The organism is Falsiroseomonas bella (genome assembly GCF_003173615.1).
GTDB lineage: Bacteria > Pseudomonadota > Alphaproteobacteria > Acetobacterales > Acetobacteraceae > Falsiroseomonas > Falsiroseomonas bella.
Genome location: NZ_QGNA01000001.1, coordinates 1 through 891,318 on the forward strand (window position 1 = coordinate 1; position 891,318 = coordinate 891,318).

Sequence of the window (891,318 nt, forward strand, 5' to 3'; positions counted from 1 at the left end):
TGCTTCAACCGGCTGAAGCACTTCCGCCGCATCGCCACGCGCTTCGACAAGCTCGCTCGAAATTACCTCAGCGCCGTCGCCATCGCCGCCATCAGGCTATGGACCAGGTTTGAGTCCAGGACCTAGCTGACCCGATCGGCGCGGCGCAACCGGCGGACCAGCACGACGAGCGCAAGCGCCATCGGCAGCCAGAGCAGCGCGGCGGGTTCCGGCACCTCGGCCGGGACGGGCGGCGGGATTTCGGGCACCCGGACCGGCGGGCCGATCTCGCCTTCCGGACCGCCGCCAGGGGTCGGCGCGAAAGGCGGGTTGGCGCCGAACAGCAACTCCCCGGGCAGCAGCGCGAAACGGGGATCTGCCGTCGCCACGCCGCCGGGCTGGCCCGCCCCGCCGGGCGCGGGCTCGGCCGGTGGTGGCGCCTGGGCCGGGGTGGCGGTGGGGCCCGCTGCAGCGAGGCTCAGCGCCCCCGCATCGCGGCAGACCCGCAGCGGGCGGGAGACGCGCCGCACCGCCCGCACTGCGCCGACCGTCCCGCCCACTCCGGCCCCGGCAGCCGGCGCCTTGGCCGGCGCGGCGCGACGCACCTGGCGGACAAGGAAGCGCGGAACACAGGACAGCATGACGAGCGGGGCCTCCGAACCGAGGCTCGCCTGTTCGCATGGTCCATCTTAATATTGAGACAATCGGCGCCGGCTCGTGCGCATGGCCGCCCCGCAGCCTCTCGCCTTGCAATGGCGGGGTCCGACGCGCATCTTGCGGCCCACCGAGACCGCGCCCGGAATTCCGAAACAGAATGGAACAGCAGGGCGGCGAATCCCGCCGCATCACCCTCCATCGCCCCGAGGACTTCGCGGGCATGCGCCGCGCCGGGCAACTGGCCGCCGAGACGCTCGACATGATCACGCCGCATGTGAAGCCCGGCGTGACGACGGAGCAGCTCGACCGCATCCTGCACGACTATATCGTGGCGCATCACGCGACGCCGGCGACGCTCGGCTATCGCGGCTACACCAAGTCGTCCTGCACCTCGATCAACCACGTGGTCTGCCACGGCATCCCGGGCGAGCGCGTGCTGCTGGAAGGCGACATCGTCAACATCGACGTCACCGTCATCCTCGATGGCTGGCACGGCGACACCAGCCGCATGTACGTGGCGGGCCAGCCCTCCACCAAGGCGCGGCTGCTGATGGACGTGACCTATGAGGCGATGATGCGCGGCATCGCGGCGATCCGCCCGGGTGCCACGCTCGGCGACATCGGCCACGCGATCCAGTCCTTCGTGGAGAAGCACCGCTTCTCCGTGGTGCGCGACTTCTGCGGACACGGCATCGGCCGCCGCTTCCACGAGCCGCCGAACGTGCTGCATTTCGGCCGCCCGGGCGAAGGCCCGCAGCTCAAGCCGGGGATGTTCTTCACCGTGGAGCCGATGGTGAATGCCGGCCGGCCCGAGGTGAAGATTTTGGACGATGGCTGGACGGCGGTGACGCGCGACCGCTCACTCTCCGCGCAGTTCGAGCACATGGTCGGCGTGACCGAGGACGGCGTGGAGATCTTCACCATCTCCCCCGCCGGCCTGCACCGCCCGCCGTATCACGCCTGACACTCACGCCCTGGTTGAACATCGCGCCGCCGCCGTGCAGGCTGGCTGTTCATGGCGCGCAGACCCAGGCACTTTGCCGAGGCAGGCCCCGGCCTCCTGGACCTCGCCCCGCTGCCGGGCAGCGAGGCGGTGCCGGGCCATCTCGGCCATCGCGAGCGCATCCGGGAGAAGCTGCTGGGGCGCGGCGCGGAGGCGCTGGCGGAATACGAGATCCTGGAAGTCCTGCTCTTCGCCAACTACCCGCGGCAGGACACCAAGCCCGTCGCCAAGGCGCTGATCGCGCGCTTCGGCAGCCTGGCCCGCGTGCTGGCCGCGCGGCCGGAGGAACTGCAGGAGGTGGAGCGCGTCGGCCCCGGCGCCGCGGCCACCATCAAGGCGGCCAACGCCGCCGCGCTGCACATGCTGCGCGCCGAGGCGAAGGAACAGCCGGTGCTGAACAACTGGGACCGGCTGCTCGCCTACCTGACGGCCGCGCTGGCGCGCGAGCCGATCGAGCAGTTCCGGGTGATTTTCCTCGACACGCGCAACCGCATGATCGCCGACGAGGCGCAGGCGCGGGGCACGGTGAATCACACGCCGGTCTATCCGCGGGAGGTGGTGAAGCGCGCGCTGGAGCTCGGCGCCACCGCGCTGATCCTGGTGCACAACCACCCGAGCGGCGACCCCACGCCGTCCCGCGCCGATGTCGAGATGACGGCGGAGGTGAAGGCGGCCGCCGCCGCGCTCGGGATCGTGCTGCACGACCACCTGATCATCGGCAACGGGCGGCATCTGTCCTTCAGGCGGGAGGGGCTGCTGTAGCCCTGCGGCCGCAGGAAGGCTGACAGTAACGAACATCCGCCACGATTGACCCTGATGCTCCGCCCCCGGCATGGTTCCCGCCCGATGCGACGTTCCGTCCTGCTTCCCGCGCTGTTGATCGGCCTCGCCGCCTCCGGCGCGGTGCTGGCGCAGGGCGTGCCGGGAAAGCCGCCGCCCTCCAACGCGCCGCAATTCCAGCCGGCGCCAGCCGCCTTCCCGCCGCTGCCCACCGCCAAGCCGCCGCCGCTTGCCGGCGCGCCGGCACCCGCCGTGGCCGGCAAGCCCGGCGCGCCGCCCGCGGCGCCGCCCGGCGGCACGGGCCGCACGCTGTCCACCGGCACCGGCTTCGTCGTCGCCACCGGGCGCGCGCTGACCAACTACCATGTCATCGAGGGATGCCGCGCCGTGCGGCTGCGCACCTCCGCGGGCAACGAGATGCCGGCCCGCGTGCTGGCCTCCGACCGGCAGCGCGACCTGGCGCTGCTGGAGGTGCCGAGCGAAGCCGGGCCGCCGCTGACCTTCCGGCGCAACCCGAACATCCGCCGCGGCGAGAACGTCGTGACCTACGGCTTCCCGCTGGCCGGGCTGCTCTCCTCCGGGCCGACGCTGACTACCGGCGAGATCTCGGCGCTGGCGGGGCTGCGCGACAACCAGACCCAGTACCAGATCAGCGCGCCGGTGCAGCCGGGCAATTCCGGCGGGCCGCTGCTCGACATGAGCGGGCAGGTGGTGGGCGTGATCGTCTCCAAGCTGAATGCGCAGCGCATCGCGCAGCAGACCGGCGACATTCCGCAGAACGTGAATTTCGCGGTGAAGGGGACGGAGGCGCTGGACTTCCTGCGCCGCAACCGCGTGGAGCCGCGCCTGGATGACGGCGCGCAGCGCAGCGCCGCAGAGGTGGGCGAGATCGCCCATCCCTCCGTGCTGTTCCTCCGCTGCCTCGGCTGATTCTTCTGGAACGCTCGGCCAGCGCTTGCGGCCGGCCTCAGGCGTCGAGCCACTCCCGCAGCAACGCCGTCACCGCCTCCGGCTTCTCCATCGACGGCAGGTGGCCCGCGCCGGGAATGCGGGCCAGGCGCGCGCCGGGGATGCCGGCGGCCATCTCCTCGGCCAGGTGCGGCGGGGTGAGCGTATCGCCCTCCCCCACCGCCACCAGCGCCGGGATCGCGATGCGCGGCAGGTCGGGGCGGCTGTCCGCACGGTGCATGATGGCGCGCTGCTGGCGGTGGAAGGCCGGGCGGCCGACGCGCTCGGCCATGGCCATCACCTCGGCGGCGAGCGGGCCGGCCAGGTGATCGGGGTGCAGCAGCTGCGGCAGCAGGCGCGGCGTGACGCCGCGGAACATCCCGCTCTCCGACAGCGCGAGCAGGGCGCGGCGACGGCGCGTCTGCTCCTCCGTGTCCGGCCGGGCGGAGGTGTCGAACAGTGCGATCCGCGCCACGCGATGCGGCGCGCGGCGCCAGATCTCGAAGGCGACATAGCCGCCCATGGACAGGCCGCAGACGGCGAGCGGCCCCTCCCCCGGCACGGCGGCGAGCGCGCGCCCGGCCATGCCCCCGATGCTGTCGTCATGCGTGAGGTCGGCGATGCGGCAGGGCAGCACGGCGCCGAGCGCGGCCGCCTGGTCGCGCCAGAGCCGCGCATCGCAGAGCAGGCCGGGGAGCAGGAGCAGGGTCGTTCCGTCGGTCATGGGGGGAACCTCGGCCGCGCATGGCCGGTCCGCAAGGCGCCAAGCTTGATTTTGCGGCCGCTTCGGCGCATATGCGGCGCGTTCCCACAGGCCCCGCTGCGCCGAAGGTTGCGCCTGCGGGGCGATCCTGCCGGCGCAGGCCCGACACGGGCTGGCGGCGCGACAGGCCCGAGGCCGACAGAGAACCGACTTTGAACGATCAGAGCGACGCGACCGCCCCGCGCGCGGCCGAGCCCGAACACAACCCCGAAGCCCCCGCAGCCGCGGCCGCCCCCGGCGCCGATTCGGCGAAGGCGGCGCCTGCCGAGGCGCCGGACGAGGCGCCTGCGATGGCCATGGCGCAGCCGCCCGGCGATGGTCCGGAGATGGCCTCCGCCGACGAGGCTCACGACGAGGACGCGGAGGAGAGCTCCGAGTACGACGACGACGCCTCCGACGAGGATGAGGACGACGAGTCCTCCGACGAGGACGAGGAAGGCCCGACGGAGGAGGACGAGCAGCTCGCCGAGGAGGCCGCGAAGACCACCTTCGCCGATCTCGGCCTGTCCGAGCCGATCCTGCGGGCCGTCGCCGAATCCGGCTATCTCTACCCCACGCCGATCCAGGAACAGGCGATCCCCATCGTCCTGATGGGCCGCGACGTGATGGGCGTGGCGCAGACCGGCACCGGCAAGACCGCCGGCTTCACCCTGCCGATGCTAGACATCCTGGCCGGCAGCCGCGCCAAGGCGCGCATGCCGCGCAGCCTGATCCTGGAGCCGACGCGGGAACTCGCGCTGCAGGTCGCCGAGCAGTTCGTCAAATACGGCAAGCACCTGAACCTGAACCACGCGCTGCTCATCGGCGGCGAGAGCATGAACGACCAGCGCGACGTGCTCGAGAAGGGCGTGGACGTGCTGATCGCGACGCCCGGCCGGTTGCTCGACCTTTTCGACCGCGGGCGCATCCTGCTGGCGGACTGCAAGGTGCTCGTCATCGACGAGGCCGACCGCATGCTCGACATGGGCTTCATCCCGGATGTCGAGAAGATCGTCTCCTTCCTGCCGAAGCTGCGGCAGACGCTGTTCTTCTCGGCGACGATGGCGCCCGAGATCCGGCGCCTGGCCGACCAGTTCCTGTCGAACCCGAAGGAGATCAGCGTCAGCCGCCCCGCGACGGTGGCGACGACGATCGTCACCGGCCTGGTCTGGGTGCGCGAGCACGACAAGCGCGAGGCGTTGCGCCGGATGCTGCGGCGGGAAGCGGTGCAGAACGCGCTGATCTTCTGCAACCGCAAGATCGACGTGAACATCCTCTACAAGTCGCTCAAGAAGCACGGCTTCTCGGTGGGCGAGCTGCATGGCGACATGGACCAGTCGGCCCGCTTCGCCACGCTGAACCGCTTCAAGGCGGGCGACATCAAGCTGCTGGTGTGCAGCGACGTGGCGGCGCGCGGGCTCGACATCGGCGGCCTCAGCCACGTGTTCAACTTCGACGTGCCCTTCCACGCGGAGGACTACGTCCACCGCATCGGCCGCACCGGCCGCGCCGGGCGGGAGGGCCATGCCTTCACGCTGAGTTGCCCGGAGGATGCGAAGTCCCTCGCCGCGATCGAGAAGCTGACCGGCACGCCGATCCCGCGCATGGAGATCGACGGTCTCGATCCCGTGACGGCGGAGGAGATCGCCGAGGGCGCGAAGCTGCGCCGCGGCCGTGGCGGCAAGGTGATGGGCCGCGGCGGCGATCGCGGGGGTGATCGGGGCGGCCGTGGCCGCGAGGATCGCGGGCGCCGCGACGAGAGGCGGGACGATCGCCGCGATGCGCCGCGCCGCGAACCGAGGGAGCGTGGCCGCGACGAGCGCATCGCCGCCGAGGCCGCCGCGCCGCGGCGCGAGGAGCGCGGGCCCGAGTCCCGGCGCGATGATGGGCGACGCGACGCGCCCCGGCGTGACGATGCGCGCCGCCACGAGCGCGGCGCCGAGCCGCGGCGGAGCGACCGCGCGGCAGAGCCGCGGTATGGCGACCGCTCGGCGGAGCCGCGGCGGGACGAGCGCCGCCCGCGGGACGACTATCGCCGCGACCGGCGCGAGGATCTCGGCCCCTCGGTGCAGGGCTTCGGCGACAGCGTGCCCGCCTTCATGCTGATCGCGATTCCCCGCCCGAAGCGCGACGCCGCGTCCGACGCCGCTGGCGAGGCCGAGGCGGCCTGAGCCAGGCCGCCCGGCGTTTGCCCTGGCGCGCCGAGCACCTAGATTGCCCTGCGCGGCCCCTGCCGCGCCGTGAGGAGGAAGCCATGAACGTCGTCGCCCCGGTCGCGAAGAAGTCGACGCTGCCGCCCTTCAAGTGGGACGACCCGCTGCTGCTCGACGAGGCGCTGACCGAGGACGAGCGGATGATCCGCGACGCCGCCCGGCAGTTCTGCCAGGAAAAGCTGATGCCGCGCGTGCTCATGGCGAACCGCAACGAGCACTTCGATCGCGAGATCATGAACGAGTTCGGCGAGATGGGCTTCCTGGGTGCGACCCTGGAAGGCTACGGCTGCGCCGGCGTCTCCTATGTCGCCTACGGGCTGATGGCGCGCGAGGTGGAGCGGGTCGATTCCGGCTACCGTTCCGCCTTCTCCGTGCAGTCCAGCCTGGTGATGTTCCCGATCCACGCCTTCGGGTCGGAGGAGCAGCGCCAGAAGTTCCTGCCCAAGCTGCGCACCGGCGAATGGGTCGGGTGCTTCGGCCTGACCGAGCCCGATGCGGGCTCCGACCCCGCCTCGATGCGCACCCGCGCGAAGAAGGTGGATGGCGGCTACCTGCTGTCCGGCTCCAAGACCTGGATCACCAACTCGCCGATCGCCGATGTCGCGGTGGTCTGGGCGAAGGACGATGAGGGCGTGCTGCGCGGCTTCATCCTGGAGCGCGGCATGAAGGGCCTCACCTTCCCGAAGATCGAGGGCAAGTTCAGCCTGCGTGCCAGCGTCACCGGCATGATCATGATGGACGAGGTCTTCGTGCCGGAGGCGAACCGCCTGCCGGGCGTGAAGAGCCTCGCGGGTCCGTTCCAGTGCCTGAACCGCGCGCGCTACGGCATCGCCTGGGGCGCGATGGGCGCCGCCGAGTTCTGCTGGCACGCCGCGCGCGACTACACCATGAACCGCAAGATGTTCGGCAAGCCGCTGGCGCAGACGCAGCTGATTCAGAAGAAGCTGGCCGACATGCAGACCGAGATCACCCTCGGCCTGCACGCCGTGCTGCGCGTCGGGCGGCTGTTCGACGAGCACAAGGCCTCGCCGGAAATGATCAGCCTGGTCAAGCGCAACAACTGCGGCAAGGCGCTGGATATCGCCCGCGTCGCGCGCGACATGCACGGCGGCAACGGCATCGTGGACGAGTACCACGTGATCCGCCACGTCATGAACCTCGAGACGGTGAACACCTACGAGGGCACGCATGACGTGCACGCGCTGATCCTCGGCCGCGCGCAGACCGGTCTCAACGCCTTCGGCGGGTAGGGCTCAGGCTCGTTCCATGCTGACCGGCGGCGATCCGCTGACCATCGAGCGGACGCTGCAGCTTGCCATCGCGCCGGCCTTCATCCTGACCGGCGCCATGGCGGTGCTGAACCTGCTCAGCACGCGGCTGCAACGCCTGGTGGACCGCCAGCGCGAGGTGACCGATGAGGCGGAGCGCAGCATGGTGCGCCGCCGGATCGCGGCGACGCATGGCGCGATGGCGGCCTGCGTGCTGTGCGCCGTCGCGATCTGCGTGCTGGTCATCGTCGCCTTCGTCGAGCCGGTCTTCGGCATTGGCGCCGGCATGCACATCGTCGGGCTGATGCTGGTCGCGATGCTGGCGCTGACCACGGCGCTGGCGCTGTTCTTCTGGGAAGTCATGCGCTCCGGCCGCGACCACGGGCCGGGCGGGCGATGAGCGCCGCGGCGCGGCGGTTCGCCGTCGCGCGCCTTGGCAGCGCGGGCGACGGCGTCGCGGACACGCCGGACGGGCCGCTGCACATCCCGCGTGCCCTGCCCGGCGAGAGCGTGACAGCGCGCCCCGCCGGCCGCGGGCAGGCCGTGCTCGACACCGTCGAGGCGCCCTCCCCCGAGCGTGTCGCGCCGCCCTGCGCGCATTTCCTCGAAGGCTGCGGCGGCTGCGCGCTGCAGCACTGGGACCTCGCCGCGCAGGCGCGCTGGAAGCGCGAGAGGCTGATCGAGGCGCTGGCGCGTGCCGGCTTCGCGGAGGCGCCCGTGGCGGAGACCGTCGCAACGCCGACGGACAGCCGCCGCCGCGCCGACCTCGCGCTGCGCCGCGCGCAGGACGGCAGTGTCGCCATCGGCTTCCATGCGCGCGGCAGCGCCGAGGTGCTGGACCTGCGCGAATGCCACATCCTGGAGCCCGCCCTCTTCGCGCTGCTCGCGCCGCTGCGCGTGGTGCTGCGGCGCCTGTCGGCATTGGCGCGCGAGGGCTCGGCGGTGGTGAACCTGCTCGACAGCGGGCCGGACATCCTGCTGCGCACCGACAAGGCGCTGGACGCGGCGGGGCGCCGGCTGCTGGCGGCCGCCGCGCAGCAGCTCGGCGTCCCGCGCATCGCCTGGGCGCAAGGCGAGAACCTGCACGAAACCGCGGCGCAGACCGGGCCGGTGCGGCTGATGCTCGGCGCCGTCGAGGTCGCGCCGCCGCCCGGCGCCTTCCTGCAGGCCAGCCGGGAGGGCGAGGCGGCGATCGTCGCGGCGGTGCTCGCCGGCCTGCCCACGAAGCTGCCGGCGCGCCCGAAGCTGCTCGATCTCTATGCCGGCATCGGCACGCTGAGCTTTCCGCTCGCCAAGCGCGGCCGCGTCACCGCGGCGGAGGGCAGCGCGGAGGCGGTCGCCGCGCTGGACGCCGCCGCGCGCAAGGCGGTGGCCCGCGTCGAGGCGGTGAAGCGCGACCTCGCGCGCCAGCCCTATCTGCCGGCGGAGCTCAAGGCCTACGACGTGGTGGTGCTGGACCCGCCCTATGCCGGCGCGGCGGAGCAGGTGGCGCAGATCGCCCGCAGCGCGGTGCGGCACCTGGTCTATGTCTCCTGCAACCCGGTGGCGCTGGCGCGGGATGCAGCGGTGCTGCGCGGGGCTGGTTTCGGCCTCGTCTCGGCCACACCTGTGGACCAGTTCCGATGGTCCGCGCATCTCGAATCGGTCGTTTCCTTCTCGCGCTGACCCTCGCGGCGCTACCCGGCTGCGCGCGGCTGATCGGCGGCGAGGCCGGCGTCGTGCTGGAGGCGATCGAGCACGGACCGGCCCGCACCGAGCTCGGCCGCATCACGCCGCCGCCCCTCCGCACCCGCCTGCCCGAGGCCGATCTCTGGCTGCCGCGCGATGCCGCGCCGCGCGCCGCGGTGGTGCTGGCGCCCGGCTTCTCGGAGGCCGGGCGCGACGATCCCCGCCTGCTGCCGGTGGCCGAAAGCCTGGCGCGCGCCGGGTTCGCGGTGCGCGTGCCGGAGCTGCCGGGCGCGCGGCGCCTGACGCTCGATCCCGCGGACATCGCGGCGATGCGTCGCGCGGCCGAGGTCGAGCGCGCGGCGGGGCGGCGCGTGGCGCTGGCCGGCATCTCCTTCGCCGCCGCCCCGGCGCTGCTGGCGGGGCAGGACGGCACCGCCTCGCTCATCGTCACGCTCGGCGGCTTCCATGACATGACGGCGCTGGCCGTCTTCGCCGCCACCGGCGCGCATCGGGCGCCGGGCGAGACCGCTTGGCGACGTGGCGCGCCGAATCCCTTCGCCGGCCCGGCCTTCCTGCTCGCGATCGCCGAGGCCATGCCCGATCCCGGGGACCGCTGGCTGCTGCGGGAGGCGGGGGCGCGCCGGCTCCGCGCGCCGGCAGCGCCGCTCGACGACCTGGCGCGCGACATGACGCCGGCCGGCCGCGCCGCGCTGGCCCTGATCGCGGAGCGCGACCCGGCGCGCATCCCGGACCGGCTGGCGGCACTGCCCGCGCCCGCACGCAGCGTGCTCGCCGCGCTGGATCCCGCCGGCGCCGGGCTCGTCACCTGCACCCTGGCGATCCACGGGCTCGAGGACCCGATCATCCCCTGGACGCAATCGGCCGCGCTGGCCGCCGCACTGCCACCCGGGCGCGCCGTGCTGGTGCCGGTGCCGGGCTTCGGCCATGTGGAGCCGGCGGCGGTGCCGATGGACGGCCAACTCGCCCTGATCCGCGCAATGCGGCACCTGCTGGCCTGGCGCGACGGGCACGATCCGTGCGGGTCCGCGTACCGAGTTCTTGCAATCCGCCAGCCATCCCCACATGACGCGGCGTCCATGGGGCGCAGGAGAGGGCCGGGAATGAACCGTCGCGTCGTGATGCTGGGGGCGGCTGCCCTCAGCCTGCCCGCGCTGATGCGCGCAACCCCGGCTCCCGCGCAGGCGCCCGCGCCGGTGCCGCCGCCGGCCACGCCGGGCTTCTTCCGCTTCCGCCTGGGCGAGGTCACCGTGACCACCCTGTTCGACGGCTTCTTCCAGCGCCCGCTGGCCGGGCTGATCCGCAACGCCCCGCCCGGCGCGGCCGAGCAGGCCGCGGCCGCGGCCTTCCTCGGCACCGATCCCCTGCGCATCCCCTACTCGGTCACAATGCTCCAGGTCGCGGGCCAGACCATCCTGTTCGATGCCGGCACCGGCGGGCAGCTTGCGCCGACCGGCGGCTGGGCCATTCCGAACATGCGCGCGGCGGGCCTCACGCCGGAGCAGGTGACGCTGGTCGTCCACAGCCATTTCCACCCGGACCACATCTCCGGCCTCACCACGCGCGACAACGCCGCGGTGTTCCCCAATGCCGAGATCGCGGTGCCGGAGGCCGAATGGCGCTTCTGGACGGATGCCGGCAGCATCTCCCGCCTGCCGGAGGGGCTGCGCGGCATCGCCACGGCCGTCGAGCGCCGCTTCGGCCCCTATCGCGCGCGGCTGCGCCAGTTTGGCGACGGGGCGGAACTCGCGCCGGGCGTGCGCGCCATCCTCGCCGCCGGCCACACGCCGGGGCACAGCGTGTTCGAGGTGACCTCGGGCCAGGCCGGGATGCTGGTGCTGGGCGACACCACGAACCGCCCGGAACTCTTCGCGCGCAACCCCGGCTGGCACGCGATCTTCGACATGGACCCGCAGGCGGCCGAGGCGAATCGCCGCCGGCTGCTGGACCGCGCCGCGACCGACCGCCTGTGGGTCACCGGCTACCACTTCCCCTTCCCCATCGCCGGCCGCATCGCGCGCGAAGGCGACGGCTTCCGCTACGTCCGCGCCGACTGGATCGACGGCGCCTGAACCTCCAGGGAGAGCATCGAGACATGACCGAGATCACACGACGTGCCGCGCTGGCCGCCGGCGCGGGCCTTGCGTTGGCGCCCGCCATCGGCGCCGCGCAGGGAACGCCCGAAGGCGTCCATCGCATCCGCGTCGGCGCGCTGGAGGTGTTCGTCATCCATGACGGCTTCAACGTGCGCGCTGATGCCACCCAGGGCTTCGTGGTGAATGCGCAGCCCGCCGAGGTGGGTGCCGCGCTGCAGGCCGGCGGCATCGCCGGCACGGCGCTGCAGAACCCCTACAACGTGACGGTGCTGCGCACGCCGCAGGGCCTGGTGATGTTCGACGCCGGCACCGGCGGCATCGCCGGCCCGGAATCCGGCAAGGCGCCGGAGCGGATGCGCGCGGCGGGGCTCGACCCGGCGCAGGTGGTGCTGATCGTGCAGACGCATTTCCATGGCGACCACATCAGCGGCCTGGCCACCAACGAGGGCGTGGCGAACTTCCCCAACGCCCGGATCATGGTGCCGGAGCGCGAATGGGCCTTCTGGACCGATGCGGGCGAGGAGAGCCGCGCGGCGCCGGGCCGCCGGCCCGGCTTCGCGATGGTGCGCCAGCGCTTCGCCGCCTACCAGGGCAAGGTCACGCCCTATGCAGCCGGCGCGCAGGTGGCGCCCGGGGTGACGGCGGTGCCGACGCCGGGACATTCGCCGGGCCATACCTCGCTGCTGATCGCGGACGGCGCGGAGCAGATCATGGTGATCGGCGATGCGGTGCACGCGCCCGCGCTCTTCATGGCCAACCCGCAGTGGTATCCGATCTTCGACATGGACCCGACCCAGGCCGTCGAGACCCGCAAGGGCCTGCTCGACCGGCTGGCCACGGACCGCATCCAGATCATCGGCTACCACTTCCCGATGCCCGCGACCGGCCGCGTGGAGCGCGCCGGCACGGGATACCGGCTGGTGCCGTCGAACGCCTGAGCTGGCGGAGGGGCGGGCAGTGCGAACTGCCCGCCTACTCCACCGGCACGAACTCGAGCATCCGGATGTGGGGGAAGACCCCTTCCGGGCGGTCCAGGCGCAGCACGTTCTCGCCCGGCTCCAGCGCGATCGTGCCGACGTCCCGCCACTGCTGGCATTGTGAGTCCCAGCAACCTGTCGTGGCGTTCAGGGCAGACGGCACCACGACTCGTCCGTTGACAAGCACCTGGACAGGGCGCGGCTCGCCCGCGGCGTATTCGACACGCAGCAACCAGACGCTGCCCGTTCCGCCCTGGATACGCCACTCGGCCCAGTTCGGCCGGCTGTTGTCGGGCGGGTCGCGGTTCATGAGGATGTTGCCGAAGGCGTGCGGCGCGCTGGTCCTGCTGGCCGGGGAGACGTCCGGACCATTGCTGTAGTCCAGCGCGGAAATACGGAACGTGCGGCGTGCGGCCGACGTCGCGGCCTGCGAGGCAGGCGCGGCCTGCCGGGCCGGATGGTCCCTCGGCGGCGCATCGACCGCTGGGCGGAACGCCACCCAGGCGGTGGCCAAGGCGCCGATGACGGCGGCAAGGCCAGTGAGGATACCTGGCAGCGTCGTCCAGAAAGAGCCGCTATGAGGCGGGCGTTCCGACATCCCGACAGGTTACACGATGGCGTTGCCTCCCGGAACGGAGCGTGATGTCACCGCGGACTCGCGGCCTCCTGTCGCGATGGGTCTGACCGCACCAGCACTTCCGGATTGACGCAGACGCCGGGCGGCAGGGGCCGCCCGGTGAGGGCGTGGAGCAGATGCGTCGCGGCGGCCCTGGCGGTCGCCGCGCGCGCAACCGTGGTCGCCGCGCCCATATGCGGCGTCAGGATCAGGTTCGGCACCTCGCCCAGCGCCAGTTCGGGCGGCGGGGGTTCCGTCGGGCGCACATCCAGCGCCGCGGCGCGCAGCCGGCCTTCGCGCAGTGCCGCGACCAGCGCCGCTTCCTCCACCAGGCCGCCGCGGGCGGTGTTCACCAGGATCCCCTCCTTCCCGAGACGCGCCAGCGCCACGGCGTCGATGATGTTGCGCGTGGCGGCGTTCAGGGGCGCGTGGAGGGAGAGGATGTCGGCGCGGTCCAGCAGGTCCTCGACCGACGCGGCGCGCTCGACCGGCGCGATGTCGCCCGCCTGGTGCAGGCGCGGGCTCCAGGCCAGGACGCGCATGCCGATGGCGAGCGCGATGCGCGCGACGCCCCGCGCGATGCGGCCGTAGCCGAGCAGGCCCAGCGTGCGGCCATGCAGCTCGATCCCGAGCGTCCCGCGCTCCCACCCGCCCGCCTGGGTGGCGCGGTCGAGGCGGGGGATGTCGCGGGCGGCGGCGATGATCAGGCCGATGGTGTATTCCGCGACCGACTGCGCATTGGCGCCCGGCGCGGCCAGCACGGGGATGCCGCGGGCGGTGGCGGCGGGGAGGTCGATGGCGTCGTAGCCGGCCGCGGCGCGGGAGATGACGCGCAGGCTGGGGCAGGAGGCGATGGCCGCGCCCGAGATGGGGATGGAGCGGGAGAGCACGCCCTCATAGGGGTTGGCGGCGAGCAGCGCCTCCATCACCGGCCGCGCGCCGGCCGGGGCGACGAAGTCGAGACGGCAGCCGGCCTCTTCCAGCAGCGCGCGCCCGGCGGGTTCGAGCTGGGGGGCGGTGACGAGGATTCGGAAGGACATGGGGCACAGTTCGCGGGGCGCGGCGCGGCCGTCAACGGGGTGGGTTGCGCAAACGAAAAGGCCGGCCCTTGCGGACCGGCCTTCCCGGAAGGCGACAGTGTCAGGCGAGGCGGATCAGGCCGCCTTGCGACGCCGGCGAGCCACGCCGAGGCCCGCGAGGCCGAGGCCGAACAGGGCCAGCGACATCGGCTCGGGGATGGGCGGGTTCGGGTCCGGGCCCGACATGCTGCCATAGTAGCTAATGTGGGACACATCCTTGATGGTTGAGTTGCCCGGGAAGTTGAACGGGGGATCGACGAACGGCGTGCGCCACGTGCCGGACTGCGTGTTCACCGTATAGCCAACTAGCGTAGCACCCGAGTTGTCGTTGCCCGACTTGAAGATGAGCATGACGGTCGTGTAGCTGCCGAAGGCGGCGCCGAAATCATAAGTGCCGGACTGGTCACCACCTACGGGCGGATCGTCGCGGTCGATGTAGACCCAGTCCGTGAGACCGAAGAAGCCCGGCGGCTCATTCACCGTGATGGGATTGGTGTTCGTGAAGTCCTGCGGCTGGCTGCCGATGGTGCATCCCGTCGCACCGCTGACGTTGCCCGAGATGTCGTAGCCGGTGCCGACGCAGGACGAGAAGGTCGCCGCCTGCCCCTGGCCGGCAAAGCCGAGCCCCCCCAGCAGCGCGGCGGCCATCAACCATTTCTTCATTGTCGCACTCCTTGTGACACTCACGCACAATGTGCAGCAAGCCGCATGCCAGTCATGAAAATGTAAGCCAATGAGGCGCTTAATCCCCGTTTCGCGCATCGCGCGCATGCGCCCTGTCAAGTTTCCCGACACAGAGCGGGCTCCGATCGGAAATTGCTTGCCGGTTCAGAATGGATTCATGTGCCCGCGTGCCGGCCGCGCCGCCGCGCTTGCGGCGGTCGAGGCCCGCGCGGACACTGCAAAGCGCTGATATTCCGAGAGTGATCCATAAAATATTACGCGTTCGGCATGCCTAGGTGGAAGGGGTGATGCTTCCGGCCGAACCGGCAGATTGTAAAATCCACCGACACCGACACCCCTTGCGATACACGTCCAGGTTGTTGAAACCAGCGGGGCCAGCGCCGAGCACAGGCATGGCCACGCCAGGCTCACGGCGGCGTTACCGCGTGCCTGGGTACGCGGCAGGCTCTGACGCGAGGCCGGCATCGCCCAGAAATTAGGTCTATTCGCGAATATGGGACGCGATGGCCGCTCCTGTCAGGATGCGCGGGCAATCGGCGATGGGCGCCGCGGCGCATGCCAGCGACCGCGAAGCGCAGGCGTGCCGTCGTTGGGCGGCGGCGCGTGGCAGCGGATCGGGTTCGACTTCGCCGCCGCGCCGCCCACTGCGACCACCACAGGCGGAACCCCGCGCCGCGCGCCATGCGCGCTGGCAGGGGCGGCGCCGCCTGGCCTAGACTCGTGGAGCCCGCAGAGGAAACGCCATGACCCACCGCCCGTCGCGCGCCACCCTCCTGTTCGGCCTGCTTGCTGTCGCGCCGCTGCCTGCCGCGGCAGAGACGGGCGCGCTGGTGGCGCAGGGCTGCCTCGGCTGCCACGGGCCGAATGGCGCGGGCATGGGGCCGGTGCCGGCGCTTGCCGGGCGCGACGGGGCGGAGTTGCGCGCGCTAATGCAGGCCTTCCGCGACGGCACGCGCCCCGCGACGATCATGGACCGCATCGCGCGCGGCTACACCGAGGCGGAGGTCGCCGCCGCGGTCGAACATTTCGCCGGGAGCCGCTGAGCCATGAGCGCCCTGACGCGCCGCGCCGCGCTCGCCTTGCTCGCCGCGCCGGCGCTGGCGCGCGCGCAGGGCCAGGCGCGGCTGGTGGTGGTGGGCGGCGGCTTCGGCGGCGCCTCCGCCGCGCGCTTCGCAAGGCTCACGGCGCCCGAGGTCGCGGTCACGCTGATCGAGCCGCAGCCGCGCTTCATCACCTGCCCCTACGGCAACCTGGTGCTCGGCGGCCTGCGGGAGATGGACACGATCACCTTCGGCTATGCGGGTCTCGTGAAGCTCGGCGTGCGCGTGGTGCAGGATCGCGCGGTGGGCATCGACCCGGTCGCGCGGCGCGTGCGGCTCGGCGGCGGGGAGAGCGTGGAGTACGACCGGCTGATCCTCTCGCCCGGCATCGCGCTGCGCTGGGACGCGATCGAGGGTTATGACGAGGCGGCGGCGCAGCTCATGCCGCATGCCTGGATCGCGGCGGACGGCGCGCAGCTGCGGCTGCTGCAGCGGCAGCTGCAGGCGATGCCGGATGGCGGCGTGGTGGGGCTGGCGATCCCGCCCAATCCCTTCCGCTGCCCGCCCGGCCCCTATGAGCGCATCAGCATGATCGCGCATTGGCTGAAGCGGCATAAGCCGCGCGCGAAGATCCTGGCGCTGGACGCGAAGGAGCGCTTCAGCAAGCAGCCGCTGTTCCAGGATGCCTGGCGCGCGCTGTATGGCGGCATGATCGAATGGGTGCCGGGCAACGTGGATGGGCGCGTGGTGCAGGTGGATGCGCGCGCGCGCGTGCTGGAAACGGAGCTCGGCACGCGGCATCGCGTGGACGTGGCGAATGTGATCCCGCCGCAATCGGCGGCGGCCATCGCGCTCGACAGCGGGCTTGCCGACCGCAGCGGCTGGGTGCCCGTGGACTATCGCAGCTTCGAAGCGCGCAACGCGCCCGGCATCCATGTGATCGGCGACGCGAACCAGCCCGGCCCGATGCCGAAATCCGGCTTCATCGCGAACAACAGCGCGAAGCAGGCGGTGGCGAGCGCACTCGCCGCGCTGCGCGGCGCCCCGCCGCCGGAGGGCGTGTATTTCAACACCTGCTATTCGCATGTCGCGCCCGACTACGGCATCTCCATCGTCGGCATCTTCCGGCCCAACGCCGATGGCAGCGCGGTGATCGAGGACCGCGACGGCGGCGGCACCTCGCCGCGCGGCGACCTGCCCGACCAGCGGCGGCTGGAGGCGGGCTACGCGGATGCCTGGTACGAGAGCATCACGGCGGACATGTTTTCCGACGCCTGACATGGGCGAGCCTTTCCGCTGACGCGGCAAGCCCCTCAGACGCCGGCGGCCCGCCGGGCCTTGGCTTCGCGCCACGAGGCGCGGGCCGCATTCCGGGACCCCGCACGCGTTGCGAAGCAACGCTGGCGGGAACCCGTCGCGGCCTCGCCCACCTGCGGCGGGCGCAGGTCGCACGCAAAACCCGGCGGCCGTCACGCCGGCCTAACGCCGCAGCCCCGGCGCCTCCACCGGCAGGCCGCGGGCGCGGTCGGCGAGGAAAAGCTCGAGCGCGAGGTATTCCGGCGAGCCGAGATCGAACTGCGTCGCGCGCACGCCGAGCGAGCAGGCGCGCAGGCGGCGATGCAGCGAGCCCATGCCGTTCCATTCCAGCCGATAGGCCGGATAGCCGGTGCCGAGCCCGTTGGAGATCACGTCGCCCCGCAGCCGGCGGCCGGCGTTGTCGTCATGGCACTGGCCGCAGGCGAGATTGAGCTGGCCCTGCCGCGTCTCGTAGAGCCGTCGTCCGGCTTCGAGGAACGGCGCAGCGGGGCCGTCCACGGCGACCGACATCGGCATGCCCCGCGAGCGCAGCGCGATGGCCGCGGTGAGCGCGAGCAGCTCGTCGCTTTCGTAGCCGAAGGCCGGCTGGCCCTGGTGCTGCGTGCGGCAGCGCTCGATGCGGCCTTCCAGGTTCAGCAGCGCGCCATCCGAAGCGACCGCCGGATAGCGCGCGGCGACGCCCGCCATGCGCGCGATGTCGCCGTGGCAGGACTGGCAGCTTGTCTCGCCGCGCCGCCACAGCGCCTCCCCCTCATCCACCCAGAGCCAGCCGGGATGGCGCGAGGGATCCTGCTGCTGCGCGCGGAGCTCGGGCGAGAGGTAGTCGCGCGTGGGCCGGATCTCCGCCGCGCCGGCCAGCGTCGCGGCGCAGAGACCGGCAAGGAGCACCGCGCGACGGATCATGCGACGACGAGTTGCGCCTCCCGCCGGTAGACGGCGCCGCCATCCTCCTCCCATTCGAAGACCATCGGGCCGGTCTCGACGGCGACGGTGGTGAACTCGACATAGGGATTGGCGGCGATGCCGGGCGACATCTCCATGCGGAACACTTCCGCGCCGGCATAGGTGACGCGCAGCGTGTGGAGGATCCTGCGCGGCACCGGGCGCAGGCCGGGCGCGTCCACGGCGCGTTCCATCGGGTGGCGAACGATCACGCGCACCGGCACGACCTCGCCCTTCTTCGCGCTCTCCGGCAGGGTGATGCGCGCGATGATGCTGCCGCTCATGGCCGCTCAGCCTCCGTCCACGCAGGCGCCGAGCACCACGATCACCTCGCGGCCCGCGCGATGCACCTGCCCCTTGCTGGTCTCGGCCAGCACCAGGATGGTCTGCGTCGTCGCCAGGCGGATGCGGGTTGCGACCTCCGCCCGTCCGGCGCGGGGCGAAAGGGCGAAGCGCGCGACGCGCGGAAAGGGATTGCGCTCGGACAGGATGTGGATGGCGGCGACGTGGTCGTCCTCCGTCATCGGGCTGTCCACGCGGATGGAAAGGTCCACCGAATTGCCGTTCTCCGACAGCGGCGGCATGTCGATCTCGATGCCGCCGGCGATCGGCGTGCGACCGGCGAGGATCGCGCGCTCCGCCGCAGCGAAGTTCTCGCTCGCGGCGGATTGCACGGCGGATTGCGCGGCGGCCCCGGTCGCCGCGACGGCGAGCGGCAGCACCAGCACGGTGCGTCGGTGCAGGCTCATTCCCCTTCGTCCTTCAGCGTGGCGAGGAAGGCCACCACGTCTTCGATCTCCTGCGCGGTCAGCACGGGCTGGCCGCGATAGCGTTCATCCACGCGCACGAGCCCCGCGACGCGGTGATAGGGCGGCATCACCGCATCGGGGTTGAGCAGCGTCGCATCCACCAGGCGCAGCCGGATCTGGCCCGCCGTGAGCCGCGATCCGACGCCGGCGAGCGGCGGGCCGATATCGCCCATGAAGCGCTCGCGCGGATCGGGGATGGAATGGCAGATCAGGCAGTTCGCCGTCTCCCGGTTCCGCACCACCGCCGCGCCGCGCGCCGCATCGCCGATACGACCCTCGAGCGGGGCGAGGATGGCGTCCTCCGTCACGACGAAGGGCGCCACCTGGGCCGACGCCGTGCCGTTGAGCACGGACATCAGCAGCAGAGCGGCGAAGGCGCGCGGGCCCCCACCCCGGCCCTCCCCCGTGAACGGGGGAGGGAGAAAGGTGGCGGCGCGCGGCGTCACGCCCGGCGCAGGTCCTGGCCGGCGAGCGGGACGTTGCGGAGGCGCTTGCCGGTGGCGGCGAAGATCGCGTTCAGCACGGCGGGCGCGGCGACCATGATGGTCGGCTCGCCCACGCCGCCCCAGAACCCGCCGGAGGGCATGACGATCGTCTCGACCTTCGGCATCTCGTCCATGCGGAGCACGTTGTAGCTGTCGAAGTTGGTCTGCTCGATCGCGCCGTCCTTCACCGTGCAGGCGCCGTGCAGCAGCGCGGAGAGGCCGTAGACGAAGGACCCCTCCACCTGCATCTCGATCTGGCGCGGATTGACGGCGTGCCCGCAATCCGTCGCCGCGACGATGCGGTGGATGCGCAACTCGCCCCGGTCGTTCACCGAGACCTCGGCCGCGGCCGCCACGTAGCTGCCGAAGCCCATCTGCTGCGCGATGCCGCGGCCCTGCACGCCGGCCGGCAGCGCGCCGCCCCAGCCGATGCGCTCGGCGACCGCGTTCAGCACCGCCAGGTGCTTCGGGTGGTTCGCCATCAGCTTGCGGCGCAGCGCCAGCGGATCCTGGTTCGTCGCATGCGCGATCTCGTCGATGAAGCACTCCAGGTACACGGCGTTCTGGTTGTGGTTCACGCCGCGCCAGAAATGCGGCGGCACATGCGTGTTCCGCATCGCGTGGTCGATCAGCAGGTTCGGGAAGGTGTAGCCGATCTGCCCTTCCGCGCCCGACGGGTTCAGGCCCTGGAACACCACCGGATCGCGCCCGTTCTGCAGCGCGTTCGGGAAGACGAAGGACAGGATGGACTGGCCGGAGATGCGCATGTGCAGGCCGGTGACGTTGCCCTGCGCATCCAGCCCCGCCGTCAGCTTGCACTTGGTGACCGGGTGGAAGCGCCCATGCATCATGTCCTCCTCGCGCGTCCACATCGTCTTGATGGGGCGGCCGGGGATCTGCTTGGCGATCAGCACGGCGTCGATCAGCCAGTCATGCGTGGTGCGCCGGCCGAAGCCGCCGCCGAGGTCCACGCGATGGATGTCGCAGGCGGTCTGCGGCAGGCCGGCGGCCTGCGCCGCGGCCGCCAGCGCCGCCTCGCCGTTCTGCGTCGGGCACCAGACGTCGCAGCGCTGCGGCGTCCAGACCACGGTCGCGTTCATCGGCTCCATCGGCGCGTGGTTCTGGAAGGGGTAGGAATACACCGCCTCGATCTTGCGCGGCGCCGCGGCGATGGCCGCGCGCGCATCGCCGTTCTGGTTGCCGACGAAGGCTTCCGCCGCGTCCAGCCCCTCGGTCAGGCGCGCATCGATGGTGGCGGAGGAGACATTCGCGTTCTCGCCCAGGTCCCATTCGACCTTCAGCGCATCGAGCGCGGTCTTGGCCTGCCAGAAGGTGTCGGCCACCACCGCCACGGCGCTGTCGCCCACCTGCAGCACGTGCCGCACGCCGGGCATGTTCGCCACCGAAGCGCGATCCACCGAGCGCACCGTGCCGCCGAAGACCGGGCAGCGCCGCGGCACCGCCACCAGCATGTTCGGCATCTTCAGGTCCATGCCGTAGACCAGCGAGCCCGTGGTCTTCGCCGCCGTGTCGAGCCGCGGCTTGGAGGTGCCGATCACCGTCCATTCGCGCGGATCCTTCAGCGGCGGGTCGGCCGGCGGCGTCAGGCGCGCGGCCTCGGCCGCGACCTCGCCATAGCGCAGCGTGCGGCCGGTGGGGCCGTGGGTGATCACGCTGTCCTTCGCGCTGCACTCGGCGGCCGGCACGTTCCAGCGATTCGCCGCGGCCTGGACCAGCATGATGCGCGCCGCGGCGCCGCCCTTGCGGACATAGTCCTGGCTGTTGCGGATGCCCTGGCTGCCGGCGGTGAGGAAGGCGCCCCAGACGCGGTTGCGCCGCAGGCTCTCGGCCGGCGTCACGTATTCCGTGCCGATCTTCGACCAGTCGCAGTGCAGTTCCTCGGCGATCATCTGCGCGAGGCCGGTGCGCGTGCCCTGCCCCATCTCGGAGCGCGCCATGCGCAGCACCACGCGGTCGTCCGGGTGGATCACCACCCAGGCATTGACCTCCGGCACCTGGGCGGGTGCGGCGGCCTGGGCAAGCGCGCCCTTGGCCGGCACATGGAAGCCGAGCAGGACGGCGCCGGCGGCCGCGCCCTTCAGCAGGCTGCGGCGGGAGGAGGAGACGGTGTCGAGCGGAGCCATGATGCGTGTCTCCCTCAGCCCGTGATGCCGCCGCGGGCGGCCTGGTGGATGCCGGCGCGCACGCGGTTGTAGGTGCCGCAGCGGCAGATGTTGCTCATCGCGGCGTCGATGTCGGCGTCGGTCGGGCGCGGCGTCTGCGCCAGCAGCGCGGCGGCGGCCATGATCATGCCGGACTGGCAGAAGCCACATTGCGGCACGTCCAGCTCGCGCCAGGCGACCTGAACCGGGTGGTTGCCGTCGGGCGACAGGCCTTCGATCGTGACGATCTTCTGGCTCTCGTCGAGTGCCGAGAGCGGGGTGACGCAGGCGCGGATGGCCTGGCCGTCGATATGAACCGTGCAGGCGCCGCACGCGGCGATGCCGCAGCCATACTTCGTGCCGGTCAGCCCGACATGGTCGCGCAGCGCCCAGAGCAGGGGCGTGTCGGGGGAGGCGTCCACCTCCACCACGCGTCCATTGACGTTCAGCTTCGTCATAGGGTTGGTCTCCTGCCCTCGTCGCGCCGTGTCCATGCCGGCCGCCGGTTGTGGGCGGAGGATTACCTGCCCGACAGGGTATTTGTCACCAGCCCGTTTTGCGCTTTCAAGCGCCCGTGAGCCGGCGCTACAGCCAGCCCAGGCTGCGCTCGCGCTCCGACCCGCGGGCGATGACGAACAGCACGAGCCCCGCCGCGGCGACGCCGACCAGCATGGTCGCATAGGCCGCCGCCATGCCGACATCGCCCGACAGTGCCTGCTGGTAGGCCGCGATGGGCAGCGTGCGCGTGCCGCCGGTGTAGAGCACGATGGAGGCGGAAAGCTCGCTGAACACCTCCACCCAGGCGATGGCGGCGCCGGCCAGGATGCCCGGGCGCATCAGCGGCGCCATCACCCGGCGGAAGCCCGTCAGCGGCGGGTCGCCCAGGCTGCGCGCCGCATCCTCGAGCCCCCGGTCGATCTGGTAGACGATGCCGGCGGAGGCGCGCGTCATGTAGGGCAGGCGACGGACGAAATAGACGGTGACGATGATCGTCGCCGTTCCTGTCAGCAGCAGCGGCGGCTCGTTGAAGACGGTGGCGTAGCCGATGCCGAGCACCGTGCCAGGCACGACGTAGGGCACCATGATCAGCAGGTCGAGCGTGCGGGTCAGCGGGCCGGTGCGGCGCGCGATGACATAGCCGATGGCCGAGCCCACCAGGATGATCAGCGCCAGGGCAAGGCCGGCGAAGACCAGGCTGTTCCACAGCGCATCGCCCAGCGCATCGATCGCGCGGGCGAAGTTGTCGAGGGTGAAGACCGGCTGGAACACCACGCCGCGCACTTCCAGGAAGGAGCAGACGGTGACCACGATCTGCGGCGTGCTGGCGATCGCGACCAGAACCGCGGTGCCGAAGCCGAGCAGCGCGCCCGCGCGGCCCTGCAGGCGGATCGGCGGCGCGCCGCCGCCGGTGTCGTCGGCGACCGAACGGCGGGTGGAGAAGATGCGCACCGCCACCACCAGCGCCATCGCGATCACCACCAGCACGGCGCAGGTGGTCGCCGCCATGCCCGGCTCCGCCCCGATCTCGGACAGGTAGAGCGAGAAGGCGAGCGTCGCGAGCACCGGGAAGCGCTCGCCCTCCCCCAGGATCGAGGGCGTGCCGAAATCGGAGATGATGCCGAGGAAGACCAGCAGCGCGGCCGTCAGGACGGAGGGCAGGATCAGCGGCAGCGTCACCGTGCGCACCACGCCGATGCGCCCGCGACCGAGGCTGGCGGCTGCATCCTCCAGCGTGCGGTTCACCCGCGCGAGGCCGCCGCGCACCACCAGGAACACCACGGGATAGAGCGCGAAGGCGCTGGCGAGCGCGATGCCGAAGGCGCCGTAGATCGGCGGCAGCTCGATGCCGATGCCGCGCGCGGCCTCGGTCACCAGGCCGCTGCGGCCGAACAGCATGATCCAGGCATAGGCGCCGACGAAGGGCGGCGAGAGCATGGAGAGCAGGATCGCCACCTCGATCCAGGGCTTGCCGGCGAAGTCGTAGCGCGCGAAGGCGAGCGCCAGCGGCAGGCCGATGGCGAGCGCGATGACGGTGCCCAGCACGCCGACCGTCAGGCTGTTGAACAGGGCGCGGCGGAAATAGCTGGAGCCGAAGAAGGTCTGGTAGTTCTCCAGCCCGAAGCGCCCGCTCTCCTGCCCGATGAAGCTCTGCCGCGCGAGCTCGGCCAGCGGCCAGGCGACGAAGACCAGCATGAAGGCGACCGTCGCCCAGGCAATGGCCGACCAGGGATCGTGGCGGATGCCGCGCAGCAGCCGCGCCGGCCAGCTTGGCGCCTCCGGCGCCGCGATCCCCGTCGCGCTCATGCGATCCGCACGCCGCTTTCCGGCGCGAAGACGCGCAGGCGGTGCGGCTCGAAGGACAGCCGCACGGGCTCGCCCTCGTTGGGCAGGGGCAGGGCGCTCGGCAGGTCGGCTTCCACCGCCGCGTCGCCGGGGCCGATGATCACCCGCATGCGCGTGCGCGGGCCGAGATAGGCGAGGCTGCCGACGCGGCCTTCCAGGCAGCAGCCCGGCGGGTCTTCCGGCGTGGCGAGGCGCAGATCCTCGGTGCGCAACGCGGCCCGCGCCGGGCCTTCCGCGCCCCGCGTCGCGGCGGGCAGCGCGAAGGCCGCGCCGGCGCCAATGCGCGCCGCGGCGCCGGCGCCGTCCTGCAGCAGTGTCGCGTCGAGCCAGTTGCAGCCGCCGACGAACTCCGCGACGAAGGCATGGGCGGGCGATTCGAAGACCTCGCGCGGCGTCGCGAACTGGCGGATATGGCCGCGCTCCATCACCGCGATGCGGTCGGAGATGGCCAGCGCCTCCTCCTGGTCATGGGTGACGTAGATGGTGGTGATGCCGAGTTCCCGCTGCATGCGGCGGATCTCGTCGCGCATCTCGATGCGCAGCTTGGCGTCGAGGTTCGACAACGGCTCGTCCATCAGCAGCAGGTCGGGCTCGATCACCATCGCCCGCGCGAGGCCCACGCGCTGCTTCTGCCCGCCGGAGAGCGCATCCGGGTAGCGTGCGCCCAGGTTGCCGAGGCGCACGCGCTCCAGCGCGGCCGCCACCTTCCGCTCCGCGGCCTCCCGCGGGACGCGGCGGGCGCGCAGGCCGTAGGCGACATTCTCCGCCACGGACAGATGCGGGAAGATCGCATAGCTCTGGAACACCATGCCGAAGTTGCGCGCTTCCGGCGGCGTGCCGTCCAGGCTGCGGCCGGCGAGGCGCAGCGTGCCTTCGTCATGCTGGAGGAAGCCAGCGATCACGCGCAGCAGCGTGGTCTTGCCGCAGCCCGAGGGGCCGAGCAGCGTCAGCAGCTCGCCGCGCTGCGCGGAGAGCTCCACGCGGTCGAGCGCGGTGAAGCTGCCGAACCGCTTGACCAGCCCGGCCGCCGCAAGATGCGGGGCCGGGCCGGGGCGGGTCTCAGCGACGGACAAGGCGCAGGTAGCGGTTCAGGATGTTGCGCTGGTTCGCGTTCGACCACTCGACCGGGATGTTCTTGATCGGCAGGTCGGCGGGCGCCACGGCGCCGGCCGGCGGCGCCACGTCGTTGCGGATGGGGCGGCGGTTGAAGCGCTCCACGATCAGCTTCTGCGCCTCGGCCGAGACGATGTAGTCCAGCAGCGCGCGCCCGCCATCCGGGTTCGGCCCGCCGGCGACCAGCGCCATCGCATCCGCCGCCATGGTGATGCCCTCGCGCGGGTAGACGATGCGCACCGGCGCGCCGCCCTGGATGAAGCGCTGCGCGAAATCCTCGAGCGTGAGGCCGATCGCGTATTCGCCCTGCGCCACGCCACGCGGCACCGCGCCGGAGCTGCCGGTGATGACGAAGTTCTCCAGCATGCGCTCGAACAGGCGCCAGCCTTCCTCCTCGCCGAAATTGTAGAGGATCTGCATCAGCTGCTGCAGCGCGGAGCCGGAGCGGTCGGCGCCGGCGAAGGCGATCTTGCCCTTCCACTTCGGGTCGGCGAGCGCGGCCCAGGTCATCGGGATCTCGGCTTCCGGGACAAGGCGCGTGTTCACCGCGACAACGGTCGGCAGCGTGACGGAGAAGGGGATGTAGTTCGGGCTGACCTTCAGCGCCGGCAGGATCGCCGCATCCTCGCGCGGCGTGTAGCGGGCGAAGACGCCCGGGTTGGCGTCGATCGATTCGCCGCCGACCGAGACGATGGCGTCCGCCAGCGGCCGGGCGCGTTCCGCCACGACGCGGCGCACCAGCTCGCCCGAGCCGGCCGCGACCACCTGGATGTCGGCGCCGCTGCGCGCCTTGAAGCCGGGCGCGAGCGCGGTGACCGAGTCGGAGAAGGCGGTGTAGGCGACCACGTTGCCGCCCTGCGCAAAGGCAGGGCGGGCCAGGCCGAGCGCGGCGCCCGCGCCCATCAGCAACGCAGTCCTGCGACCGATCGTCATCTGTCTCTCCTTCGTCGCCCCGTAGGGGCGCCTGGTTCGTTGTCCCGGTGGGGCGCCCTGGCCCGCTATTGGAAGCTCTATCGTGTTTCGGCCGCCAAGGTAACGCCCTTCCGCGTCCCTATCCGGCATGCCGGGAGACCGTCGCGCGCTCGCCCAGCACGCCGCGCGGGCGCAGCACCAGGATCGCGGCGATCAGCACGCCGATCAGCACGACCTGCAGCGCCGCGCCGCGCGCCTGCTCGGCGGCCGGCAGCGCCTCCCGGATCAGGGTGCCGGCGGCGCTCCAGATCGCCCAGACCAGCACCGCGCCCAGCACCGCCCCCGCATTGCGGCCGGACCCACCGACGATCAGCATCGCCCAGATCTGGAAGGTCAGCACGGGCAGGAAATCCTCCGGCGCGATGTAGCCCACGAAATGCGCATACATCGCGCCCGCCAGCCCCATCAGCATGCAGCCGATGACGAAGCTCTGCAGCCGGAAGGCGCTGGCCCGCTTGCCGAGCGAGGCGGCGGCGAGCTCGTCCTCCCGGATCGCGCGCAGCACGCGGCCCCAGGGGCTGGCGACGAGCCGCTCCAGCGCCCACCAGGCGAGCCCCAGCACCGCCAGCACCAGGCCAAGATACGCCAGGTTCCAGCCGAGCCCGGTGCCGAGCGCATCGGCGAAGGGTTTTGGGATGGACTGGATGCCGAAGGGCCCGCCGGTCAGCGCCTGCGCGTTCAATGCGACGAGCTGGATGACCACGGCGATGCCGAAGGTGGTTATCGCCAGATAATCCTCGCGCAGGCGCAGCGCCGCGAGGCCGACGACCAGCGCGGCAAGGCCCGAGAAGCCCATCGCGCCCAGCCATCCGACCGCGACGGGCAGGCCGAAGCCGCCGAAGCGCTCGGGCTCCGGCGGGCCGGTGAGCAGCGCGGAGGCATAGGCGCCGACCGCGACGAAGCCCGCGACGCCCACGTTGAACAGGCCGCAGAAGCCCCATTGCAGATTGAGGCCCAGCGCCATGACCGCGAAGATGCCGGCGAAAACCAGGAAGAAGGCCAGGTAGTTCAGGACGGGCAGCAGTTCCATCACGCGCGCTCCCCGAACAGGCCCGTCGGGCGCAGCAGCAGAATGCCGATCAGCACGACGAAGGCGGTCGCCGCGCGATACTCGGCGCCGACCAGCGGCACGGAGAGGCTTTCGGCAAGACCGACGATGTAGCCGCCGACGACCGCGCCGCGCACGCTGCCGATGCCGCCCAGGATCGCCGCGGCAAACAGCGGCAGCAGCAGCTCGAAGCCGAGGCCGGGGCGCACCTGCCCGACCACGCCGGCCAGCACGCCCGCGACGGCGGCGAGCGCCGCGCCGATGACCCAGGTGGCCCGGATCACGCCTTCCACATCCACGCCGGCGACGCGCGCCAGCGCCGGGTTCTGCGCCGTGGCGCGCATCGCGCGGCCGAGCGTGGTGCGCGTCAGCAGTCCTTGCAGCGCGAGCATCAGCACCAGCGTCAGTCCGATCACCAGCATCTGGTCCGGCGTGATGCGCAGCCCGCCGAGGACATCGCGCGGCACCAGGCGGATCGCGATCTGGATCTCCCGCGTGTAGTATTCGGGCAACGTGCCGTAGAGGAACTGCACCAGGTTGCGCAGCGCGAGCGCCGCGCCGAAGCTCGCGATCACCAGCGTGATGGCATTGCCGCGCCGGAGGCGGCGGAACAGCAGCCAGTCCACGAGCAAGGCGAGAACCGCCGTCAGCGCGGCGGCCAGGATCATCGCGACGATCAGCTGCCAGCCGAAGCTGAAGGGGCCGAGCGGCTCCATCACGCCCGCGCCCGTCGCTGCCAGCACCACGGCAAGCGCGGAGACGGCGAGATAGGCGCCCCAGGTCATGAACTCGCCCTGGCCGAAATTGGCGAAGCGCAGGATGGAATAGGTCAGCGTGAGCCCCACCGCGCCGAGCGCGATCACGCTGCCAACGACAAGCCCATCGGCGATCAGCTGCAGCATCAGGCGGCGTGCCCCAGATAGAGCGCGGCCATGCGCGGGTCGTCGGCAAGGTCGCGGGCGGCGCCTTCCAGGCGCTCGCGGCCCTCCACCAGCACCACCGCGCGGTCGGCGAGCGCCAGCGCGGCCTTCACGTTCTGCTCGACCAGCAGGATCGTCACCCCTGTGTCGCGCACCGCGCGCAGCCGCTCGAACACCACGCCGACCAGCTTGGGCGAGAGGCCGGCCGAGGGCTCGTCCAGCATCAGCACCGACGGCGAGGCGACCAGCGCGCGCGCCACCGCCAGCATCTGCCGCTGCCCGCCCGAGAGCCGGCCCGCCGGCAGCTTCCGCTGCCGGTCGAGATCGGGGAACAGGCTAAACATCTTCTCGAGGCTGCCGCGGCGCTGCCTTGCGATGAGGGCGGCCGCGAGTTGCAGGTTCTCGAGGACGGAAAGGTTGGCGAAGACATTCTCGGTCTGCGGCACGAAGCCCAGCCCCTCATGCACCATGCGATGCGCGGGCAGGCCGGTGATGTCGCGCCCCGCGAGCCGCACGCGCCCCGACCAGATCGGCACGAGCCCCGCGGCGGCCTTCACCAGCGTGGACTTGCCCGCGCCGTTCGGCCCGAGCAGCGCCACGATCTCGCCCGGCGCCACGCTGACGGACGCGCCGCGCAGGATCGGCAGGCCGGGCTCGTACCCGCCTTCGATCGCGTCCAGTTCCAGTGCGGGCGTCATCCGAGATACGCCTCGACCACGCGCGGATCGCGCTTCACCTCCTCCGGCGAGCCTTCCAGCAGCAGCCTGCCCTGCGCCAGCACCATCACCGGGCGGCACAGCGTCATCACCAGGTCCATGTTGTGCTCGATGACGAGGAAGGTGATGCCACGCGCGTTCAGCGCCGCGATCTTTTCCATGATGATCGCGAGCAGCGGCGGCGCCACGCCGGCGCCGGGCTCGTCCAGCAGGATCAGCTTCGGCTCGGCGACCAGTACGCGCGCCAGTTCCAGCAGCTTGCGCTGCCCGCCCGACAGCACGCTGGCCGGCTGGCCGGCAAGCTTCGCGAGGCCCACGAAGTCCAGCCATTCCAGCGCACGCCCGCGGTTGCGGCGCTCCTCGGCCGCCACCGCGCCGGGGCTGAGCCAGTTCGCCCAGAAGCGCTCGCCGGGCTGGCCCTGCGGCGCGAGCATCACATTCTCCAGCACGGTCATCGCCGGGAAGGGGCGCGGGATCTGGAAGGTTCGGGCCAGGCCGCGGGCGAAGACCTCGTCCGGCCGGAGGCCGTCGATGCGCGCGCCGTCCAGCGTGATGCTGCCACGATCCGGCGCCAGGCTGGCGGCGATCAGGTTGAACAGCGTGGTCTTGCCGGCGCCGTTCGGGCCGATCAGCCCGGTGATGGTGCCGCGCGCGAGGGCGAAGGAGACGCCGTCCACCACGGGCGGCCCCCCGAATCCCTTCGTCACGCCCTCGGCCACCAGCACGCGGCTCATCCCCCGGTCTTGCGCGCGGAAAGGCCGTGCGCAGCGGCGGCCGTCAAGTCCCCCGCTTGCGCCGCCGCCCGGGCCGGACGAGATAGCCGCCAGCGGGGGAGCGGCGATGGACGAGGACGGATTCGACCTCTGGGACCTCAGGGTCGAGGTGGTGGCGCCGCCGGGCGCGAAGCTCTGGTGCGGCGCCGAGCCGGGCGATTATTTCGAGCTGCGCGGGGAGATGCTGCATCTGCCGCCCGGCCAGGGTTTTTCGGTCTATTCGCTCGCGGCGGTGCTGCCCCTGCTGGCGGCGAAGCAGCGCCCGACCCACCCGTTGGACTGGATGACCTCTGACGCCGAGGTCGCCTGCCCCGACCCGAACTGCCCGAGCCGCCTCCGCATCACCCGCACGCAGCTGCGGCGCTTCAAGCGCTCCGACACCACGGCGACGCCCGCGCCATGACCGTCGAACGCTTCGAACTCGCCCCCGGCTACCGCATCTCCCGCCTGATCCGCGGCGGCTGGCAGCTTGCCGGCGGCCATGGCGCGATCGAGCGCGACCGCGCCATCGCGGACATGCGCGCCTTCCTCGATGCCGGCATCACCACCTTCGACTGCGCCGACATCTACACCGGCGTCGAGGAGATGATCGGTGCCTTCCGCACCACGCTGCCGCAGGCCGACCGCGCGCTGCTGCAGGTGCACACGAAGTTCGTGCCCGACCTTTCGGCGCTCGCGACGCTCACACCCGACGACATCGAGCGGATCATCGACCGCTCGCTGCAACGCCTGAACGCCGACACGCTGGACCTGGTGCAGTTCCACTGGTGGGACTACGCGATACCGGGCTGGCTGGAGGCCGCGCAGCACCTGGCGCGGCTGAAGGAACGCGGCAAGATCCGCAACGTCGCCGGCACCAATTTCGACACCGCCCACAGCGCGGCGATGATCGCGGGCGGCGTCCCGCTGGTTTCGATGCAGGTGCAGTATTCGCTGCTGGACCGCCGCGTAGCGGGGCCGATGAGCGAGCTCTGCGCACGCAGTGGTATGCGCTTCCTCTGCTACGGCACCGTCGCCGGCGGTTTTCTGTCCTCGCGCTGGCTCGGGCAGAAGGCGCCGGCCGAGCCGCTGGCGAACCGCAGCCTCGTCAAATACGGGCTCATCATCGAGGAGTTCGGCGGCTGGGACGCCTTCCAGGCGCTGCTGCGGCTGCTGGACGGCATCGCACGCAAGCATGGCGTCTCCATCACCGCCGTCGCCACGCGCTGGGTGCTGGACCAGCCGCATGTCGCGGGCGCGATCGTCGGCGCGCGCTATGCCGAGCACCTGCCGGACAACCTCGCGGTCTTCCGCTTCGCGCTGGACGCCGCGGACCGCGCCGCCATCGGGGCGCTGCTCGCGCAGCATCCCGGCCCGCAGGGCGATTTCTACGCGCTGGAACGCGACCGCACCGGGCCGCATGGGCGCATCATGAAATACGAGCTCAACCGTGACTGACGCGGAACGCTGCGCGGAGGAGATCCGCGACCTGCACCGCGTCTTCGAGAAAACGCTTGGCGCGCCCGGCGCCGAGGACGGTGGTCGCTACGAAGCGGCCTTCGCGCCCGGCTTCGCCATGGTGATGCCGAACGGCCACCGGCTGGACCGCGCCGAGGTGCTGGGCTTCCTGCGCCAGGCGCGCGGCAGCCGCGGCCCGGGCTTCCGCATCGCCATCGAGGATGTGGCGGTGCTGCACGCCGCGCCGCCGCTGATGCTGATGCACTACATCGAGCGGCAATGGCTTCCGGGCGGCATCGAGACCGCCCGCCGCGCCGCCGCCCTGTTCCGGGTGGAACCCGCCGGCCCGCGCTGGCTGTTCGTGCAGGAGACGTGGGTAAGCCCGCCCCCGGCCTGAACCCCCGTTTACAAGCGCCGGGCGCAGGGCGAGATTGCCTGAAATCCATCTGTGGATCGGGAGCGAACTTCATGTCCATCACCCGCCGCGCCACGCTCGGCGCCGGCCTCGGCATCCTGGCGGCGCCTGCCCTCGCGCAGGGCGCCACCCACACCGTCGGCATGGTGGTCTCGCTGACCGGCCCCGCGGGCCGCTTCGGCCAGGCCGCGGCGAAGTCGGTGGAACTCGCCTTCAACACGCTGAACGAGGCGGCCGGCAGCGCCGGCATCGCGGGCGGGCGCCTCGCCTTCGACCTGCGCGACGCGCAGTCCCAGGGCAGCGTCGCGGTGGACCAGGCGCGCCAGCTGGTGGACCTGCGGCGCGTGCCGGCGATCATCGGCGGCATCATCAGCTCCGTCTCGATCCCGATCGTGACGAGCGTGACGGGCCCCGCGGGCGTGGTGCAGATCAGCCCGGCCTCCTCCTCGCCGACGCTGACGCGCATGGCGGTGGAGGGGCAGACGCGCGGCTGGTTCTTCCGCACCATCACCTCCGACGCGCTGCAGGGCACGGCGGCGGCGAAGTACGCGATGGACCAGGGGCTGCGGCGCCTCGCGATCATCCACGTCAACAACGATTTCGGCGTGAACATGGTGAACGAATTCCGCCGCGCCTATGTCGCGCTGGGCGGGCAGATCACCTCCACCACGCCCTACAACCAGGGCCAGGCGAGCTACGCGCCGGAAGTGACGCGTGCGCTGGCCGGCGATCCGCCCGCGCTCTACCTCGTTTCCTATCCGGGCGACGGCACCACCATCGCGCGCACCTGGATCCAGCAGGGCGGCACGCCGACCTTCCTGCTGAACGACGGAATGAACAGCGCGGACTTCATCCGCGATGTCGGCCCGCGCTTCCTGAACAACGCCTTCGGCACCTCCTCCGGCACGGTGACGACGCCCTCCACCGAATTCTTCGGCCGCGCCTATCCGCCGATGTCGGGCGGCTTCGGCGCCGGCGCGCCGGCGGCCGACCGCGCCTTCGATGCGGCGGCGATCCTCGGCCTGGCGGTGGCGAAGGCCGGCCGCTTCGAAGCCGCGCCGATCCGCGACGCCATCCGCGAGGTGACGGGCGCCGAGGGCGAGGTGGTGCATGCCAGCCCCGAGGGATTCCGGCGGGCCCTCGAACTGCTGCGCAGCGGTCAGAAAATCCGCTATGTCGGCGTGATCGGCCCGGTGACCTTCGACCAGAACGGCGACATCACCGGCCCCTTCCGCAAGTGGCGCATCCAGAACGGCGAGATCACCACCGTCGGCCAGATGACGACCGAGGAAGTGCAGGCGGTACAGCGGCAGTTGCCGCCCAGATAGCATGCCCTCAATCGCCGGGCGCCGGCTCCGCCGGCTTGGCTTGCGCGCAGGCGACTGTCGCGCCCGGCGTCACTGTTGGTTTGTGCGCGGCGGCCATTCGGCCGCTCGGCGCGCTCAGCGCGCCGCCAGCACTGAATGGGTGACGTCGTGACCATTCCCTCTCGCCCGCCTCGCACCCTCCTCGCCCCCGGCCTCGACAGCAGCCGCATCGTCACCGGCCTCTGGCAGGTCGCGGACCAGGAACGCGAGGGACGCAGCCTCGATCACGCGGCGGCCGCGGCGACGCTCGCGGAATACGCCGCGGCCGGCTTCGACAGCTTCGACATGGCCGACCACTACGGCGGCGCCGAGGACATCGCCGGCCTGTTCCGCCGGCAGGGCGGACAGGCCGCGCTCTTCACCAAGTGGGTGCCCACCCCCGGCCCGATGACCAGCGAGGTCGTGCGCGAAGGTGTCGGCCGCAGCCTGGAACGGCTTGGCGGCGCGCCGGACCTGATGCAGTTCCACTGGTGGACCTTCAAGCACCCCGCCTGGCTCGATGCACTAAAGCAGATGGCGGCGATGCGCGCGGAAGGCACGCTGAAGCATCTCGGCGTGACGAATTTCGACACCGACCATCTGCGCGTCGCGGTGAAGAACGGCATCCCGATCGCGACCAACCAGCTCTCCTTCTCGCTGCTCGATCGTCGCGCTGCGGGCGAGATGTCCGCCTTCTGCGTGGCGAACGGCGTGAAGATCCTCGCCTACGGCACGCTCGGCGGCGGCTTCCTCTCGGAGCGCTGGGTGGGGCGCGAGGAGCCGGCCGAGTCCGACATCGGCGACTGGTCGAAGATGAAATACCGCCGCTTCATAGGCGCGATGGGCGGCTGGGGCGTGTTCCAGCGTCTGATGCGCGAGTTGCAGGCGATTGCGCGGCGCCACGGCGTCTCCGTCTCCAATGTCGCGACGCGCTGGGTGCTGCAGCATCCGGCCGTGGGCGCGGTGATCGTCGGCGCGCGGCTGACGGAATCGGAGCATCGCGCGGACAACCTCCGCCTCTTCTCCTTCGCGCTGGATGCGGAGGACCAGGCGCGGATCGACAGCGCGCTCGTCGGCAGCACGCCGATCCCCGGCGATTGCGGCGACGAATACCGCAAGCCGCCCTACCTGACCGCGGCGGGCGACCTCAGCCACCACCTGGAAAGCCTGCCGAGGATCTATGGCGCGACGGAGTTCCGCCCCGGCCGCTTCCGGGTCGATTCCGGGAGCGTCTGGGAAGGGCTTTGCGGCTATTCGCGCGCGGTGCGCGTGGGCAAGCGCATCCTGGTCAGCGGCACCACGGCCACGCACACGGATGGTTCCGTCGTCTGCCCCGGCGATCCCGGCGGCCAGGCGGTCTACATCCTCGACAAGATCGCCGCCGCGATCGAGGCGCTGGGCGGCACGCTGGACGACGTCGTGCAGACCCGCATCTGGCTGCGCGACGCGAATGACTGGGAAGCCGTCGGCCGCGTCCACGGCCGCGCCTTCGCCGCGGCGCGGCCGGCGAACACGCTGGTCGAGGTGGGTCGGCTGGTCGGGCCATACCTCGTTGAGATCGAGGCTGAGGCGCTGGTGGATTGACCCGGCGGAAGAGATGGTAGCGGCGAGCGGACTTGAACCGCTGACCCCGGCATTATGAGTGCCGTGCAGGGCTGATCCGCCGGACCTTGCGCATCCTGGCCGAGAGCCCCGAGAGCCCCGGAAATCCCCGGTTTTCCTCGCCTTTTGGCGTTCCGCATCTTTCCGCACATTTCCGCTTGCTTCCGCAGGCTGCGTCCGGTCAATGTCCGGTCAGACCGGACCACGGCATTCGCGTCCGGTCAGGGACAGCAGCGAAGGACGGGACGATGCAGGTGCTTCGGGAAGGGCCGGTGAAGATCACGAAGCCGACGATCGAGGCGGCTTGGAAGCGGCGGGCGAAGGGGCTGCGCATCGTCATTGCCGACCTCGAGCGCCGCGGCCTGGCGCTGGTGGTGAACCCCACCGGCATGACCTGGCGGTATGACTACAAGCCGCGCGGCGTGGACCCGACCACCGGCAAGCGGTTCCCGAGCCAGTCCGTGACGATTGGCAATGAGAAGACGCACTCGCCGGAAGAGGCGCGCGACGCCGCGAACCGGCTCAGGGGGCAGGCTCAGACCGGGGAGGACCCCGCCAAGGCGCGAAAGGCCGCGATCACCGCCGCAGCAGAGAAGCGCAGCCGGACGATTGACCGGCTGGTGGAGGACTACGCCAAGGCACTCCCGAAGCGCCCGAAGCTGCGCGGCAGCGGCAAGGCCTCAGCGGACTACGTGGCGCGGGAGATTGGCCGCGTGAGGGCCGCGGTCGCCGACATGAAGGCCTCCGGCCGCCCGGTGGCAGACATCACCGACCGCGACATCCGCACGCTCCTGCGCGCGACCGCGGAGCAGCCTGGCGCGGCCCGACACCGCTTCGGCGCGCTGTCCCGGTTCTTCGACTGGTGCCGGGATGAACGGCTGATCCCGACGAACCCATGCCTTGCGATCGGCAAGGAGAAGCGCCCGAAGCCCATTCCCGCGCGCCAGCACTTCCTGAGGCCTGCCGAGCTCGCCGCACTGTGGAACGCGATCGGCGAGGCCGAGGGGCTCGAGGACGTGCACCGCGACTTCGCGCGGTTCCTCATTGCGGTTCCCTGCCGGCGGAATGAGGCCGCAACGCTCGATTGGGCGCATGTGGACCTGGCCGGCGCAGAGTGGACGCAGCCCGGCGCCCTCACGAAGAACGGCGACCCGCACCGGCTGCACTTGCATCCGCTCGCGCTCGAAATCCTGTGCAGGCGCCACGCCGATGCCGACGAGCCCGCGGCCGGCCTGGTCTTCCCCTCGCCCTCCGCCCGGCGCGCTTTGACCACCTTCAGCGACTTGAAGCTCGCGATCGAGAAGAAGGCGGGGCGCGACGACTGGCGCTTCCACGACTTCCGGCGATCCTTCGCGACCGCACTCGGCGAGGCCGGCTTCGCTGAGCCGGTGGTTGATGCCGTGCTGAACCATCGGCAGGCCGCGACGCGGGGCGGCGTGCTCGGGGTCTATCAGCGCGCGACCCGGTGGCCTGAGCAGGTGCGGGCGATGCAGGCATGGGGCGACATGCTGGCCGCGGCACTGGAAGGCCGCGAGGCCGGCGCGCAGGTGGTGCGCCTGGCGGTCGCCTAGCCGCGCGGGACATGTCCGCGGATGTCCCGTCCCGCCATGTCCCGACCCGCGCGCAAACCGGCCTTTGAGGCCGACAACGGGCTTATCGGGATATCCCGGGACATGTCCGTTTCGGGATGTCCCGAGCCCGAAAGCGGCCCCGGATGTCCCGACCCCCTACCCCATGTCCCGCATATCCCGGACATCCCGAACGCGCTGAAAGCCAGCTATCTCTAGGGCTTCCGGGCGGGACATGCTCTGACCCCCCATGTCCCGGACATCCCGAAACACCCCCTCACGGGATACACGGGACATCGCGGACATCCGGGATGCCACGGACATCCGGGACACCACGGACATACCGGACACACTCTCCCTCTCTCTCTCTCTCTCTCGAGGATGAGGAAGGAAGGGAAAGGAAAGGGCCGGCCACCGATGGGGCTGGTTGCGAAAGCGCACCCCGCGCCACGCGCGCCCATTTTTCGCGCTCCCTCTCTCCGCGCGTTTCCGCTATTCTCCGCAATCGAAGCCGTCCTGGTTGTGATCGGGACGGAGCGCCGGTGGGGTTTCTGGCGCGGACGGCTGGATGGTTCCGGCTGCGACGCTCCCCACCGTGCCGGGCGGCTCCCGGTGATGGGCGATCGAGTGCGCTCATAGCGGCGGAGAGAGCCGGATGTCTGACAACATGAATGCGGGCTGGCGCGTGGCGGCGACTGAGCTGCGGGCGGAGGGCGAGGCCTTCGCGCGGCATGTCGCCTTGCATGCGAGCGAGGCGGAGACGCCGGCGCGGCCGGATGAGGGGCAGCGTACGGCGCTGGTGCATCGGCTGCGGCGGAAGGTGGCAGAGGGGCGCGCGATGACGCTGGCGGACCTTCGGCTGAAGGCGCGAGCGATCCTCGCGGACATGCCGGCGCCGGACGTGCTTGCTCCCGAGGCGGAGGCGGCTTGGAGCCTGGCGCGCGACCTCGCGGCGCTGCCGGACGCCTGACAGATCGGCGGGGCTAGGCTGGCCCCCGAACGCCCGGACCCTCCGCGCCGGGCTGCCCCGCCGACCCTGCCCGCGGAGCGCGCGGAGGCGCGAGGTATGGACGAAGGCGAAACTGGACCGTTCTCCGGCCCGCTTCTGGTGCTTGCTGCCACGCTGGTGCTGCAGGGCGCTGCGCGCCGGCAGCGGCTGCATCCTGCGGCAGCCAGCGAAGCATGCGATGCAATGAACCGTGCGTTTCGGGCATCGCTACACGCCGCCGAGCGCAGCACCGCGAGAGCAGCGCAGGCGGATGAGGTGAAGAACGCGCGCGACGGGGCGCGGAACGCAGGCGAGCTGCCGATTGCTGCAGAGATTGCAGCTGCTCACCGGGAGCACCGCGCGGCCCAGCTCAGCAGGCTGCCCAACGCCCGCGTCTGGCGGGCAGTGCGTGCCGAGTTCTCGCGGGAGCAGCATCCGAAGCCCGGCCGGCCGCCGAAGCTCGCTGCCATTACCTTCGAGGAAGGAGCCCGCTCAGCCTGGACCCTGCTCACTGGGCGGGCACCGCGCGCGCGCCGCGACGCAGGCGAGGACGAGCCGCCTGCGGAGCGCTTCACCCGCATCCTCGCAACTATGGCCGTTGAGGGTGAGATCGCGGTGCGCGGCCAGTCCATGAACCCCGACCGTGCAATGCGGCACTGGCGGGACGAGATCGCGGCACTGTCGCAAGCACCCTTCGCGATCACCCGCCTTGAACGGCGCCGGCACAAATAGCGCATTCCAGCCCCGCCAAGCCTTTCGCTCCGGTCTTTAGGGTCCCGCCCAACACGCCGAAGGGCGTGTATGGAGACGGGGCCGCAGCATGCCGCGAAAGCGCGCGACGACGACGACGAAGCCCGCGCCGGTGATCGTCGCCGATCCGGCCGCGATCTGGCCGGCGGGTGAGCCCGACCCGGCGCTTCTGCCGCGCCGAGTGGACCGGAAGGCCGCCGCTGCCATCCTCGAACGCTACTACGGCAAGGTTTCCGCCCGGACCCTCGAGCGGTGGCCGCTGGCATGGCGCCACTTCGGCGGCCGCGCCGTGTGCGAGACGCGCGAGCTCCTGACCGTTGCCGAAGCGCGCTTCAACGCCGCGCCAGCGATCCGCGGGGGGCGGCGCCTCGACCCTTCGCAGGTGGCGGCGTGACATGGAGCCCGCCGAGTTCCGCCGCCGCCTGTCTGCTGCGCTCACCAATGCCGGCCGGAGTGGTGCGGAGCGCCGCGCGCATGGCGCGATGCCTCAGCGGCTCGCCGATGTCGGCAGGGTGCGCCACGACCGTTGCCAGTGGCCGATGTGGCCGACTGCATCCGGCGACCATCGCCGGCTGGTGTGCGGCGCCGTGACGGACGACGCCAGCCCCTACTGCGCGGCGCATCGGCGGCTGGCCGAGGCCCCGCCCGCGGCCGATCCTGCCCTTCGCGAGCTGCGGGAGGCCTCGCAGACATTCAGGGCGCGGTGGGCCGATTGGGTCGCGCAGCGGCAGCCGCCGCCGCCAGCGATCACGGCGGAGATTGCAGCTACCGCCCTCGAGCTGGCGAAGCTCGCCGGCCTGGCCGTGAACGCGACGGAGGCCGGGCCGTGATGCCCGATGCCTCCCTCCGCCTGCAGCGCGGCGCCGAACACCTCGCCGAGCTCGGGCCGCGCGCCATTGCGGAGTTCCTCGCCGAAATCGGCGCGGCGCATGGCATCGGCGACGACATCGCGGCGCGCCTCGACATCTGGCGGCGCCTCCGCCCGGCCATGCTCCGGGCTGTCCTGCAGCGGTTCGCCGGCGGGCGATCGTTCCCGGCTCGCCTTGCGGTGGCGCCACGATGAGCGCGCCCGCCTCCGCTTCGGCACACATCGCCGAGCTCGCCGCGAAGCTGGAACAGGCTGGCGCCGGATGGCATGCGCCCCTGCTGCGCGCGGCGATGGCGGACGCGCTGGCCGTGTGCTTCGTCATGCCGGGCGGTCGCGTGCCGCTCTGGGTGCTCGATCCGGTGAAGCACCCGAAGCCCTTGGTGCTGATCCTCTCCGGCGACGATGTGGAGGCTGCGCAGGCGGCCGAGTTCCCGCAGGCGAAGCGCCTGGTGCAGTGGGCAGCGCGGATCATGGTGCACGGCGCAGCCGGCGCGCCAGAGCACTACGCGCTTGCGGCACATGCCGCGATGTCGGCTCGGCGGCTGCTGATCATCGAGACGAGTTCCGCGCTGCTGCCGGAGTGGGTGGCCTTCTGCAAGCGCCATGCGGCGCGGACGCCGACGCTGGCCGTGGCGGTGCCCGGCGGCGGTCAGCACCCGTGCGAGACGCGGCCGGCCGAGGTGGTGCTGCAATGAGGACGCTCCCGACCGCCGCGGCGATCGCCGACATGCTGGCCGAGCGCATGCCCGAGCTGGCGCGCGAGCTTCATGGCGAGCCGACGCACCGCGGCCGGGAGACGTGGCGCTTCCGTGCCCGGGGCTCTCTGTCCGTCGAGATCGCGGGGCCGAAGCGCGGAAGCTGGTACGACCACGAAGCCGGCGAGGGTGGCGATGCGCTGGCGCTGGTCGCGCACGCGCACGGGACCACCATGTCGGGCGCGTTCCGCTGGGCGCTGGGCTGGCTCGGCCTGGGCGACAGCACGATGCACCCGCCGGAGCGCCGCGCCGCTGTAGCGCCACCGGAGCCGCCGCGCGGGGGTGGTGGCGATGCGAAGGCATGGAGCCGCGACCTGGCTGCCCGCATCTGGCGCGAAGCCGTGGCGCCGGCCGGGACGCTGGTGGAGACATACCTCGCAGCGCGCGGCCTGGAGATCGAGCACGACGCGCCGATCCGCTTCCATCCGCGCGCCTGGCGCAATCGACAGTACGGCCCGGATGGTCCCGCGATGGTCGCGCTGATGACCGACCCCGCGACCAACGCGCCCTGCGGAACGCATGTCACCTACCTGCAGCCGGACGGCAGCGGGAAGGCCGAGGGCAAGCGGGCGAAGATCATGCTCGGCGACACCGGCTGCATCCGGCTCGTGCCGGACGCGGATGTGACGATGGGCCTCGGCCTCGCCGAAGGCATCGAGACGGCGCTTGCCGTGATGCAGCATTTCCAATGGCGGCCGGTATGGGCCGCGACCTCCGCCGGCGCGATCGCCCGCTTCCCGGTGCTGCCGGGCCTCGCCCTGACGGTCTTCAGCGACATGGACGAGGCTGGCTCGGAAGCTGCGCAGGCCTGCGCCTCGAGGTGGGCAGAGGCGGGCCGAGAGGTGCACATCTACGCCGCTCCGGCCGGTGACTTCGCCGACCTCGCCGCGGAGCATGCAGCGTGAGCCCGGAGGCGCTGCTTGCCGCGCGGGGCGCTGTGGCGCTGCCTCCGGTCGCCCGCGTGAACGGCGCGCATCCGCCGACCCGCGCGGCTGCCGCGCCGAAACCGACGCCGCCTCCTGCCGGGGCTGCGCCGCGCATCTGGACCGCGGGCGACCTCTTGGCGCAGAGCTTCCCGGCCATCCGCTATGTCGTGCGGGAGTTGCTTCCGCAGGGATATGCGATCCTCGCCGGCGCGCCGAAGCTCGGGAAGTCCTGGCTCGCCTATCAGATCGCGGCCGCAGTGGCGGAGGGACGCGACCTCTTCGCGCAGGCGACGGATAGGGGCGAGGTTCTGCTTCTGGCTCTCGAAGACGGGGAGCGTCGCGTTCAAGATCGGCTCCTGAAGGTGCTCGACAACCGCGCCGCGCCGGCCGGGCTCTCGATCGCGACAGCCTGGCCGCGCATCGGCGACGGCGGGCTTGAGCAGATGCAGGCATGGGCCAGCCGCACGCCGAGTGCCCGGCTGGTGATCGTGGACACCTTCGCGAAGCTGAAGCCGCCGAGCTCGCGCAACGTCAACGCATATGATGCGGACTACGCGCTGCACGGGCAGCTTCACGCCTTCGCCACGGCAAGCAAGCTCGCGGTGCTCGCGATCACGCATTACCGGAAGGGCGCAGCCGGCGGAGACTTCGTGGAGGCCGTGACCGGCAGCGCAGGCATCACCGGCGCGGCTGACACGATTTTGGCAATGGAGCGCGCGCGCGGATCTGAAGACGCGGTGCTGCACGTGACCGGCCGCGACATCCGCGAAAGCAAGCTCGCGATCCGCCTCGAGAATGGCATCTGGCGCTGCCTCGGCGATGCGGCTTCGGTGCTCGAGGGAGAGACGCGGCAGAAACTATCCCGGATCGTCGCCGAGGCCTCCGAGCCGCTCACGGCGGGCGAGATTGCCGAGCTCGCCGAGCTGAAGGCGGACACCGCGCGCCGCACCTTGAACCGCATGGTTCGAGATCAGCGGATTGTCCGCAGCGGCAACCGCTACGCGGCTCGCATCGGATGAAGGAGGTTGGGCAGGTGGTAGGCGTGTGCTGGCGGCCGGATGTGGATTGGGAGACTGCACGCCGCGAATACGAGTGCGGCCTTTCGCTGACTGCGATCGGGCGCCGCCACAAGATCAGCCGCGAGGCCGTGCGCAAGCGTGTTCGCAAGGAGGGATGGGAGCGCACGCCCGACGCCGACGCCCTCGCGCTGACCGACACGGCGCGCCGGCTCTCGCAGCCGGCGACGGGCACGGACCACCGCATGGTCAACGGCGGTGGCGGCTCGAAGCGGTCAATGACCAACGCTCAGCGCCTCCTGGACATGCTGGCATGTGGCGCGACGGTGACGCTCGCGGCGAAGCGCCTTGGCATGGCGCCGCTAAGCGTGCGGCGGTGGCTCGAGCAGGATGAGCAGCTCGCGGCGATGGTGGAGCAGGCGCAGGCGGAGTTTGCATCCGGCCTGGTGGACAACATCCGCGATGCCGGCAAGCGCGACTGGCGCGCATCCTTCGCGCTGCTCGAGAAGATGCCTGTCAGCCGAGACGAGTTCGGCGAGCAGCCGAATATCGGCGGACCAGGGGAAATCAGCATCGCGGTGGTCCTGCCTGGCGAGCTGCAGGCCATGCTCTCGACGCCTTGGCAGAAGCCCGAGCACCCGCCGGCGATCGAACACGATCCCGCCGGCGATGCGCCGGCATTCGCGAAGCACGAAGGAGACGATCGGACATGACCACCACCTCCGCCGCGCGCCGGCCGCAAGCCTCGACCGCGCGTGACTGGCGGCGCGAGCATGACGCGCTGCACGCCGAGCTTGTCGCCGATGGCGTGGAGCCGAGGTGGGCGCCGTTCGCTGCCTACCTGGGGACCGCGCAGGAGGCGGCGCGCGCGACGGGCGGCAGCCTCTACGATGGCTTCGCCACCCTGACCGCGGCCGGGCTCGCCTGGCCGGCGCGCAGTTCGGTCCCGACCCGGTTCTGGAGCCGGCTGCGGCCCGCGGACGACTTCGCGCCCGGCGACGGCAACCGCGCCGCCGAGAGGTTCCGCCGGGCCGAGCGCGAGGCCGAGCGGCAGGCCCCGCCGCCGCCGCCGAAGTGGCGCCCGCGGAACGTCGCCGAGTTCGTCACCTCCGCCCCCCGCGCGGCCGTCGAACACCTCGCCACGATCTGGCGGGAGCATCACGGGACAGACGTTGTGACGCCCGATGCGATTGCGCATGAGGTGGCCGCCTTCGTCGCCGGCGCCGGCGCTGCGGAGGCGACGCGGCAGGAGGTTGCGGGCGCCATCGCGTGGCACCTCGCCGGCTGGCCGGATGGCGAAGGGCGCTTCTTCACGGTGACGGAGGAAACGCCGGAGCGCGCGCCGCTGCGGCTCGGCTTCGTCTTCGCGCCGATCCCGGAGCGCGCGCCGCCGACCGATCCGGCGCTGATCCCCTGGCGCGACCGGATGGCGCAGCGCGAGGCCGAGCTTCTGGACGATCCCGCCTTCCGCCCAGGCGGCGTGCGGGATGACCGGGTGATGGCTGCGCAGGGCGAGGCCTGGCGCGAGGCTGTCGCGGCCTTCGCGGCTTCGATCGGCGCCGGCGAGCGCGAGGCCCTCCGCCGGTTCGCAGTCGGCGGGCTGCACCGATGAGCGGAAAGACCTGGCCGGCGCCGCAGACGCAGGCCGAGCGCGACGGCGACCGCATCGCGGACCTGATGAAGCACCCGCGCTACTGGCAGGACGCTGGCTTACAGGCCGAGGTATCGGCGCTGTTCCAGAAGTACTACTCGACGCCGGCCTCGCCGCAGCCTGAGCCCGCCGCCCCGCCTGGCGTCACGGAAGCGGGCCTCCGGGCCATGCAGCGCGATCCCCGCTACGCGCGACCGGACAGGCGCGATCCCGCCTTCGTGCAGCAAGTGGATGCCGGATGGCGCGCGCTGCACCCCGGCGACCTTCCCACCTCACACACCGGCCGAGCCGAATAGGAGAACCGACATGGATGCACCCGCCCTCGCCAGCGCCCTCGAAATCGCGCGGCAAGTCCAGGCGCAGTTCGTCGCCTTCCACCGCCTCGGCGAGTTCCTCGATACCTGCGCCGCGCTGGCGCAGCAGCAGAGCGAGGCGGCCGAGCATCTCGCAGCGCTCCGCAGCGAGGCGGCGCAGGTGGCGGGGGAGATCGAAACGGCGCGCGCCGACCTGGCGAGCCTGCGCGGGCAGACGCGGAAGGCCGCCGACGCCCTCAACGCCGCCGAGCAGCGCGTGAAGGATGCCGCGCCGAAGGTGGCGGAGGCCGAGGCCGCCGAGGCGCGCATCCGGGATGCAGAGGCGACGCTGGCCGCCCTCAATGGCCGGATCGAGAAGGCGCGCGCGGCGCTCGGGATTGCCGCCGATGGGTGAGTTCGCCGCGATCGCCGCTCTCGCCGCGTCGGCTGCCAGCACGGTCACGGCGGTCGCGGGAGCGCAGCAGGCGCAGGCGGCCGGGCGGCTCCAGCGGCAGCAGGCCGAGCAGCAGGCGATGCTCTATGGCGAGCAGCGGCAGCAGGTGGCCGATGCCGCAGCGCAGGAGGCGGGAAACCGGATGGTGGCGCTCAGGCGCACCCTCGGGGCGCAGGAGGCCTATAGGGGCGCCCGCGGGCTGGCGAGCGACAGCATGGGCGCGAGCGTCCTGCGCAGCGCCAGCGAAGCCGAGCTTGCCCGCGACCTCGATACCATCGCCATCAACGCCGGCCGTGAGCGGCGCAGCCTGGGGCTTGCGGCGAGCCGGGCTTACCTCAGCGGCGAAGCGGCGATGGCAGGCGCGCAGGGGCAGGCCCTTGCCGCGTATGGGCAGGCGTTCCGCTCCGGCGCCGACGCCCTGGGAGCGGCGCGCGGCTTCCTCTCCGGCGCGCAGCAGCCGGCGCCGAGGGGCACGCCATGAAGGACGAGCACAGCGCCCGCCCGCCCCTCTGGCAAGCCGTGCGGCTGATCCATGCGGCGCTGGATGATCGCGAGACGTGCGACCGCGACAGGGCGATTGCGCAAGCGATGCTCGGCGCGATGGAGACGGCGCGGCTTCCCTGGATCGCGGATGCCGCCGCCGACCTCGCCGAGACGGTGGCCGACCCGACCGCGGACGCCGACCTCCGGCAACACGCCTGGCGCGCGCTGGCCGAGGAACACCACGCTCAGCGCCCGATCCGCCGCGCCCTCGCCCGCGGCGCTGCGCCCTGGCTGGTGGTGGGTGGCACCGCCGCGTGAGTGTCGATCCGCCGCCCGGCCTCGACCGCGACGGCATGGCGGAATGGCGCGCTGCGTTCCATGCGCGACGGGCTGCCATCGTCGCCGACTGTCAGACCTGGCAGGAGCGAGCCCTCCGCCTCTACGCCGCGGGCGAAACCTCGCGCGGTCTGATCGAGGCGCTCGGCCTCGAAGTGCAGGGCGAAACGGACGCGCCCTGCTTGGCCCGGAAACAGGGAGCTTCGCCGTAGGTGAGCGCAGGGGTTCACCGTCACCAGTTTCGGCGCTGCGCCCACACCTCGGGGCGCCGATGCTCGCCGTGCGCCTCGTAGTGCTCGATGTCCGCGAGCAATTCGGCCACATCGGGGGGCACTGGCCCAAGGGATACCGCGAGCTTGCGCAGATCGCCGGCAGTAATTGGCCGCCCTGCCGACCTTGCCTCCGTTTCGACCTCGGCGCGGCGCTCCGCTGAGCCTGGGTAATGCTTCCGAATGAGGCTCATCACGCCGGATGTGTAATCTTGCAGCACATACACCTTGTCCGCAGCCCGCGCCTCCCGCAGCTGCTCAGGAGAGACGCCGAGCTTTTCCAGCGAACGGAGGACTTCCCTCTTCTGTGCGTCTTGGCGCTGAAAGATGCCCGGGTCTGCCCACCGGCTCAGGCCCGCGTTGTGGTGAATGACGACAGCGCCGAGATCAGCCGCGAAGGCTCGAAGGCGCTGCAGAACGTCCTCAGCTTCGACAACCGCGCGCCGCATCCTCGCTTCTAGCCCGAAAACCTTCAGAACCTCGAAGCGGTCGGCATTGCCGATGAGCCCGCACAACGCGCCAGCGCCGAGCAGGAGCACGGAATTCTCAGTGCGCGAATTGTCACGAATGGCGAGCTCGTGCCACGCGGTCCCGAGAAAGACGAGCGCGGCAGCATTCCAGATGAAAGCCAGCGCATGCTGCGCAACGAAAGAGATCAGCCCCCGCACTTCACCACCGCTTCTCGAAGCCCCTTCCTGCCAATGCATCTCGAGCCAAAGTGTCACGCCTGCGGCCGCCGATGAGGGAGGCGCGGGCGGTCAGTCGCTCCCGCGGCCATCCGCGGCAGCCGCAGCCGCGAGGCGCCCCCTGAGCTTCTCCCAGGCCGCATAGACGTCTGATCCGAAGTCGCTCAGCGCATGCGCCGCATGCTCATTCAGCCAGAGCCCGCCATTCTCCCGCGGCTTCGCGAGGCCTGGCAGAACGCCAGCCTTCAGCAGCGCGTCTGCCTCGGCATGCGTGATCGGGTTCGGCTCGTCGCTCCCCTTGCGCAGCACGTAGCCGCTCGGATCGGCCCGGCGCCGACCGTCATCCCGATCCCATGCGACAGACCACGCCTGGAAGCCTCCCTCGACCCGCCACGGCTGCCTCAGCAGCGCCAGCAAAGCCTCAGGGATCACCGGAGGTGTGCGATCAGTCATGCTGCTCCCCTGCTATGCGCGCCCTATGGCCGCCCCTCGCTACTGCTTCGTCTCCGGCACCACCGGCCAGCGGCTCACGTCAGCCCCGGCGCCCGCAAGCTGCTTGCTGAACGCCTGCAGAGCCTCGCGCGCCCTCTGCCGAAGCGTGGCATCTTCCCCGTTGCGGGCGATGTCCGCCAGATCGGCGAGGGCAAACGGAATGTCCATCCGCGCGTCAGCCCGCTCCCGATCTAGAAGCGTCCGCGCAAGATCCCGGTCAGCCGGGGCGGCTGAGGCATCAGACGCGACTTCCTCCAAGAGGGCGATGAACCGTCGGGAGGCATCCAGCCGCACCTCATTCGACGCGTCATCATCAGCCATCGCCTGAACCAGAAGAGCCGCCTCAGCCAACCGCCTATCCGCCATCCGTCGCCACGCTCCAGCCCCAGGGCTGCCCCAGACTACAGGGAGCCAATGCCAACTGCGCGACAATTCATTCCGCGCGCAGGAGGGCAGCCGGTCAGAGAGAGCAAATCGTGCGCGGGAGAGGCGCGACACGCTGCGGCGCCATTTTTCAACCCCTGCCCCTCCGCTCCCGCATCGCGCTCGAGGCCCCCGGGGAGGGGTCGCGGGCAGCGCGCCGGCGGCCGGGGCGAGACGCGGCGCGCGATGCGCTGTCCGGTCAGGCGCCCGCGCGCGTCCGGTCAGGCCGTCCGTCCGGTCAATGTCCGGTCAGCCGAAATCGACACCGCACTAACCCGCGCGGGACGACCTCGCTTAACGCCTTGATATGCCTGAGTTTTTCGATGGTAGCGGCGAGCGGACTTGAACCGCTGACCCCGGCATTATGAGTGCCGTGCTCTAACCAGCTGAGCTACGCCGCCCCAAGGGCGAACCCCGCGCGGGGGAGCCGTCGCCTAGCGCCCGGCACCCCGCATTGTCAACCGCGCCGGCCGCCTTCACGCCGCGCGCAGGAAGCCGCCGGCCAGCACGCGGTCGCCGTCATAGACCACGCAGGCCTGGCCGGGTGCCGCGACATTCGGCTCGGCGAGCCGCACGCGCATCACGCCTTCCTCGGCGTCCCAGGCCACCGTGGCGGCGCGCGGCGCTTCGCGGCCGCGGAGCTTCACCTGGGCGGCGATCGGCGCGGCGGGGGGCGGGATCAGCCAGTTCACCTCGACCGCCGTCACCTCCTGCTTCGGCAGGGATTCGCGGGGGGCGACCACGATGCGCCGGCGCGTCGCGTCCACGGCGGAGACGTAGAGCCGCTCGCCGCCGCCGATTCCGATGCCGCGGCCCTGCCCCACCGTGTAGCGGCCGATGCCGCGATGGGTGCCGAGCACGCGGCCGGCCTCGTCCACGATCTCGCCGGGCTCCGCCGTCTCCGGGCGCAGCTTCGCCACCGTCTCGGCGTAGTGGCCGGAGGGGACGAAGCAGATGTCCTGGCTGTCCGGCTTCTGCGCCACCTTCAGGCCGAGACGATCCGCCACGGCGCGCACCGCCGCCTTGTCCGGCATGTCGCCGAGCGGGAAGCGCGCAAAGTCGAGCTGCTCGCGGGTGGTGAGCGCGAGGAAATAGGACTGGTCGCGCGCGGGATCGGCGGCGCGGTGGAGCTCCGGGCCGTTCGCGCCCTCCACGCGCCGGGCGTAGTGGCCGGTGGCTAGCGCCTCGCAGCCGAGGTCGCGGGCAAGCTCCACAAGGTCGCGGAACTTCACCGTCTGGTTGCAGCGGATGCAGGGGATCGGCGTCTCGCCGCGGGCGTAGCTGTCGGCGAAGTCCTCGATGACCGCGGCTCGGAAGCGCGCCTCCCGGTCCAGCACGTAGTGCGGGATGTCGAGCGCATCGGCGACGCTGCGGGCATCGTGGATGTCCTGCCCGGCGCAGCAGGCGCCCTTCTTCTGCACCGCGGCGCCGTGGTCGTAGAGCTGCAGCGTGGCGCCGACCACCTCGTGGCCCGCTTCCTTCAGCAGGCCGGCGACGACGGAGGAGTCCACGCCGCCCGACATGGCAACCAGGACCCTCATCCGCGGAGGCCCATCTGCCAGAAATCGGCCTCCAGCCGCGCGGCCTTCGCGAAGTCGGCGCTGAGCGCGGCGAAGCGCGCCGCGCCGCCATGGCTCTCGCCCAGCGTGTCGAGCCGCGCGGCGGCGCCACGCGCCAGCGCCTGGTACTCGTCGCCGGCATACATCGCGATCCAGGATTCGTAGGGATTGCCCTCGTGCCGCCGCGTCGGGCTCGCCTCGATGGCGAGTGCGATCTCGCCATAGCCCGCCGTGCAGGGCGCGAGCGCGACTTCCAGGTCCAAGATGTCGCCGGCGATGCCGCGGTCCAGCACCCAGCGGGTGTAGGCGACGGTTTCGGCGGCTTCCGGCTCGGCCAGGATCGCGTCCTCCGCGATGCCCCACTCGGCGCAGTAGCCGACATGCAGCGTCATCTCGTGCAGCAGCGCCTGGATGGCGCCGGCCTTCTCGCGGAAGGCGGCGAGGCTTTCGGCCTTGTAGGCGGCGAGCGCGAAGGCGCGCACGAACTGGACGAGGAACAGGTAGTCCTGCACCAGGTAGCGCTTGAAGGCGGGCAGCGGCAGCGAGCCGTCGGCGAGGCCCTGCACGAAGGGATGCCAGGTGTAGGCCCGCCAGTCGGCCGCGTTGGCCTGCTTCAGGCGGCGATAGAGGCCGGTGGCGGAGCCGTAAGGGGTGGTGTCGTTCATGTCAGGTCGTGCGGCCCCCACCCCGACCAGCCTGCGGCCTCCGACGCCCGTGGCGTCGAAGCCCCCGCAAGCGGGGGAGGGAGTGGGTCACCCCAGGGCGTTGCGGGTGCCGGCGGGGAGCTTCACCACCAGCCCGTCCAGCGCCTCGGTCATGATGATCTGGCAGCCGAGACGGCTGGTCTCCTGCAGGTCGAAGGCGAGGTCGAGCATGTCCTCCTCGTCTTCCGTCGGCTTGCTCAGCTTGCCGAACCAGGCGCCGTCCACCACCACATGGCAGGTGGAGCAGGCGAGGCTGCCCTCGCAGGCACCCTCGATGTCCACGCCGTGCTTGTGCGCGATCTCCAGCACGGAGAGGCCGAGCGGCGCGTCCACTTCCTTGCGCGTCCCGTCGCGCTCGACGAAAGTCATCTTCGGCATTGCCAGCCCTACTCCGCCGCGCCCGCCGACCCGGCCAGGACGCTGTCCAATGACGCAACGGCCCGGCGCCAGGCGGCGCCGAGCGCCGCGGCGGCCAGGTCCACCTCGGCGGGGGAGGTAAAGCGGCCGATCCCGATCCGCAAGGTGGCGCGCGCCTGCGCCTCCGGAAGGCCGAGCGCCTGCAGCACATGGGAGGGCTCGACCTCCGCCGAGGAACAGGCGGAGCCGGTGGAGACGCAGATCTCGGGCGCCGCCTCCATGATCTGCTGCGCGGTGACGCCGCCGGGGAAGGCGAGGGAGAGGTTGCCGGCCACGCGCCGCTCGCGGTCGGCATTCACGACGATCCCGGGCACCTCGGCCTGGATCGCCGCCAGGAACCGGTCGCGCTGCGCGGCCATGCGGCCGGTATCCAGCGCCATCTCCTGCGCGGCGATCCGGCAGGCCTCGCCGAGGCCGACGATCAGCGGCGCCGGCAGCGTGCCGGAGCGCAGGCCCCGCTCCTGCCCGCCGCCGGAGAAGAGTGGCGCGAGCCGCACCCGCGGACGACGGCGGACGTAGAGGGCGCCGATCCCCTTCGGCCCGTAGAGCTTGTGGCCGGAGATGGAGAGCAGGTCCGCACGGATCGCGCCCACGTCGAGCGGGATGCGGCCGCAGCCCTGCGCCGCGTCCGTGTGGAACAGAGCGCCATGCCGCTTGGCGATGGCGCCGATCGCGGCGAGGTCCTGGATCACGCCGATCTCGTTGTTCACCGCCATGACGGAGACGAGCAGCGTCGGCGCCTCGGCAAGCGTTTCCTCAAGCCGGTGGAGGTCGAGTAGGCCGTCGGGGCGGACCGGCAGGATCACGGGCGCAAAGCCCTCGGCGCCAAGGTCGCGCACGCTTTCGAGGACGCATTTGTGCTCGGTGGCGAGGGTGACGACACGCAGCCGCTCCGTGCCCTGCGCCTTCGCGAAGCGCGCCGCGCCCTTGATGGCCAGGTTGTTGGATTCCGTGGCGCCTGAGGTGAACAGGATTTCCGACGGCTCGGCCCCGACCAGCGCCGCGACATGGCCGCGTGCTTCCTCCACCGCGGCCTCCGCCGCGCGGCCCATTGCGTGCTCGACCGAGCCGGGGTTCGCAAAATTCTGCTCCCACCAGGGGCGCATGGCGGCCAGCACGCGCGGGTCCACCGGCGTGGTCGCATGGTTGTCGAGGTAGATCGGGCGGTTGGGCCGGCTCATCGGGGCCTATGTGGCGCGGGCGGGCGGCCGGGTGAAGTGCGTCAGAAGTGGCTCAGCACCTCGTCCAGCGCACGCTGCACCCGCCGCCTGGCCTCTTCGTCGCCGGCGAGGGAGGCAATGGCGGGGCCGAGGCGGTCCGCGGCAATGTCGGTGATCTCGAACGGGTTCAGGAACACGTCCTGGCCCTCGACCGCGAAGCCCGGCGTCAGCCAGTCCAGTTCCAGCCTGCCGCGCGGCAGGGCCGAGCGGAGGGCGAGCGCAGCGACCAGCCGCGTCTCAAGGGCGGCGAAGCGGTCGGACTGGATGACGAGCAGATAGGGTCGCGAGCGGCCGCTGCGGGGGCTCGGGTTCCGATGGATGTCGAACTGCGCCACGGGCGCGCGCTACAGGCGCGACAGATCGTCGCCGAAGGTGCCGTGCTCGCGCGTCATGGCGTTCAACGCATCCAGGGTGCGCGCGAGCCGCTCATCCTCGTCCCGCCGCCGCGCCTCTTCCCGCGCCACGAAGCCGGACAGCAGTTCCTCAACCGTCCCGCTGAGGTTGCCGGTACAGGCGCGGGCGCGCTGGACGAGATCCGCCGGCAGCGAGAGGTTCACCGCCTGGCGCTTCGCCTTGCCCTCATGGCCCATGGGAGCCTCCCTGCGCAGCCATGCGCATAAGCTGGGCCGCGGCCCCGCCTCACGCAAGCGCCGGGCGCCGCGCCAGCCGCTCGCGCATGGCGGACCAGGCCGCCACGAAGCGGTCCGCCGCATCCTCCGGCGCGTTCCAGGGCAGCGAGACGCGGATGGCGCAGGCCGCATCCTCGCCGAGGCCCATCGCGGCCAGCACATGGCTGCGCCCGACCTTGCCCGAGGAACAGGCCGCCCCGGCCGAGACGCGCACCCCCGCCAGGTCCAGCGCGATCACCTGCGTCTCGGCCGGCACGCCGGGCAGCACCAGGCTTGTGGTGTTCGGCAGCCGCGGCGCGCCGGCGCCGGCCACGATCGCGCCCTGCGCCGCGCAGGCGGCCTCGATGGCATCGCGCAGCGCCGCGAGACGGGCCGCCGCCTCGGGCCGGGCAGCCTCGGCCGCGGCGGCCATGCCGGCGATGGCGGGCAGCGGCTCCGTGCCGCCGCGCCGGCCGCGTTCCTGGCCGCCGCCCGTGACCAGGGGGGAGAGGGACAGGCCGGGGCGGAGCAGCAGAGCCCCCGCCCCCTTCGGCCCGCCCAGCTTGTGGCCCGACAGCGCCAGCGAATCCGCCTGGTCCGACGCCACCGGCACCCGACCGGCCGCCTGCACCGCATCCACATGCAGCAGCGCCCCGGCCTTGCGGCAGAGCGCGGCGGCCTCGGCCAGCGGGTGCAGCACGCCGGTCTCGTTGTTGGCCGCCATCAGGCAGACCAGCGCCGGCGGCCCCGCCAGCGCCCGCTCCAGCGCGCCAAGGTCGAGCGTGCCGTCGGAATGCACGGGCAGAACCTCGGCGCCCGGCGCGGCGGCCAGCACGGCCGGGTGCTCCGTGGCCCCGACCAGCACCCGCCGGCCGGCGGCGAGGCCCCGCACGGCCAGCGCATTCGCCTCCGTCCCGCCCGCGGTCAGGACCAGGTCGGCCGGGCTGCCGCCGAAGGTTGCGGCGATCCGCTCGCGCGTCCCCTCCAGCACTCGCCGCGCCGCCCGGCCCGCGGCATGCACCGAGGACGGGTTGCCTGGCATGTCCAGCGCCGCCAGCACGGCCGCCCGCGCCTCCGGCCGCAGCGGCTCGGTCGCATTGGCGTCCAGGTAGAGCTCGGGCTGCATGATCCTGGCCCGCGCGGCTCAGGCCGGGCGGGCATCCTCCCCGGCCGGGCGCGGCGGTGCGGCGCGGCCGCAGACCTCCGCGCGGATCACGTCGGCGAGGCTCACACCTTCCAGGAACATGCGGATCTGCTCGCCGAGCTCCGCCCACAGGTCATGGGTGAGGCAGCGCTGACCGGCCAGGCAGCCCGGCCCGCCTTCCTCGCAGCGCGTCGCCTGGATCGGCTCGTCCACCGCATTCACGATCGCGGAGATGGAGATCTCGGCCGCGGGGCGCGCCAGGCGGTAGCCGCCCCCCGGTCCGCGGGCGGAGGCGACGAGCCCGGCGCGGCGCAGGGGCCCGAAGAGTTGTTCGAGATAGGCGAGGGAGAGGTGCTGGGCCTGGGCGATCTCGGCCAGGCTCACCTGCCCGCTGCCCGCGACGCCAGCCCCCGGCCGCGCCGGCCCGTGCTGGCGGGCGGCGAGCTCGACCATGGCCATGACGGCATAGCGGCCGCGGGTGGACAGCCTCATGGACGCGATTCCTGGGGGTACGGACACGATCCGGCAAGGATTGTGTCGGTAATATGGACGACGTCTCGCCGGCCCAGAGCAAGGAACATGGGCACCATGCCGTGAATCCGATATGAAACCCGCGTTCGACTCACTATATTGCTTGCACCCTGGGGCTCGGGAGCCCGCCCCGGGAACGTTCGGGCGCGGGCCACCTCGCTCCCACCAGAGCCAAGATCGGAGCCTGATGAGCGCGAAAGCGTGTCAGCGCCGCGAAGCTATTGTTTCCGACCCCACGCGTCAACAATTGCGCGGGATCGGGGCAGAGTGGGGATGGCCGATGGTGGAGCGTGGCACGGTCCTTCCGCGCCGGATGCGCCGCGGCGGCGGCCCCTGTGGTTCCCCAATTGGCCCGGCGCGTGCCCCGCGCCGTGACCGCAACCGAGACTGGACCTGACGCGCGATGCCCGAAGTGATGTTCGCCGGCCCCGATGGTCGGCTCGAAGGCCGCTACCACCACGCGAAGCAGGCCAACGCCCCGGTCGCCCTGGTGCTGCATCCGCACCCCCTGCATGGCGGCACCATGAACAACCGCATCGTCCACGCGCTGTATCAGCGCTTCCAGGCGATGGGCTTTTCGACGCTGCGCTTCAACTTCCGCGGCGTCGGTCGCAGCCAGGGCCGCTACGACGGCGGCATCGGCGAGATCTCGGACGCCGCGGCGGCGCTCGACTTTTTGCAGGCGGTGAACCCCAACGCCTCCTCCCTCTGGGTCGCGGGCTATTCCTTCGGCTCCTATGTGGGCATGCAGCTGCTGATGCGGCGGCCGGAGATGTCGGGCTTCATCTCCATCAGCCCGCCGGCCAGCCACTACGATTTCGGCTTCCTCGCCCCCTGCCCCTGCAACGGCCTGATGCTGCACGGCGCCGATGACGAGCTGGTGCCGGAGAGCAGCGTGCGGAAGCTGGTGGAGAAGCTGAACACCCAGAAGGGCATCAGCATCGACTACCGGGTGATGCCCGCCGCCGGCCACATCTTCACCCCGCCCCAGGCGGACCAGGTGGCGGATGCGGCGGAGGACCACATCAACGTGACGCTGAACCGCAAGCGCATCTCGCTGGCGGCGGATTGAACATGCTGGCGGCGGATTGAACATGCACGGCAACGCCTACTGGCCGAAGCCGATCGACATGCCGCGGCGGCCGGGCGACCCGACCGACCCGCGCTGAACCGCGCCCGCGCGCCCCGCTAGCTGAGCAGCGGGGCGTGCGGCACGTGCGTCAGGATCCTCGTCAGCAGCCAGTCGGCGTGCTCGCATTCCCGCCCGTCCGGTGAGCGTGCACGCCGGGCCTGCACATGGTGCAGCAGCACGTCCGAGAGGCGATCCAGCGGGCCCTCCAGGAAGTAGTAGACGTCGTCCATCGAGAGGTAGCCGCGCCGCACCAGCAGCGCGAGGTTTTCGAGGGTGATCAGCGCGTCGATCACCTCGTTGTAGAGCTCCCGATCGGGGGCATCGGCAGAACTCTCCCATTGCAGCATGCGCTGGTGGATGAACTGGCCCAGCGTCGTGCCGGCGCGCTGGGCGTCCGGCAGGGCGCGCCAGGAGCGCTCCAGCGTCTGCGCAAGCTTCACCGCCGTGATGATGCTGGGCCGCTCGGAGGTGAAGAACTGCATGTAGGCCTGGGCCTGCTCCGCCTTCGCGGCGTTCTCCGTGGCGCGGGCCGAGATCGCGGTCTGCCGCGCGGCATGGCCGGCCTGCTCGCGGGAATGCTCCGCCTGGCGCTTCGCGAAGATCAGGGCCAGCAGGGCGATCGCGGACAGCGCGGCGCCGGTGATGAAGTAGGCGAGCTCGGCCCAGGTGCGCACCGGGTCCGTGGCGGCCACGCCGTTGCGGAAGGCGGCGGAGAAGCCGGCCTCCGGGACGACAGCCGAGAGCAGGAGCATGCCGGCGACCGCCAGCAGCGCGCAGATCAGCAGCACGAAGGCGGCGCCCATCGCCATCTCCTCTACAGCAGCGGCCCGGTGATGCGGCCGCCGCGCAGCGGCTCCGGCGCGCCGGTGGTGCCGGGGAAGGTCAGCGGCAGGCCGCGCCAGACGCGGGCGGCCAGCACGCCGAAGGCCTGCGCCTCCAGCGCGTCGCCGTTCCAGCCCGCGACCTCGACGGGCCGCACGGGCTCGGTCAGCGCCGCGGCCAGCGCGCGCATCACCGCCGGATTGCGCCGCCCGCCGCCGGCGACCAGCCACTGCACGGGCGGCGCCGGGAAGTGCCGCGAGGCGGCGGCGACGCAGACGGCGCAGAAGGCCACCAGCGTCGCCGCGCCGTCCCAGGGCGAGAGCGCGGCCGCGCCAGCCTCCTTCAGGGCGCGGTCGAAGTCCAGGCGGTCGAGCGATTTCGGCGGCGGCGCCGCCAGGTAGGGATGGCCGATCAGCCGCGCCAGCACGCCCCCGTCCGGCTGCCCGGCCAGCGCCAGCCGGCCGTCCCGGTCATAGGGCTCGCCGGTGGCGCGGCGCGCCCAGTCGTCCAGCGGGCCGTTGGCGGGGCCGGTGTCGAAGGCGATCAGCTCCCCATCGGCGCCGATCCAGGTGACGTTGCCGACGCCGCCGAGGTTGAGCACCGCCAGCGGCTTCGGCAGGTCGCGCGCCATCACGGCATGGACGATCGGCACCAGCGGCGCCCCCTGCCCGCCGGCCGCGACATCGGCCGAGCGGAAGTCGTGCGCGACGGAAAGCCCCGTCTCCCGCGCCAGGCGCGCCGCGTCGCCCACCTGGCAGGTGAAGGGCCTGTGGTTCGATCCGGGCCTGCGGGGACGGTGCAGGATGGTCTGGCCGTGGAAGCCGATGAGGTCGGCCTGCCAGCCGATCGCCTTCACCGCCTCCACATGCCGCGCCGTCAGCCGCGCCACGCAATCGGCCAGCAGCGGATCGTCCGGCGGCAGGTCCGCCCCCTGCTCCTGCGCCAGGTCCAGCAGGCGGCGCAGGTCGCGCCGCAGTGCGGGGTCGTAGGGCAGGGTCAGGGTCGGGCCGAAGCGCGCGATCGCCTCGCCATCCGTCTCCACCCACGCCGCGTCCACCCCGTCCAGCGAGGTGCCGCTCATCAGACCGATGGTTCTCAGCATTTCCGCCAGTGTGCTACCACCCCCGGCCTTCGCAAAGCACCGCACCGATGAGCACGACAGACTTCCTGCACGAGGCCAAGAGCCGCGGCTTCATCCACCAGTCCACCGACGAGGCGGCGCTGACCGCGCGGCTGAAGCAGGGCCCGCTGCCCGGCTATATCGGCTTCGACGCGACCGCCGACAGCCTGCATGTCGGGTCGCTCGTGCAGATCATGCTGCTGCGCCTGCTGCAGCGCACCGGCAACAAGCCCGTCGTGCTGATGGGCGGCGGCACGACGAAGGTCGGCGATCCCTCCTTCCGCGACGAGGCGCGGCCGCTGCTCGACGAGGCGCGGATCGAGGCCAACAAGGCCGGCATCCGCAAGGTGTTCGATTCTTTTCTTCAGTTCGGCGACGGTCCTACCGACGCGGTCATGCTCGACAATGCCGAGTGGCTCGACGCTCTGCTCTACATCCCCTTCCTGCGCGACATCGGGAAGCATTTCAGCGTCAACCGCATGCTGACGATGGAGAGCGTGAAGCAGCGCCTCGACCGCGAGCAGAACCTGTCGTTCCTCGAGTTCAACTACATGCTGCTGCAGGCCTACGACTTCCTGGAGTTGTCGCGGCGGCACGGGGTTGCGCTGCAGATGGGCGGCTCCGACCAGTGGGGCAACATCGTCATGGGCGCCGACCTGATCCGCCGCGTGACGGGGGCGGAGGCGCATGTCGTCACCACGCCGCTGATCACCACGGCCTCGGGCGCGAAGATGGGCAAGACGGCGCAGGGCGCGGTGTGGCTCGATGCCGCGAAGGTCGCGCCCTATGACTACTGGCAGTTCTGGCGCAACGCCGAGGACGCCGATGTCGGCCGCTTCCTCGCGCTGTTCACGGACCTGCCGATGGCGGAGGTCGCGCGGCTGGCCGCGCTCAGCGGCGCCGAGGTGAACGACGCGAAGAAGGTGCTGGCGACCGAGGCCACCGCGCTGCTGCATGGCCGCGACGCGGCGGTCGCCGCCGCCGAGACCGCGCGCCGCACCTTCGAGGAAGGCGTGACGGCGGAGACGCTGCCGACGCATCTGGCGGCGCTGCCGGCTGGCGTGGTGGACCTGCTCGCCGCCGCGAAGCTGGTCGCGAGCAAGGGCGAGGCGCGGCGGCTGATCGCGCAGAATGGCGTGCGGCTGAACGACGTTGCGGTCACCGATCCTGCCGCGCAGGTCACGCCGGGCGACCTGCGCGACGGCGCAGCGAAGTTGTCGCTCGGGAAGAAGAAGCATCTGCTGGTGCGCGCGGGGTGAGGCCACCCGAGGGGTCGCTCATGGCGCGTCTGCTGGACGCGCCGATGCGCCCCGGCAGCCTCGTTTGGATCGGGCTGCGGCCGGAGCGGCGCGCACCAATGATCGCCGTGGAGCAGGCGCTGCTGGAGCCAGGGCGCGGGGTGATCGGCGACCGCTGGCGCGGCAGCGCGACCGGCGCCCGCCAGGTCACGCTGATCGCCGCCGAGCACCTCGCCGCCATCGCCGGCTTCCTCGGGCGGGACGCGGTCGCGCCCGAGGCGCTGCGGCGCAACCTCGTCATCCAGGGCGTGAACCTGCTGGCTCTGAAGGGCCGCCGCTTCCGCATCGGCGCGGCGCTGCTGGAACACAGCGGCGAATGCCACCCCTGCTCCCGCATGGAGGAAGAATTCGGCCCCGGCGGCTACAACGCCGTCCGCGGCCATGGCGGGATCACCGCGCGCGTGATCGAGGGCGGTGCGATCCGCCTCGGGGACGCGTTGACGCGGGAGGGCTGAGCCGATGCGTCGTCCAGGCCGCAAGGCGGCATTCTGGCTCGCGACGGCGCTTCTCGGCGCGGCGGCGATGACCGTGCTCGGCCTGCGATACGAGCAACTGGGCGACCTGGCGCGGGGGCTCCTTGGCGCCGGCGGTGTGACGGCGATCGGCTTCGGCCTGTTCTTCGGCCTGTCGGGCGTGCTGGCCGCCCTCGGCGAGGCGCGGCTGCGCGGCGGTATCGGCCGGCTGGCGCGCTGGGAAGTTTCGGCGCGCGAGTGGGAGGCGTTCCGGCTGTTCGACGCCCGCCGCGGCAGGGCGGATCCGGCGCTGACCAACGAGTTCACGCCGCGCCGCAGCGGGCAGGGCGTCGAGGTGGTGTTCGGCCGGCGCCAGGTGATCGTGGACGGATCCTATCACCGCCTGAGCCGATGGGCGCTGCCGGCACTCGGCTCGGTCGCCTGGCTGCAGCCGGAAGGCGCGCCCGAATGCCTGGAGTTCGAGATGGTCCACCCGCGCAGCCGCTACGGCGGCACGATCAGCTTCCGTCTGCGCGTGCCCGTCGCACGCGCGGCGCGGGACGAGGGGATCCGGGTCTTCCACCATTTCCATTCACGCATCCCCAGGCCGCGCGAGGGCCTTGCCTTCCGCCGGCCCTGGCTGGTGATCGGCTGGGGCCTCGGCATCATGGGCGCGGCCCTGATCCTGGCAGGCATCGGCTGGCTGATGCGCCTCGCCGGCGACACGGGGGAGACGCCGGCGGTGCTGATGCTGCTCGGCATCATCGCGGCGATCGGCGCGGCGGTCTTCACCGCGATCATCGCGATCGTGGCGCTGCCCGGCCGCCGCGCACGCTGAGGACCTGCCCTCCCTCCGCGCGTGAGGAAGGGCGTTGCGGTCAGAGCCCCTTCGCGGCTTCCATCACCTGCGCCGCGTGTTCCTCCGGCTTCACCTTGCGCCAGACCTTCCGCACCTTGCCCGCGCCATCGATCAGAAAACTGGAGCGCTCCATGCCCATGTAGGTCTTGCCGTACATGGACTTTTCCACCCACGTGCCATAGGCCTCGGCAACCTTGTGGTCCTCGTCGGAGGCGAGCGGGAAGGTCAGCTTGTACTTCTCGGCGAACTTCTCGATCGGCTTCATGGGATCGGGCGAGACGCCGATGATCTCGAGGCCAAGCTTGCCGAGCTGCGGCAGCGCCTCCTGCACGCCGCAGGCCTGCTTGGTGCAGCCGGGCGTGTCGGCCTTCGGGTAGAAATACAGCAGATAGGCTTTGCCCTTCAGCGAGGCGCTGCTGACAGTGCGCCCGCCGCTCGCCGGCATCGAGAAGGCGGGCGCCGCCGCGCCCTCCGCGGGGCCGGCAGCCGCCGGGGCCGCCTTCGCCGCGGGCTTCGGCGCGGCAGGCTTCTTCGCCGCGCTGGTCTTTGCGGCCGTGCTCTTCGCGGCCGTGGTCTTCGCCGGCGCCGCCGGCTTCTTCGCTGCAGGCATGACCAAAAGAATCCCCCTCCGTCAGGTCGCGTCCGGCAGGCCGATGCGCCGCACGAACACCGCGCGCACCGCCTCCGCCATCGCGCGCATCTGTGTGCGCAGCCCCGCCTGGTCAACCGGCGGTTCCGCCATCTGCTTGCCGACCGCGGCGAGCAACCCGCCCGCCACGGCCTCGGGCAGCGCCTCCTCGCCCCAGCGGCCGACGGTCAGGCGCAGATGCGCGAGGATGGCGCGCCACAGCCGGTCGGCCGCGGTCAGCGTCGCGGCCTCCGCCTCCGTCAGCAGCCCCGCCGCGGCCAGGTTGCGCAGCGCGATCCGCGTGGTGGGCGACAGCACCGCGGGCAGGCGATGCGCATGCGCGACCTGCAGTGCCTGGGCGACGAACTCCGTCTCCACCAGCCCGCCCGGCATCAGCTTCACGTCCCACGGCCCTTCCGCCGGCAGGTCGCGCAGCATGCGCGCGCGCATCGCGCCCGCATCGGCCAGCACCTGCGCGGCATCGGCCGGGCGCGTGCGCGCCGCCTTCAGCGCCGCTTCCACCTTCCGCTTGAGGCCCGGCGCGCCGGCGACGAAGCGCGCGCGGGTCAGCGCCATGCGTTCCCAGGTCCAGGCGCTTTCCGCCTGGTAGCGCGCGAAGCCGGCGAGCGAGACCGCGACCGGCCCCTTCGAGCCCGAGGGACGCAGCCGCATGTCCACCTCGAACAGCTTGCCCTCCGCGCCCGGCGAGGTGAGTGCCGCCACCACCTGGTTCGCCAGCCGGCCGAAATACTGGCTCGGTGGAAGCTGCTTCGCGCCGCCCGTGCTCTCCAGCGCGTCCTCGGGATGGTCGTAGACGAGGATCAGGTCGAGGTCGGAGGCCGGCAGCATGTCCCGCGCGCCGAGCTTGCCGAGCGCCACGACGCCGAGCGCGCCGCCCTTCACCTTGCCGTGGCGCTGCGCGAATTCGGCGGCGATGCGCGGCAGCAGTGCGGCGATGGCGGCGTCCGCGAGGTCGCTGCGCGCCATGCCCGCCGCGTCCACGTCGATCCGGCCTTCCAGCGCCGCGGCGTCGATCTCGAAGCGGCGTTCCGTCACCACGCGGCGCGTCGAGTCCAGCGCTTCCTCGAAGAAGCGCGCCTCCTTCACCAGCGCGGGCAGCGGCGCGGCCACGTCGGTGTCGGCCGCGAGCGTGCCGGACAGCAGCGCATCCAGCGCCGCCGCGCTGTGCGCGACATGGTCGGCCAGCGCCGGCGCCGCGCCGAGCACGAAGGCGAGGCGGTCGAGCAGCGCCGGGTTGCGGTGCAGCAGCGACAGCGCCTGCACGCCCGCCTGCATGCGCGCGAAGGCCGCATCCAGCCGCAGCAGCGCCTGGTCCGGCTGCGGCTGCTTCGCGAAGGCGCCGAGCAGCGCGGGCATGATCTCGGTCAGCAATTCGCGCGCGCGCTCGCTGCGGGTCGCGCGGGTACGGCCGTGATGCCAGGCGCGCACCGTCGCGCCGACCGCCTGTGGGTTCTGGAAGCCCATGCGGCGCAGCGTCTCGATGGTCTCGGGGTCGTCCTCGACGCCGGTGAAGACCAGGCTGCCGCTGGCGCCCTCGCGATTGGTGCCGAGATCGGGCGCGGCCTCGAACAGGCCGGCATAGGCGCGCTCGACGCGCGTGAGATGGCCGGTCAGCGCCGCGGCGAAGCTTTCGGGCGCGTCGAAGCCGAGGAAGGAGGCGATGCGCGCAAGGCCGGCCTCGTCCTCCGGCAGGCGGTGGGTCTGGCGGTCGGCGACCATCTGCAGCCGGTGCTCGACATTGCGCAGGAAGACATAGGCGTCCGCCATGTCGGCGGCGGTGCGCCGCTCGATCCGCCCGGCCGCGACCAGCGCGGCGAGCGCGCCGAGCGTGGTGGGGTCGCGCAGCACAGGATCGCGCCCGCCCCAGATCAGCTGCAGCACCTGCGTGCTGAACTCGATCTCCCGGATGCCGCCCCGGCCGAGCTTCACGTCATGGCCTTCCACCTGCACCCGCGCATGCGCGCCGCGCGCGCCCTTGTGCGCGTGGATCTGCCGCTTGATGGAATGGATGTCGGCGACCGCGGCGAAATCCAGGTGCCGGCGCCAGACGAAGGGGCGGATCTCGCGCAGGAAGCCGTCGCCGAGCGCGCGGTCGCCCGCGACGGGCCGCGCCTTGATCATCGCGGCGCGTTCCCAGTTCTGCCCCATGCTCTCGTAGTAGGCGATGGCGGCGGGCAGCGAGACCGCCAGCGGCGTCGCCGCCGGGTCGGGGCGCAACCGCAGGTCGGTGCGGAAGACGTAGCCGTCCTCGGTCCGGTCCTCGAGCAGCCGCACGAGGTCCCGGGCGAGACGAACGTAGATGGCGCCCGCGCGGTCCGCGTCGTAGGCTGCCGCGAGCGGATCGTAGAGCACCATGAGGTCGATATCAGAGGAGTAGTTCAGCTCCCGCCCGCCGAGCTTGCCCATGCCGAGCACCACCAGCCCGGAGCCGCGGCCCGTCGCCCGCGGATCATGCCGTGCGCCGCCACCGGCCAGCTTCAACTCGCCCCTCGCCTGCGCCTCCCGCAGCAGATGCGCGCAGGCATAGTCGGTGCAGGCATCCGCGAGGTCCGACAGCGCGCCGGTGACGCGATCCAGCGGCCAGAGGCCGGCGAGGTCGGCCGCGGCCGCGATCAGCGCCGCCTGCCGCTTCGCCTGGCGCAGCAGCGCCGCGACCTGCGCCCGCCCGGCATCCGGGTCGGCGCGGCCGAGCGGGTCCACCGCCAGGGCAAAGGCCGCATCCGGCCCGCGCTCGGCCAGCCGCAGCAGCGTGGCGGATTCCCGCACCGCCAGGTCGGCCAGGTAGCTGGAATGTCCCCCCATCGCCGCGAGCAGCGCCGCGCCCTCCGCAGTCGCGGCGAAGGCCTGCTCGGCGGCGCCGCGCTCGGCGAAGCGCTGGGCGAGCTGCGACGCCGCCTGGGGGTCGAAGGGGCGCGGCAGCCTGGCGGCGGCGATCTGCGGCGCGCCGGGCGATGGGCTGGCGGGCGCGGCGGCGGCCGCCTCTCGGGATCTCGGCATGACCGGGGAGGGAAGTCGTGAGGCGGGCCGCCGGTCAAGTGGCGCGCGAGGCGCACCGGCTGGCGCATCTGCTGCTCGGTCTGTGCCTGCTGCTGCTGCTCGGCCTCGCGGTGCTGGGCTGGCGCCTGGCCCAGGGCCCGATCCCGCTCGATTTCCTCGCCCGCGCCATCGAGCAGTCGCTCAACACCCCCGATTCCGAGGCGGAACTCGACATCGGCCATGTGGGCATCGCCTGGGAAGGGCTGCATGGCGAAGGGTCGACGCCGCTCGAGATCCAGCTCTCCGGCGTGCGCATGGTGGGGCGGGACGGCGCGGTGCGGGCGGAGTTGCCGGATGCCAGCGTCAGCCTCTCCCTGCCCTGGCTGCTGCGCGGTTCCCTGGCGCCGAGCCGGCTGGAGCTGCGCGGCGCGGTGCTGCGGCTGCGCCGCGACGAGGAAGGGCGCCTCTCGCTGCAGCTCGGCCCGCCGGGCGCCGAGCCGGAGGCGGCGACGGAGGATGGCGGCGCGGCGCTGCGCGACCGGATCGCCGCCATGATGCGCCCGCCCGGCGACGAGCAGCCGCTCGATGCGCTGCGCAACCTCGCCATCACCGGCGCGCGGGTGGTGGTGGAGGATGCGCAGCTCGGCGCGGTCTGGGCGATGGACGACGTCGCGCTGCAGCTGCGGCGCCGGGCGGAGGGCGGCGTCGCCGGGCGCGTCTCCGCGACGATGCAGCTGGGCGAGGCGCGCATCCCGGTCAACGGCACGGCGGTCGCCACCGGCCAGCCGGCGCAGGTGGAGTTCCGCTTCGGCCTGCCGGCGCTCGGCACGCGCCAGCTCGCCGCGACCCTGCCGGGGCTTGAGCCACTCGGCATGATGGATGCACCCGTGCATGGCGAGGTGCATGGGCGCATCAGCACCGACGGCGCGGTGTGGGAGCTGGGCGTCACCGCGGAGTCCGGCGCCGGCCGGCTGGACCTGGCGCAGCTCGGCAGCGTGCCGATCGCCGCGGGCGATCTCTCGGTGCAGGTGCAGCCGCGCGGAGCCGTGCTGCGGCAGGTGCGGCTGCACCTGGCCGGGCCGGAGGCGCCGACGCTCACCGCGACCGGCACGGCGACGCGCCACGATGCCGGGTGGAGGATGCAGGCGCGGCTCGGGCTCGATGCGCTGCCCGCCGCCGGGCTGCGGGCCTGGTGGCCGGAGGGCGTGGCGCGCGGCGCGCGCGACTGGGTGGTGGAGAACGTCACCGCCGGCACGGCGCGCAACGGCGCCTGGGAGATCACCGCGGAGGCCACCGCCGACCTTTCCGACCTGCGCGTGACGGAGGCGCGCGGCGCGGTCGAGGTGTCGGATGCGACGGTGCACTGGCTGCGGCCGATCCCACCCGCCGAAGGCGTGCAGGGACGCATCCTGTTCGGGCTGGACGCGGTGACGGTGGAAGCGGCCGCTGCCCGTCAGTCCGGCACGGGGCTCGAGCTGCGCGGGGGCACCGTGCGCATCCTTCTGACGCCCGCCGACCAGGAGCGCGCGGAGATCGAGCTCTCCCTGGCCGGGCCCGCCGCGGACGGGCTGGCGCTGCTCAAGCATCCGCGCCTCAAGCTGTTCGAGCGGCGGCCGTTGCCGGTGCAGAGCGCGCGCGGCACGCTGGAAGGGCGCCTCAGTCTCGCCTTCCCGCTGCTGAACGACCTGCCGGTGGAGCAGATCCGCATCGGCGCGCAGGGCCGGCTGCGCGACCTGCGCGTGCCCGATGTCGCGCTCGGCCAGGCCCTGGAGCGCGGGCAGTTCGAGGTCACGGTGGACACCGACGGGCTGCGCGCCAGCGGCACCGGCAATCTCGGGCCGGTCGCGGCGGCGCGGCTCGGCCTGCAGGCGGATTTCCGTCGCGGCCCGGCGAGCCAGGTGGTGCTGCGCGCCACCATGCAGGGCCGCGCCACCGGGGCGCAGCTCGCCGCGCTCGACCTCGGCCATGAGGAGGTGCTGAGCGGCCCGGTCGGTCTCGACCTGCGCTACCAGCAGATGCGTAGCGGCGCGGCCCGCATCGATGTCCGCGGCGACCTGCGCGAGGCGCGGCTGATGCTCGACCCCTTCGGCTGGAGCAAGCCGCCGGGCCAGAATGCCGGCGCCGACCTCGTGCTGCGGCTGAACCGCGATGCGCTGGAGGCGATCGAGAGCTTCCGGGTGGAGGCGCCGTCGCTGCTGCTGCGGGGCAGCGCCCAGTTCGGCGCGGGCGCACGCTTGCAGCGCGTGGCGATCGCCGAGGGCCGGCTGGAGGGCAGCCGCTTCGCGGGGGAGGCACGCCCGCCCGCGCGTGCCGATGCCGCCTGGCAGATCTCGCTGCGCGGCCCGGCGCTCGACCTGCGGCAGCCTCTGTCGCGCGAACGGGTGCCCGAGGCGCCGCACCAGGCCAGCGGCCCGGCCTTCGATGTGCAGGCGCGCTTCGAGCGCGTGCTGCTCGGCGAGCGGCGCGAACTCGCGGCGGTGGAAGGGCAGGTGCAGGTGGACGGGCATGGCGTGCTGCGCGCCGGCCGCGTCACGGGGCGCACCGGCCCGCGCGGCCCCTTCGAGATGACGCTCCAGCCGCAGGGCCAGGGCCGGTCGCTGCGCCTGACCGCGCAGGATGCCGGCGCCCTGCTCGGCGCCTTCGACGTGCTGCGCCACATCGAGGGCGGGCGCCTGTCCGTGACCGCCACCTATGCCTCCAACGCGCCCGGCGCGGCGCTTTCGGGCTCGGCGGAGATGGACGAGTTCGTGGTCCACAACGCGCCCGCCTTCGGCAAGCTGCTGCAGGCCATGACGCTGTTCGGCCTGGTCGAGGCGCTGTCCGGCCCGGGGCTGAACTTCGTGCGGCTGGTGGCGCCCTTCACCCTGACGCCGGATGCGCTGCAGCTCGAGGATGCGCGCGCCTTCTCCGCCTCGCTCGGCCTCACCGCGCGCGGGACGCTGGACCGGCGGCGGGAGCGGGTGGCGATGGATGGCACGATCGTGCCCGCCTACATCCTGAATTCGCTGCTCGGCCACATCCCGCTGCTCGGCCGCATCTTCTCGCCCGAGCGCGGCGGCGGCCTCTTCGCCGCGACCTTCCGCCTGCGCGGGCCGCTCGCCGATCCGGAAGTGAGCGTGAACCCGCTCGCGGCGCTGACGCCGGGGTTCCTGCGCGGGCTCTTTGACATCGGCCAACAGGGCGCCCCGCAACCCGCCGGGCGTTGAGCTGCGCTACTTGCCCTGGGGCGGCTCCGGCGCGACGCGCAGCGCTTCCTCGCTGAGCGTGCGGCGCATGAAGGTCGGCCAGAGCGCGCGTGCGGTCGCCGGCTCGCTCGGGGCGAGTGCATGCGGCTCCGACCGCGCGGGACAGCCGCCTTCCGTGTCGCGTTGCAACATGACCTGACCCTCGCTCGCCCTCGAAGGAGACGTCATCCTGCCAAAAACGGCACAGCCGGCGCAACGATCGGTTGTGCGCTGACGGAGACTTGACCTGCCATGCGAGCGGCGCGAAGCGACGGCGTTCCCGGGAGGATTTCCGCGCCATGCGCATCACGCGTCGCCACGCCCTTGCCCTCGCCGCCCTGCCCGCGGCGCTCGCCGCGCCCGCCGTCCGCGCCCAGGGCTCGGACCGGCCGATCCGGCTGATCGTGCCGGCGCCGCCCGGCGGCCCGACCGACATCCTCGCCCGCGTCACCGGCGAGAAGGCCGCGGCCGCGCTCGGCCAGCCCGTGGTCGTGGACAACCGCGCCGGCGGCGGCGGCGTGATCGGCTCCGAGGCGACGCACCGCGCGGCGCCGGACGGGCTGACGGTGATGATCGGCCACAACCAGACCCATGCCTCCAACCAAGCGATGATGGCGCGGCTGCCCTTCAACGTGGTGGAGGGCTTCACCGCCGTGGCCAAGCTCGGCACCGTCCACCACGCCACGGTGGTGCCGGCGAACTCGCGCGCGCAGAGCATGGCCGATCTGCAGGCGATGGGCCGCAATGGCGGGCGGCTGAACTACGCCTCCTCCCAGGCGGGCTCGGCGAGCCACGTCATCGCGGAGACCTTCGTGCGCCGCTCGGGCCTGGATGCGACGCATGTGCCCTTCAACGGCGCGGCGCCGGCGGCGACCGCGACGGTGGCGGGGCAGGTGGATTTCTACGTCTCCACTTTCCCCACCGTTGCCAACCTGATCCGCGACGGGCGGCTGCGCGCGCTCTCGGTCGGCGCGCCGCGGCGGCTCGCGGACTTCCCCGCCATCCCGACCACGGAGGAGGCGGGCGTCGGCTACATGGCGGTGGATGCCTGGTTCGGCCTGTTCGGCCCGGCCGGCCTGCCGGCGCCGGTTGCCGAGCGGCTCGCCGCTGCCTTCATCGGCACCTTCGCCGACGCCGAGGTGCAGCGGCGCCTGGCCGCGGCCGGCTTCACGCTCGACCCCCTGCCCCCCGCCGCCTTCGCCGCCTTCCAGCGCGCCGAGGTGGCGCGCTGGGCGGAGATGGTGCAGCTCACCGGCGTGAAGCTCGACGGGTGATGAGCCGGGTCGGGGCGCCCTGACCGGCGCCCCGAGCCCCTTTGCGCGTCAGCTTCCCAGGCGGCGCAGGAAGGCGCCGTGGACGAAGCCGTCGGGGTTGCCGTCGCCTTCCAGGTCCACCATCCGCCATTCGCCCTGCTCGCGCAGCACGCGCAGCTTGCTGCCGGGCGCGAGCTTCTTCAGCGCCTTGAAGTCGGTGCCCGGCCCGCCGCGCAGGTTCAGCGTGTCGCGGGAGATCACCTCGAACTCGCCGAGGTCGTTGTCCGCCAGCGTGCCCGACCCCGCCGCGCCGCCCAGCCCCTGGAACCGCGCCACCGGGAAGGCCGGGCCGGGATCCTGCTTGCGGCCGGGCGAGATGTCGTCATGGCCGACCACCTCCTGGATCGAGGCATAGGCGCCGCGGATCAGCAGCGTCAGTTCCGCCAGCGCCTTGAGCTGCGCATCGGGGAAGATCTCCCACGCCATCTCCGGCCCGCCATTGCGGTGGCGGGCGACGATCACCTGGCTGTCCGGCAGCACGCGGCCCAGCCCCTCCCGCGTCCAGCCGCCGGCGACGCGCTGGTCCAGCCAGCCGAGATTGGCGATCTCGATGCCGATCGAATGCCCGTTCAGCCCGTTGAAGCCGCGCCAGTTGGAGGGGCCGGCATGCAGCGCCTCGACATTGAAGGGCACGGTCTGGATCACCGCCCCGTCGCGATCCACGAAGAGATGCGCCGAGAGGCCGCGATTGGCGATGGCCTGCACGGAGCCGAGCGCGGAGCCGCCGGCGGTGTAGTGCATCACCAGGAAGCGCGGCGTGATCTTCCCGCGCACATGCGGGCTTGCGTGGAAGGGAATGCCCTCGATCCGGTCCTTGACGATCTTCATCGCCCGTCTCCTCGCGCACCTTGGCGCGCCGGAACGCTACGGTGCCGGAAACCATGCAGGCAAGTTGCGCGGACGCCGCGCGCACAGGAGGCGAACGCCGTGGCAGGGCGATTTCAGCCCGCCTTTTCCCAGCCGCGCGCGCCCTGCTGCCAGTAGGTCAGCGCATGGCCGGCCGCCTTGGCCTGCCGCCAGCGCGTGCGCGCGGCCTGCACCGCGGCCTCGTCGCCGCCATCGAACAGGTCCAGCACGCGCTCGAAGCGGTCGAGCCGGGCGGAGGTCATGCCGTCCAGCAGGAAGAGGAAGCGCGCGGCGTTCGGCGCGCCCTCCTCCGGCGCGTCCTCGGTGGTCAGCCAGATCGGCTGCAGCGGCGCGTGGCCGATCAGCGGCGTGCCGTGCGGCAGCCAGTCGGGATCGGTGGCGGTCCACAGCGCGGCATCCAGCGCCTCCATCCGCTCCCGGCTGCCGAGCAGCACCATCGCGCGCCCGCCCGCCTCCAGCACGCGCCCGAGCAGGCGCGGCAGCGCGCGGTCGAGCGGCGTGCGGGTCAGGTGGTAGAAGCCGTATTCCGCCATGGCGTCAGGCGTGCAGCACGCGCAGGCCGAGATGCTGCTCCATCGCGTCGAAGTCGCGGTCGCGATGGAGCAGGGGCAGGTCCTCCGACAGGCAGAAGGTCGCGATCAGCAGGTCCATGGTCTTGCGGATGGTCACCCCCTTGCCGCGCAGCAGGCGGTCATGCGCAGCCGCTTCGGTCGCCAGCAGGTCATCCACCATCCCGACGACGATGGCGCGGCGCAACTGCGCCTCGACGCGCCGCGCCTCACGCTCCGTCGGCATGCCCTGCAGCACCTCGCAGAGCACGAGATCGCCCACGATCACCGCATCGTCGCCCAGCAGGTCGAGCAGCTTCAGGGCCTCGGGGCTGCGCACGCCGCGCAGGAAGTCGATCAAGACCGAGGTGTCCACGACGATCAAGAACGCCGGCTCTCATCCAGGTCGCCCTGCCAGTCCACCGTGCCGAACAGCTCCCGGATGCGGCGCTGCCGCCTGACCTGGAGCAGCAGGCGGAGCCCCTCCTCCACCGCCGCCCGCTTGGAGGGCAGGCCGGTCTCCTTCAGCACCTCCGCCATCAGGCGGTCGTCGATGTCGATATTGGTCCGCATGGCCGCACCGATGTGTATCGCAGGGCCCAGATATGCACATCGCCGCCGAACCGCTCAAGGCGCCGCTCACGGCGACACGTGGTGGTCCTCCTCCTCGAACTGCGCCGCCACCAGCGCATCCAGCAGGCGCACGCCGAAGCCGGTCGGGCCGGCGGGGCCGAGCGGATGCGGCGCGTCCTGCGTGTCCACGCCCGCGATGTCGCAATGCGCCCAGGGCACGCCCTCGCCCACGAATTCGCGCAGGAAGGCCGCGGCGTGGCAGGCGTCGGGGATGAAGCGCGTGGCCCAGCCGCCCTCCCCGCGCGCCGAGGGCACGCATTGGCGGATGTCGGCGATGTCGGAAGCGAGGTCGGCGCGATGGCTCTCGCCGATCGGCATCGGCCAGAGCGCCTCGCCCACTGCCTCGCCCGCCGCGGCCAGCGCGGCCGTCAGCGCCGCGTCGTTGCCGAACAGGCCCGCGCGGTGATGCCCGAGCGCGGAGACGATCGCACCGGTCAGCGTGGCAAGGTCCACCACCGCGCGCGGGCGGAAGCGATCCACCGCGTAGTGCAGCGCATCGGTCAGCACCAGGCGGCCTTCCGCATCGGTGTCCACCACCTCCACCGTGCGGCCCGACAGCGTGCGCAGCACATCGGAGGGGCGGTAGCTGCGCGCATCCGTCGCGTTCTCCGCGATGGCCAGCACGGCGACGGCCGGCGCGGGGCTGCGGCGCAGGGCGAGCGACAGCATCGCGCCGGCGCAGGCGGCGGCACCCGCCATGTCGGCGCGCATCGCCGCCATCCCCTGCGCCGGCTTGATGGAGAGGCCGCCCGTGTCGAAGACGATCCCCTTGCCGACGAAGGCGACGGGCGGCGCCGCGATGCTGCCGCGCCAGCGCAGCACGGCAAGGAGTGGCGGCGTGGAGCCGCCCGCGCCCACCGCGAGCAGCGCGCCGAAGCCTGCGCGCGCCAGGCGCTTGCGCCCCAGCACGTCCACATGGATGCCGTGCTCGGCGAGGCCCTCCAGCCGCTTCACGAAGCTCTTGGTGGTCAGGTGGTTCGCCGGCTCCGCCACCAGGTCGCGCGCGAAGAGGCAGCCGCGCACCGGCGCGACGACGCCCTCCCACGCATCCTTCGCAGCGGCGGGATCCTCGGTGAGGACGGTCAGCCGCGACGGGCCCGGCCTCACGTCGCGCGTGCGGTGCAGGTCGAAGCGCCAGGCGCGCAGCGCCGCGCCGGCGGCGATCATGCAGGCGCGCTCGGGCGCAATACCGCGCGCATCGAGTTGCAGATGCGGCGCATCCGCCAGATGCGCGACGACGGCGGCGCCGGCCGTCTCGCAGTCGCGCCGCGTCCACGCGCCGGTGCCGACGAAGACGTGCCGCGGCGCGGCGGCGGGCTCCAGCACCTGCCCGGCCTGCGCGCGGAAGTTCCGGGCCGCTGCAAGCACCTCGAACCCCGCCGGCACGGCGGCGACCGGCCGCACCACGGGAAGGCCCGGATCCGGCTCCGCGCGACGGAAGGAGACCTTCAGCACGGAAAGGGCCTCAGCCCTCCTCCATCGTCTCCGCGACGAGGCGATCCAGCAGCCTTACGCCGAAGGCCGTCGCGCCCTTCGGCACCGTCGCCGCATCCTTGCTGCTCCAGGCCGTGCCGGCGATGTCGAGATGCGCCCAGGGCTTGCCGTTGGTGAAGCGCTGCAGGAACTGCGCCGCTGTGATCGAGCCGCCGGGACGCCCGCCGACATTCTTCATGTCCGCGATGTCGGACTTGATCTGCTTGTCGTAGGCATCGGCCAGCGGCATGCGCCAGCACTTCTCGCCCACCGCCGCGCCGGCCGCGATCACCTGCTGCGCCAGCGTCTCGTCGTTGCTGAACAGGCCCGCATGCTCGTGGCCGAGCGCGATGATGATCGCGCCGGTGAGCGTGGCGAGATCCACCATGCCGCGCGGGTCGAAGCGGTCCTGGCAGTACCACATGACATCGGCGAGTACGAGGCGGCCTTCCGCATCGGTGTTGATCACCTCCACCGTCTGGCCCGAGGCGGTCTTCACCACGTCGCCCGGCCGCTGCGCCGTGCCGGAGGGCATGTTCTCCACCAGCCCGACCAGTCCCACCACATCGGCCTTCGCCTTGCGTCCGGCGAGCGCGGCCATCGCGCCGACCACCGCGCCGGCCCCGGCCATGTCCCACTTCATGTCCTCCATCCCGCCGGCGGGCTTGATGGAGATGCCGCCGGTGTCGAAGGTCACGCCCTTGCCGATCAGCGCCAGCGGCTTCTGCTTCTTCCCGCGCGGCGCGCCCTTCCACTGCATCACCACCATGCGGGCCTCATGCGCCGAGCCCTGCGCCACGCCGAGCATCGCGCCGAAGCCGAGCCGCTTCAGCTCCTTCGGCCCCATCACCTCGACCTCGACGCCGAGGCGCTCCAGGCCCTTGCAGCGCTCGGCGAATTCGACCGGGTGCAGCACGTTGGGCGGCTCGCTCACCAGCTCGCGCGCCAGGAAGACGCCGTCGGCGACGGCGCGCAGCGGCGCGAAGGCGGATTTCGAAGCGGCCGCGTTGCCCGTCGCGATGGCCAGGCGCTCGAGCTTCGGCTTGTCCTCCTCCTTCTCCTTGGTGCGGTAGCGGTCGAAGCGCCAGGCGCGCAGCACGGCGCCGAAGCCGAGTTGCGCGGCCAGCGCGGGGTCCAGCGCCTCGGCGGCCACCGTCGCCTCGCGCTCCTGCGCGACGGCGGGCGCGATGGCGCCGCCGGCGGCTTCCGCCGCCTCCGCCGAGAGCTCCGCCGCCTTGCCGAGGCCGACCGCGACCACGCGGGTCCAGGGGCCGAGGCCGTAGAGCGTCGTCGCGTGGCCCTTGCGGCCCTTGAAGCCGGCGGCTTCCAGCGCGCGGGAGAGCAGGCCGCCGCTGGCGTCCTCGGCCTCGCGGGCCAGGCCGGCGGGCGGATCGCCTTCGGTCATGCAGAGCACCAGCGCCCCGCCGCGGGGCAGGGCAGGCTTCACGAAGGCGATGTCGGGCATGCGCGGGCGATTCCGTGTCTTTCGTCTGGCGGGAGCCTACCACCGGGCGCGGCGGTCCGGGCAAGCCGGCGCGGCTTGGCGCCACGTCCCGCGGCAGGTAAGGCGCCCTCCCATGGATGACAGGGCGCTCCTCGAGCTCGCCGCGGATTTCGCGCGACGGGCGGCCGAGGCCATCATGGCGGTGCGCGAAGGGGGCTTCGCGGTGGAGCGCAAGCGGGACTTCTCGCCCGTGACCGCCGCCGACCGGATCGCCGAGGCGCTGATCGTGGAAGGCCTGCGGGAGGCGGCGCCCGGCATCCCCGTGGTGGCCGAGGAGGAGGTGGAGGCCGGGCATGTCGCCACGCTCGGCGACCGCTTCTGGCTGGTGGACCCGCTGGACGGCACCCGCGAATTCGCCGAGGGCACCGACAGCTTCGCGGTGTGCATCGGCCTGGTGGCCGGGGGCCGGCCGCTGCTCGGCGCCGTCGCCCTGCCTGCCACCGGCGAGCTTTTTGGCGGCATTGTCGGCGCCGGTGCGTGGAAGAAGCGGGGCGGCGAACGCGAAAAAATCGCGGCACGGCGCGTGCCGGCGGAGGGGCCGGTGGTGATGGCCAGCCGCCACTACGCGAAGGATTCCCGCATCGCGGATTTCGCTCGGGCGCAGCGCGCGCAACGCATCGTGAACATCGGCTCGGCCGAGAAATTCTGCCGGCTGGCGGAGGGCAGCGCCGATCTCTATCCGCGCTTCGGCCCGACCATGGAATGGGACACCGCCGCCGCCGAGGCCGTGCTGCGCGCCGCGGGCGGCGAGGTGGCGGAGTGGGACGGCACGCCGATGCGCTACGGCAAGCCCGGCTGGCGAAACCCGCCCTTCCTGGCGCGGGGCGCCGCGTGACGCGCGTGATCACCGATGTCGCGGAGGCCGCCGCGCTGCTCCGCGCCGGCGAACTCGTCGCCTTCCCGACCGAGACGGTCTACGGGCTCGGCGCCGATGCGCTGGATGGCCGCGCCGTCGCCGCCATCTTCGAGGCCAAGGGCCGCCCCCACTTCAACCCGCTCATCTGTCATTTTTGGACGGCTGAAGCGGCCTTCGACACCGAGGTCGTCGCGGATGAGCGGGCGCGGGAGCTGGCGCGGCTGTTCTGGCCGGGGCCGCTGACGCTGGTGCTGCCGCGGCGCGAGACCTGCCGGGTGGACCTGCTTGCCGGCGCCGGGCTCGACACGCTGGCGGTGCGGGTGCCGGACCATCCGCTGGCGCTCGAATTGCTGCGCCAGGTGGGTAGGCCTGTCGCCGCGCCCTCGGCCAACCGCTCGGGCGGCGTCAGCCCGACCACGGCCGCGCATGTGCTGGAAAGCCTCGGCGGGCGGATCGCCGCGGTGCTGGATGGCGGGCCCTGCGCCGTCGGCGTGGAGAGCAGCGTGCTCGACCTCTCGGGCGGCGGCGCGGTGCTGCTGCGCCCCGGCGGCGTGCCGGTGGAGGCGATCGAGGCCGCCATCGGGCGGGTCGGGCGGCCCCTGCCCCCGGAAGCGGCGGCGGCGACGCGCAGCCTGCGCAGCCCGGGGATGCTGCTGTCCCACTACGCGCCGTCGCTGCCCGTGCGGCTCGATGCGACTGAAGTCGGGCCGGAGGAGGCGCTGCTCGCCTTCGGGCCGGCGCCGCTGCCGGGCGCGGGCGCGGTCTGGAACCTCTCGCCCGGTGGCGATCTGCGCGAGGCCGCCGCGCGGCTCTTCGCCGGGTTGCGCTGGCTGGATGCGGAGGGGCGCCGCCTCGGTCTCGTGCGCATCGCCGCGATGGCGGTGCCGCAGGCGGGGCTGGGCGCCGCGATCAACGACCGGCTGGCACGCGCCGCGGCGCCGCGGGGGTAATCCGCGATTTCACGCGTTCGTGAGCTTGCGGGGCGCGTTCGGCTGCGGAACTCTCCGCCTCAACCTGTGGGGGAATGACATGCTGCGCCGAGTCCTGCCGCGCCTTGCGGCACTTGCCCTGATCGCCGCCGCGCCGCTGGCGGCGCGCCCTGCCGAGGCCGGCTATGCGGGCCTCTACGCCTTCGGCGACAGCCTGACCGACCGCGGCAACCTGTTCATCGCGACGGGCGGCGCCGCGCCCGTCCCGCCCTATGTCGCGGGGCAGCTCAGCAACGGCAACACCTGGGTCGAGTCCTTCTCGCAACGGCTCGGCACCGGCCCGACCGCGCCCTCCTTGCTCGGCGGGGGCGTCTTCGCCTATGCGCTCGGGCGCGCCGATACGGCTCCGGCCCCCCCGCCGCTGCCGCCGGCTGCCGGCGCGCAGATCAACCTGCCCGGCCAGGTCGGCGCCTTCCTCGCCGCAGCCGGCGGCACCGCGCCGGCCGATGCGCTCTACGCCGTCTGGGCCGGGTCCAACGACATGCTCCAGACGCTGGCGGATGCGAGCCTGATCGCCGATCCGGTCGCGCGCGCGCTGTTCATCAACAACGCCATCGCCACCTCCGTCTCCTCGCTGATCGGGCAGATGCAGGCGCTGGAGGCGGCGGGCGCGGAGCACTTCCTGGTGCTCAACCTGCCCGATCTCGGCAAGATCCCGCGGCTGAACGGCGACCCGATGAGCAGCGCCGCCGGCACCGGCATCGCCGCCGCCTTCAATGCCGCGCTGGCGAACGGGCTGGCCGCCTTCGACGCGCTGCCCGGCGTGCGGGTGTTCGGCGTGGACACCTTCGCCCTGATCAACCGCGCCGTGGCGGCGCCGGCGGCCTTCGGGCTGACCAACGTCACCGATGCCTGCCTGGAGGGCGGGCCGGTGAACTACACCACGACCATCCCCGCGAACCTTGTCTGCACGCCCGCGCAGTTGACCACCTCGCTGTTCTTCGACGACCTGCATCCCTCGGCCGCGACGCATGTGCTGATCGCCAATGCGGCCCTGGCCGCGGTGCCGGCGCCGGGCGCGGCGGGGCTGCTGCTGGTCGCGCTCGGCGGCTTGGTGGTGGTGCGCCGGCGCGCCGCCGCGGGGGCTTGATCGGCCGGGCGGCAGGCGCTCCGTTCGGGGGATGCCGCCCGACACCGCGCCGCGCCCCAGCCTCACGAAGCTCTTCGTCACCTATCTCCGCATCGGCCTGATCGGCTTCGGCGGGGTCAATGCCTGGGCCCGCCGGGTGATCGTGGAGGAGGAGCGCTGGCTGTCCGAGCAGGACTATGCCGAGGTGCTCGGCCTCGCCCAGGCGCTGCCCGGCCCGAACGCGCTGAATGTCGCGATCCAGCTCGGCGAGCGCTGGCACGGCGCGCGCGGGGCGCTGCTGGCCTCGCTCGGCCTGTTCGGCGGGCCGATGGCGGTGCTGGTGCTGATGGCCTGGGCGCATGACCGCTGGGGGGAGTTGCCGCTGGTCAAGGCGGTGCTGGCCGGCACCGCGGCGGCGGCGGCGGGGATGGTGATCGGCACCGCGCTGAAAATGGCGCAGAACCTGCGCCCGGCGCCGCCGATCCTCGCCGTCGGCCTCGCCGCGCTGGTAGGCGCCGCGCTGTTGCGCCTGCCGCTGCCGGTCATCGTGCTCGGCCTCGCCCCTTTCGGGATCGCCGCCGCCTGGTGGACGGGGCGCCAGCCGGCGAAGCCCGGCCGGTGAGCGGGGACGAGGACGTCCTCTGGCAACTCGCCTGGGGGTTCATGGCAATCTCCCTGATCGCCGTGGGCGGCGGCATCGCCGTGGTGCCGGAGATGCACCGCCTGGTGGTCGAGGTGCATGGCTGGATGAGCGATGCGCGCTTCGCCCAGCTCTTCGCCCTGGCGCAGGCCGCGCCGGGGCCGAATGTGCTGGTGGTCGGGCTGATCGGCTGGCAGGTGGCGGGGCTGGTCGGGATGCTGGTCGCGACCGCGGCCATGACGGTGCCGGCCAGCGTGCTCGCCTTCGGCTTCTCCCGCCTGCGCACGCGACTGCGCGGCAATGCGAAGCTGCGCCTGGTGGAACGCGGGCTGGTGCCGATCGCGGTCGGGTTGATCCTGGCCGCCGGCATCCTGCTCGGCATCACCGCCGCCACGGGCTGGGTGGCTGTGGCGCTGACCATCGGCTCAACCCTCTTCGTCTGGCGGAGCGACCGCAGCCCGCTCTGGGTGCTCGGGGCGGGGGCGGTGGCGGGCGCGCTTTTCCTGTAGAAGGGCGGCCATGCCGGATTCCACGCCTTCGCGCATCCTCGACGAGCTTGCCGCCATCCTCGGCCCGCGCGGCCTGCTGACCGAGCCCGCGGACATCGCGCCGCATCTTTCGGACTGGCGCGCGCTCTATCGCGGCGCGGCCTTCGCCGTGGCGCGCCCCGCCTCCACCGAGGAAGTCGCCGCCGTGGTCCGGCTCTGCGCGGCGGCGGGCGTGCCGATCACGCCGCAGGGCGGCAACACCTCCATGGTCGGCGGCGCCACGCCGGACGAGAGCGGGCGGCACCTGGTGCTGTCGCTGGCGCGCGTGAACCGCATCCGCGCGCTCGATCCGCTCGACATGACCATGACGGCCGAGGCCGGCGTGGTGCTGAAGGCCGCGCAGGACGCGGCGGCCGAGGCCGGCTGCCTGTTCCCCCTCAGCCTCGGCGCCGAGGGCTCGGCCACGATCGGGGGCGTGCTCTCCACCAATGCGGGCGGCAACACCACCGTGCGCTACGGCAATGCGCGCGAATTGATGCTGGGGCTGGAGGCCGTGCTGCCCGACGGCAGCATCTGGAACGGGCTCCGGCGGCTGCGCAAGGACAACACCGGCTATGCGCTGCGCCACCTGCTGGTGGGGGCGGAGGGCACGCTCGGCATCGTGACCGCGGCGGTGCTGCGCCTGTTCCCCCGCGCGCGCGACACGGCGCTGGCCTTCTGCGCGGTGGCGGACGAGGACGCGGCGCTCGCCCTGTTCCGTCGCTTCCGCGACCGCGACGAGAGCGCGGTGCGCGCCTTCGAATACATGTCCGGCACCGGCGTCGACTTTTGCACGTCGCACATCGAGGGCGTGACGCTGCCGCTGGAAGCGCGCGCGGATCACTACGTGCTGGTGGACCTGGCATCGCCCCGGCCCGACGCGCAGCTGCGCGAGATGGCGGAATCCGTGCTGTTCGAGGCGATGCAGGCGGAGGAGGTGACGGACGCCGCGATCGCCGCCAACGAGGCGCAGGCCCAGAAGATCTGGCGCATCCGCGAGGAACACCCCGAGGCGCAGAAGCGCGAGGGGGCGAGCGTGAAGAACGACGTCTCCGTGCCCGTCTCGAAGGTGCCGGAGATGATCCGCCGCTGCTCCGCGGCGCTGCGGGAGCTGATCCCGGGCAGCCGGCCGGTGCCCTTCGGGCATATCGGCGACGGCAACATCCACATGAACCTGGAGCAGCCGGAGGGCATGGACCCGGCCGCCTTCCTCGCGCGCAGCCACGACATCATGGATTGCGTGAACGCGGTGGTGCGCGACCTCGGCGGCTCCTTCAGCGCCGAGCACGGGATCGGCCGGCTCAAGACCGACATGATGGAGGATTGGCGCGGCGGGGCGGAACTCGCCGCCATGCGCGCCATCAAGGCGGCGCTCGATCCGCAGGGCCTCATGAATCCGGGGAAGGTGCTGCCCTGACCGGCCGGGGGTGGTAGGGATGGGCGGATGACCCGGATCGACCGCTACATCTTCCGCCAGCTCGCGGGCGGGCTGCTGGCCGTCACCGCGGGGCTTGCGGCGCTGGTGTGGCTTACGCAGTCGCTCCGCTTCATCGAGCTGGTGCTGGACCGCGGCCTGTCGCTGACGGTGTTCATCGAGCTCACCAGCCTGATGCTGCCGGGCTTCATCGCGGTGATCCTGCCGATCACCACCTTCGTCGTCGTGCTGTTCGTCTATGTGCGGATGAACAGCGACCGCGAGCTTGTCGTGATGCGCGCCGCCGGCCTCTCGCCGCTGCGGCTCGCGCGGCCGGCGATCAGCCTGGCGCTGATCTCGGTCGCGGTCGGCTACATGCTGAACATGTGGCTGGTGCCGCTGTCGCACGGCGCCTTCCGCATGTGGCAGTTCGAGATCCGCAACCAGATGGCCGCGATCCTGCTGCAGGAAGGCGTCTTCTCCTCGATCGGCAACGAGCTGACAGTCTATGCGCGCTCGCGCGAGCGCGACGGCACGCTGCGCGGCATCCTGGTGCACGACCAGCGCGAGCCCGGCGCGCCGGTGACGATCATCGCCGAGCAGGGGCGCATCACGACGACCCCGCTCGGGCCGCGCGTGCTGCTGATCAACGGCGTGCGCGAGCAGATGGAGGCGGGCCGTAACGGCCAGCCGCCGCGGCTCAACACCCTCTCCTTCGCCGAGAACAGCGTGGACCTTGCCCGCGCCACGCGGCAGGAGGAGGTGCGCGCCCGCGATTCGCGCGAGCGCAGCATCCCCGAGCTGCTCGATCCCGACCCGGCCGAGGGCCTGCGGCCGCGCGACGTCGCCCGGTTCTACGGGGAGGCGCACCAGCGCATGTCGGCGCCGCTCACCGCGCTGTCCTATGCGCTGGTGGCGTTGGCCGTCGCGCTCACCGGGCAGTTCCGGCGGCATGGCGGCGGGCTGCGCCTCGCCGCGGGCATCGGCATCACCGTGGGGCTGCTTGCGCTCGGGCTGACCATCGGCAACCTGGCGACGCGCGAGAACGCCTTCGTCTGGTTGATCTGGGCGCATGCCCTGGTGCCCGGCATCGTTGCGCTGTGGTGGATGATCGGCGCGCCAGGCCTGCCGCGGCCGCGCCCGCGGCCGGCCTCGGCCTGACCGCATGACCTTCACGCCGACGCTCACGGTCTATGTCGCCCGCGGCTTCCTGGCCGCGACGATGATCATGCTTGCGGCGCTGACCGGCCTGGTCGCGCTGTTCGACTTCATCGAGCTGCTGCGCCGCGCGGCGACCCGGCCCAATGTCGGCTTCGACATCCCGGCGACGATCGCGGCGCTGCGGCTGCCCTTCGTCGCGCTGCAGATCCTGCCCTTCGCCATCCTGCTCGGCGGCATCGTCGCCTTCTGGCGGCTGACGCGCTCCTCGGAGTTGATCGTGGCTCGCGCCGCCGGCGTCTCGGCCTGGGGATTCCTCACCGGGCCGGCGCTGGTGGCGCTGCTGCTCGGCACCGTCGCGGTGACCGGGCTCTCGCCGCTGTCTTCCATGATGCTGGCGCGGGCGGAGCGGATGGACCAGACCTTCCTGCGCACCGGCGGCGGGCTGTCCTCGCTGGCGGGCGGCCGGCTCTGGCTGCGCCAGGGCGACCGGGAACTCGACCCGCAGGGGGTTGCCATCCTCACCGGACGCCCCGCCGCGGCACGCGCCCCTGACGGGCGCGGCCGGTTCGAGCTGCAGGGCGTGACCGTCTGGCGGCTGTCCGGCGACGACCGGCCGCTGGCGCGCATCGAGGCACCGCGGGCGCATCTCGCGCCCGGCCGCTGGGTGCTGGAGGATGCGGTCACCTTCGGCGCGGACCGCCGGCCCAGCACGCCCGCCGCCATCGAGCTGCCGACCGAGCTCACCGCCGGGCGGATCGAGGACAGCTTCGCCTCGCCCGAGACGCTGAGCTTCTGGTCCCTGCCCGACTTCATCGCGGTGCTGGAAGAAGCCGGCTTTTCCGCCGTGCGGCATCGCATCCAGTTCCAGTCGCTGCTGTCCATGCCGGTGCTGGCGCTGGCCATGGCGCTGCTCGCGGCCGGATTTTCGATGCGCCACAACCGCCGCGGCGGCGTCGCGCAGATGATCGCGGGCGGCGTCGCCGCGGGCTTCGCGCTGTTCGTGGTGGACCGCGTGAGCAACGAATTCGGCGAGGCCGGCTCCCTGCCCGTCCTGCTCGCCGCCTGGGCGCCGACCGTCGCCGGCCTGCTCCTGGCGCTGGCCCTGCTGCTGCATCTGGAAGACGGCTGATGGCGAGACTGCGACGCGGCCTGCTGCTCCTCGCCCTGATGGCCGCCCCGGGGCCGCTGGCGGCGCAGGGCATTCCCGGCCTCGACGGCCGCGGCGTCTCCTCCGACGAGCCGGTGACGTTCACGGCCGAGGAGGTGGAGTTCGACCAGAACACGGACACCGTCACCGCGCGCGGCCGCGTCGAGGCCTGGCAGGGCAACCGCGTGATCCGCGCCGACCAGTTCACCTACAACCGCACCACCGGGGTCGCGACCGCCACCGGGAACGTCGTGCTGATCGAGCCCGACGGGCAGATCCTCTTCGCCGAGCGCGCGGAGCTCTCTGGCGGCATGCGCGACGCCGTGCTGGAGGGCATCCGCGGCCTGCTGGCCGGCAATACGCGCGTCGCCGCCGCCGGCGCCCGGCGCACCAACGGCGACATCACCGACCTTGCCCGCGTCGTCTATTCGCCCTGCAACCTCTGCCCGGAGGACCCGGACCGCCCGCCGCTGTGGCAGCTGCGCGCCGGCATCGCCAGCCTGCACTCGCAGGAGCAGCGCGTGCGCTACCGCGACGCCTCGCTCGAGATGTTCGGCGTGCCGCTGCTCTACGCGCCCTACTTCAGCCACGCCGCGCCGGGCGCGCCGCGCATCAGCGGCTTCCTGTCGCCGACCTTCGGCGTGACCAAGCTGCTCGGCGGCTTCTACGAGCAGCCTTTCTACTGGGTGATCGACGACAGCTCCGACGCGACGATCCGCGCCACCCTCTCCACCGAGCAGATCGGCGGCCTCGGCCTTGCGTATCGGCGCCGGTTCAACAGCGGGGTGATCTCGCTGGACGGGTCCTTCGGCAACCTCCAGGGCAACGACGTGGACCAGGAGGGGATCGGCTGGCACTTCTTCTCCCAGGGCCAGTTCTCGCTGGACGAGACCTGGCGCACGGGCTTTGCGCTCAACCGCGCCTCCTCCCGCGACTACCTGCGCGCCTATCGCTACGGCTCGCCGCAGGTGCTGACCTCGAACGCCTTCCTGGAGGGGTTCTGGGGCGTGCAGGGCTATGCCCGCGCCGATTCGCGCCTCTACCAGAGCCTGCTGCAGACCAACACCTCCAGCCAGGTGCCGCTGGTGCTGCCCTATGGCTATGCCGAGTGGCTGTTCGCGCGCGACCCGCTGGGCGGGCAATTCCGCGTGGATGCGCAGGGCTATTCCATCACCCGCGAGCAGGGCACCAGTTCGCGCCGCATCGGAACCCGTGCCGCCTATGAGCTGCCGCTGATCGGGAATGCCGGCGAGGTCTGGACCATCCGCACGCAGGCGGACCTGCTGGCCGGCTATGTGCAGGACCTGCAGGCGGCGCCCTTCTACGGACCGCCCGGCCAGGACGGCAACTGGACCAACGGCAATGTCCGCGCGGCGGTTGACCTGCGCTGGCCGCTGGCGCGCTCCGCGGGCGAATGGGGCACCCAGGTGCTGGAGCCGCGCGTGCAGGTCGTCACCGGCCCGCAGACCGGGCGGCAGACCAACATCCCGGCCGAGGACAGCCTCGACCTGCAGTTCACCGACGCCAACCTGTTCGAGCTGAACCGCTATCCCGGGCGCGACCTGCAGGAAGGCGGCACGCGGATGGACGCGGCGATCCGCGCCGCCTGGCTGTTCCCCAATGGCGGCCAGGTGGAGGGCCTGGTCGGCCGCAGCTTCCGCACCTCGGACGAGCCGCTTTTCCCGCCCGGCTCCGGCCTCGAGAACCAGCGCTCGGACTATGTCGGTCGCCTCCGGCTGGCGCCGGTGCCCTGGTTCGAGGTGATCGGCCGCAGCCGCTACTCGGCCGAGACCGGCGAGCAGCAGCTCTGGGACATCACCGGCACCGTCTTTGGCAACGGCTACTCTGTCAGTGCCGGCTATCTCGGGACGCAGGCGGCCTACAACGATTCCTATCCCAAGCGCAACGAGGTCAGCCTGGGTGGGTTCCTGCAGGTGAACGACAACTGGCGCATCGGCGCCTTCGGCCGCTACGACCGGTTCCGCGACGAGCCGGTGGCGGCCCAGGCGGTGCTCGCCTACGAGGATGAGTGCCTGATCTTCGAGACGCGGCTGATCCGCCGCTGGATCCAGGACCCGGTGACGCTGCAGGATGACCCGACCGGCACCATGCTGCTGTTCCGGGTGACGCTGAAGACGATCGGCGATTTCGGCATCCGCGCGCTGTGACCTCCCGTCCCGAGACCCCGGCGGGCGGGCGGGCCCTTCCCTCGCGGGCCGCGCGACACTAGGAATCCAGGATGCGCCCCCTCCTCCGCGCCCTGCTGCTCTCGACGCTCCTCGCCGCCGCGCCGGCCGCGCCGCCGGCCCTGGCGCAGACCACGCGCATCGTCGCGGTGGTCAATGGCGACATCGTCACCAGCGCCGACGTCGATGGCCGACGCCGCCTGTTCGCCATCAATGCCGGCCTGCCGGTCTCCCCCCAGGTGCTGGACCGCCTGACCCCGCAGGTGACCCGCCTGCTGGTGGACGAGCGGCTGCGCATGCAGGAGGTGCAGCGCCGCCGCGTCGCCGTCACCGATGTGGACGTGGCCAGCGCCGTCGCCGACCTCGAGCGCCGCAACAACCTGGCGGAGGGCCAGCTGGTGGCGCAGCTGCGCCGCGCCGGCGTCGAGCCCCGCGTACTCTATGACCAGATCCGCGTGCAGATCGGCTGGGCCCGGCTGATCCGCGCGCTGCTCGGCCCGCAGGCCCGGCCGGGCGAGGCGGAGATCAACGACTACATTGCGGCCCAGAAGGCCCGCACCGGGCAGCCGGAATTCCTTGTCTCGGAGATCTTCATCCCGGTGGACGACCCCTCCGAGGCGCCGCAGGTGCAGCGCTTCGTGGACGATGTGGTCGGGCAGCTCCGCGCCGGCGTGCCCTTCCCGCTGGCGGCGACGCAGTTCAGCCAGTCGCAGACCGCGCTGGCCGGCGGCGACCTGGGCTGGGTGGGGCCGGAGGCGCTGGACCCCGCGGTGGCCTCGGTCGTCAACCAGATGCCGCCGGGCGCGATCGCCAACCCGATCCGGGTGCCGGGCGGCTACCAGATCGTCGCGCTGCGCCAGCGCCGCCTGGTCGGTCGCGACGAGGTGACCATCCTCAGCATGCGCCAGGTGTTCTTCCCCTTCACCGCGGCGCTCAACCCCGACGCGCCGGACGCGCAGCAGCTCCAGCAGTTGCAGCGGGCGCAGGCGCTGGCCGGCTCGGTGCGCGGCTGTGAGGGGATGGAGGCGGCATCCCGGAGCACCGGCAGCGACCGCCCGGCCGATCCTGGCGAGGTGCGGCTGGAGCAGCTGAACCCGCCGCCGCTGCGCCAGATGATCGCCGGCCTGGCGATCGGGCGCGCGAGCGAGCCCATCATCGCCCCGGACGGCATCGCCGTGATCATGGTCTGCTCGCGTGAGCGTCGGAACGAGGGCGAGGTCACGCCCGACATGGCGCGCTCCGCGATCGTGCGCGACCGCGCGGAGCTGCTGGCCCGCCAGCTGCAGCGCGACCTGCGCCGCCGCGCCCAGATCGAGATGAGGAATACGTGATTCGGTGCCCTCAGACGCCGGGCGCCGTTGTTTTTTGGCGCCCTCAGACGCCGGGCGCCGCCTCCGGCGGCTTGGCTTGCGCGCCACGCACTGATGCACGTGCCGGACAGACGCTCTGGGCGCGGCTGGCCTTCAGCCGCTCGGGCTGCGCCGCGGCCCGCCTGCACTGATCGAGCAGCCTCGCGATAGCATGGTGGATGGGTTGCCCTCGCTGCGCGAGACGATCGCGCGGCATGGGTTGGAGGCGCGGAAGGCGCTTGGACAGCACTTCCTGCTCGATCCCGCGCTTTGCGCCCGCATCGCCATGGCGGCCGGTCCGATGGAAGGGCGGCAGGTGCTGGAAGTCGGGCCCGGACCCGGCGGGCTGACGCGTGCCCTGCTCGCCACCGCTGCCGAGAAGGTCGTGGCGGTGGAGCTCGACCGCCGCGCCGTCGCGGCACTCGCGGAGCTCGCGGCCGCCTATCCGGGCCGGCTGGAGATCATCGAGGGCGATGCGCTGAAGCTCGACCCGAAGGTGCTGCTCGCGGCGCCGCGCCGGATCGTGGCGAACCTGCCGTACAACGTCGGCACGCCGCTGCTCGTCGGCTGGCTGCGGCAGGCCGCGGCGCTCGAATCCATGACGCTGATGTTCCAGCAGGAAGTGGCCGAGCGCATCACCGCGGCGCCGGGCACGGAGGCCTATGGCCGGCTCGGCGTGCTGGCGCAGTGGCGCTGCCGCTGCACGCTGCTGCTGACGCTGCCGCCCGGCGCCTTCAGCCCGCCGCCCAAGGTCTGGTCGGCCGTAGTCGGGCTGGTGCCGCATGCGGAAGATCCCGGCCCGGCGCTGTTCGCGGCGATGGAGCGCCTGACCGCCGCCGCCTTCGGCCAGCGTCGCAAGATGCTGCGCGGCGCGCTGAAGTCGCTCGGCGACGCGGAGGGGCTGCTGGCGGCGGCCGGCATCGCCGGCGAACGCCGCGCGGAGACGCTGACGATTGCGGAGTTCGACCGGCTCGCGCGGACACTCCTCGACCGCGGTTGACCTTGTGCCTTTCGCGGCCGGGCGCTTACCTGCCGGCCCGCGCAACCCGAACGGACGAAAAATGCTGCCGCAGACGCCGACCGTGATGTTCGCCCATGTCGCCTATCGCTTCGCGGAACGCTACGCGGCGCGCGGCGGCCAGCTGCCCGTCATCGAGGTGCGCAGCCTCGACGAGCTGGAGGCGCGGATCGGCGAGGCGGATGTGCTGCTCGTCTCCGGCTTCTGGCGCAACCACCTGGCGAAGCCGGGCGGGCGCCTGAAGTTCATCCAGTCCATCAGCGCCGGCGTCGACCAGTACGACCGCGCCGCGCTCGCCGCAGCCGGCATCCGCCTCGCTTCCGCGCAGGGTGCGAACGCCAACGCCGTCAGCGAGCACGCGATGGCGCTGATCCTGGCGATGGCGCGGCGCATCCCGGAAGCCTGCGCCAACCAGGCGCAGCGCCACTGGCGCGGCATGATCGGCGACCTGACACGGCGCGAGGACGAGCTCGGCGGCAAGACGCTGCTCGTCGTCGGCATCGGCCGCATCGGCGGGCGGCTCGCGCGGCTGGCCAAGGCCTTCGACATGAAGGTCGTCGGCCTGCGCCGCGACCCGGAGAAGGGCGCGGAGGGCGCCGACGAGATCCATCCGATGTCCGCCCTGAAGGCGCAGCTGCCGCGCGCCGACATCGTCGCGCTGACCTGCGCGCTGACCGAGGAGACGCGCGGCCTGATGAATGCCGCGGCCTTCGCCGCGATGAAGCCGGGTGCCGCGCTGGTGAATGTCGCGCGCGGGCGCGTCTGCGACGAGGCGGCGCTGATCACCGCGCTGCAATCCGGCCGGATCGGCCAGGCCGCGCTGGACGTGACGGCGGACGAGCCGCTGCCGGCCGAGAGCCCGCTCTGGGCGATGCCGAACGTGCTGGTCACGCCGCATACCGGCGGCGAGACGCGGCGCTACGAGGACAATGTCCTCGACCTGATGGAGGAGAACCTGGCGCGGCTGCGCCGCGGCGAGGCCGCGCTGTTCAACCAGGTGGTCTGAACCCGGGGGCGGGTATCAACCGCCGAGACGCTCGGCGAGCAGCCTGTCGAGCTCCGGCAGCAGCACGATGCCGTCCTGGTCGCTGCCGGAGGAATGCACCACGATCCAGGTGCAGGGCGCGCCGCTTTCGTTGCTCGGCGCATGCGGCACGTCGGCGGGGATGAAGATCTGCTCGCCCTGGCGCACCTCGACGCGGTGCTCCAGCCTCTCGCCGTAATGCACGGCGCAGCTTCCTTCCAGCATGTAGGCGATGGTCTCGATGCCCTCGTGGTAGTGGACCTTCGCGCGGATGCCGGGCGGCATCGGCAGCACGTTCATGCACACATGCGCGGCGCCGACCGTCTCGGCCGAGGCGCCCGCGCCATAGGTGAAGCCCTGCCGGCCGACATAGGTCCGCCCCGGCGACACCACCTGCACACGCTCCGTCTCCGCCATGGCTCCCTCCCTCGCTGCCGCGCGGTCGGGCGTGCCCTTCAGCCGGTGGCCGCCTCGATCTCCGCGCGGGTCATCAGGTCCGCGTATTTCTGGCCCATGTCGAACAGGTTCGCCTCATGCGGGCCGAGCGCGCGGTCGCCCACGCAGTCGGTCGCCACGATGGTGCGGAAATTGTGCTGCATCGAATCCACCACCGTCGCGCGCACGCAGCCCGAGGTGGTGCAGCCCGCCACCACCACCGTGTCGGCCCGCTGCTGCGTCAGCCACATCGCGAGGTTGGTGGCGAAGAAGCCGGAGGCGCCCTGTTTGCGGACAATGTGCTCGCCCTTCACCGGCGTCAGTTCCGGCACGATCTGCGACAGCGGCGAATGCTCGGTCAGCTTCAGCAGCGGCGGCGACTTGCGCGTGAAGACGCCGGCATCCGCGCCGTCATCGGCATAGACCACGCGGGTATGAGCCACGGGCCAGTGGCGCTGCCGCGCGAAGGCCAGCAGCTTCACCGTCTGCTCGATGGCAGGGCCGATGTTGCCGCCGCCGAAGTGTTCGGGATCGGCGAAGCCGTTGACGAAATCCACGATCACCAGCGCCGGCCGCGTGCCCATTCCGGCGCGCTGGCCCATGCCCTGGCGATGGTAGATGTCGGCTTCGGGGTGACCGGACATTATGCGGTGCCTCCGACGGATGCTGCGCCGGCCCCCACCCCGACCCTCCCCCGCACGGCGGGGGAGGGAGCGTGGCGCGGGCTCATCAGGCCCTCCCCCGCCGTGCGGGGGAGGGTTGGGAGGGGGCGCTTCACGCCACATCCTCCAGGTCGCGCAGCGACTGGATCATGGAGGAGCGCAGCAGGTAGGCGCGGTGCTTCTCCGGGTCCGCGACGATGCCGCGCAGCTCGTCGTGGTACGCCTTGCGCACCGCCGGATCGCGCTGGTTCAGCAGCTGGCGGTTGCGCAGGGCCTGCTGCTGCACGACGTCCAGCGCCACCTTTCGCCGCTGCCGCGAATAGCGCTCCATCAGCGAAAGGTCGGCCTCGCCGCGCCACACCGCCGAGAGCTTCTGCGCCAGGTTGAAGGCGTCGTGCACGCCGCCATTCATCCCCATGCCGCCGAGCGGGTTGTTGATATGCGCAGCATCGCCCGCCAGGAACACGCGCCCCTTCACGTAGCTGTCCGCCACGCGCTCATGCACGCGATAGGCGGTGCGGTGGCGGATCTCGTAGCCCGCCGGGTTCGGCCACACGCCCTGCATCCGTTCCTGGATGCGCGCGGGCGCCAGCATCCTCGCCTCGTCCGCCGCTTCCTCCGGCGCCGTCGGCAGCAGCACGCGCCACAGCCCCGCCGCCTGCAGCAGCACGAACCATTCCTCGGGGTCCGAGATGTAGGCGATGTTCGCCACATCCGGGATGTGGTCCTCGAAGCGGAAGGTGGTGGAGAGCGTCAGGTAGGTCTCGGGGATCGTCATCCCGTCGAAGCCGATGCCGAGCGAGCGGCGCACCGCGCTGCGCGCACCATCCGCGCCGACGAGATAGGCGCCGGCGATCTTCTCCGCGCTGCCGTCCGGCCGCTCGATCGTCAGCGTCACGCCATCGGCGTCCTGCGCGACCTCGGTCGCCTTCGCGTCGTAGAGGAATTCCACGTCGGGGTTGTCGGCCAGGATGTCGCGCAGCATGCGCGTCAGCCGCCACTGCTCACATTGCAGCCGGTAGGGATGCGCCGTGTCGTCCTTCAGGCGCGCCATCTCGAAGGTGGCGATCGGCCCGGTCGCGCGGTCGCGGAACTGCCAGGTCGGGCAGATCAGCCCCTGCGCGATCAGACGATCCACCACGCCCGGGAAGCGGCCGAGCATGTCGAGCGTCGGCGGATGGAAGGTGGAGGCACGCAGGTCGTCCGGCAGGTCGCGCTCCTGCTCCACGATGGTGACCGGGATGCCTTCCCCGGCGAGGTAGGCGGCAGCGACCAGCCCCGCGGGGCCGGCGCCGGCGACGATCACGCGACGCGACTTGTCCATTCCGTGACTCCGATCCGCGGCGAAGATGCCCCGGAGCCGCGTTCTTGCCCAGGCCCGCGGCCGGGGCATCTATGGCGTATGAACCTCCCCTTCCTGTCGCGCCCGCCGCGGGTCGCGCTGCTCCGCCTCTCGGGCCTCATCGCCGCGCGCACCGGCGGCTTCACGCCCTCCGGCATCTCCGCCGCCTCCATGGCGCCGCTGATCAGGCGCGCCTTCGCGCTGCGGCACCTGGCGGGCGTCGTGCTGGTCGTGAACTCGCCGGGTGGCTCCCCGGTGCAGTCGAGCCTGGTCGCGCAGCGCATCCGCCGCCTGGCGGAGGAGAAGAAGGTGCCGGTGATCGCCTGCGTCGAGGATGCGGCCGCCTCGGGCGGCTACTGGCTGGCCTGCGCGGCGGACGAGATCGTGGCCGACCCTGCCTCCATCCTTGGCTCCATCGGGGTGATCAGCGCCGGCTTCGGCCTGTCGGACACGCTGTCGCGCTGGGGCGTGGAGCGCCGCCTGCACACTGCCGGGGCGGAAAAGAGCTTCATGGACCCGTTCCGCCCGGAACGGCCCGAGGATGTGGCGCGCCTGCGCGACCTGCTGGATGAGTTGCACGAGACCTTCAAGGACTGGGTCCGCGCCCGCCGCGGACCCAAGCTGAAGGCGCCAGAGGAGGAGCTCTTCACCGGCCGGTTCTGGACCGGGAAGCAGGCCGTGGCGCTCGGCCTCGCGGACCGTCTCGGCGAGGCTTCCGGTGAGATCAAGGCGCGCTTCGGCGAGAAGGCGAAGGTCGTCCCGATCGGCGCCCGCCGCCCGCCCTGGCCGGTGCGGCTTCTGCCGGGCCTCTCGGCGGATGCGCTGCTCGCCGCGGCCGAGGAACGCGCGGCCTGGGCTCGGCTGGGGCTCTGAACGCCGCCCCGGCCGATCCGGCGGGTCATCTCCGGCGCCCAGCATCAAGATCCGGTGATGCCCTCCGGGCGCGATGCGGGTGGGTTTCCGGCGAGTGCTAGGTTCGGGGCCGGCCACGGGCCGTTCCGGCCTCCGCCGCCGCGACACGGGAGTGTGCTCGGATGCTCCGCGATGCGCAGGATCACGCCGTGTCGGGCGCGACAAGCGATGCTCTTGCACCCTATGAGGCCGCCGTCCGCTCCCTTGCGCTGATGCATGGCGACCCGGTCGCGCGCTTCGACGCCGCGATCGCCGCCGCGCCGGACTTCGCCATGGCGCGCATCGGCAAGGCCTGGGCCATGGTGCTGCCCAACGACCCCGTCACGCGCGCCATGGCGGAAGCGCTGCTCGATACGATCCGGCCCCTCCGCCTGCTGCCGCGCGAGGAAGCGCATCTGGCGGCGCTCAGCCGCGCCGTGGACCGATCCCGCGGTGCTGCCGTGGACATCCTCGAGCGCCACCTGATGGCCTTCCCGCGCGACCTGCTGGGCCACACCATCGCTGTCATGCTCGACGTCTATCTCGGGCGCCTGTCGCGGGTCGCTGCGCGCATCGCGCGCGCCCTGCCCCTCTGGTCACGGGAGATGGACGGCTACGGCTCGATGCTCGCCTTCCATGCCTTCGGCCTGGAGGAAGCGGGCGACTACGCGCGGGCCGAGGAGGAATCGCGGCAGGCCGCGGAGCTCGAGCCGCTGGGCTTCTTCCCGCATCACACCGTCGCCCATGTCATGGAGATGACCGGCCGGCCCGAATCCGGCCTCGGCTGGATGGCGACCCGCGAAGCGTTGTGGGCCTCGCCCGAGCATGGCTACCAGCTCCATCTCTGGTGGCATCGCGCCCTGTTCCATCTCGAGCTCGGCCAGAATGCGGAGGCGCTCGCGATCTGCGACGGGCCTGTCATGCGCACCCAGCGCCGCCTCGCCTCCCATCTCGCCAACACGACCTCGCTGCTCTGGCGGCTGCAGATCGCCGGCTGCGACGGCGGGGCGCGCTGGGCAGAGCTGGCGGCGCTGTGGGAGGGGCACGCAGACGGCACGGCGGTCCCGTTCACCGACATTCATGCGGCCATGGCCGAGCTCGCATCCGGCCAGGAGGGACGCTGCGAGGCGCGCCTCGTCGCCATGCGGCAGGTCGCGGCCGGCGATGGCGAGATGGCGCATTCCTACCGCAAGGTCGCGGTTCCGGTGGTCGAGGCGCTCTCCGCCTTCCATCGCGGCGCCCATGCGGAAGCGGTGGAGCGCCTGCTGCCCGCGCGCGGCGACCTGTGGCTGATGGGCGGCAGCCACGCGCAACGCGACGTGATCGAGTGGACGCTGACGGAGGCCGCGATCCGGGCGGGCTTGCACGACGTGGCGCTCGCCCTGGCGCATGAGCGGCTCGCGAACCGCCCGCGCAGCATTCCGAACCGCCGCTGGCTGCAGGCCGCCCAGCCCGTCGCGCACTGACGCGCGCCGGCCCGTCACGCGGCGGCAGTCGCCTGTCGCGGCCGCCGCCCGACGAGATAGGTCGCGCCCTGCGGCCCGACGGCCTCGGCATGCGGGATGTTCGCCGCCAGCTCGAAGCAGTCCCCCACGCCGTAGCGCCGGCTCTCGCCCTCGCAGGTCAGGATGAGCTCGCCGTCCAGGATCAGCAGGCGCGCGTCGAAGGGATGGGTGTGCTCCGGCGCCGTCTGGCCCGGCTCCATCCGGCGGTCCAGCGGGCCGGCATAACCATCGGCCCGAAGCCCGGCCTCCCAGGTCGCGCGATCCATCCGATCATCCCTCCTCACAGTCCAGCCACGCCGGGGCCCAGCGTCTCGAACAGTCGCGCCAGCAAGCGCGTGCGGGGCACCAGGCAGGCCAGCTCGATGTATTCCTCGCGCGTGTGCGGGCCGCCGCCGATCGCGCCGAGCCCGTCCAGCGTCGGCACGCCGAGCGCGCCGGTGAAGTTGCCGTCGCTGCCACCGCCCGCCACGCGCTCCCCGGCGGAGGGCAGCCCCGTCTCGACCGCCAGCGCCGCGGCGTGGTCATAGAGCGCCTGGATCGCAGGCGTCTTCGTGTAGGGCGGCCGCCCCAGCCCCTCCGTCACCTCGGTCCGCACATCCGCGTCGTGGCACGGCAAGGCATGGACGGCGTCGCGCAGCTCCCGCGCTTCCGCTTCCGTCGGCACCAGCGCGTAGCAGATGGCGCGGCATTCGGCGGGGACCATGTTCTCATGCGTGCCGCCCTGCACCAGGCCGATGTTCACGCAGAAATTCCGCGCATGGTCGGTCAGCGCCTCCAGCGCCAGGATGTGATGCGCCATCTCCCGCACGGCGCTGCGCCCCTCGGCGTGATAGGCGCCGGCATGGGCCGGGCGCCCGAGCGTGCGCAGGTGCCAGCGGGCGATACCATGGCGGGCCACCGTGAACTTGCCGCCTTCGCCGGAGGGTTCCACGACCAGCACGGCGCGGTGTTTCCGTGCCTCGGCCTCGATGGCGGTGCGGGAGGTCGGGCTGCCGACCTCCTCGTCCGGGATCATCATGACGGTGACCGGCGTCCGCGGGCGGCGGCCTTGCGCGTGCAGGTGGCGCAGCGCCTCCAGCGCCATCGCGTCGCCGCCCTTCATGTCGTAGATCCCCGGGCCATAGGCGCGCTCGCCCGCCACCCGAAAACCGAAGCTGCCGCGCTGATGCACCGTGTCCATATGGCCGAGCAGCAGCAGCCCCGGCCCTGTCTCCGCGCCCGGGACGCGGCCGATCAGGATGTCCCCGAAGCCGCCCCGGCCGGGGGTGCGCTCGATGGCCGAGCCGAGACCGCGCAGCAGGCCCTCCGCATGGTCCGCCAAGCGGTTCACCCCGGCGACGTCATTGGTGGGGCTCTCGATCTCCACCCAGGCCCGGACCGCCGCCAGCAGCGCCCCGGTCGTCAGCGCCGTCACGCCGAGACCTGCGCGATCCAGTCCTGCAGGTTGTAGTAGGTCGTCACCCGCGCAATCTTCCCGTCCGCAATGGCCAGGAAGGCGCCGGCCGGCAGGCGATAGGCCTGGCCCCGGGCCTCCGGCAGGCCGGGCTCGGTGCGGAGGTATCTTCCCACGACCACGAATTCCGCCGCGGCGCGGGTGCCCGTGGCATCCGCCATGACCACGATGTCCTCCAGCCGCTCCTCATAAGCGGCGTCCATCTGGGCCATGAAGGCGCGGAAGGCCGGCAGCCCGATCCGCCGCCCGCCCTGGTTCACGTCATGCGCCACATCCGCGGCCAGCAGGGCGCACATTGCCGCCCGGTCGCCTGCATTGAAGGCGGCGTAATAGGCGCCAACCAGCGCCTCGGCGGCCGCGCGCGGCGTCGTTTCGGTCATCATGCCCTCCCGGCGCAGTTGGCCCTTGGCCCCGGCTGGTCTATTCCGCGCCCCGAGATGCCCGAAAAGCCCCCCTCCTTCCAGGACATGATCCTGCGCCTCCATCGCTTCTGGGGCGAGCAGGGTTGCCTGATCCTGCAGCCCTACGACATGGAGGTCGGCGCCGGCACCTTCCACCCGGCGACCACGCTGCGCGCGCTCGGCCCGAAGCCCTGGAACGCCGCCTATGTGCAGCCCAGCCGCCGCCCCGCGGACGGCCGCTACGGCGAGAACCCGAACCGGCTGCAGCACTACTACCAGTACCAGGTCATCCTGAAGCCGAGCCCGCCCGACCCGCAGCGCCTGCTGATCGAGAGCTACCGCGCGCTCGGCATCGACCCGATGCTGCACGACATCCGCTTCGTCGAGGACGATTGGGAAAGCCCGACGCTCGGCGCCTGGGGGCTGGGCTGGGAAGTGTGGTGCGACGGGATGGAGGTGACGCAGTTCACCTATTTCCAGCAGGTCGGCGGCATCCCCTGCGAGGTGCCGAGCTGCGAGCTGACCTATGGCCTCGAGCGGCTGGCGATGTACATCCAGGGCGTCGAGAACGTCTACGACCTGGATTTCAACGGCCGCGGCGTAACCTATGGCGACGTCTTCAAGCGCGCCGAGGTGGAATACTCGCACCACAACTTCGAGGCCGCGGACACCGCGATGCTGTTCCAGCACTTCGCCGACGCCGAGAAGGAATGCACCGCCCTGGTGGAGCGCGGCCTGGCGTTGCCGGCCTATGACCAGTGCATCAAGGCGAGCCACCGCTTCAACCTGCTGGATGCGCGCGGCGCGATCAGCGTGGCCGAGCGGCAGGCCTATATCGGGCGCGTGCGGAACCTGGCGAAGCGCTGCTGTGAGGCCTGGCTGGCGGGGGAGAAGGCCGCGTGAGCTTGCCGGGCGGGGCCCTTTCTACCATATGCCACGCGCTTTCTACCATGAGGGCGCCATGGGCCAGTTGAACATCAAGAGCGACCGTGCGGACGAACTCGTCACCCGCTTGGTGGCGCTGACCGGCGAGAGCAAGACCCAGGCGGTGGTGACCGCACTGCGGGAACGGCTGGCGCGGGTCGAGCAGGAAAAGGGCGCAAGGCCGGGCCGGCATCCCGACTATGAGAAGCGGTTGAAGATTATCCGCGAGGCTGCCGACGCGATCAGTGCGATGATCCCACCGCATCTGCGGACCAGCGACCACTCCGATCTCTATGACGAGAACGGATTGCCCAAGTGATCCTGGACACTTCGGCCATTGTCGCCATCGTCTCGCGCGAGCCTGACGCCGCGCGCTTCGAGCACGAACTGGCCGGCGCCGAGACCGTACAGCTTTCGGCCGCGACGTTGCTGGAGGCGACGATGGTCGTCGAAGGCCGCGGCGGGCCAAGGGCCGAGGCGCGACTTGCGCGCCTGCTCGGCGACCTGGCCGCAGAGGTCTGCCCAGTGACCCAGCAGACCGTCCGGATCGCACAGGCCGGCTGGCGCCGCTTCGGCAAGGGGCGGCACAAGGCCGGCCTCAATTTCGGCGATTGTTTCGCCTATGCGCTCGCGATCGAGCGTGACGAGCCGCTGCTGTTCAAGGGCGACGACTTCGCCCAGACCGATGTGAAAAGGGCGCTGTAGCGCATGCCCGAACTCCTGCTCGAACTGTTCAGCGAGGAAATCCCCGCGCGCATGCAGGCGCGCGGCGCCGAGGATCTTTCGCGCGTTGTCGCGGCGGCGCTGGCGCCGGTGATGCTGGGCGCGCCGCGCGCCTTCCACGGACCGCGCCGCATCGCTGTGACGGCGACGCTCCGTGCCGAGGTCACGACCGAGGGCAAGGAGGAACGCGGGCCGCGGGTGAGCGCGCCGGAACCGGCGCTCGCCGGCTTCCTCAAGAAGCATGGCGCGGAGAGGTCGGCGCTGGTGGAGCGCAACGGCTTCTGGGTGCTCGACAAGCCCGGCGAGACGCTCGCGGCACGCGACCTCATCGCGCGCGAGATGCCGAAGCTGATCCGCGGCTTCGCTTGGCCGAAATCCATGCGCTGGGGAACGGGCGGCAGCCTCACCTGGGTGCGCCCCCTGCAGCGCATCCTCTGCCTGCTGGATGGCGACGTCGTGCCCTTCGACCTCCGGCAGGGCGAAGACGACGCGCATGGGCTGCGCAGCGCGAACCTGACGGAAGGCCACCGCGTGATGGCGCCGGGAGAGGTTTCCGTCTTCTCCTTCGCCAGCTACGAGGCCGAGCTGCGCCACCGCCGCGTCGTGCTCGACGCCGCCGAGCGCATGCAGATCATCGAGGATGGGCTGAACGCGCTGGCCGCCGCGCAAGGCGTGCGCGTGGTGCCGGATCGCGGCCTGCTGGAGGAAGTGTCGGGCCTGGTGGAATGGCCTGTGCCGCTGCTCGGCCGCATCGACGACGCCTTCATGGACCTGCCGCCGGAGCTGATGCGCACCACGATGCGCGTCAACCAGCGCTACTTCGCGATGGTGAAGCCGGACGGCTCCGCCGCGCCCTTCTTCGGCGTGGTCGCGAACATCGCCGCCAACGATGGCGGCGGGGCGCTGGTCGCCGGCAACGAACGCGTGCTGCGCGCGCGCCTTTCCGACGCGCGCTTCTTCTGGGACCAGGACCGCAAGCAGAAGCTGGAGGATTTCCTCCCGAAGCTCGACGAGGTCGTGTTCCACGCGAAGCTCGGCACGCAGGGCCAGCGCGTGGCGCGTCTGGAGCGCCTGGCGCGTTGGCTTGCCCCGCATGTCGGTGCGGACGCGAACCTCGCCGCACGCGCGGCGCAGCTTGCCAAGGCGGACCTTGCCTCCGGCATGGTGGGCGAGTTCCCCGAGCTGCAGGGCGTGATGGGCCGCTACTACGCGCGCGCTGGCGGCGAGGATGCCTGCGTGGCGGACGCGATCGGCACGCAGTATCGCCCGCTCGGCCCCGGCGATGCGGTGCCCGCCGAACCCACCGCGATCGCCGTCGCGCTGGCCGACAAGCTCGACACGCTCGCCGGCTTCTTCGCGGCCGATGAGCGCCCGACCGGCAGCGGCGATCCTTTTGCGCTGCGCCGCGCGGCGCTCGGCATCATCCGCATCATCCGCGAGAACGGCCTGCGCCTGCGCCTCGCCGGCGCCTTCGCCGAGGCCTTCTTCGGCTTCCCGCAGGCGGTCGGCGTCTCCCCGGCGCCGGAATTCGGCATGGCGGTCGCGCAGGAGAAGCTGAACGCCGGCTGGAGGCCGCCGGCCGACAGCGCGCATCCGCCGATGGTCTCGGCCTTCGCGGCCGGCCTGGTGGACTTCCTCGCCGAGCGCCTCCGCGTGCAGCTCCGCGCCGAGGGCGCGCGGCACGATGTCGTCGCCGCAGCCTTCACCGCCGGCGAGGATGATCTGCTGCGCCTGCTCGCCCGCGCCGACGCACTGAAGGATCTGGTCGAGTCCGACACGGGCCGTAACCTCCTGGCCGCCTACAAGCGGGCAGCGAATATCCTGCGCATCGAGGAGAAGAAGGACGGCCCCCACACCGGCGCGGTGGACGCCGCCCTGCTGGCACTGCCCGAGGAACAGGCCCTCGCCGCCGCCCTCGATGCCGCCGAACCCGCCGCGAAGACGGCCCTGGCGGACGAAAAATACCCCGAGGCGATGGCAGCGCTTGCCGCGCTGCGCGGGCCGGTGGACGCCTTCTTCGACCGGGTGACGGTCAACGCACCCGAAAAGGAACTCCGGCAGAACCGTCTGCGCTTGCTCAACCGGCTGCGAAGCGCCATGGACGCCGTGGCCGACTTCTCGAAACTCGAGGGCTAGTCCAGGCCCCGCCCCGCCCCCCCCCCCGCCCGGGGGAGAGGGAGACGTTCATCAGGAGACGCGCTGCATGACCAAGTGGGTGTACAGCTTCGGGGCCGGCCACAACGAAGGCCGCGCGGACATGCGCAACCTGCTCGGCGGCAAGGGCGCGAACCTGGCCGAGATGGCGAGCATCGGCCTGCCCGTGCCGCCCGGCTTCACCGTGACCACCGAGGTCTGCACCTACTACTACGCCCACAAGCACACCTACCCCGAGGATCTGCGCGGCCAGGTGAGCGAGGCACTCGCGCGTGTGGAGGCCGCCGTCGGCGCGAAGTTCGGCGACACGCACAAGCCGCTGCTCGTCTCCGTGCGCTCCGGCGCCCGCGTCTCGATGCCGGGCATGATGGACACGGTGCTGAACCTCGGCCTGAACGACGCGACCGTCGACGGCCTCGCCGCCGCCTCCGGCGATGCGCGCTTCGCCTGGGACAGCTACCGCCGCTTCATCCAGATGTTCGGCTCCGTCGTGCTCGGCGTGGACCACCACCGCTTCGAGGAAATCATCGAGCATGTGAAGCTCGACAAGGGCGCGACGGAGGACACGGAGCTCGACGCGACCGACTGGCACCGCGTCGTCGCGGGCTACAAGGACATGGTGGAGGAAGTCACCGGCAAGCCCTTCCCGCAGGACCCGCACCAGCAGCTCTGGGGCGCGATCGGCGCGGTGTTCGGCAGCTGGATGAACCCGCGCGCCAACACCTATCGCCGCCTGCACGACATTCCCGCCGACTGGGGCACCGCGGTCAACGTCCAGGCCATGGTGTTCGGCAACATGGGCAATGACTGCGCCACCGGCGTCTGCTTCACGCGCGATCCCAGCACCGGCGAGAACGTCTTCTACGGCGAGTACCTGATCAATGCGCAGGGCGAGGACGTCGTCGCCGGCATCCGCACGCCGCAGCCCATGGCGAAGGAGCGCTCCAAGCCCGGCGAGAAGAGCATGGAAGAAGCCATGCCGGGCGCCTATGCGGAACTCGTGCAGGTGCGCGCGACGCTGGAAAAGCACTACCGCGACATGCAGGACATCGAGTTCACGGTGCAGCAGAACAAGCTGTACATGCTGCAGACACGCAACGGGAAGCGCACCGCCGCGGCCTCGCTCAAGATTGCCGTGGACATGGCGCGCGAGGGCCTGATCGACCAGACGGAGGCGGTGAAGCGCGTCGACCCCAAGGCCCTCGACCAGCTGCTGCATCCGACGCTCGATCCCAAGGCGCCGCGGAAGTCGCTGGCCAAGGGCCTGCCCGCCTCCCCCGGTGCCGCCTGCGGCGTCGTCGTCTTCTCCGCCGACGAGGCGGAGACGCGCGCGGCGAAGGGCGAGGCGGTGATCCTCGTGCGCATCGAGACGTCGCCCGAGGACATCCACGGCATGCACGCCGCGAAGGGCATCCTCACCACACGCGGCGGCATGACCAGCCACGCCGCCGTGGTCGCGCGCGGCATGGGCCGCCCCTGCGTGGCCGGCGCCGGCTCCATCACCGTGGACTACGCGCAGCAGGTGCTCTCGGCCGGCGGCCAGCGCGTGCAGGCGGGCGAGACCATCACCCTCGACGGCGCCACCGGCGAAGTGTTCCGCGGCGCCGTCGCGATGATCGAGCCGAAGCTGTCGGGCGATTTCGCGACGCTGATGGAGTGGGCAGACGGCGTTCGCAAGCTGAAGGTGCGCACCAACGCCGAGACCCCGCTCGACGCCGAAACCGCGAGGAAATTCGGCGCGGAGGGCATCGGGCTCTGCCGCACGGAGCACATGTTCTTCGATCCGGCGCGCATCGGCGCCGTGCGCCAGATGATCATGGCGGAGACCGAGACCGGGCGCCGCGCCGCGCTCTCGCGCCTGCTGCCCTTCCAGCGGCAGGACTTCGTGGACCTGTTCCGCATCATGGCGGGGCTGCCCGTCACGATCCGCCTGCTCGATCCGCCGCTGCACGAATTCCTGCCGCACAGCGCGGAGGAGATCGAGGAGGTCGCGGCCGATCTCGGCGCCGACGTCGCGGCGATGCAGCGGCGCGTGACGGAACTCTCGGAAGCCAACCCGATGCTCGGCCACCGCGGCTGCAGGCTCGGCATCACCTTCCCCGAGATCTACGAGATGCAGGCCCGCGCCATCTTCGAGGCCGCGGTCGCCATCGGCAAGGAAACCCACAAGGCGCCCGTGCCGGAGATCATGATCCCGCTGGTCATGACGAAGCGCGAGCTCGAGATCCTGCGCGCACTCGTGGACAAGGTGGCGCAGGAGGTCTTCGCCGAGACCGGCTACCACATCGAATACCTGGTCGGCACGATGATCGAGCTGCCGCGCGCCGCGCTGACCGCGGACGCCATCGCCGAAAGCGCCGACTTCTTCAGCTTCGGCACCAACGATCTGACCCAGACCGTCTTCGGCCTGTCGCGCGACGATGCCGGAAAATTCCTGCCGTACTACACGGAGAAGGGCATCCTGCCGAAGGACCCCTTCGTCTCCATCGACGTCGACGGCGTCGGCGCCCTGGTCGAGATCGCCGCGGAGAAGGGGCGCAAGGTCAAGGCTGACCTCAAGCTCGGCATCTGCGGCGAACACGGCGGCGACCCGGCCTCGATCCACTTCTGCGGCAAGGCAGGCCTCGACTACGTCTCCTGCTCGCCCTACCGCGTGCCCATCGCACGCCTCGCGGCCGCCCAGGCCGCGCTCGCCGGCGGCGGCGACAGGACGGCGTGAGGCCTCGCGTGCCGGCCACGGGGAGGGCTCTGCCCTCCCCGCACCCCTCCCGCCAGGAGGCAGTGGCCTCCTGGACCTCGATCAGTTCAACGCCGAAGGCGGAGGGGGCACTTCGGCCCCCTCCGCCTTCGGCGTTTGACTCATGGGTTCCAAGGGTCCTCTGCCCCTTGGCGGGGGGTGCAGGGGGGCGGCGCCCCCCTGCGGCCGCACGGCGATGACCGCACCGCGCCTCTCCGCCCTCGTCGTCGCGCGCAACGAGGAGGCGCGGTTGCCGGATTGTCTGGCGTCCTGTGCCTTCGCGGATGAGGTGGTGGTGGTGCTGGATCGCAGCACGGACCGCAGTGCGGCGATCGCGCGGGAGCGTGGCGCGCAGGTGGTCGAGGGCGCGTGGGAGCTGGAGGGCGCGCGTCGCAATACGGGGCTCGATGCCTGCAGCGGCGACTGGGTGCTGGAGGTGGATGCGGATGAGCGTGTCTCGCCCGATCTCGCCGCGGCGGTGCGCGCGACCATCGCGACGTCGTCGCATGCCTGGCACCAGGTGCCAGTGGACAATTATGTCGGCGAGCGGCTGGTGCGGTATGGCTGGGCTGGCAGTTTCGGCACCACCTCCGTGCCGCGGCTTTCGCGCAAGGGCGCCAAGCGCTGGCGCGCGCAGCGCGTGCATCCCGGGCTGGACTGGACGGGGCAGGAGGGCCCGAGGATCACGCAGGGCGCGCTGATCCACCTGGTGGACCGCGACGTCTCCGACATGCTGCGCCGGCTCGACAAGTATTCCAGCGCGAAGGCGGCGGACCTGCTGGCGAGCGGGGATATCGGCACGCTGGCGGGCAATCTGCGCCGCTTCGTCAGCCGCGCCTTCAAGAGCTATGTCTCGCGCAAGGGCTACCGCGAGGGCGCGATGGGCGTGCTGCTGGCCTTCTGCACCGGCGCCTTCCCGCTGCTGTCCCATTTGAAGGCGCGGATCGAGCCGGAGAGGCACGGGCGGTGAGCGCGTTCCTCCGCTCCGCCAGCTTTCCGCTCGCGGTGTTGCTGGCGGTCGCGCCGGCGATGGCGGTGGCGCAGTTCCGCACCATGGCGCCGGCGGTGACCATCGCGCTGGCGCTCACGCTCGTCGCGCATTGGCGCAACCATCGCAGCGTGCCTTGGCCGCGTTGGACGCCGCTGCTGGCGCCGGCGCTTGCGCTGCTGGGCTGGGCGGCGATCTCGTCGCTCTGGGCCATCGAGCCGGATCGCGCGCTCGGCACGGTGGCGAGCCTCGTCGCGCTGCTGCTGCTCGGCGGCGCGGCCGCGCGGGCGCTGGAGCAGGATGCGCCGGAACATCGTTCGCGGCTCGGCGGGGCGCTGGTGATCGGGCTCTGCATCGGAATCCCGCTGCTCGCCTTCGACCATGGCAGCCAGAACCTGTTCCGGCTGGCGGTGCGCGGCTTTCCGCCCTGGACGCCCTTCGTGGATTTCGGGCTGAAACCGACCGTCTCGCTGGTCGCGCTGCTGCTGCCCCTGGTGCTGGCGGTGCCGGCCGCGCCCAAGCTGTTGCGCGCGGCCCTTGTGCTCGGCGGCCTGGCCGTCGCGCTGTGGCTGCCGGGCGAATCCGCGAAGATCGCGGCGGTGGCCGGGCTGCTGGCGGCATTGGCCGCGCGCTTCGCGCCGCGGCTGGTCGCGCGCGTGGCGGCGGCCGCGCTCGCGCTGCTGTTCCTCGCCGCGCCGCTGCTGTTCGCCGCCGTGCTGGACCGCGCGCCGAACCTGGCCGCACTGCCGCCTTCCGCCGCGCATCGCGTGCTGATCTGGGATTTCGTGGAGGATCGCATCGCGGAGCGGCCGCTGCTCGGATGGGGCATGGAATCCAGCCGCGAGATCCCGGGCGGCGCCGAGCGTTTCGACCGCGCGACGCTGGACCGCTTCGGTCTCACCTCGCCCGAAGCGCGCGACTGGTTCGGTGCCGAAGCCGCGCGCCGCCTGCCGCTGCACACGCACAACAATGCGCTGCAGATCTGGCTGGAGCTCGGGCTGGTCGGCGCGGCGCTGGCGGCGCTGGTCGCCGCTTCGGTGATGCTGGCGGCGGGCGCCATGCCCTTCGCGCCGGCGGCGCTCGGCGTCGCGGTGGCGGGCGCCGCGACGGGCCAGCTTTCCTTCGGCGTCTGGCAGGCCTGGTGGATCGCGAGCCTGGTTCTCGTGGCCGTGGTGCTTTCTGCGCTGCCGCGGGAACGCCCGAAGGGCTGAAACCTGCCGCCCGTTGGGCCGTTGGCCCGGGGAGCAGCGCAGCGAGCATCCCCGCATGGCCGACCAGACATTCCCGCCGCAGGCGCAGGCGCATCAGCCCGGCCGCGAGGCCGAGATGCAGCCGCGTCCTGCCTCCGCCATGGAGACGTGGCAGCCCTCCGGCAAGCTGGCGGGCAAGGTGGCGCTCGTCACCGGCGGGGATTCCGGCATCGGCCGCGCGGTCGCGATCGGCTTCGCCAAGGAAGGCGCCGATGTCGCGATCCTTTACCTGGACGAGACGGAGGATGCGCAGGACACGCGGCGCCGGATCGAGGCCGAGGGCCGCCGCTGCCTCGCGGTCGCGGGCGACATCGGCGATCCGGGCTTCTGCCAGCAGGCGGTGAAGCGCGCCGTCGAACGGCTCGGGCGCCTCGACATCCTGGTGAACAACGCCGCCGAGCAGCATGTGTGCGAGGACTTCGCCGAGATCCCCGTGGAGCAGGTGGAGCGGACCTTCCGCACCAACATCCTCGGCATGATGTGGATGACGAAGGCGGCGCTGCCGCATCTGCTGGAAGGCAGCGCGATCATCAACACGACCTCGATCACCGCCTACAAGGGCAACCCGACGCTGATCGACTATGCCTCGACCAAGGGCGCGATCGTGGCCTTCACGCGCAGCCTCTCGGCGGCGCTGGAGAAGCGGAAGATCCGGGTGAACGGCGTGGCGCCCGGCCCGATCTGGACGCCGCTGATCCCCGCCAGCTTCGACGCGGACCGCACCGCCCAGCATGGCAGCGGCGCGCCGATGGAGCGCGCGGGCCAGCCGGACGAGGTGGCGCCGAGCTACATCTTCCTCGCGAGCGCGGCCGACAGCTCCTACATGTCCGGCCAGGTGCTGCACCCGAACGGGGGCAGCGTGGTGAATGGCTGAGGCGCGGCGCTACATCCAGCGCCGGACGCGCGCCTTGTAGGCCGCGTAGGGAGCGCCGAAGCGGGCGGAGAGGTAGCTCTCCTCCTTCGCGATCACCAGCCGGTCGAGCAGGCCGTGCAACACCGCCACGCCGATCCAGCCCCAGAGCGTGCCCCACACCAGCGCGAGGCCGGTCGCCGCCAGCAGGAAGCCGAGATAGATCGGATTGCGGCTGAAGCGGTAGGGCCCGGCTTCCACCATCGCGGCGTCGGGCTTGTCGGGCCGCGGGTCGTTGCCCGCCTTCACCAGCACCAGCACCGCCCAGCCGCACAGCGCGATGGCGAGGAAGATCACCATCGTGCCGAGCTCGGTGAGCGGCGGCCCGATCTGCACCGTCCAGACGCGGTCCAGCAGCCAGGCGGCGGCCATGACGCCGACGAAATAGACCGGCGGCGGGATGCGCACGCCGGGGCCATGGTCGCGCGCGGCTTCCGCCATCAGGCGCTCTCCCGCGCCGGCAGCGTCATCCAGCCGGGGATGCGCGGCGTCAGCACCGCCTCGCCGCAGGCGAGGCGGCCGCCGGCCTCCACCGCCTCGATCCGCAGCAGCGCGAGGCCGAGGCCGTCTCGGCCGCTGCGCATCTCGCCGATCTCGGCGCCCTCCCGCGTCACTGGCGTGCCGGGTGCGGGCAGCGTGCCCTCCACCGCGACGGGGAAGAGGCGCTTCTTGAGCAGCCCGCGGTATTTCGTCCGCGCCGTCAGCTCCTGGCCCATGTAGCAGCCCTTGGACCAGGAGACGCCGTGCAGCTCGTCGAAGCCACCTTCGAGCAGCACCGATTTCTGCGCCTCCATGTCCGCGGGCTCGGGCAGGCCGAGGGCGAGGCGGTGCCGGTCATACTCCGCCGCATCCAGCGCACCCGGCAGGGGCGCCGGCGCCAGCGCGCGCCACCCTGCCCCGTCCAGTCGCGGATCGGGTGCGGCGATCAGCCCTTCCGGCGGCGGCCCGTCCCAGCCGGCATGCACCGCGAACTCGCCCGAGGCATCGCGCAGCGCCACCTTCGCCCGCAGGCGGAAGCGCGAGAGCGTCGTCACGATCAACGGCGCCTGCTCCCGCCCGCAGTCCAGCAGCAGGCGATCCCCGTCCGAATGAACGAAAAAATCGGCCAGCCACTTGCCCTGGGGGGTCAGCAGCGCGGCCCATAGGGCGCGGCCCGGACCGGCCTGGGTCATGTCGTTGGAAACGAGGCCCTGCAGGAAGGTGAGGCGATCCCCGCCCGTCACCTCCACCACGCCCCGCCCCGGCAGGAAGGCGATCGGCATGCCGCCCAAGGTGGGAGGGCGGCGCCGGGGATGCAACATCCCGCGCGGCGCCCGCGCCGGGGTGGGGCGCAGGGGCCCGCCGTGCTAGAGCCCGTGGCGACCCATGCGGATCCTCTTCGTCACGGCCACCCGGATCGGCGATGCGGTGCTCTCCACCGCGCTGCTCGGCCATCTGCTCCGCGCCCATCCCGCGGCGCGGATCACGGTCGCCTGCGGCCCGGCGGCCGCCGGCGTCTTCGCGCGCATGCCGGGGCTGGAGCGGCTGATCGTGGTGGAGAAGAAGCGCTTCTCCCTGCACTGGCCATTGCTCTGGGCGCAGGTGGCCCTGACGCGCTGGGACCTGGTGGTGGACCTGCGCGCCTCGGCGCTCGCCTGGATGGTGCCGGCGCGGCGCCGCGCGGTGGGCAAGGGCGGCCGCCGGCCCGGCCATCGGCTGACCCATATCGGCGCCGTGCTCGGCCTCTCCCCCCCGCCCTTGCCGGTGGCCTGGACCGCGGCGGAGGATGAGGCCCGCGCCGCCGCGCTGCTGCCCGGCGGCCCCTGGCTGGTGTTGGGCCCCACCGCGAACTGGTCGCAGAAGGTCTGGCCGGCGGAGCGCTTCGTCGCCGTGGCGCAGGCGCTGACCGCGCCGGGCGGCGCGCTGGAAGGCGCGCGCATCGCGATCCTCGGCGGGCCGGGCGCGGCCGAGCGCGAGATGGCCGCGCCGGTGCTCGCGGCCCTGCCCGGCGCGGTGGACCTGGTCGGCACGCTGGCGCTGCCGGAAGTCGCCGCCGTGCTGCGCCGCGCCGCGCTCTATCTCGGCAATGATTCCGGCCTGATGCATCTGGCGGCGGCGGCCGGCGCGCCGGTGGTCGGGCTGTTCGGGCAGTCCGATGCGCGCGAATACGGGCCGGTCGGGCCGCGCAGCCTCGCCGTCTCCGCCGACGGCGAGCCCTTCCACACCAGCATGACGCGGCTGCCGGTGGAGCGCGTGGTGGCGGCGGCGGAAGGACTGCTCGCGCAGCGCGTGCCCGCGTGAGGGTCGCTCATGTGATGGCAGGCGCCGCGCATGGCGGCGCGGAGGGCTTCTACGAACGCCTCGTCCTGGCGCAGCATCGCAGCGGGATGGAGGTGCTGGCCGTCGTCCGCCGCAACGCGGAACGCGCCGCGCGCCTCGCCGCGGGCGGGCTCGCGCCGGTCGAGCTCGGCTTCGGCGGCCCGCTCGACCTGCTGACCGGCCGGCAGCTGCGCGCGACGCTCGAAGCCTTCCGCCCGCAGGTCGTCGTCGCGTGGATGAACCGCGCCGCGCGCTTCGCCCGCAGCGCCTCGCGCGGTGCCGCCTGGACGCTGGTGGGGCGCCTCGGCGGGCAATACGACCTCGGCTATTACCGCGGCTGCGACATCCTGGTGGCGAACACCCGCGGTCTCTGCGAGTGGATCGCCGGGCAGGGCTGGCCGCGGCAGCGGCTGAAGCACCTGCCGAATTTCGCATCCGACATGGGCGGCGCCGCGCCGGCCGATCTTCCCTTGCCATCGGGCGTGCCCATCCTGCTCGCCATGGGCCGCCTGCATCCCAACAAGGATTTTTCCACGTTGCTCCGCGCCGTCGCCCTGCTGCCGGCGGAGGTGCATCTGGCGCTCGCCGGCGAGGGGGAGGAACGCGGCGCGCTGGAAGCACTGGCGCGCGAGCTCGGCATCGCCTCGCGCATCGCCTTCCTCGGCTGGCGCCAGGATGTCGGCGCGCTGCTGGCGGCGAGCGACATGCTCGTCGTCCCCTCGCGCATCGAGCCACTGGGCAATGTCGTGATCGAGGGATTTTCGGCCACGCGCCCCGTCGTCGCCGCCGCGGCGGACGGACCGCGCGAGCTGATCGAGGACGGGCGCAGCGGGCTGCTGGTGCCGATCGGCGACCATGCCGCCATGGCCGGCGCGATCGCATGCCTGCTGGCCGACCGCGCGCGCGCCGCAGCGATCGCGCAGGCCGGCCGCGCGGAGTTCGAGACGCATCACGCGGAGGCGCCGGTGCTCGCAGCCTGGTCGTTGTTCCTGCAGGCCGCCGCGATGATCCGCACCGGGGTGCCGCGCTGATGTGCGGCATCGCGGGGCTCGCACTGCGCCAGGGCATGACGCCCGATGACTCCATCCTGCGCGCCATGACGCGCGCGCTGGCGCATCGCGGGCCGGACGGCTCGGGCCTGCATCTCGCGGACAATGTGGGCCTCGCGCACACCCGCCTTGCCATCATCGACCTGGCGACGGGCGACCAGCCGCTGTTCGCCGGCCCCGCCGCGCTGGTCGCGAATGGCGAGGTGTACAACTACCTCGAGCTGCGGGAGGCGCATGCGCTCGCCTGCACCACCGGCAGCGACTGCGAGCCGCCGCTGCACCTGTTCCGCCGCGATGGCCTCGACGGCTACGCGCAGGCGATGCGCGGCATGTACGCCGTCGCGCTGCATGACCGGCACGAGCGGCGCCTCGTGCTGACGCGCGATCCCTTCGGCATCAAGCCGCTCTACATCGCGCAGGTCGCAGGCGGTATCGCCTTCGCCTCAGAGCCGCGCGCTCTGCTCGAAGCCGGCCTCGTCGCGCCGCGCGTGCGGCAGGAGGCGCGGGACGAGCTGATGCAGTTGCAGTTCACCACCGGGGCCGAGACGATCTTCGACGGCATAAGCCGCGTGTTGCCCGGCGAGAGCATCGTCATCGCGGACGGCGCGATCGTTGAGCGCCACCGCCGCGCCGCGCTGCCGGAAGGCGGCCCGGAACACGTGACGGAGGAGGAGGCGCTCGCCCGCTTCGACACGGCCTTCCAGGATAGCGTGCTGCTGCACCAGCGCAGCGACGTGCCCTATGGCCTGTTCCTCTCGGGCGGCATCGATTCCAACGCGGTGCTGGCGATGATGGCGCGGCTGAACGAGAAGCCCGTGCTCGCCTACACCGCGCGCTTCGACGTCCCGGGCGCGGCGGACGAGCAGCAGGCGGCCGAGGCCGCCGCCGCGGCGACCGGCGCGCGCCACGCGACCGTGACGATCACGGAGGATGAGGTCTGGCGCCATCTGCCGGAGATCGTCGCCGCGATGGACGACCCGGCCGCCGACTACGCCATCATCCCCTCCTGGTTCCTCGCCCGCCGCGCGCGGCAGGAGGTGAAGGTCGTGCTCTCCGGCGAGGGCGGCGACGAGATCTTTGGGGGCTACGGCCGCTACCGCAGCGCGATGCGGCCCTGGTGGCTCGGGGGGCGCCAGCCCCGCGCCTCGGGCAGCTTCGACCATGTGAAGGACGTGCTGCGCGCGCCGCCCTCCACCTGGCGCGACGGCATCGCGGCGGCGGAGGCGGCGGCGGCCATGCCGGGCCGCACGCGGCTGATGGCGGCGCAGGCGGCCGACATCGCGGAATGGCTGCCGAACGACCTGCTGATCAAGCTCGATCGCTGCCTCATGGCGCATGCGGTGGAAGGCCGCACGCCCTTCCTCGATCCCGGCGTCGCCGCCGCCTGCTGGCGCCTGCCCGATGCGCTGAAGGTGCGCGGCCGCACCGGCAAGTGGCTGCTGCGCGAATGGCTGTCGCGCAACCTGCCGAGCAGCCAGCCCTTCGCGCCGAAGCAGGGCTTCACCGTGCCGGTCGCCGCCTGGATCGCGCATGTCGGCGAGCGCCTCGGCCCGCTCGTCGCGGCGCAGCCCGGTGTCGCGGAGATCGCGCGGCCGGACCGCGTCGCCGCGCTGTTTCGCAACGCCGGCGGCGACAAGCATCGCGGCTTCGCCGCGTGGCACCTGCTGTTCTACGCGCTGTGGCACCGCGCGCATGTGGAGCGCGCGGGCAGCGAGGGCGATGTGTGGGAGGTTCTGGCCTCGCGCGGGTGAGCGTTCAGGCGCGCGGCGGAGGGTACCAGCCGGACGCAAGCAGCTGCGCGTCCACGTCGAAGTACGGAACCTCGGCGGAGACGCCAGCCTCGGCAATGCAGCGCAGAAGCTCCGGCGAATCCAGGCCGTCACTGTCGTTTAGTACTCGCCAGGCCTGCGGCCACACATCCACGAACAGCTCCTCCCGGCGAGCGCGGAGGGAAGGGCTCGCCTTGAAGTCCAGCTCCAGGTCTGCTCGCCAGGTCGCCACCTCGCGCTGCCAATGCCGGCGTGGCTGCTGGTCCGGATGGAATTCCAGCTTCAGAAGGTGCGTGGCGATGTTGCGCATCAGCGACATGGCCGCCTTCCGCTCGGACCTGCCCATGTCCTCCACCTCCTCGGCCAGGTGCTCGACATCCAGCCCGTTCGGCCGCTGGGAGGGCGGAAGCTCGCGCAGCCGCGCCGCCTGGTCCTGCGTCCAGGCGTACCAGTCCGTGTCGTAGAGGGTGGCGGTGTCCGGCATGACAGGCTGGAGTATAGGAAGCCCGACCGGCCCGTCCCAGAGGAACCTTCCGACCATGGCCCAGAGCTTCGATCTCGTTCTCCGCGGCGGCACGCTGGTGCTGCCCTGGGGCATGGAGCGGGCCGATGTCGGCGTCCGCGCCGGGCGCATCGCGGCGATCGGCGACCTCCGCACCGCCCATGCCGCGGAGGAGGTGGATTGCACCGGCCTGCATGTGCTGCCCGGCCTGATCGACAGCCATGTGCATCTGCGCGAGCCCGGCGACCCGAAGGTGGAAACAATCGAGACCGGCACGAAGGCGGCGCTGCTCGGCGGGCTCGCGGCGGTGTTCGACATGCCGAACACCAGCCCCTCCATCACCGACACCGCGCGCCTCGACTGGAAGCGCGAGCATGTGAAGGGTCGCGCCTGGTGCGACATCGGCTTCTATGTCGGCGCCACCAAGGCGAACATCGCCGGCCTGGCGGAGCTGGAGCTGCAGCCGAATGTCTGCGGCATCAAGGTCTTCGCCGGCTCCTCCACCGGCGACCTGATGGTGGAGGACGACGAGAACCTGGAGCGCGTTATGCGCGCCGGCCGCCGCCGCATCAGCTACCACTCCGAGGACGAGTATCGCCTGCAGGCGCGCAAGCCGAACTACACCACGGGCATGCCCTATCGCATGCATGCGGAATGGCGCGACGTGGAGACCGCCTTCCTCGGCACGCGGCGGCTGATGGCGCTGGCGCGCAAGACCGGCCGGCCGGCGCATATCCTGCACGTCTCCACCGCCGAGGAGCTGGAATACCTCAAGGACTACCGCGACGTCTGCACGGTCGAGGTCCTCCTCAACCACCTGACGCAGACCGACGAAGCGTATGACAGGCTCGGCGGCTATGCGGTGATGAACCCGCCGATCCGCGACCAGCGCCACCTGGACGCGGCCTGGGCAGCGGTGGCCGACGGCACGGTGGACACGGTGGGCAGCGACCACGCGCCGCATTCGCGCGAATCGAAGGAAAAGCCGTGGCCGACAGGCGGCTCGGGCCTCACCGGCATCCAGACCATCGTGCCGCTGATGCTCGATCACGTCAGCGCGGGGCGTCTCTCGCTCTCGCGCCTCGCGGACCTGATGTGCGCGGGTCCGGCGCGGGTCTATGGCGTGGTCGGCAAGGGGCGGCTCGCCGCCGGCTATGACGGCGACTTCACCGTGGTGGACATGAAGCGGAGCCGCACCATCGAGGAGAACTGGATCGTTTCCCCCTGCGGCTGGACCCCCTTCGCCGGGCAGCGCTGCACCGGCTGGCCGGTGATGACGGTGATCCGCGGGCGGATCGCGATGCGGGAGGACGAGGTGCTCGGCAGCCCCGAGGGCGCGCCGGTGCGCTTCAGGGGCTGACCCCGCCGAGCAGGATGTCGAGGCCCCGGCGCGGCCCCGTCTCGGTCGGCGGCGCCGGCGCACGCGGCGGGTCCGCCACCCCGCGCAGCGGCGCGCCCGGCGGCGGCACCGTCCAGCAATCCACCCGCCCGAGGGACGGCGTGCAGAAGGGTGTCGGCGGCGGCGGGGCCGGCGGCTCCAGGCACCAGGGCAGCCGCCGCTCGCGGTTCACCACGGAGCAGTCCCGCCCGGTCGCCAGGGTTGCCACGGCATCCACCGGCGTCCGCCCGATCAGGATCACCGAGGTGCCGCTGACCACCGCCGCCGGCCCGATGGCCGCGTCGATCCAGCAGCCACCAAGGGGCAGCGTCAGGACCAGGGCGGAGAGGGATCGCATCCCCCAAACATCGCCCGCCCGGCCTTAACGCTGCGTGGATCGGACAGGGCGCTTTTCAGCCGCGCCGGCGGGCGACACCCAGCCCGGCAAGGCCGAGCCCCAGAAGCATGAGCGCCGTCGGTTCCGGCACGCCCACGGGTACCTGCTCGACCACGAAGCTGATCGTGTAATCCATGGATCCGACGCAGCGGGTTAAGGTCGAGCAGCCGACGCCGGTGCTAGGCAGGGCGTTGAGACCCGTGACAGGCAGCAGGCTGGCGCCGATGGCCGGGTGATCGGGACTGAGCAGTGGATCCAGGCCAATCCCGGAGTTCAAGTTCCACGCCGTCCGCACGCCGTCGACGCTGCTGACGGACGATAGCGTGATCGACACGACCCGCAGACCGGCAGCGATGTCGAAACTGAAAGGGTCGGTATCGGAAGCGAAGGTCAAGGTATTCCAGCTGGCCCGGCCCGTCACGGTCTGCGTGCCGGGGGTGTCGAAGGTCAGGGTCTGCCCCGCGAGGTCGCCATCCACGGCCTCGTCATAGACGACCAGCCCCGCCTGCGCCGTCCCGGCGGCGAGTGACATGGCCAGCGCCATAGCCGCGCAAGTCTTCAGCATTCACGAGTCTCCGCCATTGCCCAGGATCGTTCCTGTCGCAGGAAACCATTAAGCAATCTCCGCGCCAGACGGCGCAGCCTTGCGAATTCAGCGCGTTGGCGACCAATATCCGCCGCCGAACCTTACCATGTAAGAAAAGCTGACACCGCCGTGGGTGCAGCTGCCACAAGGGCAGGTCGCGCCGGTCTGCCGGGACCGGCGCGCTGGCGGGCCAGCGGCCCTGCCTGCCGTGGACGCATCGTCCCGTGCCGCGGGCTTAACGCTGGATGGAGGCGCCTGTATGGTCCGGCCCGCTGGCCGAGACGGCCGGTAGGAAGAAGGACACGCCGTGCCCGACATCTTCGACGAGGTCGAGGAGGATCTCCGCGCCGAGAAGGCCAGGAAGCTCGCCCAGCGCTGGGGCGGGCTCGCGGCCGGCGTGGTGCTGGTGGCCATCGCCGCGACGGCCGGGGTGCAGGGCTGGCGCTGGTATCAGGCGCGCGAGGCCTCCGCCGCCGCCGAGACCTATCTCAACCTGCACCGCGCCACGGAACTACAGGGTGCCGACCTCGCCGCCGCCGGCAACGGCTTCGCCGCCCTCGCGCGGGAGGCGCCCTCCGGCTACCAGACCCTCGCCCGGCTGCGCGCCGCGGCGCTGAAGGCCGAGACCGGCGACCTGCCCGGCGCGCTGGTGCTGTGGGAGCAGGTGGCGACGGATACCGGCGCCGATCCGCTCTATCGCGACCTCGCCACGCTGATGACCGTGAGCCACGCGCTCGACACCGGCGACCCGGCGCAGCTGGCGGCCCGCATCGCCCCGCTCACCGTGGAGGGCAATCCCTGGCGGTCCTCGGCGCGGGAGGCGCAGGCCCTGGTCGCGCTGCGCCGTGGCGAGACCGCCGAGGCGCGCCGCATCCTGGAAGCGCTCGCAGCCGACACCGCCGCGCCCGCCGGCCTGCGCGAGCGGGCGCAGCGCGTCGCCGCGGGTCTGCGCTCGTGACGCGCCGCGTGCCACCCCCCCTGCCGCGCCGCCTGCTGATGCTCGCCGCCCCGGCGCTGCTCGGCGGCTGCGAGACCCTGAACAACCTCCTGGGCGAGCGGAAGGTCCGCCTGCCAGGCGAGCGGCGCAGCGTGCTGCAGGCGGAGGCGCCGCTGGCTGCCGATGCCGAGGAAGCCGGCCGCGTCGCCCTGCCCGCACCCGGCCCCGTGGCCGAATGGCCCATGGCCGGCGGCACGCCGAGCCACAGCCCCGGCCATATCGCGGTGAGCGAGGCGCTGTCCGTCGCCTGGCGCAGCTCCGTCGGCTCGGGCTCGGCCTATCGCCAGCGCATCGTGACCGGGCCGGTGATCGCCAATGGCACGATCTTCACCGTGGATGCCTGGGGCGTTGTCTCGGCCCATGCGCTGGCCGACGGGCGGCAGCGCTGGCGCACCGACACCACGCCGGAGGATGAGAGCGCGGTCCCCCTCGGCGGCGGCGCCGCCTTCGCCGACGGCACCCTGTTCGTCGCCACCGCCGCGGCCGAGGTGATGGCGCTCGATCCCACCAACGGCTCGATCCGGTGGCGCGAAAGGCTGCCCAGCGCGGCGCGCGGGGCGCCCACCGTCGCCGGCGGCCGCATCTTCGTGCCGACCATCGAGAACCAGCTCGCCGCCCATTCGGTGGAGGATGGCAAGCGGATCTGGATGCACAGCGCCGCGCCCCTGGTCACCATCCCGCTTGGCCTGCCGGCCCCGGCGGTGGAGGGGGATGCGGTGGTGGCCGGCTTCGGCTCCGGCGAGCTGCTGGCGCTGCGCGCGAATGACGGGCGCGTGCTCTGGGCCGAGAGCCTGGGCGGCACGGGGCGGATGAGCCTCGCCGACATCGTCGGCATCACCGGGCTGCCGGTGATCGCCGGCGGGCGGGTGATCGCGCTCGGCCAGGCCAATATCGCGATCGCCGTGGACCTGCGCAGCGGGCGGCGGCTGTGGGAGCGGCCCTTCGGCGGCGGCGCCGGGCCGGCGGTGGCCGGCGACTGGGCCTTCGCCGTCACCGATGCCGGGGAGGCGCTGGCGATCGGGCGGGAGGATGGGCGCATCAGCTGGGTCACCGAGCTCGACCCGGCCCCGCCCACGGGCCGTCGCGGCGATCCGGCGCGCTTCGGCCGGCCGATGGTCGCGGGCGGGCGCGTGCTGGTGCCCTCGACCCGCGGGGAGGTCCTGCAGCTCGACCCGACCTCGGGCCAGATCGTCGGGCGCATCCCGGTGCGCTCCCCACTGTCGCTGCCGATGGCCTCGGCCGAGGGCTATGTCGTGGCGCTCGCCGACGATGGCACGCTGATCGCGCTGCGCTGAGCGCGGCGCAATGAGCTGCATCGGCGAAAAGAACGCGGCATAAGGCGCGGGCGCCCTTCGGCGCCTCGGCCCGCCTTGGGCGCGCCGCCTGATTCACGGAAGTACCGCAAGGGCGCCATGCACCGCATCGCCATCCTCGGCCGCCCCAATGTCGGCAAGTCCACGCTGTTCAACCGGCTGGTGGGCCGCAAGCTCGCCATCGTGGACGACACGCCGGGCGTCACCCGCGACCGCAAGGAGGCCGAGGCGACGCTCGGCGGCCTCTCCGTCCTGCTGGCCGACACGGCGGGGCTCGAGGAAGCCGCGCCCGACACCATCCCCGGCCGCATGCGCGCGAGCTCCGAGGCGGCGCTGAAGGCCGCGGACCTCGCCATCTTCGTGATCGACGCCCGTGCCGGCATCACGCCGGCCGACCGCGCCTTCGCCAACTGGCTGCGCCGCTCCGGCCTGCCGGTGATCCTGGTCGCCAACAAGGCGGAGGGAAGGCTCGGCACGCAGATGGCGATGGAGGCCTATGAGCTCGGCCTCGGCGATCCGCTGCCGGTCAGCGCGGAGCATGGCGACGGCATCGGCGGGCTGCATGACGAGATCCGCGACCGCCTGACCGATCCCGGCCGCGCCCCGCGCGGCGAGGCCGAGCGGCCGCTGCGCATCGCGATCGTCGGCCGCCCCAATGCGGGGAAATCCACGCTGGTGAACACGCTGCTCGGCGAGGAGCGGATGATCACCGGCCCCGAGCCGGGCCTCACGCGCGACGCCGTCGCGCTGGAATTCCGCGACGCCGAAGGGCCCGTGCGCATCGTGGACACCGCGGGGATGCGCAAGAAGGCGCGCATCTCGCACCGGCTCGAGCAGATGTCCGTCGCCGCCACCCTCGCCGCGCTGAAGGAAGCCGAGGTGGTCGTGCTGGTGCTGGACGCGCTGCTCGGCATGGACGAGCAGGATCTGCGCATCGCGCGCCTGGCGGAGCGCGAGGGCCGCGCCGTGGTGATCGCGCTGAACAAGTGGGATGCGGTCGAGGACCGCGCGGCGACGCGCAAGGCGCTGGAGGACGTGCTGACGGCGAGCCTTGCGCAGTCGAAGGGCGTCGCGGTGGTGCCGATCTCGGCCGCGACCGGGCGCGGCGTGGAGAAGCTGATGCCGACCGTGCGCGAGGTCTACGCGCTGTGGAACCGCCGCGTGCCGACCGGCGAGCTGAACCGCTGGTTCGAGGCGATGAAGGAACGCCACCAGCCGCCGCTGGTCGAGGGCAAGCGCATCAAGCTGCGCTACGTGACGATGCCGAAGGCGCGCCCGCCGACGCTCGCCGTGTTCGGCACGCGGGCGGAGCTGCTGCCGGAGGATTACCGCCGCTACCTGGTGAACAGCTTCCGCGAGGCCTTCGTCATGCCGGGCGTGCCGATCCGTCTCAACCTCCGCGGCACGGACAATCCCTATGCCGAGGAGGATGGCTGATCCAGCGCGGGCTGCCGCGCGCGTGCGGCGACCTCGCCCAGCACGCGCGCGAGGTTCCGCCCGACGCGCGTGATCGCCTCGTCCCAGGGTGGCGTCGCGAAGGCGTCGAATTTCGGCAGCACGCGGCCGTCGCGCGCGCGGAAGGTCGAACGGCAGACAAGGCGCGCCGGATCGGGCATCGCCGCGACGCGCCAGAGGAACAGCGCGAGATCCTTGCCCGGCCGGTAGCGATGCAGGCCGAGCGGTCGCAGCGCGCCGGGCGGCGCCTCGAGCCCGGTCTCCTCGGCCAGTTCACGCGCCGCGGCGCGCTCGAAGTCCTCGCCGGGATCGGCAAGCCCCTTGGGGATGTCCCACAGCGCAAGGCCGGTGAAGCGGCCGAGCAGCAGATGCAGGCCGTCGGTCACCACCACGCCGCAACTCGTCGCGCGCGGCCGTGACGACGCGATCACTCGCCGCGCAGATAGAGCGCCGCGCGCGCCACGCCCACCATGCTCTCGATCGCGGCGCCGGGCAGGCTCAGCACCACGAGGCCCGACAGGATCGCGAAATGCAGGTCGCCGCCCTGGTTGAGCACGACCAGCGGCGTCGCGAGGGCCGAGGCGACCAGCAGCGCAAAGGGGATTTCTGCCTGCCACCCAGGCACGGGCTCTTCCCGCATCGCTCGCCTCCCCGACCGTTCCGGCCCGTGCTTCGTCATTCGGTTCATTCTGGCGCCTCCTGCGGCATGCAACGCGCCGCAGCAGGGGAAGCTTCCCACCGGCGCCGAGCGCGAGGCAAGCATTTCAAGGCGGCGCGTTGCCGCGGCGGCGGCGCCGCTCTAGCTTCCGCGGCCGGATGAGCGGGCTGATGGACATGCTGGGGCGGCGCGGCCTCGCCGCGGGTGCGCAGCAGGATGCCGGCACGCTGCTGACCCTCGACGACCTGCGCGCGGGGGCGCCGCGCCTGACGCTGCAGGCGGCTGTGCGCGCCCGCTGCCATGCCGTGACGCTCGACCAGCACACGGTGCTGTGCCGGGTGCTGGGCAAGTACAAGTTCCTGGTGGACAGCCGCGATTTCGGCCTCGCGCCGCACCTGATGCTCGATGGCTACTGGGAGATGTGGTGCACCGAGTTCATGCTGCGCTGCATCCGCCCCGGCCAGGTGGCGTGGGATGTCGGCGCCAATCTCGGCTACTACGCGGTGCTGATGGCCGACCTGGTCGGCCGGCAGGGCAAGGTGCTGGCGCTCGAGCCCAATCCGCGCCTCGCGCTGCTGTGCGAGCGCACGCTGGCGCTGAACGGCTACTGGGCGACCGCCACCGTGCGACGCCTCGCCGCCTCGGACCGCGCGGGCACGCTGCGCTTCCGCGCCGCGCTCTCCGATCCGAAGAACGGCCGCCTGCTGCCCGAAGGCGCGCCACCGCCCGCCGCCGATGAGGAGGAGGACACGCTCGAGGTCGCGGTGCGCGCCATGTCGCTCGACGAGGTGGCGGAGGGCCCGGTGGACTTCATCAAGATCGACGTGGAAGGCGCCGAGGAGCAGGTCTGGGCCGGCATGCAGCGCGTGCTCGACCGCAGCCCGGACATCACGGTGCTGATGGAGTTCAACGCGCTGCGCTGCCGCGCGCCGGAGGAGACGCTGCGCGCCATCGCGGACCGCTACCGCCTGCGCGAGCTCGGCTTCGACGGCGCGCTGCACCGCGTGGGCATCGCGGAGATCCTGCCGCGGCGGGAGGACACGCTGCTGGTGCTCAGCCGGGGCGACCCGTAGCGCCCGCTTCACGCCCAGGGGGCGCGTGGGTCAGCGCGGGCCGACGGACGGCCAATCGAGCGGCGCGAAGCGCAGCACCGGGATGCGGGCCAAGGCCAGGACGCGGTCCTCCAGCGTCAGCGGCACCTCGATCTCCGGCACGCCCGTCTCGGCCGAGGGGCGCGACAGCAGCGGCAGGATGGTGCGTGCGGTGGTGGCCGCACGGCGGCCGACCACCCCGGCTTCCGCCAGCGTCTCGAGCGCCGCCACGGCGCCGCTGATCCGCAGCGTGCCCGCGCCCATCGGCTGCAGCGCGTCGTCGAAGGCGAGCGTGGCGGCGCCCTGGGCGGCCACCTCGCCCCAGCGGAGCGCGAGCGAGCGCAGCTCCAGCGTGCCGCCGCCGTCGCGCCAGCTCTCGGCCCGCGCGGCCGGCGCGCGGCCCGGGGGCACCGGACCGCTCACCCACAGATCGGCGGCGAGGGACTGGATGCTGCGGCCGAGCGCCTCGGCGCCGCGGCCGGAGCCGGCAGGCAGTTCCACGCCCTCGGCGCCGAGCCGCAGCGCGAGCGCGGGCTCCGTCTCGGTGGCGGAGGCGCTGCCGGCAGCCGTGAGCATCAGGCTGCGCACCTCGACGCCGCCCGCCGGCGTGCCGATGCGCAGCCGCTCTCCCCTCAGCTCGGCCGAGCTCGGCGGGGTGTCGGGCTCGAGCGGCACAGTGGCGGTCAGCATGTCGGCGGCGAAGGGGAACTCCGCGGCGCCGAGGCGCAGCCGCTGCTGGCCCGGCAATTCGACGGACAGGCGGTCCAGCCAGGGCAGGCTGACGCGCAGCACCACCGGGGTGGCGGTCAGCGCGATGCCGCCGGGCAGCGTCGTCGCGCCGCCCTCGAGCCGCACGCGCGCGATGGTGAGCGTCGCGGAAAGCGGCCAGCCGCCGCGCACCGGCTCCGTGTGCTCCACCCGCCAGCCCTGGGCGCGGCGCAGCTGCACCCAGACCTGCCAGCCCTGTTCCAGGCCGTTGGCCATGCCGCGCCACAGCACCGCGTGGCCGGCGCCGAGCGCGACGAGGCCGAGCGCGAGCAGCAGCAGCAGGCGGCGCGGCAGGCGCGAAGGGGGCTTCCGGTCCATGCTCGTCAGCCCTATAGCCCGCATCCTTCCGCCCGTGCAGCCGCCCCCGCATCGCCTCGCCAAGCCCGACGACCCGCCGCTCGCGCCCTGCGGGCACATGTGGGTGTTCGCCTATGGCTCCCTCATCTGGCGGCCCGGCTTCGACCATGCCGGGCAGCATCGCGCCTTCCTGCGCGGCTATCACCGCCGCTTCTGCCTGTGGTCGCATCGCTACCGCGGCACGCCGGAGCGGCCCGGGCTGGTGCTCGGGCTCGATCGCGGCGGGGCCTGCCACGGCATCGTGTTCCGGGTTCCGGGCCAGCACGCGGCCGCCGTGCTGCGCTATCTCGACGACCGCGAACTGCCGGACGGGGCGGAGCAGGTCTACCACCGGCGTCTGGTGCCGGTGCGGCTGGTGGATTCGCCGGGGCGGGTGGTGCCGGCCATCGCCTATGTGGCGAACCGGGCCTGCCGGCTCTATGCGCCGGCGCTGACGCCGGAGCATGCGGCGCAGGTGATCGCGCAAGGGGTCGGGCAGATGGGCGCGAACCGGGACTACCTGCTCAACACCCTGGAGCACCTGACCGGGATGGGCGTGCGGGATGCGGGGCTGGCGCGCATCGCGGCGCTGCTTCCCCGCGTGCGCGGGGCCGCCTGACAAAGCTTCTGTCCACAGTCAAGCCGGGGGTGCCATGGGCCTCGCAGACGGCCACGAAATAGTAACATTGTCAGCGCAACGGCTTGGGGGCTTGGCGAAGGCCGCTGGCACGGATTCTGGAAAAACAGGCACTTAGCGATTCGGGGCGCCTGTGAGTTGTTACCAAGCTGTTGCGCTGCGGAGCAAAAAACAAGCCTTTTGTAAGGCTTGTCTGGCGCGGCTTCACCCTGTGGGCAGGTGTTAACCCACAGTTTTATCCACAGGCCGTGGGGATTCCGCCAGCAGCCGGTCGGTTTCCGTCTCGATGGCGGTTTCCAGGGCCGGCAGCAGCCGCGCCCGCGGAAGGCGCGGCGGCAGGGGCGGCAGCACGGAGATGCGGATCACGCCCGGCCGCTTGTGGAAGGCGCGCCGGCCCCAGACACGGCCGCTGTCGGTGGCGACCGGGATCACCGGCGCGTCGCTGGCGCCGGCGATCGCCACGACGCCGGGCTGGTAGCGCACCCGCTCGCCGGGCGCCGTGCGCGTGCCTTCGGGGAAGATCACCACCTGCCGTCCCGACTCCAGCGCCGCCTGCGCCTTGCGCAGCATGCCGCGCAGGGCCGGGCCGCCGCCGCTGCGGTCCACCGGGATCATGCCGACGCGGCGCGCATGCCAGCCATAGAGCGGGATCGCGAGCAGTTCCTTCTTCAGCACATAGGCGGCGTCCGGCAGCAGGGCGAGCCAGACGATGGTGTCGAAGGCCGACTGGTGCTTGCAGGCCAGCACGCAGGCCCCCTGCGGGATATGCTCCATGCCGCGCAGATCGAGCGTCACGCCGCAGATCAGCCGGAGCAGCGCGATCACCCCGCGCGCCCAGACCCGCATCACCCAGAGCATCGCGCCGCGCGGCGCGAGCAGCAGCGGCACCGCCGCCACGGCGACGAGCGCGGTGAGCGCGAAGAACGCCACGTTGAACAGCAGCGAGCGCAGCACGATCATCGCGACGCCGCCTCCCGCGCCGGCAGCAGCGCGGCAAGCCCCGTGAAGGCGGCGCCGAGCTTCGCGTATTCCAGCGTGAGCAGCCAGGCGCGGCGCGCGAAGGGCAGGCCCGGGATCGGCACCGGATGGGGCAGCAGGGTGACGTTCGGCATGGCGCGGCGCAGCTCCAGCATGGCGCGGGGCATGTGGTAGTCGGCGGTGACCACGCGGAGCGAGTCGATGCCCCGCGCCCGCGCCCAGGCCGCGGTCTCGGCCGCGTTGCCGGTGGTGGTCGCCGCGGCATGGCCCAGATCCACGCGTCCGGCCAGAGCCGCCGGCGCGCGCTGGTTCGCCCGCGCCAGCTCCGCCAATGTCAGGCGCGGCGCGGCGCCCGAGACCAGCAGGCGCGGCGCGGCGCCGGCCTCCAGCAGGGCGAGCCCGGCCTCCACCCGCCCCGCGCCGCCGGTCAGCACGACGATCCCGCCGGTTCGGCGCGCCGGCTCCGCCGGCGCGGCGCTGACCTCGTGCAGGAACCAGAGGAAGCCGAGAGCCGCCAGCCCCAGCAGGACCAGCGGCGGCAGCAGGCGACGCAGCCAGGTCATGGCAGCCGCCTCAGCCAGCGGCGCACCGTGGCCTGGGCGGTCGCCCAGCCGACCAGGAAGGCGAGCGGCGGCACGGCTGCGAGCGCCGGCCAGGGCAGCATCCCCCACGCCGCCACCGCGCCGGCCTGCTCGTCGGCGATCCAGGGCGCGGCGAGGCCCGCCAGCAGGGCGAGGGCCGGCAGCGCGGCGAGCGTGCCGAGCAGCGCGCCGCCCGCCGCCAGCAGGCCGAGGCGACGCGCGAACCGGCCGGCGATGTAGGAATCCTGCGCGCCGAGCCCGTGCAGCACCTCCACCGCGTCGCGCCGCGCTGCGAGCCCCGCGCGCGTCGCCACCGCAACCACCGCCGCCGCCACGCCGGCGACCAGCACGAGGATGACCCAGGACAATGCCTGCAGGCTGCGCGCCAGCGCGGCGAGCCGTTGCACCCAGAGGCCATGCGCCTCCACCACCGCGCCCGGCACGCTGGCGGCGAGCCGGTCGCCGACCAGCACCGGGTCGGCGCGGGCGTCGCGCAGCCGGATCTCGATCACCGCCGGCAGCGGCAGCCCGGCGCTGCCGCCGAGCCAGGGCCGGAGCAGCTCGGCCAGCCGCGCCGGGTCCATCGCTCGGGCCTCGGCGACCTCCGGCAGGCCGCGCAGCACGCCCAGCGCGCGCTCGATCTGCGCCGCCTCGGCTTCCGGCAGTTGCACGGTGACGGCCGCCGCGGCGCCGCGCTGCCAGCGATCGGCCAGCGCCGCCGCGCCCTGCGCGCCCGCGACCGCGAGCGCCGCGAGCAGCGCCATCGCCGCCACCAGGCCGGGCAGCAGCCAGCCGGCCAGCGCGCGGCGCAGCCCGAGCGGGTCGCGCGAATAGCGCGCGCGCCTAGCCATGCGAATAGCGCGCGCGCCTAGCCATGCGGCGTCCGCCTCTCGGAGACCGTTTGAGAATGCCGGCGGCCGAGGGGCCGCAGGGGATTTTTCGTCCCGGCGTCGTGCCGGAGGCACGCCTGCGGCGTGACGCGGACGGCGCGGCCGATGCTGGTTGCATCGGCAAACCGGCCGTCGTGCAGGCAGCGCGCCTGCGGCGCGACGCAGGGGCGGAAAAGACCCGCGGAACCGACCCGTCCGGTGTTCTCAAGCGGTCTCTCAGGCAAGCTCGTCATCCTCGGCCCAGCCATCCAGGCCGCGGGCATTGTCGGGGTCGTGCAGGCGGCCCTCATGCAGGAACAGCGAGGGCGCCGGGAAGCGCGCCACCAGTTCCTCGTCATGGCTCGCCACCACCACGGTGGTGCCGAGCCGGTTCATCTCCCGCAGCAGCGCCAGCAGGCGGCGCGCCTGGCGCGTGTCGAGGTTGCCGGTCGGCTCGTCGGCGACCAGAAGCTCCGGCCGGTGAATGACGGCGCGGGCGATGGCGATGCGCTGCTGCTCGCCGCCCGAGAGCTCGAGGGGGGAGGACTGCGCCTTCGCCTCCAGACCCACCCAGCGCAGCATCTCCGCGACATCGGCGCGCAGCGATGCCTCCGCGCGGCCCGCGAGGCGCAGCGGCAGCGCGACGTTGTCGAAGACGGAGAGATAGGGCAGCAGCCGGAAATCCTGGAACACCACGCCGATGCGGCGCCGCACCGGCGGCAGCGCGGCACGCGGCGCGCGGGCGACGCGCAGGCCGAGCACCTCGACCTCGCCACGGGTCGGCCGCAGCGCCAGGTGCATCAGCCGCAGCACCGAGGACTTGCCCGCGCCCGAGGCGCCGAGAAGCCAGGTGAAGGAGCCGCGGGGCAACGCGAAGGTGATGTCGGAGAGCGCCTCGGGGCCCCACGCGCCGCGATGGGGACCTCCGCCCGGATAGCGCAGGCCGACCGCCTCGAAGCGGATCATGCACCCTGTCTGCCCCGCGAGGCCGGGCGCGCCAAGGGGTGATCGCGCGGTGCCTCCGCGGGATCGTGCCCCGGCGGGAGATTGCGTGCCGGCGCGGCGCCGATCACATTCGGACCAGATGCGCATCGCCTGCCCCAACTGCTCCGCCGAATACGAGGTGCCGGACACGCTGCTGGCGGCCGGTCCGCGGCTGCTGCGCTGCGCGCGCTGCAGCCACCAGTTCGAGGCCTCGGCCCCCGGTGCCGTCGCGGTTGCGGCCGCGGGCCCGGCTGCGACGCCCGCGCCCGCCGAGGAGCCCGCGCCGCCACCCGCGCCCGCTGCCGAGCCGCAGGTGACGGAGCCCCCGCCCCCGCCGGAGGCCGCAGCGCCGCCCGGCCCGGAACCGGCCCGGCCGGAGCGGGAACCGGAGCCGGAGCCCACGCCGCCACCGCGCGCCGCGCGCGCGCCGCGCGTCGCCGACCCGCCGCTGCCCTATCGCCCGCCGCCCGATTCGCCGCGCGGCGGATTGCCGCTGGTGCTCGCCTGGCTCCTCTCGCTCGCGATCCTCGGCGGCGCCGGCTGGGCGACCTGGCACTATCATGCCGAGATCGTGGCGGCCTGGCCCCCGGCCGAGCGGCTGTACCAGGCGCTGGGCGTGCGTTAGGGCGCGGGATGCAGTTGCGTTAGCGCGCCGGGCGCTCGAGGGGAGACGGCCTTGGACGATTCCGCCATCCGCGACCTGCTGCTGGCCACGCGGCGCATCGCCGTGGTCGGCGCCTCCGACCGGCCGGAGCGACCGAGCCACGGCGTCTTCGGCTTCCTGCTCGCGCGCGGCTACGACACCGTGCCGGTCAACCCGCAGCTCGCCGGCCGCAGCGTCCATGGCCGGACGGTGCTGCCAGACCTCGCCGCGGCCCAGCCGCTCGACATGGTGGACGTGTTCCGCCGGTCCTCCCTTGCTGGCGCGGTGGTGGACGAGGCGGTGCGGCTCGGCGCGCGGTCCGTCTGGCTGCAGCTCGGCGTGGTGGACGCGGGGGCGGCGGCACGGGCGCGGGAGGCGGGGCTGGTCGTGGTGATGGACCGCTGCCCGGTGATCGAGTGGCGGCGGCTCGGCCTGCCGGCCCGGCTTCCGGGCTGATCCGCACGACCTTTGCGTGACGGCGCCGCCCGGCGCGGGCGACGCGGAACGTCACGCGGGCGGCGCTTGAAAACCCCATTGGGCCGGGCCACGTTCCGCGATACATGAACCTTCGGTAAGGTGACGCGGGCGCCTTGCCGATCCCTCCCCCGCGATGCGCGGCCCCTGACGGCCCCTGAGAAAGGAACAGACAGGACCATGACGGACGAGGAACGCCGGATCATCACCAGCTTCGTGGAGCGGGTGAGCGGCGCTGCTGGCGCGCCTGCCGCGCGCCCGGCCTCGCCCTGGGGGGCGCTGGGCGGCAGCGCCCAGCCGGCGCAGCCCCCGCTGCCTCCGGTGGATCCGGAGGCGGACCGGCTGATCGCCGACCTGATGGCCCGCCACCCGGAGGCCCGCTACCGGCTGACCCAGATGGCCTTCGTGCAGGAGGCCGCGCTGGTCGAGATGCAGAACCGCATCCAGCAGCTGGAGTGGGAGGCGGAGAACGCCCGCCGCCAGGGCCAGGCGGCGCAGAACCGCGGCATGCTCGGCGGCCTGTTCGGCGGCGGCAGCCGTCCGGCGGCGATGCCGCCGCGGCCGCAGCCGCAGTATCCGCCGGGCTACAACCCGGCCGCGATGCAGCGCGGCGGCTCGGGCTTCCTCGGCACCGCGATGATGACGGCGGTCGGCGTGGCGGGCGGCATGATGCTCGGCAACGCGCTGATGTCCGCCTTCTCCGGCGGCGGCGCGGCCGAGGCGGCGACCGCGGGTGACTTCGGCCAGGATGCGGTGCCGACCTCCTCGCCCTGGACCGACCCGGCCAGCGGCAACGACGCCGCGGCCCATGGCCAGGACGACGCGGCCGCCTATGACGATGGCGGCTACGACGACGGCGGCTACGACGAGGAGATCTGATCGCGCGTCGCCCGCCGGGTCACGGCGGGGGACGGCCGATTGAGGGCTGTCATGGCGAAGGCCCTCTCATCCGCCTGGATGAGAGGGCCTTTCCATGTCGGGGGCTGGCGCCCGGCAGCTTCACGCTCCCGGCTGTCTCCAGCCGGGAGCGATCCGCTCTACAGGGCGAACCAGTCCACCGTGGCGTGGGTGCTGGTGCGGACATCGATGACCAGCTCGGCCACCTTGTCGCCGTTCAGGTCGGCCTCGAGCCGCTGGGTGCTGCCGAGGTCAACGACCCGCAGCTCGCCGCCGGCGCCGCTGAACTCGGTGTAGCCGATGAAGTTGAACTCCTCATCCACCGCCGTGTTGCTGTTCGCGTCCAGACGGTTCAGGACGATCAGGTCGTGCTGCGACAGCGAGTAGTCGGTGATGGTGTCGATGCCGACGAAGTCGTGCGTCGTGAAGATGAAGAAGTCCCGGTCCGCGCCGCCGGTGAGCACGTCGGCATCGCGGCCGCCGAAGATCCGGTCCCGACCCGTGCCGCCTTCCAGCGTATCCTGGCCGGCATTGCCCTTCAGCAGATCGTTGCCGCCCCAGCCGGTCAGCAGGTCGGCGCAGGGGCCGCCGATCAGCGTGTCGTCCGTGGCAGGGGGCGGCGGAACCTCGACCCCGCCGACCGCCTCGTGGAAGAAGTTGATCACCGCACGGGAGTCATCGACCGACTGCGCCCAGTCGTTGATGCCGGCGCCGGTCGCGGCGAAGGTCTCGAAGTCGGTGCCGTCGGCCGAGAGCTTGATGTACTCGTCCACCCAGTTCACGCCGCTGCCGACGTCGTTCACGCCGTCGCCATCGTTGTCGCTGCCCCAGACGGCGTCGAGCACGGTGCGCTGCACGGCTTCCAGGTCGGAGAGGTCGCCGTCCATGTCCTGATACCACTTGACCCACATGTCGCCGTATTGGGCGACGCGGTCGTAGTCGAAGGTCTCGGTCGTGCCGTCGGTGAAGCTGAAGTAGTCGATCTGCAGCGTGTCGCCCGAGCCCGTCACCTCGTTGATGCCGGCGATCGAATGCGCCGTGAGCACGGCGTCCATGCTGAAGGGCGTGGACTTCGCGGCGGCGCCGCCGAGCAGGCCCGTCGGGTCCCAGCCGGAGGCGAGCAGATCCGCCAGCTGCGACGGGAGGTTCGTCGCGGCATTGGCCAGCACCTCGGTCCAGCTGTTCACGCCGCCTTCGGTCATGATCAGGTGGTAGAGGGCGAGGTTCTCGTTCGGCGCATCGATCGTCGCGCCATCCACGACGATCCGGCCCGCGAAATCGGTGGTGATCGTGGTGCCCGCGGTGATCTTGGCGAGCGCTTCCTCGAGCGCGTGCTCCCTGACGCTATCCGGCGCGCGGATCACGTTGACACGCTCCAGCACGACTTCCTGCAGATAGGGCACCATGTCGGCGGGGATCTCGTAGTCGCCCTCCGCGATCTCCTCGTAGTAGATCGGGAAGATATCGCCGCTCGCCGTGTCGAGGCCGACCGGGATGGTCTGGCCGTTGGCGTCCAGCACCGGCTCGCCATCGCCGCCGCCGCCGGCCGGGTCGAGGTCGCGCAACAGCACGTAGAGGTCGGCGAAAAGGTCGCCACCGCCACCGCCACCGCCACCGCCGCCACCGCCGCCGCCGCCGCCGCCTTCTTCAGCCGCGGGCTCGATCGCGAGGGTCTTGATCAAAGTCGTGCTCATCGTGTCCTCCACAGAACCAGTGTGGACACCCTGCGCCGGCGCTTACGTTCCCTATATGACATGTATCAAGTCCGGCGGAATCCTTGATGAAATCCGCTACATCAATATTCGCTTAATAAGCGACGAGGGCGGTAGCCGCGGGTGCCCGGGCCGGCGCTGGGAGGGTAGCGCGGCGGGCATGGCCGGGCGTGCCGGCCGGTGGAGAGGGCATCAACCGTCGAGGTAGCGGCGCGTGAGATGCGCGGTGAAATCGCCGGGGTCGAGCGGCCTGCCCGTGGCCGCGCGCAGCAGGTCCTGGAAGCCGAGGCGCGCGCCCTGGCCATGCACCCGCAGGTTCAGCCAGCGCATCATCGCCGAGAGGTCGCCCTTCGCCAGTTGTGCGTCCAGTTCCGGCATATCGCCGCGGATCGCCGCCATCAGCTGCGCCGCGGCCATGGCGCCAAGGGTGTAGGACGGGAAATAGCCGAAGGCGCCGTCGTGCCAGTGGATGTCCTGCAGGCAGCCCTGCGCATCGTCCGGCGGCACGATGCCGAGCAGCGCGCGCAGCCCCTCGTTCCAGGCCTGCGGCAGGTCCGCGACCGCCAGCGTGCCGCCGATCATCGCGCGCTCCAGCCGAAAGCGCAGGATGACATGGGCGGGATAGGTGATCTCGTCCGCGTCCACGCGGATGAAGCCGCGCCCGACGCGGCGCCACAGCCGCGCCAGGTTTTCCCGGCAGGCGATGCGGGTGGAGAGGCCGAATTCCTGGCGCAGCCGCCCGGCGAGGAAGCCGAGGAAGGCATCCGAGCGGCAGGCCTGCATCTCCACGATCAGGGACTGGGATTCATGCGCCGCCATCCCCGCGGCCTCGCCCACCGGCTGGCGCGCGAAGCCCGCGGGCAGGTGGCGTTCGTACATCGCGTGGCCGGTCTCGTGCAGCACGCCGAGCAGCGCCTTGGCGGGGTTGTGCTCGTCGTAGAAGGTGGTGATGCGCACGTCGGACGGGTTGCCGCCGCAGAAGGGATGCAGCGATTCGTCGAGCCGCGCATGGCTGAACTGCAGGCCCACGCGCTCCGCCATCTCGCGGCAGAGCGCGCGCTGCGCCGCCACCGGGAATCTTCCTTCAAGCGGCAGTGGCGCCGGCCGCTGTGCCTGGATCGCCTCGGCGCGCGGCAGCGCCTCGGCCAGCCAGGATTCATAGGCGGCGAAGACCGGCTCGACATCGGCGGCCGTGACGCCGGGCTGGTAGCCGTCCATCAGCGCGTCGTAGGGGTCCATGCCGAGTGCGGCGCCGAGGGCCTGCGCGATCTCCCGCTGCAGGGCCACCACCTCGGTCAGCGCCTTGCGCACCTTGCCGAAGTCGGCATCGGCCTTCGCCTCCCGCCAGACCATCTCGCAGGCCGAGTTGGCGCGGCTCGACGCCTCCACCAAAGCCACCGGCAGCGCGGTGGCGCGCGCATGGGCGCGGCGCATGAGGGCGAGGTTCGCGCCGTCCCATTCGCCATCCGCCGTCGCGGCCGCGAGATCCTCGGCGACCTGCGGCGCCGTGAGAAGCTCGTGCGACACGCCGGCCAGCGCGGCGAGCTGTTCGCCGCGCGCATGGCCGCCGCCGGGCGGCATCATCGCGCTGGCGTCCCAGTGCAGGATGCCCGCGGCCTCGTTCAGCGCGCCGATCCGCGCGAAGCGCGCCTTCAGGCGGTCATATGCGGCGTTCATGCCTCGCGCTCCGTCGCGTTCGGTTCGGGCCGGCGGAGCGCGAAGGCGGCGAGGACGCCGACCAGCGACAGCGCCAGCCCGTACCAGGTGATCGCATAGCCCAGGTGGTTGTTCGTCGGTCGCGGCAGCGTGCGCGCCGGATCGGGCAGGCCGCCGCCTTGCGTGCCGAGCGCGACAAGGCCGTAGGGGGCGACCTCCGCAAGGCCGAGCGCCCGCCCGATCGCCGGCGGGTCGAAGGTGTAGAAGCGGCGCCCGGCGGGATCGTCGGTGGCGGAAAACCAGTTCGGGCGGTCGCCCGGATGCACCCAGCCTTCCAGCGTCACCTCGCCTTCCGGACGGGCGATGGGGCGGTCGTTCTGCAGGGGCACCCAGCCGCGATCCACGAGGATCGGCGGCGCGCCCACGCGCAGCAGCGGCGTGACGAGATGGGCGCCGAGCACGGGGCCGCGCACCTCGAGCCCGAGCAGCGCTTCCTTCGTGTGGTCGAAGCGGCCGGTGACGCGCACCTTGGCGAGCATCTCCGGCGGCCCTGCCAGCGGCGCGGCGGGCGCGGCCTCGCTGGCCGCAATGCGCGCGATCAGGTCGTTCTTCCAGGCGAGCCGCTGCACCTGCCAGGTGCCGAGGAACAGCAGCAGGCCGAGCACGGGAATCGAGGCCAGGACGGCGATCAGGACAGGGCGGCGCATCGGCCCGTCATGTGGTGCGGCGCGCAGGCCGCCGCCATGTCGCGCGGCGGCTCATCGCATCCCGGCCGCGCGATGGCGCCACTGCGCCCAGATCAGCGCGGCCTTGGCGATGCGCATGGTCAGGACGGAGCCGGGCAGCAGCACGAGCGGCCACAGCACCAGATGGACCCAGAAGGGCGGCTCCAGCCGGAACTCGACGAGGAAGGCCCCAATGACGGTCAGCGCGCCGAGCAGGAAGATCGCCGCCACGGCGGGACCGTCGCCGGCATCCTGCTGCGAGAGATCGAGGCCGCAGACGGTGCAGGAGGGCGCGACATCGAGCAGCCCGCGGAACAGCGCGCCCTGTCCGCAGCGCGGGCAGCGGCCGGCCAGCGCGACCCGTGGAAATGGCGCGACCCCGCCCGCGGGTGCGGACGGGGTCGGTTCACCATTCATGATCGGCGGCGGGCCATCGGCCCGCGCCCGGCGTCTGAGGGCAGCACTCAATGATGCGCGATCTGGCCGGCGCCCCACCAGTAGATGAAGATGAAGAGGAACAGCCAGACCACGTCCACGAAGTGCCAGTACCAGGCCGCCGCCTCGAAGCCGAAGTGGCGTTCCGGCGTGAAGGCGCCGCGGATCGCGCGCACCAGGCACACCGCCAGGAAGATGGTGCCGACGATCACGTGGAAGCCGTGGAAGCCGGTGGCGAGGTAGAAGGTCGAGGGATAGATGCCGTCGGTGAAGGCGAAGGGCGCGACCAGATATTCGTAGGCCTGGAAGGCGCTGAAGCTGAGGCCGAGCAGCACGGTCAGCGACAGGCCGATGATCAGCGAGCGACGGTCGTTGTTGAGCAGCGCGTGGTGCGCCCAGGTCACCGTGGTGCCCGACAGCAGCAGGATCATGGTGTTCAGGAAGGGCAGGCTGAACGGGTCGAAGGTGTAGACACCCGCCGGCGGCCAGATCGCCTTCTCCGCGCCGGAGACATGCTCGGGGAACAGCGCGAAGTGGAAGTAGGCCCAGAAGAAGGCGACGAAGAACATCACCTCGGAGGCGATGAACAGCACCATGCCGTAGCGCAGGCCGAGGCGGACCACCGGGCTGTGCAGGCCGGGGGTGTTGCTCTCCTTCAGCACGTCGCGCCACCAGAAGAACATGGTCGCGAGCACGGCGAGCAGGCCGAGGGCGAGCAGCCACCAGCCGCCGCCATGGGCGATGAAGATGATGCCGAGGACCAGCGCGCCGCCGGCGAAGGCGCCGGCGATCGGCCAGGGCGAAGGGTCCACCAGGTGGTAGGGGTGCTTGTAGGGGCTGGCGCCCGTTTCGCTGTGGCTTGCCATCGCTCGTCCTGGGTGGTCGCGGCGGGGTTCGGCCCCGGCCTTTGGTGGTGGATGAATCCCGCAAGATGCGGGGCGGATCAAGGGTTCTGGCGGCGTCAGCGCACCACGGTCGGCGCTCCGGTCGGCGCCCCCTGGCGGCCGACATGCGGCCCGGCATTGGCCAGCGCGCCGGAGCGCTCGGCGTCATGCAGGCTGCGGTGGAAGGTGTAGTTCACGGTGATGGTGCGGATGCCGCGGGTGTTCGGATCCTCCGCGATGCGGGGGTCCACCCAGAAGGCGAGCGGCATGTCCACCTGCTGACCGGGCTCGAGCGTCTGCTCCTCGAAGCAGAAGCAGGCGGTCTTATGGAAATACTTCCCCACCACCTCGGGCGTGACGTTGTAGGTGGAGATGCCCGTCGCCGGCCGGTCCGAGAGGTTGCGCGCGTGGTAGAAGCCCATCGCCTCCTCGCCGACGCGCAGCTGCACGGAAGGCTGCGCCGGTTCGAAGCGCCAGGGCAGCTGCGGCTGGGTGTTGGCGTTGAAGCGCACGGTGACGACGAAGTCGCCCGGCGCCGCCGGCGCCTGCTGGCCGATCATCGGCGTGCCGCCGAAGCCGGTCACGCGGCAAAACAGGTCGTAGAGCGGCACGGCGGCGAAGGAGACGCCGACCATGCCGAAGACGACGCCGAAGGCCGCGCCGGCGACGCGCCTGTTCCGCCTTGCGACCAGGGCCTGACGAGAGGCGTCCATGCTCACCCCCGGAGAATCCGCGCCATGGAGATGAAGTAGAACAGCACCACCAACCCGACGAGCGTCAGGAAGATCGCCCAGTTGCGGCCGCGACGCCGCTTCTCGAAGGCGGTGCGTTCCTCGGGCGTCATGCGGCGAAGGCCATGCGGTCCACCGCGAGCGCGGCGAAGAGCGCGAAGAGGTAGTAGAGCGAATACTTGAAGGTCGCGCGCGCCGCGGCGTCGTTGGCGAGGCTCCGCCCGGCCGCGTCCTGCGGTTCGTTCAGCACGCGCCAGGCGTGGAACAGGAAGCCCGCCCCGAGCAGCGCGGCGACCGCGGCATAGGCAGGGCCGGCGAAGCCGACCAGCCAGGGCGCGAGCGTCACCGGCACCAGCGCGACGGTGTAGACCATCACCTGCCGCCGCGTTTCCCTGGCGCCGTGGGTGACGGGCAGCATCGGCACCTTGGCGCGCGCGTAGTCGCCATGCGCCCAGAGCGACAGCGCCCAGAAATGCGGCGGCGTCCACATGAAAATTATGGCGAAGAGGATGAGCGGCACCAGCGTGACGTCGCCCGTCGCCGCGGCCCAGCCGATCACCGGCGGGAAGGCGCCGGCGGCGCCGCCGATGACGATGTTCTGCGGCGTGCGCCGCTTCAGCCACATCGTGTAGATCGCGACGTAGAAGAAGATCGAGAAGGCGAGCCAGCCCGCCGCGACCCAGTTCGTCGCAAGGCCCATCACCGCGACCGAGGCGGCGGACAGCACCAGGCCGAAGCCCAGCGCCTGTCCCGGCTCGATCCGGCCCGAGGGGATCGGGCGGCGCGCGGTGCGGCGCATCAGCGCGTCGATGTCGCGGTCGTACCACATGTTGATCGCGCCTGCCGCGCCCGCGGCGACCGCGATGCAGAGGATCGCCGCGACGCCGAGCACGGGATGGATCGGCGCCGGCGCAACCAGCAGGCCGACCACGGCCGTGAAGACCACGAGCGTCATCACCCGTGGCTTGAGGAGCGCGATCCAGTCACGCACCTCGGAGAGATCGGCGGATGTGTCGAGGGGGGCTTGCGCCCCCCTCGGGTCGATGGCGTGGCCGCTCATCCGTTCCTCGTCGCCCGTGCGTCAGCGCACGCGGGGCAGCTCGTCGAAGGTGTGGAAGGGCGGCGGCGAGCTCACCTGCCATTCCAGCGTGGTCGCGCCCTCGCCCCACGGATTGTCGGCCGCCTTCGCGCCCTTCGCGAAGGTGACGTAGAGCACGTAGAAGAAGAACAGGAACGACGCGACGGAGATGTAGGATCCGATCGAGGCGATCACGTTCCAGCCGGTGAAGGCGTCCGGGTAGTCCGGGTAGCGGCGCGGCATGCCCTGGTTGCCCAGGAAATGCATCGGGAAGAAGGTCAGGTTCACGCCTGCGAAGGTCAGCCAGAAGTGGATCTGGCCGAGCTTCTCCGGATACTGGCGGCCCGACATCTTGCCAAGCCAGTAGTAGATGCCGGCATAGATGCCGAACACCGCGCCGAGGCTCAGCACGTAGTGGAAGTGCGCCACCACGTAGTAGGTGTTGTGCAGGATCTGGGTGATGCCGGCATTGGCCAGCACGACGCCCGTCACGCCGCCCACGGTGAACAGGAAGATGAAGCCGATCGCGAAGAGCATCGGCGTCTCGAAGGTCAGCTTGCCGCCCCACATGGTGGCGATCCAGCTGAAGATCTTGATGCCGGTCGGCACGGCGATGACCATCGTCGCGGCCATGAAGTAGGCGCGCGTGTCCACGTCGATGCCCGAGGTGAACATGTGGTGCGCCCACACGATGAAGCCGACGAAGCCGATCGCCACCATCGCATAGGCCATGCCGAGGTAGCCGAAGACCGGCTTGCGGCTGAAGGTCGAGACGATGTGGCTGATGATGCCGAAGGCCGGCAGGATCATGATGTAGACTTCGGGGTGGCCGAAGAACCAGAACAGGTGCTGGAACAGCACCGGGTCGCCGCCGCCGGCCGGGTCGAAGAAGGCCGTGCCGAAGTTGCGGTCGGTGATCAGCATGGTGATCGCGCCGGCGAGAACCGGCACCGCCAGCAGCAGCAGGAAGGCGGTGACCAGCATGGACCACACGAAGAGCGGCATCTTGTGCAGCGTCATGCCGGGCGCGCGCATGTTGAAGATCGTGGTGATGAAGTTCGCCGCGCCGAGGATGGAGCTCGCACCCGCCAGGTGCAGCGAGAACAGCGCGAGGTCCATCGCCATGGACGGGTGGTAGGTGTTGTCGGTCAGCGGCGGATAGATCGTCCAGCCGCCGCCGGGGCCCTCGCCCACGAAGAGCGACGCGCCGAGCATCAGGAAGGACGGCACCAGCAGCCAGAAGCTGATGTTGTTCATCCGCGGGAAGGCCATGTCCGGCGCACCGATCATGATCGGCACGAACCAGTTGCCGAAGCCGCCGATCAGCGCGGGCATGACCACGAAGAACACCATGATCAGGCCGTGCGCCGAGACGAAGGAGTTCCACATCTGGCCGTCGGCGAAGATCTGCATGCCCGGCTGCTGCAGCTCGAGCCGCATCAGGAAGGACAGGCCGACGCCCAGGATCGCGGCGATCAGCGCGAAGCCGATGTAGAGCGTGCCGATATCCTTGTGGTTCGTGCTGAACAGCCAGCGTTGCACGAAGCCGGGCTTGTGGTCGTGGTGGTCGTCGTGGGCGTGCGAGGCGGTCGCCATCGGGGTCTGTCCGATCCTGGGCTGGGTGGGGGCGGCCTTAGCGGCGCGCCTCGGCGAGGGTGGTGGTGGAGGCTTCGGCGGGGGCGCGCTCGGCGAGCGCGGAGGGCGGCGGGCCGGGCGGCAGGCCCTGGGCGAAGCGCGTGCGCGCCTGCTCGGCCCAGGCGTTGAACTCCTCACGCGGGACGGCGCGGACCTCGATCGGCATGAACCAGTGGTTCACGCCGCAGATCTGGTTGCACTGCCCGTAGTAGACGCCGGGGCGGTCGGCGCGGATCCAGGTTTCCAGCGTGCGGCCGGGGATCGTGTATTTCTGCACGCCGAGGGAGGGCACGAAGAAGCTGTGGATCACGTCCTGGCCCGTGGTCAGGATGCGCACATTGGCGCCGACGGGAACGACCAGCGGGTTGTCCACCGAGAGGTTGCGGATCTGGCCCTGGCCAAGCTCGCCCTGCGCCACCGGGTAGCTGTCGAAGGTGAAGTTGCCGTGGTCGGGGTAGGCGTAGTGCCAGTACCACTGACGGCCCTGCACGTTGATCGTCATCTCCGCGTCCACCGCGCGGTCCTGGTAGTAGATCAGGCGGAAGGACGGGATCGCGATCACCACCAGGATCAGCACCGGCACGACCGTCCAGGCGATCTCCAGCATGGTGTTGTGGCTGGTGCGGGTGGGGTTCGGGTTCGCCGCGGCGCGGAAGCGCCAGATCACGTAGACCAGCAGGATGGCGACGAAGATCGTGATCGCCACGATGATCCAGAAGACCAGGCTGTTGAAGGACGAGATCGCGTCCTTGATCGGCCCGCCAGAAGCCTGCAGCCCCATGCCCCAAGGGGTCGGCGCGCCGACCATGGGCGCTTCCGCCTGCGCCAGCGCCGCCCCGGCGCCCAAGGCCAGAAGGCCGAACGCCATCGCGGCAGCCCCGCAGATACGGGCCACCCGTCCCATCAGCACGCCGATTGCCTGCCTCATCCTGCCGTCCCGCCGGCGCGACGGATCGCCGCGCTCTTCCTCAAACCGTGATGGGCCGGGCGTTTGCCCGGCGCACGGGGATCCTTCCGCTGCTTCGGCGGTCGTGCTCCCCACAGGCGACCTATAGAAGCGCCTCCCGCACCGCACAAGTGAGGCGGAGGCGTCTTCCGGCAAGCGGCGGCCGCCAAAACCTGCCTCATTTGTCAAGGAGTTGCGCGGCGACGTCAGCCGCCGGGCGCCGCCTCGGCCTCGACCTCGCCTTCGGCGACATGATCCACCATGTCGGTGAGCATCGAGCGGATATGGCTGTCGCCGACGACGTAGAACACCTGCCGTCCGCGCCGCTCCGCCTGCAGCAGCCGCGCCGCGCGCAGCAGCCGGAGATGGTGCGAGACCAGCGAGGCCGAGAGGTTCAGCCCGTCAGCCATGTCGCCGACCGAGACCGGCGCGTCGAGGCTGGCCAGGATGATGCGCAGGCGAGTCGGGTCGCTCATCAGGCGGAACATCTCCGCCAGTTCGACCACCTGGTCCTCGCCGATCCGCGCCCGCACGCCCATCGCGCTGTCCTGTTGCCACTTGCCAGCATCATGCGCGCGGGGTCGCGCGTCCAGCGGCACTTGACGCGACCGGTCGCGTGCCCAATCTGCCGCCCCAAGGCAAGTGTTTGAAAATAAAGGAACATCTGAACAGATGAACAGGGATCACGTCTCGACAGCCATACATGTGAACAGGAGTTCATGTGTTGGCCGCCGCGCGCTCCTCGGCACACTGGCCGCCGCCCTCCCCCTGCCGGCCCTGGCCCAGGCGCGCCCGGGGCGCAGCGTGGTGGCGACCGTCGCCATGGTGGGCGACGCGGTGCGGGAGGTGTCGGGCGGGCGCGTCCGCGTGGAGACGCTGATCGGCGAGGGCGTTGACCCGCATCTGTTCCGTCCGACGCGGTCCGACATCTCACGGCTGCTGTCGGCCGATGCGGTGTTCGGCGTCGGACATCGGCTGGAAGGGCGGATGGGCGACGTGATGGAGCGCGTGCGCCAGGCGGGGAAGCCGGTCGTGCTGCTGGCCGAATCGCTGCCGCGCGACCGGCTGCGCGCCAACCCGGACTACCCCGACGCGGCCGACCCGCATGTCTGGATGGACCCGACGCTCTGGGCCGATGCCGCGAAGGCCGTGGAGCCCGCCCTCAACCGGCTGGTTCCGGATGCGCGGGAGGCGATGACGGATAACCTGGCGAGCTTCCGCGCCCGCTGCGCCCGGCTCGACACCTATGCGAAGGAGGTGCTCGGCACGGTGCCGGAGAATGCGCGGCTGCTCGTCACCGCGCATGACGCCTTCAGCTATTTCGGCGCACGCTACGGCTTCGCGCTGGAGAGCATCCAGGGCCTCTCCACCGAGGCCGAGGCGAACCTCGCCGCGATCGAGGCGCTGGTGACAAAGCTCGTCGAACGGCGCGTGCCGGCGGTCTTCGCCGAGACCTCGGTGCCGGATCGCGCGGTGCGCGCGCTGATCGAGGGCGCGGGCGCGCGCGGCCAGCGCGTGGCGCTTGGCGGCAACCTGTTCTCCGACGCGATGGGCCGGGCCGGCACCTATGAGGGCACCTACGAGGGCATGCTGGACCACAACATCACCACCATCGCCCGCGCGCTGGGCGGCCGTGCGCCGGATCGCGGACTGAACAGCCGGCTCGCAGCATGAACCCGCCCGCACCGCTGGAGGTCCGGCACCTGACGGTCGCCTATGGCGAGAAGCCGGCGGTATGGGATGTCACCTGGTCGGCGCCCCCTGGCCTGACGGCGATCGTCGGGCCGAACGGCGCGGGCAAGTCCACCCTGCTCAAGTCGGCGCTCGGCCTGGTGCCGGCGCTGTCGGGGGAGGTGCGGTTCTTCGGGCGGCCGCTCGACACGGTGCGCGACCGCGTCGGGTACCTGCCGCAGCGCGCGTCCGTGGACTGGGACTTCCCGGCGACCGCGCTCGACGTGGTGTGCATGGCGCGATACCCGCGCATGCGCTGGTGGGGCCTGGTGCCGCGCCGGGACAAGGAAGCCGCACGCGCCGCGCTGGCGCAGGTGGGCATGGCCGATTTCGCCGACCGGCAGATCGGCAGGCTTTCCGGTGGCCAGCAGCAGCGCGTGTTCCTGGCCCGCGCGCTGGCGCAGGATGCCGACCTCGTGCTGATGGACGAGCCCTTCGCGGCGGTGGACGCGGCGACGGAGGCGGCGATCGTCGCGGTGCTGCGCGAGCTGGCGGCGAAGGGGCGGCATGTCGTGGCCGTGCATCACGACCTCGGCACGGTGCCGGAGTATTTTTCCTCCGTCCTGCTGCTGAATGCGCGGGTCTTCGCGGCGGGGGCGGTGCAGGACGTCTTCACCAACCGCAGCATCGCCGCGACGTACGGCGCGCGGCTCGCCGTGCTGGACGAGGCCAGCGTCGGCGCCGGGGCGGTGGGGGCGTGATCGCCTACAACACGCTCGTCGTCCTCTCGGGCTGCGCGCTGCTCGGCGTCGCCGCGGGCACGGTCGGCACCTTCGCGCTGCTGCGCGGCCGGGCGCTGGTGGCGGATGCCGTGGGGCATGCGGCGCTGCCGGGCGTCGCGGTCGCTGCCCTGATCGTCGCACTGGTCGGCGCCGATCCGCGCGCGCTGCCGCCGCTGCTGGCGGGTGCGGCCATCGCCGGTCTGCTCGGCGTGCTCGCGGTGCAGGCGCTGACGCGCACGCGCCGCATCCGGGAGGACGCGGCGATCGCCATCGTGCTCTCGGCCTTCTACGCGGCGGGCGTCGCGCTGCTCTCCTGGCTGCAGACGCTGCCGGGCGCGGCGCAGGCGGGGCTTTCCAAGTTCATCCTGGGCCAGGCGGCGGCGATGCGGGCGGAGGACGCCTATATCGCCGCGACCGTCGCCGCGACCTGCCTGGTGCTGGTGCTGCTGGCCTTCCAGCGCCTTCGCGCCGTCGCCTTCGACATGGATTTCGCGCGCGTGCAGGGGCTGCGCACAGACCGGACGGACCTGCTGCTGCTCGCGCTGATCGTGCTGGTCTGCGTCAGCGGGCTGCAGGCGGTGGGGCTGATCCTGGTGGTGGCGCTGCTGGTGCTGCCGGCGGCCACCGCCCGGCTGCTGACGCACCGCCTGCCGCGCATGCTGGCGCTGGCCGCCGGGTGCGGCGCCCTGGCCGGGGCGGCGGGCGCCTGGGTTTCCGCCATGCGGCCGGAGGTGCCGACGGGTGCGGCGGTGGTGCTGCTCGCCGCGCTGCTGTTCACGCTGGCGCTGCTCTTCGCGCCGGAGCGCGGCCTGCTCGCCCGTCTCTGGGTGCTGCTGCGCCGGCGGCTTGCCGCCGACACGGAGCATTTCCTGCGTGCCGCCTGGGAGGCGCAGGAAGCCGCGGGAGCCGGGCCGGGCACGGCGGGCGACCGCTGGGCGCCGATCGGCGCGGTCGCCGCGGCGCGCGGCTGGAGCGCGGGGAAGGCCGCGCGACTCGCCGCCTGGCTTGCGCTGCGTGGCTTGGTCGCCCGCGCGGAAGGCCATGTGCATCTGACGCCGCGCGGCGCCACCCTCGCCCGCCGCGCCGTGCGGGCGCATCGCGCGGTGGAGCACCACCTGCTCGCCGCCGGCACCGCTGACGCCGACTCGGCAGACCGGCTCGCCGACCTGCTGGAACACGGGCTGCCTCCCGAGATGGCCGCACGCCTGCTGCCGGAGCCCTCGGCGCTGCCGGCGAGCCCGCATGCGCTGGGCGCCGGGCGATGACGCTGCAGGATTTCCTGATGCTCGACCTGCCGCCGCTGCTGGCGGCGATGCTGGCCGGCGGCACCTGCGGGCTGCTCGGCTCCTTCCTGCTGCTGCGACGCGAGAGCCTGATCGGCGATGCGCTGTCGCATGCGGTGCTGCCCGGCATCGTTCTGGGCTTCGCCTTCACCGGGGCGCGGGCGGGGCTGCCGATGCTGCTCGGCGCGATGCTGGCCGGCCTTGCCGCCGTGGCGCTGATCGCCGTGGTGCAGAAGGCGGCGCGACTCGATCCGGGCGCGGCGATCGGCGCCGTCTTCACCACCTTCTTCGCCGTCGGGCTGGTGCTGCTGGAGGTGACCGGCGCGCGGAGCGTGGATCTCGACCTCGACTGCGTGCTGTTCGGCCAGTTGGAGACGCTGGTCTGGACGGAGGGGCGCGACCTGGCGGCGCTGCTCGATCCCGCGGCGCTCGCGGCGCTGCCGCGCCAGCTCGGCCTGATGGCGGGGGTCGCGCTGGTCGTGGCGGTGGCGGTCGCGGCCTTCTGGCGGCCGATCAAGCTGGCCTGCTTCGATCCGGCCTTCGCGCGCGCCATCGGCCTGCCGTCCCGCAGCATCGAGCTCGCCCTGGCGCTGCTGGTGGCCGCGGCGGCGGTGGCCGCCTTCGAGGCGGTGGGCTCGATCCTGGTGGTGGCGCTGCTGGTCTGCCCGGCGGCGGCGCTGCGTCTGATGACGGACCGCTACACGGTGCAGGTGCTGGGCGGGGCGGGGCTCGGCGCGCTGCTGGGCGCCGTGGGCTATGCGCTGGCCGGACCGGTGCCCGCGGCGCTCGGTGTCGATCTGGCGCTCAACGCGGCCGGGGTGATCGGGACGCTCGGCGGGCTGGTGGTGGCGGCCGCCGCGCTGCTGCGGCCGCGGCGGCGTCCGGCCGCGGCTGCGATCACGGCCTGAGTCGCGGCCTCAGGCCGCGAGCGCCATCGCCGCGTGGTTGCGCACGCGCACGAGGGTGAACAGCCCGGCCGGCTGGCAGGGCTCCATCGCCTCCACCCGGACCTGGGCGGGGTCGAGCAGGTCGGACAGGGCGAAGTCGGGATGCCAGCCGAGCAGCCGCGCGAGCGGCGCCATGGAGCGCTCGGCCCACCAGCGCAGTCCCGACTCGGCGGCGAAGTGGTTCACGAAGAGCAGGTCGCCGCCGGGGCGCACCACGCGCGACATCTCGGCGAAGAGCGTCTTGGCGTTGGGCACGACGGAGGCGGTGAACATCGCCACCGCGATGTCGAAGCTGCCATCGGCGAAGGCCATGCGCTCCGCGTCCATCTCGCAGAGGCCGACAACCTGGGAAAGACCTTCCTGCCGGACGCGCTGGGCGGCCTTCTCGAGCATCTCGCGCGAGAGGTCCACGCCGACCACGCGCTTCTCGCGCCGGTAGCGCGGCAGGGCGAGGCCGGTGCCGACGCCGACCTCCAGCACGCGGGTGCCGGGCAGGCGGTTCACCTCCTCCACGGCGCGGCGGCGGCCATGGGCCGAGACGCCGCCGAAGACGACGTCATAGACGCCCGCCCAGCGGCGATAGGCGTCACGGACGCCTTCGGCGTCGAGGACGGCGCGGGGGTGGTCACGATCGGGGATGTCGGTGCGGATGCTCATGCTGGCCCGTTCCGGAAGCGCGGTGCTAGGGCCAACCGGCCGCCGGCGCAAGCGGATCATGAAGGTCGCGTTGCGGTTCCGGGCTCGGGGCGGCGCCCGCCGGGCAGGGCGACCAGCACCCCGCCCGCCGCGATCACCGCCGCGCCGAGCAGGGTCCAGCCATCCGGCCAGTCGCCGAAGACCAGCACCCCGGCCAGCCCCGCCCAGACCAGCTGGCTGTAGGACATCGGCGCCAGGACGGAGGCCGGGGCGCGCGCGAAGGCCAGGATCAGCAGGCTGTGCCCCGCCGCGCCGAGCGCACCCAGCAGCAGCATCCAGGGCAGGTCCGAGAGCGGCGGGGTGACCCAGACGAAGGGCTGCGCGAGGGCCGTGAGCGCGCAGGCCGCAAGGCTGGTATGCACGAAGGTCGTGCGCGGGTCGTCCACCGTGGCAAGCCTGCGGGTCAGCAGCTGGTAGGCCGAGTTGGCGACCGCGGTGACCAGCGGGAGCAGCATCGCCCAATGCAGCGGCTCCCCGGTGAGGAAGGGCGGGCGGATCGCCACCATCACGCCCGCGAGGCCAATCGCCACGCCGAGCCAGCGCCGGGGCGAGACGCGCTCCCCCAGCCAGAGCGCCGCGGCGGCGACGGTCAGCACCGGGGCGGCGAAGATCACGGCCGTGGCGTCGGCCAGCGGGATGTGGATCAGCGCGAAGGAGAGCGCGGCATTGGCCACCGCAAGCATGGCGCTGCGCAGCGTCTGCAGCAGCGGTGCGCGGGACCGCCACGGCACCCCGCCATCCAGCAGCCACAGCGTGACGACGACCACCAGCGTGTGCGCCACGAAGCGCACGAACATCAGCTGCGGCACCGGATAGAAGGCGACCAGCACCTTCAGCAGCGCATCCATGGCGACGAAGAGCGCGAGCGCCACGAGCTGCAGCAGAACGCCCTGGAGGGTGCGGGACATCCGCCGCACTCTGGCAGGCCCGGGCGCGCCGTCCAGCGCGCCGGAAGCGGGTCAGGCGTGCCCGGCGACGCCGGAGAGCAGGGCGGGGTCCACCTGCAGCTTGGCCAGCGCCTGGCGCCAGAGGCCGCCTGGATCGGCGGAGAACAGCAGCGCCTCGTCCGCCGGCACGGACAGCCAGGCATTCTGCTGGATCTCGCTTTCCAGCTGGCCGGGGCCCCAGCCGGCATAGCCCAGCGCCAGGAAGCCCTCGCGCGGGCCGCCGCCGCCGGCGATCGCCTTCAGGATGTCCACGCTGGCGGTGAGGACCAAGCCGGGGCGGACCTTGAGGCTGCCCTCGGTCTCCCAGTCCTCGGTGTGCAGCACGAAGCCGCGGCCGTTCTCCACCGGCCCGCCCGACATCAGGCGGATGCGGCGCTGCGGCGGCACCGGGTCGAGGTCGAGCTGCTTGAGGAGGTCGTCGAAGGACAGCCCGTCCAACGGCTTGTTGAGCACGATGCCCATCGCCCCCTCGCCGGAATGGGCGCAGAGGCAGATCACGCTGCGGGCGAAGCGCGGGTCCTGCATGGTCGGCATGGCGATCAGGAGCTGGCCGGTCAGCCAGCCCTCGCCGCCGGGAGCGCCGGGAAGGGCACCTCGGCGACCGGCAAACGGCTTCCTGGGACTCTGTCTGGCCATGCACGGAAGATGGCGGCGGCCGGGTGGCCCCGCAAGGACGCTCCGTGATCCGCCGGACCCCTCCCCGCATGGACGACCGGCCAGGATCCGATCTAGATGCGGGCGCAACCCCGAGACCTCCGGAGAGAACGCGATGACCATCAAGGTGGGCGACCAGATCCCGTCGGCGAAGATCATGCAGGCCACCGCCGAAGGCCCGAAGGAGGTGGACACCGCCGAGCTCTTCGCCGGCAAGACGGTGGTGCTGTTCGGCGTGCCGGGCGCCTTCACCCCCACCTGCTCGGCCAAGCACCTGCCGGGCTTCGTGCAGCATCACGACGCGCTGAAGGCCAAGGGCGTGGACCTGATCGCCTGCATGGCGGTGAACGACGCCTTCGTGATGGGCGCCTGGGGCAAGGACCAGGGCGTGGACGACAAGGTCGTGATGCTGGCCGATGGCTCGGCGGCCTTCACGAAGGCGATGGGCCTCGTGTTCGACCTGACGGCACGCGGCCTTGGCCTGCGCTGCCAGCGCTTCGCCCTGGTGGCGAAGAACGGCAAGGTCACGCACGTCGCCGTCGAGCAGCCGGGCGCCTTCGAGGTGAGCAAGGCCGAGGCGGTCCTGGCGGCGCTCTAGCCGTGGCACGGCGCGCCCGCGGCACAACGCCGCCGCCGGGCGACTACGCGCTGCTGGCCTGGCAGGCGAGCTGGGTCTTCGCGCTGCGCAGCGCGCAGCTCTGGACCCAGCCGGCCGAGGCGGCAGGCGCCCTGGCGGAGATGGCGGCCGAGAAGCATCGCGCCTTCGCCGCCGGCGCCGTCGCCGCGGGGCGCGCGGCGATGGCCGGCACGCGCCCCGACCTGGTCGCCGCCGCCGCCCTGCGGCCGGCGCGGCGACGTGTCGCGGCCAATCTGCGCAAGCTCACCCGCGCGAGAACTTGATCCGGCGCAACGCGCCGGTCCGGCTGCAGGGCCATGCTGTTCCCTCCAAGTGACAGAACCGGAGGGCTGCATGGACGGAACCTGGCTTGAGGATCCCTGGGCGGTGGATCCGGCGGTGTTCGCCGGCTTCGCGGAACCGGCCTCGCGCCTGCGCTTCCTGCTTGCCTATGCCGTCCTCGCGCCGTCCGGCCACAACACCCAGCCCTGGCGCTTCCGCCTGCGCGACGATGCGACGCTGGAGATGCTGGCGGATCGCAGCCGCGCCCTGCCGGTGGTGGACCCCGACGACCGGGAGCTGACGATCTCCTGCGGCGCGGCGCTGGGCAATCTCCGCTGCGCCGCGGCGGGCCTGGGCGAGGCGCTCGCCGTCGAGGTGCTGCCCGATCCCGCCGATCGCGACCTGATGGCCCGCATCCATGCGCTGGGCCCGTGCCCGCCCGCGGTGGGGAGCGCGCCGCTGCTGCGCGCCGTCACCGCCCGCCGCACAAGCCGGCAGGTCTACGACCCGGACCCCGTGCCGGAACCGCTGCGCCTCGCGGCCATCTCGGCGGCGGAGCGCGAGGGCGATGCGCGGCTGCACTGGGTGGAAGCGCGGCGCGAGCGGCATGCGCTCGCGCTGCTGATCGCCGAGGGCGATCGCGCCCAGATGGGCGATCCGGCGTTCCGCGGCGAGCTCGCCACATGGATCCGTTCGCGCCACAGCGCGCGGCGCGACGGCCTCTCGGCGGCGGGCTTCGGCATGCCTGACCTGCTCTCCGGCGTCGCCGCGATGGTGCTGCGCCGCTTCGACATCGGCAACGGCCAGGCGGCGCACGATTCGACGCTGGCGGAGGGCGCACCGGCGCTTGCCGTCCTCGCCACGCCGGGCGACACGCCGCGCGACTGGATGGCGGCCGGAGAGGCGCTGGAACGGCTGCTGCTGGCGCTGACCGCCGGCGGCCTCACCGCGTCCTACCTGAACCAGCCCATCGAGGTGCCCTGGCTGCGGCCGCGCGTGGCGGAGGCGGTGGGCGCGGCGATGCCGCAGGTCCTGCTGCGCATCGGGCGTGGCCCGAAGCCCGCGCCTTCCGCGCGCCGCCCGGTGCATGAGGTCTTGTGCGAGGCCTGACGCGCCGCGATGTGACTGCCGGAACGTGGCAGGCCCGGCAGGAGAGCGGCATGGACGAGCGCAGGATCTGGGTGGTGTGGGGCGGCGTCTTCACCGACACGAGCTTCACGCGGCTCGATCCCGGCACGGAGGAGCTGCACGGCCCCTTCCACGACCTGGCGAGTGCGGAGCGCGCCTGGCGCGACCACATGCGGCGGAAGGTGGACATCGCCACGCACCGGCTGTTCGTGATGGAAGCGCGCGCCACGCCGCCGGGCGCGTAGCGCGGACGGGCGACTACGCCAGCATGCTCACATGCGCGGCCACAACCCGCCAGCCGAGGCCGGGCAGGCGCGCCCAGCTCTGGCTCTGCCGCCCGACCTTGCCGTTGCGGTGGAACAGCGTGTTGGCGGTGGCGAAGTCCCGGCCATAGGTGGTGATCACGGTCCGATCCAACTCCCGCGCCAGGCCCGTCGAAGGGCGGGCGGCGCGAAAGGCCTGGATCTCCGCGGAGCCGTAGAGGTTCTCGCCGGCGCCGTAGCGGATGGTGTGCGGGCTGTCCCAGAACAGCTCATCCAGCACGGCGACGTCGTTCGTCACCAGCGCCTGCTCGTAGCGGGCGAAGGCGGCGGAGACCTCGGCATGGGTCTCGGGGTGGTTGATCTCCATTCAGCGCTCCGGCGGGCTGGGTGAGGCGACGACGCCGGCGCGTTCCAGCGCGGCGGCGACGCGGAAGAGGTGATCCTCGCGCCAGGGCGCGGCGATGAGCTGCACGCCGATGGGCAGGCCGTTGGTGGTGCCGGCGGCGGCGGGATCGGCGAGCGGCACGACCATCGCGGGCAGGCCGATGGCGGAGATCGGCTGGCTGAAGGCGCCAAGCGCGGGGCGCAGCGGGATGGCGGCGCCGTCGATCTCGATCATGTCCTGGCCGATCGGCGTGGCGGCGAAGGGCGTGGCGGGGGTGATGAGCACGTCCGCCTCCTCGAATAGCGCGAGCGCCTGTTCGCGGAAGGCGGCGCGGAGGCGCTGCGCCTGCGCCAGCCAATGCGCCGGCAGCAGCGCGCCGGCGAGGAAGCGGTCGCGCGTCATCGGGTCGAAATCGTCGGGGCGCGTGCGCAGATCCGGCAGATGCAGGTTCGCGCCTTCCGCCATGGTGATGATCACCGCGGCGGCGCGGACCTGCGCGGCGAGCGGGAGTTCGACGCGCGCCGTCGCATCCAGCGCGCGCGCCACGATCTCCGCCGCGGCGAAGCATTCGGGGAGGCCGTTGGCGGCGAAGTGCCCGCCGAGGGTGGCGATGCGCAGGCCCTTCGTACCCACGGAAAGGCGCGGCATCACCGGCTCCTTCGCGCGGCGCTGCTGCACGGGATCGTCCGTGTCGCTGCCCTGCAAAGCGTCGTAGGCCAGCGCCAGATCGGCGACGTCGCGCGCGAAGGGGCCGACATGGTCGAAGCTGGCAGCGAAGAGATACGCGCCCTGGCGCGAGAGGCGACCATAGGTCGGCTTCAGCCCGAAGATGCCGCAGAGCGAGGCCGGCACGCGGATGGAGCCGTTGGTGTCGCTGCCTAGGCTGAGCGGCACGAGCCCGGCAGCAACAGCCGCCGCCGAGCCGCCCGAGGAACCGCCCGCGATGCGCGTGGTGTCGTGCGGATTCCGCGCCGGACCGTAATGCGTGTTCTCGGTCGTGAAGCCGAAGGCGTATTCGTCCATGTTCAGCGCGCCGACGCAGATCGCCCCCGCGGCGCGAAGCTGGCGCACCAGGAAGGCGTCGCGCGATGCGGGCGGCGCGCCCTTCTCGATGACCGATCCCGCCAGCGTCGTGACGCCTTCGAGATCGAACAGATTCTTCACGGCGAAGGGCACGCCGGCGAGCGGGCCGGGGCTGCGATCCGCGGCGATGGCGGCGTCCACGGCCTTCGCATCGGCGCGTGCGCGGTCCGCGATGACGGCGGTGAAGGCGTTGATTGCGGGGCTGCGCGCGGCGATGGCGTCGAGTGTCCGTTCGACCGCTTCGGCGGCGCTGAGCCTGCCCGCGCGGATCGCTGCGGCGGTGGCGGCGGCCTTCATCGCGGCGCGGCGACGAAGACCGGCGCGGGCTCGTCGGTCGGCGTCAGCGGAACCGAGTCGACCACGGAAGCGGCGCGCGCGGCGACGCGGAGGTTCTGCACGACGCCGGGCAAATGGCGGTCCTGCAGCGTCAGCCCGATCAGCGCGGCGGCCTGGCGAGCATAGGTCTCGAGGTCGGGCTCGGAGGTGGTCATGCGGGCCGGTCCGTTCGCTTTTGCAGCGCAGCATCCTGCCTAAGCGGGCCGGGTTGGAAAAGGGCGCTTCTCCCTCCCCCGCTGTGCGGGGGAGGGCCGGGGTGGGGGCGGTGCGCCCCTACTCCGGCGCGCCGGCGAAGCCGAGTTGCTTGCGCGTCTCCGTATCGGACCGCAGCGTCTGCCGGCGGGTCGCGGCGTTCATCGCCTCCGCGCGCCATTGCGCCACGCGCCGCAGCAGCGCGACGCCGCCGCCCGGCACCGCGCGCGCGACATGGCCGAGCCGGCCGCCGCCGAATTTCGCGAAGAGCTCGTCCTGCAGGCAGACGATCGCCTCGAAGCTGCCGGGATTGCCCTGCCGCGCGCCGCGGCCGATCAGCTGGCGGTCGATGCGCGGGCTGTCGTGATACTCCGCCACGATCACATGCAGCCCGCCGAGCTCCTCCACGCCTTCGCCGAGATGGATGTCGGTGCCGCGGCCGGCCATGTTGGTGGCGACGGTGATGCGGCCGCGCTCCCCGGCGCGGGCGACGATCTCCGCCTCCTCCTTGTCGAAGCGGGCGTTCAGCACGGTGTGCGCCAGGCCGCGCGCCGCGAGACGTTCCGAAAGCGCCTCCGACGCCTCGACGCTCTTCGTGCCGATCAGCACGGGGCGGCCCGTGGCGCTGACCCTGCGCGCGGCTTCGGCCACGGCGTCCCATTTCGATGCCATGTCGGCGAACAGCTTGGCGCCGAGATCCTGGCGGCGGCTGGGCTTGTTGGTGGGGATGCGCGCGATGGGCAGGCCGTAGACGGCGCGCAGCTCGCCCGCCAGCTCCCAGCCCGTGCCGGTCATGCCGGAGAGGCGCAGGTAGCGGCGGAAGAAGCGCTGGTAGGTGATGCGGGCCAGCGTCTCCCGCCTTCCGGTCAGCTCGACGCCTTCCTTCTGCTCGATCAGCTGGTGCAGGCCGCGTTCCCAGGTGCGGCCTTCGGCGATGCGGCCGGTGTATTCGTCCACGATCTGCACCTTGCCCTCGGCCACGACGTATTGCTGGCCGCGGAGGAAGAGGTGCAGCGCGGACAGCGCCTGCTCGGCCAGCTCCTCTCGCGCGCGGCGGATGCCCCAGAGGCCGCCGCGCAGGCGCGTATCCTCCTCCACGCGCGCCTTGCCGGCTTCCGTGAGGCGGATCAGGCGGCGCGCGGGCAGCCGCTCGTAGTGCTGCCCTTCCGTCAGGCGGGAGGCGACTTCGAGCGCGAGCGCATAGGTCGCGGCCTCGTCGTCGCCCTCGACCTCGGCGGAGATGATCAGCGGCGTCCGCGCCTCATCCACCAGCACGCTGTCTGCCTCGTCCACGATGGCAAAGCCGAGGCCGCGCAGCAGCAGCGGCTGCGCGAAGCGGTCGCGCAGCATCGCCTGCACGGCGCGCCCGGCGCGGTCGCGGCGATGGCCGAGCGCGATGCGGTCGCGCAGGTAGTCGAAGGCAATCTCCTTGTTCGCGCCGTAGGTGATGTCGGCCTCATAGGCCTTGCGGCGCTCGTCCGGTTTCTGGCCGTGGCGGCAGATGCCCACCGTCAGGCCGAACAGCTCGTAGAGCGGGCGCACGATCTCGGCGTCGCGCTCGGCCAGGTAGTCGTTGACGGTGACGACATGCACGGGCAGGCCGGCGAGCGCGGCCGCGATGGCGGGCGGTCCGGCGGTGATGGTCTTGCCCTCGCCCGTCGCCATCTCCGCGAGCCAGCCTTCCACCAGCGCGCGGCCGCCCATGAGCTGCACGCGGTAGTGGCGCTTGCCAAGGACGCGGCGGCTGCCCTCGCGCGCCAGGGCGAAGCAGCGCACCAGCAGGTCGTCGCGCAGGCCGTGGCGCAGGAAGAGCGGGCGCAGCGCCTGCGCGGCATCCTTCAGGCGCTCGTCGCTGAGCGGCTGCACCTCAGGCTCCGCCGCGTCCACGCGGTCGCAGAATTTCTCGAGCATGCGGCGGCGATGGCCGAGGCTGCGCGCCGTCACCTCGCCCCAGGCCATCAGCGCGCGATCGGCCAGGTTGGGATCGCGCTCCGCGCGTTCGGGATACGGCCCGGACTGGCGTTCCTCGGTGCGCCAGGGCTTGAGCCGTTCGTGGCTCATTGTCAGGCGGCCCGCCGCTCTTCAGGCGGGCCGAGGGCGCGACGGGTTCCCATGCACGTTGCCGTGCAACGTGCATGGGGTCCCGGAATGCGCCCCGCGGCAAAGCCGCGAAGCCAAGGCCGCGGATGCGGCCGCCCGGCGTCTGAGGGGCGTCATAACTGCAATCGCGCGAGCACCAACTGGCGGCCGCGGCGCCACCATTGGGCGCCCAAGGGCTCCCAGCCATGGTCGAAGCGCACGAAGACGCGGCTGCCATAGGCCTCGCGCACCAGCCCGTCCGGCAGGGCGAGGTCGAACTGGAACAGGCGCTGCAGCGTGCGCGGCGCCTCGCCGCCCGAGGCCGGATCGGAGGCGAAGCGGCCGCCGCCTTCCACCGCGAGCGCACGGCTCGGCAGGCGGTCGGAGGCTGCCGGCACTTCCCGCACCAGGCGCGCCGAAAGCGGTTCCCAGACGCGGCCGGGCAGCTTGATCTCGACCTCGCCGAGGCGGTCGCGCACCAGCTCGATATCAGCCTGCGGCACCACCACGCGCACCAGGGATGCGCTCTCCGGCGTGATGAAGCCGATGACGTCGCCCCGCTTCACGTAGCGGCCGGGCAGGTCCTCGGCGCGCGGCACGCGGAAGGTGCCCTCGGCACCGCTGACCACCTCCAGCGCCGCGAGCTTCTCCTCGGCGCGCGCCAGTTCCTGCGTCTTGAGCGCGATCTCCTGCTGCGTCACGCCGGCCTGCACGCGGTTGGTGAACTGCTCGGAATCGAGGCGCGCGCGCAGCGCCTCGATCTGGGTGCGCAGCACCGCGACCTGCGCGACGAGCTCGGGGTGCTCGGCCTCCACCAGCCGCATCCCCTTCCCGACATGGCTGCCGGGCGCGATGGCAACCGCGCGGATGAAGCCGTCGCCGCCGGCGCGCACGATCGCCTCCTCCGGCAGCCAGACCACGCCTTCGGAGGTGGTGCGCAGCGGCGCCGGCGCGACGGCGAGCAGGAAGGCGGCCGCGGCAAGGCCGCCGAAGGTGATCGCCATGGCGCGGCCGCGCTTCAGCTGCAGCTTCGGGCTGGTGCCGACATGCCAGAAGGCCTTCGCCATCGGCCAGACCAGGCCCATGACGATGCCCGCGATCGCGACGAGCGCGCCGATGACGAAGAAGCGCTCCGCCACGAACAGCGCGATGCCGAACAACACCACCATGCGCCAGGCGAAGGAGGCAGGGGCATAGACGGCGAACCAGAAGCGCTCCCACGGCGTCGCGCTCGGTTCCTCGACGTCGGCGCCGAACAGCCTGCGTTCGGCGATCCAGCCCCACCACTTGTTGGCGCGGCCGCCGAGGTTCGGGATCTCGAGCAGGTCGCAGGCGATGAAATAGCCATCCAGCCGCATCAGCGGGTTCAGGTTGAAGATCACGGTCGAGACGCCGGCGACCAGCATCACGTTGAAGCACAGCGCGCGCAGCAGCCCGGGTTCCAGCAGCGTCCAGGCGATCATCGCCAGCGCCGCGATGAAGGCCTCCACGATCACGCCCGCCGCGCCTACGCCCGCGCGCCGCCACTTGCTGCGGAAGGCGGCGGAGGCGGTGCCGTCCACATAGGGCACCGGGGCGAGCGCCATCAGCATCACGCCCATCTCGTGCACCTCGCCGCCGCCGGCGCGCGTGGCATAGGCATGCCCCATCTCGTGCAGCAGCTTGAGCACGGGGAAGACGATCGCCACCATCAGCAAGCCGTCGGGCGTGAGCACGCGGTCCGCGAGGTTCGCCGTCAGCTCCGGCCAGTGCATGCCGGCCAGCACCGCGCCGGCGCCGACCACCAGCAGCCAGAGCAGCGCACCGAATTTCGACATCAGCGGCTGCACGAAGGGCAGCGTGGCGAGCAGGAAGCGGTCCGGGTCCCAGAGCGGGAACTTCACGGCAAGCGGATTGCCCGCGCGGCCGAGCAGCTTGCGGCGCTTCTGCTTGCCGCGGCGCTGCAGCATCTCCTTCGGGTCGGCCGCGACATCGGTCTGCAGCAGGTCGGCGGAATGGAGCTGCGAGAGCAGGTTCACCACCGAGGTCTGCGTCGGTGCATCGTCGCCGAGCTGGTCCACCAGCGCCTTCCACAGCTCATCCACTGTGCGCTTGCCGTCCATCATGCCGGCGAGCTGGTAGGCGGAGGGGCTGAAGCGGTGATAGCGCCCGGAGGCGTGGTCCTGCACCACGTACCAGGTGTGGCCGCGGTAGCGGTGCCGATGGATCTTCACATGCGGGCGCAGCCGCGGCTTGAGGCGCGCGACGCGGTGCCATTCGGGGCTGAGGAAGGCGTCGGCGGCCATGGGTTATGTCCGCCGGCGCATGGTCACGGCAGCCATGTCCACAGGCTCATGCGCACCCAGTCCACGAGGCTGCGAGTCCAGATCCAGACCAGGGAGCGGTCCTCGACCGAGAGCTTCGCCACGCCTTCCATTCCCGGGCGCAGCCGTGCCGCAGGGTCGGTCACGGCGGCCTCGACGCGGAAGACGTTGCGGCCGTCCTGCGCATTCGCGACCGGCGTCACCTTGCTGATCGCCACGGGGAAGGACTGGCCCGAAAGGCCGGTCAGCACCAGCTCGCCCCCCTGCCCTTCCGCCACGTAGCGCATGTCGCGCTCATCCACCTGCAGCACGACGCGGAAGCCATCGAGCGGCGCGATCTCGAACAGCACCTTGCCCGTTTCCACCGGCGCGCCGAGCTGCTGCGAGAGGTCGCCCGAGACGACGATGCCGCGGAATGGCGCGCGGACCTGCGCCCGCGCCAGCTTGCCTTCCACCAGCGCAAGCTGCGCTTCCGTCTGGCGCACCTGCGCGGCGAGCATGCGCGCCTGGGCGCGGTCCTGCTTGCCCAGCGCTTCCTGGTAGCGGAGCAGCTGCTGCTCGCGCTCCGCCCGCCAGCGCGCGGCTTCCAGCTTCAGCTCGCGGTCGTCGAGCGTGGCCAGCACCTGGCCTTCCTCCACCACGTCGCCGGCGCGTGCCGGCGCGGTGGCGACGAAGCCCTCGAAGGGTGCGACGGCGGCGCGCTGGACGGAGCCCTCGATCGCCGCCTTGGCCGCGACGCGGAACTCGCCGGTGGCGACCGCGAGCCAGGCACCAAGCGCCAGCGCCGCGGCGAGCGCGAGCTTCAGCGCCGGCCGGCGCGGGCCGAAGACCGCGCGCAGCGCATCGCCGGCCATGGTCGCGATGCGGCCGGTGACGAGCTTCTCGCCCTCGGCCTTCGCCACGATCAGCGGGCCGAGCGCATGGCCGACCGCTTCCAGCATGCGCAGCGTCGTGGCGTCGAAGGCCTCGCCCTCGCGCTCGAAGGTCAGCACGCCGATGGTGCGCGGGCCGGCGGTGAGCGGGATGGACGCCACGGTCGTCGCGCCGGAGAGGCGGCCGAGCTCGGTCGCCGCAACGGCGATGCGCCGCGCCGTCTCCGGCAGGGCCGGCAGCAGCACGGCCGCGTCCTGGTCCAGCACCTCCTCCATCGCGGCCTCGATCGCGGCGACGGTCTGGGCCTTCTCCTCGAACCAGGCCGTGTGGGAGACGGCGACGAGCCGTGCGCCACGATGCTTCGCGAGGCCGAGGCAGACGCGGCGGCAGTTCAGCCGCGTCGCGAGATCGGTGGCGACGGCGACGGCCGCGGCATGCAGCCGCGCATGCTCGCCGGCGACGGCGGCGACATCGAGGGCGATGGCGGTGCGGCGCAGCTGTTCCGCATCCATGCTGGCCTGGCGGCGGCGGAACAGCGTCTCCAGCCAGCCTGCGCCCCAATGCAGCTGGCGCAGCGCGGCCTGCAGCGCGGCGCCGGTGGCGCGCACTTCCAGCACCACCGCGCCATGCACGGCGCCGTCGAGTTCCAGCGGGTAGGCGACCTCGGAGGCGCCGTCGCGCCCGGCGAGAACGACGCCGCGCTTCTCGGCCAGCGCCTGCTGCGCGGTCTTGGCGAGATGCGTCACGTCGCGCGCGCGGTCCGGCCAGATCGCGGCCGGCGTGAAGCGGCCGCGGCCTTCCTGCAGCAGCAGCAGGCCCGCCTGCACATCCGGCACGTTGCGGCACTGGATGGCAAGCCAGGCGTTGCAGAACTCGCTGGCCTGCTTCGCGCCGGCGAAGGAGGCCCAGAGCGCGGCCTCCCCATCCGTCTGCGCGACGAGGCGGAGCTTCGGCTCCGCTGCGCCGGGGCGCCCGATATCTTCGGCGAAGGACATCGCGCGCCCCCGCCGCTCAGGCCACCTGGCCGATCACGACTTCGATGTCGCGATTCGGATCCTCGGTTCCCGTGCCTTCGGCGACGAAGCCGACCTGCCAGGAGGAGACGCCGCCCGCCGGCTGGACCGGCGCCGCGAAGCCGGAGAACTCGGCGGCGAGGTCCACGACGAACTCCTCCTCCTCCGGCTCTGCCGCGGCGACGCGCTTCGTCGCGGGCGTGGAGGCGGGCAGCGCCAGGGCCGCGGGCGCCGGCGCGGCGCCGGTCACCGTCACCGTCACCCAGGCCGAGCGCCGCGCGCCCTGCTCGTCGGTGATGGTGTAGGTGAAGCGGTCGGTGCGGACCGCGCCGGGCGCCAGCGCGGTCAGCGTGGCGGAGGCGGTGGGATCGTAGGTCAGCGTGCCGTCCGGGTTGATGCTGACGGCGGCGCCGAAGCGGCTGACCGTCTGCGCCTCCAGCAGCGTGAGCACGGCGCCGGTGTCCACGTCGCTGTCGTTCGCCAGCACGTCGATCACGATCGGCGCGCGGGACGTCGCGGCGGCTGCGTCGGCCGTGGCGACCGGCGGGTTGTTGCGGCCGACCACCCGGATCTGCACCGTCGCGGTCGAGCTTGCGCCATGCTCGTCCACGACCGTGTAGCTGAAGCTGTCGTTGGCCGTCGCACCGACCGGCAGCGCCTGGAAGGCGGCGACGCCGGTCGGGTCGTAGGCGACCTTGCCGTTGACCACCGACAGCGTCGCGCCGCCGGCGCTGCTCGCCGCGAGCCCGGTGATGGACAGCACGGCGGAGGCGTCGCCGTCGCGGTCATTGGCCAGGACAGCGACCTCGGTGACCTGGTCGGCGCGCGCCGAGGCGGCATCCGCGATGGCGACCGGCGCGTCGTTCACGCCGTTCACCGTGACGGCGATCTGGCCCTGGCGCAGCTTGCCCGCATTGTCGCGCAAGGTGACGGTGACGAGGTCCGCGGCGCTGTCGCCGGCATCCAGCGCCTGGATGGCGGCGGAGCGGCGCGGATCGTAGTTCACCTTGCCGTTGACGATGCTGACCTGCGCGCCGAGCCCAGTGACCGGGCTGACCGAGACCAGCGGCCAGGATCCGACGGCCATGCGCAGCACCGTGTCCTCGTCGGTGCTGCCTGGGGCGAGCGGGATCAGATGGCTGGTGTCGCCCAGCCCCGCCACGGTGACGTAGACCGTGGCACTGGCCGTGGCGCCGTGCTCGTCGCGGACGGTGTAGCTGAAGCTGTCCAGCGCGGTCTCGCCGAACAGCAGCGCCTGCAGCGCCGGCGCGCCGGTGGGGTCGTAGACCGCCTTGCCGTCCACGATCGCGATGCTGGCGCCGAGGCGGCTGGTCGCCGCCACGCCGTCGAGCGTCAGCACCGCGCCGTTGTCGCGATCAGCGCCGCCGACCTTCGCGTCGATCTCCGCGACGGTGCGGGCATCCGTCTCGGCGTTCACGCGCTGCGCCACGGGCGCGTCATTCACGCCGGTCAGCATGATGGACAGACGGCCGGTCACCGGTTCGCCGAGCGCGGTGAAGCCGCTGAAGTTGATCCCGTCCTGCATCGTCTCGCCTTCGGCAAGCCGCTGCACGCGCGGAGTGTTGCGCGGATCGTAGAGGATCTTTCCGCCCACCAGGCTGACGGCCGCAGTCTGCGCGCTGATGCTGCCGACCGACGTGACGGTCACGTCCGGCACGGCGACGAGGATCTCGGCGTCCTCCGTCGTGCTGGTGCTGAAGGGCACGAAGGGATCACGCCGCCCCGTGACCAGCACCGTGACGGTCGCCTCCGCCTCGCCGCCCGCGCCGTCCGAGATGCGGTAGGTGAAGCTGTCCGTCAGCTCCTCGCCGAACTTGATCTGCTGCAGCTCGGCGGAGACGCGTGGGTCGTAGCTGACCCGCCCGTCCGGCAGCGCCACGAGGGCGGCGCCGCGGGTGCTGAAGGCCGGCAGCCCGACGAGCGACAGGGACTGGCCGGCATCGGCATCCGTGTCGTTCAGCAGGACGGGCAGGATCATCGCCCGGTCCTCATGCGTCGTGTAGCTGTTCGGCCGCGCCTTCGGCTCGTCGTTCGTGCCCTCGACAGTCACCGTCACGGTGGTCGTCGCGGTGGCGCCGGTGGCGTCTGTGACCGTGTATTCGAAGCTGTCGGTCGCCGTCTGGCCGGGCAGCAGCGCCTGCAGCGTCGGCGCGATCTTCGGGTTGTAGTGGACGCGACCGTCCGCCAGCACCGTCAGCACAGCGCCCTGCGCCGACTGCGCCTGCGGCAGCGTGACCGTCAGTGGCGCCGTGCCGCCGTCATTCGCCGTGACGTCGATGACCTGCGTCGTGTCCTCGTCGGTCGTCGCGCTGTCGGGCAGCGCCGCCAGCTCGCCGCCGGTCGGCGCAAGCCGCGTCCCGATCTGCAGGGCGATGGCCTGGCCGCTGCCGGAGGTGCCGGCGACAGGCTGCGGCGTGGTCACAACCCAGTCGGGCACGCCCACCATGCGCACAGCATACGCGCCCGGGCCGAGCAGGCCGAGATCGAATGCGCCGGCGGCGTCGGTCAGCGCCTCGGTCTCGTTCTCGTCGAGCGTGGCGTTGCCGTTGGCGTCGAGGAAGACGGTCCGGTCCGCGACGCCATCCTCGCCGGCATCGCGCTGCCCGTCGGCGTCCGCATCAAGGAAGACGACGCCGGTCATCGTCGCCAGCTTGAAGTTGCCGAAGCTGACATCCGCGCGGCTCTCGCCGGCGGCGAGCGTGACGCTGTGCACGCCCGGCGCCGCCGCCTGCTGCGGCCGCGTGGTGCCGCCGCCGGTGCCACCGCCCGCGCCCCCGCCCGCGCCGCCGTCATCGGGCAGCGAGGTGAAGGTCAGGATCTCCTCGAACAGCCGCGTGAACTGGATGCGCGGGAAGGAGAGACCCGTGTTCTTGACGTTGTCGTTCTCGTCATCGCCGTCGAGGATCATGTCCCCGGTGCGCTTCAGCAGCTCCGCGAATTCCGCCGTGGAGAGGTTGCGCCCGAGCACCTGCTGCGCGAGCTGCTGCGAGAGCGCCGCCGCGCCGGAGACGAAGCCCGCGGCCTGGCTGGTGCCCTGCATCGTCTGCACGCCGCCCGTGGCGTTCGCGCCGTTGAAGCGCGCACCGGGCGCCATGATGTCCAGCAGCTCGTCGTCGCGCTGGCTGAAGGCCGCGATGCGGTCGGCGCCGGTGGTGTAGTCCGTGGCGCCGGTCGCGACCGTCCAGGGGCCGCCGAAATCGCCCGACCAGACGGCGCCGACGGAGAGCACCGCCGGGTCGGCCGCGGGATAGGCCACGCCCATCGCGTTGTACTGGTTGTAGAAGTTGCCCGCGGCGGCGACCGTGATGACGTCCATGGCGGCCAGCGTCGCGAACTCGTCGCCGAGGCCGTAGCGCGGGATGGTGGTGTTCCAGTTCCCGTTGTCGCCGAGCGACATGTTGATCACGCCGACGTTCCACGCCTCGGCATTGGCGATCACCCACTGCAGCGCCTTCTCGACATTCGCGAAGGTGCCGCGGCCGCTGTCGCTGAACACCTTCAGCACGATCAGGTCGGTGCCCTGCGCAACGCCGCCGTAGCGGCTGTCGCCGCTGGCGATCAGGCTGGCGACGTGGCTGCCATGGCCCTTCGCGATGTCGGAAGCGTCGGCGTCGTTGTCCGCGAAGTCCCACTGGTAGACGATGCGGTCAGCGATGCCGTTGCCGTCCGTGTCCGGCCCGAAGAAGGAATGGTCCACGTCGATGCCGGTGTCGATCAGCACGGTGCGCACGCCGCTGCCGGTCAGGCCGGTGAAGCGCGCGTCCTGCAGCGCAGAGGTCAGGCCGGTGATGTCACGGGATTCGCGCGTCGAAAGCGCACCGAGATCCACGATGTCCGACCCGTCCGGCAACGACCAGGTGCCGCCGCAGGAACAGCCTTCCATCGTCAGCTCGACATCCGAGCCGGCAAGGCTGACCGCGATGCCGCTGCCCGCGGCGGATCCGGTCGGCGTGGTCTGCACCCAGCCGGTCCGCTGCACTTCCGCGATGATGTAGGTGCCGGGCAGCAGGCCGGTGAAGCTGTAGGTGCCGTCCGCGCCGGTGAGGACGCTGGCCTCCGTCTCCTGCAGCACGCCGTCGCCGTTGGCGTCGATGAAGATCGTCCAGCCCTCGACGCCGCCCTCGCCGTCCTCGCGCAGGCCATTGCCGTTGAGGTCTTCGAACTTCATGCCGCTGATCGAGACCGTGCGGACATTGCCGATGGCGACCGTGGCGTTCTCGTAGCCGCTGATCACCCGCATGGAGGCCGGCGGCGTGGTGCGCGCCCAGCCATCCCGCGCGACCTCGCCGATGCGCACCGTGCCGTAGGCCAAGCCGGTGAATGCGTAGCTGCCATCCGCCGCGGTGACCGTGCTGGCTTCGCCGTCGTCGAGCACGTTGTCGCCGTCGCGGTCCACGAAGAGCGTGACGCCGGCGAGGCCTTCCTCGCCCCCGTCGCGGATGCCGTCGCCGTCGAGGTCGTTGAACTTCACGCCGCCGATCGTGCCGAGCTCGAAGCGCGCGAAGTTGGCGTTCGTCAGGGTCTGCTCGGCGAGCAGCGTCACCTCGATGCGGTTGGAGACAGGCCCCGTCGAGGACCAGCCGGTGCGCAGCTCCGCGACGATCGCGTAGCTGCCCGCCGTGAGGCCGGTGAAGGCGTAGGTGCCGTTCGCGGCGGTGGTGGTGCTGGCCTCGCCGTCGTCGAGCACGCTGTCGCCATCGAGGTCGAGGAACACCGTCCAGCCTTCGAGACCGACATCGGTGGTGCCGAAGGGGCTGGTGCCGAAGACCGCGTTCGCGTCGAAATCCTCGAAGACGCGGCCGGTGATGCCGGTGGGCAGGCTCCCGGCCCGCGTCCAGCTTGCGGTCGCGCTGCCGGTGCCGGCATTGCCGGCATTGTCGAGCATGCCGGCGCCGGCGACGGTCAGTTCGTAGTCGCCCGGCTCGCCGGTCACCGCCTCGAGGCCCGAGATGCGGTAGGTGGTGCCGGACAGCAGTGCGACCGTCACGCCGGACAGGTCCAGCGCCGCGCCGTCGCGCGTCAGCACGATGTCCTGCGCATCGAAGCTGGCGGCGTCCACCGCTTCGGAGAGCGTCACGTCCAGCGTGGCGACGCCCGTGGTGCGCGGATTCGGCGTGACCTGCTGGATGGCGGTGACCGCGGGGGCGGAGACGTCGATGAAGACGCTCAGCACCGCATCGGTCGTGTTGCCCGCGACGTCCACCGTGCGCACACGGATGTCGTGCTTGCCCGGGCTGTTCAGCGCGATCGCGCCCTCGAAGGTCTGGCCGGTCACGACTGCGACGCCGAGATCGGTCTTCGTCGTCAGGTCGTAGAAGCGGACGGTGAGACCTTCCTCCGCCAGGTCGCCGAGGATCGAGAAGGCCTGGGTGTTGGTCAGCTCGTCGTCATCGGCCACGCCGCGGTCCGGCGTGATGCGCAGGTTGGTCGCCGCCGGCGGCGCGCCGATGTCCATCCGCCAGGAGGAGGAGGCGGAGCCGGTGCCGGCATTGCCCGCGAGGTCGGCGAGGCCCGCGCCGTCCACGGTGAGCACGTAGTCGCCCGCGAGGCCGGAGACCCAGTTGAAGCCCGCGATGCGCCAGACCGTCTCGCTGAGCTGCGTCAGCTCGATGTCGTCGGCGACGATCAGGTTGGCGCCGCCGTTGCGCGTCAGCGTCAGGTCCGCCGCGGTGAAGCTCGCCGGGTCGATCGCCTCGGAGAAGGTGACATCGAGCGAGAGGATCACCGTGTTGCGCGGATTGGTCGCCACATCCTCGAGGTCGAGGACGACGGGCGCCGTGGTGTCCGTCGTCCAGGTCTCGGTGAGCTGGCCGGTGCCGGCATTGCCGCTGCCCGCCTCGCCCACGCCGGATGCGAAGACCGTCAGCGCATAGGTGCCGGCCGTGCCCGTGAGCGTGCCGAGGCCGTTGATGCGGAAGCGCGTGTCGCTGAGCTGCGTGACAACGACGCGGCCGTCGAGCTCGACCGCCTCGCCATCGCGCGTCAGGGCGATGTCGGCCACGCCGAAGGTCGCCGGGTCGATGGTGCGGGAGAACTCGACCTCCAGCGCGCCGACCGCGATGTTGCGCGGATCGGGCTCCACCGTCTGGATGCTGGCCACCACGACGGAGGCGGCGGACATCGCCCAGGAGACGCTGCGCGCATTGGTGCCGGCGTTCCCGGCGCCGTCCGCCATGCTGCGGCTGTCCACGGTCAGCGCGTAGTTGCCATCCGGCGTGGTCAGCGCGCCGAGATTGCCGATGCGGTAGACGCTGGTGGAGACCTGCGTGATCGTCGCGGCGCTGAGATCCAGCGCCGTGCCGTTCCGCGTCAGCGTGAGATCCGCGACGGTGAAGGTGCCGAGGTCGAGCGGCTCGGTGAAGGTGACGTCGAGCTGGCCGACCGCGCTGGTGACGACTGCCGCGGGCGCTTCCAGCGACAGGATCGCAGGCGGCACCTTGTCGTCCACCGCATAGACCAGCGTGTAGCTGCCGGTGGAGTTGCGATCCAGCAGGTGCAGCAGGTTCTCATAGGTGGCGCCGGGCTCGCCCGGCCTGAAGGTGCGGTCGGTACGCCAGACCATGTCGCCGATCGGCAGAGCCGTTCCGTCGGAGCGCAGCACCTGAGTCAGGCGATAGCCCGCACCGGGATCCGCCACCTTCAGATAGGTCCAGCCGGCCTGCACATCGGCGGTCAGCGTGCGCGTCAGCCCGCCGGTGACCTGCACGTTCTGCGCCACGGTGACCGGCATCTTGCCGCCCGTGGAGAGATACAGCGTGTCCGGCAGGTGCTCGTCGTCCGGCAGGTCGTTGACCAGGTAGTCCGGGATGTCGTCGCTGGCCGGGTGGTTCACCTCCACCTGCCGGATGAGCTCGTGGATGTTCACGCTCTCGATCAGCGAGGTGCGCAGGCCGCCGAACGCGTCGAGATGCTCGAAGCTGGCCTTGTAGTCGATGAACTTGCCCTGCAGGGACGAGATCATGTTCCACTGCGCGGTCTTGGTCTCGCCCGCGGCGATGCGGCCGAGATCCACCGTCAGCGAGGGCTGGGCCGCCGCGGCGCCGACCTGGCTGCTGATGATCTCGAAGTCGATCAGCAGGCCCTTCTCGTTCTCGATGATCTCCGGCTGGGCGGAGGTGATCGTCATCCGGTTGGCGTCGCCCTTGCCCAGGTTCGTCACCTGCAGGCCGAGGGCGAAGGGCTCGGACGGCTCGATCGGGTCGGTGAAGGGATCGTCGCCGAAGACGTCGCGCTGCCAGAAGTAGTCAAGCTGCAGCCGCGCTTCCGGATAGACCGTGATCTTGGACGAGAGCAGCGGCACGTCCACGACGTTGCCGCCATCCTTGTAGACCAGGCGCCCGCCGATGGAGTAGCGCGTCGGCGCGTCCATCGCGGCGTCCACGGTGGGCAGGAAGGTGTACTTCAGCGCACCGGTCGCGCCGGCCGCGAGCGACCAGAACTCCGGCCCGCCGGTCATGTTCTCGCCATCCGGGCCGATGACAAAGAACTTGTCGTTGGCGACGTTCCCGTTCTCGTCGCGGATGTCGAGGATGAGCTGGATGTCCTCCAGCGTGCCCGCGGTGCCGTTGTCGAGCTCGAGCGTGCCGAGGAAGGCGGTGCGCGTGATCACCGCCTCCTGCTCCAGCTTCAGGCGCACCTGGGCGCAGACGCCGGCCGCGGTGGGCGAGAGGTTGCCGTCCGCGTCCAGCACCGTCGCGTCGGAGCTGCCGGGGCCGCAGGACACGCCGCCGCCGTCCCAGATCACCGGGACCGACCAGGGCGTGCCGATGCCGCCGCCATAGATGCCCCAGCCGCCACCGCCGCCGCCGCCGCCGCCACCGCCGGTGCTGCCGTCGCCGCCAATGCCCCAGTCGAGGCTGCAGAGGCAGGCGAGGATGTCGTCCAGCGCGCCGCCGAGGCCGGCGCCCGCGCCGGCCCAGCCGCCGGTCAGCGCGCCGAGGCCGACGCCGCAGATGGTGGAGACGATGGCCTGGGTGCAGTCATCGGCGCCCGCGCATTGCAGGATCATGCCGATGGCGTCGCAGACCAGGTTGGCGGGGTTCGCCTTCTTCGGATCCTTGATCCAGTCCTTCAGGAAGTCCTTCGCCGAGCCGCCGGCGCCGAGGATGTCCTCGGCGCAGAACACCGCATCCAGCTTGTGCGGCACCGACACCCACTGCCCGTTCTGGCATTCATAGGTGTAGACCGCCTCGATCCCGAGGCACTTGGCGATCGCGTTGCCCCAGCCCTGGGCGGTGATCGGCATGTCGAGCGCGGAGGCCGGCATGATGCCGTCGCCGGTCGGGATGACCATCGCGCTGGAGTTGGACGCCATCTGCGCGGCGAGCGGCGAGCCTTCGCGCAGGCGGATGGTGATCGGGATGGTGACGGAGCTCTTGGCCGGCAGCACGTCGATCACGTCCACCAGCGGGGTGATGATCAGGTCCGGGTCGTTCGGCACCTTGATCTGCACCTGCTCGGCCTGGATCAGGCCGTGGTTGGTGAGCGTGATCTCCATCTGCGTCGTCTCGCCCGGCACGATCAGCGGCATCAGCCGCGGCGTGTCCGTGGTGACAACGGGCATCGGCACTTCGGTCTCGAAGACCGATTCCAGGACGATCTTGTAGCGATCCTCGACCTCGATCGGGACGACGGTCCACTTGTACGTCACCACCTGGCGGTGCAGGAAGGCGGTGGTCTCGTTCAGGATGCCGGGCTTGATCTCGAACGCCGTCTGCACGCTGTCGTGCTTGTCGGCCGAGACGGAGAGCATGTACTTGCCCTCCGCGATGCCGGTGAAGTTGACGAAGCCGTCCTCGTCGGCGATGCCCGAGGCGATGACCTGGTAGGAGTACGGGTCGATCAGCTTCACCGCGGCGCCGGCAAGGCCGGGGTTGCCTTCGGCGAAGTAGGTGTACTCGTCCTCAACCTTGATGCGGGCGTCGCCCACGGCCTCCGAGATCGCGCGGAACTCGTAGGCGGTGGAGAGCGTGGTCCGCGTGCCGTTCAGCACCACGGTGCCCTTGTAGAGGCCGAGCGGCAGGTCCTCGCCCGGGTTAAGGCGCAGCGTGACGGTGGTCTTCTCGCCCACGCCGAGCGAGGCGATGCTGGTCGGCGTCGCGGCGGCGAGCCAGGGCTCGTTCGGCAGCACGAGGGTCAGCGGCCCGGTCTCGGTGCCGCCGTTGTTCGTCACCTCGAAGCTGACCAGCGTCTGCTCGCCCCGCAGCATGCCGGCGTTCAGGAAGCCGGGCTGCGCGACCAGGCGCGGCGTCAGCGGCGTGACGCTGACGCTCAGCGGCACGCGCAGCGTCACGCCTTCGGCCGTGGTCAGCACGAAGACGAGCCGACCGGAGGTCTGTAGGTCCTGGTTCGCCGTGAGCTGGACGCTGCCGGTGACGCTGCCGGTGACGCTGCCGTCGGCCGCGATGACGTCCGCCAGGTCGATGTCCAGGTCGAGCCAGGGCGGCGCGCCCTCCACCGCGATGGCGAGGCTGGTGAGCGGCACGTCGCCGAGATTCGCGATGGTGAAATCGAAGCTCTCGGGCGTGTTGGGCAGCAGGTCGACCGAGCCGGGGAAGCTCGTCGCCTTCATCGCCATCAGCACGAAGCTGTCCTGAGGCGTGCGCTGCGTCACGCCGGGATGGTCGGCAGCGATGGTGTAGCGGCCGGCCTCGCCGGGCAGCGGCACGAAGTCCACGGTGAAGTTGCCGTTGATGTCGGTGACCGTGGTCAGCGTGCGCGTGTTGCCGTTCGCCGAGGTGACCTGGATCGTCACCGGCTTGAACATCAGGGCGGGGTTCGTGTCCGCCGTGGCGGCATCGCCCGGCGTCGGCGCGTCGGGGTCGAAGATGTTGCCAGTGAGCGGGATGCGGGTGCCCGCCGGCGCGGCCTCGATGTCGGCGCTGACGGTCGCGCGATAGGCCGGGTTGACCTGCAGCGAGCCGACCGACTGGTTGTTGCCGTTGGAGATCTCCTCCAGCGCGCCGTTCGGGTCGGAGACCACGATCATGTAGACCGTGCCGGTCAGCGATCCCGCGAGGAAGTTCACGGTGCGCTGATAGGCCTGGTTCACGTCCAGCGGCTCGCCCGCATGGGTCGCGACCAGCACGTCGTCGGCGCCGAGCGTCACGTCGGTGGAGATGTAGACGCGATCCACCCAGGAGCCGCTCGTCGCGCCAAGGCCGCGATTGGCCACGGTGAAGGTGCCCGTCACGGCCTGGCCGGTCTTGACGGAGGTCGGCAGCGCGATGCTCGTCACCTGCAGGTCGGGCAGGTCGCGGTCGGTCACCTGCAGGCCGGCGGCGCCGGCGTTGAAGCCACCGGCCGAGGCCAGCAGCGTGACGGGGCGCGTACCGTCGCTGACGCCGTCGATCACGCCGGTGACGGTGAAGGTCGCGGAGTCCTGGCCGTCGAGGATCGTCACCGTCGCGGGCACCGTCGCCTCGGTGGTGTCGTCGCTGGTCAGCGTGACGACGAGGTCGCCGGTGGTTCCGGTGTTGCGCCGGACCGTGCCCGTGGTCTGGCCGGATTCGCCGATGACGTTGTGCGCCAGCGTGACGGACAGCGAAGGCCCGTCATCGTCCAGGATCTGCACGCCGATCTGCTGCTGCGTGCCAGGCACCGCCACCTTCAGCACGCTGTCGGCGATCTGCACGCGCAGCGGCACCAGGCGGTTGCCGTCAGCCAGCGCGTTGTCCTCGATCGCGATCGGCACATGCACCTCGTGCTCGTTCGCCGCGATCGTCACGCGGTTGGGGAAGCGCATCTGCGTCGGCGCGCCGAGCAGGATCAGCTCCAGCGGCTGGTTTGCCGCGATGTCGCGCCGGATCGTCAGCACGGTGCCCGCAGCGCCCGCGCCTTCCGACACGGCCGTCTTGCTCAGCGACAGTTCGATGTTCGGGATATCGTTGTCGAGCACCGTCATCAGCGCGGAGCCGGTGGCGTGGCCCGCCGCCTGCGCCGTGATGCGCACGTCGCGCGCGCCTTCGATGATCGTGTCGTCGATCAGCGTCACGGGGATCTGGATGGAGGACTGGCCGACCGCGAAGGTGAAGCCGGTCGGCACTGTCGCCTTCCAGCTCTTGTCCACGCCGAGCGTGACGTCGAGCGCGGCGTTGGTCGGCGTGTTGCGGGTGATCGTGGCGAGGATCTGGCCCTCGCCCTCGCCCACGGCGGGCGGGATGCTGACCGTCAGCGCGGCCACGTCGTTGTCGTTGATGCCGAGATTCGCCTGGCCGTCGGCATAGCCGGAGGCGGAGGCCGTCAGCGTCGCGGTGCGGCTGCCATCCACCAGCGTGTTGTCGGTCACGCCGATCGCAAAGGACGCCGAAGCGGCACCGGCCGCGATGGTCACGGTCGGCGGCAGCACCAGTTCGGGCCGGCTGGTGGCGAGGTTCACCACCAACGCCTGGCTGATGTCGCCGCTGCGCGAGACCGTGCCCGTGCTGGCCGCGCCGCCCGCGGCCTCCGAGATCGGGTTCACGCTGACGCCGATGGTCAGGCTGGGGTCGAGCTCCACCGCAACGTCGTCGAGCGCCGCGTTGTTCTGCTCGTTCAGCTCGAACACCGCATTGGCGGCGTCGGTGCGCACCGCGAACCAGCGCGCGCCCTCGCCGAAGGCGGGCATGGTGACCGAGACGGTCCGCACCACAGATGCGCCGGCGGCGATGGACTGGTTCTGCACGTAGTCGCTGCGCAGCAGCGTGTCGCCGCCCAGCACCTCGTCGGTCGAGAGGAAGATCTGCTCGGTCCAGGCGCCGGTCGCCGCGGCGGTGCCGGTGTTGGTGACGGTGTAGGAAAGCTGCACCGTCTTGCCGGCGCCGGCATTCGTGGGCGCCGAGATGTCGCTGATGACGAGGTCGGCATAGGCGCCGAGCGTCGCGGCGCGCGTCAGGCTCGCGACGTTATTGCCCTCGCCGGAGACGCCGCCGCTGCGCTCGAAGATCTGGCTGAAGGCATCGGTGGTGACGCGCACCAGGATGTCGCCGACGCTGCGCACGCCGTCCGGCAGCCGGACATTCGCCTGCCGCGCGAGCGATTCGCCGGCGGGCAGCGGCGCATTCGCGGCGCCGCCGAATCCCGGATAGCTGAGATACTGGTCATGCAGCGTCTCGCCGGTGGTCTGGTTGATCACCTGCAGCCGCTCGGCATAGGGCCCCGCGGGGGCGTCGCCGATATTGGCGCTGTCCCAGGTGATGGTCAGCAGGTCGCCGGAGCGCGGCGTGGCCGGCACGACCGCCAGGTTCTGCACCTGCAGGTCGGCATAGTCGGCCATGACGCTCGCGCGCGTGATCGTCGCCGCGTTGTTCGTCTCGGCGGCGCTGCCGCCCGCGCCTTCATAGGCGCTGTTGTAGGTGTCGGTGGTGACCGTCACCTTCAGGTCGCCGACGGCGCGTTCGCCGTTCGGCAGCGTGAACTGATACTGCCGCGGCGCGCCGGTGCCGGCGGCGATGGCGCCGAGCGCGGCGGCGTCGCGGAACAGCACCGTGTTCACCAGCGTCTCGCCGGTGGTCTCGTTCAGCACGACGATGCGGTCGTAGAAGGACGCCGCGGCGTCGCCCGCGCCCGTGTTGCGCACCGTCCAGCTGACCGTCGCGACCGCGCCGGATTCCAGCGCCGGCGCGCCGTTCAGCGCCAGGTTCTCCACCACGAGATCGGGCAGGGCCGCCTGGGTGACGGCGATCGCGGCCGAGACGCCGCGGTTGTTGCCCTCCGACAGGCCCTCATTCACCTGGTTCCAGTGGTCGCCCGAGACGATCACGTACCAGGTGCCGGAGAGGTCGATCGGCAGCGTGATGTCGAGGCTGCGGTTCACCTCCGCGCCGGCTGCCATGCCGGGCGTGCCGCTGCGCTCGCCCACGAAGCGCGAGGCGTTGGTGATCTCCTGCGTCGGCGAGAGGAAGACGCGCTCCGTCCAGCCGCCCGGGATCGCCGCCGTGCCGTCGTTGCGCATCGTCCAGGAGACGGTGATGGTCTGCGCCGAGGTCGCGGTCGGCGGCGCGGTGACGGAAGGAATGGTGATGTCGGGATGCGTCACCGCCACGGCGTCGGCCGAGGTGGTGGCGTTGTTCGCCTCGGCGCCGGCCTCGAAGAGCTGGTTCGCGTAGTCGCTCTCGATGCGGATGCGCCAGTCGCCATCGGCCACAACCGGCCAGTTGATGGTGGCCGAGGCGGTGTAGCTGGCGCCAGCGGCGAGCCCGCCGCTGCGCGTGACATGGCCGAGCACGGTGCTGCCGGGCTGACCGTCCTGCACCAGCAGGATGCGGTCGGTCCAGCTGCCGAAGGCGTCGCCGAAGCCCTGGTTCGTCACCGTCCAGCTGACGTTGCGCTGCTGGCCAGGCAGTGCCGTCTCCGGCACGTCGATGTCGCTGACCGTCAGGTCCGGGCTCTGCAGCGTGATCGGCGCGGTGCTGACGCCGGTGTTGTTGCCGGTCAGGCCCTTCTCGTAGATCTCGCCGAGCGCATCCGTGCGCACGATGACGTAGCGCTGGCCGGCGAGGTTGGCGGGCAGCGTCGCCGTCAGCGTGCCCTGCGTCTCGGCGCCGGCCGCCAGCGGCGCGGCGTTGCGCACATAGGTGCCGAGCAGCGTGTCCGCGCCGTCCAGCGTGCCGTCGGTGGAGAGATAGACGCGGTCGCGCCAGATGCCGGAGCTGGTCGGCCCGTCGCCCTGGTTCGCGACGGTCCATTCGACGGTGATCTGGCCGCCGCTGGAGACGGTGGCCGGCGCCGTCACCTCCGTCACGGTCAGGTCTGCGAAAGGCGAGGTGATCGCGATGGGCCGCGCCGCAGTGACGTTGTCGGCGCGTGTGTCGGGCTCCAGCACCGCCAGGCCGCTGTCGGTGCGCACGAAGAGGAAGTAGTTGCCCTCGAGCCGCGGCGGCAGCGACACGTCGAGCAGGACGTCGTATTCGGCGCCGGCGGCGAGCGCGCCGCTGCGCTGATGCGTGCCGATCACCACGTCGTCGGCATCGCCGAACACCGCGTCGTCGCTGAGGACCACGAGGTCGGTCCAGGCGGACGCGTCCGTCGCGCCGGTGCCCTGGTTCGCGACGGTCCAGGAGACCTGGATCGTGCCTTCGCCACGGCCCGTGTCGGGCGCGACGAGGTCGGAGGGCAGCAGGTCCGGATAGGCGCGCAGCGCGACACTGCGGGAGATGGAGGCGCTGTTGTTGCCCTCCGCATTGCCGGCCGGCAGCGCTTCCGTGATCTGCGTCGCGCCGTTCGTCGCCTGGTCGGCGGTGACGGTGATGCTGAGGTTGCCGGCGCCCGCCGCGCCATGCGGCAGGGTGAAGGAGACGCTGCGCGCCGCCGTGGCACCGGAGGCGAGCGGCCCGAGCGCGCCCTGGTCATAGGCCACGGTGGTGTCGAGCAGCACCTGGTTCGTGGTGGTGTTCACCACCCGCACGCGGTCCACCCAGCCCTGCGGCGTGGCGGCGTTGCCTCCGTTCTCGTCGGTCCACTGGATGGTCAGCGTGTCGCCCGACTCCGGCGACGGGTTGACCAGCGTGAGGCCGGAGACACGAAGATCCGGAGCCGAAACAATAGAGGTCGTGCTGGCGTTGTTGGCCTCGCCGTTGCCGCCGGCATTCGCCTCGAACACCAGGTCGGTGGTGTCGGTGGTGACGATGAACTCGATCACGCCGGTGGAGGAGATCCCGCCCGGCCAGGTGACGCTGGTGCTGCGCGCGCGCGTCTCCCCCGCGCCGAGGGGCGCGCCGGGGCTTGCGGCCAGCGTCAGCGTGGTCAGCAGCATCTGCTGGCCGGTCGTGGCGTTGCGCAGGATCAGGCGCTCCGTCACGTCGGTCTGCACCGCCGCCGTGCCGTCGTTGCGCGTGGTCCAGCTGACGGTCACGGCATCGCCCGGCGCCCAGCCGGAAGGCGGCGTCGCGGCGACGGACTGCACGACCAGGTCGGGATAGGGCGCGAGGGCGGAGGTCAGCGCCACCTGCGTGGCGTTGTTGCTCTCGCCCGTCCCGTTGGCATTCTCCTCATCGAGCGCGTTGGTGAGGTCGGTCGTGACCTGCACGGTGAGCTCGCCCGCGCCTCGGTTGCCCGGCGGCAGCGTCAGCGTCGCCTGCCGGTCCACGAAGCCGCCGGCGGCCAGGGCGCCGCCGGCCGGCGTGAAGGGCAGCACGACGCTCGCCAGGATCTCGCCGGTGTCCACGCGGCGCACGATCACGCGGTCCGACCAGGTGGCATCGGCCGGCAACGCGCCGATATTCGCGTCGCGCCAGCTGACGGTGATCTGGCCTCCCGATTCCACCGCGCCACCGACCGGCGCGACCGCGACGTTCTGCACGACGAGGTCGGGCGAGGGCACGGCCTCGAGCGAGGAGATGCGCACCGGCGCCTGCAGCGGGTTCGCATAGACGCCGAAGCGGTAGGTCGGGCTGCTGCCGAGGTCGGCCGGGTGGCCGTCGATCATCAGCAGGTAGGTGCCCGTCTCGGTGAGGGTGAGCGTGTCCTCGTCTTCCGAGATGCCCTGCGCGAATCGCACTTCGCCATAGGGACCGATCAGGCGCCAATAGGTGTTGCCCGATCCCCATTGCTGGGCGTCGAAGTAGAAGCGGTCGCCGGCCGTCGCCTCGAACTTGTAGAGGTCCGCCTCGCTGCCCGGCGTCAGCGCACCGCTGACCGGCGAGCCGAGGATCAGATCCTCCGCCGCGGCGACATCTATCAGCCGGAAGCTGAAGGCGCCGGTGCGATCCACGGTGCTGCGCACCGCAAGCGTGTAGTCGCCGGGCGGCAGCGTGAGCAGCGGATTGCCGGCGCCGAACTGGCTGCCGTTGCCGTTGGTCCAGCTGCGTTCGGTGACGAAGCCGTTCGGGCCGGTCAGCGACCAGCGCAGCTGATCGGCCCACCACGCGGTCTCGACGGCGTTGCCGACGGTGTCGACGAAGATGCGCTTCGTCTCGGCGAGGGTGAAGGTGAAGCTGGCCGTCTGGCCGGCATGCGCGATCTCGCCCTCGACCAGCGCGCCGAGGGTCGCGGCCGCGCTGCTGTCCGCGATCGGCTGCAGGTTGAAGGCGTAGGCCGCGCTGCCGGTGTTGTACGGGTAGCCCTCGATCAGCAGCGTGTATTCGCCCGTCGCGGGCAGCGTGACGATGCCGCGGTCCGAAAAGCCCTCACGGAACAGCTGCCGGCCCGTGGGGTCCACCAGTCGCCAATAGGCCGAGGGCTGCTGCTGCACGTCGAAATACAGCCGCTGGCCGGCGATGCCGGAGAAGCGATACGCATCCGTCTGGTTGTATGGATCGAGCGTCGCGGAGACGGGAGTGCCGGGCGTGATCGCCGTTGCGACAGCCGGATCGGTCAGGTCGAGCAGGCGGAAGGAATAGGCGCCGTTCGCCTCGCCGTCGCCATAGACCGTCAGCGTCCAGGCGCCCGGTTGCGCGCGGAAGGCGGCGCCATCCTGGTTCAGGTCGCTGTTCGAGAAATACTGCCAGCCGATCCGCTCACCGTTCGGACCATCGAGGTAGTACCGGATGTCCGAGCGGTTGGTGAAGGTGTCGAGATAGAGCAGCCGCGCGCTGCCGAGCGTGAAGGTGTAGCGGTCCACACTCCCGGGGCCGGCGATGGTCGCGTCCACCCGCGTGTTGAGATCGAGCGCCGTGGTCTCGTCCACCACCGGCCGCAGGTTGAAGCTGTAGTTGTTGGCGCCCGTGTTGTAGTAGCGGCCCTCGATGGCCAGCACATAGGTGCCGTCCAGCGGCACGCTGAACGGTCCCGCGTCGGAATAGGTGTGGTTGCGCCAGGTGACGAGCTGGCCGTTCGGGCCGAAGAGACGCCAATAGGTGTCCCAGCCGGTGTTGGTCGCGTCGAAGAAGAAGCGGTCGCCGGCCGAGGCGGTGAAGCTGTAGAGGTCCACCTCGTTGCCGGGGTTGATCGAGGTGCCCGTCACGGCCGTGCCGGGCGTGAGCGCCGTGGCGTTGTCCAGGTCGAGCAGGCGGAAGCGATAGGTGCTGCTGGCGTTCGGGAGGGCGGAGACCGTGACGGTGTAGGTGCCCGCCTTCAGCGTCATCGGCTGCAGGTCGAAGCCGTCATAGGAATCGCTGTTGTCGGCGCGACGAGACGCCACCACGCCGTCCGGGCCGGTGAGCGTCCACACCGGCTGCCAGTCCGTGCCCTGCCAGTCCATCAGCACGGTGGCGTCCTCGGCCAGCGTGATCTGGTGGCGGAAGACGCCGCCGACCGGCAGCGTCGTGATGCCCGCCGCGGCCAGCACCTCGGCGCTGCCCGTCGGCTGGTCCAGCGCGAAGGTCAGCGGCACCTCGGTGGAGGCGGTGGTCGCGACCGCCACGTTGTCGATGTCGTGGTGCGCGGACCATCCGCCGTTGCGCGCGCCGAAGGCGACGCGGCTGGTTTCCAGGAACAGCCCGCCGACGAAGATGTTGTTGATCGGCGTGATGGCAGCGCCGCCGCCCGGGGGCGTCAGCGTCACGGTCACCCGGCTGCCGCCGACCGCGCGCTGCACGGAGACGTCCACGCCGAAGAACTGCCCGCCGGCCAGGTCGAGCGCTGCGATGTCGACCGCGTATTCGCCGATCTCGCCACCGTTGAAGTGCAGCGAGACGTGGTTGTTATTGACCTCGCCGTTGTTGACGATGTCGAAGCCGATGCCGAGCGCGCCGGCGATGTTCGGCTCCTCGCCGAAGTTCGGCGCCGATCCGGCCGGGCCGTAGAGCCGCGTCGGCAGCAGCGCAAAGCCGAGCCCGTCGCCCGACTGGTTCCGCCCGGCGTTGGAGACGATCATGCGCGCGTCGAAGCTGACGGTGACGCTGTCATGCGGCCCGTCGGCCGTGGAGGTGAAGCCGACCGTGTTGCGATGCAGCCCGACCGTCGCGCTCGTCAACCGCAGCGCGTTGCCGCCGTTGCCGTCCGACACGAGCGTCGCGGCCGGCCCCTGATAATTCGCCAGGACATAGGGGATGCCGCTCGCCTCGCCGTCGGAGGCCGCGACCTCCGCGCCGAAATCCTGCGTCGTCTCGCCATTCCAGGCCGGCTGCGCATCGGAGCGGAGGGCGAAGCCGAAGTTGATGTCGCCGCCGTCGTAGCGGCGACCCTCGATCAGCACGGTGTAGGCGCCGTCGATGGGCAGGACGAAGAGGTCGCTGTCCGCGAACTCCGCGCGCCCGAACACCACGCGGCCGCGCTCGTCCAGCACCCGGACCTTCGGGCTGCCGGCCGAGAGGCTCTCCCTGTCGAAGCGCAGCCGCGTGCCGGCCGTGCCGTCGAAGCGGTACATCGCCGTCTGCGCGCCGGGCGAGAGCGTGCCCGTGACGGACGCATCCAGCGCCATCGACGTCGCGCCGGCCATCTCCAGCAGGCGGAAGCCGTAGCCCGGCATGTTGTCGTTCGTCGCGTCCACCGTCAGCGTGTAGGTGCCGGGCAGCAGGCGGATGGCTGGAGAGCCGTCCAGGTTTTCTGAATCCGAGCCCTGCCAGCCGCGGCCCGACACCGGCGTGTAGCCCGGCGTGGAGAGCGTCCAGCTCAGGTTCGGCGTGTCGGTCAGCGCGTCGAAGATGACGAAGGTCTCTGCCGCCACCGTGAAGCTGTAGCGGTCCACCTGGCCGCGACTCTCGATCGCGCCGCTCACCGATGCGCCCAGGGTCAGCGGGAAATCCTGGTCGATGATCGGATCGACGATCAGGCTGAAGGTTTGCCGCGTGCCCTCGCCCGGATGGCCTTCGACGGCGATCACATAGGTGCCGGTGGCGGCGAGGGTCACCGCGCCCTGGCTGCGCAGGCTGTCGATGTAGGTCTGGCCGAGCACCAGCCGCCCGGTCGGGTCGTACAGCCGGACATAGGTCGAGTTGGTAAAGCCGAGGTGGTCGAGATAGACGCGGTCGCCCGCCGTCCCGTCGAAGGCGAAAAGCTGCGTCGCGCTGCCGGGCACCAGCGCGCCCGAGAAGCTCGTGCCGACAGTGACCGGCGTCGCCGCGGCAAGATCGAGCAGGCGGAAATTGTACCAGCCGGTCGTCTCGCCGGCGCCGTCCACCGTCACCGTGTAGTCGCCCGCCGGCAGGTCGAGCAGCCTGCTGCCGCCGAGCGCGCCGCTATCCGTGTTGTCGAAGCGCCAGCCGGAGAATTCGGTGCCGCGCGGGCCCGTCAGGGTCAGGGTGAAGTTGCCGTTGTAGGGCGAGAGGATGTCGAGCAGCAGGCGGCTGGAGGATGCCAGGGTGAAGCTGTAGCTGTCCCGCTGGCCGACATGGTCGATCCGCCCGGTGATGCCGTCCGCGTTGAAGCGTTCCAGCGTGCCGGCATTGCCGTTGCCGCTTGTGTCGGCGGCGGCATCGCCGTCCTCCTCGTCGAGGGCAAGGCGCATGACGAGTCCGGCCTGCGGGGCGGTGAGGGCGACAGCCTTGTTGTCGTCGATCTCGTCCGTGGTGCGCGCGACGTTCCACAGGCGGACCTCGTCCACGGCGCCGCGCAGGAAGTCGAAGCCCGTCGAGGTTTCCGAGGTGCGCCCGATCAGCAGCGGCTCGGCGGTGCTGACGGCAGGGCCCGCACGCACGGCGCCCGTGGCGCGATCCTCGCCGTTCACCACGATCCGGAGCTGGCCGCTGCTGCGGTCGATCACCGCGGCCACATGCGTCCAGACGCCGAGTTGCATGACGCCGTTGGCGGTCTGCGTGCCCTGCTCGTTGCTGCCATCGCGGGTGCCGAGATAGAGCGCGCCGCTGTTGTTCACCCACAGCGAATAGCTGCGATGGCCGTTGTCGCCGTTGCCCTTGTAGAAGATCGCGGACCAGGTGTCGCTGAACTCGTCCAGCCGGACCCAGGCCTCCATGGTGAGGTTCGTGGTCTGGTTGGTGCCTGCGCCGTCAATGGCGATGGCGTCGGCGCCGGTGAACTGAACGCCGCCGTCGAGGCGACCCTCGGTCCAGAGCGGGCCGGGCTGCGGATTGGTGCCGAACACCGCCGGCGTGGACTCGTTCTCTACCTTCCGCAGTTGGAACGAATACGAGAAGGGCTCGGGATAGGCGGTGCGGCCCTCCACCAGCACCGTGTAGGCGCCGGTCATGGACAGCGTCAGCGTCTCGACGTCGTTGAGGCTGGTCAGGCCCAGCACCTGGCGGCCGAGCGGGTCGAAGACGCGCCAGCTGGCCTGCCAGTCCGCCCTGCTGGAGCTGAGCAGGTCGAAATAGACGCGGTCGCCTGCCGTCGCGTCGAGGCGGAACATGTCGGTGCGGTCGCCCACCGCCGGCGGGCTCGTCACCACCGTGTCGTAGGCGACGGTCGGCGCGGCCTTGAGATCGAGCAGGCGGAAGGCGAAGGGGGTGGTGCTGTCGCCGGTGCCGTCCACGGTGATGGTGTAGTCGCCCGCGATGGCGGCGAAGACCGGGCTGCTGCCGCCGAACTCGTGGCTGTCGCCGTTGCGCAGGTTGCGCGAGAAGCCGATGCCGCCCGGCCCGGTGACGGTGACGGTCGCGGCGTCGTTGTTGGTCAGCGTGTCGAAATAGAGCAGCGCGTCCTGAGCCAGCGTGAAGCTGTAGCGGCTGACCCCGCCCGGGGACGGGATGCGCCCCATGATGATGCCGGGCAGGCCCTGCCGCGCATCCACCACGGTGGCGTCCGTGCCGGCCGGGCCGAGATCGGCGAGCGTGGCCGGATCCGTCGCCTCGTCCATCGGCAGGCGGAGCTCGAGCCCCTCCTCGTCGCCGACCAGCGCGGCGTTCATCGAGTCCTGGATCTGCTGGTCGGTGCGCACGACCGACCACAGGCGCAGCTCGTCGATCGTGCCGAACAGCCTCGCCGTGTTCCCGGCGCCGCCGACGTACAGCGGCCCGTCATGCGTCACCGCATCGGTCGTGCGGATCGTCCGGCTGGCCGCTTCCGCGCCGTTGAGCAGCAGCCGCATCTGGCCGGTGGTGCGGTCGATGATGCCTGCGACGTGAACCCACTCGTTCCGCGCCACCGAGCCCGTGGCGGAGTTGAGCTCCTGCTGGCCGCTCGCATCCGTGGTGGTGAAGTGGATGTAGCCGGCATCGTTCAGCCAGAAGGAATAGGTGCGCGTGTTCACCGGATTGGGGTCGACCGCCTTGATGACCAGCGGCGTCCAGGTCGTCGTGGTGTGGTCGTAGCGCAGCCAGAATTCCACCGTGACGTCGCGGACGAGGTCGGTGCTGGCGCCGTCCGGCACGGTCGCGTATTCGGCGCCGGTGAAGGTCAGCGCGCCGCCGATCCTGCCCTCGGTCGCGAGCGGACCGGTGGTGCCGGCCCCGTCGATCGCGATCGCCTGCTGCGAATCCTCCACCTTGGTCAGCGCGAAGGCGAAGCGCGCGCTGGCGTCGGTGATGTGGACCTCGCCGTCCATCACCAGCGTGTAGCGGCCGGCGACATCGAGGGTCTGGGGACCGAAATCGTTGAAGTCCTGGTAGCGGATCTGGCGGCCGACCGGGTCGATCAGCCGGATATCGGTCCACCAGAGGGCGTTGCGCAGCGCGTTGAAGAAGACGCGGTCCCCCGCCTCCGCCTCGAAGCTGTAGAAGCTGGCGCTGCGGGCGGGCGTGTTGGTCACGGTCACCGTCTCGCCGAATGCGATCGGCGTCGCGGAGGCGAGGTCGGAGAGGCGGAACGCGAAGGCGCCGGTGCCGTCGCCGTCGCGATAGACCGTGAGGGTGTACTGGCCGGGCCCGGCGGTGAAGGGCAGGTCGGCGGAGCTGAAGGCGCGGCCGCCGACCAGCGTCGCGCCGGGCCGCGACAGCGTCCAGCGCAGGCTGCCGTCATTGGTGAGCGAATCGAAATAGAGCTGCGTCGCCTCCGCCAGCTCGAAGCTGTAGCGCGCGGCCTGGCCGGGAATCTCGATGCTGTCGGCCACGGAATCGCCAAGGGCCAGCGCCGCCGCCTTGTCCGTCACTTCCTCCAGGCGGAACTTGAAGACGGTGCCGGTGCCGGATTGCCAGACCTCGCCTTCCATCACCAGCGTGTAGGTGCCGTCGAAGGGCAGGTTGCGCGGGCCGTTGTCCTGGAAGTCGGTGTAGTAGATCTCACGGCCCCAGGGGTCGAACAGGCGCCAGTTGGTCCACCAGGTGTTGTTCTGCGTGGCGTTGAAGAAGATGCGGTCGCCCGCGCTGCCATCGAAGCGGAAGATCGCGGCGCCGTTGTTCGGCGTCGCGGTGTGCGTCACCTCCGCGCCATAGGCGATCTCGGTCGCCGCCGCGAAGTCGAGCAGCTGGAAGGCATAGGCGCCGGTGTTGGTGGTCGTCGCCCGGACCGTGAGGCGGTATTCGCCGCCGAGCGGCAGGTCGATGACCCGGTCGCCGTTCGAGGTCGGGTGGTCGGAGAACTCGACGCCGCGCGGCCCCTCGAGGGCGAAGCGCAGGTTGCCGTTGTTGGTCAGGCTGTCGAGGTAGAGGCGTGTCGGGCCGGCGAGCGTGAAGACGAAGGAATCCACCTCGCCCGCGACGGCGATGTTGCCGTCCACGCGGGCGCCGAGCGTCAGCGCATCGCCGGTGAAGGCCTCGACCGGCGTGTTGCCCTGGTCCACCAGGGTGAAGCCGAAATTGACCGGCCGCACATTGCCGATCAGCCCCTCGACGATGAGGGTGTAGCTGCCGGTCAGCAGCAGGCTGCGCGTGGCGTCGGTGAAGCTCTGGTCCACGAGCTCCCGCCCCGTGGGATCGAACAGCCGCCAGTAAAGGCCGGAGGAGGAGGTGGTGGCATCGAGCAGGATCTGGTCGCCGCGCTCCGCGTCGAAGCGGAACACCCGCGTCTCGCGCCCGAGGTTCGTCAGCGTGCCGTCGTTGCCGTTCGGACCGGAATCGACCACCGCCGCGCCGCTGGCTTCGTCGAGCTTCCAGTAGGCGGCGAGCCCGGACTCATTGCCGGCGAGCGGCGCGCCCATCGCCGCCTGGATCTGCTCCGCCGTGCGCGCCACGTTCCAGACGCGCAGGTCGTCGATGGCGCCACGCCAGGGATAGTTGCCGCCGCCGTCGGTGCCGATGCGGAACTCGGCGCTGCTGTGGTTGATGGGCTGGGTGTAGGCCAGCGTCGCGGCCTCCACGCCGTCGATGAACAGGCGGAGGTTGGCACCGTCATAGGTGCCGGCAACATGCGTCCAGTCATTCGCCGGCAGCAGGGCGCGCACCCGGACGTTGCTGTAGCTGTTGACGAAGAAGTTGATGTAGCCGTCGTTGGTGTAGTGCAGCCCGTAGCCGTCGTTCCAGTTGCCGGTGCTTGTCTTCATCGCCACCGAGGCCCATTGCGGCGCATCGGCGTCGCGCCGCACCCAGGCTTCCAACGTGAGCTGCGTCGGCTTCAGGGATGCGTCGTCGGGAACGCCGGCATAGGTGGTGGTGCCGATGCTCTGCAGCGCGCGGTTGGTCGCGCCTTCCGGATAGGTCAGCGGCGCGGCGTTCGGGCTGCGCATCAGCGCCGCGGCGTAGCCCTGGTCGCCCAGCGTGCCCGACACCGCCGCGCCCGCGGCGATCTCCGTGGCATCCGCCAGGTCGAGCAGACGGAAGCCATAGCGGCCGGTGTTCGCACCGTTGCCCTGCACCGTCAGCGTGTAGTCGCCGGCGACGAGGTCGAGCAGCGGCGAGCCGCCGATGCCGCTTCCGTCCGACTGGTTGAACTGGCGGCTGTCCACCTCGACGCCGCGCGGGCCGGTCAGTGTCCAGGTCTTCCCGGAATCATTGGCCAGCGAATCGAAATAGAGCCGCGCGGCGGCGGCCAGGGTGAAGCTGTAGGAATCCTGGCGCCCCGGCTGCTCGATCTCGCCCATCACCAGTTCGCCGAGCACGAGCGGCGCGCTGTCGGTGGAGGCAAGATGGAGCGTGAAGCCGTAGTCGATCGCGGCGCCCGCATTGTTCACCGGGCCTTCCAGCAGCAGCGTGTAGAGGCCGCCCGCGCCCAGCGTCAGCGTGTCCACGTCGGTGAAGTTGCTGTTGGTGAACAGCACCTCGTCGCCGGGTCCGATCAGCCGCCACATCGGCGTTCCGGCGCCGGACAGCGCGGTGCGCTGGAAATACACCCGGTCGCCGGCGGTCGCGGTGAACTGGAAGCTGTCGGTGAAGTCCGCCTCGGTCAGCGCGCCGGTGACGTTCTCGCCATAGGTCACCTGGCGGCTCTGCTGCATGTCGAGCAGGCGGAAGGCGTAGTCGCCGGTCGCCGCGCCGTTGCCGTCCACGCTCAGCAGGTAGTCGCCCGGCAGCAGCGTCATCACCGGCGAGCCGCCGACATTGTTCGTGAAGTTGTTGCTGTCGGAGAGGTCGAAGCGGCGGCCCGACACCTCGCTGCCGCGCGGCCCGGTCAACGACCAGAGGATGTCGCTGCGGTTGGCCAGGCTGTCGAAGACGACGCGCTTCGCCTCGGTCAGGGTGAAGCTGAAGCGGTCCGTCTCGCCCGGCACGTCGAGCGTGCCGGCGATCACCGGCGCGCTGATCGGATCGCCGGCCTGGGTGTGGATGGCGATGTCGTAGTCGCTGGCGTCGTTCGAGCCGCCGAGATCCACCGTGGGCGCCGGCGTGCCGAGGGAGGAGGTGAGCGCGGTGGTGCCGAGCAGGTCTAGATCGGCCGAGAGCAGCACGCGCGGCTCGAGGGATTCGAGCAACAGGCGCCGATCGGCGCGCGGCTTCGCGCTCCCCCGCGCCGGCTTGCGGCCATCCTGGCCGCCGCGCCAACGGCGCCTGTTTCGGACATCCTGTCCGGGTTGTTCCAGAGGCTCGTTGAAGACATCCCGCGCCATCGGATCACCCCGCACACAGAGAACCACGGCGGCGACACCGACGACCGCGGGCCGGGCTTCCCCTCCGCGGTGCATCCATGACGCCGTATTCAATCAGGGAGGAAAAACCACGGTAAACGAGACGTCAATTGATGACTGCAGGTTCGCTGGATGTTTTTCTTTCGCGTGCTTGCAGCGACAGATGCGGAACGGCATCAGGCGGCAATAACCGGCGAAACGCTCCGAAAAAAAATTACGGAGAATTTAGCTTGGCGCGCGGAAGCGAATGCGGCAGCGCAGTCCCGCCGGCAGCGCGAGATCGGGGTTCGGCAGGCGCAGCCGCACGCCGAAGGTGCCGCTGGCCGCGTCCATCACCCGGTCCACGACGGAAACCTCCGCCGGATGCGCGCCGCCGACCGGCGCCTCCGGCAGTACCGTCGCGACATCGCCGGGCTTGACCTGGCCAAAATAGGAAACCGGCAGGAACACCTCGACGTGGATCGGGTCGATCTGCGCGAGGGTGAGCAGTTGTGCCTGCTCGTGGAAATACTCGCCGGCAGCGAGGTGACGCTCCACCACGATGCCGTCCACCGGGCTCAGGATGCGCCGCTGGGCCACCTGTTCCTCGGCGCGCAGCAGCTCGGCGCGCGCCGCCTGCAGGTTCATCTGCGCGTCGCGCAGCGTCAGCGCCGCCACGCGGGCCTCGGTGGCGGCCTCGTCGTATTCGCGCTCGCTGACCGCGCTGCTGGCGCGCAGGCGCTGCAGCCGTCCGGCGCGGCGCTCGGCGTATTCGGCGCGCTGCTCGGCGCTGGCCACCGGCGCGTCGTTCTCCGCGCGGACGCGGGCGAGAGCGAGGTTCGCCTCCTCCACCTCCGCGGCGAGCTGCGCCACGACCTGGCCCTGCCGCACCACGTCGCCGCGGTTGACCTGCACGCTGCGGATCAGCCCGGTGACGGAGGCGCCGAGCTTCACGCGCTGGGCGGCGTCCATCAGGCAGTCGAACTCGCCCTCGGCGAGCCGCGGCGCTGGCTGCGCCGAGGCGCCGCCGGCCAGGGCGAACAGCAGCGGCAGCGCGGCGAGGTGGAGCGGGCGGGGCGCGTAACCGTTGCGATGCATGCTCATCCACACAAGCGGCGCGTGCGGCGCCGATCGCGCCGAGCATCGTCCATCGGTGGGGAAATGCAACGCCCCGCCGCCGCTTGCCGCTGTGCCGCGCCGCCGATATCGTCCGCGCAACCCCGCGTTGACGCCCGGACCCCCGGCAGCGATCGCGCGGCGCAAGGAGCATCGAGATGGCGCAGCCGCCGACCCAGCCGGAGATGAAGCTCGACACCTCGCAGCTGAAGAGCAGCTATTGCAACGTTTGCAGCGCCACCAGCACGCGCGAGGAAGTCGTGCTCACCTTCGGCGTCAACCAGAACTGGGACCTGCAGCAGCAGCAGGGCGGCGGCGCGATGGACGTGCAGCTGCTTCACCGGATCATCATGAGCCCGGTCGCGGCCAAGCGCTTCCACGACCTGCTGACGCGCCTGATGTCTGAGCACGAGGCGCGCCACGGCGCGCTTTGAGGCGCCGCGGCGCCGCCCGGCTCAGGCCTCCGGCGCCGCGTCGAACTCGCCCTGGAGCTCGGCAGTGCTGAGGATCAGCACCTTGCGGCCATCCAGGATCTGCGGCGCCTGCTCGCGCAGCGACGCCCAGCGCGCCTCCACCGCGTCCAGGGCGGCGTCGAGGTCATCGAAGCGCTCGAGTTCCGGCGCCGCCGTCCCGGCGGGGCGCCAACGCAGATAGAACGGCCCGGACTGGCTCATGCGCGGTGCGTCTCCTGATGGCTGCCGCGCCCGGCCGGCGCGACGGGGCGGGAACATCCCGGTCCTGCCGCGCCGGATCAAGAGGGGTGGGCGCGCTCAGTCCGGCCGGCCGCCGCCACCGCCCTTGAAGGCGCGGGCTTCGTAGCGCGCGCCCCAGCCTTCGCCGCGGACCCAGGCGAGCAGGTTCTCCCGCTGAGGTGGCGCGCGATCCAGCGCGCATTGGCTGCGCCAGGCCAGCGCCAGCATGCAGGACAGCACCGGCACGCCGCCATGGAAGGGCGTGCGGCGGATCGGCAGCATCGTCGGCATCCCCGTGCCGAGCATCGCGATCGCATCCAGCCCCGTGGGATCGAGCGCCAGCAGCGCCTGGTGCGCGCCCTCCCCGCTCATCGCGTAGATCGGGTGGAACACGCCGTCCTGCAGCACGGAGCCTGAGACGCGCACCACCTCGAAGCCGAGCGCGGTGAAGTAGGCGATGCCCGCATCCGTCAGGTCCTGCGGATAGGGGCTGACCAGGCCGATGCGCTTCGCACCCAAGGCGCGGAAGGCGTCGCGCACCGCATGTCCCGCCGTGACGAAGGGCACGCCGCGCGCCGCGGTGATGCGCGCGACCGCCGCCTCCTCCTCCGCCACGCCGGCGAAGTAGGAGGCCCCGGTGCAGGCGAAGGCGATGGCGCCGATGGGGGCGTTGGCGAACTGGTCCGACCAGGCCTCGAGCGAGGCGAGATAGTCCAGCAGCCGCGCGATGATGGTCGGCTTCGTGCTGGTCATGCGCGCGTTCAGCATCGCCGTGCCGGGCGGCAGCAGCGCCGCGAATTCCGGCTCCACCGTGGTGTTCGCCTGCGGCGTCAGCACGCCGAGCAGGCCGCGCGGAGCGTATTCCACCGCCATGGTTCAATCCCTTCCCGTCAGCCGTGCGACGATTGGCCCCGGCTCCGCCGGATCGGCCGCGCCGCGCCATCCCACATGCCCGTCGGGCCGCACCAGAATGAGGCGCGGGCCTTCCAGCACGGCGGCGTCGCAGCGTTGCGTGCGCACGGGCACGCCTGCGCCGCACAGCGCGGCCAGAAGCCGTGGCGCCTCGGCGTCCATGCCGGCGCCGATGAGCGAAAAGCCAGCGCCCAGCAGGTCCAGCGTGCTGCGCCCGTCCGGCAGCCAGGCATGCGGCAAGCGGCTGCCCGGCCAGGTGGAGGGCACGACCTGGTTTGGATCGTCCGGCGGCTCGTATGTGCCATCCGGCACGACCGCCGGGCTGTCTGCGTAGCGGTAGCCGAGATGCACGCCCGCGCTGTTGAACTGCCGCGACATCCAGGCGATGCGCTGCTTCAGCCGCACGCGGGCCGCCGCGCCGCGCGCACTGTCCTCGCCGATGAAAGCGGGCGTTTCCGCCATCACCATGTCGATGCGGTCGGAGTTGGTCGCGGAGATGATGGAGTTGCGGATCGCCACCGGCTTGCGCTCGGCCTCGTAGCTGTCGAGCAGTTTCTCACCCGCCCAGCCTTCGCGAATGGCCCAAAGCTTCCAGGCGAGGTCGCAGGCGTCGCCGATGCCGGTGTTCATGCCGACGCCGCCGGTCGGCACGAAGAGATGCGCGGCATCGCCGGCGAGGAAGACACGGCCGCGCCGCCATTCCGCCGCAACGGATTGGTGATGATGCCAATGCGTGGTGCCGACCAGCTCGAAATCGAAGGGTGCGCCCATCGCGGCGTGCAGGACGGCGGCGGGATCGTCGGCGCCCTCCCGCGCGGGATCGGCCCAGTAGAACTGGTAGTTCCAGAGCTCCCGCCCGTCGATCGCGGTGAAGACGCCGTAGCAGCCGGGCGTGAAGCAGAAATACAGGTTCGCCAGGCCCTTGCCGTGCGCCCGCAGGAAATCGGCGCTGCGGAACAGGAAGGAGAGGTTGCTGCGCATCCGTCCGCGGCCGACCATCGGGATGGCGAGCGTCTTGCGCACCAGGGACGCGCCGCCGTCGCAGCCCACAAGGTAATCCGCCTCCACCTGCTCGCTCGCGCCGGCCTCGTCCTCCAGCGTCGCGAGCACATGGTCGCCGCGATCCTCGAAGGCAGTCAGGCGCCAGCCATGCCGCATCGTCAGCGGCGACAGAGCTGCCGCGTGCTTCAGCAGCACCGGCTCCAGCGCCTGCTGCCCGATCTGCGTCTTGCCATAGGGCGACCAGGCGAGTTCCCGCCAGCGCGCCGCCGCATCCGGATCGCGGGCGCGGATCGCCGCGACGGGCGGCGAGGCGAAGCGATGGATCTCGTGCCCCGCCAGACGGTCGCAGAAGACGATGTAGTAGGCGTCGTTCTGCGGCATGCAGGCTTCGTAGACCCGCTCGTCGAGCCCCCAGCGCCGGAACAACTCCATCGAGCGTGCGCCGAGCAGCGTCGCCTTCGGATGCTGCGTCGGCCCGTGCCGCGGCTCCACCAGCAGGGCGGGCACGCCGCGATGCGCGAGGTCGATGCCGAGGGTCAGCCCCACCGGCCCGCCGCCGGCGATCAGCACCGGCACGCGTTGCGGCATCGGGCACCTCCTTGCTCGGGGCCACGGTAGCCAGCGTATCGCATGCCGACAATCGGCGGAGCGACGCATCTTCCGTCTCGACGCCCCCGCTCCGCAATGCAAGGCTCGCGCGCGGGACAGCGTGGGATGCGCGGAGATGGCACGAAGGCTGCGGATCGGCCTCGATGTCGGCGGAACCTTCACCGACCTTGCCCTGGTGGACGAAGCGACGGGCCGCATCACCTTCCACAAGGTGCCCTCGACGCCGCACGATCCGTCCGAGGCGATCGAGACCGGCATCATCGGCCTGCTTGCCCGCGCGCAGGGCGCGGCCGGCGAGGTGGTGTTCCTCGGGCATGGCACGACCGTCGCGACCAACATGGTGATCGAGCGCCGCGGCGCGCGCACCGGCCTGCTGACGACGAGGGGTTTTCGGGACGTGCTGGAGATCGGCCGGCAGACGCGGCCGCATCTCTACGACTACACGGTGAAGCGCCCGGAGCCGCTGGTGCCGCGCCGGCGCCGCATCGAGATCGCCGAGCGCCTGGCGGCCGAGGGTACGGTGCTGCAGGCGCTGGACGAGGCGGAGGTGGAACAGGCCGCGCGCGCGCTGCTGGCGCAGGGGGTGGAGGCCATCGCCGTCGGCTTCCTGCATGCCTGGCGCGATCCGCGCCACGAGGCGGCGGCGAAGCGTGTGCTGCAGCGCGTGGCGCCTGACGCCTATCTCTCGATCTCCGCCGAGGTGCTGCCGGAATTCCGCGAGTTCGACCGTTTCTCCACGACCTTGATGAACGCCTATGTCGGCCCGCGCATGGCTCGCTACCTCGACAAGCTCCAGGCACGGCTGAGGGGCGCGGGCATCGCGCCCGGTCCCTACACCGTGCATTCCAATGGCGGGCTGATGTCGGTGGCGACGGCCGGCGCGGCGCCGGTGCGCACCTGCCTCTCCGGCCCGGCCGCGGGCGTGATCGGCGCAGCCGTCGTCGCGGGCGCGGCGGGCTTCCCGAATGTCGTCACCTTCGATGTCGGCGGCACTTCCACCGATGTCTCGGTGATCGCCGATGGCGCGCCGACCTCCACCTCCTCACGTGACGTCGCCGGGCATCCGGTGAAGGTGCCGGCGATCGGCATCGACGTGATCGGCGCCGGCGGCGGGTCCGTCGCCTTCATCGATGCCGGCGGCGCGCTGAAGGTCGGGCCGCGCAGCGTCGGCGCGCATCCCGGCCCGGTGGCTTACGGCAAGGGCGGCACGGAGCCGACGCTGACGGATGCGAACATCGTGCTCGGCCGGCTCGATCCCGTCGCGCTGCTGCGCGGGGCGATGCCGGTGGATGCAGCGGCGGCGCGGCGTGCGGTGGAGGAGAAGATCGCGACTCCGCTGCGGCTTTCCGTGGAGGAAGCCGCGCTCGGCATCATCCGCGTCGCCGTCGCCAATATGGGCCGCGCGATCCGCGGCGTGACGACGGAGCGCGGCTATGCGCCGGAACGCTTCGCGCTCTTCGCCTATGGCGGCGCCGGTCCGCTGCACGCGACGGAAGTCGCCGCCGAATGCGGCATTCCAGTGGTGGTCGTGCCGCGCGAGCCCGGCACGATGTGCGCGCGCGGCATCCTGCTGGCCGACATCGCGCTGGATTTCGTCCGCACGGCCATCGCGCCGCTCGATGAAAGCAGCTGGAGCAACGCCGCCGCGCTCTTCGCCGAAATGGAGCGGGACGCGCAAGCCTGGCTGGAAGGCGAAGGCGTGCCGCCGGCGCAGCGCGACGCCGCCCGCGCCGTGGACCTTCGCTATGACGGCCAGAATTTCGAGGTGCGGGTCAAGCTGCCGGAAGGCGGCATGGACCTGCCCGCGCTGATGGACGCCTTCGCCATCGAGCATGAGCGCACCTATGGCTACGCCATCCCCGGCCGCACCGTGGAGCTGGTGAATTGCCGCCTCACGGCGCTGGGACGCGTGCCGCGCGGCGCGCCGGAACCGCCGCCAAGTGAGGGCTCGCCGGAAGCCGCGCGCATCGGCGCGCGCCGCGTCTATTTCGACCGCGAGATCGGCTGGCGCGACACGCCGGTGTACGACCGCGACCGCCTGCCCGCCGGCGCGCGGCTGACCGGCCCGGCCGTGATCGAGGAGATGAGCGCCACCACCGTCGCCTTCCCGGGCCAGGTGGTCGAGCTCGATGCCGAGGGCAACATCGTGCTGCGCCAGACCACCCGCAGCGCCGCATCGCAGGAGGCGCTGGCCCATGCCTGACACGAATCCGACCCCCGCCGCCGACCCGGTGGCGATGGAGGTCTTCGCCAACCGCCTGCTCTCCATCACGGAGGAGATGGGCCACATCCTGATCCGCGCCTCCTTCTCCACCAACATCAAGGAACGCAAGGACTGTTCCGTCGGCATGTTCGACGCGAAGGGCCGCTGCATCGCGCAGGCCGCGCATATGCCGCTGCACCTGGGATCGCTGCTCGGCGCCGTGCGCTCCGTGCTGGAGCACACGCCGGTGGAGGCGATGAAGGACGGCGACGCCTTCGTCTGCAACGACGTCTTCCTCGCGCGCGGTACGCACCAGCCGGACATCACCATCGTCACGCCGATTTTTTTCGATCAACGGGTGGCGTTCTTCGCGGTGAACACGGGGCACCATTCGGATGTTGGCGGTCCCTATCCCGGCTCCATGTCGCAGACCGCGCGCAGCATCTTCGAGGAAGGGCTGCGCATTCCCGTGATGCGCATCGCGCGCGCCGGCGAGGTGGACGAGGATTTGCTGCGCATGATCGCGCATAACTCGCGCGAGCCGGTGGAGCGCACGCTGGATCTCCGCGCGCAGATCGCGGTGAACCGCCGCGGCGCCGACCTGATGCTGCGCCTCGTGGCGGCCGATGGCATCGCGGCCGTGGAGCGCGCGATCGACGACCTCATCGCCTACACGGCGCGGCGCCTGCGCGCCCGCATCGCCGCCATGCCCGATGGCGAATGGCATGGCGAGCGCTGGATGGATTCCGATGGCGTGCCGGGCGGCGAGAAGATCCGGCTCGCGGTGCGCGTGGCCGTGAAGGGCAGCGACCTGCTGCTGGATTTCGCAGGCTCCGCCCCGCAGGCGCGCGGCGCGATGAATGTCGCAGGCGTCGCCCTGGAAGCGACCTGCTACTACGCCGTGAAGGCGCTGCTCGATCCCGACCTTCCCGCGAACAGCGGGTTGTTCGACACGGTGCGGCTTACGGCGCCGGAGGGCAGCATCCTCAACCCGCGCTTTCCCGCCGCCACAGCGGTGCGCGCCATCACCTGCAACCGCGCATCGGGCGCCATCTTCGATGCGATGAACCGTGCGGTGCCGCCGGAACGGCGGATGGCGATGAGCCATGATTCCGTGCCGCTGCTGTTGGTGGCCGGCGAGCGCCGCAACGGCGGCCCCTATGTCTATCTGGAGACGCTCGCCGGCGGCATCGGCGCGACCTGCGGCGCTGACGGCGCGGATGCGGCGCAGGTGCACACGGTGAACTCGTCCAACCTGCCCGCCGAGGCGCTGGAGATCGAGTATCCGTTGCTGGTGGACGAATACGCGCTGGTCGCGGATTCCGGCGGTGCCGGTCGTTGGCGCGGCGGCCTTGGGCTCGCGCGCCAGATTTCTTCCCGCGTGGACGGCTCGCTGCTGACGGCGCGCGGCGAGGGCTACGTCACGGATGCGCCGGGCTGTGAAGGCGGGCTGCCCGGCGGCCTCGCGAAGCTGCGCCACCGGCCAGGCACGCCGCAGGAAGCGCCGCTGCCGACCGCCACCACCGCGATGCGCCTCACAGCCGGCGAGGCGGTGCGCATCCAGACGCCGGGCGGCGGCGGCTTCGGCGCGCCCTCGCAGCGCGATCCGCAGGCGTTGGCCGCGGACATCCATGACGGCAAGGTTTCCAGGGAGGCCGCCGAGCGCGACTACGGCACGGCCCATGTCCAACAGGCTCTTGCAGGATGGGAGGACAGGTCATGACGCTTCGTCTCTCGCGCCGCGCGCTGCTCGCCGCCGTCGCGTTGCCTGCGCCGGCGCTCGCACAGGGCGCCTATCCCACACGGCCGATCCGGCTCGTGGTGCCATTCGCCGCGGGCGGCGGCACGGACATCGTCGCGCGCATCTACGCGCAGAAGATGACGGAGCTGCTCGGCCAGCCGATGGTGGTGGAGAACCGCGCCGGCGCGGGCGGCAATCTCGGCATCGAGAACATCGTGCGATCCGCGCCGGACGGCTATTCGCTGGTGCTGTCCAGCAACGGCCCGGTCGCGGTGAATCGCCATCTGTTCCGGGACATGACCTTCGATCCCTCGAAGGATCTCGCGCCGGTCTCGCTGACCTTCCGCATCGAGCAGGCGCTGGTGGTGAATCCGTCACTCCCGGTGAACAACGTGCAGGAGTTCGTCGCGCTGGCGAAGCGGCGCGAGCTCACCTGGGGCTCAGGCGGCGCCGGCAGCTCGCTGCACCTGGCGGGCGAATTGTTCAATCTCCGGGCCGGCGTGAAGCTGATCCATGTGCCCTATCGCGGCGGTGCGCCGGCGATGAATGATCTCGTCGCGGGCAACATCAACGCGATGTTCGACAGCCTGCCCTCGCTGGTGCCGCAGTTGCGGGGCGGGCGGATCAAGGGGCTGGCGATCTGTGCCGCGCAGCGTCATCCGCTGGTGCCGGAACTGCCGACGATGCAGGAGGCCGGTGTGGCGAACTACGTCGCCGGCACCTGGGGTGCGGTCTTCGCGCCCGCCGGCACGCCGGAGCCGATCATCGGGCGCCTCGCCGCCGCCACGAAGGAGGCGCTGACGCATGAGCCGACCAAGGCCGCGCTCGCCCGCGCCGGCGGCGACGCCCTGTATTCCACCCCCGCCGAGCTCGCCGACACCCTGCAACGCGAGATCGCGCTCTGGGGCCAGGTCGTCCGCGAAGCCAACATCACGGTAGGCTGAACGAACGCAGGGGTCCGGGGACGATCATCGTCCCCGGTTTTTTTGTTCGCTTTTCAGTAGCCCCGGTCGCGCTGGACCACCTGCTCAAGGGCGGCGTCGTCAAGGTAGCGCTGGATGTTCGCCGCGAAGGCCGCCATGCAGCGCGTGCCGTAGGCCGTGGGGTCGTACACCCCGCAATGCGCCGTGATGATCAGGTTCGGCGTGTCCCAGAGCGGGCTGTCGGCGGGCAGCGGCTCCTGCGTCAGCGCATCCAGCACCGCACCGCTGAGGCTGCCTTCGTGCAGCTTCGCGGCGAGCGCGCCTTCGTCGAGCTGCTCGCCGCGGCCGATGTTCACCACGCCCGCGTGGCGAGGCAGCGCGTCCAGCTCCGCGCGTCCGACCAGGCCGTGCGTCTCGGGCGTCAGCGGCAGCGCGATGATGAGGAAGTCGGCCTCCGGGAGGTGCCGCCGGAAGTCGCCGCCCGCGGTCATAACGTCCACGTCTGGATGCGCGCGGCCGGAGCGGCTGTTGCCGATCACGCGCATGCCCTGCGCCTTCAACGCGCGCGCCGCCGCGCCGCCGAGCGCGCCCATGCCGAGGATCAGCACGGTCTTCCCGGCCACGGTGCCGCCGGCGCGCGGCGACCAGCGATGCGCGCGCTGCGCCGTGACCAGGTGCGGGATGGCGTTGTTCAGCATCAGCACCGCGGCCAGCGCGAATTCCGCCGCCTTCGGCGCATGCGTGCCGCTGGCATTGGTGATGGTGACGTGGGCGGGGATGTCGAGCTTCAGCAGCCCCTCCACGCCCGCGCTGGTGTAGCTGATCCAGCGCAGATGCGGCGCGCGTCGGGCAAGGTCGTGCAGCGGCGCGCTGCCGGTCAGGAACAGCACCTCGGCGTCCGCCAGCGCGGCCTCCAGCGATTCCTGCGTGCCGCCATGGCTCAGCGCGAGGCGCTGCGCGAGCGGTGCCAACGCCGCGCGCAGCTTCGCCTCGGTGAACTGGTCGGCGAGGTTCGCCTTCGGGCTGACATGCGCGTGGACGCGCAGGACGCGATCGCGCGTCATTCGAGCCTGACGTTGTTGGTGCGAATGATGCGGCCGTAGCTCTCCGTCTGTTCGCGCAGGCGGTTGCGGAAGGAGGCGGCGCCATCGGCCTGCACCTCGCCGCCGAGCTGGACGATGCGGGCCTTCACCGCCGGCTCGTTCAGCACGGCCGCGATCTCCTGCTCAAGCCGTGCGACCATGGCGGGCGGCGTCTGGCCCTGCACCAGGATGCCCTGCCAGGTGCCCGCGTCGGGCTCCGGCCAGCCGAGTTCGCGGAAGGTCGGCAGGTTCGGCAGGGTGTCGAAGCGGCGTGGGCCGGTCACCGCGATCCCGCGCATCTGGCCCTGCACGACATAGGGCATGGATTGCGTTGCCCCCGCCATCGTCAGGTTCGACTCGTTGGACACCAGAGCCGTCAAGGCGGGCGCGCCGCCGCGATAGGGCACATGCTCCATCGCACCGCCCCAATGCGAGGCGAGCGAGAGCGCGACGAGGTGGGTCAGCGTGCCGGTGCCTGAATTCGCCGCGTTCAGCTTGCCGGGATTGGCCTTCACATAGGCAGCGAGCTCGGCCGCGTTCTGCACCGGCAACGCGTTGTTCACGGCCAGGATGTAGGGCGCGAAGACCACCATCTGCACCGGCGCCAGGTCCCGCTCCACGTCGAAGGGCAGGCGCGCAAAGAGGAACGGGTTGGTCGCGAGGACGGAGATGTCGAGCAGCACCATCGTGTGCCCGTCCGGCCGGCTCTTCGCCACCGCATCGGCGCCGATGTTGCCGCCGGCGCCCGGCCGATTCTCCACCACCACGTTCTGGCCGATGCGCGCCTGCAGCGAGGGCGCGATCAGCCGCGCCAGGATGTCGCTGGTGCCGCCCGGGCCGAAGGGCACGATGATTCGCACCGTCTGGCTGAAGGCCTGGGCGCGCAGCGCGGGGGCGTGCAGCAGCATCGGCGCGCCCGCGGCGGCGAGCAGGAGCTTGCGGCGTTGCATGGTCGGTTTCCTTCCCTGGCGGCCGCCCGGCGACCGCCCGCCGCAACTCTCCGCCCGAGGCCGCAGAAGTTCAATGGGCGGCCGGCGCCATCGTCAATATTCGCAGACGACGTTGAGCAGCGCCTGCCGCTTCTCCTGCGTCACCACCGCGATGGCGCGGCGCAGCGCGGCCGGAAGCTCGGCCGGGTCGGTCACCCGCTCGCCATATCCGCCGCTGGCCTCGGAAAGTTTCTCGAAGGCGGGGGCGGGGCGGAGGTCGGCCAGCAGCTCGCCGCCCGCCTTCGCCGCGGCGCCGTCGCGATACATCGCCAGCGTCGAGTTCCGCACCGCGGCGTACATGCCGTTGTTGAACACGATCACCAGCACGGGCAGGCCATGCGCCTCGGCCACCCAGTGGCAGGCGGTCGGGTTGTTGAAGACATAGGCGCCGTCACCGAGCGTCGCGACCACCAGGCGATCCGGTGCGGCGAGCTTCGCGCCGAGTGCCGCGCCAAAACCCCAGCCGAGACCGCCCGCGGTGCTCTGGCCGTAGAAGCTGCCGTGTTGCGTGCGCGGGCAATGCGTCTGGCGCAGCGGATACTCGTTGACGACGATCGCGTCCTCGTCCAGCGCCTCGGCCAGGCAGTGGCTGATCCATTCCGGCGTGATCGGCCCGGTGGGCGGCGCGGCGACGCTCTCCTTCCACGCCGCGCGCTGGGCTGCGGAGAGTGCGCCGTACTCCTCCGCGCGACGCCGCACGACCGCCGCATCCGCGGGTAGCAGCGGGGCGAGCGCGGCGGCGATGCCGGCCAGCGCCGCCGCCGGCGTCCCGGTGATCGCCAGGTCCAGCGGGAAGTTGCGCATCGGGTAGAGCGCGAAGAGCGGGTCCTCGCCGATATGGATCACGCGGCTGCCTTCGGGCGGCCCCTGCAGATGCGGGATCCAGGGCACGTCGGTGTCCAGCACGATCACGCAATCCGCCTTGGCGAGCAGCGGCCCGGGCTCGTAGCCGCAATGCATCGGATGGTCGGCGGCGATGTTCACGAAGCGCGGGGTGAAGCTGATCACCGGCACGGCGAAGCGCGTGGCGAAGGCCGACAGCGCGTCGAACCCCGCGCGCGTGCGCCCGGCGGCGGAGGTGATCACCAGCGGCCGCTCGGCCGCGGCGATCATGCGCGCGGCCGCCTCCAGCGCCGCGGGATCGGGCAGCGGCACGGCGGGCGGCGCGGCGGGCTCGCGCACCATGGCGGCGTCGGCCGCGGCGGCCAGCGTGTCGCGCGGCAGCGTGGCGTAGACGGGCCCGCGCGGCGATGCCATGGCGATGGACAGCGCGCGCGTGACGAGGTCCGCGGCCTGCTCCGGCTGGCGCAGCTCGCCATCCCACTTCACCGCCTCCCGCACCATGGAGGCCTGGTCGAACATCTCCTGCGCCCAGTGGATGTTGCGCGTGCGCGCGCCGTGCCGGCCCTTCTCGGCATAGGGCGTGCGGCCGGCCAGCACGAAGACCGGCACGTGGTCGCGGTTGGCGTTGAGCAGCCCGTTCACCGTGTTCGCCGTGCCGACATTCACATGCACCATCACCGCCTGGGGCTTGCCGGTGATCATCGTCACGCCATGCGCCATCGCGACGGCGGCGTTCTCATGCGGCACGGTCATGGGCCGGGGCAGGCGGTGGTTGCTGCCCTCGAGCGCGGCATAGGCCTCGACGATCGGCGGGAAGTCGGTGCCGCCATTGGCGAAGAAATACTCGACCCCGCTGGCGCCGAGCTGGCGGAGGAAGATCTCGGCCGCGGAGGGCATCAATTCACCGTCGCGCCGGACAGGGCGATGGCGTCGCGCATCACCGGTGTCATCGCGCGCATCGCCTCCGCCATGGCCTGCGGCGTGCTGCAGACGGGATCGGTGCCGAGGCGCAGCAGCGCGGTGCGCACGCCGTCATCGGCGCAGGCGCGCGCCATGATGGCGCCGATGCGCTCGCGGATCTCGGCCGGCACGCCGGCCGGCGCGGCGAGGCCGTTCCAGGTGCCGATCTGGAATCCGGGATAGCCCTGCTCAGCCACGGTCGGCACGTCGGGCAGCAGCGCGCTGCGCTGCGCGCCCGTCACCGCGATGGTGCGCAGCGTGCCGGCCTCGCGCGCCGGCATCATCTCCACGGCGTTGCCGAGATACACATGGATGCGCCCGCCCATCACGTCCTGCATCGCCAGCGGGCCGCTGCGATAGGGCACATGCTCCATCCGCAGGTCCATGCGCTTCAGCAGATAGGCCATGCCGAGATGGCTGAGCCCGCCGGTGCCGCCGGAGGCGTAGTCGAGCTGTCCCGGCCGCGCCGCGACGTAGTCGCGGAACTCCGCCAGCGTCTTCGGACCAAGGCTGGTCGAGACGCCGAGCACCAGCGAATTGCCGGCGATGATGGAGATCGGCGCGAAGTCCTGCTGCGGATCGAAGGGCAGGCGCTGCATCAGCGGCAGCACCACCACATGCGAGGCGCTGGCATGCAGCAGGGTGTAGCCGTCGGCCGGGCTGCGCAGCGCCGCCTCCATCCCGATGGCGCCGCCGCCGCCCGGGCGGTTCTCCACCACGACCGGCTGGCCGATGTGGCGGGAGAGCCATTCGGCGCCGATGCGTCCGATGCCGTCGCTGACGCCGCCGGGGCCGAAGGGGATGATCAGCCGGATCGGCCGGTCGGGCCAGGAGCCTTGCGCCCGGGCGTGGCCCGTGCCGAAGGCGGCGAGCAGGGCGAGGCAGGCCGGGGCGAGCAGGCGCCCCAGGACGCGGCTGAGCATGTGGTGCTTCTCCCGTGGCGATTCCGGAAGCTTGCGGCGCGGCGCGACCCTGCGCAAGCATCGCGTGCCGCTTGAAGCGCCGTTCCGCCATGGCAGGATGGCGCCGGCACCGGAGGCAGGGCGATGGACGAGGACAGCGCGCGGATCGAGGACGAGCCGCTGATGCTCACCCCCGGCCCGGCGACGCTCTCGATGCGCGTGAAGCGGGCGATGCTGCACGACTACGCCTCCGGCGAGCAGAAGATGCTGGAGACCATCGCCTTCTGCCGGAAATACCTGCTCGATCTCTGCAACGGGCATGGCAGCCACACGGCGATCCCGCTGGTCGGCAGCGGCACATCCGGCACCGAGGCGACGATCGGCAGCTTCGTGCCGGAGAACGGCAAGCTGCTGATCCACACCAACGGCGTCTATGGCGACCGGCTGGTGGAGGTCGCGCGCAAGATCCGCACGCCGCATGCGAGCTTCCGGACCGCGCCCTACACGCCGCCGACACCGCAGCAATTCGAGGACGCGCTGGCCGCCGACCCCGCCATCACGCATGTGATGGTGGTGCATTGCGAGACCTCGACGGGCATCCTCAACCCGATCGAGGCGATCGCGGAGGTCTGCAAGCGCCGCGGCAAGGGGCTGCTGATCGACGCCGTCGCCAGCTACGGCGCCTTCATGCTGGATGCGAAGAAACTCGCCTTCGACGCGGCGGTGTGCAGCGCGAACAAGGGGCTGCAGGCGCCGCCCGGCCTCGCCTGGGTCGTCGCCAAGAAATCCGCGCTGGAGGAGGCAAAGGGCAACGCGCACAGCCTGACGCTCGATCTCTGGGACCAGAACCAGCACCTGGAGCGCACGGGCATGTTCCGCTTCACGCCGGCGACGCATCTGCTGCTCGGCATGGCGGAGGCGCTGCGCGAGCACCAGGACGAGGGCGGTCTGGAGGCGCGGCAGGCGCGCTTCCGCCGCAGCTGGCGGCGCCTGGTGGACGGCATGCGGCAGATGGGTTTTCGCACGCTGCTGGAGGACTCCGTCGCCTCGCCGATCGTCGCGACCTTCCACGACCCGCCGGACCCGAACTACTCGTTCAAGGCGCTGTACGACGGCATGAAGCGGCGCGGCTTCGTGATCTTCCCGGGGCGGCTCGCGGCGGCGAACACCTTCCGCATCGCCTGCATCGGCATCGTCACGGAACACGACATCGGCCGCGCGCTGGATGCGCTGGCGGATACGCTGCGGGCGATGGGGGTGCGGCAGATGGGCAGGCCGGATTAGCCGCGAAAGCGTCTGGCGCTTTGACAAGTGACGGATTATGTAAACTGTCATGAGCGCCAGCACCGAAGCCCCCGCCCGCCGCGGCGCCCCCGCCGAGGAAACCAGGCGGCGGATCGAGGACACCGCCGAACGCCTGTTCAAGACGATGGGCTACCAGAAGACCGCGGTGGCCGACATCGCGCGCGAACTCGGCATGTCGCCGGCCAATGTCTATCGCTTCTTCCCCTCCAAATCCGCGATCAACGAGGCGATCGCGGCGCGGATGCTGAGCGGCCTGGAGGCCGAGATCTGGGACATCGCCCGCGGACCCGGCCCGGCCGGGGAGCGCCTGCCGGCCCTGGTCCACACCCTGCACCGCCGGCATCTCGGCCTGTTCTTCTCGGAACGCCGCCTGCACGACATGGTCACCGCCGCCATGGCCGAGCACTGGGGCGTGGTGGAGCGCTTCATCCATTCCTGCACCACGGCGATCCGCCATGTGCTGATGGACGGGATCGCGGCCGGGGAATTCGCCCCCTGCGACGCGGAGGCGACGGCCAAGGCGATCAAGCAGGCCGGCATCGCCTTCATCCACCCGGTGCTGATCGCCGAATGCATGGGCCTGGGCACGCCGGAGGAGGAGATGGCGGCCGACCTGGACCGGCTGCTGGCGCTGGTCGTCCGGGGGCTGAGGAAAGCGAACTGACGATTATTGACTTTCGTCAGTTGATGGTCATTATGGGCAGGCCAACCGCACGAGGCCTGCCATGCGACGTGCCGCCGCCGCCCTTCTGATCCTGCCCCTGCTCGCCGCCTGCCGCGCCGAGCCCCCCGCCGCCCAGGCCAGCGCCCCTCCCCCGCCGCGCCCGGTCCAGGTCGCCGAGGTCGTCCTCGCCCCGGCCGAAAGCCGCGTCGCCTATACCGGGACGGTCCGGGCCAGGCGGGAGGTGGAGGTCGGCTTCCGCACCGGCGGGCGCATCGCGGCGCGGCTGGTCGAGGTCGGGCAGGTCGTGGCGGAGGGCCAGGAGCTCGCCCGGATCGATCCCGCCGACCTCGCGCTGGCGCTGCGCAGCGCCGATGCCGACCTCGCCGCGGCCGAGGCGCAGTCACGCCAGGCGGCCAACGATGCCGCACGCTCGCGCGCGCTGCTGCGCGCCGGCCATGTCGCCGCCGCCTTCGACGACCAGCGCCAAGCCGCCGCCAGCGCCGCGGCGGAGCGCGTCGCCTCCGCCCAGGCCGCGCTGGAACTCGCGCGCAACCGGCTTTCCTACGCCACGCTGCGCGCGCCTTCCGCCGGTGTCGTCACGGCGCTGCTGGCCGAGGCCGGGCAGGTGGTGCCGGAAGGCGATGCGGTGCTGCGCCTAGCCGATCCGTCGGAGCGCGAGCTGGTGGTGCGCGTGCCGGAATCCGCGCTGCCGGAGCTGCGCGAAGCCGCCGCCGAGGCGCGCTTCTGGGCCCGCCCCGATGCGCCGCTCGCCACCGCCCTGCGCGAACTGGCGCCGCAGGCCGATGGCGCGCTGCGCACCTATGCCGCGCGCTTCTCGCTGCCCGATGCGCCGGACTGGGTCGCGCTCGGCATGACGGGCACGGTGCGCCTTGCGCGCGATGCCGGCATGGTCGCGACGCTGCCGCTCGGCGCGCTGCACGATCGCGGCCAGGGGCCGATGGTCTGGCGCGTCGCGGGCGAGCGGATCGAGGCCGTGCCGGTGCGCGTCACCGCGCTCGGCGAGGCGATCGTGCAGGTCGCGGGTGCGCTGCAGCCGGGCGAGAAGGTGGTCGCGCTCGGCCCGCAGCTGCTCGATCCCGAAAGCCGCGTGCGGGTGGTCTCCACCCGCCTCGCCGCGACGCTGCGGTGATCCCGATGGAGCGCTTCAACCTCTCCGCCTGGGGCGTGCGCAACGGCGCGCTGACGCTCTTCGCGATGCTGCTGCTCGCCGCGCTCGGCTTCGGCGCCTGGCAGAAGCTCGGCCGCGCCGAGGATCCCTCCTTCACGCTGAAGGTCATGGTGGTCAGCGCCGCCTGGCCCGGCGCGACGGCGGAGGAGATGCAGGCGCAGGTGGCGGACCGCATCGAGAGCCGGCTGCAGGACCTGCCCTGGCTCGATCGCCTCGAGACCTATGTCCGCCCCGGCGTCGCCACCACCACCGTCGTGCTGCGCGACACCACGCCGCCGCGACAGGTGCAGGGGCTTTGGTACCAGGTGCGCAAGAAGGTCGGCGACATTTCTCCGACATTGCCCGCCGGGGTGCGTGGACCCTTCTTCAATGACGAGTACTCCGACGTCTATTCCGCGGTCTTTGCCCTCACGGGCGCCGACAATGCCGAGCTGGTGCGCCAGGCCGAGAAGATCAGGCTGCGCCTGCTGCGCATCCCGGGCGTCGAGAAGGTCGCGATCCAGGGCGAGATAGAGCAGCGCATCTATGTGGAAGTGTCGCATGCGCGCCTCGCCACGCTCGGCATCGCGCCGACCGCGATCCTGGAGGCGCTGGCGCGGCAGAACCCGGTGGCGCCGGCCGGCGTGGTGGAGACCGGCTCCACACGCGTGCATCTGCGCGTCGGCGGCGGGCTGGACGGCGTGAGCGCGATCCGCGCGGTGCCCGTCGCCGCGCCCGACGGCCGCACCATCCGCCTCGGCGAGATCGCGGAGGTGCGGCGCGGCCTGGCCGATCCGCCCTCGGCCGCGATCTTCCACGAAGGCCGGCCGGCCGTGCTGGTCTCGGTCGCGAAGCAGCGCGGCTTCGACGTGCTGGCGATGGGTGCGAGCCTGAACGCGGAGCTCGCCGCCATCCGCGCCGACCTGCCCGTTGGGCTGCAATTGCAGGCGATCTCGGACCAGCCGCACATCGTCGCCGAGAGCATCACGGAGTTCCTGCAGAAATTCGTGGCCGCCCTGGCGGTGGTGCTGGTGGTCTCGCTGCTCTCGCTCGGGCTGCGCGCCGGGCTGATCGTCGCGCTCTCCGTGCCGCTGACGCTCTCGGCCGTCTTCATGTTCATGCTGTGGTGGGGGATGGAGCTGGAGCGCGTCTCGCTCGGGGCGCTGATCCTCGCCCTCGGGCTACTGGTGGACGACGCGATCATCGCGATCGAGGCGATGGTGGTGAAGCTCGAGGAAGGCTGGGACCGCCTGCGCGCCGCCGCCTTCGCCTGGGGCAGCACGGCGGGGCCCATGCTGTCGGGCACGCTGGTGACGGTCGCGGGCTTCATTCCGGTGGGCTTCGCCAACTCCACTTCGGGCGAGTATGCCGGCGGCATCTTCTGGGTGGTCGGCGCGGCGCTGATCGCGTCCTGGCTCGTCGCGGTGTGGTTCACGCCCTGGCTCGGCGTGAAGCTGCTGCCCACGCCGAAGCGCGTCGTCCACCATGAGCACCTGTACAACGGCCGCGGGTATCGCGTGCTGCGCGCCGTGGTGTCCTGGTGCACCGACCATCGCGCCGTCGTGCTCGGTGCGACGCTTCTGCTGCTCGCCGCCGGCTTCGTCGGCATGGGGCTGACGAAGAAGCAGTTCTTCCCGACCTCCGCGCGGCTCGAATTGCTGGTGGATGTGGACCTGCGCGCCGGCGCCGGCTTCGCCGCGACCCGCGGCGCGGTGGAACGCATCGCCGCGCAGGTCGCGGACGACCCGGACGCCGAGACCTACACCGCCTATGTCGGCGCCGGCGCGCCGCGCTTCTTCCTGGCGCTGAACCCCGACCTGCCGAACGAGGCCTTCGGCAAGCTGGTGATCCAGTCGCGCGACGTCCCCGCGCGGGAACGCCTGCGCGCGAAGCTGATCGCCTTCGCCGAATCGGGCGCGGTGCCGGAGGCGCGGGTGCGCGTCTCGCGGCTTGATTTCGGCCCGCCGGTCGGCTTCCCCGTGCAGTTCCGCGTGATGGGCGGCGATCCCGCGCAGCTGCGCGCGGTGGCGGACCAGGTGATGGCGGCGCTGCGCGCCACGCCGGGCACGCGCGACGTGCAGCTCGCCTGGGGCGAGCGCGCGCCGGCGATGCGCCTGGTGTTGGACGAGGAGCGCGTCGCGCAGCTCGGCCTCTCGCCCGAGGCGGTGGCGCAATCCGTGCAGGGCCTGCTCTCGGGCGCGACCGCGACGCGGCTGCGCGAAGGCGAGCGGCTGGTGGACGTGGTGCTGCGCGCGCCGGCCGCGGAGCGCGGCGCGCTGGCCTCGCTCGGCGACCTCAACATCGTCACCGCCGCGGGTCCGGTGCCGCTGGCGCAGATCGCACGGCTGGAGCCCACGATGGAGGAGCCGATCCTCTGGCGTCGCAACCGCGAGCCCTTCCTGACGGTGCGCGCCGAGATCGCGCCCGGCCTGCAGGCGCCCGACGTCACCGCCGCCGCGCTGCCGCGGCTGGCGGAGATCAAGGCCGCGCTGCCCGTCGGGATGCGCATCGAGACCGGCGGCGCGGCGGAGGAATCCGCCAAGGCCAATGCCAGCCTCTTCGCGCTGTTCCCGGCCATGGTCGCGGCGATGCTGCTGATCCTGATGGTCCAGCTGCGGCATTTCGGCCGCGTGGCGCTGGTGGTGGCGACCGGGCCGCTCGGCATCCCGGGTGCGGCCGCCGCGCTGCTGATCGCGGGCATGCCCTTCGGCTTCGTCGCGCTGCTCGGCGTGATCGCGCTGGCCGGGATGATCATGCGCAACACGTTGATCCTGGTGGACCAGGTACGCCAGGACACGGAAGCGGGGATGGAGCTGCGCGAGGCGATCATCGAGAGCACGGTGCGCCGCGCGCGCCCGGTGATCCTGACGGCGCTCGCCGCGATCTTCGCCTTCGTGCCGCTGACGCTCTCGGTGTTCTGGGGGCCGATGGCGGTGGCGATGATCGGCGGGCTTGCCATTGCGACGGTCGCAACGCTGCTGGTCGTGCCGGCGCTGCATGCGCTGGCCCTGCGCCGCCGCCCGGCGCCGCCACCCGTCGCCCTGCGCGTCGCCGCGCCCGCGCCGGCCGACCAGCCGGCGTGAGGCGGCGGCCTTGGGTCATCGGGCCGCCTCACGCACGCCCCTCGCTGCGCAGCAGCGCCGCGGCGCGGGCCGCCAGTTCCGCGGCATCCGCCGGCTTGCGCAGCAGCGCGAAAGGGCCGTCTCGCACCGCCTCGGCCAGGCCCGCCTGGGTTTCGGGGCCGTCGCCGACCAGCCCGGTGAGCAGGATGCCGGGAAGCCGCGGCCGGCGAAGACGCGCCTGGCGGAGCAGTGCGAGCCCGTTCATCCCCGGCATGGCCTGGTCCGTGACCAGAAGGTCCAGGTCGTCCAGGCCGGCATCGAGCTGGCGCAACGCCTCCGGACCGTCGGCGGCCGCGCTCACGCGCCACCCGCGCAGGACAAGCTCCGCGGCGAGCGTCTCCCGCACCAGCGTCTCGTCCTCCACCAGCAGCACGCGAGGCGACGGAAGCGCCTCGGCCTCCGGCGCGGCGGCCTGATCGGCCAGCACAGCATCCGCCGCCGCGACGCTGCGCGGTAGCCAGAGCGTCACGGTGGTGCCGGCGCCGGGCGCGCTCCGGATCGCGAAGCCGCCGCCGGACTGCTCGGCGAACCCCTTGGCCATGGCGAGCCCGAGGCCGGTGCCGCTGCCCGCCGGCTTCGTGGTGAAGAAGGGCTCGGCGGCGCGCGCCAGCGTCGCGGCATCCATGCCGGAACCAGTGTCGGCCACGCCGAGCCGCACATAATGCCCGGGCAGCAGTCCGGCCGGATGGCGCACGCCTTCGGCCACCTCCTCCGGCACCGCCGCCAGCGTCAGCACGCCGCCGCCCGTTCCCGCCATCGCGTCGCGCGCATTGGTGGCGAGGTTGACCAGCACGGTCTCGAGCTGCCCCTTGTCCGCGCGCAGCGTGGGAAGCCCGGGCGCGACCTGGATGTGCACCGTGACGCCCGCGCCGAGGGTGTGCGTCAGCACCTCGCGCAGATCCTCCAGCAGGGGCCCCGCGGCGACGTCGGCGGCGCGCAGCTCGCCTTGCCGCGCGAAGGCGAGCAGCCGGCGCGCCACCGCCGCGCCCCGCTCGGTCGCTTCCAGCACCATGCCGGCCAGCCGGCGCACCTGTGGCGCATCCTCCGGCTTGCGCAGCATCATCCGCGCGCCGCTCGCCACGGCCTGAAGCACGTTGTTCACGTCATGCGCGACACCGCCGGCCAGCTGGCCGAGCGCCTCCATCCGCTGGGCCTGGCGCACCCGGCTCTCGGCCGCCGCGCGCCCTTCCGTCTCGCGCCGGAGATCATCGAGCGCCGCGCGCAGCCGGGCGAGCGCCGCGCGTTCGGCCGCCGCGCGGCGCATGGCCAGCCAGGATGCGGCGAGAAGCAGTGCGGAAGCCGCCGCGGCGACCGCGCCGAACAGCCGCAGATTGTCGCGCCAGCGCTTCAGCAGGGCCTGTGTCGGGATGCCGAGCGCGACATAGAGCGGGTAGTCCGCGACGGGCGCATAGGCATAGAGATAGCGCCTGCCGTCCACGGGTGAGGCTGCCTCGAAGACGCCGCCTCCAGGCGCCGCCGCGAAGGCGCCCATCAGCGGCCCGTCCGGCGGCAGGCGCTCCAGTCCCCCGCTGGGCTCGCTGGCGAGAACGTCGCCCTCGGCGCGGAGCAGCAGCGCCCGATGCGGCAGGGCCGGCGCGGCCTCGGCGAAGAAGCGCGCGAAGTAGGTGGGCCTCAGCGCAATGTGGATGGTGCCCGCGAAGGTGCCGTCGCCGGTCTCGCGGCGGCGGCTCAGCGCGAAGCTGGGCAAGGCCGTGGCACGGCCGACGAAGGCGGCGGAGACATAGGGGCCGCGGCGATGGTCGCGATGCACCGTGAAGAAGTCGCGGTCGGTAATGCGCGTCGCCGGGTTCCAGGCCTGGCTGCCGGCGCGCACCACGCCATCCGCGTCGGTGATCCAGATCGAGACGGCCTGGTCGAGCGGCGCCCGCAGGCCGGCGAGGAAGTCGCTGATCTCCGGTGCTGCGACCTGCTCCTCCGTCAGTCCCCGGATGCGGTCGCCGACCAGCGCCAGCGCGAGTTCCTGGGTCTGCATCACCTTGCCGGCGTGCTCCTGCAGGACAGCCGTGCTCCGCACGAGCACATCGCGTCCCTCCCGCAGCACATCGGCACGGTTCTGCAGCGCGGCGAGCCCGAACAGAATCGCCGGAACCAGCAGCGCGACGGCGACGAGCAGCAGATCGAGCCCCGAGGCGGACGCAACCGCCCGGCCCGGCACCTCGTGCCCCGGCCGGTTCATTGCCAGATCCGTTTCCACTGCCAGATCCGTGCCGGCCAAGCGCCCAATTCCGCTTCGGTTTCCCTACCCTGGGGGAAGATGACGCACGGCATCCGCTTCTTGAACGGAGGCGCCCATGAACATCGCGGGAGCCGCCGCGGCGTGGCAACGGCTGTTGCCACGCCGCCAGCTCCACCCCTCGGGCGCCGGGGCCGGAGCGCGCCTTGCCTCGCGGCGCGAAAAGGGCAATCCGTTCCTCTCCCAAGGAGGGATCGGAGAGTCTTCATGCTGCGTATCCACGGCATCGCGCGAAGCCGCGCCTTCCGCTGCATCTGGGCGGCGGAGGAAGCTGGCCTGCCCTATGAGGTCGTGCCCGTCGGCTTCGGCGCCGAGCACAAGCCGGAGGTCCTGAAGGTCAACCCGAACGGCAAGATCCCGGCCCTGCAGGACGGCGACCTCACGCTGTTCGAGAGCCTGGCGATCAACCTGCACATCGCGGCCAAGGCAGGCGCGCCGCTGATGCCGGCGGGCGACGACGCCTCCCGCGTGCTGCAATGGACGCTCTGGGCGGCGACCGAGGCGGAGCCCACGCACCAGCAATGGGCCTACAATACTTATGTTCGCCCGCCCGAGCAGCGGGACCCCGCCCTGGCCAGGGCGGGCGCCGAGGCGCTGGCGCCGCGGCTGGCCGTGCTGGAAAAGCACCTGGCCGCCGGCGGCCCGTGGCTGCTGGGCGCGAACTTCACCATCGCGGACTGCAACCTGGCCGCGGTGCTCTACGGGTCCTGGCTGAACGGCTTCGACTACGCGCCCTATCCGAAGGTGAAGGCCTGGCTCGATGCCTGCCTGAACCGCCCGGCGGCGCTCAAGGCGCGCAAGCTGCGCGAGGGCTGACGCCGAACAGGCGGAAGCGCCGGCGCGAAACGCCGGCGCTTCGCGGCCTCAGCGCCAGATGACTTCGGCGAGGCTGCAGGTCTCCAAGCCGCGCCGCTCGCCGGCGCGTCCGTCCATGTAGACCACGCGGATGTCCACGTTGCAGCCCCGGCCGGCCGGCAGGCTCACCTGCAGCCGCTGGTTCGGCTGCAGCACGTTCTGGCCGAGCCGGTCGCCGCCCCAGTTGCTGTCCGAGGACAGCGAGACATACACCTCGCGGATCGTCACACCGGTGCCGTTGCGCAGGTAGAAGGACGGGTTGGCGGCCGCGGGCCGGCCCGGGGACACGGTCGCACCTGCCCCGCCGCCGCCGACGCTCGCGCCCGCGCCGGCGCCCGCGCGCCCGAACACGATCTGCGAAATGTTGCAGGCATTCACCTGCATCCGCCGCTCTTCCCCGCCACCCTGATAGGTGACGCGCACATCCAGCACGCAGTCGCCGAAGCTCGGCGTCACCCACACGCGGTTGCCGGACGGCAGCACCGAGGTGCCGAGGATGTCCGGCCCCCAATCCTCGACGCGCGAGGAAGAAACATAAGCCTGCTCGATCACGCGGCCGGTGTTGTTCACCAGCCAGAACCGGTTCTGCGCTTCCGCCGAGGCCGGGACGAATCCCCCGGCCATCCCCGCGAGGACCGCGAGGATTGCTAGAACGTGGCGACGCATGCCGATGTCTCCTCCGAGCAGGAAAATCTACGCGATGATTCTATCAGCGCGTGTGTGGAGGACGAGTGAAAGCGCTGTCATGTCGCAGGCCGGCATTGTCCGTTGCGATCCGGATCGGCACTCTGGCGCTGGATCACGGGAGCGTGAGATGTCTGATCGTGCGGAGGAGACCGGCGAGTTGCGCCGGCTCTCGGCGGCGCTGGTCGAGTTGCGCGCCGAACTGACGGTGACCCAGGCGGCGCTGGCCGCCGCCATGGCGGAGATCGCCCGGCTCGGGCCGGAGCCGAAGCCCGGCCTGGCGGACGCCGTCTCTCGCCTGCTGGGCTTCGCCGATGCGGCCGCGGCGGGGCTTCAGGGCCAGAAACTGGTGCGCGCGCAGGCGCCGACCGATGCCGCGCTGCGCATGGCGGACTGGGCCGAGGGCCTCCTGGCCGGGTCCGACAGGCGCTGAGACACGCCTGCAGCGGCGGGCGCCGCCGCCGCTGCTGCGCCAAGCGGTTGTGGCGCCGTGCAGCATCGGCCTGCTAGGGTGAGGCGCATGTTCAGCCCGTTCCCGTCCCGCCGGGCCCTGCTGCTGGCCGCGGCCCTGCTCTCCGCTTGCGGCGCCGGCGGTTCGGCCGTCTCGCCCTCCGCCACGGCGGCGGAATCCGCGGCAGCCGGCCAGACCGGCCCCTTCGGCGTCTACCTCGCCGGCCGCTTCGCGCAATCGGAAGCCGATACGCGCACCGCCGCGGACAGCATGCTCGAAGCGCTGCGGCGCGATCCCGACCAGGCCGAGGTGGTGACCCGCGCCTTCGTCGCGGCGCTGCTCGATGGCCGCCCGGAAGCGGTGCGACTCGCCCGCCGGCTGCCCGACAACCAGGCCGCCGCCCTGCTGCTGATCGGCACCGAGGCCCAGGCCGGCCGCTGGGACCGCGCCGAGCAGCGCATCCGCGCCCTGCCCCGGCAGGGCCCCGCGGGGCTGCTCGGGCCGCTGCTGCTGGCCTGGACGCTTCATGGCAAGGGCCAGACCGACCAGGCGATCGCCCTGCTGCGCCCGCTGGCGGAAACCGGCCGCCTGCGCGGGATGCATGCCCTGCACCTTGCGATGGTGGCGGATGTGGCGGGCCGCGGGCGGGATGCGGAGCGCTATGCGCGCATGGCGCTGGCCGAGACGCCGGACGCCTCACTGCGCATGCTGCAGGTGGCGGGCGGAATCCTGGCGCGCAACGGCGGCGAGGCCGATGCGATGCGCCTGATGGAGGCGCTCGGCCGCGGCAATGGCGACTTCGCGATCGCCGCGCGCAGCGCGGAAGGCCGCCGGTCCCTGCTGGCCGGCGGCGGCGTCGCCTCGCCGACCGAGGGCATGGCGGAAGCCCATATCGCGCTGGCCGCGGCACTGCGAGGGCAGCGCGGGGGCGAGGTCGGGCTGATGCTGACCCGCCTCGCGATCCGGCTGCGGCCCGACTTCGGACCGAGCACCCTGCTGCTGGCCGACTATTTCGCCGACGAGAGCCATCCCGAGGCGGCACTCGCGCAGATCGAGACGATCCCGGCCACGGACCCGCTCGGCCGGGTCGCCGCGCTGCGCAAGGCCGAGATGCTCGACCGCCTGGACCGCATCCCGGAGGCCGAGGCGACGCTGCGCCAGGTGGCGCAGGCCGATCCCGGCGCGCCGCAGCCGATGCTCCGCCTCGGCGAGATGCTGCGCAAGCGCAACCGCTTCGCCGACGCCGTCGCCGCCTATGATTCGGCGATCGAGCGGATCGGCACGCCGGATGGCGACGACTGGGTGGTGTTCTACGCCCGCGGCATCTCCAACGAGCGCGCCGGGCGCTGGCCGCGCGCCGAGGCCGATTTCCAGAAGGCGCTCGAGCTCGCGCCGGAACAGCCCTATGTCCTCAACTACCTCGCCTATACCTGGGTGGAGCACGGGCTCAACCTGGCGGAGGCGCGGCGGATGCTGGAACGCGCGGTGGAGCTTCGCCCCAACGACGGCAACATCGTGGACAGCCTCGGCTGGGCGCTCTTCAGGCTCGGCGACATCCCGGGGGCGGTGCGCTGGCTGGAACGCGCCGTCGAGCTCGAGCCGCGCAACAGCGTGATCAACGACCATCTTGGCGATGCCTACTGGGCGGCGGGGCGGCAAAGCGAGGCCCGCTTCCAGTGGCTGCGCGCACTGCGCACGGAGCCCGAGGCCGGCGATATCCCGCGCATCGAGGCGAAGCTGCGCGACGGACTGCCGACGCCGCCAGCGGCAACGGCGAGCCGCACGGACGAAGCGCCGGCGACGCGATGAGCGGGGGGCGCCGCCCCCTGCGACCCCCGGCAAGGGCCTGAGGCCCTTGCAACCCCGGCCGGAAGCGGCACCGGCGAAGGTGAACCTGTACCTGCGCGTCACGGGACGGCGCGCGGATGGCTACCACATGCTCGACAGCCTCGCCGTCTTCGCCGCCGCGGGCGACGTGATCGAGGCGATGCCGGCCGATGCGCTGAGCCTCTCCGTCACCGGGCCGGAAGCCGGCGCGCTGGCCGATGAGCCGGACAACCTGGTGCTGCGCGCGGCGCGCGCATTGGCGGACCATGCCGGCCTTCGCGCCGGGGCAGCCCTGACGCTCCAAAAAAACCTGCCGGTGGCCTCCGGGATCGGCGGCGGCTCGGCGGATGCGGCGGCGGCGCTGCGGGCGCTGAACGTGCTCTGGGGCACGGCGCTCGACACCGCGGCGCTACGGGGCATCGCGGCGCGACTCGGCGCCGACGTACCGGTCTGCGTCGAGAGCCGCGCCACCCGCATGCAGGGCATCGGCGAGATCCTGTCCGCAGTCCTCCCGCTGCCGCGCTTCGGGCTGCTGCTCGTCAATCCGCGCATCGCGCTGCCGACGCCGGCGGTCTTCAAGGCGCGGCGCGGCGATTTTTCGCCTCCGGCCGAGCTGCCGGACCGCATTGCCGATGCGGCGGCGCTGGCCGACTGGCTGCGCCCGCTCGGCAACGACCTGCAGACGGCCGCGATCGGCCTCTGTCCCGCCGTTGCGGAGGTGATTGCCGCCATCGCGGCGCAGCCGGGCTGCCTGCTGGCGCGCATGAGCGGCAGCGGCGCGACCTGCTTCGGCATCTTCCCCGACGAGAGCGCCGCCGAAAGTGCGGCGCGCGCCCTGCCTCCCGCCTGGTGGCGCCAGGGCGGAGGCCTTGCGGCGCCTACCGCCCCAGCCACTCCCTGAGACGCCCCGGCGCGGCCATCATGTCGGCCTCCGGGCCGCAATAGGAGAAGCGGAGGAAGCGCGCGCCGCGGTCGCGCTCGAAATCGACGCCCGGCGTCGCGGCGATGCCGGCGCCTTCCAGCATGCGGGCGCAGAAATCCAGGCTGTCATTCGTCAGGTGGCCGATGTCGCACCAGAGATAAAAGGCGCCGTCCGCCTGCGCGATGCGGTCGAAGCCCGCCGCCGGCAGTCCGGCCAGCAGGGCGGCGCGGGCGCGGGCGTAGCGCGCCTTGTTCGCCTCCAGCTCCTCCGTGCAGTCGAAGGCCGCCTCGGCCGCCACCTGCGCCACATGCGGCGCGCTGATGAACATGTTCTGCGCCAGGCACTCGACCGGGCGCACCAGATCCTCCGGCAGCACCAGCCAGCCGATGCGCCAGCCCGTCATCGAGAAGTATTTGGAGAAGCTGTTCACGACGATGGCGCTGTCGCTGAAGGCGGCCGCCGTGCTCTCCGCGACGCTGCCATAGGACAGGCCGTGATAGATCTCGTCCGAGACGAGGCGCACGCCGTTGCGGCCGCACCAATCCGCGATGCCGCGCAGCTCCTCGGGCGCGAGCATGGTGCCGGCGGGATTGCAGGGGCTGGCGACGATCAGGCCGGCCGGCAGCGGATCGAGCTTCTCCAGCATGGCGATGGTCGGCTGGAAGCGGGTGGAGGCGTCGCAGGGCAGCAGCTGCGGCACCATGCCGAGCGCGGTCAGGATGTTGGCATAGGGCGGGTAGAAGGGCGCCGCCATCGCCACGCGGTCCCCCACGTCGAAGGCCGCGAGGAAGGCGAGCGGAAAGGCGCCCGAGGCGCCGACCGTGACGGCAATGCGCGAGGCCGGCACCGCGACGCCGTATTTCGCCGCGTAGTGCCCCGCGATGCGCGCGCGCAGCGAGGCGAGGCCGAAGGCCTCCGTGTAGCCCATCGGTGCGCCGACCTGCAGGGCGCGGATCGCGGCCTCCGCGGCGCCGCGCGGCGCGCCGGTGCCGGGCTGGCCGACCTCCATGCGGATGACGCCGGGCGCGCCCGGCGGCAGCGCCGCGGCGCGCGCATTGGCGGCCGCGATCACGTCCATCACCAGGAAGGGCGGCGCCGCGGCGCCGCGCCCGACCTTCAGCGCCATGGGCTCAGCGGTCCAGCCCGCCGAGGGCAAGGCCGGAGCCGCGCGGGTCGGTCGCCGCGGTGCAGTCCTGGGCCGGCCCGGGCAGGTAGCGCGTGCAGCCGATCGCGGCGGCGCGGCCGGGCTCCGGGATGCCGGCCACCGCCTGCGGGGCGGGCTGCCCGCGCACCATGCCCGCCAGCGCCTGGGCCGCGGCCAGCGCGGCCATGCCCTGCCCGCTGCCCGCGGCGGCGGCCCGGAAGGCGCGCACATTGGGGTTGTGCACCAGGCCCGTGGCGAGCAGCGGCGGGCGCACCTGCCCGACATCGGGCGCCGCGCCGAGCAGGATGCCGGTGCCCGGCGCGACGCGCCCGGTGCCGAAGAGGTTGTTCATGGTGAAGGCGCACGCCACCGCCATGCCGTCGCGGTCGAGCGTCAGCAGCGTCGCGCTCGCCGGCATCAGCGAGGGGCCGGCCGGTGGCGGCGCGCCGCCCGCCATCAAGGCCTGGAAGGCCGCCTCCGTCTCCGCCCCGCCCGAAATCTCCGCCGGCAGGAAGGAGGCGATGTCGGAGCCGATCCGCTGCTGCCGCGCCTGCACGATGCGCGGCACGGAGGCGCGCAGGTCGGCCGAGGTCAGCCCGCCGCCAGCCGGCACGGAGGCTTCCTCCACCCGCCGCGCCAGGCCGCCCTGGTAGAGGTCCCCGACGCCCGCGGTGCGCAGCGTCGCCAGGGTGACGCCGAGATCCGCCTGAACCAGCCGCTCGCCCACCTGTGGCGGGCGGCCATCGGCGCCGCCGAAGGACGCGGCGGCCCAGGGATCGGCGAAGAGCGGGCCGGAGACGGCGGCGAAATCGGTGGCGAGGGCGCGGCTGACCTCGAAGCCGAAGCGCGCAGCCTGCTCGGCCGGGGCCATCAGCTCCTCGAAGGGGCGGCGCCCGCCGCGAGTGTGGAGCGCGAACAGCCCGCGCGCCAGCATCGGCACCGCCGCCGGCCGGTCCGCGCCGGCCGGCACGCCGGAGCGCGCGCCGGGCGGGAAGACGACGGCCTCGACCGCGTTGCGGGCGGGGTTGAACAGCAGGCACGCGCCGCCGCCGCCAAGGCCGGCGCGGGAGGGCAGCGTGACCGCCATGGTGAGACCGGCCGCAACCGCCGCATCCGCCGCGGAGCCGCCGGTGGACAGTACGGTGCGGGCCACGGTGGCGGCGCGCGGCTCGTCGGCGACGACATGACCGAGGAAGCCCCGGACGAAGCCTTCCTGCCCCGGCTGCAGCGGCGGCGGGCCGCCGAGCATCGCGCCCATGGAGTCCAGGGTGCTGCAGCCCGGCAGGGCCATCAGGGCCAGCAGCCCCGCCATCCTGGACAGGCGCGGCTTCGACGTCATGCGCTGCCGCCGGGCCCGAAGCTGGCCATCCCCCACCGCGCTGCTCTCCATCCCGCTTGCCCTGCTCCGGTGCCGGGCCTTAGACGCCTTCACCAGCGCCGGCAACCGCATGATCGGACACCGCGCCCCGGCGGGGAAGGGCCGGGCCGCTGGCGATCGCCGCCCATCTGCGGGATGATGCGGCCTTCGCCGGGCCGCGGCGCCAGGCAGCAGGGGCCGCTGACGAGGAACCGATGCGACAGACATTCTCCCGCTGGCGGCGCCTGATCCCGGCGCTGCTTCTCCTGCCCTTCCTCGCCGCGCCGGTCGCGGCGCAGGCGCAAGGGACCCTGTTCAGCCCCGCCCAGCGCGCGGAGATCGTGGAGATCCTGCGCGAGGCGCTGCGCCAGGACCCATCGATCCTGCGCGACGCGCTGATGGGGCTGGAGGAAGCCGAGCAGCAGCAGCGCACCGAGGCGCGGCGCGCCGCCATCACGCAGCAGGCCGAGGCGCTGTTCCGCGACGCCGCCGACCCGGTGCGCGGCAATCCTCGCGGCGATGTCACCATCGTGGAGTTCTTCGATGCGCGCTGCGGCTACTGCAAGCAGTTGCATCCCGCGCTGGAGGCGCTGCTGCGGCGTGATCCGAATGTGCGGATCGTGATGAAGGACCTGCCCATCCTCGGCCCCAACAGCGTGCTGGCCGCGCGCGCCCTGCTCGCGGCGCAGCGCCAGGGCCGCTACCCGGCGCTGCAGGATGCGCTGCTGTCGCTGCGCACCGAGCCGACCGAGGCGGTGCTGCGCCAGCAGGCGGAGCGCGTGGGGCTCGACTGGTCGCGGCTGCGCCGGGAGATGGACGACCCGGCCATCGCCCGCAGGATCGAGGCGAATGTCCGGCTGGCGCAGACCCTCGGCATCCAGGGGACGCCGGCGCTGGTGGTGGCCTCCTCCGCCGATGCGCGCGGGGCCGGCGCGACGCTGGTGCCGGGCGCGGTGGACCTTGCCGCGCTCGAGCGTATGGTCGCGGAGGCCCGCGCGGCCCGGTAGATGCCGCGGCACCGTAGGTTGGAGAGGCCGACGAGCCCGGTATAGAATACGCCGCGTCGGGAGCATGGATCATGGGGGCGATGGTCGACGCCGCCAGAAGGCGGAGCGGGGCTGCGGCGTGCCGCGCGACAGCGCGCGCGCGACGGCGTCCCCTGCCCTCGGCCTGACCATGCAGCCTGCGGTCGCGACCCTGCCGACGCTCGAGGTGCGGGTGCCCGTGCCGGAACTGGGCGCCTGGCGGGCGGGCAACACCGGGATTGAGGGCGTCTGGACCTTCGCGGCGCCGGAGCCCGGCCCGCACCTGATGCTGACGGCGCTGGTGCATGGCAACGAGGTGACGGGCGCGCTGCTGCTGCTGCGCTGGCTGCGCGAGGGCATCCGCCCGCGGCGCGGCGCGCTGACGTTCTGCTTCGCCAACCTCGCCGCCTTCGACCGCTTCGACCCGGCCGATCCCGCCGCAAGCCGCTTCCTGGACGAGGACCTGAACCGGGTCTGGGCGACGGAGCTGCTGGCCGGCGGCCGGCGCTCGGCGGAGCTCGACCGCGCGCGGGCGCTGCTGCCGGCGCTGCGGCGCGCCGATGTGCTGCTCGACCTGCATTCCATGCTGTGGCCGTCCGACGCGCTGATGATCGCGGGGCCGGGCGCGGCTTCGCGCGATCTCGGGCGGGCGCTCGGCACGCCGCCCGTGGTGGTCGCCGACGAGGGCCACGCGGCCGGGCTGCGGGTCATCGACCATGCGCATTTCGCCGGCGGTGCGCGCGCGCTGCTGCTGGAAGCCGGGCCGCACTGGCAGCCTGAGACGCTGGCCCAGATGGAGCGCACCGCGGCGGCGCTGCTGCGCCGGCTGGGTCTGGCCGAGGAGGGCGCGGCCCTGCCGCCCGCGGAGACGCTGCCGCCGGGCAGGCTGGCGCGGGTGACGCGCACCGTCACCGCGCAGAGCGCCGACTTCGCCTTCCTCCGCGCCTTCCGCGGCGGCGAGGTGATTCCGCGCCGGAACACGCTGATCGCACTGGACGGCGAGGCCGAGCTGCGCACGCCGCATGACGACTGCCTGCTGGTGATGCCGAGCCCGCGCGCGATGCGCGGCCACACCGCCGTCCGCCTCGCGCGGTTCGAGGCCTAGAGCAGCGCCCGTTCGAGTGGAACCGCTGCGCGGTTCCGCCGAACGGGCATAAGCTGCTCTAGAATCACTATTTCTAGAGCAAGAAATCCGATCTGACCGATTCAGTCAGATCGGATATTGCTCTAGGCAAGCCGGGCGCGACCATGTCCCGCCGCCGAAGGCGGCGCGCGCAGCTCGTGACAGACCAACCCGCGCGCCATGTCTGAGGCGCACAGGCCAAGCGCGCGGATGCGCGCGCCGGCGCTTGAGGCGCCCCTAAACCGGCGGCTCGCCGGGCACGGGCTTGCCGCCGATCGCGCGCAGCAGAACGGTGATGTCATGCGCCGCGGCGTCCACCGCGGCGGCATCCACGCCCTTCGCCACCAGCGCCACGCCGCCGCCGCCCATGCGGTAATAGGGATAGCTGCCGATATCGAGCGCCGGCCAGCGGCGCTGGATGTCGGCAAGGCCCTCCGCGATGCGCCCCTCCATCACGCCGTCGGCGTGCACGGTGCGCGAGGCGATCGGCGGCCCGCCTTCCAGGGTGGGCGCCAGGCTCTCGAACATCGCCTGCATGATGCGCGGCACGCCGGCGAGCACATGCACGTTGCCGATGGTGAAGCCCGGCGCGATGGAGATCGCGTTGTCGATCAGCGTGGCGCCGCGCGGCATGGTCGCCATGCGCTGGCGCGCCGGGTTGAACTCGCCGGGCGGATAATGCCGCTCCATGCGCGCCCAGGCCTCCGGATGCGGTTCCCAGGGCACGCCGAAGGCGGCGGCGATGCATTCGCTGGTGATGTCGTCATGCGTCGGGCCGATGCCGCCCGTGGTGAAGACATGGTCGTATTTCGCGCGCGTCTCGTTGACCGCGGCGACGATGGTCTCCGGCACGTCGGGGATGATCCGCACCTCGCGCAGCGGGATGCCGATCTCACCGAGGCGCGTGGCCAGGAACTGCACATTGGCGTCGCGCGTGCGGCCGGAGAGCACCTCGTTGCCGATGACGAGGAGGCAGGCGGTGGGGTTGGTCATGCCACGTCGTCCGAAGGCCAGAGGGGGATGGAGAGATCGAGCGCATGCGCGCGCAGCCGCGCATCGAAGGTGGCGAGCGTCGCGCCCTCGCGCTGCGCCAGCGCAAGATACAGGCAATCGTAGATGGGATGGGGCAGCCGCTCGGCCAGCGCCGCGGCATGCTCGATCAGCGGCTCAGTGGGATGCAGCACGAGTTCCGGGCGGCGGCGGATCGACCGCAGCGCCTTGATGGCGAAGCCTGGCGGCACCAGGCCGCCATTGGCCTTGCGCGCCAGCGCATTGCCGATCTGAAGCGCCAGGAAGGCCGGGGCGATCAGCCGGTCGGCAGTCGCCGCAAGCGTCAGCGCCGCTTCCGAGCCGCCCTCCTCCGCATACCAGGCGACGGCCACGGAGGCATCGACGACGACCGTCACCCGGGCTTCCCGGGCGTGGCCCGCCGCGGCGCATCGAGGCGGCGCGCCAGGGCGTCACGCGACTCACGGATTGCCGCCGTGGAGCCGACCGGGTCGAAGCGTGTCATGGCGCGCAGCGCCTGCATCTCCGCGAGCCAGGCCGCACGATCCGACCGCCGCGCGGACTCGGTCAGCGCCTCCCGCGCCACTTGTTCCAGCGAGGTGCCGCGTTCGAGGGCGCGCGCCTTCAGGCACTCGATCACGTCGTCATCGAGGTTGCGGACCAGCAACTGTCCCATCGAGGCCTCCGCTATCACGACATGATAGCAAGCGCACTCCTGCACCCGCTACAGGAAATCCCGGAGCAGCGCGACCAGTGGCTTGTCCGCCGGCGGCATCGGATAGTCGGCGAGCTTCTGCGGCCGCACCCAGGCCAGGGCCTGGCCTTCCTGCGGCGTCACCGCGCCCTCCCACCGGCGGCAGAGATAGAGCGGCATCAGCAGGTGGAAGTTTGCGTAGCCATGCGAGGCGAAGGCGAAGGGGGCGAGGCAGCTTTCCGCCACGTCGATCGCCAGTTCCTCCTTCAGCTCGCGGATCAGCGCGGCCTCCGGCGTCTCGCCAGGATGCACCTTGCCGCCGGGGAACTCCCAGAGGCCGGCGAGCGGCTTGCCTTCCGGCCGGCGCGCCAGCAGCACGCGACCATCGGGGTCGATCAGCGCCACGGCGGAGACGAGGACGATGCGCTTGCCCTCCGCGGCGGGCTCCGCGGCGGCGGGAGGCGGCGGGGCGGGCATCGGCTCGGCCGGCAGGTCGGCGCGCGTCATCTCGAAGGTGAGCACCGGCATGGCGCCGCCGCGCGAGAGGAAATCCTGCGCCGCCTCGCCCAGCTGGCGGAAGCCGATGCGGCGCAGCAGCGCCTGGCTGCGCGGATTCTCGAGCAGCGCCGAGGCGACCAGCTTCTCGATCCCGAGATTGGCCAGCGCCCAGCGCGCAAGGCGCCCGGCGGCCTCCGGCCCGATGCCCTGCCCCCAGGATTTGCGCCCCACCCAGTAGCCGAGCTCGGCCTGCCTGCGCTCGGCCTGCAGCGTCAGCCCGACGCAGCCGAGCAGCACCTCCTTCTCCTGCTCGCGGCCCACGATCGCGAGGTGCCAGGCGCGGCCTTCGGCGATGAGGGCCCGGGTGGAGGCGATCCACTCGTCGGCAAGCTCGCGCGGATAGGGGAAGGGCACGCGCGCGAGCATCTTCGCGACCTCCCAGTCATTGACCAGGCGATGGAGGTCGGCGGCGTCCTCCGCGCGCAGCGGGCGCAGCGTGAGGCGGTCGGTGCGCAGCGGCGCGAAAGGGGGCGGCGCCGTCGGATCGTGCAGCTCGGTCAGGACACTCGCCCCGTTGCTTGCGGCCTCGCACGCCCGGCGGGCTGCCGTCCGGCGCGCAGGCGGGCCTCATAGGGGATGCCGCCGCCGCGGGTAAGGCGCAGGGGGATGACGCGCGAGGATTGCGCCGCGGTGCGGTGCGCGCGCCACGCCATCACCCGGCGCGTCAGGCCTGCGGCAGGCCCCGCGGTTCCGTCCGGCGCAGCGCCAGCGTGTCGCCCAGGGCATCGGGCAGCGGGTAGCGCTCGTAGCGCGGCGGCTGCTCGGGCAGCCAGGCGGGGCGCTCGGAATCGCCGGTGAGCGGCACGCTGCGATCCGCCGCGCAGCCGGCCAGCGCGAGCAGCACGACCGGCAGCACGGGCTTGAGCATGGCGGCGCTCCGAATGGCCGACGGGCGCTCCGGCTCAGCTCCGGTAGGCGCCGTTGATGTCGATGTAGCCATGCGTCAGGTCGCAGGTCCACACCGTCGCGCTGCCGCGGCCGAGGCCGAGATCCACGTCGATCCGAACCTCGCGGCCCTTCATGTGCGCGACCACCGGCGCCTCGTCGTAGCCGGGCACGATCTCGCCCTCCCGCGCCATCCAGGTGCCGCCGACGCCGACGCTGAGCCTGTCGCGATCCGCCTTCTCGCCGGACTTGCCGACGGCCATGACGATGCGGCCCCAGTTGGCGTCCTCGCCGGCGATCGCGGTCTTCACCAGCGGCGAATTGGCGATGGACATGGCGACCCGGTGCGCGCTCTTCGCGGAGACCGCGCCGGCGACATGGATCTCGATCAGCTTCTGCGCGCCTTCCCCGTCGCGGGCGACGAGCAGCGCAAGGTCCATCAGCACCTCATGCACCGCGCGGGCGAAGTCCTTCAGCATCGCGCCGCCTTCGGCCGGTACGCGCGGATGCTTCGTCGCGCCCGTTGCGAAGAGCAGCACGGTGTCGCTGGTCGAGGTGTCGGAATCGACCGTGACGCAGTTGAAGCTGCGGTCCACGCCCTTCTTCAGTATCGCCTGCAGCGCGCCGGCAGGCACCTTCGCGTCGGTCGCCAGGAAGCACAGCATCGTCGCCATGTCCGGCGCAATCATGCCGCTGCCCTTCGCGATGCCGTTCACCGTGACCGTCGCATCGCCGATCTTCGCGGTGCGGGTCGCGCCCTTGGGGAAGGTGTCGGTGGTCATGATGGCGCGGGCGGCGTGCTGCCAGGGATCGGGCTCGAGCACGGCATGCACGGCAGGCAGGGCGGCGGTGAGCTTCTCGGTCGGCAGCTTCTCCCCGATCACGCCGGTGGAGGCGAGGAAGACCTCGTTCGGCTTGCAGCCGGCGAGCTTCGCCATCGCCGCGGCGGTCGCTTTGCAGGTCTCGCGCCCGGCCTTGCCGGTGAAGACGTTGGAGTTGCCGGCCGTCACGACCAGGGCGCGCGCCTTGCCGCCCTTCAGCGCGGCGCGGCACCAGTCCACGGGCGCGCCGGGGCACTGGTTCTTCGTGAACACCCCCGCGACGGTCGTGCCGGCGGGGAAGGCCATCATGGTGACGTCCTCGCGCGCCTTGTAGCGGATGCCGGCGACGCCCGTGCCGAGCAGCACGCCGGGCACCGGCGGCAGTTCCGGCAGCGGCAGCGCCAGGGGGGAGACGGGGAGGTCCTTACCGGAGGCCATGCGCGCGCAATCCAGGCTGGGCGTTTCGGAACCGGAGTCTCTGCCCCCACCCAACCCTCCCCCGCAAGCGGGGGAGGGGAAGGGATCAGCGCCGCTGCGCGGGCGCGGGGGCCTGGGCGGGCGGCGGGGCGGCGCCGTCGAGCAGGGAGGGCGCGCGCGGCGCGCCGGCGGCATCGGTGCGCTCCACCTTCGCGGCGGTGCGGATGCGCTCCACCGCCGCGTTCACGCCTTCCTCGAAGGCCTGCTGGCGCAGCTGCTCGCGGCTTTCCTCGAAGCTCGGCGCGGGCGCGGCGCGGCGCTCCTCCACCTTGATCACGTGCCAGCCGAACTGGGTGCGGACCGGGTTCTGGCTGATCTGGCCGGGCTGCAGGGCGAAGGCGGCCTCCTCGAATTCCGGGATCATGTCGCCGCGCTTGAAGAAGCCGAGATCGCCGCCCTCCCGCGCGCCGGGGCCGGTGGAGCGCCGGCGGGCGACCTCGGAGAAGTCCGCGCCGGTGCGGCTGGCCTCGGCCAGCGCGGTCCGGGCTTCCTGCTCGGTCGGGACCAGGATGTGGCGGGCGCGGATCTCCTCCTCAGCCGGGCGGGCGGCGGCCTCGCGCGCATAGCGGGCGCGCAGCGCCTCCTCGGTCAGCAGGGGCTGGACGGCGCGCAGCAGCAGCGCCTGCTGCAGCGTCTCCTCCTCGGCGCGGCGGATGCGGGCCTGCACCTCCGGCTCCCGGTCGAGGCCCATCTCGCGGGCGGCGGCGACCAGCGCCTTCTGGGTGATCATCTGGTCGAGCAGGAGGGGTTGCAGGGCCTGGGGCGGCATGGTGCGGAGCTCCGGCGGCAGGCGCTGGATCTCGGCGTCCAGGTCGGATTGCCGGATCTCCAGCCCATCCACCCGCGCCAGCACCGGGTCGGCGGGCGGGGCCTGGGCGAGCGAGAGGCTCGCCGGCAGCAGCAGGGCGGCGAGAACAAGGGCCGGACGGCGCATCGGGAAACAACTCCGCAGGAGCGGCGGAAGATGGAGGATGCGCCCGGGCGCCACAAGGCGGGGCCAGGGGGGGCACGGGGGCCGGTCGCGTTGACGCGCCCCCCCGGGCCGCCTATCTCTCGGCGGCTGCGCCGACGCCGGCACGCGCCGGCGACCGGCCGGTTGCGCCCTTCCCTGCACGGCCCCCGCACCGCCTTCCCCCGGCCCGGCGGGAATGACGGAGAGCGCGGCCGGAGACGACACGCTGAGATGTTCCAACGCCTCGTCCGCGCCTTCATCGGGACCACCAACGATCGCGCGCTGAAGCGCTACCAGGCGCGCGTGCCCGCGATCAACGCGCTTGAGCCGCAGATCAAGGCGCTGTCCGACGACGCGCTGCGCGGCAGGACCGCGGAGTTCCGCGCGCAGCTCGCCGCCGGCAAGACGCTCGACGACATCCTGCCCGAGGCCTTCGCCGTGGTGCGGGAGGCCGGGCGGCGCGTGATGGGCATGCGCCATTTCGACGTGCAGATGATCGGCGGCATGGTCCTGCACGAAGGCAAGATCGCCGAGATGAAGACCGGCGAGGGCAAGACGCTGGTCGCCACCCTGCCGGTCTACCTCAACGCGCTCAGCGAGAAGGGCGTGCATGTCGTCACCGTGAACGACTACCTGGCGAAGCGCGACGCGGAATGGATGGGGCGGCTCTACGGCTTCCTCGGCCTGACCACCGGCGTGATCGTGCACGGCCTGACGGACGAGGAACGGCGCGCGGCCTATGCCTGCGACGTCACCTACGGCACGAACAACGAGTTCGGCTTCGACTACCTGCGCGACAACATGAAGTACCGCCTGGAGGACATGGTCCAGCGCGAGTTCAACTACGCGATCGTCGACGAGGTGGACAGCATCCTCGTGGACGAGGCGCGGACGCCGCTGATCATCTCCGGCCCGACCGACGACACCTCCGAGCTCTACAACCGCGTGAACGCGGTGATGAAGGAGCTGGTGAAGGACAAGTCGCTCTACGAGAAGGACGAGAAGTTCAAGACCGTCCACCTCGTGGAGGCCGGCACCGAGAAGCTCGAGGAGATGCTGGCCGAAGCGGGGCTGCTGACCGAGGGCGGGCTCTACGACATCCAGAACGTCTCGCTGGTGCATCACGCCAACCAGTCGCTGCGGGCGCATGCGCTGTTCACGCGGGACGTGGACTACATCGTCAAGAAGGTCACCGAATTCGGCCAGACGCAGGACAAGGTGATCATCATCGACGAGTTCACCGGGCGCATGATGGAAGGCCGCCGCTACTCCGACGGCCTGCACCAGGCGCTGGAGGCGAAGGAGGGCGTGCCGGTCCAGCCGGAGAACCAGACGCTCGCCTCCATCACCTTCCAGAACTACTTCCGGCTGTATCCCAAGCTGGCGGGCATGACCGGGACCGCGGCGACCGAGGCGGACGAATTCTCCGAGATCTACAAGCTCGACGTGGTGGAGATCCCGACCAACGTGCCTGTCGCGCGCGCCGATTCCGACGACGAGGTCTATCGCAACGCGCAGGAGAAATACGACGCGGTCATCGCGCTGGTCGAGGAGAGCCGCGCCAAGGGCCAGCCGATCCTGGTCGGCACCACCAGCATCGAGAAGTCGGAGCTGATCGCCGGGCTGCTGAAGCAGAAGAAGATCCCGCACCAGGTGCTGAACGCCCGCCAGCACGAGCAGGAGGCCGGCATCATCGCGCAGGCCGGCCGCCCCGGCGCGGTGACCATCGCGACCAACATGGCCGGCCGCGGCACCGACATCCAGCTCGGCGGCAACGCCGAGATGCTCGCCCGCGTCGAGGCGGGCGTGGGCGAGGGCCCGGAATTCGAGGCCGCGCTGGCGAAGCACAAGGCCGAGGTCGAGGCGGTGCGCCCGAAGGTGAAGGAGGCCGGCGGCCTGCTGGTCATCGGCACCGAGCGGCATGAGAGCCGGCGCATCGACAACCAGCTCCGCGGCCGTTCGGGACGCCAGGGCGATCCGGGCGCATCGCGCTTCTTCCTGTCGCTCGAAGACGACCTGATGCGCATCTTCGGGTCCGACCGCATGGGCGGGATGCTCGAGAAGCTCGGCCTGAAGCCGGGCGAGGCGATCATCCATCCCTGGATCAACAAGGCGCTGGAGAAGGCGCAGAAGAAGGTCGAGGCGCGCAACTTCGACACGCGCAAGAACCTGCTGAAATACGACGACGTCATGAACAACCAGCGCAAGGAGGTCTATGCCCAGCGCAAGGCGTTCATGACGACCGAGGACGTCTCCGAGACGGTGCATGAGATGCGCCGCGAGACGATCGGCGCCATGGTGGATAAGGCGATCCCCGAGAACGCCTATCCCGAGCAGTGGGACCTGGTCGGCCTGCAGGAGAAGGTGGAGCGCATCCTCGGCCTCAACCTGCCGGTGGCGGACTGGGCGCGCGAGGAAGGCATCGACGAGACCGAGGTGCGCGAGCGCCTGGAGAAGGCCGCCGACGAGGCCTATGCCGCGCGCGTGGCCAATATCGGCCCCGAGCTGATGCGCCAGGTGGAGAAGAGCCTGCTGCTGCAGATCTTCGACGCGGTGTGGAAGGAACACCTTCTCGCGCTCGATCACCTGCGCCAGGGCATCGGGCTGCGCGCCTATGGCCAGCGCGATCCGCTGAACGAGTACAAGAGCGAGGCCTTCAACCTGTTCAACGCGATGCTGGTGGACCTGCGGGAGCGGGTGACCAGTGTGCTGATGCGCATCGAGATCCGCACCGACGCCCCGCCGCCGATGCCGGAGCCCGTGCGCGTGATGGACATGCGCCACCCGGCGCCCGATGGCGCGATGGGCGGCGAGCTGGAATATGCCGATGCCGGCGAGGCGCCGGCCTATGGCACGGCCGTGCAGGCGGCGCGCGCGCCGATGACGGCCGCGGCGGTGGACCCGAACGACCCGACCACCTGGGCCAACACCCCGCGCAACGCGCCCTGCCCCTGCGGCAGCGGGAAGAAGTACAAGCACTGCCACGGGCGGGGGTGAGCGGCCCGCCCTGGCCCTATCCCAGCGCCTTCTCGCCGCGCACCATCGGCCAGAACTCCTCGGTGGAGTTCACCCGCGGAAACGGCGCGTCCGGCACGGGCACGCCGAGGAAGCGGCAGAGCGGCTCCCAGCCCTCCGCCACGTCGAACACCAGCAGCCGTTCCGCGGGGATGGCCGCCTTCACCTCCGCGATGCGGCGGCGGAAGGCGGCGAGCGCGCCTTCCTTGTCGGTGATGCGGCCGCCGAAGGTCTGGCGCTCGATCATCTCGACGCCGGCCGCCTCCAGCATGGTCGCCACATGCGGCGGCAGGGGGAAGCTGGCGCGCTCATGCACCAGCTTGCCGATGGTGGCGGAGAAGCTCTTCCACCAGCTCTCCTCCGGCCGCACCGAGAGCACCACCTTCGCCTTCGGGTAGTGCGCGGCGAGCTCGCGCCAGACATGCGCGCCGGGCCAGTCCACCTGGCTGCGATAGCCGGCGAAGACCTCGTCCCAGTCCATCGGCTGGCGCGCCGCGATCTTCACCCAATGCGCCGCCTGGGGCGGGTTGGCGAAGATCTCCTCCATGTGGTGGCATGGGCCGAAGCCCAGCATCTCCAGCGCCCGCTTCAGCGAAGCGGTGCCGGTACGGCCGAAGCCCGGCCCGATGACCTCGAGCGCCATGCGCGCAACCCTCCCTCGGATGTCTTGTCGCGCCCGGCAGCCCGCTGGAGGGTATGGTGCGCACCAGCGGCGCCACGACGCAATGGCGCAACGGCCGAGGAGGGCAGGATGCACAGGGCCGAGCATTGGAACGCGGCCTATGCGGCGGGCGAGGCGACCCGGTCCTGGTTCCAGGCGGAGCCTGCGACCTCGCTGCGGCTGATCGCCGCGGCCGGCGCCGATCCCGCGGCGCCGCTGCTCGATGCCGGCGGCGGGACTTCTCGGCTGGTGGATGCGCTGCTCGCGCGCGGCTTTTCCGACCTGACGGTGGCGGATGTGTCGCCCGGGGCGCTCGCGCTCTCCCGCGCGCGGCTCGGCGCGGCTGCCGCGCAAGTGGCCTGGATCGAGGCGGACCTCGCGCGCTGGGCGCCGCCGCGCCGCTACGCGCTCTGGCACGACCGCGCCGCCTTCCACTTCCTCACCGGCGAGGCCGAGCAGGATGGCTACATCGCCGCCCTGCGCGCCGGCACGCTTCCGGCTGCGGCGGTGATCATCGCCGGCTTCGCGCCGGAGGGGCCCGAACGCTGCTCCGGGCTGCCGGTGCGACGCTGGGCGCCCGCGGAGCTCGCCGCCCGCATCGGCCCGCCCTTCGCGCTGGAGCATGCGGAGGAGGAAGACCACCGCACGCCTGGCGGCGGGACGCAGCGCTTCGCCTGGACGGTGCTGCGGCGCGGGGGCTGATCGTCACACCCGCCGCAGCGGTACGCGCGTCGTCAGCCAGGCGGCGCCGGCCACCAGCAGCGCCGCCGTCAGGAAGGCCGCGCGGAAGGCGTTCACCATCTCGGCCCGGAACTCGGCCCGCGCGGCCTCGCTGAGCGCCGCCAGCACCTCCGGGCCGCGATTGACCAGCGCGACGAACAGCTCTGCCGCCGCCCCGCCCTGCGAGACCAGCGCGCCGAACAGCACCGCGCCCATCAGCGCCGTGCCCGTCGCAGCACCCAGCGCGCGGGTGAACTGGACGGAGGCGGTGGCGGAGCCCAGCCGCTCCCGCGGGACCGCCAGCTGCACCGTCACCTGCACCATCGGGAAGGAGGTGCCGAAGCCGAAGGAGGCGAGGCCGAGCACCGTGGCCATCGCCCAGAGCGGCATCGCGCCGAGCTCATAGGCCACGCCGAGCAGCAGCACCGCCGAGCAGCTCAGTCCGATGCCGGACCAGCGCATGGTCCGCCCGGTGCGCGCGAAGAGCCGCCCGACCAGCATGGCGCCGAAGGCGGCGGTCGCCGCCAGCGGCAGCAGCGCCAGCCCGGCGCCGGAGGGCGAAAGGCCGCGCACCGCGAAGAAATAGAGCGGCAGGAAGGCGATGGAGCCGACGAAGGCGCCCGCGACCATGGCCGAGAGCAGGTTGGCCCGCCACACGGATGGCTCGCCCAGCACCGCGAGCGGCAGCAGCGGATCGGGCGCGCGCCGCTCCCACCGCCACAGCAGGAACAACGCGCCGCCCGCCAGCATGGCCAGCAGCGCGGCGACGCCGAGCGCGGAGGGATCCAGCCGGCGCGCCTGGTCCAGCGCCAGCAGCGCCGGACCGACGAACAGCGCAAACAGCAGCAGCCCCGCCCAGTCGAAGCTGAAGCCGCGCGCGACGCCGGGCTGCGCGTTGCGCAAGCGCCGCACCGCCATGACCGCGGCCAGCAGCGAGAGCGGCGGCTGCAGCAGGAACACCGCGCGCCAGCCGAAGAACTCCGTCAGGAGCCCGCCCGCGAGCGGGCCGAGCGCGCTGGCCAGCGCGAAGACGCCGGCGATGTAGCCCTGGAAGCGGCCCCTCTCGCGCGGCGGCACCACCTCGGCGATCAGCGCCACGGACAGCGAGATCAACCCGCCGCCGCCGAAGCCCTGCACCATCCGCGCCAGCGTCAGCAGGTCGAGGCTCGGCGCCACCGCGCAGAGCATGGCGCCGAGGGCGTAGACGCCGAGCGCCACAAGCAGCATGCGCCGCCGCCCGAAGGCATCGCCCAGCCGGCCATAGACCGGCGCCGCGACCGTCGTGGCGACAAGGTAGGAGACGACCACCCAGGAGATGCGCTCGACCTCGCCAAGCGACCGCGCTATGGCCGGCAGCGCGGCGGAGACGATGGTCTGGTCCAGCGCGGCGCCGAACATGGCGAGGCCGACCGCCGGGAAGACCTGCAGGAACAGGCGGCGCAGATCGGGCGGCACCCCTTCGGGGGGCGCGGCGTCGGGGCGGGGAGGCATGCCGGCCAAGGCTAACGCCGAAGCCCGGATGCCGTGAACGCCCCTCCGCATGACCCAGCCCCGCGCCCCGCAGGGGGCATGGCGGTGGTCAGCGGGTCACACCACGCCGGCGCGGCCCATCTCCAGGAATTTCTCGCGCCGGCGGGCGCGGAGCGTGGCGCCGTCCAGCGCCAGCAGCGGCTCCAGCACGGACCAGACCTTGTCGCCCACGGCCGCCATCATCGCCGCCGGGTCGCGATGCGCGCCGCCGAGCGGCTCCGGCACCACCGCATCCACCAGCGCGAGCTTGCGCAGGTCCTCGGCGGTCATGCGCAGCGCCTCGGCCGCGGTCGGCGCCTGCGCGGCGTCGCGCCACAGGATGGAGGCGCAGCCCTCCGGGCTGATCACGGAATAGACGGCGTGTTCCAGCATCAGGATGCGGTCGGCCGCGGCGAGCGCGATGGCGCCGCCCGACCCGCCTTCCCCGATGATGGTGGCGACGAAGGGCACCGGCGCCTCCAGCCCCGCCTCGATCGAGCGAGCGATGGCTTCCGCCTGGCCGCGCGCCTCGGCCTCGATGCCCGGAAACGCCCCGGCGGTATCCACGAACGACAGAATCGGCAAGCCGAAGCGGCCGGCGAGTTCCATCACGCGCCGCGCCTTGCGATAGCCCTCCGGCCGCGCCATGCCGAAATTGTGCTGCACGCGGCTTTCGGTGTCGCGGCCCTTCTCGGTGCCGAGCACGGCCACCGCATGGCCGCGGAAGCGGCCGAGCCCGGCGACCACCGCGGCGTCGTCGGCGAAGGCGCGGTCGCCGGCCAGCGGCATGAACTCCGCAACCAGGGCGCGGACATAGTCCATCGCCTTCGGCCGTTCCGGATGGCGCGCCACCAGCGTCTTCTGCCAGGGCGAGAGCTTCGCATAGGTCTGGCGCAGCAGCGTCTCGGCCTTGTCGCGGAGCTTGCCGACCTCCTCGGCGACGTCGATCCCGCCCGCGTCGGTGGTCCGGCGCAGCTCCTCGATCTTGCCTTCGAGCTCGGCGATCGGCTTCTCGAATTCCAGGAAGTGGCGCATGGCCGGCGGGCTTACCGCGGAACCGGAGAGCGCGGAAGCCGCGCCCCCGGGGCCATCGTCAGTTGGTGCTGGCGCCGCTCGCCCGGACGATCGGCGCCCATTTCGCCGTCTCGTCCCGGATGAAGCGGGCGAGTTCCGCCGGGGTGGAGGGCGTCGGCTCCACCCCATGCGTCGCCAAGTGCCGGCGCACCTCCGGGTCCTCGAGCGTGGCGCGCATGGCGGCGGCCAGCCTGTCCACGATGGGCTGCGGCAGGCCCTTGGGCCCGACCAGCGCATACCAGTTGCCCACCTCGTAGCCCGGCAGCGTCTCCGCCACGGTCGGCACCTGCGGCATCAGCGGCGAGCGCTGCAGCGTCGGCACCGCGAGGGCGCGCAGCTTGCCCGCCTCGATCTGCGGGATGGCGGTCGGCGCGGTCGAGAAGGCGTAGTCGATCTTGCCGCCGACGAGGTCCGTCATCAGTGGCCCGCCGCCGCGATAGGGCACGTGCACGGTCTTGATGCCCGCCATCTGGTCGAGCAGCGCGCCCGCGAGGTGCCCCGCACCGCCGACGCCGGATGAGCCGTAGGTGATGGTGTCCGGCCGCTCCTTCGCGGCCGCGATCAGCTCAGCCGTGCTGCGCCAGGGCCGGTCGGCGGGCACCACCAGCACGTTCAGGATCGAGCCGGCCTGGCTGATCGGCGTCAGGTCGGTCTGCGGGTTGAAGCTCAGATTGGTGTGCAGGGTCGGGTTGATCGCCAGCGCGGCGATGGTCCCCATCAGCAGCGTGTAGCCGTCCGGCGCGGCGCGCACGGTGAGTTCCGTGGCAAGGTTTCCGCCGGCGCCCGGGCGGTTGTCGATGACGATGGACTGGCCGAGCAGCTGCTGCATCTTCGGCTGCATCGTGCGGGCGGTGAGATCGGTGCCGCCGCCGGCAGCGAAGCCGACGATCAGGCGGATCGACCGGTTCGGGTAGTCCGACTGCGCGGCGGCGGGGCGCACCGCGGCCAGGGCAAGGCCCGCCGGCAGCAGCGCCGAGAGCTGGCGACGACGGATCATGCGGTTCCTCCCATCGGGCAGTTTGCGGCGGGACTCTGGCGCCTGACCGGTGGCTGCGGAAGGCCGGAAGCCGCGCGGCGGGCGCGGGTCAGCACTCCATCGCGCGAGCATCGCAGTGCGGCCCGCCGGACCGCAGCAGGAAGGCGCGCAGCGCGGGATCGGTCGCGAGGCCGGCCGCGCGCTGGCGCGCCGCCTCGGCCGCCGGCGCGTCGCCGGCGCGGGCCGCCAGCGCGGCGAGCGCCGCCCAGTAGGGCTGGTATTCCGCCAGCCGCGCATCGGCCGCCGCGGCGTGCAGGGCGGCGAGGCCGGCCGGCGCGCCCTCGGTCTCCGCGACTGCCACGGCACGGTTGACCGCCACCACGGGCGATCCGGTGGCGGCCAGCAGGGCGTCGTAGAGCAGCCGGATCGCCGGCCAGTCCGTCCGCCCGGTGACGCGCCGCGCGGCATGGACGGACTGCACCGCGGCCTCCCACTGGAAGCGGCCGGGACGGCCAAGGGCGCCGGCGGCGCGCAGAAGCCGCTCGGCCTCGGCCTGCATCGGCGCGTTCCAGCGCACCGGGTCTTGCGCCGAGAGCGGCACGTAGCGCCCGGCGCCGTCGCGCGCCGCCTGGCGCCGCGCCTCCAGATGCAGCAGCAGCGCGGCGAGGCCGGCGGCCTCCGGCTCCTCCGGCGCGAGCGCGGCTGACAGGCGGGCGAGCCACACCGCCTCCCCGGCGAGCGCACCGCCATCGGCCGGATCGGCGGCGCCGGCGGCATAGGCGGCATAGATCGCCTCCAGCGCCGCCGGCAGCCGCGCCGCCACCTCGGCCCGGCCCGGCAGGGCGAAGCGCCCGCCGCCCGCGGCAAGCCGGCGCTTGGCGCGGACCAGGCGCTGGCCCATCGCAGAGGGCGAGACGAGGAAGGCCGAGGCGATGCGCGCCGCGTCCAGCCCCAGCACGCATTGCAGCATAAGCGGCGCCCGCGCGGCCTGCTCCACCTCCTCCGCCGCGCAGGCCAGCAGCAGGGCGAGGCGGTGGTCGGGCAGGCGGTCGGGGTCGTCCGGATCGGCCGCTTCCTCCGCGCTGCGCAGCATTTCGGGCAGGGCGGCGCCGGCGGTGGCGGCGCGGCGATGCCCGTCCAGCAGCCGGCGCCGCGCGGCGGTGAGCAGCCAGGCCTCCGGCTTCTCCGGCACGCCCGAGGACGACCAGGCGGCGAGGGCGGCGGCGAAGGCATCCGCCAGCGCATCCTCCGCCGCGGCGAGTCCGGCGCCGCGCGCGAGCAGGAAGGCGAGCAGCCTGCCATAGCCCTCCCGCGCCGCGCGCTCCGCGGCAAGGACAGCCGCCGTCATGCCGGTCAGCCCGGCGGCGGGCCCATGACCATCACGGGGCGCACCTCCATCACGCCATGCGTCGCGCCGGGGCAGCGGGCGGCCCAGCGCAGCGCCGCCTGCATGTCCTCCACCTCGATGAGGTAGTAGCCGGCAAGCTGCTCCTTGGTCTCGGCATAGGGGCCGTCCAGCACCTGCGGCGCGCCGGCCGCCACGCGGACCGTGTGGGCCGTCATGGAGGGCTGGAGCGGATCGCCGGAGATCAGGGCGCCGGCCTCCTTCAGCGCGGCGGTGTAGGCCATGTAGGCGCCGTAGATCGCGCCCTTCTCCTCCTGCGACCGGGCGGCCCAGGCCTTCTCGTCGCTATAGATCAGCAGCATCGCCTGCATCGTCGTCTCTCCTGTTCCCGGGCCGCGCCGATGCGCCGCCGGGATGATGACGCGGCGGCTGGGGGGATTTCGACAGGCGGGCGCTATTTTTCTCCGGCGTCGTCGCGCTCCGCGCCATCCAGCAGGCGCCGGCGCTGCTCCTCGGCGGCGCGGTCGGCCGCCTTCTCCGCCTTCGTCCGCCCGTGCTTCGCGCGGTTCGCAGCGGCCTCCGCCTCGGCCTCGGCCCTGGCGCGCGCCTTCTTCACCCGGTTGAGGTTGACGATCTCGGCCATGGCGGGAGACTAGCCGCGGACCCGCCCAGGAAGGAACGCGCCATGTGGATCGAACTCACCGCCGCCGACGGCCACAAGCTCGCCGCGTGGAAGGACGGGCCGGCCGATGCGAAGAAGGCGCTGGTGGTCGTGCAGGAGATCTTTGGCGTCAATCATCACATGCGCAACGTGTGCGACCGCTTCGTGAAGGCGGGCTACGCGGTGGTGGCGCCGGCGCTGTTCGACCGGACCGAGCGCGGCGTCGAGCTGGGCTACAAGCCCGAGGATGTGGCGCGCGGGCGGGAGCTGCGCAGCAAGGTGCCGGAAGCCGGCACCATCGCCGACATCGAGGCTGCGGCGGGGGCGCTGCCGGCGGGCGCGAAGAAGGGCATCGTCGGCTATTGCTGGGGCGGCACCGTCGCCTGGTGGGGCGCCACGCGCACCAAGAGCTTCGCGGCGGCGAATGGGTGGTACGGCGGCGGCGTGGCCGGCACGCGGACCGAGACGCCGAACTGCCCGGTGGAGCTGCATTTCGGCACGCTCGACGCCTCCATCCCGATGAGCGACGTGGAGGCGATCAAGGCGGCGCAGCCGGGCGTCGCGGTGTTCGTCTACGAAGGCGGCCAGCACGGCTTCGGCTGCGACGAGCGCGGCAGCTACAACCGCGAGCTCGCCGAGATCGCCTGGGGCCGGACGCTGGATTTCTTCGGCAGGCACCTGGGGTAGGCGGCGCGGCCCGCCCTTCTCCCTCTCCCGCTTGCGGGGGGGTCGACGCAAAGCGTCGGACGCCGGAGTTGCGGCGGCCTTCCGCCGCTTATGAAGGCTGGTCGGGGTGGGGGCCGCGCGCCCTCAGAAAACGCGCGCGGCCACCGCGTCCAGCTTGGCGATCAGCGCAGGGTCGCGCTTCTCGGGCGCGGTGATGATCGCGTTGTCGAGCGCGCGGTCGCAGCCCGCCGGGCACGGCCCGCGCCTGGCACCGAGCGCCGGCACCACATCGGCGACCAGCGCCCGCGCCTTGTCGGCGTTCGAGAAAAGCACCTTCACGACCTGCTCGACGGTGACGTGGTCGTGGTCCGGGTGCCAGCAGTCGAAGTCGGTCACCATCGCGACGGTGGCGTAGCAGAGCTCCGCCTCGCGGGCCAACTTGGCCTCGGGCATGTTGGTCATGCCGATCACGCTGCAGCCCCATTGGCGATAGAGCTCGCTCTCCGCCTTCGTCGAGAATTGCGGGCCTTCCATCACCAGGTAGGTGCCGCCGCGCGTCACCGGCAGGCCAAGCTTGCGCGCCGAAGCCTCCAGCGCATCGCCGAGCCGCGGGCAGACCGGATGCGCCATGGAGACATGCGCGACGCAGCCGCTTTCGAAGAAGCTCTTTTTGCGCGCGAAAGTGCGGTCGATGAACTGGTCCACGATGACGAAGTGGCCGGGCGGCAGGTGCTCCTTCAGCGAGCCGACGGCGGAGAGGGAGAGAAGCTCCGTGCAGCCGGCGCGCTTCATCGCGTCGATGTTGGCGCGGTAGTTGAGCTCCGAGGGCGGGGTCGGATGGCCGCGGCCGTGGCGCGGCAGGAAGCGCACCGGCACGCCGCCAAGGCGCCCGAACAGGATCTCGTCCGAGGGCGCGCCCCAGGGCGTGTGCACGCGCCGCCATTCGCGGTCCTCGAGGCCCGGGATGTCATAGAGGCCGGAGCCGCCGATCAGGCCGATGACGGGGGTGATCTCGGTGGACATGGCGGGGCTCCGTCGGGGGATCGATGCGCGCGGCGCTTGTAGCGCCTGATCCGCGAAGGCGGAATCGCCGAAGCGGTGAATCAGTCGCTCAAACAAGAGCTACGGCGTGATCCATCTTCGTGGATCACGCCGTGGCCGCGCCGGAAGCCGCGCTCCACCCCGATGCTCAGGCCGCCATCGCCTCCTCCGCCGCCAACAGGCGGTCGAGTTCCGCCGTCACGCCGGTGCCGGCGACGAAGAGCAGGCCGGTCACGCCGTCCTCGTGGCGCGCCACGCGGGCGGGCAGGAAGGCGCCGCCGGCGATGGCGATGCGGATCTCGGTGCCGGCCGGCAGGCCGAGCTCGCCGCGCACCCCGGCGCCGCCGCGCGAGAGGTTGTCGAGCCGCGCCGTGCTCGACCCGCCCGCCCATTCCAGGCGGCAGGGCAGGTCCAGCCGGTAGCGGTCGTATTGCCGGCGGTCGCCCGCGCGCTCGAGCGAGGCGAGGAAGCCGTCCACCTCGCCGCGCAGCGCCTCCGCCCGGCCGCCCACCTCCTCCGAGGCGGCGAGCACGCCCTGCGCGGCGCCGCCGCCGGCCTCCGCGGCCTCGGTCAGGGCGCGCATGCGCTGCAGCACCTCGTCATTGCCGCGCGCCGCCGCCTCCACCCGGCCGGCGATGGCGCCGATCGCGCCGGCCTGCGCCTCGATGGCGTCGGCGATGGTGGCTGCGGCGCCGCGCACCTCGCCCACCGCCTCGGCGATGCGCGCGATGCTGCCGGCGGCCTCCCCGGTCGAGGCCTGCACGGCGGCGATGCGGCTCGCCACTTCCTCCGTCGCCCTGGCGGTCTGGGCGGCCAGCGCCTTCACCTCGCCGGCCACCACGGCGAAGCCCTTGCCGGCCTCCCCGGCGCGCGCCGCCTCGATGGTGGCGTTCAGCGCGAGCAGGTTGGTCTGGGCGGCGATGCTGCGGATCGTCTCCATCACCGCGCCGATCTCCGCTGCGGCGGAGGAGAGGCTGTTCACCAGGCGCTCGCTGTCGGCGGCCTGCGCGACGGCGGCGGCGACCTGCGTGCCGGCCTGGTGCACCGCGCCGGTCACCGCGATGGCGTTCTCGCGCAGGCTGCCGGCGGCCTCCCCGGCCTCGCGCAGGCCGGTGGCGCCGGCCTCGCTCGCCGCGCGCACCGCGGCCGCCTCGTTGCGCGTGGAGGCGGCGAGGTTCGCCATCGTCCCGGCATTGTCGCGCATGCGCGTGGCGGATGCGCCGAGCCCGCCGAGCACGCCGCCGATCACGGCGGAGAAGTCCGCGGCGAAGCGCTCCGTCGCCTGCTGGCGTCGCAGCTTCGCATCGCGATCGGCGCTGGCGCGCACCTCCTCCGCGCGCGCCTGGGCGAGGCGCGTGCGCAGCGTCTCCACCGCACCGGCGACGCGCGCGATCTCCTGCGGCGGATGCCCGAGATCGGCCTGCGCCTGCAGGTCGCCTTCCGCGATGCGCTCCACCAGTGCGGCGAGGCCCGCGGCCGGGGTGGTGACGCGGCGGCGGACGAACCAGACGAGGGCGGAGGCGGCGGCGATGGCGAGCAGCGTCAGCACGAGCACGAGCGCCGTCTGGCGCGCGACCTGGCCGCTGATGTCGGTCCAGTAGCTCTTGTTCGCGTCGCCCGCCGCGACGGAGAGCGCGGTGGCGAGGTCGAGCACCCGGCTCGATTCCGCGAAATAGGCGTCGAACGCGATGGGATAGGGGCGCCCCGCCGCCGCGGCCTCGAGGATGGAGCGGCGCAGCGCGGCGTAGCCGCCACGGTATTCGGCCAGAAGCTCCCGCAGCGCCTGCTGCAGGCGCGGGGAGAGGGCGGGATGCGCGGCGATCGCCTCCAGCGCGTCCAGACGGCGCGCCGCCGTGGCGTCGAAGGCGGCCATCTGCTGCGCCACCGCGGCGGAGATCGGCTCGCCGCGCGCGAGCGCGACGGCGATCAGCGTCCGGTCGCGCCCGCCATATTCGCGCACGGCCCAGGCCAGGTGCTGCAGCTGGTCGCGGACCAGCACGCCGCCCGGCACCGGCTCGTTCGTGCTGCGGGCGGTGAGCCGGCGGTTCTCGATGGCATAGATCAGCGCCGGCACGCCGGTTGACCAGCCCAACAGTATCGCCGGGTCGCGCTGCGCCAGGGGGCGCGCGAGATTCGCATCGGCCGGCCGGCGCAACGCATCGAGCCCGGCCAGCCGGCCCTCGGTGTCGTCCGCGAGCGCCGCGGCCTCGGGCGTGCCGACCGAACGCAACCCTTCGAGTGCCTCGGCGAAGCCCGCCGCGGCGACGCTGCGCTGCCGCTCGATCATGGCGCGATGCTGCGCCGAGAGCGGGTCCGGCAGCTGCAGCGTGACCTGCACCAGCGACCGTTCCAGCGAGAGCTCGACCAGCGCCTTGCCCAGCGTGGCCACGGCCGCGGTGAGGGTGCGCTGGCGCTCCGCCGCCTGCCAGTTCCGCCACCGCTCGGGCAGCAGGATGGCGGCGAGGGCGAGGGTGCTGGCGGCGAGCACCGCCGCGAGCGTGGTCGCTATGCGTCCGATCGAGACCTTGCGCGGCATGGGCGGCTCCGACGGTGGGAGGTGCGCCTGTCTGCCGCGGGAAGGTGAACCGATGGTTGTTGCGGGATCGGAAAAAGACCGCGCAAGGCCGATGCGCGGTCAGTGGTCCACGACCAGGCGCAGCTCCGTCAGGCCGTCGCGGTGGCGCACGGTGGCGCGGCTGGCGCGGCGGCGGATCATGTGCCCGGCCAGCCGCGCGCCGGCCCCGTCATCCTGCAGCAGCTCCTCGGGCGAGGGCGGCGCGGCGGCGAGCTCGATCGGGGCGCCGTGATAGGCGACCAGCACGTCCAGGCGGAATTCGTCGAAGGCCAGCGTCACGGTGATGTCGCCGCGGGCCAGCCGGGCGTCGATGATCGCGTCCAGGCACCAGGAGACGAGCTCCGTCGTGCGCGCCACCACATCCGGCCGCGCGCCCCAGGAGGCGCCGGCGCGCGTCGCGAAGTCGGCCACCGCCTTCTCGTCGATCGCATCGCCCGGGACGGTGAGCGAGACCCTGCGGCGGATGCCGATGCGCAGCAGAGCATTGAGCCCGATCGCCACGATCGTGCCGAGCGCGATCTCCGACACCAGCGGCCGCCAGGACGGCGCGACGAGATCGCGCATCTCCGGCAGGATCGCGACGCCGAGCGCGGTGATGAAGGCCAGGCCGATCGCGAGCGTCTTGCGCGCATCGAGCATGCGCGAGGTGGCAAGCTGCATGCCGTTCACCATCATCTGCGCGCCGGCCTGCAAAAGGATGGCCGCGATGACGGGGGCCGGCACCTGGGCCAGCAGCGCCGCCGCGCGTGGGAAGCAGGCCAGCAGGAAGCAGGCGCCGGCGGTGCCGAGCGCGATGATGCGGCTGGTGATGCCGGTCGCGCCCTGCACCGTGATGTTGGTGGTGCTCATGTTGGCCGCGGGCGCGGCCAGCAGCCCGGCGATCAGGATGGTCACGCCGTCGCCGCTGACGCCGCCGGCGATGCTGCGCTGGTCGGGGCGCACCCAGTCCGCGTCGTTGATCTTCTGCAGCGTGGTGAGCAGCCCGACGCTGCGCACCGCCGCCGCCAGCGCCGTGACCAGGAAGGCCGGCAGCAGGGCGATGTCGAAGTCGTAGCCGATGTGGCCGAGCTGCGGCAGGCCGACCAGCGGGATCGTGGCGAGGTCCACCGACGCACGGGAATCCGTCTCGCCGAGCGCGAGCGCGACCAGGCTGCCGACCGCGAGCGCGACCAGCACGCAGGTCCAGCGCAGCATCCCCTTGCCCCAGACGCTGAGGCCGCCCGCCACGGCCAGCGTCACGGCGGCGACGAACAGGCCGCGCGCCGTCGGCGGCTCGCCCTCCGGCCCGTGCATGAGCAGGCGCACGCCGGTCAGCGCGATGACGAGCGCGATGATGAGCGCGACGGTGCCTGCGATCTCCGGCGGCAGGACCGCGCGCAGCCGGCGCAGCATGCGCGCGAAGACGAGGGTCGCGGCCCCGGCCGCCATGGTCATCCCGGCGACCATCGGCAGGCCCCCGTTCTGCGCGGCGAGCAGCGAGGGCGCCAGGAAGCCGCCGGCCGCCGAGCCCGGCGCGAGGAAGCCGCTGCCGAAGCCGCCGCGCCCGAACGCCTGCAGCAGGGTGCTCAGGCCGCAGGTGAGGAAGGTCAGGCTAAGGATCGCCGCCGCTTCCCGCGGCGGGGCGTCCACCGCGCGCCCGATCAGGATGGCCGGATAGATGAAGACGACGATGATCGCCGTCTGCTGCAAGGCGGCCGTCAGCAGCACCCGCAAGGGCGGCCTGTCGTCGAGGCCATAGGCGAGGTCTGCCGGCTTGCGCATCGGGGCATTCCGCCGCTGATCTATCTTCCCCGAATATAGTCTGAACGCTCCATAGAGCGTTGCGCAAGCATTCTGGTGCCCGGGCCCCGCCCCGCTCCGTGGCCGCATGCATGCAGCATCAGGGACCGGTGCGACGCCGCGGCGCGGTAGCGTCCGGCGCGGGTTCAGTGATCCACGGACAGGCGCAGTTCCGTGACGTCGCCGCGCTGCCGCACCGTCGCGCGATCGGCGCGACGGCGGATCATGTGCCCGGCCAGCAGCGCCGCGCCGTCGTCTTCCAGCAGCGCCTCGGGCGGCGGCGGATGGTCGCGCAGCGCGATCGGCGCGCCCTGGTAGCGGATCAGCACGTCCAGCCGGAACTCGTCGAAGCGCAGCGTCACCGTCACCTCGCCGCGCGCCAGCCCGGACTGGATGATCGCATCGAGGCACCAGGAGACCAGCTCTGAGGTGCGCGCCACCACCTCCGGCCGCGCGCCCCAGGACGCGCCGGCGCGCGTCGCGAAATCGGCCACCGCCGCTTCCGGGATCGCCGCGGCCGGCACCGACATGGTGACCTCCTGGCGCACGCCGATGCGCAGCAGCGCGTTCAGCAGCAGCGCCGTCAGCGCGCCGAGCGCGGTCGCGGAGAGCAGCGGCCGAAGCCCGGGCGCCGACCCGGCGCTGAGCTGCGGCACGGCCTCGGCCGCAGCCGCGGCGAGCACCGCCACGCCGATGGTGAAGCTGCGTCGCGCATCCAGCATGCGGGAGGTGGCGAGCGCCATGCCGTTGATCAGCATCAGCGCGCCGGCATGGATCAGCACGCCCGCGATCACCGGCGCGGGCACCTGCGACAGCAGCGCCGCCGCGCGGGGAAAGCAGGCCAGCAGCACGCAGAAGCCGGCGGTGCCGAAGGCCACGACACGGCTGGTGATGCCGGAGGCCTGCTGGATCGCGACATTCGTCGCGCTGAGCGTGGTGCCGTGTGCGCCGAGCAGCCCGGCCAGCACCAGCGCCACGCCGCCGCCGGTGACCCCGCCGGCGATGCTGCGCGGATCGGGCCGTACCCAGCCGGCATCGTTGATCTTCTGCAGCGTGGTGACCATGCCGATGTCCTTCATGACATGGGCGAGCGCGGCCACCGCGAAGACCGGCACGAGAGCCGGGTCGAAGGCCCAGCCGACATGCGCCGCATGCGGCAGCCCCACCCATGGCACCGAGGCCATGTCGAAGCCGGGCTGCCCGTGCAGCAGGCCGAGCGGCCAGGCCAGCAGGCATCCCGCCGCCATCCCGATCGCGACGCAGGCGAAGCGCAGCATGCCCTTGGCCCAGACGCTGAGCCCACCGGACACCGCAAGCGTCACGCCGGCCACCGCGAAGGCGGCGAGGGTCGGCGGCGTGCCGTCCGGCGTGACGAGCAGGCTTCGCACCCCGGAAAGACCCACGACAAGGCCGACGACCAGCGCGACGGTGCCGGCGATCTCGGGCGGCAGCAGCGACCGCAGACGGTACAGCGTGCGCGCGAGCAGCGCGGTGACCAGTCCGGCGAAGATCGTCATGCCGGCGACCAGCGGCATGCCGCCGATCTGCGCCGCCAGCAGCGACGGCGCAAGCATGATCGGCGAGCCGGAACCCGGCGCGAGATAGCCGCTGCCCACCCCGAAGCGCGCGCCGAAGGCCTGGATCAGCGCCATCGCGCCGCAGACCAGGAAGGTCAGGCCGAGGATATCGGCGGCCTGCGCCGGGTTCGCGCCCACCTCCCGCGCAAGCAGGATGGCGGTGAAGCTGAAGACCAGCACGACTGCACCCTGCTGCAGCGCAGCCATTGCCAGCACGGAGGCGGGCGGGCGCTCGTCAACCCAGTAGGCGATGTTGACCGGCCTGCGCATCCCTGCCCTGCCCGAGCCCGGATCGGCCCGGGCGGACGCTCCTTCGCGCCGGACGCGGTGGCGCGCAAGCCGGCCGGCGATGCATGCGCAAAGCTCAATGATCGAAGACGAGCCGCAACTCCGTGCCGCCGTCGCGGCTGCGCACGCTCGCGCGCGTCGCACGCTTGAGGATCATGTGGCCGGCGAGCTTCGCCGCGCCGGCTTCGGTGAGCATCTCGTCGGCCGTCGGCGCGACCTGCGAGAGCTCGAGCGGCGGACCGCGATAGGCGATGGTCACGTCGATGCGCAGTTCGTCGAAGCCGATGCGTACGGCGACGTCGCCCTCCGCCAGGCCGAAGCCGGCGATCGAATCGACACACCAGACGATCTGCTCCTCCACCCGCGTCAGCACGTCGCGCCGCGCGCCCCAGGCGGCGCCGGCGCGCGCAACGAAATCGGCCAGCTCGCGGTGCGGCATGTCGCGCGCGGGCAGCACGATCTCCATCTGCCGCCGGATGCCGATGCGCAGGATCGCGTTGAGGCCGATGGCGACGACCGTGCCGAGCGCGGTGGCCGACATGTAGGGCCGCAGTTCGGGCGACACCCAGTCCGCCACCTGCGGGATCGCCTCCACCGCCAGCGTGGTCACCAGCGCGAAGCCGACCACGAAGGATTTGCGCGAGTCGAGCATGCGCGATGTCGCAAGCTGCATGCCGTTGACCAGCATCAGCCCGCCCGCATGCAGCAGCACCGCGGCGATCACCGGCCCCGGCACCTGCGCCAGCAGCGCAGCGAGCCGCGGGAAGCAGGCCAGCACCAGGCAGAAGGCGGCGGTGGCATAGCCGATGGCGCGGCTCGTCACCCCGCTCGCCGCCTGGATGGTCACATTGGTCGCGCTGACATTCGGGGCGGCGGTGCAGAGCAGGCCGGCGAGCGCCGTCGCCGCGCCGTCGCCCGCCACGCCGCCGGCGATGCTGCGCGGCTCCGGCCGCACCCAGTCGGCGTCGTTCAGCTTCTGCAGCGTGGTGACGAGACCGACGGTCTTCAGCGAATTCGCCAGGGCGGCAACCAGGAAGACGGGCAGCAGCGCAAGGTCGAAGCTCCAGCCGAGGTGGCCGGTGGCGGGCAGCCCGACCAGCGGCAGCCCCGCCAGTGCCGCGGTGTCCAGCCGGAACAGGCCGAGCCAGGACGCAACCGCGGTTCCCGCGAGCAGGGCCACCAGAACGCAGGCGCCGCGCAGCGCGCCACCACCCCAGACGCTGAGCCCGACGGCGATGGCGAGCGTGACGCCCGCCACGGCCAGCGCCCCGGCGGATGGCGGCTGCTGGTCCGGCGTGATCAGCAGGGCGCGCACGCCGGCGAGCGTGACGGCGATGCCGATGATCAGCACGACGGCGCCCGCGATCTCGGGCGGGAAGAAGGCGCGCGCACGGTGCAGGGTGCGGGCGAAGAGCATCATCGCCGCGCCGCCGGCGATGGTCATGCCTGCCGCGAGCGCGAGCCCGCCGATCTGCACCGCCAGCAGGGAGGGCGCGAGGAAGGCGGCCGAGCCGGTCGCTGGGGCCAGATAGCCCGCGCCGATGCCGAAGCGGCCGGCCGACTGGATCAGCGCGCTGGCGCCGCAGGCCAGGAAGGCGAGGCTCAGCATCGCGGCCGATTGCGACGGCGATGCGCCGACGGCCTGGGCGAGCAGGATGGCGGGGTAGATGAAGACGACGATGATCGCCGTCTGCTGCAGGGCAGCGGAGAGCAGGACCGCCGGGGTCGGGAGCTCGTTCAGCCCGTAGGTGAGGTCAGGCGGCTTGCGCATCGCCGAGCCAGCATCGCCGCACGACGGGCGATGCCGCAAGGCGGCGGCCAGGCCGGCGTGGCGGGGGGGTTGAAACGAAAGGGGCCGCCCTTGCGGACGGCCCCCTGCGGTTCATCGGTGCAACCGGTGGCTCAGTGCTTCACGTCGGCCCAGATCTTGCGCTTCACGGCATAGGTCAGGCCGCCCAGCACGATCAGGAACAGGATGATCCGCACCCCCATCTGGCGCCGCTGCTCGAGCTCCGGCTCGGCCGCCCAGGCGAGGAAGGTGGCGACGTCCGTCGCCATCTGGTCGACCGTCGCCTCGGTGCGGTCGGCGAACTCGACCTGGCCGGGGTTGAGCACGTTCGGCATGGCGATCTGATGGCCCGGGAAGTAGGCGTTGTAGTTCATCCCGTCCATCAGGTTGAAGCCGGCCGGCGGCTCGGTGTAGCCGATCAGCAGGGCGTGGATGTAGTCGGCGCCGCCGGCGCGCGCCTTCACGATCACCGACAGGTCGGGCGGATAGGCGCCGTTGTTCGCCGCGCGCGCCGCCTGCTCGTTCGCGAACGGGCGGCGGAAGCGGTCGGAGAGGCGGGCCGGGCGCTCGAACATTTCGCCCTGGTCGTTCGGCCCGTCCACCACCTGGAACTGCGCGGCGATGTTGCGCGCCTGCTCCTCGGTCAGGCCGATCTCAAGCAGGTTGCGGTAGGAGAGCTGCTTCATGGCGTGGCAGGCCGAGCAGACCTCCTTGTAGACCTGGAAGCCGCGCTGGAGGCTGCCGCGGTCGAAGGTGCCGAACAGCCCCTCGAAGGAGAAGCGCGTGTCGGGCAGCGCGATGGCCTCACCGGCCGCCCGCGCGGGGGCGGCGTTGAGGGCCGCGGCGGCGCCGAGGACCAGGGCGCCGACGAGGTTGCGGAAGCGCGACATCAGGCCTTCTCCATCGGCTTCGCGGCCGCGCCAGCAGGGATCGGCCCGCCGCCGCGCAGCACCGGCAGGGCGATGCTCTCCGGCAGCTTGAGCGGGCGCTCGAGGCGGCCGAGCAGCGGCAGGATCACGAGGAAGTAGAGGAAGTAGTAGGTGGTCGCCCAGCGGGCGATGGTCACGTAGTGGCCCTCGGCCGGCTTCGCGCCCACCCAGGTGAGGATGCAGAAGTTGATGCCCCACAGCACCAAGAACCACTTCGCCACCGGGCGGAAGCGCATGGAGCGCACGGGCGAGGTGTCGAGCCAGGGCAGGATGAACAGGATGGCGATGGAGCCGAACATCAGCGCCACGCCGCCCAGCTTGTCCGGCACTGCGCGCAGGATCGCGTAGAAGGGCAGGAAGTACCACTCAGGCACGATGTGCGCGGGCGTCACCAGCGGGTTGGCCGGGATGTAGTTGTCCGGGTGGCCGAGGTAGTTTGGCGCGAAGAACACCAGGAAGGCGAAGAAGATGAAGTAGACGATCAGGCCGACGCTGTCCTTGATCGTGTAGTACGGGTGGAAAGGCAGCGTGTCCTGCGGGCCCTTCGGGTCGATGCCCAGCGGGTTGTTGGACCCCGTGATGTGCAGCGCGGCCACGTGCAGGAAGACCACGCCGACGATCACGAATGGCAACAGGTAGTGCAGGCTGAAGAAACGGTTGAGCGTCGGGTTGTCCACGCTGAAGCCGCCCCACAGCCACACCACGATGTCGTTGCCGACGACCGGGATGGCGCTGAAGAGGTTGGTGATGACGGTGGCGCCCCAGAAGGACATCTGGCCCCAGGGCAGCACGTAGCCCATGAAGGCGGTCGCCATCATCAGCAGGAAGATCACCACGCCGAGGATCCAGAGGATCTCGCGCGGCGCCTTGTAGGAGCCGTACCAGAGGCCCCGCCAGATGTGGATGTAGACCACGATGAAGAACATGCTGGCGCCGTTCATGTGCACGTAGCGCAGCAGCCAGCCGAAGTTCACGTCGCGCATGATCCGCTCCACGCTGTCGAAGGCGTAGGCGGTGTGCGCGGTGTAGTGCATCGACAGGAACACGCCGGTCGCGATCATGATCAGCAGGTTGACCATGGCGAGCGCGCCGAAGTTCCAGAAGTAGTTGAAGTTACGGGGCGTGGGGAACGTCCCGTACTCCTTCTGCATCATGGTGAAGACCGGCAGGCGGCTGTCGATCCAGCGTACCACCGGGTTCTTGAAGTCGCTCTGGTGAAGGCCGATGGCCATCGCAGCTTGGCTCCTCGGGTTTCGCGCGGCGGGCGGGGGCGTGCGGACCATACCGCGCGCCGACCGGCCTCAGCCGATGCGGATCTGCGTGTCGGAGGTGAAGTTGTACTCGGGAACCGCAAGGTTCGCCGGCGCGGGGCCGAGGCGGATTCGACCCGAGGTGTCGTAGTGGCTGCCGTGGCACGGGCAGAACCACCCGCCATAGTCACCCCGCGCATCGGTCGGCTTCTGGCCGAGCGGCACGCAGCCCAGATGCGTGCAGACGCCGACCACGACGAGCCAGGGATCGCGGATGACGCGGGACTGGTCGGTCTGCGGATCGCGGAGCTGCGACAGCGGCACCTCGCGCGCCGCCTTGATCTCTTCCTCGGCGCGGCGGCGCACGAAGACCGGCTTGCCGCGCCACATCACCGTCACGGCCTGGCCGACCGCGATGGGCGACAGGTCCACCTCGGTGCTGGCCAGCGCCAGCACGTCGCGCGCCGGGTTCATCGAGCTGATGAAGGGCCAGGCGATCGCGCCCACGCCGACCGCGGCGAAGGCGCCGGTGGTGAGCTTCAGGAAGTCGCGGCGGGTCTCCCCCGCCTCCCCATGAGGCGCCGCATGGGGCGCCATCGCATCGGCCATCGTTCTTCCCCTTCCGCGAGGCGTCGCCAGGACGGCGGCGTGCGGCACGTGAAACGCGTCTTCCCGCCAGCCCGGGCGCCGGCGCCCGCCGTGGTGCAGGCAGGCAGGCGCACGCGGCCCGGCCCGGCATCCGGCGACGTTGCGGCGCATATAAAGGCCGGTCTTCGGGGCTGTCCATCCGGCTCCGGACGTGAAAACGACGCAAGGCGCCCGGGGGTCGCCAGCCCGGCAAGGGGCTGTCAATCTCCGCCACGCACGGCGCAACGGCCGTAACGCCTGAGGAAGCAGCCCCGCATGGTCGAAAGCCCGGCACCGATCGAGCATCCCCTTCTGCCCAGCGCCCGCGCGTGGTTCGAATCGCTGCGCGACCGCCTCTGCGCCGCTTTCGAGGCCTGCGAGGATGGGTTGGAGTCGGGGCCGCACGCGCATTTGCCGCCCGGCCGGTTCACGCGCACCGCCTGGGACCGGCCGGAGGGCGGCGGCGGGGTGATGTCCGTCATGAAGGGCCGCGTCTTCGAGAAGGTGGGCGTCAACGTCTCCACCGTCTTCGGCGAGTTCTCCCCCGAATTCCGCAAGCAGATCCCCGGCGCCGAGGCCGACCCGCGCTTCCTGGCCACCGGCGTCAGCCTCGTGGCGCATATGCGCAGCCCGCGCGTGCCGGCGGCCCACATGAACACGCGCTTCATCGTCACCACCAAGGCCTGGTTCGGCGGCGGCGGCGACATCACGCCGATGGACCACGCCGCGCCGCATTCGAAGGAGGACGCGGCCGACTTCCACGCCGCCTTCAAGGCGGCCTGCGACCGGCACGACGAGACCTACTACCCGCGCTTCAAGCAGTGGTGCGACGAATATTTCTTCCTGCCGCACCGCAACGAGCCGCGCGGCCTGGGCGGCATCTTCTACGACTGGCTCGGCGACCGCACGCCGGGCAAGGGAATCGACGCCGACTTCGCCTTCACCCGCGACGTCGGCGAGGCGTTCCTCCAGTCCTATCCCGCCATCATCCGCAAGCGCATGCACGAGCCCTGGACCGAGGCGGAGCGCCAGCACCAGCTGGTCCGACGCGGGCGCTACGTGGAGTTCAACCTGCTCTACGACCGCGGCACGATCTTCGGGCTCAAGACCGGCGGGAACGTGGAAGCGATCCTGATGTCCCTGCCGCCGGAGACGGGCTGGCCCTGACGCCGCGGCACGCCGCGCCAAGACGAGGGACCCGCGTCGCTGGACTCGGCGCGCTCGCGGAACGTATCTGTACGACAGGAGGATTTCGACACATGGCGACCACCCAGCGCGAGGAGCGCGCCCTGCTCGGCCACGACGCCTACAAGCTGATCGAGCCGAGCCACTATCCCGCCCTCGGCGCATTGTCCGGCGAGGAGTTGCGCACCCTGGCCACGCGCCTGCGCGAGCAGCATGCCAAGGCGCGCGACCTGATCCGCGAGGGCAAGCGCGCCAAGCGCGGCAAGGGCGATGCGCGCGCCGCCGCCACGGCCGAGGCCGGGAAGGCGACGCGGCGCAAGCAGGTCTATGCCGCCGCGCTGAAGCGCGTGAATGCCCGCTTCGACGAGATCGACCACGAGCGGAAGCGCGCCGCGCACCGCGCCGCGCTGAAGGCCGCGCTGGCGCGCAAGCAGGCGACGCGGGCGGCCCATCCGCAGGGCGGCTTCAGCGCCGGCAAGGGCATGCGCGCCAGCCCGAGCGGCAAGGGGCGCGGCGGTGTGAATCCGAGCCGGATCGGCAGCGTCAGCCAGCAGAACAAGGCGGCCCAGGCGCGCCGGGACGGCTGATCCCACCGCATCCGCCGGCCGCCCGGCACGGCCGTGCGGCCCCGGGCGGCGCGCAAGCTTGCCAGACGGGCCTCCCCGTGCGACCGACACGCCGTCATTCGCACAGGGAGACGCCCAATGATCGCACGCCGCAGCCTGCTGGCCTCCGCGCTGGCCACGCCGCTCGCCGCGCCCGCCCTCGGCCAGGCGCAATGGCCCCCGGGCAATGTCCGCATGATCGTGCCCTGGCCGGCCGGCGGCTCGACCGACGTGCTGGTGCGGCTCTATGCGGAACGGCTCGGGCCGATCCTCGGCACCAATGTGGTGATCGAGAACCGCAGCGGCGCCGGCGGCAACATCGGTCTCGACGCGCTGGCCAAGTCGGCGCCGGACGGCTCGACGTTCAGCATCGCCTCGGTCGGGCATCTCTGCATCAACCCGTTCCTCTATGCCCGCCTGCCCTACGACCCGGCGAAGGACCTGCAGCCGGTCGCGATCGCCTGGGACCTGCCGAACGTCGCGGTGGTGGCGGCGCAGCACAACCCGGCGAAGACGCTGGCCGAGTTCATCGCCGGCGCGAAGGCCAAGCGCGGCGGCATCTCCTATGGCTCGCCGGGCGTCGGCACCACGCCGCATCTGTCGGGCGCGCTCTTCGCCGCGCGCACCGGCATCGAGGCGACGCATGTGCCCTTCCGCGGCGCGGCGCAGACCATCCCGGCGATGCTGTCGGGCGATCTCGACTTCGCGCTGGACAACCTGGCCAGCTACGTCCCGGTCATCCAGGAAGGCCGCATGCGGGCCCTGGCGGTAACCAGCGCCGAGCGCTTCCCGACGGTGCCGGACGTGCCGACCATGGCCGAGGCCGGCGTGCCGAACATGGTGCTGACCTCCTGGCAGGGCTTCGTCGCACCCGCCGGCACGCCGCGCGCGATCACCGAGAGGCTCGGCAACGCGCTGCGCCAGGTCGCCAATGACGAGGGCTTCAAGGACCGCGTGCTGCGTGCCGGCGCCCTCGCCGTCTGGTCCTCGCCGGATGGCATGTCGGAGCGCGCGAACCAGGACCGCCCGCTCTGGCAGGAAGCCGTGCGCGTCAGCGGCGCGCGGGTGGAGTAGCGCCCCTGGCGGCCGGGGCGTTCACTCGCCCCGGCCTTCGGCCTTCTCCCGGTCCTCCGCCCGGTCGCTGCGCGAGCGGTTGTCGCGGTATTCGCGGCTGCGGCCGCTTGGCGTGTCGCCGTCGGTCGCGTTCGACTTCGAGCTGCGGATCGTATCCACCGCGGCGTGCTTCTCGTCCCGCTCGCCGCCGCCGCCCGAGACCTTGCTGGTCCGCGGGCTGGTGCTGGCGGCGCCGGGCGGATGCGCCGGCGGCGGATCCGGCATCGGCTTCGAGGCGTCCTCGTGGCTGGCGCCCGGGCCGCCCCAGCGCTTCGTGTTCGGGTGCTTCTCCGGCATTGATCAGCGATCCTGCTGGTAGCCCTGGTTGTGCGTGTTCTGCCAGGTGTTGCCCTGGCGCCCCTGCTGCTCGAGCTCGCGGTTCTTCGACTCGGCGTTCCGCTCCGCCTCGTTCCGCTTGAGCGGGCCCTTGCCGGGCGTGGCGCTGCCCGTGCCCGCCGGGCTGGTCTGTTCCGCCGGCACGGGCGGCAGCTTGGCCTTGTTCGACATGACGTCCTGTCCCCTTGGATTGGAGGGACCAGAACGCCCCGGCCAGCGCCGCGTTCGCCGTCCGGTCTGGCCTTCCGCGCCGCGCCCGGCCATATCGGCGCCGTGCCTCCCGACCTCTCGTCCCTGGCCGGCCGTCGCGCCGCCTGGCTCAACAGCCTGGTGGTGGACCATGCCCTGCTGCGCCTGTCCTGGCGCAACTGGGGGGTGGTGGAGCCCGGCCGGCTCTATCGCTCCAACCACCCGCTGCCCTGGCAGCTGGCGCAGGCGAAGCGCCGGCACGGGCTGCGCAGCGTGATCAACCTGCGCGGCCACCGGCAGGAGTGCGGATCGGACGCGCTGGGCCGCGCGCGCGCCGGCGAGCTCGGGCTGATCCACGCCGACGCGCCCTTCGAGAGCCGCGGCGCGCCGCACAAGGACCGCATCCTGCGCCTCGCCGGGCTGTTCGCGGAGCTGCCGGAGCCGATCCTGATCCACTGCAAGTCGGGCGCGGACCGCACCGGGCTGGTCGCCGGCATCTGGCTGCTGCTGCAGAGACGGCCCGTTGCGGCGGCGCTCGACCAGCTGCACTGGCGGTTCGGCCATGTGGCGGCCAGCCGCACCGGCATTCTCGACGCCTTCTTCGCCAAGTATGCCGCCTTCCAGGCGCGCCACGGCGCCAAGCCGTTCCTGGACTGGCTGCGCGAGGACTACGACGAGGCCGCGCTGCGCGCCGACTTCACCAGCAAGCCCTGGGCGGACAGGCTCGTGGACGGGCTGCTGCGACGGGAGTGACGGAAGTCCTTCCGCGCCCGCCCCGCCCTACACGAAGGGCAGCAGGGCGAGCACCGCCATCGTGTTCCAGACCAGCATGTTCACGAGCGTGCGCAGCATGGCGCGGCTGCTGTCATCCTCGACGTGCAGCACGTCGCAGACCAGGTTGCCGGGCAGGAGGAACAGGCGGACGGGGCTCATGGCCATCTCCAAAGATACATCCTCTATGCATCTTTGCGCCCGATCGGCCTTGCAAAGCAATCTCCCTCATGCATCTTTGATTCGATGCGCCTCGCCACCCTGACCGATTTCTCGCTCCGCCTGCTGATCCACCTGGCGCTGAAGGCGCCGGAGCGGGCCACCATCGCGGAGGTGGCGGATGCCTATGGCATCTCGGAGAACCACCTGATGAAGGTGGCGCACCAACTCGGCCAGGGCGGCTTCGTGGCGACGCTGCGCGGCCGCGGCGGGGGGCTGGAGTTGGCGCGGCCGGCCAGCCGCATCACCGCCGGCGAGGTGGTGCGCGCGGTGGAGCCGGACATGGACCTCGTGCCCTGCCTCGGCGGCGCGGATTGCGCGATCCTGCCCGCCTGCCGGCTCAAGCGCACCCTGCAGACGGCGCGCGAGGCCTTTCTCGGCGTGCTCGACGGCGTGACGATCGCCGAGCTCGCGCAGCCGGACCGCAGGCTGCGGGACCTGCTCGGCCTCGCAGCCTGACAGCAGCGAGCCCTTCCGTTCGCACGGAATGGCTCGCCGGCATCAACGCAACGGCAGGGCGTAGATCAGGCCGCCGCGCGTCCAGAGCTCGTTGGGGCCGCGCGGCAGGTTCACGCGCGTCTGCGGGCCGAAGTGGCGATCGTAGATCTCGCCGTAGTTCCCCATCGCGCGGACCACGTTGTAGGCCCAGAGCGGGTCGAGCTTCAGGGACTGGCCGAGCTCCGGCGTCACGCCCAGCAGGCGGCGCGTGTTCGGGTTGACGCTGGTGCGGCGCATCTCCTCGGCATTGGTGCGCGTGACGCCCTGCTCCTCGGCCTCGATCACCGCATAGGTGTACCAGCGGATCAGGTCGAACCACTCGTCGTCGCCGCGGCGCAGATAGGCGCCATAGGGCTCCTTCGAGAAGCGCTCCGGCAGGATGGTCCACTCGTTCGGGTTCGTCATGGAGGAGCGCACGCCGGCGAGCTGCGACGCATCCGTGCCGAAGGCGTCGCAGCGCCCGGCCTGCAGCGCTTCCGAGGCCTGGTCGGTGCGCTCGAACACCACCGGGCGGAAGGGCACGTTGATGCTGCGGAAGTAGTCCGCCGTCACCTGCTCGTTCGTCGTGCCCTGGATCAGGCAGATGGTCGCGCCGTTCAGCTCCGCGACCTTCTGCACGCCGAGATTGGCGCGCACCATGAAGCCGTGGCCGTCGTAGAAATAGGTCACGGCATGGCGCAGGCCGAGCGTGGTGTCGCGCAGCATGGTCTGCGTGGAGGTGCGGAACAGCACGTCGATCTCGCCCGAGCCCAGCGCCGTGAAGCGCGTGGAGGAGGAGAGCCCCACGAAGCGCACCTTGGACGCGTCGTTGAAGATCGCCACCGCCAGGCCGCGGCAGAGATCCACGTCCATCCCCTGCCAGGTGCCGCGGCTGTCGGGCAGCGCGAAGCCGGCGACGCCGGTATGGATGCCGCAGACCAGCTGCCCGCGCGCGCGGACGGCGTCGAGCGTCGGCCCGGCCACGGCCGGCGCGGTGAAGAAGGCGGCGCAGGCGGCAATCGCCGCGGCCGCAAGGCCTCGTCCCCAGAACATGCAGTTCGACTCCCTGTTGGCCCCGGCGCCGCATCGTCCCGCGCGATGCGCGGACGAGTCAACGGCGCGCCGCGACGTCCTCGAGCGCCGGGACGCCGCCGCGCACCAGGGCGGGGATCGCGGCGGCGATGCGCTCCAACGGCCAGTCCCACCAGGCGAGCGCGACGAGGCGCGCGGCCTCGTCTTCCGTGAAGCGGCGCCGCACCACGCGCGCGGGATTGCCGGCGACGACGGCGTAGTCGGGCACGTCCTGCGTCACCACCGCGTGGGCCGCGACGACGGCGCCATGGCCGATGCGCAGCCCGGGCATCACCAGCGCCTCCATCCCGATCCAGACATCGTGGCCCACCACGGTGTCGCGCGCCTGCGGGAAGGGATAGGCGCCGAGATCGAGCGCCTCCGCGAAGGCGCCGCCGAGGATCGCGAAGGGGAAGGTCGAGACGCCCTCCATCGCATGCATCGCATCCGGCATGACGAAGCGCGCGCCGGTCGCAATGGCGCAGAAGCTGCCGATCTCCAGGCGCGCGCCGGAGAAGCCGAAATTGTAGAGGATGTTGCGGTCAAGGAAGGCTGTCGCGTGCTCGGGGTCGTCGTAGTAGGTGAAGCGGCCCGCCGCGACATTCGCCACCGCCTCCTGCGCGGCGATCAGCGGGCGCAGCTGCACCACGCGGGTCGTGCCCTGGATCGGGTGCAGCAGGTCCGGATCGGGAAAGGTCACGCGACGAAGGCCTGGGTCTTCACCAGGCGCGCGTACAGCCCGTCTCGCGCCATCAGCTCGGCATGGGTGCCCTGTTCCACCGCGCTGCCGTTCTCCATCGCCACGATCAGGTCGGCGTCGCGCACGGTGGAGAGGCGATGCGCGATCACCAGCGTCGTGCGGCCGGCGCGGAGCCGGCCGATGGCCTCCTGCACCAGCGCCTCGTTCTCCGCATCCAGCGCACTCGTCGCCTCGTCCAGCAGCAGCACGCGCGGGTTGCGCAACAACGCGCGCGCGAGCGCGACGCGCTGGCGCTGGCCGCCCGAGAGGCGTTGCCCGCCGGGGCCGAGCACCGTGTCGTAGCCCTGTGGCAGCGACGAGAGGAAGTCGTGGGCGGCCGCGGCGCGGGCGGCGTCCTCGACCTCGGCGCGCGTCGCGCCGGGGCGGCCGCAGGCGATGTTGGCGAGCGCGGTGTCGTCGAAGATCACGGCGTCCTGACCGACATAGGCGATGGCGTCGCGCAGCGAGCCGAGCGTCACGCCCCGCAGCGCCGCGCCGTCCAGCGTTATCCTGCCGTCCGTCACGTCGTAGAGGCGCGGCACGAGCGCCAGCGCCGTGGATTTGCCAGCGCCGGAAGGGCCGACCAGGGCCACCGTGCGGCCGGGCTCGGCCACGAAGGAAAGATCGCGCAGCGCGGCGTCCGGCACGCCTTCGTACGCAAAGCCGACCCGGTCGAAGACGACGCGGCCCTGGCCTTCGGGCAGCGGGCGCGCATCGGGCGCATCCTGGATGCGCGGCTGCTCGTCCACGGTGGCGAAGACGCGGCTGAGGCCGGCGAGGCCCTCCTGCAGCGCGGCGTTCAGGCTGCCGAGTGCGCGCACCGGGCGGGCGGCGATCAGCAGCGCGGCGACGAAGCCGGTGAAGTCGCCGATGGTACCGAGCCCTTCGGAGACGCGCCAGCCGACGAAGCCGAGCACGCCCGCCACCGCGAGGCCGCCCAGCGCCTCCAGCACGGGATCGACGCGCGCGCGGGTGCGCTGGATCGCGAAGGTGCTCTCGCGCAGGCGTTCGAAGGCGCCCTCGGCCCGCGCCTGCTCGGCGCTCTCAAGCCGGTAGGTCCGCACCACGCGCGCGGCGCCGAAGCTTTCGGTCAGCAGCGCGGCGGTCTCGCCCACGCGGTCCTGCATGCCGGCGGAGGCGCGGCGGATGCGCTTGCCGAGCTTGACGATCGGCACCGCGGCGATCGGGTAGAGCATCGCCGCCAGCAGCGCCATCTTCCAGTCCATCCAGAGCATCGAGCCGACTAGGCCGATGATGGTGAAGAGGTCGGCGACGCCGCTGATGCCCTTGGTCAGCGCCTCCCGGATCAGGCCGGCATCGGTGGTGAAGCGCGCGGCGTGGCGGGCTGGCGCCTCCCGCGCCACCTGGGCCAGGTCGGCGCGGGTCAGCGCGGCAAACAGGCGCTTCTGCAGCCCCTCGATCACCCGGAGCACGACGGATTGCGTCGCGACGGCCTGGCCGAACTGGAACAGCGCCTTGCCGGAGGTGACGGCGATGATGATGGGCGGCAGCAGCCAGACGACGCGGGGATCGCCCTCGGTGAAGCGGTTGAAGGCCTGCTGGATGATGATGGGGTAGAGCGCGGTGAAGCCCGCGACGCCCAAGGTGCAGACCGCCGCCAACACCAGCAGGCGCGGATAGTGGCGGACATGCTCGCGCCAGAGCCGCCGGACGAGCGGGAGGGAAGCGGCATCGAAGGCGGGACGGGCCATGGGTGGGGGGTCTAGCCCGGGCAGGTTGGCTGCGCGAGGGTGTTGCCTTCGCCGCGCGGATGGGTTAGTTCTCTTTTTGTTCCGAAGTGCCGGCGGATCTGTCAGGTCCCCGCCGGCGTCTTTCCTGCCGGGGCGGCGGGCCCGTCCGCCGCCCCGGTGTCTTTCCGGCGGTGCAGCTCCGCGAGGAGTTCCGCCCGGGTCGCGGTGCAGCCGCCCTCCAGCCACCAGGATCGCAGCGCCGCCAGCAGCGCGCCGACATGCGGGCCGGGCGGGATGCCCTGCGCCAGCAGGTCGCGGCCGAGCAGGGGAAAGACCGGCGGGTCCATTTCGGCGAGTCGCGCGCGGAGATCGCCGCGGTCCTGGCCGTCGCGGGATTCGGCGAGCCATTGCTCGTCGAGCGCCTGGGATCTCGGGCGGGTGGCGAGATAACGCCGGAGCGCGGCGTCGTCCGGCTCCCGACCCGGCGCGGCCTCCGATTCGCAGAGCGCCATGAGCCGCGCGCGTTCCTCGCCGGAGAGGCGCAGCCGGCGCGCCAGGCCCGGCACCACGCCGGCGCGGAAGGGCAGCCAGGCGGCCAGGCGCAGGAGCGGATCGTGCGGCGCATCCAGCGCGACCAGCCGGCGCAGCGACTCCGTCGGCCCGGCCTCCGGCAGTGCGGCAGCCCGCAGGCCCGTGCCCTCCATCAGCGCGATCGCCGGCACCGGATCGGGCGCCTGCAGCAGGCGCTTCAGCTCCATCCAGATGCGCTCCGGCGCGATGCGCGCCCGGAATCCCTCGATGGACTCCGCGATCGCCGCCAGCGCTGCTTCATCCGGCGCGCCGCGGCCGTAGCGCGCCCAGAACCGGAAGAAGCGCAGGGCGCGCAAGAAATCCTCGGCGAGACGGGTGGAGGGGTCACCGACGAAGAGCACCCGCCCGGCCGCAAGATCCTCGCGCCCGCCGAAATAGTCCCAGAGATTGCCCGCGGCATCGCAGGACATGGCGTTGATCCGGAAGTCGCGCCGCGCCGCGTCCTCCCGCCAGTCGGTGGTCCATTCCACCTCGGCGTGCCGGCCGTCGGTCGCGATGTCGCGCCGGAGCGCGGTCACTTCCACGGGATGGTGCGCCAACACGGCGGTGATGGTGCCGTGGGCGAGCCCCGTCTCGAACACCTTGAGCCCGGCCGCGCGCAGGCGGGCCACGATCTCCTCGGGCGGCATCGGCGCGGCGACGTCCACGTCGTGCACCGCGCGGCCGGCCAGCGCGTCCCGCACGCAGCCGCCGACGGCGCGGGCACCCGGCAGCGCGGCCAGCACGGCCGCCGGGGCGGCTTCCGAGAGAAAGGCCGGCGGGGCGATACGCGCCTGGGGCGGATCGTCCCCCGCCCAGCTCACCGGCGCGGCTCCGTATGGCCGCGCTGCACCGTGCCATCGGGGCCGAGCACCGCCGGCACGTAGGTCCCGCCAGGCTCGAGGCTGCGCGACAGCCCCCACCATACGGCGGTGCCCAGCATCAGCCCGACGCCGAGCAGCAGCGACAGCACCATGCCGGAGGAGGGCTCGCCCGAATTTGGCCCGTAGCGTCGCCAGGCGAGGTAGAGCCCGAAGGGCAGGAGCGTGAGGAGGACGGCGATGACGGCGGCCATGATGCAACGGATATAGAGGCGCCGCCCCGCCGCCGCACCCCGCGCCGCCGAGAAGCCGCCGCCGTCAGTCCCGCAGGATGCGCGCCAGGCTCACCAGCATGGTCGCGGTGGCGCCCCAGATCAGATGCTCGGGATGCGGCCAGACCCAGAATTCCCGCATGCGGCCGCGGAACTCGGCCTGCCGCCGCTCCGGCGCGGCCGGGTCCAGCACGGTCGCCAGCGGCAATTCGAAGATGGCGGCGACCTCGCCGGGATCGGGCGTCAGGGTCAGCGGCGGGTCCAGGAAGGCGACCACCGGCGTCACGCGGAAACCGGTGCCGGTCAGGTGTTCCGGCAGGTGGCCGGCCACCACGGGCAGGCGCGGGTCGAGGCCAACTTCCTCGGCCGCCTCGCGCAGCGCCGCGGCTTCCGCCGTCTCGCCCGGCTCGAGGCGCCCGCCGGGAAACGCCACCTGGCCGGCATGGGCGGTGAGTCGCGCCGAGCGCAGGGTCAGCAGGATGGAGGGCGTGGCGTCGTGCCAGACGATCGGGACCAGCACGGCGGCATCGCGCAGCCGGCCCGACTGGGCCGCGGCCTCGGCGTCGTCCGAAAAGGTCGGCGCGGCGCGGGCCAGCGCGGCGGGATCGCCGAGCCGATCCGCAATCGCCTCGCGGCTGAGGGCGAAGCTCACTCGGCGGCGCGGCGGAGGCTCAACTCGGCCGGCGCCTCGTCGATCGGGAAGAAGACGCCTTCGGACCAGACGCCGAGCACCGCGCGCCCCTCCACCGTCTCGGGCTGGGCCAGCGCCACCAGCTCGTAGAAGACGGCGCGGTTGATCCGCGCCTCGAGCCCCGGGCGGACGGTGATGTAGGGGCGCGGCTCGCGCGACTTCGGGTCGATGGCCACGCGGATCGGGTGGTCGGCGTCGGCGGTGACCATCTCGTCCAGGTTGGTGCGGAATGTCAGGCACTGGCGCGGCGTGGGGTTGGGCACGAAGGGATCGGCGCAGTCGCGCCAGAACATCTCGACGGCGACGAAGGGCGCGTCCTCCACCTCGATCCGGCCGCGCTCCACGGGCGTCTCCAGCACATAGGCGTCGCCCTCGCGCTTCAGGACGGAGGCGAAGAGGCAGACCAGCTCCTTCCGGCCGATCGGGCTGCCCCGATAGAACCAGGTGCCGTCCTTGGCGATCCGCATGGGGAAATCGCCGCAATCATGGCGCTTGCGGGGCGGGCCGCCGCGCCCCTCCTGCCCGTTCCGCGCCTTCTCCGGATGGCCGTCCGTCATGGCTTTTCCCGCATCCGTGAAGCACCCGCCCCCACTCCGAGCATCCGCGCCGCCCCGCACCGCCGGCCCCGCCCGAACCGCTCGCCGCAAAGGTGTAACCGTGCTGGCGAAGCGGATGGGCAAGGTGGATACTCGGACCATATGCACTGGCGCCGGATATAGGGAGCCTCACCCGCATGGTTGAAGTGGCAGACCCCACGGAAGCGAGGATGCTTGTCGCCGAGGCGGAAGCCCTGGCCGAGCGCCTCGGCCGCGTGCGCCAATCCGTGGGCCGCGTGATCTTCGGCCAGGAGCAGGTGGTGGAGCGCACGCTCATCACCCTGCTCTCGGGCGGCCATGTGCTGCTGGTGGGCGTGCCGGGGCTCGGCAAGACCAAGCTGGTCGAGACGCTGGGCACGGTGCTCGGGCTCGACGCGAAGCGGGTGCAGTTCACGCCGGACCTCATGCCGTCGGACATTCTCGGCTCCGAGGTTCTGGAGGAGGACCAGGCGGGCCGCCGCCACTTCCGCTTCATCAAGGGGCCGATCTTCTGCCAGTTGCTGATGGCCGACGAGATCAACCGCGCCTCCCCCCGCACCCAGTCGGCGCTGCTGCAGGCGATGCAGGAGCACAAGGTGGCGATCGCCGGCGAGGTGCATCCGCTCCCCGGCCCCTTCCATGTGCTGGCCACCCAGAACCCGATCGAGCAGGAAGGCACCTATCCCCTGCCGGAGGCGCAGCTCGACCGCTTCCTGCTGGAGATCGACGTCTCCTACCCCGACCTGGCGGCGGAACGGGCGATGCTGCTGGCCACCACCGGCGCGAGCCAGGCGCAGCCCGTCCAGGCGATGAGCGGGCCCGAGCTGCTGGCGGCGCAGACGCTGATCCGGCGCCTGCCGGTGGGCGAAGGCGTGGTGGAGGCGATCCTGCGCCTGGTGCGCGGCGCCCGGCCCGAGACCACCGAGATCGAGGAGGTGCGGCGGCATCTCTCCTACGGCCCCGGCCCGCGGGCGGCGCAGGCGCTGATGCTGGCGACCCGCGCCCGCGCCGTGCTGGACGGCCGCCTCTCGCCGAGCGTCGAGGACGTGCTGGCGCTGGCCGAGCCGGTGCTGCGCCACCGCATGGCGCTGAACTTCTCGGCCCGCGCGGATGGCGTGCATCTGTCCGAGATCCTCGACCGGCTGAAGGCGCAGCTTGGCTAGTCCGCCGACCGCCCTCGCCGTCCCCTGGGCAGAGCAGCTCGGCGCGAGCCTGCCGCCGCTGCTGGTGCAGGCGGAGCGCGTCGCCGCGACGGTGATGCCCGGCCTGCATGGCCGCCGCCGCGCGGGGCCTGGCGAATCCTTCTGGCAGTTCCGTCCCTTCGTCGCCGGCGACCCGGCGAATCGCATCGACTGGCGGCAATCCGGCAAGTCCGACCGCCTCTTCATCCGCGAGACGGAGTGGGAGGCGGCGCAGACGGTCGCGCTCTGGGTCGCGTCGGGGCCAGGCATGGAATGGCGCAGCTCGAAGGAGGTGCCGGCCAAGGCGTTCCGGGCGCAGCTGCTGTTGCTCGCGCTCGCCTCGCTGCTGCTGCGCGGCGGCGAGCGGGTGCGGCTGTTCGGCCTGCCGCGGCCCTTCGCCGGGCGCCATGCGATGCCCTCCATCGCCGGCTCTCTGCCGCAGATGGCGGCGCGGCCGGAGGATCCGCGCATCGCCCGCCATGCCCGGGCCGTGCTGTTCGGCGATTTCTGGGAGCCGCTGGAGGCGACGGGCAAGGCGGTCGGGGCGCTGGCGACGCAGGGGGTGCGGGGCCATCTGGTGCAGGTGATCGACCCGGCGGAGGAGACGCTGCCCTATGCCGGGCGGGTCCGCTTCGAGGAGGTCGGCGAGTCGACCATGCCCCCTGCCCTGGTGCCGCGCGTGGAAGCGGTGCGCGAGCTGTACGCGGAACGCCTGGCGCGGCATCGCGCGGGCTTGGCCGCGCTGGCGCAATCCGCCGGCTGGACCTTCGCCACCCACCGCACCGACCAGCCGCCGGAGATGGCGCTGCTGTCGCTGCACCAGATGCTGGCGCCGGCGTGATGTTTTCCTGTTCGACGCGGGTTGGTCGCGCCCCCACCCCAGCCCTCCCCCGTAAACGGGGGAGGGAGTTGGGGGCGGCGCCACCTGCTCCCTCCCCTGCGAAGCGGGGGAGGGTCGGGGTGGGGGCACGACCGACAGCCGCCGATAGCGGGCGTGCCCCATGCTGACGCTTGGCCCCGTTGCCTTTGCCGCGCCCTGGCTGCTGCTCGCGCTGCCGGCGCTGCCGATCCTCTACTGGCTGCTGCGCGTCACGCCGCCGGCGCCGAAGCGCCAGGACTTCCCCGCCATCGCGCTGCTGCGCGACCTGCCGGCGCCGGAGGAGACGCCGCAGCGCACGCCCTGGTGGCTGCTGCTGCTGCGCCTGCTGGCGGCCGCGCTGATCATCATCGGCCTCGCCCGGCCGGTCTGGGGCCCCTCCGGCGGGCGCGGCGGCGAGGGGCCGCTGCTGATCGTGATGGATGATGGCTGGGCCGCCGGCGCCGACTGGCCCGACCGCACCGCCGCGGTGGAGGCCGCGCTGACCGCCGCCGCACGCGAAGGCCGCCGCACCGCGCTGCTGCTGACCGCCGCCGTACCCGGGCCGGAGCCGCTGCGCGCCACCGGCCTGATGCCGGCCGAGGAGATGGCCGGCCGCCTCGCCGCGCTGCGCCCGAAGCCCTGGGCGCCCGACCGCAGCGCGGCGCTCGCCGCGCTCACCGCCTGGCGGGAACAGAATCCCGGCCCCTTCGCCGCACTCTACGTCGCCGACGGGATCGAGCATGCGCGCGAGGGCGACGCCTTCACGCCCTTCGCCGCCGCGCTCGCGCAGGGCGGCGCGCTGACCGTCGCGCGTGCCGAGGGGCGCCCGACGAGGCTGCTGCCGACGCCGCGCGCCGAGGCCGACCGGCTGGTCGTGTCCCTGCGCACCACGCCTCTGCCGGTGGATTCCGAGGCCGTCGTGCTGGCGCGCACCGGCGATGGCCGCACCCTGGACCGCGCCGTGATTCCGGTGCCCGCCGGCGCGACGGAGGCCGAGGCCGCGCTGCCGCTGCCGCTCGAGATCCGCAACCAGGTGGTTCGGCTCGACCTCGACGGCGTCAACGGTGCCAATGCCACGGTGCTGCTGGATGAACGCTTCCGTCGTCGGCCGGTCGGGCTGATCGCCGGCGGCGCGACGACGGCGGCCGATGCGCCGCTGATCGGCGAGTTGTTCTACATCGACCGCGCGCTCTCGCCCTTCGCGGAACTGCGCCGCGGCACGGTGGAGGAGCTGCTGCAGCGCCGGCTTTCCGTGCTGGTGCTGGCCGATCGTCCCATCACCGAGCCGCGCGAGCGCGATGCGCTGGCGCGCTGGGTGCAGGAAGGCGGCACGCTGCTGCGCTTCGCCGGGCCGCGCGTGGCCGAATCGCCCGATCCGCTGCTGCCCGTGCCGCTGCGCGCCGGGGAGCGTCAGATCGGCGGCGCGCTCTCCTGGGAGCAGCCGCAGCGACTCGCGCCGTTCCCGGAGGGCTCGCCCTTCGCCACCCTCGCTCCGCCCGCCGAGGTGACGGTGGAGCGGCAGGTGCTGGCCGAACCCTCTGCGCGGCTGACCGGCCGTACCTGGGCGCGGCTGGCCGATGGCACGCCGCTGGTGACGCAGGAGGCGCGCGGCGCCGGGCGCATCGTGCTGTTCCACATCACGGCCAATGCCGACTGGTCGAACCTGCCGCTGTCGGGCCTGTTCGTGGACATGCTGCGGCGGATCGTCGCGCTCTCGGCCGGCGTCGCCGGCGCGGAAGGGGAAGCGCCGCTCGCGCCGCTCGAGACGCTGGACGGCTTCGGCCGGCTCGGCCCGCCGCAGCCGGGCGCGCAGCCCATTCCCGCCGCGCGCATCGAGGAGGAAGCGGCATCCCCGCGCCATCCGCCGGGCTGGTACGGCACCGGCGTGGCGGGCAGCGAGGCGACGCAGCGCCGCGCGCTGAACCTCGGCGCCGGCATCCCCGCGCCGCGCCCGGCCGCGGCGCCGCCGCCCGGTACCCGCACCCAGGCGATCGGCGGCGTGCCGGCGGAGCGCGACCTCGGGCCCTGGCTGCTGGCCCTGGCGCTGCTGCTGCTGGTGGCGGACCTGATCGTGTCGTTGCTGCTGCGCGGGCTGCTGGTGCGGCCGGCGGCGCTGGCGCGCGGCGTGCTGGCGCCGCTGCTGCTGGCCTCTCTGCTTTCGGGGCCGGCGATGGCGCAGCCGGAGGGCAATGCCGCGCTCGCCACGCGGCTGGCCTATGTGCTGACCGGCAATGCCGAGGTGGACGAGATCTCGCGCGCCGGGCTGGTTGGCCTGTCGGACTTCGTGAACCGGCGCACGGCGGCCGCACTCGCCGATCCGCATGGCGTGACGCCGGGGCGGGACGACCTCTCCTTCTTCCCGCTGCTCTACTGGCCCGTACTGCCGGACGCGCCGCAGCCCGACCCGGCGATGGCCGCCGCGCTCAACGCCTTCATGCGCCAGGGCGGGATCATCCTGTTCGACACGCGCGACGAAGGCTCGGGCGAGGGGTTTTCACCGGGGTCCCGCGCCGCGCTGCGGCGGGTGACGCGGGACCTGGTGGTGCCGCCGCTGGCGACGGTGCCGGAGGACCATGTGCTGAAGCGCGCCTTCTACCTGCTGCAGGACCTGCCGGGCCGCTTCGCCGGCGGCAGTGTCTGGGTGGCGCGCGAGCAGGACCGCGCCAATGACAGCGTGAGCCCGGTGATCATCGGCGGCCATGACTGGGCGGCGGCCTGGGCGGTGGATGCGCGCGGCAACAATCCCTACGCCACCGTCCCCGGCGGCGCGCGCCAGCGGACCCTCGCCTATCGTTTCGGCGTCAACCTCGTGATGTACGCGCTCACCGGGAACTACAAGGGCGACCAGGTGCATGTGCCGGCGATCCTGGAAAGGCTCGGGAATTGATGATGCGCACCCCGCTCTTTCCTGGGCCGCACAGCGGCCCCGCGCGGCTCGCGCCCTGCCCGCCCGGCGCCGCACGTCTGAGGCGCGGAAGCCAAGGCCGCGGAGCGGCCGCCCGGCGTCTGAGGGCATCCGATAGATGACTCACGTCCTCGCCGGCCTGGACTTCGCCCCGGTCATCCCCGCTTGGCTGCTGATCGCGCTTGCCGTCGTGGCGCTCCTCGCGCTCGCCCCGGCGCTGATTCGCATCGGCGTCACCGGGGAGGGGAAGCGCCGCCTGGTTCCGGCGCGCGGCGCGCTGCTGCGCCTCGCGGCCTTCGCCGCACTGGTGCTGGCCCTGGCCAATCCGCGCCTGGTCGAGGAAACGCGGGAGACTCGGCCGGATATCGCGCTGCTGGTGGTGGATCGCAGCGACAGCGCCACCCTCGGCCCGCGCGCCGCGCAGATCGAGGCGGCGCGCGCCGCGCTGGATGCCCGCGCCAAGCGGCTGCCTGAGCTCGAACTACGCACGGTGGAGGTGCCGGAAGGCGGCAACCAGGGCACGCGGCTCTGGACCGCGATGGAGCGCGCGCTGGCGGAAATCCCGCGCGCGCGGCTGGCCGGCGTGGTCGCGCTGACGGATGGCCAGGTGCACGACATCCCCGCCGCGCCGGCGCTGGAAGCGCCGCTGCACCTGCTGCTGCCGGGCCAGGAGGGCGAGGTGGACCGGCGCATCCGCGTGGTGGAGGCGCCGGGCTACGGCATCGTCGGCCGGCAGGTGGAACTGCGCGTGGTGGTCGAGGATCTCGGCACGACGAGCCCCGGCACCGCTGCGCGGCTTTCGATCCGCCGGGACGGCGGCACGCCGCGCGTGGAATCCGTGCCCGTGGGCCGCGAGCACCGCATCGCGCTCAACATCGAACGCGGCGGCCCGACCGTGGTGGAACTGACCGCGGAGACGCGCCCGGGAGAGGTCTCGGAGCGGAACAACCGCGCGGTGGTGAGCATCAACGGCGTGCGCGACCGGCTGCGCGTGCTGCTCGTGAGCGGGGAGCCGCATGCCGGGGAGCGGACCTGGCGCCGCTTGCTGAAGGCCGACCCGAATGTGGACCTGGTCCACTTCACCATCCTGCGCCCGCCCGAGAAGGACGACCTGACGCCGCTGCACGAGCTGGCGCTGATCGCCTTCCCGGTGCGGGAGCTGTTCCAGGTGAAGCTGCGCGAATTCGACCTGATCGTCTTCGACCGCTTCGCCAATCGCGGCCTGCTGCCGCCGGTGTACATGCGCAACATCGCCGACTACGTCCGCGGCGGCGGAGCGCTGCTGCTGGCGGTGGGGCCGGAATATCTCGGCCCGACCAGCCTGGCGGCGACGCCGCTCGGCCAGATCCTTCCGGCGCGCCCGCCGACCGGGCCGGGCGCCGCGCAGGCCGCGCTGGTCGAGCAGCCCTTCCGCCCCCGCGTCACCGAGACCGGCGCGCGCCACCCCGTCACCGAGGAGTTGCCCGGCGCCAACCCCGCCGAGGGCCCGGGCGACCCGAGCTGGGGCCGCTGGTACCGCGCACTACGGACCGAGGCGCGATCGGGCGCCACGGTGATGGACGGGCCGGGCGGCGCGCCGCTGATGGTGCTGGACCGCGTGGGGGAAGGGCGCGTCGCGCTGATGCTCTCCGACCATATCTGGTTGTGGTCGCGCGGCCATGACGGCGGCGGCCCGCAGGCCGAGCTGCTGCGCCGCATCGCCCATTGGACGATGAAGGAACCGGAGCTGGAGGAGGAGGATCTGACGGCGCGCATCGAGCACGGCCAGATGACCGTGCTGCGCCGCAGCCTCGATGCCTCGCCGGCGCCGGAGATCACCATCACCGCGCCGGATGGCGGCACCAGCCGCCACCAGCCCCAGGCACGCGGCGGCCGAGCCCTGGTGGAGATCCCGGCGACGCTGCCCGGCGTCTGGCAGGCGACCGACGGGCGCCGCACCGCCTATGCCGCGGCCGAGGCGGGCAACCCGCTGGAGATTGCCGATCTGCGCGCCGACGCCGCCCGACTGCGCCCGGTGGCGGAGGCGACCGGTGGCGCGGTGCGCTGGCTGGGCGCCGATCCGGCGCCCGCCGTGCCGGAGCTGCGCCGCGTCGCCGCCAGCCGCGACACCTACGGGCCCGGCTGGATCGGGCTGCGGCGCAACGAGGACCACACGGTCACCGGCATCACCGCCATGCCGCTGCTGCCGCCCTGGCTGGCCCTGCCCTTCGTGCTGGGCCTCGCCATCCTGGCATGGCGGCGCGAGGGGCGCTGACGTGACCGGCGCCCAGCCTGAGGCCGAGCGGCCCGCCATGCGACGCGCGATCCTCTGCCTGCCGCTGCTGCTGGCAGGCTGCGCCCAGGGACCGACGCTGCAGGAGCGGCTGTCTGTCTGGATCGGACGGAGCGAGCTGGACCTGGTCACCGCGCTCGGGGTGCCGAACCGCACCTATGAGCTGGAGGGGCGGCGCTTCCTGCAATACGAGCAGCGCCGGACCGTGCCCGTGGCGGCGCCGGCCTATGACCCCTGGTACGGGCCCTGGGGCCCGCGCGCCGGCTATTGGCCGCCGCCGCCGTCCTATGCGGTGGTGGAATGCGACGTCACCTTCATCATCCGCCAGGACCGCGTGGAGAACTTCACATTCCGGGGTCAGGGCTGTTCCTGAGCCGCCGGCGCCCTTCCCTCGGCGGCCCCCGGTCGCCTAGTTTCCCGCCATGCATGCCGCCATCCGCCTTGCCGTCCTCCTCCCCCTGCTGGCGCTGCCGGGCCTGATCCCTGCCGGCGAGGCCGCCGCGCAGGGCATGATCCGGCCGCCGCCGCGCGACAACGCGCCCCTGGCGCCGGCCCCCGCCCTGCCCGGCCTGTCCTCGCGGCAGAGCGTCGCGCCCATTCCCGCCGGCGAGAACACTGGGGACATGTCGCCGAACGCCGCGCTGTTCGACGGCATCATGCGCGGCGACCTGGCGGCGGTGCGCGACGCGGTCTCGCGCGGCGCCGACCTGAACGCGCGCAACGCGCTGGGCCTGACGCCGATCGACGCGGCGGTGGACCGTGGGCGGAACGAGATCGCCTTCTACCTGCTTTCCGCCCGCGACCTGACGCGGGGCGGCCCGCCGCCGGCGCCCGGCCCCGGCGGGCTGGATGCGCCCCCGCCCGAGGCGGCGCGGCGCGCCAACGCAGCACGGCGCGATGCGGCGCTGACCGCGGCGGCGAGGGCCTCGGCCCGCAACCAGGCGCCGGCGACGCCGCGTTCCGCGCGCCTCTGGGCGAATGACGGCGGAAGCGCGCAGCCCGATATCGGCTTCCTCGGCTTCGATGCGGGGCGCCCTGCCGGTGCGACAGCGCCGGCCTCGGCGCGGCGCGGCGGGCGGGGCTGAACCAGGCGCCGCGACGCCGGCTCAGGCCGCCGGCGTCTCGAGCGTGACGAGCTCGGCTCCGTCCTCGACCAGGTCGCCGACGGCGCAGCGGATGGCGGCGACGGTGCCGTCGGCGGGTGCGGTGATCCGCATCTGCACCTTCATCGCCTCGATCACCAGCAGCACGGCGCCGCGCGCGACGGCATCGCCGGGCGTGACCAGGATCTGCAGCACGCGGCCCGGCATCGGCGCGACGACGCGCCCGCCGGCGCTGTCCGCGGCGCCGGAGGCCGCACGCGGATCGCGGTGACGCAAGTCGTGCGTCGCGCCATCCACGATGACGGAGAGCGCGTCGCCGTCGCGCAGCACGCGCGCGCGGATGGCGGCGCCGTCGAGGCGGAATGTCAGCCCGTCGCCATCCCAACGCGCGCCTTCGACGCGCGCGGCGCCATCCGGCAGGTCGAGGGTCAGCGCGGCGCCGAGATGCGCGCGGACGACAAGCGTCGTCTCGCCGTCCATCAGCGAGAAATCCTGCCAGCCTTCGCCGTTCAGCCGCCAGGCCGTGGCGAGCCCCCAAGGCGAATGCGGGTCTGCGGGGTCGGTGACGGGCTCGTCGCGCAGCAGGCGCAGCACGGCGGCGGCGAGGGCGGCGCGCGGGGCGGCGGACGCGGGCGCGAGCAGCGCATCGGCGTGGCGCGCGATGAAGCCGGTGTCGAGATCGGCGGCGGCGAAGTCCGGATTGGCGAGGATGGCGCGCAGCAGCGGCAGGTTGGTGCGCAGGCCCGCGACTTCCGTCTGCGTGACGGCGCGCAGGAGCCGGCGGCGCGCTTCCTCGCGGTCCGTGCCATGGGCGATGATTTTCGCCAGCATCGGGTCGTAGTTGACGGAGACCGCGTCGCCCTGGTGCACGCCGGCATCCACGCGGATGCCCTCGCCCTCGGGTAGCGCGAGATGGTGGAGCGTGCCGGTGCTCGGTGCGAAGTCGCGCGACGGATCCTCGGCGTAGAGGCGGACCTCGATCGCGTGGCCGGCGATGGCGGGCTGCAGCGTCGGCAGGGGCTCGCCGGCGGCCACGCGGAGCTGCCATTCGACGAGGTCGAGGCCGGTGATCGCCTCGGTGACGGGATGCTCCACCTGCAGGCGGGTGTTCATCTCCATGAAGGCGAATGTGTCGCCCTCCGCGATGAACTCGACCGTCCCGGCGCCGACATAGCCGATGGCGCGGGCGGCGTCGCAGGCGGCCTTGCCCATCGCGGCGCGGCGTTCCGACGTCATGCCGGGGGCCGGTGCTTCCTCCACAACCTTCTGGTGACGGCGCTGGATGGAGCAGTCCCGCTCGAAGAGGCTGACGACATTGCCGTGGGTGTCGCCGAAGACCTGGATCTCGATGTGGCGCGGCTTCGTCAGGTAGCGCTCGAGCAGCAGGCGGTCGTCGCCGAAGGCCGCAAGCGCCTCGCCGCGCGCGAGCGCGATCGCCTCCTCCAGTTCCGTCGCGTCGCGGGCGATCTTCATGCCCTTGCCGCCGCCGCCGGCGCTGGCCTTCACCAGGATTGGGAAGCCGATGCGCGCGGCTGCGGCGCGCAGCGTGGCATCCGACTGGTCCTCGCCGTGGTAGCCGGGGACGAGGGGCACGCCGGCCTGCTCCATCAGCGCCTTCGCGGCGGCCTTGCTGCCCATGGCGCGGATCGCCGCGGGCGGCGGCCCGACGAAGGTGATGCCGGACTGCGCGCAGGCCTCGGCGAAGTCGGCATTCTCGGAGAGGAAGCCGTAGCCGGGATGGATGGCCTCGGCGCCGGTCTCGCGCGCGGCGGCGAGGAGCGCGGGGATGTTCAGGTAGCTTTCGCGTGCGGGGGCGGGGCCGATGCGGATGGCGGCGTCTGCCAGCGCGACATGCATCGCCTCGGCGTCGGCGTCGGAGAAGACGGCGACGGTGCGGAGGCCCATGCGGCGCGCGGTGCGGATGACGCGACAGGCGATCTCGCCGCGGTTGGCGATGAGGAGGGTGGAGAAACGGGTCATGCTGTCAGGCGCCCAGTGCATGGGCTTCGGTCGCGCCCCCACCCGCCCTCGCTCCGCTCGGGCATCCTCCCCCGCTTCGCGGGAGAGCGGTGGTCGGCGCACCCTGCTCGCTCTCCCGCGAAGCGGGGGAGGGTCGGGGTGGGGGTGAGCGCAACACAACCCTCACATCCGGAACGCGCCGAAGCGCGCCTCCCCCGACCACCCCGCGACGGGGTTGTTGCGCGCCGCCGAGAGGCATAGCGCTAGCACCATGCGCGTATCCTCGGGCGCGATCACGCCATCGTCCCACAGCCGCGCCGAGGCATAGGTCGGATTGCCCTGCGCCTCGTACTGCGCCTCGATCGGCGCCTTGAATCTTTTCTCCTCGTCTTCGGGCCAGGTCTGGCCGCGCGCTTCCAGCGCATCACGCCGGATCTGCGCGAGCACGCTCGCGGCCTGGGTGCCACCCATCACGCTGATTCGCGCATTCGGCCACATGAACAGGAAGCGCGGCGCATAGGCGCGGCCGCACATGCCGTAATTCCCTGCGCCGAAGCTGCCGCCGATGATCACGGTGAATTTCGGCACGCGGGCCGTGGCCACGGCGGTCACCATCTTCGCGCCGTCCTTGGCGATGCCTCCGGCCTCGTATTTGCGGCCGACCATGAAGCCCGTGATGTTCTGCAGGAAGACCAGCGGGATGCCGCGCTGGTCGCAGAGCTCGATGAAATGCGCACCCTTCTGCGCGGATTCGGAGAACAGCACGCCGTTGTTCGCGACGATGCCGACGCGATAGCCCCAGATGCGCGCGAAGCCGGTGACCAATGTCGGGCCATAGAGCGGCTTGAATTCGTCGAACTCGGACCCGTCCACGACGCGGGCGATGACCTCCCGCACGTCATAGGGTTCGCGGATGTCGGCGGGGATCACGCCGCCGATCCCCTCGTACAGCGGCGCGCGCGGCGGCGCGAGGTCGTCCGCCCCCGCGGGCTTCGCGCGGTTCAGCCCCGCGACGATGCGCCGCGCCAGGCCGAGCGCATGCGCGTCGCTCTCCGCCAGGTGGTCCGTGACGCCGGAGGTGCGGCTGTGCAAATCGCCGCCGCCCAGCTCCTCCGCCGTGACCACCTCGCCCGTCGCGGCCTTCACCAGCGGCGGACCGCCGAGGAAGATCGTGCCCTGGTTGCGCACGATGATCGCCTGGTCGGACATCGCTGGCACGTAAGCGCCGCCGGCCGTGCAGCTTCCCATCACCACCGCGATCTGCGGGATCCCCGCCGCGCTCATGCGCGCCTGGTTGAAGAAGATGCGGCCGAAGTGATCGCGATCCGGGAAGACCTCGTCCTGGCTCGGCAGGTTCGCGCCGCCGGAATCCACCAGGTAGATGCAGGGCAGGCGGTTCTGCTCCGCGATCTCCTGCGCGCGCAGGTGCTTCTTCACCGTCATCGGGTAGTAGGTGCCACCCTTCACCGTCGCGTCGTTCGCGACGATCACGCAGTCGCGCCCCGAGACGCGGCCGATGCCGGTGATGATGCCCGCGGCTGGGATGTCTTCTCCGTACATCCCCTGTGCGGCGAGCTGCGAGAATTCAAGGAAGGGCGAGGCGGCGTCGAGCAGCGTGCGGATGCGCTCCCGCGGCAGCAGTTTTCCCCGGTCGAGATGCCGCTTGCGAGCCGCCTCCCCGCCGCCTTCGCGGATGCGCTCCACCGTTGCGCGCAGCTGCGCGACGAGGGCCTCCATCGCGGCCGCATTGGCCCGAAACGCGTCGGAACGGGGATCGGCGGTGGTGGCGAGGACGGCCATGCCCTCACTTCACCCCGTCGCGCGCAGAAAATCCAGCAGATGCCGGATCACCGCCTCCGGGCGTTCCTGCTGCACCCAGTGGCCGGCGCCGGGCACCAAGTGGACGCCGCGCATGTCCTTGCAGGCTTCCTCCCGCATGCGTCGCAGCGCACCGGGGAACTGGTGGATGCCCCAGTCGGCCGCGCCAGCGACGAAGAGGCTCGGCACGCTGATCCGCAGGCCGCTGAACAGGCGCAGCTCCGCCGCATTGCCGCCGCCGGTCTGGCAGCGATACCAGTTGAGCCCGCCCTGGAAGCCGGTGCGCGCATACTCGGCCGCGTATACGTCGAGCTCGGCCTCCGTCAGCCACGCGCATGCGCCATGCGGCATGTGCGGCGCGACGGTCTCCGCCATCGTCTCGGCAGCATGCATAACGTAGTAGGTCGGCAGCTTCGCGAGCTCCGCCGCGGTCCAGCCCGCCAGCTCGAAGGGCCTGTTCTCCGGCCAGTCCGCGCTCTTGTGATGGTAGTAGGCGCGCAGGAAATCGTGCAGGCCCTGCTTCGCGCGCAGCATGTCGTCGTTCGCCTCGCGCGTCGCATAGTACCACTGGTAGTGCTTGCGCGCCGGATCGAGCGCCGCGAGGTCCTCATGCACCGTGTCGCGCGGCGCCGCGTCCCAACGCGGCGCGCCGGCGAAGGGCGAGCTCATCATCGCGACGCGCGCGAAGATGTCCGGACGGATCAGCGCGCAGCAGGCCGCGACCGGCGAGCCGAAGTCATGGCCGATCACGGCCTGGACGCGCGCGATGCCCAGCGCGTGCAGGAGCGCGAGCTGGTCGCGCACGAGGTTCGGCATGCGGAAGGGCGCGGTGTCGGCGTCGTAGTCGGCGCTCCAGCCGGTGGTGCGGCCATAGCCGCGCTGGTCCGGCGCGATCACGTGGAAGCCGGCGGCGGCGAGCGCCGGCATCACCTTCCGCCACGAATACGCAAGCTCCGGGAAGCCGTGCAGCAGCAGCAGCGCGGGCCGGCCGGCCTCCCCCGCTTCCAGCACATGCATGGCGAGGCCGTTCACGCCCGCGACGATGCGCGACCGGATGCCCTGCGGAAGTCCGTCCAGTGGCTGCATCGCCCTTCCCATGCGCCCCGTGCCGGGACAGACTCGCCCCGGTTCGCGAGGGGAGCAAGAGCGCCATGTGGCAGGCCCGCACCATCATCCACAACGGCCAGGCGATCCCCTTCGCGGAGGCGCGCATCCATCCGCTCGCGCTCGGCGTGGCCTTCGGCATCGCGGTGTTCGAGGGGCTGCGCGCCTATCGCCATCCCGGCGGCGGCTTCTCCGTGTTCCGGCTGGAGGAGCATCTGGATCGACTGGCACAGGGCATGAAAGTCCTGCGCCTGGCCGACCCGCCTTCCAAGGACACGCTGCGCCAGGCGCTGCTGGAGGTGATCCGGCTGAATGAGCCGGACGAGGACGCCTATCTGCGCCTGCAGGTGCAGATCGAGGGGCTGGGCATGATGGCGACGACGGGCCCGGTCGGCTGGATCGCGGCGGCGCTGCCGCGGGAACGGTCGGCAAAATTCGCCACGGGGCTGGCCGCGCAGGTCTCCTCCTGGACGCGCCTGCCCGACAACGCCATGCCGCCGCGGGTGAAGGCGAGCGCGAACTACCATGCCTCGCGCCTCGCCACGCTGCAGGCGAAGGCGGATGGCTATGACAGCGCGATCCTGCTGACGCAGCGCGGCAAGGTGAGCGAGGCCGCGGCCGCCTGCCTGTTCCTGGTGCGCGACGGCGTGCTTGCGACGCCGAGCCGCGGCAGCGACATCCTGGAGAGCATCACGCGCGACACCGTGATGGTGCTGGCGCGCGAGGCCGGCATCCCGGTGGAGGAGCGCGAGGTGGACCGCACGGAGCTCTACGTCGCGGACGAGATCTTCCTCTGCGGCACCGGGCAGGAGCTTGTGGCGGTGACGAGCGTGGACCGCCTGCCGGTCGGCGACGGCGCGCCGGGCGCCGTCACGCGTCGGCTGCAGGCGGCCTATGAGGGCGTGGTGCGCGGCACCAGCGACGCGCATTCCGAATGGCGCACGCCGGTCTAGGCGCGCGGCCGTCGGCCGTGGTTCCATCCAGTGTGAAGCGGCAGAGGCGCGCGGCATGACAACGGATGAGACGGAGGCAGGGCCGCTTGCGGGACTGACGGTGCTGGAGCTTTCGGGCTCGCCCGGCCCGGCCTTCGGTGCCGCGCTGCTCGCCGATCTCGGTGCGCGCGTGATCGTCTGCGAACCGCCCGGCGGATCGGCGCTGCGACGCCTCGGGCCTGAGGCGGTGCGGCGCGTCTGGTGGCCGATCGCCGCGCGCAACAAGCTCTCGCTCGCGGTGGACGCGACGCATCCGGACGCCGCGCCGGTGCTCGACCGGCTGGTGGGTGTGGCGCGCATGATGCTGCGCGACGACGACGCGCCGCCGTGGCGGGAGGCTGCCGCGCGCGCCACGAACCCGCCGCAGGACGTGCATCTGTTCCCGACCGGCGCGGACCGACCGGAGCTCTGGCCGTGGAGCACCGCGCCGGAACTTGCGGGCGCGGCGAGCGGCATGATGGCGCTCACTGGTGAGAACGACGGCCCGCCCGTGCTGCCCGAAATCCCGCTGGCCGAGCACGCCACCGGCATGCTCGCCGCCGCCGCCGCCCTGTTCGAGCAGCGCGCCGCCGTCCTGGAAGGTCGCGCGGCCGCGCCGCTCGGCTTCGCCCTGCATGAGGGGCTGATGCGCATGATCGAATGGCAGCTTCCCGTCGCGGCGGCGCAGGGCCGGGCGGAACTGCGCTGCGGCAACCGCTTCCCGATGAACGCCAATATCGGCAACGTCTTCCGCACGCGCGACGGCGGGCTGCTGACCGTATCGGCCGCGACCAACGCGGTTGCGGAGCGGATGCTGCGCATGATCGGCGGCGAGGCGCTGGCCGCCGATCCGCGCTTCCGCACCCAGGCGGACCGACGCGCCCATATGGACGAGATCGAGGCGCGCATCGCCGAATGGATGGGCCGCCACGACACGGCGGAGGCGCTGGCACTGGTGCAGGCGAACGACGTGGTCGTGGGACCGATCCTCGATGCCGGCGAGCTGATGGCCGACCCGCATGTCGCGGCGCGCGAGGGCTTCGTGGAGGTCGCGCTGCCGGAAGGCGGCAGCCTGCCGATGCCGGGTGTGATGCCGCACGGCCTCGGCGGTGCGGTGCGCAATGCGGGACCGGCGCCGGGCGCGGACAGCGACGCGGTGCTGGGCTCGCTCGGCTTCGAGCCCGGTGAGATTGCGGCGCTGCGCAGGACGGGAGTGATCTGGGCATGAACGAAGCACCGAACGACTCGATCTGGCCGCTGCGCTCGATGCTGTTCGTGCCGGCGCACCGGCCGGACTTCGTCGCCAAGGTGCCGCGCTTCGCGCCGGACAGCGTGGTGCTCGACCTGGAAGACGCCGTGCCGCCGCAGCACAAGATCGCCGCGCGCGACCAGGCGCGGGAGGCGATCGGCTTCCTGCGCGGCCACGGCATCCCGGCCTTCGTGCGGATCAACGCGCTCGACCAGGGCGGCATAGAGGACGCCATCACCGTGGCGGCGGAAGGCTATGCCGGCGTGATGCTGCCCAAGGCCGCGCGCGCGCGGGAGGTGCAGGATCTCGACGCGGCGCTCGGCTTCGCGGAAGGCCGCGCCAACCTGCCCTTCCGCTCCGTCGCGATCATGCCGCTGCCGGAGACGGCGGTGGGCATGTGCGACGCGCGCGAGCTGGCGGCGGCAAGCCCCCGCGTGCGCGGGCTGATCGGCGTGGTGGGCGGGCCGATCATCGGCGATGTGGCGCGGGCCGCCGGCTTCATCCCGACGCGGGACGGCACGGAGCAGGTCTTTCTCGCCTGCAAGATGGTGCTGGAGAGTCGCGCGGCGGGTGCGTTCCATCCGATGGGCAGCCTGATCGGCACGGCGCTGGACGACCACGAGCATGTCCGCACCCTGGCGCAGCGCGCCTTCCACTACGGTTACACCGGCGCGGTGCTGATCCATCCCTCCCATGTCGCGATCGCGCATGAGGTGTTCACGCCGACGCGCGAGCAGGCCGAGCATTTCGCCGGCATGATCGCGGCAATGCGCGAAGCGGAGGCGAAGGGTCTCGGCGCCGTCTCCTATCGCGGGCAGATGGTGGACTACGCGATGATCCCGTATGCCGAGGATCTGGTGCGCGCCGCGCGCCGCTTCGGCGTGCTGCCGCGATGAGCGCGCCACTGCCGCTACGCGGCGTGAAGGTGGTGGAGCTCGGCAGCGTCATCGCCGCGCCCTATGCCGCGAGCCTGCTGGCGGAATTCGGCGCCGAGGTGGTAAAGGTCGAGCGGCCCGATGGCGGCGACGCGCTGCGCAACATGGGCGTGCGCGCCAATGGCGTGCCGCTGTGGTGGCATGTGGCATCCCGCAACAAGCGGCTGGTGACGCTGGACCTGAAGGAGGAGGAAGGCCGCGCGGCGTTCCTCGCGCTGGTGGATGCGGCCGACGTGCTGCTGGAGAACAACCGGCCCGGCGTGATGGACCGCCTCGGCTTCGGCTGGAAGGCGCTCTCGGCGCGCAATCCACGGCTGGTGATGGCGAGCATCTCCGGCTTCGGCCAGACCGGGCCCTATGCGCCGCGGCCGGGCTTCGGGAAGATCGCGGAGGCGTTCTCGGGCGCCGTCGCCCTGACCGGCGCACCGCAGGACATTCCGCTGCATGTCGGTTTCAGCCTGGCGGATGCCTGCGCGGGCCTCGCCGCGGTGTATGGCGTGGCCGCGGCGCTGCATGCGCGGGACGTGCTGGGCACCGGGCGCGGCGCGCATGTGGACGTGGCGCTCTACGAGCCGATGCTGCGCATGGCGGAGTGCCAGGCGGCGCTGACGCGGCTGCTCGGCACGGCCGCGCGCCGGCAGGGCAGCAACGACCCGTGGGGCTTCGGGGCGCCAGGCGAACGCCGCATCGCCACGGCGCGCTGCGCGGATGGCGGCTGGATCGCCGCGATCCTCGAGCCCGGCAGCACGCTCGATCTCGATGCCCTGGCCGCGGCACAGGCACGCCCGGATGCGCTGGCGGCACTGCGCGCGGCGGGCGTGCAGGCGGCGCCGGTGCAGGACGGCATGAGCCTGCAGCAGGATCCCTACTTCGCCGCACGCGGCGACGTGATACGCACGCAGGACGGAACAGCGGGCACGCTCGCCGTGCCCGGCGCCGTGCCGCATGGCTATGACCGCGGCGGCCTGCGCGACTTCCTGCCCTCAGGCCCGCCGGCGGAGTAGCCAGATCAGGGCGCCCGCCATCGCCAGCCCGACGAGGCTGCTGATCGGCTCCGGCTCCAGGATCAGGGCGGAGGCGACGAACAGCGCGACGCGCGCCAGCGGATTGAGCGGTGCGAGCAGGTAGCCCGAGAGCGAGGCGCTCATCAGCACGGTGCCGATCACGGCGACGACGAGCGTGACCAGCACCATTGCCGCGCTGCCCTCCATCAGCAGCGCCGGGTGCAGCGCGAAGAGGAAGGGCAGCAGGTACTTGATGATGGCGAGGCGGACCGTGTGGTACGCGGTCTCGGTCCAGGGTGCGCCGGCGATGCCGGCGGCGACGAAGACCGCGGCGCAGACCGGCGGCGTCAGCGCCGAGAGGGTCGCCACGTAGAAGGCGAAGAGATGCGCCTGCAACGGCGAAAGCCCCACCCGCTGCAGCGCCACGACGATGACGGCGGTGGAGAGCACATAAGCGGCCGTGGTCGGCATGCCCATGCCCAGCAGCAGCATCACCGCCGCCGAGAGCAGCAGCGTGACGATCAGACTGCCGTCCGAGAGGCCGAGGATCACCTCGGTGAACTTCACGCCGACGCCGGTCAGGTCGATCAGGCCGACCAGCACGGAGGCCGCGGCGATCAGCGCGCCGAGCGTGACGAGGCCCGGCCCCGTCTCGATCAGCGCGTTCACCAGCTCACGCGTGTTCTTCGCCAGCTCGGCCAGGCTGCGTGCGGTCAGCAGATGCGAGAGCGCGATGGCGGCGGAGGCTGCGAGCACGGACCACGAAACCGGCCAGCCCTGCGCGATCATCCCGATCAGCACGACGAAGGGCAGCAGCAACGGGATGACGACACGCGGGTCGCGCAGGCGGCGCGGATCCGGCATCTCCTCAGGCGGCACGCCGCCCACGCCTTCCTTCGCGCTGTCGAAATGCACGGAGGCGAGTACGCCGACATAGAACAGGAAGGCCGGGATCAGCGCGGCCAGCATGATGTCGGTGACGGCGACGTTGAGGAAATCCGCCATCAGGAACAGCCCCGCCCCCATCAGCGGCGGCGTGATCTGCCCACCGGAGGAAGCGGTGGCCTCCACCGCGCCGGCGACGGCGGGCTTGTAGCCCAGCCGCTTCATCAGCGGGATGGTGAACTGCCCCGTCATAGCGACATTGGTGACGGAGGATCCGGTGATCGTGCCGACCATCGCCGAGGACACCACCGCGATCTTCGCCGCACCGCCGGTGAAACGGCCCGCGGCAAGCTTCGCCGCATCCATCATCGCCGCGCCGACGCCGGTGTTCATCATCAGCGCGCCGAAGATCACGAAGAGCGCGATGAGGCTGACGAAGGAATCGGTCAGCGGCCCCCACAGGCCGGAGGTGCTGAAATAGACATTCTCCGCCAGAAACTGCCAGGTGAGACCGGTATGCGCGAAGCGGCCGGGGATGAGGTTGCCGTAGAGCGTGTAGAGGACCGCGATCACGACCAGCACCGCGAAGGATGAGCCGACCGCGCGGCGCGAGACCTCCACCGTGATGGCGGCGACGCAGAGGCCCAGCACCAGGTCGGGCACCGCGATGGCCGCCATGGGGTCCATCATGATGTCCCAGAACTTCAGGTGCAGGTTGACCGCGGCGACCACCAGCACCACCGCCATCGCCCAGTCGTACCAGGGCACGCGATCGCGCGCGCCGGCATGGGCGGGGAAGCTGATCAGGCCGATCAGCAGCACCAGCGTCACCGCGATGTTGCGCTGCTGCATGTTCGGCAGCTGGCCGTACACCGCGGTGATGCAAAGGAAGCCGACGAGCCCCGCCGTCAGCACCAGCAGCAGCGGCCGTCGCCAGCCGCCGATGCGTGCCGGCGGCACGGCCTCGGCAGCCGGAAGGACCGCGCCCGCCTCAGCGGCGGGTGGGACGGGCGCGGCCATGGATCAGGGCACCAGTTCGGCGGGCACCTGCACGCCAATCTCGCGGTAGAAGCGGATCGCACCCGGATGCAGCTTCACGCCGCGCACCGACATGGTGTTGGCGATCACGTCGGTGTCGCGCAGCGGCGCGAAGGCCTCCCGCTGCTCGGCGATGCCGGAATGCATGCCGCGCACCACGCGATAGGCGATGTCGTCGCTCATGCGCGTGGTGGCAGCGAAGCCGACCATCAGCTCATGCGTGCGGAAGGGCCCCGCGCCGAGCACACCGGCCGGCACCTCGCGGAAGCTCATCCAGGGGATCTCCCGCTGGACCCTGGCGATCTCGGCGTCGGTGTAGCCGATCGCCCGCAGCGGCACGGTCAGCGCGAGCTCCGCCGTGTTGGCATCCACATTGCGGTTGCCGCCGGTGCGCGCCTGGCCCAGGCAGCGGCCCGTCCGGATAGCGTTGATCGCATCCGCCGCATCCGCCGGATAATGCTGCGGCGTGTAGCCGAGCGCGCGGATGATGCGCAGCATGTTCTTCTCGGAGGAGGAGCCGCGCATCCCGGCATGGAAGCAGCGGCCGTTCAGGTCCGACAGGCTCCGCACCGGGCTGTCCGCGCGCACCACGATGTACTGCACGGCGGGCACCGCCCACCACAGCACCCGGAAATCGCGGAAAGGCGTCGCGGCGTTCTCGGCATCCTCGAGCAGGTCGGGCGAAACGCCGCCGAAATTCATCTGGCCGCCGATCATCTGCCGGATGTTGGTGCCGAAGCCGCCGGTGGAGACGACTGTCACGTTCAGCCCGGGATCGGACTGCGAGATGCTGCGCGCCACCGCGGAGTAGTAGGCGAAGAAGGGCGTCGTCGTCGTGGAGCCGCCCATGGAAAGCTGGGTCGGCTGGGCCGCCGCGGGCTTCGCGATGGCAGCCGAGACGGCAAGCGTCGCCGCCGCCGCAAGGCGCAGGAGCGCGTTCATGTCCTTCCTCCCTCTTATGTCTTCGCAGGCAACGGGCGATGATAGGAACGGCTCGCGTTCCGCTGCAACAGCACCCCGGGATCAGCTTCGCGGCAGGGCGGCGTGCCAGGCGCGGATGATCGCCGCGCTTTCTGCACCGGCAGGCCCGACCATCAGGCAATGCGGCGCCTCCGGCAGCAGCAGGTGGCGCGCGCCGTAGAAGGCGGCCACCGCCTCGTCCTGGCCGGCCGGATGGCGCGCGGGGTCCTCGCGCCCGGCCTCGATGCAGAGGGATGGGAGGCGTCGCAACGGCGCAGGGTCTACGCCCACGCGCAGCAGGTAGCGGTCGTTCAGCGCGCGCGGGCTTTCCGGGCAGAGCCGCGCGCACCATGCGTCGAGGCCGCGCGGTCGGACGCCGCCGAAGAAGCGGGCCAACGCCTCGGCGCGGGACGGCGGCGGGCGCAGGCGGTCCTCCGGCACCGGTGGAACGGGTTGCGCATCGGGCAGGTTGCCGGGCGGCGAGGGTGCGAGCAGCACGAGACCCGAACCGGGCGCCAGATGTGCCGCCATCGCGACGACCAGCGCGCCGAGGCTGTGGCCGACCAGCACCGGCGCGGTTCCGGCCAGCGACGCGAGATGGCGCGACGCCTCGGCGACATCCGCGGCGTAGTCGGCAAGCCCGCTGCCGGGATGCAGGCCGTCAGCCGCCAGCACGCCATGGCCGCGCGGCTCCGCAGCCGCCGCAGCGATGCCGGCCGCGGCGCAGTCATCCAGGTAGCCGGCATAGCACCAGGCGCCGTGATAGCCCCCGGGCACGAAGAGCAGCGGCGGCGCTGCAGCGCGCTGCACGGCATGCGGCATCCAGAGGCCGCCCTTCCCAAGCCGGAAGAATTCGCCAGGCGCGGGATCGCGGAGGCGCCAGCCGAAAGCCGCATCGGTCATGCGGGCGCCTGCCGAAAGATGCGGCCGAGATGCGCGGCGGGCGTCATGTCGCGGCCGATCGCATCCAGGCACGCCCAGACTCCGGCCGCGGCGGAGTCGATCACCGGTATGCCGAGCGCCGCCTCCAGCGGCGCCATTGTCCCCCATCCCGCCAGGTTCGTGCTCCAGAGCAGGATCGCGTCGGGCTTCGCTTCCGCCGCGAGGTCGCGGGCGAGTGCGACGATCCGCTCCGACGGCACAGCGGCGGCCACGAGGTTGTCCGTTAGGCCGAGCGTGCGCGCGCCGGCGAGCGTTCGGCCGAGGCCGGCTGCCGCCTCCTCCGCATAGGCGGCGTCGCCCGGCGTGACGATGCCGATGCGCCGCGCATCGAGCCGGTCGAGAAGCGTGGCTGTGGCGAGCGCGGCGGTGGTCGCCGGGCAGCCGGCGACCTCCGCCATCACGGCACAGAGCGCCCGGTCCGCATCGAGCCCAAGCCCGGCGCCGCGCGTGCCGTTCCAGCACACCATGCCGACGCCGGCGTGGCCGAGCTGCCAGGCCGCGTGGCGAAACGGCTCCGCATCATAGCGGTCCTTCGGCTGGCCAAGGCCGGCGCCGTGATAGGGGATGCGCGCGATGCAGGAATCGAGGCCGGGAAACAGCGGCAGGATCGCGGCCAGCGTGCGTTCCACGACGCGGTTCGAGGAGGGCGTGACGGTGCCGATGGCGGGATGGGTCATGCGTGCTCCGTCCGGTCTCTAGCGGGTGAGGCGTCGCTGCAGGCCGACATCGCGCGCCTGCGCCTGCAGATACATCGCGCGGTAGTAGGGCTCCAGCCGTCGCGCCTCCGCAATGGCCGGCGCGAATTCCGCGCGGTAGCCCTCGGTCAGCGCGCGCGCTTCCTGGCGCAGCGCGCGCTCATCCACGGTGGTCACGCGGCCGTCCTCGAACACGACGCGCCCGTCCACGATGGTCATCCGGACGGCGGAGGCGGGCTCGCAGAAGACGAGCTGGCGGTGCAGGTCGTTCAGCGGCGTAAAGGGCAGGCTGTCGAGGTCGAGCAACGCGATGTCGGCGCGCGCGCCCGGCACCAGGCGGCCGATGTCGGGCCAGCGCAGCGCCCGCGCGCCGCCCGTCATCATGCAGTGCAGGATCTCGGGCGCGGCGGGCCAGCTTCGGTAGTCCACCTCGGACAATGTGTGCACCAGGCCCGCCATCTTCAAAGCGGCCCAGGGATTGATCGCGTCGTCCGCCACCGCCTCGTCGGTGCCGATGCAGATCGGGACGCCCGCGTCGCGCAGCGCGCGGAAGGGCATGACGCCGCTGCCGAGCCGCAGGTTGCAGACGGGGTTGTGCGCCACCGTCGCGCCGGAGGCGGCGAGCAGCGCGATGTCGTCGGCGTCGATCCAGATGGCGTGGATCACCACCATGCGCTCGTCCAGCACGCCGAGGTCATGCACCAGGCGCACCAGGCTCCTGCCGTATTTCTCCTCGCCGAGCACGCGCTGCAGCTTGGTCTCCAGGATGTGGCAGTTGAAGGGCAGGTCATGCTTCGCGGAAAGCGCGGAGAGCGCCCGGAAATAGTCGAGCGTGACGCGCTGCGGCGCGGAGCAGGAGAGTGCCGCACCGATGCGTCCCTCCGCCGCGCCGTCCCAGCGCGCGATCAGGTGGTCGTAGAGCTCCAGCAGCTCCTCCGCCGGCTGGATCGGCGCCGCCGCCATGCCGGCGCGGATATCCGCCGGCAGAAGCTCCGCGAGGAACGGAAACTTCTCGTATTCGACGACATTGGGCTGGTCGATCGCGAGGCGGGCGCGGATGCCGCTATCGCGATACGCCTCGGCGATGCCGTCGATGCCCTCGGCGCTGGCGACGGGGATGTGGAAGGCGTCGTCCATCACGCTGGTGACGCCTTGGCGCAGCATCTCCACCGCGCCCAGCATGGTGCGCACGTAGTTCAGGCGCTTCACCGGTACGCCCGTGGCGAGCGGCGGCACCTCGTAGAGCATGAAGACCTCGAGCGGCAGGCCATCCAGCGCGCCGCGCAGGAAGTTGCCGGGAGAATGGAAGTGGGCGTTGATCAGGCCGGGCATCGCCAGCATCCCGCGCGCCTCGATCACGCGGGCAGGCGGCGTCTCTGGACAGAGGCCGGGACCGATGGCCAGGATGCGACCGTCGGCGACATGAATGTCGGCCTCGGGCCAGATGCGGCCGCCATCGAAGGTGAGGACCTGGGCGTTGCGGATCAGCAGGGACATGGGCGCATCTTCGCCGGGGCTGGCGCGATCTGGCCAGAGGCAACAGCGCGGATGACGGGGCGCGCGCTGGAAGGCCGACGCGCCCTGGTCACCGGCGGCGGCGCGGGCATCGGGCGGGCGATCGTGCTTGCGCTCGCCGCAGCCGGGGCGCGCGTGGCGGTCACGGACCTGGACGGCGCGGCAGCCGAGCGTGTGGCGCGCGAGGCGGGGGCGGGGCATGTCGGGTTCCCGCTCGACGTGACGCATGCGGCGGCGACTGGGCGCGTGGTGCAGGAAGCGGCCGAGGCACTGGGCGGGCTGGATGCGGCGGTGGCGAATGCCGGCATCTCCACCATGGCGCGCGTGGTGGACCTTACCGAAGCGGAGTGGGATGCGAACATGGCGGTGAACGCCAAGGGCGTGTTCCTCACCGACCAGGCCGTGGTGCGACATTTCCTGGCGAGCGGCACGAAGGGCGTGATCGTCAACACGGCCTCGCTGGCCGCGAAGGTCGGCGCGCCGCTGCTGGCGCACTACTCCGCCAGCAAGTTCGCGGTCGCCGGCTTCACCCAGGCTCTTGCCAGGGAAGTCGCGCCGCAGGGCATCCGCGTGAACTGCGTCTGCCCCGGCTTCGTCAACACCTCCATGCAGGACCGCGAGACGGTGTGGGAAGCGGAGCTGCGCGGCATGACGCCGGAAGCGGTCCGGGCCGAATACGTCTCCCTCACGCCGCTCGGCCGGCTGCAGGTGCCGGAGGACGTGGCCGATGTGGTCGTGTTCCTGCTGGGCGACGCGTCGCGATTCATGACCGGCCTGGCCGTGGACGTGAATGGCGGCGTCTTCATGAGCTGAAAGGAATTTTTCGAGCGTGATTCCCGGCCTTTTCTCGACACGGAAGACGATCATCGGCATGGCGCATCTCGGCCCGCTGCCGGGCTCACCGCTCTACGATGCGGCGCGCGGCATGGCGGGCCTGGTCGCCGACATCGAGGAGGACATCGCGGCGCTGCAGGCGGGCGGCGTGGATGCGATCATGTTCGGCAACGAGGGCGACCGGCCCTATCTGCTGAAGGCCACGCCGGAGTCGCTCGCCGCCATGGCCGCGATCATCGGCCAGGTGAAGGCGCGGCTGACCGTGCCCTTCGGCGTGAACTACCTGTGGGATCCGGTGGCGACCGTGGGGCTCGCCGTTGCCACCGGCGCGAGTTTCGCGCGGGAGGTGTTCACCGGCGTCTACGCCTCCGACATGGGGATGTGGCAGCCGGATTGCGCCGGCGCGCTGCGGCTGCGCGCGCAGCTCGGCCGGCCGGACCTCAAGCTGCTGTTCAACGTGAATGCGGAATTCGCCAGCGCGCTGGATAGCCGCAGCGTGGCGCAGCGGGTGCGGAGCGTGGTGTTCTCCTCGCTGGCCGACGTGATCTGCGTGTCCGGCGCGATCACCGGGCAGGCGGTGGACGGCTCCGATCTCGAGGCCGCGAAGGGCGCGGCCGGCAGCGTGCCCGTCTTCGCCAACACCGGCGTCAACATCGACAACGTGGAAAAGATCCTGGCGGTCGCGGATGGCTGCGTGATCGGCACGCATTTCAAGCACGAGGGATACACCTGGAACAAGGTGGACCCCGACCGCGTCGCGCGCTTCATGGAGCGCGTGCGTCGGCTGCGCGCGTGATCCTGCTCGGCCTCGACATCGGGACGACCTCCACCATCGGCATCCTGGTCGAGGCCAACGGGCGCGTGCTGGCCACGGCCTCGCGCCCCGTCGCGCTCAGCAGCCCGAAGCCGGGCTGGGCGGAGGAGGATCCCGCGGAATGGTGGGGGAATGCCTGCGCCATCATTCACGAACTGCTGGCGGAGGCGGGTGTGCGCGCGGCGGATGTCGCCGCAATCGGCGCGACCGGCATGGTCCCGGCGCTGCTGCTGCTGGACGCGGAAGGCCGGCTGATCCGCCCCAGCATCCAGCAGAGCGACGGGCGCACCGCGGCGGAAGTCGAGGAGATCCGAAGCGCAACCGACGAAGGCGCCTTCGTCCGCCGCACCGGCAACGGCATCAACCAGCAGCTCGTCGCGCCGAAGCTGCGCTGGCTGGCGAAGCACGAGCCGGAAAACTTCGCGCGCATCGCGACGATGTTCGGCTCCTACGACTTCATCGCCTGGAAGTTGTCGGGCGCGCTCTCGCTGGAGCGGAACTGGGCGCTGGAGGCGGGGTTCCTCGATCTCGGCACGGGGGCTCTCGCGGATGACCTGGTCGCGCTGGGCGGCAGGCCCGGCGCGCTGCCGCCGCTGCGCGACGCGCATGAGATCGTCGGCCGCGTCACGCCGGGGGCCGCCGCGGCGACCGGGCTCGCTGCCGGCACGCCGGTGGTCGCGGGCTGCGCCGACCATGTCGCCTCGGCCTTCGTCGCGGGCATCGCGCGGCCGGGCGACCTGCTGATCAAGTTCGGCGGTGCGGGCGACATCCTGTTGGCGACGGATGCGCCGCGCCCCGATCCGCGGCTGTTCCTCGACTTCCATCTCGTGCCGGGGCTGTTCCTGCCGAATGGCTGCATGGCGTCCTCCGGCGCGGTGCTGAACTGGATCGTCCGCGAGTGGGGCGGCGGGCTCGATCACGCCGCGCTCGATGCGCGCGCCGAAGCCGTGCCGCCGGGCGCGGAGGGGCTGCTGCTGCTGCCTTATTTCCTCGGCGAGAAGACGCCGCTGCACGATCCGCATGCGCGCGGCACGCTGGTGGGGCTCGGGCTGCATCACGGCCTCGGGCATGTCTGGCGCGCGGCGCTGGAGGCGGTGTGCTTCGGCTTCCGCCATCACCTGGAGGTGCTGCGCGAACTCGGGCAGCCCGTGACGCGAATCATCGCCTCGGATGGCGGCGCGCAGAGCGCGCTGTGGATGCGCATCGCCGCCGGCGTGCTCGGCCAGCCCGTGCAGCTGCTGCACGGCCATCCCGGCTCCTGCCTCGGCGCCGCCTATGTCGCGGGCATGGCCGTCGGCGCCTTCCCGGACTGGAACGAGATGGGCCGCTTCGTCCGTCCCGCCCGCGTGGTGCAGCCCGACCCGGCCTGGGTGGCACGCTACGACGCGCTGTATCCGCTCTGGCGCGAGACCTATGAGCGGCTGAAGCCGCTCTATCCGAAGCTCGCCGCCACCGTGTGAGGATCGCGATGCTCAGGTCGCAGGATCGCTTCGCCTACCGCTCCATCGAGGTCCGACCGCGCTTTCGCTGGCCGAACGGCGCCGGGGTCGCGGTCTATTTCGCGCTGAACGTCGAGCACTACGCCTGGGACGAGGGGCTGGTGGAAGACCTCGTGCCCGGCATGACGAAGCCGGACGTGCTGAACCCGTCCTGGCGGGAATACGGCACGCGCGTGGGCGCGTGGCGATTGCTGCGGCTATTCGAATCGCAGGGGCTTCCGCTGACCATTCTGCTGAACAGCGCGCTGCTGGATCACGCGCCCGATTTCGCCGCCGCCTGCACGGCGCTCGGCCACGAGATCTCCTGCCACGGCCGCACCAATTCCGAGAGCCAGGCGGGGCTGGACGAAGACGCGGAGCGCGCGCTGATCGCGGAAGCAACCAGGCGCATTGAGCACGCCACCGGCACACCACCGCCGGGCTGGCTCGGCCCCTGGCTTTCCGAGACGGAACGCACGCCGGAGCTGATCCGCGCGGCCGGCTATCGCTACATCCTGGACTGGTGCGCGGACGACCAGCCCTTCTGGCTGAACACGGCGGAAGGGCAGCTGCTGGCGCTCCCCTATTCGCAGGAAGTCAATGACAGCGTCGTCGTCATGGGCCGCCAGGCGAGCGCCGCCGAATTCGCGGACATGGTCGTCGCGCAGGTGGACCAGCTGATCGAGGATGCGAAGGACGGCGTGGCGCTGGCCTTCGGCATCGCGCTGCACACCAACATCATCGGCCAGCCCTTCCGTCGCCGGCATTTCGCGCGCGCGCTGGACCATATCCGCGCCCGCGCCGACGACCTCTGGATCACGCGCGGCGTCGACATCGCGGATTTCATCCACGCCGATCCGTCGCGCGCCGTCTAGCCGCCCTTCAGCAGCGCCGAGAGCGGCGCCGCAAGCCCGACCGTCGGCCTCATGCCGGGATGCGCAAGGCTGCCGACCTTCGCCTTCGCCGCCTTCAGCTTCACCAGCATCTCGCAGAGGCCGACGCCGGCCGCGATGCCGTCGATCACCGGCACCGGCACGCGATCGGCGATGCGCGCGGGCATGCCCGCCATCGCAGCACCACACAGCACCGCCACCTCCGCCCCCGTCTCCTCGACCAGTGCCGCCGCGGCGTCCGCGACCTTGGCGTCCACCGTCGCCGGATCGGCATAGGCGTCCTTGGGCGAGGCCACGATGGAGCGGATGCCCGCCAGCCGGTCGGTCAGGCCGTACAGCGCGACGAGCTCGCGATAGACGGTGGGCGTGCCGAAGGTCACCAGCCCGAAGCTCGTGCCGAGCAGGCAGGCGGAGAGCATGGACGCCTCCGTCATGCCGACCACCGGCACGGACAGCACCTCCCGCGCGGCGAGCAGCCCGGTGTCGTAGGAGACGGCGAGCAGCACGACGTCGGCGCCCGGCGCGTGCTCGGCCAGCATCTCCAGCATGGCATGGGCGGCGATCGCGTTCTCGGCGCGGGAGTTGATGATCTCCGCGCCGAACCGGCCGGTGACCGGCAGGATCTCGGTGCCCGGCGAGGCGACGGCGCGCGCGGCGCGGGCGCAGAGCTCCGTCACCTGCGGCGTGGTGTTGGGATTGGCAACCAGCAGGCGCAAGGCGGAATCTCCGGGACGCTGGAGGAGTTCAGGGGTCCAAGTATGCCCGCCTGCCAGGCCTGTGTCGCCTGCCAGAACCTGCCCAACGGCGGTGCAGCCGGCGTGGCGATCGGAAGCAATCCGCGCCGGACAGCGGAAGAAATCGGCATTCTTCGCCTTGCGTCCCGGAGCCTGAACGGGTTGCAATGCGGTTCCACCCTGGAGGGAGAACGGCAACCATGCGTCGAGCCCGGCTTCTACTTGCCGCAGCCCTCGGCCTCGTGCTGGCCGCCGGCACGGCAAGCGCCCAGACCGGCATGCGCTGGCTGAGCCAGTCGCAGCAGGCCAGCACCCAGTTCCCGGTCGAGAGCGCGGCGATGGACCGCATGCGGTCGGAGCTGAACCTGCGCATCGAGCGCAGCGAGTTCCAAGCGCTCGGCCTCAACATGGCGGACGCCTTCCGCCTGGTGCGCGCCGGCACCTTCGATGTCGTCTCCGCACAGGTCGGCCTCGCCGCGCGCGACGATCCCTTCCTGGAAGGCATCGACCTGATCGGCGTTTCGACCGACATGGACGAGCTGCGCAGCGCGGTGAATGCCTACCGCGAGGTGTTCAACGCCCGCATCGAGCAGCGCTTCGGCGCGCGCGTCCTCGCCATCTGGCCCTTCGGCACGCAGGTGTTCTTCTGCAACCAGCCGATCCGCACGCTGGACGACCTGCGCGGGCTGAAGGTGCGCTCCTTCACCGCCTCCATGTCGGCGCTGCTGGAACGGCTGGGCGCGACACCGGTGACGCTCGCCTTCCCCGAAGTCTATCCGGCGCTGCAGCGCGGCGTGGCGAGCTGCGGCATCACCTCGCCCACCTCCGCCAACACTGGCAAGTGGCCCGAGGTGACGACGCATCTGCTGCCGCTCTCGGTCTCGGGCTCGGTGCAGGCGCATATGGTGAATCTCGCCTGGTGGAACCGGCAGACGCCAGCGATGCGGGAGGGCCTGACGGCGCAGTTCCGCCAGATGGAGGATGCATTCTGGGATCTGGCGCGCACCACCAACGAGGATGCGACGAACTGCTCGATCGGCCTGCCGAGCTGCCTGCGCCGGGCGCACCAGCCCTACAGCATGACGCTCGTGCAGGTGAGCGAGGCCGACAAGGCGCGGGTGCGGCAGATCGCCGAGGAAGTGGTGCTGTCCGACTGGGCGCAGCGCTGCGCCCGCGGCTATCCGAACTGCGCGCAGGTCTGGAACGAGACGGTCGGCCGCGCCCGCGGCATGGCGATCCGCTGAGATGCGGAAGCCGCCGGCGCGGCCGCCGCTTCCGCTCCGGCTGCTGGACTGGGTGGCGAGCAGCCTTGCGCTGCTCGCCGGCTTCGCGGTGTTCGTGCTCGCGCTGATGATCGGCTTCGACGTTCTGGCGCGGCGTTTCGCGGGCTTCTCCGTGCAGGGCACGGACGAGCTCGGCGGCTACACGCTGGCGCTGATCGGCTCGCTCGGACTCGCCTATGCGCTGATGCGCCGACGACACACGCGCATCGACATCCTGCTGCCCTACATGCCGGAGCGGATCGCCCGGGCGCTGGATGCGCTGGCGGTGGCGACGCTGGCAGGCTTCGCCGTGTTCATTGCCGACCATGCCTGGGTCGCCTTCGAGGAGACCTGGACCTTCGACAGCCTGGCGAACACGCCGTTGCAGACGCCGCTGTGGATCCCGCAGGCCTTCTGGCTGGCCGGGACGATCGCCTTCGCCGTCTGCGCCCTGGCCCAGGCGCTGCACGCGGGCTGGCTGCTGCTGCGTGCGCCGGACCGGATCGCCCCCTTCTACGGCCCGCTGACAACGCAGGAGGAGCTCCAGGAATTCCAGGAGGAGCGCAGCGGCAGCGGCCCTGCGCCGACGCTGCGATGATGACGGAGCCGCACGCATGATCGGCCTGGAAGGCATCCTCGTCGGCTTCCTGATCCTGCTCGGCCTGATGATGCTCGGGCTGCACATCGCGACCGCCCTCTTCGCCACGGCCGCGGCTGGCGCCTGGTTCTTCTTCGGGGACGTGATGTTCCGTCCCTTCGGCACCATGATGTGGGGCACGCTCAACAACTTCCTCCTGGTCGCCATCCCGCTGTATGTGCTGATGGGCGAGATCCTGGTGCGCGGCGGCGTGACGGAGCGCATGTACGTGGCACTGGCGGACTGGCTGAACCGGCTGCCGGGCGGGCTGCTGCACACCAACATCGCCGCCTCCACGCTCTTCGCCTCGATCTCGGGGTCTTCCGTCGCGACCGCGGCGACGATCGGCACCGTCGCCTTCCCGGCCTTCCGCAAGCGCGGCTACAGCGAGAAATGGGTGCTCGGGTCGGTCGCGTCCGGCGCGACGCTCGGCATCCTCATCCCGCCCTCGATCAACATGATCATCTACGGCGCGCTGACCAACACCTCGATCGGCGCGCTTTTCCTTGCGGGCTTCCTGCCCGGGCTGCTGATGGCGGCGATGTTCATGGCGGTGATCGTCGTCGCGAGCGTGCTGTATCCGTCCATTGCCGGAAGCAAGGAGCAGGTGGCGCCGCTGGCCGAACGCGTGGGCCGGCTGAAGGACCTGCTGCCGCCGCTGTCCATCTTCATCCTGGTGATGGGCAGCATCTATGCCGGCTGGGCCACGCCGACCGAGGCCGCCGGCGTCGGCGTGGTGGCGGCGCTGCTGCTGGTCGGGCTCAGCGGGCGGCTGACGGTGCACATGCTGGTGCAGTCCATGCTGACCACGGTGGGCGTCACGGCGATGACGCTGCTGATCCTGGTCGCGGCCTTCTACCTGAACTTCATCGTCGGCGTGCTGGGCGTGCCGGAACAGGTCTCGGCCTTCATGTCCGGCATCGACGTGCATCCCTGGACGATGATCCTGCTGCTGGTGCTGCTCTACATCTTCCTCGGCTGCTTCCTGGACAGCCTGGCGATGATGATCGCCACCATCCCGATCGTGTTCCCCATCGTCTCCCATCTCGGCTACGACGCCATCTGGTTCGGCATCTTCCTGGTGATCATGTGCGAGATCGCGCTGATCACGCCGCCGGTCGGAATGAACCTCTATGTCGTGCAGGGCGTGCGCGGACGCGGCACGATCGGGGAGGTGGTGATGGGCACGCTGCCATTCCTGTGCTGCATGTTCGCCATGGTGGCGCTGATGACCGTGTGGCCGGCCTTCATCGGCTTCCTGCCCAGCCTGCTGTCGTGAGCGCGCCCGTCACCTGCATCCGCCGCGCCGCCTGGGTCGTCGCCTGGGATGCCGCGCGGGGTTCGCATGTCTATCTGCGCGACGCCGACATCGCCTTTGCCGGCGGCGCCATCATCCATGTCGGCGGGCATTGGGACGGCGTGGCGGCGCGCGACATCGACGGCGCCGCGCTGTTCGTCATCCCCGGCCTGATCAACATCCACTGCCACCCGGCGCAGTCGCCGATCTTCCGCGGCTTCGTCGAGGAGTTCGGCAATCCGCGCCTGTTCTATTCCTCGCGCCACCGCTTCCGCCAGGCATTCATCCCCGATACCGAGGCGCAGCTTGCCTCGGCGCGCTTCGGCCTGGCGGAGCTGCTGGCCGGCGGGGTGACGACGGCGGTGGACCTCAGCCACGCCTATCCCGGCTGGATCGAGCTGCTGGCCGAAAGCGGCATCCGCGCCGTCGCCGCGCCAATGTTCCGCTCTGCGGCCTGGTTCACCGAGACGGGGCAGGAGACGCAGTACGAGTGGGCGCCCGACCTCGGCGAGGCCGCCTTCGCGGAAGCGGCCGCGGTGATGGAGGCGGCGGAGCGGCATCCTTCGGGGCGCCTGTCCGCGATGGTCTCGCCGGCGCAGGTGGATACCTGCACGCCGGAGCTGCTGCAGCGGAGTGCCGCGCTCGCCCGCGACACGGGGCGGCCGCTGCACACCCATGCGGCGCAGAGCTATGCCGAGTTCGCCGGGATGACGCGGCGGCACGACATGACGCCGATCGCATGGCTGCATCGCCTGGGCTTCCTGGGGCCGCGCACCATCCTGGGCCATGCGGTCTTCACGGACGAGCATCCCTGGCTGGTCTGGCCGCGCCGTGACGACCTGCGCCTGCTGGCGGAGAGCGGCACCGCGGTCGCGCATTGCCCCACCGTCTTCCTGCGCGACGGCACGCTGCTGCATGACCTCGGCACCTACTTGGAAGCCGGCATCCGCATCGCGATCGGCACCGACACCCATCCGCAAAGCCTGCTGGAGGAGATGCGCACGGCCGAGCTGCTGGCCCGCGCCGCCGCCGGCACGCGGCATCGCTGCGACACGGCACGGGTGTTTCACGCCGCGACGATCGCGGCGGCGGAGGTGCTGGGGCGCGCGGATCTGGGGCGGCTTGCGGTGGGCGCGCGGGCGGACATCGTCTGCTGCACGCTCGATCACCCCGCGATGCAGCCGCTGCGCGACCCGCTGCGCAACCTGATCCATGTGGCCGCCGAGCGCGTCGTGCGCGATGTCTGGGTGGATGGGCGGCAGGTCGTGGCCGATGGCCGCGTGCTGACGATCGACCAGGCTGCAGCGGCGCGCGCGTTGCAGGGCGAGCAGGACAGGCTGGCGGCAGCCGTCGCGCAGCGCGATCCGGAACGCGCCTCGATCGAGGACCTGATGCCGCTTGCCTTGGCGCTCGGGGCGTGAAGCCGCGACGGCGCTACCCGATCTCCACCACAAGGTTGCGCGCCGCGTCGTATCGCGCCGTCGTGCCGGGGGGCAGCACGAGGGTGCTCTCGCGCTCCTCGATCAGCGCGGGCCCGCTGATGGCCTCGCCGGGCGCGAGTGCCGCGCGGTCGAACACGGCGGCTTCGACGAAGCGGCCGCCGAACCACGCCTGGCGCGTTCCCTTGCGCGCGTTGCCGGAGCCGCCGGGAACGGCGCCGAGATCAAGGTTCGGCGTCGGGCCACTGACGGTGACGCGCCAACCGACGCATTCGACTGGCAGGTTGCTTTCGACGCGGCCGTAGAGGCGGCGGTATTCGGCCTCGAAGGCGGCACGGATCGTCGTACGGTCCAGTTCGGCGATGTCGGCTTCCACCTGGTAGCCCTGGCCGGCATAGCGCAGCGCCGCGCGGATGCGGATCTCGGCGGCTTCCACGCCGGCCTGCGCGACAAGCGCGCGGCCTTCGGCTTCCATGCCGTCGAGCATCGCGCGCAGCGCATCCAGGTCGAGCGTGGCGAGCGCCGCGACCTGACCGCGAAGAAGCGAAAAACTGATCGGCGCGGCGAGGAAGCCGAAGGCGGAGGCGACGCCCGCGCCGGCGGGCACAACCATCCGCGCGATGCCCAGCTTCCGCGCGACCTCCACCGCATGCACCGGGCCGGCGCCGCCGATGGGCACCAGCGTGTAGCCTTCGATCCGCCGCGCCTTCTCCAGCGCATGGATCGCGGCGGCCTGCGCCATGGCGGTGTTCACCGTCTCATGCACGGCGAAGGCTGCCTCGACCGGCGAGAGGCCGAGCGGCTTCGCCAGCTTCTCGTGCACCGCGGTTTCGGCCGCGGCGACGTCCAGCGTCATCGCGCCCCCCAGGAAACTGCCGGGCGCGAGATAGCCGAGGAGCAGGTCGCAATCGGTGACGGTCGGCTCCGTGCCGCCGAGGCCGTAGCAGGCGGGGCCGGGATCGCTGCTGGCGCTGTCCGGACCGACGCGCACCAGGCCGAGCGCGTCCACGCGCGCGATGGAACCGCCGCCCGCACCGATCTCGATCATCTCGACGACGGGCACCTTCAGCGGCAGGCCGCTGCCCTTGCGGAAGCGATCCACGCGGGAGACTTCGAAATCGAGGCTTCGCTGCGGCTGGCCGCCGTCGATCAGCGCGGCCTTGGCGGTGGTGCCGCCCATGTCGAAGCAGAGCACGTCGGGTGCGCCGGCCGCCGCGCCGATCACGCGCGCGGCCTGCACGCCACCGGCGGGGCCGGACTGCACGAGGCGGATCGGGTGCCGCGCCGCGACCGCGCCGGCGACCGTGCCGCCATCCGACAGCATCAGGAAGAGCGGGCCGGCGATGCCCGCCTCGCGCAGGCCAGCTTCCAGCCGCGCGAGGTAGCGTGCGAAGACCGGCAGGACATAGGCGTTGGCGATGGTGGTGGAGCCGCGCTCGTATTCACCGATCTCCGGCACGAGGTCGGAGGAGAGGCAGAGCGCGATATCGGGCGCTTCCTCGGCGGCGAGTTCCGCGATGCGGCGCTCATGCGCGGGATTGGCGAAGGCGTGCAGCAGGCAGACGGCGATGGCGCTCACGCCGTCCTCGCGCAGCGCGCGGATCGCGGCGCGCGCGGCGGCTTCGTCGAGCGGCGTGCGGATGCCGCCATCGGGCAGCAGGCGCTCCGGGATCTCCAGGCGCAGGCGGCGCGGCACCAGCGGGTCGGGGCGGCGCATGAAGAGGTCGTAGGTGTCGTGGCGGAGCTCGGTGCCGATTTCCTGCACGTCCCGGAAGCCCTGGGTGGTGAGGAAGCCGGTCTTCACGCCGCGGCGCTCGATCAGCGCATTGGCGACGAGGGTGGTGCCGTGGATGACGTGGCGCACGTCTTCAGGTGCGACGCCGTGCTGCGCCAGCAGGCCGCGCACGCCGTCCAGCACGGCCTGCTCGGGCGCGTGCGGCGTGGTGAGGACCTTGCCGTTGAACAGGCGGCCATCGCGGGTGTCGAGCAGGACGAGGTCGGTGAAGGTGCCGCCGATATCCACGCCGATGCGGTAGGGCGCCTGCATCAGACGTAGCCCTCCGCCGCATCCCGCGCGCGATCCTCGGCGCTGCGCTCGCGCGGATCGCCGAAGCCGCCGCCGCCGGGCGTCTCGAAGGCGATCACGTCGCCGGGCTGCAGCACGATGCGCGCCTTGGCCGGCACCGGCTTGCCGTTCACCAGGTCGCGGCCGCCGCGGCCGGCGCCGCCGCCGAGCAGGCCGCGCGGCGGATGCTGCACGCGCTCGTGGCGATAGGTGGCTGTCACCGGCTTCCCGCCGACGACCTCGAAGGAAAGACGCTGGCCGAGGCCGCCGCGGCGGGCGCCGTCGCCGCCCGAGCCTGGGATTAGCGACTTCTGCGTGATGAGCATCGGCACCGCATTCTCGAACTGCTCGACGGGCTGCGTCGCGACATTGGAGGGGAAAGAGAGGCAGGAGGGGCCGTCATGCGAAGCCGCCGCGCCATGGCCGCCATTCATGAAGAACATGCGCGTGTAGCGACGGCCATCCGCGTGCTCGCCGGTGAAATACACGTTCCACAGCGGGCTGCCGGATTCGGCGATGACGCGATCCGGTATGAGCCGGCCGAGCGCGGCCAGCACCAGCATCGGCAGGTAGTGGCCAGTCAGATGCCGGCCCCAGACAGGCGCGGGACGGCGCGGGTTCACGATGCAGCCTTCCGGCGCGATGAGCGTGATGGGCCGGAAGCTGCCGTCGTTGTTGGGCGTCGCCGGATCGAAGGCGCATTTCACGGCGTAGTTCGAATAGGCGCGCGAGAAGTTCAGCGGCGAATTCACGGGCCGCGCGATCTGCGGATCGGTGCCGCTGAAGTCGAGTGTGATGGAATCGCCCTGGATCGCGAGGCGCAGGCGGATCGTCACCGGATGGTCGAAGCCGTCCGCGGTGACCTCATCCGTCACCTCGCCATCCGGCACGGCCGCGATGGCGGCGCGCATCGCGCGTTCGGAGCGGCCAAAAATGTCGGCGGCGAGCGCGTCGAGGTCGGGGATGCCCTCCTCCTCCAGGATGCGGAACAGGCGCGGCGCGGCCTGGTCGTACATCGCGAATTGCGCGCGGATGTCGCCCAGCGCTTCCTCCGGCATGCGGAGATTGGCCTCGAGGAAGGCGACGACGTCCTCGTTCTCCTCGCCGGCGCGGAGGATGCGCGCGACGGGGATGGTCAGCCCTTCCTCCCAGGAATCGCGCGCCTCGACGCTCGGCGCGCCGCCGATGTCGGTGCAGTGGAAGGTGCTGCCGATCCAGGCGGCGATGCGGCCGCTCCGGAACAGCGGGCGGATCATGGTGATGTCGTTCAGGTGGCCGGTGCCGAGGTAGCCGTCATTGCTGATCAGCACGTCGCCCGGCGAAAGCCGCGCCGCCGGGATGCGCTCCAGCATCGCGGCGAGGGTGCGCGGCATGGTGCCGACGAAGCTCGGCACGGAGCGCGAGGATTGCGCGACCTGGCGGCCGGCGCTGTCCATCAGCCCGACCGCCATGTCCCAGTTGTCGCGCACGACGGAGGAGAAGGAGGTGCGGACGAAGGTTTCCGCCGCCTCGTCCATCAGGCCGCAAATACGCGCCCAGGCGGTGCCGAGGCGCAGCGCGGGAATGGTCATCCCCGCATCGCCCGCAGCTGCGCGGGGTAGCCGGCGGGGTCCACATGCACGTCGATCAGCGACGGTCCGTCATGCGCGAAGGCGGCCCGCAGCGCATCGGCGTAGGAGTCCGGATCGGTCGCGAGGAAGCCGCGCAGGCCGAAGCCTTCCGCAACGCGGGTGAAATCCGGGCGCGTCCAGCGCACGCCGGCGGGCGGCAGCTGCCGGCTCTGCTGCTTGATGTCGATCAGCGAGAGCGCGCCGTCGTTGAACACCACCGTCACCAGCTTCGCGCCGGTGGCCGCCGCGGTCGCCAGTTCGCCCGCCACCATCATCAGCCCGCCATCGCCGGTGAAGCAGATGGCGCCGCGCCCGGGGTCGTGCAGCGCCGCCGCGATGCCGGCCGGCAGCGCGAAACCCATGGAGGCGAGGCCGTTCGAGATCAGCAGGTCGCGCGGCGCGTCGCACTGCCAGAAGGCGGTGGCGGAGAACATGTGCGCCCCGGCATCCACCGCCACGCGTGGCGCGAGGCCGGCACGCCGTGCCTCCTGCTGCGCGATGCGCACGATGTCGGGTGGCGAGACGCCACGATCGCCCTCCCAGGCCAGCGCCCGTTCGGCCGTTGCGCGGTGCGCGGCGATCTCTTCCAGCGTCCAGTCCATAGGATGCACCGCGCGGTGCAGGCTGCGCAGGGAGGCGGCGAGCGCGCCGTGCAGCGTCGCGGCGGGCGTGACGTAGCGCACCGCGAAAGGCCGCAGCGCGATGTCCACCACGGGCGCGGCATAGCGCCAGGGCTGCAGGATCAGTTCCACCGTGTCGAGGCCGATGGTCAGGATCAGGTCGGCCACCTCCATCAGCGGCGCTTCCAGCGTGCCGCCGGTGAAGATGCCGGCATGCAGCGGATGCGCATCCGGCAGCACGCCCTTCGCCTTGTAGGTGACCAGCACCGGCGCCTGCAGCGCCTCCGCCAGCACGCGCAGCGCCGCCGCGGCCGCGGGCTCCGCGGCTTCCAGCCCGGCGACCAGCACGGGGCGGCGGGCATTCAGCAGCAGCGCCGCGCCATGGCCGAGATTGGCCGCGACCTTCTCCGCGACGTGTCGCGCCGTGCGGATACCGGGCACGCGCCGCGCGGCGGGGCCGGTCAGGTCGAGATGCACCGGGCGCCGCTCACGCTCCGCGAGGTCCAGCAGCGCCGCGACCTCGGCCGCGTCAACGCCCGTGGCATAGCCCGCGACATAGGGCGCGCTGGCGGCGCGCTGGTCGAAGACCTGGTGCGTCACCCAGCCGAGCTGCTGCGGCGTGAAGCCGTCCGAGACCAGCACCACCGGCGCCCGTTCCAGGCTGGCGCAGGCAAGGCCGTTCAGCGCATTGCCGACGCCCGGCCCCTTGGTGGTGAGCACCACGCCGGGCGCGCCGGTCAACTCGGCATCCGCGAGCGCCGCCATCGCCGCCGCGCCTTCGTGCTTCGCCAGCACGAACTCGATGCCGTAGCGCGGCATGCCGAGCAGCAGGTCCAGCGAGGAGCCGCCGCCGGGCACGCCCCAGATGCGCCGCGTGCCGCGCCGCGCGAGATCCGCCAGCAGCGCCTCCGCCACCGTCTGCGGCGTGGTGCCCCGCCCCATGTCGTCCGGCATCGCCCCCCTCCCCATCAGCTTGCCGTGGGTTATGCATCGCGGGACGCGCAACGTCACCCCGGCGGCTTGCCATCCCGCCCGGGCGCGCCTTGCATGGCGCCACACCTCGGAAGGGCATGAGCGATGACGACATTCGCGGGCAAGCGCGTGCTGGTGGCGGGCGGCAGCAAGGGGATCGGGCGGTCCGTCGCGCTGGCTTTCGCGCGGCAGGGTGCCGCCGTGTCCATCTGCGCCCGCGGTGCCGAGGCGCTGGAGGCGACGCGCGCCGAGATCGCGGCACTCGGCGTCACCGCCCATGCGCTGCCCACCGACCTGGCGGAGGCGAGCGAGGTCGCGCGCTGGGTGATGCAGGCGGCGACGGCGCTCGGCGGCGTGGACGTGCTGGTCAACAACGCCTCCGGCTTCGGCTCCCGCGACACGGAGGAGGACTGGGCGAAGGGGCTGCAGGTGGACGTGATGGCGACGGTGCGCGCCAGCCGCGCCGCGGCGCCGCTGCTGCGCGCGGCGAGCGGCTGCATCGTCAACGTGACCTCCATCTCCGGCTACCGCCCGTCGCTGCGCACGCCGGCCTATGCGGCGGTGAAGGCGCTGCTGATCAACTACACGCAGAGCCAGGCGGCGGCCTTCGCAAAGGACGGCGTGCGCGTGAATGCGGTGGCGCCCGGCTCGATCGAGTTCCCCGGCGGCAGCTGGGAACAGCGGCGCAGCAGCGATCCGGCGCTCTACAACCGCATCCGGGATTCCATCCCCTTCGGTCGGCTCGGCACGCCGGAGGAGGTGGCGGATGTGGTGCTGTTCCTCGCCGGCCCGGCGGCGCGCTGGGTGACGGGGCAGACCATCATCGTGGATGGCGGGCAGTTGCTGAGCTGAGGCGGCCCGCCCGACCTGCAAGGCGCGTTTCGCGTGTGTCGCACGCTGTCACGGACGGAACGCGATTCCGCCGCCGGCGGCATCGCGGCGAAACATCGCGGCGCGATAGGGCGGGGGCCAACACCACGGAGGAACCCCGTCCATGTCCCGCCTTCCGCTGCTCTTCCTCGTCACCGCCGCCGCCTGCATGGTGGGCGGCGTCATGCTCGGCATCGGGATGGGGATGGCGCACGACTTCCGCCTGATGCCCGTGCATGCGCATACCAACCTGGTGGGCTGGGCCTCGCTGGCGCTGATGGGCCTCACGCTCCGCGCCTGGCCGCAACTGGCGGAGGGGAAGCTCGCCGTGGCCCAGTTCCTTGTCTCGGCCGGCTCTGCGCTGGCCTTCCCGGTGGGGATCTATTTCGCCGTGATCCATGACGCGCCGGGGCTCGCCATCGTCGCCGGAATGGTGTGGCTCGTCGGGGCGCTGCTGTTCCTCGGCCGGCTCGTGCATCTGCTGGTGGCGCCGGTGCGGCGGCCCGCAGCCTTCGCCGCGGCGGAGTGACGCGGCCGCGAAGCGCTGAAGCGGGCGCTACAGCGCCCGCGCGCTGACATTCACGACGCGCCAGGCGGCCTCCGCACCGTCCGGCGCGCGCAGGGTCAGGATCTCACCGGGGCGGAAGGGGCCGGAGGCGTCCACGATGCGGTGCGGCGGCACGTCCGCCGCCGACCCCTCGCCCGCAAAGAAGCGCAGCACCCAGCCTTCCTCGTCATGGCCGACATCGCCGCCTTCCGGCGGCTGGCCGGGGACGATCCGCGTCGCCGGCCACGGATCAGGATCGTCGAACCAGGCCTGCAGGTCGGGCCGCCCATTCGCGTCGAGCACCACGGCGAATTCGACGTGCCCGGCCTGCTCCATGCGCTCGCCGGCATCCCAGGCCCGCGCGAGGGTCACCGTCACCAGTCGCCCGGACGCCACACCGCGCTCCTTTCCTGCCCAGCCCCACGGCCCGCACACCACCCGGCACAACGCAACCGACGCTGCCGCGGTTCAGATCGCCACGCGCACCCCGAGTTCCACGACGCGATCCGACGGGATGCGGAAGAACTCCGTGGCGGAGAGGGAGTTGCGGCTGAGGGTGGTGAAGATCCACTGCCGCCAGCGCGACATCTTTGGCACCGCCGCCGCCACCACCGTCTCCCGGCCCAGGAAATAGCTGGCCTGCATCGCTTCAAAGGGTATGCCGAATTCCTGCAGCGACTCCAGCTCCTTCGGGATGTTCGGGCTTTCCTGGAAGCCGTAGCGCAGGATGACGCGATGAATGCCGGGTGCGAGTTCCGTCACCTCCCGCCGCGCCGCCGTCCCGACGCGGGGTATGTCGTCGTTCACCACGGTGACGAACAGAACCCGTTCATGCAGCACCTTGTTGTGCTTCAGGTTGTGCAGCAGGGCGCCGGGCACGAAATCCGCCTGCCCCGTCATGAACACCGCGATGCCGGGAACGCGCACGGTGCGGCTCTGCGGCAGGCGGGCGATGAAGGACTTGAGCGGCAGGCTGTCCTGCCGGAACCGGGCGAAGAGCAGCTCGCGTCCCTGCTTCCAGGTCAGCATCAGGAAAAACAGCACCAGGCCAAGCAGCAGCGGCACGTAGCCGCCTTGCGGGATCTTGAGCGCGGTCGAGATGAAGAAGGCCGCATCGAGCATCCAGAGCGGCCCGAAGACACCGATCACCGCAAGCCACGGCCAGCGGAAGGCCCTGCGGAAGACAAGGATCGCCAGGCAGGAGGTGCAGAGGAAGGTGCCCGTCACCGCAAGCCCATAAGCAGCGGCCAGCGCCGAGCTGTTCTTGAACTCGAGCACCAGGATGACGACGCCGATCAGCAGCATCGTGTTCACCTGGGGCATGTAGATCTGGCCCTGCTCCGTCTCGCTGGTGTGGACCACCTGCAGCCTCGGCAGGAAGCCGAGCTGGACGCATTGGCGCGCTATCGAATAGGCGCCGGAGATCATCGCCTGACTGGCGATGACGGTCGCCGCGGTGGCCAGGATCACCAGCGGCAGGCGGAACCATTCGGGCGCGAGCAGGAAGAAGGGGTTCTCGATCGCGTCGGGCGTCGAGAGGATGAGTGCGCCCTGGCCGAAGTAATTGAGCGCGAGCGCGGGCAGGACGAAGCCGATCCAGGCGACGCGGATCGGCTTGCGGCCGAAATGTCCCATGTCGGCATAGAGGGCCTCGGCCCCCGTCACGGCCAGCACCACCGCGCCGAAGGCGATGAAGGCCGCGAGCTTGTAGTGGATGCAGAAGGCGATGGCATAATGCGGCGACAGTGCGACCAGCACGCCGGGCTGCTGCACGACCTCGATCAGCCCGAGCAGGCCGAGGACGCCGAACCAGACGGCGCAGATCGGCCCGAACACCAGGCCCATGCTGCTGGTCCCCTTCCACTGGACCAGGAACAGGGCGAGCAGGATGCCGAGCGCGATCGGGATCACCGAAGTCTCGAAGGCCGGCGAGATGACCTTCAGACCTTCGACCGCGGACAGCACGGAGATGGCCGGCGTGATGATCCCGTCGCCGAAGAACAGCGCGGCGCCGGTGATGCCGATCAGCGCGAGCAGCCAGCGGCCGCGATCGGAGTGCGCATGGCGCTGCGCAAGCGCCATCAGCGCGAGGATGCCGCCCTCGCCCTTGTTGTCCGCGCGCAGGATGAACAGGACGTACTTGATCGTGACCGTGAGAATCAGCGACCAGAAGATGAGGCTGAGAAGCCCCAGGACTTCCCATCGCTCGACGCCATCATCCGCGAAGTGCGCGAGGGACTCGCGCAGGGCGTAGAGCGGGCTCGTCCCGATGTCGCCGTAGACGACGCCGAGGACGCCGATGAGGCCGGCCGTCGAAAGCGGGCGGTCGGCCGGGGAAGGGTGGCTCAAGATCGCGCTCCGGTGGCGGAACGCCGCTACGCATAGAACCGCCCGCGGCAGCGGCGCAAGCGCCGCCTGCCACGGGCGATCCCGCTCAGTGGCCGCGCAGGATCTGGCTGAGGAACAGCTTCAGGCGGTCGGTCTGCGGGTTGTTGAAGATCGCCTCCGGCTCGCCGCTCTCGACGATCTCGCCGCGGTCCATGAACACGACGCGGTCGGCGACCTGGCGGGCGAAGCCCATCTCATGCGTCACGCAGACCATGGTCATGCCCATCTCCGCCAGCATGACCATGGTGTCCAGCACCTCCTTGATCATCTCGGGGTCGAGGGCGGAAGTGGGCTCGTCGAACAGCATGATCTTCGGCTGCATGCAGAGCGCGCGGGCGATCGCCACGCGCTGCTGCTGGCCGCCCGAGAGCTGGCCCGGATACTTCTCCGCCTGCTCGGGGATGCGCATCAGGTTGAGGAAGCCGCGCGCGCGCTCCTCGGCCTCCTTCTTCGGCATCCGGCGCACCCAGATCGGCGCGAGGGTGCAGTTGTCCAGCACGGTCAGGTGCGGGAACAGGTTGAAGCTCTGGAACACCATGCCGACCTCGCGGCGGATCGCGTCCAGGCTGCGCAGGTCGTCGGTCAACTCGATGCCGTCCACGACGATGCGGCCTTCCTGGTGCTGCTCCAGCCGGTTGATGCAGCGGATCATGGTGGACTTGCCCGAGCCCGAGGGGCCGCAGACCACCACGCGCTCGCCGGCGGCGACCTGCAGGTTGATGTCGCGCAGCACGTGCAGCGCGCCGAACCACTTGTTGACGCCGTCGAGCACGATGGCCGGTGGCGCATCCGCCTTCACGGCGGAGGCCACATGGGCCGTCAGGACCGATTCACCCATACGCGGAAACCCCCTTGTTCTTCCCTGTCCGGCCGCGCGCTCAGCGGCGCCTGTGCCGGTTCAGGTCCCGTTCCAGATCCTGGCTGTATCTGCTCATCGCGAAGCAGAACACCAGGTAGATGACGCCGACAGTGATGTACACCTCGATGCCGAAGCCCTGCCAGGCGGGCTCCACGATCGCGGTCTTGCCCGCCGTCAGCAGGTCGAAGATGCCGATGATCAGCACCAGCGAGGTGTCCTTGAAGAAGCCGATGAAGGTGTTGACCAGCGGCGGGATCACCATGCGCAGCGCCTGCGGCAGGATGATCAGCCCGGTCTTCTGCCAGTAGCTGAGGCCGAGCGCGTCCGCCGCCTCGTACTGGCCGCGCGACAGCGCCTGCAGGCCGCCGCGCACCACCTCCGCCAGGTAGGCGCCGGCGAAAAGCGTGATCGCCACCTGCGCCCGCAGCAGCTTGTCGATGTTCATGCCTTCCGGCAGGAAGAGCGGGAACATCACGCTCGCCATGAACAGCAGCGAGATCAGCGGCACGCCGCGGATCAGCTCCACGTACAGCACGCAGAGCATCTTGATCGCCGGCAGCTTCGACCGCCGGCCGAGCGCCACGAGGATCGCCAGCGGGAAAGCGAAGGCGAGGCCGAAGGTGGAAAGGATCAGCGTGATCGGCAGCCCGCCCCAGCGCTCCTGCGGCACATAGGAAAGCCCGAACACGCCGCCCCACATCAGCACGCCGATCAGCGTCAGCGTCACCGCCCAGATCGGCACCAGCGTCCAGTTCCAGAAGCGCCGCATCGCGGAGACGACGTAGAGACCGACGAAGAGCAGGCAGACCAGCGCGGGGCGCCAGTGCTCCTCGAAGGGGTAGGTGCCGAACAGGATGAAGCGGTGCTTCTCCGTGATCACCGCCCAGCAGGCGCCGATGCCCTTGATCTCGCGGCAGGCCTGGGTCTGCGCCTGGCCGTTGACGACCGGCACCTCCCAGATGGCGTTCAGGAAGGCCCATTCGACGAAGCCGATGGTCCAGCGCACGATCAGATAGGCGAGCGCCAGCGTGACGGCGGTGGACCACCAGCTGCCGAACAGGTTCTGCCGCGCCCAGGCGACGGCGCCCGTGGTGCGCACGGGGGCCGTGCGGGACGGTGCCTCGGGCACGCCGGATACGGCTGTGTTGAGCGTGATCTCGGACATTATCGGGGGCCCTCAAGCGCGTCGTGCCGAAGGCACGCCTCCGGCGTGACGCGCGGCCTCCGGCCGCTTGGCTTGCGCGCCTCAGACATGGCGCGCAAGACGACGGCGTGGCTCGCGGCGCGGGCCCGATGCGCGGGCCGGTTCAGGGTGTGGTCACGCATGGCGCTCACCGTTCCACCAACGCGATCTTCGCGTTGTACCAGTTCATGAACAGGCTGATGCTCAGGCTGATCGTCAGATAGACCAGCATGATGATCGCGATGCCCTCGATCGCCTGGCCGGTCTGGTTCAGCGTGGTGTTCGCGATGCTGACGATGTCCTGGTAGCCGATCGCAACCGCGAGCGAGCTGTTCTTCGTCAGGTTCAGGTACTGGCTGGTCATGGGCGGCACGATCACGCGCAGCGCCTGGGGCAGCACGATCTTGCGCAGCACCTCGGTGCGCCTGAGGCCCAGCGCCTCGGCGGCCTCCCACTGGCCCTGGTTCACCGCCTGGATGCCGGCGCGCACGATCTCGGCGATGAAGCCGGCGGTGTAGGTGACCAGGCCGATCAGCAGCGCGAAGAACTCGGGGCTGACGGTCAGGCCGCCCCGGAAGTTGAAGCCGCGCAGCTCCGGGATGTCGGGCGTGAAGGGCGCGCCGAAGGCCGCCCAGACCGCGAGCGGGAAGCCAAGGATCAGGGCAAGGCCGGCCGGCCAGACCTTGCGCGGCTGGCCGTCGGCATACTGCTTCGCGCGCGCAACGCGGGCATAGAGCCAGGTCAGCACGATGCCCACCACCATCACCAGCAGCGTCCACCAATGCGCGCTGGTCCACTCGATGAAGGGCAGCTTCATGCCGCGGTTGGAGAGGAAGACCCCATCGATCGGGTTCAGCGCCTGGCGCGGCCCGGGCAGGCCCTGCAGGATGGTGTACCAGAACAGCAGCTGCAGCAGCAGCGGCAGGTCGCGGATCACCTCGACATAGACCGCCGCCAGCTTCGACAGCAGCCAGTTGTTCGACAGCCGCGCGATGCCCACGACCGTGCCCAGCAGGGTCGCCAGGATGACGCCGATCACCGCGACCTTCAGCGTGTTCAGCACGCCGACGGTCAGCGCCCGCAGATAGGTGTTGGAGGGATCGTAGGGGATCAGGCTCTCGCCGATCGGCAGGCCGGCCTCGCGGCTGAGGAAGCCGAAGCCCGTGGCGATGCGCCGGACCTCCAGGTTGTGGACCGTGTTCGACCACAACCAGTAGACGACGCTGACCACGATGCCCACGACGAGCACCTGCCAGACGATTCCGCGCACCCGCTCGTCGCCCCAGGACAGCCGAAGCGGTCGTTTCGGCGGGCCGGGGGAGGCGAAGCGGGGATCTGTGGATGCGGACATGGTCTCCGTCCCTTGGCGGCCTGCGGCCCGCCCGGTCACGCGGCCGGCTGCGGTGGATGATCCATCGCGGCCGGCCGGTTCATCAATGCAAATCCGTCACAGCAAGAAGGGGGCCAGCCGGCATCGCCCGGCCCCGGCTCCCATTCACCGGAAGGGCGGCGAATACTGCAGCCCGCCCCGGTTCCACAGCGCGTTGGGGCCGCGCTGCAGGCCGATCGGGCCGAGGTTGCGCTCGAAGAGCTCGCCGTAATTGCCCAGCGTGGCGACGATGTTCACCATGAAGGCATTGTCCACGCCGAGCATGCGGCCGAGATCGCCGGTGCGGCCCGTCAGACGCTGTGCGTCCGGGCGGGTGTCGCCTTGCGCCGCCTGGCGCACGTTGCCGGCATTGATGCCGAGTTCCTCGGCGGTCAGCAGGCCGTTGTGGATCCAGCGCACCAGGTCCGCGAAGGCCTGGTCGCCGTGCCGCACCAGCGGCCCGAGCGGCTCCTTGGAGATCACGTCGGGCAGGATCGTGTGCTCGGCCGGGCGCGGCTGGGCGGAGCGCGTGGCGGCGAGGCCGGAAACGTCGGTGGTGTAGGCGTCGCAGCGGCCGGCGACATAGGCCTGCACCACTTCCTCCAGCCGCTCGATCACGACGGGCGTGAAGTTGATCCGGTTGCTGCGGGCCCAATCGGTCAGGTTCTGCTCCGTCGTGGTGCCGGGCTGCACGCAGATCGTGGCGCCATCCAGCTCGCGCGCGGTCTTCACGCCGGTCGAGGTCTTCACCATGAAGCCCTGGCCGTCATAGAAGTTGATGCCGGTGAAGTCGAAGCCCAGCGAGGTGTCGCGCGACAGGGTCCAGGTCGTGTTGCGCGCCAGCATGTCCACTTCGCCCGACTGCAGCGCCGTGAAGCGGTTCTGCGCCGTGGTCGGCACGTAGCGGACCTTGCTCGGGTCGTTCCACAGCGCGATGGCGACGGCGCGGCAGTAGTCCACGTCGAAGCCGCGCCACACGCCCTGGCTGTCGGGCTGGGCGAAGCCGGCGAGGCCGGTGTTGACGCCGCAGATCAGCGTGCCGCGCTGGCGGATCGTATCGAGGGTCGGGCCGCTCACCGCGGGCTGCTGCGCGAGGACCGGCAGCGTGACAGTGGCCGCAAGGGCAAATCCGCCGACAGCGCGCGTCATGGCGAGGCGCAAGGCCTTCATGTGCATCTTCTCCAAACGTTTTTCCGGCCCGCGAGAGCGGGCCGCCCTTGTTCCCCTGCCTGACCTGCGACACTGCGCCAGCCCCGCAAAGGGATCAATGGAGGTATTCTTTCGGGGCGGGGGAGGCCCGCCGTCAACTCCGCCCGCGCCCCGGGCTCTTCACGGAAGGGTGGCGGGATGCAAGACCGCTCCCGGCCGCGAGGGAGGTCCGACATGCGCCGGATGGGTGCCGAGGAGTTGCGCCGGGCCCTGCCCTGGCCGGCGCTGGAAGCCGCGCTGGAGCGGATCTTCCGCGAGGGCTGCGCCGCCCCGCTGCGGCATCGCCACGCCCTGCCGCAGGCCGAAGGCCCGGAAGGCACGCTGCTGCTGATGCCGGCCTGGGAGCTGCCCGGCCATCCCGGACGACGCCATACCGGCGTGAAGATCGTGCATGTGCTGCCCGGAAACGGGGCACGCGGCCTGCCGGCCGTGCATGCCTCCTACCTGCTGTCGGACGCGGACACCGGTGTGCCGGTCGCCATGCTGGATGGCGGGGAGTTGACCGACCGCCGCACCGCCGCGGCGAGCACGCTCGCCGGGCGATTCCTGGCGCGGCCCGACAGCCGGCGGCTGCTGGTGATCGGCGCGGGGAAGGTCGCCGGGGCGCTGGCCGAGGCCTGGTGCGCCCGCTTCCCGATCGAGGAAGTCGCCATCTGGGCGCGCAACCCGGCGCGCGCGGCGGAACTCGCCGCGCGACTCGCCGCGCATGGCGTGCCGGCACGGCCCGCAGCCTCGGCCGATCCGCGCGGGTTCGACATCGTCTCCGTCGCCACGCTTGCCGAAGAGCCGCTGGTGCGGGGGGCGGAGGTCTCGCCCGGGACGCATGTGGACCTGGTCGGCGCCTATCGCCCGACGATGCGCGAGAGCGACGGCGCGCTGCTCGCCCGCGCGACGCTGGTGGTGGACACGCGCGCCGGCGCGCTCGCGGAGGCCGGAGACCTGGTTCAGGCGATCGCGGAGGGCGCGATCACCGAGGCCGCCGTCGCCGCGGATCTCGCGGAACTCTGCCGCGGCGCGCATCCGGGCCGGACGCGCGCCGAGGAGATCACGGTGTTCAAGTCCGTCGGCTGGGCCGGCGAGGATCTCGCCGCGGCGGTGCTGGCCGCCGCGGGCTGATCAGCGGGCGCCGCCCGGCATCATGTGGCGCAGCACGCCGTCGCGGCGAACGAGGGCGTGCCACAGCGTCGCCGCCACATGCAGCGCCACCGCGCCCAGCATGAGGTTCGAGAGCACCTCGTGCACCTCCTCGAACACGCCGTGCAGGCTGCGGTCGGGCATCAGGTTCGGCACGGAGAACAGGCCGAAGACCTGCAGAGGCGCGCGGCCGGTCACGGCGATCGCCAGCCCGCTCAGCGGGACGGCCAGCATCAGCAGATAGAGCAGGCCATGCGCCGCCGCCGCCAGGCGACGTTCCCATTCGGGGCCGGCCGTCGCCGGGGCGCCGCCGAGCAGGCGGGCCAGCAGTCGCGGCAGCAGCAAGGCGGCGACGCCGAGGCCGAGCAGGACATGCGCCGCCTGCGGCCCGGCGCGCTCGGCGCGTGGGAACTCCTCCAGCAACTGCCCGATCAGCCAGGCGCCGCCAATCGCCAGCGCCATGGTCCAGTGCAACAGGATGCTCGACATCGCATAGCGGCGCATGGCCACGTCCCCGTCTCGTCAGGCCGGCGACGGGAACATTGCACCACCCGCGCCGCCAATCCTTGACGCAACGCAAGCCGCGGCGGATCGCGCAGCAGGCTAGGGCGCGCGCGGCCAGACCAGGGCGATGCCGCCCGGCGCCCGCTCCAACCGCCCACCCGTGGCGCCGGCCGCCTCGGCCAGCAGCGCCGCGACCTCGCCGGCCGGCTCGGCGCCCGGCGGCAGGCGGAGGACGAGGGCGACCTCCTCCGTCCCGGCGCGGCGCTCGCCGCGCGCCGCGATGCGCGATCCGGCCGGCATCACCCGGGCCGCGTGCTGCACCAGGCGCAGCAGGGCGAGGTCGAGGCGGGCGCGGTCCAGCCGGATTGCGGGCAGGGATTCGCCGCCCTCCGCCTCTACGTCGAAGCCGTAGCGCCCGCCCAGCGCGACGCGCAGCAGCGGCAGCGCCTGCTGCAGCACCGCGGTCGGCGATGCCAGGGCCGGCTCCTCCGCCTCCCGCCGCGCCGCGTCGAGATAGCCGCGCACCGTGGCGTCCAGCCGCCGCGCCGCCTCCAACGCACGGTCGAGCTGCCGGCGCGGCGCGCCCTCCGCGGCGCTGCGGCCCAGCATCTCCAGGTTGGAGGCCAGCACCATCATGGCGTTGTTGACCTCATGCTGCACGGCCGGCGCGGCCCTGCGCAGGCTGTCATGCCGCAACGGAACCAGATCGTTGCCCTGCCGCGGTGCCGCGCGAGTCTCGTCGTCCAAGCCGTTCCTCTCCCCTCAGCCGCCCGGCGTACCGGCGCCCGCATGAAGTCCGGTCACGATATCCCGGACCAGCCGCGCCGGCAGGGTGCCGCCACGCACCCCTGCCATCGGGGTGCCGTCGTCGTTGCCGAGCCAGACCCCGATGACGAGCCCGGCGCCCGGCCCCGGCACCAGGCCGAGGAACCAGGCATCCCGGAAATCCTGCGTGGTCCCGGTCTTCCCGGCCAGGGGGCGCTCCCCCGGCGGTTGCGCCGCGCGGCCGGTGCCGCGCGCAACGACGGCGGCGAGCATCGCCCGCATCCGGGCTGCCTGCTCGGCGCTGGTGGCGCGCATCGCGGCGGCCGGCGCGATCGGGACGGTGCGGCCATCGGCGCGCGCCGCGGCCAGGCCGCGCGGCACCGGCCGCAACCCGCCATTCGCGAAGGCCGCATAGGCCGCGGTGAGCTCAAGCAGCGTCACCTCGCCGGTGCCGAGCGCGACCGTGGCGTCGCGCGGGAACGGCCCGGCCAGGCCGAAGCGCTGCGCCATGGCGGCCGCCTCCCGCGGGCCGCCGGCGCGCTGCAGCACGCGCACGGCCGCGGTGTTGACCGAATGCGCCAGCGCGTCCTCCAGCGTGAGCTCGCCGCGCATGCGCCACTCGCCGTTCCCGGGCGACCAGCCGCCGAGATTGAGCGGCGCATCGGAAACGAGGTCAGACGGCGTCGCACCCTGCTCCAGCGCCGCGAGGAAGACGAAGGGCTTGAACACCGAGCCGGGCTGGCGGCGCGCCTGGGTCGCGCGGTTGAACTGGCTCGTTCGGAAGTCGCGGCCGCCCGCCATGGCGCGCACATTGCCCGTGGCGGCCTCCATCACCACCACCGCGCCCTGGGTGGCGTTGGCCCGCGCGCCGGGGCCGGCCAGCAGGGCCTCCAGCCGCTGCTCCACCACCGCCTGGATGCGCGGATCGAGCGTGGTGCGCAGCGCCAGGTCGGCATTGCCGGGGAAGCGCTCCGCCAGGTCGTCCATCACCCAGTCGGCGAACCAGCCGCCCTGGCGCACGGGGCGCGGCGGAATGCGGATATGCTCGACGGCCAGCGTCGCCTGCTGGCGGGTGAGGAAGCCGGTCTCCGCCATCGCCTCCAGCACCTCCACCGCGCGGCCGGCCGCCGCATCGGGGGCGACGCGCGGATTGAGGCGGGAGGGCGCCTGCGGCAGCCCCGCCAGCACCGCGGACTGCCACAGGTTCACCCGCGTCGCCGGCACGCCGAAGAAAAGCCGCGCCGCCGCGTCCACGCCATAGGCACCGCCGCCGAGATAGACGCGGTTGAGATAGATCTCGAGCAGCTCGTCCTTGCTGAATTTCCATTCGAGCCAGAGCGCGAGCACGGCTTCCTGCGCCTTGCGCCACAGGCTGCGCTCCGGCGTGAGGAACAGGTTCTTCGCCAGCTGCTGCGTCAGGGTGGAGCCGCCCTGCACGACGCGGCCGCTCGACCAGTTCGCCCAGGCGGCGCGCGCAAGCCCGATCGGGTCGATGCCGAAATGCGACCGGAAGCGGCGATCCTCGATGGCGATGACCGCGGCCGGCAGGTGCGGCGGCAGGTCGCGCAGCCGCACGATCTCGCCATGCACGTCGCCCGACGTGGCGATGACGCGCCCGTCCGCGGCTTCCAGCGTCACCCCGGGGCGGCGCGTGGCGGAGAGCGCGAGGTCGCTGCGCGGCAGGTCCCAGGTGAGCACCAGCAGCAGCGCGCCGAGCGCGACGCCGCCCCAGACGAGAAGCAGGATGGTCCAGCGCAGCCAGCGCCAGCCGCGGGCCGGCCGGGGCGCCGCCCGCCGGTCGGCGCGCGGCGCCGCGCGTCCCTGGGTGGCTTGCCGCCGGGCAGGCGAGCGGCGGGCAGGTGCGGCGCGCGTCATTGCCCCGCGATGTAGCACGGAAGGCGGCCGGGTGCTTGCGACGCCGCAGGCGGAACGTCATGTGTGCGGACGGACGGCCCGAAGAAGGCCGCCACGCCAGCAGGCTTCATCCGACGGGAAAGAACGACGATGCATCTCTCACGCCGCGGCGCGCTTGGCGCCGCCCTGGCCACGCTTGCCCTGCCTGCCGCCGCGCAGGCGGATTGGACGCCGCCCGGACCGGTCCGGCTGGTCAATCCCTTCGCCCCGGGCGGCAGCCCGGACATCCTGGCCCGCGTCATGGCGCCGCACATGCAGGCCTTCCTCGGCCAGCCGATGGTGGTGGAAAACCGGCCCGGCGCCGGCGCCGCGGTCGGCACGCGGTCCGTCGCACGCGCCGCGCCGGATGGCACGACGGTGCTGCTGGCGCCGATCTCCTCGGTCATCGCGCCCTTCATGATGGCCGAGCCGGGCTACCAGCTCTCCGAGTTCCGCCCCCTCGCCTGGCTCGCGACGACGCCCTTCGCACTGGTGGTCCGGCCGGGCCGCTTCGCCGATGTGCGCGCCTTCGACGCCTTCATGAAGGCCAATCCAGGCCGGCTGACCGGCGCCACGGGCGGCACCGGCACGCCGCACCAGCTGGCGGCGGAGCTGTACCGATCCGCCTCGGACACCCGGTTCGAACTGGTGGGCTATCGCGGCACGGCGCCGGCACTGACCGATCTGCGCGCCGGCAATGTGGACTTCATGTTCGCCGACCTGCCTGCGGCGCTCGGCCAGATCCGGTCGGGCGACCTGCAGGCGCTTGCCGTCTGCACCCTGGAACGCGTCGCCGCCCTGCCGGGCGTCCCGACCATGGCCGAATCGGTGGCGCCGGGCTTCGACGCGAATTCCTGGGTGATGTGGTGGGTGCCTGCCGCCACGCCGGACGCGGCCGCGCGCCGCCTGGCGGCGGCGGCGCTGCACGGCCTGGCGCAGCCGGATGTGCGCACCCGCGCGGGCGAGGTCGGGTTCATCCTGGTCGGCGCCGACATCCCGGGCGCCGAGGCGCATATGCGCCGCGAGTCGGAGAAGTGGGGCAACCTGATCCGGGCACGCGGCCTGCGCTTCGAAAGCTGAACCCGTTTTCGATCCGCGTTTTCGGTAACCCGAAAACGCCTTCAGACGCCAGCGCCGCTCCGCGGCTCGGCGTCGCGGCATAAGCCGCGGGCCGCCTTCGCGACTTCGGCCGGCGGGCGCCGGCCGCCTGGCGTGGGACCGATCAGGCTCCCACCCCCGGCACCGGCCCGACCTCCCGCGCGACGGCCAGCAGGGTGCGGCGCAGCCAGGCATGGCCGGCATCGGCCTCGAAGCGCCGGTGGAACACGAGGGAGAGGCGCGTGTGCCGGATCTCCACCGGCACCGGCCGCACCACCAGGCCCGGCGCCTCCGCCATGCGCATTGCCAGCCGCGCCGAGAGCGTCATCACCATGTCCGTGCGCGCGAGTATCTCCGGCACGGCGCCGAGATGCGCCACAACGGCGCCGAGCCGGCGCGGATGCCCCGCCTCGCGCAGCGGACCGTCCAGCGCGCCGTCGCGCGAGCCGTTCGGCGAATGCAGCAGATGCGGATAGTCGGTGAAGCGCTCCACCGTCATCGGCCCCTCCGCCAGCGGGTGGCCGGCGCGCATCAGCGTCAGGAACCCCTCCGGCAGCAGGCGCACGCGGGTGTAGAGCGCCGGCGGCTCCGGCAGCACCGCGACGGCGAGCTCGGCCGCGCCGGCCTCCAGCAGGGCCTGCGCATTGGTGCGGTCGGCATGGCGGATCGCGAGCAGGGCGCGCGGTGCCTCCTTCGCCATCACCTCGAGCAGCGGAGGCGCCAGCACGCTCTCGGCGTATTCGCTGAAGGCGACGGGAAAGACGCGGTCGGTCGTCGCGGGATCGAAGGGCGCATGCGTCGCGAGCGTCTGGCGCAGGCGATCGAGCACCTCCGCCACCGGCCCGGCGAGGGAGAGCGCCAGCGCGGTCGGCTCCACGCCGCCGGGGCGGCGCAGGAACAGCTCGTCGTTCAGCGCCTGGCGCAGGCGGGACAGGGCGTTCGACACCGCTGGCTGCGACAGGTTCAGCGTCTCGGCGGCGCGCGTGACGTGCCGCTCGCGCACCACCGCATCGAAGACGCGCAGCAGGTTGAGGTCGAGATTCTGCAGGTCGGCCAAGCGGCGCCCCCGGTCATTGATGGCCGTGATGATGGGTGTTCGTTCCGCCGGTTGGAAGGCTCTGCCCACCGAGGCGCATAACCGCGCCACGCCGGCGGCATGACGCCGCGGCACCGGACAGGAGAACGACGATGAGCTTCGACGAGCGCAACACAGCCCCCTACGCCGCCTTCCTGCTGCGCGTCACGATGGGCGTGATGCTGCTGGCGCATGGCCTGCTGCTGAAGGTGATGACCTTCGGGCTGGCGGGTACGATGGGCTTCTTCGGATCGCTCGGCTACCCGCCGGTGTTCGGCGCGATCGTCGCGATCGCCGAGATCGCCGCGGGCGTGGCACTGATCGCCGGCGTCTGGGTGCGGCTGGCGAGCCTGCTGATGGTGCCGATCATGATCGGCGCGACGATCCAGCACCTGCCGGCCGGCTGGCTGTTCAGCGCGCAGGGCGGCGGCTGGGAATTCCCCGCCTTCTGGACGGTGGCGCTGCTGGTGCAGGCCGGGCTCGGCGCCGGCGCCTTCGCGCTCGACCCGGGCCGGCTGCTCGGCCGCCGCACCGAGACGGCCGCGGCCTGACACGCAGCGGGGCGCCGCTCGCGCCCCGGCTTCCTGCTCTGCGCGGCGCGGGATCAGTCCAGCGCCGCGTAGACGCCGTTCCAGAACGCCTCGTAGAGCGTCATCCAGCCCGCATCCCACATCCGCTGCGTCAGCAGCACGCCGATCAGTTCCTCGGCCGGGTCGCACCAGAAGCTGGTGCCGAAGCCGCCATCCCAGCCGAAGCGGCCCGGCGAGCCCGCCGGCCCGTCGCGATGCGTCACGACACCGACGCCGAGACCCCAGCCGCGCGCCTCCCAGAAGCCCGGGAAGAAGGGCGAGGCCGCCTTCTGCGCCGGCGTGATCTGGTCGGTGACCATCGCCGCCACCGTGTTGCGGCCGAGCACGCGCAGGTCGCCATGCCGCCCGCCCGAGAGCATCATGCGGCCGAGCGCCAGAAGGTCATCGGCCGTCGAGACCAGCCCGCCGCCGCCGGACTCGAACAGCGGCGGCGCGGCGAAGCGCCCGCCCTGCGCCGGATCGAAGAGTTCGAGCGCGCCGTCGGGCCGGGCCCGGCACGCCGCCGTCAGTCGCCCGATCTGAGCCTCGGGCACGCTGAAGCCGGTGTCGGTCATGCCGAGCGGCCCGAGCACGCGTTCCTGCAGCACCGCACCGAGCGGCTTGCCCTCGCACCGCGCCAGCAGCACGCCGAGGATGTCGCTCGCGGTGTGATAGAGCCAGCGCTCACCGGGCTGGTGCGCCAGCGGCAGCGCCCCGATTCGTCGCATGAAGTCATCCGAGTCACCGGCGAAGGCGAAGGGGCCGGGCGCGACGCCGGCCTCCTCCATCGCGCTGCGCAGCGGCGCCTTGGGGCCATCGAGGAAGTCGAGCGCGCCGAGCCCGCAGCGCATCGTCAGCAGGTCGCGCACCGAGATCGGCCGTTGCGCCGGCATGCTCTCCTGCAGCGGCGCGCGCGGCGCGCGCAGCACGCGGCGGGATGCGAGTTCCGGCAGCCACGGCTCCACCGAGCCGTCGAGCGTGAGCCGCCCCTCCTCGACCAGCGCCAGTGTCGCGACGGCGAGGATCGGCTTGGTGACGGAGGCGATGCGGAACAGGCTTTCGCGGCGCATCGGCGGTCCGGCCGGCGCCTGCTCGCCGACATAGCTCGCGCGCACCGTGCCGCGCCGCCAGAGCAGCACGACCGCGCCGGCGATCGTGCCCTGCTCCACCGCACGGTGGAGCAGGGCGTCCACGCGCGCGAGGCGCGCGGAGGAGAAGGCCGCCACCCGCTCAGGCCACGCGCCGGTAGCGCGCCGTCATGAAGCGAGCCATGGCGCCGTCGGGGCCTTCGACCTCGGAGGCAATGAGGCGCGTGTCGTCGTCCTCCAGCGTGACGATGTCGCGGTAGCGCGCGGTCCCCTCGCCCGACATCGCCGGACCCGTCGTATCGAGCAGCAGGGACCGCCCGTCCTCGCTGAGTGTTCCCTCGTAGACGAACATGTGCGGCATCATCGAGCCGATGAAGTTGCCGCGGAACCGCTGCGCGCGCGCGTCGTAGCCCAAGGCGATGGTCCAGCGCGCGTGGCCGCCGCCCGGCATCTCGCCCTCGTTCTCGCCGACCACCCAGAAGCCGCCGAGCGAGGTGACGCGCTCCGTGCCGGAGGAGTGCATGACCTGCCCATCGGGCCCCATGCATTCGCCTTCGAAGGTCCAGGATCCGATCATCCGGTGCAGCCAGCCATGCTCCGGCGCGTGCGGGATCGCGCCGGGGCAGATCGCTGGCGTCTGCAGGACATGGGCAGTGAGCCTGTCCAGCGTCTCGTTCCAGGCGCGCTCGAAGCCGAGTTCCAGATGCGTCGCGCGCATCGCAGGCGTCGGATGCGTCCAGCGGACATCGAGGCGCGTGCCCTCTCCTTCCGGCGCGAAGGTCGTCGTGCCGACGGCGCCGACCAGCGGGCAGCAGGATTCGCCCAGCACGCGCAGCACCAGGCGGCGCGGCGCCTCCACCGCGTCCACCGCCATCAGGTTCGGGTATTCCCTCCCTTCGGCATCGCGCATCAGCGTGCGATGGATGCCGCCCGGCCGCAGATCCACCTCGGCCTCGGGCGTGGTCATGCCGTGCGGCCCCCACCAGGCCTTGATCCGCTCCGGCTCCACCCAGGCGGCGAAGACCGCCTCGGGCGAAGCGGGGATGTGGCGCGTCTTGACCAGTTCCTGCGTGGCGACATGCGTGTCCATCTGGCCGCTCCTTCCTCGTTGCGTTCGTTCAGTGCCGCGTCGCGGGCGGATAGGGATCGGCCCAGGCGGGCAGCGCCATCAGCCGGTCGTGCCAGCGCGCGATGCGCGGGAAATCGGAGAGCGGGATCGCGGCCTGGTCGGCATAGGGCAGCACCGCCGCCACCGCGAAATCCGCGACCGTCAGCGCATCGCCGAGCAGGAAGCGCCGTCCGTCGAGATGCGCCTCCACCAGCGCCGCCGCCTCGCGGAAGCCGCGCGTCGCCGCCTCCATCGCCGCTTCGTCGGGCGGGCCGAGGGCGAAGCGCGGACGGATCACGTGCTCGAAATACAGCGCGCCGCCGTGCCGGTTCAGCGCATCCGCTTCCCAGCTCATCCAGCGGAGCACCTCGACCTGCTGCGCCGGTTCCGCTGGCCACAGCGCCGATCCGGCGCGCATCGCCAGGTGACAGATGATCGCGTTGGATTCCCAAAGCCGCAGCGCGCCATCCTCCAGCGCGGGCACCTTCCCGTTCGGGTTGATCGCGAGATAGGCCGGCGCCTTGTGCTCCCCGCGCCCGAGATCGACGCGGCGATACTCCATGGGCAGGCCCAGGTGCCGCGCCGCCGCGCAGGCCTTCCGCGGGGCGAGCGTGTCCGCGTAGTGCAGCCGCATCCTCGTCATCGCATCCCTTCCCGTCGTTGCGTGTCAGCCCCGCACGCCGCCGGGCTCGTGCAGCGCCACCAGTCGCTCCAGCGATTCCGTCCAGCCGCGGGTATGACGCGTGGCCGTCGCCTCGTCGGCGAAGCGGTCATGCGTGAGCGTCACCTCGGTGCCCTCCGGCACCACGCGGAACTCGACCGTCACGCGGGAGACGCGCTCCGGCGTGCTGGTCCAGTGCCAGTCGAAGACCAGACGGCGCTCGGGCTCGATCGCGGTGTAGCGGCCATTCGCCTCGTGCCGCTCGCCATTGTCCTCGCGCAGCACGACGCGGAAGCGGCCGCCGAGGTTGAGATCCGCCTCCGCCTCCTCGGCGCGCGTGTGGTGCGGGCCGAACCAGAGCATCATGAGCTCCGGCTGCGTCCAGGCGGCCCAGACGCGCGCCGGCGGCGCCTTGATGCGCTTCACCAGCGTGAGATAGGGCGCGATCACGTTCACCGGCCGTCCTCCAGTATCGCGGCGAGCCGGTCGAGGCTCTCGCCCCAGAAGCGCTGGTAATGCGCCAGCCAGCCCATGGCGTCCCGTATCCCCTTCCCGTCGAGGCGGCACGTCACGGTCCGTCCAGCCTTCCGCCTTGTGACGAGGCCGGCCTGTTCCAGCACGTCGAGGTGCTTCATCACCGCCGGCAGCGAGATCGGCAGGGGCGCTGCGATCTCGCTGACCGTCAGCGCCTCCGCCGCGTCGAGCCGGGCGATGATCGCGCGCCGCGTCGGGTCGGAGAGGGCGCCGAACACGCGATCCAGCGCGGGCGATTGACGGTTAACCATGCGGTTTACCATACGCGTCCCGCACCCTGCGTCAAGCGTCGGACGCGGCATCGCGCGACCGTGAAGCCGCTTGCACCGCGCGTGGGGCCCCAGGCTATGCTGCAGCATCCTGGGAGGAACGCCATGATCCGCTCGACCCGCCGCGCCGCGCTCACCCTGTTGGCGCTGCCGGCGATCGCCCGCGCGCAAGGCGCCTGGCCGGAGCGCGGCGTGACGATGATCGTGCCCTTCCCGCCCGGCGGCGCCACCGACATGATCGGACGGATGGTCGCCGAAGGACTGGCGCCGCGCCTCGGTCGCCCGGTCGTGGTGGACAACAGGCCGGGGGCCGCGGCCAATATCGGCGTCGCGGCGCTCGCGCGCGCCGTGCCCGACGGCTACACCTTCGGCGTCGTCAGCCTGACGACCATGGGCATCAATCCCTGGCTGTACAAGGACCGGCTGCCCTTCGACCCCGACCGCGACTTCATGCCGCTGACCAACGGCGCGATCACGCCGAACGTGCTCGTGGTCAATCCGCGCAAGATCCCCGCGACGAACCTGGCCGAGCTTGTTGCCTGGCTGCGCGCCAATCCGGGCCGCGCGAATTACGGCGCCGGCGCGGCGGGTACCGCGATCCATGTCGCGATGGAGATGTTCCTCGCCGCCAGCGGCACCCGCGCGACGCATGTGGCGTATCGCGGCTCGGCGCCGATGATGACAGACCTGATCGCCGGCCAAGTGGACCTCGCGGTGGACGGCGCCGCGGTCGCCTGGCCACATGTGCAGGCCGGCAGCATCCGCGCCATCGCGACCACCGGAGCGCAGCGCGCCTTCTTCGCGCCGGAGCTGCCGACGCTCCACGAGATGTTCCCCGACACCATCATCGACCCCTGGCACGGCTTCGCCCTGCCCGCAGGCGCGCCGGCGCCGGTCGCCGAGCGGCTGTCGCGAGAGATCCAGGCGGTGCTGCGCGATCCATCGATCGACCAGCGCATGCGCCAGGCGGTGATGCTGCCGGCGCCGATGCAGCCCGCGGAATTCGCCGCCTTCATCCAGGCGGAACGGCGGCGCTACGGCCCGGTGATCGAACGCGCCGGGATCCGCGCGGACTAGACCCGCCTCACCGCGTCCAGACGCGGTGAGGCGGGTCTAGCTCTTGTTTGACGCGTTTTCCGAGTCGCCGAGCGATTCCGCTCGGCCTGAAAGCGCTCTAGCGCCGCCCGGCGGAAACGCGGCGGGCCGGCTACTCCACCTTGATGCCGGCCGCCTGGACCACCGGCGTCCAGCGCGTGATCTCTTCGCGGATGAAGGCGCTGTACTCGGCGGGGGTGCTGGCATGCACCTCGTAGCCCTGGCTGATCAGGCGCGTGCGCAGCTCCGTTCCTTCGCCCATGGTGGCGACGATGCCGGCATGCAGCTTCGCCAGGATCGCTGGATCGGTGCCCGCCGGCGCGAGGATGCCGTAGAAGCCCGAGCCGATGAGCTCCGGCATGCCCTGTTCGATGACCGTCGCGACATCGGGCAGCATCGGATGCCGCTGGCGCGAACCAATGGCGATGCCGCGCAGTCGCCCGCCCACCACATGCGCCCCGGTCGGCACCAGCGCATCGTAGAAGCCATGCACCTGGCCCGAGAGCGCATCCTGGATCGCCTGGCCGGCGCCGCGATAGGCGACCACCGTGAATCCCGGGCCGCTCTTGGCGCGCAGCACCTCCGCCATCAGATGCGTCACCGCGCCGACATTCGGCACGGCCATGTTGAAGCCCTGCGGGCTCTTGCCCGCGGCGATCACATCGGCCAGCGACCGCTCCGGCCGCGTCGGATGCACTGCCGCCAGCGCAGGGATCGAGGCGACCAGGCTCACCGGCGCGAAATCCCGGCCCACATCGTAGGGCAGCCGCATGCCGAGCGCGGTGTTCAGCGCGATGGGCGCGGCGGCGAAGAGCAGCGTGTAGCCGTCCGGCTGCGACTTCGCGACCGCATCCATGCCCGGCACGCCCGCGGCGCCGCCGCGATTCTCGATCACGAAGCTCTGGCCGAAGCGCTGCTGCAGCTGCTGCGCCAGCAGGCGTCCCACCATGTCGAGCGCCCCACCGGCAGCAACCGGCAGGACGAAGCGCACCGGCCGCGTCGGCCAGGCATCGGCGCCCTGGGCGAGCGCGGGCGTGGCGAGCGCCCCGACTGCGAGCGTGGTGAAGTGACGGCGCAGCATGGCGTGTCCTCCCTGTCTTCTGCGTTCAGCGCGGCGCGCGTTTGCCGGGCGTGACGGTGACGTCGCGGATGCGGCCGGAATAGGGGAAGGCGCCGTGCCGCTCGTATAGGTCCCACAGCACCGGACCGCGGCGGTCCAGCCCCACATCCAACCCTTCGAAGACGCCGTAGAACACCATGCTCGGCGCCATCGGCGTGAAGGGCACGACCTCCGCCCCGTTGATGGTGAGCCTGCCCTCGCCGCGGCGCTGGCCATGCGCGCGATACTCGAAGGCAATGGTGACATCGCCCTCCGGCATCGGCACGGAGGGCAGATCGGTGGTCTCGCCGAAGCCGTTGTAGTGGAAGTGCAGCCGCCCGCCCTCGACCCACAGCACCATGCCGCCGGTCGGATCGCCGATGGCCCACAGGATGCCCTGGTCGCCCTTGCGGCAGGAGGCGCGGACTTCGATGGCGTAGTCGCGGTCGCTGATCAGCGGGAACAGGTCGAAGCGGTGCACCGTGTCCGCGCCCGGCAGGAAGCGCCGCGGCTGGTCGGCGCGCGCGGCGAACTCCGGCGCCAGGTCGCGGAACTTGTCGAGCCGGTCGCGATTGTCCAGCGGATAGACCTGGTTCGACCAGGCCGCCGTGTCGAACGCTTCCACCAGTTCCTTCAGCTTGTCCGGTTTCTCCCGCGCAAGGTCGGTGGACTCGGAAAAATCGCGCGTCAGGTCGTGCAGCGTCCAGTTGTTCCAGTCGATCTCCGCGCCGCGCTTCTGGATGGAGCGCGCCAGCCAGCCGTCGCGGTAATAGGCGCGGTTCGACCAGCATTCGTAGTACTGCTCGTTGCGCGGCGCGACGGCGGCGGGCTCGCGCAGCAGCGCGGCAAAGCTGCGCCCGTCCATGGCCCGCGCCGGCCGGTCATGCAAGCGCTCCAGCGGCGGCGCCGCGGCGCAATCCAGCAGCGTCGGCATGATGTCGGTGACATGCACGAATTGCTGCCGGATCGCGCCGGGGTCCGGGATGCGCCGCGGCCAGGACAGGATGAAGGAGACGCGCCTTCCGCCCGCGCCGGTGTAGGTCTTGAAGGACGGGAAGGGCGCGTTGCACATCTCGCCCCAGCCCGTGGGATACAGGCTGGCGCTACGCGGGCTGCCGAGGTCGTGCGCCGTCGCGCGCTCCACCTCGATCGGTGGCGGGGCGAGGCCCATGTAGCGGCGGTTGTTGTTGAACATTCCCGTCGGCCCGCCGGCATCGGTCGCGCCGTTGTCGGAGGTGACGAGGATGATCGTGTTGTCGCGCTCGCCGGTCTCGTCCAGGAAGTCCAGCAGGCGGCCGATGTTCTGGTCCACGCAGTCGATCATCGCCGCGTAGCATTCCATGTGCCGCGCCAGCATGGCGCGGTCGGCGGGATCGGTGTTCTCCCACGCGGCGACGCGCGGGTCGGAGGCCGGCAGCTTCGTGCCCGGCGGGATCAGCCCCATCGCGATCTGGCGCCTGTGGCGCGCCGCGCGCAGCACGCTCCAGCCGATGTCGTAGCGGCCGCGGTATTTCGCGAGGTCGGCCGGCTTCGCCTGCAGGGGCGCGTGCGGCGCGTTGTTGGCGACGTAGAGGAAAAAGGGCTTCTCGGGGGAATGCGCGCGCAGGTCGGACAGCCAGCGCAGCGACTGCGTCATCCAGTCATCCGTCGCGTAGTAGTCGCGCGGATACGCTTCCATCGGGATCACCTGGTTGCCGGCGGTCAGCGCGGTCGGGAAGAAGAAATGCGTCTCGCCTTCCAGGAAGCCGTGGAAATGGTCGAAGCCGCGCTGGCAGGGCCAGGACCGCTTGTCGCCGGCCGGCGTGCAATCCGCCGTCGGCGTGTTGTGCCACTTGCCGACCGCGCAGGTGGCGTAGCCGGACGCGCGCAGCGTCTCCGGCAAGGTGGCGCAATCCATCGGGATCTCGCCGCGATAGCCGGGATAGCCGGCGTCGTTGTTGGCGAGCCATCCCGTGCCGGCGGCATGTGCGTTGATGCCGGTCAGCAGCGCGGCCCGCGCGGGGGAGCAGATGGGATGCGTGGTGTAGTGGTTGAAGCGCAGCCCTTCCTTCGCCAGGCGATCCATGTTCGGCGTCTCGATCTCGCCGCCGAAGCAGCCGGGATCGGAGAAGCCCATGTCGTCCATCAGGATGACAACGATGTTCGGCGCGCCCTTCGGCGCATGGTGCCGCGCCGGCCATTCCGGCGTGCTTTCCTCGCGCGAGCGGCCGATATGCTGTGTCATCCCGGTGTCCCCACAACAACGCTGGCATCCATGATGGGCGGCGGCGGGTAGTGATGGCCGCGCTGGCCGGAGAGGCCGCGATTGACGCCGCCGCGGAATTCGCGCGCCGGCATGCCGACCAGCCTGCCGTCCCGGATCCAGTCAAGATCCGCGCCCCAGGCGCCCTCGACCAGCGCCGCCTCCAGCCGCGCGCGAACCCCGTCGAGCTCGGGGTCGGCGCTGCGGTCATGCAGCTCGCGCGGATCCTCCTGCAGGTCGAAGAGCTGCATGACGTTGCCGCAGGGATACCAGAGCAACTTGTGCCGGCCGTCCGTCGCCATGCGCGTCGCGTTCGCATCCTCGCGGCAGGCGCCGAGGAAGACCTCGCGGCGTGCCTGCCCCACCATCGACAGGCCCTCGACATGCGCGGGCGATTCCACGCCGGCGAAGTCCAGCAGCGTCGGCATCACATCCGCAAGGCCGACCAGGCGCTTGTCCACGCTGCCCGGCGGCGTGCGGGCATCGCCGGCCGGCCCGACCAGCAGCGTCGGCACGCGCGCGCTGTCCTCGTAGTAGAGCCGCTTCGCCCAGAGCCCGTGGGCGCCCAGCATGTCGCCGTGATCCGCGGTGAACAGGATCACCGTCTCGTCCAGCAGACCTTCCTCCCGCAGCGTGCCGATCACCAGGCGAAGCTGGTGGTCGATATGGGTGCAGAGCGCCATGAAGGCCTGCATGATCTGCCGGTAGTGATGCGGCTTCACATGCGCCCAGTAGTCGCGCACCGCACGCAGCGCATAGGGCTGCGCCGTCTCCTCCTGCGCCCAGGCGCCCATCGGCGGCGGCGGCGCATCCGCGTCGCGGTAGATGTCGAGATAGGCGTTCAGCGGGATCAGCGGCGGATGCGGCGCCGTGTAGGACAGGTGCCAGAAGCCCGGCCGCGTCGGGTCGCGGCGCTTGATCTCCCGGCACATCCGCCAGGTCGTCCAGTTCGTGACGTGGCAATGCTCCGGCAGGTGCCAGGGGCGCCAGAGATAGTCGTTGTTGTTCATGCCGTGGTCGAAGCCGCGGCCCGGGAACCCCTGGTCGGCGATGTAGATGTCGTGGTCGTCCGGCCCGCCGAGATGCGGTCGCCCTTCCTCGGCCAGATGCACCTCGTCGAAGCCGATGCGGTCGCGCGGCGGATAGACATGCAGCTTGCCCACCGCCGTCGTCTGGTAGCCGGCCTCGTGCAGCAGCGCGGGCAGCGTCGGAAGGTCCGGCATGCGCAGCGCGGGGTCGAAGCTGCGGTCGCCATGCTGCTTCGCGGTGGTGCCGGTCATCATCGTGCGGCGCGCGGGGATGCAGATCGGGCATTCGGAATAGGTGCGCGGATAGCGCACGCCGACGCGCGCCAGCTGGTCGAGCGTCGGCGTCAGGATGGTCGGGTGGCCCTCATAGCCGGCAAGCGAGGCCGGCCACTGGTCCACCGTGACGAAGAGAATGTTCGGGCGGGCAGTCACTCCACCCGCGCCCCGCTTGCCTGCACCAGCGGCCCGAACTTCTGGCGCTCCGCCTGGATCCAGCTTGCGAAGTCGGCCGCGCTGCCGCCCGCGAAGGGCAGGCCGAGCTGGCGCGCGCGCTCGATCACCGCAGGCTCGCGCAGCGCCGCGTTGAACGCGGCGTTGAGCTTCTGCACCGCATCAGCTGGCACGCCGCGCGGCGCCACCACGCCATGCCAGGATGTGAAGGCATAGCCAGGCACCCCGCTCTCCGCGACGGTCGGCAGGTCCGGCGTGAACGGGCTGCGGCTCGCGCCCGTCACGGCGATGGCCCGCACCTGGCCCTGGTTCACCGCGGGCAGCAGCGTGCCGTCGATCAGCAGGTCGATGCGCCCCGCGATCAGCTCCTGCGCCGCGGGCGCGCTGCCCCGGAAGGGCACATGCGTCATCTTCGTCCCGCTCAGGCTCATCAGCATCTGCGTCGCGAGATGCCCCGCCGTGCCGGGGCCAGGCGTGCCGAAATTCAGCGCATCGGGCCGCGCCTTCGCCGCGGCGACGAGATCCGCCACCGTGCGATGCGGGCTGTCCTTCGGCACGCCGACCAGCAGCGAGACCTCCGTCAGACGGATGATCGGCGCGAAGGCGTCCGGGTCGTAGGGCAGACGCGCGAAGAGGTGCGGCGCGATCGCCAGGATGCCGATATCGGCGAAGAGCAGCGTGTGGCCATCCGCCGGTGCGCGCGCCGCCGCGCCGGCGCCGATGGTGCCGCCGCCGCCGCCGCGATTCTCGATCACCAGCGGCTGACCGATCTCCTTTTCCACGGTCGGCGCGAGAAGCCGCGCCATGATGTCGTTGTTGCCGCCGGGCGGATAGGGGACGATCACCGTCACTGGCTTCTCCGGCCAGGCGGCGCGCGCGATTCCCGGCGCGGCCAGCGCCGCCGCGACAAGCCCGAATGTCCTGCGTCGCATCCGCACTCTCCTCAATACAGGGCGCTGCGCGGCGGGCCCGCGCTGATCGTCGCGGCCAGCGCGTCCAGATGCGCCTTCAGCCTGTCCGCCCGCAGCGCGGCGTCGTCCCACAGATTGTCGAACTCGCCGGGATCGCTGGCGTGGTCGAAGATCTCGCCCTTCGCGTGCCCATGATAGACCACCGACTTCCAGCGCCCGTCGAACACCATGGAGCCGTGGCTGTGGTCCGAGTGACCGCCGATGCTGTCCTTGAACTCGCAGACGACATGCGCCTTGTGGACATGCGGGTCGGCGCGGCCTTCCAGAATCGGCAGAAGCGAGCGGCCCTGCATCTGCCAGGGCACCGCGATGCCGGCGGCCTCCAGCAGCGTCGGCGCGATGTCCACGAGCTCCACCAGCGCGTCGCTCTCAAGCCCCGCCTGCACGCGGCCGGGCCAGCGCCACAGCATCGGCACATGCACAAGCCCTTCGAAGAACCGGCAGCCCTTCAGCACAAGGCCGTGGTCGCCGAGCAATTCGCCATGATCCGAGTGGAACAGGACCAGCGTGTCCTCCTCCTGCCCGCTGTCGCGCAGCGCTGCCAGGATGCGCGCGACCTGGACGTCCAGGTGCTCGATCATGGCGTAGTAGTTGGCCTTCACCTGCAACGCGTCGTAATCCTCGGGCACATGCGACGCCACCTTGTCGTGGTCGCGTTCCTTCGGCGGCGGGGCCGGCGCGGCATTGCGGCGGATGGTGGGGTCCACCGGCTTCTTCTGCTGCTGGTCAACCCCCTCGAAGTCGCGCCAGCGCTCGGCGTCCGAAGGGCGCCACAGCGGCAGCGGCAGCGTCGCCGCATCCACCCGCGCCAGCGCCTCCGGCGGCGCATCAAAGGGTGCGTGCGGGTCGAAGAAATTCAGCGAGAGGCACCAGGGCCCGTCGCGGCGATCGGTGATGAACCGGATCGCCATCTCGGCGCACCAGGTGGATTGGTGGTACTCCGCAGGCACGCCTGCGCCGACGAAGGCGCCCTTGTCGCGATACAGCGCCTGCGGGTCCACCTTCTTCTCGTGCCGCAGCCAGTGCTCATAGGCATCGCCACGCGCGGCATCCGGCGTGGGGTGGTGGTTCCAGTGGAACACGCGGTAGCCGTCGTCGGTGCGCTTCTCATGGTGCTTCGCGGCGGAGAGATGCAGCTTGCCGACCAGCCCGCAATCATAGCCGTGGTCGGCCAGGATGCGCGTGACCAGCACCTCGTTCGGCGGGAAGAAGGCGTTGCCGTTGCGGTAGACGTGGTGGCTCGCCGGGTAGCGTCCCGTGAGCATGCTCGCGCGCGACGGTGTGCAGATTGGCGACTGCGTGTAGGCACGGCGGAACGCCGTGCCGCGCTCGGCCAGCCCGTCCTGCGCCGGCGTGCGGATATGCGGATTGCCGAGGCGGCGGATCGTGTCCCAGCGCTGCTGATCGGTGCAGATCCAGAGGATGTTCGGGCGTTTGCTCACTCGATGCGGATCCCCGCGGCGCGCACCGCCTCGGCCCATTGCTTGCGCTGGTCGGCAATCAGCGCGCCGAAGGATTCCGCTGTTCCCGGCGCGGCGCTCGCTCCCATCTCGCCCAGGCGTCCCGTCACCTCCGGCATCGCGAGCACCGCGTTGATCTCGGTGTTCAGGCGCTGGACGATCGCATCCGGCACGCCAGCGGGCGCCGTCAGCCCGAACCAGCCGGGTGTCGAGAAGCCGGCGAGCCCCGCCTCGTCCGCCGTCGGCACCTCCGGCCAGGCGGAGATGCGCGGCGTGCCGGCGACCATCAGCGGCCGCACGCGCCCGGCCTGCACCTGCCCCGCGGCTTCCAGCGGGCTTGCGATCATCGCCTGCACGCGGCCGGCGGCGAGGTCCGCTACGGCGGGCCCGCCGCCGCGATAGGGCACATGCACCAGGTCGATGCCGGCGCGCAGCTTCAACAGTTCGAACGCGACATGCGGCAGCGAACCGTTGCCCGGCGAGGCGTAGTTGAGCTGCCCCGGCCGCGACTTCGCCAGCGCGACGAACTCCGCGAAGTTCTGCGCCGGCACTTCGCTGCTGACCATCAGCGCGTTCGGGCTGAGCACGAGCAGCGCGACGGGCCGGAAGTCGCGCTCGGAATTGAAGGGCAGGTTGGCGTAGGCGAAGGGGATGATGGCGAAGGGCGGCGGCGTCAGCAGCAGCGTGTAGCCATCCGGCGCGCTGCGCGCGACTTCCGTGGTGCCGATGACGGTGGCGGCACCGGGCTTGTTGTCCACCACGACCGTGCGGCCGAGCCGCGTGCCCAGGTGGTTGGCAACCAGCCGCGCGGAGACATCGGAGGAGCCGCCGGGCGCAAAGGGAACCACGATGCGGATGTTGCGCGCGGGCCACTCGCCCTGCGCCTGGACCGCCGCAGGCAGGGCCAGCGCGCCCGCCGTGCCGAGCAGCAGCGCGCGACGGCCGGGCCGCGCCAAGGCGGCCCCGTGATGGCGTTCGGACATCCCTTCCTCCCCCGGTTCCGTGGCAAAGTGGCCTGACCAGTTGAAGGATGCTGGTCCGGGTGCCAAACACCTGTCAACCAGCGAAGCCACCGCATGCCCTTCGAACCCATCGAGCCGCGGCGCCTGTTCCGCCGTATCGCCGAGCAGATCGCGGCGATGATCGCCCGCGGCGACCTGCCGCCCGGCAGCCGCCTGCCCGCGGAACGCGAACTGGCGCAGCGCCTCAACGTCAGCCGGCCATCGGTGCGGGAGGCGCTGATCGCGCTCGAGATCGCGGGCCTCGTCGAGGTGCGCGGCGGCTCGGGCGTCTATGTCCGCAACGGCGCGCCGGAACCCGTGGCGCAACCCGCCGATGCGCCCGGGCCCTTCGACGTGCTGGAAGCGCGCATGGTGGTGGAGCCCGAATGCGCCGCCCGCGCCGCGCGGGCCGAGCCGGCGGCGCGCGCCGCCGTCGCCGAGGCCTTCGGCCGCATGGCCGCCGCGCGCCGCGCCGGCCGGCCGGACGAGGACAGCGACCGCGCCTTCCACCTCGCCATCGCGGAAGCCGCGGGGAACACCGCGCTCGCGCGCATCGTCGGCGGGCTGTGGCGCGACCAGACGGCGCCGCTGGCGAGCCGCCTGACCGACCTCGCCGTGTCGCCGGCACGGCGGCGCGACAACCTGGCGGAGCACGCGGCCATCGCTACGGCGATCGTGGCTGGCGATGCCGCCGCGGCGCGCGCCGCGATGCGCCGCCACCTCTCGGCCGTGCGCCGCGCGCGGCTCCAGGGCCTGGAAGGCGCATAGCGGGGGCGCTTCCGCCCGGCGCGATCCGGTGCAAGCCTGTCGCCTGGCCGATGGCGAGGAGATGGCAGGCGATGGACGCATTCGAGCGCAAGCTGCTGGACCAGGTGACGCTGGATGCGCCCTGGGAGCTGGTGGAAACCTTCTCCCGCACGGTGCGCACCCTGCCCGACGAGGTGAACCGCAGCGGCGAGATGATCGGGGAACGGCTGCGCGCCCGCGGCATTCCCGTCACGCTGCACCGGCCGGAGATTTACCTGGCGGTGCCGCTCTCGGCCTCGGTGGAAGCCGGCGGCGTCACGCATCGCGCAAAGCCGCCCACCTCCTCGCTGCCGGTGCCGCAGGGGCGCACCGCGCCGCTGGTCTACCTGCCGGCGAACCCGGCCGCGCTGCGCTCCTATTCGCGCGACATCGGCAAGCTGTTCGGCGGCAGCATCCGCGACGAGGCGGAGGCGCGCGACCGCGTCGCCGGCAAGATCCTGCTGACGGAAGGCTTCGGCAACCCCGCCATCGCCTCCCTGGTGGAGGAATGGGGCGGGCTCGGCGTGATCGCGGCCAATCCGGGCGTCGATGTGCATTGGGGCACCTGCACCACGATCTGGGGCACGCCTGATCTCGATGACCTGCCGCGCAAGCCGAAGATCCCGATGGCCACGGTGAACAAGGCGAGCGGCGAGGCGCTGCGGAAGGTCGCCGAGGCCGGCGGCAGCGCGACGATCCGGAGCGAACTGCTCGAAGGCCTGTTCGCGCAGGTCGTGCCGGAGGTGCGCATCCCCGGCACGGACGGCACCGATGACTTCGTGCTGCTACATGGCCACTACGATTCCTGGGATGTCGGCGTCGGCGACAACGCTACCGGCAACGCCACGCTGCTGGAGATCGCACGCGTGTTGTGGGCGAATCGCGCGCAGCTTCGCCGCGGCGTGCGCATCTGCTGGTGGCCCGGCCATTCGACGGGCCGCTATGCTGGCAGCACCTGGTACTCGGATGCCTTCGCCATCGACCTCGACGAGCATTGCGTGGCGCAGGTGAACTGCGACAGCCCCGGCTGCCGCTGGGCCACCAGCTTCCACGACACTACCAGCATGCCGGAGACGAATGCGCTGGTGACGGCCGCGATCACCGAGGTGGTTCCCGACGCGGTGGTGAAGACCAAGCGCCCGAAGCAGGCGGGTGACTACTCCTTCAACAACATCGGCATCACCAGCTTCTACATGCTGAGCTCGACCATGCCGGACGAGCTGCGGAAGGAGAAGGGCTACTACGACGTCTCCGGCTGCGGCGGGAACATCGCCTGGCACACCGAGAACGACACGCTGGAGATCGCGGACAAGGACAATTTGCTGCGCGACATGCGGATCTACCTGCTCTCCGTGCTGCGCGTGACGCAGCCGGAACTGCTGCCTTTCGAGTTCACCGCGACGGCCGAAAACTTCGCCCGGACGCTGGCGCGCTACGCCGAGGCCGCGGGTGGTCTTGCCGATCTCTCGCCCGCCATCGCCGCGACGGAGGAGTTCCGCGGCGCGGTCGCGACGCTGCAGCGCGATGCCGCCGCCGGCGCCGTGCCGGCGGCGCGCGCCAATGCGGTGCTGAAGCGGCTTGCGCGCCTGCTGGTGCCGCTGGATTTCACCACCGGCCCGCGCTTCACGCACGATCCCGCCTATTCCACGGGTTCCCTGCCCTGCCTTGCGGCGGCGGCCGAGCTGAAGCGCCACGAGGGCACGATGCGCGGCTTCGCGCAAACCCAGCTGCTGCGCGGGCGGAACCGCTACGTGGCCGCGCTGCGCGAGGCGACGCGGCTGGTACGTTTCGCCGACGGCTGACGCGACGCAATCGCGCCCGGCCTCTTTTCGCCGGGCGCGGATGCGTGCCAGCATCGGGGCGACGGGTTGGGGATCAGGGCATGACGGCTTCGCGGGCTGGGGCCATCGCGCGGGCGCAGCGCGGCTTCGACGAGGGCGAGTACCTCGCGCGGCTGCGCGACCTCGTCGCCGTGCCGACCGAGAGCCAGCTCGAGGGCAGCCTGCCGGCGCTGACGCGCTATTGCGCGGAGACGATGCCGGCGCTGATGCGGGGCATGGGCTTCGAGCCCACCGTTCTCGACAACCCCCGCGAGGGGCGCGGCCCGGTCTTCGTCGGCACGCGCATCGAGGACCCCGCGCTGCCCACCGTGCTGGTCTATGGTCATGGCGACGTCGTGCGCGGCCTCGCGCCGAAATGGAGCGCGGGGCTCGATCCCTGGCAGGTCACGGTGCGCGGCGAGAAATGGTACGGCCGCGGCACGGTGGACAACAAGGGCCAGCATCTGATCGCCATCGATGCGCTGCGCGCCGTCATCGCGGAGCGCGGCCGCCTGGGCTTCAATGCGAAGGTGCTGGTGGAGACCGGCGAGGAACAGGGCTCGCCCGGCCTGCGCGAGCTGCTGCGGGCGGAGAAGCACCGGCTCGCCGCCGATGTCTTCATCGGCCTCGACGGGCCGCGGCAGACGACCTTCATGCCGGAGATGAAGCTCGGCGCGCGGGGCGGCGTCGCCTTCGACCTCGTGGTGCATCTGCGCGACCACGCGCATCATTCCGGCCATTGGGGCGGCGTGCTGACCGATCCCGGCTTCGTGCTCGCGCAGGCCATGGCGAGCATCGTGGACCGCAAGGGCCGCATCCAGGTGGAGGGCTGGACTCCGAAGGAGATCCCGCCCGCCGTGAAGCGCGCGATCGGCGCCCTGGTTTTCGAGGACATCCCCGGCCTGCCGGAAGGCGACCCCGACTGGGGCGAGCCCGGTCTGACGAAAGCGGAAAAGATGTTCGGCTGGACGAGCGTGATCGTGCTCGCCGCCCTCACCGGCCATCCGGACGCGCCGACCAACGCCGTGCAGGGCGAGGCCCGGGCACGGCTGCAGGTGCGCCATTGCGCCGACATCAAGGGCGCCGACATCGTGCCGGCGCTGCGCCGCCACCTGGACAAGCACGGCTTCCAGATCGTGCGCGTCGAGCCGGTGCTGGAGCGCGACATGTTCGGCGCCAGCCGCACCGATCCGGACGATCCCTGGGTGCGCTTCGTCGCCGACAGCATGCAGCGCAGCGCCGGCCGCGCGCCCAACGTCGTGCCGAATTCCTCCGGCTCCAATCCTTCGGACATGTTCCAGGAGGAGCTGGGACTGCCGGTGATCTGGATCCCGAACAGCTATGCCGGATGCAACCAGCACGGCCCGGACGAGCACGCGCTGGCGCCGCTGCTGCGCGAGGGGCTCGGCCTGATGGCCGGGCTCTGGTGGGACATCGGCGAGGGCCAGACGCCTCGCCGCGATGCGAAAGGAACCCCCCGATGACCGACGCCCCGCCCGACAGCCTCGCCGCCGCCGTCAGCGGCCCGGAGATGATGGCGAACCTGCGCGAGATCGCGCGCTGGGTGAAGCTGTCGGGCACCGCGGAGGAGCGCGAGGCCTTCGGCTTCCTCGAGAAGCGGATGCAGGAATACGGCTTCCGCACGACGCTGCTGCTGCACGACGCCTTCATCAGCCTGCCCGGCAAGGCGAGCGTGACCGTTGACGGCAAGGCGGTGACCGCGATCACGCAATCCTTCTCCCTGCCCTCGCCCGCCGGCGGGCTTTCGGGCGTGCCGGTCTATCTCGGCCACGGCACCGACGAGGATTTCGCCGGCAAGGATCTGCGCGGCCGCATCGTGCTGGTGGAGGGGATGGCGACGCCTGCCGTCGCGGCGCGCGCCACCGCGGCCGGCGCGGCGGGACAGCTCCACATCAGCCATCACGAGCACATTCACGAGATGTGCATCTCCCCGGTCTGGGGCAGCCCGGGCGCGAGCACGCTGGCGGAGATGCCGCGCACCGTCGCCTGCAGCGTCAACAACGCCGATGGCGGCGCGATCCGCGATGCGCTCGCCGCCGGGAAGCAGCCGCAGGTGACGCTACATGCCGAGGTGGACACAGGCTGGCGCAAGACGCCGATCCTGCAATGCGAGCTCGACGGGTCGGAGGCCGACGGCCCCTTCGTGATGATGTCGGGCCACTACGACACTTGGTACTACGGCGTGATGGACAACGGCTCGGCCAATTGCGGCATGATGGAGGTCGGCCGCCTGCTGGCGCAGCGCCGATCCTCGCTGCGGCGCGGGCTGCGCATCTGCTTCTGGTCCGGCCATTCGCATGGGCGCTATTCGGGCTCGGCCTGGTATGCCGACACGCATTGGGACGAGCTGGACCGCCGCTGTGTCGCGCATGTGAACGTGGACAGCCTGGGTGGCGCCGGCGCGGCCGTGCTGGAGAATGCGGCCGCGATGACGGAGCTGAGGCACCTCGCGGCGGAGGCGGTGCAGGCGCACACCAACCAGACCTACAAGGGCAAGCGTAAGGCGCGCAATTCCGACGAGAGCTTCGTCGGCATCGGCATCCCCTCGATGCTCGGCTCGATCAGCGAACAGCCGCACCGGCACAGCGCGGCGCGCAATGCGCTGGGCTGGTGGTGGCACACGCCGCACGACCTGCTCGACAAGATCGACGAGTCCAACCTGGTGCGCGACACGCGCGTGCTGATGCAGGTGTGCTGGCGCCTGCTGACGGATGCGGTCGTGCCGCTCGATCACGCCGCGACCGCCGAGGCGCTGGCGAAGGAGCTGGAGCCGTTGGCGGGCAAGCTCGACAGGCGCTTCCCGATTGCGCCGCTGATGCAGGCTGCGGCGTCGCTGCGGCAGGCCGCACAGGCGCTCTCGGCGCCGGGTGGCGGCGCGAAGGATGTCGCAGCCGTGAATGCGGCGCTGATGCGAGCCTCGCGCGCGCTGGTGCCGGCGGACTACACGCTGGGCGACCGCTTCCGCCACGACCCGGCGCTGCCGACGCCCGCCTGGGCCGCCGTGCAGCCGCTGCGCGACCTGGCCGCGACCGCGCCCGGATCCGACGCGGAGAAATTCGCCATGGTGGACGCGCTGCGCGCCCGCAACCGCCTGGCCCATGCGCTGCGGGAAGCGACCGCCGCGCTCCATGCCGCACGCGCCGCGATGGGACACTGACGATGATCCGCAACGATGAACAGATCTGGCGCCTGGTGGATGAGCGCCGCGAGCCCTATGCCGCGCTCAGCGACACCGTCTGGGGCATGCCGGAGCTCTGCTACGATGAGCACCGTTCCTGCGCCGAGCATGTCGCGATGCTGGAGCGCGAGGGCTTCCGCATCACGCAGAACGTCGCGGATATTCCCACTGCCGTGATGGGCGAGGCGGGCGAGGACGGGCCGGTCATCGCCATCCTCGGCGAATACGACGCGCTGCCGGGCCTCAGCCAGGAAGCCGGCATCGCGGAGCCGAAGCCGATGCCGGGCGAGACGCGCGGGCATGGCTGCGGCCACAACCTTCTCGGCTCCGCCTCGCTGCTCGCCGCGGCGGCGGTGAAGGACTGGCTGAAGGCGAACAACGTGAAGGGCCGCGTGCGCTACTATGGCTGCCCGGCGGAGGAAGGCGGCGCCGCCAAGGGCTTCATGGTCCGCGCCGGCGCCTTCGACGACGTGGACATCGCGATCTCCTGGCATCCGGCCGCCTTCTCCGGGGTGAACGAGGCGGTCAGCCTCGCCAACACCCGCATCGACTTCAGCTTCCAGGGCCGCGCGGCGCATGCGGCCTCCTCCCCGCATCTCGGCCGCTCCGCGCTCGACGCGATCGAGTTGATGAATGTCGGCGTCAACTACATGCGCGAGCACATGCCATCCGACGCGCGCATCCACTACGCCTATCTCGATGCCGGCGGCATCGCGCCCAACGTCGTGCAGGCACGCACCAAGGTGCGCTACCTGATCCGCGCGCGGAACCTGGAGGAGCTGACCGGGCTGGTGGAGCGCGTGCGCAAGATCGCCGACGGCGCGGCGCTGATGACGGAGACGACGGTCACCACCCAGGTGATCTCCGCCGTCTCCAACCTGCTCGGCAACACGCCGCTGGAGCAGGCGATGCATGCGAATTTCGAGCGCCTCGGCCCGCCGCCCTTCACGGCGGAGGACCGCGCCTTCGCCGCCGAGATCCAGAAGACGCTGCGGCCGGAGGACATCAGCTCCGCCTATCGTCGCCAGGGCCTGCCGCCGGAGACGGGGAAGGCACTGTGCGACGCGATCGTGCCGCTCGGCGCGAAGGGCGCGGGGATGAACGGCTCCACCGATGTGGGCGACGTCTCCTGGAAGGTTCCCACCGTGCAGGCGCGCGGCGCCACCTATGCCATCGGCACGCCCGGCCATTCCTGGCAGGTGGTGGCGCAGGGCAAGACGGATGCGGCGCATACCGGCATGGTGCATGTCGCGAAGATCATGGCCGGCACGGCGGTGGATGCGATCCTCAACCCCGACCTGATCGCCAAGGCCAAGGCCGACCACCACGCGCGCACCGGCGGCAAGCCCTATCAGAGCCCGCTGCCGGCGGATGCGAAGCCGGCGCTCGGCATGTCGCTCGCCGAGTAATGCAAGGAGCAATGCGATGAAGCGCCTCGCCACCGCCTGCCTGCTCGCCGCGCTGGCCGTGCCCGCCGCGGCGCAGCAGCTCACCATCGGCTTCAAGGCGGCGGTGGACGGCTCCGACCCGCATCTCAACTACACGCCGAACCGCAACGTCCAGCTGCATGTCTACGAGCCGCTGGTGCTGCAGGACGAATTCCTGAAGCCCATCCCCGGCGCCGCATCCTTCTGGCGGCTGGTGGACCCCACCACCTGGGAGTTCACCCTGCGCGAGGGGCTGACCTTCCACGACGGCACGCCGGTGACGGCGGATGACGTGGTCTTCTCCATTCGCCGCGCGCGCGCGATCACGGGGCTGCGCACCTTCGTTGTGCAGACCCGCAGCGTCGCCGCGGTGGAGGCGAAGGATGCGCGCACCGTCGTGATCCGCACCAACGGCCCGGCGCCGCTGCTGCCGAACCAACTCGCCGTCATCGCCATCGTCTCCGCCCGCGCCACGGAGGGCGCGACGGAGGCCGACTTCAACGGCGGCCGCGCCGCGATCGGCACGGGGCCCTATCGCTGGGTGCGTTTCACGCCGGGGCAGGAGGTGGTGCTGGAACGTGCCGCGTCCCACTGGCGTCCGCAGGAGCCGTGGCAGCGCGTGAGCTTCCGCTTCATCCCGAACGACAGTTCGCGCGTGGCCGCGCTGCTGGCCGGCGACGTGGACGTGATCGACAACGTGCCACCCTCCCTCGCCACGCGCCTCAGGGAGAGCGAGCGGACGCAGGTGGTCAGCGGGCCCGGCATGTTCACACTCTACATGTATCTGGATCACTTCCGCGACCAGGTGGTCTTCGCCACCGGCGCCGACGGCCAGCCGCTGCCCCGCAACCCGATCCGGGACGCGCGCATCCGCCAGGCGATGAATCTTGCGATCAACCGCGTCGCACTGGCCGAGCGCGGCATGGAAGGCTTCGCGGATCCGATGGGCCAGTTCGCCGCGCCCGGCTTCATCGGGCATGTCCCGTCCATCGGCGTGGCGCCGCACGATCCCGCCCGCGCCCGCACGCTGCTGGCCGAGGCCGGCTACCCCAACGGCTTCAACCTGACCATCCAATGCACCAATGACCGCTTCGCCGGTGATGCGCGGGTCTGCCAGGCGATCGGGCAAATGCTTTCGTCCGTCGGCATCCGCACCACCGTGGAGGCTCTGCCATCCGCCGTGTTCTTCCGCCGGGCCAATGGCGGCCAGGGGCTGGACCCGGAATTCACCGCCTTCCTCGCCATCTTCGCCTCGTCCACCGGCGTGGCGAGCGAGAGCATGGCCACCATCCTGCGCACGCGGAACGCGGCGCGCGGCCATGGCTCGCTGAACCGCGGCCGCTATTCCAACGCGGAATTCGACGCGGCGCTCGATCGCGTGGACGCCGCCTTCGACGAGGCGGAGCGCGACCGGTTGAACGCCATCGCCACGCGCATCGCCATCGAGGACAATGCGATCCTCCCCATCATCTCGCTGCGCGCCGGCTACGGGGTGCGGCGCGGGCTCACGCTGCAGCCCCGCGGCGACGGCTACACCTTCGCCACCGCGATCAGGCCCGCGCAGTGACGCTTCAAAGCCCTCTCCCCCCACAGGTGGGAGAGGATTGGGTGAGGGGGGATGGCAGGGAGGAGGAAGGCGCTCACCTCGCGCCCGATCAGCCCTTGATCACCCCCGCCTCGCTGAGCCGCGCGTAGTCGGCGTCGCCCAGCAGCGGCGCCAACACCGCTTCATTGTCCTGCCCCAGCTTCGGCGCCGGGTTGCGCAGGATGCCCGGCGTGCGGGACAGGCGCGGCACCTCGCCATGCATGGGCAGCACGCCGTCCGGCATCTCCGGGTCCGGCACCTCGATCAGCGCCTCGCGCTCCGCGACATAGGCGTCGGCGTCCAGGTCGCGCACATCCATGATCGGCCCGATCGTCACGCCGTCCGCGTCAAACTTCCGCAGCGCCTCCTCGATGGTGAGTTGCGCCACCGCATCCCGCACCACCGCGTCGAGCTCCTCGATGTGCTGCAGCCGGTCGGGATTGCTGCGGAAGCGCGGGTCCTCGGCCAGTTCCGGCCGGCCGATGCTCTGCATCAGGCGCACGAAGACGCCCTGCGTGGAGGTGGACAGGCCCAGCCAGCGCCCATCCTTCGTGCGATAGGCGTTGCGCGGCGCGGTGTTGGTGCTGCGGCTGCCGGTGCGCGGCTTCACCTGCCCCGTCAGGCGCCAATTCGCCATCTGCGGCTCCAGCACCGCGAAGATCGGCTCGAACAGCGAGAGGTCCACCACCTGGCCCTCGCCCCTGCGGTTTGCGTGGTGCAGCGCGATCATCGCGGCGGACGCGCCATACAGCCCGGCATAGGCATCGGCCATGAACATCGGCGGCAGGACCGGCTCGCGGTCGCCGAAGCCGTTCAGCGCGGCGAAGCCGGCATAGCCTTCCACCAGCGTGCCGAAGCCGGGCTTGTGGCGATACGGCCCCGTCTGCCCCCAGCCCGAGACGCGCACGATCACCAGCTTCGGATTGAGCGCGAGCAGGTCCTCCGGCGCCAGCCCCATCGCCTCCAGCACGCCCGGCCGGAAGCTTTCCACCAGCATCGCGGCGTCCTGGGCCAGGCGGCGCACGATCACGATGCCCTCCGGCGCGCGCAGGTCCAGGCACACGCTGCGCTTGTTGCGGCAGAAGGCCTTCCAGCTCGTCTCGACGCCCTTCACCTTCCAGGCGCGCAGGCTGTCGCCGGCGGGCGGCTCCACCTTGATCACATCGGCGCCGTGGTCGGCCAGCACCTTGGTCAGCACGTTCCCCGCTACGAGGCGGGAGAGATCCACCACGCGCACGCCATCCAGCGCGCCGCGCGCTGATGGATCGAACTGCCGGAGCGTCTTGCGCGCGCGTGCTGCCATGTCTTGCCCGATGCCCTGAACAGGACCGAAGCTATGGGCCGCGAGAGAGCGTGGTCAATCGGCGGGAGCGGCGGAATGCCCTGGGAAACCAAGCGCGACTTCATCGGCTATGGCGGGAAATGGCCCGATCCGCAGTGGCCGGGCGGCGCGAAGGTCGCGGTCAACTTCGTGCTGAATGTCGAGGAAGGCTCGGAATACTCCGTGCAGGACGGGGACGGCTTCACCGAGACGCATCTCAGCGAGAGCCATGGCCGCGCCTCCTTGCCCGGCGGCCGCGACATGGGGGCGGAGACGCTGTTCGAATTCGGCAGCCGCGTCGGCGCCTGGCGCGTGCTGCGCATCTTCGCGGAGCGCGGCATCCCCATGACCATGTTCGCCTGCGCCCGCGCGCTGGAACGCAATCCGCCGCTCGCCGCCGCGATCCGCGAGTCGGGTCACGACCTCTGCGGCCATGGCTGGCGGTGGGAGAAGCATTTCGAGTTGGATGAGGCGACGGAGCGCGACCACATCGCGCGCGCCGTGGAGTCCTTCCGCCGCACCCTCGGCATGCCCCCGGCCGGCTGGTACTGCCGCTACGCGCCGAGCGTGAACACGCGCCGGCTGCTGATGGAGTACGACTGCATCCTCTACGACAGCGACCACTACGGGGATGAGCTGCCCTTCTGGATGACCGTGGAAGGCAGGCCGCGGCTGATCGTCCCCTACTCGCTGACGACCAACGACACGCGCTTCTATTCCGGCCATGGCACGGCGGATCAGTGGTTCGGCTTCTGCCGGGATGCCTTCGACTTGCTCTGGCAGGAGGGCGCGGCAGGTCAGCCGCGGATGATGTCCATCGGCCTGCACAGCCGCATCATCGGCCACCCGGCGCGCGCGATGGGGCTGGCGCGGCTGCTGGACCACATGCAGGCGAAGGGCGGGGTGTGGTTCGCCCGCCGGATCGAGATCGCGCGCCACTGGATGGCCACGCATCCCTATCCGGGGAAGGGCCTGAACGAATAGGCGCCGGGGGCGGGCGGGCGCGCGGCGCTCAGGCGCCGGCGCGCATCACCTTCGGGATTTCCTCGCGGAAGCGGAAACGCAGCGCGGACCAGGTATCGTCCAGTGCGATCTGTGTCACCGGCAGCAGACCCTCGCTGGTCACCGGGTCCCAGCCATGGTCGCGGTCGAGGTCGGACCGCACCGGCCCGGTCTTCTTCGGGTAGGCGAACCAGAGCCGCGCCCCGATCCCGTAGAGGTTCAGCGCGCGCGGAGCCACCGACCGCAGGGTCGCACGGTCGGCCGCGAAGGCCAGGATCAGGTCCGCCGCCGCGGTCGCGCCGCTCGGAAGACCAAATGTAAGGCCAGGCGGATTGCCGATCACCGCACAGGCCATTCCCGGGCGATAGCCGAGTTTCCGAGCCACCTCCCCGATCACGACACCCATCGTTCAGTCAGTTCCGTCAAAGGTTTGCCTTGGAAAGGCGCCCGTGTAGCGCAGTCGGACCCGTCTTGCAGCCATTTTATTGGGCAGGGCCGCCCTGCGTTTTTCGCCCCTACCCTTAGCCGTTACGTATGAATCGCGCCTTGCCGGGCCGGGCGACCCGTGCGAAGCGGCGCCATGTCGACCGCGCCGCGCGTCACCATCGTGACGGTCACCTGGCGCAGCGCCGGGACAATCGGCGGATTCCTCGCCGCCTGCCCCGCCGGCATGCCGGTCATCGTGGTGGACAATGCCTCACCCGACGAGACGCGGGCGATAGCGCGGGCGCAGCGGCCCGACGCCCAGATTATTGAAAACATTAACAATCTTGGCTTCGGCGCCGCCTGCAATATCGGGCTCGAGGCCGCGCGGACGGAGTTCGTCCTGCTCGCCAATCCCGACTCCCGCCTCTCGGAGGCCGCCATCGCCGCCCTGGTCGCGGCGGCCGAGGCGCATCCCGGGCACCGGCTTGTCGCCCCCCTGCTGCTGGATGCCGAGGGTCGCCCGGTCCGCTCCTGGAACGCCGCCCAGCCCCGCCGGCGCCTGCTGCCCCGCGACCGCGGCGCGGAGCCCTGGCCCGAGGGTCCGGTCTGCGTGGACTTCGCCTCCGGCGCCTGCCTGCTGCTGCGCGGCGCCGACCGGCTCCGCTTCGACGAGCATTTCTTCCTGTTCTACGAGGATGACGATCTCTGCGCCCGGGCCGGCGGTGCCCTGCTTGAGCCCACGGCCCGCGTCGCCCATGCCGGCGGCCGATCCTCCCCGCCGACCCTTGCCACCACCTGGCGGAAAGCGCGGTGCATGGCCTGGTCCAGGCTGCGCTTCACGGCCCTTCATGGCGGGGGGGCGGCCGCCGCCCGGCGGGAGGCCCGCGCCCGCCTGCTGCACCATGCCGGAAAGGCGGCCGGGCACGCCCTGACGCTGCGGATCGGCAAGACCGTCGCCGACTTGGCCGGCATCGCCGGCACCCTCGCCTGGCTGCGGGGCCGGCCGGGACACTGACCCGTCGCCTGTCACGCGCCCGCGCTGGACAGCCGCCGATCCGCTTCGCAAAGGTGCGGTCATGGATGCCTCCCCCGCCTTCCCGCCCGGCGCACGCCACGCGCTGCGCCACCGCATCACCGCCGCCGAGCTCGCCCCCGTCGCCGCACTGATCGGCTCGGCCGATCCCGCGCTGGCCAGCCGTGCCGCCGCCACGCTCATGACCCGCCTGCTGGTCACCCGCTTCCCAGGCCCGGGCACGCGGCTGCTGCGTGAGGACTTCCGCTATGCGGGCCCGCTGACGGAGGGCGACCTGCTCGACCTCTCGGCGGAGGTCGCCGGCGCCGGCCCGCCGGGCGCGCTGCTGCTACGTTGCGCCGTCCGGCGGGAGGACGGCTCGGCCGTGCTGGAGGGCATGGCGGAGGTCGCGCCCCCCGCCGCGCCGGCGCTCAGCCCCGACACGCCCTTCGGCACCCAGCCGCGGCGGATGCTGGAGATCCTGCTGGCGCGCTGCCGTCCGCTGCCGCCGGTGCCGACCGCCGTCGCCCATCCCTGCGACGCCGCCAGCCTGGAAGGCACGCTGCTCGCTGCCCGCCACGGCCTGATCGCGCCGATCCTGGTCGGGCCGGAAGCCCGCATCCGGGCCGCCGCCGAAGCCGCCGGCCTGGACCTCACAGGCTGCGAGCTGGTGCCCACCCCGCACAGCCATGCCAGCGCCGAAGCGGCCGTCGCCCTGGTCGCGCAGGGCCGCGCGGCCGCGCTGATGAAAGGCAGCCTGCATACGGACGAGCTGCTCGGCGCCGCCATCGCCCGGGAAGCCGGGCTGCGCACGGAACGTCGCGTCAGCCATGCCTTCGTGATGGATGCGCCGCTCTATCCGCGGCTGCTGATCATCACCGATGCCGCGGTGAACATCGCACCGGATCTGGAAGCCAAGGCGGACATCGTGCGCAACGCCATCCGCCTCGCCGCCGCCATCGGCATCGAGCTGCCGCGCGTCGCGCTTCTCTCGGCGGTGGAGACGGTGACGCCCAAGATGGTCTCCACGCTGGACGCCGCGGCGCTGTGCAAGATGGCCGATCGCGGCCAGATCACCGGCGGCCTGCTCGACGGCCCGCTCGCCTTCGACAACGCGGTCAGCGAGGCCGCGGCCCAGGCGAAGGGCATCGTCAGCGGCGTCGCGGGCCGTGCCGACATCCTGGTGGTGCCGGATATCGAGAGCGGCAACATGCTCGCCAAGCAGCTCGCGCATCTCGGCGGCGCGGAGGGCGCGGGCATCGTGCTCGGGCTGCGCGTGCCGATGGCGCTGACCAGCCGCAGCGACGACGCGACCTCCCGCCTCGCCTCGGCGGCGCTGCTCCGGCTGATGGCGGAGGGCTGAGCCGGCTGCCGTTGCCGCGCCCCGAGACGCGGCGCTAGCCTTCGGCCTGAGCCGGAGGAGAAGAAGACGATGCGCCTGTCCCGCCGCCATGCCCTCGCCGGCCTCGCCGCCACGCTCGCCCTGTCACGCCCGGCGCTGGCGCAGCCTGCCTGGCGCCCCACCCAGCCGGTGCGGATCATCGTGCCCTTTCCCGGCGGCGGCACCAACGACCTGATGGCCCGGCCGCTCGCCGAGGCCTTCCGGGCCGCCTTCGACCAGCCGGTGGTGGTGGAGAACCGCAGCGGGGCAGGTGGGACCATCGGCTCCACTGCGGTGAACCGCGCCGCGCCGGATGGCCACACCCTGCTCGTCACCTCCGCCATCCTCGTCACCGCCGCGATCCTTCAGCCGGTCGGCTGGAATGCGGTGGAGGGCTTCAGCGCCATCGCGCAGATCGCGCGCTCGCCGAATGCCGTCGCGGTGCATGCCGGCCTGCCGATCCGCAGCGTGCAGGACCTGATCGCCTATGCCCGCGCGCGGCCCGGCCAGGTGAATTACGGCTCGGTCGGCGTCGGCTCGCTCGGCCACTTCATGACGGAGGCGCTTTCGCTGCGCACCGGCATCCAGATGACGCATGTGCCCTATCGCGGCGGCAGCCAGGCGGTGACCGACCTCGCCTCCGGCCAGCTGCAGCTGCTGGTCTCGACGCCGCCGCCGATCATCCCGCTGGCGCGCGAAGGGCGGGTGCGCATCATCGCCTACACCGCGCCCGGCGAACCCGCCGAGGGGCTGGCGGCGCCGACGCTGAAGGAGTCGGGCATCGACATGGAGGCGGGGCTGTGGTTCGGCCTGTTCGGCCCGCCCGGCCTGCCAGCCCCGATCCTCGGCACGCTGAACGAGTTGTCGAACGCCGCGCTGCGCTCACCGGAATTCGCGCGGCTGCTGCGGGCGGAAGGCGCCATTCCCACGCCCATCACCCCGGCCGAGTTCGCGGCGGCGGTCCGCGCCGAGGATGCGCGCTGGCGCGAGGTGGCGCGCGCCGCCGATATCAAGCTGTAGCGGCGCGGCTCAGCCGAACATCGTCGCGAGGTCGGCCTGGGGCGCCCAGCGTGGGGCGTTGTCCTTGTCCACCAGCACGGCGCGGACGCCCTCGGCGAAATCGGGATGCCGGGTGACGGTGCGGGTCAGCGCAAGTTCCATGCGCAGACAGGTGGCGAGGTCCATCGTCGCGCCGCGCCGCAGCAGCTCCAGCGTCACCGCCATGCTGGTCGGTGACACGCGGTCCAGGATGGCAAGCTGCGCCGCCGCCCACTCCGTCCCCTCCGCCGCCAGCGCGGCGCGGATGGCGGGCAACGTCGCATGGCCGAAGCAGCGGTCGATCGCCGGCCGCTGCGCCGCGATCGCGCCGGGCGGCACCGGCTGCGCGAAGCGCGCGACGGCGGCCGCGTCGCCCTCCAGCAGCGCCGCGCGGAGCGCGGGCAGGGTCTCGCGCGGCACGAAATGCGTGGCGAGCCCCGCTTCCACCGCCTCGGCCCCCTTCAGCCGCGCTCCGGTCAGCGCGAGCCAGTTGCCCAGCGCGCCCGGCAGCCGCGGCAGCACGAAGGAGGTGCCGACATCGGGGAACAGGGCGATCGCCGTCTCCGGCATGGCCAGCAGCGCGTGCTCGGTGACGATGCGGTGGCTGCCATGGACGGAGACGCCGATGCCGCCGCCCATGCAGACGCCGTCGACCAGGCTGATCCAGGGTTTCGGGAATTCCGCGATGCCGAGGTTCATCGCGTATTCCGCGGCGAAGAAGGCCTCGACGCCGGCCGCATCGTCGGCCAGCACCAATTCCCGCATGCGGCGCACGTCGCCGCCGGCGCAGAAGGCGCGGCCGCCGGCGCCTTCCAGGATCACGAGGCGAACCGCCTTTGCGTCCCCGAAGTCCCGCAGCGCCGCCGCGATGCCCTCGATCATGCCGAGGTCGAGGGCGTTCAGCGCGCGCGGGCGGTTCATCAGGATGGTGCCGGCCGCGCCTTCGCGGCGGGCGACGATGCTCGGCTCGGCCGTCTCGGCCATGGCGCGCTTCCCTCTTCCGAACCTCTCTGGGAAGCGGGGCTAGACGCGCCGGGCGGCCAGGGCAAGCCGGCGGATCAGCCGGGCGGCAGGCCGCCCAGCAGGAAGTCGAGCAGCGCCCGCTGCGTCTCCGCCTGGCTGGTCGCGCCCGTCCCGCCCAGGCCGACGACCATGCTGCTGAACACCGGACGGGTGGCGAATTCGCCGCAATGCAGTCCCCGCACCGCCTCCGCGCCCAGGCCGAGGCGGCGATCCGCCACCGGCAGCACCGGGACGGCGAGCGGCAGTTCCGCCAGCGTCGAAGCCCGGGCGCCGCGGCAATCCTGGCCGAGCACCGCAACCGCGGCGAGGCCCTGCGTGGGCCAGAGATCCGTCGTGCCGCGACCCAGACTGTGCCCCACAAGATAGATCTCGTCCCGGTCCACCCAGCGCATGGCGCGCAACCGCGCCAGGGCGAGGTTCACCTCGTCCAGCCGCTGCGCGACATAGAGCGGCTCGGGCGGGCGCGACCATTCGGCCGGCAGGATCCGGGCATAGCCGCCGTCGCGTCGCGCCTGGCGCGGCGAGGCGATCGGGCGCGTAGGCCCCGCGCGGCAGGCGGCGCCGGCATCGGGCCGGGCGAAATGGTCGGGCGCGATGGCGACGAAGCCATGCGCGGCGACCATCCGCATCGTCTCCGCCGCCTCCTCGTCCAGGCCACGGCAGCCATGGGCGAAGAGTACCACGGGCAGCCTGCCGCCGGCCTCGAGTCGCGCGAGGCGGGACGAGGCCTCCGGCAGGCGCTGCGGATCGGCGTCGCCGGGCAGCATGACATGGGCTGCCCACCAGGCCGCCTGCGCGGCGGCCGGGTTGGGGGGGATGGGAGCCGGCGCCTCCGCCGCGCATCCCGCCAGCAGCGCCAGCCCCGCCAGCGCCGCCAAAGCCTTTCCCCGCAGCATCGCGCATCCCTCGGCAGCCATGCCGCGGAGGGTGCACGCGCCGGATTGCGGAAGGGTTCACGGGCCGCGCATCAGCGGCGCGACAGCAGCCCCACCAGCATCGCCGTCATCGCCGCGCCGAGCACGCCCTTCTTCGCCGTCTGCGCCTTCAGCAGCGGCGCCATCACCGCGACCCGCGCCGCGCCGTCGCCGAGCTGGCGCAGCGCATCGTCGCGCACCCGCAAGGCCCCCTCCGCCACCGGGTCACGGCCCGCGCGGCGCGCCAGCAGCCCGAGGACGACGGCCAGCACCAGGTCGCCCAGCGCGACCAGCAGCGCCGCCGCCACCGGCCCGCGCGATTCCGCCAGCCAGGCGAAGGCCGCCAGGTGCAGCATCAGCAGCAGCAGCGCCGCGAAGGCCGCCGCGGCGAGGCCGAGCTCCGCCTGCACGGCGCGCGCCCGGACGGAGCGGCGCAGATACAGCGCCTCCGCGTCCCAGGCGACGCGCAGCAGGTTCAGCAGGCGCATCGCGGCTCAGCGCCGATGCTTCTCATCGTTGTAGACATAGGTGGTGTGGCCGGTGAGCCGCCCGAGCAGGTAGCCACCGAGCGCCGCCGCCGCGATGGACAGCAGCGGGCGGTCGCGCACCGCATCGGTCACGGCATGCGCGCTGTCGTCGAAGCGCGCGCGCGCCCGGCGCGAATAATCCTCGACCGTGTCGGCGGCCTGGCCGAGGGCGGGCGTGACCCGATCCTCCATCAGCCGCTCCACCTGGGCGCGCAGCCGCGCCAGCTCCGCCCGCGCATCATCGGCCAGCCGCTGGCCCGAGGCGGCGGCCTGGTCGCGCAGCTCGCGCATGTCGTTGCCTGACTGGGACATGGCCGATCTCTCCGCTCCATCTGGGTTCCTGCCGCAACGAACGCGGTTGCGCTTCCGCGGTTCCGGCGGTTGACAGGCTTCGGCGCGGCGGGAAGCCTCCCAGCCCATGGACGGCCCGTTGCTGCGCTTCGAGCGCGTGTCGAAGAGCTACCCGGCGGCGGCGCGGGGCGCGGCGCATCCGGCCGCCCTGGCGGCGCTCGACCTCGATGTCGCGCGCGGGGAGCTGCTGACGCTGCTCGGCCCCTCCGGCTCGGGCAAGACGACCACGCTGATGCTGCTGGCGGGGTTCGAGACGCCGGATTCCGGCCGCATCCTGCTGGAAGGGCGCGACATCGCCCGCCTGCCGGCCCATAAGCGCGGCATCGGCGTGGTGTTCCAGTCCTACGCGCTGTTCCCGCACATGACCGTGGCGGAGAACGTCGCCTTCCCGCTGGAGGCGCGCGGGGTGCCGAAGCCGGAGCGCGCCGCCCGCGTGGCGCGCGCGCTCGAGATGGTGCGCCTGCCCGGCTATGGCGACCGCCGTCCGGCGCAGCTCTCCGGCGGGCAGCAGCAGCGCGTGGCGCTGGCCCGCGCCATGGTGTTCGAGCCGCCGATCGTGCTGCTGGACGAACCCCTCGGCGCGCTGGACAAGGCGCTGCGCGAGGAGATGCAGCACGAGATCCGCACCCTGCACCAGCGCCTCGGCCTGACCATGCTGTATGTCACCCACGACCAGCAGGAGGCGCTGACGCTCTCGGACCGCATCGCGGTGCTGGCCGGCGGGGAGCTGCGCCAGGTAGCGCCGCCGCGCACGCTCTACGACGAACCCGCGGATGCCTTCGTCGCCGGCTTCGTGGGCGAGAACAACCGCCTCGCCGCGCGTGTGTCCTCGGTCGAGGGCGAGACGGCGCATTGCGTGCTGGACGGCGGCGGCGAGATGCCGGCGCGGCTGGCCGAACCCCTGCGGCCCGGTGCCCCCTGCCTGCTGATGGTGCGCCCCGAGCGGGTGCGGCTGGACGCGGCGGCAGGCCTGCCCGCGCAACTCACCGAGGCGCTGTTCCAGGGCGACCATGTACGGCTGCGCCTGGCACTGCCGGGCGGCGCGGAGGTGATCGCCAAGCGCCCGGTCGGCGAGGCCGCGATGCCCGGCCCCGGCGCGACGGCGATGCTCAACTGGGAAGCGGGCGATGCATGGGCCTTTCGCGCGGAGGACGCCGCGCGCTAGCCTTGCGCGACTGCAGCGATGGAGGAGACGACCATGCGGCGCAGACAGATCATGCAGGCGGCGGGCGCGGGGGCGCTGGCGCTGACCGGCACGGTGGCACGGGCACAACAGCGCGACCTGACCGTCGTCTCCTGGGGCGGCGCCTATCAGGAGGCGCAGCGCGAGGTCTATTTCCGGCCCTGGATGACCGCCCGCAGCCAGCGCCTGCTGGAGGAGACCTGGGATGGCGGCGTCGGCGTGCTGCGCGCGCGCATCCAGTCCGGCGCGAACACCTGGGACGTGGTGCAGGTAGAATCGGAAGAACTGCTGATCGGCGCCGAGGAAGGCCTGTTCGAGAAGCTCGACTGGGACGCCATCGGCGGGCGCGACAACTACATCCCGCAGGCGGTGAGCGAGCACGGCGTCGGCGCCATCCTCTATTCCTTCGTGCTGGCCTGGGACCGCGAGCGCGTGCGGGAAGCGCCGCGCGGCTGGGCCGACTTCTTCGACACCGCCCGCATCCCGGGCCGCCGCGCGCTGCGCAAGGGCCCGAAGACGACGCTGGAGATCGCGCTGCTCGCCGACGGCGTCGCGCCGAACGAGGTCTATCGCGTGCTCGGCACGTCGGCGGGCGTGGACCGCGCCTTCCGCAAGCTCGACAGCATCCGCGGCGAGCTGGCCTGGTGGGAGCGCGGCTCGCAGCCGCCGCAATGGCTGGCGACCGGCGAGGTCGCGCTGACCAACGCGTACAACGGCCGCATCGCCGCGGCGAATGCCGGCGACGGGCGCAATTTCGGCATAGCCTGGAACCAGAACCTCTACACGCTGGATTCCTGGGTGATCATGCGCGGCAGCCCGAACCGCCAGCGCGCGCTGGATTTCCTGAAATTCGTGGGCGAGGCGCAAAACCAGGCGAAGCTGCCGCCGAAGATCCCCTATGGCGTGACGGCGCAAGGCGCGAATGCGTTGATCCCGCGCGACGTGCTGCAGCAGCTGCCGACGGCGCCGCAGAACGCCGAGGCCGCGCTGCAGATCGACGACAAGTTCTGGCTGGACAATCTCGACCGCCTGAACCAGCGCTTCAACGCCTGGGTCAGCCGCTAAGCGGCTGACCGGGCGAAGGCGGCGCGGCCCCCACCCCATCCCTCTCCCGCATGCGGGGGAGGGTGCCCGCGCAGCGGGCGGGTGGGGGCCGCGCAACCTCCCTCCGCGCCATGACCTCCCGCCGCACCGCGCTGCTGCTGATCGCGCCGCTGCTGATCGGGCTGCTGGTCGGCTTCGTCGCGCCGATCGGCGCCTTCCTCTGGCGCGCGATCGCCGATGACGAGGTCGCCGCCGTGCTGCCGCGCACGCTGGCCGCGCTGCGCGGCTGGAACGGCGAAGCGCCGCCCGACGTCGCCTTCGTCGCGCTCGCCGAGGACCTGCGCGCGGCCCGCGCCCGCGATGCGGAGACCGGCGCGGGTGGCATCGCGCGCGCCGCCGCGCGGCTCAACGCGGAATGGCCGGGCATGCGCAGCCTGCTGCCCGCAACAGGCCGCCGCGTGACGACACCGGGCGACGAGCGGGCGAAGATCCTTTCCGCCAGCGAAGACTGGGCAACCGCCGCGCCCTGGCAGGCCATCCTCCGCGCCGGCGGCCCCTATACGGGCTTCCGCCTGCTCGCCACGCTGGACCTGCGCCGCGATGCGGCAGGCGCCATCGCGCAGACGCCCGAAGACCAGCGCATCTGGCGCGGCATCCTGCTGCGCACGCTCTGGATCTCGCTCTCCGCGACGCTGCTCTGCCTGCTGCTCGGCTATCCGCTGGCATGGCTGATCGCCACCGCGCCTTCGCGTGCGCAGCCCTGGCTGCTCGGCGCGGTGCTGCTGCCCTTCTGGACCAGCCTGATCGTGCGCACCGCCGCCTGGATGGTGCTGCTGCAGAAGGAAGGCATCGTGAACGCAGCGCTGATCGGGCTCGGCCTGCTCGATGCGCCGCTGCCGCTGTTGCTGAACCGCTTCGCGGTGCTGGTCGCGATGGTGCACATCCTGCTGCCCTTCATGGTGCTGCCGATCGCGGCCGCGCTGCGCACAATGGACCCGGCGCTGCCGCGGGCCGCGGCGTCCCTCGGCGCGGGGAAGCTGCGCATCTTCCTGCGCGTGCTGCTGCCGCTGTCCCTGCCCGGCGTCGGCGCGGGCTGCCTGCTGGTCTTCGTGCAGGCGCTGGGCTTCTACGTGACGCCGGCGCTGCTCGGCGGGCCGAACGACCAGATGCTCGCCTGGTTCATCGGCTTCCATGCCAACCGGCTGGTGGACTGGGGCATGGCGGCGGCGCTGTCGGTGCTGTTGCTCGGCGCGGTGGCGGTGGTGATCGGCCTCTACGGGCGCCTCGTCGGCTTCGACAAGGTGCGCACGGCATGAGGGGGGCGCTCTGGGCCTTCGGCCTTCTCGTGCTGCTGTTCCTGCTGCTGCCGATCCTGGTGGTGATTCCCCTCTCCTTCTCCTCCGGCAGTTTTCTTTCTTATCCGTTGCCGGGGCTTTCGTTGCGGTGGTACGAGGCTTTCTTCGCATCGGATTTCTGGCTGCCCGCCTTGCGCAATTCCCTTGTCGTGGGCACGGTGAGCGCGGCGCTCGCGACGCTGTTCGGCGTGCCGGCGGCCTTCGGGCTGTGGCAGCGCAACGTGCCGGGACGGCGGCTGATCCTGGCCGTGATCCTCGCGCCGCTCGCGGTGCCGGCGATCGTCGTCGCGGTCGCGCTGCTGCTCGCCTTCGGGCCGCGCGGGCTGGCCAACAGCTTCACCGGGCTGATCCTCGCCCACGCCATGCTCTGCGTGCCCTTCGTGGTGATCACCGTGCTCGCCTCGCTCGCGCGCTTCGACCCGGTGCTGCTGCGCGCAGCCGCGTCCTGCGGCGCGGATCCGTGGACGGGCTTCTTCCGCATCTGCCTGCCGCGCATCATGCCCGGCGTCGCCGCGGGCGCGGTCTTCGCCTTCGCCACCTCGCTCGACGAGACGGTGGTGGTGCTGTTCCTGGCGGGCCCCGCGCAGCGCACCCTGCCGCGGCAGATGTTCGCCGGGCTGAACGACGAGATCAGCCTGGCGATCATGGCCGCTGCCACGCTGATGGTGCTGCTCTCCACCCTGCTGCTCGGCGCCGTCGCCTGGCTGCGCCGGCCGCGGCGATAGCACCTTTCCGGTTCCGACAGGACGCGTAAGCTTCCCATCGGGGAAGGACCCAGGAGAGACCTCATGACCCTGCTTCATCGCCGGGCGCTGTTCGGCGCCGCGGCCGGCGCCGCCAGCCTCTGGGCCGCGCCGCGCGCGACCCTCGCCCAGACGCCGCCGCCCGCCGGGCCGTTCCGCCTGCCCGACCTGCCCTATGCCTTCGACGCCAACGAGGCGGCGATCGATGCGCGCACCATGGAGATCCACTGGCGCTTCCACCATGGCGGACAGGTGAACGGGCTGAACGCCGCCCTGCGCGACCAGCCGCAGCTTGCGGCCATGCCGCTCGACCAACTGCTGATGAAGCTGAACGAGGTGCCGGAGAGCATCCGCACCGCGGTGCGCAACAATGGCGGCGGCAACGCGAACCACACCATGTTCTGGCAAATCATGGGCGGACGCGGCGGCGAGCCGACCGGCGAGCTCGCGCAGGCGATCGCGCAGGATTTCGGCGACTTCGCCACCTTCCGGACGCGCTTCACCGCGGCCGCCAACGGCGTCTTCGGCAGCGGCTGGGCCTTCGTGACGGTGACGCCGGCGGGGCGCCTCGGCATCGTCACGAAGCCGGGCCAGGACACGCCGCTGATGGACGGGCAGCGCGTGCTGATAGGCAACGACGTGTGGGAACACGCCTACTACCTGCGCTACCAGAACCGCCGCGGCGAATACACGGCGAACTGGTGGAACGTTCTCGACTGGTCGCGGATCGCCGCGCGCTACGCGGCAGCGAAGGCCGGCACGCTCGGCGTGTAGCCCCGACGCGCCCTGCCCGCATCGCGGCAGGGCGCTCCCGCCTCCACTTCCGCGCGCATAGCGCGGCGCGAAGTAAAACTTTCGCCCGCCGCGCCGCGAGGCCAGCGTGCGCCCCGTTCGCAGCTACGGGAACGCACATTCATGGCAACGCTTACGGTCGGCCGCGGCCAGCAATACGGAACCATCGCGCAGGCGGTCGCCGCCTCGCAGGATGGCGACGTGCTGAAGGTCCAGGCCGGCACCTACACCAACGATTTCAGCGCCATCCGCACCGACATCACGCTCGAGGCCGTGGGCGGCAGGGTGCACATGAAGGCCACGATCCCGCCGCCCAACGGCAAGGCCATCCTGGTCATCAACGCCGACGTCACCATCAAGGGTTTCGAGTTCTCGGGCGCGAAGGTGCGCGACGGCAACGGCGCGGGCATCCGCTTCAGCGACGGCAACCTGACCATCCTCGACAGCCATTTCCACCACAACCAGGAAGGCATCCTCACCAACGCGACGTCGCCGGATGCGACGCTGACGATCCGCAACACGGAATTCGACCACAACGGCACTGGCGATGGCCGCACGCACAACCTCTATGCGGGCAGGATCGGCAAGCTCGAGGTGGACAACAGCTACTTCCACGACGTGCCCGTCGGCCACCTCCTGAAGAGCCGGGCGGAGGAGACGGTGATCACCGATTCCCGCTTCTTCGATCACGGCAGCAGCGCAAGCTACGAGATCGACCTGCCGAATGGCGGCAATGCCGTGCTGCGCGGCAACGTCATCCAGCAGGGACCGAACAGCCAGAACGCGGCGATCGTCGCCTTCGGCGCCGAAGGAAGGCTGCACGCCGGCTCCCGCATCGAGATGAGCGACAACACCGTGATCAACCAGCGCGACGGCGGCGGGCCGATGCTCTGGAACAAGGCCGGCGCGCCGGCGACGGTCACGGGCAACGACGTCCATGGCCTCGAGGAGGCGCGACTGGTTTCGGGTCCTGCGAAGGTCTCGGGGACGACATTCCTCGATACACCGCCGAAGCTCGACACCTCGGCGCCGTGGCTGGGGGCACCCGCGCCCGATCCGCGGCCGGAACCGGATCCGCGACCCGAGCCGGACCCGCGCCCGGATCCGCGCCCAGAGCCCGAGACGCCTCCAGGGCCGCCCACGGGCCCGGCGAAGCTGGTCGGCACCGCCAAGGACGACGTCATCGCCGGAAGCGAGCGTTCGGAAGCGATCCACGGCAAGCAGGGCGACGATGATCTCGTCGGCGGGGCCGGGCACGATTCGCTGGATGGCGGACCCGGCGACGACCGCCTCGAGGGTGGCGCCGGCGACGATGTCCTCATGGGCGGGCCCGGCGCGGATGCCTATGTCTTCGGGCCGGGCTTCGGCGACGACCTCGTCCGCGGCTTCACCCACGGCACCGACATGATCGACCTCTCCGCTCTCGGCATGACGGAGGCGGAGTTCGCCGCGGGGGTCGAGATCGCGCAGCGCGGCGTCCGCGTCGTGATCGATGTGGGCGACGAAGGGAGCATGACCTTGCTCGCCGGCGACGCCTCCCAGTTCGGCCGGGACGACTTCATCCTCGGCTGAATGCGCGCGGCCGCGGGGCGGAACCCTGCCCGCGGCCGCCCGTTGCGCGATCCGGACCGCAAGGGATCGCGCAATGCCACCTCGCCTGGAGCCGCTCGCGCGGCAGAGCATCCTGATCACCGGCGCGAGCTCGGGGATCGGGCTGGCGGCCGCGCGCATGGCCGCGGGGCGCGGCGCCGCCGTCACGCTCGTCGCGCGCAACGAGGACGCGCTGCGCGCGGCGGCCGAGGGCATCCGCGCCAGCGGCGGCCGCGCCGCCTGGCACGCCGCCGACGTCGCCGACGCGACCGCGCTGGAAGCCGCGGCCGATCGTGCGGAACAGGAGTTCGGCGGCCTCGATTCCTGGGTGAACGACGCCGGCGCCAGCACGGTCGGCGCGATCGAGGACACGCCCGTCGAGGATCAGCGGCGGCTGTTCGAGACGAACTACTGGGGCGTGGTGAATGGCAGCCTGATCGCCGCGCGCCGGCTGCGCGCCCATGGTGGCGCGCTGGTCAATATCGGCTCCGTGCTGTCCGACCGCGCGCTCATCTACCAGGGCACCTACAGCGCGACGAAGCATGCCGTGAAGGCCTTCACCGACGCGCTGCGGATGGAGCTCGAGGCCGCGGGCGCGCCGATCTCCGTCACGCTGGTGAAGCCGGCCTCGGTGGACACGCCCTATGTCCGAGCACGCGAAGCTCGAATGGAACGCCCCGGGCACGCGGCTGCCGCCGCCGGTCTATGATCCGCGCGTGGTGGCCCGCGCCATCTGCTTCGCCTGCGAGCATCCGCGCCGCGACCTGGTGGTGGGCGGCGGGGGCGCGGCGATCGCGCTCGCGGGCAACCTGTTCCCGCGCCTGACCGACCTCGCGATGGAGCGGATCGGCCGGCCCTCCCAGACCACGGCGGAAGCAGGCCGCGCGGCGATGCGCGACAACCTGCACGCGCCGGCGCAGGACGGCGACACGCATTCCAGCCTGTCCGGCGTGCCGAACCGGCGCAACAGCCTGCTCCTTTAGGCGCAGATGCATCCGCTGGCCACGGCAACCCTCGCCGGTGCCGGGGCGCTCGCCCTCGGCGCGCTGATGCGCCGGCGGGCGCGGTGAGGCGTAGTCAGCGCGGCCAGGGTGTCATCGGCGGGAAGGGCGCGCCGGGCGGCATGGGCGCCTCGCCGGGCGGCGGCACGGTCAGATAGAGCTGGGGCATCGGCAGGGGCTGGCCTTGCGCCGCGGGCGCCAGCGCCTCGCCGCAGGCCGGGCGCAGGGCGCCGCAATCCCAGCGATAGCCGTCGGGCCGGCCGGAGACGCTGCCGCCCCGCTGGTAACCGCAGGCGCAGAGCTTGCCGGACATGCAGGCCACGGCACCGACGCGGTCCTGGTTGCAGGCGGGGATCTCTTGCGCGGCGGCCGGCATCGCGAAGAGCAGGAGAAGCAGCAGGCGGAGCATGCGCCAGCTTCGCCGGCGCGCGTGAAGGCGCGGTTTACACGCCCGACCGAATTGGCTGGCCCATGCGCCCGCCACAGGTGGGCGAGAGCCGGAGGCGCGCCGGCGTCTGAGGCACCACAAGGCATACCAACGCGCCGCTGAAGGCGGCCGTTGGTATTACGTGCCGCCCAGCGCCTCGATCACGATGCCCTCGGTGAGCAGCTGCGGCAGCATCACCGGTTCCGCCGCGCCGGGCGCCCAGAACAGATACAGCGGCACGCCCGCGCGGCCATGCTCCTGCAGCAGCGCGCCGATCGCCGGGTCGCCGCGCGTCCAGTCGGCCTTGAGATAGGCGACGTTGCGCGCGGCGAAGAGGTCCTGCACGGAGGCGGCGCGCAGCGCCACCCGCTCATTCACCTGGCAGGTGATGCACCAGGCGGCCGTCGCGTTGACGAAGACGGGCCGGCCTTCAGCGCGCAGCGCCGCGACCCGCGCCGCGGACCAGGGCTCCGCGCCGGGCCCCGCATCCGCCGCCACCGCCGGCGCCGCCGAAAGCCGCGGCAGCAGCGCCACGGCCGCCAGCAGCGTCGCACCGGCGGTCATCCGCGCGAGCTTCGCGCCTCGTCCCTCGCCGCTGCGCTGCGCCAGGCCGAGGACGAACAGCCCCGCCGACAGCAGCAGCCCGCCCGCCAGCGCCCAGAGCACGCCATCCGGACCCACCTGCTGCGCCAGCACCCAGACCAGCCAGACCGCCGCGCCGAGCATCGGGAAGGCGAGGAACTGGCGGAGCCGCTCCATCCAGGGTCCGGGCCGCGGCAGCAGCCGTGCCAGGCCCGGGAACAGGCCGAGCAAGGCATAGGGCAGCGCCAGCCCGAGACCGAGGGCGAGGAAGACGCCCATCGTCATGGCGGCCGGCATCGCCGCCGCCGCGCCCAGCGCCGCCGCCATGAAGGGCGCCGTGCAGGGGGTGGCCAGCGCCACGGCCAGCGCGCCCGTGAAGAAGGCGCCGAGATGCCCGCCCCGCCCCGCCAGGGACTGCCCGGCGCCGACCGGGCGCATCACCTGGAACACGCCCAGCAGGTTCAGCGCCACCGCCAGCATCAGCCAGGCCATGGCGGCCACGAAGCCGGGAGAGGTGAACTGGAAGCCCCAGCCCACCGCCATGCCCACCGTCCGCAGCCCGACCATCGCCCCGCCGATCAGCGCGAAGGTCGCCAGCACGCCGGCGGTGTAGCTCGCGGCATGGGCCCGCACCTGCCCGCGCGCCTCGCCCGAGAGGCGGGCCAGCGCCATCGCCTTCATTGCCAGCACGGGGAAGACGCAGGGCATCAGGTTCAGGATCAGGCCACCGAGCAGGGCGAAGAGCAGCGCCTGGCCGAAGGGCAGAAGGGGGCCGGACGCCGCCGGCCCGACGACCGGCGCGGAAACCTCGAAGGCGGGGCGCTGGCCCGCCAGGTCGCTCAGCACCACCACGCCCTCGAGCGAGCCGGGCCGCTCCCCCTCCAGCAAGGTCAGGCCGAGGGTGAGCGTCTCGCCCTTCCAGACCAGCGGCTGCGGCGCGGTGTTGTCGAGCAGGCCGGGGCGGCTCGGGAAGAACAGCGCCTCCTGCACTAGCGTGGGCGAGAGGCCAGGGCCGGAGAGCGAGAGGCTGGCCTGCCGCCCGGTGGCGCCCGCCGCCACCGACCACGGGGCTGGCCGCGGCACCCGGGCCGCCGCGCCCTTGAAGGCCGCCTCCATGCCCGGCGAGGGGATGGCGCGGTCGGCCACCGGCAGGTTGAGGGTGAAGCGGCCTTCCTCTGGGATGCAGACATCGGCGCAGACCAGCCAGGTGGCATCCGCGACGACCGCGAAGGCGTCGCCCGGCCGCGCGCCCTCGGGCACGCGGATCTCGAAGGGCAGCAGGACTTCGCCGGTGTAGCCGTAGTTGACCAGCGGGCCGTAGGGGATGCGCTCCGGCGCCGGCCAGGCGATCGGGCCGGCCGTCGCGCCCTGCGGCAGCGTCAGCGTGACCTCCGGCGGCGCGCCGGCATCGCCGGCATTCCGCCAGTAGCTGTGCCAGCCCGGCGCAAGACGCAGCCGCAGCCCGGCCTGGAAGCTCTGGCCGGGCGCCACCGCGGCCGAATCGGCGGCGAGTGAGGCGATGGCGCGGGGGGAGCGCACGGCCGCGCTCTCCACCGCGAAGGCCGGGGCGGAGAGGATCATGCCGAGGAGGATCAGCGCGAGGCGCCGGAACATGCCCGCATAGAACGGGACGGCGGGGTGCGGCTGCAACCCCCACGGCGCGATACCGGCCCTGCGCATCGCCCTGCGGGCTGGGCGGGCCGCTTCAGGCCTTCGGGTCTCGCGATCCTCCGGCCGTCAGGCCGCCTGGCCGGGGGGCGGTCCGCCGAGGAGGGTGATGCCGTGCCGCGCGCAGGCCGCCCCGATCCGGGCGAAATCCTCGGGTCCCGGCGGGCCGTCCATCGGTGCGGGCGAGCCGATCTCGCGGAAGAACGCGGCCATGGCACGGTCGAGCACGACCAGCATCCTAGCCGGCGCCGTGCTGGGATTGGCGTAGCCATGCGGCGCGTCGGAGGCGACGCTGAGCACGTCGCCGGCGACCGCCACGCGGGAGCCCTCCCCCGTGGCAAAGGTCACCTCGCCTTCCAGCACGCGGAAGAGCTCGGGCGAGGCGTGGCGATGCAGCGGCGTACCGGAGCCGGGCGGTACCTCCACCTCGAGCAGCACGACATCGCCAGGCGGCAGCGCGCCGGCGAAGCGCAGGCGATCGCCCATGACGTAGAGGCTCTCGGCCGCCGAGGCCGGCAGCAGGGTGACAGCACTCATCCAGGTTCTCCTTCCCCTTCGCGGCCGGCTTCCCGCCGGAGTGCCGCGAGCAGTTCGCCGATGGCCCAGGCCACCGCCTCGCCGGCCTCGGCGCCGGTCATGTCCCAGTTGTCGCGCAGCGACTGCCAGGCGGTGGCGCTGTAGAGAAGCTGGATCACCGCCTCCGCCTGGCGGGCCCGGCGCGGATCGCGACCGCGCGTCGCGTCGGCGAGGCTGCGGCGGAAGGCGGCCTGCCGCTCGGGGTTGGCCTGGCGGCGCATCTCCCGACCGGCGGGCGTCTCCAGCGCGGCGCGGATCAGCCCCTCCTGCCGGTCGAAGCCGGCGAAGGTGACGGGCGGCATGGCCAGGAGGTCGGCCTCGTTCTCGGGCCAGGTGCGCAGCGCGACGCCGCGGTTCATCCAAGCCCAGAAGGCGGCGAGCAGGTCGTCCTTGGTCGGGAAGTGGCGGAACACCGTCCGGCGCTGCACGCCGGCCTCGGCGGCGACGGCGTCGAAGGAGAGGACCTGCCCGGGCGCGGATTCGAAAAGCCGCCCGACCGCCGCGAGGATGAGGCGGCGGGTTTCTTCGGCCTGTGCGCGGCGCAGCGGGCTCTCGTATCGGCGCATCACGGGTGTATTCATGTCATTATAAATGACATCAAAGCTTCGGCAGGTCAAGCCGGCGCCTGGCTGTCGCGCGCCTGTCGTGCGGCAGCGGCCGGTTCCGCCCGGGGGCGCCCGCAGGCTATCCACCGCGGCGATGCCCCCGCTCCCCGACCTTCCCGTCACCGAGGCCCTGCCGCGCCTCGCCGCCGCGCTGCAGGAGGGCAGCAACGCCGTGCTCGTGGCGCCGCCAGGCGCCGGCAAGACCACGCTGGCGCCCATCGCCCTGATGGAGGAGCCCTGGGCGCGCGAGGGAAAGATTCTTGTGCTGGAACCCCGCCGCGTCGCCGCGCGCGCCGCGGCGCGGCGCATGGCGGAACTGGTGGGGGAGGCGCAGCCGGGCGGCACGGTCGGTCTCGCCACGCGGCTCGACCGCGCCATTTCGGACCGCACGCGGGTGGAGGTGGTGACGGAGGGGCTGCTGGTGCGGCGGCTGCAAACCGATCCCGGCCTCGACGACGTCGCCGCCGTGCTGTTCGACGAGGCGCATGAGCGCAACCTGGACACCGACCTGGCGCTGGCGCTCTGCCTCGACCTGCAACGGGCATTGCGGCCGGAGCTGAGGCTGCTGGCGATGTCCGCCACACTCGACATCGCGCGCTTCGCCGCGGTGCTGGGCGACTGCCCGGTGGTCGAAAGCCTCGGCCGCGCCTTCCCCGTCGCCGTGGAGCACCGCGCCCGCGACCTGACGGAAGCGCGCGACCTGCCCGAGGCGATGGCGTCCGCGATCCGCGGGGCCCTGCCGAAATACCCAGGCGACGTGCTGGCCTTCCTGCCAGGCTGGGGCGAGATCCGGCGCACGGCCGAGCGGCTGGCGGGCCTCGACGCAGAGATAATCCCGCTGCATGGCGAATTGCCGCCGGCCGAGCAGGACCGCGCGCTGAACCCGCACCCGCAGGGACGACGCAAGGTGGTGCTGGCGACCTCCATCGCCGAGACGTCGCTGACCGTGCCCGGCGTGCGCATCGTGGTGGATGGCGGGTTCCGGCGCGCGCCGCGGCTCGATCCCGCCTCCGGCCTCACGCGGCTCGTCACCGTGCGGATCAGCAAGGCGGCGGCCGAGCAGCGCGCGGGGCGCGCCGCCCGCACCGCGCCGGGCGTGGCGATCAGATTGTGGACGGAGGCGCTGCATCGCGGCCTGCCGCCCGCCGACCGGCCCGAGATCCTCGAGGCCGAGTTGTCCGGCCTCGCGCTCGACATCGCGGCCTGGGGCGCAACGGAAGACAGCCTCGCCTTTCTCGATCCGCCGCCTTCCGGCGCGCTCGCCGCCGGGCGCGCGCTGCTGCGCAACCTCGATGCGCTGGACGAGGCGGGACGCATCACGGCGATGGGCCGCGGGATGGCGCGGATGGGCACGCATCCGCGCCTCGCCCGCATGTTGCTGGCGGCGGAGGACGAAGGCGAGAAGGCGCTGGCCGCCGGCCTCGCCGCGCTGCTGGAGGAACGCGACCCGATCCGTGGGCGGGAGACGGCGGCCGACATCAACGCGCGGCTCGAATTGCTGCATGGCGGCGATCATCCGAACGCCGACCGCGCCACGATCCAGCGCATCCGCCGCGCGGCGGCGCTGCACAGGCGGCGCCTGCGGCTGCACGGCACGGCGTTGCCGGGCGGCGAAGCGGGACCGCTGCTGGCCGCGGGCTTCCCGGATCGCATCGCGGCGAAGCGCGGCACGATGGATGGCGCGTTCCGCCTCGCATCGGGACAGGGCGCGCGGCTTGCGGCGAACGATCCGCTCGGCCGCGCGCCGCTGCTCGCCGTCGCGGATCTCGAACTCGCGGGCACCGATGCGCGCATCCGCATGGCGGCGCCGCTCGACCTCGCCACGCTGGAGCGCCGCTTCCCCGAGCGTCTGCGCTGGGAGGAAAGCGCCACCTTCGATGCGCGCGCGGGCGCCGTGCTGGCGCGGCGACGCCGCATGTTCGGCCCGCTGGTGCTGGAGGAGCACGCGCTGCCCGCGCCCGATCCCGCCACCATCGCCGCCGCACTCGCCACCGCCATCGCCGAGCGCGGGCTGCGCGACCTGAACTGGACCGAGGCGGCGAAACAGACCCGCGCGCGGCTGCGCTGGATGGCCGGCGTGGAGGAAGGCTGGCCCGACATGTCCGATGCGGCGCTCGCCGCCGGCGTGCAGGACTGGCTGGCGCCGCATCTGCAGGGTTGCACGAAGCTGTCGGAGGCGAAGTCGCTCGACCTTGCGACCATCCTGCGCAACCTCGTCCCGTGGGAGCGGCAGCGCCGCCTCGACGCCGCGCTGCCGGCGCGCATCGACCTGCCGGGCGGGCGCAGCGCGATGGTGGACTATGATCGCGATGTGCCGACACTGGAGGCGCGCGCGCAACATCTGTTCGGCCTCGATGCGCTGCCGAAGTTGGCCGAGGGCCGCGTGCCCGTCCAGGCGGCGCTGCTGTCGCCAGCTGGGCGCCCGATCGCCGTCACGGGCGACCTCCACAACTTCTGGCGCGGCGGCTGGCTGGATGCGCGCAAGGACATGCGCGGCCGCTATCCGAAGCATGCCTGGCCGGAGGAACCCTGGCGCGGCGCATGAGCACCGCGACGCGCCGGCAACCGCGAACGTCGCGCGGTGCCGCACAACGTGATAAAAGCCACGTCGCAACGGACGACGCCTGCTGTTGACGTGACGTCCCGTTGCGGCTGCCCTTGGCGCGGACGCTTGCGCCGAAGGCCGCCTGGCGGCGACGATGACAGCGTGGACGCGAAGGGGGCCTGACGGATGCACAAGACAACACGCTGGCGCGGACCGGCCCTGATCGCGCTTGCGCCCTTCGCCTTCGGCTCGCTCGCCGGCTGCGGCTACACGCTGCAGAGCGATGCGGTCATCGCCGAGAACCAGCGTGCGCTCGCCGCCGCCGAGACGCGCGGCACGGAGCTGAGCGGCCGCGTGACGCAGCTCGAAGGTGCGCTGGCGGCGGAGCGTCGCGCGCGCGGCGACCTCGCGGCGCTGGAACGCCAGCTGCAGTCCGCGCGCGGTTCCCTCGCCAATGCGGAGCGCGGCCGCCGCAACGCCGATGCGGAGGTGCAGCGCCTGCGCGCCGCGCTCGCCGAGGAGGAACGGCGCCTTGCCGCGCTGCAGAACGAGAGCGGTGCGCTGGAGCAGTCCTCCGGCCGCACGCGCGACGAGCTTGGCATCGCTGAGCAGCGCCTCGCCGGCCTGCGCGCCACCATCGCGTCCGAGGAAGCGCGCCTCGCCGCGCTGCGCGGCGCCGCGGGCAGCGAGGAATCGCGCCTTGCCGGCCTGCGCGGCAACACGGCGTCGGAGGAGCAGCGGCTGGCGGGCCTGCGGCGCGATGCTGCGGCGGAGGACCAGCGCCTCGCCGGCCTGCGCCGTGACGCGGCGGCCGAGGACCAGCGCCTGGCCGGGCTGCGGCGCGATGCCGCGGCGGCGGAGCGGCGCCTGGCGGAGTTGCGCGACCAGGGCACCGCCCAGGATCGCCGCCTGGCCGCGCTGGAGGAACGCCGCGCCGCGGAGGAACGCCGCCTCGCCGCGCTGCAGGAACAGGCGGGCACCACCGAGCAGCGCCTGGCCGCGCTGCGCAGCACGATCGGCCAGGCCGAGCAGACCCTCGGCCAGCGCCAGCAGGCCGGCAGCGAGGCCGAGCGTCGCCTCGCCGGGCTGCGCGAGAACGCCGCGACCGAGGAGCGGCGGCTGGAAGGGCTGCGGAACAACATCGCCCAGGCGGAGCGCTCGCTCGCCGAGCGCCAGGGCGCCGGCGCCGAAGCGGAACGCCGCCTCGCCGGGCTGCGCGAGACGGCCGCGAACGAGGAGCGCCGCCTGCAGGGCCTGCGCGACAGCATCGCCCAGGCGCAGGGCCAGCAGACCGAGGCGCAGCAGCGCCTCGCCGGCCTGCGCGACACCGGCGCCGCCGAGGAAGGCCGGCTGCAGGCGCTGCGCGGCGAGATCCAGGGCGCCCAGGGCAACCTCGCCGACCGCCAGCAGGCGGTTGCCGAGGCGGAACGCCGCCTTGCCGGGCTGCGCGAGGCCGCGGCCAATGAGGAACGCCGCGTGCAGGCGCTGCGCGGCGAGGCCGGGACGGCCGAGCAGACGCTGGCCACCCGGCGCGGCCTGCTGGGCGAGCTGGAAGCCCGCCTCGGCCGCCTGACCCAGTCCGAGACCGAGGCCACCGCGCGCGTGCGCGGGCTGGAGGATCGCGCCGGCGGTCTCGGCCGCGACATCGCCCAGTCCGAGCAGCGCGTGGCGAGCCTGCGCGAAGCCGTCGCCCAGGCGGAGGCCGCGCTGGCGGAACGCCGCGGCGCCGTCACGCAGGCTGAAAGCGGGCTCGCCAGCCTCGGCAGCCAGCGCGAGGCCGCTGCCGCGACGCTGCGCGAGCTTGAGGCGCGCAGCGCGGCGCTGCGCAACGAGGTGGGTGCTGCGGAACGGCAGCTCGCCGAGCTGCGCAGCGGCACCGCGGCGGAGGCGCAGGCGTTGCAGGCCGCGCGGTCCGAGGTGCAGGCGACGAGCGAGCAACTTGCGGCCCGCCGCGCCGCGTTGTCCGAGGCGGAGCAGCGCCTGGCGGCCGCGAATGCCGCGGGCGAGGCCGCCGTCGCGCGCCTGCGCGGGATCGAGGAACAGACGCAGCGCATCGCCGGCGGCACCGACGCGATCCGCCAGGAACAGGAGCGCCTGCGCATGGCCGTGGACGGTCTGCGCAGCGAGGTGGCGGAGATGGAGCGCCGCCGGGCCGACCTCGCCAACCAGATCGCGCAGGCCGAGGACCGGCTGCGCGCCGGCCGGCAGGAGCTTGCGCAACTAGGCGCGCGGCTCGCACAGCAGCGCCAGGCGCTGGAAGCGCCCGGCACGGGCTCGGATCTCGGACCGCCCGGCCCGCCGCGGCAGTAGGCGCGGCGGCGCCGCCTATCGCGCCCAGCGCGTCCAGACGCGCTGCGGCCCGATATCCAGGTGCACGAAGCGCGGATAGACGCCGATCCCGAGGAAGCCCATCCGCCGCGACAGGGTCCAGACGCCCATCGCCAGGTCGTTGGCCGCCATGCCCGGCACGGTGAGATCGGCCGCCTGGCCCACCAGGTGCAGGCTCGCCGGCGCGGCGCCTTCCAGCGAGGCATTGGTGCGCTGCGTCCGGAAGCCCGATCGCACGATCAGCGGACGCGTGTAGCCCCACTGCTCCTGCAGCACGGAGAGCATGTCCACCAGCAGCGGCGGCAGCGGCCCCTCCGCGCCCGCATGCATGTCGCGCAGCAGGTGGCGCAGCTTCGCCAGCGCCTGCGCGTCGTACTCCTCGCCGGCGCGATAGGCGATGGCCGCTTCCTCGCCGGCGCCGTTTCGCAGCCACACGAAGCGCTCGGGCGCCGCCGCGGCCCGGGCGGCGCGCGCCCACAGCACGCCGAGCGGCACGGCGGCGGCGGCACAGAGCAGGGATCGGCGGGTGGTCGTCACGCCGGGAGGATTCCCGCGCGGCGCGCCGCCATGCAACTCAACTCGCGCCCGCGCTGCGTATGAAACTGTCTGATTTTGCAGCCGGCCGGCGCGGCCGGCCCTGCGGATCACCCGGCCTTGGGCAGGATGCGCCAGTGCTTCTCGGCCCAGTCGAAGTAGAGCTCGCGCGCCTTGCGCGCCATCGGGCCGGGCTGCAGGGCGCGGCCGTTGTAGTTCGTGCAGGGCTGCACCTTGGCGTAGTTGCCCGTCGAAAAAATCTCGTCGGCCTCGTCCAGCTCCGCGGGGGCGACCGCGCGCTCCTCCACCGTCACCCCGGCCTCGCGCAGCAGGGCGATGACGCGCTGGCGGGTGATGCCGTTGAGGAAGGTGCCGTTCGGCGCCGGCGTGATCACCTTGCCGTCCTTCACGAACATCAGGTTGGAGGCGGCGAATTCCGCGACGTTGCCGGCCTCGTCGCACAGCACCGCCATCTCGAAGCCGCGCTCCACGGCCCAGGAGGTCGCGCGCGCGCCGTTGGGATAGAGGCAGGAGGCCTTGGCATCGGTCGGCGCCATGTCCGGCGCCGGGCGGCGGAAGGGCGCCATGGTGGCGGAGAAGCCGGTGAAGCCCGGCAGCGGGCTGTCATAGATCGCCAGCACGAAATCGGTGCTGTCCGGATCGGGCCGCGCCGCGCCCAGGCCCTTGCGCACGAAAAACATCGGCCGGATGTAGAGCGTGGCCTCCGGCCCCATGCGGCGGATGCCCTCGCGGCACAGCGCCTCGATCTCCTCCGGCGTCTTGGTCGGCTTCATCAGCATCGCCTTGGCGGAGGCGACGCAGCGCGCGCAATGGCGGTCGAGGTCGGGCGCCACGCCCTTGATCGCGCGCCCGCCGTCGAAGATCACGCTGCCCAGCCAGAAGGCATGGTCCATCGGGCCGGTGAGCTTCGGCTCCTCGGTGGTCCATGTGCCGTCGTGGAAGAAAACGCCCGCCATCGTCATCCCGTCCTGGCTGCCGAGCGGAATGCATGCGCCCGACCATGGGCCTCCCGCAAGATGGCGCGGCCGCGCAAACCTTTCGTTGCTATTTCGTACCTGCAACAGCATGCCGCTTCCGCTATTCTGCGCCCTGGCATGGACAAAGACGGCGCTGGCTTGCACCTGCGGGACTACGAGACTGCGCTGGCGGCGCATGTGAATGGCGTCTTCCGCGCGAATCCGGCCCTCCGTGACCATCGCGCCGAGCACCCCGGTCTGACCGCGAGCCTCGGCGACCCCTTCGCGCCGGTCTGGTTCCTGGCCGCTGCGCCCAACCTCGGTGCGCGCGGGCGTCCGAAGCCGCCGCTGGCCAGCCCGGACGCGCAGTGGAACACCACCCCGGGCGACCAGGTCTTCCGCGCCGCCCTGGCGGAGGCCGGCTTCAAGGCGGGGGGCCCCGGCGCACCGGGCGGCTGGCGCTGCTACGTGACCGCGCTGATCAAGTCGGTGGAGGACAGCCCGGCGCGGCGCGAGGGGAAGCTCGCGCCCCTGCTCGCGCGGGCCGAGACCTGGGCGGCAGTGCTGCGCTGGCAGCTGGAAGCCGCCGCCCCGCGCTGGCTGGTGCTGAAGGGCGACCTGGCCGCCGACCTGTTCCGCCACCTGGTGGACCGCGCCGCCGTGCCGCTGCCGCCCCATGTCGAGCGGATCGAGAGCTACACCTATCTCGCCGGGCGCCGGCAGGAGGGGGCGGAGGCGATGCACCCGGACCGCCTTGCCGCCTATCGCCGCAGCCTCTGCACGATTGCCCGCCGCGCCGGCATGGCCCCCGGTTGAACCCCCGCGGCGCGGTGCCCAGAGCACGTTCCGGCCGACTGGAATCAGTCAGCCGGCAGGTCGTGCTCTGGAAAAAATGACTCCAGAGCAGCTTATGGCAGTCCGACGGAGCCGTGGAGCGGTTCCACTCGGACGGGCGCTGCTCTAGGGTGCGCCGCCTGTTTCATACCGTGAACTGGGGGAAGGAAGCGCGATGACGATCCATTTCGTCGTCCATGACGAGGGCGACAGCGTGGGCGTGGTGGTGGTGGAGGGCCTGAAGGCCGGCACCAAGCTCACAGGCTGGATCATGGATCAGGACAAGCTGATCGAGTTCGACGCGAAGAACGACATCCCGATCGGCCACAAGCTGGCGATCAAGGGCATCAAGTCCGGCGACACGATCATCAAATACGGTGTCGACATCGGCAAGGCCGTGAAGGACATCGGCGCGGGCGAGCACCTGCACGTGCACAACGTCAAGACGAAGCGCTGGTAAGGGAGACGCGATCATGGGCATCGACGTCAAGAACGCGACCTTCGAAGGCTGGCGCCGCGAGAACGGCCGCATGGGCGTGCGCAACCACGTCCTCATCCTGCCGGTGGACGACATCTCCAACGCCGCGGCGGAAGGTGTCGCGCGCAACATCCAGGGCACGCTGGCGATCCCGCACGCCTATGGGCGGCTGCAGTTCGGCGCCGACCTCGACCTGCATTTCCGCACCATCATCGGCACGGGCTGCAACCCGAACGTCGCCGCCGTGGTGGTGATCGGCATCGAGCTCGGCTGGGCCGGCAAGGTCGCCGAGGGGATCGCGAAGACCGGCAAGCCGGTGGAGTTCTTCGCCATCGAGCAGAACGGCGACATCAACACTATCGCCGCCGCCTCCCGCGCCGCCTACCGGATGGTGAAGTACGCGACCGCGCTGAAGAAGACCCGCGCGCCGCTGCAGGACCTCTGGGTCAGCACGAAGTGCGGCGAGAGCGACACGACCTCCGGCCTCGCCTCCTGCCCCACGGTCGGCAATTCCTTCGACAAGCTCTGGGCGAACGGCAACACGCTGGTCTTCGGCGAGACGTCCGAGATCACCGGCGGCGAGCACCTGGTCGCCGCGCGCTGCAAGACGCCTGAGGTGCGCGACCAGTTCATGGCGATGTTCAACCGCTACCAGGCGGTGATCGAGGCCAACAAGACCTCCGACCTGTCCGAGAGCCAGCCGACCAAGGGCAACATCGAGGGTGGCCTGACCACCATCGAGGAGAAGGCGCTCGGCAACATCCAGAAGATCGGCAAGAAGTGCACGGTGGACGGCGTGCTCGACAAGGCCGAGGAGCCGACGCATCCCGGGCTGTGGTTCATGGACAGCTCCTCCGCGGCAGCGGAGATGGTGACGCTCTGCGCAGCCTCCGGCTTCGCGGTGCACACCTTCCCGACCGGCCAGGGCAACGTCATCGGCAACCCGATCGTGCCGGTGATCAAGCTGACCGCGAACCCGCGCACCATGCGGACGATGTCCGAGCACATCGACGTGGACGTGACCGGCATCCTGCAGCGCAACATGAACATGGACGATGCCGGCGAGGCGCTGCTCGACTGCATCATCCGCACCGCCGACGGGCAGCACACGGCGGCCGAGATCCTCGGCCACCGCGAGTTCAGCCTGACGCGCCTCTACGAGAGCGCCTGACGCAACAGGGCCCGGCGCGCCACCGCGGCGCGCCGGGCCGCGCAACACGCGAAGCGGACCGTCAACGCGCGCGAAACCGCGCGACACACCCTTGCAGGGGTGCGGCGGCATAGTCCCTGTCACCGGCGGCGAGGGGCCTCCGGGCACGGAGGACCGAACCATGCGCCGCACCACCGTCTTCGTCCTGTTCGCCTTCCTCGGCTTCCTCTTCGCCTTCGCCGCGGCGCTGCCCTCGGCGCGCTCCGCCGCGCCGCAGCCCGTGCCGGTGGCCGAGCATGTCCCGGCCGACTGGGTCGCCCAGGCGCTGGCCAGCCGGCCCTTCATGCCGCCGGCCCGCTGAGCCCCTCGTCCTCCGTGCGAAACACGCGCGCAACATGAAGCCCGCAGCGCGAAGCCGCCGCGACACGCGGCCCCGCCAGACTGCAGCGGCCCGAGGCAGGGAGAGCCAGTACATGAACCGCACCGCCGTTTTCGTGATGTTCGCCTTCATCGGCTTCGTGATCGCCTTCGCCGCGGCGCTGCCCGCGGCGCGCTCGGCCACGCCGCTCGAACTCGTCGCCGCCGACCGCGCGGGCGAGGTGCCGCTGCACTGGGTCGGCCGCGCCATGGCGGAGATGCCGTTCCTGCTGCCCGGCGGGAACTGAGGCGCGAATCGCCGCGCACCGCGCCCGCCAGCCGCGCTAGTCTCACGGCAGGAGGTCGCGCATGAGCACAACCGGGGATCCGCCGCCCTTCGAACTCGGCATCGTCGCCGCCGGCGCCGTCTCGGCCGGTGCCTACACCGCCGGCGTGCTGGACCTGCTGTTCGAAGCGCTCGACGCCTTCGAGGCTGCGCGCGAGGCCGGCATGGAAGACGTGCCGACACACCAGGTCGTGCTGCGCGCCATGGTCGGCGCCTCGGCCGGGGCGATGAACGCCGCGACCGTCGCCGCCTGGGCCAATCGCAGCTTCCAGCCGATGGATGCGCGCAGCCTGCGCGACAGGGAGGCGCGGCGCCGGAACCCCTTCGCCTGGGCCTGGGTGGACCAGCCCGACATCACCCGCCTGCTCGACACGACCGACCTGGATGCTGGCCATTTCCGCTCAGCGCTCAACGGCGCCTGGCTGTCCAATGCGGTGGACCAGATCCTCTCGCCCGATGCCGCGCGCCCGGACGGGCTGCTGCCCAGCCCGGCGCCGAAACATCGCGGCTGGATCGCCGACCTGCGCGTGCGCCTGACCGTCGGCAACCTCACCGGCACCCCCTACACGCTGACCTTCGAAGGCAGCGACAAAATCGCGGGCGGCATGATGGACCATGCCGAGGTGATGGATTTCCTAGCCGTTCCGACCGGACGGAAGCCGCCGGCGAGCTACCTGCCGCTTGAAGGCGACGCGGCGCGCAGCGATCCCACCTGGTCGGCGCTCGGCAATGCGGCGCTGGCCTCCGGCGCCTTTCCCGGCGCGCTGCCGGCGCGGGTGCTGAGCCGCCAGCCGGAGAACCGCGCCCGCCGCCCTGTCTTCGTGCCGAAGGGCGACCCCGACCGACCGAACGAAGGCGCCTGGGAAGTGCTGGAACCCGCCTGGTCCGTGCTCGGCCCCGACAAGGCGACCATGCTCTGCGTGGATGGCGGCATCGCCAACAACGAGCCGACCGATCTCTGCCGCGACGCGCTGCTGATCAAGCGCGACGCGCCGCTCGTGCCGAAGCCGGCCGAGGCGACGCAGGCCATGATCATGGTGGATCCCTTCCCCGAGGCGCCCGAACCGGGCCCGCGCGAAGGCTCCGCGCCGCTGCCACGGGTGCTGTCGGCGCTGATCTCCGCCTGGAAGAACCAGGCGCGCTTCCGCCCGGTGGACATCTGGCTTGCCACCCAGGCCGACATGTTCAGCCGGCAGATCATCGCGCCCAGCGCGGATGCAAAGGACCGGCCGCAGGGCGCCTCCCCGCTCGCGGGCGGTGCGCTCGGCGGCTTCCTCGGCTTCTTCTGCCGCGATTTTCGGGAGCACGACTTCCTGCTCGGCCGGCACAATTGCCGCAGCTTCCTGCAGCACTATTTCGCGGTGCCGGTGGACAACGTCGTGGTGCGCCACTGGGCCTCGGACGAGAGCGGCGCGCCGACGCCGCTGGCGCGGCGGATCATGCGCGAACACGGCCTGGACGAGGCGGCGGGCAAGGTGCCGCTGGTCTGGCTGGCGCCGCATCTGCGCGACCCGCGGGACCCGGAGAAGGACCCGGTACCGGAGCCCGCCTGGCCGGTGGGCCGCTTCGATCCGGCGCCGCTGCGGCCCGCCTTCGCCAAGCGCATCCGGCGGGTGCTGCGGGCGCTGTCCGGCCATCTCGGCTGGATCGGCGGCGCGCTGACCACGGGCTTCGGCTGGGTCCCGGCCTGGCTGGCGAGCCGGCAGGTCGTCGCGGTGCTCGACAAGGCCCGGCGCGACAGCGGCCTTTGACCGCGCCGGCTGACCACGTCGCCCCGACGGGCTAAGCACGCGCGCATGAGTTCGCCCGTCAGCACCGAAACCCCCGTCCCGCCCGGCTACGCCGCCGGAGCGCCCGTGCCCTGGTGGGTGAAGCTGTCGGTCAAGCTGGCGCTCGGCAGCCTGCCGGTGCCGCCCCGCGCCTGGCGCGCCCTCGGCCTCAGGCGCCACTCCTTCGCGGCCGACGACCCCACCCGCCTCGTCCCGCCGCTCGCCGGCCTCGTCGCCCGCGCGAATGAGCGGCTCGGGCGCGCGGAGCGCAGCGTGCTGGAGATCGGCCCGGGCGCGATGGTGCGCCGCGCGCCGATCGCCGCGGCACTCGGCCTCGGCCCGATCCTCTACCTCGATGTCGAGGACGACGCGCCGCGCGAGCTCGAGCCCTATCGCCGCGCCGCCGAGGCCGCCCGCGAAGCCGGCCTCGCCCCGCCCGATCTGTCCGGCTGCGCGACACGCGAGGAGGTGCTGGCGGCCTGCGGCGCACGGCTGCTGATCGGCGGGCCGGAGCGGCTGGCGGAGGTGCCGGCGGGCTCGGTGGACCTCGTCTTCTCGGAAGTCGCGCTGGAGCATGTGCGGCGGGACGCGCTCGCGCCGCTGCTCGCCGCGCTGCGCCGCGTGACGGCGCCGGACGGCATCGGGCTGCATGGCGTGGATTTCCACGACCATCTTGGCGGCGCGCTGCGCCACCTGCGCTTCTCGCCCGGCTTCTGGGAGGGGGCGGCGGTCGGCCGCGCCGGGCTCTACAACAACCGCCTCGGCCTGACGGAGATGCTGGACGCCTTCGCCGAAGCCGGCTTCGCCGCCGCCGCGCCGCATCGCCTGGTCTGGGACAGCCCGCCGCTGCCGCCCGGCGGCGCGCATCCCGCGCTGCACCGCCGGCCGGCGGATGACCGCGTCTGCTATGCGGAGATCGAGGCACGCCCGGCCTGACAACTTGCCGCGCGGCGCGGTCGCCGCCACTCTCCCGCGGCACAACATCAAAGGGGAACGTCCATGATCAACCGCCGCACGACGCTCGGGCTTGCCGCCACCCTCGCCCTGCCGGGCCTCGCGCGGGCGCAGGGCCTGCCGGACCGCGGGCTGCGCTACGTCGTGCCTTTCCCGCCTGGCGGCCTCACGGACATCATGGCGCGGCTGGTCGCGCAGAAGATGTCGGAGAACCTGCGCCAGCCCGTGGTCGTGGACAACCGCGCCGGCGGCAACGCGCTGATCGGCGCCGACGTGGCGGCCAAGGCAGCGCCGGATGGCGGCACGCTGCTCGCCATCACGCTGACGCATGCGGTGAACTACACGCTGTTCCCGAACGCGCCCTACAATTTCCGCCGCGACTTCGCGACGCTGTCCGTGCTCGGCTCGCTGCCGCTCGTCGTGGTGGTGAACGCCGAGAAGAGCCCGGCGCGCGACCTCGCCACGCTGCTGCGGCTCGTGCGCACCGAGCAGATGAACGGCGGGACCTCCGGCAACGGCTCGCCGCCGCATCTCGGGCTGGAGCTGCTGCGCCGCGCCGCCGGCGCGCGCGACAACCTGGTGCATGTGCCCTATCGCGGCGGCGCGCCGAGTGTCACGGACCTCGCCGCCGGCAATCTCGACGTGATGGTGAGCAACCTGCCGGAGTGCCTCGCGCAGATCCGCGGCGGCCGCCTGCGCCCGCTCGCCATCACCAGCGCCGAGCGCCACCCGCTGGTGCCGGACGTTCCGACGGTGCGCGAGCTCGGCCAGCCGGCGCTCGAGATCACCAACTGGACCGCGGTGCTGACCCAGGCCGCGACGCCCGCGCCGGTGCGCGCGCGGCTCGAGGCCGAGGTGCAGAAGGCGATCCACGATCCCGACACGACGCGGCGCGCGCAGGAGGGCGGCTTCCAGGTGCTCGGCTGGGACGCCGCGCGCTCCACGCAATTCGTCAATGCCGAGACGGATCGCTGGGCCACGCTGGTGCGCGAGGCCAACATCCGTCCCGACGCCTGACGTGATGCTGCCCTCAGACGCCGGGCGACCGCTCCGCGGTCTTGGCTCCGCCGCACACGTGCCGGGCCGCGTTCGCGGCCTCGTCCCGTCCCTTCCGGGGCGGGCCGCCTGATGCCGCGAATGACCCTTGCCGAAGCCGAGGCGCTGGCGCGCGACGCACTTGTCGCGGCCGGCGCCAATCCGCGCATGGCGGCGATGACCGCCGCCGCGCTCGTCGCGGCCGAGGCCACGGGGCAGTCCGGGCACGGCCTGTCGCGCGTGGCGATGTATGCCGGGTTCCTGCGCAACGGTCGCGCCGACGGCGCGGCCGAGCCGACCATCGTGGCGACGCGCGGCGGCGCGGTGCTGGTGGATGCGCGGCACGGCCTCGCTTATCCCGCGGTGGCGCTGGCCATCGAGGAAGCCGCTTCGCGCGCCGCGGCGCATGGCGTCGCCTTCGCCGGCATCACCAACAGCCACCACAGCGGCGCGATGGGGCTGCCCGTCGCGGAGCTGGCGCGGCGTGGCCTCGTCGCACTCGCCTTCACCAACTCGCCCGCCGCCATGCCGGTGCCGGGCGGGCGGCGCGCGCTGATGGGCACCAACCCCGTCGCCGCCGCCTTCCCCAGGCGCCCCACCCCGCCGGGCAAGCCCGGCGGGGCCCCAGTGCCGACCGATCCGCTGGTCGTCGACATGGCACTCAGCCAGGTGGCGCGCGGCAAGATCATGGTGGCGGCGAAGAACGGCACACCGATCCCGGAAGGCTGGGCGCTGGATGCCGCGGGCAACCCCACCACCGATGCAAAGACCGCGCTCGGCGGTGCGATGCTGGCGGTCGGCGGCGACAAGGGCGCGCTGCTCGCGCTGATCGTGGAGCTGCTGTGCTGCGCGCTGACCGGCGCCGCCTTCGGCTTCGAGGCGGACAGCTTCTTCGAGGCCGAAGGCAACCGGCCCCGCCTCGGCCAGGCGATCCTCGCCATAGACCCCGGCGCGCTGGCCGGCCGAGAGGCCTTCCTCGACCGTATCGAGACCTTGGTGGCGGCGATGCTGGGGGATCCCGGCGTGCGCGTACCCGGCAGCCGCAGCGCCGCCCAGGCGCGGCGCGCGGCGGAGGAGGGCATCGAGATCCCGGACCCCTTGCTGGCGTCGCTGCGACAGGCCGGCCCGTGATCCGTCCGCGCGTCTCGATCGGCGAACCGGTCGGCGACTTTCACGCCCGTTCCGCCGTCAATCCGTGCTTCGCCTTCAACACCCTCGCCGGGCGCTGGCTGATGGTGGTGATCCCCGGATCGCTGGCCGAGCCGGGCAAGGCGGCGCGCCTGGCCGCCGCCGTCTCGCCGCATGCGCAGCGCCTCGACACCGACAACGCCTACATGGTCGTGATCGGCACGGATGCGGAGGACGAGCGCGCCGGAAGGCTGCGCGACGCCACCGGCATCCGCGTGCTGTGGGACGACGACGGCAGCGCGCGGCGCGCGCTGCGCGCCGAACCGCAACAGGACGTGCCCTGCACCGGCTGGCTGCTGCTCGATCCCATGCTGCGCGTCTTCGCCGCGTGGCCGCTCGAGCAGGGCGCGGAGGCGATGGCGACCCTCGCAATGCTGCCGCCGCCGGCGCAGCACGCCGGCGTGACGCTGCACGCCCCGGTGCTGATCCTGCCGCGCGTCTTCGAGCCCGCCTTCTGCCGCGAGCTGATCGCCCTGTATGAGACGCAGGGCGGCGGCGAGAGCGGCTTCATGCGCGACGTGGACGGCAAGACCGTCGGCCTGCTGGATGCCGGCCACAAGCGCCGCAAGGACGCGGTGATCGAGGATCCCGCGCTGCAGGCGAGGTTCCGCGCGCGGCTGGTCGCGCGGCTGGTGCCGGAGATCCAGCGCGCCTTCCAGTTCAAGGCCACGCGGATCGAGCGCTACATCGTCGCCTGCTACGATGCCGCCGACCAGGGCTTCTTCCGCGCCCACCGCGACAACACCACGCTCGGCACCGCGCATCGCCGCTTCGCCGTCACGATCAACCTGAACACGGGCGAATACGAGGGCGGCGATCTCTGCTTCCCCGAATTCGGGCCGCAGACCTATCGCGCGCCGCTCGGCGGCGCCGTGGTCTTCTCCTGCTCCCTGCTCCATGAGGCGCGGCCGGTGACGCGGGGCCGGCGCTACGCCACGCTGCCCTTCCTCTACGACGACGAGGCGGCGAAGATCCGCGCGCGCAACGAGCAGTTCCTCGCTGCCCGGCAGAACCCCGCCGCCGCGGTCGCAGAGCCTTGAGCGGCACCGCGACCGAGCGCATCGCCGGCCCCGCCGCCGTGGCCGCGCTGTTTGCGCGGCGGCCGCAGGCGGTGCTGCGCCTGTTCTACCTGCCGACGCGGCGGCGCGAGGCCGGACCGCTCTGCAAGGAACTCGCCGCCGCCCGCAAACCTTATCGCGAGGTGCCCCCCGACGAACTCGCCCGCATTGCCGGCACGCCGCATCACGGCGGCATTGTCGCCGTGGCGGAGGCGCGCGTGGTGCCGGAGCTTGGGGCGCCCTTCCCCGCCGCGCTGCTCTCCGCGCGCGTGCTGCCGGTGCTGGACGCCGTGGGCAATCCGCACAACCTCGGCGCCATCGCGCGCAGCGCCGCCTTCTTCGGCTGCGCGGGGATGATCCTGTCGGACGATGCGCGCCAGGCCGGGCTTTCGGACGCCGCCTATCGCACGGCCGAAGGCGGGCTCGAGCATCTCGCGCTCCATCGCGCGGCGAGCCTTCCGGTCGCGCTGCGCGCCATGGCGCCGCGCTTCACCACCGTCGCCGCCGTCGCCCATGGCGGCGTCGCACCCGCCGCCCTGCCACGAACGAAGAACTTCGCGCTGCTGCTGGGCAACGAGGAGACGGGGCCGGGCGCGGCCGCCATCGCCGCCTGTGCGCATCGCGTGACGCTGCCCGGCTCGGGCCGCGTGGAGAGCCTGAACGTCTCGGTCGCCGCGGCGGTGCTGATCCAGGCGCTCGAATCGCTGCCGCCATGAGCGACTGCGACATCCTGGTGATCGGTGCCGGCGCGGCCGGCATCGCGGCCGCGCGCGCGGCAACCGCCGCCGGGCGCCGCGTGCGCGTGCTGGAAGCGCGGCACCGCATCGGCGGGCGCGCGCTGACCGACACCTCGCTCGGCCTGCCCTTCGACCTCGGCGCCACCTGGCTGCACGATGCGGAGCACAACCCGCTGACGGCGCTGGCCCGCGGCTTCGGCGTACCGCTCGCCGACAGCGACGCGCTGCGACGCGAGATCACCTTCATCGGCGGCCGGCAGGCGGATGCCGCTGAGGTCGCCGCCTACGACGCCGCCTGGGAGCGCTTCGAGCCCGCGATCCGCGCCCGCGCCGCCGCGCCCGGGCCCGACATCGCCGCGGCCGAGGCCGCGCCGCGCGGCGGCCCCTGGGACGCGACCGTCGCCGCCTGGCAGGGCCGGGTGATCGCCGCCTGGCCGCTGGAGGAGATCGGGCTCGCGGACTTCGCCGCGACGCTGCTCTCCGGCGCCAACCTGCTGCCGCGGGGTGGGTTGGGCGCGCTGGTCGCGCGGCTCGGCGATGGGCTGCCGATCACGCCCGGCGCGCCGGTGGAGCGGCTGCGCTGGGGCGGCACCGAGGCGGTGGCAGAGGGCGCCTTCGGCACGCTGCGGGCGCGCGCGGTGGTCTGCACCCTGCCCACGACCCTGCTCGCGGACGGGTCCTTGCGCTTCGAACCTGCCTTGCCGGCCGAGGTGATCCAGGCCGCGCACGACCTGCCGCTCGGCGCCGCGATCAAGGTCGCGCTGGCGGCCGCCGGGGCGGAGCGGCTCGGCCTGCCGGACCATGCCTCCACCGACAGGATGGTGGCGCCCGGCGAGGACCTGATCCCGATCACCTTCTGGCCGCAGGGCCAGCCCATCGCCTCCGCCTGGATCGGCGGCCCCACGGCGCTGGTGGTTGCGCGGGATGGCCCGGCCGCGGCCGAGGCGCTGGTACGGGAGGAGATCGCGCAGCGCCTCGGCGGCGCCGCCCCCGGCGCCTTCCGGCCGGGCGCGCTGGTCTCGGGCTGGATCACGGATCCGTGGGTGCGCGGCGCCTACAGCCACGCCCGGATCGGCGCCGCAGGGGCGCGCCCGGTGCTGGCGACGCCGCTGGCCGGCGGTCGGCTCTGCTTTGCCGGGGAGGCCTGCCACCCGACCCTGGCCGGCACGGTGGGTGGCGCCTGGATCTCCGGCGAGCGGGCGGCGGCACACGCTCTCGTCGCCGCGGCTTGACCCGAGCGCTCCACGGCCGAATTGATGCGCGATGGTTGAGGCAGCAAGCCCCCCGCAGGAGTCCTGCGAGATGACGGTGGGGCCGGAGGCGGGCGTGCTGGCGCTCTCCGGCCGGCTCGACACCCAGGCGGCGGCGGTGCTCTGGCCGAAGCTGATGGCGGAGGCTGCCGGCGGGCCGGTGGTGCTGGACCTTGCCGGGCTCACCGCCCTCGACACCACCGGCGCCACGCTGCTGCTGACGGCGGAGGCGGCGGGGCATGGCAATGCCCTCCGCGGCGCGCCGCCGCAGGTCACCGATGTTCTCGACCGCGTGCGGGCCGCCCTCGCCGCCCCGCGGCCGAAGCCGGAACAACGGCTGCCGCTGCTGGCGCGGATCGGCCGGACCAGCCTGAATGCCGGGCGCGGCGTGCTGGACGGGATCGGCTTCATCGGCGAACTCGCCCTGGTCGCGCTCGGCACGCTGCTGCGCCCCTGGCGCCTGCGCGGGGGCGAGGTGCTGCGCCACCTGGACGAGGCGGGAACGCGGGCCTTCCCGCTGACCCTGTTGCTGGGCTTCCTGCTCGGCGTCATCCTGGCCTTCCAGAGCGTCATCCCGCTGCGCCGCTTCGGCGCCGAGATCTTCGTCCCCAACCTCGTCGGCATCTCGCTGCTGCGCGAGCTCGGGCCACTGATGGCCGGGGTGATCCTGGCGGGACGCACCGGCAGCGCCTATGCCGCCGAGCTCGGCACGATGAGCGTGAACGAGGAGGTGGCAGCGCTGCGCATCATGGGCGTGGACCCCATGGCGCTGCTGGTGCTGCCCCGGGTGCTCGCGGGCATCCTGGTGATGCCGGTGCTGTCGTTGGTGCTGACGCTCGCGGGCCTGGCCGGGATGGCGCTGATCATGGGCCTGTTCGGCTTCCCGCTGACGACCGTGACGCAGCAGCTCTCGCAATGGCTGGAACTCAGCGACATGCTCGGCGGCCTGTTCAAGGCCTGCTTCTTCGGCCTGGCGATCGCCGCGATCGGCTGCCGCGCCGGCCTCGGTGCCGGGCGCGGGCCGCGCGCGGTGGGCGATGCGGCGACCGCGGCGGTGGTCGGCGGCATCGTCTCCATCATCCTGCTCGACGGGCTATTCGCCGTGCTCTACGAGAAAATCGGCGTATGAGCGAAACGACCGTCAGCGCGGAGGCCGTGATCCGCTGCGAGGGGATCGCCGCGGGCTTCGGCAGCAACATCCTGTTCCGCGACGTCACCTTCGATGTGAAGCGCGGCGAGGTCTTCGTGATCCTCGGCGGATCGGGCTGCGGCAAATCCACCCTGCTGAAGCTGATGATCGGCCTGGTGCCGCCGCTGGCCGGGCGGGTGACGATCCTCGATACCGATGTCTGGGCGACGGAGGGGAAGGCGCGGCTGGAACTGCTCAAGCGCATCGGGGTGATGTGGCAGCAGGGCGCGCTGTTCGGCTCGCTCACGCTGCTCGAGAACGTGGAGATGCCGCTGGCCGAGCACACGAGCCTGAGCGCGGCCGCGCGGGCCGAGGTGGCGCGCGCGAAGCTCGGCCTGGTCGGCCTTTCGGAAGCGGCCTCGCGCCTGCCGTCGGAGGTTTCGGGCGGCATGCTGAAGCGGGCGGGCGTGGCGCGCGCGCTGGCGCTCGATCCGCCGATCCTGTTCCTCGACGAGCCCTCGGCCGGCCTCGACCCGATCACCTCGGCCGGGCTCGACGCGATGATCCGCGACCTTTCGCGCACGCTCGGCACCACCTTCGTCGTCGTCACGCACGAGCTGGCTTCCATCCTCGCCATCGGCGACCGCTGCATCATGCTGGACAAGGAAGCGAAGGGCGTGATCGCGGAGGGCGATCCGCGGCGACTGCGGGAGGAGAGCACCCAGCCCACGGTGCGCGCCTTCTTCCGGCGGGAGGCCGCATGAAATCGAGCGCGCTCTACCTCCGCGTCGGCGCGCTGGTCGTCGTCGGCGTGGCGCTCGCCGTCGGCTTCGTGCTGTTCCTCGCGGGCGGCCGCGGCCAAGGCCCGACCGCCACCTTCGAGACCTATTCCCGCGAATCCGTGCAGGGCCTCGATGTCGGCGCGCCGGTGCGCTACCGCGGCGTGCCGATCGGCCGCGTGACGGAGATCGGCCTCGTCTCCGCCGAATACGGCAGGCCCGAAGGCGTGCCCTTCACGGAATCCTTCCGCCTCGTCTTCGTTCGCTTCGCCGTGGACACCGAGCGCGTCGGCGAGGTTCCGCGCGCGGAGGAAGCGATCCGCATCGGCCTGCGCGCGCGCATCAGCGCGCAGGGAATCACCGGCGTGAACTACGTCGAGCTGGACTTCGTGAATCCCGAACGCTTTCCCGTGCCGACGATCCCCTGGACGCCGCGCTACCCCGTGGTGCCCGCCATCCCCTCCACCGTCGCGCAGGTGCGCAGCGCGGCGGAGACGCTGATGCAGCGCCTGTCCGAGGTGCCGCTCGAGCAGATGATGCACGACTTCGCCGAGTTGCTTGCGGCGCTGCGCGACCAGGCCTCCGGCGGGGACGCCGCGGCCCTCCTGCGCGACACCGCGCGCACGGCCGAGCTGGTGCGCGCCGCCGTCGAGCAGGGCGAGATCGCAGCGACGCTGACCGAGCTGCGCCAGGCCGCCGCAGGGGCGCGCGAGCTTCTCGCCGGGGAGGATCTGCGCGCGGCGGTGGAGAACATCACCGCGACCGCGGCCGAGCTGCGGCGCGCCACCGCGGCGCTACCGGACACGCTCGCCGCCCTGGATCGCACCCTGCGCACGGTCCGCACAACCACGCAGGACGTGCAGTCGGAGCTGGTGCCGATCCTCGAGAACCTCCGCTCCGTGACCGCCAATCTGCGCGCGACGACGCAGCAGCTGCGGAACTCGCCCTCACAGACGCTGTTCGGAGCACCACCCGCCCCGCCGGAGCGCCGCCGATGAACCGACGCCTTCTGCTCGGCCTGCCCTTGCTGTCCGCCTGCTCCGTGCTGGAGCAGCCAAACATTCCCGTGATGCGCTACGCGCTGAGCCCGCGGCGGCCCGATACGCGGCAGGCACCCCGCAACGCCGGCATCCTGCTGCTGCGCGGCTTGCGCGGCGCGGCCGGCATCCAGGATGTCGGCCTGCGCACACTGCAGCCCGACGGGGCGATCCGCCTCGCACCCTATGACGAATGGATCGCGCCGCCCGGCGAGCTGGCGGAGTCCGCGCTGCGCGCCTGGCTCTCCGCCTCCGGCCTCTTCGCCGCGGTGGTGACGCCCGGCAGCCGCGCCGATGCGACGCTGGTGCTGGAAGGCGAACTGACGTCACTGGAGGCAGTGCCCTCCGCCAATGAGGCGCGGGCTGGGCTTGCCGGCGTGCTGCTGCTGGATCGCGGCGGCGTGACGCGCGTGCTGATGACCTTCAACGTCGCCGGCGCTGCGCCGCTCGCCGCGGATGCGGACGAGCCGGCGAAGGCCGCCGCGATGCAGGCGGCGCTCGGCGACGCCTTCACGCGGCTGGAGCAGGCGATCGTCAGCGGCCTGCGTCGCTGACCTTCGTTCCGGCCGCACGCGCCGCCTCGATCGCGGCGCACAGCGCCGCCATGTCGCCGACCTGATTGGCGAGGATCAGCACCAGGCGCGCATCCAGCCGGCGCGATTCCTCGGCGCTCAGGCCGCGATGCGCCTCCACCAGCAGCGCGAAGAAGCCGTCCGGGTCGGCGATGCGAGGCGTGGTGTCGAGCGTCATGCGGCGGCCTCCGCAGGGTAGCGGCACAGCGCCCGCTCGAGCGCGGACACGATGGCGGCAGGATCGGGCAGGGCGAAGCGCGCGGCCACATGCTGGTCGGGGCGGATCAGCACCGCACCGCCGCGCGGCGCGGCGAAGCGCGAAGCGGCAAGGCCCGCATGATCGAACAGCGCGCCCGGCGTCTCTTCCGCCGTGACGAACACCGCCGCTACGCCGGCCGGCAGGGCCGCGACGAGCGCCGCATCGGGCGCGCCGAAGACCAGCAGCCGGAACCCGTCGCCGAGATGGCGCAGCAACCAGTCCGGCCGGCCAGCCTGCAGCACCGGCGCATCCGGCGCGGGCGCGCCGGGCGGTGCGCCGCCCTCCCATCCCGCCGGTCCATTCAACGGGCTTGCGGCATAGGTTGAGGGGCGGGAGAGCCGCCCGGAATTCACCAGCGGCCGCGCGAACGCGTGATGCGCCGCAAGCTCCAGCACCGCGTCGCGATAGCCGCGCGCGGCCTCGTTCTTCGGCGTGATGAAATCCGTGCTGCGCGTGGAGTTGAGGATGTTCTCGTCCGTCGCCGGGATCCGCTCGGCGTCGTAGCTGTCGAGCAGCGCTTCCGGCGCGCGCCCCGCCAGCACCGCGGCGAGCTTCCAGGCCAGGTTGTCCGCATCCTGCACGCCGGCATTGCCGCCGCGCGCGCCGAAGGGGCTGACCTGATGCGCGGCGTCGCCGGCGAAGATCACGCGGCCGTGGCGGAAGCGCTCGATGCGGCGGCAGCGGAAGGTGTAGACGCTGACCCATTCGAGGTCGAAAGGTACATGCTCGCCGAGCATGGCGCGCACGCGAGGAATCACCTTCTCCGGCCGCTTCTCCTCCTCCGGGTCGGCGTCCCAGCCGAGCTGGAAGTCGATGCGCCAGACATCGTCGGGCTGCTTGTGCAGCAGCACGGACTGGCCGGGATGGAAGGGCGGGTCGAACCAGAACCAGCGCTCGGTCGGAAACTGCACGTCGCCCTTGATCACGACATCGGCGATCAGGAAGCGGTCCCGGAAGACCTGGCCGGTGAAGGGCAGGCCCATGCTCTCGCGGATGAAGCTGCGCGCGCCGTCACAGGCCAGCAGCCAGTCGGCATGCAGGGCATAGCCGCCATCCGGCGTGTCCACGATCACCGTGGCGCCGACCGCGTCCGGCGCGATGCGCGTGATGCGGTGCTTCCAGCGGATCTCGACGCCGGCGGCGAGGCAGGCCTCCACCAGCCATTCCTCGGCATAGTATTGCTGCAGGTTCACGAAGGCCGGGTATTCGTGGCCTTCCTCCGGCAGCAGGTCGAAGGCGTACGCCTCGCGGTCGCCATGGAAGACGCGGCCGGTCTTCCAGGTGATGCCCTTCTGCGTGAAGCGCGCGCCGAGGCCGAGCCGCCCGAAGATCTCCAGCGTGCGCTTGGCGAAGCAAATGGCACGCGACCCGAAGGAAACGGTGTCGTCCTCGTCCAGCACCGTCACCGCCACGCCATGCCGCGCGAGGTCGAGCGCAAGGGTCAGGCCGACCAGCCCGGCGCCGGCGATCACCACCGGGCGGTGCTGCGCACCTTGCGGCGTGGGCGCGGGCGGGTAGCGCGGGTTCTGATAGGTGGAGGGCATGACCCAGCTTATCGCATGCCGCCCGCCACGACAGCCGGGCAATGGCGGGGGGCAGGTTGCGCGATCCGCCCGGCCTCGGCGACCATGCATGCACCCGCAGGCGTGGGGCGCGACATGTTCTTCCAGCCCGAGGTCGAGACACGCGATCCCGCCGCGCAGCGCGCGCGTGACGACGCCGCGCTGCGCCGGCAACTTGGCTACCTGTTCGACCGCTCGCCCTTCTATGCCGGCAAGCTGCGCGCCGCCGGCTTCGGCGATGCGGCCGCCTGCGGCGGGATCGAGACCCTGCCGCGGCTGCCCTTCACCGAGAAGGACGAGATCCGCCGCAGCCAGGCCGAGGCACCGCCCTTCGGCACTCACCTCGCCGCCGACCCCGCCGCGCTTGCGCGCATCTACTCGACCAGCGGCACCACGGGCGATCCCTGCTACATGCCCGTCACGGCGACGGACCTGGCGAGCTGGATCGAGATCTCCTCGCGCAGCTACACCGCCACGGGTCTGCGCCGCGGCATGCGCGCCGTCAGCACCTACAATGCCGGCCCCTTCGTCGCCGGGGCGGCGCTGGACACCATCGCCTCGCTGGGCGTCTGCCACATCCCCGTCGGCACCGGGAACACGCAGCGGCTGATCCGCGCATTGCAGTTGCTGAAGCCGGAAGCGCTGCTCTGCACCCCGTCCTACGCCCTGCATCTCGCGGAAGTGCTGGCGGAGCGCGGCATCGCGGCGGATCGCCTCGGCGTACGGCGCATCTGCGTCGCCGGCGAGCCAGGCGGCGGCGAGGCGGAGATACGCAATCGGCTGGAAGCGGCCTTCGGCGCCAGACTCTGCGAAGCGATGGGGATCGGCGACGTCTCCATCTCGCTCTGGGGCGAATGCGATGCGCAGCAGGGCATGCATTTCGCCGGCGGCGACCACGTGCATGTGGAGCTGGTGGATCCCGCGACCGGCGAGCCGGTGGAGAAGACGGACGGCGCGACGGGCGAGCTGGTCTATACCGCGCTCACGCGGGAGGCGGTGCCGCTGCTGCGCTTCCGCTCACGCGATCATGTCGTCTGGTGGAACGCGCCCTGCGCCTGCGGCCGCACCACGCCGCGCGTGCGCTGCATAGGCCGCACGGACGACCTGGTGATCGTGCGCGGCGTGAACGTCTTCCCCACCGCGCTGCGATCCGTGGTCGCCGGCTTCGTGCCGCAGGTGAGCGGTGCCATCATGATCCGCCCGCGCGCCCGCGGCGTGCGGCAGGAACCGCCGCTGCCCGTGCAGGTGGAGCTCGGCCCCGGCATCGCGCCGCCGCCAGGGGGCCTCGCCGCGGCGATCGAGGCGGCGATCCGCACGACGCTGGTGGTGACGGCGCCCGTGACGCTGGTGCCCCATGGCAGCCTCGGGCGAAGCGAGTACAAGACGAAGCTGCTGGATTTCAGCGACGCGGAGTGAGAGCTGCATGAAGACACATCTGGCCGGATCGGACGCCGCCTCCATCCGCTTCCGGGGGCGTGACCTGGTGGAGGAACTGATCGGGAAGCACGGCTTCACCGAGGTCTTCTACCTGTTGGCCGTGGGCCGCATGCCGGAACCGGGTCAGACCCGCGTGCTGGACGCCTGCCTGGTGACGCTGATGGACCATGGCTGGACGCCGACCTCGATGATCGCCCGCCTCGCCTATGACAGCGCGCCGAGCCAGGTGCAGGTGGGCATCGCGGCCGGGCTGCTGGCGGTGGGGGATGTCTTCGCCGGCACCATGGATGGCTGCGCGAGGCTGCTCGCCGAAGGCATCGCGAAGGAGGACAAGGCCGCCTGGTGCCAGGAGGTCGTGCAGGCGCATCGCGCGGCGAAGAAGCCGATGCCCGGCTTCGGCCATCCCTTCCACAAGCCGGACGACCCGCGCCCGCCGCGGCTGTTCCGCGTGGCGCAGGAGGCGGGGATGAAGGGCGACTACATCGCCCTGCTGCAGCAGCTCGGCCGGACGGTGGACGCGGTGTATGGCCGCCACCTGACCATCAACGCCACCGGCGCGCTTGCCGCGCTGCTGCTCGAGATCGGGATGCCGCTGGCGATCATGCGCGGCGTGTCCGTGGTGTCGCGCTCGGCGGGGCTCACCGCGCATATCGCGGAGGAACAGCAGAACCCCACCGCGCGCCACATCTGGAAGCTGGTGGAGGAGGAGATCCCCTACGAGGATCCCCCCGCCTGACCAGCGCCCGCGTCAGATCCGCACGCGGTCCGGCGCCACCTGGCTCAGCGCGCCAGTCCAGATCACCTGGCTCGGCGTGACCTCCTTCGAGAGGCGGTTCATGCCGCGCAGCTGGTCGATCGCGAGCTGGACATTCGCGACCGTGTCGCTGGTCAGGTTCAGGCGGTGGTCCACCTTCGTCATCAGCTCCGCCACCAGCGCGCGGTCCTGGCGCAGGAAGCGCGAGACGTTCTGCACGGCCTGGTCGCGGTTGGACGCGATCAGGTCCGTCGCCTGGATCATGGAACGCATGAAGCGCTGCGTCGCCTCGGCGTTCTGCTCCGCCCAGCCCTTGTTCATGTAGATCAGGTTGCGGATGATCTGGATGTTCTCGTTCGTCGTCAGGATGCTGGCACCGGAGATCGCGCGCACGCCGCGCGTCATCCAGGGCTCCCACACCGCATAGGCGTCGATGTTGCCGCGCTCCAGCGCCGCCACCATCTCGGGCGCCTCGACATTGACGATGGTGTAGTCGGCCGGGTTCAGGTTCATGCGGGAGACGACCGAGAGCCAGAAGGTCTCGCTGCCGGTGCCGCGCGCAACGCCGACGCGCTTGCCCTTCAGCCCGTCCATGTTCGCGATGTTGCGGCCGACGATGCCGATCCAGCGGATCAGCGCGACGCCCTCCGCCACCACGACCACGTTCGGATCGACCAGGTGGGCCGAGACGCCGGCCTGTTCCGCGCCATAGGCGGCGTTGATCTGGTTGCCCACCAGGAACGCGATCATCGCCGAGCCCGAGGGGCCAGTGTTGACCGTGATGTCGAGGCCGTTGCGCTCGAAGATACCGCTTTCGCGCGCGACGTAGAACTGCGCGAAGGAGGGATCGACGCCGGTCGCGATGGTCATGCGGATCGGCGCGCCCTGCGCGAAGGCGGGCAGCGGCAGCGCGGCGGCCGCACCAGCGGCGAGAAGATGACGGCGAAGCATTCCTGTGTTCTCCCTGGGTGTCACATGGTGGGGTTGAAGCGGCCTGCGAAGGCGCGGATCAGCAGGCGGAAGACGCGGTCGGTGAGGAAGCCAAGCAGGCCGAGCGAGATCAGCGCCACGAAGATGTCCTCGATCTGCATGAAGAGCCGGGCGTCCCACAGCATCTTGCCCAACCCGTCATTGGACGCCACGAGCTCCGCCGCCACAATGGTGACGAAGGCGTTGGCCATGGCGACGCGCATCCCGGTGAGGATGTAGGGCACGGTCGCCGGCAGCGCGACGAGCGCGAAGATCTGCAACCGCGACGCGCCGAGGCATTGCGCCGCCCGGATCTTGTCCCGCCCGACCGCGCCGACGCCGGCGGCGGTGGAGATGATCACCACGAAAACGGTGGCATAGGCGATGAGGAAAATCTTGCTCTCCTCGCCGATGCCGAACCAGATCACGGAAACGGTGATCATGGCGACGGCCGGGATGAAGCGGAAGAACTCCGTCCAGGGCTCCAGCAGCATGCGCACCGGCCGGAAGCTGCCGATGGCAAGCCCGATCGGCACGCCCACCGCGCTGCCGATCAGGAAGCCCTGCAGGATGCGTCGCATCGAGGCGACGATCTGCTCCTGCAGGATCCGGTCCTCGATCAGCAGCCAGGCGCGCTCGAACACCGGCCAGGGGGGCGGGAACAGCGCGGAGCGCACGAGATAGATCGCCGCCAGGTGCCAGATGGCGAACAGCAGCAGGAAGCCGGCCACATAGCCGGCGATGGTCGCCGCGCGGCTAGTGGCCACCGTGGATCTCCTCATGGATCAGGGCATGGACCTCGCGGAAGACGCGCATGAATCCGTCGCTCGTCCGTTCGCGCGGGAAGGGAAGGTCCACGGGCACCACGGCCTTCAGCGTGCCGCCGGGCCCGCGCTTCATCACGCCCACGCGGGTGGCGAGCGCGCAGGCTTCCTCGATGTCGTGGGTGATGAACAGGACGGTCTTCTTCGTCTCCGCCCAGATGCGCGAGAGTTCGGCCTGCAACACCGCGCGCGTCATCGCATCGAGCGCGCCGAAGGGCTCGTCCATCAACAGGATGCGCGGATCGTTGGCGAGCGCGCGCGCGATCTGGATGCGCTGCTTCATCCCGCCGGAAAGCTCCGACGGGTGCTTCGCGCCCTGGCCGGTCAGCCCGACCATCTTCAGGAAGCGCTCCGCCGTCGCGCGCCGCTCGGATCGCGGCAGGCCGCGCAGGCGCAGGCCGAAGCCGATATTGTCCAGCGCGGTGAGCCAGTCATACAGGCTGTCATGGCCCTGGAAGACCACGCCGCGATCGGCGCCGGGACCGGTCACGGGCTTGCCGTCGAGCAGGATGCGCCCGCTCGTCGGCGCCTCGAAGCCGGCGAGCATGTTGAGCACGGTGGTCTTGCCGCAGCCCGAAGTGCCGAGCAGGCAGAAGAACTCGCCCTCTTCGAGCGAGATCGTGAAGTCGCGCACGGCTTCCCAGCTGCCGGTGCGGCCCTGGAACACCTTGCCGACGCCCTCCAGGGCGACAAATCCCATTCCGATCCCCCCTGGGTCCTTGTACGGACATTTACGTGCGAGGTTGCGCGGGGGCAACCCGGCTTCACGCCTGTTCGGCCGGGGACTAGAAAGCCGCTGCTGAAGGAAGGGGCAGTCTGCATGATGCTCGCGGGCAAGGTGGCCGTCGTCACCGGCGCGGGGGGCGGCATCGGGCGCGAGATCGCGCTGGCGATGGCGCTTGCCGGTGCGAAGGTGGTTGTCAACGACATCGGCGCGAGCCTGACCGGACAGGGCCCCACCAGCGCGACGCCGGGCGAGCAGACGGTGCAGATCATCGCGCAGCGCGGCGGCGAGGCGGTGCTGAACACCGAGAGCGTCTCGGCCTGGGACAGCGCGCAGAAGATCGTGCAGGCGGCGCTCAGCGCCTTCGGGCGCATCGACATCGTGGTGAACAATGCAGGCATCCTGCGCGACCAGATCTTCCACAAGATGAGCGTGGAGGACTGGCGCGCGGTCATCGACGTGCACCTGAACGGCACCTTCTACGTCTCTCGCGCCGCGGCCGAGCACTTTCGGAAGCAAGGGTCTGGCGCCTTCGTGCACATGACCTCGACCTCCGGCCTCATTGGCAATTTCGGCCAGGCCAACTACTCCGCCGCGAAGCTCGGCATTGCGGCACTCTCGAAGAGCATCGCGCTGGACATGCAGCGCTTCGGGGTGCGCTCCAATTGCATCGCGCCTTTCGCCTGGAGCCGGATGACGAGTTCCATCCCGGCGGAAACGGAAGCAGAGAAGGCGCGCGTCGCCCGGCTGCAGCAGATGACGCCGGACAAGAACGCGCCGCTCGCGGTCTATCTCGCATCGGATGCCGCGAAGGACGTGACAGGGCAGATCTTCGCCGCGCGGATGAACGAGATTTTCGTGTTCAGCCAGCCGCGGCCGGCGCGCAGCACGCATCGCGGCGAGGGCTGGACGCCGGAGGCGATCGCGGAGACCGCGATGCCCGCGCTGCGCAGCGCCTTCCTGCCCCTCGATCGCAGCGGCGACGTCTTTTCGTGGGATCCAGTCTGATGCAGTTCCGGCTCACCGAGGAGCAGGTCGCCTTCCAGGATTCCGTCCGCCGCTTCGCGGAGACGCATCTGGCCAAGGGTGCGCTGGAACGCGCGCATGACGAGCGCTTCCCCTGGGATGTCGCGAAGCTGATGGCCGAGAACGGCCTCTTCGGCATCATGCTGCCGGAAGAAGATGGCGGCCAGGGCGGGTCGCTGTTCGACGCCGTGCTGGCGATGGAGCAGATCGCCTATGTCTGCCCGCGCAGCGCGGACGTGCTTCAGGCCGGGAATTTCGGCGCCTTTCGGACCTTCGCTGAATACGCAACGCCGGCGCAGAAGGAGAAGTATTTCGCGCCGCTGCTGCGGGGCGAGACCATCGCGGCGGTCGGCATGACAGAGCCGGATGCCGGATCGGCGCTGACCGACCTCAAGACCACCTGCACGAAGGACGGCAACGGGTGGCGCCTGAATGGCGGCAAGGTGTTCACCTCGAACACCGAGGATGCCGGTGTCTTCGTCGTCTATTGCCGCTTCGGCCCCGGCGTGAACGGCATCGGCAGCGTCATCGTCGAGCGCGGCATGGAGGGCTTTCGGCTCGGCCAGCCCAGCCGCTACATGAATGGCGAGACCTGGTGCGCGCTGTATTTCGACAACGTCTTCATCCCGCCGGAGAACGTGCTGCTGGGCGAGGGCGGGTTCCGCAAGCAGATCGCCGGCTTCAACGTGGAGCGCTGCGGCAACACGACGCGCGCGCTCGCGCTCGGCGAATACTGCTTCCGGCAGGCCAAGGCGCATGCGGAGCAGCGCAGGCAGTTCGGCAAGCCGCTGTCGGAATTCCAGGGCCTGCAATGGAAGTTCGCGGAGATGCGCGTCGCGCTGGATAGCGCGCAGCTGCTGCTCTACCGCGCCGCGGTGAATGCCGGCGACGGGCTGCCCGATGCGCAGGAGATCGCGCTGGCAAAATACGCCTGCAACCAGGCGGGGTGGATGGCGGCGAACGAGTCCATGCAGGTGATGGGCGGCACGGGCTACAGCCAGGACCTGCTGATCGAATACTGCGTGCGCAAGACGCGCGGCTGGATGATCGCCGGCGGCTCGCTCGAGATGATGAAGAACCGCATCGCGGAGGGCGTGTTCGGGCGGTCTTTCCCCCAACGCAACCCGAAGTGAGCCTTTCCCGAGCTCTGCTTTCGCCGCGCCGCATCGCGCTGGTCGGCGCCTCGGCCGATGCAGGGCGGCTGACAGCGCGGCCGCAGCGCTACCTGCGGCGCCACGGCTTCGGCGGCGAGCTGTTCCCGGTCAATCCGCGCGCGGCCGAGGTGCTGGGCGAGCGCGGCTATGCGTCCTTGGCGGACATCCCCGGGCAGATCGACTTCGCGTACATCCTGCTCGGCACGGAGCAGGTTGAGGCGCAGGTCGCCGCCTGCGCGGCGCGCGGCATCCCGGTGGCCTGCGTGCTGGCGGATGGTTTCGCGGAAGCGGGCGCGGAAGGTGCCGCCCTGCAGGCGCGGGTGGTCGCGACGGCGAAGCAGGCCGGCATCCGCCTGCTCGGCCCGAACAGCATGGGCGTGATCAATACATCCGAGAAAATCGCGCTGACGACCAATGCGGCCTTCGAGGCGGAGAGCATCCCGACGGGCCGCGTCGCGCTGGTCTCCCAATCGGGCTCGATGATGGGCGCGCTGCTGTCGCGCGGCGCGGCGCGCGGCCTCGGCTTCTCGCATCTCATCGGCACCGGCAACGAGGCGGATCTCACCACCGGCGAGATTTCTTCTCTGTTGCTCGACGATCCGCAGGTGGATGTCGTGTGCCTGTTCATGGAGGCGATCCGCGCGCCCGACATGCTCGCGGAGGCGGCGCGGAAGGCGCATGCGCTGGGCAAGCCGATCGTCGCGCTGAAGCTGGGTCGCTCGCCCTTCGGCGCGGAGCTGGCCGCGAGCCACACCGGCGCGCTGGCGGGCACGGATGCGGCCGCCGACGCCTTCTTCCGCGCGCATGGCATCCTGCGCGTCACGATGCTGGAGGCGTTGCTGGAGTTGCCGCCGCTCGTCGCTGGCCGTCGTCCGCCCGCGCGCACGCATCGCGCGGTGGGCGTGATGACCACCACGGGCGGCGGCGGCGCGCTGGCCGTGGATGCACTCGGCGTGCGGGGGATCGAGGCGAAGAAGCCCGATGCCGCGGCGGCTTGCAAGCTCGCAGCGGCGAAGCTGCCGACGCATGCGCGGCTGCTCGACATGACGCTGGCCGGCACCAAGCCGGATCGCGTGATGGCCGCGCTGGACGGGCTGCGCGCGGCCGAGGACACCGACATCGCGCTGGCCGTGATCGGCAGCTCGGCGCAGTTCCGGCCGCAGGATTCCGTGGCCGGCCTGGTCGAGGCGGCGAAGCTGCCGGGCAAGCCCGTCGCGGCCTTCCTCGCGCCGCAGGCCGAGGCCTCGCTGCGCCTGCTGGCCGAGGCCGGCATCGCCGCCTTCCGCACGCCGGAGGGCGCGGCGGATGCGATCGCCGCCTATTGCTCCTGGCGCGCACCGCGCGATGTCGTCGCGCGAGCCGCGCCTGCCGTAGCGATCCCGGATGCGCCCGACGAAGCCGATGCGCGCGCGCTGTTCGTCGCGCTCGGCCTGTACTCCGACGCCGTGGTGATGCAGGAGGCGCCTCCGCCTGCGCTGCGCTACCCCGTGGCCGCAAAGATCCTGTCGCCGGACATCGCGCACAAGACCGAGGTCGGCGGCATCGTGCTGAACATCGCCGACGAAGCCGCGCTGCGCGAAGCGGCCGCGACCATCCGCGCACGCGTCGCCGCCGGGGCGCCGGATGCGCGCGTCACCGGCATTCTCGTGCAGCCGATGGCGAAGGGGCTGGCAGAGGCCATCCTCGGATTCCGGCGCGATCCCGAAGTGGGCGCAGTGGTGCTGCTCGGCGCCGGCGGCGTGCTCTCCGAGCTGCATCGCGACACCTCTCTGCGACTGGCTCCGGTGAGTGAGGACGAAGCGCGGGAGATGATCGCGGAGGTGCGCGCGCTGACCCCGCTCTCCGGCTGGCGCAACCTGCCGCGCGGCGACCTGGATGCGCTGGCGAAGGCCGTGGTCGCCGTCTCCCGTCTCGCCGCGCTGGACGGCGTGCGGGAGGCGGAGATCAATCCGCTGATCGTCCATGGGGAAGGCCAGGGCGTGACTGTCGCGGATGCCTGGATCGTGCGAGCCTGACCCCCATGGATGCCGAAGCCCTGATCCGCGCGCGCTACGGCGCGCTGCCCTTCCAGCCCGCCGAGATCACCGATGGTCTCGCGCTCCTGCTCGATCGCCGCGTGACCCGGCGCTACAAGCCCGATGTCGTGCCGGATGCGCTGCTCGACACGGTGCTGGCCGGCGCGCAATCGGCGCCGGCGAAGTCCGACCTGCAGCAGTATTCGATCCTCGTCACGCGCGACGCGCAAAAAATCGCGGCGATCGCGGACGCCATCGGCAGCATGCCCTGGATCAAGGATGCGCCGGTCCTGTTGATCTTCTGCGGCGACATCCGGCGCGGCCGGCAGGTCTGCGCACTGCATGGCCGTGCGCATGCGAATGACAGCGTGGACACCTTCCTCAATGCCAGCGTGGACGCCGCGCTGGCCATGGGCTTCGGCATCATGGCCGCGGAGGCCGCGGGCCTCGGCACCTGCCCGATCTCCTATGTGCGGAACCACCTGCCGCTGGTCGCCGAGCTGTTCGGCCTGCCGGAGGGTGTGTTTCCCGTCGCCGGGCTGACGCTCGGCTTTCCCGCCGCGCGCAACGCCACCTCGTCGCGCCTGCCGCCTTCCGTCGTCATCCATCGCGAGCGCTACGACGACAGCGGCCTGGCCGCCGCGCTGCCCGCCTATGACGCGCTGCGCCCGCCCGGCAAGCCGCGCTACCCGGAGGTGCATGGCGCGAAGCCCGAAGGCTGCGCCTGGAGCGAGAACGCAGCGCGCCAGCTTTCCGTGCCGGAGCGCGCGAATTTCCGCGCCTGGCTCGCGACGAAGGGGATCAACCTTGGCTGACGGACCACGGCCCGATGGCGGCGCCGACAATCCCGGCGGCGGCGACCTGAAGCGCGCCGCCGCGCGCGCGCCCGGCACGCGCGCCGTGAAGCCGCGCCATGCCGCCAGCCTGGTGGTGTGGCGGCAGGGCAGCGGCGAGCCCGAGATCCTGATGGGCATGCGCCACGCCAAGCACAAATTCATGCCGAGCGTGCTGGTCTTTCCGGGCGGGCGCGTGGACCGGGCCGATCACGGCGTGAAGGTCGCCTCCGAATTGCGGGCGGAGACGGAGGCGATGCTTCGCCATCGCGCGCCGCCCTCCCTCGCGCGCGCGCTCGGTGTCGCGGCGGTGCGGGAGCTGTTCGAGGAGACGGGGCTGATCCTCGGCGAGCGCAAGGGCACGCGCCTGCTCGCCGACCTCTCCGCGCTCGACTATCTCTGCCGCGCGGTCACGCCCTCCTCCCGCGCGATGCGCTTCAATGCGCGCTTCCTGCTGGCGCCGGCGGAGCGGCTCGCCGGCGAGATCGGCGGCTCCGGCGAGCTCGAGAAGCTCGACTGGTATCCGCTGTCGAAGGCGCGGAGTTCGGAGCTCGCCGCCATCACCTACAAGATCCTGGCGGAATTCGCGGAGTGGGTCGCGATGCCGCCGAATGCGCGCGCGACGCGGCCGATGATCTGCTTCCGCGGGATGGACAATCGCACGATCGACGCGTGAAGGGCGGGCGTGGGATCGGCGCGGTCGGTCGCGCCCCCACCCGCCCTCGCTTCGCTCGGGCACCCTCCCCCGCTGACGCAGGGGAGGGCCGCATCATCGCGCTTCGAATGCATCCCCGTCGCGCGCGGCCTGGCCTTCCGCCGCCAGCTTGATCAAATGCGCCAGCAGGCTGCGTGCCGCGCCGTTCACAAGGCGCGGGTCGAGATCCGGACCATAGACCGGCGGCACAAGTTCCACCGCGGTCGCGCGCCTCGCGGCACGCAGCGCGTTCAGCACCTTCGCCTCGCGCTCGCGCCGATGCGCCGCCAGCGCGGCGACGAAGGGCGCGGGCTCGGGCAGCTTCGGACCATGGCCAGGCAGGTAGAGGCGGTCGTCGCGCGCGGCGAGCTTCGCAAGCGAGGCCATGTAGGCGGCCATGTCGCCATCGGGCGGGCTCACCACCGTGGTGGACCAGCTCATCACATGGTCGGCGCTGAACAGGACGCCCTGCCCGAAGCCCTCCAGCGCGAAGCAGAGATGGTTGGCGCAATGGCCGGGCGTGTGCAGTGCGGTCAGGCGGAAGCTGTCCGTCTCCACAATGCCGCCATCGGGCAGCACGACATCGGGGCGAAAGCTGTGGTCGCCACCCTCCCCGCCCGCATCGGGCGGCGTCAGATGCGGGCCGAAGCCGAAGCTTTTGGCGCCCGTCGCGGCGGCCAGCGCGGCGACGCCCGGCGAGTGGTCGCGATGCGTGTGGCTGACGAGGATTTGTCCGACCTTCTCGCCCTCGATCGCACGCAGGATGGCCGCCAGATGCGCCTCATCCGCCGGTCCCGGGTCCAGGACCGCCACGCGGCCGCGCCCGATCACATAGGTGTTCGTGCCGCGGAAGGTGAAGGGCCCGGGATTGCCGCAGAGGATCCGCCGCACGCCGGGCGCAACCTCCTCCACCGCGCCATGCGGCAGCGCGTCCTCGCGCAGGAATGACAGACTCATTGGCCGCGTCTCCGCCGCATCAGCTCGCGGTGCAGGATGTAGAGGCTGGCGATCACGATGAGCAAGGCGCCGGCGATTGTCGCGAACCCCGGCACGTCGCCGAAGGCGATCCAGCCGAACAGGATCGCCCAGAGCAGCGACGAATAGCTGTAGGGCGCGAGCGCCGAGACCTCCGCGCTCGCCCAGGCCTCCGTCAGCATCACCTGCGCCGCACCGCCGAGCAACCCGACCAGGATCAGCACGCCGAGCTCCCACCATGCGGGCGTCACCCAGACGAAGGGCAGCACCACGCCGGCGAAGGCCGTCATCAGCAGCGACTGCCACAGCGTGATGGTGGTGGAGGCCTCGGTCGCGGACAGGTTGCGCACCAGCAGCGTCGTGCAGGCGGAGAAGACGCCCTGCGCCACCGCCGCCGCGACGCCGATCTGCGCCACGCCCTGCAGACCGCCGCCGAACGCCCCCTGGCCGAGCGCGATGACGACGATGCCCAGAAAGCCCAGCAGCACCGCTCCGGCACGATGGATGCCCACCTTCTCGCCGAGGAAGGGAATGGACAGCAGCGTGATGAAGATCGGCGTGGTGTTGGTCAGCGCGGTGTGCTCGGCCAAGGGCAGCAGCGCCAGCGCGTAGAAGGAGCACGCCTGCGCGCTGGTGCCCGTGCCGGCGCGCACAAGATGCGCGGGGAAGCGGCTGGTGCGCAGCGCCTGCCATACGGGCCGGCCGGGTCGCGCCCGCGCGACCACCAGCAGCACCACGGGCACCGCCAGCGCACTGCGGAAGAACATGATCTCCGCCACCGGGATGCGGTCGCCGAGCGCCTTGATCAGCGCGCTCATCAGCGTGAACAGCGCACAGGCGCCAAGCATGAGCAGCACGCCGCGCCGGATGTCATGGCGGAGCGGCATTATGTTTGGCCCTGCGGGCCGCGCGGCCGATTCACGCCTGCGGTGCTCGGGGCCTCCGGCCCCTCCGCCCTTCGGCGATCGGACGCGCCTGCGTTTTGGCCCTGCAGGCCGCGCGCCTCCGCACGTCGCACCCGCTCGCGATGCAGATTGTAGAGACCCGCCGCGATCACCAGCGAAGCACCGCCGAGCGTCGTCCAGGATGGCAGCTCGGCCCAGATCGCGAAGCCCAGCAGCCCGCCCCATAGCAGCGTGGTGTATTCATAGGGCGCCAGCGCGGAGACCGGCGCGATCGCGAAGGCGCGGGCGAAGAGGAAATGCGCGCAGCCATTCGCCAGGCCGAGGAAGGCCAGCGCGAAGGCCACGCCCCAGCCCGGCAGCAGCGAACCCGGCGGCGGAAAAGCCGGCAGCAGCAGCAGGCCCATCGGCACATGTGCGAAGAGCAGCCAGAAGGCGATGGCCTGCGGCGTATCGGTGGCCGCCAGCACCCGCGTCCAGATCCGCGTGACGGCGAGGGTCGCGGTGCCGGCCAGCAGCATCGCCGTCTCCCACCGCCACAGCTCGCCGCCCGGCTGCAGCATGATCAGCACGCCGATGAAGCCGACGACGGTGCTGACCCAACGCCGCCAGCCCACCGTCTCGCCGAGCAGCGGAATCGCCAGCACCGTCATGATCAGCGGCGCCGCGGCGTTCACCGCATAGCTGTCGGCCAGCGGGAAATGGTTGAACCAGGCGAGATAGAAGGCGACCGTGACCATGCAGTGCAGCGTGGAGCGCAAGGCCAGCAGCGGCACACGCCGCGGCCGCAGCCGCCGCCCGCGGGACAGCAGCGCAATCGCCAGCATGCCGAAGACGCCGCGCCAGATCATCGCCATGGCGACGCCCACCTCGGGCAGCGCCCATTTCACCGCCGCATCGGCCGCCGAGATCACCGCATAGCCTGCGGAGATCGTGGCGATGCCACGCAGCGTGTCCTGCGTCAGGGGTAGTCCGCGTTGGGGTCCCTCAGGCACCCGCGGCGTCCAGCAGGGCCTCGCCCTGCATGCAGGTGGCGCCGCTGTCGTCGCGCGTCTCCACCTCCACCTGTCCGCCCGCCACCCGCGCCAGCACGCTGAGCGGTCGCCCGTCGAAGCAGGGGCGGCGGCCGCGGAAGGCGAAGCGGCGGAGCGTCGCGCCCGGCGTCGTCTCCACCGCCAACGCGGCCATCAGCGTCGCCTGCAGCGGGCCATGCACGACCAGGCCGGGATAGCCCTCCACCTGCGTGACATAGGGGTGGTCGTAATGGATGCGGTGGCCGTTGCCCGTCAGGGCCGAGTATCGGAACAGCATCACCGGATCGGGCACGAGATCGCGCCGTGCTGCGCCGGGCCAGTCGGGCGCGGCCGGCGCCACCTTCACCGCCGCGCCCTCGGCGCCGCGATAGACGATGTCCTGCTCCTCCTCGATGGCGAGGCCCGCCGGGCCTTCCACCAGGTGCCGCACCGTGACGAAGACCAGCCGGCCGGACCCGCCCGCCTTCTCCTGCACGGAGAGGATCGTGCTCGTCCGCCGCACCGCATCGCCGGCGCGCAGCACCGCATCGTGAAAGATGAGCCGTCCGCCCGCCCACATGCGGCGCGGCAGGTCGTGCACCGGCGGCAGGAAACCGCCTCGCTTCGGGTGGCCGTCCGGCCCGATCCGGTCCGGCATCACCCAGTCCTGGAACAGCATCCAGTGCCAGAGCGGCGGCAGCGCCTCCGGCACATTGGTGCCGAGCGTCGCCGCCATGCCCTGGATCAGCCGCGCATCAAGCCGGTCCTCGCGGGTTTCGCTGCGGCCGACATAGTCCTCGTACGACATCAATCCTCGCGCACATAAAGCAGGTAGGTGTCCATGTGGACCACGCGTGTATAGCGCCGCCAGGTCTCGGCGAAGGCGGGGTGCCGGCTGAAATAGGCGATGGGGTCGAAATCCTCGGCGCCGCAGCGCGGTATGCCCGAATTCTTCGCCACCAGCACGCCGGCCGGCGGCGCGCGGGCGAAATCCTCGGCGACGGTGCGGTAGACCAGGAATTCGGGCCGGCTCATCTCCCAGGTCTCGCGGTAGCGCGGCGCGCCCTCGGGGCAGTCGGGATAGGCGCCGACCAGCAGCCAGAGATTCATCGTGCGCAGCGTGGACCGGGCGCGCGCGTAGTTGAGGGCCGGATAGACCGGGTAGATGTCGGGCGAGAGCACCAGCAGCCGCTCGCCCGCCACCTCGCGCCGCAGGGTCGTGGCGATCTGGCCGTCGCGCAGATCGAAATACCAGATCTGCCGCCAGGGGCTTTCGCCGCGGATATGCAGCAGGGCCACCGCCACGGCGACCGCCAGGGCGAAGCCGGGCGCGACGGAGGCGGCGCGGGCGGGCGGCAGCGCGCGGTCCATCCAGCGCGCGGCGAGCAGCCCGGCGAGCAGCGCGCCGGCCATCGCCATCGGCACGATGTGGTAGCTCCAGCCCTTGTGCTGCACCCAGGCGGCGATCGTGCCGCCCAACCCGACCGCCAGCAGCGCCTGCGCCGTCGCCCCGGCCGCTGGGCGGATCGCGAAGGGCGCCAGCGCCGCCAGCATCAGGGCCGCGGGGGCGAAGGGCGCGGTCAGCAGCACGTCGATCAGGCCGACGCCGCCATTGGCGAGGTAGAAGCCCATCACCAGCGGCACGACGAAATCCAGATAGGCCGGGAACAACAGCGGCAGGGAGGCGAGGTAGAGCAGCCACACCGCCGCCATCCCCCAGGGCAGCGGGTCCCGCAGCGCCGCCGCCGGGCCGCGGCGCAGCAGCACCAGCCCCTCCACGAGCAGCGGCACGACCAGGAAATGCGGCTTCAGCGCAAAGCCCACCGCGGCCGGGAGGCTGACCGCCCAGGCCAGGGGGCGCGAGACCGGCGGCCCCTCGATCCGCCTGGCGGCGAGGAAGGCATAGGGAATGGCGAAGAGCGCCATCAGGTGCTCGCGTTGGCCCACGTCATAGGCCGGCAGCAGGATGGCGAGCGGCACCAGCGCGTCCAGCACGGCGCGCTCCACCGCACCCTCGGCCCGGTCCCGGCGCAGCCGCGCCGTCATCCGCCACGCGGCAAAGCAGCAGGCCAGGACGCAGAGCAGCAGCGCCTGCACCCCGTCCAGCGGCGTCCAGTGCGCGATCCAGGCGGGGATCGCGGTCAGCACGAAGATCAGCGGCGGGTTGACGTCGATCAGGTCGCGATACAGCCGCTCCCCGGCGACCCAGCGCTCGGCGAAGTTCAGGATGGCCGCGACGTCGTGGTTCAGCGGCGGCGCCAGCACCATCAGCAGGAAGGCCGCGGCCGGGAGCAGCGCCAGCGCCCGCGGCGCGCGCGCCAGCAACCCCGACAGGCCCAGCGGGGGGGTGGCGGCCTCGGCGGCTTCGGCCGGGCGGGCGGATCGGGACGGCGGGGGGCTCATGCGTGTGACCGGCCGCGTCATCCTTGGGCGCGGCGGCGCATTGTGCAATCGCATTGCGGCGCATCCGGGGCAGGGCTGCCCCGTGGCCGCCGCGCGGCCGCCTTGCCCTCGCCCTCGCGCGACGCCAGAAGGATCGCGTGGAACCAGCCGAATACGACCTGATGGACGCCGCCGAGGACGGCATGTGGTGGTATCGCGCCGCCCATGCGCGCGTCCTCGATGCGCTGCGCCGCAGGCCCGGCGCGCGCGGCCCGCTGCTGGATGCCGGCTGCGGGACGGGGGGGCTGCTGCGCCGCCTTGCCGAGGACCTGCCGGACGTGGCTGCGGTGGGGCTCGACTTCGTGCCGCAGGCCGCCGGGCGCGCCGCGGCCAAGTCCGGCCGGCCCGTCACCGCCGGCGACGCCAACCGCCTGCCCTTCCCCGAGGCGAGCTTCGGCGCCGCCGTCAGCATCGACGTGATCTGCCATGCCGGCGTGGAGCCGGCGCAGGCGCTCGCTGAGCTGCATCGCGTGCTGCGCCCCGGCGCCACGCTGGTGCTGAACCTGCCCGCCTTCGAGTGGCTGCGCAGCGCGCACGACCTGCGCGTCCACAACGCGCGCCGCTTTACCCGCGAGAGCGCCGCCGCCCTGCTGCGGGAGGCCGGCTTCACCGCGGTCGAGGGCCGCTACTGGAACAGCTTGCTGCTGCCGCTGATGGTGCTGCAGCGCAAGGTGCTGCAGCGCCGCCCGGATGCGCCGAGCGACGTGACGGAATTCCCCCCCTGGCTGGACCGCAGCCTGCATGCGGTGTCGGAGCTGGAGCGCTGGCTCGGCGGCCGCGGCCTGCCGATGCCGGCAGGCGGCTCTGTGCTGATGACGGCGACCCGCCCGTGACGGAGGCCAATGACGTGAACGAAACCGCCGCCCCGAACGCCCCGGGCCTGTCGATCGTCGTGCCGGTCTATCGCGGGGCGACCACCATCGGCGCGCTGGTCGCCGCGCTGTCGGAACTGCATCCGGCCGGCGGCCTCGAGGTCATCCTGGTCAATGACGGGAGCCCGGACAATTCCGGCGAGGTCTGCCGCGCGCTTCAGAAGACCGCGACGGTGCCGCTGACCTATATCGAACACGCGCGCAACTTCGGCGAGCACAACGCGGTCATGACCGGCCTTCGGCATGCCCGCGGCAGCTACGTCATCACCATGGACGACGACCTGCAGAACCCGCCGGAGGAGGTCATCAAGCTCTACGACCACGCCCGGCTCGGCGGCTGGGACGTGGTCTACACGCGGTACGCCAAGAAGGAGCATGAGGGCTGGCGCAACCTCGGCAGCCGTTTCGCGAACATGGTCGCCGACCACCTGCTGGACAAGCCGAAGGGCCTGTACCTCTCCTCCTTCCGCTGCATGTCGGCGCTGGCGGTGGGGGAAGTGACGAAGTATCGCGGGCCCTACCCCTATGTGGACGGGCTGCTGATGCAGGTGACGCAGCGCCTGGACAGCATCGAGGTGAAGCACCTGCCGCGCGCCGAGGGGCGCAGCAACTACACGCTGAAGCGGCTCGTGCTGCTATGGCTGAACCTGGCGACCAACTTCTCCGTGCTGCCGCTGCGCCTGGCGATCCTGGCCGGCGTCGCGATGGGCGTGTTCGGGCTGCTCGGCGCCGTGCTGGTCTTCATCGAGGCGCTGATGGGCGAGACGCCCTCCGGCTGGGCCTCGATGATGACGGTCACGCTGCTGCTCGCCGGCGTGCAGTTCCTGATCCTCGGCGTGCTGGGCGAGTATGTGGGCCGCGCCTTCCTCTCGGCGAACGGCAAGCCGCAGGGCGTGGTGCGCGAAGTGCTCGGACCGAAGGACGCAGCACAGCAGGCGGCGCCTCCGCCCGGCGAGCCCGCACGCATGCGCGCGGTGTCCTGAACCGATGGGCATGACGGCGGCATGGCTGACCCTGGCTGCGGCGATCACCACATCGCTGGTCGGCCAGGTGTTGCTGAAGGCGGGCGCCAGCGGCTCGGTCGCGGCCTCGGCCGGATTCATCGACCAGCTCTTCCGCTGGCAGACGATCATCGGGCTTGGCGCCTATGGCGGCGCCGCGCTGCTCTACATCATCGCGCTGCGCAAGATCCCGATGAGCGTGGCGCTGCCCTGCACCGCCGCGAGCTACGTGGTGATCGCGCTGATCGGCTGGGCGGTGTTCGGCGAGAGCCTGGGCGCGCAGAAGCTGGCGGCCATCGCACTGATCTGCGGCGGCGTCGTGCTGCTGGCGACCACCGCCTGACGCACGCGCCGCCGTGGCGCCCGGCCCTATTCGGGCCGGATCATCAACGCATTGAACCGGCGCTCCGGCCGGGATTCGACGACGAGCCCGCGCCGCGCGGCGAATTGCCAGGCGGGGTGGAAGACGGGGATCAGCGCCACGTCCTCGAAGGCGGCGTCGATCGCGGCGTGCAGCTTCTCGCGCCGCTTGTCCGGATCGATCTCGGCCATCGCGGCCTGGATCAGCGCATCCACCTGCGGGTTGGAATAGCGCGTGCGGTTGGCGTTGCCGTAGCCGCGCCCGGCTTCGAAGCTGTGCACCACGGCGCGCGGCCCCTCGCCGGCCTCGTTGGTGCCGTATTGCGCGATGAAGGCGGAATAGGCCTGCCGCGACGCCTCGGAGAAGAAGACCTGGCCGGCGACGCCCGCCACCTGCGCCTGGATGCCGGCGCGCGTCCACATCTGCGCGACGGCCTGGGCGATCTGCGCATCCTTCGGATAGCGGTCGGTGGTGGCGTGCAGCGTCAGGCGGAATCCCTGGGGGAAGCCCGCTTCGGTCAGCAATGCGCGGGCGCGCGCAAGGTCGTAGGGCGTCGGGCGCAGGTTGGGGCTGGTGCCGTCGATGCTGCTCGGCAGGAACTGGCTGGCCGGCGTCGCAGTGCTTTCCATCAGCCGCTCGGTGATGGCGGTGCGGTCGATCGCCATGGACAGCGCCTGGCGCACGCGCCGGTCGCGCAGCGGGTTCGGCACCGGCTGGCCGTCACGCCCGGCGACGAAGGGGCTTTCGGCACGCGCGGAATCCAGCGCGATGTAGTGCACCACGGCGGCCTCGCCGCTGAACAGGCGGAAGCGCGGATCGGCCTCGATCCGCGCCTTGTCCGCGGGCGGCACCTGGTCGATCGCGTCCACGTCGCCCGCCAGCAGCGCCGCGACGCGGGAGGGATCGCGGGAGATGGTGCGGATCGTCACCGCCTGCCAGGGCGCGCGGCTGCCCCAATAGGTGTCGTTGCGCGTGATGGAGAGGCTCTCGATGTTGGTCCAGGAGGCGAAGCGATAGGGGCCGGTGCCGTTGACGCGGCCGGCGTTGAAGTCGCTGGTGGACTGGCCGGCATCGCGCTCCGCCAGCAGCAGCACGCGCGCCACGTCGCCTGGCAGCGTCGCGGTCGGCGTGTTCGTGATGATGCGGATGCGGTGGTCGCTGATGACCTGCACCTCCTTCACCGGGCGGATGAAGGGCGTGAACAACGCCGGGCTGTTCGGCACGTTCGGCACGCGCGCGAAGGTCGCGATGATGTCGCGCGCGGTGAAGGGCGTGCCGTCGTGGAAACGCACGCCCTCGCGCAGGTCGAATTCCCAGGTGTTGGGGTCGATCATGCGCCAGGCGGTGGCGAGTGCCGGCTTCACCTCCAGCGTCGGGCTGATCTCGGTCAGGCCCTCGAAGATCTGCGGATGCGCGCTGCCGGCCGGGAAGCCGTTGAAGAAATGCGGGTCCATGGTGTTGAGTTGGAGATTGGTGCCGAGCGTCAGCGTCTGCGCCGCCGCCAGCCCCGTGCTCGCCGCCATCATCGCCGCCGCGACAATCATCCTGCGCATGCCTGCCTCCCGTTCCGCTGCGGGGCATCCTGCACGCGGCGCGTGGACGCGCCAAGGGCGTCATGCCAGCCTTCGGCCCGGAGGAGCTTCCCAGGATGACACGACCCAGGATCGCGCTCGGCAGCTTCATGCTCGAGAGCAACGGCCATTCGCCCGTGGCGACGCGGGAGGAGTTCGAAGCCTCCTGCTGGCTGGAGGGCGCGGCGCTGCAGGCCGACCTTGCCACCCCGGCGCCGCGCGCCTCGGCGGGATTGTCCGGCTTCATGCGGGCGATGCAGGCGGGACGGCCATGGCAGCCGGTGTTCACCATCGCGGCGACGGCCGGCGCCTCCGGCCCCATCGACCAGACGGTCTTCGACGACATCTGCGCGCGGCTCGTCGCGGCGCTGAAGGCCGCGATGCCGCTGGACGGCGTGTTCCTGGCGCTGCACGGCGCCGCCACCGCGACGGTGGACCGCGACCCGGACGGCACGCTGCTGCGGATGGTGCGGGAGGTGGTCGGGCCCGATGTGCCGGTGCTCGCCACGCTCGACCTGCACACCAACGTCTCGTGGGAGATGGTGAAGCAGGCGGATATGCTCTGCGGCTTCATCACCAACCCGCATGTGGACCAGGCGGAGCGCGGCGCGGAATGCGCGGGCGTGATGCGCGCGATGCTCGGCGGCATGCGGCCGCGCATGGCCTTCGCCAAGCTGCCCTTCATCCCGCCTGCGACCAGCCAGAACACGGCAGGTGGGCCCTATGCGGACGCCATCGCCTATGGCCAGCGCTTCCTGGACCATGAGGTGCTGAACGTCTCGGTGGTCTCTGGCTTCTCGCTCGGCGACACGCCGAAGAACGGTCTTTCGGTGATGGTGACGACGCGCACGGATGCGGCGCGCGCGCAGGCGGTCGCTTCCGACATCGCCGCCTGGATCTGGTCCACGCGCGCGAAGTGGGTGACGAACCTGACCAGCCTGGAAGACGCGACGCGCATGGCGCTGGAGGCCGGGCGCGATCCGTCGAAGCCGTCGCTGCTCTTCGCCGACGTGGCCGACAATCCGGGCGGCGGCGGGCGCGGCAACACGGCCTTCATCCTGGAAAGCTTCGTGAAGGCCGGCGTGGAGGGCGCGGTCTTCGGCATCCACAACGATCCCGCCCTGGCGGCGGAGGCGCATGCGAAGGGCCTCGGCGCGCGCTTCCTCGCCCGCTTCAACCGCGACGAGACCAATGTCTTCTCCAAGTCCTTCGAGGCCGAAGCGGTGGTGGAGGCGCTGACGGATGGCGAGGTGGTCGGCCGGCGCGGCATCTATCGAGGCCGCAGCGTCTCGCTCGGCCCGACCGCGCTGCTGCGCATCGGCGGCGTGCGCGTCGCGGTCGTCACGCTGCGGCGACAACTGGCGGAGCCGCGCATGATCGAGAGCCTCGGCATGGATCTTCGCGCCGTGCGCAGCCTGGTGGTGAAATCGCGCGGGCATTTCCGCGCCGGCTTCGACGACATCTGGACGCCCGACCGGATCATCGAGGTGGACGTGCCAGGCCTGACGACGGTGGTGCTGAGCCGCGTGCCCTGGCGGGAGGTGCCGCGGCCGATCTACCCGCTGGACCCGGCGATGGATTGGACCCCACCCGCGCCGCAGGACGTGCCGGTGCGCGGCGGCTGAACGAAGAACGGCAGGAGGAAGCGCGGCCATGGCGAAGCCGATGAACATGCTCGTCATCATGTCCGACGAGCACAACAAGTATGTGGCGGGGCATGCCGGCCATCCCGTGGTGACCACACCCGCGCTGGACGGCATGGCCGCGTCCGGCACGCGCTTCACCGCGGCCTACACGCCATCGCCCATCTGCGTCCCGGCGCGCGCCGCCTTCGCCACAGGCCAGCCGGTGCATCGCAATGCCTGCTGGGACAACGCCATCGCGTATCGCGGCCAGATGAAGTCCTGGCACCATGCGCTGCGCGAGCGCGGGCATCACGTGGCGTCCATCGGGAAGCTGCATTTCCGTGGCCATGAAGGCGACGACGACGGCTTCACCGATACGATCCTGCCGATGCACATCACCAACGGCACCGGCGACGTCACTATGCTGATCCGCGACCCCGACGACATCCGCGAAGGCGCCGCGCGCAAGCTGCTGAAGGAAGCCGGCCCCGGCGAGAGCAGCTACACGCTGTATGACCGCCAGGTGGCCGCGCAGGCGCAGGTGTGGCTGCGGACGAAGGGGAAGCAACAGCACGAAAAGCCGTGGGTGCTGTTCGTCTCCATGGTCGCGCCGCATTTCCCGCTGACCGCGCCGCCCGAGCATTACTACCGCTACTACGAGCGCGACCTGCCGCGGCCGAAGCTGGCGACGGCGGAGGAGCGGCCGAAGCATCCCTATGTGCAGACCTTCGCAAAGCGCTCCGACCATTATCGCCACTTCAAGTCACCCGACGACCTGCAGCGCTGCCTCGCCGGCTATTTCGGCCTGGTGTCCTTCATGGACGAGAACGTCGGCAAAATCCTGGCGGCGCTGAAGGAGGCGGGGCTCTCGGAGAATACGCGCGTGGTCTACACCTCCGATCACGGCGACAACCTCGGCACGCGCGGCCTCTGGGGCAAGGCGACGATGTACGAGGAGAGCGCGGGTATCCCGATGATCATGACGGGACCTGACGTGCCGCACGCCAGCTGTGGCACGCCGGTGACGCTGTGCGACCTCTCGGCCACCATCCTCGATGCAGTCGGCGCGGGCGATGCGGCGCGGGAGATGGGCCTGCCCGGCGTCTCGCTGCTCGATCTCGCGGGCAAGCCGACGCAGGACCGCGCGGCGCTGTCGGAGTTCCACACCTACGGCCCCGACGGCATGGCGATGATCCGAACGCCGCGCTGGAAATACGTGCGCTACATCGGCGCCCCGCCGCAGCTCTTCGACATGGAGCAGGACCCGGAGGAGCTTTCCGATCGTGGCGAGGATCCTGCGTATGCCGATGTGCGCGCGACGATGGAGGCGCGGCTGCGCGACTTGCTGGACCTCGACGACGCCGATCGTCGTGCCAAGGCAGACCAGGCGGCGATGATCGCGCATTACGGCGGCGAAGCGGCGATCCGCGCGCGGGAGCGCATGGCCTACACCCCGCCGCCGACGGCGCGCTAGGTGAAAGCCCCTTGAACCGGGGCGCCCGGCACGGGCAGGCTGTCGGCGGCACGGCCCCAAAGGGTCGGCCGCCATGGGAGGAAGGACGGATGCGCACACGCCTGTCGCGCCGCACGCTCGGCATCCTCGGCCTGTCGCTGTCCCTCGCGCCCGCGCTGCACGCGCAGGAGGCCTACCCCACGCGGCCGGTGCGGATGGTCGTGCCCTTCGCCGCCGGCGGCTCCACGGACATCCTCGCGCGGCTGATCGCGCAGCATCTGTCGAACCGGCTCGAGCAGCAGTTCATCGTGGAGAACAAGCCGGGCGGCGGCACCAACATCGCCGCGGAATACGTCGTGAAGTCGCGGCCGGACGGCTACACGCTGCTGTTCGGCGCGGCCGCGATGGCGACCAATCCCTCGCTGCTGCCCTCCATGCCCTACGACCTGTTCAAGGACCTGGAGCCCATTGCGGTGATCGGCCGCACGCCGCTGGTGCTGGTGGTGCATCCCTCGGTGCCCGCGCGCAACGTGCAGGACCTGCTCGCGCTGGCACGCAGCCGGCCCGAAGGCCTGAATGCCGCCACCGGCGGCAACGGCACCATCCCGCATCTTGCCACCGAATTGCTGCGCTTCGAATCCGGCGTGAAGCTGACGCACATCCCCTATCGCGGCCAGGCGACGGCGATGCCGGACGTACTCTCCGGCCGCGTGCCGATGATGCTGGAAAGCATCCCGCCGCTGCTGCCGGTGATCCGCAACGGCGAGCTGCGCGCGCTGGCCGCGGCGGAGCCCGAGCGGCTGGCCGCACTGCCGGATGTGCCGACGCTGATCGAATCCGGCTTCCCGAACCTCTCCGCCGCCGCCTGGAACGCGATGTTCGCGCCGGCCGGCACGCCGGCGCCCATCCTCGCGAAGCTGAATGCCGAGGTGAACGCCATAATGCGCCAGCCCGATGTGCAGGCCCGCTTCGCGGAGCTGGGCGCGCGCCCGGTCGGCGGCACGCCGGAAGACATGCGGCGCTTCCTGCGCGCGGAAGTGGATCGCTGGGCGGAGGTCGTCCGCCGTTCCGGCGCCAAGGCAGATTGACTGGTGACGAAGGAGGAAACGGGATGAAGATCGGGCGTCGCAACCTGGCCGCCGCGCTCGGCGCGCTCGCCGCACCGCGCCTTGCCGCTGCGCAGGATAGCTGGCCTGCGCGTCCGGTTCGCCTGATCGTGCCTTTCATTCCCGGCAGCGCGCCGGACATCAATGCGCGGCAACTGGCCGAGGCGATCGGCGGCCGCATCGGGCAGACCATCGTCATCGAGAACCGGCCCGGCGCCGCGGGCAACATCGGCTTCACCTATGTCGCGAAGCAGGCCCCGCCGGATGGCTACACGCTGCTGTGGGGCACCGGCTCGCTGGCGGTGAACCCCGCGCTGTATGCGCGGGTGGAGTACGACGCCCTGCGCGACTTCGCGCCGATCACGCTCGCCTTCGGCATGTCGAACGCGGTGATCGTGCGCGCCGACAGCCCGATCCGCGACGTCGCCGGGCTGATCGCGCGGCTGAAGGAAGACCCGAAGACGCCCTTCGCCTCCGGCGGCTTCGGCAGCGCGGCGCATCTGACCGTGGCGCTCTTCCTCTCGCGCACGGGCACGGAGGCCGAGCACATCCCCTTCCGCGGCGCCCCCGACATCGTCAATTCCGTGCGCGGCGGCACGGTCGTGTTCGGCATGCCGCAGTTGCAGGTCGCGCTACCGCTGATCCGCGCGGGGCAATTGCGGGCGCTGGCCGTCACCTCGAAGGAACGTGCGCCGCAACTGCCCGAGGTGCCGGCGCTGTCCGAGACGATACCGGGCTTCGACTATTTCAGCTGGATGGGGCTGCTCGGCCCGGCGCGGCTGCCGCCCGAGATCGTCGCGCGCCTCGATGCCGCGGCGCAGGCCGCGCTCGCCGATGCCGCCTTCCGCCAGCGGGTGACCGCCGACGGCACCACCATCATCGGCCTGAACGCCGCGCAGTTCCGCGACTTCCTGCCGGGCGACCTCGAACGCGGGCGGGAGGTGGTGCGCATCTCCGGCGCGCGGATCGAGTGACGCCGCGCGTTGCGCCTCAGGCTGCGGCCGGCGTCTCCGCCCGTTCCGCCGCGCCGTCGCGCGACAGCACCAGCCAGGCCGCGGCCGTCCAGGAGAACCGGCGGCCGCCGAGCCCCTCGCCGGTCAGCGGGTCAAAATACTCGTCGAAGCCCGCACGCGCGATGGCGGCGAGCAGCGGGGCGATCAGGGCCTGCGCCGCTTCCGCCTCGCCATTGCGGCGCAGCCCTTCGGCGAGCAGCCAGTCCACCACCGCCCAGACCGGCCCGCGCCAGTAGCGCTTCGCGTCAAAGGCGGGATGGTAGGGCGGCGTCGTCGGCAGGCCCAGCACGCAGCCCGCGCTCCAGCGCCGCATCTCCGCCAGCACCGCCTTGCGGCGCGGTGCGTCGAGGTCGAGCGCGAGCAGCGGCAGGAAGCCTGCCTGGGTCGGCGCCGCGATGTCCTCGCCAGCGACCAGGTCGCGCGAGACGAAGCGCGACAGCGCCGGACGCCAGGCGGCGTCCAGCCCGTGCGCGAGATGCGTCGCCAGGGCGCGCTGCGCGGCGGCGGCCCCGGGCTCGCCCAGTTCGTCGAACACGGACGAAAGATCCTGCGCGGCGCGGCAGAGGATGGCGCTCACCTGCACCTCCGCGATGCGGAAGGGTGCGGCGCGCCACATCGCCGCCGGCTGCCATCCGGCCGCGCGGTAGGTGTCCAGCAGGTGGATGTAGCGGCGATAATCCTCGTCGCGCGGACGCATCGCGGCGTCCACATGGCCGGTGTCGCGGCGGCGGACCGGCGTCGTCGTGTCCTGCGGCACGCGGGCCAGCGCGGCGTCCCAGGCGGGCGAGTTGTCGCTGCCTGTCTCCCAGGGATGCAGCACCGCAACCAGGCCGATCCCCTCCGGATCGCGCGCGGCGCGCCACCAGGCGTGGCTGCGCGCGGCGGCATGCGCGAGCGTTGCGATGCGCGGCCGCATCGCCGCCGGCGCGCGCGCCGCGACGAAGCGCAGCGCCATGCCCATCACGGGCGGCTGCGAGATGCCTGAGGTCGGGATGCGGTGCCGCGTGCCCCAGACCTCGGGGCCCGGGAAGTAGCTGTCCGCCGGCGCGTGGAAGACGATGTGCGGGATCATCCCGTCATCCCACTGGCCCTCCACCAGCCGCTCCAGCTCGCGCAGCGCGCGGTCGGCGTCGAAGGTGGCGAAGCCCATGGCGACGAAGGCGGAATCCCAGTTCCACTGGAAGGGATAGAGCCCCTCGGTCGGCACGGTGTAGCCGCCGCGGTCATTGGCGGAGAGCACGGCGCGCGCGGCGGCGTCGAGTTCGGCGGGATGCATCAGGCGGCCTCCAGGCGACGGCCGGTTTCGGGATCGAACCAGGACAGGCGCGCCGGATCGGGGCGCAGCCCGATGCGCGCGCCCGGCGCGATCGCCGCATCCGGCGGCGCGATGGCGCGGAGCGGCTGGTCGCCGACCGCGCCGGTCAGCAGAAGATGCGCGCCCATCGGCTCGACCACGCGCACATCGAAGGGAATGCCCTCGGCCGCACCGACCGGCACCGCATCCTCGGCGCGCAGCCCGAGCATCACCGCGCCGTCCTGCGGCGCGGCGAGCGCGAAGTCGCCGATCGCGGCGCGCCCTCCCGACGCGCTGCACAGGAGAAAATTCATCGGGGGACTGCCGAGGAAGCCGCCGACGAAGCGCGTCGCGGGGCGCGCATAGATCGCGCCGGGCGCGCCGATCTGCTCGATCACGCCGCCATGCATCACCGCGATGCGGTCCGCGAGGCCCATCGCCTCGGTCTGGTCATGCGTGACGTAGAGCGTGGTGGTCCCGGCCTCGCGCAGCACCGCCTTCAGGTCGGCCCGCATCTCCAGACGCAGCAGCGCATCGAGGTTGGAGAGCGGCTCGTCCATCAGCAGCACGGCCGGCTGCACCGCCAGCGCCCGCGCCACCGCCACACGCTGCCGCTGGCCGCCGGAGAGCCGCGCCGGCCAGCGATCCAGCAGGTGGGAGATGCGCAGCATCTCCGCCGCGCGACCGACCTGGCGCGCGACCTCCTCGACGGGGCGCTTCTGCATGCGCAGGCCGAAGCCGATGTTGTCGGCGACGGTCATGTGGGGGAAGACCGCGTAGTTCTGGAACACCATGGCGATGCCGCGCGCGCGCGGCGGCAGCGCGCCCACGTCGCGACCGCCGATCACCACGCGCCCGCCGCTCGCCGTCTCCAGCCCAGCGACGATGCGCAGCAGCGTCGTCTTGCCGCAGCCGGAGGGGCCGAGCAGGGCGACGAACTCGCCATCGGCGACCTGGAGCGAGACCTCGGCTAGCGCGCGCGCGGCCCCGAAGCTTTTGGCAACGCGGTCGATCAGGATGTCGGCCATGACCGCGTCACCTCCCCGAGATTCCCCACACGGTGAACAGCCATTTCCGCACGGCGAAGACGAACAGTACGGAAGGCAGGATCAGCAGCAGCCCGCCGGCGAAGCGCGTGTGCAGCGGCGATTCCGACAGCACGGCGAGCAGATAGGCCGTCAGCGTGCGCTCACGCACGGTCAGCACCGAAGCGGCGAAGACCTCGTTCCAGGAGATCACGAAGGCGAAGATCGCCGTGGCGGCAAGGCCGGGCAGCGCCAGCGGCATGACCACGCGGAAGAAGGCCTGCACCGGGGAGCAGCCGAACACCCAGGCGGCTTCCTCCAGCTCGCGCGGGATGCCCATGAAGAGCGACTGCGTCACCAGCACGGCGAAGGGCAGCGCGAGGACGGTGTGCATCAGCGCCACGCCGAAGGGGCTGTCATAGAGGCCGATGCGGATGAAGCCGACCGCCAGCGGCAAGGCGAGGATCGCCAGCGGGAAGGCGCGCGTCAGCAGCACGAGAAGCTTGAAGGCATCCGCGCCGCGGAAGGCGTAGCGCGCCAGCGCATAGCCCGCCGGCGCGCCGAGTGCGACCGAGAGCACGACCGTGACCGCGGCCGCGATCACCGAGTTGAGGAAGGCGTTCGCCACGCCCTCCACCGCGAGGAAGGCGGCCATGTGGTCGAAGGATAGCGAGGCCGGCAGCAGGCTCTTCGGCCATTGGAACACCGCCGCGCGTCCGCCGAAGGCGCCCATGGCCACCAGCCAGATCGGCAGCAGGACCCAGAGCAGCAGCACCGCGACCAGCGTCCAGAACAGCAGCCGCCGCACCGGCGTCATCGCGGGGTTCATGCCATCTGCTCCCGCGGCGTTCGCAGGACGCGCAGATAGACGAAGGTCGCCAGCATGGAGATCAGCATGATCAGCGCCGCATAGGCCGCCGCGACGCCAGTGTTCTGGTTCTCGCCCTGCCAGACATAGGCCTCGCCCACCAGCACCGGGAAGTTCCGCCCGCCCAGCGCATAGACCACCGCGAAGACCTCGAAGGCGAGCACGGTGCGCAGGATCAGCGCCGACTGGATGGAAGGCTTCAGCAGCGGCAGGGTGACGCGGCGGAAGCGTTGCCAGGGGGAGGCGCCGAACACCTCCGCGGCCTCGCCGAATTCCTTGGGGATCAGCTGCATCCCCGCCACCAGGATCACCAGCACGATCGCCGTCGCGCGCCAGATCTCCGCCAGCGCGATGCCGATGAAGAGCACCACCGGCGTCTCCTGCGTGAGCCAGGGCGTCGGCCCGTCCAGCAGGCCGAGCGCGAACAGCACCGAATTGAGGTAGCCGGTGGATTGCAGGATCGCGAGCCAGGCGAGACCCGCCGCGAGATCGGAGATCGCGAGCGGGATCACCCACACCCACAGCACCAAGTCGCGCCCCGCGCCGATGCGCGCGATCATCGTCGCCATCAGCAGCGCCAGCGCGATCTGCACCGGCACCACCACCAGCGTCAGCAAGAAGGTGTTGCGCAGCGCATCGGCGAAGTTCAGGTCGCCCAGCATGCGCGCGTAGTTCGCGAAGGAAAGCCCGCCCTCGCCCTGCAGCGAGAGCACCAGCGTCTGGACCAGCGGCAGCAGGAAGAGCGCGCCGAGGAACAGCACCGCCGGTGCGATCAGCAGATAGGGGACCCAGGGCTTCGGCGCCATGGCGGATGCCCCGGCCCGCGCGGGCCGGGGCGCCTCCTGCTCAGGCCACCGGGCAGGCGCCGTCGGAGGCCGCGTCGGGCGACCAGCAGGGCGCGGCCGTTGCGTTCATCACCGCGCGCAGGTTGGCGGCCTCGGCATCCAGCACGGTGCGGATGTTCTCGTTGCGCAGCACGATGCGCTGGAAGCTGTCCATGTAGACCTTGTTGAACTCGCCGCCCTTGTCGCCGAGCCCGACCGGCAGCAGCGAGACCTTCGCGTCGCGCGCCGACTGCGTCGCGCCGATCGCCGAGGCCGCGAGGCGCACCGCCGGCGGCAGGTCGGCCGGCAGCTCGGCGCGCACCACTGGGAAGAAGCCGGTCTCGGCAGCCAGCCGCAGCTGCGTCGCCGGGCGGGAGAGATACTCGATCAGCTGCGCAGCGCCCGCGCGGTTCGGCGCGCCGCGCGCGATGCCGAGGCCGGCGATCACCGGCATGTAGCCGCGGCCCATCGGGCCGGCGGGCGCGGGGAAGGTGACGTAGTCGCCGGGTGCCGCGCGCAGCGCATCCATCAGCCGCGCGACGTGGTCGAAGGCGATCCACACCTCGCCCGCCATCAGCGGCTCCTGCATGAAGTTGTAGGTGGTGGAGGCGGGTGCGACATGCGCCCAGGTCGCCTTCAGCGCCGCCCAGCCCTGCTCGGCTTCCGCGCTGCGGAAGGTCCGCACCACGCCGCCGGTGTAGGAGGGGTAGAGATAGCCCTGGAAGAAGCGCGCCATCAGCCCGCGCGGGCCGGCGGGGAAGCCGAGGCGGCGCTGGTTGGTCCGCTGCTGGATCGCGGCCGCCCAGGCGCGCAGCTGGTCGTAGCTCAGCGCGTTGATGTCGGCGCCCGCCGGCAGGAATTCCAGCGCGCGGCGATGCGCGGCCATGATGTAGGTCGCCTGCATCCAGGGGATGTAGCGCTGCTGCCCCGTGCCGAGCTTGCCCAGCTCGAGCAGGTTCTGCGGGATGCCGCGGTCGGCCAGTTGCGCCGCGACGTCGTCGAGCGCGTCGAGGCTGTCGGCGGCCAGCGGCTGCAACTCCCCGTGCAGCGCGCCGACGAGGGAGACGGTGCGCCGGCCGGCCTGCGCCTCGGCGCGCATCCGCACCGTCAGGTTCTGCGGCTCCTCGGTGACGAAGGTGCTCTGCACCGGGGCGGGGCGCAGGATGGCGTTGCGCAGCCGCGTCGCCTCCTCCACCGGGCGGAGCTGGGTGGACAGGAACACGACATCGCCCGACTGGGCGCGTGCGAAGCCCGGCGCGGCGAGAAGGCCGGCGCCGGCGGCGAGAAGGCTGCGTCGCTTCATGGTGTTTCCTCCTGGGTCGTCAGGGTGGCATCGAGGCTCGCGCGCGGGATGTGGCGCAGCGGCAGGACCGTGCCGAGCGTGGCCGGATCGGCGCCGCCGAGCACGGCCAGCAGCAGCCGCGCGAGATGCGCGCCGATGTCGGGATCGGCGATTTCCATGCTGGCCAGCGGCGGATCGAGGAAGGTGCCGGCAGGGATGTTGTCGTGCCCCCACAGCGCGACGTCGTGCCCGGGCCGCAGCCCCGCCTCGCGCAGCGCATGCGCCGCGCCGATCGCGATGGCATCCGTCGCGCAGAGCAGCGCGGTGGGGGGCGGGCCCTGCTGCAGAAGGCGGCGCACGGCGGCATGGCCGCCCGCGGCGTCCGGCGTGGCCTCCGCCAGGCTCAGCGCGATGCCCGCCTCCGTCGCGCCGGCCATCGCCCCGAGGCGGCGGAGATGGCCGAACATGAAGGAATCCGGCGCCGCGACATGGGCGATGCGGCGATGCCCGCGCGCCGCGAGATGGCGCAGCGCGTCGCGGAAGCCGGCGAAGGCGTCGCCGTCGATATGCGGATGCTCGGCCGCGCGGGCGGTGCGCCCATGCGTCACGAAGGGCACGCCCTGTTCCAGCAGCCAGTCCACCCGCGCATCCTCGCGCCGCGTGCGCAGGATCACGAAGGCATCGGCCTCGCGGCGGGCGACGAGGCGCGCCAGGCGCCGCCGCTCCTCGGCCTCGTCGCGCGCCGGCACGAGCATCAGGTCGAGCCCGCCCTCGGCCAGCGTGGCGGAACAGGTGCCGAGCGCATGCAGCAGCGCGGTGAGCTCCACGCCCGGGCCGCCGGGGATCAGGGCGGCGACCGTGTCGGCACGGCCGCGGCGAAGCCGCCGCGCGGCCGGGTCGGGCAGGTATCCGACGCGCCGCGCCGCCGCCATGACGCGCGCGCGCGTTGCCTCGGCCACGTCGGGGTAGCCGTCCAGCGCGCGGGAGACCGTGGTGGCGGAAAGGCCGAGTTCCTGGGCGAGGTCGCGCAGCCTGGTCATGCCGATGCGGGCGCGGCGCGCCCTGCCCCTCCCCTGTCCGCGGCCTTGGCGGCCAATCTTCCAAATCGTTTTGGAAGACTGGCAGACGCGCCCAGCCGTTGCAAGGGCGTCGTTGCTGACGGGGCCTGAACGCGAAAGGGCCGGGCCGCTTGCGCGGCCCGGCCCCCCGGAACTCATCCAGCCGAAGGCGGGATCAGACGCTGTAGTACATCTCGAACTCGACCGGGTGCGGGGTGTGCTCGAAGCGATACACCTCGCCCCACTTCAGCTCGATGTAGGACTCGATCTGGTCCTTCGTGAACACGTCGCCGGCCAGCAGGAAGTCGTGGTCGGCGGCGAGGGACTGCAGCGCCTCGCGGAGGCTGCCGCACACCGTCGGGATGCCCTTCAGCTCTTCCGGCGGCAGGTCGTAGAGGTCCTTGTCCATGGCGTCGCCCGGATGGATCTTGTTCTTGATGCCATCGAGGCCGGCCATGAGCATCGCGGCGAAGGCCAGGTAGGGGTTCGCGCCCGGATCCGGGAAGCGCACCTCGACGCGCTTCGCCTTCGGGCTCGTCGCGTAGGGGATGCGGCAGGAGGCGGAGCGGTTGCGGGCGGAGTAGGCCAGCAGCACCGGCGCCTCGAAGCCCGGGATCAGGCGCTTGTAGGAGTTGGTCAGCGGGTTGGTGAAGGCGTTCAGCGCCTTGGCGTGCTTGATGATGCCGCCGATGTAGTAGAGCGCCATCTCGCTGAGGTCGGCGTAGCCGTTGCCCGCGAACACCGGCTTGCCGGCCTTCCAGATGGACTGGTGGACGTGCATGCCGCTGCCGTTGTCGCCGTAGATCGGCTTCGGCATGAAGGTCGCGGTCTTGCCGTAGCTGTGCGCCACGTTGTGGATGCAGTACTTATAGATCTGCATGTGGTCGGCCATCTTCACGAGCGTGCCGAACTTCATGCCGAGCTCGTGCTGGCTCTGCGCCACCTCGTGGTGGTGCTTCTCGATCACCACGCCCATTTCGCCCATGGTGGAGAGCATCTCGGCGCGCAGGTCGCTCTCGCTGTCGACCGGCGGCACCGGGAAATAGCCGCCCTTCACCACCGGGCGGTGGCCCATGTTGCCCTCGGGGTAGTCCTTCAGGCTCGCACCGGGGCCCTCGACGCTGTCGAGCTGGTAGATGCCGTAGTTGCCGCCGACGCCGAACTTCACGCTGTCGAACACGAAGAACTCGGCCTCGGGGCCGAAGAACGCCGTGTCGCCGACGCCGGTGGACTTCAGGTAGGCCTCGGCGCGCTTCGCCGTGCTGCGCGGGTCGCGCGAATACATCTGCCCGGTGGAGGGCTCGACGATGTCGCAGAACAGGATCAGCGAGGGCTTCGCCGCGAAGGGATCCATGCAGGCGGATTCCGCATCCGGCATCAGGATCATGTCGGACTCGTTGATCGCCTTCCAGCCGGCGATGGAGGAGCCGTCGAACATGATGCCGTCGGTGAACACCTCCTCCTCGATGGTGGAGACGTGCTGCGCGGTGTGCTGCCACTTGCCGCGCGGATCCGTGAATCGGAAGTCCACGTACTCGACGCTATGCTCCTTGATCATCTCCATGACCTTGGAGACGGCGGCATTGCCCCCGCTAGCTGCCGGCTTCTTCGCCATCGTGTGAGGTCCTGTTCCTCTGCGTGTTCCGGTCCCGTTTGCCGCGCCGCGGAGACCGGTTGCCCCGCCGCGCGCCCATCTCGCCGTCCTGCCCTGCGGGGCGATCCCGGCGATCCGGTGGGCCGCGCGCGTTCCTCCGCGCCGGCCCTTCCCTGTCCTCCGCCGTCCTGGCGAAGGCGCGTTCCGCTGCGGCCTACACCGCCTCCTCGCCGCGCTCGCCGGTGCGGATCCGCACCACCTCCTGCACGTCGCTGACGAAGATCTTGCCGTCGCCGATGCGCCCGGTGCGGGCCGCGGCGGTGATCGCCTCAATCGCGCGCTCCGCCAGGTCGTCCGGGCAGACCACCTCGATCTTCACCTTGGGCAGGAAGTCCACGACGTATTCGGCGCCGCGATAGAGCTCCGTATGGCCCTTCTGGCGGCCGAACCCCTTCGCCTCGACCACGGTCAGGCCCTGCAGCCCGATCTCGTGCAGCGCGTCCTTCACCTCGTCGAGCTTGAAGGGCTTGATGATGGCCTCGATTTTCTTCATCGGCTCCGTCGCTCCGCACGCCGCGCCCCAGTGCGCCAGCCTGCGACCCCTCCTCCCGAACCTCGTCGCCGCGGCGCGGCTGCGAAGGCGCCGGCGATCCTGCCGGCGGCCGGCGCGGTTTTGCATGCCTCGTGCCAGAGGGGCAACGCCACTGGCCGGGGATTCTGGCGGTCGCGTCATCAACCCTGTACCGCAGATAGGCAGACTGCTCAATCTGCGGGCAGCAACCATCCCCCACCGTTGCGCGGCAGCCCGGCTATCCCCATTCTCCGCCCGCCTCGGGCACCGCCCGGCCGCGCCAACGCTGGAACACCGACGTGAAGCCCCAGAACGACCTGCTCTCCGCCACCGGCACCACGATCTTCACCGTCATGTCGGCGCTGGCCGTCGAGCATGGTGCGATCAATCTGGGCCAGGGCTTTCCCGACTATGACGGTCCGTCCGACGTGATCCACTCCGCGGCCGCCGCGCTGCTCGACGGGCGCAACCAGTATCCGCCGATGACCGGCCTGCCCGAGCTCCGCGCCGCCGTCGCCCACGCCAACAAGCGCTTCTACGGCCTGGAGGTGGACCCCGCGCGCGAGGTCGTCGTCACCTCCGGCGCGACGGAGGCGATCACCGCCTGCCTCATGGCGGTGCTGAACCCCGGCGACGAATGCGTGCTGATCGAGCCGCTCTACGATACCTATCTTCCCGTGGTGAAGCTGCTGGGCGCGGTGCCGAAGCTCGTGCGGCTCTCGCCCCCGAAATGGGAGCTGCCGCGCGCCGAGCTCGCCGCCGCCTTCGGCCCGAAGACCAAGGCGATCCTGCTCAACACGCCGATGAACCCGGCGAGCAAGGTGTTCACCGCGGCCGAGCTCGCCTTCATCGCGGAGCTCGTCACCCGGCACGACTGCTACGCCGTCTGCGACGAGGTCTATGAGCACCTCACCTTCGACGGCTGGCAGCACATCCCGCTGATGACCCTGCCGGGCATGCGGGAGCGCTGCATGCGCATCGGCAGCGCGGGCAAGACCTTCAGCCTCACCGGCTGGAAGGTGGGCTACGTCACTTGCGACGCCTCGCTCGCGCCCAACGTCGCCAAGGCGCACCAGAACCTCACCTTCACCACGCCGCCGAACCTGCAGCGCGGCGTCGCCGTGGGGCTGATGAAGGACGACGCCTATTTCGCGGGCCTGTCCGCGCATCTGCAGGCGAAGCGCGACCGCCTCGCGGCCGGCCTCGCGCGGCTGGGCTTCGGCGTGCTGCAGACCCAGGGCAGCTACTTCATCACCACCGACGTCCGCCCGCTCGGCTGGACGGGCGACGACGTCAGCTTCTGCCGCGCGCTGACGGTGGAGGCGAAGGTCACGGCGATTCCCGTGACAGCGTTTTATGCCGGCCCCGACGCGCCCAACCACTATGTCCGCTTCGCCTTCTGCAAGGGAGAGGCGGTGCTGGACGCGGCGCTCGAACGGATGGAGCGTTGGCTGGAAGCGCGCCGCGCCGCGCCGCAGGCGGCGGCGGCGGGCTGAGACAGCCGGGGCTCGGCCCCGGACATGCCCCTCCTAAATAGTTTACCTAACGGATAACTATTTTGTCGCCCGCGCGGCGCGCTTCCGCTAGCGTCGCGCCATGCCGCGCATCGCCTTCACGCCGAACCTGCGTCGCCACCTCGACTGTCCCGCGCAGGATGCAGCCGGCGCGACGCTGCGCGAGGCCCTGGATGCCGTCTTCGCGGGCAATCCGCGGCTCCGCGCCTACCTGCTCGACGAGCACGGACGCTTGCGCAAGCACGTCACGATCTTCGTGAATGACCGCCCCGCCGCCGACCGCGAGACGCTCGGCGACGCCCTAGCGCCGGAGGACGAGGTCTTCGTCTTCCAGGCCCTCTCGGGAGGATAGGAATGGCCCCGCGCCTGCTCGTCGCCACCCGCAAGGGCCTGTTCACCGGCGTGCCTGAAGGCGCGGGCTGGCGCTTCGGTCCGCCCGCCTTCCTGGCCGAGCCGGTCTCCGCGATCTGCGCCGATCCGCGCGACGGCACGCTCTACGCCGCGCTGCGCCTCGGGCATTTCGGCACCAAGCTGCATCGCTCCTCCGATGGCGGCGTGACCTGGCAGGAAGTGGCCGTGCCCGCCCTGCCGGCGGAAGGCGAGAAGCCCAAGGCGCTCGACATGATCTGGGCGCTGGTGCCGGGGGGCGCCGAGGAACCGGGCGTCCTCTGGGCCGGCACGCTGCCGGCCGCGCTGTTCCGCAGCGCCGATCGCGGCGCGAGCTGGCAGCTCTGCCAGGCGCTGTGGGATCTGCCGGAGCGCAGGGACTGGGTGGGCGGCGGCTATGACGATCCCGGCCTGCACTCCATCGGCGTGGATCCGCGCGATCCGCGGCGGATCGCGATCGCGATCTCCACCGGCGGCGTCTGGCTGAGCGCGGATGGGGGCGAGAGCTGGCGCATCGGCGGCCAGGGGCTCCGCGCGGAATACATGCCGCCTGCCCAGGCCTTCGACCCGCTGGTGCAGGACGTGCATTTGCTCGCCGCCTGCACGGCGCAGCCCGACGTGCTGTGGGCGCAGCACCACAACGGCATCTTTCGATCCGTGGACGGCGGCGCGACCTTCGCCGAGGTCACCGCCGCGGCACCGTCGCGCTTCGGCTTCGCCGTCGCGGCGCATCCGGCCGATGCGGCGACCGCCTGGTTCGTGCCCGCGGTGAAGGACGAATGCCGCGTGCCGGTGGAGGGCCGCCTGGTCGTCACCCGCACAAGCGACGGCGGCGAGACGCTGCAGACCCTGTCGGCCGGACTGCCGGAAGGCCCGAGCTACGACCTGGTGTACCGCCACGCGCTGGCGGTGGACCGGAGCGGCCGGCGCCTCGCCATGGGCTCCACCACGGGGAACCTGTGGTCGAGCGCCGATGGCGGCGAGACATGGCGCCTGCTCTCGGCGCATATGCCACCCGTCGCCGCCGTGGCCTTCGCCGATTGACGGGGCAGCCCCGGGGGCCGTAAACCCCGCCGCCCAGGCGTGTGGCGGCCATAGCTCAGTTGGTAGAGCGCCAGGTTGTGGTCCTGGATGTCACGGGTTCGAGTCCCGTTGGTCGCCCATCCCGCCATCGCCGCCGCGTGTCGGCGGTTCAGCGCGCCACCGTCTCCAGCAGCCAGGCATCCGCCGCCAGAGTCGCGCCGCGGCGCCGCGCCTGCTCCAGCGCCGTGCGCAGCGCGCGCAGATAGGCGCCGGTGTCCTCGTCGTCCGGCCTCGGCCGATCGAACAGCGGCACGGAGGAGGCGACGGCGATCACCAGGTCCTTCCCATAGGGCGGCCCCACGGCCCAGGCCGGCCCGCCGATCGCCGGATCGCCAAGCCTGAGACTGCCGAAGGCCGGCAGCCTTCGGGCGGGATCGGTCGGCGTCGGATGCAGATGCGCCAGCGTGCCGTCATGCACGAGGAAGGAGACGTAGACATAGGCCGGGAAGTCCGGCCCGTTCACGACAACGGTCACCAGTTCGCCGTCCCGCAGCCTCGTCGCCTCGCCGGCCAGCGCGACGGTCATCGCACCCGCGGTTCCGAAGGGCTGCGCCACCGGCCGGATGGTGTCGAGGGCCGTGCAGAAGGGTGCGTCGAAGGTCGCCACGCGCCAGTCGCTGGGCAGGGTGCCGGCACCGCTGGCCAGCGTGGCGCGCAGCGCCCGCTCCGGCGCGCCGCGGCCGACGATGCCCTGCAGCGTCACGCGTTCCGCCGTCGCGGTCCCATGCACCAGGGAGCAGGTCACCGAGGGCAGCGCAGCGGCCAGCGCCGCGCGCGCGACGGCGGCGGGCGGCAAGGCGGCAGGCTGCGCCGGTGCCGGCATGACGGGCGGCTGCGGCGGCACGGGGCCGAGCGCCAGCACCTGTGGCGCCTGGTTGCCGGCATTGGCAGGCGGCGCCGCCGGCGCGGCTACGGCAGGCGCAGGCATCGCGGGGCCTGGGCTTGGCTGAGGCGCGACGCTGGCGGTCGCCGGCGCCTCGGGCGCGGCCGGGCTCGGCGCGGGCGTGGATGCCGCCGTGGGCGCGGGAGCCTGTGGCAGAGGGCCTAGGGACGGTGCCGGGACGACCACCGGCGGCGCGACCACAACTGCCGGAGACGGCGCAGCGGAGGCCGTGGGGGGCGGCGCAGCAGGCGCTGGTGCCTCGGCGGCCGGGCCTGGCTGGGGTGCGACGGTGGCCGTTACCGGCGCCCCTGTCGCGTCCGGCGCCTGCGGCGCAGGCCCTGGCGGCGGTGCCACGACGGCCACTGTCGGCACGGCCGGTGAGGTGGCAGCGGGCGAGGCCGCGGTCGCCGGTGAAGCAGGCGCGGCAACCACGCTTGGCGCCGGGCTGGCCGGCGCCGGCTCCGCCGGAGGGCGTGCCGGCGACCCCGCTGCGGGCGCCGCCTCCGCGGCAGGCGGGGCCGCGGGCACCATCGGGGCGGGTGCGCTCGGCGCCGGGTCCGGCGCGACGGCAACGGTCGGCGCCGGAGGCGCGACGGCGGCGGGCTGGAGAGGCGCCGCGGGCGAGGCAGCCGGCTGCGCCGGCGCGCTCACGGCCGGCACAGGCGCCGCCGCGACATCCGGTGCGGGCGCCGCTGGCATGGGCGGCGCCGCGGTCACGGCAGGCACCGGCGGCGCAGGGGACGGCGCGGGTGCCGCGGGCAAGGGCGCGCTCGGCGCCGGGGCAGGCGCGGCGACGACCGTCGGCGGCGGCGCAGCCGGTGCCGGGGCCGGTTGCGCAGTCACCGATATCGGCGGCGGCAGCGGTGCGGGTGCGGCCGGCGGCTGCTGCACGGCCGTCGCCTGCGGCGGGGCTTGCGGTGCCTCGCGGCCGAGCATGAACCAGGCGCCGCCGCCGATCGCGACCAGCGCGGCCACGCCTGCGGCGATTGCGCCGATCGGGGCGCCCTGCCGCGGCGTGGGGGTGGCGGCCGGCGCGGGGGCGGCCACGGGCGGCGGGGCCGGCGCGGTCGGGACTGTCGCGGTCGGTGCCGGGGGGGCGGCCGACGATGCGATCATCGTCGCCTCGACCGAGCGCTCCGCCATGCCCGGCGCGGCGATCATCGTTGCCTCGACCGACGGCGCCGGCGCGGCCAGCGCGGCGCGCAGCGCCACGGCGAAGGCCTCGGCATTCGGGAAGCGGCCATCCGGCCGCTTCGCCATGGCGCGCGCCACCACCGCGTCCAGCGCGGGCGGCGCCGTCACCGACAGGTCGGAGGGCTTCGGCGCCTCCGTGTTCAGCGCCTTGTGCATGATCGCGGCCATGCCGCCCTCGAAGGGGCGCTCGCCGGTCAGCAGCTGATAGAGCAGCACGCCCGCGGAGTAGATGTCCGTGCGGGCATCCACCGTCTGGCCCATGAACTGCTCGGGCGACATGTAGGCCGGCGTGCCCATCACCGTGCCGGCCTGCGTCATGCTGCTGCTCTCGATCCGGGCGATGCCGAAATCGGCGAGCTTCGCCTGGCCCTCGGAGGTGAGCATGACGTTCGCGGGCTTGATGTCGCGATGGACGATGCCGCGCGCATGGCTGAAGGCCAGCCCCGCCAGCACCTCCTCCATCACGCGCACCACCTGCGGCAGCGCCATCCGCTCCTGCCGGTCGAGCAGGCTCTTCAGCGTCGGGCCGTCCACGAACTCCATGACGATGTAGGCGACGCCACGATCCTCGCCGTAGTCGTAGACGCCGACGATGTTCGGATGCGTCAGCCGGCCGGCCGCCTGCGCCTCCCGCCGGAAGCGGGCCAGTTCCTCCTGCGCGTCGGTGTCGTCCTCGGCGGGCAGGCGCACCGTCTTGATCGCGACGCGCCGGGCGATGACGGGGTCCCAGCCCTCGTACACCACGCCCATCGCACCGCGGCCGAGCGTGCTGCGGAGCTCGTATTTGCCGAGATTGCCGCCGGGCTCGATCATGCCGCGCGCCGCGCCCGCGCCGCGCCGCGGTCTGCGCGGCGCCCTGCCTTCCCGGCACTTCCACGCAGGCGCGATTCGGTCGTCACGCCGTCATCATAGGCGCGAAGCATCGGCGACGGAAACCGGGCGCACCGCCCCGCCCTCGCCGATCACCGCGAAGGGCGCCCAGAAGAAGGGATGCGCCGCCTGTTCCGGCAGGCCGCGCCCGGCGTCGTTCAGGATCGAGAGCTGCGCCGCCTGCAGCGCCTGCGACGGGCCGCGCCCGCCGCGCATCTCGCCCAGCGTCTTGGCGACGAGATAGGCCGCCATACGGTCGTCGACCGCCCAATGCGTCACCAGCAGCGACCGCGCGCCGGCGTAGAAGAAGGCACGCGCCAGGCCCGACAGGCTCTCACCGGCGGTCGAGCCGGCCGGGCCGCCGGAATTGCAGGCCGAGAGGATCACCAGGTCCGCGTCGAGATCCAGGTTGACGATCGCCGAGGCGGTCAGCAGCGCCGGCGCGGCATCCGGCGCATTCGGTGGCGTGGAGGCCAGGATCGCCGGCTCCGGCTGGCAGGCGATCTCGGAAGGCAGCACGGCGTGCGTGGCGAAATGCAGCACGCGGTAGTCGCGCAACGCCGCGCGCCGCACCGCATCGGCGGTGAAGGCCGGGCCGAGCAGCCGGTCCTGCGGCCCCGCCTGCAGCAACTGCCGCGCCGCTTCCAGTTCCCGCGTGGCGGAGGGCAGCGGCGGCAGGTTCGCGAACAGCGTCGCGCTCTCGGCGCAACTGTCGGCGGGGAAGCTGCGCGCCGCCTGGGCGCGGGAGGGCGGGCGGAAATCGCCGAAGCCGAACCAGGGCCGCGTCGCGCGCGAGCCCTCCAGCCGGCGCAGGCCGACGAAATTCGCCGCCGCGGGCACATGCGCGATGGCGAAGCGCCGCGCGAGGAAGGGCGCGGCCGAGAGCCTGTCCGGATCGGCCGGGCCGGTCAGCAGCACCTCGAAGGGCAGCGCCAGCAGCGGGCCGCTCGGCGCGACCGACAGCGCGGTGGCGCCTTCCAGCGCCGGGCCGAGCGCGCCGAGCGTCGCACTATAGAGCTCGGCCGCGGCCGTGGTGTCGAAGCGCGGCAGGCCGGGGCCGGTGCGCTCGATGCTGGCGCGCACGCGCCGCACCAGCCCGCCGATCCGCGCCTCCCCGCCCGGCACCGGCGCCGCAGCGATGCGGCCCTCGCGCAGCACGAAGGTCCAGCCGCTGCGGCCGGTGAGCACCACGCTCGCGAAGGCCTCGCCCGGGCGCAGCGCCGCCAGCACATCGGCCGCGCTCGTCGCCTGCTGCACCAGCTGGCCATAGCGCGGCGCCGCGGCCTGCAGCGCGTCGTCGGCCTCGGCGAGCGCGGTGCGCGCATCGGCGATGCGCCGATCCAGCGCCTCCGTCGCGCTGCCGCGCCCGCCGCCGCCGGCGGCGATCTCGTCGCGCTCGCGCAGCAGGTCGCCGAGCGCGTTCTGCGCATCCTGGTAGCGCCGGATCGCCTCACCGGCGCCGGGATTGCGCGCGCCATCGGCCAGCCGCACCGTCGCCTGGTCGATCTGCCGGCTGGTCAGGCCGGACTGCGCGAGCTGCGCGGCGGCGAACATCTCGGCCAGCAGCGCCTGGCTCGCGCCGGGATCGCGCCGCGCCTCCTCGGCATAGGCGGCGAGGCAGGGTTCCAGCAGTTCCGCCTCCACGCCCGAGCGCAGCAGGGTCAGCACGGCAATCGCGCTGCGGCAGGCCCCGATCACCTGGATCGGCCGATCGAGGCGGGAGAGCATGTCGGCGCGCAGCAGCTGCGTGCGCGCCACCGGCCGCGTGCCGGGCATGCCGCGCGCGAAGGCTGCGGCGGCCTGCGACAGCGCCGTGGCCGCTTCCGCCGAATCGCCGCGCTGCGCGTCCGCCATGGCCACCGCGCGGCTGATGCGGGCGGAGACCAGCGGCAGCGCCACGCGGTTGGCCCGGGCGAGCGTCGCGGCACTGCGCAGCGCCTCGTCCGCTTCCGGAACGCGGTCGAGGCCACGCAGCGCGATGGAGCGGTAGCGTCGCACCTCGACCAGGCCGAGCAGCGCGGAGCGCGTCTGCGGGCTCGCCAGCATCTCGCCGCCGGAGAAGGTGTCGGCAAGGGTGCGCGGCGCGGGGCGCGCCGCCAGCATGGCCGGCGGCAGCAGCCGCGCGTAGTCGGCCGCGGCCTGGTCCAGCAACACCAGCGCATCGGCGTTGCGGTCGAGGTTCAGCAGGTGCAGCGCGCGATAATGCGCGATGCGGGCGGTCAGCCCCTCCTCGGCGCCGGGGCGGCGGGCCAGCGCATCGGCGCGGTCCAGCGCCTCCTCCGCGGCCGGGTAGCGGCCCTGGTTCGACAATTGAAGCGACAGGAGCGCCAGCGTGTTCGCCAGCGCCGGATCGTCCTTGCCGAGCGCACGTTCCTGCACGCCGAGCGCGGCGCGATAGGCGGTCTCGGCCGCCGCCGCGTTCTCCGCCTGGTTAGCGCGCGTGCCGGCCTGCATCAGCGCCTCATAGGTGCCGATGTCGTTCGATCCGAAGGCGCGCGCGGCGAGCCTTTCGGCCATCAGCGCCTCGGCGCCCGAGGCCGGCGCCGCGGCACCTTCCGCGCGCAGCCGGCCCGTCGCCTGCCCGATCGCGCGTTCCATCGCCGGCAGGGCGGGCAGCACGCCATCCGCCAGCCAGGCCGTGCCGCCGACCGAGGCGACGAGCGCGACATAGGGCCAGCCGCCGGCGCGGCGCGTGCACTCCATCAGCAGCGCCGGCGCATCGCCCAGGATCGTCGTGCCGCGCGGCGCGCCGCAGGCGAAGCGCGAATCCAGCCCCGCCCGCCAGGGGCCGGAGGTGGCGAGCGCCTGCATCTCCGCCGCGCCGCCGGCGCCGGCGGGGCGCACCCGCCCACTCGGCTGCTGCCAGCTGCCGCAATAGATGTCGGCCGAGCGGTCCGCGTGGCGCTGCTGCGTGCAGGCTTCGCCCACCGTGTTGTTGCCGACCGGCTCGCCTTCCGCGCCGCCGCCGCCGACGAAGGCGGAGGGCGGCGGCGCGTTGCAGGCGCCGAGAACCAGCAGCAGCAGGGCGGCGGCCGCGCGCATCAGAAGTCCCGCTCCGCCACGTTCGGGACATAGATGTCCATGTCGTCCTGGTCGTCGGGCGTGGTGGTGACGCCGAGTTCCTTCAGCGGATCGGTGACCACCGGGATCTGCACGATCAGGAGCACGCAGTTCACCGCGCCGACGGGGCATTCGTTGATCTGGTAGTCAGGCTCGACCTGCGGGCCGATCACCGAGACGGAGGCGGCCGCCGTGCCTTCCAGCCCGCGCACCGTGCCTTCCAGCACCGCCGTGCCGCCGACGCCGAGCACGGTCAGGTTGCGCACATTGATCCGCCCTGTCGCGTTGCCGCCGGTGCCGAGGTCGAAGGTGACGTCCGTGGTCGGCGCCTGCAGGATATCCGAGATCGTCAGCGCCCCGCCGCTCTCCGGCAGGCGCAGCGCCAGCGTCGCGTTCGGCGTGCCGAGCGGCGTGACCGTGAGCGTGCCGACATCGAGCCGCGGCGCGCCGGTTCCGAACACCGCGCCGGGCGTGCCGGGGATGGGCTCGGGCAGGCGGCTGATCGCGAGCGGCCCGGGCGGCGGCTCGACATAGGGAACGCCCGACGTGTTCAGCGCGACATTGCCGATCGTCAGCGGGCCCGCGGCGTAGACGATCAGCGAGGGCGCGGCGATGCTGCCCTCCACCTGCAGCGCCTGGTCGTTCACGAGGATCAGGCTCCGCCCCGCCGCGATGTCGCGCAGCAATCCGATGCGCATCTCCGGCCCGTCCGCCAGCAGCGCGCCGCCGATGGTGCCGGTGAGCAGGTCCGCGGTGATCCCGCCTGCGAAGCCGGCGTCGCCGCCGATGCCGAGCGTCAGCGTCGTCGTCGTCAGGCGGCCGGTCACGGCCTGCGACAGGTTGCGACCGGCATTCAGCGTGACGGGATTGCCGATCACGACGCCGTCCAGCGCGATGTCCGTGCCGGCGGTGACCGTCAGCGGGCCGGTGGCGATCATGCTGCCGCTGGCCTGCTGGCTTGTGGCCAGGCCAGTGGTGACCGTGATCGTCGCGCCGGTGACGCTGCCGTCGAGCGCGGCGTTGCCCGTCGCGGTCACTGCCACCGCGCCGGGCACCGCCAGGCTGCCGCCCGCCTGCTGCGCGATGTCGCCGCCGGCCGTGAGCGTGGCCGCGGTTGCCGTCAGCGACACCGGCTGGATGGTCAGCGAGCCTTCCGTCGCCAGCGTCAGCGGCCCGCCCGCGGCGGCGAGCGCGCCCACCACGGTGGTGTCGCCGAGGCTCGCGACGGTGATCTGCTGCCCGGCATCGAGCGGGCCGAGGCGCGGCAGGCGGTTGCCGCCGGCCGCGAGATCGATCGCCCCGCCCGCGCTGCCAGTGAGCAGCGCATCCGGCCCGCCGAGCAGCGCGCCGCCGCTTTGCGAAAGCGCGCCCGGCGCGTTCATCGCCGCCGTGCCGGTCCAGGCGATGCTGCCCGCGCGCTGCGCGATGTCGCCGGAGGTCGCGTCGAAGCCGAGGTCCTGCGCCGAGATCTCGCCGGAGAGATCCAGCGCCGCGCCGCTCAGCGTCATCGTCGTGCCGGCGCTGGCCTGGATACCCGCCGGCACGGTGATCGTGTCGCTGGCCGTCAGCGAAAGCGCGCCGCCCGCGGTCACCGGGCCGTTCAGCGTCAGCGCGGTCTCGGTGACCAGGGTGAGGTCGCCGCCGGCGCGCGCGGTCAGCAGCGGGATGCGGTTGGTGGGAAGCGCAAGCAGGATATCGCCGGTCGCGCGCGCGTCCAGCGCGCCGGTGCGCAGGATGCCGCTGCTCTGCAGGATCGCGCCGGCATCGAGGCGGATCGCGGGCGCATCCAGCGCGACATCGCCGAAGATGGTGGCGAAGGTCAGCGCGCCGCGCGTCTCAATGCCGATCGTGCCGCCCGCGGTCGCCGCGCCGAGCACGGTCAGCGGCTGCGCGTTGCGCAGCGTCAGGTCGCCGCCCGCGCGGAAGCCGCCGAGTTCCGCGATCAGGTTGTCGCCAGTCATCGTCGCGCCGCCGCCCGCGCTGCCGAAGAGGCGGTCGGCGACGAGCAGGCCGGGTGCCTCGATCGCGCCGGCCGCCTGGAGCGACAACTCGCCGCTCGCGCGGACCTCGCCGGTGACCCGGATGTCGCCACCGGCGCCCAGGAACACGTCGCCGCTGCGCACCGTCCCGCCGATCGTGACAGAGCCGGAGGTGGCAACGAAGGAAAGGCTGTCGACCGCGGTGACGGAGCCCGACTGCGTGATCCCGGCCGCGCCGGCGAAGATCCCCTGGTTCAGGCTGCTCAGCGTGCCGCTCAGGGTGAGCGTCCCGGCGACCGCGTCGGCGCTGAGATTGCCACCGGCGGTGACCGTGCCTGAGATGACGCCGGGCCCGCTCAGCGCGACGGCGGAGATGCCGGAAGCGGCCTCCAGCGTGCCGGCCAGGTCGAAGCGCGCGGCCTCGATGCCGAGGAAGGTGGAGGCGGGCGATGCAACGCCCGTGGCGTGCAGAAGCCCTGCCGTCTGCGTCACCGCGCCGTCCGCCTTCAGGCTCACGCTGTGGCCCACGACACTGCCGGCGCTCTGCACGATGTCGGTGCCGGCAGTCATCACCGCGGCATTGAAGCCCGCGTCGATGTCGCCGGTGAGACGGATGCTGCCGCGCGTCGCGGCGATGTCGAGCAGGTGGAACGGGCTGCCGCCGGTCGCGAGGCTGCCGGCGATCTCGATGTCGCCATCCTGCGCGGTCAGCGACATGGTCCAGCCGGCATCCATGCTGCCGGTCTGCACGATGCCGTCGGCGGCCTCGACAGCGATGGATCGGTCTGCGGTGACGATGCCGGCAAGCCGCGCGCCGCCCGAGGTCGCTGTGAGCATCACGTCGCGCGCCGCATCCAGCGTGCCGGCCAGATCGAAGCTCACCGCGGTGATGGCGATGTCCGTCGCCGTGCTGCGCAGCGTTGCTCCGCCGGCCTGCGTCGCCGCCGCGCCGGCCGTGGCCTCGATCGAAGCGCCCTGCACCGTGCCTACGGTCTGCGCGATCCCGGCGCCGGCCTGCAGCGTCACCGCGCCGGCGGCCGTCACATCGTTCGAAAGCGTCAGCGCACCGGATGTAGCGACCAGCGTCGCCGTGCCCGTGCCCGCCGTCAGCGCCGCCGCGACGCCGACATCGCCGCTCGCCGTCGCGCTGACGTCGCGGCCCACGGCGAGCGTCCCGGACAACGCAAAGCCGCCGCCGGTCACCGCGATGATCGCGTCCTGACCTGCTGTGGTCGTCGCGGAGAGAACGCCGTCGCCACCCGTCGCCGTCAGGCGCAGATCGCGCGCCGCATCCAGCGTGCCAGCGAGGTCGAAGCTCGCCGCGGTCACGGCGATGTCGGTCGCGGTCGCCACCATCGTGGCGCCCGCCGCCTGCGTCGCCGCGCCGCCCGCCGTCGCCTCGACCGAGGCGCCCTGCACCGTGCCCAAGGCCTGCGCGATCCCGGCGCCGGCCTGCAGCGTCACCGCGCTGGCGGCCGTCACATCGTTCGAAAGCGTCAGCGCACCGGAGGTAGCGACCAGCGTCGCCGTGCCCGTGCCCGCCGTCAGCGCCGCCGCGACGCCGACATCGCCGCTCGCCGTCGCGCTGACATCGCGGCCCGCGGCGAGCGCCCCGGACAACGCAAAGCCGCCGCCGGTCACCGCGATGATCGCGTCCTGCCCCGCCGTCGTCGTCGCGGAGAGAACGCCGTCGCCACCCGTCGCCGTCAGGCGCAGATCGCGCGCCGCATCCAGCGTGCCAGCGAGGTCGAAGCTCGCCGCCGTCAGCGCCGCATCGGTCGCCGTGCTGCGCAGCGTGGCGCCTGCCGCCTGCGTCGCCGCCCCGCCGATGGTCGCCTGCAGGCTCGCGCCCCGCGCAAGGCCGGCCTCCTGCGACAGTTGCCCGGCCAGCAGCGTCATCGCGGTGCCGGCCGTCGCGTTGCCCGTCAGCCGCAGCCGGCCATTCGGCACCTCCAGCGACACCGGGCCGGACGCCGCGGTGGCGCTGCCGGACAGGCGCAGCGCGTCGGCGCCCGCGGCCGTGGTCGCGATCGTCACGCCGGCCGGCGCCACCACGGTGCCCGCGACCGTCAGCGCCGCGGCACCGCGATAGAGGAAGCTCGTGCCCGCGCTGAAGTCGCCAAGCGTCGCCACCGCATTCGCGGCATGCGCGAAGCGTGCCGGCCCGCCCGTCGCGCGGCCGGTGAGGCTCGCCGCCTCCACGCGCCCATCGGCCTGGATCGTGTTCGCCGTCAGGCTCATCGCGCTACCGGGCGCCGACAGCAGCGCGCCGGAGGCGACGGTCAGCGCGGCGGCGCTCAGCGTCACCGGGCCGGCCGCCTGCACCACGCCACGAACCGTCAGAGGATCGAGCGAACTCACCGTGATCCCGCCCGTGCTCGTGCCCAGCGCCTCGAGCGCGCCGATGCGGTTGGCCGTGCCGGTCAGCGACAGCGCGCGCGCGCTGCCCGTCACCGTCTCCACGCGCACCGGACCCCGGCCCGACACCACGCCCCCATCCAGAACCAGGCGCCCGTTCGTCGCCGCCAGCGTGCCGTCCAGCGTCGCGCTGCCGATGCCGCCGATGCTCAGCCCGATGTCGCCGGCCGGACTCGTCACGCTGCCCGTCGCGGCAAGGGTGAAGGCCGGGCCCGTGCCGGGCGCGGTGGCTCGCAGCTGCACGCCACCCGGCCCGCTGACGGTGCCGGCGATGAACAGGCCCGCATCGCCGCGGATCGTGGCCTGGCTCGCGGAACTCACATTCGCCCCGGCGGCGATCGTCGTCAGGCCGCCGGTGCCGGAGCTCGCGCCATGGATCGTCAGGCCACCGTTGCGCGAGCGCAGCACGCTGCCGCCCGCCACCACCAGCCCGCCCTGCGTCGTCTCCAGCGTCAGCGGGCCGGCCGTGCCGGAGGCCGCGCCGCCCGACGTGCCCGAGGCGATGCTGCCGGTGACGCGCAGCGCATTCGCGCCCGTGCCGGTGCCGGTGACGGCCAAGGCGCCCGCGGCCTCGATCGGCCCGATCAGGCTCAGCGGCACGGCGCTCTGCAGCGCGAAGCCGCCGCCGCTGCGGAACGCATCCACCGCGCCGATGGCATTGCCGGTCCCGAGCAGCGAGAGGCCCGCCACGTCGGGCGCGCTTCCCGCCGCGGTATTGCCCAGGCGCCCCACGCGGATGCCCGTGCCGCCGCCCGCATCCGCCGCGACGCCCTGCAGCCGCAATCTCAGCCGGTCCACGCGCCCCGACAGATCCACCGCGGCCGCGACGGAGAGATCGCCCGCCTGCGCCGTGTCGGCCTCGCGCCCGCCGAGCAGCAGCGTCGCCGCCGAGAGCCGGTCGAGATCGCCCTGCTGGAGGGAGAGGCCGCCGGTGCCGCCGAGCGTCATCGTGCGCCCGGAGGTGGCCGGCAGGATCTCGATGTGCCCGCCCGGCGTGCTCACCGGCCCGCCCAGCGCCACCTGGTCCGCCTGCAGCGTCAAGACCCCGGCCGCGGCGGCCGTCACCGAGCCGCCGCCTTGCAGCGTCAGGCTGCCGCCCGGGCCGGTGGCCAGCGCGACGGACGGCCCACCCTGCACCGCGCCATCCACGACCAGGTCGCCCTGGCCGCGAAAGGCCAGGCTGCCGCCCGCCGACAGCGCGCCGATCGTGCCGACCTGATGCGGCCCGCCGGGCGTATCGAGTGCGATGGTGCCGCCGATCGCGGCGGTCAGCCGGTTCACCTGCAGCGTGCCGCCGACCGTCGCTGAGAGGTCGCCGCCGCTCAGCAGGCGGAGGGTCTCCACGCTCGGCAGCGCGGCCGCGCCATTGATCGTCACCGCGCCGCCATCCGCCCGGCCGACCTGCAGGGTGTCGCCGACGATGCGCGTCAGCGCGTCGGCGTCGAGCGCCAGGCCCGGCGCGGCACCGCCGAGCGAGACGCCGACTGCGGCGCTGCGCTGCGCGATCGTGATGGTGCCGCCGGAGGCCACGAGATTGGCTCCCGCGGCGGGCATGCCCTCCAGCACCAGCGCATCGGTGGTGAGCGCGATGTGCCCCGACGGCGCCACCAGCGCCCCGGCGCCGGCGCCGGCGCCGCCGCCGATCGTCACCGCATTCGCCGTCACGGCGATGCCGCCGCCCATGGGCACGGCGAGCGGCGCGCGGATCGTGACCGCGCCACCGCCGGGCAGCGTGGAGGTCGCGCCGAGCGTCACCTCGCCGCCGCGCCCGCCGCTGCGCTCGGCCGTGATGGCGGCGCCGGGCGCCACGTCGATCGCCGCGGCGGAGGCCGCGCCGCTGCGCTGCGCACCGTCGCTCGATTGCAGCAGGACGATGCCGGCCACCGCCGGCGCACCGCCGCCGCCCGCCTGCCCCGCCGCGATCGTCCCGGTGACCGCGATGGCCCCCTCAGCCGCGATGCGCAGCTCCGCCAGTGTGCCGTCGGGCGCGCCGGCCGGCGCCTGGCCCGCCCGCACGGGGCCGGCCAGGGCGAGCGCGATGGCATTGTTCACGCCGAGGCTGCCGGCGGCGCTGACCGAGCCCAGCGCATCGAGGCGATTGGCGCCGCCGAGCTCGATGGCCGCCCCCGCCGCGCTCGTCGCCGCATCGAGGCGCAGCGCGTCCAGCGTGCCGCCCGCCTGCACGATGCCCTCGGCGCCGGCCAGGGTCAGGTTGCGCGCCGCCACCACGCTGCCGGCGGTCTGCCGGATCACGCCGCCACTCGCGGCGATGCTGATATCCCCGTCGCTGCCGGCCGAGCTGCGCGCCCGCACGGTGCCGCTCAGCGTCACGCCGCCCGGCGCGACGAGGGCGATCTCCCCGCCGGTGACGCCCGCGGTGCCGGTGGCGATCACGCCATCCGCGGTCAGCGCGCCGGAGGCGAGTTCAAGCCTCAGCGCCCCATCGGTCAGCAGCGCCGCCCGCAGCCCGCCCGTCACGGCCAGCGGGCCGGCGGCGCGGAGGTCGAAGGCGCCGCGCACCGTCAGGTCGCCGATGGCCGCAATCGCCGCCGGCGTCGTCCCGCCGAGCGACAGGGAGCCGACCGCGCCCGCCAGCAGCCCGGCGGAGATCACCCCATCGCCGCCGACCGCACCCGTCGTGGCGAGTTCCAGCGTGCCGGGCGTGGCGATGCCGCCGGCCAGGGCCATGCCCCCGGCGCCGGCGCGCAGCGAGACGGCCGCGCCGCCGATCGAGCCGCCGGCTCCCAGGGTCAGCGTTCCGCCCGCCCGCAGCGTGGCCGTGCCGGTCGCGCCGATGGCGTCCTGCGCCGTCAGCGCGCCGGCGGTCACGAGCGTGAGGTCGCCGGCGGTCGCCGTGAGCGGGCCGAGGCTGGCGATCGCGTTGGATGCGTTGTCGAGCCGGATGCTCCCGGCCTCCGCCCTGAGCATGCCGCCCGAGAGGCCGAGGGCCGCGTCCTGCGTCACCGCGCCGGTGGCGCGCAGATCGAGATCGACGCCGGACAGCGACAGGGCGCCGGCGAGACGGGCGCTGCCCGCCAGCGTCGTCGGCGCGCCGCCGGACAAGGTTGCCGCCCCCAGCCGCAGCGTCCCCGCCTGCACGCCCGCGAGGTCCGGCAAGGCGAGGCCGGAGGCGGCGCCCGCGCCGAAGGACAGCGCGCGGCCCGCATTGGGGCTGATCTCGACAGCGGGTGCCTGGATCGCTCCCGCTGCGCTCGGCAGGGCCATGCCGTTCGCCACCAGCGTCACGCGCTCCGCCGCCTGCGCCGTGCCGCCGGGACCGAAGGCGACCTGCCCCGCATCGCCGAAGGCGCGGAGCAGGACCGAGCCCGCGGTGGAGGCGATCGCGGCATTGACCTGCACCTGCCCCGTCGCGGTCGCCCCCGGGATGGCGGGATCGGAGGCAAGCAGGATCACGTCGCCCTGCAGGGTGATCGCCTGATTGACCACCACGCTGTTGCCGGCCGCGAGCGTGAGGGAATTGGCATTGGCCGAGAAGCCGAATGCCTCGGAGACGGTCAGGTCGTTCCCCGCCTCGAGCCGCACATTGCCGCCGCCGAGCAGCGCCGTGACGGTGCTGGCCAGCAGGTAGCCGTCGTCGCCGCCGCCCGGCGCGGCATCGCCGGCGCCGACCTGCGGCGACGTGGGACTGGTCGGCTGCTCGACATTCGGCGGATCGGGAATGGCGCCGACGATGTGCAGGTTGAGCGGATCGAGCAGCAGCGTCCCCGCCTTCCCGGCCGGCGCCAGCGCGTCCACCCCGCCGGTGATCGCCAGGCCGCGATCGGCCGAGACCTCCACCTGCCCGCCATCGCCGCCCTTCGGGCCGCCGCGCGCGCTGACCTTGCCGGCCATGGCGACGGCCTGGCGGCCGATGAAGGCGATCCGGCCGCCATTGCCGGCCTGCGTCGCATCGGCGCGCACCTCGGCGCCTTCGGCCACGCGCACACGCGCTGCCGCATCCGCGGGCACGCCGCCGCCCTGCGCACGGGCACGCGCCGCCGTGGTGCCGATCGCGACCGTGCCGCCGCCCGCCACGCCGGAGGCGGAGACACGCGCGGAGGGGGCGAGTTCGACATCGCCGCTCGCCCGCGCCACCACGGTGCCGCCGCGCTCGCCCGGGCGCGCGCCCTCCGCGGCGACCGTGCCGTGGATGCGGATGCCGCCGCCGACGCCGGCGATCTCGATGCTGCCGGTGCGGCTGCCACTGCTGTCGGCGCGGATCGTGCCGCCGGCCGAGACGAGCTGCTGCACAACGCCATCGGCCGCGCGCGCCGTCATCAGCACGGTGCCGCCCTCGGCGACCACCACGCCGGTGTTGGTCACCAACGCCTGCGCCGGCTGGCCATCGGCGCCGCGGGGCGCGGTCCGCACCTGGCCCGTCACGTCGAAGGCGACCAGCCCGTCGCCATGCAGGTCGAGCGTGTGCGTCTCCGCGCCGGCCAGCACCACGGTGCCGAGGCGGGCGCGGATCGTGCCGGAATTCGCCACGCCGGGCGCGACCAGCGCCGCCAGACCGGCTTCGCGCACCGTGATCTCGCCGCGGTTCTCGACGCGGGCGCCGGGCTGCCCCGGACGGTCGAAGCGCAGCCTGCCCGCCATGAAGGCGGCATTGGTGGTGTCGGCGGTGGAGGCGACGAAGCTCTGCGCCTCCACCTGTGCGCCGCGATGGAACAGCACGCCGGCGCCGTTGATCACCACGACGCCGCCATTGGCCTGGATGCGCCCGGCGATCTCCGAAGGCCGCGGCGTGGTGACGCGGTTCAGCGTCATCGAGGAGGCGCCGGGCTGCTGGAAGCGCACCGTGTGGTCGCGCCCGACATCGAAGGTCCGCCAGTCTATGGCGGCGCGGTCGGTGGACTGGGTGATGGTGGTGGCGTTGCCCTGGCGGGCGATGCTGGCCTGCCCCGCCACCACGGCGCCGCCCTGCGGGCCGGCATTGGGCGCCGGCTGCGCCGCGGCGGGGATCGCGAAGCCGATCGCGAAGCCGGCCTGCAGCGCGGTGCTGGCCAGCAGCGCGCGGCGGCGCAGCCGCACCACCGCGCCCCCCGTCTGCCCCGCCTGCGTCCTGCTCCGCCTCCGCGGCCGCATTCCCGCCCCCATCAGAAGCGCGTCACGACGCGCCAGTAGGCCGCATCCTGCGACAGTGGCTCCACCCCCGGCAGGTTGCCCTGCGGGTAGCGGTTGAACCGGGTCACACCCTCGAACTGGATCTCGGTGCGCCGGTCCACCAGGAACCGCACCCCGGCCCCGGCCGAGGACAGCCGCCTGTCGGGCTGGTCCGGCTGGTTCTCGAAGCTCTGGCCCCAGTCATAGAACATGTAGAACTGCGCCGCGACCTCGGTGCTGCGGCCGAAGAGATCCACGTTCCACGCATCGTCCAGCCGCAGCTCGACCGAGGTGGACAACGCCTTGTCGCCGGTCACCTCGCCCGCATAGTAGCCGCGGTTGAGCCGCAGGCCGCCGAGGTAGAACTTCTCGATCGGCGGCAGCACGTCGGGCGACCACTGGAAGGCGACCAAGCCGAACAGCCCCACCACGGCGCCGTCCCAGGGGGTGAACAGCGACTGCGTGCGGGTGACCTCGCCGGCCACCTTGAAGAAATCCACCACCTGCCCGGAGCGGCCTGCCAGCGCCGCGCCGTTGGAACTCGCCCCGAGCCCCGACAGGCCCTGACTGAAGCGGATATTGGCGCTGTTCAGCGCCGGGAAGGCATCGCCCAGCAGCACGTCCTGCGAGGCCCATTCGCCGCCCGCGCGCAGCACGCGCAGGCTGTCGTAGCTGGCACGCGCGTCGCCGCCGCCCTGGACGCCCAGGCGGATCTCGTTCTCCAGCGCCTCCAGCCCGGCGAAGAGCGTCGCCACCTGGCTGCGCCGGCGGACCAGCGGATAGATCAGCGAGCCGCTGACGAGGGAGGTGGTGCCCTCGTAGCCGATGGCGCGCAGCTCGCCGGTCGGGTTCGAGTTGCCCGCGCCGCCCTGCAGCCGGAAGCGCAGCCCGGAGCCGCCGACGAAGGTCTCGAAGGCGACCTGCCCGAAGGTCTGGGTGTCGTTGAAGCTGCGGAAGAGGATGATGTCGGTGCGTTCGCCATACTGCGTGAAGCTGTTCAGGCTGAGCGCAGCGACCGCCTGTTCCGGGCCGACCAGCTGGTAGCCGCGGTTGTCCGCCGCGAGCAGCGCCGACCAGGGCGTGCGCGAGAGCTGCGCGATGAGCTGCAGCTCCCCCGGATCGCCGCCCGGCACCGGGCGCAGCACGGAGCGGATGGTGACGCCCGGCACTTCCTGCGCCAGCAGCAATTGCCGCTCCAGCAGCGCCTGGTCGAGCGGCCCGGTCGTGACGAGCCGCTGCAGGAACAGCAGCACCTGGGTCGCCGCCGGGCCGATGTCGCCATCCAGCAGCACCTGGCTGATCCGCCCCTCGGCGACCAGGAAGCGCAGCCTGCCACCGGCCTCGACCTCGGCCGAGACGCCGGTCAGCACGTAGCCGTCCTCCCGGTAGCGCCGCAGCAGCGCGAGCCGCGCCTGCTCGATGCGCGCGAGCGGCACGGCGGGGCCGGTCAGCGGCGGCAGCAGGCGCTCGAGTTCCGAGACGGGGTACGCGGTGGCGCCCTCGATGCGGACCGTCGCGATCGGGACCGCCATGTCGGGCATCGGCGTTTCCGCCGGGGCGGGCACCTCGGGCCCCGCCGGGCCGAGTTCCGGCGCGCTGCGCGGCAGGATGCGCGGGATCGGAGAGCCCTGCGGCACCGGTCCGATCTGCTGGGCGGCCGAAGGCGGCGGCAGCGTCAGGAGCGGCAGCACCAGCAAGGCTGTGCGCCTCAGCCCCCTCATCGCAAGAAGATCCCCCGCGCTCGCTGGTTGCCTAGCTAGATGAACGCCGCCTGACGTATCAAGAGGCGTCTCAACTTTTCAGTACAGTGTGCACGTCTGGCATGCCGCGTCGGGCGACGATAGACTGCATCCGAATTAATCAGTGCTCCGGCTCGGGGGGACAGGGCAGGCCGATGCCGCTTGCGTTGCCACGTTACGCGAAGGCCTTGCCGGCTGCCCGGCAAGAAGCGGGCGAAGGCCGTGCATCGCCGGCCCGTCCCGACGGCGCGGCCGCGCGGCTGCCCTAGGCGAAGGCAGCCATGCCGGCAGCGGTTTCCGACAGGCTCGACGGCGACCTGGCAGCGCTTCTGGATCGCATCACCGCCGGTGACGCGGCGCGTGCGGTCCTGGCGGGCACCGCCCATGTGACCGAGGCGATGGACCGGCTCGAGGCCGAAGGCTTCCTGCTGGAGGCGGCGCAGCTCGCGGCGCACGCCCTGCCCAGGCGCGAAGCGGTGTGGTGGGCCTGCATGTGCGCGCGCCACACCGCCCCGGCCGGGGCGGAGGAGCTCGCCGCGCTGCGCGACGCCGCCGAGACCTGGGTGCGCCGCCAGACCGATTCGGCACGGCACGCCGCCTTCGAGCTGGCGCAGGCACAGGGCCTCGACTCGCCCGAGGCCTGGGCGGCGATGGGGGCCTTCTGGGCCGGCGATTCCATCGCCCCGCCCGCGGTGCCCAAGGTGTCGCCGGCACCGCACCTGACCGGCACGGCCGTCGCGGGTGCGATCAACCTGGCGGCGGTGCGCGACGACCCGCTCCGGCGCGATGCGCGGCTCGCGCGGTTCCTGGACTCGGCGCGCGACATCGCCGCGGGCGGCGCCGGCCGCCTGCCACCCGAAGGATAGCCCCGTGATGGCACCGCCCGACGCGCCGCCGCGATGCGCCTGACCCTCTCCGCCCTGCGCGGCCCCGGCCCCCTTGTGCCCGAATCCCGCGAGATCGACGGCGGCGAGGTCTCGCTCGGCCGCGCGCCCGGCAATTCCTGGGTGCTGCCTGATCCGGACCGGCACCTCTCCAAGCGGCATTGCGTGATCGCCTTCCAGGACGGCGGCTGGCGGATCTCCGACATCAGCACCAACGGCACCTTCCTCAACGACGAGGAGGAGGCGATCGGCAAGGGTGCGGTGCGCGAGCTGCGCGACGGCGACCGCATCCATCTCGGCGCCTATGAGATCGAGGTCCGCCTGCAGGGCGAGGCCGTCGCGGCCGTGTCGCAGCCCGGGCGAGGCCCGGCCGCGCAGGATGCGTCGGTCGCGGCCTTCCTGAGGGGCGCGGGCCTGCCGGATGCGCGCATCGAGGATCCGGCCGCCACCATGGCCGCGCTCGGCGCCGCCTTCCGCGCGATGGTCGTGGGCCTGCGCGCGGTGCTCATCGCGCGCGCGGCAACCAAGGGGCAGCTGCGCCTCGAGCACACGATCATCCGCGCCCGCGGCAACAACCCGCTGAAGTTCTCGACCGACGACGACGATGCGATGGCCGCCCTGCTCGGCGCCGGGCGGCGCAGCGCGATGCGCCCTGCGGAAGCGGTGGCGGAGGTGCTGCGTGACCTGCGGGAGCATGAGGTCGCCTGGCTGGCCGCCATGCAGCCGGCCCTGCGCACGTTGCTCGCGGAGCTCTCGCCCGACGCGCTGCCGCCCCCCGCGCAGGGCGCTTCGCGCTCGCCGCAGCAGAAGGCGCGGGCCTTCGATGCCCTCGAGGCGCGGCACGCGGCCCTGCTACAGGGCCTCTCCGAGGATTTCGACGGCATCTTCGGCAGGGCCTTCGCCCGCGCCTACGAGGCCGAGCTGCGCAAGGCCGCGCAGGCCAGGGACGCCTGAGGCGAGGGAGGATCGGCTTACCGACGCCGGGCGATGCTGATACGGTCCTTGCCTGACCCGGAGGCCACCGGATGACGGCAGGACGACGCCCCGACATGGGCCATTGCGCGTGAACGGGCCGCATCGCGCGATCCCGCGGCACCGCCGCATCCCGGGCGATGCGCGATGACCGCCGCATCGCGCACGCGCTTCCGCTCCGCAGGCAGGACCGATCCGGGCGCCCGCCGCGCGCACAACGAGGACAGCTTCGTGGAGCGGCCCGAGGCCGGGCTCTGGGCCGTGGCGGACGGCGCCGGCGGCCATCACGCGGGGGAGGTCGCCTCCGGCATGATCCGCGACGCCCTCGCCACCGTCCCGGACGACCTTCCGGCCGGGCGCGTGCTGGACGAGGTGCAGGAGCGGCTGGCGAAGGTGCATGCGGCGCTGCGCCAGGCCGGGGCACGCCAGGGCAGCGGCATGATCGCCTCCACCGTCGTCGTCCTGGTGGTGCGCGGCGGGCATTTCGCCTGCCTCTGGTCAGGCGACTCGCGGCTCTACCGCCTGCGCGACGGCGCGCTGCAGCAACTCACGCGCGACCATTCGCTCGTGCAGGAACTGGTGGATGCGGGGATGGTCCGTCCGGACGAGGCGGAGAACCACCCGCGCGCCAACGTCATCACCCGCGCGATCGGCGCCGGCGACGACGGCCCGGAGCTCGAGCGGACCTCCGACCGCGTGCTGCCCGGCGACCGCTTCCTGCTCTGCACCGACGGCCTGACCAAGTCGCTGCCCAGCGGGGAGATCGCCGCGCTGCTGGCGACGCCGGACGCGACGGAGGCGCCGGAGCGCCTGGTCGCCGCGGCGCTGGCGCGGCAGGCGAGCGACAACGTCACGGCCGTGGTGGTGGAGGCCGGGGCGGAGGATCCCCCCGGCTGAGCGCCGCCAGCCTGCGACCCGACGTCAGCGGAACCCGATGAAGCTGAGGATCGCAAGGACGATCACCACCGCGCCGACGATATAGACGATGTTGTTCATGGCCGCTTCCGCTTCCGCACTGTGACAGCGGGAGAACGGGCCGAGGGCCGGCGGGTTTCGGGGCGCGCGTCGGCAGCCCGGCCGCGCGGGCGCACGAAGCGGTTGACGACGATCCGCCTCACCGCGCCATGATCGCGCATCGGTCCCGAAGGTGCGACGCATGCCCTCTCTCCCGCCATTCTCCCGCCGCGCGCTGCTCGGCGGCGTCGCCGCGCTGGCCGCACCGCTCGTCGCGCGCGCGCAGGCCGATTTCCCGACGCGCCCGATCCGCATGATCGTGCCCTCGGCCGCGGGATCGGGGCAGGACATCCTCGCCCGCGTGGTCGCGCAGCGCCTGTCGGAACTATGGGGCCAGCCCGTCGTCGTGGAGAACCGCGTCGGCGCCGGCGGCACCATCGGCAGCGACCTGATCGCGAAGGCGCCACGGGACGGCTACACGATCGGCGTCATCAACTCCTCCTCGATGGCGATCTCGCCGGCGCTGCTGCCGAGCGTGCCCTACGATCCCCTGACCTCCTTCACGCCGCTCGGCCTCGGCGCGGCGAACGACTGCGCGCTGGCGGTGAAGGCGGATTCGCCCTTCCGCGGCGTGGCGGATGTCGTCGCGGCGGCGAAGGCGCGGCCGGGACAGCTCACCTGGGCCTCCGCGGGCAGCGGCACCTCCACCCACATGGCGGGCGAGCTGTTCCGGCTGGAAGCGGGCGTGGACGTGGTGCACGTGCCCTATCGCGGCAGCCCCGCGGCGCTGACCGCGCTGCTCGGCGGCCAGGTGGACATGCTGTTCAACACGATCAACTCGCTGCTCGCCGCGGTGCGCAATGATCAGATCCGCGCACTCGCCAGCACCGGCCGCTCGCGCGATCCGCTGCTGCCCGACGTGCCGAGCTTCGTCGAGGCGGGCTTCGCAGCCTATGAGGCGAGCGGCTGGCTCGGCTTCGCCGGCCCCGCGGGCCTGCCGCCGGAGGTGCTGCGCAAGCTCAGCGAGGGCATCCGCCAGGTGACACGGAGCGAGCCCTTCCAGCAGGCGATGATCACCGCGGGGATGCGGCCGCAGAGCTCCACCGCGCAGGAGTTCCAGGACTACATGGCGGTGGAGATCGGGCGCTGGCGCGACATCGCGCGGCGCTCCGGCGCGAAGATGGATTGAGGGCATGCGCACCACCCGCCCGACCATCTGCGGCACGCGGCATGCGGTGTCCGCGGGGCACTACCTGGCCTCCGCCGCCGCCTTCTCGGTGCTGGAGGGCGGCGGGAACGCTGTGGATGCGGCCGCGGCGGCGGGCATCGCGCTCGGCGTGCTGCATCCGGACATCGTGAGCGTCGCGGGCGTTGCGCCGATCCTGATCCGCCTGGCGGATGGGCGCGTGGAGACCATCGCCGGCCTCGGCCCCTGGCCGATGTCCATCCCGCGCGACCTGTTCCGCGAGCGGCATGGCGGGAAGATGCCGCCGGGCGTGCTGCGCAGCGTGGTGCCTGCCGCGCCGGATGCCTGGATCACCGCGCTGCGCCGGCACGGGACGATGGGCTTCGGCGACGTCGCGCAATACGCGCTCCGCTTCGCCGAGGACGGCTTTGCGGTGTACGACGTGCTGGCGAACAACATCGCGAAGAACGAGGCAGCCTATCGCCGCTGGGCCTACAACGCGGCGATCTTCCTGCCGGGCGGCGCGGTGCCGCAGGTCGGCCGGAAATTCGTGCAGGCGGACCTGGCGAAGTCGCTGCGCCACATGATCGAGCAGGAGCGCGCCGCGGCGCAGAAGGGCCGCGAGGCCGGCCTGCAGGCGGCGCATGACGCCTTCTACCGCGGCGACATCGCGCGCGAGATCACGCGCTTCCAGGCACAGGAAGGCGGCTTCCTGACGATGGAGGACATGGCGGCCTACCATTCGCCCGTCGAGCCGGCGCTGTCGGTGGATTGGCGCGGCCACCGCCTCTTCACCTGCGGCCCGTGGTGCCAGGGGCCGACGCTCGCGCAGGCGCTGCTGCTGGTGGAGCGCGCGGGGCTCGACGGGCTCGCGCACAATTCCGCCGACTACATCCACCTGATCACGGAATGTCTCAAGGCCGCCTTCGCCGACCGCGAATACCATGTGGGCGACCCGCGCTTCGTGGATGTGCCGATGGCGGAGATGCTGTCGCCCGCGCATATCGCGCGCCGCGTCGCCGCCATCGATCGGCAACACGCGCATCCCGGCATGCCGGAACGGCTGATCGGCGCCGGGCCGGCCCCGGGCATGGCGATGTCCGACGCGCCATCGCGCGAGACCGAACCGCCGGTCGAAGCCGGCACTTCCTATGTCTGCGTGGTGGATCGCTGGGGCAATGCGGTCTCGGCCACGCCGTCGGACGGATCCTGGACCGGGCCGCTGGTGCCGGGGACGGGGCTGATGGTCTCGGGGCGCGGCTCGCAGAACCGCACCGATCCCGCGCATCCCGCCGGCTATGCGCCGGGCAAGCGGCCACGGCTGACGCCGATGCCGGCGCTGATGGAACTCGCCGATGGCGGCGTCATGCCCTTCGGCACGCCGGGCAACGACGTGCAGCCGCAGGCGATGCTGCAGGTGCTGCTGAACCTGCTGCATTTCGGCATGAGCCCGCAGGAGGCCGTGGAGGCGCCGCGCGTCGCGACCTATGCCTTCCCCTCCTCCTCCGCGCCGCATGACTACTTCCCGGGACGGCTTTCGCTCGAGGGACGCATCGGCGCCGAGGTGAAGGCGGAGCTTGCCGCACGCGGCCATGTCGTCGCCGATTGGCCGGAATGGACGGCGGTGGCGGGCTGCGTCGAGCTGATCCGCAGCGATCCGGAGAGTGGCCTTCTCGCCGCCGCCGCCGATCCGCGACGACCCGCGGCGGCGATCGCGCTGTAGTCGCGGCGCGGGGCGCCGGACCAGCGCGGTTTGGTGCCCCCGGGGAGATTCGAACTCCCACACCCTCTCGGGCGAGCGATTTTGAGTCGCCTGCGTCTACCGTTCCGCCACAGGGGCCGCCGCCGGAGTCCTACGATGGATCGCGCGAAGGGGAAACCGCGGGCGAAGGCATCATGCTCGCATTCCCGTGTGGACGCTCCGGATGAGACGTGGCACGTATACGATCCTCACCTTGACGGGCCCAGCGCCCGCATTCGGACAGCCGCCCGTGAAGAACTTCCTCGCCGCGCTCGACCCGGAATCCCGTGCCCTGGCCATATCCGTCGGCTGGCTGGTCCTGGTCCAGTTGCTCGCCGTGCTCGCCTGGTCCATCGGGCTGCTCTCGCGGGAAGCGGCGGTCGTGCACTGGGTTCTGCTGGGGGTGCTGCCGCCGGCCATGGCGCTGGCCAGCCTCGCCCCGACGCCATCGGATTGACACAATCCGGCCCCGATACGGGCACAAAGCCGTGAGCGGACGCCCATTCCAGGGCCGGGGCTGCTATGTGCCACCGCCATGGACACGCTCCCGATCGCCCTCGACCGGGCAGCGCTCTTCCTCGACTTCGACGGCACGCTCGTCGAGATCGCCCCCCGGCCCGATGCGGTAGTGGTTCCGCCGGCGCTGCCGGGGCTGCTGCGCCGCCTCGCGGCCCGGTTGGAAGGTGCGCTGGCCATCGTCTCGGGCCGGCCGCTGGCCGAGCTCGATTCCTTCCTCCCCGTCCCGCTCGCCATGGCCGGCGAGCATGGCGCCGCTCTGCGCCCTGCCCCTGGTGGCAGGGCCCAGCGCCCACCCCTGCCCCTCCCGCCGCCCGAATGGCGTCACCGCGCGGAGGCGCTCGCCGCCGCCCATCCCGGCGCCCTGGTGGAGCCGAAGGCGCATGGCTTCGTGCTGCATTACCGCCAGGCACCGGAAGCCGGGCAGCCCGGCCGCGCGCTGCTCGAGGATCTCGTCGGCGGCGACGCGGATTTCGTCGTCATGCCGGCGCATATGGCCTGGGAGGTGAAGCCCGCCGCCGTCTCCAAGGCGATGGCCGTCGAGCGGCTGATGGCCGCGCCGCCCTTCGCCGGGCGCCTGCCGGTCTATGTCGGCGACGACGTCACCGACGAGGCGGGCATGGCGGCCGCCCGCGCCGCCGGCGGCCTGGGCCTCAGGCTGCAGGACAGCTTCGGCACGCCCGCGGCGCTGCGCGACTGGCTCGCGCGCCTGGCGGAAGGCGCCCCGGCCGAGGCGGTGGCCCGATGAGCCGCCTCGTCATCGTCGCGAACCGCGTGCCCGATCCGCGGGAACGCGGGGCCACCGCCGGCGGGCTTGCGGTCGCGCTCAAGGATGCGCTGCACCGGCGCGAGGCGCTCTGGTTCGGCTGGTCCGGCGCCACCGTGGCCGAGGCCGCCGCGACGCCGGCCGAGCACCGCAAGGGCCGGGTCACCTATGCCACCCTGGACCTGAGCGAGGAGGACTACCGGCACTACTATCTCGGCTTCTCCAACGGCGCGCTCTGGCCTGTGCTGCACTACCGGCTGGGCATCGCCCGCTTCGCGCGGGAGGACTGGGAAGGCTACCGCCGCGTCAATGCCGCCTTTGCCGCGGCGCTGGCGCCGATGCTCAGGCCCGACGACACGATCTGGGTGCACGACTTCCACCTGTTCCTGCTCGCCGCCGAGCTGCGAAAGCTGGGGTGCCGGCAGAAGATCGGCTTCTTCCTGCATGTGCCTTTCCCGCCCCGCGCGGTGATCATGGGCATGCCCAAGGCCGAGGCGATCCTGCAGGCCCTGGGCGCGCATGACGCAATCGGCGTGCAGACCGAGGACGACGCCGAGAACCTGCGCGCCGCGCTGGTCACAGGCGGCGAGGCGGAGGCCGCCACGCGCGTGGGCGCCTTCGCCATCGGGATCGACGCGGCCGGCTTCGCGGCGCTTGCGGCGCGGCGCTTCCGCACGAAGGAGGTGGACCAGCTGCGCGATTCGCTCGCCGGCCGCGCGCTGGCCATCGGCGTGGACCGGCTGGACTACACCAAGGGCCTGCCGCAGCGCATCGCCGGCTTCGGCAAGCTGCTGCAGCGCTTCCCGCAGCATCGGTCGCGCGTCACCTTCCTGCAGGTGGCGCCGGTCAGCCGCGGCGACGTTGCCACCTATCGCGCGTTGCGCCGCGAGCTGGACGAGATGGTGGGGCGCATCAACGGCCAGTATGCCGAGCCCGACTGGGGGCCGATCCGCTACATCACGCGCGCGGTCGCCCGGCCGACGCTCGCGGGCTACATGCGGCTTGCGCGCATCGGGCTCGTCACGCCGCTGCGCGACGGGATGAACCTGGTGGCGAAGGAATATGTCGCCGCGCAGGACCCGGAGGATCCGGGCGTGCTGGTGCTCTCCCGCTTCGCCGGCGCATCCGGCGAGATGGAAGGCGCGCTTCTGGTGAACCCGCTCGACCCGGACGACATCGCGGAAGCCCTCGACGTCGCGCTGACCATGCCCGCGGAGGAGCGGCTGGCGCGGTGGAAGCCTATGGATGCGGCGATCCGCGCCAACAACGCGTCCGCCTGGTGCCGGCGCTTCCTCGCGGCCCTCGAGGGGGCGGAGGCGGCGCCCGAGCCGGCGCGCGCCGGCAGCGGGCCCGCGCGGCGCGCGGCCTGATACCGGCGAGCCTTTCTGGTGATCCGATGGCGGCCTGCGCACTGTGCGCGGGCCGAGCGGCCGAATGGCCGCCGCCGCTTGTGCGGCATGCGGAGAGCATGCCTTCGGCATGACGTAGCCAAGCGAGCGCATGCGAGCGCCGGCGTCTGAGGGCGTTTTCGGGTCACCGAAAACGCACACCGGCCTGAGGCCGGGGGCCGCCGGCGGCCCCGTTCGGACACGAGGATTTGAAGCCTGTCCGGGCGAACCGCCCCGGACAGGCCTTCACGAGCGGGCGGGCCGCGGAGCCCGGGCAGCGCGGGACAAGCCGCCCCGCGCCTGCGCTTCCCGTCGGGGCCGCGCGCGCCGGCGCCGGTCCGGGCAGGACATGGCCAGCCCTCCGGCGGCGCGTGGACGGGCATCGCGCAACGACCGCCGATATGCTTTAATGCAATTGGGAAACATCCGTCCAAAGGGACGTCAGAATGCGCAGGACCCTCGCCATCGCCGCCGTGCTCGGGATCTGCGGGCTGCCACTGCACCTCGCGGCGCAGTCCAACCCGAGTTCCCAGCAGATCATCGACGCACTCCGGCCGAGCGGCGACCTGCTCGGCGGCCCGACGCGCGGCATCCGCCCGGTGAACCCGCCGGCTGCCGCCCCGCAGCAGGCGCAGCCCGCGGCCGCCTCGCCCGCTGGGACCGCGCCGCGCCAGGCGGCGCCCGCGACGCAGCAGGCCGCGGCCCGCACGGCGCCGCCGCCGGCCGCGCCCTCGGTGAACCTCACCGTCAACTTCGCCACGGGCTCGGCCGAATTGACGCCGCAGGCGATGCGCACGCTGGACGAACTCGGCCGCGCGCTGTCCAGCCCCGACCTCTCCGGCTTCCGCTTCCGCGTGGAAGGCCACACCGACACGGTCGGCGCGACCGAGCTGAACCAGAGCCTCTCGGAGCGCCGGGCCGCCGCGGTGGTCGAATATCTCACCGCCCGCTTCGCCATCCCGGCCGCGCGCCTGCAGGCGATCGGCATGGGCGAGACCCAGCCCGTGGTGCCGACGCGCGACCAGGTGCCGGAGCCGCGCAATCGCCGCGTGCAGGTCGTCAACATCGGCGCCTGACGCCGCCTTTCCTGTCCGGCACGAACCGTGGCGCCCGACGGCGAGGATGACACCGTCATCCTTCCGCGCGGGCGCAGGATCGTGCCGGAGCCACCGCCCCCTTCGCCGCCGGAACCGCCGCCCCCGGCCGCATCGCGCCGTGGCGCCTGGCCCTGGCTGGCGCTGATCGCGCTGGCGCTCGCCGGCGGCGGCGCCCTGGTCCTGTTCCGGCCGTCGCCCGGCCCGGTCGTCGAGGCGCCGCCCGCGATCAGGCAGGCGCCCCCGCCCGCGCCCCCGCCCGCGCCTCCGCCCGCGGTTGTCGAAGCGCCGCCGCCAGCCCCGGTGCCGGCCCCGCCGCCGCGCGCCGAGGCGCCGCAGCCCGCGACGCCCCCGGCTGTCACGCCACCCGCTGTGACGCCGCCGGCCGCGCCGCCGCCGCCCGCGCCCGCCCTGCCGATGGCGACCGAGGCGGAGATCCTCGCCAACACCGCCCCTGCGCTGCGGATCCGGCGGCTTGCCGGCAATCCGCTGGTCGTCGTCCTCGACTTCCCCACCCTCGGCGAGCAGGCGCGCATGCTGAACCGCGTCGCGGCGCTGGTGGAAAAGGCCGGGCTGCCGCGCGACCGCGTGCTGGACGATGCGGCGCTGGCCGCGGCCACGCGCGCCGGCGGCGGCACGGCCGAGACCTTCTATTACGGGCACAACTACCGCGCCGCGGACCTGGTGCGCTTCTTCGCGCTCGCCGATGCCGGCGCGATCGCGCTGAACGCCGAGGAGGAGAGGCTGCGCGCCCTGCTGCGCGAACTGGACTGGCTGCGGCCGGACGCCGCCGGTGCGCTGGTCTCCGTGCCGCATGCCGGCGTGGAGCCCTGGCTCGACGGACGGGCACGCGCGGCCATGCTGCGGCACGAGCTGGCGCATGGCGAGTTCTTCACCAGCCCGGCCTATGCCGCCCTGGTCTGGCGCTTCTGGCAGGAGATGCTGACGGGGGAGGAGCGCGATCGGTTCCGGACGCTGCTCGCCCAGGCGTCCTATGACCAGGCCCTCGAGGAGGTCATGGCAAACGAGGCGCATGCCTTCCTGTTCCACACGCCGGACGACCGCTTCTTCGACCCGGCCGCCGTCGGGCTGTCGCCGGAGCGCATCGCGGCGCTGCGCGCGGCGTTCATGGCCGGCATGCCGGATGGATGGCTGCGCGCGGCGATGACGCGCTGAGGGGCGGCACCCCATATCCGTTTCGGCAGGCGAGGGTCCTTCCGGGCCGGCTCGCCGCGATGGAGCGAGGCCGATGCAGGAAGCCACCCAGGTCGTTTGTCCGCATTGCGACGCGATCAACCGCGTGCCGAGCACGCGGCTCGCCGACGGTCCGCGCTGCGGCTCCTGCCATCGCCGCCTGTTCGAGGCGCGGCCCGTGGCGCTGGACGAGGCGCGCTTCCGTCGCCATGCCGAGCATAGCGGCGTGCCGCTGCTGGTGGATTTCTGGGCAAGCTGGTGCGGGCCGTGCCGGACCATGGCGCCCGAATTCGAAGCCGCGGCGCGCGAGCTGGAGCCGGCCATCCGGCTGGTGAAGGTCTCGACCGAGGAAGCGCCGGCGCTCGCGGCGGAACTCGGGATTGCGAGCATCCCGACGCTTGCGTTGTTCTCGGGCGGGCGGGAGGTGGCGCGGCAGGCGGGCGCTCAACCGGCGCGGCGCATCGTGGCCTGGGCGCGCAATGCCGTGCCGGCGGCGCGCGCCTGATCCGCGGCGACCGGTAGCGGCCCGGACCGGAGACCCGGCGGGCGTGGACCTACGCGGCGCCGCGCCGAACGCTCAGCCCGGAGGCGGGCAGAAGACGTCCGTGAGGACCTGGATCACGCGTTCCACGCGGGGATCGGCGATCCGGTAATGGATCGTCGTCCCGGTGCGCCGCGTCTTGACCAGGCCGTCCTCGCGCAGCTTGGCGAGGTGCTGCGACACCGCCGGCTGGGACAGGCGGACGCGCGCGGCAAGCTTACCGACGTGAGCCTCGCCTTCCGAGATCAGCATGCAGAGCAGCAGCAACCGGCGCTCATTGCCGAGCAGCCGGAGTAGCGCAGCGGCTTCCGCGGCGCTCTCCTCCATCATCTGATCCAGGCTGACAGGCGACGCCTGCGCCGGATCGAGTGCGGAAAGTTCCTCTATCCTATCCACTATGGCAACCTATCAGGGCACCCTGCCCGGATACCTTGTTACCCGAAGCGAATTCAAGCGGAAGCATTTTCGTTTAATGTTTGCGTGAGGGTGCATCTGGCAGGCTGCCGGCAAGATCCAGCAACGGTGGCACCTCTGCCTCTCCTTTGGGCTCGGCCTTCGGCCGGCTGCGCTTCGGCCGCGGCGCCGATTCGGCCGGCGGCTCCGGGGCGGCGAGGACCGGCGGCTCGGCCAGCGGTTCGACCGGCGCCGGGCGCCGCTTCGGCGGCGCGCTCGGCGTCAGGCTGTCGAGCGCCGCGGCGAGGTCGTCCACCAGGTCCGCCACGTCCTCGAGGCCGACCGAAAGCCGGATCGTGCCGTCGGTGATGCCGAGCTTCGCGCGCTCCTCCGACCCCACGCGCATATGCGTGGTCGTCGCCGGATGCGTCGCCAGCGACTTGGAGTCGCCCAGGTTGTTCGAGACATCCACGATGCCGAGCGCGTTCATGAAGCGGAACGCCGCTTCCTTGCCGCCCTTCACGTCGAAGGTCACCAGGCTGCCGCCGGCGGCCATCTGCGCCTTGGCCAGCGCCTGCTGCGGGTGGTCCACGCGGAAGGGATAGAGCACGCGCGCCACCTCGGCCCGCTCCGCCAGGAAATCGGCGATCGCGGCGGCGGAGCGGCACATCGCCGGCAGGCGCAGATGCAGCGTCTCCAACCCCTTCAGGATCACCCAGGTGTTGAAGGGCGAGAGCGAGGGGCCGGTGTTGCGGATGAAGGGCTGCAGCACCTCGTCCACCCACTTCTTCTTCCCGAGCACCGCGCCGCCCAGCACGCGGCCCTGGCCGTCCATGTGCTTGGTGCAGGAATAGACGATGACATCGGCGCCGAACTGCATCGGCTTCTGCAGCAGCGGCGTGGCGAAGACATTGTCCACCACCACGATCGCGCCCGCGCGATGCGCTAGGTCGCAGACCGCGGCGAGGTCCACCAGCTCCAGCATCGGGTTCGACGGCGTCTCGAGCAGCACGAGCGCGGCGGGCGTGGAGAGCGCGGCCTTCCATTGGTCGAGATCGCCGCAATCCACGAATTCCGTGCGGATGCCGTAGCGCGGCAGCAGCGTGGAGACGATCCAGTGGCAGGAGCCGAACAGCGCGCGGCTCGCCACGACGCGGTCGCCGGCCTTGAGGTGCGACAGCATCGAGGCATGAACCGCCGCCATGCCCGTCGCCGTCATGCGGCAGGCCTCGGCGCCTTCGAGCAGCGCCAGCCGCTCCTCCAGCATCGAGACGGTCGGGTTGCCGAAGCGCGAATACTGGTAGTGCTGGACTTGCCCGAGGAAGGTCGCCTCGGCCTGCTCGGCGCTGTCGTAGACGAAGCCGGAGGTGAGGAAGAGCGCCTCGGCCGTCTCGTCGAAGCCCGAGCGCATCTGTCCCCCGCGAACGAGCTGGGTGGCGGGCCGGAGGGGGCGGTCGGGCAGGCGCTTGGCCATCGTGACACCTCGGTCTGCGGCGCGGCCATCGCCACGCGGCTGGGGTGTCCGGCCCCTGTCGCGGGGCGTGGCGGCGGCGCGGGGCGCCGACGCGACGGCCGTTTAGCGCGCTTGTTTTCGCTGGCTTCCGCCACCGCCCGGGGGCAACCGGGACCTCGCCGCAAGCAGGCCGGACAAATCGCGAGGGGCGTCGCCGCCGATCTCGTGCTTAGGCTGCCGCGGCGCCGGCGGTCAAGGCGGCTTGCCCGCGGCGGGCCGAGGCTCCTATATGTGCGGGCGACCTCGGGCTGCGGGCGTAGTTCAGAGGTAGAACGTCAGCTTCCCAAGAGGTTTGAGGCAAGTAATCATATCGCCTCACCATTCCTCATACAGCTCGCAAAGCTCTGAAATCGCTGACGTTCAGAGTCGCCGACCCTCCTCATGCTGACCATGCTGCATCGCCCCTATCCACGGGATTAGAGAGTGAAAAGGGAGTGAAGACAAAATACTTATCCACACAGGATTATTGTCTTTTGTCCCACTTGTGGTATCGTGGCTAGGTAGCAGGACGTGTTCTTTGACAACTGGGTAGCTATAACATCAATAATATGAACGATTTTGTTGTATCAAAGGATTTGGTGCAGTCTCTCATCATAGAGAGTTTGCCCAAGATGATGAAGGATAATTTGGACGGGTACCCAAGCCCCATAAAAAAGGCAGTCGAAGAAGCAGTGAAAGAGCAGGATGGGGCGATAAGGTTGCTGGTCAAGGAGACGCTCGCCTCCATTCTGACCGATGAGAAATTCAAGCAAATTCTTGCAGAGCGCATACTGACCGAAGCGCTGGCAAACAGCTTAAAGAGATAACAAGGGCTACTGTCGGGGGAGCGCTACGAGGTAGCTCTTGGTGCGTCCCCGATTATCAACATGCTACCCAGTTGCCAAAGCGCACGACCTACGTTGCGCGAGCCTTAGCCTCCAGCTCGGCTACTTGCTTCTTCACCCACTCGCTATCTGCCGACGATACCGGAACGCCGAACACGTCTGTCAGCCCGAACACGATTACGATTTCGGTTTCGGCCTTGCGGCCAGGCATCACGTAGTGTGTGACGAAAACAGCATCGTCATTCATCTTCGAGAGAACACCGTTACGCTGCTGGCTTACGCGCTCAACCCGCTTCTTTGTCGGGTTGATGCCGTAGAAGACCCAGACAATCTCCTGCTCGTAAGCCTTCGTGCCCCGTTTCGCCACCAGTCACTCCGTTCGCTGCCGCACCAACCTAGCACAGCTCGCCGGAGTCGCCTTGCCCAACCCCAGAACGCCAGCTAGAAAGACAGGCGCGATGCTGGGAGTGAAAGTGGAGTGAAAACTCCACGCCGAGAGCTGCTAAATAGCTGATTTAATTGGCTTGCGGGCGTAGTTCAGAGGTAGAACGTCAGCTTCCCAAGCTGAATGTCGTGGGTTCGATTCCCATCGCCCGCTCCAGGTTTCCAGCGCGCGGCAGCGCCGAGCCCGCCTCCAGCCGATCCCGTCAGCCCGACTTGAGCACGCCCTGCAGCTTCTCCGCCGCGGTCGGCTTGTCGGTGCGGTCGATGGCGGCGAGTTCGGCCGCGAGGCGGTCCAGCGCCTGCTCGTAGATCTGCCGCTCGGAGAAGGACTGGTCCGGCTGGCCGGCATTGCGGTGCAGGTCGCGCACCACCTCCGCGATGGCCAGCGGATCGCCGGAATTGATCTTCTGCTCGTATTCCTGCGCGCGGCGCGACCACATGGTGCGCTTGATGCGGGCGCGGCCGCGCAGCACGTCCAGCGCCTCCTTGATGATCGCCTCGCTCGCCAGCTTGCGCAGGCCGGAGGAGGAGGCCTTGTTCACCGGGACGCGCAGCGTCATCCGGTTCTCCTCGAAGGTGACGATGATCACCTTGAGGGAGAGGCCGGCGACGGGGATCTCCTCGATGCCCTGCACCTGGCCGACGCCATGCGTGGGATAGACCACATGGTCGCCCGCCTTGAACTCCACCTGCGGCGATCGCTGGCGCGGCGGCGGCGCCGGCGGCCCGCCCATCATGCGGGACGGCTGCGACGGACGCGCGGCGAAGGAGGGCGCGGGGGGCGAACCGTTGGGCTGGGGCGCTGCCGGCCGGGGCGGCGACGCGGAGGCTTGCGGCGCGGCGGCGGCCGGGGCGGCACCGTTCGGGGCAGCGCCGTTCGGGGCTGCGGCGACCGGGTGCGGCTTCGCCGCCACCTCGGCTGGCGGGACTGCCGGCGACGTGGGGCGGGGGGCCTCCTTGGCGGGCGCGGGCTTCGCTGCCTCAGGGCTGGAGGCTGCGGGCTTGGATGCTTGTGGCTTCGGCACCGCGACCTTTGGCGGCGCGGCGACGGCCGGCAGCGCCTTCGGCAGGGCCGCCTTCTTGACCGGGGCCGGCGCGGCGACGGGCTTCGCCTTCGCGGGCTTCACGACCGCGACGGGCGGCTTCGCGGCCGCCTTGGCGGAGGCCTTGGCGGCGCTGCGGGAAAGGGTCGGCGCGGCAGGCTTGCGCGCGGGCGGAGCGGTGCGTGCGGCGGGCTTCGCGGCCGCCTTGCGGACCGGCGGCTTCGCCGGGGCCTTGGCCACCGCCTTGCCAGCCGTCTTGGTCGCGGCCCTGGTCGCCGCGTGCGCTGCCGCCTTGGTGGCCGGCTTCGCGGCGGGCTTCGCCGCTGGCCGCTTCGGTGCGGACTTCGCGGCCGCTGGCTTCGCCGGCTTGGCGCCGGTCCGTCTTGCGGCGGCGTCCTGCTTCGGCCTCGCAGCAGGCTTCGCGGGCCGCGTGGTCGCCTTCGCCGCCGGCTGGGCGGCCCGGGCAGGCTTGGCCGCGCCCTTGGCGGTACGGCCGGCCTTCGACTGGGCACTTGCCTTCATCGCGTTACCCGCTCATCCCTGCCGCCGCGCTCTCGCGAGCCGGTGTCCCGCCGCCGGGCTCGGTTACGCGTGGCGGGCCCGAGCCCCGCAAAGGGCCCTCGCAGGCACGCCCTGGGTTACGCCCGGATGAGCATCCGAAGCGGTAACCTGTTTCCGATCCCGTTGAAAAGATAATGCAATCGCGCGCTTTTTGCCACCCCCGCACCTCGTGGCGGGTCGGCGGGGCGCGCCTCGCGGGATGATCAGGGCTGTTGCCGCCCCGGGGCAGCGGTCGGGGCCGCGCGGCGGCGGCGCGCCGGCCGCCGGGGCGCCTCAGGGCTTCCCCGGCTCCGGGCTGAACAGCTCCTTCTTGCCGGGCTTGTCCTTCCACTCATCCGCATCGGCCGGCGCCTCACCCTTGCGGGTGATGTTCGGCCATTGCGTGGCGTAGGTGCGGTTCAGCTCCACCCAGGCCGTGGCCTTGTCATCCGAATCCGGCACGATCGCCTCGGCCGGGCATTCCGGCTCGCAGACGCCGCAATCGATGCATTCGTCCGGATGGATCACCAGCATGTTCTCGCCGACGTAGAAGCAGTCCACGGGACAGACTTCGACGCAGTCCATGTATTTGCACTTGATGCAGTTCTCGGTGACGACGTAGGTCACTTCAGCCTCCGGCACGGCGCGGGCGCCGCGATATCCCGCGGCCCGCCCGGCCGCGCAGAATTGGCCTGTTGCGCCGCGTCACGCAAGCCGCCCCCGGGCGCTTAGCGGGCCTCCTCGGACAGGTCCTCGTACAGCCCGCGTGCCTCGGCCGGCGGGCCGCGGCGCGTGGCCAACGCCAGCACGCGCCAGACCCGCACGCGGCCATGCAGGGCCAGGGTCAGCACGTCGCCCACCCGCAGCCGCGCATGCGCCTTGTCGGTGGGCTGGCGGTTCAGCCGCACCGCGCCGGCGGCGACGAGCCGGGCGCATTCCGCCCGCGTCTTCGCCAGCCGCGCGCACCAGAGCCAGAGGTCGAGCCGCTGCCAGTCGGCGCCGCCCTCTGGTTGCAACGCTCAGTCCTTCTTGAGCTTGAGCTGCGCCAGCACGGCGAAGGGCGAATCGGCCTTCGGACCGGACTGGTATTCGCGCGGCGCCCGGTCGCCCTCGCGGTCCCGGTCGCGGCGCGGCCCGTCAAAGCGCGGACGATCGGGGCGCGGACCACGGTCGTCGCGGCGCCCTTCGCGCGGCGGCCCCTCGGGCCGCGGCCCGTCCTGGCGCGGCCGGTCGAAGCGCGGGCGATCGGGCCGCGGGCCGCGGTCCTCGCGCCGCGGCGGCGCGCCTTCCTGAGGCGCGGCCTCCGGGCGCGGGCCGTCCTGGCGGGGCCGATCGGGGCGCGGTCCCTCGCGCCGCGGATCGCGGCGCGGGCCGCGCTCCGGCCGCGGGCCGCGCAGCTCGCGCGGGATCGGCGGGCCAAACATCACCGCCGGATCCCAGCGCGGCGCATCCTGGCGCGGCGCATCCTGGCGCGGCTGCTGCGGCGCGCGCTCCGGCTGAGGCGGGCGGCGCGGCGGGCGCTCCGCCCGCAGCGTGCCGATGCGGGCAGGCAGCGGCGGGCCGAACTGCCCTTCCTCGAGCGGCACGGAGGGGATCAGCCGGAAGCCCATCGCCTCCAGCACCATCCCGAGCGTGTCGCCCTTCAGCCCCAGGCGCGAGGCGAGCCCCTCCGGCAGCGGCGCGGGCGCGCGGCGCGTCAGATGGCCGAGCTCGCCCGCCACCCGCTCCACCACATCCAGGCGCAGCAGCACATGGCCGGCCTGCAGCCAGCCGATGAACGGCGCGAAGCCGGGCGGCCAGCTCTCCGGCGGGCGCGGCGCCTGCGGGTCCTCCGGCGGCGGCTGCGGGATTTCGGGCAGCGTCACGGAGACGAGCCCCGGATTGGGCAGCGCCGGCGTCGGCAGGTGGTGGCGCAGCGCCCAGAGCTGCGCGCGCAGCGCCATAGCGCGCGGCTTCAGCACCTCCGGCACGTAGAGCGCGTAGCGCCCGGCGCGGATGCCAATGGTCTTGAGCCGCGTCCGCAGCTCGGCCGGCACGTCGCGCTCGGTGGCGCCGGGCACCAGGCCCATGCCTTCGCGCAGGCGGAAGGCCGGGCCACGCAGCGTGTTGTCCTCGGCGGCCTTCGCCTCGATCGCGCCGAGGGTGCCGAGTTCCTTCTTCACCAGACCGTCGAGCCAGCCGGCGATGCGCGCGCGCACCCGCTCCCGCTGGGCGTTGTCCAGGAACTCGCTGGCGACCGGGTCCACATGCGGCTTCAAGGGCTCGGGCCCGGGGCGCAGCCGCGCCACCTCGGCGCCGTCCCACAGCACGCGATGCTGCGGCGTGAGGGTGAAGGCCTCGTCCTTCGCCACTTCCAGCGAGGCGAGGCGGCGCGGCATCTCCTCCCGCAGGGCGCGCCGGGCGGCGCGCAGCACGAGGCGCTTCTCCTCGGCCTCGGTCGCCGCCGGGTCGGGCTCGAAGTGGAAGCCCTTCACGCGGCCGACCGTGTGGCCTTCCACCACGACCTCGCCCTGGCGGGTGACGGCGGAGAGCAGCTCCTTCTCGGCATCGTCGAGGCTGCGGATCAGATGCGCCGCGCGACGGTCCACGAAGCGCGCCAGCAGGCGTTCATGCAGCGCGTCGGAGACGTTGTCCTCGGCCTTGCGCGCCTCCGCCTGGTGTGTCGCGGCATCGTCCATCCAGTCGGCGCGCGCGGCGACATAGGACCAGACGCGGATATTCGCGAGCCGCGCCATCAGCGTGTCGAGGTCGCCCTCGGTGTTGTCGAGGCCGGCGATGGAACCCGCCACCCATTCCTGCGGCAGCCGGCCTTCCTTGGCGAGATGCCCGAAGATCTTGCCGCAGAGGCGCGTGTGGCTGTCGTCCGCGATCTTGCGGAAATCCGGCACCTGGCAGGCTTCCCAGAGCAGCCGAACGCGGGCGCGGCCCTGCGCCAAGTCGCGGATCTCGGCCTCGCGCGAGAGGGCGTGCAGGGTGATGTGGTCCACCGCGTCGTTGCCCTTGGACAGGCCCGCGGCGGGCGGCGGCGCGGCGAGGGAGGCGAGCAGCGCATCCACGCTCGCGAAGTCGAGGTCGGAATTGCGCCAGGCGAGCTGCGCCAGCGGCTCGAAGGCGTGGTTCTCGATCTGCTTCGCCATCTCGTCGGGGATGGGCGGCGAATCCGCGGTGGTGCCGAAGGTGCCGTCGCGCATGCCGCGGCCGGCGCGGCCGGCGATCTGCGCGGCTTCCTGCGCCGTCAGGTCGCGCAGCGCGTGGCCGTCGAACTTGCGCAGGGACGCGAAGGCGACATGGTCCACATCCATGTTGAGGCCCATGCCGATCGCATCCGTCGCGACCAGGAAATCCACCTCGCGGTTCTGGTAGAGCGCGACCTGCGCATTGCGCGTGCGCGGCGAGAGCCGGCCCATCACCACGGCGCAGCCGCCGCGGCGCCGTCGCACCGCCTCGGCGATGGCGTAGACCTCGGTGGCGCTGAAGGCGACGATGGCGGAGCGCGCGGGCAGGCGCGTCAGCTTCTGCTGGCCCGCATGGGTCAGCTGCGACAGGCGCGGCCGCGTCTCGATCTCGGCCTGCGGCACCAGGCGCTGCAGCAGCGGGCGGATCGTCTCGGCGCCCAGGAACATGGTCTCGACCATGCCGCGCGCGTTGAGCAGGCGGTCGGTGAAGATGTGACCGCGATCGGCGTCGGCGCAAAGCTGGATCTCGTCCACCGCCACGAACTCCGCCCGGCGGTCGAGCGGCATCGCCTCCACCGTGCAGGCGAACCACCTGGCCTCGGGCGGGACGATCTTCTCCTCGCCGGTGATCAGCGCGACATGCTTCTCGCCCTTCACCGCGACCATGCGGTCGTAGTTCTCGCGCGCGAGCAGGCGCAGCGGGAAGCCGATGATGCCGGAGGCATGCGCCAGCATGCGCGTGATGGCGAGGTGCGTCTTGCCGGTGTTGGTGGGGCCGAGCACGGCCCGCACCCGCGCGGGGAACATCGATCGGTCGGACATCGTGAGGCGTTGCGTGGTCCGTCGGGGGTGGCGACGCGTCGCACGGCAGGGCCGCCTTGGCAACCTCGGGCCCGGCGGGCAGCCTGCGCGCGGTGAGCGCCCCCCGCCGACATGCCCTGCTCTTCGCCGCGCAGTTCTTCGCCTTCGGCGTGATCCTGCCCTTCCTGCCGGCGGTGTTGGCGGCACGCGGGATGACCGCGACGGAGGTCGCCCTGGCGCTGGCCATCGGCTCCGCGCTCCGGCTCGTGGCGGGGCCGATGGGGGGGCGGCTGGCCGATGCGCTGGGCGGGCCACGCATCGTGCTTGCCCTCGGCGCGGCGGCGGCGGCGCTGGCCGCGCTCGGTTTCCTCGCCGCTTCCGGCTTCGCGCTGCTGCTGCTGGCCTATGCGGCGATGAGCGTCGCCATGGCGCCGATCGTGCCGCTGACCGATGCCGCGACGGTCGCCGCGGCGCGCCGAGAGGGGTTCGACTATGGCCGCGTCCGCTCGGCCGGCTCCGTCGCCTTCATCCTGGCGGCGCTGGCGGCCGGGCAGGCGGTGGCGCTACTCGGGACCGATGCGGCAACGCTGATGATCGCCGCGGGGCTGGCCGCGACGGCGCTCGCCGCGCTGGCCCTGCCGGCCGGGCCGGCGCCGCCGGCCGGCGCGCGCGGCGGGCTGGCCGGGTTCCTGGCGCCGCTGGCGATCCCGGGCTTCCGGCGCCTGGTGCTGGTTTCCGCCCTGATCCAGGGCAGCCATGCCTTCTACTACGCGTTCGGCACGCTGACCTGGCAGGCGGCGGGGCTGGGCGAGGGGCTGATCGGCGCGCTCTGGGCCATCGGCGTCATCGCCGAGATCCTGCTGTTCTTCTGGGGCCGCGGGGTCGTGCAGCGGCTCGGGCCGATGGGGCTTTCGCTGGTCGCGGCGGGGGCGGGGCTGCTGCGCTGGGCTGCGACGGCGTTCACGACCGACCCGCTGCTGCTGTTTCCGCTGCAGGTCCTGCACGCGGGCAGCTTCGGGGCGCAGCACCTGGCGGCGATGATGGTGCTGGGGCGCATCGTCCCGGCACAGCAGGCGGGCACGGCGCAGACGCTGCATGCGGCGCTCGGCGTCGGCCTTCCGATGGGCGTGCTGACGCTCGCCTGCGGCCCGCTCTTCGCCAGCTTCGGCGGGGGCGGCTACCTGGTGATGGCGCTGCTCTGCGCCGCCGCGATCCCGGCGAGCCTCGCCCTCGGCGCCGCACTCAGGCGCTGACCGGCGCGGCGTCCCGCCACGCCTGGCCGTCCCAGACGCGGGAAGCGACCTCGACGCTTCCGGCCGTCACGGTGATGCGATGCCAGGCATTCGGCCTGCCGCGCAGCCGGTGGGAGGTGGCGGTCGCACCCTGCACCAGCAGGATCCGGGTGCCGGCCGCCTGCGCCACGTCGGGCAGGTGCAGGTGGCCGCTGAGCACCATCCCCACCCGCTGCCGCGCGAAGGCCGCCAGCGCGCGGGCGGCGCCGCCGACCAGCGGCGCCCGCGGGCTGTCGGCGGGCGCGGCGAAGGGATGATGGGCGAGGACGATGCGGAAGAGCTGCGGCGGCTGTGCCCCCAGCCGCGCCTCCAGCCGCGCGAGCCGGCCGCTGCCGACGCGCCCGCGTTCCCAGGCGAAGTCGAAGCCGCCGCGCCGCGCGGTGTTCAGCCCGACCACGGCCACGCAGTCGTCGCGCCAGTCGGGCTCCGTCTCCGGCCCGATGAACTGGCGCCAGCGACGCCAGGGATTGGCGAAGCGCTCCAGCAGCTCGAAGCTTGGCATGTCGTGGTTGCCCGGCACCGCCAGCCAGGGCGCGGGCAGGCTGCGCAGGAAGGCGGCGGCCGCGAGGTATTCGCGCGTGCGGGCGCGCTGCGTCAAGTCGCCGGAGATGGCGACGAGGTCGGGCTTCGCGGCGGCGACATCGGCCAGGATTGCGGCGACCACCGCCGGGTCCTCGGCGCCGAAATGCAGGTCGGAGAGGTGGGCGATGACCGTCACGGCGCCCCTCCCGGCACGATCACGCGCAAGGCGAGCGGGCGGATTCGGAATGTCAGCGGCGTCGTGAGCACCAGCGCCTCCCCATCCGCCATGACGCGCAGCGCGGTGCGCGGCGAGCGGATCGCCACCTCGCGCGCCGCGCGCTCATGCACGAGGCTCGTGCCGCGCCAGGTGCCAAACAGCATGCCGAAGAGCAGCCGCACCCACCACCAGAGGCCGTAGCGGCGCGCGACATAGAGGGTGAGCTCGCCGGCATCCAGGCCGGTGCGCGCCATGACCAGACCGAAGCCCTCCGCGTAGCGGTTGCTGGCCACGGCGAGCGCGCGCGTCCAGAGCCGCACCGGCCGCCTTCCGTCGAGTGCCACGGAAAGGCGCATCGGCCGGTGGCGCCATTCCGCCCGCAGCCCCGCCAGCGCGAAGGCGAAGCGCGTGCGGAGCGAGGCGCGGCCGCGATGCCGCTCCCGATGCCGCCCGAGCCAGGACGGCGAGCCGATCAGCGCGTTGCACAGGAAGACATGGCCGTTCACCTCCGCCACGTCGATGCGGCGGATCGTGCCGCGCGCCAGCGCCGTGGCGGCCTCGTGCAGCTCGAGCGGGATGCCGAGGTCGCGCGCCAGCATGTTCATGGTGCCGAGCGGCAGGATGCCGAGCGCGGTGCCGGTGCCCGCCAGCCGCGCAGCGGCGGCGGCGATGGTCCCGTCGCCGCCGCCGACCACCACCGCCTCGGCGCCGTGCGCGACGGCGCTTTCGAGCCGGGCGGCGAGGCCCTCGTCCCGGTCGGGCACCAGCAGGGCCTCGAGCCCGGCATCGGCGAGCAGGCGCGCGACCTCCGCCTCGGCTTCCTCGCGGCCGAGCAGGGAGCCGGCCGAGCGGTTGAGGACGACGGCGACACGCACAGGGCCGCAACGGCTCTGCGCCGCGATGGTTCAGCGGCGCAGGCGCTCGGCGAGGTCGGCCAGGTGGGCAAGCCCGGCCAGCGCCAGCCCGAGCGCGACCAGCGACCAATGCGCACCGGACAGCGCCGCCTGGATCGCCAGCACGAAGCCCGCGCCGGGCAGCACGAGCAGCAGCGCGGAGCGCGGCGGCAGGCCGCCCCGGCCGCGCCGGTGCCGCGCCACGAGAACAACGAACTCGGTCGCCAGGACGGCGAGCAGAAGCGCGGCGATCCAACCCTCGGCGAAGACGCTGGCCATGGGACCTTCCGACATGGTCCGCCCAGCATGGAGGCGGGCCGGCGAAAGCAGAAGGGCGCGGCCCTCGCGGACCGCGCCCTCGCTCAACACCCGGTCCGGCGGGCGTTACGCCGCCTTGGCCATCCCGCGCAGCACGTAGTGCAGGATGCCGCCGTTCTTGTAGTACTCGACCTCATCCGCCGTATCCACGCGGCAGAGCAGCGTCGTCTCGGTCTTCGACCCGTCGGCGCGGGTGATGACCATCTTCACCTCCATGCGCGGCTTCAGCGCCTCCAGGCCGAGCAGGTCGATCGTCTCGTCGCCCTTGAGGCCGAGCGTCTTGCGGTCCTCGCCTTCCTTGAAGGTGAGCGGCAGCACGCCCATGCCGACCAGGTTGGAGCGATGGATGCGCTCGAAGCTCTCGGCGATCACCGCCTTCACGCCCAGCAGGAAGGTGCCCTTCGCCGCCCAGTCGCGGGAGGATCCGGTGCCGTATTCCTTCCCGCCGAACACCACCAGCGGCACGCCCTCGGCCTTGTACTTCATCGCCACGTCGTAGATCGGCGCCTGCTCGCCCGAGGGGTAGTGCTTGCTCATGCCGCCCTCGATGCCGGGCAGCATCTCGTTGCGGATGCGGCTGTTGGCGAAGGTGCCGCGCATCATCACCTGGTGGTTGCCGCGGCGCGCGCCGTAGCTGTTGAAGTCCGCCTGCCGCACCTGGTGCTCCAGCAGATACTCGCCGGCCGGCGAGACCTTCCGGATCGAGCCGGCGGGCGAGATGTGGTCGGTGGTGATGCTGTCGGCCAGCACCGCCAGCACGCGCGCCCCGTGGACGGAGGCGATCGGCTTCACCTCCATCGTCATGCCCTCGAAATAGGGCGGGTTCTGGACGTAGGTGGAGCCCGAGTTCCAGCGATAGGTGTCGCTGTCGGCGTCCACGCGGATCGCCTGCCACTGCGCCGGGCCCTTGAAGACGTCGCCGTAGCGCGTCTGGAACATCTGGCGCGTCAGCACGGCGTGGACGGTGTCGTTCACCTCCTGCTGCGTCGGCCAGATGTCCTTGAGGAACACCGGCTTGCCGTCGCTGCCGGTGCCGATCGGGTCGGTCGTCAGGTTCAGCTTCACCGTGCCGGCCAGCGCATAGGCGACGACCAGCGGCGGCGAGGCGAGGTAGTTCGCGCGCACATTCTGGTGCACGCGGCCTTCGAAGTTGCGGTTGCCCGACAGCACGCTGGCGACGACCAGCTTGTTGTTCTCGACCGCGTCCACGATCGGGTCGGCGAGCGGGCCGCTGTTGCCGATGCAGGTGGTGCAGCCATAGCCCACCGTCTGGAAGCCGAGCGCGTCGAGATCCGCCTGAAGGCCCGACTTCGTCAGGTAGTCGGTCACCACCTGCGACCCGGGCGCGAGCGAGGTCTTCACCCAGGGCTTCGGCTTCAGCCCCTTGGCGCGCGCCTTCTTCGCCACAAGCCCGGCGGCGACCAGCACATAGGGGTTGGAGGTGTTGGTGCAGCTGGTGATCGCGGCGATCACCACATCGCCATGGCCGAGATCATAGTTGGCACCTTCCACCGGCACGCGCAGGTCGGCCTTGTCGCCCGGCACGCCCATGACGCCGGCGGCGAGATCCTTGCTGAAGGATGCGCCGACACTGCCGAGCGCCACCCGGTCCTGCGGCCGCTTCGGCCCCGCGAGCGAGGGCTCCACCGTCGACAGGTCGAGCTCGAGCGTGTCGGTGAAGACCGGGTCGGGCGTCGAGGCGTCGTGCCACATGCCCTGCGCCTTGCAATACGCCTCGGCCAGCGCGATGCGGTGCTCGTCGCGCCCCGACAGGCGCAGGTAGTCCAGCGTGGTCTTGTCCACGGGGAAGAAGCCGCAGGTCGCGCCGTATTCGGGCGCCATGTTGCCGATCGTGGCCCGGTCCGCGAGCGGCAGGTCCGCGAGGCCGGGGCCATAGAACTCCACGAATTTCCCGACCACGCCCTTCTTGCGCAGCATCTGCGTGACCGTCAGCACCAGGTCGGTCGCGGTGACGCCTTCCTTGAGGCGACCGGACAGCTTGAAGCCGATCACGTCGGGGATGAGCATGGCGATGGGCTGGCCGAGCATCGCGGCCTCCGCCTCGATGCCGCCGACGCCCCAACCCAGCACGCCGAGGCCGTTCACCATCGTGGTGTGGCTGTCCGTGCCGTAGCAGCTGTCCGGGAAGGCGTAGGAATCGGGGCCGTCCTGCGACGTCCAGACCACCTGCGCCAGGTATTCCAGGTTCACCTGGTGGCAGATGCCGGTGCCCGGCGGCACCACGCGGAAATTCGCGAAGCCGCTCTGGCCCCAGCGCAGGAACTCGTAGCGCTCGCCGTTGCGCTCGAACTCGATGTCCACATTCTTCTTGAGCGCGTCGGCCGTGCCGGAGACGTCCACCATCACCGAGTGGTCGATGACGAGGTCCACCGGGACCAGCGGGTTCACCTTGCGCGGGTCGCCGCCGAGCTTCGCCAGCGCATCGCGCATCGCGGCGAGGTCCACCACCGCGGGGACGCCGGTGAAGTCCTGCAGCAGGATGCGGGCGGGGCGGAACGGCACTTCCTTGGTGGAGCGGCCTTCCTTCGCCCATTCGGCGATCGCCTTGGCGTCGTCCACCGTGTAGCTGCGCCCGTCCTCGAAGCGCAGCACGTTCTCCAGCAGCACCTTGAGGCTGAAGGGCAGGCGCGTGATGTCGCCGATCTGCTTCGCCGCCTCGGGCAGGCTGAAGTAATGGTATTCCTTGCCGCCGACATTCAGCGTGCGGCGCGTCTTCAGGCTGTCCTGCCCGATCATGCGCATGGTCCGGTATCCCCGTGTCGCCCAAGGGGCGCTTGTTTGGCGCCACGGCCGGATGCGCCCCGGGCTTGCCGGGTGCCTTCCGCCGACCCTGGCGCGATGCTCCGCCCCGGGCGCTTTCGCACCCGCAGCACGCGGCTTAAACCACACCATCACGGGGCAGGCCAGTGGCGCACCGGCATGGATTCGGTGCGGAGGGAGGACGGATGCTGGAGGCGGAGGAGCTGGCCTGCTGGCGGGGGGAGCGGGCGGTCTTCGCCGGCCTGTCCTTCCGGCTCGCCCCGGGCGGCGCCCTGCTGCTGACCGGGGCGAACGGCGCGGGCAAGTCCTCGCTGCTGCGGCTGCTGGCGGGGCTGATCCCGGCCGCCGAGGGCCGGCTGCTCTGGAACGGTGCCGATGCCTTCGCCGACCGCCTCGCCCATGCAAGGCGGCTGCGCTACCTGAGCCACGCCGATGCCCTGAAGCCCTCCCTGACCGCCCGGGAGAATCTTTTTTTCTTTTCAAGGCTCTGGGGTGGGGAGGTGGAGCCTGCCCTCGCGGCGCTCGGCCTTGCGGAATTGGGCGACCTGCCGGCCCGCGTGCTGTCCTCCGGCCAGAAGCGGCGGCTGGCGCTGGCCCGGCTGGCCCTGGCGCCGGCCGATCTCTGGCTGCTCGACGAGCCGACGGTCGGGCTGGATGCGGCTTCCGTGGAGCGGCTGGGCGCGCTGCTGGCTCGGCATCGCGGGGCGGGGGGCATGGTGATCGCCGCGACCCACCTGCCCCTGCCGATGCCGGACGCCGCGGAGTTCCGCCTGTGAGCGCCTTCCTCGCCGTCTTCCGGCGCGAGGTGCAGCTCGCGCTCCGCCACCCGGCGGACACCCTCGCCGCCGTGCTGTTCTTCGTCCTCGTCTGCGCCCTGTTTCCCTTCGGCGTCGGGCCGGCGCCGGAGACGCTGGCGCGCATCGCGCCGGGCGCACTGCTGGCCGCCGCGTTGCTCGCCGCCTTGCTGCCGCTCGATCGCCTGTTCGGCGCCGAGGCCGAGGACGGCTCGCTCGAGCAGCTCCTGCTGTCCGGCCTGCCGCCCGCCGCCTTGGCCATGGCCAAGGCGCTCGGCCATTGGGTGACCACGGGCCTGCCGCTGCTGGCCGCCACGCCGATGGCCGCGGCGATGCTCAACCTGCCGACCGAGGCCTGGGGTGCTGCGGTGATCGCGCTGGCGCTGGCGACCGCGATCCTGTCGCTGTTTGGCACGGCGGGCGCGGCGCTGACGCTCGGCGCGCGGCGCGGCGGCGTGCTGCTGCCGCTGCTGGTGCTGCCGCTGGCGATCCCCGCCGTGATCTTCGGCGCGGCGGGGATCGAGGCGGCGGCGGCCGGGCTCGAGCCGCGCCCCTACCTGCTGCTGCTGGGCGCGCTGCTGGCGCTGGCGCTGCCGATGGCGCCGCTCGCGGCGGGGGCGGCGCTCAGGGCGGAGTGAGGGAGCAGGCCAGATCAGCCGCTGTCCGTCCAGACGGTGCGGTGCTTTGTCCATCACCGACGGCACGGCCAGGCGGCGCGCATGGCGTCTTGTGCCAGAACGAGAAAATTTTCGTGCAGGCGAGCGGGGCGATCATCGATGTATCTTGCGACCACACGAATCATCTGTCCGAGCGTAGCCTCCGGCGGGTAGCAGACCCCCGTCGCGAAGACTGCCACGCCTTCAACCTTGCCCACACAAAGGCCGCGTTGATATGCGGTGCTTAGGTCGCCACTCCTCGCGATGAAATCGTGGCAGCCAGCCATGATGAAGTTGGCAGATCCCGGGTCCAACCCAGCCGCCGCCGGTGACTGATTTTGTACTTGGATGGGAGGCGATGGCTGCGTCTTTCCATCGGTGCACGCGGCATTCACCAGCGTGGCCATCAGCACCGGCAGGACCCAACGCATCTCCGCTCCCCAAGGCCACCCAGCAGATCATCCTAGACCCGAAAAGAAAAGCCCGGAAGACGATGTCTTCCGGGCAAGTCAAACAGGGAGGCTTCACGTCTGGGAGACGAAGGGGTTCGGGAAGTGACCCGAATGACCCTGATCCGACGTCGCCGCCGGAACACCGAAAAGATATGCTGCTTCGCCGCATGCGCGATTGGAGAAAACGCGCGGGCGGGCATGCGCCTACGGCATGAGTCAGCAGGATTTCGCCACCGCGACGCCTTATTGAGCCTGACCGGCCCGCGGGACTCCGAGGCATCACCGCCTGCAAGGCATGAATCGCCCGCAGGCGATCACATCACTGTGCGGCGATCCGCCCCGGCGCCGCCAGTTCCGCGACGAGGAAGTCGCGGAACACCGCCACCCGCTTGGAGTGCCGCAGCTCCTCCGGATAGACGAAATAGGCCTCGATCCGGGGCGCCTTCAGCTCCGGCAGCACCTGCACCAGCCCCTCCAGCTCCTCGCCCATGTAGTCGGGCAGCGCGGCGAGGCCGAGGCCGCTGCGAACCGCCTGCAGGATGCCGGGCAGCGAGTTCAGCTCCAGCACCGCGCGGCGCGGCGCGCCGGGGCGCCGGCCGGCCTCCGCCAGCCAGTTCACGCTCTCGATCGGGGGACGGTAGTCGCCATAGACGATCATGCGGTGGGCATCGAGGTCCTCGGCCCGCTGCGGCATGCCGAAGCGCTTGAGGTAGTCGGGCGCGCCGCAGACCCGCCAGTTGAAGCTGCCGAGATTGCGCTGGATCAGGTCCGGCTGCCGCGGCGGATGCATGCGGATCGCCACATCGGCCTCGCGCATCGCCAGGTCGAGATCGGCGTCGTCGAGCAGCACGGTCAGCGAGACATCCGGGTGCAGCTGCAGGAAGCGGTGCAGTCGCGGTGCCAGCCAGACGCTGCCAAAGCCGGTGGTGGTGGTGACCTTGAGCCGGCCGGTGGGCTTCTCCCGGCTTTCCGTCAGCAGCGCCTCGGTCATCGCGAGCTTGGCGAAGACCTCGCGCACGGCGCGGTTCAGCGTCTCGCCCTGCTCGGTCAGGATCAGGCCGCGGGCGTGCCGGTGGAACAGCGGCACCTGCAGCGCTTCCTCCAGCGCCTGGATCTGCCGCGACACGGCGGACTGGCTGAGGTTCAGCGTCTCGCCCGCATGGGTGAAGGATCCCGCCTCGGCGACGGCGTGGAACACACGCAGCTTGTCCCAGTCCAGCGGCATCCCCGCGGCGTCTCCCTGCAGGCGTGGCCCTTGAAGCGTTCCCCATCCGCGGCGGCGGAACGGGGCGACGGGCCCGCCAAGGCTTCTCCCGAGTCGTCAGGCTGCCATGAGCGGCGGCAGCCTGGATAGAGACGATCGCACGCGGAACGCCGCGCGCGTCGCCGGTCCTTCAGTAGGCGGCGGCCGCCGGCGCGTCGGCCGGCGCATGGGCGAGGAACTTCTCCGCCTCCAGCGCCGCCATGCAGCCCGTGCCCGCGGCCGTCACCGCCTGGCGGTAGATGCGGTCCTGCACGTCGCCGGCGGCGAAGACGCCGGGCACCGAGGTGCGGGTGGTGCCAGGCTCCGTCAGGATGTAGCCCTCCGCATCCATCGCCACCTGGCCCTTGAACAGCGCGGTGGCCGGATCGTGGCCGATCGCGACGAAGACGCCGTGCACGGGCAGCTCGGATCGCGCATCGGTCTTGACGTTGCGCAGCGCCAGCGCGCGCGCCACCGGCACGCGGCCGGAAGTATCGGCCAGCACCGCCTCCACCACGCTGTCCCAGACGACCGAGACATTCTCCTTCGCGAAGAGGCGCTGCTGCAGGATCTTCTCCGACCGCAGCTCCCCGCGCCGGTGCACCAGCGTCACGTGGCGCGCGAGGTTGGAGAGATACAGCGCCTCCTCCGTCGCGGAATTGCCGCCGCCGATCACGGCAACGTCCTTGCCGCGGAAGAAGAACCCGTCGCAGGTGGCGCAGGCGGAGACACCGAAGCCCGAGAGCTCCTTTTCGCCCGGAATGCCGAGCCAGCGGGCCTGGGCGCCGGTGGCGATCACCACCGCCTCGGCCTCGTAGGTGTCGCCGGAATCGCCGGTGGCGCGGAACGGTCGGCGGCCGAGCTCGACCGCCGTGATCACGTCCTGCACGACCGTGGCGCCGACATGCTCGGCCTGGGCCTGCATCTGCTCCATCAGCCAGGGGCCCTGGATGGCCTCCGCGAAGCCCGGATAGTTCTCGACATCGGTGGTGATGGTGAGTTGCCCGCCCGGCTGCAGCCCGGCGACCACCAGCGGCGCCAGGCCGGCGCGGGCGGCGTAGATGGCGGCCGTATAGCCCGCGGGGCCTGCGCCGATGACGAGGAGCCTGGTGCGGCGGTGTTCTGGCACGGTTCGCGCTTCCGGATCGGGTGCGCTGCACCATATCGTCCAGTCGCGACGCTTGCTCAACCGGTTCCGCGATGTTCTTCGGCAGGACGCGGCAGGATCCGATCCGCGCCATCTTGCAAAAAAGTAATGTGGAACTATGTTACGCGCGGAATGTATGCGAATGCATGGAAGAGGCGCGACGATGCGACGGTACGACCTGCCCGACCTGGACGCGGTTGACCGCCAGATCCTGGCCGAACTGCAGGCGGATGGCCGGATGACGAATGTCGAGCTGGCCCGCCGCGTGGGGCTCTCCGCCCCGCCCTGCCTGCGCCGGGTCCGGCGCCTGGAGGAACAAGGCATCATCCGCGGCTACCATGCGGATCTCGACCCGCAGGTGCTGGGATGGCAGATCACCTTCTTCGCCCTGGTCGGGCTGGAGACGCAGAAGGAGGCGGTGCTCTCCGCCTTCGAGCGCATGGTGACCTCGTGGCCGGAGGTGCGGGAGTGCCACATGATCCGCGGCGGGGGCGACTTCCTGCTCCGGCTGGTCGCGCGGGACACGCAGCACGAGAATGCGCTGACCTCGCGCCTGACCGAGGCGCCGCACGTGCTGCGCGTGCAGACCATGCCGACCATCCGCACCGCCCAGGACCTCTCCGGCGTGCCGGTGGAGCGCGAGACCGAGCCGGCCTGACGCGCTGGCTGGCGCCGGCGCTGATCGCCGGCGCAGTGCTGCTCGGCGGTGACCGCCCGGCGCGTGCCTTCGGCGCCTTCCCGGCAGCCTGCCCGCCCGGCATGCCCGCCGACATCGCCTGCTGGCGCGGCGAGGACGACAACGGCGCGCATCTGCTGCTGGCCCGCCCGGCGAACTGGAACGGCCGGCTCATGGTCCACATCCATGGCGGGCCGCGCATGGCCAGGCCCGGTCCGCACACCTCGGACGAGGACCTGCTGCGCGACGTCGAGATGCTGCAGCATGGCTGGGCCTTCGCCGCGACCAGCCGCCGTGCCGGCGGGTTCGGGGTGCTGCGCGCGGCCGAGGATACGGAGAACGCCCGCCGCGCAGCCGTCGCGGTGTTCGGCCAGCCGCGCCTGACCATCCTGCGCGGCCAGTCCTGGGGCGGGAATGTCGGCGCCCGCGCGGTCGAGGCGATGAACGCGCCGGGGCCGGACGGGCGGCGCCCCTATGACGGCGCCCTGCTGACGGCCGCGGTGCTGACCGGGCCGACACGGGCCTACGACATGCGCGTGGACCTGCGCGCCGCCTTCCAGGCGGTCTGCGGCACGCTGCCGGCTCGCGGCGAGCCGGCCTACGCGGTCACGCTCGGCCAGGCGCGCGGCCATCGCCTGACGCGCGAGCAGGTGATCGCGCGCTACCTGGCTTGCACCGGGGCGGACAAGGCGCCGGAGCAGCGCAGCCCTGCGCAGCGCCGCGCACTCTCCGACCTCGCCGCGGCCAGCCGCATCCCGGAGGCGGCGATCCCCATCCATCTCTGGTGGGCGACGCAGGTCTTCGCCGACATCGCCTGGAACATCACCGGCGGCCGCAGCGCCTTCGGCAATGACGGGGTCCAGTATCGCGGCACCTCGGACGACGCGGCCTTCAACGCCCGCGTCCCCCGCATCAGCCCGGACCCCGAGGCGCGCGCGCTGCTGGCCGCCGATGGCGACCCGACCGGCCGCATCACCGTGCCGGTCCTGACGCTGCACGGCATCGGCGACCTGACCGTCTTCGTCGAGCACCAGGCCGCCTACCGGGAAACCGTAGCGCGCGCCGGCATGGCCGAGCGCCTGGTGCAGGTCTTCGTGGACGAGGACAACCACACGAGGCTCTCGCCCGTGCTCTATCCGGCGGCGCTGGATGCGCTGGTCGCCTGGATCGAGCGCGGCGAGAAGCCGACGCCCGCCGCCCTGCAGATGCGCTGCCTCGGCCTGCAATGGGTCTATCCGGGCGATTGCCGGATCGTGCCGGACTACGTGCCGCAGCCCTGGGAAGCGCGGGTCAATCCGCGCGGCGGGTCGGGGACGATCACCGCGCGGCGCTGAGCGGCACCGATCAGCCCCGCCGCACCTCGTAGTTGCCGGCGCGCAGCGCGGCGATGATGGCGTTGCCCTGGGCAGCGTCGCGCACCTCCACCATCAGGTGCAGCTCGGTGCTCTGCACGGTCGGCGCGCCGAACAGTTGCTGGTGCTGCACCTCGATCACGTTGCCGCCAAGATCGGAGATGCGCTTGGCAATGTCGGCCAGCATGCCGGGCCGGTCGGGGATGTCGAAATGCAGGCGCAGCAGGCGGCCGTCGCGCAGCAGCTGCCGCAGCAGCACGTTCGACAGCGCACGCGCATCGATGTTGCCGCCGCAGACGGGAATGCCGACCGCCTTGCCCGCGAAGCGCTCCGGGAAGGCGAGCACGGCGGCGAGCCCCGCCGCGCCGGCGCCCTCGGCCACCACCTTCGCACCCTCCGCCAGCAGCGCGATGGCTTCCTCGACCGCGCGCTCCGGCACGACCAGCACGTCGAGGCCGAGGCGCTTGATCAGCGCGAAGGGCAGCTCGCCCACGTCGCGCACGGCGATGCCCTCCGCAACCGTCGGGCCGCCGACCTGCACGGGCTTGCCGGCCAGGCGTTGCGCCATGGCCGAATAGGCCTCGACCTCCACGCCGTAGACGGTCGCGCCGGGCTTCATCTCATGCGCGGCCGTGGCGCAGCCAGCGAGCAGCCCGCCGCCGCCGACGGGCACGGCGAGGGTGTCGATCTCCGGCGCATCCTCCAGCATCTCGAGCGCGGCGGTGCCCTGGCCGGCGATCACGCCGGGATCGTCATAGGGATGCAGGAAGAACAGCCCCTCGCGCAGCGAGAGATCGAGCGCATGCGCGGCGGCTTCGGCCAGCGTCTCCCCGTGCAGCACCACGCGCGCGCCCCAGCCTTCGGTGCGCGTCACCTTCGTCGCCGGCGTGTAGCGCGGCATCACGATGGTGGCGCGGATGCCGGCGAGCGAGGCGTGGCGCGCCACGGCCTGCGCATGGTTGCCGGCGGACATGGCGATCACGCCGGCCTCGCGCTCGCGCGGCGAGAGCAGCGCGATGCGGTTGGCGGCGCCGCGTTCCTTGAAGGCGCCGGTGGCCTGCAGGTTGTCGAGCTTCAGGAAGATGGAGGCGCCAGTGACGCGGGAAAGCGTCTCGCAGCGGATGGTCGGCGTGCGCAGCACCGCGCCCTGAATGCGCGCCGCCGCCGCACGGACATCGGCAAGGGTGACATGGGCGGCCGGGGGCGCATCGAGGGCCGCGGCCTCGCCGCGCATCGGGGGCATCGCGGCGCTACGCGAAGCGGACGCCCGCGATCTCGTAGACCTTGGAGCCGCCTGGCGCAGGCACCTCCACGCTGTCGCCGATCTTCTTGCCCATCAGCGCCTTGGCCAGCGGCGAGGAGATGGAGATGGAGCCGGTCTTCATGTCCGCCTCGTACTGGCCGACGATGCGGTAGGTCTTCTCGTCCTCCGTCTCCTCGTCCACCACGGTGACATGGGCGCCGAAGCGCACCTGGTCGCCGGACAGCTTGGAGGTGTCGATCACCTCGACGGAGGGGATGATGCTCTCGAGCTCGGTGATGCGGCCCTCGATGAAGGACTGACGCTCGCGCGCCGCGTGATACTCGGCATTCTCGGAGAGGTCGCCATGCGCCCGCGCCTCCGCGATGGCGCGGATCACCGCGGGCCGCTCCTCGGCCTTAAGCTGGCGCAACTCGTCCTGCAGGCGCGCGAGACCTTCCGCGGTCATCGGGAACTTCTGCACGTCACGTCCTTCCTTCAGACGGCCGCCGGGCCGGCGCCAACGGGTTCGATCCGGCCTGGCAAGAAAGCAGAGAGGGCGGCGGAGGGAGGTTCCCTGCCGCCGCCCGCTCAGAATGATCGCCCAAAATAGGCCTGGAGGGGTGCCACATCAAGGGTTCCGCCCTTCAAGGCCGCGATGGCATGGACGGCCGCGCGGGCGCCGGACATCGTCGTGTAGTGCGGAACGCCATGCGTCAGGGCGCTGCGGCGGATGTCGAAACTGTCCGAAACGGACTGGCCGCCGCTGGTCGTGTTGATCACCAGCTGGATGGCGTCGGACTTGATCGCGTCCACGCAATGCGGCCGGCCTTCCAGCACCTTGTTGACCACCGTCGCCTCGATCCCGGCCTCCTTCAGGCGGGCGGCCGTGCCGCGCGTGGCGCTGACCTTGAAGCCCATCTCGATCAGCCGTCGCGCCAGCGTGACCGCCGCACCCTTGTCGGAATCCTTGACCGAGATGAAGGCGGTGCCGGCTTCCGGCAGCTTCACGCCGGCGCCGAGCTGCGACTTGAGGAAGGCGCGCTCGAAGCTGGAATCGAGGCCCATCACTTCGCCGGTGGACTTCATCTCCGGCCCCAGCAGCACGTCCACGCCGGGGAAGCGGTTGAAGGGGAAGACCGCTTCCTTCACCGCGACATGCGGCGCGATGGCGGCGTCGTCCAGGTCGAATTCCTTCAGCGCCGCACCGGCCATCACGCGCGCGCCGATCTTCGCCACCGGAACGCCGGTCGCCTTCGCCACGAAGGGCACGGTGCGGGACGCGCGCGGGTTGACCTCCAGCACGTACACCTCGCCGTCCTTCACGGCGTATTGCACGTTCATCAGGCCCTTGACCTTGAGCGCCTTCGCCATGGCTTCCGTCTCGGCCTTCAGCTCCGTCACCAGCGCGGGGGCGAGCGAATAGGGCGGAAGCGAGCAGGCGCTGTCGCCGGAATGGATGCCGGCTTCCTCGATGTGCTCCATCACGCCGGCGACATAGACCTCGCCCTTCTCGTCCGCGATGCAGTCCACATCCACCTCGATCGCGTCGACAAGATACTTGTCCACCAGGATCGGGTTGTCGCCCGAGACCTGCACGGCGACGGCGCCGAAGCGGCGGAGCTGCTCGCGGTTGTGGCAGATCTCCATCGCGCGGCCGCCGAGCACGTAGCTCGGCCGCACCACCACCGGATAGCCGATCTGGTCGGCGACCTTCTCGGCCTCCTCCAGGTCGCGCGCGGTGCCGTTGGCCGGCTGCTTCAGGCCGAGGCCCTTCAGCAGTTGCTGGAAGCGCTCGCGATCCTCGGCGATGTCGATGGCTTCGGCGCTGGTGCCGAGGATCGGGATGCCGGCCTTGTGCAGCGCCTGGGACAGCTTGAGCGGCGTCTGGCCGCCATACTGCACGATGCAGCCCAGAACCTCGCCGCTCTCCTGCTCCTTGCGGACAAGGGCGATGACGTCCTCCGCGGTGAGGGGTTCGAAATACAGGCGATCAGAGGTGTCGTAGTCGGTGCTGACCGTCTCCGGGTTGCAGTTGACCATGATGGTCTCGAAGCCGGCTTCGCGCAGCGCATAGGCCGCGTGGACGCAGCAATAGTCGAACTCGATGCCCTGGCCGATGCGGTTCGGCCCGCCGCCGAGGATCACGATCTTATTCCGGTCGGTCGGGCGGGATTCGCAGACGGGCGTGCCGAACCCGCCTTCATAGGTCGAGTACATGTAGGGCGTGTCGGAGGCGAACTCGGCGGCGCAGGTGTCGATGCGCTTGTAGACGGGCGCGACGTTCAGCGCCTGCCGCGCGGCCGCGACCTTCGCCTCCGTGCTGTTCGCGAGCTTCGCCAGCCGCCGGTCGGAGAAGCCGAGCGCCTTCAGCGCGCGGAAGGCCTGCGCCGTCTTCGGCAGGCCCTGCGCGATCACGCCCTTCTCGGCCTGCACGATGCGGTCGAATTCGCGGATGAACCACGGATCGAACTTCGATGCCTCGTGGATCTCCTCGACGCTCATCCCCGCGCGCAGCGCCTGCGCGACGACGAGCGCGCGATCGGGTGTGGGCGTCGCAAGCGCGGTGCGCAGCGCGGTGGGATCGGTGATGTCGAGGTCATCGAGGCCCGAAAGCCCCGTCTCCAGCCCGCGCAGCCCCTTCTGGAAAGCCTCGCAGAAGCTGCGGCCGATCGCCATGGTCTCGCCGACCGACTTCATGGAGGTCGTCAGCGTCGCCGGCGTGCCGGGGAATTTTTCGAAGGTGAAGCGGGGGATCTTGACCACGACGTAGTCGATGGTCGGCTCGAAGCTCGCGGGCGTGACCTTGGTGATGTCGTTCGCCAGCTCGTCCAGCGTGTAGCCGACGGCGAGCTTCGCCGCGACCTTGGCGATGGGAAAGCCCGTCGCCTTGGACGCCAGCGCGGAGCTGCGCGACACGCGCGGGTTCATCTCGATGATGACCATGCGGCCATCGGCGGGGTTGATGCCGAACTGCACGTTGGACCCGCCGGTGTCGACGCCGATCTCGCGCAGGCACGCGATGCTCGCGTCGCGCATCAGCTGGTATTCCTTGTCGGTCAGCGTCAGCGCCGGCGCGATGGTGACGCTGTCGCCCGTGTGCACACCCATCGGGTCGAGATTCTCGATGGAGCAGACGATGATGCAGTTGTCCGCCTTGTCGCGGACCACCTCCATCTCGAATTCCTTCCAGCCGAGGACGCTCTCCTCCACCAGCACCTCGGTCGTCATGGAGGCGGCCAGGCCGGCGCCGACGATCTGGGAAAAATCCTCGCGGTTGTAGGCGATGCCGCCGCCGGTGCCGCCGAGGGTGAAGGACGGGCGGATGACGCAGGGCAGGCCCACCTGCTCCAGCGCGGCCCAGGCTTCCTCCATCGAATGCGCGATGGCGCTCTTCGGGCTCTCGATGCCGATCCTGGACATCGCATCGCGGAATTTCTGCCGATCCTCCGCCTTGTCGATGACATCGGCCTTCGCGCCGATCAGCTCGCAGCCGTATTTCGTCAGCACGCCGGCGGCATCGAGCTTCAGCGCCGTGTTCAGCGCGGTCTGGCCGCCCATCGTCGGCAGCAGCGCGTCCGGCCGTTCCTTCGCGATGATTTTCTCCACCATCTCGGGCGTGATCGGCTCGATGTAGGTGGCGTCCGCCAGGCCGGGATCGGTCATGATCGTGGCGGGGTTCGAGTTCACCAGGATCACGCGGTAGCCTTCCGCGCGCAGCGCCTTGCAGGCCTGCGCGCCGGAATAGTCGAACTCGCAGGCCTGGCCGATGACGATCGGGCCGGCGCCGATGATGAGGATGGACTTGATGTCGGTGCGCTTCGGCATGGTCAGCCCTTCGGCGGAATCTTGAGAGGGGAGTAAGGCGGCCGGGGCATGGCCACGCAGGAGATCGGAACGGAGATGCCGCTCATGCCGCGCGCCTCCGCGCCCACCACAGCAGCGCGCCATGCAGCACCGCCAGGATGGCGAGCAGCGGCAGGATCTGCAGGATGGCGAAGAGGCCGAGATAGAGCATCGCCAGTGCGAAGATCGCCGGCGGCCCCCAGGCCAGCACGGCATAGGCGAGCAGCATCAGCCCGGCGGCCGCGACCAGCGCGGCCGCGGCGGCAGGCCAGAAGCCGCGCCGGCGCATCGTCAGGAAGCAGCCGATGCCGAGCGCATAGGCGGCCATCCGCGCGATCTCCGGCACGTCGTCCGTCGCGGGCATCACGATCCGCGCTCCTGCTTGCGGGCGACCCACAGCAGCATCGGCAGCGTCAGCAGATGCGGCACCATCCAGAACAGCGTCAGCGGCAGCCAGCGCTCGGAATCGGCCAGCAGGAAGGGTGTCGCGCCATGCACGACGGCGGAGATGCCGAAGGCGGTCAAGGCGGCACGCATGGGCGGGTAGAGCTTGCGAAGCGCCTGCGCCAGCATGAACAGCACCAGCCCCGAATAGGCGAGCGCGAAAAGGCCGAGGGCGGGCAGGTTCATGCGGCCATCCCCATCTCAGCCGCGGCCGCTGTCGGTGGCGAGCTTCACGGCGATCAGCCCGAGTGCCGCGCCCAGCACCCAGCGCTGCACGGCCATCCACACCGGCTTGGTGGAGAGGAACCGCGCCGCGCCGGCCGCGCCATAGACCAGCACCGCATCCCAGGCGGCGCAGACGGCGATCTGCAGCGCGCCGAGCATCGTCGCCTGCAGGAACAGGCTGCCGCGATCGGGATCGAGGAAGGGCGGGAGCACCGCCATGTAGAACAAAGCGACCTTCGGGTTCAGCGCCGCGGTGGCGAAGCCCACGCCGAACAGGCGCGCTGGCGGCTCCTGCGGCAGCTTTCGGGGCGCAAACAGCGGCTGCCCGCCCGGCTTCACGCATTGCCAGGCGAGATAGAGCAGGTAGATCGCGCCGCCGATGCGCAGCACGTCCCAGGCATAGGGAATCGCCAGCAGCGCCGCCGTGATGCCCGCCGCCGCGCAGAGCATGATGAACAGCGATCCCGCCTGGCACCCGACCAGCGAGATCATCCCCGCGCCCACGCCCTGCGCGAGCGAGCGCGAGACGAGATAGAGCATGTTCGGCCCCGGCGTGATCGCGAGGCCGAGCGACAGCGCGGCGAAGACGAGAAGCGTCTCTGCGCTGGGCATGGCTCAGCCCTGGGTCGAGTACCCGCCATCCACCGGGATGGCTGCGCCGGTCACGAAGGCGGCGGCGTCGGAAGCGAGGAAGGCGGCGATGCCCGCGAAATCCGCGGGATCGCCCCAGCGCTTCGCCGGCACGCGCGCCATCACGCTGTCATGCAGCGTGGGAACGTCCTTGCGCGCCTGCCGCGTCAGCGCCGTGTCGATCCAGCCGGGCAGGATGGCGTTGGCCGTGATGCCGTCGGCCGCCCAGGCGCTGGCGAGCGACTTCGTGTACTGCACCACCGCGCCCTTGGACGCGCCATATGCCGGCGAGAAGGGCACGCCGAAGAGCGACAACATCGAGCCGATGTTGATCACCCGCCCGCGTGCCGATGCCTTCAGCGCCGGATAGGCGGCGCGCGTCAGGCGCATCAGCGCGGTGAGGTTGGTGTCGAGGACGGTCGCCCATTCCTCGTCGGTGACGAGCTCGGGCCGCTTGCGGATGTTGGTGCCGGCATTGTTCACCAGGATGTCGAGCCGCCCGGCCAGCGCCAGCACGTCGGCAAGCAGCGTCTCCGCCGCGCCCGTCGCGGTCAGGTCCGCCTGGAAGGCCGCCGCGCCCGTGCCGAGTTCGGCCAGCGCCGCCGCGTTCTTCGCCGCGTCGCGCCCGGTGATCATCACCCGCGCGCCGCAGGCGGCAAGGCCCTTCGCCATGCCGAGCCCGATGCCGCCATTGCCGCCGGTGACGAGCGCGACGCGGCCGGTGAGGTCGAACAGCGACATCTCAGGCCGCCTTCCGCTGCTCGATCAGCCCGACGAAGCGATGGAACAGGTGGTGGCTGTCGGTCGGGCCGGGTGAGGCCTCCGGGTGGTACTGCACGGAAAAGGCCGGGTGCTTCGTGCTCGCGATGCCTTCGTTGGTGCCGTCGAACAGGCTGCGATGCGTGACCTCCACGCCGTCCGGCAGCGTCGCCTCGTCCACCGCGAAGCCGTGGTTCTGGGACGTGATCTCCACCTTTCCGGTGCGCAGATCCTTCACAGGCTGGTTGCCGCCGCGATGGCCGCGGTCGAGCTTGTAGGTCTTCGCACCCAGCGCCAGGGCGAGCAGCTGGTGGCCGAGGCAGATGCCGAAGGTCGGCACGCCGGCTTCCAGCACGCCCTTGATCGCCGGCACGGCGTAGGCGCCGGTCGCCGCAGGGTCGCCGGGGCCGTTCGAAAGAAACACTCCGTCCGGCTTGTGGCCCAGAATCTCTTCCGCGGTGGCGGTCGCGGGCACCACCGTCACGGCGCAGCCGGCGGAGGCGAGGCAGCGCAGGATGTTGCGCTTCGCCCCGAAATCCACGGCGACGACCTTGAAGCGCGGCGCCGCCTGCGTGCCATAGCCCCGGCCGAGTTCCCAGGTCGTCTCGTCCCAGGCGTAGCTCTGGCGGGTGGAGACCTCCTTCGCGAGGTCCATGCCCTCCAGCCCCGGCCAGTCGCGCGCCTGCGCCACCAGGGCCGGGATGTCGAAGCGGCCATCGGCCGGGAAGGCCAGCACGCCGTTGGGCGCGCCGCCGTCGCGGATGCGGGCGGTGAGTGCGCGGGTGTCCACGCCGGCGATGCCCGGCACGCCATGCGACTTCAGCCAGTCGTCCAGGTGCCGCGTCGCGCGCCAGCTGGACGGCTCGGTGACGTCCTGCTTGACGATGAGGCCGCGCGCGACCGGCGTCACCGCCTCGATGTCCTCGGGGTTGGCGCCGACATTGCCGATATGGGGGAAGGTGAAGCAGATGGTCTGGCCGGCATAGGAAGGATCGGTCAGCACCTCCTGGTAGCCGGTCATGGAGGTGTTGAAGCAGATCTCGGCGACGGTGGTGCCATGCGCGCCGAAGCCGCGGCCCCAGAAGACCGACCCGTCGGCCAGGACCAGGGCGGCAGTCGCTCCTTCCGGGATGGTCGAGTCGGTCACGGCGGTCTCCGTCGGGCTCTTGCGGGGCAGGTCGTCGAGGGCGAGGCCGGTGGCGGCGATGACCGCCGGCCAGTGCTTGGCCGGGATGGCCCGGGCCTGGCGCCATTTGCGCAGCGCCTCCGTGCCGATGCCAAGCCGGGTCGCGGTGGTCTCCGCGCCGCCCAGCAGGGCGACGATATCCTCGACGGTGCGCATGGCTGGGATATGTGGGAAGTTTTTTCCCGTGTCCAGCACGACCTGGGAATGGGAAGAAAATTCCCAGGCTTGGATGGGCGCGCCTCCCCCACCCGACCCTCCCCCGTGAACGGGGGAAGGAGTAAGGGGCGGGGAAAGGAGAACCGCCATGGCCGACGACCTGCGCAGCCGATTCAACGCCGCCCTGAAGGAGGCCATGCTGGCCAAGGACACGGCCCGCACCTCGACGGTGCGGATGATCCTGGCCAAGCTGAAGGATGTGGACATCGCCGCCAGGCCCTCGGGCGTGGACAAGGTGCCCGACGAACAGGTCGTCGCGATGCTGCGCTCGATGCAGAAATCCCGCCGCGAGAGCGTGGACCTCTACCGCCAGGGCGGCCGGGAGGAACTGGCAGCGAAGGAGGAAGCCGAGATCGCGGTGATCGAAAGCTTCCTGCCGCAGCAGATGGACGAGGCAGCCATCGCCGCGGCGGTGGACGCCGCGATCGCCGAGACGGGTGCGGCCAGCGTGAAGGACATGGGCAAGGTCATGGCCGTGCTGCGCAAGCACGGCGGCGCGCTCGACATGGCCAAGGCCAATCCGCTGGTGAAGGCGAAGCTCGGCGGTTGAGGATGTGCTAAGCGGGGGCCGCGCCCATGGCCCTGCCCCCGCAATTCCTGGACGAGCTCCGGCTCCGCACGCCGCTTGCGCCGCTGATCGGGCGCAAGACGCGGCTCGTGCGCTCGGGACGCAACTGGAAGGGCTGCTGCCCCTTCCATGGGGAGAAGACGCCCTCCTTCTACGTCTATGACGACCATTTCCACTGCTTCGGCTGCGGCGCGCATGGCGATGCCATCACCTTCGTCATGCGGGCCGAGGGTGCCTCCTTCCCCGAAGCCGTCGAGCGCCTGGCGAACGAGGCCGGGCTCGAGGTACCGAAGCCCACGCCCGAAGCCGCGGCGCGGGAGAAGCGCGCCCGCGACCTGCATGGCGTCATGGAGGCCGCCGCCGCCGCCTTCCGCCGCCGCCTGCGCCTGCCCGAGGGCGCGGAGGGCCTTGCCTATCTCAAGCGACGCGGCCTGACGGAGGAGACGCTCGAAAGGTTCGGGCTCGGCTGGTCGGGCGCGGGGCGTGGCACGCTGATCGCGGACCTCAAGGGCGAGGGAATCACGCCTGAACAGCTGCTGGAAGCCGGCCTGCTCCGGGAGCGGGAGGACGGGCCGCCCACCGAACTCTTCTTCAACCGCGTGATGTTCCCCATCCGCGACCGGCGCGGCCGCATCATCAGCTTCGGCGGTCGCATCCTGGGCGACGGCGTGCCGAAATACGTCAACGGCCCGGAGACGCCGCTCTTCCAGAAGCGCCGCAGCCTCTACGCGCTGGATCTCGCGCGGGAGGGCGCTTTCCGCGGCGGCGTGGTGGTGGCGGTCGAGGGCTACATGGACGTCATCGCGCTCCATCAGGCCGGCTTCGGCGCCGCCGTCGCGCCCCTCGGCACTGCCCTGACCGAGGAGCAGATGGAGGAACTCTGGCGCCTGACGCCGGAGCCGGTGCTCTGCTTCGACGGCGATGCCGCCGGCGCCCGCGCCGCCGCCCGCGCGGCGGAGGCGGCGCTGCCGCTGCTCAGCACGGAGCGCAGCCTGAAGCTCGCCACCCTTCCGCCCGGCGAGGACCCGGACACGCTGGTGGTGAAGGGCGGCCCGGCCGCCTTCCAGGCCGTGCTGGACGGCGCCCGCCCGCTGGGGGAGGCGCTGTATGGCCTGATCGCCGAAGGCCGCCCCGCTGCGACGCCCGAGCAGCGCGCCGCGCTGCGCAAGCGGCTGGAGGAAGCGGCCGGCGCCATCAAGGATCGCGCGCTGGCCGGCGAATACCGCCGCGCCCTGCTCGATCGCTTCTTCCAGGCCACGCGGCCCGTCCGCCCCGGCCAGCGCCAGGCGCCCGCGCGCTTCGCGCGCCCTGCCATCACCGCCGAGCGCACCCGGGCCGCCCAGGCCGCCGCGCTGGTCGCGATCACCCTGGGCCATCCCTGGCTGCTGCCGGAGGTGGAGGAGAGCCTGGCGGGCCTCGACCTCGGTGACGGCCCGCTGGCGCAATGCCGGGCCGGGGCTCTCGCATGGCTCGCGGAAGGCCATGTGCTTGACTCTGCGGGGTTGATGGACCACCTCGCGCAGGTTGGCCTGGGAGAGTTCTGCACGCGCCTGCTGCGCGATGCGGGCCTGCCGGCCGCGGCGCGGCCGGACGCGCAGCCGGGGGAGGCACTGGATGCCTGGTGGCATTTCTTCGGATTGCTGCGCGGCGAGACGGAGTTGCGGGCGGACCAGGCGGCCGCGAGGCAGGCCTTGGCGGAAACCAACGACGCCGCGGCGCAGCGGCGGCTGATCCGCCTCACCCAGGCGCTGGAGGCGCTCAGGCGCGGCGAGTGGAACGAAGGGGGCGGGCCCGAGGCGGCGGAGGCATCGCCGGCGGGCGCAAACACCACCCCATAGAGTACGGCCCATAGGGTAGAGGGGCATCGCATCGCCGGCGGGGCGGTGCCGCCCACGGTTTCGACGGAGCAGGTCAGGCATGGCAACCAAGGTCGCGAACGGCGCCGAGACGGTGGAAGGTCGGGACGAGGCGGTGGAGGGCGTGCTGCTCGACATCCAGTCCGCCGCCGTCAAGAAGCTGATCGCCCGCGGCAAGGAACGCGGCTACATCACCATCGATGAGCTGAACGCCGCGCTGCCGCCCGAGCAGGTCTCCTCCGAGATGATCGAGGACACGATGGCGATGCTGTCGGACCTCGGCATCAACGTCGTCGAGAACGAGGAGAGCGAGGACGGCGAGGCGCCGGCCGCCAAGCCCGTCGCGAAGTCCGAGGACGAGGAGGACGAGGAATCCGGCGGCAACGTGGACGAGGAGAGCCTCGGCCGCACCGACGACCCCGTGCGCATGTACCTCCGCGAGATGGGCAGCGTGGAGCTGCTCTCCCGCGAGGGCGAGATCGCGATCGCCAAGCGCATCGAGGCCGGCCGCGACATGATGATCGGCGGCCTCTGCGAGAGCCCGCTGACCTTCAAGGCGATCGTCGCCTGGCACGACGCGGTCAAGGAAGGCCGCATGCTGCTGCGCGACGTGATCGACCTGGAGGCCACCGCCAACGCCGACAATCCCGAGGTCGGCGCCGCGGAGCCGCAGGAGGAGGAGATCGAGGAGGGCGAGGAAGGCGAGGGCGGCCTCGGACTCTCCCTCTCCGCCCTCGAGGAGAAGCTGAAGCCGGAGGCGCTCGCCGCCTTCGAGGCGATCGAGGCGCTCTACTCCAAGCTGCACAAGCTCTCCTCCAAGCGGATGGACGCCTACACCTCGGGCGGCGAGACCTCCGCGCGGTCCGAGAAGACCTATGAAAAGCAGCGCACGGAGCTGGTGGCGCTGGTGGAGAAGGTGCAGCTCCACAACAACCGGATCGAGGAGCTGGTGGACCAGCTCAAGGGCCTGAACCGCCGCCTCACCGGGCTGGAAGGCCAGATCCTGCGCATGGCCGAGAGCCACAAGGTGAAGCGCGAGGAGTTCATCGGCCAGTGGCGCGGGCATGAGCTGGATCCCGCCTGGTTCGACGGGCTGGCCAAGCAGAAGGGCAAGGGCTGGCAGAATTTCGTCGCCAAGTCGAAGGACGACGTGGAGGCGGTGCGCGGCGAGATCGCGAAGGTCGCCGCCGAGACCGGCCTGCCGGTGGACGAGTTCAAGCGGGTCTATGCCACCGTGTCGCGCGGCGAGCGCGACATGACCCAGGCGAAGAAGGAGATGATCGAGGCGAACCTCCGCCTCGTCATCTCCATCGCCAAGAAGTACACGAACCGCGGCCTGCAGTTCCTGGACCTGATCCAGGAAGGCAACATCGGCCTCATGAAGGCCGTGGACAAGTTCGAGTATCGCCGCGGCTACAAGTTCAGCACCTACGCGACGTGGTGGATCCGCCAGGCGATCACGCGCTCCATCGCGGACCAGGCGCGGACCATCCGCATCCCGGTCCACATGATCGAGACGATCAACAAGCTGGTCCGCACATCCCGCCAGATGCTGCACGAGATCGGGCGTGAACCCACCCCCGAGGAACTTGCCGAGAAGCTGGGAATGCCTCTCGAAAAAGTCCGAAAGGTGCTGAAGATCGCGAAGGAGCCGATCTCCCTCGAGACGCCGATCGGCGACGAGGAGGACAGCCATCTCGGCGACTTCATCGAGGACAAGAACGCGATCATCCCGCTCGATGCCGCGATCCAGTCCAACCTGCGCGAGGCCACCACGCGGGTGCTGTCCAGCCTGACGCCGCGCGAGGAGCGCGTGCTGCGCATGCGCTTCGGCATCGGCATGAACACCGACCACACGCTGGAGGAGGTCGGGCAGCAGTTCAACGTGACGCGCGAGCGCATCCGCCAGATCGAGGCCAAGGCGCTGCGCAAGCTCAAGCATCCCAGCCGCAGCCGGAAGCTGCGCAGCTTCCTGGACAACTGAGATGTCCTCGGCGACGGCGCTGCGGGAGCCGGTCACCCGCATCGCGGTGGACGTGACCTTCCTGCGCATGGAGGCGCCGCCCGTGGGCGCCGCGCCGCCGCTGCCGCCGGGATCGAGCGTGGTGCGGCTGCGCCGCTGCTCGGTGCCCTTCTACCGCTACCTCTACGACACGGTCGGGCGCGACTGGGTGTGGTGGCTGCGCCGCACCGTGCCGGACGAGGAGATGGCCGGGCTGCTGGCGCGGCCCGACATCACCATCGACGTGCTCTACCAGGGCGGCGAGCCGGCCGGCTTCTACGAGCTGGAGCGGCGCGGCGGGGATGCGGGGATCAACCTCTCCTATTTCGGGCTGATGCCGCATGCGATCGGCGTCGGCGCTGGCAAGGCGCTGCTGCGCCACGCGGTGGACGCCGCCTGGAGCGAGAAGCCGCGCGCCGTCACGGTCAACACCTGCACCGCCGATCATCCGCGCGCCCTGCCGAACTACGTCGCCGCCGGCTTCAAGGTGCTGCGCACCGTGCGGGAGGTCTGGCCGGTGCCGAACCGCCTGGGCCTGCGCATCCCGGACCGGCTGCGGATCTGATCGCCGCCCGGGCGGGAACCCGCCGGGCTCCGGCCGCGTTCGGCCGCCACCCACGGAATCGCGGGATGGCAAGATCCGGAAGCGGCGTGCGGCGCCCCTCCCCCTCCCGGGCAGGCAGGCGGACCGGCATGCCGGGCTCCGCGCAGGCCGAGGCCGAGCGCCTCGCCGCGCTGCATCGCTACCACATCCTCGACACGCCCGACGAAGAACCCTTCAACCGGGTGGCCCTGCTGGCGCGCGACCTGTTCGACACGCCGATCGCCCTCGTTTCCTTCATCGACGAGGAGCGGCAGTGGTTCAAGGCGCGCGTGGGCCTATCCGTGCAGCAGACGCCGCGCGAATGGGCCTTCTGCACCCATGCCATCGCCAGCGGCGAGGACGTCTTCGTGGTGCCCGACGCGCGGCAGGATCCGCGCTTCGCCGACAATCCGCTGGTGACGGACGCGCCGAGCATCCGCTTCTACGCCGCGGCGCCGCTGCGCACGCCGGACGGCTTCAACCTCGGCACGGTCTGCGTGATCTCCGACAAGCCGCGGCCGGAGGGGATCAGCGCCGTGCAGCGGCGTTGGCTCGGCACGCTCGCGGGCCTCGCCTCGGACGAGTTGGAGCTTCGCCTGCAGGCACGGCGCGCGCGTGAGGCCGCGGAGGCCGAGGCGCGGTTGCGCCGGGCGCAGGAAGCGGCGGGCGTGGTCGCCTTCGAGGTGAGCGGCCCGCCTGCCCGCCTGCACGGCACGATCCGCGGCCTTCTCGGCCTGTTGCGGGACGCGCCGCTGGAACTGCATGGCCAGCGGCTGCTGGCCGCGGGCGCCGATCGTGCGCGGCTCGAGGAACTCGCGCTGCATATGGCCCGCGAAGACGGCGAGATCGCCGCCGAGTTCCGCGCCTTGCGCGAAGGCGACGAGACGCGCTGGGTGCAGCTGCGCGGCGAGGTGCGGCACGAGGCCGGGCCGAGCGCGGCCTGGCGCGTCGCCGGCCTGCTGCAGGACGTGACGGAGCGGCGCCGCGCCGACGAACGGCAGGAGCTGATGACGCGCGAGCTGGATCACCGCGCCAAGAATGCGTTGGCCGTGGTGCTGGCCGCGCTGCGCCTGACGCCACGCGAGGAACCCCGCGCCTATGCGGCCGCTGTCGAGGGGCGCGTCGCCGCGCTGGCGCGCGCGCACACGCTGCTGACCGAAAAACACTGGGCTGGCGCCGACCTCGGTGATCTCGTGCGCGGCGAGCTCCGACCCTTCCTGTCCGAGGCAGCGACGGGCAGCGCGCCCCGCGCGCGGCTCGTCGGCCCGACGGTGCTGCTTTCGGCGCCGGCGGCGCAGCCGCTCTCCATGGCGCTGCATGAACTCGCCACCAATGCGGTGAAGCACGGCGCGCTGTCGGCCGAGGGCGGGCGGGTGAGCGTCACCTGGTCCATTCGCGCCGCCACGCTGCGGCTGCGCTGGGCGGAGCGCGGCGGCCCACCGATCCCGGAGCCGCCGGCGCGGCAAGGCTTCGGATCCCGCGTCATGCGGGGCACCATCGTCGAGCAGCTCGGAGGCCGCCTGGACTGGGCCTGGCCGCGCACGGGCCTTGTCTGCGAGGTGGCGTTGCCCGTCGCCAGGGCGGTCGCACGCATCGGCTGAGGGATCCTCGCTTCGGGCCGGATTCCGGCCGCGGGCGATCTGCTCTACCCTTGCCTTGGTCCAAGCGGGGGTGGCGGGATGCGGCGCGGCGTGATCTTGATCGCAGGCATGCTGCCGCTGGCCGCCTGCACGCCCGACTACTCGGCCGTGCGCGACTGGTCCCTGGAAGCGCGCGGCACCTTGCTGCCCTCCCCGCTCGCGCGCGTGCCCTCCGCGCCCGCGGCCCCCGCCCCGACGGTCGCGGTGGAGGAGTCGGGCCGCGCCGGCGCGGTGCGCGCGCTGCAGGAAGCCGCCGCCGCCTGGCTCGCCGCGCTCGGCTATCTCGCCGATGACGGCAGGCTCTCGGACCGGGAGAACCCGCTCACCGCCCTGCCGCCCCGCATCGCGCCCTTCGACCCCGAGGGCGCGGCGGCCGCGGAGCGCATCGGCGAGACGCTCGCCTCCATGGCGCGGCGCAGCTGGCGCGCGCCGCAGCTCGCCTATGCCGTGCTGGAAGGCGCGCCGGCCTTCGAGGCCGTCATGGCGGCGCTCGTGCGGCAGAGCGACCTGCTCGCGGCGGAGACGCCCGATGCACGCGCGCAGCAGGATGCGCGCATGGCGGAGCTGATCGCGGCCGCGCGGCAGCCCGAAACCCGCGCCGCGCTCCAGGAACTGCAGGTGACCCGCCAGGCCGAGCTCGACCGCCGCGGCGAGGCCGCCGCCGCCCGCCGCGCCGCGATCGCGCGCGTGAACGAGGGCCACAAGCTGCTGGTGGAGCGCGCCAGGACCCTCTCCCAGAGCGAGACCGCGCGGCTGCTGCGCGTGCAGCAGGACGAGTTGCGGCGGCTGGCCGTGATCATCCTGGCGGGGTGAGCGCCGACTCCAGGCCCAGCGCGGCGAAGGCGTCGCGGAACAGGTGCACCGGCTCGGCATAGGACGGCACCGTGCCCTTCGGCTCCCGCACGCCGCGGTCGGGGCGGCGGACCAGCACGCCGCCCTCGTATTCCTGCACCTCCGGCTCGCCGGCGGCGATCACCAGAACGCGCAGCTTGCGGCCGAGCCGGTCGCGGATGCCGGCGATCAGTTCACCGGGCGGCACGCGCCCGTTCAGCGCGGCGTTCCAGTTGCCCGTGCCGGTCGGATCCTGCCGCCACCCCGCGGAGATGCCGCCGAGCAGCGCAAGCGGCGCGCGCGCCGCCTCGATGTCGGCGCGCAGCCGGGCGAAGCGCTGCGTGTATTTCCGGTTGATCTCGTCGAGCCGGTCCTGGTCCATGCCCGTGACCAGCCGGTTTCGCCGGGGAAAGTCGTGGTGGTGCAGCAGGTTGAGCCGCCGGTTGTAGACGGAATCCTCGCCGTTCTCCTTCGGCGGGACCATGACCAGGTCGTCCATGGCGACGGAGAAGGTGAAGCCCGGCTCGATCATGCGCAGCATCGCGCGGGCGGGCGTGATCCACCAGTCGAAGGGATAGGCCTGCGTGACGCCGAAATGTGCGCGCGTGTTCCAGGCCGTCTTGCAGTTCGGGCCGAGGCTGAAGACGAGATCATGCGCGCTCAAGGCCGGCGGGCTCCCCTGCAGGGCCGTGCTCCGTGATGGCAGAGCAGCGCCGGAGCGGAAAGAGCGCCCTCCGCCCGGGCGCGCACGAAAAGGCCGGCGGGTTGCCCCGCCGGCCCTTCCCGATCGGCCGAAGCCGCGCGCGGTCAGTGCGCCAGCATCGCCAGCAGCATCAGCGCCACGATGTTGGTGATCTTGATCATCGGGTTCACCGCCGGGCCCGCCGTGTCCTTGTACGGGTCGCCGACCGTGTCGCCGGTCACCGCGGCCTTATGGGCCTCGCTGCCCTTGCCGCCGTAGTGGCCTTCCTCGATATACTTCTTCGCGTTGTCCCAGGCACCGCCGCCGGTGGTCATGGAGACCGCGACGAAGAAGCCCGTGACGATCACGCCGAGCAGCATCGCGCCGAGCGCCGAGAAGGCCGCCGCCTTGCCGCCGATCATCAGGATCACCAGGAAGACCACGATCGGGCTCAGCACCGGAAGCAGTGAGGGGATGATCATCTCCTTGATCGCCGCCTTGGTGAGCATGTCCACCGCGCGCCCGTAATCCGGCTTGTCGGTGCCCTGCATGATGCCCGGCTTCTCGCGGAACTGGCGACGCACTTCCTCCACCACCGCGAAGGCCGCGCGGCCCACCGCCGTCATGGACATGCCGCCGAACAGGTAGGGCAGCAGGCCGCCGAACAGCAGGCCGACCACGACATACGGGTTCGACAGGCTGAAGGTCAGTTCGCCGAGGCCCGCGAAGTAGGGGTAGGTCTGCGGATTGGCGATGAAGTAGTTCAGGTCCTGCGTGTAGGCCGCGAAGAGCACCAGCGCGCCGAGGCCCGCCGAGCCGATCGCATAGCCCTTGGTCACCGCCTTGGTGGTGTTGCCGACCGCGTCCAGCGCGTCGGTGGAGACGCGCACTTCCTTCGGCAGGCCGGCCATCTCCGCGATGCCGCCGGCATTGTCCGTGACCGGGCCGAAGGCATCCAGCGCCACCACCATGCCGGCCAGCGCCAGCATCGTCGCGGTCGCGATGGCGATGCCGTAGAGGCCCGCCAGGCCATAGGCGCAGAGCACGCCGGCAATGATGATCAGCGCCGGCAGGGCCGTGGATTCCATCGAGACCGCGAGGCCGCGGATCACGTTGGTGCCGTGGCCGGTCTGGGACGCCTCGGCGATCGCCTTCACCGGGCGAAAGTCGGTGCCGGTGTAGTACTCCGTCACGACGATGATCGCCGCCGTGACGGCCAGGCCGACCGCGCCGCAGAGGAACAGGCTGAAGGCGCCGAAGGTGGCGCCGCCCGCGGTCATCGTGCCCGTGCCGAACACGATGTAGGAGAGCGGCAGCAGCACCGCGAGCGAGAGCGCGCCCGTCACGATGAAGCCGCGATACATCGCGCCCATGATGGAGTTGTTGGCCGGCAGCTTCACGAAGTAGGTGCCGGCGATGGAGGTGACGACGCAGACCGCGCCGATCGCCAGCGGGAACAGCATCGCCGCCGTGCGGAACTCGTCGCCGAAGGAGATCGCGGCCAGCACCATCGTGGCGACCATGGTCACCGCATAGGTCTCGAACAGGTCGGCGGCCATCCCGGCGCAGTCGCCGACGTTGTCGCCCACGTTGTCGGCGATGGTCGCCGGGTTGCGGGGGTCGTCCTCGGGGATGCCGGCCTCGACCTTGCCCACCATGTCGCCGCCGACGTCCGCGCCCTTGGTGAAGATGCCGCCGCCGAGACGGGCGAAGATCGAGATCAGCGAGGCGCCAAAGCCGAGCGCCACCAGCGCGTCGATCACCAGGCGGCTGTTCGGCGCCGCGCCGCCGATCGGCACCAGGATGAGGAAGTAGACCGCGACGCCGAGCAGCGCGAGGCCGGCGACCAGCATGCCCGTGATGGCGCCCGACTTGAACGCCACGTCCAGGCCCTGCGCCAGCGACTGCGTCGCCGCCTGGGCGGTGCGGACATTGGCGCGGACGGAGACGTTCATGCCGATGAAGCCCGCCGCGCCCGACAGCACCGCGCCGATCAGGAAGCCGATGGCGACCGCGAAGGCGTGCCCGCCGAAGCCGAAGGCGATCAGGATCAGGAAGAACAGCACCACGCCGACGATGCCGATGGTGGTGTACTGCCGCTTCAGATAGGCCGAGGCGCCTTCCTCGATCGCCTTGGCGATTTCCTGCATGCGGGCGGTGCCGGCATCGCGGCTCAGCACCTCCTTCGACGTCACCACGCCGTAGGCGATCGACAGCGCCCCCAGCAGGATGATCAACAACACGGACAGCGTCATCAAGGTGGCGTACCCCCTTCCTTCCCCGGTGCCGGCTAGGCGGCCGACCTCAGGGCGCGCGGAGGGCGCGCGCAATCGGGCCGGCCCGGCCTGCGGGCCCGCCGCAACTTGCGCGAAGCCCGGCGGGCTGGCAACGCCACCCGGGACCGGATTCGTTAAAAAACCGCCCACTCCCGGCGCACCGGGAGCGGCAGGCGGGCTACTTCGCCGCCGCCTTGTAGGCCGCCATGGAGCGCAGGATGATTTCCACCGCCTCGCTCGCGGTGCCCCAGCCCTTCACCTTCACCCACTTGTCGCTCTCGAGGTCCTTGTAGGTGGCGAAGAAGTGCTCGATCGTCGCGCGGGTGATGTGCGGCAGCTCGTCCGCGTCGGTGATGCCCGAGAACATCGGGTGGACCTTGTCGTGGGGCACGCAGATCAGCTTCTCGTCCGACCCCGCCTCGTCCTCCATGTGCAGCACGCCGATCGGGCGGGAGCGCAGCACGCAGCCCGGCACCACCGGCGCGGGCGTCAGCACCAGCACGTCGGTCGGGTCGCCGTCGTCGGCGAGCGTGCCGGGGATGAAGCCATAGGCCGCCGGATAGGCCATCGGCGTGAACAGGAAGCGGTCCACCACCACCGCGCCGCTGTCCTTGTCGAGCTCATATTTCACCTGGCTGCCCTGGGGGATCTCCACCACCACGTTGATGTCGTGGGGCGGTGCCTTGCCGGTCGGGACCTGGGCGAGATTCATGGCGACGAGCCTTGCGAGGGGGGAGGAGGCCGCCGCGCGCGTAGCAGCCTTCCCGGGCCCGGGCAAATCCCGCCGCGCCGGCGCAGCACTTGGCGCGGCTGCCCGACCTTGCCATGCTCGCCATGCTTCACGGAACGGGAGAACGGAATCATGCGCCGCAGCGCCTTCCTCGCCGCGTTCACCGCCTTCGGCATCGCCGCCTCGGCCCCCGCCTTCGCCCAAGGGGGCCAGCCTGGGGGGCAGATGACGCTGCAGGCCTATGCCGGCATCTTCCGCGACAACTACACCGAGGTGGTGGTGAATCCCTTCACCGCCCGATCGGGCACGCAGGTGCAGTATTTCGATGGCGGCACCAGCGCCCAGATGCTCGGCCGCCTGCGCGCGCAGCGCGCCGACCCCCAGACCGACGTGGTCATCATGGACGTGACCACCGCCGCGGTGGCCTGCGCCGAGGGACTGGTGGAGCGGATCGACGCCTCCGTCCTGCCGGTGATCGGGGAGCTCGGCCCGATGGCGCGGGAGGCCGGCGGCGCCTGCGGGCCGGCGGTCACCTACGACCACCTGGTGATGGTCTACGACACCCGCGCGGTGCAGCCGGCGCCGACGCGCTGGGCGGCGATGTGGGACCCGGCCCAGCGCGGCCGCGTGGCGGTCTCCGCCCCGCCGAACATCCAGGGCCTGGCGCTGACCGCCATCCTGGCCAAGGCGGCCGGCGGCGACTGGCGCAACATCAACGCCGCGATGCCCATGCTGCGCGAGCTGGCGCCGAATGTGCAGACCTTCACGCCCAACCCGGACGGCTACACGCTGATCCTGAACGACCAGGTGCGCTTCGCCACCGGCTGGAACGCGCGCGCGCAGCTCTATCACGACCAGAGCCAGGGCCGCATCGGCGTGGTGCTGCCGGAGGAAGGCACCGCCTTCCAGATCAACACGATCAACGTCGTCGCCAACGCCAAGAACCGCGCCCAGGCGCTGGCCTTCGTGGCGCATGCGCTGTCGGCGGAGGCCCAGAAGGCCTTCACGGAGCGGATGTTCTACGGCCCGACCAACCCCAATGCGCAGGTGTCCCCGGCGGCGCTGAACCGCACCGCGCTGGCGCCGCAGTTCCGCGAGCGGATCGTCGGCGTGGACTGGGAGGAGATGGTGCGGCTGCGCGATCAGTGGAACCAGCGCTGGCGCCGCGAGGTGATCGCAGCCAGCAGCCGGTGACCCATCTGCGCCTGGAGGGGCTGACCCGCCGATTCGCGGGCACGCCCCATCCGGCGGTGGACGGCGTCTCCCTGGAGTTGCCGCGCGGCGCGCTTCTGGCGCTGCTCGGCCCCTCAGGCTGCGGCAAGACCACCACGCTGCGCATGATCGCCGGGCTGGAGGTGCCGGATACGGGGCGCGTCGTCGTCGCGGACCGCGACGTGACCGCCCTGCCGCCGCACCGGCGCAACATGGGCGTGGTGTTCCAGTCCTACGCCCTGTTCCCCCACATGACCGCCGCGGCGAATGTCGCCTTCGGGTTGGAGATGCGCGGCATCCCGCGCGCCGAGCGGCAGGCGCGCGTGGCCGAGGCGCTGGACCTTGTCGGCCTGCGCGACTACGCGGCGCGCAAGCCGAGCAAGCTTTCGGGCGGGCAGCAGCAGCGCGTGGCGCTGGCGCGCGCCCTGGCGATCCGGCCCGACCTGCTGCTGCTGGACGAGCCGCTCTCGGCGCTCGACGCCAAGCTGCGCGAGGGCGTGCGGGACGAGATCCGTGCGCTGCAGCAGCGCGTCGGCGCCACCACCGTCTTCGTCACGCATGACCAGACGGAAGCCCTCGCGATGGCCGACCTGGTCGCGGTGATGAACGAGGGCCGCGTCGAGCAGCTCGGCACGCCGGAAGAGGTGTTCGAGCGCCCAGCGACGCGCTTCGTCGCCACCTTCGTCGGCCGTGCCGCACGCCTGCCGGGCAAGGTGGAGGCGCCGGGCGTGGTGCATTGCGGGGCGGTCGCGGTGAAGGCCGCGGCCACTCCCGCGCCCGGCGCGTCCGTCGAACTCTTTATCCGCCCGCACCACATCCGCCCGCTCGCGGAGGGCCATTCGGCGGACAATGCGCTCGATGCGCAGGTGCTGCGCCGGACCTTCACCGGCGACGTGGTCGCGCTGGAATGCGCCACGCCCGCCGGGACGCTGACGGCCGAGCTGCATGGCGGCACGCCGGGCGCCTCCGCCGCCGTCGGCAGCCGCCTTCGCCTCGGCTTCGCCGCGCAGGATGTGCGCGTGTTCCCGGCATGAGCGCGGCGCTGCTGCTGCTGCCGGCGGTGCTGATCCTGGCGGCGGGGTTCCTCTATCCCGTCGCGCTGCTCGGGCGGATCAGCCTCAACCGCACCAGCGACATCGGCGCTATGGAGCCCGATCTCACCCTCGCCACCTTCGAGAAGGTGGTGGGCGACGACTTCACCTGGGAACTCGCCTGGAACACCGCGACGCTCGCCGCCGGCAGCGCGCTGGCTGCGACCGCGCTGGCGCTGCCCGTGGTGCTGCTGATCCGCGCCGCCCCGCCGCGCTGGCGCGGCCTGCTCTCCCTGATGGCGATCGCGCCGCTGCTGGTCTCGGGCACCGCGCGCATCGTCGGCTGGCTCGCGATCCTCGGCGACCAGGGGCTGATCAACGCGATGCTGGAAGGCCTCGGCCTGACGAGCGAGCCCGTGCGGCTGATCAACAACTGGACCGGCGTGCGCATCGGGCTGACGGAAAGCCTGATGCCCTATGCCTGCCTGGTGCTGATCGCCGGCCTCGGCCGGTTGGATCCGCGGCTCGAGGAAGCCGCGGCGACGCTCGGTGCGACACGCACGAAGACCTTCCTGCGGGTGACGCTGCCGCTGGCGGCGCCGGCGCTGCTGGCGGCTTTCCTGCTGACCTTCGTGCTCGGCGTCTCCGCCTTCATCACCCCGCGGCTGATGGGCGGCGGGCGCGTCTTCGTCGTGGCGACCGAGATCTTCGACCTCGCGCTGGAGACGGTGGACTGGCCCGCCGCCGCGGCGCTGGCGATGCTGCTGCTCGGCGCGCTGGCGGTGGCGCTGGTGCTGCGCACGGCGTTGATGCGGAGCGCGCGCGCATGAGGCCGGGCTGGGCGCTGCGGCTGCTGGCTTTCTGCGGCTATGCGCTGCTGCTGGCGCCGGTGATCGTCGTCGCCCTCATCTCCTTCTCCGCCGGCGATTTCCTGACGTTTCCCCCGCCAGGATTCTCGACACGCTGGTACGAGGCGCTGTTCGCGAACGGGCAGCTGATGGCGGCGCTGCAGCGCTCCGCGATCCTGGCCTCGGTCGTCGCCGTGATCGCGCTGCTGGCCGGGTTGCCGGCCGCCTATGCGATCGCGCGGCTGCGCTTTCCAGGGCGCGACGCCATCGCCATGCTGATCGCGGCGCCGCTGCTGCTGCCGACGCTGGTGCTCGGCCTCGCGCTGCTGCTGGCATTGCAGCCGCTGAAGCTGGCGGCGACCTGGCCCGGCCTGGTGCTGGCGCATTCCATGGTCGCGCTGCCCTTCGCGGTGCGCATCATGACCACCGCCTTCGGCGCCGTGCCGAGGGAAGTCGAGGAAGCCGCCTGGACGCTCGGCGCCACGCCCATGCGCGCCGCGCTGCGCATCACCCTGCCGATCGCCGCACCCGGCGCGGCGGCGGCGGGCGCGCTGTGCTTCCTGGTGTCCTTCGACGAGACGGTGATCAGCCTGTTCCTGGTCGGCCCGCGGCTGTCCACCCTGCCGGTCGAGATGTTCCGCTATGTCGAGACGCGCACCGATCCGCTCGTCGCCGCCCTGGCGATGGCGCTGATCGGGGTCGCGCTCGCGGTCGTGCTGCTGGTGGAGCGGCTGGTCGGTTTCAACCGCGCTCTCGGGAGGAGTTGAGGATGCCGAAATACGTTGTCGAGAAGATGCCGGCGCCGATCAGCGCCGAGGTCATCGAATTGCTGGAAAAGACCGAGACGGCGACGGTGGGCCATTGGCGCCACTGGGGCTTCTGCGACCGGCGCATCCAGGGCCTGCTGCGCAAGCGCGTGGCCGGCACGGCGGTGACGCTGCAGGTGCCGGGACCGGATTCGACGCTGCTGCACCATGCGCTCGGCCTGCTGCGGCCGGGCGACATCCTGCTGGTGGACCGGCTCGGCGACGATCGCCATGCCTGCTGGGGCGGCGGCGTCACCGTCGCGGCGAAGGCGGCGGGCTGCAAGGCCGGCGTGGTGGACGGCGCCTGCACCGACATCGAGGAGGTGGAGGCGTCCGCCTTCCCCTTGTGGTGCCGCGGCCTCGCGCCGATCACCACGCGCATCTACGACCTGGGCGGGCGGATGAACGTGCCGGTTTCGATCGGCGGCGTCGTGGTGATGCCAGGCGATGCCGTGCTCTGCGACGAATCCGGCGTGCTGGTGCTGCCGCCGGGCGAGGCCGAGGCCGAGGCGCGCCAGGCGATCGCCCGGCAGGAGCGCGGCCTCGGCACCCAGGCCCGCTGCGCCGCCGGCGAGAAGCTGGGCGAGATCAGCGGCGCGACGGCGAAGGTGCTGGCCGGGCTTGCATGAGGCGCCGGTTCCGGGGTTCTAGTGGGCTTCTCCGGGCCTGTAGCTCAATGGTCAGAGCGGGCCGCTCATAACGGCTTGGTTGGGGGTTCGAGTCCCTCCGGGCCCATTTCCCCCGCTTCTTCGGTCCCGCATGGGACCGAAGAATAGGACGCGCAGCGTCCGTGAGGGGGAAATCCCCCGGAGGGATGAGAGTCGCGCCGCGCAGCGGCGCACCTTAGGATTCCGCCCCATGGACATCGCCAGCCTCCGCCGTTCCCGCGTGGACCAGGTCGGCTCCTTCCTCCGCCCCGAATGGCTGAAATCCGCCTTCCTCGCCCATGCCCGCGGCAAGCTGCCCTTGTCGGAGCTGGAAGCGGCGCAGGACCGCGCCATCGCCGAGCTCGTCGCGAAGCAGCGCGCCCTCGGCCTGCCCTTCGTGACGGACGGCGAGTATCGCCGCCTGAACTGGCAGGTCTCCTTCTCCGCGGTCGAGGGCTGGGATCTCTGGCCCGGCACCTGGGAAGCCTTCCTCAAGGCGCCGTCCAACATGGCGGAAGGCGAGCAGCCGAACGCCCGAGGCCTCGACACCGTCGTTTCCGCCCGCACGCCGGCAACCGCCCGCCTGCGCCTGGCCGACAGTTTTCCGCTGAAGGAGCTGCGCTACCTGCGCGACATCGCGCCGGACCTGCCGGCGAAAGTCACGCTGATGGGCCCCGACCGCGTCTGCCAGATGTGCGACGTCGCCGGCTCCGCGCCGCACTACGCCGACGGCGACGACTTCCTTGCCGATGTCGTCGCCATCCAGCGCCGCATGGCGGAGGAGCTGGTCGCTGCCGGCTGTTCCTACCTGCAGCTCGATGAGCCCAGCTACACCGGCTATGTGGACCCCGCGACGCTCGCGCGCATGACGGAACGCGGCGAGGATCCGCTGCGCAACCTGCGCCGCGCGGTGGAGGCGGACAACGCGGTGATCGCGGGCCTTGCCGGACGCGTCGTGACGGGCCTGCACATCTGCCGCGGCAACCGCGCCAGCATGTGGCACCGCGAGGGCACCTACGACGCGATCGCGGAGGCCGTGCTGGGCGGGCTGCGCTTCGACCGGCTGCTGCTGGAATACGACACCGCCCGCGCCGGCGGCTTCGAGCCGCTGCGCTTCCTGCCGAAGGACGGGCCTATGGTCGTGCTCGGCCTGGTCACGACGAAAAGCGGCGAGGTCGAGACGGTCGAGTCCCTGCTGCGCCGGCTCGAGGAAGCGGGCCGCTTCGTGGACCTGGACCGGGTCGCGCTCTCCCCGCAATGCGGCTTCGCCTCCGGCATCGGCGGCAACCTGCTGCCGGAGAGCGCGCAATGGCGGAAGATTGAAGTGATCCAGGAGACGGCGCGCCGGATGTGGGGCTGAGCGTGCCGACACGACCGCGCTTATGATGTCGCGATGCCCTTCGCCTACGACGTGTTCAAGCTGCTGCATGTGCTGGTAGTGGTGCTGCTCCTCGGCAACGTGACGGTCACCTCGATCTGGAAGCTCTACGCGGACCGCACGCGGGACCCCGTGGTCATCGCCTTCGCCCAACGCCTGGTCACGATCACCGACTGGTTCTTCACCTTCTGGGGCATCGTGCTGCTGGTCGCCGGCGGATACGGCGCCGCCTGGATCGCCGGGCTGGACGTGCTGCGCGACGACTGGATCGTCTGGGCCGAGGTGATGTTCGCGCTCGCCGGCGCGATCTGGCTGCTCCTCCTCGTACCGATCCAGATCCGGCAGTCGCGCCTGGCGCGCGGCTTCGCCCGCGGCGGCCAGGTGCCGGAGGAATACCGGCGGCTGAGCCGGCGCTGGATCGCCTGGGGCCTGGTCGCGACCGTGCCGCTGGTGATCGCGACCTGGCTGATGCTGCGGCGTGGCTGGTAGCGGCCCTCTCCGCACGGGGCGGCCGGATGGCCGGCAGCCCCGTGCGGCCGCGGGGGTTTCCCTCAACCCGCGGTCGTGCCATCTCGCCCCGACCGGTCCGCATCGCCCGAGGATCCCACCAAGCATGACAATCGCGGCCACCAGCCGGCTGACCCCGCATCTGCGGCGCCTGGAAGCCGAGGCCATCGGCATCCTGCGCGAGACCGCGGCGAGCTTCCGCAACCCGGTGCTGCTCTACTCGATCGGCAAGGACAGCTCCGTCGTCCTGCACCTGGCGCAGAAGGCCTTCGCGCCCGGGCGGCTGCCCTTCCCCTGCCTGCACATCGCCACCGGCTGGGACTTCCGCGCGATGCTCGACTTCCGCGACCGCCGCGCGAAGGAGCTCGACCTCAACCTGATCGTCCACACCAACCCGGACGGGCTGGCGCGCGGCATCAACCCGATCGAGCATGGCAGCCAGGTGCACATGAACGTCATGGGCACGGAGGCGCTGAAGCAGGCGCTGGACCTGCACAAGTTCGACGCCGCGATCGGCGGCGCCCGGCGCGACGAGGAAAAGGCCCGCGCCAAGGAACGCGTCTTCAGCCACCGCACCGCCGGCCACACCTGGGAGCCCCGCAACCAACGGCCGGAGCTCTGGGGCCTCTACAACACGCGGATCAACCAGGGCGAAGGGATGCGCGTCTTCCCGCTGTCCAACTGGACCGAGTTCGACGTGTGGGACTACATCGCCGCGGAGGACATCCCGATCGTCCCGCTCTACTACGCCGCCGAACGGCCGATCCTGCGCCGCGACGGCATGATCATCATGCGCGACGACGAGCGCATGCCCCTGCTGCCAGGCGAACAGGTGGAGATGTGCTGGGTGCGCTTCCGCACCATGGGTGACTGGCCACTCACCGCCGCCCATGAAAGCCGCGCCGCCACCATCGACGAGGTCATCCTCGAACTGCGCGAGAGCCGCGTGAGCGAACGCGCCGGCCGCCTGATCGACCGCGACCAGGAAGCCTCCATGGAACGCAAAAAGCGCGAAGGGTATTTTTGAGCGGCTGCCGCTGTCGGGTTGCCAAGTGGGGCACCCCGCCGGCGTCAGGTTGCGCCGGCTGACAGCGCAGCGGCACCGCCGGCCGGTGGCCGCGAGACACCTTCGCAACGCGACCGCGGCAGCAGTACGAAAAAACCCCGGCAGGGGGACTGCCGGGGTTCGTGTGACGGGCGTTCAGCCTCTTGTCGTGGTGCGGTGCGCCGCGAGGATCACTCGCTGTTCTGGCGCACGCCCATGAACTGCAGCAGCAGCTGGAACAGGTTCACGAAGTTCAGATACAGCGCCAGCGCGTCGAAGACGCTGCGCTTGCCCGCGAGCTCCGTGCCCTCGGCGTAGGCGTGCTCGATGTAGTCCGCCTTGATCCGCTGCGTGTCGTAGGCGGTGAGGCCGACGAAGACCACCACGCCGATCACGCTGATCGCGAACTGCAGCGCGCTGCTGCCGATGAAGATGTTGACGATGCTCGCGATGATGATGCCGATCAGGCCCATCATCATGAAGCTGCCCATCTTCGTCAGGTCCGCCTTCGTCGTGTAGCCATAGAGGCTGACCGCGCCGAACATCGCCGCCGTGATGAAGAAGGTGCTGGCGATGGAGGCCGAGGTGTAGATCGCGAAGATGTTGGACATCGACGCGCCCATCACCGCGCAGAAGGCCCAGAACAGGGCCTGCGCGCCGGTCTTGCTCATCCGGTTGATGCCGAAGCTCAGCACCAGGATGAAGGCGAGGGGCGAGAACATCGCCACCCAGCCGAGGATCGTCGGCACCGTGGCGTTGCCGCGCGGGGTGCGGACCACCTCGTAGAAGAGGCTGGCAATGGCGGGGTTGCTGGCGATGAGGAAGGCGACGATGCCGGTCAGCAGGAGGCCGGAGGCCATCCAGTTGTAGACCCGCAGCATATACGCCCGGAGACCCTCATCGAGCTGGGCGGCGTCCACGGCCGAGGCCCGCCCGAAGGGCTGGGTCCAGGCCGAGCCGCCCGTCTGGAAGCGGTTGTCGGGGCCGAAAGCCATGGTGAGATCATCCTCCCGGCGGGACGAGGGTGGAATCAGGAAAGGCTGTCACGTCCCGGCGTCCGCCATCATATGGAGTTTTCGTAATCCAGATCAACTGGGGCATCCGTGACGGCTTGATGGAGCCGGCCCGCAAAGGTGACATGGCCGTCAGGCGGCGCCGGTCACCCAGTAGCCCTGGTGCGGCACCGCGCCCTCGGCCTCCAGGCAGGGTCCGACCACCTCGACCGGCTCCGCTGCGCTGTCCAGCACCGCCCGGCAGGAGAGCGACAGGCCGGCGGTGTGCGGCTGGGCGTTGCGCAGGTGCAGGATGGCGGCGGCCGACAGGCCGTAAACCACCCGCCCGACGCCGGTGTAGAAGATGGCCGCCGAGCACATCGCGCAGGGCTCGCCCGAGGAATAGATCGTCGCCCGGCGCAGCCGCGCGCGCGGAAGACCCGCCGCGATCACCGCCTGGCAGGCGTTCATCTCGGAATGCGCGAGCGTCCCGCCCCCGCCGGCCCCCTGGGTGGAGAGGCCCTCGGCGAGGATGGTGCCGTCCTCCGCGACGATCACGGCGGCGAAGGGGCGGTCGCCGCGCTCGCGCGCCTTCATGGCAAGCGCGAAGGCATGGCGGAGCTGGGCGGCGTCGCCCTCGGCGATCGGCTGTTCCATTCCGCCAGGGAAGCCCGCCGCTACTCGTTGCGCAACAGCGGCGCCGGGCGGGCGCGCAGCGCCAGCGCCGTGCCCACATAGCCAAGCGCCAGCGTCAGCAGCACGCAGCCCACCACCACGGCGGCCAGCGTGCCCGGCAGGAACACCCATTCGCCGCGCATGACGAAGCGCACCACCGCCCAGGACGCGGCGGAGCCCGCCGCCGCGGCCAGCAGCCCGGCCACCAGCCCGAGCAGGCCGAATTCCACCAGCCAGGCAGCGCGGATCTGCGACCGGGTCGCGCCGACGGTCTTCAGCACCACCGCGTCGCGGACCCGCCGCCGCTGCCCGGCCGCGACGGCGCCAGCAAGCACCAGCATCCCCGCCAGCAGCGTGACCGAGGAGGTCGCCTGCAGCGCCACGCCGACACGCGTGAGGAGCCCCGCCACCGCCTCCAGCGCGTCGCGCACGCGGATGCCGGAGACGTTGGGGAAGGCGTCCGTGATGGCTCGCAGCACGCCCGTCTCGGCCTCCGGCGCGCTCCGCACGGTCGCGATATGCGTGTGCGGCGCCGCCTCCAGCAGGCCGGGCGAGGCGACCATGACATAGTTGATGCCCAAGCCCCGCCACTGGATCTCCCGCAGGGAGGCGATCGTCAGGTCGATGTCGCGGCCCAGCACGTTGACGGTGATGACGGAGCCAAGACCGATGCCCCAGCCATCGGCGATGTTGGCGTCGAAGGACACCAGCGGTGGGCCGTCATAATCGGCCGGCCACCACTGCCCGGCGACGAGCCGCGTGCCTTCCGGTGGCGTCGCGGCATAGGTCAGGCCGCGGTCGCCACGCATCGCCCAGCGCGTATCCTCCCGCACGCGGCCCATCATCTCCTCGGCCGGCACGCCATCCACCGCGACCACGCGGGCGCGGAGCGACGGGGCGCGCTTCACCTCGGCCACGCCGGGCTGCGCCGCGGCGAGGCGGTCGAACTCCCGCGCCTGCTCGTTCTGGATGTCGATGAAGAAGAAGGAAGGCGCGGCCTGCGGGATCTGGTCGGAGATCTGCCGGCGCAGATTGCCCTCGATGGTGGCGATGGCGGCGAGCGTGGTCAGCCCGATGCCGAGCGCCACCAGCATGGTCGGCGTCGGCGCGCCGGGGCGGTGCAGGTTGGCGAGGCCCAGCCGCCAGGCGGGGCGGCGGATGTGCCGCAGCGACCGCGCGAGCCGCATGAGCGCGCTCGCCCCCAGGCGGAACAGCAGCAGCGTTGCCGCCGCGCCGGCGACGAAGCCCATGGCGAAGCGCGGCTGCTCGGCCGTCGCGATCACCAGCACCGCCAGTGCCAGCCCCGCCGCCGCATTGGCCAGGATCAGCCCGCGCGAGGGCCAGCCCGGATTGGCGGTGACCGTGTCGCGGAACAGCGCCGCACCCGGGATGCGCTGCGCCCGGCCGAGCGGCCAGAGCGCGAAGGCCAGCGCCGTCAGCAGGCCGAACAGCGCGGCGAGGGCCAGTTCATACGGATAGATGCCGAGGCGCGGCGGCACCGGCAGCGCACCGGCCAGCGCCTGCGCCGCCAGCCAGGTCAGCCCGAAGCCCGCCACCAGCCCGATCCCGATGCCGAGCAGCGCCAGCGCCAGCACCTGGATCAGATAGGTCGCCAGGATCGTCCCGGCCGGCGCGCCCAGGCAGCGCAGCGTCGCGATGGTGCGCCCGCGCGCCTCCAGCCAGGCGCGCACGCCCGTCGCCACGCCGATGCCACCCACCAGCAGGGCCGTGAAGCCGGCGAGGGTGAGGAAGGAGGCGGCGCGGTCCAGGAAGCGGGTGACGCGCGGCTCGGCCTCGCCGGCGAAACGCACCCGCCAGCCGCCATCGCCATGCGCCGCCTGCCATTCCTCCGCGAAGCGGCGCGCGTCCACCCCGGCGGGCAGCCGCACGCGGGTGTCGTAGTCGAAGAGCGAGCCCGGCTGGATCAGCCCGGTCTCGGGGATGGCGGAGGCCAGCGCCAGGGCGCGCGGGCCGAGCACCGCGGGGCTCGCGATGCGGTCGGGCTCCGTCGCGACGATGCCGACGAAGCGGAAGGTCGCCTCCCCGATCCGGACCGGATCGCCGGGCCGCAGCCCGAGGCGCTCGGCCACCGAACCTTCCAGCGCCACGCCGTGCCGGCCCTGGCGCGGGGCGAGGGTGGCGTCGGCGGGCGCCAGCACCAGTTCGCCATAAAGCGGATAGAGGGCATCCACCGCCTTCAGCTCCACCAGCGACCGCTCGCCCGAGGGGGCGATGGCCATGGCGCGCATCTCGATCACTTCGGAGACGACGGCGCCGCGCGCCGTCGCCCAGTCCTTCGCGGCCTGGGAGAGCGCGCGCTGGTTGGTCTCCACCTCGAGGTCGCCGCCGAGCAGCCTGGCGCCGTCGGCCCGCAGCCCGGCCTCGGTCGCGGCGCGCAGCGTGCCGACCGCGGCGATGGCCGCCACGCCGAGGGCGAGGCAGGCGAGCACGATGCGCAGCGACTTCAGCCCGCCGCGCAGCTCGCGGCGGGCGAGCCGCCAGCCCTGCAGGATATGCGTGGTCATTCGGCGGCGAGCCGCAGCGCCTGGGTGTCGCTGACGATCCGCCCATCCTCGATCCGCACCTGGCGACCACAACGCTCGGCCAGCGCCGGGTCGTGGGTGATCAGCAGCAGCGTGGTGCCGAGCCGGGCGCGCAGGCCGAACAGCAGGTCCATCACCACGACGCCCGTCGCGCGGTCGAGGTTGCCGGTCGGCTCGTCGGCCAGGATCAGCCGCGGCTCCGCCACCACGGCGCGGGCCAGCGCCACGCGCTGCTGCTCGCCGCCCGAGAGCTGGCCGGGATAATGCTCCAGCCGGTGGCCGAGCCCGACCTCCTTCAACGCTGCCGCGGCGCGGTCGAAGGCGTCGCGCCGCCCGGCGAATTCCAGGGGGATCGCGACATTCTCCAGGGCCGTCATGGTCGGCACGAGGTGGAAGGCCTGGAAGACAATCCCAATCTCATCGCGGCGGAACCGGGCCAGCGCATCCTCGTCCAGCCCGGCGAGGTCCCGGCCCGCCACGGAGAGGCGGCCGGCCGTCGGCCGCTCCAGCCCGGCCAGCAGCATCAGGAGCGAGGTCTTGCCCGAACCCGAGGGTCCGACGATCCCCACCGCCTCCCCGGCGGCCACGGACAGATCCACCCCCCGCAGCACCTGCACCGGGCCGGAAACGGCCTGGGCGGTGAAGACGAGGCCGCTGGCCTGGATGAGGGACGCTGGCTGGTCGATCACGGGTCTCTCCGGCATTTCCCCCCGATATGGGCGCCGGGCGGTGCTGCGAAAGGCATGCGCCGGTATCGCAATGTTGCTGGCGGCGAGTCACGGCGCCGCGGCGCAGGGGGCTGGCGGAGGGGAGATCCGCCTGCTGATGCTGGGGGATTCCATCACGGCCGGCTTCGGCTTGGCGCGCTCCGAGGGGCCGCCGGCCCGGATCCAGGCGCTTCTGCGGGAGAAGGGGCGGAATGTCCGGGTGATCGATGCCGGCGTCTCGGGCGACACCACGGCGGGGGGCCGGGCGCGCCTGGCCTGGGCGCTGGCCGACCGCCCGCATGCGGTGATCGTGGCGCTGGGGGGCAATGACGGGTTGCGCGGGCTGACCCCGGCGCAGATGAAGGCCAATCTCGAGGACATCCTGGACCGCCTCGGCCAGCGCAACATCCCGGTGCTGCTGGCCGGCATGGTCGCGCCCCCCAATCTCGGCCGCGACTACGGGGAGGAATTTTCCGCGGTTTTCGAGACGCTGGCGCGGGAGAGGCCGAACGTCGTGTTCTATCCCTTCCTGCTGGACGGCGTGGCCGGGAACCCGGCGCTCAACCAGGCGGACCGCATCCACCCGACGGCGGAGGGGGCCGACCTGATCGCCCGCCGGATGCTGCCTTTCATCAAAACCCTTCTGGACCGCGTCGCGATTCCCGCCGCAGGCTAAACGGGTTCGGATTCGCGGAGGGCTCCCCATGCTGCGCCTCTTCGTCGCCCTCGCCCTGCCCGCCCTGGTCAAGACGCAGCTCGGCGCGCTGGCGGGCGGCATCCCCGGGGCGAAATGGGTCCCGCCCGAGAACTACCACCTGACGCTCCGCTTCATCGGCGAGATCGAGCCCTGGCGCGCCGAGGAGGTGGACGCGGCGCTGGCCGGCATCCGCTCGCCACGCTTCGACCTGGCGCTGGCCGGGATCGGCACCTTCGAGAAGGCCGGGCGGATCATGTCCCTGCATGTCCCGGCGGAGCGGTCGGAGGCGCTGGGCCGTCTGCAGGGCAAGGTGGAGACCGCGCTGCAGCGTGTGGGCCTGGAGCCGGAGCGGCGCCGCTTCGCCCCGCATGTCACCCTGGCCCGCACTGAGAAGGCGGAGACGCACAAGCTCGTCTCCTTCCTGCAGGCGCATGCGCTGTTCCGCCCGCCGCCGGTGCCGATCGAGCACTTCACCCTGTTCTCCTCCCGGCTCGGGAAGGAAGCCGCGCATTATGTTCCGGAGGTGGAGTACGAGCTCGCGTGATCCGCTTTCGCGGCCGCGCCCCACGGTGGTAAGGTGGCTGCCGTGCGCTTCCGCCCCGCCCTGACGCGCCTGCTGGTCGTCCTGCTGCTGCTGCAGTGGGGCACGGCCCTCGGCCATTGCCTGCGCCTGGCGGCGCCGGCGCCGGGCTTCACGGTGGAGATCTGCACCGCGGAGGGCTTGCACCGGGTGACCCTGCCGGGCGGCGAGGACGCGCCGGCCGAGCATGCGCATGCCGGCGGCATCTGCCCCGCCTGCCAGGGCCCGGCCGCCTTCGCGCTGCTGCCACCCACGCCCGGCGTCGCCGCGCCCGTGGTGCTGGCCCAGAGCGCCGACCCGCCGCCCCCGCCCCAGCCGCAATTCCCGACGCCGCCGCGGTCCTGCCAGCCGAGGGCGCCGCCGACCTCCTGATCCGACCCGTCCCAACTCTCCGGATTCAGGAATTCAGCTCATGTCGAACGATGGTCTTCGCGCGCGCCCGCTGTCGCGGCGCGTCCTTCTCACTTTGGCCACCCCCCTCCTCCTGCCCGCTGCCGCGCGGGCGCAACCGGCGGGCGGGATCACCGTCACCGCCCCCTGGACCCGCGCCATGCGGGCCGGCGGCACAGGCGCCGGCTTCATGACCATCCGCAACGCCGGTACGACCCCCGACCGCCTGGTCGCGGCCCGCGCTGGCATCGCGCGCGTGGTCGAGTTGCACACGCATGTCCGCGAAGGCGACGTGATGCGCATGCGCCCGGTGCCGGCGATCGAGGTGCCGGCCGGCGGCACCGTCACGCTCCAGCCCGGCGGGCTGCACCTGATGCTGATCGGCCTCAACGCAGCGCTGGAGCAGGGAAGCAGCGTGCCGGTGACTTTGGTCTTCGAGCGCGCCGGCGAGATCGCCATCGAGCTCAAGGTCGAAAGCGCCGGCGCCCGCGGACCCGCCGCGCAAGGCCACGGCCACTGACGCGCAGCGAGGGCGGGGTGTAGAGGGCCGCGTGCCCCTCCTCGCCCTCGCTTATCTCGCCTTCATCGGGCTCGGCCTGCCCGATCCGCTGCCCGGCGCGCTGTGGCCCGAGGTCGCGCCGGCCTATGGCCTGCCGAATGCCGGGCTCGGCCTGCTGCTGGCAGGGCTTTCGGTCGGCTACATACTGGCCGGGCTGCTGGCCGGGCGGATCATCGCGGCACTCGGCATCGGCGGCGTGCTGGCGGCGAGCGTCGGCGCCACCGCCCTCGCCGCCTTCGGCCAGGCGCTGGCGCCGCCCTTCGGCCTGTTCGTCACGCTGGCGGTGCTGGCCGGGGCGGGCGGTGGCGCGGTGGATGCGGCGCTGAACGCCTGGTCGGCGCGGCATCTCGCGCCGCGCCACCTGAACTGGCTGCATGCCTGCTGGGGGATCGGCGCCACGCTCGGCCCTGCCGCCGCCGCGGCACTGCTGGCGGCGGGCGCGGGGTGGCAGGCGGTGTATGCGACCGCCGGCGCGCTGCTCGCCGCGCTGGCCGGCGGCTTCGTGCTGACCCGCCGGCGCTGGGACGACACGCCGCCGCCCGAGGCCCCGCCGCGCCACGGCACCATTGCCGCGCTGCGCTCCCCGGTCGCGCGGCTGCAGATGGCGGTGTTCTTTGTCTACACCGGGTTGGAGGCCGGCGCCGGCCAATGGGCGGCGACGATCCTCACCGCGCGCGGCGCAACCCCGGCCGAGGGCGCGGCCGCCGCCACGCTGTTCTTCGCCGCGCTGGCCGGCGCGCGCATCGGGATGGGCTTCGTGGTGGACCGGATCGGTCCCGACCGGCTGCTGCGCCTCGCGGTGCCGCCGACCGCAGTGGCAGCGCTGCTGCTGGCCTTCGGCGGGGCCGACCTGCTGGCGCTGGTGCTGCTCGCCACCCTGCTGGCGCCGGTCTATCCGACCGTGATGGCGCGGACGCCCGCGCGGCTCGGGCCGCTCGCCACCCATGCCTTCGGGCTGCAGGTGGCGGCGGCGATGGCCGGGGTGGCGGTGCTGCCGGGGCTGATGGGGCTCGCCGCCGACGCCTTCGGCGCGGCGGCGGTGCCCTGGCTCCTGGTGGGGCTCTCGGTGCTGCTGGCCTGGCTGGTGCTGCGCCTGCCGGAGCCCCGTGCCGCTTCGGCTACAGGATGAAGTCCGTGGCGGCGAGGCTCGTCACGCCGGTCAGCGCGATCTCCATGTCGGCCGCCGCGTCGCCGTTCACGTCGAACTGCACGATCGCCTTGCCGTCCTGCACGGTGTAGCGCGCCTGCCCGCCCTTGCCGGTTGCGAAGGCGTCGGTGCCGATGAAGGTGAAGGCGTCGTCCTCGAGCGTCGCGGTCCGCGCATCGATGGCCGAGACGTCCAGCCGGTCGCCGCGGGTGAAATCCTCCACCACGTCGCGGTTGGCGCCGACAGCGCTGTGGGTCTGCACGATGTCGCCGATGCGGCTCCAGACGAAGATGTCCGCGCCCTCGCCGCCGCGCATCACGTCCCGCCCGGCATCGCCCTGCAGGGTGTCATCCCCGAACCCGCCGGAGAGGGAATCGGCGCCGTAGCCGCCGATCAGCAGGTCGTTCCCGCCATCGCCCGAGAGGCTGTCGTTGTTATGGCCGCCATCCAGCGTGTCGTTGTCGAAGCTGCCGGAGAGATGGTCGTTGCCGGCGCCACCGGAGAGCTTGTCGTTGCCGTAGCCGCCATGCAGCTGGTCGTTGCCGCTGAAGCCGTCCAGCACGTCGTTGCCGTCGCCGCCTTCCAGCAGGTCATCCTCGCTGCCGCCGTCCAGCGTGTCGGCGCCGGCATGGCCGCGCAGCGTGTCGCGCCCCGCGCCGCCGAACAGCTTGTCGTTGCCCGCATCGGCCGCACCGAGCACGTCGCCCTGGATCAGGTCGTCGCCATTGCCGCCGAGGATGTGGTCGGACCCCTCGTTGCCCTGCAGAACGTCGCCGTTGTCGCCGCCATTGATCGTGTCGTTGCCGCTGCCGCCACTGATCGTGTCGCTGCCGAACTCGCCCATCAGGCTGTCGGCGCCGGCGCCGCCCACCATCAGGTCCGCGCCGTCATAGCCCGACATCGTGTCGTTGCCGTCGCCGCCATACATCGTGTCGAGGCCCGCGCCGCCGCGCAGCACGTCGTTGCCGGTGCCTCCATCCATCCAGTCGTCGCCGTCGCCGCCGTTCATCGTGTCGCGCCCGGCGCCGCCCAGCAGGCGGTCATTGTCTTCGAAGCCCTCGAGCTGGTCGTTGCCGTCGCCGCCTTCGAGGGTGTCGTTGCCCTGGTGGCCGAACAGCGTGTCGTTGTCGGCCCCGCCCTTCAGCAGGTCGTTGCCGCCGCCGCCATGCAGGTAGTCGTTGCCGGCATCGCCCCAGAGCGTGTCGTTGCCGTCGCCGACGAAGATCAGGTCGTCGCCCTCGAAGCCGCGGGCGCGGTTGTTGCCGCCGTTGAGGAAGAAGGTCTCCCCGAACAGGCCGGTGGCGCGCCAGCCGGTGAAGTCGTCGGCGCGGTCGTCGCCGTCGTAGCGGAAGATGCTCATGGCGGAGGTCCCTTCTTGCCTGGCCGCTTCGGTGCGCGGCGATGGGGGGACACTGCCGCACGGGGCCGGGCGCCACCTGTTCCCGGCGGGACACCCCGCGCGGGAGGCGCTATCCTGGCGGCATGGCAGCCCCCTCCATCGTGGTGCTCACCGGCGCCGGGATCAGCCGGGAATCGGGCCTGGCGACCTTTCGCGACGCCGACGGCATCTGGGCCAAGGTGCGGATCGAGGATGTCGCGACGCCGGAGGCCTTCGCGCGCGACCCGGCGCGCGTCCACGCCTTCTACAACGCGCGCCGCGCCCAGCTGCGCGATCCCGCCATCCTGCCGAACGCCGCCCATCACGCCCTGGCCGAGCTGGAGGCACGCTGGCCCGGGGACTTCCTGCTGGTCACGCAGAACGTGGATTCCCTGCACGACCGTGCCGGCTCCCGCCGGCTGCTGCACATGCATGGCGAGCTGATGAAGGCGCGCTGCCGCCATTGCGGCGCCGTCTCGCCCTGGGAGGCGGACCTCTCCACCGCCACGCCCTGCCCCGCCTGCGGCAAGGCGGGCGGCATGCGGCCGCATGTCGTCTGGTTCGGCGAGATGCCGCTGCACATGGAGGAGATCGGCGCCGCGCTGGACCGCTGCGGCCTGTTTGTCGCGATCGGCACCAGCGGGCAGGTCTATCCCGCCGCGGGCTTCGTCGCCGAGGTGCGCGGCCGCGCCCGCACGGTGGAGCTGAACCTCGAAGCCTCGGCGGTGCGCGGCGACTTCGACGAGGCGCGACACGGCAAGGCGACCGAGATCGTGCCGCGCTTCGTGGCGGAGCTGCTCGCCAGATGCTGATCCGCGCCGCGCTGGCCGTTCTGCTGCTCGCGCTGCCCGCGGCGGCGCAGGATACAAGGCGTCCGCCGCCCGGGCTGCTCATGCCGGGCGTCGGCCCCGACGACCCGCGGCGGCCGGTGAACCGTCGCCTGCAGCCCTTCGAATCCCTCGGCCGGGTGCAGACCGAGCTCGGCGGGCGCTGCACCGGCGCGCTGGTGGCGCCGGACCGGGTGCTGACGGCGGCGCATTGCCTGATCGCACCCCGCACCAACCGCCCGGTGCAGCCGCGCTCGGTGCATTTCCTGCTGGGCTATGAGCGCGGCGAATGGACGGCGCAGGCGCGCGTCGCCAGCTTCGTCATCGGGGACGGCTATGACCCGCAGCGGGGGGAGGCGGGCGCCGACTGGGCGCTGCTGACGCTGGACCGGCGCCTCGGCCCGCCGCATCGGCCGCTGCCGCTGCTGCGCCAGGTGCCGGCGCCGCGCACGCCCGCGATGCTCGCCGGCTACCAGCAGGACCGGCCGGAGGTGCTGCTGGCGGATTCCCAGTGCCGCATCCTCGGCCTCAACCGGCCGCGCGGCGGCCTGCCGACGCTGGTGCATGACTGCGCCGGCACGCGCGGATCGAGCGGCGCGCCGCTGCTGGTCCAGCTGCCGGGCGGCGGCTGGGGCGTGGCGGGCGTGGCGGCGGCCGTGAGCGCCGACATGGCGCTCGGCTTCGCCGTCCCGGCCGCGGTGGTGGGCGAGGTGGAGTGAGATGGGCGGGATGAGGCATCGTATCCTGGCCGCCGCGGCGGCCGCCCTGCTGGTCGCGCCCGCCGCGGCGCAGGAGGCGCCGTCCCGCCCGCAGGTGCAGCTGCGGCCGCCGCCGGCCTGGATGACCAACCCGCCGAGCGGCCCGCCGAAGGTCGAGCTGCGCCGCGCGCCCGACTGGCTGATCACGCCTGAGCAGGGCCGGCCGCAGGGCCAGCGCCCGGCGGCGCCGCGACCCGCCGAGCCCGCGGCCCCGCCCGCCGCGCCGCGCCAATCCGCGACGCCGCCGCCGGCCGGGCAGTCGCCCTCCCCGCAGGCTGCGGCCCCGCCGGCGGCGCGGCGCCTGGGCATCGGGCGGGAGGATCCGCGCGTGCCGGTGGATCCGGCCGTCGCCCCCTGGCGCGGCGTGGGCCGCCTGCAGCGGGACGGCGCCACCTGCACCGGGGCGCTGGTCGGGCCGCGCAGCGTCGTCACCGCCGCCCATTGCCTGGTGGGGGGCGGCGAGGACGGCAAGCGGATCATGCCCGCCTCCGCCTTCCGCTTCCTGCTGGGCTTCGAGCGCGGGCGCTGGGTGGCCGAAGCGCGGGTCAGGGCGATCCGGGTGGACCCGGATTTCGACGCCTCCGCCGCCTCGCCCGGGCCGGACTGGGCGGATTGGGCGCTGCTGACGCTGGACCGGCCGCTCGGCACGCCGGACCGCGTGCTGCCGCTGCTGCGCCGGGTGCCGCTGGCGAGCGACCGGGCGATGGTGGGCGGCTACCAGCAGGACCGGCGCGACGTGCTGCTGGCGGACCCGGATTGCCGGGTGGTCGGCACAACGATGCACGACCTCGGCCGCCCCATGCTGCTGCATGACTGCACCGCGACGCGCGGCGCCTCCGGCGGGCCGGTGCTGGTGGAACTGCCGGAGGCGGGCGGCTGGGCCGTTGCGGGCGTGCTGGTGGCGATGCGGCGCGGCATGCCGATCGGCGTGGCCGTGCCGGCCGAGGTGCTGCCCGAGCTGGAATAGGCGGGATCAGCCCCCGTCGCGTTCCAGCCGCTCGATGTCGTCGTCCGAGAAGCCGAAATGATGGGCGATCTCGTGGATCAGCACGTTGCGGACCAGGCGGAACAGATCCTCCCCGGTCTCGATCCATTCCAGCAGGATCGGCTCGCGGTAGAGGGTGATGCTGTCGGGCTCCGCCGGCACGTCCAGCACGCTCTTCTGCGTCAGCGGCGTGCCCCGGTAGAGGCCGGTCAGCGCCCAGGGGCTTTCCAGGCCGACCGCCTGGGCGGTCTCCTCGTCGGCGACCTCCTCCACAACGATGGCGGCGCCGCGCACCAGGTCGCGCAGTTCCTTCGGGATCGCCGAGAAGGCCTGCTCGGCCAGCTCGACGATGTCCTCGAGCGTGGGGGGGTGGTGGAACCGTGCCATGCCGCATCCACCTCTTGCGGCATCGTCCCGTCAAGCCGGAGCCGTGACCGATGATCGAGAAGCTGGATGACGCCGCCCGCGCGGCCCTGCCCGAGACCCTGCCGCGCTGGACCCTGGTGGAGGGGCGCGACGCGATCCGGCGCGATTTCCGCTTCCGCGACTTCTCCGAGGCCTGGGGCTTCATGGGCCGCGTGGCGTTGCTGGCGGAGAAGCAGGACCATCACCCCGAATGGTTCAACGTCTGGAACCGGGTGGAGATCGTGCTGAGCACGCATGACGCGGGCGGCCTTTCGGCGCGCGACGTCGCGCTCGCGCAGGCGATCGACGCGCTGGTGGCGTAGCGGGCGGCTATCCGCCGCCCTGCCACTGCTTCACCGCCTCGATAGGCCAGAGCAGCATCAGCACGTTCAGCGTCAGGTTGTCGCGGATCATCCAGCCGACGAAGAGCTCCATCGCCAGCACCAGGACGACGCTGAGCCAGACCGGCAGCCGCGCGGCCAGCCAGAAGCCCACCCACATGGCGGCGATGTCGGCCACCGAATTGATCACGCTGTCGCCGAAATAGTCGAGGGAGATGGTCGTCTCGCGGTAGTGGCGGATCACCGCATCGGTGTTCTCGATGACTTCCCACGCGGCCTCGACCAGCGTCGCAATGGCGAGGCGCGGCCAGAAGCCGGCATTGCGCAGCAGCAGCCAGGTGGCGCCGTAGAACAGCAAGCCGTGCACGACGTGGGACGGCGTGTACCAGTCCGTGAGGTGCTGGGAGTTGCCGCTGGAGAACACCTCGCCATGCCAGAGCGAGACATAGCCGCACTTGCAGATCGGCGTCCGCCCCATCCAGAGCAGGACCGCCGCGGCGAGCACGGCGGTCCCGAGGATGACAAGAGGCCAGAGCCCCGGACGATTGCTGGCTACGCGGCGCGTCGGACGCTCCTGCCTTCGAACAGGTCGCGACCGGCGACCAGGGCGCGGATCTTCGCATCCACGATGTTGCGCTTCAACATCCAGAAGCCGCAGTCGGGGTGGATGTAGCGCACGCGGCCGGGGCCGATCACCGTCTCCGCCCGCTCGATCGCGCGGGCGATGTCGTCCGCGCTCTCGACATCGGTGCGCTTGATGTCCACCACGCCGAGGCCCATGCCGATCTCCGGCCGCAGGTTGCGGAAGACCGCGAGTTCCTCGGCGGGACGGTGGGCGTTCTCCATCACCACATGGTCCACCTGCAGGCTGTTCAGGTAGCCCATCAGCTTGTCCCAGCCGCCCTTCTGGATCGACTGGCCCCCATAGTTGCCGAAGCAGAGATGCACCGCGGCCTTGGTCTTCACCGCGCGCAGCACGCGGTTGATCGCCTCCGCGGCCCAGGGCGCCTCCTCCGGGCTGCCGGGCAGGTTCGCCTCGTCCACCTGGATCACCGCCGCGTCGCAATGCGCCACCTGCTCGGCCAGCACGTCGGCGATGGCGAGCGCCACCTTCTCCGCGCTGCCGCCGTAGTGTTTGTCGATCAGCGTCTTCGCCAGCATGTGCGGGCCGGTCAGGGTGAACTTCAGCGGCTTCGTCGCCAACCGTCGCGCCTTCGCGCAGGCCGCCGGCAGGTCCAGCGTGCCGTGCCCGATCGGTCCGTCCACCACGCCGGGCGGACGCAGGCGGAAGGCCATGCCGCGCTGGGCGCGGTACTCCAGCACCTCCTCGAAGGTGGCGTCGTTGCGGATGCCGGAGAGCGGGCGGGTGAAATACTCGATCATCCCGTTGGTCTCGGGATGGTTCACGTCGAAGCGGTAGAGCTCGCCGTCGCAGACCAGGTCGATCCCCGCCTGCTCCTGCGTGGTGATCACCACGCGCGTCGCGTCGGCGACGGCCGTCTCCGACGGCAGCGCGGCCAGCCAGTCGGGAACCGGATAGCTCCCGACGACGGTGGTGAGGATACGCGGGGTGCTCATCGCGCGGCCCCCCGGAAGCCGGGCACGGCGGGGTCCAGCAGCTCGTTGGTCATCACCTCGGCAGGCGTGGTGGCGGGGATGTTGAAGGCAGTCTTCACCGCCTCGATCGTCTGCTCCATGCGCGCCGGCTCCATGCCGCCGAGCGGCTGCGTCGAGCCCGCATCGGAGGTCATCAGCACGCCGACCAGGCCCCAGCCGACGCGCAGGTCCTCGACGCTCATCGCCGCCGGCTGCGCCGTGGCGGCAAGGCAGGGCTCGGGGTTGGCGAGGCAGGCGGCATAGGCGCGCTGCGTCACGCGGGTGAAGCGCTGCGCGGCGTCGCGATTGCCGCGCAGCCAGGCGCCGTTGAAGAAGAAGGCGTTGCCATAGGGATTGAAGCCGATGTCGCGCGTCGCGACGAAGCCGAGATCCTGCCCGAGCGCACGCTGATAGACGTGATGCGAGGTGTAGAACTCCGTCGTGATGTCGATCGCGCCCGACTGCAGCGAGGTCACCTTGGCCGGCGGCGCGATGTTCACCCAGGAGACGGAATCGGCCGGGATGCCGAGTGCGCGGGAGATCATCGGCCACATCACGCGCGCCGCATCCGCCGGCGGCGTGCCGATGCGCCTTCCGCGGAAATCCTGCGGTGAGGCGATGCCCGCCGACTTGCGCCAGTAGATGCCGTAGGGCGATTGGACATAGATCATCATGCCCGCGACGAGATCGGCGCCCTGCGCGCGCGCCTGCAGCGCGACCGGGCTGTCCACGATGCCGACCTGCGCCTGGCCGGCGCCGACGCGCTGCGCGGCAAAGCCGGAGCCGCGGCCGTTCTCGATCGTCAGCGCGATGCCGGCATCGCGGTACATGCCCTGCTGCTGCGCCCAGTAGAGCGGCGCGTGATCGGGGCCCGGCGTCCAGTTCAGCACCAGCGCCATGCGGTCCTGTGCCGCTGCAGGCACGGCGAGGCCGAGCGCCGCGGCGGCGGCGAGCAATGTGCGTCGGATCATGGTTCTTCCTCCCTCATGCTATTCCGAGCCGGTCGTAGACCCGGCGCGCCAGGGCGCCGAATTCCGGGGTGTTGCGGATCGCGAGCTCGCGCGGCTCCGGCAGGTCCACGGCGAAATGATCGGCCATGCGGGCTGGGCCGGCGGTGAGCACCGCGACCTGGGTGGCGCAGAACACCGCTTCCTGCACGCCATGCGTCACCAGCACGACGGTCTTGCCGGAACTCGCCCAGATGCGCCGGATCTCGAGGTTCATCCGCTCGCGCGTCAGCGCATCCAGCGCGCCGAAGGGCTCGTCCAGCAGCACGAGCTTGGGGTCGTGCACCAGCGCGCGGGCGAGGCTCACGCGCTGCTGCATGCCGCCCGAAAGCTCGTAGGGATACTTGTCCTCGTTGCCCTCGAGCCCGACCAGCGCCAGCAGGTCGCGCGCGCGTTCCCGCGCGGCCTTCGTGGGCAGGCCGAGGATCTCGGCGGGCAGCATCACGTTGTCCAGCACGCGGCGCCATTTCAGCAGCAGCGGCGCCTGGAAGGCCACGCCGATGTCGCGCCCCGGATCGAAGCCGGCATGGCCGATGCGCAACTCGCCCCCGTCATGCGGATGCAGCCCGGCGAGGATCTTCAGTAGTGTGGACTTGCCGCAACCCGACGGGCCGACAAGGGCGAGGAACTCGCCATCGCCCAGGTCGAAGCTGGCATCGCTGACCGCCACCGTCTCACGCCCGCCGGTGCGGTAGGTCTTGGAGACGCCGCGGAGGCTGAGGAAAGGCTCAGCGGAGGCGCGCATCTTCGGTCACCACCAGCCGCTCCAGCGCGACGACGAGGCCATAGAGCGTGACGCCCACCAGCGTCACAAGGATCAGGGACATCACCATCACCGGCGTGTCGAGCGTGCCCTGCGCCGACATGATCACGAAGCCGAGGCCCGCCTCCGATCCCACGAACTCGCCCACGATCGTGCCGGCGATGGCCAGCACCGCGGCCACGCGCATGCCGCTGAACAGATAGGGCAGCGAGGAGGGAAGCTGGATCTTCCGAAAGACCTGCCAGCGCGTGGCGCGCACGGTGCGCACCAGGTCGAGCAGCTCGGGCTCCACCTCCGCCAGGCCGCGCGCGGTGGTGATGACGATGGGGAAGAAGGCGATGACGAAGGTGATCGCGATGTTCGGCACCAGCCCGTAGCCGAGCCACACGATGAAGAGCGGCGCCAGCGCGACCTTCGGGATCAGGTTCAGCGTGACCAACAGCGGCATCAGCGCGCGGCGCAGCGGCGCGAACCAAGTGAAGAGCACGGCCAGCATCACGCCGATGCCCACCGCCAGCGCGAAGCCGCCGAAGGCCTCCGCGGCGGTGATCAGCACATGGCGCCACCAGTCGATCTGCGGCGCGCCGAGCGCGCGGATGGTCTCGAGCGGACCGGGCAGGATGAAGCGCGGCACGCCGCCCCAGCTCGTCGCCCAGGCCCACAGCGCCAGGACGGCAAGGTGGGCGAGAACGGCCGGCGCGTGGCGGCGCAGCGCGCCCATCTCAGTTCACGGTGATGCGGGCCTCGCGGATGACGCGGCCCCATTTCTCGGTTTCGCTGCGCATCGTCGCGGCAAGCTCGGCCGGCGTCGAGGAGACCGCGTCGGCGCCGGCCGCGGCCAGGCGCTGCTGCGTCGCGGGCTCCGCCAGGGCTTCGCGGATCACGGCGTTCAGCCGCTCGATCACCGGGGCGGGCGTGCCGGCCGGCGCCATCACCGCGCCCCAGGAGGTCGCCTGCGCCTCGGGGAAGCCGGCCTCCGCCATGGTCGGCACGTTCGGCAGCAGCGCGGATCGCCGCGGGCCGGTGACGGCCAGCGCGCGCACGCGGTTGGCCTGGATCATCGGCAGCGCCGAGGGCAGCTGGTCGAGCATGATCTGCACGGTGCCCGCCACCGTGTCGTTCAGCGCCGGCGCGCTGCCGCGATAGGGCACGTGCTGCATGTCGACGCGCGCGACGAGCTTGAACAGCTCGGGCACCAGATGGGTGGAGCTGCCATTGCCGCCCGATCCGTAGGAGAGCTGGCCGGGCCGCGCCTTCAGCAGCGCCACCAGATCCTGCAGCGTCTGCGCCTGCACCGCGGGATTCACGATCACGACATGGTCGGTCGCGAAGGCCATCGAGATGCCGGCGAGGTCGGTCGCCGGGTTGAAGCTCATGTTGTTGTAGAGGTGCGGGTTGATGGTCAGCGTGCCGGTCGTGCCCATCAGGATGGCATAGCCGTCCGGCGCGCTGCGCACGATGTTCTCCACGCCGACATTGCCGGCCGCGCCCGTGCGGTTCTCCACGGTCACGGGCTGGCCGAGCTTCGCCTGGATGCGCTCGCCGAGGATGCGCGCGACGACATCCGTGGCACCGCCCGGCGGGAAGGGTACGACGAAGCGCATCGGGCGCGTCGGCGCCCATGCTTGCGCGCGCGCGGCGCCCGGCAGCAGTGGCGCCGCCAGGGCGGCGCCGAGAAGGGTTCGGCGTGTGGTGCGTTGCATGCTTCGTTGTCCTCCCGGTCTTTCTTCTGTCAGACGAAGGCGGCGTGCCGCCTGGTGATCTCGTCCAGGACCTCGTCCGGGTCCCTTGCCCACCAGAGCTTCGAGAGGATCTCCACCTCCGCGAAACCGCCGGCATAGCCGGCCTCGACCGCCATGCGGCGGATGGCGGGAATGTCGATCACGCCCTCGCCGGGGAGACCGCGGTCGAAGACGGTGTCGGTGGTGGGCACCTTCCAGTCGCAGACATGGAAGGCGGCGATGCGCGTGCCCGCGCGCGCCACCTGCCGCGCCAGATCGGGATCCCACCACACGTGATAGACATCGAGCGCGATGCCCACGCCTTCGCCCAGCTCGTCGCAAAGATCGAGCGCCTGGGACAGCGTGGAGAGCACGGAACGGTCCGCGCAGGTCATCGGGTGCAGGGGCTCCAGCGCCAGCGTCACGCCGGCCGCGCGGGCGTCCGGCAGGATGGCGTGCAGGCCCTCGCGCATCTGCTCCCGTGCGCCGGGCAGGTCCTTCGATCCGGGCGGCAATCCGCCGCCCAGCACCACCAGGCAGCGCGCGCCGATGGCATGCGCCTCCGCGATGGCGCGGCGGTTGTCCTCGATCGCGGCGGCGCGGCCGGCGGCGTCCGCGGCGGGGAACATGCCGCCCCGGCAGAGGCCCGTCACGGTGAGGCCCGCGTCACGGATGTGCCGCGCCGCCTTCTCGACGCCCATCGCCTGCAGCACGTCGCGCCAGGGCGAGATGCCGGCGATGCCGTGCCGCACGCAGCCCTCGATGCACTGCGCGAGGTTCCAGCGTTCCTTGACGGTGACCGAGTTGAGCGAGATCTGCATCAGGCGACGCCGTGCACCGCCAGCAGCGAGCGCATGCGGCTGACGGCCATATCCGGATCGCGCAGCAGCCCGGCCTTGTCGGCCAGGCGGAACAACTCGGAAAAATGCTGGATGCTGCGCGCGCTCTGCTGGCCGCCGACCATGACGAAATGCTCCTGGTGGCCGTTCAGCCACGCCATGAACACGACGCCCGTCTTGTAGAAGCGCGTCGGCGCCCGAAAAATGTGGCGGCTCAGCGGGACTGTCGGCGCCAGGATGTCGTGGAAGGTCGTCAGGTCGTTGCGCTGCAGGCTGGCCAGCGCCCCGCCCACCGCCGGCGCGATCGGGTCGAAGATGCCGAGCAGCGCATCCGAATAGCCGTGCTCGTCGCCGGCGATCAGCTCCGCGTAGTTGAAGTCGTCGCCGGTGTACATGCGCACGCCCTTCGGCAGGCGGCGGCGCATCGCGATCTCCTTCCTGTCATCGAGGAGGGAAATCTTCACGCCGTCCACCTTGGCGGCGTTGGCGTGGATGACGGCGAGCGCCGTCTCCATCGCGGCCATGTGGTCGTGGTTGCCCCAATAGCCTTCCAGCGCGGGGTCGAACATCTCGCCGAGCCAGTGGATGATCACCGGCTGCTTCACCTGGCCCAGGATGCGGTTGTAGACGCGCTCGTAGTCGGCCGGGCTGCGCGCGGCCTTGGCCAGGGCGCGCGACGCCATCAGGATGATGCGGCCGCCCATCTTCTCGACCGCTTCGCACTGCTCTTCGTAGGCGCGGATGACGTCGTCCACGGTGACGTCGGGGCCGGGTGCGAGGTGATCCGTGCCGGCGCCGGACGCCATCACCGCGCCGGGCACGTCCTTCATCGCGTCGAGCGAGCGGCGGATCAGTTCCTGCGCGGCGGTCCAGTCCAGCCCCATGCCGCGCTGCGCCGTGTCCATGGCTTCCGCCACGCCGAGGCCGAGGGACCAGAGATACTTGCGGAAGGCGATGGTGCGGTCCCAGTCCACCTTGGCGTCGAGCCAGGGATCCTGCTCGGCCAGCGGGTCGGCCACCACATGCGCGGCGGCCAGCGCCACGCGCGGGAAGGGCGGCGTCGCCTTCGGAAAGTCACGCGGCACGCTGGTGGTGAAGACTTCGACGCGACCAGATGCGTTCGGAAGGCTGATCGTCGGCATGGCCGTCACACCTCCAGCTTCGGCAGGTCGATCCAGCGGCGCTCGGCCCAGGATTGCAGCCCGGCTTCCGCCAGCTGCACGCCCTTCGCGCCAGCCAGCAGATCCCACGGATAGGTGGCGACATCGCCGGCGAGGTAGCGGAAGAAGAGCTCCCACTGCGCCCGAAAACCGTTGGGGTAGTCCTGCGTGCTCGGCACTTCCTGCCAGCCCTCGTAGAAATCGATGGGCTGCGGGATGTCGGGGTTCCACACCGGCTTCGGCGTGTTGACGCGGCTCTGCGTCCAGCACTTCTGCAGGCCGGCGATGGCCGAGCCATGCGTGCCGTCCACCTGGAAGGTGACCAGGTCGTCGCGGCGCACGCGCGTCACCCAGCTGGAGTTGATGTGCGCGACGATGCCGCCGGCGAGCTGGAAGGTGGCATAGGCGGCATCATCGGCATCGGCCTTGTAGCGCTTGCCGGCTTCGTCGATGCGTTCCGGGATCTGGATGGCGCCGAGGCAGGAGACGGCCTCGACCTCGCCGAACAGGTTGTCCAGCACGTAGCGCCAGTGGCAGAGCATATCGAGGATGATGCCGCCGCCTTCAGCCTTCTTGTAGTTCCAGGAGGGGCGCTGCGCGGGCTGCAGGTCGCCCTCGAACACCCAGTAGCCGAACTCCCCCTTGACCGAGCAGATGCGGCCGAGGAAGCCGCTGTCGATGACCATCTTCAGCTTGCGCAGGCCCGGCAGGAACAGCTTGTCCTGCACCACGCCGGCCTTGATGCCGGCCCGCTTCGCCAGGCGCGCGACATCCATCGCGTCTTCCAGCGAATCGGCGGTCGGCTTCTCGCAGTAGATGTGCTTGCCGGCGGCGATCGCCTTGCGCAGCAGGGCCGCGCGCATCTGCGTGGTCGCGGCGTCGAAGAACAGCTCGTCCTTCGGATCGGCGAGGCAGGCATCGAGGTCTGTGGAGACTCGCGCGATGCCGTGGGCCTTCGCCAGCGCCTCCAGCTTCTCGCGGTTGCGGCCGACCAGGACCGGGTCGGGCATCACCCGGTCGCCATTGGCGAGCTTCACGCCGCCCTCGGCGCGGATCGCGGCGATGGAGCGGATGAGGTGCTGGTTCATCCCCATCCGGCCGGTGACGCCGTTCATGATGAGGCCGATGCGGCGTTCCGCCATGGCGCTGACGTTCCCCCTTTGAGTAACCGGTTGGTTACTCCGCACGGGCCGGCACGGTCAAGGCCGCAGGTAGCCCAGCACCACCTCGATCACATGCCGCTCCCGCGCCGCGATGGCGGCTTCGGTGTCGAGCTGCGTGCCGAAGATGGTGGACAGCGTGTGCCGGTTCGCCACGTAGAAATGCCCCAGCGCCAGCATCGTGATGTAGAGCTGCATCGGGTCCACGCCCGCGCGGAACACGCCCGCCGCCTCGCCGCGCGCCAGCACGCCGCGCAGCGCCTCCGGGATGGGCGAGTAGAGTGCAGGCACATCCTCCGACCGCAGCAGATAGGCGGCGCGGTGCAGGTTCTCCTGGTTCAGCAGCGCGACGAATTCCGGGTGCCGCGCCGTGTAGCGCAGGTTGAAGGCGACCAGCCGCGCCATGGCGTCCTGCGGCGAGAGGCCCTCCACCACCACTGCGCGCTCCTCCTCGCGCTTCGCGGCATAGGCACGTTCCAGCACCGTGAGCCACAGCTCCTCCTTGGAGCCGAAATGCGCGTAGAGCATCCGCTTGTTGGCGCCGGCGCGGGCGGCGATCTCGTCCACGCGGCTGCCGGCCAGGCCCTTCTCGGCAAACTCGACCAGCGCGGCGTCCAGGATTCGCTGGCGCGTCGCCGCGGCGCGCGCGGAGACGGGCTTGTCGGCGCGCGGCGAGAGCGCGGGCGTCTCCGGTGCCGGCTTGCGCGCCGTCACGCCTGCCATGGTTTCCCTCCCCTCCGCTTCGGGGCAGCATGACGCGAGTGGCGCCGCAACACCATGGCGCGGCTTACGCCGCAACCCCATGGCGCGGCTTACGCCGCGACGCCAAGAGAGAGGGAGGATGCCCCGCATGACCTGGACCGAAAGCCTTCGCTACCCAGACCCCGCGATCCGCGCGCTGGACCCGGCCTTCAGGCGCTATCACCTGCCGCTGAGCTCGGTGGAGCGGCTCTGGACCGGCAGCCGCTGGGGCGAAGGGCCGGTGTGGCTTGGCGACATGCGCTGCCTGCTCTGGTCCGACATCCCGAACAACCGCGTGCTGAAATGGGAGGAGGAGACGGGCGCGGTCAGCATCTTCCGCAAGCCGTCCAACAACGCCAACGGCCACACCCGCGACCGGCAGGGCCGCATCGTCGCCTGCGAGCATGGCGGGCGCCGGGTGATCCGCCACGAATACGACGGCAGCGTCACCGTGATCGCGGACAGCTACCAGGGGAAGAAGCTCAACAGCCCGAACGACGTGGTGGTGAAGAGCGACGGCAGCATCTGGTTCACCGACCCGCCCTTCGGCATCGGCGGCTTCTACGAAGGCGAGCGCCACGTCGCCGAACTGCCGCACACCAATGTCTATCGCGTGGATGGCGCGACCGGCGCGATCGGGCTGGTGGCCGACGACATCAACCATCCGAACGGGCTCGCCTTCAGCCCGGATGAGAGCATCCTCTACATCGTCGAGAGCCGCAGCGAGCCGCGCAACATCCTGGCCTACGACGTGGCAGGCGCTACGCTGCGCAACCGACGCGTCTTCATCGCCTGCGAGCCGGGCGAGACGCCGGATGGTTTTCGGGTGGATGTGGACGGCAACCTCTGGTGCGGCTGGGGCATGGGCGGGCCGGGGCTGGACGGCGTGAAGGTGTTCAACGCCGCGGGCGCGCCGATCGGCTTCATCGACCTGCCGGAACGCTGCGCGAATGTCTGCTTCGGCGGCCGGCATCGCAACCGCCTGTTCATGGCCGCGGCGCATTCGCTCTACGCGCTGTTCCTGAACACGCAGGGCGCGCCGGGGGGCTGACGCGCTCGCTGCTCCCTCCCCCGCAGTGCGGGGGAGGGTCGGGGTGGGGGCGCGACCGACGGTGCCAAGTCAGCGCCGGTTTGCGCCTCAGCCCCGCGCCGGCTCCATCCCCGCCGCGGCCAGCACATGGTCCGCCAGCGCGAGCGAGGCCGTCAGCCCCGGGCTCTCGATGCCGAACAGGTTCACGAGGCCCTTCACGCCGTGATCCGCTTCGCCCTGCACCACGAAGTCCTGCGCCGGCGCGCCGGGCGGGACGATCTTCGGGCGGATGCCGGAATAGCCCGGCTCCAGCGCGCCGTCCGGCAGGTCCGGCCAGTAGCGCCGGATCGCCGCGTAGAAGCTGTCGCCGCGCCGCGGATCCACGGCGTAGTCGATGCCCTCCACCCACTCCACATCCGGGCCGAAGCGTGCGCGGCCGCCGAGGTCGATGGTGAGATGCGTGCCAAGGCCGCCCGGCACCGGCACGGGATAGATCAGCCGGCTGAAGGGCGTGCGGCCCGTCAGGGTGAAGTAGTTGCCCTTGGCGAACCAGGCGCCGGGCACATGCTCCGCCGGCATGCCCGCGATGCGCCGCGCCAGCGCCGGCGCATGCAGCCCGGCGGCGTTCACCACCAGCTTCGCGCGCAGCTGCATCGGCTCCGCGCCGCCGACATCCAGCTCGATGCCCTCCTCCGTCGCGCGCCCCGCGCTGACCGGCGCATGGAAGGCGAAGATCGTGCCGGCATGTTCCGCCTCGCCCTGCAGGGCGAGCATGAAGGCGTGGCTGTCCACGATGCCGGTGGAAGGCGAGAGCAGCGCCGCCGTGCAATGCAGCGCCGGCTCCAGCGCCAGCGCCTCGTCGCGCGTCAGCAGGCGCAGGTCGTCCACGCCGTTCGCGGCGGCGCGGCCGCGGATGCCTTCCAGCTTCTCGGCTTCCTCGGCATCGGTGGCGACGATCAGCTTGCCGCAATTGCTGAAGGGCACGCCGCGCTCGCGGCAGAAGGCGTAGAGCCGCCACTTCCCCTCGACGCAGGTACGCGCGATGAGGCTGCCGGCCTTGTAGTAGATCCCGGCGTGGATGACCTCGCTGTTGCGCGAGGAGGTCTCGGTGCCGATGCCCTCCGCGGCTTCCAGCACGAAGACCTCGCGCCCGGCCAGCGCGAGCGCGCGCGCCACCGCCAGTCCCACCACGCCCGCGCCGATGACGACGGCGTCCAGTTCCTCCACGCGTCTCTCCCCAGTCCGGCGGCGGTGTCGTAAAGCCCGTAAGCGGCCCGCGCAATCAGCCCGGCGCGTCGCGCATCACGCGCCCCAGCGCCGCGCCGAGCCGTTCCAGGTCGCGTTCCGCCAGCGCCAGCGGATTGACCACCAGCAGGCCCTCCCGGAGCCGCCCCTGGCCGACATGGATTCGTTCGGATCGCAGCACTGCCTCGGCCGCGCGGGCGTCGCGCGGGCGCAGCAACAACAGCGGCACGGCGCCGTCCGCGATCTCGCCGACGCCGGCCGCGGCGCGCACCCGTTCCAGCACGGCGCAAAGGCGCGCGGTGCGATCCGCGTCGCTCTCCGCCACGAAGCGGCGCAGCGCGACCAGCAGTCCGACGATCTCCTCCTTGCCCGCCTTGCAGGACCGCCCGATGCCATGTTGCGGCAGGCGCGGCGGCGCGGCGTTGCCGGCGAATTCGGGCGGCAGGCGGAACTGCGGCTCCGGCAGGTCCAGGTCGAGCATCTGGAGCAGCGCCGAGCACACCAGGTCGCGCCGGCCCGCCAGGATGCCGCTCGATTGCGGCCCGCCGATCGCCTTGCCGCCAGAGAAGCAGACGAGGTCCGCGCCTTCGGCGATGAAGCGTCTCAGATTGCCGGAGGGCGGCAGTTGCGCGGCGGCATCCACCAGCAGCGGCACGCCCGCCTCGCGCGCGACGCGCGACAGTTCCGGCAGCGACGGCTCGCTCCATGGCTGCGCCACCCAGAACAACCCGGCGGTGCGCGGGCCGATGGCGGCGGCGATCTCGGCGGCGGAGGCGTCGCGCACGCCGGCGCCGCTGAAGCGGTCCGGGATGCCGACCTCCACGATGCGCCCGCCGGGCACGCGCAGCGCGCGGTCGTACATGTTCCGCTGGCTGCGCGCCATGACGAAGTCGCGCCGCTCGCCCGCATCCGGCAGCGCATCCATCGCCGCGGTGTCGAGCCGTGCGAGGCAGGCGGCGGCGCCGAGCAGCAACGCGGCGGAGGCGCCAGAGGTCACGATGCCCGCTTCCGCACCCGTGATCTCCGCGATCACGCGGCTCGCGGCGGCCTGCAGCGCGACGATGTCCACGCAGGCCGTCGCGGCCTCGGCCATCGCTGCGGTGACCTCGGGCGCCATCATGCCGCCCGAAAGGCGCGTGTTGGTGCCCGCGGCGTTGATGATGGGCGTGACGCCCAGCGTCTCGTAGATCATCCGCTCAATACACGCCGCACGGCGTCCTTCCACAAGGCGTAGCGCCGATCCGCCTCCTCCCGCGGCATCCGCGGCGTGAAGCGGCGTTCCAGCCGCCAATGCGCGACCGACGGGCCCGGCGGTGGCAGCAAGCCCGCCTGCAGGCCCGCCAGATAGGCGGCGCCCAGCGCCGTCGTCTCCTGCACCACCGGCCGGTCCACCGGCGCGCCGAGCAGGTCCGACAGGAACTGCATCGTCCAGTCCGACGCCACCATCCCGCCATCCACGCGCAGCACGCGCTGCGCGCCGGAAGCGGACCAGTCGGCCTCCATCGCCTCGATCAGGTCACGCGTCTGGAACGCCACGGCTTCCAGCGCCGCGCGCGCGATCTCCGCAGGCCCCGTTCCGCGCGTCAGGCCGAAGATGGCGCCGCGCGCCTCCGCATCCCAATGCGGCGCGCCGAGGCCCACGAAGGCCGGCACGAACACCACGTTCTGCGCCGCATCCGCCTGCCGGGCGAGCGTGCCGGTCTCCGCCGCGTCGGCGATCAGCTTCAGCCCGTCGCGCAGCCACTGCACGGCCGCGCCAGCGATGAAGATCGCGCCTTCCAGCGCATAGGTCCGCTTGCCGCCGAGCTGCCAGGCCAGCGTCGTCAGGAGCCGGTTGCGCGAGGCGACGGGCGCATCACCGGTGTTCAGCAGCGCGAAGCAGCCCGTGCCGTAGGTGGATTTCACCATGCCCGGCGCGAAGCAGGCCTGGCCGAGCGTCGCCGCATGCTGGTCGCCGGCGATGCCGCGGATCGGCACGGCGGCGCCGAGCAGCGCGGGATCGGTCGTGCCGAACTCCGCCGCGCAATCCATGATCCGCGGCAGCACCGCGCGCGGGATGCGGAACAGTTGCAGCAGGTCGTCGTCCCAGTCGCCGCGGCGGATGTCGTACAGCATGGTGCGGCAGGCATTGGTCGCATCCGTCGCATGCACGCGCCCGCCGGTGAGCCGCCACAGCAGGAACGAATCCACCGTGCCGAAGGCAAGCTCGCCACGCTCCGCCGCGGCGCGTGCGCCGGGCAGGTGGTCCAGCAGCCAGGCGAGCTTCGTCGCGCTGAAATAGGGATCGCAGAGCAGCCCGGTCTTCCCCGTGATCGCCGCCGCCGCGCCCGCGGAGACGAGCCGCGCGCAATGCGCCGCGGTGCGCCGGTCCTGCCAGACGATCGCGCGGTGGATCGCCCTGCCCGTCGCGCGGTCCCACAGCAGCGTGGTCTCGCGCTGGTTGGTGATGCCGATCCCGGCGACGCCGGCGGCCGCCACGCCGCCCTGCGCCAGCGCGTCCTTCAGCACCCCCAGGCTGGCGCGCCAGATTTCCTCCGGCTCGTGCTCCACCCAGCCGGGCGAAGGGTAATGCTGCTCCAGCGGCGACTGCGCCGTGGCGCGGGGTACCAGCGCCGCGTCGTGCAGGATGGCGCGGGTGGAGGTGGTGCCCTGGTCCAGGGCCAGCAGCGCGTCCTTCATCGCATCTCCTCCACAGCCTTTCCCCGCTGATATCGGCATGGCGCGCGCCGCGCCAGGGGCCGCGCGATGCCGCTGGCCTCGGCCCGGAAGGCATGGCTTCATGCGTCTCCAGGCAATCCCGCACGCGGAGTGCACCCATGCGACGCACCATGCTGGCCGCTGGCCTCGGCCTGCTGGCGCTGACGGCCCTGGCCGCGGCGCAGCCGCGCGCACCCTACGCGCCAGGCCCGCAGAACATCGAGCTGCCATCCGACTGGCAGACCCGCTTCATCCGCTACGCCACGGTGGACAAGGCGGACCGCAAGATCATCCGCCACATGTACGTGAACCCCGAATCCTTCGCCGCCCTGCGGTCCGGGCAGCCGGCACCCTACGGCACCCTGCTGATCATGGCCGACACCCGCGCGCGGCTCGATGCGCAGGGCAACCCGCTGCTCGATACCTCCGGCCGCTTCATCCCGGAGCCGGGCTGGATCGCCATCGGCGCGCAGCAGAAGGAAGCGGGCTGGGGCGAGGGCTACGGGCCGGAGCTGCGCAACGGCGAATGGGAATACGCCGCCTTCACCGGCAACGGAGAACGCCGCAACATCCCGCTCAACAACTGCTTCGCCTGCCACCTGCAGGCCCGCGCGGCGCAGGATTTCACCTTCACCTACTGGGATCACGCACAGGCACGCAGATGACCTTCTCCCTGATCGGACGCTGCGCCCGCACCGGCCAGTTCGGCGCGGCGGCGACCACCTCCTCCCTCGCGGTCGGGGCGCGGGTGCAGGCGGTGGCGCCCAAGGTCGGCGCCGTATTGACGCAGCACCGCACGGACCCGCGGCTTGGCCCGCGCGGGCTCGCGCTGCTCCGCTCCGGCTGCACGGCGGAGGAGACGGTGGCGGCGCTGGTCGCCTCCACGCCCGACCACAAGTGGCGCCAGCTGGCCGCGATCGACGCCGCCGGCCGCACCGCGCATTTCCACGGCGCGAGGGTTAAGCCGGAATCGGGTGCCGCGCATGCGCGCGACGTGGTCGCCATCGGCAACATCCTGTCGAGCGACAAGGTGCCACAGGCCATGGCCGAGGCCTTCGTCGCGCATCCGGACCTGCCGCTCGCCGAGCGCCTGCTGCGCGGGCTGGAAGCCGGGGAGGCGGCGGGCGGCGAGCATGGCGATGTGCGCTCCGCCAGCCTGCTGGTCTTCGGCGACCACGACTTCGCCCTGGTGGATTTGCGGGTGGATGGCGATGCCGCCCCCATCCCGCGCCTGCGTTCGCTCTGGAACGAATATGCGCCCCTGGTGGAGGCCTATGTCGTGCGGGTGCTCAACCCGGACGCGGCGATCGTGCTATAGCCGGCGCGCGACGATCCGCCATTCAGGGGTAATCATGCCGATCCTCAACCGCATCGCAGAGTTCCAGCCGGAGATGACCGGCTGGCGGCAGGACTTCCACCAGCATCCGGAACTGCGGTTCGAGGAGCACCGCACCGCGGCGCAAGTGGCCAAGCTGCTGCGGTCCTGGGGAATCGAGACGCACACCAACATCGCCACCACCGGCGTGGTCGGCGTGCTGCGCGCCGGCGGCGGCACGCGCTCCATCGGGCTGCGCGCCGACATGGACGCGCTGCCGATGCCGGAGGAGACGGGCCTGCCCTATGCTTCCGTGACGCCCGGCAAGATGCATGCCTGCGGCCATGACGGGCACACCGCCATGCTGCTCGGCGCGGCGAAATACCTGGCCGAGACGAAGAACTTCGACGGCACCGTGGTCTTCATCTTCCAGCCCGCCGAGGAAGGCGGCGCGGGCGCGAAGGTGATGATGGAGGAAGGGTTGTTCAGCCGTTTCCCCTGCGACGCGGTCTATGGGATGCACAACGACCCGACCCTGCCCTTCGGCCAGGCGGACATCCGCGACGACGTGATGATGGCCGCGGCGGATGGCTTCACCATCACCGTCCAGGGCGCCGGCGGCCATGCCGCGCGGCCACATGCGGGCGTGGACCCGATCATCGTCGGCGCGCAGATGGTGACCGCGCTGCAGAGCATCGTGTCGCGCCGGGTGGACCCGCTGGAGAGCGCGGTGGTCAGCATCACCCAGTTCCATGCCGGCACGGCGCAGAACGTGATCGCCGACACGGCGATGCTGAACGGCACGGTGCGCACCCTCTCGCCCGCCGTGCGCGACCTGGTGGAGGTGACGATGCGGCGCGTGGTGGAGGCGACGGCCGCCGCGCACGACGCCACCGTGCGCCTGGAATACAGCCGCGGGTATCCGCCCACCATCAACCACGCCGACCAGGCGCGCCGCGCCGCGCGCGCGGCGGAGACGGTGCTGGGCGGCGGGCGCATCCATCGGGACAAGCCGCCGGTGATGGGCGCCGAGGACTTCGCCTATTTCCTCGAGGACCGGCCGGGCGCCTACATCAAGCTGGGCCAGGCGCAGGGCAGCAAGGGCGCGCGCCCGGTGCACACCACGCTCTACGACTTCAACGACGAGCTGCTGCCGGTCGGCGCCAGCTTCTTCGCGACGCTGGTCGAGCAGGAACTGCCGCGGCCCTGACGCCGCCTCCGGGCTCACCCCGCGAGCTGGCGACGGCGCAGCGCGTCCACGGTCTGCTGCGCCGCCGCCGGCGGCACACCGAGATGCTGCATGGCGTAGTCCGCCATGCCGAGCGCCACTTCGCGCTCGCCCATCATCACGAGGCCAACGCCCTCCTCCGCCTCCATCAGCACCGCCTCCTCGTCGCTGTGGGTGCGGATGACGACGTGGATCGCGGGGTTCGCGGCGCGCGCGAGCGCCAGCACGGCGCGGGCCTCCACCGCGCCCGGCAGCGCAACCACCAGCAGCCGCGCCCGGTCCAGCGCCGCCGCCTCCAGCACCTCGGGCCGCGTGGCGTCGCCCCAGATCGCGGCCGTGCCCGCGGCGACGAGGCGCTCGGCGGCGGCGCGGTTCTCCTCCACGGCGACCACGGGCAGGCCGTGCCGGCGCAGCGCGCCGATCACCATCGCGCCGACGCGCCCGCTGCCGACCACCACCGCATGGCCGGTGGCCGGCGCATCCCCGGCCGAGAGGATGCGACGCGGCCGCCGCTCGCCCCGCCAGAGCGCCAGCCGCGCGGAGCGTTCCAGACGGGGCGCCGCGGCCTCGGCCGCGCGCAGCAGCAGCGGCGTGAGCAGGATGGTCGCGACGGCCGCCACCAGCACCGGGCCGCGCACCGTGTCAGGCAGGATCTGCTGCCGCACCGCGACCTCGGTCAGCAGGAAGGAGAACTCGCCGATCTGGCCGAGCGAGCCGGCGACGATCGCCGCGGTGCGCGGATGCACGCGCAGCAGCAGCAGCAGTGCGAAGGTGCCGCCCGCGATCGCCAGCAGCACCACCAGCACCGCGGCGGCGCCGGCCAGCGGCTGGGCCATGACGGCGGCGGGATCCAGCAGCATGCCGACCGAGACGAAGAAGATGGCGGCGAAGATGCGCTGCATCGGCATCGCCTCGGCCGCCGCCTGGTGGCCCAGGTCGCTCTCGCCCAGCACGACGCCGGCGAAGAAGGCGCCGAGCGCGAAGGAGACGCCGAACAGCGTCGAAGCCAGGAAGGCGACGCCGAGCGCCATGGCCAGCACCGCCAGCGTGAACAACTCCCGCGAGCCACCGCGCGCCACACGCACCAGCAGCCAGGGCAGGGCACGGCGGCCGAACAGCCACATCACGCCGATGAAGGCAACGAGGGAGAGCGCGGCCTTGCCGAGCTCGTAGAGCAGCGCGCCCTCGCCGCCTGCCTGCGTGGCCCCCGCCGTGGCGGGCAGCATCACCAGGGCGAACACCACGACCAGGTCCTGCATCACCAGCCAGCCCAGCGCGATCCGCCCGGCCTCGCTGCCGAGGCGGCCCCGTTCCTCCAGCGCGCGCGTCGCGACGGCGGTGGAGGAGATCGCCAGCGCCATCCCGAAGGCGAGCGCCGCGCCGAAGGCCAGCCCCAGCGCCACCGCGCCGACGACGGCACCGAGCGCCGTGGCCAGCGCGATCTGCCCCAGCGCGCCCGGCACCGCGACGCGCCGCACCGCCAGCAGGTCGGCAGGCCGGAAATGCAGCCCGACCGAGAACAGCAGCAGCGCGACGCCGAGCTCCGCCATGGCGGAGACGAGCCCATGCTCCGCCACGAAGCCGGGCGTGTAGGGGCCGATGATGATCCCCGCCGCGATGTAGCCGAGGATCGTCGGCAGCTTCATGGCGCGGGCCGCGGCGCCGAGCAGGAAGGCGAGCAGGATGCAGGCGACGATGGTCGCCAGCATCGGGTCGGGGCCGTGGTGCATGCGCCCGACCATAGGACGGCGCCGCCCCGTCGCGCCATCGCACCCGCCCCGTTGCCGCGGCCGGCGCGGGGCCCCAGGATCGCGCGATGCGTTCGCCCGATGCGGTACAATTGCGCTTCGCCCGCGGCACCCTGCTCGCCTGGGACCCGCCGGTGCCGCGCCCCGGCGCGCCCGCCCTGCTGCTGCTGCACGGCGCGGCCTGCGGCGCCTGGGTCTGGCAGGAGGGGTTCGGCGCGCGCCTGGCAGCGGCGGGGCATGCGGTCTTTGCGCCGGAGTTCCGGCGTGGTGCGCCGGGCGCCCCGGCCGGCGTCGCGGATTTCATCGCCGATGCCCGCGCCGCGCTCGCCGCGATGCGCCGCCCCGCGGTGCTGGTGGGTCACTCGCTGGGCGGGCTCGTCGCGCAGCGCATGCTGTCCGATCCCGACGTACTGGGCTGCGCGCTGCTGGCGCCGGTGCCGCCCGAAGGCCTCGCCTGGGTGAATTGGCGGCTCGCGATGGCGGACCCGCCGCTGTGGCGCGCCGTGGCGCGCATGACGGAAACGGCGGGGCCGGCCGCCGACGCCGCGGTGCTGCGGAACGCGCTGTTCTCCACGCTGCTGCCGGATGGCGTGGCGGCGCGCCATCTGCGCCGCATGGGCGGCGAGAGCCGCGTGGCGCTGCTGGAGGCGCAGGCGGCGCAGCCCGTCGCGCCCGCCTGGGGCCTCGGCAAGCCCTGCATCGTCTATGGCGCGCGGCGCGACCGGCTCATCCCCGTCGATGCCGTGGTGCGCACCGCCGCCTGGCATGGCTGCAGCTTCGCGCTGCTCGACGAGACAGGCCACGCCATGATGCTGGATGCGGGGCGCGAGGCCTTGGCGGACCGCCTGCTCAACTGGCTGGAGGAGAGCTTCCGATGAGCGCCATCGTCATCACCGGCGGCGCCGGCGGCATCGGCCGCGCGTTGGCCCGCCGCGCCGCGGAGGCCGGCTGGCGGCCCATCACGCTCGACCTGCGCAAGCCCGAGGACATGCTGCCCAGCGAGGTTTTCGTTCCTTGCGACTTCGCCGATGCGGCCATGGCGCGCGATACCCTGGCGGAGACCGCTTCGCGTCATGCGCCGACACGGCTGGTGAACAATGTCGGCATCGTTCGCCCCGCGCCGCTCGAGGAAACCAGCATCGAGGACCTGGCCGCGGTGATGGATGTGAACCTGCGCAGCGCGGTGCTCGCCGCACAGGCGCTGCTGCCGTCGATGCAGGCGGCGGGCTTCGGCCGCATCGTCAACATCGCCAGCCGCGCCGCGCTGGGCAAGGAACTGCGCACCGCCTACGCGGCCAGCAAGGCCGGGCTGCTCGGCCTGACGCGCACCTGGGCGCTGGAACTGGCGGCACGCGGCATCACGGTGAACGCCATCGGCCCCGGCCCGATCGCGACCGAGCTGTTCCGCCGCGCCAACCCGGACAACAGCCCGCGCACGCGCGCGATCATCGAGGGCGTGCCGGTACGCCGCCTCGGCACGCCGGAGGACGTGGCGCATGCGGCGGCCTTCTTCCTCGACGACCGGGCCGGCTTCGTCACCGGCCAGACGGTCTATGTCTGCGGCGGCCTCACCGTGGGCCTCGCGCCCGCCTGAGGAGGCTCAGGCGCGCGCGGCGCGTGCCACGCGCAGCAGCCGCGAAACGACGGGCCAGAGCAGGCCCGTGGCGGTGACGGCAAACAGCGCCAGCGCGATCGGCCGGCCGAGGAAGCCGGTCACGTCGTCGCCGAAGATGATCAGGCTCTGCTTCAGAGTCTCCTCCACCATGCCGCCGAGCACCAGGCCCATGATCAGCGGCGCGGGGGAGAAGCCGGTGCGGCGGAACAGGAAGCCGACCACGCCGGCGACCAGCATGATCACCACGTCGCCCATCGACTGGTTCGGGCCATAGGCGCCGATGATGGACAGCACGAAGACCGCGGGCCAGAGGATCGCCGGCGGGATCAGCGAGATCCGCGCGAACAGCTTCGCCATGTAGAGGCCCATGAAGAGGTAGAACATGTTGGCCGCCAGCATGGAGGCGAAGACCGCGTAGAGCAGCGTCGGCTGCTCGTTGAACAGGTGCGGGCCCGGGCGCACGCCTTGCACGATCAGCGCGGCCAGGATGATCGCGGTGGTCGCGCTGCCGGGGATGCCGAGCGCCAGCGTGGGCACCATGGAGCCGCCAACGGCGGCGTTGTTGGCCGCCTCCGGCCCCGCCACGCCCTCGATGCTGCCCTTGCCGAATTCATGCTTGTGCTTCGACCAGCGGCGCGTCTCGTTGTAGCCGATCAGCGCGGCGGTGGTGGCGCCGAGCGCGGGCAGCGCGCCGATGAAGGTGCCGATGCCGCTGCCGATCCAGATCGAGCGGTTGCACTTCTTGAATTCCGCCCAGCCCGGCACGCGCGCCGCGTCCAGGTGGATGATCTTCGCCTTGCCCACGCGCCGCGCGGCCTGGTCCAGCATCTCGCCCACCGCGAAGAGGCCGATCAGCACGGGCACGAAGCCGATGCCGTCGGACAGCTCATAGGAGCCGAAGGTGAAGCGCTCCACGCCGGTCGTCAGGTCCATGCCGACGGTTGCGAGCAGCAGGCCGAACGCTGCGGCGATCAGGTTCTTGATCGCGCTGTCGCCACCGATCGCGGCGCACATCGAAAGCCCGAACAGGGCGAGGGCGAAATACTCCGGTGGGCCGAAGCTGTAGGCCGCCCGCGCGAGCATCGGCGCGGCGAAGATCAGGACCACGACCGAGAAGATGCCGCCAATCGCGGAGGAGACGGCCGACATGCCGAGGGCGAGCCCGGCCTGGCCCTTCTCCGCCATCTTGTAGCCTTCGAGCGCGGTCGCGCTGGCCGAGGGATCGCCCGGCGCGTTGACCATGATGGCGGTGATGGAGCCGCCGAAATTCGCCGCGCAATAGATCGCGCCGAGGAAGCAGATCGCCGGGATCGGCCCCATGGCGATGGTCATCGGCAGCAGCAACGCGATGGTGGTGGAACCGCTGATCCCCGGCAGCGCGCCGACGAAGATGCCGAGCACGGTGCCGAGCAGCACCATCAGCATCACATAGGGATCGAGCAGGATCGCGAGGCCGCCGAGGAAGGCTTCCATCTCTCAGTATCCGAAGGCGGCGCCGAGCCAGCCGGAAGGCAGGGTCAGCTGGAAGACGCGAACGAAGACGAGCCACAGCGCCGCCGTCAGCCCGATGGCGTTCAGCACCAGCGTGCGCAGCGGCACCTCGCCCCAGATCGTCCCGGTGAAGACCAGGAACAGCGGGATGGCGCCCCAGATGCCGGCGATCTCCATCGCCGGCAGGAACAGCAGGCAGGCGCCGAAGATGAGCCAGGCGCCGCGGTCGATCCGCGGCGCCTCCTCCTCGCTCGACGGGTTCCCCTGCTTCAGCGCCAGCAGCGCGGCAAGCCCGAACAGCAACACGCAGACCAGGCGCGGGAAGTCCACCGCGCCGAGGCCCGGCAGCCCCTCCGGCACCGCGTCGAACCAGAAGGTGCCGGCGAAGGCCGCGGCGGCCACCGCCGCCACGGCCGCCGCGATGGCGGGGTTCGGGTTGCGCGCGGCGCGCATCACCCGCGCAGCAGGCCGAGGGCCTGCAGCGCCTCGCGGCCGTCCTTGTGGAACTGCTCGAGCTGTGCGCCCCAGACCTGGCGGCCCGCGACGCTGTCCGGCGCCTGGCCCGTGTTCTGCAGGTAGCTCTTGTAGATCGGGCCGGACATCGCCTCGATCAGCCCGGCTTCGAGCTTCGCCACGCGGTCCTCCGGCGTGCCCTTCAGCACGCAGAAGCCACGCAGCGTATAGCCCGTGACATCGATGCCGAGTTCCTTCGCCGTCGGCACGTCGCGGAAGGCGTCGAGGCGCCCCTCCGCAAGGGAGATGAGCGGCCGCAGCTCGCCGGCGCGGAGCTGCGCCTCGGCCTCGCCCGGGTTCACGACGGCGGTGTCGATGTTGCCGCCGACCAGGTTGATCACGATCTCGCCGCCGCCGCGGAAGGGCACCAGCGTCGGGCGCTGGATGCCCGCGGCGCGGCCGAAGGCGAAGATCGTCACATGATCCACGCCGCCGACATGCGTGCCGCCGAAGCGCAGCGAACGCTGCTTGCCGGCCTCCACCAGGTCCTGCGGCGTGCGGAAGGGGCTATCGCGCCGCACCAGCACCAGCTGCGGGTCGGCGGTGGCGCGCGCCACCGGGATCAGGTCGGCGAATTGCGGCAGCGACGGGTTGCGCAGCTGCGTCAGCAGATGCGTCTGCGTCACCAGGATGATGGCGTGCCCGTCGGCCGGCTTGCTGGCCAGGTACTGCAGCGCCTGCGCGCCGCTGCCCGCCGTGCGGTTGACGACCAGGAACTCCTGTTTGAACACGCCGGGCGCCTGCACCATCATCATGCGCGCCGTGATGTCCGTGCCGCCGCCGACGCCGGCATGCGTCACCACCTCGATCGTGCGGGAGGGGAAGGCCTCCTGCGCGCGGAGGCTACGCGGCGCCGCGAGGCCCGCGCCCAGCACCGCGCCGCCCAGCAACAGGCCGCGGCGGCGAAGATGGATCTCCTGCGTCATGTCCGTTCTCTCCCTTCGATGCCGCTGGCTGCGGCGTGGTGATGTCGGTGGCGCGGAAGCGACGCTTCCCGCCGGCGATGTGCGTCTCGCCCGCCTTCCTCGCGGCCTCGGCGTCGCCCGCCGCGATGGCGCGCAACATGGCGGCGTGCTCCGCGTTGCTCTCGCGCATGTTCTCCGCCTCGACCAGCGCGCGGCGGCGGAACAGGTGCAGCTCGTTGCCCAGCTCCTCATAGAGCCGGCGCGTGCGCGGCCCGGCGCCATGCGCCAGCAGCGCGGCGTGGAAATCGAGGTTGGTGGCGTAGTAGGCCGGCGCGTCCTCGGCCCTGCGCGCCTCGTCCATGCGCTTCACCAAGGCCCTCAGCGCGCCGAGCTGCGCCGGCGTCGCCGCCTCCGCCAGGCGCGCGCAGGCAAGGCCCGTGATGGCGGCGCGCAGGTCGTAGATCTCGAGCGCCTCCTCGGCGCTGACCTGGCGCACATAGCTGCCCTGGTTGCGCACCGCGACGACCAGCCCGGAACGCTCCAGCCCCCGCACCGCCTCCCGCACCGGCCCGCGGGAGACACCGAGGCGGGTGGCGAGGGATTGTTCGTTCAGCCGCTCCCCCGCCGCCAGCGTGCCGGCGAGAATCATGCGCTCGAGTTCCTGGGCGACGAGGGAGGACAGGGACCGGGTGCGCACGATCTCGAGCGCACTGGGCGGCACGGCTTCCGCCGCGGCGGCCCGCAGGGCCGCGCGTCCGGCGCCGCTGCGGGTCCGGGTCTCCTCCATGGCGCGGACACTGGCCGCCGCGACTGTCATCTGTCAACAGTTTGCGGCCGAGGCCCCCGATGCTATGCAGCACCACCGCGAAGGAGGAACCGCCGATGCCCGAAGGTCACGTCGCCCCAGGCGCCGCCATGCACGCCTCGACCGCGCTGTCGCGCTTCAAGGTGCTCGACCTGACGCGTGTCCGCTCCGGCCCCACCTGCGTGCGCCAGCTGGCCGACTGGGGCGCCGAGGTCATCAAGATCGAGATGCCGCCCGCGCTCGACGAGGGCGACCCGATGGGCGGCCCGCGCGCCGGCTCCGACTTCCAGAACCTGCACCGCAACAAGCGGGCGATGACGCTCAACCTGAAGTCGCCCGACGGCGTCGCGCTGTTCAAGAAGCTTGCCGAGACCGCCGACGTGATCGTCGAGAACTTCCGCCCCGACGTGAAGAAGCGCCTCGGCATCGACTACGAGGCGATCGCGGCGGTGAACCCGCGCATCGTCTACGCCTCTATCTCCGGCTTCGGGCAGGACGGGCCCTATGCGACGCGGCCGGGCTTCGACCAGATCGCACAGGGCATGGGCGGGCTCATGTCCATCACCGGCCTGCCGGGCCAGGGCCCGGTGCGCGTCGGCATCCCGATCGCCGATCTCTGCGCCGGAATCTTCGCCGCCCAGGGCATCCTGGTCGCGCTGCTGGAGCGCGAGGTGTCGGGCAAGGGCCAGTGGGTGCAGTCGTCCCTGCTGCAGGCGCAGATCTTCATGCTGGACTTCCAGGCCAGCCGCTGGCTGATGGAAGGCCAGGTGCCGAAGCAGGCGGGCAACAACCACCCGACCTCCATCCCGACCGGCGTGTTCCAGACCAGCGACGGCTACATGAACATCGCCGCCAGCGGCAACAAGATCTGGGAACGCTGCGCCAAGGCGCTCGGCCGCGACGACCTGCTGGCCGATGAACGCTACAAGACCGCGGCGTCGCGCAGCACGCATCGTGACGTACTGAACGCCGAGATCGAGAAGACCACGCGCAGCAACACCACGACGCATTGGGTGAACGCGCTGAACGAAGCCGGCGTGCCCTGCGGCCCGATCTACAAGGTGGACGAGATGTTCGCCGACCCGCAGGTGCAGCACCTGGGCATCGCCCAGCATTGCGATGCCGATGGCCGCGACGTCGCCTATGTCGGCCAGCCCATCGCGCTGTCCCGCACGCCGTCGAAGGTGGTGAGCCACCCGCCCGAGCTCGGCCAGCACACCGACGAGATCCTGGCCGGCATCGGCCTCGACCAGGCGACCATCGACGACCTGCGCGCGCGCCAGGTGATCTGAGGAGACACTCCCATGGACGGGATGATGGTGACGGGCAGCGAGAAGATGCTCGCCCGGAAGGCCGACGGCATCGGCTGGATGATCTTCAACAACCCCGAGCGGCACAACGCCGTCTCGATGGAGATGTGGCAGGCGGCCGAGCGCATCCTGACCGACTTCACCAACGACGATGCGGTGCGCGTGGTGATCGTGACCGGCGCAGGCGGTCGCGCCTTCGTCTCCGGTGCCGACATCTCGAAGTTCGAGAGCGAGCGCGCGAGCGAGGAGGCGGTGGCCGCCTACCAGACGCAGACCAAGAAGGTCTACGACCTGCTGGCCGACCTGCCGAAGCCGACCATCGCGATGATCCAGGGCCACTGCATCGGCGGCGGCACCGCGCTCGCCGTCACCTGCGACCTGCGCATCTGCGGCGAGACGGCGAGCTTCGGGGTGCCCGCGGCGAAGCTTGGCCTCGGCTACCCGATCGAGGGCATCCGCCGCCTGGTGGATATCGTCGGCCCGAGCTTCGCGAAGGAGATCTTCTTCACCGCCAAGAAGTGGGGCTCCGAGGATGCGCGCATCATGGGGCTGGTGAACCGCGTGGTGCCCAACGAGGAGCTGGAGGCCTTCGTGATTGACTATGCGAAGACCATCGCCTCCAACGCGCCGCTGACGGTCGCCAGCGTGAAGGTGATCGTGCGCGAGGCGCTGAAGGATCGCGGCGCGGCGGACGAGGCGCTGTGCGACGCCTGGGTGAAGCGCTGCTTCGCCAGCGAGGACTACATCGAGGGCCGCCGCGCCTTCATGGAAAAGCGCCCGCCGCAGTTCAAGGGGCGCTGAGCTCCTCCGGGCGCAGCGCGCCCGGGAAATGGCAGGCGACACGCTGGCCGGGGGCGACCTCGGCCAGCTTCGGTTCCTCCGCCGCGCAGCGCGCAACGGCCCGCGGGCATCGCGTGCGGAAGCGGCAGCCGCTCGGCGGATCGGCCGGGCTCGGCACCTCTCCCTTCAGCACGATGCGCGTGCGCCGCTCGCCGCCGGGTTCCGCCGCGGCGGAGAGCAGCGCCTGGGTGTAGGGATGCTGCGGCGTGGCGAACAGCGCCTCGCGCGGCGCCTCCTCCACGATGCGGCCGAGATACATCACCGCCACGCGCGGGGCCATGTGCCGCACCGCCGCGAGGTTGTGGCTGACGAACAGGCAGGCGAGCCCGAGCCGCGACTGCAGCTCCCGCAGCAGGTTCAGCACCTGCGCCTGGATCGAGACGTCCAGCGCGCTCGTCGGCTCGTCGCAGACCAGGAAGGCGGGCTCGGTCGCCAGCGCGCGGGCGATGGCGATGCGCTGGCGCTGGCCGCCGCTGAACTCGTGCGGGTAGCGCTCGGCATGGTCCGGCAGCAGGCCGACCGTGCCGAGCAACTCCGCCACGCGCGCGCGGCGGAACGCGCCGTCGCCCGTGCCGTGCACGACCATCGGCTCCGCCACCAGGTCGCGCACCGTCATGCGTGGGTTGAGGCTGCCGAAGGGGTCCTGGAACACCACGCCCATGTCGCGGCGCAGCGCGCGCATGGCGCGGTCCGGCAGATGCGTGATGTCGGCGCCGCGGAACAGCAGCGTGCCGGCGTCGGGCTCGATGAGCCGTATCAGCAGCCGCGCGAGGGTGGACTTGCCGCAGCCGGACTCGCCGACGAGGCCGAGCGTTTCGCCCGGCCCGATCGCCAGATCCACGCCATCCACGGCGCGCACGCCGCCGGCGAAGACCTTGCCGAGCGCACGGGCCTCGACGAGCGCGCTCACGAGACCTCCTCCGCGCGGATGCAGGCAGCCTCGGTGCCAGAGGGCAAGGCGCGCAGCACCGGCGGCGCGACCTCGCAGGCCGGGCGCGCATGGGCGCAGCGCGGGGCGAAGCGGCAGCCCTTGGGGAAGTCGGCCGGCGAGGGCACGACGCCGGGGATCGCCGGCAGGTCGCCGATCGGACCCTCCAGGCGGGGAATCGCGGCCAGCAGCGCCCGCGTATAGGGATGCGCCGGCTGCTCGAAGATCCTGCCCGCCGGCCCGGCCTCCGCAACGCGCCCGGCATACATCACCACCACGCGTTCGCAGATGTCGGAGACGACGCCGAGGTCGTGCGTGATGAGCAGCACCGCCATCCCGAGTTCCCGACGCAGGCCGCGCAGCAGGTCGAGGATGCCGGCCTGCACCGTGGCGTCCAGCGCGGTCGTCGGCTCGTCCGCGATCAGCAGCTTCGGCCGGCAGGCCAGCGCGATGGCGATCATCGCGCGCTGCCGCATGCCGCCCGAGAGCTGGTGCGGATACTCGTCCACGCGCCGCTCCGCCGCGGCGATCTCCACGAGCTTCAGCAATGAGACGGCTTCAGCATGCGCGTCGCGCCGGCGCATGCCGCGATGGCGCCGCAGGACCTCAGCGATCTGCTCGCCGATCGTGAGCACCGGGTTCAGCGAGGACATCGGCTCCTGGAAGATCATCGCGACGCTGTCGCCGCGCAGGCGCTGCATCGCGCGCTCCGGCAGGGTGAGAAGGTCGCGATCCTGGAAGGTGATGCGCCCGGCGGCGCGGCCGCCGATCGGCAGCAGGCCCATGATGGCAAGCGCGGTCATGGACTTGCCGCTGCCGGATTCGCCGACGACGCCGAGCACCTCGCCCTCCGCGATGTCGAAGGACACGCCTTCCAGCACGCGCGTCGGGCCGAAGGAGACGGCGAGATCCTGCACGGACAGAAGACTCATCGAATAGCCGTGCGCAGCCGAGGATCGAGCGCGTCGCGCAGCCCGTCGCCCATCAGGTTTAGCCCCAGCACCACCAGCGCGATCACCACGCCCGGCGTGATGGAGATCCAGGGCGCTTCCTGGATGAAGTCGCGCCCGTCCGCGATCACGCCGCCGAGCGTGGGCGTCGGCGGCGGCGGGCCGACGCCGAGGAAGCTCAGCACGGCTTCGGCCAGCACCGCCAGCGCGAAGACATAGGTCTGCTGCACCACCAGCGGCGCCATCGCGTTGGGCAGCACGTGCCGCAGCAGCACCCGCGTGGGGGATGCGCCGATGGCGCGCGCGCCCTCCACGAAGGGGAACTCCCGCACTACCAGCACGCCGGCGCGCATGACGCGCGCGGTGCGCGGCACATAGGCGATGGAGAGCGCGACGATCACGTTGAGCTCAGACGGGCCGAGCGCCGCGGCGAGCGCGATGGCCAGCAGCACCGCCGGGAAGGCCATCAGCGCATCCATGACGCGCATGATCGGCCCGTCGGCGCGTCGCCAGAACCCCGCGACGGCGCCAATCGCGCCGCCGACCAGGGCCGTCACCAGCGCGACCCCAAGGCCGATGCGCAGGCTCACCTGGATGCCGAACAGCGTGCGCGAGAGAATGTCGCGTCCGAAGCGGTCCGTGCCGAACCAGAAGGTCTCGGAGGGCGGCTGGAAGCGGGTGCGGAAGTTGTTGCGCAGCGGATCGTAGGGCGCGAGCCAATCCGCCAGCAGGCCGCAGACGGCGACCGCGCCGAACAGCAGCAGTCCCCAGCGGAAGGAGGGATGCGCGAGCAGCCGCGCGAGCGCCCCGGGCGCCTTCACACGCGGTGCCGGCGCGGCGGCGGGAAGCGCTTCAACGCCGGCCATGGCGGATCCGCGGATCGAGGGCGGCATAGAGAAGGTCCACGGCCAGGTTCACCAGCACGAAGATGGTCGCGGTCAGCAACAGCCCCCCCTGGATCACCGGATAATCCCGCCGCTGGATCGCGCCGACGATCAACCGCCCGACGCCGGGCAGGCTGAACACGCTCTCGATCACCACGGCGCCGCCGAGCAGCACGCCGCAGGCGATGCCGGCAACCGTCACGACGGGGATCAGCGCGTTGCGCAAGGCATGCTTGCCCACCACGATCCAGCCCGGCATGCCCTTGGCGCGCGCGGTGCGGACATAGTCCTGGCGAAGCACCTCCAGCATCGCCGCCCGCGTCATGCGTGCGAACAGGCCCATCTGAGACAGCGCGAGGGTTCCCGCCGGCAGGATCATCGCCTGCGCCCAGCCGAGCGGATCCTGCGTGAACGGGACATAGCCGCCGGTCGGCAGCCAGCCGAGCACGACCGCGAAGAGGTAGACGAAGACGAGCCCGAGCCAGAAATCCGGCAACGAGAAGCCGATCAGCGCCGTGCCCATCGCCGCCCGGTCCGCCGCCTTCCCTGCCCGCACGGCCGCGAGCACGCCCAGCGCGGTCCCGCAGACGAAGGCGATGAGGAGCGCGGTGAAGGTTAGCGAAAGCGTGACCGGCAGGCGCTCCACGATGGCGGCGCCGACGCCCTGGCGCAGCAGGATGCTCTCCCCAAGGTCGCCCTGCAGCAGCGCGCCGTACCAGCCGATCAGCTGCTCATGCCAGGGCTTGGTCAGCCCGAGGCGCTCGCGCAGGCGCGCGAGCTCCTCAGCCGTCGCGGTCGGCCCGGCCATCTCCACCGCGACGTCGCCCGGCACGATCCAGACGATGCCGAAGGACAGCAGAGAGACGATCAGCAGCACCGGCAGGGCGGAGACGAGCCGCCCTGCCGCGTATCGCAGCACCCGCTTCTACGCGAGCGTGACGCCCCACATGCGCGGGATCCGGTACGGCTTGTAGTCCCGCACCTGCGCGCGCGTCGCCTGCACGATGCCGACATCGCCGCACTTGATGGCGATGGCCTGGTCGTACATCCGCGCCTGGAAGTCGCTGACTGCCTTCTTGCGGTCGGCCTCCGCCAGGCTGGTGTTGAGGCGGCGCTGGCAGTCCTCGATCACGTCATCGCGCACATGCTGCACCGGCGCGTTGCCGCTGAAGAAGCCGACGACGCCATAGGGTCCCTCATAGGGCTCGATGCCCAGCATGAGCGCCCACATGTGCCAGCCGGTGCGCTGGGTGCGCTGGCTGAAGGCGGTGGGCCAGTCGGTGATCACCGTGCGCACGTTCAGGCCGATGGACTTCAGCTGCTCCGCCGCGGTGACGATCGTCGCCTGGTGGTTCGAGAAGCTCGAATCCCCCAGCATGATGATCTCCTCGTTGCGGTAGCCGCTCTCCCGCAGCAGCGCGCGCGCGCGCTCCTTGTTGTTGACGTTGTAGAGCGGCTTGCCGACATCCCCGGCGAAATAGGTGGTGCCCGGGTGCTGCCAGCCATGCAGCATGCGATAGAGCCCGTCGGTGGAGATCGCCATGATCTCCTCCAGGTCCAGCGCGGCCTGCAGCGCGCGGCGGAACACCGGGTTGTTCATCGGCTCCATGGCGTGGTTGAGCATGAGCGTCTGGAAGGACCAGGGCATCATCTCGTGCATCACCAGGTTGCGGTCGTTGCGCAGCCGCTGCGCGGCGGGCACGGCGATCGCTTCCAGGATGTGCATCTCGCCCGTCTGCAGGCCGGCGGTGCGCGCGCCCGCTTCCGGCACGAAGCGGATGGTGATGTCCTGGACGTTCGCGACCTTGCGGCCGGCGAAGCCGTCCATGCCCTGGTATTTCGTATTCTGCACGTAGTCGGCGAAGCGTGTCAGCCGCACATGGCTGTCGGGCCGGTATTCCACGAAGCGGTAGGGGCCGGTGCCGATGATCTCGATCCGATTGGCTTCCTTGCCGGCCTCCTCCTCCGGGATGATGGCGCAGGGCGCGCGGGGAGAGGAGATGCCGGCGATGAAGCCGGGGCTCGGGTTCTTCAGCCGCACCACGACCGTCTTGGCGTCCGGCGTGTCGATCGCCTCGACCGGCTGCATGATGAAGGCGGACGCGCCGACGCGCCCGTAGCGCTGCAGCGAGGCCTTCACATCCGCGCTGGTCATGCGCTTGCCGTTGTGGAAGCGCGCGTCGCGCAGCGCGAAGCGGTAGGTCAGGCCGTCGGGCGAGATGTCCACGCCTTCGGCCAGGTCGGGAACGGGATTGCCGGCCTCGTCACGCGCGAACAGCGTCTCGAAGACATGCAGGGTGATGTTGCGGCTGGCCTGCGCGCTGGTGACCTGCGCGTCCAGTGTCGGCGGCTGCGCCTGCTGCGCCATCACGATGGAGCCGCCGGCGCCCTGCGCCAGCGCGGGCCTACCCAGCGGCAGCACCGCCGCCGCCCCGGCGGCCAGACCAAGTTCGCGTCGCGTCAGCATAGCCGTTCCCCTCTCTTACCTGTTCTCCGGGGGATGCTACCGTCGGGTCGCGAAAAACTTCAATGCGGGGGAACGCAGCGTGACGAACAGCCCGGTTGTGCCGGAGGTGGACCTCTGGGCCAGTGGTCGGCAGGTCGGCCATCTGCGCGTGCCGCAGTCGCGCGACGATTCCGGCTGGGGCACCATCCAGGTTCCGATCGTTGTCGTCGCCAACGGCACGGGCCCGACGGTGCTGCTGACCGCCGGCAACCATGGCGACGAATACGAGGGCCAGGTCTCCCTGCTGGACCTGGCGCGCAGCCTGCGGCCGGAAGAGTTGCAGGGCCGCGTCATCCTGCTGCCGGCCATGCACTACCCGGCCTGCGCCGCCGGCAAGCGCCTGTCGCCGCTGGATGGCCGCGACTTCAACCGCTGCTTCCCGGGCGACCCCTTCGGCGGCTTCGCGCTGTCGCTCGCGCATTTCGTGGACAGCGTGCTGCTGCCGATCTGCGACTACCAGATGGACCTGCACAGCGGCGGGACGGGGATGGACATCGTCCCGAGCGCCGTCGGCCACATCCTGGACCACCCGGAGATGCAGGCGCGGACGCTCGCCATGGCCGACGCCTTCGGCGCGCCGATCACGCTGCTTTTGAAGGAGGTGAATGCCGGCCCGACGCTGCTGGCCGCGGCCGAGAACCGCGGCATCGTGGCGCTCTCCTCCGAGCTCGGCGGCGGCGGGCGGCTCAACCCGGCGGCGCTGACCATCACGAAGCGCGGCGTGCGCAACGTGCTGCGCCATGCCGGCGTGCTGGAGGGGCTTCCCGAAGTCGGAGAGTACGGTCCCTCGCGCCGGATGACCGTGCCGGACCTGGCGCATTACGTCTTCGCCCCGGCCGACGGCATCTGGGAAGCGGCGCATCCGCTGAACACCACCGTGCAGGCTGGCACCCCGGCCGGATTGCTGCACCGCATCGAGGACCCGGGCGCCCCGCCGATCGAGCTCGCCTACAAGGCAACCGGCCTGCTCTGGTGCGCGCGCTTCGCCGGGCGCGTTAAGGCCGGCGACCCGGTAGCCGTCATCGCCCGGGATATGTAGGCTCGTCCAAACGGCAACATGAGGAAGGCACGGCCATGTCCGCCATCATCGAAGCCCGCACCAATTCCAAGGCGGAAGAGCGTGAGTGGGAGCTGCGCTGCGACATGGCGGCGGTGTTCCGCGTCGCCGCGCGCGAGGGCTGGAACGAGCAGATCGGCAACCACAATTCGCTGATGCTGCCTGACGAGAAGGAGCCGCTCTTCCTGATCAACCCGCGCGGCTACCTGTTCCAGGAGCTGAAGGCGAGCGACCTGATCGTCTGCGACCTGGACGGCAAGGTGCTGCGCGGCACCGGCGAGCTGCGCAAGGTCGCCTTCCACATCCATGCGCGCATCCACCTGCTGAACCCGAACGCGGCCTGCGTGATCCATGTGCATCCGCGCTGGCTGACCGCGCTGTCTCTGCTGCGCGACGCCGAGATGCACCTGTCGCACCACAACAACCTCGCGCTGAACGACCGCATCGTCTACGACCATGAGGGCGATGAGCCGGTGCACCACAACGAGGAAGGCGACCGGATCGCGCGCTGCCTCGGGGACAAGTCCACCATGGTGATGCGCGGCCATGGCGTGACCGTGGTCGGCCCGACCGTCGCCGACGCCTTCGACGAATGCTTCATCGCGGAGCGCACCGCGATGTACCAGATGACCGCGATGTCCACCGGACAGGCGATGCATCACCTGCCGGAGCGCCTGCGCCGCCGCTACAACGGGCCCTGGGGCGATCGCTACGACGCGCGGCTGCATCTGGATGCCTGGCGGCGCATCCTCGACAAGGAAGAGCCGGACTACAAGCAATGACCGACGGCGTGCTGCTGGCCGACCCGCTCGCGCCGGCCGACGAGGCCATCGCCGGCTTCGCGCTCGACGGCACGGTCAAGGGCGTGAAGCCGGGCGCGTCGCTGCGGCTCGATCAGATCGGCGCGCAGGGCTGGTCGCTGCCGGAGATGCCGCTGCCGCTCGCCGTGCTGCGCGTGGACGTCATGCGGCGCAACGCGCGCTGGATGGCGGATTTCGCGCGGCGCAACGGCCTCTCGCTCTGCCCGCATGGCAAGACGACCATGGCGCCGCAGATCTGGGCCCTGCAGGTCGCGGAAGGCGCCTGGGGCATCACCGTCGCCACGGCGCATCAGCTGCAGGTCGCGCGGCGCTTCGGCGTGAAGCGCGTGATCTGGGCCAATCAGCCGGTGGGCCGCATCGCGGTGGACGCCGCCTTCGCCGCCATCGCCGATCCGGACTTCGAACTCTACGTCCTGGCCGACAGCCTCGCCGTGGTGGAGGGCCTCGCCGCCGGCGCAGCGCGGTCGGGCCATGCGCGGCGTCTCAACGTGCTGCTCGAGGTCGGCGCGATGGGCGGCCGCACCGGCGCGCGCGATGCGAAAACCGCGCTTGCCGTCGGACGCGCCATCGCCGCCGCGCCGGGCCTGTCGCTCGCCGGCGTGGAGGCCTTCGAGGGCCTGCTCAGTGAGACGGCGCAGGTGGACGCCTTCCTCCACACGCTGACGGAAACCGCACGCGCCTGCGCCACGGAAGGCCTGTTCGGCAACCCGGAAATCCTGCTGACCGCCGGCGGCTCCGCCTTCTTCGACCGCATCGGCCCGCGCCTGGCCGAAGCCGGCGATCTCGGCCTGCCGGTGCGCCGCGTGCTGCGCAGCGGCTGCTACATCACGCATGACAGCCTCGGCTACGAGCAATCCTACAAGCGCATGCGCAAGGAGAGCCTGACGCTGGACTGGCCGGTGGGCGACCTGCATGCGGCGATGGAAGTCTGGGCGCATGTGCAATCCATCCCCGAGCCGGGCCGCGCGATCATCACCTGCGGCAAGCGCGACATCGGTTTCGACACGGGCTGGCCCGTACCGCTGCGCCTGATCCGCGCGGGGGAGACGCGATCCATGCCCTTCGGCGCCTTCCACAAGGTGACGGGCATGAACGACCAGCACGGCTACCTGATCGGCCCGGCCGACGGGCTGCTGCGCGTGGGCGACATCGTCGTGCTCGGCGTCGCGCATCCCTGCACCACCTTCGACAAGTGGCAGGCGATCCCGCTGGTGGACGAAGACTTCCGCATCACCGGCGCGATCCGCACCTTCTTCTGACGCTCGAGAGCAAGAGGCCTAAGCCATGACCCTTCCGCTCGGCCGGCGCGCCGCGCTGTCCCTTCTTGCCATGCCGGCCATCGCGCAGGCGCAGACCGCATGGACGCCGACGCGCCCGATGCGCCTGGTGGTGCCCTTCGCGCCTGGCGGCCTGACGGACATCCTCGCCCGCGCCTGCGCCGAGCAGCTCCAGGCGCGCATCGGCCAGCCGGTGGTGGTGGAGAACCGCGGCGGCGCCGGCGGCAACCTGGCGGCCGAGGTCGTGGCGCGCGCGACGCCGGATGGCAGCACGGTGCTGGTCGCGACGCAGGGCATCATCGCCATCAACAAGGCACTCTATGCGCGGCTGTCCTATGACCCGGACGCGGATTTCACGCCCATCGGCATGCTCGGCCAACAGCCGAACCTGCTGGTGGTCTCGCCCAAGGCACTGCCGGACGTCTCCGACACTGCGCAGCTGGTCGCCAAGGCGAAGGCGACGCCGGGCGGGCTGAACTACGGGTCGAACGGCGTCGGCAGCTTCACCCATCTCTCGATGGAGCTGTTCCGCAGCATGGCGGGCATCGAGATGACCCATGTGCCCTATCGGGGCAGCGCACCGCTGCTGACCGACATGATCGCGGGCACGATCCCCGTCGCCTTCGACGGCCTGGCCACCTCCGCACCGCAGGTCGGCCAGGGTGGGCCGCTGCGCGCCATCGCCGTCAGCTCCGGCCAGCGCTTCCGCGCCATGCCCGATGTGCCCGCTGTCGCCGAGACGCTGCCGGGCTTCGACGCGAGCCCTTGGTATGGCCTGTTCATCCAGTCCGCGCTGCCGGAGCCGATCCAGGCGGGGCTGGAGGCCGCCTTCAAGGCCGTGCTGGAGAGCCCGGAATGGGCGGCCGTGCTGCAGCAGCGCCGCGCCGATGCGATGCCGCAGGGCCGTGCCGCGCTGGTGCCGCTGATGGCGCGGGAACGCCAGGTCTGGCGCGAGGCGGTGCAGCGGTCCGGCGCTCGCGCGGACTGATCTTGCAGGACGTCATCGGCTGGGCGCTGCCGGGCCCGCCCGCCGGCAGTGCGACGGCGCGGAAGGCGCGGCTGCTCCTGCTCGACAGCCTGGGCTGCGCGCTTGCGGGGTTGCGGCATCCACGCGTTGCGGCCTTCGCGCGCGCGATGCAGGCCGCCTTCCCTGGCGACGTGACCCTGGCTGGCGCGCGGCTTGCGCCCGGCGTCGCCGCGGCGGTGCTCTCCACCGCGACCTGCTGGGACGAGGCGAATGAGGGCCTGGCCATCGCGCATGGCCGCCCGGCGCTGCCGGTGGCGCCGCTGGCGCTGGTCGCGCGCGCGCGCGGCGCGTCGGCGCACGACACGGTCGCGGCCTTCGCATTGGGCTACGAGGTCGCGGCGCGCGCCGGAGAAGCCTGGCGCATCAAGCCAGGCATGCATGTGGACGGTTCCTGGCACGGCCTGGGCGCCGCCGCCTGCGCGGCGCGGCTGGCGGGGCTCGGCGCCGGCGGCGTCGCGCGCGCGGTGCGGCTGGTGGCGTGCCAGGTGCCGTTCTCCCTCTACGCCCCGATCGCGGCGGGGATGGATGGGCGCAACAGCTACCCCGCGCATGCCGCGCTGCTCGGCAGCATGGCCGCCGCCGCCGCGGTGGCCGGGATGGATGCGCCGGAGGACGGCTTCGCGCAGGCGCGGCGGATCGCGCTCGGGCACGACGAGCAGGCAGTCACCACTGGCCCCGGCACCTGGCTGCTGGAGCACGCCTATCTCAAGCCCTTCGCCGGCGTGCGCCACGCGCATTACGCCGCCGCCGCCGCCATCGCGCTGCGCGACCGCGTCTCCGCCACGCCGCAGCGCGTCGTCCTCTCCACCTACGCGGAGGCGCTGCGCTATGCCGGCAACCGCGCGCCGCGCGCCGCGATCGCCGCGCAGTTCAGCCTGAGCTGGGCCGTCGCCGCCGCGCTGGTGCAGGGCGATCTCGGCCCTGCCGCCTACACGGATGCAGCCCTCGACGATCCGCGGCTGCGCGCGCTGGAAGTCAAGGTCGAGCTTGTCGAGGACAGCGCCCTCACCGCCATCGGCAAGCGCGGCGCGACCCTCACCGTGGATGGCGAGAGCGAGACCGTCACCGGCGTCACCGGCGACCCCGACCGCCCGATGACCGAAGCCGAGGCGATTGCGAAATTCGCGCGTTTCGCCGGGCCCACCCTCGGCGAAGCCGGCGTGGCGCGCGCCGTCGCCGCGCTGCTGCATGACGCGCCCGCCGAAAGCCTCTTCGCATGACGGATGTGCTCGTAGCCGGCGCCGGGCCGGTCGGGCTGACGCTCGCGCTGGCGCTGCACCGGCGCGGCGTGGCGGTGCGCGTATTGGAGAAGCGCGCCGAACTCTCCACCGCCTCCCGCGCATCCACCTTCCATCCGCCGACGCTGGAGGCGCTGGACGAGCTCGGCGTGTTCGCCGCGCTGCGGCCCGGCGGCGTGCAGGTGGACCGCATCCTCTGGCGCAGGGTGGACAGCGGCGAGGGCGCGATCCTCGACCTCGGCATCCTGAAGGGGGAGACACGCTTCCCCTTCCGCTGGCACCGCGAGCAGCAGTTTCTGACGCCCGCGCTGCTCGCCGCGCTGCCCGCGGGCACCGTGCGCTTCCATGCGGGCATCTCGGCGCTGGCGCAGGACGAGCGCGGCGTCGCAGTCACTTGCGAGGACGGCAGCACGCATCGCGCCCGCTACCTCATCGGCTGCGACGGCTCCTCCGGGGCGGTGCGTGGGCTGGCGGGCATCGCGACGGAGACAAGCGACTACGCGCACCGCGTGCTGCGGCTGCTGACGCCGCTCGACCTGCGCGACCACGTGCCGGGGCTGGACGGGCTCGGCTACCTCTACGACGCGTCGGGATCCTGCTCGCTCCTGCGCATGCCGCAGGTCTGGCGCGTGATCCTGCGCGTCCCGCCGACGATGACCGATGACGAAGCGCTCTCGGAGGGTCACGCGCGCGCGCAGCTCGCGCGCTTCCTGCCGCAGGTGGGGGGCATGCCGATCGACGGGCGCGACGTCTATGGCGTACGCAAGGCGATGGCGGTGGGCTATCGCGCCGGCCGCGTGCTGCTGGCGGGCGATGCCGCGCATCTCACCAACACGCGCGGTGGCATGAACATGAATGCCGGCATCCACGATGCGATGACGCTGGCAGCGACGTTGCGCCGCGTCCTCGATGGCGGCGGCGAGGCGCTGCTGGACGCCTGGGCGGATGCGCGGCTGGGCACGGTGCGGAACGCCCTGCTGCCACGCACCGATGCGCGCGTGGCGGCGGCCCCCTCGGGCGAGGTCGCGCGCATGGCGGCGCTGGCGCCCGATCAGCAGCGCGCCTGGGCGCGGGAGGCGAGCATGCTGGACATCGCGAAGGTGGGCGCGCCGTGATCCACCCGCCCCGCCGCTGGCATCCCACGCACCGCGTCGGGCTGCTCTCGCCCTCCGCCAATCCGGCCGTGGAGCCGGAGATGCGCCACCTTCTGCCGCATCAGGCGGCGCTGCATGTCGCGCGGCTTCCGGTGATGCCGAACACCACGCTCGAGCAGCGCAACGCTGCCTATCCCGCCCATGTCGAGACCGCTCTCGGCGCCTTCGGCGCGCTGGCGCTGGATGCGGTGATAGTCGGCCTCACCGGGCCGAGCTACGCGCTGCCGCCGCAAGAGGACCAGGCCCTGCAGGACCGGCTCTCGGCTGGCGCCGGCCGCCCGGTGATCCTTGCCGCCCGCGCCATCGCGGAGGCGCTGGCGGCGCTGGGGCGCACGCGGCTGCTGCTGTTCTCGCCTTATCCGGGCTGGCTGACGGAGCGCGCCGAGCGCTACTGGTCGGAGGCGGGGCTCGACCTGGTCCAATCCTTCAAGGTCTCGGACACGTTCCGCGCCTATGACCTGACACCGGAAGAAGTGGCCGACGGCCTCGCGAAGCTCTCCCCGTCGCCGGATTGCGCCGTGCTGATCTCGGGCACCGGCGCGGCGACGCTGGACGCGATGGAATGGATGCGGGCGCGGCTCGGCGTGCCGCTGCTCTCATCGAACATCGCCTGCGCCTTCGCCGCCTGCCGCAGGCTGGACCTGCCGGCGAGCGAGGCGATGCGGTCCTGCTGCCCGGACCTGGCGGGGCAACTCCCCCGCCCATAGGCGGGGAACCGGGCAAACCTAGCGCTGGCGCGCCTTGCGGGCGTCCATCATGGCCTTGTGGGCAGCCGCCAGCGTATGGGCACGGTTGCGCTGGTCGGCGGCCCGGCGGGCGGCGGCGTTGGCGGCCTCGATCTCGGCCGCGCGGCGGCGGGCGAGTTCTTCCTGCGCCTTGCGCTCGGCCTCGCGCTTGGCAGCCTGGCGCGCAGCCTCGGCGGCCTGCTTCTCGGCCAGCTTCGCGGCGCGCTTCTCGGCCTCGCGGGCGGCGCGCGCCTCGGCGATGGCCTTCTGCTCGGCCATGCGCTTCTGCACCTCGGGATCCTCGAGGCGGGACTTCATCGCGGCGAACTTCTCGGCGGCGGCCTTGCGGGCCTCCTCCGCGGCGTTCTTGCGCTCGTTGAAATCGAAGAGCTTCTTCGTCTGCATCGTGCGCCATTTAGCCGCAGGCACGGCCAAGGTGAAGGGGTCGTGGGCCGCGGCAGGCGCAACCCACCCCCCTCATCACTTCGTGAGCATGGGTTCAGTTCGCCAGCGTGACGCCGGATTCCCTCACCAGCGCGGCCCAGCGCGCGACCTCGGCCTGATGGAAGGGGCCGAATTCCGCGGGCGGCATGGTGGCGATGCGGAAGCCCGCCGCCTCCAGCCGGCCGCGCAGCACGGGGTCGGCCAGCGCCGCAACGGTGGCGTCGTAGCCCGTCTGCAGGATCGGCGCGGGCGTGCCCTGCGGCGCGAACAGGCCGAACCAGGCATCGCCCGAGACATAGTCGTAGCCGAGCTCCTTCAGCGTCGGGACCTCCGGGATGTCGGGAAAGCGCGCATCGCCGCCGACGCCGAGCGCGCGGATGCGCCCGCCTGCCGCCAGGCCCGAAACGCTGGCCCAGGTCGCCATCATGAAATCCACCGTCCCCGCCGCCAGGTCCTGCGCCGCCGGCGCGGCGCCGCGATAGGGCACATGCGTGGCGTTCATCCCGTTCCGCCGCGCGAAGGTCTCGCTCATCAGATGGGACGACGAGCCGGCCGAGGAGGAGGCATAGGACAGCCCCCGTCCCGGCTGCCGCCCCAACGCCACCAGCTCCGCCACCGTCCTGGCCGGGGAAGAGGCCGGCACCACCAGCGCATGCGGTGCGCGGGCCACCAGGCTGATCGCGGCGAAGCCCGCGGGGTCATAGGGCAGGTTGGGGATCAGCGCGCCGTTCGTGGCATGCGTCTGGTTGTTGCCGAGCACCAGCGTGTAGCCGTCCGGCGCGGCGCGGAAGGCGTCCTGCGTGCCGATCACGCCGCCGCCGCCGCCCTTGTTGTCCACCACCACCTGCTGCCCCCAACGATCCTGCCACTTCGCCGCCAGGGCGCGGGCCAGGACATCCGTGGTGCCGCCGGGCGGAAAGGGCACGATCAGCCGCACTGCCCGCGTCGGCCAGGCCGGCGACTGCGCCAGCGCCGGGCTGGCGAGCAGGGGCAAGGCGAGCAGGGCGCGGCGCGCGATCATCGCAGGGTCCTCCGGTCCGGGCGCCGCCATTGTTGCCGCACCGCGCCGCTTGCGGCAGAGGGATTCGGCATGAAGGTCACGGTTCTCGGCATCGGCGCGATCGGCGGCTGGCTGGCGGCAGGCTTTGCCGCCGGCGGCGCGGAGGTGGCGGCGCTCGCCCGCGGCGGCACCCTCGCCGCGCTCCGGCGGGACGGGCTGGTGCTGCGCGACGGCACGGCCGAGCGCCGCTTTCCCCTCCACGCCGCCGCCGATCCGGCCGACCTGCCGGTGCCGGAGTTGCTGGTGCTCGGCCTCAAGGGCCAGGACCTGCCGGGCGCGCTGCCGCTGATCCGGGCGGCGATGGGCCCGGAAACGCGCGTGCTCTCGGCCCAGAACGGCGTGCCCTGGTTCTTCCTGCAGGGCTTCGGCGGCCCGCTGCGCGACGCGGCGCTGGAGAGCGTGGACCCCGGCGGCGCGCTGGCCGCTTCCATCCCGCCCGGGCGCATCCTGGCGGCCGTGGTGCATGCCGCCGCCACAGCCGAGGCGCCCGGCGTGATCCGCCTCGCCAAGGCCGACCGCCTGCCGATCGGCGACATGGGGGGCACGAACGGGCCGCTGCTGGAGGCGACGGTCGCCATGCTCCGCGCCGGCGGCATCCCGGCCGAGCCCACCGCGGCGCTCCGGCAGGAGATCTGGCGGAAGCTGTGGGGCAATTCGAACATGAACCCCCTCAGCGCCCTCTGCCGCGCCACCCTTTCCGACATGCTGGACGAGCCCGGCGTGCGCAGCCTGGCGGAGGCGATGATGGCGGAGATGGACGGGCTCGGGCAGGCGATCGGCCTGGCGCCGCTCGGCTCCATCGCGGACCGCATGGCCGTCACCCGCCGGATCGGCGCCTTCCGGACCTCCATGCTGCAGGACCTGGAGGCCGGGCGGCGGCTGGAGCTCGGCCCGATCCTCGGCGCCCTGGTGGAGATGGCGGAGCGGCTGGGCCACCCCGCCCCGGTGATGCGCGGGGTGCATGGGCTGGTGGCGCTGCTGGAACGCGTGTCGGATCGCCGCAGGGCGGCACGCCCGGAGGCGTGAATCTGCCCCGCCATGCATTCTTCGGGGCTGATACGGCGGGCCGCGAAACGCTATATGCCCGGCCATGAGCGAAACCCTGGCCGTTGACGCGGTCGCGCGGGAAGCCGCGCGCCGGCGCACCTTCGCGATCATCGCCCACCCCGACGCGGGCAAGACCACCCTGACCGAGAAGCTGCTGCTGAAGGGCGGCGCGATCCAGCTTGCCGGCGCGGTGCGCGCCAAGGGCAATGCACGCCGCACGCGGTCGGACTGGATGAAGATCGAGCAGGACCGCGGCATCTCCGTGGCGACCAGCGTCATGACCTTCGAGCGCGCGGGCGTGGTGTTCAACCTGCTGGACACGCCGGGCCACGAGGATTTTTCGGAAGACACCTACCGCACGCTGACGGCCGTGGACGCCGCGGTGATGGTGCTCGATGCCGCCAAGGGCATCGAGAGCCAGACCCGCAAGCTGTTCGAGGTGTGCCGCCTGCGCGACATCCCGATCGTCACCTTCGTCAACAAGATGGACCGCGAGGCGCGCGATCCCTTCGAGCTGATCGACGAGATCGAGAAGACGCTGGCGCTCGACGCCGCCCCCGTCGCCTGGCCGGTCGGCCGCGCCAGCGAGTTCTGGGGCACCTACGACATCCTGGCCAAGCGCCTGATGCCCGTGGACGCGAGCGAGGACGAGGGCATCCCGGTCAGCGGCTACGACGACCCGAAGATCGCGGAGCTGGTCGGCGAGGCACGCGCCACGGCGCTGGCCGAGGAGGTCCTGCTGGCCGAGGCCGGCCTCAAGCCCTTCGATCTCCAGGCATTCCGTGAGGGCACGCTGACGCCGGTGTTTTTCGGCAGTGCGCTGCGCGATTTCGGCGTGGGCCACCTGCTGGAAGGGCTCGCCCGCTTCGCGCCGCCGCCCGGCGCGCGCGAGGCCGATCCGCGTGACGTGGAGCCGGAGGAGCCGCGCCTGACCGGCTTCGTCTTCAAGGTCCAGGCCAACATGGACCCCAACCACCGCGACCGCGTCGCCTTCGTGCGGCTGTGCAGCGGGCGGCTGACCAAGGGCATGCGCCTGCGCCAGGTCCGCACCGGCAAGCAGGTGCCGGTCAACGCGCCGCTGTTTTTCTTCGCCAAGGAACGCCAGGTGGCCGAGGAAGCCTGGCCCGGCGACGTCGTCGGCATCGCCAACCACGGCACGCTGCGCATCGGCGACACGCTGACCGAGGGCGAGGAGGTCAACTTCAAGGGCGTGCCGAGCTTCGCGCCGGAGATCCTGCGGCATGTCCGGCTGGAAGACCCGATGCTGGCGAAGAAGCTGCGCACCGCGCTCGACCAGCTCGCCGAGGAAGGCGTCGTGCAGATCTTTCGGCCGTTGGACGGCAGCCCGCCGGTGGTAGGCGTCGTCGGCCAGCTTCAGCTCGACGTGCTGCAATCGCGCCTGAAGGTCGAGTACGGCGTGCCTGCCGGCTTCGACGCCACGCGCTGGCAGGTGCTGCGCTGGATCAGCGGCGACCGCGCGCAGATCGAACGCTGGGCCGCCACCAACCGCGGCGACACGGCGGAGGACCATGACGGCGAATACGTCGCGCTGTTCAGCAGCGACTGGCGCCGCAAGCGGGCGGAGGAGGATTTCCCCGAGCTCAAGTTCCACGCCGTGCGGGAACAGCACGGGGTGGTGCAGATGGCGCGGTGACGGGTCCTTTTTCTGCAACCGCGCTTAACGAGGATTTAGGGAGCACCCGCTAGGAGATCGGCCGTCGCGCGCAGACCGGCCGCCGACCGCCGGCCATGCACGACTCGGCAAGGCCCCAGGAGATCTCCAAGCATGACACCTCCCGCAGACGGCATCCTCGGCCCGCGCGGCGGCATCGGCCGGCGCCTGCTGCTCGGCTTCGCCGCGGTCCTCGCGCTGATCGTCGCCCTCGGCATCGTGGCCGTGCATCGCGTCAACGACATCAGCGCAAGCCTCGCCACGGTGAACGACGTGAACAGCGTGAAGCAGCGCTACGCCATCAATTTCCGGGGCAGCGTGCATGACCGCGCCATCAGCCTGCGCGACGTCGTGCTGGTGACGGCGGCGGAGGAACGCCGCGCCGCACTCGAGGAGATCGAGCGCCTCGCCGCCTTCTATGCCGACAGCGCGCGGCGGCTGGACCAGATCATGGCGACCGGCGTGGAGGTGACGCCCGAGGAGAGCCGCATCCTCGCCTCCATCAAGCAGACCGAGGCGCGCACCCTGCCCATCATCCAGTCGGTGATCGAGGCACAGCGCGCCGGCGATGCCGCGCGGGCGCATGCGCTGCTGCTGACGCAGGCGCGGCCGGCCTTCATCGAATGGCTGGCCCGCATCAACCAGTTCATCGACCTGCAGGAGGCGAAGAACGGCGTGGTGGCGCGTCAGGCGCGGGACGTGGCGGAAGGCTTCCAGGAGCTGATGGCGGGCCTCGTGGCGCTCGGCCTCGCGCTGGGCGCGGGCATCGCCTTCTGGTCCCTGCGCGCCATTGCGCCGCTGCGCGCGCTGGCGGGTACGATGCGCCGCATGGCTGCGGGCGAGCTCGGCGTGACGATCCCGGGCAGCGGGCGCGCCGACGAGGTCGGACAGATGGCGGAAGCGGTGGAGGTCTTCCGGCTGCAAGGCGAGGAGGCGGTGAACCTGCGCGCCCAGCAGGAGGCCGATCGCGCGGCAGCGCATGAGGCGCAGGTCGCCGCGCTGCGCGGCATGGCCGACCGGGTGGAGAACGAGACGCTCGTCGCCATGTCCCGCATCGCGGAGCAGACGCGGGCTCTCGCGGCCGACGCCGCCGAGATGGCCGCCGCCGCAGGCCGCGTGGACCAGAATGCCGGCGCCGCCGGCAGCGCGGCTGGCGATTCGCTGCGAATGACCGAACAGGTGGCGGCCGCGGCGGAACAACTCGCCGCCGCGATCCGCGCGATCACCACCGAGGTGCGCGAAGCCGCGGAAGTCAGCCGCGCGACGGCGGCGGACAGCTCCGAGACGGAGACGGCGATCGTGGATCTCTCGGCGGCCGTCGCGCAGATCGGCGACGTGACACGCCTGATCAGCGAGATCGCGAGCAAGACGAACCTTCTCGCGCTGAACGCGACCATCGAGGCGGCACGCGCCGGCGATGCCGGAAAGGGCTTCGCCGTCGTCGCCGGCGAGGTGAAGGAACTCGCCGGGCAGACCGCCAAGGCGACGGAGGAGATCCGCCAGCACATCGAATCCGTCAGCCGGCGCACCGAAGCGGCCGTCGGCACGGTGCGGCGCATCGCCGGCTCCGTCGCCCGGATCGACCGCTTCGCCGCGAACCTCGCCGAAGCCGTCGGCCAGCAGGATAACGCCACGCGGGAGATCGCCCGCAGCATCGCGGATGCGACACACGCGACACGCGAAGCAACCCAGCGCATCGCCCATGTCAGCGCCGATTCGCGCGACGCCGGCGGACGTGCCGAGCGCACCCGTGCCGAGACGGCGAGCCTTGCCGCCGCGGCGGAGAGCCTGACGCAGCAGGTGGTCAGCATCGTCCGCACCTCGGTGCCCGAGGTGGACCGACGGCAACAGCCGCGGGAGAACGTGCATGGCAGGGCGACGCTGGACATCGGCGGCGTGACCCGGACCGTTGAGGTGGTGGACAGCAACAGCACCGGGATCGGCGTGACTGGCGCGGACAACCTGGTGCCCGGCCAGCGCGGCATCCTCCACCGTCCGGGCCAGCCATCCGTTGCCGTGGAGGTGCGCCACGCAAGGGACGGCCGGGCAGGCCTTGTCTTCCTGGAAGCGTCGCGCGGCAGCCTGGCGCGCGCAGCGTGAGGCGAAGCGCCGCCGGAAGGCCGCGTCATACCGGCGAGCCCATCAGAGGCCCAGATAGGCTTCCCTGACAGCCGGATCGTGCAGCAGCGCCTGACCGGTGCCGCCATGCGCGATCCGGCCGGTCTCGATCACATAGCCCCGGTCCGCGATGGCCAGCGCCGCGGACGCGTTCTGCTCCACCAGCAGCACCGTCACGCCGGCGCGCTTCAGCGCCACCACCGCATCCAGGATCTGGTCCACCAGCACGGGCGCCAGGCCCATGCTCGGCTCGTCCAGCAGCAGCAGCCGCGGCTCGCTCATCAGGGCGCGACCGATCGCCAGCATCTGCTGCTGCCCGCCAGACAAGCCCGCCGAGGGCAACGCGCGCTTCTCGCGCAGGATCGGGAACATCTCGAAGACACTTTCGAGATTTTCGTCCGTTGTCGCGCGCCCACGCCGGAAGGCACCCAGGCGCAGATTGTCCTCGACGCTCAGCGGCCCGAAGACCTGGCGGCCCTCCGGCGATTGCGCGATGCCGGCGGCGACGCGGCGATGCGGCGTCCAGCCGGTGATGTCCTCGCCGTGGAACTTCACCGTGCCGGCGCTGACCGGTTGCACGCCGGAAAGGCAGCGAAGCAGCGTCGTCTTGCCCGCGCCGTTGCCGCCGACGATCGCCGTGATCTCGCCCGTCTCGACGCGCAGCGAGACGCCCTTCAGCGCGAGGATCCGACCGTAGGCGGATTGCAGGTCCCGCACTTCAAGCAAGACTGGCCTCCTTCACGCCATGCGTCCCGAGATAGGCGGCGATCACCTCGGGGTTCGTGCGCACCTGCTCCGGCGTGCCCTCCGCCAGCATGCGGCCCTGGTTCAGCACGACGACATGGCGGCTGATGCGCATCACCAGCTTCATGTCGTGCTCGATCAGCACCACCGCGACGCCACGCGCGGCGACCTGCGCGATCAGCCGGTCGATCTCCTCCGTCTCGACCGGGTTGCAGCCAGCGGCGGGCTCGTCCAGCAGCAGCACGCGGGGATTCGTCGCCAGCGCGCGCGCGATCTCCAGGCGCTTCAGCGCGCCGTAGGGCAACGAGCCCGCGGGCAGCTCCGCCTTGTCGGCCAGCCCCACCTCCTCCAGCAGCGCCATCGCCGCATCCCGCGTCGCGGCATTGGCGCGGCGCGCGCGCGGCAGGCGGAACAGGTCGGCAAACAGGCTGGAGCCTTCCCGCAGGTGCCGCCCCGCCATCACGTTCTCCAGCGCGGTCATGCGGAAGAACACCTGCAGGTTCTGGAAGGTCCGCGACAGGCCGAGCGCCGCCAGGCGGTGCGGCGGCGCCTGCGTCACGTCCTTCCCGTCCAGCGTGATGCGCCCCTCCGTCGCGCGATAGAGGCCGGAGACGATGTTGAACAGCGTGGTCTTGCCCGCGCCGTTCGGTCCGATGATCGCCAGGATCTCGCCGGCACGCGCGGCAAAGCCGACGCCATCCAGCGCGCGCAGGCCGCCGAAGGAGATGCCGATGTTCTCGGCGCTCAGCAGCGCGTCGGACCGCCCGGTCACGCCGGCCTCCGCCGCAGAAGCGCCGCCAGGCCCGGCACGATGCCCGCACGAAGGAAGATCATGAACAGCATGATGAGCAGGCCGATCACCGCCTGCTCGTATTCGTGCAGGAAGGTCAGGGTCTGCGGCAGCAGGACAAGCAGCGCCGCGCCCACCACCGCGCCCGGAACCGAGGCGAGGCCGCCGATCACCACCATCGTCACGTACTCGATCGAAGCCAGGAATCCCGCCGCATCGGGCGTGACGAAGCCGTTCATCAGCGCCAGCAACCCGCCCGCGACCGAACCGTAGACCGCCGCGATGACGAAGGCGCGCAGCTTGTGTGCGGCGACGTCGATGCCGACGGTGCGCGCGGCCACTTCGCTGTCATGCAGCGCGGCGAGCGCCCGGCCCGAGGGGCTCGCCTGCAGGTTCAGCGCGATCCAGACGCCGATGAGGAGTGCGCCGCCGGTGATCCAGTAGAAGGTCTCGCCGCCGCGGATGCGCCAGCCGAGGAGTTCGGGGCGCGGGATGCGGATGCCGTCCGGCCCGCCGGTCAGCGCCACCTCGTTCACCAGCACCATCGTCACCAGCATGCCGAAGCCAAGCGTCGCCACCGCCAGGTAGTGCCCCTTCAGCCGCAGGATCGGCCGCCCGACCACGAAGGCGACGCAACCCGCAATTGCCGCGCCCAGCGGCAGGCAGAGCAGCACGTCCAGGCCGAGCAGCTTGGGCCCGAGCGCCATGGTGTAGGCACCGATGCCGACGAACCCCGCATGGCCGAGGCTGACCTGCCCCGCCTGCCCCATCAGGATCTGCAGCCCGACGGCGGCGAGTGCGGTCACCCAGATCAGCGCCGCGACCCGGAAGTAGAAGCCGGAGGGGAAGAACCAGGGGATGGTGCCGATGATCACCGCAAGGATGATCAGCGTGGCCCAGCGCGCGCTCATGCTACACGCGCTCCACGCTGCGCCGGCCGAAGAGGCCCTGTGGCATGGTGAACAGCACGGCGAGGATCACCACGAAGGCGACCGCATCCTTGTAGGCCGAGGAGATGGTGCCCGCCGCGAAGCTTTCGAGCAGCCCCAACAACAGCCCGCCCACCACGGCGCCCAACGGGCTGCCCATGCCGCCCAGCATCGCCGCCGCGAAACCCTTCAGCGCCAGCATCGTGCCGACGTCGAAGGAGGTCAGCGTGATCGGGGTGATCAGGATTCCCGCGAGCGCACCAATCGCCGCGCTCAGGCCGAAAGAGAGCGCCAGCACGAAGGAGGTGTCCACGCCGACCAGCCGCGCGGCCAGCCGGTTCGCCGCCGTCGCCAGCACCGCCTTGCCGAGCAGCGTCTTCTCCAGGAACACGAACAGCCCGAGGAACACCAGCACCGCGCCGCCCAGCACCCAGAAGCTCTGCGGCAGGATGGCGGCGCCGGCGAGCAGGATGGGATCGCTGCCACTGAAGGCCGGCAACTGATGGAACTGCTTGTCGAAGACGATCTGCGCTACGCCGCGCAGGAAGATGGAAGCGCCGATCGTGATGATGATGAGCGTGACGGCGGAGGCGCCACGCGCCGGCTCGATCGCCAGGCGATGCAGCAGCAGCCCGACCGCGACCGCCACCAGGATCGCCAACGCCGCTGCCAGCGGCAGCGCGAGCCCCGCCGCAACGGCAAAGACCGTCACCATGCCGCCGAGCATGACGAACTCGCCCTGCGCGAAGTTCACCACGTCGGACGCGTTGTAGATCAGCGTGAAGCCCAGCGCGACCAGCGCATAGACCGCGCCGACCGTCAGGCCGGAGACGAGGAATTGCAGGAGTTCTGCACCCACGAAGAAGCCCTCTCCCGCTTGCGGGGGAGGGTTGGGTGGGGGCCGCAGTATCGGCGCACCCCAGTCACCTGCCCCCACCCCGACCCTCCCCCGCAAGCGAGGGAGGGAGACGTCTTCAGTTTCCAATCAACACGAACTGCCCGTTGCGGATCTCCACCATGCGGAAGGCGGAGAGATCGAGGCCCATATGGTCCGTAGCACTCATGTTCACGACGCCGCCGGTGCCGACGAAGCCGCGCGTGGCGCGGATCGCGTCGCGCAGGCGCGTGCCGTCGGTGCTGTTGGCGCGCTTGATCGCCTCCACCAGGATCATCAGCCCGTCATAGGCATGCCCGCCGAAGGTGGAGACGGGCTGGCCGGTCTCGCGCTCGAAGGCGGTCTTGTAGTCGATCAGCACCTGGCGCTGCGGATCGTTCGCCGGCAGCTGCTCGGCCACCAGCAGCGCGGCCGCGGGCAGGCGCACGCCCTCGGCGGCCTGTGGCGTCGCGAGCTGGATGAACTGCGCGCTGGCCACGCCATGCGACTGATAGAGCGGCAGCCGGATGCCGAGCTGGGCGTAGTTGCGCGTGACGATCGCCGGGCCCTGGCCGAAGCCCGGGTTCACCACCGCCTCGACGCCCTGGGTGTTGCGGATGCGCGTCAGCTGCGGGGTCATGTCGGAGTCGCGCGGGCCGTATTGCTCGTCGGCGACGATGGTGATGCCCGCCGCCTGCGCCACGCGCTGGCATTGCGTGCGCATGGACTGCCCGAACCCGTCCGTGCCGCTGATGAGCGCCACGCGGGAAAGGCCGCGGGCGCGAACGTCGGAAAAGATCTTCTCGCAGGCCATGCGGTCGGTGTGCGGCGTCTTGAAGGTGTAGGGCGAGACGGGGTCGATGATCTCGATCCCACCGGCGAGCGAGATGAAGGGAATTCGCGCATCCTCGAAGACCGGGCGCATGGCCATCGTCGTGCCGGTGGTGGTGCCACCGACCATCGCCACCACGCGGTCGTCCTCGACCAGGCGGGTGGCGAAGGTGCGGGCGCGGTTCGCGTCGCCGCCATCGTCGTAGACGATCAGCTGGATCGGCCGCCCGTTCACGCCGCCCGCGGCGTTGATGCGGTTGACGTAGAGCCGCAGCGTCTTGTCCTCGGGGTCGCCGAGGAAGCTCGCCGGCCCGGTGACGGACAGCACGGCGCCGATGCGGATCGGGTCGTTGCGCTGCGCCAGCGCCGGCAGTGCGACGATGGCGGCGGCGCCGAGCGCGAGCGCGCCGCGCCGGAGCATGGAAGCGATACCCATGTTTCTTCTTCCTCCCTGTGTGACGCGCTCAGGCCGCGGCGGGGCGCCGTGCCATGGCGATGTGGAACCGGTTGGCGACGAAGGCGGCGTCCGTCAGGCAGGAGGTGCCGGCCGGGTTCGCGCCCGAGACATGATAGTCGCTGAAGGCCGCGGACTGGTTCACGAACAGCCCGCCGCAGAGATTCTCGCTGAGCGCCACGCCGGCCCTGGCGAACGCTGTCTCGGCGCGCTGCAGGAACGCCTCGTCCGTGCTGTGGACCAGCGCGGTGATGGCGCCCTTCTCGCGCACGGAGGCTGCGGCCAGCGCGAGTGCTTCATCTGCATCCTTGCAACGGATCAGGAAGGCGATTGGGCCGAAGCGCTCCTCGCCCCAGGCGGCGCGGTCCGCGGCTTCGACCGCAACGATCAGCGGCGTGGCGCTGCGCGCTTGGGCAAAGCCCGGCATCTCCACCGTCCCGCTGTCGCGCACCACGCGTCCCAGTCCGCGCGCGGCGGCGATGCGGTCCAGCGTCGCCGGGTTCTGCACGGTGCCGAGCACGCCCGCGGCACGCGCCGGATCGGCGAGCAGGGCGTCCACCGCCGCGGCAAGCGCCTGCGCGACCTCGTCGAAAGCCTTGGGCCCGCTTTCGGTCATGATGCCGCCAGACGGCACGAAAAGATTCTGCGGCGCGGTGCACATCTGGCCGCTGTACAGGCTGAGCGAGAAGGCCAGGTTGCGGCACAGCCCCGCGAAATCCGCGGTGGAATGCAGCACGACCGGGTTGATGCCGGCCTCCTCGGTGTGCAGCGGCTTGGCGCCCGCGACATGCGTGCGCAGCCAGCCGCCGAAGGCCGGGCCGCCGGTGAAGTCCACGATGCCGATCGCCGGATGCCGCGCGAGCTCGGCCGCAAGCGGCGCGTCCGCGGTATCGGGCGCGAGCTGCACCACGTCTTCCGGGAAGCCCGCCTCCGCCAGCACGGCGCGCGCGGTGCGCACCGTCAGCGCCAGCGGCAGGATCGCCGCCGGGTGCGGCTTCACGATCACCGCATTGCCGGTGGCGAGATCGGCGAAGAGCCCGGGATAGCCGTTCCAGGTCGGGAAGGTCGCGCAGCCGATCACCAGCCCGATGCCGCGCGGGATCACCCGAAAGGTCTTGTCGAGGTTGAGCGTCTCCTTCCCCGCGGGCTTGCTCCAGCGCACCGCGCCGGGGATTTTCCCGAGTTCCTCCATCGCATAGGCGACCGCTTCCAGCCCGCGATCCTGCGCATGCGGCCCGCCGGCCTGGAAGGCCATGGCCCAGCCCTGGCCGGTGGTGTGCATCACCGCCTGCGCCATCAGGAAGCTGTCGCGGTTGAGGCGATGCAGGATCTCCAGGCAGACGCCCGCGCGATGTTCCGGCGAGGCTTCCGCCCAAGCCGGCGCAGCTTCCTCCGCGCGCGCGACCAGCGTCGCGACATCCTCGGACGGATAGGTGATGCGTAGCGCCGGTCCCCAGGGCGAGACCTCGGCGCCGACCTGCCGCGCACCGGGCGCGAAAGGCTTTGCGAGCAGAGCGGCGAAGCCGGCGTCTGCATCGGCCTTGGCCGTCTCGCCATAGATCCTGCCGGAAGGCGCCTCGGGATAGGCGGAGAAATAGGCGCGCGAGCGCGCCGCCTGCATGGCCTGCTCCAGCGTCGCGCGATGCTTCGCGAACAGCGCGTCGCGGAAATCGCCCGCCATCGCTTCCTCCCCGCCCTGTTGACCCTGGCGAGCCGCCAAAATAGATTAACCGAACGGACAGTCAATACTAAACGATCCGGATCGGATGTCTGAGGGAGGGGTGGATGGCGGAGGAAGCGGGACCGCTACTGGTCGAGCAGCGGCAGGGCTGGCGGAAGCTCACGCTGAATCGGCCGCAGAAGCTCAATGCCTTCGACGCGGCGCTGCATGCCACGCTGTGCGATGCGCTCGAGGATGCGGGGCGCGATCCGGCTTGTCGGGCGGTGCTTCTGAGCGGCGCCGGGCGCGGCTTCTGCGCGGGGCAGGACCTGGCGGAGCCGGGGCTGACGGGGCAGGAGGCCGATCTCGGCGCGGTGCTCGATCGCGGCTGGAACCGGCTGGTGCGCACGATCCGCGACCTGCCGAAGCCGGTGGTTTGCGCGGTGCATGGCGTCGCCGCCGGTGCCGGCGCCTCCATCGCCTTCGCCTGCGACATCACCCTGGCCGCCGAGGATGCGCGCTTCGCCCAGGCTTTCATCCGCATCGGCCTGATCCCCGACAGCGGCGCGACCTGGACGCTGACGCATCTCGCGGGCCCCGCGCGCGCGCGGGCGCTGGCGATGCTCGGCGATCCGATCAGCGGCAGCGAGGCCGCGGCGATGGGGCTGGTGTGGCGCGCGGTGCCGTCGGACGCGGTCATGGGGGAGGCGGAGAAGCTCTGCGACCGCCTCGCGCGCCTGCCTGCCGGCGCACTGGCGGCGACGAAGCGTGCGCTGGCCGCCGCCGAAAGCAACGGCTTCGACGCGCAGCTGGCACTGGAAGCGCAGATGCAGCGCGAGCTCGGTCGCAGTGCTGACTATGCGGAGGGCGTCGCGGCCTTCCAGCAGAAGCGCGCCGCACGCTTCGAAGGCGCGCCCGAATGACGCCACAGCAATTGGCCGAAGCCTGCGCCGACGCCATGTGGGCGGAGGACCGCGCCTCCGCCGGCCTCGGCATGCGCATCGCGCGTGTCGCGCCGGGCGAGGCCGAGCTGACCATGCCGGTGGAGAGCCGCATGGTGAACGGGCACGGCATCTGCCATGGCGGCTTCATCTTCGCGCTGGCCGATTCCGCCTTCGCCTTCGCCTGCAATTCCTTCAACCGTCGCGCCGTCGCGCAGAGCAACACCATCACCTATCTGCGCCCCGCGAAGCTCGGCGACACGCTGACGGCGCGCGCCGTGCAGACCACCAGCGCAGGCCGCAGCGGCATCACGGACGTCACCGTCAGCGACCAGGACGGCCGCGCCATCGCCGTGTTCCGCGGCCTGTCCCGCGTCATCGAAGGTCATCTCGTGGAGGTCACGCCATGACGACGCGCCTCGGCGATCCGCCGCCGGCCGAGTTGCTCGACGAAGGCGAGCGGCTCTCGCCGCCGCAGCTGCGCGCGCTGCAGCGCGAGCGCCTCGCCGCCACCCTCGCCAACGCCTATGAGAATGTCCCGCATTACCGCCGCGCCTTCGAGGAAGCCGGCGTCACGCCGCTGGATTTCCGCGACCCGGAAGACCTGCGGAAGTTCCCCTTCACGACGAAGGCGGACCTGCGCGCCAACTATCCCTTCGGTATGTTCGCCGTGCCGCGCGAGCAGGTTGTCCGCATCCACGCCTCCTCCGGCACCACGGGCAAGCCCACCGTCGTCGGCTACACGAAGCAGGACATCGACAGCTGGGCCGCGCTCGTCGCCCGATCCATCCGCGCCAGCGGCGGCAGGCCGGGGATGATCGTGCATGTCGCCTATGGCTACGGCCTCTTCACCGGCGGGCTCGGCGCGCATTACGGCGCGGAGGCCATGGGCTGCACCGTCATCCCCGTTTCCGGCGGCATGACCGAGCGCCAGGTCCAGCTGATCGAGGATTTCCGGCCCGAGATCATCATGGTCACACCCTCCTACATGCTCGCCTTGCTGGACGAGTTCCGGCGACAGGGCGTGGACCCGCGCAAATCCTCCCTCAAGGTCGGCATCTTCGGCGCCGAGCCCTGGACCGAGGCGATGCGCACGCAGATCGAGGAAGCCTTCGACCTGCACGCCGTGGACATCTATGGCCTGTCCGAGGTGATGGGCCCCGGCGTCGCCAATGAATGCGTCGAGACCAAAGACGGCCCGCATATCTGGGAGGACCATTTCTACCCGGAGATCGTGAACCCCGAGACCGGCGAGCCGGTGCTGGATGGCGAGCCGGGCGAGCTGGTCTTCACCAGCCTCACCAAGCAGGCGATGCCGGTCATCCGCTACCGCACGCGCGACCTGACGCGGCTGCTGCCGGGCACGGCGCGTCCCGCCTTCCGGCGCATGCAGAAGATCACCGGCCGCAGCGACGACATGATCATCCTGCGCGGCGTCAACGTGTTCCCTTCGCAGGTGGAGGAGCAGATCCTGCGCGTGCCGCACCTGGCGCCGCACTACCAGCTGGTCCTGACGCGCGAGGGCCCGATGGATGCGATGACCATCGCGGTGGAATGCGAGCCCGGCAGCGATGCGGGCGAGCGCGCCGCCGCCGCGCAGGCGCTGGCGCATCACGTGAAGGAGATGATCGGCGTCTCTGCCGCCGTGGATGTGCGCGACCCCGGCGCGATCGAGCGCAGCCTCGGCAAGGCGCGACGTGTCGTGGACAAGAGGAAGTAAGATGGCGCGACCACGGGCCGCCGACCACTTCGAAAAACGCCAGGCCTTCATGGCGCAGGCGGCGGAGCTGTTCGCACGGCACGGCTACGACCGCGCCTCGCTGGCGATGCTGGCGCAGGCCTGCGGCGTCTCCAAGGCGCTGGTCTATCACTACTGGCGCGACAAGGAGGAACTGCTCTTCGACGTGCTGGCGCAGCACCTGCAGCACCTGGTGGAGCTCGCGCGCGGCGTCCACATGCTCACGCGCAGCCCACGCGAACGCCTCGAGACCTTCGCCTTCCTGCTGCTGGATGCGTATCGCGACGCGGATGCGGTGCACCGCGTGCAGATCGCCTGCCTCTCCCTGCTCTCGCCGGAGCGGCAGGAAGCCTTGAAGTCGCTGGAACGGGCGCTGGTGGAGGAGGCCGCGGGCATCGTCGCGGACCTGCATCCCGACATCGCGCGGCAGCGGCATCTGCTGATGCCGCTGACCATGTCCTTCTTCGCGATGCTGAACTGGCATTATCTGTGGCACCGCGAGGGCGCGAAGCTGACGCGCGCGGATTATGCGCGGATGGTCGCGACCCTGATCGCGGCCGGCGTGCCGGCGGTGGCGGACCAGTTCGGGGAGGCGATGGCCAGCGGGTGACGCCCGGCGCCCGGGCCGGCGCTTGCCGGGCCGGACGCGCTCAGCGCCAGCCGCGACGCATCAGCGCGGCTTCCGCCGCCTCGTCGAGCGGCGGCGCGGCACCCAGCCGCTCCAGCATCGCGCCGATCACCGGATGCTCCGCCGATGCGGTGCGCAGCGCGTCGCCGGTTTCGAGCGTGACGCCGGCGCGCAGCGCCCAGGCGCCGCCGTCGCGGCAAGCGAGCCCCGCCAGCGCGCCGGCGGGGCCCTCGAGCAGGAAGTCCCGGCAGGCGCCGCCGGCGACCGGATGCGTTGCGAGAGGCTGCACGCGATAGCTGCCCTCGGTGCGGGCGCTGCCGGACGGCGTCGCCTCCAGCGCGGCCGCGACGAGCGCCTGCGCGCCGGCCAGCGGATCGCGCAACCCGCCCGGCGCCGTGGCGCCCTCGCGCCCGAGCCAGTAGCCGACCGGCGCGGCGAGCAGCGCGGCGACGGAGGCCGCGAGTGCCATCGGCAGCCAGCTGCGCGTGGCGGGGCGCGGTCGCGTGGGCAGGGGCACGACCTTGCGCGCACCTGTGCCAGGACTGCCCGCTGCATCGGCAGCCAGCACCGCGGCGACCAGCGCGGCCGGCACCGGCGCCTCCGCCACCGGCCCGAGCGCGGCCGCGGCGGCGCGGCGTGTCTCCGCGAAGAGCGCATAGCGCGCCGCGAGCCCGGGCTCCGCGGTGAGACGGGCGCGGAGCGGCGCGGCCTCGACCTCGGCGAGTTCGCCATCGGCCAGGCGCATCAGCAGCATGTCCTCCTCCTCCCGGTCCATGCGTCAGTCGCTCCCGCCGGTGTAGGCCGCGCTCGCCAGGCCGAGCGCGGCGCCCAGGGCGCGGCGCGCGCGGAACAGCCGGCTCATCACCGTGCCCACCGGGATCTCCAGGAGTTCCGCCGTCTCCGCATAGCTCAGCCCCTCCACGCAGACCGCCACCAGCACCGCGCGCTGCTCCTCCGGCAGCGCATCCATCGCCGCCCAGACGCGCTCCAGCGTCAGGGTGGCCTCCGTCTCGCGCCGCCCATCCGCGCCCACGAGTGCCGCGATCGCGTCCGGCTCGCCGGTTGCGGGGCCGCGGCGGGCCTGCGCCCGGCGCTGGTCGATCCAGATGTTCTGCATGATGCGGAACATCCAGGAATCGAGCCGCGTGCCGGGCGTGAACCGCTCCGGCATGCGCAGCGCCCGCTCGCAGGCCGCCTGCACCAGGTCGTCGGCCGCGTCGAGCGAGCCGGCGAGACCCGCGCCGAAGCGCCGCAGCCGCGGCAGCAGCGCCACCAGCGCCTTGGCGAAGTCGCTCGGCCCGGGCTGACTTCCGTCGGACGACATCAACACTCCGCCATCAAATCGTCCGGCCCCCGGCGTTATTCCCACAGCCGGGGCAGATACCACATCCCGCGTGCCCCAATCAGGCGTCGGCAGACCGGGAGAACAGTCCATGCGCGACCCGCGACGGATCGCCGCCCTGCTTGTCGCCTTGCTACTGCTTGCGCTGCCGGCGGGTGCGCCGCGGGCCGACGACGACGATGACGGCGGCGGTCCGGGTGGCGGCGGCGCGAGCAGCAGCGCCGGCGGCGCGCAAGGCGGCGCGTCGGACGGAGGCGGCGGGGATCCCGCGACCCCCATGCCGCGGGGCGCGCCCTCCACCGGCGACCCGCTCCGCGATCTCCGGAGTTTCCTCGGCGTCTTCGTGCCCGGCGTCACGCCGGCGCCCGCCCCGACCGCCCCGGCGCCGGCCCCCGCGCCCCGCCAGGCCGCGCGGCCGCCGGCGCAGGCCGCGACCACGGTGCCGCGTGAGATTGCCGCGATCGGGGTGGATGCGCCCGCCCGGGCCAGGCTGGTCGCCGTCGGCTTCACGGTGATCGAGGAGACGCCGGCGCTGCTGGTGCCGGGAAGCATCATGCGGCTCGGCCCGCCCCGCGGCAGCACGCCCGCCGCCGCCGCGGCCACCGCGCGCAGCCTGGCGCCGGCCGCGCGCTTCGACCTGAACCACCTCTATCGCCCGGGCTCGGCCGCGCCAGGGATGGCGGCGCCCGCCGCGGCGAGCGGCGGCCCGGCGCCGGCGCGCTGCGCCGCCCTGCCGGTCGGCATGATCGACACGGCCATCGCCGCGGAGCATCCCGCGCTCGCCGGATCGCGCATCGAGCGCCTGACGCGCCGCGGCAGCGGCCGCGCGCCGTCCGACGCGGCGCATGGCACCGCCGTCGCCGCGCTGCTCGGCGCCGCGCTCGGCGATGTGCCGATCGTCGCGGTGGATGCGTTCCACCGGCGCCCGGATGGTGACGCGGCGGATGCCTTCGACATCGCCGGCGCGCTGGCGCTGCTGGTCGCGCGGGGTGTCGCTGTGGTGAACCTCTCCTTCGCGGGCCCGGACAATGCGGTACTGGCCCTGGCGACGGAGCGGGCCGCAGCGCAGGGCCTGCTGCTCGCCGCGGCCGCGGGAAATGACGGGCAGCAGAGCCCGCCCCGCTATCCCGCCGCCTATCCCTGGGTGGTCGCGGTCACCGCGGTGGACCGCGCGCGGCGGCCCTTCGTGCGCGCGGTGCGCGGGCCGCATCTCGCCTTCGCCGCGCCGGGCGTCGGGTTGGCGGCGCCCGGGCGCGCCGGGGTGCGGCTCAGCGGCACCTCCTACGCGGTGCCCTTCGTCAGCGCCGCCTTCGCCTGGGCCATGGCCGGGCAGGACCGCGATGCGGCCTTGCAACTGCTCGCGGCCGGCGCGGAGGACCTCGGCTCGCCCGGGCGCGACCGGATCTTCGGCTGGGGCCTGATCCGCCCGGCCCAGGGCTGCGACGCGCCGCGGCTCGACGCCGCCTGGTGAGCCGGCGCGGCGCGGCCCGGAGCACGCCCTTCGGTCCGCCCGTGACGCGGTGCTAGACTGCCGCCATGACGCTGCGCCTCAACGCCGACTTCGCCTGCCGCGCCGCGGTGCATCCCGCGCCCGAGGCCTGGGTGGCCTCGCCCATGGCCGGGGTCGAGCGGCTGATGCTGGACCGCGTGGGCGGCGAGGTGGCGCGCGCCACCTCCCTGGTGCGGTATGCGCCGGGCAGCGCCTTCTCCGGCCACCGCCATGACGGCGGCGAGGAATTCCTGGTGCTGGACGGGGTGTTCCAGGACGAGACGGGCGACCACCCGGCGGGCACCTATGTGCGCAACCCGCCGGGCACATCGCATGTCCCGGCCTCGGCGCCGGGCTGCACCATCTTCGTCAAGCTCTGGCAGTTCGACCCGGAGGACCTGACGCCGCTGCGCGCCGACATCGCCGCCCTGCCTCGCGCCGCCGATCCGCTCCGGCCCGGCGTGCTCGTGGCGCCGCTGCTCGCCCGCCAGGACGAGACGGTGCGGATCGAGGACTGGGTGCCGGGGGCACGGGTGCCGCTGCTCGCCCCGCGCGGGCTGGAATTGCTGGTCCTGGCCGGCGGCTTCACGGAAGGGGGCGAGGCATTCGGCCGGCATGCCTGGCTGCGCCTGCCGCCCGGCCATCGCGGCGTGGCTGTGGCCGGGCCGCAGGGCGCGACCGTCTGGGCCAAGGCAGGGCATCTGGCGCAGATCCGCCTGCCGCCCGGCGCCTGATGGCCCGCCCCCGGCGCGTTCACCTTTCGATACCGTTCCCGGGCTTGGCCGATCCCCCGGCCGGGGCCACTTTCGCGGCATGTCCCGCATGACCCGCCGTGCCGCCCTTCAGGCCGCTGCCGCTTGCGCGGCCGCCGCCACCCTGCCCGCCGAGGCCCTGGCGCAACCCGCCACGCCCGCCGGCGTGACAGAGCGCCCACTGTTCGGCGCCACGCTGCGCACGCTGCCCAACGGGCTGCGCGTCGCCTTCGTGGAGAACCGGCGCGCGCCGGTCGTGGCGCAATACGCCTATGTCGCCGCGGGCGGCGGCGAGGACCCGGCCGGGAAGTCGGGCGTCGCCCATTTCCTCGAGCACATGATGTTCAAGGGCAGCCCGCAGGTGGCCTCCGGCGAGTTCTCCCGCCGCGTGGCGCGGGAGGGCGGGAACGACAACGCCTTCACCTCGCGCGACGTCACCGGCTACTTCCAGCATGTCGAGGCCTCGCGCCTCGACCTCGTCGCGATGATGGAGGCGGACCGCTTCGCCGCCGCGCGCATCCCGGCGGACGAGGTGGAGCCGGAACGGCAGGTGATCCTGGAGGAGCGCGCGCAGCGCACCTCCTCCTCGCCCCGCGCGCTGTTCTTCGAGGGCTTCCAGGCGGCGATGTGGGGTCGGCAGCACTGGGCCGGCCGACCGATCATCGGCTGGGAGGAGGAGATCCGCGCGATCACCCATGCCGACCTGGTCGAGTTCCACCGCGCCCGCTACGCCGCGGGCAACGCCGTGCTGGTGGTGACCGGCGCCGTGCCCTCCGACAGCTTCTGGCAGGTGGCCGAGGCGAAATGGGGCGCCCTGCCGCCCGGCCCGCCCGTGCCCCGCAACCGCGCCGCGCCGCCGGCCGAGATCCCGGAGCCGCGCTACAGCCGCAACGATCCGCGGCTGCGCGGCGAGGCGGTGTTCCTGCGCGACTGGCAGGCGCCCTCCCTGACCGCGGGCGAGACGCGCCTCGGCGAGCCGCTGGAAGTGCTGCGCCACCTGCTCGGCGGCGGCACCGGATCGCGCCTGCATCACGCCCTGGTGGAGGGTGGCCTCGCCGTTTCGGTCGGCGCTTCCTACGATTCCGATGCGGCCTCCTGGACGGATTTCGGCATCTCCGCCGTGCCGCGGCGCGAGGTGGCGCCGGAGCGCGTCGAGCAAGCCATGATGGCCGAGGTGAAGCGCCTGCTGGATGGCGGCGGCCCGACCGAGGCCGAGGTCGCGCGCGCCATCCGGCAGATGACGGCCGGCGCGCTGCTGGCGCTGGACGGGCTCGGCGCGGCGCCCCGAATGATCGGCGGCGCGCTGGCGATCGGCCTGCCGCTGGAGACGGTGGAGTTCTGGCCGGCCCGGCTGCGCGCCGTCACGCGCGACCAGGTGGCGGAGGCCGCCGAGGCGGTGCTCGGCAAGGCGCCCTCGGCCAGCGGCTGGCTGCTGCCCGAAGGCGTCCCGGCGCCGGCGGAGGTGCGGGCATGACCGACACCTTTCGGCTCGACATCCAGACCGTCGAGGCGGGCGGGCGCTCCGCCTGGCTGATCAAGGACCAATCCGTTCCCGTCGTCTCCATCGCCTGGGCCTGGCGCGGCGGCGCCGCGCTCGATCCGGCGGAGCATGCCGGTGCGCTCTCCATGGGTGCGGCGCTGCTGACCGAGGGCGCGGGCGACCTCGACAACCGCGCCTTCGCCGATGCGCTGCGCGACGAGGCGATCGGCCTGGGTTTCGGCGCGGAGCGCGACGGCTTCGAAGGCTCGCTGCGCGCGCTGCGGACGGCGCTGCCGGAGGCGGTGCGACTGGCCAATCTCGCGATGCGCGCGCCGCGGCTCGATCAGCCCGCGGTGGCACGGGTGCGCGCCCGCGCGGTGGCCGGCGCGCGCGCGCAGCTGGAGACGCCGCGCGGCCAGGTCGGGCGCGCCTTCTGGGCCGCGGCCTTTCCCGACCATCCCGCGGGCCGCCCGACGGGCGGCACGGTGGAGACGCTCTCGGCCCTGCCGGAGGAGGCGATCCGCGCCGCGCTGACGCGGCAGATCCGGTCCGGGGGGCTGCTGGTCGCCGCCGCGGGCGCGATCACGCCGGACGAACTGACGCGGCTGATGCCGGCCCTGTTCGAGGGCCTGCCCCCGGGCGCACCGCCCGAGGCGCCGCCGCTGCCCGCCTTCACTGCCTTCGACCGGCGCGTGGTGGAGGTCGCATCGCCGCAATCGGCGATCCTGTTCGGCCAGCCCGGCCTGCCGGTGACCGACCCGGAATGGGAGACGGCGCAGGTGGTGCTCCGCGTTCTGGCCGGCGGCGGCTTCTCCTCCCGCCTGATGGAGGCGGTGCGGGTGAAGCGCGGGCTCGCCTATGGCATCGGCGCGGGGCTCGACGTGCTGTTCGGGCAGGGCATCGTCGTCGGCTCCTCCGCCACCGACAATGCACGCGTGGCCGAGACGCTGGCGGTGACGCGGGAGGAATGGGCGCGCATGGCCGCGGAAGGGCCGACGCGGGAGGAACTGGACGACGCCGTCGCCTTCCTCACCGGCAACCTGCCGCTGCAGTTCACCGACAGCCGCCGCATCGCCGGCACGCTGCTCGCGCTGCGCCGCAACGGGCGGCCACTCGACTGGCTGAATGCGCGGGCGGAGCGGCTGCGCGGGCTGACTACGGCGCAGACCACGGCGGTCGCGCAGCGGCTGCTGGAGCCGGGCGCGCTGTCGGTCGCGATCGCGGGGCAGCCCGTCGGGCTGTAGCGACGCGGGCTCGAGCAAAGGCGGCGGCTACTCCGCCGCGCGCGCCATGGCGCCGCTCAGCACGGTGGAAAGCTGCGCCAGGCTGTAGGGCTTGGCGAGGCGCGGCGGGCCGCCGGGCTCCTCCTGCCCGCCGCCGGCATAGCCGGTGGCCAGGATGACGGGCAGCCCCGGATGGTCCAGGCGCAGCCGCGCCGCCAGCGCGGCGCCGGTCATGCCGGGCATGGCGTGGTCGGTCAGCACGGCCGTGACGTCGCGGCGCGCATCGAGCAACGCGAGCGCGGCCTCCGCGCTCTCGGCCGGCACCGGCTCATAGCCCAGTTCCTCCAGCATGGCCGCGGTGCTCTCCAGCACCAGCGGCTCGTCATCCACCACCAGCACGGCGCCGCGGCCGGGCATCGGCGCATCCGCCTCCTGGGAAGGCGCCGGCACGGGCAGGCGGTTCGATGCCGGCAGCCACAGCGTCGCGGTGGTGCCGCGGCCCGGCGCGCTGTCCAGCACCAACGCGCCCCCGGACTGCGCGGCAAGGCCATGCACCATGGAGAGGCCGAGGCCGGTGCCCTGCCCCGCCGCCTTGGTGGTGAAGAAGGGTTCGACGGCGCGCGACAGCGTCGCCTCGTCCATGCCGCCGCCTTCGTCGCTCACTGCCACGGTGAGCCAGCGCCCCGCCGGCAGGCGCCCGGGCGCGGGTCCGTCCACCTGCGCGATTCGCACGCCGATCCGGCCGCCTTCCGGCATCGCGTCGCGCGCATTGACCGTGAGGTTGACGAGGGCGAGTTCCAGCGCGTGCGGGTCCACCAGCGCCGGCGAGAGGTCCTCCGGCGCATCGAGCTCCAGCGTCACGAGCGGGCCGGCGGAACGGCGGAGCAGCGCCTCCACCCCCAGCAGCAGCGCGCGCAGGTCCACCGGCATCGGCTTCAGGTCCTGGCGCCGGGCGAAGGCCAGCAGGCGCTGCGTCAACGTGGCGCCGCGCTCGGCCGCCTGGGTCGCGGCGTCCAGGTGGCGCAGCAGGTCCGGCGCGGCGACCTCCGCGCGACGGCGGGCGATGCCGAGATTGGCGAGCACGGCCATCAGCAGGTTGTTGAAGTCATGCGCCACGCCGCCGGTGAGCTGGCCAAGCGTGTCCATCTTCTGCGCCTCATGCAGCAGCGCCTGCGCCGCCTTCAGCGCGGAGACGTCGCGAGCCTCCGCCACCAGCAGCGAGACCAGCCCGTCCTCGCCGCGCACGGGCGTGACGGAGAAGTCCACCGTCACCGCCTGCCCCGCGGCATCGCGCATCCGCGTCTCGCGTCGCACGAAGCGGCCGGATGCGGCCTCGGCGATGGCCTCCCGCAACTCCGCCTGCGTCGCGGCGTCCTGCGGCCACCAGCGTGCCGCCCAATAGGGCTCGCCGATCACCTCCACAGGGGTGACGTCGCCGAGGCGCAGCATCGCCGCATTCGCCTCCAGCACCGTGCCGTCGGGGGAGAGCAGGCCGATGAACTGGAAGGTGGCGTTGAACAGGCCGCGGAAGCGCGCCTCGCCCTCCCGCAGGCGCGCATTCGCCTCGGCCAGCGCGCCGGTGCGCTCGGCGACGCGCCGCTCGAGCGTCAGCCGCGCCTCCTCCATCGCCCGCTGCGCCGCGCGCTCCGCGGTGACGTCGCGCGCGATGCCGAGCAGGCGGCGCGGGCGGGCCTCCCCGGCGGCACGACCTTCGGCCTTCGCGCCGATCCAGCGCGGCGGCAGCACGCCGGCGAGCCGGAACTCGACATCCAGCGGCGCACCGTGGCTCACCGCATCCGACAGCGCCGCCACCAGCACGCCGCGGTCATCCGGGTGGATGGCGCGCAGCAGCGCGCGCACCGGCAGGCTGCGGAAGCCGCGCTGCTCCGCGCCCGGCAGGCCCCAATGGCCGAAGACGTCGCCGGCCAGCGCGATGCGCGCCGTCTCGAGATCCAGGTCCCAGAGCCCGATGCCGCCCGATTGCTGCGCGAGCCGCAGCCGCGCCTCGCCTTCCTGCAGCGAGGCGAGCAGGTGCAGCCGGTCCGACAGCGCCTCGGCCAGGGCGGCGCCGCGCTCCACCGTCGTGCGGATCGCGTCCGCCTCGCGCCGGCCGGCGCGCAGCGCGGCGGCGCCGAGGCTGCCCGCCAGCGCGAAGGAGAGGCAGAAGAGCAGGCCGTTGCGCAGCAGCCGTCGGCGGAAGGGCGCGAGCACGTCGTCCTCGGACACGGCCACGACCGCCGTCGCCGGCACCGAGAGGGCGGCACGCCACGCCACGAGGCGGGCGCGTCCGTCCGGGCCGGCTTCCTCGGCGAAGCCGCTCGTGCCGCGGCGCGGCGTCTCCGGCGGCACCGGCGGGTGCGGCGGCACGGGCCAGCGCAGCAGCACCGCCCCATCCGCCCGCAGCAGCCGCACCTCCGCCGCCGGGCCGAGCGCGAGCCGCTCCAGGACGCGGCTGAACTGATCGACATGGATCGCGGCATGCACCGCGCCGATGAAGCGGCCCTCTGATCGCAGCGGCCGCATCCAGCCGAAATTCCACACCCGCGTCTCGGGCGACAGGTCGAGCCGGGCGAGATGCTCTCCCGCGCCATTCGCCACGGCGACGAAGCATTCCTCCTGCCCGAGATCGAGCGACGGCGGATCGGGGCGAAGCGAGCTGGCGACCAGGCGGCCCGTCGCATCCGCCACCCAGATCGCGCCGACCTCATGCGCCAGCGTATCGAGCGCCGAGAGGTCGGGCCAGCTCCGGTCGCGCAGGGCATCGAGGCCGTTGCGCTCCACCAGATCCGCGACATTGGCGCTGGTCAGCTCGGCGATGCGCAGCGCGCTCTCGGCCGTCTCGGCCAGCAGGGCGGCCGCGTTCTCCGCCGCGGCGCGGCCCTGCGCCAGGGTCGTGTCGCGGTCGGCGATGCTGGCGGCGGTGAACAGCGCGGTCGCGATCAGGGCGAAGGCCACCAGCGCGAGGCGCAGGCGGCGCCACGCCGGTCCGGTGCTCTCCACCCCGTGTCGGGCGCCGGCCATGCCGATCCCTTCGCAGTTCCTCCGCGGGACGGTATCTAACCCGAAGCTGCGGCATGAACCATCGGCTTGCGCCCGGCGGCGCAATGAGGAGGGCGAGCGCATGGCCGATCCCGCGACCCGCGCGGCCGCAACGCCGGAGGATGCCTGGCGGGCCCTGCGCACCCTGGCCACAGCCCCGGGTGCCGCCGCGGTGCGCGCACGGCTGGATGCCGATCCGGATCGCTTCCGCCGATTGAGCCGCCGCGCCGCCGGGTTGCTGCTGGACCTCTCCCGCACCTCGCTCGACGACGGCACGCTGGAGGCGCTGCTGACGCTGGCGCGCGCGACCGGCGTGACGGCCTTCCGGGATGCGATGGCGCGCGGCGAGGCGGTGAACGCCACCGAAGGGCGTGCCGCGCTGCACATGGCGCTGCGCGGTCCGTCGGGTCGCTATCGCGCCGGCGCCGAGGATGCCTCGGCCGCGGTCCATGAGACGCTGCGCGCGATGCGCGACTTCGTCGAAGGCGTGCATGCGGGGCGGATCCTGGCTGCCGACGGCAGCCGCTTCACGAGCGTGCTCAACATCGGGATCGGCGGGTCCGACCTCGGCCCGGCGATGGTGACCCGCGCGCTGTGGCGCCCGGGGAGCGGGCTGCGCGCGCATTACCTCTCCAACGTGGATGCGCATGCGTGGGAGGCGCTGCGGCCGGAGCTCGATCCGCGCAGCACGCTGGTGCTGGTGGCCTCCAAGACCTTCACGACGCAGGAGACGATGGCCAATGCGCGCCTGGTCCGCGCCTGGCTGGCGGGCACCGTCGGCGCGGAGGCGGCGGCGGCGCAGATGGCGGCGCTCTCCACCAACCTCGCGGCGACGTCGGCCTTCGGTATCGCGCCGGACCGCGTCTTCGGCTTCCGCGACTGGGTCGGCGGGCGCTTCTCCCTGTGGTCGGCGGTCGGGCTTTCCGTGGCGCTGGCCTGCGGCTGGGACGCGTTCGAGCATCTGCTCGCCGGCGCGCGGGCGATGGACGAGCATTTCCTCACCGCGCCGGACGCGCAGAACCTGCCGCTGCTGCTGGCCGCGACCGAGGTCTGGCACGTGGACGGCCTCGGCTATCCGGCACGCGCGGTGCTGCCGTACGACGAGCGCCTGGCGCGGCTGCCGGCCCATCTGCAGCAGCTCGAGATGGAATCGCTCGGCAAGCGGGTGACGGTCTCGGGCGCGCCGGTGGCGATGCCGACCGGCCCGGTGGTGTTCGGGGAGCCCGGGACCAATGCGCAGCATTCCTTCATGCAGCTGATCCACCAGGGCACCACGCCCGTGCCGGTGGACTTCGTGCTGGTCGCGCGGCCGGACCACGCCCGTGCCGACAGCCACCGCATCCTGCTGGCCAATGCCCTGGCGCAGGCCGAGGCGCTGGCGCGCGGGCGCAGCGAGACGGAAGCGCGCGCCGCGATGGCCAGCGCCGGCCTGCCGGCGGAGGAGGTGGCGCGGCTTGCGCCGCATCGCAGCTTCCCCGGCGACCGGCCGAGCGTTTCCATCCTGCTGCCGGCCCTGACGCCGGAGGCGCTCGGCGCGCTGGTCGCGCTCTACGAGCACAAGGTCGCCTGCCTCGGCGCCTTCTGGGGGATCAATCCTTTCGACCAGTGGGGCGTGGAGCTGGGCAAGCAGCTGGCCGCCGGCATCCTGCCGGCGCTCGATGGCCGCGCCGCGGCGAGCGATCCGGCGACGGCGGCGATGGTGGCGGAGATCCGCGGGCTGTGGCGATGACGAAACCGTACCGGGACAATGTCGGCGCGCTGCTGTTCAATGCGGCGGGGCTGGTGCTGGTGGCGCGCCGCGCCGACCTGCCGAATGCGGAGGGCGCGGCGGGCGGCTGGCAATTGCCGCAGGGCGGCGTGGATGCGGGCGAGGACCTGCGCGTGGCGGTGCTGCGCGAGCTGAAGGAGGAGGTCGGCACCGACAAGGCCGAGATCCTCGAGGAATTCCCGGGCTGGCTCACCTACGACTTCCCGCCGGAGCTCGCGGCGCGCGGCTTCCGCATCGCGCGGCGCTATCGCGGCCAGCGGCAGAAATGGTTCGCGCTGCGCTTCACCGGCACCGATGCCGACATCCGGCTGGACGCGGACGAGCACCCCGAATTCGACGCGTGGCGCTGGGCGAGGCTGGAGGAGCTGCCGGACCTCGCCGTGGCGTTCAAGCGCGACATCTATGTGGAGCTGGTGCGCAGCTTCGCGCACCTCGCAGCGCCCCGCGTCAGTCGGTGATGCGGACGCTGGCGAGCTGCGCGCCGACCTGCTGGAACACCGCCTGGAGCTGCGCCGCGTTCGGGCTCTCCAGGTAGTGGGCGGGGCTGCTGGCGCAGGCCTGCAGCCGGGCGCGATGCGCATTGGCGACCTGGAAGCCGATGACATAGACGGTGATGTTCACGCCCGGCGCCTTCATCGCCTCGCAGACCGCGGCGAAGCGCTCGTCGAGCCGCGCATCGGCGTTCGTCTGCGTGACCGGGCTGATGCGGGCGCTCGGGAAGCGCGCATTGTAGTCCGCGACGCGGCCATAGGCGTTGTAGATCAGCTCCGTGCCGTTGGCGCTGGGGCAGACGCCGTCGTCGCTCGCGCCGCAGCTCGCCCCGTAGGGCGGCTGCCAGTTGTTGTCGCCGTCAGTCAGGATCACCACCACCTTGCGCATGTTCGGCGTGTTGTAGGGCAGCGGCAGGTTGGGCGTGTTGGGAATGCCGGCATTCGGGTTCTGCCAGTAGCCCTGCCAGTTCGGGCTGAGAGTGTACCAGGCCCCCTGCAGGCCCACCGCCGTGGTGGTGCCGCCGCTGCGTTGCGGTGCGACGATCGAGGCCAGCGCGGCGTTCACCTGGCTGCGGCGCGCCGTCAGCGGCTGGATCGGCGTCATTGCGCAGAGCAGGTTCGGCCCGATCGAATCGGCATGGGCCATGCCCGCGTCGCGCAGCGTGTCGTACATCTTGTTCGCGTTGAGCTGGGACTGGGTCGGCGCACCGGCGGCGGTCGGCCAGTCGTTGTCGCCGTGGCAGAAGCGCGTGTTGTTGTTGCTGCCGGGATAGGCATTGCCGCTGACGCAGCGGCCTGAGCCGACGGTGCCGACCCTACGGTAGGTGCTTTCCCAGAAATAGGGCCGGAACCGTGCAGCGCCGGTGGGGGCGGCGTCCGTCGTGTCGTGGCCGTTGCGCCGCGCCTCGACGCAGCCGGACCAGCCGCCGAGGGTCCAGCCGGCGGGCATGTTGCTGGTGTCGAGCATGGCGGAATTGCCGCTGCCGATGTTGATCGTGCGCGCGAAGGGCACGACGGAGACATAGAGGTTCTGCTGCGTGTCGCGCCCGCCATAGAGCACGTCGAGCATGGTGTGGATGGCCGTGCGTGCGGCATCGAGCTTGGTGCCGGCGATGCCGCCGCCGGCAGGGTCGCGCATCGAGGCCGTCTGGTCCACGACGATCGCGAGCTCGAGCCCGCTGCCGCCGCGCTGGACCGTGGTGCGCTCCGTGCGCACGACGCTTGCGTTGGAAAGCACGCCGAACAGGGTCGTGCCAATGGTGGCGCTGGCCTGCACCGTGAGCGCGGTGGAGCCGGGCGCGGCCAGGCTGATCTGCGGATCGCCGATGGTCGCGCCGAGATAGCCGCGCGTGCCGTCGCGCTGGGTGAAGTGGGCCCAGAAGACCGCCGCGGCCTCGCTGTCTCGGTTCGGGTCGGTCAGCCGGCGGGCCGCGGCCAGCGCGGCGGCATCCACGGCGGTGCGCAGCCGCGTCTCGACCAGCCAGATCCGCGTGCTGTCCACGGCAAGGCCGGCGGCACCAATCATCGAGGCCATCATCATCGCGGTCAGCGCCGCGGTCGTGCCGCGCTTGTCCATCGCGGGTCTCCTTCAGCCGGTGCAGTCGGGTTGCGCGCTCGCGGCAGGGGCGAGCTGCAGCGCGGGCGCATCGGCCGCGCGCGTCAGGAACACGGTCATGCCGCGCAGCACCTGCTCGGCGCCGTCCTCCATGAAGAGCGTGCCGAGCGACCAGGGCGCGCGCGGCAGGAAGACCTCGGTCACGAACAGGGTCTGGCCCTGCGGCACCGCGAAGCCGCCGGGCAGGGCGGCGTTGCCGCCGGCGACCCCGATCCGGCTGGCATGCGCGGCGCTGCCGCCGCGCTGCTGCCACATCACGCGCGTGGCGCCGTTCTGCTGCGCGACCGCGCTGAGCACGACCGCGCCGGTCGCCGAGGCGCCGGTTACGTTTCCGGCGGAGCCGACGATGCGCTGCGCATAGGTCCAGAACTGGTCGGTGTCGCCGGGGGCCGCGATGCGGTTGCACTGGGAGACCAGCTGGCCGAGCTGCAGCGCCGCGGAATCGAGCCGCATCTGCGTGCGCATGAAGTTCACGAGGTCGGTGCCGGCCATGGCCAGCAGCAGCAGCACCGGCACGAGCAGCCCGAATTCCGCGCTGGCGCTGCCGCGGCGCGGGCGCCTGGACGCGTTCCGCCGCGAATGGCGCGGCGAAGCGGGCCTGGCCTGGCTCGAAAACGCTCTAACAGACCGCATTGTCGAAGGCCTCGTTCTTCACCACGACCGCGGCGCGGTGCACGACGTGCTCGGGCCCGCCGATCACCCGCAGCCAAGCGCCGGTGAGGAAGGGCTCGGTGTAGAGCACGGTGTAGGTCACGACCTGCCCGCCCGTGCCTTCACCGGCGACAGGCGGCGCCACGCCGAGATCCACGGCGCTGTCATGGGCGCCGGTCGTCACCTGGATCCGCGCGGGGGTCAGGATGCTCCCGGTGGCGTTGGCGACGAGCCAGCGGACCGTCTGGGATCGGCAAGTGATGCCGGCCGGCGTGTCGGGGCGCGTTGCCTGCCCGGTCACGCCGAAGCGGCTGGCGCGCAGGGTCGCGCGGTCGAGCGCCGCCGCGACGGTCGCCTGCCACGTCACCTCGACCAGGCCGATCACCACGGCGAGGATCGCGAGGAACAGGAAGCTGAACTCAGCCGAGGCGACGCCTCGGCTGCCTGGTCGGGTCATGGGTCCGCATCCGGCGTCCGGCGGAGCGCCGGCGTTCGGATCGAGTAAACAACGAGACGGCGACGCTCAAACCAGATCTTGTCGTTTTTAATTCGTAATTGTTTTAATTATTTTTCGTCGCTGATGAGCAATATATCCGGCGGCGAAGACGGTCCGCCTCCCCTCTCCGAATACACGGCGACGGCGCCGCGTCAGCCCGGCCGGTGCTGCCGGACCGCCGGCGCGTCGGTGAGCGAATGGCGGCGCCGCAGCAGGCGCCAGGGGCTGCGTGCGCCGGCCACGCGCCAGACGCCGCCGGTGCCCGCGGCATCCACCAGCGCGACATCGCGGCGGAGCCTGGCCTGCGGCACCAGCTGCATGGGACGGAACAGGCCGGCGCCGCCGCGCGAGCTCGGGATCGGCTTAGCAGGTCGCATTGTCGAAGGCCTCGTTCTTCACGACGATCGTCGCGCGGTGGACCAGATGCTCCGGGCCGCCGAGCAGGCGCAGCCAGACGCCGCTCATGAAGGGCTCGGTGTAGGTGACGCTGTAGGTGACGACCTGTCCGCCGCGACCGGCGCCGGCCGTCGGCGGCGTGTTCATGGCGGAGGCCGCGGCATGGGCGCCCGTGGTCACCTGCAGTCGCTCGGGCGACAGGATGCGTCCGCCCGCATCGGCGATGATCCAGGGAATGGCCTGGGAGCGGCAGGCGATCTCGGCGGGCGCGCCGGCGCGCGTCTGCTGGCCAGTGATGCCGAAGCGGCTGGCCTTGGCGGTGGCGCGATCCAGCGTGGAGGCGACGGCGAGTTGCCAGCCCACCTCCACCACCCCGATCGCCGCCATGAGGAAAGCGGGCAGGAGGAGACCGAACTCGGCCGCGGCCGAACCGCGCCGGCGGCCCGGCCTGGCTTGCGGACCGGCGCAGCGGCCTGCCCTCTCGCCCGGCACAAAGTTTCGCATCGCGTCACACTCCGCAGCCGAATGGCTCAATGTTGAGGCAATAGTCAAAAATTCGCTCCACATTGTCAAGTTACGCAATCGCAAAGACAATGTATGAAAGTGTGTCTTTTACTTTGTTATGTTTGTGCTTGATTGTCATATTCCGTAGTTTTTAGTGAGGTTTGTCGTCCGTATGGCCAATTTGTTTTTGTGTTGACTGACATTTCACACCATTGTATTCGCGCAATGGTTGTGGCGAAGGCGGCCATCTCGGGCTGGCCCGGACGAAGCACGCCAGCAGCGGGGGGCATGCCGCCGGGTGACGGCCGGGACGGTGGCCGAGGCTCGGACCGGGCGTCCGCCCGGCAGGCCTGGACGGGCCTCGGACATACAAGGCGTGAGTCGGAAAATCGGACCGCGTCGCATGCGGCGATGCACTGCCCGCCGTGCGCAGCGCCGGCGGACACACGGATCTCGGCAGGAAATACGGGCAGAGCGCCGACGCGCGGGCCTCCCCGGCGCGGCTGCCGGTCAGCCGCCGCGCAACGAGGCGCGACGGCTCAGAAGCGGCGCAGCAGCCGGTCTATGTAGTCCAGCTCGTCCTGGGGGCGCTCGCGCTCGGCGCCGCGCTTGCGCAGCTCCTCCTGCAGGCGGCGGGTGCGCAGCAGCTCGGCCTCGTCGGGCACGCGGGTGTCGCTGCCATTGTCCTGGGCGCCGGGGGCCTCGCGCGTGCGCCGGCCGAGCGGATCGCGGCCGTCGCCCTGGTTCTGCGCCTGGTCCTGGCCTTCGCCCTCGCCCTGGCCCTCGCCCATCATCTCGCCGGACTCTTCGCCCTCGCCCTCGCCCTCGCCTTCCTGCTGGCCGAACTGGCGCTGCATCTGCTGCGCCATCTGGCGGGCGCCTTCCACCAGCTCGCGGATCGCGCGCTGCTGCGCGTCCCGCGCATCGCCGCCATCCATGAGCTGGTCCTGCGCCTCCCGCATCGCCTGGTCGGCGCGGCCGAGTTGCGGCGGGACCTCGCCGGTGAGGTCGCCGAATTGCTGCATCACCTCGCCCAGCGCGCGGCGCAGCGCGCGCTGCACGCGGGCCTCGCGGTTCGCTTCCGCCTGGGCCTGTTGCTCGGCCTCGGCGCGCTGCTGCTGCTGTTGCTGCTGCTGTTCCGGCGTCTGGCGGTTCCAGGGGCTGCGGCGCTGCGCCTGCTCGGCGCGGCGCTCCGCCTCCCGCCGCTGCGTCTCGGCCTCGGCGCGGCGATGGCCGCTGTCGAGCATGCGGGTCTGGCGCTGCACCATGTCCTGCACCACGCCCATCTGCTGCTCGCCGCGCTGGCGCTGCTGGCGGCGGCGTTCCTGCTGCTCGTTGCGGGCGGAGCGGCCTTCCTCCAGCGCGCGCAGCATCTCCTCGAGCTCGGCGAGCTCGCGCTCGGCGTCCTCGGGGCGGTCCTGGCGGTTGGCCTCGCGCATGCGATCCGTGCGGCGATCGAGGTCGCGGCGGTCCATCAGCCGGTTCTGCGGATCGAAGGGCATCGCCTCCGCATTCTCCTGCTGCAGGCGCTCCGCCATGGCTTCCAGATGGCGGCGGATCGCATCGCGCAGTTCCTGGATGCGGCGCTCCGTCTCGCTGCGCTGCTCGGCGTTGCGCTCCTCGCGCTCGCCGTTGCGCTGTTCCTCCATCTGGCGCTGCGCCTCCTGCAGCGCCTGGCGCAGCTCCTCGCGCGCCTGCTGCAGCGCACGGGCGGTGCGCTCGGCGCGGCCTTCCTCCAGCGCCAGCGCCGTCTCCCACATGATCTCCTGCGCCTCGGTCACCGCCTCCGGCCGGCGGTCGCGGGTCAGGCGGTGGCGCGCCGCGCGGAGCGCCAGGTAGGTGGTGGTGTCGTGCTCGAAGGCTTCCGGCGCGGCGGCGAGGCCATCGAGCGCCCGCCGCGCCTCGGCGCGCGCAGTGGGGTCGAGCGAGAGCGCCTTGCGCAGCGCGATCAGCGCCTGCGCCACGGGGTGGGTGAAGCTGCGCTCCGGAAGGGTCAGCGGCGCGGCGGCGGAGACGCCCTCCTGCTCCGCGCCGTCGCGGGCGCGCAGCAGTATCTCCACCTCGAGCCCCGCCCAGGGATGGGCGGAGAGGTCGGGCGCGGACACGCCGCGCGCGTCGCGCGCCTGGGCCGGCAGCGGGATCTCCACCACATGAGGCGGCGCGTCGGGCCGCGCCTTCAGGCGGATCTCGGCATTCAGCGAGACGGCGCCCCAATCGTCCTGCACCTGCCACGGCAGGCGGATGGCCAGGCCGCGCAGCGCCCGGCCGGGCGCCTCGGTGAAGCTGGCGCGGGGCGGCTGGTCGGCCTGCACCGTCAGCGTCCAGGCCGCGACCTCGGACCCGTCGCGGCGGATCACCAGCCGCGCGCCGTGGTCCAGCACCGCCTCGGCGCCGAAGGAACGCGTGTCGAGCGCGCGGAAGGCGCTGACCGTGTTGCCGGTCTGCAACTCCGGCACGCCGCCGGTGCCGCCCGAGAGCGCGACCTGCAGACGGCTGCCGGCCGGAACGGAGGCCTCGCCGCCGGCCGGGTCGAGGAAGACGGGTGCCGCGGCGGTGTAGGCGGGCGGGGTGATCCAGGCCTCCAGACGCATTGGCGGCGGGGCGGCGGGCATCGCGACCTCGCCGGCGAAGGCGCGGCGCAGGCGCTCCGGCGCCTCCGGCCCGGCGACGACGAGTGATGCGAGCAGCGACAGGCCGAGCGCGGCGCGCAGCGCGATCGGGTCGCGCTTCGCGAGACCGGGCCGCGGCAGGCCGACGCGCAGCCTGCGGACATTCGACAGCACGCGGTCGCGATGCACCTGCCACACCGCCTGCGCCAGCGGATCGTCGCCGGCGGGCTTGTCGGTCAGCGTGGCGAGGGGGCGGTGATCGAGGCCGGATTCGCGCTCCAGCCGCCGGTCGGCGGGATCGTCGCCCGGCCAGCGGAAGCCGCGCAGGCCGTGGCGCAGCGCCACGACGAAGCCGGCGAAGAACCCGGCCGCGATGAGCATGCGCAGCCATCCCGGCAGCAGCAGCGGGATCCCGAGCAGGGCGAAGGTGAGGAAGACGCCGAGAACGCCGAGCGCCGGCCAGATGGCGGGCCAGATCGCCTCCCAGGCCAGCGCCAGCCGCGCGAGGCGGCGGCGCCGGGCCAGTGGGGCGAGCGGCGCGGGCGTCACGCCGCGTACCAGTCGGGCAAGCGCTGGCCGGCGAGCAGGGCTTCGGGCGTCTGGCGTTCGCGCACCACGCCGAAGCGGGCGCCGTCCACCAGGACCTCCGCGGCCAGGGGCCGCGCATTGTAGGTGCTGCTCATCGCCGCTCCGTACGCCCCCGCATCGAGGAACGCGACAAGGCTACCCGGTTCCAGGGTGGGAAGGCCACGATTTCGCGCGAAGGTGTCGCCGGTCTCGCAGACCGGACCGACCACGTCGCAGGACGAGACGGGCGCGACGTAATCGGTGGGCGAGACCGGGACGATGCCGTGCCAGGCCTCGTACATCGCCGGCCGCACCAGGTCGTTCATCGCGGCGTCGAGGATGACGAAGCGGCGCGCGCCGTTGCGCTTCGAGAGGACGACAGACGCCAGCAGCACGCCAGCCGGCCCGGCGATCCAGCGGCCGGGCTCCATCATCAGCCGCACGCCGAGATTGCCGAGCGTGGTCCGGATCGCGCCGGCGAGCGCGGCGGGGCTGGGCGCCGGTTCGTTGCGATAGGGGATGCCGAGGCCGCCGCCGCAATCCACGCGGTCCACCGGCAGGCCCTGCGCGCGCAGCGCGCGGACGAGATCGGCCAGCGCCCGATAGGCGGCGGCATAGGCGCCCATGCCCGCGGTGATCTGGCTGCCGATATGGGTGGCGATGCCGGCGGGGCGGATGCCGGGCGTCGCGGCCATGCGGGCGTAGAGCGCGGGCGCGTCGGCCATGGCGACGCCGAACTTGTTCTCGCTCTTGCCGGTGGTGATCTTGGCGTGGGTCAGCGGGTCCACATCCGGGTTCACGCGGATCGCGACATCCACGGTGCGGCCGAGTTCGGTGGCGGCGGCGGAGATCATGGCGATCTCCTCCACGCTCTCGGCATTGATCTGGCCGACGCCCTGGCCGATGGCGAAACGCAACTCGCGCATCGTCTTGCCCACGCCGGAGAAGACGACGTGGTGGGGCGCGATGCCGGCCGCGAGCGCGGTGCGCAGCTCGCCTTCCGAGACGATGTCGGCGCCGGCGCCTTCGCGCGCCAGGGTGCGCAGAACGGCCAGGTTGGGGTTGGCCTTCACCGCGAAATGGATCTCGCAGTCGAGCGCGGCCTCGCTGAGCGCCGCCTGCATCGCGCGGTAGCGCCGGCGGAGCGTTGCCGCGGAATAGACCCAGGTGGGGGTGCCGATCTCGGCCGCGATGCGGGCGAGCGGCACATCCTCCATCGTCAGCCCGTCCTGGGCATGCGCGGCGAGGTCGGGGCGGCCGGCGAGAAGCTCGGCGAAGGTGGGGTCGGCGTCGTCCGGGGGAAGCGACGGGGCGGGGGCGGCCATGCGCCAAGAATGGGGCTGGGGCGCGGGTTCGGGAAGATGAGGCGCCTCCCTTCTCCCTCCCCCGCATGGCGGGGGAGGGTCGGGGTGGGGGCCTGCGCGCCCCTCAGCTCTTCCGCTCGCGGCTGGCCATGAAGCGCTCGAACTCCTCCTGGTCCTTGGCGCGGCGGAGTTGCTTCACGAAGTCCGAGAATTCCGCGGCCTGCGCATCGAGCTGCCGGCGCTCCTCGTCCAGGCGGGCCAGCACGTTCTGGCGATACTCGTCGAAGGCGACGTTCCCCGTGCTGCCGAAGCCCGGAACGTGCTCCCGCACGCGTTCCCGCATGCGGTCCTTCCAGGGGGTCATCCAGGGGGCGGCCCAAGGGGCGGCATTGCAGGCCATGGCAGGTCTCCAGAGGAAGAAGAAGGCGAGCAGGGCGAGGCCGAGCGGCCACCAGAGGATGAACCCCAAAATCATCGCGGGCAGGCGCCAGCCGCGCAGCGGATGGCCGCCCCATGGGGCCCAGCGGGCCTGACGGGCCTCGCGCCGTGCCTGCTTCAGCTGCTGCTTGTGCCAGCGCCAGGCGAGGTCAGGCGGGAGATCGGAGGGCACCGCGGAGGAAGCGGCGGTCATCGTCGGTCGGCTCCTTCATGCCTGTGGCGTGTCGATGTGACACACATTCACATATCGGCCCGGGCCGCGCGATGTCAAAGGTGTTTACATTACGACACACGCAGCAGGCGGCCGACCGCATCCTCCAGCACCGCCTCGGGCGGCGGCGCGCCGGAGCCGGGCGGTGGCATGCCCGCGCGTTCCAGACCCGCCAAGCCATGGGAGATCGCCCACACCTCCAGCGCGAGCAGCCGGACGCGGTTGGGGTCACCGGCCTCGGGCAGGACGCGGGCGATGGCGCCGACCAGCGCGGCGAAGGGTCCGTCGGGCGCCTGGTCGGACGGGGGCGGCGTCGGGTCGCGCCAGGCGAACATCACGCCGTAATAGCCCGGCTCCTCCCGCGCGAAGGCGAGATAGGCATGGCCCATGGCGAGCAGCCCCTCACGCACGCCCTTGCCGATCGCGGCGTCCTTCAGCCTGGCGCCGAAGGCCTCGAAGCCGCGGCGGCAGAGTTCCGACAGCAGCGCGTCCTTGTCGCGGAAGTGGCGGTAGGGGGCGGAAGGCGAGACGCCGGCGAGGCGCGCGGCCTCGACCAGGGTGAAGCCATGCGCGCCGCGCTCGGCCGCGAGCTGCCGCGCGGCCTCGAGCAGGGCTTCCTTGAGGTTGCCGTGGTGATAGCCGCGGCGGCAGAAGCCGAAGGGCGCGGCGCCCTCGGCCGGCTCCTCGGGCCGGCGCCCCCAGGGGCCGCGCGATGTGTGCCAGCGTGACATTGGCCCGATATGGCATGCGCGGCGGTTCGGCCCAACCCGCGAGCGTGACTGGATCGGCCGCCTTCCCTGCCGCTACCGTGCGCGGAAACGCGAATGGGGAGGGTCCGATGGTTTTCGTCGTCATCGCGAAGGACGGCAAGGATGCCGAAGCGCCGGCGCGCCGCATGGCAGTGCGTCCGCGACACATGGCGCGGATCGGACCCTGCGCCGAGAAGGGCGAGATCCTGGCGGGCGTGGCGCTGCTCGATCGGCCCGACGGCACGATGGTCGGCTCGATTATGGTGGTGGACCTGCCGGACGAGGCCGCGGTGCGCGCCTGGCTGGCGGAGGACCCCTACATGCAGGAGGGCGTTTGGAAGGATGTCACCATCCTGCCCGGACGCGTCGCGCCTCTGCCCTATCGCCCGCTGCCCGGCAGCACGCCGGGCGGATGAAGGCCGTCAGCGCGCCGGATAGACCCGCGGGTAGGTGATCTGCTCCGGCGGGCCGGGCGGGCGGATGTCGCCGGTGCGGCCGCAGGCGGCAAGGAGGACGAGGACGAGGAGGAGGAGGGGTTGCGCCGCCCCCACCCCGACCCTCCCCCGCATGCGGGGGAGGGAGAACTGAGCGCTCATGCCAGCTTCTCCTTCCACTCCGCCGCCATCTTCGCGACATTGGCTGGGGCGGTGCCGCCATAGCTGGTCCGGGAGCGGACCGAGGCACCGACGCTCAGCACGTCGAAGATTCCCTCCGAGATGCGCGGCTCCACCGCCTGCATCTCCGCCAGCGTCAGGCCGGCCAGGTCCACGCCCTTCTGCTCCGCCATCGCCACCAGCTTCCCCGTCACATGGTGGGCGTCGCGGAACGGCATCTTCAATTCGCGCACCAGCCAGTCCGCCAGGTCCGTCGCGGTGGAGAAGCCGGCGCCCGCCGCGGCCTCCAGCCGCGCGACCTGCGGCTGCATGTCGCGCACCATGCCGCCGATGGCCGCCAGCGCCAGCGCCAGGTTCTCGGCGGCGTCGAAGACCGGCTCCTTGTCCTCCTGCATGTCCTTGAAATAGGTCAGCGCGAGGCCCTTCATCACCGTGAGCATGCCGACGAGGTTGCCGATCATCCGCCCCGTCTTGCCCCGCACCAGCTCCGCCGCATCGGGGTTGCGCTTCTGCGGCATGATGGAGCTGCCGGTGGTGAAGGCGTCGCTCAGCTTGACGAAGCCGAAATAGGGGTTCGTCCAGATCACGATCTCCTCCGCGAAGCGGCTGAGATGCGTGGCGCACATCGCGCAGGCGAACAGGAACTCCGCGGCGAAGTCGCGCGACGCGACGCTGTCCAGGCTGTTGCGCGTGGGGCCGTCGAAGCCGAGCGCCTTGGCCGTCATGTGGCGGTCGATCGGGAAGCCGGTGCCGCAGAGCGCAGCGGCGCCGAGCGGGCTTTCGTTCAGCCGGGCGCGGCAATCCGCGAGGCGCCCGCGATCGCGCGACAGCATCTCGACATAGGCCAGCAGGTGATGGCCGAAGGTGGTGGGCTGGGCGGGCTGCAGATGGGTGAAGCCTGGCATCACCGTGCCGGCATGCTCCGCCGCGCGCGCGACCAGGGCGCGCATGACGTCGGCGATCTGCGCATCCAGCCCGTCGATCGCGTCGCGCACCCAGAGGCGCACGTCCAGCGCGACCTGGTCGTTGCGGCTGCGGCCGGTGTGCAGGCGCTTGCCGGCCTCCCCGATGCGCTCCGTCAGGCGCGCCTCGATGTTCATGTGGATGTCTTCCAGCGCCTCGGACCAGGCGAAGCCACCCGCCTCGATGTCGCGCGCGATGTCCGCGAGGCCCTGCCGGATTGCCGCCTCGTCCTCGCTTGAGATGATCCCGACCCGGGACAACATCTGCGCGTGGGCGAGGCTGCCGAAAATGTCCTGGCGCCACATCTTGCGGTCGAAGCCGATGCTGGCATTGATCTCCCGCATGATGGCGCCGGGGCCCTCGGCATAGCGCCCGCCCCAAAGGGAGTTTTGCGTCTTGTTCGTCTCGTCGCCCACGGAGGAGTGCATCCTGTGCTGACACGCCGGCAGTTCGGCGTCCTGGGCGGGACGCTGGCCACGGCCGCCGCGGCGCGTCAAGCCGCGGCCGCCGCGGGCCCCGAGAAGCTGCGGGAGACGCCGGAAGGCCGCCCCCTGCCCGAGAACCTGGTCTTCCAGGATGCGGAGGGAAAGGAGACGCGCTTCGACGCCTTCCGCGGCAAGGGTCTCGTCGTGAATTTCTGGGCCACCTGGTGCCCGCCCTGCGTGGCCGAGATGCCCGCGCTGGACCGCGCGCACGCCGCGCTGGCGCGCGAGGGGATCGAGGTGCTGGCGCTGTCCTCCGACCGCGGCGGGCGCACCGTGGTGGAGCCCTTCTACCAGCGCACGGGCCTGCGCCACCTGGCGATGTGGTTCGACGCGCGCGGCGCGACGGGCCGCGCGCTCGGCATCCGTGGCCTGCCGACCACCGTCATCCTCGACCGGCGCGGCCTCGAAGTCGCGCGCCTGGAAGGCGAGGCCGCCTGGGACACGCCCGAGATGCTCGCCGCGATCCGCCGCCTCGTGCGCGGCGGCTCCCCCGCCAACACCACCACCTGAGCGCAGGAACACGACCATGCCGGATGACGCGATGCCCGCCACGACCTTCGAGGCGAAGCTCGACAAGCTGGCCGCGCTGGCGGTGCGCGTGGGGCTGAACCTGCGCCCTGGCCAGGAAGTGGTCATGACCGCGCCGCTGGAAGCGATGCCGCTGGTGCGCCGCATCGCGGAGCACGCCTACAAGGCCGGCGCGACGCTGGTGACGCCGCTGATCTCGGACGACGCGGTGGCGCTGGCGCGCTACCGCCACGCGCATCCGGCCGAGGCCTTCGACGTCGCGCCGGGCTGGCTGTTTAACGCCATGGCCGAGGCTTTCCGGGCTGGCGCGGCGCGGCTTGCGGTGGTGGGCGACGACCCGACGCTGCTCTCGGCCGAGGATCCCGAGAAGGTGGCGCGCGCCAACAAGGCGCGCAGCATGGCCTATCGCCCGGCGCTGGAACTGATCACCAGCTTCTCGATCAACTGGAACCTGGTGCCGGCCGCGACGCCGGGCTGGGCGCGCCAAGTGTTTCCGGGCGTGCCGGACGACGAAGCCGTGGCAAAGCTGTGGGACGCGATCTTCGCCGCCTGCCGCGTGGAGGTGGCCGATCCTGTCGCCGAATGGGCGCGGCACAATGCGACGCTGCATGCCCGCACCGCCTTCCTCAACGGCAAGGATTTTGCGGCCATCCATTTCCGTGGCCCCGGCACGGATCTGCGCGTGGGACTTGCCGACGGGCATCTCTGGGCGGGCGGGGCGGAGCCGGCGAAGAACGGGATCACCTGCAACCCGAACATCCCGACGGAAGAGGTCTTCACCACGCCGCACCGCCTGCGCGTGGACGGCACCGTGCGCTCGACCAAGCCGCTCGCCTACCAGGGCACGCTGATCGAGGACATTTCCGTTCGTTTTGAAAGTGGGCGGATTGTCGAGGCTAATGCGTCGAAGGGCGCCGAGGTGCTGCGCAAGGTGCTGACCACGGACGAGGGCGCGGCGCGGCTCGGGGAGGTGGCGCTGGTGCCGCATTCCTCGCCGATCTCGAAATCGGGCCTGCTGTTCCGCAACACGCTGTTCGACGAGAACGCGGCAAGCCACATCGCGCTCGGCCAGGCCTACACCACCTGCCTGCGGGACACCGCCGGCGTGCCGAAGGACAAGCTCGCGGAACGCGGCGCCAATGCCTCCCTGATCCATATCGACTGGATGATCGGATCGGGCGGGGTGGACCTTGACGGCGTGACGAAGTCCGGCGCCGTGGAGCCGCTGATGCGCAAAGGGGAATTCGTGGCGGGGCCGGTGTGAGGCGGCCAGACATCTCCGGAACAGCACTGTGTCGCGGATCGCCATGAAAGCCGCAACAGACAAGCCGTAGCGCACACAAAACCATTCGGTAGATTTCAGATCTTCTGTTTTCGCGCAATGGTTGTGTTTTGCCGACCGTTGCGCACGCCTGGGTTCATGTCGTACCGAGCTCGGATCGGAACGGCATCGAGGCGCTCATGGCTCGTCAGACCATCTGGTTCGGCACGCGCGCGGTGGACTTTCTCGACCCCGTCACGGGCGAGCAGATCGGCGTGCTCGACGAGGCTTCCGATTTCTTCACGCGGCGCCTCGCCTCGGGCGAATTCGATACCGACCAGGTCACCGCCCAGCAGCTTCTGGCGTTCATCGGCACGACCGAGCAGATCGCGACGCTCGGCATAGACCTGTCGGACGGCGTGGTGGACGCGCCGAACGCACCGCGTCCGGACGTCACCCTGGTCGGCGACCTGCAGGTCGGCGAAGGCGTCGTTGCGCACAACATCGCCGATGTCACGGGCGGAACCCGGGTCACCGACCTGACCGGGGCGCTCGGAGAAGAGGACCCCGTCCGGATCAGCGGCCATGGCCGCGCGAATGGTGCGGTCCTCGCCGCGGCGATCACGGAGGGCGGCGGGACGGGGAACTACGTCACCTTCTCGAATGGGCTGGGCTTCGGGCTGATCGGCGGCTCGGGATGGGATCCGGGCGGCAACGCCACCCGCCTGAACGACGGAGAAAGCATCACCTTCACGCTGGCCGGCGGCCGCATGCTGGCAGAGGCGAGCTTCACCGTTCGCGTGCTGAACGCCGGCGCGACCACCATCGCTCTCGACAGCGACGGCCGCACGATCCGCGACACCAATGACGCGGCGCAGGGCGGCTTCGTGCAGGACGGATCGGCCGGCGAGGTGCTGATCCGCGACGTCGCGGACGGCACCCGGGTGCGCATCCTGTTCGACGCCGGCCAGGTGCTGGTCGGCGATGCGGCGATCGAGGCCGCGGCATTCCTCGCCGCCTTCGCGGAGGCTGGCGGGGCTGCGCTGACGCTCGGCTCCGTGGTGGGGAATGCCATCGGCTGGTCGGCGGACGACCTGATCCTGGAGACGCGCGACGCGGAGGAGACGATCGTCAACCGTGCACCCGATGCACGCGACGACGCCTTCGGTGCAACGCCGGGCGGCGCCGACGTCACGGCCGCGCTGCTCTCGAACGACGTCGATCCGGAAGGCCTGCCGCTGCAGGTCGTCGCAGTCGGGCCGGCTTCCTCCGGCTTCGTATCCCTGGTGGACGGCGTCGTCGCCTATACCGCCGATGCCGCTGCCTATCGCGCGCTCGGCGAAGGCCAGACGCTGGACGTGACCTTCACCTACACGGTGCGCGACGCCGGCGGGCTGGAGGACACGGCGACGGCGACGCTGACGCTGACCGGCGTGAACGACGCGCCCGTGGCAGCCGACCTGATCGTGATGGCGCCCGGCGGCAGCGCATCGTCCTGGGCTTTCCCGGCCTACGATGCCGAGCCGGGCGCGCTCGATTTCGAGATGACCTCAGGGCCGGCCAAGGGCCGCGTCACGCTGTTTCCGGGCGGCACCTTCACCTTCGACCCTGGCGAGGACTTCGCCGCTCTGCCGGCGGGCGGCTCCGAAGTGGTCTCCTTCAGCTATGTCGCCATGGACGAAGACGCGGCGCTCTCCGCGGAGCGCACGGTCACGCTCGTCGTGCTCGGGGGCGCGCTCGCACCGGGCAGCGACGCGGACGACACGGTGGCGCCGAGTGCGGCCGCGCAGCTGATCGACCCCGGCCTCGGCAACGACAGTGTGGATGCCGGGGGCGGCGACGACGCCATCCTGCACCGCGCGGGCGAGGGCCAGGACAGCGTGGATGGCGGCGACGGCCGGGACACGCTGGTCGTCGTCGCGAACGCGGTCACCATCACCGCGGCGGGGGGCAGGCTCGTCGTGCAGACCGGCCCGGGCTCCGGCGTGACGGCCACCTCCATCGAGGAGATCGTCCTGCGCGGCACCGACGGCAGCGACAACGTCGTCATCTCGGGCGACCTCGCATCGGTCGGGGTATCGCCGAACACGGTGCGGGTGGATGGCGGAGACGGCGACGACGTGATCAACGGCGCGCTGCTTGCCGGCACGCCGCCGGTGCGGCTGGTCGCCGATGGCGGCGCCGGCAACGACCAGATCACCGGCGGCGACGCGGACGACATCCTCTCCGGCGGCGACGGCGACGACAGGCTCGGCGGCGGCGCCGGGCTGAACGTGCTCTACGGCGGCGCCGGCGCCGACACCTTCGAGGGCGGGCAAAGCAACCAGCAGGAGGTCTTCGTCCTGGTGGCCGGCGAGGCGAATGGCGACGTGCTGCGGAACGTCGACGGCTTTGGCTACAGCGACATCTTCGTCACCCTCCCGCGCGACAACGTCTTCCTCGTCGGCTACGGCGGCGCGCCAGCGATCGACCTGGGCGGCGGGACCTGGCAGATCGGCGGCGACGTCATCCGTTTCGAAAGCGACTTCGGACCCTGGCTCCCCACCGCGGACGTCTTCATCTTCGTCCACGAGATGCCGACCGACTTCTTCACGCCCATCGCCGCGCCGGATGGCCTTGTGTTCGGCTCACCGGATCCGAACCAGGGCTTCGCGCCGGTGGAGGTCAGCGGCACGCTTCTCGCGAACGACCGCGACCCCGACGGCTCGCCGCTCAGGATCAAGTGGGTGACCGATGTCGTGCTGCTCGGCGTCACCTCGCCTCTCGGCGGCTGGGATGCGCGGTTCGATGTCTTCGGATCCGAGCCGGCCGTGTTCCTGCAGGGCGATGACGGCAGCCAGACGCTCACCTTGGACAGCGCCTTCTTCGGCGCCATGGCGCTAGGCCAGACGGCGGAATTCACCTTCGCCTACACGATCTTCGACCAGGCCGGCTTCGAGAGCCGTGCAACAGGCTGGCTCAGCATCGCCGGCACCGCCGACGACGCGACGATCGGCGGCGATCTTGCCGCCGCTGCCAGCCTCGCCGGCCCGCAGGTCGGCGGTCGCGCGACCATCGCCGATCCCGATATCGGCGAGGCCGTCTTCACGCTGCCTTCGGGCCTGTCCGGCAGCTACGGCCAGTTCACCTTCGATGTCGCGACCGGCGAGTGGACGTATCTGCTGGATGGCGAGAACGCGGATGTGCTGGCGCTCGCGCCGGATGAGACGCTGCAGGACAGGCTGCGCATCACCTCCCTCGACGGCAGCGCCGAGGCCGAGATCGTGGTCGAGCTGCGCGGCAATGCGCCGCCCGTGGCGGAGGCGGATTTCCTCTTCTACCGCGCGACAGAACCCGGCGAAGTGCTCGGGGTCATCGACATCACGGATGCCTTGCTCGCGAACGACAGCGATCCCGAAGCCCAGCCGCTTGAGATCGTCGGCGTCGGGGAGGTGACCTTCGCGTGGGATCCGACCCCGCCGGACAGCATCATGCCGGAGGTGACGCTGCAGAACGGTCGCGTCCTGCTCGAGACGGACGACTTCTACCGGACGCTGTGGGAGCGGGAGGGGGCGACCTTCGACATCGCCTACACGATCCGCGACGCCGGCGGCCTGGAAGCCACGGTCACCGCCGGCATCACGCTGGTCGGCGTCAACGATCCTGGCACCATCACCGGATCGCTGACGGCCCGTATCGATGCGTCCAACCCCTGGGCCTTCGCCCAAGGCGAGCTCCTCATCGAGGATGCCGACTTCGGCATGTGGTTCGCGGACGCAGATCCGGCCGATGTGTCCGGGCCGTACGGCAGCTTCGGCTTCGATCCGTATTCCGGCGCCTGGAGCTTTACCTACGATCCGACGACGCAGGCTTCCCAGGCGCTGCTGCCAGGCGACTTGGTGACCGAGACTCTGACCGTCACGCTTCTCGACGGCGGCGCCAGCCGCACCATCGCGGTCAACATCTTCGTGCCGTCCGCCGGCCCGCCGCCTGTCTTCCTTGCCGACATCGCCGCCGGCATGGGCGGCTTCCGCATGCTCGGCGACGAGGATGTCACGGCGGACGGCCTCGGCGTGGCGCTCGCCACCGTCGGCGACCTGAATGGTGACGGCCGGTCGGACCTGATCGTCGGCGCACCGCGCAACAGCGCGGGCGGCGTCGAGGCCGGCGCCGCCTATGTGGTGTTCGGCAAGGCGGACGGCGCCGCGGTGCCGCTGGAGAACGTCGCAGCCGGCCAGGGCGGCTTCGCGATCATCGGCGAGACGGGTCAGGATCTGGCCGGCACATCGGTCTCCGCGATCGGAGACATGAACGGTGACGGGCTGCCCGAGATGCTCATCAGCGCGCTGTCGCTCGATCCGACCGGCACGGGGCGCAATGGCGCGGCCTATGTGGTCTGGGGGCAGGCCGACAGCACGGCGGTGAACCTGGACGACGTCGCCGCCGGCACGGGCGGGTTCAAGGTGATCGGCAGCGACGGCCAGTTGGCCGGCGATGTCGTGCGAGCCGTCGGCGACCTCAACGGCGACGGGCTGCCGGACTTCGCCATCACCTCCCGCGGCAGCAACAACGGGGGCGAAAGCCCGGGCCTCGTGCATGTCGTCTGGGGCAAGGCGGATGGCGATCCGGTCGCCCTCGCCGACGTCACCGCGGGCACGGGCGGCTTCGTCATCACCGGCGAGGATGGCGGCCAGCGCATCCTGCAATCGCTGACTTCGATCGCGGACCTGAACGGCGACGGGCTGCGCGAGATCCTGATCGGCAGCGAAGCCTGGACGCAGGGCGACGAGGCGCTGGGGCGGGCCTATGTCGTCTGGGGCAAGGCGGATGGCGGCGCGGTGGACCTCGCCGCGGTCGCCACGGGCAATGGCGGCTTCGCCATCACCCTGGGCGGCCAGGGCGCGTGGAGCGCCTCGGTGTATGTCTCCTCCCTCGGCGACATCAATGGCGACGGGCTGGAGGAGATCCTGCTCGGCTCGCCCTTCGCCGATGCGCATGCCGAGGATGTGGGCGGGGCCTTCGTCGTGTGGGGCAAGGCGGATTCCGCGCCGGTCGAGATCGACCTGGCCGGCACGGCGCCTTTCGCGGGCTTCCGCATCCAGGGGGAGGCCGCTTATGACTTCGCCGGCTTCTCCGTGGCCGACGCGGGCGACATGAACGGCGACGGCAGGTCCGACATCCTGATCGGCTCCCCGTACAACGACGCGGGCGGCGACTTCGCTGGCGCGGCCTATCTCGTCTGGGGCCAGGACGATCTGGATACGATCACGCTTTCGGGGCTGGCGCAGAACGGCCATGGCGTGAAGTTCATCGGCGCCGCACCGGGCGACGGGGTCGGCTGGGCTGTCGGCTCGGCCGGCGACATGAATGGCGACGGCCGTGGCGAAGTGCTGATCGGGCAGATCAGCTTCACGTCCCCCCTGCCCGATCCCGGCTCGGCCTATGTCGTGTTCGCGCAGTCGGATTGGATCGTCACCCCGTGACTCGACGGTCCCGCTTCGGCCCCTCTCGCCGGAGGGCTGGAACGCCTGCGCGTTCCGGCCGTCTGATCGCCGGGGCGCTCCGCGCCGCTTGCATGAGACCGGGCGCATGAAGGTTTGACCTTCATGCCCTCAGGCGCCGGCGCTGCGCTTGGCTCGTCATGCCGAAGGCATGCTTTCGCATGACGCGCTTGCGGCGGGTATCGCAAGCCCGGCGGGGTCCGGCGGGGTAGCCTACCCCGCCGCTCAGGTCCCCCCAGAGGCCTCCAGCAGCGGCTTCCAGCGCGCGATCTCGGCCTGCCAGAAGGCCTTCGCCCCCTCCGGCGTGGTGCGCTCGCCGCTGGCGGGCAGGCTCCCGAGTTCCACCATGCGGCGCCGGACCGCCTCATCCCCCAGCATGCCGAGAAGCGCCCGGTTCAGCCGCTCCACGATGGGGCGCGGCGTGCCGGGGGGTGCGAACAGCATGTTCCAGCCGGACATGCGCATCGCGGGCAGCCCGGCCTCCGCCGTGGTCGGCGTGTCGGGCAGGGCGGAGACGCGCTGATCGGTGGTGATCGCATAGCCGCGGACGGCGCCCGAGCGGATCTGCTCGGAGTTGTTCGTCGTCTGGTCGCAGCCGAGGTCGAGGCGGCCCGCCAGCAGGTCGTTCATCGCAGGCCCGGTGCCGCGATAGGGCACCAGCGTCACCTGCGTGCCGATCGCCTGCTGCAGCAACAGGCTGCAGAGATGGCTGGTGCCGCCGACGCCGGAATTGCCCAGGTTGAGCTTCGTCCCCTCCCGCCGCACCACCGCGACCAGCTCCGCCAGCGTGTTCGCGGGGAAGTCGCGGCGGGCGATGATGGACATCGGCACCTCGTTGATCATGCCGATCGGCTCCATCGCCGTCGGATCGAAGCTCAGGCGTGGGTAGAGGGTCGGGATGGTCGCCTGGGCCAGGCTGCCGAACAGGATCGTATACCCGTCCGGCCGGGCGGCCGCGACGCGCCCCTGCCCGATCGAGCCGCCGGCGCCGGACACGTTCTCCACCACCACCGTCTGGCCGAGATCGGCGCCGAGCGCGGGCGCGATGAGGCGGGCGATGGTGTCGGCCGGCCCGCCTGGCGCGAAGCCCACGATCATCGTGACGGGCCGCGTGGGGTAGGCGGGCGTCTGCGCCTGGGCCGGTGCACCGCGTGCGGCCAAGGCCCCGAGCGCCAGGTGCAACAGCGGACGGCGCGCAAGACGGGTCATGGAACTCCCTCCGGGACGATCTGCGGAACAGTTTCGCCCTGGAGGCGCGCACCGCAAGCCTTCTGCGACGGGCAGGCGCCGGGGAGGCACGAAAAGGGGCGGGCCCGAAGGCCCGCCCCCGTTCCGCCGCAGCGGTGCGACGGTCAGATGAAGGTGTCGCCGGCCACCGTGTTGTAGACCGTCCAGCCGGTCTTGATCACGATGTCGCTGTTCGCGTTGGTGCCGATGTTGATCGGCCCGGCGCCGACCTGCTCGTTCCACTCGACGAGCAGGAGGTACTTGCCGTCGTAGTAGTCCTGCTTGCTGTCGTAGACCGCGAAGGAGCCGGCCTCGCCCTCGCCGCCGCCATAGACCTCCAGGACCTTGTCCTTGCCGAAGCTGCGCAGGTCGAACACGTCGTTGTTGCGCGCGCCGCGGACGTCGAAGAACTCGATGGAGTCGAATTCTCCGCAGTAGTCGTCGCTGCTGCGGGCGGCCCGCACCATGCTGCCGGCGTTGCCCCAGAAGAAGACGTCGCGCTCACCGTCGTTGGTGTTCATGACGCTGTCGTCGCCCCCGGTCATGTCGATCCGGTCGCGGCCGATGCCGTCCATCATCAGGTCGTCGCCGGCGCCACCGACAATGCTGTCGTTGCCGTCGGCGCCATCGACGGTGTCGTCGCCGTCGCCGCCCATCACGGTGTCGGCGCCCGCATTGCCCTCGACGAGGTCGTCGCCCTCGCCGCCATCCACCACGTCGTTGCCGGCCTGGCCGGCCAGGTCGTCATTGCCCGCCTCGCCGAGGACGGTGTCGTGCTGGGCGCCGCCGTCGACCGTGTCGTTGTCGTCACCACCGGCCATCAGGTCGTTGCCGCGCCCGCCGTCCATCTGGTCGTTGCCGGCGCTGCCGTTGACCACGTCGTCGCCGTCGTCGCCGGCGAGCACGTCGTTGCCGGCGCCGCCGTCCATCACGTCGTTGCCGGCATTTCCGTTGGCGACGTCGTCTCCGCCGCCGGTGGCGATAACGTCGTTGCCGGCGCCGCCGGTGACCACGTCGGCGCCGTCGCCGGTCGTGATGTCATCGTCGCCGTCCTCGCCGTTGACAACGTTGTTGCCGTCGCCCGCGTCGATGACGTCGTTGCCCGCGCCGCCATTGACCACGTCGTCGCCGTCGCCGGTCGTGATGCCGTCGTCGCCGGCGCCGCCGCTGACGACGTTGTCGCCCTCGCCCGCGTCGATGTCGTCGTTACCGGCGCCGCCATCGACCTGGTCATTCCCGAAACCCGCGACGATGGTGTCGTTGCCGTCGAAGCCGGACACCGTGTTGTCGCCGTCGCCGGCGTTGATCTTGTCGTTGTTCCAGCCGCCCTCGATCAAGTCGTCGCCGTTGCCCATGGTGATCCAGAGGTTCGGCAGGACGCTGTTGCCAGCGAGGACCGTGTTGTCCCCGCCGAGGTCGTTGATGACGACCTTGCGGAACTGGCCGACGCCGCCCGCATCCAGGTCGACCGGCAGCAGCAGCGGCACGACGACGCCGGGGCGCACCTCCGCGTCGGCCTCGCCGGGATCGATGAAGCCGTTGGACAGATCGATGCTGTCATTGACGAGGGGGTCGCCGTCCAGGACGAACTTCAGGCTGTCGGGTACCTTCAAGACGAACATGGCGTGTCTCCTGCCGAGTATTGCCGATGGGCCGGCGCCCACGCGGTCCGGACACTCCGGCGCGCAGGAGGAATCGTGCCGTTTCGGCGCAGGAGGCCGCGCCCCGAGGATTGATGGGAAAGAAATCCGCGAAAGGTAGTTCTTCTACCCTGGCGCGTGGCCCTCTGCCGGTGCGGGCGGGGCCTCCGCATCGGAAAACACGGAGAGTGCCGCCGAAGCGCCGAGCAGGCGCACCACCGCCTGCACCCGGTTGGCCGCGCGGAGCCGGGCGTACAGGTCGCGCAGATGCCCGTTCAGCGTGTGCTGGCTGATGCCGATTCGCTCCGATATCGCAGCCGTCTCCAGACCGCGGCAAAGCAGCACCGCGACCTCGGCCTGTGCCCGGGTGAGGCCGAGCGTGGCCGCGACCGCTTCCACCGTGGGCACCCCGTTCGCCGGCACCGCTGCCGCGAGCAGCACGACCGTGCGGCCGGAGCCGAGTTGCACCGGCTGCAGCCGGGCCGGGATGGGCGTCGCGCCGCCGGCCAGACCGATGATATGCGGCTTGGCGCCCGGCGCGGCGGCCGACGCCAGGGCGCGCGCGAAGCCGGAGGCCGGATTGCCGGACCTGTCAGTGACCCGGCGGCCGACACGCCGCAGCGGGCCTCCTGGCGCCCAGAGGCTTTCGGCCGCGCTGTTGCTCCAGATGGCCGTGCCGTCAGGCAGGAGCAGCACCACGGGCGTCGGCGCACGGCCGATCACCTCGGCCGCGGCGGCGGCGCCCGCGGAAAGGTCGGACCGCCGCACGACGAGACCCAGCGCGCCAGCCACGGCGCGCAGCACCAGAAGGTCCTGGCGGGCGAGAGGCTTTGCCTCCGCGCCCCGCAGCACATAGAGAAGCGCGGTTGTGCCGCCGGATGCGGCGACATCGGCAAAGCCCGCATAGCCGAACCCGTTGGGCGCAAGCCAGCCGGCATGGAAGCTCGATTGGCGCAGCAGCCGAGGCGCCACCAGTTCCTCGCCGCGCAGGGCCCGGCTGCCCCGGCCGGCCGGAAGGGCCGCCACCCATGGATCGAGGCGATGCCAGTGGGTGGCGTAGGCCGCAGCCGCGTCTTCCGTCAGGCCGCAGGCAGCGAGGACGGAGGCGTCGCGTCCGGCCCGGATAAGAAGGAAGGCGGCGCGGAACCCGAGTCCTGCTGCCAGGTCCGCGATACAGGCTTGGATGGCCGCGATCCCGCCCGGCCCATCCTCCGCGACGATCTGAGGTTCCACGCCACCTGCCCCAGCATGCATTCTGCCGGCGCAATGGATGCGCAACACAGGTTGGTAATACAAAACGATTCGACGTTACCGATTTCAGATTATATTTTTGAGACGGCCAGGGCGTGCAGCACGCTTCGCAACGCCTTCGCATCCCTGTCACCGAACGGGGCATCGCGGCGGGCGGCGATGACCAAAAGCCCTCCGGGCGCATCCAGGGCGGCCAGCGCGAGATGGCCTTGTTCCGTGAAGCGCGTTCCCGCGAACCCGTTCTCCACGTCGGGGAACGGCAACGCCCCGTCGGCGGGGCGGCCGACGCGGCACAGGAGTTCTGCGGGCGCCGGCACGGCGCGGCGCCAGAGCATCACCTCCTGGGCGTCCATGCCGGCGAGCAGGTCGGCCAGGATATGCGTGATGGAGTCCAAGCCCATTCCATCCTTGGGAGGGTCCTTCAGGACGGCAAGATCGGCCCCACCAGCCAGCTCCGCAAGGCGTAGAAAACTTTCTTCTTGTAACGGATTGGATAAGCCGCTTCAGGTCTCCGCCCCGCCATTCACCTGAATCATCTGACCGGTGACATAGGCGCCGCCCTCGCTCACCAGCATGCCTACCACGGTTGCGATCTCGGCCGGCGTGCCCATGCGGCCCATCGGGACCTTCGCGACATAGCCCGAGCGGCTGTTCGTCACGCCCGGCACGTCGTCATCGGCCGCGATGGGCCCGGGCGAGATGGCGTTCACCGTCACCCCCTGCTTCGCGAACTCCTTCGCCAGCGACTTGGTCAGCCCCCAGAGCCCGTGCTTCGCCACCGAGACCGGCGCGCGGCCGGAATAGCCGTGGATGGCGTTCATGCCGGTGAAGTTGACGATGCGCCCGAAGCCCGCGGCCACCATGCCCGGCAGGCAGGCCTGGGAGAGCCAGATCGCCGCCTCGACATCCACCGCCATGATGCGGCGCCAATCCTCCTCCGTCGTCTCCAGGAAGGGCTTGGCGGGGCGCAGCGCGGCGTTGTTGACCAGCACCTGCACCGCGCCGAAGGCAGCGATCGCTTCCTGTGCGATGCGGGCGCATTCCGCGCGGCTGCCGACATCGCCCATGACCACCAGCGCTTCGGCGCCGAGGGCGCGGGCTTCCGCCGCGACGGACTCGGCGGCGGCACGGTCGGTCGCGCCGTTGATCACCACGTTCAGCCCGTCCCGGGCCAGGTGCAGCGCGACGGCGCGGCCGATGTTGCGGCCGGCGCCGGTGATCAGCGCGGTCTTGCGAGCGGACATGTCTTTTCTCTCCGGCCTTCAGGCGGCGCGGCGCAGGAACTCCGCGCAGCGCTCGCCTACCATCAGGGCGGCCGGCTGGATATTCGGGGATGGGATCAAGGGGAAGACGCTGGCATCGGCCACGCGCAGCCCCTCCACCCCGCGCACACGGAGCTCGGGGTCGAGCACGGCGCGGTCGTCGCTGCCCATCCGGGCGGTGCCGCAGGGGTGGAAGACCGTGCTCGCGGTGGCGCGGATGTTGGCCTCGATCGCAGCATCCGTCGTGGCCTCGGGCCCCGGGCGCAGTTCCTCCTCGATCAGGTCGCGCAGCGGCGCCTGGCGGGCGATGTCGCGACAGATGGCGGCGGCGCCGAGCATCACGCGCAGGTCGTTCGGATGATCCAGGTAGTTCGGCCGGATCACCGGCGGATCGGCGGGGTCCGGGCTGCGCAGCGTCAGCGTGCCGCGGCTGTCCGGGCGGCAGGCGCCGTAGTTCAGCATCAGCCCCGGGAAGGGCGTGAGGCCCTGGCGGTAGTCGAAGGTGGCGAAGTTGATGAAGAGAAGCTGCGCCTCCGCTTCCTCGGCGCCCGGCGTCACGCGGACGAAGGCGCTGGCCTCCCCGGCGCCGACCGCCATCGGCCCGGCCTTGCGCAGCAACCAGTCGAGCCCCATCGCCGCCTGCTTCACCTTGCTCGCCAGGATCTCGTTCAGCGTGCCGCAGGGCTTCACGCGCCAGATGAACTTGGCGATCAGGTGGTCCTGCAGGTTGCGCCCGACATCCGGGCTGTGCACGACGACGGGCAGGCCCATCGCCTGCAGCGCCGCACCGTCGCCGATCCCCGACAGCATGAGCAGCTTCGGCGTCTCCAGCGCGCCGCAGGAGGCGACGACGCAGCGCCGCGCGCGGAACGTCCCCTGCGCCGTGGCGACGCCGACGCAGCGATTGCCCTCGAAGAGCAGGCGATGCGCCTGGATGCCGGTGCGCACCTCGAGATTCGGGCGCTTCATCGCCGGGCGCAGATAGGTGCGCGCGGAGGAAGACCGGAAACGGCCATCCACGTTGAGCTGCACCGGGCCGACGCCCTCAATGCTGCTGCCGTCGTTGACGTCGCGGTGGCGCCTTATGCCGGCGGCGGCGGCGGCGTCCACGAAGGCCTGGGTGGCGCGCGCCATGCGCCGCGGCGCCATCACCCGGATCGGTCCGCTGTCGCCGCGCTCGGGCGAGGGCGGGCCGAGCCAGGTCTCCATGCGGCGGAAGGCGGGGGCGCAATCCTCATAGGACCAGCCGCGGGCCCCGGCCTGCGCCCAGCGGTCGTAGTCATGCGGGGAGCCGCGCAGGAACACCAGGCCGTTGACGCTGCCCGAGCCGCCAAGCACGCGACCGCGCGGCCAGTGAATGGCGCGGTCGTTCAGCGCCGGCACCGGCTCGGTGTTGAACTTCGGGTCGTAGACCTGGCTGCCGAACAGGCGCGCATAGCCGGCGGGCAGCGCGACCCAGGGGCTGGAATCGGGCGGGCCGGCTTCCAGCAGCAGCACGCGCGTGCCGGGATCCTCCGACATCCGCGCGGCGACGATGCAGCCGGCGGATCCGCCGCCGACGACGATGATGTCCGCTTCGACCGGCTGCATGCGTTCCCCTTCCCTGGGCGCCAGCCTTGCGCCGGGCGCCTCGCCTGTCCAGCGGCGGAGAACAGGGCGGAGGAATTCGCGCGCGCCCGGGAATAGGGGCGGCCGTCCTGTCGTTCGGGAGGCGGCGGGCCAGCAGCGGCGCGCAGAACGGGAGATCTCAGATGGCAAACCTCTTCGGCACCGAGGACGACGACATCCTGCTCGGCACCGCCGTCGCGGACGTGATCCGCGGCCGGTCGGGCAATGACCGCATCGAGGGCCGCGACGGCAACGACCGGCTGTTCGGCGAGACGGGGAACGACACCATCCTGGCAGGCAGCGGCGCCGACACGGTGGATGCCGGGGACGGCGACGACACGGTCCTCGCCGGCATCGGCGATGACCGCGTGGTGGGCAACCTCGGCAATGACGGGCTGTTCGGCGAGGCCGGCAACGACCTGCTGCTCGACGACCACGGCAACGACACGCTGAACGGCGGCGACGGCAACGACACGATGCGCAGCGGCGAGGGCAATGATTCGATCCTGGGCGGCAACGGCAACGACGTCGCCTATGCCGGTGCGGACAACGACACCATCCTCGGCGGCAACGGCGCCGACCTGATGTATGGCGAGGGCGGCAACGACCTGATCCGCGGCGATGGCGGCAACGACCGCGCCTTCGGCGGCGACGGCGACGACACGCTGGATGGCGGGATCGGCGCGGACCGGCTGGATGGCGGGCTGAGCGCGGACGAGCTGATCGGCGGCGCCGGCAACGACACCATGACGGGCGGCGCGGGCGACGACACCTTCTACTTCGGGCGCGGTTCGGGCCGCGACGTGATCACCGACTTCTCGGTGACCAACGACAAGTTCGAGATTCGCGACGTCCCCGGCGTGGACGATTTTGGCGACCTGACGATCCGCGGCGACGGCGCGGGCGGCGCGCTCGTGAGCTGGGGGATCGGGGCGGACTTCGCCAGCGTGCGGCTGATCGGCGTCGCGCCCGCGACGATCACCAGCGACGACTTCTCCTTCGGCTGAGGAGGTCGGCGGGCGGCACGCCGTGCCGCCCCTTCCGACGCGCCGTCACATGCGCCGGATCGGCACCCGCTCGGCGCTCAGCCAGTCGGGCCAGCCGACCAGCTTCTCGATCGCCACGACGACGGCAACGAGGACCAGCGTGACCACCGCGATCCGCACCCACCGGCGCGAGGGCGGATTGCGGTGCCACTGCGCCAGCCGGATCAGCAGGCGCGTCAGCGGATCCACGCTGTCGCGCCGTCAGTTCGGCTCCACCACGCCGAGCCGCCGCGCCACCTGGCGGATGCCCTCCCAGGTGTCGGGCTGCAGCGGCACGCCGTTGGCGAGGCGGTCGGCCCGCGTCGTCGCCTCCTTGTCGCCCGGCGCCAGCACCGGCTGATCCGGGTCGGCGCGGTTCGCGGCCAGCACCCAGTCCACATAGGCGCGGCCGGAGGCGTGGAACTCTGCCTCGGTGCCGAAATGCCGCGGCGAGACGTAGAAGCTCAGCATGCCGTTGGCGATGCGCGTGCGTTCGCTGATCGGGCCGGAGGTGCCGCCGCCGGTCAGCGCGCCGCCGAGCATCTCGCACATGAAGGCGAGGCCGGATCCCTTGTGCTCGCCGAAGGCGCGGATCGCGCCGCTGCCCTTGGTGACGTCGCGCGGGCCGACCTTCTCATAGGGGCCGTAGAGCGTGTGCGGATCGCCCGACAGGCGCCCATCCGGCTCGATCAGCGCATCGGGCGGCAACGCCTTGCCGCCATTCGAGGCGACCATGACCTTGCCCTCGGCGACCAGCGAGGTCGCGAAATCCAGCACCAGCGGACGGCCGGGCAGCGGCACGCCGACGCTGAAGGGCGCGGTGGAGAAGCGGCGATCCGTGGCGCCGAAGGGCGCGACCAGCACGCTGCCCGCGACGTTCACGAAGTGCACCGAGATCAGCCCGGCGCGGATCGCGGTCTCGGCATAGTCGCCGACGCGGCCGATATGGCCGGCATTGCGCAGGCCCACCACCGCGATGCCGTGCTGCTGCGCGCGCGCGATGCCGAGATCCACCGCCTGCGGCGTCACGGTCTGGCCGAAGCCGAACTTTCCGTCGAGCAGGGCGAAGCAGCCGCCATCGGTCACGACCTCCGCCGTCTGGCCCTTCAGCACGTAGCCCGCCTCGCACCATTCGACATAGCGCGGCACGCGGGCGACGCCGTGGCTGTCATGGCCGGCGAGGTTGGCACCGAGCAGATGGGAGGAGATGCGGCCGGCTTCGGCGGCATCGCAGCCGATGGCGCGGAAGATGGCGGCAACATAGGCGTCGAGCTTCTTCGCCTCGACGAGGACCTGATCAACGGGCATGGCGTGTTCCGTGCGGACTGACGGCGCCGAGCATCATGCCGCGGGGCGGGCGCGGCAAGACGGGCGGGTCAGCGCGTCGTGGCCTGCGCCAGGGCCGCGCTGCCTTCCTGCGTCATCTGGCGCAGGGCGGCCAGCCGGCGCTCGGCTTCCAGCGCCGCGGCGGCGAGCTCGGCATAGCCCTCCTCGGCGTGGCGGAGCAGATGGTCCACCGCGGCGGCGGTCGGCTCGATCAGCAGGACGCGCGCATCCTCCGCGGAGGGGCGGCGCGTGACGAGGCCCCGCAGCTCGGCGCGGTCCAGCGCCCTGGTGACGGTGGCGGGGCTGATCACGCCGCTGGCCAGCGCGGCCAGGTCCTTGTGGGTGAGCCGACGGCCGTGGAAGGAGGCATTCAGCGCCTCGGCCACGCACCAGGTCACCTCGCGGGACCGCACGCTCGGCTGACCGACCACGCGAATGGCGATCATGCCGCGGCGCTGGGCCAGGGCATACATCTCGCTCAGCGCAGCGGCACGGACCATCAGATCCGGGGATGGCGGCCCGGTGAAGGGCGCGGGGGGCGGGGTCTTTCGCACCCGCCCAGGCTAGGTTGAAACGCGACCGGAATCAAAGCTCCACGCCGTAGTATCGCCGCGCCTCGGCGATCAGGGCCTGCCGCGCCTCCCGCAGCACCTGGAAGACCTGATCAAGGCCCTGCTCGGCCGCTTCCTCGGCGAGGCTGCTGAGGAGCAGCGCCATGCTGCGCAGCCTGCCCTCGATCTCCGGCGAGCGCGCGAGGCGTGCCGGTTTCGCTTCGCTCATGCGTGACACGTCCCGGTCGCGTTCCGTCCGCGCGGAAGTAGCGCGCGCCGCGGCGACGCGCCACGGGGATCGGGTTCAGCCTGAAACGAGGCGGGCGCTACAGGACGCGGCCAGTCTGGGGGTCGATCAGGTGCATGTGGTTGAGGTCGGCAGCCACCTGCAGGGGCCGCCCGGGCTCGGCAGGCGTGGTGGGATCTATGCGGCTGCAGACCTCGGCGCCCTGCAGCCACAGATGGACCAGCGTCTCCATCCCCATCGGCTCGATGACTTCGGGCGTCAGGTCGAAGGTGGCGATGTTGTCGCGGTCGAGGTTCTTCGGCTCCGTCAGGTGCTCGGGCCGGATGCCGAAGATCATCTCCTTCCCCGCGGCCGCGGCGTAGCGCTGCGTGCGGTCGGCGGGCACGGGCAGGACGATGCCGTTCGGCAGGTTGAGGCGCAGCGCGCCCGATCCGTTCTCGACCCGCGCGGGGATGAAGTTCATCGCCGGGCTGCCGATGAAGCCCGCGACGAAGCGCGTGACCGGGCGGTGATACAGCTCCTGCGGCGGGCCGACCTGCTCGATGACACCGTGGTTCATCACCACCACGCGGTCGGCGAGCGTCATCGCCTCCACCTGGTCGTGGGTGACGTAGACGGTGGTGGTCTTCACCGCCTGGTGCACCTTCTTGATCTCGGTGCGCATCTGCACGCGCAGCTTGGCGTCGAGGTTCGACAGCGGCTCGTCGAACAGGAAGACCTTGGGATCGCGCACGATGGCGCGGCCCATCGCCACGCGCTGGCGCTGGCCGCCCGAAAGCGCCTTCGGCTTGCGGTCGAGCAGCGGCGTGATGTCGAGGATGCGGGCCGCGTTGTCCACGCGGCGCTTGATCTCGTCCTTGGGGAACTTCCGCAACGTCAGGCCGAAGGCCATGTTGTCGAACACGGACATGTGCGGATAGAGCGCGTAGTTCTGGAACACCATCGCGATGTCGCGGTCGCGCGGCGGGATGTCGTTCACCACCGTTCCGCCGATCGCGATCTCGCCCGAGGTGATCTCCTCGAGTCCGGCGATCATGCGCAGCGTGGTGGACTTGCCGCAGCCGGAGGGGCCGACGAGCACGACGAATTCATGGTCCGCGATCTCGAGGTCGATGCCCTTCACGGCCTGGACGCCGCCTTCATAGGCCTTGACGACCTTGCGGATGGAGACCTGTGCCATTCAATCGTTTCCCCGTTCAGTCCTGCCGTCCGATCGCCGGAGGGCCGAGGGCCCGGCGGCGTGAATCGGCCGGCTACCCTTTGGTTGCGCCGGCGGTGAGGCCCGCGATGTAGTAGTCCATGAGGAAGGCATAGACGATCACCGGCGGCAGCGCCGCCAGCAACGCGCCGGCCATCAGCTGGCCCCAGGCGAAGGTGTCGCCGCGGATCAGCTGGCTGACCACGCCGATGGTCATCGGCATCTCCTCGGGCGTGGTGATGAAGGCGGTCGGATAGACGAAGGCCGCCCAGGAGACGGTGAAGGCGAAGATCGTCGCGGCGATGATGCCAGGCAGCGCCACCGGGATGAAGATCTTCCACAGCATCTGCATCCAGTTCGCGCCGTCGATCAGCGCGGCCTCGTCCAGCTCCTTCGGGATCGAGGCGAAGTAGCCGATCATGATCCAGGTGCAGAAGGGCACGGTCAGGGTCGGATAGACCAGCACCAGGCCCCAGGCGCTGTTCAAGAGGCCGAGGGAGCCGACGATCTGGTAGAGCGGGATGAACAGCAACGTGTCCGGGATCAGGTAGGTGAGGAACACGCCCGTCGCCAGAGCCTGGCTGCCCCAGAAGCGCATGCGCCCCAGCGCGAAAGCGGCGAGGACGGAGATCACCATGGTGACGGCCACCACCAGCACGGTGACCTTCACGCTGTTCCAGAAGAAGCCGCGGAACATCTCGTTGCCGATCAGCGCGGCATAGTTCTCGAGCGTCGGCGAATAGACCCACCAGGGCGTGCTGTTCAGCTGGTCGGCGATCTCGGCGCTGGTCTTGAGGCTGGTCATCAGCATGTAGACCGGCGGGGCCAGCATGATGATGGCGGCGAAGATCAGGGAGATATAGGCCGACCACAGCGCCCAGCGCCTTTCGGCGCGCAGGCTGCCGGCCTTGTGGTAGATCGACGGGAGGTCGCGGTTCGCGGCGGCAGAGGCGCTCATCTCACATCTCCTCCTTGTTCCGCCGGTTGATGCCGCGCAGCACGAAGAAGGCGATCACCGCGAGGATCGGGAACATGAACAGCGACACCGCGGCGCCGCGGGGGATGTTGCCGGCCAGGATGCCGACCTGGAAGGCGTAGGAGGCGAAGACATGCGTCAGGTCGCGCGGGCCGCCATTGGTCAGCACGCGCACGATGTCGTAGTTCGCGAAGGTCACGATCAGGCTGAACAGCACGGTGATCGAGATGATGTTGCGCATCATCGGCAGCGTCACGTAGCGCAGCCGCTGCCAGGACGACGCGCCGTCGATCGCAGCCGCCTCGTAAAGCTGCTCCGGCACGGATTTCAGCGCTGCGAGATACATGATCATGAAGAAGGGCGCGCCGTACCAGACATTCACGATGATGACGCTGATCCGCGCCCACCACGGCTCCCCGAGCCAGGGGACCGAGGGCACGGCGAAGACGTTCAGCAACCAGTTGATCGAGGAGTAGGAAGGGTCGAACATCCACCACCAGCCGAGCGTGGAGAGCGCCGGCGGGATGACCCAGGGCACCAGCAGCATGCCGCGCCACTTGCGCTGCCCCTTGGTGGGGATGTGGTGCAGCATGTGCGCCAGCCAGAAGCCGATCAGCGCCTTCAGGATGACGGCGGTCACCGCGAAGAACACCGACTGGAAGATCACCATCCGGAAGGTCTCGGAATCGAGCAGGATCTCGAAGTTGCCGAGGCCGATGAAGGTGTTCATCCGGCGGTTGAGCATGGAGAGCCAGATGGCGTAGCCGGCCGGCCAGGCGACCAGGCCGCCGATCACGAGCAGCAACGGCAACGTCATCACGAAGGCGATGGTCGATCGCCGCCGCGCGAAGCGTTTCAGGGAGGAGCCTGACGGCGCTCCCTGCTGGGCGATGGCGAGCGTCGCGCCGTCAGCCATCCCGGACTCCCCGTTCGTTCGACATTGCTTGGGCCGCGCCGCGGGGACTGCGCCCCGCGGCGCGGCCTTTGACGGCGCCCTACAGGCCGCGCCGCATGTTGTTGATCTCGCGCTCCGCCCAGCCGAGCGCCGCGTCCATGCTCTCGCCGCCCTGCGCGATGCGCGCGATCAGCTTCGTGTTCATGCCCTGGATGTACATCTGCTGCGCCAGTTCCGGAGGCGCGGGCGAGAAGGCGATGGACTGCTTCGACTGGTGGTGCGGCTTCACCGGGTAGTTGAACTGGAAGCCCTCCGGCGGGCCCACCGTCTCCCAGATCTTGAAGTCGGTCATGGTCGCGAAGGGCGGAATGTCGTAGCCCGAGCTCTTGTTGGTGATCGCCTCCGCGCTGTCGCGCTGCGAGATGAACTCCAGGAAGCTCTTCGCCGCGTTCTTGTTGCGGCTGAAGGACCAGATGCCGGTGGTGTAGGGCAGGTAGGCGTTGAACCGTCCCTCCGGCCCGGCCGGCATCGGCGCGTACCAGCACTTCTCCGCCACGTCCGGCGCGTCACGCTTGGCCACCGCCCAGGCCGAAGGCGGGTTGAAGATCAGCGCGGAGCGCCCCGAGATCAGCGCCCGGTTGTTGGAGGCGTCGTCCCAGGCCCAGACGTCGTTGGGCAGGAAGCGCGACAGCCGCACGGCGTAGTCCACCGCCTGGCGCAGCTTGTCGTTGTTGCGGATGGTCGGCTCGCCCTTCTCGTTCGTCATGCGCGCGCCGTAGCTGTTGAACAGGGCGCCCACCCAGTCCACCGCATCGGTGAACTGGCCCATCGGCAGGCCGAAGGCGAAGCCCGCCTTCTGGCAGGCCTCGGCGGCCTTGAGGAAGGTCTCCCAGGTCCAGTTGTCGGCACCCGGGCCGCGCTCGGCCTTCGCCGGCCACATGGCGCGGATGTCGATGCCGGCATGCTGCTGGAACAGGTCCCAGCGCACGCAGGCGGGCTTGTTCTGCGTGCCCGAGGTGGCGGGAATGCCGCGCCAGGCGCCCTGGCGCTTGGCAAGGAACTCCGCGACTTCGTTGATCGGGCCGTATTTCGCGACCAGCCGCTGGATCACGTCGTCCACTGGCTCGAGCTGGTCGGCATAGGCGCCCGGATCCCACGGCGTGAGCGAGATGGCGTCGTGCCCGCTGCGGGACTGCGCCTGCGCGGCGGCGGTCAGCTGCAGCTGGTTGCCCGTGGTGTTGATGAAGTCGAGCGAGACGTTGACGCGGTTCTGCCGGCCCCAGGTCTCCCCCAGCTCCTTCAGCGCGTCGTTGCCGCCCGGCACCCAGTGGTCCCAGAAGGCGATGCGCAGATTGCCCGCGCTGCCCTGCGCATGGACCATCGGCGCGCCGAGCGTGCCTGCCGCGAGAACGCCGGCGCCGGCGCGCAAGGCACCGCGACGGCTCACAGTCTTGGCCATCTCCCCGTATTCCTTCCTGCATCGGCCGGCCGTGTATCGGCCGTGCCCCGGTTGCAACACGGTGCAGGTTAGGCATCGGCGAGCGGATGCCGCAAGCCCGTTGCAAATGAAGCCTTGTCAGGGTTTCGCCCATGCGCGGGATTGCACGCGCGCGGCATTGCACGCGCGACAGTCACGATGCCGGGAAGCGGCTGCAGCGCGGGCATGCGACGACACATCTGCAGGGTGCATGGCGCAAGCCTGCTGCTGCAGCGCAACAGGAGGCCCGCCTTCCACCAGAAGGGCCGTTCGGATGAAGCGCATCGTCACCGCCATCTTCGAGACCCGAGCCGAAGCCCGACGCGCCCGCGATGCGCTGCGTGCGATCGGCGTGCCGGCCGGCAGCATCGCGCTGCACAGCAAGGCCGAGCATGACATGACGCCGGCGACCGATGCGGCGCCCGGCAGCGAGCCCTGGCTGCCCTCGCTGCTCGACCTGCTGTTCCGGCCGGACCCCAACTATGCGACGCATCACGCCGCGCTCGAACAGGGCGCCGTGGCGGTGACGGCGCGCGTGGCGGCGGAGATCGCGCCGGCCGCCGCCGAGGCCCTGGAGACGGCCGGCGGGCGCTACACGCGGAACGCGACGGAGCCCGTCGCGCCGACCTCGTAGCCTCCCAGCCGCTCGGCGCGTGCGCGGAAGGCCTCGCCACGTGCGAAGCCGAGCAGCGCCTGCAAGGGCGGCTCGAACCAGTCGCGCGGGCGTGCGACCAGATCGAATCGTTCCTTCACCAGCGGCACGAAGACCAGGCCGCGCAACGTGGCCTCGGCGCGGATGCCGAAGCCGGCATCGGCGCGGCCCTCGGCCACCGCCGCCGCAACCTCGTCCTCGCTCGCGGCGGGCTTCGCCATGAAGCGCAGCGCATCGAGCCGGATCCCCGCCTCGTTCAGCAGATGCAGCAGCAGCAGGTGGCTGCCCGCCCGCGCCTGCCGGCCCGCCACGATGATGCCCTGCCGCGCCAGGTCCGCCAGCCGCGTCAGGTTGCGCGGATTGCCGGCGGGCAGGATCAGCCCCTGCTCGCGGAAGGCCCAGGTGATTCCGACCAGGGGCTCGCCCGGCAATTCCGCCCGACACGCGGCCTCGTTGAAACCACCCGTGTCGGGGTCGGGTACATGCACGGCGGCCGCCAGCGCCTCCCGCGCGGCCAGCGCCGCGAGCCCTTCCAGGCTGCCGCCGCTGCGCAGCGCGAGGCCACAGCCCGATTGCCGCACCGCCCAGTCCAGCAGCGGATCCTGGCTGCCAGCCAGGATCGGGGGGGCGGCAAGGCGACCTTCCGGCGCCTCGGCCTGGCGGGTGAGCCAGAGCATCAGCTCCGTGCGGGGGAACAGCCACTTGCCGCCGAGCTGCACCGACGGAAGCCGGCGCCCGCGCGCCAGGTCATAGAGGGCGCGCTCCGAGAGGCGGAGCAGGGTGGCGGCCTCCTTCAGGGTCAGGATCTCGTGCAAATCGGCAAACCTCGGCAAACACTGGCAGCTTCGACGACGGGATCTGGTCCGGCATAAGGGCCGACGTCAAATGCCGGGTGCAGGGTTACCACCGACATGAACGACCTGGGAACAGCGGCGACGCTGGCCCTCGGACTGATCGCCGAGGCGGATGCGACGCTGGCGCAGATCGTCGGCCTGTCGCTGCGCGTCTCGCTGATCGCGGTGGCGATCGCCGCGGCGGTCGGCCTGCCGCTCGGCGCGTTGCTGGCGGTGGCGCGGTTTCCGGGGCGGCACGCGATCGTGGTGGCGCTGAATGCGCTGATGGGCCTGCCGCCGGTGGTCGCGGGGCTGCTGATCTACCTTCTGCTGTCGCGCAGCGGCCCGCTGGGCCATCTCGGGCTGCTCTTCACGCCGACGGCAATGATCATCGCCCAGGCCGTGCTCATCGCGCCCATCATCGCCGCCCTTGCTCGCCAGGCGCTGGAGGCGCTGTGGGAGGAATATGCCGAGCAGCTGCGCTCCTTCGGCGCCGGCACCGCGCGCGCCGTGCCGACCCTGCTCTGGGACGGGCGCTTCGCGCTGCTGACCGTGCTGCTCGCCGGTTTCGGCCGGGCCAGCGCAGAGGTCGGCGCGGTCATGGTGGTGGGCGGCAACATCGAGGGCTTCACGCGCGTGATGACCACCGCCATCGCGCTGGAAACCAGCAAGGGCGACCTTCCGCTGGCGCTCGCGCTCGGCATCGTGCTGATGGCGGTGGTGCTGGCGGTGAATGCGCTGGCGCAGGCGGTGCGCGAGCTCGCTGCTCGGCGGGGCGCCTGAGCGATGCGGCAGGAGGCCACCGCGCTGCCGCTGCGGGCCGAGGGGCTGCGCTTCGCGGCGGGCGGCGTGGAGATCCTGCACGGCCTGGATTTCTCGCTCGTCGCCGGCGCGCCCACGGTGATCCTGGGGCCGAACGGCGCGGGCAAGTCCGTGCTGCTGCGCGTGCTGCACGGGCTGCTCGAGCCAACCGGCGGCACCCTGCGCTGGTCGCTGCCGGCGGAGGCGGCGCAACGGCGCCAGGCGATGGTGTTCCAACGCCCGGTCATGCTGCGGCGGAGCGTGCTGGCGAACGCGCTCTATCCCCTGCGGCTGGCCGGCCTGCCGGAGGCGGAGGCAGCCGCGCGCGCGGCGCTGGACCGCGTTGGCATGGCGGCGCTGGCGGACCGCCCCGCGCGAAAGCTCTCGGGCGGGGAGCAGCAGCGGCTGGCGCTGGCCCGCGCCTGGGCGCTGGCGCCCGAGATCCTCTTCCTGGACGAGCCGACCGCCGCGCTCGATCCCGCCGCGACGCGGCAGGTGGAGGAGATCATCGGCGCAATCGCCGCATCCGGCACCAAGGTGGTGATGACGACCCATCACCTCGGCCAGGCGCGGCGGCTGGCGGGAGATGTGATGCTGCTGCTCGGCGGGATGCTGAATGCGCAGGGGCCGGCGGAGCGTTTCTTCGCGGCGCCGCCGACCGCGGAGGCCGCCGCCTTCCTTCGCGGGGACCTGGTGTGGTGATGCGGCCGCCTCGGCGGGACGGTTGACCGCCGCGCCCGGCGGCCGAACGATGCGCGGCATGGACACCCAGGATTTCGACGCGATCGTCATCGGCGCCGGCATGGCCGGGGCGACGACGGCGGCGCATCTCGCCGCCACGCACAAAGTTGCGCTGCTCGAGGCGGAGGAGAGCGCCGGCTACCACTCGACCGGCCGCTCGGCCGCGCTGTGGATCGGCAATTACGGCGGGCCGGATGCGCGCGCGCTGACGCTGGCCTCCCGCGCCTTCTTCGAGAACCCCTGGCCCGGCTTCGCCTCCGCGCCGCTGCTGGCGCCGCGGCCGGTGATCAACCTGGCGCCGGAGAGCCAGCGCGCGCATCTGGAAGCGATGATCGCGGAAGGCACGGGCATCGAGCCCATCGCCGTCAGCGAGGTCGCGACGATGGTGCCGGCCTTGCGGCCCGGCTACGCCGTCGCCGCCTCCATCGAGCGCGACGCCTTCGAGATCGACGTCGCCAGCCTGCACCAGGGTTTTTTGAATGTTCTCCGCAAATCGGGGGGCGTGCTGGCGCTGCGCAACCGTGCGGGGCGGATCGAACGGCGCAACGGCGCCTGGGAGGCCGAGACATCCTCCGGCGCGGTGTTCCGTGCGCCAAAAATCGTGGACGCGGCCGGCGCCTGGGGCGACGAGGTGGCGGCGATCGCGGGCGTGGGGCGCATCGGGCTGCAGCCCAAGCGCCGCACCGCGCTGATCGTGGATCCCGGCCAGTACGACTGCACGCAGTGGCCGCTGCTCGGCGACGCCGACCATACCTGGTACGTGCGCGCGGAGGCGCGGCGGAAGCTGATGGTCTCGCCGGCCGACGAGACAGACATGAACCCGCATGACGTGCAGCCGGACGAGCTCGACATCGCCATCGCCGTCGAGCGCATGCAGGAAGCGCTGGACATCCCCGTGACGCGCATCGAGCATCGCTGGGCGGGGCTGCGCAGCTTCACGCCGGACCGCTCGCTCGCGATCGGGCCGGATGCCGCGGCGCCGGGCTTCTTCTGGATGGTCGGCCAGGGCGGCTTCGGAATCCAGACCTCGCCGGCGGCCGGCGCGCTGATCGCTTCGCTGGTGCGCGGCGACGACCCCGGTCCGCTGGCGCCTGTCGTGCCGATGGTGGATCCCAACCGCTTCCGGAGGAGTCGCGCATGACGCTGCCGAGCCATGACGATGTGCGCGAAGCCGCCGCGCGCATCGCACCGCACATCATCCGCACGCCGATGCTGCGCCACCGGCTGCTGGACGAGATCACCGGCGGCACCATCCTGGTGAAGCCGGAGCCGCTGCAGCGCACCGGCAGCTTCAAGCTGCGCGGCGCGACCAACGCCGCGCTGAAGCTCGATCCCGCGCTGCGCAAGGCCGGCGTCGTCACGCATTCCTCCGGCAATCACGGCCAGGCGACCGCCTGCGCCGCGGCCATGCTGGGCATGCCCGCGCTGATCGCGATGCCGATGGATGCGCCCGCGATCAAGGTGGAGAGCACCAGGCGCTGGGGCGCCGAGATCACCTTCTTCGACCGCAAGACCACCGACCGCGAGACGCTGGCGCAGACGCTGGCGGCCGAGCGCGGCGGCACGGTGCTGCCGCCCTTCGACCACCCGGACGTCATCGCCGGCCAGGGAACCCTGGCGCTGGAGCTGATCGAGGACGCGGCCGCGGCGGGCCTCACGCTGGATGCGCTGGCCGTCTGCACCGGCGGTGGCGGGCTGGTCGCGGGCTGCGCGCTGGCGGTGGAAGGCGCCTCCCCGGCCACGCAGGTCTGGGCGGTGGAGCCGGAGGGCTGGGACGACACCAAGCGCAGCCTGGAAGCCGGCGCGCGCATCGCCAATGACGGGCAGGGCGAGACGATCTGCGACGCGCTGCTTTCCTTGCGCCCCGGCGAGATCACCTTCGCGGTGAACCAGCCGCGCCTCAAGGGCGGCGTCGTCGTCACGCGCGCCGAGGTGTTCCGGGCGATGCGCTTCGCCTTCGAGCATCTGAAGATCGTGGCGGAGCCCGGCGGCGCGGTCGCGCTGGCCGCGGTGCTGGCGGGCAAGCTCGATGCGCGCGGCCGCACGGTCGGCGTGGTGGTGAGCGGCGGCAACGTGGACCCGGCGGTCTTCGCCGAAGCGCTGGCGGCATAGGCCGAGGTCAGGGGGAGAAGGGGCGGATGCAGGAGAAGGATGTGCTGGCGGCGGCGGTCGGGCTGGGCGCGCCCTGGCCGGCGCGGGATGGCGAGATCGCGGAGGCGATCGCGACGGCCCGCAAGACCATCGGCGGCTTCACGCGGCCGGCGGATGAGAAGGCCGAGCCCCTGCCCGCCTTCGTCGTGCCCGCCGCCAAGGAGCCACGCCGATGAGCGTCGTGCCCGAGGACATGACGCTCGCCGAAGCGTCGCGCGCCATCGCGCGCCGGAACCTCTCGCCGGTCGAGCTGCTCGATGCGCTGCGCGCGCGCTTCGAGGCGCTGGAGCCGCGGCTGAACACCACCATCCGCCCCCTCTGGGACGAGGCGCGGCAGGAGGCGGCGAAGGCCGGGCGCCGCATCGCGCGCAGCGGGCCACGCTCGCCGCTGGATGGGCTGCCGGTCGGCCTCAAGGACATCATCGACATCGCGGGCCACCCGACCACCTGCCATTCGCGGCTGCTGCTGGACAACCACAAGACCGAGGATGCGGCGGTGGTGGCGCGGCTGCGCGCGGCGGGCGCGGTGTTCCCGGTGAAGCTCGCGACGCATGAATTCGCCATCGGCGGGCCGGCCTTCGACCTGCCCTTCCCTCCCGCGCGGAACCCGTGGAACCCGGGGCATCATCCCGGCGGCTCCTCCTCCGGCTCCGGCGCGGCGGTGGCGGCGGGGATCCTGCCGGCCGCGCTCGGCACCGACACCGGCGGATCGGTGCGCAACCCGGCGAGCCAATGCGGCATCGTCGGCATGAAGCCGACCTATGGCGTGGTCTCGCGGCGCGGCGTGTTTCCGCTGGCCTATTCGCTCGACCATGTCGGGCCGATGACGCGCGACGTCGCCTCCAACGCGATGCTGCTGAACGCGATGGCTGGGCACGACGCGGCCGATCCCGGCAGCGTGTCGCTGCGGGCGGAAAACTACGCACGCAACCTGCGCAAGGGGCTCAAGGGCCTGCGCATCGGCTATGTGCGGAACTGGCACGAAAAGGACGACCCGGCGACGCCGGAAGTCGCCGCGGCGCTCGACGGCGCGGCGAAGCTGCTGCGGCGGGAGGGCGCGACGCTGCGCAACGTGACGCTGCCGCCGCTCGGCGAGTTCGGCGCGGTGAACCGCACCATCTCCCTCTCGGAAGCGGCGGCGATCCACGGGCGGTGGCTGCGCGAACGGCCGGAGGGCTATTCCGCGCTGACCCGCAAGCGGCTGCTGCCGGGCCTGTTCATCCCGGCCGAGGCCTATGTGCAGGCGCAGCGCCGGCGGCGGGAACTGACCGCCGCCGTCGCCGCGGCGCTGGAGGAGGTGGACCTGCTGCTGACGGCGAGCAGCCTGGACCCCGCATGCCGCATCGACGACGCGGCGGCCGTCGAGGTGACCTATCCGCGCCAGGCGCGCACGCCGCTGAACGTCACGGGCCACCCGGCCCTGACGCTGATGTGCGGCGTCTCGCGCGAGGGCGGGGTGCCGCTGTCGCTGCAGCTGGTCGGGCGCTGGTTCGAAGAGGCGACGATCTACCGCGCCGCCGCGGCCTATGAGCGCGCCGCGCCGTGGAAGGACCTTCGACCGCCTGTGTGACGCGGCCGCGCTACCGCCGCCGCAGCTCCGGCAGCGCGGCGGCGAGCGCGGTGATCGCCATGAAGACGGCGCCGAGCAGGAACACCGCGTTCGGGTGGCCGGCATCCATCAGCCAGCCGAACATCAGCGGCGCGATCATGCCGCCGATGTTGAAGCCGGTAGAGACGATGCCGAAGGCCGCGCCCGCCTGGCCCGGCGGCGCCGCCGCGCGCACCATCATGTCGCGCGAGGGCATGCAGAGCCCGCTCAGCACGCCGGAGGCGCCGAGCAGCGCCACCACCGCGATCCCCGGCAGCGGCAGCAGCGCGACGCAGAGCGTGATGGCGGAGGCCGCGGCGAAACCGCCCGCCGCGACCAGCCCGTGCCGCTGCGCCCGATCCGCCAGCCCGCCGCCGAGCAGCACGCCGGTCGCGGAGCCGACGAGGAAGGCGGTCAGCGCGGCGCTCGCCAGGGTCAGCGACAACCCATGCCCCGCGACCAGCGAGGCGACGGCGAAGCCGTTGGTGCCGCCGATGGAGAGCGCGATCAGCACGAAGAAGCCGGTCAGGCCAAGGATCGCCGGGCTCAGCACGCGCGGCTTCGGCCCGGCGCCCGGCTTCGCCGCCTGCGGCTTCACGTCGCGCGGGCAGGCAATCCAGACGAAGGCGGCGACCGCGAAGGCAAGCAGCCCGGCGCAGAGCACCGCGGCCTGCACGCCAAAACCCGCGGCCAGCGCCAGCATCAGCGCCGGCGCGGCGGCGCCGCCCGCATAGCCGGCGAAGGTGTGCAGCGAGAAGGCGCGGCCCATGCGCGGCCCGCCGATGCCGCCATTCAGCAGCGCGTAGTCGGCGGGGTGATAGGTCGCATTCGCCAGCCCCGCGATGGCACCGGCCAGGATCATCCAGGCATAGCCGCCGAAGATCGCGAAGCTGGTGAAGGCGATGCCGCCGGTGACGAGGCCCGCGGTCAGCACGCGGCGCGGCCCGATGCGGTCCACCACGAAACCCATCGGCGCCTGGGTCAGCGCCGAGACCACGCTGAACACCGTGACGACCAGGCCGAGTTCCAGGAACCCCACGCCGAGCTGGTCCCGCAGCAGCGGGAACAGCGGCGGGAAGACCAGCATGTGCATGTGGCTGAGCGCATGCGCCGCCGCGACGGCGGTGAGCAGCCTGCGTTCGGCGCCGGTCCAGCCTGCAGCCGGCGCGGCGGTGGCGGTCGCGGTGCTCAATGCGCCTCCGCCCAGGAACGCCCGTGCCCCACCTCGACCGAGAGCGGCACGGAGAGCGTGGCGGCGTTCTCCATCACGTCGCGCACCAACGCGGCGGTGGCCTCCACCTCCGCCTCCGGCACCTCGAAGACGAGTTCGTCATGCACCTGCAGCAGCATGCGGGCATTCAGGCCGGCTTCGCGCAGGCGGTGCGGGATGCGCACCATGGCGCGCTTGATGATCTCGGCGGCGCCGCCCTGGAAGGGCGCGTTGATCGCGGCGCGCTCGGCGCCCGCGCGGCGCGCCGGGTCCTTCGCACCGATGTCGGCGATCCAGATCTTCCGCCCGAACGGCGTCTGCACGTAGCCGCGTGTGCGCGCATCCTCCTTGATCCGCTCCATCGCGTCGCGCACGCCGGGATACTGGGCGAAATAGGCGTCGATGATCGTGCGCGCCTCGCCGGGGGGAATGCCGAGCCGCGCCGCCAGGCCGAAGGCGGACATGCCGTAGATCAGGCCGAAATTGATCGTCTTGGCGCGGCGCCGCGCTTCCTTGTCCACATGCGCCGGATCGAGCCGGAAGATGTCGGCGGCGGTGCGGCTGTGGATGTCCTCGCCGCGCGCGAAGGCCTGCTTCAGGCTCGGCACGTCGGCGACATGCGCCAGGATGCGCAGCTCGATCTGGCTGTAGTCGGCCGAGAGCAGCACATGGCCCGGCTCGGCGACGAAGGCGCCGCGGATGCGCGCGCCTTCCTCGGTGCGGATCGGGATGTTCTGCAGGTTCGGATCGTTGGAGGAGAGGCGGCCGGTGGTGGTCACCGCCATCGCGTAGTCGGTGTGGATGCGGCCTTGCGCATCGGCGGCCTGCGCCAGCGCCTCCACATAGGTGGATTTCAGCTTCTGGATCTGCCGGTGCTGCATCGCGACCTGCGCGATCCCCACGCCCTGCGCGGCGAGCTCCTCCAGCACGGAGGCATCGGTGCTCCAGGCGCCGGTGAGCTTGCTGCGACGGCCGCCCGGCAGCTTCATCTCGTCGAACAGGATTTCGCCCAGTTGCTTCGGCGAGCCGACATTGAAGGGGCGGCCTGCCAGCCCGTGCAGCTGCTTCTCGTACTGCGCGAGCTTGCCCGAGAAATCCTCGCCGATGCGGGCGAGCTCGGCGGCGTCGATCCTGATGCCGCGCAGCTCCATGTCGCGCAGCACCGGCACCATGCGGCGCTCCACCTGCTCGTACAGTGCCAGCGCGCGGGCTTCGCGCAGCCGCGGCCGCAGCAGCAGCCAGAGGCGGAGCGTGACGTCGGCATCTTCCGCCGCATAGGCGGTCGCCTTCTCGAGCGGCACCTTGCTGAAGGGGATGCGGGCGCGGCCGGTGCCGGTGACGCTGTCATAGGTGACCGGCTGATGGCCGAGATGCTGGCGGGAGAGCTCATCCATGCCCTGGCCCCAGCGCCCGGCATCCATGGAGTAGGAAATCAGCATCGTGTCGTCGACGGGGGAGACGTCGATGCCGCCATTCTCGGCGCGGCACAGCACTTCCACGTCGTATTTGGCGTTGTGCAGCACCTTGAGGACCGCGGGGTCCTCCAGCAACGGCTTCAGCGCGGCGAGCGCCGCGGCGGCATCGAGCTGCTCCGGCTTCGCCTCGCCCATCAGGTCGCCGCTGCCCTCGTGGCCGAGCGGCACGTAGCAGGCCTTGCCCGGCGCGACGGCGATGGAAAGGCCCACCAGGCTGCAGCGCAGGCAGTTCAGCCCGTCCGTTTCAGTATCGAAGCCGATCACGCCGGCTTCGCGGGCGGCCGCGATCCAGCCATCGAGCGCCGCCATCGTCGTCACGGTTTCGTAAGGCCCGAAAGGCGCCTCCTGCGGCGTGGCGACGGGGGCGGCGGCTTGCTGCACCGCATGGCGCACCGGGCGCGCCGTGCCCGCGCCGTCGCCGAAGCCGAGCCGCGCGAGCAGGCTGCGGAACCCGTTCTCGCGCAGGAATTTCTCGAGCGTCGGCGCCTGCGGCGCCTTCGCCACCATCTTCTCGACGGGAACGGGCATCGGCGCATCGGCGTCGAGCTGCACCAGGCGCCGGCTGATCCGCGCCTTCTCGGCATTCGCGATCAGCGCCTCGCGCCGCTTCGGCTGCTTGATGTTCTCCGCCTTGGAGAGCAGCGTGTCCAGGTCGCCGTATTCGGTGATGAGCTGCGCCGCGGTCTTCACGCCGATGCCCGGAACGCCGGGGACATTGTCGGTGGAATCGCCGGCGAGCGCCTGCACCTCCACGACCTTGTCCGGCGTCACGCCGAATTTCTCGAGCACCTCCGGCTCGCGGATCGGCTTCTGCTTGATCGGGTCAAGCATCTCCACGCCCGGCCGGATCAGCTGCATCAGGTCCTTGTCGGAGGAGACGATGGAGACGCTGCCGCCTTCGGCGACGAAAGCCTTGGCATAGGCGGCGATCATGTCGTCCGCCTCGTAGCCCGGCTGCTCGATGCAGCAGACGCCGAGGGCGTCCGTCGCCTCCCGGATCAGTTGGAACTGCGGGACGAGCTCGGGCGGCGGCTCCGGCCGATGCGCCTTGTACTCGGGATAGATTTCGTTGCGGAAGGTGAGGCGCGCGCTGTCGAACACCACGGCGATGTGGCTCGCCGCATGCTTCGAGAGGAATTGCGCCAGCATCTGCGTGAAGCCGTAGACGGCGTTCACATGCACGCCATCGGGGCGGGTCATCGGCGGCAGGGCGTGGAAGGCGCGGAAGATGTAGCCCGAGCCGTCCACCAGGATCAGCCGCTTCTGGCCCGGCGCGACCGGGCCGAGGCCGTTGCCGTTGCCGTTCGCCCCGGCCTCCGGCGCCGTGCGCGTCGCGCCTTCGGGGGCGCTAGTGTCCGTGATCGTCACCCGCGCCCTCGGCCAGCACATAGGTGCGCGAGCAATAGGGGCAGGTCACCTGCCGGTCCTCGATCCGCAGATAGACCAGCGGATGCCCCAGCGCGCCGCCGCCGCCGTCGCAGCCGACGGTGCGGGCCTGCACCGTGATGGTCTCCTGCGGCGTCACGCCGGGCAGCATCACCGGCGTGTAGCCCGTCTGTCGCTGGTCGCGCATGAGGGATCCCTGCTTCGATGGCGCGGAACATAGGCGCGGCGGCCGGATCAGGCCAGCCGCCCGGCCTGGCGCCGCTGGTCATAGGCGCGGGCGTGCAGGACCGCGAGGCCGTGCAGCGTGTCGTCCACGCCGGCCTGCCGCGCGGCCTCCGCCAGGAAGCCCAGGATGTGCTCGGCCTCGGTCCGGCCGCCGGCTTCCAGGTCCCGCAGCATGGAGGCGGTGTAGGCGCTGGCGGGGTCGGAGAACAACGCGCGGTAGCTCTCCATGAAGGCGGGCGTCATCGCATGGCCCTCCGCCGCGGCGATGGCGGCGTTGCGCTCCAGCAGGGTCACGAGGAAGTCCCGGCCGCCGGCGCGGACGATCTCGCCCACATTGGCCCGCATCAGCACCGTGCCGGCGGCGACGGTGCCGAGATGCACCAGCTTCTCCCACATGCGCCGGCGGATGTCGGGGACGGCCTCCGCCGCCAGGCCCCGGGACTTGCCGAGCGCCTGCGCCAGGGCGGCGGCGCGGCCGTCCAAGCGGCCGTCCTGCTCGCCGAAGGTCAGCCAGCGCCAGTCGCCGAGGTGCCTCACCACCCCCTCCGGCGTCAGCGTGGCCTGGCACTTGGCGAGCCCGCCCCAGACGCGCTCGCGCCCGAAGGCCGCGTTCAGCGCCTCCATATGGGCAAGGCCGTTCAGCACGGGCAGCACGCAGGCGCCGGCCTCGACAGCCGGGCGGCTCGCGGCGATGGCCGTATCCAGGTCAAAGGCCTTGCAGGAGAGCAGCACGGCATCGAAGCCCTTCCCGGCCTCGGCCGTGGTCTCAACCGTGCGGTGGATGTCCCCGAGCGGGCTCTCCACCCGCAGCCCGTCCCGCGCCAGCTGTGCCGCCCGTCCGGGCCGGACCAGGAACACGACATCGAGGCCCCGCTCCAGCGCCCTGCCGCCGAAATACCCCCCGAGCGCCCCCGCCCCCAGAACCAGCAGCCGCATCCCGCCCCCTCCCCCTGCCATCTCCCGATGCACGCCGGACATAGGCGCGTTACATCTTCGGGCGCAAACTGGTCACCGCAATGCGCCGCCTGCCGCTCGTCCTGATCGTGCTTGCCCTGCTCGGCGCCGCCGGGTGGTGGATGGGTGCGCCCGCGGCCCAGGGCACGACGTCCGGCTGGCTGCCCCGCTGGCTGCCGGGCTGGGCGACCGGCGCCGCGCCGGACGGACCCCGGCCGCGGCTGGCGGAGGTGGACCGGGGCAACATCACCGCCGTGGTCTCGGCCACCGGCACGGTGAACCCCGTGCTGTCGGTGCAGGTGGGCAGCCAGCTCTCCGGCCAGATCCGGGAGCTGTTCGCCGATTTCAACAGCCGGGTGACCGCCGGGGAGCCGGTGGCCCGCCTCGACACGCGCACCATCGAGGCCCGCCAGGCCGCCGCCCAGGCCGACCTGCAATCGGCCACCGCCGCCGTGCTGGTGGCACGCGCCAATGCGGACAAGTCGGCCGCCGACCTCGCCTCCGCCCGCGCGCAGCTCGACTCCGCCCGCGCCCGGCTGGACAGCGCGGAAGCGCAGATGCGCGACGCGGAGGCCGAGCTCGATCGCGCGCAGCAGTTGCGCAACCGCGGCGTGAACGCCGAGCGTGACCTCTCCCGCGCCCGCTTCCTGGCCGAGCGGCTGCGCGCAGAGACCGCCGCCGCCCACGCCTCCATCGCACAGCAGGAAGCCCAGCTGCTGGGGGCGGAGGCGGCGCAGCGCACCGCCGCGGCGCAGGTCACGGCGGCGGAGGCCGCGCAGGCGCAGCGCGCCGCGCAGCTTCGCCAGGTCGAGGTGGACCTGGCCAATGCGACGATCCGCGCACCGATCGACGGCGTGGTGATCTCGCGCAACATCGACATCGGCCAGACCGTCGCGGCCAGCCTGCAATCGCCGATCCTGTTCATGATCGCCGCCAGCCTGGACGAGATGGAGGTCTGGGCCACGGTGGATGAGAGCGACATCGGCCGCATCCGCGCCGGGCAGGAGGTGACCTTCACCGTCGCCGCCCACCCGGCCTTCCCGCTGCAGGGCCGGGTCAAGGAGATCCGCCTCTCCCCCACCACGCTGCAGAACGTCGTGACCTACACGGTCGTCGTCGCCGCGCCGAATGTCGGCGGGCGGATGCTGCCGGGGATGACGGCGAACATGCGCATCATCGCCGACCGGCGCGAGAACGTGCTGCGCGTGCCCAACGCCGCGCTGCGCTGGCGCCCGCCCGGCAGCACCGCCGAGGGCGGGGCGGAGGTGCAGGGCAGCAGCGCCATGATCGAGCAGGCGCTGCGCGAGCTGGAGGACCTGACGCCGGCCCAGCGCGCCGAGATCGCCGCCGCCGAGGCCGAGTTCCGCGAACGCATGGCCTCCCTGCCGCAGGATGGCGATGCGCGCCGCGTGCAGTCACAGGCGGCACGAAGGCGGCTGATCGCGCGCTTCAACGGCGTGCTGAGCGGCGAGCAGCGCGCGCGCCTCGCTTCCGCGCGCGGCGGCGGTCAGGGCCGCGGCACCGCGGGTACCGTGTGGGTGGTGGATGAGGCCACCGGCGCGCCCCGCGCCGTTCCGGTGCGCAGCGGCCTGACCGACGGCACCATCACCGAGATCCTTGCCGGCCTCGAGGAAGGCGCGCAGGTGGTGATCGGCACGGAGCGCGCCACGGCCCGCGCCGGCGCCGGCAGCGCGCTCCGGGGCTTCTGATGAGCGGCGCGCTCATCGAGACCGAGGGCCTGACCCGCCACTACCCCGCCGGCGAGGGCGTGGTGGCAGCGCTGCAGGATGTCTCGGTGGCGGTCGAGCCCGGCGCCTTCGTCGCCGCCATGGGCCCCTCGGGCTCCGGCAAGTCCACCTTCCTCAACCTGGTCGGCTGCCTCGATCGCCCGACCCGCGGACGCTACCGGCTGATGGGCGACGACACCGCGGCGCTGTCCGCCGACCGGCTGGCGGAGCTGCGTTCCCGCCGCCTCGGCTTCGTCTTCCAGTCCTTCAACCTGCTGCCGCGGGTGGATGCGCTCGGCAATGTCGAGCTGCCGATGATCTATCGCGGCGTCGGCCGCCGCGCCCGGCGCGACCGCGCGGCGCAGGCGCTGGCGATGGTCGGCCTGGGCGAGCGGCTGCACCACCGGCCGAGCCAGCTCTCGGGCGGCCAGATGCAGCGCGTGGCGATTGCGCGCGCCCTGGTGAACGGGCCGGACCTGCTGCTGGCGGATGAGCCGACCGGCGCGCTGGATTCGGTGACCGGCCTCGAGATCATGGCGCTGTTCCAGGCGCTGAACGCCGCGGGTGTCGCGATCCTGATGGTGACCCACGACGCCGAGGTCGCGGCCTTCGCCACGCGCACGCTGCGCTTCCGCGACGGGCGGCTGGTGTCGGACACCCGCCATGCCCCGCGCGACGCGGCCGAGGCGCTGGCGGCGATGCGCCCAGGCGCGCAGGGCATCGCCGCGTGACCGTCTACCGCCCGAGCCTCACTGCCACGCCGAGCGCGACGCCGGCGGCCGCGCGCATCCTGCCGCCGCTGCCGCCGACCCGGCCGGGCATGGACCTGGCCGAGGCGCTGCGCGGCGCGCTGGCCGCGCTGGCGGCGAACAAGCTGCGCGCGATGCTGACCGCGCTCGGCATCTTCATCGGCGTCGCGGCGGTGATCGCGACGGTCGGCGTCGGCGCCGGCGCGCGGGAGCAGGTGCTGGCGCAGATCCGCTCGCTGGGCTCGAACCTGCTCGTCGTCACGCCGGGCAGCTTCAACATGGGCGGCGTGCGGCTGGGCGCGGGGGCGCGGCAGAACCTGACATGGGACGATGCGCGCGTGATCGAGCGCGACCTGCCCGCGGTGGAGGTGGCCGGCGCCTTCATCCGCAGCCAGCAGCAGCTCGTCGCGCAGAACCAGAACTGGCCGACCTTCGTGCAGGGGATCGACCCCGAATATCTCGTGGCCCACGAATGGGGCCTGGCCTCGGGCCGCTTCTTCACGCCGGAGGAAGCGGCCGGCGGGCGCAAGGTGGCGCTGCTCGGCGCGACGGTCGCCCAGAACCTGTTCGGCGACGAGGACCCGGTGGGGCGGCAGGTGCGCATCCGCACCACGCCCTTCGAGGTGGTGGGCGTGCTGGCCTCCAAGGGCGAGGGGCAGGGCGGCTGGGACCAGGACGACATCGTGCTGATCCCCTTCTGGACCGCGCGGCGCTCCATCATGGGCGCCTCCCGCGCCTGGTTCCGCTCGGTCAACGCGATCAGCGTGAAGGTGCATGAGGGCGAGGACATGAAGCTGGTCGAGGAACAGCTGCGCGCGCTGTTCCGCCAGCACCACCGCGTGGTGGCGAACGAGCCCGACACGGTGAACATCCGCAACCTGGCGGAGGTGGCGGCGACCCGCGACGCCTCGGCCCGCACGCTCTCCACCCTGCTCGCGGCGGTTGCCGCCGTGTCGCTGCTGGTGGGCGGCATCGGCGTGATGAACATCATGCTGGTGAGCGTCACGGAGCGCACGCGGGAGATCGGGCTGCGGCTGGCGGTTGGCGCCAGGCGCCGCGACATCCTGTGGCAGTTCCTGCTGGAGGCGGTGACACTCGCGCTGCTCGGCGGCGCGGCGGGTGTCGCGGCGGGGATCGGCGTGTCGCAGCTGATGTCGCAATGGGCCGGCTGGCCCGTGCTGATCCAGTGGGACGCCGTGGCGCTGGCGGTGGGCGTCTCGGGCCTGACGGGCCTGTTCTTCGGCTTCTGGCCGGCGCGGCGGGCGGCTATGCTGGACCCGATCCAGGCGCTGCGCAGCGAATAGCGCGCGCCTGCCAGGAGGAAGGACCGACATGCCCGAGAGTGCCGCCGACCGTTTCCGCATCCCCTCGCTGCGCGACCGCGTCAGCCCGGAGGAATGGAATGCCCGCGTGGACCTCGCCGCCTGCTACCGGCTGATGGCCGTCTACGGCATGGACGACATGGGGGCGAACCACATCTCGCTCGCCGTGCCGGGGGAGGAAGGCGCCTTCCTGATCAACTCCTACGGCATGCTGTACGAGGAGATCACGGCCTCCTCGCTGACGAAGATCGACATCCACGGCAACGTGCTGATGAAGCCGGAATTCCCGGACGGGCTGAACTACGGCGTGAACCGCGCGGGCTTCGTGATCCATGGCGCGATCCATCAGGCGAAGCCCGAATACAAATGCGTGATCCACACCCACACCTGGCCGGGCATGGCCGTCAGCAGCCTGGAATGCGGCCTGCTCCCGATGAACCAGACGGCGATGCGCTTCGCCAAGATCGGCTACCACGACTACGAGGGCGTGGTGCTGGACGTGGCCATGCAGGAAAAGCTGGTGAAGGACCTGGGCGACTTCCCGGCGCTGATCCTGCGCAACCACGGGCTGCTGACGGTCGGCCGCACCATCGGCGAGGCCTTCAACTGGATGCATCGCCTGGAACTGTCCTGCAAGGCGCAGCTTGCCGCGCAGGCGACCGGGCAGAAGATCATCCAGGTGCCGCAGAAGGTGGTGGAGGAGACCTGGAACAACTACCAGCCCGGCACCCGCCGCCCCTATGGCGTGATGGAATGGCCGGCGCTGCTGCGCAAGCTCGACCGGATGGATCCCAGCTACCGGACGTGATGCGAGGCGGGCTCTGCCGCTTACGGAGGAGCCGCCGCGCTCAGTTCCCGAACAGGCGCTGCATCCGCAGCAGCATCTCCGGCAGGGAGAGGCCGCTCTGCGCCGAAGCCGCGGGCCCGCTGCCTTCCGGCACGCGGGCGCGGTAGCGGGCCAGGGCATCGCGCGTCCGCTCAAGCCGCAGTTCCGTCGGCTCCGCATTGGTGGCGCCGGCGCCGAAGCCGACCATGCGCACCAGCGCGGTCTGCGCCGTGGGCAGTTCCTCGGCGGCGCGGGCCATGTCCTCCGGCTTCGGGGCGCAGACCAGGTTCCGGCCTTCCAGCGTGCAGGGCATCTCGAAGAAGCGGTTGGGCGGGAAGCGCAGCTGCGCCGTGCCGGTCAGCGCCAGCAGCCCGCGGCCGGCGGCCTCCAGGCTGAGGTCGCGGGCCGTCACCACGGGCACCAGCTTGCCGCCGCGATCCTGCACTTCCAGCAGCAGGGAGGAGCCCGCAGCCGCCTGCGCGCGTTCCACCGGCTCGCGATGGCGGAGCTGGCAGTCGGCGCGGTCGGTCATGCGGTCCGCGAGGCAGGAGAGGCGCCAGCTGCCGATCTCCTCCGGCGGCACGGCCGCCGGCGTGCTGGTCTGCGCCGCGGCGGCGGTAGCCAGGCCGACGCCGGCGAGGATCGCAAGGATGTTGGCGCGCGCTGTCATGCGCGGAAAGATAGGCCGATCGGAGGGCTTGTTCCATGACCAGCGTGCGGTTTCCCGATGGCACGACGGTGCCGGCGCTCGGCCAGGGCACCTGGCATATGGGCGAGCGTGGCAGCGACCGGCGGCGTGAGGCCGACGCCCTGCGCCTCGGCCTCGATCTCGGCCTGACGCTGATCGACACGGCGGAGATGTATGCCGAGGGCGGCGCCGAGGAGGTCGTGGCGGAAGCCATCGCCGGACGGCGGGACCAGGCTTTCCTCGTCTCCAAGGTCTATCCGCACAACGCGTCGCGCACGAAGCTTCCGCGGGCGCTGGATGCCTCTCTGCGCCGGCTGCGGGTGGAGACGCTGGACCTCTATCTGCTGCACTGGCGCGGTTCCGTGCCGCTGGCCGAGACCGTGGAGGCGATGGAGCGCGCGAAGGCGGACGGGAAGATCCTGCGCTGGGGCGTGAGCAACCTGGATGTGGACGAGCTGGAGGAGCTTGGTCCCGCGCTGAAGGACTGCGCGACCGACCAGGTGCTGTGGAACCTGGAGGCGCGCGGCGTGGAGTTCGACCTGCTGCCCTTCTGCGCGAAGCATCGCATGCCCGTGATGGCCTATTCCCCGGTCGGCCAGGGCGGCGCGCTGCTGCGGCACCGCGCGCTGGCGGAGATCGCCGAGCGCCATGGCGCGACGCCGGCGCAGGTGGCGCTGGCCTTCGTGCTGGCGAAGCCCGGCGTCATCGCCATCCCGAAGGCGGCCGACCCGCAGCACCTGCGCGACAACGCGAAGGCGCGCGACCTCAAGCTGACCCAGCAGGATTTCCGGGGGCTGGACGCCGCGTTCCCGCCGCCGAAGCGGAAGCGCTCGCTGGCGATGCTTTAGGGGGCGGAGGCCGCGCGCCCCCAGAATTCCCTTGTAAGTCCAAATTCGGACATGATATCCGCATCTGGACTCCGAGGAGGCTCCGTATGCTCGGCCGTGCCGTACCGCTGGCTTCGCCCCTCGACGCCGCTCGCTTCGCGCCGGCCGCCCGGCGGCGGTTGGGCGGTCCGGGCCTGCGCGCCTTCCAGCACATCGCCGACCTCTGGCGCCTCACCGAAGCCGAGCGACTGCTGGTGCTAGGCCTGCCGTCCCGCTCAACCTTCTATGGCTGGCTCAAGGCGGCGGAGGTGACCCTGCCGGTGGATGTGCTGCTGCGCATCTCCGCCGTTCTCGGCATCCACAAGGCCCTGCGCATCCTGTTCGAGACCGAGGCCGAGGGCGCCGCCTGGCTGCGCGCCGCGAATGCCGCGCTGCCCTTCGCCGGCCAGGCGCCGCTCGCCCTGATCACGGGCGGCACACAGGACGGCCTGATGCAGGTGCGGCGCTTCCTCGATGCCGCGCGCGGCGGGCTGCACATGGCGCCCAATGCTGCCGACGAGGCGCCGCCCTGGCGCGACGACGACATCGTGATCGCGTGAGCGACACGCCGCGCTGCGCGCCGCCGCAGCCTTGCCATCGCCTGATTCCCTCTCGCTTCCCGCCGGTCCAGGCCTTCGACTTCTGCACCTCGCCCGAGGAACTGGAGGCGGTGATCGAGCTGGAAGGCTGGACCAACGACAGGCTGGTCGCCGAACGCCTTGCGCGGCTCGACCGCGACGAGTGGGTGTTCGGCGTGCCCAATGCGAGCGTCGTCATGGCCGCCTTCCTCCACGCCGCGCCGGCCGGCACGCGCTTCGCCGGACCGGAGCTCGGCGCCTGGTACGCCAGCGCCGCGCTCCGCACCGCAATCGCCGAGGTCGCGCATCATCTGCGGCGCGAGGCGGTGGCGCTCGGCCGGGCGGCGATGCGGCGGAGCTACCGCGCCTATCGCGCGACGCTCTCGGGCGATGACTGGCGCGACCTGCGCATCGCCGCGCCACCGGGCGTCCTCGACCGGCACAGCCACGCCGCGGGCCAGCTGCTTGGCGAGGCGGCGCGCGCCGCCGGCGAGGCCGGCTTCGTGTATCCCAGCCTGCGTCATGCGGGCGGCGTGAACATCGTCGCGTATCGGCCACGCCGCATCGGCGCGGTGACGCAGGCCGAGCATTTCGACATCACCGCGCCGCGACAGGGGAAGGTTGTCGCGCGACTGCTGCGGGGTGGCTACCAGTAGCCTTCCATGATCTCGCGCGCCCAGCCGGGCTCGCGAATCTCGCCGCGCGGGTCGAAGCCGGTCATGTGCGGCTTGATGTCGAGCACCGGCGTGCCGTCGATCGCGTCCAGCCCCTGCACGCGCAGCGTCATGCCGTCCACGCCCAGCAGCCGGCAGGTCGTCACGCCGATGCGGTTCGGCCGCGGCGAGCCGCGCTGCGCGAGGATCCCCACCCGCGGCCAGTCCGTGCGGCCACGCGGATGGCGCGCGTTGCGCTCCAGCTTCGCCGGGTCCAGGCGGTCGAAGACGAAGACCACGACGATGTGGCTGAAGCTGTCGAGGCCGAGCGCGGCATCCGGGCCGAGTTGCGCCGGGTCCAGCACGATCTCCGCCGTGACGCTGTCCCAGGCATCGTCCACCGGCTCGGCGCGCCCGCCGCGCACGAACCCGATGGGAACGACCGAAAGACTCATTGGAAGATCGGCACCTGCGGCGTGTCCGGCACGGCGGGTGGGGGGGGCAGGTCGATGATGACCGTGCTCGGGTCCACCTTCGGGCCGCGGTCCAGCCAGTAGGTCACGCTCTCCGGCCAGAAGATCACGATCGCCACCAGCAGCAGCTGCAGGCCGAGCCAGGGGATTGCGCCGAGATAGATGTCCTTGGTCAGCACCTCCTTCGGCGCGATGCCGCGCAGGTAGAACAGCGCGAAGCCGAAGGGCGGATGCATGAAGCTGGTCTGCATGTTGATGCAGATCAGCACGCCGAACCACACCAGGTCGATGCCGAGGTTCTTCGCCACGGGCGCCAGCAGCGGGATGACGATGAAGGCGATCTCGAAGAAGTCGAGGAAGAACGCCAGGAAGAAGATGAAGATGTTGACGAAGATCAGGAAGCCCGTGGCGCCGCCCGGCAGGTAGGACAGCAGGTGCTCGATCCAGATGCCGCCATCCACGCCCTGGAACACCAGGCTGAAGACAGTGGCGCCGATCAGGATGTAGATCACCATCGCCGTGATGCGCGTGGTGTTCGCCATGGCCTGGCGCACCAGCGGCCAGCTCAGGCGGCGGTTGATTGCCGCCAGCACCACCGCGCCGACCACGCCCATCGCGCCGGCCTCGGTCGGCGTCGCCAGCCCCATGAAAATTGTGCCCAGCACCATGAAGATCAGCACGATGGAGGGCACCATGCCCTTCAGCACGCGCCACCACAGGCGCCAGTCGCGCGGCACCAGGGCCTCCGGCGGCAGGGGCGGGACCTTCTGCGGCGCGACGATGCTCACCACCGCGATGAAGGCCAGGAACAGCGCGATCTGCAGCAGGGACGGGCCGATGGCGCCGGCATACATGTCGCCGACCGACTGCCCCAGCTGGTCGCCCAGCACGATCAGCACGAGGGAGGGCGGGATCACCTGCGTGATCGTGCCACTGGCCGCGATCACGCCGGTCGCGATCCGCATGTCGTAGCCGTAGCGCATCATGATGGGCAGGCTGATCATGCCCATCGCGATCACGCTGGCCGCCACCGTGCCGGTGATGGCACCCAGGATCGCGCCGACGATGATCACCGCATAAGCCAGCCCGCCGGGAATCTTGCCGAAGAGCTGCCCGGTGCCTTCCAGCAGGTCCTCCGCCAGGCCGCAGCGTTCCAGGATCGCCCCCATCAAGGTGAAGAAGGGGATCGCCAGCAGCAGGTCGTTGGAGAGGATGTTGAAGACGCGCAGCGGCAGGTTGTTGAGGAAGGCGTCGGGGAACAGCCCGATCTCGATCGAAAGGAAGCCGAAGAACAGCCCGACCGCGGCCAGCGAGAACGCGGCCGGGAAGCCGAACAGCAGGAACAGGATCAGGCCGCCGAACATCAGCGGCGGCATCAGGTCCTCGGAGGGGATGCCGAACAGCGTCACTGCTCGGGCCTCGCGTAGGAGGCGTGGATGCGCCCTTCGGGCACATGGATGCCGCGCAGCAGCGCGACGCGCTTGATCAGCTCCGACAGGCCCTGCAGCGTGATCAGGGCGAAGCCCAGCGGCATCAGGATCTTCACCGGCCAGCGGATCAGTCCGCCGGGGGAGGAGGAGGTCTCGGCCCGCACCCAGGATTCCACGAAGAAGGGCCAGGTCATCCAGGCGAGCAGCGCCATGGCGGGCAGCAGGAACAGGCTGATCCCGATCACGTCCACCCAGATGCGTCGCCGTTCCGACAAGGCGCCGTAGAGCACGTCCACCCGCACATGCTCGTTGCGGAACAGCGTGTAGCTGCCGCCGAGCATCACCACCGCGGCGAACAAGTACCACTGCCCCTCGAGCGAGGCGTTGGAGCCGAGCGAGAAGCCGTAGCGCAGGAAGGCGTTGCCGGCCGAGAGCGCGCAGGCCAGCAGCACGCACCAGTCCGCCACGCGCCCGAGGCGCGCGTTGAGCGAATCGACCAAGCGGCTGAAGGCGAGCAGGGCGCCCATGGGCCTTGGCGTTTCTCCCGGCGGGGGCGGCTTCGGCGCCGCGGAGCCGGCCACTTAGCGCCGGGGGGCGCGGATGGAAAGCTTCCGGGCCGGGCGGCGCGCGGATGAAGGCTTCTTCAAGCGTGCGCCCCTTCTGCCCGGTCCCCGCGGCCCGTAAGCTCCCCCTCGTGCCGATGCTGCTCCCCGCCCCGTGCTGACGGCGATCCTCCTCACCCTGCTCGGGCTGGTGCTGCTGGCGCTGGCCATGCCGGTGCTGGCCGGCCGCCGGATCGCGCCGCGGCTGGCCCATGGCGGCTCGGCGCTGGCCTCGGCGGTTTTCGTGCTGATGGCGGTCGCCGCCCTGGCCGGGGGTGGGGCGCCGGTGGCGGAGCTGCCCTTCGGCACGCCCTTCGGGCCGCTGCTGGTGGCGCTGGACGGGCTTTCGGCCTGGTTCCTGCTGCTGCTCGGCCTGGCGGGGCTCTGTGCGTCGGTCTTCGCGCTGGCGCATGAGGATGCGGCGCCGGCGCGGGCGCTGCTGGCCTATCCGCTGTTCCTCGCCGGCATGGCGCTGACACTGCTGGCGGCGGACGGCGTCACGCTGCTGCTCGGCTTCGAGGCGATGTCGCTCGCGAGCTGGGCGCTGGTGGCGTCCGACCATGCGAAGGCGGAGAATCGCCGGGCCGCCCGGCTGTATCTGGTTTTCGCGGCGCTGGCGGCGGTCTGCCTGGTGCCGGCGCTCGGCCTGCTGGCTGGACCGGGCGGCGACCTGGCCTTCGCGGCGATCCGGGAGGCGCCGCCGGATGGCTGGCGGGCGGCGCTGATCCTGGCGCTGGTCGTGGCCGGAGCCGGGGCCAAGGCGGGGCTGGTGCCGCTGCATGCCTGGCTGCCGCTCGCCCATCCCGCGGCGCCGAGCCATGTCTCGGCGCTGATGTCGGCCGCCATGACCAAGGTCGCGCTGTATGTCGCGGCGCGGATGCTGCTCGATCTCGGCGGGCCGGCGCAGCCCGTGTGGTGGGGCGTGCCGCTGGTCGCGCTGGGCGCGGCCTCGGCCGTGCTGGGCGCCTTGCGCGCCAATCTGGAGGAGGAGGGAAAGACCCTGCTCGCCTTCTCCACCATCGAGAATGTGGGGCTGGTGGCGGTGGGGCTCGGGCTGGCGGCCTGCTTCCGCGCGGCCGATCTCGGGGCGCTGGCGGCGCTGGCGGCGGGGGCGGCGCTGCTGCATGCGCTGAACCACGGGGTCTTCAAGACGCTGCTCTTCCTCGGCATGGGGGAGGTCGCGCATGGCGCGGGATCGCGGCTGCTGGACCGGCTGGGCGGGCTGATCCACGCGATGCCCTGGACCGCCGCCTGCATGCTGGTGGGCGTGGGCGCGGCGGCGAGCCTGCCGCCGCTCTCGGGATTCGCGAGCGAATGGCTGCTGCTGCAGGCGCTGATCGCCGCCTGGCGCGTCGGTGACCTGACGGTGCAGATGCTGGTGCTGGTCGCCGCCGCCATGGTCGCGCTGGCCGCGGCGCTGGCGGCGGCGGCGATGGTGCGGCTGTTCGGCCTTGTGTTCCTCGGCCGGCCGCGTTCCCCGCGCGGGGCGGGGGCGCATGAGGGCAAGGGCGCCGCGCGCCTCTCCCTGCTGTTGCCGGCCGGGCTGACGGTGCTGCTCGGCCTGCTGCCCGGACCGATGCTCGCGCTCGGCGGCGGCGCGCAGGCGCTGCTGACCGGGCAGGCGATGGAGGGGCGCGCCGGCCTCGCCTTCGTGGCCGTCGGGGACGGCGCGGCCGCCTATTGGCCGCTCGGCGCCGCGCTGCTGCTCGCGCTCGCGCTGTTCGGCGTCTGGCTGCTGGTGAAGCGCGGCACGGAGGAACCGGCGCGCGGCCCCGCCTGGGATTGCGGCTTTGCCGCACCGCCGCAGCACCTGCCCTTCGGCGACCCGCTGACCCAGCCCACCGCGGCCGGCATGGGTCAGCCGCTGCGCCGCATGCTCGCCCAGCCCGTGCTGGCGGTGACGGAGCGGGTGGAGATGCCGGAGCCCGGCACGGTGGCGCCGGCGCGGATCGCGATGTCCTTCGGCGATCCTGCCTTCGCGCTGCTGCTGGCGCCGCTGGCGACCGCGCGGGATGCGGTGGTGGCGCGGACGGAACGGCTGCGCGACCTCTCCATCCGGCAATGCCTGATGCTGCCCTTCGCCGCGCTGGTCGCGCTGCTGCTGCTGGTGGCTTGGTTGGAGGGCGGCGCGTGAGCGCGCCGACGTTGGAGGGCGGCGCGTGATCGTCCTCGCCGCGATCCTGACCCAGCTCTTGCACCTGGCCTTGGTGCTGGTGGCGGCGCCGCTGGTGGTCGGCGGCGTGCGCTGGCTGAAGGCGCGCATGATGGGCCGCATCGGCCCGCATCCGCTGCAGCCCTGGCGCGACCTGCTCAAGCTGCTGCGCAAGCGGCCGGTACTGGCGGAGAATGCCAGCTGGATCAGCCGTGCCGCGCCTTATGTGGCCGTGGGCGCCGCCGTGGCGGCGCTGGCGCTGGTGCCGAGTTTTTCACGCGCGATGCTGTTCGCCCCGATGTCGGACCTGCTGCTGATCGCGGGGCTGCTGGCGCTGGGCCGTGTCGCGCTGGCGCTCGCGGGCATGGATGTCGGCACCGCCTTCGGCGGGCTCGGCGCGGCGCGCGAAATGTCCTTCGCGGCGCTGGCGGAACCGGCGCTGCTGCTGGTGGCGCTGAGCTTCGCGATCCTGGCCGGCAGCACCGGCCTCGAGCAGATCGCCGCCACCTTCCAGGACGGCGCGGTGGGGCTGCGCGTCTCGCTGGCGCTGGCGCTGATCGCGCTCTGTGCCGTGGCCGTGGCGGAGAATGCGCGCATCCCGGTGGACAACCCGGCGACGCATCTGGAACTGACGATGGTGCATGAGGCGATGATTCTGGAAGCCTCCGGCCGGCATCTGGCGCTCTGGGAAGCGGCGGCGGCGCTGCGGCTGACGCTGTGGCTGGCGCTGATCGTCGCGGTGTTCCTGCCCTTCGGTACGGCGCCGGCGGGTTTTGCGCCGTTCGGCTGGGTGCTGGGCGTGGTGGCTTGGATCGCGAAGATGGCGCTGCTGTGCTTCGCGCTTGCGGCGTTCGAAAGCGCCATCGCCAAGATGCGCGTCTTCCGCGTTCCGGAGTTTTTGGGGGCCGCGCTGTTGCTGGGGCTGCTGGGCGCGATCCTGTTGTTCGTTTCGACGAGGCTGGCGTGATGGGTGAGGTCGGCCGCGCCCCCACCCTGACCCTCCCCCGCACTGCGGGGGAGGGAGCGGAGCGCGCCGCCAATCACTCCCTCCCCTGCTTGCGGGGGAGGGCTGGGGTGGGGGCACGACTGACAGCGCAGGATCGTGTGCGGATACCGCGCCCATGACATCAGGCTTCGGCACCCCGGCCTACGACGTCTCGCACCTGATCGGCGGCGGCGTGCTGCTGCTGTCCTTCGTGATGCTCTACCAGCGTCGCATCGGCGCGGTGATCAACGTCTTCGCCGTGCAGGGCGCGCTGCTCGCCTGCGCCGCGGCGTGGCAGGGATATGTGCAATCCGCGCCGGAACTCTATCTGACCGCGTTGATCGCCTTCGGCGCCAAGGCCGTCGCGATTCCCCTGGCGCTGCGTCTGCTGGTCGGGCGGCTCGGGCTGCACAAGGCGGTGGAGACATCAATCGGCATCGGCGCCTCGCTCGCTGCCGCCATCGGGCTGGTCGGGCTTTCCGTACTTGTGGTGCTGCCCGTGACAGCGGGCGGCGCGACGCCGCTGGCGCGGGTGGACCTGACCATCGCGCTGTCCGTCGTGCTGTTGGGGATGCTGGCGATGATCGCGCGACGCAACGCGATCAGCCAGGTGATCGGGCTGCTGACGCTGGAGAACGGGCTGATCCTGGCGGCCGTCGGCGTCGCGGGCATGCCGCTGGTGGTGGAGCTTTCGACCGCGGCGCTGGTGCTGATGGTGGCCCTCGTCGCGGCCGTCGTCGTGTTCCAGATACGCGACCGGCTGGATACGCTCGACACGCATGTGCTCGACCGGGCGCGGGGCGACAGCTGATGCCGCTGCCCTGGGTCCTGGTGTTCTTTCCCTGGCTCGGCGCGGTCGCGCTCGCGCTGATCCCGCCCCGCTTCGGCGTGGGCCGCTTCGTCAATATCGGCATCGCCGCGGGCTCGCTGGTGATCGCGCTGCTGCTGCTCGGCCATCCGCATGGCGAGCAGGGCTGGACGCGCACCGATGCGCTCAACCTCCCCTTCGTCGCGGTCTCCGCGCTGGTCGGGCTGACCACCGCGATCTTCTCCGCCGCCACGCTCGACGCCGAGAAGTTCGACAGCCTGCGGATCCGCGCCTACCACACCGCCTTCCAGGTCTTCATGGGCGCGCAGTTCCTGGCGCTCGTCTCCGACAATCTCGGCGTGATGTGGGTGGCGATCGAGATCGCGACGCTCGCCTCCGTGCTGATGGTCGGCGTGCACGGCACCCCCGCCGCCATCGAGGCCGCCTGGAAGTTTTTCGTGCTGTGCGGCGTGGGGATCGCACTCGCGCTGTTCGGGACGATCCTTTTGTACCTCGCGGCGCAGCCGGTCGTCGGCAGCGGCGATCCGGGGCTTTCCTGGGCGGCGCTGCAGGCCGTGGCGGCGAACTGCGATCCGGGGCTGCTCTCGCTGGCCTTCGTCTTCCTGCTGGTGGGCTACGGCACCAAGGCGGGCCTCGTCCCGCTGCATTCCTGGCTGCCGGATGCCGAGGCCGAGGGGCCGCTGCCGATCTGCGCCGTGCTGTCCGGCCTGCTGCTGAACGCGGCGCTGCTGGCCATCCTGCGCGCGGAATCCATCGTCGGTGCGAACCCCGCCGCGCTGCCGCCCGGTCCCTTCCTGATCGGCTTCGGCCTGCTCTCCCTGCTGCTCGCGGCCTTCTCGCTGTGGCGGCGACGCGATGCGCGGCGGCTGTTTGCCTGGAGTTCGATCGAGCATGTCGGCCTCGCGACCCTCGCCTTCGGCATCGGCGGCGCGGTGGCGAACCTGGCCGGCATCATCCACCTGCTCGGCCATTCGCTGGTGAAGAGCGGCGTCTTCTTCGCCGTCGGCGCCGCGGCGCAGCTCAAGGGCAGCCAGAAGCTGCAGGACATCGGCGGTCTGGTGGCGAGTCATCCGGCGCTGGGCTGGGGCCTGGCGCTCGGCATCGCGGCGCTGGCGGGCATGCCGCCCTTCGCGCTGTTCCTCTCGGAGTTGCGCCTGGTCGCGGAGGCGGCGGCGCAGATCCCGTGGCTGGTCGTGCCGATCGGCCTCGGCCTGCTCACCGCCGCCGCGGCGCTGATCCGCGCCTTGCAGCAGCTGTGCCTGGGCGAGCCGACGCGCGACAACCCCGTGCCCGGCGCCTTCCACCTGCCGGGCGGGTTGGCCTGGGCGACGGTGCCGGTCTGGCTGCATTTGGCGCTGGCCGCCGCGCTGATCCTGCTGGCGCCGCCGGCCTTCACCGCGCTGCTGCGCGGCGGTGCGGAGATCCTGGGATGAGCGGCGCTGCGTCCGACCTGATCCGTCGCGGCGCGCCGCAGGGCTGCCGGCCCTTCGAGCGGTACCTGCTGACGCAATCCGCCTTCGCCGGGCTGCGCGATGCGCTGCCGCAGGAACCGACGCTCGCGCTGCTCTCCCTCTGGGCCGAGCCTTCCGCGATCCACGCCGCCTTCCTGGACGAGGCGGCTGAACGGGGCACGCTGCTGCTCGCTTCCTGCTTCGCGACGGAACAAAAATACCCGGCGCTGTCGCCGGTGCGGCCGGGGGCGGTGCGGTTCGAGCGCGCGATCCGCGACCTCTGGGGCCTGACGTCGGAGGGCGGCGTTGACCTGCGCCCCTGGCTGGATCACGGCCGCTGGCCGGTGCAGGCGCCGCTCTCGGCAAGGCCCTCGCGCGATCCCGTGCCGCCGCTGCAGCCGGAATTCCTGCCGATCGAGGGCGAGGGGTGGCACCAGATCCCCGTCGGCCCGGTGCATGCCGGCGTGATCGAGCCCGGCCATTTCCGCTTCACCGTGCAGGGCGAGACGGTGGTGCGGCTGGAGCAGCTGCTCGGCTACACGCACAAGGGCACGCTCTCGCTCATGGTCGGCAAGTCGCCGCGCGCGGCGGCGCGCTTCGCCGCGCGGCTCTCGGGCGACACGACGGTGGCGCATTCCCTCGCCTTCGCCCTCGCCGCGGAGGCCGCGATCGGCGCGCAGCCGCCCCGGCGCGCGGTGCTGCTGCGCGCCGCGATGCTGGAACTGGAGCGGATCGCGAACCACCTGAATGATTGGGGGTTCATCTGCAACGACGCCGCCTTCGTCTATCCGCATGCGCGCTGCGGCGAGTTGCGCGAAGGCGTGCTGCGCGCCAACGCGGCCGCCTTCGGGCACCGGCTGATGATGGATGTGGTGATCCCCGGCGGCCTTTCCGTGGACATCGCGCCGGGCGGCGAGGCGGCGATCCTCGCCGCACTGGCCGCGGCGGAAGCCGAGATCGCGCCGCTGCTGACGATCTACGAGACGCATGCCAGCCTGCAGGACCGCGTGGTCGGCACCGGAACCCTGAAGCCTGATCTCGCCGCGCGCTTCGCCGCGGGCGGGCATGTCGGCCGTGCTTCCGGCCGCGGCTTCGATGCACGCCGCGTGCTGCCGCATGCGCCCTATGACGCCATCGCCTTCGAGGTGCCGGTGCTCGCCGAAGGCGACGTGGATGCGCGGGTGCGGGTGCGCGTGGCGGAGTTGCGGGAAAGCATCCGGATCGTCCGCGCGCTGCTCGCCGCGCTGGAACCCGGCGAGATCCACCAGCCGCTGCCGCAGAAAGGCGGCGAGGGCATCGCCGCCGTCGAGGGCTTCCGGGGCGAGATCCTGACCTGGATGGCGCTCGATGATGGCGGGATCATCCGCGCCGTGTTCCCGCGCGATCCCTCCTGGCTGCAATGGCCGCTGCTGGAAGCAGCAATCGAGGGAAACATCGTCGCGGACTTCCCGTTGTGCAACAAGTCGTTCAACTGCTCCTACAGCGGGGTGGACCTGTGATGGCGAAGGCGGCCTGACATGGCGCGCTTCCCGACCCTGGCGGGCGAGGCCGCCGGCGCCTCCGGCATGTTCACCGTCACCCTCGTGAAGCCCGGAAAGGGCCGGCAGGTGGCCGAGCACTGGGCCTATGACGAGCGCGGCCAGGCCCTGGCCGAGCTCGGCCTGATCGCGGAGCGCGTGCCGCCGGGCACCGAGCTGGTGCTCCGCGACCCCGAGGGCAACGACCTGCTGCGCATCGCGCGGCTGGCCTAGGAGGAGACCCGATGCTCTGGCCACGGCTCGGCAAGCGCCTGCTCGGCCGCCCGCTGACGGATGCGGCGCCCGCGGCGCCGGATGAGGTGGTGCAGGCCCTGGCAGCGCGGCTGGAGGCGACGGCGCGCGCCCGGCTCGGCCGCAGCCTGGCCATCCGGGAGGTGGATGCCGGCAGCTGCAATGGCTGCGAGCTGGAGGCGAACGCCATGGCCGGCGTGCTCTACGACATGGAGCGCTTCGGCCTGCGCATCGTGGCCAGCCCCCGCCATGCCGATGTGCTGCTGGTCACCGGCCCCGTCACCCGCAACATGCGGGAGGCGCTGCTGCGAACGCGGGAGTGCACGCCCGATCCCTGCTGGATCGTCGCCGCCGGCGACTGCGCGGCGGATGGCGGCGTGTTCAAGGGCAGCTACGGGGTGGAGGCCGGCGTGGCCAATGTGCTGCCGGTGGACCTGGTGATCCCCGGCTGCCCGCCCACGCCGCTGCAATTGCTGGAAGGGCTGCTCTCCCTGCTGGAGGCGCAGGAGCCGCGCCGGCCGGGCCAGGGCTGAGCGACAGCCCGTCACGCCTGGCGGAGGCCGGGCCAGCCCCCGTCATCGGGCCCGCCGGCTCGCCGCCGGCAGGCCCCCGGGCGACGGAAGGCGGCCCGACGGGCGGCGCTCAGCGCGCGCGGTAGTCCCGGTGGCAGGCGGCGCAGACGCCGCCGGTGCTGCGCAGCATGTCGGCGGTGACCCCGCCGCTCGCCGCCGCCGTCTTCATCGTGTTCAGCGCGGCAATCATGTTCTGCGCACGCGTTCCGAAATCGGCGCGGTTGGCCTCGATCGCGGCGAGCGCGCGGGTCTGGCCCTCGCCCGTGCCCTGCGCGACCGGCGGCGTCAGGCTGTTGGCGGGGAAGCGACCGGGCAGCGACTGGTAGAAGGCGATCATCTGGTCCACGCGGGCGACGATCGGCGCCTGGTCGCCGCGCGACTGCACCACGGCGCCGATCGCTTCCATGTTCTGGCCCATCTGCCTGAGGCCCGCGCGGCGCTCGGAGATCACGTCGCCCTGCGCCATCGCGGCGCCGGCCATGCCAAGCCCCGCGGCCATCGTGGCCGCCAGCATCCATACCCGCATCAGCAACCCCTCCTTGTGGGAAGGCGGGATGCTTGCAGCACCTGTATGACCGCGCAACGGTGCGTTGCGTGACGAAGCGTTGCGCCCGGCTTGCCGCGCCGCGGGGGCTTCGCTATACGGCCGGCCTCGCCGCGGTGCCGCGCCGACGACGACCGCCCCCGGGCGGTCGCCATGCCGGAGTGTAGCTCAGCCTGGTAGAGCACTGTGTTCGGGACGCAGGGGCCGGAGGTTCGAATCCTCTCACTCCGACCAGACGTCGCAGCGCGCGAGAACCCCGCCAGGAGGCCCCTCCTGGCGGGGTTTTTTCGTTCAGCCGTCGGCGCGCGCCGCCCAGAACATCAGCGCCCGCGCCGGCCAGACCCAGGCGATGCCGGCCACGGTGAAATAGGCCAGCTGCACCAGCCAATGCAGGTGCAGCACCCAATCGGCCATGGCGACGACGGCCCCGACATAGAGCAGGAAGCCGAGAAGGCCGACGATCAGGGCGAGCAGCGGGCGGGGCATCGCGGCGCATGTGGCCCGGCCTTGCGGGGCTGCCAAGCCCGCGCGCGGCTGTTGCGGCGGCCCCGCCCGAAGCGTAGCTTGGCCGTGAGGAAGGCAAGCGACAGGCTGGCGCACCCGCGGCGGGGCGCCCCGCGTTCGTGCGCATTCCGGCCCGACAGACGAGCACGACGCCGACGATGGATGACAAGACGAGCCCCGCCGCCCTTTCGCGGCTGGACGCCGATCCGGGCATCGACCTCAAGGACCACATCCGCGGAATCCCCGATTTCCCAAAGCCGGGGATCCTGTTCTACGACATCTCCACCCTGCTGCGGCATGCCAGCGCCTGGCGAACCGCCATGGCGCGGCTTGCCGAGACGATCGCCCCCCACAAGCCCGACGTGCTGGCGGGCATCGAGAGCCGCGGCTTCCTCGTCGCCGCGCCGCTGGCGCTGGAACTCGGCCTCGGCTTCGTGATGCTGCGCAAGCCGCGCAAGCTGCCGGGCCTGACCATCGGGCTGAACTACGCCCTCGAATACGGCACCGATCGCATCGAGATGCAGGCCGATGCCGTGCAGAAGGGCCAGCGCGTGGTGGTGCTGGACGACCTGCTCGCCACCGGCGGCACGATGTCGGCCGGCATCTCCCTGCTGCGCCAGGCCGGCGCGGTCGTGCCCTGCGCGGCCTGCCTGATCGAGCTGACCTTCCTCAAGGGGCGCGATCGCCTCGATGTCCCGTTCGAAGCGCTCGTCGCCTACGACAGCTGATCCGGCGGCGCCCGACGGCGCCGCCGCGATCGCCGAGGCCGCGCGCTTCGCCGAGGCGATCGCGACGGCGGTCGCCGCCGCGCCGACGGGTGTGGTGATCTCCGATCCCAACCTGCCGGACTGCCCTATCGTCTTCGCCAACCCCGCCTTCCACCGCATCACCGGCTATCCGCCGGAGGAGGTGCTGGGCCGGAACTGCCGCTTCCTCCAGGGCCCCGGCAGCGCGCCTGCCTCGGTCGCGGCGATCCGGCAGGCCATTGCGGAGGCGCGGGCGATCGACATCAGGCTGGTGAACTACCGCCGCGATGGCACCCGGTTCGTCAACGAGTTGCACATCTCCCCCGTGCGCGACGCCGCCGGGAAGCTGCTGTATTTCCTCGGCATCCAGCACGACGTGACCGAGCGCGTGAAGGCCGAGGAGGCCGCCCGCCGCGCACGCCGCGCCGCGGAGCGCGCCAACGCCGAGAAATCCGAGTTCCTCGCCTTCGTCAGCCATGAGGTGCGAACGCCGCTGAACGGCGTGCTCGGCACGCTTTCGCTGCTGCTCGACACGCCGCTCGATGCCGAGCAGCGCGCCTATGCCGAGACGGCGCGGCGGTCGGGCGAGACGCTGCTCTGGACCGTCAACGAGCTGCTGGACCTCTCGCGCATCGAGGCCGGCAAGCTCGATCTGGAGGAGATCGGCTTCGAGCTGGCCCAGCCGGTGCGGGACGTGCTGTCGCTGCAGGCGGCCGCGGCGGCGGACAAGGGGCTTCGGCTGACCGCGAATCTCGACGCCACGCTGCCGGCGCGGGTCATGGGCGATCCGGGGCGCCTGAAGCAGGTGCTGATGAACCTGGTGGACAATGCCATCAAGTTCACCGCCGCCGGCAGCGTCGAGATCAGCGTGCGGCGCGACGGGGCGCGGATGGATTTCGCCGTGCGCGACACCGGGCCGGGAATCAGCCCCGCACTGCGCCGGCGGCTGTTCCGCCGCTTCCAGCAGGCCGATGCCGGCACCGCGCGGCGCCACGGTGGCTCCGGGCTCGGCCTGATGATCTGCCGCCGCCTGGTCGGGCTGATGGGCGGCGAGATCGGGCTGGAGAGCGAGCCCGGCAGCGGCAGCGTCTTCCGCTTCGCCCTGCCGCTGCGCGAGGCACCGGCCGAGGCCCCGGCGGAGCAAGCTGCCCCCGCTGTCGCGCCGCTGCCGCCGCGCCGCGCGGGCGAGGAACCCTTCGCCCGCCTGCTGCTGGCCGAGGACAGCGAGGCGAGCCAGCTCGTCGCCGCCGCCATCCTGCGCAAGGCCGGCTACGAGGTGGACCTGGTGCGCGACGGGGAAAGCGCGGTGGAGGCGGCGGCGAGCGGGGCCTATGACGCGATCCTGATGGATGTCCGCATGCCGGGCCTCGACGGCCACGCGGCGACGCGCCGCATCCGCGCGCTGGAAGGGCCGGCGGGGCGGGTGCGCATCCTGGCCCTCACCGCGTCCGCCATGCCGGCCGATGTGGAGCGCAGCCTGGCCGCCGGGATGGACGCGCATCTGACCAAGCCGGTGGACCGGGCAGGGCTGCTCGGGGCGGTCGCCGCCCTGCTCGGCGCCGCGCCGGCGCGGCCGAGGGTGGCGGCGCCGCTGGCGGAGCCCGGTCCCGCCCATGCCCTGCTGGTGCGGGACACGCTGGAGGAGCTGCGCGCGGCGGTCGGTCCCGGGCGCCTGCCCGACCTGATCGGCGTCTTCGCCGCCGAGACGCTGGCGCGGCTGCGCCGCCTGCGTGAGGAACCGGCGCTCGAGGCGGTGGAGGCGGAGGCGCATGCCCTGCAATCGGCCGCCGGCACCTTCGGCGCCGCCGCCCTGCGGGAGGCCGCGACGGCACTGGAACGGGCCGCCGCCGGGGGCGATGCCGCAGCGGTGCGGGAGGCTGTCTCGGCCCTGCCGCGGCTGGTCGAGCGGACCCTGCAGGTGCTCTCCCGCGCTGCCGGCGTGACCGCGGGCCGGGACTGAGCCACGGCCCGCCCCGGGCCTCTTTCCCCCTTTCGCCACCTTTTGGCCCCATTCGCGCGGTCTAGGTGTCGCTTCGAACCGAGGGGAGGCCAGAGGGGATGACCCATCCATTCGCCACCCGCCGGGGTGTGATCGCCGGCCTTCTGGCCGTTGCGGCGGCCCGGCCGCTGGCTGCGGCGACCGCCGTGCCGGAAGCCGCCACGCTGCTCGCCCCCGGCCCGGAGGAGGGTGCCGCCGCCACCTATGCACAGCGGGCGGCGCGCGGCCTCGCGCGCGGGCTGGTGCATGCCGCCGCCATGCGGGTCAGCGTGCTGGGCGGGGCGGACGGCATCACGGCCGCGAACCGCTTCGCGGTGACCGCGCCGGCCGATGGCCGCATGTTGCTCGCGCTGCCCGGCCAGTCGGCCCAGGCGCTGCTGATCGGCGATCCGCGCGCCCGCTTCGAGCCGCGCCAATGGCCGGCGGTCACCGCCAGCCTGGTGCCCGCCCTGCTGGCCGGCCGCGGCCCGCTGGCCGCTGCGCACCCGCCCCGGCTGGCGCTGGCCGGGCCCGGCGCGCCGGAGGTGGCGGGGCTGCTCGCCCTCGAGATGCTCGGCCGCGCGGCCACGCCGGTCTTCCTGCCGGCCGCCATGGCGCCGGAGGCCGCGGTCGCCGTCGGGTCCGCCGACGCGATCGTGCTGACCGGCGGGGGTGCCGTCGCGCGCGCGGCGGCGCTGGGGCTGACGCCCTGGTTCGCCTTCGACCTCGCCGCCGGCGGGCGCGATCCGCACCTGCCCGATGTGCCTGCCCTGGGCGAGTTGCTGGCCGATCCGGCGCATCCCGACCTGCTGGCCGGCTGCCGCGCCGCGGCCGCCGCGATGCGCGCGCGCGCCGTCGTGGTGCTGCCGACCCTGACCCCGGCCGACTCCGTCGCGCTATGGCGCGAAGCCGCGCGCCGATGGGGCGAGGCAGAGCCGGATGCGGCCGAAGCCGGCGCGCATCGCGTGCATGCCCAGGCGGCCGCGGACCTGCTCGCCACGCTTTGCCCCGCGCCGGGCGGCGTGCTGGCCTATCGCGAGTGGCTCCACCGCAGGCTGGCCTTCCAGGCCGGCTGAGGCGGCCCCGGCTGCTCTACGCGAGGCGCAGTCGCACCAGCAGCCGCCAGATCGGCAGCACGAAGAGGTTGCAGGTCAACGTCCGCACCAGGTGGAAGCCCAGCACCAGCGGCACGCCGACCTCCAGCGCCTTCGCCGTGATCGTCATCTCCGGCATGCCGCCCGGCGACATGCCGAGCACCGCCGCCGCCAGCGGCAGGCCCGAGACGGCGCCGAGGCCGATCGCCAGCAGCGCCATCAGCGCGATCAGCAGCAGCGTGGTCAGCAGCGCGGTCTGCGCCACGCGGCGCGAGGAGAGGATGAAGCTGCGGCTCATCCGCCCGCCGAGCGCCATGCCCATGCCGATCTGCGCCGCATCCACCATCCAGACGGGCACCCCCGAGGGCAGCGCGCCGAAGGCCGAGAGCAGGATCACCAGCACGCAGGGCCCGATCATCCAGGGATTGGCGAGGCCCGTCCGCGTCATCGCCAGCGCCGCCGCCGTGCCCAGGGCGACCAGCAGCGCCAGGCCGCCGAGATGCAGCTCCGGCCGTTCGGTGAAGAACACGCCGGCGCCGCCATGCGGCGCGAGCCAGGTGACGAGCGGCGGCACCACCACCACGACCACCATCACCCGGATGGTCTGCGCCAGCGTCACCGCCGGCACCGAGACGCCCGCGCGCTGCGCCAGGATCGCCATCACGATCACGCCACCGGGGACGGAGGCGTAGTAGCCGGTCTCCGAATCGGTGCCCGCCATGCGGGCAAACACGCGCGCGGTCAGCGCGCCGGCCATGATGGCCAGGAAGGCACCCAGCACCAGCCAGGGCAGTGCCAGCGCCAGCGCCGCCATCACCGGCTGGGTGAAGGTCTGGCCCAGCCCGAGCCCGAGGAAGATCAGCGCGATCGGGCGCGTCGGCTTGGCCACCGCGGCCCGTTCGGTCCAGGCCAGCGCGCCGGTCGCCGCCATCGCGCCCAGCATCCAGGCCAGCGGGACGTGCAGCAGCGAGAACAGCGTGCCACCCAGCACGGCGGCCGCGGCGGTCCACAGATAAGGCAGCGAGCGGGGATCGAGCAGGCGCGACAACACTTGGGGGGTTCCGGCGCCACCTTCGGCCGGCCCGCCGGGCGCGTCAAACCGGCGGAGTTCAACCCTTCCTTCATCCCTGTCGCATAGGCTGAGGGATGGCCGCGCGATGATCCTGCGCGCGGCGTCGCCAGGCCAGGACGGCGCCAAGGATGGTCCGCGCCGCCATGATCCCCGATCCCGCCGCCCCCGCCCCGCTCCGCGCCCTCGCCCGCCAGCCAGAGGCGCCTCGTGCCGCGCCCGAGGAGGCGCCCGCATCGCCCGCGCCGCCGGTGCCCAATCCGAGCCTGCGGATCGACACCGCGCTGAACCTGGTCGTGCTGGAGTTCCGCGACGCGAAGGGCGAGGTGCGCTCCATCCCGACCGCGCGCGAGCTCGATGCCTATCGGACCGCGCCGCCCGAGGCGACACCCGCGCTCGACGTCCAGCGCTGACGCCGCCGGGAGCGGATGGTCAGACGGTGCGACGCAGTCCCATCGCCAGGGTCGCGATGCCGTTCGCGCTGCCCGAGCCATCAAGCAGGCTCGCCATCGGCGCGCCCGTCTGCGTCGCCGAAAGCTGCGCGACGTAGCGCTGCGCCATGCGCGACACCGCCTTCGGATCCTTGAGATCGGCGACGTCGATACGGCGCGTCAGCAGGTCGCGCTGCTGCTCGAAGCTCAGCAGGCCGAACTGCTCGGGCAGGCCGAGAGCGCCGCGCGCGACCGTCGCCAGGGCGCGATCCGACATGAGCTGGGCGATGGTGGAGGCGTTGCCGGCCATGCGCTTGAAATACAGCGCCTCCCGCAGGCCGGGATTGGCGTCGCCCATCGCTTTCTCGTAACGGTTGGTCAGCGCGCCGCTGACGATCCGCTCCACCAGCGCGCCATCGGCCAGCGGCGCGGTGGTGCCGCCGGCGAAGGCCTGGGCGAGCTGCTTCCAGCGCGGATCGGTCAGCCGGTTCACCAGGCTGCCCTCCGCGGCGGGATCCTCCGTGAGGACCTTGCGCAGCATGGCGCGCTTGTCGATCTCGGATTCGAGCTGGAAGGCCTCCAGCACGACGGTGAGGGTGCGGCGGTCCTTCAGCAGCGCCTCGGCATCGGCGATCTGCGGCGCGCGTTCGCGGAAGCGGGCCATGTCGGCGGCGACGTCGCGGCGGGCGGCGAAGCGGTCCTGCAGCGCCGCGCCCTGGCGCTCCGCCACCGACAGCGCATTGAGGCCGCCGATGCCCGCCAGCATCTCAGGCCGCGCCGGCGACGAAGGGAAGCGGCGTGGCGGCGGCAGCGGCCTGCTGCGCCTCCAGCCCCGCGATCATGTCCCGGTGCAGGGCGATCAGCGCGTCCAGGCCGCCCTCGTCGGCCATGCGCGCATCCACCTCCCGCTGGGCCCAGAGGCCGAGCGAGATGAGCCGGCCCTTGAGATCGGGCGGCAGCGCATTTCCGGGTTGGGCGAGATCCGCGATCAGCAGCGACCAAAGCCGGTGCGCCTTGTGCAGCGCCGCCATGCGCGAAGGGACGTCCGTCGCCCCGGCAAGCAGGCCGTTCACGTAGCGGAAGGCGCGCAGCTCGATCTCGCGCGGGTTCGCGGCGGCGTTCTGCTGGGCGGCGTAGCGTGCGTGCATCATGCGGCGGCGGCGCTTTCCCTGGCGCGAGGATGGGCGCGGGGGCCGTGCTGGCCCCCGCGCGTGTGATCAACGGAACAAGCTGAGCAGCGACTGGCTCTGCTGGTTCGCGATGGAGAGCGACTGCGTCGCCAGCTGCTGGCGCGTCTGCAGGCTGGTGAGGCGCGCCGATTCCTCGGCGAGGTCCGCATCCACCAGCGCGCCGAGGCCTTCCTTCAGCGAGTCGTTCAGCTTGGTCGTGAAGTCCTGCAGCCCTTCCACCTGGCGCAGCGCGGCGCCGATGGTGGCGAGCCGCGTGCCCATCGTGTCGATCGCACCTTCCACCGCGGCGATCGCGCCCGTGCCGCCCGGCAGCGTGCCGGCGGTGGCGCCGCCCGAGGCAAAGGTGGCCGTGATCGCGCCGATGTTGCCGTTGACGACCAGGCGCCCCTGGTTGTCCAGGCTCGCGTCGAAGCCTTCCTGCTGCATGCGGCCGATCAGCTTGGAGACCGCCTGCAGCGGCGAATCCGTCGCGGTGATCTGCACGTCGTACACGTCGGTCGTCGCGGTCGGCGTCTGGGTCAGCGGCGCGGAGCCGTCGCTGAACTCGAAGACGTAGGTGTTGCCGCCCTGCGTGAACTGGATGAAGTCCGCATTCGCCGCGGCGAAGGTGGCGTCGAAGGTCAGGGTGCGGCCGCCGGTCGCCGCCGTCAGGCCGGCCAGCGCCAGGCCCGCCGAGGTGCTGTTGGTGCCTGTCACCGCCGTGGTCGTGCCGTTGATGTCGCGCACGACGTTCAGGTTGTTGTCCGTCACGCCCGTGACGCCCGCGACGCCCGAGGTCAGCAGGTTCACGCCGTTGAATGTCGCGGTGCGGGCATAGGCATCGATGTTCGCCAGCGCGTTGGTGATCTGCGCGTTGATCTGGTTGACGTCCACACCCTGCTGCTGGCCCTGCGTGACGGTCTGCTTCAGCTTGCCCAGCTCGTCGCTGATCTTCGTCGCCGCGTCGCGCGCGACGGTCAGGGCCGCCTTGCCGAAGGACAGGCTGTCCTTCACTGCCGACATGCCGTTGAGGTCGGCGCGCATGTTCTGCGCGATCGCGAAGACCGCGGGGTCGTGGTTCGCCTGGCTGATGCGGAAGCCGCTCTCGATGCGGGCCTGGGTGGTGCCCATGTCTTTCGAGATGGAGCTCAGCGAGCGGATCGCCGCCATCGCGGCGACATTGGTGTTGACGGAGGACATGGTCCTCTCTCCTGGTCCTGCGTTCCGCGAAGGGAGAGCCGTCTTGGCGACCTTCCGCGGTGGCGGCGCGGCCTGGGCCGCACCGGGAGGCGGCGCCCGACGCGGCGCCGCTTGATCATCCTGCCTTCAGCGGGTGAAGGAAGCGTGAAGGCCGGGCGAGAAACCCTATTGCGCGGCGTGGTGCAGCGCGGGGCGCGGCATCGCCGACGCGCCGGCACCGGCAGCCACGCCGGGCGGCAGCGCCGAGCCGCTCTGCGGGTCGAGGTTCAGCACCGCCGCCTCGTGCCGGATGACATGGCGAACGAGGCGGAGCGCCTGATACCATTCGTCCTGCTCGGCCAGCGCCAGCGCGCGTTCCAGCAGTTGCCGCGCCATGTTGGAGGTCGTCGCCTCCTGGAACTCGGCGACGAGGCGGTGCGCATCGGCCATCGCCATCTCCCGCTCCTCCTCCGGCCCGACATAGGCGCATTGCATGGCGAAATAGATGCGCCGCGCCGGCGTGTTCGCCGTCTCGGGCGACATCACCTGCTTGCCGAACAGGAAGCGCGCCCGCGCCACCAGCTCCACCCGCGTGCGGCTGCGGAAGCGCAGCGAGGCGCCGTTGACGACCAGCAGGTCGCCTGCGCGCAGTTCGAGCACCAGTGTGGACATGCCACTCTCCAATCCTGTCGGCGGGGCAGCGGGGGGAAGCCGCCCTGCCGGCAGCCGGCCTTTGCCGGCGACTGCGCGATCTTCGCCGCCACGCGGACCACCGCGTGCCCGATCCTCGGGAGATGCCGCGGCGGACAGTCTCGCCGCATTGCACGTCGCCATCCTGCACCGCGGCGGCTTAACCGGGGCTGAAGGCGATCAGCGCAGCAGCGCCGCGAGGGACAGGCGCGAGAGCGTCGCCGTAGCCTCGTAGGAGGCCTGCAGCCGAAGCTCCGTCTGGCGCAGCGCGGCGGAGACGGCGGCGAGATCCACCTCCTCGATGCCGCCGAGCTGCCCGCGCAGCGCGACCAGCAGGTTCTCATGCCGCTCCCGGCCCTGCTCCACCCGCTGCTCCGCCGCGCCGAGCGCGCTGCGCTCCTGCGTCAGGCCGCGCCCTGCGGCGGACAGGTCGTCCGCCACGCCCGCGAGCAGCGCGTCATAGCCGCCGACCTGCGCGGCGGAGGCGGGGGTCAGCGCGGCCAGCGTCGCCAGGCCGCGCAACAGCTCCCGCCCCCAGGATGCGGCGACGGCGCCGCCCTGGTCCTGGCTGGCAAGAACGCCCCATTCCACGCGCTCGCCATCGGCCAGTTGCAGCGCGCGCCGCGGCTCGGTCAGCGCCGGGCCTTCCAGATGCGCGCTGAAGGGGCGCGTCGCCGGGTCGCTGGCGATCAGCGCGGTGTCCGCGAGCACGGCGGCGGCGTTGCCGGGGTTCAGCGTCGCGACCGCGGCGGCGATGGCGGTGGCCATCGCGCCGGTCGCGATCGAAGCATCGTCGGGCACGGGGATGCCGCCAAGATCGGTGCCGGAGAAGAGATAGTCGCCGTCATGGCGCGTGTTGAGCAGGGAGGCGGCTTCCTCCAGCGCCGAGCGCGCGCGGCGCGCCAGCGTCTCGACGCCGGACGCACCGAAGGTGCGGCTGCGCTGCGCTTCCGCGGAGAGGTCCGCCGCGATGCCTTCCAGCCGCGCCAGCACTTCCTGCGTCGTGTCCATGCGCGCCAGCGCGGTGTCGGCGGCGCCGACATAGGCCTCTCGCCGCGCGATCTCGCCGCGCAGGCTGATGGCGCGCCGTGCCTCGGCGCCCAGGTCGCCGTGCGCCTGGCCGACGAAGCCGGTGGCGACCTGGCGCGTCATCACGCCGAGCTCCTGCCGCAGGCGGATCTGGTCGAGCGCCATGCCGCCCAGCGTCGAGATCATCGCCATAAGGCGGCCCTCCTGTTCACCTCACCGACCCGAGCAGCGCGTCCCACATCGCCTGCACCGTGGCGATCACGCGCGCGTTGATCGTGTAGGCGTTCTGCAGCTCCACCATCGCCGCCACCTCGCGGTCCACATCCACGCCGGAGCGCTGCTGCATCCGCGTGCCCAGCAGTTCGCCCATCGCGCCGGCGCGCTCGCGCGCGGCCTCGGCCTCGGCGCGCGCGCCGGACTGCGTCGCGACCAGCGCGCCGCCATAGGCCTCGAGCGAGGCGAGGCCCGACAGGGTCGAGACCAGAGAGCCGTCCGGCCCTAGGGCGGCGGTGGGGATGCCCGGATGCGCGCTGCCCGCGGCCACGTTGGCGCCGAAGGTGAAGTCCAGCACGCGGTCGAGCAGCACGGCGAAGCCGGCGGGACCGCCCGGCGGGTTGGGCGCGAAGGCCGTGGCGCCGCCAGGCACCGCGACCACCGCATGCGTGCCGTTGCGCACCAGCGCGGGATCGGCGGCGACCGCGGGGTTCACCCCGATCGCCGCGGCGAAGCCGAGCACCGGGCCGCCGGCATAGGGCAGCGTCACATCCGGCACGGTGCCGGCGCCGTCGGTGAACAGGCGCAGGCCCTGCGCCTCGAAGCGCGCGGCGGTGTGCGCGGCGGCCAGGTCGAGCTCCGCCTGCATGCGCGGCAGCGTCAGGTCGCGCAGCTCGGCGGCCGCAGCCATGCGACCGCCGATCACGCGGCGCGTCACGTCCTCGCCGCGCAGCATCAGACCGGGCAGCGTGCCCGCGCCGCCATGCCAGGCGCCGGTGCCCACGGTGGCGGGCGTGACGGAGAAGGCCGGCGCGCCATCCAGCGGCAGCACCATGCCGCCGCGCGCGACGACGGTGATCTCGCCCATCGTCCCGCGGATCACGCCGATGTCGAGGGACTGCGCGAGGCGGCCGAGCGCTAGGTCGCGCTTGTCCTCGAGATCGGCGGCGGTGCGGCCGGCGGAGAGCTCGCGGCGGATGTCGGTGGTCAGGCCGGCGATCTCGGCCAGCGCGGCATTCGCCGCCGCCGCTTCCTGGACCAGCGCGTCATGCGCGGCCTGGCGCGTCTCCTCCAGCGCGCGCGCGACGCCGTTGAAGCGCGCGGCGAGGTCGCCGGATGCGGTGACGACGGCGCTGCGGCGGATCGGATCCTCCGGCGCCTCGCGCAGGTCGATGAAGGCGGCGCGCAGCGTGGAGAGCAGGCCGCCGACGCTATCGCCATCCTCCGGCCTGCCATGCGCCGTCTCGACCGCGCCGAGCAGGTCGGTGCGCAGCGCCGCCGCGGCCAGATCACCGCCCGCGCGCATCTCGGCGGCTTGGAGCGCCAGGTCCACATCGCGCGCGGCGGGCAGGCTGCGCACGCCGATGCCGGTGCCCTCGGCCGAGAGCGCCTTGCCTTCCAGGATTTTTCGGGTGTGGCCTTCCGTGCCGGCATTCGCAATGTCGTCCGCCGTGCGCGCCATCTGCCGGTCGAGCAACCGCAGCCCGCTGCGCGCGACGGAGAGGGCGAGATCGAGGGTCATCCCAAACCCTTCTCAGCAAAGCACTGGCGGCCGGCGACCGGCCGGCCGAGCGCGCGCATGCGCGCCGCGCCCGGACTGTCCGCGCCGACAAGCGCGGCAGTGCCTGGCGCGAAGCCAAGCGGCCGGAGGCCGCGCCCGGCGTCTGAGGGCACTCGCTATCTCCGCATGTTGATGGTGTCCTGCAGCATCTCGTCTGCCGCGGTCACGATGCGCGTGTTCGAGGTGTAGGCGCGCTGCGCGAGGATCAGCTTCGAGAACTCGCCGGCGATGTCGACGTTGGATCGCTCCACCGCGCCCGTCACCAGCTTGCCCACGCCGTTCGAGGCGGCATCCGTCACGCGGGCCTCGCCGCTCTCCACCGTGCGCATGAAGGCCTGGCCGTCCAGGCGCTGCAGCCGGTCCGGATCGTTGAAGGCAACCACCGGCACGCGCGCGACGATGCGCGTCTGGCCGTTGTCGTAGTTCACCGCGACATCGCCATTCTCCCGCACGATCACGCCGGAATAGGCGCCGAGCGGCACGCCGTCCTGGCTGAGGTCGCGCACGCCGTATTCGGTGCCGGCATAGTTGGTCAGACCGGTCGGCACGCCATAGCCACCAAGCCGGAGCGAGATGTCCTGGTTGCCGAAGCCGTAATCGGCGGTGAAGCCAAGGGACGCCGGATCGCCGACGGCCAGCGGCGCCGGCACTGTGCCCGTGGTCGCCGAGAGCGGCACGATGGAGGAGACGGTGCCCGGCGGCGCGGTGACCGCCGGCGGGCCGGCGCTGATCACGCCGCCGAAGTTCACGTCCACGAAGCGCCCGTTCGCGGGCGCCAGCGTGTCGCCCGCCGGCGTGATGCGCAGGCGCCAGGTGTCGTCGTCCAGCTTCCACCAGTCCAGCGTCACCTGGCGCTGGTTGCCGAGCGCATCGAAGATCTGCAGCACGGAGGAGACGGGCGGTTCCGCCGGCGCCCAGGGCGCGGCGGCGGGGACGGCCGCCACCTGCGGCACGTTGAAGGGCAGGTTGGCGGCCAAGTCGATCCGGCTGGTCGGCACGGGGTTGTAGACCAGCTCCGTGATGCGGATCGGCGCCAGCGCGGTGCGGTCCGGCTCGCCGGTCGGCAGCATGCGCCAGCCCTCGAGGTAGTAGCTCGATCCGTTCACCATGTAGCCGTCTCGGTCGAGCGCGAAGTCGCCGGCGCGGGTGAAGAACTGCCGCTCGTCGAACAGCGGGTTGCCGATCGTGCCGCCGCGCGACTGCGCGACGGAGAAGAAGCCCTGCCCGGCGATCGCCATGGCGAGCGGGTTCTCCACCTGCTCGATCGCGCCCTGCACGGTGTTGGTGTAGTCCGGCCGCGCCTCCACGCTGCCGGGCATGTGCAGGCGGAGCGTGGAACGCGTGAGCCAGCTCGTGAAGTTGGTGTCAACGCGCTTGAAGCCGACGGTCTGGCTGTTGGCGACATTGTCCGACACATGGCCGAGTGCGCGCGACTGCGCGGTCAGGCCGCTGATCGCGGTGGTCATCGAGCCGAGCAGCGACATCCGGGATGATCCTCGTTGGCGGATTCGTTCGGGACCGGGATCGCAACCCGCGTGCCAGCTTCGGCGCGGCTGATGCGCGACAAGGCTTGCCGCCCGCCGGCAGGATTTGCCCGGCGGCGGCGCGTGATTGCCGGCTCGCGCCGCGGAGCGCGCGGCACGGCGCTTGCGCAGGCGGCGCCGCATGGACGCGTTGCCCCCCCTGTCGCCCCAGCCCGTGATGCCCGCCGCCCCGGCGGCGCAAGACGGTGCCGATGCCGCCGGCTTCGCCGTGCTGCTGGCCGGACTCGTCGCGCCAACCACGGAGGCACCGGCGCTGGGTACCGGATTGATCGCGCCGTCGCCCGTCGCGCCGGCGGTGCTGCCGCCTGCCACGCCTGAACTCGCGGTGGCGCTGCCGTCGCTGCCGCTCTCCGCGCCGATCATCCTTGTCGAACAGGAGGCGGTCGAGACCGCGCCGGAGCATGTCGCTGCGATGCCCGTCGCGGAGGAGGCGGCGAAGGAGGACAGCACGGCGGTCGTTGAAGAAGCACCGGTCCTCGTCGCCGCTCCGACCGTCGCGATGCCGGTGGCGACGCCGCTCGCTTCGCCGCTCGCGCCGCCGCCGCCGGCACCCGTTGCCTCTGCGGTCGCACCGGCGGAGGAGCCGGGCGTCGCAGCCGCGCCGCAGCCGAGCCTGCGCGCCGAGCCCACGCCGGCCGCGCCGCCACGTCAGGCGCAAGTCGCGCCGGCGTCCGATTCGCCTTCGCCTGCTCTGCCGCCGGCCGTGACGGGCGCAGCGCCGCCCTCGGCCGCGACGGAGCCCGCGCAACCCGCGGCCCCGCCGCCCGTCGTTACAGCTGCGCCACCGGAAGCACCCAAGGTCGCCGCGCCGGAGCCGACGGTCTCGCCGCGCGCCGATGCGCCGGCCGTCGCTGCGCCCGCGCCCTTGCCGCCGCGCGAGGCGGAGGTCGCCTCGCCCCTCCTCGCCGCACGGCCGGAGGGAGCGGCTGCGCCCGTGGCGCCGCCCGCGCCCGCACCGCGTACCCCAGCATCGGCGGTTACCGCGACGGCACCGCTCGCGGCGCCCGAGGACGCGCCCGCGATCCCGCCGCCCGCCACCGCGCCTGTCGTGCCATCGCCCGCCGTCGCGCTGTCACCGGCGGCGCAGGAGGCGGAGCCGGCGGTGCAGCTTCCCGCACCGGTCGCCACGCCTGCCGCGGTGGAGCCGGAGCGCAGCCGGCGCGTCGCCTCGCCCGATCCATCGCCCGAGGTGGAGACGGCGGCCTGGCAGCCGCCCGCGCCGCCCACCGCGGATGCGCCCGCGCCCCCCGCGCCCGCGCCGGCCCGCGCGGCGGCGCCCGTGCCCTGGCCGGCACGCCAGGTCGCGCCCTTCGTGGTGGCGCTCGCGCTCGGTCCCGATTCCCGTCTGGAACTGACGCTCGAACCAGGCGAGCTCGGACGCGTCGAGGTCGCCATCGAGCGCAGCGGGGGCGAGGCGATGGTCAGCCTGCGCGCCGAGCGCGCCGATACGCTCGCGCTGCTGCAGCGCGACCGCGCCGAGCTGGAACGCGCGCTCTCCGATGCGGGGCTTGGCGGCGAGGGCCGCGGCGCAAGCCTCTCCTTCGGCCTGGGCGGCGAGGGATCGGCGCGCCGCGAGCGGCGCGAGGCACGACACCAGGCGCCGCCCGCGCCGCAGCGCGACATCGTCGCCGCATCCCCTTCCGGCAGCGCGTCGCGCGGCCTGATCGACCTCGCCATCTGATGAAGGAATCCGCGCGATGAGCGGCAGCCTCTCCGTTTCCGCCACCGGCGGTAGCGCCGCGCGCCCGACGGGCCCGCGCCTCTCCGCCGATCTCGGCACCTTCCTGACGCTGCTGACGACGCAGCTGCGCAACCAGGACCCGACCAAGCCGATGGACACGGAAACGCTGACCCAGCAGCTGGTGCAGTTCGCCAGCGTGGAGCAGCAGCTTGCCGGCAACCAGACGCTGGAACGCCTGCTGACGCTGCAGCAGGCCGGGCAGCTTGCCGAGACCGCGTCGCTGATCGGGCGGCGCGTGACGGTGGAAAGCGACACGCTGCCGCTGCAGGACGGACAGGCGGAGGTGGTGCTGCCCGCCGCCGGCGCCGCCCGTAGCGCCGTGATCGAGGTGCAGGATTCCACCGGCGCCGCGCTGCGGCGCGAGACGGTGACGCTCGGTGCCGGTGCGCGGAGCTGGATCTGGGACGGCCGCGACGATCGCGGCACGCGCCGCGGCGACGGCGCCTATCGCGTGGTGGTGACCGGCCGCGCCGAGGACGGCACCGACCTGCCGATGACCGCGACCGTCGCCGGCCGCGTGACCGGCGCGGCGCGCAGCGAGGGCGAGCTGGTGCTGCGCCTGGGCGCCGCGACCATCGGCTTCGACAGGCTGCGGGAAGTGCCGGGCTCTTAACTCCGCCGTTACCGCTCCCCGGCAAGAAATGCCGCCGAAGGACGGCGGAGCAGGGTTGCCGGGCATGTATGGCGCAAGAGGCGCAAGGGCACAGTCGGCCGCGGGGCGCGCATGGGCGGGCTGATCGCGCAGCTGCGCGGCTTCGGTCCGTTGCGCCTGGCCGCGCTGGCCGGCGTGGGCGTCGCGCTGCTCGGGTTGCTGGCCTTCCTGGCGCTGCGCGCGGCGGACCCGCCGATGGCTCTGCTCTATGGGGAGCTCGAGCAGCGCGACGCGGCGCAGGTGGTGGCCGCGCTGGAACGCCAGCGCATCCCGCATCGCCTGGCCGGCGGCGGCAGCCAGGTGCTGGTGCCGGAAGCCGAGGTGGCCCGTGTCCGCCTGCTGCTGGCGCGCGAGGGCCTGCCTTCCGGCGGCTCCGTCGGCTACGAGATCTTCGACCGCGGCGAGCGGCTGACGACCACGCCCTTCCAGCAGGACATCAACCGCCTGCGCGCGCTGGAAGGCGAGCTGTCGCGCACCATCCGTGGCCTGAATGGCGTGCGGCAGGCGCGCGTGCACCTGGTGCTGCCGCGGCGCGAGCCCTTCTCGCGCGAGCGGGGGGAGGCGCAGGCCTCCGTCGTGCTCACCATGGTCGGCGCGCAGCGCCTCGACCGGGAGGGCGTGCAGGCGGTGCTGCACCTCGTCTCCACCGCGGTGCCGGGGCTGCGCCCGCAGAACGTCTCCATCGTGGACAGCCGCGGCGAGCTGCTGGCGCGCGGCGGGCAGCCGATCTCCGGCCCCGCGGCCGCGCAGACCGCCGACGAGCTCCGCCGCGGGCAGGAGCTGCGCCTCGCGCGTGCCGTGGAAGACCTGCTGGAACGCACCCTCGGGCCGGGCCGCGTGCGCGCGGAAGCGGCGGTCGAGCTCGATTTCGACCGCGTGCAGACGCAGGAGGAGCGCTTCGACCCCGAGAACCAGGTGCCGCGCAGCACGCAATCCACGCAGGAGACCAGCCGCAGCACCGAGCCGGGGAATGTCTCCGTGCAGAACCAGCTGCCGGGCGGGGCGAACGAGCAGGGCGGCGCGCGCACCGACCAGTCGCGCCAGGAGGAGACGACGAATTTCGAGATCGGCCGCACCACGCGCAACACGACGCGCGAGCAGCCCTCGGTCCGGCGCATCTCCGTCGCGGTGCTGGTGGATGGCGTGTGGGAGCCGGTGGAGGGTGCCCCGCCGCGCTGGCGCGAGCGAAATGCGGACGAGCTGGAGCGGATCGCTGCGCTGGCCCGCTCCGCCGTCGGCTTCGACGAGCGGCGCGGCGACAAGGTGGAGGTGGTGAGCCTGCGCTTCGCGGAGCCGCCGCCGGCCGATCTCGCGCCCGAGGGTTTCGTCATCCTCGGCCAGACCGTGCCGCCGGCGCTGATGGGGCGCATCGTCGAAAGCGCGATCCTGGCGCTCGTGGCGCTGGTGGCGATCCTGCTGCTCGGCCGGCCGCTGGTCGGGCGTCTCGGCGTGGCGCTGGCGCCGCCGCCCGCGCTCGCCGCCGCCGGCGCTGGCGCCCTGCCGGGCGGGGTGGAGGCGCAGGGCGTGCTGCCCGGCGGCGGGCCGGCCGCGCTCGCCGCGGGCGGCAGCCCCGCGCTGCCCGGTGCCGCGGGCGAGGGTGCCGCGCCCGCGGATGACCGGATGGTCAATGTCGAGCGCGTGGACGGGCAGATGCGTGCCTCCGCGCTGCAGGCGCTGGCCGATCTCGTGGACGCCAACCCCGACCAGAGCGCGGCCGTGCTGCGCCGCTGGCTGACGCCGCAGGACGATGATTGATGGCGTATGGCAAGGGACTGACCGGGCCGCAGAAGGCCGCGACGCTGATGCTGGCGCTGCGCGAGGAGCAGGCCGCCAAGGTCTTCGCGTTGCTGCACGAGGACGAGATCCGCGACCTGTCCATCGCCATGGCGGCGCTGGGAACCGTTCCGTCGGGCCAAGTGGAGGAGGTGGCGCGGGAGTTCACGGCGGCGCTCGGCCAGACCGGGCATCTCGTCGGCTCCTTCGAGGTGACGGAGCGGCTGCTGCTGAAGTCGTTGCCGAAGGAACGCGTGCACCAGATCATGGAGGAGATCCGCGGCCCCGCCGGCCGCACCATGTGGGACAAGCTGGGCAACGTGAACGAGGCGGTGCTCGCGAACTACCTCAAGAACGAATACCCGCAGACCGTCGCCGTCGTGCTGTCCAAGGTGCGGCCGGACCATGCCGCGCGCGTGCTGGCGCTGCTGCCGGAAGCCTTCGCCATGGAAGTGGTGATGCGGATGCTGCGCATGGAGACGGTGCAGAAGGAGGCGCTGGAGGGCGTGGAGCGCACGCTGCGCCTGGAGTTCATGTCCAACCTCGCCCGCGGCTCGCGCCGCGACGCGCATGAGGTGATGGCGGAGATCTTCAACAACCTCGACCGCGCCGCCGAGACGCGCATCCTGGCCGCGCTGGAGGAGCGCAACCGCGAGAGCGCCGAGAAGATCCGCGCGCTGATGTTCACCTTCGACGACCTGCAGCGACTGGACCAGGCCGGCATCCAGGTGCTGCTGCGCAGCGTGCCGAAGGACAAGCTGGTGCTGGCGCTGAAGGGCGCTTCGGAGAACCTGCGCGACATGTTCTTCCGCAACCTGTCGGAGCGCGCGGCGAAGCTGCTGAAGGACGACCTGGCGGCGCTCGGTCCGGTGCGCCTGCGCGACGTGGACGAGGCGCAGGCCACCATCGTCGGGCAGGCCAAGGACCTGGCCGCGCAGGGCCAGATCCAGCTGGCCGACGGCCGCGAGGACGAGATGATCGCATGAGGACCGCGCACCGCCTCTCCGCCTTCGCGCTGCCGCTGCCGGACCTGTCGCGCCCGCCACCGGTGGATGCGCCGCCGCCGCCCGATCCCGCGCTGCTGCAGGCGGCGCGCGAGGAGGGCGAGGCCGATGGCCATGCGCGCGGCTTCGCCGAGGGGCTGGAGGAAGGGCTGCGGCGCCAGGCCGCCGCGCAGCAGGCCGCGATCGCCGCAAGCCTCGCGCAGGTTGCGGCCGCGCTGCAGGAGGCGGCGGAGCGCGGTCGCATGGTGGCGGAGGAGGCGGCCGATGCGCTGGCGACCACACTGCTCGCCGCCATGGACGCCGCGCTGCCGGCAGAGGTCGCGCGCTGCGGCGCGCCCCTGATCGCGCGCGTTGCGGCGGAGTTGCTGCCGGCGCTCGCCGACCGCCCGGAGGCGACGATCTTCGTGGCGCCAGCGCTGGTGGAAGGCGTGGCGCGCCGCCTGTCGCAGGGGCCGGCGGTGGAAGCGGACGACGGGGTGCCGGAAGGCGATGCGCGCATCGCGTGGCGCGACGGCGCCTGCCTCGTGCAACTGGAGACGCGACGGGATGCGGTGCGCGCTGCGCTGCGCGCCGCAGGGTTCGAGATCGGGAGCGAGGACGCATGAGCGGCGAGCAGGGGTTCGAACCGGTCCCGGTGACGGAGGCGCAGCAGGGCGCGGCATCGCCCGGCCAGCGTGACCTCGATGCAGTGTACGACATCCCGGTGCAGGTCAGCGCCGTGCTCGGCCGCGCCACGATGCAGGTGAGCCAGCTGCTCAAGCTCGGCCGCGGCGCGGTGGTGGAGCTGGACCGCAAGCTGGGCGAGGCGGTGGACATCTATGTCAACAACCGCCTCGTCGCGCGCGGCGAGGTGGTGATGGTGGACGACAACCGGCTCGGCGTGACGATGACCGAGATCGTCAAGGCCGATCGCGGGGGGCAGTGAGCGCCATGAGGATCGGGCATGACATGCGGCCTGCAAGGCAGGCCGAGGCCGCGAATGCGGCCCGCCGCACATGCGGCGCAAGCCAAGCCGGCGGAGGCCGGCGCTTGAGGCACCAATAATGTCCCGTCTTCTCATCGTCGGGTCGCTGGAAGGCGAGCTTGGCGCGGCGGCGCGCGTGGCGATCGCGCGTGGCGCGAAGCTGGCGCATGCGGAGGGTGTCGCGGCGGGCCTCGGGCGCCTGCGGGCGGAAGGTGCCGATCTCGCGCTGGTGGACCTGCGCCACGACGTCGCATGGCTGGTGCAGGCGCTGGCGGCCGAGCGCATTGCCTGCCCTGTGGTGGCGTGCGGCCATGCGGAGGACGCGGACGCCGCGGTGCGCGCCATCGAGGCCGGTGCGCGCGACTTCCTGCCGCTGCCGCCCGATGCGGACCTGATCGTCGCCATGCTGGAAGCCGCCGGCGCGGAGCCCGCGCCGGAAGGCCCGATCGCGCGCGACCCGGCGATGCTGACGCTCCTGGCCCGCGCCGCGCAGCTGGCCCGCGCGGAGGCGAGCCTGCTGATCACCGGGGAAAGCGGCACCGGCAAGGAGGTGCTGGCGCGGCACATCCATGCGCTCAGCCGCCGTGCGCGCGGGCCCTTCGTCGCGCTGAACTGCGCGGCGCTGCCGGAGACGCTGCTCGAATCCGAGCTGTTCGGCCACGAGAAGGGCGCCTTCAGCGGCGCGGTGGCGGCCAGGAAAGGGAAATTCGAGCAGGCCGATGGCGGCACGCTGCTGCTGGACGAGATCGGCGAGATGGATCCCCGCCTGCAGGCCAAGATCCTGCGCGTCATCCAGGAGCGGGAGGTGGACCGGCTGGGCGGCACGGCGCCGGTGAAGGTGGATGTGCGGCTGCTGGCGGCGACGCATCGCGACCTCGCCGCGGACGTTGCCAAGGGCCGGTTCCGCGAGGATCTCTATTTCCGCCTGAACGTGCTGGCGCTGCACATCCCGCCGCTGCGCGGCCGGCCGGCCGACATCCTGCCGCTCGCCGAGCATTTCGCCGCGCGCTATGCGCGCGCCAACGGGCTGCCGCTGCGCGCCGTTTCGCCGCTGGCCCGCGCGGCGCTGGCCGCGCATACCTGGCCAGGCAATGTGCGCGAGCTGGAGAACTGCATCCACCGCGCCGTGCTGCTCGCCGAGGGAACGGAGATCGGCCCCGAGGTGATCGAGTTGACGCCGCCGCGCACACAAGAAGCGTTCGCTGACGCGCCCGTCGCGCAGGCGCCCGCGGCGCCGCGCGTCACCGGCCTCGTCGGCCGGAAGGTCGAGGAGGTGGAGCAGGAGCTGATCCTGGAGACGCTGTCGCACTGCCTTGGCAACCGCACGCGCGCGGCCGAGATCCTCGGCATCTCCATCCGCACGCTGCGCAACAAGCTGCAGGAGTACCGCGCCGCCGGAATTGCGGTGCCGCCCGCGCCGGGCCAGGCGCCGATCCCGCTGCCCTACGCCTGACGCATGCGCACGATCGTACTGCCGCATTGGGTCGGGCTTGCGAAGCCCTCGGGCGACGTGGCGCTCGGGCTCGGCGTCGTGATGCTGGTCGCGGTGCTGGTGGTGCCGCTGCCGCCCTGGTTGCTGGATGTCGGGCTAGCGTTGTCCATCACCGCCTCGGTGCTGGTGCTGATGGTCTCGCTCTTCATGCACCGGCCGCTGGACTTCACGGCCTTTCCCACCGTGCTGCTGCTGGCGACGCTGCTGCGCCTGGCGCTGAACGTCGCGACCACGCGCGCCATCCTGACCTCCGGCCATGAAGGCGAGCAGGCGGCGGGCGCGGTCATCTCGGCCTTCGGCGGCTTCCTGATGGGCGGCGACGTGCTGGTGGGGCTGATCGTCTTCGCGATCCTGCTGGTGGTGAATTTCGTCGTCGTGACGAAGGGCTCCGGCCGCATCGCGGAAGTGGCCGCGCGCTTCAGCCTGGATGCGATGCCGGGCAAGCAGATGGCGATCGACGCCGACCTCTCCGCCGGCATCATCACGGAGGCCGAGGCCCGCACCCGCCGCAAGGAGCTGGAGGAGGAAAGCAGCTTCTACGGCGCCATGGACGGCGCCGCCAAATTCGTCCGCGGCGACGCCATCGCGGGCCTCGTCACCACCTTCATCAACCTGCTCGCTGGCATCGCCATCGGCACGCTGCGCCACGGCCTGCCCTTCGGCGAGGCGGTGGCGACCTTCTCCTTCCTCACCGTGGGCGACGGCCTCGTCGGCCAGATCCCGGCGCTGCTGGTCTCGGTCGCGGCCGGCATCGTGGTGACCAAGGGCGGCGTGGAGGGCCGCGCGGACAAGGCGCTCGCTTTGCAGCTCGGCGGCGCGAAGCCGCTGGCGCTCGCGGCCGGCGCGGCGGGCTTCATGGCGCTGCTGCCGGGGATGCCGATGCTGCCCTTCCTCGGCCTGGCCGGCGCCGCCGCGTGGCTCGCGCGGGAGCAATGGCGCGCCGACCGGCGCAAGGAAGCAGAGGCCGCGGCACCGCCGCCCGCGCCATCCGAGCCGCCGCCGGCCGATGCGCTGAAGATGGACCTGCTGCGGCTCGAGCTCGGCTATGGGCTGCTCAGCCTCGCGGCCGGCGACGCGCCGCGGCTGTCGGAGCAGATCCGCGCGCTGCGCCGCACGACGGCGCAGGAGATGGGCTTCGTGCTGCCCTCCGTGCGCATCCAGGACAATCTGCAGCTTCCGCCCGACACCTATGTGGTCCGCGTGAAGGAGATCGAGGCCGGGCGCGGCGTGCTGAAGCCGCCGCTGCATCTCGCCATCGATCCCTCCGGTAACCCGCCGCCGATCCAGGGCGAGCGTGTGCAGGAGCCAAGCTTCGGCCTGCCCGCCGCCTGGATCGAGGAATCGCGGCGCGAGGAGGCTCTGGCGCTGGGCTGCACCGTGGTGGATTCCGCCGGCGTGCTGGCGACGCACCTGACCGAGATCGTGCGCGACACCATGCCGGAGCTGCTCTCCTTCGCGGAGACCCAGAAGCTGCTGGACGAGCTGCCGCCCGAGCATCGGCGCCTGGTCTCCGACCTGATCCCGGCGCAGGCCAGCATGGGCACGGTGCAGCGCGTGCTGCAGGCGCTGCTGGCCGAGCGCGTCTCCATCCGCGACCTGCCGACCATCCTCGAGGGCATCCAGGAAGCCGCCGCCATCGGAACGCGCAGCCTGCCGGGCATCGTGGCGACGGTTCGCGCGCGGCTGGCACGGCAGATCAGCGACGCCGCGCGCGCGCCGCATGGCGCTATCCCGATCGTCTCGCTCGCCGCGGAATGGGAACGCGACTTCGCCGAATCCCTGGTCGGGCCGGGCGAGGAGAAGCAGCTCGCCATGGCGCCCTCGCGCCTGTCGGACTTCATGGCGGCGCTGCGCGCGGCCTTCGACGCGGCGAGCGCGCAGGGCGAGCCGGCGGTGCTGGTCTGCTCCGGCGGCATCCGCGCGCATGTGCGCGCCGTGGTCGAGCGCTTCCGGCCGCAGACCGTGGTTCTCGCCCATGCCGAGATCCACCCGCGCGCGCGCATCCGCACCGTGGGGACGGTCGCCGGATGAAGTCCCTGGATGTCCGCCATCCCATGCGGCCCGCGGAGCGGGCCGAGCCGCCGAATGGCGGCCGCGCCAAGTGGCGCGAGCCAAGCACGCGGATGCGTGCGCCGGCGCCTGAGGGCGGAATGCGCCAGCATTCCGCAACGCCGATATGAGGCTTCGCACGATCCGCGCGGCGCGCATGGGCGAGGCGATGGCGACGCTGCGCGCCGAGCTCGGCGAGGAGGCCGTGATCCTCGGCACGCGCCACGTCGCGGGCGGCGTCGAAGTCACCGCGGCGCTGGAGAGCGGCGACGACGAGCCGCTGGTCATCGCGCCGGATGCGCCGCACGCGGCCGCCATCCCGGCCGCGCTGCGGCGCCACAACCTGCCGCATGCGCTGGCGCAGCGCCTCGCGGGCGGAACGCTGGAAGCGGCGATCGCACGGACCTTCCGGTTCGAGGCGCTACCGCTCTCGGCCGCGCCGCTGCTGCTCTCGGGGCCGCCCGGCGCGGGCAAGACGACGAGCTGCGCAAAGCTCGCCACGCGGCTCGTGCTCGGCGGCACGAGGCCCTTGCTGATCACCGCCGATGGGCGGCGCGCCGGTGCGGCGGAGCAGCTCGCCGCCTTCGCACGCGTGCTGGACCTGCCGCTGGCCATCGCGAATTCGCCCGCGGCGCTGGCCAAGGCGCTGGCGCGGCGCGCGGCGGGCCAGCCGGCGCTGGTGGACCTGCCAGGCTGCGATCCCTTCGACGATGCCGCGGCGCGCCGCCACGCCGCGCTGGTGGAGGCCGCGCGTGGCACGCCGGTGCTCGTGCTGCCGGCCGGCCTGGATGCCGAGGAAGCGGCCGAGACGGCGCGCGCATTTCATCTGCTCGGCTGCCGGCACCTGCTGCCGACGCGCCTCGATGCGGCGCGGCGGCTCGGCGGCGTGCTGGCCGCGGCGGCGGCGGCCGACCTCGCCTTCACCGAGGCCGGCACCGGCATGGATGTGGCCGACGGCTTGACTCCGCTGGCAGCGGCCTGGCTCGCGCAGCGGCTTTCGCAGGGGGTGTCGTGACGGCGCAAGTGATCGCGGTGGCGTCCGGCAAGGGCGGCGTGGGCAAGACCTGGTTCGCCATCACGCTGACGCATGCGCTGGCGCAGCACGGCCGGCGCGTGGTGCTGCTCGACGCCGATCTGGGCCTGGCCAACGCCGATGTGCAGCTCGGCCTCGCGCCCACGCAGGATCTCGGCGCCGTGCTGGCCGGCCGCGCGAGCGCCGAGGCGGCGCTCATCGCGCATCCCGCGGGGTTCTATCTGCTGCCGGGCCGCTCCGGCTCCGGTGCGCTGGCCGAGCTCGGCGCGGCGGAGCGCGATGCGGTGCTGGCGCTGACGCGGCATCTCTGCGCCGGCTTCCAGCATGTCGTGCTCGACATCGGCGCCGGCGTCGGCGCAGCGCAGCGCAGCCTGCTCGCCGCCGCCGACATTCCGCTGGTTCTCGCCACGGAGGAGCCGACCAGCCTGACGGACGCCTACGCCGTGCTGAAGCTGCTGGCGCGCGATGCGCCGGAGCGCGCGCCGCGCCTTGTCGTGAACCTCGCGCCGAGCGCCGTCGCGGCGCAGCGCGTGCATGGCGCGCTGGACGCGGCGACGCGCCGCTTCCTCGGGCGCGGCCTGGCGCAGGGCGGCCACATACGGCGCGACGCGAAGGTGCCGGAGGCGATCCGCGCGCAGACCCCGCTGCTGACGCGCCACCCGACCAGCGCCGCGGCGGCGGATGTCAGCGCGATCGCGCGCTCACTCGCGGCGTAGAAGAAAAAGCACGCCGCGCACCGGCGCGCCCTTCTCCTCGCGCAGCACCGTCTCCTGCCGCGCGATCTCCAGGAGGCCCGCAGCGGCGGCCAGGCGGGCCACATGCGCGGGGTCGTGGCGGTAGCGCAGCCCGGCGCCGAGCGCGAAGGGCGAGTCCTCGCCGGCCTCGATGCTGAAGGCGGCGATGCCGCCGGGGGCGAGCGCGCCGGCGATGCCTTGAAACGCGGGCGCGAGGTCGCCGAGGTAGTTCAGCACATCGGCCGCCGCGACCAGGTCGAAGCGGTCGCGCTGGCGCGGCAGCCATTCGACAAGATCGGCTTCTTCCAGCGCATCGTAGAGCTTGCGCCTTCCCGCTTCCGCCAGCATGCGCGGCGACAGGTCGAGCCCCGTCATCCGCTTCGCGAAGGGTTGCAGCGCCACGCCCGACAGGCCGGTGCCGCAGCCAAGGTCGAGCACGCGCCGCGATCCGTCCGCCGCCACCCCCGCATCGCGCAGCATCTGCGCGAGCAGCGCCGGCGTGCGGTAGCCCAGCCTTCCTTCCAGCTCTGCGTCGAAGCGCGGCGCGTACTGGTCGAACAGATCCTTCACATAGGAAGCGGGGGCACGATCCGGCGGCGCTTCCTCGCCGAGTCCGGCCAGCAGGAAGCGTGCCTGCGCCAGCAACGGCGCCGGCGCGGGCAGCGCCAGCACGCGGCGCGCCGCTTCCGCCGCGCCAGGATCCTTCGCCTCGCGCAGCGCATGGGCCAAGGCCAGCCAGGGCTCGGGCGCATCGGGGGCGATCGTCACGGCGCGGCGCAGCGGCGCCAGCGCGCCGACGGCATCACCCGCCGCGGTCAGCGCCTGGCCCAGGTTGCGCAGCGTGACCGCATCATCCGGCCGGCGCGCCAGCGCGGCCCGCAGCGCCGCCACCGCTTCGCCGATGCGCCCGGCCTCGGCCAGGGTGGCGCCGTGATTGGCCAGGAAGATCGGGCTGTCCGGCCGCTCCGCCACGGCGCGGCGGGACAGTTCCAGGGCGCGTGCCGTGTCGCCGCGCTGCCGCGCCACGATGCCGAGCAGGTTCAGCGCATTGCCGTTGCGCGGCTGCTGCGAAAGCACCTTGCGATACAGACGCGCCGCCCCGTCCAGGTCGCCCTGCGCATGCCGCGCCGTGCCCTCGCGCAGGAGCTCGTCAACCGAGGCTTGCGCCATGCGTCCCCGCTCCGCGAAGCTGGCCCGGCATGCTTGGCGCCCTCTCCTCCCTCGTCCGGCCCGGGCGCGACCTGCGCGTGGATTTCGTACGGGGGCTGGCGCTCTGGTTCATCTTCATCGACCACACGCCCGGCAATCTGCTCGGCAAGCTCACGCTGCGCAACGTGGCCCTGATGGATGCCACGGAGGTCTTCGTGCTGCTGGCCGGGTACGCCTCGGGGCTCGCCTATGGCCGGCTGCTGGAGCGGGAGGGCTGGGCGCCCGCGGCGGCGCGGGTGGCGGGCCGGGTCGGCACGCTCTACGTCGCGCACATCTTCCTCTTCGTCGTCTTCACGGCGCAGGTGGGCTATTCCGCCGCGCTGCTGGATCACGCCGCCTATCTGGACGAGCTCGCCCTCGATCCCTTCGGGCAGGAGCCCTACCGCGCCATGCTGGAGGCGCTGCTGCTGCGCTATCAGCCGCATTTCCTGGACATCCTGCCGCTCTACATCGCCGTGCTGGCGATGTTCGCGCTGGCGCTGCCGCTGGTGGCGCGGCCGCTGCTGCTGCTGGGCCTGTCGCTTGGGCTCTACCTGATCGCACGCGGGCTGGACCTGGCGCCGCCGGGCTGGGGCGATGCCGAATGGTTCTTCAACCCGCTCGCCTGGCAGCTGCTGTTCGCGATCGGCGTGGTGCTGGCGCGCGCCGACCCGGCCTGGCTGGCGCGGCGCCTGCCCTGGAACCGCTGGGTCGCGGCGCTGGCGGTGCTGGCGCTGGTCGCCGTGGCGGTGCTGCTGAACCTTGTCTGGCACGGTCCGGCGCGGGGGTGGGAGCCGCCCGCGGCGCTCGCCGCCTGGCTCGCCGGGGTGGACAAGACCGGCCTGCACCCGGCGCGGCTGGCCACCGTGCTGCTCGCGGCCTGGCTGGTGGCGCATCTGCTGCCGGCGCAGGCGGGTTTCCTCTCCGGCCGGCTGGCCGCGCTCTTCGTGCTGATGGGCCAGCAGAGCCTGCCGGTCTTCTGTTCCGGCATCTTCCTGTCGTTCCTCGGGCGGCTCGCGATAGAGGTCTCGGCCGGCCTGCCCATGCAGGTCGCGGTCAACCTCGCGGGGCTGGCGGCACTGGTGGCGGTCGGCGCCGTCTCGGCCTGGTATGGCGGGGAGGGCAGCCGGCGCCGCAAGCCGCCGGCGCCCGGCTTGCCGGCCCAGCCCGGCGCGGTTACCGGTTGAGCGCGATGCGCCGCCTGGCTGCCACCCTACCGCTGGTTCTCGCCCTGTGGGGGCTGCCGCCAGCCGCCGCCGCCGGGCCCGAGCCCGCCTGTGATGTCACACCGGAGCTGATCGAGGCAGCGCCGCTGCCCGGCACCTTCGCCGCCATCGCCCGCGGCGAGCTTCGGATCATGGTGGTGGGCAGCGCCTCCACGGCGGGCGGCGGCACCTCGGGGCCGGAGGCCACCTGGCCCGCGCGGCTGCAGGCGAGGCTGGCCACGCGGCTGTCGCCGGTGGTGGTGCGGCTGGAGAGCTTCGGCCGACGCGGCTCCACGGCCGCGGACCACGCCAGGATCATCGCGGCCGAGGCGGCGCGCTTCCGCCCGCACCTGATCATCTGGCAGCTGGGCACCGTGGAGGCGGCGCGCGGCCTGCCGGCTGAGGAGATGTCGGAAGCCGTCCAGGACGCCGCCGCGCGCCTGCGCGCCGCGCGCGGCGAGCTGACCGACCTGATCCTGATGGACATGCAGTTCTCGCGCTTCTTCCGCGCCAACGCGAATGTCGAGGCCTATCGCGACCAGTTGCGCATCGCCGCCGCCGCCGCCGGCGCGCAGCTGTTCAGCCGCTGGTCCATCATGCAGCACTGGGCCGAAACGGACACGGTGGACCTGGAGCGCGCACCGCGGGAGCGCCGCATGGCGGTCGCCGATGCCCTGCATGACTGCCTGGCACGCGCGCTCGTTGCGTTCATCCGGCAGGGCGTGGCGGATATGCGCCGCTGAGATGCAGCGCGTCGGACACACCCATGCTGGGAAGGGAGGAACCGCCAGCAGGCATGGACGCTCCTTCCCGGATGAGCGCGCAGCTTCGACCGGCGGAGGCGCCGCCCCCGGCGGCGCGCTCTCCTGACAGCGAAACGGACCCCGCCGCCGACGCGGCACTCGGCAGCTGGCTGCGCCGGGAACTCGGCCGCCTCTACGACGCCGCGCTCACCGAGCCGCTGCCGGAGGCACTGACGGCGCTGCTGGACGCCGGGCGGCAGGACCGTGAATAGGGCGCGGTCGCCGGCGCCTCAGAACAGCCCCTCCACATTCCCGGCCGCATCCAGCGTGATCGTCTCCGCGGCGGGGCGGCGCGGCAGGCCCGGCATCGTCATGATCTCCCCGCAGATCGCCACCACGAAGCCCGCGCCGGCGGAGAGGCGCACGTCGCGCAGCGGCAGCGCATGGCCGCTTGGCGCGCCGAGCGCGGTCGGGTCCACGCTGAAGGAATACTGCGTCTTCGCCACGCAGACCGGCAGGTGTCCGAAGCCTTCCTGCTCCCACCGCGCCAGGCGCTGCGCGACCGGCGCCGGAATGGTCACCTCCGCGGCGCGATAGATCTCGCGCGCGATGGTGCGCAGCTTCTCGGCCAGCGGCATCGCATCCGGGTAGAGCGGGGCGAAGCGCGCCGCGCCGCGATCGAGCCGCGCCTTCACCGCCCGGGCCAGGTCCATCGCCCCCTCGGCGCCGTCGGCCCAGTGCGTGCAGAGGATCGCCTCGGTGTCGAGCCGCGCCATCGCCTGCTGGATCGCCGCGATCTCCGCTGCCGTGTCGGAGGTGAAGCGGTTCAGCGCCACCACCACCGGCAGGCCGAACTTGTGCATGTTCTCGACATGGCGGGCGAGGTTCACCACGCCGCGCTCCACCGCCGCCACGTCCTCCCGCCCCAGATCGGCTTTGGCCACGCCGCCGTGCATCTTGAGCGCGCGAACGGTCGCGACGACGACGCAGGCCCCCGGCTCCAGCCCGGCCAAGCGGCACTTGATGTCCAGGAACTTCTCCGCGCCGAGATCGGCGCCGAAGCCCGCTTCCGTGACCACCACATCGGCCAGGCCGAGGCCGAGGCGCGTGGCGACGACGCTGTTGCAACCATGCGCGATGTTGGCGAAGGGGCCGCCATGCACCAGCGCCGGGGAGCCCGCGATGGTCTGCACCAGGTTTGGCGACAGCGCATCCTTCAGCAGCACCGCCATGGCGCCGTCCGCCTTGAGGTCCGCCGCGGTCACCGCCTTCCCGTCCCGCGTGCGGCCCACGATCATCCGGCCGAGCCGCGCCTTGAGGTCGGCGAGGTCACGCGCCAGGCAGAACACCGCCATCACCTCGGACGCCACGGTGATGTCGAACCCGTCCTCCCGCACCACGCCCTGCGTCGCGCCGCCGAGGCCGACGACGCAGTCGCGCAGGTTGCGGTCGTTCATGTCCATCGCCCGCCGCCAGGTGACGCGCCGCGGATCGAGGCCGAGCTCGTTTCCCCAGTAGAGGTGATTGTCGAGCATCGCGGAGAGCAGGTTGTTGGCGCTGGTGATCGCGTGGAAGTCGCCCGTGAAGTGGAGGTTGATGTCCTCCATCGGCAGCACCTGCGCGTAGCCGCCGCCCGTGGCGCCGCCCTTCACCCCGAAGCACGGCCCGAGCGAGGGCTCGCGCAGCGCGATCATGGTGCGGCTGCCGAGCGCGTTCAGCGCATCGCCGAGGCCGATGGTGGTGGTGGTCTTGCCCTCCCCGGCCGGGGTCGGGCTGATGCCCGTCACCAGCACCAGCTTGCCGGCCGGGCGGGCGGAGGCCTCCGCGACGAAGTCCTGGGACAGCTTGGCCTTGTACTTGCCGTAGGGCTCGAGCGCCGAATCGGGGATGCCGGCCCTCGCGGCGATTTCGGCGATCGGGCGGAGCGTCGCGGCGCGCGCGATATCGAGGTCCGTCGGCATGGCCGCGCTTTTCTCCGGATTGTGCAGGGCGTCCCGCGGGCGCTTATCCGGCCGGGAGCGAAAGGTAAAGCGGTGGAACTCGGGCGCCGAGACACCATCTCGGCGCGAAATCCAGGGTGGACCTCCTTTCGATGAACCGACTCCTGCGCGGGCTCGCCGCATTGCTGCCGTGCCTTCTCGCAGCGCCCGCATGGGCACAGACAGGCCTCGCCCCGCAGGCCGCCCCGGCCCTGGGCCAGCCGCAGCAGGACCGGTGGCGGGTCGGCATCGCCATCGGCGCGCTGCTCTCCCCGGACTATCTCGGCTCCAACGATTTCATCGTCCGGCCGCTGGCGTCGCCCGACATTCGCTCGCCGAACGACACCTTCTTCCTGTCCTTCCGCGACGGGCTCGGCACCACCTTGCTGCGGGACGGTGGCTTGAGCGCCGGGCTGGTGCTGAAGCCGCGCTTCGGCCGCGACCAGGACGACAACGCGGCCCTCGCGGGCATGGGCGACATCCGCATCTCCGGCGAGGGTGGCGCCTTCCTGTCCTACGGCACGCGTGAATGGCTCGCCCGCGGCGAGGTGCGGCAGGCCTTCGGCGGCTATTCGGGCGTTGTGGCCGAAGCCCGGCTCGACCGTATCTTCCGGCCACGGCAGGACCTGATCCTGTCCACCGGACCGCGGCTGTCCTGGGGCAATTCCGGCTTCGCCGAGACCTGGTTCGGCGTGGACCCCTCGCAGTCGCAAAGAAGCGGCTACGCCGTGTTCACGCCGAACGACTACTGGTTCGCGGCGGTCGCGGGCGGCGCGACCTGGGTGATCAACGACCGATGGGCGTTGATCGCCTTCGGTGAGGTCGGCCAGATCTTCGGCGATTCCGCCGACAGCCCGCTGGTGCAGCGCGGCAGCGCGACCCAGGGCGTGGTCGGGCTGACATTGGCCTACCGCTTCTGGCCGTGACACCAGGCGTCGCCCGGCGCGTTGCGCGCGCATGGCGAGCCCCTGCATCGATGTCTGCCGCTACGACAGCGCCACCGGCTGGTGCTTCGGCTGCGGCATGACGAAGCCCGAGAAGAAGCGCTGGAAGAAGGACAAGGAGGGGCGGCCGGCGCTGCGCTCCGCCCTGGCCGCGCGCCTGGCCGAGCTTGGCGCGGCCGGTTGGCCCACCGGCAAGGCAGCGCGCAAGGCCGGCAAGGGGTGATGGACCCGGAGATTCCCGGAATGGCAAGGCGTTGCAATGATGCAACGGTATGCTGCATCGCGGTAGTGTCTTGATTTAGGTCAAGGTTCTCCGAACCCGCTGGTTGAAGTCTCCCTGCCGCGGTCGCGCAGAGACAGGCCGCGGATCGGAAGGCTCAAGATGAACGTCAAGATGATCGCCGCGGCCCTGGCCCTCGCCACCGCGGCCGCGCCGGCGCTGGCGCAGGACGCGCGCGGCAAGCGGGCGGGCGACTTCGTGCTCGGCGCGGGGCTGATCGGCGTGCTGCCCGTCTCCGGCGGCAGCACCAGCATCGGCGGCACCCCGAGCGCGAGCGATTCGGTGACGCCGCAGCTCGATTTCACCTACTACATCTCGCCGAACATCGCGCTGAACCTGATCGCCGCCACGTCCCGCCACGATGTGGAGGTGCAGAACGTGCCCGGCGCCGGCACGATCGACCTGGGCCGGGTCTGGGCCCTGCCGCCCACCCTGACGCTGCAGTACCACCCGCTGCCGGCCTCGCGCTTCAGCCCCTATATCGGCGTCGGGTTGAACTACACCGTGTTCTACGGCGAGGGCGGCGGGCGCAGCGCCGGCATCAACTCGGTGGATGTCGAGAATGCCTGGGGCTGGGCGCTGAATGCCGGCGTGGACTACGAGATCACGCCCAACTGGCTCGCCAACCTCGACGTGAAGCGCATCTGGCTGAGCCCGGATGTGCGGGTGAATGGCGGGGCCGTGACCGGCCAGGCCGATCTCGATCCCTGGGTCATCGGCGTGAGTGTCCGCTACCGGTTCTGATCTCCCGGGCGGCATAGGCCGACGCGGTTGGCAGAGGGGGGCGGGGCGCGGTAGAAGCCCGGCCTCCACTCCCTCCGCCGGAAGTCCTGCCCATGCCTGCGTGGCAATACGTCTATGTGATGAAAGACCTCACCAAGTCCTATCCGGGCGGGCGCGAGGTCTTCAAGGGCATCACCCTCTCCTTCCTGCCCGACGCCAAGATCGGCGTGCTCGGCCCGAACGGGGCCGGCAAGTCCACGCTGATGAAGATCATGGCCGGCCTCGACAAGGAATTCGGCGGCGAGGCCTGGGCCGCGGAGGGGGCGCGCGTCGGCTACCTGCCGCAGGAGCCGCACCTCAACCCCGACAAGACGGTCGGCGAGAACGTCATGGAGGCGTTCACCGAGCTCAACGCGCAGATGAAGCGCTTCAACGAGATCTCGGAGGCCTTCGCCAACGAGATGTCGGAGGACGAGATGAACGCCCTGCTCGCCGAGCAGGCCGCGCTGCAGGAGAAGATCGACGCCGCCGAGGGATGGGAGATGGAGCGGCGGGTGGAGATCGCGCTGGACGCGCTGCGCTGCCCGCCCTTCGACAGCCCGGTGGCGCATCTCTCGGGCGGCGAGCGCCGGCGCGTCGCGCTGTGCAAGCTGCTGCTGGAAAAGCCCGACCTGCTGCTGCTGGACGAGCCGACCAACCACCTCGATGCCGAAAGCGTCGCCTGGCTGGAGAAGACGCTGCGCGAATGGCAGGGCGCGGTGCTGGTCGTCACCCATGACCGCTACTTCCTGGACAACGTGACCAACTGGATCCTGGAAGTGGATCGCGGGCGCGGCTTCCCGTACCAGGGGAACTACAGTTCCTACCTCGACCAGAAGCGCAAGCGCCTGCAGCAGGAGGAGCGCGAGGAGAGCGCGCGGCAGCGCCAGCTTGCTCGGGAGCAGGAGTGGATCGGGCGTTCCCCGGCCGCGCGCCAGGCCAAGTCCAAGGCGCGCATCACCGCCTATGAGGACCTGCTGGCCAAGAGCCAGGAGAAAGGCATCGGCGAGGCCGAGATCGTGATCCCGCCCGCGCCGCGCCTCGGCAACCTGGTCATCCAGGCAGAGAAGCTGCGCAAGGGCTACGGCAACCGCCTGCTGATCGAGGACCTCGACTTCAAGCTGCCGCCGGGCGGCATCGTCGGCATCATCGGGCCCAACGGCGCGGGCAAGTCCACGCTGTTCAAGATGATCACCGGCGTCGAGCAGCCCGACGGCGGCAAGCTGACCATCGGTGACAGCGTGAAGCTCGGCTACGTGGACCAGTCGCGCGACAGCCTCGACGACAACAAGACCGTCTGGCAGGAAATCTCGGACGGGATGGACCAGATCACCATCGGCAAGCGCACCATCCCGTCGCGCGCCTACGTCGCCGCCTTCAACTTCAAGGGCGCCGACCAGCAGAAGCGCGTGGGCATCCTCTCGGGCGGCGAGCGCAACCGCGTGCACCTGGCAAAGATGCTGAAGCGCGAGCACAACGTGCTGCTGCTGGACGAGCCGACCAACGACCTCGACGTGGACACGCTGCGCGCGCTGGAAGACGCGCTCGAGGATTTCGCGGGCTGCGCGGTGGTGATCAGCCACGACCGCTGGTTCCTCGACCGTCTCGCGACCCACATCCTCGCCTTCGAGGGCGACAGCCATGTCGAGTGGTTCGAGGGCAATTTCGAGGCCTATGAGAACGACAAGCGCCGCCGTCTCGGCGCCGCCGCCACCGAGCCGCACCGGCTGAAGTACAAGCCGCTCGCCAGGTGAGCATCGGGCTGCATGGCGCGCCGCGCACGCTGAACACGGCGCGCCTCTCCCTCCTTCCGCCGGCGCCGGAGCAGCTGCCCGACCTCATCCGCCTCAAGGCCGACGAAGCCGTCTTCGGCTTCATGCTGCACGGCGTGCGCACGCCCGCGCGCACGAAGGAGGAGCTCGAGGACGACATCGAGTTCTGGCTGGTGCGCGGCTACGGCACCTGGAGCGTCTTCGAGCGGGAGACCGGCACCTTCCTCGGCATCTGCGGGCTGATGGAACGGCCCGACGGGCGCGGCGTGGCGCTGCGCTTCGCGCTCTGGCCGGAGTGCCGCGGCAAGGGCTATGCGCGGGAAGCGGCGGCGGCCGCGCTGGCCTTCGGCCACCGCGCCGGCCTCAAGCGGATCATCGCGGTGGCGCGGGAGACGAACCTGTCCTCTCGCGGCGTGCTGACGGATATCGGCATGCGCGAATGCGGCGAGTTCCGCCACCAGGGCCACCGGATGCTGGTGTTCGAGAGTCTTCGTTAGGCCTCATGCGCCGGCGGCAGTCCCGGCGCGTCAGCCGCCTGCGCGCGCCGCCATCTGCTGGATCTGGTTGCGCATCGCCTGCAGCAGCGCCGCGACCTGACCGCCGTTGCGGGTGATCACGCTGCTGTATTCGCTGCGCGTGGTCAGCCGCAGGCTCGTTCCCTCGGCGATGACGTCCACGACCTTGGGCTGGCCGCCGATCTCCGCCACGCGCCAGTCCAGCCCGAAGGCCGGGTTGCCCGGCCGCTCCACCACGGTGTTGACCAGCGCATCCTCCTCGGTGCGCGCCTGTGTCCGGCCAAGCGTGAAGCGCACGCCCTGGTATTCGCCGAAGCGCGACGAGAGGTTGTGGATCAGCACCTGCTCGAAGAGCTTGAGGTATTCCTGCTGCTGCTCGGGCGTCGCCTGGCGCCACCAGCGGCCCAGGATGAAACGCCCGACGCCTTCCACGTCCACGGCGCGGCGCAGGATCTCCGCCACCCGCTCGCGCCGCTGCGCGACCGACTGGCCGGCGGCGTTGATCGCGCCGACAAGCTGCTCCCCGGTCTGCTGGATGAAGGCCGTGGCGCGCCCGATATCCACCTGCTGCGCCATGCCCCCCCGAAGCGGCAGGCCGGTTGCGACCGCAGCGGCGGCGACCAGGAGAAGGCGGCGGGGCGTGGACGTCATCGCGTCATCCTCTCTGCTGCGGCAGGTCTCGACCGCCATCAACGGCGCGGGCCCTCGATGCCGGTGCCGGCGCCGAAGCCGGTGCCGCGGGCGGCGGGCGATTCGAGACTCTGGTTGCTGATCTCGTTGGCGCGGCGCTGCCGGTAGGCGCTGCGCAGCGCGGCATACGGGTCGAGGGAGCCCTCGCGCAGGGCATCGAGCGGCTCGATCAGCCCTTCGCGCGTGTCCACGGCGCCCAAGGCACCGCGGCTGATCGTCACCGTCTCGATCAGTTCGCCACCGCTCAACCAGGAGAACGGGTCGCTCGCCAGACCCATTGCGGCGCCGCTCAGGTCGCGCGGATTGGATGGCCCGAGCACCGGAACGAACAGGTAGGGACCCTCCGGGAAGCCCCAGACCGCCAGGGTCTGGCCGAAATCCTCGGTGTGGCCGAGCAGGCCGAAATCCTTCGCCACGTCGAAGATGCCGCCGATGCCGAGGGTGGTGTTGAGCAGGAACCGCCCGGCCGTGGTGCCGGCGCGCTGCGTCTCGCCCTGCAGCACGTCGTTCACGAGGATGATCGGGGATCGCAGATTCGCCAGCACGTTGCGGATCGCGGTGCGCACCTCGGGCGGCAGGAAGATACGGTATGCTTCCGCAGCCGGGCGAAGGATCAGCGTGTCCAGCCCGTCATTGACGATATACATGGCCCGGTTCAAGGGCTCGATCGGATCGTTGTTGGCCTCGAACTCGGCCACCGCCTCGGGGTCGGTCGGGTCCGGCCGTGTCGCGCAGGCGCCAAGCGCCAGCGCGGCGCCGAGGGCGAGCGCAACGGGAAGGCGATACGCGGGCATGCGCGTGCGGCTCAAGGGGACCTCCGGGCGGATATCCGGCGGGGGGGCACCGGACGGTCGCGCCCCGGGACTTCCAAGTGGCGCGGCGGCGCCCTTATAAGCGCCCGCGCGCCGTAGCGGAACGGTCGTGCTGTTGCGGCGTGTTGCGGGCCGTTGGCGCAGCGTGCCGAGATCGCGGGGGAGTATGCGCGGATGAACATGGCCTTGTCTGGCACGCTGCAGCGCTGGCTGACCGGCCCGCGCGTGGCCGGCTTGCCGCAGCCCACCGAACTGCCGCCGCCCAAGCTCTCCTTCGAATTCTTCCCGCCGAAGAACGAGACGCTGGAGCAGCAGCTCTGGACCGCGATCCGCCGGCTGGAGCCGCTTGCCCCGCGCTTCGTCTCCGTCACCTACGGCGCCGGCGGGTCCACCCGCGCGCGCACGCACGAAACCGTGTCCCGCCTCGCGCGGGAGACCTCGCTGACGCCGGCGGCGCATCTCACCTGCGTCGGCGCCACCTGCGAGGAGGTGGACGAGGTGGCGCGCGGCTATCTCGCGGCCGGGGTGCGCCACATCGTCGCGCTCCGCGGCGATCCGCCCGCCGGCGCCAGCGAATACACGCCCCATCCGGGCGGCTACGCCCAGGCCGAGGACCTGGTGCGCGGCCTCCGCCGCATCGCCGATTTCGACATCAGCGTCGGGGCCTATCCCGAGACGCATCCCGCCGCGACCTCCGCCGATGCAGACCTCGACTTCCTCAAGCGCAAGATCGATGCCGGCGCCACGCGGGCCATCACCCAGTATTTCTTCGACACCGACATCTATCTGCGGTTCCTGGATCGCTGCGCGGCGGCGGGCATCACCGTCCCGATCGTGCCGGGCATCCTGCCGGTCTCAAACTTCAAGCAGGTGCAGAAGTTCAGCGCGATGTGCGGCGCCTCGGTTCCCGCCTGGATGGCGCGCCTGTTCGACGGTCTGGACGAGGACGCAGAGACGCGCCGCCTGATCGCCGCCGTCGTCGCGGCGGAACAGGTGCGGCTGCTGCAGGCCAACGGGGTGGACGAGTTCCACTTCTACACCCTGAACCGCGCCGACCTGACCTATGCCATCGCGCATCTGCTGGGGGTGCGGCCGCAGTCGGCCGGCTGAGGCGGCCCAGTGACCGGAGGGGCGCCGGCCCCGAAGGTGCGGATCGGCCCGCCCGACATCCAGGGAGTCGCCCCGGGCCGGGGCGCATGTGCCAGGCTGGCCGCATGTCGGCCAGTCCGAAGCTGCCCTTCCACCTGACGCGCGATGAATTCCTGGCCTGGTGCCCGGATGACGGCCAGCGCTGGCAGTTGCTGGACGGCGAGCCGGTGGCCATGGCGCCGGCCCGGTTCGGGCACGCCGCGCTGCAGTCCGAGGCCTCCCGCCTGCTGTCCAATCACCTCGCCGCGCGCGGCAGCCCCTGCGTGGTGCTGACGGCGCCCGGCGTCGTGCCGCATTTCCGCGCCGGGGTGAATTTCCGCGTGCCCCACCTGGGCGTCACCTGCACGCCGGTGCCGCCCGATGCGGTCTTCCTCCCGGCGCCCGTCCTGCTGGTTGAGATCCTCTCGCCCGGCAACGAACGCGACAGCTGGGCGAATGTCTGGGCCTACACGACCATCCCGAGCGTGCGGGAGATCCTGGTCCTGCATACGAGGGAAGTCCGCGCGGAGCTGCTGCGACGCCAGCCGGACGGCAACTGGCCCGCCAACTCGCTGCAGGTGACGCAGGGCGAGCTGGTGCTGGACAGCCTCGGCTTCGCCGGCCCGGTCGGCGCGCTCTACCGGACGGCCGGCATCAGCGGAACAGGTTGAACTTCTCCGCCAGGAACAGCGTGCCGAACAGCGTGCCCGCGAAGATCAGCAGGTGGTTCCGGATGGCCTCCTTCCGATAGACCATCGCCGGCGGCGGCTCCGGCAAGGCGGAGGCGGCGAGTGCGGCCAGGCCCCGCGGCTCCTGCTCGGGTGGCGGCGCGGCAGGGGTGGCGGCAGCGACGGCGTCGGCCACCGCGGCCTGGGCCTCGGACGGCGTCAGGCAGGGGCCGAGATAGACGAAGCGCCGCGCCGCCTCCTCGGGCCCGATCGTGCTGCCGTCCCACAGCACCCAATGGCGCAGATGCGTGTTCCACCCGATCGGCAGCGGATGCCCGCCGGCTTCCTCCGACCGGCTCACCCAGTGCCAGGGCCGGTTGGGGTCGGCGGGCTCGCCGAGGCGGGAATCGGGCCAGGACATCGCATCACCCAGGCTGTTGCCAGGTCAGCCTAGATCACCTCGGCGCCTGGCCGTAACCCCGTGCGGTCAGCAGGCCGGTCGCAAGCGGTCGTACACCGGGCGCAGCAGGAAGGGGCTCAGGAAGAGCGGGAACTGGCACAGCGCGAAGAACAGCAGGATGCGCGGCTCCGTCGCGGCCGGCAGCACCGCCAGGTAAAGTGCCATGTTGCGGTTGCCGCTGAGCAGCCCGGTCGCGAGCGCGACGCGCGGCCCGGCCGGCCAGGTCACCAGCGCCGTCAGCGCGTTCAGGCCGAAATTGCCGAGGAAGGCCAGCGCCAGGCCGCCCGCCACCCAGGCCGGCTCGGCCAGCAGCTTGGCCAGCATGCCGTCCATCACGCCGATGCCGTACATCACCAGCAGCACCACGACCGTACCGTCCACCATGCCGGACCAGTCCGCCAGCCGTGCCGGCGCCACCACCCGCCGGATGATGAGCGCCAGGATCAGCGGCAGCAGCACGATCAGCGTCAGCCGCGCCATCAGCCCGCCGATCGAGATGGCGAGGTCGATGCCGAGCAGGCCGAGCGCCAGCGGCGGCGCCGTGAAGGGCACGAGCAGCGTGGAGATCACCGCCACGACCAGCGAGATCGAAGCATCCAGCCCCACCAGTCGCGCAAAAGCCGGCGAGGAGGTGGCGGCGCAGCCCGTCGCCATGATCACCAGCGCCGCGCCGAGCGGCCCGTCCAGCCCGACCAACCGCGTCAGCGCGAAGACGATCAGCGGGCAGGCCAACAGGATCCAGGCGATCAGCGCCGCCACCAGCAGCGGTCGGCGCAGATAGCCCAGCACCTGGCCGAGATCGATCCGCAGCATCACCAGCGTCATCAGCCCGGCGACGGTGATGGTCAGCGTCTCTCGCAGCAGCGCGGCGAGCGGCGGCACGGCCACGCCCACGAAGATGCAGCCGGCGAGCAGCGGCCCGCCGTGCCGCGCCGCCCATTCGAGAAAAGACCTGATCGGAGACAAGGGACCGGGGGTTCGGGCGCGGTTGGAGACGTTCGATCTGTGTTCTATATCCTGGGGTGTGTTCCCGCGCCATCTCCTCCCGCTCGTCGCGTTGGCCCTGCTTGCCGCGCCGCCCGCCCTTGCGGCCTGCACCGATCCGGCCGGGCCCGAGGTCGTCTGGCGGCGCTGCCTGCTGGATGGGCGGGACCTGTCCGGCGCCAATCTGGCGGGCGCGGTGCTGCGCGACACGTCGCTGCAGCGGGCCCGGCTGGTGGGGGCGAATCTTACGGGCGCCGACGCCTTCAATGCGCGCTTCGTCTCTTCCGATCTCACGGATGTGGACATGAGCGGCGCGACCTTGCGGGAGGTGGACTTCACCCGGGCCGTGCTGCGCAACGCGAAGCTGGCCGGGGCGGATCTGCGCCGCGCCAGGCTGTTCCGCGCGGACCTCACCGGCGCCGATCTCACCGGCGCCAATCTGGAGGGCGCCGATCTCTCCCACACCGTGCTGGCCGGCGTGCGCTGGACCGACGGGCAGCGCGTCTGCGCCGCCGGCAGCGTGGGTGCCTGCCAATGAGTGATTACCTCGCGAAGCTGAACCCGGAGCAGCGCGAGGCCGTCGAGACGCTGGACGGGCCGCTGCTGGTGCTGGCGGGTGCCGGCACCGGCAAGACCCGCGTGCTGACCACGCGCTTCGCCCACATCCTGATGAGCGGCAAGGCACGGCCGTGGGAGGTGCTGGCCGTCACCTTCACCAACAAGGCCGCGCGCGAGATGCGCGAGCGCGTCGCGCACATCCTCGGCCGGCCGGTTGAGGGTCTCTGGCTCGGCACCTTCCACGCGCTCTGCGCACGCATGCTGCGCCGGCATGCGGAGCTGGTCGGGCTGAAGAGCAGCTTCACCATCCTCGACGCCGACGACCAGCTTCGCCTGCTGAAGCAGGTGATGGAGGCCGAGCGTGTGGACCTGAAGCGCTGGCCCGCGCAGGGGATGATGGCGATCATCCAGCGCTGGAAGGACCGGGGCCTGACGCCCGCGCGCGTCACGCCGGCGGAGGACACGGACTACGCCGCCAATCGCGGCCGCGCACTGTATGAGGCGTATCAGGAGCGGCTGCGCGCGCTGAACGCCGCGGATTTCGGCGATTTGCTGCTGCACATGACGGAGATCCTGCGCACGCATCCCGAGGTGCTGGCGGATTACCACCGCGCCTTCCGCTACATCCTGGTCGACGAGTACCAGGACACCAACCTGGTGCAGTACTACTGGCTGCGCCTGCTCGCGCAGCGGCCCGATCCGCAGCCGCAGAACATCTGCTGCGTCGGCGACGACGACCAGTCGATCTATTCCTGGCGCGGCGCCGAGATCGAGAACATCCTTCGCTTCGAGAAGGATTTCCGGGGCGCGAAGATCGTGCGCCTGGAGGCGAACTACCGTTCCACGCGCCCGATCCTCGGCGCCGCATCCGGGCTCATCGCGCGCAACACCGGCCGGCTCGGCAAGACCTTGCGGCCCGGGCGCAACGACGCCGATGGGGAGAAGGTGCGCGTCGTCTCTCTCTGGGACAGCGAGGAGGAGGCGCGCATGGTGGGCGAGCGCATCGAATCGCTGCGCCGCTCCGGCCATTCGCTCAACGAGGTCGCGATCCTGGTGCGCGCGGGCTTCCAGACCCGCAGCTTCGAGGAACGGCTGATCGTGCTCGGCCTGCCCTATCGCGTGGTGGGCGGGCTGAAATTCTACGAGCGCGCCGAGATCCGCGATGCGATGGCCTATCTGCGCGTGCTGAACCAGCCCGCCGACGACCTGGCCTTCGAGCGCATCGTCAACACGCCGAAGCGGGGCCTCGGCGAGTCCGGCATGCGCGCGCTGCACGAATTGGCGCGCGCCGAGCGCATCCCGCTGCACGACGCCGCCGCCCGCATCACCGAAGGCGACGCGCTGAAGCCCAAGCCGCGCAATGCGCTGCGCGAGCTGATCCAGGGCTTCGCGCGCTGGCGGCAGGTGAATGCGAAGGAAGGCCATGTCGTCGCCGCGGCGACGGTGCTGGAGGAAAGCGGCTATACCGCCATGTGGCAGGCGGATCGCAGCCCGGAAGCGCCCGGCCGGCTCGAGAACCTGAAGGAATTGCTGCGTGCGATGGGCGAGTTCCAGAACCTCGCCGGCTTCCTCGACCATGTCGCGCTGGTGATGGAGAATGACGAGAACGCCGAGGGCGAGCGGCTGCAGATCATGACGCTGCACGCCGCGAAGGGGCTGGAATTCGACACCGTCTTCCTGCCTGGCTGGGAGGAAGGGCTGTTCCCCTCCCAGCGCAGCCTGGACGAGGGCGGGGAGAAGTCGCTGGAGGAGGAGCGGCGCCTCGCCTATGTCGGCATCACCCGCGCGCGGAAGCACGCCATCATCAGCCACGCCGCGAACCGCCGCATCTACGGCAACTGGTCGCCCGCCATTCCCTCCCGCTTCCTCGACGAATTGCCGGAGGAGATGATCATGCGCGAAGGCGCCTCCGCCTCGCGCGGCATGCGCGACACGCCCTCGGTCTTCGGCGGTGGCGGGCTGCTCGCGCGCCGCCCGCGCGTGATCGAGGCCGGCGCCTGGGAAGTGAAGGAGCGCCCGGCGCATTCCGCGAGCTTCGCGCGCGGGGAGCGCGTGTTCCACGACAAGTTCGGCTACGGCACCGTGCTGCAGGTGGAGGACGACCGGCTGGAGGTCGCCTTCGACAAGGCGGACACCAAGCGCGTGCTGGACCGGTTCCTGCGCAAGGCGAGCGAGGCGTGATGCGCGACACCTATTCCGGCCCGCGCGACCGCCGCGCCGATCCGCTCGAGACGATCTGGCTGGATGCGCTGCCCGAGGATGCGGTCCCGCCCTATGAGGCTGCGCTGCAGACCGTCTGCCGCTCCGTCGCGCTGTTCCGCGACGAGGCGACCGACACGTGGCGCCTCGAGGGCGTGCGGCCGCAGGGCGCGGGGGAGGAGGAGCTGGCGGGCGCGCTGGCACTCGCCGCCGTCGTCACCGGCCATGACGCGGCGCTGCAGGCGGCGCCGGTGGAGGCGGAGGGCTGGCTCGCCCGCACCGCGCAGGCTTTCGGCGAGCAGGAGATCGGCGGCGACTTTCTCATCCGCCCGACCCATCTCCCCGCGACGCGCGTGTATGGCCGCACGGTGCTGGTGCTGGATGCGGGCATCGCCTTCGGCTCCGGCGAGCATGCCTCGACCCGCGGCTGCCTGGTCGCCTTTGCGCGTGCGCAGAAGGACCGGCGGCGCATGCGGCGCATCCTCGATCTCGGCACCGGGTCGGGCATCCTTGCGATGGCCGCGGCGAAGCGGCGCAGGCGCCCGGTGCTGGCCACCGACATCGAGCCCTGGAGCGTGCGCGTCGCCGAGCAGAACGCGGCCATGAACGGCGTGGGCAGGCTGGTCCGCGCGCGCCTCGCCGATGGCTGGGGCGAGCGCCATGTGCGGGGCGGGCGGCCCTATGACCTGGTCTTCGCCAACATCCTCGCCCGCCCGCTCTGCGCCATGGCGAAGCACATGGCGAACGGGCTTGCACCGGGCGGCACGGCGATCCTGGCCGGGCTGCTCGGCACCCAGGCGCGCATGGTGCTGGCGGCGCATCGCCGCCACGGCCTCAGGCTGGAACGCGCGCTGCCCGTCGGCCCCTGGACCACGCTGGTGCTGCGCAAGGCGGCCTGACGCCGACGGCTGCGCGCCAAGCCCCTTGCGAGGGCTTGCCGGGCCGCTTCGCGGGCCTGCCGGCCTTCGCGCCGCCGGACGGCACGCTGCCGGTGAAGGACAGGCGGCATCGGAGACGCGAGCACGTCGCGACCAGCATCGGCCTCGTCGTGCGCGCGGCTGGGCGAGGCGCGCGCTTCAGACCAGCCAGTCCGTCTGGCCGAAAACCACATAGGCTGCGCCGTTGGCGAAATCGACTTCGCTGCGGCCCGGCGCGCCGACCAGCACGTCGTCCAGGCCATCGGCGTTCACGTCGCCCGCCGCGCTGACGGAATAGCCGGTGGAGCCGCCCGCTTCGCCGACGATCTTCACGCCGTCGCTGCTGGTGCCGGCGGCGACCTGCGCGAGATCCACGACCGCGCCTCCGGCCTTGCCGAAGACGATGTAGGCCGCGTTGATGAAGGGGGCACCGACCAGCAGGTCGCCCAGCCCGTCGCCGTTCAAGTCGCCGGCCGCGCTCACCGACAAGCCCGTGTCGTTGATGCCCGCCTCGCCGACGATCTTGAAGCCCTGCGTGCTGCCGCCGCCAGCGATGTCGATCAGGTCCACCGCGCCGCCATCGGCCTTGCCGAACACCACATAGGCGCCCGGACCGGGCGCGCCGACCACCACATCCGCCAGACCGTCGCCATTCACATCGCCCGCAGCGCTGACCGAGAAGCCGGCGAAGGCGCTGTTCAACGGTTCGCCGAGAATCTTGAAGCCCAGCGAACTGCTGCCGCCGGCGACGTCGAGCAGGTCCACCTCGCCGCCGTCTTCCTTGCCGAACACGATATAGGCCGCGCCGCTGTTGCTTGCGCCGGGGCGGTCGTGAAACCGCGCGCCGACGATGATGTCCGCCAGCCCGTCGCCGTTCACGTCGCCGGCGATGCCTACCGCGGAGCCCAGGCCATCCTGCGCCGCCTCGGCGAGGATCTTGAAGCCGAGCCCGCCCGTGCCGGCGGCCACCTCCGCAAGGTCCACGGCATCCGCATCCGCCTTGCCGAACACCACATAGGCCGCGCCGGCAAGCGACTTGTCTCCCACGTCGAGGTCGGGGGCGCCGAGCACGATGTCCGCCAGCCCGTCGCCGTTCACGTCGCCGCCGCCGCCGAGCGACGAACCTGCCTGTCCGCCACCGAAGTCGGCGTTCGCCTCGCCGATGATCCTGAAGCCGGGCGGGCCGCCATCGGCGCCGACATCGCCGAGGTTCGCCGTGCCGACGCGGTCGCCGCCGAACAGGACATAGGCTGCACCGCCGCCATTGACCAAGGTGCTGTCGAACCGTGCCGCGACGAGCACATCCGCCAGCCCGTCGCCGTTCACGTCGCCGGCGTTGCCGACCGCTTCGCCCGAGGCATCCTGCAGCGGGTTTACGATGTGGGTGCCGAGCGTGCCGTCGCCTCCCTTGACGTCGACGAGATCCACCGTCGCGCCGTCTTCCTTCCCGAAGACGATGTAGGCAGCCGTCGTATCGGCGGCATCGGCGGGGAAGGTGCCGATGATGAGGTCCGCCTTGCCGTCGCCGTCCACGTCGCCGCCGCCGCCCACGCCATAGCCGGCCTGCTCGAAGAAGACCGTGCCCAGGATCTTGAAGCCCAGCGTGCTGGTGCCGGTGGCGATCGCGGCGAGGCTCACCGGCGCGTAGCCTTCGGGCCGGCCGCGGATGGTGACGCTGATCGTCTCCTGGTCCGTTCCGTCGAGGGAGAGGACGGTCAGCGTGTCCGTCAGCGTCTCCCCGTTGCTCAGCGCCTGCACCGCCTCCAGGTCGTTCGCGAGCAGGTAGCCCCAGGCGCCGCTCGTCGCATCGAAGGTGAAGGTGCCGTAAAGCCCGTCGAGCGATCCAGGATCAGCGAAGCGCGCCTCGCCCGCATCCACGTCCGCCACGTCGAGGTCGCCCGAGGCGGCCAGCGTGCCGTCCTCGTACACCGTGCCGGTCGCGGTGCCGGAGATCGACGCGGCATCGTTCACCGCGGCGACCGCGATGTTCACGAGCTGCGTCGTGACGCCGCCGCGGCCGTCGCTGATCGTCACGGTGAAGCTGTCGGGGCCGTTGTCGTTGCTGCCGGGCGTATAGACGAAGGCCCCCGTCCCGGCCGTGACGATGACCGTGCCACGCGCCGGCCCATCGCCGGCCTCGACCGTGTAGGTCAGCGGATCGAGGTCGGGATCGGCGGCGAGCACCGCGCCGGCGATCGACGTGTCCTCGTCGCCGCTGCCGCCGGTGAAGCCTTCAGCCACCGGCGGCGCATTGGGATCCGCGGGATCGTCGGTGCTCAGCACCAGGTCGGCCACCGACCAGCCGATCGTGGCGTCCACCGCGGAGCCGAAGGTGACATGCGTGCTGCCGCCGGCCTCGAAGGCCGCGAAGAAGGCCGCGGCATCGCCGGTGAACGCCAGGCCGCCGACCCAGATGGCCTCGTTGCGGTAGTCCACCCGCACCGTCGTGCCGTGCGCCAGCACGCCCAGGTTGAGCTCGCCCGCCGAGCCGTCCTGCACGAAGCCGCCCTGCGCTGCGCCGTTCACGTCGCGCAGGGTGCGGCCGTCGCTGTCGAGCAGCACTTCCGCCGCGCGGCGATCGTGCACGGAGACGGTGAAGGAGACCTCGGCCAGCACCTTGCCGAGCCGCACCGCGATGTCGATCGACTCGCCGCCGTTCAGCCGCGTCGCCCCGCCATTCGGATCGAAGCCGCTGCCGCCGAGGAAGCCGAAGCCCGTGGCGTTGGAGAACACCACGCGGTTGCCGGTCTCGCTGCCGTCCAGCGTGGCGCCGGAGAGGGTGGCCCCGTTGCTTCGCCCGAAGCCGGAGATGGCCACCATGTCGTCGGAGGCATCGAGCGTGCCGGTCACGTCCATGAGCCGCCCGCCGCCGGCGATGTCCGCCAGGTTCTGCGCGGTCACGCCGGCGCCGACACGCAGGTCGCCGGTGCTGTCCACCTTGCCGACATCGGCAGCGTTCACGCCGTCCGACAGGTCCACGCCGAGCGCCGCCTGCTGCGCGGCCGTGCCGGTGAAGGCGAGCAACTGCTGCCACTCGCTGCCGGTGGTGTCGTAGGTGCCCCAGGGAAAGGTCCGGGTGAAGAAGTCGCCGGCATCGTCCAGGGTCTCGATCTGCGGCCCGGTGTTGCCGCCGCCTTCGAAGCGCACCGCGCGCGTGCCGAACCAGATCTGTTGTGTAGCCATCCTGCAACTATCCCGTTTCCGCAACGGCATGTTGCCTGATGCGATGGGAGGCCGGAAGATCGCTTTGTCGGGTGCCGGGCCGCAGTGCGTCCGGCGCCGTCAGGCCCTGGCGGCGCGGCGCTTCATGCGGGGCTGGCCGGCGCCAGGTGGCGGATCGGCAGGCCGATGGCCTCCGCCACCAGCGTGCGGTGGCACTGCGCGGGATCGGCTTCGAGGCAGAGCAGGCAGACCGGTTCGCGCGCCGCGCGCGCCTTCAGCTCGGCCAGTGCCGCCTGCGGCTCCACCCCGGCGAGATGCGCGGCGAAGATGCGCCGCATCGCCTCGGGCTTGCCGCTGCGCGCCGCCTGTCGTCCGGCCGCCGGCGTCCCGAGGGCGGGCATGTGCGCGTAACCGATCCCGGCCTCCGCCAGGGCGGCGGACAGCGCGCGCTTGGCGAAGCCGGGACGGCGACTGTTCGCCAGCGCGCGCACATCCACCACGGTCGTGATGCCGGCCTGCCGCAGCGCCGCGACGAGCGCCGCCGGCGTCGCCTCCTCGTAGCCGATGGTGGCGACGGCCGGCCCGGTCACGCCGTCACTTCGTCGCCGCGGCGTGCGCCATCATTTGGTTGCCGCGGCATGTGCCGCGAGACACGCCACGTCCAGGATCTGGTTCACCCCCGCCTGCATCGGCACGATCTGGGCCGAATGCGTCAGCCCGGTCAGCAGCGGGCCGATCACCTGCGAGCTGGTCAGCTTCGGCACCGCCTTGGTGAGCACATGCGCCGCATGCAGCCCCGGCATGATCAGCACATTCGCCGGCCCGGTCAGGCGGCAGAAGGGATAAAGCGCCGCGCGCAGAGCGGGATCAAGCGCGACATCGGCCGCCATCTCCCCGTCGAACTCGAAATCCGCGCCGCGCTCGGCCAGCAGCTTCACCGCGTCGCGGATCGAGCCTGGGATGCTGCCCTTCGGATCGCCGAAGGTGGAGAAGGAGAGGAAGGCCACGCGCGGCTCCAGCCCCAGCCGCCGCGCCGCCGCCGCCGAGCCGCGCGCGATGGCGGCCAGCGTCTCGGCGTTCGGGCGCTCATGGATCGCGGTGTCCGCCACCAGCACCGTGCCGGCGCGGCGCGAGACGACGATCGAAAGCCCGAAGACCGAGCGGCCGGGAACGGGGTCGATCGCCATGGAGATGCCCTCCATCGCGACGGAATAGGACCGCGTGCTGCCGGTGACGATCGCATCGGCATCGCCGCATGCCACCATGCAGGCGGCGAAGACGTTGCGGTCCTGGTTCACCAGGCGCTGGCAGTCGCGGAACAGGAAGCCGTCGCGCTGCTTGCGCTTGTAGAGGAACTCCGCGTAGCGGACGTTGGAATCGGAGACGCGCGCATTCTGGATCTCGATTCCCGCCGGCAGCGGAATGCCGAGCGCCGCGGTGATCGCGTTGATCCGGTCCTCCCGCCCGACCAGCACCGGCGTGCCGTAGCCGGCATTGAGGAAGGCGATCGCCGCGCGGATCACCTTCTCCTCCTCGCCTTCGGCGAAGACGACGCGCTTCGGGTTGTTGCGCACCGACTCCGCGATCGCCTCCAGCGCGCCGACCGTCGCGTCCAGCCGGTTCGCCAGGTCGCGGGCGTAGCGGTGCAGGTCGGCCAGCGGCTTGCGCGCCACGCCCGATTCCATGGCCGCCTTCGCCACCGCCGGCGAGACGCGGCTGATCAGGCGCGGGTCGAAGGCGTTGGGGATGATGTATTCCGGGCCGAAGCGCAGCGACTTGCCGGCGCCGGCGCCCGCCACTTCCTCCGGCACGTCCTCCCGCGCCAGCATGGCCAGCGCCTCGGCCGCCGCGATCTTCATCGCGTCGTTGATCGTGCTGGCGCGGACGTCCAGCGCGCCGCGGAAGATGAAGGGAAAGCCGAGGACGTTGTTGACCTGGTTCGGATAGTCCGACCGGCCCGTGGCGACGATCGCGTCGGGCCGGGCGGAGCGCGCCTCGTCCGGCGTGATCTCGGGGTCGGGGTTGGCCATGGCGAAGATGATCGGCTTCGGCGCCATGGCGCGGACCATGTCGGGCGTCAGCGCGCCCTTCACCGACAGGCCGAAGAACACGTCGGCGCCGTCCAGCGCCTGGGACAGCGTGCGCGCCGGCGTCTCCACCGCATGCGCCGACTTCCACTGGTTCATGCCCTCGGTCCGGCCGCGCCAGATCACGCCCTTGGTGTCGCACAGCAGAACATTCTCGGGCCGCATGCCCATCGCCTTCACCAGCTCGGCGCAGGCGATGGAGGCCGCACCCGCGCCGTTGATCACCAGCTTAGTCGTCTTGATGTCGCGCCCGGTCAGGTGGATGGCGTTGATCAGCCCGGCCGCGGCGACGATCGCGGTCCCATGCTGGTCGTCATGGAAGACCGGGATGTCCATCAGCTCGCGCAGGCGCTGCTCGATGACGAAGCATTCGGGCGCCTTGATGTCCTCGAGGTTGATGCCGCCGAAGCTGGGCCCGAGGTAGCGCACCGAGTTGACGAAGGCGTCCACGTCCTCGGTGTCCACGCAGAGGTCGATGGAATCGACGTCGGCGAAGCGCTTGAACAGCGCCGCCTTGCCCTCCATCACCGGCTTGGAGGCCAGCGCGCCGAGATTGCCGAGGCCGAGCACCGCGGTGCCGTTGGACACGACCGCAACGAAATTGCCCTTCGCCGTGTAGTCGTAGGCAAGCTTCTTGTCGCGATGGATGTGCAGGCAGGGCTCCGCCACGCCCGGACTGTAGGCGAGCGACAGGTCCCGCGCGGTGATCAGCGGCTTGGTCAGGCGGATCTCCAGCTTGCCGGGGCGCCCCTCGGCATGCATGGCCAGCGCTTCCTCCGCCGTGATCCGGGCCGTGCGTGTGTCCCCGACAATCTCGCCAGGCGTCTTGCGCGCGTCGTCCATCGTTCCGGCTTTCTCCCCAACCTCAGGGACACTTATGAGGCCGGGCGCGTCGCGGCGGAAGCCGGGCGCTTCGCAGGTGCGGCGATGGGGGGCCTGCAGGGCGGGCGGGCCGCCTCAGCCTTCCATCGCTTCGGGCGTGGCGGCGGGGCGCAGCAGGGCGAAGGCCAGCAGGATGGCAAGAAGCAGTGCGCCGGCGAGCGCCGGGGCCCGCCAGTCTCCCGCCAGCACCCGGTTGGCCAGCAGCGCGGCGCAGACCAGGGCGCCCGCGGCGGGCACGATCGCCGGAACCTCGAAGCCGCCATGCGGTTCGCCGGCCCGGCGCTGCAGCACCAGCAGGGCCACGTTCACCACGCTGAACACGCCGAGCAGCAGCAGCACCGTCGCCGCGGCGAGCTGGCCGATATCGCCCGCCAGCACCAGCGCCAGCACCACCGGCAGCAGCGCCAGGATCGCCACATGCGGCGTGTGCCGCCGCGGATGGATGCGGGTCAGCGCGGGCGGGAACAGCCCGTGCCGCGCCATGCCCAGCAGCAGGCGCGAGGCGGTGACGTAGTTCAGCAGCCCGGTATTCGCCACCGCGAAGAGGGTGATGGCGGCATAGCCCCACTCCGGGAACCAGGGCGCGGCGCGCGCCATGACCGCCACCAGCGGGCCGGGCGCGACCGCAAGCTCCTGCCACGGCACGACGGAGACGGCGGTGATCGCCACGGCGATGTAGAGCGCCGTCGCGGTGAGCATCGCCGCGATGATGCCGATCGGCAGGGTACGGCGCGGGTTGCGCGCCTCCTCCGCGACGTTCAGCGTGTCCTCGAAGCCGATGAAGGCGAAGAAGGTCAGGATCGCGCCGGTCATCAGGAAGGACAGGCCGATGCCCTCGCCGGTCGGCGTCTCCAGCAGCGGCCGGCTGCCCCACCAGCCGATGCCGACCACGATCACCAGCACCAGGCCGCAGGCCTCGATGACGGTGCAGACGATGTTCACCCACATGCTCTCGCGGATGCCGCGCAGCACGATGCCGGCCAGCAGCAGCACGAAGCCGATCGCCACCGCGACTGCCGGCACGGCCTGCAGTCCCGTGAGCGCGAGCAGGTTCGCCGCCACGACTCGCGACTGAGTCGCGACCGAGGTGAGGCCGGAAGCCATCACCGCCAGGCCCACCACCCAGGTCAGCAGCGGCATGGCGAAGGCGCGCCCGGTGACGTAGGCAGCGCCGCCCGCCCGCGGATAGCGGCTGCCGAGCGAAGCGTAGGACAGGCCTGTCAGCAGCGCCGCGACCATCGCCACCAGAAAGCCGAGCCAGACGGCCGAGCCCAGTTCGCCCGCCGCGCGCCCGACCAGGCCGTAGATACCGGCGCCGAGCATCCCGCCGAGCGTATACGCGAACAGCTGGAAGGGCCCGATGCTGCGCTGCAGACCCGGCTGGGCGACGACACCCTGCTCCGCCATGCGTCAAGGCCCTCCTCAGTACGAGACGCGCCGGCCGGCCGGCCGGTTTCGCGCGCGCCGTTTGCGCCCGTGGTGCGGCTGTCCTAGGCTTTCCGCAACACCGCAGACCGATCGATTCCGGGGAGGAACCATGAGCCTGCATCGTCGCAACCTGTTCACCGCCGCCCTCGGCCTTTCCGCAGCCGGCATGATGGGCTCGCCCGCCTGGGCGCAGCAGCGTTTCGCCAACATCTACATGTTCGTCCCAGCCGGCCCGGGCGGCGGCTGGGACGGCCTCGGCCGCGCCATCGAGCAGGTGGCCCGCGGCGCCGGCCTGGTCGGAAACTTCCAGTTCGAGAATGTCGGCGGCGCCGGCGGCATGGTGGGCCTGCCGCGCTTCGCGTCGCAGCGCCGCGGCCGCGCGGACAGCCTGATGGTCGGCGGCTCGGTGATGGTCGGCGCGGGCATCACCAACAAGTCGCCGATGACGATCAAGGACGTGGTGCCGATCGCGCGCATGACGGAGGAGATCGGCGTGGTCGTCGTGCCCTCCTCCTCCGAGTTCCAGAACATGGGGCAGCTGCTGCAGGCGCTGCGCACGAACCCCGGCGCGGTGGCGGTGGGCGGCGGCTCGGCCGGCGGCACCGACCACATCACGCTCGGCCTGATCCTGAAGGCGCTCGGGCGCAACCCGCGGGAGGCCTCCTATGTCGCCTTCGCCGGCGGCGGCCCGGCCCAGGCCGCGATCATCGGCGGCCAGGTGAAGGCCGGCATCTCCGGCTATTCGGAGTTCGCCGAGCAGATCAAGGCGGGCCGTATGCGCGCGCTGGCCACGACGGGCGAGCGCCGGTCCGATCCGAACGTGCCGACGCTCAAGGAGAGCGGGGTGGATGTCGTCACCTCCAACTGGCGCGGCGTGTTCGGCGCGCCCGGCATCAATGCCAGCCAGCGCCAGGCGCTGACCGACCTGATGACGGCGATCCATGCGTTGCCGGCCTGGAAGCAGACCCTCGAGACGCGCGGCTGGGACGACGCCTTCCTCGCCGGTGCGCCGTTCGCGGAGTATCTGAACCGCGACATCACCTCCACCGAGGAGGTGCTCCGCGACCTCGGCCTCGCGACGTGACGAAGGCGCGGCCGGACCGCGCGGATCTCGGTGCCGGGCTCGCCGTTCTGGGGCTCGGCGGGGTCGCGGTCTGGCAGGCGCTGGCGATCCCGACCTCGCCGCTCTACGCGCAGGTCGGGCCGAAGCTCGTTCCCTGGCTGGTCGCCGCCGGGCTGCTGGTGCTCGGCGCGCTGCTGACGGCGGCGGCGCTGCGCGGCGGCTGGTCGGCGGACATCCCGGAGATCGCGGAGGCGCCGCCGCCCAATCCGCGCTCTCTGGCGCTGCTGCTGGCGGGGCTGCTGGCGAACCTGGTGCTGATCGGGCCGCTCGGCTTCACCCTCGCCGCCACGGTGCAGTTCACGCTGGTGGCGGCCGCCTTCGGCTCCCGCGCGTATCTGCGCAACGCCGTGATCGCCTTCGTCGTGGCGCTCGGCGCCTACACGCTCTTCGTCAAGCTGCTCGGCGTGAACATCGGCGCGGGCCTGGTCGAGGGCCTGGTGTTCGGAACGCCGGAGTGATCGCGCGGCGCCATACTCCGGGCCGCGAACGCGGCCCCGCGCACGACGCGCGCAACGGCGCCGTCGCGACAGTGCGTCGGCGCGCAAGGCAAGCCACCGAAGGTGGCGCGCGCCGCCTGAGGGCAGGATAATGGATGCCATCGCCGGCCTCTCGATGGGCTTCGCCAATGCGCTGAGCCTGAGCAACCTCGGCTGGGCGCTGCTCGGCTGCTTCCTCGGCACCGCGATCGGCGTGCTGCCGGGGCTCGGCCCCGCGCTGACCATCGCGCTGCTGCTGCCGATCACCTTCAGCGTCAGCGCCACCGGCGCCTTCATCCTGTTCTGCGGCATCTTCTACGGCGCGATGTATGGCGGTTCGACCACCTCGATCCTGCTCAACACGCCAGGCGAATCGGGCTCGATCATCACCGCGCTCGAAGGGGCGAAGATGGCGCGGAACGGCCGCGCCGGGCCGGCGCTGGCCACCTCCGCCATCGGCAGCTTCGTCGCCGGCACGGTCGGCACGCTCGGCATCGCCTTCCTCGGCCCCGTGATCGTGGAACTCGCGCTGAAGCTCGGCCCGGCCGAGTATTTCTCCCTCATGGTGCTGTGCTTCGTCACCGTCTCCGCCGTGCTGGGCGGCAGCGCGCTGCGCGGCCTGACAAGCCTGTTCTTCGGCCTGCTGCTCGGCCTGGTGGGCATCGACCTGCAGACCGGCCAGCCGCGCCTGACCTTCGGCGTCCCCGAATTGCTGGATGGCGTGAACGTGGTGCTGGTCGCGGTCGCGCTGTTCGCGGTGGGGGAGACGCTCTACCTCGCCTGGCGCCATGTGGAGGGCAAGGCGGAGGTGCTGCCCGTCGGTCGCATCATGATGTCGCGCAGCGACTGGAAGCGCAGCTTCTGGCCCTGGATCCGCGGCGCCGGCCTCGGCTTCCCCTTCGGCGTGATGCCGGCGGGCGGAACCGAGATGCCGACCATGCTGAGCTACTACGCCGAGCGGAAGCTAGCCCCGCCCGAAGCGCAGAAGGAGTTCGGCACCACCGGCGCAATCGAGGGCGTGGCGGGGCCGGAGGCGGCGAACAACGCCGCGGCGGCGGGCGTGCTGGTGCCGATGCTCACCCTCGGCCTGCCGACCAGCGCGACGGCCGCGATCATGCTGAGCGCCTTCCAGAGCTACGGCATCCAGCCGGGGCCGATGCTGTTCACCACGCAGGGCGAGCTGGTCTGGACGCTGATCGCCTCGCTGTTCATCGCGAACGTCATGCTCGTGGTGCTGAACCTGCCGCTGGTCGGGCTCTGGGCGCGCATCCTCAAGATCCCGCAGCCGCAGCTCTACGCCGGCATCCTGATCTTCGCGACGATCGGCACCTACGGCATCAGCAATTCGGTGGTGGACCTGGTGCTGCTGTATGGCATCGGGATCATTGCGATGTTCATGCGCCGCTTCGACTTCCCGGTGGCGCCGGTGGTGATCGGCATGATCCTGGGCCCGATGGCCGAGCAGGCGATGCGGCAGGCACTGACCATCAGCCAGGGCGACTGGTCCACCTTCGTCACGCGGCCGGCGAGCCTGGTGATCCTGCTGGTGGCGGTGGCGGCGCTGCTCGGCCCGAAGCTGTACGGGGCCTGGCTGCGGCGGATGGCGGGGTAGCCGCCGTTGTGCTTGAAATGCACAGCGCGGCTGTGCGATCAAAGCATATGACGCTGGCTGATTATCTGCGCCGGACCGGTACGACGCTGAGCGCCTTCGGCCAGCGCGTCGGGGTTTGTCATTCGACGGTCCAGCGTTGGGCGACCGGCCAGGCTGCGCCACGCGACAAGGGAATGATGGAGGCGGTCGCGCGGGCGACCGGTGGTGCCGTTACGGCAGGGGACTTTTTCCCGAGCGGCGAGCTGGCACGCACGTACGGCCTCGCCGAGACCCAGGCCCCCTTGGCCGCCGAAGCCCGCGCCCTCGGCCTCGATCCCGACGCAATCGCCGCCAAGGCGATCCAGGACGCCATTCGCGCCGAGAAGGCCCGCCGCTGGCAGGAGGAGAACCGGGCGGCGCTCGACGCCCAGAACGCCTGGATCGAGAAGCACGGATTGCCGCTGGCGAAACATCGGATGTTCTGATCCGGTGCCGCGCTACGACTTGCATCGAATTCCTCGGGGTGGCGGCTATCTGCTCAACCTCCAGCACGACCTGCACGCCCACCTCTCCACGCGCGTGGTTGCGCCGCTTCTGCCGGCGGCGGGGGCACCCCCGCCGGCGCGGGGCCTCAATCCGCAATTCGAGCTGGAAGACGGGCCGCACATCCTCTTTCCGCAATTCATGGCTGCCGTGCCGAAGCGGGAACTTGGCCCCGTGGTCGGCACCCTGGATGCTCATCGCGACGACATCACGCGCGCCCTGGACCTGTTGCTGACCGGCTTCTGAGCGCGGCGGATCACGAACTCGTTCAGTCTGTTTCCGCCGTGTTTCCGCGCCGGCCTCGCGCTTGATCCGTTGCGCGCCCCACCCGAAATCGGGGGCATGATCGACGCCAAGCAGCTTCTCGACCGCTTCCTCGGTGCGCAGGGCGGCAACCGCCCGCCAGGCGCGCCGGCCGCGCCCGGCGCGGGCTTCCAGCTTCCCGGCGGGCTTTCCGACATCACGCGCCATGTGCCGGGCGGTGCTGCCGGGCTCGCCGCCGGGGCAGGCCTGCTCGCGACGATGCTGGGCGGCAAGAAGCTGCGGAAGATGACCGGCGGCGCGATCGGCTATGGCGGCGCGGCGGCGCTCGGCGCGCTGGCCTATCGAGCCTGGCAGAACTGGCAGGCGCAGCAGGGTGCGCAGCCCGCGTCCGGCACGCCGCAGCCCGCCTCGGATCGCTTTCTGCCAAGCGCAGCCCCCGCCGCCGACGGCACGCCCTTCGAGCTCGCCCTGGTCCGCACCATGGTCGCGGCGGCCAAGGCCGACGGGCATGTGGACGCCGCCGAGCAGCGCGCGATCTTCGAGGCGGTGGAGCGCGCCGGGCTGGACGCCGAAGCCAAGGCCTTCGTCTTCGACCTGCTGCGCCGCGACATCCCCTTCGAGGAGATCGCCGCTGGCGCCGCGACGCCCGAGCAGGCGGCGGAGCTCTACCTCGCCGCGCGGCTCGCCATCGACCCGGACGAGGCGTCCGAACGCGCCTGGCTCGCGGCGCTCGCGCATCGGCTGTCGCTGCCGGACGGCCTCGTCGCGCAGATCGAGGCCGAGGCGCAGCGCGTGGGCTGATCCCGCGCGGCCTGCCGCACGCCCGCCATCATCCTGGCCGATGCCGCGGGCGTGACTCATGAGAATCCTGGGCTACGGCGTGCGCTGTTCGGCGCGCTGGTCGCGGCCATCGCCCTGCTGCTGCTCTGGCTGACCTGGCGCGCCCTCGCGCCGGGCGGCGTGAGCCTGGCGGAATGGCTGATCCTGCTCGCCGTGCTGCTGGTGACGCCCTGGGCGGCGCTCTCGGCCGGGAACTCGCTGGTGGGGCTCGCCATCCTTCTGGGCTCGCGCGATCCGCCCGGCGCGGTTCTGCCGGCGCTGCGGCAAGCGCGGCCGGGCGTGCCGAACGCCGTCACCGCGCTCGCCGTCTGCATCCGTAACGAGGACATGCAAGCGGTGCTGCCGCCGCTGGCGCGGCTGCTGGATGATCTGGCGGCGGCGGAAGCCGGCGACCGCTTTCGTCTGTGGCTGCTCTCCGACACGCAGGACGCCGCACTGGCCGCGGCCGAGGAAGCGGCGGTGGCGCGCTTCGCCGAGGGGCGCGCGAATGTCCGCTACCGGCGCCGGACGGAAAACACCGGCTTCAAGGCCGGCAACGTGATGGACTTCCTCGATCATCACGCCACCGACGAAAAATTCTTCATCACGCTCGACGCCGACAGCGTGATGACGGCCGAGGCCGTGCTGCGCCTGGTCGCGGTGATGGAGGCCGATCCGCGCCTCGGCATCGTGCAGCAGCTCATCGTCGGGCGGCCCGCCGTCGCGGCCTTCCCGCGGCTGTTCCAGTTCGGCATGCGCGCAGGCATGCGGAGCTGGGCGACGGGGCAGGCCTGGTGGCAGCTCGATGCCGGGCCCTATTGGGGCCACAACGCGATCATCCGCTGCGAGCCCTTCCGGCAGCATGCGCGGCTGGAGGCGCTGCCGGATGGCAGCCGCATCCTGTCCCACGACATGGTGGAATCGGTGCGGCTGCAGGCCGCCGGCTGGCGCGTGCGCTGCCTGCCGGCGGAAGAGGGCAGCCTGGAGGCGAACCCGCCCGCCATGCCGGAATTCATGCGCCGCGATGAGCGCTGGGGTGCCGGCAACATGCAGTATTGGCAGCTGCTGCGCCTGCCGAACTTCACCGCCATGGGCCGCCTGCAACTGCTCCAGGCGATTCTTCTGTTTCTTGGCGCGCCGCTCTACGCGGCCATCCTGCTGCTTGCCGCGATCAACGCCGTTTCGGGTGGCGGGGCCGGGACGCCGATGTGCGCGCTGGCGCTCGCGGTCTTCGCGCATTGGCTCTGCTACTTCTCGCCGAAACTCTCCGGCTATGCGCATGCGCTGCTGAAGGGCGAGGTCGCGGCGCGCTATGGCGGGCGCATCGCCTTTGCGAAGGGCGCGCTCGCCGAGATCGCCTTCATGCAGCTGTTCGAGCCGCTCTCGACGCTCAACAAGGCAATCTTCCTGGCGAGCCTGCCCTTCGGCCGCCGCACCGGCTGGGCGCCGCAGAACCGCGCGGAGCGTGGCATTGCCTGGGGCGACGCGGCGCGGCTGCTCTGGCCCCACACCCTCATAGGCGTTGCGCTGACGCTGGCCTTCGCGACTGTCTCGCCAGCGGCGCTGCTGCTCGCCCTGCCTTTCACGCTGGGTATGGTGCTGGCCGTGCCGCTCTGCGTGTGGAGCGCCGATCCCGCGCTTTCCGCCTGGCTGCGCGCGCGCCGCATCGCCGCGACGCCGGAGGAACTGGCTACCTCGTGACGACTTCAAGGAAATCGAGCAGCGCACGCAGGTCCTGGTCGTTGTCCACCCGCTGCACCGGCATCTTCGTCCCCGGCGTCACAATGTCCGGTCCGCGGGTGAACAGGTCCGCCACCGTCTCCCGCGTCCAGACGATGTCGCCGCGCGCGAGGCGCTCGGAATACTCGTAGCCCGTCACGCTGCCCATGCGGCGGCCGAACAGGTTGTGCAGATGCGGCCCGGCCATGTTGCCGCCCTCAGCCGTCAGCGAATGGCAGGCGGCGCAGGCGCGCCAGACGCGCGCACCATGCGGGTCGGCGCCCTCGGGGATCGCCTGGTCCGCATCGGCGCCGAGCGGGCCGATGGGCCGGCCCGTCGCCACGTCCCAGCGCCGCACGCGGCGATCCGTGCCACCGGTCCAGAGGCTGCGGCCGTCGGCGGCGAAGATGGCGGACCACACCGGCAGGCCGGGACCTTCCAGCGTGTGGCGCAGCCGCAGCGTGGCGGGATCCCACAGCGTGACGCTGCCGCCGAGCGAGGCGGCGGCGAGCAGCGCGCCATCCGGCGCCGCCGCCAGCGCGACGACGGGCCGCGCGCCGGCCCGCACCTCCCGCACCACGCCATCGGGCGCGACCAGCCGCAGCATCCCGTCCACGCCGCCGACCGCCAACGTGCCGTCCGGCAGCGCCGCGAGCGCGTTCTGCGGGAAGCCGAACTCGGCCAGCACCAGGCCCGCCTCACCCGCCGGCCACAGCCGCACCGTGCCGTCGAAGCCTGCCGTCGCGAGGGTGCCGTCGGGGCGGAAGGCCACCGCGTTGACATTGCCGCGATGTCCTTCCAGCACGCGCGCCTCGCCGGTCGCGAGGGTCCACAGGCGCGCCGTGCCGTCCCACGCCGCCGAGGCCAGCTGGCTGCCATTCGGCGAGAGCGCGAGCGAGGCCACGGGCTCGGTATGGCCTTCCAGCACCCGCGCCGGCTGCAGCCCCGGCCGCGCCGGCCACAGTGCGATGCGCCCATCCTCACCGGCCGAGGCGAAGCCGCCGCCCGGCAGCGGCGCCAACGCGTTCACCGCCCCGGCATGCCAGCGCACCACCGCGCGGGCGCGCCCCGCCTCCGGGTCCCAGACGATCATGGACTGGTCGAAGCCGGCCGAGGCCAGGGCGCCGCCGGAAACGGCCAGCGCCCGCACCGGGCCGCCATGCACGGCTTCCTGCGCGCGGAGGCCCGGCGCAAGCAGCAACAGGAGCAGAAGCAGGAAACGCATGCCGGCAAATTGCCGAACTCGCCGCCGCCTGCAACCATCCCCGCCCTGATCCGCCTGCCAGGAGATCCGCGCGTGACGAAGCATGACGAGGAGGTCGCCTGGGCGCGGCTGACCGCCGCCGAGATCCAGGCGCGCGCCAGGCCCGAGACGGTCGTGCTGATCCCGACCGCCTCCATCGAGCAGCACGGGCCGCATCTAGCGACGGGCGTGGACATGTGGCTGGCCTCCGCGGTGGCCGAGCGCACGGCGCGCAAGCTGCAGGCGGCCGGCACGCCGGCACTGGTCACGCCCTGCATCTGGTCGGGCCTCGCCGACCATCACATGCCCTTCGGCGGCACGCTGACGCTCGACATCCACGGCTTCGCCGCGGTGGTCGGCGGCATCGCGCGCTCCGTCGCGCGGCACGGCTTCCGGCGCATCGGGCTCGTCAACGGCCATGGCGGCAATGTGGAGGCGATCTTCACGGCCGCGATCGAGCTGACCAAGTCGCTCGGCGTGCCGGTGGTGGGCGTCACCTACTGGCAGGCCGCCGCCGACCGCTTCGCCGCCATCCTGGAAACCCAGACCAACGTGCAGCACGCCTGCGAGGCCGAGACCTCCATGGTGATGGCGGTGCAGCCCGACGGCGTGCGCGCCGACAACATCGCGCGCGCCGTGCCGAAGCGCGCCGTGCCGCCGGCGCCGCCCGGCTTCAAGCGCCATCGCGGCTTCATCGAGATGACGGACACCGGCGTGCTCGGCGATCCCCGCGCGGCCAGCGCGGAAAAGGGCGAGCGCCTGCTGGAAGCCGCCGCCTCGCGCATCGCGGAGGAGATGGCGCGGCCCGAGCTCTGGGCGTGAGGCTAAAGCACGAAGTCGCCTGACGAGAGCTGGCCCGGCGCCAATGCCGCCAGCAGCACGCCATCGCCGCCGCCGAGGTCGAGAGACGTCCCGCCTGGCACGGTCGCGAGCAGGCCCAGCACCTCGGACACGGTGAGGCCGAAGCCGGTCAGCACCAGCTTGTCCTGGCCCGGCGCGAAATCCTCGATCCGGTCCCATCCATCGCCGCGACGGAGCACAAAGCTGTCGGCGCCCGTGCCGCCCAGCAGCGTGTCGGCGCCGCCGCCGCCCTCGATCAGGTCCTTGCCGCCGCGGCCGTCCAGCCGGTCGGCGCCGGCGCCGCCGACCAGCAGGTTGTGCCCGTCATTGCCGATGCCGATGCCGCCCGAAGCGCCGAGCCACAGCATCTCGACGCCGGCCGGCAGCGTCACCGCCTGCGTCGTCGCCACGATCAGGCGGTCCAGCTCCGCGCCGGCCGCCTCGATGACGACGTCGCGCGCATCGTCCACGACGAAGCTGTCGAAGCCCGCGCCGCCGAGCATCGTGTCGGCGCCCAGGCCGCCGATCAGCATGTCCGCGCCCTCGCGCCCATCGAGCCAGTCATTGCCCGCGCCGCCCTGCAGCCGGTTCCCGGCCTGGTTGCCGGCCAACGTGTCGGCGCCGGCGCCGCCGACCGCATTCTCGATCAGCGAAGCGGCGTTGCCCTCGAAGAGCAGGCTGTTGAAGACATTGCCGCGCGCCTTGGTGCCGTCGCGCGTGTCGAGCGTGGCGAGCTGCGCGGCCGACAGCACGGAGAATCCGCCCGGCGCCAGGTCCACCGAGACACCCTCGCCGTAGTTCGACAGGTCGTAGGTGTCCACGCCGCCGCCATCCCAGATCGTGAGGAAGACGCGGTTGGCGTTGCCGCCGATGCCGTTGCCCGGCGCGCCCTGGCCGATGCCGTCCACGAAGCTCTCGCCGGTGGCCGCGTCCCAGCGATAGACCGTGTCGCCCGCGCGGTGCGTGTAGTCGGCGCCGTACATCGCCTGCAGCGCGGCGATGTCGAGCATCATCCAGCCCTGCGCGTAGTCGAAGGTGCCGTTGGTGTAGCCCGCGCTGGTCGAGGCGCCGACCTTGGAGCGATAGGACATCACCGTGAATTCCAGGCTGTCCCATTCCAGCGGCATCGCGCCGTAGCCGTTCCAGCTCTCATGCGGATGCTTCAGGCCCAGCGCATGGCCGAGCTCATGCACCGCCACCATGAACTGGTAGGTCCCGAGGCGCGGCGAATCGAAGTTGTAGCGCCCGCCGAACCACACATCGCCGCCTTCGCGCCCGTTCGGATAATACGCCCAGGCGGTGGAGGGAGCCGAGGAGCGGGCGATGCGGATATCCGCCCAGCTGTCCTGCGCCGTCTCGACCAGTTCGAGGCCGGTGAAGGCAAGGACGGAAGGCCCCGGGCTGCCCGGCCCGGAGGCCACGCCCGCCGCGTCGCCGAGCAGGATCTTGCGCACCGCGTCGCGCATGACGGTGCCGACCTGCGCGAAGCCGCGCGCGGGCTCGGAGGCGCCGTAGAAGGCTTCGTAGTCGCCCGCGCTGTCGGGGAAGGCGAAGGAGACGGGGTCGCCGAGGCTCCAGGCGAAGCCGCTCAACACCCCGTCCACGCCGGCATGGCCGGTCGGGGCCAGGAACAGCCGCGGCGCGGTCGGCACGGCCGCCACGGCGGCGACGCCGAGCGGCGAATCCGGGGAATCGGAGCTGAAGCCGGTGGAGGCCCAGCACTGCCAGCACATGCGGGGGCGGTGTCGCGGAGGATCCGGCGTGGCGGCCCGTCCTCATGACCTGGCCGGCCTCCGCCTCCTGCGGGACGCGGGGCCACGCGCCGGCGCGCCCCGCATGTCGCATCCTGAAGGACGGCGATGAAGAGTTGGTGAAGCCGCAGGGCGATGGCGTCGCGCGCCCGGCAGATTGAACGCCGCGCCCGTCCGGGCTAACGGAGGGCCGGCTGGGGCGTCGCCAAGCGGTAAGGCAGCGGTTTTTGGTACCGCCATTCCCAGGTTCGAATCCTGGCGCCCCAACCAGCTTCCAACTGGCTCATCCCGCGAACAGCGCGTCCTGCTCCTGCCGGAGCCGCCACAGCAGGCCGTCCGTGGCGATGTCGAGATCCGCGCAGGTGATGAGCGCCCCGGCCGCGACGGGGCGCCGCAGGCGCTGGCCGACCGCAAGGTAGTAGGGGGCGGGCGCCTCGCCGCGCGCCGGTGCAGCCGGCAGCAGCAGCGCATCCAGCCCCGGCACGGCATGGCGGTTACCCTCGATGGCCAGCAGGTGCCCCGCCGGCAGGTCGCGCGCGGCACGCGCGACAAGATCCACCACCGGCCGGTAGCCCTCCGCCGGGATCACGTGGCGGAGCCGGCCCGCCGCCATGGCGGAGATCGGCGCCTCCACGCCCAGCAGGTGCGAAGGGTTGTAGATCAGCGCCCGCCTTCGGTCGCGCGAGACCGGGATGCCCTTGACGGCGAAAAGCTCGCCCGTGCGCCTGTCCGCAAGATCGACCACGACGAAGACGCCGCCGGCGAAGGAGGCCTCGTCCGGGCGACGCAGGCAGTTGAAGACATCGATGACGCCTGCGCTGTCCAGCAGCCCGCCTGTGCGTCGCAGGCCATAAAGCTCCGGCAGTTCCGGGGTGCGCGCGAGCGGCGCGTGGAAATCGGGCCGCGCGATGGTGAAGCCCGTGGCGTTCGCCACCAGCGCCATCTCGCAATAATCCGGCACGGTGCGCTGCGGCAGCGCAGCCAGCGCCTCCGCGCGCGCGGCGATGGTGGCGGCAGGGTCGTCGCCGAGGGTCATCAGCGCGGCGAGGCCGGGGCTCGCCACCTCCTCCGCCAGCCAGCGCGTGCGGCCGGTGGCGGGATCGAAGACGTAGTCGTATTCGCTGCTCTTGCCCGCGGCGAGGATCGGCAGGCCGAGCGTCTCCGCCCAGCTCATCAGGCCGACCAGCAGCGCGGGCTGGTCGCCCTCCACCAGCGTGTAGGACAGGCCTGCCGCGCGCGCTTTCGCCGCCAGCAGCGGGCCGACGACGCATTCGGATTCCTTCGACACCATCGCGATGTGCTTGCCCGCCGCGATGGCCGCCAGCGCATGCCGCGCCGCGCCCTCCGGATGGCCCGTCGCCTCCACCACCAGTTCGAGCTCAGGAATGGCGAGCAGGTCGTCGAGCCGCTCGGTCAGCGCGATGGCGCCGGCCGCCAGCGCGGCGCGGATCGCGGCCGGTCCGTCGCAGCGCGCATGCGGCACGCCGTCCTCGGCCAGCGCCGCGGCGACGCGCATGGTGTCGAGATCCAGCGCGGCGACGATCCGCAGCCCGCGCAGCCGGCGGGCCTGCGCGATCAGCGACAGGCCGAACTCGCCGCAACCGAGCAGGGCGGCGGTGACCGGCCGCTCCATGGCCGGCCGGAACAGCGTGGTGAACTGCACCGTCGTGCTTCCTCCGGAACTGCGCGCCGTTCAGGCGGCGTCGCGCTTGTCCTCCGCGCGCTTCGCGGCCCTGCCGATGCGGTCGAGATGCTGGCGCATCGCAGCCGCCGCGGCCTCCGGGTCGCGCGCGGCGATCGCCGCGGCGATGCGCTTGTGATCCAGCCAGGACCGGCGCATCGCGCCCGGCGCGGCCGTCGCGCGATGGCTGAGCTCGGACGACTGGCCATACGCCTCGGCGAGCAGCGCGGCGAGGAGGCGATTGCCGGCGGCGCGCTGCAGCGTCGCGTGGAATTCCGAACCGCAGATGTGGAAGGCGGCGGCGTCATCCAGCGCACGGCCCTGCTCCTCCGCCAACTGCGTCAGCCTGGCGCGCGTCGGCGCATCCGCGTTGCGCGCGGCGTCGCGCGCCGCGGCGACCTCCAGCACGAGGCGCGCGCCATGCACTTCCTCGGGCGTATAGCGCGCCGCGGGGCCGGGCCGCGCGACCCAGCTGGCCGCCGGCAGCACGCGGGAGCGCGCGCCCTGCGCCACCTCGACCAGGCCGCGCGCGGCCAGTGCCTGGATGGCGCCGCGCACCGTCTCGCGGCTGACATCGAGCTGCGCCGCCAGTTCCCGCTCCCCGGGCAGGGCGTCGCCGGGACGCAGCAGGCCGGACGCGATCATGCCGGCGAGCCGGTCCGTGATCTGCTCGCGCATCGTGCGCTTCGAGACGGCGGAGCGCAGCAGGTCGAAGCTGTGTTGCATCGCGCAAGCGTAACGCAGGACCGGGCGGCCGGTCCACTGGTCCGGTCATCGGTCCGGTTGACAAGTTTGGTCGGGCTCGTCCAGGCTCCGCGCGGAAGCCGGCGCAAGATCCGGATCGAGCAACGACCTTGGGAAGGAACCGCCAATGACCCGCATTGCATCGCCTCACGCATCGTCGCGCTTCGTGCCGTCGCGCCGCGGCCTGCTGCTCGGCGCCGGCGCCGCGCTTCTGGCGCGCCCCGCCCTGGCGCAGTCCTGGCAGCCGGCGCGCCCGGTCGAGTTCATCGTCGCGGCCGGGCCGGGTGGCGGCACCGACCAGTTCGCGCGCATCGTCCAGTCCATCGTGCAGAAGCACAACCTGATGCGCACGCCGATCATCGTCTCCAACAAGGGCGGCGGCGCGGGCACCGAGGCCTTCGTCTATGGCCGCGGCGCCGCGGGCGACCCGCACAAGGTGGTGTTCGGCACCAACAACGTCTGGCTGATGCCGCTGGTCACGCGCGTCGGCTACGGCCTGGCGGATCTTCGCCCCGTCGCCTCCATGGCCGCGGACGAGTTCATCCTCTGGACCTACACCGATGCACCCTACCGCACGGCGAAGGACCTCGTGGAGGCGGCGCGCGCGCAGAACGGCACCTTCCGCATGGGCGGCAGCCAGGCGCGCGACACCGACCACATCCTGACCAAGCAGATCGAGCGCGCCACGGGCGTGACCTTCACCTACGTGCCGTTCCGCTCGGGCGGCGAGGTCGCGATCCAGCTGGCCGGCAAGCATGTCGAGGCCAACACCAACAACCCGGCGGAGAATGTCGCGCAGTGGCGCGCCGGGCGCGTCCGCCCGCTCTGCGTCTTCAACCCGCAACGCCTGACGCTGACCGAGAAGGTGCATGACGGCGTCGGCTGGTCCGACATCCCGACCTCCACCGAGGCCGGCATCGGCCCCGCCGATTTCCGCATGCCGCGCACGGTCTGGCTCCCGGCGCGCACGACGGATGCGCAGGCGGCCTTCTGGACCGAGCTGCTGTCCCGCGTGCGGGAGACGCCGGAATGGAAGGCCTGGCTGCAGGCCGGCAGCCAGGGCGACCTGTGGCAGACCGGCGCGGAGCTCGCCAGCTTCATCCGCGAGGACGAGGCGACGAACCGCGCGCATTTCCGCGAATACGGCTGGCTTGTCGAGCAGGGCTGATCCGGTGACGCGTCCGGCCGGCATGGGACACGGGTGATGAGCCGGCCGGACGATCGCCTCGGCGGTCGCCGCGCCGCCGAGCTCGGCATGGCGCTCGGCGCCGCCGGCTTCGGCGGTGTGGTGGTGCTGGGGGCGCTTCAGCACGACACGGGCTGGGGCCCGACCGGCCCCGGCGCCGGCTATTTCCCGCTTCGCATCGGCCTGCTGCTGATCGGCGTGGCGGCGATCCTCGCGCTGCTGCAACTGCGCGCCGCCGCGGGCCGCTTCGCCGAGCCGGGCGCACTGCGGCGCGTGGCGCGGCTGCTGGCGCCGACCCTGGTCTTCGGCATCGCGATCGCGCCGCTCGGCACCTATGTGCCGATGGCGCTGTTCCTGCTGTGGATGGCGCGCGTCGAGGCGCGGGCCGGCTGGCCCGTGGCGCTGGCCCTGGCGCTCGGCACGCCGGCCGCCTTCTTCCTGCTGTTCGAGACATGGCTCGGCGTGCCGCTGGCCAAGGGTCCGCTGGAAGAGGCGCTGGGCATCTACTGATGGAAGGCCTGCCCGCCCTCCTGCACGGCTTCGAGGTCGCGCTCACCGCCTATCACCTCGGGCTGATGGTGGCGGGCGTGCTGATCGGCATCCTGGTGGGCGTGCTGCCCGGGCTCGGCGCGCCGAACGGCGTCGCGCTGCTGATGCCGCTCACCTTCTTCATGCCGCCGGTCAGCGCGATCATCCTGCTGAGCTCGATGTACTGGGGCGCGCTGCTCGGCGGCTCGACCACTTCGATCCTGTTCAACATCCCAGGCGAGCCCTCCTCCGTCGCCACCACCTTCGACGGGCATCCGATGGCGAAGCAGGGCCGCGCGGCGGAGGCGCTTTCGCTCGCCTTCCTCTGCTCGGGCTTCGGCGCGCTGGCGGGCGTGATCACCATCACCATCGTGGCCGACGATATCGCCGAATTCGCGCTGCGCTTCAGCCCGGCGGAATACTTCGCCGTTTATCTCCTCGCCTTCTGCGCCTTCATCGGCATGGGCGGCGCCAATCCGCTGAAGACCGCGGTTTCGCTGCTGGTCGGGCTCTCGCTCGCCACCATCGGCATGGACACCGTCTCCGGCGAGATGCGGCTGACGTTCGGGCAGGACGAGCTGGTGCGCGGCATCTCCTTCCTGGTCGCGGTGATCGGGTTGTTCGGCATCGGCGAATTGCTGGCAACGGCCGACGAGACGGAAAAGGTGGAAGGCATCCGCGCCCGCGTGCGGCTGGCCGCCGTGCTGAAGACGCTGGTGGAGTTGCCGCGCTACTGGGTCGCGTTGCTGCGCAGCGCGGCGATCGGCATCTGGATGGGGCTGACGCCGGGCGGGCCGACCGCGGCCTCCTTCATGTCCTACGGCATCGCGCGCCGCTTCTCGAAGCGGGGCGACAATTTCGGGCGCGGCGAGCCGGAAGGCGTGGTCAGCCCCGAGACCTCGGACCACGCGGCGGGCGTCTCGGCGCTGCTGCCGATGCTGGCACTCGGCGTGCCTGGCTCGGCCACTGCGGCGGTGATGCTGGGCGGGCTGATGATCTGGGGCCTGCAGCCCGGGCCGATGCTGTTCCAGGACCGGCCCGACTTCGTCTGGGGCCTGATCGCCAGCATGTATGTCGCGAACCTGGTCGCCGTGGTGCTGGTGCTGGCGACCGTGCCGATCTTCGCCTCCGTCATGCGCGCGCCCTTCGGGCTGCTGGCGCCGCTGATCATGGCGATCTGCCTGACCGGCGCCTGGATGGTCTCGGGCAGCGGCTTCGACGTGCTGCTCGCGATCGGCTTCGGCGTGCTGGGCTATCTGATGAAGAAGCTGGACTACCCGATCGCGCCGATGGTGCTGGCGATGGTGCTCGGCGACAAGGCCGAGGATGCGTTCCGCCAGTCCATGCTGATCAGCCAGGGCAACCTGACCGTCTTCTGGTCGAACTGGCTGGTCGGTTCGATCACCACCCTCGCGCTGCTGCTGCTCGCCTGGCCCGTGCTGGCCTGGCTGCTGCGCGGCGGCGTGCAACTCAGCCGGAGACCTGCCGCATGATTCCCCGTCTCGCCCTCGTGCTCGGCGATCCCGCCGGGATAGGGCCCGAGATCATGGCGAAGCTGCTCGCCGAGGAGGGCAACCGTCAGAAGGCGGCGCTGCTGCTGGTGGCCGACCCGGACGAGCTGGCCGAAGGCATGCGCATCGCCGGCGTGGACCTGCCGATCACGCGCGTGAACGACCCGGCGGCCGTCGCGCCCGGCCGCATCGCGCTGCACGAGCTTCGCCGCGCGGCGCCGATCCCGCGAGCGCAGTCCAGCGCGGAAGGCGGCGCGCATGCCATGGCGACGCTGCGCGAGTGCCTTTCGCTCGCGCAGGCCGGCACGGTGGACGGCATCTGCTTCGCGCCGCTCAACAAGGCCTCGCTGCACATGGCGAAGATGGGGCATCCGGACGAGCTGCACTGGTTCGCCGAGGTGCTGGGCCACAAGGGCGCGCACAGCGAGTTCAACGTGCTCGACGGCCTCTGGACCTGCCGCGTCACCAGCCATGTCGCGCTGCGCGAGGTGGCCGACCTCATCACGCCGGAGAAGGTGATCGGCGCCGTCGCGCTGATCCGCGACGCGCTTTTGCAGGCCGGGATCGAGCGGCCGCGCATCGCGGTCTGCGGCCTCAACCCGCACAACGGCGACAACGGCGCCTTCGGCCGCGAGGAGATCGAGATCATCGGCCCCGCGCTGGAGGAGGCGCGCCGCCGCGGCCTGCCCTGCGAGGGGCCCTATCCGGCCGACACCATCTTCCTGCGCGCCCAGCCCAAGGCCGACGGCACGCGGGACGTGGACGCGATCGTGACGATGTACCACGACCAGGGGCAGATCGCGATGAAGCTGATGGGATTCTGGCGCGGCATCACCGTCGCGGGCGGACTGCCGGTGCCGATCACCACCTGCGCACATGGCACCGGCTTCGACATCCAGGGCAAGGGCGTCGCCCGCGTCGGCGCGCTGCAGGCGGCCTTCGACCTGGCCTGCGCCATGGGCGCGCGACGCCGCGCGGCGGCGTGAAGGAGGTTCCGATGCCGCAAGCCTATCGCGGGGTCTTCCCCGTCGTCCCCACCATCTTCCACGCCGATGGGGCGCTGGACCTGGAAGGCCAGAAGCGCGCCATCGACTTCATGATCGATGCGGGCTCCGAGGGACTCTGCATCCTCGCGAACTTCTCCGAGCAGTTCGTGCTGACTGACGAGGACCGCGAGCGGGTAATGCGGGTGGTGCTGGAGCATGTCGCCGGCCGCGTGCCGGTGATCGTCACCACGACGCATTTCGCCACCCATGTCTGCGCCGAGCGCAGCCGCCGCGCGCAGGAGATGGGCGCGGCGATGGTGATGATCATGCCGCCCTATCACGGTGCGACGATCCGCGTCGGCGAGGCGGGGATCTTCGAGTTCTTCCGTCGCGTCTCGGATGCGATCTCCATCCCGATCATGATCCAGGATGCGCCGGTCTCGGGCACGACGCTCTCCGCACCCTTCCTGGCGCGCATGGCCCGCGAGATCGCCAATGTCTCCTATTTCAAGATCGAGGTGCCGCAGGCCGCGGCCAAGCTGCGCGACCTGATCGCGCTCGGCGGCGAGGCGATCGTCGGCCCCTGGGACGGGGAGGAGGCGATCACGCTGATGGCCGATCTCGACGCCGGGGCGACAGGCTCGATGACCGGCGGCGGCTTCCCGGACGGCATCCGCCGGATCACCGATCCCTGGTTCGCCGGCGACCGCGAAGCGGCGATGGACGCCTATTGCCGCTGGCTGCCGCTGATCAACTACGAGAACCGGCAATGCGGGCTGCTGGCCGCCAAGGCGCTGATGGAGGAAGGCGGCGTGATCCGCTGCGGCGCTCCGCGCGCCCCGATCGCGCCGCTGCACCCGGCCACGCGCGCGGGCCTGGTCGAGGTGGCGCGGCGGCTCGATCCGCTGGTGCTGCGGTGGGGGCGGTGACGGGCGCGCGCTTAGCCGGGCCTTAACCCGCCCCGCCCCATACCCGCGCCCGGAGGCTTCCGGCGCGGGCGATGGCAAAAGGCGGCAACGGGGCGACGATCGTCCTGAAGAAGGTCGAGGAAGGCGGGCACGGGCACCATGGCGGTGCCTGGAAGGTGGCCTATGCCGACTTCGTCACCGCCATGATGGCCTTCTTCCTGCTGATGTGGCTGCTCAACGCCACCACGGAGGAGCAGCGGCGCGGCATCGCCGACTATTTCGCGCCGACGAACGTGCTGGGCCGCAGCACCACCGGCTCCGGCGAGCCCTTCGGCGGCCGCACGCCGCATGCCTCCGAGCAGATGACGCAGGACACCGGCGCTGTGCGCGTGGAGCGCGGTCCGCTGCCCGTCCTGCCGGATGTGGAGACGGAGGACGACAGCACCGTCGTCGCCCGCCCCGTGCCGATGCGCGAGGGGCCGGAGGGCGAGGACGAGGAGAACGACCCGCGCCGCGTCCGCACCGCCCGCGCCGATGCGCCGCCCGGTGATGTCGCGCAGGAGGCGCGCGAATGGGACGCCCCGCGCGCGCGCCGCGCCGATGGCACCGGCGAGGCGACCGACCCGCGCAACCTCTCCGACGCCGAGCTGCGCGCCGAGCATGAGCGCCGCGAGCGCGCCGCCTTCGAGCAGGCGGCGGAGGAGATCCGCCGCATGGTCGCCGGCGATCCCGCCCTGGCGGAACTCGGCCGGCAGCTGCGCATCGAGCAGGTGCCGGAGGGCCTGCGCATCCAGCTGCTGGACGCCGACGGCCAGCCGATGTTCGCCCTCGGCGGCGCCGCGCCGAACGAGCGGGCGCGCCAGCTGATCGCGCGCGTGGCGCAGGTGGCCGCGCGGCTGCCGAACGCCATCGCGATCACCGGCCATACGGATGCCACGCCCTTCCGCGGCGGCGGCGACCGCTCGAACTGGGATCTGTCGGCGGAGCGCGCCAACGCGACCCGGCGCCTGCTGGCGGAGGCCGGCCTGGCGGAAGGCCGGATCCGCAGCGTCGCCGGCTATGCGGAACGCCAGCCGCTGCTGCCCGACCAGCCGACCGCCGCCGCGAACCGCCGCGTCGCCATCACCCTGCTGCGCGAGCCGCCCCCGCCACCCCGGCAGGAGGCCGCGGCCCCGCGCGCCGCCGGAACCGCCACGCCATGACCGCGATCGCCGGCTTCGTCTTCCTGCTGGTGATGGTGTTCGGCGGCTACCTGATCGCCGGCGGCAAGTTCGCCATCATCCTGGGCGCCCTGCCCTTCGAGATGATGATGATCGGCGGCGCGGCCATCGGCGCCTTCGTCATGGCCAACAGCATGCACGACGTGAAGCACACGCTCGGCGGCTTCGGGAAGATCCTCAAGGGCCCGAAATACCACAAGTCGGACTACGTCGAGATCCTCTCGCTGCTCTACTGGTTCGTGCGGCTTGCGCAGCAGAAGGGCGCGATGGCGCTGGAGGCGCATATCGAGCGCCCGCAGGAATCCGCGGCCTTCCAGAAATTCCCGAAGATCGCCGGCGACCACCATGTCGTCGCGCTGATCTGCGACTACCTGCGCATGATCGGCATGAACGCCGACGATCCGCACCAGATCGAGGACGTGATGGCGCGGGAGCTGAAGAAGCTGAAGGAGGAGGAGATGCACCCCTCCCACGCGATGCAGACCATCGCCGATGCGCTGCCCGCGCTCGGCATCGTCGCCGCCGTGCTCGGCGTGATCAAGACGATGGGCTCGATCGACCAGCCACCGCCCGTACTCGGCAAGATGATCGGCGGCGCGCTGGTCGGCACCTTCCTCGGCGTTCTGCTCGCCTACGGGCTGATGGGGCCGCTGGCGACGCGGCTGAAGAGCATCGTCGAGGAGGAGGCGAAGTATTTCGAGGTGATCCGCGCCGTCCTCGTCGCGCATCTGCACGGCAATGCGCCCCAGGTCGCCGTGGAGACCGGCCGCAAGATGGCGCCGAGCCATTCCATGCCGACCTTCCAGGAGCTCGAGGAAAGCCTGCAGAACCTGGTGATCGGCTGACCGCGCGTGCCGCTCAGAAGAAGGAGGGCGGCCGCAGGGTGGAGATCCACCACGCGAAGGCCGCCGCCGCCGCGAGCAGGGCGACGGCGAGCAGCGCATGGCCCATGCGCGGCGCCTGCAGCGGCGATTCCCGCGGCACCTCCAGCACACCGGTGACCATCGGCTTCACCAGGTTCCGCCGCAGCAGCACGCGGTAGGCGAGGACCGCCAGCACATGCAGCACCGCGGCGGCGACGATCACCCAGAAGACCCGCAGATGCACCGATGTCGCGGCATCGGCGAAGGCCGGGTCCACGCGGCGCGCCAGCGGACCGCGGCTCATCACCTGGTCGTCGGCGAAGAGCCCCGCGCCGGCCTGGACCAGCAGCAGCAGCAGCAGCAGCAGCACCATCCAGCCGCCCGCGGCGTTGTGCCCGATCTCGACCGGCGCATCGCGCCGGCGCAGATGCGCCAAGTGGCCCAGCGCCGCGGCGGGGCCGCGCAGGAAGTGGGCGAAGCGCGCCGTCTCCGACCCGACCAGGCCCCAGGCGATGCGGAACAGCACCAGCGCCAGGATCGCGTAGCCCGAGAGGAAATGCAGGTCGAAGCGGCCGGTCTCGGCGGTCCACCAGGAGACGGGGAGCAGGATCACGATGGACCAGTGGACCAGCCGCACCCACGGATCCCACACCTTCAGCCGGCGCGTCGCGCCCCCATCCGTCGCTTGCGTCATGCGATGTCCCGCTGTCCTGCCGGCGCACTGTGCTGGGGCAGCGCCGCGCCGGGCAAGTTTCGGTCGGTGACGGTTTGCCGATCGCGCCCGCGGCGGGCAGGAGAACGGCCATGGCGGTGCCGGACCTGATCGAGTCGCTGCAGCTCCAGCGCGGTGCCGCGCTGGGCTTCGTCGTCGCGCTTGGCCTGGCGGGGGCGGCCCGGCTGCTGCGCCGGCCGCTGCCGGCCGGGATCGCCGCCGGCGCCGGGCTGCTCGCCGGCTGGTGGCTCAGCTTCGGCCTGCTGACGGCAAGCCCGCGGCAATTGCCCGAGCGGCTGCCCTTGCTGGTCCTGATGCTGCTGCTGGCGGTGGCGCTGCTGCTGCCGCCGGCGCGGCGCTGGCCGCGCGTCACGTTGCCCGCGACGCTGCTGGGCGCGCTGCTCGCCGGCTGGTGGATGGCCGGCGCGCCGCTGGTGCGGGCCGACCTCGCGCGCGGCGCGGCGGTGCTGGCCGGCGTGGCTGCGGCGAGTTTCCTGCTGGCGCGGGCGCTGGCGCCGCGCTGGTCGCCGGCGGCGGCCGCAGCCGCGCTGCTCGGCGGCCTGCTGCTCGCGCCGATGCCAGGACCACAGGGCGTGCTGGCGGCGGTGCTGCTGGCGGCGACGCTGGCCGCCGCTGTGGTGCCGTCCCGTCAGACAAGCCCGGCCGCCCTTTCGGCGCTTCCCGTGGCCGGCGCGACGGTGGCGCTGGCCTCCCTGCCCGTGATCGCGCGCGGCGCGGCCGCCGATTGGGTAGTGGCGGCCGCGCCGCTGCTCACCGCCGCGGTTGGCATCCCGCTCGGCGCGAGGCTGGCCGGCCGCATGGGCGCCGTGCTGGGCGCAGTGCTCGTCGCGACCGGCTGCGGGATCTTCGCTTTCCTGATACGCTGACACATGTTTGACTTGACTGCCGAGCCGGTTCGGCAGTGTCGGGGGGCTCCGGTAGCGAATCGATGACGGCCAGCGGGCGCGCGCTCCTCATCGTCGTGTTGGTCACCGCGGGCCTGGCCGGCTTCGTGGCGGCGCGCTTCGTGGCCGAGGCCCCGGCACCCATGCCCTCGCCCGCCGCGCCTTCGGCTGCCGCACCGGCGCCCGTCGCGGCGCCGGCATCCGCACCGTCGCCCGCCGCGCCGGTGGCGGAGCCGCGCCGCGCAACGCCGCCGACCGCCGTGGCCGCAGCCCCGCCGGCGGCAACACCCCCGGCCGCGACGACGACGCCGGCCGCCTCGCCGCCCGCCGCCACCGCCGCGACCCAGGCTGCGCCCGCGCCTCAGGAACCGCCGCGCTTCGACGTGGTGCGGGTCGGCGCGCGCGGTGCCGCCGTGGTCGCCGGCCGCGCCGCCGCGGGCGCGGAAGTGCTGCTGATGGAGGATGGCCGGGAGATCGCGCGCGCGCGCGCCGATGCCCGCGGCGAGTGGGTGATCCTGCCGCCGGAGCCGCTGCGGCCCGGCACCCGCCGCTTCATGCTGCTCGCCCGCCTTGGCGGCGAGGAGGTGGTCGGCCCGGACACCGTCGTGGTGGTGGTGCCCGAGCCCGCCCCGGCCGTGGCCGAGACGCCGCGCGGCGCGCCGCCCACCACGCTGGCCGAGGCCGCGCAGCCGCGGGGCGCCACTGCATCGCCGGTGCCGCCGGCGCGCCCCGACCCGGCCCCCGCCGCCACGGACCATGCCGTGGCGCGAGCCCCGTCGATCGCGCCGGCCGCGCCGCCTCCGGCGGACCGGCTCGCCGCCGCCGCACCGGGCCCGGAGGCCGCCGCGCCGCGCCCGACACCGCCCGCCGCCGAGCCGCGCGACGCGGCGCGGAGCGTTGCGGAGGCTCCGGCACCGCGCGAGGAACCGCCCTCACGCCGCGCGGAGACGCCCGCCCAGCCGCTGGTCGTGCTGCTGCCCGGCACGCAGCCGGAGGCCCGTGTGCTGCAACGGGCCGCATCGCAGCCTGGCCTCGCGATCGGCCAGGTGGACTATGACGACGCCGGCAGCATCCGCTTCGCCGGCACCGCGCCGCCCGGCGCCACGCTCAGGCTCTATGTGAACGACCGGCACGCCGGGGATGCCCAGGCGGACGACCAGGGTCGCTGGGCGCTGGCACCCGGCGAGGCCGTGGAGATCGGCCGGCACCGGCTGCGGGTGGACCAGATCGCCGCGGCGGGCGTGGTCGCGGCGCGCATCGAGGTGCCCTTCCAGCGCGACCGCCTGCCGGATGCGGCGACCAGCGACGGACGCATCGTGGTCCAGCCCGGCCACAGCCTCTGGCGGCTGGCGCGCGCCGTCTATGGCCAGGGCGTGCGCTACACGGTGATCTACGACGCGAATCGCGAGCAGATCCGCAACCCGAACCTGATCTTCCCGGGTCAGGTCTTCACCATGCCGGGCATGTCGCCTGAGGGCGCATCGGCCGCGCCAGCCGATTCCAGCCGGTCCAGATAGGGATCGAGGGCCAGCGCGAAGCCCACCATCCGCCCGACCAGGGCGGTGGCCGTGGTCGGCGCCGGCAGTTGTTCCTCCGCCTCCAGCCGCAGGCGATGGTCGGGCAGCAGGCTGAGACGCCAGCCCACCGGAAGATCCGCCGGCAGCGCGCCGAGGGCCGCCAACGTGCCCGCCCGATGCCCCGGGGATTCGGCGGTGTAGGGGATGGCGCCGGCCGTGGCGGTCAGCCGCATCCGCCCCTCCGCGAGCCGCGCCTCGCAGCGGCGCCCGCGCCAGACGAAGCGGAGCGAGGGGGCGGCACGCGGGTGCAGGCTGCCATCCCCCTCGACCAGGAAGGGACCATGCGGGAAGGGCGCATCGGGCGGGCAGGCCTTGCGGCACGCCGGATCGGGGGCGGACGGCATGGCCTCATGTTGTCCGGGAAAGGTGAAGGGACCATAACCCGCCGCATGGACCTCTCCTCGACCATTCGCATGGTGCTGGCGAAGCCGCACCCCGCTGGCCGGCCCTTCATCTGGGGCGGCGCCGCGGTCGCCGTGATCGGCGGCCTGATCCTCGGCAGCTGGCTGTTCTGGATCGGCGCGGCCTTCACCGCATTCTGCCTGTATTTCTTCCGCGACCCGGAGCGCGTGGTGCCGACCCGGCACCATGCCGTGGTGGCGCCGGCCGATGGCCGCGTCGTCTCCGTCGCGCCCGCCGTCCCGCCGGCCGAGCTCGGCCTGGGCGACGCGCCGCGCTGGCGCGTGGCGATCTTCCTCTCGGTGCTCGACGTGCATGTGAACCGTGCGCCGATCGAGGGGCGCGTCACGCGCATCGCCTATCGCCACGGCGCCTTCGTCAACGCCGCGCTCGACAAGGCGAGCGAGGACAACGAGCGCAACGCGCTGGCGATCCGCACGCCGGACGGGCGCGACCTGGCGGTGGTGCAGATCGCCGGCCTGATCGCGCGGCGCATCGTCTGCACCGTGCGGGAGGGCGAGATGCTGGCCACCGGCGAGCGCTTCGGCATCATCCGCTTCGGCAGCCGCACGGACGTCTACCTGCCCGAGGGCGTGCGGCCGATGGTGGCGGAGGGCCAGACGATGATCGGCGGAGAGACGGTGATCGCCGAGCTGCCGCCGCTGGTGCCGCGATGAGCGAGCCGGCGCGGCGGCCCGCCTCGCTGCACCGGCGCCTCGGCCGGCGCTTCCGGCCGCGGACGCGACCGCGCTTCGAGGGCCTGTCCTTCAACCGGCTGATCCCGAACATCCTGACCATGCTCGGCCTCTGCGCCGGGCTGGTGGCGATCCGCTTCGCCATCGACGGCCGCTGGCCGCAGGCGGCGACCTTCATCGTGGTGGCCGGCGTCATCGACGGGCTGGACGGGCGGCTGGCGCGGCTGCTGAAGGCGACCAGCCGCTTCGGCGCGGAATTCGACAGCCTGGCCGACTTCCTCTCCTTCGGCGTGGCGCCGGCGCTGGTGCTGTATCTCTGGTCCATGAACACCATCGGGCCGCTGGGCTTCGTGCCCTGCCTGCTCTTCGCCGTGTGCTCCTCGCTGCGCCTCGCGCGCTTCAACGCGGCGCTGGATGTGGGCCTGGAGAAGCCGAAGCCGGCCTATGCCTACAACTTCTTCACCGGCGTGCCGGCGCCGGCCGGCGCGGGCTGCGCGCTGTTTCCGCTGTTTGCCGCGATCGCCTTCGGCGAATGGGGCTGGGAGGGCTTTGCCGCCGCGATCCGCCATCCGGTGTTCGTCGCCATCGTGCTGATCGCGGTCGGGGGGCTGATGGTGAGCACCCTCCCGACCTGGTCGTTCAAGAACTTCAAGGTCCCGCGCTCCGCGGTGCTGCCGCTTCTGCTCGGCGTCGGCTTCTATGTCGCGCTGCTGGTGGCGGAGCCCTGGGCGGCGCTGGCGGCGGCGGGGATCATCTATCTCGGCATGCTGCCCTTCTCCGTGCGGTCCTACCTGGCGCTGAAGGCGGAGGCCGAGGCGCTGATCGAGGATCCGCCCAAGGCACCCGCCAACCTGCCCTGACCCTCGCGCTTCCCGCCAGGGTGGCGCGGGCAGGCTCAGCGGCTACCGGCAGGTTGTTGCCTATCGGGGGAAGGTCGGTGCAGCATCCTTGCGCGCCTTCGCGGCGCGTTGAGGGAGCGAAAGCACGTGAAACGTCTGCTGAGTGCGGCCGTGGCCGCGCTGTGCCTGGCCGGGCCCGCCCTCGCCCAGGATCCCGCGTTGCTCGAGCGCGGGCGCTACCTGGTCGAGGTCACCGCCGCCTGCGGCAACTGCCACACCCCGAAGGGCCCGACCGGCAACATCCCCGGCCGCGAGTTGGCCGGCGGCTTCACCATCGACGCGCCGCCCTTCCGCGCCGTCGCCTCCAACATCACGCCGGATCCAGAGACCGGCATCGGCCGCTGGACCGACGCCCAGATTGCGCGCGCCATCCGCGAGGGCATCCGCCCCGATGGCAGCCTGATCGGCCCGCCGATGCCCATCGCGTTCTATCGCCACCTGTCGGATCGCGACCTGGCCGCGATGGTCGCCTATCTCCGCACCGTGCCGCCGATCCGCAACGCGGTGGAGAAGAGCGTCTATCGCATCCCGCTGCCGCCGAACTACGGGCCGCCGGTCACCTCGGTCGCCGCGCCGGCCGACAACGCCGTGGCGCGCGGCGAGTACCTGGCCGGTCCTGTCGCCCATTGCATGGAATGCCACACGCCAATGGGCGCCAACGGGCATCTCGACATGACGCGCATCGGCGCGGGCGGGCAGCAATTCCCCGGTCCCGGCGGCGTTGCGGTGGCGCGCAACCTCACCCCGACGGGCCTCGGCCAATGGAGCGACGCGGAGATCGCGCGCGCCATCCGCACCGGCGTCGCGCGAGACGGGTCACGCCTGATGCCGCCGATGGCCTTCTACGCCTATGCGAACATGTCGGACCGCGACATGAGCGACCTGATCGCCTATCTGCGCTCGCTGCCGGCGCGGCAGTGAGGATACGCGGCACCCTGCCGCTGACCGTGGCGGGCCGCGCGGTGACGATCACCGGCGGCCCCTTCGACGCGATCCCGGAGGGCGCCTTCGGCGTCTGCCTGGAAGCCGCCTCGGAGAAGGCGTGGCTGGCCGACATCGCGCTGCCGACGCCCGATTTCGGCCTGCCCGATCCGGCGGCGCTGCGCGCGGCGGTCGCGGCGGCGCTGGCGCAGCTCGAGGCCGAGCCGGAGCGGCCGCTGCATGTCGGCTGCCGCGCCGGCATCGGCCGCACCGGCCTGTTCCTCGCCTGCCTCGCCCGCGCGGCCGGCGTGGAGGGCGATCCGCTGGACTATGTGCGCCGCCACTACCTGCCGCATGCCGCCGAGACGGAGGCGCAGCAGGCGATGGCGCGGGGCTTCACCTGGCCCTGAGGACGCCGGTCAGCCACCCGGTCACGCGCCCGTCGATCAGCAGCAGCCCGAGCGCGATCACCGCCATGCCCGCGAAATGCCGCGGCGCCAGCGTCTCGCCGAGCATCTGCGTGCCGAGCAGCAGCGCGGTGACCGGCACCAGCAGCGTCACCAGCATGGCATTCGTCGCCCCGGCACGGGCGATCAGCGCGTAGAACATCCAGTAGGCGAGCGCGGTCGAGAACAGGCCGAAGCCGACCAGCGCCAGCACGGCGGAAGCCGGCGGCGCGGCGAAGGTCCAGGGCTGGTCGAAGATGAGCACCAGCGGCAGCAGCATCAGCGTCGAGGACAGGCACTGCCCGGCGGCCGTCGGCAGCGGGGCGAGCCCCGCCCGCTTCACGCGCCGCGACCAGACGCCCGAGAGCCCGTAGGAGAGGCAGGCGCCGAGGGCGAGCGCGATGCCGAGCAGCTCCGCGCCATGCCCGGCCGCGAACACCGCGGGACCCGCCAGGATGGCGACCCCGAGCAGGCCGGTGAGCGTGCCAGCCAGGCGGTTCGGCGTGAGCTTCTCGTCCGTGGTCAACCAGTGCGCACAGAGCACCGCGAAGACCGGCGTCGCCGCATTCACCACCGCCGCGAGGACGGAGGGGATGAAGAGCTGCGCCGTAACGATCAGCACGAAGGGCAGCGCGTTGTTGAGCAGGCCCATCCCCGCGCAGGCCATCCACGCCTCCCGCCCACGCGGCAGCGCCAGGCCGAGCAGCCGGCAGGCGAGCAGCAGCGCCGCCGCGGCGATCCCGACGCGCGCGAGCACGATGGTGAAGGGCGGAAAGCCCGTCAGCGCGATGGCGACGAAGTAGAAGGACGCACCCCAGACCAGGGAAAGGGCGAGGAGCAATCCCCATTGCTGCGGCGTCATCGGGCCCGGCATGGCGGTATCTGGGCCCGCTTCGGCCCCGCGCGCCATCCGCGTGTTGCGCGCATCCGGAATGCGCGGTTGCTCCCTCTCCACCCAAAGGGGGGAGAGGGCTCAACGCGCGGGCGTCGCTTCCATGAGCTGCGCGGTCACCATCCGCCGCACCGGCGCCAGCGCCGAGCCGAGCCGCAGCACGGCGCCGCGCAGGAGGCGCGCCGGCGCACGGTCGTCCGTGTAGAGGCTCGCGATGGTGTTGGTCGCGGCGTAGAGCGGCGCCGTCGCGATCCGATGCGCGCGCTCATACCGCAGCAGCCCGCCGGGATCGGCGATGTCGCGCCCGCGCGCCAGGGATGCGCGGATCTCCTTCGCCAGCCGCGCCGCGCCAGCCAGGCCGAAATTGAAGCCATGCGCGGTGACCGGATGCATCCCCACCGCCGCATCGCCCACCAGCGCGAAGCGCGTGCCGACGAAGCGCATGGCGTAGGTGGTCACCAGCGGATAGGCATGGCGCGTGCCGACCAGGCGCATCGCGCCCCAGCGATCCTGCGTGCGCCGCGTCGCATCGGCGCCGAAAGCCTCGGGCGTCATCGCCATGAGGTCTGCGATCTCGCGGGCCGACAAGGTGAGCACGATGGAGGAGACGTCGCCGTTCAACGGCAGCATCGCCACGGTCTGCCCGTGCCCGAACCACTCCGTCGCGACGCCGCCATGCGGCTTCTCATGCGCGACGCGGGCCACCAGCATGGACTTGCCGAGGTCGCGCATGCGCGTCGCGATCCCCATCTGGCGCCGCGCCTCCGACATGCGCGTGTCGGCGGCGACCACCAGCTTCGCGCGGATCGTCTGGCCATCGGCCAGCGTCAGCCGGCCATGCCGCGGCGAGGTTTCCACCGCCGTCACGGCAACCCCCGCCAGCAGTGTCGCGCAGCCGGTCTCGCGCACGCTCTCGTGCAGCGCGCGGCGGATCAGGTGGTTCGGCACCAGCATCCCGAGCGGCGTCTCGCCCGGCGGCGAGAAATCCAGCACGAAGGGGGATGCGCCGTCCTGCACGCGCGCGTGCCGCAGCGGCGCCATTTCGTTGGCCGGGATGCGGTCCCAGGCCTCGATCTCCTGCAGGATTTCCTGCGAGCGATGGGTCAGCGCGATCTCGCGCCCATCGAAGGCGGGATCGGCGATGGCCGCTTCCGGCGCGCGCTCGACCAGCACGACGGAAATCCCGCTGCCGGCGAGCAGCCGCGCGAAGGAAAGCCCCGCAGGGCCAGCGCCGATGACGGCGATGTCGCATTCCATCCCCGAACCCTCCGCGGATCCCGCCCGCGCCGCCATGACCTAGGTCAGGTCCGGCGCTTGTCCACCACGATTCCGGTCGCGGCGAGTTCGGCGATCTGCTCCTCCGTGAAGCCATGCGCGGCCAGGATCGCCGCGCCATGCTCGTTGAAGCGCGGCGGCACCGCGCGGGTGCCGCCCGGCGTGCGGCTCATCTTGATCGGCGTGCCGAGGCCCCGATACCAGCCGAGCTCCGTCACCATCTGGCGATGCGCGGTGTGCGCGGCCTGCATCGTCTCGTCCACATGCAGCACGGGGCCGGCGGGGACGCCGCTGCGCAGCAGCTTGTCGGCCAGCTCATGCCCATCCTCCTGCGAGAGCCGCTCATCGAGGATGGCGTCGAGCGCCTCGCGGTTGGCCAGGCGCAGCGCATTGGTCGCGAAGCGCGGGTCCTTCGGAAGGTCATCCAGGCCAAGGAAGGCGCAGAAGCGCCGGAAAGTCGGCTCGTTGCCGATCGCACAAAAAATCTCGCAGGTCCGCGTGCGGTATTTCGAGTAGGGGCTGATGTTCGGATGCGGGTTGCCGGTCGCCTTGGGCCGCTTGCCATTCAGGAAGTGGTTGGCCGCCTGGGGATGCAGCAGCGCCATGCCGCAATCATGCAGCGTCATGTCCAGGAACTGGCCCTGGCCGCTGCGCTGACGCTCCTGCAGCGCCATCAGGATGCCGATGCAGGAATAGAGGCCGGTGGCGAGATCCACGATCGGCGTGCCCATGCGCAACGGCCCGGTCGTGTCGTTGCCGTTGATGGACATCAGCCCGACCATCGCCTGGATCACCGCGTCATAGCCCGGCAGCGCGCCGAGCGGCCCGTCGGCGCCGAAGCCGGAGACGCGGCAATGCACCAGGCGCGGGAAGCGCTGCGACAGCACCGCGTAGCCGATGCCCCATTTCTCCATGCTGCCAGGCTTGTAGTTCTCGATCAGCACGTCGGCGCCCTCGAGCAGGCGCAGCAGCACCGCGCGCCCCTCCGGCTTCGAGAGGTCGAGCGCGAGCGAGCGCTTGTTGCGGTTCACGCCGATGAAGTAGCTGGCGTCCGCGTCATGGAAGGGCGGGCCCCAGTCACGCACCTCGTCGCCCTGCGGCGGCTCGATCTTGATCACCTCGGCACCGTGATCCGACAGGATCATCGTGCAGTAGGGGCCGCCGAGCACGCGCGTCAGGTCGATCACCTTCAGGCCGGCCAGCGCGCCGGGGGACAGCGCCAGGCCCTTGCCCTCGGTCATGGGCACCGCGTCCGTCATGCCGCCTGTTTCCTTCCGAAGACCCGGGCGCAGAATTCCGGGTAGGTTTCCAGCATCTCGTCGCAGACCGGGCCGCGCAGCAGCGCGAGCTCCGCATCGGTCGGGTCGGGCGTCTCCGGCACCGCATCGGCGACATCGAAGTCGAAGCCGGTGGCCGCGCGGATGGACTGCACGCTCTCGCCGGGATGCACGCTCTCCAGCGCGAATCGCGCGCGGTCGGGGTGGAAGCGGAACACGCAACGCCCCGTCACCAGCGCCTGCGCCGTGCCGCGGCGAAACACGCCGGGCGGCGAGACGCCGGGGGCGGAGACGTTGTCCACACGCTGCACCAGCACGCGCGGCGAATGCTCCTCGCGGAACAGGATCGTACGGGGCGTCATGAAATACATGAAGGCGCTTCCGAAGCTGCCCGGGAAGCGCACGCCGGTGCCGGGCCATTCGCCGGTGCCGACCAGGTTGATGTTCGCCTGGCCATCGATCTGCCCGCCGCCGAGGAAGAACAGGTCGATGCGGCCCTGGCCGGTCAGGTCGAACAGCTCGCGCGAGCCTTCGGTGAAGGGATTGCCCGAACGCTTGTGCAGCAGGGAGAGTCGCACCGGATGGCCCTGCTTGCGCAGCAGCCAGCAGGCCGCGGCGGGAATCGGCGAAGCGGCGCCCACCGCGATGTGCCGCGCCGGCGGCGCCGCGGGGTCCAGGATCAGTCGCGCCAGCGTGGCGGCCAGGCGTTCCTCGGGCTGGATGCTCATTCGGCGGCCTGTGCGCGCGGGGCGAAGACGAAGCGATCGAGGTATTCGCGGAAGCCGGCTTCGGTCTTCGCCAGCCGGGCGTATTCCGTCACATGCGCCGCGTCGAAGCCGTATTCGTCGAGCAGCGCCACGGGATGCGCACCGCGCTCCGCCACCGCGATCGCCTCGATGTAGGTGGCGCTGATGCAGCCGGGGGCGAGGCGCTCGTCTTCCAGCATCGAGCCCGGCACGCGGCGCTCCACCGTCACCAGCACGCGCCGGGATGCATGGGCGAGGGTGGCCAGTTCGCGCCGGCGCCCGACCCAGACATTCCCTTCGTCATCGGCCATCACGCCGTGGATCGCCGCGACGTCGGGCGATTTCGCGGGCAGCAGGACGATGCGGTCCTCGGTTTCCGAGAACGGGTTCTGGATCACCTGCCAGTCCGGCCGGTTCGCCAGGATGTCGCTCCCGATGATCCCGCGCAGCGGCATGAAGGGCACGCCCTTCTCGGCCGCCTGCAGCATGGTGTGGATGGCCGGGCAGGTCGCGTCGCGCACCGTGATGGCGCCGGCCTTCAGCGCGGCCGTGAAGCGCGGCGCGAAGCCGGCCTCGCCGAGCGAGACGGCGCTGGTCTCCACCTCCGCCACGCAGCCGGCGCCGATCAGCAGGTCGGTCGCGAAGCCCGAGACCGGCACGCCGAGCAGCCGCAGCCGCTTCGCCCCGCGCCGCACCAGCGCGCGCGCCAGGGCGACCGAGGGCAGCGAATTGTCGGGCGGCAGCGCGAGCAGCGCGCCATCCGGCACGGTCGCGGCCAGCGCATCGGCATCCTGCAGGAACATGCGGGCCCTCCTTCGGCGGACCTACCTACAGGCTGGCCGGAGCGACGCGAAGGGGTCACGGGGCGCCCCGCAGCCGCTACATGGCGGGACGGGAGAAGGATCGCCGCCCATGCCAGCCCAGCCGGTCACCCTGCACGGCCCGCGCGTGACGCTCAGGCCCTGGCGCCTGCCGGAGGACCTCGACCCCCTCTTCGCCATCAATGGCGACCCCGCGGCCATGCGCTTCTTCCCCAATGTCCATGACCGGGCCGAGAGCGATGCCTGGGGGACGCGCATCGCCGCGGATTTCGACACCCGCGGCTGGGGCTTCTGGGCCGTCGAGCTGCCCGGCGAGGGCATGGTCGGCTCGGTCGGGATCAAGCCCGCGCCCTTCGAGGCCGAATTCACCCCCTGCACCGAGATCGGCTGGCGCATCGCGACCCGCCTGCAGCGCCGGGGCCTCGCCGAGGAAGCGGCGCGGCTTGCATTGGCCTATGGCTTCGGCCCCGCCAGGCTCGACCGGATCGTCGCCTGGACGCCGCCGGCGAACGAACCCTCCTGGCGGTTGATGGAGAAGCTCGGCATGCGGCGGGACAGGATCTTCGACCATCCGAGCCTGCCGCCCGGCCACCCCCTGCGGCCCCACCTGCTCTACGGCATAGACCGGGCGGACTGGATCGCGGACCGCTTTCCCTGACCCCGCCTTCTTGTCGCCGCAGGGGCGGGTTACCAATTCTTTATGATGCGGCGCGCCCCCCTGGCCTTCGTCGTGATGCTTGCGGCCCCGCTGCTCGGCGGCGCGGCCTCGCCCGGCCGCACCGCGCCGGAACTGGAGGCGGCGGGCTGGCGCAAGGTGCAGTGGCACGGCATCCGCCCGGCGGAGTTCGCCGCAACGGCGGATGGCGGCGTCCGGCTATCGGCCCATGGCCAGGCAAGCCTCATCGCACGGCCGTTGCAGGGCGCGCCGGCCTGCCTCTCGTGGCGCTGGCGGGTGGATTCGGGGCCGCCACCCACCGACCTGACCCGCCGCGGCGGCGATGACCGGGCCGTGGCCGTGGCGGTCGGCTTCGCCGGCTTCGGCCCCCAGGCGGGGTTCACGGTGCGCGCCCAGCATGCCGCGGCGCAGATGGCCAGCGGCCAGTCCCAGCTGCCGCGCAGCGTGCTGATGTATGTCTGGGGCGGCACCGGCCAGGAGGGCAGGACCGGGCCCGGCGGGTTCTTCGCCAGCCCATGGAGCCAGGGCCTTTCGATGATGCGGGTGGTGCGCCCGGCTCAGGCCCCGCGCGGGCAGTGGGTGGAGGAACGGGTGGACCTCGGCGCCGATTGGCGGGCGGCCTTCGGCGGCGACCAGGTGCCCGCCGTGATGGAGGTGATGATCTCCACCGACAGCGACGACACCGGTGCCCGGGTCGAGGCGCAGGTCAGGGACGTGCGGCTCGGCCCCTGCCGCTGACGATCCGGCGCCGGCTTGCTTTGCAGGCGCCCTCTCCCGCACCATCTTCCCGGCCATGACGATTTCCAGCCTTGAGTTCCGCGACGCGATGGCGCGGCTCGGCGCGGCGGTGAACGTGGTCACCACCGATGGCGCCGCGGGCCGCGCCGGCTTCACCGCCAGCGCGGTCTGCTCCGTGACGGACGACCCGCCGACGCTGCTGGTCTGCCTGAACCGCGCCAGCCGCGGCAACGCGCTGTTCAAGGCCAACGGCGTGCTGTGCGTGAACACGCTGGCCGCCGGCTGCCGTGGTCTGTCCGACGCCTTCGCCGGCAAGGGCGGGCTCGACACCGAAGGCCGCTTTGCGCTGGCAAAATGGAGCCGCCTGGCGACCGGCGCGCCGGTGCTGGACGATGCGGCCGTGGTCGCCTTCGACTGCCGCATCACCGAGGTGGTGGAGAAGGGCACGCACAGCGTGCTCTTCGCGGAGATCGAGGCGATCCGGCAGGGCGCGCCCGGCGGCGCGCTGATCTGGTACGGCCGCGACTACCATCCCGTGGGCGCCGTCGCGGCGGCGTAGGCGCCTTTACCACTCCCCGTAGAAGACGCCCGCCGCCTTGTGGCGGTCGGTGCGGAACTCGGCCTCGGCCCAGGTCAGGGTGGTGCGGCGCTTCAGGGCGCAGAACCAGGCGAGCAGCTTCTCCCGCATCGCGTCCCGCACGCCTTCCAGCGACGGATCGGCGCCGAGGTCGTGGAATTCCTGCGGGTCGGCGGCGAGGTCGAAGAGCTGCGGCCGGTAGCCGCTGCTCCAATGCACGTATTTCCAGCGCGCATCGCGCACCATCCAGGCGTGGTGCTGGCCGGTCGGGTGACCCAGCCGCCGCCGCGCGCCGCGGAAGGTCCAGTCCAGCTCGCTGAACACCGCGTCGCGCCAGTCGCCGGCGTTGCCGCGCGTGATCGGCAGCAGTGACCGCCCCTCCACGACATGCAGCGCGGGATCGAGCGCCAGCGCATCCAGGATGGTCGGCACGACGTCGATCGCCTCGACGAAGCGGTCCTCCGCCGTGCCGCGCGTGGCGTCGGCCTCGGGCGAGGGATCGTAGAGGATGAACGGAATGCGCTGCACGCAGTCGTGGAACAGCTCCTTCTCGCCGAGCCAGTGGTCGCCGAGATAATCGCCATGGTCGGAGCAGAACACGACCAGCGTGTCCTTCCAGCGCCCGAGCCGCTCCATCTCCTCCCACACGCGGCCCAGATGGTGATCCAGCTGCGAGATCAGCCCCTGATAGGCCGGGCGCACGGTGCGGATGCAGGCATCGTCCTGAAAACTGCGCGACACTTCCTCGTCCTGCCAGGCGCGCATCACGGGATGCGCCGCGTCGCCGCGTTCGTCCGGGTGGCGTGAAACGGGCAGGCACTCGTTCTCGGAATACATCGCGTGGAAGGGCGCGGGCGCGATGTAGGGCCAGTGCGGCTTCACGTAGGAGAGGTGCAGCACCCAGGGCGCATCGCCCTGCCGGCGCATGAAGTCCAGCGCGACATCGGTGGTGTAGGCCGTCTCGCTGTGCTGTTCCTTCACGCGGGCGGGCAGGCGCGCGTTGCGCATCTTCCAGCCGTTCAGGACGCGGCCCTCCGCGTCCTCCACCGCGATCACGTAGTCGGTCCAGGGATCCTTGCTGTCATAGCCCTGCGCGCGCAGCCAATGCGCATAGGCGCTGTCGGGCTCGGCATGATGGCCGTCATGGCGGTCCACCAGGGTGAACCAGCCCTCGTCGAGCAGCGCCTTCAGGTCGTGCTGGCCATCCAGCTGCAGCCGCTTCATCCCGCGCGCATCGGGCAGCACATGCGTCTTGCCGGCCAGCGCCAGCGTCCTGCCGGCCTCGCGCAGGTGCCACCCCAGCGTCACCTCGCCGATCGAGAGCGGCACGCGGTTGTGCGTGGCGCCATGCGAGGCGACGTAGCGCCCTGTGTAGTAGCTCATGCGCGACGGGCCACAGATGCCGGACTGCACATAGGCCTGGGTGAAGCGCACGCCGCGCGCGGCCAGCGCATCGAGGTTCGGCGTGCGCAGGAAGGGATGGCCGGCGCAGCCCATGTGGTCCCAGCGCAGCTGGTCGCACATGATGAACAGCACGTTGCGGATCGTGGTCATGCCGCGGCGGTCCCCCGTGTCGCATCCTCTGTCGGGCCTCTCGCGGCACGGCGCAAGACCGGGCGGTTGCCCGCAGACGCGGCGGCTGACAGGCTCCCCGCAGGGCGACATGACGGGAGGATCGCATGACCATCACGCGCAGGACGATGCTCGCCACCGCCGCGCTCACCGCAGCGCAGGGCGCCACGGCACAGGAGGCGGCACGGATCGTCGCGACCTTCCCGCCCGGCGCCGCGCTGGATGGCATCGCGCGGTTGCTGGCCGAAGCCGCGCAGCGGGAGGGCCTTGGCAATGTCATCGTGGACAACCGGCCGGGCGCCAACGGCAACATCGCCGCCGCGATGGTCGCCAGGGCGCAGCCGGATGGCCGCACCCTGCTCTTCGCCATCGACACCGCCTTCACCGTGAACCCGCATCTCTACGGCAATCTCGGCTACGACGTCGCGTCGCTGGAGCCCGTAGCGCTGGCCGGCACCTATCCGGTGGTGCTGCTGGTGCATCCCTCGAGCGGGATCACGAGCCTGGCGCAGTTCCTGGATTCGGCGCGGCGACGGCCGCTGCTCTACGCCTCCGCCGGCTACGGCTCGCCCGGGCATCTCGCCATGGCGCATCTTGGCCATGCGCTCGGGCTTCCCACCGGCGCGCTGGAGCATGTGCCGTTCCGCGGCAATGCGGAGGCGATCACCAACCTGCTGGCGGGCAATGTGCAGGCCGGTTTCATCGCGATCTCGGGCGGCGCCGCCTTCGTCACCGATGGCAGGCTGCGGGCGCTCGCCGTCTCCGGCCCGGCGCCGATCCCGTTCCTGCCGCAGGTGCAGCCGGTGGCGGCGCAGGGGCATCCCGGCTTCGACGTGCGCTTCGCCTATCTGCTGATGGCGCCGCGCGGCATCCCGGATGCGACGAAGCGCGCCTGGGCGGATCTGGTGCGGAAGGTCTTCGCCGACCCTGCCGCGGAGCAGCGCCTGGCCGGTTGGGCCGTGACGCCGGAGACGGGCGATGCGCGGGACGCCGCCGCGTGGCTCGCCGCGGCATCCCCGCGCTGGCAGGCGGTGGTGCGCGCCGCGGGCATGCGCGTGGAATAGGGCACGAAAAACCCCCGGCGCATCGCCGCGCCGGGGGCGTTGGCATCTTCAAGCCGGGCGGCCGCGGGCGCACTGCCCGCGGCGCCGGTCACATCTCGGCGTAGGAGCCGTTCTTCCAGACGTAGAAGACGTAGTCGGGCACGGTCACGTCGCCCTTCTCGGTGAAGGAGATCTCGCCGAGCACGCTCTGCCACGGCCCCTGCGCCTTCAGCGCCTGCGCGACGCGGCGCGGGTCCACGCTGTTGATCTTCTTCGCGGCGTCCGCCCAGATCTGCACGGCCGCGTAGGTGTAGAGGACATAGCCCTCGGGGTCGACGTTCTTCGCCCGGAAGGCCTGCACCACCTGCGCCGCGCTCGCGCGCTTGCGCGGGTCGGAGCTGAAGGTCATCAGCGTGCCTTCACCGGCCGCGCCGGTGATCTGCCAGAACTCGTTGGTCACCAGCGCGTCGCCGCCGATCAGCGTGATGTTCATCCCGCGCTCCTTGGCCTGGCGCAGGATCAGCCCCGATTCGGTGTGGTAGCCGCCGACATAGACCACGCCGATATTCGCCGCCTGCAGGCGGGAGACGATAGCGGAGTAGTCACGCTCGCCCGGGTTGTACGCGCTGAACAGCGCCTCCTGCTTGCCGGCGGCGTTCATCGCCTTCTTCGTCTCCTCCGCCAGGCCGCGGCCATAGGCGGAGTTGTCGTGCAGGATGGCGACGTTCCGGTCGCGCATGTTCTGCGCGATGTAGCGCCCGGCCACCTGGCCCTGCTGGTCGTCACGGCCGCAGACGCGGAAGGTGTTCCACTTGCCCTCGTCCGTGAAGCGCGGGTTGGTGGAGGCGGGGCTGATCTGCAGCACGCCTTCCTCGGCATAGACGTCGCGCGCCGGGATCGAGCTGCCGGAGCAGAAATGCCCTGCCACCAGCGCCACGCGGCGGCCGGCGAGCTGGTTGGCGACGGAGACCGCCTGGCGCGGGTCGCAGGCGTCGTCGCCGATCTCGAGCGCAAGCTGGCGGCCGAGCACGCCGCCCGCGGCGTTGAGGTCGGCCACCACCTGCTCGGCGCCGGCGCGCATCTGGCCGCCGAAGGCCGCATACTGGCCGGTCATCGGGCCGGCGGTCGCGATGCGGATCGGGCCGCTGCCCTGGGCGAGGGCGCCGCGCCCCCCGAGCACCACGGGCGCGGCGAGCGCGCCCAGCATCACCGTCCTGCGCTGCAACATCTTCTCGGTCTCTCCCTGTGTTCCCGGCGCCCGCGGCGCCATCCCCGCCAAACTAGGCGAGGCGCACCGTCCGTGACCAGCCCGATGCACGGAACGCGGACCGCGCGGGGCGCGTTGCGGGGACGGACCGTCACCGAGGCAGCGATGCAGTCCCCACCCGAGATCGCGCGCATGGAGGGGCAGCACGGCTTCCAGCGACGCTTCTGGGTGGCTGAGCGGATCGGCTGGTTGGCCATGGCCGGCCTGGTGCTGGCGGCGCTGCTGGGCCTGCTCGGTGGCGGCGGACCGCTCGGCACCGCCGAGCGCCGGGTCGAAGGCGTCTCGGTGAGCTGGGCGCGGTTCCAGCGCCTGGGCCTGGCCACCCCGCTGCGCATCACCCTGCCGCCGGGCGTGCCGGCCGCGCTCCGCCCGCCCGCCGGATTCGCGGCGCGATGGCGACTGCGCGACACGACGGCGGGGGCGGATGGCCGCGACCTCGCGCTGCATATCGAGCCGGTCGGCGCACCCGGGCCGCAACGGCTGCGGCTGGAGGTCGCGGGGCGGATGCTCGACCTGCCGGTCTTCGTCTGGCCCTGAGATGGAGAGCGTGCTCCGCGCCGCGGCGCTCTATCTCGTGCTGCTGGTTCTGGTGCGCCTCACCGGCCGGCGCAGCATGCGCGAGACCAGCGCCTTCGACCTGGTGCTGTTGCTGGTGATCGGGGAGGCGACGCAACAGGCGCTGCTCGGCGAGGATTTCTCGCTGGTCAATGCGGTGCTGGTCGTCGTCACGCTGCTGCTGATGGATGTCGGCCTCTCGCTGCTCAAGCAGCGCAGCGAGGCGGCCGAGCGGGTGATCGACGGCGTGCCGACCCTGCTGGTGGCGGATGGCAAGCCGATCGAGGAGCGCCTGCGCCGCGCGCGCGTGGACGTGACGGACGTGCTGCAGGCGGCGCGGATCCGTCACGGGCTGGTCGGCCTCGAGCAGATCCGCTGGGCGGTGCTGGAGGCCGACGGGACGATCAGCATCATCCCCGCCGCGCGGCCAGGCGACTCGCGGCCCTGAGCGCCAGTGCGGCTCAGCCGTGGAAGCGCCGCGAGCTGTGCGCGCTGGCCCAGTCATGGCCATGCACCAGGCCGTCGTCATGCGCTTCCTCGATCACGCGCTCGGCGCGCGGCGCGGAGGCCTGGCGCAGCAGCTCGCCGACCGAGGGCGGCGGCTCGGTGGCCCAGCGATGGCCGTGCACCAGGCCGTCATCGTGATGGTCGTCGGTCATGGTGGTGTTCCTTTCCTGGACGGTTCCGAAGCGGATCAGTGGGCGTGCTCGAACTGCGCCGCCTCGGTGGAGGTGGCGAGCGCGGTGGTGCTGGCGGTGCCGCCGGAGGCCGCGGTCGCGACCGCGTCGAAATAGCCGACGCCGACCTCGCGCTGGTGGCGCACCGCGGTGAAGCCCTCGGCCTCGGCGGCGAACTCGGCCTGCTGCAATTCGCTGTAGGCGCCCATGCCGTGCTCGGCGTAGCCACGCGCCAGCTTGAACATCGACAGGTTCAGGCTGTGGAAGCCGGCGAGTGTGACGAACTGGAACTTGTAGCCCATCGCGCCGAGCTCGCGCTGGAAGCGCGTCGCGGCCTCGACGCCCATCTTGCGCTGCCAGTTGAAGCTGGGCGAGCAGTTGTAGGCGAGCATCTTGCCCGGGAATTCGCGCTGGATGGCTGCCGCGAAATCGCGCGCATCCTGCAGGTCGGGGTCGGAGGTCTCCCACCACAGCAGGTCGGCATAGGGCGCATAGGCCAGGCTGCGGGCGATGGCGTATTGCTTGCCCATGCCGGGGCGGATGCGGAAGAAGCCCTCCGGCGTGCGCTCGCCGGTCAGGAAGGGGCGGTCGCGCTCGTCGATGTCGGCGGTGAGAAGCTGCGCGGATTCCGCATCGGTGCGGCACAGCAGCACCGTCGGCACGCCTTCCACCTCGGCCGCCAGCCGCGCGGCGTTCAGCGTGCGGATGTGCTGGCTGATCGGGACCAGCACCTTGCCGCCGAGATGGCCGCACTTCTTCTCGCTGCTCAGCTGGTCCTCGAAATGCACGCCGGCGGCGCCGGCCTCGATCATGTGGCGCATCAGCTCATAGGCGTTCAGCGCGCCGCCGAAGCCGGCCTCGGCATCCGCGATGATGGGGGCCATCCAGCAGGTGCTGTCGCCCTTCCCCTCCTGCACCGCGATCTGGTCGCAGCGGCGCAGCGCGTTGTTGATGCGGCGCACGACATTCGGCACGGAATCGACCGGGTAGAGCGACTGGTCCGGATACATCTCCCCGCCGGTGTTCGCATCGGCCGCGACCTGCCAGCCGGAGAGGTAGATCGCCTTCAGCCCCGCCTTCACCTGCTGCACCGCCTGCATGCCGGTCAGCGCGCCGAGCGTGTTCACGAAGGGCTCAGTCTTCAGCAACTGCCACAGGCGGCGCGCGCCCATGTCGGCCAGCGTGTGCTGCACCCGGAAACTGCCGGAGAGGCGTGCGACATCGGCCGGCGTGTAGTCGCGGCGGATGCCCTCGAAGCGGCCCGGCATGGGCGCGCCGCCGCCAAGGCCCGAGCCATCGGGGGCGAAGTTCGGGGAGGTGGTGTGACGGGTCATTGGCGCTCCTTGCCGCGCATCCTTGCGCGCGGCTCTCGTCAATAATTCACATTGCAGCGCCGAAGTTCAGCAGGGAGAATGCGTGTCGAGCGGCAAGGCTGTGCATGATTTCACAGGCACTGCCACGCGTTTTGTAAAGGATGATACATGGCGCGCCCGCTGATCGGCCGCACGATCCGCCGCCTGCGCATGGAGCGCGGCCTGACCCAGCAGGCGCTCGCGGCCCGGCTCGGCATCTCCGCCAGCTACCTGAACCTGATCGAGCACGACCAGCGCACCGTCACCGCAAGCCTGCTGATCAAGCTCGGCGAGCATCTGTCGGTGGATCTCGCCGCGCTCTCGGGCAACCGCGAGCGCCAGACGGAGGCCGGGCTGCGCGAGGTGCTGTCCGATCCGCTGCTCGGGCTCGATGCCGTGCCGGAGATGGAGGTCGCGTCGCTCGCCGCCTCCGCGCCGAATGCGGCGCGCGCGATGCTCGCGCTGTACCGCGCCTGGCGCGTCGCGAAGGAGGACGCCTCGGGCATTGCGCTGCCGACAGGCCGACGCATCCTGCTGCCGACGGAAGAGGCGCGCGACTTCTTCCACGACCATGCCAACCACTTCCCCGCGCTGGAGGCGATCGCGGAGCGCCTGGGCGCGGAGCTGCGCGCAAGCCCGGCGGAGATGAACCACGCCATCGCCGAAAGGCTGCGCCACACCCATGGCGTGACGGTCGCTGTTGGGCCGCTGGAAGGCTCGCTGCGGCGCTACGATCCGGCACTACGGCGGCTCGATCTCTCCGAGTCGCTGCCGCGCGAATCGCGCGGATTCCAGATGGCCTTCCAGCTCATGCTGCTCGAGGCGCGGGAGGCGGTGGAAGCGGTGGTCGCGCCGGCCGAGCCCTCCACGCCCGAAGCCGCGTCGATCATCCGGCTCGGCCTGCTGAACTACCTGGCCGGGGCGCTGCTGATGCCCTACGCCGCCTTCCTCGCCGCCGCGCGGGAACTGCGGCACGAGGTGGAGGCGATGGCCGCGCGCTTCGGCGTGTCCTTCGAGCAGGCGGCGCACCGCCTCTCCACGCTGCAGCGCGACGGCGCGCGCGGCGTGCCCTTCTTCTTCCTGCGCGTGGACCCGGCGGGCAATGTGGACAAGCGCTTCTCGGCGGCCGGCTTCCCCTTCGCGCGCTTCGGCGGCAGCTGCCCGAAATGGATCGTCCACCGCGCCTTCGCCCATCCTGGCGAGACCCAGGTGCAGGTCGCACAACTGCCGGATGGTGCGACCTTCCTGACCTTCGCGCGCGCCATCGCGGCACCCACCACGCGCTGGGGGGAACCCGCGCCGATGCATGTGGTGGCGATGGGCTGCGACATCGCACGCTCGGATGAGCTCGCCTATGCGGATGCGCTCGACATACCGCGCGCGGCGGTGGGAATCGGCCTGTCCTGCCGGCTCTGCGACCGCACGGACTGCCGCAGCCGCGCCTTCCCGCCGCTGGAACACCGCCTGATGCTCGACCCCAATGAGGACAGCGCCGCGCCCTGGCGATTCGAGAAGGCGAAGCGGCTCTGAGCCAGTGCCCCGTTCAGAGTGGGTGAGGTTTCACAAGTCCGTCATTGCACGCCGCCCGATTCCTCCGCTTACTCCGTTCGCGAAGCGGAATCGGGGCGACGGCCCCGCACGGGAGAAAGAGCGAGCGATGTCGGCCTGGATCAACGAGTTCCACTACGACAACACCGGCACGGACGTCGGCGAGTTCATCGAGATCGCCGGCAAGGCCGGCACCGACCTCACTGGCTGGTCGCTGGTGCGCTACAATGGCAGCGCGCCCGGCGCGGCGGTGGTCTATTCGTCCCCCGGGAGCATCACCCTCACCAGCGTCGTCATCCCGAACCAGCAGAACGGCTTCGGCACCGTTTCCTTTGCGCTGCCGCAGGACGGCCTGCAGAATGGGGCCAATGACGGCTTCGCGCTGGTCGACGACAACGGCATCGTCGTGCAGCTGCTCAGCTACGAGGGCGTCTTCACCGCCTCCAACGGACCCGCCGCGGGCCTGACCAGCATCGATGTCGGCGTGGCGCAGACCAGCTCCACCCTGGTCGGCACCTCCCTGCACCTGGTCGGCGCCGGCGACGACCATGCGGACTTCACCTGGTCGATCTCCGCCGACGACAGCCCGGGCGCGGTGAATGACGGGCAGACCTTCGTTGCGGCCGTCGTCATCCCCGTGATCAACGAGTTCAGCTTCAGCACGGCCGGCACCGACGTGGAGTATGTCGAGGTGAAGGGCGCGCCGAACACCGCGCTCTCCACCCTCTACCTGCTGCAGATCGAAGGAGACACCGGCAGTCCACGCGGCACGGTGGACAGCGTGCTGCAGGTCGGCACGACCGACGCCGCTGGATTCTGGCTCGGCAGCGTCGCCGCCAATACCTTCGAGAACGGGACCGTCACGCTGCTGCTGGTCTCCGATTGGACCGGCTCCGTGGGCACCGACCTCGACACGAATGACGACGGCGTCCTGGACGTGACGCCCTGGACCGCGATCGTGGACAGCGTCGCGGTGAATGATGGTGGCGTGGGCGACCTGACCTATGGTGCGCCCGTTTTGGGCGTCGCCTATGACGGCCTGTCCTTCGCCCCCGGCGGCGCGAGCCGCATCCCGGACGGCACCGACACCGACAGCACCGCCGACTGGGTGCGCAACGATTTCGACCTGGCCGGCATCCCCGGCTTCGCCGGCACCCCGGTGGTGGGCGAGGCGCTGAACACGCCGGGCGCGCCGAACCAGGCCTATGCCCCGCCGGTCGGCGCCAGCGTGACGATCAACGACGTCTCGATCGCCGAGGGCGATTCCGGCACCACGCAGCTGGTCTTCACCGTCACGCGCAGCGACAACACGGGCGCCTTCACGCTGGACTTCGTCACCGCCGATGGCGGCGCGACCGCGGGCAGCGACTACGAGGCGGCAAGCGGCACGCTGACCTTCGCCGCCGGCGGCGACCTCACCCAGACCATCTCCGTCACCGTCAACGGCGACACCGTCTTCGAGGGCGACGAGAGCTTCACCGTCACCCTCTCCAACCTCGCCGTCACGGGCGGCACGGCGACGCTGGACGACGCCTCGGGCACCGGCACGATCCTCAACGACGATGCGAATTTCCGGAAGATCCACGAGGTGCAGGGCGCGGGTGCGGCCAGCCCGCTGGTCGGCCAGACCGTCACGGTCGAGGCGATCGTCGTCGGCGATTTCCAGAACGGCGACGCCGATGCGAAGCGCAACCTCGGCGGCTTCTACCTGCAGGAGGAGGATGCCGATGCGGACGCCAACGCGCTGACCTCGGAAGGCATCTTCGTCTTCCAGGGCGGCGCCCTCGGCGATGTCGCGCTCGGCGACCGCGTGCGGATCACCGGCACGGTCTCCGAGTTCTTCGGCATGACGCAGATCACCGCGGCCAGCATCAGCGTGCTCGACAGCGGCAACCCGCTGCCGACCGCCGCAGAGATCCTGCTGCCCGCCGCGGCGACCACGCTGAACCAGAACGGCCGCGTCCAGCCCGACCTCGAATCCTATGAAGGCATGCGGGTCGTCTTCACGCAGACGCTGACCGTCACGGAGCAGTTCCAGCTCGACCGCTTCAATGAGATCAAGCTGGTCGCCGGCGACCGGCCGATGCAGTTCACGCAGGAGAACCTGCCCGACGCCCCGGGCTACCAGGCCTCGCTCGTCGAGGTCGGCGCGCGCACCATCACCTATGACGACGGGCTCAACATCCAGAACGGGCCCATCGGCAACCTGGACGGCTTCGGGCCGACCTACGGCACGGCCAATGCGCCGCGCATGGGCGATACGGTCACCAACCTCTCCGGCGTGCTCGACTACCAGTTCGCCGGCAATGCGACGAGCGGCGCCACCTGGCGCGTCCGCGCCACCCAGGACGGCGCCAACAGCTTCGTGGACGCGGCGCCGCGCCCCGCCGCGGCGCCCGATGTCGGCGGCACGCTGCAGGTCGCGTCCTTCAACGTGCTCAACTTCTTCACCACGCTGAGCGCCGGCGGCGCGCTGACGGCCATCGGCCTCGATCCGCGCGGCGCCAATTCCGCGGCGGAGTTCGACCGCCAGGCGGAGAAGCTGCTGACCACGCTGCATCTGCTCGGCGCCGACGTCATCGGCCTGATCGAGCTCGAGAACGACTTCGCTGTCGGCGCTTCCGGCAACGCGATCGAGTTCATCGTCGAGGGGCTGAACGCGCTCGAAGGCGGCGATGTCTGGTCCTGGGTGAACCCGGACACGCGCTTCGTCGGCACGGACGCCATCGCCGTCGGGCTGATCTACCGCAACGACGCGGTGCAGCTCGCCGGCGGCACCACCGTGTCCATCCTCGATTCCGGGCTCATCGCGCAGGATGGCCGCGCGCCCATCGCGGCCAGCTTCGAGGACATCACGAGCGGCGAGGTCTTCACCGTCACGGTCAACCACTTCAAGTCGAAGGGCTCCGCCGCCGGCCTGCCGGGCGATGCCGATGCCGGCGACGGCCAGGGCCTCTCCAACGCCACGCGCGTGCAGCAGGCGCAGGAGCTGCTGGACTGGCTTGGCACCGACCCGACCGGCGCGAACGACGACGACGTGCTGATCATCGGCGACCTCAACGCCTATGCGATGGAGGACCCGATCCGGCTGCTGGAGAATGCCGGCTACGTGAATCTCGAGCAGCCCGGCAGCTACTCCTATGTCTTCGACGGGCTGACGGGCTCGCTCGATCACGCGCTCGCCTCGGCCTCGCTCGCGGCGAAAGTTTCGGGCGCGGCGGCGTGGCACATCAACGCGGACGAGGCGGATGCGCTGGACTACAACCTCGATTTCGGCCGCGACCCGGCGATCTTCGACGGCACCGTGCCCTTCCGCACCTCCGACCACGATCCGCTGCTGGTCGGCCTGAACTTCGTCAACGAGAACGAGCTGATTGTTCGCGGCGACGGCGACGACACGGTGGATGGCGGCGCGGGCGACGACACGATCCTGGGCGGCGGCGGCGACGACAGCCTGATCGGCGGCGAGGGCGATGACGAGCTCGACGGCGAGGCGGGCAACGACACGATGGAAGGCGGTGCGGGCAACGACCTCTACCATCTCGACAGCCGGTTCGACCGCGTGGTCGAGCAGGCGGGCGAAGGCGCCGACACCATCATGGGCGAGGTGGAGCTCCGGCTCGGCGCCAACATCGAGGCCGCGCAGCTCACGGGAGAGGCCAACGTCGCGATCCGCGCCAACGGGCTCGACAACCGCCTGGTCGGGAACCTGGGCAACAACAAGATCGAGGGCTTCGACGGGGCCGATGCGATACTGGGCGGCGAAGGCAGGGACACGCTCATCGGCGGCAACGGGGACGACCTGCTGCTGGGCGGCGAGGGCCGTGACGTGCTGTTCGGCGGCGAAGGAGCCGACACGCTCGATGGCGGCGCGGATGGCGACTGGCTGCGGGGCGATGCCGGCGCGGACACCTATCTGTTCTCGGTCGGTCCGGGGGGGCTGACCGATGCGAAGCTGATCCACGGCTTCGCATCGGGCGAGGACATGATCGCGATCCTGGCGGCCGCGTTCGATCCGTCGCTTGCCGCCGGGGCGCTCGATCCGTCGCGGTTCGAGGCGAATGCGCGCGGCCAGGCGACCACGGCGGGCCAGGGCGTCTTCGTCTTCGAGACCGACAAGGCCTGGCTGTGGTGGGACACGGATGGCGCCGAGGCGGGGCGCGAGCTCGTGGCGCGCTTCGGCAGCTCCTCCCCGCTCGATGCCTCCGACTTCATCGTGATCTGAGGGCGGGCTCCCCGCGGGGGTGCCGGCGGTATCGCCACGCGGTGTGCGGGAGTAGCCTCCCGCCGCCGTGACCCCCCGCGACATCCCCGCCGACACCGCGCCCGCCCCGCTGCCCGCCGCCACCCGCCGCCGGCCGCCCATCTGGCTGCTGGTCGCGATGATCGGCCTCGGCCCCTTCACGATGCAGATCGTCGTGCCCTCGCTGCCGGCGATGGCGCGCGACCTGAACGCCTCGATCGCCACCATCCAGCTCACCGTCACGCTCTACCTGCTGGCAGTGGGCTTCGGGCAGCTGATCTACGGCCCGCTGTCGGACCGCTTCGGGCGGCGCCCGCTGCTGATGGGCGGGCTCGCCCTCTATGCGGTCGCGAGCCTGGCGGCGGCGCTGAGCGTCGGCGTGCTCGGCCTGGTCGTCGCGCGCAGCTTCCAGGCGATCGGTGCCTGTGCCGGCGTGGTGCTGGCGCGCGCGGTGATCCGCGATGTCTGGTCGCGGGAGGAAGCGACCAGCGTGCTGGGCTATGTCACAATGGGCATGACCATCGCGCCGATGCTGGCGCCGATCCTCGGCAGCCTGCTGGAACAGGCGGCGGGCTGGCGCGCGACAATGCTGGCCTGCCTCGCCTTCGCGCTGCCGCTGGCCGCGGCCAGCTGGTTCCGCCTGCCGGAGACGCTGGCCGCGCCGCAGAAGCTGCCGGGGCTCGCCGCGATCTGGGGCGCCTATCGCGGCCTCTGGGCGGTGCCGTCCTTCCGCGCCTATGCCGCGCTCACCGCCAGTTCCACCGCGGTGTTCTTCGCCTTCCTTGGCGGCGCGCCCTATGTCGTGGTGCAGGGCATGGGCTATTCGCCCGTCGCCTTCGCGCTGGCCTTCGCGGCGATCTCCATCGCCTTCGCGCTCGGCAACTGGATCGCCGGGCGCTTCGCCCCGCGGCTCGGCGCGCTGCGGCTGCTGGAGTGGGGCGTCGCGGTCTGCACCGGCGGCGCGCTGCTGGCGACGCTGCTGCTGCTGCTCCTGCCGCCGCACATCCTGGTCTTCTTCCTGCCGATGGCGCTGGTCGCGGTCGGCAACGGCATGACGCAGCCGAGCTCGATTGCCGGCGCGCTGTCCGCGCGGCCGCAGCTGGCGGGCACCGCCTCCTCCCTGGTCGGGGCGATGCAGATGGGATTCGGCGCGCTGATGAGCTTCGTGGTCGGGCTGGTGGAGTTCGGCGCCGGCATCGGCACCGGGCTGACCATGGCCGGCTGCGGCGTCGGCGCCTATCTCGCGCTGCGGGCGGTGCGCCGCGTGGCCGGGCGGTGACCGCGCCGCCTACCGCGCCGCCTGCTCCGCCGGGCGGCGGATCAGCACGGTGACGGGCGCGATCACCACGCCGCGCGCCTCGAGCCCCGCGCTCCAGGCCGCGATCGCCGCGACCACCGAGGGCACCGGGTCGTTCGCCAGGCCCAAGGCCGAGTTGTTCTGCCGCGCCAGATCCTCGAGCTCCGCCAGCCGGCGCTCGACCTCCACCCGCACGGCGGAAGGTTCGTCGAGCAGCACGTCCACGCTGCGGCCGAAGGCGCGCGCCGGCTGCGGCGCGCCAGGCCTCGGGTCCACGTAAAGAAGGCCGCGACGGGTGAGCGAGGCCTGGATGATCCCCAGCAACTCGGCATTGGCGGCGAAGCGCTCGCCGCGCATCCCGCCCAGCCCGCCGATGGCGCCCACCTGGCCCCGGATGCGGGACAGGGCCCATTCCAGCCGGTCGAGATTCTCGCCGACGGTCAGGCTGGTGAGCAGCGCGCGCTCGCCCGGATCGGCCTGCGCGCCGAAGCCCTGGGGTTCCAGGGGCAGCGCGACCAGCACCTCCATCCCGCGCGCGCGGGCGCGCTCCAGCAGCGGCGCCGACCGCAGCGAATAGGGGCTGAAGGCCAGCGTCACGCCGCCGGGCAGGCGGCGGATCGCCTCCTCAGAATGCTGGGCGAAGAGGCCGATGTTGTTGATGACGATACCCACGCGCGGCCGCCGGTCCTCGCGGTCGAAGGGCCGGGCGTAGGTGCGGATGGAGGTCCGCTCCCCCGGCCCCAGCCGCGGCACGAGCCCGTGGCGGGAAGTTTCGAGCAGCTGCTCGTCAGGCGGGGGGATGACAGGATCGGCGGCCGCGGTCCGCGCCTCGGCCAGGCGCAGCGGCGGGGGCTCGGGTGCGGCCGGCGGCGCCGCCGGTGCGGCGGTGGCGGACGGCGCTGGCGCGGCCACGGGCTGGGGCGCCGGGGTGGGCGCCGGAGCCGGCGCTGCCGGCACCGGGACTACCGGAGGCGCTTCGAGGGCGGCTTGCGGTGGCCCGGCCGGCGGGCCGAGCCAGGCAAGCACGCCGACGCCGCCGGCCAGGGCCAGCAGCACCGCCGCCCAGAACAGCCCGAGGAGCCTCATGTCCCGACCATGTTCGGGACGCGTCAGCGGGCTGGCGGCTCAGCGCTGCGCGCGGCGCTGCGGGCCACCCTGGGCCGCAGCGAGGTTGCGCAGGAACTGGACGGCCTGCTGCAGCTGGTGGTCGGTCTCGGGCTTGGTGGCATCGAAGGCGGGTGCGCCCTCGGCCGGCACGCGCGCCACGCGCTCCTGCACGCCGGCGGGCAGGTTCAGCGGCGGCGGCGGCGTCGCGGGCTGCGCCGCCTGGCGGTCGCCGTTGTCGTTGCGCAGCGCGCGGCGCAGGTCGGCCTCGCGGTCGCGGTGCGGCGCGTTGGGGTCGGGCCGCGCGGCCAGCACCTCGATGTCCGGCTCGATCCCCGTCGCCTGGATGGAGCGGCCGGAGGGCGTGTAGTAGCGCGCCGTGGTGAGCCGGATCGCGCCCTGGCCGGGGATCGGCATCACGGTCTGCACGCTGCCCTTGCCGAAGCTCTTCACGCCCATCACCACCGCGCGGCGATGATCTTGCAGCGCGCCGGCCACGATCTCGCTGGCGCTGGCCGAGCCGCCGTTGATCAGCACGACCATCGGCAGGCCCTGGGCGATGTCGCCCGCCCGCGCGTTCCAGCGCTGCGCATCCTCGGCCCGGCGGGCGCGGGTGGAGACGATCTCGCCCTGGTCGAGGAAGTCGTCCGCCACCTGCACCGCCTGGTCGAGCAGGCCGCCCGGGTTGTTGCGCAGGTCGAGGATCAGGCCCTTCAGGTTCCCGCCGGCCTGCTGGCGCATGGTGGAGATGGCGCGGCGCAGCGCGCCTTCGGTCTGCTCGTTGAAGGCGGAGAGGCGGACATAGGCGACGTCCCCGCCCTCCAGCCGGAAGCGGGCCACCTGCGGGCGGATCACGTCGCGCGTCAGGGTGAGTTCCAGGGGCTGGCGCTCGCCCTCGCGCCGAACGGTCAGGCGGATCTGCGTGCCGCGCTCGCCGCGCATCTGCTCCACCGCCTCCTGCAGGGAGAGGCCCTGGGTGGACTGGCCGTTGAGGTGGGTGATCAGGTCGCCCGGCTTCACGCCGGCGCGGGCCGCCGGGGTGTCGTCGATCGGGGAGATGACCTTGACGTAGCCGTTCTCCTGCGTGACCTCGATGCCGAGGCCGCCGAACTCGCCGCGCGTCTGCACCTGCATGTCGCGGAAGCTGCGCGGGTTCATGTAGGAGCTGTGCGGGTCGAGGCCCTGCAGCATGCCGTTGATCGCGGCCTCGATCACCTCGCGGTCGTTCACCGGTTCGACGTATTCGGCGCGGATCCGCTCGAAGACGTCGCCGAACAGGTTCAGCAGGCGATAGGTCTCGCCCCGGCCGCTGTCCTGCGCCCAGGCCTGGAAGGTCGGCAGGGCGATGAAGGGGCCGGTGACCGCGCCGGCCAGGAAGGCCGCCCCGATTGCGCCCATGCGCAACATCCGCCGTCGGCGGCTGCCAGTCGGCGCAGGTTGCGCCGCGCCGACGCTCGGCACCCTGGCGTCACGCAGCCGCGTCGAACCCTGTCCAGACTTGCCGCTCATGCGACCACCCGATCCTTTGCCGACGCCTCGCGACGCCGCCTGAAAAACAACCACATCCGTCCGGGCCGATCACCCGAAGGCTACCCCCGCGCGGAGAACCAGGGCCGCGGATCCACCGGCTGCCCGTTCCGACGCAACTCCACATAGAGCGTGGCGCCGTCATTGCCAGCGCTCCCCAGCACACCGACGGGCTCGCCCGCCAATAGCCGCCGCCCCGCCGCGGTATCGAGCCGGTCGAGGCCGGCCAGGACAAAATGGTATCCCCCGCCGCAGTCCACAATCAACAAGAGCCCGTAGGATCGAAACGGCGCCGCATAGACGGCCCGTCCCGCGCAGGGCGAGACCACCCGGGCGCGCCCCGCGGCCGCGAAGGTGACGCCGCGATGCGGCCCCCCGGCCACCCGCTCGCCCCAGTCGGTGACGATGCGGCCGGCCACCGGCAGGGCCCGCCCGCCGCGGGCCGGCGGGGCCGGGATGGCCGCCTCGCGGGGCGACTCGGCGGCGCGGCGGCGCTCCGCCTCGGCCGCAAGGCGTCGCTCCCGCGCGGCCTCCGCCGCCTGCCGGGCCTCGGCGGCGGCGCGGGCGGCTGCGCTGGCCCGCTCGCGCGCCTCCTGCCTGGCGCGTTCCCGCTCCAGCCGCTGCAGGGCCTCGGCCAGGTCGCGCGCCTGCGCGGCAGCCGCCTGGGCGCGCTCGGCCGCCGCATCCTCCTCGGCCTCGGCCTCGGCCCGCGCGCCGCGCGCCGCCTCGAGCTCGGCCTCCAGGGTCGTGGCGGCGGCCCGCGCCGCTTCCTCGGCGGCGGCCAGGGCGGCTTCCTCGCGTCGCGCCTCGGCAAGCGCGGCCTCGGCCTCCCGCTGGGCGGCGCGAAGCGAGGCGGCCTCCTCTTCCAGCTGCCGGACCAGGCCGCGCAGAACCAGCGCGCCCCGCAAGGCCTCTTCCGGTTCGGCAGGGACCGCGAGAACCGTCTCGGCCGGCCAAAGCCCGAGTCGCAGCATCACCGGCAGCACCGGGCGCAGTTGCTCCGCCCGCTGACGCATCGCGGCCCTCGCCTGGTCGCCGAGCCTCCGGGCGGCCTGGGCGCGCGCCCGGGTCGCGATGAGTTCCTCCTCGGCCGCCTGCGCCGTCCGGGCGGCCTCCACCAGCCGGTCGGCGACGCGCACCTCCTCCTCGGCGCGGCGGCGCGCCTCCGCCGCGGCGGCTTCCGCCGCGCGGCGCCGCTCGGTCGCGATGCGCTCCGCCTCCCGCACCTCGCGCGCGGATTGCGCCAGCGCCGGCGCAGCCGCGAGGCCGTGCAGCAGGAGCAGCGCCGCCGACAGGCGGATCATGCGGGCGGTGTCATGCACAGGCGCATTGTCCGCCTCCGGGACGCCGCGCCGCAAGCTTCGGCGCGTGAGCAAGCGTTTCGGGCTGCAACAATCCCGGATTGCTACCCGCGCAGCAGCGAGGTCCCGGTCATCGCCGCAGGCTGCTCCAGGCCGAGCAGCGCCAGCAGCGTCGGCGCGATGTCGGCCAGCCGGCCCTCGGCCAGCGTCGCGCCGGCCGGCGCGTTGTGCAGCAGCACGGGCACGGCGTTGGTGGTGTGCGCGGTGTGCGGGCCGCCGGTGACGGGGTCCTTCATCAGCTCCGCATTGCCATGGTCGGCGGTGACCAGCAGCCGCCCGCCCGCCTGCGTGATCGCCTCCGCGATGCGCGCAAGCCCGGCATCGACCGTCTCGCAGGCCTTGATCGCCGCCGGCAGGCTGCCGGTATGGCCCACCATGTCGGGATTGGCGAAGTTCAGCACGATCAGGTCGTATTTGCCCGACCGGATCGCCTGCACCGCCTTCTCCGTCAGCTCCGGCGCCGACATCTCGGGCTGCAGGTCATAGGTCGCGACCTTGGGCGAGGGCACCATGATGCGGTCCTCGCCGGGGTAGGGCGTCTCCTCGCCGCCGTTCAGGAAGTAGGTGACATGCGGATACTTCTCCGTCTCCGCCATGCGCAGCTGCGTCAGGCCGGCCTTGCTGACCACCTCGCCCAGGATGTCGGCCATGGATTGCGGCGGGAACAGCGTCAGCAGGAAGGGCTTCAGCGCCGCGCTGTATTCCGTCATGCCCGCGGCGGCGGAGAAGCGCACGGTCGGGTCGGCCACGAAGCCGTCGAAGGACGGGTCGAGCAGGGCCGTGAGAATTTCGCGCACGCGGTCGGCCCGGAAATTGAAGCAAAGCAGCCCGTCGCCGTGATGCATGCCCGTGTAGTCGCCGATCGCCGCCGCCGGCACGAACTCGTCGAATTTCCCGTTCGCATGCGCGGCCGCGACGGCCTCCTGGGCGGTGGCGAAGCGGGCGCCCTTCGGGTTGACCATCACGTCATAGGCCTGCTGCACGCGCTCCCACCGCTTGTCGCGGTCCATGGAAAAGTAGCGGCCGCAGATGCTCGCGATGCGCGCGCCCGGCGGCAGCTTCGCCTCGAAATCCGCCAGGAACTGCGGCGCGGCCTGGGGCGCGGTGTCGCGTCCATCGGTCCAGGCATGCACCAGCACCTGCAGCCCGGCCGCGGTCGCTGCCTTGGCCAGCGCGACGGCATGGTCCTGGTGGCTGTGCACGCCGCCGGGCGAGAGCAGGCCGAGCAGATGCAGCCTGCCGCTGCCCGCCTTCACCTTCTCCACCAGCGTGCGGAAGGCCGGCAACGTGCCGATGCTGCCATCCTCGCAAGCGGCATCGATGCGCACGAGGTCCTGCATCACCACGCGGCCGGCGCCGATGTTGAGGTGCCCGACCTCGGAATTGCCCATCTGCCCCTCGGGCAGGCCGACATCGCGGCCCGAGGTGCGCAGGAAGGCATGCGGCCCCTTCGCCCAAAGCGCGTCGAAGCAGGGCGTCCTGGCCTGCTTCACCGCATTGTCCGCCGCATACTCGCGCCAGCCCCAGCCATCGAGGATGACGAGCATCACGGGGCGGTGGGCAGGGCGTGGCATGGCGCGGTCCGTCGGCAGGGTCGGGCGCAGCTAGGGCCAGCGCCCGCCAGGGTCAACCTTGCCGCGCCGCGCGCAGTTCCCGCACCTCCGCGCGTAGCGCGCGGATCTCCGTCAGCAGGGTCTGCGCGTCGAGATGCGCTTCCGACCGCGCGGCTTCCGTCGCGACCTGCGCGGCGGCGGCATCGGCGCTCTCGCGCTGCTCGCGCAGCGTCTGGATGCTCTCGACGATCACGCCGATGAACAGGTTCAGCACGACGAAGGTGGCGACGACGGAGAAGGGGATGAAGAACAGCCAGGCCAGCGGGCTATGCTCCATCGCCTCGCGCACCACATTGCCGAAATCGTCCATCGCCATCAGCTGGAACAGCGTGAAGAAGGCGGTGCCGAGGTCGCCGAACTGCTCCGGCATCGCGCCGCCGAACAGCTTCACCGCCATCACCGCGGCGACGTAGAAGATCAGCAGCATCAGCAGCACGATGGAGCCCATGCCTGGCAGGGCCGCCAGCATGGCTTCCACCACGTTGCGCAGGCTCGGCACCACGCTGACCAGGCGCAGAACCCGCAGCACGCGCAGCGCGCGCAGCACGGAAAGCGGCCCCGTGGCGGGCAGCCAGGCGATGCCCACGACCAGAAGGTCGAAGATGCCCCAGGGGTCGCGGAAGAAGCGGCCACGGAAGGCGTAGATGCGCAGCGCGATCTCCGCCGTGAAGATCACCAGCAGCACGCGGTCGATCGCCAGCAGCAGCCCGCCCCAGGACGCCATGACGACGTTCGAGGTCTCGAGCCCAAGCGTCACCGCGTTCAGCAGGATGAGCCCGACCACGGTCCGCTGGAACAGCGGGGAGAGGATGACCCGCGCGAGGCGCGCACGGGTATCGACGCCCTGGTCGGCGCGCGTCAGGACTTCCTGCATGGTTCCCGGCTTTGTCAGCAGTTTCGGCGGCGCTGGGAATGGCGCGGCCGCCGGGAGAGTTCAAGGGCGTGTTGTCGTGCCTTGTGCGGACCGATTCAGACCTTCGGGCCGCCTCAGCCACCCAGGATGAGGGCCGGCACGCCGAAGATGCCGCGGTGGAAATGCAGCAGCGCCGCCCACAGCACCAGCCCGACCACCGGCGGCATCCAGCCGATCTCCGACAGCACCAGCCGGTTCCGCCCGGAGAGGATCGCGCCGAAGGGCACGACCGAGGTCCTTTGGGCAAAGCCGCGCCACGCCTCGGGGCTGCGGCGCGCGAGCTTGGCGTCGATCGAGGGCATGCCTGCCAGGGCGGTGACGAGGAAGGCGCCGAAGAACACCAGGCTCGCCGTGTCGCCGTTGCCCAGCACATGCACGAAGCCCCAGATCGCGAAGGACCACAGCATGGGATGGCGCGTGACGCGCTGGACGCCGCGCGGCTCCTCGCCGAGCCCCTTGTTGCCGACCGCGGTCGGGTTGCGCTTGTGGGAGGCCATGAACAGCACGAAGGCCGGCAGCATCAGGAAGGCCAGGATCCAGCGCAGCCAGCCCGGCGCCGCCCAGAGGAAGGTCGTCCCGGCATTCTGCCAGGCGATCACGAGCAGGAAGATCGAGACGAAGGAGGCGACGGAGAAGACCAGCATGAACCGCCCCTCGCCGAGCCGCGCCACCACGGCATCCCGCAGGCGCGTGCCGGAGATGCCGATATGGATGAAGATCCAGAGGGCGGCGGCGAGGATCAGCAGCGTCACCGGGGCAGGCTCCGTCGTGGCGATGGCGCAGCCTGCCCCGGCGGGGCGCCGCGCGGCAACGGGGCGATGCGATTCAACCCGGCCGCCAGGCCCGGTGATAGGGATGGTTCTGCCGGATCGCCTGGGCGCGATACAGCTGCTCGGCCAGCATCCCGCGCACCAGGAAGTGCGGCCAGGTCATGGGCCCGAGCGAGATCCGGTGCTCCGAACGCGCCAGCACTGCTGGATCCAGCCCCTCCGCCCCGCCGATCAGGAAGGCCGGCGGGCGGCCGGCGCCGGCCCAGCGTTCCAGCAGCGCGGCGAAGGCCTCGCTGTCCGGCATCGGCCCGCCGAGGTCGAGCGCCACCGCCGTGCAGCCCTCCGGCAGGGCGGCGAGCAGCGCGGCGCCTTCGCGCCGGCGCACCTCGGCGGCGCTGCCGCGGGCCTCGGGGATCTCCACCACGACGGGCGCGGGGCGCAGCCGGGCGGCGTAGTGCTCGAACAGGGCGCGCTCCGGCCCGGGCTTGAGGCGCCCGACGGCCAGCAGCGTCGCGGGCCTATTCGTCGTCCTCCTCCGTCGCGGTCGAGCCGCCGGCGCCGTCATCGGGCAGCGGGGTACGGTCCTGCGGCGCGGCGGCGGCGGGGCTGTCGGGGCCCCACATGCGTTCCAGCGCGTAGAGGCGGCGGGCCTCCGGCTTGAACAGGTGGACCACCAGGTCGCCGGCGTCGATCAGCACCCAGTCCGGGCTGGCCTGGGTCGCGTCGCGGCGGAGCTTCAGCCCCTCCTTCTCGAAGGCGTCCTCCAGATGGCTGGCCATGGCCTGGATCTGCCGGTCGGCGAGGCCGGTGGCGATCACCAGGCGGTCGGCGTAGTCGGCGCGGCCGGTGACGTCGAGCACCACCACCTCCTCGGCCTTGTCGTCCTCCAGGCTCTTGCGGGCGGCTTCGACCAGGCGGTCGAGCAGGGCAGGCTGGATCTTCGGCTTGCGGGACCGCGGCGCGCGCGCCGGACGCGGCGCGGCGGCCTTCGCGGAAGGCTTCACGGCAGGCTTGGCCGTGGCGCGCGACTTGGCGGCCGTCGTCTTCGGCGCCGGTGCCTTCGCGGCAGGCGTGGCGGCCTTCTTCGCGGACGACCTGGCCGGGGCCTTTGCCGTGCTGGCCCTGGCCGACGCAGCGGACGTCTTCGCCGCCGGCCTGGCCGGAGCCTTCGCCGTAGTGGCCCGTGTCGTACCGGCCTTCGCGGGCGCGGCGGACTTCTTCGCCGGCGACCTGGACGGGGCCTTCGTCGTGCCCGCTTTCGTCGTGCCGTCCTTCGCCGGGGCGGCGGCCTTTGCCGCCGGGGTCTTCGGCTTCGCCGGGGCCGCCTTGGCGGGCGCGCGACGCGACGCGGGCTTGAGTGTGTCCGGACTTGCCTTGGGCGCGCGGGCTATCTCCGCCTCCTATCGATCTGCCTCTGCCCTCACCTAGCAGCCGGCGCCGCCGCCTGCATCCGCGGCGATGGCATGGCGCGGCGCATTGCGGCCGGGCGTGGCGCGGGCGCACGCGAGGGCGCCCGGGCCGCGGCGGCACGGATGGCGGTGGCCGAGGCCGGGTGCTCTGCGGCCGGCACGAAGGCCCAAGGCGCATGAGAAGAGGGCGCATGGGCGGGCGGCGGGCCGGCGAGCAGCGCGCCCGGGCGACGCCGATGCCGCGCCAGCCGCTTCGCAGCCTTCGAGGCCAACGCCTTCCGCGTCCAGCGGGGCCGCGGCAGCACGGCGATCGGCGTGCGCGCGGCCAGCCGGGTCCAACCCTGCCAGCGTGGCAGCTGCACCAGGTTGTCCGCGCCGATCACGAAGACGAAGCGGCTGCGGGGGAAGCGGCGATGCAGCTCCCGCAGCGTGTCCTGGGTGTAGCGCGTGCCGAGCCTTGCCTCGATGTCGGTGGCGATGATGCGCCGCCCATCGGCGATGGCGCGCGCGGAAGCCAGCCGGTCGGCCAGCGGCGCCATGCCGGCGCGGGGCTTCAGCGGGTTGCCGGGGGAGACCATCAGCCAGATCTCGTCCAGCCGGAGCGCGCGCCGCACCCGCTCCGCAACGTGGCGATGGCCGGCATGCGCGGGATTGAAGCTGCCGCCGAGCAGCCCGATGCGGCGCCGGCGCCGGTCGCCGCGGTGGTTGGGTGTCACGCCAGGATGCCTGGGCGCGGCAAAGGCACAAGAAAACTCAACGGAAGCGGACGTCCACATGCACGGGCTGCGCGACCAGCCCGTCATAGGTCACGCGATAGCTGCGCCCCGCCTCCGGCCGCACCGGGGCGGAGAAGCCGCCGAGCGAGACATACTCCCCCGCGCGCAGCGGACGGCCCCGCGACTTCAGGTCGGCCACCAGCCAGGCCAGCGCGTTCATCGGCTGGCCCAGGATGGCGCGGCCCGGCGCACGTGCGATCTCCCGCGTGTCGTCGGAAAGGATCACCGTCATCGCGGCGAGGCGAGCGGCGAAATCGGGCGTCGCCTCGGCCGGGATGGGCGTGCCGAGCACGCCGAGCCGCGCGCCGACATTGATCGCGACGATCATCGGCGCATTCCAGGGCGCGTCGGGCGGATAGACGAGGTCGGCCAGCTCGATAAAGGGGATCACGCTCTCGACATGGCGCAGCAGCGCCACCGGGTCGTCGCCGGCGGTGTTCACGCCCTCGTCGCGGATGCGGACCAGCAGGTCGCTCTCGACGATCGGCAGGATGCCGAAATTCGCCGGCAGCTCGGCGCCCGAGCTTTCGCGGATGGTGCCGTGGAAGATCGCGCCGGCCACCGGGTGGTTCACGCCGAAGCGGCCCTGGATGACCGGGTTGGTCAGCCCGACCTTCCAGCCGACCTGGTCGCCGAAGGGCTGCGCGAGCACCGCCACGAACCGGTCCTGCGCGCAGAGCGCATCGGCCATGGAGAGGTCCGGGTAGAGCGGCGGCGGCGGCGGCGCGCTGCGGTCCAGGAAGGCGCGGGCGAAGCGCGCCACCTCGGGCACCGAGGGGCAGGCCGCGAAGGCCACGCCCGGCAGCAGCGCGAGGCAGAGGGCAGCGAGGATGGGGCGCATGGATCCTCCCGGTCAGGTCGGACGCAGTCTAGCGCAGGGCGCGGCGCGGCTGAATCGTCATCCGGCCGGCGCGTAGCCCTCCACGAAGGCGACCTCGCTGCGGGCGCTGGCGAGGCGGAGCTCCAGCAGCGGGCGGTAGTCGGCGCTCTCGTAGAAGCCCTGCAGCGCGGCCATGGTGGGGAATTCCAGGATCACCAGCCGCTTGAGCGGCAGGTTGCCCTCCACCGCCTGATGCGCGCCGCCGCGCACCAGGTAGCGCCCGCCATGGGCCGCGATCACCGCCGGCACCGCGCTGCGGTAGCGCTCGAAGCCGGCGGGGTCGGTGACCTCGATATTGGCGATCAGATAGGCAGGCATGGCGATGCGCCTCCTTGCGCGATCTCAGGGCCGGGTCTGGCCGGTGCCGAGCACCTGGTAGCGATAGGTGCAGAGCTGCTCGAGGCCCACGGGCCCGCGCGCATGCAGCCGCCCGGTGGCGATGCCGATCTCCGCGCCGAAGCCGAACTCGCCGCCGTCGCAGAACTGCGTGGAGGCGTTCCACATCCCAACGGCCGAGCCGAGCCGGTCGAGGAAGCGCCGCGCCGCGGCCTCGTCCTGCGTGACGATCGCCTCCGTGTGCTCGCTGCCGTAGCGGCGGATGTGATCGAGCGCATCGTCCACGCCCTCCACGACCTTCACGGAGAGGATCGCGTCGAGCCACTCGGTGCGGAAATCCTCCTCGGTCGCCGCGGGGAGATCCGGGCAGACCGCGCGCGCGCGCTCATCGGCCCGGAAGTCGCAGCCGAGCGCGCGCAGGTCCGCGACGATGGCGGGCAGCAGCGCGGGCGCGATGGCGGCGTCGATCAGCAGCGTCTCCGTCGCGCCGCAGACGCCGGTGCGGCGCATCTTCGCATTGGCGACCAGGCTGCGCGCCATGGCGTGATCGGCGGCGGCGTGGACGTAGCTGTGGCAGAGGCCCTCCGCATGCGCGAGCACGGGCACCCGTGCCTCCTCCATCACGCGGGTGACGAGGCCCTTGCCGCCGCGCGGCACGATCAGGTCGATCAGCCCCGCCGCGCGCAGCATCGCCGCGACGAAGCCGCGATCGGCGGTGGGCGCGACGCTGACGCAGGCGTCCGGCAGCCCGGCCTCGCGCAGGCCCTGCGCCATGCAGGCATGGATCGCGAGCGCGCTGCGCAGGCTCTCGCTGCCGCCGCGCAGGATCACCGCGCTGCCCGCCTTCAGGCAGAGCGCGCCGGCATCGGCCGTCACGTTCGGGCGGCTCTCGTAGATCATGCCGACCACGCCGATCGGCTGCGCGACGCGGCGCATCACCAGGCCGTTCGGGCGCGTCCATTCCGCCAGCACGCGGCCGACCGGGTCGGGCAGCGCCGCAACCTCCTCGATGCCCTTCGCCATCGCCTCCACCCGCGCCGGCGTCAGCGCGAGGCGGTCGCGGAAGGCGGGCGTGAGACCGGTCGCGGCGGCGAGGTCCTGCGCATTCGCCTCCAGCACCTCTGCGATCCGCGCGCGCAGCGCGGCGGCGGCGGCCAGCAGCGCCGCGTCCTTCTGCGGTCGCGGCGCGACGGACAGCACATGCGCGGCTTCGCGCGCGTCGCGCGCGGCGGATTGCAGCAGGCGGGTGGCCTCGTCGGCGAGGGCGTTCATGGTCCTGTTCTCCTGCGTGCCATCCCTAGCCTGCGGCCCTGGGCGAGGGAAGCGCCGCCGCAACCCTGTGCGGCCATTCGGATGCCGAATGAAGGCGATGGATGCCCACGATTGGGCGGGACGCCGGGCGCGGCACATCTGCCGAAGCGTCACGGCGGGCAGGATACAGGCCCGCCACCACGAAGGAGGACAAGATGGAACTACGCCATCGCAGCATCGCGGCGAACTGACTCGGACGTCGCACGCGAAACCTCCGCAATCCGTCGCCGTCGCACGCGAGTTCGTTGGCGACACGCGGCCGAAACCTCGCCGCGCCAGATTGAGCCCATCGGAACGCCGGCACTCGCAGAGCCGGACCGGCGCCGAAGCGGACAGGCGCAAGCACGGCCGCACACACAACCAGGAACAGGAGACCAGTCATGAACGCCTATGCACGCATCGCCCTCGCCGCCGCCTTGGCCGCCGGCTTCGGCACCGCCGCCGCCGCGGAGGAATGGACCGGCCCGCGCGTGGTCGGCACCGGCCAGAACGCCTCGGTCGTCTACAGCAGCCCGAGCCAGAACATCGTCGGTGGTGCGCTGACCCGCACGGTCGGCTCCGGCGAGAGCGCCGAGGTCGTGGTGCTCGACGCGCAGCACGCCCAGCCGGGCCGCGTCGCGCGCGTGGTCGGCTCCGGCGAGAACATGAGCGTGGTGTATGACGCGCCCGCGACGCAGGCGCTGATGGCCAAGGCCGGCGAGCGGGGCTGATCCATGCGGCCCCGCAGGGGCGGCGGCGAACCCGCCGCCCCGCCGCGGCTCAACGCGGCAGTCGCAGGCCCGCCAGCCGGATGATGCCGTCGGGCCGCGGCTCGAAGCCCTGCAGATCCGCACGCATCGCCCAGAACCAGCGGTAGTGGTAGAGCACCATGAACGGCCGCTCGGCCAGCCAGATGCGCGCCGCCTCGTGATACAGGCGCTGGCGCTCCGGCACGGCGGTCGACGCACGCGCCTGCGCCAGCAGCCTGTCGAGCGCGACGTTCGAATACTTCCCGCGGTTCAGGAATCCATCCGTCGCCAGCCAGAAGGCGATATTGCCGTCCGGATCGGGACGGCCCGACCAGATGTTCATCGTCGCCTCGAAGTCGCCGCGCTGCGCCGCCGCGACCATGGTCGAGGCCTCCGTGACTTCGAGCTTGATGTCGAAGCCGCCTTCCGCCGCCATCGCCTGGATGATCTCGGCGATCTGCGCTTCGAGCGGCTGGTTCGGGACGCGGAAGGTGAAGCTCACGCGGTCGTGGCCGGCGGCGCGCAGCAGCGCACGCGCGCGCGCCGGATCGCGTGCGGGCGGCGCGAGATCGGCGAAGTGGAAGGTGGTGCCCGGCGGCTCCGGCTGGTTGTTCGGCGTGAAGCGCCCTTCCAGCGCAACCTGGTTGATGATGGCGCGGTCGATCGAGAGCTCGAAGGCCTCGCGCACGCGCGGATCGGTGCCGAGCGGATTCTGCGCCGCCGGCCCGTGGCCCGTGTTGATCTGGATCGCCTGGTAGGCGATCGAGGCGCCGGCGACGAGGCGCAGCCGCCGGTCGCGCTCCACCGTCGGGATGTCGGTGGGCGAGACGCGCTCGATCAGGTCGAGCTGCCCGCCACGCAGGTTCAGCAGGCGCACGTTGTTGTCGGTGAGCGGCAGGAAGACCAGCCGGTCGAAATGGATGTTGGCGGCGTTCCAGTGGGCCGCATGCTTCTCCATCTCGATGCGGTCCTGCGCGACGCGGCGCGTCAGGCGGAAGGGGCCGGAGCAGACGGGGTTCTCGCTCACGCGCTCGCCCATCGGCAGGACCGAGGGCGCGAGCATCATGCCGGCACGGTCCGACAGCACGGAGAGCAGCGGCGCGAAGGGTTCGCTGAGCACGAGGCGCACGGTGCGCGCATCGGGCGTCTCGACCGCGCTGACCTGCTGCAGCTCGCTGCGGCGGCGGCTTTCGCGCGCCGTGCGATAGCGGTCGAGATTCGCCTTCACCGCTGCCGCATCCACCGGCGTGCCGTCCTGGAAGCGCGCGCCGTCGCGCAGCGTCAGCGTCAGCGCGCGGCCGTCCGGCGCCCATTCCCAGGCCGTCGCGAGCTCCGGCTGGAACTGCAGGTCGGGCCCGACATCCACCAGCTTGTCGCACATCGCCGCGAAGACGACGCGGTCCACGAAGGCGCTGGACTGCGCGGGATCGAGCTGGTTCGGATCGGCGCCGATGCCGATGCGCAGCGTGGTCTGGCCGAACGCCGGCATGGCAAGCAGCGGAAGAATCGCAGCGGCGAGGCGAAGGGCACGCATGATCTGTCTCCTGCGGCGGGCAGGTCAGGCTGACCGATTCCGCCAGGCGGGACAACAGAGGTGCAGCCCGGCAGGATCGGTGACCCTGCCGGGCGGAAGCGATCAGCCCTCGATGCGGATGCCGCTGTTGCGGATCACCGGGCCCCACTTCTCGCGCTCGGCGACCAGGGCCTGGGCCATCTCCGCGCGCGTGGAGGGCAGGGCTTCGAGGCCGGCGCGCGCGAGCGTCTCGATCACGCCGGGATCGTTCAGCGCCGTCACCGCCGCCTGGTTCAGCCGGTTCAGCGCCGCATCCGGCGTGCCCGCCGGCGCGACCAGTCCGTACCAGGAGGGCACGTCGTAGCCGGGCAGGCCGCTTTCGGCGACGGTCGGCACATCCGGCAGCAGGCGGGAACGGCGCGCCGTCGGCACGGCCAGCGCCCGCACCTGGCCAGCCTGGACCTGCGGCAGCACCGAGGGCGCGGTGGGGAAGCCGAAGTCGAGCCGGCCGGAGACCAGATCCGTCACCACCAGGCCGCCGCCGCGATAGGCCACGCCGATGGTGTCGAGCCCGGCCATCTGGCTGAACAGCAGCCCGGCGAGCTGCGGCGCGCTGCCGATGCCGCTATGCCCCCAGGACAGCTCGCCGGGCCTGGCCTTCGCCGCGGCGATCACATCCGCCGGGCTGCGCCAGGGCCGCTCGGCCGGCGTCACCATGATGTTGAACAGGTTCACGCCCGTCGAGATCGGCACCAGGTCCTTCGCCGGATCCACCGGCAGGCGCATGATCATCGGGCTGATGACCAGCGCGCCCAGCGTGGCGAGCAGGATCGTGTGGCCATCCGCCGGGCTGCGCGCGACGATCTCGGATGCGAGGTTCGAGCCCGCCCCGGGCCGGTTCTCGACCACCACGGGCTGGCCAAGCACCTCGCTCATCTTCGGCGCGATGGCACGGGCCGAGATGTCGGTCGCGCCGCCGGGCACGAAGCCGACCACGAGGCGCACCGGGCGGTCCGGGAAGCCGGACTGCGCCAGCGCGGGGCTGGCCAGCGCGACAGCCGCGGTGCCGGCAAGCAGCCCGCGACGGCCGAGGGTTGGCTGGGTCATGCTTTTTCCTCCCTGCTGGGTTCGTTTGCGGCGGCGTTATCCCACGGATCGCCCGCCCGACGAAGCGCCGCCCGCCAGGGCGGTCAGAGCAGCACGAGGTCGTCGCGATGGATGATCTCGTCGCGCCCGCGCCAGCCAAGGATGACTTCCAGCTCCTCGCTGCGATGGCCCGCGATGCGCGCGGCATCCGCGGAATCATAGGCGACGAGGCCGCGCGCCAGCTCATGGCCTTCGGCGTCGCGCACGCTGACCGGATCGCCGCGCCGGAACTCGCCCGAGACGGCGTGCACGCCGGCCGGCAGCAGGGAGGAGCCGCGCGCCAGCGCACGCGCGGCGCCGGCATCCACCACGATGGTGCCGAGCGGCGCGAGCGATCCCGCGATCCAGCGCTTGCGCGCGGACCGGCCGGCGGGCTCGGGCAGGAACCAGGTGCAGCGCGCGCCCTGCTCCATTGCCTGCAGCGGCCGATCCGCCTTGCCGAGGGCGATGGCCATGGCGCAGCCCGCGCCGGTGGCGATGCGTGCGGCGATCAGCTTGGTGCGCATCCCGCCGGAGGAATAGCCGGGCGGCGGCTCGCCCCCCATCGCCATGATGCGGTCCGTCACCTGCGGCACCACGCCGAGATGCTCGGCGGCCGGGTCCTTGCGGGGGTCGGCGGTGTAGAGCCCGTCGATGTCGGACAGCAGCACCAGTACATCGGCCTCCACCATCTCCGCCACGCGGGCGGCCAGGCGGTCGTTGTCGCCGAAGCGGATCTCGGTGGTGGCGACCGTGTCGTTCTCGTTGATCACCGGCACGCAGCCGAGCCCGAGAAGCGTGCCGAGCGTGGCGCGCGCGTTCAGGTAGCGCCGGCGGTCCTCGCTGTCTTCCAGCGTCAGCAGCAGCTGCGCGGCGTTCAGCCCGACGGCGGAAAGCGCCTGCGCCCAGGCGCCGGCCAGGCGGATCTGGCCGACGGCGGCGGCCGCCTGCTTCTCCTCCAGCCGCAGCTTGCGCCGCGTCAGGCCGAGGGCGCGCCGCGCCAGCGCGATGGCGCCGGAGGAGACCAGGATCACCTCCGCGCCGCGCGCGCGCATCGCGGCGACATCGGCGGCGACGCCGGCGAGCCAGGCCTCCCGCGGCGCGGCGGTGGCCTCGTCCACCACCAGGGCGGAGCCGATCTTCACCACCACGCGGCGCGCGGCGCGGAGATCGGGCTGTTCGGATGCGGCCAGGGACATGGCGGGCGCGCTTAGCACGCGCCGGCCGGCAGCGGGAGGCCGGCGGGTCAGCCCAGGCCGAGCAGCAGCAGCAGCCCCGCGCCGGCCAGCCAGACCCACATCGCGTGTTCCAGCGTCAGCCCCAGGCGCTCGGCGATCGCGGCCGGCACGGCCGAGAGCAGCAATGTCGTGGTCGAGACCAGCAGCGAGGCGCCGTAGAACACCGTCTCGTTGGTCAGCGGCACCATCTCCGGCATCCAGACGGGGTGCAGCATCCACACGACGCCGAGCATCGGGCTGACTAGGCCGTTGACCAGGCAGATGCCGACAGTCGCGACGAAGATGTTCTGCGGGCTCATCTCAGCCGGCCCCCGGCGGCGGGACGAGGCGCGGGGCGAGGCCCGCGCCGATGAGGATGATGCCGGCGACGAGCCGGATGCCGAACAGCCAGCAGGCGGCGACCAGGGGCAGCAGTCGCGGCCCGACATAGCTCGGCACCAGGCGCCGCGCGCACCACACGGCCCAGTCGGTCAGCATGCGGAAGCCGCGCCAGATGTAGTTCGGGCTCTCCTCCGGCACGAAGACCTGCATGAGGAATCGGCCGATGCAGGCCCAGGCGGTCAGCGCCAGGACATACATCGGGATCCAGAAGGCGAGGTGGTCGGTGATGAAGGACTGCATCGCCCCCTCAGGCGCCGCGCGGACGGCGGCGCGTGTGCAAGAAAAAGGGGGCGGCCGCAACTGGCCGCCCCCTGGAATCCTCCCGCGGCTTCGCCGCGGAAGGGTGCTCGACCCAGGAAGGCAGGACCCTCCGGGGCCCCCGTGGCGACGCCGGAGGCGTCGTCGCGGGGAATTACTCGACGGCTTCCCGCTGATCCGCGAGGCGCACGCCGCCGCGCGGGACACGGATGTCGTCGATGAAGTCCTGCATCGCCTGGCTGGGCGCCGGAGTGAACTTGGACACCAGCCAGATGGTGAGGAAGGAGAGCGGCACGCCGATGATGCCGCCCGAGATGTTGTTGATGCCCCAGAGGCGGCCGACCACGCGGTTGCGCAGCACAACGGTATCCGTCGGGATGCCGATGAGGTTGCCGAACCAGGCCAGCGCGCCGTCCCGGACATTCGCCGCGTTGGCGACGATCGCCGCAGCCTCGGCCCGGAGTTCCTCCGAGATGAAGTTCGGGTTGATCGTGCCCACCTGGCGCGCAGCGGCGACGATCGCGTCCTTCGAGCCGAAGATCTGGATGAAATCCAGCCCGAACCACTCGGAGTGGATCAGGTAGCCGAAGGTGGCGACGTAGCCGACCGCCATGCCGGCGATGGCGGCGATGTTCGTGGTCTTCTTGTACCAGACGCCCATGACCAGCGCGGCGAACAGGCCGGCCGCAGCGATGGAGAAGGCCCAGGCGACCAGGAACAGGATGTCCGCGCCGGCATTGCCTGCCGTCCAGGCCGCCGCGAGGGCGACGATGAGCAGCAGCACGCGGGAGATGATCAGCCGGCGCGCGGTCGGCGCGTTGCGGTCGATCATCTTGTAGTAGACGTCGTGCGACAGCGCGTTGGCCAGCGCCAGCAGCAGGCCGTCGGCGGTGGAGAGCGCGGCGGCCAGGCCGCCCGCGGCCACCAAGCCGGCGATCACATAGGGCAGGCCCGCGATCTCCGGCGTCGCCAGCACGACGACGTCAGGATGGATGCGGAAGTCGCCCCACTGCACGATGCCGTCGCGGTTGACGTCCACGATGTTGATCCACGGCACGCCATAGGGCGACATGATCTGCCAGTTCTTGATCCAGTCCGGCAGGGCCGCGATCGGCTGGCCGATGATGTTCTGGTAGATCTCCACCTTGCCGAAGGCGGCATAGGCCGGCGCGGTGAAGTAGAGCAGGAAGATGAAGAACAGCGACCACGCAACGGAGGCACGGGCCTCGCGCACGGACGGGGTCGTGAAGTAGCGCATCAGGATGTGCGGCAGAGCGGCGGTGCCGACCATCAGGCAGAAGACCAGCGCGAAGAAGTTCACCGCCGCGGGCATCGAGAACTGGCCGTTGGCGCCGATGAAGGGCGCGCTGTGCCAGCCGGTGACGCCGGGCGGCGGCGTCATGCCGGCGGCGCGGAAGCCGTTCTCCAGCCCCTCGATCCGTTCCAGCGCGAAGCCGTACATCAGCTGCGGCAGCGGCACGCCCGTGACCTTGGCCGACATCAGGAAGGCCGGGATCAGGTAGGCGATGATCAGCACGATGTACTGCGCCACCTGCGTCCAGGTGACGGCGCGCATGCCGCCCAGCATCGAGCAGACCAGGATGCCGGCGAGGCCCACGAACACCGCGACGCCGAAGCTGACGTCGAGGAAGCGCTGGGTGATGATGCCGACGCCGACGATCTGCGCGACCACGTAGACGAAGCTCGCGGTGATCAGCACGATCACGCCGATCAGGCGCGCCGCGTTGCCGCCATAGCGGGCACCCAGGAAGTCGGGCACGGTGTACTGGCCGAACTTGCGCAGGTAGGGCGCGAGCAGGATCGCCACCAGCATGTAGCCGCCGGTCCAGCCCAGGATGAAGGCGAGGCCGCCATAGCCGAGCGCGTAGAGGCTGCCGGCCATGCCGATGAAGCTCGCCGCCGACATCCAGTCGGACCCGGTCGCCATGCCGTTGTACAGCGCGGGCACGCGCCGGCCTGCGACATAGTATTCCGCCACCGCCTGGGTGCGGCTGATGATGCCGATATAAGCGTAGACGCCGATCGTCAGGCCGACGAAGAGATAACCGAGGATCCGGTCCGGAACCCCCATCTGCTCGAGGATGGCGATCAGGATGACGAAGGCCGCGAAGCCGCCCGTATACCCGGCATAGATCTTGCCGAGCGAGGCGATGAAGGGATCCTTCTCCTTGGTGGAGGTGCTCATCCGCTCAATCCTCCTGGACGCCGAACTCTTCGTCGATCTGGTTCTGGCGCTTGGCGAACCAGAAGAGCCCGACGACGAAGATGATCAGGCTGCCCTGCGCGGCGAAGTAGAAGCCAAGCGGGAAGCCCAGGACATGGATGGCGTTCAGCGAGGGTGCGAAGAGATGGATTCCGAAGCCCGCGACGAACCAGATCGCCAGCACGGTCCACATCAGGCCCGAGGTCTTCTTCCAGTAGGCCTCGCCTGTCGCACGGTCCACGGCGGCGCTTGTCGCGCCCCGGGCCTCCTTCACGTCTTCGACCAAGGGCATACGATGTTCCTCTCCCCGACACGCAGCGCCGGACCTGCCCGACGCGGCAAGCCCTCCCCAGGGGCCCGGCGGCATTACAATTCCACGTTACGGCGCTATCATGTTGAGGACATACATTGCAATATGCCCGGCATGCCGCCGGGGGTGGGGGCATGATTTTTTCGCTCGACAGGCTCCTCGGCCGCCGCCGCTCCGCCTCGCCCGCGGCATTCCAGGCCTTTCTCGACCGTCAGGCGGCCTTCGTCACCCAGAAGACGGTGATCGACTATTGCCGGGTGAAGGCCGGCCGGACCGAGCGGGAACTCTTCGCGGACCCTGATTTCCAGGCGGCGCTGCGGCACTGCCGATGGCAGACCTTCGGCGCCACGGTGCAGGATGTCGTGGCGCTCGCCGAAGCCTGGCTGCGCCCGCATGCGGCCGGGCACGAATCGGCCCTCGCGACGGGGCTCGCCCGCCTCGGCGCCGCCATCCTGGACGGCGCACCCGCGCCGCCCGAGGAGCGCGAGGCGCTGGATGCCGGGCGCGACGCCCTGCCCCGCCACCTGGCACAGCTGCAGGAAGCGCCGCCACTGGCCGCGAACCGCCTGCCGCTGCTGGCCGACGCGCCGCTGCTCGCCACGCTGCCGATCCATCCCGACCAGCGGGTGGGAGAGACCCCCTCGATCCGCGGGGCGCTGCGATTCCACATCGTCAGCACGCAGCAGGAGATGGAGCGGGGCTTCGACGCAGCCGCACTCGCCCGGGAGCTCTCCGCGGGCTGACCGAAAGCTTGCAGGGCCGTCATTTTCCGGCCCGATATGTTACGGATTCCCGAGGCGCCCCCACAATCTGGACACAAATTAACCGCGCGGCACATGGAACCGCCATGCGCCGACCCGGAGTTTGCGCCCTGCCGCGGCGAAGGCTCCGCGGGGGCCTCGCCGCCGGTGCGGTGGCCGGACAAGCAAGCAGGGGCCGTGCAGGCGGCCGAAGGGGAACGGGATGGCGAGAGCAGTCGGCGACAAGGCGCGGCCGATGACGCGCGAGGAGCGAAAGGTCATTCTGGCCTCATCGCTCGGCACGGTGTTCGAGTGGTACGACTTCTATCTCTACGGTTCGCTGGCTGCCGTGATCGGCGCCAAGTTCTTCGGCATGTACGACGAGACCACGCGCAACATCTTCGCGCTGCTCGCCTTCGCCGCCGGCTTCCTGGTTCGGCCGCTCGGCGCCCTGGTGTTCGGCCGGCTCGGCGACCTGGTGGGGCGCAAATACACCTTCCTCGTCACCATCCTGATCATGGGCGCCTCGACCTTCATCGTCGGCATCCTGCCCACCTCCGACCAGATCGGCTTCCTCGCCCCCATCATCCTGATCGTGCTGCGCATGCTGCAGGGCCTGGCGCTCGGCGGCGAATACGGCGGCGCGGCGACCTATGTGGCCGAGCACGCACCGAACGGCCGCCGCGGCTTCTACACCAGCTTCATCCAGATCACCGCGACGGCCGGCCTGTTCCTCTCGCTGCTGGTGATCCTCTCCACCCGCTCCATCCTGGGCGAGGCCGCCTTCGCCGAATGGGGCTGGCGCGTGCCCTTCCTGCTTTCAATCGTGCTGCTCGGCGTCTCCGTCTGGATCCGCATGCAGATGCAGGAAAGCCCCGCCTTCAAGAAGATGAAGGAGGAAGGCACGGGCTCCAAGGCGCCGATCAGCGAGGCCTTCGGCCAGTGGAAGAACGCGAAGATCGCGCTCTTCGCCCTGCTCGGCCTGGTGATGGGCCAGGCTGTGGTCTGGTACACCGGCCAGTTCTACGCGCTGTTCTTCCTCGGCACCGTGCTGAAGGTGGACGGCTTCACCACCAACATGCTGATCGCCTGGTCGCTGCTGCTCGGCTCGGGCGGCTTCGTGCTGTTCGGCTGGCTGTCGGACAAGATCGGCCGCAAGCCGATCATCCTCGGCGGCTGCCTGATCGCGGCAGTGACCTACTTCCCGCTGTTCCACGCCCTCAGCCAGAACGCCAACCCGGCGCTGACGCAGGCGCATGAGACGATCACCACCACGGTCTCGGTGGACCGCTCCACCTGCTCGTTCCAGTTCAACCCGACGGGCACGGCCAAGTTCACCCAGCCCTGCGACATCGCCAAGGCGGCGCTCGCGCGGCTGTCGGTGAACTACTCGGTCGAGAACACGCCCGGCCAGCGCGATGCGGTGGTGCGGGTCGGCGATCACCAGATCTCCACCGCGCAGCCGGACTTCGCCCAGGCGCTGGCCACGGCGGTGACGGCGGCCGGCTATCCGGCGGCGGCGAACCCGACGGTGTTCAAGATGGCGAGCGCGCTCGACATCTTCAGCCCGCGCGGCCTGACGCTGGTGGGCATCCTGACGCTGCTGGTGATCTACGTGACCATGGTCTACGGCCCGATCGCCGCGGCGCTGGTGGAGCTCTTCCCCACCCGCATCCGCTACACCTCCATGTCGCTGCCCTACCACATCGGCAATGGCTGGTTCGGCGGCCTGATGCCGGCCACCGCCTTCGCGATCATCGCCCAGACCGGCGACGTCTATTCCGGCCTCTGGTATCCGGTGATCATCGCGCTGGCGACCGTGGTGATCGGCATCTTCATGATCCCCGAGACCAAGGACCGGGACATCTTCGCCGACGACGCCGGCGGGACGCCGCGGCGGCGCAGCCCGCACGGGCTGGAGCCGGAATCCAGCCTGCCCTGATCGGGCTGGCCTGGCCTGACGGAGAGGCGCCGGGGGGAAGCCCCCGGCGCCTTTTTGCTTGCGCTGGGTCAAGCCGGCATCCCGCCAAGCGTGGCAATGTGCCGGCGCCATGAGCATGCCCTCGCCCGCCGCCGCCCTGCTGCGCCCCGCCGCGGATGCCGTGGGTGCGGTCCCGCCTTCGCTGCCGGCAGCTACGCCGATCACGGACGCCCTCTCGGCCATGGTTGCCGCCCGTGCCTCCGCCCTGCTGGCAGTGGATGCGGCGGGCCGCCCGGTCGGCATCCTGACGGAACAGGACATCGCGCGGCGCGTCGCCTTCCGCCTGCCGCCGGGGGCGCCGCTCGCCGCCGCGATGACGACGCCGGTGATCGGCATCGGCGCGGAGGAAGGGCTGTGGCGCGCCGTCGCGCTGCTGCGGGCGCACCGGCTGCGCCATCTGCCGCTGCTGGATGCCGCCGGGCGCTGCGTCGGCATGCTGCACCGGGCGGAAGCCTTGGAAGCCGCATCCGGCCGCATGATCGCGCATCTCGACGCGCTGGCGGGCGAGGACGCGGCGGTGAAGCAGGCGCAGGCGGCGCTGGCCGCCAGGCTGCTCGAGGAAGGCCTCTCCGCCACCGACGTTGTCGCGCTGGTCAGCGGCATCAATGCGGACCTGCATCGCCGCATCCTGGAGCGCGCCATCGCCGCCGAGGACACGCCGCCGCCGGTGCCCTTCACGCTGCTGCTGATGGGCAGCCTGGGCCGCGGCGAATCGCTGCTGCGGCCGGACCAGGACAACGGCTTCATCCTGTACGACTACGACGACGCCGAGCACGACCACGTGGATGCCTGGTTCCGCCGCGTCTCGGAGCGCTTCTGCCTGGCGCTCGCCGATGCGGGCTTCACGCTGTGCAAGGGCGGCGTGATGGCGATGAATCCGCTCTGGCGGAAGACGCGCACGCAATGGCGCGACCAGATCCGCATCTGGGCGCAGCGCCGCGCCGGCGCCGCGCTGCTCTTTGCCGACATCTTCCTCGATTTCCGCCCGGGCTGGGGCGACCCGGAGCCCGCCGCCGCGCTGCGCGAGGAAGCGCTGCGCCTTCTCGCCGCGCAGCCCGCCTGGGCCGCCATGCTGGCCGGCCAGACGGCGCAGCTCGGCGTCGGCCTCACCTTCTGGGGCGGCTTCGCCGATGACGAGCCGGGCCCCGGCGCGCGCACCGATCTCAAGCTGCACGGGCTGATGCCGCTGGTCGCCGCGGCACGGCTCGCCGCGCTGCAGGCGGGCATCGGCGCGCCGGGCACCCCGGACCGCCTGGCAGGTCTCGCGGCGCGGGGCGCAATCTCGGCGGCGGAGGCGGAGCGCCTGCAGGCGGCCTTCGCCACGCTGCTGGATGCGGTGCTGCGCCAGCAGCTGGCCGACCAGGCCGCGGGCCTCGCGCCCGGATCGCTGGTCGACACGGCCGCGATCGCGCCGCCGCGTCGCGCGGCGCTGAAGGATGCGCTGAAGGCGGTGCGTGGCTTCGCGAAGTCCACCACCGCCAGCCTCACGGGCCAGCTCTGGTGATCCCGCGCGCGCGCTCAGAAGTTCTGGGCGACCTCCGCGATGCGCGCGGCCATGCGGCTGCGGAAGGCCAGGTCCGGCAGGGAGAGCACGCCGCGGGCCGAGGCGCGCGACAGCAGGCTCATCCACAGCGCCGCCGTGGCGCGCGCATCGCCCAGCGCATGATGGCGATGCTCGATCACCAGCCCGGCGCGGCCGCAGAGCCCGTCGAGCGAGACATCGGGCTCGCGCGGGTCGAGCCAGCGCGCCAGCATCATCGAGCACATGGCCGGGTTGGGCAGGCGCGGCGCGCCCTGCCGCTCCGCCGCGCCGGCCAGCGCCGTCAGGTCGAAGGCAGCGTTGTGCGCGACCAGCACCGCGCCCGCGGCGAAGTCACGGAAATCGGCCAGGGCCTGCGCCGGCTTCGGCGCATCGGCGACCATCTCGTCGGTGACGCCGTGATAGCGGATGGAGACGGGCGGGATCGGGCGGCCGGGATGCACCAGCGTCATGAAGCTGCCGGTCTCGACACCGCCTTCCAGCCGCACCGCGCCGATCTGCACGATGGCGTCGCTGACGCTCGGGCGCAGGCCCGTCGTCTCCAGGTCGAAGACGACATAGGGCTGCTCCTCGACCGGCCCGTCCGGCAAGGGCGCGGCAGCCGGCGCAATGGGAGAGCCCACCGGCACCGCCGTGAACAGGGACCGCCAGGATTGCCAGACGCCTCCCGCCATGCGCAGGAGGATGGCACACTGGCCGAAGGTCGCGGAAGCGGAATGCCGTGCAACCGCGAAGGGGAGGACGCCGCGCCATGTCCGAACACATGACGCCCAGCCGCTACGACGACGCCTACGGAGCCTGGAAGGCGGACCCCGACGCCTTCTGGTCGCGCGCCGCCCGCGCCATCGACTGGGTCACGCCGCCGGCCAAGGTCTTCGACCCGAAGCGGGGCGTCTATGGACGCTGGTTTCCCGATGGCGTGCTGAACACCTGCTGGAACGCCCTGGACCGGCATGTCGGCGCCGGGCGCGGCGCACAGCCGGCCATCATCTGGGACAGCCCGATCACCGGCCGCAGCGCGACGATCACCTATGCGCAGCTGCTCGACCGCGTCGCGCGCTGCGCCGGCGCGCTGGCGGCGCGCGGCGTCGGCAAGGGCGACCGCGTCATCGTCTACATGCCGATGGTGCCGGAAGCCGCGATCGCCATGCTGGCCTGCGCGCGGCTCGGCGCCGTGCATTCCGTGGTGTTCGGCGGCTTCGCCGCAGCGGAGCTCGCCGCGCGCATCGCGGATGCGAAGCCGAAGGCGATCGTCAGCGCATCCTGCGGGCTCGAGCCGGGGCGCATCGTGAAATACAAGCCGCTGCTGGACGCGGCCATCGCGCTGTCACCGCACAAGCCCGATTTCTGCCTGATCCTGCAGCGCCCCGAGAGCCCCTCCGAGCTGACGCCGGGCCGCGACACGGACTTCCTGGAAGCCGAGGCGGAGGCGCCGCACGAGCCCTGCACGCCGGTCGCGGCGACCGATCCGCTCTACATCCTCTACACCTCCGGCACGACGGGCGCGCCGAAGGGCATCGTGCGCGACAATGGCGGGCACGCCGTCGCCTTGATGAACTCGATGGGCATGCTGTACGGGCTGCGCGCGGGCGACGTGATGTGGACCGCTTCCGATGTCGGCTGGGTCGTCGGGCATTCCTACATCGTCTACGGCCCGCTGCTCGCCGGCTGCACCTCGATCCTCTACGAGGGGAAGCCGGTCGGCACGCCGGATGCCGGCGCCTTCTGGCGCGTGCTGTCGCAGCACGGCGCGAAGGTGCTGTTCACCGCGCCGACCGCACTCCGCGCCATCAAGAAGGAAGACCCGGAGGGCAAGCTCGTCGGGCAATACGACCTCTCGAAGTTCGAGGCACTGTTCCTCGCCGGCGAGCGCTGTGATCCGCCGACGGCGGAATGGGCCAGCGCGCTGCTGAAGCGGCCGGTGATCGACCATTGGTGGCAGACCGAGACAGGCTGGTCCATCAGCGGCAATTTCCGCGGCTTCGGCCTGTTCGAATCGCGCTTCGGCTCGGGCGGCAAGCCGGCGCCGGGCTACGATTTGCGCGTGCTGGACGAGGGTGGGCAGGAAGTGCCGCGCGGGCAGATCGGCACGCTGGCGGTGAAGCTGCCGCTGCCGCCCGCGAACCTGCCGACGCTGTGGAACGCCGACGAGCGCTTCCGCAGCGCCTATCTCGAAACCTTCCCCGGCTACTACAACACCTCCGATGCCGGGATGGTGGACGAGGACGGCTATGTCTGGGTGATGAGCCGCACCGACGACATCATCAACGTCGCCGGCCACCGCCTCTCCACCGGCGCGATGGAGGAGGTGCTGGCGGCACATCCGGATGTGGCCGAATGCGCCGTGGTCGGCGTGAAGGATTCGCTCAAGGGCCAGGCGCCGATCGGCCTGGTCGTGCTGAAAGCCGGCGTCGCGCGCGCGGACGCCGACATCGCGCGGGAACTCGTGGCGCTGGTGCGGGACCGGATCGGCCCGGTCGCAGCCTTCAAGGAAGCGCGCGTCGTCGCGCGCCTGCCGAAGACACGCTCTGGAAAAATCCTGCGCGGGACGATCCGCAAGATCGCCGATGGCGAGAGCTATGCCGTGCCGCCCACCATTGACGATCCGGCCATCCTCGACGAGATCGGGGAGGTGCTGCGGGCCGCGGAGAAATAGCGATGGATGGTGGGAACGCGCTGCTGCTGCGCGCCGATCTCGGCGAGGGCGTGACGCGGCTCGCGCTCAACCGCCCGGCGCAACGCAACGCCCTCTCCTTCGCGCTGCTCGGCGCGATACAGGACGCGCTGGCGCAGATCGCAGATGACCAGAGCGTGCGGGTTGTGATCCTCGCGGCTGAAGGCCCCGTCTTCTCCGCCGGCCACGACCTGCGGGAGATCACGGGCCGTCGCGCCGACGCGGATGGCGGCCGCGCCTTCTTCGAAGCGGCGATGCGGCGCTGCGCGCAGGTGATGCAGGCGATCGTCGCGCTGCCGCAGCCGGTGATCGCGGAGGTGCAGGGCGTGGCGACCGCCGCCGGCTGCCAGCTCGTCGCCACCTGCGACCTGGCGGTCGCCTCCACCGAGGCGCGCTTCGCGACGCCGGGCGTGGATATCGGCCTGTTCTGCTCCACGCCCGCCGTCGCGCTCTCCCGCGCGGTACCGGCCAAGGCGGCGATGGAGATGCTGCTGACCGGCGAGATGATCGGCGCCGAGCATGCCGAGCGCCTCGGCCTGGTGAACCGCGTGGTGCCGCATGCGGAACTGGCGGAGGCAACGCTTGCCCTCGCCCGCAACATCGCGGCGCGCAGCGCACATACCGTGCGCATCGGCAAGGCCGCCTTCCACAGGCAACGCGGGCTGCCGCTGGCCGAGGCCTATGCGCATTGCGCCGCCGTGATGACCGAGAACCTGCTGGCCGAGGACGCGATCGAAGGCATCGGCGCCTTCCTCGGCAAGCGCAAGCCCGTCTGGAGAGACCGCTAGATATGGCCGCCGCCGACTACGACGCCCTGCCGCGGGTTCCCGCGAACCACCAGCCGCTGACGCCGCTGCTGTTCATGGAGCGCTCGGCGCAGGTCTATCCCGACAATGTCGCGGTGGTGCATGGCGCGCTGCGCCGCAGCTACCGGCAGCTGCGCGATCGCTGCGTGCAGCTGGCGCATGCGCTGCACAAGGCCGGCATTGGCCGCGGCGACACGGTGGCGGCGCTGCTGCCGAACATCCCGCAGATGCTGGAATGCCATTACGGCGTGCCGATGACGGGCGGCGTGCTGAACACGCTCAACACGCGGCTCGATGCCGGCACCATCGCCTATTGCCTCGACCATGGGGAGGCGAAGGCGGTGATCGTGGACCGCGAGCTGGTGCCGCTGCTGCGCGTCGCGCTGACGCAGTGCAAGGCGAAGCCGCTGCTGATCGAGGTGGACGACCCGGAAGCGAGCGAGGCCGCGCGCGCCAACCGGCTCGACGGCGCCACCGACTACGAGGCCTTCATCGCAGGCGGCGATGCCGGCTGGTCCTGGATCATGCCCGGCGACGAGTGGGACGCGATCACGCTGAACTACACCTCCGGCACCACCGGCCGGCCGAAGGGCGTGGTGTATCATCATCGCGGCGCGCAGCTTCTGGCCATCGGCAACGTGCTGAGCGCGGGCATGGGCAAGCATCCCGTGTATCTCTGGACGCTGCCGATGTTCCACTGCAATGGCTGGTGCTTCCCCTGGACCGTCACCGCGCAGGCCGGCGTGCATGTGTGCCTGCGCGCCGTGCGCGGCCCCGACATGTGGCGCCTGATGGCGGCCGAGGGCGTCACGCACATGTGCGGCGCGCCCATCGTGATGTCCACGCTGCTCGCCACGCCGGAGGATGAAAAGAAGAAACTGCCGCACCAGGTGCAATTCGTCGTCGCCGGGGCGCCGCCACCGGAAGCGGTGCTGGCCGCGATGAAGGAAGCGGGCTTCGCCGTGTGCCACGTCTATGGCCTCACGGAGGTCTACGGCCCCTCCGTCGTGAACGAGTGGCACGCCGAATGGAACGCGAAGCCCGCGCAGGAACAGGCCGGGCTGATGGCGCGCCAGGGCGTGCGCTATCTCGCGCTCGAAGGCCTCGACGTGATGGACCCCGACAGCATAACCGCCGTGCCGGCCGATGGCGCGACCATGGGCGAGGTGATGATGCGCGGCAACGTCGTGATGAAAGGCTACCTGAAGGACGCGGAGGCCACGCGGAAGGCTTTCGCGGGCGGATGGTTCCACACCGGCGACCTCGCGGTGAAATACCCGGATGGCTACATCCAGCTGAAGGACCGCTCGAAGGACATCATCATCTCCGGCGGCGAGAACATTTCGTCCATCGAGGTCGAGGATGCCTTGTACAAGCATCCCGCCGTCGCGGTCGCCGCGGTGGTGGCGAAGCCAGACGAGAAGTGGGGCGAGGTGCCCTGCGCCTTCGTCGAGCTGCGTCCCGGCATGACCGCGACGGCGGAGGAGCTGATCGCGCATTGTCGCCAGCACCTCGCCAGCTTCAAGCTGCCGAAGCAGGTGCTGTTCGAGGAGCTGCCGAAGACCAGCACCGGCAAGATCCAGAAGCACGTGCTGCGTGGCAAGGCGAAGGGGTGAGCCGTCCGATCGGCGCAGGGCGCTTGCGCCCGGAGCCGTGAATCGGCCGGCCGGAGGAGAATCATGGACGAACGCAACGCGATCGAGGCTGTGGTCCGGACCTATCTCGACGGTCTCTACGAAGGCGACGCCGACAAGCTGGCCGCCGCCTTCCACCCCACCAGCGCGCTGACGCAGGTCTGGAAGGGCGATCTGACGATCGTGCCGCGCGACGCGTGGCTCGACGCGGTGCGCAACCGCCCGTCTCCGAAGGCGCAGGGCCTGGCGCGGACGGACGAGATCCTCTCCATCGCGCAGCACGGGCCGGAGATGGCGGTGGTGACGCTGCGCTGCGCGATCCCGCCGCGCTTCTTCACCGATGCGCTGTCGCTGCTGAAGATCGACGGGCGCTGGCAGGTCGCGCAGAAGGTCTTCCGGACGGAGCTGCGCGGCTGACGGAATCTTTCCTTGCAGCAGGACGCGGAAGGCCCCACCTTCCTCTCATCCGCAACCAGCTGAAAGGAGGTGATCCAGTGTCTCATTGCAGTTCGGCCCATTCCGTGGGCGCCTGGATCATCGCCATCGCCACCGCGACGGCGAGTCACTAGGGTCCAGCCGCGGCGCAAGCCACCGGCAATGCGGGGGGCCTCGCGGAGCGATCCGCGGGGCCCTCTTCAGTTTCAGGCAGGGCGCCCGTAGCCCTTCAGCTGCGCGGCCGCGTCGGCCAGCTCCGCCTTGCTCAGCAGCACCGGCTTCAGCCCCGCCGCGAGCAGGTCGAGATACTGCCCGGCCAGGTTCTCCACCTCCCGCGCCAGCGCGACCGCGCCCGCCAGCGAGGCGCCCAGCGCCACCACGCCGTGATTCGCCAGCAGCGTTGCGCGCAGCCCCTCGCCCAGCGCCGCGACGCATTCCTGCGCCAGCGCCTCCGTGCCGAAGGTCGCGTGGCGCGCGCAGGGAATGCCGGCGCGTCCCACCGCGCCGGCCAGCGTGATCATGTAATGGAGCGGCGGGATGCCGCGCCGCGCGCAGGCCAGCGCGGTCGCGCGCGGCGAATGCGTGTGCACGACGGCCTGCGCATCCGCCCGCGCGGAAAAGATCGCCGCATGCAGCCGCCATTCGGAGGAAGGCCGCCCGTTCGACAGCGGCGCGCCATCCGCGGCGCACTCCACCAGGTCAGCCTCCGTCATCGCCGCATAGGGCAGGCCCGAGGGCGTGATGACGAAGCCGCGCGCCGTGCGCAGCGAGAGGTTGCCGGATTTCTGCGGCATGTGCCCCGCCGCATCCAGCGCACGCGCCGCGGCGACGAGGTCCTTCCTGTCGGTGTCCGCCATGCCGCGCCTCCCGCGCGATCCTCCCGCGCGGAGGGCCCCGGCGGCAAGACTCTCAGCTCGGCTGGATGCCGGCCGCGCGGATCAGCGCCTGCCACTTGGTCGCATCGGCGCCGAGCTGCGCTTCCATCGCCTCCTCGCTCGTCGGCCAGGGCGTCAGGCCGCGGCGCGCGAAGTCCGCCGCCACCTGCGGGTCGGACAGCGTCGCGCGGATCACCTCGCCCAGCCGCGCGCGGATCGGCGCCGGCGTCGCGCGCGGCACGACGATGCCGTCCCAGTTCAGCACCTCGTACTCCGGCAGCCCGGCCTCGATCATGGTCGGCACGGCCGAGAGCTGCGGGGCGCGGGTCCTGGTGGCGACGCCGAGCGCACGCAGCGTCCCCGCCTGCATATGCGAGAGCACGGTGCCGAGCGGCGAGAAGCCGAAATCGTGCTCCGCCGCCACCGCGGCCAGGATCTGCGGCCCGCCGCCGCGATAGGGCACCGGCACCGTCCGCGTCCCTGCGATGTGGTCCAGCAGGATGCCGGAGAGATGCCCCGGGGAGCCCACGCCGCCCGTGCCGTAGTTGAGCGTCTCCGGCCGCGCCTTCGCCGCCGCCACCAGCTCCGCCACGCTGCGCCAGGGCCGGTTCGCCGGCACGTAGAGCACGTTCACGGCGTTGAAGATCATCGAGACCGGCGCGAGCTCCGACACCTCGAAGCCCATGTTGCGCACCAGCGCCGGGTTCACCGCAAGCGTGCCCATGTTGGCCGAGCCGATCGTCGTGCCGTCCGGCGCCGACCGCGCCACCGCCAGCGCGCCGAGATTGCCCCCGGCACCGGCGCGGTTGTCGATGACCACGGTCTGCCCAAGTGCCGCCTGCAGATGCGGCTGGATGATGCGTAGGGCGGCATCGGATGCGCCGCCCGGCGGGAAGCCCAGGACGAGCGTCACCTGGCGGGAGGGCGCCCAGGCCTGCGCCAGGGCGGGACGGGCGAGAAGGGCGCCGGCAAGGCCGGCGAGGAGGATGCGTCGCTGCATGGTCGTACCCATGCAAGCACCGCGCCAGGGGGCCGCCATGACTCCCCGGATCTGCGGTCTACTGCGCCTGCGCGCTCGCGTCCGACCGCGTCGCGCCCACCCGCAGCGCCAGGGCCGCGGCCATGAACTCGTCGAGCTCGCCGTCCAGCACGGCGTCCGGGTTGCCCTTCTCCACGCCGGTCCGCAGGTCCTTCACCATCTGATAGGGCTGCAGCACGTAGCTGCGGATCTGGTGGCCCCAGCCGATGTCGGTCTTGCCGGCCTCGGTCGCGGCGTTGATCGCCTCGCGCTTGGACAGTTCCAACTCGTAGAGGCGCGCCTTCAGCATCTCCATCGCGATGGCGCGGTTGCGGTGCTGGCTGCGGTCCTGGGTGGAGGCGACCACGATCCCGGTCGGGATGTGGGTGAAGCGGACGCCCGATTCCGTCTTGTTCACGTGCTGGCCGCCGGCGCCGCTCGCGCGGAAGGTGTCGGTCTTCAGGTCGGCCGGGTTGATCTCGATCTGGATGCGGTCGTCGATCACCGGATAGACATAGACGCTGGCGAAGCTGGTCTGGCGCCGCGCCGCCGCGTCGAAGGGGCTGATGCGCACCAGCCGGTGCACCCCCGATTCCGTCTTCAGCCAGCCATAGGCGTTGGTGCCGGTCACCTGGATGGTGGCGGATTTCACGCCGGCCTGCTCCCCTTCGGACTGCTCGGTCATGGTCACCTTGTAGCCATGCGCCTCGGCCCAGCGGGTGTACATGCGCAGCAGCATCTCGGCCCAGTCCTGGGCCTCGGTGCCGCCGGCGCCGGCATTCACTTCCAGGTAGGCGTCGTTGGCGTCGGCCTCCCCGGACAGCAGGCTCTCGATCTCGCGGCGCTTGGCCTCGGCGGCATAGGCGCGCAGGTCGGCCACGGCCGCGTCGGCGGTCGCCGCATCCTCCTCCATCTCCGCCAGCTCGATCAGCTCGAGCGCGTCGGCGACGTCCTTCTCCAGCTTCTGCACGCCCTCGACCTGGGCGGCGAGGCGGTTGCGCTCGCGCATCACCGCCTGGGCCTCATCGGCCTTGTTCCACAGCTCGGGGTCCTCGGCGCGGGCGTTCAGCTCGGCCAGGCGCACCACGGCGGCGTCCCAGTCCAGGTGGCGGCGGAGCAGCGCGATGCTGTCCGCGATCTCAGTCTTCAGGCTCTCGGCATCGGCGCGCATGATGGGGCGCTCAGTACAAACCCCCGAGACCTCTGTCCAACCCGGCCGCGGCGGAACCGCCGCCGCTCCCCGTGGCGAAGGGATCGGAGGGCGGCCGGGCGGAATTCTCCGTGCCCGGCCGGAAGGGCTCGAGGATGGTCTGGCCGTTCGCCACCTGCACGCGCACCAGCGCGGTGCCCGGGGGCGCACGGAAGGGAACAGGCGGGCTGTCCTGCAGCGCCGCCGCGACCACGTCGCGGAACACCGGCGCCGCCATGCGCCCGCCGGTCACGTCCGCATCGGGCAGTCCCGGCACCGCCATGCTGCGCGGATCGTCGTAACCGATCCACACCGCCACCACGAGGTCGGGGGTGAAGCCGACGAACCAGGCGTCCTTGTAGTCGTCCGTGGTCCCGGTCTTGCCGGCGACCGGGCGGCCGAGTCCCTCGCCCGCCCGCGTGCCGGTGCCGCGCTGCACCACGCCCTGGAGCAGGCTCACCATCTGGAAGGCCGCGACGGGATCGGCGATCTGGCGGCGCTCCTCGGTCAGGGCAGGCGGCCCGCCCGCGGGCCCGGCGCTCTCGCAGGCCTCGCAGCGGCGCTGGTCGGTGCGCCACACCAGCCGCCCGTGGCGGTCCTGCACGGTGTCGATCAGCGTCGGCGTCACCTGCCGGCCGCCATTGACGAAGCCGGCATAGCCCGCCGCCTGGCGCAGCACCGTCGTCTCCCCGGCGCCGAGCGACATGGACAGCAGGCGCGGCATGTTCGGGATCACGCCGAAGCGGTTCGCCGTCTCCGCCACCGCCGCGATGCCCACCTGCTGGGCGAGGCGGATGGTCACGAGGTTGAGGCTGCGCTCCATCGCGCTGCGCATCGTCACCCAGCCCTGCGGTTGCGTGGCGCCGTAGTTGCCGGGCCGCCACAGGCCCTGCGGCGTCATGATCTCCACCGGCGCGTCCAGCAGCTGCTGGTTCGGCGGGATGCCGGCCTCCAGCGCCGTCAGATAGACATAGGGCTTGAAGGAGGAGCCGGGCTGGCGCTGCGCCTGGGTGGCGCGGTTGAACCAGGACTTGTCGAAGGACCAGCCGCCCACCATCGCCAGCACGCGGCCGTTGTTGGGGTCGAGCGCGACCACCGCGCCTTCCACCTCCGGCACCTGGCGCAGCGCGAGCCGCTCCGGCCGGGCCGGGGTGCGGCCCTGCGCCGGGGTCGCCGGCAGCACTTCCACCATCACCACGTCGCCGGGCGCGATGACCTCGCCGAGGCGGCGCGGCGCGGGGCCGAGCCTGCCGTCGCGCACCGGGCGCGCCCAGCCGGAGACCTCCTCGTAGAACAGCGACATGGTGCGCGGCTGCGGCGCGCTGCGCGGATCGGGCCGCTCCAGCCAGGCCAGCCGCGCTTCGCGGTCGCGCACCTCCAGCGCCACGGCTAGGCGCCATTCGGGGGCCATGCCGGGCGGGCGCTGCACCTCCTGCAGGGCGGGCAGCCATTCGGTCGCGGCGGCCGGGATCTGGGCCACGGGGCCGCGCCAGCCGCCGCGGCGGCGGTCGAAGTCCAGCAGGCCGCGGCGCAGGGCGCGCTCTGCCTCGGCCTGCAGCGTCGGCTCGAGCGAGGTGCGGACGACGAGCCCGCCCATCGTGGTCTGGTCGGCGCCGAAGCGGGCGACGAGCTCGCGCCGCACCTCCTCGGTGAAGTGCTGGCCCACCGCGACCATGTCGGGCCGGCGGGAGGGGCGCGGGACGATCGGCTCGGCCATCGCCGCCTCGGCCTCCGCGCGCGTGACGCGGCCATCCTCGGCCATGCGGCCCAGCACCCAGTCGCGCCGCGCCTTGGCGGCGTCGGGGAAGCGCAACGGATTGTAGTTGTTCGGCGCCTTCGGCAGGGCGGCCAGGAAGGCGGCCTCGGCCAGGGTCAGCTCGTCGAGCGACTTGTTGAAGTAGTTCTGCGCCGCCGCGGCCACGCCATAGGCCTGCGCGCCCAGGAAGATCTCGTTCAGGTAGATCTCCAGGATGCGCCCCTTGGGCATCGCCTGCTCGATGCGCAGCGCCAGCACCGCCTCGCGCAGCTTGCGCGTCAGGGTGCGGTCGTTGCCGACCAGCATGTTCTTGGCGACCTGCTGGGTGATGGTGGAGGCGCCGATCGGCCGGCGGCCGGTGCTCATCTGCTCCACATTCACCAGCGCGGCGCGCGCGATGGCCATCGGGTCCACGCCGGGATGGGTCCAGAAATTCTGGTCCTCGGCCGAGACGAAGGCCTGCTGGATGCGCTCGGGGATCGCCTCGATCGGCACGAAGACGCGGCGTTCCTGCGCCAGCTCCGCCATCAGGCGGCTGTCGGCGGCGTAGATCCGGCTCATCTGCGGCGGCTGGTAGTCGGCCAGCCAGGTGTGGTCCGGCAGGTCGGCCTCGGCCGAGCGGTAGAGCGACCAGCCGGCCACCCCCGCCGCGAGCCCGCCGGCCACGGTCAGCACCAGCCCGGTGCGCAGCATGAGGCCGAGGACGCTCACGCGCCGCCGCTTGCGCGGGGCTTTCTCCTTCGGGGGCGGCGCGGCGGCGGCGGGGTCGGCGGGGCTGCCGCCGACCATGCGGCCCTCGGCGCGAAGCTCGGGGACGTCCATGTCGCTTTTCATACACCAGCCTTCGCCCGCTGGCACATGCCGGCCGCGCGAGGCTCCTATCCGGCGGCGAGCGCGGGCGAGCGCCCGGCCTGCGCCAGATAGCCCTGCACCGCCCGCGAAAGTGCCCGGGCCACCTTGGCGCGGTGATCGGCCCGGCGCAGCGCCGCCTCGTCCTGCGGGTGGGAGAGGAAGCCGATCTCCACCAGAACGGACGGGATCTCGGGCGCCTTCAGCACGGCGAAGCCGGCCCGCCGATGCGTATTGGGCAGCAGCGGCACCTGGCCATCCAGGGACTCCACCACCTCCCTGGCCATGCGTGCGCTGCCGGCGCGGGTCTCGGCCCGCATCAGGGAGAGCAGGATGGCCTGCACCTCCGGCGTGAGGGACGGCATGCGCAGCCCGCCCGCGCGGTCGGCCTGGTTCTCCCGCCGCGCCAGGGCGCCGGCGAGCGCATCGGAGCTTTCGCCAAGCGTATAGACGGAAGCGCCCCGCGCGCCCGGGGCGCTGTCGGCATGGATCGAGACGAACAGGGCGGCGTTCCGCCGGCGGGCGAACTCCACGCGGTTGCCGAGCGAGACGAAGCGATCGCCGGTCCGGGTCATGACCACCCGGCAGCGGCCGGAGGATTCCAACTGCCGGCGCAGTTCCTGCGCCGTGGCCAGCACGATGGTCTTCTCCCGCGTGCCCCGGCCGCCGATCGCGCCCGGATCGCGGCCGCCATGGCCGGGATCGAGCACCACAAGCGGCTTCGGCGCCGCGGAGCGCCGCGACGTATTCCTCTGCCCCTGTGCGGCTGCCGGCGGCGGCAGCGCGGCGAAGGCGAGCAGCAGGCCCGCCAGGTCGCGACGACGCAGCATCCGAAACCCCCTGTGCCGGCGCCACCCCCGCGGCCCGGCCGCCGAGGGAATACCACATACCGGCCGAGGCTTGCCAGGAAAGGCTGCCGCGGCGGTTGAAGGACGCGTGAGCCCCCCTGCGGCAGCGCCTTGTGGTCCGGGGATCGGGCAACTATGGTGCCTTGCCCCGGCGGCGACGCCGTCGGCAGGGTCGTTCCGGTTCGCGTGGTCCGCCTCGCCCCGTCCCAGACCGCCGTGCGCGGCGGATGGCGGCAGGCCCGGGCCTCAGTCCTGGCATGGGACGGGCAGTCGCCCGCCTCGCGCTTCGCCAGGAGCCGCAGCCGCGTCCCCGCCGGCGCGGAGCGCGCGCGACATGCCCCCTCCCTGGCCAGTTCCGCCCGGGCCCGGGGCTTGCCCCTCGCCCGCCGCCCGCCCGACCGCGCCTGCGATCGGCGCCCGCGACTCCGGCCTGCCGCAAGGCGTCCGGCCCGCGCGCCGCCCGGAGGGCCCTGGGGCATCGCGAGGCGCTTCCGCCGGACCGGCGGACCGTGGATGCGGCGCTTCGCCGCTGCCGCGCAGGCCGGTCCAGAGACCCCACCGGACCAGGCCCGATCGGGCCGGTCCACCGAGAAGAGGATCGGGTCGCCGCGCATGGTCATCGTCCTGCCGCGCCGCCGCCGCTTCCCGGGCCCCGCCACCCTTCTCCGCCGCAGCCTGGCCATGCGTCTCTGCGGCGCGGAGTCCCCCTTTCCATGACCAAGCGCATGCTGATCGACGCATCCCACCCGGAGGAGACCCGGGTGGCGGTGCTGGACGGCAACCGGCTCGAGGCCTTCGACATCGAGTCCGCCAACCGCCTGCCGCTGAAAGGCAACATCTACCTCGCCCGCGTCGTGCGGGTGGAGCCCAGCCTGCAGGCCGCCTTCGTCGAATACGGCGGCAACCGCCACGGCTTCCTGGCCTTCGGCGAGATCCACCCCGACTACTACCAGATCCCCGTTGCCGACCGGCAGCGCCTGCTCGAGATGCAGCGCGCCGAGGCCGAGGAGGACCGCCGCCGGGAGGAGGCGGAGGACGCCGCCCGCGCCAACGACGCCGCGCTGAACGACGCGCTGGAATCGGCCGCCGCCGAGCCGCCGGCCGAGACAGGCGAAGCCTTCCCCGGCGCCGAGGACGCGGCGCCGCCCGCGCCGGACGCCGAGGGCGCCGCGGAAGAGGCGGCCGAAGCGCGGATCGTGACCATCGAGGCCGCGGCGGCGGAAGCGACCGTGCCGCATGAAGGCGTGGCGCTGCCGCCCGAGGGCGTGCCCTCCGCCGCGCCGGAGCACGCCGCCGACGCCGCCCCCGAGGGCGAGGACCGCCTGCCCGGCGAGGCCGCGCAGGACATCGCGGCGGCCGAGGCGGCCGAGGCGGAGAGCGAGGGCTATGCCGAGGCCGGCGGCGAAGGGGCCGAGGCCGACGCCGAGCCGGCGCTGCCGCCCGAGACGGTCGGCGGCTCCACCGAGGACGACGTGCGGGAGCGCCGCATCCCGCCGAAGTTCCTCCGCCACTACAAGATCCAGGAAGTCATCAAGCGCCGGCAGATCATGCTGGTGCAGGTGGTGAAGGAAGAGCGCGGCACGAAGGGCGCGGCGCTGACCACCTACATCTCGCTCGCCGGCCGCTTCTCCGTGCTGATGCCGAACTCGCCCCGCGGCGGCGGCGTCTCCCGCAAGATCACCTCGGCCGCCGACCGCAAGCGGCTGCGGGAGGTGATCGACGACCTCTCCCTGCCCGACGGCATGAGCCTGATCGTGCGCACCGCCGGCGCGCAGCGGCCGAAGCCCGAGATCAAGCGCGATTGCGAATACCTGCTGCGCCTGTGGGACAACATCCGCGAGCGCACCTTCGCCAGCACGGCGCCGGCCCTGATCTACGAGGAGGCCGACCTCATCAAGCGATCGATCCGCGACACCTTCGGCAAGGACGTGGACGAGGTCGTGGTGGACGGCGACGACGCCTACAACGACGCGCGCGAATTCATGCGCATGCTGATGCCGCAGCATGCGCAGAAGGTGCGGATCTCGCGCGATCCGGTGCCGCTCTTCGCCAAGCATGGCGTGGACCAGCAGCTGGAGCAGATGCACAGCCCGACGGTGCAGCTGAAGTCGGGCGGCTACATCGTCATCAACCAGACCGAGGCGCTGGTCGCCATCGACGTGAACTCGGGCCGCGCCACGCGCGACCGGCACATCGAGGACACGGCGCTGCGCACCAACCTGGAAGCCGCCGACGAGGTGGCGCGCCAGCTTCGCCTGCGCGACCTGGCGGGCCTCATCGTCATCGACTTCATCGACATGGAGTCGTCCAAGCACGACGGCATGGTGGAGCGCCGCCTGAAGGAGGCGCTGAAGCAGGACCGCGCGCGCATCCAGGTCGGCCGCATCAGCCATTTCGGCCTGCTGGAGATGTCGCGCCAGCGGCTGCGGCCCTCGCTGGTGGAGCACGCCTTCATCGCCTGCCCGCACTGCCAGGGCCGGGGCCTCGTGCGCAGCGTGGAGAGCAGCGGCCTCGCCGTGCTGCGCGCCATCGAGGAGGAGGGCGGCCGCCGCCGCGCCGCCGAGATCGTCGTGCATTGCGCGACGCCGGTGGCCTTCTGGCTGCTCAACAAGAAGCGCGAGCGCCTGATGGAGGACGAGCAGCGCTTCGGCATGAGCATCCTCGTCCAGGCCGATGACAGCCTGGCGGGGCCGGGCGTGCGGATCGAGCGCACCCGCGCGCAGAGCCCGGACGCCGTCGCCGAGCGCCCCGCCGCGCTGCGCATGGACTATGCGCCCGAGCCGGAGGAGCCCGAGGCCGTCGAGGCCGAGCCCGAGATCGCGGAAGGCCGCCCCGAGCCGGAGGCGCGCGCCGAGGCGGAGGGCGAGGGCGCCGCGAACCGCGGCCGCCGCCGTCGCCGCCGCCGGCGTGGCGGACGCCGCGAGGGCGCCGACGCCGCACCGGGCGAAGCCGCCGCCGAGGAAGGCGAGGAGGAGGAGGACGCCGAGGAGGGCGAGGCGATCGCCGCCCCCGAAGCGGCCGAGGGTGCCGAGCCCGCCGCCCTGCCGGAGCAGGAGCCCGAAGCGGAAGGCGATGCAGAGGCCGATGCCGCCGATGGCCGTCGTCGTCGCGGCCGCCGCGGCGGTCGCCGCCGCCGCCCCGAGGGCGAGGGCCAGGGCGAGGCGCCCGAGGCACCCGCCGCCGCGACGCCTGCCGCGCCGGCCCCGGCCCCCGCAGCGCGCCGCGCCCCGACCCCGGCCGATCCCTTCGCGGGCCAGATGGACGAGATCCTGATGGCCATGGAGGCCGCCGAGCAGGAAGCGGCGGAGCGCGCCAGCCGCCCGCGCCGGCCGGCGGTGCCCGCCGCCGAGCCGGTCGTGCCCGCCGCCGCCGAGCCCGCGCCGCTGCCGGAGACGCCGATCGCGGCGACACCCGAGGCTGAGGCCCCCCCGGCGGCCGAGCCTGTCATGGCCGCGCCGCAGGAGCCCGCCCCGTCCGCTTCCGCCGCGCCCGAGCATGTCGTGGCGGAGGCACCCGCCGCGCCGGAGCCGCCGGCCGCGGCAGCGCCCGAGCCGGCCCCGCCCGCCCCCGAGGCGCCGCCCGCACCGGAGGCGCCGGTGATCGGCGCGCCGGTCGCGCCGATCGTGCTCGGCGCCGAGCCGGCCGCCGAGCTGCCGCGCAAGCGCGGCTGGTGGCGCCGCTGATCCTCGCCCTCGCGGCGCGACCGGCCTGACCGGTCGCGCCGCAGCTTTCCATCACACAAAGTTGAAAGCCGCCCCTGGGCGGCTGCAGCGCAGGAGCTTTCCACGTGGCGCGACTGACGGTGCTCGAGCCGGAGGCGATGTATCCGGACACCCTGCTCGAGCAGGAGGTGCTCGGCCCGGATGTCGAGATCATCCACGGCGGCGCGCCGCACACCGGCAGCCTCGACATGCTGACCGACGAGGTCTGCGCGAAGGTGGACGGGCTGCTGATCTTCCGCCACTGGCTGAAGCCCCAGCACATCGCGCGCTTCCCGAAGCTCAAGGTCGTGGTGCGGATGGGCGTCGGCTATGACCGGCTGGACCGCGCGGCCTGCGCGGCGCGGGGCATCACCGTCTGCAACGTGCCCGACTACGGCACGATGGAAGTGGCCGACCACGCCATCGCGCTGACCCTCGCCCTGCGGCGCGGCCTGCTGCTGCACCACGACCTGCAGCGCGCCGATCCCCCGGCACCCTGGCGCTACATGGACAGCCCGCTGATCCGCCGCCTGGGCGTGCAGGGCTTCGGCATCATCGGCCTCGGCCGGATCGGCACCGCGGCGGCGCTGCGGGCCAAGGCACTCGGCTTCCGCGTGGTGTTCTTCGACCCCTTCCTGCCGAACGGCGTGGACCGCGCGCTCGGCATCGCGCGCGCCCGGACGCTGGAGGAACTGCTGCCGCAGGCGGATGTGCTCTCCATCCACGTGCCGGACACGCGCAAGACCCGCGGCCTGGTCGGCGCGAAGGAGCTGGCGCTGCTGCCGAAGGATGCGGTGGTGGTGAACACCGCCCGCGGCACCAGCCTCGACATCGACGCGCTGGAAGCCGCGCTGCGTTCCGGCCACCTGGCGGGCGCGGGGCTGGACGTGATCCCGGTGGAGCCGCCAGTGGAGCCGGTGCCCGGGCTGCTGGCCGCCTATCGCCGGCGGGAGGCCTGGCTGCAGGGCCGCGTGATCATCACCCCGCACAGCGCCTTCCACACCCCGGAGGCCTGGGCCGACATCCGCCGCAAGAGCGCCGAGACGATGCGCGATGCGCTGCTGCTCGGCGGCTCGGCCAACGCGATCGCGCCCGAATCGGATTGAACCGGCTCGCCGTGGGGTCGCAGCGGACTGCCGCATGGCCACCCTCGGCTGCGGATTTTACAACTTCTGGTTGTTGACGTTCCGATGACGCACCTTTGATTGATCGCCGGGCCGCCCCGACGCATACTCTCGCGTCGCGTCAGAAAATCTGATCCGTCCAAGTCCGTAAGGCGAACTTCGTCCTCGGGCATGGAATGATTTGACTCATTGTGTTAGTCCTCGCGCGGTTTTTTGGGGGGTCGGTTGCAGGTCATCCTTGACATCTCCCGGCTTTTGACCGTCGCACACCGGCCGGCGCCGACAGGCATCGACCGGGTCGAGCTGGCCTATGCCCGAAGATGGTCGGCCGAGACCGATAACCGTTGCGCTTTCGTTGCAGAAATTCCCCTCGTCGGCTTCGCGGCTTTGCCACGCCAGGTTGTGGCGGAGCTTGTTGCCGCCCTGGAAGAATGCTGGCTCCACGGCGGCCGCAGCGCCGCCCCGGTGGCGCGCCGCGCCAAGCTCGCGCTGCCCTTCGGCCGCTCCGCCCTGGTGGGGCTGCTGCGGCGGCCGGGCCCCAAGGCCTTCCTGCTGGTCTCGCACCGGGCGCTGGAACGGCCGGGCCGGATCGCGGCTCTGCGGCGCCAGGGCTGCTGGTTCATCCCGCTGATCCACGACCTGATCCCGCTGCAACACCCCGAATTCGCGCGCGCCGGCGTTGCGGAGACGCATCGGCGGCGGATCGCCACCACGGCGGCCCTGGCCGACGGGATCGTGGTCAATTCCGCCGCGACGGGCGCCGAGTTGACGCCCTGGCTGGCCGGCCGCTCCGCACCGCCCGCCATCGCCGTCGCCCCGCTCGGCGTCAGCCCGCCGCAGGTGGACGAGCCGCCGGTGGCGCTCCGGCCCTATTTCGTCGCGCTCGGCACCATCGAGCCGCGCAAGAACCACCTCCTGCTGCTCAATCTGTGGCGCCAGTTCGCCGCCACGCTGGGCACCGCGGCGCCGCGCCTCGTCGTCGTCGGCCGGCGCGGCTGGGAGAACGAGAACGTGCTCGACATGCTCGAGCGCTGCGCCGCCATCGACGGGCTGGTGCGCGAGACCGGCGCGCTGCCGGACCGCGAGGTGGCCTCCCTGCTGCGCGGCGCCCGCGCTTTGCTCTTCCCTTCCTTCGCCGAGGGCTTCGGCCTGCCGCTGGCGGAGGCGCTGGCGCTCGGCGTGCCGGCCATCGCCTCCGACCTCGCCGCGCTGCGGGAGGTGGGGGGAAGCGTGCCGGACTACCTCGATCCGCTGGACGGGCCGGCCTGGCGCACCAGCATCCTGGATTATGCGCGCGCCGACAGCGGCGCCCGGCGGGCACAGCTCGGCCGGCTGGGCGGCTGGAAGCCGCCGGCCTGGAGCGATCATTTCGAGGAAGTGGATCGCCTGCTGGAGGCACTGGTCCGCGGACCCGCGCCGGAACGGCTGCCGGTGCCGCACCCGCCGCCAGCCCTATCCCGACCGTCGGCGCGCGAGCGCGCGGCGGCGCTGGACGCGGTCGGCCGCGACGACACGGCCGGATGACGATGCCCGGGATGCCTCGGCGCGCATGGCGCCGCGTCGCTCGCCCCTGACGACGCCCGGACCCGTGTGATGGCGCCTCGCAGCCGCCGGCCGGCGGACCGTGCCCCCGTTCCCGTCGCCATCGTCGGCGCCGCCTGCCGCCTGCCCGGCGCGCCCGACCTCGACGCGTTCTGGTCGCTGCTGGACAGCGGCACGGACGCCGTCTCCACCTTGCCGACGGACCGCTTCAGCCAAGCCGCCTTCTTCCATCCCCGCCGCGGCGAGCCCGGGCGCAGCTACACCTTCGCCGCCGGGCATATCGGCGACGGCTATGCCTTCGACGCCACCGCCTTCGGCATCTCCCCGCGGGAGGCGCAGGAGATGGACCCGCAGCAGCGCCTGCTGCTGGAGGTGGCGCTCGGCGCCGTCGAGGATGCCGGCTGGCGGCCCTCCGCCCTTGCCGGCCAGGAGGTCGGCGTCTTCGTTGGCGGTTCCTCCACCGACCATGGCGAGCTGCGCCTGCAGGACCCCGGGGGCGGCGACCGCTACTTCATGACGGGCAACGCGCTCTCGATCCTGTCCAACCGCCTGACCAACGTCTTCGACCTGCGCGGCCCCGCAGAGACGATCGACACGGCCTGCTCCTCCTCCCTGGTCGCGCTGCACGCCGCCTGCCGGGCGCTGGCGGAAGGGCGGGTGCCCGCGGCGATCGCGGCGGGGGTGCAGATGCTGCTCTCGCCCTATGCCTTCCTCGGCTTCTCCCGCGCGGGAATGCTCTCGCCCACCGGGCGCTGCCGCGCCTTCTCGGCGCTGGCCGACGGCTATGTGCGGGCGGAGGGGGCGGGGGCGCTGATCCTGAAGCCGCTCGATGCCGCGCTGCGCGACGGCGACCGGATCCGCGGCGTGATCCATGCCACCGGCGTCAACAGCGCCGGCCGCACCATCGGCCTCGCCTTGCCGAACCGGGAGGCGCAGGCGCGGCTGATCCGCCAGGTGATGGAAGAGGCCGGCGTGGCGCCCGACCGCCTCGCCTATTTCGAGGCGCATGGCACCGGCACCCAGGTGGGCGACCCGGCCGAGGCCTGGGCGATCGGGGAGGCGGCCGCTGGCAGGCAAGGCGGCCGCTCCGCGGCGGGGGGCCGCGCCGCGCCGCTGCCGGTCGGCTCGGTGAAGACCAATATCGGCCATCTGGAGCCCGCCTCCGGCATCGCCGGGCTGCTCAAGGCGATGCTGGTGCTGGAGAAGCGCCGCGTCCCGGCGACGCTGCACCAGGGCGAGCCCAACCCGCATATTCCGTTCGACACGCTGAACATCCGCGTGGCGGCCGAGGCCGAGGCGCTGGACGCACCGGCGGATGCGCTGGCCGGCGTCAATTCCTTCGGCTTCGGCGGCACCAATGCCTGCGCGCTGCTGGGCCCCGCCCCAAGCCCGAAGCCCGCCCGCGCCTCGGCGGCGAAGGCGATGCCGCCGCTGGTGCTCTCGGCGCGCTCCGCCGCAGCACTGAAGGCGCTGGCGGAGCGCTGGGAAGCGCGGCTCGACGGCGCCGATGCGAAGCAGGCCGCGGCGCTCGCGCGCGGCGTGGCGCGGCATCGCGACCTGCTTCCATACCGGCTTTCGCTGCGCGGCGCGGACGGCGCCGCGCTGGCCGGCGGGCTCGCCGCCTGGCGCGAGGGCGGCGTCCCGACCCAGGCCGTCTCCGGCGGCCTCTGCTTCGTGTTCAGCGGCAACGGCGCGCAGCATGCGGGCATGGCGCAGCAGGCGCTGCGCCGCTCCCCTTCCTTCCGGAAGGCGCTGCGCGAGGCGGATGCGGCGCTGGCGCCGCTGCTCCGCTGGTCGCCGCTCGCGCGCCTCGAGGCCGGCGTCACGGCCGAGGAACTCGCCGCCACCGATGTCGCGCAGCCGCTGATCTTCGCGATCCAGGTGGCGATGCTGCCGGCGCTCGCCGCGCAGGGCATCGTGCCGGAGATGGTGCTCGGCCATTCCGTGGGCGAGGTCGCCGCCGCGCATGCCGCGGGCCTGCTCGACCTGCCGGAGGCGGCGCGGCTCGTCGTCGCGCGCAGCCGGCACCAGCATGCGCAGCGCGGCGTCGGCCGCATGGCCGCGCTGAACGCCCCGGCCGACGACGCCGAGGCGCTGGCTGCGGCGGAGGGCGTCGAGATCGCCGCGCGCAACGCGCCCGGCGCCTTCACTTTGGCCGGCCCCGCGGAGGCGCTGGAGCGCGTGCGCGCGGCGGCCGAGGCGCGGCGCTTCGCCTTCGTGCCGCTCGACCTCGACTACGCCTTCCACAGCGCGGCGATGGACCCGGTGCGGGACGCGCTGCTGGCCGACCTGGCGGGCCTGCGCTGCGGCGCGCCGGCGCGGCCGATGCTCTCCACTGTCACCGGCGCGGCGCTGGAAGCGGGCGAGGCCGACGCCGCCTATTGGTGGCGCAACCTGCGCGAGCCGGTGCGGTTCGAGGCGGCGGTGCGCGCCGCGCTGGAACGCGGCGCGCGGATCTTCCTCGAGATGGGGCCGCATCCCGTCCTGCAATCCTATCTGCGTGACACGGCTCGCGCCGCCGGCGTGGACGCCGCGCAACTCGCCAGCCTCTCCCGGCGGGATGCGGAAACGTCCGAAGATCCCTTCGCGCTCATTGCCGATCGCGCGGCGCAGGCCGGCGCCGATCCGCGCGGCGGCCCCGCCTTCGCCGGCCCCGCCGCGCGCGACCTGCCGCTGACGCCCTTCGACCGGCAGCGCTACCGCCAGGCGCACACCGCCGAGGGCGCGCGGCTGACCGACCCGGTGCAGGACCATCCACTGCTCGGCTTCCGCGACGGCAACGAGGCCGGCCTCTGGACGCGGATGCTCGACACGGCGCTGGAGCCCTGGCTCGCGGATCACCGGCTCGGCGCCGATGCGGTGCTGCCCGCGGCGGCGATGCTCGATGTCGCGCTCGCCGCCGGGCGCGCGCGCCACCCCGACGCGACGGCGCTGGAAGCCTCTGAATTCCGCATCCTTCGCCCGCTGGTGCTGGAGGAGGGCGCGGCGCGGGAGGTTCGCAGCACGCTCGACGCCGATGGCGCCTTCCGGCTGGAAAGCCGGCGGCGCCTGACGGAGGAGGCCTGGACGCTGCATGCGCTCGGCGAGGTGCGGCCCGTGGCGCAGGCCGCGCTGGAGGTGGCGCGCGCCGCCCCGGCCGTCGGCGCGACCATGCAGGGCGAGACGGTGCGGGCCCGCGCCGCGGCGCTCGGCCTGACCTATGCGGACGCCTTCGCGACCGTGGAGTCGGTGCAGGCCGAGGGCGACCGCGCGCTGGTGCGGCTTACGCTTCCCGAAGCGGCGCCCCAGGATGACAAATTCGTGCTGCATCCGGCGCGGCTGGATGGCGCTTTCCAGGGCCTCTTCGCGCTGCTCGATCCCGCCGCGCTGCCGCCCGGCATCGGGCTGGTGCCGGTGAAGGCCGGGCGGCTCGTGGCGCTCGCCGCCGCCGCCCCCGCGATTTCGGCGGAGATCACGCTGGCGCGGCGCGGCGCGCGCTCGGCCGCTGCCGATTGCGTGCTGCGGGACACGGCCGGGCGCGTGGTCGCGCGGCTGGACGGCATCGTCTTCCAGCGCATTCCCCTGCCGGGCGCCGCCGATCCGCTGGACGCCGCCGCCCGGATCGAGCTTGTCCCGGCCCCGGAAGGCCCGCCGCCGCTGCCCGCCCTGCCGCCGGCCATCGCCGCGGCGAAGGAGGAGGCGGCGAAGCGCGACCTGGCCGAGGCCGCGCTGCTGCTGGAGGCGCATGTCGCCGCCGCGGCGCAGGAAGTGCCGCTGCTCGCCGCCGCGCCCTCCGCGGCCGCCTATCTCGCCTTCCTGCGGCTGTCGCTGGTGGAGGATGGCGCGGCCGAATCCGGGCCGCGCGGCTTCCGGCTTCTGCCGGAAGGCAGCCTGCCGCCGTCGGCGGAGATCTGGCGCTCCGTGCTGGCCGAGCATCCCGACCTCGCCCTCGACCTCGCCTGGATCGCCGAGGCCGCCGAGCGCGTGCCCGAAGCGCTGCGCGGCATGCCGAAGCCCGTTTCGCCGCCGCCGCTTGCGGGCGCGGCACTCGGCGCGCTGGCCGATGCGCTGGCCGCCGCCGTCGCGGGCCTCGCGGCCACATGGCCGGAAGGACGGCCGCTGCGCATCCTGGAAGTCGGCGCCGCCGGCGACCTGCTGGCGCGGCGCGTGCTGGCGCGGCTTTCCCCGCTCGGACGCCGCGTGGAGTATTGTCTGGCCGGAGAGGCGCGGCTGGCGCTGCCCGCGGCGCCTTCCGGCATGGCGCTGGGCTCCGTCGCCTGGGACCCGCGCGGCGAGGCACCGCCGCCCGGCCCGGCCGACATCGTCCTCGGCCTTGCCGCCGCGGCGCGCACCAGGCTTGGGGCGCGCCTGCCGGCCGCCTTGCGGCCGGCGCTGGCGGAAGGCGGCGCGCTGCTGCTGGCGGAGCCGACGCCCGGCCGCGTCTGGACCTTCGTCTGCGGCCAGGACCCGGCCTGGTGGACAGGCCTCGGCCCCGATCCGGCCGGCGGGTCGGAGGGCGGGGCGCTTCCGGATGCGGAGCGATGGCTGAGCCGGCTGGGCGAGGCCGGCTATCGCGCCGCGGTCGCCGAAACGCTCTCCTGCGCGCCCTGGCCGGCGGTGCTGCTCGGCGCCGAAGCGCCGCCGCCGCCCGCCGCCGCGCAGCCTGCCGCGCCGCGCTGCGTCCTGCTGGCCGAGCCGGGCGCGGGGAAGCTGGCCGAGTCGCTGACGGCACGCCTGGCACGTGGCACCACGGTGCCCGAAAGCCTGCCCTTCGGCCCGGCCCCCGCGCCCCGCGCGCTGGCGGGCGCGCGGGTTGTGGCGCTGCTGGCGCCGGAGCCGCACGACCTGGCCGCGACGCTCGCCGGGCTGGTCGCCCTTGCCAATGCGGCGGCCGGCAGCGCGGCGGAGTTCGTCGTCGTCACCCAGGGCGGCGCGCAGCCCATGGAGGGCGCGCACCGCCCGGCCGCCGCCGCCGCGCTCGGCCTGCTGCGCGTGCTGGCGAATGAGATGCCGGCGCTGAAGCCACGGCGGCTCGATCTCGCGCCCGACCTGCCGATCCAGGCGGCCGCGCGGCGACTGGCAGCGGAACTCGACACGAAGGACGCCGAGCCGGAGGCGAGCCTGTCCGCCGGTGGCCGGCTGGTGCCGCGCCTGACGCCGGGCATCCTGCCGCCGCCGCCCGCCGGGCCGCTTTCCCTCGGCATCGCCCAGCCCGGCCGGCTCGGCACGCTGCGCTGGGAGGAAGCGGCGCGCAGCCGGCCCGGCCCCGGCGAGGTCGCGATCCGCGTGGAGGCTGCCGGCCTCAATTTCCGCGACCTGATGTGGGCCCAGGGCCTGCTGCCTGAGGAGGTGCTGGAAGCCGGCTTCGCCGGGCCGACCCTCGGCATGGAATGCGCCGGCGTGGTGGAGGCGGCCGGGCCCGGCGTCGCGCTGCGCCCCGGCGCCAGGGTGTTCGGCGTGGCGCCGGCCGCGCTGGCCGCCCGCGCCGTCACGCGGGTGGAGGCGCTGGCACGGCTGCCGGAGGGGCTGACACCGGAGCAGGCCGCAACCATCCCCGTCGCCTTCCTCACCGCCGTCTACGCTCTGGAGGAATGCGCGCGTCTCCAACCCGAGGAGACGGTGCTGATCCATGGGGGCGCCGGCGCGGTCGGCCTCGCCGCGCTGCAGGTGGCGCAGGCGATCGGCGCGCGCGTCGCGATGACGGCGGGCAGCGCCGCCAAGCGCGCCTTCCTGCGCGCCGCCGGCGCCGACCTGGTGCTGGACAGCCGCGATCCCGGCTTCGCCGACGCGCTGCGCGCGCAGTGGCCGGAAGGCGTGGACGTCGTGCTCAACTCGCTGGCCGGCGAGGCGATGGAGCGCAGCCTGGCACTGACCAAGCCCTTCGGCCGCTTCGTGGAGCTCGGCAAGCGCGACTTCGTGGAGAACCGGCGCGCGCCGCTGCGCCCGCTGCGGCGCAACGCCACCTACTACGCTGTGGACGTGGACGAGCTGCCGCGCGCCCGCCCCGCCCTCGCCGCGCGCCTGCTCGCCCGCATCACGGAAGGCCTGCGCGACGGCACCTTCCGGCCGCTGCCCCTGTCTGTCTTCGGGCCGGAGGAGGTGGAGGCGGCCTTCCGCACGCTGCAGGCCTCCGCCCATATCGGCAAGCTGGTGATCCGCCCGCCCGCGCCGCGCGAGACCGCCGCCGCCGCGCCCTGGCTGCCGGAGCCGGAACAGGTCGTGGTCGTCACCGGCGGCACGCGCGGCTTCGGCCTGGCCTGTGCGAAGTGGCTGGCGCGGCAGGGCGTGAAGCATCTCGCGCTGATCGGCCGCCGCGCCGCAGAGAACGATGCGGCCGCGCTGCGCGCCCTCGGCGAACTCGGCGCCCAGGCCGCGATCCATGCCTGCGACGTCGCCGACGCGACAGCGCTGGAAGCCACGCTCACGCGCATCCGCAAGGCGCATCCGATCGGCGGCGTGGTGCATGCCGCGGGCGTGCTGGCCGATGGCGCCGCGCTCGCGATGGACGAGCAGAAATTCCGGCAGGTGCTGGCGCCGAAGCTGGGCGCGGCGGAGGCGCTGGACCGGCTGACCGCGGGCGATCCGCTGCGCCTGTTCCTGCTGTTCGGCTCCGCCACCACGGCCTTCGGCAATCCCGGCCAGGCCAACTACGTCGCCGCCAATGCCGCGCTGGAAGCGCTCGCGCGCCGGCGCCGCGCCGCGGGCAGGCCCGCGCTCGTCGTCGCCTGGGGGCCGATCGCCGATGTCGGCATGCTGGCGGCCGATGCGGGCAAGGCCGAGACTCTGCATCGCCGCCTGGGTGTCGAGGCGATGACGGCGGACCAGGCGCTCTCCGCCCTGCCCGCGCTGCTCGCCGCGCCGCATGCCGCGCCGATCCTCGCCCGGCTCGCCGGTGCCGGCACGCGCCTGCGCCTGCCGGTGATGGACGAGCCGATGTTCGCCGCGGTGGCGGCCAAGGACAGCGGTGCCGGCGACGGCGACCTGCGCGCCCGCCTCGCCGCCATGCCGCGCGAGGAAGCCGAGGCGACCATCCAGCGCCTGGTGCAGGAGGAGATCGGCCGCATCCTGCGGTTGCCGGCCGAGGCGATCGCCGCCGACGCCCCCGTCACCGGCCTCGGCCTCGACAGCCTCGGTGCGCTGGAGCTGCGCGGCGCGCTGGAATCGCGGCTGAAGCGGCAGGTGCCGATCGCCGGCCTGTCCGAGGAGTTGACGGTCGCCGCCCTGGCACGGCAGATCGCCGCAGCGGTGCTGGCGCCCGCGGCCGAGGAGGCCACGATCGCCGTGCTGATGGAGACCTTCGAGCCTTCGCAGCAGGATCTGCGCGAGGCGGGCTGAACAGAGGAGCAGGTCGCACCGGATGGGCAGAGGGCAGGCTTTCGGACTTTCCACGACTGCCCGGCTCGCCCTGGTCCAGCGCCTCGCCCGTCGTCGCGAAGGGCAGGAGGCGCAGGCCGCGTCGGACCCGCGCGGCTTCGGCGCCATCCAGAACGTCAAGGACTGGGGCCTGGTGCGCGACGCGATGGACGCGCTCGGCATCGAGAGCCCGTTCTTCCGCCAGCATGAGGGCATCGCCGGCGCGCGCAGCCTGATCGGCGAGCGCGAGGTCATCAATTTCGGCAGCTACGACTACATCGGCCTGAACGGCGATCCGCGGCTGCACCAGGCGGCAATGGAGGCGATGGCGCGCTACGGCATCTCCGCCTCCGCCTCGCGCCTCGTCTCCGGCGAGCGGCCGGTGCATGGCGTGCTGGAACGCAAGCTCGCCGCGCATTACGGCGCAGAAGCGGCGCTCGCCTTCGTCAGCGGCCACGCGACCAACGTCACGCTGATCGGCCACCTGATGGGGCCGCGCGACGTGATCGTGCATGACGCGGCGATCCACAATTCCTGCGTCGAGGGCGCGCGGCTGTCCGGCGCGCGGCGCGTGCCCTTCGCGCACAACGACGCCGCGGCGGCGGAGCGCGAATTGCGGGCCGCGCGCCGCGGCGCACAGCGCGCGCTGCTGGTGGTCGAGGGCCACTATTCGATGGATGGCGACGTGCCGGACCTCGCGGCCTTCGTGCGGATGGCGCGCAAGCACGATGCCTGGCTGATGGTGGACGACGCGCATGGCCTCGGCGTGGTCGGCGCCACCGGCAAGGGCGCCTTCGAGGCCGCGGGCGTGGACCCGGCCGAGGTGGATATCTGGATGGGCACGCTGTCCAAGACGCTCTGCGCCTGCGGCGGCTATGTCGCCGGCCGGTCGGAGCTGGTGGACTGGCTGCGCCACACCGCGCCGGGCTTCGTCTATTCCGTCGGCATGCCGCCGCCGCTCGCCGGCTCCGCCGCCGCCGCGCTGGATATCCTGCATGCCGAGCCCTGGCGCGTGGCGAAGCTGCAGGCCAATGCGCGGCTGCTCCGCGACCTCTGCCGCACGCGCGGCTTCGACACAGGTGAGTCCGCAGGCCTCGGCATCGTGCCGGTGGTGCTCGGCAGTTCGGTGCGGGCCGCGCGGGTCTCGGCGGCGCTGCTGGAGCGCGGCGTGAACGCGCTGCCGATCGTCTTCCCCGCCGTGCCGGAAGGCTCGGCGCGGCTGCGCTTCTTCCTCTCCGCCGCGCATGAGGAAGCCGATATCCGCACGACGGTGGAGGCGCTGGCCGCGGCAGTGGACAGCGTGCCGGTGGCCGATCCGGGCGGGTGACTTCCCCTCTCATCCGCGCCGTTGCGACGGGCGCAGACATGCGCGCCTTCATCGAGCTGCCCGCGCGGCTCGGGCCGCTCGGCTGGTCGGTCCCGCTGCGCTGGGAAGAGCGGCGGCTGTTCGATGCCGGCAAGAACGGCTTCCTGCGTGACCACGCCGTGGCTCGCTTCCTGGCCTGGCGCGACGGACGCGCGGTGGGGCGCATCGCCGCCTGCGTGCCCCTGGCCGGGCCGGGCCCGGCAAGCTTCGGCTTCCTCCGCGCCGAGCAGGACGCTGCGGCGGTCTCGGCGCTGCTCGATGCGGCGCGCGGCTTCGCCGCCCTGCACGGCCGCGCCACGCTGGACGGGCCGCTCTCCTTCACCATCAACCACGAGGTCGGCGCGCTGATCGAACCCGCGGACCGCGCGCCGATGCTGCGCATGCCCCGCACGCCGCCCTGGCTGCCGGACATGATCGCGCAGGCCGGCTTCACGCCGCTCGGCGACGTGCTGGCCTGCACGCTGGACCTTGCCTCCGAGCGGCACCGGGCGCGCTTCGTGGCGCTTGCGGCGCGGCGCCAGGCCGAGATGGCGCGCCTCCGGCTGCGCGGCTTCGACCGGCGGGACTTCGATGCCGAGGTGGCACGCGTCGCCGACCTGTACGATGACGCCTGGGCCGAGAACCGCCACGCGGTGCCGCTCCGCCCCGGCGAGATCGCGACGATGTCGAAGCTGCTGCGGCCGCTTCTGATGTCGGGCGAGGTGGTCTTCGCCGAATGGGACGGCGCGCCGGTCGGGCTGGTCTCCATCGTGCCGAACATCGAGCCGGCGCTGCCGCGCGACGGCCGGTTGCTGCCCTTCGGTTGGATCGCCCTGGCGAAGGCGCTGGCCGGCCGGGTGGGCAGCGCGCGCATCCCGATGCTGGGCATCGCGCGCGCCTTCCGTGGTCATCCCGCCTCGGCACTCGCCATGGGGGCGCTGCTGGATGCGGCGATCGGCGTCGCGGCCCGGCGCGGCTGGCGGCAGGTCGAGATCTCCTGGATCCTCGAGGAGAACACGGCCATGCGGAACGCCATGGCGCGGCTCGGCGCGCCGGTGAGCGGGCGCTGGCGGCTGTGGCGCGGCGGCACGGAGCGGATGTCGTGATGCCATGCCGACGGGCATGGAATTGACAGGGTGCGGCGTCCGGCGGACGAAGCCGCCCGTGATGTCGCCGCGAGACGCCACCCTGCCGACGGAGGAAGGCTTGCCGCGCGGGCGGTGCTTCCTGTTCCTGCAGGGTCCGATCAGCCCCTTCTTCGCCGAGGTCGCGGAGGGGCTCGCCGCGCTCGGCCATGGCGTCCGGCGGATCAACCTCTCGCTCGGGGACCGGCTGGCCTGGCGGCAGGCGGCACGGTCGCTGCCGGCGGTGGACTATGCCGGCCGCAGCGCCGATTGGCCCCGCTTCGTCGCCGATTTCCTCGATCGGGAGCGGGTCAGCGACCTCGTGCTGCTTGGCGAACAGCGCGACTACCACCGCGCGGCCATCGAGGCGGCGCTGCGGCGCGGCGTCGCGGTGACGGTCACCGATTTCGGCTATTTCCGTCCGGACTGGATCACGCTGGAACGCGACGGGATGGGCGGCGACAGCCGCTTCCCGCGCACGCCGGCGGCAATCCGTGCCCTGGCTGCCGGGCTTCCCAGGGCCGATCTGACGGAACGTCTGAAGGACGATTTCCGCCGCCAGGCCATCTGGGACGTGACCTATCACCTGGCGAATCTGCTGCCCTGGCCCTTCCCGCATTACCGCAGCCATCACCTGCATCACCCGCTGGCGACCTATGCCGGCATCGGGCTGCGCCTGCTGCGGCGCGGCGCGGAGCGCGCGGAAGGCGCGCGAGCGCTGGCGACAGTGGGCGACAGCCCCTTCTGGGTCTTCGCGATGCAGATGGAGACCGACTTCTCCATCCGCGCCTATTCGCGCTTCCGCGACATGGACACGCCGCTCGCCGAGGTTTTTCGGTCGTTCTCGCGCCATGCGCCGGCGCAGGCGCGGTTGATCGTGAAGGTGCATCCGCTCGATCCCTGCCTGAAGCGCTGGGGATCGCGCGTGCCGGCGCTGGCCGCCGAGGCCGGCATCCAGGACCGGGTGCACCTGGCGCATCATGGCGAGCTGGATGCGATGCTGGCGCGGTCGCGCGGCCTCGTCACCGTCAACAGCACGGTCGGGCTGCGCTCCATCGTTCTGGACCGCGCGACGAAGGCGCTCGGCAGCGCGGTGTGGGACGTGCCGGGGCTGGCGCATCAGGGGCCGCTCGACGCGTTCTGGTCCGAAGGCGCGCCGCCCGACGCGGCGCTGCGCGAGGATTTCCTCGCCGCGCTGCAGGGGACGACGCAGATCCGCGGCGTGTTCTACGCCCCGCAGGGCCGCGCCCTGGCGGTGGCCGAGACGGTGCTGCGCCTGCATGAGGGCCGCGTCGGCGTGCCGGAACTCGCGATCGGCGAGACGGACTGACGCGCGCTATCCGCGCAGCGCGCGCGCGATGCCCTCCCGCAACTGCGCGGCCATCCCGTCCCAGTCGTTCAGCCGCGCACCCGCCTTGCGCGCCGCCTCCACCGCGGGCGCGAATGCCGCAGGATCCAGCAGCCTTGCCATCGCCGCGGCGATCGCCGCGGGCTCCGGCGGCACCAGCAGGCCGGCGCCGGTGCCGCGGAGCTGCTCCGAAAGGCCGCCGACCTCGGTGGCGACCACCGGCACGCCGGAGGCGAGCGCCACCGGCAGCACGCCGGACTGGCTCGCCTCGCGATAGGGCAGCACCAGCACGCGCGCGGCGGCGACCAGCGCGGCCATCTCGGCATCGGGCACCCAGCGCTGCTCCAACGTGACGCCCGGCAGCGAAGCGAGGCCCGGGGCCAGCGCCTCGGCATCGCCCTCGCCCACCACGCGCAGGGTCGCGCCGGGATGCGCGGCGCGCAGCGCCGGCCAGGCGTCGCGCAACAGGTCGAGGCCCTTGTAGCGGCGGAAGCGGCCGAAGAAGAGGAAGTCGGTCGTTTTCTCCGCCGTCGCCGTGCCGAAGGGCAGATGCGCGCCGAGTGCGAGGCGGATCAGCTTCAGGCCCGGCCGCCGCGCCGCCACCGCCTCCGCCACCGCGTCGCTGAACACCACGGCGGCGCGCGCCGGCGCCAGTTCGCGCCGCAGCCGCCAGTCGAACAGCACGGCCGGATCGCCCGGATGCGGCACCGCGTCGTGGATCGCCGGGACGAAGGCGAGGCCGGCGCGGGCCAGCGCGGGGGCGACGAAGGGCGTCCAGGGATGCGCCATGGCGGAGAACACCACCGGCGTCTGCTCATCCCGCGCGAAGCGCACCAGCCGTGCGGACAGCCGCGGCAGGCGCGCGAAGCCGGCGACGAAGCCCGCAACGCCATTGTAGGTTGACACTTCCTGCCGCGGCACGGGCAGGGCGCGAAGGGCGCCGATCAGCTCGTTCTGGCGCGACACGGACAGCGCCAGCCCGCCCGGCGCGAGCGCACGCGCCAGGTTCAGCGCGAATTGCGCGCCGCCGCCGCGCCGGCCCCAGTACCACAGCAGCATGCGCGTCATGCCGGCACCCCGATCTCGCGCAGGCGGGCGACATAGGCCGCGGGCGTCCAATGCGTGGCGGCGTAGTCCGCCGCGGCGGCGCCGAGGCGCGCCCGCCGGTCCGGATCGTCCCGCAGGCTCCGCAGCGCGGCGGCGGCGGCTTCCACATCCGCCTCCGCCCAGCGCAGGCCGGGATGATGGTAGGTGCGCTGCGGATCCTCGGCGGGCACCAGGCGCCAGGGCACCGGGACGCCGACCGCCTCGGTGAGGAAATCGGCATTGCCGGACCATCCCGTGGCGACGACAGGCAGCCCGCGGCGCATCGCCTCGGCCAGCGTCAGCCCGAATCCCTCCGCCCGGTGCAGGGAGAGCAGCACATCGGCCTCGGCGTAGAGCGCGTCGATGCCGCGCTCGTCGAGCGTCGCGTCGCGCAGCTCCATGTTCGGGCGGTCGGCCAGCGCGGCAAGCTGCGCACGCGCCTCCGGCAGATCCCGCAGCCGCTGGGTCTTCAGCACGAGCCGCACGCCCGGATCGTCGCCGAAGGCGAGACGGAAGGCGGCGATCACGCCCTGCGGGTTCTTGCGCGCCAGGCTCGAACTCGCATCGAGCATGCACAATACCGTGAACGGCGCACCGGGCGTGCGCCCGGCGCGGGTCGGCGCCGGCTCCACCGCGACGGGGTGCGGCACCACATGGACGGGCCGGCCTTCCGCGATCGGGGCGATCGCAGCCGCCGTGAAGGCGCTCGGCACCCAGATCTCGTCCACCAGCGGGATGCCGAGGCGCCATTCCGCCGGCACCTCCGGCAACTCCCAGGCCCAGTAGCCGACGATCCGCTTCCCCCGCGCGCGACGCCGCCCGACCCCGAGAAGCGCCAGCCCCATGAGCGGCGCATTGACGTGGACGACCAGCGTCCCGGCGCCCTCGACCGCCTCGCCGACGGCCGGATCGAGAGGAAGATCAGAGGATTGGCGCAGAGCGGCCGTGAGATCGAGCGCGGCGACCTCGGCGCCCGCCGCCCGCAGCGCCGCAAGGGAAAGCCGGGCCGAGCGGCCGAGGCCCGTGGCCGTGCGCAGCGCGCCGGCGACGATCAGCGGCGGGGCGGGCGCGGCACGCATCGGCCGCGGCGCGAGAAGCGCGGTGGCACGGAACAGTCCCGCGCGTCGCATCCCGTACGGCAGCCGCTGCCAAACGCCGCGATGCAACCGTTTCAGCATGGCGGATCAACCTTCACCCTGCGTGAAGCCGGTTTCGGGCCCGGAACGCAAAGGGTCCGCGAAGGAAGGGTTGAGTGTACCGCATACCGTGTGTTACCCGCCGGGCGCGGCGGCCGGGGCGCGCGTGCACCATGCCCGATTCTGCTCCATCGCGGCTCTATTGCAGGAGATGTCGGCATGAAGTCTGCGCTGGTGTGCGGGGCTGGGGGCTTCATCGGCTCGCACCTGGTGAAGGAGTTGAAGCGCCAGGGCTTCTGGGTGCGCGGCGTGGACCTCAAATACCCGCAGTTCGCCGAGACGGCAGCCGACGACTTCATCATTGGCGATCTGCGCGATCCCTATGTCTGCCGCGCGGCCATAGATCGCAAGTTCGACGAGGTCTATCAGCTTGCGGCGGATATGGGCGGGGCGGGGTACATCTTCACCGGCGAGAACGACGCCGACATCATGCACAACTCCGCGCTGATCAACCTCAACATGCTCGAGGCCTGCCACAAGCGCAACATCAAGCGGGTCTTCTACTCCTCCTCCGCCTGCATGTACCCGGCCTACAACCAGGAAGACCCGGACAATCCGAAGACGCATGAGGACAGCGCCTATCCTGCCGCGCCGGATTCCGAGTACGGCTGGGAGAAGCTGTTCAGCGAGCGGCTCTATCTCGCCTTCAACCGCAACCACGGCATGGAATGCCGCGTCGCGCGCTACCACAACATCTTCGGCCCGGAAGGCACCTGGGAAGGCGGCAAGGAGAAGGCGCCCGCCGCGCTCTGCCGCAAGATCGCCGAGGCCGAGCCCGGCAGCGAGATCGAGATGTGGGGCGACGGCAAGCAGACCCGTTCCTTCCTCTACATCGACCAGTGCATCAAGGGCACGATCCTGCTCACGCGGTCGGATTTCGAGGGGCCGGTGAACATCGGGTCGGAAGAGATGGTCACCATCAACGACCTGGCGCGGATGATCATGGACATCGCCGCCAAGCCGCTCGGCATCCGCCACATTCCGGGCCCGGTGGGCGTGCGCGGCCGCAACTCGCACAACGAGCTGATCCGCAAGCGCCTCGGCTGGGCCCCCGACGAGCCCCTGGCGGAGGGGCTGCGCCGCACCTATCCCTGGATCGCGGCCCAGGTGGAGCGCAAGCGCGGCCGGAACGCGCGCGCCGCCGCCTGAACCGCAACGGCGCCGCCGCCGCAGGCGCGGCAGCGCCGCTCGGCACGCATCACGCAGAACGCCCGCTAAGGAAGCAGGACGCATGGACCGCAAGACGCAGCCGCCCCGGCTCTCGGTGATCGGCCTTGGCAAGCTCGGTTCGCCGATGGCGGCGGTGTTCGGCGCCAAGGGCTTCGACGTCGTCGGCATCGACCTCAACCCCGCCTTCGTGCAGGCGATCAACGAAGGCCGCGCGCCCGTGCAGGAGCCCGGGCTGCAGGAGCAGCTCGACCGCGCCCGCGGCCGCGTGCGCGCCACGCAGGACTGGAACGACCTCGTCACCAGCACCGACATCAGCTTCATCATCGTGCCGACGCCTTCCGGGCCCGACCGCATGTTCGTCAACCGCTTCGTGGTGGACGCCGTGGAGCGGATCGGCGCGGCGCTGCGCGGCAAGCCCGACTATCACGTGGTGGTGGTGACGAGCACGGTGATGCCCGGCTCCACCGACGGCGAGATCCGTGCCGCGCTGGAGCGCAGCTCGGGCCGCACCGTCGGGCAGGATGTCGGCCTCTGCTACAATCCGGAATTCATCGCGCTCGGCTCCGTCGTGCGCGACATGCTGTTCCCCGACATGATCCTGATCGGCGAGAGCGACGCCCGCGCGGGCGAGATGCTGGAGCAGGTCTATCGCGGCTCGGTGGACAGCAAGCCCGAGTTCCACCGGATGAACCTGGTGAACGCGGAGCTCTGCAAGATCTCCGTGAACACCTTCGTCACCACCAAGATCAGCTACGCCAACATGATCGCCGAGCTGTGCGACCACCTGCCCGGCGCGGACGCGGATGTCGTCACGCGCGCCGTCGGCGCGGACAGCCGGATCGGACGGAAATACCTCAAGCCGGCGATCGGCTATGGCGGCCCCTGCTTCCCGCGCGACAACAAGGCCTTCGCCGCGCTCGGCCGCCGCCTCGGCGTCAACACGGCGCTGGCCGAGGCGACGGACGCGATCAACGAGCACCAGTTCCAGCGCATGATCGGCGCCGTCGCCGCCTGCGCCGAGCCGGGCCAGGCCGTCGCGGTGCTCGGCCTGTCCTACAAGCCGGACACGGCGGTGGTGGAGGAGAGCCAGGGCGTGGCCCTCGCGCTGCAGCTCGCGGAGGCGGGCTACCAGGTCCGCGTCTTCGATCCGCTCGCGATGTCCGCCGCCGCCGCGATCCTCGGCGACCGCGTCACGCGGTCGGAGACCGCCGCGGATGCGCTGCGTGGCGTCGCCGCCGCCGTCCTGACGACGCCCTGGGCGGCGTTCAAGGAGATCGCCTGGGCCGAGTGCGGCGCCGCGGCGGTGATCGACCCCTGGAGCCTGGTGCCGCGCGACGCGGCCGGCACGGTGCGGGTGGTGCGCCTCGGGCAGGGCGACTGGCGGCGCGGCGCGCCTTCGCTCAACGCAGCGGCGGCCTGAGACCGGACGGCGGCGCGACGTGCTCTCCCTGATCCTCTATGGCCGCAACGACAACTACGGATACAACCTCCACAAGCGCGCCGCCCTCAGCCTGAACTGCATGGCGGAACTGCTCGACGACGAGGCGGAGGAGATCCTCTTCGTCGACTACAACACGCCGAACGACTATCCGACCTTTCCCGAAGCCATCCAGGACACGCTGACCGCGAAGGCGAAGCGACACCTGCGGATCCTGCGGGCAAGGCCGGCGCTGCATGCGCGCTTCGCCGGCCGCACCCACCTCCTCGCGTTGGAGCCGGTGGCGCGCAACATCGCGCTGCGGCGCGCCAATCCGGCGAACCGCTGGATCCTGTCCACCAACACGGACATGATCTTCGTCCCGCGCGACGGCCGCGGCCTCGGCGCGATCCTGCGCGACCTGCCGGCCGGCCACTACGGCATCCCGCGCTTCGAGATCCCGGAGACGCTGTGGGAAGGCCTCGACCGCACCGATGCGCGCGGCGTGATCGACAGCTTCGCGCGATGGGGATGGGACCTGCACCTGAACGAGATCGTGCAGGGCATGCGGCCCTTCCGCTTCGACGGCCCGGGCGACTTCCAGCTGATGCTGCGTGAGGATCTCTTCCGCCTGCACGGCTTCCACGAGGACATGCTGCTCGGCTGGCACGTGGATGCGAACATCGCGAAGCGCTTCTCGCTGGTCTACGGCGATGTCGGCGACCTCTCCGGCGAGCTGTTCGGCTACCACTGCGATCACACGCGGCAGGTGACGCCGGCGCACCGGCGCGATGCGGCGCAGAACAGCGTGGAGCGGTTCTTCACGAAGGTGGACCGGCCCGACGTGCCGGAGCAGGCCGAGAGCTGGGGCTGCCCCGACGAGACGATCGAGGAGATCCGCCTCGGCTCGGGCAACACCTTCCTCGGCGCCTTGAACACCGTGCTCCGGGCGCCGCTCGGCGCGCCGCTCGTCTCCGCCTATGTGCCCGAGAGCCGGGACGAGGTGGGCTACACGCCGGAGCATGTGCTGCCCTTCCTGCTCGACCTGTTCGCCAGCGCGCCGCGCGGCACGCGGTTCGGCTGGTTCGGCACGCATGCGGCGATGCTCGACCAGTTCCTCGGCGCCTGGCGGGCACTCGGCGGAAGCGGCGAGATCCTGCTGCCGGCGGACCGCCCGGCCCTGCTGGGGCAGGCCGGGCGTGCGGGCCTGAGCGCCCTGCCGACCGCTACCATCCTGGCGGAGGCCGACGTGCTGGTGTTCGACTTCGTCGATGCCGCCGGCGGACCGCTGCCGCACGGCGAGACCAAGGCGGTCCATCCGGTCTCCGAGGCACTGCTCGGGATCTTCATGGAAGCGGTGCTGGTCGAAAGCGGCGCTCAGGCCGATGGCGCCGCGCCGCGCCGCTTCGTCGGCATCAACGCCATCCACAACGGCTTCGAGCATGTCTTCGGCAGCCATGTCGTCACGGCGCGCACGCCGTTCAGCGTCCGGCTGCGCCACGGCTTCGTCGTGCCCGAGGGCATGAGCCTCGCGGCGGACGGCACCCTGAGGCCGACGCCGCAGGACTGGCTCCGGCTGATGCTGCCCGGCCCCGCGGGGCGGCAGGAGGCGGGCGCGCTCGTGTCCGAGCCGGGCGAGGCGGGCAATGTCGGCTACGGCCCGTATCTGCACCCCCTGCCGGGGCGCTATGCGCTCGCCGTGGATTTCGGCACGAATGACGTCATCGGGGCCGCGGCCGAGGCGACCGAGCCGCCGCTCCACCGCCGGGCCCTGACGGCGGCTCGGATGGTGCTGGGCGACTCGGCGACCCGCCGGGCGCGCCATCTCGTGCGGGACGCGCTCGGGCGCGAGCGTGCGACCTGGGTGCGCGACCGCTGGATCAAGGCCTCGGCCACCGACGACCGCTACGCCGAGGTCGTGCTGGAAGTCGCCAGCGAGGACACGATCATGGCAAGCCGCCGCCTGCTGGGCCCGGAAGCGGGACGCGGCAGCGTCGAGATGAGCTTCGACGTGGCGCCCGACCTGTTCCTGTCGCCCGAGCGCGACGGGATCGAATTGCGCGTGCACACCAACGGCCTGCGCGGCTTCCGGATCGTCCGCGTGTCGGCCCGCCGGGTCGGACCGATTCCCCGCGTCGCCACGCAACCCTGAAGGAGACAGCCATGTCCGCGAGCCTTGCCGCGCCACTGCCCGGGATCGACGACGTCCAGTCCTACTGGGACCGGCGTCCGTGCAACATCCGCCACTCCAAGCAGCCGATCGGCACGCGGGAGTATTTCGACGAGGTCGAGGCGCGGAAGTACTTCGTCGAGCCGCATATCCCCGGCTTCGCGCAGTTCGACCTGTGGAAGGGCAGGAAGGTGCTCGAGATCGGCTGCGGCCTCGGCACGGACGCCACGAACTTCGCCCGCGCCGGCGCGGACTACACCGGGGTCGAGTTGTCGGCCGAAAGCCTCGCCCTGGCGAAGAAGCGCTTCGAGGTGTTCGGCCTGAAGGGCCGCTTCCACCACGGCAATGCCGAGCAGGTGGACAGCGTCGTCGGCGCCGAGCAGTTCGACCTCGTCTACTCCTTCGGCGTCATCCACCACACGCCGAACCCGCGCGCGGTGATCGAGAGCGCGCGCAAGCTGGTGAAGCCGGACGGCGAGCTGCGCATCATGCTGTATGCGGAGATCTCCTGGAAGGCGATCATGATCGAGGCCGGCTTCGACCAGCCGGAGGCGCAGTCGGGCTGCCCGATCGCCTTCACCTACACCGCCGACGGCGTGCGCGACCTGCTGCGCGGCTGCTTCGAGCCGACGGAGATCCGGCAGGACCACATCTTCCCCTACGTGATCGAGAAATACATCCGCTACGAATACGAGCCGCAGCCCTGGTTCAAGGCGATGCCGGAGGAGATGTTCAAGGCGCTGGAACGGCGGCTCGGCTGGCACATGCTGATCACCGCGAAGCCGGTCTGAACGCGTCCATCCGCCAGGCATCGGACAGTGGCCGACCCGCCTCGTGCGGATGGCCATTGTCTCGAATGCGCAATCCTAAATATATTAACGGAGGAACCTGACCTAGGGGGCCTCCGTGATGCACCCATCGCCCGCCGCTGTTCGGAACCCGCGGGAGCCGAGACCGGATAGACCCCGGCATGCAGCCGAATCCGGCGATGCCATCGACCAGGCGCGGCTCACCGAGGCGATGCTGCAGGCCCAACTCGCCGAAGCACGCGGTTATGCCGAAGAGGCGATCACGTGGTACCGTCGGGCGCTGGAGCTTGATCCGGCACACACGCCCGCCATCGCCCATCTTGGGCGGCTCGCCTTCCGGCAGCCCGCGACGCCCGTCATGGATGCCCTCGCGAGCCGGCACCCCATCGACACCCGCATCGTGACGGTTGAGGTCCGCAACCCCTGCAACTACCGCTGCTTCTATTGCGTGGCGGCGGGCCAGAACAACGAGCCGGTCAAGCGCTTCGACCTCGACGCGATCGAGCGCAGCCTCGCGCAGATCAAGGCGGACCTCGTCATCATCGAGCTGGAATGCGGCGGCGGGGAGCCGACGGTCCACCCGCAGTTCCCCGACCTCATCCGCATCCTCGCCGCCCGCGGCCCCGTCTCCTTCCCGAGCAACAACTCGCAGGACCCCGCGCGCTGGCTGCCGCGGCAGCATGCGGGGCGGCTCTACATGCGGGCCGCCGTGCATCCGGAGACCGAGACGAAGACCGGCCTCGAGACCTATGCCCGGAACGCACGGTACCTGATGGATGCCGGCGCGCGCTTCGCGAGCATGTTCATCGCGCACCCGACGCGCCTGCCGCGCCTGCCGGAGCTGCGCGCCTTCTTCGCGGAGCGGGGCGTGCCATTCCAGCCGATCGGCTTCATCGGGACGCATGAGGGCAAGTCCTATCCCCACGCCTACACGGATGAGGAGAAGCGGCTCATCGGCATGACCGATGAGGGCGACGCGAACTGGCTGGTGCGGGTGCAGCCGCATCTCAACCGGACGCGGCTGTTCCGGGGCATCCCGTGCAATGCGGGCCACCGCAACCTCTATCTGTCGCGCGACGGAAGCTTCCGCCGCTGCACCTACGACAAGCGCAAGCTTGCCGCGCCGCTGCCGGGCCCGACGCCCTGCGAGGTGAAGAGCTGCGGCTGCGGCATGATGCTCGCGGCCATGCGGCAGCAGGACAGCGTGGACGCGTACAATTTCTTCGGCCCCATGGCGGGGCTGGAGCCGCACGGCGCCGGATGGGTGGAGCAGTTCGCCAGGGATGCCGGCTACGCGTCCTTCACGGATGCCATGGTGCAGGAGCAGACGCGGCTGTTCGACGCGCTGATCCGCGCCTATGGCAAGGAGGACTTCCCGGAGGACGCTCCGCAGTCGTAACATAGACGCCGTCCTCCGCACGGCGATGAGGTGAGGCGCGCATGGACGTGCTCGTCGGCGATCCGAGCTTCGCGGTCTTCGTCTCCCGCCACCTTCCGGCGGGCAGCTTCACGCTCGTGGATATCGGCTGCAGCGGGGGCCTGCAGCGGTCCTGGCGCGCCCTCGGCCCGGCGCTGCGCGGCGTCGGCTTCGATGCGGATGCGGCGGAGATCGACCGCCTGGCGGCGCGGGAGAGCAACCCGCTCCTGCGCTACGTCGCGGGCTATGTGTCGGCGCCCGAAGACCATCCCTTCCTGCAGGCGCGCGCGGGGCGTCCCCGGCTGCCGGGCAACCCGTGGTCCCGCCTCAGCGTCGCCCGGACGCTGCAGCGACGGGAAGCTGCCGCCGGGGATCCCGCCGACGAGGCTGGAACCACGAAGCCGCTGCCGAAGATCGTGCTGCCGTCCTTCCTGGACGAGGCCGGCATCACGGATGTCGACTTCGTCAAGCTCGACATCGACGGCGACGACCTCGCCGTGATGCATTCGCTGGCCGGCTCGGTCGGGCGGCTCGGCCTGCTCGGCATCGGCGTCGAGGTCAACTACTTCGGCACCGACGACCCGACCGACCACAGCTTCCACAACACGGACCGGCTGCTGCGCGGGCTCGGCTTCGACCTCTTCGGCCTGACCGTCCGGCACTACTCGAACGCGGCCCTGCCCTCGCGCTACATCTACGACTTCCCGACCGAGACGCGCTTCGGCCGGCCGCTGCAGGGCGATGCGCTCTACCTGCTGGACCCCTGCGCCGCCGAAGGCGCCACCGCCCTCTCGCAGGCGAAGCTGGCCAAGCTCGCCATTCTCTTCTCGCTGGGCGGCCTGCCGGATTGCGCGGCCGAGGTGCTCGTCCGGCACCGCGACATGCTGGCGCCGCTGTTCGACGTGGATGCGGCGCTCGACATCCTGGTCCGCTCGGCACGCGACGGCGACATGCCCGAGAGCTACCCGGCATACCAGGCTGCCTTCGCAGCGGAGGCGCGCTGCTTCTTCACCGCGCCCCCAGGCGCGGCCGGGCAGGCCGGCGGAACCGGGCCGGTCGCCGCCGCATCGCCGGACGAGATCCTGCTGCGCCAGCTGCAGGGCGAGCAAGGCGCGGCGCCGGGGCGGGAGGTTTGGCCGGACGAGCAACTGCTGATGCGCATCGAGGAACTCTCGGCCGAGGCGCAGGCGCTGCGCGCCTCCACGTCCTGGCGCGTGACGGCGCCGCTCCGGGCCATGGTCAACCGGGCAAACGGCCGCGCCGAGGCCAGGTCGGTGGAGACAGGCTGGCCTCGGGACGCCGCGGCGGCGATGCTGCGCATCGAGGCCCTGACCAAGGAGATCGCCGCCCTGCGCAGCTCCACATCCTGGCGCGTCACCGCGCCGCTGAGATCCGCGGTCCGGCTGGTGCGGGGCCGCTGAGATGCGGCCCGCCGCGCCCGTCTGGCGCATCCTGGACGAGGAGACGGTGCTCGACGCGGCGCCCTGGCTCACCGTCTCGAAGCAGCGGGTCCTGACGGATGGCGGCGTCACCGTGCCGGACTACTGGCAGGTGAAGCTGTCCGACTTCGCCATCGCGGTGGCGCTGACCGAGGCGGGCGACGTGATCACCCTCTGGCAGTACAAGCACGGCGCCCGTCACTGGGGCCTCACCTTCCCGGCCGGGCATGTCGGTGAGGGCGAAGATCCAGCGGCGGCGATGCGACGCGAACTGCGCGAGGAGACCGGGTTCGAGCCGGCGGAGATCGTCCCGATCGGCCGTGCGGCGGTCAGCGGCAACCAGGGTTGCGGCACGGCCCACATGTTCCTCATGCGCGGCTGCCGGAAGGTCGGCGAGGCTGCCTCGGGCGACCTCGAGAGCATGGAGATGCGGCTGATGCCAGTGGCGGAGGTCGAGGCGGCGCTGCGCCAGGGCGCCGCCGGGGTGCTGCCGCACATCGCCGTGTGGGGCGCGGCGCGGCTCCACGGCCTTTAGCGCGGCGTCCGCCCCGCCGTCGCCCCCGCGTATCAGCCTTCCGCGAGGGCGCGGAGCTTCGCCGCGGCCTCCGCGATGTCGGGCTCGGCCCAGTGCGCGTCCGGGTCGTCATAGGCGCCCTGCGGATCCTTCACCGGCACGAGCCGCCAGGAGACCGTGCGGACATCGGGCCGCGCCGCGATGTCGGCCGCCAGCCCCCAGCCGGTGGCGAGGACCGCGGTGCCGAGGCTCGCCGCCTCCGCCAGGTTGAGCCCGTAGCCCTCGCTCCGATGCAGCGAGAGATAGACGTCGGCAGCGTAGTACAGGTCGCCGATCGGGATGCGACGGGGATCGCCATCGATCAGCAGGATGCGCGGGTCCTGGGCGGCGGCCTGCAGCAGCTCGGCATGGCCCGCCGGCCAGACCTCCCGGTCGTTGCAGCGCAGGACCAGGCACGCCGCGGGGCCGCCCGGCGGGAAGGCGGCGCGGAAGGCGGCCACCGCCGCCATCGGATTCTTCCGGGCGTAGTTCGAGCTCATCGAGAAGGAGCAGGCCGCGATGAAGGCCTCGGCCGGCAGGTCGTGGCGCGCCCGCGCGGCGGCCATGCTCTCGGCTGTCTTGCGCGGACCGAAGGGCAGCGCCTCCACCGGGTGGGGCACGACGCGGACAGGAACCTCCTCCGCCCCTTCGAGCCGCGCCCGCACGGCGCCGGCAACGAAGTCGGACGGCACCCAGATCTCGTCCGCCGCGAGCACCGCTTCCGCCCAGCTGGCGGGGACGCGGTCGAGTTCCCAGGCCCAATAGGCGATCAGCCGGGCTGACCGGCGCAGGCGCCGCGGCAGCCGCAGATACATCAGGCCGTAGAGTGGCGGGTTGAGGTGGATCACGATCGGCCCGGGCGGCAAGGTCTCGAGGGCCGTGACCGGCAGGACGCCCTCGGGCACGGGCCCGCCCGGCAGATGCAGCGCCGCGGTGCAATCCACCGCCCGCACCGCACGACCCTGGCGCTTCTGCTCGGCCCACATCAGCCGCGCCCCCTGCCCCAGCCCGGTCGGCGAGGCAAAGAGCCCGAGGATGGTCATGGGTTCCTGCTGCGTCGTCTCGCGGGATGCATGCGCGACACGCGCTTCGCGGTCGCGGGCGGCGCCGTGCGACAAGCGCCAGCGAATAACCCGGGTCCGCAGGCCGTCCACCGTCCGGACGAACAGCGGACGCAGCGGCGCCGGGACGAAGCGTATCAGACCCAGCCCGAACATGGCCGCGCCTCTATCACGCGCCCGGACCTTGCGGAAGCGCGGCCCTTAACCGCGACTTCACGCGCAGATGAGAGCGTGGCCCGCAGCCCCGCCGGAGACGGCCCTCGAACACACACCCAGCGATGTCGCAAAGCGGAACCACAGCCAGCCAGGCCAGCGCCGACCTCCTGCCGGACAGCCTGTTCGCATGGGTCTTCGAGGCGACCGCGACCGGCAATGCGTGGGGCGGCTGGCTGGTCGCGGACAGCCAGGACTACGCGCTGGGCGCGACGCTCGTGACAGCGTTCGGCCGTTACACCATCACAGGCGAGGAGGAGCGCGGGCTCGACCTGTCCGCGCTCGGTCTCGTCGAGGGCGATGTGCGCGTCGAGTGGTACCGCGACGGCGCCACCGGCCAGTTCCTCATCACCCGCGCCGGCTCCGGCGCCAGCGCGGGGCTTGGCGGGCTCGGCTCGGAAGTGGATGCCGTCTGGACAAGCTCGGGCTGGATGCCGTTCGGGCGCGGCGGCGCGGAGCAGGCCAGCGTGCCGACGGACATGCGTTTCTCCTGGATCTTCGAGGCGGACAGCGGCGACCGGCTCTGGGGCACGCTGCTGGGGAGTTCGCTGGAATACGGCGTCGGCGACACGCTGCGCACGGCCTTCGGCCGGTATCGCATCCTGTCGGAGGAGGCGCTGGCGCCGGGCGATCCGACGCTTGGCGCGCGCGGCGAGGTGCGCACGACCCGCTACTTCGACGCGGGCACGCGGAGCGAATACGCGACGCGGAGCGAGGGCGGCGCACCGAGCGGCGGGGCGGGGCTCGGCAGCGAGCTCGACCAGGTCTGGAACGGCTTCGGCTGGGTCTGGGTCGGCCAGGGCGGCGCGCAGCAGGCCGACATCCAGTTCTCCGTCTACGAGTGGGTCTTCGAAGCGAATTCGGGCGACCGCTACGAGGGCTCGATGTTCGCGAACGCTTTGCGGCATCAGGCGGGCGACATCATCGCCACAGGCTTCGGCCGCTACGTCATCCTGAGCGAGTCCGCCTATGGCGCGGTCGAGGTGGTGCCGGACGGCACGCTCTACCTGAAGCGCTATTTCGACGCCGGCTCGGCGACCTGGCTGGACAGCCACGGCTTCTCCGCCCTGCGCGCGCCGAGCACCGGGCGCTTCCTCGGCAATGAGGAGGACCAGGTCTGGGATGGCGACAATTTCGACCGCGTCGGCCGCGGCGGCGCCTGGCAGGCGGATATCGAGCGCTACTCCGTCTACATCTGGCGCTTCGAGGCGGATTCGGGCGACCGCTACGAGGGCTCGATGTTCGCCAGTTCGGCCCTGCACGCGAAGGGCGACGTCATCACGACGGCCTTCGGCCGCTACGTCATCGAGGATGAATTCGTCTACGGCACCGCCGAGGTGGTGCCGGATGGCACGCTCTACCTGAAGCGCTATTTCGACGCCGGCTCGGCGACCTGGATCGACAGCTACGGCTACTCCGTGCTGCGCGCGCCCAGCACCGGCCGCTTCCTCGGCAACGAGGAGGATCGCGTCTGGGACGGGGACGGCTTCGACCGCGTGGGGCGCGGCGGCGCATGGCAGGCGGATGTCGAGGGATACTCCGTCTACATCTGGCGCTTCGAGGCGAATTCGGGCGACCGCTACGACGGTTCGATGTTCGCCAACGCCATCCTGCACGAGAAGGGCGACGTCATCACGAACGGCTTTGGCCGCTACGTCATCGAGGACGAGTATTTCTACGGCACCGCCGAGGTGGTGCCGGACGGCACGCTCTACCTCAAGCGCTACTTCGACGCGGCGACGGGCAGTTGGACCGACAGCTACGGCTATTCCGTCCTGCGCGCACCCAGCACCGGCCGCTTCCTCGGCAACGAGGAGGACCGGATCTGGGACGGCGACGGCTTCGACCGGATCGGCCGCGGCGGCGCGCTGCAATCCGACCTCGAGGGCTTCTCCGTCTACATCTGGCGCTTCGAGGCGGATTCCGGCGACCGCTACGACGGCTCGATGTTCGCCAATGCCACCCTGCACGCGAAGGGCGACGTCATCACCACCGGCTTCGGCCGCTACGTCATCGAGGACGAGTATTTCTACGGCGCCGCCGAGGTGGTCCCGGACGGCACGCTCTACCTCAAGCGCTACTTCGACGCGGCGACGGGCAGTTGGACCGACAGCTACGGCTATTCCGTCCTGCGCGGACCCAGCACCGGCCGCTTCCTCGGCAACGAGGAGGACCGGGTCTGGGACGGCGACGGCTTCGACAGCATCGGCCGCGGCGGCGCGCTGCAATCCGATTTCGAGGGCTTCTCCGTCTTCATCTGGCGCTTCGAGGCGGATTCCGGCGACCGCTACGAAGGCTCGATGTTCGCCAATGCCGCCCGGCACGAGAGGGGCGACACTGTCACCACCGCCTTCGGCCGCTACGTCATCGAGGACGAGTATTTCTACGGCGCCGCCGAGGTGGTCCCGGACGGCACGCTCTACCTCAAGCGCTACTTCGACGCCGGAACCTCCACCTGGGTGGAAAGCTATGGCTATTCCGTCCTGCGCGGACCCAGCACCGGCCGCTTCCTCGGCAACGAGGAGGACCGCGTCTGGGATGGCGACACCTTCGACAACATCGGCCGCGGCGGCGCACTGCAATCCGATTTCGAGGGCTTCTCCGTCTTCATCTGGCGCTTCGAGGCGGATTCGGGCGACCGCTACGAGGGCTCGATGTTCGCCAATGCCGCCCTGCACGACCGGGACGACATCATCACCACCGCGTTCGGCCGCTATGTCATCGAAGACGAGTATTTCTACGGAACGGCCGCAATCGTGCCGGACGGCACGCTGTACCTGAAGCGCTACTTCGACGCCGGCACCTCTACCTGGATGGACAGCTACGGCTATTCCGTCCTGCGTGGACCCAGCACCGGCCGCTTCCTCGGCAACGAGGAGGACCGGGTCTGGGACGGCGACAGCTTCGACCGGATCGGCCGCGGCGGCGTCTGGCAGGCGGATATCGAGCCCTTCGGCTGAAGCTATGGGCGTTGCCCCGGCGAGGCAACTCGGGCAGTTTCAGGCCGTCTCAAAACGCGATCGGCCCCGCCTTGTCCTTCGACAATTTCCTTTCGCTGTTGCGCCAGAAATGGGGCGAAGTGCCCGCCGGCTCCGACATGGACGGCCGCTACTTCAGCGCCCAGCTGCTCGCCAAGGACGACGCGACCCTCCTCGCGGAGTGGCAGGCACTGTCCGACCGTGGCAAGGAACTGCGCGGCTGGTGGTGGCGGCTCTACGCGCCGCTCCTCGAAGGCCGCCGGGTGCTGGAGATCGGGTCGGGCCTCGGCTTCGATGCGATGCATTTCGCGGGCGCGGGCGCGCGCTGGACCTGCTGCGACATCGTGGACACCAACCTCGGCGTCATCGGGCGCGTGGCGGGGATGAAGGGGCTCGACATCGGGCGGCACCTGATCGACTCGCTCGCCTCCTTCGACGCCCTGCCGGACGGCTTCGACGCCATCTGGTGCAACGGCTCGCTGATCAACCTGCCCTACGAGGCGGCGCGGGAGGAATGCGCCGCCATCCTGCGCCATCTCCGCCCCGGCGGACGCTGGATCGAGCTGGCCTATCCGCGCGAGCGCTGGGTGCGGGAAGGCTCGCCCCGCTTCGAGGACTGGGGCGCCATGACGGACGGCCCGGGCACGCCCTGGATGGAATGGTACGACATGGAGAAGTTGCGGCAGCGCCTCGCGCCGCACCGCATGCTGCCGATCCTCGAGTATCGCTTCTCCTCCGACAACTATGTCTGGCTGGACCTCCAGCATGACGGGGTTGGGGGAATCGACGACCAGGCGCTGCGGCCGGCGCTCGCCTCGCCCGTCGCGATCGAAACGCCGCCGCTGCTCTGGAACCATGCCTGGGATCACCCGATCGGGCGGGGCGACCTCGGCGCCCGGATCACGGTGGAGATCACCTGCGTCGTCCGGAACGGCACGCCGGGCTTGGCCCTGATGCAGGACGGCCGCTTCGTGTCCCGCGAAGCCGCGATCGAGGCGCGCAGCGGCACCCAGCTCATCCACCTGACCACCACGGAATTCGGACCGGAGACGCGGCTCGTGGTCCGCAACGCCTCGGCGCTCGGGCCGAGCCGCCTCGAGATCCTGTCGGTGAACTTGCGGCGCGCTCTCTGACGTGCGACGCCGGCCAGCCTGGACGCCCGCCGTCCTGATCGGACACCACGGAACCCATGGCTGACGACATTCCCCTCAAGCCCGGCACGCAGACGCGGATCCACTCCCTCGTGCCGGGCGGCGCGCCGCTCGAGCTCTGCGCCTACTACCCGCGCTTCGCCGACTACTACCCGGAGGCCGAGCTGCAGACGAAGCGCTGGTTCCAGCGCCATGTCGCGCCGGACTGGGTGATCGCGGATGTCGGCGCGAATGTCGGGCTCTATGCCATGCTCTTCGCGCGGCTGGCGCCGCAGGGCCATGTGCATGCCTTCGAGCCGACCGAGACCGCGCGGCTCCTGCGCGCCAACCTCGCCGCGGCGGGGGCCGCCAATGTCAGCGTACACGATGTCGCGCTCGGCGCCGCCGACGGCGCGCGGGACGAGGCGATCTACCGGATCTGGGGCGCGGCGCCGGAGACGCGCACCTATCCCTTCTCCACCCTGGACAGCTTCGTGCGCCGCAACGGCCTCGACCGCCTGGACTGCGTGAAGATCGACGTGGACGGCTTCGACCTGGAAGTGCTGAAGGGCGCGCGCGAGACCCTGGCGCGCTTCGATCCCTGGCTGGTGGTCGAGCTCAATCACGCGCTGGCCACGCGCGGCCAGTCGGTCGGCGAGGCGCTGCTGTGGCTGCGCGCCGAGGGCTATACGGAGGCGCTGGTCCTCGACCAGGAGAACTTCGTGCTGAAGCGCGCCGGCGCGGCCCCGGCCGGCGAAGGCGTCGCGCTGCGCTTCGACCGCGAGCCGGTGATGCTCGCCGCCGCCCATGCCGCGGCGGAGCCGCTGCCGGGTTTCTTAGCCGAACAGCCCGTCCTGCACAACGGCGCGACATGGCAGGACGAGGTCGTGGTCTCGCCCGGCCCGCGCTGGGCCTATGCCGCCGCCTGGCCCGTGGCGGCGCAGGGCGCCGCCGGCCCCGTGATGATCGAGGCCGAGCTCCAGGTGGAGGCCGGCGCCGTCGGCCTCGGCGCCCTGACGCCGGACCAGTCCGGCTATGTCGGCAAGGAGATCGCCGTCTCGGCGGCGGCGGGGCCGCAGCTCGCGCGCATCTTCGTCCCGGACGGGTCCGCCATCGGACACTTCATGCTCCGCAACGTCACCGAGGACGGCGGGACGGCTCGCGCCCGCCTGATCGGGCTTCGCGCGGCCGCGGCACGGCCGGCGGCGCCCGTCGTCTCGGCGGTGCTGCGCCACGACGTGCGGGCCTTCGCGCTCGACCAGGTGCTCGACCCCGCCGCACCCGAAAGGGACGGGCGAAGCATCCCGATCCTGCCGGTGCAGGACATCGGGTCCGCGCTCGGCTTCCCCGTGCCCTACATCCCGGAACGCATGGTCTATCGCTACGGGCTGGAGGAATTCCGCACCGAGATCGACGAGCCGGGCCTCTATCGCTACCTCTATCGCTGGCTGCGCCCGAAGCGGCACCTGGAATTCGGCACCTGGGAAGGCTTCGGCACGGTGCTCTGCGCCGAGTCCTGCGAGGCCGAGATCTGGACCGTCAACCTGCCCGAAGGCGAGCGCGACGCCGCCGGCGCGCCGCTCTATGCCGCACAGCGGTTGCCGGGCGAAACGGCGGCGCCGCAAGCGGGCGCGGCGGGGGATGCCGGGGAGCGGATCGGCTGGCGCTATCGCGCCGCCGGTTTTGCGGGCCGCGTGCATCAACTGCTGATGGACAGCCGCGACATCCCCGTGGCGCAGTTCGGCCCCGGCTTCTTCGACACCGTGCTCGTGGATGGCGGCCACACGCCCGAGGTCGTCGCCGTGGACACCGACAATGCGCTGCATCTGGTGCGACCGGGCGGCGCGGTGATCTGGCATGATTTCTGCCCCGACCCCACGGCGCTCGCGGCGTCCGAGGCCGGTCGCGGCGTCATGCGCGCCTGGGTCGAGCATCACGACCGCTGGCGGCCGAAGCTCCGGGCGCTCTACTGGCTCCGGCCGAGCTGGCTTCTGCTCGGCATCAGGGATTGAAGGGGCCGGGCTCCCGCAGGCCGGCCCGACGGCCCATCTTTCCGGCGTCAGGCCACCGCACCGACGCCAAACGGAGACGCTGTTCGTGACCGCCTTCCACAATCTCCACACCCACGGCTTCGTGCGCGCCGCCGCCGTCGCGCCGCGGCTGCGCGTGGCCGATCCGGCCTTCAACGTGGCCGAGACCATCGCAATGGCGCGCGAGGCGGCGGCGCAGGGCGCGTCGCTGGTGCTGTTCCCGGAGCTCGGCCTCTCGGCCTACGCCATCGACGACCTGCTGCAGCAATCCGCACTGCTGGAGGCCGTGGAGCAGGCCGTTGCGCGGCTGCTGGCGGAGTCGCGCGACCTGGCGCCGGTGCTGTTCGTCGGCGCGCCGGTGCGGGTGGGCGGGCGGCTGTTCAACACCGCGCTGGCGATCCATCGCGGCCGTCTGCTGGCCGCCTGGCCGAAATCCTACCTGCCCAGCTACCGGGAATTCTACGAGAAGCGGCACTTCGCGACCGGCCTCGGCGCGGTGCCGCCCACGCTGCACCTCGCCGGGCAGGAGGCGCCGTTCGGCACCGACATCCTGCTGCGCGCCACCGACCTGCCGGACCTGACCATCCATGTGGAGATCTGCGAGGATGTCTGGGCGCCGGTGCCGCCCTCCACGGCCGCGGCGCTGGCCGGCGCGACGGTGCTGCTGAACCTCTCGGCCAGCAACGTCACCGTCGGCAAGTCGGCCTATCGCCATGCGCTGTGCCAAGTGCATTCGGCACGCTGCGTCGCGGCCTATCTCTACTCGGCCGCCGGCAACGGCGAATCCAGCACCGACCTCGCCTGGGACGGCCAGGCGATGATCTACGAGAACGGCACCCTGCTGGCCGAGGCGCCGCGCTTCGCCCGCGAGGCCGCGCCGATCCTGGCCGATCTCGACCTTGAGCGGCTGCAGCAGGAACGGCTGCGCATGACGAGCTTCGGCGACGCGGCCGACTTCAACCCGCCTTCGCGCCCGTTCCGCACCGTCGGCTTCGCGCTGGCACCGGACACCGAAAGCGACCTCGGGTTGATGCGTCCGCTGAGCCGCTTCCCCTTCGTGCCGGATGACGACGCGCGCCTGTCGGAGCTCTGCTACGAGGCGTACAACATCCAGTCCTACGGCCTGCGGCAGCGGCTGGAATCCACCGGCATCAAGCGCCTCGTGATCGGCGTCTCCGGCGGGCTGGATTCGACCCAGGCGCTGCTCGTCGCGGCGCATGCCTTCGACACGCTCGGCCTGCCGCGCAGCGGCATCCTGGCCTACACCCTCCCCGCCTTCGCTACGACCGCGCGCACCAAGTCGAATGCCTGGGCGCTCATGAAGGCGCTCGGCGTCTCCGCCGCCGAGATCGACATGACGCCGGCCAGCCTGCAGATGCTGCGCGACATCGGCCATCCCTTCGCCGAGGGCGAGCCGGTGCACGACGTCACCTTCGAGAACGTGCAGGCCGGCGCGCGCACCTCGCTGCTGTTCCGCCTGGCCAACCACCACGACGCGCTGGTGCTCGGCACCGGCGACCTCTCGGAGCTCGCGCTGGGCTGGGCGACCTATGGCGTCGGCGACCACATGTCGCACTACAACGTCAATGCCAGCGTGCCGAAGACGCTGATCCAGCACCTGATCCGCTGGGTCGCGGAGAGCGGCGCCTTCGGCGAGGCCGCGAAGCCGGTGCTGCTCGACATCCTGGCCACCGAGATCTCGCCCGAGCTGGTGCCGGGCGCGGGCGAGGACGGTCCCGCGCAGAAGACCGAGGATTTCGTCGGTCCCTACGCGCTGCAGGACTTCACGCTGTTCTACACCACGCGCTTCGGCATGCGGCCGTCCAAGGTCGCCTTCCTCGCCTGGCATGCGTGGCACGACGTGGCGGCGGGCGCCTGGCCGCCGCACACGCCGCCCGACAAGCGCATCGCCTATGACCTGCCGGTGATCGCGAGATGGCTCCGCGTCTTCGTGCGGCGCTTCTTCGCCACCAGCCAGTTCAAGCGCTCCGCCCTGCCGAACGGGCCGAAGGTGAGTTCCGGGGGCTCGCTCTCGCCCCGCGGCGACTGGCGGGCGCCGAGCGACGCCTCCCCGGCGGCCTGGCTCGCGGATCTCGACAGGATCCCGGTCGCCCGCGACTAGCCCCAGGTCGCTGGCGGGCCGGCGGCGGGCGGGGTATGAGGCGCGCCATGCGGTCCCCCACCCTTCCCCTGGCATCGCCGCGCTATGTGCGGGACGCCGCGGACCCGCGCCATGTCGAGCGCGCGATCGACGACATGCGCGGCGGCCTGGCCCGCTGGCGCCTGGCGATGGCGCTGGCGCGGCTCGACATCCGCAACCGCTACCGCGGCTCCGTGATCGGCCCGTTCTGGCTGACGGTCTCGACCGCGGTGATGGTGGCCGGCATCGGGCTGCTCTACTCCACGCTCTTCAGGCTGCCGCTGACGGAATACCTGCCCTACCTGACGGTGAGCCTGCTGGTCTGGAACACGCTGAACCAGATCATCAACGATGCGGGCAACAGCCTGATCGCCTCGGAAGGCGTGATCCGGCAGGTGCCGCTGCCCTACACGGTGCATGTGCTGCGCTTCGTGATCCGCAACGTGATCGTCGCGGCGCACAGCCTGCCGCTGATCGCCGTGGTGTTCCTGATCTGCGGCGTGGTGCCGGGATGGGGGGCGCTGATGGCGCTGCCCGGGCTGGCGCTGCTGTTCATCAACGCCTTCGCGGGCGGGCTCTTCCTCGGCATGATCTGCGCGCGGTTCCGCGACATCCAGCAGATCGTCGCCAGCGTGATGCAGCTCGCCTTCTTCATGACGCCGGTGATCTGGAAGCCCGAGCTGCTGCGCGAATGGCAGGTCCTGCTGCCGCTGAACCCCTTCTTCGCGCTGATGGAGACGGTGCGCGGCCCGCTGGTGGAAGGCGGCGCGTCCTGGCTGATCTGGCTGGCGGCGCTGGTCTACACCGCGGCGGCCTGCGCGGTCGCCTTCGTCTTCTTCGTGCGCTTCCGCGCGCGCATCGCCTTCTGGGTGTGAGCCGTCGCAGATGCCGCTGATCCAGGCAGACGGGATCTCGATCGAGTTCCCCCTCTATCACGTCGGCGCGCGGTCGCTGAAGAAGCGGCTGCTCGCGCGCTCCCCGATCCGCCTGAAGGAGGACGAGAGCCACCGCATCGTCGTCGCGGCGCTGCGCGACCTGACCTTCCGCATCGAGCCCGGCGAGCGCGTGGCGCTGGTGGGCAGCAACGGCGCCGGCAAGACCACGCTGCTCCGCACCCTGGCCGGCATCTACGAGCCCGTGGCGGGCCGGCTCGAGGTGAATGGCACCATCGGCTCCCTGATCGACCCGGGTGCGGGCATGGACACCGAGGCGACCGGGCGGGAGAACATCATCCTGCGCGGCCTGTTCCTCGGCATGTCGGAAAGCGAGTGCGAGCGGCTGGCCGAGGAGGCGGGGCGTTTCAGCGGCCTCGGCGAGTTCCTCGACGTGCCGATCCGCACCTATTCCGCGGGCATGGCGGTACGCCTGTCCTTCGCGGCGGCGACGCTGATGGAACCCCAGATCCTGCTGATGGACGAGTGGTTCCTGGCCGGCGACGCGGACTTCATCGAGCGGGCCAGCGAGCGCCTGTCGCAGCTGGTGGAAGGGGCCGACATCCTGGTGCTTGCCACGCACAACATGTCCATCGTCCGGCAATGGTGCACCCGGGCGATCAAGCTCTCGGGCGGGCGGATCGTTGCCGACGGCCCGGTGGCCGAGATCGTCGAGGCCTGACCGCCCGCCGCCACCCGCGGATCCAAGGGAGTTTTTCTTGCGCGCGGCATCGGGTTCCCAGGCGCCCCCGATTCCCGCGGCAGTCCGGCATGGCTAGTCTCCGCCGCCTCTCTGGCCTGCATGAGGAAGCGCCATGCTGGAATGCCTCGCGGAACCCTCCGTCGATTCGCTGCCGCTGCATGCGGTGACGCCGGCCGGGCTGGAGGCGCTGCTGGAGGGGCTCCCGGCTTCGCAGGCCGGCTTCCTCCGGGCCTCCGGCTTCGCCGCGAAGGCACAGGAGATCAGGCTGCTGCCGGGCGAGGCGGGGCTGGGCGGCGCGGTGCTGGGCCTAGGCGCCGACGCGGCGGAGGCGGCGCGGCCCTGGGCCTTCGGCGGCGCAGCCTTCGCCCTGCCGGAGGGCACCGCCTGGCACCTCGTCGGCGCGCCCGATCCGGCCGCCGCGGTGCTCGGCTGGTGCCTCGGCGCCTATCGCTTCCGCCGGCTGAAGTCGGAGGGCGCCCGCGCACCCGCGCGGCTCGTCGCCCCGGCGGGGACGGAGGCGGCGCAGCAGCAGGCGGCGGCGATCCGGCGCGGGCGGGACCTGATCAACATGCCGGCGAACCATCTCGGCCCGGCGGAGCTGGCCGAGGCGGTGCGCGACCTCGGCGCCCGGCACGGCGCGTCGGTCGAGGTCATCGAAGGCGCCGCGCTGGCCGAGGGCTTCCCGGCGGTGCAGGCGGTGGGCGGCGGCTCGCCGCGCGCCCCGCGCGTGGCGATCCTGCGCTGGGACGGGGCGGCGGACGGCCCGCTCGTCGCGCTCTGCGGCAAGGGCGTCTGCTTCGACACGGGCGGGCTCGACCTGAAGCCCGCGGCGGCCATGCTGCGCATGAAGAAGGACATGGGCGGCGCCGCGGCGGTGATGGCGGCGGCCGAGATGCTGATGGCCGCCCGCGCCCCGATCCGGCTGCTGCTGCTCATCGGCGCGGTGGAGAACGCGGTCTCCGGCACCGCCTTCCGGCCGCTCGACGTGATCCGCACGCGCAAGGGCCTGACGGTCGAGATCGGGAACACCGATGCCGAAGGGCGGCTCGTGCTGGCGGACCTGCTGGCGCTGGCCTGCGAATCGGCGCCGGCCCTGCTGGTGGATTGCGCCACGCTGACCGGCGCGGCGCGGGTGGCGCTCGGACCCGACCTGCCGGCGCTCTTCACCGACGACGACAGCCTTGCCGAGAGCGTGGTGCGGGCCGGCGAGGCGGTGAGCGACCCGCTATGGCGGCTCCCATTACAAAAAAATTATCTATCCTGGCTAGACAGTTCGATCGCTGATCTTAACAATGTTTCCACGAAGCCAATGGCGGGGGCGATCGTTGCAGCGCTATTCCTCCGTCATTTCGTGGAACGAGATGCGCGCTGGGCACATATAGACTTATACGCATGGAACGATCAGAGTCGTCCCGGTCGGCCAGAGGGCGGCGAGATCCAGGCGGCCAGGGCCATCTTTCGAGCGGCCGAAACGCTTGCCGGGGGGGCCGGCGGCGCGGGAAGGTAACAAAGCCAAGATGAAACGGGAACTTTCTGCTTCAAGCCGCTCTCAAAAGGGTGCTTCGCGCGACGACCATTCACGTAACGGCATCTCGAGAAGGCGTGGCAAGATGCGCTCCGGGGCCGCGGCCAAGCCCGGTTCGGACGGCCGGGAGGGCAGCCAGGAAGGATTTGAGAGCATGGCAATGCAGACGAACCCCGACGTGCTTGTCGGTATCCTCAGGGACACGGTCGTGGCGCTGGTGCGCCGCGACGGGCCGGACCTGTCGGCCCGCCAGCTTGGCGTATTCCTGACGGTCTACCTGACCGACGGGCCGCACACCGTGCGCGGCCTGGCGGCCGAGCTGAACGTCTCCAAGCCCGCGATCACCCGCGCGCTGGACCGGCTCGGCGAGCTGGACCTGGCCCGGCGGAAAGTGGACCCGATGGACCGCCGCAGCGTGCTGGTGCAGCGCACGCTCAAGGGCGCCGCCTTCCTGCGCGACATGCGCAGCATCATGGACCAGGCCGCGCGCGAGGCCCCGCAGGGCGGCGAGAACCCGGCCGAGGGCTCGGCGCGCCGGGCCGGCTGAAGCCGGCCGGCGTTGCGCAGGCCCCCTCAGTAGCCGGCGGCGAAGTCCACGAGGTTCAGCAGGGGCGCGCCCGTCCGCGCCCTGCGCAGGTTTTCGACAACCTGCGGCGCGGCACTTGCCGGAATGGTGATGCTGGCCGCGTGCGGCGTCATGATCACCTTTGGATGCGCCCAGTAGGGGTGCTCGGGCGGCAGCGGCTCCGGCTGGAAGACGTCGAGCGCCGCGCCGGCCACCTGGCCGCTGTCGAGCGCGGCCAGCAGGTCGGCATCCACCACATGGCCGCCACGCGCGCCGTTGATCACGAAGGCGCCGCGCGGCAGCCGGCCCAGCAACCGGGCGTCCACGATCCCCCGCGTCGCCGGCGTCAGCGGCAGCAGGCAGATCAGGATGTCGGACCGCGCCGCCATGGCGGCCAGACCCTCCTCGCCGTGGAAGGTCTCGACGCCCTCCACCTGGCGCGGCCGGCGGGTCCAGCCCATCACCGGGAAGCCCAGGCCGCGCAGCAGCCCGCCGGCATGGCTGCCGAGCTCACCGAGGCCGAGGATGCCGATGCGGCGCTCGGCGGTGACCGGCGCAGGCAGTTCCAGCCAGTGCCGGTCGCGCTGCAGCGCGCGGTATTCCAGGTCCTGGCGGTGGAAGCGCAGCACGTTCAGCAGCACCCACTCGCCCATCTGCGTCGTCAGCATGCGGTCCACCAGCCGCGCGACCGGGATGCCCGGCGGCGGTCCCGGCGGGCGCAGCAGATGGTCCACGCCGGCGCCCATCGAGACGATGAGCTTCAGGTTGGGATAGCGGCGCAGCTCCGCCATGTCGTGCGAGGTCCAGACCACCGCCGCCTCGATCGCGGCCGGATCGCCGGCATCGGGGAACATCCGGATCTCGAGGCCGGGATCGAGCGCCAGCAGCGCGCCGCGCCAGGCCTCCATCGCATTGGCCTTGGTGGAGAGCAGAACGGCCATCAGGCAGCCTCCCGGGGCGCTTCCGGCGCGGCATGCTCCCGCGCCACGAGGCGGACGAAGCCGCGCCAGTCATCCCGGCGCGTCGCGGCGAGCTTCCTGCCGTCGGGCAACTCCGCATAGAGGCTGAGCACGCCCTTCGCCCAGAGCGCGTCGAAATGCACATCGGACTGGAGCGCCCAGGCCGTGGTGCGGTCGAACACGCCGTCCTTCACGCGCGGCTGCACCTTCGCCAGCCACCACCAGCAGCCGACGACCAGGATGGCCGCGCCGAGATAGAAATGCACCCACGCCGTCGCCGCGAAGGAGGAGACGAGGATCAGCGCCGCCGGCCAGACATTTTCGCCATAGCGATAGACCGGGCTGCCGGGAGAGTTCATCTTGCGGATGTGCACGCCGAGCTTCATCCGCTCGGCCCCGAGCAATTCGCGCAGCATCTCGAGCGGCGATCGCGGCTCTTCCTCGTCCGTCATGTCCTGACCTGGCCCGGCTCGGCCGCGGCCAGGTCGAAGGCCGCCGCCATCAGCGCCCGCGTGTAGGGCTGCTTCGGCGCGTCGACAACCGCCTCCGCCTCGCCTTCCTCCACCACCCTGCCGTCCTTCAGCACGACGATCCGGTGCGCCATGGCGCGGACCACGCGCAGGTCGTGGCTGATGAAGAGATAGGCGAGCCGATGGCGGGCCTGCAGTTCGCGCAGCAGCTCCACCACCTGCGCCTGCACGCTGACATCGAGCGCGCTGGTCGGCTCGTCCAGCACCACCAGGCGGGGCTTCAGCACCAGGGCGCGGGCGATGGCGATGCGCTGGCGCTGGCCGCCGGAGAATTCGTGCGGATAGCGCTCCGCCATCTCCGGCGTCAGGCCGACCTCGCGCAGCGCGGCGGCGACACGATCCGCGCGCTCGGCGGGCGCGAGCTTCTCATGCACCGCCAGCCCCTCGCCCACGATCTCGCCGACCGTCATGCGCGGGCTGAGCGCGCCGTATGGGTCCTGGAAGACGATCTGCATGCGCGCGCGCAAGGGCCGCAACGCCGCGCGATCCAGGCCCTGGATGTCGCGCCCCTCGAAGCGGATCGCGCCTTCCGATCCCTCCAGCCGCAGCATCGCCAGGCCGAGCGTGGTCTTGCCGCTGCCCGATTCGCCGACGAGCCCGATCGTCTCGCCCTCGCGGATCGTCAGGGAGACGCCGTCCACGGCCTTCACCATGCCCACGGTGCGCCGCAGCAGGCCGCGCCGGATCGGGAAATGCACCTTCACCTGCTCACCCTGCATCACCACCGGTGCAGTGGACTGCACCGCTGCGGGCCGGCCGCGCGGCTCGGTGGCCAGCAGCATCTTCGTGTAGTCGTGCCGGGGATTGGCGAAGACCTCGGCGACATCGCCCTGCTCGACCGCCTGGCCGTTGCGCATCACCACCACGCGGTCGGCATGCCGCTTCACGATCTGCAGGTCGTGGGTGATCAGCAGCATCGCCATGTCCAGCGTGCGCTTGAGATGCGCGAGCAGTTCCAGGATCTGCGCCTGGATCGTGACGTCGAGCGCGGTGGTCGGCTCGTCCGCGATCAGCAGCGCGGGATCGTTGGCAAGTGCGGCCGCGATCATCACGCGCTGGCGCTGGCCGCCGGAGAGCTGGTGCGGATAGGCGTTCAGCCGGTCCTCGGCCTGCGGGAAGCCGGCGCGGCGCAGCAGCTCCACGATGCGCGCCTGCAGCGCCGCGCCCTTCAGCGGCCTGTGCAGCGTGATTGCCTCGCCCACCTGGCGGCCCACCGTGTGCAGCGGGTTGAGCGAGGTCATCGGCTCCTGGAAGACCATGCCGGCGGTGCCGCCGCGCAGCCGTCGCAGCGCCTCGCCCTCCGCACCCAGCACATCGGTGCCGTCCAGCAGGATGCGCCCTTCGGGATTGGCGCCCGCGCCCGGCAGCAGGCGCAGGCAGGAGAGCGCGGTGACGGACTTGCCGGAGCCGGATTCGCCCACCAGCGCGACGGTCTCGCCGCGCTTCACGTGAAACGAAACGCCCTCCACCACGCGCCTGCCGTTGAAGGCGACCGAGAGGTTCTCGACGGCGAGGATCGGATCGCTCATCGGCCTCCCCCCGGTAGCTTCCGCGGATCGAAGGCGTCGCGCACGGCCTCGCCGACGAAGATCAGCAGCGTCAGCACGCCGCCCAGCACGACGAAGGCGGTGATGCCGAGCCAGGGCGCCTGCAGGTTGTTCTTGCCCTGCGCGACGAGCTCGCCCAGCGAAGGCGAACCCGGCGGCAGGCCGAAGCCGAGGAAATCCAGGCTCGCCAGCACCGTCACCGAGCCCGACAGGATGAAGGGCAGGAAGGTGAGCGTGGCGACCATCGCGTTCGGCAGGATGTGGCGCCACATCACGGTGGTGTCGCTCACCCCCATCGCCTTCGCCGCGCGCACATAGTCGAAGTTGCGCCCGCGCAGGAATTCCGCGCGCACCACGCCCGTCAGCCCCATCCAGGAGAACAGCAGCAGGAAGACCAGCAACGTCCAGAAGCTCGGCTCGATGATGCTGGCCAGGATGATCAGCAGGTAGAGCTGCGGCATGCCCGACCACACCTCGATGAAGCGCTGGAAGGACAGGTCCACCCAGCCGCCGTAGTAGCCCTGCACCGCGCCGGCCGCGACGCCGATGATGGAGCTCACGATGGTCAGCGAGAAGCCGAACAGCACGGAGATGCGGAAGCCGTAGATCACCCGCGCCAGCACGTCCCGCCCCTGGTCGTCCGTGCCGAGCCAGTTGCGTGCCGAGGGCGGCGCCGGCGAAGGCCGGCCGAGATCGCGCACCACCGTGTCGTATTTGTAGGGAATCGGCGGCCACAACGCCCAGCCGCCGCGCTCCGCGAACTCGCCGAGCACCGTCGGATCCTTCCAGTCCATCTCGACCGGCAGGCCATCGGGGATCACGTCGCTCTCGGCATAGCCGACCACGGTCGGGAACAGCCAAGCGCCGTCCACGCGCGCGAGCAGCGGCTTGTCGTTGGCGATGAACTCCGCGAACAACGTCAGCACGAAGAGAAGCAGGAACACCCAGAGCGACCAGAAGCCGCGCCGGTTGGCCTTGAAGTTGGCAAGGCGCCGCCGGTTGATGGGGGTCATGGTTTGCGCGCTCCGCGGGGGCGCTGCCCCCGCACCCCCGCCGGGGAGCTTGAAGCTCCCCGAACCCCCACATTCGCTTTCAACGCCAAGGAGGGAGGGGGCCTAAAGCCCCCTCCCTCCTTGGCGTTAAATGGATGCAGGTCCAGGAAGCTCAGCTTCCTGGCGGGGGGTGCAGGGGGGCAGAGCCCCCCTGCGGGCGCATCAACCATCACCCCGTTCACCGCCGCGCCTCGAAGTCGATGCGCGGATCCACGACGGTGTACATCACGTCGCCGACGATCTGCATGATCAGCCCGAGCAGGGTGAAGATGTAGAGCGTGGCGAACATGATCGGGTAGTCACGTCGGATCGCCGCTTCGAAGCCCAGCAGCCCGAGGCCGTCCAGGCTGAACACGATCTCGACCAGCAGCGCGCCGGTGAAGAGGATGCCGATGAAGGCCGCCGGGAAGCCCGCGATGATCAGCAGCATCGCGTTGCGGAAGACGTGGCCGTACAGCACGCGCGTCTCGTTGTTCCCCTTGGCGCGCGCCGTGACGACGTATTGCTTGCCGATCTCGTCGAGGAAGCTGTTCTTGGTCAGCATGGTCAGCCCGGCGAAGCCGCCGATCACCAGGGCCAGCGTCGGCAGCGCCATGTGCCAGAAATAGTCGAGCGCGCGATCCCAGAATGGCCAGGTCTCGCTGCCCGGAGAGGCCAGGCCGCGCAGCGGGAACCACTGGAAGAAGGACCCGCCGGCGAACAGCACCACCAGCAGGATGGCGAAGAGGAAGCCCGGGATCGCATAGCCCACCAGCACCACGCCGGATGTCGCGACATCGAAGCGCGTGCCGTCCTTCACCGCCTTGCGGATGCCGAGCGGGATGGAGACCAGGTAGATGATCAGCGTGGACCAGAGGCCGAGGCTGACGGAGACCGGCATCTTCTCCAGGATGAGGTCCACCACCGGGCGGTCCTGGAACAGGCTGCGGCCGAAGTCGAAGGTCAGGTAGCCGCCCAGCATCTCCATGAAGCGCACATGCGCCGGCTTGTCGAAGCCGAACATGCGCTCGATCTCGGCGACGATGTTGGGGTCGAGGCCACGTGCGCCGCGATAGGTGCCGACGGGGCCGCCGCCCGCATCGCCACCCGCCGCCGCCGTCGGCCCGCCGCCGGGCTGGCGCGTCTCGCCGCCGCCCTCGCCGGTGAGGCGCCCGAGCGTCTGCCCCTCGCCACGCAGCTCCGCCAGCATCTGCTCCACCGGCCCGCCCGGCGCGAACTGCACCACGGCGAAGTTGATCAGGATGATGCCGAGCAGCGTCGGCACCACCAGGATCAGGCGGCGGAGGATATAGGCGGCCATCTCAGCCCGTGGGCGCGGCCCGGCGCGCGCCGGGCAAGGACGGGGGCGCGCGCATGCGGCTCAGAGCGTCCGGCGGGCTTCGGCGAGCGCGCGTTCCTTCGCCGGGTCGACCCACCAGGTGTCGAGGCCGATGTCGAAGCGCGGATTGCGCGGCGGGCGCCCGAACTTGTCCCAGTAGGCGACGCGGAAGCTCTGGATGTGCCAGTGCGGGATGAGGAAGTCGTGGGCCAGCAGCACGCGGTCGAGCGCACGGGTGCGCGCGACCAATTCCTCCCGGTCGGGCGCGTTGATCACCAGCTCCACCAGCGCGTCGATCGCCGGATCGCAGATGCCGGAGGCGTTGCGGCTGCCTTCCTCCCGCGCCTTGGCGCAGGTGAAGAAGTCGCGCTGCTCGTTGCCGGGCGAGAGGCTCTGGCCCTGGCCGCCCACCGTCATGTCGTAGTCGAAGCTGTCCATGCGGCGCTGGTACTGAGCCGGGTCCACCGTGCGGACGTTCACGGTCATGCCGACGCGCTGCAGCGCCTGCACATAGGGCAGCGCCACGCGCTCGAAGGTGGGGGAGACGAGCAGGATCTCGAACTCGAAGGGGCGGCCCTGGGCGTTCACCAGGCGGCGGTCCTGCACGCGCCAGCCCGCCTGCTGCAGCAGCCCGAGCGCGCGGCGAAGCCCCTCGCGGTTGTTGCCTGAGCCGTCCGTCACGGGCAGCCGGAATTCGGTCGTGAAGACGCTGTCCGGGATGCGCCCCCGAAAACCTTCCAGGATCTCCTTCTCGCGCCCTTGCGGCAGGCCGGAGGAAGCAAGCTCGGAATTGCTGAAGTAGCTGTTGGTGCGGGTATAGGCACCGTAGAAGATGTTGGCGTTCATCCACTCGAAGTCGAACAGCTCGACCAGGGCGCGGCGCACGCGCTGGTCCTGGAACAGCGGCCGGCGCAGGTTGACGATGAAGGCCTGCATGCCGGTCGGCAGCTCGTGGCGGATCTCCTCGAGCTTCACCAGGCCGGCGCGGCGCGCGGGGAAGTCGTAGCCCGTGGCCCAGTCGCGCGCGACGTTCTCGGTTCGGAAGTCGATCTGGCCGGCCTTGAAGGCCTCAAGGGCGACGGTGTTGTCGCGGAAATACTCGAACCGCGTCACGTCGAAATTCTGCGTGCCGCGCATCGCCGGGATGTCCTTCGCCCACCAGTCCGCGACGCGGCGATAGACGATGCTGCGTCCCGCGTCGAAGCGCTCGATCCGGTAGGGGCCGGAGCCGAGCGGCGCTTCCAGGATCGGGCGCGTGAAGTCGCGGCCTTCCCACCAATGCTTCGGCAGCACCATCAGCTGCCCCAGGATCAGCGCCAGCTCGCGGTTCTCATCCGTGCGGAAGCGGAAGGTGACGCGATGCGGCGTCTCGGCCACGGCCTCGGTCACGTCGGCGTAGTAGGCGCGGAAGAAGGGGCGGCCGTGCTGGCGCAGCGTCTCGAAGCTCCAGACGACGTCCTCGGCCGTCAGCGGCCGGCCATCATGCCAGCGCGCGGCCGGGTTCAGCGCGAAGGTGACGCCCTTGCGGTCCGCCGGCAGGTCGATCCATTGCGCGAGATAGGGGTATTCGGTGCTCGCCTCGTCGGCGCTCTCCTTGAGCAGAGTGTCGTAGATCAGCGTCGAGCCGACGCCGGCCGTGCCGCGGATGATGAAGGGGTTGAAGCTGTCGAAGCTGCCGAGCGCCCAGCGCGCGATCTCGCCGCCCTTCGGCGCCTCCGGGTTTACCCAGGGGAAGTGGGTGAAGTCGGCCGGCAGTTGCGGCTCGCCCAGCAGGGACAGCGCATGGGTCCGCACCGCCTGGCCGGGGGTGCCGCCCGCGGGTGTGACGGCACGGGCGGCGGCCGGCACGAGGCCGAGCGCAAGGGACAGCGAAAGCAGGTCTCGGCGTCGCATGGCCGAGAGTGTGGGGACGCGCCGCGCCCGCGGCAACAGCGCCGTCACAAGTCGAGCAGGGCGGAAACTTCCGGCAACAGCGCCGGGTCTCCCACCGCGAGCACGGTGCCGTCCCCATCGAGCCGCAGCGGCCGCCCGGCCCAGTCGGTGCACCGCCCGCCGGCACCCTCCACCACCGGGACCAGGGCGGCCCAGTCCCAGGGCTTCATCGTCGCGTCCACCACCACGTCCACCAGGCCCAGCGCCAGCAGGCCATAGGCGTAGCAGTCGCCGCCCCAGGTGGTCCGCCGAGCCGCTTCCTTCACGGCGGCGAAGCGCGGCGCGGTGGCCGCATCGAATATGTCGGGCGAGGTGCAGGACAGCTCGGCCTCGGCAAGACTGGCGCAGGGCCGGCAGCGCGGCGTGCCGCCGAAGCGGGAGGCGAAGCGGGTCGGCTCCCCGGCGATGCCGATCCAGCGTTCCCCGGTCGTCGGCTGGTCGATGATGCCAAGGACGGGGGCGCCGCGATGCAGCAGGCCGATCAGCGTGCCGAACAGCGGTCGGCCGGTGACGAAGGCGCGCGTGCCGTCGATCGGGTCGAGCACCCAGACCCAATCGGCATCCGCGCGTTCCTCGCCATATTCCTCGCCGATCACCCCATGATCGGGCAGGCGATGCGCCAGAAGCCCGCGGATCGCCCGCTCCGCGGCCTTGTCGGCCTCGGTGACGGGGCTGGCGTCGCCCTTGGCTTCGACCAGCAGGGCCGAGCGGAACAGCGGGCGGATCACCTGCCCCGCCAGGTCGGCCGCTTCCTCCGCGATAGCGAGGAAGTCGGCGGCCTGCGCCGTCACGCCCGCCGGCCCGGCCGCGCCCTCAGGGCAGCGGCTTCGGATTGTCGTCCAGCGAGCGCAGGAAGGCGATGACGTCGGCGCGCTGCTGAAGGTTGCGCAGGCCGGCGAAGGCCATGCGCGTGCCCGGCATCGCCTCGCGCGGGTTCGCGATGAAGGCGTTCAGCGCCTCGTAGTCCCACGGCTTGTCGGCCAGGGCGCGGTTCGCCGGCGAATAGTTGAAGCCCTGCGCATGCGCATGCGGCCCGCCGACGACGCCCCAGAGGTTCGGCCCGACGCCGTTCGGCCCGCCCTTGGCGAAGTTGTGGCAGGAAGCGCAGAGGCGCTGCGCCAGCTGGCGGCCACTATCCACATTGGCCGCGGCCAGGAGCGGCCCGACCGGCTCGAGCGCCGGAGCGGCCGGCGTCGCCGGCGTGGCAGCCGGGGGCGGCGCGCCCGTTGCGATCGCCGCCTCGTATTGATGCGGCGGCGAGACCAGGAACTTGCCGACCAGGCCCGCGACCATGAAGGTGATGCCCGCGGTCAGCACCGCGGCCGCGGCCTTGTTGAATTCCAGACTCATCCCGGATGCCACCCTTCCCGAACGCGGCCCCGCTGCCTTGCCGCCCGTCCCGGCTGCCGCGCAGGACGGAGCCGCTGGCCGGGCTGCGCCGGCAGGCTTGCGCCGGGGCCAACGTGCCGTAAAACCGCGCGGAACATAGAGGCGGTGCGAAACCTCGACAACCCGCCCGCCCGCCGAACGCGCGGCCGCGTCGCCGCCCAGCGCCCACAGGACAGAAATGGACAGCACCGCCGCCGCCCCGCGCCAGACCGCTTCGCCGGAGGGTGGCCAGATCATCGCCTTCCAGGGCATGCCCGGCGCCTATTCGGACCTGTCCTGCCGGCACGCCTATCCGGGATGGACCACCCTGCCCTGTGCCTCCTTCGAGGCGGCGATGCAGGCGGTGCGCGAAGGCCGCGCCGCGCTCGCCATGCTGCCCTGCGAGAACTCGCTGGCAGGCCGCGTGCCCGACATCCACCGCCTGCTGCCCGATTCCGGCCTGCATGTCGTCGGCGAGCATTTCCAGCGCGTCGAGCACTGCCTGCTCGCGCCGAAGGGCGCCAGCATCGCCACGCTGAAGCGTGCGCACAGCCATCCGATGGCGCTCGGCCAGGTGCTGCGGGTGCTGAAGGAGCTCGACCTGCAGGCGGTGATCGAGGCCGACACCGCCGGCGCCGCGAAGCTGATCGCGGAGCGCGGCGGCATCGAGGACGCGGCGATCGCGAGCGAGCTCGCCGCGGCGGTCTACGGGCTCGAGATCCTGCGCCGCAACGTCGAGGACGAGGCGCACAACACCACGCGCTTCTACGTCATGTCCCGCACCCCCCTCTCGCCGCCCTATGGCGAGGGCCACTGGGTGACCAGCTTCGTCTTCCGCGTCCGCAACATCCCCGCCGCGCTCTACAAGGCGCTCGGCGGCTTCGCGACCAACGGCGTGAACATGACCAAGCTCGAGAGCTACATGGTCAACGGCGAGTTCACCGCGACGCAGTTCCTGGCCGATGTGGACGGCAAGCCGGACGAGCCGGCGCTGGCGCGCGCGCTGGAGGAACTGGCCTTCTTCTCGGCCGACCTGCGCATCCTCGGCACCTATCCCGCGCACCCCTACCGGCTGGCGCAGCGCGAGGGGAACTGAGGCGCCCCGTCCGACGGGAGCTCCGCGCTACCAGTAGAAGCCCTGCGGGCGCACGCGCTCCACGCCGCCGCTGCGGATCACGCCGCGGCGCCGCAGGCAGGCGTCGAAGGCGTTCGATTCCGCCTCCACCGCCATCGCGGTCAGCCTGTCCTCCTGCGTGCGGTTGCTCGGGTTCATCTCGCGCCAGACATTGCGCACCGACGGGTCGCGCCGCGCCTCCTGCCGGCATTCCGCCACGACGGGATCGTTCGGCAGTTCCGCCGCGACGCGCCGCTCCTCCGGCGTGCTGCCACAGCCAGCGGCCAGAAGCGCCGGCAGCGCCAGCGCGAGCAGGGTTGCGCGCATCATGTCCCGGCCTCCAGCCAGTCCTCGATCAGCCGCCGCGCGATGGAATCGACCCGCGGCAGGGAGAAGCCGAGCGCCTGGTGGTTGCGCAGCTCCGCGCGGGAGAACCAGCGCGCGTCCTTGAGCTCCTCCGGGTCGATCCGGATCGCCTCGGTCAGGCCCTCGGCGTGGAAGCCGATCATGATGGAGGAGGGGAAGGGCCAGGGCTGGGAGGAATGATAGGCGACCTCGCCCACCGCGACGCCCGCCTCCTCCATCACCTCGCGCCGCACCGCCTCCTCGAAGCTTTCGCCCGGCTCCACGAAGCCGGCCAGCGTCGAATACATCGTCACGTTCGGGAAGCGGTGCGAGTGGCCGAGCAGGCAATGGTCGCCGCGCACCACCAGCATGATCACCGCGGGGTCGGTGCGGGGGAAATGCTGCGTGTTGCAGCCGGTGCAGACCATCGCATGGCCGGCGCTGCGCGGTGCGCAGGGGGCGCCGCAGGCGCCGCAGAAGCGGTGCCGGGTGCGCCAGTGCATCATGCCGCGGGCATGCGCCAGCACGCTGGCCTCGCCGGGCGGCAGCAGCCCGGCCACCTGCCGCAGGTCGGCGAAGCTGCCCATGCCCTCGGGCAGCAGCGGCAGCGGGTCCTCGGCGGCCGAGCAGTCCACGGCGAAGACCGGCCGCTTCTCCCACAGGCCGAGGAAGGCCCAGGGGCCGTCCTGCATGCGCAACGCCTCGGCGGCCTCGGCGGTGAGCAGCACGGCCTCGGGATGGCCGTCCTCCACGCCTTTCATCAGGTTGCGGCTGCGCCAGACGGGGGCGAAGAGCGTCTCGGGGTCGGCCAGGGTCTGGTGGATCCAGTCCGCGTCCTCGCGCAGGTGGCCGGCGCGGTCGAGGGGACTGCCGGTATAGGCGTTGGGCCGGCTGGCGGGGATCGAGAGCATGCGCCCGGTGATGTGCCATGCGGCCCTTGGGCCGGCAACCGCGGGCGTGGCGGGAGACTTCCGGGATCGGCTATTCTCGGCCAGCGGAGGCGAGCATGCCCGACGACCTCTATGACCGTGACTTCGTCGCCTGGGCCCAGGCCCAGGCCGATCGCCTGCGCCGGGTCGCTGCCGGCGAACGGGTGAACGATCTCGATTGGGCGAATGTCATCGAGGAGATCGAGACCTCGGGGCGGAGCGAGGTCCAGGCTGTGGCGTCGCTGCTCGAGCAGGGGCTGATCCACGCGATGAAGGTCGCGGCTTGGCCGGACCACCCCGCCGCCGGGCACTGGCGCGGCGAAGTCCGGACCTTCCTGAACAACGCGCTCAGACGCTTCACACCCAGCATGCGGCAGCTTCTGGACCTGCCGGGAATCCATGCCGACGCGCTGGATGCCGTGCTGGAGATGGACATGGGCCAGCCGCCGATGGCGCTGCGCGCCGATACCGACCTGACCCTGGATGAGTTGCTTTCGCGCGACCTGCGCCCGGATGCGCTGGTGGCCCGGCTGCGCAAGGGCTGATCCCTGACCATTGCCCCAGGACGCCCGAACCCCGATATTGGGGGCGGAAGGTCGGCGACGGACGTGCCCCTCGCCAACCCGGTCAGGTCCGGAAGGAAGCAGCCGTAACGAGTTCTCGCGCGGGTCGCCCGCCGGCCTTCCACCCGGCCTTTTCCCACCCTGGCCCGACCGGCCCCCTCAGCGATCCCGGACCGATGGCCAGCGACCTCCTCGGCAATTCCATCCCAGAAGACCTGCCGGAGCCGCCAGCGCCCGACGGGCCGGGCCTGTTCGGCGACCCTGCCCCCGCCGCCCCGCCGCCCGCCGCCCCGCCGCCCGCCGCCCCGAGCCTTTCGGCCGAGCCCGCCGCGCCCTATCGCGTCCTCGCCCGCAAATACCGCCCCACCGCCTTCGACGACCTGATCGGGCAGGAGGCGCTGGTCCGCACCCTGCGCAACGCCTTCGCGCAGGGCCGCGTCCACCACGCCTTCATGCTGACCGGCGTGCGCGGCGTCGGAAAGACCACGACCGCGCGCATCATCGCCCGCGCGTTGAACTGCGTCGGCCCCGACGGCAAGGGCGGCCCGACGCCCGATCCCTGCGGCGTCTGCCCCGAATGCCGCGCCATCCTGGCCGACCGCCATCCCGACTACATCGAGCTCGACGCCGCCTCCAACCGCGGCATCGACGATGTGCGGGAGCTGCGGGACATGCTGCGCTTCCGCCCCAGCCAGGGGCGGTTCAAGGTCATCATGCTGGACGAGGTCCACATGCTGACCGAGCCCGCCTTCAACGCCCTGCTCAAGACGCTGGAGGAGCCGCCGCCGGACGCCAAGTTCATGCTGGCGACGACGGAGCTGCGGAAGGTACCGGCCACCATCCTCTCGCGCTGCCAGACCTTCCATCTGCGCCGCGTGCCGCAGGAACAGCTGCGCGCGCATTTCGCGAAGATCTGCGCCGCCGAGGCCGTGACGGCGGAGGAGGAGGCGCTGGCCATGGTCGCCCGCGCCGCCGACGGCTCGGTGCGCGACGGCCTCTCCATCCTGGACCAGGCGATCGCGCTGGCCGGCGGCGCGGGCGTGACCGCGCAGGGCGTGCAGGAGATGCTGGGCCTGGCGGAGCGCGGCCTGGCGCTCAGCCTGATGGAGGCGCTGATGGGCGGGGACGTGGCGCGCGCCCTGGCGCTGTCCGAGGAAGCGCATGCGCGCGGCACCGATCCGGGCGTGGTGCTCTCGGACCTGCTGGCGCTGACGCATCTGCTCTCGCGCCTCAAGACCATCCCGGCGCTGCGCAAGGACGCCGCGCTGACCGAGGACGAGCGCGTGCGCGGCGCGGCGCTGGCCGACCGGCTCTCGATTCCCGTGCTCGCGCGCGCCTGGCAGATGCTGCTGAAGGGCGTGCAGGAAGTGGCGCAGGACGGCGTGGACCGCCGCGCCGCGATGGAGATGGTGCTGATCCGGCTTGCCCATGCGGCCGAGCTGCCGACGCCGGGCGACCTGGTGCGGCGGCTGACCGAGCAGGGCGGTGCGGCGCCGGCCTCGCCCGCTCCCGGCGGCGGTCCGGGTGGCGGGCTGCGCGCCATCGCGGGCGGCGGCGCCGTTGCGGCCGCCGCGCCCGCGCCGGCCCCGGCCGCGCTGCCGCAGCCGGCCAACTGGCGCGAGGTGGTCGCGCTGACATCTGGCCGCGAGCCGCGGCTGCATTCCGAGCTGCTGTTCTACGCGCGCCCCGTCTCGGTCACGCCCGGCCGCATCGAGCTGCAGCCCGACGCGAACGCCTCGCGCGATCTCGCGCAGCGTCTCTCCGCCTTCCTGCAGCAGGCGACCGGCACGCGCTGGACCATCAGCCTGGTCAATGCCGGCGGCGGCGCAACGCTGGCCGAGCAGGGCCGGGCCGCCGAGCAGGACCGCCGCGCGCTGGCCCGCGCGCATCCGCTGGTGCAGGCCGTGCTGGAAGCCTTCCCCGGCGCCACGATCGAGGCTGTGCGCGACGGCGCGCTGGATGCCTATGGCCTGCCGCCACCTTCCGCCCCCGACGGCGACGGCCGCGACTTCGCGCCGCCGGATGCGGAGCCGGCCGGCTTCGACGACGAATTCCCCGCAGAGGACTGAGACGCGATGAAGAACCTCGGCAACATGCTGAAGCAGGCGCAGCAGATGCAGGCGCGCATGCAGGAGATGCAGGCGAAGCTGGAGGCGATGGAGGTGGAAGGCGCCTCCGGCGGCGGCATGGTGAAGGTCACGCTGTCCGGCAAGGGCGACCTGCGCCGCGTGGCGATCGACCCCTCGCTGATGACGGCGGACGAGAAGGAAGTGCTCGAGGACCTGCTCGTCGCCGCGCATGCGGATGCCAAGCAGAAGGTGGAATCCACCATGGCCGAGGAGATGCAGAAGGCCACCGCTGGGCTGAACATCCCGGGCGGCCTCGGTGGCCTTGGCGGCATGAAGCTGCCCTTCTGACGTCCCGTCTCCCTCCCCCGCATGCGGGGGAGGGTCGGGGTGGGGGCGGCGCTCCCGCCGGCATCACATGACCGATCTACCCAACGATCCCATTGAGCGCCTCATCGCGCTGCTGGCGAGGACGCCCGGCATGGGGCGGCGCAGCGCGCGCCGGGCCGTGCTGAAGATGCTGATGCGCCCGCAGGAGACGATGCTGCCGCTGGCCGAGGCGCTGACCGAAGCCGCGCGCGCCGTGCGCCCCTGCGAGACCTGCGGCAACCTCGACGCGCAGAGCCCCTGCGGCATCTGCCGCGACCCGCAGCGCGACCGCCACCTGGTCTGCGTGGTTGAGGGCGTCGCCGATCTCTGGGCGCTGGAACGCGCGCATGCGCATCGCGGGCTGTATCACGTGCTCGGCGGCGTCCTCTCGCCGCTGGCCGGCATCGGCCCGGAGGATCTCGCCGTCGGCCCGCTGCTGACGCGCATCGCCGCCGGCGGCGTGGAGGAGGTGATCATCGCGCTGCCGGCCACCGTGGATGGCACCGCGACCGCGCATTACCTGACGGACCGTCTGCGCCCTGCCGGAATCGCCGTCACGCGCCTGGCGCAGGGCGTGCCGTTGGGCGGCGCGCTGGACGTGCTGGACGAGGGCACGCTGGCCGCCGCGCTGCGCGCGCGACGGCCGGCCTGAGCTCAGACGCCCGCGGTCTGGCCCGCGGCTTCGCGTTGCATGTAGCGGCGGATGGTGGGCTCCAGGTTCTGCGCGATCCACTCCGCCATGCGCTGCTCCTCCTGCAGGCTCTCCTGCAGCAGCGGCTGGGCGGCGCTGTCTCCCGCGGCGTCGGCCATGGTCTGCAGCGCGCGGTAGGTGGCGATCTCGTAGTGCTCGAAGGCGTAGTTGGCGAAGCTGTTCTTCACCACCTCGTCCTGCGCGATCGCGTGCCCCATCGCGGCCATGTTGCCCATGATGGTGGTGCCGATATCCTTGAGCGTGGAGGGCGAGGTGCCGAGCGCGTTCAGGATGCGGTCGATCCGCTGCTGCTGCCGGCGGCTTTCCTCGACATGCTCGCGCAGACGTTCCCGAAGCTCGGGGTAGTTCTCCAGCCTTTCGACTTGCCGCTGGCAGAGCTGGATGGCCTGCGCTTCCAGCGCATGCGCATCCTTCAGGCCGGCGATGTAGATGTCGCGAATGCTCGTGGCCATGCGCCGTGGTCCTTTCGCAGGGGGTGCGGGGGGAACGGCAGACCGACCCCACCGGTTCCGCCCCTCGCGCGGCGCGGCGGGGCCGTGGTAGCATGTTGGCGAGTTCCCGTAGCTCAGCTGGATAGAGCACCAGATTCCTAATCTGGGGGCCGTGGGTTCGAATCCCGCCGGGAACACTTCCGCCGACTTCAGCGCTGCGAACCCACGGTTTCGGTGTCGCCCGCCTGCGGCGGGACGGTTCGAATCCCGCCGGCAACACTTCCGCCGACTTCAGCGCTGCGAACCCACGGTTTCGGTGTCGCCCGCCTGCGGCGGGACGGTTCGAATCCCGCCGGCAACACTTTTTTCGTTTTCGATCCCGCAATTTTCGCGCTCGCGCCTCAGCCGGGCGGGTGGGATCCCGCGCGGACACCACGTCACCGGCACGCTTCAGCCGCTCACCCCTTCGAATGGCCGTCAGGCTTCAGCCGGCTCAGCACGTACAGCGTCAGCACCGTGAAGACCGCGATCACCACCGCCACGTCATAGGCCGAGAGCGCCACCGCGATCCCGATTGCGCCCGTGGCCCAGAGGGACGCGGCCGTGGCCGTGCCATGCACCTCGCCGCCGCCCTTCAGGATCGCACCGCCGCCGATGAAGCCGATGCCCGTGATCACGCCCTCGATCACGCGCGCGACGGCCTCCGGTTCGCCGGCGGTCACATGCTCGGTGGCGAGGACGAAGCCGCAGGAGGCCACGGCGACGAGCGGAAAGGTGCGCAACCCGGCGCTGCGATCCTCCCGCTCGCGGTTCCAGCCGATCAGGAAGGCGAGCGCATAGGCGATCGCGAGGTCGCGCACCTCCGGCAGGAAGGACAAATGCCGCACGGAGGGCAGCAGCTCCGAAAGGTCCATCCGCCGCTAACCCGTTGCGCGGCAGGCCGTTCCGCGCGCCCCGCGCGGTCAGTGCCGGGTCGCGCGCCGCGGCAGCTTGCTGCGCTTGGCACTGGCCAAGTCGTGCAATTCCTTCTCGCTCATGGACTCGGCCATGCCCTTCGAGGCGCCCTTCAGGCTGGACTTGGGCGTCTCTCCGCGCTTCGCGGACAGGGCGGCGCCGGCCGCCATCTGCTGCTTCTTCGACTTCGCAGGCATCGCGCGTTCCTCCGCTGCCACCCCCGACCGAGGGGGGCGTTGCGGCACAACGCACCGGGCGCGCGGCCGCTTCGCGGCGCGGCCCTCAGCCGCCGCGACCCTCCGCGATGGCGGCGCCGAGTGCGCGCAGCACCTCCGCCACGCCCTCGCCGGCAACGCCCGAGACGGCCATCGCCGGGCGCCCGGCGGCGCGCGAGAGCGCCTTCAACCGCGCGGCGCGCACCTGCGGCGTGATCGCATCCACCTTGTTGAGGGCGACGATCTCCGGCTTGTCCGCCAGGTCGTGGCCATACCCTTCCAGTTCGCGCCGGACGGTGCGGTAGGCGCGCGCCGGGTCGGCCTGGGTGCCGTCCACCAGGTGCAGCAGCACGGCGCAGCGCTCGATGTGGCCGAGGAAGCGGTCGCCGAGCCCGGCACCCTCGCTCGCGCCCTCGATCAGGCCGGGGATGTCGGCCAGCACGAATTCGGTCGTCGCATCCGGCCGCACCACGCCGAGCTGCGGGTGCAGCGTGGTGAAGGGGTAGTCCGCGATCTTCGGCCGCGCGGCGGAGACGGCGGCGAGAAAGGTGGATTTGCCGGCGTTCGGCAGCCCGACCAGGCCCGCATCGGCGATCAGCTTCAGCCGCAGCCAGACGCTGCGCTCCTCGCCCGGATGGCCCTTGTCGGCGCGGCGCGGGGCGCGGTTGGTGGAGGATTTGTAGTGGGCGTTGCCGAAGCCGCCATCGCCGCCGCGGCACAGCACCACGCGCTGGCCCACCGCGGTCAGGTCCGCCAGCAGCGTCTCCCGGTCCTCGGCCAGGATCTGCGTGCCGACGGGCACCTTCAGCACCACGTCGTCCGAGGCCGCGCCGGTGCGGTCGGAACCCGCGCCGTTGCCGCCCTTCCGCGCGCGGAAATGCTGCGCGTAGCGGTAGTCGATCAGGGTGTTGAGGCCGTCCACCGCCTCGGCCAGCACGTCGCCGCCCTTGCCGCCATTGCCGCCATCCGGCCCGCCGAACTCGATGTATTTCTCGCGGCGGAACGCCACGACGCCGTCGCCGCCGTCGCCGGCCTTCAGGTGGACCTTCGCCTCGTCGAGGAATTTCATGGCAGGGGCCTGGAAACGCGAACGGGGGCCGAGAGGCCCCCGTCCAGCGTCCGCGCGGGCGGAAGGGTTACTCGGCCGCGGCCGGCAGCGGCACGACGGAGACGTGCACGCGGCCTTCGGCCTTGCGCTCGAACTTCACCTGGCCGTCCACGGCGGCGTGGATGGAGTGGGTGCGGCCGACCAGCACGTTGGTGCCGGGGCGCATCTTGGTGCCGCGCTGGGTGACGATGATGTTGCCGGCCTTCACGACCTGCCCGCCCGAGCGCTTCACGCCGAGCCGCTTGCCGGCCGAATCGCGCCCGTTGCGCGAGGAGCCGCCTGCCTTCTTGTGTGCCATGGTGGGGTGCTCCCTTAGCTCTGCGTCAGGCCGCCGCGATCTCGGCGATCTTCAGCACGGTCTGGTGCTGGCGGTGGCCGTTCTTCCGGCGGCTGTTCTGCCGGCGGCGCTTCTTGAAGATGATGACCTTGTCGCCGCGGGTCTGCTCGACGACGGTCGCGGTCACCTTCGCGCCCGGGACGGTCGGCGCGCCGAGGGTCACGCCGGCATCGGTGCCGATGGCCAGGACGTCGTGGAAGGTGATGGTGGCGCCGGGCTCGGCCTCGAGCTTCTCGACGGTGAGCACGGCGTCGGGGGTGACGCGGTACTGCTTGCCGCCGGTGCGGATCACTGCGTAGGTCATTGCTCGCGCTCGGGCTTTCGGGGTCCGGTGCTTCGGTCTGTCCGGGCTGGCGCCCGGTTGGTCTGGATCGGCCGCACCTGGCCGGTGCCGGCCAAACGCAACCGCCGGCGGCCGCGGGGCCTGCCGGAGGAGCGGGCGTATAGCGGTCGCGGCCGGCGGGAGTCAACGTCGCGGACGCACAGGCGAGTTGCCAGCGCGCCGCGCCGCTTCTATACCGCGCCGCCCACCTGCGGAGAGGTGGCAGAGTGGTCGATCGCGTCGGTCTCGAAAACCGAAGTCCGTGCAAGCGGACCGTGGGTTCGAATCCCACCCTCTCCGTTCCTGCCCGACACCGGCGCCGGCATGACATGCAGCGCCTGTACCTGTCCCTGCAGCGTCGAGGCCAGAGCCCGAGGCAGCGCGCGGCGCAAAGCCCGCGGCTGCAAATCCGACCTGGATGCTTGAAAAAGGTGCGCCGGGCGCTGGTGCCGACACCCGGATTTGAACCGGGGACCTACTGATTACGAATCAGTTGCTCTACCGCTGAGCTATGTCGGCGCGCGACCCGGCGCCTATAGCGGCCCCCGGGCCCGCCGGCAACCTCCGTGGCCGCCACGCCCCCGCGCCTGCCGCTGTCCGGCGGAGGATGCTACGCTTTTCGGAACATGCTGCGCCGCACCTTGCTCCTCCTCGCCGTGGCAGCCCTGGGCGCGGGGGCTTGGTGGGCCTGGCGGGCGCTGCCGCCGCGGGTCGCCATCGCCGTCGCCACCACCGGCCCCGCGCTCGAAGCCGTCTACGCCACCGGCTCGGTGGAGCCCGTCCACTGGGCCCGCGTCGGCCCTGCCACCCGCGCCCGCATCACGGAGGTGCTGGTCCAGGAAGGAGAGAGGGTCACCGAAGGCCAGGCCCTGGCCCGCCTCGACGCACGCCAGGCCGAGCTTCTTGCACGCGAGGCCGAGGCGCGCGCCCGCTTCGCGGATGACGACCTGACCCGCACCCGCACCCTCGTCACCCGCGACATCGCCGCCCGCGCCACGCTGGAACGCGCCGAGCGCGACGCCCGCGCCGCCCGCGCCGCGGCAGACGCCCTGGTGCAGCGGCTCGAGGATTTCGTCGTCCGCGCGCCCACCGACGGCCTCGTGCTGCGGCGCGACGCGGAGGTGGGCGAGGTGGTGGACACCCCGGCCTCCCTGTTCTGGATCGGCGAGCCGCGTCCGCTGCGCGTCACTGCCGAGGTTGACGAGGAGGACATCGCGCGCATCGAGCCCGGCCAGCGCGTGCTGCTGCGCGCCGACGCCTTCGCCGCGCGCGTTCTGACAGGGGAGGTGGCGCAGATCACGCCCAAGGGCGACACCACGCGCAAGGCCTATCGCGTGCGCCTCGCCCTGCCCGACGATACGCCGCTGCTGATCGGCATGACCGTGGAGGCCAACATCGTCCTGCGCGAGACGCCCGATGCCGTGCTGGTGCCGCCGGCCGCCGTGGTGCTGCCCTCGGCCGGGCGCGGCGTGGCCGCGGCGCCCCTCCGGCCCGGCGCCACCCGCACCGGCACGGTCTGGGTGGTGGTGAAGGAAGCCGCGCAGCGCCGCCAGGTGGAGATCGGCGTGCAGGGTCCGCGCGCCACCGAGATCCGCCGCGGCGTCGCGGCCGGCGAGGCGGTGATCCTCGACCCGCCCGAAAGCCTGCGCGACGGCCACGCGATCAGGCTCAGGCCATGAACCTGATCCTGGAGCTCGCCCGCGGGATGCTGCGCCGGCGCCGCCGGCAGACCATCGTCTCGGTCTCCGGCGTGGCGCTCGGCGTCGCCTTCTTCATCGCCATCGCCGCGCTGATGCGTGGCTTCCAGACCTACTTCGTCAACCAGATCATCGATGTCGCGCCGCACATCACGATCAAGGACGAAACCCGCCTTCCGCCCGCGCAAGCCGCCGAGATCATGGTGACCGACGGCGCCGTGCAGGTGCATGGCGTGAAGCCGCGCGACCGCATCCGCGGCATTCGCGCGGCCGGCGACAAGCTCGCGATCCTGGAAGCGATGGATGGCGTCGCCGCCGCGCCCGTTCTGCAGGGCCAGGCGCTGCTGCGCTACGGGTCGCGCGACGTCTCGGCCGTCATCACGGGGATCGATCCCGCGCGCCATGTCCGCGTCTCCAACATCGAGAAGGACATGACCGCGGGGCGACTCGAGGATCTGCGCAGCACCGCGAACGGGATCGTCATCGGCGAGGGGCTCGCCTTCAAGCTCGGCGTGAAGATGGGCGACACCATCTCCGCCGTGTCGCCGTCCGGCGTCGCGCTGTCCATGAAGGTGGTCGGGCTGTTCCGCACCGGCATCCAGCAGGTGGACCAGTCCAACGGCTTCGCGCTGCTGAAGGTGAACCAGGTGCTGCAGGACCGGCCGAACGTGGTGAACCAGATCCTGCTGCGCCTGGCCGACGTGACGCGCGCCGAGCCGCTGGCCCGCCAGATCGAGGCGCGCTTCGGCGAACGCACCGAAAGCTGGGAGGAGCAGAACCAGAACATCCTCACCGTCTTCGTGATCCAGAACGCGATCATGTATTCGGTGACGGGCGCGATCCTGCTGGTCGCCGCCTTCGGCATCTACAACATCATCTCCACCGTCGTGTTCGAGAAGACGCGCGATATCGCCATCCTGAAGTCGCTCGGCTTCACCGAGGGCGACATCCAGCGCCTGTTCCTGGTGCAGGGCATCATCGCCGGCCTGCTCGGCGCCATCGCCGGCTGCCTGCTCGGCGCGCTGATGGTGGAGGCGCTGGCGCAGATCCGCTTCAACGTGAACACGCCGGCCGGCAACGACCGCTTCATCCTGGCGCGCGACTGGCGCGTCTATGTGGCGGCCAGCATCTTCGCCGTGCTCGCCGCCGGCATCGCGGCGGTGATCCCGGCGCGCCGCGCCAGCCGGCTCGATCCGGTGCAGGTCGTGCGCGGGGCGGCGTGAGCGACCATTCCGACGACCGCGCGCAGAAGCCGCCGCTGATCGAGGCGCGCGGCGTCACGCGCACCCTGCCGGAAGGCGTCACGCTGGTGCGCGACATCTCGCTCGCGATCGGGCCGGGCGAGTTCGTCGCGATCACCGGACCGTCCGGCTCCGGCAAGTCCTCGCTGCTGTATCTGCTCGGCCTGCTCGACCGCCCCACCTCCGGCGAGGTGCTGCTGGAAGGGCAGGACACCGCGCGGCTGCCGGCGAAGGAGATGGCGGCGCTGCGCCTCGCGCGGCTCGGCTTCGTGTTCCAGTTCCACTTCCTGCTGCCGGAGTTCAGCGCGCTCGACAACGTGCTCATCCCGATCCGCCGGCTCGGCCGCCTCAGTGACAAGGCGGGGCGGGAACGCGCGATGGCGCTGCTCGACACGCTCGGCCTGGCGGATGCCGCCCGAAAACTGCCGGAACAGCTCTCGGGCGGCATGCGCCAGCGCGCGGCCATCGCGCGGGCGCTGGCGAATGATCCGGCCCTGCTGCTGGCGGACGAGCCGACCGGCAACCTCGACACCAAGAACGCCGCCGCGGTGTTCGACACCTTCGCGCAGATGGTGGCGCGGGACGGACGCTCGGTCATCGTCGTCACCCACGATCCCGGCCTCGCCGCGCGCGCCACGCGGCAGGTGCATCTGGTGGACGGGCGCATCCTCTACGATGAGGCGACGCGCCGCTGAGGCGGCGTGCGACGCCTCACGGCACGACGATGCCGAGCGGCGACGGCGCGTCCGTCACCTCCACCGGCAGCAGCCCGGCCGGATCGCCATCCGCCTGCACCGGCACCGCGCCGGCGGCGGCAAGGCGGATGCGCCGCGCCGGCATGATCTCCACGCCGGGCAGGCGCGGGATCAGCCCGAGCGGCAGCGCCGCGCCGGCCAGCGCCGCCTGCAGCGCGCCGCTGCGCCGGAACAGCACCAGCCGGAAGCCCGGCTCGGCGGCGCGCGCATCGGGCGCGATGCGGTAGCGCCCGGCATAGAGCCGGCCCTTCGTCACGATGGCGCTTGCCGCCGTCGTGGTCACGCCGTCGAAGGTCACGGCGATCGGCGGGAAGTCGTAGCGCGCCATCTGTCGCAGCGATTCCAGCACATAGGCCGCACGCCCGATGCGACGCTTGAGCCCGAGATCGAGCCGCGCCACGACGGCCGCGTCGAAGCCGGCACCGAGCATCTGCACGAAGAGCCGCTCGCTGCCATCGGCGAACCGCGCCAGGCCTGGCCGCAGCGTCGCGATGCGCCCGGCTGCGATCACCGCCGCCGCGCGGTCCGGCGCCTGCGGCAGGCCGAGTTCCCAGGCCAGCACATTCGCCGTGCCGAGCGGCAGCACGCCGAGCGCCGCGGCGCTGCCGGCAAGGCCCGCCGCGACCTCCGCGATCGTGCCGTCGCCGCCGGCGGCGACCACCAGCGGGACGCCGCGCGCGGCGGCGCTGCGCGCCAGCACGGCCGCGTCGCCCGGCCCGCGTGTCTCCGCGACCTGCGGCGCAAGCCCGCGTGCGCGCAGCGCGCCGAGCGCACGCGAGAGGCGGCGTTGCCGCCCGGCGCCGGCCGCCGGATTGAACACGATGAGCACGGGCGCCGCGTAGCGCCGCCACGTGACGATTCGCAAACGCTTTGCTGACGAGCGCGTGACATGCGATGCGCGCATCGCTCCGCGGCCTGCCGCGCACAACACGTCATTCAAGATTCACGTCGAATCGTTGAGCGGTCGGCTAAAGCCCGCCCACGCAACGGAAGCCGTCAGGCCGCGTTGCGCGGTGGTGGTGGCGGGAGCCGGACGGGCATGCACAGCATCGAGGCGAAGCGTCACTACCGCAGCGTGTTCCTCTCCGACCTGCATCTCGGCACCCGCGGCTGCCGCGCCGATTTCCTGGTGGACTTCCTGCGCCGCGTCGAGTGCGACCGGCTGTTCCTGGTCGGCGACATCGTGGATGGCTGGCGCCTGCGGAAATCCTGGTACTGGGACTCCCACCACGACGAGGTGATCCGCCTGGTGCTGCGCGCCGCGCGCAACGGCACCGAAGTCACCTACATCCCCGGCAACCACGACGAGGCGCTGCGCGACTGGCTCGGCATGGAGATCGCCGGCGTGCGCCTGCTGAACGAGGCCGTGCACCACGCCGCGGACGGCCGCCGCTACCTGGTGATCCATGGCGATCAGTTCGACAGCGTGGTGCGCTACGCCAAGTTCCTCGCCCATCTCGGCGACTGGGCTTACGACTGGGCGCTGACGATGAACCGCTGGTTCAACGCGGCGCGCCGGCGCTTCGGCTATCCCTACTGGTCGCTGTCGCAATGGCTGAAGCGCCAGGTGAAGGAGGCGGTGAAGGCGATCGACCGCTTCGAGACGGCGCTGGCGCAGGAAGCGCGCCGTCGCGGCCTGGACGGCGTGGTCTGCGGCCACATCCACCATGCGGAGATGCGCACGGTGAACGGCGTGCTCTACATGAACGACGGCGACTGGGTGGAAAGCTGCACCGCGCTGGTCGAGCATTTCGACGGCCGCTTCGAACTGGTGGACTGGGCGCGGGAGAACCGCCTCTCCTTCTTCCAGGCGCCGGCGCGCCCGGTCGAAGCGGCTGCCTGACGCGGACGGGCGGCATTGGACGGCATTCCGGTCTGGGGGATGGGCGCGCTCGCCGAAAGCCGACCCGGCCCGCACCGCATCCTGGTGGTCAGCGATGCGTGGCATCCGCAGGTGAACGGCGTCGTGCGCACCCTGACCACGGTCGTGAAGGAATTGCGCGCAGCAGGCGACACTGTGGAGGTGATCGGCCCGGACCGCTTCGCCTCCTTTCCCATGCCGGGCTATGCGGAGATCCGGCTGGCCATCGCGCCCGGACGCAAGCTGGCACGCATGACGGAGGCCTTCGCGCCGGATGCGGTGCACATCGCCACGGAAGGCCCGCTCGGCTGGGCGATGCGCCGCATCTGCCTGAAGCGCGGCTGGCGCTTCACCACCAGCTTCCACACCCGCTTCCCCGAATATCTGCACGCGCGCACGCGCATCCCCACCGCCTGGTCCTGGGCCGTGATGCGCCGCTTCCATGAGGCCGGGTCCGGCACCTTCTGCGCCACGCCCTCCCTCGCGCGCGAACTCGCGGGGCAGGGCTTCACGCATGTGGTGCCCTGGTCGCGCGGCGTGGACCTCGCCCGCTTCCGGCCGGATGCCGCGGCGCATGGCGCGCCGGAGACGTGGGAGGCGCTGCCGCGGCCGATCTTCCTCTATGCCGGGCGCGTCGCGCTCGAGAAGAACATCGGGGCCTTCCTCGCGCTCGACCTGCCGGGCAGCAAGGTGGTGGTCGGCGACGGGCCGCAGCGCGCCGCGCTGCAGAAGCGCTTCCCGCACGCGCATTTCGCCGGCTATCGGGAGAATGGCGCGCTCGCTCGGGCCTATGCGCAGGCGGATGTCTTCGTCTTCCCCTCCCGCACCGACACCTTCGGGCTGGTGCTGCTCGAGGCGCTGGCCAGCGGCACGCCGGTGGCTGCCTATCCGGTCACCGGCCCGCTCGACGTGATCGGCGAAACGCCCGTCGGCGCGCTGGACGAGGATCTGCGCGCCGCCTGCCTCCGCGCGCTCGGCACCGACCGGGCGCGCTGCCGCGCCCATGCCGAGCAGTATTCCTGGGAGGCCTGCGCCAGCCGCTTCCGCGACAGCCTGGTGCCCGTCGGGGGCTGACGCTGGAGAGAGGGGCGGGAAATTTCCTGTCCCGCCCCGCCCGTGCTAGGGGCGCGCGCATGACGTGCCTCCCGCAGCGGGACATATGCGCAAGCTGATCCGCCATCCCGCCGTGCAGGCCGGGCTGGCGCGCATCCTCGGCGCCTATATCGCCTTCGTCGCCCGCACCACGCGCTGGACCTTGCTGAACCAGGACGCCGCCCTGGCCGAGGTCGCCTCCGGCCGGCCGCTCATCCTCGCCTTCTGGCACGAACGCCTGCCGGTGCTGCCGGTGGTGCGCCGGCTTGCCATCGCCCAGAACCCGGCCATCGCCCGGCTGACCCCCTACATCCTCGTCAGCCAGCACCGCGACGGCCGCTTCATCGGCGCGGCGGTGGAGCGCTTCGGCTTCCGCATGGTCTACGGCTCCTCCTCCCGCGGGGGCGGGCAGGCGCTGCTCGAGATGATGCGCATCCTGGAGCGCGGGGACCCTGTGGCGATCACGCCGGACGGGCCGCGCGGGCCGCGCCGCCGGGCGGCCCCGGGCGTGGCGCAGCTCGCCGCGCTCTCCGGCGCCGCGGTGCTGCCGCTCGGCGGCGCCACCCGCCATCACCGGCTGTTGCCGAGCTGGGACCGGATGATGCTGCCCCTGCCCTTCGGCCGCGGCGCCATCGCCTGCGGCAGGCTGATCCACGTGCCGCGGGACGGCGCGGAGGCGGCGCTGCCGGAGATCGCGGCGGAACTCGACGCCGCCTGCGCCGCGGCCGATGCGGCGCTCGGCATCACGCCGTGAAACCCGGCCCGATCGCCTGGCGGATCGGCGCGACGCTGCTCGCGCCGCTGCTGCCGCTGCACCTGGCCCGCCGCGCCCGGCGGGGGAAGGAGATCGCCGCGCGCCTCGGCGAGCGGCGCGGGCAGGGCGCGGCGCGCCCGCCGGGCCGGCTGTTCTGGTGGCATGCCGCGAGCGTCGGCGAAACCGGCTCGATGCTGCCGGTGCTCGGCGCGATGGCGGCGCGCGATCCGGCGCTGCATTTCCTCGTCACCACCGGCACCGTCACCTCGGCCGAGCTGCTCGCCCAGAGGCTGCCGGCCGCGCTCGCCCCGCGCGTCGCGCATCGCTTCGTCCCGCTCGACGTGCCAGCCTGGACGGCGCGGTTCCTGCGCGATTGGCGGCCGGATGCCGGCGCCTTCGTCGAAAGCGAGCTCTGGCCCAACCTGCTGGCCGAGGCGCAGCGCCGGGCGGTGCCGCTGGCTTTGGTGAACGCCCGGATGAGCGCGCGCAGCGCCGCCCGCTGGCGCCGCGCCCCCGGTCTCGCCCGCCAGACCCTCGGCGCCTTCCAGACCGTGCTGGCGCGGTCGGAGGAGGATGCGGCGCGGCTGCGCGGCCTCGGCCTGCCGCAGGTGCTCTGCTGGGGCGACGTGAAGACGGCGGCGGCGCCCCTGCCGGCCGATCCGGCGGCGCTGGAGGCGCTGCGCACGGCGATCGGCGACCGGCCGGTCTTTCTCGCCGCTTCGACCCATCCGGGGGAGGAGGCGCTGGCGCTCGCCGCCCATCGGGCGCTGGCGCCAGAGGTGCCGGGCCTGCTGACGATCCTCGTCCCCCGCCACCCGGAGCGCGGCGCGCCGGTGGCGGCCGAGGCCGGGGACCTGCCCACCGCCCGGCGCGGCGCCGGCGAACTGCCCGGGCCGGGCACCGCGATCTATGTCGCCGACACGCTGGGCGAGCTCGGCCTGTTCTACCGGCTGGCGCGGGTCGCCCTCGTGGGCGGGTCGCTGGTGCCGCATGGTGGGCAGAACCCGCTGGAGCCGGCGCGGCTCGGCTGCCCCATCCTGGTCGGCCCCCATACGCGCAACTTCGCCGAGGCCATGGAGCGGCTGCTGGCGGCCGGCGGCGCCCTCCGGCTGCCCGACGCCGCGGCGCTGGCGCCCGCGATCCGCGACGTGCTATCGGATCCGGGCCGCGCGCGGGCCATTGCTGAGGCCGCCGCCGCGGTCGCCGAAGGCCGCGCCGACCTGCCGGAGCGGCTGGCCGAGGCGTTGCTGGGCCTGCTGCCGCCGCCGGATCCTCCGGCGGAGACGCCCGCGGAAGGGCGCCGGACAGGCTTCCTGACGAACGAGGTCTGATGAGGGCACCCGGGTTCTGGGTGGGCAGCGGGGGCATCGCGCCCCTTCTCCTCACCCCCCTTTCGGCGATCTATGCCGGCGCGACCGCCCGGCGCATGGCCCGCCGCGGCTGGCAGGCGCCCGTGCCGGTGATCTGCTGCGGCAACGCCACGGCGGGCGGCGCCGGCAAGACCACCGTCGCGCTCGATATCGGCCGGCGGCTCGCCAATCGCGGGATCGCGGCGCATTTCCTGTTGCGCGGCTATGGCGGCAGCCTGAAGGGGCCGCTTCGGGTGGACCCCGATGCGCATGACAGCACCCAGGTCGGCGACGAGGCGCTGCTGCTGGCGGAGACGCGCCCAACTTGGATCTCCGGCGACCGCGGCGCCGGCGCCCAGGCGGCGGTGGCGGCGGGCGCACAGGCAATCGTGATGGATGACGGGCTGCAGAACCCGACGCTCGAGAAGGACCTGTCGCTGCTGGTGATCGATGGCGGCTTCGGCTTCGGCAACGGCCGCGTCATCCCCGCCGGCCCGCTGCGGGAGCCGGTGGCGGCCGCCGCCGCGCGCTCCGGCGCCGCGGTGCTGATCGGCAAGGACGAGACCGGCGCGCTTTCCCAGCTTCCGCCCGGCTTGCCAGTGCTGCGGGCGAAGCTCGTGGCGGGGCCGGAGGCGGCGATGCTCGCCGGCCAGCCCGTCTTCGCCTTCTGCGGCATCGCCAACCCCCAGAAATTCTTCGCCACCCTGCAGGAGGCCGGCGCCGTGCTGGCGGGGCGGGAGGCCTTCGCCGACCACTACCCCTATGACGAGGGCGACCTGAAGGAGCTGCTGGCCCAGGCCGAGACCCTGCGCGCGGTCGCGGTGACCACGAAGAAGGACTTCGTGCGCATCCCGGCGCAGTTCCGCTCCCGCGTGACGGTGGTCACCGTGAGCCTCGCCTGGGAGGAGCCGGCGGCGGTCGAGAGCCTGCTCGATCCGCTCGCCGCCAAGGTGCCGATACCGGCCTGAGCGCCGCCGAGAAGGAGGGCCGGCGATGGCCGAGGTGCAGATCTACAGCATCGCAGTCTGCCCCTTCGCGCAGCGCAGCCGCATGGTGCTCACGCTGAAGGGCGTGCCCTTCGCGCTGACCGAGATCGACATCACGAAGCCCCGGCCGGACTGGTTCCTGGAGATGAACCCGCTCGGGCAGGTGCCGGTGATCCGGCATGACGGCCGGGTGCTCAACGAATCCAGCGTGATCAACGAATATCTGGAGGAGGTCTTTCCGGAACCGCGCGTCTTCCCCGCCGACGCTTATCGGCGGGCGCAGTCGCGCATCCTGATCGACCACCTCAACGCGGTCTTCGTGCCGGCGATGTACACGCTGCTGCTGAACCAGGACCCGGCCCGCCATGCCGGGCTGGTGGAGAAGGCGGTGGCGTCCTGGCGCTGGCTCGACGCCTTCCTGCTCCGGCACAACCCGGACGGCACCTGGCTCTGGGACGATTTCGGCATGGCCGATCTCTCCGCCGCGCCCTTCTTCCAGCGCTGGGTGCTGAACGACTGGTTCCGCCGCTTCGTGCTGCCGGAGGCCGGCACCGCGCGCGTCCGGCGCTGGCGGGACGCCTGCCTGGCGCATGACCTGGTGGTGCGGACCGGCATGCCGGCGGAGGATTTCATCAAGCTCTACGCCGACTACGCGCTGGGCTTCGGCAATGGCGCGGTGCCGCCGGGGCGGGAGCGATCCTCCTTCGACTTCACCTGGCCGCTGGCCGAGCGACCGATGCCGCCGGTGCCGGACTGGGTGCCGACGGCCGCGTAACTTTCCTGCGTCCCGCGCCCGGCGGCGGCCGGCGCCGGAACCCTGTGCCGGCGCCACGACGGCAAACTATACCGGCTGGACGGTTTGTGCTTGACGAACCGTCCAGCCGGTATAGTTGAAGCGGAATGACCGACGGCCCGCCCAGCGCTCCGCCCGATGTTCGAACCCGCGTCCTGGACGCCGCCGAGGCGATCATCCAGGCCCGCGGCGTCGCCGGGCTGACGCTGGAAGCCGCGGCGCGCGATGCCGGCGTCTCCAAGGGCGGGCTGCTCTACCACTTCGCCTCGAAGGAGGCGCTGCTGATGGCGCTGATGGCGCGCCTGGCCGAGTTCATGCAGAGCGAGTACCGCGCCTGCGTCGAAGCCCAGCCGCCCGGCCCCGGCCGCGTGGCGCGCGCCAACCTCGAATGGGGCTTCGGCGACGGCGCGATGTCCTGCAACGAGAAGCACGACCGCGCCGCGGCGATCTTCCTCGCCGCCTTCCACCACGACCCCGCCCTGCTCGACCCGGTGCGCGCGGTGATCGCCCGGATGCGCGCGGACAACGCCGCGGACGGCCTGCCGCCCGGGCTCGGCGAGGTGATCCACGCCGCCGCCGACGGCATGTTCATGGCCCGCATCTTCCGCCTCTACGCGCCGAGCGACGCCGAGCGCGCCGCGATGCGCGGCAGGCTGGAGCGGCTGCTGGAGGCCGCGCGATGACGCGCCGGGCGAAACTGCTCGCCACCGCCATGCTGCTCGCCGCGGCGGCCGGCGGCGGCTTCCTCTGGACCCGCAACGGGGAAGCCGAGCGCGCCCCCGCCCCCGCCCCGGCGGCGGAGGCCGGCCCGGTCGGCATCGGCGCGCTGGGCCGCGTGGAGCCGGCCTCGCGCATCCGCCGCCTCGCCCCCGGGCCCGCCCAGGAAGGGGCCCGCATCGCACGGCTGCTGGTCGCTGAAGGCGACCGCGTCACCGAAGGCCAGGTGCTGGCCGAGTTCAGCGAGGCGCCGCTGCGCGACGCCGCCGCGCAGCAGGCGGAGGGGCTGGCGGCCCAGGCACGCGCCAAGCTCGCGCGCACCCGCGCCGCCGGCCGCCCCGCCGAGATCGACGCCCAGCGCGCCCGCATCGAGGCGCTGCGCAATGCCGAGGCCAGCGCCCGGCGCGAGGCCGAGCGCGCGGAGCGCCTGGAACGCAGCGGCGCCGGCGCCGAGGCGGTGGCCGAACGCGCCCGCTTCCTCGCCAACCGCGCCCGCGCCGAGCGCGCCGAGGCAGAGGCGATCCTGGAGACGCTGCTGCATCCCCGCCCCGAGGACGTCGCCCTGGCCGAGGCCGAGCTGCAGGCCGCCGAGGCGGCGCTGGCGCGGGCGCAGGCCGAGGCGGATCTCGCCCGGCTCAAGGCGCCGATCGCCGGCACGGTCATCCGCGTGATGGCCCGCGCCGGCGAGCGCGCCGGGACCGACGGCGTGATGGAGATCGCCGATCTCTCGCGCATGGATGTCGTCGCCGATGTCTACGAGACCGACCTGCCGCGGCTGCGCATGGGCGCGGCGGCCGAAGTGGTCGTGCCCGGCGAGGCCGCGCGCTTCCCCGCGACCGTGCGCGAGATCGGCTGGCAGGTGCGGCGCAACACCCAGGCGAACACCGATCCCGTGGCCGCCGTGGACGCCCGCACGGTGGAAGTGCGCCTCGCCCTCTCGCCCGAGGCGGCGGAGGCGCTGTCGCGCCGGTCCAACATGCAGGTGCAGGTGGCGATCCGGCCGTGAACGAGATCCCCCGCCCCGAGACGCTGCTGCCCTGGGCGCCCGAGCGCACCGGGGAGGCACCGCCGCCCGCCGCGGCCGCGCCCCGCCGCAAGGGCCCCGGCCTGCTGGCCGCCACGCTGCTGGCGGTCCGCCTCGCCTGGCGCCAGCTGCGGGCGGAGAAGGCGCGCCTCGCCTCCGCCATCGCGGGCGTGCTCTTCGCCTGCGTGCTCGTCTTCATGCAGCTCGGCTTCCGCGGCGCGCTGTTCGAGAGCGCGACGAACCTCATCGGCAGCATGCGCGGCGACCTGTTCCTGATGCACCCGATGACGCTGGCCAGCTTCCGGCCCGAGCCGCTGCCGCGCGTGCGCGCGCAGCAGGCGCTGGCACTGCCGGAGGTGGAGCGCGCGGCGCCGATCTACCTGGCGCAGTCCACCTGGCGGAACCCGGTGGACGGCTCGCGCCGCACCATCCAGCTGATCGGCGTGGATGTCGCGGCCGGCGTGCTGGACTTCCCCGGCCTCGCGCCGCTGGTGGACCAGCTGAAGCGCGCCGACACGGTTGCCTTCGACCGCAGCTCCCGCCCCGAGTTCGGCCCCATCGCCGCGTTGCTGGCCGAGCGCGGCGGGCCGATCGAGGCGGAGATCGGCAACCGCCGCATGGACGTGGTCGGGTTGATCGAGATCGGCCCCTCCTTCGGCGCGGACGGCAACGTCGTGCTGTCCGAGGTGAATTTCCGCCGCGTGGTGAAGGAGCGCCAGGTCGCGGCGGTGGATCTCGTCGCGGTGAAGCTGCGGCCCGGCACCGACATTGCGCAGGCGCAGGCGCGGCTGCGCGCGCTGCTGCCGCCCGACGTGATGGTGCTGACGCAGGAGGAGCTGCGCGCGCATGAGCGCCGCTACTGGGAGGAGGCGACGCCGATCGGCTTCATCTTCGCCTTCGGCAGCCTGATGGGCCTCGTGGTCGGGATGGTGATCGTCTACCAGATCCTGTTCAGCGACATCGCGAGCCACCAGAAGGAATACGCGACGCTGAAGGCGATGGGCTATTCCGGCTTCTACCTGGCGCGCGTGGTGCTCGGCGCCGCGCTGATCCTGGCCGTCGCGGGCTTCATCCCCGGCCTCGTGCTCTCCTGGTTCCTCTACGGCGTGGTCGCCGACGCCACCTTCCTGCCGCTGCGCCTCGACCTGGCGCTCGCCGGCCTGGTGTTCGGCATGATCTTCACCATGTGCGCGCTGGCCGGCCTGCTCGCGGTGCGCAAGCTGCGGGACGCCAACCCCGCGGACATGTTTTGATGGTGCCCTCAAACGCCGGGCGCGGCGCATCCGCGCCGGTTGGCTTCGCGCAGGCCACGGTTGCGCCGGGCCACGCGGCTGGTCTGTGCGCGGGCCGCATTCGCGGCCTCGGCGTGCTGCGCACGCCGTCAGCGTTCCGTTCGGCTTTCAGCTCATGAACCCCGTCGAGCTGCGCGGCCTCTCCTACGCGTACGGGGAAGGCGAGCTGCGACGGCCCGTGCTGCGCAACGTGGACCTGACGGTGCGCACCGGCGAGATCGTGCTGCTCACCGGCCCGTCGGGCAGCGGCAAGACCACGCTGCTGACGCTGATCGGCGCGCTGCGCGCCATGCAGGAAGGCAGCGCCCGCGTGCTCGGCGAGGAGCTGATGGACGCGACCGAGACGGCGCGCGTGCGCCTGCGCCGGCGCATCGGCTTCATCTTCCAGAACCACAACCTGCTGGGCTTCCTCACCGCGCGGCAGAACGTCGCGATGGCGCTGGAGCAGGACGGCGCCCTGGGCGAGGCGGCACGGCTGGATCGCGCCGGCCGCCTGCTCGGCGCCGTCGGCCTGGCGGGCCATGAGGACAGGGTGCCGGCGAAGCTCTCGGGCGGCCAGCGCCAGCGCGTCTCGGTCGCGCGCGCGCTCGCCGCCGATCCCGGCCTGATCCTGGCTGACGAGCCGACGGCGGCGCTCGACAAGGCAAGCGGCCAGGAAGTGGTGCAGCTTCTTCGCAACCTCGCGAAGTCGCGCGGCGTCGCGATCCTGCTGGTCACGCACGATCCGCGCATCCTCGACATCGCCGACCGCATCGTCGCGATGGAGGACGGGCGCATCGTGCAGTCCGACACGGTGCCCGGCTGACGCCGTCCGTCCGACGCGCGGGGCCGCACGGGGATTGAGCCTCCGGCCCGCGGCTGCAAAGCTCGGCGCCAACAATTCTGCGGGTGGAAAGCTTGGAGTCCGGTCAGGCTCGGCGCGTCCTGGCGGTGCCGGATTTCCGGCGCCTCTGGCTGGTTGGCCTCGTCGGCTCGGTCGCGCGCTGGCTGGAGATGCTGGTCATCGGCGTCGTCGTCTACCAGGCGACGGACTCCGCGCTGCTGGTCGCCGCGATGACCCTGCTGCGGATGCTGCCGATGGGGCTCTTCGGCGCGATCCTCGGCGTCATGGCCGACCGCGTTCCGCGCCGCGGCGCGCTGCTGGCCGTGCTGGTGCTGCAGGCCGTGGCGGTGGGCGAGCTGGTGCTGGCCGACCTGCTCGGCACCCTCGCCGTCTGGCAGATCGCACTCGCCAGCCTGCTCGGCGGCCTCGGCTGGGCCACCGACAATCCGGTGCGCCGGATGCTGATCGGCGAGGCGGTCGGGCCCGCGCGCATGAGCCAGGCGATGTCGCTCGACGTGATGGCGAGCAATGCCAGCCGCGTCGCCGGCCCGGCGCTCGGCGGCACGTTGCTCGCGCTGCTCGGGCCAGGCGCCGCCTTCGGGCTCTGCCTTCTGTTTCATCTTGTATCTTTCGCGACCGCGCTCAGGCTGACCGTCGGGACCACCGTGGAGCGGCAGCGCAGCCGCGGCGTGCTGCAGGAGATGCGCGAGAGCTTCGCCTTCGCGCTGCACCATCCGCGCCTGCGCGCCGTGCTGCTGGTCACGATCGTATTCAATCTCTCCGCCTGGCCCTGCACCAGCATGATCCCGGTCATCGGCCAGTCCGGGCTGGGACTGGGCCCGGAGGGCGTCGGCATCCTCGCCAGCATGGACGGGTTGGGCGCGCTGGTCGGTGCCGCGCTGGTGGGCGCCTTCGTCGCGCCGCACCGCCACGCCGCGATCTATGTCGGCGGGACCATCATCTATCTTGCCATGATGGCAGGCTTCGCGCTCTCGCCCTCGCCGCTGCTGGCAGGATTGCTGCTGGTGGCCGTTGGCGTCGGCGGCGCTGGCTTCGCCAGCATGCAGGCGACGCTGATCTACCTTTCCGCCCCGCCGGAGCAGCGCAGCCGGGCGCTCGGCGTGCTCTCCACTGCCATCGGCACGGGCCTGCTCGGCTTCCTGCAACTCGGCCTTCTTGCCGAGTCGCTGGGCGCCGCAACAGCGACCGCCGTTGTCTGCGCGCAAGGTATACTGGTCCTCGCTGCAACCTGGAGCGTATGGAAGCCGCTCTTCCAGCAAGATTAGCGGTTTCACTGTCGCACTCGTGATGGTAACACGCAGCGCGCTATTGCTGACGAGGCGAAACTCACGCGCAATTCATGCGCGCTTCGGGCGAACACGTGGCCATGTCAGGCATTCGGGGCGGGCTACTCACCCGGGGTAAGGGAAAGAAGAAGATGGCCACAACCAACACCGAGCGCCGGACGGGCGCCAACGCATCCGCCGAACGGCCGGGCCAGCGCGCGAACGCCGCGGACCGGCATGTCGGCGCGCGGATCCGTGAGCGGCGCGTGATGATGGGGCTTTCGCAGCAGCAACTGGCGAAGATGATCGGCGTCACCTACCAGCAGGCGCACAAATACGAGCGCGGATTGAACCGCATCTCGGCCGGCCGCCTGTTCGAGATCGGCCAGGTGCTGGGCGTGCCCGTCTCCTGGTTCTTCGAAGGGCTCGCGCCGGAATCCGATGCGCAGGAAGCCAGCCCGCGCCAGCGCATGTGCCTCGAGCTCGCGCGCAACTTCGCGCTGATCGACAACGAGAAGCACCAGGAAGCGCTGAGCCAGATGGCGCGCGCGCTGGCGGCGCAGTCGCAGGCGGAGCGCGAAGGACACTCCTGACCGGGCGGCGCGCCCGCACGGCGCGTCACGCGTCGTCGGGTTCCGTGCGATGCGGCCGCGCGCCGCTTCGCGGATCGTCCTGCGCCGCCATCCGGCGCTCCACGACATGGCTGCGGTCGTCCGGGCAGCCGGGCGGAACCTCGGCGTATTGACTGCCCGCCAGCGCGGGCAAGGGTGCCAGCCACAGCGCGAAGAGCCCGGTGACGGCGGCACGTCGGATCGGTCGCATCTCGTCTGCCTCCTTCCGCATGCGAGGAGGCTCGCCCCCGCCAAGGGCGACCAAAGGGCCAGGTCGGGGCGGGAATGCGGCAGGCTGGCCGCATCGCCGCGCGCGCGATAGCCTCCGCCTCCTGGATGAGTCGCGAAGGCCGCCCGACAGGCCGAGGAGGAGACGGCATGACGATCACGATCCGCCCCGCGAATCCCGCGCGCCCGGACTTCGTGGGCGAGGTGTCGGGCGTGGACCTCCGCCGCGGCATCGACGGCACGGAGGCCGCCGAGATCGAAGCCGGCATGGACCGCTACGCCGTGCTCGTGTTCCGCGGGCAGGACATCGACGACGCGCAGCAGATCGCCTTCAGCCGCCATTTCGGCCCGCTGGAGCAGGCGACAGGCGACATCGCGCGATCCGACCAGCGGCGCCTCTCGATGGAGGTGAACGACATCTCCAACCTCGATCGCGACGGCAGCGTGCTGGCGCGCGACGATCGCCGGCGGCTCTTCGCGCTCGGCAACATGCTCTGGCACAGCGATTCCAGCTTCAAGCCCACGCCGGCCAAGTATTCGCTGCTCTCCGCGCGCGTCATCCCGGGCTCCGGCGGCAACACCGAATTCGCGGACATGCGCGCCGCCTGGGACGCGCTGGACGACGAGACGAAGGCACTGGTGCGCGACCTGGTCTGCGAGCACACGCAGATCCACTCCCGCGGCACGCTCGGCTTTTCCGACTTCACCGAGGAGGAGCGCGCGCGATGGGCGCCGGTGCCGCAGCGCCTGGTGCGCCGCCATCCGCGCACCGGGCGCCTCTCCCTGTTCCTGTCGGCGCATGCCGGTGGCATCCAGGGCTGGCCGAAGCCGGAAGCGCTGATGCTGCTGCGCGACCTGACCGAGCACGCGACGCAGCGGGACTTCGTCCATGCCCATGTCTGGCAGCCGCATGACCTGGTGATGTGGGACAACCGCGTCACCATGCACCGGGCACGACGCTACCCGGCCGAGCAGAAGCGCGACCTGCACCGCACCACCGTGGCCGATTCCGCGCCGACGTTGGAACAGGCCGCCTGATCTGCGGTGCGGCCCGAAGCGGCGCTAAGCGGCGGCGGGAACGGGACGACCCTCGCGCAGGCGCAGCCACACGACGGCAAGCGCGGCGACGCAGAGCAGAACGAGCGAGAACCAGTTCAGCGCGAACCAGCCCAGCCGCTCCTGCAGGAAGCCGGCGGTGAAGCTCATCATCGCCGTGGTGCCGAAGATCAGGAAGTCGTTCAGTGCCTGCACCTTCCCGCGCTCGTTCGGGCGATAGCAGGTGGTGACCAGCGTCGTCGCGCCGACGAACAGGAAGTTCCAGCCCACGCCGTTCAGCGTCATCGCGGCACGGAAGTGCCACTCGCTGAGGCCCGCCAGCCCGGCGGCCACGCCGGCGAACAGCAGCACCACGCCCACCGTCATCACGCGCGTCGTGCCGAAGCGGGTGATCAGGTTCCCGGTGAACAGCGCAGGCACGAACATGCCCAGCACATGCATCAGGATGACCATGTGCGCCTCGGAATGCGGCATGCCGCAGCCGACGATGGCCAGCGGCGAGGCGCCCATCAGGAACACCATCACCCCGTAGCCGACCATCGCCGAGACCACGGCCGCGATGAAGCGCGGCTGCCGCGCGATCTCGGCCAGCGGGCGCGGCGCCATGGCGGCCGGATCGCGGACGCCCGGCACCGTCGCCGCCATCTCGGGGAAGCGGATGAAGGACATGATGGTGAAGACGACGGCGTGGATCAGGAAGATCGCCGCATAGGTGCCGATGTAGAAGGGCATCCACTGGTCATGCGTCCAGCGCACCAGGCTCGGCCCGACGAAGGCGGCGACGATGCCGCCCGCGGTCACCCAGGAGATCGCCTTGGCGCGGTGCGACATCGGCACGAGTTCCACCGCGGCGAAGCGGTACTGGTGCAGGCAGGCCACGGCATAGCCCAGCAGGAAGCCGCCCGCGCACATCGTCACGAAGCTGCCGTTGTAGAGCCCCGTGCCGATGGTCGCCGCGCCGGCCATGCCGAAGATCGAGCCGACCCGGAAGCCGAAGCGCCGCCCCATGCGCTGCATCAACATCGCCGCCGGGAACACCCACAGCATCACGCCCAGGTGCTGCATGGTCACCGGCAGGGTGGCGAGGTCGCGATTGGCATAGAAGGTCACGACCGAAAGCGCCGTGGCCGCCAGCATCATGGTGTTGCAGGCCTGGCCCAACGCCTGGCAGGTCGCCAGCAGGCCGAGATTGGCCCTCGCCCGGGCGTCCAGGGAACGGTCTTGCTGCGCCTCGGGCATGGGAGAGAAGGCTATCCTCCCGGCCAGCCCGCGCTCAAGGCGAGGGGCGGGAGGGGCAGCCATGCGCCCGGGGTAGGGCCCGGGGATCTCCGCTCAGTGCAGCCGGAACTCCCCGCCCGCGTAGCGCAGCTCGGCCGGCTTGATCAGCGCGGCGGAGGCGACGCGGACGGAATGCAGCGGCGCCTCGATCTCGCGCTTCCAGAATTCCAGGAACCGGCCAAGCTCGGGGAAGCGCGGCGCCAAATCGTGCTTCTGCCAGATGAAGCTCTGCAGGACTCCCGGATGGTCCGGCATGTGGTAGAGCAGTTCGGCGGTGGTCAGCCGCCAGTCGGGCAGCGTGGGGAAACGGGCGAGACGCTCGAGGCCGCTGAGATCCATCCTGTTCCTGTCCTCGTTCCGGCGCGATGGGCCGTGCTGTTCCTTCCCTGTTCCTGACGGCGCGGCGCAGCGCGACCGCCGGACGCATGAAGCATGCCATGGCTGGATGGGGACAACGCAAGAAAAACGTTGAAGTTCAACGCATTAGCACTCGCACTCAGAGAGTGCTGCCGACGCTTGACGTTGCGCCGGGGCTGCCCTAGATCGCTGGCACTCCTCTGGGGGGAGTGCTAGCGGACGCCGGAATGGGTCCGTTGGCGGCGGGAAGCAGGCCGGGTCCGGCATGCCCCCGCGTATCTCCGGAAGAGCTTGCCACTCATATGGAAGCAGTCAGGAGAGGATTCGCATGAACTTCCGTCCCCTGCACGACCGCGTTCTCGTTCGCCGCGTGACGGCCGAGGAGAAGACCGCGGGAGGCATCATCATCCCCGACACCGCCAAGGAGAAGCCGCAGGAAGGCGAAGTGATCGCCGTCGGCTCCGGCACCATCAACGAGAAGGGCGAGGTCCGCCCGCTCGACGTGAAGGCCGGCGACCGCATCCTGTTCGGCAAGTGGTCGGGCACCGAGGTGAAGCTCAATGGTGAGGAGCTCCTGATCATGAAGGAGTCCGACATCATGGGGATCCTCGACAACCCTTCCGTCGCGAAGGCGGCCTGAGAGCTCATCTCAGGCTCATCGTCTCGGACACACAGATCTAGGGAACGGAAAACATGGCTGCAAAGGACGTCAAGTTCGGCGCCGGCGCGCGTGAGCGTATGCTCCGCGGCGTCGACATCCTCGCCGACGCGGTGAAGGTCACGCTCGGCCCGAAGGGTCGCAACGTCGTGATCGACAAGAGCTTCGGCGCGCCGCGGATCACCAAGGACGGCGTGACCGTCGCCAAGGAGATCGAGCTGGCCGACAAGTTCGAGAACATGGGCGCCCAGATGGTGCGCGAAGTGGCCTCGAAGACCAACGACATCGCCGGTGACGGCACCACCACCGCGACCGTGCTCGCCCAGGCGATCGTCCGCGAGGGCGCGAAGTCGGTGGCCGCCGGCATGAACCCGATGGACCTGAAGCGCGGCGTGGACAAGGCCGTGGCCGAGGTCGTGAAGTACCTCGAGGCGAACACCAAGAAGATCACGACCTCCGCCGAGGTCGCCCAGGTCGGCACCCTCTCCGCCAACGGCGAGGCCGAGATCGGCGAGATGATCGCCAAGGCGATGGAGAAGGTCGGCAACGAGGGCGTCATCACGGTCGAGGAAGCCAAGAGCATCCAGACCGAGCTCGACGTCGTCGAGGGCATGCAGTTCGACCGCGGCTACGTCTCTCCGTACTTCATCACGAATGCGGAGAAGATGATCGCCGAGATGGACAACCCCTACATCCTCATCTTCGAGAAGAAGCTGTCGGGCCTGCAGCCCATGCTTCCGCTGCTCGAGGCGGTGGTGCAGTCGGGCCGTCCGCTGGTGATCGTCGCCGAGGACGTCGAGGGCGAGGCGCTGGCCACCCTGGTGGTCAACAAGCTGCGCGGCGGCCTGAAGGTCGCGGCGGTGAAGGCGCCGGGCTTCGGTGATCGCCGCAAGGCGATGCTCGAGGACATCGCGATCCTCACCGGCGGCCAGGTGATCAGCGAGGATCTCGGCATCAAGCTCGAGAACGTCACCCTCAACATGCTGGGCAAGGCGAAGACCGTCCGCATCGAGAAGGAGAACACCACGATCGTCGACGGCGCCGGCTCCAAGGAGGAGATCCAGGGCCGCTGCGAGCAGATCAAGGCGCAGATCGAGGAGACCACCTCGGACTACGACCGCGAGAAGCTGCAGGAGCGCCTGGCGAAGCTCGCCGGCGGCGTGGCGGTCATCCGCGTGGGCGGCTCCACCGAGGTCGAGGTGAAGGAGCGCAAGGACCGCGTCGACGACGCGCTGCATGCGACCCGCGCCGCGGTCGAGGAAGGCATCGTGCCGGGCGGCGGCGTCGCCCTGCTGCGCGCCTCCACCAAGCTTGGCCACCTGAAGGGCCTGAACAACGACGAGCAGGTCGGCATCGAGATCGTGCGCCGCGCGATCCAGGCGCCGCTCAAGCAGATCGCCGAGAACGCCGGCAAGGACGGCGCGGTGGTTGCGGGCGAGACGCTCCGCAACGACAGCCCCTCCTTCGGCTACGACGCGCAGAAGGACGAGTACAAGGACCTCGTCGCCGCCGGCATCATCGACCCGACCAAGGTCGTGCGCACGGCGCTGCAGGATGCGGCCTCGGTCGCCTCGCTGCTGATCACGACGGAGGCGATGATCGCCGAGCGTCCGGAGAAGAAGGCCCCGGCCGGCGGTCCTCCGGGCGGCGACATGGGCGGCATGGACTTCTGATCCGCGCGCCGTCCGGGCTTCGACCCGGACGGCACCGCGATCGCCGTTCTCGCGACGGGCGGGCCTTCGGGCCCGCCCGTTTGCGTTGGCGCCATTCCTGTCGCCGATGCACGCGCCGCGACGCATCCCGCGTGCATCCTGCGCTTTTCCGTACGTCTCGCGCGCCATGCGGCAATCGCCGGCTGACAAACGCGTGACCACGCCGCTCATGCTTTGACTTGGCTTCCGGCGCCCGCGCATCTTGCCGTCGTCAACGCGTAAGGCTCGCCGTGCCTGCCGGGTCCGAATCACCCGGTCTGCCTGGAGTTCCCGCCGGCGCGTGGCCCCAGTCCGCGCGATCGGCGCGCGGCACCAGAGTCGAGGAGCCCGGATCGCATGGCGATCGGCACCGTGAAGTGGTTCAACGCGACGAAGGGCTTCGGCTTCATCGTCCCGCAGGATGGCGGCAAGGACGTGTTCGTGCACATCACGGCCGTCCAGAAGGCCGGCCTGCAAGGCCTGAACGAAGGCCAGAAGCTCTCCTACGAAGTCGAGATGGAGCGCGGCAAGGCCGCCGCCACCAATCTCCGGCCCGTCTGACCGGCCGACACCCGCATCGCGGCGTGCAGCAGGCGGCCCGTCGGAAGGCCGCCTGCTTGCGTCTCGGGCCGGGCCTCAGCCCGCGCGCGTCTCCTGCACCAGGATGCGGCGCGCGCCGGCTTCGCGCAGCAGCGCCTCGGCACGTGCCCGCGTCTCCGCATCCGGCGCCTGCAGCCCCAGCACAGGCCCATGCAGCCGCGCCGGCGGCACGGGGTGGTCCTCATGCGGCTTGTCCGCCGATTGCGGCGCGAGCGCATCCGCGATCGGCTCGCCCACCGCGGCGGTCACGGCGCCCGCAGCGGCGGCCGCCGCCACCGCGGGCAGCACCGCGCCGCCGGTCGCGATCACCAGGCCGGCCGCCGCCATGGATGTCGCGGCCATCGTCGTCCCGACATGCAACTGCCGCTGGTTGCGGATGTCGGCCTCCTTCGGATGCTCGTCGGGTACGTCCACCTGGCCCTCATTCGCCGCGCGCTTCGGCGGCGCCACGCCGCCCGCCTGCGCCGCCGGCACGCTGCCGGCGTCCCGGGCCCCGGCCTCGCGCAATCGCCGCTCCGCCGCCTCGCGCGCCGCCTCGTCGGCGAATTCCCCCCACACCACCGGCACGGCCAGCGGCGTCTCGTCGCGCTGGCCGGTCCACTGGCTGCTGTCCACCGTGATGGCCATGTCAGCCGCCTCCGCTATGGTTGCCTCTCGCGCCGTCAACGCCCGCGGCGCGAAGCTGTTTCGTCCGGAGGTTTCCGCGTGTTCGACCTGCCCGCCCTGGAAGAGGCCGCCCGCCTGGTGCACGGCGTCTTCCCGCCGACGCCGCAATATGCCTGGCCGCTGCTGGCACGGCGCGTAGGTGCCGAGCTCTGGGTCAAGCACGAGAACCACACGCCGACCGGCGCCTTCAAGGTCCGCGGCGGCATCACCTATTTCGATCGCCTGAAGCGCGAGCGGCCGGACGCGCGGGGCGTGATCTCCGCCACGCGCGGCAACCACGGGCAGAGCCTCGCCTTCGCCGGCGCGCGCGCGGGCGTGCCCGTCACCATCGTGGTGCCACGCGGCAACAGCGTGGAGAAGAACGCGGCGATGCGCGCCTTCGGCGCGACGCTGATCGAGCATGGTGCGGATTTCGACGCCGCGCGTGTCGAGGCAGCGCGCCTGGCGGAGGGGCAGGGCCTCGTCTTCGCGCCCTCCTTCGCGCCGGCACTTGTTCTGGGTGTCGCGACCTATGCGCTGGAGCTGTTCCGGGCCGCGCCCAGGCTCGATGCGCTCTATGTCCCGGTCGGCCTCGGCTCCGGCATCTGCGGCTGCATCATGGCGCGCGACCTTCTCGGCCTGCCCACCGAGATCATCGGCGTGCAGAGCACCGAGGCGCCCGCCTACGCGCTCTCCTTCGCCGCGGGCCATGTGGTGGAGACGCCGACCGCCAACACCCGCGCCGACGGCATGGCGACGCGCGTGCCCGATCCCGCGGCGCTGGCGATGATCCGCAAGGGCGCCGCGCGCATCGTCACCGTCACCGATGACGAGGTGGCGGCCGCGATCCGCGCCTACTGGCAGGACACGCACAACCTGGCGGAGGGTGCCGGCGCCGCGCCGCTCGCCGCGCTGCTGCAGGAGAAGGAACGGATGCAGGGCCGGCGCGTGGCCACCATCCTCTGCGGCGGCAACATCGACCTCGACCTGTTCCGGAGCTGGGTGCTGGCATGACGACGCTGCTGATCCGCGATTGCCGCCTGCCCGACGGCGCCGCCGCCGACATCCTGGTGCGCGACGGCCGCATCGCCGCGATCGGCCCCGGCCTCGACGCGCCGGCCGGCGCATCGGTGGAGGCGGCGCGCGGCCTGCTGGCGCTGCCCGCCTTCGTCGAGGGGCACACGCATCTCGACAAGACGCTCTGGGGCATGGGGTGGTACCGCAACGAGGTCGGATCGCGGCTGATCGACCGCATCGACAACGAGCGGAACGAGCGCAAGCGCCTCGGCCTCGATCCGCGCCGCCAGGGCGAGCACATGGCGCGGATGTTCCTCGCCCTCGGCACCACGCGCATCCGCACCCATGCGGATGTGGACGTGGCCGTGGGCACCGCGCATTCCGATGCGCTCGTCGCGCTGCGCGATGCGATGCGCGGCACCATGGACATGCAGGTCGTCGCCTTCCCGCAATCCGGCCTGCTGATCCGACCCGGCACGCTGGAGCTGCTGGATGCGGCGCTGAGGAACGGCGCGGACATCGTCGGCGGCCTCGATCCCTCCGGCATCGACCGCGATCCGAAGGGGCATCTGGATGCGGTGTTCGGGCTCTGCACGAAGCATGGCAAGCCGCTCGACATCCATCTGCACGAGCCCGGGGAGCTCGGCGCCTTCGCGCTCGACCTGATCATCGAGCGCACGCTGGCGCTCGGCATGCAAGGCAAGGTCGTGGTCAGCCACGCCTTCTGCCTCGGCGAGGTTTCGCGCGCGCCCGCGCTCTACGAGGCGCTGGCCGAGGCCGGCATCGCGCTGGCCACCACCGCGCCACCCTCGCGCCCGGTCCCGTTGGTGAAGGCTGCGCGCGCGAGTGGAACAAAGATCTTTGCCGGCAATGACGGGATCCGCGACACCTGGGGCCCGTACGGCAAGCCGGACATGCTGCAGCGCGCGATGATCCTCGGCATGAAGAACGACCTGCGGCGCGACGACGAGGTGGCGCTGGCCTTCGCCACCGTCAGCGACTGGGCCGCCGAGGCCTGCGGCTTCGAGACCTGCCGGCTTGCGGTCGGCGAACGCGCCGACCTCGTGCTGCTCGACGCCGAGACGCTGGCCGAGGCGGTGGTCGCGCAGCCGCCGCGCCGCGTCGTGATCAGCCATGGCCGGATCGTCGCGCGCGACGGCGCGCTGGTGGCGTAGGAGACGCGCAGATGCCGCAGCAGATCACCAAGGGCTATCGCCAGCTCGTGGACGAGGCGAATGCGATCGTCGAAGAGATCGACGTGGATCGCGCGCGCGACCTCTACGGCCGCGAGGACGTGCAGTTCGTGGACATTCGCGACATCCGCGAGCTGGAACGGGAGGGCCGCGTGCCCGGTGCCTTCCACTGCCCGCGCGGCATGCTGGAATTCTGGATCGACCCCGCCAGCCCCTATGCCAAGCCGCAATTCCAGCAGGACAAGCATTTCGTGTTCTTCTGTGCCGGCGGACTGCGCAGCGCGCTGGCCGCGCGCGCCGCGCAGGAGATGGGGCTGAAGCCTGTTTCCCACCTCAAGGGCGGCTACGGCGCCTGGCGCGCCGCCGGCGGCGCGACGGAGCCGCTGCCGCCGAAGCGACCGCCGGCGTGACGCTTCGCGGATCAGGGCAACGTGCCGGCCGGCGAAGCCGGCCGAGCGGCCGAATGGCCGCCGCGGCCAGTGCCGCGAAGCCAAGCGCGCGGATGCGCGCGCCCGGCGTCTGAGGGCTCAAGAAGATGAAGATCCCGGAACTTCCCTTCACGGTCACCGACTGGTCGCAGGTGGAGCCCACGCGCCATCCCGGTGAGACCGGCCATGCGCTGTGGCGCACGCTGAACATCGGCGAGCTGCGCGTGCGCATGGTGGAGTATTCGCCCGGCTACCTCGCCGACCACTGGTGCGACCGCGGCCATGTCCTCTTCGTCGTCGAAGGCGAACTCGAGACCGAGCTCCGCGACGGCAGACGCTTCACCCTGAAGCCCGGCATGTCCTACCAGGTCTCCGATTTCGGCGACGCCGCGCACCGCTCCGCCACGCGGACCGGTGCGCGGCTCTTCATCGTGGATTGAGGGCAGCCCCGGCTCAGTTCACGGCGAAGCAGTAGAACAGGCCGGCTCCGCCGCTGCTGCGCAGGTTGTCCTGGCTGCAGCCGCGCGAGGGATGCGAAGTGTTCCAGGACTTCGCCGCATCCGACTCGTCCAGCCCGATGCGGTCGTGATGGCCCACCATCGCCGAACCTTCGCCGCCGCTGTAGGTCCAGTTGCGGCAGGTGCGGTCCTGCCCCGCGGCAAAGGCCGTGCCGTCCGCCTGCGACCCGGTCAGCACGTCATGCTCGTTCGGCGTGTCGCCGCGGCCGTTCACCACCTGCCCGCGCTCGTTCACGTTGGTCTGCTTGGTCATGGCGTTGGCCGGCGAGTGCAGGTCCGCGACGCTGCGCGCGATCACCACGCCCCTGGCGTTCTGCCACGGCCCGTTGCCGATGCGGTCACGGGCATTCACCGCGCCCTGGCCCTGCGTGCTGAGATAGGCGCGCCAGGTGCGGTTGCCCGCGCCCGCCGCCTGCGCCAGCGCCTGGCAATGCGCATCGGCACCCGCCAGACCGCCGAGATCGGCGCCGCGGCCGATGCCGGTGCTCGTGACGAAGAAGGTCATCGCGGCCGGATCGGGCGCGGGCGACTGCGCATCGGCGGCCGGCAGGGCGGCAAGCAGGCAGCCGCCCGCAAGCAGGGCCTTCACACTGTTTCGCATGGCGTTCCTCCGCGGCCCGGGCGGAATGCCCGCCGCGCAGGAAGCATGCACGTTAGTCGCGGCAGGCGAAATGAAAATTCAGATGATCTGGTAGCGCGCCTTGGCCGCCCGCTCGATGGCGCCGGCGATCAGCCGGTCCAGGTCGAGGCCGATCCGCAGGTCCTGGAGGAACTGCAGCTCCTCCTGCGTCGCCTCGCCATCCGCGGCGCAGACCTCGCAGGCCAGCAGATAGGCCGTCTCGCGCAGGCGCATCGGCAGCGCGTCGCGCAGCAGCGTCATCGCCTGGTCCAGGCCGTCGCTGCGCCCGAGCAACCGGGTGACCGCATCGGTCACCGTCTCGATCTCGCGGCTGTGAAAGTCGCTGAAGGCCGGCAGTTCCTGCACGAGACGGCTCATCATGCCGAGCTCGGCATCGGACATCGGGCCGTCGGCGACCGACATCAGCACCATGGCGCAGACCAGCGCCTCCTGGGCGGTGAAGGGCGCGATGGGGGTCGCGCTGCGGGCAGTCATGGGCCTCTCCGGCAAACCAGGGTTGATCCTCCCTTGCGCGGCGCCGCCCGCGGGTCAAGCCGCGGCGCGGTCACGTCTCCCGCATCGCGGAAACCCGTCCCGCCCGGGCCCGCACCACCGGCACGCCCGGGCGGAAGCTTTCCATGCTGGCACCTTGAGAATATGCGAACACCATTATTGACTGGGCCGGCAGGAGGGCGCGGTCATGGGTCGGGATCGGCGAAGCGCAGCAGCATGCCGCCGGCTCGGCGGTGCCGTCCTGGTGCTGGCTGCCGTGAGCCTGGCGGGTTGCACGCAGCCCGATCCGGTGACCTCGGCGGGCGCCGACCTTGCCCGGGTGCGCGCCGGCCTGCCGGCCGCGCCCCTGCCGCTTCGCGCCGGCCTGCACGAATCGCCTTCGATCGCCGGCGCCAGCCCGGCGACGGCCGGCAATGTCGCCGCGATCGCGCTGGGACTGCCCGCGGGCGGCGTCCTCTACGGCATGGTCGGGCTCTGCCAGGGCGTCTCCGATCCGCTCGGCCTGCTCGTCTGCATCCCGATCGGCGCCGGGATCGGGGGGATCGTCGGCGTCGGCGCCGCGGTCACCGAACTGGCGCATGTCACCACCTCCGAAGAGCCACTGGCCGAGGCCGCGGCGCGGCTCCGGCTCCGGGCGGCTCCGGAACGCCTCGGCGCCTGCCTGCGGGACGCGCTGGTGGCGCGCTCAGGAGGCCGGATGGTCCTGGCCGCTGACGGGACCGAAGGGGCGCTCGTCGCCTCCTTCAACGCCGTCGGCCTGGTGTCCGAGCAGTCCGGCCAGCTGAACCCCTCCGACCCGCAGCTTCGGCTGGCGCTCTCGGTGCAGGGCGAGCTCCCGCCCGCCGCGGCGGGGGATCCGGCGAAGCGCCGATGGAGCTGGCGCAGCGAGGCGCATCGCTTCTCCGACTGGGCCGCGCCGGATGGCGCAACCTTCGAGCGGGAGCTCGGCCTCGGCATCGGCCTGCTGACCCGCCGCATCCTCGGTGATGTCTTCCCGCAGGACCTCCCGGCGGGGCCCCGCCTGTCCGCCGCGGAGCAGGACGCGCAGCGCCTTGCCTGCCCGCCCCCGGCCGGCGCCGTCACGCCGCCCGCAGCTGCGCCGTGAAGTCGTTGACCTGGGTGCGGATCGCCGCGGCCTGCGCGCCCACATCGGCGCCGGCCTTGCGCACGCGCGCGATGCCGCCCGCGCCCGCCGCGACATCCTCGGTCAGCTGAGCGATCTCCCCCGCCGCCTCGCTGGTGCCGGACGCCGCCTGGGCGGCATGGCGCGCGATCTCCCGCGTGGCGGCGCCCTGCTGCTCCACCGCGGCGGCGATCGCGCCGGTCACCTCCTCCATCCGGCCGACCGAGCCGGCGATGCCGCGCACCGCCGCCACCGCCTGCTCCGTTGCGCCGCGCATCGCCGCGATCTGGGAGGCGATCTCCTCGGTCGCCTTGGCGGTCTGCGCGGCGAGCGACTTCACCTCGCCCGCGACCACCGCGAAGCCCTTGCCGGCCTCGCCCGCGCGCGCCGCCTCGATCGTCGCGTTCAGCGCCAGCAGGTTGGTCTGGCCGGCGATGTCGCTGATCAGGCGCACCACGTCGCCGATGCGCGCCGCTGCCTCCGACAGGCTCGCCACCGTGCCGTCGGAGGCGCGCGCCGCCGCCGCCGCCTCCTGCGCGGTGCGCGCGCCTTCCGCCACCTGGCGCGTGATCTCCGCCACGGAGGCGGCGAGTTCCTCCGCCGCAGCCGCCACGGCATGGACGTTCTCCGTCGCGCCGGAGAGGCGCGCCGCGCCGTCGCGCGCGCGCCCCGCGCCACGCTCCCCGGCCGTGCCCGCCGCATCCGCCGCGTCGCGCAGTTCGCCCGCCGCGGCGATCAGCCGCGATGCGGCCTCGCCCACGCTGGCCTCGAGCCGCACGGCGCTCTCCGCCCGCTCCGCGAGAAGCCGGGCCTGCGCCGCCTCGCGCGCGGCCTCCGCCTCCGCCTGTGCCGCCTTCGCCGCCTGCGCCGCATCGCGCAGCGCGGCGACGGCGCGGCCGATCGCGCCCAGCTCGTCGGCACGATCGGTGCAGGGCACTTCGGTATCGAGCCGGCCGGCCGCGATCCCGTTCAGGCTGGCCGCGAGGCCGCCGAGCGGCCGCAACTGGCGCCGCAGCAGCAGCCAGAGCAGCACGGCAACCGCGGCCAGCACCGCGACGCCGGCCAGGACCGCATGCATGACGGCGGCATCCTGCATGGCCGCGATCTCGTCGAGCGGCAGGCCGACGAAGAGGATGCCGACGGTCTGGCCCGCATGGTCGAAGACCGGATCGTAGATCGTGAGATAGGGCCGGCCGAGGATCGTCGTCTCGCCGCGGAAGGCGTTGCCGGCGCGGATCGCGTCACGCACCGGCCCGGCCGCGAGGGCGGTTCCGGTGGCGCGTCCTCCGTTCGCGCCGGGCACGGTGGTGGCGATGCGCGTCTCCCCGGCAAAGATCGTCGCCACGCCGCCACCGACCGTGCTGATCCGGTCCACGATCTCCGTCTGGCCGTTGAGCTCCGTCCCGCTCAGCAGCAGGCGGTCGCCCTCCAGCGTCCACTCGCTGCCGAAATCGCCGAGCAGCAGGTACATGAGCCGCAGGTTGCTCTCCAGCTGTTCGCCGGCCAATTCACGGGCGCGCTCGCGCAGGTCGTTCACGGTGACCGTGGTGAGCGCCGCCAGGCCGACGCCGAGGCAGGCCAGGCTGACCAGCAGGATGCGCGCGCGCACCCCGAGCTTCGTCCATCGGACGGTTGCGCCGCGCAGTTTCGCCAGCATGGAGGTCCTCCGCCAACTTGCCGGGGCGGAGGATCGGCGGCTTGCATGAAGGCTTCATGAAGTCGCATGGGCCGGATCGGCGTATGCCCCGCCGGCGCCGGGGCGCCCTTTCCGCTAACCCTGGCCGAGCGCCCAGAGCAGCACGCCCTTCTGCGCGTGCAGCCGGTTCTCCGCCTCGTCGAACACCACGCTCTGCGGCCCGTCCATCACCTCGTCGGTGATCTCCTCGCCACGATGCGCCGGCAGGCAGTGCATCACGATCGCGTCGGGCGCGGCATGGCGCAGCAGCCCGGCGTTCAGCTGATAGGGCGCCAGCAGGTTGTGGCGGTTGATCGTCGCCGCATCCGGCTTCTCGTCCGACATGCTGACCCAGGTGTCGGTGACGACGCAGCGCGCGCCGCGCACCGCGGCCTGCGGGTCCGAGGTCAGCTCGATCGCGGCACCTTCCCTGCGCGCCCATTCGATCAGCTCGGCGGGCGGGGCGAGTTCGGGCGGCGTGGCGATGCGCAGCACGAAGCCGAAGCGCGCGGCGGCCTGGATGAAGGACTGCGCGACGTTGTTGCCGTCGCCGGTCCAGGCGACGGTCTGCCCGGCGATCGGGCCGCGATGCTCCTCGAAGGTCATCACATCGGCCATGATCTGGCAGGGATGCGACACGTCGGTCAGGCCGTTGATCACCGGCACCGTCGCGTGCTCCGCAAGCTCGCGGATCTTCGCCACGTTGTCGGTCCGCAGCATGATCGCGTCCACGTAGCGCGACAGAACGCGCGCGGTGTCCGCCGGCGTCTCGCCGCGGCCGAGCTGCATATCCTTCGACGACAGCACGATCACCTCGCCCCCGAGCTGGCGGATGCCGACCTCGAAGGAGACGCGGGTGCGGGTGGAGGGCTTCTCGAAGATCAGCGCGACATGCTTGCCGGCCAGCGGCCTGCCGCCGACGGCGCCCTTCTTCGCCTGCACGCCGAGATCCAGCATCCGGCGCAGCGTCGCCGCGTCGTGGTCCATGATCTCGAGGAAGTGGCGCGGGGGCGCCTGGCCGGCGCCCCCCGTCACCTTGAGCGCAGCGCTCACTGCGCCGCCGCCTTCTGCGGCGTCACCCTCAGGCAGGCGCGGTCGAGCAGCGCGACGGCCTCATCCGCATCCGCATCGGTGATGATCAGCGGCGGCGCGACGCGCAGCACGTTCATCCCCGCCGCGACCGTCAGCAGCCCTTCCGCCGCCGCGGCTTCCTGCAGCGCGGAATTGGTCACCGCCTCCTGCAAGCGCAGGCCGAGCAGCAGCCCGGCGCCCTGCACGCCCGCGATCACATCGGGGTGGCGGCGCGCCAGGCCCTCAAGCCCGCGCCACAGATGCCGCGCCACGCGATCCACGCCGTCGAGGAAGCCGGGCGCCAGCACCACGTCCAGCACCGCGTTGCCCGCCGCGCAGGCCAGCGGATTGCCGCCATAGGTGTGGCCATGCGTGCCGGGCTTCAGGTGCTTCGCCACATGCTCCTTGGCGAAGACCGCACCCAGCGGGAAGCCGCCGCCGATGCCCTTGGCCGAGGACATCACATCCGGCTCGATCCCGGCCCATTGATGCGCCCAGAGCTTGCCCGAGCGGCCCATGCCGGTCTGCACCTCGTCCAGCGCCAGCAGCAGCCCGAACTCGTCGCAGACCGCGCGCAGTTCCTGCAGGAAGCGCAGCGAGGCCGGGCGCACGCCGCCCTCGCCCTGCACCGGCTCGATCAGGATCGCCGCCGTCTCCTTGCCGATGGCGTCGCGCACGGCGTTCATGTTGCCGAAGGGCACATGGTCGAAGCCCTCCACCGGCGGGCCGAAGCCGGCGAGATACTTCGCGTTGCCGGTGGCCGAGATCATCGCCAGCGTGCGGCCGTGGAAGGCGCCCTCGAAGCAGATGGTGCGGAAGCGCTCGGGGTGGCCGTTCTCGGCGTGATACTTGCGGACGGCCTTGATCATGCCCTCGTTCGCCTCGGCGCCCGAGTTGCAGAACAGCACGCTGTCCGCGAACGAAGCCTCCACGTGACGCCGGGCGAGTTCCTCGGCCTGCGGCACGCGATACAGGTTGGAGACGTGCATCACCTTCGCGGCCTGCTCGGCGATGGCCTTCACCAGATGCGGATGACCGTGGCCGATGGAGCTGGTCGCGATGCCCGCGCCGAAATCGAGGAATCGTCGCCCGTCCGCCGTCCACAGACGCGCACCCTCGCCCCGCTCGAAGGCAAGGTCGGCGCGGGCATAGTTCGGCATCAGGGCGGGGATCACGATGGTTCCTCGCTTCCTCCAGCTCCGCGCGGGCCGCGGGCGACATGCCCAGCCAGGCGCGGAAGCCGGTGAAAATGCCTCAATCCCCGGGACGGGTCAAAACGCGAAGGGCCGGCGAGGCATGCGCGCCCCGCCGGCCCGGCATGAATCGACGCCGCAGATTACTGCCGCACGCCGCCGCTGTTCGACGGATAGGCGCCCGAGGTGTTCGACCCCGTCGCGCGGTCATAGGCGCGCTCGGCGGCGGTTCCCGGCGGGTTGGCCGGCGTGCCGTCACGCTGCGACGGATAGGCGCCCGAGACATTCGTGCCGGCCGCGCGATCCAGGGCGCGCTCGGCCGCGGTGCCGGCGGGGTTGTTGCCGGTGCCGTCGGCCGTGGTGCGGGGGCTGTCCGTGGCCCGGTCATAGGCGCGCTGCGCCGCGGTCGAGGGCGGGTTGCCGGGGGCGCCGTCGCGCGAATCGGCGCAGGCCACGACGGGCAGCGCGAGCGCCGCCAGGAGAAGGAAGCGGGTCATGCAGGGATCCTTGTGTCCGAAGGGCCCGGCCGCGCCTCGGCGGCCGGGCAGGTGGGCATCGCCGGGGCTCAGCCGCGGCGGTTGCCGTCCTCGTAGCTGTAGGGCGGCAGGCTCTGCAGGCTGTCCTTCGTCGCGCCGGGCAGCATCCAGCGCTCACGCTCGGCATTCCACTGCAGCCGCTCATAGGGCACCGCGACCAGCCGCGCGCCGATGCCGAGGAACCCGCCCACCGAGAGCACGGCAACGGGCTGCCCCGCACCGTTCTGCGGCACGATGATGTCGTCCACCTCGCCGATGCTGTCGTTGGACTCGTTGTAGACGTTGGCGCCGATCATCTTGGTCGCGCGCCGCCCGCCCTGCAGCCGTGCGCTGTCCACCGCCATGCCGGGCGTGGTCGCGCCCGTCGCCTGGTTCGCCGGCGCGGTCCTCGTCGTGGTCGTGGTGGTCGTGCCGTCGGTGGCGCGGTCGAGCGCGCGGCCCGCGGCGGTGCCGGGCGGGTTGTTGCCGGTGCCGTCGGGATCGGTGCGCTGGCCGGTCACCGAATCCACGGCGCGCTGCGTCGCCGTGGAGGGCGGGTTGCCCGGCGTGCCGTCCGTGCTGCTGGCCGAGCCGGGGCGCGCATCGGTGCCCGTGGTGTTGGCCGGATTCTGCTGAACGCGCTCGGTCTGCGTCGTGCGCTGCTGGTCAGCCCCGGCGCTCGACCCGCTACCGCTCGCCGCACCCTGGGTCGCCTGCGTGCCCGTGGTGGCGGCGTCGCGCGCCGCCGGCGTGCCCCGCGTCGGGCCCTGCTGCGGCGTGGTCTGCGTCGTCTGGGTCTGCATGGAGCTGCCGCCCGTATTCGCCTGCCCGAAGGCGAGCACCGGCGCGGCGCAGAGCGCAGCGGCGGTCGTCATCAGCAGCCAGCGGTTGCCATTCCTCATGGTCTTCGACCTCCTCCTCGATGTCGCGCCTCAACGCGGCCTCGACCTGTCCGGTTCCGCACCGGCGCGGGCCCGGGTCGTCAGCGGCCACCGTGGCGTGGCAGAAGGCGGCCATGGCAGACCAACGCCGCCCGCCGGCGCGTCGTCCCGCCGGCCCGCCCCCGGACGCCGCGCGGTTGCAGGACGCGGCCCTTGCGCATCTCGCGCGTTTCGCCGCGACCGAGGCCGGGCTGCGCCGCGTGCTGCAGCGCCGCGTGGAACGCTGGGCGCGCGCGGCGGAGGAGGAAGGGCAGGACGACATCGCCCGCCGCGCCGCCGCCGCGAAGGCGGCCGCGGCCGAGGTCGCGCGACGGATGGTGGCGCAGGGCGCGGTGGACGACGCCGCCTTCGCCGAAAGCCGCGCGCGGCGGCTGCTGCGCACCGGCCGCTCGCAGCGCGCCGCCCTCGCGCATCTCCGCGCCAAGGGCGTGGACGCCGAGACGGCGCTGGCCGCCGTGCCGGAGGGCGAGGACGCCGAGCTCGTCGCCGCGCTCGCCTTCTGCCGCCGCCGCCGCATCGGCCCCTTCGCGCGTGAAATACCGGACGCAGCGGACCCGAAGGCGCTGGGCGCGCTCGCCCGCGCCGGCTTCGGGCGCGAGATCGCCAGCCGCGCACTCCGCATGGACGCCGAGGAAGCGGAGACACGGCTGCTCGCGGCGCACCGGGCGTGAGCGGCGGCGTCGTCTTCACCCGCGCCGGGGTCTGGCGCGGGGCCGTCGCGAGCCTGCCGCTCTGGCTCGGCATGGTGCCCTTCGGCCTGGTGATCGGCGTGCTGGCCGATGCGAAGGGGCTCAGCTTCACGGAGACGGTGCTGATGAGTGCGCTGGTCTATGCCGGCGCGGCGCAGCTGCTGGCGCTGGAGCTCTGGACCGACCCGGCGCCCGTCATGGCGGCGATCGTCGCGGCCGGGGTGGTGAACCTGCGCATGGCGCCGCAGGGGGCGGCGCTGGCCGGCTGGCTGGACCGGCTGCGCGGCTGGAAGCTGTGGGGAACGCTGGCCACGCTGGTGGACCACTCCTTCGCTCTTTCGGTGCAGGAGCAGCGGCGCGGCGGGCGGGATGCCGGCTACCTGCTGGGGGTGGGGCTCGGGCTGTGGGCGAGCTGGGTGCCGACGACCGCGATCGGCTGGCTGGCGGGCAGCCTGGTGAAGCTGCCGCCCGGGCATCCGCTCTACTTCGCCTCGGTCGCGGCCTTCATCTCCATCCTGGTCGGGCTGTGGCGCGGGCCGCGGGTGGACCTCGCCCCCTGGGTGGTGGCGGGGCTGGTCGCGCTGGCGGCGCATCGGGCGGGGCTGCCGGTGCCGCTGCCGCTGTTGGCCGGCACGCTGGCGGGTGCGGCGCTCGGCGCCTGGATCGAGCTGCGCGGCAAGGCACGCCTGGCCGCCGACGAGCGGGAGCGCGGCTGATGGAGATCCGCGCGGATGTGCTGCTGGCGATCCTCGGCATGGCGGCGGTGAGCTATGCCTGCCGCGCCGGCGGCTACGCGATCCTGCGCAGCGTCCGCCCGCCGGAATTCGTGGAGGCGATGCTGCGCCACCTGCCCGGCGCGCTGTTCATGGCCTATGCGACCCCGCCGCTGGTGGCGGGCTCGGTGCCGGCCTGGATCGGGGCGGCCGCGGTGGTCGGCGTGCAGCTCGCCACCCGAAACCTGGGGCTGGCGATCTGCGCCGGCGTGGCGGCGGTGTGGGGCGCCCAGGCGGCACTGTGGTAACATGGGCCATGGCCGAGGCCACCTATCCGGACTGGGAGACGCTGAACGCCCGCCACATCGCGGCGCGCCGCGCGCAGGCGGTGAAGGCGGCGCAGGCGGCAGCGGCCGCGGCGGCGAAGCTCGGCGTGCGGGTGATCGTGTTCGGGTCGCTGGCGACGGGGCGCTTCCACCGCAGCTCGGATCTCGACCTGGCCCTGGAGGGGCCTGAGGACATGCTGAACCGCGCCAACGGCGCCGCCTTCAGCGCGGCGGCGGCCGAAGGCTTCGAGCCTGACATCGTCTGGCTCAGCCACGCCGCGCCTGGCCTCGCCGCGCGCATCCGGGAGACCGGGCGTGACCCCGCCGGCCTGGGCTGACATCGCAGCCGACCTCGACGCGGCGCTGAACCAGGCGGCGCTTGCGCAGGCGCGTGCCCGGGGGCTGGCCGGGCGCACCGGGGATGACCGCTCGGCTCACGAACTCGCCATCGGGAAGCACCTGCACGACGCCTACACGGCCGCGGAGAAGGCGGTCGAGCGGGTGGTGGAGGTGGTGGACGGCGACATCCCGCGTGGCCGCAGCTTCCACCGGGATCTGATCCGCCGCGCAGCGATGCCCATCCCGGGAGGCCGGCTTGCGATCATCAGCGCCGATACGGCGGCGGGCCTGGAAGACCTGCTGGGGTTTCGGCACGTCTTCCGCCACGTCTACGGCACCTTCGACTTCGGTCGCGCCGCCCCCAACGTGGCGCTCGCAGCGACCGTCATCCCCCGCCTGCGCGACGAGATCACGGCCTTCGCCGCAGGGCTGGGGCTCGCGCCGCGCGCTTGACCCCCACCCGCCCCCGTCCGCATATGTCGGCCATGTTCCGGTCGCGCGTGCCCGCCCGAATTATCCGCCCGGCCTTCCGCTGAAGGCCGGGATTCTTTCGCGCGCGCATCCCACCGAAACCCCCGCGGCCGCGCCCGGCCGCCCGAGACCCTGACCGATGAACGACGCTCCCGAGACCCCGGCCGCCCGCGACTATCGCGGCACGGTGATCCTGCCGAAGACCGACTTCCCGATGCGCGGCGACCTGCCGAAGCGCGAGCCGGACTGGCTCGCCCGGTGGGAGAAGATGGAGATCTGGAACCGCATCCGCGCGGCGTCGGCGGGGAAGCCGAAATTCGTCCTGCATGACGGCCCGCCCTATGCCAACGGCCCGCTGCATATCGGCACGGCGCTCAACAAGATCCTGAAGGACGTGATCAACCGCGCCGCCCAGATGGCCGGGCACGACGCCGACTACGTCCCCGGCTGGGACTGCCACGGCCTGCCGATCGAATGGAAGGTCGAGGAGGAATACCGCGCGAAGAAGAAGAACAAGGACGAGGTCCCCATCCTGGAGTTCCGCGCGGAATGCCGCGCCTATGCGCAGCACTGGCTGGGCGTCCAGCGCGACGAGTTTCGGCGCCTAGGCGTCGCCGGCGATTGGGCCGGCCGCTACGCCACCATGGACTTCCCCTCGGAAGCCGTGATCGCCGGCGAGATCGGCAAGTTCCTGATGAACGGCTCGCTCTATCGCGGGCTGCGGCCGGTGATGTGGAGCCCGGTCGAGAAGACCGCGCTGGCCGAGGCCGAGATCGAGTATCACGACCATGTCTCGCCCACGCTCTGGGCGCGTTTTTCGATCGTCAGCGCGGGGGCGCCCGATCTGGTCGGCGCGAGCGTGGTGATCTGGACCACCACGCCCTGGACCATCCCGGGCAACCGCGCGGTCGCCTATGGCGAGGAGATCGACTACGCGCTGGTGCATGTCGAGGGCGTGAACGAGGGCAGCCTGCTGCGCGTCGGCGAGTTTTTGATCGTTGCGCTCCCCCTTCTTCCGCAATTCGAGAAGGACACGGGGCTCGGCGCGCACAGCATCAAGCGCGTGCTGAAGGGCGCGGAGCTTGCCGGCGTGATCGCCGCGCATCCGCTGAAGGGCATGCCCGAAGCGAATGCTGGCTACAGCTTCGATGTGCCGCTGCTGCCCGGCGACTTCGTCACGACGGAGGCCGGCACCGGCTTCGTGCACATCGCCCCGGGCCATGGCGAGGACGACTTCATCCTGGGCCGCGCGCATGGGCTGCCGATCCCGGAGACGGTCGGCGACGATGGCACCTACACGCGCCACGCCCACGGCTTCGAGGGGCTGCATGTGTGGAAGGCGCATGACGCGGTCTATGCCGCGATGCAGGCGCTCGGCACGCTCGCCGGGAAGGGGAAGCTGACGCACAGCTACCCGCATAGCTGGCGCTCCAAGAAGCCCGTCATCTTCCGCGCAACGCCGCAGTGGTTCATCGCGATGGATGACGGCAATGAGATCCGTCGGAAGTCACTGGATGCGATCGCGGCGACGCATTTCGTGCCGGATATCGGCCGGAACCGCATCGGCTCGATGGTACAGAACCGCCCCGACTGGTGCATCAGCCGCCAGCGCGCCTGGGGCGTGCCCATCGCGGTCTTCGTGGACAAGAAGACGGGCGAGCCGCTGCGCGACCAGGCGGTGATGGACCGCATCGTCGCCGCCTTCACGGCGGAGGGCGCCGATGCCTGGTACCAGCCTGGCGCCGCCGCCCGCTTCCTTGGCGAAGGCCGCGATCCGGCCGACTACGAGCAGGTGATGGACATCGTGGATGTCTGGTTCGAGTCCGGCTCCACCCACGCCTTCGTGCTGACGCCGGAGCGCGGCCTGCCCTGGCCGGCGGATCTGTATCTGGAAGGCTCCGACCAGCATCGCGGCTGGTTCCAGTCGTCGCTGCTCGAGTCCGTCGGCACGCGCGGGGTGGCGCCGTTCAAGGCGATCCTGACGCATGGCTTCGTGCTCGACGAGCAGGGCCGGAAAATGTCGAAGTCGCTCGGCAACGTCGTCGCGCCGCAGGAAGTGGTCAGCAAGTCCGGCGCCGACATCCTGCGCCTCTGGGTGATGAACACCGACGTCACCGAGGACCAGCGCATCGGCAAGAACATCCTGGAGCAGCAGGGCGAGCTCTATCGCCGCATCCGCAACACGCTGCGCTGGCTGCTCGGCAACCTCGACGGCTTCGACGGCAGCGAGATCGTCCCGCATGCCGAGCTGCCGGAGCTGGAACGCTGGGTGCTGCACCGGCTGACGGAACTGGACGCGAAGCTGCGGACGGCGCAGCGCAACCACGACTGGACCGGCGTCTTTCCCGAAATCCACGCCTTCTGCGCCAGCGACCTGTCGGCCTTCTACTTCGACATCCGCAAGGACAGCCTCTACTGCGATGCCAGGGATTCCCTGCGTCGCCGCAGCGCGCGCACGGTGATCGATCAGCTGCATCGCTGCCTCACCACCTGGCTCGCGCCGGTGCTGGTCTTCACCGCGGAGGAAGCCTGGCTCGCGCGCTTCCCGGCGAGCGAGAGCGTCCACCTGCAGGACTGGCCGGTGCTGCCGGAAGCCTGGCGGGACGACGCCCTGGCCGCGAAGTGGGAGCGGGTGCGAAAGGTCCGCAGCCAGGTTTACCCCGTCCTTGAGAACTTGCGCCGAACGGGGACAGTCGGCTCTTCGCTTCAAGCTGGCGTGATATTTGGTATTGGTGAAGAAGACGAGGAATTAGATCTTACAGAAGCCGATGGCGAACTTTTGTCCGAAGAGGTGTGGGCGGAAGTGTTGATAGTTTCGAATATCATTCATGTCTACCACAAGTCGGAACCGAGCCCACAAGATCGACTAGCGGTGCGCGTCGAACAAGCAGCAGGGACCAAATGCGACCGCTGCTGGCGTGTGCTGCCGGAAGTCGGCCGGTCCGCCGCCCACCCGACGCTCTGCCGCCGCTGCGAGGCGGTGGTGGAGGGCCAAACCAGCTGATGCTTCGCCTCGGCCTGATCATCGCCGCCATCATCCTGGTCGCCGACCAGGTGACCAAGTGGTTCATGCTGGAGGTGCTGGACCTCGACGAGGTGCGGCACATCCCGCTGCTCGCGGCCGGGCCCTTCGGCTTCGACCTGACCATGGTGTGGAACCGGGGCGTCACCTTCGGGATGCTGGCGGGCGACGCGCCCTGGACCCAGGCGGCGCTCGGCGCGCTCGCGCTCGCCATCTCCGCCTTCCTGCTGCGCTGGATGGCGCGGGCCGAGAACCGCGCCACCGCGCTGGCGCTCGGCGCGGTCGTGGGCGGCGCGGTCGGAAACGTGATCGACCGGGCGCGCTTCGGCGCCGTGGTGGACTTCTTCGACGCCCATGCCTGGGGCTGGCACTGGTATGTGTTCAACATCGCCGATGCCGCGATCGTCATCGGCGTGCTCACATTGGTGGCGGATGCCTTGTTCAGGCCATCGCCCAGCGTTAAGCGTGCTGAGTGATGAGACGCCTGCGCCCCGCCCTGATGGCCCTGCCGCTCCTGGCGTTCGCCGGCTGCGGTTCCGACACCTCCCGCGCCCTCGGCTTCACCCGGGACGCGCCGGATGAGTTCCTGGTGACGACCCGGGCGCCGCTCTCGGTGCCGCCGCAACTCGGGAACTTGCCGGTGCCCACGCCCGGCGCCCCGCGCCCGCAGGACAGCCGCAACGCCGCCGCGATCCTCGCACCCGGCACCACCGCGGCCGCGCCCACCCCGGCGGAGCAGGCGCTGGTGGCGCGCGCGGGCGGGCCGGTGGAGGGCGACATCCGCCGACAGGTGGACGAGGAGACGCTGCGGCTCGACCGGCCGCCCTCCGGCACCGTGGACCGGCTGATGAACTGGCTCAACGAACCGCCGCCGCCCGGCATCGCCGTGGATCCGTCGGGCGAGGCCCAGCGCCTGCGGGAGAACGCGGCGCTTGGCCGCGACCCCGGCGAGGGCCAGACGCCGATCGTCCAGCCCCGCTCCCGCACCTTCCTTCAGCGCCTGCTGGGCACCTGAACGGCTCAGCGGCGGCGCAGGGCGAGGCCGCCGAAGGCGAGCGCGCCGGCGACGCAGGCCAGCGCCAGGGCGAGCAGGCCCAGCGCCGGGGCCGGTCCCTGCCCGGCCCAGATCATCAGGGCGACGCCGCCGGCCAGCCCGGCGATCAGCCCCAGCGCCGCGGCGCACAGCATGGCAGCCGGGCGGCTTATGCCCGCCTGCTCCAGCCCGGACGGCCGCGCCTCATCCGCCGGGGCGCAGGCGCCGAGCAGGGCGACGAAGACCGCCGCCGCGAGCAGCCCTGCCAGCGCCAGGCCGGAGGCGGGGCCGAGGGCCAGGCTGCCAAGTCCCGCCGAGGCCGCCGGCAGGTGCCACACGACCTCGCTCAGCATCGGCGGGCGCTCCCGGGCGCCGCCAGTCGGTTCTGCATCGCGCTCTCCTTTGCGGCGCGTCACGGACCCCCGACGATCCGCGGCGGTTCCATACCTTGCCCGAAGATGACATGGAATTGAGAAATGGCCGGTCCGACGCCGCGACATGGCCGCCCGGACAGATCGTGCCTATCTATCCTGCGTTCCCTTTAATCCGGCGCCTCATCCTTGACCGATCCGACCCTGCCTTCGGCCACTCCGGCCTTCCTGAACCATGACCGGCCCCCGGTGCCCGACCTGGTGGTGCCGCGGGGGGTGCAGCCCTTCCATCTGCACCAGAAGCCGGTGCGCGGGCGCCTGGTGCGGCTCGGCCCGCTGGCGGATGCGTTGCTCGGCCGGCATCCGGCGCTGCACCCGGCCGTGCTGACCCTGATGGGCGAGGCGATGGCGCTGACCGCGGCGCTTGCCACCGCGCTGAAGTTCCGCGGCTCCTTCAGCCTGCAAGCGAAGGGCGACGGGCCGGTGCCGATGCTGCTGGCCGACTGCACCGAATCGGGGGCGCTGCGCGGCTATGCCCGGGCCGACGAGGCGAAGCTTTCCAAGATGCTGCGGGCCGAACCGGCGCCGCCGGCGGGCGCGCTGCTCGGCACCGGCTATCTCGCCTTCACCTGCGACCAGGGGCCCGACATGGACCGCTACCAGGGCATCGTCGCGCTGGAAGGCGTGACGCTCGCCGACATGACGGGCGCCTATTTCCGCAGCTCGGAGCAGTTGCAGAGCCAGGTGCACCTGGCCTGCGCCCGCACCGAGGCCGGCTGGCGCGCGAGCGCGCTGGTGCTGGAGCGCGTCGCCGGGGAGGGCGGGGTGGACCCGCAGGCCGACGCCGCGGCGCAGGAGGATGCCTGGCAGACCGCGCTGGTGCTGGCCGGCACCATCACGGCCGAGGAGATGCTGGACGACGCGCTGCCCTCGGAGCGGCTGCTGCACCGGCTGTTCCATGCCGAGGGCCTGGCGCTCGATCGGGCCCGGGCGCTGTCCTATGGCTGCCGCTGTTCGCGCGCGCGGCTGGCGCAGGTGCTGGAAGGCTTCCCGCCGGACGACCTGGATCACATGGCCGAGGACGGCGCGATCACCATGACCTGCGAGTTCTGCAACCTCGATTTCCGCTTCGACCGGGACGAGGTGCAGAGCCGCGCGGGCAGGGCGTGATTTTCCCTCGGCGCCCGTTCCGGGTTAGGCTTGCCGCATGCCTGCCGCGAAACGCTTGCTGCCGCAGCGCCGGACGCTGCTGATCGCCCTGCCGGGGCTGCTGGCCGCCTGCGCCGGCGGCGGGGGGGAGCCGGAGCCGCTGCCGCCGCTGGTCTCCGGCTATCGGCACCTGACGCCGCTGCGGCTGAATGTCGCGGATGTGGAGATCGTGCCGCCGGCCGCGGGCGCGGTGCGGGTGGATGAGCCGGCGCCGCTGCGGCCGGAGGTCGAGATGCGCCGCATGGCGGAGGAACGCCTGGTGCCGATGGGCACCACGGGGCGGGCGCGCTTCATCACCCAGGTGGCCGAGTTTCGCCGCGAGACCACTGGCGGCTCCGGCGGGCTGTTCGGCGGCTCTCCGGGCGAGCGGCTTTCCGTGCGGATGGAAGCGCGGCTGGAGATTGCCTCGGCCGATGGGCAGGGTGCCGGCTTCGTGGAGGCGCAGGCCCGGCGCCAGCGCACCCTGCCGGGCGGAACCTCCGACGCGGCGCGGCGCCGTGCCGCGGAGGAGACGGTGCGCCAGGCGATGGAGGAGCTGAACGTGGAGTTCGAGTTCCAGATCCGCCGCGCGCTGCGCGACTGGCTGGTGGAGGGCGCGGCGCCGCCGCCGATCGGCGCGCCCGGCGGCATCCAGCGCGAAGACCTGCCGAGGAGTTAAGGGATGCCCGTGACCTTCGCGAACCCCGCCGGCGTGCACGCGCCGGGCTCGCGCTATTCCCATGCCGCGCTGGTCGAGGGGCCGGGGCGGCGGCTGGTGATCTCGGGGCAGATCGGGGTGGCGCCGGATGGCACGGTGCTGCCGGCAGGGGAGGACCAGATCCGCCAAGCGATCGCCAATCTCGGCGCGATCCTCTCGGCGCATGGGATGGGGCCGGCGAACATCGTGAAGCTGGGCGTGTTCCTGACCGACCGGGCGCTGATCCCGGTCTGGCGGGCCGAGCGCGAAAAGTTCCTGGGGACGCTGGCGCCGACGAGCACGCTGCTGCTGGTGGCGGGGCTGGCCGATCCGCGCTTCGTCTTCGAGGTGGAGGCGGAAGCGGTCGGCTGAGCGTGGCCGCGCCGGTTTAAGACTTCGCCACCTTCGCACTTCGCGGCTTGGCCACGGAACGGACGTGATAGGCTCGACGCCACCAACGGGGTAGGCGTCATGCCGAAGGTCATGCGCCGCGCGGTGCTCGCGGCGGGTTTTGCTGCACTGGCGTCGGGACCGGCGGGAGCGCAGGGCGCGCCGGCGCTGCGCCTGCGCGGCCGCATCCTGGCCTTCGCCGATGGCGTGCTGACGGTGGCGACGCGGGAAGGCGGCAACGCCAAGGTGACGCTGCCGGAGAACGCGCCGGTTTCCGCGCTGCGGCGCGCGACGCTGGCGGAGCTGGTGCCGGGGGCGAATCTCGGCGTGGTGGCGGAGCCGGCGGGCGAGGGGCTGCGCGCGGTGGCCGTGACGCTGCTGCCGGCGACCGCCACGCGGCAGTTCCAGTCAGAATGGGACCTGACGCCCGGCAGCTCCATGAACAACGGCGCCGTGGCCGCGGTGATGGAACGCGCCGAGGGCCATGAGCTGACGCTGACCATCAATGGCCGCAGCGTGCCGGTGCGGGTGGATGAGCGCACCGCCCTGGTGCGGCCGGTGCCGGCGACGCGCGCGGATCTGCGCGAAGGGGCGGCGGTGTTCGTGCTGGCGACGCGCGGCGCGGATGGCGCGCTGACGGCGGTGCGGGTGAGCGTGGAGAAGGACGGCGTCGCGCCGCCGACGTGATTCTTTTGGGGCGTTGCGCGTTTTCGGACAAATTGCCGGGGCTCGGCGGCGGGGTGGTTTGGACGGGAGCGGATTCGCGAGGTCAAAGAGCGGAGTGCGCGCCTTTGCTCCCGGGCCGGCTGGCGCACTGCCCGGCATTAGGACATCATTCTTAGGCTGATGCAACGCCGGCGTTGCGGACGCTGCTTCGAGCGATGCGGCCTCCAACCGATAGCGGTCTGTGATCCGCGAGGCCCAAGCCGCGAGCGTCCACTTCGGGCGGGAAGCCGTCATTCGCGAGCAAGCCTCGTGATCGCTCGGGCCAGAGGGCATGGTCGTCAGCGCAGCCGGCGCAGAACCAACAGCCCGACCAGCACGACGGGCGCGAGGTGCCCGAAGGCGACCGCCCAGCCCATGACGGTGTCCCGCCCCGCGACGTCGAGCGCGAGGCCGACCCCGAGCGGCCCGATGAAGCCGCCGGCGTAGCCGCACATGCTGTGCAGTCCCATGGTTGCGCCGCGTCGTGCCTTGTCGGCCGCGGCCACGGTTCCCGCGGTCAGCGCGGCGCTGTCGAGGTAGATCGCCGCATTCCAGGCGAGCACGCAGCAGATGGCGATGGGAGGCCAAAGGCCGAAGGAGAGGCCGGTCGCAACGCTCAGCACCGCGCCCGCGAGCATCGCGCCGGCGACGATCCGCGCGCGCCCGAACCGCTGCGCGAGCTCGTTCCCGCTTACCGAGATGGCGATGCCGAGGAGGCCGGCGGCCGAGAACAGGGTATTGGGACCGGGCAGCCAGTCCGGTGCATCGCTCCGGGTCATGATGAGCGCGAGGAAGGTGACGCCCCATGCGCGCAGCGCGGCCATCTCCCAGGTGTGCACGCTGTAGCCTGCGATCCATGCCATGGCCGGGCGGTTCCGGAAGACCGGGCGGAAATCCAGCAGCTCGGCAACCGGCACCTTCGGACCGGACCTGGCGCCACCTGGCCTGATGACGAGCGCGACGGTGCCAAAGGCGGCCGCCGCTGTGACGGCGCCGAACATGAAGACGAGGGCCGGGCCCGCGATGGCGTCCAGGAGCCCGGCGACCGCGAAGGAGGCGGCTCCGGCGATGCCAACGCCAAGCGCATGCCAGCTCACTGCGCGCGACTGCGCGGCGCCTTCCAGCCGGTCGGCGATCATCTTGAGCCCGGGCATGTAGCAAGCCGCCCATCCGACTCCTGCGACGGCGCGCAGGAGAAGCGCGCCCCAGAAGCCATCGGCGGCGACAGCCATGCCCAGATGCGAGAGCGCCGTCAGACCAGCGCCGGCGAGATAGACCCGCCGCGCCGGCACACGGTCGGTCAGGGCGACGAGAACGGGGACTGTCGGCACGTAGGCGGCGAAGAAGGCACCGACGAGCCAGCCGGCCTCCGTGGCCGACAACGACCAGCGCGCGATGAACGCCGGCAGCAGGGCGGGCAGGAAGAAGGCGCCGACCTGTACGAAGACCTGCGCGGCGACGATGGCCGCGAGAGTGTGGGCGGCGCTCACCTGCGGATCCGAAGCTGCAGGAGCGTGGGACAGGCCGCGAGGCACGGCGCCGCCGCGACGTGACGGCGAACCCCGAGGTGCTCGCGCAGCATGTTCCGCATCCGGCTTGCCTCCATCGCCGGCCGACCCGCCAGGCGCTCTCCTCACCTCGCAGACAGCATCGGAATGTTCTCCCGGGCCGCACGGCGACGCAATCGAAGGCGGCGGGAATGCCCGCAAGCCTCGGCCTCCCCTGTCGGCGGGGACCTGCTACCGGCGCATCACGCACGTCGCGCCGCCAGGGGATCGCCGGCGGCGACGCAGGGCGGACATTCGCACGCCAATGTCCGCTCGGGGTCGAAGGGCGTCCGTCACTCTGCGACGGTCAATCCGTCAGCCGCCACAGGCGCCGCTCGCCGGGGATGGCGTCGTGCAGGGCGATCATCCAGCGCAGCAAGGCGGGGCGGGCGCCGGGCAGCGACGGGATGAGGCGGTGGAGGGTCGCGGCCAAGTGGGGGCGGGGGAGGTGTTCTGGGGCGCAGGGGAGTGCTGACGCGAGGCCGAGGCGTTTGGCCATGAGGAGTTGCGCCATGGTCAGCAGGCGGGCGACGCGGCGGATGGCGCGCAAAATGCGCCAGGCGAGGGTTTCGAGGCCGTCGCCGCCGGACAGCGGGTGGGGCGAGGCGGCGATCATCAGGCGGTCGAGGGTGCCGTTGCGGGCGTGGCGGCGGAGCGCGCGGTGGGCGCTGTCGGCGCGGCCGAGCGCCTCGGGCAGGGCGCGCCAGGGCTCGCGGGAGCAGGCGATCCAGAAGATCGCGTCCCAGAGGCGGCGGGGATCGGCGGCGGGGCGGCCGGGGCCGCCTGGCTGGACCAGCGGGGCGAGGGCGGCCCATTCGGCGTCGGTCATGGGGGACCAGGGCTGCCGGGGCGTGGGGCGGAGGGGGTAGGCCGGCGGCAGCATCTTCTGGGGGGCCCTCGCAGCGGGTGTCTGCGGGAGGATATAGGAATGTTGTCTTTGTGGGCAAGGAAATCATGAATGGAGGGGTCCGGGGACGATCATCGTCCCCGGGTTTTTTGTTTCGTTGGCGCTGTGGCGCTTCGTTCTGGGAGCCCCCCTCACCCACCGTCCAACGCCTTTGGCGTTGGACCCCCGCCTGCGGGGGGAGAGGGCTTTTGGGGTGGGGGAGGCTGGGGGCCTCACTCGTTGGATGGCAGGCCCGCGAACATGGTGGCGGGGGTGAAGCGGGCGCCGACGTCGCCGATCAGGTCGTAGTTGCCCACCACCGTGAGCTTCCGCACGCCGGAGCCGGGCGCGTAGTGGAAGGTGCCGTAGTTCATCCAGAAGACGTTGGCGCTGTAGACGCCGTCGAAATACATCGTCCGCTGCTCGAGGCTGTTCACGCTGCGCCAGATGGTCGTGGCGATGTTGGGGCGTGCGCGGTCCGCCACGCCGAAGGGCGCGGAGACGTTGCGCATCACGCTCATGATGGAGGCCACCGCCTCGCGCTGCGACCGCGGCGTGGGCAGGTGCGTGACGTAGTAGGCGGCGCGGACGAAGCGGTCGGCCGCCTCATGCGTGCCGGGCAGGCGCTCGGTGCCGCCGAAGCCCTGGAAGCGGCCGAGGTTCTCGAGCTGCTTGTCGAAGGTGGGCTGGTTGGTCATCACCACGTAGCGGCGGTCGTGGTAGATGTTGATGCGGCCGTTGATGCATTCGAAGATCGCGCTGTCGCCGCCCTTGTCGTTCAGCGCGATGTGCAGCGTGCCCGGCATGCCGCTGTTCGGCTCGACCGCCATGCGCAGCTGGAAGGGCTCGGCGCGCGTGCGCTCGACGGCTTCCGCGACGGACCCGCAGGTGTCGAGAAACCAGGTGAGCCAGTGGCCGATCGCAAGGCCGGGCTTCGACGGGTCGCGCGGCCCGGTCGAGGTGTCGGGCAGGTAGAGCACGTGGCCCGCCAGCCCGGCCTCGTTCACCCCGTCCACATTCGTGTTGTCGTAGACGGTGACGACCAGGCTGCCGTAGCGGCTGGTCCAGCGCAGCGGGTTCACCGGCGTCGCGCCGTTCCGCTCCATGCCGCGGGGCAGGATCCAGATGTTGCTCTCGGTGTCCTCGAACCAGTCCATGTTGCGGCCGATGAAGACGCCGAGGCCGGGCCAGTTCCACAGGGCGCGGGAGCAGGCCTGCGCCTGGCGGGGGATGGCCGCCAGCGCCGGCAGCGCGACGCCGGCGCCAAGCAGCCAGCGTCGTCCGAGAGTGATCGTCATCGCGCTTCCTCCTGTCGTGCCGTGCGTCGCGCCGGCCGTCGCGGGCGCCGCCGTGCGTCCAACGCCTGGGTGTAGCGGTGCCTCGACCCCGGAATGTTGCGCGAGGTAGCATTGTCGGATGATCCAGCAGGCCGCAGCCCGCATGGCCGCACCCGATCCGGCTGCCGTCTTCGCGGCGCGCGGCTGGCTCGCCGGGCACCCGGCCGCCTTCCGGTCGCTGCTGATCCGCGAGGCGGTGCCGGTGGAGGCGCGGGCGGGCAGCACCATCTTCCGCATCGACGACGCCTCGAACGGCCTCTACGGCATCCTGTCAGGCGCGATCGGCGTGGAGGGCGGGCACCGACGCCAGACGCCGCTGCTCGGCCATGTCATGCGGCCCGGCGAGTGGTTCGGGATCAAGGCGCTGCTGCATGGCGGCCCGCGGGAACTGACCTATCGCGCGATCGAGCCGACCCGCCTGCTGTTCATCGACCGGACGCGGCTGGTGCCGCTGATGCAGGAGGATTCCGACATCGCCGTGCGTGTCGGCCAATTGGCGGAGATCGGCAACCGCCTCGGCGCCTGGATCGTGCGCGACCTGCTGACGCCGGATGCCGGACGGCGCCTGGCCTCCGTGCTGCTGCGGGTCCTGGGCGCGGGCGAGGTGGTGCCGGACGACCGGCACGGCTTCTGGCTGACGCACCGGCAGCTGGGCGAGATGGCGAACCTGTCGCGCCACCATGTCGGCCGCAAGCTGGCCTCCTTCGAGGCGGAGGGCTGGATCCGCTGCGGCTACAACCGGATCCTTCTGCTGGACGCGGCCGGGCTTGGCGCCTTCGCCTATGGCGAGGATGCGGCGTGATGCGCAGCGCCGAATGTCGTCAGGCGTGCAGGCCCGGCGCTTCCTGGCCGGTGCGGGCCACGTATTCGGTGTAGCCGCCGCCATACTGGTGCACGCCGTCCGGCGTGAGTTCGAGCACGCGGTTCGACAGCGCCGCGAGGAAGTGCCGGTCGTGCGAGACGAAGAGCATGGTGCCCTCGTACTGCGCCAGCGCGGCGACCAGCATCTCCTTCGTCGCCATGTCCAGGTGGTTGGTGGGCTCGTCGAGCACGAGGAAGTTCGGCGGATCGTAGAGCATCCTCGCCATCACCAGCCGCGCCTTCTCGCCGCCGGACAGCACGCGGCAGCGCTTCTCGACCTCGTCGCCGGAGAAGCCGAAGCAGCCCGCCAGCGTGCGCAGCGATCCCTGGTTCGCCAGGGGGAAGGCATCCTCCAGCGCCTGGAACACGGTGCGGTCGCCGTCCAGCAGCTCCATCGCGTGCTGCGCGAAGTAGCCCATCCGGACGCTGCCGCCGACGGAGACCGTTCCCGCGTCCGGCTCGGTCGCGCCGGCCACCAGCTTCAGCAGGGTGGACTTGCCGGCGCCGTTGACGCCGAGCACGCACCAGCGCTCGCGCCTTCGCACCATGAAGTCCAGGCCCTCGTAGATGGCGCGGCTGCCGTAGCGCTTGTGCACCTGGCGGAGGTTCACGACGTCCTCGCCGGAACGCGGCGCCTGGGGGAAGTCGAAGGAGACGCTCTGCCGGCGCTTCGGGGGCTCGACCCGCTCGATCTTCTCGAGCTTCTTCACGCGGCTCTGCACCTGGGCCGCGTGCGAGGCGCGGGCCTTGAACCGCTCGATGAAGCTGATCTCCTTCGCCAGCATGGCCTGCTGGCGCTCGAACTGGGCCTGCTGCTGGCGCTCGTTCAGCGTGCGCTGCTGCTCGTAGAAGGCGTAGTCGCCGGAATAGGTCGTCAGGCTGCCGCCGTCGATCTCGATGATCTTGCGGACCACGCGGTTCATGAATTCGCGGTCGTGCGAGGTCATGAGCAGCGCGCCCTCATAGGCGGCCAGGAACTGCTCGAGCCAGATGAGGCTTTCCAGGTCGAGGTGGTTGCTCGGCTCGTCGAGCAGCATGACGTCGGGGCGCATCAGCAGGATGCGGGCCAGCGCGACGCGCATCTTCCAGCCGCCCGAGAGGGCGCCCACATCGCCGTCCATCATCTCCTGGCTGAAGCCGAGGCCGGCCAGCACCTCGCGCGCGCGGCCTTCCAGCGCGTAGCCTCCGAGTTCCTCGAAGCGGGACTGCACCTCGCCGAAGCGTTCGATGATGGCGTCGAGCTCGTCGGCGCGGTCGGGGTCGGCCATGGCGGCTTCGAGGGCCGCGAGTTCCGCGGCGACCTCGCTGACCGGGCCGGCGCCGTCCATCACCTCCGCCACGGCGGGGCGGCCGGCCATCTCGCCGACATCCTGGCTGAAGAAGCCGATGGTGACGCCGCGGTCCACCAGGACCTGGCCCTCATCCGGGGGTTCCTGCCCGGTGATCAGGCGAAAGAGGGTGGTCTTGCCCGCCCCGTTGGGGCCGACGAGGCCGATCTTCTCGCCTTTCTGGAGCGCGGCGGCGGCCTCGACGAAGAGGAGCTGCCGTCCGTTCTGCTTGCTGACGTTGTCGAGGCGGATCATCGGGGGCGCGGAGGCTTCGGACCTGGTGTGCCGGCCTTATGCCACGCGGATGCGCCCCGGACAGGTGCGGCGGGGCACTTCACGCATGGAGGGGTCCGGGGACGATCATCGTCCCCGGGTTTTTTGTTGCGTGGTGGTGGTGCGGTTTGGGAGGCAGTTCTGGGTTGCGGGAGCCCCCCTCACCCAACCCTCTCCCCCCTGTTGGGGGAGAGGGCTTTTCGGACGTGGGGGGAGAGGGTCAGCCTTCGGTGCCGGGGCGGGGGGCGGCGACCATGGCCAGGAATTCGCGGCGGGTGGAGGCGTCGTCGCGGAAGGCGCCGAGCATGCGGCTGGTCACCATCGTCACGCCGGGCTTGTGGACGCCCCGGGTGGTCATGCACTGGTGCGCGGCCTCGACCACCACGGCGACGCCCTTGGGCTTGAGGACGTCGTTGATCGTGTTGGCGATCTGCGCCGTCATCTTCTCCTGGATCTGCAGGCGCTTGGCATAGGCCTCGACCACGCGGGCGAGCTTGCTGATGCCGACGACGCGGCCATTCGGCAGGTAGGCGACATGCACCTTGCCGAGGATGGGCGCCATGTGGTGCTCGCAGGTGGATTCCAGGCGGATGTCGCGGAGCAGCACCATCTCGTCGTAGCCGTCCGTCTCCTCGAAGGAGCGGGCGAGGAGCTCGACGGGGTCTTCCTCGTAGCCGCAGAACCATTCGCGATAGGCGCGGGCGACGCGGGCGGGCGTGTCCTGCAGGCCCTCGCGGCTGGGGTCGTCACCGGCCCAGCGGAGCAGGGTGCGGATCGCGGCCTCGGCGTCCTCGCGCGTGGGAGGCGGCTCGGCAGCGGGGTTGGCCTTCGCCAGGTGGCGCGGGGGCGTCTGGATGTTCACAGCGTGGGAATCCTTGGGCGTCATCTTGCGGCGGTCATCGGTCCGCGCCACCGCGGCACGGCGCCTTCCTCATCGGGGCAGATGGGGGCCGCCTTCGATCCCGCAATGGTGGGCGGCACGACCTCGGCGCGGGGCAAGCAGACGCTCAGTGCAGGCGACTGGTCGGCAGATGCGGGCTGTCCAGGCTGAAGGCGGGGATGGCGACGTCGAAGGTCTCGCCGGTGCCGCTGACCACCATGTGATAGGCGCCGCGCATGAAGCCGGAGGGCGTCGAGAGCGGCGTGCCGGAGGTGTATTCGAAGTTCTGGCCCGGCTCGAGCACGGGCTGCTCGCCGACCACGCCCTCCCCATGCACCTGCTGGGTGCGGCCCTGGCCGTCGGTGATGAACCAGCTGCGGCGAAGCAGCTGCACCGTCTCCTTGCCCTCGTTCACGATGGCGACGCGGTAGGCCCAGACGTAATGGGCGCGTTCCGGCTCGGACTGGTCGGCAAGGTAGAAGGCGCGCACGGAGACGCGGATGGACCGGGTCGTCGCGCTGTAGCTCTCGGCCATGGCAGGGCTCTCCGCTGGGGCGCGTCGCGCGGCGCGGGGGCCTCTGTCAAGTCCCGCGGCGCAGCGCGACGGTGAGGCCGGCGCCGACCAGCACGGCGCCGCCGGCGCGGTTGAGCACTCGGCGCAGGCCCGGGCGGCGCACCGCGCCGGAGAGACGCGCGGCGAGCAGCGCATAGGCGGCGGCGTTCAGCGCGCCGAGGGTGACGAAGGTCGCGACCAGGATGGCCGCCTGCGGCAGGAAGGGCCGCGCGGGATCGAGGAATTGCGGGACGAAGGCGACGAAGAAGACGATGCTCTTCGGATTGAGCGCGGTGACGACATAGGCTTCCCGCATGGCGCGGCCGGCGGGCAAGGGCGGTGCCGCGGCAGCGTCCACCGGTGCGCGCCAGAGCTTCACGCCGAGCCAGATCAGGTAGGCCGCGCCGGCCCATTTCAGCGCTGTGAAGGCCGTGGCGGAGGCGGCGAGGAGCGCGCCCATGCCGGCCAGCGAGAGGCTCATCGCCGTCAGGTCGCCGAGCGCGACGCCGGCGGCCAGCGGCAGCGCGTTGCGCGCGCCGCCGCCGAGCGACTGCCCGATGACGAGCAGGATGGTCGGGCCGGGGATCAGCAGCATGGCCGTCGCCGCGGCGACGAAGGCGAGCCAGAGGGAGAGATCCATCGCGAGGCATCCGCCGGCCGGTTCACGTCGGACCACACCACGCGCGAGCGGCCTTGCGCAATCCCGCGCGGCGTGTGTCGCGGCTTTGCCGCGCGGCACACACCGCGTCGCGGCGTTGTGACGTGCGCGCGCAGGCGCGGCGTCGCAGGTTCCGTCGCATCCGGATGAGGTCCGGGAACGCGAGGCCCGTGTCGAGCATTGTGGCAACGGGCACCCGCGGCGGAGCAGGGCAGACAAAGGATCCCGCACCGCCCCGCGACCACGCCGCGGCTGCATGGAGGAACTCCGCATGCACCTCGATCTCCGGCTCGAAAGGGCCCTTGAGCGCGTCGAACTGGTCACCGGCGTCGGCACGCGCGATGCCGGCCGAATGTGCGTGATGTCGCTGGTCGCATGCCTGGCCGGCGAGGAACATGGCGACAGCCCGAGCTGCGCCTCGGCGCTGATCCGCGCCTTCGCCATCCCGTTGAACGACAACATGCCGCATGCGGTCCGGCAGCGGCTGAAGCCCTTCGCGCCGCGCATCCTCGGCACGCAGGACGGCCAGGATCCCGCGCGGGCCGAACTGCTGCGCATGGCGCTGGCGGAGGAGATCCTGCCGCGGCTCGGCGGGCGGAACGCACAGCCGGCGCGCCGCTTCGCCGGCCCGCTGTGGCGGCTGTGGTCGCTGCTCGGCATGCGGCGGCTGGAGCGCGAGGCGGAGTGGATGATGGACCGCGCGGTGGCGCTGGCGGACGGCGCCGACATGGCGCGGGCCGTCGCGGCGGCGGGCGCGGTCGGGCGGCTGCTGGCGCGCGCGGCCCGCGACGCGACCGACCCGCGCGAGGCGGACCGGCTGTGGGACATGGCGATCGGGCTGCTCGACCGGATGTGCGACATCGGCGCGCAGCGCATGCCGGCGCAGGCGGTCTGGGCGTCCCGGCTCGAACATGTGTTCGAGGCCCGGGCCGCGCGTGGCCTGGCGGATACCGCCCGGATCTGACAGGGCGGGCGCGGTCGCGCCCCGTCATCGGTGCCTGGGGAAGCGGCGGTCACCACAAGGTGACCGCCGTTTCCGTGTTGGCGGAAAGTGTTTGACGCAGCCGCGGGCACATGCCTAAATCCGTTCGTATCTGGATAGATCGTTCAAATACGAACGGCCCATCCGGATCGGAAGCCACGGACGGGATGGGCGCGCGATGGCTCGCACGGTGCCGGCGCTGGAGATGCAGGCGGTCACGCGGCGCTTCCCCGCGCGTGAGCGCGGCGCCCTGCCCTTCACCGCGATCGAGCGGCTGAGCTTTCATGTCGCCCCCGGCGAGTTCGTGGCCCTCGTCGGCCCGTCGGGCTGCGGCAAGAGCACGGTGCTGAACCTGGTATCCGGGCTCGACCGCCCGAGCGAAGGCCAAGTCTTCCTCAGCGGCGAAGAGGTGACGGGCCCGAGCAGCCATGTCGGCTTCATGCTGCAGAAGGACCTGCTGCTGCCCTGGCGCAGCATCCGCCGCAACGTGGAGTTCGGGCTGGAGGCGCGCGGGCTTTCCGCCGCCGAACGCGCCGCGCGGATCGAGCGCGAGCTGCGCCGCTGCCGCCTGACCGACTACGCCGAACGCTACCCGCACCAGCTTTCGGGCGGCCAGCGGCAGCGCGCCGCGCTGGCGCGCACCCTGGCGATAGAACCTTCGCTGGTGCTGCTCGACGAGCCCTTCTCGGCGCTGGATGCACAAACGAAGATCCTGCTGCAGCGCAGCTTCGCGCAGACGATCTCGGCCTCCGGCGTCACCACGCTGCTGATCACGCACGACTTGAACGAGGCGGTGGCGATGGCCGACCGCATCCTTGTGATGAGCGAGCGGCCCGGCCGCATCGTGGAGGAGATCGCGGTGGGACTGCCCGACCGCGACAACCCGATCGCGCGGCAATCCATGCCGCGCGCACAGGAGCTGGTGCGCCACCTGCTGCACGCGCTGCACCTGGACGAGGCCGTGGATGCCTGAGACGAAGGGGAACCGGGAATGACGATCAGCCGCCGCATGATGCTCGGCGCCACGCTCGCGCTGCCGGCGCTGGGCAGCGCCTCGGCGCAGGAAGCCGTGACCTACCTGTTCCCGGCGCCGCCCTTCCTGCCGGCCTTCGCGCCGCACCAGCTTGCGATGAGGCGCGGCTACTACGCGGCGAACGGGCTGAACGTGACCTTCCAGACCGGCCAGGGCGGCGCGAATGTCGCGACGCAGGTCGGCACGGGCAACGCGACGCTCGGCGGCGGCGTGGGCGAGACCTCGATGCTGGTGCGCGCCAACGGCGTGCCGGTGCGCGGCGTCGGGCTGCTCGGCGGCCGTTCCCTGTTCCACATCGCGGTGCGCAAGGCGGCGAACATCGCCGACGTGGCCTCGATGCGCGGCAAGAAGGTGGGCGTCATCGGCTTCCAGGACACCGGCTTCTACGCGCTGCTCGGCGTGCTGGCGGCGAACGGCATGCGGCGCACCGACCTGCAGATCCAGGCGGTGGGCGCGGCCGGCGTGGTGCAGCTGATGATCTCGGGCGGCGTGGACGCGATCATGGCGGTGCCGGAGTGGACGGACGCGATCCGGGAAGCCGGCGTGGAGGTGGATGTCATCGACATCAACGCGATCTTCCCGGCGCTGGCGCAGGCGATCATGACCAGCGACACCACCGCGCAGCGCCGCCCGGAGGTGGTGCGCGGCTTCGTGACGGCGGTGCTGAAGGCGGTGCGCGACTGCATGGAGGACCCCGCCGCCGCCACGCGCGACTATGTCGCGCAGGTGCCGCAGCATCGCGGCAAGGAGGCGGGGATCGAGCGGATCATCCGCACCTACGCCACCACGGTCTATCCGACCACGCCGCCTTCCGCGCTCGGCCGCTTCAACCCGGAACGCCTGGCGGCGACCCAGAAGTTCTACATGGACAACGAGATCATCCGGAACGCGGTGCCGGTGGCCGAGCTCTATTCCAACGACTTCGTCGGATCATGAGCGGCGCGGTGGAGAGCGCGGCCGCCCCGAAGCCCAGCCGCGCCTTCGGCGGCGCGCGGCGCGACTGGGCCGGCAGCCTGATGCTGCCCGCGGCCACGCTCTCCGTCGCGGTCGTGGTGCTGCTGGCCTGGCAGTTCCTGCCGCCGGCCTTCGGCGTGCCGAAATACGTGATCCCGACCGTCACCGACCTGGTGGCGGAGATGGGGCGCATGTGGGCGGACGAGGATCTGGCACAGCATGTGGTCTCCACCGCCGTCTGGTCGGTGGTGGGCTTCGTGCTGGGCGGGCTGTTCGGCGCGGTGTTCGGCTATCTGCTGGGCCTGAGCCCGCTGTGGGAGAAGGTGCTGTCGCCCTATCTGCTGGGGCTGCAGATCGCGCCGAAGGTCGCCTTCGCGCCGCTGTTCATCATGTGGTTCGGCTACAACGCCATGCCGAAGCTGCTTGTGACCGTGCTGATCGTGTTCTTCCCGATCCTCGTCAACGTGCTGCAATCCATGCGCGTGGCCGACCGGGACCTGGTGAACCTGGCGCGGGCCTATTCGATGTCGCGCGCGCAGGTGTTCTGGAAGGTGCTGTTCCCTTCCTCCATGCCGTCGCTGATGGCGGGGCTGCGCATCGGCGCGACGCTGGCGGTGATCGGGATCACCGTGGGCGAGGTGGTGGGATCGCAGGTCGGGCTCGGCTACCTCATCGTCTATGGGCAGGGCGCGGCGAACACGGCGATGGTGTTCAACGCGATCATCCTGCTGACGGTGATCGGGATTGCGATGTACTGGGCTGTGGCGGCGATCGAGGCACGGGTGCTGCACTACATCCCGCGCGCGGTGGCGTGATGCGCCACATGCTGGATGGCCGCACGGTGCTGGTGACGGGCGCGGCGCGCGGCGTGGGGCGCGCGCTGGCGGAAGCCTGCATCGGCGCCGGTGCGCGGGTGGTGATCGCGGATGTGCTGGAGGAAGCGGGCCGCGCGACGGCGGCCGAGATCGGCGCGCGCTTCGTCCCGGTGGATCTGGCGGATCCTGGCAGCATCGCGGCGATGGCGGACAGCATCGCGCGCACCGAAGGCGTGCTGCACGGCCTGGTGAACAATGCCGCCATCGCCACGGGCATCGGCGGGCCGGAATACGACGCGATCGACATCGGCACCTGGGACCGCGTGATGACCGTGAATGTCCGCGGCACCTGGCTGGTGACGCGGGCGCTCGGGAAGATGCTGGCGGAGAGCGGCAGCGGGCGGGTGGTGAACCTCGCCTCCGACACCGCGCTGTGGGGCGCGCCGCGGCTGCTGGCCTATGTGGCGAGCAAGGGCGCGGTGATCTCCATGACGCGCAGCCTGGCCCGCGAGATGGGGCCGCGCGGCATCGGCGTGACGGCGGTCGCGCCCGGCATCCTGCGCAACGAGGCGACGGAATACGTGCCGGCCGAGCGGCACGCGCTGTACGAGAACGGCCGCGCGGCGCCGGGCCCGATGATGCCGGAGGACATCGCGCCGACGGTGGTCTTCCTGCTGACGCCGGGCGCGCTGGCGGTGACCGGGCAGGTCCTGCCGGTGAACAACGGATTCGTCTTCACATGAACCGCCTGATGGTCGCCGGAACCGCGCTGCTGCATCGCCCGGGCACCGGCCCGACGCTCGTGCTGCTGCACGGCATCGGCAGCGATGCCGAGACCTGGCTGCCGCTGATCGGCGCGCTGCCGGCGGATTGGAATGTGCTGGCCTGGTGGGCGCCGGGCTATGGCGCCTCCGCGCCCGTCGCGCCGGATGCGCCGACGCCGGACGATTACGCGATGCGCCTGGCGGAGATCCTCGCGGGGATGCGGCTGGAGCGCGTGGCGCTGGTGGGCCATTCGCTCGGCGCGCTCTTCGCCGGGCGTTTCGCGGCGCGCTGGGCGGAGCGCGTCGGTGCGCTGGCGCTGCTCTCGCCGGCGCTGGGCTATCGCGTGCCGGCCGGCGCCGCGCTGCCGGCGAATGTGCAGGGGCGCATCGACGATCTGGTCGCGCTCGGGCCGACGGAATTCGCGGCGAAGCGCGCGGCGCGGCTGGTGCACCGCCCGGAGGCGCTGGCCGGCGTGCAGCGGGCGATGGCGCTGGTGAAGCCGGAGGGCTACGCGCAGGCGGTGCGGGCGCTGGGTGCGGGCGACCTGCTCGCGGATGCGGCGCGGATTGCGCGCCCGGTGCTGGTGGCCTGCGGCGAGCAGGATGTGGTGACGCCGCCGGACAATGCGCGGAGCCTGCACGCCGCGCTGCCCGCCGGCAGCACGCTGCAGCTGATCCCCGAAGCCGGCCACGCCATGCCGCAGGAAACGCCGGAGGCGCTGGCGGCGCTGCTGGAAGCGGCGGTGGAGGCCACGCATGGGTGAGGCCGCGGAGGACGCCTATCTCTCGCCGCCAGTGCAGCGCGCGACGCGGCTGCTGCGCCGCATCGCGGAGGGCGACCGCGTGACGAACATGTCGCGCACGGCGCGCGAGCTCGACATCAGCCGCACCACGCTGTTGCGCCTGCTGCACACGCTGGAGGCGGAGCGCTTCATCGAGCCGGCGGGCGATGCGGGCTGGCGGATCGGGCCGGGGCTGATCGGCATCGCGGCGCATGCGTTCGGCTCCGGCGACCTGGCGGAAGCGGCGCAGCCCGTGTTGCAGCGCCTGGCGGAGACGCTCGGCCTTTCCGCCCATCTCGGCGTGCTGGATGGGCGGGAAGTGGTGTATCTGGCGCGGCGCACGCCGAACGCCTCCTTCGTGTCGAACATCCGCGTCGGTTCCCGGCTGCCGGCGCATGCGGCGAATATGGGCCGCATCATCCTGGCGCATCTGCCGGAAAGCGAGGTGCGCGCGCTGTATGCCCGCGCGCCGATGCCGGCCGCGACGGCGCATACCGCGACGACGCTGGACGGGCTGCTGCATCGGCTGGCGCAGGACCGGGAGGCTGGCCTCGCCTGGAGCGACGGCCATTTCGAGCCGGGCATCGCCTCCGTCGCCGCGGCCGTGCGCGACGCGACGGGGCGGCCGGTGGCGGCGATCAATGTCAGCGGGCAGGCGGCGAGCTTCGAGGCGCATCGCGCGCGCATCGGCGGCGCGGTGGCGGAGGCGGCTTCGGAAATCTCCGCGCGGCTCGGCTTCACCTTGCGGAAGGTGGCGTGATGGACCTGGGCTATGCGGGCCGCGTGGCGGTCGTGACGGGCGGCACATCCGGCATCGGGCTGGCGACGGCGAAGCTGCTGCTGGCGGAAGGGGCGCGCGTGGCGATCTGCGGGCGCGATGCGGGGCGGCTGGAAGCGGCGAGCGCGCTTCTGGGTTCGGAGCGGCTGCTGGCGATGCGCTGCGACGTGCTGGATGCGGCGCAGGTCGCTGCCTTTGCGCAGGCCGTCGCGGAGTGGGGCGGCGGGTCGCTGGACCTGCTGGTGAACAATGCGGGGCAGGGGCGCGTCTCCACATTCGGCAATACGAGCGACGCGGATTGGCGGCAGGAGCTCGATCTGAAGTTCTTCTCGCAGATCCTGCCGATCCGTGCGTTCAAGCCGCTGCTGGACAAGGCGGCGGCGCCGGCGATCGTCGCGGTGAACTCCCTGCTGGCGCTGCAGCCGGAGCCGCACATGGTCTGCACGAGCGCGGCGCGCGCGGGCGTGCAGAGCCTGATGAAGTCTTTGGCGACGGAATTCGCGCCACGCATCCGCGTGAATTCCATCCTGCTGGGGCTGGTGGATTCCGGCCAGTGGCAGCGCCGGTTCGCCGCCCGGGCGGACCAGTCCCAGACGCGCGAGCAGTGGTACTCGGCGCTCGCGAACGAGAAAAAAATACCGTTGGCGCGGTTGGGGGAGCCGGAGGAGCCGGCGCGGGCGATCCTGTTCCTCGGCTCACCGGCGGCCAGCTACATCACCGGCGCCAGTCTCGAGGTTTCGGGCGGCGTGTCGCGGCACATCTAGGACGGTTCGATGGACGCCATCGTGGACACGACGCTGGAACAGCCGGTCGGTGACCTCATCGCCGGGGCGCTGGCCGATCTGGGCGTGACGCATGCCTTCGGCGTGATCTCGATCCACAACATGCCGATACTGGACGCGATCGCGCGGCAGGGGCGCATCCGCTTCGTGCCGGCGCGCGGCGAGGCCGGCGCGATGAACATGGCGGATGCCTTCGCGCGCGTGACGCGCGGGCTTGGCGTGTGCATCACCTCCACCGGCACGGCGGCGGGCAATGCGGCGGGCGCGCAGGTGGAGGCGCTGACGGCGGGCAGCCCGGTGCTGCACATCACCACGCAGATCGACCGCCCCTTCATGGACCGGGACCGCGCCGCGATCCATGACGTGCCGCGGCAACCGGACATGCTCCGCGCCATCAGCAAGCAGGTGGTGCGCGTGTGGGAGCCGCACCAGGCGGTGGATGCGCTGCTGGCGGCCGCGCAGGCTGCGCTGAGCGCGCCGAGCGGGCCGGTCTCGCTGGAGATTCCGGTGGATGTGCAGCGGGTGCCGTTGCGCGGGCGCGCGACGCCGGCGCGGATCGCGCCGCAAGGCGTCGTGCCCGATCCGCGTCTGCTCGATGAGCTGGCGGAGCGGATGCTGCGCGCGGAGCGGCCGATGCTGTGGCTCGGCGGCGGGGCGCGCGGCGCGGCGGAAGCGGCGACGGCGCTGGTGGAGCGCGGCATCGGCGCGGTCACCAGCACCAATGGGCGCGCGGTGGTGCCGGAAGGGCATCGCTGGAGCCTCGGCGCCTTCAACATGACGCCGGATGCGCAGGCGGTGTACGACGCCGCCGACCTGATGCTGGTGGTGGGCTCGCGCCTGCGCGGCAACGAGACGCGCAACAACGCGATGCGCCTGCCGCCGCTGCTGCAGGCCGATGCGGACGCGACGCAGGCGGGGCGCAACTATCCCGTGGAACTCTTCGTCAGCGGCGATGCGCGGCTGGTATTGGAGGGCCTGTTGGCGCGGCTGCCGGCGAAGCTGGCGACCGACGTCGCGTTCCTCGATTCTATCGGCACCGCACGTGCCAAGGGCGAGGCCGCGCTGCGCAGGATGATTGGGCCCTACAGCGCGGTGGCGGAGGCGATCTCGGCGCGCGTCGCGGAAGGCAGGCCCTGGGTGCGGGACGTGACGATCTCCAACTCCACCTTCGGCAACCGCTTTGTGCGGCTGGCGGCGCCGGAATACGGCGTGCATGCGCTGGGCGGCGGCATCGGGCAGGGCATCGCGATGGGGATCGGCGCGGGGCTTGCCGCGAAGGGCAAGGCCGTCGTGCTGGTGGGCGACGGGGCTGCGCAACTCTCGCTCGGCGAACTGGCGACGGGGGTGGAGAGCGGCACGGACGCGGTCTTCGTGCTGATGAACGACCGCGGCTATGGCGTGATCCGCAACATCCAGGACGCGCAGTATGGCGGGCGGCAGCACTACGCCTCGATCCTGACGCCCGATTTTTCCCTCGTCTGCCAGGCGGTCGGCCTGGCGCATGCGCGCATATCGCGCGCCGAGGACTTCGCGGCAGCGCTGGACGCGGCGCTGGACGCGCCCGGGCCGCGCATGATCGAGGTGGACATGGTCGCGATCGGGCCCTTCGCCGAAAATTTTGCGGGCCCGCCGGCCGGGGCAGCGGGGTCGGTGCGATGAAGCTGGGCCTGATCGGCGCGGGCGGCATGGCCGCGACCATGCTGGAGGCGATCGCCGCGCATGAGCCGCGGCTGCTGGATCATCTGGCGGTGTTGGTGCGCGACCGCGCGAAGGGCGAGGCGCTGGTCGCGGCGCAGGGCAGCTGCGCGCGCGTGACCAGCGTGCATACGGAGATCGAGGATTTCCTGCACAGCGGCGCGGGCGTGGTTTGCGAATGCGCGGGGCATGGAGCGGTGCGCGAGCATGGCGCGGCGGTGCTGAAGGCGGGGCGCGACCTGGTGATCGCCTCCACCGGCGCGCTGGCGGACGCATCGCTGCTGGAGGCGCTGAAGGCCGCGGCGGTGCAGGGCGGCGCGCAGATGCTGCTGCCGGCGGGGGCCGTGGGCGGCATCGATGCATTGGCCGCGGCGCGGCTTCTTGGCACGCCGCGCGTGACCTATATCGGCCGAAAGCCGCCGCGCGCCTGGAAGGGCACGAAGGCGGAAGCGCTGGTGGCGCTGGATGCCTTGACGGAGGCGACGACCTTCTACGAGGGCGCGGCGCGGGACGCCGCGCGCGACTTCCCGCAGAACGCGAATGTCGCCGCGACCATTGCGCTCGCCGGCGTCGGGTTCGAGGCGACGCGGGTGCGGCTGGTGGCGGATCCCACCATCTCCGCCAATGTGCATGAGCTGGAAGTGGAGAGCGACGCGGTGCGCTTCAGCATCCGGCTGGTCGGCGTGCCCTCGCGCAGCAATCCGAAGACGTCGCTGACGGCGGGGCTCAGCATGGCGCGGGCGGTGCTGAACCGCGATGCGGTGGTGGTGGTGTGATGGCGGACGCGCTCCCCCATGCGATGAGCGCGGCCGTCACCGGGCGGCGGGTGCTGCGCGTCAAGCGCATGACGTGGGAATCGCCGGGCGTCGTCTCGCTCGATCTGGTTGCGGCGGATGGCTCGGCGCTGCCGGCCTGGGAGCCGGGCGCGCATATCGATCTCCACCTGGCTGGCGCGCCGGTGCGGCAATACTCGCTGTGCGGCGATCCGGCGCGGCGCGACACCTGGCGCGTGGCGGTGCGGGAGGTGCCGGGCGGGCGTGTCTCCGGCCTCGTGCACAAGGCACTGCGGCCGGGCGCGCTGATCGAGGCGGAGGGGCCGCGCAACAATTTTTTGTTCGTTGCCGCACCTCGATATCTGTTCATCGCTGGCGGCATCGGCATCACGCCGATCCTGCCGATGCTGCGCGCCGCCAGGCTGGCCGGCGCGCAGGCGATGCTGCTGTTCTGCGCGCGCAGCGCGGCGGACGCACCGTTCCTGGCGGAGGCGCGCGAGTTCGCGGAGGTCGTCACGCATTGCGCGGATGACGGCACGCGGCTGGACGTGGCGGCGCGGCTTGCCACGCCGGAGGCGGACACGCTGGTCTATTGCTGCGGGCCGGAGCGGCTGATGAATGCGGTGGAGCAGGCGACCGCCGCCTGGCCCGAGGGCAGCGTCCGCTTCGAATGGTTCACGCCGCGCAGCCGGCCGGAGGGCGAGGGCGCGGACGCCTTCGAGGTGGTCTGCGCGCAATCGGGGCTGACGCTGAAGGTGGCGCCCGGTGTCTCCGTGCTGCAGGCGCTGCGCGAGGCGGGGCTTGATCGGCCGTCCTCCTGCGAGCAGGGCGTCTGCGGCACCTGCGAATGCCGCGTGCTGGAAGGCGAGGTGGATCATCGCGATTCGATCCTCTCCGCCTCCGAGCGCGCGGCGAACGACGTGATGATGACCTGCGTGTCGCGCGCGAAGGGCGCGCGGCTCGTGCTGGATATCTGAACAGGGAGCAGGATCATGGCGACCTACCGCTTCCCCTATCTCGATCCCCACCAGTCCCGAACGCGCGAGCCGACGGATTGGGAGATGGCGCTGGCCGGCGCGATCGAGCAGGCCTTCGGCAACGGGCATCACGAGCTGCCGGCGCTGGTCGCGGCGCTCAATGCCTCCCGCGTGCGGCCGCGCGACGGCGGCGCCTGGACCGAGGAGAGTTTCTGCGCATTGATGCGCGAGCTGGGGAGGTAGGGCCATGAGCACCGTGCTGGAACGCCCCGCCGCGGGGCTCGCGACGCCGACCGACAAGGAGGTGCAGGGCGCGCTCGCCACAGGCTTGCGGAACCGCTGGTACCCGGTGCTGCCGTCGCGCTTCGTGGAGACCGGGGGCCGCCCGGTCGGACTGACGCGGCTGGGCGAGAAGATCGTGCTGTGGCGGGATGTGCAGGGGGCGATCCATGTGCAGACGGATCGCTGCCCGCACCGCGCCGTGCCGCTCTCCCGCGGGATGAATGAGGGTGACCGGCTGCGCTGCGCCTATCACGGCGTGGAGGTGGGGCCGGACGGCACGGTGCTGTCCGTGCCGGGCCAGCCAGGCTGCCCGCTGGAAGGGCGCAAGGCGGTGAAGACGTTTCCCACCGTGGAATGCGCCGACGCGATCTGGGTGTGGTTCGGCGATGCGCTGCATGAGGAAGCGGCGCCGTTCAACCCGCCGGAACAGCTCGCCGGCGGCGAATGGGGCAGCTTCTGCTGCTATGCGGACTGGAACGCTTCCTGGCGCTACATCTACGACAACCTGATGGACCCGATGCACGGGACCTTCCTGCACGCCAATTCCCATACGATGTACCAGGGCGACACGCAGGCGACCTTCGTCACGCGCGACACGCCGAAGGGCTTCGTCTTCGAGAAGGCAGGCCAGCGCGACGTGAACTTCGACTGGTCGGAATTCCTGGACGATGGCGCGCTGTATGTGCGGCTCGAGATTCCCTATCCGAAGACGGGCGGGCCGGGCGGGAACTTCGGCATCGTCTCCGTCATCACGCCGATCGACGAGACGAACTCCGCCTGCTTCTTCTTCCGCGTGCGCAAGGTGCAGGGCTGGCAGCGCGACGTGTGGCGATTCCTGTATCGCACGAAGCTCGAGCCGCGGCACTGGCATGTGCTGGAGCAGGACCGCGAGATGATGGATGGCTGCGGGCTCGGGCTGGAGCGGCACGAGATGCTCTACCAGCACGACGCCGGGCTGATCCGGCTGCGGCGCTATCTCGCGAAGGAGGCGCGCGGACAGCTTGTCGCACTGAGGGAAGCCGGGAAGGCATGAGCACCATCGCAATCCTCGGCGGCGGCATCGGCGGACTCGTCGCGGCCATTGCGCTGCGCAAGGCCGGGCGCGAGGTGACGGTGTTCGAGCAGGCCTCGCGCTTCTCGCGCGTCGGCGCGGACATCAACCTCACGCCCAATGCCGTGCGCGCGCTGGACGGGCTCGGCCTCGACGCGGCGCTGCGGCAGACCGCGGCGCGGCCGCGCTTCCGCATCAGCCGCATGTGGGACAGCGGCGCCGAGACCTCGCGCCTGCCGATGGCCGAGGAGGCGGAGCGCAAATACGGCGCGCCGCAGCTCACGCTGCATCGCGCGGACCTGCTCTCGGCGCTGGAATCGGCGCTGCCGGAGGATGCGATCCAGCTCGGCCGGCGCGCCGTGGAGGTGGCGGATGAAGCCGACCACGCCACGATCCGCTTTGCCGACGGGCGGGAGGAACGCGTGCAGGCGCTGGTGGGCGCCGACGGCATCCATTCCGTCGCGCGCACCGCGCTGCATGGCGTGGAGCATCCGCGCTTCACCGGCGTCGTCGCCTTCCGCGCGGTGGTGCCGGCGGCGAAGCTTTCGGGGCTGCCCAACCTCGACAGCTTCACCAAATGGTGGGGTCCGAATCCGCAGAGCCAGATTGTCACCTTCCCGCTGAACCGCGGCGAGGACATCTTCATCTTCGCGACCATCGGCCAGGAGAGCTGGCGGCACGAAGGCTGGACGCAGCCCGGCAGCGTGGAGGAGCTGCGCGACCTCTACGCCGACTACCACCCGGAAGCGCGGGCGCTGCTGGATGCCTGCGATGCGGTGCTGAAGACCGCGCTGTGGGAACGCGACCCCCTGCCCTTCTGGTCGCGCGGGCACATCACCTTGCTCGGCGATGCGGCGCATCCGATGCTGCCCTTCATGGCCCAGGGTGCCTGCCAGGCGGTGGAGGACGGCGTGGCGCTGGCGCGCTGCGTGCAGGCGGCGAACGACCTGCCGGGCGCCTTCGCCGCCTATGAGCGCATGCGCCTGGCGCGCACCGCGCGCATCCAGATCGGCTCGCGCCAGAACACCTGGCTGCGCGAAGGCGGCAATGCCGACTGGGTCTATGGCTACGATGCCTGGGCGGCGCCGCTCGGCGAGCCGGCCGCCATGGCGGATTGACGCGAGGGAGTTGGGGAGGATTCCGATGGGCTTCTCGGGGGTGGATGCGGTCGTGTTCGGCGTCGCCGACATGGCGGAGGCGCAGCGCTTCTGCGACGATTGGGGCCTGCACCAACTGCATGTGGATGCCGACCGCGCCGTGTACGAGACGCGCGACGGCGGCGAGGTGATCCTGCGGCCGAAGGATGCGCCGGACCTGCCGCCGGCGATCGAGCCGGGCAACACGCTGCGCGAGGTGATCTGGGGTGCGCCGGATGCGGGTGCGCTGAAGGATTCGCTCGACCGTCTCAGCGCCGCCGGCGCGCTGGTGCCCGGGCCGGACGGTCTGCCGCGCGCGCATGATCCGAACGGCCTGCGTCTGGCGTTCCGCGTCAGTCGCCGCCGGTCCGTCAAGGTGACGCCGACGCCGGCGAATGCGCCGGGCAATCCGGCGCGGATCGACCGCCGCTCGCCGGTGCATGAGCGGGCGGAGCCGATCAAGCTGGGGCACATCGTGCTGTTCGCGGCGGATTTCGCGGCGATGCGCGCCTTCTACGTGGATACGATGGGTTTCATCGTGTCGGACGAGTATCCGGGCCACGGCGTCTTCCTGCGCTGCCGCCGGCGCGGCGAGCACCACAACCTGTTCATCCTCAACCGTCCCGGCAAGCCGGGCGTCAACCACGTGGCCTTCACGCTGACCGACGTGCATGAGGTGATCGGCGGCGGGATCGCGATGGCGAAGAAGGGCTGGAAGACCGAGATCGGGCCGGGCCGGCATCCGATCTCCTCGGCCTATTTCTGGTATTTCCACAACCCGCTTGGCCCGCCGCTGGAATACTACGCGGACGACGACTACTGCACCGAGGCTTGGCAGGCGCAGGAATGGACGCGCAAGCCGGAGCTGTTTGCCGAATGGGCGATCGCGGGCGGCATCGACGGCACGACGCGGCGGCAGATCGTGGCGGTGGACAATAGCGGGCGCGGGCATGCGTGACGGGCGCGCATGCATGCTGCCGCATGCATGCCCTCAGACGGCGGCGCGTCGCCTCCGCGTCGCTTGGCTACGCCGCACTTGCGGCGGCGCGCATTCGCGCGCTCGGCCTCCTGCGGAGGCCGCCTCGTGAGGTCCGAACTGCGCCGGATCGTCGCGGCGGAGGCGCAGCGGCGGCGCAGCGGGCGCTGCCCGGCGGTGCTGCATGCGCTCGGCACCGGCGAATCCTTCGCCTTCGTGGCACGCGAGGACGGGTTCGTGGATGCGGCGAGCGGGATGGCGGTGCGGGCGGAGGCGGATCGCATCCTGCTGCCGGACGGCACGGCGATCCTGTTCGCGCTGGATGGGGATGTGGGCTTTGCGGGCTGCGATCCGGTCTCGCGCGAGCGTTTCACGGGGCGCGGCGCGGCGGGGGCGTCGGTGACGATCTATGACGTGCGGGGGGACCACTTCCAGTATGCGACGCTGGAGTGGGAAACGGCGTGAGGCGGGCGTCGGTGGCGCGCGCGTGAGGTAGCGACGCGCGGGCCCCCACCCCATCCCTCCCCCGCACTGCGGGGGAGGGAGCCTCGGAGCGGGGAGGGAGGCACTGGGCGGGGGAGGGAGCCGCGGGCGTTACGCCGCTTCGAACCTGACGCTCTCGGGCTCGGCGTTGCCCACCACGCACCAGGCGGTGCAGGGGCCGATGCCGGTGTTGCGGAACCAGTGCCTGCGGCCGGCGGGATTCAGCACGAGGTCGCGCGGGCCGAGCTCCATCTCGACCGTCTCGCCATTCTCCTCCCAGCCGACGACCAGGCTGCCTTCCAGCACCATCAGCGCGTCCTCGACGGCGCGCACATAGGGGCGGACGCCGGCGCCGGCGGGGATGCCGTACATCTCCTTGCGGCAGGTCTCGCTCTCCACGCCGCCGGGACCGACATAGACGCGGCGCTGGAAGCCGGCGGCCTCATGGATCGGCGCCTGCTCGGCGTGGCGAATGACGCAGCGGGCCATCTGCTGCTGCAGCGGATGGTCGCCCGCGGGATCGAAGGGGATGGTCTTGCCGGGGGCGGCGCCGAAGCTGTGGGCGAGGGCGGGATCCGTGCCGAGCTTCGGGTGATAGAGGTAGCGCGGCGGCAGCGGCTTGCCGACATCCACGCTGATGCTCATCAGCACCGGCTCGATCCCGTCGTTGCGGAAGCCGTGGCCGACATCGCGGGCGTTCAGGATCATGTCCTTCGGGCCGAGCTTCACCTCGCAGACCTCGCCGTCGCGCTCCCAGCCGACCGTCAGCACACCGGCGATGACGAGGAAGGATTCCTCGATCTCATGGGCGTGGCAGGCGGCGTAGTTGCCGACGGGCTTGTGGATGAGGCTGACGGTGAAGTGCTCGGGCGCAAGGGTGCCGGGCTCGCCAACCTTCGGGCTGCCGCCGGCGCCGACATAGCGCATCTGCGCGCGGGCGAGCTCGGGATAGCCGCGGTTGGAGGGGAAGGCGTCCCAGTCGAAGCTCTTCTGGGTGTGGCGGACCACGTTGCCGCGCAGCGCGGCGGCGAGCGGGCTGGGCGCGGGCTTCGTCATCACGTTCATGGCGCGTCTCCTCGGGTCGCGTTGTCCTGGCTTTCCATAGCGTCAGGCCGCCGGGACGCGTAGGCTGCGTTTCATGGGCAAAACACCCATCGGGAAGACGCCGGCCGATGCGCAGGACCGCTACCTGGTGCCCGGCCTGGTGCGCGGGATGGAGGTGCTCGCCGCCTTCACGCCCGAGACGCCGCGGCTGACCCAGGGGGAGATCGCCGCGGCGATCGGCGTCACGCGATCGGCGATCTTCCGCGTGGTCTACACGCTGACGGAGCTGGGCTTCCTGCTGCACGACCCGGCCAGCGGCCGCTATGCGCTGGGGCCGGCGCTGCTGCGGCTGGGGCATGGCGTGCTGCCGGCGCGCGACGTGATCGGCGTGGCGCTGCCGGAGCTCGAGGCGCTGCGCGACGCCACCGGCTGGTCCGCGCATCTCGGCGTGCTGGAGGGAACGGAGGTCGTCTATCTGCTGCGCGTGCCGGCGCGGCGGGGGATGCGCAGCATCGTCCATGTCGGCTCCCGCCTGCCGGCGCACGCCACCGCGATGGGGCGCGTGCTGCTGGCCGGGCTTGAGGAGGCAGCGCTGGCGGATATGGCGCAGCAGGCCCCGCCGCGACGGCTGCCGCTGCCGAGCTTCGCGGTGCTGGCGCGCCAGGCCCGGGCGGATCGCGCGCGCGGGCATGTGATGCAGCTCGGCAGCTTCGAGGCGGGCATCGCCTCCGTCGCGGCGCCGCTGCGCGACGCGGCGGGCAGGGTCGTCGCCGCGATCAACCTCTCGGCGCGGCTGGCGGAAGCGCCGGAGCCGCGGCGGCGCGCGGCGCGGGATGCGCTGCTGGCCGCTTCGGTCACGATCTCGCGGAGGCTGGGCTGGGTGGGCTGAGCGGCAGCCGAAGCAGCCGCCGCGCGTTGCCTCGGCGGATGCGAGGAGGATGCGCCATGGCCCGCCGGAACGAACTGCCCCGCCACGACGACCCGACCGAGATCGATCCGCGGCCGCAGCCCGCTGCGCAGCGCGGCCCCGGCGCCACGGCGGCGCAGCTCAAGCAGGACATCACGGCCGGCGCGGCGGGCGACAAGGTCGCGGTGTTCGATCCGGGCGTGGCGAATCTGGGGACGGGGGCGGAGGCCGCCGGAACGCCCACCTCGCCCGAGATGCTGCAGCGCGATCGCGAGATGCAGCGCATGGCGGATGCGCCGCACGGCGATCCCGGGCGGCGCATGGGGCTCGGCAAGGGGCCGATGCTGGCGGCGGCGCTGGCGGCGCTGGTGGCGCTCGGCATCGCCTTCGCCATGCTCGGCTAGAATTCGTGGTACTTGTCCGCGACGCCGTGCGCGACGGTGCTCGGCACGGTGCGGGTGAAGAGCGCGGCGCCGATCTCGAACAGGCCGACGATCAGGTGCGGCCAGAACACCCACTCGGCGAAGCCGAACAACCAGGGCGAGATGGCCAGCAGCAACCCCGAGGCGATGTCCAGGAACAGGTGGACGCGCATCGGGATGATGCGCATGGCGGCGTATTCGTAGTCCGTGAACAGCGCGTAGAGGATCAGCGCGACGCCGAGCGCCTGCGGCACCCATTGTGCCGCGCCGCCATCGGCGAAGCCGAGGATGTAGGGCAGCAGGATGAGGAGGGCCGCGGTGAGGTAGTCCAGCGCGCCATGGGCGCGGGTGGAGATGAATCGCATCTCGGCCTTCCTGTGCGAGGGGTGCGTCGTCGTCGCGGCAACGCGCTCGGCACCGCGGCGGTTTGGTCCCGTCGGCAAGATCACGCCATGCCCCCTCGACTTGCCACCCGGTGCCGCGGCGCGGATGATCGCCCTCGTTCAAGCAAAGGGAGGCAAGCCCATGAAGAGATCCGAATTCCTCCGCGCCGTCGCGGCGACGGGCATCGCAGCGGCGGGCGGGCTGCCCGCGGTGGCGCGTGCGCAATCGGCGGATGCGGACACGTTGCGCGCGGGCGTGAAGCTCAGCCCGACCTCGATGGATCCGCATTTCCGCCTCTCGGGCGAGCAGAACCTGCTGCGGGCGCTGCATGCGCGCCTGGTCGGCATGACGCCGGACGGCAAGCCGGAGCCCGGCGTGGCGGAGAGCTGGCAGCCGGTGGAGGACGGGCGCGCCTGGGATTTCCGGGTGCGCGCGAATGCGAAGTTCAGCGATGGCAGCCCGATCACGGCGGAGGACGTCGCCTACAGCATCGCGCGGGTGCCGACGATCACCGGCTCGCCCGGTGCCTACCACATCTTCGTCCGTGCGATCACGCGCACCGAGGTGCGCGATGCGCGCACGATCCGCATCCATACGGCCGAGCCCTACCCCTTCATGGTGGAGGACATGACCGAGGTCGCGGTGCTGTCGAGGTCGCTCGGGCCCGACCTGAAGACCGCGGACTTCAACGCGAAGGAGGTGAAGGTCTTCTCCGGCCCCTACACGCTCGAGGATTTCCGCTTCGGCGAGTTCATGGCGATGCGGCGCAACCCGCACTGGTTCGGCACGCGGCCGGATTTCGAGCGGGCGCAGCTGAAGTTCATCTCCACCGATTCCAGCCGCGTGGCGGCGCTGCTGGCGGGCGACGTGCAGGCGATCGACGAGCTGCCGGTGGCGGACGTGCCGCGGCTGCGGCGCGACGCCGCGCTGAACGTCACGCAGATCGCGGGCATGCGCGTGATGTACGTGGCGATGGACATGGACCGCGACGCCAGCCCCTTCCTGCGCGACAGCAACGGCCAGCCGCTGACGCGCAACCCGCTGAAGGATGCGCGGGTGCGCCAGGCGCTGTCGCTGGCGATCAACCGCCAGGCGATCGTGGACCGGGTGATGGACGGCACGGCGGCCGTCGCTTCCAACCTGCTGCCGGAGGGGACGCCGGGCACCTCCTCCGCGCTCGGCGTGACGCCCTTCGATCCCGACCGCGCGCGGCGGCTGCTGGCGGAAGCCGGGTATCCGAACGGCTTCCAGGCGACCATCCACGCCACCAACGACCGCTACCCGAACGACGAGAAGGTGGCGCAGGCGATCGCGCAGATGTGGAGCCGCATCGGCGTGCGGACCGAGGTGATCACCATGCCGAACGCGACCTATTTCGCGGCGGCGTCGCGGCAGACCTTCAGCATCATGGCGGCGCAGTACGGCGCGGACAATGTCAGCTACGCCTATCGCGCGCTGGTGCATACCTTCGACCGCGAGCGGGGGCTCGGCACCGCGAACCGCACGCGCCATTCCAGCCCGCGCGCCGATGCGCTGGTGGCGCAGGCGCTGACCGAGATGGACGAGACGAAGCGGAACGCGCTGCTGGCGCAGGCGGCGGATGTCGCGATCGGGGAGGAGGCGATCATCCACATGATCTACCACCCGGCGTATCTCTATGCGGCGCGCAAGCCGCTGCGGGTGACGCCCTACTACAACGGGGCGTTCCTGCCGCAGGCGGTGAAGAAGGGCTGAGGGGCGCGGGGCGCGGCGATTGGCAGGTCGGTCGCGCCCCCACCCCGACCAGCCTGCGTAGGCGGCGGCAGCCCGCCGCAACTCCGGCCTCCGACGCCTTTGGCGTCGAAGCCCCCGCATAGCGGGGGAGGGAGTCTAGCGGGCCCTTGCCAGGACGCGCTGGGCGGCGCGGAGGACGGGGAGGTCCACCATCTTGCCGTCCACCACGCAGACACCGCCCGCGGCGGCGTCCATCGCGGCGACGATGCGGTGCGCCCAATCGACCTGCGCTGCGCTCGGCGTCAGCACGGCCTGGATCGGAGCGACCTGCTTCGGATGGATCGCGAGCTTCGCGGTGAAGCCCAGCGCCTGGATGCGGCGCGTCTCCTCCGCCAGGCCCGCCTCGTCGGCGATGTCGAGGAAGGGCACGTCCAGCACGGCGCGGCCGCCGCGCGCCGCCGCCGCGACCAGCGCGGCGCGGTGCGGCAGCAGCGGCTCCCACGCCACCGCGCAGCCGAGATCGGCGGAGAGGTCCACGCCGCCGAAGCCGAGGGCGGCACAGCCTTCCTCCATGGCGATGGCGCCGGCGCGCGCCAGGCCCTCCGCGCTTTCGATCAATGCGATGATATGGGGGGGGCGGGGGGCGCGGGCGAAGGCGCGGCGGACGATGCGCAGCTCCTCCGGCGCCTCGACCTTGGGCAGCATCAGGAAGTCGGGCGCGGCGGCGCCGATCAGCGCGGCGAGGTCGGCGATGCCCTCGGGCGTCGGCAGCGGGTTCATGCGGACCCCCAGCGCGACCCCTGAAGGCGGCGCGGGGCGGTCCAGCACCGCGGCGCGGGCCGAAGCCTTCTCGCCGGGCGGGACCGCGTCCTCGAGGTCGATGACGACGGCGTCGGCGCCGGTGGCGAGCGCCTTGGCGAAGCGGTCCGGCCGGTGGCCGGGCACGAAGAGGACGGAGCGGGCGAGGGCGATGTCGGGCGTGCTCATGCCCTGCTGAGTGCCAGAGTTGCGCCGCCGGCGCAGCCCCCGCCCGGTGGCGCGACAATTCCCACCTTGACATGGTTGGGGCAGGGCTTAACTGGACTTTCAGAAATTTCTGAAATCCGTGACCCGCAACGAAAGCGGGCCGAGCGACCGGGACATCATGCAGCTACCCCCCCTGATCCAGGCCTTCGTGCTGCATTTCGGCGAGATGGGCAGCCGCTGGGGCATCAACCGCACGGTCGGGCAGATCTACGCGCTGCTCTATGTCTCGCCGGAGCCGCTGAACGCCGACCAGATCGTGGAGGCGCTCGGCGTCTCGCGCTCCAACGTGTCGATGGGGCTGCGCGAATTGCAGGCCTGGAACCTGGTGAAGGTGCGGCACATCCCGGATGACCGGCGCGACCATTTCGCGACGCCCGGCGATGTGTGGGAGATCCTGCGCGTGCTGGCGGAGGAGCGGAAGAAGCGGGAGGTGGACCCCACCCTCTCCGTCCTGCGCGAATTGCTGATGCAGGCGCCGGCGAGCGAGGCGGAGCGCCACGCGCAGGCGCGCATGGCCGAGATGCACGGGCTGATCGAGCAGCTGACCAACTGGTACGAGGACGTGAAGAAGCTGGAGACGGAGCGGCTGGCGCAGCTGCTGGCGCTCGGCTCGCGCGTCGCACGCCTGGTGGAGGCGACGGACAAGGTCGTCTCGCTCGGCCGCCGCAAGAGGAAGGAGTAGACGGCCGTGGACGCCTTGCTTCTCGCCCGCATCCAGTTCGCGGCCAACATCTCCTTCCACATCCTGTTCCCGACCATCACCATCGCGCTCGGCTGGGTGCTGCTGTTCTTCAAGCTGCGCTTCAACGCCACGCGCGACGAGAAGTGGATGGACGCCTACCGCTTCTGGGTGAAGGTGTTCGCGCTGTCCTTCGCGCTCGGCGTGGTCTCCGGCATCACCATGAGCTTCCAGTTCGGCACCAACTGGCCGGGCTTCATGGAGAAGGTGGGCAACGTGGCGGGGCCGCTGCTGGCCTATGAGGTGCTGACCGCCTTCTTCCTGGAGGCGACCTTCCTGGGCATCATGCTGTTCGGCTTCCGGCGCGTGCCGGGCTGGGTGCATACCGCGGCCACATTCCTCGTCGCCTTCGGCACGACGATGAGCGCCTTCTGGATCCTGGTGCTGAATTCCTGGATGCACACGCCGGCGGGCTTCGAGCTGCGCGACGGCGTGGTGCATGCGACCGACTGGTGGGCGATCGTCTTCTCGCCCTCCATGCCGTATCGGCTGGCGCATATGCTGATCGCCTCGGGGCTGACCTGCGCCTTCCTGATCGCGGGCATCTCCGCGTGGCGCTGGCTGCGCGGGGATCGCGCGCCGGCGGTGCAGGCGGCGCTGCGCACCGGCGTGGTGATGGCGGCGGTGCTGGCGCCGACGCAGCTCTTCGTCGGCGACATGCACGGGCTGAACACGCTGCAGCACCAGCCGGCGAAGGTCGCGGCAATGGAGGGGCATTGGCACACCGGCGGCAACGTGCCGCTGATCCTGTTCGCCATCCCGGACGAGGAGACGCGGTCGAACCGCTTCGAGATCGCGATTCCCAACGGCGCCAGCCTGATCCTGACGCACAGCCTGGATGGCGTGGTGCCCGGCCTCGATCAGTTCGAGGGCAAGCATCCGCCGGTGGCGCCGGTGTTCTTCGCCTTCCGCATCATGGTCGGCGTCGGCATGCTGATGATCGCCTTCGGCCTCGCCGCCGCCTGGTTTCTGTGGCGGCGCGGCACGCTGCCGACGCTGCTGCTGCGCGGGCTGGTCGTGATGACCTTCGCCGGCTGGGTGGCGACGCTGGCCGGTTGGTACGTGACGGAGATCGGCCGCCAGCCTTGGCTGGTGACGGGCGTGCTGACCACGGCGGACGCGGTGGGGCCCGTCGGCCCGGCGGCGGTCGCCTCCACGCTGGTGATGTATCTGGTGCTCTACGTGCTGCTGCTGGCGGCCTACATCGCCACGCTGTATCGCCTGGCCGCCAAGGGGCGCGTGGTGGAGCATCTGCCGGGCAACCAGCCCTTGCCGGCGAGCGCGTGATATGACGCCCTTCCTGCCTGCGGACGACCTCGCGCTCGTCTTCGCCGCGCTGATGGCGCTGTCCATCCTGGCCTATGTCGTGCTGGACGGCTTCGATCTCGGTGTCGGGCTGCTGATGCAGGCCACGCCGGAGGAGCGGGAGCGCGACCGGATGGTCGCCTCCATCGGGCCCTTCTGGGACGCGAACGAGACCTGGCTGGTGCTGGGCGTCGGGCTGTTGCTGGTCGCCTTCCCCACCGCGCATGGCATGGTGCTGACCGCGCTCTATTTGCCCATCGCGCTGATGCTGGTTGGGCTCACGATGCGCGGCGTGGCCTTCGAGTTCCGCGCCAAGGCGGCGACGCCGCTGCACAAGCGGCGCTGGGACCACGCCTTCATCGGCGGCTCGGCGCTCGCCGCGCTGACGCAGGGCTGGATGCTCGGGCGTTATGTGCTCGGCTTCGACCCGAGCGCGCGGGCGCTCGGCTTCGCCGCACTCTCGGCGCTCGGCGTCGCGGCGGCCTATGCCTTCATCGGCGCCTGCTGGCTGATCTGGCGCACGGAGGGTCCGCTGCAGCAGCGCGCGGTGCTCTGGGCGCGGCGCACGCTCTGGGTGGTGGCGGCCGGCATCGTCGGCGTGTCCATCGCCACGCCGCTCGCCTCGCCGCGGATCATGGCGCGCTGGTTCGAGATGCCGAATTTTCTGCTGTTGGCGCCGCTGCCGCTGGCCACCGCCGCGCTCGTGGTCGGGCTGCACGCGCTGCTGCGGCACATGCCGCTGCCAGGCGATGCGCTGCGGCGCGTGCCCTTCTGGGCGGCGGTCGGGCTGTTCTGCCTCTCCTTCGCGGGCCTCGCCTGGTCGTTCTTTCCTTATGTGGTCCCGGAGCGGCTGACGCTGTTCCAGGCGGCGAGCGCGCCCGAGAGCCTCACGCTGATCCTGGTGGGCGCGCTGTTCGTGCTGCCGGTGATCCTGCTCTACACGGTGCTGGCCTGGCGGATCTTCGGGGGCAAGGCAATGGACCTCCGCTACGACTGATCGCCACGCCCCTTGTGCGTCGGGGCTGGCCGCGCTATCTGGACATCACAAAGCTTTCCGCCTTGCACGGAGGGTGGCCCGAAAGGGCCGCCCTTTTTGTTTGGCCCCTCTTTGCCCAGCGCGGCCTCTTGCCGCCCCGAGTGCCCCGGACCCATGGACCCGACCCCCGCCCCGCCGCCGCCGGATGACGACCTGCCCCAGCATGAGGGGCTGGAGGCGCGGATCGCGGCCGCCATCGTGCCAAGCCTGCGCCAGATGGGCTACGAGCTGGTGCGCGTGCAGGTCAGCGGGAAGGAACGCCCGGTCGTGCAGATCATGGCCGACCGCGCCGACCAGGCCCCCTTCCGGGTCGAGGATTGCGAGGCCATCAGCCATGTGATCGGCGCCGTTCTCGACGTGGAGGACCCCATCCGCGGCGAGTGGACGCTGGAGGTCTCCTCCGCCGGGATCGACCGGCCCTTGACGCGGGTCAAGGACTGGAACCGCTACGCCGGCCATGTTGCGACCGTCGAGCTGGTCGTGCCGCAGAACGGGCGCAAGCGCTTTCGGGGCGTCGCGCTGGGTGCTGACGCGGCCACCGCCCGGTTGCGGCTGGAGGACGGGACGGAAGAAAGCTTCCCGCGCGGGAACATCCGCAAGGCGAAGCTGGTGCTCACCGATGAACTGATCGCCGCCACGGCGGCCGAACCCAGGGAACACTGACATGGCCCTCGACGTCGCCATTGCACGCCCCGAACTGCTGCAGGTCGCCGACGCCGTCGCGCGCGAGAAGATGATCGAGCGCGAGGAGGTGCTGGAGGCGATGGAGCAGGCCATCCAGAAGGCCGGCCGCGCCAAATACGGGCACGAGAAGGACATCCGCGCCGTCATCGACCGCAAGTCGGGCGAGGTGAAGCTCTCCCGCTGGACGGAGGTGGTGGAGGCGGAGCCGGTGGAGAACGAGGCCACCCAGATCCCCCTGCGCATCGCGCAGAAGATCCGCCCCGGCATCGCGACGGGGGAGTTCATCGTGGACCCGCTGCCGCCGATCGATTTCGGCCGCATCGCCGCGCAGACCGCCAAGCAGGTGATCGTGCAGCGCGTGCGCGAGGTGGAGCGGTCCAAGCAGTTCCACGAGTACAAGGACCGCGTCGGCGAGATCATCAACGGCATCGTCAAGCGCACCGAGTACGGCAACCTGATGGTGGATCTCGGCCGCGCCGAGGCGCTGCTGCGCCGCGACGAGACGATCCCGCGCGAGGCCTTCAAGAACGGCGACCGCGTCCGCGCCTATATCTACGACGTGCGCGAGGAGCCGCGCGGGCCGCAGATCTTTCTGTCCCGGACGCATCCTGGCTTTCTCGCCAAGCTCTTCGCGCAGGAAGTGCCGGAGATCTATGACGGCATCATCGAGATCAAGGCGGTGGCGCGCGATCCGGGCAGCCGCGCCAAGATGGCGGTGATCAGCCGCGACAGCTCCATCGACCCGGTCGGCGCTTGCGTCGGCATGCGGGGCAGCCGCGTGCAGGCGGTGGTGCAGGAACTGCAGGGCGAGAAGATCGACATCATCAACTGGTCGCCCGACAGCGCGACCTTCATCGTGAATGCGCTGGCGCCGGCCGAGGTGACGAAGGTCGTGCTGGACGAGGATGGCCGCCGCTGCGAGGTGGTGGTGCCGGACGACCAGCTCAGCCTCGCCATCGGCCGCCGCGGCCAGAATGTGCGCCTTGCGTCGCAGCTGACGCGCTACGATATCGACATCCTGACCGAGGCCGAGGAATCCGAGCGCCGGCAGGAGGATTTCCGCAAGCGCAGCGGCCTCTTCGTCGAGGGCCTGGACGTGGACGACGTGATCGCCGGCCTGCTGGTGACCGAGGGCTTCGGCTCGATCGAGGAGGTCGTCGCGGTCGAGGACGAGGAACTGGCCGGCATCGAGGGCTTCGACGAGAACATCGCAGCCGAGCTCAAGCGCCGCGCCTCCGCCTTCCTCGAGAAGCGCGACGCCGAGCTGGATGAGAAGCGCCGCGAGATGGGGGTGGAGGACACGGTCGCCGAGGTCGGCGGCTTCTCGCCCCAGATGCTGGTGCAGCTCGGCGAGAAGGGCGTGAAGACGCTCGAGGACCTGGCGGACCTCGCCGGCGACGAGCTGGTGGAGATCCTGGGCGCCGAGACGGTGGACGAAGAGAGCGCCAACGCGATCATCATGGCGGCCCGCCAGTCCGCCGGCTGGTTCGGCGACGAGCCGCTGGAAGAGGCGGGCGAGGAAGCGGCCGAGGATGGGGCCGGAAACGAGGAGACGGACGACGAGCGCGCCGGCTGAACTGCTGCCCGACACGCTGCCCGACAGCGAGGCGGATGAGCCGGAACGCGGGCCGTTCCGGCGCTGCCTCGTCACGCGCGAGCGCCAGGCGAAGGAGGCGATGGTCCGCTTCGTGCTGGGCCCAGACAGGAAAGTGATCCCGGATCTGGCGGAACGGCTGCCGGGGCGGGGAATGTGGTTGAGCGCCAAGGCCGATGTGATAGAACAGGCTGCGCGCCGCGGGGCCTTTGCGAAGGCCACCCGCGGCGAGGCGCTTGTGCCCCCCGACCTTCGCGCGACGATCGAGGATGGCCTGCGGGGGCGCATCCGGGACCTTGTCGGCTTCGCGCGGCGCGCGGGGCAGGCGGTCAGCGGGTGGCAGGCAGCCCGGGAATGGCTGCAGGCCGGCCGCGCCGGTCTGCTGGTGCAGGCGGCGGATGGCAGCCCGGCCGAGAAGGCCAGGCTGGTCGGCCACCGCCCGGTGCCGGTGGTGGCGCCGCTCGATGCGGGCGCGCTGGGCGCGGTCTTCGGCCGGGACCGGGCCGTGCACGTCGCCATCGCCCGCGGGCGGCTGGCGGAGAGGATCGCGGCGGAAGCCGCGAGGCTGGAAGGGGTCACCCTTCCCTCGGGAACCGCGCCCTCGCGCGGGTCCCGCAAGCCGGGCAGGGACCCGGCGGATGATCGCGCCCGACCGGACGCGAGCGACGACGGCCGCGATGGCGCGACCGGCGGACAGGTTTGATTGGAAGAGATCGGGTTCGGATCGGCGGATGAGCGACCAGAACGACCAGGATGCAGGCAAGGGCCGGCTCTCGCTCCGGCCGGGCGGACGCCTCGACCTGGGCAAGACAGTTGATGCAGGCAGCGTGCGTCAGTCCTTCAGCCACGGCCGCAGCAAGGTCGTGCAGGTGGAGGTGCTGAAGAAGCGCCCGACCCCCGGCGCGCCAGCTGCGAAGCCCGGCGTGGCCGGCCCGGCGGCGAAGCCCGCCGCCCCGGGCGCGAAGCCCGCCGGCGGCGCGCCCGCGCAGCAGGCCAAGGGGTCCACGGCCGGACGCCCGCTGACCCAGGCCGAGATCGCGACGCGCCAGCGCGTGCTCGATGAGCAGCGCAAGGCCGAGGCGCAGCGGGAACGCGAGGAGCGCGAGCGCCAGGCGCTGATGGTGCGCTCCGCCGCCGAGGAAGCGGCCCGCCGCGCCGAGGAGGATGATCGCCGCCGCGCCGAGGAGGCCGAGGAGGCCGCCCGCGCCGCCGCCGAGGCACGCCGCGCCGCGGCCGAGGCCGCCCGCGCGCCCGAGCCGCCCGCCGCGCCCGCCGCCCCGGAGCAGCCCCGCGCCGCAGAGCCCGCGCCGCCGCCGCCGGTCGCCGCGGAAGCGCCGCGTCCCGCGCCGCAGGCCCCGCCGCCGCGTCCCGCTGCCCCGCCGCGGGGCGACTATCCGCCGCGTGGCGACTACGCGCCGCGTCGCGACATGGGTGGCCCCGGCGGCGCGCCGCGTGGCGATTACGGCCCGCGCCGCGACGGCCCGGGCGGTGCCCCGCGTAGCGACTACGGCCCGCGCCGTGACGGTCCGCCGAGCGGTCCGCGCCGCGACGGCCCGCCGCCGCGCTACGGCGATGGCCCGCGCCCGGCCGGCCCGGGTGGCGGCTATGGCAGGCCTGCCGGCGGCCCCGGCATGGGTCCGCGTCCGGCCGGTGCCGGCGCACCGCTGCGCAGCGGCCGCCCCGGCCCGGTGCCCACCGGCTTCGGCGGACCGCGCCGGCCGGGTGGTCCCGGCGCGCCGATGGCGCCGCCGCCCTCCGACGCGCCCTCGAAGCTGACGCTCCGTCCGCGCACCGGACGCGACGACGATCGTCG

At 72.1% G+C, this 891,318-nt stretch carries 822 protein-coding genes, 10 tRNA genes, 1 other RNA gene and 1 pseudogene (1 of these 834 only partly in view); 438 read left to right on the forward strand and 396 right to left on the reverse strand.

All coding sequences use genetic code 11. The features are described 5' to 3' along the window. Window positions 1-122: 122 nt before the first annotated feature. A complete protein-coding gene (locus tag DFH01_RS00010) occupies window positions 123-620 on the reverse strand; it encodes a hypothetical protein (protein WP_109868370.1) in 498 nt (165 codons plus the stop codon). A gap of 173 nt (window positions 621-793) precedes the next feature. Here DFH01_RS00010 and map point away from each other — a divergent pair, with 173 nt between their 5' ends. The 3 genes from map (at window position 794) to DFH01_RS00025 (ending at window position 3,349) form a co-directional block, all read left to right on the forward strand. Further along, window positions 794-1,600, forward strand: a complete 807-nt coding sequence (gene map, locus DFH01_RS00015) for a type I methionyl aminopeptidase (RefSeq protein WP_109868371.1) — start codon at window positions 794-796, stop codon at window positions 1,598-1,600. 51 nt (window positions 1,601-1,651) lie between these two features. Then, a complete protein-coding gene (gene radC, locus DFH01_RS00020) occupies window positions 1,652-2,401 on the forward strand; it encodes a RadC family protein (RefSeq protein ID WP_109868372.1) in 750 nt (249 codons plus the stop codon). Between the two features lie 84 nt (window positions 2,402-2,485). Continuing rightward, a complete protein-coding gene (locus DFH01_RS00025; protein ID WP_233255897.1) occupies window positions 2,486-3,349 on the forward strand; it encodes a S1C family serine protease in 864 nt (287 codons plus the stop codon). Window positions 3,350-3,386: 37 nt separating this feature from the next. Here DFH01_RS00025 and DFH01_RS00030 read toward each other — a convergent pair whose 3' ends face one another. Continuing rightward, window positions 3,387-4,091 carry an alpha/beta fold hydrolase gene (locus DFH01_RS00030; protein WP_109868373.1) on the reverse strand — a complete coding sequence of 235 codons (705 nt, stop codon included), beginning with the start codon at window positions 4,089-4,091 and terminating at the stop codon, window positions 3,387-3,389. Between the two features lie 365 nt (window positions 4,092-4,456). Here DFH01_RS00030 and DFH01_RS00035 point away from each other — a divergent pair, with 365 nt between their 5' ends. From DFH01_RS00035 to DFH01_RS00060, 6 genes are all read left to right on the forward strand, one after another. Next, window positions 4,457-6,280: a DEAD/DEAH box helicase gene (locus DFH01_RS00035; RefSeq protein WP_233255898.1), complete on the forward strand. Its 1,824-nt coding sequence runs from the start codon at window positions 4,457-4,459 to the stop codon at window positions 6,278-6,280. 83 nt (window positions 6,281-6,363) lie between these two features. Beyond that, window positions 6,364-7,572: an acyl-CoA dehydrogenase gene (locus tag DFH01_RS00040; protein ID WP_109868374.1), complete on the forward strand. Its 1,209-nt coding sequence runs from the start codon at window positions 6,364-6,366 to the stop codon at window positions 7,570-7,572. A gap of 16 nt (window positions 7,573-7,588) precedes the next feature. Beyond that, on the forward strand, window positions 7,589-7,990 hold the full coding sequence (locus tag DFH01_RS00045; protein ID WP_109868375.1) for a DUF2721 domain-containing protein: 402 nt from the start codon (window positions 7,589-7,591) through the stop codon (window positions 7,988-7,990). Then, window positions 7,987-9,255 carry a class I SAM-dependent RNA methyltransferase gene (locus tag DFH01_RS00050; RefSeq protein ID WP_109868376.1) on the forward strand — a complete coding sequence of 423 codons (1,269 nt, stop codon included), beginning with the start codon at window positions 7,987-7,989 and terminating at the stop codon, window positions 9,253-9,255. The genes DFH01_RS00045 and DFH01_RS00050 overlap by 4 nt, the downstream gene beginning before the upstream one ends. Then, on the forward strand, window positions 9,213-11,348 hold the full coding sequence (locus tag DFH01_RS28585) for an MBL fold metallo-hydrolase (RefSeq protein WP_233255899.1): 2,136 nt from the start codon (window positions 9,213-9,215) through the stop codon (window positions 11,346-11,348). Before DFH01_RS00050 ends, DFH01_RS28585 begins: the two co-directional genes overlap by 43 nt. 23 nt (window positions 11,349-11,371) lie before the next feature. Further along, window positions 11,372-12,310, forward strand: a complete 939-nt coding sequence (locus tag DFH01_RS00060; protein WP_109868377.1) for an MBL fold metallo-hydrolase — start codon at window positions 11,372-11,374, stop codon at window positions 12,308-12,310. A gap of 34 nt (window positions 12,311-12,344) precedes the next feature. Here DFH01_RS00060 and DFH01_RS00065 read toward each other — a convergent pair whose 3' ends face one another. The 3 genes from DFH01_RS00065 to DFH01_RS00075 all read right to left on the reverse strand — a co-directional run bounded on the left by DFH01_RS00065 (window position 12,345) and on the right by DFH01_RS00075 (window position 14,707). Further along, a complete protein-coding gene (locus DFH01_RS00065; protein WP_109868378.1) occupies window positions 12,345-12,947 on the reverse strand; it encodes a carbohydrate-binding protein in 603 nt (200 codons plus the stop codon). 47 nt (window positions 12,948-12,994) lie between these two features. After that, window positions 12,995-14,005: a hydroxyacid dehydrogenase gene (locus tag DFH01_RS00070; protein ID WP_109868379.1), complete on the reverse strand. Its 1,011-nt coding sequence runs from the start codon at window positions 14,003-14,005 to the stop codon at window positions 12,995-12,997. A 114-nt stretch (window positions 14,006-14,119) separates the two neighbouring features. Next, entirely contained in the window at window positions 14,120-14,707 is a 588-nt protein-coding gene (locus DFH01_RS00075) for a PEP-CTERM sorting domain-containing protein (RefSeq protein ID WP_233255900.1), read from the reverse strand. A 764-nt stretch (window positions 14,708-15,471) separates the two neighbouring features. Between DFH01_RS00075 and DFH01_RS00080 the strand changes: the two genes are divergently transcribed. Both DFH01_RS00080 and DFH01_RS00085 read left to right on the forward strand, forming a co-directional pair. Then, window positions 15,472-15,771, forward strand: a complete 300-nt coding sequence (locus DFH01_RS00080; RefSeq protein ID WP_109868380.1) for a c-type cytochrome — start codon at window positions 15,472-15,474, stop codon at window positions 15,769-15,771. A 3-nt stretch (window positions 15,772-15,774) separates the two neighbouring features. Next, window positions 15,775-17,046: an NAD(P)/FAD-dependent oxidoreductase gene (locus DFH01_RS00085; RefSeq protein ID WP_109868381.1), complete on the forward strand. Its 1,272-nt coding sequence runs from the start codon at window positions 15,775-15,777 to the stop codon at window positions 17,044-17,046. A gap of 201 nt (window positions 17,047-17,247) precedes the next feature. Here DFH01_RS00085 and soxA read toward each other — a convergent pair whose 3' ends face one another. The 13 genes from soxA to DFH01_RS00150 form a co-directional block, all read right to left on the reverse strand. Beyond that, a complete protein-coding gene (gene soxA / locus DFH01_RS00090) occupies window positions 17,248-17,988 on the reverse strand; it encodes a sulfur oxidation c-type cytochrome SoxA (protein ID WP_199231086.1) in 741 nt (246 codons plus the stop codon). Further along, window positions 17,985-18,311 carry a thiosulfate oxidation carrier complex protein SoxZ gene (locus DFH01_RS00095; RefSeq protein ID WP_109868382.1) on the reverse strand — a complete coding sequence of 109 codons (327 nt, stop codon included), beginning with the start codon at window positions 18,309-18,311 and terminating at the stop codon, window positions 17,985-17,987. The genes soxA and DFH01_RS00095 overlap by 4 nt, the downstream gene beginning before the upstream one ends. Before the next feature lie 6 nt (window positions 18,312-18,317). Next, on the reverse strand, window positions 18,318-18,776 hold the full coding sequence (locus DFH01_RS00100) for a thiosulfate oxidation carrier protein SoxY (protein WP_109868383.1): 459 nt from the start codon (window positions 18,774-18,776) through the stop codon (window positions 18,318-18,320). Next, window positions 18,773-19,192 (reverse strand): sulfur oxidation c-type cytochrome SoxX, encoded by a 420-nt coding sequence (gene soxX, locus DFH01_RS00105; RefSeq protein WP_199231087.1) that lies wholly within the window; start codon window positions 19,190-19,192, stop codon window positions 18,773-18,775. The genes DFH01_RS00100 and soxX overlap by 4 nt, the downstream gene beginning before the upstream one ends. An 86-nt stretch (window positions 19,193-19,278) precedes the next feature. After that, the gene (locus DFH01_RS00110) at window positions 19,279-21,465 is read right to left on the reverse strand and encodes a xanthine dehydrogenase family protein molybdopterin-binding subunit (protein WP_199231088.1); all 2,187 of its coding nucleotides are present in this window, start codon (window positions 21,463-21,465) and stop codon (window positions 19,279-19,281) included. 14 nt (window positions 21,466-21,479) lie between these two features. Further along, window positions 21,480-21,941: a (2Fe-2S)-binding protein gene (locus DFH01_RS00115; protein WP_109868384.1), complete on the reverse strand. Its 462-nt coding sequence runs from the start codon at window positions 21,939-21,941 to the stop codon at window positions 21,480-21,482. Window positions 21,942-22,068: 127 nt separating this feature from the next. After that, window positions 22,069-23,787 carry an ABC transporter permease gene (locus DFH01_RS00120; protein ID WP_109868385.1) on the reverse strand — a complete coding sequence of 573 codons (1,719 nt, stop codon included), beginning with the start codon at window positions 23,785-23,787 and terminating at the stop codon, window positions 22,069-22,071. Further along, complete coding sequence (locus DFH01_RS00125; RefSeq protein WP_109868386.1) at window positions 23,784-24,899, reverse strand: ABC transporter ATP-binding protein; 1,116 nt, start codon at window positions 24,897-24,899, stop codon at window positions 23,784-23,786. Before DFH01_RS00125 ends, DFH01_RS00120 begins: the two co-directional genes overlap by 4 nt. Next, window positions 24,886-25,872 carry an extracellular solute-binding protein gene (locus DFH01_RS00130; RefSeq protein WP_158287542.1) on the reverse strand — a complete coding sequence of 329 codons (987 nt, stop codon included), beginning with the start codon at window positions 25,870-25,872 and terminating at the stop codon, window positions 24,886-24,888. The genes DFH01_RS00125 and DFH01_RS00130 overlap by 14 nt, the downstream gene beginning before the upstream one ends. 118 nt (window positions 25,873-25,990) lie before the next feature. Continuing rightward, window positions 25,991-26,941, reverse strand: a complete 951-nt coding sequence (locus tag DFH01_RS00135) for a branched-chain amino acid ABC transporter permease (RefSeq protein WP_109868388.1) — start codon at window positions 26,939-26,941, stop codon at window positions 25,991-25,993. Further along, window positions 26,941-27,861 (reverse strand): branched-chain amino acid ABC transporter permease, encoded by a 921-nt coding sequence (locus DFH01_RS00140; RefSeq protein WP_199231089.1) that lies wholly within the window; start codon window positions 27,859-27,861, stop codon window positions 26,941-26,943. Before DFH01_RS00140 ends, DFH01_RS00135 begins: the two co-directional genes overlap by 1 nt. After that, on the reverse strand, window positions 27,861-28,577 hold the full coding sequence (locus DFH01_RS00145; protein ID WP_109868390.1) for an ABC transporter ATP-binding protein: 717 nt from the start codon (window positions 28,575-28,577) through the stop codon (window positions 27,861-27,863). The genes DFH01_RS00140 and DFH01_RS00145 overlap by 1 nt, the downstream gene beginning before the upstream one ends. Then, the gene (locus DFH01_RS00150) at window positions 28,574-29,329 is read right to left on the reverse strand and encodes an ABC transporter ATP-binding protein (protein WP_109868391.1); all 756 of its coding nucleotides are present in this window, start codon (window positions 29,327-29,329) and stop codon (window positions 28,574-28,576) included. Before DFH01_RS00150 ends, DFH01_RS00145 begins: the two co-directional genes overlap by 4 nt. 106 nt (window positions 29,330-29,435) lie before the next feature. Here DFH01_RS00150 and DFH01_RS00155 point away from each other — a divergent pair, with 106 nt between their 5' ends. The 21 genes from DFH01_RS00155 (at window position 29,436) to DFH01_RS00255 (ending at window position 44,468) form a co-directional block, all read left to right on the forward strand. Further along, the gene (locus DFH01_RS00155) at window positions 29,436-29,771 is read left to right on the forward strand and encodes a TIGR04076 family protein (RefSeq protein ID WP_109868392.1); all 336 of its coding nucleotides are present in this window, start codon (window positions 29,436-29,438) and stop codon (window positions 29,769-29,771) included. Next, complete coding sequence (locus tag DFH01_RS00160; RefSeq protein ID WP_109868393.1) at window positions 29,768-30,805, forward strand: aldo/keto reductase; 1,038 nt, start codon at window positions 29,768-29,770, stop codon at window positions 30,803-30,805. The genes DFH01_RS00155 and DFH01_RS00160 overlap by 4 nt, the downstream gene beginning before the upstream one ends. Continuing rightward, window positions 30,798-31,202, forward strand: a complete 405-nt coding sequence (locus tag DFH01_RS00165) for a DUF4440 domain-containing protein (protein WP_109868394.1) — start codon at window positions 30,798-30,800, stop codon at window positions 31,200-31,202. Before DFH01_RS00160 ends, DFH01_RS00165 begins: the two co-directional genes overlap by 8 nt. Before the next feature lie 71 nt (window positions 31,203-31,273). Then, window positions 31,274-32,548, forward strand: coding sequence for an ABC transporter substrate-binding protein (locus tag DFH01_RS00170; RefSeq protein ID WP_109868395.1), 1,275 nt, complete (start codon window positions 31,274-31,276; stop codon window positions 32,546-32,548). Window positions 32,549-32,683: 135 nt separating this feature from the next. Continuing rightward, window positions 32,684-34,150 (forward strand): aldo/keto reductase, encoded by a 1,467-nt coding sequence (locus tag DFH01_RS00175; protein WP_109868396.1) that lies wholly within the window; start codon window positions 32,684-32,686, stop codon window positions 34,148-34,150. An 86-nt stretch (window positions 34,151-34,236) separates the two neighbouring features. Next, the gene (locus DFH01_RS00185) at window positions 34,237-35,739 is read left to right on the forward strand and encodes a tyrosine-type recombinase/integrase (protein WP_146216953.1); all 1,503 of its coding nucleotides are present in this window, start codon (window positions 34,237-34,239) and stop codon (window positions 35,737-35,739) included. A 652-nt stretch (window positions 35,740-36,391) separates the two neighbouring features. Further along, complete coding sequence (locus tag DFH01_RS27975; protein ID WP_158287543.1) at window positions 36,392-36,706, forward strand: hypothetical protein; 315 nt, start codon at window positions 36,392-36,394, stop codon at window positions 36,704-36,706. Window positions 36,707-36,802: 96 nt separating this feature from the next. After that, window positions 36,803-37,456 (forward strand): hypothetical protein, encoded by a 654-nt coding sequence (locus DFH01_RS00200; RefSeq protein ID WP_146216954.1) that lies wholly within the window; start codon window positions 36,803-36,805, stop codon window positions 37,454-37,456. Between the two features lie 130 nt (window positions 37,457-37,586). After that, entirely contained in the window at window positions 37,587-37,868 is a 282-nt protein-coding gene (locus tag DFH01_RS00205; RefSeq protein ID WP_146216955.1) for a hypothetical protein, read from the forward strand. A gap of 1 nt (window position 37,869) precedes the next feature. Next, on the forward strand, window positions 37,870-38,304 hold the full coding sequence (locus DFH01_RS00210; protein ID WP_233255901.1) for a hypothetical protein: 435 nt from the start codon (window positions 37,870-37,872) through the stop codon (window positions 38,302-38,304). Continuing rightward, on the forward strand, window positions 38,304-38,537 hold the full coding sequence (locus tag DFH01_RS27980; RefSeq protein WP_158287544.1) for a hypothetical protein: 234 nt from the start codon (window positions 38,304-38,306) through the stop codon (window positions 38,535-38,537). Before DFH01_RS00210 ends, DFH01_RS27980 begins: the two co-directional genes overlap by 1 nt. Beyond that, a complete protein-coding gene (locus tag DFH01_RS27985) occupies window positions 38,534-39,037 on the forward strand; it encodes a hypothetical protein (RefSeq protein WP_158287545.1) in 504 nt (167 codons plus the stop codon). Before DFH01_RS27980 ends, DFH01_RS27985 begins: the two co-directional genes overlap by 4 nt. Beyond that, complete coding sequence (locus DFH01_RS27990; RefSeq protein ID WP_158287546.1) at window positions 39,034-40,002, forward strand: DUF7146 domain-containing protein; 969 nt, start codon at window positions 39,034-39,036, stop codon at window positions 40,000-40,002. The genes DFH01_RS27985 and DFH01_RS27990 overlap by 4 nt, the downstream gene beginning before the upstream one ends. Beyond that, window positions 39,999-41,042, forward strand: a complete 1,044-nt coding sequence (locus DFH01_RS00220) for an AAA family ATPase (RefSeq protein WP_109868404.1) — start codon at window positions 39,999-40,001, stop codon at window positions 41,040-41,042. Before DFH01_RS27990 ends, DFH01_RS00220 begins: the two co-directional genes overlap by 4 nt. Next, window positions 41,039-41,752 (forward strand): hypothetical protein, encoded by a 714-nt coding sequence (locus DFH01_RS00225; protein ID WP_146216956.1) that lies wholly within the window; start codon window positions 41,039-41,041, stop codon window positions 41,750-41,752. Before DFH01_RS00220 ends, DFH01_RS00225 begins: the two co-directional genes overlap by 4 nt. Continuing rightward, window positions 41,749-42,651, forward strand: a complete 903-nt coding sequence (locus DFH01_RS00230) for a hypothetical protein (protein WP_109868406.1) — start codon at window positions 41,749-41,751, stop codon at window positions 42,649-42,651. The genes DFH01_RS00225 and DFH01_RS00230 overlap by 4 nt, the downstream gene beginning before the upstream one ends. Beyond that, window positions 42,648-42,986 (forward strand): hypothetical protein, encoded by a 339-nt coding sequence (locus tag DFH01_RS00235; RefSeq protein WP_109868407.1) that lies wholly within the window; start codon window positions 42,648-42,650, stop codon window positions 42,984-42,986. Before DFH01_RS00230 ends, DFH01_RS00235 begins: the two co-directional genes overlap by 4 nt. A 10-nt stretch (window positions 42,987-42,996) precedes the next feature. Next, window positions 42,997-43,398, forward strand: coding sequence for a hypothetical protein (locus DFH01_RS00240; protein ID WP_109868408.1), 402 nt, complete (start codon window positions 42,997-42,999; stop codon window positions 43,396-43,398). Beyond that, window positions 43,391-43,918: a hypothetical protein gene (locus DFH01_RS00245; RefSeq protein ID WP_109868409.1), complete on the forward strand. Its 528-nt coding sequence runs from the start codon at window positions 43,391-43,393 to the stop codon at window positions 43,916-43,918. The genes DFH01_RS00240 and DFH01_RS00245 overlap by 8 nt, the downstream gene beginning before the upstream one ends. Continuing rightward, window positions 43,915-44,238 carry a hypothetical protein gene (locus tag DFH01_RS00250; RefSeq protein ID WP_109868410.1) on the forward strand — a complete coding sequence of 108 codons (324 nt, stop codon included), beginning with the start codon at window positions 43,915-43,917 and terminating at the stop codon, window positions 44,236-44,238. The genes DFH01_RS00245 and DFH01_RS00250 overlap by 4 nt, the downstream gene beginning before the upstream one ends. After that, window positions 44,235-44,468: a hypothetical protein gene (locus DFH01_RS00255; RefSeq protein ID WP_109868411.1), complete on the forward strand. Its 234-nt coding sequence runs from the start codon at window positions 44,235-44,237 to the stop codon at window positions 44,466-44,468. Before DFH01_RS00250 ends, DFH01_RS00255 begins: the two co-directional genes overlap by 4 nt. A gap of 20 nt (window positions 44,469-44,488) precedes the next feature. On the opposite strand, the gene DFH01_RS00260 is transcribed toward DFH01_RS00255, so the two are convergent. From DFH01_RS00260 to DFH01_RS00315, 12 genes are all read right to left on the reverse strand, one after another. Beyond that, window positions 44,489-45,232, reverse strand: a complete 744-nt coding sequence (locus tag DFH01_RS00260) for a hypothetical protein (RefSeq protein ID WP_158287547.1) — start codon at window positions 45,230-45,232, stop codon at window positions 44,489-44,491. 51 nt (window positions 45,233-45,283) lie between these two features. Continuing rightward, the gene (locus DFH01_RS27730; protein WP_158287548.1) at window positions 45,284-45,628 is read right to left on the reverse strand and encodes a hypothetical protein; all 345 of its coding nucleotides are present in this window, start codon (window positions 45,626-45,628) and stop codon (window positions 45,284-45,286) included. 75 nt (window positions 45,629-45,703) lie between these two features. Then, the gene (locus DFH01_RS00270; protein WP_158287549.1) at window positions 45,704-46,024 is read right to left on the reverse strand and encodes a hypothetical protein; all 321 of its coding nucleotides are present in this window, start codon (window positions 46,022-46,024) and stop codon (window positions 45,704-45,706) included. A gap of 426 nt (window positions 46,025-46,450) precedes the next feature. After that, a tRNA-Met gene (locus DFH01_RS00275) sits at window positions 46,451-46,527 on the reverse strand. Between the two features lie 75 nt (window positions 46,528-46,602). Beyond that, a complete protein-coding gene (gene mnmA / locus DFH01_RS00280) occupies window positions 46,603-47,667 on the reverse strand; it encodes a tRNA 2-thiouridine(34) synthase MnmA (protein WP_109868415.1) in 1,065 nt (354 codons plus the stop codon). Then, on the reverse strand, window positions 47,664-48,350 hold the full coding sequence (locus tag DFH01_RS00285) for a TenA family protein (RefSeq protein ID WP_109868416.1): 687 nt from the start codon (window positions 48,348-48,350) through the stop codon (window positions 47,664-47,666). The genes mnmA and DFH01_RS00285 overlap by 4 nt, the downstream gene beginning before the upstream one ends. Window positions 48,351-48,437: 87 nt before the next feature. Next, a complete protein-coding gene (locus DFH01_RS00290) occupies window positions 48,438-48,767 on the reverse strand; it encodes a ferredoxin family 2Fe-2S iron-sulfur cluster binding protein (protein WP_109868417.1) in 330 nt (109 codons plus the stop codon). A gap of 8 nt (window positions 48,768-48,775) precedes the next feature. Then, window positions 48,776-49,987 (reverse strand): cysteine desulfurase family protein, encoded by a 1,212-nt coding sequence (locus tag DFH01_RS00295; RefSeq protein WP_109868418.1) that lies wholly within the window; start codon window positions 49,985-49,987, stop codon window positions 48,776-48,778. A gap of 41 nt (window positions 49,988-50,028) precedes the next feature. Next, complete coding sequence (locus DFH01_RS00300; RefSeq protein ID WP_109868419.1) at window positions 50,029-50,361, reverse strand: CcdB family protein; 333 nt, start codon at window positions 50,359-50,361, stop codon at window positions 50,029-50,031. Window positions 50,362-50,370: 9 nt separating this feature from the next. Next, complete coding sequence (locus DFH01_RS27995) at window positions 50,371-50,616, reverse strand: type II toxin-antitoxin system CcdA family antitoxin (RefSeq protein WP_158287550.1); 246 nt, start codon at window positions 50,614-50,616, stop codon at window positions 50,371-50,373. Window positions 50,617-50,665: 49 nt separating this feature from the next. Then, window positions 50,666-51,760 (reverse strand): cysteine desulfurase family protein, encoded by a 1,095-nt coding sequence (locus DFH01_RS00310; RefSeq protein WP_109868421.1) that lies wholly within the window; start codon window positions 51,758-51,760, stop codon window positions 50,666-50,668. 18 nt (window positions 51,761-51,778) lie between these two features. Further along, the gene (locus DFH01_RS00315; protein ID WP_109868422.1) at window positions 51,779-52,270 is read right to left on the reverse strand and encodes an Rrf2 family transcriptional regulator; all 492 of its coding nucleotides are present in this window, start codon (window positions 52,268-52,270) and stop codon (window positions 51,779-51,781) included. A gap of 442 nt (window positions 52,271-52,712) precedes the next feature. On the opposite strand from DFH01_RS00315, the gene DFH01_RS00320 reads away from it, so the two are divergent. Further along, window positions 52,713-53,381 carry an alpha/beta hydrolase gene (locus DFH01_RS00320; RefSeq protein ID WP_109868423.1) on the forward strand — a complete coding sequence of 223 codons (669 nt, stop codon included), beginning with the start codon at window positions 52,713-52,715 and terminating at the stop codon, window positions 53,379-53,381. Window positions 53,382-53,497: 116 nt separating this feature from the next. Here DFH01_RS00320 and DFH01_RS00325 read toward each other — a convergent pair whose 3' ends face one another. Both DFH01_RS00325 and DFH01_RS00330 read right to left on the reverse strand, forming a co-directional pair. Further along, window positions 53,498-54,244 (reverse strand): hypothetical protein, encoded by a 747-nt coding sequence (locus DFH01_RS00325; RefSeq protein ID WP_109868424.1) that lies wholly within the window; start codon window positions 54,242-54,244, stop codon window positions 53,498-53,500. Between the two features lie 11 nt (window positions 54,245-54,255). Further along, window positions 54,256-55,362, reverse strand: a complete 1,107-nt coding sequence (locus tag DFH01_RS00330) for an anhydro-N-acetylmuramic acid kinase (protein ID WP_109869850.1) — start codon at window positions 55,360-55,362, stop codon at window positions 54,256-54,258. A 50-nt stretch (window positions 55,363-55,412) separates the two neighbouring features. On the opposite strand from DFH01_RS00330, the gene tyrS reads away from it, so the two are divergent. From tyrS to DFH01_RS00345, 3 genes are read left to right on the forward strand one after another with little or no spacing between them, the layout of a single operon-like run. Further along, entirely contained in the window at window positions 55,413-56,642 is a 1,230-nt protein-coding gene (tyrS, locus tag DFH01_RS00335) for a tyrosine--tRNA ligase (protein WP_109868425.1), read from the forward strand. Window positions 56,643-56,662: 20 nt separating this feature from the next. After that, window positions 56,663-57,136, forward strand: a complete 474-nt coding sequence (locus DFH01_RS00340) for an MOSC domain-containing protein (RefSeq protein ID WP_109868426.1) — start codon at window positions 56,663-56,665, stop codon at window positions 57,134-57,136. 4 nt (window positions 57,137-57,140) lie between these two features. Continuing rightward, window positions 57,141-57,971 carry a hypothetical protein gene (locus tag DFH01_RS00345; protein ID WP_109868427.1) on the forward strand — a complete coding sequence of 277 codons (831 nt, stop codon included), beginning with the start codon at window positions 57,141-57,143 and terminating at the stop codon, window positions 57,969-57,971. Window positions 57,972-58,011: 40 nt separating this feature from the next. On the opposite strand, the gene bcp is transcribed toward DFH01_RS00345, so the two are convergent. Together bcp and DFH01_RS00355 are read right to left on the reverse strand one after the other, a co-directional pair. After that, entirely contained in the window at window positions 58,012-58,602 is a 591-nt protein-coding gene (bcp, locus tag DFH01_RS00350) for a thioredoxin-dependent thiol peroxidase (RefSeq protein ID WP_109868428.1), read from the reverse strand. 21 nt (window positions 58,603-58,623) lie between these two features. After that, on the reverse strand, window positions 58,624-61,638 hold the full coding sequence (locus tag DFH01_RS00355) for a bifunctional [glutamine synthetase] adenylyltransferase/[glutamine synthetase]-adenylyl-L-tyrosine phosphorylase (protein ID WP_109868429.1): 3,015 nt from the start codon (window positions 61,636-61,638) through the stop codon (window positions 58,624-58,626). A 17-nt stretch (window positions 61,639-61,655) separates the two neighbouring features. Between DFH01_RS00355 and DFH01_RS00360 the strand changes: the two genes are divergently transcribed. Next, entirely contained in the window at window positions 61,656-64,823 is a 3,168-nt protein-coding gene (locus DFH01_RS00360; protein WP_146216961.1) for a YhdP family protein, read from the forward strand. Between the two features lie 6 nt (window positions 64,824-64,829). Here DFH01_RS00360 and DFH01_RS28000 read toward each other — a convergent pair whose 3' ends face one another. Beyond that, complete coding sequence (locus tag DFH01_RS28000; protein WP_158287551.1) at window positions 64,830-64,994, reverse strand: hypothetical protein; 165 nt, start codon at window positions 64,992-64,994, stop codon at window positions 64,830-64,832. Between the two features lie 146 nt (window positions 64,995-65,140). Here DFH01_RS28000 and DFH01_RS00365 point away from each other — a divergent pair, with 146 nt between their 5' ends. Continuing rightward, the gene (locus DFH01_RS00365; protein ID WP_109868431.1) at window positions 65,141-66,115 is read left to right on the forward strand and encodes a Bug family tripartite tricarboxylate transporter substrate binding protein; all 975 of its coding nucleotides are present in this window, start codon (window positions 65,141-65,143) and stop codon (window positions 66,113-66,115) included. A 48-nt stretch (window positions 66,116-66,163) separates the two neighbouring features. Here the strand turns inward: DFH01_RS00365 and DFH01_RS00370 are convergent, their stop codons facing one another. The 6 genes from DFH01_RS00370 to DFH01_RS00395 all read right to left on the reverse strand — a co-directional run bounded on the left by DFH01_RS00370 (window position 66,164) and on the right by DFH01_RS00395 (window position 71,140). Then, window positions 66,164-66,982 carry an N-acetylmuramoyl-L-alanine amidase gene (locus tag DFH01_RS00370; protein ID WP_109868432.1) on the reverse strand — a complete coding sequence of 273 codons (819 nt, stop codon included), beginning with the start codon at window positions 66,980-66,982 and terminating at the stop codon, window positions 66,164-66,166. Between the two features lie 113 nt (window positions 66,983-67,095). Then, window positions 67,096-67,554 (reverse strand): DNA polymerase III subunit chi, encoded by a 459-nt coding sequence (locus DFH01_RS00375; protein ID WP_109868433.1) that lies wholly within the window; start codon window positions 67,552-67,554, stop codon window positions 67,096-67,098. A 4-nt stretch (window positions 67,555-67,558) separates the two neighbouring features. Further along, a complete protein-coding gene (gene vapC / locus DFH01_RS00380; protein ID WP_233255902.1) occupies window positions 67,559-67,945 on the reverse strand; it encodes a type II toxin-antitoxin system VapC family toxin in 387 nt (128 codons plus the stop codon). A 5-nt stretch (window positions 67,946-67,950) separates the two neighbouring features. Next, entirely contained in the window at window positions 67,951-68,142 is a 192-nt protein-coding gene (locus tag DFH01_RS00385; RefSeq protein ID WP_109868435.1) for a type II toxin-antitoxin system VapB family antitoxin, read from the reverse strand. Between the two features lie 66 nt (window positions 68,143-68,208). Beyond that, window positions 68,209-69,657 carry a leucyl aminopeptidase family protein gene (locus tag DFH01_RS00390; RefSeq protein WP_109868436.1) on the reverse strand — a complete coding sequence of 483 codons (1,449 nt, stop codon included), beginning with the start codon at window positions 69,655-69,657 and terminating at the stop codon, window positions 68,209-68,211. Window positions 69,658-69,667: 10 nt separating this feature from the next. Next, the gene (locus DFH01_RS00395; protein ID WP_109868437.1) at window positions 69,668-71,140 is read right to left on the reverse strand and encodes a leucyl aminopeptidase; all 1,473 of its coding nucleotides are present in this window, start codon (window positions 71,138-71,140) and stop codon (window positions 69,668-69,670) included. A gap of 112 nt (window positions 71,141-71,252) precedes the next feature. Between DFH01_RS00395 and cysQ the strand changes: the two genes are divergently transcribed. From cysQ to DFH01_RS00455, 12 genes are all read left to right on the forward strand, one after another. Then, window positions 71,253-72,014, forward strand: a complete 762-nt coding sequence (cysQ, locus tag DFH01_RS00400; protein ID WP_199231090.1) for a 3'(2'),5'-bisphosphate nucleotidase CysQ — start codon at window positions 71,253-71,255, stop codon at window positions 72,012-72,014. Next, the gene (locus tag DFH01_RS00405; protein WP_233255903.1) at window positions 72,011-72,985 is read left to right on the forward strand and encodes an L-threonylcarbamoyladenylate synthase; all 975 of its coding nucleotides are present in this window, start codon (window positions 72,011-72,013) and stop codon (window positions 72,983-72,985) included. The genes cysQ and DFH01_RS00405 overlap by 4 nt, the downstream gene beginning before the upstream one ends. Window positions 72,986-73,064: 79 nt before the next feature. Further along, window positions 73,065-74,114: an SGNH/GDSL hydrolase family protein gene (locus DFH01_RS00410; protein ID WP_109868440.1), complete on the forward strand. Its 1,050-nt coding sequence runs from the start codon at window positions 73,065-73,067 to the stop codon at window positions 74,112-74,114. Window positions 74,115-74,145: 31 nt separating this feature from the next. Beyond that, window positions 74,146-74,715 (forward strand): chromate transporter, encoded by a 570-nt coding sequence (locus DFH01_RS00415; RefSeq protein WP_158287552.1) that lies wholly within the window; start codon window positions 74,146-74,148, stop codon window positions 74,713-74,715. Further along, window positions 74,712-75,242 carry a chromate transporter gene (locus DFH01_RS00420; protein WP_199231091.1) on the forward strand — a complete coding sequence of 177 codons (531 nt, stop codon included), beginning with the start codon at window positions 74,712-74,714 and terminating at the stop codon, window positions 75,240-75,242. Before DFH01_RS00415 ends, DFH01_RS00420 begins: the two co-directional genes overlap by 4 nt. 10 nt (window positions 75,243-75,252) lie before the next feature. Next, the gene (locus DFH01_RS00425) at window positions 75,253-76,677 is read left to right on the forward strand and encodes an FAD-binding oxidoreductase (protein WP_109868442.1); all 1,425 of its coding nucleotides are present in this window, start codon (window positions 75,253-75,255) and stop codon (window positions 76,675-76,677) included. A gap of 27 nt (window positions 76,678-76,704) precedes the next feature. Next, on the forward strand, window positions 76,705-77,835 hold the full coding sequence (gene lptF / locus DFH01_RS00430; RefSeq protein WP_109868443.1) for an LPS export ABC transporter permease LptF: 1,131 nt from the start codon (window positions 76,705-76,707) through the stop codon (window positions 77,833-77,835). A 4-nt stretch (window positions 77,836-77,839) separates the two neighbouring features. Then, a complete protein-coding gene (lptG, locus tag DFH01_RS00435) occupies window positions 77,840-78,964 on the forward strand; it encodes an LPS export ABC transporter permease LptG (RefSeq protein ID WP_109868444.1) in 1,125 nt (374 codons plus the stop codon). Continuing rightward, window positions 78,964-81,150, forward strand: coding sequence for an LPS-assembly protein LptD (locus tag DFH01_RS00440; protein WP_233255904.1), 2,187 nt, complete (start codon window positions 78,964-78,966; stop codon window positions 81,148-81,150). Before lptG ends, DFH01_RS00440 begins: the two co-directional genes overlap by 1 nt. Window positions 81,151-81,221: 71 nt before the next feature. Further along, window positions 81,222-82,499 carry a peptidylprolyl isomerase gene (locus DFH01_RS00445; protein ID WP_109868445.1) on the forward strand — a complete coding sequence of 426 codons (1,278 nt, stop codon included), beginning with the start codon at window positions 81,222-81,224 and terminating at the stop codon, window positions 82,497-82,499. A gap of 190 nt (window positions 82,500-82,689) precedes the next feature. Further along, the gene (gene rsmA, locus DFH01_RS00450) at window positions 82,690-83,517 is read left to right on the forward strand and encodes a 16S rRNA (adenine(1518)-N(6)/adenine(1519)-N(6))-dimethyltransferase RsmA (RefSeq protein ID WP_109868446.1); all 828 of its coding nucleotides are present in this window, start codon (window positions 82,690-82,692) and stop codon (window positions 83,515-83,517) included. 61 nt (window positions 83,518-83,578) lie between these two features. Continuing rightward, the gene (locus tag DFH01_RS00455) at window positions 83,579-84,541 is read left to right on the forward strand and encodes a D-2-hydroxyacid dehydrogenase (RefSeq protein ID WP_109868447.1); all 963 of its coding nucleotides are present in this window, start codon (window positions 83,579-83,581) and stop codon (window positions 84,539-84,541) included. Between the two features lie 15 nt (window positions 84,542-84,556). Here DFH01_RS00455 and DFH01_RS00460 read toward each other — a convergent pair whose 3' ends face one another. From DFH01_RS00460 to DFH01_RS00470, 3 genes are all read right to left on the reverse strand, one after another. Then, window positions 84,557-84,976, reverse strand: coding sequence for a cupin domain-containing protein (locus DFH01_RS00460; RefSeq protein ID WP_109868448.1), 420 nt, complete (start codon window positions 84,974-84,976; stop codon window positions 84,557-84,559). 38 nt (window positions 84,977-85,014) lie between these two features. Further along, complete coding sequence (locus DFH01_RS00465; RefSeq protein ID WP_109868449.1) at window positions 85,015-85,638, reverse strand: isochorismatase family protein; 624 nt, start codon at window positions 85,636-85,638, stop codon at window positions 85,015-85,017. A gap of 130 nt (window positions 85,639-85,768) precedes the next feature. Beyond that, window positions 85,769-86,980, reverse strand: coding sequence for an FAD-dependent oxidoreductase (locus DFH01_RS00470; protein WP_109868450.1), 1,212 nt, complete (start codon window positions 86,978-86,980; stop codon window positions 85,769-85,771). A gap of 78 nt (window positions 86,981-87,058) precedes the next feature. Between DFH01_RS00470 and DFH01_RS00475 the strand changes: the two genes are divergently transcribed. Then, entirely contained in the window at window positions 87,059-87,871 is an 813-nt protein-coding gene (locus tag DFH01_RS00475) for a S49 family peptidase (protein ID WP_109868451.1), read from the forward strand. A gap of 161 nt (window positions 87,872-88,032) precedes the next feature. Continuing rightward, complete coding sequence (locus DFH01_RS00480) at window positions 88,033-89,355, forward strand: tetratricopeptide repeat protein (protein WP_109868452.1); 1,323 nt, start codon at window positions 88,033-88,035, stop codon at window positions 89,353-89,355. Between the two features lie 14 nt (window positions 89,356-89,369). On the opposite strand, the gene DFH01_RS00485 is transcribed toward DFH01_RS00480, so the two are convergent. From DFH01_RS00485 to DFH01_RS00495, 3 genes are read right to left on the reverse strand one after another with little or no spacing between them, the layout of a single operon-like run. Further along, on the reverse strand, window positions 89,370-89,660 hold the full coding sequence (locus tag DFH01_RS00485; RefSeq protein WP_199231092.1) for a cupin domain-containing protein: 291 nt from the start codon (window positions 89,658-89,660) through the stop codon (window positions 89,370-89,372). A 14-nt stretch (window positions 89,661-89,674) separates the two neighbouring features. Then, window positions 89,675-90,808, reverse strand: coding sequence for a M20 family metallopeptidase (locus DFH01_RS00490; RefSeq protein WP_109868453.1), 1,134 nt, complete (start codon window positions 90,806-90,808; stop codon window positions 89,675-89,677). Next, entirely contained in the window at window positions 90,805-91,227 is a 423-nt protein-coding gene (locus DFH01_RS00495) for a ketosteroid isomerase-related protein (RefSeq protein ID WP_442899680.1), read from the reverse strand. The genes DFH01_RS00490 and DFH01_RS00495 overlap by 4 nt, the downstream gene beginning before the upstream one ends. A gap of 57 nt (window positions 91,228-91,284) precedes the next feature. Between DFH01_RS00495 and DFH01_RS00500 the strand changes: the two genes are divergently transcribed. The 8 genes from DFH01_RS00500 (at window position 91,285) to DFH01_RS00535 (ending at window position 100,898) form a co-directional block, all read left to right on the forward strand. Next, window positions 91,285-92,151 (forward strand): glycine--tRNA ligase subunit alpha, encoded by an 867-nt coding sequence (locus DFH01_RS00500; RefSeq protein ID WP_109868455.1) that lies wholly within the window; start codon window positions 91,285-91,287, stop codon window positions 92,149-92,151. Between the two features lie 58 nt (window positions 92,152-92,209). Then, complete coding sequence (locus tag DFH01_RS00505) at window positions 92,210-92,491, forward strand: type II toxin-antitoxin system VapB family antitoxin (RefSeq protein WP_109868456.1); 282 nt, start codon at window positions 92,210-92,212, stop codon at window positions 92,489-92,491. Further along, window positions 92,488-92,877, forward strand: a complete 390-nt coding sequence (locus tag DFH01_RS00510) for a type II toxin-antitoxin system VapC family toxin (protein ID WP_109868457.1) — start codon at window positions 92,488-92,490, stop codon at window positions 92,875-92,877. The genes DFH01_RS00505 and DFH01_RS00510 overlap by 4 nt, the downstream gene beginning before the upstream one ends. Window positions 92,878-92,880: 3 nt before the next feature. Next, window positions 92,881-95,031 carry a glycine--tRNA ligase subunit beta gene (gene glyS, locus DFH01_RS00515; RefSeq protein ID WP_109868458.1) on the forward strand — a complete coding sequence of 717 codons (2,151 nt, stop codon included), beginning with the start codon at window positions 92,881-92,883 and terminating at the stop codon, window positions 95,029-95,031. A gap of 67 nt (window positions 95,032-95,098) precedes the next feature. Continuing rightward, on the forward strand, window positions 95,099-97,768 hold the full coding sequence (gene ppdK / locus DFH01_RS00520) for a pyruvate, phosphate dikinase (protein ID WP_109868459.1): 2,670 nt from the start codon (window positions 95,099-95,101) through the stop codon (window positions 97,766-97,768). Window positions 97,769-97,982: 214 nt separating this feature from the next. Then, window positions 97,983-98,756, forward strand: a complete 774-nt coding sequence (locus DFH01_RS00525) for a glycosyltransferase family 2 protein (protein WP_109868460.1) — start codon at window positions 97,983-97,985, stop codon at window positions 98,754-98,756. Further along, the gene (locus DFH01_RS00530) at window positions 98,753-99,985 is read left to right on the forward strand and encodes an O-antigen ligase family protein (RefSeq protein WP_109868461.1); all 1,233 of its coding nucleotides are present in this window, start codon (window positions 98,753-98,755) and stop codon (window positions 99,983-99,985) included. Before DFH01_RS00525 ends, DFH01_RS00530 begins: the two co-directional genes overlap by 4 nt. Window positions 99,986-100,040: 55 nt before the next feature. Beyond that, window positions 100,041-100,898 (forward strand): SDR family oxidoreductase, encoded by an 858-nt coding sequence (locus tag DFH01_RS00535; RefSeq protein WP_109868462.1) that lies wholly within the window; start codon window positions 100,041-100,043, stop codon window positions 100,896-100,898. Window positions 100,899-100,907: 9 nt separating this feature from the next. Here the strand turns inward: DFH01_RS00535 and DFH01_RS00540 are convergent, their stop codons facing one another. Beyond that, window positions 100,908-101,375 carry a methyltransferase family protein gene (locus tag DFH01_RS00540; RefSeq protein WP_109868463.1) on the reverse strand — a complete coding sequence of 156 codons (468 nt, stop codon included), beginning with the start codon at window positions 101,373-101,375 and terminating at the stop codon, window positions 100,908-100,910. Then, complete coding sequence (gene ygfZ, locus DFH01_RS00545; RefSeq protein ID WP_109869854.1) at window positions 101,375-102,196, reverse strand: CAF17-like 4Fe-4S cluster assembly/insertion protein YgfZ; 822 nt, start codon at window positions 102,194-102,196, stop codon at window positions 101,375-101,377. Before ygfZ ends, DFH01_RS00540 begins: the two co-directional genes overlap by 1 nt. A gap of 103 nt (window positions 102,197-102,299) precedes the next feature. Here ygfZ and DFH01_RS00550 point away from each other — a divergent pair, with 103 nt between their 5' ends. From DFH01_RS00550 to asnB, 3 genes are read left to right on the forward strand one after another with little or no spacing between them, the layout of a single operon-like run. Further along, on the forward strand, window positions 102,300-103,214 hold the full coding sequence (locus tag DFH01_RS00550) for a glycosyltransferase family 9 protein (RefSeq protein ID WP_109868464.1): 915 nt from the start codon (window positions 102,300-102,302) through the stop codon (window positions 103,212-103,214). A gap of 14 nt (window positions 103,215-103,228) precedes the next feature. Next, window positions 103,229-104,263, forward strand: a complete 1,035-nt coding sequence (locus DFH01_RS00555; RefSeq protein ID WP_109868465.1) for a glycosyltransferase — start codon at window positions 103,229-103,231, stop codon at window positions 104,261-104,263. Further along, a complete protein-coding gene (gene asnB / locus DFH01_RS00560; RefSeq protein WP_109868466.1) occupies window positions 104,263-106,032 on the forward strand; it encodes an asparagine synthase (glutamine-hydrolyzing) in 1,770 nt (589 codons plus the stop codon). Before DFH01_RS00555 ends, asnB begins: the two co-directional genes overlap by 1 nt. 4 nt (window positions 106,033-106,036) lie before the next feature. Here the strand turns inward: asnB and DFH01_RS00565 are convergent, their stop codons facing one another. Continuing rightward, window positions 106,037-106,534 carry a DUF29 domain-containing protein gene (locus tag DFH01_RS00565; RefSeq protein ID WP_158287553.1) on the reverse strand — a complete coding sequence of 166 codons (498 nt, stop codon included), beginning with the start codon at window positions 106,532-106,534 and terminating at the stop codon, window positions 106,037-106,039. A 55-nt stretch (window positions 106,535-106,589) separates the two neighbouring features. Between DFH01_RS00565 and DFH01_RS00570 the strand changes: the two genes are divergently transcribed. After that, on the forward strand, window positions 106,590-107,912 hold the full coding sequence (locus tag DFH01_RS00570) for a dihydroorotase (RefSeq protein WP_233255905.1): 1,323 nt from the start codon (window positions 106,590-106,592) through the stop codon (window positions 107,910-107,912). On the opposite strand, the gene DFH01_RS00575 is transcribed toward DFH01_RS00570, so the two are convergent. Both DFH01_RS00575 and DFH01_RS28390 read right to left on the reverse strand, forming a co-directional pair. Next, window positions 107,902-108,288 (reverse strand): hypothetical protein, encoded by a 387-nt coding sequence (locus tag DFH01_RS00575; RefSeq protein WP_109868469.1) that lies wholly within the window; start codon window positions 108,286-108,288, stop codon window positions 107,902-107,904. The two genes, DFH01_RS00570 and DFH01_RS00575, sit on opposite strands and share 11 nt — an antisense overlap. Before the next feature lie 55 nt (window positions 108,289-108,343). Continuing rightward, window positions 108,344-108,892 carry a PEP-CTERM sorting domain-containing protein gene (locus DFH01_RS28390; protein WP_199231093.1) on the reverse strand — a complete coding sequence of 183 codons (549 nt, stop codon included), beginning with the start codon at window positions 108,890-108,892 and terminating at the stop codon, window positions 108,344-108,346. Window positions 108,893-109,220: 328 nt separating this feature from the next. Between DFH01_RS28390 and DFH01_RS00585 the strand changes: the two genes are divergently transcribed. The 3 genes from DFH01_RS00585 to der all read left to right on the forward strand — a co-directional run bounded on the left by DFH01_RS00585 (window position 109,221) and on the right by der (window position 112,660). Then, window positions 109,221-109,871: a tetratricopeptide repeat protein gene (locus DFH01_RS00585; protein ID WP_109868470.1), complete on the forward strand. Its 651-nt coding sequence runs from the start codon at window positions 109,221-109,223 to the stop codon at window positions 109,869-109,871. Window positions 109,872-109,879: 8 nt separating this feature from the next. Further along, window positions 109,880-111,205 (forward strand): outer membrane protein assembly factor BamB family protein, encoded by a 1,326-nt coding sequence (locus DFH01_RS00590; RefSeq protein WP_233255906.1) that lies wholly within the window; start codon window positions 109,880-109,882, stop codon window positions 111,203-111,205. 117 nt (window positions 111,206-111,322) lie between these two features. Further along, a complete protein-coding gene (gene der, locus DFH01_RS00595) occupies window positions 111,323-112,660 on the forward strand; it encodes a ribosome biogenesis GTPase Der (RefSeq protein ID WP_109868471.1) in 1,338 nt (445 codons plus the stop codon). Here der and DFH01_RS28945 read toward each other — a convergent pair. Next, window positions 112,639-113,109, reverse strand: a complete 471-nt coding sequence (locus tag DFH01_RS28945; RefSeq protein ID WP_199231094.1) for an NUDIX domain-containing protein — start codon at window positions 113,107-113,109, stop codon at window positions 112,639-112,641. The genes der and DFH01_RS28945 overlap by 22 nt on opposite strands. Then, complete coding sequence (locus DFH01_RS28010; RefSeq protein ID WP_158287555.1) at window positions 113,106-113,318, reverse strand: hypothetical protein; 213 nt, start codon at window positions 113,316-113,318, stop codon at window positions 113,106-113,108. The genes DFH01_RS28945 and DFH01_RS28010 overlap by 4 nt, the downstream gene beginning before the upstream one ends. Window positions 113,319-113,494: 176 nt before the next feature. On the opposite strand from DFH01_RS28010, the gene DFH01_RS00605 reads away from it, so the two are divergent. Further along, complete coding sequence (locus DFH01_RS00605) at window positions 113,495-114,409, forward strand: FkbM family methyltransferase (protein WP_109868473.1); 915 nt, start codon at window positions 113,495-113,497, stop codon at window positions 114,407-114,409. Window positions 114,410-114,439: 30 nt separating this feature from the next. Here the strand turns inward: DFH01_RS00605 and DFH01_RS00610 are convergent, their stop codons facing one another. Next, on the reverse strand, window positions 114,440-115,513 hold the full coding sequence (locus tag DFH01_RS00610; protein ID WP_158287556.1) for a DUF2125 domain-containing protein: 1,074 nt from the start codon (window positions 115,511-115,513) through the stop codon (window positions 114,440-114,442). 34 nt (window positions 115,514-115,547) lie between these two features. Between DFH01_RS00610 and DFH01_RS00615 the strand changes: the two genes are divergently transcribed. Then, a complete protein-coding gene (locus DFH01_RS00615) occupies window positions 115,548-116,150 on the forward strand; it encodes a gamma-glutamylcyclotransferase (RefSeq protein ID WP_233255907.1) in 603 nt (200 codons plus the stop codon). 240 nt (window positions 116,151-116,390) lie between these two features. Here the strand turns inward: DFH01_RS00615 and DFH01_RS00620 are convergent, their stop codons facing one another. From DFH01_RS00620 to DFH01_RS00635, 4 genes are all read right to left on the reverse strand, one after another. Continuing rightward, window positions 116,391-117,128 carry a lysophospholipid acyltransferase family protein gene (locus DFH01_RS00620; RefSeq protein ID WP_109868475.1) on the reverse strand — a complete coding sequence of 246 codons (738 nt, stop codon included), beginning with the start codon at window positions 117,126-117,128 and terminating at the stop codon, window positions 116,391-116,393. Continuing rightward, on the reverse strand, window positions 117,125-117,709 hold the full coding sequence (locus DFH01_RS00625) for a YdcF family protein (RefSeq protein ID WP_109868476.1): 585 nt from the start codon (window positions 117,707-117,709) through the stop codon (window positions 117,125-117,127). The genes DFH01_RS00620 and DFH01_RS00625 overlap by 4 nt, the downstream gene beginning before the upstream one ends. Next, entirely contained in the window at window positions 117,706-118,578 is an 873-nt protein-coding gene (locus DFH01_RS00630; protein ID WP_109868477.1) for a cell division protein FtsX, read from the reverse strand. Before DFH01_RS00630 ends, DFH01_RS00625 begins: the two co-directional genes overlap by 4 nt. Before the next feature lie 255 nt (window positions 118,579-118,833). Beyond that, window positions 118,834-119,562, reverse strand: coding sequence for a cell division ATP-binding protein FtsE (locus DFH01_RS00635; RefSeq protein ID WP_109868478.1), 729 nt, complete (start codon window positions 119,560-119,562; stop codon window positions 118,834-118,836). A gap of 118 nt (window positions 119,563-119,680) precedes the next feature. Here DFH01_RS00635 and DFH01_RS00640 point away from each other — a divergent pair, with 118 nt between their 5' ends. The 3 genes from DFH01_RS00640 (at window position 119,681) to DFH01_RS00650 (ending at window position 121,576) form a co-directional block, all read left to right on the forward strand. Next, a complete protein-coding gene (locus DFH01_RS00640; RefSeq protein ID WP_158287557.1) occupies window positions 119,681-120,205 on the forward strand; it encodes a zinc-ribbon domain-containing protein in 525 nt (174 codons plus the stop codon). A 51-nt stretch (window positions 120,206-120,256) separates the two neighbouring features. Then, window positions 120,257-120,679: a CoA-binding protein gene (locus DFH01_RS00645; protein ID WP_109868480.1), complete on the forward strand. Its 423-nt coding sequence runs from the start codon at window positions 120,257-120,259 to the stop codon at window positions 120,677-120,679. A 198-nt stretch (window positions 120,680-120,877) separates the two neighbouring features. After that, window positions 120,878-121,576 (forward strand): DUF2076 domain-containing protein, encoded by a 699-nt coding sequence (locus tag DFH01_RS00650; protein ID WP_109868481.1) that lies wholly within the window; start codon window positions 120,878-120,880, stop codon window positions 121,574-121,576. 158 nt (window positions 121,577-121,734) lie between these two features. Here DFH01_RS00650 and DFH01_RS00655 read toward each other — a convergent pair whose 3' ends face one another. The 11 genes from DFH01_RS00655 to DFH01_RS00700 all read right to left on the reverse strand — a co-directional run bounded on the left by DFH01_RS00655 (window position 121,735) and on the right by DFH01_RS00700 (window position 131,935). Next, on the reverse strand, window positions 121,735-123,288 hold the full coding sequence (locus tag DFH01_RS00655) for a calcium-binding protein (protein ID WP_109868482.1): 1,554 nt from the start codon (window positions 123,286-123,288) through the stop codon (window positions 121,735-121,737). Window positions 123,289-123,498: 210 nt separating this feature from the next. Beyond that, entirely contained in the window at window positions 123,499-124,983 is a 1,485-nt protein-coding gene (locus tag DFH01_RS00660) for a carboxypeptidase M32 (protein ID WP_109868483.1), read from the reverse strand. Further along, window positions 124,980-125,669 (reverse strand): SURF1 family protein, encoded by a 690-nt coding sequence (locus tag DFH01_RS00665; RefSeq protein ID WP_109868484.1) that lies wholly within the window; start codon window positions 125,667-125,669, stop codon window positions 124,980-124,982. The genes DFH01_RS00660 and DFH01_RS00665 overlap by 4 nt, the downstream gene beginning before the upstream one ends. A gap of 51 nt (window positions 125,670-125,720) precedes the next feature. After that, complete coding sequence (locus tag DFH01_RS00670; protein WP_109868485.1) at window positions 125,721-126,104, reverse strand: DUF983 domain-containing protein; 384 nt, start codon at window positions 126,102-126,104, stop codon at window positions 125,721-125,723. Window positions 126,105-126,151: 47 nt separating this feature from the next. After that, window positions 126,152-126,988, reverse strand: coding sequence for a cytochrome c oxidase subunit 3 (locus DFH01_RS00675; RefSeq protein ID WP_109868486.1), 837 nt, complete (start codon window positions 126,986-126,988; stop codon window positions 126,152-126,154). Between the two features lie 95 nt (window positions 126,989-127,083). Further along, the gene (locus DFH01_RS00680) at window positions 127,084-127,719 is read right to left on the reverse strand and encodes a cytochrome c oxidase assembly protein (RefSeq protein WP_109868487.1); all 636 of its coding nucleotides are present in this window, start codon (window positions 127,717-127,719) and stop codon (window positions 127,084-127,086) included. A 2-nt stretch (window positions 127,720-127,721) separates the two neighbouring features. Next, complete coding sequence (locus DFH01_RS28950; protein WP_269846192.1) at window positions 127,722-127,850, reverse strand: cytochrome c oxidase system small membrane protein; 129 nt, start codon at window positions 127,848-127,850, stop codon at window positions 127,722-127,724. Then, the gene (locus DFH01_RS00685; RefSeq protein ID WP_109868488.1) at window positions 127,847-128,797 is read right to left on the reverse strand and encodes a heme o synthase; all 951 of its coding nucleotides are present in this window, start codon (window positions 128,795-128,797) and stop codon (window positions 127,847-127,849) included. Before DFH01_RS00685 ends, DFH01_RS28950 begins: the two co-directional genes overlap by 4 nt. A gap of 21 nt (window positions 128,798-128,818) precedes the next feature. Further along, a complete protein-coding gene (gene ctaD, locus DFH01_RS00690; protein ID WP_109868489.1) occupies window positions 128,819-130,411 on the reverse strand; it encodes a cytochrome c oxidase subunit I in 1,593 nt (530 codons plus the stop codon). Between the two features lie 37 nt (window positions 130,412-130,448). Further along, window positions 130,449-131,378, reverse strand: a complete 930-nt coding sequence (gene coxB / locus DFH01_RS00695) for a cytochrome c oxidase subunit II (protein WP_109868490.1) — start codon at window positions 131,376-131,378, stop codon at window positions 130,449-130,451. Window positions 131,379-131,602: 224 nt separating this feature from the next. Next, entirely contained in the window at window positions 131,603-131,935 is a 333-nt protein-coding gene (locus DFH01_RS00700; protein ID WP_109868491.1) for an ArsR/SmtB family transcription factor, read from the reverse strand. A gap of 133 nt (window positions 131,936-132,068) precedes the next feature. On the opposite strand from DFH01_RS00700, the gene DFH01_RS00705 reads away from it, so the two are divergent. The 4 genes from DFH01_RS00705 to DFH01_RS00720 are packed head-to-tail and all read left to right on the forward strand — an operon-like array spanning window position 132,069 to window position 136,040. Further along, entirely contained in the window at window positions 132,069-133,070 is a 1,002-nt protein-coding gene (locus DFH01_RS00705; RefSeq protein WP_109868492.1) for a metal ABC transporter solute-binding protein, Zn/Mn family, read from the forward strand. Next, the gene (locus DFH01_RS00710) at window positions 133,067-133,828 is read left to right on the forward strand and encodes a metal ABC transporter ATP-binding protein (RefSeq protein WP_109868493.1); all 762 of its coding nucleotides are present in this window, start codon (window positions 133,067-133,069) and stop codon (window positions 133,826-133,828) included. The genes DFH01_RS00705 and DFH01_RS00710 overlap by 4 nt, the downstream gene beginning before the upstream one ends. Then, window positions 133,825-135,114: a metal ABC transporter permease gene (locus DFH01_RS00715; RefSeq protein ID WP_158287558.1), complete on the forward strand. Its 1,290-nt coding sequence runs from the start codon at window positions 133,825-133,827 to the stop codon at window positions 135,112-135,114. The genes DFH01_RS00710 and DFH01_RS00715 overlap by 4 nt, the downstream gene beginning before the upstream one ends. Next, window positions 135,111-136,040, forward strand: a complete 930-nt coding sequence (locus DFH01_RS00720) for a metal ABC transporter permease (RefSeq protein WP_109868494.1) — start codon at window positions 135,111-135,113, stop codon at window positions 136,038-136,040. The genes DFH01_RS00715 and DFH01_RS00720 overlap by 4 nt, the downstream gene beginning before the upstream one ends. A gap of 9 nt (window positions 136,041-136,049) precedes the next feature. Here the strand turns inward: DFH01_RS00720 and DFH01_RS00725 are convergent, their stop codons facing one another. From DFH01_RS00725 to DFH01_RS00735, 3 genes are read right to left on the reverse strand one after another with little or no spacing between them, the layout of a single operon-like run. Continuing rightward, window positions 136,050-136,736, reverse strand: coding sequence for a class I SAM-dependent methyltransferase (locus tag DFH01_RS00725; protein WP_109868495.1), 687 nt, complete (start codon window positions 136,734-136,736; stop codon window positions 136,050-136,052). A 56-nt stretch (window positions 136,737-136,792) separates the two neighbouring features. Continuing rightward, window positions 136,793-137,683, reverse strand: a complete 891-nt coding sequence (locus DFH01_RS00730; RefSeq protein WP_109868496.1) for a DMT family transporter — start codon at window positions 137,681-137,683, stop codon at window positions 136,793-136,795. A 51-nt stretch (window positions 137,684-137,734) separates the two neighbouring features. Then, the gene (locus DFH01_RS00735) at window positions 137,735-138,358 is read right to left on the reverse strand and encodes a YqgE/AlgH family protein (RefSeq protein ID WP_109868497.1); all 624 of its coding nucleotides are present in this window, start codon (window positions 138,356-138,358) and stop codon (window positions 137,735-137,737) included. A 133-nt stretch (window positions 138,359-138,491) separates the two neighbouring features. On the opposite strand from DFH01_RS00735, the gene DFH01_RS00740 reads away from it, so the two are divergent. The 4 genes from DFH01_RS00740 (at window position 138,492) to DFH01_RS00755 (ending at window position 140,647) form a co-directional block, all read left to right on the forward strand. Next, window positions 138,492-138,974: a peroxiredoxin gene (locus tag DFH01_RS00740; RefSeq protein ID WP_109868498.1), complete on the forward strand. Its 483-nt coding sequence runs from the start codon at window positions 138,492-138,494 to the stop codon at window positions 138,972-138,974. A gap of 2 nt (window positions 138,975-138,976) precedes the next feature. Then, window positions 138,977-139,276 carry an antibiotic ABC transporter gene (locus tag DFH01_RS00745; RefSeq protein WP_109868499.1) on the forward strand — a complete coding sequence of 100 codons (300 nt, stop codon included), beginning with the start codon at window positions 138,977-138,979 and terminating at the stop codon, window positions 139,274-139,276. Between the two features lie 70 nt (window positions 139,277-139,346). Beyond that, a complete protein-coding gene (locus DFH01_RS00750) occupies window positions 139,347-140,384 on the forward strand; it encodes an Acg family FMN-binding oxidoreductase (RefSeq protein WP_109868500.1) in 1,038 nt (345 codons plus the stop codon). Between the two features lie 50 nt (window positions 140,385-140,434). After that, window positions 140,435-140,647 (forward strand): DUF4170 domain-containing protein, encoded by a 213-nt coding sequence (locus DFH01_RS00755; RefSeq protein WP_109868501.1) that lies wholly within the window; start codon window positions 140,435-140,437, stop codon window positions 140,645-140,647. A 13-nt stretch (window positions 140,648-140,660) separates the two neighbouring features. Here DFH01_RS00755 and hpxZ read toward each other — a convergent pair whose 3' ends face one another. The 8 genes from hpxZ to DFH01_RS00795 form a co-directional block, all read right to left on the reverse strand. After that, window positions 140,661-141,032: an oxalurate catabolism protein HpxZ gene (gene hpxZ, locus DFH01_RS00760; protein ID WP_109868502.1), complete on the reverse strand. Its 372-nt coding sequence runs from the start codon at window positions 141,030-141,032 to the stop codon at window positions 140,661-140,663. Next, the gene (locus DFH01_RS00765; RefSeq protein ID WP_109868503.1) at window positions 141,033-142,430 is read right to left on the reverse strand and encodes an AtzE family amidohydrolase; all 1,398 of its coding nucleotides are present in this window, start codon (window positions 142,428-142,430) and stop codon (window positions 141,033-141,035) included. Beyond that, entirely contained in the window at window positions 142,427-142,624 is a 198-nt protein-coding gene (locus DFH01_RS00770; protein WP_109868504.1) for a DUF4089 domain-containing protein, read from the reverse strand. The genes DFH01_RS00765 and DFH01_RS00770 overlap by 4 nt, the downstream gene beginning before the upstream one ends. A 118-nt stretch (window positions 142,625-142,742) precedes the next feature. Next, the gene (locus tag DFH01_RS00775) at window positions 142,743-144,722 is read right to left on the reverse strand and encodes a preprotein translocase subunit SecA (protein WP_109868505.1); all 1,980 of its coding nucleotides are present in this window, start codon (window positions 144,720-144,722) and stop codon (window positions 142,743-142,745) included. Between the two features lie 152 nt (window positions 144,723-144,874). Beyond that, complete coding sequence (locus tag DFH01_RS00780) at window positions 144,875-147,025, reverse strand: PqqD family peptide modification chaperone (protein WP_109868506.1); 2,151 nt, start codon at window positions 147,023-147,025, stop codon at window positions 144,875-144,877. Window positions 147,026-147,048: 23 nt separating this feature from the next. Continuing rightward, complete coding sequence (locus tag DFH01_RS00785; protein ID WP_109868507.1) at window positions 147,049-148,911, reverse strand: GAF domain-containing protein; 1,863 nt, start codon at window positions 148,909-148,911, stop codon at window positions 147,049-147,051. Window positions 148,912-148,927: 16 nt separating this feature from the next. Further along, window positions 148,928-173,692 carry a LamG-like jellyroll fold domain-containing protein gene (locus DFH01_RS00790; RefSeq protein ID WP_109868508.1) on the reverse strand — a complete coding sequence of 8,255 codons (24,765 nt, stop codon included), beginning with the start codon at window positions 173,690-173,692 and terminating at the stop codon, window positions 148,928-148,930. 168 nt (window positions 173,693-173,860) lie between these two features. Next, window positions 173,861-174,712 (reverse strand): efflux RND transporter periplasmic adaptor subunit, encoded by an 852-nt coding sequence (locus tag DFH01_RS00795; protein WP_233255909.1) that lies wholly within the window; start codon window positions 174,710-174,712, stop codon window positions 173,861-173,863. A 176-nt stretch (window positions 174,713-174,888) separates the two neighbouring features. On the opposite strand from DFH01_RS00795, the gene DFH01_RS00800 reads away from it, so the two are divergent. After that, a complete protein-coding gene (locus DFH01_RS00800) occupies window positions 174,889-175,164 on the forward strand; it encodes a DUF3467 domain-containing protein (protein WP_109868510.1) in 276 nt (91 codons plus the stop codon). 21 nt (window positions 175,165-175,185) lie between these two features. Here the strand turns inward: DFH01_RS00800 and DFH01_RS00805 are convergent, their stop codons facing one another. The 3 genes from DFH01_RS00805 to DFH01_RS00815 all read right to left on the reverse strand — a co-directional run bounded on the left by DFH01_RS00805 (window position 175,186) and on the right by DFH01_RS00815 (window position 177,924). Continuing rightward, complete coding sequence (locus tag DFH01_RS00805; protein WP_109868511.1) at window positions 175,186-175,404, reverse strand: hypothetical protein; 219 nt, start codon at window positions 175,402-175,404, stop codon at window positions 175,186-175,188. A gap of 96 nt (window positions 175,405-175,500) precedes the next feature. Further along, window positions 175,501-176,295 carry a maleate cis-trans isomerase family protein gene (locus DFH01_RS00810; RefSeq protein ID WP_109868512.1) on the reverse strand — a complete coding sequence of 265 codons (795 nt, stop codon included), beginning with the start codon at window positions 176,293-176,295 and terminating at the stop codon, window positions 175,501-175,503. A 3-nt stretch (window positions 176,296-176,298) separates the two neighbouring features. Further along, on the reverse strand, window positions 176,299-177,924 hold the full coding sequence (locus DFH01_RS00815; protein ID WP_158287560.1) for an FAD-dependent monooxygenase: 1,626 nt from the start codon (window positions 177,922-177,924) through the stop codon (window positions 176,299-176,301). A gap of 136 nt (window positions 177,925-178,060) precedes the next feature. Between DFH01_RS00815 and DFH01_RS00820 the strand changes: the two genes are divergently transcribed. From DFH01_RS00820 to DFH01_RS00830, 3 genes are read left to right on the forward strand one after another with little or no spacing between them, the layout of a single operon-like run. Continuing rightward, on the forward strand, window positions 178,061-180,148 hold the full coding sequence (locus tag DFH01_RS00820) for a hydantoinase/oxoprolinase family protein (RefSeq protein WP_109868513.1): 2,088 nt from the start codon (window positions 178,061-178,063) through the stop codon (window positions 180,146-180,148). Beyond that, complete coding sequence (locus DFH01_RS00825) at window positions 180,141-181,871, forward strand: hydantoinase B/oxoprolinase family protein (protein WP_109868514.1); 1,731 nt, start codon at window positions 180,141-180,143, stop codon at window positions 181,869-181,871. Before DFH01_RS00820 ends, DFH01_RS00825 begins: the two co-directional genes overlap by 8 nt. Further along, window positions 181,868-182,833: a Bug family tripartite tricarboxylate transporter substrate binding protein gene (locus DFH01_RS00830; protein ID WP_109868515.1), complete on the forward strand. Its 966-nt coding sequence runs from the start codon at window positions 181,868-181,870 to the stop codon at window positions 182,831-182,833. The genes DFH01_RS00825 and DFH01_RS00830 overlap by 4 nt, the downstream gene beginning before the upstream one ends. 53 nt (window positions 182,834-182,886) lie before the next feature. On the opposite strand, the gene DFH01_RS00835 is transcribed toward DFH01_RS00830, so the two are convergent. From DFH01_RS00835 to DFH01_RS00850, 4 genes are all read right to left on the reverse strand, one after another. Continuing rightward, window positions 182,887-183,876, reverse strand: coding sequence for a D-2-hydroxyacid dehydrogenase (locus tag DFH01_RS00835; RefSeq protein WP_109868516.1), 990 nt, complete (start codon window positions 183,874-183,876; stop codon window positions 182,887-182,889). After that, the gene (locus DFH01_RS00840; RefSeq protein ID WP_109868517.1) at window positions 183,873-184,844 is read right to left on the reverse strand and encodes a Bug family tripartite tricarboxylate transporter substrate binding protein; all 972 of its coding nucleotides are present in this window, start codon (window positions 184,842-184,844) and stop codon (window positions 183,873-183,875) included. Before DFH01_RS00840 ends, DFH01_RS00835 begins: the two co-directional genes overlap by 4 nt. A gap of 93 nt (window positions 184,845-184,937) precedes the next feature. After that, entirely contained in the window at window positions 184,938-186,623 is a 1,686-nt protein-coding gene (locus DFH01_RS00845; RefSeq protein ID WP_109868518.1) for a thiamine pyrophosphate-requiring protein, read from the reverse strand. Beyond that, on the reverse strand, window positions 186,623-187,609 hold the full coding sequence (locus tag DFH01_RS00850; RefSeq protein ID WP_109868519.1) for a Bug family tripartite tricarboxylate transporter substrate binding protein: 987 nt from the start codon (window positions 187,607-187,609) through the stop codon (window positions 186,623-186,625). The genes DFH01_RS00845 and DFH01_RS00850 overlap by 1 nt, the downstream gene beginning before the upstream one ends. A gap of 123 nt (window positions 187,610-187,732) precedes the next feature. Between DFH01_RS00850 and DFH01_RS00855 the strand changes: the two genes are divergently transcribed. The 4 genes from DFH01_RS00855 to DFH01_RS00870 all read left to right on the forward strand — a co-directional run bounded on the left by DFH01_RS00855 (window position 187,733) and on the right by DFH01_RS00870 (window position 193,808). Continuing rightward, a complete protein-coding gene (locus DFH01_RS00855) occupies window positions 187,733-188,872 on the forward strand; it encodes a 2-aminoethylphosphonate--pyruvate transaminase (RefSeq protein WP_109868520.1) in 1,140 nt (379 codons plus the stop codon). Between the two features lie 49 nt (window positions 188,873-188,921). Further along, window positions 188,922-189,557, forward strand: coding sequence for a TetR/AcrR family transcriptional regulator (locus DFH01_RS00860; protein WP_109868521.1), 636 nt, complete (start codon window positions 188,922-188,924; stop codon window positions 189,555-189,557). A 61-nt stretch (window positions 189,558-189,618) separates the two neighbouring features. Further along, window positions 189,619-190,707, forward strand: a complete 1,089-nt coding sequence (locus DFH01_RS00865) for an efflux RND transporter periplasmic adaptor subunit (protein ID WP_109868522.1) — start codon at window positions 189,619-189,621, stop codon at window positions 190,705-190,707. Window positions 190,708-190,712: 5 nt separating this feature from the next. Beyond that, entirely contained in the window at window positions 190,713-193,808 is a 3,096-nt protein-coding gene (locus tag DFH01_RS00870; RefSeq protein ID WP_109868523.1) for an efflux RND transporter permease subunit, read from the forward strand. A gap of 28 nt (window positions 193,809-193,836) precedes the next feature. Here the strand turns inward: DFH01_RS00870 and DFH01_RS00875 are convergent, their stop codons facing one another. Continuing rightward, window positions 193,837-196,044, reverse strand: a complete 2,208-nt coding sequence (locus DFH01_RS00875) for a hybrid sensor histidine kinase/response regulator family protein (protein ID WP_146216963.1) — start codon at window positions 196,042-196,044, stop codon at window positions 193,837-193,839. A 264-nt stretch (window positions 196,045-196,308) separates the two neighbouring features. Here DFH01_RS00875 and DFH01_RS00880 point away from each other — a divergent pair, with 264 nt between their 5' ends. Next, on the forward strand, window positions 196,309-196,917 hold the full coding sequence (locus DFH01_RS00880; RefSeq protein ID WP_109868525.1) for a glutathione S-transferase family protein: 609 nt from the start codon (window positions 196,309-196,311) through the stop codon (window positions 196,915-196,917). 48 nt (window positions 196,918-196,965) lie between these two features. Here DFH01_RS00880 and DFH01_RS00885 read toward each other — a convergent pair whose 3' ends face one another. Next, window positions 196,966-197,622 (reverse strand): Tat pathway signal protein, encoded by a 657-nt coding sequence (locus DFH01_RS00885; RefSeq protein WP_146216964.1) that lies wholly within the window; start codon window positions 197,620-197,622, stop codon window positions 196,966-196,968. 148 nt (window positions 197,623-197,770) lie between these two features. Between DFH01_RS00885 and DFH01_RS00890 the strand changes: the two genes are divergently transcribed. The 3 genes from DFH01_RS00890 (at window position 197,771) to DFH01_RS00900 (ending at window position 200,819) form a co-directional block, all read left to right on the forward strand. After that, a complete protein-coding gene (locus DFH01_RS00890) occupies window positions 197,771-198,073 on the forward strand; it encodes a hypothetical protein (RefSeq protein WP_109868527.1) in 303 nt (100 codons plus the stop codon). 87 nt (window positions 198,074-198,160) lie between these two features. Next, complete coding sequence (locus tag DFH01_RS00895; RefSeq protein ID WP_109868528.1) at window positions 198,161-199,900, forward strand: tetratricopeptide repeat protein; 1,740 nt, start codon at window positions 198,161-198,163, stop codon at window positions 199,898-199,900. A gap of 37 nt (window positions 199,901-199,937) precedes the next feature. After that, window positions 199,938-200,819 carry a 4-(cytidine 5'-diphospho)-2-C-methyl-D-erythritol kinase gene (locus DFH01_RS00900; RefSeq protein WP_269846221.1) on the forward strand — a complete coding sequence of 294 codons (882 nt, stop codon included), beginning with the start codon at window positions 199,938-199,940 and terminating at the stop codon, window positions 200,817-200,819. Here the strand turns inward: DFH01_RS00900 and DFH01_RS00905 are convergent. Both DFH01_RS00905 and DFH01_RS00910 read right to left on the reverse strand, forming a co-directional pair. After that, complete coding sequence (locus DFH01_RS00905; protein ID WP_109868530.1) at window positions 200,797-201,966, reverse strand: pyridoxal phosphate-dependent aminotransferase; 1,170 nt, start codon at window positions 201,964-201,966, stop codon at window positions 200,797-200,799. The two genes, DFH01_RS00900 and DFH01_RS00905, sit on opposite strands and share 23 nt — an antisense overlap. Before the next feature lie 4 nt (window positions 201,967-201,970). Next, entirely contained in the window at window positions 201,971-203,323 is a 1,353-nt protein-coding gene (locus DFH01_RS00910) for a gamma-glutamyltransferase (protein ID WP_109869858.1), read from the reverse strand. 233 nt (window positions 203,324-203,556) lie between these two features. On the opposite strand from DFH01_RS00910, the gene DFH01_RS00915 reads away from it, so the two are divergent. Both DFH01_RS00915 and DFH01_RS00920 read left to right on the forward strand, forming a co-directional pair. Further along, a complete protein-coding gene (locus DFH01_RS00915) occupies window positions 203,557-204,348 on the forward strand; it encodes a DsbA family protein (protein ID WP_109868531.1) in 792 nt (263 codons plus the stop codon). A gap of 118 nt (window positions 204,349-204,466) precedes the next feature. Further along, on the forward strand, window positions 204,467-205,471 hold the full coding sequence (locus DFH01_RS00920; protein ID WP_233255910.1) for a M14 family metallopeptidase: 1,005 nt from the start codon (window positions 204,467-204,469) through the stop codon (window positions 205,469-205,471). A gap of 255 nt (window positions 205,472-205,726) precedes the next feature. Here DFH01_RS00920 and DFH01_RS00925 read toward each other — a convergent pair whose 3' ends face one another. The 7 genes from DFH01_RS00925 to DFH01_RS00955 form a co-directional block, all read right to left on the reverse strand. Next, window positions 205,727-206,482: a competence/damage-inducible protein A gene (locus tag DFH01_RS00925; protein WP_109868532.1), complete on the reverse strand. Its 756-nt coding sequence runs from the start codon at window positions 206,480-206,482 to the stop codon at window positions 205,727-205,729. After that, window positions 206,479-206,895, reverse strand: a complete 417-nt coding sequence (locus tag DFH01_RS00930) for a type II toxin-antitoxin system VapC family toxin (RefSeq protein ID WP_109868533.1) — start codon at window positions 206,893-206,895, stop codon at window positions 206,479-206,481. The genes DFH01_RS00925 and DFH01_RS00930 overlap by 4 nt, the downstream gene beginning before the upstream one ends. Further along, window positions 206,892-207,173: a FitA-like ribbon-helix-helix domain-containing protein gene (locus DFH01_RS00935; RefSeq protein WP_109868534.1), complete on the reverse strand. Its 282-nt coding sequence runs from the start codon at window positions 207,171-207,173 to the stop codon at window positions 206,892-206,894. The genes DFH01_RS00930 and DFH01_RS00935 overlap by 4 nt, the downstream gene beginning before the upstream one ends. Before the next feature lie 48 nt (window positions 207,174-207,221). Beyond that, window positions 207,222-208,241, reverse strand: coding sequence for a bifunctional GNAT family N-acetyltransferase/(deoxy)nucleoside triphosphate pyrophosphohydrolase (locus tag DFH01_RS00940; protein ID WP_199231153.1), 1,020 nt, complete (start codon window positions 208,239-208,241; stop codon window positions 207,222-207,224). 172 nt (window positions 208,242-208,413) lie between these two features. Then, complete coding sequence (locus DFH01_RS00945; RefSeq protein WP_109868536.1) at window positions 208,414-208,617, reverse strand: hypothetical protein; 204 nt, start codon at window positions 208,615-208,617, stop codon at window positions 208,414-208,416. A 34-nt stretch (window positions 208,618-208,651) separates the two neighbouring features. Beyond that, window positions 208,652-209,893, reverse strand: a complete 1,242-nt coding sequence (gene argJ / locus DFH01_RS00950; RefSeq protein WP_109868537.1) for a bifunctional glutamate N-acetyltransferase/amino-acid acetyltransferase ArgJ — start codon at window positions 209,891-209,893, stop codon at window positions 208,652-208,654. 85 nt (window positions 209,894-209,978) lie between these two features. Then, window positions 209,979-210,866, reverse strand: a complete 888-nt coding sequence (locus DFH01_RS00955; RefSeq protein WP_109868538.1) for a peptidylprolyl isomerase — start codon at window positions 210,864-210,866, stop codon at window positions 209,979-209,981. Window positions 210,867-211,115: 249 nt separating this feature from the next. Here DFH01_RS00955 and secA point away from each other — a divergent pair, with 249 nt between their 5' ends. Next, window positions 211,116-213,881: a preprotein translocase subunit SecA gene (gene secA / locus DFH01_RS00960; protein ID WP_109868539.1), complete on the forward strand. Its 2,766-nt coding sequence runs from the start codon at window positions 211,116-211,118 to the stop codon at window positions 213,879-213,881. Window positions 213,882-213,897: 16 nt separating this feature from the next. On the opposite strand, the gene DFH01_RS00965 is transcribed toward secA, so the two are convergent. Beyond that, the gene (locus DFH01_RS00965) at window positions 213,898-214,542 is read right to left on the reverse strand and encodes a sulfotransferase family protein (RefSeq protein WP_109868540.1); all 645 of its coding nucleotides are present in this window, start codon (window positions 214,540-214,542) and stop codon (window positions 213,898-213,900) included. 108 nt (window positions 214,543-214,650) lie between these two features. On the opposite strand from DFH01_RS00965, the gene DFH01_RS00970 reads away from it, so the two are divergent. Next, window positions 214,651-215,262 carry a class I SAM-dependent methyltransferase gene (locus tag DFH01_RS00970; protein WP_109868541.1) on the forward strand — a complete coding sequence of 204 codons (612 nt, stop codon included), beginning with the start codon at window positions 214,651-214,653 and terminating at the stop codon, window positions 215,260-215,262. A 3-nt stretch (window positions 215,263-215,265) separates the two neighbouring features. Here the strand turns inward: DFH01_RS00970 and DFH01_RS00975 are convergent, their stop codons facing one another. The 6 genes from DFH01_RS00975 to DFH01_RS01000 form a co-directional block, all read right to left on the reverse strand. Next, complete coding sequence (locus DFH01_RS00975) at window positions 215,266-216,771, reverse strand: MFS transporter (protein ID WP_158287561.1); 1,506 nt, start codon at window positions 216,769-216,771, stop codon at window positions 215,266-215,268. Between the two features lie 96 nt (window positions 216,772-216,867). Next, entirely contained in the window at window positions 216,868-217,824 is a 957-nt protein-coding gene (locus tag DFH01_RS00980) for an acetyl-CoA carboxylase carboxyltransferase subunit alpha (RefSeq protein WP_109868543.1), read from the reverse strand. A gap of 58 nt (window positions 217,825-217,882) precedes the next feature. Further along, a complete protein-coding gene (locus DFH01_RS00985) occupies window positions 217,883-218,860 on the reverse strand; it encodes a Bug family tripartite tricarboxylate transporter substrate binding protein (protein WP_158287562.1) in 978 nt (325 codons plus the stop codon). A gap of 88 nt (window positions 218,861-218,948) precedes the next feature. Then, window positions 218,949-220,187: a DUF6596 domain-containing protein gene (locus DFH01_RS00990; protein ID WP_109868545.1), complete on the reverse strand. Its 1,239-nt coding sequence runs from the start codon at window positions 220,185-220,187 to the stop codon at window positions 218,949-218,951. A 5-nt stretch (window positions 220,188-220,192) separates the two neighbouring features. Then, entirely contained in the window at window positions 220,193-220,555 is a 363-nt protein-coding gene (locus tag DFH01_RS00995; protein ID WP_109868546.1) for a YciI family protein, read from the reverse strand. An 83-nt stretch (window positions 220,556-220,638) separates the two neighbouring features. After that, window positions 220,639-220,827, reverse strand: coding sequence for a DUF4169 family protein (locus tag DFH01_RS01000; RefSeq protein WP_109868547.1), 189 nt, complete (start codon window positions 220,825-220,827; stop codon window positions 220,639-220,641). Between the two features lie 42 nt (window positions 220,828-220,869). Between DFH01_RS01000 and DFH01_RS01005 the strand changes: the two genes are divergently transcribed. Next, on the forward strand, window positions 220,870-221,532 hold the full coding sequence (locus tag DFH01_RS01005; protein ID WP_109868548.1) for a dienelactone hydrolase family protein: 663 nt from the start codon (window positions 220,870-220,872) through the stop codon (window positions 221,530-221,532). A gap of 123 nt (window positions 221,533-221,655) precedes the next feature. Here the strand turns inward: DFH01_RS01005 and DFH01_RS01010 are convergent, their stop codons facing one another. The 8 genes from DFH01_RS01010 to petA form a co-directional block, all read right to left on the reverse strand. After that, on the reverse strand, window positions 221,656-222,534 hold the full coding sequence (locus tag DFH01_RS01010) for an S-methyl-5'-thioadenosine phosphorylase (protein WP_109868549.1): 879 nt from the start codon (window positions 222,532-222,534) through the stop codon (window positions 221,656-221,658). Window positions 222,535-222,700: 166 nt separating this feature from the next. Further along, on the reverse strand, window positions 222,701-225,088 hold the full coding sequence (locus DFH01_RS01015) for a methyl-accepting chemotaxis protein (protein ID WP_109868550.1): 2,388 nt from the start codon (window positions 225,086-225,088) through the stop codon (window positions 222,701-222,703). A 99-nt stretch (window positions 225,089-225,187) separates the two neighbouring features. Beyond that, a complete protein-coding gene (locus DFH01_RS01020; RefSeq protein ID WP_158287563.1) occupies window positions 225,188-226,888 on the reverse strand; it encodes a uracil-xanthine permease family protein in 1,701 nt (566 codons plus the stop codon). A 164-nt stretch (window positions 226,889-227,052) separates the two neighbouring features. Further along, window positions 227,053-228,753 (reverse strand): solute carrier family 23 protein, encoded by a 1,701-nt coding sequence (locus DFH01_RS01025; protein WP_109868552.1) that lies wholly within the window; start codon window positions 228,751-228,753, stop codon window positions 227,053-227,055. A gap of 94 nt (window positions 228,754-228,847) precedes the next feature. Then, entirely contained in the window at window positions 228,848-230,542 is a 1,695-nt protein-coding gene (locus tag DFH01_RS01030) for a uracil-xanthine permease family protein (protein ID WP_109868553.1), read from the reverse strand. Window positions 230,543-230,673: 131 nt separating this feature from the next. After that, window positions 230,674-231,450, reverse strand: coding sequence for a cytochrome c1 (locus DFH01_RS01035; protein WP_109868554.1), 777 nt, complete (start codon window positions 231,448-231,450; stop codon window positions 230,674-230,676). Continuing rightward, window positions 231,450-232,721 carry a cytochrome b gene (locus tag DFH01_RS01040; RefSeq protein WP_109868555.1) on the reverse strand — a complete coding sequence of 424 codons (1,272 nt, stop codon included), beginning with the start codon at window positions 232,719-232,721 and terminating at the stop codon, window positions 231,450-231,452. The genes DFH01_RS01035 and DFH01_RS01040 overlap by 1 nt, the downstream gene beginning before the upstream one ends. A 69-nt stretch (window positions 232,722-232,790) precedes the next feature. Then, complete coding sequence (petA, locus tag DFH01_RS01045) at window positions 232,791-233,348, reverse strand: ubiquinol-cytochrome c reductase iron-sulfur subunit (protein ID WP_109868556.1); 558 nt, start codon at window positions 233,346-233,348, stop codon at window positions 232,791-232,793. A gap of 294 nt (window positions 233,349-233,642) precedes the next feature. On the opposite strand from petA, the gene hemF reads away from it, so the two are divergent. From hemF to DFH01_RS01060, 3 genes are all read left to right on the forward strand, one after another. Next, window positions 233,643-234,533, forward strand: a complete 891-nt coding sequence (gene hemF, locus DFH01_RS01050) for an oxygen-dependent coproporphyrinogen oxidase (protein ID WP_109868557.1) — start codon at window positions 233,643-233,645, stop codon at window positions 234,531-234,533. 92 nt (window positions 234,534-234,625) lie between these two features. Continuing rightward, window positions 234,626-235,138, forward strand: coding sequence for a hypothetical protein (locus DFH01_RS01055; RefSeq protein ID WP_109868558.1), 513 nt, complete (start codon window positions 234,626-234,628; stop codon window positions 235,136-235,138). A gap of 117 nt (window positions 235,139-235,255) precedes the next feature. Further along, window positions 235,256-236,230, forward strand: a complete 975-nt coding sequence (locus tag DFH01_RS01060) for a Bug family tripartite tricarboxylate transporter substrate binding protein (RefSeq protein WP_109868559.1) — start codon at window positions 235,256-235,258, stop codon at window positions 236,228-236,230. A 21-nt stretch (window positions 236,231-236,251) separates the two neighbouring features. Here the strand turns inward: DFH01_RS01060 and DFH01_RS01065 are convergent, their stop codons facing one another. Together DFH01_RS01065 and DFH01_RS01070 are read right to left on the reverse strand one after the other, a co-directional pair. Then, complete coding sequence (locus DFH01_RS01065; RefSeq protein WP_109868560.1) at window positions 236,252-236,566, reverse strand: hypothetical protein; 315 nt, start codon at window positions 236,564-236,566, stop codon at window positions 236,252-236,254. A gap of 3 nt (window positions 236,567-236,569) precedes the next feature. Beyond that, entirely contained in the window at window positions 236,570-236,776 is a 207-nt protein-coding gene (locus tag DFH01_RS01070; protein ID WP_109868561.1) for a hypothetical protein, read from the reverse strand. 102 nt (window positions 236,777-236,878) lie between these two features. Between DFH01_RS01070 and DFH01_RS01075 the strand changes: the two genes are divergently transcribed. Then, on the forward strand, window positions 236,879-237,547 hold the full coding sequence (locus tag DFH01_RS01075; protein ID WP_109868562.1) for a tyrosine-protein phosphatase: 669 nt from the start codon (window positions 236,879-236,881) through the stop codon (window positions 237,545-237,547). A 27-nt stretch (window positions 237,548-237,574) separates the two neighbouring features. On the opposite strand, the gene DFH01_RS28015 is transcribed toward DFH01_RS01075, so the two are convergent. Beyond that, window positions 237,575-237,727 (reverse strand): hypothetical protein, encoded by a 153-nt coding sequence (locus DFH01_RS28015; protein ID WP_158287564.1) that lies wholly within the window; start codon window positions 237,725-237,727, stop codon window positions 237,575-237,577. Between the two features lie 84 nt (window positions 237,728-237,811). On the opposite strand from DFH01_RS28015, the gene DFH01_RS01080 reads away from it, so the two are divergent. Further along, a complete protein-coding gene (locus DFH01_RS01080; protein ID WP_109868563.1) occupies window positions 237,812-238,243 on the forward strand; it encodes an Rrf2 family transcriptional regulator in 432 nt (143 codons plus the stop codon). Between the two features lie 42 nt (window positions 238,244-238,285). Here DFH01_RS01080 and DFH01_RS01085 read toward each other — a convergent pair whose 3' ends face one another. The 7 genes from DFH01_RS01085 to DFH01_RS01115 all read right to left on the reverse strand — a co-directional run bounded on the left by DFH01_RS01085 (window position 238,286) and on the right by DFH01_RS01115 (window position 244,673). Next, window positions 238,286-239,314 (reverse strand): amino acid ABC transporter substrate-binding protein, encoded by a 1,029-nt coding sequence (locus DFH01_RS01085; RefSeq protein WP_109868564.1) that lies wholly within the window; start codon window positions 239,312-239,314, stop codon window positions 238,286-238,288. Window positions 239,315-239,372: 58 nt separating this feature from the next. Beyond that, complete coding sequence (locus DFH01_RS01090; RefSeq protein ID WP_109868565.1) at window positions 239,373-240,032, reverse strand: CatB-related O-acetyltransferase; 660 nt, start codon at window positions 240,030-240,032, stop codon at window positions 239,373-239,375. Next, a complete protein-coding gene (locus DFH01_RS01095; RefSeq protein ID WP_109868566.1) occupies window positions 240,029-241,783 on the reverse strand; it encodes an ABC transporter ATP-binding protein in 1,755 nt (584 codons plus the stop codon). Before DFH01_RS01095 ends, DFH01_RS01090 begins: the two co-directional genes overlap by 4 nt. Before the next feature lie 101 nt (window positions 241,784-241,884). Next, window positions 241,885-243,120, reverse strand: coding sequence for a CCA tRNA nucleotidyltransferase (locus tag DFH01_RS01100; protein ID WP_408609180.1), 1,236 nt, complete (start codon window positions 243,118-243,120; stop codon window positions 241,885-241,887). 32 nt (window positions 243,121-243,152) lie between these two features. Further along, a complete protein-coding gene (locus DFH01_RS01105; RefSeq protein ID WP_109868568.1) occupies window positions 243,153-243,407 on the reverse strand; it encodes a hypothetical protein in 255 nt (84 codons plus the stop codon). Window positions 243,408-243,471: 64 nt separating this feature from the next. Continuing rightward, window positions 243,472-244,077, reverse strand: coding sequence for a CoA pyrophosphatase (locus DFH01_RS01110; RefSeq protein ID WP_233255912.1), 606 nt, complete (start codon window positions 244,075-244,077; stop codon window positions 243,472-243,474). Beyond that, window positions 244,074-244,673, reverse strand: a complete 600-nt coding sequence (locus tag DFH01_RS01115; protein WP_199231095.1) for a DUF1285 domain-containing protein — start codon at window positions 244,671-244,673, stop codon at window positions 244,074-244,076. Before DFH01_RS01115 ends, DFH01_RS01110 begins: the two co-directional genes overlap by 4 nt. A gap of 176 nt (window positions 244,674-244,849) precedes the next feature. Between DFH01_RS01115 and DFH01_RS01120 the strand changes: the two genes are divergently transcribed. The 6 genes from DFH01_RS01120 to DFH01_RS01145 all read left to right on the forward strand — a co-directional run bounded on the left by DFH01_RS01120 (window position 244,850) and on the right by DFH01_RS01145 (window position 252,993). Continuing rightward, window positions 244,850-245,854, forward strand: a complete 1,005-nt coding sequence (locus DFH01_RS01120; protein WP_109868569.1) for an AAA family ATPase — start codon at window positions 244,850-244,852, stop codon at window positions 245,852-245,854. Next, a complete protein-coding gene (locus tag DFH01_RS01125) occupies window positions 245,847-246,713 on the forward strand; it encodes a DUF58 domain-containing protein (protein WP_233255913.1) in 867 nt (288 codons plus the stop codon). Before DFH01_RS01120 ends, DFH01_RS01125 begins: the two co-directional genes overlap by 8 nt. 160 nt (window positions 246,714-246,873) lie before the next feature. Continuing rightward, window positions 246,874-249,618 carry a DUF4159 domain-containing protein gene (locus DFH01_RS01130; protein ID WP_109868570.1) on the forward strand — a complete coding sequence of 915 codons (2,745 nt, stop codon included), beginning with the start codon at window positions 246,874-246,876 and terminating at the stop codon, window positions 249,616-249,618. Between the two features lie 136 nt (window positions 249,619-249,754). Continuing rightward, window positions 249,755-251,890: a hypothetical protein gene (locus DFH01_RS01135; protein ID WP_109868571.1), complete on the forward strand. Its 2,136-nt coding sequence runs from the start codon at window positions 249,755-249,757 to the stop codon at window positions 251,888-251,890. 37 nt (window positions 251,891-251,927) lie between these two features. Next, window positions 251,928-252,281 (forward strand): hypothetical protein, encoded by a 354-nt coding sequence (locus DFH01_RS01140; protein WP_146216965.1) that lies wholly within the window; start codon window positions 251,928-251,930, stop codon window positions 252,279-252,281. A gap of 49 nt (window positions 252,282-252,330) precedes the next feature. Further along, the gene (locus DFH01_RS01145) at window positions 252,331-252,993 is read left to right on the forward strand and encodes an ankyrin repeat domain-containing protein (RefSeq protein ID WP_109868573.1); all 663 of its coding nucleotides are present in this window, start codon (window positions 252,331-252,333) and stop codon (window positions 252,991-252,993) included. A gap of 21 nt (window positions 252,994-253,014) precedes the next feature. Here DFH01_RS01145 and DFH01_RS01150 read toward each other — a convergent pair whose 3' ends face one another. From DFH01_RS01150 to DFH01_RS01160, 3 genes are all read right to left on the reverse strand, one after another. Continuing rightward, complete coding sequence (locus DFH01_RS01150) at window positions 253,015-254,991, reverse strand: acetyl/propionyl/methylcrotonyl-CoA carboxylase subunit alpha (RefSeq protein WP_109869863.1); 1,977 nt, start codon at window positions 254,989-254,991, stop codon at window positions 253,015-253,017. 162 nt (window positions 254,992-255,153) lie between these two features. Next, window positions 255,154-256,770 carry a carboxyl transferase domain-containing protein gene (locus tag DFH01_RS01155; protein ID WP_109868574.1) on the reverse strand — a complete coding sequence of 539 codons (1,617 nt, stop codon included), beginning with the start codon at window positions 256,768-256,770 and terminating at the stop codon, window positions 255,154-255,156. 9 nt (window positions 256,771-256,779) lie between these two features. Further along, window positions 256,780-257,874, reverse strand: a complete 1,095-nt coding sequence (locus tag DFH01_RS01160; RefSeq protein ID WP_109868575.1) for an alpha/beta fold hydrolase — start codon at window positions 257,872-257,874, stop codon at window positions 256,780-256,782. Between the two features lie 65 nt (window positions 257,875-257,939). Between DFH01_RS01160 and ilvE the strand changes: the two genes are divergently transcribed. Genes ilvE through DFH01_RS01180 form a run of 4 tightly spaced genes read left to right on the forward strand, consistent with a single transcriptional unit; the run spans window position 257,940 to window position 262,051 of the window. Beyond that, window positions 257,940-258,845: a branched-chain-amino-acid transaminase gene (gene ilvE / locus DFH01_RS01165; protein WP_109868576.1), complete on the forward strand. Its 906-nt coding sequence runs from the start codon at window positions 257,940-257,942 to the stop codon at window positions 258,843-258,845. A gap of 55 nt (window positions 258,846-258,900) precedes the next feature. Beyond that, a complete protein-coding gene (locus DFH01_RS01170; protein ID WP_158287565.1) occupies window positions 258,901-260,091 on the forward strand; it encodes a CaiB/BaiF CoA transferase family protein in 1,191 nt (396 codons plus the stop codon). Beyond that, a complete protein-coding gene (locus tag DFH01_RS01175; RefSeq protein WP_109868578.1) occupies window positions 260,088-261,008 on the forward strand; it encodes an HpcH/HpaI aldolase/citrate lyase family protein in 921 nt (306 codons plus the stop codon). Before DFH01_RS01170 ends, DFH01_RS01175 begins: the two co-directional genes overlap by 4 nt. Further along, complete coding sequence (locus DFH01_RS01180) at window positions 261,005-262,051, forward strand: CaiB/BaiF CoA transferase family protein (RefSeq protein ID WP_109868579.1); 1,047 nt, start codon at window positions 261,005-261,007, stop codon at window positions 262,049-262,051. Before DFH01_RS01175 ends, DFH01_RS01180 begins: the two co-directional genes overlap by 4 nt. Here the strand turns inward: DFH01_RS01180 and DFH01_RS01185 are convergent. From DFH01_RS01185 to DFH01_RS01200, 5 genes are all read right to left on the reverse strand, one after another. Further along, entirely contained in the window at window positions 262,031-263,956 is a 1,926-nt protein-coding gene (locus DFH01_RS01185) for a TRAP transporter permease (protein WP_109868580.1), read from the reverse strand. The two genes, DFH01_RS01180 and DFH01_RS01185, sit on opposite strands and share 21 nt — an antisense overlap. 3 nt (window positions 263,957-263,959) lie before the next feature. Further along, window positions 263,960-264,916 (reverse strand): TAXI family TRAP transporter solute-binding subunit, encoded by a 957-nt coding sequence (locus DFH01_RS01190; RefSeq protein WP_109868581.1) that lies wholly within the window; start codon window positions 264,914-264,916, stop codon window positions 263,960-263,962. An 81-nt stretch (window positions 264,917-264,997) separates the two neighbouring features. Continuing rightward, window positions 264,998-265,837, reverse strand: coding sequence for an alpha/beta fold hydrolase (locus DFH01_RS01195; protein WP_158287566.1), 840 nt, complete (start codon window positions 265,835-265,837; stop codon window positions 264,998-265,000). Beyond that, the gene (locus DFH01_RS28020) at window positions 265,834-266,553 is read right to left on the reverse strand and encodes an aspartate racemase/maleate isomerase family protein (RefSeq protein WP_158287567.1); all 720 of its coding nucleotides are present in this window, start codon (window positions 266,551-266,553) and stop codon (window positions 265,834-265,836) included. Before DFH01_RS28020 ends, DFH01_RS01195 begins: the two co-directional genes overlap by 4 nt. A gap of 18 nt (window positions 266,554-266,571) precedes the next feature. Continuing rightward, complete coding sequence (locus DFH01_RS01200) at window positions 266,572-268,068, reverse strand: amidohydrolase family protein (RefSeq protein WP_109868583.1); 1,497 nt, start codon at window positions 268,066-268,068, stop codon at window positions 266,572-266,574. Window positions 268,069-268,119: 51 nt separating this feature from the next. Between DFH01_RS01200 and DFH01_RS01205 the strand changes: the two genes are divergently transcribed. The 4 genes from DFH01_RS01205 to DFH01_RS01220 are packed head-to-tail and all read left to right on the forward strand — an operon-like array spanning window position 268,120 to window position 272,087. Further along, complete coding sequence (locus DFH01_RS01205) at window positions 268,120-268,899, forward strand: SDR family NAD(P)-dependent oxidoreductase (RefSeq protein ID WP_109868584.1); 780 nt, start codon at window positions 268,120-268,122, stop codon at window positions 268,897-268,899. Window positions 268,900-268,915: 16 nt separating this feature from the next. Next, window positions 268,916-269,716, forward strand: a complete 801-nt coding sequence (locus DFH01_RS01210) for a BtpA/SgcQ family protein (RefSeq protein WP_233255914.1) — start codon at window positions 268,916-268,918, stop codon at window positions 269,714-269,716. Next, on the forward strand, window positions 269,713-271,194 hold the full coding sequence (locus DFH01_RS01215) for an FGGY-family carbohydrate kinase (RefSeq protein ID WP_109868585.1): 1,482 nt from the start codon (window positions 269,713-269,715) through the stop codon (window positions 271,192-271,194). Before DFH01_RS01210 ends, DFH01_RS01215 begins: the two co-directional genes overlap by 4 nt. Before the next feature lie 8 nt (window positions 271,195-271,202). Beyond that, window positions 271,203-272,087 (forward strand): polysaccharide deacetylase family protein, encoded by an 885-nt coding sequence (locus DFH01_RS01220; protein ID WP_109868586.1) that lies wholly within the window; start codon window positions 271,203-271,205, stop codon window positions 272,085-272,087. On the opposite strand, the gene DFH01_RS01225 is transcribed toward DFH01_RS01220, so the two are convergent. Beyond that, complete coding sequence (locus DFH01_RS01225; protein WP_109868587.1) at window positions 272,084-272,821, reverse strand: aspartate/glutamate racemase family protein; 738 nt, start codon at window positions 272,819-272,821, stop codon at window positions 272,084-272,086. The genes DFH01_RS01220 and DFH01_RS01225 overlap by 4 nt on opposite strands. 218 nt (window positions 272,822-273,039) lie before the next feature. On the opposite strand from DFH01_RS01225, the gene DFH01_RS01230 reads away from it, so the two are divergent. From DFH01_RS01230 to DFH01_RS01245, 4 genes are read left to right on the forward strand one after another with little or no spacing between them, the layout of a single operon-like run. Further along, complete coding sequence (locus tag DFH01_RS01230) at window positions 273,040-274,083, forward strand: TRAP transporter substrate-binding protein (protein ID WP_109868588.1); 1,044 nt, start codon at window positions 273,040-273,042, stop codon at window positions 274,081-274,083. A gap of 1 nt (window position 274,084) precedes the next feature. Next, on the forward strand, window positions 274,085-274,699 hold the full coding sequence (locus tag DFH01_RS01235; protein ID WP_109868589.1) for a TRAP transporter small permease subunit: 615 nt from the start codon (window positions 274,085-274,087) through the stop codon (window positions 274,697-274,699). Between the two features lie 16 nt (window positions 274,700-274,715). Further along, complete coding sequence (locus tag DFH01_RS01240) at window positions 274,716-276,017, forward strand: TRAP transporter large permease (RefSeq protein WP_109868590.1); 1,302 nt, start codon at window positions 274,716-274,718, stop codon at window positions 276,015-276,017. Further along, window positions 276,014-277,456 (forward strand): amidohydrolase family protein, encoded by a 1,443-nt coding sequence (locus DFH01_RS01245; RefSeq protein WP_109868591.1) that lies wholly within the window; start codon window positions 276,014-276,016, stop codon window positions 277,454-277,456. The genes DFH01_RS01240 and DFH01_RS01245 overlap by 4 nt, the downstream gene beginning before the upstream one ends. A gap of 13 nt (window positions 277,457-277,469) precedes the next feature. On the opposite strand, the gene DFH01_RS01250 is transcribed toward DFH01_RS01245, so the two are convergent. Genes DFH01_RS01250 through DFH01_RS01260 form a run of 3 tightly spaced genes read right to left on the reverse strand, consistent with a single transcriptional unit; the run spans window position 277,470 to window position 282,723 of the window. Continuing rightward, window positions 277,470-279,521 carry a hydantoinase/oxoprolinase family protein gene (locus DFH01_RS01250; RefSeq protein ID WP_109868592.1) on the reverse strand — a complete coding sequence of 684 codons (2,052 nt, stop codon included), beginning with the start codon at window positions 279,519-279,521 and terminating at the stop codon, window positions 277,470-277,472. Further along, complete coding sequence (locus DFH01_RS01255; RefSeq protein WP_109868593.1) at window positions 279,521-281,110, reverse strand: hydantoinase B/oxoprolinase family protein; 1,590 nt, start codon at window positions 281,108-281,110, stop codon at window positions 279,521-279,523. Before DFH01_RS01255 ends, DFH01_RS01250 begins: the two co-directional genes overlap by 1 nt. Further along, window positions 281,107-282,723 carry a thiamine pyrophosphate-binding protein gene (locus DFH01_RS01260; RefSeq protein ID WP_158287568.1) on the reverse strand — a complete coding sequence of 539 codons (1,617 nt, stop codon included), beginning with the start codon at window positions 282,721-282,723 and terminating at the stop codon, window positions 281,107-281,109. Before DFH01_RS01260 ends, DFH01_RS01255 begins: the two co-directional genes overlap by 4 nt. Before the next feature lie 123 nt (window positions 282,724-282,846). Between DFH01_RS01260 and DFH01_RS01265 the strand changes: the two genes are divergently transcribed. After that, the gene (locus DFH01_RS01265) at window positions 282,847-283,593 is read left to right on the forward strand and encodes an SDR family NAD(P)-dependent oxidoreductase (RefSeq protein ID WP_109868595.1); all 747 of its coding nucleotides are present in this window, start codon (window positions 282,847-282,849) and stop codon (window positions 283,591-283,593) included. Between the two features lie 142 nt (window positions 283,594-283,735). Next, the gene (locus DFH01_RS01270) at window positions 283,736-284,140 is read left to right on the forward strand and encodes a cytochrome-c oxidase (protein WP_109868596.1); all 405 of its coding nucleotides are present in this window, start codon (window positions 283,736-283,738) and stop codon (window positions 284,138-284,140) included. Window positions 284,141-284,167: 27 nt separating this feature from the next. On the opposite strand, the gene DFH01_RS01275 is transcribed toward DFH01_RS01270, so the two are convergent. The 6 genes from DFH01_RS01275 to DFH01_RS01300 form a co-directional block, all read right to left on the reverse strand. Beyond that, window positions 284,168-284,554: a hypothetical protein gene (locus DFH01_RS01275; protein ID WP_146216966.1), complete on the reverse strand. Its 387-nt coding sequence runs from the start codon at window positions 284,552-284,554 to the stop codon at window positions 284,168-284,170. Between the two features lie 72 nt (window positions 284,555-284,626). Beyond that, window positions 284,627-286,510: a potassium transporter Kup gene (locus DFH01_RS01280; RefSeq protein ID WP_109868598.1), complete on the reverse strand. Its 1,884-nt coding sequence runs from the start codon at window positions 286,508-286,510 to the stop codon at window positions 284,627-284,629. An 82-nt stretch (window positions 286,511-286,592) separates the two neighbouring features. Further along, window positions 286,593-287,384: an amino acid ABC transporter ATP-binding protein gene (locus DFH01_RS01285; protein WP_109868599.1), complete on the reverse strand. Its 792-nt coding sequence runs from the start codon at window positions 287,382-287,384 to the stop codon at window positions 286,593-286,595. A gap of 40 nt (window positions 287,385-287,424) precedes the next feature. Continuing rightward, window positions 287,425-288,570, reverse strand: coding sequence for an amino acid ABC transporter permease (locus DFH01_RS01290; protein ID WP_109868600.1), 1,146 nt, complete (start codon window positions 288,568-288,570; stop codon window positions 287,425-287,427). 166 nt (window positions 288,571-288,736) lie between these two features. Then, a complete protein-coding gene (locus DFH01_RS01295) occupies window positions 288,737-289,939 on the reverse strand; it encodes an amino acid ABC transporter permease (protein WP_109868601.1) in 1,203 nt (400 codons plus the stop codon). A 144-nt stretch (window positions 289,940-290,083) separates the two neighbouring features. After that, the gene (locus tag DFH01_RS01300; protein WP_233255915.1) at window positions 290,084-291,127 is read right to left on the reverse strand and encodes an amino acid ABC transporter substrate-binding protein; all 1,044 of its coding nucleotides are present in this window, start codon (window positions 291,125-291,127) and stop codon (window positions 290,084-290,086) included. Between the two features lie 213 nt (window positions 291,128-291,340). Between DFH01_RS01300 and lhpI the strand changes: the two genes are divergently transcribed. Then, window positions 291,341-292,282 carry a bifunctional Delta(1)-pyrroline-2-carboxylate/Delta(1)-piperideine-2-carboxylate reductase gene (gene lhpI / locus DFH01_RS01305; RefSeq protein WP_109868602.1) on the forward strand — a complete coding sequence of 314 codons (942 nt, stop codon included), beginning with the start codon at window positions 291,341-291,343 and terminating at the stop codon, window positions 292,280-292,282. On the opposite strand, the gene DFH01_RS01310 is transcribed toward lhpI, so the two are convergent. The 3 genes from DFH01_RS01310 to DFH01_RS01320 form a co-directional block, all read right to left on the reverse strand. Next, window positions 292,283-292,804, reverse strand: coding sequence for a cytochrome b (locus DFH01_RS01310; protein WP_109868603.1), 522 nt, complete (start codon window positions 292,802-292,804; stop codon window positions 292,283-292,285). A gap of 99 nt (window positions 292,805-292,903) precedes the next feature. Next, a complete protein-coding gene (locus tag DFH01_RS01315) occupies window positions 292,904-293,551 on the reverse strand; it encodes a histidine kinase dimerization/phospho-acceptor domain-containing protein (RefSeq protein ID WP_109868604.1) in 648 nt (215 codons plus the stop codon). Between the two features lie 15 nt (window positions 293,552-293,566). Next, the gene (locus tag DFH01_RS01320; protein WP_109868605.1) at window positions 293,567-295,444 is read right to left on the reverse strand and encodes a transglycosylase domain-containing protein; all 1,878 of its coding nucleotides are present in this window, start codon (window positions 295,442-295,444) and stop codon (window positions 293,567-293,569) included. A 129-nt stretch (window positions 295,445-295,573) separates the two neighbouring features. On the opposite strand from DFH01_RS01320, the gene DFH01_RS01325 reads away from it, so the two are divergent. Then, a complete protein-coding gene (locus tag DFH01_RS01325) occupies window positions 295,574-296,542 on the forward strand; it encodes a Bug family tripartite tricarboxylate transporter substrate binding protein (protein ID WP_109868606.1) in 969 nt (322 codons plus the stop codon). A 142-nt stretch (window positions 296,543-296,684) separates the two neighbouring features. On the opposite strand, the gene DFH01_RS01330 is transcribed toward DFH01_RS01325, so the two are convergent. Beyond that, complete coding sequence (locus DFH01_RS01330; RefSeq protein WP_109868607.1) at window positions 296,685-297,617, reverse strand: LysR family transcriptional regulator; 933 nt, start codon at window positions 297,615-297,617, stop codon at window positions 296,685-296,687. A gap of 131 nt (window positions 297,618-297,748) precedes the next feature. On the opposite strand from DFH01_RS01330, the gene DFH01_RS01335 reads away from it, so the two are divergent. After that, entirely contained in the window at window positions 297,749-298,186 is a 438-nt protein-coding gene (locus DFH01_RS01335; RefSeq protein ID WP_109868608.1) for a DoxX family protein, read from the forward strand. Window positions 298,187-298,239: 53 nt separating this feature from the next. Here DFH01_RS01335 and DFH01_RS01340 read toward each other — a convergent pair whose 3' ends face one another. The 5 genes from DFH01_RS01340 to DFH01_RS01360 are packed head-to-tail and all read right to left on the reverse strand — an operon-like array spanning window position 298,240 to window position 301,846. After that, window positions 298,240-299,397, reverse strand: coding sequence for a serine hydrolase domain-containing protein (locus tag DFH01_RS01340; protein WP_199231096.1), 1,158 nt, complete (start codon window positions 299,395-299,397; stop codon window positions 298,240-298,242). Window positions 299,398-299,434: 37 nt separating this feature from the next. Beyond that, window positions 299,435-300,382 carry a DUF1579 family protein gene (locus tag DFH01_RS28595; RefSeq protein ID WP_233255916.1) on the reverse strand — a complete coding sequence of 316 codons (948 nt, stop codon included), beginning with the start codon at window positions 300,380-300,382 and terminating at the stop codon, window positions 299,435-299,437. 28 nt (window positions 300,383-300,410) lie between these two features. Further along, a complete protein-coding gene (locus DFH01_RS01350) occupies window positions 300,411-301,043 on the reverse strand; it encodes a glutathione S-transferase family protein (RefSeq protein ID WP_199231097.1) in 633 nt (210 codons plus the stop codon). Window positions 301,044-301,067: 24 nt separating this feature from the next. After that, window positions 301,068-301,517 carry an SRPBCC family protein gene (locus DFH01_RS01355; protein ID WP_199231098.1) on the reverse strand — a complete coding sequence of 150 codons (450 nt, stop codon included), beginning with the start codon at window positions 301,515-301,517 and terminating at the stop codon, window positions 301,068-301,070. Beyond that, window positions 301,514-301,846 carry an ArsR/SmtB family transcription factor gene (locus tag DFH01_RS01360; protein ID WP_109869867.1) on the reverse strand — a complete coding sequence of 111 codons (333 nt, stop codon included), beginning with the start codon at window positions 301,844-301,846 and terminating at the stop codon, window positions 301,514-301,516. Before DFH01_RS01360 ends, DFH01_RS01355 begins: the two co-directional genes overlap by 4 nt. A 123-nt stretch (window positions 301,847-301,969) precedes the next feature. Here DFH01_RS01360 and DFH01_RS01365 point away from each other — a divergent pair, with 123 nt between their 5' ends. Continuing rightward, window positions 301,970-302,941, forward strand: a complete 972-nt coding sequence (locus DFH01_RS01365; RefSeq protein WP_158287569.1) for a Bug family tripartite tricarboxylate transporter substrate binding protein — start codon at window positions 301,970-301,972, stop codon at window positions 302,939-302,941. Window positions 302,942-303,071: 130 nt separating this feature from the next. Here DFH01_RS01365 and DFH01_RS01370 read toward each other — a convergent pair whose 3' ends face one another. From DFH01_RS01370 to DFH01_RS01395, 6 genes are read right to left on the reverse strand one after another with little or no spacing between them, the layout of a single operon-like run. After that, window positions 303,072-304,040 carry a Bug family tripartite tricarboxylate transporter substrate binding protein gene (locus DFH01_RS01370; protein WP_158287570.1) on the reverse strand — a complete coding sequence of 323 codons (969 nt, stop codon included), beginning with the start codon at window positions 304,038-304,040 and terminating at the stop codon, window positions 303,072-303,074. A 25-nt stretch (window positions 304,041-304,065) separates the two neighbouring features. Then, entirely contained in the window at window positions 304,066-306,282 is a 2,217-nt protein-coding gene (locus tag DFH01_RS01375; protein ID WP_109868613.1) for an arylsulfatase, read from the reverse strand. Beyond that, window positions 306,279-307,760, reverse strand: coding sequence for a sulfatase-like hydrolase/transferase (locus DFH01_RS01380; RefSeq protein ID WP_109868614.1), 1,482 nt, complete (start codon window positions 307,758-307,760; stop codon window positions 306,279-306,281). Before DFH01_RS01380 ends, DFH01_RS01375 begins: the two co-directional genes overlap by 4 nt. Then, window positions 307,757-308,710, reverse strand: coding sequence for a Bug family tripartite tricarboxylate transporter substrate binding protein (locus DFH01_RS01385; RefSeq protein ID WP_109868615.1), 954 nt, complete (start codon window positions 308,708-308,710; stop codon window positions 307,757-307,759). The genes DFH01_RS01380 and DFH01_RS01385 overlap by 4 nt, the downstream gene beginning before the upstream one ends. An 11-nt stretch (window positions 308,711-308,721) precedes the next feature. Beyond that, window positions 308,722-310,191 carry a sulfatase family protein gene (locus tag DFH01_RS01390; protein ID WP_158287571.1) on the reverse strand — a complete coding sequence of 490 codons (1,470 nt, stop codon included), beginning with the start codon at window positions 310,189-310,191 and terminating at the stop codon, window positions 308,722-308,724. Then, complete coding sequence (locus tag DFH01_RS01395) at window positions 310,188-311,192, reverse strand: Bug family tripartite tricarboxylate transporter substrate binding protein (RefSeq protein ID WP_109868617.1); 1,005 nt, start codon at window positions 311,190-311,192, stop codon at window positions 310,188-310,190. Before DFH01_RS01395 ends, DFH01_RS01390 begins: the two co-directional genes overlap by 4 nt. A gap of 93 nt (window positions 311,193-311,285) precedes the next feature. Here DFH01_RS01395 and DFH01_RS01400 point away from each other — a divergent pair, with 93 nt between their 5' ends. From DFH01_RS01400 to DFH01_RS01425, 6 genes are all read left to right on the forward strand, one after another. Next, complete coding sequence (locus tag DFH01_RS01400; RefSeq protein WP_109868618.1) at window positions 311,286-311,978, forward strand: FadR/GntR family transcriptional regulator; 693 nt, start codon at window positions 311,286-311,288, stop codon at window positions 311,976-311,978. 71 nt (window positions 311,979-312,049) lie between these two features. After that, entirely contained in the window at window positions 312,050-313,798 is a 1,749-nt protein-coding gene (locus DFH01_RS01405) for a M28 family peptidase (protein WP_109868619.1), read from the forward strand. 80 nt (window positions 313,799-313,878) lie between these two features. Further along, complete coding sequence (locus DFH01_RS01410) at window positions 313,879-315,300, forward strand: M20/M25/M40 family metallo-hydrolase (protein WP_109868620.1); 1,422 nt, start codon at window positions 313,879-313,881, stop codon at window positions 315,298-315,300. Next, window positions 315,297-316,994, forward strand: a complete 1,698-nt coding sequence (locus tag DFH01_RS01415) for a M28 family peptidase (RefSeq protein ID WP_109868621.1) — start codon at window positions 315,297-315,299, stop codon at window positions 316,992-316,994. Before DFH01_RS01410 ends, DFH01_RS01415 begins: the two co-directional genes overlap by 4 nt. Window positions 316,995-316,999: 5 nt before the next feature. After that, window positions 317,000-318,424: a M20 family metallopeptidase gene (locus DFH01_RS01420; RefSeq protein ID WP_109869869.1), complete on the forward strand. Its 1,425-nt coding sequence runs from the start codon at window positions 317,000-317,002 to the stop codon at window positions 318,422-318,424. A 16-nt stretch (window positions 318,425-318,440) separates the two neighbouring features. Then, window positions 318,441-320,009, forward strand: coding sequence for an ABC transporter substrate-binding protein (locus DFH01_RS01425; protein WP_158287572.1), 1,569 nt, complete (start codon window positions 318,441-318,443; stop codon window positions 320,007-320,009). An 88-nt stretch (window positions 320,010-320,097) separates the two neighbouring features. Here the strand turns inward: DFH01_RS01425 and DFH01_RS01430 are convergent, their stop codons facing one another. Then, window positions 320,098-321,330 carry a CaiB/BaiF CoA transferase family protein gene (locus tag DFH01_RS01430; protein WP_109868623.1) on the reverse strand — a complete coding sequence of 411 codons (1,233 nt, stop codon included), beginning with the start codon at window positions 321,328-321,330 and terminating at the stop codon, window positions 320,098-320,100. Window positions 321,331-321,405: 75 nt separating this feature from the next. Here DFH01_RS01430 and DFH01_RS01435 point away from each other — a divergent pair, with 75 nt between their 5' ends. Then, window positions 321,406-322,332 (forward strand): polysaccharide deacetylase family protein, encoded by a 927-nt coding sequence (locus DFH01_RS01435; protein ID WP_109868624.1) that lies wholly within the window; start codon window positions 321,406-321,408, stop codon window positions 322,330-322,332. A gap of 28 nt (window positions 322,333-322,360) precedes the next feature. On the opposite strand, the gene DFH01_RS01440 is transcribed toward DFH01_RS01435, so the two are convergent. Beyond that, entirely contained in the window at window positions 322,361-322,756 is a 396-nt protein-coding gene (locus DFH01_RS01440; RefSeq protein WP_146216968.1) for a hypothetical protein, read from the reverse strand. 174 nt (window positions 322,757-322,930) lie between these two features. Between DFH01_RS01440 and DFH01_RS01445 the strand changes: the two genes are divergently transcribed. The 3 genes from DFH01_RS01445 to DFH01_RS01455 all read left to right on the forward strand — a co-directional run bounded on the left by DFH01_RS01445 (window position 322,931) and on the right by DFH01_RS01455 (window position 326,189). After that, entirely contained in the window at window positions 322,931-323,791 is an 861-nt protein-coding gene (locus DFH01_RS01445; protein WP_109868626.1) for a glycosyltransferase family 2 protein, read from the forward strand. Between the two features lie 61 nt (window positions 323,792-323,852). Continuing rightward, window positions 323,853-325,151, forward strand: coding sequence for a bifunctional enoyl-CoA hydratase/phosphate acetyltransferase (locus DFH01_RS01450; protein WP_109868627.1), 1,299 nt, complete (start codon window positions 323,853-323,855; stop codon window positions 325,149-325,151). 69 nt (window positions 325,152-325,220) lie between these two features. Next, window positions 325,221-326,189 (forward strand): Bug family tripartite tricarboxylate transporter substrate binding protein, encoded by a 969-nt coding sequence (locus DFH01_RS01455; protein ID WP_109868628.1) that lies wholly within the window; start codon window positions 325,221-325,223, stop codon window positions 326,187-326,189. 9 nt (window positions 326,190-326,198) lie between these two features. On the opposite strand, the gene DFH01_RS01460 is transcribed toward DFH01_RS01455, so the two are convergent. From DFH01_RS01460 to DFH01_RS01475, 4 genes are all read right to left on the reverse strand, one after another. Continuing rightward, window positions 326,199-327,191, reverse strand: a complete 993-nt coding sequence (locus tag DFH01_RS01460) for an enoyl-CoA hydratase/isomerase family protein (protein WP_109868629.1) — start codon at window positions 327,189-327,191, stop codon at window positions 326,199-326,201. 74 nt (window positions 327,192-327,265) lie between these two features. Then, complete coding sequence (locus tag DFH01_RS01465; RefSeq protein ID WP_109868630.1) at window positions 327,266-328,147, reverse strand: dienelactone hydrolase family protein; 882 nt, start codon at window positions 328,145-328,147, stop codon at window positions 327,266-327,268. 50 nt (window positions 328,148-328,197) lie between these two features. Next, window positions 328,198-328,632: a hypothetical protein gene (locus DFH01_RS01470; RefSeq protein WP_109868631.1), complete on the reverse strand. Its 435-nt coding sequence runs from the start codon at window positions 328,630-328,632 to the stop codon at window positions 328,198-328,200. Between the two features lie 6 nt (window positions 328,633-328,638). After that, entirely contained in the window at window positions 328,639-328,983 is a 345-nt protein-coding gene (locus tag DFH01_RS01475; protein ID WP_109868632.1) for an ElaB/YgaM/YqjD family protein, read from the reverse strand. Window positions 328,984-329,089: 106 nt separating this feature from the next. On the opposite strand from DFH01_RS01475, the gene DFH01_RS01480 reads away from it, so the two are divergent. The 8 genes from DFH01_RS01480 (at window position 329,090) to DFH01_RS01515 (ending at window position 336,712) form a co-directional block, all read left to right on the forward strand. Then, complete coding sequence (locus DFH01_RS01480; RefSeq protein ID WP_109868633.1) at window positions 329,090-330,187, forward strand: ABC transporter ATP-binding protein; 1,098 nt, start codon at window positions 329,090-329,092, stop codon at window positions 330,185-330,187. Between the two features lie 33 nt (window positions 330,188-330,220). Further along, entirely contained in the window at window positions 330,221-331,270 is a 1,050-nt protein-coding gene (locus DFH01_RS01485; RefSeq protein WP_109869870.1) for an ABC transporter substrate-binding protein, read from the forward strand. A 110-nt stretch (window positions 331,271-331,380) separates the two neighbouring features. Continuing rightward, window positions 331,381-332,565 carry an ABC transporter permease gene (locus tag DFH01_RS01490; protein ID WP_109868634.1) on the forward strand — a complete coding sequence of 395 codons (1,185 nt, stop codon included), beginning with the start codon at window positions 331,381-331,383 and terminating at the stop codon, window positions 332,563-332,565. Then, window positions 332,562-333,329 (forward strand): ABC transporter permease, encoded by a 768-nt coding sequence (locus tag DFH01_RS01495; RefSeq protein ID WP_109868635.1) that lies wholly within the window; start codon window positions 332,562-332,564, stop codon window positions 333,327-333,329. Before DFH01_RS01490 ends, DFH01_RS01495 begins: the two co-directional genes overlap by 4 nt. Window positions 333,330-333,392: 63 nt before the next feature. Then, a complete protein-coding gene (locus DFH01_RS01500; RefSeq protein WP_109868636.1) occupies window positions 333,393-334,121 on the forward strand; it encodes a superoxide dismutase in 729 nt (242 codons plus the stop codon). A 141-nt stretch (window positions 334,122-334,262) separates the two neighbouring features. Then, the gene (locus DFH01_RS01505; RefSeq protein ID WP_109868637.1) at window positions 334,263-335,711 is read left to right on the forward strand and encodes a calcium-binding protein; all 1,449 of its coding nucleotides are present in this window, start codon (window positions 334,263-334,265) and stop codon (window positions 335,709-335,711) included. Window positions 335,712-335,784: 73 nt separating this feature from the next. After that, a complete protein-coding gene (locus DFH01_RS01510) occupies window positions 335,785-336,438 on the forward strand; it encodes an SDR family NAD(P)-dependent oxidoreductase (protein ID WP_109868638.1) in 654 nt (217 codons plus the stop codon). Window positions 336,439-336,445: 7 nt separating this feature from the next. Beyond that, complete coding sequence (locus DFH01_RS01515) at window positions 336,446-336,712, forward strand: SDR family oxidoreductase (RefSeq protein ID WP_158287573.1); 267 nt, start codon at window positions 336,446-336,448, stop codon at window positions 336,710-336,712. Between the two features lie 94 nt (window positions 336,713-336,806). On the opposite strand, the gene DFH01_RS01520 is transcribed toward DFH01_RS01515, so the two are convergent. The 4 genes from DFH01_RS01520 to DFH01_RS01535 form a co-directional block, all read right to left on the reverse strand. Further along, entirely contained in the window at window positions 336,807-337,139 is a 333-nt protein-coding gene (locus DFH01_RS01520) for a hypothetical protein (RefSeq protein ID WP_109868640.1), read from the reverse strand. Window positions 337,140-337,295: 156 nt separating this feature from the next. After that, entirely contained in the window at window positions 337,296-339,353 is a 2,058-nt protein-coding gene (locus tag DFH01_RS01525; protein WP_109869871.1) for a protein-disulfide reductase DsbD family protein, read from the reverse strand. Window positions 339,354-339,476: 123 nt separating this feature from the next. After that, complete coding sequence (locus DFH01_RS01530) at window positions 339,477-339,944, reverse strand: cupin domain-containing protein (RefSeq protein ID WP_109868641.1); 468 nt, start codon at window positions 339,942-339,944, stop codon at window positions 339,477-339,479. Beyond that, the gene (locus tag DFH01_RS01535; RefSeq protein WP_109868642.1) at window positions 339,941-340,564 is read right to left on the reverse strand and encodes a TetR/AcrR family transcriptional regulator; all 624 of its coding nucleotides are present in this window, start codon (window positions 340,562-340,564) and stop codon (window positions 339,941-339,943) included. Before DFH01_RS01535 ends, DFH01_RS01530 begins: the two co-directional genes overlap by 4 nt. Before the next feature lie 118 nt (window positions 340,565-340,682). Between DFH01_RS01535 and hrpB the strand changes: the two genes are divergently transcribed. Both hrpB and DFH01_RS01545 read left to right on the forward strand, forming a co-directional pair. Continuing rightward, window positions 340,683-343,133, forward strand: a complete 2,451-nt coding sequence (hrpB, locus tag DFH01_RS01540; RefSeq protein WP_109868643.1) for an ATP-dependent helicase HrpB — start codon at window positions 340,683-340,685, stop codon at window positions 343,131-343,133. A gap of 186 nt (window positions 343,134-343,319) precedes the next feature. Further along, the gene (locus tag DFH01_RS01545; RefSeq protein ID WP_109868644.1) at window positions 343,320-345,443 is read left to right on the forward strand and encodes a coiled-coil domain-containing protein; all 2,124 of its coding nucleotides are present in this window, start codon (window positions 343,320-343,322) and stop codon (window positions 345,441-345,443) included. A gap of 15 nt (window positions 345,444-345,458) precedes the next feature. Here DFH01_RS01545 and DFH01_RS28025 read toward each other — a convergent pair whose 3' ends face one another. After that, complete coding sequence (locus DFH01_RS28025) at window positions 345,459-345,998, reverse strand: YcbK family protein (RefSeq protein WP_158287574.1); 540 nt, start codon at window positions 345,996-345,998, stop codon at window positions 345,459-345,461. A 107-nt stretch (window positions 345,999-346,105) separates the two neighbouring features. After that, window positions 346,106-346,972: a branched-chain amino acid aminotransferase gene (locus DFH01_RS01555; RefSeq protein WP_109868645.1), complete on the reverse strand. Its 867-nt coding sequence runs from the start codon at window positions 346,970-346,972 to the stop codon at window positions 346,106-346,108. A gap of 138 nt (window positions 346,973-347,110) precedes the next feature. Between DFH01_RS01555 and DFH01_RS01560 the strand changes: the two genes are divergently transcribed. From DFH01_RS01560 to DFH01_RS01635, 16 genes are all read left to right on the forward strand, one after another. Next, window positions 347,111-347,788 (forward strand): hypothetical protein, encoded by a 678-nt coding sequence (locus tag DFH01_RS01560; protein ID WP_109868646.1) that lies wholly within the window; start codon window positions 347,111-347,113, stop codon window positions 347,786-347,788. Window positions 347,789-347,981: 193 nt separating this feature from the next. Then, on the forward strand, window positions 347,982-348,266 hold the full coding sequence (locus DFH01_RS01565) for a UxaA family hydrolase (RefSeq protein ID WP_109868647.1): 285 nt from the start codon (window positions 347,982-347,984) through the stop codon (window positions 348,264-348,266). 13 nt (window positions 348,267-348,279) lie between these two features. Beyond that, complete coding sequence (locus tag DFH01_RS01570) at window positions 348,280-349,455, forward strand: UxaA family hydrolase (RefSeq protein WP_109868648.1); 1,176 nt, start codon at window positions 348,280-348,282, stop codon at window positions 349,453-349,455. Window positions 349,456-349,615: 160 nt separating this feature from the next. Further along, complete coding sequence (locus DFH01_RS01575; RefSeq protein ID WP_109868649.1) at window positions 349,616-349,795, forward strand: hypothetical protein; 180 nt, start codon at window positions 349,616-349,618, stop codon at window positions 349,793-349,795. Window positions 349,796-349,907: 112 nt separating this feature from the next. Beyond that, a complete protein-coding gene (locus DFH01_RS01580) occupies window positions 349,908-350,099 on the forward strand; it encodes a hypothetical protein (protein WP_109868650.1) in 192 nt (63 codons plus the stop codon). 61 nt (window positions 350,100-350,160) lie between these two features. After that, entirely contained in the window at window positions 350,161-351,888 is a 1,728-nt protein-coding gene (locus tag DFH01_RS28955; protein ID WP_109868651.1) for a patatin-like phospholipase family protein, read from the forward strand. Window positions 351,889-351,933: 45 nt separating this feature from the next. Continuing rightward, on the forward strand, window positions 351,934-352,842 hold the full coding sequence (locus tag DFH01_RS01590) for a methyltransferase domain-containing protein (RefSeq protein WP_146216971.1): 909 nt from the start codon (window positions 351,934-351,936) through the stop codon (window positions 352,840-352,842). Between the two features lie 63 nt (window positions 352,843-352,905). After that, window positions 352,906-353,877, forward strand: a complete 972-nt coding sequence (locus DFH01_RS01595) for a Bug family tripartite tricarboxylate transporter substrate binding protein (protein WP_109868653.1) — start codon at window positions 352,906-352,908, stop codon at window positions 353,875-353,877. Between the two features lie 120 nt (window positions 353,878-353,997). Continuing rightward, window positions 353,998-355,026 (forward strand): Ldh family oxidoreductase, encoded by a 1,029-nt coding sequence (locus DFH01_RS01600; RefSeq protein ID WP_233255917.1) that lies wholly within the window; start codon window positions 353,998-354,000, stop codon window positions 355,024-355,026. Next, entirely contained in the window at window positions 355,023-356,123 is a 1,101-nt protein-coding gene (locus DFH01_RS01605) for a 2OG-Fe(II) oxygenase (protein WP_199231099.1), read from the forward strand. The genes DFH01_RS01600 and DFH01_RS01605 overlap by 4 nt, the downstream gene beginning before the upstream one ends. Then, window positions 356,120-356,857, forward strand: a complete 738-nt coding sequence (locus DFH01_RS01610) for a TrmH family RNA methyltransferase (RefSeq protein WP_109868655.1) — start codon at window positions 356,120-356,122, stop codon at window positions 356,855-356,857. The genes DFH01_RS01605 and DFH01_RS01610 overlap by 4 nt, the downstream gene beginning before the upstream one ends. Further along, on the forward strand, window positions 356,854-358,110 hold the full coding sequence (locus DFH01_RS01615; RefSeq protein ID WP_109868656.1) for a flavin monoamine oxidase family protein: 1,257 nt from the start codon (window positions 356,854-356,856) through the stop codon (window positions 358,108-358,110). Before DFH01_RS01610 ends, DFH01_RS01615 begins: the two co-directional genes overlap by 4 nt. Window positions 358,111-358,180: 70 nt before the next feature. Next, complete coding sequence (locus tag DFH01_RS01620; protein WP_109868657.1) at window positions 358,181-359,257, forward strand: ABC transporter permease; 1,077 nt, start codon at window positions 358,181-358,183, stop codon at window positions 359,255-359,257. Further along, window positions 359,254-360,021, forward strand: a complete 768-nt coding sequence (locus tag DFH01_RS01625) for an ABC transporter ATP-binding protein (protein ID WP_109868658.1) — start codon at window positions 359,254-359,256, stop codon at window positions 360,019-360,021. Before DFH01_RS01620 ends, DFH01_RS01625 begins: the two co-directional genes overlap by 4 nt. Continuing rightward, window positions 360,018-361,034, forward strand: coding sequence for an MlaD family protein (locus tag DFH01_RS01630; protein ID WP_109868659.1), 1,017 nt, complete (start codon window positions 360,018-360,020; stop codon window positions 361,032-361,034). The genes DFH01_RS01625 and DFH01_RS01630 overlap by 4 nt, the downstream gene beginning before the upstream one ends. Further along, window positions 361,031-361,627 (forward strand): ABC-type transport auxiliary lipoprotein family protein, encoded by a 597-nt coding sequence (locus tag DFH01_RS01635; protein ID WP_109868660.1) that lies wholly within the window; start codon window positions 361,031-361,033, stop codon window positions 361,625-361,627. Before DFH01_RS01630 ends, DFH01_RS01635 begins: the two co-directional genes overlap by 4 nt. Here the strand turns inward: DFH01_RS01635 and DFH01_RS01640 are convergent. Both DFH01_RS01640 and DFH01_RS01645 read right to left on the reverse strand, forming a co-directional pair. Continuing rightward, window positions 361,608-361,823: a DUF2783 domain-containing protein gene (locus tag DFH01_RS01640; protein ID WP_109868661.1), complete on the reverse strand. Its 216-nt coding sequence runs from the start codon at window positions 361,821-361,823 to the stop codon at window positions 361,608-361,610. The genes DFH01_RS01635 and DFH01_RS01640 overlap by 20 nt on opposite strands. After that, complete coding sequence (locus DFH01_RS01645) at window positions 361,820-363,448, reverse strand: FAD-dependent oxidoreductase (protein WP_109868662.1); 1,629 nt, start codon at window positions 363,446-363,448, stop codon at window positions 361,820-361,822. The genes DFH01_RS01640 and DFH01_RS01645 overlap by 4 nt, the downstream gene beginning before the upstream one ends. A gap of 84 nt (window positions 363,449-363,532) precedes the next feature. Here DFH01_RS01645 and DFH01_RS01650 point away from each other — a divergent pair, with 84 nt between their 5' ends. Beyond that, a complete protein-coding gene (locus DFH01_RS01650) occupies window positions 363,533-364,882 on the forward strand; it encodes a phenylacetate--CoA ligase family protein (RefSeq protein ID WP_199231100.1) in 1,350 nt (449 codons plus the stop codon). A gap of 7 nt (window positions 364,883-364,889) precedes the next feature. Further along, the gene (locus DFH01_RS01655) at window positions 364,890-365,639 is read left to right on the forward strand and encodes a citryl-CoA lyase (RefSeq protein WP_109868664.1); all 750 of its coding nucleotides are present in this window, start codon (window positions 364,890-364,892) and stop codon (window positions 365,637-365,639) included. Window positions 365,640-365,651: 12 nt separating this feature from the next. Here DFH01_RS01655 and DFH01_RS01660 read toward each other — a convergent pair whose 3' ends face one another. The 3 genes from DFH01_RS01660 to DFH01_RS01670 are packed head-to-tail and all read right to left on the reverse strand — an operon-like array spanning window position 365,652 to window position 368,150. Beyond that, complete coding sequence (locus DFH01_RS01660) at window positions 365,652-366,608, reverse strand: ABC transporter substrate-binding protein (protein WP_109868665.1); 957 nt, start codon at window positions 366,606-366,608, stop codon at window positions 365,652-365,654. A gap of 20 nt (window positions 366,609-366,628) precedes the next feature. Continuing rightward, entirely contained in the window at window positions 366,629-367,393 is a 765-nt protein-coding gene (locus DFH01_RS01665; protein WP_158287575.1) for an ABC transporter permease, read from the reverse strand. Beyond that, the gene (locus DFH01_RS01670; RefSeq protein ID WP_109868667.1) at window positions 367,383-368,150 is read right to left on the reverse strand and encodes an ABC transporter ATP-binding protein; all 768 of its coding nucleotides are present in this window, start codon (window positions 368,148-368,150) and stop codon (window positions 367,383-367,385) included. The genes DFH01_RS01665 and DFH01_RS01670 overlap by 11 nt, the downstream gene beginning before the upstream one ends. A gap of 120 nt (window positions 368,151-368,270) precedes the next feature. On the opposite strand from DFH01_RS01670, the gene DFH01_RS01675 reads away from it, so the two are divergent. From DFH01_RS01675 to DFH01_RS01695, 5 genes are read left to right on the forward strand one after another with little or no spacing between them, the layout of a single operon-like run. Then, window positions 368,271-369,182, forward strand: a complete 912-nt coding sequence (locus tag DFH01_RS01675) for an SDR family NAD(P)-dependent oxidoreductase (RefSeq protein WP_109868668.1) — start codon at window positions 368,271-368,273, stop codon at window positions 369,180-369,182. Continuing rightward, window positions 369,182-370,333, forward strand: a complete 1,152-nt coding sequence (locus DFH01_RS01680; protein ID WP_109869874.1) for an acyl-CoA dehydrogenase family protein — start codon at window positions 369,182-369,184, stop codon at window positions 370,331-370,333. The genes DFH01_RS01675 and DFH01_RS01680 overlap by 1 nt, the downstream gene beginning before the upstream one ends. Continuing rightward, window positions 370,330-372,369, forward strand: coding sequence for an acetate--CoA ligase family protein (locus DFH01_RS01685; RefSeq protein WP_199231101.1), 2,040 nt, complete (start codon window positions 370,330-370,332; stop codon window positions 372,367-372,369). Before DFH01_RS01680 ends, DFH01_RS01685 begins: the two co-directional genes overlap by 4 nt. A 5-nt stretch (window positions 372,370-372,374) precedes the next feature. After that, a complete protein-coding gene (locus DFH01_RS01690; protein ID WP_109868669.1) occupies window positions 372,375-373,184 on the forward strand; it encodes a nitroreductase family protein in 810 nt (269 codons plus the stop codon). Beyond that, window positions 373,177-373,878, forward strand: coding sequence for an NUDIX hydrolase (locus DFH01_RS01695; protein ID WP_233255918.1), 702 nt, complete (start codon window positions 373,177-373,179; stop codon window positions 373,876-373,878). The genes DFH01_RS01690 and DFH01_RS01695 overlap by 8 nt, the downstream gene beginning before the upstream one ends. Window positions 373,879-373,971: 93 nt before the next feature. Here DFH01_RS01695 and DFH01_RS01700 read toward each other — a convergent pair whose 3' ends face one another. From DFH01_RS01700 to DFH01_RS28030, 5 genes are read right to left on the reverse strand one after another with little or no spacing between them, the layout of a single operon-like run. Further along, a complete protein-coding gene (locus DFH01_RS01700; protein ID WP_109868671.1) occupies window positions 373,972-374,853 on the reverse strand; it encodes an MBL fold metallo-hydrolase in 882 nt (293 codons plus the stop codon). Then, the gene (locus DFH01_RS01705) at window positions 374,850-375,758 is read right to left on the reverse strand and encodes a DMT family transporter (RefSeq protein ID WP_109868672.1); all 909 of its coding nucleotides are present in this window, start codon (window positions 375,756-375,758) and stop codon (window positions 374,850-374,852) included. Before DFH01_RS01705 ends, DFH01_RS01700 begins: the two co-directional genes overlap by 4 nt. Next, window positions 375,758-376,768: a DMT family transporter gene (locus DFH01_RS01710; protein WP_233255919.1), complete on the reverse strand. Its 1,011-nt coding sequence runs from the start codon at window positions 376,766-376,768 to the stop codon at window positions 375,758-375,760. Before DFH01_RS01710 ends, DFH01_RS01705 begins: the two co-directional genes overlap by 1 nt. Next, complete coding sequence (locus DFH01_RS01715; protein WP_109868673.1) at window positions 376,761-377,594, reverse strand: HTD2 family dehydratase; 834 nt, start codon at window positions 377,592-377,594, stop codon at window positions 376,761-376,763. The genes DFH01_RS01710 and DFH01_RS01715 overlap by 8 nt, the downstream gene beginning before the upstream one ends. Then, the gene (locus tag DFH01_RS28030; RefSeq protein ID WP_158287576.1) at window positions 377,594-379,189 is read right to left on the reverse strand and encodes a hypothetical protein; all 1,596 of its coding nucleotides are present in this window, start codon (window positions 379,187-379,189) and stop codon (window positions 377,594-377,596) included. Before DFH01_RS28030 ends, DFH01_RS01715 begins: the two co-directional genes overlap by 1 nt. 137 nt (window positions 379,190-379,326) lie before the next feature. On the opposite strand from DFH01_RS28030, the gene DFH01_RS01725 reads away from it, so the two are divergent. The 3 genes from DFH01_RS01725 to DFH01_RS01735 are packed head-to-tail and all read left to right on the forward strand — an operon-like array spanning window position 379,327 to window position 381,444. After that, on the forward strand, window positions 379,327-380,061 hold the full coding sequence (locus DFH01_RS01725) for a class I SAM-dependent methyltransferase (protein ID WP_109868674.1): 735 nt from the start codon (window positions 379,327-379,329) through the stop codon (window positions 380,059-380,061). A 14-nt stretch (window positions 380,062-380,075) separates the two neighbouring features. Then, window positions 380,076-381,083 (forward strand): glycosyltransferase family 2 protein, encoded by a 1,008-nt coding sequence (locus DFH01_RS01730; RefSeq protein WP_109869877.1) that lies wholly within the window; start codon window positions 380,076-380,078, stop codon window positions 381,081-381,083. Between the two features lie 10 nt (window positions 381,084-381,093). Beyond that, window positions 381,094-381,444 (forward strand): DMT family transporter, encoded by a 351-nt coding sequence (locus DFH01_RS01735; protein ID WP_109869878.1) that lies wholly within the window; start codon window positions 381,094-381,096, stop codon window positions 381,442-381,444. Between the two features lie 26 nt (window positions 381,445-381,470). Here the strand turns inward: DFH01_RS01735 and DFH01_RS01740 are convergent, their stop codons facing one another. Continuing rightward, a complete protein-coding gene (locus DFH01_RS01740) occupies window positions 381,471-383,015 on the reverse strand; it encodes an ABC transporter substrate-binding protein (RefSeq protein ID WP_109868675.1) in 1,545 nt (514 codons plus the stop codon). 95 nt (window positions 383,016-383,110) lie between these two features. Between DFH01_RS01740 and DFH01_RS01745 the strand changes: the two genes are divergently transcribed. The 4 genes from DFH01_RS01745 to DFH01_RS01760 all read left to right on the forward strand — a co-directional run bounded on the left by DFH01_RS01745 (window position 383,111) and on the right by DFH01_RS01760 (window position 388,191). Then, a complete protein-coding gene (locus DFH01_RS01745; protein WP_109868676.1) occupies window positions 383,111-384,658 on the forward strand; it encodes a M81 family metallopeptidase in 1,548 nt (515 codons plus the stop codon). 28 nt (window positions 384,659-384,686) lie between these two features. After that, window positions 384,687-386,132 (forward strand): sulfatase family protein, encoded by a 1,446-nt coding sequence (locus DFH01_RS01750; RefSeq protein WP_109868677.1) that lies wholly within the window; start codon window positions 384,687-384,689, stop codon window positions 386,130-386,132. Window positions 386,133-386,221: 89 nt separating this feature from the next. Beyond that, complete coding sequence (locus DFH01_RS01755) at window positions 386,222-387,199, forward strand: tripartite tricarboxylate transporter substrate binding protein (RefSeq protein WP_109868678.1); 978 nt, start codon at window positions 386,222-386,224, stop codon at window positions 387,197-387,199. 23 nt (window positions 387,200-387,222) lie between these two features. Continuing rightward, window positions 387,223-388,191 carry a Bug family tripartite tricarboxylate transporter substrate binding protein gene (locus DFH01_RS01760; RefSeq protein ID WP_109868679.1) on the forward strand — a complete coding sequence of 323 codons (969 nt, stop codon included), beginning with the start codon at window positions 387,223-387,225 and terminating at the stop codon, window positions 388,189-388,191. 16 nt (window positions 388,192-388,207) lie between these two features. On the opposite strand, the gene DFH01_RS01765 is transcribed toward DFH01_RS01760, so the two are convergent. The 8 genes from DFH01_RS01765 to DFH01_RS01800 all read right to left on the reverse strand — a co-directional run bounded on the left by DFH01_RS01765 (window position 388,208) and on the right by DFH01_RS01800 (window position 396,728). Next, window positions 388,208-389,506 (reverse strand): MGH1-like glycoside hydrolase domain-containing protein, encoded by a 1,299-nt coding sequence (locus DFH01_RS01765; RefSeq protein ID WP_109868680.1) that lies wholly within the window; start codon window positions 389,504-389,506, stop codon window positions 388,208-388,210. Beyond that, window positions 389,506-390,552 (reverse strand): ABC transporter ATP-binding protein, encoded by a 1,047-nt coding sequence (locus tag DFH01_RS01770; protein WP_109868681.1) that lies wholly within the window; start codon window positions 390,550-390,552, stop codon window positions 389,506-389,508. Before DFH01_RS01770 ends, DFH01_RS01765 begins: the two co-directional genes overlap by 1 nt. 7 nt (window positions 390,553-390,559) lie before the next feature. Then, a complete protein-coding gene (locus tag DFH01_RS01775) occupies window positions 390,560-391,378 on the reverse strand; it encodes a carbohydrate ABC transporter permease (protein WP_109868682.1) in 819 nt (272 codons plus the stop codon). Beyond that, complete coding sequence (locus DFH01_RS01780; RefSeq protein WP_109868683.1) at window positions 391,375-392,223, reverse strand: carbohydrate ABC transporter permease; 849 nt, start codon at window positions 392,221-392,223, stop codon at window positions 391,375-391,377. Before DFH01_RS01780 ends, DFH01_RS01775 begins: the two co-directional genes overlap by 4 nt. Window positions 392,224-392,263: 40 nt before the next feature. Beyond that, window positions 392,264-393,544 (reverse strand): extracellular solute-binding protein, encoded by a 1,281-nt coding sequence (locus DFH01_RS01785; protein WP_109868684.1) that lies wholly within the window; start codon window positions 393,542-393,544, stop codon window positions 392,264-392,266. Beyond that, window positions 393,541-394,563 carry a substrate-binding domain-containing protein gene (locus DFH01_RS01790; protein WP_109868685.1) on the reverse strand — a complete coding sequence of 341 codons (1,023 nt, stop codon included), beginning with the start codon at window positions 394,561-394,563 and terminating at the stop codon, window positions 393,541-393,543. The genes DFH01_RS01785 and DFH01_RS01790 overlap by 4 nt, the downstream gene beginning before the upstream one ends. 193 nt (window positions 394,564-394,756) lie before the next feature. Continuing rightward, window positions 394,757-396,196: a type I glutamate--ammonia ligase gene (gene glnA, locus DFH01_RS01795; protein ID WP_109868686.1), complete on the reverse strand. Its 1,440-nt coding sequence runs from the start codon at window positions 396,194-396,196 to the stop codon at window positions 394,757-394,759. A 193-nt stretch (window positions 396,197-396,389) separates the two neighbouring features. After that, complete coding sequence (locus tag DFH01_RS01800) at window positions 396,390-396,728, reverse strand: P-II family nitrogen regulator (protein ID WP_109868687.1); 339 nt, start codon at window positions 396,726-396,728, stop codon at window positions 396,390-396,392. 317 nt (window positions 396,729-397,045) lie between these two features. Here DFH01_RS01800 and DFH01_RS01805 point away from each other — a divergent pair, with 317 nt between their 5' ends. From DFH01_RS01805 to DFH01_RS01820, 4 genes are all read left to right on the forward strand, one after another. Continuing rightward, on the forward strand, window positions 397,046-398,242 hold the full coding sequence (locus DFH01_RS01805) for an aminotransferase (RefSeq protein WP_109868688.1): 1,197 nt from the start codon (window positions 397,046-397,048) through the stop codon (window positions 398,240-398,242). 100 nt (window positions 398,243-398,342) lie between these two features. Then, window positions 398,343-398,612 (forward strand): MoaD/ThiS family protein, encoded by a 270-nt coding sequence (locus DFH01_RS01810; protein ID WP_109868689.1) that lies wholly within the window; start codon window positions 398,343-398,345, stop codon window positions 398,610-398,612. 2 nt (window positions 398,613-398,614) lie between these two features. Further along, on the forward strand, window positions 398,615-399,691 hold the full coding sequence (locus tag DFH01_RS01815; protein ID WP_109868690.1) for a WD40/YVTN/BNR-like repeat-containing protein: 1,077 nt from the start codon (window positions 398,615-398,617) through the stop codon (window positions 399,689-399,691). Between the two features lie 44 nt (window positions 399,692-399,735). After that, window positions 399,736-399,808 (forward strand) — tRNA-His (locus DFH01_RS01820). 31 nt (window positions 399,809-399,839) lie between these two features. Here DFH01_RS01820 and DFH01_RS28605 read toward each other — a convergent pair. The 4 genes from DFH01_RS28605 to DFH01_RS01840 all read right to left on the reverse strand — a co-directional run bounded on the left by DFH01_RS28605 (window position 399,840) and on the right by DFH01_RS01840 (window position 416,961). Continuing rightward, window positions 399,840-402,620 carry a serine/threonine-protein kinase gene (locus DFH01_RS28605; RefSeq protein ID WP_233255920.1) on the reverse strand — a complete coding sequence of 927 codons (2,781 nt, stop codon included), beginning with the start codon at window positions 402,618-402,620 and terminating at the stop codon, window positions 399,840-399,842. A gap of 93 nt (window positions 402,621-402,713) precedes the next feature. Further along, complete coding sequence (locus DFH01_RS01830) at window positions 402,714-405,719, reverse strand: CHAT domain-containing protein (RefSeq protein WP_109868691.1); 3,006 nt, start codon at window positions 405,717-405,719, stop codon at window positions 402,714-402,716. Further along, window positions 405,719-415,168 (reverse strand): two-partner secretion domain-containing protein, encoded by a 9,450-nt coding sequence (locus tag DFH01_RS01835; RefSeq protein ID WP_158287577.1) that lies wholly within the window; start codon window positions 415,166-415,168, stop codon window positions 405,719-405,721. The genes DFH01_RS01830 and DFH01_RS01835 overlap by 1 nt, the downstream gene beginning before the upstream one ends. 65 nt (window positions 415,169-415,233) lie before the next feature. Then, the gene (locus DFH01_RS01840; protein WP_109868693.1) at window positions 415,234-416,961 is read right to left on the reverse strand and encodes a ShlB/FhaC/HecB family hemolysin secretion/activation protein; all 1,728 of its coding nucleotides are present in this window, start codon (window positions 416,959-416,961) and stop codon (window positions 415,234-415,236) included. Between the two features lie 299 nt (window positions 416,962-417,260). Between DFH01_RS01840 and DFH01_RS01845 the strand changes: the two genes are divergently transcribed. The 3 genes from DFH01_RS01845 (at window position 417,261) to DFH01_RS01855 (ending at window position 419,732) form a co-directional block, all read left to right on the forward strand. Next, window positions 417,261-417,845, forward strand: a complete 585-nt coding sequence (locus DFH01_RS01845) for a DUF6931 family protein (RefSeq protein ID WP_109868694.1) — start codon at window positions 417,261-417,263, stop codon at window positions 417,843-417,845. 33 nt (window positions 417,846-417,878) lie between these two features. Beyond that, window positions 417,879-418,817 carry a type VI secretion system-associated FHA domain protein TagH gene (tagH, locus tag DFH01_RS01850; RefSeq protein ID WP_109868695.1) on the forward strand — a complete coding sequence of 313 codons (939 nt, stop codon included), beginning with the start codon at window positions 417,879-417,881 and terminating at the stop codon, window positions 418,815-418,817. Window positions 418,818-418,982: 165 nt separating this feature from the next. Then, window positions 418,983-419,732 carry a PP2C family protein-serine/threonine phosphatase gene (locus DFH01_RS01855; protein ID WP_109868696.1) on the forward strand — a complete coding sequence of 250 codons (750 nt, stop codon included), beginning with the start codon at window positions 418,983-418,985 and terminating at the stop codon, window positions 419,730-419,732. Window positions 419,733-419,756: 24 nt separating this feature from the next. Here DFH01_RS01855 and DFH01_RS01860 read toward each other — a convergent pair whose 3' ends face one another. Beyond that, window positions 419,757-419,993: a hypothetical protein gene (locus DFH01_RS01860; protein ID WP_109868697.1), complete on the reverse strand. Its 237-nt coding sequence runs from the start codon at window positions 419,991-419,993 to the stop codon at window positions 419,757-419,759. Between DFH01_RS01860 and DFH01_RS01865 the strand changes: the two genes are divergently transcribed. Further along, window positions 419,992-420,978: a Bug family tripartite tricarboxylate transporter substrate binding protein gene (locus tag DFH01_RS01865; protein WP_109868698.1), complete on the forward strand. Its 987-nt coding sequence runs from the start codon at window positions 419,992-419,994 to the stop codon at window positions 420,976-420,978. The two genes, DFH01_RS01860 and DFH01_RS01865, sit on opposite strands and share 2 nt — an antisense overlap. Window positions 420,979-420,982: 4 nt before the next feature. Beyond that, window positions 420,983-422,698 carry a gamma-glutamyltransferase family protein gene (locus DFH01_RS01870; RefSeq protein ID WP_109868699.1) on the forward strand — a complete coding sequence of 572 codons (1,716 nt, stop codon included), beginning with the start codon at window positions 420,983-420,985 and terminating at the stop codon, window positions 422,696-422,698. A 31-nt stretch (window positions 422,699-422,729) separates the two neighbouring features. Here the strand turns inward: DFH01_RS01870 and DFH01_RS01875 are convergent. After that, window positions 422,730-422,815 (reverse strand) — tRNA-Leu (locus DFH01_RS01875). A 151-nt stretch (window positions 422,816-422,966) separates the two neighbouring features. Between DFH01_RS01875 and DFH01_RS01880 the strand changes: the two genes are divergently transcribed. From DFH01_RS01880 to trxC, 6 genes are all read left to right on the forward strand, one after another. Beyond that, complete coding sequence (locus DFH01_RS01880) at window positions 422,967-423,173, forward strand: hypothetical protein (protein ID WP_109868700.1); 207 nt, start codon at window positions 422,967-422,969, stop codon at window positions 423,171-423,173. Window positions 423,174-423,251: 78 nt separating this feature from the next. After that, complete coding sequence (gene otsB / locus DFH01_RS01885; protein WP_109868701.1) at window positions 423,252-423,980, forward strand: trehalose-phosphatase; 729 nt, start codon at window positions 423,252-423,254, stop codon at window positions 423,978-423,980. Continuing rightward, window positions 423,977-425,368, forward strand: a complete 1,392-nt coding sequence (locus tag DFH01_RS01890; protein WP_109868702.1) for an alpha,alpha-trehalose-phosphate synthase (UDP-forming) — start codon at window positions 423,977-423,979, stop codon at window positions 425,366-425,368. Before otsB ends, DFH01_RS01890 begins: the two co-directional genes overlap by 4 nt. Before the next feature lie 464 nt (window positions 425,369-425,832). After that, the gene (locus DFH01_RS01895) at window positions 425,833-426,462 is read left to right on the forward strand and encodes an OmpA family protein (protein ID WP_109868703.1); all 630 of its coding nucleotides are present in this window, start codon (window positions 425,833-425,835) and stop codon (window positions 426,460-426,462) included. Window positions 426,463-426,489: 27 nt separating this feature from the next. Continuing rightward, window positions 426,490-427,656 (forward strand): hypothetical protein, encoded by a 1,167-nt coding sequence (locus DFH01_RS28395; protein ID WP_109868704.1) that lies wholly within the window; start codon window positions 426,490-426,492, stop codon window positions 427,654-427,656. Between the two features lie 73 nt (window positions 427,657-427,729). Beyond that, entirely contained in the window at window positions 427,730-428,179 is a 450-nt protein-coding gene (trxC, locus tag DFH01_RS01905; protein ID WP_109868705.1) for a thioredoxin TrxC, read from the forward strand. A 72-nt stretch (window positions 428,180-428,251) separates the two neighbouring features. On the opposite strand, the gene DFH01_RS01910 is transcribed toward trxC, so the two are convergent. Both DFH01_RS01910 and metZ read right to left on the reverse strand, forming a co-directional pair. After that, entirely contained in the window at window positions 428,252-428,611 is a 360-nt protein-coding gene (locus tag DFH01_RS01910; RefSeq protein WP_233255921.1) for an ArsR/SmtB family transcription factor, read from the reverse strand. Window positions 428,612-428,891: 280 nt separating this feature from the next. Then, window positions 428,892-430,082: pseudogene (gene metZ / locus DFH01_RS01915) on the reverse strand (O-succinylhomoserine sulfhydrylase); the annotation flags it as partial. Window positions 430,083-430,669: 587 nt separating this feature from the next. On the opposite strand from metZ, the gene DFH01_RS01920 reads away from it, so the two are divergent. Beyond that, window positions 430,670-430,927, forward strand: a complete 258-nt coding sequence (locus DFH01_RS01920; protein ID WP_146216972.1) for a hypothetical protein — start codon at window positions 430,670-430,672, stop codon at window positions 430,925-430,927. Between the two features lie 88 nt (window positions 430,928-431,015). Here DFH01_RS01920 and DFH01_RS01925 read toward each other — a convergent pair whose 3' ends face one another. Beyond that, the gene (locus DFH01_RS01925) at window positions 431,016-431,312 is read right to left on the reverse strand and encodes a hypothetical protein (protein ID WP_109868708.1); all 297 of its coding nucleotides are present in this window, start codon (window positions 431,310-431,312) and stop codon (window positions 431,016-431,018) included. 159 nt (window positions 431,313-431,471) lie between these two features. Between DFH01_RS01925 and DFH01_RS01930 the strand changes: the two genes are divergently transcribed. Beyond that, window positions 431,472-431,546: transfer RNA gene (locus DFH01_RS01930), tRNA-Gly, on the forward strand. Window positions 431,547-431,592: 46 nt separating this feature from the next. Here the strand turns inward: DFH01_RS01930 and DFH01_RS01935 are convergent. Next, window positions 431,593-432,078: a CarD family transcriptional regulator gene (locus DFH01_RS01935; RefSeq protein ID WP_233255922.1), complete on the reverse strand. Its 486-nt coding sequence runs from the start codon at window positions 432,076-432,078 to the stop codon at window positions 431,593-431,595. Here DFH01_RS01935 and DFH01_RS01940 point away from each other — a divergent pair. Further along, window positions 432,068-433,084, forward strand: a complete 1,017-nt coding sequence (locus DFH01_RS01940; protein WP_109868710.1) for a hypothetical protein — start codon at window positions 432,068-432,070, stop codon at window positions 433,082-433,084. The two genes, DFH01_RS01935 and DFH01_RS01940, sit on opposite strands and share 11 nt — an antisense overlap. A 182-nt stretch (window positions 433,085-433,266) precedes the next feature. Here DFH01_RS01940 and fdxA read toward each other — a convergent pair whose 3' ends face one another. The 3 genes from fdxA to DFH01_RS01955 form a co-directional block, all read right to left on the reverse strand. After that, window positions 433,267-433,599 (reverse strand): ferredoxin FdxA, encoded by a 333-nt coding sequence (fdxA, locus tag DFH01_RS01945; protein ID WP_109868711.1) that lies wholly within the window; start codon window positions 433,597-433,599, stop codon window positions 433,267-433,269. Window positions 433,600-433,700: 101 nt separating this feature from the next. Continuing rightward, complete coding sequence (locus tag DFH01_RS01950) at window positions 433,701-433,988, reverse strand: RNA-binding S4 domain-containing protein (RefSeq protein ID WP_109868712.1); 288 nt, start codon at window positions 433,986-433,988, stop codon at window positions 433,701-433,703. A gap of 3 nt (window positions 433,989-433,991) precedes the next feature. After that, window positions 433,992-436,970: a helicase-related protein gene (locus DFH01_RS01955; RefSeq protein WP_233255923.1), complete on the reverse strand. Its 2,979-nt coding sequence runs from the start codon at window positions 436,968-436,970 to the stop codon at window positions 433,992-433,994. Between the two features lie 92 nt (window positions 436,971-437,062). Here DFH01_RS01955 and DFH01_RS01960 point away from each other — a divergent pair, with 92 nt between their 5' ends. Further along, a complete protein-coding gene (locus DFH01_RS01960; protein WP_158287578.1) occupies window positions 437,063-438,202 on the forward strand; it encodes an MFS transporter in 1,140 nt (379 codons plus the stop codon). Here the strand turns inward: DFH01_RS01960 and DFH01_RS01965 are convergent. The 4 genes from DFH01_RS01965 to acnA form a co-directional block, all read right to left on the reverse strand. Beyond that, a complete protein-coding gene (locus DFH01_RS01965; protein WP_109868714.1) occupies window positions 438,192-438,959 on the reverse strand; it encodes a metallophosphoesterase family protein in 768 nt (255 codons plus the stop codon). The genes DFH01_RS01960 and DFH01_RS01965 overlap by 11 nt on opposite strands. After that, window positions 438,956-439,855 (reverse strand): diacylglycerol/lipid kinase family protein, encoded by a 900-nt coding sequence (locus DFH01_RS01970; protein ID WP_109868715.1) that lies wholly within the window; start codon window positions 439,853-439,855, stop codon window positions 438,956-438,958. Before DFH01_RS01970 ends, DFH01_RS01965 begins: the two co-directional genes overlap by 4 nt. Before the next feature lie 30 nt (window positions 439,856-439,885). Continuing rightward, a complete protein-coding gene (locus tag DFH01_RS01975; RefSeq protein ID WP_199231103.1) occupies window positions 439,886-440,167 on the reverse strand; it encodes a hypothetical protein in 282 nt (93 codons plus the stop codon). Between the two features lie 90 nt (window positions 440,168-440,257). Beyond that, window positions 440,258-442,954, reverse strand: coding sequence for an aconitate hydratase AcnA (gene acnA, locus DFH01_RS01980; protein ID WP_109868717.1), 2,697 nt, complete (start codon window positions 442,952-442,954; stop codon window positions 440,258-440,260). Window positions 442,955-443,157: 203 nt separating this feature from the next. Between acnA and ccmA the strand changes: the two genes are divergently transcribed. Together ccmA and ccmB are read left to right on the forward strand one after the other, a co-directional pair. After that, complete coding sequence (gene ccmA, locus DFH01_RS28400; RefSeq protein ID WP_199231104.1) at window positions 443,158-443,748, forward strand: heme ABC exporter ATP-binding protein CcmA; 591 nt, start codon at window positions 443,158-443,160, stop codon at window positions 443,746-443,748. Beyond that, window positions 443,745-444,404, forward strand: a complete 660-nt coding sequence (gene ccmB / locus DFH01_RS28405) for a heme exporter protein CcmB (protein WP_199231105.1) — start codon at window positions 443,745-443,747, stop codon at window positions 444,402-444,404. Before ccmA ends, ccmB begins: the two co-directional genes overlap by 4 nt. Before the next feature lie 53 nt (window positions 444,405-444,457). Here ccmB and DFH01_RS27740 read toward each other — a convergent pair whose 3' ends face one another. The 3 genes from DFH01_RS27740 to trxB form a co-directional block, all read right to left on the reverse strand. Beyond that, on the reverse strand, window positions 444,458-444,853 hold the full coding sequence (locus DFH01_RS27740; protein ID WP_146216974.1) for a Rap1a/Tai family immunity protein: 396 nt from the start codon (window positions 444,851-444,853) through the stop codon (window positions 444,458-444,460). Window positions 444,854-445,193: 340 nt separating this feature from the next. After that, complete coding sequence (locus tag DFH01_RS01990) at window positions 445,194-446,099, reverse strand: LysR family transcriptional regulator (protein WP_199231106.1); 906 nt, start codon at window positions 446,097-446,099, stop codon at window positions 445,194-445,196. Between the two features lie 169 nt (window positions 446,100-446,268). Beyond that, window positions 446,269-447,246 carry a thioredoxin-disulfide reductase gene (gene trxB, locus DFH01_RS01995; RefSeq protein WP_109868718.1) on the reverse strand — a complete coding sequence of 326 codons (978 nt, stop codon included), beginning with the start codon at window positions 447,244-447,246 and terminating at the stop codon, window positions 446,269-446,271. A 181-nt stretch (window positions 447,247-447,427) separates the two neighbouring features. On the opposite strand from trxB, the gene DFH01_RS02000 reads away from it, so the two are divergent. Both DFH01_RS02000 and DFH01_RS02005 read left to right on the forward strand, forming a co-directional pair. Then, window positions 447,428-447,922, forward strand: a complete 495-nt coding sequence (locus tag DFH01_RS02000) for an Lrp/AsnC family transcriptional regulator (RefSeq protein ID WP_109868719.1) — start codon at window positions 447,428-447,430, stop codon at window positions 447,920-447,922. A 35-nt stretch (window positions 447,923-447,957) separates the two neighbouring features. Then, on the forward strand, window positions 447,958-449,274 hold the full coding sequence (locus DFH01_RS02005; protein WP_109868720.1) for a hypothetical protein: 1,317 nt from the start codon (window positions 447,958-447,960) through the stop codon (window positions 449,272-449,274). Window positions 449,275-449,284: 10 nt separating this feature from the next. On the opposite strand, the gene DFH01_RS02010 is transcribed toward DFH01_RS02005, so the two are convergent. The 8 genes from DFH01_RS02010 to carA form a co-directional block, all read right to left on the reverse strand. Beyond that, on the reverse strand, window positions 449,285-450,526 hold the full coding sequence (locus DFH01_RS02010; protein ID WP_109868721.1) for a threonine ammonia-lyase: 1,242 nt from the start codon (window positions 450,524-450,526) through the stop codon (window positions 449,285-449,287). Window positions 450,527-450,542: 16 nt separating this feature from the next. Continuing rightward, window positions 450,543-451,016 carry a transcription elongation factor GreA gene (greA, locus tag DFH01_RS02015; RefSeq protein WP_109868722.1) on the reverse strand — a complete coding sequence of 158 codons (474 nt, stop codon included), beginning with the start codon at window positions 451,014-451,016 and terminating at the stop codon, window positions 450,543-450,545. Window positions 451,017-451,123: 107 nt separating this feature from the next. Next, the gene (gene carB / locus DFH01_RS02020) at window positions 451,124-454,360 is read right to left on the reverse strand and encodes a carbamoyl-phosphate synthase large subunit (protein ID WP_109868723.1); all 3,237 of its coding nucleotides are present in this window, start codon (window positions 454,358-454,360) and stop codon (window positions 451,124-451,126) included. A gap of 82 nt (window positions 454,361-454,442) precedes the next feature. After that, window positions 454,443-454,742, reverse strand: coding sequence for a hypothetical protein (locus tag DFH01_RS02025; RefSeq protein ID WP_109868724.1), 300 nt, complete (start codon window positions 454,740-454,742; stop codon window positions 454,443-454,445). Then, the gene (locus DFH01_RS02030) at window positions 454,742-455,008 is read right to left on the reverse strand and encodes a hypothetical protein (protein ID WP_109868725.1); all 267 of its coding nucleotides are present in this window, start codon (window positions 455,006-455,008) and stop codon (window positions 454,742-454,744) included. The genes DFH01_RS02025 and DFH01_RS02030 overlap by 1 nt, the downstream gene beginning before the upstream one ends. Window positions 455,009-455,023: 15 nt before the next feature. Then, window positions 455,024-455,659, reverse strand: coding sequence for a LysE family translocator (locus tag DFH01_RS02035; protein ID WP_109868726.1), 636 nt, complete (start codon window positions 455,657-455,659; stop codon window positions 455,024-455,026). A 3-nt stretch (window positions 455,660-455,662) separates the two neighbouring features. Further along, a complete protein-coding gene (locus DFH01_RS02040) occupies window positions 455,663-456,418 on the reverse strand; it encodes an SDR family NAD(P)-dependent oxidoreductase (protein ID WP_109868727.1) in 756 nt (251 codons plus the stop codon). A 1-nt stretch (window position 456,419) separates the two neighbouring features. After that, window positions 456,420-457,778, reverse strand: a complete 1,359-nt coding sequence (carA, locus tag DFH01_RS02045) for a glutamine-hydrolyzing carbamoyl-phosphate synthase small subunit (RefSeq protein WP_109868728.1) — start codon at window positions 457,776-457,778, stop codon at window positions 456,420-456,422. A 148-nt stretch (window positions 457,779-457,926) separates the two neighbouring features. Here carA and DFH01_RS02050 point away from each other — a divergent pair, with 148 nt between their 5' ends. The 6 genes from DFH01_RS02050 to DFH01_RS02075 all read left to right on the forward strand — a co-directional run bounded on the left by DFH01_RS02050 (window position 457,927) and on the right by DFH01_RS02075 (window position 465,300). After that, window positions 457,927-458,388 carry a GatB/YqeY domain-containing protein gene (locus tag DFH01_RS02050; RefSeq protein ID WP_109868729.1) on the forward strand — a complete coding sequence of 154 codons (462 nt, stop codon included), beginning with the start codon at window positions 457,927-457,929 and terminating at the stop codon, window positions 458,386-458,388. Window positions 458,389-458,414: 26 nt separating this feature from the next. Continuing rightward, entirely contained in the window at window positions 458,415-460,244 is a 1,830-nt protein-coding gene (gene dnaG, locus DFH01_RS02055) for a DNA primase (RefSeq protein WP_109868730.1), read from the forward strand. 79 nt (window positions 460,245-460,323) lie between these two features. Continuing rightward, window positions 460,324-462,246, forward strand: a complete 1,923-nt coding sequence (rpoD, locus tag DFH01_RS02060; RefSeq protein ID WP_109868731.1) for an RNA polymerase sigma factor RpoD — start codon at window positions 460,324-460,326, stop codon at window positions 462,244-462,246. Between the two features lies 1 nt (window position 462,247). Continuing rightward, on the forward strand, window positions 462,248-462,829 hold the full coding sequence (locus DFH01_RS02065; protein WP_109868732.1) for a GNAT family N-acetyltransferase: 582 nt from the start codon (window positions 462,248-462,250) through the stop codon (window positions 462,827-462,829). 128 nt (window positions 462,830-462,957) lie between these two features. Next, window positions 462,958-464,448 carry a sensor histidine kinase gene (locus DFH01_RS02070; protein WP_158287579.1) on the forward strand — a complete coding sequence of 497 codons (1,491 nt, stop codon included), beginning with the start codon at window positions 462,958-462,960 and terminating at the stop codon, window positions 464,446-464,448. A 90-nt stretch (window positions 464,449-464,538) separates the two neighbouring features. Beyond that, window positions 464,539-465,300, forward strand: a complete 762-nt coding sequence (locus DFH01_RS02075) for a hypothetical protein (RefSeq protein WP_109868734.1) — start codon at window positions 464,539-464,541, stop codon at window positions 465,298-465,300. Here the strand turns inward: DFH01_RS02075 and DFH01_RS02080 are convergent. From DFH01_RS02080 to ppa, 3 genes are all read right to left on the reverse strand, one after another. Beyond that, window positions 465,284-465,982: a DUF1796 family putative cysteine peptidase gene (locus DFH01_RS02080; protein WP_158287580.1), complete on the reverse strand. Its 699-nt coding sequence runs from the start codon at window positions 465,980-465,982 to the stop codon at window positions 465,284-465,286. The genes DFH01_RS02075 and DFH01_RS02080 overlap by 17 nt on opposite strands. 143 nt (window positions 465,983-466,125) lie before the next feature. Next, window positions 466,126-468,255 (reverse strand): sodium-translocating pyrophosphatase, encoded by a 2,130-nt coding sequence (locus DFH01_RS02085; RefSeq protein WP_109868736.1) that lies wholly within the window; start codon window positions 468,253-468,255, stop codon window positions 466,126-466,128. Window positions 468,256-468,454: 199 nt separating this feature from the next. After that, the gene (ppa, locus tag DFH01_RS02090; protein ID WP_109868737.1) at window positions 468,455-468,988 is read right to left on the reverse strand and encodes an inorganic diphosphatase; all 534 of its coding nucleotides are present in this window, start codon (window positions 468,986-468,988) and stop codon (window positions 468,455-468,457) included. A 150-nt stretch (window positions 468,989-469,138) separates the two neighbouring features. Here ppa and DFH01_RS02095 point away from each other — a divergent pair, with 150 nt between their 5' ends. The 9 genes from DFH01_RS02095 to cysD all read left to right on the forward strand — a co-directional run bounded on the left by DFH01_RS02095 (window position 469,139) and on the right by cysD (window position 476,462). Next, window positions 469,139-470,200: an ABC transporter substrate-binding protein gene (locus tag DFH01_RS02095; protein WP_109868738.1), complete on the forward strand. Its 1,062-nt coding sequence runs from the start codon at window positions 469,139-469,141 to the stop codon at window positions 470,198-470,200. Beyond that, entirely contained in the window at window positions 470,197-471,252 is a 1,056-nt protein-coding gene (locus DFH01_RS02100; protein WP_109869882.1) for an ABC transporter ATP-binding protein, read from the forward strand. Before DFH01_RS02095 ends, DFH01_RS02100 begins: the two co-directional genes overlap by 4 nt. Further along, entirely contained in the window at window positions 471,249-472,079 is an 831-nt protein-coding gene (locus DFH01_RS02105) for an ABC transporter permease (protein ID WP_109868739.1), read from the forward strand. The genes DFH01_RS02100 and DFH01_RS02105 overlap by 4 nt, the downstream gene beginning before the upstream one ends. Beyond that, window positions 472,076-472,864 (forward strand): ABC transporter permease, encoded by a 789-nt coding sequence (locus DFH01_RS02110; RefSeq protein WP_109868740.1) that lies wholly within the window; start codon window positions 472,076-472,078, stop codon window positions 472,862-472,864. Before DFH01_RS02105 ends, DFH01_RS02110 begins: the two co-directional genes overlap by 4 nt. A gap of 2 nt (window positions 472,865-472,866) precedes the next feature. Then, on the forward strand, window positions 472,867-473,532 hold the full coding sequence (locus tag DFH01_RS02115) for an RraA family protein (protein WP_109868741.1): 666 nt from the start codon (window positions 472,867-472,869) through the stop codon (window positions 473,530-473,532). 33 nt (window positions 473,533-473,565) lie between these two features. Further along, window positions 473,566-473,638 (forward strand) — tRNA-Ile (locus DFH01_RS02120). A 123-nt stretch (window positions 473,639-473,761) separates the two neighbouring features. Next, the gene (locus DFH01_RS02125; protein WP_109868742.1) at window positions 473,762-474,910 is read left to right on the forward strand and encodes a uroporphyrinogen decarboxylase/cobalamine-independent methonine synthase family protein; all 1,149 of its coding nucleotides are present in this window, start codon (window positions 473,762-473,764) and stop codon (window positions 474,908-474,910) included. A gap of 33 nt (window positions 474,911-474,943) precedes the next feature. Then, window positions 474,944-475,417, forward strand: a complete 474-nt coding sequence (locus DFH01_RS02130; protein ID WP_109868743.1) for a DUF2269 family protein — start codon at window positions 474,944-474,946, stop codon at window positions 475,415-475,417. A 124-nt stretch (window positions 475,418-475,541) separates the two neighbouring features. Then, window positions 475,542-476,462: a sulfate adenylyltransferase subunit CysD gene (cysD, locus tag DFH01_RS02135; protein ID WP_109868744.1), complete on the forward strand. Its 921-nt coding sequence runs from the start codon at window positions 475,542-475,544 to the stop codon at window positions 476,460-476,462. 209 nt (window positions 476,463-476,671) lie between these two features. Here cysD and DFH01_RS02140 read toward each other — a convergent pair whose 3' ends face one another. The 4 genes from DFH01_RS02140 to DFH01_RS02155 form a co-directional block, all read right to left on the reverse strand. Beyond that, on the reverse strand, window positions 476,672-477,475 hold the full coding sequence (locus DFH01_RS02140) for a Bax inhibitor-1/YccA family protein (RefSeq protein ID WP_109868745.1): 804 nt from the start codon (window positions 477,473-477,475) through the stop codon (window positions 476,672-476,674). A gap of 150 nt (window positions 477,476-477,625) precedes the next feature. Then, complete coding sequence (locus DFH01_RS02145) at window positions 477,626-478,129, reverse strand: nucleoside deaminase (protein ID WP_109868746.1); 504 nt, start codon at window positions 478,127-478,129, stop codon at window positions 477,626-477,628. Window positions 478,130-478,149: 20 nt separating this feature from the next. Continuing rightward, entirely contained in the window at window positions 478,150-480,672 is a 2,523-nt protein-coding gene (locus DFH01_RS02150) for an ABC transporter permease (RefSeq protein WP_109868747.1), read from the reverse strand. Beyond that, entirely contained in the window at window positions 480,669-481,379 is a 711-nt protein-coding gene (locus DFH01_RS02155) for an ABC transporter ATP-binding protein (RefSeq protein WP_442899681.1), read from the reverse strand. Before DFH01_RS02155 ends, DFH01_RS02150 begins: the two co-directional genes overlap by 4 nt. 136 nt (window positions 481,380-481,515) lie before the next feature. On the opposite strand from DFH01_RS02155, the gene DFH01_RS02160 reads away from it, so the two are divergent. From DFH01_RS02160 to DFH01_RS02180, 5 genes are read left to right on the forward strand one after another with little or no spacing between them, the layout of a single operon-like run. Next, on the forward strand, window positions 481,516-482,073 hold the full coding sequence (locus DFH01_RS02160) for an arylesterase (RefSeq protein WP_332903259.1): 558 nt from the start codon (window positions 481,516-481,518) through the stop codon (window positions 482,071-482,073). A 28-nt stretch (window positions 482,074-482,101) separates the two neighbouring features. Further along, window positions 482,102-482,638, forward strand: coding sequence for an RNA 2',3'-cyclic phosphodiesterase (thpR, locus tag DFH01_RS02165; RefSeq protein WP_199231108.1), 537 nt, complete (start codon window positions 482,102-482,104; stop codon window positions 482,636-482,638). Window positions 482,639-482,671: 33 nt separating this feature from the next. After that, window positions 482,672-483,046: a DUF2946 family protein gene (locus DFH01_RS02170; protein ID WP_109868750.1), complete on the forward strand. Its 375-nt coding sequence runs from the start codon at window positions 482,672-482,674 to the stop codon at window positions 483,044-483,046. Between the two features lie 40 nt (window positions 483,047-483,086). After that, window positions 483,087-483,584, forward strand: coding sequence for a copper chaperone PCu(A)C (locus DFH01_RS02175; protein ID WP_109868751.1), 498 nt, complete (start codon window positions 483,087-483,089; stop codon window positions 483,582-483,584). A 31-nt stretch (window positions 483,585-483,615) separates the two neighbouring features. Next, window positions 483,616-484,752, forward strand: coding sequence for an MFS transporter (locus tag DFH01_RS02180; protein ID WP_109868752.1), 1,137 nt, complete (start codon window positions 483,616-483,618; stop codon window positions 484,750-484,752). Here the strand turns inward: DFH01_RS02180 and DFH01_RS02185 are convergent. Continuing rightward, window positions 484,742-486,130: a calcium-binding protein gene (locus tag DFH01_RS02185; protein ID WP_109868753.1), complete on the reverse strand. Its 1,389-nt coding sequence runs from the start codon at window positions 486,128-486,130 to the stop codon at window positions 484,742-484,744. The two genes, DFH01_RS02180 and DFH01_RS02185, sit on opposite strands and share 11 nt — an antisense overlap. Before the next feature lie 122 nt (window positions 486,131-486,252). Between DFH01_RS02185 and cobB the strand changes: the two genes are divergently transcribed. Genes cobB through DFH01_RS02200 form a run of 3 tightly spaced genes read left to right on the forward strand, consistent with a single transcriptional unit; the run spans window position 486,253 to window position 488,700 of the window. After that, complete coding sequence (gene cobB, locus DFH01_RS02190) at window positions 486,253-486,960, forward strand: Sir2 family NAD+-dependent deacetylase (RefSeq protein WP_109868754.1); 708 nt, start codon at window positions 486,253-486,255, stop codon at window positions 486,958-486,960. Beyond that, window positions 486,954-487,694, forward strand: coding sequence for a trypsin-like serine peptidase (locus tag DFH01_RS02195; RefSeq protein WP_109868755.1), 741 nt, complete (start codon window positions 486,954-486,956; stop codon window positions 487,692-487,694). The genes cobB and DFH01_RS02195 overlap by 7 nt, the downstream gene beginning before the upstream one ends. 10 nt (window positions 487,695-487,704) lie before the next feature. Further along, entirely contained in the window at window positions 487,705-488,700 is a 996-nt protein-coding gene (locus DFH01_RS02200) for a trypsin-like serine peptidase (RefSeq protein WP_158287581.1), read from the forward strand. Between the two features lie 6 nt (window positions 488,701-488,706). Here DFH01_RS02200 and DFH01_RS02205 read toward each other — a convergent pair whose 3' ends face one another. Beyond that, a complete protein-coding gene (locus DFH01_RS02205; RefSeq protein WP_109868757.1) occupies window positions 488,707-489,105 on the reverse strand; it encodes a metallopeptidase family protein in 399 nt (132 codons plus the stop codon). A 50-nt stretch (window positions 489,106-489,155) separates the two neighbouring features. Here DFH01_RS02205 and DFH01_RS02210 point away from each other — a divergent pair, with 50 nt between their 5' ends. Further along, a complete protein-coding gene (locus tag DFH01_RS02210; protein ID WP_109868758.1) occupies window positions 489,156-489,446 on the forward strand; it encodes a 4a-hydroxytetrahydrobiopterin dehydratase in 291 nt (96 codons plus the stop codon). Window positions 489,447-489,453: 7 nt separating this feature from the next. Here the strand turns inward: DFH01_RS02210 and DFH01_RS02215 are convergent, their stop codons facing one another. Genes DFH01_RS02215 through DFH01_RS02260 form a run of 10 tightly spaced genes read right to left on the reverse strand, consistent with a single transcriptional unit; the run spans window position 489,454 to window position 498,433 of the window. Continuing rightward, entirely contained in the window at window positions 489,454-490,122 is a 669-nt protein-coding gene (locus tag DFH01_RS02215; protein ID WP_269846222.1) for a DUF2585 domain-containing protein, read from the reverse strand. Then, on the reverse strand, window positions 490,017-491,042 hold the full coding sequence (locus DFH01_RS02220) for a cobalamin-independent methionine synthase II family protein (RefSeq protein WP_109868759.1): 1,026 nt from the start codon (window positions 491,040-491,042) through the stop codon (window positions 490,017-490,019). The genes DFH01_RS02215 and DFH01_RS02220 overlap by 106 nt, the downstream gene beginning before the upstream one ends. Then, window positions 491,039-492,031 (reverse strand): ABC transporter substrate-binding protein, encoded by a 993-nt coding sequence (locus DFH01_RS02225; protein WP_109868760.1) that lies wholly within the window; start codon window positions 492,029-492,031, stop codon window positions 491,039-491,041. The genes DFH01_RS02220 and DFH01_RS02225 overlap by 4 nt, the downstream gene beginning before the upstream one ends. Before the next feature lie 13 nt (window positions 492,032-492,044). Beyond that, a complete protein-coding gene (locus tag DFH01_RS02230; protein WP_109868761.1) occupies window positions 492,045-492,812 on the reverse strand; it encodes an ABC transporter ATP-binding protein in 768 nt (255 codons plus the stop codon). Next, window positions 492,796-493,551: an ABC transporter permease gene (locus tag DFH01_RS02235; RefSeq protein ID WP_109868762.1), complete on the reverse strand. Its 756-nt coding sequence runs from the start codon at window positions 493,549-493,551 to the stop codon at window positions 492,796-492,798. Before DFH01_RS02235 ends, DFH01_RS02230 begins: the two co-directional genes overlap by 17 nt. 1 nt (window position 493,552) lies before the next feature. Next, entirely contained in the window at window positions 493,553-494,533 is a 981-nt protein-coding gene (locus tag DFH01_RS02240; protein WP_109868763.1) for a Bug family tripartite tricarboxylate transporter substrate binding protein, read from the reverse strand. A 29-nt stretch (window positions 494,534-494,562) separates the two neighbouring features. Further along, the gene (locus DFH01_RS02245; RefSeq protein WP_109868764.1) at window positions 494,563-495,372 is read right to left on the reverse strand and encodes a sugar phosphate isomerase/epimerase family protein; all 810 of its coding nucleotides are present in this window, start codon (window positions 495,370-495,372) and stop codon (window positions 494,563-494,565) included. Continuing rightward, window positions 495,372-496,532, reverse strand: a complete 1,161-nt coding sequence (locus DFH01_RS02250; RefSeq protein WP_109868765.1) for a dihydrodipicolinate synthase family protein — start codon at window positions 496,530-496,532, stop codon at window positions 495,372-495,374. The genes DFH01_RS02245 and DFH01_RS02250 overlap by 1 nt, the downstream gene beginning before the upstream one ends. A gap of 5 nt (window positions 496,533-496,537) precedes the next feature. After that, entirely contained in the window at window positions 496,538-497,692 is a 1,155-nt protein-coding gene (locus DFH01_RS02255) for a Gfo/Idh/MocA family protein (RefSeq protein WP_109868766.1), read from the reverse strand. A gap of 57 nt (window positions 497,693-497,749) precedes the next feature. Further along, window positions 497,750-498,433 (reverse strand): TetR/AcrR family transcriptional regulator, encoded by a 684-nt coding sequence (locus tag DFH01_RS02260; protein ID WP_109868767.1) that lies wholly within the window; start codon window positions 498,431-498,433, stop codon window positions 497,750-497,752. A 127-nt stretch (window positions 498,434-498,560) separates the two neighbouring features. Here DFH01_RS02260 and DFH01_RS02265 point away from each other — a divergent pair, with 127 nt between their 5' ends. Next, window positions 498,561-499,502 (forward strand): SMP-30/gluconolactonase/LRE family protein, encoded by a 942-nt coding sequence (locus tag DFH01_RS02265; protein WP_109868768.1) that lies wholly within the window; start codon window positions 498,561-498,563, stop codon window positions 499,500-499,502. A gap of 87 nt (window positions 499,503-499,589) precedes the next feature. On the opposite strand, the gene DFH01_RS02270 is transcribed toward DFH01_RS02265, so the two are convergent. The 3 genes from DFH01_RS02270 to glpK are packed head-to-tail and all read right to left on the reverse strand — an operon-like array spanning window position 499,590 to window position 503,405. Then, a complete protein-coding gene (locus DFH01_RS02270) occupies window positions 499,590-500,708 on the reverse strand; it encodes an NAD(P)/FAD-dependent oxidoreductase (RefSeq protein ID WP_109868769.1) in 1,119 nt (372 codons plus the stop codon). Between the two features lie 55 nt (window positions 500,709-500,763). After that, window positions 500,764-501,918 carry a hypothetical protein gene (locus DFH01_RS02275; RefSeq protein WP_109868770.1) on the reverse strand — a complete coding sequence of 385 codons (1,155 nt, stop codon included), beginning with the start codon at window positions 501,916-501,918 and terminating at the stop codon, window positions 500,764-500,766. After that, a complete protein-coding gene (gene glpK, locus DFH01_RS02280) occupies window positions 501,915-503,405 on the reverse strand; it encodes a glycerol kinase GlpK (protein WP_109868771.1) in 1,491 nt (496 codons plus the stop codon). The genes DFH01_RS02275 and glpK overlap by 4 nt, the downstream gene beginning before the upstream one ends. A gap of 137 nt (window positions 503,406-503,542) precedes the next feature. Between glpK and DFH01_RS02285 the strand changes: the two genes are divergently transcribed. From DFH01_RS02285 to DFH01_RS02295, 3 genes are read left to right on the forward strand one after another with little or no spacing between them, the layout of a single operon-like run. Further along, entirely contained in the window at window positions 503,543-504,088 is a 546-nt protein-coding gene (locus tag DFH01_RS02285; RefSeq protein WP_158287582.1) for a cytochrome P460 family protein, read from the forward strand. Further along, window positions 504,085-504,741, forward strand: coding sequence for a DUF1028 domain-containing protein (locus DFH01_RS02290; protein WP_109868773.1), 657 nt, complete (start codon window positions 504,085-504,087; stop codon window positions 504,739-504,741). Before DFH01_RS02285 ends, DFH01_RS02290 begins: the two co-directional genes overlap by 4 nt. Window positions 504,742-504,775: 34 nt before the next feature. Continuing rightward, on the forward strand, window positions 504,776-505,948 hold the full coding sequence (locus DFH01_RS02295) for a M20 aminoacylase family protein (RefSeq protein ID WP_109868774.1): 1,173 nt from the start codon (window positions 504,776-504,778) through the stop codon (window positions 505,946-505,948). A gap of 14 nt (window positions 505,949-505,962) precedes the next feature. On the opposite strand, the gene DFH01_RS02300 is transcribed toward DFH01_RS02295, so the two are convergent. Beyond that, entirely contained in the window at window positions 505,963-507,696 is a 1,734-nt protein-coding gene (locus tag DFH01_RS02300; protein WP_158287583.1) for a cation:proton antiporter, read from the reverse strand. Between the two features lie 86 nt (window positions 507,697-507,782). Between DFH01_RS02300 and DFH01_RS02305 the strand changes: the two genes are divergently transcribed. After that, window positions 507,783-508,592 (forward strand): alpha/beta hydrolase, encoded by an 810-nt coding sequence (locus DFH01_RS02305; RefSeq protein WP_109868776.1) that lies wholly within the window; start codon window positions 507,783-507,785, stop codon window positions 508,590-508,592. Continuing rightward, entirely contained in the window at window positions 508,589-509,308 is a 720-nt protein-coding gene (locus DFH01_RS02310) for an SDR family oxidoreductase (RefSeq protein WP_109868777.1), read from the forward strand. Before DFH01_RS02305 ends, DFH01_RS02310 begins: the two co-directional genes overlap by 4 nt. A 6-nt stretch (window positions 509,309-509,314) precedes the next feature. Here the strand turns inward: DFH01_RS02310 and DFH01_RS02315 are convergent, their stop codons facing one another. The 4 genes from DFH01_RS02315 to DFH01_RS02330 are packed head-to-tail and all read right to left on the reverse strand — an operon-like array spanning window position 509,315 to window position 513,055. Next, a complete protein-coding gene (locus tag DFH01_RS02315; protein WP_109868778.1) occupies window positions 509,315-510,802 on the reverse strand; it encodes a tripartite tricarboxylate transporter permease in 1,488 nt (495 codons plus the stop codon). Window positions 510,803-510,805: 3 nt separating this feature from the next. Continuing rightward, a complete protein-coding gene (locus DFH01_RS02320; protein ID WP_109868779.1) occupies window positions 510,806-511,273 on the reverse strand; it encodes a tripartite tricarboxylate transporter TctB family protein in 468 nt (155 codons plus the stop codon). Further along, window positions 511,273-512,259, reverse strand: a complete 987-nt coding sequence (locus DFH01_RS02325; RefSeq protein WP_109868780.1) for a Bug family tripartite tricarboxylate transporter substrate binding protein — start codon at window positions 512,257-512,259, stop codon at window positions 511,273-511,275. Before DFH01_RS02325 ends, DFH01_RS02320 begins: the two co-directional genes overlap by 1 nt. Further along, a complete protein-coding gene (locus tag DFH01_RS02330; RefSeq protein WP_109868781.1) occupies window positions 512,177-513,055 on the reverse strand; it encodes an FCD domain-containing protein in 879 nt (292 codons plus the stop codon). Before DFH01_RS02330 ends, DFH01_RS02325 begins: the two co-directional genes overlap by 83 nt. 65 nt (window positions 513,056-513,120) lie before the next feature. Here DFH01_RS02330 and DFH01_RS02335 point away from each other — a divergent pair, with 65 nt between their 5' ends. Together DFH01_RS02335 and DFH01_RS02340 are read left to right on the forward strand one after the other, a co-directional pair. Beyond that, window positions 513,121-514,335: a CaiB/BaiF CoA transferase family protein gene (locus DFH01_RS02335; RefSeq protein WP_109868782.1), complete on the forward strand. Its 1,215-nt coding sequence runs from the start codon at window positions 513,121-513,123 to the stop codon at window positions 514,333-514,335. Window positions 514,336-514,347: 12 nt separating this feature from the next. Then, window positions 514,348-515,154, forward strand: coding sequence for an enoyl-CoA hydratase (locus DFH01_RS02340; protein WP_199231109.1), 807 nt, complete (start codon window positions 514,348-514,350; stop codon window positions 515,152-515,154). Here the strand turns inward: DFH01_RS02340 and DFH01_RS02345 are convergent. Genes DFH01_RS02345 through DFH01_RS02365 form a run of 5 tightly spaced genes read right to left on the reverse strand, consistent with a single transcriptional unit; the run spans window position 515,141 to window position 520,422 of the window. Further along, window positions 515,141-516,103 (reverse strand): ABC transporter ATP-binding protein, encoded by a 963-nt coding sequence (locus tag DFH01_RS02345; protein ID WP_199231110.1) that lies wholly within the window; start codon window positions 516,101-516,103, stop codon window positions 515,141-515,143. The two genes, DFH01_RS02340 and DFH01_RS02345, sit on opposite strands and share 14 nt — an antisense overlap. Next, entirely contained in the window at window positions 516,100-517,053 is a 954-nt protein-coding gene (locus tag DFH01_RS02350) for an ABC transporter ATP-binding protein (protein ID WP_109868784.1), read from the reverse strand. Before DFH01_RS02350 ends, DFH01_RS02345 begins: the two co-directional genes overlap by 4 nt. Then, the gene (locus DFH01_RS02355) at window positions 517,050-517,937 is read right to left on the reverse strand and encodes an ABC transporter permease (RefSeq protein ID WP_109868785.1); all 888 of its coding nucleotides are present in this window, start codon (window positions 517,935-517,937) and stop codon (window positions 517,050-517,052) included. The genes DFH01_RS02350 and DFH01_RS02355 overlap by 4 nt, the downstream gene beginning before the upstream one ends. Then, the gene (locus DFH01_RS02360; protein WP_109868786.1) at window positions 517,924-518,874 is read right to left on the reverse strand and encodes an ABC transporter permease; all 951 of its coding nucleotides are present in this window, start codon (window positions 518,872-518,874) and stop codon (window positions 517,924-517,926) included. The genes DFH01_RS02355 and DFH01_RS02360 overlap by 14 nt, the downstream gene beginning before the upstream one ends. 6 nt (window positions 518,875-518,880) lie before the next feature. Next, the gene (locus DFH01_RS02365; RefSeq protein ID WP_109868787.1) at window positions 518,881-520,422 is read right to left on the reverse strand and encodes an ABC transporter substrate-binding protein; all 1,542 of its coding nucleotides are present in this window, start codon (window positions 520,420-520,422) and stop codon (window positions 518,881-518,883) included. A gap of 79 nt (window positions 520,423-520,501) precedes the next feature. Between DFH01_RS02365 and DFH01_RS02370 the strand changes: the two genes are divergently transcribed. From DFH01_RS02370 to DFH01_RS02400, 7 genes are read left to right on the forward strand one after another with little or no spacing between them, the layout of a single operon-like run. Continuing rightward, window positions 520,502-521,500, forward strand: a complete 999-nt coding sequence (locus tag DFH01_RS02370; RefSeq protein WP_199231111.1) for a succinylglutamate desuccinylase/aspartoacylase family protein — start codon at window positions 520,502-520,504, stop codon at window positions 521,498-521,500. Between the two features lie 35 nt (window positions 521,501-521,535). Continuing rightward, on the forward strand, window positions 521,536-522,300 hold the full coding sequence (locus tag DFH01_RS02375; protein ID WP_109868788.1) for a class II aldolase/adducin family protein: 765 nt from the start codon (window positions 521,536-521,538) through the stop codon (window positions 522,298-522,300). Further along, window positions 522,297-523,598, forward strand: coding sequence for a type III PLP-dependent enzyme domain-containing protein (locus DFH01_RS02380; RefSeq protein ID WP_109868789.1), 1,302 nt, complete (start codon window positions 522,297-522,299; stop codon window positions 523,596-523,598). The genes DFH01_RS02375 and DFH01_RS02380 overlap by 4 nt, the downstream gene beginning before the upstream one ends. 25 nt (window positions 523,599-523,623) lie before the next feature. After that, on the forward strand, window positions 523,624-524,604 hold the full coding sequence (locus tag DFH01_RS02385) for a Bug family tripartite tricarboxylate transporter substrate binding protein (protein ID WP_109868790.1): 981 nt from the start codon (window positions 523,624-523,626) through the stop codon (window positions 524,602-524,604). Between the two features lie 2 nt (window positions 524,605-524,606). Then, on the forward strand, window positions 524,607-525,863 hold the full coding sequence (locus DFH01_RS02390; protein WP_158287584.1) for an MmgE/PrpD family protein: 1,257 nt from the start codon (window positions 524,607-524,609) through the stop codon (window positions 525,861-525,863). Next, the gene (locus tag DFH01_RS02395) at window positions 525,860-526,996 is read left to right on the forward strand and encodes an FAD-dependent oxidoreductase (protein ID WP_109868792.1); all 1,137 of its coding nucleotides are present in this window, start codon (window positions 525,860-525,862) and stop codon (window positions 526,994-526,996) included. Before DFH01_RS02390 ends, DFH01_RS02395 begins: the two co-directional genes overlap by 4 nt. After that, window positions 526,993-527,742 carry a maleate cis-trans isomerase family protein gene (locus DFH01_RS02400; RefSeq protein WP_109868793.1) on the forward strand — a complete coding sequence of 250 codons (750 nt, stop codon included), beginning with the start codon at window positions 526,993-526,995 and terminating at the stop codon, window positions 527,740-527,742. Before DFH01_RS02395 ends, DFH01_RS02400 begins: the two co-directional genes overlap by 4 nt. Before the next feature lie 18 nt (window positions 527,743-527,760). Here the strand turns inward: DFH01_RS02400 and DFH01_RS02405 are convergent, their stop codons facing one another. Beyond that, window positions 527,761-528,165 carry a DUF6481 family protein gene (locus tag DFH01_RS02405; RefSeq protein WP_109868794.1) on the reverse strand — a complete coding sequence of 135 codons (405 nt, stop codon included), beginning with the start codon at window positions 528,163-528,165 and terminating at the stop codon, window positions 527,761-527,763. A 94-nt stretch (window positions 528,166-528,259) separates the two neighbouring features. Further along, complete coding sequence (locus DFH01_RS02410) at window positions 528,260-529,225, reverse strand: tripartite tricarboxylate transporter substrate-binding protein (RefSeq protein ID WP_109868795.1); 966 nt, start codon at window positions 529,223-529,225, stop codon at window positions 528,260-528,262. Between the two features lie 69 nt (window positions 529,226-529,294). Here DFH01_RS02410 and DFH01_RS02415 point away from each other — a divergent pair, with 69 nt between their 5' ends. The 3 genes from DFH01_RS02415 (at window position 529,295) to DFH01_RS02425 (ending at window position 534,083) form a co-directional block, all read left to right on the forward strand. Beyond that, window positions 529,295-530,290 (forward strand): 2-dehydropantoate 2-reductase, encoded by a 996-nt coding sequence (locus DFH01_RS02415; RefSeq protein ID WP_109868796.1) that lies wholly within the window; start codon window positions 529,295-529,297, stop codon window positions 530,288-530,290. Between the two features lie 64 nt (window positions 530,291-530,354). Next, window positions 530,355-531,965: a peptide chain release factor 3 gene (locus DFH01_RS02420; protein WP_109868797.1), complete on the forward strand. Its 1,611-nt coding sequence runs from the start codon at window positions 530,355-530,357 to the stop codon at window positions 531,963-531,965. Window positions 531,966-532,097: 132 nt separating this feature from the next. After that, entirely contained in the window at window positions 532,098-534,083 is a 1,986-nt protein-coding gene (locus DFH01_RS02425) for a methyl-accepting chemotaxis protein (protein WP_109868798.1), read from the forward strand. Window positions 534,084-534,125: 42 nt separating this feature from the next. Here DFH01_RS02425 and DFH01_RS02430 read toward each other — a convergent pair whose 3' ends face one another. The 6 genes from DFH01_RS02430 to paaN form a co-directional block, all read right to left on the reverse strand. Continuing rightward, window positions 534,126-534,818 carry an ABC transporter ATP-binding protein gene (locus DFH01_RS02430; RefSeq protein ID WP_442899691.1) on the reverse strand — a complete coding sequence of 231 codons (693 nt, stop codon included), beginning with the start codon at window positions 534,816-534,818 and terminating at the stop codon, window positions 534,126-534,128. A 1-nt stretch (window position 534,819) separates the two neighbouring features. Beyond that, complete coding sequence (locus DFH01_RS02435) at window positions 534,820-535,617, reverse strand: ABC transporter ATP-binding protein (RefSeq protein WP_233255926.1); 798 nt, start codon at window positions 535,615-535,617, stop codon at window positions 534,820-534,822. Continuing rightward, entirely contained in the window at window positions 535,614-536,546 is a 933-nt protein-coding gene (locus DFH01_RS02440) for a branched-chain amino acid ABC transporter permease (RefSeq protein ID WP_109868800.1), read from the reverse strand. The genes DFH01_RS02435 and DFH01_RS02440 overlap by 4 nt, the downstream gene beginning before the upstream one ends. 1 nt (window position 536,547) lies before the next feature. Beyond that, complete coding sequence (locus DFH01_RS02445) at window positions 536,548-537,423, reverse strand: branched-chain amino acid ABC transporter permease (protein ID WP_109868801.1); 876 nt, start codon at window positions 537,421-537,423, stop codon at window positions 536,548-536,550. A gap of 115 nt (window positions 537,424-537,538) precedes the next feature. Continuing rightward, entirely contained in the window at window positions 537,539-538,705 is a 1,167-nt protein-coding gene (locus DFH01_RS02450) for an ABC transporter substrate-binding protein (RefSeq protein WP_109868802.1), read from the reverse strand. A 28-nt stretch (window positions 538,706-538,733) separates the two neighbouring features. Then, a complete protein-coding gene (gene paaN, locus DFH01_RS02455; RefSeq protein WP_109868803.1) occupies window positions 538,734-540,404 on the reverse strand; it encodes a phenylacetic acid degradation protein PaaN in 1,671 nt (556 codons plus the stop codon). A gap of 104 nt (window positions 540,405-540,508) precedes the next feature. Between paaN and DFH01_RS02460 the strand changes: the two genes are divergently transcribed. From DFH01_RS02460 to DFH01_RS02475, 4 genes are read left to right on the forward strand one after another with little or no spacing between them, the layout of a single operon-like run. Further along, on the forward strand, window positions 540,509-541,306 hold the full coding sequence (locus DFH01_RS02460; protein WP_109868804.1) for an enoyl-CoA hydratase-related protein: 798 nt from the start codon (window positions 540,509-540,511) through the stop codon (window positions 541,304-541,306). Next, window positions 541,303-541,734 (forward strand): hydroxyphenylacetyl-CoA thioesterase PaaI, encoded by a 432-nt coding sequence (paaI, locus tag DFH01_RS02465; RefSeq protein WP_109868805.1) that lies wholly within the window; start codon window positions 541,303-541,305, stop codon window positions 541,732-541,734. Before DFH01_RS02460 ends, paaI begins: the two co-directional genes overlap by 4 nt. Next, entirely contained in the window at window positions 541,731-543,044 is a 1,314-nt protein-coding gene (gene paaK / locus DFH01_RS02470) for a phenylacetate--CoA ligase PaaK (protein WP_109868806.1), read from the forward strand. Before paaI ends, paaK begins: the two co-directional genes overlap by 4 nt. Before the next feature lies 1 nt (window position 543,045). Further along, window positions 543,046-543,672 carry a TetR/AcrR family transcriptional regulator gene (locus DFH01_RS02475; protein ID WP_109868807.1) on the forward strand — a complete coding sequence of 209 codons (627 nt, stop codon included), beginning with the start codon at window positions 543,046-543,048 and terminating at the stop codon, window positions 543,670-543,672. Between the two features lie 40 nt (window positions 543,673-543,712). On the opposite strand, the gene DFH01_RS02480 is transcribed toward DFH01_RS02475, so the two are convergent. Both DFH01_RS02480 and DFH01_RS02490 read right to left on the reverse strand, forming a co-directional pair. Continuing rightward, window positions 543,713-544,465 (reverse strand): hypothetical protein, encoded by a 753-nt coding sequence (locus DFH01_RS02480; protein ID WP_158287585.1) that lies wholly within the window; start codon window positions 544,463-544,465, stop codon window positions 543,713-543,715. A 3-nt stretch (window positions 544,466-544,468) separates the two neighbouring features. Beyond that, window positions 544,469-545,014, reverse strand: coding sequence for an RNA polymerase sigma factor (locus DFH01_RS02490; RefSeq protein ID WP_109868809.1), 546 nt, complete (start codon window positions 545,012-545,014; stop codon window positions 544,469-544,471). A 109-nt stretch (window positions 545,015-545,123) separates the two neighbouring features. On the opposite strand from DFH01_RS02490, the gene DFH01_RS02495 reads away from it, so the two are divergent. From DFH01_RS02495 to DFH01_RS02510, 4 genes are all read left to right on the forward strand, one after another. Then, window positions 545,124-546,503 carry a S8 family serine peptidase gene (locus DFH01_RS02495; RefSeq protein ID WP_109868810.1) on the forward strand — a complete coding sequence of 460 codons (1,380 nt, stop codon included), beginning with the start codon at window positions 545,124-545,126 and terminating at the stop codon, window positions 546,501-546,503. A 65-nt stretch (window positions 546,504-546,568) separates the two neighbouring features. Further along, window positions 546,569-547,255, forward strand: a complete 687-nt coding sequence (locus DFH01_RS02500) for a cupin domain-containing protein (RefSeq protein ID WP_233255927.1) — start codon at window positions 546,569-546,571, stop codon at window positions 547,253-547,255. Between the two features lie 88 nt (window positions 547,256-547,343). Further along, window positions 547,344-548,747 (forward strand): M16 family metallopeptidase, encoded by a 1,404-nt coding sequence (locus DFH01_RS02505; protein ID WP_233255928.1) that lies wholly within the window; start codon window positions 547,344-547,346, stop codon window positions 548,745-548,747. Continuing rightward, on the forward strand, window positions 548,744-549,997 hold the full coding sequence (locus DFH01_RS02510) for a M16 family metallopeptidase (protein ID WP_109868812.1): 1,254 nt from the start codon (window positions 548,744-548,746) through the stop codon (window positions 549,995-549,997). The genes DFH01_RS02505 and DFH01_RS02510 overlap by 4 nt, the downstream gene beginning before the upstream one ends. 27 nt (window positions 549,998-550,024) lie before the next feature. On the opposite strand, the gene DFH01_RS02515 is transcribed toward DFH01_RS02510, so the two are convergent. After that, the gene (locus DFH01_RS02515) at window positions 550,025-552,997 is read right to left on the reverse strand and encodes an ATP-binding protein (protein ID WP_109868813.1); all 2,973 of its coding nucleotides are present in this window, start codon (window positions 552,995-552,997) and stop codon (window positions 550,025-550,027) included. Between the two features lie 100 nt (window positions 552,998-553,097). On the opposite strand from DFH01_RS02515, the gene pgi reads away from it, so the two are divergent. Both pgi and DFH01_RS02525 read left to right on the forward strand, forming a co-directional pair. Then, window positions 553,098-554,744: a glucose-6-phosphate isomerase gene (gene pgi / locus DFH01_RS02520; protein WP_109868814.1), complete on the forward strand. Its 1,647-nt coding sequence runs from the start codon at window positions 553,098-553,100 to the stop codon at window positions 554,742-554,744. Next, window positions 554,741-555,241, forward strand: a complete 501-nt coding sequence (locus DFH01_RS02525) for an RNA pyrophosphohydrolase (protein ID WP_109869889.1) — start codon at window positions 554,741-554,743, stop codon at window positions 555,239-555,241. The genes pgi and DFH01_RS02525 overlap by 4 nt, the downstream gene beginning before the upstream one ends. Here DFH01_RS02525 and DFH01_RS02530 read toward each other — a convergent pair. The 9 genes from DFH01_RS02530 to DFH01_RS02565 form a co-directional block, all read right to left on the reverse strand. Continuing rightward, on the reverse strand, window positions 555,231-556,850 hold the full coding sequence (locus tag DFH01_RS02530) for a pilus assembly protein TadG-related protein (protein WP_109868815.1): 1,620 nt from the start codon (window positions 556,848-556,850) through the stop codon (window positions 555,231-555,233). The two genes, DFH01_RS02525 and DFH01_RS02530, sit on opposite strands and share 11 nt — an antisense overlap. Before the next feature lie 12 nt (window positions 556,851-556,862). Beyond that, window positions 556,863-557,522, reverse strand: a complete 660-nt coding sequence (locus tag DFH01_RS02535; RefSeq protein ID WP_109868816.1) for a TadE/TadG family type IV pilus assembly protein — start codon at window positions 557,520-557,522, stop codon at window positions 556,863-556,865. Continuing rightward, entirely contained in the window at window positions 557,509-557,997 is a 489-nt protein-coding gene (locus tag DFH01_RS02540) for a TadE/TadG family type IV pilus assembly protein (protein WP_109868817.1), read from the reverse strand. Before DFH01_RS02540 ends, DFH01_RS02535 begins: the two co-directional genes overlap by 14 nt. 191 nt (window positions 557,998-558,188) lie before the next feature. Beyond that, entirely contained in the window at window positions 558,189-558,413 is a 225-nt protein-coding gene (locus DFH01_RS27745; protein WP_146216976.1) for a hypothetical protein, read from the reverse strand. Then, window positions 558,400-558,999: a TadE/TadG family type IV pilus assembly protein gene (locus DFH01_RS02545; protein ID WP_109868818.1), complete on the reverse strand. Its 600-nt coding sequence runs from the start codon at window positions 558,997-558,999 to the stop codon at window positions 558,400-558,402. The genes DFH01_RS27745 and DFH01_RS02545 overlap by 14 nt, the downstream gene beginning before the upstream one ends. A 476-nt stretch (window positions 559,000-559,475) precedes the next feature. After that, window positions 559,476-562,094, reverse strand: a complete 2,619-nt coding sequence (locus DFH01_RS02550; RefSeq protein WP_158287589.1) for a TIGR02302 family protein — start codon at window positions 562,092-562,094, stop codon at window positions 559,476-559,478. Continuing rightward, a complete protein-coding gene (gene lysA / locus DFH01_RS02555) occupies window positions 562,091-563,437 on the reverse strand; it encodes a diaminopimelate decarboxylase (protein ID WP_109868820.1) in 1,347 nt (448 codons plus the stop codon). The genes DFH01_RS02550 and lysA overlap by 4 nt, the downstream gene beginning before the upstream one ends. A 103-nt stretch (window positions 563,438-563,540) precedes the next feature. Then, entirely contained in the window at window positions 563,541-564,047 is a 507-nt protein-coding gene (locus DFH01_RS02560; RefSeq protein WP_109868821.1) for a DUF2852 domain-containing protein, read from the reverse strand. Between the two features lie 89 nt (window positions 564,048-564,136). Then, window positions 564,137-564,796: a TetR/AcrR family transcriptional regulator gene (locus DFH01_RS02565; protein ID WP_109868822.1), complete on the reverse strand. Its 660-nt coding sequence runs from the start codon at window positions 564,794-564,796 to the stop codon at window positions 564,137-564,139. Window positions 564,797-564,903: 107 nt separating this feature from the next. Here DFH01_RS02565 and DFH01_RS02570 point away from each other — a divergent pair, with 107 nt between their 5' ends. Beyond that, entirely contained in the window at window positions 564,904-565,230 is a 327-nt protein-coding gene (locus DFH01_RS02570) for a YciI family protein (protein WP_109868823.1), read from the forward strand. A 6-nt stretch (window positions 565,231-565,236) separates the two neighbouring features. Here DFH01_RS02570 and DFH01_RS28035 read toward each other — a convergent pair whose 3' ends face one another. Together DFH01_RS28035 and argH are read right to left on the reverse strand one after the other, a co-directional pair. Continuing rightward, window positions 565,237-565,410: a lipoprotein gene (locus DFH01_RS28035; RefSeq protein WP_158287590.1), complete on the reverse strand. Its 174-nt coding sequence runs from the start codon at window positions 565,408-565,410 to the stop codon at window positions 565,237-565,239. Then, window positions 565,407-566,819 (reverse strand): argininosuccinate lyase, encoded by a 1,413-nt coding sequence (gene argH / locus DFH01_RS02575; RefSeq protein ID WP_109868824.1) that lies wholly within the window; start codon window positions 566,817-566,819, stop codon window positions 565,407-565,409. Before argH ends, DFH01_RS28035 begins: the two co-directional genes overlap by 4 nt. A gap of 3 nt (window positions 566,820-566,822) precedes the next feature. On the opposite strand from argH, the gene DFH01_RS02580 reads away from it, so the two are divergent. The 3 genes from DFH01_RS02580 to DFH01_RS28960 all read left to right on the forward strand — a co-directional run bounded on the left by DFH01_RS02580 (window position 566,823) and on the right by DFH01_RS28960 (window position 574,127). After that, on the forward strand, window positions 566,823-567,386 hold the full coding sequence (locus tag DFH01_RS02580; RefSeq protein ID WP_233255931.1) for a TlpA family protein disulfide reductase: 564 nt from the start codon (window positions 566,823-566,825) through the stop codon (window positions 567,384-567,386). Window positions 567,387-567,402: 16 nt separating this feature from the next. Then, window positions 567,403-568,668 (forward strand): aminopeptidase, encoded by a 1,266-nt coding sequence (locus DFH01_RS02585; protein WP_109868825.1) that lies wholly within the window; start codon window positions 567,403-567,405, stop codon window positions 568,666-568,668. 197 nt (window positions 568,669-568,865) lie between these two features. Beyond that, a complete protein-coding gene (locus tag DFH01_RS28960; protein WP_109868826.1) occupies window positions 568,866-574,127 on the forward strand; it encodes a cadherin-like domain-containing protein in 5,262 nt (1,753 codons plus the stop codon). Window positions 574,128-574,370: 243 nt separating this feature from the next. Here the strand turns inward: DFH01_RS28960 and DFH01_RS02595 are convergent, their stop codons facing one another. The 6 genes from DFH01_RS02595 to DFH01_RS02620 all read right to left on the reverse strand — a co-directional run bounded on the left by DFH01_RS02595 (window position 574,371) and on the right by DFH01_RS02620 (window position 581,115). Continuing rightward, entirely contained in the window at window positions 574,371-575,354 is a 984-nt protein-coding gene (locus tag DFH01_RS02595) for a tripartite tricarboxylate transporter substrate-binding protein (RefSeq protein WP_109868827.1), read from the reverse strand. A 143-nt stretch (window positions 575,355-575,497) separates the two neighbouring features. Further along, window positions 575,498-576,994, reverse strand: coding sequence for a calcium-binding protein (locus tag DFH01_RS02600; RefSeq protein WP_109868828.1), 1,497 nt, complete (start codon window positions 576,992-576,994; stop codon window positions 575,498-575,500). Window positions 576,995-577,138: 144 nt separating this feature from the next. Then, entirely contained in the window at window positions 577,139-578,245 is a 1,107-nt protein-coding gene (locus tag DFH01_RS02605; RefSeq protein ID WP_158287591.1) for a helix-turn-helix domain-containing protein, read from the reverse strand. Window positions 578,246-578,334: 89 nt separating this feature from the next. Continuing rightward, window positions 578,335-578,658: a hypothetical protein gene (locus DFH01_RS02610; RefSeq protein WP_146216978.1), complete on the reverse strand. Its 324-nt coding sequence runs from the start codon at window positions 578,656-578,658 to the stop codon at window positions 578,335-578,337. A 108-nt stretch (window positions 578,659-578,766) separates the two neighbouring features. Continuing rightward, on the reverse strand, window positions 578,767-579,507 hold the full coding sequence (locus DFH01_RS02615; RefSeq protein WP_109868831.1) for an SDR family NAD(P)-dependent oxidoreductase: 741 nt from the start codon (window positions 579,505-579,507) through the stop codon (window positions 578,767-578,769). Window positions 579,508-579,525: 18 nt separating this feature from the next. After that, on the reverse strand, window positions 579,526-581,115 hold the full coding sequence (locus DFH01_RS02620) for a GMC family oxidoreductase (RefSeq protein ID WP_109868832.1): 1,590 nt from the start codon (window positions 581,113-581,115) through the stop codon (window positions 579,526-579,528). 161 nt (window positions 581,116-581,276) lie between these two features. Here DFH01_RS02620 and DFH01_RS02625 point away from each other — a divergent pair, with 161 nt between their 5' ends. Then, window positions 581,277-582,140, forward strand: a complete 864-nt coding sequence (locus tag DFH01_RS02625; protein WP_109868833.1) for a calcium-binding protein — start codon at window positions 581,277-581,279, stop codon at window positions 582,138-582,140. Between the two features lie 45 nt (window positions 582,141-582,185). On the opposite strand, the gene DFH01_RS02630 is transcribed toward DFH01_RS02625, so the two are convergent. The 8 genes from DFH01_RS02630 to DFH01_RS02665 form a co-directional block, all read right to left on the reverse strand. Beyond that, complete coding sequence (locus DFH01_RS02630) at window positions 582,186-582,368, reverse strand: hypothetical protein (RefSeq protein WP_109868834.1); 183 nt, start codon at window positions 582,366-582,368, stop codon at window positions 582,186-582,188. A gap of 12 nt (window positions 582,369-582,380) precedes the next feature. Beyond that, window positions 582,381-583,466, reverse strand: coding sequence for a malate/lactate/ureidoglycolate dehydrogenase (locus DFH01_RS02635; RefSeq protein WP_109868835.1), 1,086 nt, complete (start codon window positions 583,464-583,466; stop codon window positions 582,381-582,383). A 68-nt stretch (window positions 583,467-583,534) separates the two neighbouring features. After that, window positions 583,535-583,984, reverse strand: a complete 450-nt coding sequence (locus DFH01_RS02640; protein WP_109868836.1) for a MarR family transcriptional regulator — start codon at window positions 583,982-583,984, stop codon at window positions 583,535-583,537. An 85-nt stretch (window positions 583,985-584,069) separates the two neighbouring features. After that, window positions 584,070-584,264 carry a hypothetical protein gene (locus tag DFH01_RS02645; protein ID WP_109868837.1) on the reverse strand — a complete coding sequence of 65 codons (195 nt, stop codon included), beginning with the start codon at window positions 584,262-584,264 and terminating at the stop codon, window positions 584,070-584,072. 97 nt (window positions 584,265-584,361) lie between these two features. Then, complete coding sequence (locus tag DFH01_RS02650) at window positions 584,362-585,462, reverse strand: ABC transporter ATP-binding protein (RefSeq protein WP_109868838.1); 1,101 nt, start codon at window positions 585,460-585,462, stop codon at window positions 584,362-584,364. Window positions 585,463-585,535: 73 nt separating this feature from the next. Continuing rightward, window positions 585,536-586,438, reverse strand: a complete 903-nt coding sequence (locus DFH01_RS02655) for a carbohydrate ABC transporter permease (protein ID WP_109868839.1) — start codon at window positions 586,436-586,438, stop codon at window positions 585,536-585,538. 1 nt (window position 586,439) lies between these two features. Beyond that, window positions 586,440-587,372 (reverse strand): carbohydrate ABC transporter permease, encoded by a 933-nt coding sequence (locus tag DFH01_RS02660; protein WP_109868840.1) that lies wholly within the window; start codon window positions 587,370-587,372, stop codon window positions 586,440-586,442. Window positions 587,373-587,451: 79 nt separating this feature from the next. Next, window positions 587,452-588,810, reverse strand: a complete 1,359-nt coding sequence (locus DFH01_RS02665) for an ABC transporter substrate-binding protein (protein ID WP_109868841.1) — start codon at window positions 588,808-588,810, stop codon at window positions 587,452-587,454. 292 nt (window positions 588,811-589,102) lie between these two features. Here DFH01_RS02665 and DFH01_RS02670 point away from each other — a divergent pair, with 292 nt between their 5' ends. Then, the gene (locus tag DFH01_RS02670) at window positions 589,103-589,462 is read left to right on the forward strand and encodes a hypothetical protein (protein ID WP_109868842.1); all 360 of its coding nucleotides are present in this window, start codon (window positions 589,103-589,105) and stop codon (window positions 589,460-589,462) included. On the opposite strand, the gene DFH01_RS02675 is transcribed toward DFH01_RS02670, so the two are convergent. Further along, window positions 589,420-590,295, reverse strand: a complete 876-nt coding sequence (locus DFH01_RS02675; protein ID WP_158287592.1) for a substrate-binding domain-containing protein — start codon at window positions 590,293-590,295, stop codon at window positions 589,420-589,422. The genes DFH01_RS02670 and DFH01_RS02675 overlap by 43 nt on opposite strands. Window positions 590,296-590,391: 96 nt before the next feature. Here DFH01_RS02675 and DFH01_RS02680 point away from each other — a divergent pair, with 96 nt between their 5' ends. The 6 genes from DFH01_RS02680 to DFH01_RS02705 are packed head-to-tail and all read left to right on the forward strand — an operon-like array spanning window position 590,392 to window position 595,576. Next, window positions 590,392-591,096: an ABC transporter permease gene (locus tag DFH01_RS02680; protein ID WP_109868844.1), complete on the forward strand. Its 705-nt coding sequence runs from the start codon at window positions 590,392-590,394 to the stop codon at window positions 591,094-591,096. Window positions 591,097-591,099: 3 nt separating this feature from the next. Next, window positions 591,100-591,816, forward strand: a complete 717-nt coding sequence (locus DFH01_RS02685) for an ATP-binding cassette domain-containing protein (protein ID WP_109868845.1) — start codon at window positions 591,100-591,102, stop codon at window positions 591,814-591,816. Window positions 591,817-591,874: 58 nt separating this feature from the next. Then, on the forward strand, window positions 591,875-592,996 hold the full coding sequence (locus DFH01_RS02690) for an NAD(P)/FAD-dependent oxidoreductase (protein WP_233255932.1): 1,122 nt from the start codon (window positions 591,875-591,877) through the stop codon (window positions 592,994-592,996). Beyond that, window positions 592,993-593,967 carry a threonine ammonia-lyase gene (locus DFH01_RS02695; RefSeq protein WP_109868846.1) on the forward strand — a complete coding sequence of 325 codons (975 nt, stop codon included), beginning with the start codon at window positions 592,993-592,995 and terminating at the stop codon, window positions 593,965-593,967. Before DFH01_RS02690 ends, DFH01_RS02695 begins: the two co-directional genes overlap by 4 nt. Before the next feature lie 26 nt (window positions 593,968-593,993). Continuing rightward, window positions 593,994-594,182 (forward strand): hypothetical protein, encoded by a 189-nt coding sequence (locus tag DFH01_RS02700; RefSeq protein ID WP_109868847.1) that lies wholly within the window; start codon window positions 593,994-593,996, stop codon window positions 594,180-594,182. Next, window positions 594,179-595,576, forward strand: coding sequence for an amidase (locus DFH01_RS02705; protein WP_109868848.1), 1,398 nt, complete (start codon window positions 594,179-594,181; stop codon window positions 595,574-595,576). The genes DFH01_RS02700 and DFH01_RS02705 overlap by 4 nt, the downstream gene beginning before the upstream one ends. A gap of 10 nt (window positions 595,577-595,586) precedes the next feature. Here DFH01_RS02705 and DFH01_RS02710 read toward each other — a convergent pair whose 3' ends face one another. Genes DFH01_RS02710 through DFH01_RS02725 form a run of 4 tightly spaced genes read right to left on the reverse strand, consistent with a single transcriptional unit; the run spans window position 595,587 to window position 600,826 of the window. Beyond that, window positions 595,587-596,786 (reverse strand): MFS transporter, encoded by a 1,200-nt coding sequence (locus DFH01_RS02710; protein ID WP_199231113.1) that lies wholly within the window; start codon window positions 596,784-596,786, stop codon window positions 595,587-595,589. Further along, on the reverse strand, window positions 596,783-599,668 hold the full coding sequence (polA, locus tag DFH01_RS02715; RefSeq protein WP_109868849.1) for a DNA polymerase I: 2,886 nt from the start codon (window positions 599,666-599,668) through the stop codon (window positions 596,783-596,785). Before polA ends, DFH01_RS02710 begins: the two co-directional genes overlap by 4 nt. Further along, window positions 599,628-599,852: a zinc-finger domain-containing protein gene (locus DFH01_RS02720; protein WP_109868850.1), complete on the reverse strand. Its 225-nt coding sequence runs from the start codon at window positions 599,850-599,852 to the stop codon at window positions 599,628-599,630. The genes polA and DFH01_RS02720 overlap by 41 nt, the downstream gene beginning before the upstream one ends. A gap of 47 nt (window positions 599,853-599,899) precedes the next feature. Beyond that, window positions 599,900-600,826 (reverse strand): 2-dehydropantoate 2-reductase, encoded by a 927-nt coding sequence (locus DFH01_RS02725; protein ID WP_109868851.1) that lies wholly within the window; start codon window positions 600,824-600,826, stop codon window positions 599,900-599,902. Between the two features lie 80 nt (window positions 600,827-600,906). Here DFH01_RS02725 and DFH01_RS02730 point away from each other — a divergent pair, with 80 nt between their 5' ends. The 4 genes from DFH01_RS02730 to DFH01_RS02745 are packed head-to-tail and all read left to right on the forward strand — an operon-like array spanning window position 600,907 to window position 605,450. Next, window positions 600,907-602,553 (forward strand): efflux RND transporter periplasmic adaptor subunit, encoded by a 1,647-nt coding sequence (locus DFH01_RS02730; protein ID WP_109868852.1) that lies wholly within the window; start codon window positions 600,907-600,909, stop codon window positions 602,551-602,553. Beyond that, window positions 602,553-603,302 carry an ABC transporter ATP-binding protein gene (locus tag DFH01_RS02735; protein WP_109868853.1) on the forward strand — a complete coding sequence of 250 codons (750 nt, stop codon included), beginning with the start codon at window positions 602,553-602,555 and terminating at the stop codon, window positions 603,300-603,302. Before DFH01_RS02730 ends, DFH01_RS02735 begins: the two co-directional genes overlap by 1 nt. Continuing rightward, complete coding sequence (locus tag DFH01_RS02740) at window positions 603,299-604,624, forward strand: ABC transporter permease (RefSeq protein ID WP_233255933.1); 1,326 nt, start codon at window positions 603,299-603,301, stop codon at window positions 604,622-604,624. Before DFH01_RS02735 ends, DFH01_RS02740 begins: the two co-directional genes overlap by 4 nt. Window positions 604,625-604,652: 28 nt before the next feature. Further along, on the forward strand, window positions 604,653-605,450 hold the full coding sequence (locus DFH01_RS02745) for a class II aldolase/adducin family protein (protein ID WP_109868854.1): 798 nt from the start codon (window positions 604,653-604,655) through the stop codon (window positions 605,448-605,450). A 40-nt stretch (window positions 605,451-605,490) separates the two neighbouring features. Here DFH01_RS02745 and DFH01_RS02750 read toward each other — a convergent pair whose 3' ends face one another. After that, window positions 605,491-606,138 (reverse strand): hypothetical protein, encoded by a 648-nt coding sequence (locus DFH01_RS02750; RefSeq protein ID WP_199231114.1) that lies wholly within the window; start codon window positions 606,136-606,138, stop codon window positions 605,491-605,493. Window positions 606,139-606,173: 35 nt separating this feature from the next. Between DFH01_RS02750 and DFH01_RS02755 the strand changes: the two genes are divergently transcribed. From DFH01_RS02755 to DFH01_RS02765, 3 genes are all read left to right on the forward strand, one after another. Beyond that, entirely contained in the window at window positions 606,174-607,004 is an 831-nt protein-coding gene (locus DFH01_RS02755; protein ID WP_109868855.1) for an aldo/keto reductase, read from the forward strand. Between the two features lie 86 nt (window positions 607,005-607,090). Continuing rightward, window positions 607,091-607,582 carry an antitoxin Xre/MbcA/ParS toxin-binding domain-containing protein gene (locus DFH01_RS02760; protein WP_109868856.1) on the forward strand — a complete coding sequence of 164 codons (492 nt, stop codon included), beginning with the start codon at window positions 607,091-607,093 and terminating at the stop codon, window positions 607,580-607,582. Next, window positions 607,579-608,256: an RES family NAD+ phosphorylase gene (locus DFH01_RS02765; protein WP_109868857.1), complete on the forward strand. Its 678-nt coding sequence runs from the start codon at window positions 607,579-607,581 to the stop codon at window positions 608,254-608,256. Before DFH01_RS02760 ends, DFH01_RS02765 begins: the two co-directional genes overlap by 4 nt. Here DFH01_RS02765 and DFH01_RS02770 read toward each other — a convergent pair. The 3 genes from DFH01_RS02770 to DFH01_RS02780 are packed head-to-tail and all read right to left on the reverse strand — an operon-like array spanning window position 608,247 to window position 610,683. Then, a complete protein-coding gene (locus DFH01_RS02770; RefSeq protein WP_109868858.1) occupies window positions 608,247-608,708 on the reverse strand; it encodes an SAM-dependent methyltransferase in 462 nt (153 codons plus the stop codon). The two genes, DFH01_RS02765 and DFH01_RS02770, sit on opposite strands and share 10 nt — an antisense overlap. Beyond that, complete coding sequence (locus tag DFH01_RS02775; RefSeq protein WP_442899688.1) at window positions 608,705-610,135, reverse strand: TRAP transporter large permease; 1,431 nt, start codon at window positions 610,133-610,135, stop codon at window positions 608,705-608,707. The genes DFH01_RS02770 and DFH01_RS02775 overlap by 4 nt, the downstream gene beginning before the upstream one ends. After that, on the reverse strand, window positions 610,132-610,683 hold the full coding sequence (locus DFH01_RS02780; RefSeq protein ID WP_109868859.1) for a TRAP transporter small permease subunit: 552 nt from the start codon (window positions 610,681-610,683) through the stop codon (window positions 610,132-610,134). The genes DFH01_RS02775 and DFH01_RS02780 overlap by 4 nt, the downstream gene beginning before the upstream one ends. 190 nt (window positions 610,684-610,873) lie before the next feature. On the opposite strand from DFH01_RS02780, the gene DFH01_RS02785 reads away from it, so the two are divergent. From DFH01_RS02785 to DFH01_RS02815, 7 genes are all read left to right on the forward strand, one after another. After that, window positions 610,874-612,892: a proton-conducting transporter transmembrane domain-containing protein gene (locus DFH01_RS02785; protein ID WP_109868860.1), complete on the forward strand. Its 2,019-nt coding sequence runs from the start codon at window positions 610,874-610,876 to the stop codon at window positions 612,890-612,892. A gap of 25 nt (window positions 612,893-612,917) precedes the next feature. Then, on the forward strand, window positions 612,918-613,877 hold the full coding sequence (locus tag DFH01_RS02790) for a respiratory chain complex I subunit 1 family protein (protein ID WP_109868861.1): 960 nt from the start codon (window positions 612,918-612,920) through the stop codon (window positions 613,875-613,877). Window positions 613,878-614,031: 154 nt separating this feature from the next. After that, the gene (locus DFH01_RS02795) at window positions 614,032-614,706 is read left to right on the forward strand and encodes a hydrogenase-4 component E (RefSeq protein ID WP_109868862.1); all 675 of its coding nucleotides are present in this window, start codon (window positions 614,032-614,034) and stop codon (window positions 614,704-614,706) included. Beyond that, the gene (locus DFH01_RS02800; protein WP_109868863.1) at window positions 614,706-616,157 is read left to right on the forward strand and encodes a proton-conducting transporter transmembrane domain-containing protein; all 1,452 of its coding nucleotides are present in this window, start codon (window positions 614,706-614,708) and stop codon (window positions 616,155-616,157) included. The genes DFH01_RS02795 and DFH01_RS02800 overlap by 1 nt, the downstream gene beginning before the upstream one ends. Beyond that, entirely contained in the window at window positions 616,154-617,674 is a 1,521-nt protein-coding gene (locus DFH01_RS02805) for a hydrogenase large subunit (RefSeq protein WP_109868864.1), read from the forward strand. Before DFH01_RS02800 ends, DFH01_RS02805 begins: the two co-directional genes overlap by 4 nt. 18 nt (window positions 617,675-617,692) lie before the next feature. After that, the gene (locus DFH01_RS02810) at window positions 617,693-617,926 is read left to right on the forward strand and encodes a hypothetical protein (protein WP_109868865.1); all 234 of its coding nucleotides are present in this window, start codon (window positions 617,693-617,695) and stop codon (window positions 617,924-617,926) included. Window positions 617,927-617,937: 11 nt separating this feature from the next. Beyond that, the gene (locus DFH01_RS02815; protein ID WP_109868866.1) at window positions 617,938-618,477 is read left to right on the forward strand and encodes an NADH-quinone oxidoreductase subunit B family protein; all 540 of its coding nucleotides are present in this window, start codon (window positions 617,938-617,940) and stop codon (window positions 618,475-618,477) included. A 109-nt stretch (window positions 618,478-618,586) separates the two neighbouring features. Here the strand turns inward: DFH01_RS02815 and DFH01_RS02820 are convergent, their stop codons facing one another. Continuing rightward, a complete protein-coding gene (locus DFH01_RS02820) occupies window positions 618,587-619,042 on the reverse strand; it encodes a c-type cytochrome (protein WP_109868867.1) in 456 nt (151 codons plus the stop codon). 175 nt (window positions 619,043-619,217) lie between these two features. Here DFH01_RS02820 and DFH01_RS02825 point away from each other — a divergent pair. Further along, window positions 619,218-619,294: transfer RNA gene (locus tag DFH01_RS02825), tRNA-Pro, on the forward strand. Window positions 619,295-619,351: 57 nt separating this feature from the next. On the opposite strand, the gene DFH01_RS02830 is transcribed toward DFH01_RS02825, so the two are convergent. Next, window positions 619,352-619,546, reverse strand: coding sequence for a DUF2842 domain-containing protein (locus tag DFH01_RS02830; protein WP_109868868.1), 195 nt, complete (start codon window positions 619,544-619,546; stop codon window positions 619,352-619,354). A 230-nt stretch (window positions 619,547-619,776) separates the two neighbouring features. Between DFH01_RS02830 and DFH01_RS02835 the strand changes: the two genes are divergently transcribed. The 3 genes from DFH01_RS02835 (at window position 619,777) to DFH01_RS02845 (ending at window position 623,364) form a co-directional block, all read left to right on the forward strand. Continuing rightward, window positions 619,777-620,292, forward strand: coding sequence for an adenine phosphoribosyltransferase (locus DFH01_RS02835; RefSeq protein ID WP_109869895.1), 516 nt, complete (start codon window positions 619,777-619,779; stop codon window positions 620,290-620,292). Then, a complete protein-coding gene (locus DFH01_RS02840; protein ID WP_109868869.1) occupies window positions 620,255-622,270 on the forward strand; it encodes an ATP-binding protein in 2,016 nt (671 codons plus the stop codon). Before DFH01_RS02835 ends, DFH01_RS02840 begins: the two co-directional genes overlap by 38 nt. 98 nt (window positions 622,271-622,368) lie before the next feature. Beyond that, window positions 622,369-623,364: a hypothetical protein gene (locus DFH01_RS02845; protein ID WP_109868870.1), complete on the forward strand. Its 996-nt coding sequence runs from the start codon at window positions 622,369-622,371 to the stop codon at window positions 623,362-623,364. Window positions 623,365-623,380: 16 nt separating this feature from the next. Here the strand turns inward: DFH01_RS02845 and DFH01_RS02850 are convergent, their stop codons facing one another. Beyond that, window positions 623,381-624,430 (reverse strand): AbrB family transcriptional regulator, encoded by a 1,050-nt coding sequence (locus DFH01_RS02850; protein WP_158287593.1) that lies wholly within the window; start codon window positions 624,428-624,430, stop codon window positions 623,381-623,383. A 152-nt stretch (window positions 624,431-624,582) separates the two neighbouring features. Between DFH01_RS02850 and DFH01_RS28040 the strand changes: the two genes are divergently transcribed. After that, window positions 624,583-624,864 carry a hypothetical protein gene (locus tag DFH01_RS28040; protein WP_158287594.1) on the forward strand — a complete coding sequence of 94 codons (282 nt, stop codon included), beginning with the start codon at window positions 624,583-624,585 and terminating at the stop codon, window positions 624,862-624,864. A 19-nt stretch (window positions 624,865-624,883) separates the two neighbouring features. On the opposite strand, the gene DFH01_RS02855 is transcribed toward DFH01_RS28040, so the two are convergent. The 7 genes from DFH01_RS02855 to DFH01_RS02885 form a co-directional block, all read right to left on the reverse strand. Beyond that, window positions 624,884-625,648 (reverse strand): DUF1217 domain-containing protein, encoded by a 765-nt coding sequence (locus DFH01_RS02855; protein WP_109868872.1) that lies wholly within the window; start codon window positions 625,646-625,648, stop codon window positions 624,884-624,886. Window position 625,649: 1 nt separating this feature from the next. Continuing rightward, on the reverse strand, window positions 625,650-626,033 hold the full coding sequence (locus DFH01_RS02860) for a flagellar biosynthesis regulator FlaF (RefSeq protein ID WP_109868873.1): 384 nt from the start codon (window positions 626,031-626,033) through the stop codon (window positions 625,650-625,652). A 66-nt stretch (window positions 626,034-626,099) separates the two neighbouring features. Next, on the reverse strand, window positions 626,100-627,251 hold the full coding sequence (locus DFH01_RS02865) for a flagellin N-terminal helical domain-containing protein (protein WP_109868874.1): 1,152 nt from the start codon (window positions 627,249-627,251) through the stop codon (window positions 626,100-626,102). A gap of 165 nt (window positions 627,252-627,416) precedes the next feature. Further along, on the reverse strand, window positions 627,417-627,902 hold the full coding sequence (locus tag DFH01_RS02870; protein WP_109868875.1) for a flagellar biosynthesis repressor FlbT: 486 nt from the start codon (window positions 627,900-627,902) through the stop codon (window positions 627,417-627,419). A 198-nt stretch (window positions 627,903-628,100) separates the two neighbouring features. Beyond that, window positions 628,101-629,141, reverse strand: coding sequence for a flagellin (locus DFH01_RS02875; protein ID WP_109868876.1), 1,041 nt, complete (start codon window positions 629,139-629,141; stop codon window positions 628,101-628,103). Between the two features lie 16 nt (window positions 629,142-629,157). Beyond that, a complete protein-coding gene (locus DFH01_RS02880) occupies window positions 629,158-630,684 on the reverse strand; it encodes a FlgK family flagellar hook-associated protein (RefSeq protein ID WP_109868877.1) in 1,527 nt (508 codons plus the stop codon). Between the two features lie 155 nt (window positions 630,685-630,839). Then, window positions 630,840-632,207: a flagellar hook protein FlgE gene (locus DFH01_RS02885; protein WP_158287595.1), complete on the reverse strand. Its 1,368-nt coding sequence runs from the start codon at window positions 632,205-632,207 to the stop codon at window positions 630,840-630,842. 181 nt (window positions 632,208-632,388) lie between these two features. On the opposite strand from DFH01_RS02885, the gene DFH01_RS02890 reads away from it, so the two are divergent. From DFH01_RS02890 to DFH01_RS02935, 10 genes are all read left to right on the forward strand, one after another. After that, window positions 632,389-633,948, forward strand: coding sequence for a flagellar hook-length control protein FliK (locus DFH01_RS02890; protein WP_146216979.1), 1,560 nt, complete (start codon window positions 632,389-632,391; stop codon window positions 633,946-633,948). A 16-nt stretch (window positions 633,949-633,964) separates the two neighbouring features. After that, entirely contained in the window at window positions 633,965-634,621 is a 657-nt protein-coding gene (locus DFH01_RS02895; protein WP_109868880.1) for a flagellar hook assembly protein FlgD, read from the forward strand. Between the two features lie 111 nt (window positions 634,622-634,732). After that, the gene (gene fliF, locus DFH01_RS02900) at window positions 634,733-636,415 is read left to right on the forward strand and encodes a flagellar basal-body MS-ring/collar protein FliF (RefSeq protein ID WP_109868881.1); all 1,683 of its coding nucleotides are present in this window, start codon (window positions 634,733-634,735) and stop codon (window positions 636,413-636,415) included. Further along, window positions 636,415-637,419 carry a flagellar motor switch protein FliG gene (gene fliG, locus DFH01_RS02905; RefSeq protein ID WP_109868882.1) on the forward strand — a complete coding sequence of 335 codons (1,005 nt, stop codon included), beginning with the start codon at window positions 636,415-636,417 and terminating at the stop codon, window positions 637,417-637,419. Before fliF ends, fliG begins: the two co-directional genes overlap by 1 nt. Then, window positions 637,416-638,042 (forward strand): FliH/SctL family protein, encoded by a 627-nt coding sequence (locus tag DFH01_RS02910; RefSeq protein WP_109868883.1) that lies wholly within the window; start codon window positions 637,416-637,418, stop codon window positions 638,040-638,042. The genes fliG and DFH01_RS02910 overlap by 4 nt, the downstream gene beginning before the upstream one ends. Then, on the forward strand, window positions 638,039-638,362 hold the full coding sequence (gene fliN, locus DFH01_RS02915) for a flagellar motor switch protein FliN (RefSeq protein ID WP_109868884.1): 324 nt from the start codon (window positions 638,039-638,041) through the stop codon (window positions 638,360-638,362). Before DFH01_RS02910 ends, fliN begins: the two co-directional genes overlap by 4 nt. A 118-nt stretch (window positions 638,363-638,480) precedes the next feature. Beyond that, complete coding sequence (locus DFH01_RS02920; protein ID WP_109868885.1) at window positions 638,481-639,854, forward strand: sigma-54-dependent transcriptional regulator; 1,374 nt, start codon at window positions 638,481-638,483, stop codon at window positions 639,852-639,854. A 3-nt stretch (window positions 639,855-639,857) separates the two neighbouring features. Further along, window positions 639,858-641,924 carry a flagellar biosynthesis protein FlhA gene (flhA, locus tag DFH01_RS02925; RefSeq protein ID WP_109868886.1) on the forward strand — a complete coding sequence of 689 codons (2,067 nt, stop codon included), beginning with the start codon at window positions 639,858-639,860 and terminating at the stop codon, window positions 641,922-641,924. Window positions 641,925-642,069: 145 nt separating this feature from the next. Beyond that, window positions 642,070-642,957, forward strand: coding sequence for a flagellar biosynthesis protein FlhF (locus tag DFH01_RS02930; RefSeq protein WP_109868887.1), 888 nt, complete (start codon window positions 642,070-642,072; stop codon window positions 642,955-642,957). Beyond that, window positions 642,954-643,691, forward strand: coding sequence for a nucleotide-binding protein (locus tag DFH01_RS02935; protein WP_233255934.1), 738 nt, complete (start codon window positions 642,954-642,956; stop codon window positions 643,689-643,691). Before DFH01_RS02930 ends, DFH01_RS02935 begins: the two co-directional genes overlap by 4 nt. Here DFH01_RS02935 and DFH01_RS02940 read toward each other — a convergent pair. Further along, complete coding sequence (locus DFH01_RS02940; RefSeq protein ID WP_109868888.1) at window positions 643,677-644,879, reverse strand: tetratricopeptide repeat protein; 1,203 nt, start codon at window positions 644,877-644,879, stop codon at window positions 643,677-643,679. The genes DFH01_RS02935 and DFH01_RS02940 overlap by 15 nt on opposite strands. Before the next feature lie 29 nt (window positions 644,880-644,908). On the opposite strand from DFH01_RS02940, the gene DFH01_RS02945 reads away from it, so the two are divergent. The 3 genes from DFH01_RS02945 to DFH01_RS02955 are packed head-to-tail and all read left to right on the forward strand — an operon-like array spanning window position 644,909 to window position 647,117. After that, on the forward strand, window positions 644,909-646,084 hold the full coding sequence (locus DFH01_RS02945) for an OpgC family protein (RefSeq protein WP_109868889.1): 1,176 nt from the start codon (window positions 644,909-644,911) through the stop codon (window positions 646,082-646,084). Between the two features lie 5 nt (window positions 646,085-646,089). Next, window positions 646,090-646,845 carry a GDSL-type esterase/lipase family protein gene (locus tag DFH01_RS02950; RefSeq protein WP_109868890.1) on the forward strand — a complete coding sequence of 252 codons (756 nt, stop codon included), beginning with the start codon at window positions 646,090-646,092 and terminating at the stop codon, window positions 646,843-646,845. 53 nt (window positions 646,846-646,898) lie between these two features. Continuing rightward, window positions 646,899-647,117, forward strand: coding sequence for a hypothetical protein (locus DFH01_RS02955; RefSeq protein WP_146216980.1), 219 nt, complete (start codon window positions 646,899-646,901; stop codon window positions 647,115-647,117). An 18-nt stretch (window positions 647,118-647,135) separates the two neighbouring features. Here DFH01_RS02955 and DFH01_RS02960 read toward each other — a convergent pair whose 3' ends face one another. Continuing rightward, complete coding sequence (locus DFH01_RS02960) at window positions 647,136-648,806, reverse strand: formate--tetrahydrofolate ligase (RefSeq protein ID WP_109868892.1); 1,671 nt, start codon at window positions 648,804-648,806, stop codon at window positions 647,136-647,138. Window positions 648,807-648,937: 131 nt separating this feature from the next. On the opposite strand from DFH01_RS02960, the gene DFH01_RS02965 reads away from it, so the two are divergent. From DFH01_RS02965 to DFH01_RS02985, 5 genes are all read left to right on the forward strand, one after another. Next, window positions 648,938-649,750: a MipA/OmpV family protein gene (locus DFH01_RS02965; protein ID WP_146216981.1), complete on the forward strand. Its 813-nt coding sequence runs from the start codon at window positions 648,938-648,940 to the stop codon at window positions 649,748-649,750. A gap of 31 nt (window positions 649,751-649,781) precedes the next feature. Continuing rightward, a complete protein-coding gene (locus tag DFH01_RS02970; protein WP_109868894.1) occupies window positions 649,782-649,991 on the forward strand; it encodes a DUF1289 domain-containing protein in 210 nt (69 codons plus the stop codon). Between the two features lie 159 nt (window positions 649,992-650,150). Further along, entirely contained in the window at window positions 650,151-650,792 is a 642-nt protein-coding gene (locus tag DFH01_RS02975) for an OmpW/AlkL family protein (RefSeq protein ID WP_109868895.1), read from the forward strand. Between the two features lie 92 nt (window positions 650,793-650,884). Next, window positions 650,885-652,564, forward strand: a complete 1,680-nt coding sequence (ettA, locus tag DFH01_RS02980; protein ID WP_109868896.1) for an energy-dependent translational throttle protein EttA — start codon at window positions 650,885-650,887, stop codon at window positions 652,562-652,564. Further along, window positions 652,561-653,079: a GNAT family N-acetyltransferase gene (locus DFH01_RS02985; protein WP_199231115.1), complete on the forward strand. Its 519-nt coding sequence runs from the start codon at window positions 652,561-652,563 to the stop codon at window positions 653,077-653,079. The genes ettA and DFH01_RS02985 overlap by 4 nt, the downstream gene beginning before the upstream one ends. A gap of 30 nt (window positions 653,080-653,109) precedes the next feature. Here DFH01_RS02985 and DFH01_RS02990 read toward each other — a convergent pair whose 3' ends face one another. Next, window positions 653,110-653,748 (reverse strand): MlaC/ttg2D family ABC transporter substrate-binding protein, encoded by a 639-nt coding sequence (locus tag DFH01_RS02990; RefSeq protein WP_109868897.1) that lies wholly within the window; start codon window positions 653,746-653,748, stop codon window positions 653,110-653,112. A gap of 38 nt (window positions 653,749-653,786) precedes the next feature. After that, the gene (locus DFH01_RS02995) at window positions 653,787-654,596 is read right to left on the reverse strand and encodes an MlaA family lipoprotein (protein ID WP_109868898.1); all 810 of its coding nucleotides are present in this window, start codon (window positions 654,594-654,596) and stop codon (window positions 653,787-653,789) included. 177 nt (window positions 654,597-654,773) lie between these two features. On the opposite strand from DFH01_RS02995, the gene metF reads away from it, so the two are divergent. Together metF and DFH01_RS03005 are read left to right on the forward strand one after the other, a co-directional pair. Continuing rightward, a complete protein-coding gene (gene metF / locus DFH01_RS03000; protein WP_109869898.1) occupies window positions 654,774-655,709 on the forward strand; it encodes a methylenetetrahydrofolate reductase in 936 nt (311 codons plus the stop codon). A gap of 104 nt (window positions 655,710-655,813) precedes the next feature. Beyond that, window positions 655,814-656,398, forward strand: coding sequence for a Uma2 family endonuclease (locus DFH01_RS03005; RefSeq protein ID WP_158287596.1), 585 nt, complete (start codon window positions 655,814-655,816; stop codon window positions 656,396-656,398). Here DFH01_RS03005 and DFH01_RS03010 read toward each other — a convergent pair. Further along, entirely contained in the window at window positions 656,382-656,816 is a 435-nt protein-coding gene (locus tag DFH01_RS03010) for a hypothetical protein (RefSeq protein ID WP_109868900.1), read from the reverse strand. The genes DFH01_RS03005 and DFH01_RS03010 overlap by 17 nt on opposite strands. A gap of 66 nt (window positions 656,817-656,882) precedes the next feature. Continuing rightward, window positions 656,883-657,821, reverse strand: a complete 939-nt coding sequence (locus DFH01_RS03015; protein WP_233255935.1) for a hypothetical protein — start codon at window positions 657,819-657,821, stop codon at window positions 656,883-656,885. A 58-nt stretch (window positions 657,822-657,879) separates the two neighbouring features. Here DFH01_RS03015 and DFH01_RS03020 point away from each other — a divergent pair, with 58 nt between their 5' ends. From DFH01_RS03020 to DFH01_RS03030, 3 genes are read left to right on the forward strand one after another with little or no spacing between them, the layout of a single operon-like run. Beyond that, on the forward strand, window positions 657,880-658,377 hold the full coding sequence (locus DFH01_RS03020; protein ID WP_233255936.1) for a pentapeptide repeat-containing protein: 498 nt from the start codon (window positions 657,880-657,882) through the stop codon (window positions 658,375-658,377). Continuing rightward, complete coding sequence (locus tag DFH01_RS03025; RefSeq protein ID WP_109868901.1) at window positions 658,374-660,578, forward strand: ATP-dependent helicase; 2,205 nt, start codon at window positions 658,374-658,376, stop codon at window positions 660,576-660,578. The genes DFH01_RS03020 and DFH01_RS03025 overlap by 4 nt, the downstream gene beginning before the upstream one ends. Next, window positions 660,578-661,495: a 50S ribosomal protein L11 methyltransferase gene (locus DFH01_RS03030; protein WP_109868902.1), complete on the forward strand. Its 918-nt coding sequence runs from the start codon at window positions 660,578-660,580 to the stop codon at window positions 661,493-661,495. Before DFH01_RS03025 ends, DFH01_RS03030 begins: the two co-directional genes overlap by 1 nt. A gap of 177 nt (window positions 661,496-661,672) precedes the next feature. Here DFH01_RS03030 and DFH01_RS03035 read toward each other — a convergent pair whose 3' ends face one another. The 4 genes from DFH01_RS03035 to DFH01_RS03050 all read right to left on the reverse strand — a co-directional run bounded on the left by DFH01_RS03035 (window position 661,673) and on the right by DFH01_RS03050 (window position 669,051). Then, entirely contained in the window at window positions 661,673-664,696 is a 3,024-nt protein-coding gene (locus tag DFH01_RS03035) for a VCBS domain-containing protein (RefSeq protein ID WP_158287597.1), read from the reverse strand. Window positions 664,697-664,818: 122 nt separating this feature from the next. Then, entirely contained in the window at window positions 664,819-665,265 is a 447-nt protein-coding gene (locus DFH01_RS03040) for a DUF488 domain-containing protein (RefSeq protein ID WP_109868904.1), read from the reverse strand. A gap of 30 nt (window positions 665,266-665,295) precedes the next feature. Further along, window positions 665,296-667,605 (reverse strand): NADP-dependent malic enzyme, encoded by a 2,310-nt coding sequence (locus tag DFH01_RS03045; RefSeq protein WP_109868905.1) that lies wholly within the window; start codon window positions 667,603-667,605, stop codon window positions 665,296-665,298. A gap of 114 nt (window positions 667,606-667,719) precedes the next feature. Further along, window positions 667,720-669,051, reverse strand: a complete 1,332-nt coding sequence (locus DFH01_RS03050) for an APC family permease (RefSeq protein ID WP_109868906.1) — start codon at window positions 669,049-669,051, stop codon at window positions 667,720-667,722. A gap of 130 nt (window positions 669,052-669,181) precedes the next feature. On the opposite strand from DFH01_RS03050, the gene DFH01_RS03055 reads away from it, so the two are divergent. The 7 genes from DFH01_RS03055 (at window position 669,182) to mdoH (ending at window position 675,589) form a co-directional block, all read left to right on the forward strand. Then, complete coding sequence (locus tag DFH01_RS03055; protein WP_109868907.1) at window positions 669,182-670,156, forward strand: Bug family tripartite tricarboxylate transporter substrate binding protein; 975 nt, start codon at window positions 669,182-669,184, stop codon at window positions 670,154-670,156. Then, the gene (locus DFH01_RS03060) at window positions 670,153-670,653 is read left to right on the forward strand and encodes a tripartite tricarboxylate transporter TctB family protein (RefSeq protein WP_109868908.1); all 501 of its coding nucleotides are present in this window, start codon (window positions 670,153-670,155) and stop codon (window positions 670,651-670,653) included. Before DFH01_RS03055 ends, DFH01_RS03060 begins: the two co-directional genes overlap by 4 nt. Window positions 670,654-670,783: 130 nt before the next feature. Continuing rightward, window positions 670,784-672,283 carry a tripartite tricarboxylate transporter permease gene (locus DFH01_RS03065; protein ID WP_109868909.1) on the forward strand — a complete coding sequence of 500 codons (1,500 nt, stop codon included), beginning with the start codon at window positions 670,784-670,786 and terminating at the stop codon, window positions 672,281-672,283. Window positions 672,284-672,330: 47 nt separating this feature from the next. Continuing rightward, on the forward strand, window positions 672,331-672,747 hold the full coding sequence (locus tag DFH01_RS03070; protein ID WP_199231116.1) for a type II toxin-antitoxin system CcdA family antitoxin: 417 nt from the start codon (window positions 672,331-672,333) through the stop codon (window positions 672,745-672,747). Window positions 672,748-672,751: 4 nt separating this feature from the next. Continuing rightward, window positions 672,752-673,051 (forward strand): CcdB family protein, encoded by a 300-nt coding sequence (locus tag DFH01_RS03075; RefSeq protein WP_109868910.1) that lies wholly within the window; start codon window positions 672,752-672,754, stop codon window positions 673,049-673,051. A 96-nt stretch (window positions 673,052-673,147) separates the two neighbouring features. Continuing rightward, entirely contained in the window at window positions 673,148-673,870 is a 723-nt protein-coding gene (locus DFH01_RS03080; RefSeq protein ID WP_109868911.1) for a tellurite resistance TerB family protein, read from the forward strand. Window positions 673,871-673,921: 51 nt separating this feature from the next. Further along, the gene (gene mdoH, locus DFH01_RS03085; RefSeq protein ID WP_109868912.1) at window positions 673,922-675,589 is read left to right on the forward strand and encodes a glucans biosynthesis glucosyltransferase MdoH; all 1,668 of its coding nucleotides are present in this window, start codon (window positions 673,922-673,924) and stop codon (window positions 675,587-675,589) included. Here the strand turns inward: mdoH and DFH01_RS03090 are convergent. Continuing rightward, window positions 675,579-676,832 (reverse strand): c-type cytochrome, encoded by a 1,254-nt coding sequence (locus DFH01_RS03090; protein ID WP_109868913.1) that lies wholly within the window; start codon window positions 676,830-676,832, stop codon window positions 675,579-675,581. The two genes, mdoH and DFH01_RS03090, sit on opposite strands and share 11 nt — an antisense overlap. Window positions 676,833-676,904: 72 nt before the next feature. Between DFH01_RS03090 and DFH01_RS03095 the strand changes: the two genes are divergently transcribed. Next, window positions 676,905-677,672, forward strand: coding sequence for a creatininase family protein (locus DFH01_RS03095; protein ID WP_233255937.1), 768 nt, complete (start codon window positions 676,905-676,907; stop codon window positions 677,670-677,672). A gap of 2 nt (window positions 677,673-677,674) precedes the next feature. On the opposite strand, the gene DFH01_RS03100 is transcribed toward DFH01_RS03095, so the two are convergent. After that, the gene (locus DFH01_RS03100; protein ID WP_109868914.1) at window positions 677,675-679,423 is read right to left on the reverse strand and encodes a M10 family metallopeptidase; all 1,749 of its coding nucleotides are present in this window, start codon (window positions 679,421-679,423) and stop codon (window positions 677,675-677,677) included. 213 nt (window positions 679,424-679,636) lie between these two features. Here DFH01_RS03100 and DFH01_RS03105 point away from each other — a divergent pair. Beyond that, window positions 679,637-679,711 (forward strand) — tRNA-Gln (locus DFH01_RS03105). A gap of 13 nt (window positions 679,712-679,724) precedes the next feature. Here DFH01_RS03105 and DFH01_RS03110 read toward each other — a convergent pair. Together DFH01_RS03110 and DFH01_RS03115 are read right to left on the reverse strand one after the other, a co-directional pair. After that, a complete protein-coding gene (locus tag DFH01_RS03110) occupies window positions 679,725-681,104 on the reverse strand; it encodes an SAF domain-containing protein (RefSeq protein ID WP_199231117.1) in 1,380 nt (459 codons plus the stop codon). Between the two features lie 30 nt (window positions 681,105-681,134). After that, window positions 681,135-681,848, reverse strand: coding sequence for a FadR/GntR family transcriptional regulator (locus DFH01_RS03115; protein ID WP_109868915.1), 714 nt, complete (start codon window positions 681,846-681,848; stop codon window positions 681,135-681,137). A 145-nt stretch (window positions 681,849-681,993) separates the two neighbouring features. Between DFH01_RS03115 and DFH01_RS03120 the strand changes: the two genes are divergently transcribed. From DFH01_RS03120 to motA, 7 genes are all read left to right on the forward strand, one after another. Next, entirely contained in the window at window positions 681,994-683,034 is a 1,041-nt protein-coding gene (locus tag DFH01_RS03120) for a tripartite tricarboxylate transporter substrate binding protein (protein ID WP_109868916.1), read from the forward strand. A 36-nt stretch (window positions 683,035-683,070) separates the two neighbouring features. Then, window positions 683,071-683,562: a tripartite tricarboxylate transporter TctB family protein gene (locus tag DFH01_RS03125; RefSeq protein ID WP_109868917.1), complete on the forward strand. Its 492-nt coding sequence runs from the start codon at window positions 683,071-683,073 to the stop codon at window positions 683,560-683,562. Continuing rightward, a complete protein-coding gene (locus DFH01_RS03130; protein WP_109868918.1) occupies window positions 683,562-685,073 on the forward strand; it encodes a tripartite tricarboxylate transporter permease in 1,512 nt (503 codons plus the stop codon). The genes DFH01_RS03125 and DFH01_RS03130 overlap by 1 nt, the downstream gene beginning before the upstream one ends. Next, a complete protein-coding gene (locus DFH01_RS03135) occupies window positions 685,070-686,077 on the forward strand; it encodes a 4-hydroxythreonine-4-phosphate dehydrogenase PdxA (protein WP_109868919.1) in 1,008 nt (335 codons plus the stop codon). The genes DFH01_RS03130 and DFH01_RS03135 overlap by 4 nt, the downstream gene beginning before the upstream one ends. Before the next feature lie 11 nt (window positions 686,078-686,088). Next, window positions 686,089-687,006: a dihydrodipicolinate synthase family protein gene (locus DFH01_RS03140; RefSeq protein WP_109868920.1), complete on the forward strand. Its 918-nt coding sequence runs from the start codon at window positions 686,089-686,091 to the stop codon at window positions 687,004-687,006. A 71-nt stretch (window positions 687,007-687,077) separates the two neighbouring features. Next, window positions 687,078-688,187: a flagellar motor protein MotB gene (locus DFH01_RS03145; RefSeq protein ID WP_109868921.1), complete on the forward strand. Its 1,110-nt coding sequence runs from the start codon at window positions 687,078-687,080 to the stop codon at window positions 688,185-688,187. After that, a complete protein-coding gene (gene motA / locus DFH01_RS03150; protein WP_109868922.1) occupies window positions 688,184-689,050 on the forward strand; it encodes a flagellar motor stator protein MotA in 867 nt (288 codons plus the stop codon). The genes DFH01_RS03145 and motA overlap by 4 nt, the downstream gene beginning before the upstream one ends. A gap of 13 nt (window positions 689,051-689,063) precedes the next feature. On the opposite strand, the gene DFH01_RS03155 is transcribed toward motA, so the two are convergent. Further along, window positions 689,064-689,762 carry a cytochrome b/b6 domain-containing protein gene (locus tag DFH01_RS03155; RefSeq protein WP_109868923.1) on the reverse strand — a complete coding sequence of 233 codons (699 nt, stop codon included), beginning with the start codon at window positions 689,760-689,762 and terminating at the stop codon, window positions 689,064-689,066. Window positions 689,763-689,872: 110 nt separating this feature from the next. On the opposite strand from DFH01_RS03155, the gene DFH01_RS28045 reads away from it, so the two are divergent. After that, window positions 689,873-690,667, forward strand: coding sequence for a hypothetical protein (locus DFH01_RS28045; RefSeq protein WP_158287598.1), 795 nt, complete (start codon window positions 689,873-689,875; stop codon window positions 690,665-690,667). A 62-nt stretch (window positions 690,668-690,729) separates the two neighbouring features. After that, a complete protein-coding gene (locus DFH01_RS03165; RefSeq protein ID WP_109868924.1) occupies window positions 690,730-692,202 on the forward strand; it encodes a LysM peptidoglycan-binding domain-containing protein in 1,473 nt (490 codons plus the stop codon). Here DFH01_RS03165 and DFH01_RS03170 read toward each other — a convergent pair. Continuing rightward, window positions 692,127-692,606: a hypothetical protein gene (locus DFH01_RS03170; RefSeq protein WP_109868925.1), complete on the reverse strand. Its 480-nt coding sequence runs from the start codon at window positions 692,604-692,606 to the stop codon at window positions 692,127-692,129. The genes DFH01_RS03165 and DFH01_RS03170 overlap by 76 nt on opposite strands. A 45-nt stretch (window positions 692,607-692,651) precedes the next feature. Here DFH01_RS03170 and DFH01_RS03175 point away from each other — a divergent pair, with 45 nt between their 5' ends. The 4 genes from DFH01_RS03175 (at window position 692,652) to DFH01_RS03190 (ending at window position 695,586) form a co-directional block, all read left to right on the forward strand. Next, the gene (locus DFH01_RS03175; protein ID WP_109868926.1) at window positions 692,652-693,338 is read left to right on the forward strand and encodes a phosphatidylserine decarboxylase; all 687 of its coding nucleotides are present in this window, start codon (window positions 692,652-692,654) and stop codon (window positions 693,336-693,338) included. Continuing rightward, on the forward strand, window positions 693,335-694,216 hold the full coding sequence (locus DFH01_RS03180) for a CDP-alcohol phosphatidyltransferase family protein (RefSeq protein WP_109868927.1): 882 nt from the start codon (window positions 693,335-693,337) through the stop codon (window positions 694,214-694,216). Before DFH01_RS03175 ends, DFH01_RS03180 begins: the two co-directional genes overlap by 4 nt. A gap of 126 nt (window positions 694,217-694,342) precedes the next feature. After that, window positions 694,343-695,176, forward strand: a complete 834-nt coding sequence (locus tag DFH01_RS03185; RefSeq protein ID WP_199231118.1) for a c-type cytochrome — start codon at window positions 694,343-694,345, stop codon at window positions 695,174-695,176. Next, on the forward strand, window positions 695,173-695,586 hold the full coding sequence (locus DFH01_RS03190; RefSeq protein WP_146216982.1) for a phosphatase domain-containing protein: 414 nt from the start codon (window positions 695,173-695,175) through the stop codon (window positions 695,584-695,586). Before DFH01_RS03185 ends, DFH01_RS03190 begins: the two co-directional genes overlap by 4 nt. Here the strand turns inward: DFH01_RS03190 and DFH01_RS03195 are convergent. From DFH01_RS03195 to DFH01_RS03215, 5 genes are all read right to left on the reverse strand, one after another. After that, the gene (locus tag DFH01_RS03195) at window positions 695,573-696,496 is read right to left on the reverse strand and encodes a DMT family transporter (RefSeq protein WP_233255938.1); all 924 of its coding nucleotides are present in this window, start codon (window positions 696,494-696,496) and stop codon (window positions 695,573-695,575) included. The genes DFH01_RS03190 and DFH01_RS03195 overlap by 14 nt on opposite strands. A gap of 99 nt (window positions 696,497-696,595) precedes the next feature. Next, window positions 696,596-697,771, reverse strand: coding sequence for a 5-demethoxyubiquinol-8 5-hydroxylase UbiM (ubiM, locus tag DFH01_RS03200; protein ID WP_109868930.1), 1,176 nt, complete (start codon window positions 697,769-697,771; stop codon window positions 696,596-696,598). 44 nt (window positions 697,772-697,815) lie between these two features. Then, the gene (locus DFH01_RS03205) at window positions 697,816-699,048 is read right to left on the reverse strand and encodes a CaiB/BaiF CoA transferase family protein (RefSeq protein WP_109868931.1); all 1,233 of its coding nucleotides are present in this window, start codon (window positions 699,046-699,048) and stop codon (window positions 697,816-697,818) included. Beyond that, window positions 699,045-699,794: a CoA-transferase gene (locus tag DFH01_RS03210; protein ID WP_109868932.1), complete on the reverse strand. Its 750-nt coding sequence runs from the start codon at window positions 699,792-699,794 to the stop codon at window positions 699,045-699,047. The genes DFH01_RS03205 and DFH01_RS03210 overlap by 4 nt, the downstream gene beginning before the upstream one ends. Then, a complete protein-coding gene (locus DFH01_RS03215) occupies window positions 699,791-700,615 on the reverse strand; it encodes a CoA transferase subunit A (protein WP_109868933.1) in 825 nt (274 codons plus the stop codon). Before DFH01_RS03215 ends, DFH01_RS03210 begins: the two co-directional genes overlap by 4 nt. A 109-nt stretch (window positions 700,616-700,724) precedes the next feature. On the opposite strand from DFH01_RS03215, the gene DFH01_RS03220 reads away from it, so the two are divergent. The 3 genes from DFH01_RS03220 to DFH01_RS03230 are packed head-to-tail and all read left to right on the forward strand — an operon-like array spanning window position 700,725 to window position 702,606. Then, window positions 700,725-701,291, forward strand: coding sequence for a GNAT family N-acetyltransferase (locus DFH01_RS03220; protein ID WP_109868934.1), 567 nt, complete (start codon window positions 700,725-700,727; stop codon window positions 701,289-701,291). 45 nt (window positions 701,292-701,336) lie between these two features. After that, the gene (locus DFH01_RS03225; protein WP_158287599.1) at window positions 701,337-702,047 is read left to right on the forward strand and encodes a DUF3047 domain-containing protein; all 711 of its coding nucleotides are present in this window, start codon (window positions 701,337-701,339) and stop codon (window positions 702,045-702,047) included. A 55-nt stretch (window positions 702,048-702,102) separates the two neighbouring features. After that, window positions 702,103-702,606, forward strand: a complete 504-nt coding sequence (locus DFH01_RS03230; protein WP_109868936.1) for a flavin reductase — start codon at window positions 702,103-702,105, stop codon at window positions 702,604-702,606. 6 nt (window positions 702,607-702,612) lie between these two features. On the opposite strand, the gene DFH01_RS03235 is transcribed toward DFH01_RS03230, so the two are convergent. Next, entirely contained in the window at window positions 702,613-704,178 is a 1,566-nt protein-coding gene (locus tag DFH01_RS03235; protein ID WP_109868937.1) for a sulfatase-like hydrolase/transferase, read from the reverse strand. 125 nt (window positions 704,179-704,303) lie between these two features. On the opposite strand from DFH01_RS03235, the gene DFH01_RS03240 reads away from it, so the two are divergent. Then, window positions 704,304-705,260 carry a Bug family tripartite tricarboxylate transporter substrate binding protein gene (locus DFH01_RS03240; protein ID WP_109868938.1) on the forward strand — a complete coding sequence of 319 codons (957 nt, stop codon included), beginning with the start codon at window positions 704,304-704,306 and terminating at the stop codon, window positions 705,258-705,260. Between the two features lie 88 nt (window positions 705,261-705,348). On the opposite strand, the gene DFH01_RS03245 is transcribed toward DFH01_RS03240, so the two are convergent. Further along, complete coding sequence (locus tag DFH01_RS03245; RefSeq protein ID WP_109868939.1) at window positions 705,349-706,467, reverse strand: branched-chain amino acid ABC transporter substrate-binding protein; 1,119 nt, start codon at window positions 706,465-706,467, stop codon at window positions 705,349-705,351. 144 nt (window positions 706,468-706,611) lie between these two features. On the opposite strand from DFH01_RS03245, the gene DFH01_RS03250 reads away from it, so the two are divergent. Together DFH01_RS03250 and DFH01_RS03255 are read left to right on the forward strand one after the other, a co-directional pair. Next, the gene (locus tag DFH01_RS03250) at window positions 706,612-707,043 is read left to right on the forward strand and encodes a hypothetical protein (protein WP_109868940.1); all 432 of its coding nucleotides are present in this window, start codon (window positions 706,612-706,614) and stop codon (window positions 707,041-707,043) included. A gap of 1 nt (window position 707,044) precedes the next feature. After that, window positions 707,045-707,509 (forward strand): DUF421 domain-containing protein, encoded by a 465-nt coding sequence (locus tag DFH01_RS03255; RefSeq protein ID WP_109868941.1) that lies wholly within the window; start codon window positions 707,045-707,047, stop codon window positions 707,507-707,509. Window positions 707,510-707,522: 13 nt separating this feature from the next. Here the strand turns inward: DFH01_RS03255 and DFH01_RS03260 are convergent, their stop codons facing one another. Continuing rightward, window positions 707,523-707,720, reverse strand: a complete 198-nt coding sequence (locus DFH01_RS03260) for a hypothetical protein (protein ID WP_109868942.1) — start codon at window positions 707,718-707,720, stop codon at window positions 707,523-707,525. Between the two features lie 35 nt (window positions 707,721-707,755). Next, window positions 707,756-709,006: an isocitrate lyase gene (aceA, locus tag DFH01_RS03265; RefSeq protein ID WP_233256017.1), complete on the reverse strand. Its 1,251-nt coding sequence runs from the start codon at window positions 709,004-709,006 to the stop codon at window positions 707,756-707,758. Between the two features lie 213 nt (window positions 709,007-709,219). Here aceA and DFH01_RS03270 point away from each other — a divergent pair, with 213 nt between their 5' ends. The 3 genes from DFH01_RS03270 (at window position 709,220) to DFH01_RS03280 (ending at window position 716,160) form a co-directional block, all read left to right on the forward strand. After that, entirely contained in the window at window positions 709,220-710,620 is a 1,401-nt protein-coding gene (locus DFH01_RS03270) for a helix-turn-helix domain-containing protein (protein ID WP_109868944.1), read from the forward strand. Between the two features lie 127 nt (window positions 710,621-710,747). After that, window positions 710,748-714,863, forward strand: a complete 4,116-nt coding sequence (locus tag DFH01_RS03275) for an ExeM/NucH family extracellular endonuclease (protein WP_109868945.1) — start codon at window positions 710,748-710,750, stop codon at window positions 714,861-714,863. A gap of 67 nt (window positions 714,864-714,930) precedes the next feature. After that, window positions 714,931-716,160, forward strand: a complete 1,230-nt coding sequence (locus DFH01_RS03280; protein ID WP_109868946.1) for a multidrug effflux MFS transporter — start codon at window positions 714,931-714,933, stop codon at window positions 716,158-716,160. A gap of 9 nt (window positions 716,161-716,169) precedes the next feature. Here DFH01_RS03280 and DFH01_RS03285 read toward each other — a convergent pair whose 3' ends face one another. The 8 genes from DFH01_RS03285 to rsfS all read right to left on the reverse strand — a co-directional run bounded on the left by DFH01_RS03285 (window position 716,170) and on the right by rsfS (window position 724,470). Then, window positions 716,170-717,264 (reverse strand): divergent polysaccharide deacetylase family protein, encoded by a 1,095-nt coding sequence (locus DFH01_RS03285; protein ID WP_109868947.1) that lies wholly within the window; start codon window positions 717,262-717,264, stop codon window positions 716,170-716,172. A gap of 39 nt (window positions 717,265-717,303) precedes the next feature. Continuing rightward, entirely contained in the window at window positions 717,304-718,680 is a 1,377-nt protein-coding gene (locus DFH01_RS03290; RefSeq protein ID WP_109868948.1) for a S41 family peptidase, read from the reverse strand. A 191-nt stretch (window positions 718,681-718,871) separates the two neighbouring features. Then, complete coding sequence (locus DFH01_RS03295; protein ID WP_146216983.1) at window positions 718,872-720,113, reverse strand: murein hydrolase activator EnvC family protein; 1,242 nt, start codon at window positions 720,111-720,113, stop codon at window positions 718,872-718,874. A 101-nt stretch (window positions 720,114-720,214) separates the two neighbouring features. Continuing rightward, window positions 720,215-721,744, reverse strand: a complete 1,530-nt coding sequence (gene gpmI / locus DFH01_RS03300) for a 2,3-bisphosphoglycerate-independent phosphoglycerate mutase (protein ID WP_233255939.1) — start codon at window positions 721,742-721,744, stop codon at window positions 720,215-720,217. A 52-nt stretch (window positions 721,745-721,796) separates the two neighbouring features. After that, a complete protein-coding gene (locus DFH01_RS03305) occupies window positions 721,797-722,657 on the reverse strand; it encodes an ion transporter (protein WP_109868951.1) in 861 nt (286 codons plus the stop codon). A gap of 113 nt (window positions 722,658-722,770) precedes the next feature. Then, window positions 722,771-723,448, reverse strand: coding sequence for an NnrU family protein (locus tag DFH01_RS03310; RefSeq protein WP_158287600.1), 678 nt, complete (start codon window positions 723,446-723,448; stop codon window positions 722,771-722,773). Between the two features lie 73 nt (window positions 723,449-723,521). Further along, the gene (locus DFH01_RS03315; RefSeq protein ID WP_109868953.1) at window positions 723,522-724,031 is read right to left on the reverse strand and encodes a 23S rRNA (pseudouridine(1915)-N(3))-methyltransferase RlmH; all 510 of its coding nucleotides are present in this window, start codon (window positions 724,029-724,031) and stop codon (window positions 723,522-723,524) included. Beyond that, window positions 723,985-724,470, reverse strand: a complete 486-nt coding sequence (rsfS, locus tag DFH01_RS28625; RefSeq protein ID WP_146216984.1) for a ribosome silencing factor — start codon at window positions 724,468-724,470, stop codon at window positions 723,985-723,987. Before rsfS ends, DFH01_RS03315 begins: the two co-directional genes overlap by 47 nt. Window positions 724,471-724,495: 25 nt before the next feature. Between rsfS and DFH01_RS28630 the strand changes: the two genes are divergently transcribed. Further along, complete coding sequence (locus tag DFH01_RS28630; protein ID WP_158287601.1) at window positions 724,496-724,894, forward strand: hypothetical protein; 399 nt, start codon at window positions 724,496-724,498, stop codon at window positions 724,892-724,894. Here DFH01_RS28630 and DFH01_RS03325 read toward each other — a convergent pair. From DFH01_RS03325 to DFH01_RS03340, 4 genes are read right to left on the reverse strand one after another with little or no spacing between them, the layout of a single operon-like run. Continuing rightward, window positions 724,887-725,591, reverse strand: coding sequence for a nicotinate-nucleotide adenylyltransferase (locus DFH01_RS03325; protein WP_233255940.1), 705 nt, complete (start codon window positions 725,589-725,591; stop codon window positions 724,887-724,889). The two genes, DFH01_RS28630 and DFH01_RS03325, sit on opposite strands and share 8 nt — an antisense overlap. A gap of 37 nt (window positions 725,592-725,628) precedes the next feature. Beyond that, window positions 725,629-726,492: a 2-keto-4-pentenoate hydratase gene (locus DFH01_RS28050; RefSeq protein ID WP_109868956.1), complete on the reverse strand. Its 864-nt coding sequence runs from the start codon at window positions 726,490-726,492 to the stop codon at window positions 725,629-725,631. A 57-nt stretch (window positions 726,493-726,549) separates the two neighbouring features. After that, entirely contained in the window at window positions 726,550-726,849 is a 300-nt protein-coding gene (locus DFH01_RS03335) for a DUF1330 domain-containing protein (RefSeq protein ID WP_109868957.1), read from the reverse strand. 24 nt (window positions 726,850-726,873) lie between these two features. Next, window positions 726,874-728,139, reverse strand: coding sequence for a glutamate-5-semialdehyde dehydrogenase (locus tag DFH01_RS03340; protein WP_109868958.1), 1,266 nt, complete (start codon window positions 728,137-728,139; stop codon window positions 726,874-726,876). Window positions 728,140-728,558: 419 nt separating this feature from the next. Between DFH01_RS03340 and DFH01_RS03345 the strand changes: the two genes are divergently transcribed. After that, window positions 728,559-728,888, forward strand: coding sequence for a hypothetical protein (locus DFH01_RS03345; protein ID WP_109868959.1), 330 nt, complete (start codon window positions 728,559-728,561; stop codon window positions 728,886-728,888). Window positions 728,889-728,937: 49 nt separating this feature from the next. Here DFH01_RS03345 and DFH01_RS03350 read toward each other — a convergent pair whose 3' ends face one another. From DFH01_RS03350 to DFH01_RS03380, 7 genes are all read right to left on the reverse strand, one after another. Continuing rightward, a complete protein-coding gene (locus DFH01_RS03350; protein WP_109868960.1) occupies window positions 728,938-730,440 on the reverse strand; it encodes an ABC transporter substrate-binding protein in 1,503 nt (500 codons plus the stop codon). A 102-nt stretch (window positions 730,441-730,542) separates the two neighbouring features. Continuing rightward, window positions 730,543-731,526, reverse strand: a complete 984-nt coding sequence (locus tag DFH01_RS03355) for a Bug family tripartite tricarboxylate transporter substrate binding protein (RefSeq protein ID WP_109868961.1) — start codon at window positions 731,524-731,526, stop codon at window positions 730,543-730,545. 83 nt (window positions 731,527-731,609) lie between these two features. Then, window positions 731,610-732,743 carry a glutamate 5-kinase gene (gene proB, locus DFH01_RS03360; protein ID WP_109868962.1) on the reverse strand — a complete coding sequence of 378 codons (1,134 nt, stop codon included), beginning with the start codon at window positions 732,741-732,743 and terminating at the stop codon, window positions 731,610-731,612. Window positions 732,744-732,790: 47 nt separating this feature from the next. Beyond that, on the reverse strand, window positions 732,791-733,081 hold the full coding sequence (locus DFH01_RS03365) for a hypothetical protein (RefSeq protein WP_109868963.1): 291 nt from the start codon (window positions 733,079-733,081) through the stop codon (window positions 732,791-732,793). Window position 733,082: 1 nt separating this feature from the next. Then, the gene (locus DFH01_RS03370; protein WP_109868964.1) at window positions 733,083-733,403 is read right to left on the reverse strand and encodes a YggT family protein; all 321 of its coding nucleotides are present in this window, start codon (window positions 733,401-733,403) and stop codon (window positions 733,083-733,085) included. 172 nt (window positions 733,404-733,575) lie between these two features. After that, window positions 733,576-735,627: a sodium:solute symporter family protein gene (locus DFH01_RS03375; RefSeq protein ID WP_109868965.1), complete on the reverse strand. Its 2,052-nt coding sequence runs from the start codon at window positions 735,625-735,627 to the stop codon at window positions 733,576-733,578. Window positions 735,628-735,631: 4 nt separating this feature from the next. Further along, window positions 735,632-735,937 carry a DUF4212 domain-containing protein gene (locus tag DFH01_RS03380; protein ID WP_109868966.1) on the reverse strand — a complete coding sequence of 102 codons (306 nt, stop codon included), beginning with the start codon at window positions 735,935-735,937 and terminating at the stop codon, window positions 735,632-735,634. A gap of 152 nt (window positions 735,938-736,089) precedes the next feature. Here DFH01_RS03380 and DFH01_RS03385 point away from each other — a divergent pair, with 152 nt between their 5' ends. The 3 genes from DFH01_RS03385 (at window position 736,090) to DFH01_RS03395 (ending at window position 740,180) form a co-directional block, all read left to right on the forward strand. Then, entirely contained in the window at window positions 736,090-736,698 is a 609-nt protein-coding gene (locus tag DFH01_RS03385) for a hypothetical protein (protein ID WP_109868967.1), read from the forward strand. A gap of 220 nt (window positions 736,699-736,918) precedes the next feature. Beyond that, window positions 736,919-738,637: an MFS transporter gene (locus DFH01_RS03390; RefSeq protein ID WP_233255941.1), complete on the forward strand. Its 1,719-nt coding sequence runs from the start codon at window positions 736,919-736,921 to the stop codon at window positions 738,635-738,637. Window positions 738,638-738,746: 109 nt separating this feature from the next. Further along, complete coding sequence (locus tag DFH01_RS03395) at window positions 738,747-740,180, forward strand: DUF294 nucleotidyltransferase-like domain-containing protein (RefSeq protein ID WP_109868969.1); 1,434 nt, start codon at window positions 738,747-738,749, stop codon at window positions 740,178-740,180. Between the two features lie 14 nt (window positions 740,181-740,194). On the opposite strand, the gene DFH01_RS03400 is transcribed toward DFH01_RS03395, so the two are convergent. Continuing rightward, a complete protein-coding gene (locus DFH01_RS03400; protein WP_109868970.1) occupies window positions 740,195-740,890 on the reverse strand; it encodes a 3'-5' exonuclease in 696 nt (231 codons plus the stop codon). Window positions 740,891-740,967: 77 nt separating this feature from the next. Between DFH01_RS03400 and DFH01_RS03405 the strand changes: the two genes are divergently transcribed. The 4 genes from DFH01_RS03405 to DFH01_RS03420 all read left to right on the forward strand — a co-directional run bounded on the left by DFH01_RS03405 (window position 740,968) and on the right by DFH01_RS03420 (window position 745,747). Beyond that, window positions 740,968-742,872 (forward strand): AMP-binding protein, encoded by a 1,905-nt coding sequence (locus DFH01_RS03405; RefSeq protein ID WP_233255942.1) that lies wholly within the window; start codon window positions 740,968-740,970, stop codon window positions 742,870-742,872. 2 nt (window positions 742,873-742,874) lie between these two features. After that, window positions 742,875-743,678: an enoyl-CoA hydratase gene (locus DFH01_RS03410; protein ID WP_109868971.1), complete on the forward strand. Its 804-nt coding sequence runs from the start codon at window positions 742,875-742,877 to the stop codon at window positions 743,676-743,678. A gap of 2 nt (window positions 743,679-743,680) precedes the next feature. Next, a complete protein-coding gene (locus tag DFH01_RS03415; RefSeq protein ID WP_109868972.1) occupies window positions 743,681-745,312 on the forward strand; it encodes an acyl-CoA synthetase in 1,632 nt (543 codons plus the stop codon). A 63-nt stretch (window positions 745,313-745,375) separates the two neighbouring features. Then, on the forward strand, window positions 745,376-745,747 hold the full coding sequence (locus tag DFH01_RS03420; RefSeq protein ID WP_109868973.1) for a nuclear transport factor 2 family protein: 372 nt from the start codon (window positions 745,376-745,378) through the stop codon (window positions 745,745-745,747). Between the two features lie 224 nt (window positions 745,748-745,971). Here DFH01_RS03420 and DFH01_RS03425 read toward each other — a convergent pair whose 3' ends face one another. The 5 genes from DFH01_RS03425 to DFH01_RS03445 are packed head-to-tail and all read right to left on the reverse strand — an operon-like array spanning window position 745,972 to window position 752,282. Continuing rightward, entirely contained in the window at window positions 745,972-746,622 is a 651-nt protein-coding gene (locus DFH01_RS03425) for a class II aldolase/adducin family protein (protein WP_109868974.1), read from the reverse strand. Window positions 746,623-746,674: 52 nt separating this feature from the next. Beyond that, a complete protein-coding gene (locus tag DFH01_RS03430; RefSeq protein WP_158287602.1) occupies window positions 746,675-747,640 on the reverse strand; it encodes a Bug family tripartite tricarboxylate transporter substrate binding protein in 966 nt (321 codons plus the stop codon). Window positions 747,641-747,698: 58 nt separating this feature from the next. Further along, window positions 747,699-748,829 (reverse strand): peptide chain release factor 2, encoded by a 1,131-nt coding sequence (gene prfB, locus DFH01_RS03435; RefSeq protein WP_109868976.1) that lies wholly within the window; start codon window positions 748,827-748,829, stop codon window positions 747,699-747,701. Window positions 748,830-748,839: 10 nt separating this feature from the next. Next, window positions 748,840-751,425 (reverse strand): penicillin-binding protein 1A, encoded by a 2,586-nt coding sequence (locus DFH01_RS03440; RefSeq protein ID WP_233255943.1) that lies wholly within the window; start codon window positions 751,423-751,425, stop codon window positions 748,840-748,842. Between the two features lie 56 nt (window positions 751,426-751,481). Next, window positions 751,482-752,282 carry an N-acetylmuramoyl-L-alanine amidase family protein gene (locus DFH01_RS03445; protein ID WP_109868977.1) on the reverse strand — a complete coding sequence of 267 codons (801 nt, stop codon included), beginning with the start codon at window positions 752,280-752,282 and terminating at the stop codon, window positions 751,482-751,484. A 731-nt stretch (window positions 752,283-753,013) separates the two neighbouring features. Between DFH01_RS03445 and DFH01_RS03450 the strand changes: the two genes are divergently transcribed. The 7 genes from DFH01_RS03450 (at window position 753,014) to DFH01_RS03480 (ending at window position 769,798) form a co-directional block, all read left to right on the forward strand. Beyond that, a complete protein-coding gene (locus tag DFH01_RS03450) occupies window positions 753,014-755,983 on the forward strand; it encodes an Rne/Rng family ribonuclease (protein WP_109868978.1) in 2,970 nt (989 codons plus the stop codon). Window positions 755,984-756,087: 104 nt separating this feature from the next. Continuing rightward, complete coding sequence (locus DFH01_RS03455; protein ID WP_233255944.1) at window positions 756,088-757,107, forward strand: C-terminal binding protein; 1,020 nt, start codon at window positions 756,088-756,090, stop codon at window positions 757,105-757,107. Window positions 757,108-757,590: 483 nt separating this feature from the next. After that, window positions 757,591-758,649 carry a glycosyltransferase family 4 protein gene (locus DFH01_RS03460; RefSeq protein ID WP_158287603.1) on the forward strand — a complete coding sequence of 353 codons (1,059 nt, stop codon included), beginning with the start codon at window positions 757,591-757,593 and terminating at the stop codon, window positions 758,647-758,649. 69 nt (window positions 758,650-758,718) lie between these two features. Next, on the forward strand, window positions 758,719-765,981 hold the full coding sequence (locus DFH01_RS03465; protein ID WP_109868980.1) for a type I polyketide synthase: 7,263 nt from the start codon (window positions 758,719-758,721) through the stop codon (window positions 765,979-765,981). Window positions 765,982-766,003: 22 nt separating this feature from the next. After that, complete coding sequence (locus DFH01_RS03470; protein WP_109868981.1) at window positions 766,004-767,326, forward strand: aminotransferase class I/II-fold pyridoxal phosphate-dependent enzyme; 1,323 nt, start codon at window positions 766,004-766,006, stop codon at window positions 767,324-767,326. A gap of 38 nt (window positions 767,327-767,364) precedes the next feature. Beyond that, window positions 767,365-768,450: a GNAT family N-acetyltransferase gene (locus tag DFH01_RS03475; protein WP_109868982.1), complete on the forward strand. Its 1,086-nt coding sequence runs from the start codon at window positions 767,365-767,367 to the stop codon at window positions 768,448-768,450. Between the two features lie 61 nt (window positions 768,451-768,511). Further along, the gene (locus DFH01_RS03480) at window positions 768,512-769,798 is read left to right on the forward strand and encodes a capsule polysaccharide biogenesis protein (RefSeq protein ID WP_109869908.1); all 1,287 of its coding nucleotides are present in this window, start codon (window positions 768,512-768,514) and stop codon (window positions 769,796-769,798) included. Window positions 769,799-769,804: 6 nt separating this feature from the next. On the opposite strand, the gene DFH01_RS03485 is transcribed toward DFH01_RS03480, so the two are convergent. Beyond that, the gene (locus DFH01_RS03485; protein WP_109868983.1) at window positions 769,805-770,884 is read right to left on the reverse strand and encodes a glycosyltransferase; all 1,080 of its coding nucleotides are present in this window, start codon (window positions 770,882-770,884) and stop codon (window positions 769,805-769,807) included. Beyond that, on the reverse strand, window positions 770,881-772,032 hold the full coding sequence (locus DFH01_RS03490; protein ID WP_146216986.1) for a glycosyltransferase: 1,152 nt from the start codon (window positions 772,030-772,032) through the stop codon (window positions 770,881-770,883). The genes DFH01_RS03485 and DFH01_RS03490 overlap by 4 nt, the downstream gene beginning before the upstream one ends. A 225-nt stretch (window positions 772,033-772,257) precedes the next feature. Here DFH01_RS03490 and DFH01_RS03495 point away from each other — a divergent pair, with 225 nt between their 5' ends. From DFH01_RS03495 to DFH01_RS03525, 7 genes are all read left to right on the forward strand, one after another. Beyond that, window positions 772,258-773,247: an NAD-dependent epimerase/dehydratase family protein gene (locus DFH01_RS03495; RefSeq protein WP_109868985.1), complete on the forward strand. Its 990-nt coding sequence runs from the start codon at window positions 772,258-772,260 to the stop codon at window positions 773,245-773,247. 82 nt (window positions 773,248-773,329) lie between these two features. Continuing rightward, a complete protein-coding gene (locus tag DFH01_RS03500) occupies window positions 773,330-774,688 on the forward strand; it encodes a UDP-glucose dehydrogenase family protein (protein ID WP_109868986.1) in 1,359 nt (452 codons plus the stop codon). Window positions 774,689-774,707: 19 nt separating this feature from the next. After that, window positions 774,708-776,837, forward strand: a complete 2,130-nt coding sequence (locus DFH01_RS03505) for a hypothetical protein (RefSeq protein WP_109868987.1) — start codon at window positions 774,708-774,710, stop codon at window positions 776,835-776,837. Between the two features lie 11 nt (window positions 776,838-776,848). Further along, entirely contained in the window at window positions 776,849-777,646 is a 798-nt protein-coding gene (locus DFH01_RS03510; RefSeq protein WP_109868988.1) for a class I SAM-dependent methyltransferase, read from the forward strand. A 229-nt stretch (window positions 777,647-777,875) separates the two neighbouring features. Next, on the forward strand, window positions 777,876-779,063 hold the full coding sequence (locus DFH01_RS03515; RefSeq protein WP_109868989.1) for a radical SAM protein: 1,188 nt from the start codon (window positions 777,876-777,878) through the stop codon (window positions 779,061-779,063). A gap of 41 nt (window positions 779,064-779,104) precedes the next feature. After that, window positions 779,105-780,502 (forward strand): FkbM family methyltransferase, encoded by a 1,398-nt coding sequence (locus DFH01_RS03520; RefSeq protein ID WP_109868990.1) that lies wholly within the window; start codon window positions 779,105-779,107, stop codon window positions 780,500-780,502. Window position 780,503: 1 nt separating this feature from the next. Further along, complete coding sequence (locus tag DFH01_RS03525) at window positions 780,504-781,055, forward strand: NUDIX hydrolase (RefSeq protein ID WP_109868991.1); 552 nt, start codon at window positions 780,504-780,506, stop codon at window positions 781,053-781,055. Window positions 781,056-781,087: 32 nt separating this feature from the next. Here DFH01_RS03525 and DFH01_RS03530 read toward each other — a convergent pair whose 3' ends face one another. Beyond that, window positions 781,088-782,116 carry a glycosyltransferase gene (locus DFH01_RS03530; RefSeq protein WP_146216987.1) on the reverse strand — a complete coding sequence of 343 codons (1,029 nt, stop codon included), beginning with the start codon at window positions 782,114-782,116 and terminating at the stop codon, window positions 781,088-781,090. Between the two features lie 296 nt (window positions 782,117-782,412). On the opposite strand from DFH01_RS03530, the gene DFH01_RS03535 reads away from it, so the two are divergent. The 8 genes from DFH01_RS03535 to DFH01_RS03570 all read left to right on the forward strand — a co-directional run bounded on the left by DFH01_RS03535 (window position 782,413) and on the right by DFH01_RS03570 (window position 794,332). Then, the gene (locus tag DFH01_RS03535) at window positions 782,413-785,307 is read left to right on the forward strand and encodes a hypothetical protein (protein ID WP_109868993.1); all 2,895 of its coding nucleotides are present in this window, start codon (window positions 782,413-782,415) and stop codon (window positions 785,305-785,307) included. 71 nt (window positions 785,308-785,378) lie between these two features. Then, window positions 785,379-786,458: a class I SAM-dependent methyltransferase gene (locus DFH01_RS03540; protein ID WP_109868994.1), complete on the forward strand. Its 1,080-nt coding sequence runs from the start codon at window positions 785,379-785,381 to the stop codon at window positions 786,456-786,458. 56 nt (window positions 786,459-786,514) lie between these two features. Beyond that, on the forward strand, window positions 786,515-788,467 hold the full coding sequence (locus tag DFH01_RS03545; protein WP_109868995.1) for a class I SAM-dependent methyltransferase: 1,953 nt from the start codon (window positions 786,515-786,517) through the stop codon (window positions 788,465-788,467). An 85-nt stretch (window positions 788,468-788,552) separates the two neighbouring features. Beyond that, a complete protein-coding gene (locus DFH01_RS03550; RefSeq protein WP_199231178.1) occupies window positions 788,553-790,607 on the forward strand; it encodes an NAD(+) synthase in 2,055 nt (684 codons plus the stop codon). A 47-nt stretch (window positions 790,608-790,654) separates the two neighbouring features. Next, entirely contained in the window at window positions 790,655-791,500 is an 846-nt protein-coding gene (locus DFH01_RS03555) for an ABC transporter permease (protein WP_109868997.1), read from the forward strand. 10 nt (window positions 791,501-791,510) lie between these two features. After that, window positions 791,511-792,239 carry an ABC transporter ATP-binding protein gene (locus DFH01_RS03560; protein ID WP_109868998.1) on the forward strand — a complete coding sequence of 243 codons (729 nt, stop codon included), beginning with the start codon at window positions 791,511-791,513 and terminating at the stop codon, window positions 792,237-792,239. Window positions 792,240-792,372: 133 nt separating this feature from the next. Next, window positions 792,373-793,767 carry a leucyl aminopeptidase family protein gene (locus DFH01_RS03565; protein ID WP_109868999.1) on the forward strand — a complete coding sequence of 465 codons (1,395 nt, stop codon included), beginning with the start codon at window positions 792,373-792,375 and terminating at the stop codon, window positions 793,765-793,767. A gap of 172 nt (window positions 793,768-793,939) precedes the next feature. Beyond that, window positions 793,940-794,332, forward strand: a complete 393-nt coding sequence (locus tag DFH01_RS03570; RefSeq protein WP_109869000.1) for a MarR family transcriptional regulator — start codon at window positions 793,940-793,942, stop codon at window positions 794,330-794,332. A 26-nt stretch (window positions 794,333-794,358) separates the two neighbouring features. Here DFH01_RS03570 and DFH01_RS03575 read toward each other — a convergent pair whose 3' ends face one another. The 8 genes from DFH01_RS03575 to DFH01_RS03610 all read right to left on the reverse strand — a co-directional run bounded on the left by DFH01_RS03575 (window position 794,359) and on the right by DFH01_RS03610 (window position 803,038). Further along, window positions 794,359-795,291, reverse strand: a complete 933-nt coding sequence (locus DFH01_RS03575; protein WP_109869001.1) for a 2-hydroxyacid dehydrogenase — start codon at window positions 795,289-795,291, stop codon at window positions 794,359-794,361. Then, complete coding sequence (locus tag DFH01_RS03580; protein WP_109869002.1) at window positions 795,291-795,761, reverse strand: hypothetical protein; 471 nt, start codon at window positions 795,759-795,761, stop codon at window positions 795,291-795,293. Before DFH01_RS03580 ends, DFH01_RS03575 begins: the two co-directional genes overlap by 1 nt. Then, window positions 795,758-797,368, reverse strand: coding sequence for an ABC transporter ATP-binding protein (locus DFH01_RS03585; RefSeq protein ID WP_109869003.1), 1,611 nt, complete (start codon window positions 797,366-797,368; stop codon window positions 795,758-795,760). The genes DFH01_RS03580 and DFH01_RS03585 overlap by 4 nt, the downstream gene beginning before the upstream one ends. Continuing rightward, on the reverse strand, window positions 797,365-798,399 hold the full coding sequence (locus DFH01_RS03590; RefSeq protein ID WP_109869004.1) for an ABC transporter permease: 1,035 nt from the start codon (window positions 798,397-798,399) through the stop codon (window positions 797,365-797,367). The genes DFH01_RS03585 and DFH01_RS03590 overlap by 4 nt, the downstream gene beginning before the upstream one ends. A 217-nt stretch (window positions 798,400-798,616) precedes the next feature. Further along, window positions 798,617-799,738, reverse strand: coding sequence for a microcin C ABC transporter permease YejB (locus tag DFH01_RS03595; protein WP_109869005.1), 1,122 nt, complete (start codon window positions 799,736-799,738; stop codon window positions 798,617-798,619). A 60-nt stretch (window positions 799,739-799,798) separates the two neighbouring features. Continuing rightward, window positions 799,799-801,649: an extracellular solute-binding protein gene (locus DFH01_RS03600; RefSeq protein ID WP_109869909.1), complete on the reverse strand. Its 1,851-nt coding sequence runs from the start codon at window positions 801,647-801,649 to the stop codon at window positions 799,799-799,801. A gap of 44 nt (window positions 801,650-801,693) precedes the next feature. Further along, a complete protein-coding gene (gene hisN, locus DFH01_RS03605) occupies window positions 801,694-802,479 on the reverse strand; it encodes a histidinol-phosphatase (protein WP_109869006.1) in 786 nt (261 codons plus the stop codon). 22 nt (window positions 802,480-802,501) lie between these two features. Next, a complete protein-coding gene (locus DFH01_RS03610) occupies window positions 802,502-803,038 on the reverse strand; it encodes a c-type cytochrome (RefSeq protein WP_109869007.1) in 537 nt (178 codons plus the stop codon). Window positions 803,039-803,255: 217 nt separating this feature from the next. Between DFH01_RS03610 and DFH01_RS03615 the strand changes: the two genes are divergently transcribed. Beyond that, window positions 803,256-804,152, forward strand: a complete 897-nt coding sequence (locus DFH01_RS03615; protein ID WP_109869008.1) for a prephenate dehydratase — start codon at window positions 803,256-803,258, stop codon at window positions 804,150-804,152. 27 nt (window positions 804,153-804,179) lie between these two features. Here DFH01_RS03615 and DFH01_RS03620 read toward each other — a convergent pair whose 3' ends face one another. Together DFH01_RS03620 and nudC are read right to left on the reverse strand one after the other, a co-directional pair. Further along, window positions 804,180-804,500: a phosphoribosylamine--glycine ligase gene (locus tag DFH01_RS03620; RefSeq protein ID WP_109869009.1), complete on the reverse strand. Its 321-nt coding sequence runs from the start codon at window positions 804,498-804,500 to the stop codon at window positions 804,180-804,182. Continuing rightward, on the reverse strand, window positions 804,497-805,426 hold the full coding sequence (gene nudC / locus DFH01_RS03625; protein ID WP_109869010.1) for an NAD(+) diphosphatase: 930 nt from the start codon (window positions 805,424-805,426) through the stop codon (window positions 804,497-804,499). Before nudC ends, DFH01_RS03620 begins: the two co-directional genes overlap by 4 nt. Before the next feature lie 95 nt (window positions 805,427-805,521). On the opposite strand from nudC, the gene DFH01_RS03630 reads away from it, so the two are divergent. From DFH01_RS03630 to recR, 5 genes are all read left to right on the forward strand, one after another. Then, window positions 805,522-805,989 (forward strand): DUF29 domain-containing protein, encoded by a 468-nt coding sequence (locus tag DFH01_RS03630; RefSeq protein ID WP_158287604.1) that lies wholly within the window; start codon window positions 805,522-805,524, stop codon window positions 805,987-805,989. Window positions 805,990-806,034: 45 nt separating this feature from the next. Then, an RNA gene (gene ffs, locus DFH01_RS03635) (signal recognition particle sRNA small type) lies at window positions 806,035-806,133 on the forward strand. Window positions 806,134-806,183: 50 nt separating this feature from the next. Further along, window positions 806,184-808,076 carry a DNA polymerase III subunit gamma/tau gene (locus tag DFH01_RS03640; RefSeq protein ID WP_109869012.1) on the forward strand — a complete coding sequence of 631 codons (1,893 nt, stop codon included), beginning with the start codon at window positions 806,184-806,186 and terminating at the stop codon, window positions 808,074-808,076. A 6-nt stretch (window positions 808,077-808,082) separates the two neighbouring features. Then, window positions 808,083-808,424 (forward strand): YbaB/EbfC family nucleoid-associated protein, encoded by a 342-nt coding sequence (locus tag DFH01_RS03645; protein WP_109869013.1) that lies wholly within the window; start codon window positions 808,083-808,085, stop codon window positions 808,422-808,424. 67 nt (window positions 808,425-808,491) lie between these two features. Beyond that, window positions 808,492-809,094: a recombination mediator RecR gene (gene recR / locus DFH01_RS03650; protein WP_109869014.1), complete on the forward strand. Its 603-nt coding sequence runs from the start codon at window positions 808,492-808,494 to the stop codon at window positions 809,092-809,094. A 2-nt stretch (window positions 809,095-809,096) separates the two neighbouring features. On the opposite strand, the gene DFH01_RS03655 is transcribed toward recR, so the two are convergent. Beyond that, a complete protein-coding gene (locus tag DFH01_RS03655; protein ID WP_109869015.1) occupies window positions 809,097-809,606 on the reverse strand; it encodes a ferritin-like domain-containing protein in 510 nt (169 codons plus the stop codon). Window positions 809,607-809,708: 102 nt separating this feature from the next. Between DFH01_RS03655 and DFH01_RS03660 the strand changes: the two genes are divergently transcribed. Further along, window positions 809,709-809,782: transfer RNA gene (locus DFH01_RS03660), tRNA-Arg, on the forward strand. A 261-nt stretch (window positions 809,783-810,043) separates the two neighbouring features. On the opposite strand, the gene DFH01_RS03665 is transcribed toward DFH01_RS03660, so the two are convergent. The 5 genes from DFH01_RS03665 to rplU all read right to left on the reverse strand — a co-directional run bounded on the left by DFH01_RS03665 (window position 810,044) and on the right by rplU (window position 812,503). Further along, the gene (locus DFH01_RS03665; RefSeq protein ID WP_109869016.1) at window positions 810,044-810,499 is read right to left on the reverse strand and encodes an MgtC/SapB family protein; all 456 of its coding nucleotides are present in this window, start codon (window positions 810,497-810,499) and stop codon (window positions 810,044-810,046) included. Between the two features lie 48 nt (window positions 810,500-810,547). Then, window positions 810,548-810,736 (reverse strand): DUF3008 family protein, encoded by a 189-nt coding sequence (locus tag DFH01_RS03670; protein WP_109869017.1) that lies wholly within the window; start codon window positions 810,734-810,736, stop codon window positions 810,548-810,550. An 85-nt stretch (window positions 810,737-810,821) separates the two neighbouring features. Next, a complete protein-coding gene (obgE, locus tag DFH01_RS03675) occupies window positions 810,822-811,823 on the reverse strand; it encodes a GTPase ObgE (RefSeq protein ID WP_109869018.1) in 1,002 nt (333 codons plus the stop codon). Between the two features lie 67 nt (window positions 811,824-811,890). Then, window positions 811,891-812,160: a 50S ribosomal protein L27 gene (gene rpmA / locus DFH01_RS03680; RefSeq protein ID WP_109869019.1), complete on the reverse strand. Its 270-nt coding sequence runs from the start codon at window positions 812,158-812,160 to the stop codon at window positions 811,891-811,893. A 25-nt stretch (window positions 812,161-812,185) separates the two neighbouring features. Beyond that, window positions 812,186-812,503: a 50S ribosomal protein L21 gene (gene rplU / locus DFH01_RS03685; protein WP_109869020.1), complete on the reverse strand. Its 318-nt coding sequence runs from the start codon at window positions 812,501-812,503 to the stop codon at window positions 812,186-812,188. 231 nt (window positions 812,504-812,734) lie between these two features. Between rplU and DFH01_RS03690 the strand changes: the two genes are divergently transcribed. Continuing rightward, window positions 812,735-812,821 (forward strand) — tRNA-Ser (locus DFH01_RS03690). A gap of 144 nt (window positions 812,822-812,965) precedes the next feature. Here the strand turns inward: DFH01_RS03690 and DFH01_RS03695 are convergent. Then, window positions 812,966-813,040: transfer RNA gene (locus DFH01_RS03695), tRNA-Thr, on the reverse strand. Window positions 813,041-813,147: 107 nt separating this feature from the next. On the opposite strand from DFH01_RS03695, the gene DFH01_RS03700 reads away from it, so the two are divergent. Genes DFH01_RS03700 through DFH01_RS03710 form a run of 3 tightly spaced genes read left to right on the forward strand, consistent with a single transcriptional unit; the run spans window position 813,148 to window position 816,154 of the window. Continuing rightward, on the forward strand, window positions 813,148-814,200 hold the full coding sequence (locus DFH01_RS03700) for an efflux RND transporter periplasmic adaptor subunit (RefSeq protein WP_109869021.1): 1,053 nt from the start codon (window positions 813,148-813,150) through the stop codon (window positions 814,198-814,200). Continuing rightward, window positions 814,197-815,441, forward strand: a complete 1,245-nt coding sequence (locus DFH01_RS03705; RefSeq protein WP_109869022.1) for an ABC transporter permease — start codon at window positions 814,197-814,199, stop codon at window positions 815,439-815,441. Before DFH01_RS03700 ends, DFH01_RS03705 begins: the two co-directional genes overlap by 4 nt. Next, entirely contained in the window at window positions 815,438-816,154 is a 717-nt protein-coding gene (locus DFH01_RS03710; RefSeq protein WP_109869023.1) for an ABC transporter ATP-binding protein, read from the forward strand. Before DFH01_RS03705 ends, DFH01_RS03710 begins: the two co-directional genes overlap by 4 nt. A 16-nt stretch (window positions 816,155-816,170) precedes the next feature. Here DFH01_RS03710 and DFH01_RS03715 read toward each other — a convergent pair whose 3' ends face one another. Further along, window positions 816,171-817,043: a diacylglycerol/lipid kinase family protein gene (locus DFH01_RS03715; protein ID WP_233255945.1), complete on the reverse strand. Its 873-nt coding sequence runs from the start codon at window positions 817,041-817,043 to the stop codon at window positions 816,171-816,173. Between the two features lie 210 nt (window positions 817,044-817,253). On the opposite strand from DFH01_RS03715, the gene DFH01_RS03720 reads away from it, so the two are divergent. The 12 genes from DFH01_RS03720 (at window position 817,254) to DFH01_RS03775 (ending at window position 828,784) form a co-directional block, all read left to right on the forward strand. Next, a complete protein-coding gene (locus DFH01_RS03720; protein ID WP_109869025.1) occupies window positions 817,254-818,057 on the forward strand; it encodes a UDP-2,3-diacylglucosamine diphosphatase in 804 nt (267 codons plus the stop codon). 39 nt (window positions 818,058-818,096) lie between these two features. Continuing rightward, a complete protein-coding gene (locus DFH01_RS03725; protein ID WP_109869026.1) occupies window positions 818,097-819,149 on the forward strand; it encodes a glycosyltransferase family 4 protein in 1,053 nt (350 codons plus the stop codon). 85 nt (window positions 819,150-819,234) lie between these two features. Further along, on the forward strand, window positions 819,235-819,921 hold the full coding sequence (locus tag DFH01_RS03730; protein WP_109869027.1) for a lysophospholipid acyltransferase family protein: 687 nt from the start codon (window positions 819,235-819,237) through the stop codon (window positions 819,919-819,921). After that, the gene (locus DFH01_RS03735) at window positions 819,918-821,252 is read left to right on the forward strand and encodes a 3-deoxy-D-manno-octulosonic acid transferase (RefSeq protein ID WP_109869028.1); all 1,335 of its coding nucleotides are present in this window, start codon (window positions 819,918-819,920) and stop codon (window positions 821,250-821,252) included. Before DFH01_RS03730 ends, DFH01_RS03735 begins: the two co-directional genes overlap by 4 nt. After that, window positions 821,252-822,238, forward strand: coding sequence for a tetraacyldisaccharide 4'-kinase (gene lpxK / locus DFH01_RS03740; RefSeq protein ID WP_109869029.1), 987 nt, complete (start codon window positions 821,252-821,254; stop codon window positions 822,236-822,238). Before DFH01_RS03735 ends, lpxK begins: the two co-directional genes overlap by 1 nt. Window positions 822,239-822,263: 25 nt before the next feature. Beyond that, entirely contained in the window at window positions 822,264-823,031 is a 768-nt protein-coding gene (locus DFH01_RS03745; protein ID WP_109869030.1) for a glutathione S-transferase family protein, read from the forward strand. Window positions 823,032-823,156: 125 nt separating this feature from the next. Beyond that, window positions 823,157-823,732, forward strand: coding sequence for a TetR/AcrR family transcriptional regulator (locus DFH01_RS03750; protein WP_109869031.1), 576 nt, complete (start codon window positions 823,157-823,159; stop codon window positions 823,730-823,732). Further along, the gene (locus DFH01_RS03755; RefSeq protein WP_109869032.1) at window positions 823,729-824,772 is read left to right on the forward strand and encodes an efflux RND transporter periplasmic adaptor subunit; all 1,044 of its coding nucleotides are present in this window, start codon (window positions 823,729-823,731) and stop codon (window positions 824,770-824,772) included. The genes DFH01_RS03750 and DFH01_RS03755 overlap by 4 nt, the downstream gene beginning before the upstream one ends. Further along, on the forward strand, window positions 824,769-826,043 hold the full coding sequence (gene devC / locus DFH01_RS03760) for an ABC transporter permease DevC (protein WP_233255946.1): 1,275 nt from the start codon (window positions 824,769-824,771) through the stop codon (window positions 826,041-826,043). The genes DFH01_RS03755 and devC overlap by 4 nt, the downstream gene beginning before the upstream one ends. Window positions 826,044-826,197: 154 nt before the next feature. Then, window positions 826,198-826,887: an ATP-binding cassette domain-containing protein gene (locus DFH01_RS03765; RefSeq protein ID WP_109869033.1), complete on the forward strand. Its 690-nt coding sequence runs from the start codon at window positions 826,198-826,200 to the stop codon at window positions 826,885-826,887. Window positions 826,888-826,970: 83 nt separating this feature from the next. After that, window positions 826,971-828,191 carry an MFS transporter gene (locus tag DFH01_RS03770; RefSeq protein WP_158287605.1) on the forward strand — a complete coding sequence of 407 codons (1,221 nt, stop codon included), beginning with the start codon at window positions 826,971-826,973 and terminating at the stop codon, window positions 828,189-828,191. 152 nt (window positions 828,192-828,343) lie between these two features. Beyond that, entirely contained in the window at window positions 828,344-828,784 is a 441-nt protein-coding gene (locus DFH01_RS03775) for a helix-turn-helix domain-containing protein (RefSeq protein ID WP_109869035.1), read from the forward strand. Between the two features lie 25 nt (window positions 828,785-828,809). Here DFH01_RS03775 and DFH01_RS03780 read toward each other — a convergent pair whose 3' ends face one another. Continuing rightward, window positions 828,810-829,013, reverse strand: coding sequence for a hypothetical protein (locus DFH01_RS03780; RefSeq protein WP_109869036.1), 204 nt, complete (start codon window positions 829,011-829,013; stop codon window positions 828,810-828,812). 167 nt (window positions 829,014-829,180) lie between these two features. Between DFH01_RS03780 and DFH01_RS03785 the strand changes: the two genes are divergently transcribed. Beyond that, window positions 829,181-830,068 (forward strand): TauD/TfdA dioxygenase family protein, encoded by an 888-nt coding sequence (locus tag DFH01_RS03785; protein ID WP_109869037.1) that lies wholly within the window; start codon window positions 829,181-829,183, stop codon window positions 830,066-830,068. A 24-nt stretch (window positions 830,069-830,092) separates the two neighbouring features. On the opposite strand, the gene DFH01_RS03790 is transcribed toward DFH01_RS03785, so the two are convergent. Continuing rightward, the gene (locus DFH01_RS03790; RefSeq protein ID WP_158287606.1) at window positions 830,093-831,325 is read right to left on the reverse strand and encodes an MFS transporter; all 1,233 of its coding nucleotides are present in this window, start codon (window positions 831,323-831,325) and stop codon (window positions 830,093-830,095) included. 93 nt (window positions 831,326-831,418) lie between these two features. Beyond that, a complete protein-coding gene (locus tag DFH01_RS03795; RefSeq protein ID WP_109869039.1) occupies window positions 831,419-831,703 on the reverse strand; it encodes an usg protein in 285 nt (94 codons plus the stop codon). A gap of 346 nt (window positions 831,704-832,049) precedes the next feature. On the opposite strand from DFH01_RS03795, the gene groES reads away from it, so the two are divergent. The 3 genes from groES to DFH01_RS03810 all read left to right on the forward strand — a co-directional run bounded on the left by groES (window position 832,050) and on the right by DFH01_RS03810 (window position 834,631). Continuing rightward, a complete protein-coding gene (gene groES / locus DFH01_RS03800) occupies window positions 832,050-832,361 on the forward strand; it encodes a co-chaperone GroES (RefSeq protein WP_109869040.1) in 312 nt (103 codons plus the stop codon). A gap of 53 nt (window positions 832,362-832,414) precedes the next feature. Beyond that, the gene (groL, locus tag DFH01_RS03805) at window positions 832,415-834,052 is read left to right on the forward strand and encodes a chaperonin GroEL (RefSeq protein WP_109869041.1); all 1,638 of its coding nucleotides are present in this window, start codon (window positions 832,415-832,417) and stop codon (window positions 834,050-834,052) included. 375 nt (window positions 834,053-834,427) lie between these two features. Next, complete coding sequence (locus DFH01_RS03810) at window positions 834,428-834,631, forward strand: cold-shock protein (RefSeq protein WP_109869042.1); 204 nt, start codon at window positions 834,428-834,430, stop codon at window positions 834,629-834,631. A 75-nt stretch (window positions 834,632-834,706) separates the two neighbouring features. Here DFH01_RS03810 and DFH01_RS28055 read toward each other — a convergent pair whose 3' ends face one another. Beyond that, window positions 834,707-835,297 carry a hypothetical protein gene (locus DFH01_RS28055; protein WP_158287607.1) on the reverse strand — a complete coding sequence of 197 codons (591 nt, stop codon included), beginning with the start codon at window positions 835,295-835,297 and terminating at the stop codon, window positions 834,707-834,709. A 78-nt stretch (window positions 835,298-835,375) separates the two neighbouring features. On the opposite strand from DFH01_RS28055, the gene DFH01_RS03825 reads away from it, so the two are divergent. From DFH01_RS03825 to DFH01_RS03840, 4 genes are all read left to right on the forward strand, one after another. Next, entirely contained in the window at window positions 835,376-836,329 is a 954-nt protein-coding gene (locus DFH01_RS03825) for a threonine dehydratase (RefSeq protein ID WP_109869045.1), read from the forward strand. Beyond that, a complete protein-coding gene (locus DFH01_RS03830; protein ID WP_109869046.1) occupies window positions 836,326-837,507 on the forward strand; it encodes an amidohydrolase family protein in 1,182 nt (393 codons plus the stop codon). Before DFH01_RS03825 ends, DFH01_RS03830 begins: the two co-directional genes overlap by 4 nt. A gap of 11 nt (window positions 837,508-837,518) precedes the next feature. After that, entirely contained in the window at window positions 837,519-837,935 is a 417-nt protein-coding gene (locus tag DFH01_RS03835; protein ID WP_109869047.1) for a rhodanese-like domain-containing protein, read from the forward strand. Between the two features lie 125 nt (window positions 837,936-838,060). Continuing rightward, window positions 838,061-838,393 carry a DHCW motif cupin fold protein gene (locus DFH01_RS03840; protein WP_109869048.1) on the forward strand — a complete coding sequence of 111 codons (333 nt, stop codon included), beginning with the start codon at window positions 838,061-838,063 and terminating at the stop codon, window positions 838,391-838,393. A gap of 13 nt (window positions 838,394-838,406) precedes the next feature. Here the strand turns inward: DFH01_RS03840 and DFH01_RS03845 are convergent, their stop codons facing one another. Then, on the reverse strand, window positions 838,407-839,072 hold the full coding sequence (locus DFH01_RS03845; RefSeq protein WP_109869049.1) for a lectin: 666 nt from the start codon (window positions 839,070-839,072) through the stop codon (window positions 838,407-838,409). A gap of 78 nt (window positions 839,073-839,150) precedes the next feature. After that, a complete protein-coding gene (locus tag DFH01_RS03850) occupies window positions 839,151-839,585 on the reverse strand; it encodes a tellurite resistance TerB family protein (protein WP_109869050.1) in 435 nt (144 codons plus the stop codon). A 205-nt stretch (window positions 839,586-839,790) separates the two neighbouring features. Between DFH01_RS03850 and DFH01_RS03855 the strand changes: the two genes are divergently transcribed. Then, window positions 839,791-840,708: a hypothetical protein gene (locus DFH01_RS03855; protein WP_109869051.1), complete on the forward strand. Its 918-nt coding sequence runs from the start codon at window positions 839,791-839,793 to the stop codon at window positions 840,706-840,708. On the opposite strand, the gene DFH01_RS03860 is transcribed toward DFH01_RS03855, so the two are convergent. The 5 genes from DFH01_RS03860 to DFH01_RS03880 all read right to left on the reverse strand — a co-directional run bounded on the left by DFH01_RS03860 (window position 840,683) and on the right by DFH01_RS03880 (window position 846,082). Beyond that, entirely contained in the window at window positions 840,683-842,383 is a 1,701-nt protein-coding gene (locus DFH01_RS03860; RefSeq protein ID WP_109869052.1) for a methyl-accepting chemotaxis protein, read from the reverse strand. The genes DFH01_RS03855 and DFH01_RS03860 overlap by 26 nt on opposite strands. 114 nt (window positions 842,384-842,497) lie before the next feature. Beyond that, window positions 842,498-843,454, reverse strand: coding sequence for an ornithine carbamoyltransferase (gene argF / locus DFH01_RS03865; RefSeq protein WP_269846208.1), 957 nt, complete (start codon window positions 843,452-843,454; stop codon window positions 842,498-842,500). Then, window positions 843,451-844,647: an aspartate aminotransferase family protein gene (locus tag DFH01_RS03870; protein ID WP_109869053.1), complete on the reverse strand. Its 1,197-nt coding sequence runs from the start codon at window positions 844,645-844,647 to the stop codon at window positions 843,451-843,453. Before DFH01_RS03870 ends, argF begins: the two co-directional genes overlap by 4 nt. A gap of 161 nt (window positions 844,648-844,808) precedes the next feature. Then, the gene (locus DFH01_RS28060; protein ID WP_158287608.1) at window positions 844,809-845,162 is read right to left on the reverse strand and encodes a hypothetical protein; all 354 of its coding nucleotides are present in this window, start codon (window positions 845,160-845,162) and stop codon (window positions 844,809-844,811) included. A 68-nt stretch (window positions 845,163-845,230) separates the two neighbouring features. Next, the gene (locus DFH01_RS03880) at window positions 845,231-846,082 is read right to left on the reverse strand and encodes a PRC-barrel domain-containing protein (RefSeq protein ID WP_109869054.1); all 852 of its coding nucleotides are present in this window, start codon (window positions 846,080-846,082) and stop codon (window positions 845,231-845,233) included. 113 nt (window positions 846,083-846,195) lie between these two features. Here DFH01_RS03880 and DFH01_RS03885 point away from each other — a divergent pair, with 113 nt between their 5' ends. From DFH01_RS03885 to DFH01_RS03920, 8 genes are all read left to right on the forward strand, one after another. Continuing rightward, the gene (locus DFH01_RS03885; RefSeq protein ID WP_109869055.1) at window positions 846,196-846,792 is read left to right on the forward strand and encodes a regulatory protein RecX; all 597 of its coding nucleotides are present in this window, start codon (window positions 846,196-846,198) and stop codon (window positions 846,790-846,792) included. Further along, complete coding sequence (locus tag DFH01_RS03890; protein WP_233255947.1) at window positions 846,789-847,526, forward strand: AzlC family ABC transporter permease; 738 nt, start codon at window positions 846,789-846,791, stop codon at window positions 847,524-847,526. Before DFH01_RS03885 ends, DFH01_RS03890 begins: the two co-directional genes overlap by 4 nt. Then, window positions 847,526-847,831, forward strand: a complete 306-nt coding sequence (locus DFH01_RS03895) for an AzlD family protein (protein ID WP_233255948.1) — start codon at window positions 847,526-847,528, stop codon at window positions 847,829-847,831. The genes DFH01_RS03890 and DFH01_RS03895 overlap by 1 nt, the downstream gene beginning before the upstream one ends. An 8-nt stretch (window positions 847,832-847,839) precedes the next feature. Beyond that, a complete protein-coding gene (locus tag DFH01_RS03900; RefSeq protein WP_109869056.1) occupies window positions 847,840-848,187 on the forward strand; it encodes a nucleotidyltransferase family protein in 348 nt (115 codons plus the stop codon). Then, window positions 848,165-848,641, forward strand: a complete 477-nt coding sequence (locus tag DFH01_RS03905; RefSeq protein ID WP_109869057.1) for a ribonuclease toxin HepT-like protein — start codon at window positions 848,165-848,167, stop codon at window positions 848,639-848,641. Before DFH01_RS03900 ends, DFH01_RS03905 begins: the two co-directional genes overlap by 23 nt. A gap of 157 nt (window positions 848,642-848,798) precedes the next feature. Further along, the gene (gene ileS, locus DFH01_RS03910) at window positions 848,799-851,663 is read left to right on the forward strand and encodes an isoleucine--tRNA ligase (RefSeq protein ID WP_109869058.1); all 2,865 of its coding nucleotides are present in this window, start codon (window positions 848,799-848,801) and stop codon (window positions 851,661-851,663) included. After that, window positions 851,663-852,157 carry a signal peptidase II gene (gene lspA, locus DFH01_RS03915; RefSeq protein ID WP_109869059.1) on the forward strand — a complete coding sequence of 165 codons (495 nt, stop codon included), beginning with the start codon at window positions 851,663-851,665 and terminating at the stop codon, window positions 852,155-852,157. Before ileS ends, lspA begins: the two co-directional genes overlap by 1 nt. Beyond that, window positions 852,157-852,696, forward strand: a complete 540-nt coding sequence (locus tag DFH01_RS03920; RefSeq protein WP_109869060.1) for a DUF3035 domain-containing protein — start codon at window positions 852,157-852,159, stop codon at window positions 852,694-852,696. Before lspA ends, DFH01_RS03920 begins: the two co-directional genes overlap by 1 nt. Before the next feature lie 5 nt (window positions 852,697-852,701). Here DFH01_RS03920 and DFH01_RS03925 read toward each other — a convergent pair whose 3' ends face one another. Continuing rightward, on the reverse strand, window positions 852,702-853,067 hold the full coding sequence (locus DFH01_RS03925) for a hypothetical protein (protein ID WP_109869061.1): 366 nt from the start codon (window positions 853,065-853,067) through the stop codon (window positions 852,702-852,704). A 207-nt stretch (window positions 853,068-853,274) separates the two neighbouring features. Between DFH01_RS03925 and hslO the strand changes: the two genes are divergently transcribed. From hslO to DFH01_RS03945, 4 genes are all read left to right on the forward strand, one after another. Next, the gene (gene hslO, locus DFH01_RS03930) at window positions 853,275-854,255 is read left to right on the forward strand and encodes an Hsp33 family molecular chaperone HslO (RefSeq protein WP_109869062.1); all 981 of its coding nucleotides are present in this window, start codon (window positions 853,275-853,277) and stop codon (window positions 854,253-854,255) included. Window positions 854,256-854,292: 37 nt separating this feature from the next. Next, a complete protein-coding gene (locus DFH01_RS03935) occupies window positions 854,293-854,952 on the forward strand; it encodes a hypothetical protein (RefSeq protein WP_109869063.1) in 660 nt (219 codons plus the stop codon). 3 nt (window positions 854,953-854,955) lie between these two features. After that, window positions 854,956-855,342 carry a RidA family protein gene (locus DFH01_RS03940; RefSeq protein ID WP_109869064.1) on the forward strand — a complete coding sequence of 129 codons (387 nt, stop codon included), beginning with the start codon at window positions 854,956-854,958 and terminating at the stop codon, window positions 855,340-855,342. A gap of 99 nt (window positions 855,343-855,441) precedes the next feature. Beyond that, window positions 855,442-856,047 carry a hypothetical protein gene (locus DFH01_RS03945; protein WP_109869065.1) on the forward strand — a complete coding sequence of 202 codons (606 nt, stop codon included), beginning with the start codon at window positions 855,442-855,444 and terminating at the stop codon, window positions 856,045-856,047. A 317-nt stretch (window positions 856,048-856,364) separates the two neighbouring features. Here the strand turns inward: DFH01_RS03945 and DFH01_RS03950 are convergent, their stop codons facing one another. The 3 genes from DFH01_RS03950 to DFH01_RS03960 all read right to left on the reverse strand — a co-directional run bounded on the left by DFH01_RS03950 (window position 856,365) and on the right by DFH01_RS03960 (window position 859,796). Beyond that, complete coding sequence (locus DFH01_RS03950; protein ID WP_109869066.1) at window positions 856,365-857,774, reverse strand: MFS transporter; 1,410 nt, start codon at window positions 857,772-857,774, stop codon at window positions 856,365-856,367. A gap of 145 nt (window positions 857,775-857,919) precedes the next feature. Then, window positions 857,920-858,441 carry a transposase gene (locus tag DFH01_RS03955; RefSeq protein ID WP_158287609.1) on the reverse strand — a complete coding sequence of 174 codons (522 nt, stop codon included), beginning with the start codon at window positions 858,439-858,441 and terminating at the stop codon, window positions 857,920-857,922. 290 nt (window positions 858,442-858,731) lie between these two features. Further along, window positions 858,732-859,796, reverse strand: coding sequence for a linear amide C-N hydrolase (locus DFH01_RS03960; protein WP_158287610.1), 1,065 nt, complete (start codon window positions 859,794-859,796; stop codon window positions 858,732-858,734). A gap of 118 nt (window positions 859,797-859,914) precedes the next feature. On the opposite strand from DFH01_RS03960, the gene DFH01_RS27765 reads away from it, so the two are divergent. Continuing rightward, on the forward strand, window positions 859,915-860,637 hold the full coding sequence (locus DFH01_RS27765; RefSeq protein WP_146216989.1) for a Crp/Fnr family transcriptional regulator: 723 nt from the start codon (window positions 859,915-859,917) through the stop codon (window positions 860,635-860,637). A gap of 19 nt (window positions 860,638-860,656) precedes the next feature. Here the strand turns inward: DFH01_RS27765 and DFH01_RS03970 are convergent, their stop codons facing one another. The 4 genes from DFH01_RS03970 to DFH01_RS03985 all read right to left on the reverse strand — a co-directional run bounded on the left by DFH01_RS03970 (window position 860,657) and on the right by DFH01_RS03985 (window position 864,370). Next, window positions 860,657-862,279: an ABC-F family ATP-binding cassette domain-containing protein gene (locus tag DFH01_RS03970; protein WP_109869069.1), complete on the reverse strand. Its 1,623-nt coding sequence runs from the start codon at window positions 862,277-862,279 to the stop codon at window positions 860,657-860,659. 238 nt (window positions 862,280-862,517) lie between these two features. Next, window positions 862,518-863,183, reverse strand: a complete 666-nt coding sequence (gene folE, locus DFH01_RS03975; protein ID WP_109869914.1) for a GTP cyclohydrolase I FolE — start codon at window positions 863,181-863,183, stop codon at window positions 862,518-862,520. A 121-nt stretch (window positions 863,184-863,304) separates the two neighbouring features. Continuing rightward, window positions 863,305-863,712, reverse strand: coding sequence for a Co2+/Mg2+ efflux facilitator ApaG/CorD (apaG, locus tag DFH01_RS03980; protein ID WP_109869070.1), 408 nt, complete (start codon window positions 863,710-863,712; stop codon window positions 863,305-863,307). A gap of 46 nt (window positions 863,713-863,758) precedes the next feature. Further along, window positions 863,759-864,370 carry a LysE family translocator gene (locus DFH01_RS03985; RefSeq protein WP_109869071.1) on the reverse strand — a complete coding sequence of 204 codons (612 nt, stop codon included), beginning with the start codon at window positions 864,368-864,370 and terminating at the stop codon, window positions 863,759-863,761. Between the two features lie 289 nt (window positions 864,371-864,659). Between DFH01_RS03985 and DFH01_RS03990 the strand changes: the two genes are divergently transcribed. The 16 genes from DFH01_RS03990 to DFH01_RS04065 all read left to right on the forward strand — a co-directional run bounded on the left by DFH01_RS03990 (window position 864,660) and on the right by DFH01_RS04065 (window position 878,633). Next, entirely contained in the window at window positions 864,660-865,352 is a 693-nt protein-coding gene (locus tag DFH01_RS03990) for a hypothetical protein (RefSeq protein WP_146216990.1), read from the forward strand. Window positions 865,353-865,548: 196 nt separating this feature from the next. Further along, window positions 865,549-866,343, forward strand: a complete 795-nt coding sequence (locus tag DFH01_RS03995; protein WP_109869073.1) for an ABC transporter ATP-binding protein — start codon at window positions 865,549-865,551, stop codon at window positions 866,341-866,343. Window positions 866,344-866,361: 18 nt separating this feature from the next. Next, window positions 866,362-867,339 carry an ABC transporter substrate-binding protein gene (locus tag DFH01_RS04000; RefSeq protein WP_109869074.1) on the forward strand — a complete coding sequence of 326 codons (978 nt, stop codon included), beginning with the start codon at window positions 866,362-866,364 and terminating at the stop codon, window positions 867,337-867,339. After that, window positions 867,336-868,172 (forward strand): ABC transporter permease, encoded by an 837-nt coding sequence (locus DFH01_RS04005; protein WP_109869075.1) that lies wholly within the window; start codon window positions 867,336-867,338, stop codon window positions 868,170-868,172. The genes DFH01_RS04000 and DFH01_RS04005 overlap by 4 nt, the downstream gene beginning before the upstream one ends. Next, window positions 868,172-868,915 carry an SDR family oxidoreductase gene (locus tag DFH01_RS04010; RefSeq protein WP_109869076.1) on the forward strand — a complete coding sequence of 248 codons (744 nt, stop codon included), beginning with the start codon at window positions 868,172-868,174 and terminating at the stop codon, window positions 868,913-868,915. The genes DFH01_RS04005 and DFH01_RS04010 overlap by 1 nt, the downstream gene beginning before the upstream one ends. Continuing rightward, a complete protein-coding gene (locus DFH01_RS04015; protein ID WP_109869077.1) occupies window positions 868,912-869,700 on the forward strand; it encodes an alpha/beta fold hydrolase in 789 nt (262 codons plus the stop codon). The genes DFH01_RS04010 and DFH01_RS04015 overlap by 4 nt, the downstream gene beginning before the upstream one ends. Next, window positions 869,693-870,478, forward strand: a complete 786-nt coding sequence (locus DFH01_RS04020; RefSeq protein WP_109869078.1) for an IclR family transcriptional regulator — start codon at window positions 869,693-869,695, stop codon at window positions 870,476-870,478. Before DFH01_RS04015 ends, DFH01_RS04020 begins: the two co-directional genes overlap by 8 nt. After that, entirely contained in the window at window positions 870,478-871,260 is a 783-nt protein-coding gene (locus DFH01_RS04025; protein ID WP_109869079.1) for an SDR family oxidoreductase, read from the forward strand. The genes DFH01_RS04020 and DFH01_RS04025 overlap by 1 nt, the downstream gene beginning before the upstream one ends. Window positions 871,261-871,269: 9 nt before the next feature. Next, window positions 871,270-872,937 carry a thiamine pyrophosphate-binding protein gene (locus tag DFH01_RS04030; RefSeq protein ID WP_109869080.1) on the forward strand — a complete coding sequence of 556 codons (1,668 nt, stop codon included), beginning with the start codon at window positions 871,270-871,272 and terminating at the stop codon, window positions 872,935-872,937. After that, window positions 872,934-873,749: an aspartate dehydrogenase gene (locus tag DFH01_RS04035; RefSeq protein ID WP_109869081.1), complete on the forward strand. Its 816-nt coding sequence runs from the start codon at window positions 872,934-872,936 to the stop codon at window positions 873,747-873,749. The genes DFH01_RS04030 and DFH01_RS04035 overlap by 4 nt, the downstream gene beginning before the upstream one ends. Further along, on the forward strand, window positions 873,749-874,723 hold the full coding sequence (locus tag DFH01_RS04040) for a PDR/VanB family oxidoreductase (protein WP_233255950.1): 975 nt from the start codon (window positions 873,749-873,751) through the stop codon (window positions 874,721-874,723). The genes DFH01_RS04035 and DFH01_RS04040 overlap by 1 nt, the downstream gene beginning before the upstream one ends. Window positions 874,724-874,738: 15 nt before the next feature. Beyond that, window positions 874,739-874,966 (forward strand): recombinase-like helix-turn-helix domain-containing protein, encoded by a 228-nt coding sequence (locus DFH01_RS04045; RefSeq protein ID WP_109869082.1) that lies wholly within the window; start codon window positions 874,739-874,741, stop codon window positions 874,964-874,966. Window positions 874,967-874,970: 4 nt separating this feature from the next. Further along, entirely contained in the window at window positions 874,971-876,038 is a 1,068-nt protein-coding gene (locus tag DFH01_RS04050) for an aromatic ring-hydroxylating dioxygenase subunit alpha (protein WP_109869083.1), read from the forward strand. Further along, window positions 876,035-877,174, forward strand: a complete 1,140-nt coding sequence (locus DFH01_RS04055) for an FAD-dependent monooxygenase (RefSeq protein WP_109869084.1) — start codon at window positions 876,035-876,037, stop codon at window positions 877,172-877,174. The genes DFH01_RS04050 and DFH01_RS04055 overlap by 4 nt, the downstream gene beginning before the upstream one ends. A gap of 25 nt (window positions 877,175-877,199) precedes the next feature. Next, the gene (locus tag DFH01_RS04060; RefSeq protein ID WP_109869085.1) at window positions 877,200-878,150 is read left to right on the forward strand and encodes a VOC family protein; all 951 of its coding nucleotides are present in this window, start codon (window positions 877,200-877,202) and stop codon (window positions 878,148-878,150) included. Window positions 878,151-878,276: 126 nt separating this feature from the next. Continuing rightward, on the forward strand, window positions 878,277-878,633 hold the full coding sequence (locus tag DFH01_RS04065) for a hypothetical protein (protein WP_109869086.1): 357 nt from the start codon (window positions 878,277-878,279) through the stop codon (window positions 878,631-878,633). Window positions 878,634-878,762: 129 nt separating this feature from the next. On the opposite strand, the gene DFH01_RS04070 is transcribed toward DFH01_RS04065, so the two are convergent. Next, entirely contained in the window at window positions 878,763-879,716 is a 954-nt protein-coding gene (locus tag DFH01_RS04070; protein WP_109869087.1) for a cupin domain-containing protein, read from the reverse strand. Between the two features lie 73 nt (window positions 879,717-879,789). Here DFH01_RS04070 and DFH01_RS04075 point away from each other — a divergent pair, with 73 nt between their 5' ends. Continuing rightward, window positions 879,790-880,584: an IclR family transcriptional regulator gene (locus DFH01_RS04075; protein ID WP_109869088.1), complete on the forward strand. Its 795-nt coding sequence runs from the start codon at window positions 879,790-879,792 to the stop codon at window positions 880,582-880,584. A gap of 56 nt (window positions 880,585-880,640) precedes the next feature. Next, window positions 880,641-881,006: a hypothetical protein gene (locus DFH01_RS04080; RefSeq protein ID WP_109869089.1), complete on the forward strand. Its 366-nt coding sequence runs from the start codon at window positions 880,641-880,643 to the stop codon at window positions 881,004-881,006. Here DFH01_RS04080 and DFH01_RS04085 read toward each other — a convergent pair. After that, window positions 881,003-881,389 carry an SPW repeat domain-containing protein gene (locus DFH01_RS04085; RefSeq protein ID WP_109869090.1) on the reverse strand — a complete coding sequence of 129 codons (387 nt, stop codon included), beginning with the start codon at window positions 881,387-881,389 and terminating at the stop codon, window positions 881,003-881,005. The genes DFH01_RS04080 and DFH01_RS04085 overlap by 4 nt on opposite strands. A gap of 160 nt (window positions 881,390-881,549) precedes the next feature. Here DFH01_RS04085 and DFH01_RS04090 point away from each other — a divergent pair, with 160 nt between their 5' ends. Beyond that, window positions 881,550-883,142: an ABC transporter substrate-binding protein gene (locus DFH01_RS04090; RefSeq protein WP_158287611.1), complete on the forward strand. Its 1,593-nt coding sequence runs from the start codon at window positions 881,550-881,552 to the stop codon at window positions 883,140-883,142. A gap of 135 nt (window positions 883,143-883,277) precedes the next feature. Here the strand turns inward: DFH01_RS04090 and DFH01_RS04095 are convergent, their stop codons facing one another. Next, a complete protein-coding gene (locus DFH01_RS04095; protein ID WP_109869092.1) occupies window positions 883,278-884,108 on the reverse strand; it encodes an HpcH/HpaI aldolase/citrate lyase family protein in 831 nt (276 codons plus the stop codon). Window positions 884,109-884,265: 157 nt separating this feature from the next. On the opposite strand from DFH01_RS04095, the gene DFH01_RS04100 reads away from it, so the two are divergent. The 7 genes from DFH01_RS04100 to infB form a co-directional block, all read left to right on the forward strand. Next, complete coding sequence (locus DFH01_RS04100) at window positions 884,266-884,829, forward strand: GbsR/MarR family transcriptional regulator (protein WP_109869916.1); 564 nt, start codon at window positions 884,266-884,268, stop codon at window positions 884,827-884,829. 6 nt (window positions 884,830-884,835) lie between these two features. After that, window positions 884,836-886,173, forward strand: a complete 1,338-nt coding sequence (locus DFH01_RS04105; RefSeq protein ID WP_109869093.1) for a cytochrome ubiquinol oxidase subunit I — start codon at window positions 884,836-884,838, stop codon at window positions 886,171-886,173. Window position 886,174: 1 nt separating this feature from the next. Then, window positions 886,175-887,188, forward strand: coding sequence for a cytochrome d ubiquinol oxidase subunit II (locus DFH01_RS04110; RefSeq protein WP_109869094.1), 1,014 nt, complete (start codon window positions 886,175-886,177; stop codon window positions 887,186-887,188). A gap of 153 nt (window positions 887,189-887,341) precedes the next feature. After that, on the forward strand, window positions 887,342-887,890 hold the full coding sequence (gene rimP / locus DFH01_RS04115; RefSeq protein WP_109869095.1) for a ribosome maturation factor RimP: 549 nt from the start codon (window positions 887,342-887,344) through the stop codon (window positions 887,888-887,890). Window position 887,891: 1 nt separating this feature from the next. Further along, entirely contained in the window at window positions 887,892-889,487 is a 1,596-nt protein-coding gene (nusA, locus tag DFH01_RS04120; protein WP_109869096.1) for a transcription termination factor NusA, read from the forward strand. Beyond that, complete coding sequence (locus DFH01_RS04125) at window positions 889,444-890,208, forward strand: RNA-binding protein (protein WP_109869097.1); 765 nt, start codon at window positions 889,444-889,446, stop codon at window positions 890,206-890,208. The genes nusA and DFH01_RS04125 overlap by 44 nt, the downstream gene beginning before the upstream one ends. A gap of 28 nt (window positions 890,209-890,236) precedes the next feature. Further along, window positions 890,237-891,318, forward strand: partial view of a translation initiation factor IF-2 gene (gene infB / locus DFH01_RS04130; RefSeq protein WP_109869098.1) — the 5' portion only. The gene runs 1,975 nt beyond the window's last position; 1,082 of the gene's 3,057 nt are visible here — the first part of the coding sequence; its start codon is at window positions 890,237-890,239; the stop codon falls past the right edge of the window.

Bases quoted from the DNA above. Each gene is read 5' to 3' on its own strand.
- DFH01_RS00010 (WP_109868370.1), bottom strand. From the start codon at position 620: ATGCTGTCCTGTGTTCCGCGCTTCCTTGTCCGCCAGGTGCGTCGCGCC.
- map (WP_109868371.1), top strand. From the start codon at position 794: ATGGAACAGCAGGGCGGCGAATCCCGCCGCATCACCCTCCATCGCCCC.
- radC (WP_109868372.1), top strand. From the start codon at position 1,652: ATGGCGCGCAGACCCAGGCACTTTGCCGAGGCAGGCCCCGGCCTCCTG.
- DFH01_RS00025 (WP_233255897.1), top strand. From the start codon at position 2,486: ATGCGACGTTCCGTCCTGCTTCCCGCGCTGTTGATCGGCCTCGCCGCC.
- DFH01_RS00030 (WP_109868373.1), bottom strand. From the start codon at position 4,091: ATGACCGACGGAACGACCCTGCTCCTGCTCCCCGGCCTGCTCTGCGAT.
- DFH01_RS00035 (WP_233255898.1), top strand. From the start codon at position 4,457: ATGGCCTCCGCCGACGAGGCTCACGACGAGGACGCGGAGGAGAGCTCC.
- DFH01_RS00040 (WP_109868374.1), top strand. From the start codon at position 6,364: ATGAACGTCGTCGCCCCGGTCGCGAAGAAGTCGACGCTGCCGCCCTTC.
- DFH01_RS00045 (WP_109868375.1), top strand. From the start codon at position 7,589: ATGCTGACCGGCGGCGATCCGCTGACCATCGAGCGGACGCTGCAGCTT.
- DFH01_RS00050 (WP_109868376.1), top strand. From the start codon at position 7,987: ATGAGCGCCGCGGCGCGGCGGTTCGCCGTCGCGCGCCTTGGCAGCGCG.
- DFH01_RS28585 (WP_233255899.1), top strand. From the start codon at position 9,213: ATGGTCCGCGCATCTCGAATCGGTCGTTTCCTTCTCGCGCTGACCCTC.
- DFH01_RS00060 (WP_109868377.1), top strand. From the start codon at position 11,372: ATGACCGAGATCACACGACGTGCCGCGCTGGCCGCCGGCGCGGGCCTT.
- DFH01_RS00065 (WP_109868378.1), bottom strand. From the start codon at position 12,947: ATGTCGGAACGCCCGCCTCATAGCGGCTCTTTCTGGACGACGCTGCCA.
- DFH01_RS00070 (WP_109868379.1), bottom strand. From the start codon at position 14,005: ATGTCCTTCCGAATCCTCGTCACCGCCCCCCAGCTCGAACCCGCCGGG.
- DFH01_RS00075 (WP_233255900.1), bottom strand. From the start codon at position 14,707: ATGAAGAAATGGTTGATGGCCGCCGCGCTGCTGGGGGGGCTCGGCTTT.
- DFH01_RS00080 (WP_109868380.1), top strand. From the start codon at position 15,472: ATGACCCACCGCCCGTCGCGCGCCACCCTCCTGTTCGGCCTGCTTGCT.
- DFH01_RS00085 (WP_109868381.1), top strand. From the start codon at position 15,775: ATGAGCGCCCTGACGCGCCGCGCCGCGCTCGCCTTGCTCGCCGCGCCG.
- soxA (WP_199231086.1), bottom strand. From the start codon at position 17,988: ATGATCCGTCGCGCGGTGCTCCTTGCCGGTCTCTGCGCCGCGACGCTG.
- DFH01_RS00095 (WP_109868382.1), bottom strand. From the start codon at position 18,311: ATGAGCGGCAGCATCATCGCGCGCATCACCCTGCCGGAGAGCGCGAAG.
- DFH01_RS00100 (WP_109868383.1), bottom strand. From the start codon at position 18,776: ATGAGCCTGCACCGACGCACCGTGCTGGTGCTGCCGCTCGCCGTCGCG.
- soxX (WP_199231087.1), bottom strand. From the start codon at position 19,192: ATGTCCGTGCTCAACGGCACGGCGTCGGCCCAGGTGGCGCCCTTCGTC.
- DFH01_RS00110 (WP_199231088.1), bottom strand. From the start codon at position 21,465: ATGGCTCCGCTCGACACCGTCTCCTCCTCCCGCCGCAGCCTGCTGAAG.
- DFH01_RS00115 (WP_109868384.1), bottom strand. From the start codon at position 21,941: ATGACGAAGCTGAACGTCAATGGACGCGTGGTGGAGGTGGACGCCTCC.
- DFH01_RS00120 (WP_109868385.1), bottom strand. From the start codon at position 23,787: ATGAGCGCGACGGGGATCGCGGCGCCGGAGGCGCCAAGCTGGCCGGCG.
- DFH01_RS00130 (WP_158287542.1), bottom strand. From the start codon at position 25,872: ATGACGATCGGTCGCAGGACTGCGTTGCTGATGGGCGCGGGCGCCGCG.
- DFH01_RS00135 (WP_109868388.1), bottom strand. From the start codon at position 26,941: ATGGAACTGCTGCCCGTCCTGAACTACCTGGCCTTCTTCCTGGTTTTC.
- DFH01_RS00140 (WP_199231089.1), bottom strand. From the start codon at position 27,861: ATGCTGCAGCTGATCGCCGATGGGCTTGTCGTTGGCAGCGTGATCGCG.
- DFH01_RS00145 (WP_109868390.1), bottom strand. From the start codon at position 28,577: ATGACGCCCGCACTGGAACTGGACGCGATCGAAGGCGGGTACGAGCCC.
- DFH01_RS00150 (WP_109868391.1), bottom strand. From the start codon at position 29,329: ATGAGCCGCGTGCTGGTGGCCGAGGGCGTGACGAAGGGATTCGGGGGG.
- DFH01_RS00155 (WP_109868392.1), top strand. From the start codon at position 29,436: ATGGACGAGGACGGATTCGACCTCTGGGACCTCAGGGTCGAGGTGGTG.
- DFH01_RS00160 (WP_109868393.1), top strand. From the start codon at position 29,768: ATGACCGTCGAACGCTTCGAACTCGCCCCCGGCTACCGCATCTCCCGC.
- DFH01_RS00170 (WP_109868395.1), top strand. From the start codon at position 31,274: ATGTCCATCACCCGCCGCGCCACGCTCGGCGCCGGCCTCGGCATCCTG.
- DFH01_RS00175 (WP_109868396.1), top strand. From the start codon at position 32,684: ATGGGTGACGTCGTGACCATTCCCTCTCGCCCGCCTCGCACCCTCCTC.
- DFH01_RS27975 (WP_158287543.1), top strand. From the start codon at position 36,392: ATGTCTGACAACATGAATGCGGGCTGGCGCGTGGCGGCGACTGAGCTG.
- DFH01_RS00200 (WP_146216954.1), top strand. From the start codon at position 36,803: ATGGACGAAGGCGAAACTGGACCGTTCTCCGGCCCGCTTCTGGTGCTT.
- DFH01_RS00210 (WP_233255901.1), top strand. From the start codon at position 37,870: ATGGAGCCCGCCGAGTTCCGCCGCCGCCTGTCTGCTGCGCTCACCAAT.
- DFH01_RS27980 (WP_158287544.1), top strand. From the start codon at position 38,304: ATGCCCGATGCCTCCCTCCGCCTGCAGCGCGGCGCCGAACACCTCGCC.
- DFH01_RS27985 (WP_158287545.1), top strand. From the start codon at position 38,534: ATGAGCGCGCCCGCCTCCGCTTCGGCACACATCGCCGAGCTCGCCGCG.
- DFH01_RS27990 (WP_158287546.1), top strand. From the start codon at position 39,034: ATGAGGACGCTCCCGACCGCCGCGGCGATCGCCGACATGCTGGCCGAG.
- DFH01_RS00225 (WP_146216956.1), top strand. From the start codon at position 41,039: ATGAAGGAGGTTGGGCAGGTGGTAGGCGTGTGCTGGCGGCCGGATGTG.
- DFH01_RS00230 (WP_109868406.1), top strand. From the start codon at position 41,749: ATGACCACCACCTCCGCCGCGCGCCGGCCGCAAGCCTCGACCGCGCGT.
- DFH01_RS00235 (WP_109868407.1), top strand. From the start codon at position 42,648: ATGAGCGGAAAGACCTGGCCGGCGCCGCAGACGCAGGCCGAGCGCGAC.
- DFH01_RS00240 (WP_109868408.1), top strand. From the start codon at position 42,997: ATGGATGCACCCGCCCTCGCCAGCGCCCTCGAAATCGCGCGGCAAGTC.
- DFH01_RS00245 (WP_109868409.1), top strand. From the start codon at position 43,391: ATGGGTGAGTTCGCCGCGATCGCCGCTCTCGCCGCGTCGGCTGCCAGC.
- DFH01_RS00250 (WP_109868410.1), top strand. From the start codon at position 43,915: ATGAAGGACGAGCACAGCGCCCGCCCGCCCCTCTGGCAAGCCGTGCGG.
- DFH01_RS00260 (WP_158287547.1), bottom strand. From the start codon at position 45,232: ATGCATTGGCAGGAAGGGGCTTCGAGAAGCGGTGGTGAAGTGCGGGGG.
- DFH01_RS00270 (WP_158287549.1), bottom strand. From the start codon at position 46,024: ATGGCTGATGATGACGCGTCGAATGAGGTGCGGCTGGATGCCTCCCGA.
- mnmA (WP_109868415.1), bottom strand. From the start codon at position 47,667: ATGAGGGTCCTGGTTGCCATGTCGGGCGGCGTGGACTCCTCCGTCGTC.
- DFH01_RS00285 (WP_109868416.1), bottom strand. From the start codon at position 48,350: ATGAACGACACCACCCCTTACGGCTCCGCCACCGGCCTCTATCGCCGC.
- DFH01_RS00290 (WP_109868417.1), bottom strand. From the start codon at position 48,767: ATGCCGAAGATGACTTTCGTCGAGCGCGACGGGACGCGCAAGGAAGTG.
- DFH01_RS00295 (WP_109868418.1), bottom strand. From the start codon at position 49,987: ATGAGCCGGCCCAACCGCCCGATCTACCTCGACAACCATGCGACCACG.
- DFH01_RS27995 (WP_158287550.1), bottom strand. From the start codon at position 50,616: ATGGGCCATGAGGGCAAGGCGAAGCGCCAGGCGGTGAACCTCTCGCTG.
- DFH01_RS00310 (WP_109868421.1), bottom strand. From the start codon at position 51,760: ATGCAGCCCGAGCTCTACCTGGACGCCAATGCGACCGAGCCGCTGCGG.
- DFH01_RS00315 (WP_109868422.1), bottom strand. From the start codon at position 52,270: ATGAGGCTGTCCACCCGCGGCCGCTATGCCGTCATGGCCATGGTCGAG.
- DFH01_RS00320 (WP_109868423.1), top strand. From the start codon at position 52,713: ATGCCCGAAGTGATGTTCGCCGGCCCCGATGGTCGGCTCGAAGGCCGC.
- DFH01_RS00325 (WP_109868424.1), bottom strand. From the start codon at position 54,244: ATGGGCGCCGCCTTCGTGCTGCTGATCTGCGCGCTGCTGGCGGTCGCC.
- tyrS (WP_109868425.1), top strand. From the start codon at position 55,413: ATGAGCACGACAGACTTCCTGCACGAGGCCAAGAGCCGCGGCTTCATC.
- DFH01_RS00340 (WP_109868426.1), top strand. From the start codon at position 56,663: ATGGCGCGTCTGCTGGACGCGCCGATGCGCCCCGGCAGCCTCGTTTGG.
- DFH01_RS00345 (WP_109868427.1), top strand. From the start codon at position 57,141: ATGCGTCGTCCAGGCCGCAAGGCGGCATTCTGGCTCGCGACGGCGCTT.
- bcp (WP_109868428.1), bottom strand. From the start codon at position 58,602: ATGCCTGCAGCGAAGAAGCCGGCGGCGCCGGCGAAGACCACGGCCGCG.
- DFH01_RS00355 (WP_109868429.1), bottom strand. From the start codon at position 61,638: ATGCCGAGATCCCGAGAGGCGGCCGCCGCCGCGCCCGCCAGCCCATCG.
- DFH01_RS28000 (WP_158287551.1), bottom strand. From the start codon at position 64,994: ATGTTGCAACGCGACACGGAAGGCGGCTGTCCCGCGCGGTCGGAGCCG.
- DFH01_RS00365 (WP_109868431.1), top strand. From the start codon at position 65,141: ATGCGCATCACGCGTCGCCACGCCCTTGCCCTCGCCGCCCTGCCCGCG.
- DFH01_RS00370 (WP_109868432.1), bottom strand. From the start codon at position 66,982: ATGAAGATCGTCAAGGACCGGATCGAGGGCATTCCCTTCCACGCAAGC.
- DFH01_RS00375 (WP_109868433.1), bottom strand. From the start codon at position 67,554: ATGGCGGAATACGGCTTCTACCACCTGACCCGCACGCCGCTCGACCGC.
- DFH01_RS00385 (WP_109868435.1), bottom strand. From the start codon at position 68,142: ATGCGGACCAATATCGACATCGACGACCGCCTGATGGCGGAGGTGCTG.
- DFH01_RS00395 (WP_109868437.1), bottom strand. From the start codon at position 71,140: ATGCCCGACATCGCCTTCGTGAAGCCTGCCCTGCCCCGCGGCGGGGCG.
- cysQ (WP_199231090.1), top strand. From the start codon at position 71,253: ATGGATGACAGGGCGCTCCTCGAGCTCGCCGCGGATTTCGCGCGACGG.
- DFH01_RS00410 (WP_109868440.1), top strand. From the start codon at position 73,065: ATGCTGCGCCGAGTCCTGCCGCGCCTTGCGGCACTTGCCCTGATCGCC.
- DFH01_RS00415 (WP_158287552.1), top strand. From the start codon at position 74,146: ATGCCGCCCGACACCGCGCCGCGCCCCAGCCTCACGAAGCTCTTCGTC.
- DFH01_RS00425 (WP_109868442.1), top strand. From the start codon at position 75,253: ATGCCGGATTCCACGCCTTCGCGCATCCTCGACGAGCTTGCCGCCATC.
- lptF (WP_109868443.1), top strand. From the start codon at position 76,705: ATGACCCGGATCGACCGCTACATCTTCCGCCAGCTCGCGGGCGGGCTG.
- lptG (WP_109868444.1), top strand. From the start codon at position 77,840: ATGACCTTCACGCCGACGCTCACGGTCTATGTCGCCCGCGGCTTCCTG.
- DFH01_RS00440 (WP_233255904.1), top strand. From the start codon at position 78,964: ATGGCGAGACTGCGACGCGGCCTGCTGCTCCTCGCCCTGATGGCCGCC.
- DFH01_RS00445 (WP_109868445.1), top strand. From the start codon at position 81,222: ATGCGCCCCCTCCTCCGCGCCCTGCTGCTCTCGACGCTCCTCGCCGCC.
- rsmA (WP_109868446.1), top strand. From the start codon at position 82,690: ATGGTGGATGGGTTGCCCTCGCTGCGCGAGACGATCGCGCGGCATGGG.
- DFH01_RS00455 (WP_109868447.1), top strand. From the start codon at position 83,579: ATGCTGCCGCAGACGCCGACCGTGATGTTCGCCCATGTCGCCTATCGC.
- DFH01_RS00460 (WP_109868448.1), bottom strand. From the start codon at position 84,976: ATGGCGGAGACGGAGCGTGTGCAGGTGGTGTCGCCGGGGCGGACCTAT.
- DFH01_RS00465 (WP_109868449.1), bottom strand. From the start codon at position 85,638: ATGTCCGGTCACCCCGAAGCCGACATCTACCATCGCCAGGGCATGGGC.
- DFH01_RS00470 (WP_109868450.1), bottom strand. From the start codon at position 86,980: ATGGACAAGTCGCGTCGCGTGATCGTCGCCGGCGCCGGCCCCGCGGGG.
- DFH01_RS00475 (WP_109868451.1), top strand. From the start codon at position 87,059: ATGAACCTCCCCTTCCTGTCGCGCCCGCCGCGGGTCGCGCTGCTCCGC.
- DFH01_RS00480 (WP_109868452.1), top strand. From the start codon at position 88,033: ATGCTCCGCGATGCGCAGGATCACGCCGTGTCGGGCGCGACAAGCGAT.
- DFH01_RS00485 (WP_199231092.1), bottom strand. From the start codon at position 89,660: ATGGATCGCGCGACCTGGGAGGCCGGGCTTCGGGCCGATGGTTATGCC.
- DFH01_RS00495 (WP_442899680.1), bottom strand. From the start codon at position 91,227: ATGACCGAAACGACGCCGCGCGCGGCCGCCGAGGCGCTGGTTGGCGCC.
- DFH01_RS00500 (WP_109868455.1), top strand. From the start codon at position 91,285: ATGCCCGAAAAGCCCCCCTCCTTCCAGGACATGATCCTGCGCCTCCAT.
- DFH01_RS00505 (WP_109868456.1), top strand. From the start codon at position 92,210: ATGGGCCAGTTGAACATCAAGAGCGACCGTGCGGACGAACTCGTCACC.
- glyS (WP_109868458.1), top strand. From the start codon at position 92,881: ATGCCCGAACTCCTGCTCGAACTGTTCAGCGAGGAAATCCCCGCGCGC.
- ppdK (WP_109868459.1), top strand. From the start codon at position 95,099: ATGACCAAGTGGGTGTACAGCTTCGGGGCCGGCCACAACGAAGGCCGC.
- DFH01_RS00525 (WP_109868460.1), top strand. From the start codon at position 97,983: ATGACCGCACCGCGCCTCTCCGCCCTCGTCGTCGCGCGCAACGAGGAG.
- DFH01_RS00535 (WP_109868462.1), top strand. From the start codon at position 100,041: ATGGCCGACCAGACATTCCCGCCGCAGGCGCAGGCGCATCAGCCCGGC.
- DFH01_RS00540 (WP_109868463.1), bottom strand. From the start codon at position 101,375: ATGGCGGAAGCCGCGCGCGACCATGGCCCCGGCGTGCGCATCCCGCCG.
- ygfZ (WP_109869854.1), bottom strand. From the start codon at position 102,196: ATGCCGATCGCCTTCCTGCCGGGGCGGGGCGTGGTGGAGGTGACGGGC.
- DFH01_RS00550 (WP_109868464.1), top strand. From the start codon at position 102,300: ATGCGGATCCTCTTCGTCACGGCCACCCGGATCGGCGATGCGGTGCTC.
- DFH01_RS00555 (WP_109868465.1), top strand. From the start codon at position 103,229: ATGGCAGGCGCCGCGCATGGCGGCGCGGAGGGCTTCTACGAACGCCTC.
- asnB (WP_109868466.1), top strand. From the start codon at position 104,263: ATGTGCGGCATCGCGGGGCTCGCACTGCGCCAGGGCATGACGCCCGAT.
- DFH01_RS00565 (WP_158287553.1), bottom strand. From the start codon at position 106,534: ATGCCGGACACCGCCACCCTCTACGACACGGACTGGTACGCCTGGACG.
- DFH01_RS00570 (WP_233255905.1), top strand. From the start codon at position 106,590: ATGGCCCAGAGCTTCGATCTCGTTCTCCGCGGCGGCACGCTGGTGCTG.
- DFH01_RS00575 (WP_109868469.1), bottom strand. From the start codon at position 108,288: ATGCGATCCCTCTCCGCCCTGGTCCTGACGCTGCCCCTTGGTGGCTGC.
- DFH01_RS28390 (WP_199231093.1), bottom strand. From the start codon at position 108,892: ATGCTGAAGACTTGCGCGGCTATGGCGCTGGCCATGTCACTCGCCGCC.
- der (WP_109868471.1), top strand. From the start codon at position 111,323: ATGCACCGCATCGCCATCCTCGGCCGCCCCAATGTCGGCAAGTCCACG.
- DFH01_RS28010 (WP_158287555.1), bottom strand. From the start codon at position 113,318: ATGCGGGAAGAGCCCGTGCCTGGGTGGCAGGCAGAAATCCCCTTTGCG.
- DFH01_RS00605 (WP_109868473.1), top strand. From the start codon at position 113,495: ATGAGCGGGCTGATGGACATGCTGGGGCGGCGCGGCCTCGCCGCGGGT.
- DFH01_RS00610 (WP_158287556.1), bottom strand. From the start codon at position 115,513: ATGGACCGGAAGCCCCCTTCGCGCCTGCCGCGCCGCCTGCTGCTGCTG.
- DFH01_RS00620 (WP_109868475.1), bottom strand. From the start codon at position 117,128: ATGATCGTGCTGCGCTCGCTGCTGTTCAACGTGGCGTTCTTCGCGCTC.
- DFH01_RS00625 (WP_109868476.1), bottom strand. From the start codon at position 117,709: ATGACCTGGCTGCGTCGCCTGCTGCCGCCGCTGGTCCTGCTGGGGCTG.
- DFH01_RS00630 (WP_109868477.1), bottom strand. From the start codon at position 118,578: ATGGCTAGGCGCGCGCGCTATTCGCGCGACCCGCTCGGGCTGCGCCGC.
- DFH01_RS00635 (WP_109868478.1), bottom strand. From the start codon at position 119,562: ATGATCCGCTTCGAGGCGGTCGGCCTGCGCTATCCGGGCGGAGGTCCC.
- DFH01_RS00640 (WP_158287557.1), top strand. From the start codon at position 119,681: ATGCGCATCGCCTGCCCCAACTGCTCCGCCGAATACGAGGTGCCGGAC.
- DFH01_RS00650 (WP_109868481.1), top strand. From the start codon at position 120,878: ATGACGGACGAGGAACGCCGGATCATCACCAGCTTCGTGGAGCGGGTG.
- DFH01_RS00655 (WP_109868482.1), bottom strand. From the start codon at position 123,288: ATGAGCACGACTTTGATCAAGACCCTCGCGATCGAGCCCGCGGCTGAA.
- DFH01_RS00660 (WP_109868483.1), bottom strand. From the start codon at position 124,983: ATGAACGCCGCATATGACCGCCTGAAGGCGCGCTTCGCGCGGATCGGC.
- DFH01_RS00665 (WP_109868484.1), bottom strand. From the start codon at position 125,669: ATGCGCCGCCCTGTCCTGATCGCCGTCCTGGCCTCGATTCCCGTGCTC.
- DFH01_RS00670 (WP_109868485.1), bottom strand. From the start codon at position 126,104: ATGAATGGTGAACCGACCCCGTCCGCACCCGCGGGCGGGGTCGCGCCA.
- DFH01_RS00675 (WP_109868486.1), bottom strand. From the start codon at position 126,988: ATGGCAAGCCACAGCGAAACGGGCGCCAGCCCCTACAAGCACCCCTAC.
- DFH01_RS00680 (WP_109868487.1), bottom strand. From the start codon at position 127,719: ATGGACGCCTCTCGTCAGGCCCTGGTCGCAAGGCGGAACAGGCGCGTC.
- DFH01_RS28950 (WP_269846192.1), bottom strand. From the start codon at position 127,850: ATGACGCCCGAGGAACGCACCGCCTTCGAGAAGCGGCGTCGCGGCCGC.
- DFH01_RS00685 (WP_109868488.1), bottom strand. From the start codon at position 128,797: ATGAGCGGCCACGCCATCGACCCGAGGGGGGCGCAAGCCCCCCTCGAC.
- ctaD (WP_109868489.1), bottom strand. From the start codon at position 130,411: ATGGCGACCGCCTCGCACGCCCACGACGACCACCACGACCACAAGCCC.
- coxB (WP_109868490.1), bottom strand. From the start codon at position 131,378: ATGAGGCAGGCAATCGGCGTGCTGATGGGACGGGTGGCCCGTATCTGC.
- DFH01_RS00700 (WP_109868491.1), bottom strand. From the start codon at position 131,935: ATGGGCGTGCGGGCGCGGATCGGCGAGGACCAGGTGGTCGAACTGGCG.
- DFH01_RS00705 (WP_109868492.1), top strand. From the start codon at position 132,069: ATGAACAGGGATCACGTCTCGACAGCCATACATGTGAACAGGAGTTCA.
- DFH01_RS00710 (WP_109868493.1), top strand. From the start codon at position 133,067: ATGAACCCGCCCGCACCGCTGGAGGTCCGGCACCTGACGGTCGCCTAT.
- DFH01_RS00720 (WP_109868494.1), top strand. From the start codon at position 135,111: ATGACGCTGCAGGATTTCCTGATGCTCGACCTGCCGCCGCTGCTGGCG.
- DFH01_RS00725 (WP_109868495.1), bottom strand. From the start codon at position 136,736: ATGAGCATCCGCACCGACATCCCCGATCGTGACCACCCCCGCGCCGTC.
- DFH01_RS00730 (WP_109868496.1), bottom strand. From the start codon at position 137,683: ATGTCCCGCACCCTCCAGGGCGTTCTGCTGCAGCTCGTGGCGCTCGCG.
- DFH01_RS00735 (WP_109868497.1), bottom strand. From the start codon at position 138,358: ATGGCCAGACAGAGTCCCAGGAAGCCGTTTGCCGGTCGCCGAGGTGCC.
- DFH01_RS00740 (WP_109868498.1), top strand. From the start codon at position 138,492: ATGACCATCAAGGTGGGCGACCAGATCCCGTCGGCGAAGATCATGCAG.
- DFH01_RS00750 (WP_109868500.1), top strand. From the start codon at position 139,347: ATGGACGGAACCTGGCTTGAGGATCCCTGGGCGGTGGATCCGGCGGTG.
- DFH01_RS00755 (WP_109868501.1), top strand. From the start codon at position 140,435: ATGGACGAGCGCAGGATCTGGGTGGTGTGGGGCGGCGTCTTCACCGAC.
- hpxZ (WP_109868502.1), bottom strand. From the start codon at position 141,032: ATGGAGATCAACCACCCCGAGACCCATGCCGAGGTCTCCGCCGCCTTC.
- DFH01_RS00765 (WP_109868503.1), bottom strand. From the start codon at position 142,430: ATGAAGGCCGCCGCCACCGCCGCAGCGATCCGCGCGGGCAGGCTCAGC.
- DFH01_RS00770 (WP_109868504.1), bottom strand. From the start codon at position 142,624: ATGACCACCTCCGAGCCCGACCTCGAGACCTATGCTCGCCAGGCCGCC.
- DFH01_RS00775 (WP_109868505.1), bottom strand. From the start codon at position 144,722: ATGAGCCACGAACGGCTCAAGCCCTGGCGCACCGAGGAACGCCAGTCC.
- DFH01_RS00780 (WP_109868506.1), bottom strand. From the start codon at position 147,025: ATGGCCGCCGACGCCTTCCTCAGCCCCGAATGGCACCGCGTCGCGCGC.
- DFH01_RS00785 (WP_109868507.1), bottom strand. From the start codon at position 148,911: ATGTCCTTCGCCGAAGATATCGGGCGCCCCGGCGCAGCGGAGCCGAAG.
- DFH01_RS00790 (WP_109868508.1), bottom strand. From the start codon at position 173,692: ATGCACCGCGGAGGGGAAGCCCGGCCCGCGGTCGTCGGTGTCGCCGCC.
- DFH01_RS00795 (WP_233255909.1), bottom strand. From the start codon at position 174,712: ATGCATCGCAACGGTTACGCGCCCCGCCCGCTCCACCTCGCCGCGCTG.
- DFH01_RS00800 (WP_109868510.1), top strand. From the start codon at position 174,889: ATGGCGCAGCCGCCGACCCAGCCGGAGATGAAGCTCGACACCTCGCAG.
- DFH01_RS00805 (WP_109868511.1), bottom strand. From the start codon at position 175,404: ATGAGCCAGTCCGGGCCGTTCTATCTGCGTTGGCGCCCCGCCGGGACG.
- DFH01_RS00810 (WP_109868512.1), bottom strand. From the start codon at position 176,295: ATGGCGGTGGAATACGCTCCGCGCGGCCTGCTCGGCGTGCTGACGCCG.
- DFH01_RS00815 (WP_158287560.1), bottom strand. From the start codon at position 177,924: ATGCCGCAACGCGTGCCGGTGCTGATCGCCGGCGGCGGGCCGGTGGGG.
- DFH01_RS00820 (WP_109868513.1), top strand. From the start codon at position 178,061: ATGGCACGAAGGCTGCGGATCGGCCTCGATGTCGGCGGAACCTTCACC.
- DFH01_RS00825 (WP_109868514.1), top strand. From the start codon at position 180,141: ATGCCTGACACGAATCCGACCCCCGCCGCCGACCCGGTGGCGATGGAG.
- DFH01_RS00830 (WP_109868515.1), top strand. From the start codon at position 181,868: ATGACGCTTCGTCTCTCGCGCCGCGCGCTGCTCGCCGCCGTCGCGTTG.
- DFH01_RS00835 (WP_109868516.1), bottom strand. From the start codon at position 183,876: ATGACGCGCGATCGCGTCCTGCGCGTCCACGCGCATGTCAGCCCGAAG.
- DFH01_RS00840 (WP_109868517.1), bottom strand. From the start codon at position 184,844: ATGCAACGCCGCAAGCTCCTGCTCGCCGCCGCGGGCGCGCCGATGCTG.
- DFH01_RS00845 (WP_109868518.1), bottom strand. From the start codon at position 186,623: ATGCCCTCCGCGGCCGAGATCTTCCTCCGCCAGCTCGGCGCCAGCGGG.
- DFH01_RS00850 (WP_109868519.1), bottom strand. From the start codon at position 187,609: ATGCTCAGCCGCGTCCTGGGGCGCCTGCTCGCCCCGGCCTGCCTCGCC.
- DFH01_RS00855 (WP_109868520.1), top strand. From the start codon at position 187,733: ATGGACGAGGACAGCGCGCGGATCGAGGACGAGCCGCTGATGCTCACC.
- DFH01_RS00860 (WP_109868521.1), top strand. From the start codon at position 188,922: ATGAGCGCCAGCACCGAAGCCCCCGCCCGCCGCGGCGCCCCCGCCGAG.
- DFH01_RS00865 (WP_109868522.1), top strand. From the start codon at position 189,619: ATGCGACGTGCCGCCGCCGCCCTTCTGATCCTGCCCCTGCTCGCCGCC.
- DFH01_RS00870 (WP_109868523.1), top strand. From the start codon at position 190,713: ATGGAGCGCTTCAACCTCTCCGCCTGGGGCGTGCGCAACGGCGCGCTG.
- DFH01_RS00875 (WP_146216963.1), bottom strand. From the start codon at position 196,044: ATGAACCGGCCGGGGCACGAGGTGCCGGGCCGGGCGGTTGCGTCCGCC.
- DFH01_RS00880 (WP_109868525.1), top strand. From the start codon at position 196,309: ATGCTGCGTATCCACGGCATCGCGCGAAGCCGCGCCTTCCGCTGCATC.
- DFH01_RS00885 (WP_146216964.1), bottom strand. From the start codon at position 197,622: ATGCGTCGCCACGTTCTAGCAATCCTCGCGGTCCTCGCGGGGATGGCC.
- DFH01_RS00890 (WP_109868527.1), top strand. From the start codon at position 197,771: ATGTCTGATCGTGCGGAGGAGACCGGCGAGTTGCGCCGGCTCTCGGCG.
- DFH01_RS00895 (WP_109868528.1), top strand. From the start codon at position 198,161: ATGTTCAGCCCGTTCCCGTCCCGCCGGGCCCTGCTGCTGGCCGCGGCC.
- DFH01_RS00905 (WP_109868530.1), bottom strand. From the start codon at position 201,966: ATGGCGCTGAAGGTCGGGCGCGGCGCCGCGGCGCCGCCCTTCCTGGTG.
- DFH01_RS00910 (WP_109869858.1), bottom strand. From the start codon at position 203,323: ATGACGTCGAAGCCGCGCCTGTCCAGGATGGCGGGGCTGCTGGCCCTG.
- DFH01_RS00915 (WP_109868531.1), top strand. From the start codon at position 203,557: ATGCGACAGACATTCTCCCGCTGGCGGCGCCTGATCCCGGCGCTGCTT.
- DFH01_RS00925 (WP_109868532.1), bottom strand. From the start codon at position 206,482: ATGACCAACCCCACCGCCTGCCTCCTCGTCATCGGCAACGAGGTGCTC.
- DFH01_RS00935 (WP_109868534.1), bottom strand. From the start codon at position 207,173: ATGGGACAGTTGCTGGTCCGCAACCTCGATGACGACGTGATCGAGTGC.
- DFH01_RS00945 (WP_109868536.1), bottom strand. From the start codon at position 208,617: ATGCTCAAGCCCGTGCTGCCGGTCGTGCTGCTCGCGCTGGCCGGCTGC.
- argJ (WP_109868537.1), bottom strand. From the start codon at position 209,893: ATGGCCTCCGGTAAGGACCTCCCCGTCTCCCCCCTGGCGCTGCCGCTG.
- DFH01_RS00955 (WP_109868538.1), bottom strand. From the start codon at position 210,866: ATGCGCCGTCCGGCCCTTGTTCTCGCCGCCCTGCTGCTGCCGGCGAGC.
- secA (WP_109868539.1), top strand. From the start codon at position 211,116: ATGTTCCAACGCCTCGTCCGCGCCTTCATCGGGACCACCAACGATCGC.
- DFH01_RS00965 (WP_109868540.1), bottom strand. From the start codon at position 214,542: ATGGCGCTCGAGGTCATCGGGCCGGGCTTCGGCCGTACCGGCACCGCT.
- DFH01_RS00970 (WP_109868541.1), top strand. From the start codon at position 214,651: ATGCACAGGGCCGAGCATTGGAACGCGGCCTATGCGGCGGGCGAGGCG.
- DFH01_RS00975 (WP_158287561.1), bottom strand. From the start codon at position 216,771: ATGCCTCCCCGCCCCGACGCCGCGCCCCCCGAAGGGGTGCCGCCCGAT.
- DFH01_RS00980 (WP_109868543.1), bottom strand. From the start codon at position 217,824: ATGCGCCACTTCCTGGAATTCGAGAAGCCGATCGCCGAGCTCGAAGGC.
- DFH01_RS00985 (WP_158287562.1), bottom strand. From the start codon at position 218,860: ATGATCCGTCGTCGCCAGCTCTCGGCGCTGCTGCCGGCGGGCCTTGCC.
- DFH01_RS00990 (WP_109868545.1), bottom strand. From the start codon at position 220,187: ATGACGGCGGCTGTCCTTGCCGCGGAGCGCGCGGCGCGGGAGGGCTAT.
- DFH01_RS00995 (WP_109868546.1), bottom strand. From the start codon at position 220,555: ATGCAGGCGATGCTGCTGATCTATAGCGACGAGAAGGCCTGGGCCGCC.
- DFH01_RS01000 (WP_109868547.1), bottom strand. From the start codon at position 220,827: ATGGCCGAGATCGTCAACCTCAACCGGGTGAAGAAGGCGCGCGCCAGG.
- DFH01_RS01005 (WP_109868548.1), top strand. From the start codon at position 220,870: ATGTGGATCGAACTCACCGCCGCCGACGGCCACAAGCTCGCCGCGTGG.
- DFH01_RS01010 (WP_109868549.1), bottom strand. From the start codon at position 222,534: ATGTCCACCGAGATCACCCCCGTCATCGGCCTGATCGGCGGCTCCGGC.
- DFH01_RS01015 (WP_109868550.1), bottom strand. From the start codon at position 225,088: ATGCCGCGCAAGGTCTCGATCGGACGCATAGCGACCACGCTCGCGGCG.
- DFH01_RS01020 (WP_158287563.1), bottom strand. From the start codon at position 226,888: ATGCGCAAGCCGGCAGACCTCGCCTATGGCCTCGACGACAGGCCGCCC.
- DFH01_RS01025 (WP_109868552.1), bottom strand. From the start codon at position 228,753: ATGCGCAGGCCGGTCAACATCGCCTACTGGGTTGACGAGCGCCCGCCC.
- DFH01_RS01030 (WP_109868553.1), bottom strand. From the start codon at position 230,542: ATGCGCAAGCCGCCTGACCTCACCTACGGGCTGAACGAGCTCCCGACC.
- DFH01_RS01035 (WP_109868554.1), bottom strand. From the start codon at position 231,450: ATGTCGCGCTTCCGCAACCTCGTCGGCGCCCTGGTCCTCGGCGCCGCC.
- DFH01_RS01040 (WP_109868555.1), bottom strand. From the start codon at position 232,721: ATGGCCATCGGCCTTCACCAGAGCGACTTCAAGAACCCGGTGGTACGC.
- petA (WP_109868556.1), bottom strand. From the start codon at position 233,348: ATGGCCGATGCGATGGCGCCCCATGCGGCGCCTCATGGGGAGGCGGGG.
- hemF (WP_109868557.1), top strand. From the start codon at position 233,643: ATGGTCGAAAGCCCGGCACCGATCGAGCATCCCCTTCTGCCCAGCGCC.
- DFH01_RS01055 (WP_109868558.1), top strand. From the start codon at position 234,626: ATGGCGACCACCCAGCGCGAGGAGCGCGCCCTGCTCGGCCACGACGCC.
- DFH01_RS01060 (WP_109868559.1), top strand. From the start codon at position 235,256: ATGATCGCACGCCGCAGCCTGCTGGCCTCCGCGCTGGCCACGCCGCTC.
- DFH01_RS01065 (WP_109868560.1), bottom strand. From the start codon at position 236,566: ATGCCGGAGAAGCACCCGAACACGAAGCGCTGGGGCGGCCCGGGCGCC.
- DFH01_RS01070 (WP_109868561.1), bottom strand. From the start codon at position 236,776: ATGTCGAACAAGGCCAAGCTGCCGCCCGTGCCGGCGGAACAGACCAGC.
- DFH01_RS28015 (WP_158287564.1), bottom strand. From the start codon at position 237,727: ATGAGCCCCGTCCGCCTGTTCCTCCTGCCCGGCAACCTGGTCTGCGAC.
- DFH01_RS01080 (WP_109868563.1), top strand. From the start codon at position 237,812: ATGCGCCTCGCCACCCTGACCGATTTCTCGCTCCGCCTGCTGATCCAC.
- DFH01_RS01085 (WP_109868564.1), bottom strand. From the start codon at position 239,314: ATGTTCTGGGGACGAGGCCTTGCGGCCGCGGCGATTGCCGCCTGCGCC.
- DFH01_RS01095 (WP_109868566.1), bottom strand. From the start codon at position 241,783: ATGGCCCGTCCCGCCTTCGATGCCGCTTCCCTCCCGCTCGTCCGGCGG.
- DFH01_RS01105 (WP_109868568.1), bottom strand. From the start codon at position 243,407: ATGGCCGCCGTCATCGCCGTCCTCCTCACGCTCCTGCCCTTCGGGCTC.
- DFH01_RS01115 (WP_199231095.1), bottom strand. From the start codon at position 244,673: ATGACGGACGGCCATCCGGAGAAGGCGCGGAACGGGCAGGAGGGGCGC.
- DFH01_RS01120 (WP_109868569.1), top strand. From the start codon at position 244,850: ATGGTTGAAGTGGCAGACCCCACGGAAGCGAGGATGCTTGTCGCCGAG.
- DFH01_RS01130 (WP_109868570.1), top strand. From the start codon at position 246,874: ATGCTGACGCTTGGCCCCGTTGCCTTTGCCGCGCCCTGGCTGCTGCTC.
- DFH01_RS01135 (WP_109868571.1), top strand. From the start codon at position 249,755: ATGACTCACGTCCTCGCCGGCCTGGACTTCGCCCCGGTCATCCCCGCT.
- DFH01_RS01140 (WP_146216965.1), top strand. From the start codon at position 251,928: ATGCGACGCGCGATCCTCTGCCTGCCGCTGCTGCTGGCAGGCTGCGCC.
- DFH01_RS01145 (WP_109868573.1), top strand. From the start codon at position 252,331: ATGCATGCCGCCATCCGCCTTGCCGTCCTCCTCCCCCTGCTGGCGCTG.
- DFH01_RS01150 (WP_109869863.1), bottom strand. From the start codon at position 254,991: ATGACCCGTTTCTCCACCCTCCTCATCGCCAACCGCGGCGAGATCGCC.
- DFH01_RS01155 (WP_109868574.1), bottom strand. From the start codon at position 256,770: ATGGCCGTCCTCGCCACCACCGCCGATCCCCGTTCCGACGCGTTTCGG.
- DFH01_RS01160 (WP_109868575.1), bottom strand. From the start codon at position 257,874: ATGCAGCCACTGGACGGACTTCCGCAGGGCATCCGGTCGCGCATCGTC.
- ilvE (WP_109868576.1), top strand. From the start codon at position 257,940: ATGTGGCAGGCCCGCACCATCATCCACAACGGCCAGGCGATCCCCTTC.
- DFH01_RS01170 (WP_158287565.1), top strand. From the start codon at position 258,901: ATGACAACGGATGAGACGGAGGCAGGGCCGCTTGCGGGACTGACGGTG.
- DFH01_RS01175 (WP_109868578.1), top strand. From the start codon at position 260,088: ATGAACGAAGCACCGAACGACTCGATCTGGCCGCTGCGCTCGATGCTG.
- DFH01_RS01180 (WP_109868579.1), top strand. From the start codon at position 261,005: ATGAGCGCGCCACTGCCGCTACGCGGCGTGAAGGTGGTGGAGCTCGGC.
- DFH01_RS01185 (WP_109868580.1), bottom strand. From the start codon at position 263,956: ATGGCCGCGCCCGTCCCACCCGCCGCTGAGGCGGGCGCGGTCCTTCCG.
- DFH01_RS01190 (WP_109868581.1), bottom strand. From the start codon at position 264,916: ATGAACGCGCTCCTGCGCCTTGCGGCGGCGGCGACGCTTGCCGTCTCG.
- DFH01_RS01195 (WP_158287566.1), bottom strand. From the start codon at position 265,837: ATGACCGATGCGGCTTTCGGCTGGCGCCTCCGCGATCCCGCGCCTGGC.
- DFH01_RS28020 (WP_158287567.1), bottom strand. From the start codon at position 266,553: ATGACCCATCCCGCCATCGGCACCGTCACGCCCTCCTCGAACCGCGTC.
- DFH01_RS01200 (WP_109868583.1), bottom strand. From the start codon at position 268,068: ATGTCCCTGCTGATCCGCAACGCCCAGGTCCTCACCTTCGATGGCGGC.
- DFH01_RS01205 (WP_109868584.1), top strand. From the start codon at position 268,120: ATGACGGGGCGCGCGCTGGAAGGCCGACGCGCCCTGGTCACCGGCGGC.
- DFH01_RS01220 (WP_109868586.1), top strand. From the start codon at position 271,203: ATGCTCAGGTCGCAGGATCGCTTCGCCTACCGCTCCATCGAGGTCCGA.
- DFH01_RS01230 (WP_109868588.1), top strand. From the start codon at position 273,040: ATGCGTCGAGCCCGGCTTCTACTTGCCGCAGCCCTCGGCCTCGTGCTG.
- DFH01_RS01235 (WP_109868589.1), top strand. From the start codon at position 274,085: ATGCGGAAGCCGCCGGCGCGGCCGCCGCTTCCGCTCCGGCTGCTGGAC.
- DFH01_RS01240 (WP_109868590.1), top strand. From the start codon at position 274,716: ATGATCGGCCTGGAAGGCATCCTCGTCGGCTTCCTGATCCTGCTCGGC.
- DFH01_RS01250 (WP_109868592.1), bottom strand. From the start codon at position 279,521: ATGCAGGCGCCCTACCGCATCGGCGTGGATATCGGCGGCACCTTCACC.
- DFH01_RS01255 (WP_109868593.1), bottom strand. From the start codon at position 281,110: ATGACCATTCCCGCGCTGCGCCTCGGCACCGCCTGGGCGCGTATTTGC.
- DFH01_RS01260 (WP_158287568.1), bottom strand. From the start codon at position 282,723: ATGCCGGACGACATGGGGCGGGGCACCACGCCGCAGACGGTGGCGGAG.
- DFH01_RS01265 (WP_109868595.1), top strand. From the start codon at position 282,847: ATGACGACATTCGCGGGCAAGCGCGTGCTGGTGGCGGGCGGCAGCAAG.
- DFH01_RS01270 (WP_109868596.1), top strand. From the start codon at position 283,736: ATGTCCCGCCTTCCGCTGCTCTTCCTCGTCACCGCCGCCGCCTGCATG.
- DFH01_RS01285 (WP_109868599.1), bottom strand. From the start codon at position 287,384: ATGGGTGAATCGGTCCTGACGGCCCATGTGGCCTCCGCCGTGAAGGCG.
- DFH01_RS01290 (WP_109868600.1), bottom strand. From the start codon at position 288,570: ATGTCCGAGATCACGCTCAACACAGCCGTATCCGGCGTGCCCGAGGCA.
- DFH01_RS01295 (WP_109868601.1), bottom strand. From the start codon at position 289,939: ATGTCCGCATCCACAGATCCCCGCTTCGCCTCCCCCGGCCCGCCGAAA.
- DFH01_RS01300 (WP_233255915.1), bottom strand. From the start codon at position 291,127: ATGAAGGCCTTGCGCCTCGCCATGACGCGCGCTGTCGGCGGATTTGCC.
- lhpI (WP_109868602.1), top strand. From the start codon at position 291,341: ATGCGCCGGATGGGTGCCGAGGAGTTGCGCCGGGCCCTGCCCTGGCCG.
- DFH01_RS01310 (WP_109868603.1), bottom strand. From the start codon at position 292,804: ATGCGCCGCTATGCGATGTCGAGCATCCTGTTGCACTGGACCATGGCG.
- DFH01_RS01320 (WP_109868605.1), bottom strand. From the start codon at position 295,444: ATGACGCGCGCCGCACCTGCCCGCCGCTCGCCTGCCCGGCGGCAAGCC.
- DFH01_RS01325 (WP_109868606.1), top strand. From the start codon at position 295,574: ATGCATCTCTCACGCCGCGGCGCGCTTGGCGCCGCCCTGGCCACGCTT.
- DFH01_RS01335 (WP_109868608.1), top strand. From the start codon at position 297,749: ATGAGCTTCGACGAGCGCAACACAGCCCCCTACGCCGCCTTCCTGCTG.
- DFH01_RS28595 (WP_233255916.1), bottom strand. From the start codon at position 300,382: ATGGACACGCATGTCGCCACGCAGGAACTGGTCAAGACGCGCCACATC.
- DFH01_RS01350 (WP_199231097.1), bottom strand. From the start codon at position 301,043: ATGACGAGGATGCGGCTGCACTACGCGGACACGCTCGCCCCGCGGAAG.
- DFH01_RS01360 (WP_109869867.1), bottom strand. From the start codon at position 301,846: ATGGTTAACCGTCAATCGCCCGCGCTGGATCGCGTGTTCGGCGCCCTC.
- DFH01_RS01365 (WP_158287569.1), top strand. From the start codon at position 301,970: ATGATCCGCTCGACCCGCCGCGCCGCGCTCACCCTGTTGGCGCTGCCG.
- DFH01_RS01370 (WP_158287570.1), bottom strand. From the start codon at position 304,040: ATGCTGCGCCGTCACTTCACCACGCTCGCAGTCGGGGCGCTCGCCACG.
- DFH01_RS01375 (WP_109868613.1), bottom strand. From the start codon at position 306,282: ATGACACAGCATATCGGCCGCTCGCGCGAGGAAAGCACGCCGGAATGG.
- DFH01_RS01385 (WP_109868615.1), bottom strand. From the start codon at position 308,710: ATGCGACGCAGGACATTCGGGCTTGTCGCGGCGGCGCTGGCCGCGCCG.
- DFH01_RS01395 (WP_109868617.1), bottom strand. From the start codon at position 311,192: ATGTCCGAACGCCATCACGGGGCCGCCTTGGCGCGGCCCGGCCGTCGC.
- DFH01_RS01400 (WP_109868618.1), top strand. From the start codon at position 311,286: ATGCCCTTCGAACCCATCGAGCCGCGGCGCCTGTTCCGCCGTATCGCC.
- DFH01_RS01405 (WP_109868619.1), top strand. From the start codon at position 312,050: ATGGACGCATTCGAGCGCAAGCTGCTGGACCAGGTGACGCTGGATGCG.
- DFH01_RS01410 (WP_109868620.1), top strand. From the start codon at position 313,879: ATGACGGCTTCGCGGGCTGGGGCCATCGCGCGGGCGCAGCGCGGCTTC.
- DFH01_RS01415 (WP_109868621.1), top strand. From the start codon at position 315,297: ATGACCGACGCCCCGCCCGACAGCCTCGCCGCCGCCGTCAGCGGCCCG.
- DFH01_RS01425 (WP_158287572.1), top strand. From the start codon at position 318,441: ATGAAGCGCCTCGCCACCGCCTGCCTGCTCGCCGCGCTGGCCGTGCCC.
- DFH01_RS01430 (WP_109868623.1), bottom strand. From the start codon at position 321,330: ATGGCAGCACGCGCGCGCAAGACGCTCCGGCAGTTCGATCCATCAGCG.
- DFH01_RS01435 (WP_109868624.1), top strand. From the start codon at position 321,406: ATGCCCTGGGAAACCAAGCGCGACTTCATCGGCTATGGCGGGAAATGG.
- DFH01_RS01440 (WP_146216968.1), bottom strand. From the start codon at position 322,756: ATGGGTGTCGTGATCGGGGAGGTGGCTCGGAAACTCGGCTATCGCCCG.
- DFH01_RS01445 (WP_109868626.1), top strand. From the start codon at position 322,931: ATGTCGACCGCGCCGCGCGTCACCATCGTGACGGTCACCTGGCGCAGC.
- DFH01_RS01450 (WP_109868627.1), top strand. From the start codon at position 323,853: ATGGATGCCTCCCCCGCCTTCCCGCCCGGCGCACGCCACGCGCTGCGC.
- DFH01_RS01455 (WP_109868628.1), top strand. From the start codon at position 325,221: ATGCGCCTGTCCCGCCGCCATGCCCTCGCCGGCCTCGCCGCCACGCTC.
- DFH01_RS01460 (WP_109868629.1), bottom strand. From the start codon at position 327,191: ATGGCCGAGACGGCCGAGCCGAGCATCGTCGCCCGCCGCGAAGGCGCG.
- DFH01_RS01465 (WP_109868630.1), bottom strand. From the start codon at position 328,147: ATGGCTGCCGAGGGATGCGCGATGCTGCGGGGAAAGGCTTTGGCGGCG.
- DFH01_RS01470 (WP_109868631.1), bottom strand. From the start codon at position 328,632: ATGCGCCTGCTGAACCTGCTGCGCGTCGCCTGGGACGCGGAGGCGCTG.
- DFH01_RS01475 (WP_109868632.1), bottom strand. From the start codon at position 328,983: ATGTCCCAGTCAGGCAACGACATGCGCGAGCTGCGCGACCAGGCCGCC.
- DFH01_RS01480 (WP_109868633.1), top strand. From the start codon at position 329,090: ATGGACGGCCCGTTGCTGCGCTTCGAGCGCGTGTCGAAGAGCTACCCG.
- DFH01_RS01485 (WP_109869870.1), top strand. From the start codon at position 330,221: ATGCGGCGCAGACAGATCATGCAGGCGGCGGGCGCGGGGGCGCTGGCG.
- DFH01_RS01490 (WP_109868634.1), top strand. From the start codon at position 331,381: ATGACCTCCCGCCGCACCGCGCTGCTGCTGATCGCGCCGCTGCTGATC.
- DFH01_RS01495 (WP_109868635.1), top strand. From the start codon at position 332,562: ATGAGGGGGGCGCTCTGGGCCTTCGGCCTTCTCGTGCTGCTGTTCCTG.
- DFH01_RS01500 (WP_109868636.1), top strand. From the start codon at position 333,393: ATGACCCTGCTTCATCGCCGGGCGCTGTTCGGCGCCGCGGCCGGCGCC.
- DFH01_RS01505 (WP_109868637.1), top strand. From the start codon at position 334,263: ATGGCAACGCTTACGGTCGGCCGCGGCCAGCAATACGGAACCATCGCG.
- DFH01_RS01510 (WP_109868638.1), top strand. From the start codon at position 335,785: ATGCCACCTCGCCTGGAGCCGCTCGCGCGGCAGAGCATCCTGATCACC.
- DFH01_RS01520 (WP_109868640.1), bottom strand. From the start codon at position 337,139: ATGCTCCGCCTGCTGCTTCTCCTGCTCTTCGCGATGCCGGCCGCCGCG.
- DFH01_RS01525 (WP_109869871.1), bottom strand. From the start codon at position 339,353: ATGTTCCGGCGCCTCGCGCTGATCCTCCTCGGCATGATCCTCTCCGCC.
- DFH01_RS01530 (WP_109868641.1), bottom strand. From the start codon at position 339,944: ATGAGTGCTGTCACCCTGCTGCCGGCCTCGGCGGCCGAGAGCCTCTAC.
- DFH01_RS01535 (WP_109868642.1), bottom strand. From the start codon at position 340,564: ATGAATACACCCGTGATGCGCCGATACGAGAGCCCGCTGCGCCGCGCA.
- hrpB (WP_109868643.1), top strand. From the start codon at position 340,683: ATGCCCCCGCTCCCCGACCTTCCCGTCACCGAGGCCCTGCCGCGCCTC.
- DFH01_RS01545 (WP_109868644.1), top strand. From the start codon at position 343,320: ATGCACAAGACAACACGCTGGCGCGGACCGGCCCTGATCGCGCTTGCG.
- DFH01_RS01555 (WP_109868645.1), bottom strand. From the start codon at position 346,972: ATGGCGGGCGTTTTCTTCCACGACGGCACATGGACCACCGAGGAGCCG.
- DFH01_RS01560 (WP_109868646.1), top strand. From the start codon at position 347,111: ATGGACAAAGACGGCGCTGGCTTGCACCTGCGGGACTACGAGACTGCG.
- DFH01_RS01565 (WP_109868647.1), top strand. From the start codon at position 347,982: ATGACGATCCATTTCGTCGTCCATGACGAGGGCGACAGCGTGGGCGTG.
- DFH01_RS01570 (WP_109868648.1), top strand. From the start codon at position 348,280: ATGGGCATCGACGTCAAGAACGCGACCTTCGAAGGCTGGCGCCGCGAG.
- DFH01_RS01575 (WP_109868649.1), top strand. From the start codon at position 349,616: ATGCGCCGCACCACCGTCTTCGTCCTGTTCGCCTTCCTCGGCTTCCTC.
- DFH01_RS01580 (WP_109868650.1), top strand. From the start codon at position 349,908: ATGAACCGCACCGCCGTTTTCGTGATGTTCGCCTTCATCGGCTTCGTG.
- DFH01_RS28955 (WP_109868651.1), top strand. From the start codon at position 350,161: ATGAGCACAACCGGGGATCCGCCGCCCTTCGAACTCGGCATCGTCGCC.
- DFH01_RS01590 (WP_146216971.1), top strand. From the start codon at position 351,934: ATGAGTTCGCCCGTCAGCACCGAAACCCCCGTCCCGCCCGGCTACGCC.
- DFH01_RS01595 (WP_109868653.1), top strand. From the start codon at position 352,906: ATGATCAACCGCCGCACGACGCTCGGGCTTGCCGCCACCCTCGCCCTG.
- DFH01_RS01600 (WP_233255917.1), top strand. From the start codon at position 353,998: ATGACCCTTGCCGAAGCCGAGGCGCTGGCGCGCGACGCACTTGTCGCG.
- DFH01_RS01615 (WP_109868656.1), top strand. From the start codon at position 356,854: ATGAGCGACTGCGACATCCTGGTGATCGGTGCCGGCGCGGCCGGCATC.
- DFH01_RS01620 (WP_109868657.1), top strand. From the start codon at position 358,181: ATGACGGTGGGGCCGGAGGCGGGCGTGCTGGCGCTCTCCGGCCGGCTC.
- DFH01_RS01625 (WP_109868658.1), top strand. From the start codon at position 359,254: ATGAGCGAAACGACCGTCAGCGCGGAGGCCGTGATCCGCTGCGAGGGG.
- DFH01_RS01630 (WP_109868659.1), top strand. From the start codon at position 360,018: ATGAAATCGAGCGCGCTCTACCTCCGCGTCGGCGCGCTGGTCGTCGTC.
- DFH01_RS01635 (WP_109868660.1), top strand. From the start codon at position 361,031: ATGAACCGACGCCTTCTGCTCGGCCTGCCCTTGCTGTCCGCCTGCTCC.
- DFH01_RS01640 (WP_109868661.1), bottom strand. From the start codon at position 361,823: ATGACGCTCGACACCACGCCTCGCATCGCCGACCCGGACGGCTTCTTC.
- DFH01_RS01645 (WP_109868662.1), bottom strand. From the start codon at position 363,448: ATGCCCTCCACCTATCAGAACCCGCGCTACCCGCCCGCGCCCACGCCG.
- DFH01_RS01650 (WP_199231100.1), top strand. From the start codon at position 363,533: ATGCATGCACCCGCAGGCGTGGGGCGCGACATGTTCTTCCAGCCCGAG.
- DFH01_RS01655 (WP_109868664.1), top strand. From the start codon at position 364,890: ATGAAGACACATCTGGCCGGATCGGACGCCGCCTCCATCCGCTTCCGG.
- DFH01_RS01660 (WP_109868665.1), bottom strand. From the start codon at position 366,608: ATGCTTCGCCGTCATCTTCTCGCCGCTGGTGCGGCCGCCGCGCTGCCG.
- DFH01_RS01670 (WP_109868667.1), bottom strand. From the start codon at position 368,150: ATGGGATTTGTCGCCCTGGAGGGCGTCGGCAAGGTGTTCCAGGGCCGC.
- DFH01_RS01675 (WP_109868668.1), top strand. From the start codon at position 368,271: ATGATGCTCGCGGGCAAGGTGGCCGTCGTCACCGGCGCGGGGGGCGGC.
- DFH01_RS01680 (WP_109869874.1), top strand. From the start codon at position 369,182: ATGCAGTTCCGGCTCACCGAGGAGCAGGTCGCCTTCCAGGATTCCGTC.
- DFH01_RS01690 (WP_109868669.1), top strand. From the start codon at position 372,375: ATGGATGCCGAAGCCCTGATCCGCGCGCGCTACGGCGCGCTGCCCTTC.
- DFH01_RS01700 (WP_109868671.1), bottom strand. From the start codon at position 374,853: ATGAGTCTGTCATTCCTGCGCGAGGACGCGCTGCCGCATGGCGCGGTG.
- DFH01_RS01705 (WP_109868672.1), bottom strand. From the start codon at position 375,758: ATGCCGCTCCGCCATGACATCCGGCGCGGCGTGCTGCTCATGCTTGGC.
- DFH01_RS01715 (WP_109868673.1), bottom strand. From the start codon at position 377,594: ATGTCGTACGAGGACTATGTCGGCCGCAGCGAAACCCGCGAGGACCGG.
- DFH01_RS28030 (WP_158287576.1), bottom strand. From the start codon at position 379,189: ATGAGCCCCCCGCCGTCCCGATCCGCCCGCCCGGCCGAAGCCGCCGAG.
- DFH01_RS01735 (WP_109869878.1), top strand. From the start codon at position 381,094: ATGACGGCGGCATGGCTGACCCTGGCTGCGGCGATCACCACATCGCTG.
- DFH01_RS01740 (WP_109868675.1), bottom strand. From the start codon at position 383,015: ATGCGCAGGATGATTGTCGCGGCGGCGATGATGGCGGCGAGCACGGGG.
- DFH01_RS01745 (WP_109868676.1), top strand. From the start codon at position 383,111: ATGACACGACCCAGGATCGCGCTCGGCAGCTTCATGCTCGAGAGCAAC.
- DFH01_RS01750 (WP_109868677.1), top strand. From the start codon at position 384,687: ATGGCGAAGCCGATGAACATGCTCGTCATCATGTCCGACGAGCACAAC.
- DFH01_RS01755 (WP_109868678.1), top strand. From the start codon at position 386,222: ATGCGCACACGCCTGTCGCGCCGCACGCTCGGCATCCTCGGCCTGTCG.
- DFH01_RS01760 (WP_109868679.1), top strand. From the start codon at position 387,223: ATGAAGATCGGGCGTCGCAACCTGGCCGCCGCGCTCGGCGCGCTCGCC.
- DFH01_RS01765 (WP_109868680.1), bottom strand. From the start codon at position 389,506: ATGCATCCCGCCGAACTCGACGCCGCCGCGCGCGCCGTGCTCTCCGCC.
- DFH01_RS01770 (WP_109868681.1), bottom strand. From the start codon at position 390,552: ATGGCCGACATCCTGATCGACCGCGTTGCCAAAAGCTTCGGGGCCGCG.
- DFH01_RS01775 (WP_109868682.1), bottom strand. From the start codon at position 391,378: ATGAACCCCGCGATGACGCCGGTGCGGCGGCTGCTGTTCTGGACGCTG.
- DFH01_RS01780 (WP_109868683.1), bottom strand. From the start codon at position 392,223: ATGGCGCCGAAGCCCTGGGTCCCCTATCTGCTGATCGCACCGGCGGTG.
- DFH01_RS01785 (WP_109868684.1), bottom strand. From the start codon at position 393,544: ATGAAGCGACGCAGCCTTCTCGCCGCCGGCGCCGGCCTTCTCGCCGCG.
- DFH01_RS01790 (WP_109868685.1), bottom strand. From the start codon at position 394,563: ATGACCAGGCTGCGCGACCTCGCCCAGGAACTCGGCCTTTCCGCCACC.
- glnA (WP_109868686.1), bottom strand. From the start codon at position 396,196: ATGGCGAAGAAGCCGGCAGCTAGCGGGGGCAATGCCGCCGTCTCCAAG.
- DFH01_RS01800 (WP_109868687.1), bottom strand. From the start codon at position 396,728: ATGAAGAAAATCGAGGCCATCATCAAGCCCTTCAAGCTCGACGAGGTG.
- DFH01_RS01810 (WP_109868689.1), top strand. From the start codon at position 398,343: ATGCCGCGCATCGCCTTCACGCCGAACCTGCGTCGCCACCTCGACTGT.
- DFH01_RS01815 (WP_109868690.1), top strand. From the start codon at position 398,615: ATGGCCCCGCGCCTGCTCGTCGCCACCCGCAAGGGCCTGTTCACCGGC.
- DFH01_RS28605 (WP_233255920.1), bottom strand. From the start codon at position 402,620: ATGATCGAGCCCGGCGGCAATCTCGGCAAATACGAGCTCCGCAGCACG.
- DFH01_RS01830 (WP_109868691.1), bottom strand. From the start codon at position 405,719: ATGCGCGCGGCCGCCGCCCTGCTGCTGCTGGTTCTCGGCGCCTGCAAC.
- DFH01_RS01840 (WP_109868693.1), bottom strand. From the start codon at position 416,961: ATGAGGGGGCTGAGGCGCACAGCCTTGCTGGTGCTGCCGCTCCTGACG.
- DFH01_RS01845 (WP_109868694.1), top strand. From the start codon at position 417,261: ATGCCGGCAGCGGTTTCCGACAGGCTCGACGGCGACCTGGCAGCGCTT.
- tagH (WP_109868695.1), top strand. From the start codon at position 417,879: ATGCGCCTGACCCTCTCCGCCCTGCGCGGCCCCGGCCCCCTTGTGCCC.
- DFH01_RS01855 (WP_109868696.1), top strand. From the start codon at position 418,983: ATGACCGCCGCATCGCGCACGCGCTTCCGCTCCGCAGGCAGGACCGAT.
- DFH01_RS01865 (WP_109868698.1), top strand. From the start codon at position 419,992: ATGCCCTCTCTCCCGCCATTCTCCCGCCGCGCGCTGCTCGGCGGCGTC.
- DFH01_RS01860 (WP_109868697.1), bottom strand. From the start codon at position 419,993: ATGCGTCGCACCTTCGGGACCGATGCGCGATCATGGCGCGGTGAGGCG.
- DFH01_RS01870 (WP_109868699.1), top strand. From the start codon at position 420,983: ATGCGCACCACCCGCCCGACCATCTGCGGCACGCGGCATGCGGTGTCC.
- otsB (WP_109868701.1), top strand. From the start codon at position 423,252: ATGGACACGCTCCCGATCGCCCTCGACCGGGCAGCGCTCTTCCTCGAC.
- DFH01_RS01890 (WP_109868702.1), top strand. From the start codon at position 423,977: ATGAGCCGCCTCGTCATCGTCGCGAACCGCGTGCCCGATCCGCGGGAA.
- DFH01_RS01895 (WP_109868703.1), top strand. From the start codon at position 425,833: ATGCGCAGGACCCTCGCCATCGCCGCCGTGCTCGGGATCTGCGGGCTG.
- trxC (WP_109868705.1), top strand. From the start codon at position 427,730: ATGCAGGAAGCCACCCAGGTCGTTTGTCCGCATTGCGACGCGATCAAC.
- DFH01_RS01920 (WP_146216972.1), top strand. From the start codon at position 430,670: ATGAACGATTTTGTTGTATCAAAGGATTTGGTGCAGTCTCTCATCATA.
- DFH01_RS01955 (WP_233255923.1), bottom strand. From the start codon at position 436,970: ATGTCCGACCGATCGATGTTCCCCGCGCGGGTGCGGGCCGTGCTCGGC.
- DFH01_RS01975 (WP_199231103.1), bottom strand. From the start codon at position 440,167: ATGTCGGAAGGTCCCATGGCCAGCGTCTTCGCCGAGGGTTGGATCGCC.
- acnA (WP_109868717.1), bottom strand. From the start codon at position 442,954: ATGCGCATGATCGGGCAGGACAGCCTGAAGACGCGCCGCACGCTGAAT.
- ccmA (WP_199231104.1), top strand. From the start codon at position 443,158: ATGCTGGAGGCGGAGGAGCTGGCCTGCTGGCGGGGGGAGCGGGCGGTC.
- DFH01_RS27740 (WP_146216974.1), bottom strand. From the start codon at position 444,853: ATGCGTTGGGTCCTGCCGGTGCTGATGGCCACGCTGGTGAATGCCGCG.
- DFH01_RS01990 (WP_199231106.1), bottom strand. From the start codon at position 446,099: ATGCCGCTGGACTGGGACAAGCTGCGTGTGTTCCACGCCGTCGCCGAG.
- DFH01_RS02000 (WP_109868719.1), top strand. From the start codon at position 447,428: ATGCGACGGTACGACCTGCCCGACCTGGACGCGGTTGACCGCCAGATC.
- DFH01_RS02010 (WP_109868721.1), bottom strand. From the start codon at position 450,526: ATGCGCGGCGAGGCCGCGGCCCTCGATGCGCCCCCGGCCGCCCATGTC.
- carB (WP_109868723.1), bottom strand. From the start codon at position 454,360: ATGCCGAAGCGCACCGACATCAAGTCCATCCTCATCATCGGCGCCGGC.
- DFH01_RS02025 (WP_109868724.1), bottom strand. From the start codon at position 454,742: ATGCCCGCGACGGACGACGTGCCGGAGATCGCGCGGATGGCCGCCTAT.
- DFH01_RS02030 (WP_109868725.1), bottom strand. From the start codon at position 455,008: ATGAACCTGCCCGCCCTCGGCCTTTTCGCGCTCGCCTATTCGGGGCTG.
- DFH01_RS02035 (WP_109868726.1), bottom strand. From the start codon at position 455,659: ATGCCCAGCGCAGAGACGCTTCTCGTCTTCGCCGCGCTGTCGCTCGGC.
- DFH01_RS02040 (WP_109868727.1), bottom strand. From the start codon at position 456,418: ATGTCGCTGTTCGACCTCACCGGCCGCGTCGCGCTCGTCACCGGCGGC.
- carA (WP_109868728.1), bottom strand. From the start codon at position 457,778: ATGCGCACCGTCGAGGATATCGTCGCCCTGCTGGGCGGCGCGGAGACC.
- DFH01_RS02050 (WP_109868729.1), top strand. From the start codon at position 457,927: ATGGCCGACGACCTGCGCAGCCGATTCAACGCCGCCCTGAAGGAGGCC.
- dnaG (WP_109868730.1), top strand. From the start codon at position 458,415: ATGGCCCTGCCCCCGCAATTCCTGGACGAGCTCCGGCTCCGCACGCCG.
- rpoD (WP_109868731.1), top strand. From the start codon at position 460,324: ATGGCAACCAAGGTCGCGAACGGCGCCGAGACGGTGGAAGGTCGGGAC.
- DFH01_RS02065 (WP_109868732.1), top strand. From the start codon at position 462,248: ATGTCCTCGGCGACGGCGCTGCGGGAGCCGGTCACCCGCATCGCGGTG.
- DFH01_RS02070 (WP_158287579.1), top strand. From the start codon at position 462,958: ATGCCGGGCTCCGCGCAGGCCGAGGCCGAGCGCCTCGCCGCGCTGCAT.
- DFH01_RS02085 (WP_109868736.1), bottom strand. From the start codon at position 468,255: ATGACGCTGTCCGTGTTGTTGATCATCCTGCTGGGGGCGCTGTCGATC.
- ppa (WP_109868737.1), bottom strand. From the start codon at position 468,988: ATGAATCTCGCCCAGGTCCCGACCGGCAAGGCACCGCCCCACGACATC.
- DFH01_RS02095 (WP_109868738.1), top strand. From the start codon at position 469,139: ATGCGCCGCAGCGCCTTCCTCGCCGCGTTCACCGCCTTCGGCATCGCC.
- DFH01_RS02105 (WP_109868739.1), top strand. From the start codon at position 471,249: ATGAGCGCGGCGCTGCTGCTGCTGCCGGCGGTGCTGATCCTGGCGGCG.
- DFH01_RS02110 (WP_109868740.1), top strand. From the start codon at position 472,076: ATGAGGCCGGGCTGGGCGCTGCGGCTGCTGGCTTTCTGCGGCTATGCG.
- DFH01_RS02115 (WP_109868741.1), top strand. From the start codon at position 472,867: ATGCCGAAATACGTTGTCGAGAAGATGCCGGCGCCGATCAGCGCCGAG.
- DFH01_RS02125 (WP_109868742.1), top strand. From the start codon at position 473,762: ATGGACATCGCCAGCCTCCGCCGTTCCCGCGTGGACCAGGTCGGCTCC.
- DFH01_RS02130 (WP_109868743.1), top strand. From the start codon at position 474,944: ATGCCCTTCGCCTACGACGTGTTCAAGCTGCTGCATGTGCTGGTAGTG.
- cysD (WP_109868744.1), top strand. From the start codon at position 475,542: ATGACAATCGCGGCCACCAGCCGGCTGACCCCGCATCTGCGGCGCCTG.
- DFH01_RS02140 (WP_109868745.1), bottom strand. From the start codon at position 477,475: ATGGCTTTCGGCCCCGACAACCGCTTCCAGACGGGCGGCTCGGCCTGG.
- DFH01_RS02145 (WP_109868746.1), bottom strand. From the start codon at position 478,129: ATGGAACAGCCGATCGCCGAGGGCGACGCCGCCCAGCTCCGCCATGCC.
- DFH01_RS02150 (WP_109868747.1), bottom strand. From the start codon at position 480,672: ATGACCACGCATATCCTGCAGGGCTGGCGGCTCGCCCGCCGCGAGCTG.
- DFH01_RS02160 (WP_332903259.1), top strand. From the start codon at position 481,516: ATGCTGGGGGATTCCATCACGGCCGGCTTCGGCTTGGCGCGCTCCGAG.
- thpR (WP_199231108.1), top strand. From the start codon at position 482,102: ATGCTGCGCCTCTTCGTCGCCCTCGCCCTGCCCGCCCTGGTCAAGACG.
- DFH01_RS02175 (WP_109868751.1), top strand. From the start codon at position 483,087: ATGTCGAACGATGGTCTTCGCGCGCGCCCGCTGTCGCGGCGCGTCCTT.
- DFH01_RS02185 (WP_109868753.1), bottom strand. From the start codon at position 486,130: ATGAGCATCTTCCGCTACGACGGCGACGACCGCGCCGACGACTTCACC.
- cobB (WP_109868754.1), top strand. From the start codon at position 486,253: ATGGCAGCCCCCTCCATCGTGGTGCTCACCGGCGCCGGGATCAGCCGG.
- DFH01_RS02195 (WP_109868755.1), top strand. From the start codon at position 486,954: ATGCTGATCCGCGCCGCGCTGGCCGTTCTGCTGCTCGCGCTGCCCGCG.
- DFH01_RS02200 (WP_158287581.1), top strand. From the start codon at position 487,705: ATGAGGCATCGTATCCTGGCCGCCGCGGCGGCCGCCCTGCTGGTCGCG.
- DFH01_RS02205 (WP_109868757.1), bottom strand. From the start codon at position 489,105: ATGGCACGGTTCCACCACCCCCCCACGCTCGAGGACATCGTCGAGCTG.
- DFH01_RS02210 (WP_109868758.1), top strand. From the start codon at position 489,156: ATGATCGAGAAGCTGGATGACGCCGCCCGCGCGGCCCTGCCCGAGACC.
- DFH01_RS02220 (WP_109868759.1), bottom strand. From the start codon at position 491,042: ATGAGCACCCCGCGTATCCTCACCACCGTCGTCGGGAGCTATCCGGTT.
- DFH01_RS02225 (WP_109868760.1), bottom strand. From the start codon at position 492,031: ATGATCCGACGCACATTGCTCGCCGCCGCCGCGGCGCTCGGCCTCGCC.
- DFH01_RS02230 (WP_109868761.1), bottom strand. From the start codon at position 492,812: ATGCGCGCCTCCGCTGAGCCTTTCCTCAGCCTCCGCGGCGTCTCCAAG.
- DFH01_RS02235 (WP_109868762.1), bottom strand. From the start codon at position 493,551: ATGGGCGCGCTGCGCCGCCACGCGCCGGCCGTTCTCGCCCACCTTGCC.
- DFH01_RS02240 (WP_109868763.1), bottom strand. From the start codon at position 494,533: ATGCAACGCACCACACGCCGAACCCTTCTCGGCGCCGCCCTGGCGGCG.
- DFH01_RS02245 (WP_109868764.1), bottom strand. From the start codon at position 495,372: ATGCAGATCTCGCTCAACTCGGTCACCGTCAAGGAACGCTGGAACCTC.
- DFH01_RS02250 (WP_109868765.1), bottom strand. From the start codon at position 496,532: ATGCCGACGATCAGCCTTCCGAACGCATCTGGTCGCGTCGAAGTCTTC.
- DFH01_RS02255 (WP_109868766.1), bottom strand. From the start codon at position 497,692: ATGGCGGAACGCCGCATCGGCCTCATCATGAACGGCGTCACCGGCCGG.
- DFH01_RS02260 (WP_109868767.1), bottom strand. From the start codon at position 498,433: ATGGCAGGCGTGACGGCGCGCAAGCCGGCACCGGAGACGCCCGCGCTC.
- DFH01_RS02265 (WP_109868768.1), top strand. From the start codon at position 498,561: ATGACCTGGACCGAAAGCCTTCGCTACCCAGACCCCGCGATCCGCGCG.
- DFH01_RS02275 (WP_109868770.1), bottom strand. From the start codon at position 501,918: ATGATCTACGAGACGCTGGGCGTCACGCCCATCATCAACGCCGCGGGC.
- glpK (WP_109868771.1), bottom strand. From the start codon at position 503,405: ATGAAGGACGCGCTGCTGGCCCTGGACCAGGGCACCACCTCCACCCGC.
- DFH01_RS02285 (WP_158287582.1), top strand. From the start codon at position 503,543: ATGCGACGCACCATGCTGGCCGCTGGCCTCGGCCTGCTGGCGCTGACG.
- DFH01_RS02290 (WP_109868773.1), top strand. From the start codon at position 504,085: ATGACCTTCTCCCTGATCGGACGCTGCGCCCGCACCGGCCAGTTCGGC.
- DFH01_RS02295 (WP_109868774.1), top strand. From the start codon at position 504,776: ATGCCGATCCTCAACCGCATCGCAGAGTTCCAGCCGGAGATGACCGGC.
- DFH01_RS02300 (WP_158287583.1), bottom strand. From the start codon at position 507,696: ATGCACCACGGCCCCGACCCGATGCTGGCGACCATCGTCGCCTGCATC.
- DFH01_RS02305 (WP_109868776.1), top strand. From the start codon at position 507,783: ATGCGTTCGCCCGATGCGGTACAATTGCGCTTCGCCCGCGGCACCCTG.
- DFH01_RS02310 (WP_109868777.1), top strand. From the start codon at position 508,589: ATGAGCGCCATCGTCATCACCGGCGGCGCCGGCGGCATCGGCCGCGCG.
- DFH01_RS02315 (WP_109868778.1), bottom strand. From the start codon at position 510,802: ATGGAAGCCTTCCTCGGCGGCCTCGCGATCCTGCTCGATCCCTATGTG.
- DFH01_RS02320 (WP_109868779.1), bottom strand. From the start codon at position 511,273: ATGCGCGCCGCGCGCAACCCGAACCCCGCCATCGCGGCGGCCGTGGCG.
- DFH01_RS02325 (WP_109868780.1), bottom strand. From the start codon at position 512,259: ATGACGCAGGAGATCCATCTTCGCCGCCGCGGCCTGTTGCTGGGCGGC.
- DFH01_RS02330 (WP_109868781.1), bottom strand. From the start codon at position 513,055: ATGACAGTCGCGGCGGCCAGTGTCCGCGCCATGGAGGAGACCCGGACC.
- DFH01_RS02335 (WP_109868782.1), top strand. From the start codon at position 513,121: ATGCCCGAAGGTCACGTCGCCCCAGGCGCCGCCATGCACGCCTCGACC.
- DFH01_RS02340 (WP_199231109.1), top strand. From the start codon at position 514,348: ATGGACGGGATGATGGTGACGGGCAGCGAGAAGATGCTCGCCCGGAAG.
- DFH01_RS02350 (WP_109868784.1), bottom strand. From the start codon at position 517,053: ATGAGTCTTCTGTCCGTGCAGGATCTCGCCGTCTCCTTCGGCCCGACG.
- DFH01_RS02355 (WP_109868785.1), bottom strand. From the start codon at position 517,937: ATGGCCGGCGTTGAAGCGCTTCCCGCCGCCGCGCCGGCACCGCGTGTG.
- DFH01_RS02365 (WP_109868787.1), bottom strand. From the start codon at position 520,422: ATGCTGACGCGACGCGAACTTGGTCTGGCCGCCGGGGCGGCGGCGGTG.
- DFH01_RS02375 (WP_109868788.1), top strand. From the start codon at position 521,536: ATGTCCGCCATCATCGAAGCCCGCACCAATTCCAAGGCGGAAGAGCGT.
- DFH01_RS02380 (WP_109868789.1), top strand. From the start codon at position 522,297: ATGACCGACGGCGTGCTGCTGGCCGACCCGCTCGCGCCGGCCGACGAG.
- DFH01_RS02385 (WP_109868790.1), top strand. From the start codon at position 523,624: ATGACCCTTCCGCTCGGCCGGCGCGCCGCGCTGTCCCTTCTTGCCATG.
- DFH01_RS02395 (WP_109868792.1), top strand. From the start codon at position 525,860: ATGACGGATGTGCTCGTAGCCGGCGCCGGGCCGGTCGGGCTGACGCTC.
- DFH01_RS02405 (WP_109868794.1), bottom strand. From the start codon at position 528,165: ATGCAGACGAAGAAGCTCTTCGATTTCAACGAGCGCAAGAACGCCGCG.
- DFH01_RS02410 (WP_109868795.1), bottom strand. From the start codon at position 529,225: ATGATCGCGCGCCGCGCCCTGCTCGCCTTGCCCCTGCTCGCCAGCCCG.
- DFH01_RS02415 (WP_109868796.1), top strand. From the start codon at position 529,295: ATGAAGGTCACGGTTCTCGGCATCGGCGCGATCGGCGGCTGGCTGGCG.
- DFH01_RS02420 (WP_109868797.1), top strand. From the start codon at position 530,355: ATGAGCGAAACCCTGGCCGTTGACGCGGTCGCGCGGGAAGCCGCGCGC.
- DFH01_RS02425 (WP_109868798.1), top strand. From the start codon at position 532,098: ATGACACCTCCCGCAGACGGCATCCTCGGCCCGCGCGGCGGCATCGGC.
- DFH01_RS02440 (WP_109868800.1), bottom strand. From the start codon at position 536,546: ATGAGCGCGCGCTGGGCCACGCTGATCATCCTTGCGGTGATCATCGGC.
- DFH01_RS02450 (WP_109868802.1), bottom strand. From the start codon at position 538,705: ATGGGTATCGCTTCCATGCTCCGGCGCGGCGCGCTCGCGCTCGGCGCC.
- paaN (WP_109868803.1), bottom strand. From the start codon at position 540,404: ATGGCGGGCGATTTCCGCGACGCGCTGTTCGCGAAGCATCGCGCGACG.
- DFH01_RS02460 (WP_109868804.1), top strand. From the start codon at position 540,509: ATGGCGGAGGAAGCGGGACCGCTACTGGTCGAGCAGCGGCAGGGCTGG.
- paaI (WP_109868805.1), top strand. From the start codon at position 541,303: ATGACGCCACAGCAATTGGCCGAAGCCTGCGCCGACGCCATGTGGGCG.
- paaK (WP_109868806.1), top strand. From the start codon at position 541,731: ATGACGACGCGCCTCGGCGATCCGCCGCCGGCCGAGTTGCTCGACGAA.
- DFH01_RS02475 (WP_109868807.1), top strand. From the start codon at position 543,046: ATGGCGCGACCACGGGCCGCCGACCACTTCGAAAAACGCCAGGCCTTC.
- DFH01_RS02480 (WP_158287585.1), bottom strand. From the start codon at position 544,465: ATGGACCGGGAGGAGGAGGACATGCTGCTGATGCGCCTGGCCGATGGC.
- DFH01_RS02490 (WP_109868809.1), bottom strand. From the start codon at position 545,014: ATGTCGTCCGACGGAAGTCAGCCCGGGCCGAGCGACTTCGCCAAGGCG.
- DFH01_RS02495 (WP_109868810.1), top strand. From the start codon at position 545,124: ATGCGCGACCCGCGACGGATCGCCGCCCTGCTTGTCGCCTTGCTACTG.
- DFH01_RS02500 (WP_233255927.1), top strand. From the start codon at position 546,569: ATGACGCTGCGCCTCAACGCCGACTTCGCCTGCCGCGCCGCGGTGCAT.
- DFH01_RS02505 (WP_233255928.1), top strand. From the start codon at position 547,344: ATGACCCGCCGTGCCGCCCTTCAGGCCGCTGCCGCTTGCGCGGCCGCC.
- DFH01_RS02510 (WP_109868812.1), top strand. From the start codon at position 548,744: ATGACCGACACCTTTCGGCTCGACATCCAGACCGTCGAGGCGGGCGGG.
- DFH01_RS02515 (WP_109868813.1), bottom strand. From the start codon at position 552,997: ATGGCCGGCGCCCGACACGGGGTGGAGAGCACCGGACCGGCGTGGCGC.
- pgi (WP_109868814.1), top strand. From the start codon at position 553,098: ATGGCCGATCCCGCGACCCGCGCGGCCGCAACGCCGGAGGATGCCTGG.
- DFH01_RS02525 (WP_109869889.1), top strand. From the start codon at position 554,741: ATGACGAAACCGTACCGGGACAATGTCGGCGCGCTGCTGTTCAATGCG.
- DFH01_RS02530 (WP_109868815.1), bottom strand. From the start codon at position 556,850: ATGGACAAGCGCGGCACGACCGCGGCGCTGACCGCGATGATGATGGCC.
- DFH01_RS02535 (WP_109868816.1), bottom strand. From the start codon at position 557,522: ATGCGGTCTGTTAGAGCGTTTTCGAGCCAGGCCAGGCCCGCTTCGCCG.
- DFH01_RS02540 (WP_109868817.1), bottom strand. From the start codon at position 557,997: ATGACCCGACCAGGCAGCCGAGGCGTCGCCTCGGCTGAGTTCAGCTTC.
- DFH01_RS27745 (WP_146216976.1), bottom strand. From the start codon at position 558,413: ATGCGACCTGCTAAGCCGATCCCGAGCTCGCGCGGCGGCGCCGGCCTG.
- DFH01_RS02545 (WP_109868818.1), bottom strand. From the start codon at position 558,999: ATGTGGAGCGAATTTTTGACTATTGCCTCAACATTGAGCCATTCGGCT.
- lysA (WP_109868820.1), bottom strand. From the start codon at position 563,437: ATGGCCGCCCCCGCCCCGTCGCTTCCCCCGGACGACGCCGACCCCACC.
- DFH01_RS02560 (WP_109868821.1), bottom strand. From the start codon at position 564,047: ATGACCGCCGCTTCCTCCGCGGTGCCCTCCGATCTCCCGCCTGACCTC.
- DFH01_RS02565 (WP_109868822.1), bottom strand. From the start codon at position 564,796: ATGTCACGCTGGCACACATCGCGCGGCCCCTGGGGGCGCCGGCCCGAG.
- DFH01_RS02570 (WP_109868823.1), top strand. From the start codon at position 564,904: ATGGTTTTCGTCGTCATCGCGAAGGACGGCAAGGATGCCGAAGCGCCG.
- DFH01_RS28035 (WP_158287590.1), bottom strand. From the start codon at position 565,410: ATGAGCGCTCAGTTCTCCCTCCCCCGCATGCGGGGGAGGGTCGGGGTG.
- argH (WP_109868824.1), bottom strand. From the start codon at position 566,819: ATGCACTCCTCCGTGGGCGACGAGACGAACAAGACGCAAAACTCCCTT.
- DFH01_RS02585 (WP_109868825.1), top strand. From the start codon at position 567,403: ATGCCGGATGACGCGATGCCCGCCACGACCTTCGAGGCGAAGCTCGAC.
- DFH01_RS28960 (WP_109868826.1), top strand. From the start codon at position 568,866: ATGGCTCGTCAGACCATCTGGTTCGGCACGCGCGCGGTGGACTTTCTC.
- DFH01_RS02595 (WP_109868827.1), bottom strand. From the start codon at position 575,354: ATGACCCGTCTTGCGCGCCGTCCGCTGTTGCACCTGGCGCTCGGGGCC.
- DFH01_RS02600 (WP_109868828.1), bottom strand. From the start codon at position 576,994: ATGTTCGTCTTGAAGGTACCCGACAGCCTGAAGTTCGTCCTGGACGGC.
- DFH01_RS02615 (WP_109868831.1), bottom strand. From the start codon at position 579,507: ATGTCCGCTCGCAAGACCGCGCTGATCACCGGCGCCGGCCGCAACATC.
- DFH01_RS02620 (WP_109868832.1), bottom strand. From the start codon at position 581,115: ATGCAGCCGGTCGAAGCGGACATCATCGTCGTCGGCGGCGGATCCGCC.
- DFH01_RS02625 (WP_109868833.1), top strand. From the start codon at position 581,277: ATGGCAAACCTCTTCGGCACCGAGGACGACGACATCCTGCTCGGCACC.
- DFH01_RS02635 (WP_109868835.1), bottom strand. From the start codon at position 583,466: ATGCCCGTTGATCAGGTCCTCGTCGAGGCGAAGAAGCTCGACGCCTAT.
- DFH01_RS02640 (WP_109868836.1), bottom strand. From the start codon at position 583,984: ATGGTCCGTGCCGCTGCGCTGAGCGAGATGTATGCCCTGGCCCAGCGC.
- DFH01_RS02645 (WP_109868837.1), bottom strand. From the start codon at position 584,264: ATGAGCGAAGCGAAACCGGCACGCCTCGCGCGCTCGCCGGAGATCGAG.
- DFH01_RS02650 (WP_109868838.1), bottom strand. From the start codon at position 585,462: ATGGCACAGGTCTCCATCCGCAAGGTCGTCAAGGCCTATGAAGGCGGC.
- DFH01_RS02655 (WP_109868839.1), bottom strand. From the start codon at position 586,438: ATGAGCGCCTCTGCCGCCGCGAACCGCGACCTCCCGTCGATCTACCAC.
- DFH01_RS02660 (WP_109868840.1), bottom strand. From the start codon at position 587,372: ATGGCTGACGGCGCGACGCTCGCCATCGCCCAGCAGGGAGCGCCGTCA.
- DFH01_RS02665 (WP_109868841.1), bottom strand. From the start codon at position 588,810: ATGGCCAAGACTGTGAGCCGTCGCGGTGCCTTGCGCGCCGGCGCCGGC.
- DFH01_RS02670 (WP_109868842.1), top strand. From the start codon at position 589,103: ATGAAGCGCATCGTCACCGCCATCTTCGAGACCCGAGCCGAAGCCCGA.
- DFH01_RS02680 (WP_109868844.1), top strand. From the start codon at position 590,392: ATGAACGACCTGGGAACAGCGGCGACGCTGGCCCTCGGACTGATCGCC.
- DFH01_RS02685 (WP_109868845.1), top strand. From the start codon at position 591,100: ATGCGGCAGGAGGCCACCGCGCTGCCGCTGCGGGCCGAGGGGCTGCGC.
- DFH01_RS02690 (WP_233255932.1), top strand. From the start codon at position 591,875: ATGGACACCCAGGATTTCGACGCGATCGTCATCGGCGCCGGCATGGCC.
- DFH01_RS02695 (WP_109868846.1), top strand. From the start codon at position 592,993: ATGACGCTGCCGAGCCATGACGATGTGCGCGAAGCCGCCGCGCGCATC.
- DFH01_RS02700 (WP_109868847.1), top strand. From the start codon at position 593,994: ATGCAGGAGAAGGATGTGCTGGCGGCGGCGGTCGGGCTGGGCGCGCCC.
- DFH01_RS02705 (WP_109868848.1), top strand. From the start codon at position 594,179: ATGAGCGTCGTGCCCGAGGACATGACGCTCGCCGAAGCGTCGCGCGCC.
- polA (WP_109868849.1), bottom strand. From the start codon at position 599,668: ATGTGCTGGCCGAGGGCGCGGGTGACGATCACGGACACTAGCGCCCCC.
- DFH01_RS02720 (WP_109868850.1), bottom strand. From the start codon at position 599,852: ATGCGCGACCAGCGACAGACGGGCTACACGCCGGTGATGCTGCCCGGC.
- DFH01_RS02725 (WP_109868851.1), bottom strand. From the start codon at position 600,826: ATGCGGCTGCTGGTTCTGGGGGCGGGGGCGCTCGGGGGGTATTTCGGC.
- DFH01_RS02730 (WP_109868852.1), top strand. From the start codon at position 600,907: ATGCGCCGCCTGCCGCTCGTCCTGATCGTGCTTGCCCTGCTCGGCGCC.
- DFH01_RS02735 (WP_109868853.1), top strand. From the start codon at position 602,553: ATGAGCGGCGCGCTCATCGAGACCGAGGGCCTGACCCGCCACTACCCC.
- DFH01_RS02745 (WP_109868854.1), top strand. From the start codon at position 604,653: ATGCCCGAGAGTGCCGCCGACCGTTTCCGCATCCCCTCGCTGCGCGAC.
- DFH01_RS02750 (WP_199231114.1), bottom strand. From the start codon at position 606,138: ATGACAGCGCGCGCCAACATCCTTGCGATCCTCGCCGGCGTCGGCCTG.
- DFH01_RS02755 (WP_109868855.1), top strand. From the start codon at position 606,174: ATGACCAGCGTGCGGTTTCCCGATGGCACGACGGTGCCGGCGCTCGGC.
- DFH01_RS02760 (WP_109868856.1), top strand. From the start codon at position 607,091: ATGCTCGGCCGTGCCGTACCGCTGGCTTCGCCCCTCGACGCCGCTCGC.
- DFH01_RS02770 (WP_109868858.1), bottom strand. From the start codon at position 608,708: ATGAGTCTTTCGGTCGTTCCCATCGGGTTCGTGCGCGGCGGGCGCGCC.
- DFH01_RS02780 (WP_109868859.1), bottom strand. From the start codon at position 610,683: ATGGGCGCCCTGCTCGCCTTCAGCCGCTTGGTCGATTCGCTCAACGCG.
- DFH01_RS02795 (WP_109868862.1), top strand. From the start codon at position 614,032: ATGACATCAGGCTTCGGCACCCCGGCCTACGACGTCTCGCACCTGATC.
- DFH01_RS02800 (WP_109868863.1), top strand. From the start codon at position 614,706: ATGCCGCTGCCCTGGGTCCTGGTGTTCTTTCCCTGGCTCGGCGCGGTC.
- DFH01_RS02805 (WP_109868864.1), top strand. From the start codon at position 616,154: ATGAGCGGCGCTGCGTCCGACCTGATCCGTCGCGGCGCGCCGCAGGGC.
- DFH01_RS02810 (WP_109868865.1), top strand. From the start codon at position 617,693: ATGGCGCGCTTCCCGACCCTGGCGGGCGAGGCCGCCGGCGCCTCCGGC.
- DFH01_RS02815 (WP_109868866.1), top strand. From the start codon at position 617,938: ATGCTCTGGCCACGGCTCGGCAAGCGCCTGCTCGGCCGCCCGCTGACG.
- DFH01_RS02820 (WP_109868867.1), bottom strand. From the start codon at position 619,042: ATGCGGGTATGGATGCTGGCGGCCACGATGGCCGCGGGGCTTGGCATG.
- DFH01_RS02830 (WP_109868868.1), bottom strand. From the start codon at position 619,546: ATGCCCCGCCCGCTGCTCGCCCTGATCGTCGGCCTTCTCGGCTTCCTG.
- DFH01_RS02840 (WP_109868869.1), top strand. From the start codon at position 620,255: ATGTCCCGTTCGAAGCGCTCGTCGCCTACGACAGCTGATCCGGCGGCG.
- DFH01_RS02845 (WP_109868870.1), top strand. From the start codon at position 622,369: ATGACCCATCCATTCGCCACCCGCCGGGGTGTGATCGCCGGCCTTCTG.
- DFH01_RS28040 (WP_158287594.1), top strand. From the start codon at position 624,583: ATGGTCCGCGCCGCCATGATCCCCGATCCCGCCGCCCCCGCCCCGCTC.
- DFH01_RS02855 (WP_109868872.1), bottom strand. From the start codon at position 625,648: ATGCTGGCGGGCATCGGCGGCCTCAATGCGCTGTCGGTGGCGGAGCGC.
- DFH01_RS02860 (WP_109868873.1), bottom strand. From the start codon at position 626,033: ATGATGCACGCACGCTACGCCGCCCAGCAGAACGCCGCCGCGAACCCG.
- DFH01_RS02865 (WP_109868874.1), bottom strand. From the start codon at position 627,251: ATGTCCTCCGTCAACACCAATGTCGCCGCGATGGCGGCGATCCGCTCG.
- DFH01_RS02870 (WP_109868875.1), bottom strand. From the start codon at position 627,902: ATGTCCACACTGGTGCTCGAACTGCGCGCAGGCGACCTGCTGGTCGTC.
- DFH01_RS02875 (WP_109868876.1), bottom strand. From the start codon at position 629,141: ATGGCGATGATCTCGACGCTGGGCGGCATGGCGCTCGACCAGATCCGC.
- DFH01_RS02880 (WP_109868877.1), bottom strand. From the start codon at position 630,684: ATGACCCTCGATCTCGCCCTCTCCGTCGCGCGCAGCGGGCTGCGGTTG.
- DFH01_RS02885 (WP_158287595.1), bottom strand. From the start codon at position 632,207: ATGTCGCTGCTCGGCTCGATGACCACCGCGATCAGCGGCCTGACCGCG.
- DFH01_RS02890 (WP_146216979.1), top strand. From the start codon at position 632,389: ATGGACGCGTTGCCCCCCCTGTCGCCCCAGCCCGTGATGCCCGCCGCC.
- DFH01_RS02895 (WP_109868880.1), top strand. From the start codon at position 633,965: ATGAGCGGCAGCCTCTCCGTTTCCGCCACCGGCGGTAGCGCCGCGCGC.
- fliF (WP_109868881.1), top strand. From the start codon at position 634,733: ATGGGCGGGCTGATCGCGCAGCTGCGCGGCTTCGGTCCGTTGCGCCTG.
- fliG (WP_109868882.1), top strand. From the start codon at position 636,415: ATGGCGTATGGCAAGGGACTGACCGGGCCGCAGAAGGCCGCGACGCTG.
- DFH01_RS02910 (WP_109868883.1), top strand. From the start codon at position 637,416: ATGAGGACCGCGCACCGCCTCTCCGCCTTCGCGCTGCCGCTGCCGGAC.
- fliN (WP_109868884.1), top strand. From the start codon at position 638,039: ATGAGCGGCGAGCAGGGGTTCGAACCGGTCCCGGTGACGGAGGCGCAG.
- DFH01_RS02920 (WP_109868885.1), top strand. From the start codon at position 638,481: ATGTCCCGTCTTCTCATCGTCGGGTCGCTGGAAGGCGAGCTTGGCGCG.
- flhA (WP_109868886.1), top strand. From the start codon at position 639,858: ATGCGCACGATCGTACTGCCGCATTGGGTCGGGCTTGCGAAGCCCTCG.
- DFH01_RS02930 (WP_109868887.1), top strand. From the start codon at position 642,070: ATGAGGCTTCGCACGATCCGCGCGGCGCGCATGGGCGAGGCGATGGCG.
- DFH01_RS02940 (WP_109868888.1), bottom strand. From the start codon at position 644,879: ATGGCGCAAGCCTCGGTTGACGAGCTCCTGCGCGAGGGCACGGCGCGG.
- DFH01_RS02945 (WP_109868889.1), top strand. From the start codon at position 644,909: ATGCTTGGCGCCCTCTCCTCCCTCGTCCGGCCCGGGCGCGACCTGCGC.
- DFH01_RS02950 (WP_109868890.1), top strand. From the start codon at position 646,090: ATGCGCCGCCTGGCTGCCACCCTACCGCTGGTTCTCGCCCTGTGGGGG.
- DFH01_RS02955 (WP_146216980.1), top strand. From the start codon at position 646,899: ATGGACGCTCCTTCCCGGATGAGCGCGCAGCTTCGACCGGCGGAGGCG.
- DFH01_RS02960 (WP_109868892.1), bottom strand. From the start codon at position 648,806: ATGCCGACGGACCTCGATATCGCGCGCGCCGCGACGCTCCGCCCGATC.
- DFH01_RS02965 (WP_146216981.1), top strand. From the start codon at position 648,938: ATGAACCGACTCCTGCGCGGGCTCGCCGCATTGCTGCCGTGCCTTCTC.
- DFH01_RS02970 (WP_109868894.1), top strand. From the start codon at position 649,782: ATGGCGAGCCCCTGCATCGATGTCTGCCGCTACGACAGCGCCACCGGC.
- DFH01_RS02975 (WP_109868895.1), top strand. From the start codon at position 650,151: ATGAACGTCAAGATGATCGCCGCGGCCCTGGCCCTCGCCACCGCGGCC.
- ettA (WP_109868896.1), top strand. From the start codon at position 650,885: ATGCCTGCGTGGCAATACGTCTATGTGATGAAAGACCTCACCAAGTCC.
- DFH01_RS02990 (WP_109868897.1), bottom strand. From the start codon at position 653,748: ATGACGTCCACGCCCCGCCGCCTTCTCCTGGTCGCCGCCGCTGCGGTC.
- metF (WP_109869898.1), top strand. From the start codon at position 654,774: ATGAACATGGCCTTGTCTGGCACGCTGCAGCGCTGGCTGACCGGCCCG.
- DFH01_RS03005 (WP_158287596.1), top strand. From the start codon at position 655,814: ATGTCGGCCAGTCCGAAGCTGCCCTTCCACCTGACGCGCGATGAATTC.
- DFH01_RS03010 (WP_109868900.1), bottom strand. From the start codon at position 656,816: ATGTCCTGGCCCGATTCCCGCCTCGGCGAGCCCGCCGACCCCAACCGG.
- DFH01_RS03025 (WP_109868901.1), top strand. From the start codon at position 658,374: ATGAGTGATTACCTCGCGAAGCTGAACCCGGAGCAGCGCGAGGCCGTC.
- DFH01_RS03030 (WP_109868902.1), top strand. From the start codon at position 660,578: ATGCGCGACACCTATTCCGGCCCGCGCGACCGCCGCGCCGATCCGCTC.
- DFH01_RS03035 (WP_158287597.1), bottom strand. From the start codon at position 664,696: ATGGCTACACAACAGATCTGGTTCGGCACGCGCGCGGTGCGCTTCGAA.
- DFH01_RS03045 (WP_109868905.1), bottom strand. From the start codon at position 667,605: ATGGACGACGCGCGCAAGACGCCTGGCGAGATTGTCGGGGACACACGC.
- DFH01_RS03050 (WP_109868906.1), bottom strand. From the start codon at position 669,051: ATGGCGGAGCAGGGTGTCGTCGCCCAGCCGGGTCTGCAGCGCAGCATC.
- DFH01_RS03055 (WP_109868907.1), top strand. From the start codon at position 669,182: ATGAGCCTGCATCGTCGCAACCTGTTCACCGCCGCCCTCGGCCTTTCC.
- DFH01_RS03065 (WP_109868909.1), top strand. From the start codon at position 670,784: ATGGATGCCATCGCCGGCCTCTCGATGGGCTTCGCCAATGCGCTGAGC.
- DFH01_RS03070 (WP_199231116.1), top strand. From the start codon at position 672,331: ATGACGCTGGCTGATTATCTGCGCCGGACCGGTACGACGCTGAGCGCC.
- DFH01_RS03080 (WP_109868911.1), top strand. From the start codon at position 673,148: ATGATCGACGCCAAGCAGCTTCTCGACCGCTTCCTCGGTGCGCAGGGC.
- DFH01_RS03090 (WP_109868913.1), bottom strand. From the start codon at position 676,832: ATGCGTTTCCTGCTTCTGCTCCTGTTGCTGCTTGCGCCGGGCCTCCGC.
- DFH01_RS03100 (WP_109868914.1), bottom strand. From the start codon at position 679,423: ATGTGCTGGCAGTGCTGGGCCTCCACCGGCTTCAGCTCCGATTCCCCG.
- DFH01_RS03115 (WP_109868915.1), bottom strand. From the start codon at position 681,848: ATGCAACACAGCTTCGACCTGCTGCGCTCCGCCGTCTCGAAGCGCACG.
- DFH01_RS03120 (WP_109868916.1), top strand. From the start codon at position 681,994: ATGACCCGCATTGCATCGCCTCACGCATCGTCGCGCTTCGTGCCGTCG.
- DFH01_RS03125 (WP_109868917.1), top strand. From the start codon at position 683,071: ATGAGCCGGCCGGACGATCGCCTCGGCGGTCGCCGCGCCGCCGAGCTC.
- DFH01_RS03130 (WP_109868918.1), top strand. From the start codon at position 683,562: ATGGAAGGCCTGCCCGCCCTCCTGCACGGCTTCGAGGTCGCGCTCACC.
- DFH01_RS03135 (WP_109868919.1), top strand. From the start codon at position 685,070: ATGATTCCCCGTCTCGCCCTCGTGCTCGGCGATCCCGCCGGGATAGGG.
- DFH01_RS03140 (WP_109868920.1), top strand. From the start codon at position 686,089: ATGCCGCAAGCCTATCGCGGGGTCTTCCCCGTCGTCCCCACCATCTTC.
- DFH01_RS03145 (WP_109868921.1), top strand. From the start codon at position 687,078: ATGGCAAAAGGCGGCAACGGGGCGACGATCGTCCTGAAGAAGGTCGAG.
- motA (WP_109868922.1), top strand. From the start codon at position 688,184: ATGACCGCGATCGCCGGCTTCGTCTTCCTGCTGGTGATGGTGTTCGGC.
- DFH01_RS03155 (WP_109868923.1), bottom strand. From the start codon at position 689,762: ATGACGCAAGCGACGGATGGGGGCGCGACGCGCCGGCTGAAGGTGTGG.
- DFH01_RS28045 (WP_158287598.1), top strand. From the start codon at position 689,873: ATGGCGGTGCCGGACCTGATCGAGTCGCTGCAGCTCCAGCGCGGTGCC.
- DFH01_RS03165 (WP_109868924.1), top strand. From the start codon at position 690,730: ATGACGGCCAGCGGGCGCGCGCTCCTCATCGTCGTGTTGGTCACCGCG.
- DFH01_RS03170 (WP_109868925.1), bottom strand. From the start codon at position 692,606: ATGCCGTCCGCCCCCGATCCGGCGTGCCGCAAGGCCTGCCCGCCCGAT.
- DFH01_RS03175 (WP_109868926.1), top strand. From the start codon at position 692,652: ATGGACCTCTCCTCGACCATTCGCATGGTGCTGGCGAAGCCGCACCCC.
- DFH01_RS03180 (WP_109868927.1), top strand. From the start codon at position 693,335: ATGAGCGAGCCGGCGCGGCGGCCCGCCTCGCTGCACCGGCGCCTCGGC.
- DFH01_RS03195 (WP_233255938.1), bottom strand. From the start codon at position 696,496: ATGCCGGGCCCGATGACGCCGCAGCAATGGGGATTGCTCCTCGCCCTT.
- ubiM (WP_109868930.1), bottom strand. From the start codon at position 697,771: ATGGAATGCGACATCGCCGTCATCGGCGCTGGCCCTGCGGGGCTTTCC.
- DFH01_RS03205 (WP_109868931.1), bottom strand. From the start codon at position 699,048: ATGACGGACGCGGTGCCCATGACCGAGGGCAAGGGCCTGGCGCTGTCC.
- DFH01_RS03210 (WP_109868932.1), bottom strand. From the start codon at position 699,794: ATGAGCATCCAGCCCGAGGAACGCCTGGCCGCCACGCTGGCGCGACTG.
- DFH01_RS03215 (WP_109868933.1), bottom strand. From the start codon at position 700,615: ATGTTCCTGCAGGATGCCGATGCGCTGGCCGCGACCGTGCCGGATGGC.
- DFH01_RS03220 (WP_109868934.1), top strand. From the start codon at position 700,725: ATGCCAGCCCAGCCGGTCACCCTGCACGGCCCGCGCGTGACGCTCAGG.
- DFH01_RS03225 (WP_158287599.1), top strand. From the start codon at position 701,337: ATGCGGCGCGCCCCCCTGGCCTTCGTCGTGATGCTTGCGGCCCCGCTG.
- DFH01_RS03230 (WP_109868936.1), top strand. From the start codon at position 702,103: ATGACGATTTCCAGCCTTGAGTTCCGCGACGCGATGGCGCGGCTCGGC.
- DFH01_RS03235 (WP_109868937.1), bottom strand. From the start codon at position 704,178: ATGACCACGATCCGCAACGTGCTGTTCATCATGTGCGACCAGCTGCGC.
- DFH01_RS03240 (WP_109868938.1), top strand. From the start codon at position 704,304: ATGACCATCACGCGCAGGACGATGCTCGCCACCGCCGCGCTCACCGCA.
- DFH01_RS03245 (WP_109868939.1), bottom strand. From the start codon at position 706,467: ATGTTGCAGCGCAGGACGGTGATGCTGGGCGCGCTCGCCGCGCCCGTG.
- DFH01_RS03250 (WP_109868940.1), top strand. From the start codon at position 706,612: ATGCAGTCCCCACCCGAGATCGCGCGCATGGAGGGGCAGCACGGCTTC.
- DFH01_RS03255 (WP_109868941.1), top strand. From the start codon at position 707,045: ATGGAGAGCGTGCTCCGCGCCGCGGCGCTCTATCTCGTGCTGCTGGTT.
- DFH01_RS03260 (WP_109868942.1), bottom strand. From the start codon at position 707,720: ATGACCGACGACCATCACGATGACGGCCTGGTGCACGGCCATCGCTGG.
- aceA (WP_233256017.1), bottom strand. From the start codon at position 709,006: ATGCCGGGCCGCTTCGAGGGCATCCGCCGCGACTACACGCCGGCCGAT.
- DFH01_RS03270 (WP_109868944.1), top strand. From the start codon at position 709,220: ATGGCGCGCCCGCTGATCGGCCGCACGATCCGCCGCCTGCGCATGGAG.
- DFH01_RS03275 (WP_109868945.1), top strand. From the start codon at position 710,748: ATGTCGGCCTGGATCAACGAGTTCCACTACGACAACACCGGCACGGAC.
- DFH01_RS03285 (WP_109868947.1), bottom strand. From the start codon at position 717,264: ATGAGGCTCCTCGGGCTGTTCTGGGCGGCGGTGCTGCTGGCCCTGGCC.
- DFH01_RS03290 (WP_109868948.1), bottom strand. From the start codon at position 718,680: ATGGGCGCAATCGGGGCGGCCTTCCTGGCCGGCGCGGTCACCGGCCCC.
- DFH01_RS03295 (WP_146216983.1), bottom strand. From the start codon at position 720,113: ATGATCCGCCTGTCGGCGGCGCTGCTCCTGCTGCACGGCCTCGCGGCT.
- gpmI (WP_233255939.1), bottom strand. From the start codon at position 721,744: ATGCCACGCCCTGCCCACCGCCCCGTGATGCTCGTCATCCTCGATGGC.
- DFH01_RS03305 (WP_109868951.1), bottom strand. From the start codon at position 722,657: ATGCAGGAAGTCCTGACGCGCGCCGACCAGGGCGTCGATACCCGTGCG.
- DFH01_RS03315 (WP_109868953.1), bottom strand. From the start codon at position 724,031: ATGACGGCGCCGGCGGCTCGACCGCGACGGAGGAGGACGACGAATAGG.
- DFH01_RS28050 (WP_109868956.1), bottom strand. From the start codon at position 726,492: ATGCGCCCCATCCTCGCTGCCCTCTGCCTCGCGCTGCTGCCGGGCGTG.
- DFH01_RS03335 (WP_109868957.1), bottom strand. From the start codon at position 726,849: ATGCCTGCCTATCTGATCGCCAATATCGAGGTCACCGACCCCGCCGGC.
- DFH01_RS03340 (WP_109868958.1), bottom strand. From the start codon at position 728,139: ATGAACGCCCTCGCCGACGAGGCCACCCGCCTGCTGCAATCCGCCGCG.
- DFH01_RS03345 (WP_109868959.1), top strand. From the start codon at position 728,559: ATGAACGCCTATGCACGCATCGCCCTCGCCGCCGCCTTGGCCGCCGGC.
- DFH01_RS03350 (WP_109868960.1), bottom strand. From the start codon at position 730,440: ATGCGTGCCCTTCGCCTCGCCGCTGCGATTCTTCCGCTGCTTGCCATG.
- DFH01_RS03355 (WP_109868961.1), bottom strand. From the start codon at position 731,526: ATGACCCAGCCAACCCTCGGCCGTCGCGGGCTGCTTGCCGGCACCGCG.
- proB (WP_109868962.1), bottom strand. From the start codon at position 732,743: ATGTCCCTGGCCGCATCCGAACAGCCCGATCTCCGCGCCGCGCGCCGC.
- DFH01_RS03365 (WP_109868963.1), bottom strand. From the start codon at position 733,081: ATGAGCCCGCAGAACATCTTCGTCGCGACTGTCGGCATCTGCCTGGTC.
- DFH01_RS03370 (WP_109868964.1), bottom strand. From the start codon at position 733,403: ATGCAGTCCTTCATCACCGACCACCTCGCCTTCTGGATCCCGATGTAT.
- DFH01_RS03375 (WP_109868965.1), bottom strand. From the start codon at position 735,627: ATGAGCACCTCCACCAAGGAGAAGGATCCCTTCATCGCCTCGCTCGGC.
- DFH01_RS03380 (WP_109868966.1), bottom strand. From the start codon at position 735,937: ATGCCCTTGGTCGAAGACGTGAAGGAGGCCCGGGGCGCGACAAGCGCC.
- DFH01_RS03385 (WP_109868967.1), top strand. From the start codon at position 736,090: ATGATTTTTTCGCTCGACAGGCTCCTCGGCCGCCGCCGCTCCGCCTCG.
- DFH01_RS03390 (WP_233255941.1), top strand. From the start codon at position 736,919: ATGGCGAGAGCAGTCGGCGACAAGGCGCGGCCGATGACGCGCGAGGAG.
- DFH01_RS03395 (WP_109868969.1), top strand. From the start codon at position 738,747: ATGAGCATGCCCTCGCCCGCCGCCGCCCTGCTGCGCCCCGCCGCGGAT.
- DFH01_RS03400 (WP_109868970.1), bottom strand. From the start codon at position 740,890: ATGGCGGGAGGCGTCTGGCAATCCTGGCGGTCCCTGTTCACGGCGGTG.
- DFH01_RS03405 (WP_233255942.1), top strand. From the start codon at position 740,968: ATGTCCGAACACATGACGCCCAGCCGCTACGACGACGCCTACGGAGCC.
- DFH01_RS03410 (WP_109868971.1), top strand. From the start codon at position 742,875: ATGGATGGTGGGAACGCGCTGCTGCTGCGCGCCGATCTCGGCGAGGGC.
- DFH01_RS03415 (WP_109868972.1), top strand. From the start codon at position 743,681: ATGGCCGCCGCCGACTACGACGCCCTGCCGCGGGTTCCCGCGAACCAC.
- DFH01_RS03420 (WP_109868973.1), top strand. From the start codon at position 745,376: ATGGACGAACGCAACGCGATCGAGGCTGTGGTCCGGACCTATCTCGAC.
- DFH01_RS03425 (WP_109868974.1), bottom strand. From the start codon at position 746,622: ATGGCGGACACCGACAGGAAGGACCTCGTCGCCGCGGCGCGTGCGCTG.
- DFH01_RS03430 (WP_158287602.1), bottom strand. From the start codon at position 747,640: ATGCAGCGACGCATCCTCCTCGCCGGCCTTGCCGGCGCCCTTCTCGCC.
- prfB (WP_109868976.1), bottom strand. From the start codon at position 748,829: ATGCGCGCCGATGCCGAGAGCCTGAAGACTGAGATCGCGGACAGCATC.
- DFH01_RS03440 (WP_233255943.1), bottom strand. From the start codon at position 751,425: ATGGACGTCCCCGAGCTTCGCGCCGAGGGCCGCATGGTCGGCGGCAGC.
- DFH01_RS03445 (WP_109868977.1), bottom strand. From the start codon at position 752,282: ATGCTGCGTCGTCGCGACCTGGCGGGCCTGCTGCTCGCCTTCGCCGCG.
- DFH01_RS03450 (WP_109868978.1), top strand. From the start codon at position 753,014: ATGACCAAGCGCATGCTGATCGACGCATCCCACCCGGAGGAGACCCGG.
- DFH01_RS03465 (WP_109868980.1), top strand. From the start codon at position 758,719: ATGGCGCCTCGCAGCCGCCGGCCGGCGGACCGTGCCCCCGTTCCCGTC.
- DFH01_RS03470 (WP_109868981.1), top strand. From the start codon at position 766,004: ATGGGCAGAGGGCAGGCTTTCGGACTTTCCACGACTGCCCGGCTCGCC.
- DFH01_RS03475 (WP_109868982.1), top strand. From the start codon at position 767,365: ATGCGCGCCTTCATCGAGCTGCCCGCGCGGCTCGGGCCGCTCGGCTGG.
- DFH01_RS03480 (WP_109869908.1), top strand. From the start codon at position 768,512: ATGTCGCCGCGAGACGCCACCCTGCCGACGGAGGAAGGCTTGCCGCGC.
- DFH01_RS03485 (WP_109868983.1), bottom strand. From the start codon at position 770,884: ATGACGCGCATGCTGCTGTGGTACTGGGGCCGGCGCGGCGGCGGCGCG.
- DFH01_RS03490 (WP_146216986.1), bottom strand. From the start codon at position 772,032: ATGCGACGCGCGGGACTGTTCCGTGCCACCGCGCTTCTCGCGCCGCGG.
- DFH01_RS03495 (WP_109868985.1), top strand. From the start codon at position 772,258: ATGAAGTCTGCGCTGGTGTGCGGGGCTGGGGGCTTCATCGGCTCGCAC.
- DFH01_RS03500 (WP_109868986.1), top strand. From the start codon at position 773,330: ATGGACCGCAAGACGCAGCCGCCCCGGCTCTCGGTGATCGGCCTTGGC.
- DFH01_RS03510 (WP_109868988.1), top strand. From the start codon at position 776,849: ATGTCCGCGAGCCTTGCCGCGCCACTGCCCGGGATCGACGACGTCCAG.
- DFH01_RS03515 (WP_109868989.1), top strand. From the start codon at position 777,876: ATGCTGCAGGCCCAACTCGCCGAAGCACGCGGTTATGCCGAAGAGGCG.
- DFH01_RS03520 (WP_109868990.1), top strand. From the start codon at position 779,105: ATGGACGTGCTCGTCGGCGATCCGAGCTTCGCGGTCTTCGTCTCCCGC.
- DFH01_RS03525 (WP_109868991.1), top strand. From the start codon at position 780,504: ATGCGGCCCGCCGCGCCCGTCTGGCGCATCCTGGACGAGGAGACGGTG.
- DFH01_RS03530 (WP_146216987.1), bottom strand. From the start codon at position 782,116: ATGACCATCCTCGGGCTCTTTGCCTCGCCGACCGGGCTGGGGCAGGGG.
- DFH01_RS03535 (WP_109868993.1), top strand. From the start codon at position 782,413: ATGTCGCAAAGCGGAACCACAGCCAGCCAGGCCAGCGCCGACCTCCTG.
- DFH01_RS03545 (WP_109868995.1), top strand. From the start codon at position 786,515: ATGGCTGACGACATTCCCCTCAAGCCCGGCACGCAGACGCGGATCCAC.
- DFH01_RS03555 (WP_109868997.1), top strand. From the start codon at position 790,655: ATGCGGTCCCCCACCCTTCCCCTGGCATCGCCGCGCTATGTGCGGGAC.
- DFH01_RS03560 (WP_109868998.1), top strand. From the start codon at position 791,511: ATGCCGCTGATCCAGGCAGACGGGATCTCGATCGAGTTCCCCCTCTAT.
- DFH01_RS03565 (WP_109868999.1), top strand. From the start codon at position 792,373: ATGCTGGAATGCCTCGCGGAACCCTCCGTCGATTCGCTGCCGCTGCAT.
- DFH01_RS03570 (WP_109869000.1), top strand. From the start codon at position 793,940: ATGGCAATGCAGACGAACCCCGACGTGCTTGTCGGTATCCTCAGGGAC.
- DFH01_RS03575 (WP_109869001.1), bottom strand. From the start codon at position 795,291: ATGGCCGTTCTGCTCTCCACCAAGGCCAATGCGATGGAGGCCTGGCGC.
- DFH01_RS03580 (WP_109869002.1), bottom strand. From the start codon at position 795,761: ATGACGGACGAGGAAGAGCCGCGATCGCCGCTCGAGATGCTGCGCGAA.
- DFH01_RS03585 (WP_109869003.1), bottom strand. From the start codon at position 797,368: ATGAGCGATCCGATCCTCGCCGTCGAGAACCTCTCGGTCGCCTTCAAC.
- DFH01_RS03590 (WP_109869004.1), bottom strand. From the start codon at position 798,399: ATGACCCCCATCAACCGGCGGCGCCTTGCCAACTTCAAGGCCAACCGG.
- DFH01_RS03595 (WP_109869005.1), bottom strand. From the start codon at position 799,738: ATGGCCGCCTATATCCTCCGCCGCCTGATCCTGGTGGTGCCGACGCTG.
- DFH01_RS03600 (WP_109869909.1), bottom strand. From the start codon at position 801,649: ATGCGACGCCGAGACCTGCTTTCGCTGTCCCTTGCGCTCGGCCTCGTG.
- DFH01_RS03610 (WP_109869007.1), bottom strand. From the start codon at position 803,038: ATGAGTCTGGAATTCAACAAGGCCGCGGCCGCGGTGCTGACCGCGGGC.
- DFH01_RS03615 (WP_109869008.1), top strand. From the start codon at position 803,256: ATGGACAGCACCGCCGCCGCCCCGCGCCAGACCGCTTCGCCGGAGGGT.
- DFH01_RS03620 (WP_109869009.1), bottom strand. From the start codon at position 804,500: ATGATGCGCGCAACCCTGCTCGCGCTGGCGCTGCCGGCGCTTCTGGCC.
- nudC (WP_109869010.1), bottom strand. From the start codon at position 805,426: ATGCTCTCGATCCCCGCCAGCCGGCCCAACGCCTATACCGGCAGTCCC.
- DFH01_RS03630 (WP_158287604.1), top strand. From the start codon at position 805,522: ATGCCCGACGACCTCTATGACCGTGACTTCGTCGCCTGGGCCCAGGCC.
- DFH01_RS03640 (WP_109869012.1), top strand. From the start codon at position 806,184: ATGGCCAGCGACCTCCTCGGCAATTCCATCCCAGAAGACCTGCCGGAG.
- DFH01_RS03645 (WP_109869013.1), top strand. From the start codon at position 808,083: ATGAAGAACCTCGGCAACATGCTGAAGCAGGCGCAGCAGATGCAGGCG.
- recR (WP_109869014.1), top strand. From the start codon at position 808,492: ATGACCGATCTACCCAACGATCCCATTGAGCGCCTCATCGCGCTGCTG.
- DFH01_RS03655 (WP_109869015.1), bottom strand. From the start codon at position 809,606: ATGGCCACGAGCATTCGCGACATCTACATCGCCGGCCTGAAGGATGCG.
- DFH01_RS03665 (WP_109869016.1), bottom strand. From the start codon at position 810,499: ATGGACCTTTCGGAGCTGCTGCCCTCCGTGCGGCATTTGTCCTTCCTG.
- DFH01_RS03670 (WP_109869017.1), bottom strand. From the start codon at position 810,736: ATGCCTGCGAAGTCGAAGAAGCAGCAGATGGCGGCCGGCGCCGCCCTG.
- obgE (WP_109869018.1), bottom strand. From the start codon at position 811,823: ATGAAATTCCTCGACGAGGCGAAGGTCCACCTGAAGGCCGGCGACGGC.
- rpmA (WP_109869019.1), bottom strand. From the start codon at position 812,160: ATGGCACACAAGAAGGCAGGCGGCTCCTCGCGCAACGGGCGCGATTCG.
- rplU (WP_109869020.1), bottom strand. From the start codon at position 812,503: ATGACCTACGCAGTGATCCGCACCGGCGGCAAGCAGTACCGCGTCACC.
- DFH01_RS03700 (WP_109869021.1), top strand. From the start codon at position 813,148: ATGCTGCGCCGCACCTTGCTCCTCCTCGCCGTGGCAGCCCTGGGCGCG.
- DFH01_RS03705 (WP_109869022.1), top strand. From the start codon at position 814,197: ATGAACCTGATCCTGGAGCTCGCCCGCGGGATGCTGCGCCGGCGCCGC.
- DFH01_RS03720 (WP_109869025.1), top strand. From the start codon at position 817,254: ATGCACAGCATCGAGGCGAAGCGTCACTACCGCAGCGTGTTCCTCTCC.
- DFH01_RS03725 (WP_109869026.1), top strand. From the start codon at position 818,097: ATGGGCGCGCTCGCCGAAAGCCGACCCGGCCCGCACCGCATCCTGGTG.
- DFH01_RS03730 (WP_109869027.1), top strand. From the start codon at position 819,235: ATGCGCAAGCTGATCCGCCATCCCGCCGTGCAGGCCGGGCTGGCGCGC.
- lpxK (WP_109869029.1), top strand. From the start codon at position 821,252: ATGAGGGCACCCGGGTTCTGGGTGGGCAGCGGGGGCATCGCGCCCCTT.
- DFH01_RS03745 (WP_109869030.1), top strand. From the start codon at position 822,264: ATGGCCGAGGTGCAGATCTACAGCATCGCAGTCTGCCCCTTCGCGCAG.
- DFH01_RS03750 (WP_109869031.1), top strand. From the start codon at position 823,157: ATGACCGACGGCCCGCCCAGCGCTCCGCCCGATGTTCGAACCCGCGTC.
- DFH01_RS03755 (WP_109869032.1), top strand. From the start codon at position 823,729: ATGACGCGCCGGGCGAAACTGCTCGCCACCGCCATGCTGCTCGCCGCG.
- DFH01_RS03765 (WP_109869033.1), top strand. From the start codon at position 826,198: ATGAACCCCGTCGAGCTGCGCGGCCTCTCCTACGCGTACGGGGAAGGC.
- DFH01_RS03775 (WP_109869035.1), top strand. From the start codon at position 828,344: ATGGCCACAACCAACACCGAGCGCCGGACGGGCGCCAACGCATCCGCC.
- DFH01_RS03780 (WP_109869036.1), bottom strand. From the start codon at position 829,013: ATGCGACCGATCCGACGTGCCGCCGTCACCGGGCTCTTCGCGCTGTGG.
- DFH01_RS03785 (WP_109869037.1), top strand. From the start codon at position 829,181: ATGACGATCACGATCCGCCCCGCGAATCCCGCGCGCCCGGACTTCGTG.
- DFH01_RS03790 (WP_158287606.1), bottom strand. From the start codon at position 831,325: ATGCCCGAGGCGCAGCAAGACCGTTCCCTGGACGCCCGGGCGAGGGCC.
- DFH01_RS03795 (WP_109869039.1), bottom strand. From the start codon at position 831,703: ATGGATCTCAGCGGCCTCGAGCGTCTCGCCCGTTTCCCCACGCTGCCC.
- groES (WP_109869040.1), top strand. From the start codon at position 832,050: ATGAACTTCCGTCCCCTGCACGACCGCGTTCTCGTTCGCCGCGTGACG.
- groL (WP_109869041.1), top strand. From the start codon at position 832,415: ATGGCTGCAAAGGACGTCAAGTTCGGCGCCGGCGCGCGTGAGCGTATG.
- DFH01_RS03810 (WP_109869042.1), top strand. From the start codon at position 834,428: ATGGCGATCGGCACCGTGAAGTGGTTCAACGCGACGAAGGGCTTCGGC.
- DFH01_RS28055 (WP_158287607.1), bottom strand. From the start codon at position 835,297: ATGGCCATCACGGTGGACAGCAGCCAGTGGACCGGCCAGCGCGACGAG.
- DFH01_RS03830 (WP_109869046.1), top strand. From the start codon at position 836,326: ATGACGACGCTGCTGATCCGCGATTGCCGCCTGCCCGACGGCGCCGCC.
- DFH01_RS03835 (WP_109869047.1), top strand. From the start codon at position 837,519: ATGCCGCAGCAGATCACCAAGGGCTATCGCCAGCTCGTGGACGAGGCG.
- DFH01_RS03840 (WP_109869048.1), top strand. From the start codon at position 838,061: ATGAAGATCCCGGAACTTCCCTTCACGGTCACCGACTGGTCGCAGGTG.
- DFH01_RS03845 (WP_109869049.1), bottom strand. From the start codon at position 839,072: ATGCGAAACAGTGTGAAGGCCCTGCTTGCGGGCGGCTGCCTGCTTGCC.
- DFH01_RS03850 (WP_109869050.1), bottom strand. From the start codon at position 839,585: ATGACTGCCCGCAGCGCGACCCCCATCGCGCCCTTCACCGCCCAGGAG.
- DFH01_RS03855 (WP_109869051.1), top strand. From the start codon at position 839,791: ATGGGTCGGGATCGGCGAAGCGCAGCAGCATGCCGCCGGCTCGGCGGT.
- DFH01_RS03860 (WP_109869052.1), bottom strand. From the start codon at position 842,383: ATGCTGGCGAAACTGCGCGGCGCAACCGTCCGATGGACGAAGCTCGGG.
- DFH01_RS28060 (WP_158287608.1), bottom strand. From the start codon at position 845,162: ATGACCCGCTTCCTTCTCCTGGCGGCGCTCGCGCTGCCCGTCGTGGCC.
- DFH01_RS03880 (WP_109869054.1), bottom strand. From the start codon at position 846,082: ATGAGGAATGGCAACCGCTGGCTGCTGATGACGACCGCCGCTGCGCTC.
- DFH01_RS03885 (WP_109869055.1), top strand. From the start codon at position 846,196: ATGGCAGACCAACGCCGCCCGCCGGCGCGTCGTCCCGCCGGCCCGCCC.
- DFH01_RS03895 (WP_233255948.1), top strand. From the start codon at position 847,526: ATGGAGATCCGCGCGGATGTGCTGCTGGCGATCCTCGGCATGGCGGCG.
- DFH01_RS03900 (WP_109869056.1), top strand. From the start codon at position 847,840: ATGGCCGAGGCCACCTATCCGGACTGGGAGACGCTGAACGCCCGCCAC.
- ileS (WP_109869058.1), top strand. From the start codon at position 848,799: ATGAACGACGCTCCCGAGACCCCGGCCGCCCGCGACTATCGCGGCACG.
- lspA (WP_109869059.1), top strand. From the start codon at position 851,663: ATGCTTCGCCTCGGCCTGATCATCGCCGCCATCATCCTGGTCGCCGAC.
- DFH01_RS03920 (WP_109869060.1), top strand. From the start codon at position 852,157: ATGAGACGCCTGCGCCCCGCCCTGATGGCCCTGCCGCTCCTGGCGTTC.
- DFH01_RS03925 (WP_109869061.1), bottom strand. From the start codon at position 853,067: ATGCTGAGCGAGGTCGTGTGGCACCTGCCGGCGGCCTCGGCGGGACTT.
- DFH01_RS03935 (WP_109869063.1), top strand. From the start codon at position 854,293: ATGCCTGCCGCGAAACGCTTGCTGCCGCAGCGCCGGACGCTGCTGATC.
- DFH01_RS03940 (WP_109869064.1), top strand. From the start codon at position 854,956: ATGCCCGTGACCTTCGCGAACCCCGCCGGCGTGCACGCGCCGGGCTCG.
- DFH01_RS03945 (WP_109869065.1), top strand. From the start codon at position 855,442: ATGCCGAAGGTCATGCGCCGCGCGGTGCTCGCGGCGGGTTTTGCTGCA.
- DFH01_RS03955 (WP_158287609.1), bottom strand. From the start codon at position 858,441: ATGACCGACGCCGAATGGGCCGCCCTCGCCCCGCTGGTCCAGCCAGGC.
- DFH01_RS03960 (WP_158287610.1), bottom strand. From the start codon at position 859,796: ATGACGATCACTCTCGGACGACGCTGGCTGCTTGGCGCCGGCGTCGCG.
- DFH01_RS27765 (WP_146216989.1), top strand. From the start codon at position 859,915: ATGATCCAGCAGGCCGCAGCCCGCATGGCCGCACCCGATCCGGCTGCC.
- DFH01_RS03970 (WP_109869069.1), bottom strand. From the start codon at position 862,279: ATGATCCGCCTCGACAACGTCAGCAAGCAGAACGGACGGCAGCTCCTC.
- folE (WP_109869914.1), bottom strand. From the start codon at position 863,183: ATGACGCCCAAGGATTCCCACGCTGTGAACATCCAGACGCCCCCGCGC.
- apaG (WP_109869070.1), bottom strand. From the start codon at position 863,712: ATGGCCGAGAGCTACAGCGCGACGACCCGGTCCATCCGCGTCTCCGTG.
- DFH01_RS03985 (WP_109869071.1), bottom strand. From the start codon at position 864,370: ATGGATCTCTCCCTCTGGCTCGCCTTCGTCGCCGCGGCGACGGCCATG.
- DFH01_RS03990 (WP_146216990.1), top strand. From the start codon at position 864,660: ATGCACCTCGATCTCCGGCTCGAAAGGGCCCTTGAGCGCGTCGAACTG.
- DFH01_RS03995 (WP_109869073.1), top strand. From the start codon at position 865,549: ATGGCTCGCACGGTGCCGGCGCTGGAGATGCAGGCGGTCACGCGGCGC.
- DFH01_RS04000 (WP_109869074.1), top strand. From the start codon at position 866,362: ATGACGATCAGCCGCCGCATGATGCTCGGCGCCACGCTCGCGCTGCCG.
- DFH01_RS04005 (WP_109869075.1), top strand. From the start codon at position 867,336: ATGAGCGGCGCGGTGGAGAGCGCGGCCGCCCCGAAGCCCAGCCGCGCC.
- DFH01_RS04010 (WP_109869076.1), top strand. From the start codon at position 868,172: ATGCGCCACATGCTGGATGGCCGCACGGTGCTGGTGACGGGCGCGGCG.
- DFH01_RS04015 (WP_109869077.1), top strand. From the start codon at position 868,912: ATGAACCGCCTGATGGTCGCCGGAACCGCGCTGCTGCATCGCCCGGGC.
- DFH01_RS04020 (WP_109869078.1), top strand. From the start codon at position 869,693: ATGGGTGAGGCCGCGGAGGACGCCTATCTCTCGCCGCCAGTGCAGCGC.
- DFH01_RS04025 (WP_109869079.1), top strand. From the start codon at position 870,478: ATGGACCTGGGCTATGCGGGCCGCGTGGCGGTCGTGACGGGCGGCACA.
- DFH01_RS04030 (WP_109869080.1), top strand. From the start codon at position 871,270: ATGGACGCCATCGTGGACACGACGCTGGAACAGCCGGTCGGTGACCTC.
- DFH01_RS04035 (WP_109869081.1), top strand. From the start codon at position 872,934: ATGAAGCTGGGCCTGATCGGCGCGGGCGGCATGGCCGCGACCATGCTG.
- DFH01_RS04040 (WP_233255950.1), top strand. From the start codon at position 873,749: ATGGCGGACGCGCTCCCCCATGCGATGAGCGCGGCCGTCACCGGGCGG.
- DFH01_RS04045 (WP_109869082.1), top strand. From the start codon at position 874,739: ATGGCGACCTACCGCTTCCCCTATCTCGATCCCCACCAGTCCCGAACG.
- DFH01_RS04050 (WP_109869083.1), top strand. From the start codon at position 874,971: ATGAGCACCGTGCTGGAACGCCCCGCCGCGGGGCTCGCGACGCCGACC.
- DFH01_RS04055 (WP_109869084.1), top strand. From the start codon at position 876,035: ATGAGCACCATCGCAATCCTCGGCGGCGGCATCGGCGGACTCGTCGCG.
- DFH01_RS04060 (WP_109869085.1), top strand. From the start codon at position 877,200: ATGGGCTTCTCGGGGGTGGATGCGGTCGTGTTCGGCGTCGCCGACATG.
- DFH01_RS04070 (WP_109869087.1), bottom strand. From the start codon at position 879,716: ATGAACGTGATGACGAAGCCCGCGCCCAGCCCGCTCGCCGCCGCGCTG.
- DFH01_RS04075 (WP_109869088.1), top strand. From the start codon at position 879,790: ATGGGCAAAACACCCATCGGGAAGACGCCGGCCGATGCGCAGGACCGC.
- DFH01_RS04080 (WP_109869089.1), top strand. From the start codon at position 880,641: ATGGCCCGCCGGAACGAACTGCCCCGCCACGACGACCCGACCGAGATC.
- DFH01_RS04085 (WP_109869090.1), bottom strand. From the start codon at position 881,389: ATGCGATTCATCTCCACCCGCGCCCATGGCGCGCTGGACTACCTCACC.
- DFH01_RS04090 (WP_158287611.1), top strand. From the start codon at position 881,550: ATGAAGAGATCCGAATTCCTCCGCGCCGTCGCGGCGACGGGCATCGCA.
- DFH01_RS04095 (WP_109869092.1), bottom strand. From the start codon at position 884,108: ATGAGCACGCCCGACATCGCCCTCGCCCGCTCCGTCCTCTTCGTGCCC.
- DFH01_RS04100 (WP_109869916.1), top strand. From the start codon at position 884,266: ATGCAGCTACCCCCCCTGATCCAGGCCTTCGTGCTGCATTTCGGCGAG.
- DFH01_RS04110 (WP_109869094.1), top strand. From the start codon at position 886,175: ATGACGCCCTTCCTGCCTGCGGACGACCTCGCGCTCGTCTTCGCCGCG.
- rimP (WP_109869095.1), top strand. From the start codon at position 887,342: ATGGACCCGACCCCCGCCCCGCCGCCGCCGGATGACGACCTGCCCCAG.
- nusA (WP_109869096.1), top strand. From the start codon at position 887,892: ATGGCCCTCGACGTCGCCATTGCACGCCCCGAACTGCTGCAGGTCGCC.
- DFH01_RS04125 (WP_109869097.1), top strand. From the start codon at position 889,444: ATGGGGCCGGAAACGAGGAGACGGACGACGAGCGCGCCGGCTGAACTG.